General features: G+C 70.2%; 860 protein-coding genes, 14 tRNA genes, 2 other RNA genes, 23 pseudogenes and 1 riboswitch (2 of these 900 cut by a window edge). Of the genes and pseudogenes, 331 read left to right on the forward strand and 568 right to left on the reverse strand.

Annotated features, from left to right (window positions below):
- The 4 genes in view from AC0L5F_RS02570 to AC0L5F_RS02585 are tightly spaced (at most 4 nt apart) and all read left to right on the forward strand, a layout consistent with a single transcriptional unit that may run on beyond the window.
- Nucleotides 1-717 carry the 3' portion of an ABC transporter ATP-binding protein gene (locus AC0L5F_RS02570; RefSeq protein ID WP_473315049.1) on the forward strand. Its footprint begins 204 nt before the window's first position, so 717 of the gene's 921 nt are visible here — the last part of the coding sequence; its start codon lies beyond the left edge, outside the window; it ends in the stop codon at nucleotides 715-717.
- Entirely contained in the window at nucleotides 714-1,487 is a 774-nt protein-coding gene (locus tag AC0L5F_RS02575) for an ABC transporter permease (RefSeq protein ID WP_473315050.1), read from the forward strand. The genes AC0L5F_RS02570 and AC0L5F_RS02575 overlap by 4 nt, the downstream gene beginning before the upstream one ends.
- Nucleotides 1,478-2,392 carry a COX15/CtaA family protein gene (locus tag AC0L5F_RS02580; RefSeq protein WP_473315052.1) on the forward strand — a complete coding sequence of 305 codons (915 nt, stop codon included), beginning with the start codon at nucleotides 1,478-1,480 and terminating at the stop codon, nucleotides 2,390-2,392. The genes AC0L5F_RS02575 and AC0L5F_RS02580 overlap by 10 nt, the downstream gene beginning before the upstream one ends.
- Nucleotides 2,393-2,396: 4 nt before the next feature.
- Nucleotides 2,397-3,155: an inositol monophosphatase family protein gene (locus tag AC0L5F_RS02585; RefSeq protein WP_473315053.1), complete on the forward strand. Its 759-nt coding sequence runs from the start codon at nucleotides 2,397-2,399 to the stop codon at nucleotides 3,153-3,155.
- On the opposite strand, the gene AC0L5F_RS02590 is transcribed toward AC0L5F_RS02585, so the two are convergent.
- Genes AC0L5F_RS02590 through AC0L5F_RS02610 form a run of 5 tightly spaced genes read right to left on the reverse strand, consistent with a single transcriptional unit; the run spans nucleotide 3,152 to nucleotide 6,379 of the window.
- The gene (locus AC0L5F_RS02590) at nucleotides 3,152-4,231 is read right to left on the reverse strand and encodes a hypothetical protein (protein ID WP_473315054.1); all 1,080 of its coding nucleotides are present in this window, start codon (nucleotides 4,229-4,231) and stop codon (nucleotides 3,152-3,154) included. The genes AC0L5F_RS02585 and AC0L5F_RS02590 overlap by 4 nt on opposite strands.
- Nucleotides 4,222-4,587 (reverse strand): DUF1330 domain-containing protein, encoded by a 366-nt coding sequence (locus AC0L5F_RS02595; RefSeq protein ID WP_473315055.1) that lies wholly within the window; start codon nucleotides 4,585-4,587, stop codon nucleotides 4,222-4,224. The genes AC0L5F_RS02590 and AC0L5F_RS02595 overlap by 10 nt, the downstream gene beginning before the upstream one ends.
- Nucleotides 4,577-5,068 carry a GNAT family N-acetyltransferase gene (locus AC0L5F_RS02600; RefSeq protein ID WP_473315056.1) on the reverse strand — a complete coding sequence of 164 codons (492 nt, stop codon included), beginning with the start codon at nucleotides 5,066-5,068 and terminating at the stop codon, nucleotides 4,577-4,579. Before AC0L5F_RS02600 ends, AC0L5F_RS02595 begins: the two co-directional genes overlap by 11 nt.
- On the reverse strand, nucleotides 5,065-5,421 hold the full coding sequence (locus tag AC0L5F_RS02605; RefSeq protein ID WP_473315057.1) for a hypothetical protein: 357 nt from the start codon (nucleotides 5,419-5,421) through the stop codon (nucleotides 5,065-5,067). Before AC0L5F_RS02605 ends, AC0L5F_RS02600 begins: the two co-directional genes overlap by 4 nt.
- Nucleotides 5,422-5,446: 25 nt before the next feature.
- Nucleotides 5,447-6,379, reverse strand: a complete 933-nt coding sequence (locus AC0L5F_RS02610) for a heme o synthase (RefSeq protein WP_473315058.1) — start codon at nucleotides 6,377-6,379, stop codon at nucleotides 5,447-5,449.
- A gap of 158 nt (nucleotides 6,380-6,537) precedes the next feature.
- Here AC0L5F_RS02610 and tkt point away from each other — a divergent pair, with 158 nt between their 5' ends.
- Genes tkt through pgl form a run of 6 tightly spaced genes read left to right on the forward strand, consistent with a single transcriptional unit; the run spans nucleotide 6,538 to nucleotide 14,505 of the window.
- The gene (gene tkt, locus AC0L5F_RS02615) at nucleotides 6,538-8,694 is read left to right on the forward strand and encodes a transketolase (protein ID WP_473316129.1); all 2,157 of its coding nucleotides are present in this window, start codon (nucleotides 6,538-6,540) and stop codon (nucleotides 8,692-8,694) included.
- 28 nt (nucleotides 8,695-8,722) lie between these two features.
- A complete protein-coding gene (gene tal, locus AC0L5F_RS02620; RefSeq protein ID WP_473315059.1) occupies nucleotides 8,723-9,811 on the forward strand; it encodes a transaldolase in 1,089 nt (362 codons plus the stop codon).
- A gap of 1 nt (nucleotide 9,812) precedes the next feature.
- Nucleotides 9,813-11,390, forward strand: coding sequence for a glucose-6-phosphate isomerase (locus tag AC0L5F_RS02625; RefSeq protein ID WP_473315060.1), 1,578 nt, complete (start codon nucleotides 9,813-9,815; stop codon nucleotides 11,388-11,390).
- The gene (gene zwf, locus AC0L5F_RS02630) at nucleotides 11,387-12,907 is read left to right on the forward strand and encodes a glucose-6-phosphate dehydrogenase (RefSeq protein ID WP_473315061.1); all 1,521 of its coding nucleotides are present in this window, start codon (nucleotides 11,387-11,389) and stop codon (nucleotides 12,905-12,907) included. The genes AC0L5F_RS02625 and zwf (AC0L5F_RS02630) overlap by 4 nt, the downstream gene beginning before the upstream one ends.
- Nucleotides 12,908-13,807, forward strand: a complete 900-nt coding sequence (locus AC0L5F_RS02635) for a glucose-6-phosphate dehydrogenase assembly protein OpcA (protein ID WP_473315063.1) — start codon at nucleotides 12,908-12,910, stop codon at nucleotides 13,805-13,807.
- Nucleotides 13,804-14,505, forward strand: coding sequence for a 6-phosphogluconolactonase (gene pgl, locus AC0L5F_RS02640; RefSeq protein WP_473315064.1), 702 nt, complete (start codon nucleotides 13,804-13,806; stop codon nucleotides 14,503-14,505). The genes AC0L5F_RS02635 and pgl overlap by 4 nt, the downstream gene beginning before the upstream one ends.
- Nucleotides 14,506-15,262: 757 nt before the next feature.
- On the opposite strand, the gene AC0L5F_RS02645 is transcribed toward pgl, so the two are convergent.
- The 12 genes from AC0L5F_RS02645 to uvrA form a co-directional block, all read right to left on the reverse strand.
- Nucleotides 15,263-16,894: an acyl-CoA dehydrogenase family protein gene (locus AC0L5F_RS02645; protein ID WP_473315065.1), complete on the reverse strand. Its 1,632-nt coding sequence runs from the start codon at nucleotides 16,892-16,894 to the stop codon at nucleotides 15,263-15,265.
- A gap of 28 nt (nucleotides 16,895-16,922) precedes the next feature.
- Nucleotides 16,923-17,279, reverse strand: coding sequence for an RNA polymerase-binding protein RbpA (locus tag AC0L5F_RS02650; protein WP_473316130.1), 357 nt, complete (start codon nucleotides 17,277-17,279; stop codon nucleotides 16,923-16,925).
- Nucleotides 17,276-17,512, reverse strand: coding sequence for a preprotein translocase subunit SecG (gene secG, locus AC0L5F_RS02655; RefSeq protein ID WP_473315066.1), 237 nt, complete (start codon nucleotides 17,510-17,512; stop codon nucleotides 17,276-17,278). The genes AC0L5F_RS02650 and secG overlap by 4 nt, the downstream gene beginning before the upstream one ends.
- A 17-nt stretch (nucleotides 17,513-17,529) precedes the next feature.
- A complete protein-coding gene (gene tpiA, locus AC0L5F_RS02660; RefSeq protein WP_473315067.1) occupies nucleotides 17,530-18,336 on the reverse strand; it encodes a triose-phosphate isomerase in 807 nt (268 codons plus the stop codon).
- The gene (locus AC0L5F_RS02665) at nucleotides 18,336-19,541 is read right to left on the reverse strand and encodes a phosphoglycerate kinase (protein WP_473315068.1); all 1,206 of its coding nucleotides are present in this window, start codon (nucleotides 19,539-19,541) and stop codon (nucleotides 18,336-18,338) included. The genes tpiA and AC0L5F_RS02665 overlap by 1 nt, the downstream gene beginning before the upstream one ends.
- 2 nt (nucleotides 19,542-19,543) lie before the next feature.
- Entirely contained in the window at nucleotides 19,544-20,548 is a 1,005-nt protein-coding gene (gene gap, locus AC0L5F_RS02670) for a type I glyceraldehyde-3-phosphate dehydrogenase (protein WP_473315069.1), read from the reverse strand.
- 101 nt (nucleotides 20,549-20,649) lie between these two features.
- Nucleotides 20,650-21,633 carry a DNA-binding protein WhiA gene (gene whiA, locus AC0L5F_RS02675; protein ID WP_473315070.1) on the reverse strand — a complete coding sequence of 328 codons (984 nt, stop codon included), beginning with the start codon at nucleotides 21,631-21,633 and terminating at the stop codon, nucleotides 20,650-20,652.
- A 72-nt stretch (nucleotides 21,634-21,705) separates the two neighbouring features.
- Nucleotides 21,706-22,680 carry a gluconeogenesis factor YvcK family protein gene (locus AC0L5F_RS02680; protein WP_473315071.1) on the reverse strand — a complete coding sequence of 325 codons (975 nt, stop codon included), beginning with the start codon at nucleotides 22,678-22,680 and terminating at the stop codon, nucleotides 21,706-21,708.
- A 22-nt stretch (nucleotides 22,681-22,702) separates the two neighbouring features.
- The gene (gene rapZ, locus AC0L5F_RS02685; RefSeq protein WP_473315072.1) at nucleotides 22,703-23,566 is read right to left on the reverse strand and encodes an RNase adapter RapZ; all 864 of its coding nucleotides are present in this window, start codon (nucleotides 23,564-23,566) and stop codon (nucleotides 22,703-22,705) included.
- Between the two features lie 28 nt (nucleotides 23,567-23,594).
- A complete protein-coding gene (gene uvrC, locus AC0L5F_RS02690) occupies nucleotides 23,595-25,541 on the reverse strand; it encodes an excinuclease ABC subunit UvrC (RefSeq protein WP_473315073.1) in 1,947 nt (648 codons plus the stop codon).
- Nucleotides 25,541-26,464, reverse strand: a complete 924-nt coding sequence (locus AC0L5F_RS02695) for a DUF808 domain-containing protein (protein ID WP_473315074.1) — start codon at nucleotides 26,462-26,464, stop codon at nucleotides 25,541-25,543. Before AC0L5F_RS02695 ends, uvrC begins: the two co-directional genes overlap by 1 nt.
- On the reverse strand, nucleotides 26,464-29,340 hold the full coding sequence (gene uvrA / locus AC0L5F_RS02700) for an excinuclease ABC subunit UvrA (RefSeq protein ID WP_473315075.1): 2,877 nt from the start codon (nucleotides 29,338-29,340) through the stop codon (nucleotides 26,464-26,466). Before uvrA ends, AC0L5F_RS02695 begins: the two co-directional genes overlap by 1 nt.
- 145 nt (nucleotides 29,341-29,485) lie before the next feature.
- Here uvrA and AC0L5F_RS02705 point away from each other — a divergent pair, with 145 nt between their 5' ends.
- From AC0L5F_RS02705 to AC0L5F_RS02720, 4 genes are all read left to right on the forward strand, one after another.
- Nucleotides 29,486-29,680 (forward strand): hypothetical protein, encoded by a 195-nt coding sequence (locus AC0L5F_RS02705; RefSeq protein ID WP_473315076.1) that lies wholly within the window; start codon nucleotides 29,486-29,488, stop codon nucleotides 29,678-29,680.
- A gap of 13 nt (nucleotides 29,681-29,693) precedes the next feature.
- Nucleotides 29,694-30,347, forward strand: coding sequence for an MBL fold metallo-hydrolase (locus AC0L5F_RS02710; RefSeq protein ID WP_473315077.1), 654 nt, complete (start codon nucleotides 29,694-29,696; stop codon nucleotides 30,345-30,347).
- A 124-nt stretch (nucleotides 30,348-30,471) separates the two neighbouring features.
- Nucleotides 30,472-31,254 (forward strand): putative protein N(5)-glutamine methyltransferase, encoded by a 783-nt coding sequence (locus tag AC0L5F_RS02715; protein ID WP_473315078.1) that lies wholly within the window; start codon nucleotides 30,472-30,474, stop codon nucleotides 31,252-31,254.
- Nucleotides 31,255-31,263: 9 nt separating this feature from the next.
- Nucleotides 31,264-31,695: a hypothetical protein gene (locus AC0L5F_RS02720; RefSeq protein ID WP_473315079.1), complete on the forward strand. Its 432-nt coding sequence runs from the start codon at nucleotides 31,264-31,266 to the stop codon at nucleotides 31,693-31,695.
- Here the strand turns inward: AC0L5F_RS02720 and AC0L5F_RS02725 are convergent.
- Genes AC0L5F_RS02725 through AC0L5F_RS02735 form a run of 3 tightly spaced genes read right to left on the reverse strand, consistent with a single transcriptional unit; the run spans nucleotide 31,685 to nucleotide 35,049 of the window.
- Nucleotides 31,685-32,698, reverse strand: a complete 1,014-nt coding sequence (locus AC0L5F_RS02725; protein ID WP_473315080.1) for a hypothetical protein — start codon at nucleotides 32,696-32,698, stop codon at nucleotides 31,685-31,687. The two genes, AC0L5F_RS02720 and AC0L5F_RS02725, sit on opposite strands and share 11 nt — an antisense overlap.
- Nucleotides 32,695-33,981 carry a cytochrome P450 gene (locus tag AC0L5F_RS02730; protein WP_473315081.1) on the reverse strand — a complete coding sequence of 429 codons (1,287 nt, stop codon included), beginning with the start codon at nucleotides 33,979-33,981 and terminating at the stop codon, nucleotides 32,695-32,697. The genes AC0L5F_RS02725 and AC0L5F_RS02730 overlap by 4 nt, the downstream gene beginning before the upstream one ends.
- Before the next feature lie 24 nt (nucleotides 33,982-34,005).
- Complete coding sequence (locus AC0L5F_RS02735; protein ID WP_473315082.1) at nucleotides 34,006-35,049, reverse strand: TerC family protein; 1,044 nt, start codon at nucleotides 35,047-35,049, stop codon at nucleotides 34,006-34,008.
- A 260-nt stretch (nucleotides 35,050-35,309) separates the two neighbouring features.
- Here AC0L5F_RS02735 and AC0L5F_RS02740 point away from each other — a divergent pair, with 260 nt between their 5' ends.
- Nucleotides 35,310-36,326 (forward strand): TerC family protein, encoded by a 1,017-nt coding sequence (locus AC0L5F_RS02740; protein WP_473315083.1) that lies wholly within the window; start codon nucleotides 35,310-35,312, stop codon nucleotides 36,324-36,326.
- A gap of 2 nt (nucleotides 36,327-36,328) precedes the next feature.
- Here AC0L5F_RS02740 and AC0L5F_RS02745 read toward each other — a convergent pair whose 3' ends face one another.
- Both AC0L5F_RS02745 and AC0L5F_RS02750 read right to left on the reverse strand, forming a co-directional pair.
- Nucleotides 36,329-36,970: a hypothetical protein gene (locus tag AC0L5F_RS02745; protein ID WP_473315084.1), complete on the reverse strand. Its 642-nt coding sequence runs from the start codon at nucleotides 36,968-36,970 to the stop codon at nucleotides 36,329-36,331.
- Nucleotides 36,967-37,710, reverse strand: a complete 744-nt coding sequence (locus AC0L5F_RS02750; RefSeq protein WP_473315085.1) for a hypothetical protein — start codon at nucleotides 37,708-37,710, stop codon at nucleotides 36,967-36,969. The genes AC0L5F_RS02745 and AC0L5F_RS02750 overlap by 4 nt, the downstream gene beginning before the upstream one ends.
- 84 nt (nucleotides 37,711-37,794) lie before the next feature.
- Here AC0L5F_RS02750 and AC0L5F_RS02755 point away from each other — a divergent pair, with 84 nt between their 5' ends.
- Nucleotides 37,795-38,589, forward strand: a complete 795-nt coding sequence (locus AC0L5F_RS02755; RefSeq protein WP_473315086.1) for a MerR family transcriptional regulator — start codon at nucleotides 37,795-37,797, stop codon at nucleotides 38,587-38,589.
- Between the two features lie 2 nt (nucleotides 38,590-38,591).
- Here AC0L5F_RS02755 and uvrB read toward each other — a convergent pair.
- A pseudogene (uvrB, locus tag AC0L5F_RS02760) lies at nucleotides 38,592-40,677 on the reverse strand (excinuclease ABC subunit UvrB).
- A gap of 50 nt (nucleotides 40,678-40,727) precedes the next feature.
- Between uvrB and AC0L5F_RS02765 the strand changes: the two are divergent.
- On the forward strand, nucleotides 40,728-41,393 hold the full coding sequence (locus AC0L5F_RS02765) for a TetR/AcrR family transcriptional regulator (protein ID WP_473315087.1): 666 nt from the start codon (nucleotides 40,728-40,730) through the stop codon (nucleotides 41,391-41,393).
- Nucleotides 41,394-41,433: 40 nt separating this feature from the next.
- Here AC0L5F_RS02765 and AC0L5F_RS02770 read toward each other — a convergent pair whose 3' ends face one another.
- From AC0L5F_RS02770 to AC0L5F_RS02785, 4 genes are all read right to left on the reverse strand, one after another.
- Nucleotides 41,434-42,252, reverse strand: coding sequence for a hypothetical protein (locus tag AC0L5F_RS02770; protein ID WP_473315088.1), 819 nt, complete (start codon nucleotides 42,250-42,252; stop codon nucleotides 41,434-41,436).
- A 134-nt stretch (nucleotides 42,253-42,386) separates the two neighbouring features.
- Nucleotides 42,387-42,698 carry a hypothetical protein gene (locus tag AC0L5F_RS02775; protein ID WP_473315089.1) on the reverse strand — a complete coding sequence of 104 codons (312 nt, stop codon included), beginning with the start codon at nucleotides 42,696-42,698 and terminating at the stop codon, nucleotides 42,387-42,389.
- A gap of 177 nt (nucleotides 42,699-42,875) precedes the next feature.
- Entirely contained in the window at nucleotides 42,876-43,181 is a 306-nt protein-coding gene (locus AC0L5F_RS02780; RefSeq protein ID WP_473315090.1) for a hypothetical protein, read from the reverse strand.
- A 198-nt stretch (nucleotides 43,182-43,379) separates the two neighbouring features.
- Nucleotides 43,380-43,802 carry a hypothetical protein gene (locus AC0L5F_RS02785; protein WP_473315091.1) on the reverse strand — a complete coding sequence of 141 codons (423 nt, stop codon included), beginning with the start codon at nucleotides 43,800-43,802 and terminating at the stop codon, nucleotides 43,380-43,382.
- Nucleotides 43,803-44,224: 422 nt separating this feature from the next.
- Here AC0L5F_RS02785 and AC0L5F_RS02790 point away from each other — a divergent pair, with 422 nt between their 5' ends.
- Nucleotides 44,225-45,298 carry a hypothetical protein gene (locus AC0L5F_RS02790; RefSeq protein WP_473315092.1) on the forward strand — a complete coding sequence of 358 codons (1,074 nt, stop codon included), beginning with the start codon at nucleotides 44,225-44,227 and terminating at the stop codon, nucleotides 45,296-45,298.
- Between the two features lie 6 nt (nucleotides 45,299-45,304).
- Here the strand turns inward: AC0L5F_RS02790 and AC0L5F_RS02795 are convergent, their stop codons facing one another.
- Nucleotides 45,305-46,567 (reverse strand): acetyl-CoA C-acetyltransferase, encoded by a 1,263-nt coding sequence (locus tag AC0L5F_RS02795; protein ID WP_473315093.1) that lies wholly within the window; start codon nucleotides 46,565-46,567, stop codon nucleotides 45,305-45,307.
- 329 nt (nucleotides 46,568-46,896) lie between these two features.
- On the opposite strand from AC0L5F_RS02795, the gene AC0L5F_RS02800 reads away from it, so the two are divergent.
- From AC0L5F_RS02800 to AC0L5F_RS02810, 3 genes are read left to right on the forward strand one after another with little or no spacing between them, the layout of a single operon-like run.
- On the forward strand, nucleotides 46,897-48,246 hold the full coding sequence (locus tag AC0L5F_RS02800; protein WP_473315094.1) for a 3-oxoacyl-ACP reductase: 1,350 nt from the start codon (nucleotides 46,897-46,899) through the stop codon (nucleotides 48,244-48,246).
- Nucleotides 48,243-49,121: a MaoC family dehydratase gene (locus AC0L5F_RS02805; RefSeq protein WP_473315095.1), complete on the forward strand. Its 879-nt coding sequence runs from the start codon at nucleotides 48,243-48,245 to the stop codon at nucleotides 49,119-49,121. The genes AC0L5F_RS02800 and AC0L5F_RS02805 overlap by 4 nt, the downstream gene beginning before the upstream one ends.
- A 25-nt stretch (nucleotides 49,122-49,146) precedes the next feature.
- Entirely contained in the window at nucleotides 49,147-49,515 is a 369-nt protein-coding gene (locus AC0L5F_RS02810; RefSeq protein WP_473315096.1) for a hypothetical protein, read from the forward strand.
- Here AC0L5F_RS02810 and AC0L5F_RS02815 read toward each other — a convergent pair.
- Entirely contained in the window at nucleotides 49,512-50,378 is an 867-nt protein-coding gene (locus AC0L5F_RS02815; RefSeq protein WP_473315097.1) for an acyl-CoA thioesterase, read from the reverse strand. The two genes, AC0L5F_RS02810 and AC0L5F_RS02815, sit on opposite strands and share 4 nt — an antisense overlap.
- 46 nt (nucleotides 50,379-50,424) lie before the next feature.
- On the opposite strand from AC0L5F_RS02815, the gene AC0L5F_RS02820 reads away from it, so the two are divergent.
- Together AC0L5F_RS02820 and AC0L5F_RS02825 are read left to right on the forward strand one after the other, a co-directional pair.
- On the forward strand, nucleotides 50,425-51,033 hold the full coding sequence (locus tag AC0L5F_RS02820; RefSeq protein ID WP_473315098.1) for a nucleoside/nucleotide kinase family protein: 609 nt from the start codon (nucleotides 50,425-50,427) through the stop codon (nucleotides 51,031-51,033).
- 14 nt (nucleotides 51,034-51,047) lie between these two features.
- Nucleotides 51,048-51,527, forward strand: a complete 480-nt coding sequence (locus tag AC0L5F_RS02825; RefSeq protein ID WP_473315099.1) for a GNAT family N-acetyltransferase — start codon at nucleotides 51,048-51,050, stop codon at nucleotides 51,525-51,527.
- Between the two features lie 3 nt (nucleotides 51,528-51,530).
- Here AC0L5F_RS02825 and AC0L5F_RS02830 read toward each other — a convergent pair whose 3' ends face one another.
- The 5 genes from AC0L5F_RS02830 to heR form a co-directional block, all read right to left on the reverse strand.
- Nucleotides 51,531-52,373, reverse strand: a complete 843-nt coding sequence (locus AC0L5F_RS02830; protein ID WP_473315100.1) for a proteasome assembly chaperone family protein — start codon at nucleotides 52,371-52,373, stop codon at nucleotides 51,531-51,533.
- Nucleotides 52,374-52,494: 121 nt separating this feature from the next.
- Nucleotides 52,495-54,354, reverse strand: a complete 1,860-nt coding sequence (dxs, locus tag AC0L5F_RS02835; protein ID WP_473315101.1) for a 1-deoxy-D-xylulose-5-phosphate synthase — start codon at nucleotides 54,352-54,354, stop codon at nucleotides 52,495-52,497.
- An 89-nt stretch (nucleotides 54,355-54,443) separates the two neighbouring features.
- Nucleotides 54,444-55,442 carry an SMP-30/gluconolactonase/LRE family protein gene (locus AC0L5F_RS02840; protein WP_473315102.1) on the reverse strand — a complete coding sequence of 333 codons (999 nt, stop codon included), beginning with the start codon at nucleotides 55,440-55,442 and terminating at the stop codon, nucleotides 54,444-54,446.
- A gap of 10 nt (nucleotides 55,443-55,452) precedes the next feature.
- Nucleotides 55,453-55,953 carry a flavin reductase family protein gene (locus AC0L5F_RS02845; RefSeq protein WP_473315103.1) on the reverse strand — a complete coding sequence of 167 codons (501 nt, stop codon included), beginning with the start codon at nucleotides 55,951-55,953 and terminating at the stop codon, nucleotides 55,453-55,455.
- 9 nt (nucleotides 55,954-55,962) lie between these two features.
- Nucleotides 55,963-56,721, reverse strand: coding sequence for a heliorhodopsin HeR (gene heR, locus AC0L5F_RS02850; protein WP_473315104.1), 759 nt, complete (start codon nucleotides 56,719-56,721; stop codon nucleotides 55,963-55,965).
- Between the two features lie 80 nt (nucleotides 56,722-56,801).
- On the opposite strand from heR, the gene xylB reads away from it, so the two are divergent.
- From xylB to AC0L5F_RS02865, 3 genes are read left to right on the forward strand one after another with little or no spacing between them, the layout of a single operon-like run.
- Nucleotides 56,802-58,178, forward strand: coding sequence for a xylulokinase (gene xylB, locus AC0L5F_RS02855; protein ID WP_473315105.1), 1,377 nt, complete (start codon nucleotides 56,802-56,804; stop codon nucleotides 58,176-58,178).
- Between the two features lie 21 nt (nucleotides 58,179-58,199).
- A complete protein-coding gene (gene xylA / locus AC0L5F_RS02860) occupies nucleotides 58,200-59,369 on the forward strand; it encodes a xylose isomerase (protein ID WP_473315106.1) in 1,170 nt (389 codons plus the stop codon).
- Nucleotides 59,366-60,544: an ROK family protein gene (locus AC0L5F_RS02865; RefSeq protein WP_473315107.1), complete on the forward strand. Its 1,179-nt coding sequence runs from the start codon at nucleotides 59,366-59,368 to the stop codon at nucleotides 60,542-60,544. Before xylA ends, AC0L5F_RS02865 begins: the two co-directional genes overlap by 4 nt.
- Here the strand turns inward: AC0L5F_RS02865 and AC0L5F_RS02870 are convergent.
- From AC0L5F_RS02870 to AC0L5F_RS02910, 9 genes are all read right to left on the reverse strand, one after another.
- Nucleotides 60,527-61,732 (reverse strand): ROK family protein, encoded by a 1,206-nt coding sequence (locus AC0L5F_RS02870; RefSeq protein ID WP_473315108.1) that lies wholly within the window; start codon nucleotides 61,730-61,732, stop codon nucleotides 60,527-60,529. The genes AC0L5F_RS02865 and AC0L5F_RS02870 overlap by 18 nt on opposite strands.
- Before the next feature lie 5 nt (nucleotides 61,733-61,737).
- Nucleotides 61,738-63,018 (reverse strand): sugar ABC transporter permease, encoded by a 1,281-nt coding sequence (locus AC0L5F_RS02875; RefSeq protein WP_473315109.1) that lies wholly within the window; start codon nucleotides 63,016-63,018, stop codon nucleotides 61,738-61,740.
- Nucleotides 63,011-63,805 carry an ATP-binding cassette domain-containing protein gene (locus tag AC0L5F_RS02880; RefSeq protein WP_473315110.1) on the reverse strand — a complete coding sequence of 265 codons (795 nt, stop codon included), beginning with the start codon at nucleotides 63,803-63,805 and terminating at the stop codon, nucleotides 63,011-63,013. The genes AC0L5F_RS02875 and AC0L5F_RS02880 overlap by 8 nt, the downstream gene beginning before the upstream one ends.
- A 106-nt stretch (nucleotides 63,806-63,911) precedes the next feature.
- Complete coding sequence (locus AC0L5F_RS02885) at nucleotides 63,912-64,994, reverse strand: sugar ABC transporter substrate-binding protein (RefSeq protein WP_473315111.1); 1,083 nt, start codon at nucleotides 64,992-64,994, stop codon at nucleotides 63,912-63,914.
- Between the two features lie 234 nt (nucleotides 64,995-65,228).
- Nucleotides 65,229-67,883 (reverse strand): aconitate hydratase AcnA, encoded by a 2,655-nt coding sequence (acnA, locus tag AC0L5F_RS02890; protein ID WP_473315112.1) that lies wholly within the window; start codon nucleotides 67,881-67,883, stop codon nucleotides 65,229-65,231.
- 178 nt (nucleotides 67,884-68,061) lie between these two features.
- Entirely contained in the window at nucleotides 68,062-68,736 is a 675-nt protein-coding gene (locus AC0L5F_RS02895) for a hypothetical protein (protein ID WP_473315114.1), read from the reverse strand.
- A gap of 1 nt (nucleotide 68,737) precedes the next feature.
- On the reverse strand, nucleotides 68,738-70,924 hold the full coding sequence (locus tag AC0L5F_RS02900; RefSeq protein ID WP_473315115.1) for an SCO7613 C-terminal domain-containing membrane protein: 2,187 nt from the start codon (nucleotides 70,922-70,924) through the stop codon (nucleotides 68,738-68,740).
- Between the two features lie 421 nt (nucleotides 70,925-71,345).
- On the reverse strand, nucleotides 71,346-72,557 hold the full coding sequence (locus tag AC0L5F_RS02905; protein ID WP_473315116.1) for a class I SAM-dependent RNA methyltransferase: 1,212 nt from the start codon (nucleotides 72,555-72,557) through the stop codon (nucleotides 71,346-71,348).
- 32 nt (nucleotides 72,558-72,589) lie between these two features.
- A complete protein-coding gene (locus AC0L5F_RS02910; protein ID WP_473315117.1) occupies nucleotides 72,590-74,593 on the reverse strand; it encodes an APC family permease in 2,004 nt (667 codons plus the stop codon).
- A 70-nt stretch (nucleotides 74,594-74,663) separates the two neighbouring features.
- On the opposite strand from AC0L5F_RS02910, the gene AC0L5F_RS02915 reads away from it, so the two are divergent.
- Both AC0L5F_RS02915 and AC0L5F_RS02920 read left to right on the forward strand, forming a co-directional pair.
- Nucleotides 74,664-75,311 carry a potassium channel family protein gene (locus AC0L5F_RS02915; protein ID WP_473316131.1) on the forward strand — a complete coding sequence of 216 codons (648 nt, stop codon included), beginning with the start codon at nucleotides 74,664-74,666 and terminating at the stop codon, nucleotides 75,309-75,311.
- A pseudogene (locus tag AC0L5F_RS02920) lies at nucleotides 75,311-75,967 on the forward strand (potassium channel family protein); the annotation flags it as partial. The gene AC0L5F_RS02915 and the pseudogene AC0L5F_RS02920, both read left to right, overlap by 1 nt.
- A 6-nt stretch (nucleotides 75,968-75,973) precedes the next feature.
- Here AC0L5F_RS02920 and AC0L5F_RS02925 read toward each other — a convergent pair.
- From AC0L5F_RS02925 to dut, 4 genes are read right to left on the reverse strand one after another with little or no spacing between them, the layout of a single operon-like run.
- Complete coding sequence (locus AC0L5F_RS02925) at nucleotides 75,974-76,663, reverse strand: DUF3159 domain-containing protein (RefSeq protein WP_473315118.1); 690 nt, start codon at nucleotides 76,661-76,663, stop codon at nucleotides 75,974-75,976.
- 3 nt (nucleotides 76,664-76,666) lie between these two features.
- Nucleotides 76,667-77,023, reverse strand: a complete 357-nt coding sequence (locus AC0L5F_RS02930) for a single stranded DNA-binding domain-containing protein (protein WP_473315119.1) — start codon at nucleotides 77,021-77,023, stop codon at nucleotides 76,667-76,669.
- A 9-nt stretch (nucleotides 77,024-77,032) separates the two neighbouring features.
- A complete protein-coding gene (locus tag AC0L5F_RS02935) occupies nucleotides 77,033-77,749 on the reverse strand; it encodes a DUF3710 domain-containing protein (RefSeq protein WP_473315120.1) in 717 nt (238 codons plus the stop codon).
- Nucleotides 77,750-77,755: 6 nt separating this feature from the next.
- Nucleotides 77,756-78,208 carry a dUTP diphosphatase gene (gene dut, locus AC0L5F_RS02940; RefSeq protein ID WP_473315121.1) on the reverse strand — a complete coding sequence of 151 codons (453 nt, stop codon included), beginning with the start codon at nucleotides 78,206-78,208 and terminating at the stop codon, nucleotides 77,756-77,758.
- Between the two features lie 67 nt (nucleotides 78,209-78,275).
- On the opposite strand from dut, the gene AC0L5F_RS02945 reads away from it, so the two are divergent.
- On the forward strand, nucleotides 78,276-78,758 hold the full coding sequence (locus AC0L5F_RS02945) for a DUF3093 domain-containing protein (protein WP_473315122.1): 483 nt from the start codon (nucleotides 78,276-78,278) through the stop codon (nucleotides 78,756-78,758).
- Nucleotides 78,739-79,170 (forward strand): DUF4235 domain-containing protein, encoded by a 432-nt coding sequence (locus AC0L5F_RS02950; protein WP_473315123.1) that lies wholly within the window; start codon nucleotides 78,739-78,741, stop codon nucleotides 79,168-79,170. The genes AC0L5F_RS02945 and AC0L5F_RS02950 overlap by 20 nt, the downstream gene beginning before the upstream one ends.
- Before the next feature lie 12 nt (nucleotides 79,171-79,182).
- On the opposite strand, the gene AC0L5F_RS02955 is transcribed toward AC0L5F_RS02950, so the two are convergent.
- The 3 genes from AC0L5F_RS02955 to AC0L5F_RS02965 all read right to left on the reverse strand — a co-directional run bounded on the left by AC0L5F_RS02955 (nucleotide 79,183) and on the right by AC0L5F_RS02965 (nucleotide 81,426).
- A complete protein-coding gene (locus AC0L5F_RS02955) occupies nucleotides 79,183-79,479 on the reverse strand; it encodes a DUF4193 domain-containing protein (protein WP_473315124.1) in 297 nt (98 codons plus the stop codon).
- A gap of 97 nt (nucleotides 79,480-79,576) precedes the next feature.
- Nucleotides 79,577-80,383 (reverse strand): inositol monophosphatase family protein, encoded by an 807-nt coding sequence (locus AC0L5F_RS02960; protein WP_473315125.1) that lies wholly within the window; start codon nucleotides 80,381-80,383, stop codon nucleotides 79,577-79,579.
- Complete coding sequence (locus tag AC0L5F_RS02965) at nucleotides 80,380-81,426, reverse strand: ferrochelatase (RefSeq protein WP_473315126.1); 1,047 nt, start codon at nucleotides 81,424-81,426, stop codon at nucleotides 80,380-80,382. Before AC0L5F_RS02965 ends, AC0L5F_RS02960 begins: the two co-directional genes overlap by 4 nt.
- An 83-nt stretch (nucleotides 81,427-81,509) precedes the next feature.
- On the opposite strand from AC0L5F_RS02965, the gene AC0L5F_RS02970 reads away from it, so the two are divergent.
- Both AC0L5F_RS02970 and AC0L5F_RS02975 read left to right on the forward strand, forming a co-directional pair.
- Nucleotides 81,510-82,505 carry a YeeE/YedE thiosulfate transporter family protein gene (locus AC0L5F_RS02970; protein WP_473315127.1) on the forward strand — a complete coding sequence of 332 codons (996 nt, stop codon included), beginning with the start codon at nucleotides 81,510-81,512 and terminating at the stop codon, nucleotides 82,503-82,505.
- Between the two features lie 242 nt (nucleotides 82,506-82,747).
- On the forward strand, nucleotides 82,748-83,869 hold the full coding sequence (locus AC0L5F_RS02975; RefSeq protein WP_473315128.1) for an HNH endonuclease signature motif containing protein: 1,122 nt from the start codon (nucleotides 82,748-82,750) through the stop codon (nucleotides 83,867-83,869).
- Nucleotides 83,870-83,901: 32 nt separating this feature from the next.
- Here the strand turns inward: AC0L5F_RS02975 and AC0L5F_RS02980 are convergent, their stop codons facing one another.
- Nucleotides 83,902-84,489, reverse strand: coding sequence for a hypothetical protein (locus AC0L5F_RS02980; RefSeq protein WP_473315129.1), 588 nt, complete (start codon nucleotides 84,487-84,489; stop codon nucleotides 83,902-83,904).
- 76 nt (nucleotides 84,490-84,565) lie between these two features.
- Between AC0L5F_RS02980 and AC0L5F_RS02985 the strand changes: the two genes are divergently transcribed.
- Entirely contained in the window at nucleotides 84,566-85,420 is an 855-nt protein-coding gene (locus AC0L5F_RS02985) for a patatin-like phospholipase family protein (RefSeq protein ID WP_473315130.1), read from the forward strand.
- Here AC0L5F_RS02985 and AC0L5F_RS02990 read toward each other — a convergent pair.
- From AC0L5F_RS02990 to AC0L5F_RS03010, 5 genes are read right to left on the reverse strand one after another with little or no spacing between them, the layout of a single operon-like run.
- Entirely contained in the window at nucleotides 85,417-86,895 is a 1,479-nt protein-coding gene (locus tag AC0L5F_RS02990) for an MFS transporter (RefSeq protein ID WP_473315131.1), read from the reverse strand. The two genes, AC0L5F_RS02985 and AC0L5F_RS02990, sit on opposite strands and share 4 nt — an antisense overlap.
- Nucleotides 86,892-88,211 (reverse strand): M20/M25/M40 family metallo-hydrolase, encoded by a 1,320-nt coding sequence (locus AC0L5F_RS02995; RefSeq protein ID WP_473315132.1) that lies wholly within the window; start codon nucleotides 88,209-88,211, stop codon nucleotides 86,892-86,894. Before AC0L5F_RS02995 ends, AC0L5F_RS02990 begins: the two co-directional genes overlap by 4 nt.
- Nucleotides 88,212-88,247: 36 nt before the next feature.
- On the reverse strand, nucleotides 88,248-88,853 hold the full coding sequence (locus tag AC0L5F_RS03000) for an alpha/beta fold hydrolase (RefSeq protein WP_473315133.1): 606 nt from the start codon (nucleotides 88,851-88,853) through the stop codon (nucleotides 88,248-88,250).
- A gap of 23 nt (nucleotides 88,854-88,876) precedes the next feature.
- Nucleotides 88,877-89,206 (reverse strand): MGMT family protein, encoded by a 330-nt coding sequence (locus tag AC0L5F_RS03005; protein WP_473315134.1) that lies wholly within the window; start codon nucleotides 89,204-89,206, stop codon nucleotides 88,877-88,879.
- Nucleotides 89,203-90,924: a thiamine pyrophosphate-dependent enzyme gene (locus AC0L5F_RS03010; RefSeq protein WP_473315135.1), complete on the reverse strand. Its 1,722-nt coding sequence runs from the start codon at nucleotides 90,922-90,924 to the stop codon at nucleotides 89,203-89,205. The genes AC0L5F_RS03005 and AC0L5F_RS03010 overlap by 4 nt, the downstream gene beginning before the upstream one ends.
- A 75-nt stretch (nucleotides 90,925-90,999) precedes the next feature.
- Here AC0L5F_RS03010 and AC0L5F_RS03015 point away from each other — a divergent pair, with 75 nt between their 5' ends.
- From AC0L5F_RS03015 to sepH, 3 genes are all read left to right on the forward strand, one after another.
- Nucleotides 91,000-92,205, forward strand: coding sequence for an MFS transporter (locus tag AC0L5F_RS03015; protein WP_473315136.1), 1,206 nt, complete (start codon nucleotides 91,000-91,002; stop codon nucleotides 92,203-92,205).
- Nucleotides 92,198-95,632 (forward strand): bifunctional proline dehydrogenase/L-glutamate gamma-semialdehyde dehydrogenase, encoded by a 3,435-nt coding sequence (locus AC0L5F_RS03020; RefSeq protein WP_473315137.1) that lies wholly within the window; start codon nucleotides 92,198-92,200, stop codon nucleotides 95,630-95,632. Before AC0L5F_RS03015 ends, AC0L5F_RS03020 begins: the two co-directional genes overlap by 8 nt.
- A 101-nt stretch (nucleotides 95,633-95,733) precedes the next feature.
- A complete protein-coding gene (gene sepH, locus AC0L5F_RS03025) occupies nucleotides 95,734-96,804 on the forward strand; it encodes a septation protein SepH (protein WP_473316132.1) in 1,071 nt (356 codons plus the stop codon).
- Nucleotides 96,805-97,275: 471 nt separating this feature from the next.
- Here sepH and AC0L5F_RS03030 read toward each other — a convergent pair whose 3' ends face one another.
- Genes AC0L5F_RS03030 through AC0L5F_RS03045 form a run of 4 tightly spaced genes read right to left on the reverse strand, consistent with a single transcriptional unit; the run spans nucleotide 97,276 to nucleotide 102,318 of the window.
- A complete protein-coding gene (locus AC0L5F_RS03030) occupies nucleotides 97,276-97,929 on the reverse strand; it encodes a thymidine kinase (RefSeq protein ID WP_473315138.1) in 654 nt (217 codons plus the stop codon).
- Nucleotides 97,930-97,934: 5 nt separating this feature from the next.
- Nucleotides 97,935-99,050: an alkaline phosphatase family protein gene (locus AC0L5F_RS03035; protein WP_473315139.1), complete on the reverse strand. Its 1,116-nt coding sequence runs from the start codon at nucleotides 99,048-99,050 to the stop codon at nucleotides 97,935-97,937.
- Entirely contained in the window at nucleotides 99,047-99,625 is a 579-nt protein-coding gene (locus AC0L5F_RS03040; RefSeq protein ID WP_473315140.1) for a DUF5998 family protein, read from the reverse strand. The genes AC0L5F_RS03035 and AC0L5F_RS03040 overlap by 4 nt, the downstream gene beginning before the upstream one ends.
- Nucleotides 99,622-102,318 carry a bifunctional acetate--CoA ligase family protein/GNAT family N-acetyltransferase gene (locus tag AC0L5F_RS03045; RefSeq protein WP_473315141.1) on the reverse strand — a complete coding sequence of 899 codons (2,697 nt, stop codon included), beginning with the start codon at nucleotides 102,316-102,318 and terminating at the stop codon, nucleotides 99,622-99,624. The genes AC0L5F_RS03040 and AC0L5F_RS03045 overlap by 4 nt, the downstream gene beginning before the upstream one ends.
- A 78-nt stretch (nucleotides 102,319-102,396) precedes the next feature.
- Between AC0L5F_RS03045 and AC0L5F_RS03050 the strand changes: the two genes are divergently transcribed.
- From AC0L5F_RS03050 to AC0L5F_RS03070, 5 genes are all read left to right on the forward strand, one after another.
- A complete protein-coding gene (locus tag AC0L5F_RS03050; RefSeq protein ID WP_473315142.1) occupies nucleotides 102,397-104,865 on the forward strand; it encodes a DNA gyrase/topoisomerase IV subunit A in 2,469 nt (822 codons plus the stop codon).
- Between the two features lie 4 nt (nucleotides 104,866-104,869).
- Nucleotides 104,870-105,592: an LppX_LprAFG lipoprotein gene (locus tag AC0L5F_RS03055; protein WP_473315143.1), complete on the forward strand. Its 723-nt coding sequence runs from the start codon at nucleotides 104,870-104,872 to the stop codon at nucleotides 105,590-105,592.
- Nucleotides 105,593-105,700: 108 nt separating this feature from the next.
- On the forward strand, nucleotides 105,701-107,377 hold the full coding sequence (locus AC0L5F_RS03060; protein ID WP_473315144.1) for an MFS transporter: 1,677 nt from the start codon (nucleotides 105,701-105,703) through the stop codon (nucleotides 107,375-107,377).
- Nucleotides 107,374-107,868, forward strand: a complete 495-nt coding sequence (locus AC0L5F_RS03065) for a beta-class carbonic anhydrase (protein ID WP_473315145.1) — start codon at nucleotides 107,374-107,376, stop codon at nucleotides 107,866-107,868. Before AC0L5F_RS03060 ends, AC0L5F_RS03065 begins: the two co-directional genes overlap by 4 nt.
- Nucleotides 107,869-107,906: 38 nt before the next feature.
- On the forward strand, nucleotides 107,907-108,749 hold the full coding sequence (locus AC0L5F_RS03070) for an SDR family NAD(P)-dependent oxidoreductase (RefSeq protein ID WP_473315147.1): 843 nt from the start codon (nucleotides 107,907-107,909) through the stop codon (nucleotides 108,747-108,749).
- A gap of 500 nt (nucleotides 108,750-109,249) precedes the next feature.
- On the opposite strand, the gene AC0L5F_RS03075 is transcribed toward AC0L5F_RS03070, so the two are convergent.
- Nucleotides 109,250-111,373 carry a DNA gyrase/topoisomerase IV subunit B gene (locus tag AC0L5F_RS03075; RefSeq protein WP_473316133.1) on the reverse strand — a complete coding sequence of 708 codons (2,124 nt, stop codon included), beginning with the start codon at nucleotides 111,371-111,373 and terminating at the stop codon, nucleotides 109,250-109,252.
- A 100-nt stretch (nucleotides 111,374-111,473) separates the two neighbouring features.
- On the opposite strand from AC0L5F_RS03075, the gene AC0L5F_RS03080 reads away from it, so the two are divergent.
- A complete protein-coding gene (locus tag AC0L5F_RS03080; RefSeq protein WP_473315148.1) occupies nucleotides 111,474-111,749 on the forward strand; it encodes a DUF7455 domain-containing protein in 276 nt (91 codons plus the stop codon).
- Between the two features lie 92 nt (nucleotides 111,750-111,841).
- On the opposite strand, the gene AC0L5F_RS03085 is transcribed toward AC0L5F_RS03080, so the two are convergent.
- The 4 genes from AC0L5F_RS03085 to AC0L5F_RS03100 all read right to left on the reverse strand — a co-directional run bounded on the left by AC0L5F_RS03085 (nucleotide 111,842) and on the right by AC0L5F_RS03100 (nucleotide 117,740).
- Nucleotides 111,842-113,458, reverse strand: coding sequence for a phospholipase D-like domain-containing protein (locus AC0L5F_RS03085; protein ID WP_473315149.1), 1,617 nt, complete (start codon nucleotides 113,456-113,458; stop codon nucleotides 111,842-111,844).
- A 126-nt stretch (nucleotides 113,459-113,584) separates the two neighbouring features.
- Nucleotides 113,585-115,033 carry an RNA polymerase sigma factor gene (locus AC0L5F_RS03090; RefSeq protein WP_473316134.1) on the reverse strand — a complete coding sequence of 483 codons (1,449 nt, stop codon included), beginning with the start codon at nucleotides 115,031-115,033 and terminating at the stop codon, nucleotides 113,585-113,587.
- A 183-nt stretch (nucleotides 115,034-115,216) separates the two neighbouring features.
- Nucleotides 115,217-116,695, reverse strand: coding sequence for a glutamate-cysteine ligase family protein (locus AC0L5F_RS03095; RefSeq protein ID WP_473315150.1), 1,479 nt, complete (start codon nucleotides 116,693-116,695; stop codon nucleotides 115,217-115,219).
- Nucleotides 116,696-116,714: 19 nt separating this feature from the next.
- Nucleotides 116,715-117,740, reverse strand: a complete 1,026-nt coding sequence (locus AC0L5F_RS03100; RefSeq protein ID WP_473315151.1) for a DUF4192 domain-containing protein — start codon at nucleotides 117,738-117,740, stop codon at nucleotides 116,715-116,717.
- Nucleotides 117,741-117,843: 103 nt separating this feature from the next.
- Here AC0L5F_RS03100 and AC0L5F_RS03105 point away from each other — a divergent pair, with 103 nt between their 5' ends.
- The 4 genes from AC0L5F_RS03105 to AC0L5F_RS03120 all read left to right on the forward strand — a co-directional run bounded on the left by AC0L5F_RS03105 (nucleotide 117,844) and on the right by AC0L5F_RS03120 (nucleotide 122,969).
- Nucleotides 117,844-118,431: a GNAT family N-acetyltransferase gene (locus tag AC0L5F_RS03105; RefSeq protein WP_473315152.1), complete on the forward strand. Its 588-nt coding sequence runs from the start codon at nucleotides 117,844-117,846 to the stop codon at nucleotides 118,429-118,431.
- Nucleotides 118,428-119,741 carry a DNA polymerase IV gene (locus AC0L5F_RS03110; protein ID WP_473315153.1) on the forward strand — a complete coding sequence of 438 codons (1,314 nt, stop codon included), beginning with the start codon at nucleotides 118,428-118,430 and terminating at the stop codon, nucleotides 119,739-119,741. The genes AC0L5F_RS03105 and AC0L5F_RS03110 overlap by 4 nt, the downstream gene beginning before the upstream one ends.
- Nucleotides 119,738-121,849, forward strand: a complete 2,112-nt coding sequence (locus AC0L5F_RS03115) for a S9 family peptidase (RefSeq protein ID WP_473315154.1) — start codon at nucleotides 119,738-119,740, stop codon at nucleotides 121,847-121,849. The genes AC0L5F_RS03110 and AC0L5F_RS03115 overlap by 4 nt, the downstream gene beginning before the upstream one ends.
- A gap of 157 nt (nucleotides 121,850-122,006) precedes the next feature.
- Entirely contained in the window at nucleotides 122,007-122,969 is a 963-nt protein-coding gene (locus tag AC0L5F_RS03120; RefSeq protein WP_473315155.1) for a sigma-70 family RNA polymerase sigma factor, read from the forward strand.
- A gap of 4 nt (nucleotides 122,970-122,973) precedes the next feature.
- On the opposite strand, the gene coaE is transcribed toward AC0L5F_RS03120, so the two are convergent.
- Entirely contained in the window at nucleotides 122,974-123,576 is a 603-nt protein-coding gene (gene coaE, locus AC0L5F_RS03125; RefSeq protein WP_473315156.1) for a dephospho-CoA kinase, read from the reverse strand.
- Nucleotides 123,577-123,586: 10 nt separating this feature from the next.
- Entirely contained in the window at nucleotides 123,587-124,420 is an 834-nt protein-coding gene (locus AC0L5F_RS03130; RefSeq protein WP_473315157.1) for a VldE C-terminal domain-containing protein, read from the reverse strand.
- Between the two features lie 185 nt (nucleotides 124,421-124,605).
- Between AC0L5F_RS03130 and AC0L5F_RS03135 the strand changes: the two genes are divergently transcribed.
- Nucleotides 124,606-125,922: a class I adenylate-forming enzyme family protein gene (locus AC0L5F_RS03135; protein WP_473315158.1), complete on the forward strand. Its 1,317-nt coding sequence runs from the start codon at nucleotides 124,606-124,608 to the stop codon at nucleotides 125,920-125,922.
- Nucleotides 125,923-125,948: 26 nt separating this feature from the next.
- On the opposite strand, the gene AC0L5F_RS03140 is transcribed toward AC0L5F_RS03135, so the two are convergent.
- The gene (locus AC0L5F_RS03140) at nucleotides 125,949-126,929 is read right to left on the reverse strand and encodes a GlxA family transcriptional regulator (protein WP_473315159.1); all 981 of its coding nucleotides are present in this window, start codon (nucleotides 126,927-126,929) and stop codon (nucleotides 125,949-125,951) included.
- A gap of 93 nt (nucleotides 126,930-127,022) precedes the next feature.
- Between AC0L5F_RS03140 and AC0L5F_RS03145 the strand changes: the two genes are divergently transcribed.
- Nucleotides 127,023-127,175 carry a hypothetical protein gene (locus AC0L5F_RS03145; protein ID WP_473315160.1) on the forward strand — a complete coding sequence of 51 codons (153 nt, stop codon included), beginning with the start codon at nucleotides 127,023-127,025 and terminating at the stop codon, nucleotides 127,173-127,175.
- 92 nt (nucleotides 127,176-127,267) lie between these two features.
- On the opposite strand, the gene rpsA is transcribed toward AC0L5F_RS03145, so the two are convergent.
- From rpsA to pgfA, 3 genes are all read right to left on the reverse strand, one after another.
- Nucleotides 127,268-128,743 (reverse strand): 30S ribosomal protein S1, encoded by a 1,476-nt coding sequence (gene rpsA, locus AC0L5F_RS03150; protein WP_473315161.1) that lies wholly within the window; start codon nucleotides 128,741-128,743, stop codon nucleotides 127,268-127,270.
- A gap of 187 nt (nucleotides 128,744-128,930) precedes the next feature.
- A complete protein-coding gene (locus AC0L5F_RS03155) occupies nucleotides 128,931-130,184 on the reverse strand; it encodes a M18 family aminopeptidase (RefSeq protein WP_473315162.1) in 1,254 nt (417 codons plus the stop codon).
- Nucleotides 130,185-130,260: 76 nt separating this feature from the next.
- Complete coding sequence (gene pgfA / locus AC0L5F_RS03160) at nucleotides 130,261-131,193, reverse strand: cell envelope lipid trafficking protein PgfA (RefSeq protein WP_473315163.1); 933 nt, start codon at nucleotides 131,191-131,193, stop codon at nucleotides 130,261-130,263.
- 224 nt (nucleotides 131,194-131,417) lie between these two features.
- On the opposite strand from pgfA, the gene AC0L5F_RS03165 reads away from it, so the two are divergent.
- From AC0L5F_RS03165 to AC0L5F_RS03180, 4 genes are read left to right on the forward strand one after another with little or no spacing between them, the layout of a single operon-like run.
- Entirely contained in the window at nucleotides 131,418-133,268 is a 1,851-nt protein-coding gene (locus AC0L5F_RS03165) for a hypothetical protein (protein WP_473315164.1), read from the forward strand.
- Nucleotides 133,265-135,202 (forward strand): hypothetical protein, encoded by a 1,938-nt coding sequence (locus tag AC0L5F_RS03170; protein WP_473315165.1) that lies wholly within the window; start codon nucleotides 133,265-133,267, stop codon nucleotides 135,200-135,202. Before AC0L5F_RS03165 ends, AC0L5F_RS03170 begins: the two co-directional genes overlap by 4 nt.
- Nucleotides 135,199-137,025 carry a hypothetical protein gene (locus AC0L5F_RS03175; protein ID WP_473315166.1) on the forward strand — a complete coding sequence of 609 codons (1,827 nt, stop codon included), beginning with the start codon at nucleotides 135,199-135,201 and terminating at the stop codon, nucleotides 137,023-137,025. The genes AC0L5F_RS03170 and AC0L5F_RS03175 overlap by 4 nt, the downstream gene beginning before the upstream one ends.
- Nucleotides 137,022-138,215 carry an acyltransferase family protein gene (locus AC0L5F_RS03180; protein ID WP_473315167.1) on the forward strand — a complete coding sequence of 398 codons (1,194 nt, stop codon included), beginning with the start codon at nucleotides 137,022-137,024 and terminating at the stop codon, nucleotides 138,213-138,215. The genes AC0L5F_RS03175 and AC0L5F_RS03180 overlap by 4 nt, the downstream gene beginning before the upstream one ends.
- Here the strand turns inward: AC0L5F_RS03180 and AC0L5F_RS03185 are convergent.
- The gene (locus AC0L5F_RS03185) at nucleotides 138,128-142,108 is read right to left on the reverse strand and encodes an alpha-(1->3)-arabinofuranosyltransferase domain-containing protein (RefSeq protein WP_473315168.1); all 3,981 of its coding nucleotides are present in this window, start codon (nucleotides 142,106-142,108) and stop codon (nucleotides 138,128-138,130) included. The two genes, AC0L5F_RS03180 and AC0L5F_RS03185, sit on opposite strands and share 88 nt — an antisense overlap.
- A gap of 2 nt (nucleotides 142,109-142,110) precedes the next feature.
- Nucleotides 142,111-142,845, reverse strand: a complete 735-nt coding sequence (locus AC0L5F_RS03190; protein ID WP_473315169.1) for a class I SAM-dependent methyltransferase — start codon at nucleotides 142,843-142,845, stop codon at nucleotides 142,111-142,113.
- A gap of 123 nt (nucleotides 142,846-142,968) precedes the next feature.
- Between AC0L5F_RS03190 and AC0L5F_RS03195 the strand changes: the two genes are divergently transcribed.
- On the forward strand, nucleotides 142,969-144,078 hold the full coding sequence (locus AC0L5F_RS03195) for a glycosyltransferase family 4 protein (RefSeq protein ID WP_473315170.1): 1,110 nt from the start codon (nucleotides 142,969-142,971) through the stop codon (nucleotides 144,076-144,078).
- Nucleotides 144,079-144,148: 70 nt separating this feature from the next.
- On the opposite strand, the gene AC0L5F_RS03200 is transcribed toward AC0L5F_RS03195, so the two are convergent.
- Nucleotides 144,149-144,286 (reverse strand): hypothetical protein, encoded by a 138-nt coding sequence (locus AC0L5F_RS03200; protein WP_473315171.1) that lies wholly within the window; start codon nucleotides 144,284-144,286, stop codon nucleotides 144,149-144,151.
- A 107-nt stretch (nucleotides 144,287-144,393) separates the two neighbouring features.
- On the opposite strand from AC0L5F_RS03200, the gene AC0L5F_RS03205 reads away from it, so the two are divergent.
- From AC0L5F_RS03205 to AC0L5F_RS03215, 3 genes are read left to right on the forward strand one after another with little or no spacing between them, the layout of a single operon-like run.
- On the forward strand, nucleotides 144,394-145,272 hold the full coding sequence (locus AC0L5F_RS03205) for a decaprenyl-phosphate phosphoribosyltransferase (protein ID WP_473315172.1): 879 nt from the start codon (nucleotides 144,394-144,396) through the stop codon (nucleotides 145,270-145,272).
- Complete coding sequence (locus AC0L5F_RS03210; protein ID WP_473315173.1) at nucleotides 145,269-146,618, forward strand: FAD-binding oxidoreductase; 1,350 nt, start codon at nucleotides 145,269-145,271, stop codon at nucleotides 146,616-146,618. The genes AC0L5F_RS03205 and AC0L5F_RS03210 overlap by 4 nt, the downstream gene beginning before the upstream one ends.
- Nucleotides 146,619-146,625: 7 nt before the next feature.
- Entirely contained in the window at nucleotides 146,626-147,378 is a 753-nt protein-coding gene (locus AC0L5F_RS03215; RefSeq protein WP_473315174.1) for a decaprenylphospho-beta-D-erythro-pentofuranosid-2-ulose 2-reductase, read from the forward strand.
- Here AC0L5F_RS03215 and AC0L5F_RS03220 read toward each other — a convergent pair.
- Nucleotides 147,339-149,039 (reverse strand): MmpA family trehalose lipid delivery protein, encoded by a 1,701-nt coding sequence (locus AC0L5F_RS03220; protein ID WP_473315175.1) that lies wholly within the window; start codon nucleotides 149,037-149,039, stop codon nucleotides 147,339-147,341. The genes AC0L5F_RS03215 and AC0L5F_RS03220 overlap by 40 nt on opposite strands.
- Nucleotides 149,040-149,081: 42 nt before the next feature.
- On the opposite strand from AC0L5F_RS03220, the gene AC0L5F_RS03225 reads away from it, so the two are divergent.
- The gene (locus AC0L5F_RS03225; RefSeq protein ID WP_473315176.1) at nucleotides 149,082-150,335 is read left to right on the forward strand and encodes an oligosaccharide flippase family protein; all 1,254 of its coding nucleotides are present in this window, start codon (nucleotides 149,082-149,084) and stop codon (nucleotides 150,333-150,335) included.
- Here AC0L5F_RS03225 and polA read toward each other — a convergent pair.
- From polA to AC0L5F_RS03240, 3 genes are all read right to left on the reverse strand, one after another.
- The gene (polA, locus tag AC0L5F_RS03230; protein WP_473315177.1) at nucleotides 150,276-152,951 is read right to left on the reverse strand and encodes a DNA polymerase I; all 2,676 of its coding nucleotides are present in this window, start codon (nucleotides 152,949-152,951) and stop codon (nucleotides 150,276-150,278) included. The two genes, AC0L5F_RS03225 and polA, sit on opposite strands and share 60 nt — an antisense overlap.
- Nucleotides 152,952-153,017: 66 nt before the next feature.
- On the reverse strand, nucleotides 153,018-153,632 hold the full coding sequence (locus AC0L5F_RS03235; protein WP_473315178.1) for a GNAT family N-acetyltransferase: 615 nt from the start codon (nucleotides 153,630-153,632) through the stop codon (nucleotides 153,018-153,020).
- 283 nt (nucleotides 153,633-153,915) lie between these two features.
- Nucleotides 153,916-154,446, reverse strand: coding sequence for a hypothetical protein (locus AC0L5F_RS03240; RefSeq protein WP_473315179.1), 531 nt, complete (start codon nucleotides 154,444-154,446; stop codon nucleotides 153,916-153,918).
- Between AC0L5F_RS03240 and AC0L5F_RS03245 the strand changes: the two genes are divergently transcribed.
- From AC0L5F_RS03245 to AC0L5F_RS03260, 4 genes are read left to right on the forward strand one after another with little or no spacing between them, the layout of a single operon-like run.
- Nucleotides 154,445-155,182, forward strand: coding sequence for a branched-chain amino acid ABC transporter permease (locus AC0L5F_RS03245; RefSeq protein ID WP_473315180.1), 738 nt, complete (start codon nucleotides 154,445-154,447; stop codon nucleotides 155,180-155,182). The two genes, AC0L5F_RS03240 and AC0L5F_RS03245, sit on opposite strands and share 2 nt — an antisense overlap.
- A gap of 9 nt (nucleotides 155,183-155,191) precedes the next feature.
- The gene (locus AC0L5F_RS03250) at nucleotides 155,192-156,187 is read left to right on the forward strand and encodes a branched-chain amino acid ABC transporter permease (protein ID WP_473315181.1); all 996 of its coding nucleotides are present in this window, start codon (nucleotides 155,192-155,194) and stop codon (nucleotides 156,185-156,187) included.
- Nucleotides 156,177-157,103, forward strand: a complete 927-nt coding sequence (locus tag AC0L5F_RS03255) for an ABC transporter ATP-binding protein (protein WP_473315182.1) — start codon at nucleotides 156,177-156,179, stop codon at nucleotides 157,101-157,103. Before AC0L5F_RS03250 ends, AC0L5F_RS03255 begins: the two co-directional genes overlap by 11 nt.
- Nucleotides 157,100-157,879, forward strand: a complete 780-nt coding sequence (locus tag AC0L5F_RS03260; protein WP_473315183.1) for an ABC transporter ATP-binding protein — start codon at nucleotides 157,100-157,102, stop codon at nucleotides 157,877-157,879. The genes AC0L5F_RS03255 and AC0L5F_RS03260 overlap by 4 nt, the downstream gene beginning before the upstream one ends.
- A 76-nt stretch (nucleotides 157,880-157,955) precedes the next feature.
- On the opposite strand, the gene AC0L5F_RS03265 is transcribed toward AC0L5F_RS03260, so the two are convergent.
- The 3 genes from AC0L5F_RS03265 to AC0L5F_RS03275 form a co-directional block, all read right to left on the reverse strand.
- Nucleotides 157,956-158,867, reverse strand: coding sequence for a hypothetical protein (locus tag AC0L5F_RS03265; protein ID WP_473315184.1), 912 nt, complete (start codon nucleotides 158,865-158,867; stop codon nucleotides 157,956-157,958).
- A gap of 271 nt (nucleotides 158,868-159,138) precedes the next feature.
- Nucleotides 159,139-160,419: an ABC transporter substrate-binding protein gene (locus AC0L5F_RS03270; RefSeq protein WP_473315185.1), complete on the reverse strand. Its 1,281-nt coding sequence runs from the start codon at nucleotides 160,417-160,419 to the stop codon at nucleotides 159,139-159,141.
- A 147-nt stretch (nucleotides 160,420-160,566) separates the two neighbouring features.
- Nucleotides 160,567-161,196: an ANTAR domain-containing response regulator gene (locus AC0L5F_RS03275; protein ID WP_473315186.1), complete on the reverse strand. Its 630-nt coding sequence runs from the start codon at nucleotides 161,194-161,196 to the stop codon at nucleotides 160,567-160,569.
- 31 nt (nucleotides 161,197-161,227) lie between these two features.
- Here AC0L5F_RS03275 and AC0L5F_RS03280 point away from each other — a divergent pair.
- A tRNA-Leu gene (locus AC0L5F_RS03280) sits at nucleotides 161,228-161,310 on the forward strand.
- A gap of 85 nt (nucleotides 161,311-161,395) precedes the next feature.
- Here the strand turns inward: AC0L5F_RS03280 and AC0L5F_RS03285 are convergent.
- From AC0L5F_RS03285 to AC0L5F_RS03305, 5 genes are all read right to left on the reverse strand, one after another.
- Nucleotides 161,396-161,914, reverse strand: coding sequence for a hypothetical protein (locus tag AC0L5F_RS03285; protein ID WP_473315187.1), 519 nt, complete (start codon nucleotides 161,912-161,914; stop codon nucleotides 161,396-161,398).
- A gap of 30 nt (nucleotides 161,915-161,944) precedes the next feature.
- Complete coding sequence (pyk, locus tag AC0L5F_RS03290) at nucleotides 161,945-163,399, reverse strand: pyruvate kinase (RefSeq protein WP_473315188.1); 1,455 nt, start codon at nucleotides 163,397-163,399, stop codon at nucleotides 161,945-161,947.
- Between the two features lie 601 nt (nucleotides 163,400-164,000).
- On the reverse strand, nucleotides 164,001-165,467 hold the full coding sequence (locus AC0L5F_RS03295) for a glutamate synthase subunit beta (protein WP_473315189.1): 1,467 nt from the start codon (nucleotides 165,465-165,467) through the stop codon (nucleotides 164,001-164,003).
- On the reverse strand, nucleotides 165,460-170,058 hold the full coding sequence (gene gltB, locus AC0L5F_RS03300; RefSeq protein WP_473315190.1) for a glutamate synthase large subunit: 4,599 nt from the start codon (nucleotides 170,056-170,058) through the stop codon (nucleotides 165,460-165,462). The genes AC0L5F_RS03295 and gltB overlap by 8 nt, the downstream gene beginning before the upstream one ends.
- A gap of 104 nt (nucleotides 170,059-170,162) precedes the next feature.
- Complete coding sequence (locus tag AC0L5F_RS03305; protein ID WP_473315191.1) at nucleotides 170,163-170,903, reverse strand: VIT1/CCC1 transporter family protein; 741 nt, start codon at nucleotides 170,901-170,903, stop codon at nucleotides 170,163-170,165.
- A gap of 133 nt (nucleotides 170,904-171,036) precedes the next feature.
- On the opposite strand from AC0L5F_RS03305, the gene AC0L5F_RS03310 reads away from it, so the two are divergent.
- Nucleotides 171,037-171,432, forward strand: coding sequence for a DUF805 domain-containing protein (locus AC0L5F_RS03310; RefSeq protein WP_473315192.1), 396 nt, complete (start codon nucleotides 171,037-171,039; stop codon nucleotides 171,430-171,432).
- Nucleotides 171,433-171,495: 63 nt separating this feature from the next.
- On the opposite strand, the gene lgt is transcribed toward AC0L5F_RS03310, so the two are convergent.
- From lgt to trpC, 4 genes and pseudogenes are all read right to left on the reverse strand, one after another.
- Nucleotides 171,496-172,353 (reverse strand): prolipoprotein diacylglyceryl transferase, encoded by an 858-nt coding sequence (gene lgt, locus AC0L5F_RS03315; protein ID WP_473315193.1) that lies wholly within the window; start codon nucleotides 172,351-172,353, stop codon nucleotides 171,496-171,498.
- A pseudogene (gene trpA, locus AC0L5F_RS03320) lies at nucleotides 172,350-173,166 on the reverse strand (tryptophan synthase subunit alpha). Before trpA ends, lgt begins: the two are co-directional and overlap by 4 nt.
- A complete protein-coding gene (trpB, locus tag AC0L5F_RS03325; RefSeq protein WP_473315194.1) occupies nucleotides 173,163-174,377 on the reverse strand; it encodes a tryptophan synthase subunit beta in 1,215 nt (404 codons plus the stop codon). The pseudogene trpA and the gene trpB overlap by 4 nt, the downstream one beginning before the upstream one ends.
- Nucleotides 174,378-174,456: 79 nt before the next feature.
- Nucleotides 174,457-175,263: an indole-3-glycerol phosphate synthase TrpC gene (gene trpC / locus AC0L5F_RS03330; protein WP_473315195.1), complete on the reverse strand. Its 807-nt coding sequence runs from the start codon at nucleotides 175,261-175,263 to the stop codon at nucleotides 174,457-174,459.
- 121 nt (nucleotides 175,264-175,384) lie between these two features.
- Between trpC and AC0L5F_RS03335 the strand changes: the two genes are divergently transcribed.
- The 3 genes from AC0L5F_RS03335 to AC0L5F_RS03345 are packed head-to-tail and all read left to right on the forward strand — an operon-like array spanning nucleotide 175,385 to nucleotide 176,956.
- A complete protein-coding gene (locus tag AC0L5F_RS03335; protein WP_473315196.1) occupies nucleotides 175,385-175,675 on the forward strand; it encodes a hypothetical protein in 291 nt (96 codons plus the stop codon).
- A gap of 53 nt (nucleotides 175,676-175,728) precedes the next feature.
- Nucleotides 175,729-176,532, forward strand: a complete 804-nt coding sequence (locus AC0L5F_RS03340; RefSeq protein ID WP_473315197.1) for a hypothetical protein — start codon at nucleotides 175,729-175,731, stop codon at nucleotides 176,530-176,532.
- A 19-nt stretch (nucleotides 176,533-176,551) separates the two neighbouring features.
- Nucleotides 176,552-176,956: a DUF4190 domain-containing protein gene (locus AC0L5F_RS03345; RefSeq protein WP_473315198.1), complete on the forward strand. Its 405-nt coding sequence runs from the start codon at nucleotides 176,552-176,554 to the stop codon at nucleotides 176,954-176,956.
- A gap of 4 nt (nucleotides 176,957-176,960) precedes the next feature.
- On the opposite strand, the gene AC0L5F_RS03350 is transcribed toward AC0L5F_RS03345, so the two are convergent.
- The 9 genes and pseudogenes from AC0L5F_RS03350 to hisF all read right to left on the reverse strand — a co-directional run bounded on the left by AC0L5F_RS03350 (nucleotide 176,961) and on the right by hisF (nucleotide 183,614).
- A complete protein-coding gene (locus AC0L5F_RS03350) occupies nucleotides 176,961-177,392 on the reverse strand; it encodes a DUF2752 domain-containing protein (protein ID WP_473315199.1) in 432 nt (143 codons plus the stop codon).
- The gene (locus tag AC0L5F_RS03355; RefSeq protein ID WP_473315200.1) at nucleotides 177,389-178,015 is read right to left on the reverse strand and encodes an RDD family protein; all 627 of its coding nucleotides are present in this window, start codon (nucleotides 178,013-178,015) and stop codon (nucleotides 177,389-177,391) included. The genes AC0L5F_RS03350 and AC0L5F_RS03355 overlap by 4 nt, the downstream gene beginning before the upstream one ends.
- 13 nt (nucleotides 178,016-178,028) lie before the next feature.
- Nucleotides 178,029-178,223 carry an HGxxPAAW family protein gene (locus AC0L5F_RS03360; protein ID WP_473315201.1) on the reverse strand — a complete coding sequence of 65 codons (195 nt, stop codon included), beginning with the start codon at nucleotides 178,221-178,223 and terminating at the stop codon, nucleotides 178,029-178,031.
- Between the two features lie 9 nt (nucleotides 178,224-178,232).
- The gene (locus AC0L5F_RS03365; protein ID WP_473315202.1) at nucleotides 178,233-178,838 is read right to left on the reverse strand and encodes a Trp biosynthesis-associated membrane protein; all 606 of its coding nucleotides are present in this window, start codon (nucleotides 178,836-178,838) and stop codon (nucleotides 178,233-178,235) included.
- The gene (gene hisI / locus AC0L5F_RS03370) at nucleotides 178,835-179,173 is read right to left on the reverse strand and encodes a phosphoribosyl-AMP cyclohydrolase (RefSeq protein ID WP_473315203.1); all 339 of its coding nucleotides are present in this window, start codon (nucleotides 179,171-179,173) and stop codon (nucleotides 178,835-178,837) included. The genes AC0L5F_RS03365 and hisI overlap by 4 nt, the downstream gene beginning before the upstream one ends.
- Before the next feature lie 25 nt (nucleotides 179,174-179,198).
- Nucleotides 179,199-181,013 (reverse strand): ABC transporter ATP-binding protein, encoded by a 1,815-nt coding sequence (locus tag AC0L5F_RS03375; protein ID WP_473315204.1) that lies wholly within the window; start codon nucleotides 181,011-181,013, stop codon nucleotides 179,199-179,201.
- Nucleotides 181,010-181,798 (reverse strand): ABC transporter ATP-binding protein, encoded by a 789-nt coding sequence (locus AC0L5F_RS03380; protein WP_473316135.1) that lies wholly within the window; start codon nucleotides 181,796-181,798, stop codon nucleotides 181,010-181,012. The genes AC0L5F_RS03375 and AC0L5F_RS03380 overlap by 4 nt, the downstream gene beginning before the upstream one ends.
- A 150-nt stretch (nucleotides 181,799-181,948) precedes the next feature.
- Nucleotides 181,949-182,773 (reverse strand): annotated as a pseudogene (locus tag AC0L5F_RS03385) (ABC transporter transmembrane domain-containing protein); the annotation flags it as partial.
- Between the two features lie 79 nt (nucleotides 182,774-182,852).
- A complete protein-coding gene (gene hisF / locus AC0L5F_RS03390; RefSeq protein WP_473315205.1) occupies nucleotides 182,853-183,614 on the reverse strand; it encodes an imidazole glycerol phosphate synthase subunit HisF in 762 nt (253 codons plus the stop codon).
- A gap of 58 nt (nucleotides 183,615-183,672) precedes the next feature.
- On the opposite strand from hisF, the gene AC0L5F_RS03395 reads away from it, so the two are divergent.
- Nucleotides 183,673-184,299, forward strand: coding sequence for a hypothetical protein (locus AC0L5F_RS03395; protein WP_473315206.1), 627 nt, complete (start codon nucleotides 183,673-183,675; stop codon nucleotides 184,297-184,299).
- Nucleotides 184,300-184,308: 9 nt separating this feature from the next.
- On the opposite strand, the gene priA is transcribed toward AC0L5F_RS03395, so the two are convergent.
- The 6 genes from priA to hisD are packed head-to-tail and all read right to left on the reverse strand — an operon-like array spanning nucleotide 184,309 to nucleotide 189,455.
- Nucleotides 184,309-185,034: a bifunctional 1-(5-phosphoribosyl)-5-((5-phosphoribosylamino)methylideneamino)imidazole-4-carboxamide isomerase/phosphoribosylanthranilate isomerase PriA gene (gene priA / locus AC0L5F_RS03400; protein WP_473315207.1), complete on the reverse strand. Its 726-nt coding sequence runs from the start codon at nucleotides 185,032-185,034 to the stop codon at nucleotides 184,309-184,311.
- 44 nt (nucleotides 185,035-185,078) lie between these two features.
- A complete protein-coding gene (locus AC0L5F_RS03405) occupies nucleotides 185,079-185,801 on the reverse strand; it encodes a GAP family protein (RefSeq protein WP_473315208.1) in 723 nt (240 codons plus the stop codon).
- 27 nt (nucleotides 185,802-185,828) lie between these two features.
- Nucleotides 185,829-186,470, reverse strand: a complete 642-nt coding sequence (gene hisH / locus AC0L5F_RS03410) for an imidazole glycerol phosphate synthase subunit HisH (protein WP_473315209.1) — start codon at nucleotides 186,468-186,470, stop codon at nucleotides 185,829-185,831.
- Nucleotides 186,467-187,066 carry an imidazoleglycerol-phosphate dehydratase HisB gene (gene hisB / locus AC0L5F_RS03415; protein ID WP_473315210.1) on the reverse strand — a complete coding sequence of 200 codons (600 nt, stop codon included), beginning with the start codon at nucleotides 187,064-187,066 and terminating at the stop codon, nucleotides 186,467-186,469. Before hisB ends, hisH begins: the two co-directional genes overlap by 4 nt.
- Nucleotides 187,063-188,142 (reverse strand): histidinol-phosphate transaminase, encoded by a 1,080-nt coding sequence (locus AC0L5F_RS03420; protein WP_473315211.1) that lies wholly within the window; start codon nucleotides 188,140-188,142, stop codon nucleotides 187,063-187,065. Before AC0L5F_RS03420 ends, hisB begins: the two co-directional genes overlap by 4 nt.
- Nucleotides 188,139-189,455, reverse strand: coding sequence for a histidinol dehydrogenase (gene hisD / locus AC0L5F_RS03425; RefSeq protein ID WP_473316136.1), 1,317 nt, complete (start codon nucleotides 189,453-189,455; stop codon nucleotides 188,139-188,141). Before hisD ends, AC0L5F_RS03420 begins: the two co-directional genes overlap by 4 nt.
- A 53-nt stretch (nucleotides 189,456-189,508) precedes the next feature.
- On the opposite strand from hisD, the gene ybaK reads away from it, so the two are divergent.
- Entirely contained in the window at nucleotides 189,509-190,027 is a 519-nt protein-coding gene (gene ybaK / locus AC0L5F_RS03430) for a Cys-tRNA(Pro) deacylase (RefSeq protein ID WP_473315212.1), read from the forward strand.
- On the opposite strand, the gene AC0L5F_RS03435 is transcribed toward ybaK, so the two are convergent.
- The 4 genes from AC0L5F_RS03435 to AC0L5F_RS03450 form a co-directional block, all read right to left on the reverse strand.
- Nucleotides 189,973-190,503 (reverse strand): hypothetical protein, encoded by a 531-nt coding sequence (locus AC0L5F_RS03435; RefSeq protein ID WP_473315213.1) that lies wholly within the window; start codon nucleotides 190,501-190,503, stop codon nucleotides 189,973-189,975. The two genes, ybaK and AC0L5F_RS03435, sit on opposite strands and share 55 nt — an antisense overlap.
- A gap of 8 nt (nucleotides 190,504-190,511) precedes the next feature.
- On the reverse strand, nucleotides 190,512-194,054 hold the full coding sequence (gene dnaE, locus AC0L5F_RS03440) for a DNA polymerase III subunit alpha (protein WP_473315214.1): 3,543 nt from the start codon (nucleotides 194,052-194,054) through the stop codon (nucleotides 190,512-190,514).
- 103 nt (nucleotides 194,055-194,157) lie between these two features.
- Nucleotides 194,158-194,958 carry an ABC transporter permease gene (locus AC0L5F_RS03445; RefSeq protein ID WP_473315215.1) on the reverse strand — a complete coding sequence of 267 codons (801 nt, stop codon included), beginning with the start codon at nucleotides 194,956-194,958 and terminating at the stop codon, nucleotides 194,158-194,160.
- A complete protein-coding gene (locus tag AC0L5F_RS03450; protein WP_473315216.1) occupies nucleotides 194,955-195,926 on the reverse strand; it encodes an ATP-binding cassette domain-containing protein in 972 nt (323 codons plus the stop codon). The genes AC0L5F_RS03445 and AC0L5F_RS03450 overlap by 4 nt, the downstream gene beginning before the upstream one ends.
- A gap of 158 nt (nucleotides 195,927-196,084) precedes the next feature.
- Here AC0L5F_RS03450 and AC0L5F_RS03455 point away from each other — a divergent pair, with 158 nt between their 5' ends.
- On the forward strand, nucleotides 196,085-197,200 hold the full coding sequence (locus AC0L5F_RS03455; protein ID WP_473315217.1) for a hypothetical protein: 1,116 nt from the start codon (nucleotides 196,085-196,087) through the stop codon (nucleotides 197,198-197,200).
- A 3-nt stretch (nucleotides 197,201-197,203) separates the two neighbouring features.
- Here AC0L5F_RS03455 and AC0L5F_RS03460 read toward each other — a convergent pair whose 3' ends face one another.
- From AC0L5F_RS03460 to AC0L5F_RS03585, 26 genes and pseudogenes are all read right to left on the reverse strand, one after another.
- Nucleotides 197,204-198,427, reverse strand: a complete 1,224-nt coding sequence (locus tag AC0L5F_RS03460; protein ID WP_473315218.1) for a pyridoxal phosphate-dependent aminotransferase — start codon at nucleotides 198,425-198,427, stop codon at nucleotides 197,204-197,206.
- A gap of 84 nt (nucleotides 198,428-198,511) precedes the next feature.
- The gene (locus AC0L5F_RS03465; RefSeq protein WP_473315219.1) at nucleotides 198,512-199,027 is read right to left on the reverse strand and encodes a VanZ family protein; all 516 of its coding nucleotides are present in this window, start codon (nucleotides 199,025-199,027) and stop codon (nucleotides 198,512-198,514) included.
- Nucleotides 199,028-199,062: 35 nt separating this feature from the next.
- Nucleotides 199,063-200,004: an RluA family pseudouridine synthase gene (locus AC0L5F_RS03470; RefSeq protein ID WP_473316137.1), complete on the reverse strand. Its 942-nt coding sequence runs from the start codon at nucleotides 200,002-200,004 to the stop codon at nucleotides 199,063-199,065.
- 26 nt (nucleotides 200,005-200,030) lie between these two features.
- The gene (locus tag AC0L5F_RS03475; RefSeq protein WP_473315220.1) at nucleotides 200,031-200,570 is read right to left on the reverse strand and encodes a signal peptidase II; all 540 of its coding nucleotides are present in this window, start codon (nucleotides 200,568-200,570) and stop codon (nucleotides 200,031-200,033) included.
- A complete protein-coding gene (locus AC0L5F_RS03480; RefSeq protein ID WP_473315221.1) occupies nucleotides 200,543-200,944 on the reverse strand; it encodes a TraR/DksA family transcriptional regulator in 402 nt (133 codons plus the stop codon). The genes AC0L5F_RS03475 and AC0L5F_RS03480 overlap by 28 nt, the downstream gene beginning before the upstream one ends.
- Before the next feature lie 110 nt (nucleotides 200,945-201,054).
- On the reverse strand, nucleotides 201,055-201,837 hold the full coding sequence (locus AC0L5F_RS03485) for a DivIVA domain-containing protein (RefSeq protein WP_473315222.1): 783 nt from the start codon (nucleotides 201,835-201,837) through the stop codon (nucleotides 201,055-201,057).
- Nucleotides 201,838-201,971: 134 nt separating this feature from the next.
- Complete coding sequence (locus AC0L5F_RS03490; RefSeq protein ID WP_473315224.1) at nucleotides 201,972-202,262, reverse strand: YggT family protein; 291 nt, start codon at nucleotides 202,260-202,262, stop codon at nucleotides 201,972-201,974.
- Nucleotides 202,263-202,273: 11 nt separating this feature from the next.
- Complete coding sequence (locus AC0L5F_RS03495; protein ID WP_473315225.1) at nucleotides 202,274-202,789, reverse strand: cell division protein SepF; 516 nt, start codon at nucleotides 202,787-202,789, stop codon at nucleotides 202,274-202,276.
- A 49-nt stretch (nucleotides 202,790-202,838) separates the two neighbouring features.
- Nucleotides 202,839-203,558: a YggS family pyridoxal phosphate-dependent enzyme gene (locus AC0L5F_RS03500; protein ID WP_473315226.1), complete on the reverse strand. Its 720-nt coding sequence runs from the start codon at nucleotides 203,556-203,558 to the stop codon at nucleotides 202,839-202,841.
- Nucleotides 203,555-204,283, reverse strand: coding sequence for a purine nucleoside phosphorylase YfiH/LACC1 family protein (locus AC0L5F_RS03505; protein ID WP_473315228.1), 729 nt, complete (start codon nucleotides 204,281-204,283; stop codon nucleotides 203,555-203,557). Before AC0L5F_RS03505 ends, AC0L5F_RS03500 begins: the two co-directional genes overlap by 4 nt.
- Before the next feature lie 9 nt (nucleotides 204,284-204,292).
- Nucleotides 204,293-205,538, reverse strand: a pseudogene (gene ftsZ, locus AC0L5F_RS03510) (cell division protein FtsZ).
- A gap of 178 nt (nucleotides 205,539-205,716) precedes the next feature.
- Entirely contained in the window at nucleotides 205,717-206,439 is a 723-nt protein-coding gene (locus AC0L5F_RS03515; RefSeq protein WP_473315229.1) for a cell division protein FtsQ/DivIB, read from the reverse strand.
- The gene (murC, locus tag AC0L5F_RS03520; RefSeq protein ID WP_473315230.1) at nucleotides 206,436-207,833 is read right to left on the reverse strand and encodes a UDP-N-acetylmuramate--L-alanine ligase; all 1,398 of its coding nucleotides are present in this window, start codon (nucleotides 207,831-207,833) and stop codon (nucleotides 206,436-206,438) included. Before murC ends, AC0L5F_RS03515 begins: the two co-directional genes overlap by 4 nt.
- The gene (gene murG / locus AC0L5F_RS03525; protein WP_473315232.1) at nucleotides 207,830-208,900 is read right to left on the reverse strand and encodes an undecaprenyldiphospho-muramoylpentapeptide beta-N-acetylglucosaminyltransferase; all 1,071 of its coding nucleotides are present in this window, start codon (nucleotides 208,898-208,900) and stop codon (nucleotides 207,830-207,832) included. Before murG ends, murC begins: the two co-directional genes overlap by 4 nt.
- Before the next feature lie 3 nt (nucleotides 208,901-208,903).
- Nucleotides 208,904-210,133, reverse strand: a complete 1,230-nt coding sequence (gene ftsW, locus AC0L5F_RS03530) for a putative lipid II flippase FtsW (RefSeq protein WP_473315233.1) — start codon at nucleotides 210,131-210,133, stop codon at nucleotides 208,904-208,906.
- A gap of 73 nt (nucleotides 210,134-210,206) precedes the next feature.
- A complete protein-coding gene (gene murD / locus AC0L5F_RS03535) occupies nucleotides 210,207-211,694 on the reverse strand; it encodes a UDP-N-acetylmuramoyl-L-alanine--D-glutamate ligase (protein ID WP_473315234.1) in 1,488 nt (495 codons plus the stop codon).
- A pseudogene (mraY, locus tag AC0L5F_RS03540) lies at nucleotides 211,691-212,756 on the reverse strand (phospho-N-acetylmuramoyl-pentapeptide-transferase). The gene murD and the pseudogene mraY overlap by 4 nt, the downstream one beginning before the upstream one ends.
- Nucleotides 212,757-212,775: 19 nt before the next feature.
- Nucleotides 212,776-212,994 carry a hypothetical protein gene (locus AC0L5F_RS03545; protein ID WP_473315235.1) on the reverse strand — a complete coding sequence of 73 codons (219 nt, stop codon included), beginning with the start codon at nucleotides 212,992-212,994 and terminating at the stop codon, nucleotides 212,776-212,778.
- 31 nt (nucleotides 212,995-213,025) lie between these two features.
- Complete coding sequence (locus tag AC0L5F_RS03550) at nucleotides 213,026-214,120, reverse strand: UDP-N-acetylmuramoyl-tripeptide--D-alanyl-D-alanine ligase (protein ID WP_473315236.1); 1,095 nt, start codon at nucleotides 214,118-214,120, stop codon at nucleotides 213,026-213,028.
- Nucleotides 214,117-215,685: a UDP-N-acetylmuramoyl-L-alanyl-D-glutamate--2,6-diaminopimelate ligase gene (locus AC0L5F_RS03555; RefSeq protein ID WP_473315237.1), complete on the reverse strand. Its 1,569-nt coding sequence runs from the start codon at nucleotides 215,683-215,685 to the stop codon at nucleotides 214,117-214,119. The genes AC0L5F_RS03550 and AC0L5F_RS03555 overlap by 4 nt, the downstream gene beginning before the upstream one ends.
- Nucleotides 215,686-215,833: 148 nt before the next feature.
- Nucleotides 215,834-217,585 (reverse strand): peptidoglycan D,D-transpeptidase FtsI family protein, encoded by a 1,752-nt coding sequence (locus AC0L5F_RS03560; RefSeq protein ID WP_473315238.1) that lies wholly within the window; start codon nucleotides 217,583-217,585, stop codon nucleotides 215,834-215,836.
- Nucleotides 217,582-218,010, reverse strand: a complete 429-nt coding sequence (ftsL, locus tag AC0L5F_RS03565) for a cell division protein FtsL (RefSeq protein WP_473315239.1) — start codon at nucleotides 218,008-218,010, stop codon at nucleotides 217,582-217,584. Before ftsL ends, AC0L5F_RS03560 begins: the two co-directional genes overlap by 4 nt.
- Nucleotides 218,007-218,949: pseudogene (gene rsmH / locus AC0L5F_RS03570) on the reverse strand (16S rRNA (cytosine(1402)-N(4))-methyltransferase RsmH). Before rsmH ends, ftsL begins: the two are co-directional and overlap by 4 nt.
- A gap of 280 nt (nucleotides 218,950-219,229) precedes the next feature.
- Nucleotides 219,230-219,679, reverse strand: coding sequence for a division/cell wall cluster transcriptional repressor MraZ (mraZ, locus tag AC0L5F_RS03575; protein ID WP_473315240.1), 450 nt, complete (start codon nucleotides 219,677-219,679; stop codon nucleotides 219,230-219,232).
- Between the two features lie 269 nt (nucleotides 219,680-219,948).
- Nucleotides 219,949-220,350, reverse strand: coding sequence for a DUF3040 domain-containing protein (locus AC0L5F_RS03580; protein ID WP_473315242.1), 402 nt, complete (start codon nucleotides 220,348-220,350; stop codon nucleotides 219,949-219,951).
- A 27-nt stretch (nucleotides 220,351-220,377) separates the two neighbouring features.
- Nucleotides 220,378-221,118 (reverse strand): class I SAM-dependent methyltransferase, encoded by a 741-nt coding sequence (locus AC0L5F_RS03585; protein WP_473315243.1) that lies wholly within the window; start codon nucleotides 221,116-221,118, stop codon nucleotides 220,378-220,380.
- A gap of 41 nt (nucleotides 221,119-221,159) precedes the next feature.
- Between AC0L5F_RS03585 and AC0L5F_RS03590 the strand changes: the two genes are divergently transcribed.
- Entirely contained in the window at nucleotides 221,160-222,455 is a 1,296-nt protein-coding gene (locus AC0L5F_RS03590) for a phytoene desaturase family protein (RefSeq protein ID WP_473315244.1), read from the forward strand.
- Between the two features lie 16 nt (nucleotides 222,456-222,471).
- Here the strand turns inward: AC0L5F_RS03590 and AC0L5F_RS03595 are convergent, their stop codons facing one another.
- Together AC0L5F_RS03595 and AC0L5F_RS03600 are read right to left on the reverse strand one after the other, a co-directional pair.
- Nucleotides 222,472-222,639 carry a methylenetetrahydrofolate reductase gene (locus tag AC0L5F_RS03595; protein WP_473315246.1) on the reverse strand — a complete coding sequence of 56 codons (168 nt, stop codon included), beginning with the start codon at nucleotides 222,637-222,639 and terminating at the stop codon, nucleotides 222,472-222,474.
- Nucleotides 222,632-223,366: a methylenetetrahydrofolate reductase gene (locus AC0L5F_RS03600; RefSeq protein WP_473315247.1), complete on the reverse strand. Its 735-nt coding sequence runs from the start codon at nucleotides 223,364-223,366 to the stop codon at nucleotides 222,632-222,634. The genes AC0L5F_RS03595 and AC0L5F_RS03600 overlap by 8 nt, the downstream gene beginning before the upstream one ends.
- Before the next feature lie 22 nt (nucleotides 223,367-223,388).
- Here AC0L5F_RS03600 and AC0L5F_RS03605 point away from each other — a divergent pair, with 22 nt between their 5' ends.
- Nucleotides 223,389-224,462 (forward strand): polyprenyl synthetase family protein, encoded by a 1,074-nt coding sequence (locus tag AC0L5F_RS03605; RefSeq protein WP_473315248.1) that lies wholly within the window; start codon nucleotides 223,389-223,391, stop codon nucleotides 224,460-224,462.
- On the opposite strand, the gene AC0L5F_RS03610 is transcribed toward AC0L5F_RS03605, so the two are convergent.
- Nucleotides 224,437-224,853 (reverse strand): barstar family protein, encoded by a 417-nt coding sequence (locus AC0L5F_RS03610; RefSeq protein WP_473315249.1) that lies wholly within the window; start codon nucleotides 224,851-224,853, stop codon nucleotides 224,437-224,439. The two genes, AC0L5F_RS03605 and AC0L5F_RS03610, sit on opposite strands and share 26 nt — an antisense overlap.
- A complete protein-coding gene (locus AC0L5F_RS03615) occupies nucleotides 224,850-225,293 on the reverse strand; it encodes a guanyl-specific ribonuclease (RefSeq protein ID WP_473315250.1) in 444 nt (147 codons plus the stop codon). The genes AC0L5F_RS03610 and AC0L5F_RS03615 overlap by 4 nt, the downstream gene beginning before the upstream one ends.
- Before the next feature lie 152 nt (nucleotides 225,294-225,445).
- Here AC0L5F_RS03615 and pknB point away from each other — a divergent pair, with 152 nt between their 5' ends.
- Together pknB and AC0L5F_RS03625 are read left to right on the forward strand one after the other, a co-directional pair.
- Nucleotides 225,446-227,476 carry a Stk1 family PASTA domain-containing Ser/Thr kinase gene (pknB, locus tag AC0L5F_RS03620; protein ID WP_473315251.1) on the forward strand — a complete coding sequence of 677 codons (2,031 nt, stop codon included), beginning with the start codon at nucleotides 225,446-225,448 and terminating at the stop codon, nucleotides 227,474-227,476.
- A gap of 442 nt (nucleotides 227,477-227,918) precedes the next feature.
- Nucleotides 227,919-228,053 (forward strand): hypothetical protein, encoded by a 135-nt coding sequence (locus AC0L5F_RS03625; RefSeq protein ID WP_473315252.1) that lies wholly within the window; start codon nucleotides 227,919-227,921, stop codon nucleotides 228,051-228,053.
- A gap of 6 nt (nucleotides 228,054-228,059) precedes the next feature.
- Here the strand turns inward: AC0L5F_RS03625 and AC0L5F_RS03630 are convergent, their stop codons facing one another.
- From AC0L5F_RS03630 to AC0L5F_RS03645, 4 genes are all read right to left on the reverse strand, one after another.
- Nucleotides 228,060-229,397 (reverse strand): class II 3-deoxy-7-phosphoheptulonate synthase, encoded by a 1,338-nt coding sequence (locus AC0L5F_RS03630; protein ID WP_473315253.1) that lies wholly within the window; start codon nucleotides 229,395-229,397, stop codon nucleotides 228,060-228,062.
- A 135-nt stretch (nucleotides 229,398-229,532) separates the two neighbouring features.
- Nucleotides 229,533-230,009 carry a DUF427 domain-containing protein gene (locus AC0L5F_RS03635; protein WP_473315254.1) on the reverse strand — a complete coding sequence of 159 codons (477 nt, stop codon included), beginning with the start codon at nucleotides 230,007-230,009 and terminating at the stop codon, nucleotides 229,533-229,535.
- 189 nt (nucleotides 230,010-230,198) lie between these two features.
- Nucleotides 230,199-231,227, reverse strand: a complete 1,029-nt coding sequence (locus AC0L5F_RS03640; RefSeq protein WP_473315255.1) for a 6-phosphofructokinase — start codon at nucleotides 231,225-231,227, stop codon at nucleotides 230,199-230,201.
- A gap of 146 nt (nucleotides 231,228-231,373) precedes the next feature.
- A complete protein-coding gene (locus AC0L5F_RS03645; protein ID WP_473315256.1) occupies nucleotides 231,374-232,126 on the reverse strand; it encodes a lysophospholipid acyltransferase family protein in 753 nt (250 codons plus the stop codon).
- Nucleotides 232,127-232,172: 46 nt separating this feature from the next.
- Between AC0L5F_RS03645 and AC0L5F_RS03650 the strand changes: the two genes are divergently transcribed.
- Nucleotides 232,173-232,949, forward strand: a complete 777-nt coding sequence (locus AC0L5F_RS03650) for an alpha/beta hydrolase (protein WP_473315257.1) — start codon at nucleotides 232,173-232,175, stop codon at nucleotides 232,947-232,949.
- 405 nt (nucleotides 232,950-233,354) lie between these two features.
- Here the strand turns inward: AC0L5F_RS03650 and AC0L5F_RS03655 are convergent, their stop codons facing one another.
- The 5 genes from AC0L5F_RS03655 to AC0L5F_RS03675 are packed head-to-tail and all read right to left on the reverse strand — an operon-like array spanning nucleotide 233,355 to nucleotide 236,901.
- Nucleotides 233,355-234,137, reverse strand: coding sequence for a VOC family protein (locus tag AC0L5F_RS03655; protein WP_473315258.1), 783 nt, complete (start codon nucleotides 234,135-234,137; stop codon nucleotides 233,355-233,357).
- Complete coding sequence (locus AC0L5F_RS03660; RefSeq protein ID WP_473315259.1) at nucleotides 234,134-235,219, reverse strand: ROK family glucokinase; 1,086 nt, start codon at nucleotides 235,217-235,219, stop codon at nucleotides 234,134-234,136. The genes AC0L5F_RS03655 and AC0L5F_RS03660 overlap by 4 nt, the downstream gene beginning before the upstream one ends.
- A 1-nt stretch (nucleotide 235,220) precedes the next feature.
- A complete protein-coding gene (locus tag AC0L5F_RS03665; protein WP_473315260.1) occupies nucleotides 235,221-236,174 on the reverse strand; it encodes an ROK family glucokinase in 954 nt (317 codons plus the stop codon).
- Nucleotides 236,171-236,458, reverse strand: coding sequence for a hypothetical protein (locus AC0L5F_RS03670; RefSeq protein WP_473315261.1), 288 nt, complete (start codon nucleotides 236,456-236,458; stop codon nucleotides 236,171-236,173). Before AC0L5F_RS03670 ends, AC0L5F_RS03665 begins: the two co-directional genes overlap by 4 nt.
- Nucleotides 236,455-236,901, reverse strand: a complete 447-nt coding sequence (locus AC0L5F_RS03675) for an SRPBCC family protein (protein ID WP_473315262.1) — start codon at nucleotides 236,899-236,901, stop codon at nucleotides 236,455-236,457. Before AC0L5F_RS03675 ends, AC0L5F_RS03670 begins: the two co-directional genes overlap by 4 nt.
- A 243-nt stretch (nucleotides 236,902-237,144) precedes the next feature.
- On the opposite strand from AC0L5F_RS03675, the pseudogene AC0L5F_RS03680 reads away from it, so the two are divergent.
- Together AC0L5F_RS03680 and AC0L5F_RS03685 are read left to right on the forward strand one after the other, a co-directional pair.
- A pseudogene (locus tag AC0L5F_RS03680) lies at nucleotides 237,145-238,005 on the forward strand (AMP-binding protein); the annotation flags it as partial.
- Between the two features lie 109 nt (nucleotides 238,006-238,114).
- Nucleotides 238,115-238,762, forward strand: coding sequence for an AMP-binding protein (locus tag AC0L5F_RS03685; RefSeq protein ID WP_473315263.1), 648 nt, complete (start codon nucleotides 238,115-238,117; stop codon nucleotides 238,760-238,762).
- On the opposite strand, the gene AC0L5F_RS03690 is transcribed toward AC0L5F_RS03685, so the two are convergent.
- From AC0L5F_RS03690 to AC0L5F_RS03705, 4 genes are all read right to left on the reverse strand, one after another.
- Nucleotides 238,729-239,556: a hypothetical protein gene (locus AC0L5F_RS03690; RefSeq protein WP_473315264.1), complete on the reverse strand. Its 828-nt coding sequence runs from the start codon at nucleotides 239,554-239,556 to the stop codon at nucleotides 238,729-238,731. The genes AC0L5F_RS03685 and AC0L5F_RS03690 overlap by 34 nt on opposite strands.
- Nucleotides 239,501-239,959: a hypothetical protein gene (locus AC0L5F_RS03695; RefSeq protein ID WP_473315266.1), complete on the reverse strand. Its 459-nt coding sequence runs from the start codon at nucleotides 239,957-239,959 to the stop codon at nucleotides 239,501-239,503. The genes AC0L5F_RS03690 and AC0L5F_RS03695 overlap by 56 nt, the downstream gene beginning before the upstream one ends.
- A gap of 7 nt (nucleotides 239,960-239,966) precedes the next feature.
- Nucleotides 239,967-240,923 carry a C40 family peptidase gene (locus AC0L5F_RS03700; RefSeq protein WP_473315268.1) on the reverse strand — a complete coding sequence of 319 codons (957 nt, stop codon included), beginning with the start codon at nucleotides 240,921-240,923 and terminating at the stop codon, nucleotides 239,967-239,969.
- Between the two features lie 66 nt (nucleotides 240,924-240,989).
- Nucleotides 240,990-241,127, reverse strand: a riboswitch (cyclic di-AMP (ydaO/yuaA leader).
- A gap of 100 nt (nucleotides 241,128-241,227) precedes the next feature.
- The gene (locus tag AC0L5F_RS03705) at nucleotides 241,228-241,494 is read right to left on the reverse strand and encodes a hypothetical protein (protein WP_473315269.1); all 267 of its coding nucleotides are present in this window, start codon (nucleotides 241,492-241,494) and stop codon (nucleotides 241,228-241,230) included.
- Nucleotides 241,495-241,640: 146 nt separating this feature from the next.
- Here AC0L5F_RS03705 and AC0L5F_RS03710 point away from each other — a divergent pair, with 146 nt between their 5' ends.
- Nucleotides 241,641-243,365, forward strand: a complete 1,725-nt coding sequence (locus tag AC0L5F_RS03710) for a DEDD exonuclease domain-containing protein (RefSeq protein ID WP_473315270.1) — start codon at nucleotides 241,641-241,643, stop codon at nucleotides 243,363-243,365.
- Nucleotides 243,366-243,385: 20 nt separating this feature from the next.
- Nucleotides 243,386-243,661, forward strand: coding sequence for an Lrp/AsnC family transcriptional regulator (locus AC0L5F_RS03715; protein WP_473315271.1), 276 nt, complete (start codon nucleotides 243,386-243,388; stop codon nucleotides 243,659-243,661).
- A gap of 9 nt (nucleotides 243,662-243,670) precedes the next feature.
- Here AC0L5F_RS03715 and AC0L5F_RS03720 read toward each other — a convergent pair whose 3' ends face one another.
- The 3 genes and pseudogenes from AC0L5F_RS03720 to AC0L5F_RS03730 form a co-directional block, all read right to left on the reverse strand.
- Entirely contained in the window at nucleotides 243,671-244,003 is a 333-nt protein-coding gene (locus tag AC0L5F_RS03720) for a hypothetical protein (RefSeq protein ID WP_473315272.1), read from the reverse strand.
- Nucleotides 244,004-244,076: 73 nt separating this feature from the next.
- Nucleotides 244,077-244,733 (reverse strand): annotated as a pseudogene (trpD, locus tag AC0L5F_RS03725) (anthranilate phosphoribosyltransferase); the annotation flags it as partial.
- Between the two features lie 19 nt (nucleotides 244,734-244,752).
- Nucleotides 244,753-245,169 carry a response regulator gene (locus AC0L5F_RS03730; RefSeq protein ID WP_473315274.1) on the reverse strand — a complete coding sequence of 139 codons (417 nt, stop codon included), beginning with the start codon at nucleotides 245,167-245,169 and terminating at the stop codon, nucleotides 244,753-244,755.
- A 24-nt stretch (nucleotides 245,170-245,193) separates the two neighbouring features.
- Between AC0L5F_RS03730 and ctaE the strand changes: the two genes are divergently transcribed.
- The 4 genes from ctaE (at nucleotide 245,194) to qcrB (ending at nucleotide 249,529) form a co-directional block, all read left to right on the forward strand.
- Nucleotides 245,194-245,832, forward strand: coding sequence for an aa3-type cytochrome oxidase subunit III (ctaE, locus tag AC0L5F_RS03735; RefSeq protein ID WP_473315275.1), 639 nt, complete (start codon nucleotides 245,194-245,196; stop codon nucleotides 245,830-245,832).
- Nucleotides 245,833-246,009: 177 nt separating this feature from the next.
- On the forward strand, nucleotides 246,010-246,780 hold the full coding sequence (gene qcrC, locus AC0L5F_RS03740; protein ID WP_473315276.1) for a cytochrome bc1 complex diheme cytochrome c subunit: 771 nt from the start codon (nucleotides 246,010-246,012) through the stop codon (nucleotides 246,778-246,780).
- The gene (gene qcrA / locus AC0L5F_RS03745; RefSeq protein WP_473315277.1) at nucleotides 246,777-247,826 is read left to right on the forward strand and encodes a cytochrome bc1 complex Rieske iron-sulfur subunit; all 1,050 of its coding nucleotides are present in this window, start codon (nucleotides 246,777-246,779) and stop codon (nucleotides 247,824-247,826) included. Before qcrC ends, qcrA begins: the two co-directional genes overlap by 4 nt.
- Entirely contained in the window at nucleotides 247,823-249,529 is a 1,707-nt protein-coding gene (qcrB, locus tag AC0L5F_RS03750) for a cytochrome bc1 complex cytochrome b subunit (protein WP_473315278.1), read from the forward strand. The genes qcrA and qcrB overlap by 4 nt, the downstream gene beginning before the upstream one ends.
- Before the next feature lie 105 nt (nucleotides 249,530-249,634).
- On the opposite strand, the gene AC0L5F_RS03755 is transcribed toward qcrB, so the two are convergent.
- The 12 genes and pseudogenes from AC0L5F_RS03755 to AC0L5F_RS03810 all read right to left on the reverse strand — a co-directional run bounded on the left by AC0L5F_RS03755 (nucleotide 249,635) and on the right by AC0L5F_RS03810 (nucleotide 260,194).
- The gene (locus AC0L5F_RS03755) at nucleotides 249,635-250,891 is read right to left on the reverse strand and encodes a L,D-transpeptidase (protein ID WP_473315279.1); all 1,257 of its coding nucleotides are present in this window, start codon (nucleotides 250,889-250,891) and stop codon (nucleotides 249,635-249,637) included.
- 56 nt (nucleotides 250,892-250,947) lie between these two features.
- Nucleotides 250,948-251,343, reverse strand: a complete 396-nt coding sequence (locus AC0L5F_RS03760) for a cytochrome c oxidase subunit 4 (RefSeq protein ID WP_473315280.1) — start codon at nucleotides 251,341-251,343, stop codon at nucleotides 250,948-250,950.
- 3 nt (nucleotides 251,344-251,346) lie between these two features.
- Nucleotides 251,347-253,107 (reverse strand): aa3-type cytochrome oxidase subunit I, encoded by a 1,761-nt coding sequence (gene ctaD, locus AC0L5F_RS03765; RefSeq protein ID WP_473315281.1) that lies wholly within the window; start codon nucleotides 253,105-253,107, stop codon nucleotides 251,347-251,349.
- Nucleotides 253,107-253,946 carry an aa3-type cytochrome oxidase subunit II gene (ctaC, locus tag AC0L5F_RS03770; RefSeq protein ID WP_473315282.1) on the reverse strand — a complete coding sequence of 280 codons (840 nt, stop codon included), beginning with the start codon at nucleotides 253,944-253,946 and terminating at the stop codon, nucleotides 253,107-253,109. The genes ctaD and ctaC overlap by 1 nt, the downstream gene beginning before the upstream one ends.
- 104 nt (nucleotides 253,947-254,050) lie before the next feature.
- A complete protein-coding gene (locus AC0L5F_RS03775) occupies nucleotides 254,051-254,959 on the reverse strand; it encodes a carbohydrate kinase family protein (RefSeq protein WP_473315284.1) in 909 nt (302 codons plus the stop codon).
- A gap of 135 nt (nucleotides 254,960-255,094) precedes the next feature.
- Entirely contained in the window at nucleotides 255,095-255,460 is a 366-nt protein-coding gene (locus AC0L5F_RS03780) for a HesB/IscA family protein (protein ID WP_473315285.1), read from the reverse strand.
- Between the two features lie 137 nt (nucleotides 255,461-255,597).
- Nucleotides 255,598-256,701: a glycerate kinase family protein gene (locus AC0L5F_RS03785; protein ID WP_473315286.1), complete on the reverse strand. Its 1,104-nt coding sequence runs from the start codon at nucleotides 256,699-256,701 to the stop codon at nucleotides 255,598-255,600.
- A gap of 13 nt (nucleotides 256,702-256,714) precedes the next feature.
- On the reverse strand, nucleotides 256,715-257,932 hold the full coding sequence (locus AC0L5F_RS03790) for an aspartate aminotransferase type Ic (RefSeq protein ID WP_473316138.1): 1,218 nt from the start codon (nucleotides 257,930-257,932) through the stop codon (nucleotides 256,715-256,717).
- Between the two features lie 100 nt (nucleotides 257,933-258,032).
- Nucleotides 258,033-258,596, reverse strand: a complete 564-nt coding sequence (gene pspAB, locus AC0L5F_RS03795) for a PspA-associated protein PspAB (protein ID WP_473315287.1) — start codon at nucleotides 258,594-258,596, stop codon at nucleotides 258,033-258,035.
- 12 nt (nucleotides 258,597-258,608) lie between these two features.
- A complete protein-coding gene (locus tag AC0L5F_RS03800; protein WP_473315288.1) occupies nucleotides 258,609-258,782 on the reverse strand; it encodes a hypothetical protein in 174 nt (57 codons plus the stop codon).
- Between the two features lie 100 nt (nucleotides 258,783-258,882).
- A pseudogene (locus AC0L5F_RS03805) lies at nucleotides 258,883-259,503 on the reverse strand (M48 family metalloprotease); the annotation flags it as partial.
- Nucleotides 259,478-260,194: a PspA/IM30 family protein gene (locus tag AC0L5F_RS03810; RefSeq protein WP_473315289.1), complete on the reverse strand. Its 717-nt coding sequence runs from the start codon at nucleotides 260,192-260,194 to the stop codon at nucleotides 259,478-259,480. The pseudogene AC0L5F_RS03805 and the gene AC0L5F_RS03810, both read right to left, overlap by 26 nt.
- A gap of 59 nt (nucleotides 260,195-260,253) precedes the next feature.
- Between AC0L5F_RS03810 and AC0L5F_RS03815 the strand changes: the two genes are divergently transcribed.
- Nucleotides 260,254-260,808 carry a DUF3043 domain-containing protein gene (locus AC0L5F_RS03815; RefSeq protein ID WP_473315290.1) on the forward strand — a complete coding sequence of 185 codons (555 nt, stop codon included), beginning with the start codon at nucleotides 260,254-260,256 and terminating at the stop codon, nucleotides 260,806-260,808.
- Nucleotides 260,809-260,810: 2 nt separating this feature from the next.
- Here the strand turns inward: AC0L5F_RS03815 and AC0L5F_RS03820 are convergent, their stop codons facing one another.
- Together AC0L5F_RS03820 and gcvT are read right to left on the reverse strand one after the other, a co-directional pair.
- The gene (locus AC0L5F_RS03820; RefSeq protein ID WP_473315291.1) at nucleotides 260,811-261,008 is read right to left on the reverse strand and encodes a hypothetical protein; all 198 of its coding nucleotides are present in this window, start codon (nucleotides 261,006-261,008) and stop codon (nucleotides 260,811-260,813) included.
- An 8-nt stretch (nucleotides 261,009-261,016) separates the two neighbouring features.
- Complete coding sequence (gene gcvT, locus AC0L5F_RS03825) at nucleotides 261,017-262,114, reverse strand: glycine cleavage system aminomethyltransferase GcvT (RefSeq protein ID WP_473315292.1); 1,098 nt, start codon at nucleotides 262,112-262,114, stop codon at nucleotides 261,017-261,019.
- Between the two features lie 75 nt (nucleotides 262,115-262,189).
- Between gcvT and AC0L5F_RS03830 the strand changes: the two genes are divergently transcribed.
- Both AC0L5F_RS03830 and AC0L5F_RS03835 read left to right on the forward strand, forming a co-directional pair.
- Nucleotides 262,190-263,653 (forward strand): leucyl aminopeptidase, encoded by a 1,464-nt coding sequence (locus AC0L5F_RS03830; protein ID WP_473315293.1) that lies wholly within the window; start codon nucleotides 262,190-262,192, stop codon nucleotides 263,651-263,653.
- Complete coding sequence (locus AC0L5F_RS03835; RefSeq protein WP_473315295.1) at nucleotides 263,650-265,020, forward strand: serine hydrolase domain-containing protein; 1,371 nt, start codon at nucleotides 263,650-263,652, stop codon at nucleotides 265,018-265,020. The genes AC0L5F_RS03830 and AC0L5F_RS03835 overlap by 4 nt, the downstream gene beginning before the upstream one ends.
- A gap of 19 nt (nucleotides 265,021-265,039) precedes the next feature.
- On the opposite strand, the gene AC0L5F_RS03840 is transcribed toward AC0L5F_RS03835, so the two are convergent.
- Nucleotides 265,040-265,630: a hypothetical protein gene (locus tag AC0L5F_RS03840; RefSeq protein WP_473315296.1), complete on the reverse strand. Its 591-nt coding sequence runs from the start codon at nucleotides 265,628-265,630 to the stop codon at nucleotides 265,040-265,042.
- Between the two features lie 121 nt (nucleotides 265,631-265,751).
- On the opposite strand from AC0L5F_RS03840, the gene lpdA reads away from it, so the two are divergent.
- The 4 genes and pseudogenes from lpdA to AC0L5F_RS03860 all read left to right on the forward strand — a co-directional run bounded on the left by lpdA (nucleotide 265,752) and on the right by AC0L5F_RS03860 (nucleotide 272,132).
- On the forward strand, nucleotides 265,752-267,149 hold the full coding sequence (gene lpdA / locus AC0L5F_RS03845) for a dihydrolipoyl dehydrogenase (protein WP_473315298.1): 1,398 nt from the start codon (nucleotides 265,752-265,754) through the stop codon (nucleotides 267,147-267,149).
- A gap of 27 nt (nucleotides 267,150-267,176) precedes the next feature.
- Nucleotides 267,177-268,965, forward strand: a pseudogene (gene sucB / locus AC0L5F_RS03850) (2-oxoglutarate dehydrogenase, E2 component, dihydrolipoamide succinyltransferase).
- Nucleotides 268,966-268,968: 3 nt separating this feature from the next.
- Nucleotides 268,969-269,856 (forward strand): TIGR01777 family oxidoreductase, encoded by an 888-nt coding sequence (locus AC0L5F_RS03855; RefSeq protein WP_473315299.1) that lies wholly within the window; start codon nucleotides 268,969-268,971, stop codon nucleotides 269,854-269,856.
- A 17-nt stretch (nucleotides 269,857-269,873) separates the two neighbouring features.
- Nucleotides 269,874-272,132, forward strand: a complete 2,259-nt coding sequence (locus tag AC0L5F_RS03860; protein WP_473315301.1) for a sensor histidine kinase — start codon at nucleotides 269,874-269,876, stop codon at nucleotides 272,130-272,132.
- Here AC0L5F_RS03860 and AC0L5F_RS03865 read toward each other — a convergent pair.
- Nucleotides 272,083-272,514: a hypothetical protein gene (locus AC0L5F_RS03865; protein WP_473315303.1), complete on the reverse strand. Its 432-nt coding sequence runs from the start codon at nucleotides 272,512-272,514 to the stop codon at nucleotides 272,083-272,085. The genes AC0L5F_RS03860 and AC0L5F_RS03865 overlap by 50 nt on opposite strands.
- A gap of 68 nt (nucleotides 272,515-272,582) precedes the next feature.
- On the opposite strand from AC0L5F_RS03865, the gene AC0L5F_RS03870 reads away from it, so the two are divergent.
- The 3 genes from AC0L5F_RS03870 to lipB are packed head-to-tail and all read left to right on the forward strand — an operon-like array spanning nucleotide 272,583 to nucleotide 274,568.
- A complete protein-coding gene (locus AC0L5F_RS03870; RefSeq protein ID WP_473315304.1) occupies nucleotides 272,583-273,533 on the forward strand; it encodes a metallophosphoesterase in 951 nt (316 codons plus the stop codon).
- A gap of 26 nt (nucleotides 273,534-273,559) precedes the next feature.
- Nucleotides 273,560-273,862 (forward strand): hypothetical protein, encoded by a 303-nt coding sequence (locus AC0L5F_RS03875; protein WP_473315305.1) that lies wholly within the window; start codon nucleotides 273,560-273,562, stop codon nucleotides 273,860-273,862.
- 22 nt (nucleotides 273,863-273,884) lie between these two features.
- Nucleotides 273,885-274,568 (forward strand): lipoyl(octanoyl) transferase LipB, encoded by a 684-nt coding sequence (gene lipB / locus AC0L5F_RS03880; protein ID WP_473315306.1) that lies wholly within the window; start codon nucleotides 273,885-273,887, stop codon nucleotides 274,566-274,568.
- Here the strand turns inward: lipB and AC0L5F_RS03885 are convergent.
- From AC0L5F_RS03885 to AC0L5F_RS03905, 5 genes are all read right to left on the reverse strand, one after another.
- Complete coding sequence (locus AC0L5F_RS03885) at nucleotides 274,552-275,205, reverse strand: ABC transporter permease (protein ID WP_473315307.1); 654 nt, start codon at nucleotides 275,203-275,205, stop codon at nucleotides 274,552-274,554. The two genes, lipB and AC0L5F_RS03885, sit on opposite strands and share 17 nt — an antisense overlap.
- A gap of 1 nt (nucleotide 275,206) precedes the next feature.
- Nucleotides 275,207-275,743 carry an ABC transporter permease family protein gene (locus AC0L5F_RS03890; RefSeq protein WP_473315308.1) on the reverse strand — a complete coding sequence of 179 codons (537 nt, stop codon included), beginning with the start codon at nucleotides 275,741-275,743 and terminating at the stop codon, nucleotides 275,207-275,209.
- Nucleotides 275,740-276,618 (reverse strand): ABC transporter ATP-binding protein, encoded by an 879-nt coding sequence (locus tag AC0L5F_RS03895; RefSeq protein ID WP_473315310.1) that lies wholly within the window; start codon nucleotides 276,616-276,618, stop codon nucleotides 275,740-275,742. Before AC0L5F_RS03895 ends, AC0L5F_RS03890 begins: the two co-directional genes overlap by 4 nt.
- Nucleotides 276,619-276,697: 79 nt before the next feature.
- Nucleotides 276,698-277,294, reverse strand: coding sequence for a response regulator (locus AC0L5F_RS03900; RefSeq protein WP_473316139.1), 597 nt, complete (start codon nucleotides 277,292-277,294; stop codon nucleotides 276,698-276,700).
- A 53-nt stretch (nucleotides 277,295-277,347) separates the two neighbouring features.
- Nucleotides 277,348-278,610: a sensor histidine kinase gene (locus AC0L5F_RS03905; RefSeq protein WP_473315311.1), complete on the reverse strand. Its 1,263-nt coding sequence runs from the start codon at nucleotides 278,608-278,610 to the stop codon at nucleotides 277,348-277,350.
- 136 nt (nucleotides 278,611-278,746) lie between these two features.
- On the opposite strand from AC0L5F_RS03905, the gene lipA reads away from it, so the two are divergent.
- Nucleotides 278,747-279,679 (forward strand): lipoyl synthase, encoded by a 933-nt coding sequence (gene lipA, locus AC0L5F_RS03910; protein ID WP_473316140.1) that lies wholly within the window; start codon nucleotides 278,747-278,749, stop codon nucleotides 279,677-279,679.
- 10 nt (nucleotides 279,680-279,689) lie between these two features.
- Nucleotides 279,690-280,406 (forward strand): DUF4191 domain-containing protein, encoded by a 717-nt coding sequence (locus AC0L5F_RS03915; protein WP_473315312.1) that lies wholly within the window; start codon nucleotides 279,690-279,692, stop codon nucleotides 280,404-280,406.
- 117 nt (nucleotides 280,407-280,523) lie between these two features.
- Here AC0L5F_RS03915 and AC0L5F_RS03920 read toward each other — a convergent pair whose 3' ends face one another.
- Complete coding sequence (locus AC0L5F_RS03920) at nucleotides 280,524-280,883, reverse strand: RDD family protein (RefSeq protein WP_473315313.1); 360 nt, start codon at nucleotides 280,881-280,883, stop codon at nucleotides 280,524-280,526.
- Between the two features lie 182 nt (nucleotides 280,884-281,065).
- On the opposite strand from AC0L5F_RS03920, the gene glnA (AC0L5F_RS03925) reads away from it, so the two are divergent.
- Nucleotides 281,066-282,487 carry a type I glutamate--ammonia ligase gene (glnA, locus tag AC0L5F_RS03925; RefSeq protein ID WP_473315315.1) on the forward strand — a complete coding sequence of 474 codons (1,422 nt, stop codon included), beginning with the start codon at nucleotides 281,066-281,068 and terminating at the stop codon, nucleotides 282,485-282,487.
- Nucleotides 282,488-282,776: 289 nt separating this feature from the next.
- On the opposite strand, the gene AC0L5F_RS03930 is transcribed toward glnA (AC0L5F_RS03925), so the two are convergent.
- A complete protein-coding gene (locus tag AC0L5F_RS03930; protein WP_473315316.1) occupies nucleotides 282,777-285,173 on the reverse strand; it encodes an AAA family ATPase in 2,397 nt (798 codons plus the stop codon).
- A 424-nt stretch (nucleotides 285,174-285,597) separates the two neighbouring features.
- Here AC0L5F_RS03930 and AC0L5F_RS03935 point away from each other — a divergent pair, with 424 nt between their 5' ends.
- The 7 genes from AC0L5F_RS03935 to AC0L5F_RS03965 all read left to right on the forward strand — a co-directional run bounded on the left by AC0L5F_RS03935 (nucleotide 285,598) and on the right by AC0L5F_RS03965 (nucleotide 296,819).
- Complete coding sequence (locus tag AC0L5F_RS03935; protein WP_473315317.1) at nucleotides 285,598-286,524, forward strand: hypothetical protein; 927 nt, start codon at nucleotides 285,598-285,600, stop codon at nucleotides 286,522-286,524.
- Nucleotides 286,525-286,649: 125 nt separating this feature from the next.
- Entirely contained in the window at nucleotides 286,650-288,107 is a 1,458-nt protein-coding gene (locus tag AC0L5F_RS03940; protein ID WP_473315319.1) for a type I restriction-modification system subunit M, read from the forward strand.
- Nucleotides 288,104-289,225, forward strand: a complete 1,122-nt coding sequence (locus AC0L5F_RS03945; RefSeq protein ID WP_473315320.1) for a restriction endonuclease subunit S — start codon at nucleotides 288,104-288,106, stop codon at nucleotides 289,223-289,225. Before AC0L5F_RS03940 ends, AC0L5F_RS03945 begins: the two co-directional genes overlap by 4 nt.
- A gap of 3 nt (nucleotides 289,226-289,228) precedes the next feature.
- A complete protein-coding gene (locus AC0L5F_RS03950; protein ID WP_473315321.1) occupies nucleotides 289,229-290,308 on the forward strand; it encodes a hypothetical protein in 1,080 nt (359 codons plus the stop codon).
- A 9-nt stretch (nucleotides 290,309-290,317) separates the two neighbouring features.
- A complete protein-coding gene (locus AC0L5F_RS03955) occupies nucleotides 290,318-293,665 on the forward strand; it encodes a DEAD/DEAH box helicase family protein (RefSeq protein WP_473315322.1) in 3,348 nt (1,115 codons plus the stop codon).
- Nucleotides 293,666-293,889: 224 nt separating this feature from the next.
- A complete protein-coding gene (locus AC0L5F_RS03960) occupies nucleotides 293,890-295,113 on the forward strand; it encodes a PucR family transcriptional regulator (RefSeq protein ID WP_473315323.1) in 1,224 nt (407 codons plus the stop codon).
- Nucleotides 295,114-295,250: 137 nt separating this feature from the next.
- Entirely contained in the window at nucleotides 295,251-296,819 is a 1,569-nt protein-coding gene (locus tag AC0L5F_RS03965) for a GMC family oxidoreductase (RefSeq protein WP_473315324.1), read from the forward strand.
- Between the two features lie 51 nt (nucleotides 296,820-296,870).
- Here AC0L5F_RS03965 and AC0L5F_RS03970 read toward each other — a convergent pair whose 3' ends face one another.
- Nucleotides 296,871-297,497: a trimeric intracellular cation channel family protein gene (locus tag AC0L5F_RS03970; RefSeq protein WP_473315325.1), complete on the reverse strand. Its 627-nt coding sequence runs from the start codon at nucleotides 297,495-297,497 to the stop codon at nucleotides 296,871-296,873.
- A 34-nt stretch (nucleotides 297,498-297,531) separates the two neighbouring features.
- On the opposite strand from AC0L5F_RS03970, the gene AC0L5F_RS03975 reads away from it, so the two are divergent.
- Genes AC0L5F_RS03975 through AC0L5F_RS03985 form a run of 3 tightly spaced genes read left to right on the forward strand, consistent with a single transcriptional unit; the run spans nucleotide 297,532 to nucleotide 299,619 of the window.
- Entirely contained in the window at nucleotides 297,532-298,410 is an 879-nt protein-coding gene (locus AC0L5F_RS03975; RefSeq protein WP_473315326.1) for a cobalamin-binding protein, read from the forward strand.
- 44 nt (nucleotides 298,411-298,454) lie between these two features.
- A complete protein-coding gene (locus tag AC0L5F_RS03980; RefSeq protein WP_473315327.1) occupies nucleotides 298,455-298,802 on the forward strand; it encodes a hypothetical protein in 348 nt (115 codons plus the stop codon).
- Nucleotides 298,750-299,619 (forward strand): HNH endonuclease, encoded by an 870-nt coding sequence (locus AC0L5F_RS03985; RefSeq protein WP_473315328.1) that lies wholly within the window; start codon nucleotides 298,750-298,752, stop codon nucleotides 299,617-299,619. The genes AC0L5F_RS03980 and AC0L5F_RS03985 overlap by 53 nt, the downstream gene beginning before the upstream one ends.
- A gap of 9 nt (nucleotides 299,620-299,628) precedes the next feature.
- Here AC0L5F_RS03985 and AC0L5F_RS03990 read toward each other — a convergent pair.
- From AC0L5F_RS03990 to AC0L5F_RS04005, 4 genes and pseudogenes are all read right to left on the reverse strand, one after another.
- Nucleotides 299,629-300,048, reverse strand: a pseudogene (locus AC0L5F_RS03990) (PQQ-dependent sugar dehydrogenase); the annotation flags it as partial.
- A 124-nt stretch (nucleotides 300,049-300,172) separates the two neighbouring features.
- A pseudogene (locus AC0L5F_RS03995) lies at nucleotides 300,173-300,751 on the reverse strand (PQQ-dependent sugar dehydrogenase); the annotation flags it as partial.
- A gap of 47 nt (nucleotides 300,752-300,798) precedes the next feature.
- Nucleotides 300,799-302,481: a bifunctional lysylphosphatidylglycerol flippase/synthetase MprF gene (locus tag AC0L5F_RS04000; RefSeq protein ID WP_473315329.1), complete on the reverse strand. Its 1,683-nt coding sequence runs from the start codon at nucleotides 302,479-302,481 to the stop codon at nucleotides 300,799-300,801.
- Nucleotides 302,478-303,260 (reverse strand): PIG-L deacetylase family protein, encoded by a 783-nt coding sequence (locus AC0L5F_RS04005; RefSeq protein WP_473315330.1) that lies wholly within the window; start codon nucleotides 303,258-303,260, stop codon nucleotides 302,478-302,480. Before AC0L5F_RS04005 ends, AC0L5F_RS04000 begins: the two co-directional genes overlap by 4 nt.
- 116 nt (nucleotides 303,261-303,376) lie before the next feature.
- Between AC0L5F_RS04005 and AC0L5F_RS04010 the strand changes: the two genes are divergently transcribed.
- The 3 genes from AC0L5F_RS04010 to AC0L5F_RS04020 all read left to right on the forward strand — a co-directional run bounded on the left by AC0L5F_RS04010 (nucleotide 303,377) and on the right by AC0L5F_RS04020 (nucleotide 306,929).
- Nucleotides 303,377-304,420 (forward strand): flippase-like domain-containing protein, encoded by a 1,044-nt coding sequence (locus AC0L5F_RS04010; protein ID WP_473315331.1) that lies wholly within the window; start codon nucleotides 303,377-303,379, stop codon nucleotides 304,418-304,420.
- Nucleotides 304,417-305,517, forward strand: a complete 1,101-nt coding sequence (locus AC0L5F_RS04015; RefSeq protein WP_473315332.1) for a glycosyltransferase family 4 protein — start codon at nucleotides 304,417-304,419, stop codon at nucleotides 305,515-305,517. Before AC0L5F_RS04010 ends, AC0L5F_RS04015 begins: the two co-directional genes overlap by 4 nt.
- A gap of 80 nt (nucleotides 305,518-305,597) precedes the next feature.
- Nucleotides 305,598-306,929: a sensor histidine kinase gene (locus tag AC0L5F_RS04020; protein ID WP_473316141.1), complete on the forward strand. Its 1,332-nt coding sequence runs from the start codon at nucleotides 305,598-305,600 to the stop codon at nucleotides 306,927-306,929.
- A gap of 6 nt (nucleotides 306,930-306,935) precedes the next feature.
- On the opposite strand, the gene AC0L5F_RS04025 is transcribed toward AC0L5F_RS04020, so the two are convergent.
- Both AC0L5F_RS04025 and AC0L5F_RS04030 read right to left on the reverse strand, forming a co-directional pair.
- Nucleotides 306,936-307,613, reverse strand: a complete 678-nt coding sequence (locus tag AC0L5F_RS04025) for a response regulator transcription factor (protein ID WP_473315333.1) — start codon at nucleotides 307,611-307,613, stop codon at nucleotides 306,936-306,938.
- Between the two features lie 173 nt (nucleotides 307,614-307,786).
- Nucleotides 307,787-308,269: a GyrI-like domain-containing protein gene (locus tag AC0L5F_RS04030; RefSeq protein ID WP_473315335.1), complete on the reverse strand. Its 483-nt coding sequence runs from the start codon at nucleotides 308,267-308,269 to the stop codon at nucleotides 307,787-307,789.
- 94 nt (nucleotides 308,270-308,363) lie between these two features.
- Between AC0L5F_RS04030 and AC0L5F_RS04035 the strand changes: the two genes are divergently transcribed.
- The 3 genes from AC0L5F_RS04035 to AC0L5F_RS04045 are packed head-to-tail and all read left to right on the forward strand — an operon-like array spanning nucleotide 308,364 to nucleotide 310,927.
- Nucleotides 308,364-309,089: a thermonuclease family protein gene (locus AC0L5F_RS04035; protein ID WP_473315336.1), complete on the forward strand. Its 726-nt coding sequence runs from the start codon at nucleotides 308,364-308,366 to the stop codon at nucleotides 309,087-309,089.
- 51 nt (nucleotides 309,090-309,140) lie between these two features.
- The gene (locus tag AC0L5F_RS04040; protein WP_473315337.1) at nucleotides 309,141-309,851 is read left to right on the forward strand and encodes a VIT1/CCC1 transporter family protein; all 711 of its coding nucleotides are present in this window, start codon (nucleotides 309,141-309,143) and stop codon (nucleotides 309,849-309,851) included.
- 41 nt (nucleotides 309,852-309,892) lie between these two features.
- Nucleotides 309,893-310,927: a phosphatase PAP2 family protein gene (locus AC0L5F_RS04045; RefSeq protein ID WP_473315338.1), complete on the forward strand. Its 1,035-nt coding sequence runs from the start codon at nucleotides 309,893-309,895 to the stop codon at nucleotides 310,925-310,927.
- Here AC0L5F_RS04045 and AC0L5F_RS04050 read toward each other — a convergent pair.
- Nucleotides 310,924-311,346: an Hsp20/alpha crystallin family protein gene (locus AC0L5F_RS04050; protein WP_473315340.1), complete on the reverse strand. Its 423-nt coding sequence runs from the start codon at nucleotides 311,344-311,346 to the stop codon at nucleotides 310,924-310,926. The two genes, AC0L5F_RS04045 and AC0L5F_RS04050, sit on opposite strands and share 4 nt — an antisense overlap.
- Before the next feature lie 132 nt (nucleotides 311,347-311,478).
- Here AC0L5F_RS04050 and AC0L5F_RS04055 point away from each other — a divergent pair, with 132 nt between their 5' ends.
- Entirely contained in the window at nucleotides 311,479-312,114 is a 636-nt protein-coding gene (locus AC0L5F_RS04055) for a class I SAM-dependent methyltransferase (protein WP_473315341.1), read from the forward strand.
- 2 nt (nucleotides 312,115-312,116) lie between these two features.
- Here AC0L5F_RS04055 and AC0L5F_RS04060 read toward each other — a convergent pair whose 3' ends face one another.
- The 3 genes from AC0L5F_RS04060 to AC0L5F_RS04070 are packed head-to-tail and all read right to left on the reverse strand — an operon-like array spanning nucleotide 312,117 to nucleotide 315,198.
- Entirely contained in the window at nucleotides 312,117-313,220 is a 1,104-nt protein-coding gene (locus tag AC0L5F_RS04060; protein WP_473315342.1) for a prenyltransferase, read from the reverse strand.
- A complete protein-coding gene (locus AC0L5F_RS04065; RefSeq protein WP_473315343.1) occupies nucleotides 313,217-313,939 on the reverse strand; it encodes a class I SAM-dependent methyltransferase in 723 nt (240 codons plus the stop codon). The genes AC0L5F_RS04060 and AC0L5F_RS04065 overlap by 4 nt, the downstream gene beginning before the upstream one ends.
- A complete protein-coding gene (locus tag AC0L5F_RS04070; protein WP_473315345.1) occupies nucleotides 313,933-315,198 on the reverse strand; it encodes a glycosyltransferase family 4 protein in 1,266 nt (421 codons plus the stop codon). Before AC0L5F_RS04070 ends, AC0L5F_RS04065 begins: the two co-directional genes overlap by 7 nt.
- 110 nt (nucleotides 315,199-315,308) lie before the next feature.
- On the opposite strand from AC0L5F_RS04070, the gene AC0L5F_RS04075 reads away from it, so the two are divergent.
- The 3 genes from AC0L5F_RS04075 (at nucleotide 315,309) to AC0L5F_RS04085 (ending at nucleotide 317,381) form a co-directional block, all read left to right on the forward strand.
- Complete coding sequence (locus AC0L5F_RS04075) at nucleotides 315,309-316,220, forward strand: haloalkane dehalogenase (RefSeq protein WP_473315346.1); 912 nt, start codon at nucleotides 315,309-315,311, stop codon at nucleotides 316,218-316,220.
- A 100-nt stretch (nucleotides 316,221-316,320) separates the two neighbouring features.
- A complete protein-coding gene (locus tag AC0L5F_RS04080; RefSeq protein ID WP_473315347.1) occupies nucleotides 316,321-316,743 on the forward strand; it encodes an SRPBCC family protein in 423 nt (140 codons plus the stop codon).
- A 5-nt stretch (nucleotides 316,744-316,748) separates the two neighbouring features.
- Nucleotides 316,749-317,381 carry a GNAT family N-acetyltransferase gene (locus AC0L5F_RS04085; protein WP_473316142.1) on the forward strand — a complete coding sequence of 211 codons (633 nt, stop codon included), beginning with the start codon at nucleotides 316,749-316,751 and terminating at the stop codon, nucleotides 317,379-317,381.
- Between the two features lie 3 nt (nucleotides 317,382-317,384).
- Here the strand turns inward: AC0L5F_RS04085 and AC0L5F_RS04090 are convergent, their stop codons facing one another.
- On the reverse strand, nucleotides 317,385-318,305 hold the full coding sequence (locus AC0L5F_RS04090; RefSeq protein ID WP_473315348.1) for an NAD-dependent epimerase/dehydratase family protein: 921 nt from the start codon (nucleotides 318,303-318,305) through the stop codon (nucleotides 317,385-317,387).
- A gap of 124 nt (nucleotides 318,306-318,429) precedes the next feature.
- On the opposite strand from AC0L5F_RS04090, the gene AC0L5F_RS04095 reads away from it, so the two are divergent.
- Entirely contained in the window at nucleotides 318,430-319,119 is a 690-nt protein-coding gene (locus AC0L5F_RS04095; RefSeq protein ID WP_473315349.1) for a TetR/AcrR family transcriptional regulator, read from the forward strand.
- Here AC0L5F_RS04095 and AC0L5F_RS04100 read toward each other — a convergent pair.
- Nucleotides 319,116-319,745, reverse strand: a complete 630-nt coding sequence (locus tag AC0L5F_RS04100; RefSeq protein ID WP_473315350.1) for a TetR family transcriptional regulator — start codon at nucleotides 319,743-319,745, stop codon at nucleotides 319,116-319,118. The two genes, AC0L5F_RS04095 and AC0L5F_RS04100, sit on opposite strands and share 4 nt — an antisense overlap.
- A 173-nt stretch (nucleotides 319,746-319,918) precedes the next feature.
- Here AC0L5F_RS04100 and AC0L5F_RS04105 point away from each other — a divergent pair, with 173 nt between their 5' ends.
- The 7 genes from AC0L5F_RS04105 (at nucleotide 319,919) to AC0L5F_RS04135 (ending at nucleotide 326,208) form a co-directional block, all read left to right on the forward strand.
- On the forward strand, nucleotides 319,919-321,031 hold the full coding sequence (locus AC0L5F_RS04105) for a ferredoxin reductase (RefSeq protein ID WP_473315351.1): 1,113 nt from the start codon (nucleotides 319,919-319,921) through the stop codon (nucleotides 321,029-321,031).
- The gene (locus AC0L5F_RS04110; protein ID WP_473315352.1) at nucleotides 320,952-322,352 is read left to right on the forward strand and encodes a fatty acid desaturase family protein; all 1,401 of its coding nucleotides are present in this window, start codon (nucleotides 320,952-320,954) and stop codon (nucleotides 322,350-322,352) included. Before AC0L5F_RS04105 ends, AC0L5F_RS04110 begins: the two co-directional genes overlap by 80 nt.
- Nucleotides 322,349-322,573 (forward strand): hypothetical protein, encoded by a 225-nt coding sequence (locus AC0L5F_RS04115; protein WP_473315353.1) that lies wholly within the window; start codon nucleotides 322,349-322,351, stop codon nucleotides 322,571-322,573. The genes AC0L5F_RS04110 and AC0L5F_RS04115 overlap by 4 nt, the downstream gene beginning before the upstream one ends.
- A gap of 15 nt (nucleotides 322,574-322,588) precedes the next feature.
- Nucleotides 322,589-323,857, forward strand: coding sequence for an NAD(P)/FAD-dependent oxidoreductase (locus AC0L5F_RS04120; protein ID WP_473315354.1), 1,269 nt, complete (start codon nucleotides 322,589-322,591; stop codon nucleotides 323,855-323,857).
- 18 nt (nucleotides 323,858-323,875) lie between these two features.
- Nucleotides 323,876-324,604, forward strand: coding sequence for a DUF1365 domain-containing protein (locus AC0L5F_RS04125; RefSeq protein WP_473316143.1), 729 nt, complete (start codon nucleotides 323,876-323,878; stop codon nucleotides 324,602-324,604).
- On the forward strand, nucleotides 324,601-325,842 hold the full coding sequence (locus tag AC0L5F_RS04130; RefSeq protein ID WP_473315355.1) for a class I SAM-dependent methyltransferase: 1,242 nt from the start codon (nucleotides 324,601-324,603) through the stop codon (nucleotides 325,840-325,842). Before AC0L5F_RS04125 ends, AC0L5F_RS04130 begins: the two co-directional genes overlap by 4 nt.
- Before the next feature lie 78 nt (nucleotides 325,843-325,920).
- Nucleotides 325,921-326,208 (forward strand): WhiB family transcriptional regulator, encoded by a 288-nt coding sequence (locus AC0L5F_RS04135; RefSeq protein WP_473315356.1) that lies wholly within the window; start codon nucleotides 325,921-325,923, stop codon nucleotides 326,206-326,208.
- A 6-nt stretch (nucleotides 326,209-326,214) separates the two neighbouring features.
- Here the strand turns inward: AC0L5F_RS04135 and AC0L5F_RS04140 are convergent, their stop codons facing one another.
- On the reverse strand, nucleotides 326,215-329,118 hold the full coding sequence (locus tag AC0L5F_RS04140) for a bifunctional [glutamine synthetase] adenylyltransferase/[glutamine synthetase]-adenylyl-L-tyrosine phosphorylase (protein WP_473315357.1): 2,904 nt from the start codon (nucleotides 329,116-329,118) through the stop codon (nucleotides 326,215-326,217).
- A gap of 30 nt (nucleotides 329,119-329,148) precedes the next feature.
- Nucleotides 329,149-330,486: a type I glutamate--ammonia ligase gene (gene glnA / locus AC0L5F_RS04145; RefSeq protein ID WP_473315358.1), complete on the reverse strand. Its 1,338-nt coding sequence runs from the start codon at nucleotides 330,484-330,486 to the stop codon at nucleotides 329,149-329,151.
- Nucleotides 330,487-330,611: 125 nt separating this feature from the next.
- Here glnA (AC0L5F_RS04145) and AC0L5F_RS04150 point away from each other — a divergent pair, with 125 nt between their 5' ends.
- The 5 genes from AC0L5F_RS04150 to AC0L5F_RS04170 all read left to right on the forward strand — a co-directional run bounded on the left by AC0L5F_RS04150 (nucleotide 330,612) and on the right by AC0L5F_RS04170 (nucleotide 335,200).
- On the forward strand, nucleotides 330,612-331,457 hold the full coding sequence (locus AC0L5F_RS04150; protein ID WP_473315359.1) for an Ig domain-containing protein: 846 nt from the start codon (nucleotides 330,612-330,614) through the stop codon (nucleotides 331,455-331,457).
- 348 nt (nucleotides 331,458-331,805) lie between these two features.
- Entirely contained in the window at nucleotides 331,806-333,251 is a 1,446-nt protein-coding gene (locus tag AC0L5F_RS04155) for an NAD+ synthase (RefSeq protein WP_473315360.1), read from the forward strand.
- A 78-nt stretch (nucleotides 333,252-333,329) separates the two neighbouring features.
- A complete protein-coding gene (locus AC0L5F_RS04160) occupies nucleotides 333,330-334,583 on the forward strand; it encodes an HNH endonuclease (protein ID WP_473315361.1) in 1,254 nt (417 codons plus the stop codon).
- Nucleotides 334,584-334,671: 88 nt separating this feature from the next.
- Entirely contained in the window at nucleotides 334,672-334,866 is a 195-nt protein-coding gene (locus AC0L5F_RS04165; protein WP_473315362.1) for a hypothetical protein, read from the forward strand.
- Nucleotides 334,867-334,921: 55 nt separating this feature from the next.
- Nucleotides 334,922-335,200 (forward strand): hypothetical protein, encoded by a 279-nt coding sequence (locus tag AC0L5F_RS04170; RefSeq protein ID WP_473315363.1) that lies wholly within the window; start codon nucleotides 334,922-334,924, stop codon nucleotides 335,198-335,200.
- Between the two features lie 30 nt (nucleotides 335,201-335,230).
- Here the strand turns inward: AC0L5F_RS04170 and AC0L5F_RS04175 are convergent, their stop codons facing one another.
- The gene (locus AC0L5F_RS04175; protein ID WP_473315364.1) at nucleotides 335,231-335,581 is read right to left on the reverse strand and encodes a DUF2750 domain-containing protein; all 351 of its coding nucleotides are present in this window, start codon (nucleotides 335,579-335,581) and stop codon (nucleotides 335,231-335,233) included.
- 120 nt (nucleotides 335,582-335,701) lie between these two features.
- Here AC0L5F_RS04175 and AC0L5F_RS04180 point away from each other — a divergent pair, with 120 nt between their 5' ends.
- Together AC0L5F_RS04180 and panB are read left to right on the forward strand one after the other, a co-directional pair.
- The gene (locus AC0L5F_RS04180; protein WP_473315365.1) at nucleotides 335,702-335,995 is read left to right on the forward strand and encodes a hypothetical protein; all 294 of its coding nucleotides are present in this window, start codon (nucleotides 335,702-335,704) and stop codon (nucleotides 335,993-335,995) included.
- A 160-nt stretch (nucleotides 335,996-336,155) separates the two neighbouring features.
- On the forward strand, nucleotides 336,156-337,022 hold the full coding sequence (gene panB / locus AC0L5F_RS04185) for a 3-methyl-2-oxobutanoate hydroxymethyltransferase (RefSeq protein ID WP_473315366.1): 867 nt from the start codon (nucleotides 336,156-336,158) through the stop codon (nucleotides 337,020-337,022).
- Nucleotides 337,023-337,031: 9 nt separating this feature from the next.
- On the opposite strand, the gene AC0L5F_RS04190 is transcribed toward panB, so the two are convergent.
- Together AC0L5F_RS04190 and AC0L5F_RS04195 are read right to left on the reverse strand one after the other, a co-directional pair.
- On the reverse strand, nucleotides 337,032-337,310 hold the full coding sequence (locus tag AC0L5F_RS04190; RefSeq protein WP_473315367.1) for a hypothetical protein: 279 nt from the start codon (nucleotides 337,308-337,310) through the stop codon (nucleotides 337,032-337,034).
- Entirely contained in the window at nucleotides 337,307-337,507 is a 201-nt protein-coding gene (locus AC0L5F_RS04195) for a hypothetical protein (protein ID WP_473315368.1), read from the reverse strand. The genes AC0L5F_RS04190 and AC0L5F_RS04195 overlap by 4 nt, the downstream gene beginning before the upstream one ends.
- Before the next feature lie 50 nt (nucleotides 337,508-337,557).
- On the opposite strand from AC0L5F_RS04195, the gene map reads away from it, so the two are divergent.
- Nucleotides 337,558-338,409: a type I methionyl aminopeptidase gene (gene map / locus AC0L5F_RS04200; protein WP_473315369.1), complete on the forward strand. Its 852-nt coding sequence runs from the start codon at nucleotides 337,558-337,560 to the stop codon at nucleotides 338,407-338,409.
- Complete coding sequence (locus AC0L5F_RS04205; protein WP_473315370.1) at nucleotides 338,406-338,810, forward strand: VOC family protein; 405 nt, start codon at nucleotides 338,406-338,408, stop codon at nucleotides 338,808-338,810. The genes map and AC0L5F_RS04205 overlap by 4 nt, the downstream gene beginning before the upstream one ends.
- Before the next feature lie 10 nt (nucleotides 338,811-338,820).
- On the opposite strand, the gene AC0L5F_RS04210 is transcribed toward AC0L5F_RS04205, so the two are convergent.
- Together AC0L5F_RS04210 and rnpB are read right to left on the reverse strand one after the other, a co-directional pair.
- Nucleotides 338,821-339,654: an aldo/keto reductase gene (locus tag AC0L5F_RS04210; protein WP_473315371.1), complete on the reverse strand. Its 834-nt coding sequence runs from the start codon at nucleotides 339,652-339,654 to the stop codon at nucleotides 338,821-338,823.
- A 40-nt stretch (nucleotides 339,655-339,694) separates the two neighbouring features.
- Nucleotides 339,695-340,089: RNase P RNA component class A (gene rnpB, locus AC0L5F_RS04215), an RNA gene on the reverse strand.
- A 253-nt stretch (nucleotides 340,090-340,342) separates the two neighbouring features.
- Between rnpB and AC0L5F_RS04220 the strand changes: the two genes are divergently transcribed.
- From AC0L5F_RS04220 to AC0L5F_RS04230, 3 genes are read left to right on the forward strand one after another with little or no spacing between them, the layout of a single operon-like run.
- Nucleotides 340,343-340,921, forward strand: coding sequence for a TMEM165/GDT1 family protein (locus tag AC0L5F_RS04220; protein ID WP_473315372.1), 579 nt, complete (start codon nucleotides 340,343-340,345; stop codon nucleotides 340,919-340,921).
- Nucleotides 340,912-341,976 carry an SLC13 family permease gene (locus AC0L5F_RS04225; protein ID WP_473315373.1) on the forward strand — a complete coding sequence of 355 codons (1,065 nt, stop codon included), beginning with the start codon at nucleotides 340,912-340,914 and terminating at the stop codon, nucleotides 341,974-341,976. The genes AC0L5F_RS04220 and AC0L5F_RS04225 overlap by 10 nt, the downstream gene beginning before the upstream one ends.
- Before the next feature lie 19 nt (nucleotides 341,977-341,995).
- Nucleotides 341,996-342,760, forward strand: coding sequence for a YaaA family protein (locus AC0L5F_RS04230; protein WP_473315374.1), 765 nt, complete (start codon nucleotides 341,996-341,998; stop codon nucleotides 342,758-342,760).
- Here AC0L5F_RS04230 and AC0L5F_RS04235 read toward each other — a convergent pair.
- The 5 genes and pseudogenes from AC0L5F_RS04235 to AC0L5F_RS04255 form a co-directional block, all read right to left on the reverse strand.
- Complete coding sequence (locus AC0L5F_RS04235; protein WP_473315375.1) at nucleotides 342,757-343,500, reverse strand: zinc ribbon domain-containing protein; 744 nt, start codon at nucleotides 343,498-343,500, stop codon at nucleotides 342,757-342,759. The genes AC0L5F_RS04230 and AC0L5F_RS04235 overlap by 4 nt on opposite strands.
- A complete protein-coding gene (locus AC0L5F_RS04240; RefSeq protein ID WP_473315376.1) occupies nucleotides 343,497-344,633 on the reverse strand; it encodes a Nif3-like dinuclear metal center hexameric protein in 1,137 nt (378 codons plus the stop codon). Before AC0L5F_RS04240 ends, AC0L5F_RS04235 begins: the two co-directional genes overlap by 4 nt.
- Before the next feature lie 38 nt (nucleotides 344,634-344,671).
- On the reverse strand, nucleotides 344,672-345,163 hold the full coding sequence (locus AC0L5F_RS04245; RefSeq protein WP_473315377.1) for a hypothetical protein: 492 nt from the start codon (nucleotides 345,161-345,163) through the stop codon (nucleotides 344,672-344,674).
- A gap of 77 nt (nucleotides 345,164-345,240) precedes the next feature.
- Nucleotides 345,241-345,447, reverse strand: a complete 207-nt coding sequence (locus tag AC0L5F_RS04250; protein WP_473315379.1) for a DUF6458 family protein — start codon at nucleotides 345,445-345,447, stop codon at nucleotides 345,241-345,243.
- 68 nt (nucleotides 345,448-345,515) lie between these two features.
- A pseudogene (locus AC0L5F_RS04255) lies at nucleotides 345,516-347,604 on the reverse strand (RecQ family ATP-dependent DNA helicase).
- Nucleotides 347,605-347,634: 30 nt separating this feature from the next.
- Here AC0L5F_RS04255 and AC0L5F_RS04260 point away from each other — a divergent pair.
- Nucleotides 347,635-348,012 (forward strand): hypothetical protein, encoded by a 378-nt coding sequence (locus AC0L5F_RS04260; protein ID WP_473315380.1) that lies wholly within the window; start codon nucleotides 347,635-347,637, stop codon nucleotides 348,010-348,012.
- 9 nt (nucleotides 348,013-348,021) lie between these two features.
- On the opposite strand, the gene AC0L5F_RS04265 is transcribed toward AC0L5F_RS04260, so the two are convergent.
- The 4 genes and pseudogenes from AC0L5F_RS04265 to AC0L5F_RS04280 all read right to left on the reverse strand — a co-directional run.
- Complete coding sequence (locus AC0L5F_RS04265) at nucleotides 348,022-348,579, reverse strand: cysteine hydrolase family protein (RefSeq protein WP_473315381.1); 558 nt, start codon at nucleotides 348,577-348,579, stop codon at nucleotides 348,022-348,024.
- A 45-nt stretch (nucleotides 348,580-348,624) separates the two neighbouring features.
- Nucleotides 348,625-348,698 (reverse strand) — tRNA-Val (locus AC0L5F_RS04270).
- A gap of 144 nt (nucleotides 348,699-348,842) precedes the next feature.
- Complete coding sequence (locus AC0L5F_RS04275) at nucleotides 348,843-349,310, reverse strand: redoxin domain-containing protein (protein ID WP_473315382.1); 468 nt, start codon at nucleotides 349,308-349,310, stop codon at nucleotides 348,843-348,845.
- 74 nt (nucleotides 349,311-349,384) lie between these two features.
- Nucleotides 349,385-349,699: pseudogene (locus AC0L5F_RS04280) on the reverse strand (DUF3052 domain-containing protein); the annotation flags it as partial.
- A 150-nt stretch (nucleotides 349,700-349,849) separates the two neighbouring features.
- Here AC0L5F_RS04280 and aceE point away from each other — a divergent pair.
- Nucleotides 349,850-352,642, forward strand: a complete 2,793-nt coding sequence (aceE, locus tag AC0L5F_RS04285) for a pyruvate dehydrogenase (acetyl-transferring), homodimeric type (RefSeq protein WP_473315383.1) — start codon at nucleotides 349,850-349,852, stop codon at nucleotides 352,640-352,642.
- Between the two features lie 66 nt (nucleotides 352,643-352,708).
- Nucleotides 352,709-353,770 carry a phosphatase PAP2 family protein gene (locus tag AC0L5F_RS04290; protein WP_473315385.1) on the forward strand — a complete coding sequence of 354 codons (1,062 nt, stop codon included), beginning with the start codon at nucleotides 352,709-352,711 and terminating at the stop codon, nucleotides 353,768-353,770.
- Here AC0L5F_RS04290 and AC0L5F_RS04295 read toward each other — a convergent pair whose 3' ends face one another.
- On the reverse strand, nucleotides 353,771-354,736 hold the full coding sequence (locus AC0L5F_RS04295) for an alpha/beta fold hydrolase (protein ID WP_473315386.1): 966 nt from the start codon (nucleotides 354,734-354,736) through the stop codon (nucleotides 353,771-353,773). It abuts the gene before it with no gap.
- Between the two features lie 98 nt (nucleotides 354,737-354,834).
- On the opposite strand from AC0L5F_RS04295, the gene AC0L5F_RS04300 reads away from it, so the two are divergent.
- Nucleotides 354,835-355,650: an acyl carrier protein gene (locus AC0L5F_RS04300; protein WP_473315387.1), complete on the forward strand. Its 816-nt coding sequence runs from the start codon at nucleotides 354,835-354,837 to the stop codon at nucleotides 355,648-355,650.
- On the opposite strand, the gene AC0L5F_RS04305 is transcribed toward AC0L5F_RS04300, so the two are convergent.
- Both AC0L5F_RS04305 and AC0L5F_RS04310 read right to left on the reverse strand, forming a co-directional pair.
- Nucleotides 355,647-356,159, reverse strand: coding sequence for a DUF3145 domain-containing protein (locus tag AC0L5F_RS04305; RefSeq protein WP_473315388.1), 513 nt, complete (start codon nucleotides 356,157-356,159; stop codon nucleotides 355,647-355,649). The genes AC0L5F_RS04300 and AC0L5F_RS04305 overlap by 4 nt on opposite strands.
- 98 nt (nucleotides 356,160-356,257) lie before the next feature.
- Nucleotides 356,258-356,686: a phosphatase domain-containing protein gene (locus tag AC0L5F_RS04310; RefSeq protein WP_473315389.1), complete on the reverse strand. Its 429-nt coding sequence runs from the start codon at nucleotides 356,684-356,686 to the stop codon at nucleotides 356,258-356,260.
- 46 nt (nucleotides 356,687-356,732) lie between these two features.
- Here AC0L5F_RS04310 and AC0L5F_RS04315 point away from each other — a divergent pair, with 46 nt between their 5' ends.
- Both AC0L5F_RS04315 and AC0L5F_RS04320 read left to right on the forward strand, forming a co-directional pair.
- Nucleotides 356,733-357,644, forward strand: coding sequence for a DMT family transporter (locus AC0L5F_RS04315; RefSeq protein ID WP_473315390.1), 912 nt, complete (start codon nucleotides 356,733-356,735; stop codon nucleotides 357,642-357,644).
- 76 nt (nucleotides 357,645-357,720) lie between these two features.
- Nucleotides 357,721-358,608, forward strand: coding sequence for a hypothetical protein (locus tag AC0L5F_RS04320; protein WP_473315391.1), 888 nt, complete (start codon nucleotides 357,721-357,723; stop codon nucleotides 358,606-358,608).
- A 10-nt stretch (nucleotides 358,609-358,618) separates the two neighbouring features.
- Here AC0L5F_RS04320 and AC0L5F_RS04325 read toward each other — a convergent pair.
- A tRNA-Met gene (locus AC0L5F_RS04325) sits at nucleotides 358,619-358,692 on the reverse strand.
- 39 nt (nucleotides 358,693-358,731) lie between these two features.
- Between AC0L5F_RS04325 and AC0L5F_RS04330 the strand changes: the two genes are divergently transcribed.
- Together AC0L5F_RS04330 and AC0L5F_RS04335 are read left to right on the forward strand one after the other, a co-directional pair.
- Entirely contained in the window at nucleotides 358,732-359,742 is a 1,011-nt protein-coding gene (locus tag AC0L5F_RS04330) for an aldo/keto reductase family protein (protein ID WP_473315392.1), read from the forward strand.
- A gap of 14 nt (nucleotides 359,743-359,756) precedes the next feature.
- Complete coding sequence (locus AC0L5F_RS04335) at nucleotides 359,757-360,245, forward strand: SRPBCC family protein (RefSeq protein WP_473315393.1); 489 nt, start codon at nucleotides 359,757-359,759, stop codon at nucleotides 360,243-360,245.
- 4 nt (nucleotides 360,246-360,249) lie between these two features.
- On the opposite strand, the gene AC0L5F_RS04340 is transcribed toward AC0L5F_RS04335, so the two are convergent.
- From AC0L5F_RS04340 to AC0L5F_RS04360, 5 genes are all read right to left on the reverse strand, one after another.
- Nucleotides 360,250-361,773: a catalase gene (locus AC0L5F_RS04340; protein WP_473315394.1), complete on the reverse strand. Its 1,524-nt coding sequence runs from the start codon at nucleotides 361,771-361,773 to the stop codon at nucleotides 360,250-360,252.
- 131 nt (nucleotides 361,774-361,904) lie between these two features.
- Nucleotides 361,905-361,977: transfer RNA gene (locus tag AC0L5F_RS04345), tRNA-Asn, on the reverse strand.
- A gap of 14 nt (nucleotides 361,978-361,991) precedes the next feature.
- Entirely contained in the window at nucleotides 361,992-362,552 is a 561-nt protein-coding gene (locus AC0L5F_RS04350) for a sigma-70 family RNA polymerase sigma factor (protein ID WP_473315395.1), read from the reverse strand.
- Nucleotides 362,553-362,628: 76 nt separating this feature from the next.
- Nucleotides 362,629-364,545, reverse strand: coding sequence for a DNA primase (gene dnaG, locus AC0L5F_RS04355; protein ID WP_473315396.1), 1,917 nt, complete (start codon nucleotides 364,543-364,545; stop codon nucleotides 362,629-362,631).
- A gap of 29 nt (nucleotides 364,546-364,574) precedes the next feature.
- Nucleotides 364,575-365,810, reverse strand: coding sequence for a deoxyguanosinetriphosphate triphosphohydrolase (locus AC0L5F_RS04360; protein ID WP_473315397.1), 1,236 nt, complete (start codon nucleotides 365,808-365,810; stop codon nucleotides 364,575-364,577).
- Between the two features lie 176 nt (nucleotides 365,811-365,986).
- Between AC0L5F_RS04360 and AC0L5F_RS04365 the strand changes: the two genes are divergently transcribed.
- Genes AC0L5F_RS04365 through AC0L5F_RS04375 form a run of 3 tightly spaced genes read left to right on the forward strand, consistent with a single transcriptional unit; the run spans nucleotide 365,987 to nucleotide 368,833 of the window.
- Entirely contained in the window at nucleotides 365,987-367,009 is a 1,023-nt protein-coding gene (locus AC0L5F_RS04365) for a molybdopterin cofactor-binding domain-containing protein (RefSeq protein WP_473315398.1), read from the forward strand.
- A gap of 26 nt (nucleotides 367,010-367,035) precedes the next feature.
- A complete protein-coding gene (locus AC0L5F_RS04370) occupies nucleotides 367,036-368,328 on the forward strand; it encodes a molybdopterin cofactor-binding domain-containing protein (RefSeq protein WP_473315399.1) in 1,293 nt (430 codons plus the stop codon).
- Nucleotides 368,329-368,356: 28 nt separating this feature from the next.
- Nucleotides 368,357-368,833 carry a (2Fe-2S)-binding protein gene (locus AC0L5F_RS04375; RefSeq protein ID WP_473315400.1) on the forward strand — a complete coding sequence of 159 codons (477 nt, stop codon included), beginning with the start codon at nucleotides 368,357-368,359 and terminating at the stop codon, nucleotides 368,831-368,833.
- A 3-nt stretch (nucleotides 368,834-368,836) separates the two neighbouring features.
- Here the strand turns inward: AC0L5F_RS04375 and mutM are convergent, their stop codons facing one another.
- Genes mutM through AC0L5F_RS04395 form a run of 4 tightly spaced genes read right to left on the reverse strand, consistent with a single transcriptional unit; the run spans nucleotide 368,837 to nucleotide 371,246 of the window.
- Entirely contained in the window at nucleotides 368,837-369,712 is an 876-nt protein-coding gene (gene mutM / locus AC0L5F_RS04380) for a bifunctional DNA-formamidopyrimidine glycosylase/DNA-(apurinic or apyrimidinic site) lyase (protein ID WP_473315401.1), read from the reverse strand.
- Entirely contained in the window at nucleotides 369,705-370,439 is a 735-nt protein-coding gene (rnc, locus tag AC0L5F_RS04385) for a ribonuclease III (RefSeq protein ID WP_473315403.1), read from the reverse strand. Before rnc ends, mutM begins: the two co-directional genes overlap by 8 nt.
- A gap of 16 nt (nucleotides 370,440-370,455) precedes the next feature.
- Nucleotides 370,456-370,641, reverse strand: coding sequence for a 50S ribosomal protein L32 (gene rpmF / locus AC0L5F_RS04390; protein WP_473315404.1), 186 nt, complete (start codon nucleotides 370,639-370,641; stop codon nucleotides 370,456-370,458).
- 2 nt (nucleotides 370,642-370,643) lie between these two features.
- On the reverse strand, nucleotides 370,644-371,246 hold the full coding sequence (locus AC0L5F_RS04395) for a YceD family protein (protein WP_473315405.1): 603 nt from the start codon (nucleotides 371,244-371,246) through the stop codon (nucleotides 370,644-370,646).
- Nucleotides 371,247-371,318: 72 nt separating this feature from the next.
- On the opposite strand from AC0L5F_RS04395, the gene dinB reads away from it, so the two are divergent.
- Nucleotides 371,319-372,521: a DNA polymerase IV gene (dinB, locus tag AC0L5F_RS04400; RefSeq protein WP_473315406.1), complete on the forward strand. Its 1,203-nt coding sequence runs from the start codon at nucleotides 371,319-371,321 to the stop codon at nucleotides 372,519-372,521.
- A 19-nt stretch (nucleotides 372,522-372,540) separates the two neighbouring features.
- Here dinB and coaD read toward each other — a convergent pair whose 3' ends face one another.
- Genes coaD through AC0L5F_RS04420 form a run of 4 tightly spaced genes read right to left on the reverse strand, consistent with a single transcriptional unit; the run spans nucleotide 372,541 to nucleotide 377,329 of the window.
- The gene (coaD, locus tag AC0L5F_RS04405) at nucleotides 372,541-373,014 is read right to left on the reverse strand and encodes a pantetheine-phosphate adenylyltransferase (protein WP_473315407.1); all 474 of its coding nucleotides are present in this window, start codon (nucleotides 373,012-373,014) and stop codon (nucleotides 372,541-372,543) included.
- 1 nt (nucleotide 373,015) lies between these two features.
- Nucleotides 373,016-373,561 (reverse strand): 16S rRNA (guanine(966)-N(2))-methyltransferase RsmD, encoded by a 546-nt coding sequence (gene rsmD, locus AC0L5F_RS04410; protein WP_473315408.1) that lies wholly within the window; start codon nucleotides 373,559-373,561, stop codon nucleotides 373,016-373,018.
- A complete protein-coding gene (gene recG / locus AC0L5F_RS04415) occupies nucleotides 373,558-375,708 on the reverse strand; it encodes an ATP-dependent DNA helicase RecG (RefSeq protein ID WP_473315409.1) in 2,151 nt (716 codons plus the stop codon). The genes rsmD and recG overlap by 4 nt, the downstream gene beginning before the upstream one ends.
- A gap of 10 nt (nucleotides 375,709-375,718) precedes the next feature.
- On the reverse strand, nucleotides 375,719-377,329 hold the full coding sequence (locus AC0L5F_RS04420; RefSeq protein WP_473315410.1) for a DAK2 domain-containing protein: 1,611 nt from the start codon (nucleotides 377,327-377,329) through the stop codon (nucleotides 375,719-375,721).
- Between the two features lie 146 nt (nucleotides 377,330-377,475).
- Between AC0L5F_RS04420 and rpmB the strand changes: the two genes are divergently transcribed.
- Together rpmB and AC0L5F_RS04430 are read left to right on the forward strand one after the other, a co-directional pair.
- Nucleotides 377,476-377,661: a 50S ribosomal protein L28 gene (gene rpmB, locus AC0L5F_RS04425; RefSeq protein WP_078701430.1), complete on the forward strand. Its 186-nt coding sequence runs from the start codon at nucleotides 377,476-377,478 to the stop codon at nucleotides 377,659-377,661.
- A gap of 4 nt (nucleotides 377,662-377,665) precedes the next feature.
- Entirely contained in the window at nucleotides 377,666-379,078 is a 1,413-nt protein-coding gene (locus tag AC0L5F_RS04430; protein WP_473315411.1) for an amidase, read from the forward strand.
- Between the two features lie 206 nt (nucleotides 379,079-379,284).
- Here the strand turns inward: AC0L5F_RS04430 and AC0L5F_RS04435 are convergent, their stop codons facing one another.
- Entirely contained in the window at nucleotides 379,285-380,241 is a 957-nt protein-coding gene (locus AC0L5F_RS04435; RefSeq protein ID WP_473315413.1) for a thiamine-phosphate kinase, read from the reverse strand.
- Nucleotides 380,242-380,343: 102 nt separating this feature from the next.
- Here AC0L5F_RS04435 and AC0L5F_RS04440 point away from each other — a divergent pair, with 102 nt between their 5' ends.
- Both AC0L5F_RS04440 and AC0L5F_RS04445 read left to right on the forward strand, forming a co-directional pair.
- On the forward strand, nucleotides 380,344-380,580 hold the full coding sequence (locus AC0L5F_RS04440) for an Lrp/AsnC ligand binding domain-containing protein (RefSeq protein WP_473315414.1): 237 nt from the start codon (nucleotides 380,344-380,346) through the stop codon (nucleotides 380,578-380,580).
- Nucleotides 380,581-380,590: 10 nt separating this feature from the next.
- Complete coding sequence (locus AC0L5F_RS04445) at nucleotides 380,591-381,034, forward strand: DUF3515 domain-containing protein (protein WP_473315415.1); 444 nt, start codon at nucleotides 380,591-380,593, stop codon at nucleotides 381,032-381,034.
- Between the two features lie 10 nt (nucleotides 381,035-381,044).
- Here the strand turns inward: AC0L5F_RS04445 and AC0L5F_RS04450 are convergent, their stop codons facing one another.
- Entirely contained in the window at nucleotides 381,045-382,103 is a 1,059-nt protein-coding gene (locus AC0L5F_RS04450; RefSeq protein WP_473316144.1) for a D-alanine--D-alanine ligase family protein, read from the reverse strand.
- Between the two features lie 137 nt (nucleotides 382,104-382,240).
- Here AC0L5F_RS04450 and AC0L5F_RS04455 point away from each other — a divergent pair, with 137 nt between their 5' ends.
- Nucleotides 382,241-383,215, forward strand: a complete 975-nt coding sequence (locus tag AC0L5F_RS04455) for a trans-sulfuration enzyme family protein (protein ID WP_473315416.1) — start codon at nucleotides 382,241-382,243, stop codon at nucleotides 383,213-383,215.
- Between the two features lie 3 nt (nucleotides 383,216-383,218).
- Here the strand turns inward: AC0L5F_RS04455 and AC0L5F_RS04460 are convergent, their stop codons facing one another.
- The 5 genes and pseudogenes from AC0L5F_RS04460 to leuC form a co-directional block, all read right to left on the reverse strand.
- Nucleotides 383,219-384,046, reverse strand: coding sequence for an NAD(P)H-dependent glycerol-3-phosphate dehydrogenase (locus AC0L5F_RS04460; protein WP_473316145.1), 828 nt, complete (start codon nucleotides 384,044-384,046; stop codon nucleotides 383,219-383,221).
- 67 nt (nucleotides 384,047-384,113) lie between these two features.
- Nucleotides 384,114-384,221, reverse strand: a pseudogene (locus tag AC0L5F_RS04465) (2-dehydropantoate 2-reductase N-terminal domain-containing protein); the annotation flags it as partial.
- Nucleotides 384,218-384,964 carry a lysophospholipid acyltransferase family protein gene (locus tag AC0L5F_RS04470; protein WP_473315417.1) on the reverse strand — a complete coding sequence of 249 codons (747 nt, stop codon included), beginning with the start codon at nucleotides 384,962-384,964 and terminating at the stop codon, nucleotides 384,218-384,220. The pseudogene AC0L5F_RS04465 and the gene AC0L5F_RS04470, both read right to left, overlap by 4 nt.
- Before the next feature lie 33 nt (nucleotides 384,965-384,997).
- On the reverse strand, nucleotides 384,998-385,597 hold the full coding sequence (gene leuD / locus AC0L5F_RS04475) for a 3-isopropylmalate dehydratase small subunit (protein ID WP_473315418.1): 600 nt from the start codon (nucleotides 385,595-385,597) through the stop codon (nucleotides 384,998-385,000).
- Nucleotides 385,598-385,599: 2 nt separating this feature from the next.
- The gene (gene leuC, locus AC0L5F_RS04480) at nucleotides 385,600-387,021 is read right to left on the reverse strand and encodes a 3-isopropylmalate dehydratase large subunit (RefSeq protein ID WP_473315419.1); all 1,422 of its coding nucleotides are present in this window, start codon (nucleotides 387,019-387,021) and stop codon (nucleotides 385,600-385,602) included.
- A 97-nt stretch (nucleotides 387,022-387,118) separates the two neighbouring features.
- On the opposite strand from leuC, the gene AC0L5F_RS04485 reads away from it, so the two are divergent.
- Nucleotides 387,119-387,835 carry an IclR family transcriptional regulator gene (locus AC0L5F_RS04485; protein ID WP_473315421.1) on the forward strand — a complete coding sequence of 239 codons (717 nt, stop codon included), beginning with the start codon at nucleotides 387,119-387,121 and terminating at the stop codon, nucleotides 387,833-387,835.
- Here AC0L5F_RS04485 and AC0L5F_RS04490 read toward each other — a convergent pair.
- The 5 genes from AC0L5F_RS04490 to AC0L5F_RS04510 form a co-directional block, all read right to left on the reverse strand.
- Nucleotides 387,827-388,225: a hypothetical protein gene (locus AC0L5F_RS04490; protein ID WP_473315422.1), complete on the reverse strand. Its 399-nt coding sequence runs from the start codon at nucleotides 388,223-388,225 to the stop codon at nucleotides 387,827-387,829. The genes AC0L5F_RS04485 and AC0L5F_RS04490 overlap by 9 nt on opposite strands.
- A 68-nt stretch (nucleotides 388,226-388,293) precedes the next feature.
- Entirely contained in the window at nucleotides 388,294-388,755 is a 462-nt protein-coding gene (locus tag AC0L5F_RS04495; protein ID WP_473315424.1) for a methylated-DNA--[protein]-cysteine S-methyltransferase, read from the reverse strand.
- Nucleotides 388,752-390,197 carry a DNA-3-methyladenine glycosylase 2 family protein gene (locus AC0L5F_RS04500; RefSeq protein WP_473315426.1) on the reverse strand — a complete coding sequence of 482 codons (1,446 nt, stop codon included), beginning with the start codon at nucleotides 390,195-390,197 and terminating at the stop codon, nucleotides 388,752-388,754. Before AC0L5F_RS04500 ends, AC0L5F_RS04495 begins: the two co-directional genes overlap by 4 nt.
- A gap of 84 nt (nucleotides 390,198-390,281) precedes the next feature.
- A complete protein-coding gene (locus AC0L5F_RS04505) occupies nucleotides 390,282-390,674 on the reverse strand; it encodes a DUF1761 domain-containing protein (protein ID WP_473315428.1) in 393 nt (130 codons plus the stop codon).
- A gap of 2 nt (nucleotides 390,675-390,676) precedes the next feature.
- Nucleotides 390,677-391,597: a hypothetical protein gene (locus AC0L5F_RS04510; protein ID WP_473315430.1), complete on the reverse strand. Its 921-nt coding sequence runs from the start codon at nucleotides 391,595-391,597 to the stop codon at nucleotides 390,677-390,679.
- A gap of 138 nt (nucleotides 391,598-391,735) precedes the next feature.
- Between AC0L5F_RS04510 and arr the strand changes: the two genes are divergently transcribed.
- Nucleotides 391,736-392,176, forward strand: a complete 441-nt coding sequence (gene arr / locus AC0L5F_RS04515; protein ID WP_473315431.1) for an NAD(+)--rifampin ADP-ribosyltransferase — start codon at nucleotides 391,736-391,738, stop codon at nucleotides 392,174-392,176.
- Between the two features lie 53 nt (nucleotides 392,177-392,229).
- Here the strand turns inward: arr and AC0L5F_RS04520 are convergent.
- The 4 genes from AC0L5F_RS04520 to AC0L5F_RS04535 all read right to left on the reverse strand — a co-directional run bounded on the left by AC0L5F_RS04520 (nucleotide 392,230) and on the right by AC0L5F_RS04535 (nucleotide 394,801).
- A tRNA-Glu gene (locus AC0L5F_RS04520) sits at nucleotides 392,230-392,302 on the reverse strand.
- 76 nt (nucleotides 392,303-392,378) lie between these two features.
- Nucleotides 392,379-392,450, reverse strand: a tRNA-Gln gene (locus AC0L5F_RS04525).
- 82 nt (nucleotides 392,451-392,532) lie between these two features.
- On the reverse strand, nucleotides 392,533-394,023 hold the full coding sequence (gene gltX / locus AC0L5F_RS04530) for a glutamate--tRNA ligase (protein WP_473315433.1): 1,491 nt from the start codon (nucleotides 394,021-394,023) through the stop codon (nucleotides 392,533-392,535).
- Nucleotides 394,016-394,801, reverse strand: coding sequence for a fumarylacetoacetate hydrolase family protein (locus AC0L5F_RS04535; protein ID WP_473315435.1), 786 nt, complete (start codon nucleotides 394,799-394,801; stop codon nucleotides 394,016-394,018). The genes gltX and AC0L5F_RS04535 overlap by 8 nt, the downstream gene beginning before the upstream one ends.
- 39 nt (nucleotides 394,802-394,840) lie before the next feature.
- Here AC0L5F_RS04535 and AC0L5F_RS04540 point away from each other — a divergent pair, with 39 nt between their 5' ends.
- The gene (locus tag AC0L5F_RS04540) at nucleotides 394,841-395,653 is read left to right on the forward strand and encodes a spermidine synthase (RefSeq protein WP_473315437.1); all 813 of its coding nucleotides are present in this window, start codon (nucleotides 394,841-394,843) and stop codon (nucleotides 395,651-395,653) included.
- Between the two features lie 18 nt (nucleotides 395,654-395,671).
- Here the strand turns inward: AC0L5F_RS04540 and AC0L5F_RS04545 are convergent, their stop codons facing one another.
- Entirely contained in the window at nucleotides 395,672-397,261 is a 1,590-nt protein-coding gene (locus AC0L5F_RS04545) for an MFS transporter (protein ID WP_473315438.1), read from the reverse strand.
- 108 nt (nucleotides 397,262-397,369) lie between these two features.
- Between AC0L5F_RS04545 and AC0L5F_RS04550 the strand changes: the two genes are divergently transcribed.
- Nucleotides 397,370-398,245, forward strand: a complete 876-nt coding sequence (locus AC0L5F_RS04550; protein WP_473315440.1) for a MarR family winged helix-turn-helix transcriptional regulator — start codon at nucleotides 397,370-397,372, stop codon at nucleotides 398,243-398,245.
- Here the strand turns inward: AC0L5F_RS04550 and AC0L5F_RS04555 are convergent.
- Genes AC0L5F_RS04555 through leuA form a run of 4 tightly spaced genes read right to left on the reverse strand, consistent with a single transcriptional unit; the run spans nucleotide 398,232 to nucleotide 401,908 of the window.
- Nucleotides 398,232-398,678 (reverse strand): hypothetical protein, encoded by a 447-nt coding sequence (locus AC0L5F_RS04555; RefSeq protein WP_473315441.1) that lies wholly within the window; start codon nucleotides 398,676-398,678, stop codon nucleotides 398,232-398,234. The genes AC0L5F_RS04550 and AC0L5F_RS04555 overlap by 14 nt on opposite strands.
- A complete protein-coding gene (locus AC0L5F_RS04560) occupies nucleotides 398,665-399,432 on the reverse strand; it encodes an isoprenyl transferase (RefSeq protein ID WP_473315442.1) in 768 nt (255 codons plus the stop codon). Before AC0L5F_RS04560 ends, AC0L5F_RS04555 begins: the two co-directional genes overlap by 14 nt.
- Nucleotides 399,429-400,157, reverse strand: a complete 729-nt coding sequence (gene recO / locus AC0L5F_RS04565) for a DNA repair protein RecO (RefSeq protein WP_473315443.1) — start codon at nucleotides 400,155-400,157, stop codon at nucleotides 399,429-399,431. Before recO ends, AC0L5F_RS04560 begins: the two co-directional genes overlap by 4 nt.
- 20 nt (nucleotides 400,158-400,177) lie before the next feature.
- On the reverse strand, nucleotides 400,178-401,908 hold the full coding sequence (leuA, locus tag AC0L5F_RS04570; protein ID WP_473315444.1) for a 2-isopropylmalate synthase: 1,731 nt from the start codon (nucleotides 401,906-401,908) through the stop codon (nucleotides 400,178-400,180).
- Between the two features lie 158 nt (nucleotides 401,909-402,066).
- Here leuA and AC0L5F_RS04575 point away from each other — a divergent pair, with 158 nt between their 5' ends.
- Complete coding sequence (locus AC0L5F_RS04575; RefSeq protein ID WP_473315445.1) at nucleotides 402,067-403,080, forward strand: glutathione S-transferase family protein; 1,014 nt, start codon at nucleotides 402,067-402,069, stop codon at nucleotides 403,078-403,080.
- Between the two features lie 14 nt (nucleotides 403,081-403,094).
- On the opposite strand, the gene AC0L5F_RS04580 is transcribed toward AC0L5F_RS04575, so the two are convergent.
- From AC0L5F_RS04580 to AC0L5F_RS04590, 3 genes are read right to left on the reverse strand one after another with little or no spacing between them, the layout of a single operon-like run.
- Nucleotides 403,095-405,317: a transglutaminase TgpA family protein gene (locus AC0L5F_RS04580; RefSeq protein ID WP_473315446.1), complete on the reverse strand. Its 2,223-nt coding sequence runs from the start codon at nucleotides 405,315-405,317 to the stop codon at nucleotides 403,095-403,097.
- On the reverse strand, nucleotides 405,304-406,557 hold the full coding sequence (locus tag AC0L5F_RS04585) for a DUF58 domain-containing protein (protein WP_473315448.1): 1,254 nt from the start codon (nucleotides 406,555-406,557) through the stop codon (nucleotides 405,304-405,306). Before AC0L5F_RS04585 ends, AC0L5F_RS04580 begins: the two co-directional genes overlap by 14 nt.
- Nucleotides 406,558-406,562: 5 nt before the next feature.
- Nucleotides 406,563-407,510, reverse strand: a complete 948-nt coding sequence (locus tag AC0L5F_RS04590; protein ID WP_473315449.1) for an AAA family ATPase — start codon at nucleotides 407,508-407,510, stop codon at nucleotides 406,563-406,565.
- A gap of 83 nt (nucleotides 407,511-407,593) precedes the next feature.
- Here AC0L5F_RS04590 and AC0L5F_RS04595 point away from each other — a divergent pair, with 83 nt between their 5' ends.
- Together AC0L5F_RS04595 and AC0L5F_RS04600 are read left to right on the forward strand one after the other, a co-directional pair.
- Entirely contained in the window at nucleotides 407,594-408,085 is a 492-nt protein-coding gene (locus tag AC0L5F_RS04595) for a flavodoxin family protein (RefSeq protein ID WP_473315451.1), read from the forward strand.
- Nucleotides 408,086-408,106: 21 nt separating this feature from the next.
- The gene (locus tag AC0L5F_RS04600) at nucleotides 408,107-408,787 is read left to right on the forward strand and encodes a hypothetical protein (protein ID WP_473315453.1); all 681 of its coding nucleotides are present in this window, start codon (nucleotides 408,107-408,109) and stop codon (nucleotides 408,785-408,787) included.
- A 4-nt stretch (nucleotides 408,788-408,791) separates the two neighbouring features.
- Here AC0L5F_RS04600 and AC0L5F_RS04605 read toward each other — a convergent pair whose 3' ends face one another.
- The 9 genes from AC0L5F_RS04605 to hrcA are packed head-to-tail and all read right to left on the reverse strand — an operon-like array spanning nucleotide 408,792 to nucleotide 416,366.
- The gene (locus AC0L5F_RS04605; protein ID WP_473315455.1) at nucleotides 408,792-409,805 is read right to left on the reverse strand and encodes a PHP domain-containing protein; all 1,014 of its coding nucleotides are present in this window, start codon (nucleotides 409,803-409,805) and stop codon (nucleotides 408,792-408,794) included.
- Between the two features lie 2 nt (nucleotides 409,806-409,807).
- Nucleotides 409,808-410,737, reverse strand: coding sequence for a GTPase Era (era, locus tag AC0L5F_RS04610; protein ID WP_473315456.1), 930 nt, complete (start codon nucleotides 410,735-410,737; stop codon nucleotides 409,808-409,810).
- Nucleotides 410,734-411,060 (reverse strand): cytidine deaminase, encoded by a 327-nt coding sequence (locus AC0L5F_RS04615; protein WP_473315457.1) that lies wholly within the window; start codon nucleotides 411,058-411,060, stop codon nucleotides 410,734-410,736. Before AC0L5F_RS04615 ends, era begins: the two co-directional genes overlap by 4 nt.
- Nucleotides 411,044-412,348, reverse strand: coding sequence for a hemolysin family protein (locus AC0L5F_RS04620; protein ID WP_473315459.1), 1,305 nt, complete (start codon nucleotides 412,346-412,348; stop codon nucleotides 411,044-411,046). Before AC0L5F_RS04620 ends, AC0L5F_RS04615 begins: the two co-directional genes overlap by 17 nt.
- Entirely contained in the window at nucleotides 412,345-412,824 is a 480-nt protein-coding gene (gene ybeY, locus AC0L5F_RS04625; protein ID WP_473315460.1) for an rRNA maturation RNase YbeY, read from the reverse strand. Before ybeY ends, AC0L5F_RS04620 begins: the two co-directional genes overlap by 4 nt.
- Nucleotides 412,802-413,800 (reverse strand): PhoH family protein, encoded by a 999-nt coding sequence (locus tag AC0L5F_RS04630; protein WP_473315461.1) that lies wholly within the window; start codon nucleotides 413,798-413,800, stop codon nucleotides 412,802-412,804. Before AC0L5F_RS04630 ends, ybeY begins: the two co-directional genes overlap by 23 nt.
- A gap of 31 nt (nucleotides 413,801-413,831) precedes the next feature.
- Nucleotides 413,832-414,164, reverse strand: a complete 333-nt coding sequence (locus AC0L5F_RS04635; protein WP_473315462.1) for an HIT domain-containing protein — start codon at nucleotides 414,162-414,164, stop codon at nucleotides 413,832-413,834.
- Nucleotides 414,161-415,291, reverse strand: a complete 1,131-nt coding sequence (gene dnaJ, locus AC0L5F_RS04640) for a molecular chaperone DnaJ (protein WP_473315464.1) — start codon at nucleotides 415,289-415,291, stop codon at nucleotides 414,161-414,163. Before dnaJ ends, AC0L5F_RS04635 begins: the two co-directional genes overlap by 4 nt.
- A 43-nt stretch (nucleotides 415,292-415,334) precedes the next feature.
- On the reverse strand, nucleotides 415,335-416,366 hold the full coding sequence (gene hrcA, locus AC0L5F_RS04645) for a heat-inducible transcriptional repressor HrcA (RefSeq protein ID WP_473315465.1): 1,032 nt from the start codon (nucleotides 416,364-416,366) through the stop codon (nucleotides 415,335-415,337).
- Nucleotides 416,367-416,437: 71 nt separating this feature from the next.
- Between hrcA and AC0L5F_RS04650 the strand changes: the two genes are divergently transcribed.
- Complete coding sequence (locus AC0L5F_RS04650) at nucleotides 416,438-416,836, forward strand: hypothetical protein (RefSeq protein WP_473315467.1); 399 nt, start codon at nucleotides 416,438-416,440, stop codon at nucleotides 416,834-416,836.
- A 17-nt stretch (nucleotides 416,837-416,853) separates the two neighbouring features.
- Nucleotides 416,854-417,681: a DUF3097 domain-containing protein gene (locus tag AC0L5F_RS04655; RefSeq protein WP_473315468.1), complete on the forward strand. Its 828-nt coding sequence runs from the start codon at nucleotides 416,854-416,856 to the stop codon at nucleotides 417,679-417,681.
- A gap of 1 nt (nucleotide 417,682) precedes the next feature.
- On the opposite strand, the gene hemW is transcribed toward AC0L5F_RS04655, so the two are convergent.
- The 5 genes and pseudogenes from hemW to AC0L5F_RS04680 all read right to left on the reverse strand — a co-directional run bounded on the left by hemW (nucleotide 417,683) and on the right by AC0L5F_RS04680 (nucleotide 423,684).
- Nucleotides 417,683-418,843 carry a radical SAM family heme chaperone HemW gene (gene hemW / locus AC0L5F_RS04660; protein WP_473315470.1) on the reverse strand — a complete coding sequence of 387 codons (1,161 nt, stop codon included), beginning with the start codon at nucleotides 418,841-418,843 and terminating at the stop codon, nucleotides 417,683-417,685.
- 3 nt (nucleotides 418,844-418,846) lie between these two features.
- Nucleotides 418,847-420,682, reverse strand: coding sequence for an AMP-dependent synthetase/ligase (locus AC0L5F_RS04665; RefSeq protein ID WP_473315471.1), 1,836 nt, complete (start codon nucleotides 420,680-420,682; stop codon nucleotides 418,847-418,849).
- Between the two features lie 42 nt (nucleotides 420,683-420,724).
- The gene (locus AC0L5F_RS04670; protein WP_473315472.1) at nucleotides 420,725-421,378 is read right to left on the reverse strand and encodes an MOSC domain-containing protein; all 654 of its coding nucleotides are present in this window, start codon (nucleotides 421,376-421,378) and stop codon (nucleotides 420,725-420,727) included.
- 101 nt (nucleotides 421,379-421,479) lie between these two features.
- Nucleotides 421,480-423,352 (reverse strand): annotated as a pseudogene (gene lepA / locus AC0L5F_RS04675) (translation elongation factor 4).
- Complete coding sequence (locus AC0L5F_RS04680) at nucleotides 423,346-423,684, reverse strand: hypothetical protein (protein ID WP_473315473.1); 339 nt, start codon at nucleotides 423,682-423,684, stop codon at nucleotides 423,346-423,348. The pseudogene lepA and the gene AC0L5F_RS04680 overlap by 7 nt, the downstream one beginning before the upstream one ends.
- A gap of 151 nt (nucleotides 423,685-423,835) precedes the next feature.
- Between AC0L5F_RS04680 and rpsT the strand changes: the two genes are divergently transcribed.
- Entirely contained in the window at nucleotides 423,836-424,096 is a 261-nt protein-coding gene (gene rpsT, locus AC0L5F_RS04685) for a 30S ribosomal protein S20 (protein ID WP_473315474.1), read from the forward strand.
- A gap of 47 nt (nucleotides 424,097-424,143) precedes the next feature.
- Here rpsT and AC0L5F_RS04690 read toward each other — a convergent pair whose 3' ends face one another.
- The 8 genes from AC0L5F_RS04690 to AC0L5F_RS04725 form a co-directional block, all read right to left on the reverse strand.
- Nucleotides 424,144-425,268 (reverse strand): DUF418 domain-containing protein, encoded by a 1,125-nt coding sequence (locus AC0L5F_RS04690; RefSeq protein WP_473315475.1) that lies wholly within the window; start codon nucleotides 425,266-425,268, stop codon nucleotides 424,144-424,146.
- The gene (gene holA, locus AC0L5F_RS04695) at nucleotides 425,265-426,236 is read right to left on the reverse strand and encodes a DNA polymerase III subunit delta (RefSeq protein WP_473315476.1); all 972 of its coding nucleotides are present in this window, start codon (nucleotides 426,234-426,236) and stop codon (nucleotides 425,265-425,267) included. Before holA ends, AC0L5F_RS04690 begins: the two co-directional genes overlap by 4 nt.
- Nucleotides 426,237-426,245: 9 nt before the next feature.
- On the reverse strand, nucleotides 426,246-428,477 hold the full coding sequence (locus tag AC0L5F_RS04700) for a DNA internalization-related competence protein ComEC/Rec2 (RefSeq protein WP_473315477.1): 2,232 nt from the start codon (nucleotides 428,475-428,477) through the stop codon (nucleotides 426,246-426,248).
- Nucleotides 428,474-429,190: a ComEA family DNA-binding protein gene (locus tag AC0L5F_RS04705; RefSeq protein ID WP_473315478.1), complete on the reverse strand. Its 717-nt coding sequence runs from the start codon at nucleotides 429,188-429,190 to the stop codon at nucleotides 428,474-428,476. The genes AC0L5F_RS04700 and AC0L5F_RS04705 overlap by 4 nt, the downstream gene beginning before the upstream one ends.
- 105 nt (nucleotides 429,191-429,295) lie before the next feature.
- Complete coding sequence (locus AC0L5F_RS04710) at nucleotides 429,296-430,141, reverse strand: DegV family protein (RefSeq protein ID WP_473315479.1); 846 nt, start codon at nucleotides 430,139-430,141, stop codon at nucleotides 429,296-429,298.
- Between the two features lie 19 nt (nucleotides 430,142-430,160).
- Nucleotides 430,161-433,013, reverse strand: coding sequence for a leucine--tRNA ligase (gene leuS, locus AC0L5F_RS04715; protein WP_473315480.1), 2,853 nt, complete (start codon nucleotides 433,011-433,013; stop codon nucleotides 430,161-430,163).
- A gap of 16 nt (nucleotides 433,014-433,029) precedes the next feature.
- Nucleotides 433,030-433,752, reverse strand: coding sequence for a potassium channel family protein (locus AC0L5F_RS04720; protein WP_473315481.1), 723 nt, complete (start codon nucleotides 433,750-433,752; stop codon nucleotides 433,030-433,032).
- Complete coding sequence (locus AC0L5F_RS04725) at nucleotides 433,745-435,100, reverse strand: TrkH family potassium uptake protein (RefSeq protein WP_473315482.1); 1,356 nt, start codon at nucleotides 435,098-435,100, stop codon at nucleotides 433,745-433,747. The genes AC0L5F_RS04720 and AC0L5F_RS04725 overlap by 8 nt, the downstream gene beginning before the upstream one ends.
- Nucleotides 435,101-435,150: 50 nt before the next feature.
- Between AC0L5F_RS04725 and AC0L5F_RS04730 the strand changes: the two genes are divergently transcribed.
- The 6 genes from AC0L5F_RS04730 (at nucleotide 435,151) to AC0L5F_RS04755 (ending at nucleotide 441,144) form a co-directional block, all read left to right on the forward strand.
- Nucleotides 435,151-436,959 carry a CDP-glycerol glycerophosphotransferase family protein gene (locus tag AC0L5F_RS04730; protein WP_473315483.1) on the forward strand — a complete coding sequence of 603 codons (1,809 nt, stop codon included), beginning with the start codon at nucleotides 435,151-435,153 and terminating at the stop codon, nucleotides 436,957-436,959.
- 29 nt (nucleotides 436,960-436,988) lie between these two features.
- Nucleotides 436,989-437,984 (forward strand): glycosyltransferase, encoded by a 996-nt coding sequence (locus tag AC0L5F_RS04735; protein WP_473315484.1) that lies wholly within the window; start codon nucleotides 436,989-436,991, stop codon nucleotides 437,982-437,984.
- The gene (glf, locus tag AC0L5F_RS04740) at nucleotides 437,977-439,143 is read left to right on the forward strand and encodes a UDP-galactopyranose mutase (protein WP_473315485.1); all 1,167 of its coding nucleotides are present in this window, start codon (nucleotides 437,977-437,979) and stop codon (nucleotides 439,141-439,143) included. The genes AC0L5F_RS04735 and glf overlap by 8 nt, the downstream gene beginning before the upstream one ends.
- Complete coding sequence (locus AC0L5F_RS04745; protein WP_473315486.1) at nucleotides 439,143-440,360, forward strand: CDP-glycerol glycerophosphotransferase family protein; 1,218 nt, start codon at nucleotides 439,143-439,145, stop codon at nucleotides 440,358-440,360. Before glf ends, AC0L5F_RS04745 begins: the two co-directional genes overlap by 1 nt.
- A 76-nt stretch (nucleotides 440,361-440,436) precedes the next feature.
- Nucleotides 440,437-440,628 (forward strand): CsbD family protein, encoded by a 192-nt coding sequence (locus tag AC0L5F_RS04750; RefSeq protein ID WP_473315487.1) that lies wholly within the window; start codon nucleotides 440,437-440,439, stop codon nucleotides 440,626-440,628.
- Nucleotides 440,629-440,736: 108 nt separating this feature from the next.
- Nucleotides 440,737-441,144: a LapA family protein gene (locus AC0L5F_RS04755; protein ID WP_473315488.1), complete on the forward strand. Its 408-nt coding sequence runs from the start codon at nucleotides 440,737-440,739 to the stop codon at nucleotides 441,142-441,144.
- Nucleotides 441,145-441,226: 82 nt separating this feature from the next.
- Here the strand turns inward: AC0L5F_RS04755 and AC0L5F_RS04760 are convergent, their stop codons facing one another.
- Genes AC0L5F_RS04760 through AC0L5F_RS04770 form a run of 3 tightly spaced genes read right to left on the reverse strand, consistent with a single transcriptional unit; the run spans nucleotide 441,227 to nucleotide 444,547 of the window.
- Nucleotides 441,227-442,273, reverse strand: coding sequence for an NAD(P)-dependent alcohol dehydrogenase (locus AC0L5F_RS04760; RefSeq protein ID WP_473315489.1), 1,047 nt, complete (start codon nucleotides 442,271-442,273; stop codon nucleotides 441,227-441,229).
- A gap of 21 nt (nucleotides 442,274-442,294) precedes the next feature.
- Nucleotides 442,295-443,719: an SDR family NAD(P)-dependent oxidoreductase gene (locus AC0L5F_RS04765; RefSeq protein ID WP_473315490.1), complete on the reverse strand. Its 1,425-nt coding sequence runs from the start codon at nucleotides 443,717-443,719 to the stop codon at nucleotides 442,295-442,297.
- Between the two features lie 9 nt (nucleotides 443,720-443,728).
- Nucleotides 443,729-444,547 (reverse strand): siderophore-interacting protein, encoded by an 819-nt coding sequence (locus tag AC0L5F_RS04770; RefSeq protein ID WP_473315491.1) that lies wholly within the window; start codon nucleotides 444,545-444,547, stop codon nucleotides 443,729-443,731.
- A gap of 32 nt (nucleotides 444,548-444,579) precedes the next feature.
- Between AC0L5F_RS04770 and AC0L5F_RS04775 the strand changes: the two genes are divergently transcribed.
- Both AC0L5F_RS04775 and AC0L5F_RS04780 read left to right on the forward strand, forming a co-directional pair.
- Nucleotides 444,580-446,526: a M13 family metallopeptidase gene (locus AC0L5F_RS04775; protein ID WP_473315492.1), complete on the forward strand. Its 1,947-nt coding sequence runs from the start codon at nucleotides 444,580-444,582 to the stop codon at nucleotides 446,524-446,526.
- Between the two features lie 256 nt (nucleotides 446,527-446,782).
- Nucleotides 446,783-448,036, forward strand: a complete 1,254-nt coding sequence (locus AC0L5F_RS04780) for an MFS transporter (protein ID WP_473315493.1) — start codon at nucleotides 446,783-446,785, stop codon at nucleotides 448,034-448,036.
- Here AC0L5F_RS04780 and AC0L5F_RS04785 read toward each other — a convergent pair.
- The 5 genes from AC0L5F_RS04785 to AC0L5F_RS04805 all read right to left on the reverse strand — a co-directional run bounded on the left by AC0L5F_RS04785 (nucleotide 447,975) and on the right by AC0L5F_RS04805 (nucleotide 453,118).
- Complete coding sequence (locus tag AC0L5F_RS04785) at nucleotides 447,975-449,057, reverse strand: HTTM domain-containing protein (protein ID WP_473315494.1); 1,083 nt, start codon at nucleotides 449,055-449,057, stop codon at nucleotides 447,975-447,977. The genes AC0L5F_RS04780 and AC0L5F_RS04785 overlap by 62 nt on opposite strands.
- Nucleotides 449,050-449,820 carry a DUF5819 family protein gene (locus tag AC0L5F_RS04790; RefSeq protein ID WP_473315495.1) on the reverse strand — a complete coding sequence of 257 codons (771 nt, stop codon included), beginning with the start codon at nucleotides 449,818-449,820 and terminating at the stop codon, nucleotides 449,050-449,052. Before AC0L5F_RS04790 ends, AC0L5F_RS04785 begins: the two co-directional genes overlap by 8 nt.
- Before the next feature lie 65 nt (nucleotides 449,821-449,885).
- The gene (locus AC0L5F_RS04795; protein WP_473315496.1) at nucleotides 449,886-451,181 is read right to left on the reverse strand and encodes a hypothetical protein; all 1,296 of its coding nucleotides are present in this window, start codon (nucleotides 451,179-451,181) and stop codon (nucleotides 449,886-449,888) included.
- Nucleotides 451,182-451,388: 207 nt separating this feature from the next.
- A complete protein-coding gene (locus AC0L5F_RS04800; RefSeq protein WP_473315497.1) occupies nucleotides 451,389-452,333 on the reverse strand; it encodes an HTTM domain-containing protein in 945 nt (314 codons plus the stop codon).
- Entirely contained in the window at nucleotides 452,330-453,118 is a 789-nt protein-coding gene (locus AC0L5F_RS04805; RefSeq protein WP_473315498.1) for a DUF5819 family protein, read from the reverse strand. The genes AC0L5F_RS04800 and AC0L5F_RS04805 overlap by 4 nt, the downstream gene beginning before the upstream one ends.
- Nucleotides 453,119-453,199: 81 nt before the next feature.
- On the opposite strand from AC0L5F_RS04805, the gene AC0L5F_RS04810 reads away from it, so the two are divergent.
- Complete coding sequence (locus AC0L5F_RS04810; protein ID WP_473315499.1) at nucleotides 453,200-453,958, forward strand: hypothetical protein; 759 nt, start codon at nucleotides 453,200-453,202, stop codon at nucleotides 453,956-453,958.
- On the opposite strand, the gene AC0L5F_RS04815 is transcribed toward AC0L5F_RS04810, so the two are convergent.
- The 11 genes from AC0L5F_RS04815 to AC0L5F_RS04865 form a co-directional block, all read right to left on the reverse strand.
- Nucleotides 453,932-454,004, reverse strand: a tRNA-Ala gene (locus AC0L5F_RS04815). The genes AC0L5F_RS04810 and AC0L5F_RS04815 overlap by 27 nt on opposite strands.
- A 59-nt stretch (nucleotides 454,005-454,063) precedes the next feature.
- Nucleotides 454,064-454,567 (reverse strand): histidine phosphatase family protein, encoded by a 504-nt coding sequence (locus AC0L5F_RS04820; protein WP_473316146.1) that lies wholly within the window; start codon nucleotides 454,565-454,567, stop codon nucleotides 454,064-454,066.
- Nucleotides 454,521-454,709: a histidine phosphatase family protein gene (locus tag AC0L5F_RS04825; protein WP_473315500.1), complete on the reverse strand. Its 189-nt coding sequence runs from the start codon at nucleotides 454,707-454,709 to the stop codon at nucleotides 454,521-454,523. The genes AC0L5F_RS04820 and AC0L5F_RS04825 overlap by 47 nt, the downstream gene beginning before the upstream one ends.
- Before the next feature lie 13 nt (nucleotides 454,710-454,722).
- A complete protein-coding gene (rsfS, locus tag AC0L5F_RS04830) occupies nucleotides 454,723-455,073 on the reverse strand; it encodes a ribosome silencing factor (protein WP_473315501.1) in 351 nt (116 codons plus the stop codon).
- Entirely contained in the window at nucleotides 455,070-455,669 is a 600-nt protein-coding gene (gene nadD / locus AC0L5F_RS04835; protein WP_473315502.1) for a nicotinate-nucleotide adenylyltransferase, read from the reverse strand. Before nadD ends, rsfS begins: the two co-directional genes overlap by 4 nt.
- 50 nt (nucleotides 455,670-455,719) lie before the next feature.
- The gene (locus AC0L5F_RS04840) at nucleotides 455,720-455,872 is read right to left on the reverse strand and encodes a hypothetical protein (RefSeq protein ID WP_473315503.1); all 153 of its coding nucleotides are present in this window, start codon (nucleotides 455,870-455,872) and stop codon (nucleotides 455,720-455,722) included.
- A gap of 44 nt (nucleotides 455,873-455,916) precedes the next feature.
- On the reverse strand, nucleotides 455,917-457,161 hold the full coding sequence (locus AC0L5F_RS04845) for a glutamate-5-semialdehyde dehydrogenase (protein WP_473315504.1): 1,245 nt from the start codon (nucleotides 457,159-457,161) through the stop codon (nucleotides 455,917-455,919).
- Between the two features lie 4 nt (nucleotides 457,162-457,165).
- Entirely contained in the window at nucleotides 457,166-459,775 is a 2,610-nt protein-coding gene (gene obgE / locus AC0L5F_RS04850; RefSeq protein ID WP_473315505.1) for a GTPase ObgE, read from the reverse strand.
- Between the two features lie 84 nt (nucleotides 459,776-459,859).
- A complete protein-coding gene (gene rpmA, locus AC0L5F_RS04855) occupies nucleotides 459,860-460,135 on the reverse strand; it encodes a 50S ribosomal protein L27 (protein WP_473315506.1) in 276 nt (91 codons plus the stop codon).
- 10 nt (nucleotides 460,136-460,145) lie between these two features.
- Nucleotides 460,146-460,451: a 50S ribosomal protein L21 gene (rplU, locus tag AC0L5F_RS04860; protein ID WP_473316147.1), complete on the reverse strand. Its 306-nt coding sequence runs from the start codon at nucleotides 460,449-460,451 to the stop codon at nucleotides 460,146-460,148.
- Between the two features lie 85 nt (nucleotides 460,452-460,536).
- Nucleotides 460,537-462,894, reverse strand: coding sequence for an Rne/Rng family ribonuclease (locus AC0L5F_RS04865; protein WP_473315507.1), 2,358 nt, complete (start codon nucleotides 462,892-462,894; stop codon nucleotides 460,537-460,539).
- Between the two features lie 321 nt (nucleotides 462,895-463,215).
- On the opposite strand from AC0L5F_RS04865, the gene AC0L5F_RS04870 reads away from it, so the two are divergent.
- Nucleotides 463,216-463,842 carry a hypothetical protein gene (locus AC0L5F_RS04870; protein WP_473315508.1) on the forward strand — a complete coding sequence of 209 codons (627 nt, stop codon included), beginning with the start codon at nucleotides 463,216-463,218 and terminating at the stop codon, nucleotides 463,840-463,842.
- Nucleotides 463,839-465,032, forward strand: a complete 1,194-nt coding sequence (locus AC0L5F_RS04875) for an MFS transporter (protein WP_473315509.1) — start codon at nucleotides 463,839-463,841, stop codon at nucleotides 465,030-465,032. Before AC0L5F_RS04870 ends, AC0L5F_RS04875 begins: the two co-directional genes overlap by 4 nt.
- An 11-nt stretch (nucleotides 465,033-465,043) precedes the next feature.
- Here AC0L5F_RS04875 and ndk read toward each other — a convergent pair.
- Nucleotides 465,044-465,448: pseudogene (ndk, locus tag AC0L5F_RS04880) on the reverse strand (nucleoside-diphosphate kinase); the annotation flags it as partial.
- A gap of 52 nt (nucleotides 465,449-465,500) precedes the next feature.
- On the opposite strand from ndk, the gene AC0L5F_RS04885 reads away from it, so the two are divergent.
- From AC0L5F_RS04885 to AC0L5F_RS04905, 5 genes are all read left to right on the forward strand, one after another.
- The gene (locus tag AC0L5F_RS04885; RefSeq protein WP_473315510.1) at nucleotides 465,501-467,132 is read left to right on the forward strand and encodes a glycoside hydrolase family 13 protein; all 1,632 of its coding nucleotides are present in this window, start codon (nucleotides 465,501-465,503) and stop codon (nucleotides 467,130-467,132) included.
- A 98-nt stretch (nucleotides 467,133-467,230) separates the two neighbouring features.
- Nucleotides 467,231-468,565: an extracellular solute-binding protein gene (locus tag AC0L5F_RS04890; RefSeq protein WP_473315511.1), complete on the forward strand. Its 1,335-nt coding sequence runs from the start codon at nucleotides 467,231-467,233 to the stop codon at nucleotides 468,563-468,565.
- The gene (locus AC0L5F_RS04895; RefSeq protein ID WP_473315512.1) at nucleotides 468,562-469,500 is read left to right on the forward strand and encodes a carbohydrate ABC transporter permease; all 939 of its coding nucleotides are present in this window, start codon (nucleotides 468,562-468,564) and stop codon (nucleotides 469,498-469,500) included. Before AC0L5F_RS04890 ends, AC0L5F_RS04895 begins: the two co-directional genes overlap by 4 nt.
- Before the next feature lies 1 nt (nucleotide 469,501).
- Nucleotides 469,502-470,347, forward strand: a complete 846-nt coding sequence (locus AC0L5F_RS04900) for a carbohydrate ABC transporter permease (RefSeq protein WP_473315513.1) — start codon at nucleotides 469,502-469,504, stop codon at nucleotides 470,345-470,347.
- Between the two features lie 4 nt (nucleotides 470,348-470,351).
- Entirely contained in the window at nucleotides 470,352-471,515 is a 1,164-nt protein-coding gene (locus AC0L5F_RS04905) for an ABC transporter ATP-binding protein (RefSeq protein ID WP_473315514.1), read from the forward strand.
- 11 nt (nucleotides 471,516-471,526) lie between these two features.
- Here the strand turns inward: AC0L5F_RS04905 and AC0L5F_RS04910 are convergent, their stop codons facing one another.
- The gene (locus AC0L5F_RS04910; protein WP_473315515.1) at nucleotides 471,527-472,378 is read right to left on the reverse strand and encodes a ParB N-terminal domain-containing protein; all 852 of its coding nucleotides are present in this window, start codon (nucleotides 472,376-472,378) and stop codon (nucleotides 471,527-471,529) included.
- 1 nt (nucleotide 472,379) lies between these two features.
- A complete protein-coding gene (locus AC0L5F_RS04915) occupies nucleotides 472,380-472,976 on the reverse strand; it encodes a metallophosphoesterase family protein (protein WP_473315516.1) in 597 nt (198 codons plus the stop codon).
- Nucleotides 472,977-473,016: 40 nt separating this feature from the next.
- Here AC0L5F_RS04915 and AC0L5F_RS04920 point away from each other — a divergent pair, with 40 nt between their 5' ends.
- From AC0L5F_RS04920 to AC0L5F_RS04955, 8 genes are all read left to right on the forward strand, one after another.
- Complete coding sequence (locus tag AC0L5F_RS04920) at nucleotides 473,017-473,703, forward strand: response regulator transcription factor (protein WP_473315517.1); 687 nt, start codon at nucleotides 473,017-473,019, stop codon at nucleotides 473,701-473,703.
- Nucleotides 473,700-475,058 carry a sensor histidine kinase gene (locus tag AC0L5F_RS04925; protein ID WP_473315518.1) on the forward strand — a complete coding sequence of 453 codons (1,359 nt, stop codon included), beginning with the start codon at nucleotides 473,700-473,702 and terminating at the stop codon, nucleotides 475,056-475,058. The genes AC0L5F_RS04920 and AC0L5F_RS04925 overlap by 4 nt, the downstream gene beginning before the upstream one ends.
- A gap of 81 nt (nucleotides 475,059-475,139) precedes the next feature.
- Nucleotides 475,140-475,436, forward strand: coding sequence for a hypothetical protein (locus tag AC0L5F_RS04930; RefSeq protein ID WP_473315519.1), 297 nt, complete (start codon nucleotides 475,140-475,142; stop codon nucleotides 475,434-475,436).
- The gene (locus tag AC0L5F_RS04935; RefSeq protein ID WP_473315520.1) at nucleotides 475,433-476,359 is read left to right on the forward strand and encodes an FAD:protein FMN transferase; all 927 of its coding nucleotides are present in this window, start codon (nucleotides 475,433-475,435) and stop codon (nucleotides 476,357-476,359) included. The genes AC0L5F_RS04930 and AC0L5F_RS04935 overlap by 4 nt, the downstream gene beginning before the upstream one ends.
- Nucleotides 476,359-476,955, forward strand: coding sequence for a hypothetical protein (locus AC0L5F_RS04940; protein ID WP_473315521.1), 597 nt, complete (start codon nucleotides 476,359-476,361; stop codon nucleotides 476,953-476,955). Before AC0L5F_RS04935 ends, AC0L5F_RS04940 begins: the two co-directional genes overlap by 1 nt.
- Complete coding sequence (locus tag AC0L5F_RS04945; protein ID WP_473315522.1) at nucleotides 476,952-478,202, forward strand: NADH-ubiquinone oxidoreductase-F iron-sulfur binding region domain-containing protein; 1,251 nt, start codon at nucleotides 476,952-476,954, stop codon at nucleotides 478,200-478,202. Before AC0L5F_RS04940 ends, AC0L5F_RS04945 begins: the two co-directional genes overlap by 4 nt.
- On the forward strand, nucleotides 478,199-478,408 hold the full coding sequence (locus tag AC0L5F_RS04950) for a ferredoxin (protein WP_473315523.1): 210 nt from the start codon (nucleotides 478,199-478,201) through the stop codon (nucleotides 478,406-478,408). The genes AC0L5F_RS04945 and AC0L5F_RS04950 overlap by 4 nt, the downstream gene beginning before the upstream one ends.
- Before the next feature lie 36 nt (nucleotides 478,409-478,444).
- Nucleotides 478,445-479,464: an alcohol dehydrogenase catalytic domain-containing protein gene (locus tag AC0L5F_RS04955; RefSeq protein ID WP_473315524.1), complete on the forward strand. Its 1,020-nt coding sequence runs from the start codon at nucleotides 478,445-478,447 to the stop codon at nucleotides 479,462-479,464.
- An 11-nt stretch (nucleotides 479,465-479,475) separates the two neighbouring features.
- Here the strand turns inward: AC0L5F_RS04955 and AC0L5F_RS04960 are convergent, their stop codons facing one another.
- Both AC0L5F_RS04960 and AC0L5F_RS04965 read right to left on the reverse strand, forming a co-directional pair.
- Nucleotides 479,476-479,796 (reverse strand): DUF4233 domain-containing protein, encoded by a 321-nt coding sequence (locus tag AC0L5F_RS04960; RefSeq protein WP_473315525.1) that lies wholly within the window; start codon nucleotides 479,794-479,796, stop codon nucleotides 479,476-479,478.
- Nucleotides 479,797-479,845: 49 nt separating this feature from the next.
- Nucleotides 479,846-481,204 carry a bifunctional folylpolyglutamate synthase/dihydrofolate synthase gene (locus AC0L5F_RS04965; RefSeq protein WP_473315526.1) on the reverse strand — a complete coding sequence of 453 codons (1,359 nt, stop codon included), beginning with the start codon at nucleotides 481,202-481,204 and terminating at the stop codon, nucleotides 479,846-479,848.
- An 84-nt stretch (nucleotides 481,205-481,288) separates the two neighbouring features.
- On the opposite strand from AC0L5F_RS04965, the gene AC0L5F_RS04970 reads away from it, so the two are divergent.
- From AC0L5F_RS04970 to AC0L5F_RS04995, 6 genes are all read left to right on the forward strand, one after another.
- On the forward strand, nucleotides 481,289-483,454 hold the full coding sequence (locus AC0L5F_RS04970) for an MMPL family transporter (RefSeq protein ID WP_473315527.1): 2,166 nt from the start codon (nucleotides 481,289-481,291) through the stop codon (nucleotides 483,452-483,454).
- A gap of 45 nt (nucleotides 483,455-483,499) precedes the next feature.
- The gene (valS, locus tag AC0L5F_RS04975; protein WP_473315528.1) at nucleotides 483,500-486,067 is read left to right on the forward strand and encodes a valine--tRNA ligase; all 2,568 of its coding nucleotides are present in this window, start codon (nucleotides 483,500-483,502) and stop codon (nucleotides 486,065-486,067) included.
- 148 nt (nucleotides 486,068-486,215) lie between these two features.
- The gene (gene mtlA, locus AC0L5F_RS04980; protein ID WP_473315529.1) at nucleotides 486,216-487,349 is read left to right on the forward strand and encodes a mannitol-specific PTS transporter subunit IIC; all 1,134 of its coding nucleotides are present in this window, start codon (nucleotides 486,216-486,218) and stop codon (nucleotides 487,347-487,349) included.
- Nucleotides 487,346-487,657 (forward strand): hypothetical protein, encoded by a 312-nt coding sequence (locus AC0L5F_RS04985; protein WP_473315530.1) that lies wholly within the window; start codon nucleotides 487,346-487,348, stop codon nucleotides 487,655-487,657. Before mtlA ends, AC0L5F_RS04985 begins: the two co-directional genes overlap by 4 nt.
- Entirely contained in the window at nucleotides 487,650-488,090 is a 441-nt protein-coding gene (locus tag AC0L5F_RS04990) for a PTS mannitol transporter subunit IIA (RefSeq protein WP_473315531.1), read from the forward strand. Before AC0L5F_RS04985 ends, AC0L5F_RS04990 begins: the two co-directional genes overlap by 8 nt.
- The gene (locus AC0L5F_RS04995) at nucleotides 488,090-489,154 is read left to right on the forward strand and encodes a zinc-dependent dehydrogenase (protein WP_473315532.1); all 1,065 of its coding nucleotides are present in this window, start codon (nucleotides 488,090-488,092) and stop codon (nucleotides 489,152-489,154) included. Before AC0L5F_RS04990 ends, AC0L5F_RS04995 begins: the two co-directional genes overlap by 1 nt.
- Before the next feature lie 89 nt (nucleotides 489,155-489,243).
- Here the strand turns inward: AC0L5F_RS04995 and AC0L5F_RS05000 are convergent, their stop codons facing one another.
- Nucleotides 489,244-490,827: a phosphoenolpyruvate--protein phosphotransferase gene (locus tag AC0L5F_RS05000; RefSeq protein ID WP_473315533.1), complete on the reverse strand. Its 1,584-nt coding sequence runs from the start codon at nucleotides 490,825-490,827 to the stop codon at nucleotides 489,244-489,246.
- 226 nt (nucleotides 490,828-491,053) lie between these two features.
- On the opposite strand from AC0L5F_RS05000, the gene AC0L5F_RS05005 reads away from it, so the two are divergent.
- Genes AC0L5F_RS05005 through AC0L5F_RS05015 form a run of 3 tightly spaced genes read left to right on the forward strand, consistent with a single transcriptional unit; the run spans nucleotide 491,054 to nucleotide 493,034 of the window.
- A complete protein-coding gene (locus tag AC0L5F_RS05005) occupies nucleotides 491,054-491,821 on the forward strand; it encodes a DeoR/GlpR family DNA-binding transcription regulator (RefSeq protein ID WP_473315534.1) in 768 nt (255 codons plus the stop codon).
- The gene (pfkB, locus tag AC0L5F_RS05010) at nucleotides 491,818-492,759 is read left to right on the forward strand and encodes a 1-phosphofructokinase (protein ID WP_473315535.1); all 942 of its coding nucleotides are present in this window, start codon (nucleotides 491,818-491,820) and stop codon (nucleotides 492,757-492,759) included. Before AC0L5F_RS05005 ends, pfkB begins: the two co-directional genes overlap by 4 nt.
- Nucleotides 492,760-492,764: 5 nt before the next feature.
- The gene (locus AC0L5F_RS05015; protein ID WP_473315536.1) at nucleotides 492,765-493,034 is read left to right on the forward strand and encodes an HPr family phosphocarrier protein; all 270 of its coding nucleotides are present in this window, start codon (nucleotides 492,765-492,767) and stop codon (nucleotides 493,032-493,034) included.
- A gap of 74 nt (nucleotides 493,035-493,108) precedes the next feature.
- Here AC0L5F_RS05015 and AC0L5F_RS05020 read toward each other — a convergent pair whose 3' ends face one another.
- The 16 genes from AC0L5F_RS05020 to AC0L5F_RS05095 all read right to left on the reverse strand — a co-directional run bounded on the left by AC0L5F_RS05020 (nucleotide 493,109) and on the right by AC0L5F_RS05095 (nucleotide 510,151).
- Complete coding sequence (locus AC0L5F_RS05020; protein ID WP_473315537.1) at nucleotides 493,109-494,260, reverse strand: saccharopine dehydrogenase family protein; 1,152 nt, start codon at nucleotides 494,258-494,260, stop codon at nucleotides 493,109-493,111.
- 48 nt (nucleotides 494,261-494,308) lie between these two features.
- Nucleotides 494,309-495,583 carry an ATP-dependent Clp protease ATP-binding subunit ClpX gene (clpX, locus tag AC0L5F_RS05025; protein ID WP_473315538.1) on the reverse strand — a complete coding sequence of 425 codons (1,275 nt, stop codon included), beginning with the start codon at nucleotides 495,581-495,583 and terminating at the stop codon, nucleotides 494,309-494,311.
- 115 nt (nucleotides 495,584-495,698) lie between these two features.
- Nucleotides 495,699-496,301 carry an ATP-dependent Clp protease proteolytic subunit gene (locus tag AC0L5F_RS05030; protein WP_423845111.1) on the reverse strand — a complete coding sequence of 201 codons (603 nt, stop codon included), beginning with the start codon at nucleotides 496,299-496,301 and terminating at the stop codon, nucleotides 495,699-495,701.
- Nucleotides 496,298-496,873 (reverse strand): ATP-dependent Clp protease proteolytic subunit, encoded by a 576-nt coding sequence (locus AC0L5F_RS05035; RefSeq protein WP_473316148.1) that lies wholly within the window; start codon nucleotides 496,871-496,873, stop codon nucleotides 496,298-496,300. Before AC0L5F_RS05035 ends, AC0L5F_RS05030 begins: the two co-directional genes overlap by 4 nt.
- Before the next feature lie 97 nt (nucleotides 496,874-496,970).
- On the reverse strand, nucleotides 496,971-497,750 hold the full coding sequence (locus tag AC0L5F_RS05040) for a TIM barrel protein (protein ID WP_473315539.1): 780 nt from the start codon (nucleotides 497,748-497,750) through the stop codon (nucleotides 496,971-496,973).
- Between the two features lies 1 nt (nucleotide 497,751).
- The gene (locus AC0L5F_RS05045) at nucleotides 497,752-498,741 is read right to left on the reverse strand and encodes a Gfo/Idh/MocA family oxidoreductase (RefSeq protein ID WP_473315540.1); all 990 of its coding nucleotides are present in this window, start codon (nucleotides 498,739-498,741) and stop codon (nucleotides 497,752-497,754) included.
- Between the two features lie 127 nt (nucleotides 498,742-498,868).
- Nucleotides 498,869-500,026, reverse strand: a complete 1,158-nt coding sequence (locus tag AC0L5F_RS05050) for a Gfo/Idh/MocA family protein (protein WP_473315541.1) — start codon at nucleotides 500,024-500,026, stop codon at nucleotides 498,869-498,871.
- On the reverse strand, nucleotides 500,023-500,883 hold the full coding sequence (locus tag AC0L5F_RS05055) for an ATP-binding cassette domain-containing protein (RefSeq protein ID WP_473315542.1): 861 nt from the start codon (nucleotides 500,881-500,883) through the stop codon (nucleotides 500,023-500,025). Before AC0L5F_RS05055 ends, AC0L5F_RS05050 begins: the two co-directional genes overlap by 4 nt.
- Before the next feature lie 38 nt (nucleotides 500,884-500,921).
- A complete protein-coding gene (locus AC0L5F_RS05060; protein ID WP_473315543.1) occupies nucleotides 500,922-501,956 on the reverse strand; it encodes an ABC transporter permease in 1,035 nt (344 codons plus the stop codon).
- Nucleotides 501,957-502,027: 71 nt separating this feature from the next.
- Nucleotides 502,028-502,987 carry a substrate-binding domain-containing protein gene (locus AC0L5F_RS05065; RefSeq protein WP_473315544.1) on the reverse strand — a complete coding sequence of 320 codons (960 nt, stop codon included), beginning with the start codon at nucleotides 502,985-502,987 and terminating at the stop codon, nucleotides 502,028-502,030.
- 47 nt (nucleotides 502,988-503,034) lie between these two features.
- The gene (locus AC0L5F_RS05070; RefSeq protein WP_473315545.1) at nucleotides 503,035-504,540 is read right to left on the reverse strand and encodes a CoA-acylating methylmalonate-semialdehyde dehydrogenase; all 1,506 of its coding nucleotides are present in this window, start codon (nucleotides 504,538-504,540) and stop codon (nucleotides 503,035-503,037) included.
- Complete coding sequence (gene iolD / locus AC0L5F_RS05075; RefSeq protein ID WP_473315546.1) at nucleotides 504,537-506,486, reverse strand: 3D-(3,5/4)-trihydroxycyclohexane-1,2-dione acylhydrolase (decyclizing); 1,950 nt, start codon at nucleotides 506,484-506,486, stop codon at nucleotides 504,537-504,539. The genes AC0L5F_RS05070 and iolD overlap by 4 nt, the downstream gene beginning before the upstream one ends.
- Nucleotides 506,483-507,355, reverse strand: a complete 873-nt coding sequence (gene iolB / locus AC0L5F_RS05080) for a 5-deoxy-glucuronate isomerase (RefSeq protein ID WP_473315547.1) — start codon at nucleotides 507,353-507,355, stop codon at nucleotides 506,483-506,485. The genes iolD and iolB overlap by 4 nt, the downstream gene beginning before the upstream one ends.
- Nucleotides 507,352-508,293: a Cgl0159 family (beta/alpha)8-fold protein gene (locus tag AC0L5F_RS05085; protein ID WP_473315548.1), complete on the reverse strand. Its 942-nt coding sequence runs from the start codon at nucleotides 508,291-508,293 to the stop codon at nucleotides 507,352-507,354. Before AC0L5F_RS05085 ends, iolB begins: the two co-directional genes overlap by 4 nt.
- Entirely contained in the window at nucleotides 508,290-509,258 is a 969-nt protein-coding gene (iolC, locus tag AC0L5F_RS05090) for a 5-dehydro-2-deoxygluconokinase (RefSeq protein ID WP_473315549.1), read from the reverse strand. The genes AC0L5F_RS05085 and iolC overlap by 4 nt, the downstream gene beginning before the upstream one ends.
- The gene (locus AC0L5F_RS05095) at nucleotides 509,255-510,151 is read right to left on the reverse strand and encodes a sugar phosphate isomerase/epimerase family protein (protein ID WP_473315550.1); all 897 of its coding nucleotides are present in this window, start codon (nucleotides 510,149-510,151) and stop codon (nucleotides 509,255-509,257) included. Before AC0L5F_RS05095 ends, iolC begins: the two co-directional genes overlap by 4 nt.
- 136 nt (nucleotides 510,152-510,287) lie before the next feature.
- Between AC0L5F_RS05095 and AC0L5F_RS05100 the strand changes: the two genes are divergently transcribed.
- The gene (locus AC0L5F_RS05100) at nucleotides 510,288-511,028 is read left to right on the forward strand and encodes a GntR family transcriptional regulator (protein ID WP_473315551.1); all 741 of its coding nucleotides are present in this window, start codon (nucleotides 510,288-510,290) and stop codon (nucleotides 511,026-511,028) included.
- Here the strand turns inward: AC0L5F_RS05100 and AC0L5F_RS05105 are convergent.
- The 5 genes from AC0L5F_RS05105 to AC0L5F_RS05125 form a co-directional block, all read right to left on the reverse strand.
- Nucleotides 511,009-511,488 (reverse strand): SRPBCC family protein, encoded by a 480-nt coding sequence (locus AC0L5F_RS05105; RefSeq protein WP_473315552.1) that lies wholly within the window; start codon nucleotides 511,486-511,488, stop codon nucleotides 511,009-511,011. The two genes, AC0L5F_RS05100 and AC0L5F_RS05105, sit on opposite strands and share 20 nt — an antisense overlap.
- Nucleotides 511,488-512,744: an esterase/lipase family protein gene (locus AC0L5F_RS05110; protein ID WP_473315553.1), complete on the reverse strand. Its 1,257-nt coding sequence runs from the start codon at nucleotides 512,742-512,744 to the stop codon at nucleotides 511,488-511,490. Before AC0L5F_RS05110 ends, AC0L5F_RS05105 begins: the two co-directional genes overlap by 1 nt.
- A gap of 98 nt (nucleotides 512,745-512,842) precedes the next feature.
- A complete protein-coding gene (tig, locus tag AC0L5F_RS05115) occupies nucleotides 512,843-514,204 on the reverse strand; it encodes a trigger factor (RefSeq protein WP_473315554.1) in 1,362 nt (453 codons plus the stop codon).
- 164 nt (nucleotides 514,205-514,368) lie between these two features.
- Nucleotides 514,369-514,442, reverse strand: a tRNA-Pro gene (locus AC0L5F_RS05120).
- 21 nt (nucleotides 514,443-514,463) lie between these two features.
- Entirely contained in the window at nucleotides 514,464-515,210 is a 747-nt protein-coding gene (locus AC0L5F_RS05125) for a hypothetical protein (RefSeq protein WP_473315555.1), read from the reverse strand.
- A gap of 60 nt (nucleotides 515,211-515,270) precedes the next feature.
- Here AC0L5F_RS05125 and AC0L5F_RS05130 point away from each other — a divergent pair, with 60 nt between their 5' ends.
- A complete protein-coding gene (locus tag AC0L5F_RS05130) occupies nucleotides 515,271-515,813 on the forward strand; it encodes a nucleoside/nucleotide kinase family protein (protein WP_473315556.1) in 543 nt (180 codons plus the stop codon).
- 46 nt (nucleotides 515,814-515,859) lie between these two features.
- A tRNA-Gly gene (locus AC0L5F_RS05135) sits at nucleotides 515,860-515,935 on the forward strand.
- Between the two features lie 120 nt (nucleotides 515,936-516,055).
- Here AC0L5F_RS05135 and AC0L5F_RS05140 read toward each other — a convergent pair.
- Entirely contained in the window at nucleotides 516,056-516,457 is a 402-nt protein-coding gene (locus AC0L5F_RS05140; protein ID WP_473315557.1) for a hypothetical protein, read from the reverse strand.
- A 484-nt stretch (nucleotides 516,458-516,941) separates the two neighbouring features.
- The gene (locus AC0L5F_RS05145; protein ID WP_473315558.1) at nucleotides 516,942-517,382 is read right to left on the reverse strand and encodes a hypothetical protein; all 441 of its coding nucleotides are present in this window, start codon (nucleotides 517,380-517,382) and stop codon (nucleotides 516,942-516,944) included.
- 909 nt (nucleotides 517,383-518,291) lie between these two features.
- On the opposite strand from AC0L5F_RS05145, the gene AC0L5F_RS05150 reads away from it, so the two are divergent.
- A complete protein-coding gene (locus AC0L5F_RS05150) occupies nucleotides 518,292-520,307 on the forward strand; it encodes an acyltransferase family protein (protein WP_473315559.1) in 2,016 nt (671 codons plus the stop codon).
- Between the two features lies 1 nt (nucleotide 520,308).
- On the opposite strand, the gene AC0L5F_RS05155 is transcribed toward AC0L5F_RS05150, so the two are convergent.
- Genes AC0L5F_RS05155 through AC0L5F_RS05185 form a run of 7 tightly spaced genes read right to left on the reverse strand, consistent with a single transcriptional unit; the run spans nucleotide 520,309 to nucleotide 527,108 of the window.
- A complete protein-coding gene (locus AC0L5F_RS05155; protein ID WP_473315560.1) occupies nucleotides 520,309-521,484 on the reverse strand; it encodes a PP2C family protein-serine/threonine phosphatase in 1,176 nt (391 codons plus the stop codon).
- A gap of 25 nt (nucleotides 521,485-521,509) precedes the next feature.
- Nucleotides 521,510-522,313: an Fpg/Nei family DNA glycosylase gene (locus AC0L5F_RS05160; protein WP_473315561.1), complete on the reverse strand. Its 804-nt coding sequence runs from the start codon at nucleotides 522,311-522,313 to the stop codon at nucleotides 521,510-521,512.
- Nucleotides 522,306-522,764: a ribose-5-phosphate isomerase gene (locus AC0L5F_RS05165; protein WP_473315562.1), complete on the reverse strand. Its 459-nt coding sequence runs from the start codon at nucleotides 522,762-522,764 to the stop codon at nucleotides 522,306-522,308. Before AC0L5F_RS05165 ends, AC0L5F_RS05160 begins: the two co-directional genes overlap by 8 nt.
- Nucleotides 522,765-522,814: 50 nt before the next feature.
- A complete protein-coding gene (locus AC0L5F_RS05170) occupies nucleotides 522,815-524,398 on the reverse strand; it encodes a CDP-glycerol glycerophosphotransferase family protein (protein ID WP_473315563.1) in 1,584 nt (527 codons plus the stop codon).
- Nucleotides 524,399-524,405: 7 nt separating this feature from the next.
- The gene (locus AC0L5F_RS05175; RefSeq protein ID WP_473315564.1) at nucleotides 524,406-525,305 is read right to left on the reverse strand and encodes an alpha/beta hydrolase; all 900 of its coding nucleotides are present in this window, start codon (nucleotides 525,303-525,305) and stop codon (nucleotides 524,406-524,408) included.
- Between the two features lie 10 nt (nucleotides 525,306-525,315).
- Nucleotides 525,316-525,963 (reverse strand): mycothiol-dependent nitroreductase Rv2466c family protein, encoded by a 648-nt coding sequence (locus AC0L5F_RS05180; RefSeq protein ID WP_473315565.1) that lies wholly within the window; start codon nucleotides 525,961-525,963, stop codon nucleotides 525,316-525,318.
- Complete coding sequence (locus AC0L5F_RS05185; RefSeq protein WP_473315566.1) at nucleotides 525,960-527,108, reverse strand: glutamate--cysteine ligase; 1,149 nt, start codon at nucleotides 527,106-527,108, stop codon at nucleotides 525,960-525,962. Before AC0L5F_RS05185 ends, AC0L5F_RS05180 begins: the two co-directional genes overlap by 4 nt.
- Nucleotides 527,109-527,144: 36 nt before the next feature.
- Here AC0L5F_RS05185 and pepN point away from each other — a divergent pair, with 36 nt between their 5' ends.
- Entirely contained in the window at nucleotides 527,145-529,682 is a 2,538-nt protein-coding gene (pepN, locus tag AC0L5F_RS05190; RefSeq protein WP_473315567.1) for an aminopeptidase N, read from the forward strand.
- Between the two features lie 37 nt (nucleotides 529,683-529,719).
- Here pepN and AC0L5F_RS05195 read toward each other — a convergent pair whose 3' ends face one another.
- The gene (locus AC0L5F_RS05195; protein ID WP_473315568.1) at nucleotides 529,720-530,013 is read right to left on the reverse strand and encodes a hypothetical protein; all 294 of its coding nucleotides are present in this window, start codon (nucleotides 530,011-530,013) and stop codon (nucleotides 529,720-529,722) included.
- Between the two features lie 32 nt (nucleotides 530,014-530,045).
- Here AC0L5F_RS05195 and AC0L5F_RS05200 point away from each other — a divergent pair, with 32 nt between their 5' ends.
- Nucleotides 530,046-530,951 carry a mechanosensitive ion channel family protein gene (locus tag AC0L5F_RS05200; RefSeq protein ID WP_473315569.1) on the forward strand — a complete coding sequence of 302 codons (906 nt, stop codon included), beginning with the start codon at nucleotides 530,046-530,048 and terminating at the stop codon, nucleotides 530,949-530,951.
- Between the two features lie 7 nt (nucleotides 530,952-530,958).
- Complete coding sequence (locus AC0L5F_RS05205) at nucleotides 530,959-531,330, forward strand: globin (RefSeq protein ID WP_473315570.1); 372 nt, start codon at nucleotides 530,959-530,961, stop codon at nucleotides 531,328-531,330.
- 99 nt (nucleotides 531,331-531,429) lie between these two features.
- Here AC0L5F_RS05205 and AC0L5F_RS05210 read toward each other — a convergent pair whose 3' ends face one another.
- From AC0L5F_RS05210 to AC0L5F_RS05250, 9 genes and pseudogenes are all read right to left on the reverse strand, one after another.
- Nucleotides 531,430-531,933 carry a CoA-binding protein gene (locus tag AC0L5F_RS05210; RefSeq protein WP_473315571.1) on the reverse strand — a complete coding sequence of 168 codons (504 nt, stop codon included), beginning with the start codon at nucleotides 531,931-531,933 and terminating at the stop codon, nucleotides 531,430-531,432.
- Complete coding sequence (locus AC0L5F_RS05215; RefSeq protein WP_473315572.1) at nucleotides 531,930-533,249, reverse strand: O-acetylhomoserine aminocarboxypropyltransferase/cysteine synthase family protein; 1,320 nt, start codon at nucleotides 533,247-533,249, stop codon at nucleotides 531,930-531,932. Before AC0L5F_RS05215 ends, AC0L5F_RS05210 begins: the two co-directional genes overlap by 4 nt.
- A gap of 1 nt (nucleotide 533,250) precedes the next feature.
- The gene (locus AC0L5F_RS05220; protein ID WP_473315573.1) at nucleotides 533,251-534,078 is read right to left on the reverse strand and encodes an ABC transporter permease; all 828 of its coding nucleotides are present in this window, start codon (nucleotides 534,076-534,078) and stop codon (nucleotides 533,251-533,253) included.
- 12 nt (nucleotides 534,079-534,090) lie between these two features.
- The gene (locus AC0L5F_RS05225) at nucleotides 534,091-535,134 is read right to left on the reverse strand and encodes an aliphatic sulfonate ABC transporter substrate-binding protein (protein WP_473315574.1); all 1,044 of its coding nucleotides are present in this window, start codon (nucleotides 535,132-535,134) and stop codon (nucleotides 534,091-534,093) included.
- A gap of 57 nt (nucleotides 535,135-535,191) precedes the next feature.
- The gene (locus AC0L5F_RS05230) at nucleotides 535,192-536,010 is read right to left on the reverse strand and encodes an ABC transporter ATP-binding protein (RefSeq protein WP_473315575.1); all 819 of its coding nucleotides are present in this window, start codon (nucleotides 536,008-536,010) and stop codon (nucleotides 535,192-535,194) included.
- Between the two features lie 55 nt (nucleotides 536,011-536,065).
- Complete coding sequence (locus AC0L5F_RS05235) at nucleotides 536,066-536,761, reverse strand: acyl-CoA thioesterase (RefSeq protein ID WP_473315576.1); 696 nt, start codon at nucleotides 536,759-536,761, stop codon at nucleotides 536,066-536,068.
- A 69-nt stretch (nucleotides 536,762-536,830) separates the two neighbouring features.
- Nucleotides 536,831-537,058 (reverse strand): biotin/lipoyl-binding carrier protein, encoded by a 228-nt coding sequence (locus AC0L5F_RS05240; protein ID WP_473316149.1) that lies wholly within the window; start codon nucleotides 537,056-537,058, stop codon nucleotides 536,831-536,833.
- Nucleotides 537,055-537,540 carry a carboxyl transferase domain-containing protein gene (locus AC0L5F_RS05245; RefSeq protein WP_473316150.1) on the reverse strand — a complete coding sequence of 162 codons (486 nt, stop codon included), beginning with the start codon at nucleotides 537,538-537,540 and terminating at the stop codon, nucleotides 537,055-537,057. The genes AC0L5F_RS05240 and AC0L5F_RS05245 overlap by 4 nt, the downstream gene beginning before the upstream one ends.
- 73 nt (nucleotides 537,541-537,613) lie before the next feature.
- Nucleotides 537,614-538,411 (reverse strand): annotated as a pseudogene (locus AC0L5F_RS05250) (carboxyl transferase domain-containing protein); the annotation flags it as partial.
- Between the two features lie 386 nt (nucleotides 538,412-538,797).
- Between AC0L5F_RS05250 and fabG the strand changes: the two are divergent.
- Genes fabG through AC0L5F_RS05265 form a run of 3 tightly spaced genes read left to right on the forward strand, consistent with a single transcriptional unit; the run spans nucleotide 538,798 to nucleotide 541,214 of the window.
- Nucleotides 538,798-539,553, forward strand: coding sequence for a 3-oxoacyl-ACP reductase FabG (gene fabG / locus AC0L5F_RS05255; RefSeq protein ID WP_473315577.1), 756 nt, complete (start codon nucleotides 538,798-538,800; stop codon nucleotides 539,551-539,553).
- Between the two features lies 1 nt (nucleotide 539,554).
- Nucleotides 539,555-540,586 (forward strand): phosphotransferase family protein, encoded by a 1,032-nt coding sequence (locus tag AC0L5F_RS05260; protein ID WP_473315578.1) that lies wholly within the window; start codon nucleotides 539,555-539,557, stop codon nucleotides 540,584-540,586.
- A gap of 10 nt (nucleotides 540,587-540,596) precedes the next feature.
- On the forward strand, nucleotides 540,597-541,214 hold the full coding sequence (locus AC0L5F_RS05265; protein WP_473315579.1) for a TetR/AcrR family transcriptional regulator: 618 nt from the start codon (nucleotides 540,597-540,599) through the stop codon (nucleotides 541,212-541,214).
- Nucleotides 541,215-541,302: 88 nt separating this feature from the next.
- On the opposite strand, the gene acpS is transcribed toward AC0L5F_RS05265, so the two are convergent.
- From acpS to AC0L5F_RS05290, 5 genes are all read right to left on the reverse strand, one after another.
- Nucleotides 541,303-541,692 (reverse strand): holo-ACP synthase AcpS, encoded by a 390-nt coding sequence (gene acpS / locus AC0L5F_RS05270; RefSeq protein WP_473315580.1) that lies wholly within the window; start codon nucleotides 541,690-541,692, stop codon nucleotides 541,303-541,305.
- Nucleotides 541,693-541,706: 14 nt separating this feature from the next.
- Entirely contained in the window at nucleotides 541,707-550,745 is a 9,039-nt protein-coding gene (locus AC0L5F_RS05275; RefSeq protein WP_473315581.1) for a fatty acid synthase subunit beta domain-containing protein, read from the reverse strand.
- A 68-nt stretch (nucleotides 550,746-550,813) separates the two neighbouring features.
- Entirely contained in the window at nucleotides 550,814-551,560 is a 747-nt protein-coding gene (locus AC0L5F_RS05280) for an SDR family oxidoreductase (protein WP_473316151.1), read from the reverse strand.
- 5 nt (nucleotides 551,561-551,565) lie between these two features.
- Nucleotides 551,566-552,783 (reverse strand): acetyl-CoA C-acetyltransferase, encoded by a 1,218-nt coding sequence (locus tag AC0L5F_RS05285; RefSeq protein ID WP_473315582.1) that lies wholly within the window; start codon nucleotides 552,781-552,783, stop codon nucleotides 551,566-551,568.
- A 32-nt stretch (nucleotides 552,784-552,815) separates the two neighbouring features.
- Nucleotides 552,816-553,961, reverse strand: coding sequence for an acyl-CoA dehydrogenase family protein (locus AC0L5F_RS05290; protein WP_473315583.1), 1,146 nt, complete (start codon nucleotides 553,959-553,961; stop codon nucleotides 552,816-552,818).
- 85 nt (nucleotides 553,962-554,046) lie between these two features.
- Between AC0L5F_RS05290 and AC0L5F_RS05295 the strand changes: the two genes are divergently transcribed.
- The gene (locus AC0L5F_RS05295) at nucleotides 554,047-554,640 is read left to right on the forward strand and encodes a TetR/AcrR family transcriptional regulator (protein ID WP_473315584.1); all 594 of its coding nucleotides are present in this window, start codon (nucleotides 554,047-554,049) and stop codon (nucleotides 554,638-554,640) included.
- A 19-nt stretch (nucleotides 554,641-554,659) separates the two neighbouring features.
- On the opposite strand, the gene AC0L5F_RS05300 is transcribed toward AC0L5F_RS05295, so the two are convergent.
- A complete protein-coding gene (locus AC0L5F_RS05300) occupies nucleotides 554,660-555,202 on the reverse strand; it encodes a YceI family protein (protein WP_473315585.1) in 543 nt (180 codons plus the stop codon).
- 95 nt (nucleotides 555,203-555,297) lie between these two features.
- Between AC0L5F_RS05300 and AC0L5F_RS05305 the strand changes: the two genes are divergently transcribed.
- Nucleotides 555,298-555,777, forward strand: coding sequence for a MarR family winged helix-turn-helix transcriptional regulator (locus tag AC0L5F_RS05305; RefSeq protein WP_473315586.1), 480 nt, complete (start codon nucleotides 555,298-555,300; stop codon nucleotides 555,775-555,777).
- A gap of 171 nt (nucleotides 555,778-555,948) precedes the next feature.
- Nucleotides 555,949-556,824 carry a DUF559 domain-containing protein gene (locus AC0L5F_RS05310; protein ID WP_473315587.1) on the forward strand — a complete coding sequence of 292 codons (876 nt, stop codon included), beginning with the start codon at nucleotides 555,949-555,951 and terminating at the stop codon, nucleotides 556,822-556,824.
- A gap of 70 nt (nucleotides 556,825-556,894) precedes the next feature.
- On the opposite strand, the gene ettA is transcribed toward AC0L5F_RS05310, so the two are convergent.
- From ettA to AC0L5F_RS05330, 4 genes are all read right to left on the reverse strand, one after another.
- Nucleotides 556,895-558,577, reverse strand: coding sequence for an energy-dependent translational throttle protein EttA (gene ettA, locus AC0L5F_RS05315; RefSeq protein WP_473315588.1), 1,683 nt, complete (start codon nucleotides 558,575-558,577; stop codon nucleotides 556,895-556,897).
- Between the two features lie 25 nt (nucleotides 558,578-558,602).
- The gene (locus AC0L5F_RS05320) at nucleotides 558,603-560,333 is read right to left on the reverse strand and encodes a GTPase (protein ID WP_473315589.1); all 1,731 of its coding nucleotides are present in this window, start codon (nucleotides 560,331-560,333) and stop codon (nucleotides 558,603-558,605) included.
- A complete protein-coding gene (locus tag AC0L5F_RS05325; protein ID WP_473315590.1) occupies nucleotides 560,330-562,051 on the reverse strand; it encodes an ABC transporter in 1,722 nt (573 codons plus the stop codon). The genes AC0L5F_RS05320 and AC0L5F_RS05325 overlap by 4 nt, the downstream gene beginning before the upstream one ends.
- An 81-nt stretch (nucleotides 562,052-562,132) precedes the next feature.
- On the reverse strand, nucleotides 562,133-563,338 hold the full coding sequence (locus tag AC0L5F_RS05330; RefSeq protein ID WP_473315591.1) for a PrsW family intramembrane metalloprotease: 1,206 nt from the start codon (nucleotides 563,336-563,338) through the stop codon (nucleotides 562,133-562,135).
- Between the two features lie 53 nt (nucleotides 563,339-563,391).
- Between AC0L5F_RS05330 and AC0L5F_RS05335 the strand changes: the two genes are divergently transcribed.
- A tRNA-Arg gene (locus AC0L5F_RS05335) sits at nucleotides 563,392-563,468 on the forward strand.
- Here the strand turns inward: AC0L5F_RS05335 and AC0L5F_RS05340 are convergent.
- Nucleotides 563,434-564,339: a LysR family transcriptional regulator ArgP gene (locus AC0L5F_RS05340; RefSeq protein ID WP_473315592.1), complete on the reverse strand. Its 906-nt coding sequence runs from the start codon at nucleotides 564,337-564,339 to the stop codon at nucleotides 563,434-563,436. The two genes, AC0L5F_RS05335 and AC0L5F_RS05340, sit on opposite strands and share 35 nt — an antisense overlap.
- 70 nt (nucleotides 564,340-564,409) lie before the next feature.
- Between AC0L5F_RS05340 and AC0L5F_RS05345 the strand changes: the two genes are divergently transcribed.
- From AC0L5F_RS05345 to AC0L5F_RS05355, 3 genes are read left to right on the forward strand one after another with little or no spacing between them, the layout of a single operon-like run.
- A complete protein-coding gene (locus AC0L5F_RS05345; RefSeq protein ID WP_473315593.1) occupies nucleotides 564,410-565,024 on the forward strand; it encodes a LysE/ArgO family amino acid transporter in 615 nt (204 codons plus the stop codon).
- Between the two features lie 21 nt (nucleotides 565,025-565,045).
- Nucleotides 565,046-565,417 (forward strand): CrcB family protein, encoded by a 372-nt coding sequence (locus tag AC0L5F_RS05350; protein ID WP_473315594.1) that lies wholly within the window; start codon nucleotides 565,046-565,048, stop codon nucleotides 565,415-565,417.
- Nucleotides 565,414-565,773 (forward strand): fluoride efflux transporter FluC, encoded by a 360-nt coding sequence (locus AC0L5F_RS05355; protein ID WP_473315595.1) that lies wholly within the window; start codon nucleotides 565,414-565,416, stop codon nucleotides 565,771-565,773. Before AC0L5F_RS05350 ends, AC0L5F_RS05355 begins: the two co-directional genes overlap by 4 nt.
- Nucleotides 565,774-565,781: 8 nt before the next feature.
- Here the strand turns inward: AC0L5F_RS05355 and AC0L5F_RS05360 are convergent, their stop codons facing one another.
- Nucleotides 565,782-566,567: a hypothetical protein gene (locus AC0L5F_RS05360; protein WP_473315596.1), complete on the reverse strand. Its 786-nt coding sequence runs from the start codon at nucleotides 566,565-566,567 to the stop codon at nucleotides 565,782-565,784.
- A gap of 25 nt (nucleotides 566,568-566,592) precedes the next feature.
- On the reverse strand, nucleotides 566,593-567,363 hold the full coding sequence (locus tag AC0L5F_RS05365; protein ID WP_473315597.1) for a DsbA family protein: 771 nt from the start codon (nucleotides 567,361-567,363) through the stop codon (nucleotides 566,593-566,595).
- Between the two features lie 210 nt (nucleotides 567,364-567,573).
- Here AC0L5F_RS05365 and orn point away from each other — a divergent pair, with 210 nt between their 5' ends.
- From orn to AC0L5F_RS05380, 3 genes are all read left to right on the forward strand, one after another.
- Nucleotides 567,574-568,152, forward strand: a complete 579-nt coding sequence (gene orn, locus AC0L5F_RS05370) for an oligoribonuclease (RefSeq protein ID WP_473316152.1) — start codon at nucleotides 567,574-567,576, stop codon at nucleotides 568,150-568,152.
- 74 nt (nucleotides 568,153-568,226) lie between these two features.
- Nucleotides 568,227-568,302, forward strand: a tRNA-His gene (locus tag AC0L5F_RS05375).
- 77 nt (nucleotides 568,303-568,379) lie between these two features.
- Nucleotides 568,380-568,709, forward strand: coding sequence for a hypothetical protein (locus AC0L5F_RS05380; protein WP_473315598.1), 330 nt, complete (start codon nucleotides 568,380-568,382; stop codon nucleotides 568,707-568,709).
- Here AC0L5F_RS05380 and AC0L5F_RS05385 read toward each other — a convergent pair.
- Genes AC0L5F_RS05385 through AC0L5F_RS05395 form a run of 3 tightly spaced genes read right to left on the reverse strand, consistent with a single transcriptional unit; the run spans nucleotide 568,696 to nucleotide 572,295 of the window.
- Nucleotides 568,696-569,484 (reverse strand): DUF4097 family beta strand repeat-containing protein, encoded by a 789-nt coding sequence (locus tag AC0L5F_RS05385; RefSeq protein ID WP_473315599.1) that lies wholly within the window; start codon nucleotides 569,482-569,484, stop codon nucleotides 568,696-568,698. The two genes, AC0L5F_RS05380 and AC0L5F_RS05385, sit on opposite strands and share 14 nt — an antisense overlap.
- Before the next feature lie 10 nt (nucleotides 569,485-569,494).
- Nucleotides 569,495-571,225 (reverse strand): glycerol-3-phosphate dehydrogenase/oxidase, encoded by a 1,731-nt coding sequence (locus AC0L5F_RS05390; protein ID WP_473315600.1) that lies wholly within the window; start codon nucleotides 571,223-571,225, stop codon nucleotides 569,495-569,497.
- A gap of 50 nt (nucleotides 571,226-571,275) precedes the next feature.
- Nucleotides 571,276-572,295 carry a pirin family protein gene (locus AC0L5F_RS05395; protein ID WP_473315601.1) on the reverse strand — a complete coding sequence of 340 codons (1,020 nt, stop codon included), beginning with the start codon at nucleotides 572,293-572,295 and terminating at the stop codon, nucleotides 571,276-571,278.
- A 94-nt stretch (nucleotides 572,296-572,389) separates the two neighbouring features.
- On the opposite strand from AC0L5F_RS05395, the gene AC0L5F_RS05400 reads away from it, so the two are divergent.
- Together AC0L5F_RS05400 and AC0L5F_RS05405 are read left to right on the forward strand one after the other, a co-directional pair.
- Nucleotides 572,390-573,934 (forward strand): phytoene desaturase family protein, encoded by a 1,545-nt coding sequence (locus AC0L5F_RS05400; protein ID WP_473315602.1) that lies wholly within the window; start codon nucleotides 572,390-572,392, stop codon nucleotides 573,932-573,934.
- A 43-nt stretch (nucleotides 573,935-573,977) separates the two neighbouring features.
- A tRNA-Lys gene (locus AC0L5F_RS05405) sits at nucleotides 573,978-574,050 on the forward strand.
- Between the two features lie 103 nt (nucleotides 574,051-574,153).
- Here the strand turns inward: AC0L5F_RS05405 and AC0L5F_RS05410 are convergent.
- The 3 genes from AC0L5F_RS05410 to AC0L5F_RS05420 all read right to left on the reverse strand — a co-directional run bounded on the left by AC0L5F_RS05410 (nucleotide 574,154) and on the right by AC0L5F_RS05420 (nucleotide 576,425).
- Nucleotides 574,154-575,242 (reverse strand): ice-binding family protein, encoded by a 1,089-nt coding sequence (locus tag AC0L5F_RS05410; protein WP_473315603.1) that lies wholly within the window; start codon nucleotides 575,240-575,242, stop codon nucleotides 574,154-574,156.
- Between the two features lie 308 nt (nucleotides 575,243-575,550).
- Nucleotides 575,551-576,009 (reverse strand): hypothetical protein, encoded by a 459-nt coding sequence (locus AC0L5F_RS05415; RefSeq protein ID WP_473315604.1) that lies wholly within the window; start codon nucleotides 576,007-576,009, stop codon nucleotides 575,551-575,553.
- Nucleotides 576,009-576,425 (reverse strand): CoA-binding protein, encoded by a 417-nt coding sequence (locus AC0L5F_RS05420; RefSeq protein ID WP_473315605.1) that lies wholly within the window; start codon nucleotides 576,423-576,425, stop codon nucleotides 576,009-576,011. Before AC0L5F_RS05420 ends, AC0L5F_RS05415 begins: the two co-directional genes overlap by 1 nt.
- 75 nt (nucleotides 576,426-576,500) lie before the next feature.
- Between AC0L5F_RS05420 and AC0L5F_RS05425 the strand changes: the two genes are divergently transcribed.
- Nucleotides 576,501-577,331 carry an NAD(P)H-binding protein gene (locus tag AC0L5F_RS05425; RefSeq protein WP_473315606.1) on the forward strand — a complete coding sequence of 277 codons (831 nt, stop codon included), beginning with the start codon at nucleotides 576,501-576,503 and terminating at the stop codon, nucleotides 577,329-577,331.
- Here AC0L5F_RS05425 and AC0L5F_RS05430 read toward each other — a convergent pair.
- Genes AC0L5F_RS05430 through kdpF form a run of 6 tightly spaced genes read right to left on the reverse strand, consistent with a single transcriptional unit; the run spans nucleotide 577,313 to nucleotide 584,903 of the window.
- Nucleotides 577,313-577,984 (reverse strand): response regulator, encoded by a 672-nt coding sequence (locus AC0L5F_RS05430; RefSeq protein ID WP_473315607.1) that lies wholly within the window; start codon nucleotides 577,982-577,984, stop codon nucleotides 577,313-577,315. The two genes, AC0L5F_RS05425 and AC0L5F_RS05430, sit on opposite strands and share 19 nt — an antisense overlap.
- Nucleotides 577,981-580,509 carry an ATP-binding protein gene (locus tag AC0L5F_RS05435; RefSeq protein ID WP_473315608.1) on the reverse strand — a complete coding sequence of 843 codons (2,529 nt, stop codon included), beginning with the start codon at nucleotides 580,507-580,509 and terminating at the stop codon, nucleotides 577,981-577,983. The genes AC0L5F_RS05430 and AC0L5F_RS05435 overlap by 4 nt, the downstream gene beginning before the upstream one ends.
- A 28-nt stretch (nucleotides 580,510-580,537) precedes the next feature.
- Nucleotides 580,538-581,131 carry a potassium-transporting ATPase subunit KdpC gene (gene kdpC, locus AC0L5F_RS05440; RefSeq protein ID WP_473315609.1) on the reverse strand — a complete coding sequence of 198 codons (594 nt, stop codon included), beginning with the start codon at nucleotides 581,129-581,131 and terminating at the stop codon, nucleotides 580,538-580,540.
- A gap of 2 nt (nucleotides 581,132-581,133) precedes the next feature.
- Complete coding sequence (kdpB, locus tag AC0L5F_RS05445) at nucleotides 581,134-583,155, reverse strand: potassium-transporting ATPase subunit KdpB (protein ID WP_473315610.1); 2,022 nt, start codon at nucleotides 583,153-583,155, stop codon at nucleotides 581,134-581,136.
- Nucleotides 583,152-584,810, reverse strand: a complete 1,659-nt coding sequence (gene kdpA / locus AC0L5F_RS05450) for a potassium-transporting ATPase subunit KdpA (RefSeq protein WP_473315611.1) — start codon at nucleotides 584,808-584,810, stop codon at nucleotides 583,152-583,154. The genes kdpB and kdpA overlap by 4 nt, the downstream gene beginning before the upstream one ends.
- Before the next feature lie 3 nt (nucleotides 584,811-584,813).
- Entirely contained in the window at nucleotides 584,814-584,903 is a 90-nt protein-coding gene (kdpF, locus tag AC0L5F_RS05455; protein WP_473315612.1) for a K(+)-transporting ATPase subunit F, read from the reverse strand.
- 191 nt (nucleotides 584,904-585,094) lie between these two features.
- Between kdpF and AC0L5F_RS05460 the strand changes: the two genes are divergently transcribed.
- Complete coding sequence (locus AC0L5F_RS05460) at nucleotides 585,095-586,144, forward strand: HpcH/HpaI aldolase/citrate lyase family protein (protein ID WP_473315613.1); 1,050 nt, start codon at nucleotides 585,095-585,097, stop codon at nucleotides 586,142-586,144.
- Nucleotides 586,145-586,185: 41 nt separating this feature from the next.
- Nucleotides 586,186-587,019 (forward strand): HpcH/HpaI aldolase/citrate lyase family protein, encoded by an 834-nt coding sequence (locus AC0L5F_RS05465; protein ID WP_473316153.1) that lies wholly within the window; start codon nucleotides 586,186-586,188, stop codon nucleotides 587,017-587,019.
- A gap of 90 nt (nucleotides 587,020-587,109) precedes the next feature.
- On the opposite strand, the gene AC0L5F_RS05470 is transcribed toward AC0L5F_RS05465, so the two are convergent.
- From AC0L5F_RS05470 to AC0L5F_RS05485, 4 genes are all read right to left on the reverse strand, one after another.
- The gene (locus AC0L5F_RS05470; RefSeq protein ID WP_473315614.1) at nucleotides 587,110-587,382 is read right to left on the reverse strand and encodes a hypothetical protein; all 273 of its coding nucleotides are present in this window, start codon (nucleotides 587,380-587,382) and stop codon (nucleotides 587,110-587,112) included.
- Nucleotides 587,383-587,707: 325 nt separating this feature from the next.
- On the reverse strand, nucleotides 587,708-589,123 hold the full coding sequence (gene phoA, locus AC0L5F_RS05475) for an alkaline phosphatase (RefSeq protein ID WP_473315615.1): 1,416 nt from the start codon (nucleotides 589,121-589,123) through the stop codon (nucleotides 587,708-587,710).
- Between the two features lie 80 nt (nucleotides 589,124-589,203).
- Nucleotides 589,204-590,322, reverse strand: a complete 1,119-nt coding sequence (locus tag AC0L5F_RS05480; RefSeq protein WP_473315616.1) for an FUSC family protein — start codon at nucleotides 590,320-590,322, stop codon at nucleotides 589,204-589,206.
- Nucleotides 590,323-590,326: 4 nt separating this feature from the next.
- On the reverse strand, nucleotides 590,327-590,635 hold the full coding sequence (locus AC0L5F_RS05485) for a DUF3618 domain-containing protein (protein WP_473315617.1): 309 nt from the start codon (nucleotides 590,633-590,635) through the stop codon (nucleotides 590,327-590,329).
- Between AC0L5F_RS05485 and bcp the strand changes: the two genes are divergently transcribed.
- The gene (gene bcp, locus AC0L5F_RS05490; protein ID WP_473315618.1) at nucleotides 590,634-591,101 is read left to right on the forward strand and encodes a thioredoxin-dependent thiol peroxidase; all 468 of its coding nucleotides are present in this window, start codon (nucleotides 590,634-590,636) and stop codon (nucleotides 591,099-591,101) included. The two genes, AC0L5F_RS05485 and bcp, sit on opposite strands and share 2 nt — an antisense overlap.
- Before the next feature lie 7 nt (nucleotides 591,102-591,108).
- On the opposite strand, the gene AC0L5F_RS05495 is transcribed toward bcp, so the two are convergent.
- A tRNA-Leu gene (locus AC0L5F_RS05495) sits at nucleotides 591,109-591,190 on the reverse strand.
- Nucleotides 591,191-591,221: 31 nt separating this feature from the next.
- Nucleotides 591,222-591,551, reverse strand: coding sequence for an SRPBCC family protein (locus tag AC0L5F_RS05500; RefSeq protein ID WP_473315619.1), 330 nt, complete (start codon nucleotides 591,549-591,551; stop codon nucleotides 591,222-591,224).
- A 188-nt stretch (nucleotides 591,552-591,739) separates the two neighbouring features.
- On the opposite strand from AC0L5F_RS05500, the gene AC0L5F_RS05505 reads away from it, so the two are divergent.
- The 3 genes from AC0L5F_RS05505 to AC0L5F_RS05515 all read left to right on the forward strand — a co-directional run bounded on the left by AC0L5F_RS05505 (nucleotide 591,740) and on the right by AC0L5F_RS05515 (nucleotide 594,185).
- The gene (locus AC0L5F_RS05505; protein WP_473315620.1) at nucleotides 591,740-592,918 is read left to right on the forward strand and encodes a benzoate/H(+) symporter BenE family transporter; all 1,179 of its coding nucleotides are present in this window, start codon (nucleotides 591,740-591,742) and stop codon (nucleotides 592,916-592,918) included.
- Nucleotides 592,918-593,382 carry a tRNA (cytidine(34)-2'-O)-methyltransferase gene (locus AC0L5F_RS05510; RefSeq protein ID WP_473315621.1) on the forward strand — a complete coding sequence of 155 codons (465 nt, stop codon included), beginning with the start codon at nucleotides 592,918-592,920 and terminating at the stop codon, nucleotides 593,380-593,382. The genes AC0L5F_RS05505 and AC0L5F_RS05510 overlap by 1 nt, the downstream gene beginning before the upstream one ends.
- 95 nt (nucleotides 593,383-593,477) lie before the next feature.
- Entirely contained in the window at nucleotides 593,478-594,185 is a 708-nt protein-coding gene (locus AC0L5F_RS05515; protein WP_473315622.1) for an SGNH/GDSL hydrolase family protein, read from the forward strand.
- Here the strand turns inward: AC0L5F_RS05515 and AC0L5F_RS05520 are convergent.
- From AC0L5F_RS05520 to AC0L5F_RS05545, 6 genes are all read right to left on the reverse strand, one after another.
- A complete protein-coding gene (locus tag AC0L5F_RS05520; protein ID WP_473315623.1) occupies nucleotides 594,172-594,810 on the reverse strand; it encodes a non-canonical purine NTP pyrophosphatase in 639 nt (212 codons plus the stop codon). The genes AC0L5F_RS05515 and AC0L5F_RS05520 overlap by 14 nt on opposite strands.
- Nucleotides 594,807-595,544: a ribonuclease PH gene (rph, locus tag AC0L5F_RS05525; RefSeq protein ID WP_473315624.1), complete on the reverse strand. Its 738-nt coding sequence runs from the start codon at nucleotides 595,542-595,544 to the stop codon at nucleotides 594,807-594,809. Before rph ends, AC0L5F_RS05520 begins: the two co-directional genes overlap by 4 nt.
- Nucleotides 595,545-595,572: 28 nt before the next feature.
- On the reverse strand, nucleotides 595,573-595,887 hold the full coding sequence (locus tag AC0L5F_RS05530; protein WP_473315625.1) for an MBL fold metallo-hydrolase: 315 nt from the start codon (nucleotides 595,885-595,887) through the stop codon (nucleotides 595,573-595,575).
- Complete coding sequence (locus AC0L5F_RS05535; RefSeq protein ID WP_473315626.1) at nucleotides 595,844-596,335, reverse strand: MBL fold metallo-hydrolase; 492 nt, start codon at nucleotides 596,333-596,335, stop codon at nucleotides 595,844-595,846. The genes AC0L5F_RS05530 and AC0L5F_RS05535 overlap by 44 nt, the downstream gene beginning before the upstream one ends.
- Nucleotides 596,332-597,144 (reverse strand): glutamate racemase, encoded by an 813-nt coding sequence (gene murI, locus AC0L5F_RS05540; RefSeq protein ID WP_473315627.1) that lies wholly within the window; start codon nucleotides 597,142-597,144, stop codon nucleotides 596,332-596,334. The genes AC0L5F_RS05535 and murI overlap by 4 nt, the downstream gene beginning before the upstream one ends.
- A 101-nt stretch (nucleotides 597,145-597,245) precedes the next feature.
- The gene (locus AC0L5F_RS05545; RefSeq protein WP_473316154.1) at nucleotides 597,246-598,583 is read right to left on the reverse strand and encodes a TDT family transporter; all 1,338 of its coding nucleotides are present in this window, start codon (nucleotides 598,581-598,583) and stop codon (nucleotides 597,246-597,248) included.
- Here AC0L5F_RS05545 and AC0L5F_RS05550 point away from each other — a divergent pair.
- On the forward strand, nucleotides 598,470-599,336 hold the full coding sequence (locus AC0L5F_RS05550; protein WP_473316155.1) for a LysR family transcriptional regulator: 867 nt from the start codon (nucleotides 598,470-598,472) through the stop codon (nucleotides 599,334-599,336). The genes AC0L5F_RS05545 and AC0L5F_RS05550 overlap by 114 nt on opposite strands.
- A gap of 3 nt (nucleotides 599,337-599,339) precedes the next feature.
- On the opposite strand, the pseudogene AC0L5F_RS05555 reads toward AC0L5F_RS05550, so the two are convergent.
- The 9 genes and pseudogenes from AC0L5F_RS05555 to clpS form a co-directional block, all read right to left on the reverse strand.
- Nucleotides 599,340-600,311, reverse strand: a pseudogene (locus tag AC0L5F_RS05555) (ribose-phosphate diphosphokinase); the annotation flags it as partial.
- 139 nt (nucleotides 600,312-600,450) lie between these two features.
- Nucleotides 600,451-600,654 carry a cold-shock protein gene (locus AC0L5F_RS05560; RefSeq protein ID WP_435707772.1) on the reverse strand — a complete coding sequence of 68 codons (204 nt, stop codon included), beginning with the start codon at nucleotides 600,652-600,654 and terminating at the stop codon, nucleotides 600,451-600,453.
- Nucleotides 600,655-600,866: 212 nt separating this feature from the next.
- Nucleotides 600,867-601,814: a PLP-dependent cysteine synthase family protein gene (locus tag AC0L5F_RS05565; protein ID WP_473315628.1), complete on the reverse strand. Its 948-nt coding sequence runs from the start codon at nucleotides 601,812-601,814 to the stop codon at nucleotides 600,867-600,869.
- A 3-nt stretch (nucleotides 601,815-601,817) separates the two neighbouring features.
- A complete protein-coding gene (locus tag AC0L5F_RS05570; RefSeq protein ID WP_473316156.1) occupies nucleotides 601,818-602,090 on the reverse strand; it encodes a MoaD/ThiS family protein in 273 nt (90 codons plus the stop codon).
- On the reverse strand, nucleotides 602,087-602,560 hold the full coding sequence (locus AC0L5F_RS05575) for a M67 family metallopeptidase (RefSeq protein WP_473315629.1): 474 nt from the start codon (nucleotides 602,558-602,560) through the stop codon (nucleotides 602,087-602,089). Before AC0L5F_RS05575 ends, AC0L5F_RS05570 begins: the two co-directional genes overlap by 4 nt.
- A 67-nt stretch (nucleotides 602,561-602,627) precedes the next feature.
- A complete protein-coding gene (locus tag AC0L5F_RS05580; RefSeq protein ID WP_473315630.1) occupies nucleotides 602,628-602,972 on the reverse strand; it encodes an MBL fold metallo-hydrolase in 345 nt (114 codons plus the stop codon).
- The gene (locus tag AC0L5F_RS05585) at nucleotides 602,957-603,439 is read right to left on the reverse strand and encodes an MBL fold metallo-hydrolase (protein ID WP_473315631.1); all 483 of its coding nucleotides are present in this window, start codon (nucleotides 603,437-603,439) and stop codon (nucleotides 602,957-602,959) included. Before AC0L5F_RS05585 ends, AC0L5F_RS05580 begins: the two co-directional genes overlap by 16 nt.
- 10 nt (nucleotides 603,440-603,449) lie before the next feature.
- Nucleotides 603,450-604,034: a DUF2017 domain-containing protein gene (locus AC0L5F_RS05590; protein ID WP_473315632.1), complete on the reverse strand. Its 585-nt coding sequence runs from the start codon at nucleotides 604,032-604,034 to the stop codon at nucleotides 603,450-603,452.
- Between the two features lie 112 nt (nucleotides 604,035-604,146).
- Nucleotides 604,147-604,452 carry an ATP-dependent Clp protease adapter ClpS gene (gene clpS / locus AC0L5F_RS05595; protein WP_473315633.1) on the reverse strand — a complete coding sequence of 102 codons (306 nt, stop codon included), beginning with the start codon at nucleotides 604,450-604,452 and terminating at the stop codon, nucleotides 604,147-604,149.
- A gap of 107 nt (nucleotides 604,453-604,559) precedes the next feature.
- Between clpS and AC0L5F_RS05600 the strand changes: the two are divergent.
- A pseudogene (locus AC0L5F_RS05600) lies at nucleotides 604,560-605,811 on the forward strand (nicotinate phosphoribosyltransferase).
- On the opposite strand, the gene AC0L5F_RS05605 reads toward AC0L5F_RS05600, so the two are convergent.
- The 8 genes from AC0L5F_RS05605 to AC0L5F_RS05640 all read right to left on the reverse strand — a co-directional run bounded on the left by AC0L5F_RS05605 (nucleotide 605,808) and on the right by AC0L5F_RS05640 (nucleotide 612,152).
- The gene (locus tag AC0L5F_RS05605) at nucleotides 605,808-605,978 is read right to left on the reverse strand and encodes a hypothetical protein (protein WP_473315634.1); all 171 of its coding nucleotides are present in this window, start codon (nucleotides 605,976-605,978) and stop codon (nucleotides 605,808-605,810) included. The pseudogene AC0L5F_RS05600 and the gene AC0L5F_RS05605 sit on opposite strands and share 4 nt — an antisense overlap.
- 91 nt (nucleotides 605,979-606,069) lie before the next feature.
- Nucleotides 606,070-607,101 (reverse strand): LLM class flavin-dependent oxidoreductase, encoded by a 1,032-nt coding sequence (locus AC0L5F_RS05610; RefSeq protein WP_473315635.1) that lies wholly within the window; start codon nucleotides 607,099-607,101, stop codon nucleotides 606,070-606,072.
- A gap of 13 nt (nucleotides 607,102-607,114) precedes the next feature.
- The gene (locus tag AC0L5F_RS05615) at nucleotides 607,115-608,029 is read right to left on the reverse strand and encodes an oxygenase MpaB family protein (protein WP_473315636.1); all 915 of its coding nucleotides are present in this window, start codon (nucleotides 608,027-608,029) and stop codon (nucleotides 607,115-607,117) included.
- A gap of 51 nt (nucleotides 608,030-608,080) precedes the next feature.
- On the reverse strand, nucleotides 608,081-609,019 hold the full coding sequence (locus tag AC0L5F_RS05620; RefSeq protein ID WP_473315637.1) for an alpha/beta hydrolase: 939 nt from the start codon (nucleotides 609,017-609,019) through the stop codon (nucleotides 608,081-608,083).
- A 64-nt stretch (nucleotides 609,020-609,083) separates the two neighbouring features.
- Nucleotides 609,084-609,485, reverse strand: coding sequence for a hypothetical protein (locus AC0L5F_RS05625; RefSeq protein WP_473315638.1), 402 nt, complete (start codon nucleotides 609,483-609,485; stop codon nucleotides 609,084-609,086).
- A gap of 29 nt (nucleotides 609,486-609,514) precedes the next feature.
- The gene (locus tag AC0L5F_RS05630) at nucleotides 609,515-611,236 is read right to left on the reverse strand and encodes a DEAD/DEAH box helicase (RefSeq protein ID WP_473315639.1); all 1,722 of its coding nucleotides are present in this window, start codon (nucleotides 611,234-611,236) and stop codon (nucleotides 609,515-609,517) included.
- Nucleotides 611,226-611,459 carry a DUF3039 domain-containing protein gene (locus AC0L5F_RS05635; RefSeq protein ID WP_473316157.1) on the reverse strand — a complete coding sequence of 78 codons (234 nt, stop codon included), beginning with the start codon at nucleotides 611,457-611,459 and terminating at the stop codon, nucleotides 611,226-611,228. Before AC0L5F_RS05635 ends, AC0L5F_RS05630 begins: the two co-directional genes overlap by 11 nt.
- A 132-nt stretch (nucleotides 611,460-611,591) precedes the next feature.
- Complete coding sequence (locus AC0L5F_RS05640) at nucleotides 611,592-612,152, reverse strand: YqgE/AlgH family protein (protein ID WP_473315640.1); 561 nt, start codon at nucleotides 612,150-612,152, stop codon at nucleotides 611,592-611,594.
- A 55-nt stretch (nucleotides 612,153-612,207) separates the two neighbouring features.
- Here AC0L5F_RS05640 and AC0L5F_RS05645 point away from each other — a divergent pair, with 55 nt between their 5' ends.
- Nucleotides 612,208-613,008, forward strand: a complete 801-nt coding sequence (locus tag AC0L5F_RS05645; RefSeq protein WP_473315641.1) for a MerR family transcriptional regulator — start codon at nucleotides 612,208-612,210, stop codon at nucleotides 613,006-613,008.
- A 33-nt stretch (nucleotides 613,009-613,041) separates the two neighbouring features.
- On the opposite strand, the gene AC0L5F_RS05650 is transcribed toward AC0L5F_RS05645, so the two are convergent.
- Complete coding sequence (locus AC0L5F_RS05650) at nucleotides 613,042-613,572, reverse strand: hypothetical protein (protein WP_473315642.1); 531 nt, start codon at nucleotides 613,570-613,572, stop codon at nucleotides 613,042-613,044.
- Nucleotides 613,573-613,725: 153 nt separating this feature from the next.
- On the opposite strand from AC0L5F_RS05650, the gene AC0L5F_RS05655 reads away from it, so the two are divergent.
- A complete protein-coding gene (locus AC0L5F_RS05655; RefSeq protein WP_473315643.1) occupies nucleotides 613,726-614,379 on the forward strand; it encodes a TetR/AcrR family transcriptional regulator in 654 nt (217 codons plus the stop codon).
- Between the two features lie 21 nt (nucleotides 614,380-614,400).
- Here the strand turns inward: AC0L5F_RS05655 and AC0L5F_RS05660 are convergent, their stop codons facing one another.
- From AC0L5F_RS05660 to AC0L5F_RS05670, 3 genes are read right to left on the reverse strand one after another with little or no spacing between them, the layout of a single operon-like run.
- Nucleotides 614,401-615,405 carry a DUF3048 domain-containing protein gene (locus AC0L5F_RS05660; protein WP_473315644.1) on the reverse strand — a complete coding sequence of 335 codons (1,005 nt, stop codon included), beginning with the start codon at nucleotides 615,403-615,405 and terminating at the stop codon, nucleotides 614,401-614,403.
- Between the two features lie 14 nt (nucleotides 615,406-615,419).
- The gene (locus tag AC0L5F_RS05665) at nucleotides 615,420-615,746 is read right to left on the reverse strand and encodes a sunset domain-containing protein (protein WP_473315645.1); all 327 of its coding nucleotides are present in this window, start codon (nucleotides 615,744-615,746) and stop codon (nucleotides 615,420-615,422) included.
- Nucleotides 615,746-616,414, reverse strand: a complete 669-nt coding sequence (locus tag AC0L5F_RS05670) for a hypothetical protein (protein WP_473315646.1) — start codon at nucleotides 616,412-616,414, stop codon at nucleotides 615,746-615,748. Before AC0L5F_RS05670 ends, AC0L5F_RS05665 begins: the two co-directional genes overlap by 1 nt.
- Before the next feature lie 78 nt (nucleotides 616,415-616,492).
- Between AC0L5F_RS05670 and AC0L5F_RS05675 the strand changes: the two genes are divergently transcribed.
- The 7 genes from AC0L5F_RS05675 to AC0L5F_RS05705 all read left to right on the forward strand — a co-directional run bounded on the left by AC0L5F_RS05675 (nucleotide 616,493) and on the right by AC0L5F_RS05705 (nucleotide 626,407).
- Nucleotides 616,493-621,091, forward strand: coding sequence for an ATP-dependent helicase (locus AC0L5F_RS05675; RefSeq protein ID WP_473315647.1), 4,599 nt, complete (start codon nucleotides 616,493-616,495; stop codon nucleotides 621,089-621,091).
- A complete protein-coding gene (locus AC0L5F_RS05680; RefSeq protein WP_473315648.1) occupies nucleotides 621,084-621,884 on the forward strand; it encodes a DNA-formamidopyrimidine glycosylase family protein in 801 nt (266 codons plus the stop codon). The genes AC0L5F_RS05675 and AC0L5F_RS05680 overlap by 8 nt, the downstream gene beginning before the upstream one ends.
- Nucleotides 621,885-621,894: 10 nt before the next feature.
- Nucleotides 621,895-622,518: a vitamin K epoxide reductase family protein gene (locus AC0L5F_RS05685; RefSeq protein ID WP_473315649.1), complete on the forward strand. Its 624-nt coding sequence runs from the start codon at nucleotides 621,895-621,897 to the stop codon at nucleotides 622,516-622,518.
- Between the two features lie 172 nt (nucleotides 622,519-622,690).
- Nucleotides 622,691-623,794, forward strand: coding sequence for a ferredoxin reductase (locus tag AC0L5F_RS05690; RefSeq protein ID WP_473315650.1), 1,104 nt, complete (start codon nucleotides 622,691-622,693; stop codon nucleotides 623,792-623,794).
- A 26-nt stretch (nucleotides 623,795-623,820) separates the two neighbouring features.
- Nucleotides 623,821-625,002 (forward strand): fatty acid desaturase family protein, encoded by a 1,182-nt coding sequence (locus AC0L5F_RS05695; RefSeq protein WP_473315651.1) that lies wholly within the window; start codon nucleotides 623,821-623,823, stop codon nucleotides 625,000-625,002.
- Nucleotides 624,981-625,382, forward strand: coding sequence for a hypothetical protein (locus tag AC0L5F_RS05700; RefSeq protein ID WP_473315652.1), 402 nt, complete (start codon nucleotides 624,981-624,983; stop codon nucleotides 625,380-625,382). The genes AC0L5F_RS05695 and AC0L5F_RS05700 overlap by 22 nt, the downstream gene beginning before the upstream one ends.
- A gap of 68 nt (nucleotides 625,383-625,450) precedes the next feature.
- On the forward strand, nucleotides 625,451-626,407 hold the full coding sequence (locus tag AC0L5F_RS05705; RefSeq protein WP_473315653.1) for an esterase/lipase family protein: 957 nt from the start codon (nucleotides 625,451-625,453) through the stop codon (nucleotides 626,405-626,407).
- A 67-nt stretch (nucleotides 626,408-626,474) separates the two neighbouring features.
- On the opposite strand, the gene ssrA is transcribed toward AC0L5F_RS05705, so the two are convergent.
- The 7 genes from ssrA to ftsE all read right to left on the reverse strand — a co-directional run bounded on the left by ssrA (nucleotide 626,475) and on the right by ftsE (nucleotide 632,662).
- Nucleotides 626,475-626,843, reverse strand: a transfer-messenger RNA (tmRNA) gene (gene ssrA / locus AC0L5F_RS05710).
- A 152-nt stretch (nucleotides 626,844-626,995) separates the two neighbouring features.
- The gene (locus tag AC0L5F_RS05715; protein WP_473315654.1) at nucleotides 626,996-628,372 is read right to left on the reverse strand and encodes an MFS transporter; all 1,377 of its coding nucleotides are present in this window, start codon (nucleotides 628,370-628,372) and stop codon (nucleotides 626,996-626,998) included.
- Complete coding sequence (locus AC0L5F_RS05720; protein WP_473315655.1) at nucleotides 628,369-629,238, reverse strand: amidohydrolase family protein; 870 nt, start codon at nucleotides 629,236-629,238, stop codon at nucleotides 628,369-628,371. Before AC0L5F_RS05720 ends, AC0L5F_RS05715 begins: the two co-directional genes overlap by 4 nt.
- Nucleotides 629,238-629,711, reverse strand: coding sequence for an SsrA-binding protein SmpB (gene smpB, locus AC0L5F_RS05725; protein WP_473315656.1), 474 nt, complete (start codon nucleotides 629,709-629,711; stop codon nucleotides 629,238-629,240). The genes AC0L5F_RS05720 and smpB overlap by 1 nt, the downstream gene beginning before the upstream one ends.
- A 9-nt stretch (nucleotides 629,712-629,720) precedes the next feature.
- Nucleotides 629,721-630,977: a peptidoglycan DD-metalloendopeptidase family protein gene (locus AC0L5F_RS05730; RefSeq protein WP_473315657.1), complete on the reverse strand. Its 1,257-nt coding sequence runs from the start codon at nucleotides 630,975-630,977 to the stop codon at nucleotides 629,721-629,723.
- A 72-nt stretch (nucleotides 630,978-631,049) separates the two neighbouring features.
- Nucleotides 631,050-631,964 (reverse strand): permease-like cell division protein FtsX, encoded by a 915-nt coding sequence (gene ftsX, locus AC0L5F_RS05735; protein WP_473315658.1) that lies wholly within the window; start codon nucleotides 631,962-631,964, stop codon nucleotides 631,050-631,052.
- 8 nt (nucleotides 631,965-631,972) lie between these two features.
- Nucleotides 631,973-632,662, reverse strand: a complete 690-nt coding sequence (ftsE, locus tag AC0L5F_RS05740) for a cell division ATP-binding protein FtsE (protein ID WP_473315659.1) — start codon at nucleotides 632,660-632,662, stop codon at nucleotides 631,973-631,975.
- Between the two features lie 98 nt (nucleotides 632,663-632,760).
- On the opposite strand from ftsE, the gene AC0L5F_RS05745 reads away from it, so the two are divergent.
- Nucleotides 632,761-633,336: a DinB family protein gene (locus tag AC0L5F_RS05745; RefSeq protein WP_473315660.1), complete on the forward strand. Its 576-nt coding sequence runs from the start codon at nucleotides 632,761-632,763 to the stop codon at nucleotides 633,334-633,336.
- Between the two features lie 3 nt (nucleotides 633,337-633,339).
- Here AC0L5F_RS05745 and prfB read toward each other — a convergent pair.
- Together prfB and AC0L5F_RS05755 are read right to left on the reverse strand one after the other, a co-directional pair.
- Nucleotides 633,340-634,441 (reverse strand): peptide chain release factor 2 gene (gene prfB, locus AC0L5F_RS05750; protein ID WP_473315661.1). Its coding sequence is split into 2 segments (ribosomal slippage): nucleotides 633,340-634,392 and nucleotides 634,394-634,441, totalling 1,101 coding nucleotides; the frame shifts between segments, so codons are not numbered across the junction.
- A 78-nt stretch (nucleotides 634,442-634,519) separates the two neighbouring features.
- Nucleotides 634,520-634,723, reverse strand: a complete 204-nt coding sequence (locus AC0L5F_RS05755) for a DUF5302 domain-containing protein (RefSeq protein WP_473315662.1) — start codon at nucleotides 634,721-634,723, stop codon at nucleotides 634,520-634,522.
- A 35-nt stretch (nucleotides 634,724-634,758) separates the two neighbouring features.
- Here AC0L5F_RS05755 and AC0L5F_RS05760 point away from each other — a divergent pair, with 35 nt between their 5' ends.
- Nucleotides 634,759-634,986 carry a hypothetical protein gene (locus AC0L5F_RS05760; protein ID WP_473315663.1) on the forward strand — a complete coding sequence of 76 codons (228 nt, stop codon included), beginning with the start codon at nucleotides 634,759-634,761 and terminating at the stop codon, nucleotides 634,984-634,986.
- A gap of 6 nt (nucleotides 634,987-634,992) precedes the next feature.
- Here the strand turns inward: AC0L5F_RS05760 and AC0L5F_RS05765 are convergent, their stop codons facing one another.
- From AC0L5F_RS05765 to AC0L5F_RS05800, 8 genes are all read right to left on the reverse strand, one after another.
- On the reverse strand, nucleotides 634,993-635,364 hold the full coding sequence (locus tag AC0L5F_RS05765; RefSeq protein WP_473315664.1) for a pilus assembly protein TadG-related protein: 372 nt from the start codon (nucleotides 635,362-635,364) through the stop codon (nucleotides 634,993-634,995).
- Between the two features lie 44 nt (nucleotides 635,365-635,408).
- Nucleotides 635,409-635,849, reverse strand: a complete 441-nt coding sequence (locus AC0L5F_RS05770; RefSeq protein ID WP_473315665.1) for a hypothetical protein — start codon at nucleotides 635,847-635,849, stop codon at nucleotides 635,409-635,411.
- Nucleotides 635,846-636,229, reverse strand: coding sequence for a TadE/TadG family type IV pilus assembly protein (locus tag AC0L5F_RS05775; RefSeq protein WP_473315666.1), 384 nt, complete (start codon nucleotides 636,227-636,229; stop codon nucleotides 635,846-635,848). Before AC0L5F_RS05775 ends, AC0L5F_RS05770 begins: the two co-directional genes overlap by 4 nt.
- Before the next feature lie 6 nt (nucleotides 636,230-636,235).
- On the reverse strand, nucleotides 636,236-636,400 hold the full coding sequence (locus AC0L5F_RS05780) for a hypothetical protein (protein ID WP_473315667.1): 165 nt from the start codon (nucleotides 636,398-636,400) through the stop codon (nucleotides 636,236-636,238).
- Nucleotides 636,401-636,426: 26 nt separating this feature from the next.
- A complete protein-coding gene (locus AC0L5F_RS05785; protein WP_473315668.1) occupies nucleotides 636,427-637,371 on the reverse strand; it encodes a type II secretion system F family protein in 945 nt (314 codons plus the stop codon).
- Nucleotides 637,368-638,231, reverse strand: coding sequence for a type II secretion system F family protein (locus tag AC0L5F_RS05790; RefSeq protein WP_473315669.1), 864 nt, complete (start codon nucleotides 638,229-638,231; stop codon nucleotides 637,368-637,370). Before AC0L5F_RS05790 ends, AC0L5F_RS05785 begins: the two co-directional genes overlap by 4 nt.
- Nucleotides 638,219-639,457 carry a CpaF family protein gene (locus AC0L5F_RS05795; RefSeq protein WP_473315670.1) on the reverse strand — a complete coding sequence of 413 codons (1,239 nt, stop codon included), beginning with the start codon at nucleotides 639,455-639,457 and terminating at the stop codon, nucleotides 638,219-638,221. The genes AC0L5F_RS05790 and AC0L5F_RS05795 overlap by 13 nt, the downstream gene beginning before the upstream one ends.
- A gap of 102 nt (nucleotides 639,458-639,559) precedes the next feature.
- Nucleotides 639,560-640,540 (reverse strand): esterase/lipase family protein, encoded by a 981-nt coding sequence (locus AC0L5F_RS05800; RefSeq protein WP_473315671.1) that lies wholly within the window; start codon nucleotides 640,538-640,540, stop codon nucleotides 639,560-639,562.
- A 120-nt stretch (nucleotides 640,541-640,660) separates the two neighbouring features.
- Between AC0L5F_RS05800 and AC0L5F_RS05805 the strand changes: the two genes are divergently transcribed.
- The 3 genes from AC0L5F_RS05805 to AC0L5F_RS05815 are packed head-to-tail and all read left to right on the forward strand — an operon-like array spanning nucleotide 640,661 to nucleotide 642,765.
- Nucleotides 640,661-641,221, forward strand: a complete 561-nt coding sequence (locus AC0L5F_RS05805) for a hypothetical protein (protein ID WP_473315672.1) — start codon at nucleotides 640,661-640,663, stop codon at nucleotides 641,219-641,221.
- On the forward strand, nucleotides 641,218-641,739 hold the full coding sequence (locus AC0L5F_RS05810; RefSeq protein WP_473315673.1) for a hypothetical protein: 522 nt from the start codon (nucleotides 641,218-641,220) through the stop codon (nucleotides 641,737-641,739). Before AC0L5F_RS05805 ends, AC0L5F_RS05810 begins: the two co-directional genes overlap by 4 nt.
- Before the next feature lie 9 nt (nucleotides 641,740-641,748).
- Entirely contained in the window at nucleotides 641,749-642,765 is a 1,017-nt protein-coding gene (locus AC0L5F_RS05815; protein ID WP_473315674.1) for an isopenicillin N synthase family dioxygenase, read from the forward strand.
- Here AC0L5F_RS05815 and AC0L5F_RS05820 read toward each other — a convergent pair.
- Nucleotides 642,762-643,619, reverse strand: coding sequence for an SGNH/GDSL hydrolase family protein (locus AC0L5F_RS05820; RefSeq protein ID WP_473315675.1), 858 nt, complete (start codon nucleotides 643,617-643,619; stop codon nucleotides 642,762-642,764). The genes AC0L5F_RS05815 and AC0L5F_RS05820 overlap by 4 nt on opposite strands.
- 110 nt (nucleotides 643,620-643,729) lie before the next feature.
- Here AC0L5F_RS05820 and AC0L5F_RS05825 point away from each other — a divergent pair, with 110 nt between their 5' ends.
- Nucleotides 643,730-646,498, forward strand: a complete 2,769-nt coding sequence (locus AC0L5F_RS05825) for a penicillin acylase family protein (RefSeq protein ID WP_473315676.1) — start codon at nucleotides 643,730-643,732, stop codon at nucleotides 646,496-646,498.
- A gap of 96 nt (nucleotides 646,499-646,594) precedes the next feature.
- Here the strand turns inward: AC0L5F_RS05825 and katG are convergent, their stop codons facing one another.
- Both katG and AC0L5F_RS05835 read right to left on the reverse strand, forming a co-directional pair.
- The gene (gene katG, locus AC0L5F_RS05830) at nucleotides 646,595-648,835 is read right to left on the reverse strand and encodes a catalase/peroxidase HPI (protein WP_473315677.1); all 2,241 of its coding nucleotides are present in this window, start codon (nucleotides 648,833-648,835) and stop codon (nucleotides 646,595-646,597) included.
- A 31-nt stretch (nucleotides 648,836-648,866) separates the two neighbouring features.
- Nucleotides 648,867-649,286 (reverse strand): Fur family transcriptional regulator, encoded by a 420-nt coding sequence (locus AC0L5F_RS05835; RefSeq protein WP_473316158.1) that lies wholly within the window; start codon nucleotides 649,284-649,286, stop codon nucleotides 648,867-648,869.
- A 157-nt stretch (nucleotides 649,287-649,443) separates the two neighbouring features.
- Between AC0L5F_RS05835 and AC0L5F_RS05840 the strand changes: the two genes are divergently transcribed.
- The 7 genes from AC0L5F_RS05840 to AC0L5F_RS05870 all read left to right on the forward strand — a co-directional run bounded on the left by AC0L5F_RS05840 (nucleotide 649,444) and on the right by AC0L5F_RS05870 (nucleotide 655,824).
- Nucleotides 649,444-650,529 (forward strand): alkene reductase, encoded by a 1,086-nt coding sequence (locus AC0L5F_RS05840; RefSeq protein WP_473315678.1) that lies wholly within the window; start codon nucleotides 649,444-649,446, stop codon nucleotides 650,527-650,529.
- Between the two features lie 103 nt (nucleotides 650,530-650,632).
- A complete protein-coding gene (locus tag AC0L5F_RS05845) occupies nucleotides 650,633-651,103 on the forward strand; it encodes an OsmC family protein (RefSeq protein WP_473315679.1) in 471 nt (156 codons plus the stop codon).
- A 49-nt stretch (nucleotides 651,104-651,152) separates the two neighbouring features.
- Nucleotides 651,153-651,860, forward strand: coding sequence for a histidine phosphatase family protein (locus AC0L5F_RS05850; RefSeq protein ID WP_473315680.1), 708 nt, complete (start codon nucleotides 651,153-651,155; stop codon nucleotides 651,858-651,860).
- A 9-nt stretch (nucleotides 651,861-651,869) separates the two neighbouring features.
- Nucleotides 651,870-652,433, forward strand: coding sequence for a DUF3090 domain-containing protein (locus AC0L5F_RS05855; RefSeq protein WP_473315681.1), 564 nt, complete (start codon nucleotides 651,870-651,872; stop codon nucleotides 652,431-652,433).
- Nucleotides 652,430-653,200 (forward strand): SCO1664 family protein, encoded by a 771-nt coding sequence (locus AC0L5F_RS05860; RefSeq protein WP_473315682.1) that lies wholly within the window; start codon nucleotides 652,430-652,432, stop codon nucleotides 653,198-653,200. The genes AC0L5F_RS05855 and AC0L5F_RS05860 overlap by 4 nt, the downstream gene beginning before the upstream one ends.
- A gap of 27 nt (nucleotides 653,201-653,227) precedes the next feature.
- Nucleotides 653,228-654,049: a Rossmann-fold NAD(P)-binding domain-containing protein gene (locus AC0L5F_RS05865; RefSeq protein WP_473315683.1), complete on the forward strand. Its 822-nt coding sequence runs from the start codon at nucleotides 653,228-653,230 to the stop codon at nucleotides 654,047-654,049.
- Between the two features lie 281 nt (nucleotides 654,050-654,330).
- Entirely contained in the window at nucleotides 654,331-655,824 is a 1,494-nt protein-coding gene (locus AC0L5F_RS05870; RefSeq protein WP_473315684.1) for a CapA family protein, read from the forward strand.
- Between the two features lie 91 nt (nucleotides 655,825-655,915).
- Here AC0L5F_RS05870 and AC0L5F_RS05875 read toward each other — a convergent pair whose 3' ends face one another.
- Together AC0L5F_RS05875 and AC0L5F_RS05880 are read right to left on the reverse strand one after the other, a co-directional pair.
- Nucleotides 655,916-656,305, reverse strand: coding sequence for a hypothetical protein (locus AC0L5F_RS05875; RefSeq protein WP_473315685.1), 390 nt, complete (start codon nucleotides 656,303-656,305; stop codon nucleotides 655,916-655,918).
- Nucleotides 656,306-656,318: 13 nt separating this feature from the next.
- The gene (locus AC0L5F_RS05880) at nucleotides 656,319-657,971 is read right to left on the reverse strand and encodes an amidohydrolase (protein ID WP_473315686.1); all 1,653 of its coding nucleotides are present in this window, start codon (nucleotides 657,969-657,971) and stop codon (nucleotides 656,319-656,321) included.
- A gap of 111 nt (nucleotides 657,972-658,082) precedes the next feature.
- Here AC0L5F_RS05880 and AC0L5F_RS05885 point away from each other — a divergent pair, with 111 nt between their 5' ends.
- On the forward strand, nucleotides 658,083-658,382 hold the full coding sequence (locus AC0L5F_RS05885) for a GNAT family N-acetyltransferase (protein ID WP_473315687.1): 300 nt from the start codon (nucleotides 658,083-658,085) through the stop codon (nucleotides 658,380-658,382).
- Nucleotides 658,383-658,392: 10 nt separating this feature from the next.
- Here AC0L5F_RS05885 and AC0L5F_RS05890 read toward each other — a convergent pair whose 3' ends face one another.
- The 4 genes from AC0L5F_RS05890 to AC0L5F_RS05905 all read right to left on the reverse strand — a co-directional run bounded on the left by AC0L5F_RS05890 (nucleotide 658,393) and on the right by AC0L5F_RS05905 (nucleotide 661,404).
- Nucleotides 658,393-659,577 carry a S1C family serine protease gene (locus AC0L5F_RS05890; RefSeq protein ID WP_473315688.1) on the reverse strand — a complete coding sequence of 395 codons (1,185 nt, stop codon included), beginning with the start codon at nucleotides 659,575-659,577 and terminating at the stop codon, nucleotides 658,393-658,395.
- Nucleotides 659,578-659,664: 87 nt separating this feature from the next.
- A complete protein-coding gene (locus AC0L5F_RS05895) occupies nucleotides 659,665-660,423 on the reverse strand; it encodes an isocitrate lyase/PEP mutase family protein (protein WP_473315689.1) in 759 nt (252 codons plus the stop codon).
- Complete coding sequence (locus AC0L5F_RS05900) at nucleotides 660,423-660,872, reverse strand: YiiD C-terminal domain-containing protein (RefSeq protein ID WP_473315690.1); 450 nt, start codon at nucleotides 660,870-660,872, stop codon at nucleotides 660,423-660,425. The genes AC0L5F_RS05895 and AC0L5F_RS05900 overlap by 1 nt, the downstream gene beginning before the upstream one ends.
- Nucleotides 660,873-660,948: 76 nt before the next feature.
- Nucleotides 660,949-661,404, reverse strand: coding sequence for a DUF6326 family protein (locus AC0L5F_RS05905; protein WP_473315691.1), 456 nt, complete (start codon nucleotides 661,402-661,404; stop codon nucleotides 660,949-660,951).
- Between the two features lie 161 nt (nucleotides 661,405-661,565).
- Between AC0L5F_RS05905 and AC0L5F_RS05910 the strand changes: the two genes are divergently transcribed.
- Complete coding sequence (locus AC0L5F_RS05910) at nucleotides 661,566-662,708, forward strand: sensor histidine kinase (protein WP_473315692.1); 1,143 nt, start codon at nucleotides 661,566-661,568, stop codon at nucleotides 662,706-662,708.
- Entirely contained in the window at nucleotides 662,705-663,352 is a 648-nt protein-coding gene (locus AC0L5F_RS05915) for a response regulator (RefSeq protein WP_473315693.1), read from the forward strand. Before AC0L5F_RS05910 ends, AC0L5F_RS05915 begins: the two co-directional genes overlap by 4 nt.
- Before the next feature lie 65 nt (nucleotides 663,353-663,417).
- Here the strand turns inward: AC0L5F_RS05915 and AC0L5F_RS05920 are convergent.
- The 6 genes from AC0L5F_RS05920 to AC0L5F_RS05945 form a co-directional block, all read right to left on the reverse strand.
- Nucleotides 663,418-663,494: transfer RNA gene (locus AC0L5F_RS05920), tRNA-Met, on the reverse strand.
- Nucleotides 663,495-663,558: 64 nt separating this feature from the next.
- Nucleotides 663,559-664,410, reverse strand: coding sequence for an SDR family NAD(P)-dependent oxidoreductase (locus AC0L5F_RS05925; RefSeq protein WP_473315694.1), 852 nt, complete (start codon nucleotides 664,408-664,410; stop codon nucleotides 663,559-663,561).
- 34 nt (nucleotides 664,411-664,444) lie between these two features.
- Complete coding sequence (locus tag AC0L5F_RS05930) at nucleotides 664,445-667,381, reverse strand: UPF0182 family membrane protein (protein WP_473315695.1); 2,937 nt, start codon at nucleotides 667,379-667,381, stop codon at nucleotides 664,445-664,447.
- Nucleotides 667,382-667,472: 91 nt separating this feature from the next.
- Nucleotides 667,473-667,988: a PPA1309 family protein gene (locus AC0L5F_RS05935; RefSeq protein ID WP_473315696.1), complete on the reverse strand. Its 516-nt coding sequence runs from the start codon at nucleotides 667,986-667,988 to the stop codon at nucleotides 667,473-667,475.
- The gene (locus AC0L5F_RS05940) at nucleotides 667,979-669,067 is read right to left on the reverse strand and encodes a YlbL family protein (RefSeq protein ID WP_473315697.1); all 1,089 of its coding nucleotides are present in this window, start codon (nucleotides 669,065-669,067) and stop codon (nucleotides 667,979-667,981) included. The genes AC0L5F_RS05935 and AC0L5F_RS05940 overlap by 10 nt, the downstream gene beginning before the upstream one ends.
- A gap of 46 nt (nucleotides 669,068-669,113) precedes the next feature.
- A complete protein-coding gene (locus tag AC0L5F_RS05945) occupies nucleotides 669,114-669,527 on the reverse strand; it encodes a molybdenum cofactor biosynthesis protein MoaE (RefSeq protein ID WP_473315698.1) in 414 nt (137 codons plus the stop codon).
- Nucleotides 669,528-669,605: 78 nt separating this feature from the next.
- Between AC0L5F_RS05945 and AC0L5F_RS05950 the strand changes: the two genes are divergently transcribed.
- Both AC0L5F_RS05950 and AC0L5F_RS05955 read left to right on the forward strand, forming a co-directional pair.
- A complete protein-coding gene (locus AC0L5F_RS05950; RefSeq protein ID WP_473315699.1) occupies nucleotides 669,606-670,883 on the forward strand; it encodes a zinc-dependent metalloprotease in 1,278 nt (425 codons plus the stop codon).
- The gene (locus AC0L5F_RS05955) at nucleotides 670,880-671,431 is read left to right on the forward strand and encodes an NUDIX hydrolase (RefSeq protein ID WP_473315700.1); all 552 of its coding nucleotides are present in this window, start codon (nucleotides 670,880-670,882) and stop codon (nucleotides 671,429-671,431) included. The genes AC0L5F_RS05950 and AC0L5F_RS05955 overlap by 4 nt, the downstream gene beginning before the upstream one ends.
- On the opposite strand, the gene AC0L5F_RS05960 is transcribed toward AC0L5F_RS05955, so the two are convergent.
- From AC0L5F_RS05960 to AC0L5F_RS05975, 4 genes are all read right to left on the reverse strand, one after another.
- Complete coding sequence (locus tag AC0L5F_RS05960; protein ID WP_473315701.1) at nucleotides 671,377-672,129, reverse strand: hypothetical protein; 753 nt, start codon at nucleotides 672,127-672,129, stop codon at nucleotides 671,377-671,379. The two genes, AC0L5F_RS05955 and AC0L5F_RS05960, sit on opposite strands and share 55 nt — an antisense overlap.
- Entirely contained in the window at nucleotides 672,126-674,339 is a 2,214-nt protein-coding gene (locus AC0L5F_RS05965) for a putative bifunctional diguanylate cyclase/phosphodiesterase (RefSeq protein ID WP_473315702.1), read from the reverse strand. The genes AC0L5F_RS05960 and AC0L5F_RS05965 overlap by 4 nt, the downstream gene beginning before the upstream one ends.
- A 76-nt stretch (nucleotides 674,340-674,415) precedes the next feature.
- Nucleotides 674,416-675,783, reverse strand: coding sequence for a pyridoxal phosphate-dependent decarboxylase family protein (locus AC0L5F_RS05970; RefSeq protein ID WP_473315703.1), 1,368 nt, complete (start codon nucleotides 675,781-675,783; stop codon nucleotides 674,416-674,418).
- Between the two features lie 123 nt (nucleotides 675,784-675,906).
- Nucleotides 675,907-676,410, reverse strand: a complete 504-nt coding sequence (locus AC0L5F_RS05975) for a M48 metallopeptidase family protein (RefSeq protein ID WP_473315704.1) — start codon at nucleotides 676,408-676,410, stop codon at nucleotides 675,907-675,909.
- Nucleotides 676,411-676,615: 205 nt separating this feature from the next.
- Here AC0L5F_RS05975 and AC0L5F_RS05980 point away from each other — a divergent pair, with 205 nt between their 5' ends.
- From AC0L5F_RS05980 to AC0L5F_RS05995, 4 genes are all read left to right on the forward strand, one after another.
- On the forward strand, nucleotides 676,616-676,774 hold the full coding sequence (locus AC0L5F_RS05980) for a DUF5679 domain-containing protein (protein WP_435709854.1): 159 nt from the start codon (nucleotides 676,616-676,618) through the stop codon (nucleotides 676,772-676,774).
- A 125-nt stretch (nucleotides 676,775-676,899) separates the two neighbouring features.
- A complete protein-coding gene (locus tag AC0L5F_RS05985; protein WP_473315705.1) occupies nucleotides 676,900-677,340 on the forward strand; it encodes a hypothetical protein in 441 nt (146 codons plus the stop codon).
- Nucleotides 677,235-677,780, forward strand: a complete 546-nt coding sequence (locus tag AC0L5F_RS05990; RefSeq protein ID WP_473315706.1) for a hypothetical protein — start codon at nucleotides 677,235-677,237, stop codon at nucleotides 677,778-677,780. The genes AC0L5F_RS05985 and AC0L5F_RS05990 overlap by 106 nt, the downstream gene beginning before the upstream one ends.
- Nucleotides 677,781-677,804: 24 nt before the next feature.
- Complete coding sequence (locus AC0L5F_RS05995; protein ID WP_473315707.1) at nucleotides 677,805-679,163, forward strand: ABC1 kinase family protein; 1,359 nt, start codon at nucleotides 677,805-677,807, stop codon at nucleotides 679,161-679,163.
- A gap of 646 nt (nucleotides 679,164-679,809) precedes the next feature.
- Here AC0L5F_RS05995 and AC0L5F_RS06000 read toward each other — a convergent pair.
- Entirely contained in the window at nucleotides 679,810-681,861 is a 2,052-nt protein-coding gene (locus tag AC0L5F_RS06000) for an ATP-dependent DNA helicase UvrD2 (protein ID WP_473315708.1), read from the reverse strand.
- An 83-nt stretch (nucleotides 681,862-681,944) separates the two neighbouring features.
- Between AC0L5F_RS06000 and AC0L5F_RS06005 the strand changes: the two genes are divergently transcribed.
- Nucleotides 681,945-682,187: a mycoredoxin gene (locus AC0L5F_RS06005; protein WP_473315709.1), complete on the forward strand. Its 243-nt coding sequence runs from the start codon at nucleotides 681,945-681,947 to the stop codon at nucleotides 682,185-682,187.
- Here the strand turns inward: AC0L5F_RS06005 and nudC are convergent.
- From nudC to moeZ, 7 genes are all read right to left on the reverse strand, one after another.
- A complete protein-coding gene (gene nudC / locus AC0L5F_RS06010) occupies nucleotides 682,184-683,077 on the reverse strand; it encodes an NAD(+) diphosphatase (RefSeq protein ID WP_473315710.1) in 894 nt (297 codons plus the stop codon). The genes AC0L5F_RS06005 and nudC overlap by 4 nt on opposite strands.
- Nucleotides 683,078-683,082: 5 nt before the next feature.
- On the reverse strand, nucleotides 683,083-685,482 hold the full coding sequence (locus tag AC0L5F_RS06015) for a 3'-5' exonuclease (protein ID WP_473315711.1): 2,400 nt from the start codon (nucleotides 685,480-685,482) through the stop codon (nucleotides 683,083-683,085).
- Nucleotides 685,483-685,495: 13 nt separating this feature from the next.
- A complete protein-coding gene (locus AC0L5F_RS06020) occupies nucleotides 685,496-686,284 on the reverse strand; it encodes a UvrD-helicase domain-containing protein (RefSeq protein ID WP_473315712.1) in 789 nt (262 codons plus the stop codon).
- Nucleotides 686,281-688,992 carry an ATP-dependent helicase gene (locus AC0L5F_RS06025; RefSeq protein ID WP_473316159.1) on the reverse strand — a complete coding sequence of 904 codons (2,712 nt, stop codon included), beginning with the start codon at nucleotides 688,990-688,992 and terminating at the stop codon, nucleotides 686,281-686,283. The genes AC0L5F_RS06020 and AC0L5F_RS06025 overlap by 4 nt, the downstream gene beginning before the upstream one ends.
- Nucleotides 688,922-689,485 (reverse strand): UvrD-helicase domain-containing protein, encoded by a 564-nt coding sequence (locus tag AC0L5F_RS06030; protein WP_473315713.1) that lies wholly within the window; start codon nucleotides 689,483-689,485, stop codon nucleotides 688,922-688,924. Before AC0L5F_RS06030 ends, AC0L5F_RS06025 begins: the two co-directional genes overlap by 71 nt.
- A gap of 30 nt (nucleotides 689,486-689,515) precedes the next feature.
- Nucleotides 689,516-689,827 (reverse strand): MGMT family protein, encoded by a 312-nt coding sequence (locus AC0L5F_RS06035; RefSeq protein WP_473315714.1) that lies wholly within the window; start codon nucleotides 689,825-689,827, stop codon nucleotides 689,516-689,518.
- Nucleotides 689,828-689,900: 73 nt separating this feature from the next.
- Nucleotides 689,901-691,073 carry an adenylyltransferase/sulfurtransferase MoeZ gene (gene moeZ, locus AC0L5F_RS06040; RefSeq protein ID WP_473315715.1) on the reverse strand — a complete coding sequence of 391 codons (1,173 nt, stop codon included), beginning with the start codon at nucleotides 691,071-691,073 and terminating at the stop codon, nucleotides 689,901-689,903.
- 141 nt (nucleotides 691,074-691,214) lie between these two features.
- Here moeZ and AC0L5F_RS06045 point away from each other — a divergent pair, with 141 nt between their 5' ends.
- A complete protein-coding gene (locus tag AC0L5F_RS06045; protein WP_473315716.1) occupies nucleotides 691,215-691,865 on the forward strand; it encodes a TetR/AcrR family transcriptional regulator in 651 nt (216 codons plus the stop codon).
- A 2-nt stretch (nucleotides 691,866-691,867) separates the two neighbouring features.
- Nucleotides 691,868-692,122, forward strand: coding sequence for a DUF3107 domain-containing protein (locus tag AC0L5F_RS06050; protein ID WP_473315717.1), 255 nt, complete (start codon nucleotides 691,868-691,870; stop codon nucleotides 692,120-692,122).
- Between the two features lie 30 nt (nucleotides 692,123-692,152).
- On the opposite strand, the gene AC0L5F_RS06055 is transcribed toward AC0L5F_RS06050, so the two are convergent.
- Complete coding sequence (locus tag AC0L5F_RS06055) at nucleotides 692,153-692,833, reverse strand: ferritin-like fold-containing protein (protein ID WP_473315718.1); 681 nt, start codon at nucleotides 692,831-692,833, stop codon at nucleotides 692,153-692,155.
- A gap of 142 nt (nucleotides 692,834-692,975) precedes the next feature.
- Here AC0L5F_RS06055 and AC0L5F_RS06060 point away from each other — a divergent pair, with 142 nt between their 5' ends.
- Nucleotides 692,976-694,409 (forward strand): DEAD/DEAH box helicase, encoded by a 1,434-nt coding sequence (locus AC0L5F_RS06060; RefSeq protein ID WP_473315719.1) that lies wholly within the window; start codon nucleotides 692,976-692,978, stop codon nucleotides 694,407-694,409.
- Nucleotides 694,410-694,428: 19 nt separating this feature from the next.
- Here the strand turns inward: AC0L5F_RS06060 and AC0L5F_RS06065 are convergent, their stop codons facing one another.
- On the reverse strand, nucleotides 694,429-695,076 hold the full coding sequence (locus AC0L5F_RS06065; RefSeq protein WP_473315720.1) for a L,D-transpeptidase: 648 nt from the start codon (nucleotides 695,074-695,076) through the stop codon (nucleotides 694,429-694,431).
- 23 nt (nucleotides 695,077-695,099) lie between these two features.
- Entirely contained in the window at nucleotides 695,100-695,903 is an 804-nt protein-coding gene (locus AC0L5F_RS06070) for a ParA family protein (protein ID WP_473315721.1), read from the reverse strand.
- A gap of 52 nt (nucleotides 695,904-695,955) precedes the next feature.
- Here AC0L5F_RS06070 and AC0L5F_RS06075 point away from each other — a divergent pair, with 52 nt between their 5' ends.
- From AC0L5F_RS06075 to AC0L5F_RS06090, 4 genes are read left to right on the forward strand one after another with little or no spacing between them, the layout of a single operon-like run.
- Nucleotides 695,956-696,714 carry an SDR family NAD(P)-dependent oxidoreductase gene (locus AC0L5F_RS06075; RefSeq protein ID WP_473315722.1) on the forward strand — a complete coding sequence of 253 codons (759 nt, stop codon included), beginning with the start codon at nucleotides 695,956-695,958 and terminating at the stop codon, nucleotides 696,712-696,714.
- Nucleotides 696,715-696,750: 36 nt separating this feature from the next.
- Nucleotides 696,751-697,545: an alpha/beta fold hydrolase gene (locus AC0L5F_RS06080; RefSeq protein ID WP_473315723.1), complete on the forward strand. Its 795-nt coding sequence runs from the start codon at nucleotides 696,751-696,753 to the stop codon at nucleotides 697,543-697,545.
- Nucleotides 697,542-698,168 carry a sulfite oxidase-like oxidoreductase gene (locus AC0L5F_RS06085; protein ID WP_473315724.1) on the forward strand — a complete coding sequence of 209 codons (627 nt, stop codon included), beginning with the start codon at nucleotides 697,542-697,544 and terminating at the stop codon, nucleotides 698,166-698,168. Before AC0L5F_RS06080 ends, AC0L5F_RS06085 begins: the two co-directional genes overlap by 4 nt.
- On the forward strand, nucleotides 698,165-698,881 hold the full coding sequence (locus tag AC0L5F_RS06090) for an FAD-binding oxidoreductase (RefSeq protein WP_473315725.1): 717 nt from the start codon (nucleotides 698,165-698,167) through the stop codon (nucleotides 698,879-698,881). The genes AC0L5F_RS06085 and AC0L5F_RS06090 overlap by 4 nt, the downstream gene beginning before the upstream one ends.
- A 6-nt stretch (nucleotides 698,882-698,887) precedes the next feature.
- On the opposite strand, the gene AC0L5F_RS06095 is transcribed toward AC0L5F_RS06090, so the two are convergent.
- The 9 genes from AC0L5F_RS06095 to AC0L5F_RS06135 form a co-directional block, all read right to left on the reverse strand.
- Nucleotides 698,888-701,263: a choice-of-anchor I family protein gene (locus AC0L5F_RS06095; RefSeq protein WP_473315726.1), complete on the reverse strand. Its 2,376-nt coding sequence runs from the start codon at nucleotides 701,261-701,263 to the stop codon at nucleotides 698,888-698,890.
- A 121-nt stretch (nucleotides 701,264-701,384) separates the two neighbouring features.
- Nucleotides 701,385-702,209, reverse strand: coding sequence for a PHP domain-containing protein (locus AC0L5F_RS06100; protein ID WP_473315727.1), 825 nt, complete (start codon nucleotides 702,207-702,209; stop codon nucleotides 701,385-701,387).
- Between the two features lie 9 nt (nucleotides 702,210-702,218).
- Nucleotides 702,219-702,779, reverse strand: a complete 561-nt coding sequence (locus AC0L5F_RS06105) for a histidine phosphatase family protein (RefSeq protein ID WP_473315728.1) — start codon at nucleotides 702,777-702,779, stop codon at nucleotides 702,219-702,221.
- Nucleotides 702,776-703,819, reverse strand: a complete 1,044-nt coding sequence (locus AC0L5F_RS06110; RefSeq protein WP_473315729.1) for a MaoC family dehydratase — start codon at nucleotides 703,817-703,819, stop codon at nucleotides 702,776-702,778. Before AC0L5F_RS06110 ends, AC0L5F_RS06105 begins: the two co-directional genes overlap by 4 nt.
- Nucleotides 703,816-704,304: a YflT domain-containing protein gene (locus tag AC0L5F_RS06115; RefSeq protein ID WP_473315730.1), complete on the reverse strand. Its 489-nt coding sequence runs from the start codon at nucleotides 704,302-704,304 to the stop codon at nucleotides 703,816-703,818. The genes AC0L5F_RS06110 and AC0L5F_RS06115 overlap by 4 nt, the downstream gene beginning before the upstream one ends.
- An 8-nt stretch (nucleotides 704,305-704,312) precedes the next feature.
- Entirely contained in the window at nucleotides 704,313-705,503 is a 1,191-nt protein-coding gene (locus AC0L5F_RS06120; protein ID WP_473315731.1) for an acyl-CoA dehydrogenase family protein, read from the reverse strand.
- Between the two features lie 186 nt (nucleotides 705,504-705,689).
- Nucleotides 705,690-706,559 carry a DMT family transporter gene (locus AC0L5F_RS06125; protein WP_473315732.1) on the reverse strand — a complete coding sequence of 290 codons (870 nt, stop codon included), beginning with the start codon at nucleotides 706,557-706,559 and terminating at the stop codon, nucleotides 705,690-705,692.
- Nucleotides 706,560-706,653: 94 nt separating this feature from the next.
- Nucleotides 706,654-707,460, reverse strand: a complete 807-nt coding sequence (locus AC0L5F_RS06130) for a WS/DGAT domain-containing protein (protein WP_473315733.1) — start codon at nucleotides 707,458-707,460, stop codon at nucleotides 706,654-706,656.
- Nucleotides 707,381-708,028 carry a wax ester/triacylglycerol synthase domain-containing protein gene (locus AC0L5F_RS06135; protein ID WP_473315734.1) on the reverse strand — a complete coding sequence of 216 codons (648 nt, stop codon included), beginning with the start codon at nucleotides 708,026-708,028 and terminating at the stop codon, nucleotides 707,381-707,383. The genes AC0L5F_RS06130 and AC0L5F_RS06135 overlap by 80 nt, the downstream gene beginning before the upstream one ends.
- A 162-nt stretch (nucleotides 708,029-708,190) precedes the next feature.
- On the opposite strand from AC0L5F_RS06135, the gene AC0L5F_RS06140 reads away from it, so the two are divergent.
- Nucleotides 708,191-709,237, forward strand: a complete 1,047-nt coding sequence (locus AC0L5F_RS06140) for an alpha/beta hydrolase (RefSeq protein WP_473315735.1) — start codon at nucleotides 708,191-708,193, stop codon at nucleotides 709,235-709,237.
- Nucleotides 709,238-709,240: 3 nt separating this feature from the next.
- On the opposite strand, the gene AC0L5F_RS06145 is transcribed toward AC0L5F_RS06140, so the two are convergent.
- Nucleotides 709,241-709,888, reverse strand: a complete 648-nt coding sequence (locus AC0L5F_RS06145; protein ID WP_473315736.1) for a response regulator — start codon at nucleotides 709,886-709,888, stop codon at nucleotides 709,241-709,243.
- Nucleotides 709,840-711,153 (reverse strand): sensor histidine kinase, encoded by a 1,314-nt coding sequence (locus AC0L5F_RS06150; RefSeq protein ID WP_473315737.1) that lies wholly within the window; start codon nucleotides 711,151-711,153, stop codon nucleotides 709,840-709,842. The genes AC0L5F_RS06145 and AC0L5F_RS06150 overlap by 49 nt, the downstream gene beginning before the upstream one ends.
- Before the next feature lie 162 nt (nucleotides 711,154-711,315).
- Here AC0L5F_RS06150 and AC0L5F_RS06155 point away from each other — a divergent pair, with 162 nt between their 5' ends.
- A complete protein-coding gene (locus tag AC0L5F_RS06155; RefSeq protein WP_473315738.1) occupies nucleotides 711,316-713,478 on the forward strand; it encodes an MMPL family transporter in 2,163 nt (720 codons plus the stop codon).
- Between the two features lie 32 nt (nucleotides 713,479-713,510).
- Here the strand turns inward: AC0L5F_RS06155 and AC0L5F_RS06160 are convergent, their stop codons facing one another.
- Nucleotides 713,511-714,632, reverse strand: a complete 1,122-nt coding sequence (locus tag AC0L5F_RS06160) for an HNH endonuclease signature motif containing protein (RefSeq protein WP_473315739.1) — start codon at nucleotides 714,630-714,632, stop codon at nucleotides 713,511-713,513.
- Nucleotides 714,633-714,800: 168 nt separating this feature from the next.
- On the reverse strand, nucleotides 714,801-716,315 hold the full coding sequence (locus AC0L5F_RS06165; RefSeq protein ID WP_473315740.1) for an OFA family MFS transporter: 1,515 nt from the start codon (nucleotides 716,313-716,315) through the stop codon (nucleotides 714,801-714,803).
- 95 nt (nucleotides 716,316-716,410) lie between these two features.
- On the opposite strand from AC0L5F_RS06165, the gene AC0L5F_RS06170 reads away from it, so the two are divergent.
- From AC0L5F_RS06170 to AC0L5F_RS06185, 4 genes are read left to right on the forward strand one after another with little or no spacing between them, the layout of a single operon-like run.
- Entirely contained in the window at nucleotides 716,411-717,670 is a 1,260-nt protein-coding gene (locus AC0L5F_RS06170; RefSeq protein WP_473315741.1) for a magnesium transporter MgtE N-terminal domain-containing protein, read from the forward strand.
- Nucleotides 717,663-718,184, forward strand: a complete 522-nt coding sequence (locus AC0L5F_RS06175; RefSeq protein ID WP_473315742.1) for a DUF1003 domain-containing protein — start codon at nucleotides 717,663-717,665, stop codon at nucleotides 718,182-718,184. The genes AC0L5F_RS06170 and AC0L5F_RS06175 overlap by 8 nt, the downstream gene beginning before the upstream one ends.
- 33 nt (nucleotides 718,185-718,217) lie before the next feature.
- Nucleotides 718,218-719,372, forward strand: a complete 1,155-nt coding sequence (locus tag AC0L5F_RS06180; protein ID WP_473315743.1) for an Mrp/NBP35 family ATP-binding protein — start codon at nucleotides 718,218-718,220, stop codon at nucleotides 719,370-719,372.
- A 7-nt stretch (nucleotides 719,373-719,379) separates the two neighbouring features.
- Complete coding sequence (locus AC0L5F_RS06185; RefSeq protein WP_473315744.1) at nucleotides 719,380-719,706, forward strand: sec-independent translocase; 327 nt, start codon at nucleotides 719,380-719,382, stop codon at nucleotides 719,704-719,706.
- Between the two features lie 74 nt (nucleotides 719,707-719,780).
- Here AC0L5F_RS06185 and AC0L5F_RS06190 read toward each other — a convergent pair whose 3' ends face one another.
- Both AC0L5F_RS06190 and sigE read right to left on the reverse strand, forming a co-directional pair.
- Nucleotides 719,781-720,620 (reverse strand): anti-sigma factor family protein, encoded by an 840-nt coding sequence (locus tag AC0L5F_RS06190; RefSeq protein WP_473315745.1) that lies wholly within the window; start codon nucleotides 720,618-720,620, stop codon nucleotides 719,781-719,783.
- On the reverse strand, nucleotides 720,620-721,201 hold the full coding sequence (gene sigE, locus AC0L5F_RS06195) for an RNA polymerase sigma factor SigE (RefSeq protein WP_473315746.1): 582 nt from the start codon (nucleotides 721,199-721,201) through the stop codon (nucleotides 720,620-720,622). The genes AC0L5F_RS06190 and sigE overlap by 1 nt, the downstream gene beginning before the upstream one ends.
- 205 nt (nucleotides 721,202-721,406) lie before the next feature.
- Here sigE and AC0L5F_RS06200 point away from each other — a divergent pair, with 205 nt between their 5' ends.
- Nucleotides 721,407-721,943 carry an O-methyltransferase gene (locus tag AC0L5F_RS06200; protein ID WP_473315747.1) on the forward strand — a complete coding sequence of 179 codons (537 nt, stop codon included), beginning with the start codon at nucleotides 721,407-721,409 and terminating at the stop codon, nucleotides 721,941-721,943.
- Between the two features lie 283 nt (nucleotides 721,944-722,226).
- On the opposite strand, the gene AC0L5F_RS06205 is transcribed toward AC0L5F_RS06200, so the two are convergent.
- The 7 genes from AC0L5F_RS06205 to AC0L5F_RS06235 form a co-directional block, all read right to left on the reverse strand.
- Nucleotides 722,227-722,586 (reverse strand): hypothetical protein, encoded by a 360-nt coding sequence (locus AC0L5F_RS06205; RefSeq protein WP_473315748.1) that lies wholly within the window; start codon nucleotides 722,584-722,586, stop codon nucleotides 722,227-722,229.
- A 16-nt stretch (nucleotides 722,587-722,602) separates the two neighbouring features.
- Nucleotides 722,603-722,764, reverse strand: a complete 162-nt coding sequence (locus AC0L5F_RS06210; RefSeq protein ID WP_473315749.1) for a DUF3117 domain-containing protein — start codon at nucleotides 722,762-722,764, stop codon at nucleotides 722,603-722,605.
- Between the two features lie 106 nt (nucleotides 722,765-722,870).
- Nucleotides 722,871-723,464, reverse strand: a complete 594-nt coding sequence (locus tag AC0L5F_RS06215) for a hypothetical protein (protein WP_473315750.1) — start codon at nucleotides 723,462-723,464, stop codon at nucleotides 722,871-722,873.
- Between the two features lie 78 nt (nucleotides 723,465-723,542).
- Nucleotides 723,543-724,076 (reverse strand): DNA-3-methyladenine glycosylase I, encoded by a 534-nt coding sequence (locus AC0L5F_RS06220; RefSeq protein ID WP_473315751.1) that lies wholly within the window; start codon nucleotides 724,074-724,076, stop codon nucleotides 723,543-723,545.
- 44 nt (nucleotides 724,077-724,120) lie between these two features.
- Nucleotides 724,121-724,855 (reverse strand): LOG family protein, encoded by a 735-nt coding sequence (locus AC0L5F_RS06225; protein ID WP_473315752.1) that lies wholly within the window; start codon nucleotides 724,853-724,855, stop codon nucleotides 724,121-724,123.
- Nucleotides 724,852-725,910: a succinyl-diaminopimelate desuccinylase gene (gene dapE / locus AC0L5F_RS06230; RefSeq protein WP_473315753.1), complete on the reverse strand. Its 1,059-nt coding sequence runs from the start codon at nucleotides 725,908-725,910 to the stop codon at nucleotides 724,852-724,854. The genes AC0L5F_RS06225 and dapE overlap by 4 nt, the downstream gene beginning before the upstream one ends.
- 48 nt (nucleotides 725,911-725,958) lie before the next feature.
- Nucleotides 725,959-726,636, reverse strand: a complete 678-nt coding sequence (locus AC0L5F_RS06235; protein WP_473315754.1) for a VOC family protein — start codon at nucleotides 726,634-726,636, stop codon at nucleotides 725,959-725,961.
- 34 nt (nucleotides 726,637-726,670) lie between these two features.
- On the opposite strand from AC0L5F_RS06235, the gene AC0L5F_RS06240 reads away from it, so the two are divergent.
- Together AC0L5F_RS06240 and AC0L5F_RS06245 are read left to right on the forward strand one after the other, a co-directional pair.
- Entirely contained in the window at nucleotides 726,671-727,282 is a 612-nt protein-coding gene (locus tag AC0L5F_RS06240; protein ID WP_473315755.1) for a hypothetical protein, read from the forward strand.
- A 9-nt stretch (nucleotides 727,283-727,291) separates the two neighbouring features.
- Nucleotides 727,292-727,906, forward strand: a complete 615-nt coding sequence (locus tag AC0L5F_RS06245; RefSeq protein ID WP_473315756.1) for a pyridoxamine 5'-phosphate oxidase family protein — start codon at nucleotides 727,292-727,294, stop codon at nucleotides 727,904-727,906.
- 16 nt (nucleotides 727,907-727,922) lie between these two features.
- Here the strand turns inward: AC0L5F_RS06245 and purE are convergent, their stop codons facing one another.
- From purE to AC0L5F_RS06270, 5 genes are read right to left on the reverse strand one after another with little or no spacing between them, the layout of a single operon-like run.
- A complete protein-coding gene (gene purE / locus AC0L5F_RS06250; protein ID WP_473315757.1) occupies nucleotides 727,923-728,462 on the reverse strand; it encodes a 5-(carboxyamino)imidazole ribonucleotide mutase in 540 nt (179 codons plus the stop codon).
- A 9-nt stretch (nucleotides 728,463-728,471) separates the two neighbouring features.
- Nucleotides 728,472-729,623 (reverse strand): 5-(carboxyamino)imidazole ribonucleotide synthase, encoded by a 1,152-nt coding sequence (locus tag AC0L5F_RS06255; protein WP_473315758.1) that lies wholly within the window; start codon nucleotides 729,621-729,623, stop codon nucleotides 728,472-728,474.
- A gap of 9 nt (nucleotides 729,624-729,632) precedes the next feature.
- Nucleotides 729,633-730,622: an adenylate/guanylate cyclase domain-containing protein gene (locus tag AC0L5F_RS06260; protein WP_473315759.1), complete on the reverse strand. Its 990-nt coding sequence runs from the start codon at nucleotides 730,620-730,622 to the stop codon at nucleotides 729,633-729,635.
- A complete protein-coding gene (locus AC0L5F_RS06265; RefSeq protein WP_473315760.1) occupies nucleotides 730,609-731,124 on the reverse strand; it encodes a PH domain-containing protein in 516 nt (171 codons plus the stop codon). The genes AC0L5F_RS06260 and AC0L5F_RS06265 overlap by 14 nt, the downstream gene beginning before the upstream one ends.
- Nucleotides 731,125-731,136: 12 nt before the next feature.
- Nucleotides 731,137-731,955, reverse strand: a complete 819-nt coding sequence (locus AC0L5F_RS06270) for a biotin--[acetyl-CoA-carboxylase] ligase (RefSeq protein WP_473315761.1) — start codon at nucleotides 731,953-731,955, stop codon at nucleotides 731,137-731,139.
- Between the two features lie 50 nt (nucleotides 731,956-732,005).
- On the opposite strand from AC0L5F_RS06270, the gene AC0L5F_RS06275 reads away from it, so the two are divergent.
- Genes AC0L5F_RS06275 through AC0L5F_RS06290 form a run of 4 tightly spaced genes read left to right on the forward strand, consistent with a single transcriptional unit; the run spans nucleotide 732,006 to nucleotide 735,097 of the window.
- On the forward strand, nucleotides 732,006-733,610 hold the full coding sequence (locus AC0L5F_RS06275) for an acyl-CoA carboxylase subunit beta (protein ID WP_473315762.1): 1,605 nt from the start codon (nucleotides 732,006-732,008) through the stop codon (nucleotides 733,608-733,610).
- On the forward strand, nucleotides 733,607-733,849 hold the full coding sequence (locus AC0L5F_RS06280) for an acyl-CoA carboxylase subunit epsilon (RefSeq protein WP_473315763.1): 243 nt from the start codon (nucleotides 733,607-733,609) through the stop codon (nucleotides 733,847-733,849). The genes AC0L5F_RS06275 and AC0L5F_RS06280 overlap by 4 nt, the downstream gene beginning before the upstream one ends.
- Nucleotide 733,850: 1 nt before the next feature.
- The gene (locus AC0L5F_RS06285) at nucleotides 733,851-734,507 is read left to right on the forward strand and encodes a hypothetical protein (protein WP_473315764.1); all 657 of its coding nucleotides are present in this window, start codon (nucleotides 733,851-733,853) and stop codon (nucleotides 734,505-734,507) included.
- Complete coding sequence (locus AC0L5F_RS06290; RefSeq protein ID WP_473315765.1) at nucleotides 734,504-735,097, forward strand: Maf family protein; 594 nt, start codon at nucleotides 734,504-734,506, stop codon at nucleotides 735,095-735,097. The genes AC0L5F_RS06285 and AC0L5F_RS06290 overlap by 4 nt, the downstream gene beginning before the upstream one ends.
- 19 nt (nucleotides 735,098-735,116) lie before the next feature.
- Here AC0L5F_RS06290 and AC0L5F_RS06295 read toward each other — a convergent pair whose 3' ends face one another.
- Genes AC0L5F_RS06295 through AC0L5F_RS06305 form a run of 3 tightly spaced genes read right to left on the reverse strand, consistent with a single transcriptional unit; the run spans nucleotide 735,117 to nucleotide 739,784 of the window.
- A complete protein-coding gene (locus AC0L5F_RS06295; protein ID WP_473315766.1) occupies nucleotides 735,117-736,079 on the reverse strand; it encodes a glycosyltransferase in 963 nt (320 codons plus the stop codon).
- Nucleotides 736,076-738,757 (reverse strand): glutamate-1-semialdehyde 2,1-aminomutase, encoded by a 2,682-nt coding sequence (locus AC0L5F_RS06300; protein ID WP_473315767.1) that lies wholly within the window; start codon nucleotides 738,755-738,757, stop codon nucleotides 736,076-736,078. The genes AC0L5F_RS06295 and AC0L5F_RS06300 overlap by 4 nt, the downstream gene beginning before the upstream one ends.
- Nucleotides 738,750-739,784 carry a hypothetical protein gene (locus AC0L5F_RS06305; RefSeq protein ID WP_473315768.1) on the reverse strand — a complete coding sequence of 345 codons (1,035 nt, stop codon included), beginning with the start codon at nucleotides 739,782-739,784 and terminating at the stop codon, nucleotides 738,750-738,752. Before AC0L5F_RS06305 ends, AC0L5F_RS06300 begins: the two co-directional genes overlap by 8 nt.
- A 31-nt stretch (nucleotides 739,785-739,815) precedes the next feature.
- On the opposite strand from AC0L5F_RS06305, the gene AC0L5F_RS06310 reads away from it, so the two are divergent.
- Entirely contained in the window at nucleotides 739,816-740,460 is a 645-nt protein-coding gene (locus tag AC0L5F_RS06310) for a GNAT family N-acetyltransferase (protein ID WP_473315769.1), read from the forward strand.
- 20 nt (nucleotides 740,461-740,480) lie between these two features.
- Here the strand turns inward: AC0L5F_RS06310 and AC0L5F_RS06315 are convergent, their stop codons facing one another.
- Nucleotides 740,481-741,542, reverse strand: a complete 1,062-nt coding sequence (locus AC0L5F_RS06315; protein WP_473315770.1) for a glycosyltransferase family 4 protein — start codon at nucleotides 741,540-741,542, stop codon at nucleotides 740,481-740,483.
- Nucleotides 741,543-741,616: 74 nt separating this feature from the next.
- On the opposite strand from AC0L5F_RS06315, the gene AC0L5F_RS06320 reads away from it, so the two are divergent.
- Genes AC0L5F_RS06320 through AC0L5F_RS06330 form a run of 3 tightly spaced genes read left to right on the forward strand, consistent with a single transcriptional unit; the run spans nucleotide 741,617 to nucleotide 746,024 of the window.
- Nucleotides 741,617-743,062: an oligosaccharide flippase family protein gene (locus tag AC0L5F_RS06320; RefSeq protein WP_473315771.1), complete on the forward strand. Its 1,446-nt coding sequence runs from the start codon at nucleotides 741,617-741,619 to the stop codon at nucleotides 743,060-743,062.
- Nucleotides 743,062-744,999: a glycosyltransferase gene (locus AC0L5F_RS06325; protein ID WP_473315772.1), complete on the forward strand. Its 1,938-nt coding sequence runs from the start codon at nucleotides 743,062-743,064 to the stop codon at nucleotides 744,997-744,999. The genes AC0L5F_RS06320 and AC0L5F_RS06325 overlap by 1 nt, the downstream gene beginning before the upstream one ends.
- Complete coding sequence (locus tag AC0L5F_RS06330; RefSeq protein WP_473315773.1) at nucleotides 744,996-746,024, forward strand: glycosyltransferase family 4 protein; 1,029 nt, start codon at nucleotides 744,996-744,998, stop codon at nucleotides 746,022-746,024. The genes AC0L5F_RS06325 and AC0L5F_RS06330 overlap by 4 nt, the downstream gene beginning before the upstream one ends.
- Here AC0L5F_RS06330 and AC0L5F_RS06335 read toward each other — a convergent pair.
- Complete coding sequence (locus AC0L5F_RS06335; protein ID WP_473315774.1) at nucleotides 745,996-747,096, reverse strand: glycosyltransferase family 4 protein; 1,101 nt, start codon at nucleotides 747,094-747,096, stop codon at nucleotides 745,996-745,998. The genes AC0L5F_RS06330 and AC0L5F_RS06335 overlap by 29 nt on opposite strands.
- Nucleotides 747,097-747,137: 41 nt before the next feature.
- On the opposite strand from AC0L5F_RS06335, the gene AC0L5F_RS06340 reads away from it, so the two are divergent.
- The gene (locus tag AC0L5F_RS06340; protein WP_473315775.1) at nucleotides 747,138-747,605 is read left to right on the forward strand and encodes a hypothetical protein; all 468 of its coding nucleotides are present in this window, start codon (nucleotides 747,138-747,140) and stop codon (nucleotides 747,603-747,605) included.
- On the opposite strand, the gene AC0L5F_RS06345 is transcribed toward AC0L5F_RS06340, so the two are convergent.
- Nucleotides 747,580-748,692 (reverse strand): class I SAM-dependent methyltransferase, encoded by a 1,113-nt coding sequence (locus tag AC0L5F_RS06345; RefSeq protein ID WP_473315776.1) that lies wholly within the window; start codon nucleotides 748,690-748,692, stop codon nucleotides 747,580-747,582. The genes AC0L5F_RS06340 and AC0L5F_RS06345 overlap by 26 nt on opposite strands.
- A 26-nt stretch (nucleotides 748,693-748,718) precedes the next feature.
- Here AC0L5F_RS06345 and AC0L5F_RS06350 point away from each other — a divergent pair, with 26 nt between their 5' ends.
- Complete coding sequence (locus AC0L5F_RS06350) at nucleotides 748,719-749,297, forward strand: dTDP-4-dehydrorhamnose 3,5-epimerase family protein (RefSeq protein WP_473315777.1); 579 nt, start codon at nucleotides 748,719-748,721, stop codon at nucleotides 749,295-749,297.
- A 14-nt stretch (nucleotides 749,298-749,311) separates the two neighbouring features.
- Here AC0L5F_RS06350 and AC0L5F_RS06355 read toward each other — a convergent pair whose 3' ends face one another.
- The 4 genes from AC0L5F_RS06355 to AC0L5F_RS06370 are packed head-to-tail and all read right to left on the reverse strand — an operon-like array spanning nucleotide 749,312 to nucleotide 752,981.
- Nucleotides 749,312-750,337: an NAD-dependent epimerase/dehydratase family protein gene (locus AC0L5F_RS06355; protein ID WP_473315778.1), complete on the reverse strand. Its 1,026-nt coding sequence runs from the start codon at nucleotides 750,335-750,337 to the stop codon at nucleotides 749,312-749,314.
- Between the two features lie 10 nt (nucleotides 750,338-750,347).
- Nucleotides 750,348-750,995, reverse strand: a complete 648-nt coding sequence (locus tag AC0L5F_RS06360) for a PIG-L deacetylase family protein (protein ID WP_473315779.1) — start codon at nucleotides 750,993-750,995, stop codon at nucleotides 750,348-750,350.
- Nucleotides 750,937-751,779, reverse strand: coding sequence for a glycosyltransferase family protein (locus tag AC0L5F_RS06365; protein ID WP_473315780.1), 843 nt, complete (start codon nucleotides 751,777-751,779; stop codon nucleotides 750,937-750,939). The genes AC0L5F_RS06360 and AC0L5F_RS06365 overlap by 59 nt, the downstream gene beginning before the upstream one ends.
- Nucleotides 751,776-752,981: a class I SAM-dependent methyltransferase gene (locus AC0L5F_RS06370; protein ID WP_473315781.1), complete on the reverse strand. Its 1,206-nt coding sequence runs from the start codon at nucleotides 752,979-752,981 to the stop codon at nucleotides 751,776-751,778. The genes AC0L5F_RS06365 and AC0L5F_RS06370 overlap by 4 nt, the downstream gene beginning before the upstream one ends.
- A gap of 211 nt (nucleotides 752,982-753,192) precedes the next feature.
- Between AC0L5F_RS06370 and AC0L5F_RS06375 the strand changes: the two genes are divergently transcribed.
- From AC0L5F_RS06375 to AC0L5F_RS06385, 3 genes are read left to right on the forward strand one after another with little or no spacing between them, the layout of a single operon-like run.
- Nucleotides 753,193-754,743: a sugar transferase gene (locus AC0L5F_RS06375; protein WP_473315782.1), complete on the forward strand. Its 1,551-nt coding sequence runs from the start codon at nucleotides 753,193-753,195 to the stop codon at nucleotides 754,741-754,743.
- Between the two features lie 56 nt (nucleotides 754,744-754,799).
- Nucleotides 754,800-756,218 carry a tyrosine-protein kinase domain-containing protein gene (locus AC0L5F_RS06380; protein WP_473315783.1) on the forward strand — a complete coding sequence of 473 codons (1,419 nt, stop codon included), beginning with the start codon at nucleotides 754,800-754,802 and terminating at the stop codon, nucleotides 756,216-756,218.
- On the forward strand, nucleotides 756,215-756,700 hold the full coding sequence (locus AC0L5F_RS06385; protein ID WP_473315784.1) for an LPXTG cell wall anchor domain-containing protein: 486 nt from the start codon (nucleotides 756,215-756,217) through the stop codon (nucleotides 756,698-756,700). Before AC0L5F_RS06380 ends, AC0L5F_RS06385 begins: the two co-directional genes overlap by 4 nt.
- 36 nt (nucleotides 756,701-756,736) lie before the next feature.
- On the opposite strand, the gene AC0L5F_RS06390 is transcribed toward AC0L5F_RS06385, so the two are convergent.
- Entirely contained in the window at nucleotides 756,737-757,618 is an 882-nt protein-coding gene (locus tag AC0L5F_RS06390; protein ID WP_473315785.1) for a WD40/YVTN/BNR-like repeat-containing protein, read from the reverse strand.
- Nucleotides 757,619-757,676: 58 nt separating this feature from the next.
- On the opposite strand from AC0L5F_RS06390, the gene AC0L5F_RS06395 reads away from it, so the two are divergent.
- Nucleotides 757,677-758,873 (forward strand): CHAP domain-containing protein, encoded by a 1,197-nt coding sequence (locus tag AC0L5F_RS06395; protein WP_473315786.1) that lies wholly within the window; start codon nucleotides 757,677-757,679, stop codon nucleotides 758,871-758,873.
- A 57-nt stretch (nucleotides 758,874-758,930) separates the two neighbouring features.
- Here the strand turns inward: AC0L5F_RS06395 and AC0L5F_RS06400 are convergent, their stop codons facing one another.
- Nucleotides 758,931-760,097 carry an acyl-CoA dehydrogenase family protein gene (locus AC0L5F_RS06400; protein ID WP_473315787.1) on the reverse strand — a complete coding sequence of 389 codons (1,167 nt, stop codon included), beginning with the start codon at nucleotides 760,095-760,097 and terminating at the stop codon, nucleotides 758,931-758,933.
- Nucleotides 760,098-760,199: 102 nt separating this feature from the next.
- Here AC0L5F_RS06400 and AC0L5F_RS06405 point away from each other — a divergent pair, with 102 nt between their 5' ends.
- Nucleotides 760,200-761,990 carry an acetyl/propionyl/methylcrotonyl-CoA carboxylase subunit alpha gene (locus AC0L5F_RS06405; protein ID WP_473315788.1) on the forward strand — a complete coding sequence of 597 codons (1,791 nt, stop codon included), beginning with the start codon at nucleotides 760,200-760,202 and terminating at the stop codon, nucleotides 761,988-761,990.
- A 43-nt stretch (nucleotides 761,991-762,033) separates the two neighbouring features.
- Here AC0L5F_RS06405 and AC0L5F_RS06410 read toward each other — a convergent pair whose 3' ends face one another.
- The 3 genes from AC0L5F_RS06410 to AC0L5F_RS06420 all read right to left on the reverse strand — a co-directional run bounded on the left by AC0L5F_RS06410 (nucleotide 762,034) and on the right by AC0L5F_RS06420 (nucleotide 767,814).
- Complete coding sequence (locus AC0L5F_RS06410; protein WP_473315789.1) at nucleotides 762,034-762,420, reverse strand: hypothetical protein; 387 nt, start codon at nucleotides 762,418-762,420, stop codon at nucleotides 762,034-762,036.
- Between the two features lie 44 nt (nucleotides 762,421-762,464).
- The gene (locus AC0L5F_RS06415) at nucleotides 762,465-766,256 is read right to left on the reverse strand and encodes a SpoIID/LytB domain-containing protein (RefSeq protein WP_473315790.1); all 3,792 of its coding nucleotides are present in this window, start codon (nucleotides 766,254-766,256) and stop codon (nucleotides 762,465-762,467) included.
- A gap of 178 nt (nucleotides 766,257-766,434) precedes the next feature.
- A complete protein-coding gene (locus AC0L5F_RS06420; protein WP_473315791.1) occupies nucleotides 766,435-767,814 on the reverse strand; it encodes an NAD(P)H-quinone dehydrogenase in 1,380 nt (459 codons plus the stop codon).
- A gap of 42 nt (nucleotides 767,815-767,856) precedes the next feature.
- Between AC0L5F_RS06420 and AC0L5F_RS06425 the strand changes: the two genes are divergently transcribed.
- Together AC0L5F_RS06425 and AC0L5F_RS06430 are read left to right on the forward strand one after the other, a co-directional pair.
- A complete protein-coding gene (locus AC0L5F_RS06425; RefSeq protein WP_473315792.1) occupies nucleotides 767,857-768,654 on the forward strand; it encodes a purine-nucleoside phosphorylase in 798 nt (265 codons plus the stop codon).
- Nucleotides 768,655-768,902: 248 nt separating this feature from the next.
- Entirely contained in the window at nucleotides 768,903-770,549 is a 1,647-nt protein-coding gene (locus AC0L5F_RS06430; protein ID WP_473315793.1) for a phospho-sugar mutase, read from the forward strand.
- A gap of 114 nt (nucleotides 770,550-770,663) precedes the next feature.
- On the opposite strand, the gene AC0L5F_RS06435 is transcribed toward AC0L5F_RS06430, so the two are convergent.
- Both AC0L5F_RS06435 and AC0L5F_RS06440 read right to left on the reverse strand, forming a co-directional pair.
- Nucleotides 770,664-773,414, reverse strand: coding sequence for an ExeM/NucH family extracellular endonuclease (locus tag AC0L5F_RS06435; RefSeq protein ID WP_473315794.1), 2,751 nt, complete (start codon nucleotides 773,412-773,414; stop codon nucleotides 770,664-770,666).
- Nucleotides 773,411-775,681: a 5'-nucleotidase C-terminal domain-containing protein gene (locus AC0L5F_RS06440; RefSeq protein ID WP_473315795.1), complete on the reverse strand. Its 2,271-nt coding sequence runs from the start codon at nucleotides 775,679-775,681 to the stop codon at nucleotides 773,411-773,413. The genes AC0L5F_RS06435 and AC0L5F_RS06440 overlap by 4 nt, the downstream gene beginning before the upstream one ends.
- A gap of 157 nt (nucleotides 775,682-775,838) precedes the next feature.
- On the opposite strand from AC0L5F_RS06440, the gene AC0L5F_RS06445 reads away from it, so the two are divergent.
- Entirely contained in the window at nucleotides 775,839-776,429 is a 591-nt protein-coding gene (locus AC0L5F_RS06445) for a uridine kinase family protein (RefSeq protein WP_473315796.1), read from the forward strand.
- Here the strand turns inward: AC0L5F_RS06445 and AC0L5F_RS06450 are convergent.
- The 16 genes from AC0L5F_RS06450 to mobA form a co-directional block, all read right to left on the reverse strand.
- Entirely contained in the window at nucleotides 776,419-777,285 is an 867-nt protein-coding gene (locus AC0L5F_RS06450; protein ID WP_473315797.1) for an adenosine deaminase, read from the reverse strand. The genes AC0L5F_RS06445 and AC0L5F_RS06450 overlap by 11 nt on opposite strands.
- On the reverse strand, nucleotides 777,285-777,506 hold the full coding sequence (locus AC0L5F_RS06455; RefSeq protein WP_473315798.1) for a hypothetical protein: 222 nt from the start codon (nucleotides 777,504-777,506) through the stop codon (nucleotides 777,285-777,287). Before AC0L5F_RS06455 ends, AC0L5F_RS06450 begins: the two co-directional genes overlap by 1 nt.
- 43 nt (nucleotides 777,507-777,549) lie before the next feature.
- Nucleotides 777,550-778,005 carry a MaoC family dehydratase gene (locus AC0L5F_RS06460; RefSeq protein WP_473315799.1) on the reverse strand — a complete coding sequence of 152 codons (456 nt, stop codon included), beginning with the start codon at nucleotides 778,003-778,005 and terminating at the stop codon, nucleotides 777,550-777,552.
- Between the two features lie 37 nt (nucleotides 778,006-778,042).
- Entirely contained in the window at nucleotides 778,043-779,341 is a 1,299-nt protein-coding gene (locus AC0L5F_RS06465; RefSeq protein ID WP_473315800.1) for a thymidine phosphorylase, read from the reverse strand.
- Nucleotides 779,338-780,513 carry a cytochrome P450 gene (locus AC0L5F_RS06470; protein WP_473315801.1) on the reverse strand — a complete coding sequence of 392 codons (1,176 nt, stop codon included), beginning with the start codon at nucleotides 780,511-780,513 and terminating at the stop codon, nucleotides 779,338-779,340. Before AC0L5F_RS06470 ends, AC0L5F_RS06465 begins: the two co-directional genes overlap by 4 nt.
- Nucleotides 780,513-780,926, reverse strand: coding sequence for a cytidine deaminase (locus AC0L5F_RS06475; RefSeq protein WP_473315802.1), 414 nt, complete (start codon nucleotides 780,924-780,926; stop codon nucleotides 780,513-780,515). The genes AC0L5F_RS06470 and AC0L5F_RS06475 overlap by 1 nt, the downstream gene beginning before the upstream one ends.
- The gene (locus tag AC0L5F_RS06480) at nucleotides 780,923-782,131 is read right to left on the reverse strand and encodes an ABC transporter permease (protein ID WP_473315803.1); all 1,209 of its coding nucleotides are present in this window, start codon (nucleotides 782,129-782,131) and stop codon (nucleotides 780,923-780,925) included. The genes AC0L5F_RS06475 and AC0L5F_RS06480 overlap by 4 nt, the downstream gene beginning before the upstream one ends.
- On the reverse strand, nucleotides 782,128-783,228 hold the full coding sequence (locus AC0L5F_RS06485) for an ABC transporter permease (RefSeq protein WP_473315804.1): 1,101 nt from the start codon (nucleotides 783,226-783,228) through the stop codon (nucleotides 782,128-782,130). Before AC0L5F_RS06485 ends, AC0L5F_RS06480 begins: the two co-directional genes overlap by 4 nt.
- Nucleotides 783,225-784,736, reverse strand: coding sequence for an ABC transporter ATP-binding protein (locus AC0L5F_RS06490; RefSeq protein WP_473315805.1), 1,512 nt, complete (start codon nucleotides 784,734-784,736; stop codon nucleotides 783,225-783,227). The genes AC0L5F_RS06485 and AC0L5F_RS06490 overlap by 4 nt, the downstream gene beginning before the upstream one ends.
- 98 nt (nucleotides 784,737-784,834) lie before the next feature.
- Nucleotides 784,835-785,920: a BMP family lipoprotein gene (locus AC0L5F_RS06495; RefSeq protein WP_473315806.1), complete on the reverse strand. Its 1,086-nt coding sequence runs from the start codon at nucleotides 785,918-785,920 to the stop codon at nucleotides 784,835-784,837.
- 138 nt (nucleotides 785,921-786,058) lie between these two features.
- A complete protein-coding gene (locus AC0L5F_RS06500; RefSeq protein WP_473315807.1) occupies nucleotides 786,059-787,240 on the reverse strand; it encodes an amidohydrolase in 1,182 nt (393 codons plus the stop codon).
- A gap of 9 nt (nucleotides 787,241-787,249) precedes the next feature.
- Nucleotides 787,250-787,678 carry an SRPBCC family protein gene (locus AC0L5F_RS06505; RefSeq protein WP_473315808.1) on the reverse strand — a complete coding sequence of 143 codons (429 nt, stop codon included), beginning with the start codon at nucleotides 787,676-787,678 and terminating at the stop codon, nucleotides 787,250-787,252.
- A gap of 9 nt (nucleotides 787,679-787,687) precedes the next feature.
- Nucleotides 787,688-788,971 (reverse strand): MFS transporter, encoded by a 1,284-nt coding sequence (locus tag AC0L5F_RS06510; RefSeq protein WP_473315809.1) that lies wholly within the window; start codon nucleotides 788,969-788,971, stop codon nucleotides 787,688-787,690.
- A complete protein-coding gene (locus AC0L5F_RS06515; protein ID WP_473315810.1) occupies nucleotides 788,968-789,390 on the reverse strand; it encodes a MarR family winged helix-turn-helix transcriptional regulator in 423 nt (140 codons plus the stop codon). The genes AC0L5F_RS06510 and AC0L5F_RS06515 overlap by 4 nt, the downstream gene beginning before the upstream one ends.
- Before the next feature lie 26 nt (nucleotides 789,391-789,416).
- Nucleotides 789,417-789,683 (reverse strand): DUF6457 domain-containing protein, encoded by a 267-nt coding sequence (locus AC0L5F_RS06520; RefSeq protein WP_473315811.1) that lies wholly within the window; start codon nucleotides 789,681-789,683, stop codon nucleotides 789,417-789,419.
- Nucleotides 789,680-790,297, reverse strand: a complete 618-nt coding sequence (gene mobA, locus AC0L5F_RS06525; RefSeq protein ID WP_473315812.1) for a molybdenum cofactor guanylyltransferase — start codon at nucleotides 790,295-790,297, stop codon at nucleotides 789,680-789,682. Before mobA ends, AC0L5F_RS06520 begins: the two co-directional genes overlap by 4 nt.
- On the opposite strand from mobA, the gene fdhD reads away from it, so the two are divergent.
- Together fdhD and AC0L5F_RS06535 are read left to right on the forward strand one after the other, a co-directional pair.
- Nucleotides 790,296-791,132 carry a formate dehydrogenase accessory sulfurtransferase FdhD gene (fdhD, locus tag AC0L5F_RS06530; protein ID WP_473315813.1) on the forward strand — a complete coding sequence of 279 codons (837 nt, stop codon included), beginning with the start codon at nucleotides 790,296-790,298 and terminating at the stop codon, nucleotides 791,130-791,132. The two genes, mobA and fdhD, sit on opposite strands and share 2 nt — an antisense overlap.
- Nucleotides 791,133-791,142: 10 nt before the next feature.
- Nucleotides 791,143-793,455 carry an FdhF/YdeP family oxidoreductase gene (locus AC0L5F_RS06535; protein ID WP_473315814.1) on the forward strand — a complete coding sequence of 771 codons (2,313 nt, stop codon included), beginning with the start codon at nucleotides 791,143-791,145 and terminating at the stop codon, nucleotides 793,453-793,455.
- A gap of 113 nt (nucleotides 793,456-793,568) precedes the next feature.
- Here the strand turns inward: AC0L5F_RS06535 and AC0L5F_RS06540 are convergent, their stop codons facing one another.
- The 3 genes from AC0L5F_RS06540 to AC0L5F_RS06550 are packed head-to-tail and all read right to left on the reverse strand — an operon-like array spanning nucleotide 793,569 to nucleotide 797,011.
- The gene (locus AC0L5F_RS06540) at nucleotides 793,569-794,315 is read right to left on the reverse strand and encodes a succinate dehydrogenase/fumarate reductase iron-sulfur subunit (protein WP_473315815.1); all 747 of its coding nucleotides are present in this window, start codon (nucleotides 794,313-794,315) and stop codon (nucleotides 793,569-793,571) included.
- 13 nt (nucleotides 794,316-794,328) lie between these two features.
- Nucleotides 794,329-796,290 (reverse strand): fumarate reductase/succinate dehydrogenase flavoprotein subunit, encoded by a 1,962-nt coding sequence (locus tag AC0L5F_RS06545; protein WP_473315816.1) that lies wholly within the window; start codon nucleotides 796,288-796,290, stop codon nucleotides 794,329-794,331.
- 1 nt (nucleotide 796,291) lies between these two features.
- Nucleotides 796,292-797,011, reverse strand: a complete 720-nt coding sequence (locus AC0L5F_RS06550; RefSeq protein ID WP_473315817.1) for a succinate dehydrogenase cytochrome b subunit — start codon at nucleotides 797,009-797,011, stop codon at nucleotides 796,292-796,294.
- An 86-nt stretch (nucleotides 797,012-797,097) separates the two neighbouring features.
- On the opposite strand from AC0L5F_RS06550, the gene AC0L5F_RS06555 reads away from it, so the two are divergent.
- Complete coding sequence (locus AC0L5F_RS06555; RefSeq protein WP_473315818.1) at nucleotides 797,098-797,979, forward strand: LysR family transcriptional regulator; 882 nt, start codon at nucleotides 797,098-797,100, stop codon at nucleotides 797,977-797,979.
- Here AC0L5F_RS06555 and AC0L5F_RS06560 read toward each other — a convergent pair.
- Together AC0L5F_RS06560 and trpS are read right to left on the reverse strand one after the other, a co-directional pair.
- Nucleotides 797,953-798,480, reverse strand: a complete 528-nt coding sequence (locus tag AC0L5F_RS06560) for a 2'-5' RNA ligase family protein (protein ID WP_473315819.1) — start codon at nucleotides 798,478-798,480, stop codon at nucleotides 797,953-797,955. The genes AC0L5F_RS06555 and AC0L5F_RS06560 overlap by 27 nt on opposite strands.
- 1 nt (nucleotide 798,481) lies before the next feature.
- The gene (gene trpS / locus AC0L5F_RS06565; protein WP_473315820.1) at nucleotides 798,482-799,507 is read right to left on the reverse strand and encodes a tryptophan--tRNA ligase; all 1,026 of its coding nucleotides are present in this window, start codon (nucleotides 799,505-799,507) and stop codon (nucleotides 798,482-798,484) included.
- Between the two features lie 51 nt (nucleotides 799,508-799,558).
- Between trpS and AC0L5F_RS06570 the strand changes: the two genes are divergently transcribed.
- From AC0L5F_RS06570 to purU, 6 genes are all read left to right on the forward strand, one after another.
- Nucleotides 799,559-800,629: a galactokinase gene (locus AC0L5F_RS06570; protein ID WP_473315821.1), complete on the forward strand. Its 1,071-nt coding sequence runs from the start codon at nucleotides 799,559-799,561 to the stop codon at nucleotides 800,627-800,629.
- 81 nt (nucleotides 800,630-800,710) lie between these two features.
- Nucleotides 800,711-801,196 carry a flavin reductase family protein gene (locus AC0L5F_RS06575; RefSeq protein ID WP_473315822.1) on the forward strand — a complete coding sequence of 162 codons (486 nt, stop codon included), beginning with the start codon at nucleotides 800,711-800,713 and terminating at the stop codon, nucleotides 801,194-801,196.
- Between the two features lie 22 nt (nucleotides 801,197-801,218).
- Nucleotides 801,219-802,337 carry a dimethylsulfone monooxygenase SfnG gene (sfnG, locus tag AC0L5F_RS06580; RefSeq protein ID WP_473315823.1) on the forward strand — a complete coding sequence of 373 codons (1,119 nt, stop codon included), beginning with the start codon at nucleotides 801,219-801,221 and terminating at the stop codon, nucleotides 802,335-802,337.
- Nucleotides 802,338-802,380: 43 nt separating this feature from the next.
- On the forward strand, nucleotides 802,381-803,217 hold the full coding sequence (locus AC0L5F_RS06585; protein WP_473315824.1) for a prephenate dehydratase: 837 nt from the start codon (nucleotides 802,381-802,383) through the stop codon (nucleotides 803,215-803,217).
- Between the two features lie 23 nt (nucleotides 803,218-803,240).
- Nucleotides 803,241-804,311 carry a GNAT family N-acetyltransferase gene (locus tag AC0L5F_RS06590; protein WP_473315825.1) on the forward strand — a complete coding sequence of 357 codons (1,071 nt, stop codon included), beginning with the start codon at nucleotides 803,241-803,243 and terminating at the stop codon, nucleotides 804,309-804,311.
- A 9-nt stretch (nucleotides 804,312-804,320) separates the two neighbouring features.
- A complete protein-coding gene (gene purU, locus AC0L5F_RS06595; RefSeq protein WP_473315826.1) occupies nucleotides 804,321-805,133 on the forward strand; it encodes a formyltetrahydrofolate deformylase in 813 nt (270 codons plus the stop codon).
- Here purU and AC0L5F_RS06600 read toward each other — a convergent pair.
- Both AC0L5F_RS06600 and AC0L5F_RS06605 read right to left on the reverse strand, forming a co-directional pair.
- Entirely contained in the window at nucleotides 805,130-806,401 is a 1,272-nt protein-coding gene (locus tag AC0L5F_RS06600) for an HNH endonuclease signature motif containing protein (RefSeq protein WP_473315827.1), read from the reverse strand. The genes purU and AC0L5F_RS06600 overlap by 4 nt on opposite strands.
- Nucleotides 806,402-806,561: 160 nt before the next feature.
- Nucleotides 806,562-807,107 (reverse strand): hypothetical protein, encoded by a 546-nt coding sequence (locus AC0L5F_RS06605; RefSeq protein WP_473315828.1) that lies wholly within the window; start codon nucleotides 807,105-807,107, stop codon nucleotides 806,562-806,564.
- Between the two features lie 639 nt (nucleotides 807,108-807,746).
- Between AC0L5F_RS06605 and AC0L5F_RS06610 the strand changes: the two are divergent.
- Nucleotides 807,747-808,757 (forward strand): annotated as a pseudogene (locus tag AC0L5F_RS06610) (LuxR C-terminal-related transcriptional regulator); the annotation flags it as partial.
- Here AC0L5F_RS06610 and AC0L5F_RS06615 read toward each other — a convergent pair.
- Entirely contained in the window at nucleotides 808,670-810,052 is a 1,383-nt protein-coding gene (locus AC0L5F_RS06615; RefSeq protein ID WP_473315829.1) for an MFS transporter, read from the reverse strand. The pseudogene AC0L5F_RS06610 and the gene AC0L5F_RS06615 sit on opposite strands and share 88 nt — an antisense overlap.
- 58 nt (nucleotides 810,053-810,110) lie before the next feature.
- Here AC0L5F_RS06615 and AC0L5F_RS06620 point away from each other — a divergent pair, with 58 nt between their 5' ends.
- Complete coding sequence (locus AC0L5F_RS06620; protein ID WP_473315830.1) at nucleotides 810,111-811,280, forward strand: winged helix DNA-binding domain-containing protein; 1,170 nt, start codon at nucleotides 810,111-810,113, stop codon at nucleotides 811,278-811,280.
- 80 nt (nucleotides 811,281-811,360) lie between these two features.
- Entirely contained in the window at nucleotides 811,361-812,092 is a 732-nt protein-coding gene (locus AC0L5F_RS06625; RefSeq protein WP_473315831.1) for a dienelactone hydrolase family protein, read from the forward strand.
- A gap of 26 nt (nucleotides 812,093-812,118) precedes the next feature.
- Here the strand turns inward: AC0L5F_RS06625 and AC0L5F_RS06630 are convergent, their stop codons facing one another.
- From AC0L5F_RS06630 to AC0L5F_RS06640, 3 genes are all read right to left on the reverse strand, one after another.
- Nucleotides 812,119-812,739, reverse strand: a complete 621-nt coding sequence (locus AC0L5F_RS06630) for a helix-turn-helix transcriptional regulator (RefSeq protein WP_473315832.1) — start codon at nucleotides 812,737-812,739, stop codon at nucleotides 812,119-812,121.
- A 701-nt stretch (nucleotides 812,740-813,440) separates the two neighbouring features.
- Nucleotides 813,441-814,625, reverse strand: a complete 1,185-nt coding sequence (locus AC0L5F_RS06635) for an AAA family ATPase (protein WP_473315833.1) — start codon at nucleotides 814,623-814,625, stop codon at nucleotides 813,441-813,443.
- 122 nt (nucleotides 814,626-814,747) lie between these two features.
- A complete protein-coding gene (locus tag AC0L5F_RS06640; protein ID WP_473315834.1) occupies nucleotides 814,748-815,152 on the reverse strand; it encodes a hypothetical protein in 405 nt (134 codons plus the stop codon).
- 130 nt (nucleotides 815,153-815,282) lie between these two features.
- Between AC0L5F_RS06640 and AC0L5F_RS06645 the strand changes: the two genes are divergently transcribed.
- Nucleotides 815,283-815,762: a hypothetical protein gene (locus AC0L5F_RS06645; protein ID WP_473315835.1), complete on the forward strand. Its 480-nt coding sequence runs from the start codon at nucleotides 815,283-815,285 to the stop codon at nucleotides 815,760-815,762.
- 8 nt (nucleotides 815,763-815,770) lie between these two features.
- Here AC0L5F_RS06645 and recD read toward each other — a convergent pair whose 3' ends face one another.
- Genes recD through recC form a run of 3 tightly spaced genes read right to left on the reverse strand, consistent with a single transcriptional unit; the run spans nucleotide 815,771 to nucleotide 824,165 of the window.
- A complete protein-coding gene (gene recD, locus AC0L5F_RS06650) occupies nucleotides 815,771-817,540 on the reverse strand; it encodes an exodeoxyribonuclease V subunit alpha (RefSeq protein ID WP_473315836.1) in 1,770 nt (589 codons plus the stop codon).
- Nucleotides 817,537-820,872, reverse strand: a complete 3,336-nt coding sequence (locus tag AC0L5F_RS06655) for a UvrD-helicase domain-containing protein (RefSeq protein WP_473316160.1) — start codon at nucleotides 820,870-820,872, stop codon at nucleotides 817,537-817,539. The genes recD and AC0L5F_RS06655 overlap by 4 nt, the downstream gene beginning before the upstream one ends.
- Nucleotides 820,872-824,165 carry an exodeoxyribonuclease V subunit gamma gene (gene recC / locus AC0L5F_RS06660; RefSeq protein ID WP_473315837.1) on the reverse strand — a complete coding sequence of 1,098 codons (3,294 nt, stop codon included), beginning with the start codon at nucleotides 824,163-824,165 and terminating at the stop codon, nucleotides 820,872-820,874. Before recC ends, AC0L5F_RS06655 begins: the two co-directional genes overlap by 1 nt.
- A 130-nt stretch (nucleotides 824,166-824,295) precedes the next feature.
- Here recC and AC0L5F_RS06665 point away from each other — a divergent pair, with 130 nt between their 5' ends.
- Entirely contained in the window at nucleotides 824,296-825,285 is a 990-nt protein-coding gene (locus tag AC0L5F_RS06665) for a malate dehydrogenase (RefSeq protein WP_473315838.1), read from the forward strand.
- 222 nt (nucleotides 825,286-825,507) lie between these two features.
- Here AC0L5F_RS06665 and AC0L5F_RS06670 read toward each other — a convergent pair whose 3' ends face one another.
- Together AC0L5F_RS06670 and AC0L5F_RS06675 are read right to left on the reverse strand one after the other, a co-directional pair.
- The gene (locus AC0L5F_RS06670) at nucleotides 825,508-825,783 is read right to left on the reverse strand and encodes a DUF3017 domain-containing protein (protein WP_473315839.1); all 276 of its coding nucleotides are present in this window, start codon (nucleotides 825,781-825,783) and stop codon (nucleotides 825,508-825,510) included.
- Nucleotides 825,784-825,799: 16 nt separating this feature from the next.
- A complete protein-coding gene (locus AC0L5F_RS06675; protein WP_473315840.1) occupies nucleotides 825,800-826,648 on the reverse strand; it encodes a bifunctional methylenetetrahydrofolate dehydrogenase/methenyltetrahydrofolate cyclohydrolase in 849 nt (282 codons plus the stop codon).
- 37 nt (nucleotides 826,649-826,685) lie between these two features.
- Between AC0L5F_RS06675 and AC0L5F_RS06680 the strand changes: the two genes are divergently transcribed.
- On the forward strand, nucleotides 826,686-827,240 hold the full coding sequence (locus AC0L5F_RS06680; RefSeq protein ID WP_473315841.1) for a YbaK/EbsC family protein: 555 nt from the start codon (nucleotides 826,686-826,688) through the stop codon (nucleotides 827,238-827,240).
- A 29-nt stretch (nucleotides 827,241-827,269) separates the two neighbouring features.
- Nucleotides 827,270-828,430, forward strand: coding sequence for an NAD(P)/FAD-dependent oxidoreductase (locus AC0L5F_RS06685; RefSeq protein ID WP_473315842.1), 1,161 nt, complete (start codon nucleotides 827,270-827,272; stop codon nucleotides 828,428-828,430).
- Between the two features lie 10 nt (nucleotides 828,431-828,440).
- Here the strand turns inward: AC0L5F_RS06685 and AC0L5F_RS06690 are convergent, their stop codons facing one another.
- From AC0L5F_RS06690 to AC0L5F_RS06705, 4 genes are all read right to left on the reverse strand, one after another.
- Nucleotides 828,441-829,343: a DMT family transporter gene (locus AC0L5F_RS06690; protein WP_473315843.1), complete on the reverse strand. Its 903-nt coding sequence runs from the start codon at nucleotides 829,341-829,343 to the stop codon at nucleotides 828,441-828,443.
- Nucleotides 829,344-829,405: 62 nt separating this feature from the next.
- The gene (gene purH / locus AC0L5F_RS06695) at nucleotides 829,406-830,986 is read right to left on the reverse strand and encodes a bifunctional phosphoribosylaminoimidazolecarboxamide formyltransferase/IMP cyclohydrolase (RefSeq protein ID WP_473315844.1); all 1,581 of its coding nucleotides are present in this window, start codon (nucleotides 830,984-830,986) and stop codon (nucleotides 829,406-829,408) included.
- Nucleotides 830,983-831,612, reverse strand: coding sequence for a phosphoribosylglycinamide formyltransferase (gene purN, locus AC0L5F_RS06700; RefSeq protein ID WP_473315845.1), 630 nt, complete (start codon nucleotides 831,610-831,612; stop codon nucleotides 830,983-830,985). Before purN ends, purH begins: the two co-directional genes overlap by 4 nt.
- Nucleotides 831,515-832,729, reverse strand: coding sequence for a cell division protein PerM (locus AC0L5F_RS06705; RefSeq protein WP_473315846.1), 1,215 nt, complete (start codon nucleotides 832,727-832,729; stop codon nucleotides 831,515-831,517). The genes purN and AC0L5F_RS06705 overlap by 98 nt, the downstream gene beginning before the upstream one ends.
- 68 nt (nucleotides 832,730-832,797) lie before the next feature.
- Here AC0L5F_RS06705 and AC0L5F_RS06710 point away from each other — a divergent pair, with 68 nt between their 5' ends.
- Nucleotides 832,798-834,618, forward strand: a complete 1,821-nt coding sequence (locus AC0L5F_RS06710) for a SigE family RNA polymerase sigma factor (RefSeq protein WP_473315847.1) — start codon at nucleotides 832,798-832,800, stop codon at nucleotides 834,616-834,618.
- Between the two features lie 53 nt (nucleotides 834,619-834,671).
- Here AC0L5F_RS06710 and sucD read toward each other — a convergent pair whose 3' ends face one another.
- From sucD to AC0L5F_RS06725, 3 genes are all read right to left on the reverse strand, one after another.
- Complete coding sequence (sucD, locus tag AC0L5F_RS06715; protein WP_473315848.1) at nucleotides 834,672-835,568, reverse strand: succinate--CoA ligase subunit alpha; 897 nt, start codon at nucleotides 835,566-835,568, stop codon at nucleotides 834,672-834,674.
- 10 nt (nucleotides 835,569-835,578) lie between these two features.
- Entirely contained in the window at nucleotides 835,579-836,739 is a 1,161-nt protein-coding gene (gene sucC / locus AC0L5F_RS06720) for an ADP-forming succinate--CoA ligase subunit beta (protein WP_473315849.1), read from the reverse strand.
- Nucleotides 836,740-836,850: 111 nt separating this feature from the next.
- A complete protein-coding gene (locus AC0L5F_RS06725; RefSeq protein ID WP_473315850.1) occupies nucleotides 836,851-837,114 on the reverse strand; it encodes a hypothetical protein in 264 nt (87 codons plus the stop codon).
- Between the two features lie 317 nt (nucleotides 837,115-837,431).
- On the opposite strand from AC0L5F_RS06725, the gene AC0L5F_RS06730 reads away from it, so the two are divergent.
- Complete coding sequence (locus AC0L5F_RS06730) at nucleotides 837,432-838,109, forward strand: M23 family metallopeptidase (protein ID WP_473315851.1); 678 nt, start codon at nucleotides 837,432-837,434, stop codon at nucleotides 838,107-838,109.
- 99 nt (nucleotides 838,110-838,208) lie between these two features.
- On the opposite strand, the gene pcrA is transcribed toward AC0L5F_RS06730, so the two are convergent.
- Entirely contained in the window at nucleotides 838,209-840,545 is a 2,337-nt protein-coding gene (pcrA, locus tag AC0L5F_RS06735; RefSeq protein ID WP_473315852.1) for a DNA helicase PcrA, read from the reverse strand.
- 40 nt (nucleotides 840,546-840,585) lie between these two features.
- On the opposite strand from pcrA, the gene AC0L5F_RS06740 reads away from it, so the two are divergent.
- Nucleotides 840,586-840,936: a GntR family transcriptional regulator gene (locus tag AC0L5F_RS06740; protein WP_473315853.1), complete on the forward strand. Its 351-nt coding sequence runs from the start codon at nucleotides 840,586-840,588 to the stop codon at nucleotides 840,934-840,936.
- A gap of 190 nt (nucleotides 840,937-841,126) precedes the next feature.
- On the opposite strand, the gene zwf (AC0L5F_RS06745) is transcribed toward AC0L5F_RS06740, so the two are convergent.
- The 8 genes from zwf (AC0L5F_RS06745) to AC0L5F_RS06780 form a co-directional block, all read right to left on the reverse strand.
- Nucleotides 841,127-842,563: a glucose-6-phosphate dehydrogenase gene (gene zwf / locus AC0L5F_RS06745; RefSeq protein WP_473315854.1), complete on the reverse strand. Its 1,437-nt coding sequence runs from the start codon at nucleotides 842,561-842,563 to the stop codon at nucleotides 841,127-841,129.
- Nucleotides 842,564-842,614: 51 nt separating this feature from the next.
- Nucleotides 842,615-843,568: a siderophore-interacting protein gene (locus tag AC0L5F_RS06750; protein WP_473315855.1), complete on the reverse strand. Its 954-nt coding sequence runs from the start codon at nucleotides 843,566-843,568 to the stop codon at nucleotides 842,615-842,617.
- Nucleotides 843,565-844,380, reverse strand: coding sequence for an ABC transporter ATP-binding protein (locus AC0L5F_RS06755; RefSeq protein ID WP_473315856.1), 816 nt, complete (start codon nucleotides 844,378-844,380; stop codon nucleotides 843,565-843,567). Before AC0L5F_RS06755 ends, AC0L5F_RS06750 begins: the two co-directional genes overlap by 4 nt.
- The gene (locus AC0L5F_RS06760; RefSeq protein ID WP_473315857.1) at nucleotides 844,377-845,414 is read right to left on the reverse strand and encodes a FecCD family ABC transporter permease; all 1,038 of its coding nucleotides are present in this window, start codon (nucleotides 845,412-845,414) and stop codon (nucleotides 844,377-844,379) included. The genes AC0L5F_RS06755 and AC0L5F_RS06760 overlap by 4 nt, the downstream gene beginning before the upstream one ends.
- Nucleotides 845,411-846,352: a FecCD family ABC transporter permease gene (locus AC0L5F_RS06765; RefSeq protein ID WP_473315858.1), complete on the reverse strand. Its 942-nt coding sequence runs from the start codon at nucleotides 846,350-846,352 to the stop codon at nucleotides 845,411-845,413. The genes AC0L5F_RS06760 and AC0L5F_RS06765 overlap by 4 nt, the downstream gene beginning before the upstream one ends.
- Before the next feature lie 89 nt (nucleotides 846,353-846,441).
- Entirely contained in the window at nucleotides 846,442-847,494 is a 1,053-nt protein-coding gene (locus tag AC0L5F_RS06770; protein WP_473315859.1) for an ABC transporter substrate-binding protein, read from the reverse strand.
- A 77-nt stretch (nucleotides 847,495-847,571) separates the two neighbouring features.
- Nucleotides 847,572-848,249, reverse strand: coding sequence for a response regulator (locus AC0L5F_RS06775; protein WP_473315860.1), 678 nt, complete (start codon nucleotides 848,247-848,249; stop codon nucleotides 847,572-847,574).
- Entirely contained in the window at nucleotides 848,246-849,484 is a 1,239-nt protein-coding gene (locus AC0L5F_RS06780) for an ATP-binding protein (protein WP_473315861.1), read from the reverse strand. Before AC0L5F_RS06780 ends, AC0L5F_RS06775 begins: the two co-directional genes overlap by 4 nt.
- Nucleotides 849,485-849,613: 129 nt before the next feature.
- Between AC0L5F_RS06780 and AC0L5F_RS06785 the strand changes: the two genes are divergently transcribed.
- From AC0L5F_RS06785 to AC0L5F_RS06795, 3 genes are read left to right on the forward strand one after another with little or no spacing between them, the layout of a single operon-like run.
- Nucleotides 849,614-850,804 (forward strand): PspC domain-containing protein, encoded by a 1,191-nt coding sequence (locus AC0L5F_RS06785; protein ID WP_473315862.1) that lies wholly within the window; start codon nucleotides 849,614-849,616, stop codon nucleotides 850,802-850,804.
- Entirely contained in the window at nucleotides 850,801-851,073 is a 273-nt protein-coding gene (locus AC0L5F_RS06790) for a hypothetical protein (protein ID WP_473315863.1), read from the forward strand. Before AC0L5F_RS06785 ends, AC0L5F_RS06790 begins: the two co-directional genes overlap by 4 nt.
- Nucleotides 851,045-851,278, forward strand: coding sequence for a PspC domain-containing protein (locus AC0L5F_RS06795; protein WP_473315864.1), 234 nt, complete (start codon nucleotides 851,045-851,047; stop codon nucleotides 851,276-851,278). Before AC0L5F_RS06790 ends, AC0L5F_RS06795 begins: the two co-directional genes overlap by 29 nt.
- Nucleotides 851,279-851,285: 7 nt before the next feature.
- Here the strand turns inward: AC0L5F_RS06795 and AC0L5F_RS06800 are convergent, their stop codons facing one another.
- Genes AC0L5F_RS06800 through AC0L5F_RS06810 form a run of 3 tightly spaced genes read right to left on the reverse strand, consistent with a single transcriptional unit; the run spans nucleotide 851,286 to nucleotide 854,585 of the window.
- Nucleotides 851,286-852,065 carry a glycerophosphodiester phosphodiesterase gene (locus AC0L5F_RS06800; RefSeq protein ID WP_473315865.1) on the reverse strand — a complete coding sequence of 260 codons (780 nt, stop codon included), beginning with the start codon at nucleotides 852,063-852,065 and terminating at the stop codon, nucleotides 851,286-851,288.
- A complete protein-coding gene (locus AC0L5F_RS06805) occupies nucleotides 852,062-853,090 on the reverse strand; it encodes a glycerophosphodiester phosphodiesterase (protein ID WP_473315866.1) in 1,029 nt (342 codons plus the stop codon). The genes AC0L5F_RS06800 and AC0L5F_RS06805 overlap by 4 nt, the downstream gene beginning before the upstream one ends.
- Nucleotides 853,091-853,097: 7 nt before the next feature.
- Nucleotides 853,098-854,585, reverse strand: a complete 1,488-nt coding sequence (locus AC0L5F_RS06810; RefSeq protein WP_473315867.1) for a gamma-glutamyltransferase — start codon at nucleotides 854,583-854,585, stop codon at nucleotides 853,098-853,100.
- Between the two features lie 97 nt (nucleotides 854,586-854,682).
- Here AC0L5F_RS06810 and nhaA point away from each other — a divergent pair, with 97 nt between their 5' ends.
- The 3 genes from nhaA (at nucleotide 854,683) to AC0L5F_RS06825 (ending at nucleotide 857,705) form a co-directional block, all read left to right on the forward strand.
- The gene (gene nhaA, locus AC0L5F_RS06815; RefSeq protein ID WP_473315868.1) at nucleotides 854,683-855,990 is read left to right on the forward strand and encodes a Na+/H+ antiporter NhaA; all 1,308 of its coding nucleotides are present in this window, start codon (nucleotides 854,683-854,685) and stop codon (nucleotides 855,988-855,990) included.
- A 9-nt stretch (nucleotides 855,991-855,999) separates the two neighbouring features.
- Nucleotides 856,000-856,560, forward strand: coding sequence for an arsenate-mycothiol transferase ArsC (locus tag AC0L5F_RS06820; RefSeq protein WP_473315869.1), 561 nt, complete (start codon nucleotides 856,000-856,002; stop codon nucleotides 856,558-856,560).
- Between the two features lie 107 nt (nucleotides 856,561-856,667).
- Nucleotides 856,668-857,705, forward strand: a complete 1,038-nt coding sequence (locus tag AC0L5F_RS06825; RefSeq protein WP_473315870.1) for an LCP family protein — start codon at nucleotides 856,668-856,670, stop codon at nucleotides 857,703-857,705.
- A 5-nt stretch (nucleotides 857,706-857,710) separates the two neighbouring features.
- Here AC0L5F_RS06825 and AC0L5F_RS06830 read toward each other — a convergent pair whose 3' ends face one another.
- The 8 genes from AC0L5F_RS06830 to guaB all read right to left on the reverse strand — a co-directional run bounded on the left by AC0L5F_RS06830 (nucleotide 857,711) and on the right by guaB (nucleotide 867,543).
- On the reverse strand, nucleotides 857,711-858,361 hold the full coding sequence (locus tag AC0L5F_RS06830) for a hypothetical protein (protein ID WP_473315871.1): 651 nt from the start codon (nucleotides 858,359-858,361) through the stop codon (nucleotides 857,711-857,713).
- 57 nt (nucleotides 858,362-858,418) lie between these two features.
- Complete coding sequence (guaA, locus tag AC0L5F_RS06835) at nucleotides 858,419-859,978, reverse strand: glutamine-hydrolyzing GMP synthase (protein WP_473315872.1); 1,560 nt, start codon at nucleotides 859,976-859,978, stop codon at nucleotides 858,419-858,421.
- 624 nt (nucleotides 859,979-860,602) lie between these two features.
- Nucleotides 860,603-862,309: a GMC oxidoreductase gene (locus tag AC0L5F_RS06840; protein WP_473315873.1), complete on the reverse strand. Its 1,707-nt coding sequence runs from the start codon at nucleotides 862,307-862,309 to the stop codon at nucleotides 860,603-860,605.
- Between the two features lie 78 nt (nucleotides 862,310-862,387).
- Nucleotides 862,388-863,104, reverse strand: coding sequence for a hypothetical protein (locus AC0L5F_RS06845; RefSeq protein WP_473315874.1), 717 nt, complete (start codon nucleotides 863,102-863,104; stop codon nucleotides 862,388-862,390).
- A 72-nt stretch (nucleotides 863,105-863,176) separates the two neighbouring features.
- Nucleotides 863,177-863,656 (reverse strand): GNAT family N-acetyltransferase, encoded by a 480-nt coding sequence (locus AC0L5F_RS06850; RefSeq protein ID WP_473315875.1) that lies wholly within the window; start codon nucleotides 863,654-863,656, stop codon nucleotides 863,177-863,179.
- Nucleotides 863,653-864,759, reverse strand: a complete 1,107-nt coding sequence (locus AC0L5F_RS06855) for a GuaB3 family IMP dehydrogenase-related protein (RefSeq protein WP_473315876.1) — start codon at nucleotides 864,757-864,759, stop codon at nucleotides 863,653-863,655. Before AC0L5F_RS06855 ends, AC0L5F_RS06850 begins: the two co-directional genes overlap by 4 nt.
- Nucleotides 864,760-864,776: 17 nt before the next feature.
- Entirely contained in the window at nucleotides 864,777-865,931 is a 1,155-nt protein-coding gene (locus AC0L5F_RS06860; RefSeq protein ID WP_473315877.1) for an NYN domain-containing protein, read from the reverse strand.
- A gap of 100 nt (nucleotides 865,932-866,031) precedes the next feature.
- Nucleotides 866,032-867,543, reverse strand: a complete 1,512-nt coding sequence (gene guaB, locus AC0L5F_RS06865) for an IMP dehydrogenase (RefSeq protein ID WP_473315878.1) — start codon at nucleotides 867,541-867,543, stop codon at nucleotides 866,032-866,034.
- A gap of 85 nt (nucleotides 867,544-867,628) precedes the next feature.
- Between guaB and AC0L5F_RS06870 the strand changes: the two genes are divergently transcribed.
- Complete coding sequence (locus AC0L5F_RS06870) at nucleotides 867,629-868,231, forward strand: TetR/AcrR family transcriptional regulator (protein ID WP_473315879.1); 603 nt, start codon at nucleotides 867,629-867,631, stop codon at nucleotides 868,229-868,231.
- A 6-nt stretch (nucleotides 868,232-868,237) separates the two neighbouring features.
- Here the strand turns inward: AC0L5F_RS06870 and AC0L5F_RS06875 are convergent, their stop codons facing one another.
- The 4 genes from AC0L5F_RS06875 to groES form a co-directional block, all read right to left on the reverse strand.
- Nucleotides 868,238-869,662: an RNB domain-containing ribonuclease gene (locus AC0L5F_RS06875; protein ID WP_473315880.1), complete on the reverse strand. Its 1,425-nt coding sequence runs from the start codon at nucleotides 869,660-869,662 to the stop codon at nucleotides 868,238-868,240.
- A gap of 9 nt (nucleotides 869,663-869,671) precedes the next feature.
- Nucleotides 869,672-870,238 (reverse strand): dihydrofolate reductase family protein, encoded by a 567-nt coding sequence (locus AC0L5F_RS06880; RefSeq protein ID WP_473315881.1) that lies wholly within the window; start codon nucleotides 870,236-870,238, stop codon nucleotides 869,672-869,674.
- A gap of 75 nt (nucleotides 870,239-870,313) precedes the next feature.
- Nucleotides 870,314-871,918: a chaperonin GroEL gene (gene groL, locus AC0L5F_RS06885; protein ID WP_473315882.1), complete on the reverse strand. Its 1,605-nt coding sequence runs from the start codon at nucleotides 871,916-871,918 to the stop codon at nucleotides 870,314-870,316.
- A gap of 105 nt (nucleotides 871,919-872,023) precedes the next feature.
- A complete protein-coding gene (gene groES / locus AC0L5F_RS06890; RefSeq protein ID WP_473315883.1) occupies nucleotides 872,024-872,317 on the reverse strand; it encodes a co-chaperone GroES in 294 nt (97 codons plus the stop codon).
- Between the two features lie 187 nt (nucleotides 872,318-872,504).
- Between groES and AC0L5F_RS06895 the strand changes: the two genes are divergently transcribed.
- From AC0L5F_RS06895 to AC0L5F_RS06910, 4 genes are read left to right on the forward strand one after another with little or no spacing between them, the layout of a single operon-like run.
- Complete coding sequence (locus AC0L5F_RS06895) at nucleotides 872,505-873,752, forward strand: methyltransferase domain-containing protein (RefSeq protein WP_473315884.1); 1,248 nt, start codon at nucleotides 872,505-872,507, stop codon at nucleotides 873,750-873,752.
- Nucleotides 873,727-874,440, forward strand: coding sequence for a 5-oxoprolinase subunit PxpA (locus tag AC0L5F_RS06900; RefSeq protein WP_473316161.1), 714 nt, complete (start codon nucleotides 873,727-873,729; stop codon nucleotides 874,438-874,440). The genes AC0L5F_RS06895 and AC0L5F_RS06900 overlap by 26 nt, the downstream gene beginning before the upstream one ends.
- On the forward strand, nucleotides 874,437-875,024 hold the full coding sequence (locus AC0L5F_RS06905) for a 5-oxoprolinase subunit B family protein (protein ID WP_473315885.1): 588 nt from the start codon (nucleotides 874,437-874,439) through the stop codon (nucleotides 875,022-875,024). The genes AC0L5F_RS06900 and AC0L5F_RS06905 overlap by 4 nt, the downstream gene beginning before the upstream one ends.
- The gene (locus tag AC0L5F_RS06910; protein ID WP_473315886.1) at nucleotides 875,021-875,878 is read left to right on the forward strand and encodes a 5-oxoprolinase subunit C family protein; all 858 of its coding nucleotides are present in this window, start codon (nucleotides 875,021-875,023) and stop codon (nucleotides 875,876-875,878) included. Before AC0L5F_RS06905 ends, AC0L5F_RS06910 begins: the two co-directional genes overlap by 4 nt.
- Before the next feature lie 65 nt (nucleotides 875,879-875,943).
- On the opposite strand, the gene AC0L5F_RS06915 is transcribed toward AC0L5F_RS06910, so the two are convergent.
- On the reverse strand, nucleotides 875,944-877,605 hold the full coding sequence (locus tag AC0L5F_RS06915; RefSeq protein ID WP_473315887.1) for a glycoside hydrolase family 3 protein: 1,662 nt from the start codon (nucleotides 877,603-877,605) through the stop codon (nucleotides 875,944-875,946).
- A 1-nt stretch (nucleotide 877,606) separates the two neighbouring features.
- Nucleotides 877,607-878,653: a tRNA (adenosine(37)-N6)-threonylcarbamoyltransferase complex transferase subunit TsaD gene (tsaD, locus tag AC0L5F_RS06920; RefSeq protein WP_473315888.1), complete on the reverse strand. Its 1,047-nt coding sequence runs from the start codon at nucleotides 878,651-878,653 to the stop codon at nucleotides 877,607-877,609.
- 80 nt (nucleotides 878,654-878,733) lie between these two features.
- Between tsaD and AC0L5F_RS06925 the strand changes: the two genes are divergently transcribed.
- Nucleotides 878,734-879,549: a phosphatase PAP2 family protein gene (locus AC0L5F_RS06925; protein ID WP_473315889.1), complete on the forward strand. Its 816-nt coding sequence runs from the start codon at nucleotides 878,734-878,736 to the stop codon at nucleotides 879,547-879,549.
- Here the strand turns inward: AC0L5F_RS06925 and AC0L5F_RS06930 are convergent.
- From AC0L5F_RS06930 to glmS, 13 genes and pseudogenes are all read right to left on the reverse strand, one after another.
- Nucleotides 879,510-879,812: a DUF427 domain-containing protein gene (locus tag AC0L5F_RS06930; RefSeq protein WP_473315890.1), complete on the reverse strand. Its 303-nt coding sequence runs from the start codon at nucleotides 879,810-879,812 to the stop codon at nucleotides 879,510-879,512. The two genes, AC0L5F_RS06925 and AC0L5F_RS06930, sit on opposite strands and share 40 nt — an antisense overlap.
- The gene (locus tag AC0L5F_RS06935; protein ID WP_473315891.1) at nucleotides 879,809-880,570 is read right to left on the reverse strand and encodes a lysophospholipid acyltransferase family protein; all 762 of its coding nucleotides are present in this window, start codon (nucleotides 880,568-880,570) and stop codon (nucleotides 879,809-879,811) included. The genes AC0L5F_RS06930 and AC0L5F_RS06935 overlap by 4 nt, the downstream gene beginning before the upstream one ends.
- A 749-nt stretch (nucleotides 880,571-881,319) precedes the next feature.
- Nucleotides 881,320-881,523, reverse strand: coding sequence for a DUF5709 domain-containing protein (locus AC0L5F_RS06940; RefSeq protein ID WP_473315892.1), 204 nt, complete (start codon nucleotides 881,521-881,523; stop codon nucleotides 881,320-881,322).
- Nucleotides 881,524-881,768: 245 nt separating this feature from the next.
- Complete coding sequence (locus tag AC0L5F_RS06945; RefSeq protein WP_473315893.1) at nucleotides 881,769-882,197, reverse strand: GNAT family N-acetyltransferase; 429 nt, start codon at nucleotides 882,195-882,197, stop codon at nucleotides 881,769-881,771.
- Between the two features lie 10 nt (nucleotides 882,198-882,207).
- Nucleotides 882,208-882,828, reverse strand: a complete 621-nt coding sequence (gene tsaB / locus AC0L5F_RS06950) for a tRNA (adenosine(37)-N6)-threonylcarbamoyltransferase complex dimerization subunit type 1 TsaB (protein ID WP_473315894.1) — start codon at nucleotides 882,826-882,828, stop codon at nucleotides 882,208-882,210.
- A gap of 9 nt (nucleotides 882,829-882,837) precedes the next feature.
- The gene (locus AC0L5F_RS06955; RefSeq protein WP_473316162.1) at nucleotides 882,838-883,719 is read right to left on the reverse strand and encodes a permease; all 882 of its coding nucleotides are present in this window, start codon (nucleotides 883,717-883,719) and stop codon (nucleotides 882,838-882,840) included.
- Between the two features lie 67 nt (nucleotides 883,720-883,786).
- Nucleotides 883,787-883,990, reverse strand: a pseudogene (locus AC0L5F_RS06960) (hypothetical protein); the annotation flags it as partial.
- Between the two features lie 37 nt (nucleotides 883,991-884,027).
- Nucleotides 884,028-885,026 carry a tRNA (adenosine(37)-N6)-threonylcarbamoyltransferase complex ATPase subunit type 1 TsaE gene (gene tsaE / locus AC0L5F_RS06965; protein ID WP_473315895.1) on the reverse strand — a complete coding sequence of 333 codons (999 nt, stop codon included), beginning with the start codon at nucleotides 885,024-885,026 and terminating at the stop codon, nucleotides 884,028-884,030.
- Nucleotides 885,023-886,012 carry an alpha/beta fold hydrolase gene (locus AC0L5F_RS06970; RefSeq protein WP_473315896.1) on the reverse strand — a complete coding sequence of 330 codons (990 nt, stop codon included), beginning with the start codon at nucleotides 886,010-886,012 and terminating at the stop codon, nucleotides 885,023-885,025. Before AC0L5F_RS06970 ends, tsaE begins: the two co-directional genes overlap by 4 nt.
- Entirely contained in the window at nucleotides 886,009-887,124 is a 1,116-nt protein-coding gene (gene alr, locus AC0L5F_RS06975; RefSeq protein WP_473315897.1) for an alanine racemase, read from the reverse strand. Before alr ends, AC0L5F_RS06970 begins: the two co-directional genes overlap by 4 nt.
- On the reverse strand, nucleotides 887,121-888,536 hold the full coding sequence (locus AC0L5F_RS06980) for an NAD(P)H-hydrate epimerase (RefSeq protein ID WP_473315898.1): 1,416 nt from the start codon (nucleotides 888,534-888,536) through the stop codon (nucleotides 887,121-887,123). The genes alr and AC0L5F_RS06980 overlap by 4 nt, the downstream gene beginning before the upstream one ends.
- Nucleotides 888,530-888,883 carry a holo-ACP synthase gene (locus AC0L5F_RS06985; protein WP_473315899.1) on the reverse strand — a complete coding sequence of 118 codons (354 nt, stop codon included), beginning with the start codon at nucleotides 888,881-888,883 and terminating at the stop codon, nucleotides 888,530-888,532. The genes AC0L5F_RS06980 and AC0L5F_RS06985 overlap by 7 nt, the downstream gene beginning before the upstream one ends.
- On the reverse strand, nucleotides 888,883-890,730 hold the full coding sequence (glmS, locus tag AC0L5F_RS06990; protein ID WP_473315900.1) for a glutamine--fructose-6-phosphate transaminase (isomerizing): 1,848 nt from the start codon (nucleotides 890,728-890,730) through the stop codon (nucleotides 888,883-888,885). The genes AC0L5F_RS06985 and glmS overlap by 1 nt, the downstream gene beginning before the upstream one ends.
- 55 nt (nucleotides 890,731-890,785) lie before the next feature.
- Here glmS and coaA point away from each other — a divergent pair, with 55 nt between their 5' ends.
- The gene (coaA, locus tag AC0L5F_RS06995) at nucleotides 890,786-891,727 is read left to right on the forward strand and encodes a type I pantothenate kinase (protein WP_473315901.1); all 942 of its coding nucleotides are present in this window, start codon (nucleotides 890,786-890,788) and stop codon (nucleotides 891,725-891,727) included.
- Between the two features lie 6 nt (nucleotides 891,728-891,733).
- The gene (locus AC0L5F_RS07000; protein ID WP_473315902.1) at nucleotides 891,734-892,693 is read left to right on the forward strand and encodes a DUF389 domain-containing protein; all 960 of its coding nucleotides are present in this window, start codon (nucleotides 891,734-891,736) and stop codon (nucleotides 892,691-892,693) included.
- Here AC0L5F_RS07000 and AC0L5F_RS07005 read toward each other — a convergent pair.
- Genes AC0L5F_RS07005 through rplM form a run of 4 tightly spaced genes read right to left on the reverse strand, consistent with a single transcriptional unit; the run spans nucleotide 892,690 to nucleotide 895,963 of the window.
- Complete coding sequence (locus AC0L5F_RS07005) at nucleotides 892,690-893,646, reverse strand: GNAT family N-acetyltransferase (protein WP_473315903.1); 957 nt, start codon at nucleotides 893,644-893,646, stop codon at nucleotides 892,690-892,692. The genes AC0L5F_RS07000 and AC0L5F_RS07005 overlap by 4 nt on opposite strands.
- Nucleotides 893,647-893,656: 10 nt before the next feature.
- The gene (gene glmM, locus AC0L5F_RS07010; protein WP_473315904.1) at nucleotides 893,657-895,003 is read right to left on the reverse strand and encodes a phosphoglucosamine mutase; all 1,347 of its coding nucleotides are present in this window, start codon (nucleotides 895,001-895,003) and stop codon (nucleotides 893,657-893,659) included.
- Between the two features lie 7 nt (nucleotides 895,004-895,010).
- Entirely contained in the window at nucleotides 895,011-895,508 is a 498-nt protein-coding gene (gene rpsI, locus AC0L5F_RS07015; protein WP_473315905.1) for a 30S ribosomal protein S9, read from the reverse strand.
- Between the two features lie 11 nt (nucleotides 895,509-895,519).
- Nucleotides 895,520-895,963, reverse strand: a complete 444-nt coding sequence (gene rplM / locus AC0L5F_RS07020; RefSeq protein WP_473315906.1) for a 50S ribosomal protein L13 — start codon at nucleotides 895,961-895,963, stop codon at nucleotides 895,520-895,522.
- Between the two features lie 250 nt (nucleotides 895,964-896,213).
- Here rplM and AC0L5F_RS07025 point away from each other — a divergent pair, with 250 nt between their 5' ends.
- The 6 genes from AC0L5F_RS07025 to AC0L5F_RS07050 all read left to right on the forward strand — a co-directional run bounded on the left by AC0L5F_RS07025 (nucleotide 896,214) and on the right by AC0L5F_RS07050 (nucleotide 900,811).
- Nucleotides 896,214-897,509 (forward strand): citrate synthase, encoded by a 1,296-nt coding sequence (locus AC0L5F_RS07025; protein WP_473315907.1) that lies wholly within the window; start codon nucleotides 896,214-896,216, stop codon nucleotides 897,507-897,509.
- Nucleotides 897,510-897,652: 143 nt separating this feature from the next.
- Complete coding sequence (gene truA / locus AC0L5F_RS07030; RefSeq protein ID WP_473315908.1) at nucleotides 897,653-898,441, forward strand: tRNA pseudouridine(38-40) synthase TruA; 789 nt, start codon at nucleotides 897,653-897,655, stop codon at nucleotides 898,439-898,441.
- Nucleotides 898,438-898,944 carry a GNAT family N-acetyltransferase gene (locus tag AC0L5F_RS07035; RefSeq protein WP_473315909.1) on the forward strand — a complete coding sequence of 169 codons (507 nt, stop codon included), beginning with the start codon at nucleotides 898,438-898,440 and terminating at the stop codon, nucleotides 898,942-898,944. Before truA ends, AC0L5F_RS07035 begins: the two co-directional genes overlap by 4 nt.
- On the forward strand, nucleotides 898,941-899,405 hold the full coding sequence (locus tag AC0L5F_RS07040) for an NUDIX hydrolase (RefSeq protein WP_473315910.1): 465 nt from the start codon (nucleotides 898,941-898,943) through the stop codon (nucleotides 899,403-899,405). Before AC0L5F_RS07035 ends, AC0L5F_RS07040 begins: the two co-directional genes overlap by 4 nt.
- A gap of 7 nt (nucleotides 899,406-899,412) precedes the next feature.
- Complete coding sequence (locus AC0L5F_RS07045; protein ID WP_473315911.1) at nucleotides 899,413-900,180, forward strand: endo alpha-1,4 polygalactosaminidase; 768 nt, start codon at nucleotides 899,413-899,415, stop codon at nucleotides 900,178-900,180.
- 37 nt (nucleotides 900,181-900,217) lie between these two features.
- A complete protein-coding gene (locus AC0L5F_RS07050) occupies nucleotides 900,218-900,811 on the forward strand; it encodes a class I SAM-dependent methyltransferase (protein WP_473315912.1) in 594 nt (197 codons plus the stop codon).
- Nucleotides 900,812-900,871: 60 nt separating this feature from the next.
- On the opposite strand, the gene rplQ is transcribed toward AC0L5F_RS07050, so the two are convergent.
- Together rplQ and AC0L5F_RS07060 are read right to left on the reverse strand one after the other, a co-directional pair.
- The gene (rplQ, locus tag AC0L5F_RS07055) at nucleotides 900,872-901,462 is read right to left on the reverse strand and encodes a 50S ribosomal protein L17 (protein ID WP_473315913.1); all 591 of its coding nucleotides are present in this window, start codon (nucleotides 901,460-901,462) and stop codon (nucleotides 900,872-900,874) included.
- 47 nt (nucleotides 901,463-901,509) lie between these two features.
- Nucleotides 901,510-901,604: the final stretch of a DNA-directed RNA polymerase subunit alpha gene (locus AC0L5F_RS07060; protein WP_473315914.1), read on the reverse strand. The gene runs 916 nt beyond the window's last position; 95 of the gene's 1,011 nt are visible here — the last part of the coding sequence; its start codon lies off the right edge, out of view — the gene reads right to left on this strand; the stop codon is at nucleotides 901,510-901,512.

Below are 901,604 nucleotides of genomic sequence, written 5' to 3' on the forward strand. Positions count from 1 at the left end.
CCGAGGGCCGACGCCGTGGCGCTGCGCCCACGCGTGGGAGTCATGCTGCAGAGCGGCGGCGCGTGGTCCGGTGCACGCGCCCACGAGATGGTGCGCCACATCGCGTCGCTGCACGCGAACCCGCTGGACGTCGACCTGCTGATCGAGCGGCTCGGCATGCAGCACTACGGCCGTACACCCTACCGCCGACTGTCCGGCGGGCAGCAGCAGCGCCTCAGCCTCGCGATGGCGGTCGTGGGACGTCCTGAGCTGTTGTTCCTCGACGAGCCCACTGCGGGCCTCGATCCTGCTGCGCGCCACGCCACGTGGGACCTGATCAGCGAGCTGCGTGGCCACGGCGTCACCACGGTGCTGTCCACCCACTTCATGGACGAGGCCGAGGCGCTGAGCGACCGCGTGCACATCGTCGACCACGGCCGGGTCATCGCCCAGGGAACCGTCGCCGAGCTGTCCCTCACCGGCGCGCAGAACACCATCCGGTTCGTGGCCCGCTCCGGTCTGGACGTCGAGTCACTGATGCGGGCGCTGCCGCACGACACCAAGGTCGACGAGGCCACTGCCGGTTCCTACGTGGTCACCGGCGAGGTGGACCCGGCACTCCTCGCCGCCCTGACGGGGTGGTGCGCCGACCACCACGTGCTGATCGACTCGGTGCTCGTCGAGCGGCAGAGCCTCGAGGACCGCTTCCTGGACCTGACCGGGAGGGCCCTGCGGTGAGCCTCGACCTGTCACCCCGTCCCGGCGCCGCGCCCTACCCGGCGATGCTGCGCAGCCAGGCGCTGATGGAGCTGCGCCTGCTGGTGCGCAACGGCGAGCAGATGTTGCTCGCCCTGGTCATCCCGCTGCTGCTGCTGGTGCTGGGCGCCAAGGCCACGGGCATCGTCGAGCTCGGTGCAGGGCGGCCCATCGACATCATCACGCCGGGCATCCTCGCGCTGGCGGTGCTCTCCACCTCGTTCACGTCGTTGGCCATCGCCACCGGGTTCGAGCGACGCTACGGCGTCCTCAAGCGTCTCGGTGCCTCTCCCCTGCCCCGATGGGGTCTGCTGGTGGGCAAGGTGGCCGCCATCGTGGTGGTCGAGATCGTGCAGCTGGCGGTCCTCTCCACGGTCGGGCTGCTGCTCGGTTGGGAACCATCGGGCGGTCTCGTCGCGGTCGCCCAGATGCTGCTGCTCGTGGTGCTCGGCACGGCCGCGTTCGGGGCTCTCGGACTGCTGATCGCCGGCACCCTGCGCGCCGAGGCCACGCTGGCCGTCGCCAACCTCGTCTACGTCCTGCTGCTCGTCGGCGGCGGACTCCTGGTGCCGTTGTCGCGCTATCCGTCCGGTGCGAGCCGTGCCCTCGAGCTGCTCCCGTCGGGTGCGCTCGGGCAGGGCCTGCGCGACACCTTCGCCGGGCTCGGACCCGATCCCCTTGCGCTCGTCGTGCTCACCGTGTGGGCAGCCGGCGCCGGCCTGCTCGTCTCGAGGACCTTCACATGGGAATGACCCTGATCCCCAACCCGCTCGACCGCACCCATGATCGCCGCACCGTCGCGTGGTGGGCCGGCGCAACCCTGGTCGCCAACACGCTGATCATCCTGACCGGGGGGCTCGTCCGCCTCACCGGATCGGGCCTGGGCTGTCCCACCTGGCCGCGGTGCACCGAGGAGTCGTTCGTCCCGCACCGCGAGCTGGGATTCCACGGCGTCATCGAGTTCGGCAACCGCATGCTCACCTACGTGCTGATCGGTGTCGTCGTCGCGATGGTGTTCGCGGTCTGGCGCTGGGCCGGCACGTCGCGCTCGCTGCGGCGGCTGGCGGTCGTCATCGCCGCGGGTGTGCCGTTCCAAGCAGTGATCGGCGGCATCACGGTGCTGACCGACCTGAACCCGTGGGTCGTGGCGCTGCACATGATCTTGTCGATGAGCCTGGTGGCGCTCTCGGTGTGGCTGCTGCTGCGCGTCCACGGCGACCAGCCGCGTGCTTCGCGGCTGCCGCTGGTGATGCTCACCTACGTGGTCACCTGGGTCGCGGTCTACCTCGGCACGGTCGTCACGGGTGCCGGACCCCACGCAGGCGACGTGGATGCCCCGCGCAACGGTCTGGACCCGCAGGTCATGAGCCACGTGCACGCGGCCAGCGTCTACGTGCTGGTGGTGCTCACCGCCGTGACGATCTGGAAGTCGTCCGGCACCGTGCAAAGGGCGGCCGTGGTGCTGCTGGTCGTCGAGCTGGCCCAGGGTCTGATCGGCTTCGTGCAGTACTTCACCGGGCTGCCGATCGCCCTCGTGGCGATCCATCTGGTGGGTGCTGCGGTGCTGGTGGCTGCCTCCACACGGCTGCTGCTCACTCCGGCCGACGCCGGCGACCCGGTGGCGCCGGCTGTCCACGAGGACTCCTCACTACGCTGAGACCGTGGACGACCTCGCCCTGGCCCAGCACCTCGTGACCCGAGCGGGAGCCCTGGCCGCCTCGATGCGCGCCGATGGGCTCGATGCCGAGCAGAAGACCTCGATCAGCGACGTCGTGACGGCAGCGGACCACGCCGCCGAGGCGCTGGTCACCGAGACGCTGCTGCGTGAACGCCCCGACGACGGCCTCCTCGGCGAGGAGGGCACCCAGCGCGACGGCACGAGCGGACGGCGATGGGTGATCGATCCGGTCGACGGCACCTACAACTTCTTCAGCGGCCTCGCCTACTGGTGCAGCGCCCTGGCTCTCGAGGACGCCGACGGCTCGGTGGTCGGAGCCGTCCACCAGCCGATCACGGGCGAGACGTGGCTCGGGGGACGTGACCATCCCACGACCCTCGACGGCACCCCCGTCGCCACCCTGGTCGACCGGCCGCTCGACACGTGCAGCCTGGCGACGTACGTCCACCCGACGACGCTCGACGATCCCGACGTCCGCGACGTGTGGCTCGCCATCGCGGGCGCGGTGGCCACGCCACGCATCCTGGGATCCGGCTCGTGCGACCTCGCGGCGGTCGCCGGCGGGCGGATCGGCGTCTGGGCCCAGCACTCCGCTCCCGACTGGGACTGGCTGCCGGGGCAGGCGCTGGTGCGTGCCGCCGGCGGTCGTGCCGAGACCGTCGAGCACCGCGGTCACCGCTGGCACGTGGCCGGCAACCGCCGAGCCGCGGGCGAGCTGCTCGACGCGTTGACCTCGGCCTAGACGCGTCGGTCGAGGTCCATCCAGCGATCGGCGTCGATCGCGTACACCCATCGCCGACCTGGCCACTCGGTGAGCGACCACAGCTGTCGGCGCTGCGGCAGGTAGGTGATGTCCTCGGGCCCGGTCGGCAGCACGCCACGGTGCCGCACGAAGTCGCCCGGTGTCCCCGCCCACAGGTCGCCGGCGTTGCCCTCGCCGTTGCTCGACGTGACGGCCCAGGTGCCCTCGGCGATCACCGCGCCCTGCATCCGGGCGATCTGGCGGGTGTGCAGGTCGGTCGGGACCGCTCGCCCCTGCTCGTCGCTGCGCAGCAGCTCGGTGTCCGGATCGATGGCGAAGCGCACGAGCCGGTGGCTCCCGCCCTTGCGCCCGTACTCGCCCGCCACCAGGTGATCGACCTCGCCGGCGCGGTCCAACGACATGAACGAGTAGGTCATCGGGTGGGTGCCCTCGTCGTGCTCTGCTGCGAAGAACGAGAACTGTGGGAGCGCGTAGCGATAGCCCTTGGTCCGCCAGCGGCTGCGCACCCGAACGATGTCGTCGAGTCGAAAGACCCGGACACCGCTGGAGCTGCCCGCGACGAACAGGTGCTCGCCGTACCAGACGATCCCGCCGGCATGGACCCGCACGGGCTTGAGCCGGTGGAACAGGCCGAGGAACCGGCGCGGCTCCACCAGGAGGACGTGCCGGTAGCGCGGAGGCTCGTCGTCCTTCCAGTCGATCACCGAGATGCGTGAACCGAGCTGGAGCCAACCCCACCAACCGTTGCTGTACCAGCTGGTCATGACGACGTCGTGGCCCTCGAACATGCCGCCGCTGGGATCGGCACCATAGGCGTCCGCCGAGGTGGTGATGCCCTGCGGGTACCAGCGCTCGGTGTCCTGGTCGTCACGCTGCCAGGCCATGCCTGCCACGGGGGCCTCACCCGGCACGTCGACGTGTTCGCCGATCCGATCGAGATCGCCCAGCACGCCCCGCAGCCCCACCTTGCGAAAGCGTCGGAGGAATCGCTCCAGCAGCCGCAGGTCGGGCGCCTCGGCGACGAGGCGGTGTGACGGTCCTTCGGCTAGGACCACGGGGTCGACGCCTGCAGAACCGCCTCCGAGACCGCCTCGGTGCGCAGGTGCGTGATCTTCTGGTACTCGGGGTCGGCGACCATCTGGCTGAACGCCGCCCTCGACGGATACTCCACCAGCAGCACGATGTCCCAGTCGAAGTCGTCACGCTTGACCACGTCGGTGCCCAGGTCTCCCACGTGCAGGGTCCTGGCGCCGAATCGCTCCGAGTGGCCGGCGAACGCGTCGCAGTAGGCCCGATAGCCCTCACGGCCGCCGTCAGCCTTGAGCTTGATCAGGTTCAGCATCACGACGGGTCCGCCCGGGTCCTCGCTCAGGTAGCGCTTGAGATCTGCTCCGGTCGGGTCAACGGGCATGGTCGAACTCCTCTGGTGGTGGGACGAATCGCATGGTCATCTCGCAGTGGACGCCGCTGACGGCCGGGTCGTGGACGAAGCCGGCCCGCTCGTAGGCGGCGATGGCCGTGTGGTTGTCGGGCATGACGCCGAGCACCAGGTCACGTCCGCCGGCCAGCTCGACGATCGCGTCGATCAGCGCCCGCCCGACGCCCCGGCCGCGAGCCTCCGCGACCACGTACATCGACTGCACCGCGAGTCCGCCGCCGTCGACCGGGTCGGCAGCGGCCATGCCGACCACCCGGTCGCCGTCATGGGCCAGGAAGCAGCCCTCGGCCGCGTCGATGCGGGACCGCCATGCCTGCTCACGATCGTCGACGTCGACCAGCCGCGTCCCGAAGGCCTCCGGGGACTCGGCGAGCGCGCGCAGCCGGATCGTGCGCCACGTCTCCCACTCGTCGGCGGAGGTGGGGCGCACGGTCACCCGGGGCGGAGTGGTCATGCGAGGCGCAGCCGATCGGTCGGCACCTCGACCTCGACGCGCTCGCCGATGTCGCGCGGCACGCCCACGACGAGGGCGAAGTCGGCATTCGCCACCACGACCCGCTGGGTGTCGACCTCCACCACGACGACCCTCTGCTCGCTGCCGTCGACGTGACGCAGCAGCCAGGTCTCGGCCAGCTGGCTCATGCCGACCGCGTCGAGCCGCTCCTCGGCGTCGAACCAGTCCCCCGGCTCGCCCAGCGGCGTCCCGAGCAGGGACATCGGCACCACGAGATCGCCTGCCGGTGCCACGTATCCGACGACCTCGCGGTCCGCCGACCGGCGATGCGGCACCCAGGTGTCGGGAATCATCGGCCGGACGTCATCGGCTCGGGCCTCAGCGCAGGAACGGGTCGATCGCGGCGGCGACGAACAGCAGCGCGAGGTATGCGTTCGAGAAGTGGAACAGGCGCATCGGCTTGATGATCGACAGGTCCTCGGTGTCGCGGGCCCGCGACCGCAGGTCGTACGCCTCCACCAGGAAGACGATGCCGAGCGCGAGGGCGGCTGCCGGGTAGAACCACCCGGTGGGCGTGATGGGCCACACGACCAGCGACGTGACCACCATGACCCACGAGTATCGGACGATCTGGCGCGAGACCTCGTCGGCCGAGACGATCGACGGCAGCATGGGCACGTCGGCAGCCGCGTAGTCCTCGCGGTAGCGCATCGCCAGCGCCCAGAAGTGCGGCGGCGTCCAGAAGAACACGACGAGGAACAGGACGAACGGCGTCCACGCGAGCTCGCCGGTGACCGCGGTCCAGCCGATCATCGCCGGGAAGCAACCGGCAGCGCCGCCCCACACGATGTTCTGCGAGGTGCGGCGCTTGAGGATCATCGTGTAGCCGACGACGTAGAAGACGTTGGCGGTCAGTGCGAGGCCCGACGAGAGCCAGTTGACGAACAGCCCGAGCCAGACCGTCGACACCACGCCGAGCACGAGGCCGAACACGAGCGCGCCACGGGTGGACACCTGGTGACGCACCAGCGGCCGCCGTGACGTGCGGCGCATCTTGGTGTCGATGTCGGCGTCGACCACGCAGTTGAGCGCGTTGGCGCTGCCGGCCGACAGATATCCGCCGACGATCGTGGCCGCCACCAGCCACAGGCCGGGGACGGCCTGCGCGGCCAGGAACATGACGGGGACCGTGGTCAGCAGCAGCAGCTCGATGATGCGTGGCTTGGTCAGCGCGATGTACGCCTTGAGAACGTCCAGGAGGGCAACGGGTGCGGCGACCCGAGGTTCAGGGGTCTTCGCGACGGCACTCACGTGCAGCAGTCTAAGCCACCGCGAGTAGGGTCGGAGACGACGGTTGGCATCGACCGGCCGGCCATCCCCTCCTTCGTTCCCGACGCATCTCAGGAGCACCCGCTGTGACCCCAGCACACGACGACCTGGCCACCGACGACACGGCCCCCGCAGCTTCGATCCCGGCGGAGCTGGACTGGTCCGACCTGGACGAGAAGGCCGTCAACACGGCCCGCCTCCTCGCAGCCGACGCGGTGGAGAAGGCCGGGCACGGACACCCCGGCACCGCGATGAGCCTGGCGCCGGCGGCCTACCTGATCTACCAGAAGCTGATGCGGCACGATCCCACCGATCCGCTGTGGGTGGGTCGCGACCGGTTCGTGCTGTCGTGCGGGCACTCCAGCCTGACGCAGTACATCCAGCTGTACCTCGCGGGCTTCCCCCTGACGCTCGACGACCTCAAGAACCTGCGGCAGTGGGGCAGCCAGACGCCGGGACACCCGGAGTACCGCCACACCCCGGGCGTGGAGGTCACCACCGGACCCCTCGGCCAGGGCGTCGGCAACGCGGTCGGCATGGCGATGGCAGCCCGTCGTGAGCGCGGGCTGCTCGACCCGGACGCCGCCGCCGGAACCAGCCCGTTCGACCATCACGTCTACGCGATCGCCTCCGACGGCGACCTCGAGGAAGGCGTCTCGGCCGAGGCGTCCTCGCTCGCCGGCACGCAGCAGCTGGGCAACCTGACGGTCCTCTACGACGACAACAAGATCTCGATCGAGGACAACACCGACGTGGCCTTCACCGAGGACGTCGCCGCCCGATACGAGGCGTACGGCTGGCACGTGCAGACCGTCGACTGGACCAACGGCGGCACCGGCTACACCGAGGACGTCCAGGCCCTGTGGGACGCCTTCCAGACCGCTGCTGCGGTCACCGACAGGCCCAGCTTCATCCAGCTGCGCACGATCATCGCCTGGCCGGCGCCCACCAAGCAGAACACCGGCGCCTCGCACGGCTCGGCGCTCGGTGCGGACGAGATCGCCGCCACCAAGAAGCTGCTCGGCTTCGATCCCGAGCAGACCTTCGAGGTGGCCGACGACGTCATCTCCCACACGCAGGCCGCGCGTGACCGTGGCGCCTCGGCACACGCCGAGTGGCAGACCACCTTCGACGCGTGGGCCACGGCCAACCCCGACGGGGCGGCGCTGCTCGAACGTCTCACCTCGCGCGAGCTCCCCGAGGGCTGGGACGCCGACCTGCCCACGTACGACGCCGACGAGAAGGGCGTCGCCACCCGTGTCGCGTCGGGCGAGTTCCTCACCGCGGCGGCACCTCGCCTGCCCGAGCTCTGGGGCGGATCGGCCGACCTGGCCGGCTCCAACAACACCACCCCCAAGGGCGAGCCGTCCTTCCTGCCGCCCGAGCACTCCACCAAGATGTTCACCGGCGACTGGTACGGCCGGGTGCTGCACTTCGGCATCCGCGAGCACGCGATGGGCGCGGTGATGAACGGCATCGCCCTGCACGGCCCCACCCGGGTCTACGGCGGCACCTTCCTGGTGTTCAGCGACTACATGCGCGGAGCGGTGCGGCTGGCTGCCCTGCAGCAGCTGCCCGTCACGTACGTCTGGACCCACGACTCGATCGGACTGGGCGAGGACGGACCCACGCACCAGCCCGTCGAGCACCTCGCCGCCCTGCGCGCCATCCCCGGTCTCGACGTCGTGCGTCCGGCCGACGCCAACGAGACCGTCGCTGCGTGGAAGCACACGCTCTCGCTCACCGACCGACCCGTGGCGCTGGCGCTCAGCCGGCAGAACGTGCCGACCGTGCCGCGCGGTACCGACGGCTTCAGCGGTCTCGACGGCGTCGCCAAGGGTGCCTACGTGCTGCTCGAGGCGCCTGAGGGCACGCAGACCGACGTGATCCTGATCGGCACCGGCTCAGAGGTGCAGCTCGCCGTCGCGGCGCGCCAGGCACTGGCCGCTGAGGGCATCGGGGCGCGGGTCATCTCGATGCCGTGCCGCGAGTGGTTCGAGGAGCAGGACGCCTCCTACCGCGACGAGATCATCCCGCCCTCGCTGCGAGCACGCGTGTCCGTCGAGGCCGGGGTCTCGCTCGGCTGGCGTGACGTGGTCGGTGACGCCGGCCGCATCGTCGGACTCGACCACTACGGCGCCTCGGCGTCCTTCGCCAAGCTCTACGACGCGTTCGGCATCACCGCCGACGCGGTCGTGGCCGCGGCCAAGGAGTCGATCGCGGCCGCCGGTGCGGCGCCGTCGGCACCTTTCCACGCACGTCCGGCCGGTTCCATCGGGCCTGCCGACACCCACTGATCACTCCACCACCGTCCCGGGAGGGAACATGAACACTCGACTGCAAGCTCTCGCCGATGCCGGCGTCTCGATCTGGCTCGACGACCTGTCCCGCGAGCGCATCGAGTCGGGCAACCTCGCGCAGATGGTCACCGAGTCCGGCGTCGTCGGGGTCACGACCAACCCGTCGATCTTCGCCTCCGCGCTCTCGGACGGAGAGAAGTACAGCCCGCAGATCGCCGAGCTCAAGGCCGCGGGGGCCGACCTCGACACCACCGTGTTCGAGCTGACGACCACCGACGTGCAGAACGCCTGCGACATCCTGCGACCGGTGTTCGACGCCACCCACGGCGTCGACGGACGGGTGTCGATCGAGGTCGACCCGGGTCTGGCCCGCAAGACCGACGAGACCGTCGCGATGGCGCGGAAGCTGTGGGACCGAGTCGACCGCGAGAACCTGCTGATCAAGATCCCGGCCACCGAGGAGGGTCTGCCGGCCATCGCCGCCACCATCGCGGCCGGCATCAGCGTCAACGTCACGCTGATCTTCTCGCTCGACCGGTACCGCGGCGTCATGGACGCCTACCTGTACGGGCTCGAGCAGGCTGCCGCCAGCGGGCACGACCTGTCCGCGATCCACTCGGTCGCGTCGTTCTTCGTCAGCCGGGTCGACTCCGAGGTCGACGGACGGCTTCCCGAGGGTCATGCGCTGCGCGGCAAGGCCGCCATCGCCAACGCCCGCCTGGCCTTCGAGGCCTACGAGGAGGTCTTCTCGGGCGAGCGCTTCGCCGCGCTGGCCGAGAAGGGCGCCAACCGCCAGCGTCCGCTGTGGGCCTCCACCGGCGTCAAGGACCCGGCGTACCCCGACACGATGTACGTCACCGAGCTGGTCGTCGACAACACCGTCAACACCATGCCCGAGAAGACCCTGCAGGCCGTCGCCGACCACGGCGAGATCGACGGCGACCAGGTCACCGGCGGCTACGACGCCGCACGTCAGGTGATCAACGACCTCGAGGCCGAGGGAATCTCCTACGACGAGGTCGTCGCGAAGCTGGAGGACGAGGGCGTCGAGAAGTTCGACGCGTCCTGGGCCGAGCTGCTCAAGACGGTCGCGACCGAGATCGAGAAGGCCTGACGTGGTCGCCCTCGGGCTGACCGTCGCCGACGACGCCGAGTTCAGCGCAGCACTGCAGGAGGCCGTCGACGATCGCGTGGCCTCGCGCATCGGCGAGCAGGACCCGACGCTGTGGGGCCCGGACGCCGAGTCCGAGGCGTCCAAGCGCCTCTCCTGGGTGTCGCTGGCCACCACGTCGCGCCCGTTGGTCGACCAGATCGTCGCCCTGCGCGAGGACCAGCGCGCCCGTGGAATCGACCACGTGGTGCTGTGCGGCATGGGTGGCTCGTCCCTGGCTCCCGAGGTCATCTGCCACACCGCGGGCGTCGAGCTGACCGTGCTGGACTCCTCCCAGCCGGACATGGTGCTCGACTCCCTGGCCGACCGTCTGGACAGGACCGTCGTGGTCGTGTCGAGCAAGTCCGGCGGCACGGTCGAGACCGACAGCCAGCGGCGCGCCTTCGAGCAGGCCTTCCGCGACGAGGGCATCGACCCGGCCGAGCGCATCGTCGTGGTCACCGACCCCGGCTCGCCGCTGGAGGCCGAGGCCACCGAGGCCGGGTACCGCGTGTTCCTGGCCGATCCCGAGGTCGGCGGCCGGTACTCGGCCCTGACCGCATTCGGCCTGGTGCCGAGCGGCCTCGCCGGCGTCGATGTCGGTGCACTGCTCGACGACGCCGCCGGTGTGCACGACGCGGTCTTCGCCGACTCCCCCGACAACCCGGCCCTGCGCCTCGGCGTCATGATCGGCGTGGCCAACCGCCACCGGGTCGACAAGCTGGTGCTCGCCGACGTCACCAGCCACGGTGTGGGCGACTGGATCGAGCAGCTGGTCGCCGAGTCCACCGGCAAGATCGGGCGGGGCGTGCTGCCCGTCGTCGTGCCGTCGCTGGACGCGCCCAACGCCGATCCGAGCACCCCGGACTCGATCGTGGTGGCCATCGGCCGTACCGAGCCGCCCACGGCGTCGTCCGGCTTCGCCGCTGGTCTCGACGGGCCGCTGTCGGCCCAGATGCTCGCCTGGGAGGTCGCCACGTCGGTCGCCGGTCGGCTGATCGGCATCAACCCCTTCGACCAGCCCGACGTCGAGAGCGCCAAGGCGGCCGCCCGCGAGCTGCTCGACAGCAGCTCCGCTCCCCCGTCGCCCGACGACTTCGACGGCGACGTCGAGCTGTACGGCACGTCGGAGTCCACGGTGCCCGCGGCCATCGACGCCCTGTTCGCCCAGCTGGACCAGCAGCACGGCTACGTGGCCATCCACGCCTACCTCGATCGCATCGACCTGGTCGACTTCGCCGACGTGCGCGAGAGCGTCGCCCGCCGGGTCGGGCGTCCGGTCACGTTCGGCTGGGGTCCGCGGTTCCTGCACTCGACCGGGCAGTACCACAAGGGCGGCACCCCGAACGGCGTCTTCGTCCAGATCACCTGCGACCCCTTCGAGGACCTGCAGGTGCCCGGCCGCGACTTCACGTTCGGCTCCTTCATCGCCTCGCAGGCAGCCGGTGACGCCCAGGTGCTCCGGGACCATGGACGCCCCGTGCTGCGGCTGCACCTGACCGACCTCGGTTCCCTCGCGCGCGTGCGCGACGCGCTGGGATGAGCACCAACCCCCTTCGCGACCCGCAGGACCGGCGCCTTCCGCAGATCGCCGGTCCCTGCGGGCTGGTGCTGTTCGGCGTCACCGGCGATCTCGCCCGTCGCAAGCTGATCCCGGCCATCTACGACCTCGCCAACCGTGGTCTCCTCCCGCCCGGCTTCGCGCTCGTCGGCTTCGCCCGACACGACTTCGGTCAGGAGGGATTCGCCGATCTCGCCCGCGAGGCGGCCAAGGCCGGCGCCCGGACGCAGTGGCGCGAGACGGTCTGGAAGCAGCTGTACGCCGGGATCCGCTTCGTCGAGGGATCCTTCGACGACGACGACGCCTGGGTCGAGCTCACCCGCACGCTGGCCGAGCTGGACGAGCAGCAGGGCACCCAGGGAAATCACGCCTTCTACCTCTCGATCCCACCGGCGCTGTTCTCGACCGTCGTCACCAAGCTCAAGGAGCACGGGCTCGCCACCTCCGACGGCGACAGCTGGCGGCGCGTGGTCATCGAGAAGCCGTTCGGTCACGACCTGGCGTCGGCGCAGGAGCTGAACGCCACCGTCAACGAGGTCTTCGCGCCCGAGAGCGTCTTCCGGATCGACCACTATCTCGGCAAGGAGACGGTGCAGAACATCTTGGCGTTCCGGTTCGCCAACGGGATGTTCGAACCGGTCTGGAACAGCAACTACGTCGACCACGTGCAGATCACGATGGCCGAGGACATCGGCATCGGCACCCGTGCCGGCTACTACGACGGCATCGGTGCCGCCCGCGACGTGATCCAGAACCACCTGCTGCAGCTGATGGCACTGATCGCCATGGAGGAGCCGGTCTCCTTCAACGCCAAGAGCCTGCGCATCGAGAAGCAGAAGATCCTCGCCAACGCGCGTCCGCCCGAGGACGTGGACCGACACACGGCGCACGCGCAGTACGTGGCCGGCTGGGCCGGCGGCGAGGAGGTGCCCGGCTACCTCGAGGAGGACGGGATTCCCGCCGACTCGCGCACCGAGACCTTCGCGGCCATGCGCATCGACATCGGCACCCGGCGCTGGGCCGGCGTCCCGTTCTACCTGCGGGTCGGCAAGCGGCTCGGACGACGCGTCACCGAGGTGGCGGTGGTGTTCAAGCGAGCCCCGCACCAGCCGTTCAACCGCAACGACGTCGAGGAGCTCGGCCAGAACGCGTTGGTCATGCGCATCCAGCCCGACGAGGGCGTGACCCTGCGGTTCGGCGCCAAGGTCCCCGGCACCGTCATGGAGATCCGTGACGTCAACATGGACTTCGCGTACGGCGGCACCTTCGTCGAGAGCAGCCCCGAGGCCTACGAGCGCCTGATCCTCGACGTCCTGCTGGGTGATCCGCCGCTGTTCCCCCGCCACGAAGAGGTCGAGATGTCGTGGGAGATCCTCGACCCGATCATCGAGCACTGGGCGCGCCAGAAGTCGATCGACACCTATCCGGCCGGCACGTGGGGGCCCGAGTCCGCCGACGCGATGCTCGCCCGCGACGGTCGACGCTGGAGGAGACCGTAGATGCAGATCACCCTCGAGCACACCAAGTCCTCGGAGGTCGCCCGCGAGATGGTGCGGGCGCGCCTGGCCTCGGGCAGTCCCGCGATGGACATGGTCCTGACCCTGATCGTCGTCTGCGACGACGAGACTGTCGAGGACGCGCTGCACGCCGCCACCACGCTGTCCAAGGAGCACCCGGCCCGCATCCTCGGCGTCATCCTCGGCGACGGTCGGGGCGCTCCTGACCTGCACGCCAAGATCCGGGTCGGCGAGACCGCCGGCGAGTCGATCCTGCTGCGGATGTCGGGACGGCTGGTCAAGCACGCCGAGTCGGCGGTGCTGCCGCTGCTGCTGCCGGACTCCCCCGTCGTGGTCTGGTGGCCCGGTTCACCGCCGACCGACCCCGCGGCCGACCCGATCGGCTCGCTGGGCAACCGCCGGTTGACCGACGCCGAGGCGACCCGGTCGTCGGTGCGCAACCTCACCCGCGTCGCCAGGCACTACTCGCCCGGCGACACCGACCTGTCGTGGACGCGCCTGACACCGTGGCGCGCCCTGCTGGCCGCCGCCCTCGACCAGGTGCAGAGCCCGGTCACCGGAGGGAGCATCTCGGCCGGTCCCGGCAATCCGGCCGGCGTCCTTCTCGAGGCCTGGCTGGAGAGCCGTCTGGGCATCCCCATCGTCTGGCACCGGGTCGACGACCACCAGATCATGCTGGTGACGCTGCAGACCGAGGCCGGCGAGGTCCGCATCGAGCGCATCGACGAGTCGTCCTGCACCTTCAGCGTTCCCGGCTCGGCCCCGCGCGTGGTGCCGCTGTCGCGCCGCACGCTCGCCGAGCTGCTCGCCGAGGACCTGCGCCGTCTCGACTCCGACGAGGTCTACGGTGCCACCGTCAAGCACATCCTGGAGAACCGATGAGCACCCACACGATCGTCCTGTCCGACGCCGACGCGCTGGCCGCCGACATCGCCACGCGCCTGGGTGAGCTGGTCTCCCGGGTGCAGGCCGACGGCCGTGAGCCACACGTCGTGCTGACCGGCGGCACCATCGCCATCGCGGCCTACGAGCTCGTGCGCGCCGACACCGCCGACTGGACGCGCGTGCACTGGTGGTGGGGCGACGAGCGATTCGTGCCCGCCGGGCATGCCGATCGCAACGACCAGCAGGCCCGCGACGCGTTCCTCGACCGCCTGGGCGTGCCTGCGGACCACGTGCACGCGATGCCGGCGCACGGTTGCTCGGACTCGATGGCGGATGCGGCCAACGGCTACGGGGACTCGCTGCCGGCCGACCCGTTCGACCTGGTGCTCCTGGGCGTCGGACCAGATGGCCACGTGGCCTCGCTGTTCCCGGGCTTCGACCAGCTCGACGAGACCGAACGCCGCTGTGTCGAGGTCTTCGGCTCCCCCAAGCCACCGCCGGAGCGCATCACCCTCACGTTCCCGGCCCTGAACCACGCCGCCGAGGTCTGGTTCCTGGTGTCCGGCGACGGCAAGGCCGACGCGGTCGCCAGAGCCCTCGGTGACGGACCAGTGGCCCAGACCCCCGCCAAGGGCGTCCACGGCCTCGGAGACGCCCTCTGGCTCCTCGACGAGCCCGCTGCGTCGAAGCTGTAGCGAGCGAAGCGAGGCGAACCGCTGTCGACGGGCTCGCTGAGGTCTCGCCTCGGTCGCTGGCGCTCCCTCACAGTCGGCCGCAAGCGGCCTCCTTGGCGAGCAGGCTGTTCGCCAGGGAGCGAAGCGACCGTGAGGCCGAAGGCCGAGGCGAACCACAGCCAGACGGCTTACGTTGCCTCGCCTCGGTCGCTGGCGCTCCCTCACAGTCGGCCGCAAGCGGCCTCCTTGGCGAGCGGATTCTGTTCGCCAGGGAGCGCAGCGACCGTGAGGCCGAAGGCCGAGGCGAACCACAGCCGTCGGGCTCGCGATGGTCTCGCCGCGCGAGCGGGCTGTTCGCCGGGGAGCGCAGCGACCGTGAGGCCGAAGGCCGAGGCGAACCACAGCCGAACGGCTCACGTTGCCTCGCCTCGGTCGCTGGCGCTCCCTCACAGTCGGCCGCAAGCGGCCTCCTTGGCGAGCATCTGTTCGCCAGGGAGCGAAGCGACCGTGAGGCCGACGGCCGAGGCGAACCACAACCGAAGGGCTCGCGATGGTCTCGCCGCGCGAGCAAGCCGTTCGCCAGGGAGCGAAGCGACCGTGAGGCCGAAGGCCGAGGCGAACCACAGCCGAACGGCTTGGGTGGCCTCGCCTCGGTCGCTCGTTCCTCGCTCCCGGGCCCTAGCGAAGCGTGAGCGAAGCGAAGGGCACAGTCGGCCGCAAACGGCCTCCTTGGCGAGCAGATCCCGTTCGCCAGAAGCGAGGCGAAGCACAGGCGTTCTCAGACCTTGGGGACGGCTCGTTCGATGATCGGGGCGAGGTCGAGGCCGGTCGGGAGGGTGCCGAAGACGGTGCCCCAGTAGCCGTCCAACCGTGACGCCGCGAACGCCTCGGCGACGGCGGGATGACCGAACCGCACCAGCAGGGACCCCTGCAGCGCCAGGGCTATGTCGCCGACCACCGTGCGGGCCCGGGGCTCGAGCGTCTCGATGTCGACGAACGCGTGCTTGAGCGTGGCCACGAAGGCGTCGAGTCGCGGATCGGCCCCGGCCGTCGACTCCAGCTCCTCGAACAGCACCTCGAGCGTCTCCGGCTGGCGTGCGATGGCGCGCAACGTGTCGAGCGCCGCGACGTTGCCCGAGCCCTCCCAGATCGACATCAGCGGCGCCTCGCGGTACAGCCGCGGCATGCCCGACTCCTCGATGTAGCCGTTGCCACCCAGGCACTCCAACGCCTCGGCCGCGTGCACCGGCGATCGCTTGCACACGTAGTACTTGGACGCAGCGAGGGCGATGCGGCGCAAGGTCGCGGCACGGGCGTCGCCGGCGTGCGCCTGATCGGTGAGCGAGGCCAGCCAGAGCGCCACGGCGGTGGACGCCTCCGCCTCGACGGCGAGGTCGGCCAGGACGTTGCGCATCAGCGGCTGATCGACGAGCGCCTTGCCGAACGCCGATCGGTGAGTGGCGTGGTGCGCGGCCTGCTGCACACCCACGCGCATGCTGGCCGCCGAACCGATCGTGCAGTCGAGACGCGTCATGTTGACCATCTCGATGATGGTCTGGACGCCGCGGCCCTCGTCGCCCAGTCGCCAACCGACGGCGTCGTCGTACTCGATCTCGCTGCTGGCGTTGGACCGGTTGCCCAGCTTGTCCTTGAGCCGCTGCAGCTCGATGGCGTTGGCCGAACCGTCCGGCAGCACGCGAGGCAGGACGAAGCAGGTGAGACCGCCCGGGGCCTGCGCCAGCGTCAGCAGGATGTCGGACATCGGGGCCGAGGTGAACCACTTGTGACCGACGATGCGGTAGCTGCCGTCGGCGTGCGGCCGCGCCGTGGTGGTGTTGGCCCGCACGTCCGAGCCGCCCTGCTTCTCGGTCATCGACATACCTGCCAGCAGACCGCGCTTGCCCGACGGCGTCCCGAACGAGGGGTCGTAGCTGCGGTTGGTCAGCAGTGGCTCGAACTGGGCAGCGACCGCCGGGTCGACGCGCAGGGCCGGCACGGCGGCGTAGGTCATCGAGATCGGACAGATGTGCCCGGCGTCGGCCTGCATCCACGCGCTCAGCCCCGTGGCGCGGACGAGATGCGCGTGCGGATCGTCGGACGCCCACGCGGACCCGTGGAGTCCGAACCCGACCGCCATGGTCATCAGCTCGTGGTACGACGGGTCGTACTCGACCTGGTCGATGCGGTGGCCGTAGCGGTCGTGCGTCCGCAGCTCGGGGTGGTGCCGGTCGGCGAGCTCACCGAGGCGTCGCACGTGGGCCGACCCGGCTGCCACACCGATCTCGCGGATCGAGTCGACCGCGTTCGTGGCGCCGGCGCGCTGCAGAGCCTCCTGGTAGGGCGGGTAGGCAGAGGCGTCGTCGTCGACCAGGGGCGGTGCCTGGTTGGAGACGGTGTGGGTCGGCGTCATTGCTCCAGATTAGCGCTGCCGCACCGAATCAGAAGATGATCTCGCCCGACTTGCGCTTCGCGCGCAAGGTCGCGATGGCCTCGGTGAGCAGCTCGGCCGCTTCGTCCTCGGAGCGGCGCTCCTTCACGTAGGCCAGGTGCGTCTTGTACGGCTCGGTCTTGGGAGCCGTGGGGCGGTTGTCCGAGTCGCTGCTGGCCGGCATGCCGCAGCGTGGACAGTCCCACGACTCGGGCGCCTCGGCCTCGATGGCGAACTGCAGCACGGTGGTGTGCTCGTTGATGCAGTAGTAGGTGAGGGTCTGGCGGGGTGCCGCCTCGCCGCGCTCGGCCTCGCCCATGGGGCCTGAGCCGATGCGGCTGCCGCGAATCGCGCCGGCGGCCATCAGTTGCTCACCTTCAGCAGCAGTCCGAGCGCGAAGATGCACACGACCCACACCGCGGCGATGCCCACCGTGATGCGGTCCAGGTTTCGCTCCGCCACCGACGAACCGCCGAGCGAGCTGGAGATGCCGCCGCCGAACATGTCGGACAGGCCGCCTCCGCGTCCCTTGTGCATGAGCACGAGAACGATCATCATCACGCTGCTCAGCACGAGCAGGATCGAGAACAGCAGAATCACGTCAGACCTTCGGTTGATCAGGCGCCGGACAGATCCGGCATGTCGTAGAACCGAGCCACCCCTGCGAACTCCTCCGCTTCGAGGCTGGCGCCACCCACCAGGGCTCCGTCGACGTCCGACTTGGCCATGATCGAGGCGATGTTCGCAGCTTTGACCGATCCGCCATACAGGATACGCATGGCATCGGCCACTTCCGACGACCAGGTCTCCGCGACGCGCGCCCGGATCGCCGCGCACACCTCTTGTGCGTCGTCCGGCGTGGCCACCTCGCCGGTACCGATGGCCCACACCGGCTCGTACGCGACGACGACCGTGGCGAGCTGTTCGGCGGTCAGTCCCTCGAGCGACCCGTCGACCTGCGCGAGGGTGAAGGCGACCTGCTCGCCGGCCTGGCGGACGTCGAGCCCCTCTCCCACGCAAACGATGGGCGCGATGCCGGCGTCGAGCGCCTTGCGGGCCTTCGTGTTGACCACCTGGTCGGACTCGCCGTGGTGCTCGCGGCGCTCGGAGTGACCCACGACGACGTAGGAGCACCCCAGCTTGGCCAGCATCGCCGCGCTGATCTCGCCGGTGTAGGCGCCTCCGTCGTGCTCCGAGACGTCCTGCGCACCGTAGCCGATCGACAGGCGATCACCGTCGATCAACGTCTGCACGCTGCGCAGGTCGGTGAACGGCGGGATGACGACGACCTCTGCCTTGGCGTAGTCGTGCTTCTTGTCCTCGAGGGTCCAGGCCAGCTTCTGGACCAGGACCACCGCCTCCTGGTGATTCAGGTTGGACTTCCAGTTGCCCGCCATCAGTGGCGTGCGTGCGGAGGTGGGCATCAGACCTCAGTCCCTTCCAGGATCGCGAGTCCGGGCAACGTCTTGCCCTCGAGGTATTCCAGGCTGGCCCCACCACCGGTGGAGACGTGGCCGAACGCGTCGTCGGCGAAGCCGAGCTGGCGGACCGCTGCTGCGGAGTCACCGCCGCCGACGACCGACAGGCCCGGGGTCTGCGTGAGGGCCTCGGCCACCGCCCGCGTGCCGGAGGCGAACGACGCCATCTCGAACACCCCCATGGGACCGTTCCAGAAGACCGTCTGCGATCCGCGGATGATCTCGGCGAACCGCGCCGCGGACTCCGGGCCGATGTCCAGACCCATCTGGTCGGCCGGCATCGCGTCGGCAGCGACGACCGAGGCGTCGGCATCGGCGAACGCCGGCGCCACCACGATGTCGGTCGGCAGGACGATGTCGACGCCCTGTGCGGCGGCACGCTGCACGTACTCGGTCGCGACGTCGACCTGGTCGGCCTCGAGCAGCGAGGTGCCCACCTCGTGGCCCTGCGCCTTGAGGAAGGTGAACACCATGCCACCGCCGATCAGCAGTGCGTCGGCCTTGTCCAGCAGGTTGTCGATGACGCCGAGCTTGTCGGAGACCTTGGATCCACCGAGCACCACCGTGTACGGACGTTCCGGCGTCTCGGTCAGGCGCTCGAGCACCTCGACCTCGGCCTGCACCAGGCCGCCCACGGCGGACGGAAGCCGCTCGGCGATGTCGTAGACGCTGGCCTGCTTGCGGTGCACGACGCCGAATCCGTCGGACACGAAGACGTCGGCCAGGGCAGCGAGCTCGTCGGCGAAGGCACCGCGTGCCGCATCGTCCTTGCTGGTCTCTCCGGCGTTGAAGCGCACGTTCTCGAGCACCGCGACGTCACCGTCGGAGAGTCCTGCGACGACCCGACGCGCGTCGTCGCCGACGGTGTCGGAGGCGAACGCGACCGGGCGACCGAGCAGCTCACCCAGGCGGGCGGCCACGGGCTCGAGCGAGTACGTCGCGTCGGGAGACCCGTCGGGACGGCCCAGGTGCGCCGTGACCACCACCCGAGCACCGGCTGACGCCAGCTTCTCGATCGTGGGGACGCTGGCGCGCACCCGGCCGTCGTCGGTGATGGCGCCGTCGGACAACGGCACGTTCAGGTCGCTGCGGACGATAACGCGCTTGCCGCGCAGCCCGTCGCCGGCCAGCAGGTCGTCGACCGTCTTCACGCCTAGAGGCTCGCGCCGACGTGGACGACGAGATCGGCGAGGCGGTTGGAGTAGCCCCACTCGTTGTCGTACCAGCCGACGACCTTGACCTGGTCGCCGATGACCTTGGTGAGGCCCGAGTCGAAGATGCACGACGCCGGGTCGGTGACGATGTCCGACGACACGATCGGGTCCTCGGTGTAGGTCAGGAAGCCCTTCATGGCGCCCTCGGAGGCGTCCTTGAGGATCTGGTTGACCTCGTCGACCGTGGTGTCGCGGCTGGCGGTGAAGGTGAGGTCGGTGGCCGAGCCGGTGGGCACGGGCACGCGCAGCGCGTAGCCGTCGAGCTTGCCCTTGAGCTCGGGCAGCACCAGGCTCACGGCCTTGGCGGCACCGGTCGAGGTCGGCACGACGTTCAGGGCCGCGGCACGCGCGCGACGCAGGTCCGAGTGCGGTGCGTCCTGCAGGTTCTGGTCCTGCGTGTAGGCGTGGATGGTGGTCATCAGACCGCGCTCGATGCCCAGCGAGTCGTTGAGGGCCTTGGCCATGGGTGCCAGGCAGTTCGTGGTGCACGACGCGTTGGAGATGACCGTGTGGGCAGCCGAGTCGTACAGCTCGTGGTTCACGCCCATGACGATCGTGATGTCCTCGTTCTTCGCCGGGGCGGAGATGATGACCTTCTTGGCGCCACCGTCGATGTGCGCCTTCGCCTTGGTCGCGTCGGTGAAGAAGCCGGTCGACTCGATGACGATGTCGACGCCCACGCCGGACCAGTCGAGCTTGGCCGGGTCGCGCTCCTCGAAGGCGACGATCTTCTGGTCCCCGACGTAGATGTTGGACTCGTCGTGGGTGACGTCAGCGTCCAGGCGGCCCAGGATCGAGTCGTACTTCAACAAGGTGGCGAGCGTCGTGTTGTCGGTCAGGTCGTTGACCGCCACGATCTCGATGTCGGCACCGGAGGCGCGAACCGCCCGGAAGAAGTTGCGGCCGATGCGGCCGAAGCCGTTGATTCCTACGCGAACGGTCACGGGGACGTCTCTCCTGCAGTGGTCGAATGGGTGACGGCCTCAACCCTACTCAGTCCGCGACCCTACGGGCGAGTCACCTCACCCCTGCTCCGCGAGCAGCGTCAGCCGTCGGACAGGGCTTCGTCACCGAGCGACGCCTCGGTGTCGGGAATGCCGAGCTCCTCGGCCCGTTTGTCGGCCATGGCGAGCAGGCGACGGATGCGCCCGGCGATGGCGTCCTTGGTCAGCGCCGGCTCGTGCAGCCGTCCGAGCTCCTCGAGGCTGGCCTGACGGTGCTCGACCCGCAGGGCGCCGGCCATCTTGAGATGGTCGGGGACCTCGTCGGCCAGGATCTCCAGCGCGCGCTGGGCACGGGCACCGGCGGCGACGGCGGCGCGGGCCGAGCGGCGCAGGTTGGCATCGTCGAAGTTGGCGAGCCGATTGGCGGTGGCGCGCACCTCGCGGCGCATGCGGCGCTCCTCCCACGCCAGCAGCGACTCGTGAGCACCCAGGCGGGTCAGGAGGGCTCCGATGGCCTCGCCGTCGCGGATGACGACGCGGTCGACGCCGCGGACCTCCTTGCCCTTGGCCGAGATGCCGAGTCGCCGGGCCGCCCCGACCATGGCGAGAGCGGCCTCGGGACCGGGGCAGCTGACCTCGAGCGCCGACGACCGGCCGGGCTCGGTGAGCGAGCCGTGGGCCAGGAAGGCGCCCCGCCACGCGGCGACGGCGTCGCAGGTCGACCCGGAGACCACCTGAGGCGGCAGGCCGCGCACAGGACGTCCGGCGCCGTCGACCAGACCGGTCTGACGTGCCAGCAGCTCACCGTCCTTGGAGACGCGCACGATGTAGTGGGTCTCCTTGCGGATGCCGACGTTCTGGGCGACGACGATCTCGCTGTCGTGGCCGTAGATGTCGGCGATGTCCTTGCGCAGTCGACGAGCCGCCCCGCTGGTGTCGAGCTCGGCCTCGATGACGATGCGCCCTGACACGATGTGCAGTCCTCCGGCGAACCGCAGGATCGACGCGACCTCTGCCTTGCGGCAGCAGGCTTTCGTGACCTGGATGTTCGCGAGTTCTGCCTTGACCTGGGCCGTCATGGCCATCGGCTCGCACCTCTGTTTCCTGCTGGGTGGCTCATCGGATGAGCGCTGTCTGGTTCCGGCGTGCCCGCCACTCTATGCCTGCCGCATGACGGTGCCGAAGGCGGCAGCCAGGCGCGCGGGGTCGTGCTGGTCCGAACCGTGATCACGTGTCACTTCTGCCACGTGGAGGTGCGCTCCGAGCTGTTCGACCTTGGCCGAGAGACCGCCGTGGGCATCGACCAGCGAGGCATCGGCGATCACCGCGTCGAGCGCCAGCGACGGCGCGTGAGCGGCCAGGACGTCGAGATGGTCGACGGCGTCGAGCCCGGCGGTCTCGTGGTCGTCGCCCGGCAGGTTCAGCACCAGCGCTCGTCTGGCCGGGGTGGCGATCAGGGCGTCGCGCAGCTCGGGGACGAGCAGCGTGGGCATCACGCTGGTGAACCACGATCCGGGACCGACGACCACCCACTCGGCGTCGAGCACCGCCTGGACGGCCTCGGGGCAGGCGGGCGGATCACTCGGCACGAGGCGGACGCTGACCACCTGCCCGTCGACGCTGGCCACCTGGACCTGCCCGCGCACCTGGCTGAGCCGATCCGCTGCGCCGGCCAGGACGACGTCGGCCTCGATGTCGAGCGGCACCGCCGCCATGGGCAGCACCCGCCCCCGGGCGCCGAGCAGCTCGCCGACCAGGTCGAGCCCGGCGACGTGGTCGCCGAGCAGGTCCCAGATGGCGGTGATGAGCAGGTTGCCGACGGCGTGCTGGTCCAGCGGGCCGTTCGACGTGAACCGATGCTGCAGGACGTCGGCCCAGGTGCGACCCCACTCGTCGTCGCCGCACAGGGCCGCCAGCGCCATGCGCAGGTCACCCGGGGGCAGACCGTCGAGCTCCTCGCGCAACCGTCCCGACGAGCCACCGTTGTCGGCGACGGTGACCACGCCCGTGAGCTGGGTGGTGATGCGCCGCAGCGCCGCCAGGCTGGCGGCCAGTCCGTGGCCGCCGCCGAGGGCCACCACCCGCTGGTCCCCCGGGTCGCCATCGTCGATCGGGTTCGGCCGTGCGATCACGCGGGCCTGCGATCCCCGGACGTCACTCGCGCCCCAGGTCACGGTGCACCACGAGGGTCTTGACGCCGTTGAGGCGCAGGCGATCCGCGAACGCCTCGGCCATCGCGACGCTGCGGTGCCGGCCGCCCGTGCAGCCGAACGCGATCGTCAAGAAGTGCTTGTCCTCGCGCAGGAAGCCGTCGGTGAGCAGCGAGACCAGGCCTTCGTAGCGCTCGAGGAACTCCTCGGACCTCGGCTGACCGCGCACGTAGTCGCGCACGGGCTCGTCGAGGCCGCTGAGGGGGCGCAGCTCGTCGACCCAGAACGGATTGGGCAGGAAGCGCAGATCGGCCACCATGTCGGCGTCCAGCGGGATGCCGTACTTGAACCCGAACGTGACCACGGAGGCGCGCAGTCCACGGGTCTCGTCGTCGACGAACGCCTCGCGCACGCGCTGGGTGAGCTGGTGGACGTTGAGGTTGGAGGTGTCGATCACGATGTCCGCACGCCCCCGCAGCACCATGAGCAGCTCTCGCTCGCGGATGAACCCGTCCATCAGCCGGCCCTCGAGGCTCAGCGGATGCGGACGACGAGCCGCTTCCTGACGCCTCACGAGCACCTGGTCGGACGCCTCGAGGAACAGCGTGCGGGCGGTGTAACCCTCGTCGCGCAGGCGCTCGATGGCGTCGCTCAGGCCGACGAAGAACCCGCGCGAGCGGGCATCGACGACGACGGCGAGCCGATCGATGTCGTCGGTGCCGGCGATGGTGTGCACCGCGTCGCCGAGGATGTCCGGGGGGATGTTGTCGATGACGTAGTAACCGAGCTTCTCCAAGACCTTGGCGGCGGTGCCGCGGCCCGACCCCGTCATGCCGGTGACCAGCACGAACTGTCGCAGTCCGCTCACCTGACCCACTCCGTTCGTTGACGCTGTCTCACGAATCCTCCAGGATCTCGCCGGTGGCGGTGTTCACCGACGGCGCGGGCGCGGTCGCGGCCAGTGCCGCCACGATCGATTCTGCCGTAGTGGGACCGATGCCCGGAACCTCCGCGATCTGCTCGACCGACGCCGCACGCATCTTCTTGACCGATCCGAAGGTCTTCATCAACGCCTTGCGACGGGTGGGCCCGAGACCCGGTACCGGGTCGAGCAGGCTGTCGACCATGGACTTGCTGCGCCGGCCGCGGTGGTGCCCGATGGCAAACCGGTGCGCCTCGTCACGGAGTCGCTGCAGCAGGTAGAGCCCCTCGCTCGTGCGCGGCAGGATGACCGGATCCTCGTCGTCGGGCAGCCAGACCTCCTCCAGCCGCTTGGCGAGGCCGACGAGGGCGACGTCGTCGATGCCCAGGGCCGTCATGGCCCGGTGAGCTGCCTCGACCTGCGGCGGACCGCCGTCGACCACCACCAGCGACGGCGTGTAGGCGAATCGCCGCGGACGTCCGGTGTCGGGGTCGATGCCCGCCTCGGCGTCCTCACCCTCCTCCGCCCGCGCCTTGAGCAGCCGTTCGAACCGCCTGGTGATGACCTCGTGCATGGCGGCGACGTCGTTCTGGCCCTCGTGCCGCACGGTGAACCGCCGGTACTCGGACTTGCGCGGCAGACCGTCCTCGAAGACCACCATCGAGGCGACGATCTCCGTGCCCTGCAGGTTCGAGATGTCGTAGCACTCGATGCGCAACGGGGCCGTCGGCAGGTCGAGCGCCTCCTGGATCTCCTCCAGGGCCTTGCTGCGTGCCGTGAGGTCGCCGGAGCGCTGGAGCTTGTGCCGCATCATCGACTGCTTGGCGTTCTGCTCGACGGTCTGCATGAGCGCCTTCTTGTCGCCGCGCTGCGGCACCCGGATCTGCACCGGCCCGCCACGGCGCTCGGCGAGCAGCTCGGCGACGATCTCGTGGTCGGCCGGCAGCCGCGGCACGAGCACCTGGCGCGGGATCGCCGACGGGGAGGCGCCCTCGTACAGGGTCATCAGGGCGCGCTGCACCAGCTCGGGGAAGGCGGCGTCGTCGGCCTTGTCGGCCACCCATCCTCGCTGGCCCCGGATCCGTCCGCCGCGCACCGAGAAGATCTGCACCGCGACCTCGAGCGGGTCGTCGACGAACCCGAGCACGTCGGCGTCCGTGCCGTCGCCGAACACGACCGTCTGCTTCTCCAGCACCCGGTTCAGCGCACCCAGGTCGTCGCGCAGCTTGGCGGCGAGCTCGTACTCCTGTGCCTCGGAGGCCTGCTGCATGCGCTTCTCGATGCGCTGGGTGAAGCCGGCCGTCTGGCCCCCCATGAACGCCAGGAAGTCGTTGACGATCTCGCGGTGCTCGTCGGCGCTGACCCGGTCGACGCACGGCGCCGCACACTTGCCGATGTCACCGAGCAGGCACGGCCGGCCGATGGCCTTGGACCGACGGAACACTCCGGCCGAGCACGATCGCATCGGGAACACCCGCAGCAGGGTGTCGACCGTGTCGCGGATGGCCCAGGCGTGACCGTACGGACCGAAGTACCGGACCCCCTTGCGCTGGGCGCCGCGCATGACGGTGACCCGCGGGTACTCCTCGGCGACGGTCACCGCCAGCCAGGGATAGGACTTGTCGTCGCGGTACTTGACGTTGAACCGCGGGTCGAACTCCTTGATCCAGGAGTACTCCAGCGCCAAGGCCTCGACCTCGGTGGTGACGACCGTCCACTCCACCGACGCAGCCGTGGTGACCATGGTCTGGGTGCGCGGGTGCAGGTTCGTGACGTCCTGGAAGTACGAGCTGAGGCGCGGGCGCAGCGACTTGGCCTTGCCGACGTAGATGACCCGCCGCTCGGCGTCGCGGAAGCGGTACACGCCCGGATCGGCCGGGATCTCCCCCGGCTTCGGCCGATAGCTGGCGGGGTCGGCCATCAGTGCGCGGCGGTCTCTCGACGTGGCAGCAGGTGCAGCAGCGCCACCACCACGGCACCGACGAGCAGACCGACGACCGCCGAGCAGGCGGTGTTGACCAGCCAGCCGGGTGCTCCCCCGCCGACCGCCTCCTCGAGGTGGTGCACGGCGTCGTACGGGAGGTGCCAACCGAGGTCGTCGACGCCGACGAGCAGGATGTGTCCGCCCACCCACAGCATCGCAGCCGTGCCGACGACCGAGATGACGGCCAGGAGGCCGGGCATCGCGGTGACCATGGCGCGTCCGACGCGCTGCGAGAGCGTGGACGACCGCGCAGCCAGATGCAGACCGACGTCGTCCATCTTGACGATGATGGCGACCACGCCGTAGACGAGCAGCGTGATGGCGACCGCCACGACCAGCAAGATGATGGCTCGCGCGACGAACGGCTCGTCGGTCACCTCGTTGAGTGCGATCACCATGATCTCGCCGGACAGGATGAAGTCGGTGCGGATGGCCCCCGACACCATGGCCTGCTCCTGCTCGGGGCCGAGCCGGGTGACCGGTTCAGCCGGAGCGTCGTGGTGCGGGTGCAGCTTCTCCCAGATCTTCTCGGCGCCCTCGAAGCACAGGTAGGTGCCTCCGACCATCAGCAACGGCGTGAGCAGCCACGGCAGGAACTGGCTGAGCAGCAGTGCCGCGGGAAGGATGAACACGATCTTGTTGCGCAGCGAGCCGACGGCGATCTTCTTGATCATCGGCAGCTCGCGAGCTGCCGCGGCACCCTGCACGTACTGCGGCGTGACCGCCGTGTCGTCGACGACGACTCCGGCCGCCTTGGCGCTGGCGCGGCCGGCCGCCGCGCCGACGTCGTCGACCGATGCCGCTGCGAGCTTGGCGAGCGCGGCGACGTCGTCGAGCAGCGCGACCAGACCGCCGGCCATCAGCCGGCCTTCCGACCGTCGGCGAGCAACTGTGCCAGGAAGTGGCCGGTGTGGCTGTCGGGGTTCTCGGCCACCTGCTCCGGCGTGCCCTCCGCGACCAGCAGTCCGCCGCCGCTGCCACCCTCGGGGCCCATGTCGAGCACCCAGTCGGCGGTCTTGATGACGTCGAGGTTGTGCTCGATGACGATGACCGAGTTGCCGGTGTCGACGATGCGCTGCAGCACGCCGAGCAGCTTGCGGATGTCCTCGAAGTGCAGCCCGGTGGTGGGCTCGTCGAGGACATAGACGGTGCGACCGGTGGACCGCTTCTGCAGCTCGGCCGAGAGCTTCACGCGCTGGGACTCGCCGCCGGACAGCGTGGTGGCCGGCTGGCCGAGACGCACGTAGCCCAGGCCGACCTCGACCAGGGTGCGCAGGTGCCGCGCGATGACGGGGATGGCCTCGAAGAACTCGACGGCCTCCTCGATGGGCATGTCGAGGACCTCGGCGATGGTCTTGCCCTTGTAGTGCACCTCGAGCGTCTCGCGGTTGTAGCGCGCACCGTGACAGACCTCGCACGGCACGTAGACGTCGGGCAGGAAGTTCATCTCGATCTTGATGGTGCCGTCACCGGAGCATGCCTCGCAGCGGCCGCCCTTGACGTTGAAGGAGAACCGGCCTTGCTGGTAGCCGCGCATCTTGGCCTCGGGCGTCTGCGCGAACAGCTTGCGCACGTGGTCGAACACGCCGGTGTAGGTGGCCGGGTTGGAGCGCGGGGTGCGCCCGATGGGCGACTGGTCGACGTGGATGACCTTGTCGACCTCACCGAGGCCGTCGATGGTGCGGTGGCGCCCGGGGATGGTGCGGGCGTTGTAGATGCTGCGCGCCAGCTGGGTGTAGAGGATGTCGTTGACCAGCGTGGACTTGCCCGAGCCCGAGACGCCGGTGACGGCCACGAACTGCCCGAGCGGGAAGGTGACGTCGATGTCACGCAGGTTGTGCTCCTTGGCACCGCGGACCACGAGCTCGCGGCCCTTCTGACGCGGACGGCGGACGTCGGGCACCGGGATCGACTCGCGGCCCGACAGGTACTTGCCCGTGAGGGAGTCCTTGCTGGTGAGCAGCTCGTCGACGGGACCGGACACGATGACCTGTCCGCCGTGCTCGCCGGCACCCGGCCCGATGTCGACGGCCCAGTCGGCGGCCCGGATGGTGTCCTCGTCGTGCTCGACGACGATGAGCGTGTTGCCGAGGTCGCGCAGGCGCACGAGCGTCTCGATGAGGCGGTGGTTGTCGCGCTGGTGCAGGCCGATGGACGGCTCGTCGAGCACGTAGAGCACGCCGACCAGTCCGGCGCCGATCTGCGTGGCGAGTCGGATGCGCTGGGCCTCGCCGCCGGACAGCGAACCGGCGGCACGATCCAGGGCCAGGTAGTCGAGGCCGACGTCGAGCAGGAACCGCAGCCGTTCGTTGATCTCCTTGAGCACCCGCTCACCGATCTGGCGCTCGCGCTCGCTCATCTCGAGGTCGGAGAGGTAGTCGGCTGCTTCGGCGATCGACAGCGCGCAGACCTCGGCGATGTTCTTGGGTCCGTGGCGGTCGGAGTTGAGCTGGACGGCCAGGATGACCGGCTTGAGCCGGGTGCCGCCACACACCGGGCACGGCACCTCGCGCATGAAGCCCTCGAGGCGCTCGCGGTTGGTGTCGGACTCGGTCTCGTCGTGGCGACGCTCCAGGTAGCTGATCGCTCCCTCGAAGGCCGTGTAGTACGACCGCTCGCGGCCGTACCGGTTCTTGTAGCGCACGTGCACCTTGGTGGGGTGCCCGTGCAGCACCGCCTGCTGCGCGCTCTCGGGCAGGTCGCCCCACGGGGTGTCGGTGCTGAAGCCGAGCTCGTCGCCGAGCGCCTCGAGGATGCGGCTGAAGTAGTCGGCCACGTGCGCCGAGGCCCACGGGGACACGGCGCCCTCGTTGAGCGACTTGCTGTCGTCGGGGACGACGAGCTCGGGGTCGACCTCCATGCGGGTGCCGATGCCGTGGCACTCGCCGCAGGCGCCGAACGGGGCGTTGAACGAGAACGACCGCGGCTCGAGCTCGTCGACGGCCAGCGGGTGGTCGTTGGGACAGGCGAGCTTCTCGGAGAAGCGGCGGGTGCGACCCGGGTCGTCGTCGGGCAGGTCGACGTAGTCGATGATCACCAGGCCGTCGGCGAGGCCGAGGGCGGTCTCGATGGACTCGGTGAGTCGCTGCTTGGCGCTTCCCTTGACCTGCAGGCGGTCGACGACCACGTCGATGGTGTGCTTCTTCTGCTTGGCGAGCTTGGGCGGCTCGTCGGCGAGCATGTGCACCTCGCCGTCGACCACGGTGCGGCTGAAGCCCTGGCTCTGCAGCTGGCGGAACAGCTCGAGGTACTCGCCCTTGCGGCCGCGGATGATCGGTGCGAGCACCTGGAAGCGCTGGCCCTCCTCGCCGGCCATGATGCGGTCGACGATCTGCTGCGGGGTCTGCCGGGCGATGGGCTCGCCGCACTCGGGGCAGTGCGCGCGTCCGGCGCGGGCGTACAGCAGGCGCAGGTAGTCGTACACCTCGGTGATGGTGCCGACCGTGGATCTCGGGTTGCGCGACGTGGACTTCTGGTCGATCGAGACCGCCGGGGACAGGCCCTCGATGAAGTCGACGTCGGGCTTGTCCATCTGGCCCAGGAACTGCCGCGCGTAGGCCGACAGGGACTCGACGTAGCGGCGCTGACCCTCGGCGAAGATGGTGTCGAACGCCAGGGACGACTTGCCCGAGCCGGACAGCCCCGTGAACACGATCAGGGAGTCACGCGGGAGGTCGAGCGAGACGTCCTTGAGGTTGTTCTCACGGGCGCCGCGGACGACGAGACGATCGGTCACAGGAATCCTTGAGAGGTTCTGGTGGTGGGCAGTCAGGACGCGCGGTCCATCGTATCGACGCGCTCCGACAGTTTTTCAGCGGCAAGCGGTATCCGCAGGTCTGCAGACTATCGAACATCTGTTCGATCCTGCGTATGCTGCCGCCATGCGGCCGGTGCACGTCTGGGTACGGATCTGGGACATGACCTCCCCCATGCCCGGCGTCCTCATCCAGTGGCGTCGCGGAACCGCCGGCTGGGAGGGCTGGGTGGCCTACGTGGTGCACAGCGACACCCACCCGAAGCTGGAGCCGGAGGTCCACCTGCGCTGGCTCGACGCCGCCAAGCTCGAGAAGCGCTGACTACGCTGGCGGCATGACGTACACCGGAGAAGTCGAGGTCGGCGGCGCTGCCGACACCCAGGACGCGAACGACCTGCAGATCACCAAGGTCGCGGTCGGCCCGATGTCGAACAACGCCTACCTGCTCAGGTGCGCCCTCACCGGCGAGCAGGTGCTGATCGACGCCGCCAACGAGCCCGACACCCTGCTCGACCTGATCGGCGACGGGGGCCTCGCGCGCGTGGTGACCACTCACCGTCACCAGGACCACTGGGACGCGCTGGCCGAGGTGGTCGAGGCCACCGGTGCCGAGACGGTCGCCGGCGAGCGCGACGTCGAGGGCATCCCGGTGCCGACCACGCACCCCGTCGCCACGGGAGCGCGCGTGCGGGTCGGCTCGTGCGAGCTGGAAGTGATCGAGATCGTCGGACACACCCCCGGCTCCATCGTGCTCGCCTACGACGACCCCGACGGCATCGTGCACCTGTTCACCGGCGACTCACTGTTCCCCGGAGGCGTCGGCAAGACCTGGGAGCCGGGCGACTTCGAGACCCTCCTGGGCGAGGTCGAGACCAAGATCTTCGACCGCTTCGGCGACGACACCCACTTCTACCCCGGCCACGGCAACGACAGCACCCTGGGCGCCGAGCGCGCCTCGCTCCCCGAGTGGCGCGAACGCGGCTGGTAGAGCTCACCGAGTGGCGCACACTGTCCCGCGAGTGGCGCAGATTGGCTCGATTTGACCGGCAAATCTGACCACTTTGCGCCACTCGCGGGGCCGGGGGCCGGTGCGGATGGGGTTCACTGTGGTGATGGACCTCGTCGAGCGGCTGCGGGCGGCCGGGTGCGTGTTCGCGGAGGACGAGGCGGCCCTGCTGGTCGCCGAGGCCGCTGACGACGCGCACCTGGAGCAGATGGCGCAGCGACGCATCGAGGGTGAGCCGCTGGAGCAGATCGTCGGCTGGGCCGAGTTCGCGGGGCTGCGGCTCGTGGTGACGCCGGGCGTGTTCGTCCCGCGTCACCGCACCGAGCTGCTCGCACGCGAGGCGGTCCGCCTCACCCCTGCACGTGGCCGCATGCTCGACCTGTGCTGCGGAGTCGGCGCGGTCGGTGCAGCCGTCCGTGCGGTCCACCCGGGACTCGAGATCCACGCCACCGACATCGATCCGTACGCGGTCGACTGCGCACGCCGCAACATCACGTTCGCCACCACCCACACCGGCGACCTGTTCGACCCGCTCCCCCGCGACCTGCGGTTCGACGTCATCGCCGTCAACGCGCCCTACGTCCCCACCGACCAGATCGCGCACATGCCTCCGGAGGCGCGCGACCACGAGCTGCACGCCGCCCTCGACGGAGGCCACGACGGCGTCGAGGTGCACCGGCGCGTCGCGGCCGAGGTCAACGACTGGTTGACGCCTGGCGGGCACGTCCTGATCGAGACCGCCGGGCACCTGGCGCCGCTCACCACGGCCGCACTCTCCGACGCCGGTCTGCGCACCCGAACCCTGCACGACGAGGACGTGGGCGGCACCGTCGTGGTCGGCACCCGGACCCGGCGGTCTTCAACTGGCAGCGCCGGCCAGATCGCCTAGCCTCGGACCATGCGCACGACGCGGCTCGTTCCCGCCCTCGCCCTCGGACTCGCCGTCCTTGCTGGATGCTCGGGCACGTCGTCCGAACCCGATGGCCCCGACCCGTCAGCCACCGACCCGTCAGCCACCGCCAAGGACGCCTGCACCGAGGTCGTCGCCGGGATCGACGCGTTCAACCTCGGCGACTACGTGGAGACGGTCGACCACTTCCGCAAGGCCGTCCCACTGGCCGAGGCACAGGCGAAGTCCGACGCCTCCAAGAAGGCGACCGACCTGGTCGAGGCGGTCAAGTACTACGCCGACCTCGACCCCGAGGGCTACCCGGAGGCCGCACGGTCGTCCCCGGAGTTCGCCAAGTACAAGGCGATCACGCTGGGTCAGTGCGTCCCCGTCGGTGAGCCGAGCAGCGGCTCGACCGCACCCCCGCCCGTCACGACCTAGGGTTCGCGTCCGGGGGTCCGTCCTGCGGTTCCTCGTGCACCATCGCCTGGTAGACCGTGTGCACCGCGATGGCTCGTTCGAGCTCGGCCGCGAGCCCGGAGAAGAACTGCCGCCGATAGTTCTCGTCCGTCACCGCCGACACGGTGAAGTACAGGCCCGAGAACGCCGCGAGGAACACCGACACCTGGAACAGGTCGTTCGTGACCGGCAGCGTGCGACCGATCGCCGACGGCAGGCTCGACACCGGCTGCCCGGTCCACGCCTCGATGGTGGAGTCCGGGATGGTCAGCGCGCCGAACGCCACGAAGAACGCGAACAGACCGGCCGACAGCAGCAGCACCTGGATCGCCTGGCTGAACAGCATCATCAGCACCAGGTTGACCCGCGCGAAGCGAGGCAGCGGAGCCGTCCTGCCGCCGATCCGCACCGCGGCGACCGCAGCCGGCGTGCCCTGGCAGGCTTCGCCGATGCGCTCACCGACGACGTGGTCCTCGACGGCCCGCACCTCCTCGGGGAGCCGGGCCAGCAGGAACAGCAGCCCGAAGCCACCGAAGAAGCCGACCGACAGCCACAGCACGCTGCGCGACATCAGGGCTGCGACCTGCCACACCTCGGCGTTGATGAACAAGAAGGTGACCGCCAGCAGCAGCAACGGCAGCGCGCGCGTCAGCAGCGGGACGAGCAGTCCCAGCGACCCGAACGTGCGGCGCAGCGCCCACCGCAGCATCGTGCCCATGCGCAGGAAGCTGCCCGCAAAGCCGCCCAGCACGAGGAAGAACACGCCGACACCCGTGACGAACCCCGTCGAGGTGTCGTCGACCGCCATGCCGACCGCGGTTCCCGCCGTTGCCCCCAGCACCACGATCAGCACGAGGACCGCCGTGATGCGCCAGCTGGCCAGCCACTCCTCGACGTCCTCGGCGTGGTCGCCGGCGAAGTACGGGAGCCCCTGCGTGTCGAACCAGTCCTCGATCAGGTCGACCTGCGATCGCGGCTCGCTCACAAGGTGACCGGCAGGTCGTCGACTCCGTACACGAACGACAGCTGGCGAAAGCTCAGGTCGGCCTCCGGGCCGGCCAGCGCGAGATCGGGGAATCGACGCAGCAGCTTCGGGAACACGGTGCGCAGCTCGATGCGGGCCAGCTCGGCGCCGATGCAGCGATGGATGCCGTGCCCGAAGGCGAGGTGACCCGAGGCGGGGACGCGATACGGGTCGAACGAGTCGGGATGATCGCCCACGGCCGCGCCGTCGCGATTGGCGCCGGTCAGCGACGCGATGACGACGTCGCCGGCCCTGACCTGCTCACCGAACAGCTCCATGTCCTGCTTGGCGAAGCGCGGGAAGGCCACCTGCACCACCGCGAGGTAGCGCAGCAGCTCCTCGACGATCCGGTCGACGTCCTCGCGGGACCCGTCACGCATGAGCGCAGCGTGCTCGGGATTGCGCAGCAGCACCAGCGTGCCGAGCGCGATCATGCCGGCGGTGGTCTCGAACCCGCCGGTGAAGATGCCGTCGGCGAGCCCGGCGAGGTCGACGTCGTTGATCGTGTCGCCCTCGTCGCGGATGATCTGTCCGAGCAGGCCCGGGCCGGGGTCCTTGCGCTGACGCTCGACGGCGGCGAACAAGAACTCCCGCTGGGCCGAGACCGCGCCGAACGCCGCGCCTCCCAGGTTGGCGTCGAAGCGCGCGCTGCCGAGCTTCTCGAAGGCGTCGCGGTCCTGGTAGTCCAGCCCCAGGAGTGCGCAGATGGTCTGGAACGGCACGGGAAAGGCGAGTGTCTTGGCCAGGTCGACGACGCCGGTCTCGAGGGCGCCCTTCTCCAGCTCGTCGAGCTGCTGATCGACGATCTCGTCGATCATCGGCTCGAGTCGCGCCAGGCGCCGCATCGTGAACTCCGGCGTGACGATCTTGCGAAGCCGGGTGTGCAGGGGCGGATCGGTGAACCCGAGGCCGCCGACGTCGTCGGCCGTGGCCGGGCCGTCACCGCTGAACAGGTGCCGGATGTCGTTGCTGTACGAGGAACGGTCGGTGAGGACCTGGCGTGCCTCGGCGTACCCGGTGACCAGCCAGAGCCGGAAGTCGAACGGCATCGGCAGCAGCTGCATCGGCGCGGTCTCGCGGTACTGCTTGATCTCCGGCAGCGGATCGACCCCGTTGCGCCGCAGCGGGATCTTGGTCGGCTCGGGGATGAACTTGATCCGAGACAGGTCGATCCCGCGGGACTGGATGCGGCGGGCGATGAACGCACCCGTCAGGCGCCGCACCATACCGGGGAGGTTGAGCACGTGCAGCAACCTACACCGGCAAACTCAGCTGTCGGCGTCACCCGGGTACTGGTCGTCGGGAATTCTGTCGCCCTGCGGCGTCAGACCGCGCCGCGTCCGGCGGCCCGACACGACCAGGCTGACGGCGGCCGTCACGCCCAGGATCACCACGATCACGCCCAGGCTGAGCAGTGTCGGGATCTCCGGGACGTCGACCTTCTCGCCTCCGTTGAGGAACGGCACGTCGTTCTCGTGCAACGCGTGCAGCAGCAGCTTGACGCCGATGAACGCCAGCAGCAGCGCCAAGCCCTGCGAGAGGTAGATCAGGCGCTTCAGGAGGTCACCGAGCAGGAAGTACAGCTGGCGCAGACCCATCAGGGCGAAGACGTTCGCCGTGAAGACGAGGTATGGCTCGCTGGTGAGCCCGTAGATCGCCGGGATGGAGTCGAGCGCGAACAGCAGGTCGGTGGTGCCGAGCGCGATGACCACCAGGAACATCGGCGTCACCACCCGCTTGCCGTTCTTGCGCACCACCAGCTTCAGCCCGTCCCAGGTGGTCGAGATGTCGAAGCGTCGGCGGGCGAAACGCACCACGGCGTTCTCGCCGTCGTCGTCGTGGTCGGTGTCCTTGACCAGCGTCCAGGCGGTGTAGATCAAGAAGGCGCCGAAGAGGTAGAAGACCCACGAGAACTGGTCGATCGCCACGGCACCGAGCGCGATGAAGACGGCCCGGAACACCAGGGCGATGATGATGCCGACCAGCAGTGCCTCCTGCTGGAACTTTCGTGGCACGTTGAAGCTGCCCATGATGATGATGAAGATGAACAGGTTGTCGATCGAGAGGCTGTACTCGGTCAGCCACCCGGCGAAGAACTGCAGGCCGTAGTCGCCGTTCGGCCCCGGCGTGTTGTGGTGGACCGTCACCCAGATGCCGAACGCGATCGCGAGGCCCACGTAGATCGCCAGCGCCGTGACGCACTCGCGCGTCGTCGGCTCGTGCGGTCGCCGTGACACCACGACCACGTCGAACAGCAGCACGCCGACGGTCACGGCGATGGTGATGGACCACTCGAGGGCCGAGACGTCCATGGCTCGCTCCTTGTCCTCGTGTGCCCTGCGGCTCGTCCGAGCCGATGAGCAGTCTGTCAGGCACCGCCCGACGACGCCGGGCGCGGGGACGGTCACCGCGTTGCTCGCGTGTGCGATACTGAAGGCGTGTGGAGGGGAGTATCCCCGCTCGCAGCTGCTCGTCATCACGGCTCTTTCGGGCCCGGGTCAGCTGGTCGGCCCCACAGCCGGCGGGAGAGACCTCCGACGTGTCCCGTCGATCCACCAATCGGAGTGTCCCGATGAACCCCTCCCTGTCCACCTGGCTGATCACCTGCGCCGTGATCGCCGCCTTCTTCGTCTTCGACTTCTTCAGCCACGTGCGCAAGCCGCACGAGCCGTCCCTGCGCGAGTCGGGGTTGTGGTCGGCGTTCTACGTCGCCCTGTCGATCGCGTTCGGCTTCCTCGTCTGGGCGGTCTGGGGGTCGCGGTACGGCGGCGAGTTCTTCGCCGGCTACGTGACCGAGAAGGCCCTGTCGGTCGACAACCTGTTCATCTTCGTCATCATCATGGCCAGCTTCAACGTGCCGCGGAAGTACCAGCAGAAGGTGCTCCTGATCGGCATCGCGATGGCGCTGGTCCTGCGGGGGCTGTTCATCTGGGCCGGCGCCGCTGCGATCGACGCGTACAGCTGGGTGTTCTACCTGTTCGGCGTGTTCCTGCTCTACACCGCGGTCAAGCTGGTGGTCGACCACGCGCAGGACGACAGCGCGGACGACCGGTCCGACAGCGCGATGATCCGCCTGGTCAAGAAGGTCCTGCCCACCACCGACGAGTACGACGGGGACCGGCTCACCACCCGGGTGAACGGCCGCCGGCTCCTCACGCCCATGTTCTTGACGCTGGTGGCGATCGGCCTGACCGACGTGCTGTTCGCGCTCGACTCGGTGCCGGCCATCTACGGCCTCACCGAGGAGCCCTACCTGGTCTTCACGGCCAACGCGCTGGCTCTCATGGGGCTGCGCCAGCTCTACTTCCTGATCGGCGGCCTGCTGGTGCGCCTGGTCTACCTCTCGTACGGCCTCTCGATCATCCTGGGCTTCATCGGCGTCAAGCTGGTGCTGCACGCCCTGCACGAGAACGAGCTGCCGTTCGTCAACGGCGGACAGAAGGTTCCGGTGCCCGAGGTCTCGACCGCGGTGTCGCTGACCGTCATCGTCGGCGTCCTGGTCGTCACCACCGTGGCGAGCCTGCTGCGTACCCGACACCTCGCAGAACGCGACGCCGATCGGTCGGACCTGGTCGACGAGGACGCCTGAGCTCAGCGCCCGGCCTGGTCCAGCAGGCGGGACTCGAGCCGCACGATGGCCGAGGCCACCTGGTCCGGGGCGACCACCTGGTGCAGGTGACGACCGGCCAGCTCCTCCACGGGCCACTCATGGTCGGTCGCGAACGAGACCTGCTCCGCGTAGGTGTCGCCGAACGCCAGGTAGGCCGACGGCGTCTCGGCCCATCCGTGCGGCACAGGAACGGTCCCGTCGAAGTAGTCGAGGCGAAGTCGGGGCTCCTCGGCGCGGATGTGCGCCAGGGTCGCGGGGTCGGGCACCAGGGCGGCGACCTCCGACTCGGGCCACCATCGTGTCCAGGGCGGAAGCCTGCCGTCGCCGTCCGCGAGCGTCGCCAGGTGGCTCCGCAGCTCCGGGTGCGTGAGCGGCGTGGGTGACGCGGTCGGCAGAGCCGCGTCGACGTAGACGGTGGCACCTGCTCCAAGTCGTTCGGCCACGCACGGCGCGTAGAGACCCGCGTTGCTGTGCGGCACGAGGGTCAGCCGCCCGGAGACCTGGACCGTGCGGGGATCGGCGATCACGACACGACGGCCCCTGCGCTCCAGGACCCGGGCGCACGCGGCCCAGGTCGACGTCCCCACCAACGGGCTGGCGAGCAGCACGAGGGCAGGGCTCATCGGCTGGCGCCGTCAGCCCGGTGGACGTTGATGGTGAAGGTCACGGTCGTCAGGATCGGGTCGGAGCCGAGACCCGGGTGGTTCGGAGCGTCGGGCGGCGCCGTCTGCGGCTCCACGCACACCACTGCACTGCTGCCGTCGAAGATCACCCACCACGGGGCGTCGGTCGAGAGATCGAGTGACAACGCTCCGGGCCACGTGAGCCGCGGGGATGCCGCGAGCGTCAGGCAGTCGTCCCACGGTCGCGCAGTCGGATCGACCAGCCGCCCGGTGGGAAGGTGGTCGGGGCCGCGCTCGACCATCGTGACCGGCTCGACGTCGAGCACCACCGGTTCACCGGCGTCGAGGGTGCGGCGGAACCACGGGTGGAAGCCCACCGAGCACCAGCCGTCGGCCGGGCCGTGCCAGGCGAGGCTCATCTCCAGACCGTCGTCGAGCAGCAGGTAGCCCAGCGTGGCGACGCCCGGCTCCCCCGCCGCGTCCGACAGCCGGGTGGAGAACTCGCCGTCGCCGTGGTCGGTCCACACCGCGTCGCGGCCGGAGCCGTGCATGTCGTGTCCGCGCAGACGTCCCGCCCACGGCACCATCGGGTAGCAGCCGGTGCCGACCGAGTCGTCGGCCGTGCCGGGATCGGCGCCGCCGAGCACCTCGTGTCCGTCGAGGCTCAGCGACACCAGCCGCGCGCCGCGCGCCGGGTCGATCTCGGCCCGGACTCGCTCGTTCTGCAGCACCACCGTCACCGGACCAGTGTGGACGACGCCGGACCGACGTCGTCGTGCGGCAGGCTTGACCCTGACGCGACGTGAGGCAGGAGCGTGGTCGACATGACACAGCGCGAGGACGTTCAGGTCCGGTGGACCGTCGGAGACGTGGCCCGCGAGCTCGGCGTGACGGTGCGAACGCTGCACCACTACGACGAGATCGGGTTGCTGCATCCGTCGGTCCGTGGGGCGAACGGCTACCGGTACTACACCGCGGACGACCTGTCCCGGTTGCGCACCATCGTCGTGTGGCGACGCCTGGAGATCCCGTTGGACGAGATCTCCCGGATGCTGCGCGACGACGCCGATCACCTCGGACACCTGCGACGTCAACGCGCTGCCGTCCTGACACGGCTCGACGAGCTCTCCGGGCTCGTCCGAGCGATCGACAACGCACTGGAGGCACAGATGAACGACACACCAGCCAGCACCGCCGACATGAAGGAGATCTTCGGCTCGTCCTTCGACGACGGGTACGCCGCCGAGGCCGAGGAGAAGTGGGGCGACACCGCGGAGTGGAAGCAGTCGGCGGAGCGCACCAAGAACTACACCCGGGCTCAGTGGGAGCAGATCAAGGCCGAGTCGGACGCCGTGGAGGCCACCTTGCTGGCGACGTTCCGCGCCGGCGAGGCACCAACGTCCGACGCCGCGATCGCGGCGGTCGAGGCCCACCGCCTCCACATGGACACGTGGTTCTACGACTGCGGTCCGGTGATGTACCGCAACCTCGCGCACCTGTACGTGCAGGACCCGCGGTTCACCGCGCGGTACGACGACGCCCACGGAGCACCCGGGTTCGCCGACTGGGTCAGCCGGGCGATGCAGGCCCGCGCGGACCAGCTGGAAGCCGCTCGCTGAGGTCAGGCGCCGGCCTCGATCATGCCGCGCAGCTCCTTCTTGAGGTCGCGGATCTCGTCGCGCAGCCGGGCTGCCACCTCGAACTGCAGCTCGGCTGCCGCGGTGTGCATCTGCTCGCTGAGCTGCTCGACGAGGGCCGCGAGCTCGCCGGACGGCAGATCGGCCAGATCGGCGGTGTGCTGCCCGAGCGGCACCGGTGCGCCCCGACGCTTGTGGTCGCCGGTGGCCGCCAGCAGCTGCGTGGTGTCGGCGTCCTCGCGGGCGAGCATGTCGGTGATGTCACCGATCTTCTTGCGCAGCGGTGTGGGGTCGATGCCGTGCTCGGTGTTGTAGGCGACCTGCTTGGCGCGACGGCGGTTGGTCTCGTCGATGGCCAGCGCCATGGAGTCGGTGATGGAGTCGGCGTACATGATGACCTGCCCCGACACGTTGCGTGCCGCGCGGCCGATGGTCTGGATGAGCGACCGGCCGGAGCGCAGGAAGCCCTCCTTGTCGGCGTCGAGGATGGCGACGAGGCTGACCTCGGGCAGGTCGAGCCCCTCGCGCAGCAGGTTGATGCCGACCAGGACGTCGTACTCGCCCATGCGGAAGCTCGCGCAGCAGCTCCACGCGGCGGAGCGTGTCGACCTCGCTGTGCAGGTAGCGGGTGCGGATGCCGGCCTCGAGCAGGTAGTCGGTGAGGTCCTCGGACATCTTCTTGGTGAGCGTGGTCACCAGCACGCGCTCGTTGCGCTCGACGCGCAGGCGGATCTGATCGATGAGATCGTCGATCTGGCCCTTGGTGGGCTTGATCACGACCTCCGGATCGATCAGTCCGGTGGGCCGGATGATCTGCTCGACCATGTCGCCGTCGACCTTGCCGGTCTCGTAGCTGCCCGGCGTGGCCGACAGGTACACCGTCTGACCGATGCGCTGCAGGAACTCCTCCCACTTCAGCGGCCGGTTGTCCATGGCGCTGGGCAGGCGGAAGCCGTGCTCGACCAGGGACCGCTTGCGGGACATGTCGCCCTCGAACATCGCCCCGATCTGCGGGATGGTCACGTGCGACTCGTCGACGACGAGCACGAAGTCCTCGGGGAAGTAGTCGAGCAGGCAGTTGCCCGGTGTGCCCGGCCCCCGGCCGTCCATGTGGCGCGAGTAGTTCTCGATGCCGGCACAGGTGCCCACCTGCTGCATCATCTCGATGTCGTAGGTGGTGCGCATGCGCAGCCGCTGCGCCTCGAGCAGCTTGCCCTCCTTCTCGAGCTCGGCGAGCCGCTCGGCCAGCTCGATCTCGATGGTGCGGATGGCCCGTTGCATGGTCTCGTTGCCGGCCGCGTAGTGCGTGGCGGCGCCGACGTAGAGCTCGGTGTCCTCGCTGAGCACCTCACCGGTGAGCGGGTGCAGGGTCATGAGCCGCTCGATCTCGTCGCCGAAGAACTCCACCCGCACCGCCATCTCCTGGTACACGGGGAAGATCTCCAGGGTGTCGCCCTTGACCCGGAACGTGCCGCGGGTGGAGCTGACGTCGTTGCGCACGTACTGGGCCTGCACGAGGGTGCGCAGGAGCTGCTCGCGCTCGACCTCCTCGCCGACCTTGAAGCCGATCATGCGCTCGAGGTACTCCTGCGCCGAGCCGAGACCGTAGATGCACGACACGGTGGCGACCACGATGACGTCGCGCCGGGTGAGCAGCGACCAGGTGGCCGAGTGTCGCAGCCGCTCGACCTCCTCGTTGATGGAGGAGTCCTTCTCGATGTAGGTGTCCGTCTGCGCGATGTACGCCTCGGGCTGGTAGTAGTCGTAGTACGACACGAAGTACTCGACGGCGTTGTGCGGCAGCAGCTCGCGCAGCTCGTTGGCGAACTGGGCCGCCAGGGTTTTGTTGGGCATCATGACCAGCATCGGGCGCTGCAGACGCTCGGCCAGCCACGCCGTGGTGGCGGTCTTGCCCGTGCCCGTGGCACCCATGAGCACGACGTCCTGGACGCCGGCGTCGATGCGCCGCTGCAGCTCGTCGATGGCAGCGGGCTGGTCGCCGGCCGGCTGGTACTCCGACACGACCTCGATGGGCGCCACCTGGCGCCGCAGTTCTGTCACGGACCTCATGTCACGAGCGTACGTGGCACCTCGGACAGTCCGGGTTCTACAGTGGACCGATGAGCAGCGACGACGTGACCACGGCATCCGGACGACGCTCTGCGCGCCGGCAGGAGATCCTGTCGGCCACACGAACCCTGTTCGACGCCAACGGATCGCGCGATGCGCAGATCGAGGACATCGCCCGGGCCGTGGGCATCAACCGGGCCATCATCTATCGCCACTTCTCCGGCAAGGAGGAGCTGTTCGCCGAGACGTTGGTGGGCTATCTCACCGAGCTGGCGGCGGCGCTGACCGCTGCCGACGACCCCGCCCGATCCGCTGCCGACCGTCTCGGCTCGCTGTCCGACGCGATGATCGACTACGGGGTCGCCAACCCGGCCTTCGTCGACTGCGCGCTCACGCTGCTGCGACGCCCCGGCGACGAGCTGATGCAGGAGGTCGGCCAGCCGGTCATGATCAGCCTGGGCCACGCCATGTGGTCGAGCCTGAGCCACGTGGTAGAGGTGCTCGAGGCAGGCGTCAAGGCCGGCGAGTTCGACGTCCCCGATCCCGTGCTGCTGTCGAACATCCTCTACACCCAGGCGCTCGGCATCATCAGCCTCGCGATGCTGCAGCTGTCGGTGCACGAGACCCGTCCCGGCATGCCGGTGGCCGAGTCCGTGCCGCTGCAGGAGATCAAGCGCTACGCACGCATCAGCGCCGTCGCGACGGCACGGGGTTGAATCACTGGGTTGAATCACGGGGCTGAATCACGGGGCTGAATCACCCTCCGTCGCCACACCCGGTTCCCACCGTGACGCTGCCGACCCGGGTCGTGGTCTCTCCACCCGGACCGGACGCCACGACCAGCACGTCGTAGGTGCCCGCCTTCTCGGTGTCGTAGCCGGACGTGAGCGTGCCCGACCACTGGGTGCCCCGCGCCGTCGACATCTCGGCGCGCGTGAGCCCGGGCACGCGGATCGACACGGTGTCGGCGCCCTCGACGGTGGCGAACACGTCGACCGTGGTGCCACACGAGGCGCGGACCGCCAAGAACGTGTTCGCGCCGAACGAGGTCGCCCCGATCACGGGTGAGTCGCTGATGACTCCCCCGTCGGGCTCGCCGCCGAGATCGGGGTCGATCGGTTCCTCGGTCGTCGTCTCCGTCGGCGACGGGGTCGGCGTCGGGGTGTCCGTCGGGATCGGCTCGTCCGTGGGTTCGTCGGCCGGGCCCACCACCGCGATCTCGCGCTCCTGGGACTGTGCACCGGTGCCACCGACCTGGCGCACCACGAGCAGGTGGTCCCCCGGGTCGGCCCGCCAGGTGAACTCGGCGTAGACCAGGCGGCCGGACCTGACCAGGCTGGAGTCGGTCGCCACCGTGTCGCCGTCGACGACGAGCTCCAGGCCGTCGATCGTCGACACCGACGACGCGTGCGCCTGCACCTGCACCTCGCCGGGCGCGCGGCCACCCGACAACGGCGCGTCGATCCACACCGACGACGCCGCGGCGGGGGGCTCGTCGGCGGTCAGCGCCACCGCACCTGCGGCGAGACCGGTCGCGGCCATCACGATCGGGGCGACGAAGGTGGGCCAGGGCACGTGGGAACTGTAGTGCCACCGGACGTGCTTTCGGCCGGAATCACGCCGAATCCCCACCATCGAGCAGCCCGGCGGACGGCGTTCTCCGCGCTACCGTGACGCATGCTCTCAGGTCGGGCGCGAGTCGCTCTCGCCTACGTGCTCGCGCTGGTCGTCCTCGTCGCCGGAGTCCTGGTGTTCGTGCAGCACCGGCGCGGCTCCGCCGACCCCTCCCGGGACGCCACCCCCGTCGCGGCAGCAGCGACCATGCCGTTCACCGTCAGCCTCTCGGTCCCGTCCGACGGGCGGACGAGACTCGGGACGACGGTGAACGTGGCGGCCGCCGGGGTGTCGCGGGGCTCGATCGAGGAGTACCAGCTCTTCGACGGTGACGTGCTGGTCGCGTCCGCGCCCTCGGGCAGCAGCGGATCGGCAATCCTGTCGTACCCGGCGCTGCGTGTCGGCACGCGGCTTCTCTACGTGCGTGCCACCGACGACACCGGCGCCGTGGCCTTCAGCGCGCCGGTCCGGCTGCAGGTCGCTGCCGGGCGCCTCGGCGGCGAGGTGGGCGTCCGGGTGCCGACCCTCCCCCGAGAGACGGCCGCCGACGTCGCCGTACGACTCCGGGTCGACCGAGATCGCGTCTACGTCGGCCCGGCCGACGACGCTGCGGCGGACGCCCTGCCGACCGCAGCCTCTGCTCGCGACACCTTCCCGGCCGGCAGGTCGGCGATCGTCGTCGTCACCGCCGACCCGACCGCCGAGCCCACCGCCAAGCCCGTCGTCCAGGGCTCGTCGAAGGCGCTGACCGTCACCGCGAAGGGGTGTGCCGTGACGCTGGCGAGTGCGACGGTGGACGGCACGGCGGTGTTCGTCGAGGCGACGACCTCCGGGTGGGTCGAGGTCGGCAGCGCCAAGGCCGGTCGGTCGCTCACGCTCTCGGCAGTCACGCCCGGCACCCACGTCTACGCGGCTCGACAGAGCGCCGGGCGGTCGACCGGACAGTCCACGGCCGTCTCGGTCGACCTGCCGGCCTCGTGCAGCACTGCCGGCGGTGGATGGTCCGGCACGGCACGGATCGTCGACGGCCAGCTGTACGTCGACCAGCCCTCCGGCGGCTCGGTCTATGCGTACGTGCAGGTCGACGGTCAGCCGGCCCGCAGGATCCCGGCGTCACAGGACGCGTTCCTGCCCGGCACGGCGGTCAACGACATCAGCGACCAGCTGCCCCGTCTGGTCGGCTCGTCACTCGAGCTGGAGGTCTGGAAGGGCGGCGAGCTGCCCCTGAAGGTGGCCGAGGGACGCCTCACGGTTCCTGCCGGGCAGACCATCCAGTCGATCGTCGGCGAGCCGAACCTGCTCTCGGTGGCCTTCACCGACGACCCGACCCACACCTCGGTCGACCTCGACAACGACGACGCCGTGGTCGGATTCACCTGGACCAGCGAGTCCAGCCGGGTCGGCAAGGTGCTGTGGCAGGTGACCACACGAGACCCGGGTTCTCGCAACCTGTCGCTGGCCCCTGACGGACTGATCGCCTCCGGCGTCAGCGCCAGCACCAGCTCCGGCACGGATCGCTCCTCGGGCACCTTCGACGTCGACTCGGCCAAGATCCCCGGTCACGCGGACGTCTCCAACGCCTCGACACCGGGGTCGGGGACCGGCGTCGTGCAGGCCACCGGCCCCGGCGCCGCCATCGCGCTGACCAAGCCGGGCTCGGTCTCCTACGCAGCCACGCCGCCCAAGACTCCCGCCGGGACGTCGATCGTCCTGCAGGGCTACGTCCCGCCGCCGGCAGGAGGCGACCCCGTGTTCGTCCGGGTCCTGGCGCTGCCCGAGGAATCGGGGGTGACCGCCGCGTCCGCGGCGCGCACCATCATCCTGCCGAGCGTGGAGGATGCCAGCCGGGGCGACACCGTCGACCTGACCATCGACTCGGTCGCGGTCGACCTCGGTCGAGCGCCCAACCTCGAGCTTCGCCTCGTGCGCGCGGGTGACTGTCCCCTGGGACGACCTGCCGTCGCCGACGTGGAGCACGTCCACCTTCCCGTCGACCCAGGACTTCAGCGCCTACGCGCCGTTCGGCGCCAACGTGGCCTTCGTCCAGCCGTTCTATCCGCGATCGGGCACGTACTGCCCCGGCGACTGGCCGGACGTCGCCTGCGACTCGATCTTCTGCGACATCATCGACGGACTCGTGACGATCGGAGAGGCGGTCGTCTCGTTCGCCACGCAGCTGTACTCCCTGGTCTCCTACGCCTACAACGGGATCATCGAGACCGTCGTGAGCGTCATCGCCAACGGCCCGCTGTGCCAGCTGCTCGGGGCCGCCAGCACGTCGGCGGGAGACAGCTGCGTCACCGTGGTGGGAGCGGTGGCCCAGGCCGCGATCGGCGCGGTGCTGGCCTCGGTCGGGCTGCCGCCGAAGCTGCCCAGCCTCGAGGCCCTCGAGGCGATCGCCGCAGGCGAGCTCGACACGCTCGCGGTGGAGCTCATGAAGTACGCGAACGTGCCGTGCGACGCGTTCGCCCAGGACCCCGACGTCGTGGCCGCTGCTGCCGTGGCCGCCCAGGAGGCCGGGGTCGATCCCGCCTACGTCGCGGCCGCCGGAGACCCGTGCCTGGCCGTCGCGCGACTCGTGGTCGGGCAGGTCAAGGCCCAGGTGACGGCCGCTGCGTCGGAGTCGGTGGCGCAGGCGACCGGCCTGCCGTCGCTGCTCGACACCAAGGGGACGTCGATGTCGCCGGAGCCCAAGGGCCAGATCCAACCCTGGTACGTCACGATCACGGCGTCACCGAAGCGTGCCAACGCCAACCTCGAAGGGCTGCAGTGCCGCGTGGGCGTCCGCCAGACCAGCGAGCCGAACGTGACCCAGCACATCGAGAAGACGGCGATGCTGATCGACGACGGATCAGGTCACCTGACCGGCGTCGTCACGCTCAACCCGAACCGACCGGAGGCGCTGTACTCGCTCAAGGCGACCCTGGAGGTCAGGCCGTCCGTCACGCAGTGCGCCTTCCCACCGGCGACCGTGTCGGGCCAGGTCAAGCGTCCCGTGAGCCGGTGACCGTCCTCAGGCCTCGAGGATCATCACGACGCCCTGGCCGCCCGCGGCGCAGATCGAGATCAGGCCGCGGCCCGAGCCCTTCTCGTGCAGCAGCTTGGCCAGGTTGGCGACGATGCGACCGCCGGTCGCCGCGAACGGGTGCGCCGCGGCGAGCGACGAGCCCTTCACGTTGAGCTTGCTGCGGTCGATGGAGCCGAGCGGCAGGTCGAGGCCGAGGTTCTTCTTGCAGTAGTCGGCGTCCTCCCACGCAGCGAGCGTGGTGAGCACCTGCGACGCGAACGCCTCGTGGATCTCGTAGAAGTCGAAGTCCTGCAGCGTCAGGCCCTGACGGGCCAGCATGCGCGGCACGGCGTAGACCGGAGCCATCAGCAGGCCCTCGCCGCCGTTGACGTAGTCGACCGCGGCCGTCTCGTAGTCGACCACGTAGGCCAGCGGCTCCCAGCCGCGCTTGGCCGCCTCGTCCTCCGAGGCCAGCAGCACCGTGGACGCGCCGTCGGACAGCGGCGTCGAGTTGGCCGCCGTCATCGTGGCGGCAGGATCCTTCTTGCCGAAGACCGGCTTGAGGGTGGCCAGCTTCTCGAGCGTGGAGTCAGGACGCATGTTGTTGTCCTTCTCCACACCGCGGAACGGCGTGACGAGGTCGTCCTGCCACCCCTCCTCGTAGGACTTCGCGAGGTTGTGGTGCGACGCGACGGCGAGCTCGTCCTGCGCCTCACGGGTGATGCCCCACTCCTTGGTGGTGAGGGCCTGGCTGTCGCCCATAGACAGCCCCGTGCGCGGCTCGGCGTTCTGCGGCTGGTCAGGAGCCAGGTACGCCGGACGGATCTTGGCAAGGGCAGCCAGACGGCCCTTGTTGTCCTTGGCCCGGTTGGCCTCGAGCAGGATCTTGCGCAGCTTGTCGCCGATGGCCAGCGGAGCGTCCGACGTGGTGTCGGTGCCTCCGGCGATGCCGAAGTCGATCTTGCCGAGCGCGATCTTGTTCGCCACCTGGATGGTGGCCTGGATGCCGGTGTCGCAGGCCTGCTGGATGTCGTAGGCAGGCGTGTCGGGCGACAGCGTGGAACCGAGGACGGCCTCACGGGCGAGGTTGAAGTCGCGGCTGTGCTTGAGGACGGCACCGGCGACGAACTCGCCGGCGCGCTCGCCCTGCAGGCTGAAGCGATCGACCAGACCGTCGAGCGCGGCGGTGAGCATCTCCTGGTTGGAGACGTCGGTGTAGACCGAGTTGGAACGGGCGAACGGGATGCGGTTGCCGCCGATGACGGCCACGCGGCGCACCTGACCGGCGGAGGCGGCGGCCGAGCCTCGCGGACGTTGCAGGCGCCTTCTGCGCTGCCGGGGCCTTCTTCGCAGCGGTCTTCTTCGCGGGGGCCTTCTTCGCGGGTGCCTTCTTCGCGGGTGCCTTCTGGGCAGTGCCCTTCTGGGCGGGGGTCTTCTTGGCGGGGGTGCTGCCGGCCATGGGGATTCCTCGTTCCGTGGTGTGGCTACGGTGGACGTGATGGACGCCTCGTCCAGCACTGTGGACTGCGTCAGTACGACGAGGTTACAGTCAGACGACCATTTCAGATACCGATGGTATTCGAGAGATAGGACACACCGTGTCGGACAACTACCAGTCCTTCGCCCACAACCCGATCGGCAAGTTCCTCGTCAAGAACCTGGGACTGCCCAACCCACCCTTCCTGGAGCGGTGGAACGCGGGCGATCCCCTGGTCAAGGGCACGGTGCTGGCCGGCGCTGCCTCGGGCAGCACGCTCGGCAAGGCCGTCACCACGGCGCTCAAGTCCAACGGCATCGAGTCGACCACCGTCGCCGCCCCCAGCAAGAAGTACAAGGGCCTGGTGTTCGACGCCACCGGCATCGACTCGGCCGAAGGTCTCGTCGCGCTGCAGGAGTTCTTCACGCCCGTCCTGCGCAACCTCGCCTCGTGCGGGCGCATCGTCGTGATCGGCCGTGCCGTCGACGAGGCCGGCTCGGAGAGCGCCACCATCGCCCAGCGCGCCCTGGAGGGATTCAGCCGCTCGCTCGGCAAGGAGGTCGGCGCCGGCTCGACGGTCAACCTCGTCTACGTGTCGAAGGGCGCTGAGAAGTCGTTGGCCTCCACGCTCGGCTTCTTCCTCTCCCCCAAGTCGGCCTACGTCTCGGCCCAGGTCGTGCGCATCGGCGCCACCGGCATCACCTCGGCCCCCACCGTCAAGGACCTGCAGAAGCCGCTCGAGGGCAAGGTCGCCCTGGTCACCGGCGCCTCTCGCGGACTCGGCGAGGCCGACCTGCGCACCCTCGCCCGCGACGGCGCCACCGTCATCGGCCTGGACGTCCCGCCGCTGCAGGACGACCTCAAGAAGCTGACCGAGGAGCTCGGTGGCACCTTCATCGTCGGCGACATCACCGCGGACGACGCTCCGGCGATCATCGCTGAGCACATCAAGAAGAACCACGGCGCGGTCGACATCGTGGTGCACAACGCGGGCATCACCCGTGACAAGCGCCTGCGCAACATGAAGCCCGAGAACTGGCAGCTGGTCGTCGACATCTCCGTGGGCGCCCCCCAGCGCATCACCGACCACCTGCTGGACCAGAAGCTCATCAACACCGGCGGCCTCGTCGTCGGCATCGCGTCGATCGCCGGCATCGCGGGCAACAACGGCCAGACCAACTACGCGTCGGCCAAGGCCGGAGTGATCGGCTGGATCCAGTCGCTCGCCGAACGCACGGCCGACCAAGGCATCCGCGCGAACGTCATCGCGCCGGGCTTCATGGAGACCGAGATGGTCAAGACCATCCCGCTGGGCATCCGCGAGGCCGGCCGCCGCATGAACTCCATGTCGCAGGGCGGACTCCCGGTCGACGTCGCCGAGACCATCGCCTGGCTCGCCAACCCCGGCTCCGCCGCGGTCAGCGGCAACGTGGTCGGTGTCAACGGCCAGATGCTGATCGGTGCATCGTGACCATCAAGACCTTCACCAAGGCGCCGTCGACGCTGCCGCTCATGCTCAAGGCGGCGCTGCCCGCGCTCCCGGTCGTGGGCGGCCTGCCGGGCATCAAGCACCAGCGCGGCAACGAGCCGGACATCACCCTGCAGCGTCACGGCGTCACCACCGACGCCGCGCACCTCGAGGCGTACCGCGAGGTCTGTGGCTTCGGGCCGTCCAGCACGCTGCCGGCGACCTACCCGCACATGGCGGCCTTCGGCCTGCACATGACATTGATGACGGACACGGCGTTCCCGTTCGCCCCGATGGGTCTGGTGCATCTGCGCAACACCATCACGCAGCTGCGTCCCCTCACCCCCGACGAGACCTTCGACGTCTCGGTCAGGGCCGCCGACCTGCGTCCGCACCCCAAGGGACAGCTGATCGACCTGCTGACCGACGTGTCGGTGGACGGCGACGTCGTGTGGCAGGAGGTCACCACCTTGTTCAGCCGCGGCAAGGGCGGCGGCCCCGAGCAGTCGAAGGCTCCCCTGGAGGGTGTCGAGGCGCCGAAGGGGTCCGTGCAGTGGAAGCTGGCCGGAGACCTGGGACGGCGCTACGGCGCGGTGTCGGGCGACCGCAACCCCATCCACCTGTACCCGCTGACCGCCAAGGCGTTCGGCTTCCCCACCAACATCGCGCACGGCATGTGGACCAAGGCCAACTGCCTCGCCACGCTGAACTCCAAGTTGCCCGAGGCGTTCACCGTCGATGTCGAGTTCAAGAAGCCGATCCTGCTCCCGGGCACGGTCGCCTTCGGCTCGGCCAAGGACGGCGACACCATGCGCTTCGGCGTCGTCGGTACCAAGAAGCCCTCGACGCACCTGGTCGGTCGGGTCACCCCGGAGTAGCTCCCTCGGGAGTAGCGTCGGGCTCATGACCCAGCGCGTCCTCGTCATCGGCCTCGACCCCCGTCGAGTGCCCGGCGACTGGGACCCCGAGCCGGTCGTCGCGAAGATCGAGGCCGGTCTGGCCGAGTTCGCGGCGCACGGCGTCACGGTCGTCTCGTGCCTGGTCGGGCTCGACGGAAATGACGACGTTCCGGTCGTCGTCGAGACGGCGCTGCGCGGGTCCACGTGGGACTGCGTGGTGGTCGGCGGAGGGCTGCGCGATCCCGACCTGCTCGCACTGCTCGAGACCGTGGTGAATCTCGTGCGTCTGCATGCTCCGGACGCGCCGATCGCCTTCAACGGCGCCGCCGACGACACCTTCGCAGCGGCGCACCGCTGGCTCGACGCCTCCTAGCCGGAGACGCGCCGGATCAGACCCTCCTGCGCCACCGAGGCGACGAGCGTGCCGTCCTCGGAGAACACCCGGGCCATGCTGAGTCCACGCGCGCCGGACGCCGACGGCGACGTCTGGTCGTACAGCAACCACTGGTCGGCGGCGATGGGGCGGTGGAACCAGATCGTGTGGTCCAGGGAAGCCGGTTTCACGTTGGGCGACCCGATGACCACGCCGTGCGGCACGAGGCTGGCCCCGAGCAGGCTGAGGTCGCTGATGTAGGTGAAGGCGGCGTTGTGCAGGTGGCGCGACTCCGGCAGGGTGCCGTCGGCCCGGAACCACAGTCGCTGCACCGCCGGCACGAGAGTGCGCTGGGGGTCGTCGGCTGCCCGGTTGTCGCCGATGTAGCGCACGTCGAACGACGACCACTCGCGCTTCCACCGCTCGGCACTGGAGCTGCTGAACGACGAGATGACCTGGTCCATCGTGAGCGAGTCGCCGGGCGCAGGAACCTCGGGCATCTGGTCCTGGTGGTCCCAACCCGGTTCGTCGACCTGGAACGAGGCCGTCATGTAGAAGATGATCTCGCCGTGCTGGCGGGCCGCGACGCGCCGCGTCGTGAACGAGCGGCCGTCGCGCACGTTCTCGACGTCGTAGACGATCGGGATGCTCGGGTCGCCGCCGAGGATGAAGTACAGGTGCATGGAGTGCACGTGCCGGTCGTCCGGCACCGTGTGCTGGGCGGCCATGAGCGCCTGGGACGCCACCTGACCCCCGAAGACGCGCACGAGGTCGCTGTTGGCCGGTTGCGAACCGCGGAACAACCCCTCCTCGAGCTTCTCGAGGTCGAGCAGGCGGACGACTTCGTCGAGTGAGGCAGGCACGGCAGCAGCCTAGCGACCCCGGGGCCCGGGTACGTAGAGTCGCCTCGTGACCGCGCCCGACCTGCCCGTCCCGGCGCTCCCGCCGCTCGGCGACGTGCGCCTGCTCGGTCTGACCGGCGCCCCCGGGTCGGGAAAGTCCACGCTCACCGCCGTCCTGCTCGCGGCGGGGCGGGCCACCGGCTGCGTCCCGATGGACGGATACCACTTCGCCGACGTCGAGCTGCGGCGTCGCGGCCTGCTGGACCGCAAGGGCGCGCCCGAGACCTTCGACGCCGCTGGTTACGCCGCCCTGCTGGGCCGCGTCGCTCGGCGCGAGGCCGACGTCGTCGCCCCGTCGTTCGAGCGCGACCTGGAGCAGGCGATCGCCGGCGCCGTCCACGTGCCCGAGGCCGGCACCGTCGTGACCGAGGGCAACTACCTGCTGCTGGACGAGCCGCGATGGCGAGCGGCGCGGGCGCACGTGGACGTCGTGTGGCACGTGCACGTCGACGACGACCTACGTCGTGAGCGGCTGGTCGCGCGCCACGTGCGGTTCGGCAAGACCCCTGCCGAGGCGCAGGCCTGGGTCACCCGGGTCGACGAGCCGAACGCCGAGCGCGTGAAGGCCGCCGCCGACCGTGCCGACGCCGTCGTCGACCTGACTGAATGGGCCTGAGAGGGGACACGATCGTGCGGATCAGACCAGCGCGCGCCGGCGACGCCACCGCCATGTCCCACGTGCTGCGTGGCCTCGTGGCCTCCGGGCAGCGCACCTCCCCAGCTGACGAGTCGTACGTCCTGTTGCACTACGTCGCCTCGTCGACCCGCGTCGCCTGCTCGGTCGCCGTGACCGACGCCGGCACGATCCTGGGCTTTCAGTCCCTGCGGCGCGCCGACGCCGACAACCCATACGGCACACCTGTCGGCTGGGGCATCATCGGGACCCACGTGTCCCCGTCGGCGCCTCGTCAGGGCATCGGGACCGCTCTGTTCGCCGCCACGCTGTCCGCGGCACGAAGCGCCGGACTGGAAGCGATCGAGGCGTACATCACCCGGACCAACGACGTTGCCCATGCGTACTACGCCGCCATGGGATTCGCGCGCCGCCGCACCACCGATGACGCGGTGGTCAGGTGGCTCGACCTGTCGGGGGACACCGACTGGGTCTGAGCGTCAGCCCTGGTCGTCCTTGCCCTCCTGGCGGGCCAGGAACTGCTCGAACTGGTCGGCGAGCTCGTCGCCGCTGGGCAGCTCGCCGTCATCGGCCAGCAGGGACTCCGCGGCACCGCGCGTGAACGCGTCGTACTGCTCCTCCAGGCCCTCGAGCAGGCCTTCGCCGCCCTGGTCGATGATCTGCTGCTCGATCTCGGCCCGGGTGGCTTCCTGACGGGCGCGCAGCCGAGCGGTATCGATGCTCAGGCCCGTGCGGTCGGTCAGCGCACCCAGCAGGGCCAGCGCGGCGTCGGGGAAGTCCACCTGCGCGAGGTAGTGCGGCACGTGCACGACGTAGCCGGCCGCATCGTGCCCCCACTGCCCGAGCCGCAGCTCCAGCAGCGACTGTGCCGACGACGGCACGGTGACCTGGGCCGACCAGAGGTTCTTGCGGTCGACCAGCTCGGGGCGAGTGCCGTGCGCCGTGATCATCGGCGGCCTGGTGTGCGGCACGCCCATCGGCACCGCGCCGAGCCCCAGCGACAGCGAGACGCCGAGGTCCTCGATGACCTCGTGGGTCTCGGCGACGAAGCGCTCCCACAGGAAGTCCGGCTCCGGTCCGGACAGCAGCAGGAAGGGCTGACCGTCGGCGTCGTGCTCACGGACGATCTCGAGGCGCGGCTCGTCGTAGTCGGAGTATCGGTCGTCGCTGAACGTGATCGTCGGACGACGGGCCCGGTAGTCGAGCATCGCGTCGATGTCGTAGGCGTGCACGACCTCGCCGTCCCCGGTGCTGAGCTGGGACGCCGCCAACCGAGCTGCCGAACCAGCACCGAGGAAGCCGTCGAGGGCGTGCACCAGCACGGGGCCGTCTGCTGACGGACCCGGTGGGGACGCGTGCGACGAGGACGCGTGCGGGTCAGGACGTCTTCCGGGAAACTTCATCGTCCATCACAACCTCTCGTGAGTCGCGCGTATTCCGCTGTCAGAGCGCTGCGAGCGCGCGTGCAGCAACGGCATCGGGGGTCAGCCCCAGTCGCTGCAGGATGACGTCGCGCTTCGCGTGGTCGAGGAACTCCTGCTCGACGCCGTTGACCTGCACGGGGGTCTCGACGCCGGCGTCGCGCAGCGCCTGGGTGATCGCCGATCCCACGCCACCGTGCACACCGTTGTCCTCGATGGTGACGACGAGGCGGTGGTCGCGGGCGAGGTCGAGCAGAGCCGGGTCGACCGGCTTGACCCAGCGGGGGTCGACCACGGTGACGCCGTGCCCGGCGTCGCGAACGATCTGTGCGGCGTCGCAGCCCAGGTGGCCGAACGCTCCGACGGCGACGACAAGGACGTCGGAGCCCGCGTCGCGCGAGAGCACGTCGACTCCCCCGACCCGGTCGATGGCGTCGAGGTCGGCACACACCGCGCCCTTGGGGAACCGGACCACGCTGGGAGCGTCGTCGATGGCCACGGCCTCGCGCAGCAGCTCGCGCAGTCGAGTACCGTCGCGCGGCGCGGCCAGGTGCATCCGGGGCACGATCTGCAGCAACGACATGTCCCACATGCCGTTGTGGCTGGCGCCGTCGTCGCCGGTGACACCGGCACGGTCGAGCACGAAGGTGACGCCGCAGTGGTGCAGGGCGGCATCGAGCAGGACCTGGTCGAAGGCCCGGTTGATGAACGTGGCGTAGACCGCGACCACCGGGTGCAGGCCTCCCAGCGCCATGCCGGCTGCGCTGGTGACGGCGTGCTGCTCGGCGATGCCGACGTCGAAGACGCGATCGGGAAACTTGTCGGCGAAGGCATCGAGGCCGACGGGGTAGAGCATGGCGGCGGTGATGCCGACGACGTCGGGACGCTCGTCGGCGATCCGCACGACCTCGTCGCGGAACACCGAGGTCCAGCCGGCCGGCGCGACGGTGATGGCATCGCCGGTCTCGGGGTCGAACGGCACCGACTGGTGCATCTGGTCGTTCTCGTTCTCGACCGCGATGTCGTACCCGTGGCCCTTGGTCGTGATGACGTGCACGAGCACCGGCCCGCCGAAGCGCTGCGCCTGGCTGAGCGCGTGCTCCAGCGCCACTCGATCGTGACCGTCGACCGGACCGATGTACTTGAGCCCGAGATCCTCGAACATGCCCTGCGGCGCCAGCGCGTCCTTGACGCCCTTCTTGATCGCGTGCAGGGCGTCGTACGCCGCCGGGCCGACCCGCCCGCCCCGGTTGAGGCGGTCCTTGATGGCGCTCAACGTGGGCTCGTAGCGAGGGTTCGTCCGGATCTCGGTGAGGCGATTGGCGAGTCCGCCCACCGTGGGCGTGTAGGAACGTCCGTTGTCGTTGACGATCACGACCAGGCGTCGGTCGCGATCGGCGGCGATGTTGTTGAGGGCCTCCCACGCCATGCCACCGGTCATGGCGCCGTCACCGATGACGGCGACCACGTGGTCGTCACGGCCGAGGAGCTGGTTGGCCTTGGCCATGCCGTCCGCGTACGACAGGCTCGTGGAGGCGTGCGAGTTCTCGACCCAGTCGTGCTCGGACTCGGCTCGGCTGGGGTAGCCCGACAGCCCGCCCTCGGTGCGCAGCGAGGTGAACTGGTCGGCACGGCCGGTGAGCATCTTGTGCACGTAGGCCTGGTGGCCGGTGTCCCAGACGATGCGATCGGCCGGCGACTCGAACACGCGGTGCAACGCGATGCCGAGCTCGACGACACCGAGATTGGGTCCCAGGTGACCCCCGTTGGACGCGACCGAGGTGATCAGCAGGCTGCGGATGTCGGCGGCGAGCGCGGTGAGCTGGTCGTCGTCGAGGCCGCGCAGGTCCGACGGCCCAGAGAGTCCTTCGAGAACGCTCATCGGTGTCACCTGCCTGTCGTCAGCCATACCTGTCACTGTATCGGCGCGACCCCACGGTGCACTCTCATGGGCCGTCTCACGGGCAGTCGTCAGCGCCCGTGCACGGGAACGTCCATGCGGGCGATCGTGGTCTGCTCGAAGCTGCCCATCCACACCGTGTCGCCGACCTGCCGCAGACCGGTGGGCTTGCCGAACCTGTCGTGCTGACCGGCGATGTCGTGGGCGAGCGAGCCGTCTGGCGCGATGGCCTGCACGTGGATCAGCGCCTTGGCCTGTGGTTGCAACCGCTCCGGCAGGGACCAGACCACCTTGCGCAGCACGGGCGGCTTCGGCAGCAGCGCGTCGAGGGCCTTGTCGCGCGGCGACGCCAGTGCCACCCAGATGTTGCCGTCCTCGCCGGTCGAGATGTTGTCGGGGAACCCGGGCAGCGTGTCGCCGAACGGCTCGGCCGCTCCGGCGCGGTCCCCGGTCAGCCAGACGCGCTGCAACGCGTATCCGCCGGTCTCCGCGACCACCAGGAACGACTCGTCCGACGCCAGTGCCACGCCGTTGGCGAAGGCCAGGCCGTCGAGCAGCATCGTGATCGAGCCGTCGGCGTCACGACGGAACAGTCGACCCGTGGGCCGATGCTCGAGCAGGTCGCCGCGCCAGTGGTCGAACCCGAACTTGGTGGAGCTGTCGGAGAAGTAGATCGTGCCGTCCCCCGCGACGGCGGCGTTGTTGCAGAACCGGAACGGCACTCCCCCGACACCGTCGGCCAGCACCTCGACGGCGCCGTCGTCACCCACGCGCAACAACCCGCGACTGGAGTCGCACACCACGTAGCCGCCGTCGGGGTGGTGCTCGATGCCCAGCGGACGGCCGCCGGTGTCGGCCACCACCGCCTCGACACCGGAGTCCGGGTCGATCGCCAGGATGCGGCCGTCCTCGACGCCGGTCAGCACGTGGCCGTCGGCCCGCAGCAGCACGTCCTCGGTGCCGTACCCCGACGTCTCGAGCACGCGCATCCCGCGCGGAGCAGACGGCGTGCCCGGCGCAGCAGCAGGAGGTGGTGTCCAGCGAGCAGGGTCCAACGAGGGCTTCGTCATGCCCGCGACCCTACTCGCGATATCGGCCCCTGAGGTGGACCAGCGGATCGCCCTCGCCGACCTCGGCGTGCTCCACGACGCCGTCGACCAGCAACCGCCACCCCACCTCGCGCGGGTCCGGCTGCAGGCGCAGACCGAGCCAGCCCACGGCGTCGGTCAGGACCGGGCCCCAGTCCGAGTCCCTCCACTGCCCCTGCGTGAACATGCCGCCGGGAGCCGGAGCTGCCCCGGCGAAGACCTCGGCGAGGTACCGGTGCGGGGCACCCAGCAGGCTGACCGCGGCGGTCTGCGGACCTGCGGTCCAGAAGTCGGAGTCCTCGTCGACCAAGCCGAGCACGTGGGCCGGCTCGCCCTCGGCCACGACGATCGAGGAGATGGTCAGGCCCTGGCGCTCCCGCCCGCTGCCGGTGGTCCACACGGTGACCGGAGCCGCCATCCGTCCCCGCAGACGTCGCAACGGATCGCGCTCGCCCTCGGGCGGCACGAACGGGTGGTCGGAGTGGATGGTCACAGCGCCACCCTAGGAGGCGAGGGAACCGCCGAAGATCTGCCACGCGAGCGCCGACTTGGCCACCAGGCTCAGCACCAGGTAGACCTTCTCGCCGAACAGGTACGAGCGCCACGGCCCGATCTCGCGGTACTGCAGCCACTGGTTGACCGCGAACGACGAGAAGAAGATCAGCAACGAGACGTAGATGCCGATGACGAACCCGGGCGACCCGTCGGACCCGACGAAGTTGATGGTGATGGCGACCCACGGCGCCAGGCCCGCGACGGTGCCGAACCAGAACGGCAGCATGGTCGTGCTCGAGCGCCCGGGAGGATTCATCGCCTCCTGCAGCCAGCCGAACAGGATCATCGCCACGTTGGCGCCGATCACGGCGACGACGGCCGTCACGTCGGTCACCCCGAAGTAGAAGCCGATCAGGACGATCATCACGGTGGCGCTGACGGAGTACTCCACCCAGCGGAACCGGTTGATGCCGCGGCCCAGGTCGGACTCGTACGCACCGCGCAGCACGGTTCCGGTGAGCAGGTGGTCGATCGCGGCGAGCACGAGGAAGAACGCCACTGCGGCGCCGATCGACACGTCGACCAGGCTCGAGGGAGCCGGAGCGTCGCTGCCGGGACGACCGGTCGGGAAGGTCGAGGTGATCGCGATGGAGAAGCCGTTGGCCAGCAGCAGCACCCCGATCGCCTGGGCCGCGTGCAGCACGGCCAGGGCCAGGTTCCAGCGTCGAAGATCGGGCAACCGCGAGGTGTCGATGGCGTCGTTCACGTCCCCGACCATACCGATCCAGGACGGCGCGCGCCGATCTCCTCCTTGACTTTGTTCAGGTCTCGTATTAAATAGGTGTGGTGGCCCACACCTCGCTCGTCCTCGGCATCGACTCCTCGACGCAGTCGACGAAGGCGTTGCTGGTGGACGCCTCGGACGGCACGATCGTGGACAGCGCCTCGGCGCCTCACCCCGACGGCACCTCGGTCGACCCGACGGCCTGGCTGGACGCCTTCGACCGCGCCACCGGCGGCCTGCTCGAACGGGCCGACGCCATCGCCGTGGGCGGCCAGCAGCACGGCATGGTGGCCCTCGACGCCGACGACCGCCCCGTGTTCGACGCTCTGCTGTGGAACGACACCCGTTCGGCGGCCGCGGCCCACGACCTCGTCGAGGAGCTCGGCGGGCCCGCTGCCTGCGCCAGCACGGTCGGCAGCGTGCTGGTGGCCTCGTTCACCTCGACCAAGTTGCGCTGGCTGCGCGACCACGAACCCGACGCAGCCGCGCGCGTGCGTCGCGTGCTGCTCCCCCACGACTACGTGTCACGACATGTCAGCGGGGGCGATCCGTTCACCGACCGCAGCGACGCCTCGGGAACCGGCTACTTCTCGACTCCCGAGGACCGCTGGCGACCGGACCTGGCCGAGGTGGCTCTCGGGCACGCCGTCGAGCTGCCCCGGATCGTCGCGTCGCACGAGGTCGCAGCCACCACGGACTCCGGGCTGGTCGTCGGAGCCGGCATGGGTGACAACGCCGGCGCCGCACTGGGACTCGGCCTCGAGCCCGGCGACGTCATCGTGTCGATCGGCACCTCCGGCGTCGCGTCGGCGATCAGCACCGTGCCCGTCACCGACGGGACCGGTTCGGTGACCGGGTTCGCCGACGCCACCGGCCACTACCTGCCCCTGGTGGCGACCATCAACGCCGCCCGCATCCTGCAGCTGCAGTCGACCCTGCTGGGCGTCGACCACGACGAGCTGGCCCGGCTCGCACTCGCCGCTCCCCCGGGCGCACACGGCCTCACGGTGCTGCCCTACTACGACGGCGAACGCACGCCCAACCGCCCCGATGCCACCGGCACGTGGGTCGGGCTCACCACGTCGACCTCACGCGAGGACCTCGCACGCGCCGCGGTCGAGGCACTCCTGTGCTCGCTGGCCGACGCGGTCGACCACCTCGTCGCCGCGAGCGGTGTCGAACCTGCCCGGATCCTGCTGGTCGGCGGCGCGGCCCAGAATCGCGCCGTCCAGCAGATCGCGCCGGCGATCCTCGGCCGCGCCGTCACCGTGCCGGCCCCCGGCGAGTACGTCGCCCGAGGGGCCGCCCGCCAGGCGGCCTGGGCGCTGAGCGGCGACTCGACTCCACCGGCCTGGCCCGAGGTCGCGTCGACGACCTTCGAGGCCGCACCCACCCCTGACGTCCGCGCTGCGTACTCACACCTGCGCGACCGGCTCTGAACCCTCGAGAAAGGCACCACCATGACCACCATCCCGACCCCCCAGCCGAGCGACAAGTTCTCGTTCGGCCTGTGGACCGTCGCCTACGCCGGCCGCGACCCGTTCGGTGAGCCGACGCGAGCCGACATGGATCCCGTCTACGCGCTGGAGCGCCTCGCCGACCTCGGCGCCTACGGCGTCAACTTCCACGATGACGACCTGGTCCCGTTCGGCACCGACGACAGCGGCCGCGACGCGATCATCGAGCGGTGGAAGAAGGGTCTGGCCGACACCGGCCTGGCCGTCACGACGGCCACCACGAACCTGTTCGGGCACCCGGTCTTCAAGGACGGCGGCTTCACGTCCAACGACCGTGACGTGCGTCGGTTCGCCATCCGCAAGGTCATGCGCAACATCGACCTCGCCGCCGAGCTGGGCGCCCAGGTCTACGTGTGCTGGGGCGGCCGCGAGGGTGCGGAGTCCGGCGCCGCCAAGGACGTCGCCGCCGCGCTCGACCGCTACCGCGAGGCGTTCAACGTGCTCGGCGAGTTCGTCACCGACCGCGGCTACGACATGGTCTTCGCGATCGAGCCCAAGCCCAACGAGCCGCGCGGCGACATCCTGCTGCCGACGATCGGCCACGCGCTGGCCTTCATCGAGACGCTCGATCGTCCCGAGCTGGTCGGCGTCAACCCCGAGATCGGGCACGAGGAGATGGCCGGGCTGAACGCGGCTCACGGGTACGCCCAGGCCATGTGGCAGGGCAAGCTGTTCCACATCGACCTGAACGGCCAGAGCGGCCCCCGGTACGACCAGGACTTCCGTTTCGGCGCCGGCAACGCCCGAGGCGCGTTCTGGGTGGTCGACACCCTGCTCGCCGGCGGCTACGACGGCCCGGTCCACTTCGACTTCAAGACGCCGCGCACCGAGGACGACGAAGGCGTCTGGACCGCCGCCCGGGCGTGCATGACCAACTACCTGATCCTGCGCGAGAAGTCGCAGGCGTTCCGAGCCGATCCCGACGTGCAGGCAGCCCTCGAGGCCGCTCGCGTGCCGGAGCTGTCGGTGCCGACCCTGGGCGAGGGAGAGGGCTGGGCCGAGCTGGAGCAGGCCGATCTGCCCGACGTGGAGGCCCTGGCCGCCCGCGGGATGGCCTTCGAGCACCTCGACCAGCTCGCCCTGGAGCACCTGTACGGGGTGCGCGGGGCGTGACCTCGGCCGGACCGAGCGGGGTCGAGGGGCTCAGGCGACGCAACACCGGCCTGGTCCTGACGTCGTTGCGACACGACGGTCCGGCCACCCGCACGGAGCTCGCCGTCCGCACCGGGCTGGCCAAGGCGACCGTCGGCACCATCGTCGGCTCGCTCGACGACGCGGGCCTGGTCGCCGAGGCGGGCCCGGTCAGCGCCGGACGCGGACGTCCCGGCCGCCCCGTGGCGCTCACCGGCGCCGGGGTGGTCGGGCTGGGCGTGGAGATCAACGTCGACTACGTCACGACCGTCACGATGGCGCTGTCCGGCCGGGTCCGGCACGAGCAGACCGTTGCCGTGCCGGAGGGTCGCACCCCGCTCGACGTGATGAGCTCCGTGGTCGCCGACCGGGCTCGTGAGATCAGCGCCAGCGGCGATCGGCTGGTCGGACTGTCCGCTGCGGTCCCGGGTCTGGTCTCTGCCGACGCACCGGTGGTGCGGTGGGCGCCGAACCTGGGCTGGGACGACCTCGACCTCGGCTCGGTGCTGCAGAGGGCCGCAGGCGCCGACGTGTCGGTCTCGGTGGACAACGACGCCAACTGCGCCGCCCTGGCCGAGATCCACCACGGCGCGGCCCGGGACGTCGACAGCGCCCTGTTCCTGACCGGCACCATCGGCATCGGCGCGGGGCTGGTGCACGACCGCCGCCTCGTCCGTGGCGCCTCCGGGTTTGCCGGCGAGGTGGGTCACCTGCCGCTCGGCGACCCGCACGCACGCTGTGGCTGCGGACGCAGCGGCTGCTGGGAGGCGAGCGTCGGCCTGCGCGCCATGCTCGAGGCCGTGGGCCTGGACGAGGTCGGCACACCGTTGGCCAGTGCCGAGGTCGTGGCCGACCGGGCCCGTGAGGAGCCGTCCGTGGCGGCCGGGCTGGCGGCCATCGGCACTCGCCTGGGCCGCGGGCTGGCGACGCTCGGGGGGATCTTCGACCCCGAGGCGATCGTCCTGGGTGGATACTTCGTGCCCGTCGCGGACTGGCTGGTCCCGGCGGCCACCGCCTCCATGGCGGCCCACCTGACGTTCGCCGACCTGCACGTGCCGCAGATCCGACTCAGCCCCCTCGAGCTGCGGTCGGCGGCGATCGGCGCGGCCGAGCAGGCCCTCAGCGACGTGCTCTCCGGGTCAGTGGAGATCGCCTGACGCCGCCAGACACCCCACCGGGTCGTCCAGCAGCTCGGCGAACGCCAGCTCGGCGGCGCCCAGCAGGACCGAGTCGCCACCCAGCCCGGGCAGACTGATCTGCACCATCTCCCACGGGCCCAGCAGCGTCTGCTCCGCGAGGGCCTCCAGGATGTCGGGCTCGACGAGCGGGTGCAGCGAGCGCAGGTAGCCACCCAGCACCACGACGCGCGGGTTGAAGATGTTGACGATGCCGGCCAGCCCCCGGCCCAGCTGGCGGCCGATCTCGCGCAGTGCCGGCGTCGCGTCGGTGACCCCGTCGAGGAACTCCCCGAGCGACGGGATCTTGGCGGGCGGGCAGCCGACCGCCTCGGCGATCGCCGGCGCGCCGATGACCGTCTCCCAGCATCCCCGGGACCCGCAGTGGCACTCACGTCCTCCCGGCTCGAACGGCAGGTGGCCGATCTCGCCGGCATAGCCGCCGGAGCCGTGCAGCTGGCGTCCTCCCACCACGACGCCGGCGCCGACACCGACCTCGCCGGACAGGTACACCAGGTCGTCGACCCCCACCCCTGCACCGCGCAGGTGCTCGGCCATGGCGCCGAGGTCCGCGTCGTTGCCCAGGGTCGGGCGCGCGGCCAGGCCCAGCCGGTCGCGCAGCAGGTCGCCCAGCGGCAGTTCCTTCCACCCGAGGTTGGGTGCGAGCCGCACGAGTCCGTCGTCGGACCGAACGATGCCGGGGACGCCCGCGGCCACGCCGACCAGCATCGCGCCGGACTGCTGCTCCTTCTGGACCAGCCGGGCCAGGTCGACGATGGAGTCCATCGTGGCGTCCGGGTCGTGCCCCGCTGCCACGGGACCGGTGGCCCGGGCCTGGACGTCCCCGCCCAGGCCCACGCGGGCCACGGTCAGTCCGTCGACCCGGATGTCGATCGCGAGCACGTACGGACGCGTGCCCACGACGACGTCCACCGACGGGCGACCCGCTCCCACTCGGGCGCCCAACGACTTGCTCTGCTCGGCCAGTCCCAACGACTCCAGCTCGGCGACCAGCCCGCCGATGGTGCTGCGGTTCAGCCCCATCAGCGACGTCAGGTCGGCGCGGGAGATCCGCCCGACGCGATGGACGTGGCGCAGCACCGTGCCGAGGTTGTGCCTGCGCACGTCCTCCTGGTTGGTGCCGGAACCCGTCCCGGATGCGACGGCCACGATCGTCAGCCCAGACCCGAGGCGGTCCGCCGACGACGCGAGATCGCGTCGACGCTGGCGGCCAGCAGCAGCACGCCTCCGGTGACCAGGAAGTTGATGTACGCCGCCTGGTTCAGCAGCCCGAGCCCGTTGGTGATCGTCGCGATGACCAGGCCACCGATGACCGCGTCACGCGCCTTGCCGCGTCCACCGAACAGGCTGGTGCCGCCGATCACGGCCGCCGCCACGGCGTACAGGAGGTCGTTGCCGGCGCCCGAGGTCGTCGACACCTTGCCCACGTACGACGCGGCGACGATCCCGCTGACCGCCGCCATCGTCGAGCAGAACACGAACACCGAGATGCGGATCCGGGTGACGTTGATGCCGGCACGGCGTGCGGCCTCGGCATTGCCGCCGACCGCGTAGACGTGCCGTCCGTACCGAGTGCGCGACAGCAGGAACGTCAGGCCGATGAACAGCACGATCACCAGCGGCACCACGTACGGGATCCCCATGATCGGGAAGTTCGGGTTGACGCTGCGGTTGGAGTTCAGCAGCGCGACGACGCCGACCGTGATGACGATGACGCCCACGATCTGCACCAGCACGACGGCCATCGGCTGGTGCTGGAGCCCGCGGGACACCTGACGGCGGTGACGCAGCAGCGTCAGCACGGCGAAGCCCACCGAGATGACGACGGCTGAGATCCAGCCGGCCAGCACGCTCATGTTGGAGTTGGCGATGCCGGAGATGACCGGCTGGTCGATGCGGACCGAGCCGCCCTGGCCGATGAGCTTGAGCGTGACGCCCTGCAGTCCCAGGAAGAACGCCAGGGTGACGACGAACGACGGGATGCCGAGGCGGGCCACCAGCGAGCCGATGATCGAGCCGATCAGGGCGCCGACGACCAGGGCAGCCAGCACGGCAGCACCCCACGGCCAGCCCTTCTCGACCAGCAGCACGCCCATCGAGCACGCGGCGACGCCACCGGCCACGCCGGCCGACAGGTCGATCTCGCCCAGCAGCAGCACGGGGATCAGCGCCATGGCGAGCAGGATGATGGAGCCGGCCTGGGTGAGCAGGTTGGCCAGGTTGAGGTCGGACAGGAAACGGTCGTTCGCGAGGCCGAACACGATGAACAGCACCACGAGCCCGAGCGAGGCCGGCAGGGCGCCCATGTCGCCGCCGCGCAGACGCACGATGTAGCGGTTGAACGAGTCTCCGAGCGTGATGGCCTGCTCGCGGTCGGCGGCAAACCCCTCCGTGTCCTGGGTGGAGGTGTCGGGGGTGGTCTGGATGTCAGCCATGGGAGTCTGCCTTCGCGGAGTCGAGGTCCAGGCCCGTGGCCTGGCCGGTCGTGATCAGCTCGACGACCTGCTGGGAGGTGACGTCCTTGGTGGACACGTCGCCGGCCACGGTGCCGAGGTACAGCGCGGTGATGCGGTCGGCCACCTCGAACACGTCGGTGAGGTTGTGCGAGATCAGCAGCACGCCGACGCCGGAGTCGGCCAGGCGGCGCACGAGGTCGAGCACCTGGCGGGTCTGGGCCACGCCCAGCGCGGCCGTGGGCTCGTCGAGGAGCACCACCTTGGAGTTCCACAGCACGGCCTTGGCGATGGCCACGGTCTGGCGCTGGCCGCCCGACAGGCTCGAGACGCTCTGGCGGACCGAGGTCACGGTGCGCACCGACAGCGACGTCAGCGCCTCGCGGGCCTTGGCCTCCATGGTGGCCTCGTCGAGCACGGGGCCGGAGGTGCTCTCACGACCGAGGAACATGTTCTCGACGATGTCGAGGTTGTCGCACAGCGCGAGGTCCTGGTAGACGATCTCGATGCCGAGCGCGGCTGCGTCCTTGGGTCCGTTCACGTCGACCGGCTTGCCCTCGAACAGGTAGTCGCCGGTGTCGCGCACGTAGATGCCGGCCACGGTCTTGACCAGGGTGGACTTGCCGGCTCCGTTGTCGCCGACCAGGGCGGTGACCTGGCCCGGATAGATCTTGAGGTCGACGCCGTGCAGCACGTGGGCCGCACCGAAGCTCTTGTTGACGTCTCGAAGCTCCAAGATGGGCTCGGACGTGCTGGGACTGTCGCTCATGTGGGGCTCCCCCTACGGAGTCTGGTGCGGCTGCTGCCGGGATCGGTGGAGATGGGGGTACGACAAGACGTGGCCGTCGGGTACTCCGACGGCCACGTCTGGTCGATCAGGAGATGCCGGCGTCCTTGCACGCCTGGGCGAAGTCGCCCGCGCACACGTCGGCGGCGGAGGCGCCACCGTCGTCGATGACGTCCTTGACGTTGTCCTTCGTGATCGACACGGGGTCGAGCAGGATGGAGGGCACCTCGCGGCCGCCGGTGGCGTCCTTGGTGGTGCCGGTCGTCTTGGCCTCCTGGCCCTTGGCCAGCGCGATGGCGGTCTCGGCGAGTCCGCCGGCCTCGAGCTTGGCGCTCTTGTAGACGGTCATGCACTGGTCGCCCACGAGGATGTTCTGCAGACCCTCGACCGTGGCGTCCTGGCCGGTCACGGGGACCTTGCCGGCGACGCCGTTCTTCTTCAGGATCGAGATGACCGAGCCGCCGAGGCCGTCGTTGGCCGCCAGCACGCCGTTCACCTTGCCGTCGACCTTCGTGTACAGCTGCTCGAAGATCGTGACGGCCTTGTCGTTGTCCCAGTCGGGCACCGCCTGCTCGCCGACGACCTTGTAGTTCGTGTCGGCGTCGAGGACCTTGTGCGCACCCTCGGCGAACAGCGTCGCGTTGTTGTCGGTGGGCGAGCCGTTCAGGTAGATGATGTTGGCTTCCTTGTCGCCCAGGCACTTGGCCAGGCCCTCACCCTGCAGCTCGCCGACCTTGGTGTTGTCGAACGAGACGTAGTAGTCGGCCGAGCCGCCGAGCGTCAGACGGTCGTAGTCGATGGTCTTGACGCCGGCCTTGGCAGCCTTCGCCTCGATGGCCGCACCGGAGTCGGAGTCCAGATTCACGATCGCGAGGACGGTGACGCCGTCGGTGATCATCGAGTCGGCGATGGTGGCCATCTTGTCGGCGTCACCCTCGGCGTTCTGGATGCTGTACTTCACGCCGGCGGACTTGAATGCGGCCTCGAGCGCGGGGCGGTCGGCGGCTTCCCACCGGGCGGACGACTTGGTGTCGGGCAGGATGACGCCGATCTTGCCGGTGGCGTCGTTGCTGCTGCCGGAGTCACTGCTGCTGCTGCTGGAACCACAGGCGCTGAGGGCGAGCGAAGCACCCATGACCGTGGCGAGTACGAGATTGCGTGTCCGCTTCACACGAACCGCCTCCTAAGTTTTCATCCGGGGGATTTGCGTACACACGGGCGACACATGGATGTCACCGCCACGCAATTGTTGTCTGGCACAACGTAATCGGTGACATGGGTCACGTCCAGCAGGTGGCGCACAAAATTCGAAAAAGTTTCCGGAACGTAGCCTGCGCACGCGGGCGGGACGCGACGAGGCGCCCCCGGAATCCGGAGGCGCCTCGTCACACGAGTCACGTGCGTGTCAGAGCAGGCTGCGCAGCACGTACGGCATGATGCCGCCGTTGCGGTAGTAGCTGGCCTCTCCGGGGGTGTCGATGCGCACGACGGCGTCGAACTCGACGTCGCCCGCCGTGACCTTGACCGTCTTCGGCGTCGTGCCGTCGTTGAGCACCTCGATACCGGTGACGTCGAAGGTCTCCTCCCCCGTCAGCCCCAGCGACTCGGCGTTCTGCCCCGCCGGGAACTGCAGCGGGAGCACGCCCATGCCGATCAGGTTGGACCGGTGGATGCGCTCGTAGGACTCGGCGATGACCACCCGCACGCCGAGCAGCGCCGTGCCCTTGGCCGCCCAGTCGCGCGACGAGCCCGAGCCGTACTCCTTGCCGGCCAGGACGACCAGCGGGGTGCCCGCAGCGGCGTAGCTCTCCGAGGCCTCGAACACCGTGGTGACCGGGGCGTCGTCGACGGTGAAGTCGCGCGTGAAGCCACCCTCGGTGCCCGGTGCGATCTGGTTGCGCAGGCGGATGTTCGCGAACGTGCCGCGAATCATGACCTCGTGGTTGCCGCGCCGCGATCCCAGCGAGTTGAAGTCGCGCGGCTCGACGCCGTGCTCGGACAGGTACGCGCCGGCCGGGCTGTCCTTCTTGATCGCGCCTGCGGGCGAGATGTGGTCGGTGGTCACCGAGTCGCCCAGCTTCAGCAGCACCCGCGCTCCGTGCACGTCGGTGACCGGCGACGGCTCGAGCTCCATGCCGTCGAAGTACGGCGCCTTGCGCACGTAGGTGGAGTCGCCGTCCCACGCGAAGGTGTCGCCGTCGGGTGTGGGCAGGTTCTTCCAGCGATCGTCGCCACCGAAGACGTCGGCGTACTCGGAGCTGAACGTGTCCGACGAGATCGACGACGCGATGACGTCCTCGATCTCGGCCGGCGTCGGCCAGATGTCCTTCATGTAGACGTCGTTGCCGTCGGTGTCGGTGCCCAGCGGATCGTTGAACAGGTCGACGGTCATCGAGCCGGCGAGCGCGTAGGCGATCACCAGCGGCGGTGAGGCCAGGTAGTTCATCTTGATGTCGGGGTTGATGCGACCCTCGAAGTTGCGGTTGCCCGACAGCACCGAGGTGACGGCCAGGTCGCCCGCGTTGACCGCGGCGCTGACCTCGGGGATCAGCGGACCGGAGTTGCCGATGCACGTGGTGCAGCCGTAGCCGACCAGGTTGAAGCCCAGCTTGTCCAGGTAGGGCGTCAGACCGGACTTCTCGTAGTAGTCGGTGACGACCTTGGACCCGGGGGCCAGCGTGGTCTTGACCCACGGCTTGCGCGTCAGACCCTTCTCGACCGCCTTCTTGGCCAGCAGCGCCGCGCCGATCATGACCGACGGGTTGGACGTGTTGGTGCACGACGTGATGGCAGCGATCGTGACGGCGCCGTGGTCGATCTCGAACGACGTGCCGTCCTCGAGCGTGACGGTCTGCGGGTTGCTGCCGTCGGGTGCGTAGGTGCTGAGCTCGTTCTCGAACGCGGTGGCCGCGTCGGACAGCGACACCCGGTCCTGCGGACGCTTGGGACCGGCGATGCTCGGCACGACGGTGCCCAGGTCGAGCTCGAGGTACTCCGAGTACCGCGGCTCGTGATCGGGGTCGTGCCACATGCCCTGAGCCTTGGCGTAGGCCTCGACCAGCGCGACCTGCTCGTCGCTGCGCCCGGTCAGTCGCATGTACTTGGTCGTCTCGTCGTCGATCGGGAAGACCGCGATGGTGGAGCCGTACTCGGGGCTCATGTTGCCGATCGTGGCGCGGTTGGCGAGCGGCACGGCGGTGACGCCGGGGCCGTAGAACTCCACGAACTTGCCGACGACGCCGTGCTCGCGCAGCTGCTCGGTGATGGTCAGCACCAGGTCGGTGGCGGTGGCACCCTCGGGCAGCTCACCGGAGAGCTTGAAGCCCACGACGCGCGGGATCAGCATCGAGATCGGCTGGCCGAGCATGGCCGCCTCGGCCTCGATGCCACCGACGCCCCAGCCCACGACGCCCAGGCCGTTGACCATCGTGGTGTGCGAGTCGGTGCCGACGCAGGAGTCGGGGTAGACCGTGCCGTCCTTGTCGAACACGACGCGGGCGAGGTGCTCGATGTTGACCTGGTGCACGATGCCGGTGCCCGGCGGCACGACGAGGAAGTCGTCGAAGGCGCCCTGGCCCCAGCGCAGGAACTTGTAGCGCTCGCCGTTGCGCTCGTACTCGATCTCGACGTTGCGCTCGAACGCCTCCGGGGTGCCGAAGACGTCGGCGACGACGGAGTGGTCGATGACCATCTCGGCCGGCGCCAGCGGGTTGATCTTGCTGGGGTCTCCCCCGAGGTCTGCCATGGCCTCGCGCATGGTGGCGAGATCGACGATGCACGGCACGCCGGTGAAGTCCTGCATGATCACGCGGGCGGGCGTGAACTGGATCTCGGTGTCGGGCTCGGCCTCGGCGTCCCAGCCGGCCAGCGCCCTGATGTCGTCGGCGGTGATGTTGGCGCCGTCCTCGGTGCGCAGCAACGCCTCGAGCAGCACCTTGAGGCTGAAGGGCAGAGACTCGACGTCGAGGCCCTCTCCGGTCACCGCCCCCAGGCGGAAGTAGTCGTAGGACGCGTCACCGACGGTGAGCGTGTCCCGGGAGCTGAAGCTGTCGACGGCCATGGTGTCTCCTTCACAGGGGTCAAGTCCCATCCTGCCTGCAGATCGGCTCGGCGCACGAGGGGGGTCTGCCAGAGGTGGTTGTCTTGATATCAAGATACATGATGTCGAGATATCCCTCGCGGCCAGGGCCATCCAGCAACCAAGCGCGCCCGGAGCAGACCGCCTGGAGCAGACCCGCCTAGAGCAGACCCGGGAACCGCACCAGCGGCGCCACGAACACGATGTGGATGATCGCGAGTGCCAGCACGCCGGCCATGCCGAACAGGTCGAGGGCGGTCACGAGTCGTTGCCGTGGCCCCGACGTACGCGTGGCGCCGCGCACCACGTCGGTCCGAGTGATCCAGTCGGCCACCCGGCGGTCTGCCGACATCGCGAGGGGAACGACGAGGAGGGCCAGTGCCACGTACGTCGCCGCACCCACGTGCCAGCTGTCGGGCGTGAGGCGCCGCAGGACCGTGGGGAACCCGAGCGGCAGCGCTGCGATCGACAGGTCGAGCAGCACGGCGACGACCAGACCGCGCACCAGACCCCTCAGGGCTCCCGTGGGCTCTCGCGTCGTGCGGTCGACGACCTCGAGACCTTCACGATGCTTGCCGATGCTGTGCCCACGCATCCCCTGACGCAGTCCGTTGTTCCACAACAGGAACACCTCACCGGCCACCAGCCCGCTGAACACCAGGTCGTCGGACAGGCCGATGGTCCAGAATCCCGGGCCCGGTTCGACCGCAGACGTCGCTGCGGCCCAGGCCGCGAAGGCCAACGCGCCGATCGTGAAGGCGGCGCAGAAGAGCATCGCGTCCTGCGCGACCGCGAAGCGGCGGAGCTCACGCACGGTCGGCTCCGGCTCGTCCACGTCAGGACATCTCCTTGACGAAGGCCAGGACGCGGCGACCGTCGCGGACCCGGTCCTCCCACGTGATGCCGAGCCCGACCAGGACCGCACTGACGACAGAGATGAGGACCACTCGCGGCGCGGCGTTGGCGTACGGGCCGATGTTGAACAGCACCACCAGCAGCGCCACACCCGCACCGAGCAGGAAGGGCGCCTGCATCGCGAGTCGCAGACCCACGGCGAGCACGACGACCGCCGCGAGGCCGAGCAGCAGGGCGCGCAGACCCGTGGGGTCGGCCAACGCCTGCGGCACGCTCGGGAACATCGCCAGCGCGAGTCCGGGTCCCAGCGCCATCCACGACGGCGTCTGCGGGCGGCGACGCGCCAGCACGACGCCTCCGGCGAGGGCAGCTGCGGCCGGCGGAAGCGTGTACGCCTCGACGAAGCTGAACCCGGTGTCGATCACCAGCAGCACGTACGAGACCACGAACGCTGCGACGGCCGGCCACGCGTACCACCGCCGGTCGGCCGCGATCATGGCCACGGCGGCGAGCGCGGTGCCGGCCAGCGCGAACCCGATCGCCGCGGCACCGGTCGAGTCGGGTGCGCAGGCGGCCACGGCGAGTGACGCCCCGGCGCCTGACTCGAGCCACGGCCGCACGACCTGTGGGGCCCGGACAGCCGCCACGAGCGCGCCGCCTGCGACCACGAGTGCGGTGAGTGCCGCAGCCGAGGTGGACCCTCCCCCGGCGTCGACCCCCACGGCGACGCCGGACACCACCAGAGGCACCGCCGCGACACCGACGCCGCGCCGCACCACCGGCAGTCCGTCGAGCAGGGCGATCGCGAGACACCCGAGGCCGAGAGCGATCCAGGTGGGTGCCATCACCCACGCCGCCGCCGTGGACGAGGCGAGCGCCGCGACGCCCGCAGCCGCCGAGACCCCGAACAGTCCAGAGGCATCCACACGCCGTGCCAGCAGACTCGCCGCGGCCGCGACGACCACCAGGACGGCGGCCAGGCCCCACCACGGCACGCCAGCGGCAGCGGACACGCCCGCGACAGCCACACCGGTGGTGGCGCCCAGTGCCACCGGGAGGTGAGGTCGCCACGACTCACCCGCCCAACGCCAGACGATCCACGTGACCAGCACGAGCACCGCGCCGCAGGCTGCCGAGACGAAGGGGGCGATCTCACGCGCAACGCTGTCGACGCGCGCCGCCGCCGCGAACCCGTGCACGTCGTCGAGCGCGTTGCCGCTGATCTCGAGCAGGGCGCCGACCCACCAGACGGCGAGGCCCACGAGCGTGGCCACCGGAAGCGCCGCCGACCAGCGGGCGCCCGCCGTCCACGGCCCACTCCCCCGGATGCCGGCCACCGAGAGCAGGGCGGCGAGCACGGCGACGGCGAGCAGCGTGCCGTTCGCGCCGCCGGCGTCTGCCGACGCGATCACCGGGAGCAGACCCAGGGCGGTGAGGCCGACGGCACACATCACGATGCGCAACACCGGCACGGTCCACGCCACCACGAGCGCCGCAAGGCCGACGACGAGCAGGGGCGCACCGTGCAGGTCTTCGGCGAGCTCGCCGAGCGACGGATGGTCCACCGCCTCGACGAACGCGAACACCGCCGCGACGGCGAACCAGAGGCCGACGATCACTCGCGCGCCCACCGCGATCAGCCCGGACCGGCTGAACCTGAGCAGCAGTCCGAGCAGGCCCGCGACCACCAGTCCGGCGAAGACGTGCCAGAACGCGCGCACATCGCCGAACGGACCGTCGTCGATCACGCTGACGCCCACCGAGCTGACCGCGATCGCGACCAGCGACCCGATGGCCGCACCGATGAGGTCGACCTTCACGTGGCCTCTCGCCCACACGACGACGGCTGCACCGCCGACAGCCAACGCTGCGCCGGCCACGGCGGCCGTCCACCCCCCGGGAGCACGATCCAGACCGAACAGCCCCTCCGACCGGGCTCCACCGACGTCGAGCGCCACGAGGGCCAGGGCCACGCTCCACAGCGCCTCGGCCGAGGACCGGAGCGGTCGACGGGTGACCCACACCGCGACTGCGATGACCGCTGCGGTGGCGGCGCCGAGGATCAGCGTCTTGCCGACCAGCCCGAGCGAGTCCCACGACCGGGACACGAAGATGATCGCAGCGGTGACCAGCCCGATGGCACCGAGTCCGAGCAGGACGGTGCCCACCGACCACGACCGCTCCCGCGGTGCAGTCGCGGCGGCCGGCCGGTCTGGATGGGGCTGGGCTGGATAGGACTGGGCTGGATAGGGCTGGGCCGGATAAGGGTGCGCCGGATAAGGCTGGGCCGGATAAGGCTGGGCCGGATGGGATCCTGCCGGAGGCGCTGCCTGCGCGGGTGGGGATGGCACAGGCGGGGGTTGGGCCGGCTGGCCTCCCGGTGCTGGTGGCGACACGGGGGGCGGCGCCTGCCGGGCGGCGTCGCGCCGAGCGACGGCCGACGCGAGGAGCTGGTCGGCCCGCAGGAGCGTCTGCCACAGCTCACGGACCTGCGGGTCCTGCAGGTCGAGGCCACATCGAGCGCAGCGCGGACCGGTGATCGGGGCCCGGCAGTCCGGGCACACCTGCGGATCGGCGAAACGCATGGCCTCACTCTGGCAGTTCGACGGCCTCCAGCACAGCGACACACTCGACGTGGTGGGTCATCGGGAAGAGGGCGAAGGCGCGCAGTCCGGCCAGTCGGTACCCGTGCTCGGCGAATCCGGCGAGGTCTCGCGCGAGTGCGGCCGGGTCGCACGCGACGTAGACGATGCGGCGTGGGCGCAGGGCCGCGATGCCGGCGACCGCCTTCTTGGCACCCGTCCGCGGCGGGTCCAGGACCACGACGTCGGCGTGCTCCCCGAGGCTGCCGGACCGCAGGGCCCGTTCGGTCGTGTCGGCGACCAGCTCGACGGTCGCGCGGTCGTGCAGGTTGCGTCGCGCGTCGGCATGGCCGGCCCGGTCGGCCTCGACGCTGAGCACGCGTCCGGTGTCGCCCGCCTCGTCGGCCAGGAAGGCGGTGAACAGGCCCACGCCCGCGTAGAGATCGAGGACGGTGTCGCCCGCACGCACGTCCGCCACGTCCGTGACGGCGTCGACCAGCGTGGTCGCGGCGGCCGGATGCACCTGCCAGAAGCCGCTCCCGGTCACCCGGAAGTCGGTGCCCGACACCTGCTCGACCAGGTGTGCCGAGCCCGCTCGGACCGCGCCGTCGTCGGCGACGACCCCGGCGACGTCGGCCTCGAGGGTGTCGCCGATCGAGGCGTCGGTGACGAGCAGGCGCTGACCGGTGGACGACACGATCGCCTCGACGCTGGGGCTGTCCCACGCCTGGGTGGTGACGTCGGGCAGGTCGGGGTGGGCGATCGGGCAGTGATCGACGGCGACGACGTCGTGCGAGCGGTGGCGCCGCAGCCCCGGGCGCCCCTTGGCCGTCACGGCCCACGCCATGCGGGTGCGCCAGCCGAGCGTCGGCGTGACGGACTCCACCTCGCCGTCCCACGTGATCCCGGCCAGGCGCTGCAGCTGCTCACGGACCACGTCGGTGAGCAGCTGGCGCTGCGTGTCGGGAGCGACGTGCTGGAAGTCGCAGCCCCCGCAGACGCCGGCCAGCGCGCAGGGCGGCTCGACACGGCCCGGGGCGGCTCGCAGCACCTCGACGGCGTCGGCCCGCTGGAAGCGCTTGTCGCGCTCGGTGATCCGGATCCGCACCTGCTCGCCGGGCAGCGTGTGCCGCACGAACACCACCTGTCCGTCGAGCCGCGCCACGCAGTGGCCGCCATGGGCCACCGGACCGACGTCGACGACGGGCAGGTCGGTCATGAGGCGTCCGTCGGGCAGGGAGTCACGTCGCCTCAACGGCCACGACGGACGTCGCCGGGGGCGGGCCGTTGGTCGCCGCGGAGGCGCTGCTTGGCCTCGGCTGCCGACACCAGCTGGTACGGCACGCTGGTGACGACGACCCCGGGCATGAACAGCAGGCGACCCTTGAGGCGCAGCGCCGTCTGGTTGTGCAGGATCTGCTCCCACCACCGGCCGACCACGTACTCGGGGATGTAGACCATCACGATGTCGCGCGGGCTGGCCTTGCGCAGCTCCTTGACGTAGCGGATCACCGGACGCACCAGCTCGCGGTACGGCGAGCTGACCACCTTCAGCGGCACCGGGATGTTCAGCGCGTCCCACTGCTCGGTCATCGCTCGGGTCTGGTCGGGGTCCAGCTCGACGGTCAGCGCCTCGAGGATGTTGGGCTTCGAGACGCGCGCGTAGGCGAGCGCCCGCATGGTGGGCTTGTGCACCTTCCCCACCAGCACGATGGCGTGCACCCGGCTGGGCAGCGTGACGTCGGAGTCGTCGATCGCCAGCTCGTCGGACACCCGGGCGTAGTGCCGTCCGATGGCCCGCATCAGCGTGAACACGCCGACCATGGCGACGATGGCGATCCACGCTCCGGCGAGGAACTTGGTGATCAGCACGATCACCAGGACGGTGGCCGTCATGGCCAGACCCACGGTGTTGACGACGCGCGAGCGTTGCATCCGGTGCCGCACCTCGGGATCGGTCTCTCCCTCGAGGTTGCGGTTCCAGTGCCGGATCATGCCCAGCTGGCTGAGCGTGAACGACACGAACACCCCGACGATGTACAGCTGGATCAGCCGCGTGACCTGCGCGTCGAAGGCCTGGATCAGCACGATCGCCGCGACGGCCAGCAAGATGATGCCGTTGCTGAAGGCGAGTCGGTCGCCACGGGTGTCGAGCTGGCGGGGCAGGAACCCGTCGCGGGCCAGGATCGACCCGAGCACCGGGAAGCCGTTGAAGGCGGTGTTCGCGGCGAGGATGAGGATGACACCGGTGGTCGCGATGGTGAAGTAGAACAGCGGCGTGAAGTCGCTGTAGAGGGTCTTGGCGAGCTGGCCGATGACGGTGTCCTGCTCGTACGAGGTGCCGACCGGCACCCCGTTGGCGTACAGCTGCGTGGCGGGGTCCTCCACGTACCGCAGGTGCATGAGGTCGGCCAGCACGATGATGCTCATCAGCATCGTGATCGACAGGGTCCCGAGCAGCGCCAGCGTGGTGGCGGCGTTCTTGCTCTTGGGCTTCTTGAAGGCCGGGACGCCGTTGCTGATCGCCTCGACGCCGGTGAGTGCCGCACACCCGGAGCTGAACGCGCGAGCCAGCAGGAACACCAGGGCGATGCCGGTCAGCCCGTTCTCCAGGTCCGTCTCGGGCTTGATGTCGAAGGCGGCGCTCGGCACGTCCGGGAGGTCGCCGAACAGGTAGCGGGCGTAGCCCCATGCGCCCATCAGCAGGATGCTGATCATGAACAGGTACGACGGCACCGCGAACGCGATGCCCGACTCCTTGGTGCCCCGCAGGTTGATCGCCATGAGGATCAGCACCAGGGCGCTGGCCGCCGTGGCCTCGTGCCCGTCCAGCCACGGGATGGCCGAGGTGGCGTTCTGCACGCCGGAGGACACCGACACCGCCACGGTGAGCACGTAGTCGACCAGCAGCGCGCTGCCGACGGTGACACCCGCGGTGGGTCCGAGGTTGACCGTGGCGACCTCGTAGTCGCCACCGCCGCTCGGGTAGGCGTGCACGTTCTGGCGGTACGACGCGATGACGATGGCGAGCACCAGCGTGACGGCGATACCGATCTTCCAGTTGAACGTGTAGGCGCTCAGCCCGCCGAGCGACAGGGTCAGGAAGATCTCGTCCGGCGCGTAGGCCACCGAGGACAGTGCGTCGCTGGCGAACACCGGCAGCGCGATGCGTTTGGGCAGCAGCGTCTCGCCCAGCTGCGTGCTGCGCAGCTTGCGCCCGACGATGGCGCGTTTGGCTGCCCCGGAGATTCCCACCCGGGAGATGCTAGACCCGCACGCGGTCGCGCGTGCGCCGGTGTAGCGTCGGTGCGTGCACATCGTGATCATGGGATGCGGCCGCGTGGGCTCCACACTGACTCGCAGCCTCGAGGACCGGGGGCACTCCACCGCGGTCATCGACTCCAATCCTGACGCCTTCCGCCGCCTCGGCCCCGGATTCGGTGGCATCACGGTCACCGGCATGGGGTTCGACCGCCACGTGCTCGAGCAGGCCGGCATCGAGCGCGCCGACGCCTTCGCCGCCGTGTCGAGCGGCGACAACTCCAACATCATCTCGGCGCGTGTGGCCCGCGAGCAGTTCAAGGTCGACAACGTGGTCGCGCGCATCTACGACCCGGGCCGTGCGGAGGTCTACGAACGACTCGGCGTGCCCACCGTCGCCACCGTGCCGTGGGCGGCCGACCAGGTGCTGCGTCGTCTCGTGCCTGCCGGGTCCGAGCCACTGTGGCGCGACCAGTCCGGTGAGGTCCGTCTCGACACCTCCTACGCGCCCTTCGCGTGGGTCGGCAAGCGCATCGACGCGTTCGAGTCGCAGACCGGCGCCCGCGTGGCGTACCTGACCCGCCTCGGCGCAGGGCTGATCCCCCAGCAGTCCACCGTCATCCAGGAGGGCGACTTCCTGAGCATCTTCATGCGTGAGGACTCCGCCGAGAAGATCCACGAGGTGCTCGAGAACGGACCGGAGGCCGACTGATGCGCGTCGTCATCGCAGGAGCCGGCGCCGTCGGCCGCTCGGTCGCCCAGGAGCTGATCGGCAACGGTCACCACGTGCTGCTCATCGACAAGTCGCCGGCCTCGATCCGCTCGGACCTCGTGCCCGACGCGCAGTGGCTGCTGGCCGACTCGTGCGAGCTGTCCTCCCTGGAGGAGGCGCAGCTGGAGTCGTGCGACGTCGTCATCTCCGCCACCGGCGACGACAAGGTCAACCTGGTCACCTCGCTGCTGGCCAAGACCGAGTTCGCGGTGCCGCGCACCGTGGGCCGGGTCAACCACCCGAGCAACGAGTGGCTGTTCAGCGAGTCGTGGGGCGTCGACGTCTCGGTCTCGACCCCGCGCCTGATGTCGGCCCTCGTCGAGGAGGCCGTCACGGTCGGCGACCTCGTGCGGTTGTTCACCTTCCGCCAGAGCAACGCCAACCTGGTCGAGCTGACGATGCCCGAGGACTCACCGTTCGTGGGTCGCCGGGTCAGCGAGGTGCCGTGGCCGCCGGACGCCGTGCTGGTGGCCATCCTGCGCGACAACTCGATCCAGACACCGGACCCGGATCGTTCGCTCGAGGCCGGCGACGAGCTGCTGATCGTCACGCCCGAGGACGTCGAGACTGACATCGCCCACACGCTGTCCCCCAAGGGCTGGCTACGGGGTCCCGGTCTCCGGCTCGGCCGGGATCGAGTTGCGGGTCAGCAGCCAGCCCATGAACGCCAGGGCTGCCACCTGCAGCGGCCAGCCCATGACGATCTTGGTGAGGCCGAGCAGTCCGATCTGGCTGTCCAGCCACAGGGGCAGCTGCACCGCGACCCGCAGGATGCACGGAGCCGCGAGCACCAGCGTGAGCCGCGAGCACAACTTCACGAGGGCGGGGTCGTCGTGCCACTCCGTCAGCTCTCCGGTGACGCTGCCGACCAGGAAGCCGACCACCGGCCAGCCGATCAGCACGGTGACCACCAGCACGATCGCGTACGCGCCGTTGTAGAGGAGGCCCGGCGTGAAGAACGCCCGCGCGGCGTTCTCGGGTGTGTCGCCGCTTCCGGCCGCGCGCAGGGCGAAGGCCGCAGCGATCCCGATGCCGAACAGCGCGTTGAGCGCGAACTGCACGGTGGACCGCTGCGCGAGACGCACCACGACGGCCAGGACCGCGAGGCCCAGCCCGAGGATCAACGCCAGCCGCAGGTCGTCGGTGAGGACGAAGGTCGCGGTGAACACGATCGTCGGCACCGCTCCCTCGACGATGCCGCGCTTGCCACCGAGAGCCTTGGCCAGCTGGGTGCGGACGACCTCCTCGACGGTGCTGCGAGGGTCGGACGACTGCGCGTCGTTCGGAGGCATGTCCTAGGAGGGGTCGAGCTCGTAGCGGGGATTGTAGATGATGCGCTCGCCGCCCCGTCGGCCGATGCGACCGTGGGCCGTCAGACGACCGCCGGCCCGCACGCCCTCGATCCGGCGTCGGCCGAGCCACACCAGCGTGACGGCAGCCGAGCCGTCGTAGATCTCGGCCTCCAGGGCGGGGACGCCGTCGACGGGACGCAGCGTGACCGAGCGCAGCTCGCCGTGGATCGTGACGACCGAGCGGTTGTTGCACGCCGAGATCAGGCCGCAGCCGGCCTTGGCCGAGTCCTGCTGGAGCTCGTCTGCGTCGCGCTGGTCGGACGTACGACGATCCAGCGCCCGACTGATGAGACCTGCCATGTCTTCAGGCTACTCCGCGCTCGAGGCGGCTTCGGGATCAGCATCGGGATCGACGACCACCGCGTTCTCGGGCAACGACAGCAGCAGCGGCTCGCGCGATGCCATCGCGTCGGCGCCGCGGTGGACGATGACCTCGCGGAAGGCGCGGAACAGCAGGCTGTCGTCGGTGGGCTCCAGCCCGGCCTGGCCCAGGAACGTGCCGCGCAGCATCCACCGGGGTCCCTCGACCACCACGATGCGGCTGGGCTGGAACGCGGCCTCGCCCTGCTCGGTGGTGACCGGGATGCGCAGGTGCAGCTCGGGGCCGAACACGCCGTCCGGGGTCTCGTAGGTGCCCTGCAGCCGCTCGACCTCCGCGATCAGCTCCTCCCTGACCTCGTCCCACAGGCCGCCGGAGCGCGAGGAGGCGAACGCCCGGAGCTCGAGCGCGGAGTCCTCGGTGACCAGCACCGCCGACGCGACGTCGTCGGAGCCGGGATCGGCCTGCATCCGGATCTCGAATCCGACGCGTCCGCGGATCTTGAGGGCGCCGAAGTCGACCCAGGGCGACTCCTCGCCGTCGATCGACTTCTCGCTGGAGTCGAACGGGCCGTCGGCGCGGACGCCCCGAGGGGGCTCCGGGGTGGACTCCGGCTGGGACGCCTCGACGGCAGCGTCAGGTCGGGGGGCGTCGGCTTGGGGGTCGTCGGGCTGGGGCTTGTTGTTCTTGCGTCGCAGGATGGCCATGGTTCCTCAGCTCGTGGATGTCGTGGTGGTGCCAGTGGAGCCGTACCCGCCGTCGCCGCGAGCAGACGTGGGCAGCGAGTCGGCCTCGACGAAGTCGACGACCTCGACGCGCTGCACCACCAGCTGGGCGATGCGATCGCCACGCGTGATGGTGACGGGTTCGGTGGGGTCGTGGTTGATCAGGAGCACCTTGATCTCGCCACGGTAACCCGCATCGATGGTGCCCGGCGTGTTGACGATCGACAGACCGTGCCGCAGCGCGAGGCCCGACCGGGGGTGGACGAACGCCGCCAGGCCGTCGGGAAGCGCCATGGCGATGCCGGTGGGCACGAGCACGCGTTCGCCGGGGGCGATCGTCGTGTCGATGGTGCTGACCAGGTCGGCACCGGCGTCGCCCGGATGTGCGTACCGCGGCAGCGGCACCTCGGGATCGAGCCGCGTGACGGTCACCTCAGGCATGGGGCGACACTACCGGCCGGGCAGCACCGAAGGAGCGATCGGCCACCCGATGAGGCAGGGTGGGACCGTGCCGAACCACGACGAACGTCTGACCGCTCCACCCGCGTGGTGGGCCGCTGCCGCTGCGTTCGCCGCCACGTGCGGATGGATCGTGCTCGTGGTGGGCAGCACGTCCGCCGCACTCGTCACCGGGCTGCTGGCTGCCGCCCTCGGGTTCACGCTGGTGGCACGCTACGGATCGCTGGCGGTGTCGGCCGGGCCCGGCGGCCTGCGAGCCGGTTCGGCGCACCTGCCGCCGGAGTTCCTCGGGGTGGCCGAACCACTGAACCGGGCGGAGTACCGCGCGCGCCTGGGCGTCGACGCCGACGTCCGCGCCCACCTGGTCACCCGCCCCTACCTCGATCGCGGCGTGCTCGTGCCGGTGGACGACCCCGCCGACCCCACGCCCTACTGGCTGATCTCGAGTCGTCGTCCCGACGCGCTCGCGGCGGCCGTGAACGCTCATCGCCCCACGCACGAAGGGAACACCCGTGGCCACGAAGAAGTCTAGGAAGAACGCGAAGAAGGCCCGGAAGTCAGGCCTGTCCACCGCGGACTCCCCCGCACCCCCGAAGTCGGTGGGCAGCAAGGGCAGCTGGAAGATGCTCGACCGTGGGTCCAGCATCGTCAGCGGACTGCTGGCGCAGCGCGTGGCGACCTTCGCGTGGCGAGGCTTCACCGGTCGCAAGCCACCGGTCAACAACCGTCACCCCGAGGTCAGCACGGCGGAGGCCGTGGCGTGGGCCGCCGTCGGCGGCGCCGTCGTCGAGCTGGTCAAGGTCGCGGTGCGCCGTGGGGCGACCACCTACTGGGTCCGCTCGACCGGCCACCTGCCACCGGGCATGTCGTCGATCAAGACCGACGACACCGCTCTGCAGGAGGCCGCGGCCGAGGGCCGCAAGAAGCGTCGCCGGAAGAGCTGACGCCAGAGGTGCTCAGTCGCAGTCGCGACAGATGAGCACGCCCTTCTTCTCCGAGGCCAGCTGGCTGCGGTGGTGCACCAGGAAGCACGACGAGCAGGTGAACTCGTCGCTCTGCTTGGGCACGACCTGGACGGCCAGCTCCTCGTGGGAGAGGTCGGCGCCGGGCAGCTCGAAGGACTCGGCCGCTTCGGTCTCGTCCTCGTCGACCTTGCCCGAGTTCTTCTCGTGACGACGCGCCTTCAGCTCCTCGAGGCTGTCCTCGGACTGGTCCTCGTCGGTCTTGCGTGGGGCGTCGTAATCGGTTGCCATCAACCCTCCAGGTCTGCGTCCTCGTCGGCGCGATTGTGCCACACGGGATCCGGGGGCCCTCTACGCGCCCGCGCCGGCCGCCATGTGGTGCGCTCGGTCAGAAGTCACAAGCACGGACGAGCGCGAAATATTCCTCGGACATCGACGGGTGTGTGGCCATGACCATCCGCAGGTCCGGTGGGCCGTCCAGGCCGGCCAGCACCAGCCCCGCCTCGGACGCCACGAGCCCGCCTGCCGCGAGGTCCCAGGGGTGCAGACCCTCCTCGACGTAGGCGTCGTAGCGCCCCTCGGCCAGCCAGCACAGGTCGAGCGCGGCCGAGCCGATGCGACGGATGTCACGTACCTGCGGCAGGAATCGAGCCATCGCGGCGGCCTGCTTGGTGCGGATGTCCGGGCGGTAGTTGAAACCGGTGGCGACGAGCGCGTGGGCGAGTCCCTGCGGGCGCGGGGCGGTGAGCATCGTGCGGTCCTGGCCGTCATAGCGCCAGGCGCCCTCGCCGCGCACGGCCCCGTAGCTCTCCCCCGTCGGCACGGACACGACGAAGCCGACCTGCACCTCACCCTCGACGCGCGTGGCGATCGAGACGGCGTACGCGCCGATGCCGTAGACGAAGTTGACGGTGCCGTCGATCGGATCGACGACCCAGTCGACCCCGGACGTGCCGACGAGGTCGTCACCCTCCTCGCCCACGAATCCGTCGTCCGGTCGCGCCGCGAGGATCTGGGCACGGATCAGGTCCTCGGTCGCCCGATCGATCTCGGTGACGACGTCGGTGGGGCTGGACTTGGTGGCTGCCACGTCGACGCGGCCCGCCGGGCGCGAGCTGCGCACGAAGGCCGCTGCCTCCAGCCCGATGTCACGGGCCAGGTCAAGCAGTGCAGCAGGGGTCGTCGCGACGCTCACGCGTTGCCGATGGTCGGCAGCGGCACCCGGGAGTTGGGGCAGCAGTCGAGCGGGCAGCGGTCGTGGGACGGCCCGAAGTCGCCCAGGGCGATCCGGTCGGGCGACTCACCGCGCTCGGCGGCGGATCGCTCGAGCAGCAGGTCGACCACCATGGCGACGAACGCCGGGTGAGCGCCCGGAGTGTCCACGCGGTCGAAGGTCAGCCCGAGTCGCTCGGCGGTGGCCGACGCCTCGGTGTCGAGGTCGTAGATGACCTCCATGTGGTCGGAGATGAACCCGATCGGCACGACGACGACCGACTCGACACCCTGCTCGGACAACAGCTCGAGGTGATCGTTGATGTCCGGCTCGAGCCACGGCACGTGCGGCGAGCCCGACCGCGAGCAGTACGCCAGCGAGTACGCCTCGGCGCCTGCGCCGTCCGCGACCAGCGCAGCGACGCTCTGGTGCTGACGCTCGTACGCGCGCTGGTCGGGTCCGCCGCTGCCGTCGTTCATGGCGGTGGGGATCGAGTGCGTGACGAACACGACGTGGGTGCCGTCGGGTGCTGCGTCGAGCGCCTCGCGGGTCGCCTCGACGAACGGACCGACGAAGCCGGGGTGGTTGAAGTAGTGCCGCAGCCGGTCGAGCTCGATGCTGAGACCGGTGGAGGCGTCGTAGAGGTCCTCGCGGTACTGCCGGCAGCCCGAGTACGACGAGTAGGCGCTGGTCAGGAAGCACGCGGCACGGTGCACGCCGTCGGCGGCCATCTGGCGGGCGGCGTCGCGCAGGTACGGGTCCCAGTTGCGGTTGCCCCAGTAGACCGGCAGGTCGATGCCGCGGTCGACCAGCTCCTTGCGGATGGCGTCGAGCAGCTCGCGGTTGAGGTCGTTGATCGGTGACTTGCCGCCGAACAGGTGGTAGTGCTCGCCCACCTCGGCCAGGCGCTCGCGCGGGATGCCGCGACCGGCCGTGACGTTCTCGAGGAAGGGGATCACGTCGTCGGGATGCTCGGGTCCGCCGAAGGAGACCAGCAGGAGCGCATCGTACGGGCGGACGTCCATGGCTCAAGTCTGGCACGAGCGACGCCGCAGTTCTCGCGAAGGACCGTCGCGCGCGGGCGCCCCGCACCTGTCAGGATCGACGGATGCTGTTGATGGTGGTGACCGGAGTCCTGGCAGGCGGTGCGCTCGGCTACGTGCTGCAGCGGTCCGGCCTGTGCTTCCACTCCATGTTCGCCACGGCGTGGACCGGTTCGACCCGACTGCTGCGCGGGTGGCTGCTCGGGGTGGCCATCGCCGCCGTGGGCCTGTCCCTGGTCTACGCCTCCGGAGCGTTCGACCAGCTCAACGAGGGACTGGCATTCAGACCGGTGCGCAACGTCGTGGGCGGGCTGCTGATCGGCGCCGGCATGGCGATCGGCCGCACGTGCGCGTCCGGGCTGTTCTACAAGCTGGGCGCCGGCATGCTCGGGGCGGTCGTGGGCATCGCCGGATGGATAGCCGGCGAGCTGGTCGCCACCCGCATCGACGTGCCGGGGCCGACGGTTCTCGGCGGCGGCACCGACGGCACGATCACTGGCGTGCTGGGTGTGCCCCGACTGCTCGGTGCCGTCGTGCTGCTGGTCGTGGTGCTCGGCGCATGCCGCGTGCTGGTGCGCCGTGAGGGCCGCGGATCGGCCCGGGGCGCCTTCGACGACTCGCAACCGACGAACACCTGGGGCTGGCGGCTGACCGGGGCGGCACTCGGCGTGGTCGTGGTGCTCGGATGGATTCTGGCGGGCCTGGGCGACGCCTCCTTCGGACCCAGCACGGTCGGAGCCTCGGCGAGCGTGGAGGCCGGCAGCCCGATGTGGTGGCTGATCGCATTCCTCCTCGGACTGGTCCCCGGGGCGCACGTGGCTGCCCGACAGACCGGCGACTGGCGCCCGCGTGGTGAGACCCGGGTGCGGTACGGCCAGCTGGCCGTCGGAGGATTCCTGCTCGGTGCAGGTGGCTGGATCGCCGGCGGCTGCAACCTCGGCCACGGGCTGTCGGGCACGGCCCAGCTCAACGTCGCCTCATGGGTGGCCGTGGCAGCCATGGCCGTCGGCGTCGGCCTGACCCGCCGCCTCCTGGACCGCTCCCCCCGCCAGCCCGCCTAGCGACCCCGTTCGCCAGGGAGGCCGCCCGCGGCCGACCGTGCCTCACGTTCGCCAGGGAGCGGAGCGACCGTGCCCTTCGCCTCGCTCACGGTCGAATCCTGTTCGCCAAGGAGGCCGCCTGCGGCCGACTGTGAGCGTAGCGAGGCGAACTACACCGACCAGCCCGACTCGACCCCCGCAAATCCTTGATCTAGCAGTGGAAAACACTGTCCATCGAACACCCGTTCGACTACAATGGACCCATGGCCACTCACCCCGACCCCGGACAGGCGATCCTCGACCGGATCACCACCCTGGAGGTCGAACGCGCCCGGGTCGAGGCCCGCATCGCCGCCGAGATGGTCACGTTCAAGCAGCTCCGCACCCGTGAGGCCCAGCACGCGCGCAACGCCGAGATCTGTGACCTGGAGATCGGATACGCCGACGACGAGCTCGCATCGGTGATGCGCATGCCGGTGCGGTCAATCCAGTGCCGCCTCGCCGAGTACCGTCGCGTCGCTTCGGACCTGCCCGACACGTGGGACGCCTTCGTTGCTGGTCGGATCGATTCATACCGGGTGGGGCTGATCGCCTCAGCGCTGTTGCGGCTGCCTGACGACAACCACGTCCGGATCCACCTCGACTACGAGCTCGTCCGGTACGCCCCCACCCACACCGGCAGCCAGTTGAAGGCGAAGCTGCGCCGGTTCGTCGCCACCTACGGCGACCCGATCACCACAGCACAGTCCGAGCGTGAGCAGCGGCGGGTGGTCGTCGAGCACGGCGAAGCCGGCATGTCCTGGCTCCACGCGTTCTTGCCCACCGACACCATCATCGCGCTGGACCACGAGCTCACCCGCCGCGCCAAGAACCTGCCCTCAGGTGACCGTTCCTTCGACCAGAAACGCGCCGACGAGCTCGTCGCGTGGCTGTTCGACGACACCGGTCACGGGACAGTGAGCCGCAAGGCCGTCATCGGCATCACCATCCCCGTCACGTCGCTGGCCGGATACACGAACGAACCCGGCGAGTCCTTCGACGGCGACTACGCCCTCCCCGCCGACATGGTGCGTGATCTGGCCCAACAACCCGGCACCCTGTTCCACCGCATCATCACCACCCCGTTGGGCCGGATCCTCGACATCACCGAACTCGGCTACGTCCCATCCCCAACCCTCAGAACAGCGATCGAAATCAGAGACGGCACCTGCCAAGTCGCCCACTGCACCAAGCCCGCCACCCAATCAGACCTCGACCACCACATCCCCCACCCCCGCGGACCCACCAACGCAACAAACCTCCGAGCCCTCTGTCGCCGACACCACCGACAAAAGACACACCTGACCGTCGACCCCGCCGGCGACCTCATCATCCACGCCGCATAAGACCCCCGGCCCTCCACACGACGACGCACGCATCACGGCGTGGTGCTGCCCCCGCCATCCAGTCCGAGCACGTCGCGCGCGTCCGCCGTCAGGGCGCCACCGGCCTCGCCGCGAGCCACCTCCGTCAGGAATCCTCGTTTGCGAGCGCGGGAGACCCGGTTGGTCCAGGTACCGGCGCTGCCGCCGAACCGCTCGGCGAGGGACTTCGAGGGCGAACGGACGCCGGACTCGACGAGCGCCACGTACTCCAGCGCCAGCGTCGCCAGGGCCACGTCACTGCTGCCGAAAGCGCCACCCTGGTCGGCCAGCACCGCCTCGAGTCCAGGCCGCGTGCCCGGACCCTCACCGGCAGCGTCCTTCGTGGCCAGCCGCCGCGCCTCGGCGAGCATCGATCCCAGCGGCAGCTCTCGCACGTCGTTCCCGGTGATGCTCGATCCGTCATCCAGGAGGCGCAGCGTCACCTCCCGCACGTTCCACTGCCGGTGGCTCCCCCGTCGGTGCAACCGAAATCCCACGCCCCAGTCGTCCGCCAGACGCAGCGCGACCAGACGATCCCCCGCGGCGTCCACGCGCACGGCGTGCGGCTCCAGCAGCTCGTCCAGCAGCGTGTCGAGGTCCATCGAGGCTCCCGTGGTGGTAGTCCCGCGACGGTAACACCATCGCGCCGCGGGTGCAGGCGAGTGCCACAGTGGACCCATGACGACACGAGGACTGGTCCTGGGCGGCGGCGGCATCACCGGAATCGCCTGGGAGACCGGTCTGCTGTGGGGACTGGCCAAGGAGGGGGTCGACCTCACCACGGCCGACCGGATCATCGGCACGTCGGCCGGCTCGGTCGTCGGCGCCCAGGTCACCAGCGACATCGGTCTCGAGGAGCTGTTCCGTCGCCAGCTGATGCCCCCCATGGACGACGCGCCGCTCGCCTCGATCGGCGCCGGCGTCGTCGGTCGGTTCGCGATCTCCCTGCTCCGGTCCCGTGGTGACATCACGCGGTTCGGACGCCTGCTCGGGGCCGCATCCGTCAAGGCCGCGGCCCGGGGCAGGACCCCGACCGTGGAGGAGCGCTACGCCCAGGTCGACCAGCGCATCGGCGGCCTCACCTGGCCCGACCACGACCTCGTCGTCACCGCGGTCGACGTCGCCACCGGTGAGCTGGTGGCCTTCGGGCCACGCGGCGAGCACGCCGACGTCCCGCTGGTGGACGCCGTCAACGCCAGCTGCGCGGTGCCGCTGGTGTACCCGCCCATCCCGATCGGCACCAGCACCTACATCGACGGCGGCGCACGATCCGGCTCCAACGCCGACCTGATGGCCGGCATCGACACCGTCGTCGCGATCACCCCCATGGATCGCGGGGTCGGACCCATGCGCAGCGCCTCGCAGCAGCTCGAGGAGCTCGGCGTGAAGCATCTGGTGATCTCGCCCGACGACACGTCGAGGAACGCGATCGGCAAGAACGTGCTGGACCCGGCCGCCCGTCCCCCGTCGGCCAAGGCCGGCTTCGCCCAGGCGGCTGCCGAGATCGACCGCATCCGCGACCTCTGGGGCTAGTCGGTCGCGGGCTGGCTGACCTCGGCCGGCTGGTCCGAGAAGGCGTGCCTCGGCGCAGCCAGCAGCGCCAGGGCGGCGAGGAAGGCGGCACCCGAGCAGACCGCCCAGACCACGAGGTAGCCCGACAACGGGGCTTCGGGAGCGGCCTCGCCGAGCTTGTCGATCGATCCGGTCGACGCCAGGGCGATGGCGAAGATCGATGACGCGATGGCACCGCCGATCACCTTGGTGCCGTTGGTCATGCCGGTCGCGATGCCGGTGCGCTCCGGCGGAGCAGCAGCCGCCGCCGCAGCGGGCAGCGAGGCCACCAGCGCACCGGAACCGATGCCGGCGATCGCCATGTTCAGCAGTGCCTGCCCGGTCGAGTCGTGGAACGGGAGCCACAGCGCGTACCCGATGCCCACCAGCGCGCAGGCCGCCACCAACGTGTTGCGCACGCCGAGCAGCCGGGTGGTGAGCGGCAGGGTGAACGCGCCGATCGCCAGCGTGATGACGTACACGCCGATCAGGGTCGACACGAAGGCCGAGTCCGCCCCGAGCCCGTAACCGCGCACGTCCGGATCGGCCTGGGCGAACGTCGAGAGCGGGATCTGCCCGCCCAGCACCGGGATGCCGAACAGGAACGCGGTCAGCTGGATCGGCCACTGCTTCGGGCCAGCCAGCAGGTCGACGTCGACGATCGGTTCGGGGTGCGCCCGCTCGTACCTCACGAACGGCACCAGCGCCGCGATGCCGAGCACCACCAGGCCCCAGGCGCGGAGGCTGCCCGCGCCGTCGAGGCGGATGAAGACCAGCCCGGCCATCACCAGTCCGAGCGCCAGCGTGATCAGGCCGAGCCCGCCCCAGTCGATGCCACCGGTGGACTCCCCCGGCGCGTCCTCGATGCCCGCCCACACCAGGAAGAACACCGCGCTGACCACGATGGCCGGGCCAGCCAGGATCAGGTTCATGCCCAGGGTGTCGACCAGCAGACCGCTGGTCAGGGCACCGATGATGACCGACAGCTCCAGCGCGCCCACCAGCACGGCCGCACCGCGTCGCGTGAGGAGCGCCTGGCGTCCGGTGTCGCGGGTGCGGCGGTGGATGATCGCGATCTCCAGGGGCAGCCAGATGATCGACGCGCCCTGCAGTGCCCAACCGACGAGGAACGTGCTGAACGACGGAGCCACCACCGTGATCCACGACCCGACCGCCGTGACACCGAGCGCGATCATCAGCACCTTCTTGTGGCCGATCAGGTCGCCGAGCCTGGCCAGCAACGGGATCGCCAACGCCGAGACGATCAGCTGGGCCGCCTCGAACCAGTTGATGTCGCCCTCGGGGATGCTCAGGTGGTCGGCGATCTGCGGATAGATCGGCGTGTAGTAGCCCTGCAGCACGCCGCTCGCCACCTCGACGGCCACCAGGAAGCCGACGATCGCGGCCAGCCCCTGCGCCGGGCTGAGAGGCGGCGTGGTCCGGGACGTGCTGCTCATGCGGGGAGCCTCTCGATCAGTCGGCGGTACCAGCGGACACCGTCGAGGAACGCGTCGACGTGCAGGTGCTCGTCGTAGGAGTGGATGGACTCGCGCTGCGCCTTGGTCATCCGGAACGGCGCGAAGCGGTAGACGCGCTCGCTGATGGCGCAGAAGAACCGCGAGTCGGTGGCGGCCATCATCACGTAGGGCGACGGGACGGCGTCCGGGAACACCTCGGAGATCGTCGCCTCGACCAGCTCGAAGGCGTCGTCCATCGGCGAGATCGGGCTGGGCTCGTTGCGCTCGACGACGTCGATGTGGACCTCGTCGTCGGCCACGACCTTGCGCACGTGCTCGAGCACGTCGGCCACGGTGTCGCCGACCATGATCCGGATGTTCACGCCGGCTGTCGCGGTCGCGGCGATGACGTTGAGCGCCGGCGCACCGGACAGCGTCGTCATCGCGAACGTCGTGCGCGTCATCGCCGCCGACTCGGGTCCGGCGGCGACCAGCGCGCGGGTGACCACCGGCTTCAACCGGTCGGTCTGGGCCAGCAGGGTCCGCAGCGGCTGCTTGGCGTGCGGCGCCATGCGGCGCAGCAGCTCGGCGGTCGGCGAGGGAATGCTCGACGACATCGAGGACCTGTCGATGCGCGTGATGGCCCGGGCGATGCGCGCGGTCGGCCCCATGCGTGCCGGCGTCGAGGCGTGGCCACCCCGTCCCTCGGCCCGCAGCTCCAACGACGTGACGCCCTTCTCGGTCAGCCCGATCACGCCGATCGGAGCCGCCACACCGGGGAACGCCTCGCTGGCCACCGCGCCGCCCTCGTCGAGGACGAACCACGGCGTCACGCCGCGACCACGCAGCTCCTCGACGGCCAGCTGCGCGGCGGTGCCCGAGACCTCCTCGTTGCACCCGAACGACAACCACACGTCCTGTGCCGGGGTGAATCCGTTCTCGAGCAGCGTCTCGACCGACGCACAGATGCCGACCACGCAGCCCTTGTCGTCGAGCGTCCCCCGCCCCCAGATGACACCGTCGACCACGTCGCCGCCGAAGGCCGGGTGCTGCCAGTCGCCCTCGACCGGCACCACGTCGAGGTGGGCCATCAGCACGACCGGCCTGGCGTCGCTCTCCCCCGGCCAGCGGAACAGCAGCCCGTGGGTGTCGACCCGCGTCAGCTCGAGCTGCGCGTGCAGCAGCGGGAACCGGCTCTGCAGCTCCACCAGCAGCGCGTCGAAGGCGGCGGTGTCTACCCGCGACGGATCGCGGTCGCTCACCGTGGGGATGCGCACCAGCGCCTGCAACGCGGCGATGACCTCGGCGTCCTGCATGTCTCGCAGGCTACTGCCGGTGGGGGTCGCAGCCGCCTAGGAGAACTCGGCGAGCCGGTCGAGGATCAGCTGCAGGGCGCGGTCGCCCTGGTCGGTGGCGAAGATGTTCTGCGCATGCGCCGATCCCGGCAGCAGCACGGCGCGGTTGTCGTCACCGTCGCTGAGGTCGGCCAACCGCGGCGACACGTTCGCCACCGCCTCGTCCTCGCTCGCGATGAACAGCTTGGGTTCGGTGCCGAGCCCCTCGACCACCGAGTTCGGCGACAGCAGGATCAGCTGGTCGGGCAGGTTCGGCTGATCGGCCGCGAGTCGAAGGATCGCGTCGGCTCCGGCAGATCCACCCACCAGTGCCACGTCCTCGACCCCGTCGGCTCGCAGACTGGCGACCGCGCGGCCGATCGAGGCTGGAGCGATGTCCTCGACGGCCACCACCGTGAACCCGGCATCGGCGATCGCCGTGGCCTGCTCGGCCCAGCTGGCCGCGTCGAAAGCCGCTCCGTGGGCGAGGACCACGCCACGGTCCCCGTCGCCCCAGCGCACCACCCCGCCGTCCGACACCTCGCCGGACCGGGCGTTCGATCCCGGCCCTCCGCCGCAGGCCGCGAGGGCGGCCATCACGGCGACGACGAGCAGCTGGCGCATGCGACCACGCTACGCACCCGTGGTCAGCCCGCCGGGTGAACGCGTCCGCGATCGTCGATCCGGTGGCCCTCGGCGCGCAGCAGCGGCGCTGCCGCCTCGCGGTGCTGGCGGTACAGGCGTCCATCCACCGGCAGCACCCGCCACCACGGCAGTCCCGGCACCCGTCGCAGCACGTTGGCGACGGCCTGTCCGGCGCCGGGATGTCCTGCCTCCAGGGCGACCTCCGCGTAGGTCAGCAGCTCGCCGGGTTGCAACCGGGCCACCACGTCGACGACGTGCTGCTGGAAGGCGGTCAGCCGCTCCGGGGGTTCGTCACGACCGCCGCCGGGAAGCGGGTGATCGTGCTCGATCACTCAGGACTCACCAGGAACTCCTTGGTCTTCGCGATCGCGAAGCCCCAGCCCTGCTCCAGCTTGGGCTTGCCCGGAATGGCGATCTCCTCCGGATTGGTCACCACGTCCAGGAGCACCGGACCGTCGTGCGCCAGCGCTGCCTCGACGGCACCGTCGACGTCGTGCGGGTCCGTCACCCGGATGCCGTGCATGCCGATCGCGTTCGCCATGGCGGCGAAGTCGGGGTTGTGCAGGACCGTTCCGAACTCGGGCAGCCCCACCTGCTCCATCTCCAGCTTCACCATGCCGAGCCGGCCGTTGTCGAAGACCACGATCTTGACGTTCAGGTCGTGGCTGACCGCGGTGATGAGGTCGCCCATCAGCATGGTCAGGCCACCGTCGCCGCTGAACGAGATGACCTGACGGTCGCGGTCGAGCGCCTGCGCACCCAGAGCCTGCGGCATGGCGTTGGCCATCGACCCCAGGTTGTACGAGCCGATCATCCGGCGGCCACCGCCCATGCGCACGAAGCGCGAGAGCCAGACGGTCGACATTCCCGTGTCGCTGGTGAAGATGGCGTCCGGCGCGGCGTGCCGGTCGATGGTGGCCGCCAGCAGCTCGGGCCGGATCAGCCGGTCGGGGTTGTCGATCTTGCGTCGCAGCTTCCCGCGGATCGTCGAGCCGTAGTCGGGGTCGGTCAGGTGCGACTGCAACGTCCGCCACGCCTCGTAGGCCGTGCGGGCCACCGTCAGGTGCTTGGTGTCGTCCTTGGTCTCCAGCAGCGGCAGCAGGGCATGCAGCGTGAGGGACGCATCGCCCACGAGGGCGTGCTGCACGGGCACCCGGCGGCCGATGTGGGCCCCCCGGCTGTCGATCTGCACCACGGTCTTCCCCGATGGCAGGAAGTTCCGGTACGGGAAGTCGGTGCCCACCATCACCAGCACGTCGCAGGCTGCGAACGCCTCCGCCGTGGCGGGATTGCCCAGCAGTCCGGACTGACCGATCTCGTGGTCGTGCTCGTCGAACAGCTCCTTGGCCTTCAACGTCACCACGATCGGCGCGGCGAGGGTCTCGGCGAGGCGTCCGACCTCGTCGACCGCGCCGGCAGCGCCGATGCCGCCGAGGACGGTCACCCTGCTGGCGTCGTTGAGCACGCTCGCCACCGCACGCACGTCCGCCGCCGCGGCTGCCGCCGGCGGGGATGCCGGGACGAACACCGGTGGCGTCGTGCCGCTCGGGAGGTCGAGTCCACCGATGTCACCGGGGATCGACAGCACGGCGACCCCGCGAGCGGAGATGGCCGCGTTCACGGCCTCCTCGAGCAGGTGCGGCATCTGGTCGACGTTGGTCATGGTGCGGGTCCACTCCGCGACGTCGGCGAACACCGCGTCGTTGTCGACCTCCTGGAAGAAGTCGCTGCCGATGTCCTCGGTGGGCACCTGCCCGACGATCGCGAGCACCGGTGCGTGCGACTTCTTGGCGTCGTAGAGACCGTTGAGCAGGTGCACGGCGCCCGGGCCGACCGTCCCCATGCAGACGGCCAGGTCTCCGGTCAGCTGGGCCTGGGCGCTCGCGGCGAAGGCTCCGGCCTCCTCGTGGCGCACGCCGACCCACTCCACCCGATCCTCGCGTCTGATCGCATCGGTCACCGGATTGAGGGCGTCACCCACGACTCCCCACACGCTTCGGACGCCATGCTCGGCGAGGGACTCAACGATCAGCTCGGCAACAGTGGTCATGTCGTCGAGCCTAGGTCGCACCGTCCAAGGCGCCAGTCGATCACCACGACACCAGCCCCCACTAGATTGCGCAGCATGCTGACGAGGTACCGCGCTGCGTTCTCGGCGCCGGGAGCCGCGCTCTTCTCCTCGACGGCAGCCCTGGCACGACTCCCGCTGTCGATGACGGGACTGGGCATCGTCCTGCTGGTCGCCGCCCGCACCGGGTCCTACGGTCGTGCCGGCACCGTCGCCGCGGTCTACGTGCTGGTCGCCTCGGTGAGCGGGCCGGTGCAGGGCCGGATCGCCGACCGGCTCGGCCAGGCACCCGTCCTGTGGATCGCCGGAGCGCTCCACGCCGTCGGCATCGTCTCGTTCCTGGCGGTGGTGGGTTCGGGATTCCCGCTCTCCCATCTGGCGGTCGCCGTGGCCGGGCTTGGCGCACCCCAGGCCGGCAACATGGTGCGCGCCCGATGGGCCCACGTCCTCGGCGACCGTGAGCGGCTGAACACCGCCTTCGCGATCGAGGCGGTCGTGGACGAGGCGGTGTTCGTCGTCGGCCCGGTGCTCGTGACCTTCCTGACCCTGCAGGTCGCCGAGCTCAGTGGCCTGCTGGTGGCCGGGGGCGTCTCGACCCTCGCGTCGTGGGCGCTGGCCCTGCAGACCGCCAGCGCGCCGCCGCTGCCGGAACGGACCGGACTGCCGGTCGTACCGATCAACCGGGGTCTGCTCGTTCCACTGACACTGGTGGCGGTCGGCCTCGGCGTGCTGTTCGGCGCCACCGAGGTCGTCGTGGTGGCCTTCACCGACGAGGCCGGGCGCCCGAACCTCGCCGGGGCCGTCCTCGCCGTGTGGGCGACCGGCAGCCTGCTGGCCGGCCTGGTCGTCGGGGCCATCCCCACCCGTGAACCCCTGCGCCGCATGCGCTGGGCATTGCTGGGGCTCACCGCGCTGTTCATCCCACTGAGCCTGCTCAACGGCGTCGCGCTGCTCACAGTCGGCATGCTCGCGGCCGGGCTGATGATCTCGCCGAGCGTCATCGCGATGACCCGGTTGGTCGAGATCGGCGTGCCCCCTCGACGCTTCACCGAGGCGCTCGGATGGACCACCACGGGGCTCGCCGCCGGCGTCGCCGGGGGTGCCGCCATCGTCGGACGGGTCGTCGATGCGCACGGGGCCTCTGTCGGGTTCCTCGTGCCGCTCGGCGCCGTGGCCGTCGCGACCCTTCTCGCCTGGACACGCGTGCCCATCACTGCGGCCGTCACCCCGTCGACCGACTACGGTGGGACACACGATGACTGACCAGACACTCGCCGAGCGCAGCATCGATCTCGTCCGTACCTGGATCGACCCGAAGCTGGCCCGAAAGCACCGCCCCACGGCGTCTGCGCGACGCCTCGCCGACCTGCTCAAGGATCCGGCCGGACTCGAATTCACCATCAGCTTCGTCGACCGGGTCGTCCGCCCGGAGGACACCGGCGTGGCGGCCCGCAACCTGCGCCAGCTCGCCTCCAACACTCCGGCGTTCCTGCCGTGGATCCAGCGCTTCCTGCTCAAGCTCGGCGCCCTCGTCTCGTTCGTCGCCCCGCGCCTCGTCGTCACGACCGCGCGCAGCACCCTGCGCCGCATGGTCGGCCACCTCGTCATCGACGCACGTCCCAAGCCGCTCGGCAAGGCCATCTCCAGGCTCCGCCGCGGCGGCGACCGCCTCAACCTGAACCTGCTCGGCGAGGCCGTGCTCGGCGACGCCGAGGCCGCCCGCCGCCGCGACGCCACGTTGCGCCTGCTCGAGCGTCCCGACGTCGACTACGTCTCGGTCAAGGTCTCCTCGGTCGCCAGCCAGCTGTCGATGTGGGCCTTCGACGAGTCCGTCGCCCGCGTCGTCGAGCAGCTGGTGCCGTTGTACGAGAAGGCCGCCGAGGACAACACCTTCATCAACCTCGACATGGAGGAGTACAAGGACCTCGACCTCACGATCGCGGTCTTCACCACCTGCCTCGAGCGCTTCCCCGACCTCGAGGCCGGCATCGTGCTGCAGGCCTACCTGCCGGACGCCCTCGGCGCCATGAAGCAGCTGCAGGCCTGGGCCGCCAAGCGCCGCGCGTCCGGCGGCGCGCCGGTGAAGGTGCGCGTCGTCAAGGGCGCCAACCTCGCGATGGAACGCGTCGACGCCACCCTCCACGGCTGGCCGCTCGCCACCTGGGGCAGCAAGGTCGAGACCGACGCCGGGTACAAGCGCGTCCTCGACTGGGCCCTCACCCCCGAGCACGTCGACGCCATCAGGATCGGCGTCGCCGGACAGAACCTGTTCGACATCGCGTACGCCTGGCTGCTCGCAGGCGATCGCGGTGTGCGCGAGTCGGTCACCTTCGAGGTGCTGCTCGGCATGGACTCCGGACCGATCGACGCGGTGCGCGACACCATCAGGGACGACTCCTCCACCGGCCTCCTCCTCTACACACCCGTCGTCGATCCGTCCGAGTTCGACGTCGCCATCGCCTACCTCGTCCGACGGCTCGAGGAGAACGCGTCGTCGGACAACTTCATGTCGGCGGCGTTCGAGATCGGCAGTCGGTCGGACCTGATGGACCGGGAGGTGGGCCGGTTCCTGGAGTCGATCGACCTGATGGAGAAGCGCGCCCCCGAGTCACACCGGGTGCAGGACCGCACGGCCGTCGTCGCCGAGGTCGTGCGCCACACCGAACCCACCTTCACCAACACCCCGGACACCGATCCGTCCATCGAGGTCAACCGCACCTGGGCCCGCCGCGCCCTGTCCCGGGTCGACTACACGCAGATCGGCACCGAGACCGTCCGCGAGGGCCTGATCCGCGGCCCGGCCAGCCTCGAGACCGTCATCCAGGACTCCCGCAGCGCCGCCCGCGCCTGGCAGGAGCGCGGCGCCGACGTGCGCGCCTGGATCCTGCACCAGGCGGGCCGTGCGCTGGAGATCCGCCGCGGCGACCTGATCACGATCATGGCCGCCGAGGCCGGCAAGACCGTGGCGGAGGGCGACGTCGAGGTCAGCGAGGCCATCGACTTCGCGCACTACTACGCCGAGTCCGGCCGCCGCCTCGAAGCGGTCGACGGTGCCGCCATGACCCCGGCCGAGCTCACCGTGGTCATCCCGCCGTGGAACTTCCCGGTCGCGATCCCCGCCGGCATGGTGCTGGCCGGGCTCGCCGCCGGCAGCGGCGTCATCATCAAGGCCGCCCCGCAGACCCGTCGCTGCGCCGCGGTGATGGTCGAGGCCCTGTGGCAGGCCGGGGTCCCCCGCGACCTCCTGCGCTACGCCACCCTCGACGAGGGTCCGCTCAGCAAGGCCATGGTTGCGCACTCCGACGTGGACCGTGTGCTGCTCACCGGCGGCTGGGACACCGCCGCGCTGTTCCGCTCCTGGAAGCCCGACCTCCCGCTGCTGGCCGAGACCAGCGGCAAGAACGCGTTGGTCATCACCCCCAGTGCCGATCTCGACCACGCGGTCTCCGACCTGGTCAAGAGCGCCTTCGGGCACGCCGGCCAGAAGTGCTCGGCCGCCAGCCTCGGCATCCTGGTCGGTTCCGTCGGCACGTCCGAACGCTTCCGGCGCCAGCTGGTCGACGCGGTGCGCTCGCTCGCAGTGGGCCATCCGATCGACCCCGAGGTGTCGATGGGACCGATCATCGAGCCGCCGAGCGGCAAGCTGCTGTCGGGCCTGACCACGCTCGACCCGGGCGAGTCGTGGCTCCTGGAGCCGCAGCAGATCGGCGACGACCCCCGCCTGTGGACCCCCGGCATCCGCGACGGCGTCCGCCCCGGCAGCGAGTTCCACCGCACCGAGTACTTCGGGCCGGTGCTCGGGCTGATGCACGCCGACTCGCTCGACCAGGCGCTGCAGTGGCAGAACGCCACCGACTACGGCCTCACGGCGGGCCTGCACTCGCTCGACCCCGACGAGGTCAACCAGTGGATCGACACCGTCGAGGCCGGCAACCTGTACGTCAACCGCGGCATCACCGGGGCGATCGTCCAGCGCCAGCCGTTCGGCGGCTGGAAGCGGTCTTCGGTCGGCACCAGCTGCAAGGCCGGCGGACCGAACTTCCTCATGCACCTGGGCACCTGGCACCCGCGTCCGCTGCGTCGCGGGGCCGATCGCAGCATCCTCAGTCCCGAGATCGTCGCGCTGCTCGACGCCGCCGAAACTCACCTGGGCCGAGAGGTCCACGCCGACCTCGTCGCGGCGGCCACCTCCGACGAGATCGCCTGGCGCCGTGAGTTCGGCATCTGCAAGGACGTCAGCGGTCTGGGCGTCGAGCGCAACGTGTTCCGCTACCGCCCGACCGAGGTGTCGATCCGCGCCGATCACGCCGACCTCGCCGACGTCGTTCGTGTGCTGCTGGCCGCCACCCGTTCGGGCGCCGCTGTCGAGATCAGCACGACGTCCGCGCTCCCCGCGGGACTGGTCCCGCCGTCGCTCGCCGCACCCGAGAAGGTCCTGGTCGAGTCCGGTGAGACCTGGCTGGCCCGCATCGCCCAGCAGCGGCCCGGTCGGATCCGTCTGATCGGGACCACGGCCAAGGCGGCGGCGCAGGCGGTCAACGGTGATCCGGACGTCGCCATCCACTCCGGCGCCGTGACCCTCGCAGGTCGACTCGAGCTGCTGCCGTTCCTGCTCGAGCAGTCCGTCACCATCACGACCCACCGGTTCGGCAACCACGACCCCTCGTTCGACCGGGTCCTGCCCCGCTAGCCGACACCGCGCCTACAACACGACTCGCCGAATCGGCGCGTCACCGAGAATCACGGCGTGTCGTGCCTACGATGGTCGACAGAAGGTCGCCCGTGACACCGATGGGTGACGTGGTTCCGGGAGGCAGGCAGATGCGCGAGCTCGGCTTCGACGGCGTGAGCGAGGACCAGCAGTCCATCCTCGTGCGCGATCCGGCGACCGGCGAGCAGTTCCGCGTGCCGCTCTCCGACGAGGCAGCCCAGCTCGTCGCCGGTGCCGTCAGCACCCCGCCATCCCCCGCCACCGGTTCGGAGCCAGCCATGGAGCCCACCACACCGCTCAGCCCGCGCGACATCCAGACCCGCATCCGCCGCGGTGAGTCGGCGCAGCAGGTCGCCGACGCGTCGGGCATGGCGCTGGCCCAGGTCGACAACTTCGCCGGACCGGTGCTCGCCGAGCGCGAGTACATGCACCAGCAGGCCCGCAAGACCTCGTTGCGTCGCAAGCACGTCACCGGAGCCGGCGTCTCGCTCGGCGCGCTGGTCGATGCCGCGATCATCGACACCGGAGGACAGCCGGAGTCGGCTGCGTGGGACGCCTGGCGTCGCGAGGACGGACGGTGGACCGTCCTGGTCACGCCGTCGGACTCCGAGCAGACCGCCAGCTTCATCTACGACACCCGCGGCCGCTACGTCGTCCCGGCCGACGAGGCCGCCCACGAGCTGGTGGGCGACGTGTCGCTCCCCGACACCCCGGACATGGCGATCGCCGACGCCGTTCGCTCTCCGGCGACCGTCCGGACGGCCGCCGAGATCTCCGCCGAGCAGGGCGCACTGGAGTACGGCGACGCCCAGGAGACCTTGGAGTACGTCGCCGAGCAGGACGTGCTCGACGACCTGCCGCCGGACATCGCAGCCGCCGAGGCTCTGCTGGAGGCTGCCGCCGAGGCCGGTGTGAGCAGCAGCGTGTCCTCCCTCAAGGCCGCCCGCGACCGGCGAGCCCAGGAGGCGCTGGCCCGCTCCGAGGCCCAGGCCGAGGCAGAGTCCGAGGCTCAGCACGACGTCGACCACCTGGAGGACTCGATCGAGTCCGACGTGGCCGTTCCCGACACCGCCGGCCCCCGCAAGAAGCGCGGCGAGCGTCGCCGCGTCCCCAGCTGGGACGAGATCATGTTCGGCGGAAAGGACGACTGACCGCCAGGTCATCTGAACGCCTCGAGCGAGCCCGCCACCTCACCACGCCTCGGTCGCTTCGCTCCCTCACGTTCCTCGCAGAGCTCGTCACTGGCGAGCAGGCTGTTCGCCAGGGAGCGCAGCGACCGTGAGGGCGAAGCCCGAGGCGAACCACACCTCCAGGGCTCCACCAAGCACTCGACCTCACCCCACAGCCCGTTCGCCAAGGAGGCCGCCCGCGGCCGACTGTGAGCGCAGCGAGGCGAACCACACCTCCAAGCTCAAGCGAGCACTCGACCTCACCACGCCTCGGTCGCTTCGCTCCCGGGCCCTAGCGAGCTCGCGAGCGTGAGGCGCGCCAGCGCCGAAGGGCACGTTCCTCGCAGAGCTCGTCACTGGCGAGCAGTCCGTTCGCCAGGGAGCGCAGCGACCGTGAGGGCGAAGCCCGAGGCGAACCACACCTCCAGGCTCGAGCAGGCCGTTCGCCGGGCGTCAGTCGAAGGGCAGGACGTCGGGCGAGAGGGCCGCGGCCTGGGCGCTGTGGGCGGTCATGCGGCGGCGGTGGTGGCGCCGGCACAGCACCTCGTAGCCGACGGTCGGCTGCGGACGACCGGCGTCCTCGACGTCGCCGACCACGATGACCTCGCCCTCGGTGACCATCACCCCGTCCTCGGTGCGCGCGTTGTGGGTGGCACGCTCGCCGCACCAGCACAGGGCCTCGACCTGCAGGGTGTGCACGCGGTCGGCGAGCTCGGTCAGCCGTGACGACCCCGGGAACAGGCGGGTGCGGAAGTCGGTCAGGATGCCGAACGCGAAGACGTCGATGTCGAGCTCGTCGACGACCTTCGCCAGCTGGTCGATCTGGTCGGCGGTGTAGAACTGGGCCTCGTCGCAGACGAAGTAGTCGATGCGGCCGCCCTGCGTCAGCTCGTCGACGGTGTACTGCCAGAAGTGGAACCGGTCGTCGACCTCGATGGCCGCCACCTCCAGGCCGAGCCGGCTGGACAACCGGGCCTCCCCCGCACGATCGTGCGACGTGAAGACGCGCCCGACCCTGCCTCGCGCTCGGTGGTTGTGGTCCATCTGCAGCGCCAGGGTGCTCTTGCCGCAGTCCATCGTGCCGGAGTAGAAGTTCAGGTCAGCCATGTCGATCAGCCCGCAATCGCCACGGGGATGCGCAGCTCCGCCTCCGTGATCGACCCGTGGAAGCCGGTCATCTTCATCTCGATCGCGAACTGCTCCGACGAGAAGACGGCGAAGTCGTCGAGTGCTGCCACCAGCACGTCACCGACTCGACCACGAACCTCGGGCCGCAGGGGTCCGAACCACTCGTCGGACTCCTCGCGCGTGCGGACCTCGACCAGCGACCCGAACCGGGCCCGCCAGCGCTCGGCGACCTCGTCGGCTGCCCCGGCGCGGGTGTAGAGGTGTCGGAACCGCGCCTCACCGGCGAGCAGGGTGACGTCGTCGAGCAGGTCCGGCTCGGTGTCGACGTCGAATCGTCCGTCGGCCGGCAGGTCGATCATCCCGTGATCTGCGGTCACCACGAGCACACAGTCCTCGGGAAGCTCACGGCGCAGCTCGGCCAGCTCGTCGTCGATGCGGGTGAGCATCTCGCGCCACTGGGGCGAGGAGCAGCCCTTGGCGTGGCCGGTGAAGTCCAGGCGCGACTCGTAGGCGTAGGTCATGGACCGCGCGGCCGACTCGGTGACGTCGAGCACCACGTCGAGCCGCTCGTGGGTGGACTCGACCCCGTGGAAGGGAACGCCGCGCTGGCTGCACAGCGTCAGGCCGGTGTTGGCGAACTTCGCCTGGTTGACCGAGCTGGCGGCGACGCCAGCGTCGAGCATGTGTTGCAGGACGGTGGGAATCGGCTGCCAGACCTCCGGGTCGATCGGCTGGTCCCACTTCAGGGAGTTCAATCGCGCCCCGGTCTCGGGCACCCGGCAGGTGTAGCCGACGACACCGTGCTGGCCCGGCCGCGCTCCGGTTCCGAGCGACGTGAGACTGGTCGCCGTGGTGGAGGGAACCCCGCAGACCACGTCGTCGATCTGCGTCGCGCCGGACAGGAACGGAGCCAGCTCGGCGTGATCGAGCAACAGGTCGAGCCCGAGGCCGTCGACCAGGCACACCACGTAGCGCGGCGCCTCGGGCAGGCCCATCGTGTTCTCGAAGCCCTCGACGCCCAGCGCGGACGCGACGGACGGCAGGAGGGTGTCGATCGTGGCGCGACCGGCAATTCCTTGGCGCGGTGGCAGCGCCGTCACAGGCGCCCGGCCGATGCTCCGTCGCTGGTGGCGGCCGAGAGGGTGCGGGCGAACGCCAGCAGCCGTTCGACCGCCGCTCCCCCGTCGGCGGTGGCGCTGATGCGCAGCGAGAAGTCGTCGCCGGAGACCGAGCCGGTGTACCCGTGGTCGGCCTCGCAGTCCGGATCGGAGCACTGCGCCGGCTCCAGCTCGACGCGCGACACCGCGCCCCAGCTGACGGTCAGCACGGCCTCCTCCAGGCGCGAAGGGGACGCGGACACCATGCGGGTGACGACGACCGAGCGCACCGACGAGATGGCGACGGCCTCGGAGGTGGTGGAGGTGTACGGCTTCGGCAGCAGGTCGTCGCCCGGGTGCTCGTCGGTGTGCACGAGCACCACGCGCGACGGAGTGAGCACCATGACGGTCATGTGGCGGCGGATCTCGTCGCGGTCGAAGGTGGGTTCGTGGTGCAGGACGAAGCCGCGCACGGCCTCACCGGCCAGGGCGTCGGACAGGCCCTGGGCCACGATCTCCGGGTAGTAGCCGCTGTGGGAGATCTCCGCGAACACCTCGTCGCGCTGGTCCGAACTCATGACGGCAGCGTATCGCCCAACGAGGCCGGACGGCTCAGCCGCCGCACGTACCACTCGCCGCGGCGGTCGGTGGACGGGACGACCTTGGCGCGTGCGCTCAGCGCCGTGAGTCCGCCGGGGTGCACCGACACCGGCTCGAGGTCGAGCTCGACGATCTCGGGGAGGTCGTCCTTCATGGCTGCGAGCCGCACGATGACGTCCTGCACGGCTGCGACGTCGACCGGGTCGGAGCCCCGGTAGCCGAACAGCAGCGGCGCGGACTTCAGGTTGGCCACCATGTCGGCCGCGTCGGAGTCGGTCAGCGGCGGGATGCCGTAGGCACGGTCGCCCAGCAGGTCGCTGGGAGCACCCGCGAGGCCGAAGGAGACCAGCGGACCGAACAACGGGTCCTCCATCACGCCGAACGAGACCTGCACGCCGTCGGGGGCCGCCGGCTGCACGAAGAACTTGGTGTCCTTGCGCATGCCGGTCCAGCTGGTGAGCGTGTCCCACGCACGCCCCATGTCCTGGGGGCTCTTGATGTCGCGCCACACGTGCGCGAGGTCGGGCCGTTGGCGCAGGTGCTCGCTGCCGGCCTTGAGCACCACGTCCCAGCCGAGCCGCTCGCCGGCAGCGATGGCTTCGTCGCGGTCGTGCACGTTGATCCAGGTGAGCAGGTCGATGCCGTAGCAGGCGAGCAGGTCGTGCACCTGGTCGGTGGACAGGACGGCGCCCCGTGGCGCCTCGGCCAGGGCCGCCACCACCAGTGCTCGTGCGTCTCCGCTGCGGTGCTCGGTGCCGTGGTGGAAGTCGCCGTGGTCGCGGGCCCGCCACTGCGCGTAGGTGACCACCCGGGCCAGGGCGCGCACGGCCGACTCCGGCGCCGAGTACGAGGGCACCGAGCCGCGGCCCGCGGACCCTCCCGCCACGTCGGGCACGCGCAGCATGACCGGCACGCCCTCGCTGCCCAGGAAGGTCGACACGATCGGCTTGTCGGACTGCTCGCCGATCGCTGCGAGCACGTTGGCGACCTCTTCACCGCTGGTGTTGATCGGCGGGATGTAGATGGCCACCAATGAGTCGGTGTCGTCGTCGGCGAGGGACGCCTCGATGGCCAGCTCGAAGTCGTCGGCGTTCGCGTCGGCGCCGAGCGCGACGCGCTCGTTGACCACGAGCCCCGTGGAGGTGGCGGCGTCCGCGACGATCAGCGAGACCGCGTCGGAGTTGCCCACGATGGAGACCCGATTGCCGCGCGGCAGTGGCTGGTGGGCCAGCAGCTGGGCGACGTCGAACATCTCGTCGAGCGTGTTGACCTGGATGACACCGGCCTGGCTGAACATCGCGTCGACGGCAGCCTGGGGCGCCGAGCTGCGCGTGACCGTGTGCCCCATGGGGACGCCCTGGGTGGATCCGCCGGACTTGACGGCCACGATGGGCTTGGTGCGCGACACCCGGCGGGCGATGCGGGAGAACTTGCGCGGGTTGCCGATCGACTCCAGGTACAGCAGCACGACCTCGGTCGAGTCGTCCTCCTGCCAGAACTGCAGCAGGTCGTTGCCCGACACGTCGGCGCGGTTGCCGGCCGACACGAACGTCGACAGGCCCAGGCCGCGGCGCGAGACGGTCTCGAGGATCGCGGTGCCGAGGGCTCCGGACTGGCAGAAGAACCCGACGCGGCCCTGCGGCGGCATGCCCGGCGACAGCGACGCATTGAGCTGCAGGTCGGGGTCGGTGTTGATGATGCCCAGGCAGTTGGGGCCGATCAGGCGCAGCCCGTAGCTGCGGCTCAGCCCGAGCAGCGTGCGCTGGCGCTTGCGCCCCTCCTCGCCCGCCTCGGCGAAGCCGGCCGAGATGACCACCAGGCCGTGCACGCCCTTGGCGGCGCAGTCGAGGACGACGTCGTTGACCGACTCGGCCGGCACCGCGACGATCGCGAGGTCGACATCGCCCGGGATGTCCTGCACGGTCCGGTAGGCGGTGAGCCCCGAGACCGCCTCGGCCGCGGAGTTCACGGCGTAGACCGTGCCGGAGAAGTCGCCCAGCACCAGGTTGCGGACCATGGCCTGACCGATGGAGTCCTGGCGACGGCTCGCGCCCACGACGGCGATCGTGCGGGCCGAGAAGATGCGCTCGATGGAGGCCGCCTCGGCGCGCTGCTCGCGGGCCCGCATGACGCCGATCGCGGTGTCGGTGGGGTCGAGGTCGAAGGTGAGCCGCTGCACGCCGTCGTCGAGGGTGCCGTCGACGGTGTAGCCCATCTCGCGGAAGATCTGCTGCATCCGACGGTTGGCCGGCAGGACCTCGGCGACGAAGCTGCTGATCCCGCGCTCGCGACCTGCCTGGGCGAGGTGCTCGAGCAGCAGCTGCCCGACACCGCGGCCCTGGTGGGCGTCCTCGACGAGGAACGCGACCTCGGCCTCGGATCCGCCGGTGGCGTCGTAGCGGCCGACGCCGATGATCTCGCCGTGCAGCGTGACCACGAACGCCACCCGCCGGTCGTGGTCGACCGTCGTGAACCGGGCCACGTCCTTGGCCGACAGGGTCGGATAGGGAGCGAAGAACCGGAAGTACTTCGACTCGTCGGACACGCGCGAGTAGAACTCGACGAAGTGGGGCGCGTCGTCGGGCCGGACGGGCCTGAGCTGGGCGACCCGACCGTCCTTGAGCAGGACGTCGGCCTCCCATCGCTGCACGTCAGCGGGCTCGTCGGTCACCCCCACAACCTATCGCGGCAACCCATCCCCGCGGCGTGGCGACACCGACCGTGAGGTCGTGCCCCGGACAATGGAGGAATGGCACGTACCACCCAGCCGCCCACGGACGACTTCGACGAGCACATCATCGACACCAACATCGCGGTCGAGATGCGCACCAGCTTCCTCGAGTACGGCTACTCGGTCATCTACTCGCGCGCTCTGCCCGACGCCCGCGACGGCCTGAAACCAGTGCAACGGCGGTTGCTCTACACGATGGACGACATGGGGCTGCGCCACGACCGCGGCCACGTCAAGAGCGCGCGTCCCGTCGGTGAGGTCATGGGCCGCTTCCACCCGCACGGCGACAGCTCGATCTACGAGGCGCTCGTGCGGCTCGCCCAGCCGTGGTCGCTGCGCCTGCCCCTGGCCGACGGCCACGGCAACTTCGGCTCGCAGGACGACCCGCCCGCCGCCATGCGCTACACCGAGATCCGCATGGACGAGGCCGCCGAGGCGATGACGGCCTCGATCGACGAGGACACCGTCGACTTCAAGGCCAACTACGACGGCCGTGAGACCGAGCCGACCGTCCTGCCGGCCGCCATCCCCAACCTGCTGGTCAACGGCACCACCGGCATCGCGGTCGGCATGGCCACCAACATCCCGCCGCACAACCTCATCGAGGTCGTGCAGGCCCTGCGCCACCTGCTGGCCCACCCCGACGCCGACCTCGACGACCTGATGCGTTTCGTCCCGGGCCCTGACCTGCCCACCGGCGGCAAGATCGTCGGCCTCGACGGCATCCGCGAGGGCTATGCCACCGGCAACGGGCCGTTCCGGATGCGCGCCACCGCACGCATCGAGAACGTCACGCCCCGCCGCAAGGGCATCACGGTCACCGAGCTGCCCTACAACGTCGGCCCCGAGAAGATCATCGAGGCGATCAAGAAGCTCGTCGAGGCCAAGAAGCTGCAGGGCATCAGCGACGTCAAGAACCTCACCGATCGTCACAAGGGCCTGCACCTGGTCATCGAGATCAAGAACGGCTTCGTGCCCGAGGCGATCCTCGAGCAGCTGTACAAGGCCACCCCGTTGGAGACGTCGTTCGGCATCAACGCCGTCGCGCTCGTCGACGGCCAGCCCCGCACGCTGGGGCTCAAGGACCTGTTGGAGGTGTTCCTCGCCCACCGCATCGACGTCGTGCGCCGACGCTCGGTGTTCCGTCGCGCCAAGGCGGCCGACCGGCTGCACCTGCTGGAGGGTCTGCTGCTCGCGCTGGTCGACATCGACGAGGTCATCGCCGTCATCCGCTCGTCCGACAACCGTGCCGAGGCCAAGGAGCGGCTCAGCGCCGTGTTCGACCTCACCGAGCCGCAGGCCGAGTACATCCTGCAGCTGACGCTGGGTCGCCTGACCCGCACCGATCGCGTCGAGATCGAGAAGGAGATCGAGCAGCTGCGCGCCACGCTGGAGCGCCTCGACGAGATCCTCGCCGACGAGACCGTGCTCCGCGGCGTGGTGGGCGACGAGCTGACCGAGATCGCGCAGAAGTTCGGCACCCCGCGGCGCACCGTGCTGCTGGAGTCGGCCGGGCAGACCGTCACGGCCGCCACCGCCGTCGAGGTCGCCGACGACCCGTGCTGGGCGCTGCTGTCCGCCACGGGTCTGCTCGCCCGCACCAGCGACGACTCGCCGCTGGGCGAGGTCGGTGGCCGGGTCAAGCACGACACGATCGTGTCGGCCGTGCGCACCACGGCCCGCGGCGAGGTCGGCCTGGTCACCTCCGCGGGCACGGTGCGGCGCCTGCAGGTGCTGGATCTGCCGGGGCTGCCCGGCACGGCGCAGTCGCCCAACCTGCAGGGCGGTGTGCCGCTCAGCGAGATCCTCGACCTCGGGCGCGAGCGGGCACTGGGCCTGATGTCCCTGGCCGACGACGGCCCCGGCATCGCGCTCGGCACCCGGCAGGGGGTGGTCAAGCGGGTCAAGCCCGACCACCTGCGCGGCGACGAGTGGGACATCATCTCCCTGGCCGACGGCGACGAGGTGGTCGGCATGGCGGCGTTGCAGTCCGGCACCGAGCAGCTGGCGTTCATCACCTCGGACGCCCAGCTGCTGCACTTCTCCGCCGAGGGCGTGCGCCCGCAGGGCCGAGGCGGCGGCGGTGTCGCCGGGATCAAGCTCGGCCCCGACGCCCACGTGGTGGCCTTCGGCGCGGTCAGCGACGTCGACACCGCTTCGATCGTCACCATCGCCGGATCCGGCGATGCCCTGCCCGGCACCCAGACCGGCGCGGTCAAGGTCAGCCCGCTCGCCATCTACCCGGCCAAGGGACGCGCCACCGGCGGCGTGCGGTGCCAACGCCTGCTCAAGGGCGACAGCGGCCTGATCCTGGCCTGGGTCGGCGACGGGTCTCCGATGGCCTGCGCCACCAGCGGTTCCCCGGTCGACCTGCCGGCCCCGGACGACCGTCGCGACGGGTCGGGAGTTCCGGCCGCGCAGCCCATCCTGGCCGTTTCCGGGCCGCCTGCTGGACCGCCCACCGGGACCACCGACGTGCAAGACTGATTCCGTGCGTCCCTCCCCGCGTCACCTGCTGCCACTCGTCCTGGTCGTCGTCTCGCTCCTCGCTGCCGCGTGCACCGGTGGCTCGAGTGGAGGGGCCGACCAGTCGGCCCTCGCCGCGCGCCTCACGACCGCCCAGAAGGCGATCACCGACGCCGCCGGCCTCGACATCTCGTTGAAGACCACCGAGCTGCCGTCGGGCGTCACGGGTCTGCTGTCGGCGTCGGGTCGCGGCTACCAGGGCGCCACCGTCGCCGACGCCGCCTTCACCGGCGACGTCGTGGTGGTCACCGGGGGCAGCAGCCTCAAGGCCGAGGTGGTCGCCACCGGCGGCAAGGTCTACGCGAAGACCGCTCTGACCGGCAACACCTTCCTGGCCATCGACCCAGCCACGCTCAAGGCACCCGACCCGGCCTCGTTGCTCGGCGCCAAGGGTGACGGCCTGCCGATCATCCTGGCCAAGACCGACGACCTCGCCGAGAAGGGCAAGTCCCGCGACGGCAAGGCCGTGCTCACCACCATCGCCGGCACGATCCCCGGCGACGTGATCAAGGCGTTCCTGCCCACCGCCGACGCTGCCGGTGACTTCAAGGTCGAGTACCGGCTCACCGACGACGACCAGCTGACCGACGCCACCATCACCGGCCCGTTCTACCCCGGCGGCGCCGACGTCACCTACACCGTCGTGCTGACCCCGACCGACGACGACTCCCCCATCACCCAGCCCTAGCCGCACGACGAGACACCGTGCAGCTCCACCGTCCCGCTGGCGAGGTCGTCACGCCTGCTGCTCGGGCTCGCCGCCGTCGCGATCGCGTTCGCCGCCGCCGACACCTACGTGGTCGTGCTGGCGCTGCCGGACATGATGAGCGCAGCCGGTCTGGGCGTGGACGAGCTGCAGCGGGCGGCGCCCATCGTGTCCGGGTTCCTGCTCGGCTACGTCGGCATCCTGCCGCTGATCGGGCGCATCTCGGACCTGCGGGGCCGGGTTCCGGTGCTCCTGGGCTCACTCGTGGTGTTCGCCGTCGGATCGTTGATCACCGCGGCCGCCTACGACCTCGACACGGTGGTGATCGGCCGGCTGATCCAGGGCATCGGTGGCGGCGGACTGATCCCTCCCACGCTGGCCCTCGTCGCGGACCTGTGGCCACCGCAGAAGCGCGGTCTGCCCCTCGGCATCGTCGGGGCCGTCCAGGAGCTCGGCAGCGTCCTCGGTCCCCTCTACGGAGCCGTCGTGCTCGCGTTCGGCACCTGGCGCGACATCTTCTGGCTGAACTGCGCCGTCGGCCTGGTGCTGGCCGCCGCGATGCTCCGCCCGCGCGCCGTCGAGACACCGCCGGCACCCGGGCAGCCCCGGTTCGACTGGGTGGGCGCCCTGCTGGGCTCGATGGCGCTGCTGGGCCTGTCCCTGGTGATGCTGTCACCCCGACGTCTGGTCGAGGGGGTCAACACCGGCCTGGCCTTCATCCCCGTCAGCGGCGACTCACGGTGGCTGACGCCGATCGCGCTCACCACCTTCGCCGTGATCGTCCTGTTCGTGCTCTGGGAGGCGTTCGCGCCCCGTCCACTGCTGGGGTGGCGCGGATGGGGCGAGATCGCCCGCGAGACCGACCTGCTCGGTGCGGCATTCCTCACCGTGGCGCTCGGCGCCGTCATCATCACCTTCGCGTCGGCCGAGCCGGAGAAGGCGGCCATCTCACCGTCAGCCCCCTACCTGCTGCCGCTCGCGGCCGTGGCGCTCGCCGGCTTCGCGTGGCGCCAGCGGATCGCCCGCGTTCCCCTGATCCCTCGCGGCGCGCTGGCGGCCCGCCCGGCCTGGGGTGCATTGGTCGTCTCGTTCTTCCTGGGCGCCTCCCTGATCGCGGCCCTCGTCGACATCCCGTTCTTCGCACGGCTCACCGTCTACCGCGACTCCCAGCTCGACGCGGCCCTGGTGCTGGTGCGCTTCCTGATCGCCCTGCCGATCGGCGCGGTCATCGGCGGCTACCTGCTGCGACGCGTGCCCGCCGGCCCGCTGACCGCGGCAGCCATGGTGATGAGCGCGATCTCCTTCTGGCACATGTCCACCTGGGACGCCACCTCGCTGAGCAGTGGCTGGGAGACGATCTCGCTGATCGCCGCCGGCCTCGGGTTCGGCCTGGCCATCGCGCCGGTCAACGCGGTGCTGCTGGAGCACACGGCCGACGCCGTCCACGGAGTGGCGTCCGCCCTGCTCATCGTCGCGCGCATGGTCGGCATGTTGCTGGGCATCTCGGCCCTGACGACGATCGGCCTGCGGGCGTTCTACGCCGCGTCGGCCGACATCCCACCCGCCCAGGAGCTGTGCAACGGTCAGGCCGCCCTGTGCCAGGCGTACCGAGACGCCGTGCGCGACGCCGGCATCACCCAGCTGCACGCGGTGTTCCTCGGCGCTGCGGTCTGCGCCGTCGTGGCCGCCGTGCTCGCGCTGGTGCTGCTGCGGTCGAGGCAACCTGTGCAGCAGCGCCGGACCGGCCTCGATACCCTGATCCCGTGAGCGACTTCGACGATCTCCTGGACGCCAACCGCACCTTTGCCGATGACTTCGACCTCGCCGGGTTCGACGGCGTCGCCAAGGCCGGCGTGGCCATGGTCACCTGCATGGACTCGCGCATCGACCCGCTGCGCATGATCGGGCTGCAGCCCGGCGACGCCAAGATCCTGCGCAACCCGGGTGGCCGGGCCACCGACCAGGTGCTGGTCGCGCTGGTGCTCGGCGCCACCTTGCTGCAGGTCAAGCGGGTCATGGTGGTCGAGCACACCCGCTGCGCCATGGCCTCGCAGCCCGAGAACGTGCTGCACGAGCGGATCGGCGAGTTCACCGGCTCCGACGCCACGTGGATGACCCTCGGTGCCATCACCGACCAGGAGAACACCATCCGCGCCGACGTGCACCGGATCACCAGCCACCCGCTGATCGGCTCCGACATCGCCGTCGGCGGCTTCCTGTACGACGTCGACACCGGCCTGCTGTCACAGGTCGTCTGACCGCGCCCCCACCCGCTGGCGTCTGGCAGGCTGGGGCCATGACCTCGAACCTGCAGGGAAAGACCGTCCTCGTCACCGGCGCCAGCGACGGCATCGGCGCCGAGGTGGCCCGCCACACCGCGGCGCAGGGGGCCCGCGTGCTCGTCACCGGTCGATCCTCCGACAAGCTGCGTGGCGTCGCCGAACCGATCGGTGCCGAGTCGTTCGTGGCCGACTTCGCGGATCTGGCCGACGTGCGTCGCCTCGGGGCCGACGTCGCTGCGGCCACCGACCGGATCGACGTGCTGGTCAACAACGCCGGCGGCACCTTCGCTCCGGACCGGGTGACCGCGGACGGCCACGAGCCGAACTTCCAGGTCAACCACCTGGCCCCGTTCCTGCTCACGCACCTGCTGCGCGAGCGGCTGGTCGCCGCCGACGGCGCGCTCGTCCTCAACACGTCCAGCATCGGCAACCTGGTCGGGTCGGTGGACCTGGACGACCTGGACTGGCAGCGCCGTCGCGCCCTCGAGCTGCGCTGCTACGGCACCGGCAAGCTGATGAACATCCTGTTCACCCGCGCTCTCGGCCGACGGTGGGGCTCTGACGGCGTCGTGTCGACGGCCGTGCACCCCGGACCGGTCGGCAGCTCGTTCGGCCGTGACTCGTTCCTGGTGGGACTCGCGTACCGCACACCGCTCAAGCGGTTCGCCACGATCAGCGTGGCCGACGGCGCCGCACCGCTGATCGCCCTGGTCGAGCGCGGCCCGGACCCGCAGATCGACGGCGTGTACTTCAGCCGCTTCACGCCCAACGGCAAGGAGAACAAGCAGGCCCACGACGACCGCCTGATCGACGGCCTGTGGGAGCGCTCGGCCGACCTGGTCGGCGTTCCCGCCTGACCCATCACGGTTGCCGGCCGCGAGGCACCAGCAGCCTGGCCACCCACCCGGTCGCCAGCCGCGAGGCACCAGCAGCCTGGCCACCCACCCGGTCGCCAGCCGCGAGGCACCAGGAGCCTGGCCACCAACCCGGTCGCCAGCCGCGAGGCACGAGCGGCCTGGCCACCCACCCGGTCGCCAGCCGCAAGGCACGAGCGGCCCGGCCACCCACCCGGTCGCCAGCCGCAAGGCACGAGCGGCCCGGCCACCCACCCGGTCGCCAGCCGCGAGGCACGAGCGGCCTGGCCACCCACCCGGTCGCCAGCCGCGAGGCACCAGGAGCCTGGCCACCCACCCGGTCGCCAGCCGCGAGGCACGAGCGGCGTGAGCGAAGCGAGGCGACTCACCACGACGGCTCGCCCCACCCCTTCGCCTCACCACGCCTCGCAGGCGGGCGGCTTCGCCGCGGCCCACTCACGCTGCGCTGGCGGACGCCTGAGCTCGGGCGCAGAGCGCCCGAGTCAGGCGTCGATCTGGTCGACGTCGATGTCGTAGGCGCCCTGGACGATGAACTCCTTGCGCGGCGGCACCTCGTTGCCCATGAGCAGCTCGAACACCTCGTCGGCCTCGGCGGCGTCGTCGACCGTGAGGCGGCGCAGCGTGCGGTACCGCGGGTCCATGGTGGTCTCGGCCAGCTGGTCGGCGTCCATCTCGCCCAGGCCCTTGTAGCGCTGCACCGGGTCCTTCCAGCGCACGTTCTTGCGCTTGAGCTCGGCGAGCTTGCGCTGCAGCTCGGCGTCGGAGTACGTGTACACGTACGGGTCCTGCCCCTTCTTGGGGTTGGACAGCTCGATGCGGTGCAACGGCGGCACCGCGGTGAACACCCGTCCGGACGCCAGCAGCGGCTGCATGTAGCGGTAGAACAACGTGGCCAGCAGGCACCGGATGTGCGCACCGTCGGAGTCGGCGTCGGCCATGAAGATGATGCGCCCGTACCGCGAGGCCTCGAGGTCGAACGTGCGGCCCGAGCCAGCGCCCACGACCTGGATGATCGACGAGCACTCGGCGTTCTTGAGCATGTCGGCGATCGAGGCCTTCTGCACGTTCAGGATCTTGCCGCGGATGGGCAGCAGTGCCTGGAACTCGGAGTTGCGGGCCGCCTTGGCGGTGCCGAGCGCGGAGTCGCCCTCCACGATGAACAGCTCGGACTTCTCGACGTCGTTGCTGCGGCAGTCGGCGAGCTTGGCCGGCAGGGCGCTGGACTCCAGCGCGTTCTTGCGCCGCTGGGTGTCGCGCTGCTGGCGGGCGGCCAACCGCGTGCGGGAGGCGTCGACGACCTTCTGCATGACCGAGCGGGCCTTGGCCTTGTGGGCGACCTTGTTCGAGCTCAGGAAGGCCGTGAGCTCACGGGTGACGATCTGGTTGACGATCTTGGTGACCGCCGGGGTGCCGAGGACCTCCTTGGTCTGGCCCTCGAACTGCGGCTCGGCCAGTCGCACCGTGACCACCGCGGTCAGCCCTTCGAGCACGTCGTCCTTGATGACGTCGGGGTCGCCGCTCTTGAGCAGCCGGGTGGTGCGCAGCACCTCGTTGAAGCTCTTGGTCACCGCGCGCTCGAAGCCGTTGACGTGCGTGCCGCCCTTGGGGGTGGCGATGATGTTGACGAACGAGGCCACCGTGGGGTCGTAGCCGGTGCCCCAGCGCACCGCGATGTCGACGCCCAGCATGCGCTCGACGTCCTGCGGGGTCATCTGACCCTTGGCGTCGAGCATCGGCACCGTCTCGGTGAAGGTGTCCTCGCCCTGCAGCCGCATGACGTCGGTGACCGGCTCGTCGGCCGCCAGGAACTCGCAGAACTCGGTGATGCCGCCGTCGTAGCGGAACTTCTCCTCGTGCAGCTCGGGCCCGCGCTCGTCGCGGATGACCAGCTCGAGGCCCGGCACCAGGAAGGCCGTCTGTCGCGTGCGAGCCACCAGCTCGTCGTACGCGAAGGCGGCGTTCTTGATGAAGATCTGCGGGTCGGCCCAGTAGCGGACCCGGGTGCCGGTGCGGGCCTTGGCGACCTTGCCGATCTTGCGCAGGGTGTTGTCGGGGGTGAACGGTGCGTCCGGGGTGTCGCCGTCGAAGACACCGGGCTCTCCGCGCCGGAACGACATGGCCCACGTGGCACCACCCTTGTCGACCTCGACGTCCATGCGCGAGGACAGGGCGTTGACCACCGACGCGCCCACGCCGTGCAGACCGCCGGTGGCGTTGTAGGACCCACCGCCGAACTTCCCGCCTGCGTGCAGCTTGGTGTACACCACCTCGACACCGGTGAGACCGGTCTTCTTCTCACGGTCGACCGGGACGCCGCGCCCCTCGTCACGCACCTCGACCGACCCGTCGGCGTGCAGCATGACGTCGATGTGCGAGCCGTGGCCGGACAGGGCCTCGTCGACGGAGTTGTCGATGATCTCCCACAGGCAGTGCATGAGGCCCCGGGTGTCGGTGGAGCCGACGTACATGCCCGGGCGCTTGCGCACCGCCTCGAGGCCCTCGAGCACGAGCAGGTTGCGCGCGTCGTAGGTGGTGGTGTCGATGGTCGTGTCCCTTCGGTTCGTCTTCCCCCACGATAATCGCGGCCCGCTCGCGTGATCGGCCAGACACGCGCCACGTGCGCGCGCCTCCACCGATTTGTCGCCACCCGGGAGTATTCATGGTGTACGTCACTAAGGCAGGCGCGGAATACCGATCCGTGATGTGATGTTGAACCCGGCAGACCCCCCAACCAGTTCTGGACGGACAGGAAGCAGGCCCACCGTGACGACCTTGACAGCCACTGCCTCCCTCGGAGCCCTCGATCGTTGTGATCGCTGCGGCGCCCAGGCCTACGTGCGGGTCACCCTCGGCGGCGGAGGTGAGCTGCTGTTCTGCGCTCACCACGCCCGCAAGCACGAGGACAAGCTCCGCGAGATGGCCGCCGACATCCACGACGAGTCCGACAAGCTCACCGAGCCCCCTGCGGTGACGATCGACTGAGTCGCCACCGCACCGACAACAGGGCCCCGCCGAACTATCGGCGGGGCCCTGTTGCTGTGCTCAGGTGTTGATGTGCTCAGGTGCTGGCTGGCTCAGTACGAGTAGCGGTGGATCTCCTGCGAGGCCAGGATCGCCTTCCAGTGCTGCAGGTACTCGTCGTAGACGGCGCCGTCGGTGGTCTCGGTGGTGACCTCGTCGCTGGCGATCAGGTTGGAGCCGGTGAGAGCGGCCGAGCCGGCCTGGACCAGCCGGGTGCGCACGGCACCGCTGCCGTTGGTGGTGCCGCCCCAGTCCGTCCAGGTGTCACCGTTGGCGGCGACCTCCTCGGGGTTGAGCGGGTTCCGCTTCAGCAGCGCGTCGACCAAGATGGTCTTGTCGTGCGGCTTGGCCCAGTAGGCGTCGATGCGGGTGTTGGCGGTCTTGAACACGTCGAGGATCGGACGGCAGACGCGCAGGTACTGCTGGCAGTGCGCGATGCGGTTGACCAAGAGGTCGTCCTCGAACGAGACGATCGAGACCTTGCAGCCCTGGTTCGCGAGGTCGGCCAGCTTGTACGCGACCGCGATGCGCCGGTACTTGAACCGGTTCTGCTGCAACCTGATGCGGCACTGGCCGTCGGGCACCACCCGGTTCAGCAGGTTCAGGACCGGGTCGCGGCCGTTGCTGGGGGTGGCGTAGATCGGCGTCGGGTAGATGGTGACGTTGGCCAGCTGGGAGTAGAACATGCCGTAGCGGGCCGGTCCGTACTTGTAGCCGTCGAGGTTGGCCTGCGCCTGCGTGATGCCCCACGAGGTGGAGTTCTTGCGGAAGTAGCCGATGGTGTCGTTGCCGACGCTGCGCTCGTAGTACATGTGCACGAACAGCTTGGTCATCTGGGTGTACAGCTTGCGATCGTTGTAGATCGTCAGGCCGTTGTTGAACGTGCGCTCGCCGCTGGGGCCACCGAGGTTGGCCGAACCGGTCCACACCGCGCCGAGCGCGGGCTTGCCGTCGCGCGTGAAGGTGCTGTTGACCACGAGCATCTTGGTGTGCATGATCGCGCCGCTGACCGTGGACAGGCAGGCCAGGCTCTTGCCCTTGGCGCAGATCTTGAACGCAGCGGTGTGCTTGCCCTTGTACGTGGCCGCGTTCAGGGCCTTCTGCAGGGCACGCGACTCCTTGGACTGCGACGCCTTGCCGTGGATGAAGCGGACCTGCACGCCGTACTTGGCGGCCTTGATCAGCTCTCGACCGACGCGGTGGGAGTTCTCCATGCGCGAGACGGTGATGAAGATCTTGCCCTTGAGGCGCTCGCTCTCGGGGCGCAGCTTGTTGGTGGTGGGGTCCCAGTACGAGCCCTTGATCAGCCGCTCCAGGTCGTCGAGCTGGCTGAAGTCGCTGTTGGCGTACGAGGAGATCGACTTGTACGGACGCGCGAAGTTCGCCTCCAGCGTGACCGGGTAGTCGTCGCCGTAGGGGCTGCCGTGCGGAGCCGCGCCGGTGATGGGCGCCGGACCGGCGGGCGCCTCGGACGTGCTGGTGCTGGATGTCCCTGGATCCGGCGCGTCGGTCGGCGGGGTGGCGTCCGGCTCGGTGGTGGGGGTCGGCTCCGTGGCGTCCGGGGTGGGTGACGTGGCTGCCTGGTCCGTCGACGGCGTCACGGGGCCCGGGGTCTCGGCCGAGGAGGCCTGAGCGGTGAATCCGGCGAGCAGCGCGGTCGAGACGACCACGACGGCCAGGACACGCGCTGTCGAACGAAGGCGGTGAGTGTGCACAGATCTACTTCCCCGAAGCGAACAGCGGTCGCGACAGTCTACCTGAAATCGGCGTCGCGTCACCCTGCGTTCGCTGCCGTCTCAGTCGAGATAGTCGCGCAGGACCTGCGAGCGTGACGGATGCCGCAGCTTGCTCATGGTCTTGGACTCGATCTGGCGGATCCGCTCACGGGTGACGCCGTAGACCTTGCCGATCTCGTCGAGCGTCTTGGGCTGGCCGTCGGTCAGTCCGAAACGCATCGACACGACGCCGGACTCACGCTCGCTGAGGGTGTCGAGCACGGCGTGCAGCTGCTCCTGCAGCAACGTGAACGAGACCGCGTCGGCCGGGACGATGGCCTCGGAGTCCTCGATCAGGTCGCCGAACTCCGAGTCGCCGTCCTCACCCAGGGGGGTGTGCAGGCTGATCGGCTCGCGACCGTACTTCTGGACCTCGACGACCTTCTCGGGCGTCATGTCCAGCTCGATGGCGAGCTCGTCGGGAGTGGGCTCGCGGCCCAGGTCCTGCAGCATCTGACGCTGCACGCGGGCGAGCTTGTTGATGACCTCGACCATGTGCACCGGGATGCGGATGGTGCGCGCCTGGTCGGCCATGGCGCGGGTGATGGCCTGACGGATCCACCACGTGGCGTACGTGGAGAACTTGAAGCCCTTGGTGTAGTCGAACTTCTCCACCGCGCGGATGAGGCCGAGGTTGCCCTCCTGGATCAGGTCCAGGAACAGCATGCCGCGACCGGTGTAGCGCTTGGCCAGCGAGACGACGAGGCGCAGGTTGGCCTCGAGCAGGTGGTTCTTGGCGCGGCGACCGTCGACGATGATCCACTCGAGCTCCTCGAGCGCCTTGGCGCCGATGCGTCCGCCCTTGGCCAGCTTCTCCTCCGAGAACAGGCCGGCCTCGATGCGCTTGGCGAGCTCGACCTCCTCGGCAGCGGTGAGCAGCGAGACCTTGCCGATCTGCTTGAGGTAGTCCTTGACCGGGTCCGCGGTGGCGCCGGCCACCATGACCTGCTGCACCGGCTCGTCGGACTCGTCGGCCGCCGAGATGGTGAACGAGGACGACGCCTTCTCGTCCTCCTTCAGCGTGGGGTCGGTCTTGAGATCCTTCTCGAACTCGTCATCGGGGATGTCCGGCAGGACCTTGTTGCCCTTGGCGTCGACGATGACGGCGCCCTCGACGACACCGGGCGTCTTGAGCGCCTTGTCCAGCTCGATGCCGGCCGGCATGGTCGACTCCTCGGCGGCGACGCTCTTCTTCGCAGCCGGCGCCTTCTTGGCGGCGCTCTTGGCCGGAGCCTTCTTGGCGGGCGCCTTCTTGGCGGCGCTCTTGGCTGGGGCCTTCTTCGCCTCAGTCGTGGCGGGTGCCTTCTTGGCGGCAGACTTCTTGGCAGTGGATGGAGGAGTCTTCGACACAGTCTCTTCTGATTTCGCGGAGGCGGGCTTGCTGGTGGACGTCTTGCGAGGTGACGGTGCTGCTGGCTTGCCTGTTGCAGCCTGAGAGGAATCTGTGGAGCTGTCCGACTCCCCGTCGATGAGCGACGCAGCGTCCCGGATCAGCTTCGATCCCCTCTGCACCAGCTTGGCCGCGGGATTCCTTGGCACGAAATACCTCGCTCATCGGTAGGAGGGCGCAACAAACAGACCTGTGGTCAACCTCTGCATCCAATTGTGCCACGGCTCGACAAGCCCGATCGACGTGACCCTCTCAGCGGTCCCTCAGGATCGGACGGGCCAGGTGTGCACCGGTTCGCCGGCGTGCATGTGCTCCTCGTACGCCTGCGTGGTGGCCCGCAGGGCGTCTGCTCGGTCACCGTGCCGGTCGAGCTGGTGGGTGTACTCGTCGATCAGCCAGGTCGATCCGTTGCGGCCGGTGATGCACCGCTGCTCGATGATGCCCAGCAGCCGCTCACGGATGTCCGCGTCGACGCCCCGCTGCTCCAGGCCGGCGTGGGCCAGCGGCAGCAGCTGGCGCAGCACCAGCTCGCGCACCGGGACGGTGCCGACGCCGGGCCAGTACTGATCGGCCTCGATGCCCATCCGTGCCGCCACGTGGAAGTTCTCCTCGGCCGCCTTGAACGACAGCTGCGACCACACCGGACGCTCGCTGCCTCCGAGCACCGGCACCAGGCCGTAGAACAGCGCGGCGTTGGCCATCGTGTCGGCGACGGTGGGGCCGGCCGGCAGCAGCCGGTTCTCGATGCGCAGGTGCGGGCGGCCGCCCGCGACGTCGTAGATGGGCCGGTTCCAGCGGTAGACCGTGCCATTGTGCAGCCGCAGCTCGGACAGCTGCGGGATGCGGCCGGCCTCCAGCTCCTCGAGCGGGTCCTCGTCGTCGACGATCGGCAGCAGCGCCGGGAAGTAGCGGACGTTCTCCTCGAACAGGTCGAACACCGAGGTGATCCACCGCTCGCCGAAGAACACGCGCGGTCGCACGCCCTGCGCCTTGAGCTCCTCGCTGCGGGTGTCGGTGGCCTGCTCGAACAACGCGATCCGCGTCTCGTGCCACAGCTGGTGGCCCAGCAGGAACGGCGAGTTGGCCCCCACCGCCACCTGGACGCCGGCGATGGACTGCGCCGCGTTCCAGTACGTGGCGAACTCGTCGGGCTCGACCTGCAGGTGCAGCTGGGTGCTGGTGCAGGCCGCCTCGGGCATGATCGTGTCGGCCGTGGTGTCGAGCCGGTCGACGCCGTCGATGAGGATCGCGATGTCCTCACCGCGCGCGGCCATGATCTGCTCCGAGAGCAGTCGGTAGCGGGGGTTGGGCGAGATCGTGTGGTACCCGAGGTGCTCGGACTGCAGCGTGGGCAGGATGCCGATCATCACCAGGTGCGCGCCGACCCCGGCGGCCTTGTCCTGCGCGGCGTTGAGGTCGTCGCGCAGGGTCGTCTCCACGCTCTCGAGGCCGGAGCCGTCGATCCGGGCCGGCGGCACGTTGATCTCGATGTTGAACAGGCCGAGCTCGGTCTGGAAGTCCTCGTCGGCGATCGCCTCGAGGGCCTCGGCGTTCTTCAGCGCCGGGTCGCCCTGGTCGTCGACGAGGTTGAACTCGATCTCGATGCCGACCTGCGTGTGCTCGACGGAGAAGTCGCGCTCGCCCAGCATCCGGGCGAAGACGTCGAGGCAACGGCGCACCTTGGCGCGATAGCGCGTGCGGTCCTCGCGGCTGAACTCACGCTCGTCGACGTCCTGACCCATCCGGTCAGCGTAGGGCCTGTCAGCCCGCCCTGTGCAGGTCTTCGTCCCCGTGCAGGTCTGCATCTGCACCGGCGCCGTTCGTGTCGTGCCATCGGAATCCGACCGGCGAGACGCCGGCGCCGACGATCCGCAGCACGAGCGCGGCCATCGGGTGGTCCGGATCGGCTCGCTGGGCGCGTTCGGCGGCGATGGCTGCCTGCGCCCCGTCGCCGGTGAGCCACGCGGCGAAGCCGGCCAGCGCCAGGACGTCCGGCTCGTGCGGCGGCACCACGAGACGCGACGCGTGGACCAGCAACCGGTGCAGCGGGGCAGCGGTCTCGGGCGTGAGCCGTTCCCACACGGCGTCGCGCACTCGGGAGCTGGTGACCCACACCGACAGGGCCACGGCCTGCTCGTCGGTGGCCTCTCCCCCGGCGATCGCTCGCGACAGCACCGGGTCCAGCTCGAGCATCGCCGCAGCGACGAGGCGGTGCCGATGGCGCCCCATCGCACCGAGGACACGCGCGCGGACGGTCTCGGTGAGGGCCACCATCTCGGCCCGGCGATCGCCGGTGACCGCCGCGTACCGGTCGACCAGCGCCTGGCGGTCCGGCAGGATCTCCTGCCCCGCCGCCACCGCCTGCACCAGCGACAGATGGTGGTCGGACGTCTCGTACGCGACGCCCTCGGGAGGGAAGCCGGGCACGTCGATCCAGTAGCGCTCGCCGTCGGACCGGGCGACCATCACCGGCTCGATGTCACCGAGCCGGCACTCGACGGCGTCGAGCAGGTCGTGGGCGACGTCCTGCTGCTCGGTGAGCGCGAGCAGGATCACGCCGTCGGCACGCTGCTGGCGCAGGTGACCGACCATCATGTCGGCGGCCTCGTCGACGTACCGTGACGGCGGCAGGTCGGCGCGCATGCGAAATCCCATGCGGTGTCGCGGGCCCTTGGTCGCGACCGCGACCACCGACTCGTGCGGGCGGAACCCGAACATCATCGGCAGGGCGTTGAACAGGTCCGGCACGTCGTGGGCGGTGTACACGGGACGGTCGTCGTCGGTCATGGCTCCACCGTCGCCACCGGGGGACGGCGACGCGACCAGGTCCCGGCGCCCTGTGGACGACCGGAGAGCACGCATCGTCTGTGGAAGGTCGTACGCTCCTGCCGTGGACTTCCTCTCCCCCGTCACGCTCAGCGGCCACCTCGTGTCGCTGTCGCCCTTGAGCACCGACGACGTCCCCGGGCTCGCCGCCGCGTCGGCCGACGGCAACCTGTCGTCCCTGCAGTACACGTCCGTCCCCGCGCCCGAGGGCATGGCGGCGTGGGTCGATCTGTGCCTCACGATGCAGGCCGCCGGCACCTTCCTGCCCTTCGTCGCACGGCGTCTCGACACCGGCGCCATCATCGGGATGACCACCTACTGCAACGTGGTGCCCGCGCACCGACGCGTCGAGATCGGCCACACGTGGAACGCCGCGTCCGCCCAGCGCTCCGGGACCAACACCGAGAGCAAGCTGCTGCTGCTCGGCCACGCGTTCGAGCACCTGGACTGCATCGCCGTGGAGCTCCGCACGCACTGGCTCAACCAGCAGTCGCGGCGCGCCATCGAACGGCTCGGCGCCAAGCACGACGGAGTGCTGCGCAACCACCAGCTGATGGCCGACGGAAGTCTGCGCGACACCGCCGTGTACTCGATCCTGCCGCACGAGTGGCCTGCCATCCGCGCCGAGCTGCAGCGTCGCCTCGCCCGATGAGATCCACCGCGTCGATCCTGCACCTGGACCTCGACGCGTTCTTCGCGGCCGTCGAGCAGCGTGACAAGCCCTCGCTGCGCGGCAAGCCGGTCATCGTCGGTGGAATCGGCACCCGCGGGGTGGTCAGCACGGCGTCCTACGAGGCCAGGAAGCACGGCGTGCGCTCGGCCATGAGCATGGCCGAGGCCAGGTCGCGGTGTCCGCACGCCGCCTTCCTCTGGGGCCGGTTCGACGCCTACCGCGACAGCAGCCGCATCGTCATGGACCGCCTGCAGGCGCTGTCCCCGCTGGTCGAGCCGTTGTCGCTCGACGAGGCGTTCGTCGACCTCGCGGCCGCCCCCGATCTCGACCTCACCGACGTCGAGTCGATCGTCGCCGAGCTGCGCGCCGACATCACCGAGGCGACCGGCGGTCTGACGGCGTCGGTCGGCGTCGCGTCGTCCAAGCTGGTGGCCAAGATCGCCAGCGAGGTCAACAAGCCCGACGGCGTCTGCATCGTGCCGCCCGGAACGGAGCTCGACCTGTTGGGGCCGCTGCAGGTGACGGCGATCCCCGGCGTGGGCCCGGCGACGGGAGCCCGCCTGCGACTCGGCGGCGTCACCACCGTCGACGACGCCCGACGGCTCGACGAGGACGAGCTGGTCCGCCTGCTGGGGCAGGCGTCCGGGCGCTCGCTGTACGCGATGGCCCGCGCCGACGACGACCGACCTGTCGTGGCCGACCGCGAGACCAAGTCGATCAGCGTCGAGGACACCTTCGAGGTCGACGTCGTGGACCGCGAACGCCTGCGCCGCACCGTCGACCGGATGGGCCGCTCGGTGGCCGGCAAGCTCACCGCCCACGGCTGGTCCGGCCGCACCGTCACCCTCAAGGTCCGGCACCACGACTTCGAGACCCACACCCGGTCGTCGACCCTCGCCGGCCCGACCGACAGCCCCCGGGTGGTCGTGGAGACCGCCACACGCCTGCTCGACGGCATCGACCTGCGCGGCGGTCTGCGGCTGGTCGGCGTGGGCGTCAGCGGACTGGCCGACTGGGTGCAGGACGACCTGTTCGACGACGCAGCGCCGCTCGATGCCCTCGTCGACGAGGGCGAGCCGCTCGATGACGCAGCAGCGGGCCCGGTGGAGTTCCGCGCCGGCATGGACGTGCGGCACGACGACCACGGAGACGGCTGGGTGTGGGGCGCCGGTCTGGGTCGGGTCACCGTGCGGTTCGAGACCCGGCTGACCCCGCCCGGGCCGGTGCGCACCTTCGCGGTCGATGACCCCGCCCTGCGTCCGCGGTCGCCCGATACGGTCGCCCCATGAGCGTCCCTCCCCCGATCGCCGCACGCCGCCCGACCACCCGGGTCCACCACGCAGACGAGTTCGTCGACGACTACGAGTGGCTGCGCGACAAGGACGACCCGGAGACCATCGCCTACCTCGAGGCCGAGAACGCCCACACCGACGCCGCCACCGAGCACCTGCAGCCACTGCGCGAGCAGATCTTCGAGGAGATCAAGGCACGCACCCAGGAGACCGACCTGTCGGTGCCGGTGCGCCGAGCCGGCTGGTGGTACTACACCCGCACCGTCGAGGGCAGCCAGTACGCCATCCGCTGCCGATGCCCCGTCGCGGACCCGGACGACTGGACCCCGCCGGAGCTCGACGCCGGGGCGCCCGTGCCGGGCGAGGAGGTGCTGCTGGACTCCAACGTGGAGGCCGAGGGCCACGACTTCTTCTCCCTGGGCGCGTTCAGCATCAGCGACGACGAGAACCTGCTGGCCTGGTCGGTCGACACGACCGGCGACGAGCGGTACACGATCCGCATCAAGGACCTGCGCACCGGCGAGGTGCTCGGCGACGAGATCACCGGCGCCAGCGCGGGCGCCACCTGGTCGGCCGGGCAGAGCCACCTGTTCTACACGACCGTCGACGACGCCTGGCGTCCTCACCGGGTCTGGCGACACGCGCTCGGCACCACCGCCGATGACGTCCTGGTGTTCGAGGAACCGGACGAACGGTTCTTCGTCGGCGTCGGACGCACCCACTCCGACCGCTACCTGGTCATCGGCCTGTCGTCCAAGGTCACCAGCGAGTGCCGGGTGCTCGAGGCCGATCAGCCCGAGGGCGAGTTCCGCACCGTGCTGCCGCGCCGCGACGGTGTGGAGTACTCGGTCGAGCACGCCGTGATCGACGACCGCGACCTGTTCCTGGTGCTGCACAACGACGGTGCGGTGAACTTCGAGCTGGCCAGCACCCCGGCCGACTCCCCCGGCGATCTCACCGTGCTGATCCCCGGCAGCGACAGCACCCGGCTCGAGGACATCGACGTCTTCGCCGGTCAGCTGATGGTGTCGTACCGCCGCGACGCCCTGGCGCGCATCGGCATCATGCTGATCGACCCGCAGGTGCCGGGCGGCATCGGGCCGCTGCAGGAGATCATGTTCGACGACGAGCTGTTCACCAGCGGCGTCGGCGCCAACGCCGAGTGGGACCAGCCGCTGGTCCGTGTGGGCGTCGGTTCGTTCATCACGCCGGCGTCCATCTACGACTACGTGGTCGCCACGGGCGAGCTGATCCTGCGCCGGCAGGCTCCCGTGCTGGGCGGGTACGACCCGGCCGACTACGAGCAGCACCGCACCTGGGCCACCGCCGACGACGGCACCCAGGTCCCGGTGTCGATCGTGTGCCGCGCCGGCACCCCCCGCGACGGCTCGGCCCCCGGCCTGATCTACGGGTACGGCTCCTACGAGGCCAGCATGGATCCGGGCTTCTCGACCATGCGGCTGTCGCTGCTCGACCGCGGGTTCGTCTTCGCGGTCGCCCACGTCCGCGGTGGTGGCGAGCTCGGCAGGCACTGGTACGACGACGGGAAGATGCTGAACAAGCGCAACACCTTCACCGACTTCGTGGCCGCGTCACGGCACCTGGTCGCCGAGGGGTGGACCAGCCCCGACCGGCTGGTCGCGGAGGGCGGGAGCGCCGGTGGTCTGCTCATGGGGGCCGTCGCCAACCTCGCACCCGACGCGTACTGCGGCATCGTGGCCGCCGTGCCGTTCGTGGACGCCCTGACCTCGATCCTCGACCCGGACCTTCCGTTGACGGTCATCGAGTGGGACGAGTGGGGCGATCCGCTGCACGACGCCGACGTCTACGCCTACATGAAGTCGTACTCGCCGTACGAGAACGTCGGCGCGCACGACTACCCGGCCATCCTCGCGGTCACCAGCCTGCACGACACCCGGGTGCTCTACGTCGAGCCGGCCAAGTGGGTCGCCCGCCTGCGCGCCACCGCGACCGGCGACGCGCAGATCCTGCTCAAGACCGAGATGCACGGCGGGCACGGAGGCGTCAGCGGGCGCTACGCGTCCTGGAAGGAACGCGCCTGGGAGCTCGCCTGGATCATCTCCACGGCCACCTCGACCTCCTAGCTGTCCCGAATTTTGCGGGGTCAAGCACCGTTCCGGGACGGGCAGACGGTGCTTGGGCCCGCAAATTCGGGGCGTTCCATAGCAGGGCACTCCTAAGAAGCCACTGAGAGCGGAATCCTCGCGGTGTCGTCCACGTTGTGATCAGTACAGACCACACATGGGGAGGCGCCACGTGAGTACCACCAGCAAGAGCACCAGCACCGAGGGCAAGGACAGCGTCGGCATGTACCTGGCCGAGATCGCGCGCACGCCCCTGCTCGACGCCGAGCGCGAGGTCGAGCTGAGCAAGACCATCGAGGCGGGCATGATGGCCCGCCACCTGCTCGACACCGGACGGGTGGGCCGCCGCAAGGGCGGTGCCCCCAAGTCGGCCACCGAGGAAGAGCTCACCTGGCTCGCCGAGGCCGGCGAGCAGGCGCTGCAGGAGTTCATCGCGGCCAACCTGCGCCTCGTCGTCTCGATCGCCCGCAAGTACGGCCGCTCCGCGATGCCGATGCTGGACCTGGTCCAGGAGGGCAACACCGGCCTGATCCGAGCCGTCGAGAAGTTCGACTACGCCAAGGGCTTCAAGTTCTCCACCTACGCCACGTGGTGGGTCCGTCAGGCCATCACCCGCGGCATCGCCCAGCAGGCTCGCGTGGTGCGGCTGCCGGTGCACGTGGTCGAGGAGCTCAACCAGGTCACGGCAGCGCGCCGCAACCTGGAGCGCCAGCTCGGCTACGACCCCGAGCCCGCCGAGGTCGCCGCCGAGCTCGGCATGGAGGTGGAGCGCGTGATCGACCTGATGTCCTGGGGTCGCGACCACGTCAGCCTCGACTCGCCCGTCGACGACGACGGCGACACCTCGCTCGGCGACCTGATCGCCCGTGAGACCCAGCCCGGACCCGACAACCAGGTGATCAGCGGCGAGACCCGCAACCTCATCGCCAGCCTGGTCGGCCACCTGGGTGACCGTGAGGCCGACATCGTGCGAGCCCGCTACGGCCTGCTCGACGGTCGTCAGCAGAAGCTCGCCGACATCGGCAAGCGACACGGCATCTCCGCCGAGCGGGTGCGTCAGCTGGAGCGCGAGGCGCTCGGCAAGCTGCGTCGCATCGCCGACCCGGACCTGGCGGCCTGATCCCCTACCGCACGTCCCCCTGAACGAGCCTGCGCCACGCGTCTCCCACCCGCGACAGCAGCTCGTCGAGAGAGCCGGTGTTGTCGATCACCAGATCGGCGACATCGGCTCTCTGCTGGCGCGTGGCCTGCGCGGCGATGCGCGCGCGGGCGTCGGCCTCGCTCATGTCGCGATCGCGCACGAGCCGATCGATCTGCACCTGCTCGGGGACGTCGACGACCATCACGACGTCCATGAGCTCGGCGGCGCCCATCTCCACCAGGAGGGGGTTGTCGTGCACCACGACGGCGTCGTCGGCCGCCGCTGCCGCGATCTCGGCAGCACGCTCGCGGATGGCGGCGTGCGTGATCTTCTCGAGATCGCGTCGCGCCCGTTCCTCGGCGAACACGATGGCTCCGAGTGCGGGGCGGTCGAGGCTGCCGTCGGGCTGCACGACGTCGGTGCCGAAGCGCTCGACGATGGCGGCCAGCGCCGGCGTGCCGGGCTCGACGACCTCGCGCGCCAGCCGGTCGTAGTCGATCACCACGGCACCGAGGCGCGCCAGCTCGGCGCTGACGGTGCTCTTGCCCGAGCCGATGCCTCCGGTGAGTCCGACGGTGAGCGTCACGGACGCTCCGTCAGCTCGTGGCGGCGTTGCCGTAGGTGGTGACGTGCACGTGGTCCATGTGGTTGGCCGTGGCGCTGCCGCGGCTCTTCATGCCACGCCACGCAGCCGACGTCGCAGGACGCCAGATGCGCTGACGCCAGATGAGGTACTCGATCCCCAGCTCGGCGCGGTGCTCCATCAGGTAGGACGCGATCTGGTTGCCGAGGTCGCTGGACACCATGATGTCGAGCGCCTGACCGGTGGCGTGCTCGCCGCGGCCGGCCACGCCGCCGTACCGCGTGATCTGCGGGAACTTGGCGCACACGGCCCGGTGCACCTTGATGGTGTCGGGGCGGAGGCCGCGCTCGACGCCGGATCCGGACGCGCACGGTGCCGTGCCGAGCGGCTCGTCGACCGACACGTCGGCCGACGCGACCCAGCGGGACACGCCCTTGTGCATGATCTCGGTGAACGTGCCGTCGGTCCTGCCCGTGACATCGACGGTGTCGCCGGGCTCGAGCGTGGCGAGCTTCGGGGACTTCGAGTCCGAGTCAGCGCGGATGGCCACCTCTTCGGTGACGTACATCAGGCCGGTGATCTGCGCCTCGACCTCGGTGTCGTTGGGCAGCGGCGGACGCTCGGCGTCACGGCTGACCGTGGTGGGGGGCGAGGCCTCGGCGGCGGCCAGCACCGACGGTGCGGCGGCCGCGGACGTGCTCGCCGGAGCAGCGGGCTCGTGGACGACCACTGCGACGGCCGATCCGACGATCGCGAGCAGCCCGAGACCGGGGATCGCGGTGCGCAGCACGGAGATCTTGCGGCGACTGCGTCGGGGCGCAGAGTGCCGCTGACCGGGTGATGCCACGGATGAACCGCCTACGGGGTGGGGGATGTCCAGACGTGCCGCTTCGGGGCACCGGGGGGAAGACCGTCTAGTCAACCATACTGGACCACGCATCAGGCCGCCGTGCACGACATCCACGCGTGCCGGTGTGACCCTTCTCTCCCTGCTGCCCACCTGACCCCACCCGACACAGGAGGACTCGCGCCGTGACCGAGCCGGCCGTCCACACCGCCGCCGACAGCGAGCGGGCCCAGCGGCGCGTGGCCGGAGCCCTGGCACACGCCGGCCTCGTCGACGGCGACCGCGTCGTGCTCGCGACGTCCGGCACCGCCGGCTACGTCGACGTGGTGCTGGGTGCGTCGCGCGCCGGCATCGTCCCGGTGCCGATCGATCCGCGCCTCACGCCGTCGGAGCGCGCCGCGATCATCGACGACGTGTCACCGGGGCTGGTGGTCGAGGACGAGCAGACGCTCGACTCGCTCCGTGCCGGCCCGGAGACCGACCTCGCTGCCTGGCCGAGGTGCCGACCCATGCACTTCACGTCGGGGACCACCGGACGCCCCAAGGGCGTGTGGTCCGGGCTGCTGGCGCCCGATGCGGCCGAGCAGATGGTGCGCGAGGAACAGGAGCTGTGGGATCTTCGGGCCGACGACCTGCACCTGGTGGTGTCGCCGATCTACCACTCCGCTCCCCTGCGGTTCGCCTCCGGCACCCTCCTGGCCGGCGGATCGATCGCCGTTCTTCCCCGGTTCGACGCCGGCGACCTCGTCCGGACCATCGGCACCGTTCGACCGACCTCGATGTTCTGCGTCCCGGCACACCTGCAGCGGCTCTTCGCGCACCTGGACGAGTCCGGCGAACGGCTGGACACCTCGTCGTTCCGACTGGTCGCGCACGCGGGTGCGCCCTGCCCCGACCCGATCCGGCGACGGGCCCACCGTCAGTTCGGCACCGATGTCGTGTGGGAGTTCTACGGCGCGACCGAGGGGCAGTTCACCGCCTGCTCCGCCGCGGAGTGGCAGGCGCATCCCGGAACCGTCGGTCGCGCCCGACCCGGCCGCACGGTCACCGTCGACGACGACGGACAGCTGTGGTGCGCCGTGCCCCCGTGGGCGCGATTCGAGTACTGGGGCGACGCGGACAAGACCGCGGCCGCGTGGCGGTCCACCGACGCCGGTCCGGCCTTCACGGTGGGCGATCTCGGACACCTCGAGGACGGCTACGTGCACCTGGACTCGCGACGCGAGGACCTGATCATCTCCGGCGGCGTCAACGTGTACCCCGCAGAGGTCGAGGCCGCACTGGAGGACCTCCCCGACGTCGTGGAGGTCGCCGTCTTCGGACGCGACGACGACCAGTGGGGCCAGCGCGTGTGCGCCGCCTATGTCGGCACCGCGAGCGAGCAGGTGCTGCGCGACCGAGCCGCCGAGCGGCTGGCCCCGCCCAAGCGGCCCAAGGAGTACACCCGACTCGACGCGCTGCCCCGCACCGCGACCGGGAAGGTGCGCCGCACCGAGCTGTGACGCCGTGCCGGGATGCCGCGAACCGGCTAGGCGGGGACGCCGCAGAAGGTCTGGCGGTACTGCTGGGGCGTGACGCCTCGCTGGGCGGAGAAGTGGTGCCGCAACGTGGCGGCGTTGCCGAAACCGACCCGGTGCGCGATCTGCTCGATCGACCACGAGGAGTCCTCCAGCAGCTCCTCGGCCAGCGCGAGACGTTGCCCCGTCAGCCACTGCAGCGGGGTGGTGCCGGTCTCGTCGCGGAACCGTCGGGCGAAGGTGCGCGACGACATGTGCGCGCGTCGGGCCAGACGATCGACGCTGAGGTTCTCCTCGAGGTGCTCGGTCATCCAGTCCAGCAGCGGCGCCAGCGTCTCGACGTCGGTGCTCTGCATCGGCGTGCGGACGAACTGCGCCTGGCCGCCGTCGCGGTGCGGGGGCACCACGATGCGGCGCGCCGTGGTGGCGGCGACCTTGGCACCGAACCAGCGGCGCATCAGGTGCAGCGAGGCGTCGATGCTGGCGGCCGAACCGGCGCCGGTCATGACGTTGCCCGCGTCGACGTACAGCACGTCAGGGCGCACGACGACCTGCGGGTACCTGCGCGCCAGCAGCTCGGGGTACCGCCAGTGGGTGGTGCACTCACGCCCGTCGAGCAGCCCGGCCTCGGCCAGGATGAAGGTGGCCGAGCAGTGGGCGAACACGGTGGCTCCCCGCGCGTGACTGGCGCGGGCGACCTCGAGCACGGCCGGGTCGAATTCGAGGAAGTCGTACCGGGGCGAGAAGCAGACCAGATCGGCGTCCGCGGCCGCCTCCAGGCCGTGCTCGACGTGCAGGTCGAAGCCCGCACGACCGCGCACCCGACCGGGCCGAGGGGTGCACACGCGAAAGTCGAAGACCGGGTTGTCGTCGTCCGGGTGGTACGGCTCGCCCCACACCTCGCACAGCGACCCGAGGCCGAACGGCTCGGCACCGTCCTGCACGACGACCGCAACGGTCTTGGCGGGCGCTGGCGTGGTCTCGGAGGGCATGGACCCATGCTGGCAGAGGGTTGGCAGAATATCAACGCGTACTGGCATTTCTGCCACTGGTGGCAGGATCACCACGCTGGAAGCATTACTGCCATGATCATCTTCGCAGCACTCCTGGTCCTGATCAGCGTGATCGTCCTCGTCCGGACGATCGCCCACGACGGCTACGGCAGCCGCCCCGCCCCTCGCAGCCACCGCGGCGAGGGAGCCCCCACCTCCTACTACGGTCAGCGGCCACTGCTCTGACCCGCACCGCTCTGACCCACAGCGAACCAGCCCGCAACGACGAAGCCCCCCGACCGCCAGGGTCGGGGGGCTTCGTCGTGGAACAGCGGGTGCTACTCGCCGCCGGTCAGCTTCTCACGCAGCGCCTGCAGCGCCTCGTCGGAGGCCAGCGAGCCCTCCTGGACCGGAGCCTGGCCACCCTCGGCGACGGCCGAAGCCGTGTCCGAGGAGTAGTTCGTGGCCTGAGCAGCCTCGATGCCGGCCTTCTCGGCCTCCTCGATCTGCTTCTTGTGCGCCTCCCAGCGCTCGTGGGCCTCGGCGTACTGCTTCTCCCACGCGGCGCGGGCCTCGTCGAATCCGTCCTGCCACTCGCCGGTCTCGGGATCGAAACCGTCGGGGTAGATGTAGTTGCCGGCCTCGTCGTACGAGGAGGTCATGCCGTAGAGCGTCGGGTCGAAGTCGTCGCCGACCGCGGCCTCGGTCTCGTTGGCCTGCTTGAGCGACAGCGAGATGCGACGACGCTCCAGATCGATGTCGATGATCTTGACCATGACCGAGTCGTTGATCTGCACGACCTGCTCGGGGATCTCGACGTGACGCTCGGCGAGCTCGGAGATGTGCACCAGGCCCTCGATGCCCTCCTCGACGCGGACGAACGCACCGAACGGGACCAGCTTGGTGGCCTTGCCCGGGACGATCTGACCGATCTGGTGGGTACGCGCGAAGTGCTGCCAGGGGTCTTCCTGGGTGGCCTTGAGCGACAGCGAGACGCGCTCGCGGTCCATGTCGACGTCGAGCACCTCGACGGTGACCTCGTCGCCGACCTGGACGACCTCGTTGGGGTGGTCGATGTGCTTCCAGGACAGCTCGGAGACGTGCACCAGGCCGTCGACGCCGCCGAGATCGACGAACGCACCGAAGTTGACGATGGAGCTGATGACGCCCTTGCGCACCTGCCCCTTCTGCAGCTCGGTGAGGAAGTTCTGGCGAACGGCCGACTGGGTCTGCTCGAGCCAGGCGCGGCGGGACAGGACCACGTTGTTGCGGTTCTTGTCCAGCTCGATGATCTTGGCCTCGATCTTCTGGCCGATGTACGGGTCGAGGTCGCGCACGCGGCGCATCTCGACCAGCGATGCCGGCAGGAAGCCACGCAGGCCGATGTCCATGATGAGGCCGCCCTTGACGACCTCGATGACGGTGCCCTCGACGACGCCGTCCTCTGCCTTGATCTTCTCGATGTCGCCCCAGGCGCGCTCGTACTGTGCGCGCTTCTTGGACAGGATCAGACGGCCTTCCTTGTCCTCCTTCTGGAGGACGAGGGCCTCGACCACGTCGCCCATCGCGACGACCTCGTTGGGGTCGACGTCGTGCTTGATGGACAGCTCGCGGGAGGGGATGACACCTTCGGTCTTGTAGCCGATGTCGAGGAGGACCTCGTCACGATCGACCTTGACGATGGTGCCTTCGACGATGTCGCCGTCGTTGAAATACTTGATGGTCTTGTCGATGGCGGCGAGGAAGTCTTCTTCGCTGCCGATGTCGTTGACCGCAACCTGCGGTGCCGCAGATGGAGTTGCGATGCTTGTCATAGAGGGATTGCTCCGATGGATGGATGGATAGGACGGGCACGCCAACAACCGGATTTCGTGAGGATCCACGAGCGTGTGCCTGCTACGTCCGAGGCGCAAGCGGGCTGCTGGGGCGTTCCAATCGTACGCTCCGGCGGCGACACGGCGCCATGCGGGGGTCGGTGGGGCGGCAGCACCGACGACCCGGTCAGGCCGGTGGCGACAGGAACGCCGTCAGCGCGCGGGTGTACAGGTCGACGTCGGCCGCGCCCATCAGCTCGCGGGCGGAGTGCATGGCGAGCTGAGGCGCTCCCACGTCGACGGTGAGCATCCCCGTGCGCGCAGCGCTCAACGGTCCGATCGTGGAGCCGCACGGCAGGTCGGCCCGGTGCTCGTACCGCTGCAAGGGCACGCCTGCGCGGTCGCAGGCGGAGTGGAACTCGGCCGCGCCGGCGGCGTCGGTGGCGTAGCGCAGGTTGACGTTGACCTTCAGCACCGGCCCGCCGCCGATCGTGATCGGGTGCAGCGGCTCGTGCCGGTCGGGGTGGCTGGGGTGGGTGGCGTGCGCCATGTCGCCGCTGGCGCAGATCGAGGAGGCCACCATGCGGTGCAGGTCGTCGCGCCCTCCCCCGCGAGCGATCACGATGCGCTCGAGCACCGTCGACAGCAGGTCGGACTGGGCCCCACGTTCGGACGTGCTGCCGATCTCCTCGTGGTCGAACAGCGCCAGCACCGGCACGACGCCGTCGACCGGCTCGGCGCCGAGCAGCGCCTGCAGGCCCGAGAAGCAGGTGCCCTGGTTGTCCAGCCGCGGGGCCGACACGAACTCGTCGGCAGCACCGGTGAGCGTGCTGGGCGCGAGGTCGTGAGTCATCAGCTCGAATCCGAGCACGTCGTCGACCGGTGCACCCACCTGCTCGGCGATCCAGGGCAGGAACTGCCGGTCGCCGGTGGTCCAGATGGCGTTGAGGTGGCGCTGCGGGTCCAGCTCGACACCCTTGCGGTTCTCCGACAGATGGATGGCCAGCTGCGGCACCCGCAGCACGGGCTCGTCGACCTGCACCAGGATCGTCGCGCCGTCGCGCATGGCCAGCCGTCCGGCCACGCCGAGGTCACGGTCCAGCCAGGAGTTGAGCCACGCGCCGCCGTACGGCTCCAGCGCGACCACGCCCAGGCCGAGCATCGAGCGGTCGTGGCGCTGCTTGACCCGCAGGTTCGGGCTGTCGGTGTGGCCGCCGACCACCCGGAAACGGTCGCCGGCTCCCGCGGAGGCCTCGGTGCTCCAGGCCACGATGGATCCGCCACGGACGACGAAGTACCGGCCGGGCTCGCTCGGGAAGGCGCGGGACTCGGCCACCGCCGTGTACCCCGCGGACCGCAGCGCCTCCGCCACGGTCGCGCAGACGTGGAACGGCGTGGGCGAGGCGTCGATGAAGGTGCACAGATCAGCGGCGGCAGTCATGTGGCCAGCCTAGGTCCCCCGGACGCACGGACGCCGCGACCCGGTGAGGGTCGCGGCGTCCGCCGAGGTGAGACCGTCAGGCCTCGGAGTGCTCGCCTCGCTTGCGGCCACGACCGAGGACCAGCCCGGCGCCGATCAGCACGATGCCGATCAGGCCGCCCACCAGCGGGAACGTGGTCTTGACGGCGCTGAGCAGTGCCGCCTTGCCCTTGTACTCGTCGACCGTCTCCTGGGTGTTCTCGTCGGTGTACTGCAAGGTGGCCTTCGTGGTGGTCAGCACGCGCTGGCCGTCGAGCTCGAGGTAGCCGTCCTGCGACTCGCCGCCGACGATGATGACACCGGTGACCGGCTCCACCATGAACGAACGGGTGTTGGCGTAGTAGCGATCCGTCACGACGGTCGGCTTGTCAGCGACACCGACCAGCGAGCCGGGCACCGCGAGCGTGCCGGTCTTGGTGGGCTCGATGACCTGCTCGAACTTGTACACGTCGAGTCCCTTGACCTTGGCGGTGCCCATGTACTTGGCCGTCGTGGCCTCCTTGAGGGTGCCGTCCCAGAACTTGTAGTCCTTCTTCTGGGTGTCGAACGGGAACTTGAAGTACAGACCCTTGAACGGGCCACGAATGGTGGTCCCGCCGGTCTCGGAACGCGTCTTGTCCCAGTCGACGGTCTCACCGGTGTGGGCGTCGAACGCCACGAGGTCGGTCGTCGCGCTCAGCGGCGTCTCGCCACTGCCGCAGTCGAACGACGGCGGAGCGGTGCAGCTGAAGGTCTTCCAGACCGCGATGTCGCGACCGAGCTCCTTGCTGGCCTCCTCGCTGAGCTTCACGTCGCCCTCGACGATGCGGGTGGACTTCAGCGGGCCGTCGACGACGGCCGGGCCCGCGCCCACGTCGAGATACTCCGCGTCATCTCCCGGCGCCGTGGACGAGATGCTCGTGGTCTGGGTGTTGTCGGGGACCACCGCCAGGCGGTCGTACATGTAGTACTTGGACAGCACTGCGAGCACCAGGAGGAAAGCCCCCAAGAAGATGCTCGCTCTTGCCAATTTCGAACCCACAACCGACTCCCTCTGTCGATAGAAACTACGTGAAGGTAGCAGTGGTGAGGGTCACACCTGCGCGACGCGGGCGTGCGACTGCCCGCACGGACTACTCGCGAGTACGTGCCGGCCGTCCAGACCCCCTGTCTGTGCGAGAATCTCGCCTCGTGACTGCCGTCGAGAATCGTGTCGTGGAAGCCGCCGCGACCGACTCCCGCAGAAGTCGCCGGCTCGGCCCGATGTCGTCGCGATCGGTGACCCTGGTGGCAGCCGTGCTGATCGTCGCCCACACGGTCGTGCGGGGCATCTGGACCTCCCAGAGCTGGTTCCTGGTCGACGACTTCCTGTTCATGTCCGACATCGCTCGAGGCATCGACGACACCGCCTGGTACCTGCACCTGCACAACGGTCACTTCATGCCGTTGTCCTTCGGCCTGGTCAAGCTGGTGACAGTGCTGAGCCCGCCGTTCACCTGGTCGGCGGCAGCCGTCGAGATCATCACCCTGCAGCTGCTGGCGGCACTCGCCTGCTGGTGGATGCTGCGCACCGTCTTCGGCAACCGACCCGCCATCCTCGGCGGCCTCGCGTTCTACCTGCTGTGCCCCCTGACCATGACGATCACGATGTGGTGGGCCGTCGCGATCAACCAGCTGCCGTTCCAGATCGGCTTCTTCGGCATGATCGCGGCGCACGTGCAGTACTGCCGCGGACGTCGCCTGCGCTGGCTGGTCGTCGCGTGCCTGTTCCTGCTCGTCGCCTACGCGTCCTACGCCAAGACACCCTTGATCGTGGTCTCCGTGGCGATCATGACGCTCGCCTGGTTCAGCTTCGGGTCACCCTGGACGAGGACCGGCATCGCCCTGCGTCGCTTCCGGGCCGCCTGGGTCGCCTACGGCGGCATCAGCGTGCTGTGGCTGGCGATCTACTTGACCCGCGAGTCGCCCCCACCCAGCCCGCAGCGGCCGAGCGGCTTCCTCGACCTCGGGCAGGCGCTGGTGCTGCAGAACCTCGTGCCCACCGTCGTCGGAGGTCCGTGGCGCTGGGTCCCCTTCGTCAACGGCCCCATCAACTACGCCAACCCGCCGCTGGTGCCCACCGTGCTCGCAGCGCTCCTGGTGCTGGCGGTGATCGCCTACGCGTGGGCGACTCGCGAGCGCTCGATGCGGATGCTGTGGGCCGTCGGTGCCTACGTGTTCGGATCGGCCCTGCTGATCTTCGTCGGACGCGCCTTCGTCCTCGCGGTGCTCGGAGGCGAGCAGGTCGGACGGTACGTCCAGTACGTCTCCGACATCATCCCGCTGCTGACGGTGACCCTGGTGGCGATGTTCGTGCCCGTGGTCGGGTCGTTCGAGCCGGTCGTCCCGCGGGCCGACCCGATCTGGCGGGGGCCGGTCAGCCGGGGCGTCGTCGCAGTCGCTGCGGTCGCGGTCGTCGCGGGCAGCCTGTGGTCGTCGCAGGCCTACACGACCTCGTGGCGCGACTTCGGCGAGCGCACGCTGACCCAGCGCGGCATCGCCGAGATCCGGGACCAGGACCCGTTGTTCGCCGACGTCGGGGTGCCGATCGGTCTGCTGAGCCCGTTGTTCGGCGAGAACTCGGCGATCAAGAACTACTACGCGCCCCTGGGCACCCAGGTGCGGACCACCACGCGCGGCAACGACCTGGCCATCTTCGACGGGGACGGCCGGGTGACCCTCGCGGGAGTACGCCAGCCCGACTCCCCCGAGCTCGTGGCTGACCCTGACCCCTCCGGCCCCTGCCTCGACATCACCCACGACGGTCGCTGGTGGACCATCGTGCCGCCGCCCAGCTTCGGCCTGTGGCTCGAGGTCCGGTACCGCGCGACGCGCCCGGGGACGATGCTGATCGACACGGGCGACGTCCGGACCCTCCAGCCGGTGCTGCCGGGACGGCACCGGGTGCTCGTGGCGACGCCCACGCCCGTCCCCACCGTGCACGTGAGTGACCTGTCCTACGCCGACGACCTGTGCGTCGACTCGGTCCGCTACGGTCTCCCGGCGCCGCTGCCGGCGTCGCGATGAGCACCACCGAGGACCCGCTGCGGAGCCTGGCGCGCCGACTCGACGGTCGCTGGCGTCCGCGCTGGACCTCCGTCACCTGGTGTGCGCTGGGGCTCGTCGCGATCCAGATGGTGCTGCGCACCTGGGCCACCTCGCGCAGCTGGTTCATGTGGGACGACTACATCTTCATCGCCGACGTGACACGTGGCGACACCGGATTCGCGTGGCTGTTCCACAGCCACTTCAGCCTGGTGCAGCCGGTGGGGTTCGCGATGGCCTGGCTCGTCGGCGCCGCCGGGTTCTCGTGGTCGGCCTACGCCGCGAACATCCTGGTCCTGCAGCTGACGGCATCGCTGGCGTGCTGGTGGATGCTGCGTGTGCTGTTCGGCAACCGCCGACTCATCCTGCTGCCGTTGATGTTCTACCTGTTCTCGCCCCTGACGGTTCCGGCGAGCGTGTGGTGGTCCGTCGCCATCTACCAGTACCCCCATCAGATCGCCCTCTTCGGTGCGGTCGTCGGCCACGTGATGTACCTGCGCAGCGGCCGGCTTCGTCACCTGGCCGTGGCGGCGGCCTTCCTGACGCTGGGCCTCGGTGCGTACCTGAAGGCACCGCTCATCGTGCTGGTCCTCCTCGGCATCTCGTGGCTGTGGTTCACCAGCGGGTCCATCCGGTCGCGTGCGAGGCAGCTGCTGAGACTCTGGCCGGCGTGGATCAGCTACGGCGTGCTGCTGGCCGGCTACGTCGCTCTCTGGGCGTCGCGCCAGACCGGAGCCCCGCCTCGCCGGACCTGCGAGCTGCCCGGAGTCATGCAGAACTCGTTCGTCGAGACACTCGGCACCGCCGTGACCGGTGGCCCGTGGACCTGGCGCCTGTGGACCGGCGGCATCGACCCGTTCATCGCCGACTCGAGGTGTGTCCCGCAGGCGTACCGCGACAACCCTGACCTGCTGGTCGGCGGCGCCCCGCAGTCGCTCGTCGACCCGGGCCTGCTCGTCATCGTGGTGTCCTGGCTGCTGGTCGTCGCCCTGGTCGCTCACCGATGGGCCCGCCACCGTCACGCCCTGCTGTCGCTGTGGATCCTGGCGCCCTACACCCTGCTGTCAGCGGGCCTGGTGTTCATCGGCCGAGCCGGCACCTTCGGCAGCCAGGTCAGTGCTCGAGAGATCCGCTACTTCTCCGACGTGGCCGTCATCATCGCGCTGGCACTCGGCACCGCCCTGATGCCGATCGTGGGCGCTCGGGTCGCCGTGACCCCACGGGCCGAGCCCTACGTCACGCGGGGTCTGTCCGTGGCCGCGGTCCGTACGCTGGTGATCGTGTTCCTCGTGGGGTCGATCGCCTCGACGATCACCTACGTGCGGCCGTGGCACTCCACGACGAGCGACACGACCTTCCCGGAACGGCAGTTCCTGGCCGCCGTGGAGACGTCACTGGCCGCCCAGCCGCCCGGCACCGTGCGGGTGGCTGACCTGCCGCTGCCTCCGGTCGTCGCGAATCCGGTGATCTTCCCGTACAACCTGCCGTCTCGAAAGCTGGCGCCGCTCGCTCCACGACTCGAGGGCGTGACCCAGGGAACGGACCTGCGTCTGATCGACGCCAGGGGCCGGCTGCGACCAGCGACGATTCCCGATGCTCCGCGCGCGGCCCCCGGTCCGGTCCCCGACTGCGGCTACCTCGTCCAGGCCACGACCACGCGGATACCCATCACGGCGGTCGTCCCCGGCGCGTGGTGGACCCGCATCGACTACCTCGCGAACTCCGACGGTCGCGTACGGGTGCAGGCCGGCACCACGGATCGCACCATCGAGGTCAAGCGCGGACTGCACACCCTGCTGTTCCTGACCGACGGCGACTTCGGCTCGGTGTGGCTCACACCCGGCGACTTCGAGCTCACGCTGTGCGTCGACAACGTCCACGTCGGGCCCGTCGTGCCGAAGGACGGTGCCCCATGACCTCGACGACCGCGCGCCGCCCGCTGGAGCGTGGCGAGAAGGTCGTGCTGGCCGCCGTCGTGATGATCGTGGCGCACGTGGTCTTCCGCGCCTGGGCCACCTCCGGCAGCTGGTTCTACTCCGACGACTTCATCTTCCTCGGCACGACCGCGCGCGGCGCCGACACCGGGACCTGGCTGCTCACGCCGCACAACATCCACTTCATGCCGTTCGCGCTGTGGCTCACGACCTGGGTCGGGCACCTCGCTGCCTTCTCGTGGTGGGCGGCAGCACTGCAGATCATCGTCATGCAGGCCCTGGCCGCGGTCGCGTGCTGGTGGATGCTGCGCACCCTGTTCGGCGATCGTCCGGCCATGCTGGTCCCCCTCGCCGCGTTCCTGCTGTCGCCCGCCACCATCACCAGCGACGTCTGGTGGGCGGCCGCCATCAACCAGCTGCCGCACCAGATCGCCCTGTTCGGCGCCGTCGCCGCCCACGTCACCTACCTGCGCCGCGGCACCTGGGGATGGGCGCTGGTCACCGGCGCGTTCCTGGTGCTCGGCTACGCGAGCTACACCAAGACGCTGCTGCTGCCGGTGCTGCTGGTGGCCCTGACCTTCACCTACTTCGCCCGCGGCCGCCTCCTCCCACGGCTGCGACAGACGCTCGGGCAGTACTGGCACTCCACGATCGTGCTCGGCGGCCTGACGGTCGCGTACGTCTGGCTGTACCTGACCGTCGTTCCCCGGTCGCCGATCCCCAGTCCCCGGGTCCTCTTCGACACGATCGACCTGTCGGTCGTGCAGGCGGCCATCCCCTCGCTGCTCGGCGGGCCCTGGACGTGGCAGACCCTCGGGCAGCCCGGCGGCGTCGGACCGCGCCTGTTCGTCGACACGCCGTTGATCCTGACGGTGCTCAGCTGGGGGCTGTTGGTCGCGTTGCTCACGATCCAGTCCCTGCGCCACCGGCGAGCCTGGTGGCCCGCAGCCATCGTCCTCGGATACGCCGTCCTGAGCGCCGTCCTCGTCGCTGCGGGCCGCGGCACGGCGTTCGGTCCCGAGGCTGCGGCGTTCGAGCTGCGCTACTTCGCCGACCTGGCCGGCGTGTTCGCGCTCGGCCTGGGTCTGGCGATCATGCCGGTACGCGGTGCGCTCGGCTCCCTGGAGCCGCGGGACCCTCCGCTGCTCACGCTCCGTGTGCGGCGCCGCTGGCCGCGCAGCCTGATGGCCGTGCTGGCCATCGGCGCCATGATCAGCTCGGTGTCCTACGTGCGCCCGTGGCACTCCGAGCGTGAGATGCCGCAGCGCGCCTACGTCGCCCAGGTCCGCGCCGAGACCGCCCGGTCCCCCGTCACGCTCGCCGACACGTCGGTGCCCGACGTGGTGCTGTGGAACGCGGCCTTCCCCGCGAGCCTGGCATCGCGCACCCTCGCCCCGCTCGGCACCCGGCTGCGGTTCACTAAGGCCGGCAACGACCTCAAGACCCTCGACCCGAGCGGTCGCGTCGTTCCCGCCCTGCTGCCCGGCGACCCACGCAGCGATCCCGGACCCGACGGTCGGTGTGGCTACGCCGTCAGCGCGGAGGAGCCGGTCAGCATCCCCATCGCGCCGGTGATCGACTTCCCGTTCTGGATGACGATCGGGTACCTCGCCGGCGCCGACGGGCGGGTCACCGTGCGCGCAGGAACCACCGAGCGCGAGATCGCGGTCAAGAAGGGCCTGCACACCCTCTACCTGTCCACCGAGGGCGCGTACGACGCCGTCGAGATCACGCCGGTCGGCCTCACCTCGCTGTGCGTGGACGGAGTCAACGTGGGCCAGCTGGTCCCGGGAGCGGTGTCGTGACAGCCGGTTCGGCAGGGCCCGCCGAGGTCGCCCGCGAGCACGACGTCTACCCGGGTCTGGACACGATGCGCGCCGTCGGAGCGCTCGGGGTGCTCGCGACCCACGTGGCGTTCTGGTCCGGCTTCTACGCCAGCGGCCTGCTGGGCGCCATGACCTCGCGCCTGGACCTCGGCGTGGCCCTGTTCTTCGTGCTGTCGGGCTTCCTGCTCGGCCGACCGTTCCTGCTGGCCATGGCCGACGGTCGTTCAGCGCCCCGGGCCGGTCGGTACCTGTGGAAGCGGTTCCTGCGCATCATGCCGTTGTACGTCCTCACGGTGGTCGTCGCACTGGCCGCGCTTCCCGACAACCGAGGGCTGGGGTGGACGACGTGGCTGCGCACGCTCACGCTCACCCAGATCTACCCCGGCGGCGAGCTGGTCGCCGGCCTGACGCACATGTGGAGCCTGTGCGTCGAGGTCGCGTTCTACCTCGCCCTCCCCCTCCTGATGTGGCTGCTGCGCCGGGTTGCCCTGCGTCGCGGCTGGCGCATCGAGGCGGTCCTGGTCGCGTTGGCGGTCACCGCGCTCAGCGGCTGGGTCTGGCTGGCCGTCGTCCCCTCACACGTCTCCGGCGCCGCGCTGTGGCCGCCGGCCTTCGCCGCGTGGTTCGCCGCCGGCCTCGCGCTGGCAGCCGTCACCGTCGAGCTGCGCCGTCCGGGTGGACGCCGGTTCACCACGGCGGTCGACCTCGCAGCCCAGCCGGGCGTGTGCTGGTCCATGGCACTGGCGTTGTTCGCGCTCTCGGCGACCCCGTTGGCCGGCCCCATCCTGCTGCTGGAGCCCACCCCGGCCGAGGCCGTCACCAAGAACGTGCTCTACACGGTCATCGCCGTGCTGGTGCTGATGCCGTCGATCCTCGGTCGGCGCACGGGCTCGGGCTACGCCACCGTGCTGGCGCTGCCCGTGCTGCGGCACGTCGGGCTCATCTCCTACGGCATCTTCTGCGTGCACCTGCTGGTCATCCACGCCGTCACGGACCTGCTGGACCTGCCGCTGTACCAGGGGCACGGCTGGCAGCTGTTCGCCCTCACGCTCCTCGGCGCACTGGTGATCGCCGAGATCGGCTACCGCGTCGTCGAGCGCCCGGCGATGCGGTTGCGCACGATCGGCAGGTCCACCGCAGCGGCCACGGCGCAGACCACCAGCCACTGAGGCCACCGCTCGGCACCGGCCCAGCCGTCCGGGCCGTTCCACGGCAGCAGCACGTAGGCGAGCCCACCCACGAGCACCAGTCCGGCTGCGATCGGGGCGCCCCGCCGCTGCCCGAGGGTGGCGGCGATCGCGAGCCCGAGAACGGCGGCCACCAGACCAGCCGCCCCGGCCAGCAGCGCAGCCGCCACGGCACCGCCCACCGCGAGCGTGCCCGCTCTCCATCGGCGTCGAGGAGCGGCCTGGCTGCCGGCCACGGACCGCTCCGGCAGTCGCCACGCCAGCGCGAGGGTCACCAGCACCAGCATCGCCCCGAGCGCCAGGCCGGCCCGGTACAGGCCCGCGGGAGCGAAGCGCGCCGTCACCTCTCCCCCGGAGGTCACCCATCCCTGCATCCAGCCGTTGACCGTCACGGGATCGGAGGAGCCGGCGGTCCACCCGGGATTCACCGTCTGGGGGACGGTGACGACCTGGTCGGTTCCCGTGGGAGTGGTCGTGGACAACGCCGTGCTGCCGTCGCGCTGCAGCGGCGAGGCCGTGGCCCGACCGGCGACGCCGGGACCCTGGGCGAGCCTCAGCTGGACCGGCCGGAACGCGTCGCTCGGCGTCACCCGGATGCGGTTGCCGCCCGCCCGCAGCCCGACGTCGGCGCCGCCACACACCCGGGCCGGAAGCTCCGCGCGGGTCATGATCGCGCTGCGTGACACCTGCATGGCGGTGCGGAACTCGCGGCCGTCCACACCGAGGGTCGGACCGGACCCGCACCCGAGGTCGACGACCGAGGCGCTGCCCTTGGAGGGGTCGATGCCACTGCCGGGCACGGAGAGCTCGCTGATGCCCGCCGGCAGGCCGGTGCCCGATCCGTCGAAGGCCAACGACGAGCGCACGAACACGCGATCGATGCGGATCGAGACCGATCGCGTCGTCACGGGATCGAACGAGAGCCGACCGTCGACGTCCACGGCCGCCGTCTGCTGCCGTCCGTCGTCGAACGTCAGCGTGACGCTCCTGGGAGCGGAGGCCGCCAGGGTCGGATCGGTGCGCAGCCGGAGACGGTCGATCTCGGTGGGGCGACCCAGGTCGAGCGTGACCGTCGGGACGCGATCGCGCAGCGCCGCGACCCATCCGGTCTGCGGATTGCCGTCGATCATGGCCAAGGGGCCCGCTGCGGGGTCGGTCGAGGAGCTCGACGAGGTGCGCAGTCCCACACCACCGCTGAGCTGGTCGAGCAGCGCATCGCTCTGCACCGGCAGCGCGCTCACGCCCGCGGCGAAGGTCGCCGGTCCTTCGAGGGTGACGATGCGATCGAGGGTGGAGCCGTCCTCGCCGCGTCCGTCACGACCCGCCACGCACCGCGTGATGCCCTCGACCCGACGACAGGTGGCCGGGCCCTCTGCGGCGGTGAGCACGACGTCGGTGGGGTTGCCCCACGCCCGCGGCACGGTGGGCAGCACGAGGGGCCGTGCCACCGGCGCGGCCGGGACCGAGACCTCGGCGACCGACAGCTCGGTCAGCGACGGCTTGGCCAGGGAGATGCGCAGGCGCCTGGTCGAACCCTCCACACCGAGCCGCACCGGCGCACCACCGACCCCGGTGACGGCGGTCCGTCCGCTGTCGGTGGTCACCACCAGGTCACGCACTCCTGCCCCACTCGGGAGCCGGACCGTGGCGTCGGCGAGCGAGACGTCGCGGCCGTAGTCGATCTGGATCCACCCGTCCAGGTCTCCGGCCCGCCAGGCGGTGGTCGGATCACCGTCGAACGCCGACCACGGCTGCGCAGCGGGATCGATGGTCGGTTGGGTGACGTCCGAGGCCGAGGACGACGCCGTGAGCGAGTCGGCGCCGAGCAGCGTCGCGACCGTCTGCTTGTCGGCCTGCCCCGGCGACAGGTAGTCGTGCACCGGACGATCGATCCGATAGGGGTCGTCGCGCGTCAAGGTGGCGGATCGGCCGTCGGGAACCCGGCCGAACGCGACCTCCTGGCGCCGGTCGGTGTCGGTGAGCACGGTCCGGCCCGGCACCTGGCCGCGTGGCACGTCCTGGGCGAGCAGGAAGTCGGTGTCCCCCGGGAACAACCCGTCCTGCGTCAACGCCGCGGACGGGGCTCCGAACAATGCCGGGAGGTCCTGCACGGCGGTCGATCGAGCCCGCATCGAGTCGGCCGCGTCGACCTCGAACACCTCGATCGCCGGGTGCAGTGCCTGCAGCCCGCCGTTGACGAAGACGACCTGGTTGCCCGCGTCCTGGGTGGCTGGACTTCCGACGTCGGGCCCGAACGACGCGACGGGCGAGACGCCCGGCGTCGAGGACAGCGTGGAGTAGACCAGCTCGGTGTCGGTGGCCCCGGGGGCGGCCAGGTCCGACCTGACCAGCAGGTAGCGGATGCCGGACCGCACCAGCTGGTCGGACAACGCCTGCGACCCGCGTCCGCTGGCGAACGCCTCCTCGAAGGCGTCGAGGGACCGGATGGCTCCGGGCGGAGTCAGGGGCACGGCGTTGCGCACCGACCACGGCGTGGTGCCCAGCGCCTGGATGACCTCGTCGCGGGGGCGCCCCCAGAGGTAGTCACCGAAGGCGCTGCCGGGCAGCATCAACGTGTTCTGGTCCTGCGCTCGAGCCGACAACCAGTCGACCGCCTCGGTCCAGTAGCCCGGCACCTCCTCGTAGGAACCGCTGCGGGGCAGGTCCACGGTCCATGCCGGAGCCGTGGCGCCGATGAGCGCCGCCACGGTCAGCACGACGGCCCCGACCTTTCGCCGTGAGTCCGTGCGTCCGGCGGTGGCCACGGACACCGCGTGCACCAGCCCGAGCACCAGGGGAAGGCGCACCACGACGTCGAACTTGTGGGTGTTGCGCAGAGGCGCCAGGACGCCGTCGAGCAGCGATCGCACGTCGGCGGCCACCCAGCCGCCCGAGCCGACGTGGCCGAGCGTCACGAGCACCAGCCCGACGACGAGGCTGACCAGCAGCCAGGCGCGGGCAGGATGGTCGCGACGTGCCAGGCCCCAGGTGCCCAGGGCCATCACCACCACGGAGTTGAGGATCACCACGGCGACCGCGATCAGCCGAAACCCTGCGTCCTGCGTCGGGTCCAGGTACGGCAGCCAGTTGGTGGTGCCCCGCAGCGCGTCCAGCGGCGTGGCCGGGAAGGTCGTGGTGGCGGCGCTCTCGATGTAGTCCAGGAACGGTGGGCTGTACCGGCCCAGCAGCACGAGCGGGATGGTCCACCAGGCCGTCGCCGCGATCGTGGCCAGCGGCCACCAGAGCATGAGCAGGCGGCGTCGGGGTCCTGGATCGGCCAGCAGGAGCAGCACGACTCCGAGCGGCAGCACGGCCGCGGTGGCCACCGCGTTGACGCCGCCGATCGCCGCCACTGCCAGCGCGCTGAGCAACGCCCACCGGCGGGGATCGCCGCGCCGAAGCCCGATGACCAGGGGAACGAGCACCCACGGGGCGACGGCAGCCGGCCAGATCTCGATCGAGCTCGGCCCGATCACCGTGATCATGCGCGGCGAAAGTGCATAGGCGACGCCGCCGATGACGCGGGCCGTGGGCGACCCGAGGTCGAGCACGCCGCACAGCTTGACGATGCCGAGGAACGCCACGACCAGGATCAGGCTCCACCACGCCCGTTGGACGACCCAGCCCGGCGCCTGCAGCAGGTCGCCCAGCCAGAAGAACGGGCCCATCGGGAACAGGTAGCCGTACGCCTGGTTCTGCACCTGGCCGAACGAGCCGTCCGGGTCCCACAGCTGCAGGGCTCGTCCGAGGAAGGCACCCGGGTCGATGACCAGGTCGGCCTTGGTGTCGTTGACGAGCCGGCCGGGGTCCTGCACGAAGGCGAGCGCCGTGAGCGCCATGGAGACCGCCAGCAGACGCCAGCGGTGCACGGTCATCGTCATCGTCGCCGCACCACGAGGGCCAGGTTCCACGTCACCAGCTCGCGCAGGACGGGGACGCGCAGGACCCACCACGACCAGCGCGGCAGGTACCGGGGCAGGCACGACACGACCTCGACGTCCGGGCACGATCGCGCCCACCGCAGACCGGCGGCGGCGGTGACCGCGAACAGCGAGGTGCCGAAGTCGTTCTTGGGTCGGTGGCCATGTCGACGGGCGTAGCGGTCGGCCGCCCGACGACCGCCGAGCAGGTGCCACGGCGCGGTCTCGTGCCCGCCCCACGGACCCCACCACAGCGTGTAGGAGATGAACACCAGTCCCCCGGGCCTGGTCACCCGCACCATGTCGTCGGCCATCGTCCACGGTTCCGGCACGTGCTCGAGCACGTTCGACGAGTACGTGACGTCGAAGCTGCCGTCCGCGAACGGCAGCTGCATGCCGCTGCCGAGCACGGTGCCCGGTTCCGGGTCGCCCCGACCGGACAGCTCTCCGAGGTCGGCGTCGAGCGGCGTGTAGCGGGCTCCCGCGGCCCGGAAGGCCTGTGCGAAGTAGCCCGGTCCCCCACCGACGTCGAGCAACCAGGCGCCGTCGAGATCGGTGTAGCCACCCACCTGATCGGCCGAGTCACGAGCCAACGTGCCGTAGAAGTGGTCCGGGTCGCTCTGCTCCACGCCGAAGGCGCGGAACAGGCGCCACGAACGCCGCAGCGTGGGGCGCGAGGACGGCTCGGGCACCCGGTGAACGATACCTGAGGTGTGGTCCTTGTCACTGCTACGATCACCCCGTCGCATTGAGGGATGCGACGCGCGCCTGGGAGGGCGCGGGCGAGGGAGGCCGCCGGTTCACCGGCACATGTCATGCACATCTTGTTCTGCAACTGGCGCGACACGCGCAACCCCGAGGGCGGGGGGTCCGAGCAGTACGTCGAGACCGTCGCACGGGGTCTGGTCGACCGCGGTCATCAGGTCACGATCGCCTGCGCCAGCCACGACGACGCGCCCGACGACGAGGTCGTCGACGGCGTGCGGTTCGTCCGTCGCGGCCGCAAGCTCAGCGTGTACCTGCACACCTATCTACGACTGCTCACCCGTCGCTACGGGCGCGTCGACGTGGTGGTCGACGTGCAGAACGGGCTTCCGTTCTTCACCCGGTGGGCCACCCGCCGACCCGTCGTCGTGCTGGTGCACCACGTGCACCGCGAGCAGTGGCCGGTCGTCTACCCCGGTGTCGTCGGCCGCGTGGGGTGGTGGGTCGAGCACCGGCTCGCTCCACGCATGTACCGCCACAGCCGGTACGTGGCGGTGTCGCGGGCCACACGCTTCGAGCTGGCCGACCTCGGCATCGAGCCGGCGCGGGTCACCGTGGTGCACAACGGCACCGAGCCGACGCCGTCGGTGCCCGAGGCCCGGTCGGTCACGCCGCGGCTGATCGTCCTCGGGCGGCTGGTCCCCCACAAGCAGGTCGAGCACGCCATCGACGCGGTGGCCGAGCTCTCCGACCGGCATCCCGACCTGGTCCTCGACGTGGTCGGGGACGGCTGGTGGCGCGACGCCCTGGAGCAGCACGCCGAGGCCGCTGGAGTGCGCGATCGAGTGCACTTCCACGGCTTCGTCGACGCCGACGAGAAGCACCGGCTGCTCGCCCGCGCCTGGGTCATGGCGCTGCCGTCGCTGAAGGAGGGGTGGGGGCTGGTGGTCGGCGAGGCCGGCCACCACGAGGTCCCGACCGTCGCGTACGCGTCGGCGGGCGGCACGACCGAGTCGATCGACCACAAGGACTCAGGTGTGCTCGTCGACCACCCGCACGAGCTCACCGCCGAGATCGGCCGGCTGCTCGAGGACCCGGAGTGGCGCACCCTGCTGGGCACCGGCGCACGCACCAAGTCCGGCCTCTACAGCTGGTCGGCGTCGCAGCAGGCCTTCGCCGCGGTCATCGACACCGCGATCGACGACACCGCGGTCGACTGAGATCCGGACACACGACGAGGGACGAACCAGGCGGTTCGTCCCTCGTGCATGCTCGGTGCGTCGTCGGCCGTCAGTTCCCGTAGCTCACCTGCGTGGTGACGGGCTTCTCGCCGGCTCCCTGCTGGGCCTGTACGACGCCGTAGGCCGTCCCGGCAGCCAGAAAGAATGCGGCCAGAAGCGCCAAGAATTCGCTCAGTGCTTTGTTCACGTGGTGTCCTCCCTCAAGACCTGCGAATCGTAGCAGCATCCCGGGGTCAAATCAGGGTGAAGACGCGGCCGGGACCGTGGCCCGTCCACGGCTTAGGGTGGGCCTCCATGACCACCACCCTCGGCACGGCCTCGGCCCTGGTGCGCGCCGCCCGGCCCCGGCAGTGGACCAAGAACCTGCTGGTCCTCGCCGCGCCCCTCGCTGCGGGCGTCCTGGCGCAAGGGTCGGTGGCAGGCGTCGTCGCGCTCGCCTTCGTGTCGTTCACGCTCGCATCGGCCGCCGTGTACCTGCTCAACGACGTCATCGACGTCGAGGCCGACCGGCTGCACCCCCGCAAGATGCACCGTCCCGTCGCCGCCGGCGAGCTGGGCGTCCGCACCGCCCTCGTGGCGGCTGTCGCCGCGGCCGCGTGCTCCCTGGTGCTCGGATTTCTCACCGACACCGAGCTGGGCGCCACGCTCGCTGTCTACCTGGTGCTCCAGGTCGCGTACGCCAGGTGGCTCAAGGAGCAGCCGGTCATCGATCTGGCCATCGTCGCCGCCGGCTTCCTGCTGCGCGCGATCGCCGGCGGCGTGGCCACCGACGTGCCGCTGTCGCAGTGGTTCCTGCTCGTCGCCTCGTTCGGCTCCCTGTTCATGGTCGCCGGCAAGCGGTACTCCGAGCTGCGGTCCGTCGGCAGCGCCGCAGGCACCCGCACCACCCTGCTCGAGTACTCCGAGTCCTACCTGCGGTTCGTCTGGAGCCTGGCCGCGGCCGTGGCCGTCACCGCCTACAGCCTCTGGGCCTTCGAGATCTCGACCGGCGACGGCGTGAACTGGCAGGCGATCTCCATCGCCCCGTTCGTGCTCGGCCTGCTGCGCTACGCCGTGGACATCGACCGGGGTGTCGCCGGTGAGCCCGAGGAGGCCGTGCTGCGCGACCCGGTCCTCCTGGCCCTCGCAGGCATCTGGGTCGTCGTGTTCGCGATCGGGGTGTACTCCTCGTGAACCGCACCCGGCTGCGCGGCTGGGGCGGCACCGCCCCGACGTCGGCCCATGTCGAGGGCCCGACCCAGATCGAGCAGTTCCGCGCCGTGCTGCGCGACGCCGGCGACCGCGGAGTGATCGCCCGCGGGCTCGGGCGCAGCTACGGGGATGCGGCCCAGAACGCCGGCGGCACCGTGCTCGACCTCACCCGACTCGATCGGATCCTCGCGCTCGACACCGACGGGCCCGCCATCACGGTCGAGGCCGGCGTCAGCCTCGACACCGTGCTGCGCCACGTGGTTCCGCACGGACTGTGGGTGCCGGTGCTGCCGGGGACCCGCCAGGTGACGGTCGGCGGCGCCATCGCGGCGGACGTGCACGGCAAGAACCACCACGTCGACGGCAGCTTCGGCCAGCACGTCGTGTCGATGGAGGTGCTGCTGGCCTCCGGCGACGTGGTCACGGCCACCCCGGACGGACCCGAGCACGAGCTGTTCTGGGCGGTCGTCGGCGGCATGGGCCTGGTCGGCGTCGTGCTCCGGGCCACGCTGGCGCTGCACCGGGTCGAGACCTCCTACTTCGTGGTCGACACCGATCGCACCCCCGACCTGGACTCGATGGTCGACCTGCTGTCGGTGGGCGACGACCTGCACCGCTACTCCGTCGCCTGGTTCGACACCGGCACCACGGGCAGCTCGACCGCTCGCGGGGTCGTGACGCAGGGCGATGCCGCACGACTGGCGGACCTGTCCGACAGCCAGCGGGCCACGGCCCTCGAGCTCGCAGCCCCTCGACTCGGACGGTTCCCGCTCACCCCGCCGATCAGCCTGGTCAACGGTCTGACCGCCCGCGCGTTCAACCGGCTCTGGTACGCCAAGGCTCCCGAGCATCGGCGCGACGAGGTGCAGAACCTGACCCAGTTCTTCCACCCGCTCGACATCGTCGACGACTGGAACCGCGTGTACGGGCCGAAGGGGTTCTGTCAGTACCAGTGCGTCATCCCGTTCGGCGCCGAGTCCGTGCTGACCCGCGTGGTCGACCTCATCGCTGCCTCCCGGCACGTCTCGTCCCTCACCGTGCTCAAGCGGTTCGGTGCCGGCAACCGGTCGCCGATGTCGTTCCCCCTGCCCGGCTGGACCCTGGCGGTGGACCTGCCGGTCCGTCCCGGTCTCGACCTGCTGCTGGACCACCTCGACGCGCTCGTGCTCGAGGCCGGCGGACGCATCTACCTGGCCAAGGACTCCCGAGCGAGCGCTCCCGTGCTGCATCGCATGTATCCCCGGCTCGAGGAGTTCGACGCCGTTCGCCGCCGGGTGGACCCCCGAGGCGTCTTCCGCTCCGACCTGTCTCGTCGACTCGACCTGTGAGGACCCCATGATCAACGCACTCGGCCACCCGCAGCACCTGATGCTGCTCGGCGGCACCTCCGACATCGCTCTGGCCATCGCCGAGCGCTACGCCGGATCGGGTCCCGGACTGCACGTGACCCTCGCAGCGCGACCGGGAGGACGACGCGACGCCGCCGTCGCCCGGCTGGAGTCAGCCGGCTGCACCGTGGAGGCGATCGACTTCGAGGCCACCGACACCGCATCCCACCAGGACGTGGTCGACGCGCCTGCGCGCGACGTCGACGTCGCCGTCGTCGCCTTCGGGGTGCTCGGTGATCCGGAGCAGGCGTGGACGTCGGTCGAGGCGGCCACCGAGCTGGCCACGGTCAACTACCTCTCGGCCGTCACGACAGGGGTGGCGCTCGCCAACCGCATCCGTCGCCAGGGTCACGGCGTCGTGGTGGCCCTGTCGAGCGTCGCCGGCGAGCGACCCCGGCGGTCCAACTTCGTGTACGGATCGACCAAGGCCGGGTTCGACGCCTTCTACACCGGCCTCGGGGAGGCACTGCGCGAGCACGGCGGGCGGGTGCTGGTGGTGCGCCCCGGCTTCGTGCACTCGCGCATGACCGAGGGCCTCGAGCCGGCCCCCCTCGCCACCACCCCCGAAGCCGTGGCAGCAGCGGCGGTCGACGCCGTGCGGGCCGGGCGGGAGCAGGTGTGGGTGCCCAGCGCCCTGCGGGGTGTCATGTCCGGTCTGCGTCACCTGCCGCGACCGGTCTTTCGTCGCCTTCCGCTGTAGATCACGAGACCTGCTGCCCCGACCAGCGTCGCGCCGGCCGTCGACCAGGCGATCACCATGAGGGCACGTGCGGCGGTCGACGGGCTGTCCGGCCGGGCGTCTCCGGCTGAGAACAGCAGCAGCTCACCGTGACTCGCGAGCGGTTGCAACCTCGACGTCGACGCCAGGGCACCGGCGGCGTCCGGCGCTGACGTGTCGACCAGCACCAGCCCGATCCCGCGGGCCCGCAACGCGGCCGGGTCGATCGCGCCGGACCCGAGGACCCCGAACATCGCCGCCGCCCGTGGATCCTCGCCCCGGATGAGCACGCCCGACACGAGCAGGTCGTCGTTGACGACCGTCGTGCGGTTGAAGTAGCGCCCTGCCGGGTCGAGGACCGGCCGATCGCCGTTCCACGACGGCGCACGGTAGGAGCTGAACGGCAGCACCAGCAGGTCGCCCCGCACGCTCGAGGCGTCGATCGACGCGCGCATCTGGTTCCAGGCCGCCGGATATCGAGCCGTCGCGACCTGCCCACCGACACCGGCCGCCAGGTCGGGCAGCGAGGCGATCGGCACGGCGACGACCAGGGCCGCGACGAGCCGGGCGGTCGCTCGAGCCGGGACGTGCTGGACGAGCGCGTCGGCCCCGCGGGCGAGCGCGACGGCGCAGAACGGGATCAGCAGGACCAGGAAGCGGGTGCCGTCACGCAGCAGCCCGCCTCCGGGGACGCTGTCCACCAGGACCTGCAGCAGGCCCGGCAGGAGCCAACCGATGCTCGCGACCGCCAGACCCAGCGCGCCCAGCAGCGCCAGGCGCTCCAGCACGGAGCGGTCGGCACGCCACCACCTCGTGACGCCCAGCGCCATCACGGCCCATCCCAGTGCGACCAGCACCGGGGTGGTCCACAGCGCGCGCGTGTCGGGAACCACGTCGCCGTTCCAGATCCCGCCCAGGGACAGGGCCGACCACAGCCGTCCGAGGGGGCCGTCGGACCCGACGGCGAAGGCGGCGACCCCCGCCGGGTCCGACGTGGCGGAACCCCGGTGCAGCAGGCCGGCGACGATCCAGGGCGCGTTGAGTGCCGCGGAGAGCCCGAGCAGTCGGTAGCGGCCGAACGAGCGGCCGAGCACCAGGCACACGACCACGCCGATGAGGCCCCCGACCGGGGTCATGGCGAGCCCGGCCAGGCTCACCACGACCTGGCCCGGTCGGCGCCGCCGGTCGTCGAGGAGCGCGGCCACCAACCACGGCACCGCTGCCAGCCCGACGAGCAGCGGCCACTGGCCCAGGGCCAGGCGCTCGGCGACGTAGGGGTTCCACACGACGAAGGTGGCCGCGGCCAGGCGCGCCGGCAGGGGCAGTGTCGGCACCAGGCGGGCACCGCCGACGGCTCCCAGCACGAAGACTCCGCCCAGCACCAGCCGCTGCACGACCGCCGCGGGGACGACAGAACCGACCAGCGCGACGACGGCGTCGGACGGCACGGCACGGGGCAGGGCCGACCCCAGGCCCCAGACCTCCAGCCGTGACACGTCCAGGTGAGGCACCCAGACCATGTCGTAGGTCAGCAGGTAGCCGGATCGCAGCCACGGTGCGCAGACGGCGAGCGCCAGGACCACGGCCCACAGCCACACCACGACACCGTCGCGTCGTGACGTGGCGGATTCGTCCACTGACATGCCATCCAGCTTTCTCGTGAGTGCCCGGGCTAGTGTTCCGATGTGAAGTCTGCCCGCACCACCGTGTCAGGTGGCACGCTCGTCGCCGCCGGGATGGTCGGGATGAACGTGTTCATCTACGTCTTCAACATCATCGCGGCCCGCGTGCTGGTCCCGGCGGAGTTCGGCGCCCTGACCGCCATGTTCAGCGTGATCCTGGTCGGCAACGTGGCGGCCCTGGGGCTGCAGGCGGCGATCGCCCGGCGGATCTCCGTCGAGCCCGCGCGCCGCGCGGAGCTGGTGGACGCGGTGCTGCACGTCGCCACGATCGTCTCGATCGGCGTCGGCTCCTTCGTGGCCCTCACCTCCATCGTGCTGACACCCGCCCTGAAGCTGGACTCCGCCTGGCCCGTCATCCTGTGCGGCGCCACCCTGGCCCCGCTCACGATCATGGGTGCGCAGTCGGGGGTCGCGCAGGGAACCGAGCAGTGGCGCACCCTCACGGCCATCTACGCCGGCAACGGGGTCGGCCGGATGATCGGCGGCGCCGCAGCGGTGCTGATCGACCCCACCGTCACGTCCGCGATGATCGGCATCGCGATCGGCTCGTGGCTGCCGGTGGTCGCCGGGTGGCGGATGCTCGAACGCGCGCCCAGCGACGCCAGCCGCGCGCTGCGGCGCCCCCTGCTGCGCGAGGCCAGGCTCTCGACGCACGCCCTGCTCGCGTACTTCGTGCTCAGCAACATGGACGCGCTGATCGCCCGCAACTCCTTCGACGTGCGCGACAGCGGCCTGTACGCGTCCGGCCTGATCCTGGCCAAGGCGGCGCTGTTCTTCCCCCAGTTCGTCAGTGTCGTGCTGTTCCCGGACCTCGCTCGGGCCACGAACGCCGCGGCCAAGCTGCGCGCCGTGTCGCTGGTCGGCGGCTTCGGCGTGCTGGCCGTGGGCGGCACGCTGGCACTGTCGCACGTGGCGCTGATCGTGGTCGGCGGCAACCGGTACGGCGAGATCGAGGGCCGCCTGTGGTTGTTCGCGCTGGCCGGGTCCCTGCTCGCGATCGTCCACCTGCTGGTGTTCGACGCCCTGGCCCGGCACGCCCACGGCGTCACACCCCTGCTGTGGGCCGCCGTGGTCCTCGTCGCGGGTCTCGCCTACGGGCTGGACGTGCACATCACCGGCCTGGTCCTCACCGTGGCCGGCGTGGCGACGCTGCTGGCGACCGCCCTGCTGACCCTGCCGGGCCTGCAGCGCCCTCGATCAGTGGGCGGCCTCGTGCCAGGTGCGGCCGGTGCCGACGGAGACGTCGAGGGGCACTGACAGATCGGCCGCCCCGGCCATCTCGTCGCGCACGATCTGCTCGACCTGCTGCAGCTCGCCGGCAGCCACCTCGAGCACGAGCTCGTCGTGGACCTGCAGCAACAGACGCGACGACAGCTTCGCCTCGGTGAGCGCCCGCTGCACGCCGAGCATGGCGACCTTGATGATGTCGGCGGCCGAGCCCTGGATGGGCGCGTTCAACGCCATCCGTTCGGCCATCTCGCGGCGCTGGCGGTTGTCGCTGATGAGGTCGGGCAGGTAGCGGCGGCGGCCCAGGATGGTGGCGGTGAACCCGGTGGATCGTGCCTCGTCGACGACGCCGCGCAGGTAGGCCTGCACTCCCCCGAAGGTCTCGAAGTAGTCGTCCATCAGGCCCTGCGCCTCGCCGGTGGTGATGCCCAGCTGCTGGCTGAGACCGTACGAGCTCAGCCCGTAGGCGAGGCCGTAGTTCATCGCCTTGATGCGGGCCCGCAGCCCGCCATCGATGTCGCCGGGCTCGCGCTCGAACACCTTGGCGGCCATGACGGTGTGGACGTCGTGGCCGGAGCGGAACGCCTCGATGAGGTCGGCGTCCTCGGACAGGTCGACCATGATCCGCATCTCGATCTGGCTGTAGTCGGCCGTCAGCAGGGTCTCGTAGCCCTCGCCCACGACGAAGGCCTCACGGATGCGGCGCCCCGACTCGGTGCGGATCGGGATGTTCTGCAGATTGGGGTCGGCCGAGCTGAGCCGGCCCGTGGCCGCGATGGTCTGGAAGTACGTGGTGTGGATGCGGCCGTCGGGCGCGACCGTCTTCTGCAGTCCCTCGACGGTCTGGCGCAGCCGGGTGACGTCGCGGTGCGCCAGCAGGTGCGCCAGGAATGGGTGCTCGGTCTTGGCGAACAGGCCCTGCAGCGCCTCGGCGTCGGTGGTGAAACCGGTCTTGGTGCGCTTGGTCTTGGGCATGTCCAGCTGGTCGAACAAGACCTCCTGCAGCTGCTTGGGCGACCCGAGGTTCACCTCGCGGCCGATGACGGCGTAGGCCTCCTGGGCGGCGGCCAGCATGGTCTCGGTGAACTCGGCGTGCAGGGCGTCGAGGTGGTCGGTGTCGATCGCGATGCCGTGCGTCTCCATGACCGTGAGCACGTCGAGCAACGGCAGCTCGACGTCGCGCAGCAGCGACAACGACTCCTGCTGCTCCAGCTCGACGGCCAGCACGGCCCACAGGTCCAGCGCGGCACGGGCCCGGTGCACGACGTCGTCACCGCCGGCCTCGTCGTCGTCGAAGCTGAGCTGGCCGGAGTCCTCGGCGCCGGCCATCAGCTCACGGTGCAGATACCGCACCGAGAGGTCGGCGAGGTCGTAGGCCCGCTGGTCGGGCTTGACCAGGTAGGTGGCCAACGCCGTGTCGGCCACGACACCGGCGAGGTGCCAGCCCTGCGCGGCCAGCGCGTGTGCCTGCCCCTTGGCGTCGTGCAGCACCTTGGCGCGCTCGGGGTCGGCCAGCCAGGCCGCGAGGGCGGACTCGTCGGCGGGGTCGAGGCGCTCGACGTCGATCCACACGCCGCTGCCTCCGGCCGTGGCGATCGCCACGCCGTCGACACGCGCATTGACCGGCTTGGTCACTCCGGTGACCTCGACGCCGACAGTGCCCGATGCCCCGGCCGGCGCGTGCTCGGTGAGCCAGGCCGCCAGCGCACCGGCCGCGGGCCGCTCGATCGCCACCTCGACGGCTGCCTCGGAGGTGGTGGACTCGTCACCGCCACCGAGGTAGTCGAACAGCCGCTCACGCAGGGCCGCGAACTCGAGCGCGTCGAAGACCCGGTGGATGGCGTCGCGGTTCCACTCGGTGGTGAAGGCGAGGTCGGCAGGACCAGCGGGCAGGTCGAGGTCGCGGATCAGCGCGTTGATGCGCCGGTTGCGGAGCACGTCGTCGAGGTGGGCTCGCAGTGACTCCCCCGCCTTGCCCGGCACGCTGTCGACGTCGGTGACCAGGGCCTCGAGGGTGCCGTACTGCGCGATCCACTTGGCCGCCGTCTTGGGACCCACCCCGGGCACGCCCGGGAGGTTGTCGCTGGTCTCGCCGACCAGCGCGGCGAGGTCCGGGTAGTGGTCCGGCGTGACGCCGTACTTGTCCATGACGGCATCGGGCGTCATGCGCGCGAGGTCCGAGACGCCCTTGCGCGGGTACAGCACCGTGGTGGTGGGGGTGACCAGCTGCAGCGCGTCGCGGTCGCCGGTGCAGATCAGCACCTCCATGCCGGCCGCCGCGGCCTGGGTGGTGAGGGTGCCGATGATGTCGTCGGCCTCGAAGCCGTCCTTCTCGAACGTGGTGATGCCCAGCGCGTCCAGCACGTCCTTGATCAGCGGGATCTGGCCGGTGAACTCCGTCGGCGACTTCGATCGGTTGCCCTTGTACTCGGCATACTCCTCGGTGCGGAAGGTGCGCCGCGAGACGTCGAACGCCACCGCCACGTGGGTGGGCGCCTCGTCGCGCAGCACGTTGATGAGCATCGAGGTGAACCCGAACACCGCGTTGGTGTGCTGACCGGTGGTGGTGGCGAAGTTCTCGACGGGCAGGGCGAAGAAGGCTCGGTAGGCCACGGAGTGACCGTCGATGAGCAGCAGGCGATCCACGTCGTCGACCCTAGCCCCCACCACCGACGGTGCCGCACCGCCCGACGCGCCACGACCCGGCTGGCGTCAGCGAGCCTTCTCGGGCCGCGGCTGGGCCTGGCGACGACGCAACGTGCGACGGACCGCGATCATCTTGCCGGTGCCGCGCGAGTGGGTGGCCTTGCTGCTGAGCCGCGACTGCAGCTTGGTCGGCGAGATGGCGCGCAGCACCGCGATCTGGTTGAACCCCAGCTTGGTCAGGTAGCGGTGCGGCTCGCGTGCCTGCGCCGGGATGGCTGCCACGACGAGCTGGCAGTCGTGCTCGTCGCCGTACGCCGCGACCGCCGACAGCAGGGTCGCGGCGACCGAGCGACGGCGAAAACGCGGCGACACCTGGATGTCGGTGACCACCAGGATCCGTGTCGTGGAGATCGGCGTCAGGGTGCTGAGGTCGCACACCGTCGCTCCCACGACCTCGCCCTCGACCAGGGCGAGGATGATCCGCCGGCCCGCGCGCGCGAGGTTCATCTCGATCGCGGTCGCCGCCTCCGGGACGTCCGGCTCACGCCACAGCGCCTGGTGGGTGAACGCCTCGGAGCCGTGCTCGGCACCGGCCTCGGCGCAGTCGCTCCACAGCCGAACCAGCGCAGCAGCGTCCTCGCGATCAGCGTCGCGCAGCACGATCGGCGGACGGGTTCCCATGGTCGCTGAGACTACACACGAGGTCCGCAGGCCACGTCCGGAACGTCGAAACCAAACCGTTACCCACGATCGGTCAATGTCACACCGCTGACTCCCTGATGGGGGTATGGTCCCGGAGATCGGCTAGTTCGTTGGCCGACTCACCCATGGACCTAACGCGACAGGAGTCCACGTGCACCTGCGACCAGCAGCGCTGCTCTCAGCGATTCTGGCCGGATTCATCCTGATGGCCCCGATCGGCGCGAGCGCCGCCGAGACCCCGTCACCGGCCCCCACCCCCACCTCAACCGAGACCCTCACCGGCACCGAGGTCCCCCCTGTCGCTGCTGAACCGCCGGACGCCGAGTTCTACATCTCGGTGGTGCTGATCAACAGCGCGCAGAAGGACGCCGAGGGCAACGGCACCGCGGTTCCCGGCGTGACCCTGGGGGTCAAGGACGCTGACGGCAAGGAGGTCGGCACCGGGGTCACCGGCCCCGAGGGTCGCGCCTTCATCGTCATCCCCGGCAACGGCGACTACACCGTGACCCTCGACAAGGACTCGCTCCCCGAAGGCGTCGAGCTGAGCGGCAGCGCGTCCACGGAGCGCACCGTCAAGGTGTTCTTGTCGGGCGCCACCAACGTGCAGTTCCAGATCGGCGTGCAGGCGGTCGACGCCACGCCGTTCTACAAGACGCTGTCGCAGGCGATGGTCAACGGCCTCAAGTACGGCCTGATCATCGCCCTGGCCGGACTCGGCCTGTCGCTGATCTTCGGCACCACCGGCCTGACGAACTTCGCCCACGGCGAGCTGCATCACGCTCGGCGCGATCATGACCTACGCCTTCAACCGCGGCTTCGGACTCCCGGTGGTCGTGTCCGGCATCCTCGCGGTGATCGCCTGCGCCGTGTTCGGCTACGTGCAGGACAAGGGCCTGTGGGGTCCGCTGCGCAACCGCGGCACCGGTCTGATCGCCATGATGATCGTCTCGATCGGTCTGGCGCTGCTCATGCGCAGCCTGTTCCAGTACTTCTTCGGCGGCTCGACCAAGACGCTGTCGCAGTACGTGGCGCAGCGCTCCGACACCTACGGTCCGGTCCTGATCGCGCCCAAGGAGTGGGCCATCATGATCATCGCGGTCGTCGCCATCACCGTGACCGTCGTGGCCCTGGCCAACACCCGCCTCGGCAAGGCCATGCGCGCGGTGTCGGACAACCCCGCTCTGTCGGCCTCGTCCGGCATGCGCGTCGACGGCGTCATCACCAACGTCTGGATCCTGGGATCTGCGCTCACGGGTCTGTCCGGCGTGCTGCTGGCCATCGACAAGCAGGTCAACTTCCAGATGGGATTCAAGCTGTTGCTGCTGGTCTTCGCCGCCGTGACGCTCGGCGGCCTCGGCACCATCTACGGAGCCATCGTGGGCTCGATCATCATCGGCCTCGTCGACGAGGTCGGCCCAGTCTTCTTCGTGCCCGCCTCGATTAAGGACGTCGGACCATTGTTCCTGCTCATCCTGATTCTTCTCGTCAGACCCCAGGGAATCCTGGGACGAGCCGAACGCGTCGGATAGGGGTCAGTCATGGATTTCGGATCAGTTCTCGACGCCGCGGTGTCGCAGGCGCTCGGCCCCCAGGCCATCGTCTTCGCGCTCGCCGCCATCGGCCTCAACATCCACTTCGGCTACACCGGCCTGCTGAACTTCGGGCAGGCGGGCTTCATGGCCGTTGCCGGCTTCGCGCTGGCGGTCAGCATGGTCAAGCTCGACCTGCCGTTCGCCATCGCGATCCTCATGGGTCTGCTCGTCTCGGTCGTCCTCGCCTTCATCCTCGGCGTCCCGACGCTGCGGCTACGAGCGGACTACCTGGCGATCGTCACCATCGCGACCGCTGAGATCCTGCGCCTCATCCTCGGCGCGGTGGAGTTCAAGGACGCCTTCGGCGGATCCAACGGCCTCAACGGCTTCGTCGGTTCCTTCCAGTCGCTCAACCCCTACAACAGCGGGCTGGACATCGGCATCGCATCGTGGGGCCGCAACGACCTGTGGTCGCTGACGGTCGGCTGGGTGCTCGTGGCGCTGGGCTGCGTCCTGGTGTGGGCGCTCATGCGCAGCCCCTGGGGGCGCCTGCTGCGCTCGATCCGCGAGGACGAGGACGCCGTGCGGTCGCTGGGCAAGAACGTGTTCGCCTACAAGATGCAGTCGCTGATCCTCGGCGGCGTGTTCGGTGGCATCGCCGGCATGTTCCACGTGCTCAAGCAGGGCTCGGCGGTGCCGACGGACTTCAACACCACGTTCACGTTCTTCGCCTACGCGGCCCTGCTGGTCGGTGGCGCGGCACGCGTGCTCGGACCCGTCGTCGGCTCGATGATCTTCTGGTTCCTCGTCTCCGGCCTCGGCCAGCTGTTCGGCCAGCTCACCTCTGGCTCCGACCCGTTCCTGCCCGAATGGCTCATGACCAACACCCAGTCCAGCCTGGTGCGATTCATCGTGCTCGGCGGCGGACTCATGCTGCTGATGATCTTCCGACCACAGGGGATCTTCGGCGATCGAAGGGAGATCGCGATCGATGGCCGCTGAACTCAAGAAGTCCAGTGTCGAGGAGGCGCGCGCAGCCTTGGCGAACGTCCCGGCAGAACCGGGCGCACCCAAGCCCGACCCGATCGTCAAGGGCGACCACATCACCCGCACGTTCGGCGGTCTCACCGCTGTCGACGTCCAGCACATCGAGATCCAGCGCGGTGTCATCACCGCTCTGATCGGTCCCAACGGTGCCGGCAAGACGACGTTGTTCAACCTGCTGACCGGGTTCGACGAGCCCGACACCGGCGAGTGGACGTTCAACGACAAGCAGCTGGCCAAGGTCCCGGCGTACAAGGTGGCTCGTGCGGGCATGGTGCGCACGTTCCAGCTGACCAAGGTCCTGTCCAAGCTGAGCGTCATCGAGAACATGCGCCTCGGCGCCACCGGTCAGAAGGGTGAACGCTTCTGGGCGGCGCCGTTCAAGAACCTGTGGTCGGGTCAGGAGGACGAGGTCACGGCCCGCGCCGACGACCTGCTCGCCCGGTTCAAGCTCGACGCGAAGCGCGAGGACTTCGCCGGCTCGCTGTCCGGCGGTCAGCGCAAGCTGCTGGAGATGGCCCGCTCGCTGATGGTCGACCCCGAGCTGATCATGCTCGACGAGCCGATGGCCGGCGTGAACCCCGCGCTCAAGCAGTCGCTGCTCGGCCACGTCAAGTCGCTGCGCGACGAGGGCCGCTCGGTGCTGTTCGTCGAGCACGACATGGACATGGTGCGCGACATCTCCGACTGGGTCATCGTCATGGCCCAGGGGCAGATCGTCGCCGAGGGAACCCCCGACTCGGTGATGGCCAACCAGGCCGTCATCGACGCCTACCTGGGCGCCCACCACGACACCGACCTCACCGAGATGACCGCCGAGGAGCTCGACGCCGAGGCTGCTGCCGAGCTCAACGGTCAGAAGGAGACGAAATGACGGTCACCCCCGACTCCACCGAGCGTGACAAGCACCTGGCCAACGCCGACGGTGCGGTGCTGCGCGCCGACGACCTGATCGCCGGGTACCTGCCGGGCGTCAACATCCTCAACGGTGCCGACCTGTACTGCCAGCAAGGTGAGCTGGTCGGCATCATCGGCCCCAACGGCGCCGGCAAGTCCACGCTGCTCAAGGCGATGTTCGGCCTGGTCAAGATCCACGAGGGTACGGTCACCCTCAAGGGCGCCGACATCACCAACCAGCGCGCCGACCAGCTCGTCACGCAGGGCATCGGCTTCGTGCCGCAGAACAACAACGTGTTCCCGAGCCTGACCATCGAGGAGAACCTCGAGATGGGCTGCTACCAGGAGCCCAAGAAGTTCTCGGAGCGGTTCGACTTCGTCACCGGGATCTTCCCCCGCCTCGGCGAGCGCCGCAAGCAGCGAGCCGGCTCGCTGTCCGGCGGCGAGCGCCAGATGGTGGCGATGGGGCGCGCGCTGATGATGGACCCGTCGGTGCTGCTGCTCGACGAGCCGTCAGCCGGCCTCTCCCCCGTCCTGCAGGACGAGGTGTTCGTGCAGACCCGCAACATCAACAAGGCGGGTGTCTCGGTCGTCATGGTCGAGCAGAACGCCGCCCGGTGCCTGCAGATCTGCGACCGCGCCTACGTGCTGGACCAGGGCCGCAACGCCTACTCCGGCACCGGCCGCGCCCTCGCCAACGACCCCAAGGTCATCGAGCTCTACCTCGGCACCTTGGGCAAGAAGGACGACTGACCGCCGACGAGTCACCCAGGTTCGCTGACGAGTCACCCACGCTCGCTGACGAGTCACGGAGGTTCGCTGACGAGTCTCACCACCATCGAGCGATGGGTGAGACACCGAGCAGCTCGCCGAGGTCTCGCTCGAAACGGTTCTCCTTGCCCCAGAGGTCTTCGTAGCGAACGACGATGATCGAGTACCCGACAGCGCCGAGAAGCGCACGCCGGTCCGCGTCGTGCAGCTGGTCGTGCGCGGCGGTGTGGAACCCTCGGCCGTCGTACTCGACACCGATCATGCGGCGCGCGTAGCCCAGGTCGAGGAAGCGTTGCTGACCGGCGGCGTCCAGCACCTCGATCTGGGTGGCAGGGCGCGGAAATCCAGCGTCGATCATCCGCAGCCGCGTCCAGGACTCACCGGGACTGGCGGCTCCGGCATCGATGTAGCGCGCCAGCACCCGGGCCTGGCGGATGCCGCGGTACCCCTTGAGGTCGGCGAGGTACGCGCGGACGTCCATGGGACGGATCGCGCCCACACGTGCCAGCCCGTCGGCGGACGCGAGGGCGTGGGGCCGGTACTGCTTGCGCAGCAGGTCCGCGGCCGTGCGGATGGGATGGGTGACGGCAAGGCCGTCGACCTCCACGACGTCGGAGTCCGTGAGCAGCGCCTGACGACAGTCGATGCCGGTCAGCCGGGCCCGACTCGTCCCGTGCGGCACCACCCACCGCGGCACGAACACGTGCCGATCGCTGGGGCGGAACGCATCGACGCCCCAGATCCACGCAGCGGTCTCGTCGCTGACGACGGCATGGGCAGGGACCGCCAGCTTCGCTGCGGCCGTTCGCGACTCACGAGTGTCTGGCGCTCCTGCGTCGCGGTACACCCGGTCGAACACCCGCACGACGTCACCGTCCGCGACGGATCGCTTGAATGTCATCGGGTCGAGGCCGAGGCCCACCACGTCGCGGACGTGAAAGGGTTCCCCGTCGTTGATCAGGTCATGCATCGAGTCAGTGCACCCGACACGGCGATCTCGGGGTCCCGGTTGTCCACAGGCGGCGCTCTCCGTGACTCGTCAGCGAACCTCCGCGACTCGTCAGCGAACCTCCGCGACTCGTCAGCGAACCTCCGCGACTCGTCAGCGAACCTCCGCGACTCGTCAGCGGAACTCCGTGACTCGTCGGCGGGGGCTGGGACGCGGGAGGGCCCCGGTGCCGAAGCACCGAGGCCCTCTCTGGGGTGTTGCCAACTACAGGTTCAGCTCAGATCGGTGACGATCAGATGCTGCCCGAGATGAACTCGATGGCGTTGTAGTTGTTGTCCTCGTCGTACTGGTAGATGCCGATCGAGGCGGCCGTCGGGCTGCCCGTCTTGCCGAGCTCGATGGGTCCGGAGACACCGTCGTAGTCGATGTCGGCGTTGGGATCGGCCTCGAGCAGCTTGGCGCAGTCGGCGAACGACGTGCACTTCTCGCCGCCCTCGGTGACGCTGGGCAGCTTCGAGGCGATCGACTCGCCCGAGTCGTCACCGGCCGCGATGGCAGCCAGTGCCGACGTGACGACGGCGTCGTAGGACTCAGCCGCGTAGCTGAAGACCTTCAGGCTCGGGTCGACCTTCAGCAGGTTCGCCTTGAAGTCGCCCTTGGCCTCGGCGCCGGGGATGGTGCCCTTGGTGCCCTTCAGCGTGCCCGGGGGCAGCGGCGTGGTGGCGTCCTTGGCGTAGCTGGCCGTGTTGCCGTCGACGAAGTACGTCGCGACGGCCTGCGGGCCGACGCCGGCCTTGACCAGCTTCGGGATGATCGACGTGGTCTCGTCGAACGCGATCAGCACGACGGCGTCGGGCTTGGCGTTCGCGACGGCCGAGATCTGCGTGTCGCTCGGGCCGTTCTTCTCGTCGTACAGCTCGTTGGTCGCGACCGTGGAGCCGGCAGCCTTGAGGTTCTTCTCGACCTCGGAGGCCAGCACCTCGCCGTAGGCGTCCTGGCGGGCCAGGATGGCCACGTTCTGGCGCTTGTCCTTGACCAGCAGGTTCGCCAGCACGGCGCCCTGCAGGACGTCGGACGGAGCGTCGCGGAAGTACAGGTCGGGCTTGGCGTAGTCGCCCTCGTCGAACGCGGTCGACGTGTTGGCGGGCGAGTACATGACGACGCCGGCCGACATGATCTTGTCGATGACGGTCAGCGACACACCGGACGAGGCGGCACCGACGATGACGTCCGAGCCGGCCTTGATCAGCTTGTCGGCCTCGGCCGGGGCGATGCCGTTGTCGGTGTCACCGGAGTCGCCACGGACGGTCTTGACGTCCTTACCCAGCACGCCGCCAGCGGCGTTGATGTCCTTGACAGCCAGGTCGACACCAGCGAACTCGGGCGGGCCGAGGAAGGCGAGGCTGCCGGTCTCGGGCAGCAGCGTGCCGATCGTCAGGGTGCCGTCACCCTTCTTGGCGGGCTTGTCGCCCGAGGCCGAGTCGCCCGAGCCGTCGCTGCCACACGCAGCCAGCACGAGTGCGCTGGCCGCGGCGACCGCGCCGAGGCGGAGCAGGTGGGAATTGCGCTTCATCAATCCTCCGGGGGATGTTGTGGATGTCGTGACGCACTCACTGAGCGTGCCTTCCCCGCGAACGCTAGTCTTTCGGGGGGTCAGATGTGGCGGTCCGACCGAACTGAGCGGCAACGTAGCCGGATTGTAACCGCGCCGACGCACCCGTCAGGATCGCGGCGGATCCTCGCCCAGGATCGAGCCGTTCTCGAGCACCGCGGTGGCCACCTGGAGCATCGACAGACGCAGATCCATGGCCGTGCGCTGGATCCAGCCGAACGCGTCCGGCTCGCTCATCCCCCGGGTCTGCTGGAGCACGGCCTTGGCGCGGTCGACGGCCTTGCGGGTCTCCAGGCGCTCGGTCAGCTCGTCGACCTCCGACTCCAGCGCCACCATCTCGGCGAACCGGCTGCGGGCCATCTCGATGGCCGGCACGAGGTCCGAGCGGGTGAAGGGCTTGACCAGGTAGGCCATGGCGCCGGCGTCGCGGGCCCGGTCGACCAGCTCGCGCTGGCTGAAGGCCGTGAGGATGACCACCGGGGCGATCTTGGCGCGGGCGATCTGTGAAGCGGCCGCGATGCCGTCGAGCTTGGGCATCTTGACGTCCATGACGACCAGGTCGGGACGGTGCTCGGTGGCCAGCACCACCGCCTGCTCACCATCGGCTGCCTCGCCGACGACGTCGTACCCCTCCTCCGCGAGCATCTCGGCCAGGTCGAGGCGGATCAGCGCCTCGTCCTCGGCGATCACGACACGCGGCGCGTCGACCGGAGCCGAGGTGTTGACGGAGGGGGTCACGTGAGAAGGTTATCGGGCGCATTCTGCGCATGCCGAGTTGGCGGAATGGTAGACGCGACGGTCTCAAAAACCGTTGTCCGAAAGGGCGTGCGGGTTCGAGTCCCGCACTCGGCACAGCTCATCAAGCACCCGAGGACTCGATGGCCGGAGACGCCACCTGGTCGCTCCGTTCGCTGCGGGAGCTCCTGACGTGGGTCGCCTATCCGACCCGCGGCACGATCGGATCTTTGCCGAACGCGTCGTCGAACGTCAGCTGCGTCAGGTCCGCAATCCGTTGAACCTCGTCTGAAACCCCGTACTGCTCCAGAGAGATGAGCGGGAACTTGATCTTTCGACCATCTTCGAGCACGCAGACCAGACGTGGTGGCTGCGGCCACACTCCCTGCCAGACGACAGCGTCAGTCCACTGCCACCATCCCGGCAAAACTTTGACGATGTCGCTGACCAGGACCGACTTCACGACACGGCCGCGAAATACTGCCTCGATCACGTCGGCCCTGAAGACGTAGTCGGTTCTTCCACACCACCATCTCAGGCGCACGAACCACCCGCCAACCCAGGTCGCGGGGAAGGCCCAGAGGAGCAAAGCCGCTACAACCGACTCCGCCATGAACAGGACGATGAAGACTGCCACCATCAGGCATCGAGTCGCCAACCAGACATACGAGTAGCTCGTCGTTCCGTGAACACGGATCTCAGGAACCTCGGCCACACTCACACCGCGCCTCTCTCGGCTAACTCAGCGCTGCTAGCGGTCCTCGACGTCCTCGTAGGCGGGGACGACCTTGTTGATCGCGTCGCCCATGTTGTGGATGCGCAGGGCATTGGTCGATCCCGGGATGCCGGGAGGCGAACCGGCCACGATGACGACGCGCTCGCCCTCGGCGCACTTCTCGATCTCCAGCAGCGCCTTGTCGACCTGCATGACCATCTGGTCGGTGTACTTCACCTCGGGGACCAGGAAGGTCTCCATGCCCCAGGTGAGTGCCAGCTGGTTGCGGGTGAGCGGATCGGGCGTGAAGGCGATGACCGGGATGTGCGAGCGGTAGCGCGCCATGCGCCGGGCAGAGTCTCCGGTGGTGGTGAACGCGACGGTCATGCGGGCGTCGATGGCCTCGGCGACCTGGCTGGCGCCGCGGCAGATGATGCCGGTGGTGGTCTTGGGCGCCCAGGTGAACGACGCCATGCGGGGCAGGCCGTGATCCTCGGTGGACTCGATGATGCGCGCCATGATGCGCACGGTCTGCACCGGGAACTGGCCCACGCTGGTCTCGCCCGAGAGCATCACCGCGTCGGCACCATCGAGCACCGCGTTGGCGACGTCGGACGCCTCGGCGCGCGTGGGACGCGGCGAGGAGATCATCGACTCGAGCATCTGGGTGGCCACGATGACCGGCTTGGCGTTGCGGCGGGCCTTCTCGATGATCAGCTTCTGCACGATCGGGACGTCCTCGAGCGGCAGCTCGACGCCGAGGTCGCCGCGAGCCACCATGACGCCGTCGAAGGCGTCCATGATCTCGTCGAGGTTCTCGACGGCCTGCGGCTTCTCGATCTTGGCGATGATCGGGCGGTGCACGCCCTCCTCGTCCATGATGGCGCGCACGTCGGCGGCGTCCTTGGCGTCGCGCACGAACGACAGGGCGACGAAGTCGACCTCGGCCTGCAAGGCCCAGCGCAGGTCGTCGATGTCCTTCTCGCTCATGGCGGGGACGCTCACGTTGACGCCGGGCAGGTTGATGCCCTTGTTGTTGCTGACGGCGCCGGGCACCTCGCACACGCACGTGACGTCGGTGGCCGTGACCGACTGCGCCACCAGGCGCACACGACCGTCGTCGATGAGGATCTCGTCGCCGGGGTTCACGTCACCGGGCAGGCCCTTGTAGGTGGTGGAGCAGCGGGTGGCGTCGCCCTCGATGTCGTCGATGGTGATGGTGAAGACGTCGCCGGTGTGCAGCTCGTGCGGACCGTCGGCGAACCGGCCGAGCCGGATCTTCGGCCCCTGCAGGTCGGCCAACGTGGCGATGGCCTTGCCGGTCGCCTCGGCCGCGGCCCGGACGTGCGTCATGTTCTTGACGTGGTCGGATCGGTCGCCGTGGCTCATGTTCAGCCGGGCCACATCCATGCCGGCCAGGGCCAGTTCCAGGATGCGTTCGGAGGTGTTGGTGGACGGTCCCAAGGTGCAGACGATTTTGGCTCTACGCACGTGCTCCACCGTAGTCCCGCGAGCTCGTTACCCGCGAGTCATAATTGTCGTTTCGCACAACTTATTCACCGAACCGACGGCGCGCCAGCGCCGGAGCGTTCGGTGACACCAGCGAAGCGTGAGTGCGCCGCGGCGAAGCCGCCCGACGACGAGGCGTCGGTGAGACGAGGAGCTTGAGCGAGCCCACCACCTCACCACGCCTCAGCCGCTCGTGCCTCGCGACCTCACGGTCGCTCCGCTCCCTGGCGAGCAGCATCCGGTCGCCAAGGAGGCCGCCCGCGGCCGACTGTGAGCGAAGCGAGGCGACCCAAAGCCGACAGACTCACGCGAGCCCGACACCTCACCACGCCTCAGCCGCTCGTGCCTCGCGACCTCACGGTCGCTCCGCTCCCTGGCGAGCAGCATCCGGTCGCCAAGGAGGCCGCCCGCGGCCGACTGTGAGCGAAGCGAGGCGACCCAAAGCCGACAGACTCACGCGAGCCCGACACCTCACCACGCCTCGGCCGCTCGTGCCTCGCGACCTCAAGGTCGCTCCGCTCCCTGGCGAGCAGGTGGTCACCAAGGAGACCGTCCACGCCTCGGCCGCTCCGCCCCCTCGTGATCAGACAGTGAGCTGGCGGGCGGTCGGGGGGATGGGGCTGGGCAGGTTGGTCGAGCCCGACAGGTAGGCGTCGACACCGGCGGCCGCGGAACGGCCCTCGGCGATGGCCCACACGATCAGCGACTGTCCACGACCCGCGTCACCGGCGACGAACACGCCGTCGACGCTGCTCATGTAGTGCTTGTCGCGCACGATGTTGCCGCGCTCGTCGAGATCGACGCCCAGCTGCTCGACCAGACCTTCGGTCTCCGGACCGGTGAAGCCCATGGCGAACAGCACCAGCTGCGCCGGGAGCACCTTCTCGGTGCCGGGCACCTCGGTGAACGTGCCGTCCTTCATCTCGACCTGGCTGATGCGCAGGCCCGAGACGTTCCCGTCGTCGTCGCCGACGAACTCCTTGGTGCTGACCGAGTAGACGCGCTCGCCGCCCTCCTCGTGGGCCGAGGCGACGCGGTAGATCATCGGGTAGGTCGGCCACGGCTGGTTGCCGGGGCGATCCTCGCCGGGCTGCGGCATGATCTCCAGGCTGGTGACCGACTTCGCCTTCTGGCGGATCGACGTGCCGAGGCAGTCCGCTCCGGTGTCACCGCCGCCGATGATGACGACGTCCTTGCCCTCGGCCGTGATCTGGTCGGGAACCTCCTCGCCGAGCGCCGCGCGGTTGGCCTGGGGCAGGAACTCCATGGCCTGGTGGATGCCCGCGAGCTCTCGGCCCGGCGCCGGCAGGTCGCGCCGCACCGTGGAGCCGATGGCGAGCACGACGGCGTCGTAGCGGTCGCGCAGCTGCGATCCGGTGAGGGTCTCCCCCACCCGCACGCCGGTGCGGAACACCGTGCCCTCGCGGACCATCTGATCGATGCGACGGTCGATCTGCGACTTCTCCATCTTGAACTCGGGGATGCCGTAGCGCAGCAGTCCGCCGACCTTGTCGTCACGCTCGTAGACCGCAACGGTGTGGCCGGCGCGGGTCAGCTGCTGGGCGGTGGCCAGGCCGGCCGGGCCGGAACCGACCACGGCGACGGTCTTGCCGGTCAGCCACTCGGGCGGCTCGGGCTTGACCTGACGGTCGTCCCACCCCTTGTCGATGATCGAGACCTCGACGTTCTTGATCGTGACGGCGTCGCGGTTGATGCCCACCACGCAGGCGGTCTCGCAGGGCGCCGGGCACAGACGGCCGGTGAACTCCGGGAAGTTGTTGGTGGCGTGCAGGCGGTCGAGCGCCTCGTCCCACTCCTCGCGCCAGACCAGGTCGTTCCACTCCGGGATCAGGTTGCCCAGCGGGCAGCCGTTGTGGCAGAACGGGATGCCGCAGTCCATGCAGCGGCCGGCCTGCTCACTGATGATCGGCAGCAGCGCCTTACCTGGTCCACCGGGGTAGACCTCGTTCCAGTCGTTGACGCGCTCCTCGACCGGACGTCGAGGTGCGACCTCGCGGGGCGTCGTGATGAATCCTCGGGGATCAGCCACGGGCGGCCACCTCCATCATGCGTGCTGTGGTGTCTTCGTCGGACAGTCCCTCGGCCTCGGCGGCAGCGCGTGCCTCGAGGACCAGGCGGTAGTTGGTCGGCATGATCTGGGTGAATCGCGCCAACGACTGGTCCCAGTGGGCGAGCAGCTGCTCGGCCACGACTGATTCGGTCTCCTCGTGGTGCTGGGCGACCAGCGCCTTGAGCTCGTCGGCCGCCTCCGCGGGGACGGGAGCCAGCTCGACCATGTCCATGTTGACCAAGGTCTCGTCGAGGTCGAGCACGTACGCCTGGCCGCCACTCATGCCGGCCGCGACATTGCGGCCGGTGGCGCCGAGGATGACCACGGTGCCACCGGTCATGTACTCCAGCGCGTGGTCACCCACGCCCTCGACGACGGCGCTGGCGCCGGAGTTGCGCACGCAGAACCGCTCACCGACCTTGCCGCGCAGGAAGATCTGCCCGGTGGTCGCGCCGAAGCCGATCACGTTGCCGGCGACGATCTGCTGCTCGGCGGCGAACCCGGCGTCGCGGGGCGGCCGGACGATGATCCGTCCGCCGGACAGTCCCTTGCCGACGTAGTCGTTTCCGTCGCCCTCGAGCCGCAGGGTGATGCCGCGCGGCACGAACGCACCGAACGACTGACCGGCCGAGCCCAGGAAGGTCAGGTCGATGGTGTTCTCCGGCAGACCTTCGCCGCGGTAGCGCTTGGTCACCTCGTGGCCGAGCATCGTGCCGACCGTCCGGTTGACGTTGCGGATGTCCAGCTGTGCCCGCACCGGCTCACCGCGCTCGAGCGCGTCGGCGCTGAGCTTGATCAGCTCGACGTCGAGCGCCCGGTCGAGGCCGTGGTCCTGGCTGACGGTCTGGTGCAGCGAGGCCCCCTCGGGAAGCTCGGGCACGTGGAAGATCGGCGACAGGTCGAGTCCGGCGGCCTTCCAGTGATCGACCGCCTTGCGGGTGTTGAGCAGCTCGGCGTGCCCGATGGCCTCGTCGAGCGTCCGGAAACCCAGCGCAGCCAGGTGCTCGCGGACCTCCTCGGCGATGAAGGTGAAGAAGTTGACCACGTACTCGGCCTTGCCGGAGTACTTCTCGCGCAGCGTCTTGTTCTGCGTGGCCACGCCCACCGGGCAGGTGTCGAGGTGACACACGCGCATCATGATGCACCCGCTGACGACCAGCGGCGCCGTGGCGAAGCAGTACTCCTCGGCACCCAGCAGGGCAGCGATCATGACGTCGCGACCGGTCTTGAGCTGGCCGTCGGTCTGCACCACGATGCGGTCGCGCAGTCCGTTGAGCAGCAACGTCTGCTGGGTCTCGGCGAGGCCCAGCTCCCACGGTCCGCCCGCGTGCTTGAGCGAGGTGAGCGGCGAGGCGCCGGTGCCACCGTCGTGACCGGAGACCAGCACGACGTCGGCCTTGGCCTTCGACACACCCGCCGCGACCGTGCCCACGCCGACCTCGGAGACGAGCTTGACGTGGATGCGCGCGTCCGGGTTGGAGTTCTTCAGGTCGTGGATCAGCTGCTTGAGATCCTCGATCGAGTAGATGTCGTGGTGCGGCGGAGGCGAGATCAGGCCGACGCCGGGCGTGGAGTGCCGTGTCTTGGCCACCCATGGATAGACCTTCGGACCGGGCAGCTGGCCACCCTCGCCGGGCTTGGCGCCCTGCGCCATCTTGATCTGGATGTCGTCGGCGTTGGTCAGGTACTCCGACGTGACGCCGAAGCGGCCCGACGCGACCTGCTTGATCGCCGATCGCCGCTCGGGGTCGTACAGCCGCTCGGGGTCCTCGCCGCCTTCGCCGGTGTTGGACTTGCCGCCGAGACGGTTCATCGCGATGGCGAGGGTCTCGTGCGCCTCCTGGCTGATCGAGCCGTACGACATCGCTCCGGTGGAGAAGCGCTTGACGATCTGCTCGGCCGACTCGACCTCCTCGATCGGGATCGGGGTGCGATCGTCGGCGAACTCGAAGAGACCGCGCAGCGTCATCAGGCGCTCGGACTGGTCGTCGACGCGCTGGGTGTACTGCTTGAAGACCTCGTAGGAGCCCGCGCGGGTGGAGTGCTGCAGGCGGAACACCGTCTCGGGGTCGAACAGGTGCTCCGGGCCCCCGCGACGCCACTGGTACTCGCCGCCGACCTCGAGGTGGCGACGTGTGCTGGCGATCCCGCTGGTCGGGTAGGCCCGCAGGTGGCGCGACTCGACCTCGGCCGCGAGCACGTCCAGGCCGACGCCCCCGAGCTTGGACGCCGTGCCGGTGAAGTACGCGTCGACGACGTCCTGGCTCAGGCCGACGGCCTCGAAGATCTGCGCGCCGGTGTAGGAGGCGACGGTGGAGACGCCGATCTTGCTCATGACCTTGAGCACGCCCTTGCCGAGCGCGTAGACCACGTTGCGCAGCGCCTTCGACGGCTCGACGCCCTCGACGAACACGCGCTCGCGGGCCAGGTCCTCGGCCGACTCCAGCACCAGGTACGGGTTGACCGCGGTGGCGCCGTAGCCGATCAGCAGCGCCACGTGGTGGACCTCGCGGACGTCGCCGGTCTCGACGATCAGGCCGGCCTGGCTGCGCAGCTTCTCGCGCACCATGTGGTGGTGCACGGCGCCGGTCAGCAGCAACGACGGGATGGGCGCGAGGTCGGCGTTGGAGTGCCGGTCCGACAGCACGATGATGCGGGCGCCGTCGGCGATCGCGGCCGACACGTCGGCACAGATCTCGTCGAGCTTGTTCTTCAGCGCCGCTCCCCCGCCGCTGACGTCGTACAGACCGCGGACGATGTGCACCGAGAAGCCCGGCATGTCGCCGTCCTTGTTCATGTGCCGGATCTTGGCGAGCTCGTCGTTGTCGATGACCGGGAACGGCAGCTGCAGCATGCGGCACGACGCCGGGCTGGGGGCCAGCAGGTTCTCCTCGGGTCCGATGGTGCCGGCCAGCGAGGTGACGACCTCCTCGCGGATGGCGTCGAGCGGCGGGTTGGTCACCTGCGCGAACAGCTGCGAGAAGTAGTCGAACAACGGGCGCGACTGGTCCGAGATGGCCGCGATGGGCGTGTCGGTGCCCATCGAGCCGATCGCCTCGGCACCGGAGCGGGCCATGGGTGCCACGAGCAGGCGCAGCTCCTCCTCGGTGTAGCCGAACACCTGCTGACGGCGCGTGACCGAGGCGTGCGTGTGCACGATGTGCTCGAGGTCGGGCAGGTCCTCGAACCGCACCAGACCGGAGTACAGCCACTCGTCGTACGGGTGCTCGTTGGCGAGCTCGTTCTTGATCTCGTGGTCCTCGATGATGCGGTGCTCGTCGAGGTCCAGCAGGAACATCTTGCCGGGCTCCAGGCGTCCCTTGCGGGTGATGGTCGACTGGTCGATGTCCAGCACGCCGGCCTCGGACGCCAGCACGACGAGGCCGTCCTGGGTGACCCAGTACCGGCCCGGACGCAGGCCGTTGCGGTCCAGCACCGCGCCGATCTGGGTGCCGTCGCTGAAGCAGACGCTCGCGGGTCCGTCCCACGCCTCCATGATCGAGCTGTGGAACTCGTAGAACGCCCGACGAGCGGGGTCCATGTCGACGTCGTTCTCCCACGCCTCGGGGATCATCATCATCACCGCGTGCGGCAGGCTGCGGCCGCCGAGGTGAAGCAGCTCGAGCACCTCGTCGAGCGAGGCGGTGTCGCTGCCCAGCGGGTCGCAGATCGGGTACAGGCGAGACAGGTCGCCGGGGATCAGGTCGCTGGCCAGCGTCGCCTCGCGGGCCCGCATCCAGTTGCGGTTGCCGCGGGCCGTGTTGATCTCGCCGTTGTGCGCGACGAACCGGAACGGGTGCGCCAGCGGCCAGCTGGGGAAGGTGTTGGTGGAGAACCGGCTGTGCACGATGGCCAGCGCGGACTCGATGCGCTCGTCGGACAGGTCGGGGAAGAAGTCCTCGAGCTGCTCGGTGGTGAGCATGCCCTTGTAGATGAAGGTGCGGCTCGACAGCGACGGGAAGTACACACCGGTCTCGTGCTCGGCGCGCTTGCGCAGGCAGAACGACATCCGGTCCAGCTCCAGTCCGGCGGCGTCGGAGTCACTGGCGGTCACGAACGCGATGGCGAACGACGGCATGGCGCCGCGCGACATCGAGCCGAGGATCTCGGGGTTGACCGGCACCTCACGCCAACCGAGCAGGGTCAGCCCCTCCTCGATCGCCAGCGCCTCGATGCGCAGCTTGGCCGCGGCGGCTTCCTTCTCGTCGACGGGCAGGAAGGCCATGCCGGCCGCGTAGGTGCCGGACGCGGGGAGCTCGACCCCGATCTCGTCGCTCGCGACGGCCCGCAGGAACCGGTCGGGCACCTGCATGAGGATGCCGGCACCGTCACCGGTGTCGGGCTCGCCGCCGACGGCGCCGCGGTGGTCGAGGTTGCGCAGGGCGGTCAGACCCTTGACGACGATGTCGTTGCTCGGCTCACCGGTGAGGGTGGCCACGAAGGCGACGCCGCACGCGTCGTGCTCGTTGCTCGGGTCGTACAGACCCTCGGCCGCCGGGAGCCCAGAAAACTTGGGGCCCGAGAACTTCGGCCCAGAAGAGGCAGGTCCGGAGAACGTGGGTGCAGTCATCGCATCGCTTTCGTCGTCGGGTGAGCGCGCTCGATCGAGCGCTGATCTCCGGGGACGACGTTGGCCTCGGACAGCCCCCCCAGTCTACACAGCAGAGACGACCCTCAGCCGAGCCCGGCGCCCACGGCGTCGCCGACCAGGTAGGTCAGTCCGGCAGCGGCCGCGCCGAGCAGGAGCTGGCGAGTGCCGCCGAACCACCAGGTGCGGTCCGTGATGGAGGTGACGACGGCGCCGCACGCGAACAGGCCGATCAACGACAGGACGATCGCGGGCCAGGCCACGGTGGCCCCCAGGAGGTAGGGCAGCAGGGGGATCACGGCGCCCACGGCGAAGGCCAGGAACGACGAGCCGGCCGCGAGCAACGGTGAGGCGAGGTCGTCGGCATCGACGCCGAACTCCTCGTGGGCGTGCACGGCCACGGCGTTCTCGGTGTCGCGGTGGATCTGGGCCGCGACGTCGCGAGCTGTGGTCTCGTCTATGCCCTTGGCCATGTACATGGCGGCGAGCTCTGCCTGCTCGGCGTCGCTGTTGGTGGTGATCTCGTGCCGCTCGGTGTCGATCTGCGCCCGGGCGAACTCGCTCTGGCTCGCGACGGAGGTGTACTCGCCCGCAGCCATCGAGAAGGCCCCGGCCGCCAGACCGGCCAGACCGGCCAGCACGACCGGCTTGGTGTCGCTGGCCGAGCTGCCGCCGACGACTCCCATGATGAGCGCGAAGTTGGACACCAGCCCGTCCATGCCGCCGAACACGGCCGGCCGCAGCCAGCCGCCGGTGACGTCGGGGTGCTCGTGCTGCACCACCGCAGGGTCCGGCAGGGATTCGTCGTGGTCGAGGGCGTCGGTCATGGGTTGAAAGTACCCACTTCTGGCGGCGATTTCACCGAAGGTGAGGCTGCGCTCAGACATGGGTGGAAAGTCCTGTCAGCGACACACCATCACCGCTAGGTTGATGGGCACCATTCATCGACCTGGAGTTCTCATGTCCCTGCAAGAAGCTGTGCGCAGCGTCCTGTCTCAGTACGCCAACTTCAACGGCCGGGCCCGTCGGTCCGAGTACTGGTACTGGTACCTGACCGTCATCATCGCCTACGTCGTCGCCATGATCGTCGACCAGATCATCGGCGCACCCATCCTCACCCTGATCGTCGCCCTCGGCGTCATCGTCCCGACCCTCGCGGCCGGCGTGCGCCGTCTGCACGACACCGACAAGAGCGGCTGGTTCATCCTGATCGGCCTGATCCCGCTGATCGGCGCCATCGTGCTGATCGTCTTCTTCGTCACCGACAGCACACCGGACAACCAGTACGGCCCCAACCCGAAGGGCGTCGCCGGACCGGGCACCGCTCCGGCGTACGGCACTCCGCCGGCCGTCTGACCCGTCAGCACGCAGATCGCCCCCGTCACCGATCCGGTGGCGGGGGCGACGTGCGTCCGGCCGCTAGGACTCCGAGGTCTCGGACGAGTGCGACGACTCGGACTCGTCGATCCGTCCGGCAGCGGCTCGCCGCCGGGTCCGCAGGAAGTACACCAGGGCCAGCGTGAACACGATCATCGACGTCCACACGTTGAGGCGGAAGGGGCCGATCGTGTTGGCCGTGTCGATGCGCAGCAGCTCGATCCAGAACCGTCCAGCGGTGTAGAGCATGACGTAGAGCGCGAACGCTCGTCCGCCGGTGAAGCGGTACTTGCGATCGAGCGCGACGATCAAGGCCGCCGCGGCGAGGTTCCACAGCAGCTCGTACAGGAACGTGGGATGGAACGTGGCGAACTGCTCGTAGCCGACCGGCCGGTTGGCCGGCGAGATCTCCAGTCCCCACGGCAGCGTGGTGGGCCGGCCGAACAGCTCCTGGTTGAACCAGTTGCCCAGCCGCCCGATGGCCTGGGCAACCAGCAGCCCCGGAGCCAGTGCATCGGCGACCATCGAGAACGAGACGCCGTAGCGGCGGCAGGCGATGTAGGCACCCAGCGCTCCGCCGGCGACGGCACCCCAGATGCCGAGGCCGCCCTTCCAGATGAGGAAGACGTCCCACGCGTTCCGACCGTCCTCGAAGTACAGCTCCGGGTCGGTGATGACGTGGTAGATCCGCGCACCCACGATGCCGAACGGGATGGCCCAGATGGCGACGTCGCCGATCAGCCCTTCTCGCCCACCGCGGGCCTGGAACCGGCGTTCGCCGATCCAGATGGCCACCAGCGCGCCGATGATGATGCCGAACGCGTAGGCGCGCAGCGGCAGGGGGCCGAGGTGCCAGACGCCGGACGACGGGCTGGGGATGTACAGGGGCAGATGCGTCATCGAGAAGTCCTCTCCACGCCAGCGCGCAGGTCCTCGGCGAGTGTACGGATGGCCGTGAGGCCCGTCGCGTGGTCCGGCGCGTCGAGGATGCACCGCACCAGGGCCGATCCCACGATCACCGCGTCCGCGAAGGCGGCGATCTCGTGCGCCTGGCGCCCGTTGCTGACCCCGATGCCGACGCCGACGGGCTTGTCGGTGACGGCCTTGGCGCGGGCCACCAGGTCCGGCGCGAGGCTGCTGGACTGCTCCCGCGCACCGGTGACGCCCATGACCGCTGCCGCGTAGATGAAGCCGCTGGCGGCCTCCGAGGTCATCGTCAGCCGCTCGGGCGTGGACGACGGCGCCACGAGGAAGATGCGGTCGAGGTGGTGACGCTCGGACGCATCGATCCACTCGCCCGCCTCGTCGGGCACCAGGTCGGGCGTGATGAGGCCCGATCCGCCCGCCGCCGCGAGGTCGGCGGCGAACCGCTCCACGCCGTAGCGCTCGACGGGGTTCCAGTACGTCATCACCACGGTGGGCACCCGGGCGGAGGTCGCACGCACCACGTCGAACACGTGCGACGTGCGCGCCCCTGCGGCGAGAGCCTGCTCGGCGGCGGCCTGGACGGTGGGGCCGTCCATCACCGGGTCGCTGTACGGCAGGCCGACCTCGACGAGGTCGACGCCGCCGTCGATCATCGCTGCGATGATCTCGATCGAACTTCTCCGTGGTGGGGAACCCGGCCGGCAGGTAGCCCACCAGCGCGGCCCGGTTCTCGGCGCGCGTGCGGGCGAACAGCTCGTCGAGCCTCGACGCGACGGTGGCGCTCACGCGTCCTCCCCCAGCAGGCCGAAGTACTGAGCCGCGGTGTGGACGTCCTTGTCGCCGCGACCGGACAGGTTCACCAGGATCGTGGCGTCGGGGCCGAGCTCCTTGGCCAGCTCCAGCGCGCCGTGCAGGGCGTGGGCGGACTCGATGGCCGGGATGATGCCCTCGGTCTTGCACAGCAGGTCGAACGCGGCCATGGTCTGGGCGTCGGTGGCCGGACGGTAGGTGGCACGCCCGATGTCGGCGAGGTGGGAGTGCTCCGGACCCACGCCCGGGTAGTCCAGGCCGGCCGAGATCGAGTGCGACTCCATGGTCTGGCCGTCCTCGTCCTGCAGCAGGAACGACCGCGCGCCGTGCAGCACCCCGATGTCGCCGCCGCTGATGGTCGCTGCGTGCCGACCTGTCTCGACGCCGTCGCCGCCGGCCTCGATGCCCACCAGCTGCACGTCCGCGTCGTCGATGAAGGCCGTGAACAGGCCGATGGCGTTGGAACCGCCTCCGACACAGGCGACCGCGGCATCGGGCAGAGCCCCGAGCTGCTCGAGGCACTGGGCCCTGGCCTCGTCGCCGATCCCCCGCGTGAGGTCGCGCACCATCGTGGGGAACGGGTGCGGGCCGGCCGCCGTGCCGAACAGGTACGACGTGGTGTCGACGCTGGCCACCCAGTCACGCAGCGCCTCGTTGATGGCGTCCTTGAGCGTGCGGCTGCCGGTCGTGACCGACACCACCTCTGCGCCCAGCATCTGCATGCGGGCCACGTTGAGCGCCTGGCGCTCGGTGTCGACCTCGCCCATGTAGACGGTGCAGTCCAGGTCGAGGTAGGCGCAGGCGGTGGCCGACGCGACGCCATGCTGCCCGGCACCGGTCTCCGCGATGGCGCGCGGCTTGCCGATGCGCTTGGCCAGCAGGGCCTGACCGATCACGTTGCGGATCTTGTGGGCGCCGGTGTGGTTGAGGTCCTCACGCTTGAGCAGGATGCGGGCGCCGGCGGCCTCGGAGAACCGGGTGGCGTCGTACAGCGGGCTCGGCACGTTGGCGTACTCGCGCATCATGCGGTCGAGCTCGGCCATGAAGGTGGGGTCGGCCTTGGCGTCGGTCCAGGCCTGGTCGAGCTCGTCGAGCGGGGCGATCAGCGCTTCGGGCATGAAGCGCCCGCCGAACCGGCCGAAGTGGCCGGTGGGATCGGGCTGGGCGTACGTGGGTGTGGCAGTCATGCGGTGTCCTCGGTCAGGTGCTGGCAGGTGGTCGGGGCGCCCGCGCCACCGGACCGATCGGCCCCCCTGGCGCGAGCCGTCACCACCGGTGCTGCAGAGCAGGGTGGGTGCCGGCCGCGACGAGATCTGCCACCGTGGCCCGGGGGTCGTCGCCGCGGACCAACGTCTCGCCCACCAGCACGACGTGCGCACCGCACTTGGCGTACTCGATGACGTCGAGCGGACCGCGGATGCCGGACTCCGCCACCCGCACCACGGTGTCGGGAATCAGCGGGGCGAGCCGGGCGAAGGTGTCGGGGTGCACCTCGAGGGTCTTGAGGTTGCGGGCGTTGACGCCGATGACGGTGGCCCCGGCGTCGACCGCACGCCGGACCTCCTCCTCGTCGTGCACCTCGACCAGCGCGGTCAGCCCGATGGATCGAGCGCGTTCGATGAGGCTCTCGAGCGCCAGCTGGTCGAGAGCGGCGACGATGAGCAACGCCATGTCGGCGCCGGCCGCCCGCGCTTCCCACAGCTGGTACGAGGTGGTGATGAAGTCCTTGCGGAGCACGGGAACGTCGACCACCGCGCGCACCGCGCGCAGGTCGGCCAGCGACCCGTCGAAACGCCGCTGCTCGGTGAGCACGCTGATCGCGGCGGCTCCACCGGCGGCGTAGTTGGCCGCGAGGCCGGCGGGATCCTTGATGGTCGCGAGTCGGCCCTTGCTCGGGCTGGCACGCTTGACCTCGGCGATCACCGAGACTCCGTCACCACGAAACGCCGGGACCGGATCGAGGGCCGAGGGCTGGCGAGCAGCCATCGCCTTCAGGTCGTCGAGGCTGGTGCTCTCCATGCGGACCCGCAGATCGTCGGCAGCGCCGGCAAGGATCTCGTCGAGCACGGACATCGATCCTCCTCGGGGGTGGGGACACGCGGACCTTTCCCCAAGACTAGACCTGCCGCCGGATCGGTTCGAGGTGGGTCTGTCGCACGGGTTCGCCACCCGCGCGTCCGCCTATGCTCACCCCATGTCCGACGCCCCCGACCCCTCGCCGTCCCCCACGGACCCGCCGCCCACGAACCAGCGCGCCGTCCTCAGCGTCGGCGTCGGCGTGGTGGCGTTGCTGCTGCTGGTCGTCGAGCCGTTCGGGACGATGCTGCTGAGTCTGCCGACGATGACGCTGGGCATCCACGCACGTCGCGAGATCACCGAGTCGGGCGGCGCGCAGCGCGGGTTCGACCTCGCCGGTGCCGGGGTCGCGCTCGGCACCGCGACGTTCCTCGTGTCCATCGTGGCAGTCTTTCTCGATCTGCTGTGAGCGGGCGCGCGTCGCCCTTCGCACGGCGGCCGCACTTCGCTATCGTCGCTGTCATGTCGACGAACGAGCCTCCTGCCCACCCCGGCGACGACCCGTCGCCGCTCCCCTCCTACGGATCGGTCCAGCCCCCGGAGGGCTACCAGCCGCCGCCCGGCTACCCCGCCCAGGGCGCACCGGGCGGCACCGGTGACGGCTACGACGCCTCGGCGGCCTTCTCGTGGGGATGGCGGGCCTTCAAGGCCAACTCGGGCCAGCTGGTCCTCGCAACCCTCGTCGTCGCAGCGGTCGCCATCGTGCTGTCGGTGCTCACCGAGGTGATCGCGCCGTCGCCGGACTTCGTGGACGCCGACGGTGGATTCGCCTTCGAGGGTGGGGCGTTGCTCGCCAACTTCATCGTCCAGACCATCACCGGAGGCATCTCCCTGCTGGCCACCGCCATGCTGATCCGCGGAACCCTGGACGTGGCCGACGGCAAGGCGTTCTCGATCGGGGACGCCTTCAGCCGCATCCCCGTGGTGCCGGTGATCCTGACCGGCATCCTGCTCAGCCTGGTGACCACGGTCGGCCTGCTGCTGCTGGTTCTCCCGGGCCTCGTGTTCGCGATCTTCTCGTTCTTCACGCTGTACTTCGTCATCGACCGGGACGCGTCGCCCTTCTCCGCCCTCGGCTCGAGCTTCTCGATGGTCGGCTCCAACTTCGGTGCGGCGCTGCTCAGCGGCCTGCTGGCGGTCCTGGTGATGCTGGGCGGTGCGATCGTGCTCCTGGTCGGGCTGCTGGTCGCGGTCCCGATCGTGACGCTCGCCGCCTCCTACGCGTTCCGTCGCTTCAGCGGCCAGCCGGTCGTCGAGCCGGCCTGAGACTGGATAGGGTCTCGCCATGACCTCGAACGAGCCGCCGCAGTACCCCGACTACGGGTCGGTCCCCAACCAGGGCGGCACGCCGCCACCGCCTCCGTCCTCGGGCGGATGGGACGCTCCCCCGCCGTATCCGCCGGCCGGAGCACCCGGTGGCTACGGGCCCGTGCCGCAGACGCTGCAGAAGGCCACCTGGGCCATGATCATCGGCATCATCAGTCTCCTGTGCTGTGGGCTTGCCGGGATCGCGGCGATCATCATGGGCAGCCAGGCCAAGCGGGAGATCCGGGCGTCGAACGGTGCCCTGACCGGTGAGGGTCAAGCGCAGGCCGGCTTCGTGCTCGGCATCATCGCGCTGGCGTTCACGGCGCTCCTCATCGTGTTCTACGTGGGCGTGTTCGCCGTGGGCTTCTCGAGCTCACCCTGAGGGGTCACGGGGCGAGCGCGGCGCCGAACGGCAGGTTGCGCACGACGCCGAACACCACCAGGACCGCAACCATCGCGTAGCCCCAGCGCTCGGACAGCACGATCATGGGACCGGGTCGGCCGCGCCAGCGGCGCACCACCCACAGCACCCACGCCACCGCGAGCGCCCCGACCAGAGCCACGGCCAGCACGTTGCTGCTGACCGCCGCGGCGACGTCGCCGTGCGTGAGGTCGTTGACCGCGCGCAGCCCTCCGCACCCCGGGCAGGGATGGCCGGTGAGCAGCAGGGACGGGCAGTAGCCGTAGCTGCCTGCCCCGTGCGGGTCGTGGAACCGCAGCAGCGTGAACAGACCGGCACCGGCCACCGCGACCAGCGCCGGGTCGCGCAACGCTGACCGGTGCTCGCCGGTCGACGGTGTCGAGGCGAGGGCGGTCATGGTGACTGCAGCACGACGGAACCGACCGCCTTGTCGTGCAGGGTCTGCTTCTTGTCGTCCCACAACGGCCACAGCAGGTCGATCCATGCCAGGCAGCCGAGGACCAGGCCGGCCCCGAAGGCGATCGCCCAGCGGCCGAGCGCCGCGCCGACACCGATCGGCTCGCCGCCCACGAGGGCGACCACGCGGATCCCGACGAGCTTCTTGCCCAGACTCTGGCCCGTGCGTCCCAGCCGCAGCACGCGGTTCCAGATGTCGAACGCCAGGTAGAGCAGGACGCCGAGACCCACCACCACCAGCCCGCCGAGGTTCACACCGGTGATCTCGTCGGTGACGGGGTCGACCTCGGAGCCCCTGAAGACCAGGATCAGGCCGATCACCATCGGCACGACCAGGATGATCACCGCGAGCACCCCGTCGATGAGGTAGGCACCGACGCGCGATCCGTAGCCGGCGTACGGCGTCGGCGGCGCGTATCCGGTCGGCTGACCGTAGGAGGGCGGCGGGTACCCCGCCGGCTGGCCGCCGGGAGGTGGCGGCGGGTGGTAGCCGGGCGGCTGCTGCGGCACGGGCTGGGCCGGCTGCTCACCCGGGTACGGCGGGTACTGCGGTCCGTCGGTCATGGTCCGACTCGGCTCAGTGCCCGTCGGAGTCCGCGCCCATGCCCGCGGCGGACATGACCAGACCGACCGGGCCAGCGGCCAGCGCGATGACGCAGCCGACGGTGAACAGGACCCAGTGCGGGTTCGGGATGAGCGCCACGCCACCGAGGGTGATGCCGGCGAGGGCGAGCAGAACGGCGGTCCAGGCGGCCGGTGATGATCCGTGCATGGCGTCACCCTACTCGGTCGGATCGTGCCCCTCGTCGAGCGCCTTCCAGATGTCGGTCTCGGTCTCCGGGGCCACCGGAAGCCTGGCAGCGGCAGGCGCGTCGTATCGACCGCTCATGCGCGGCCATCGGCGGGCCAGCGCGACGACGACACCGCCGAGAACGATCGCCAGTGCGAACGCCCCGATGGCCACGAGGTGCCACACTGTGCTGGAGCGATCGGTGGCACCCGCACCGGTGAACGCCGGCGAAGCCTCGACCGCGTCGCGCACCGCGCCGTCCAGCGCGCTGCGACCGTCGAGCACGACCACGAGGGCGCCGACCGCCGCGAGAACGATCAGGACACCCACCAACCGCCGCAGGCGCCCGGACGTGGCCAGCACCGCGATGGCACCGGTCACCACGACCAGGGCCAGCGCCGACGCCAGCGGGTAGGCGTCCGTGCCGGTCACCTGGACGACGTCGCTCGGCAGTCCGGCGGTGGCGACCCGGACCTCGACCCACGGGCGACCCAGAGCGAGGAAGGCCAGCCCGCCCAGCGCGAGCAGGGCCAGCACGACCGGTGCGTAGAGGCGGCGCGCCCTGGAGATCGGTCCCGTGGAGCCCGAGACCGTCACAGCAGCCGGTCCGCGTCGAAGCAGGTGCGCTCACCGGTGTGGCAGGCCGGGCCGTGCTGGTCGACCACGACCAGGACGGTGTCGGCGTCGCAGTCGAGCCGTACCTCGCGCACGTGCTGGGTGTTGCCGGAGGTCTCGCCCTTGACCCAGTACTCGCCGCGGCTGCGGCTCCAGTAGGTGCCGCGGCCCGTGGTGAGCGTGCGATGCAGCGCCTCGTCGTCCATCCAGCCCAGCATGAGGACCTCACGGGTCGAGGCATCCTGGACGACGGCGGGCACCAGCCCGTCCGAGGTGCGCTTGAGGCGTGCGGCGATCGCGGGATCGAGGGAGGTCACGGTCCCAGTCTCCCAGCCGGACCTGTCATGACGACAGGGACGCCTGCGCGACCCAGCTGGCGTGCAGCCGTGAGTAGACCCCACCCGCGCCGACCAGCTCGGCGTGGGTGCCGTCCTCGACCAGCTGACCGCCGTCGAAGACCAGCACCCGGTCCGCGTTCTCGGCCGTGGACAGCCGATGGGCGATGGTGACGCTGGTGCGGCCGTCCAGCAGTCGCTCCAGGGCCCGGGTGGCGCGCAGCTCGGTCTGCGGGTCGACCGCGCTGGTGGCCTCGTCGAGGACCAGCAGGTCGGGGTCGGCCAGGGCCGATCGCACCAGTGCGACCAGCTGGCGCTCGCCGGCGGACAGCGACTCCCCTCGCTGGCCGACGCGGCTGTCGAGGCCACGCGGAAGGGCGTCGAACCAGTCGCGAACGCCCAGCTGGTCGATGACCGACATCAGGTCGGCGTCGGTGGCACCCGAGCGCCCGTAGACGAGGTTGTCGCGCAACGTGGCGTCGAACAGGAAACCCTCCTGGGGCACCATCAGCACGTGCCGCCGCAGGTCGTCGAAGCCGACCCGGGAGATGTCGACCCCACCGAGGGCGACGGTGCCGTCGCGCGGGTCCATCAGCCGGGTGAGCAGCTTGGCGAAGGTGGTCTTGCCCGACCCGGTCTCCCCCACGACGGCCACCCGCTGCCGGGCCGGGATCTGCACGTCGACGTCGCGCAGCACGTCGGGTCCTTCGGGGTAGGCGAACGACACGTGGTCGAACGTGGCGCCCAGCGCTCCTGTTGGCAGCGGCACGGCGTCCGCGCCCGGGTCGATCACGTCTGCCGGCGTGTCGACCAGGTCCATCACGCGACGCCACGAGGCGATGGCGTTCTGCGCCTCGGTGATCACCTGGGTGGCGTTCTGGGTGGGTCCGACCACGAGGCTGACCAGGAAGGCGAAGGCGATGACCGTGCCCATCGACAGACCACCGGCCACGCCGATGATGACGCCGGCCGCGAGCACGCCGGCGTTGGCCAGCCCGCCGGAGACACCGGCAGAGGCGAACGTGACGGCGACCAGCTTCTGGGCCTGGGTGTTGGCGTGCAGGTTGTTGCCGATGCCGGCGTCGACCCGCTGCTGGGTGCGCGGCTCGATGGCGTGCGACTTCACCACGGAGGCACCGACGACCGGCTCGGCGATGACCGCCAGCATCTCGCCGACGGTGCGCCGGACCGTGTCGTACGCCGAGCTCAGGCGCGTGGCGAAGTAGCGCAGGCTGATGACCAGCGGCAGGAAGCACAACCACACCACGAGCGTCAGCTGCCAGGAGTAGAACGCCATGACGACGGTGGCGACCACGATCTGGCCGAGGCTGATGACGATCATGATCCCGGTCATCTGCAGGAACAACGAGACCTGGTCGATGTCGGACGTCACCCGCGAGACCAGCGCGCCGCGGCGCTCGGCATTCTGGGTGAGCATCGACAGGTCGTGCACGTGCCGGAACGCGGTGATGCGCAGCTCGGCCAGGCCGTTCTCGCTGGCGACGAACAGCCTGACCCGCATCCAGTAGGCGACGCCGGCCGTGAGCAGGACGAGCACGAGGGCGACCCCCACGGGCAGGGCGACGTCGGTCAGTCGGACGGCGATCCCGGCGTCACCGAGCCCGGCGTCGATGGTGCGCTGCACGACGATCGGGATGACCGAGCCGCCCACGGTGCTGAGGATCGCGAGGAACAGGGTGAACCGCAGGCCCTCCTTGACGCCGGGCGACATGTCCAGGCCGCGGCGGACCACCGACAGTCCGGTGGCGCGCGACGACTCGACGCCGGGCAGGTTCTCCTGCACGGGGACGCGGGTGCTCATGAGATGACCTCACGTGCCTGGTCGTAGGCGTTGACGATGTCGCGGTACGCCGCCGAACGTTCGACCAGCTCACGATGCGTGCCCTGCTCGGCGACCCGGCCACGGTCGAGCAGCACGACGTCGTCGGCCAGCGCGATGGTGGCCTTGCGGTAGGCGACCACCAGCACGGTGGGGCCGGCCCCACCGGCGGTCTGCTGGGCCAGGGCCTTGAGGATCCGCTGCTCGACCTCGGGGTCGACCGCGCTCGTGGCGTCGTCGAGCACCAGCAGCCGCGGCCGCCGCACGAGGGCCCTGGCGAGGGCGAGTCGCTGCCGCTGACCGCCCGACAGCGTGGTGCCGCGCTCGCCGAGCTGGGCGTCGAGCCCGCGATCGAGCGCCGACACGAAGCCGTCGGCCTGCACCGTGCGCAGCGCGGCCCACACGTCCTCGTCGCTGACGTCGCGGCCGAGCGTGATGTTCTCGCGCACCGAGTCGTCGAACAGGAAGGTCGACTGCGGCACCACGGCGACCGTCTCGGCGAGCGCCTCGTGGCTCAGGTCTGGCAGGGGCACGCCGTCGAGGCAGACGACGCCCTCGGTGGGGTCGACGAGCCGCACGAGCAGCGAGGTGATGGTGCTCTTGCCGCTGCCGGTGGATCCGACGACGGCCGTGACGCTGCCCGGTGGCAGCCGCAGGTCGAGGTGACGCAGCACGTCGGCGTCGGCGTCGTCGAACCGGTACGACACGTCGGACAGGCGCAGCTCGACGGCGCCCGACCCGGGCACCTGAGCGGTGTCGTAGTCCATCGAGCCCTGGGCGTTGAGCACGCTCTGCACGCGGTCCCAGCCGACGACGCTGCGCGGCAGCTCGCCCAGCACCCATCCGATGGCCCGCACCGGGAACGCCACCACGGTGAACAGGTAGGCCACCTGCACGACGTCGCCGGGGTCGGCGGCACCGCTGGCGACCCGCCCGACCCCGAGCGCGATGACCAGCAGGACACCGAAGTTGGGCAGGGCCTCCAGCAACGGGTCGAAGACGCTGCGGACCCGACCGACCGCGATGTTGGCGTCGCGGAGCTCGCGGGTGCTCTCGGCGAACCGCTCGGTCTCGTCGGCCTCCCGGCCGAGCGACTTGACCACGGTGGCGCCGTCGAAGGACTCGTGCGCCACCGCGCTCAGGTCGCCGCGCAGGGACTGCGCGAGCGCCACGCGTGGGGACAACCAGCGCTGGTAGAACACGTTGATGCCGAACAGCGCCGGGAAGACGATCAACCCGACGAGCGTGAGCACGAGATCGGCCGCGATCATGGCGCCGAGCGCGGCGACCAGCATCGCGATGACGCCGACGGCCATCGGCAGCGGCATGAACACCGCCCACGCGGCCTCGACGTCGGCGTTGGCGTTGGACAGCAGCTGTCCGGTGGGGTGGCGGTGGTGCCACGACATCGGCAGCACCAGGTACTTGCGCGTGACGAGACGCCGGTGCGAGGCGACCAGCCGGTAGTACACGAGCCCGCCGATGAGGCGGCGTGCGACGACCCCGGCGGCCCGCAGGATGGCCACGCCGATGAACAGCAGCACCGCACCGACCAGTGCGCCCCGCACGACCTCGCCGTTCTCGAACGACGGGCGGATGACGTGGTCGGTGGCCCACCCGAGCACCCAGGCGTCCGCCACCGTCATGGCGCCGTACAGCGCGCTGCCGATCGCCGAGATGGCGAACAGCAGCTTCTGCTCCTTGATGCCACGTCCGAGCAGCTGCATCCCGCGGCGAGTCATGTGCGTCGCGTCGCGGTTGCCCAGCTCGGAGCCCTGGGAGTCGTCGGGAGTGACGTCGGGCTCGGGGGGCGCCACGGCGCTACCTGACACGCTTGCCTGCTGCTCTCAAGGTCTCTTTCACCTGTCCGATGGTCATGTCGCCGAAGTGGAACACGCTCGCGGCGAGGACGGCGTCGGCGCCTGCGTCGACGGCGGCCGGGAAGTGCTCGAGCCGGCCGGCTCCGCCACTCGCGATGAGCGGTACCTGTACAACACCGCGGACCGCCCGAATCATTTCCAGATCGAAGCCATTTCTCGTGCCGTCGGCGTCCATCGAGTTCAGCAGGATCTCACCCGCGCCCAGCTCGGTGGCCGTCCGCGCCCACTCGACGGCGTCGATACCGGCCGACTCGCGGCCGCCGTGGGTGGTGACCTCGAAGCCGCTCGGCTGATCCGGTGCGCGACGAGCGTCCACGCTGAGCACCAGCACCTGGTTGCCGAAGCGGTGGGCGATCTCGGCGATCACCTCAGGTCGGGCGATGGCGGCGGTGTTGATACCGACCTTGTCGGCACCGGCGCGGAGCAACCGGTCGACGTCCTCGGGCGTCCGCACTCCCCCGCCGACCGTCAGCGGGATGAACACCTGGTCGGCGGTGCGCCCGACGACGTCGTAGGTGGTGGATCGGTTGCCCGACGAGGCGGTGATGTCGAGGAAGGTCAGCTCGTCGGCGCCCTCGGCGTCGTAGACGGTGGCCATCTCGACCGGGTCTCCGGCGTCGCGGAGGTCGACGAAGTTGACGCCCTTGACCACCCGCCCTGCGTCGACGTCCAGACAGGGGATGACACGGACCGCGAGACTCACCCGCCGAGCCTACCGAGAGATCCCCCCGGAACCGACCGCTGCGGTCTACCGTGACGACATGAGAACTCGTGTCGCCGTGGTGTCCGCCGTGCTGCTGCTGTCGGTGGGTGCGTGCGGGTCCGATCCCGCGCAGCCTGGCGCCTCTCCCACGGCTGACGCACCGACGTCGTCCTCGACACCGTCGCCGTCGCCCTCCGTGCCTCAGTCGTCAGCCGATCTGGAGCTCGCGCCCGGACGGGTCGGACCGGCGTCGGCGGGCATGACGAAGGACGCCGCGCTCGCCACCGGGCTGTTCGAGGCCGACGTCGAGAACGGCGTGTGTGAGGGCGCGGCGGACCTCACCTGGAACTCCGGGTTCGCCGACGTCGACGTGCTGACCAAGCCGGACGGCACGATCGCCTCGCTGGGCGTCACCGGTCCCGACGGCCCCCGCACCGCCGACGACCTCGGCGTCGGGTCCACGTTCGGCGAGCTGATCGAGACCTACGGGGCCGACCTGAGCGCGCCGGAGAAGGCCGGTTACGGGCAGGTCGGTGTGTTCGTCCGCGACGGCGACGACTGGTTGGGCTTCCTGCTCGGCGACGCCACGAGCGTCGAGCAGGTCGACAACGACCCCGCGTTCAAGGTCACCTTCGCCGAGGTCACGAAGTTCACCAAGCCCGCGCTCATCCGCGACGGCTGCTGACCGAGCCGATCAGACCGCGGAGACCGCTTCGAGCGCCTCGGGCAGCGTGAAGGCCCCGGCGTACAGCGCCTTGCCGACGATCGCGCCCTCGACACCGAGTCCGGTGAGCGAGGCGATCGCGCGCAGGTCGTCGAGGCTGGAGACTCCTCCCGACGCGACCACGGGCTTGTCGGTGCGCTCGCAGACGCGACGCAGCAGGTCCAGGTTCGGCCCGGTCAGCGTGCCGTCCTTGGTGACGTCGGTGACCACGTAGCGGGCGCAGCCGTCACGCTCGAGCCGCTCGAGCACCTCGAACAGGTCGCCGCCCTCCTCGGTCCAGCCGCGGGCGGCCAGGGTGGTGCCGCGCACGTCGAGCCCGACGGCGATCTGGTCGCCGTGCTCGCCGACGACCTTGGCGCACCACTCGGGGTTCTCCAGCGCGGCCGTGCCGAGGTTGACCCGTCGACACCCGGTGGCGAGCGCGGCCTCGAGCGAGGCGTCGTCGCGGATGCCGCCGGACAGCTCCACCTGCACGTCCAGGCGTCCGACCACGTCGGCGAGCAGCTCGCGGTTGGACCCCTTGCCGAACGCTGCGTCGAGATCGACGAGGTGGATCCACTCCGCACCGTCTGACTGCCACTGCATCGCGGCGTCGAGCGGTGATCCGTAGGAGGTCTCGCTGCCGAGCGCGCCCTGGACGAGGCGCACGGCCTGTCCATCGGCGACGTCGACGGCGGGCAGCAGTTCGAGAGTCACGCCGGTGATCGTACCGAGGTCGCCGTGCGCCGGCGTCGGAGGCGTCAGTCCAGCAGACCGAGGCGAGTGACGGCGTCGGCCGCCAGGAAGAACCCGGCGATGCCGATCACCCACCAGATGGCGCCGCCGACACGATCACCGACCCACCCGGCCGCCCTCTCGAGGAGGGCATCGGCACGAGATCGCACCGTCAGGCGAGCTCCCAGCAGCACCAGGGCCGGGACGACCATGAGCACGTTGTACACGCCCAGGATTCCGACCTGGGCCACGAAGGGCGCGTCGCTCGTGCCGAGCAACGCCAGCGCCCCGAGGTACGGCAACATGCTGGCCGCCTCGATCAGGCCGGCCACCAGCGCGACCCCCGCGACGGTGGCGACCCGGCCGTCGCCGGTGACGATGGTGTCCACCCAGCGTTGGGCGCGAGAGGGTCGACCGGAGGCGGCCCGCTCTCGCGCGGCAGCCTTCGCCCACGGGGTGTCCGGCCAGAAGCTGCCGACCAGCAGCCCGAGCCCCACGACCAGCTGCGCCCATTCGACCGCGCGGTGGTCGTCCAGAGACGATCCTGCTGCCACGACCGCGTCGCCCAGGAGCAGGATCACCACGCCCAGAGCCAGGTAGAAGGCCACCAACGTGCCGAGGTAGATCAGCACCCGACCAGCGCGTACCCGAGGGTGCACCAGCATCAGCAGCGGCAGCACCAACGTGCCGATGCTGGTGCTGTCGATCAGCGCGAGTCCGGCCAGCGCGAGAAGGGCAGTGGTCGTCATGGCATCCATCCAACACGGACACCCTGTTCAGGAGCTGAACGACTCCAGCCAATTCTCGAGCAGCCGCCGACCGGCGTCGCCGGACTTCTCGGGGTGGAACTGGGTGGCCCACAGCGGGCCGTCCTCGACCGCGGACACGAAGCGCCCGTCGCCATAGGTGGTCCAGGTGACCCGAGCCGCTGGGAAGGCCGGCGGGCGGCTCAGCGTCCACTCACGCACGCCGAACGAGTGCACGAAGTAGAACCGCTCGTCGCCGATGCCGGCGAACATCACCGACGAAGCGTCCGCCTCGACGGTGTTCCAGCCCATGTGCGGGACGACCGGCGCGTCCAGCCGCTCGACGACACCGGGCCACTCCCCGCAGCCCTCGGTGCGGACGCCGTGCTCGATGCCCTCGCCGAAGAGGATCTGCATGCCCACGCAGATGCCCAGCACGGGCTTCTGCGCGATCAGACGCCGTTCGACCAGACGCGGTCCCCCGACTGCGGTGAATCCCTGCATGCAGGCCTCGAAGGCGCCCACGCCGGGCACCAGCAGACCGTCCGCATCCATCGCGACGTCGGCGTCGGCGGTCAGCACCACGTCAGCCCCCGCACGCTCCACGGCGCGCACGGCCGAGCGGAGGTTGCCCGAACCGTAGTCGAGGACCGCGACGAGCGGTCCGGTCACAGGGCTCCCTTGGTGCTGGGAACGCCCGTCTCCCGCGGGTCGATCGCCACGGCGTCGCGCAGGGCCCGCGCCACCGCCTTGAACTGAGCCTCGGCGATGTGGTGCGGGTCCCGACCGTCGAGCAGGCGCACGTGCATCGTGATGCCGGCGTGGTGCGCGATGGACTCCAGCACGTGGCCGGTGAGCGAACCGATGTACTGACCACCGATGATCGCGGTGATCTGGCGCTCCGGCTCGCCGGAGTGCACGAAGTACGGGCGGCCGGACACGTCGACGACGACCTGCGCGATCGCCTCGTCCAGCGGCACCAGCGCGTCGCCGTACCGGCGGATGCCGACCTTGTCGCCCAGCGCCTCGCGCAGGGCCTCGCCGATGCAGATGGCGGTGTCCTCGACGCTGTGGTGGGCGTCGATGTGCAGATCGCCCTCGGTCTTGACCGTCAGGTCGATCAGCGAGTGACGCGAGAACGCGGTGAGCATGTGGTCGTAGAAGCCGACGCCGGTGGAGATGTCGTGCGCGCCGGTGCCGTCGAGGTCGAGCTCGACGACGACGTGGGACTCCGACGTCTTGCGTTCGATGCGAGCGGTGCGGGTCATCGACCGACCACCTCCTTCAAGCAGGCCTGGAAACGTTCCATCTCCGCAGGAGTCCCGATGGACACGCGGAGCCAGCCGTCGGGTCCAGTCTCCCGTATGAGCACCCCGCGGTCGACCAGCGCCTGCCAGACGGCGTGGCGGTCCTCGAAGCGACCGAACAAGATGAAGTTCGCGTCGGACTCGGCCACGTCGAATCCCTCGGCGGTCAGCCAGGTCGCGACCTCGTCGCGGGTGGCGCGCAGGTCGTCGACGCGGGCCAGCAGCTCGTCGGCGTGGCCGAGAGCGGCGAGCGCTGCCGCCTGCTGCACCACCGACAGGTGGTAGGGCAGCCGCACGATGCGCAGCGCGTCGATGATCGCCGGATCGGCGGCGACGTAGCCGAGGCGCCCGCCGGCGTAGGCGAACGCCTTGCTCATGGTGCGGGTGACCAGCAGGCAGCGGTGGTCCGGCAGCAGCTCGAGGGCCGTCGGCGTTCCCTCGCGGCGGAACTCCGCATAGGCCTCGTCGACCACGACGATGCCGGGCGCCACGTCCAGGATCGCGCGGACCGCATCCAGCGGCAGAGCCGTGCCGGTGGGGTTGTTGGGCGACGTCAGGATCACGACGTGTGGTTGCTCGGCCTCGACCAGGGCCACCGCCGCGTCGACGTCGATGCCGAAGTCCTCTCGGCGCTGCCCGGTGACCCAGCGCGTGTGGGTGTTGCGCGCGTACTCCGGATACATCGAGTACGTGGGCGCGAACGAGACAGCCGTGCGGCCCGGACCACCGAACGCCTGCAGGATCTGCTGCATCACCTCGTTGGAGCCGTTGGCGGCCCACAGCTGGTCGATCCCCAGCCCGTGGCCGAGATAGTCGGCCAGGCCCTGCCGCAGGGCTCTCGCCTCACGGTCGGGGTAGCGGTTCAGACCGGCAGCGGCGTTCGCGACCGCGGCAGCGATCGAGCCGACGACGGCCTCGGTGGGTCCGTACGGGTTCTCGTTGGTGTTGAGCTGCACCGGCAGGTCGAGCTGCGGCGCGCCGTAGGGCTCGTCGTCGCGCAGCTCCTCGCGCAGCGGCACCCAGTCGGGCGCGCTCACCGTGGCGCTCGGTCGAGGCGGACGCTCACGGCCTGGCCGTGCGACGGCAGGTTCTCGGCGTTCGCGAGCGTGACCACGTGGCCGCCGACCTCGCGCAGCGCGTCCTCGGTGTACGTGACGACCTGCATGTTCTTGCAAAACGCCCGGACCGAAAGGCCCGAGGAGTGGCAGGCGCACCCGGCCGTGGGCAGCACGTGGTTGGACCCGGCGGCGTAGTCGCCCAACGACACCGGGGTGAACCGGCCGACGAACACCGCTCCGGCATTGACGATGCGGGCAGCGACCGCCGAGGCGTCGACGGTCTGGATCTCGAGGTGCTCGGCGGCGTAGGCGTTGGCGACCGCGACGGCCTGGTCGAGGTCGCGCACCAGGACGGTGGCCGACTGCGGACCGCCGAGCGCCGTGCGGATGCGCTCGACGTGCGGCGCGGCGTCGACCTGGACCTTGAGTGCCTGGTCGACACGGTCGGCGAGATCCTCGCTGTCGGTGATCAGCACCGAGGCGGCGGCCGGATCGTGCTCGGCCTGGCTGACCAGGTCGGCGGCGACGAACTCGGCGTCGGCGGTGTCGTCGGCGATGACGGCGATCTCGGTGGGACCTGCTTCGCTGTCGATGCTGACCGTGCCCTGCAGGTACCGCTTGGCCGCGGCGACGTAGATGTTGCCCGGTCCGGTGATCAGGTTGACCGGACGGCACTCCCCCGCGCCGTAGGCCAGCATGGCGAGCGCCTGGGCTCCGCCGGCGGCATAGACCTCGTCGAGGCCCAGCAGCGCACACGCCGCGAGGATCGTGGGGTGCGGCAGCCCCCAGTAGGGACTCTCCGGGTCGCGCGACGGCGGACTGGCCAGCGCGATGCCGGCGACGCCGGCCACCTGGGCCGGGACTGCGTTCATCAGGACCGTGCTGACCAGGGGCGCGAGGCCACCCGGCACGTACAGGCCCACCCGCTGCATGGGAACGATCCGGCGCTCGACCGTGGCGCCGTCGGCCACGGTCGTGGTGACGCTCTGCTCCAGCTCGGCCGCACAGGTCTGGCGCAACCGACGGATCGACTCCTCGAGACCGGCTCGGATCGCAGGGTCGAGGTCGGCCAGTGCCGCGGCCAACGTCTCGGTCGGGACCCGCAGCTGCTCGGGCCGGACGCCGTCGAACCGCTCCGACGCGTCGAGGACGGCCTCGACACCACGCTGCTTGACGTCCTCACAGATCGGACGGACGGCGTCGAGGGCCTGCTCGACGTCCACCTCGGCGCGCGGGACGGCGTGGCCGTAGACCCAGTCCCACTCGTGGGGTGCCGGGTCCAGGGAGCGCAGGTCGAGGCGTCGTATCACGACGCTCAGTCTACGGAGGTGGGTACGGTGTCGAGGTGGCCGGGAAGAAGTCGAGCAGGGACCGAGCACGCGACTCGGCTGCCGGAGCGACCCCGGCGTACGTCGCCCTGACCCAGGCCGGCGTCACGTTCACCCCCCACGCCTACGAGCACGACCCCCGCGCCGCGTCGTTCGGCACCGAGGCTGCCGAGGCTCTCGGCGTCGAGCCCGCCCGGGTCTTCAAGACCCTGCTGGTCGACCTGGACGGTGCGCTCGTGGTGGGTGTCGTGCCGGTGTCGGGGTCCCTCGACCTCAAGGCGGTGGCGGCCGCTCTCGGCGGCAAGCGAGCCCAGATGGCCAACCCCCACGCCGCGCAGCGTGCGACGGGCTACGTGCTGGGCGGCATCTCCCCGTTCGGCCAGCGCCATCGCCACCGCACCGTGGTCGACGCATCGGTCCACCAGCACGAGACGGTCTTCGTCTCAGCCGGCCGGCGCGGCCTGGAGGCCGAGGTGAGCCCTCAGGACCTGGTGTCGATGACCGGAGCCGTCGTGTCGTCGGTGTCGCGCGGGTAGCCGTCCAGCTCGACGTCACGCCCCTGCCCCCAGCTGGCCAGCAGCACGCCGACCAGGGCAGCGATCGGCCAGGCGAGGAACGGGGCGATCGAGTCGACCTGGAGCTGATCCGGGACGCGATCTCCCGGTGACAGCCCCCGCACCGTCTCGGGTGCCGGCGGCCCCACGAGCACGCCGGTCTGCCAGGCCACCACGGCGGCCACCACCGATCCCGCGACGGCGAACACCACCAGCGGCCAGCTGGAGCCGCGCGACAGCATCGACACCAGCACCGACCACAGCAGCGACGCGATCGCGCCCACCAGCGTGAACACGACGACCACCTGGAACTGCCCGCGCGACGCCTCCTCCGTGAGGGCGATGCCCGTGTCGCGCACCTCCCACTCTCCCGGTTGCGCCAGGGCCCACCAGACCAGGCCGGCCACCACGCCCAGCACCACGGCCGATGCGAGGACGAGCAGCGGGCGTCGGGTCATGAGCGTGCTCATCCCAGGCACCCCGGTCCGAGCAGCTCCTTGAGGTCGGCCACCAGCGCCGAGCTCTGGGCGACTCGCAGGTTCGCGTCGAGGCGCATGGTCTTGGTGCCGCTGTTGCTGAGCAGTCGCAGATGCACCTCGGACCCGCCGGGGTGGGCGGCGAGGATCTGCTTGAAGGCGCTGACGGTCTCGCTGGTGCAGCGCGCCACCGGCAGGCTGACGGCCAACGGGGCGTCGACGCGACCGGTGTCGATGGCCGGCTGGGTGATCTCCATGGCGTGCAGGTCGAGTCCGTCGTCCTTGCTCTTGATCCGGGCCTTGACGACCACGATGGCGTCGTTGACCAGGCTGGGCGCGGCCAGCTGGTAGGCGGCCGGGAAGACCAGGATCTCGACACCACCCTCGAGGTCCTCCAGCGTGATGGACGCCCACGTGTCGCCCTTCTTGGTCATGCGACGCGAGACGCCCGTGATGAGCCCGCAGAGCTTGACGACGCCGCCGTCGCGCTCGGTGTCGGCCAGCAGGTCGCCGATCGTGCTGTCGCTGCTGGCCCGCAGGACGTGCTCGAGACCCAGCAGCGGGTGGTCGGAGACGTACAACCCCAGCATGTCCCGCTCGAGCGCCAGCAGCTGCGACTTCTCCCACTCCGGCACGTTCGGCACCGCCACCGTGACACCGGTGAAGCCGTCGTCGAGTCCGCCGAACAGCGAGTCCTGACCGATCGCCGCGCTGCGCTTGAGGTCGATGTACTGGTCGACCGCCTCCTCGGCGATGGTGGTGAGCGCGCGTCGCTTGTGGCCGAGCGAGTCGAACGCTCCGGCCTTGATCAGCGAGTCGATGACGCGCTTGTTGCACACGTGCACCGGCACCTTGTCCATGAAGTCGGTGAAGTCGGCGAAGGCACCGTGCTCCTCGCGGGCGGCGACGATGCCGGCCACCACGTTCTCGCCGACGTTGCGGATGGCGCCCATGCCGAAGCGGATGTCGGTGCCGACCGAGGCGAAGTTGGAGACCGACTCGTTGACGTCCGGCGGCAGCACCTTGATGCCCATGCGCCGGCACTCGTTGAGGTAGATGGCCGACTTGTCCTTGTCGCCACGGGTGCTGGTGAGCAGGGCGGCCATGTACTCGGCCGGGTAGTTGGCCTTGAGGTAGGCCGTCCAGTACGAGATGACGCCGTACGCCGCCGAGTGCGCCTTGTTGAACGCGTAGTCCGAGAACGGCAGCAGGATGTCCCACAGCTGGGTGATGGCCTGCTGGGAGTACCCGCGCTCGAGCATGCCGCCCTGGAAGCCCGCGTACTGCTTGTCGAGCTCGGACTTCTTCTTCTTGCCCATCGCGCGGCGCAGGTTGTCGGCCTGTCCCAGCGAGAACCCGGCGAGCACCTGGGCGATCTCCATGACCTGCTCCTGGTACACGATCAGGCCGTAGGTCTCGCCCAGCACGTCGGCGAGGGGCGCCTCGAGCTCGGGGTGGATCGGCTCGATCGGCTCGCGGCCGTTCTTGCGGCGCGCGTACTTGTTGTGCGAGTCCGCGCCCATGGGGCCCGGGCGGTACAGGGCGCCGACGGCCGAGATGTCCTCGAACTTGTCGGGCTTCATGCTGCGCAGCAGGGCGCGCATGGGACCGCCGTCGAGCTGGAAGACGCCCAGCGTGTCGCCGCGCGACAGCAGGTCGTAGGTGGCGGGATCGTCGAAGGTGAGGTCCTCGAGCACCAGGTCGACGTCGCGGTTGCGCCTGATGTTGTCGAGCGCGTCGTCGAGCACGGTGAGGTTGCGCAGGCCCAGGAAGTCCATCTTGACCAGTCCGAGTGCCTCGCACATCGGGTAGTCGAACTGGGTGATGATCGCGCCGTCCTGCTCGCGCTTCATGATGGGGACGATGTCGATCAGGGGGTCCTTGGACATGATCACGCCGGCGGCGTGCACGCCCCACTGACGGATCTGGCCCTCCAGGCCGAGCGCGGTGTCGTAGATCTTGCGGACCTCGGCGTCGGCGGCGTGCAGGTCGCGGAACTCCTTGCCGTCGCCGTACCGCTCGTTGGACTCGTCGAACAGCTGGGCCAGCGGGACGCCCTTGCCCATGACGTCCGACGGCAGCGCCTTGGTGATCTTCTCGCCCATCCCGAACGGGTAGTCGAGCACGCGGTTGGCGTCCTTGATGGCGGCCTTGGCCTTGAGCCGGCCGAACGTCGCGATCATGGCGACGCGCTCCTCGCCGTACTTGTCCGAGACGTAGCGGATCACCTCGGAGCGGCGGCGCTCGTCGAAGTCGATGTCGAAGTCGGGCATCGACGGGCGCTCGGGGTTGAGGAACCGCTCGAAGATCAGGCCGTGGGTGAGCGGGCACAGGTCGGTGATGCGCAGCGCGTAGGCGGCGATGGAGCCGGCTCCCGAGCCGCGGCCGGGGCCGACCCGGATGCCGTTGTCCTTGGACCAGTTGATGAAGTCGGCGACCACCAGGAAGTAGCCGCAGTAGCCCTTGGTCTGGACGACGTCGAGCTCCATCTCGACACGGGCCCGCACCTCGTCGGTCAGCTTCTCGCCCGGGTAGCGCGACTCGATGCCACGCCACACCTCCTTGCGGAACCAGGTGTCCTCGGTCTCGCCCTCGGGGATGTCGGCGCGCGCCATGTAGCCACCGTTGGACTCGGTGAACTCCATGTCGCAGCGCTCGGCGATGAGCAGGGTGTTGTCGCAGGCCTCCTTGAGCCCGTGGGTGTCCTCCCACAGCCCGCGCATCTCCGCGGCCGACTTGATGTAGTAGCCACCGCCGTCGAACTTGAGGCGCTTCGGATCGGCCAGGGTCTTGCCCGACGCCACGCAGATCAGCGCGTCCTGGGCGGCGGCGTCCTCGGGCGCGGTGTAGTGCGAGTCGTTGGTGGCAACAGGCGGGATGCCGAGCTCACGGCCGAGGCGGAGCAGGTCGTCGCGCACCGAGTTCTCGATGGCGATGTCGTGGTCCATCAGCTCGAGGAAGAAGTTCTCCTTGCCGAAGATGTCCTGCAGCTCACCGGCCGCCCGGCGGGCCTCGTCGTACTGGCGCAGGCGCAGGCGGGTCTGGATCTCGCCGGACATGCAGCCGGTGGTGGCGATGATGCCCTCGGAGTACCGCTCGAGCAGCTCGCGGTCGGCTCGCGGCTTGTAGTAGTAGCCCTCGAGGCTGGACATCGACGACAGCCGGAACAGGTTGTGCATGCCGGTCGTGGACTGCGCCAGCATGGTCATGTGGGTGTAGGCGCCGCCGCCCGCGACGTCGTTGCCGCCCTCGTCCTCCGAGCTGCCCTTGCCCCAGCGCACCCGCTTGCGGTCCGAGCGGTGGGTGCCCGGGGTGATGTAGGCCTCCATGCCGATGATCGGCTTGACCCCGTGCGCCTTGGCCTTGCTCCAGAAGTCGTACGCCCCGTGCACGTTGCCGTGGTCGGTCATCGCGATGGCGGGCATCTCGAGGGACGCCGTGCGCTCGAACAGGCCGTCCAGCAGCGAGGCGCCGTCGAGCATCGAGTACTCGGTGTGCACGTGCAGGTGCACGAAGGACGAGTCACTCGCCATTGCTGTGAAGGCCTCCTGCAGAAGGGACGGGAGCGGGGAAGACGTTCAGCCTACGTCAGTCGCGCAGTGCCCGGCGCAGGCACGCCGGGCACCACGACGACACCTAGCGCGTGCTCGCCCGGGCGTACTGGCGGATGGCCAGCGGGGCGAAGATCGCGACGATGACGACCGTGCAGATCAGGGTGTAGATCACCGGGTGCTGCAGGGACCACGGACCGTCGACGACCGGTTCGGCGTTGCCGAACAGCTCGCGGCAGGCCTGCGTCAGCGTGGAGACCGGGTTCCACTCCACGACCTGCTTCAGGCCCGACGGGAACGACGACGTCGGCACGAACGCGTTGGACACGAACGTCAGCGGCATGATCACGATGAACGACGCGTTGTTGATCACGTCGACGCTCGGCACCAGCAGCCCGACCCACCCCATGATCCAGCTGATCGCGTAGGCGAACAGCAGCAGCAGGATGAAGGCCATGGCGGCGTCGAAGAAGCCCTCGCGGATGCGCCAGCCGACCACCAGGCCGGTCAGCGCCATGATGATCAGCGACATCAGGTTGTAGATGATGTCCGACGTGGTGCGCCCGACGAGCACCGCCGAGCTGGACATCGGCAGCGAACGGAACCGGTCGATGATGCCCTTCTGCATGTCCTCGGCCAGACCCGCGCCGGTGAAGGTGGCGCCGAAGACCACCGTCTGGGCGAAGATGCCGGGCACCAGGAACTCGCGGTAGTTGACGCCGTCGGGCACGTTGATGGCGCCGCCGAACACGAACGCGAACAGCAGCACGAACATGATGGGCGAGATCAGGACGAACACCATGATCTCGGGGACCCGGACGATCTTGATGACGTTGCGCTTGGCGACGACCCAACCGTCGCTGGCGGTCTTGGCGAGCGTGGTCATGAGGTGATCTCCTCGTGGGTGGTGGTGTCGGAGTCGTCGTCGGCCGCGTGGCCGGTGAGGGTGAGGAACACGTCGTCGAGGGTGGGGCGCCGCAGGCCCGCCTCGAGGACGCCGATCCCGGCGCGATCGAGCTCGCCCAGCACCCGCACCAGCGGACCGGTGCCGCCCTCGGTGGAGGCCGAGAGGTCGCGCCGGTTGTCGCCGACGCGGACGTCGCCGCGGGCGACCCCGGCGAGGATCTGCTTGGCCTCGTCGTGGTGGTTGACGTCGCCGAGGACCAGCTCGATGCGCTCGCCGCCGGTCTGCGCCTTGAGCTCGTCGGCGGTGCCGTGGGCGATGGCCCTGCCCTGGTCGATGACGACGATGTCGTCGGCGAGCATGTCGGCCTCCTCCAGGTACTGGGTGGTGAGCAGCACCGTGGAGCCACCTGCCACCAGGTCCTTGATCACGCCCCACATCTGCTGGCGGCTGCGGACGTCCAGGCCCGTGGTGGGCTCGTCGAGGATGAGCACCGGTGGCGCCGCGACGAGCGCGCCCGCGAGGTCCAGTCGGCGACGCATGCCACCGGAGTAGGTCTTCGACGGGCGGTCGCCGGCATCGGACAGGGCGAAGCGCTCCAGCAGCTCGCGGGCCCGGGCCGAGGCCTTGGCCCGACCGAGGCCGTACAGACGGCCCACCATGTCGAGGTTCTCGTACCCCGTGAGGTGCTCGTCGACGGCGGCGTACTGCCCCGAGAGCCCGATGTTGCGGCGCACGCCGTCGGGGTCGGCCAGCACGTCGATGCCGTTGATGTGCGCCGTGCCCGCGTCGGGAGACAGCAAGGTGGCCAGGACGCGCACCGCCGTGGTCTTGCCGGCGCCGTTGGGGCCCAGCAGGCCCAGCACCTGGCCCTCGGGAACGCTGAGGTCCAGGCCCTTGAGCGCCTCGACCTCCTTGTACCGCTTGACCAGGCCTGTCGCCGTGATCATGTCCGCCATCGGATCGCCTCTCGGTGGTGTGGGTTAGCCGTCGGGCTTGATCCTGCCGAACACCACTGACAGAAATCCACTCGACCCCGAACGTGTGGCGCCGCGCGGACGCGCGGTGGTACAAATGTGACACGCAGACTCGCCCAGGGGGGTGCTCCATGCCTGTCGAGGCACAGCTCATGGTCGGTCCGATCGGACCCGACACGATCCAGATTCCCGGCGAGCCTCAGCGGCTTCGTCGCGCGGCCGACGCGCTGCGCGACCTGTGCCAGCAGCTGGACGACATCGGCAAGAAGCTGCGCCACGCCGACGCCCCCGAGGACCGGCGCGGGCGCACGGTGCGTTCCCTGTCGCGCGTCGCCGGGCGGACCGGTCAGACCCTGCAGGCCGACTCCGACACGTTGCAACAGCTGTGCGATGCCGTGCAGCACCAGGCCGACCTGCTCGCCGACGCGCACGGCCACCTCGACGAGCTGCGCTCCAGGTGGCGACAGGCCCGCGAGGACCTGCGCGAGGCGGTCCAGGGCGAGCAGAGCCGCCGTCAGGCCACCAAGGCCGAGCAGCACGACGGACACGGCGGCGGCAAGCACGGTGGGGCCGACGACGACCCCATCAACGTCGCTTCCCTCATCCACAGCATCGACGAGGACGTCGCACAGCGGCACGAGCAGGCGATCAACCGGCTGTCAGGGGTCAACTACAGCACCGGCGGTGGCGGGCAGCAGGCCCACGCCATGCTCGTCGACGGCGACCTCGATCGCGCCATGACCACCTACCGCCACCAGGTCAACCAGGTGCTCGAGGACCTCACCGAGACGATGCGCCGGGTGCACCGCGCCGACGAGCAGATGTCCGACCACCTGCACCGCAGCGACAAGGCCGTCGCCCATGCCAACGTCGCCGAGGTCGACGACACCGAGACGGAGCACGCCAACGTCATCTCCGGCCCTGAAGACATCCGATCGGTCGCGCAGGAGGTCCACCAGGCGGCGCAGTCGATCGACCAGGCTGCCGGTCAGCTGCGCGAGATCCGCCTCGGCATCCGCGAGGGCCGCATGCTGCCCGACGACCAGCGGGTGGGCAGCAGCGACGGGTTCCAGCGCTCGTGGACGCAGCACTTCGACGACCTGCGCCAGGACCTCAACCACGCCCGCAAGGCCGGCTCGGAGATCGCCGACCGGTTGCGCGAGATCGACGACAACGGTGCTCGCGACGTCCGTCGCGCCGCCCGCGGCGGTGGCGGTCACGGCGGCGGTGGCGGTCAGGACTCCTGAGGCTCAGTCCTGCCGGTAGCTGCTCAGGAAGCTGCCGAGACGCTGGATGGCCTCGGCCAGGTCGCGGGCCCACGGCAGCGTGACGATGCGCAGGTGGTCGGGATCGGGCCAGTTGAAGCCGGTGCCCTGCGTGATGAGGATCTTCTCCGACTCCAGCAGGTCGAGCGCCAGCTTCTGGTCGTCCTTGATCGGGTGCACCTCGGGGTCGAGCCGCGGGAAGGCGTACAGCGCTCCCTTGGGCTGGACGACGCTCACGCCGGGGATCTTGCGCAGCTCCCCCACCGCGGTGTCGCGCTGCTCGATCAGGCGACCGCCGGGCAGGATCAGCTCCTTGATCGACTGATACCCGCCGAGGGCGACCTGGATGGCGTTCTGCGCCGGCACGTTCGGGCACAGCCGCATCGAGCACAGCAGGGTGATGCCCTCGAGGTAGTCGCCGGCGCGTTCGAGCGGGCCGGTGACGACCAGCCAGGCGGCCCGGTACCCGCACACGCGGTACGCCTTGGACAGGCCGTTGAACGTCAGGGTCAGCACGTCCTCGGCGATGCTCGCCATGGGGATGTGCACGGCGTCGTCGTACAGGATCTTGTCGTAGATCTCGTCGGCCATGAGGATCAGGTCGTGCTTGCGGGCCAGGTCCGCGATCGCGGTCAGCGTCTCGCGCGAGTACACCGCACCCGTGGGGTTGTTGGGGTTGATGACCACGATGACCCGGGTGCGATCGGTGATCTTGGACTCCAGGTCGGCCAGGTCCGGGTTCCACTCGTTGTCCTCGTCGCACCGGTAGTGCACCGGGACGCCGCCGGCGAGGTTGGTGACGGCGGTCCACAACGGATAGTCAGGTACCGGGATGAGCACCTCGTCGCCGTTGTCGAGCAGCGCCTGCAGGGCGATCTGGATGAGCTCGGAGACACCGTTGCCGATCCAGACGTCGTCGATGTCGATGGCCGGGAAGCCGTCCTGCAGCTGGTAGTGGTGCACGACCGCGCGGCGGGCCGACTGGATGCCGCGCGAGTCCGAGTAGCCGGCGGACGCGGGCAGCCCGGCGATCATGTCCTGCAGGATCTCGGCGGGCGCGTCGAAGCCGAACGGCTGCGGGTTGCCGATGTTGAGCTTGAGGATGCGGTGGCCCTCGGCCTCCAGCTGGGCAGCTCGCGACGCGACCGGGCCACGGATGTCGTACAGCACATCCCTCAGCTTCGCGGACTGGCGCACCACAGGACTCATGGCCACAGTCTTCCACCCGTGGGCCCGCACCCCGGCGAGTGGTGCGCTTCGCCTCCCGAGTGGCGCACGGTCGCCGCAGCCGCCCTACTGGATTCGGGAACCTGCACGACCCGCGGCACGGACGAGACGCTTGGCGCTCGCCACCAGCCCGTAGCCCGCCATCGCACCCACGACGTTGAAGAACAGGTCGTTGACGTCGGCGACGTGGCCACCTCGCCACAGGTGACCGCTGACGTACTGGGTCGCCTCGATCAGCAGGCTGAACAGCGCGCCGATCGCCGTCGCCCTGCTCACCGAGGGCCTCGCGGCGCCCAGCGCCACCAGGATGCCGACCGGCAGGAAGACGATGACGTTCTCGACCGCGTCGGCGAGCTCGTAGTCCACGAACGGCCGGACGCTGAGCGACGACGACCAGGTCCGGCCGCCGCCACCGGGCATGTCCAGGTAGATCGGGAAGACCGTGTTGGCCACGACGCCGGCCCCGTAGACGCAGGCGAAGGCGACCAGCGCGACGCGCATCGGTGACAGTTCTCCGCGGCGCTTCAGCCGCCACACCACGAAGCCGAACACCACCACCGCCACGGGCACGACGATCGGCATCGCCGGCACCTCGCCGAACAGCCGCGCGGACCCGGTCAACGAGGATGCGGGTTGTCGTCGATCGTGCGGACGATCTCGAGGGCGTGCGACAGGTCGTCGGGGTACTCCGACGAGAAGGTGACCCACTCGCCCGACCGTGGGTGCGTGAATCCGAGCGCCTTGGCGTGCAGCCACTGCCGATCCAGTCCCACCCGGGCGGCCAGCGTGGGGTCGGCGCCGTACATCAGATCGCCCACGCACGGATGGTGCAGAGCGCTCATGTGCACCCGGATCTGGTGCGTGCGGCCGGTCTCCAGCTTGATCGTGAGCAGGCTGGCGAACCGGTGCGCCTCGAGGGTGTCGTAGTGGGTGATGCTCGCCCGTCCCCCGGCCTTCACGGTGAACTTGAAGTCATGCTTGGGGTGCCGGGCGATGGGCGCGTCGACGGTGCCGGTGTGCGGGTCGGGGTGGCCCTGCACCAGCGCGTGATAGGTCTTGTCGACCACCCGGTCGCGGAAGGCCTGCTTGAGCACCGTGTACGCGTGCTCGGACTTGGCCACCGCCATCAGACCGCTGGTGCCGACGTCGAGGCGGTGCACGATGCCCTGTCGCTCGGCGGCACCGGACGTGGAGATCCGCACCCCGACGCCCGACAGGTGGTCGAGCACCGTGGGGCCGTCCCAGCCGACGCTCGGATGGGCCGCGACGCCGACGGGCTTGTCCACCACGACGATGTCCTCGTCCTGGTGGACGATGCGCATGCCCTCGACCTCGTGCGCGACGACCGCTGCGACCCGCGGCGCCGGGATCGACGCCTCGAGCAGGGCGCCGGCCTCGACCCGGTCGGACTTGGCGGGCAGGGCGCCGTCGAGTCGCACGTGACCGGCAGCCACCAGCTCGCTGGCACGGGTGCGGGACAGACCGAGCAGGCGCGCCAACGCACTGTCGACGCGCTCGCCGGCGAGTCCCTCCGGCACGTGGACGACCTTGTGGTCCATCGCCGCCGCGTCGTCGGCCGGACCGGTCACTTCGGGGCCTCGCGGGTGCCGTCGATGCCGATGCCGCGGAAGGTCCGCCAGATGATCAGGATCGCCGCGATCGTGAGCGCGATGTCCGCGACGTTGCCCACGAACGGGCCGTAGTCGATGAAGTCGACGACCTCGCCGCGGAAGACACCCGGGGCGCGGAACAGTCGGTCGGACAGGTTGCCGACGGCGCCGGCGAGCAGCAGGCCCAGTCCCACGGCCCAGCCACGATCACGCAGACGCGACGCCATGCGCAGCACCACCACCGACACCGCGATCGCGATGACCGTGAGCACCACCGTGACCGACGAACCGGTACCGAGGGCGGCACCCGGGTTGCGCAGGAAGTTGAGCTGGATCAGCCCCGGGATCACCGGCACCGGGGGCTCACCCTCGAGCAGGTGCACCGCGGCGATCTTGGTCGCCTGGTCCAGCACCAGCGCCACGATGGTGACGGCCGCGAACAGACCGACGGCGCTGCGGGGGGTGGGACGTGGTTCGCCGAGCGAGCTCAGCGACGCTCCTCGCGCTGCTTGCATGTCATGCACAGTGTGGCACGCGGGAACGCCATCAGTCGCATCTTGCCGATCGGCTCACCGCAGGACTCGCACTGTCCGTAGCTGCCCGAGTCGAGTCGACCGAGGGCCTTCTCGGTCTGCAGCAGCAGCTCGCGCTGGTTCGCGGCGAGGGACAGCTCGGCGTCGCGCTCGAGGCCCTTGGAACCGACATCTGCCTGGTCGTTGCCAGCGCCGTCGACCCCGTCGCGCAGCAGATCCTGCAGGTCCTTGGCGGATGCGGTGAGCTCGGCCCGCAGGCGATCGAGGTCGCCCTCGAGCTCGGTTCGGACCGACTTCGTCTCGGCTGCGGTCCAGGGCTTCTCGTCGCCGCGCACGGCGAGCTTGGTCTTCGGCATGCGGGGAGATTAGACCCGGCGGAGGCGGAAGACAAATCAACCCGCCGCGGTTCCACGCACGAAGGGCCCGCACCGATCGGTGCGGGCCCTGCGTGGACGGGTTCAGACGCTCAGAACGAGTCCTCGTCACCGAGCAGCGAACGCAGTCGGCGGGGGCCGGAGTCTGCGGGCGTCTGCACCGGCTGCGACGAGGTGCTCTCGTTCGCGGCGAGCTGGTCGAGCTGGCTCTGGAAGTAGTTCTTGAGCCGGGCACGGTACTCGCGCTCGTAGGCACGCAGGTGCTCGACCTCGCGCTGGATCTCGTAGCGCTCGCGCTCGATCGTGGACACGGCCTGCTGACGGCGCTCGTTGGTCTCGTCGTCCAGCTTCTGCGCACGGATGCGGGCATCGGTCTCGAGCCGGTCGGCCTTGCCGCGCGCCTCGTTGGTGATGCGCTCGGCCTTGGTGCGGGCCTCGCCGACCACGCGATCGGCCTCGTCCTTGGCCGCTTCCATGAGCTGGTCGGCGTTCGTCGACGCGATCTCGAGCAGTCGGGCGGCAGCAGACGACGCGTCGCCCATGCTCGGACGCGCCGCCGGCTCTGCGGCAGCAGGAGCCTCGACCGCCGGGGCGGCCGCGGGGGCCGCCGGGGTGGCCTCCAGCACCGGCTCCGGCTCCGGCTCTGGCTCGGTCTGCGCCGGAGGCGTGGACTCGAGGGCAGGAATCAGGCCGGTGGGCTCGCCGCTGGAGACGGCAGCGACCTTGGCGCGAAGCTCTTCGTTCTCGACCGTGAGGCGCTCGAGCTCGGCCTCGACCTCGTCGAGGAACTGGTCCACCTCGCCCATGTCGTAGCCCTCACGAAGACGGACGGGGGTGAAGCGCTTGTTGCGCACGTCCTCTGGCGTCAATGGCATTAGTCACACCTCGGTGGTCGGGGCAGTCCAGAAGGACTCTTGAAGGAACACCGTACTCTGCCGGGAGTCACTTCTGCCACATCCGTCTCCGGATCAGGCGTGATCGGCCCCGGCCGTCACGCCCACCAGAACGCTCAGCGGAAGACGACGGCGATGATCTGCATCAGGATATAGAGGGAGAACAACAGCACCATCAGCGACAGGTCCAGGACGGTGCCACCGAGGCGAATCGGCGGAATGACCCCGCGGATGGCACGCAGCGGCGGATCGGTCGAGGAGTAGATGCCTTCGCACAGGACGGCCACGGCGCCGCGCGGACGCCAGCTGCGGGCCAGCATCTGCACCCAGTCGAGGACGAATCGAGCGAACAGCATCACGATGGCGATCCAGACGATCAACTGCAGGACTCCACCGATGGTCTGCACAGGTCTACCTACTAGCTCTGGTTGTAGAAACCGCCCGAAGCGAGTCGCTGCTTGTCCTCGTCGCTGACGGTGACATTGGCCGGAGAGAGCAAGAATACCTTGGCGGTCACACGGTTGATCGTGCCGTGCACGGCGAAGATCAGGCCGGCGGCGAAGTCGACCAGCCGCTTGGCGTCGTCATCGTCGATCTCCGACAGGTTCATGATGACCGGGACGCCGGAACGGAAGGCCTCGCCGACCGTGCGAGCGTCGTTGTAGGTGCGCGGTGTCACCGTCTCGATGCGCGCCAGGTCGGTGGCCGAGGGGGCAGGCGCGGCGCTCGAGCGCACCGGAGTCGAGGGTCCGCGACGCTCGCGGCGCTCGGAGCGGCGCTCCTCGATGCTGGCCACGGGAGCCGGACGCACCGGAGCCGGGCGTGCCGGCTCGGCAACCTGCGGCTCGTCCTCGAAATCCATGTCGAAGTCGTCGTAGTCGGCCTGCTCGACCAGGCCGAGGTACTCGCCGACCTTACGCATTGCGCCAGCCATGATGACTCCATCCGCGTGTGCTCAGTGTGACTGAATGACACCGCTGAGATTACCGGGTCGAGGACCGTTCTCCGAGTATCGAGCGCCCGACGCGCAGGTGTGTCGCACCAGCGGCCACCGCGTGCTCCAGGTCCGCGCTCATGCCGGCGGAGACGACGGCCGCGTCGGGGTGGGTGCTGCGGAGGCGCTCGCTGATCTGGACCAGCTGGTCGAAGCACGGCCGCGGATCCTCGCCGAGCGGCGCGACGGTCATCACGCCGTCGAGTCGCAGGTGCTCGGCAGCAGCGATGATCTCGACCAGCTCGGCCACTCCGGCTGGCGGGACGCCGGAGCGCCCGGGGTCGGTGGTGTCGAAGTCGACCTGCACGAGGCAGCCGAGCACGCGCTCCGCCGCCTCGGCGCCGCGATCGAGCGATCGAGCCAGCTTGGCACGGTCGACGCTGTGCACGAGGTCGGCGTACCGCGCCACCGCGCCGGCCTTGTTGGTCTGCAGGCCCCCGAGGAAGTGCCAGCGCGGGAGCGTCTGGGGATGTGTGGCACGCAGCTCGGCGACCTCCTCCCTCTTCAGCTGAGCCTCCGGGTGCCGGTTCTCCCCCACCTCGCGGACCCCCAGGTCCGCCAAGAGGTCGACGTCGGAGGCCGGGTAGGTCTTGGTCACGACGATGAGCGTGACGTCCTCGCGGGGTCGCCCCGCCGCCGCACACGCCTCGACGATGCGGTGCTCGGTCTCGGCCAGCCCTGCCGCGAGCTCGTCGCCTCGCGCGCTCATCGCAGGACCACGACCCCTCCGAACCGACCGGACGCGACCCCTTGGCGCCGGTAGGAGTACAGGTCCTCGTCCTCGATGGTGCAGGTGCCGGCACCGAGGTCCTCGACCACGACGTCCAGCGCCTTCAGCTGGTTCACCACGCCGGCCCCGACGTCGACCGACGCCGTGCCCCACGTGGTGGTCGCGCGCGTACCGGGCACGACGCGCTCGACGTCGTGGGCCATCTGCTCGGGCACCTCGTAGCAGCAGGCGCCGGCGCGCGGACCGATCCACGCGTGGAGCGTCGTGGCTCCGCGCTGGCGCATGGCGTCGACCGCTGCGGGCACGACACCGGCGACCAGACCCACTCGCCCGGCATGGACGGCCCCGACGACGCCGGCGTGCTCGTCGGCCAGCAGCACCGGCACGCAGTCGGCCACGCGCACCAGCAGCGGCAGCGCGGCACGGTCGGTGACCAGGGCGTCGCACACCGGCACAGTTCCCGAGCCGTCGGCTCGGATCACATCGGCGTGGACGACCTCGGCGCCGTGCACCTGCGACATCGAGTGCAGCCCCTCGACGCCCATCGCCTCCGCGAGCGCGGCGTGGTTGCGCACCACGACCTCAGCGTCGTCGCCAGCGGAACTGCCCAGGTTCAGCGAGCTGAACGGGCCCTGGCTCGAGCCGCCGAACCGGTCGGTGAAGGCGATCTCGACCCTCCCCCGGGTCTCGCGATGCCAGAACACCCGTCCAGCCTACGGGCGGTGTCGGCCGGACCGGGTCAGGACCGCCGGGTCACCGCAGAAAGTCGGGGACGTCCAGGTCGTCGTCGTACTCGACCGCCATCGGCTCCGGCGTGACGTCCGGACCCTGGGGCTTGGCCGGCGCGGGGGCCGGGGTGGGATCGGCTGCCGCCGGCCGGTCGGCCGGAGCATCGAGGATCGGATCCGGCGCGTAGCTGCCGGCCGTGGGGGTGTCACGCAGTCCCGGCGGCTCGGGGGTCGGCTTCTCGACCTCCTTGAGCAGGGCAGGCTGCGCGGAGTCGCGGGTCTTGGGCTCGCCGCCGTCGAAGCCCGCGGCGATGACCGTGACCCGCACCTCGTCGCCGAGCGCGTCGTCGATGACGGCGCCGAAGATGATATTGGCCTCGGGATGCACGGCATCGGCCACGAGTCCGGCCGCCTCGTTGATCTCGAACAGGCCGAGGTCGGACCCACCGGAGATCGACAGCAGCACACCGCGGGCACCCTCGATGGACGCCTCGAGCAGCGGGCTGGAGACAGCGCTCTCGGCGGCGACCGCCGCGCGGTGCTCGCCTCGCGCCGAGCCAATACCCATCAGGGCCGAGCCGGCGTCGGACATGACCGACTTGACGTCGGCGAAGTCGAGGTTGATCAGTCCGGGCGTGGTGATCAGGTCGGTGATGCCGGAGACGCCCTGGTGCAGCACCTGGTCGGCCTGACGGAACGAGTCGAGCAGGCTGACGTTCGGGTCGCTGATCGACAGCAGCCGGTCGTTGGGGATCACGATGAGCGTGTCGACCTCGTCGCGCAGTGCCTGGATGCCGTGGTCGGCCTGGTTGGACCGGTTGCGGCCCTCGAACTTGAACGGCCGGGTGACCACACCGATGGTCAGGGCGCCGAGCGAACGGGCGATGCGAGCCACGACGGGAGCGCCACCGGTTCCGGTGCCACCGCCCTCGCCGGCGGTGACGAAGACCATGTCGGCGCCGCGGATGGCCGCCTCGATCTCCTCGGCGTGATCCTCGGCGGCCTGCTTGCCGATCTCGGGGTTCGCGCCGGCGCCGAGCCCGCGGGTGGAGTCGCGGCCGACGTCGAGCTTGACGTCGGCGTCGCTCATCAGCAGCGCCTGGGCATCGGTGTTGATCGCGATGAACTCGACGCCCTTGAGACCCACCTCGATCATGCGGTTGACGGCGTTGACGCCGCCGCCGCCGATGCCGACGACCTTGATCACCGCCAGATAGTTCTGGACCGCCATCGTGTGTGCCTTTCGGTGCGGGTGGAGCGTGCCTGCAGGGTGTGGTGCTGGGTGTGATGCTGTCTAACCCTGAGGTAAAGGGTTATGGTTATGTCAACCTGTGCTGTGTGACTGACGGTACGCGGGAGGCGACGACCGACCGGGCAGGACACGCCGACGGGCACGTCTTCTGGGCGGGTCAGTCGCGGGTGGTCGGTTGATCGGGGGCGCTGACGTCGTACCCCGTCGCGTCGATCTTCAACAGCTGCTCGAGCACCTCGAGCTTGCGGCCGGCCTGGGCCTCGCTCCCCCACGTCACGGTGCGCCCCTGGGTGAGGTCCAGGGACACCGAGTCCTTCGTGGCCGCCACGATCGCCTGGACCTGCTTGGCCAGCGCCGGGTCGTCACGCCGGATGCGGTCGGCGATCGCCGCGACGGCCTGCAGGGCCTGCACGCGCAGCTCGGGATCACTCGCCGAGACCTTCGCCTCGATCAGCTCCGACGGCTTCTTGGTGTAGGAGCGATAGTCCACGCCGTACCGGTCGATGCCGCGGAACATGCCGTCGACCGAGGACCACACCACCGCCTTGCGCTCCGTGACCCTGATCGTGACGCCGTGGGGCCAGGACCGCGAGACCTCCGCGAGCCGGATGCGCGGCACGGACTTGAGCCGGGTCTCGATGGCCGTCAGGTCGAGCCGAGCCAGCGGCCCACCCGTGGGGACGGCGGCGGCTCGTCGTACCTGGGTCGCGGTGAGGGTCGACTCGCCCTCGATGGAGACCGTGCGCACCGAGAGCAGCGAGGAGAACCACACCACCCAGACGAGCACGCCCACGAGCACGACGCCCAGCACGGCCACCAGGACGCGGAACCACCGCTGGCGTCGCAGGCCGAGACGGCGTGCGGTGAACCGGTCGCTCATGCCTGCTCCAGTCGCGCGAGCACGGCCGGTCCCACGGTGGTGATGTCGCCGGCCCCGAGCGTCAGGAAGAGGTCGCCGGGCTGCAGGTGCGCCAGCACGGCGTCGGCGAGCGTGGAGATCGGGCCCCCGAGCACGACCGGCGGTCCGTCGACCGCCTCGGCCACGAGCGCTGCCGTGACGTCGGGGTCGGGGTCCTCGCGGGCGAGGTAGATGTCGGCGACGATCACTGAGTCGGCCGCGGACAGCGCGGCTCCCATCTGGGCTCCGTAGATCCGGGTACGGCTGACCAGGTGCGGCTGGAAGGCCACCACGAGCCGGTCGTCGCCGGCGATGGCCCGGGCCGCGGCGAGGTCGGCGTGGATCTCGGTGGGATGGTGGGCGTACGAGTCGTAGACCCGCACTCCCCCGGCGTCGCCCACCGGCTGCATTCGCCGCGCAGCGCCGGTGTAGGTGCCGAGACCGTGGGCCAGCTGGGCCGGGTCGTGACCCAGCGCCAGCCCGGCGGCCAGGGCCAGCAGCGCGTCGAGGGCGTAGTGGCGGCCCGGGACGGCGAGTCGGACGTCGACGAGCCGGGCACCGTCGAGCAGGACCGTCATGGTCGTCGAGGACCCGTCGACCACGACGTCGACGCCCTGCAGTCGCGGCGTTCCCTCGAATCCGACGGTCCACACGTCCACGTCCGCCGTCACGTGCTCGGCCAGTGCCGCGGTGGCGGGATCGTCGGTGTCGAGCACCACGAAGTCCGAGACACCGCCCACGAACTGGACGAACGCCGCTGCGTAGGCCTGTGGAGTCCCCCACTGGTCGAGGTGATCGGCGTCGACGTTCGTGACGATCGCGCCGAACGGGGTGTAGACGAGGAAGGCACCGTCGCTCTCGTCGGCCTCGGCCACCACGACGTCGCCGGCGCCGAGTCGGGCGTTGGTGCCGAGGCTGGCGACCTCGGCACCGATCGCGAACGACGGGTCGGCGCCGGCTGCCCGCAGCGCGCAGGTGAGCATGGCGGTGGTGGTGGTCTTGCCGTGCGTCCCGGCCACCGCGACGGCCCGCCGGTCGAGCAGCACCGACTGCAGACCGGCCGAGCGCGGCCACAGCCGCAGTTCGCGGCGCTGCGCCTCGACGATCTCGACGTTGTCCTCGCGCACGGCCGTGGTGGCGATGACGGTGTCGACGTCCGCGAGGTGCGCGGCGTCCTGCCCGACGTGGCACTCGATGCCCTCGGCCCGCAGCGCCTGCAGCACCGCAGTGTCCTGGACGTCGCTGCCGGACACCGGCACCCCGAGACCTGCCATCAGCCGGGCGATGGCCGACAGCCCGGCGCCGCCGATGCCCACGAAGTGGACTCGGCCCAACGACGTGGCGGGAAGGATCTCGGCAGGAATGTCAATCCTCACGTGGCTGCCTCGGCGATCATGTCGGCCAGCCGCTGGTCGGCGTCACGCCGCACGATCCCGGACGCCGCGTGCGACATCGCCTCGAGGCGGCCGACGTGCGACACCAGCGGGATCACGACGTTGTCGATCCACGTGGAGGTGAGCGCCGAGTCGTCGATGAGCAGCGCGCCCCCGGCCTGCACGACCGGGTGCGCGTTGAGGGCCTGCTCGCCGTTGCCGTGCGGCAGGGGCACGAACGCTGCGGGCAGTCCGACGGCCGCGACCTCGGTGACGGTGTTGGCGCCGGCGCGACACACGATCAGGTCGGCGGCCGCGTAGGCCAGGTCCATGCGGTCGATGAAGGAGGTGACCACGTAGGGCGGCCCACCGTCGGGCGTCGTGACCGGCACCTCGTCGACGCGTCCGGCGGCGTGCAGCACCTGGATCCCGGCGGAGGCGAGGTCCGGCGCTGCACCGGCGACGGCCCGGTTGACGCTGCGCGCACCCTGCGAACCACCGGTCACCAGCAGCGTCGGACGATCGGCGTCGAGCCCGAAGTGGGCGCGTCCCTCGGCGCGTGACGCCGCCCGGTCGAGGGTGGAGATCTCGCGCCGGATCGGCAGTCCCACGTACTGCGCGTGCGGCAGGTCGGTGCCCGGGAAGCTGGTGGCCACGTGCTCGGTGAACCGGGCGCCGAGCTTGTTGGCGATGCCCGGCATCGCGTTGCCCTCGTGCACGACCAACGGGATGCCGCGCCGACGCGCCACCAGGTAGGCCGGGACCGACACGTATCCGCCGAAGCCGACGATCACGTCGGGACGGACACGGTCGACGACGGCCCCGGTGGCCTTCATCGCAGCGCGCAGCTTGGCCGGCACCAGGGCGAGGTCCTTGCCCGGCCTCCGCGGCAGTGTCACCGGCGGCACCAGCTCGAGGGCGTATCCGGCCCGCGGGATCAGGGTGACCTCAAGCCCGCGGGGCGTGCCGAGGCAGGTGATCTCCGCGCCGGCGTCGCGCAGCACGGCGGCGGTCGCGAGCAGGGGCGAGGTGTGTCCGGCGGTACCTCCGCCGGCGAGCAGGACACGCACGGTTCAGACCTTACGCACGACGCGTGGCCGTGCCGCACGTCCCCGGACCTTGGCAGCGCGACCGACCTCGAGCGCACGGCGGGCTCCGGGCTCGGTGGTGGCGCAGTTGAGCAGCACGCCCAGGGCGACCAACGTGACCAGCAGGCTGGAGCCGCCGTAGGAGATGAGCGGAAGAGGGATGCCGATGACCGGCAGCAGGCCCAGCACCATGCCGACGTTGATCGCCGCCTGCGTGACGAACCAGATCGTGATGCCGGCGGCCACGTAGCGAGCGAAGGGGTCGCGGGCGCGGGTGGCGATGCGGATGCCGGCGAGCGCCAGCACGAGGAACAGCACCAGGACCACGATGGTGCCGAGCAGTCCGAGCTCCTCGCCCATGACGGCGAGGATGAAGTCGGTGTGCGCCTCCGGGAGGGCGCCCCACTTCTGCCGGCTGCCGCCCAGGCCGACGCCCCAGAAGCCACCACGGGCCAGCGCCATGCTGGAGTGGATGGACTGGTACCCGGCGTTGTCGGGGTCGGCGAGAGGGTTGGTGAAGTTGAGCAGGCGCGAGACGCGGTGCGGTGCCGTCGCGACGAACAGCACCAGCACGGCGAACACCCCGGCGCCGACCGCGGTCATCTGCCGGGCGGGCAGGCCGACGACCCACAGCATCCCGACGACGAGGGCGAACAGCACCAGGGCGGTGCCGAGGTCGCGCTGGAGCACGACGAGCATCGCGACGAAGCCGGTGACGGGCACCATCGGCAGCATGATCAGGCGCGGCGTGTTCAGCGCCTTGGGGTGACCGGCGAACCAGTGCCCGATCCACAGCACCACGGCGAGCTTGGCGAACTCCGACGGCTGCAGCAGGAACCCACCGAACAGGGGCAGCCAGTTCTTGTTGCCCTGGACCTCGACGCCGACCACGAAGGTGGCCAGGATCATGCCCACGGAGATCAGCAGCACCGGCAGCACCAGCCGTCGCATCGTCGACAACGGCATGCGGACGGCGAGGTAGGCGCCCACGAGCCCGAGAGCGGCGAACATCAGCTGGCGGGTGATGATGAAGTACGAGTTGCCGAAGGTCTGGCGCGAGTACACCGAGCTGGCGCTGAGCACCATGATCAGGCCGAGCCCGAGCAGCAGCGCTCCCGCACCCAGCACCAGCTGGTAGGACGCCAGGGGCCGCTCGAGCAGGCGCCGGGTGTTCTCGACGATCGCCGGTGGCCGTCGTTCGGCCGTCGTGCTCACGCGGTGTCCCGTCGTGGGGTGTGCAGTCGTGGGGTGCTCATCCGGTGGGTCCATTCAAGGGGGGAAGGAGGACTCAGGACGCGGTCTGCCGCCTCACGACCGCGTGGGCGAAGCTGTCGCCGCGGGCCGCGTAGTTGACGAACTGGTCCATGGACGCACATCCGGGGGCCAGCAGCACCGTGTCGCCCGGCTGGGCCAGTGATGCCGCGACCTCCACGACGCGTTCCATGAGATCAGTGTCACCCGCATCGACCTCGACGACGGGAACATCGGGGGCGTGTCGTGCCAGTGCCTCTGCGACGACCGCGCGGTCGGCGCCGATCAGCACGACCGCTCGCATCACCTCGTGAGTCTGCTCGACGAGGTCGTCGAAGGTGGCCCCCTTGGCCAGTCCGCCGGCGATCCAGACCACCCTCGGCTGCGACGGAGAGCCGCCACCCACCTCGTGCGGGATGCTGTTCAGCGACGCGAGAGCGGCGTGCGGGTTGGTGGCCTTGGAGTCGTCGACGTAGTGGACGTCGTCGATGGTGGCGACGTGAGCGATGCGGTGGGCGTCTGGGACGAAGGCGCGGAGGCCGTCGCGCACGGCGCGCGGCGAGACGCCGTGGGCGCGGGCCAGTGCCGCAGCCGCCAAGGCGTTGGACACCAGGTGTGGTGCCGGGTGCTCACCGAGATCGCCGACCTGTCCGAGCTCGGCGGCGTTGGACACCCGCTCCTTGACGAAGGCGCGGTCGGCCAGCACGTCGTCGACCAGGCCGATCATGCTCGGTCCGGGGATGCCGAGGGTGAAGCCGATGGCGCGGCAGCCCTCCACGACGTCGGCGTCCTCGACGAGCCGTTCGGTGACGGGGTCCTCGGCGTTGTAAACGCAGGCGATCTGGGTGCGCTCGTACACGCGTCCCTTGTCGGCGGTGTAGGCGTCGAGCCCGCCGTGCCAGTCGAGGTGGTCGGGGGCCACGTTCAGCACGGCGCTGGCCTCGGGCGACATGGTGTGGGTCCAGTGCAGCTGGTAGCTGGACAGCTCGACGGCGAGCACGTCGGCCGGATCGTCGGTGTCCATGACCGCCTCGACGACGGGGCGACCGACGTTGCCGACCGCCAGGGCGTTGAGCCCGTCGGCGCGCAGGATCTGCTCGAGCATCTGCACCGTGGTGGTCTTGCCGTTGGTGCCGGTGACCACCAGCCACGGGGCGGCGTCGGCGGCGCGCAGCCGCCACGCGAGCTCCACCTCGCTCCAGACCGGCACCCCTCGCTCGAGCGCCTGGGCCAGCAGTGGAGCCGTGGGCCGCCAGCCCGGGGAGGCGACCACGAGGTCGACGTCGGCGGGAAGGGTGTCGGTGGAGCCGGGGCCGAGGCGCACGTCGACGCCCAGCGTGCGCAAGATGGTGGCCTTCTCGTCCAACACCTCGTCGACCGCGTCGTCGAGGGCGATGACGCTGGCGCCCTGGTGCTGCAGGGTGTCAGCCGCGGCATAGCCACTGACGCCGAAGCCGGCGACGACCGCGGTGACCCCGGCCCACGACGAGTCCCGTCCCAGCGCGTCGAGTCCGGCAGGACTCATATGCCGGTGACCCACTCGTAGTAGAAGATGCCGAGCGCCGTGGCGACGCACAGGCCGCTGATGATCCAGAACCTGACCACGATCGTGATCTCGGCCCACCCCAGCAGCTCGAAGTGGTGCTGCAAGGGGGCCATCCGGAAGATCCGTCTGCCGCCGGAGAAGCTTGAAGAAGCCGACCTGCAGGATGACCGAGGCCGTGATGGCCACGAACAGTCCGCCGAGCACGATCAGCAGCAGCTCGGTGCGGGTCATCAGCGCCAGCCCGGCCATGGCTCCGCCCAGCGACAGCGAGCCCGTGTCGCCCATGAAGATCTTGGCCGGCGAGGCGTTCCACCACAGGAAGCCGAAGCACGCCCCGGTGAGCGCCGACGCCACCACGGCGAGGTCGAGCGGGTCGCGCACCTCGTAGCACTTGGGGCCCGGGTAGAACGAGCAGTTCTGGTTGCTCTGCCAGATGTTGATGAACACGAAGGCGCCGAACACCATGACCGAGGCGCCGGTGGCCAGCCCGTCGAGACCGTCGGTGAGGTTCACTCCGTTGCTGGTGCCCGCGATCATCAGCAGCACCCAGATGACGATCGCCGCCGCCGGCAGGGTCAACCCCGGCAGGTCACGGGTGAACGAGATGGCCTTCGTGATGACCGGAATACCGGTGTCGTCCTGCAGCCGGATCGCGAAGACGGCGAAGACCAGGCCGACCACGACCTGGCCGATGAACTTGGCCTTGCTGCGCAGACCGAGGTTGCGCTGCTTGCGGATCTTGATGAAGTCGTCGAGGAAGCCGATGGCGCCGAGCCCTGCGAACAGGAACAGCAGCAGGAGCGCCGATGCACTGGGCCGGGTGTCGGTGAACAGCTTGGCCAGCAGGTAGCCGACGATCACCGAGAAGATGATGACCAGACCGCCCATGGTGGGCGTGCCGCGCTTGGTGTGGTGCGCGGTGGGGCCGTCGTCGCGGATGAGCTGGCCGTAGCCCTTGGCCACCAGGAACCGGATCGCGAGGCGCGTGCCCAGCAGGGTGCCCAGCAGGGAGAACCCTCCCGCGAACAGGATCGCCTTCATGCGATGCGCGTCCCTTCCGTCAACGGCTCAGCAGCCCGTCGGCCACCCGCTCGAGCCGACATCCTCTCGATGCTTTCACAACCACGACGTCGTCCGCCGACAGCCACGCGGAGAGTGTGCCGATGGCCACATCGGGGTCGTCGACGACCTCGGCGACGTCGCCCGCGCCGTCGGCGATCGCAGCGGCGCCCGCGCCCACCACGACGACCCGGTCGTAGCCGAGATCGCGCGCGAGCACCCCGATGGCGCGGTGCGCCTCGAACGACAGGTCACCGAGGCTCGAGCATCTCCCCCAGGACCGCGACCTTGCGCGCTCGCGGCAGGGCGGCGACGGCCCGCAGCGCCGCGGCCATCGACTCGGGGTTGGCGTTGTAGGCGTCGTTGACCACCAGCAGGCCGTCGTCGCGCACGCTGCGCGCCATGCGCATCGGCGACGCGGCGACCGCCGTGGACAGGCGCTCGGCGACGGGCTCGAGGTCCAGGCCGGCAGCGATCGCGGCAGCAGCCGCCGCGGCGGCGTTGACGGCGTGGTGGGCCCCGACCTGCGGCACGTGGGTCTCGGCGGTCCGGGTGCCGTGCTGCAACGTGAAGTGCGGCTCACCGACCTCGTCCAACCGCACGGGTCCGAGTCGCACGTCCCCGTGGACGCCGAACGTCAGTGTCAATGCCGCAGTGCGGGAGGCCATGGCCGCCACCCGGGCGTCGTCGGCGTTGAGGACCGCGGTGCCGTCGCTCGCGAGTGCCTCGACCAGCTCGCCCTTGGCCACCGCGATGGCGTCGGGTGAGCCGAACTCCCCCACGTGCGCCGTGCCGACGTTCAGCACCACGCCGATCGACGGTGGGGCGATGCGGCACAGCACCGCGATGTGGCCGATGCCACGCGCGCCCATCTCGACGATCACGAAGCGCGTGCCCTCGTCGAGCCGCAGCACCGTCAGCGGCACCCCGAGCTCGTTGTTGAACGACCCGACCGGGGCGATCGTGGGACCGGCGTCGGCCAGCACGTGGGCGAGCAGGTCCTTGACGCTGGTCTTGCCCTGGGAACCGGTGATCGCGATGACGGTGGCCGGCGAGCGGTCCAGCTGATCGCGGGCGAGCAGACCGAGCGCGGCCGTGACGTCGTCGACGACGATGCAGGGGCCGTCGACGATCCGCGAACCGATGGTGCCGGCCGCTCCCCCGGCTGCGGCGGCCGCGGCGTAGTCGTGCCCGTCGACGTGCTCGCCGACGACGGCGGCGAACAGCGTCTCGGGACCAGCGGCTCGGGAGTCGACCACCACGTGGCGGATCGACTCGTCCCCGGTGGCGCCGTGCAGCTCGCCGCCGACGACCCGGGCGATCTCGGCCAGCCTCGTGGCGATCACTCCTGCTCGCCGATCAGCTCGATCAGGACGGCGCGGTCGTCGAACGGGTGCACGACACCGTCGACCTCCTGGCCCTGCTCGTGTCCCTTGCCTGCGACGACGACCGTGTCACCCAGGTGTGCCATCGCCACGGCGTGCGCGATCGCCTCACGGCGCCCGGGGACCTCGACGGCCACTCCGGGTCCGTTCTCGGCACCCGCGAGGACCTCGGCGCGGATGGCGGCGGGACGTTCGGTGCGGGGATTGTCGTCGGTGACGATGACGACGTCGGCCGCCTCGGCAGCGGCAGCGCCCATGAGCGGACGCTTGCCGTGGTCGCGGTCACCCCCGGCGCCGATGACCATGATGAGGCGCCCAGCCGTGACGGGGCGCAGGGCGGCCAGCACGGCGGTCACGGCGTCGGGCTTGTGGGCGTAGTCGACGATCGCGGTGAAGTCCTGGCCGCACTCGACCCGTTCCATGCGTCCGGGCACGCCGGTGCACGCCGCGATGCCGGCCGCGAGGTCCGCCGGCGCGTGCCCTGCCGTGGCGAGAGCCGCGATGGCCGCCAGGGCGTTGGAGACGTTGAACACCCCGGCCAGAGGGACGTGCAGCTCGGTGGCCGACCCGTCCGGTCCGAGGACCTCCAGATCCGTGCCGAGCCGGTGGGGTCGGACGTTGACCGCCCGCCAGTCGGCTGCACCTCCTCCGCCGGAGGTCCCGTCGCTGGAGAACGTGGTGACCGGCAGCGACGTCAGCTCGACCAGGCGCCGCCCGTACGGGTCGTCGACGTTGATGACGGCGTGCCGGGCGTGCTCGGGCGTGAACAGGGACGCCTTGGCCAGGAAGTACTCCTCGACGGTGTCGTGGAAGTCGAGGTGGTCACGGCCGAGGTTGAGGAACACCGCGACGTCGAAGCGGAAACCGTCGACGCGGCCCTGCACCAGCGCGTGGCTGGACACCTCCATGGCACAGACCTCGACGGCCTCCTCGCGCATCACCGCGAACAGCGCCTGCAGCTGCGGCGCCTCGGGCGTCGTGAGCGCCGACGCGGCCGCGATCCCGCGGATCCGCGTGCCGATGGTGCCCACGACGGCGGAGCGCCTGGGCGCCAGCGCGGCCTCGGCCAGGTAGGTGGTGGTGGTCTTGCCCTGGGTGCCGGTGATGCCGACCGTGGTCATCGCGGCGGTGGGTCGGTCGTAGAACCGCGCGCTCAGGTCGGCCAGTGCAGCACGCGGCTCGTCGACGACGACCACCGGCACGCTCCTCGACCGACCAGCCCCTGCCGGATCGGTCAGCACGCCGGCCCCTGCCGGATCGGTCAGCACGCCGGCTCCTGCCGGATCGGTCAGCACGGCGACGGCGCCCGCCTCGACCGCCTTGTCCGCATGGTCCGCGCCGTGGCTGCGCGCGCCGGGAAGCGCAGCGTAGAGATCACCCCGGCGCACCTGTCCGGTGTTCAGCGCGATGCCGGTGAACTCGGTCTCGGCGCCGGTGACAGGTGCGCCGGTCCCGAGCGCCTCGGCCAGCTGCGCGACGGTCCACCGAGGCGCCACCGAGGGCCTCACCCGCATCTGCTCCGTCACCTGCCCAACCTATCTCCCGATCCGACCAACGACGCAGCCATGGGTCGGAGCGAAGCGACCCCCGAGGCGACCATGGGTCGGAGCGAAGCGACGACTGATCGGGCAGCGGCGGAGCCGCGACTGAGCACGAGGCACGAGTGCGCCCCGATCACCAGGTCTGCGCGACCTTCGGCGGCTTGGCGCCGGTGGGCGCGACGCCGAAGCGCTCCAGGGCCATGGACATGATGTCGTGGAACACCGGACCGGCCGTCGAGCCGCCGCCCGCGTTGCTGTACGGCTTGTCCAGCACGATGTAGGTCAGGAATCGCGGGTTGTCGGCCGGTGCGAAGCCCATGAACGACACCGTGTTCTGGCCGCGGATGTAGCGCCCGGTCGAGGGGTCGACGCGCCAGGCCGTGCCGGTCTTGCCGGCCACGCGGTAGCCCTCGATGGCGGCGGCCGGAGCGGTGCCGTCGGGAGCCGTGACGGCCTCCATCATCCGGGTGACCACGCGAGCGGCCTCCTTGGAGACCACCTGGGTGGTCTTGCCCGTGCCGACCGGCTTCTTCTTTCCGTCGCCGTCGACGACGTCGCTGACCACCGACGGCTCGCACATGCTGCCGCCGTTCGCGATGGCGCCGACGGCGCGCATCATCTGCAGGCCGGTGACGGAGATGCCCTGGCCGAACGAGATCGTCGCGTGGTTGGCCTTGGTCCACGTCGAGCCCTGCTTGAGGATGCCGGCCGACTCGCCCGGCAGTCCCACGCCGGTCTTGTGCCCGAAGCCGAACTTGCTGAAGTACTTGTACATCGTGGCGTCGCTCATCTGGTCGGCAGCCACGATGGTGCCGAGGTTGGACGACTTGGCGATGACGCCGGCCGCTGTCAGGTGCAACGTGCCGTGCTCCCAGTAGTCACCGATCGGGAACTTGTCGATGACCATCTTCGGCGGCACGACGATCGGGGTGTCGGCGGCGATCTTGCCCTGGTCGGCGAGAGCGGCCATCGTCACGGTCTTCATGACCGACCCGGGCTCGTAGACGGTCTGCACGGCACGCGACACCGTGTTGGCGTCCTGCATGCCCTTGCGGGTGTCCGGGTTGAAGGTCGGTGCCTGCGACATCTGCACGATCTGGCAGGTCTTGACGTCCATCGTGATCGCCAGCCCCCAGTCCGAGCTGGACGACTTGACCGCCTCGGCGAGCCGCTTGTCGGCGTAGTACTGCAGGTCACGGTCGATCGTCGTGACGACGTCGCGACCGGGCACCATCTCCTTGACGGTCGAGTCACCCATCGGGATGCGCTCGCCGGTCTGTGAGACCTCGTAGGTCCTGGAGCCGTTGGTGCCGGTGAGGACCTTGTCGTACTGCCCCTCGATGCCGGCGACGCCCTTGCCCTCTCCGTTGGTGTAGCCGATCAGGTTGGCCGCGAGCGACCCGCCCGGGTAGGTGCGCAGGGTCTGCTTCTCGCTGAACACTCCCGTCAGCCCGGCGTCGGACAGTGCGGTCAGTGCCTTCTTGGCCGTCCACGCCGGGACGTCACGCTCGAGGTACACGAAGCGGGTGTCCGGGGTGCGCAGCTTGTCGATCAGCTCGAAGTAGTCGCTGTCGTTGCCGAGGTATCGGTGCAGCAGCCGAGCGATCTGCGGCGCGTCGTCGGCCGTCATGCTCGGGTCGGCCGTGATGGTGAGCGCGTCGACGCTCGTGGCGAGGTCCTCACCGTTGCGATCCACGATCGCGCCGCGAGGCGCCGGCACCACCGTGCTGGCCGTGCCGGCCTGCACCGCCATCGCCGCGTAGGCGCTGGCGTCGACACCCTGGATCTGGAACAGCCGGGCGCCGAACAGGGTGAACAGCGCGACCACCATCACCAGGCAGACCCGCAGCCGGCGACGCGACACCGCAGCGCGTGTCGGACTCATCGGTTCCCCTTGACCGCGGGTGCGGGCTTGCCCAGCACCTTGCCGTCGGACAGCCTCAGGAACGCAGGATTGGTGTTGCGCACCATGCCGAGGCGGGTGGCGCGGTCCGCGACGTTCGCGGGGCTGCGCAGACGGTCCACCTCGCGGGCGAGTGCCTGCTGCTGCGTCTGCAGACTGGCGACCTCGCGATCGAGCTTGGCCTGCTCGAACGACTGCGCCTGCAGGACCGTGCTGGCGACGATCAGACCGACAAGACCGGTGGACAGCACCAGGAGCACGACCACGACGAACGGGGCACGGCGGGCGCGGCTCTTGACCGGGCGGACGAGGCGCAGACCCACGTCCCGCACGTCGATGACACCCTCGCGCAGCGAGTCACCGGCGCGCGCCTGGAGGGCCTGCAGGGCGGATCCGCGTTGGCTCATGAGGCAATCCGTTCGATGGCGCGCAGCCGGACGGACTTGGCGCGACGGTTGAGATCGATCTCGGCGTCCGTGGCCAGCTCCGCTCCGCGGGTCAGGCTCCGGAACCGGGGCTGGTGGTGCTCGGGCACGATCGGCACTCCGGGCGGCACGTCGGTCGAGGTCACGGCGGCGAAGGACCGCTTGGTGATGCGGTCCTCCAGCGAGTGGTACGCCAGCACCACGATGCGCCCGCCGGGTGCGAGGGCATCGAGTGCGTCGGGCAGCGCCCGGCGGTAGGCGCCGAGCTCGTCGTTGACCTCGATGCGCAGCGCCTGGAAGGTGCGCTTGGCGGGATTGCCACCGCGACGGCGCGCCGGGGCCGGGATCGAGTCCCCGATCAGCTCGACGAGCGGTCCGTTGGTGGTGAACGGTTGCTCGGCGCGACGGGCCACGACCGCACTCGCGATCCGGGTGGCGAACTTCTCCTCGCCGTACTCACGCAGGACACGGGCCAGGTCGCGGGCCGCATACGTGTTGAGCACGTCGGCCGCCGTGCAGCTCGTCCTCGGGGTTCATCCGCATGTCCAGCGGAGCGTCCTGGCTGTACGCGAAGCCGCGATCGGCGACGTCCAGCTGCATCGAGGAGACGCCGAGGTCGAACAGCACGCCGTTCACCGCGGCGAAGCCGGCGTCGGCGACCACCTCGGCGATCTCGTCGTAGACGGCGTGCGCGAACACCACGCGGTCGCCGAACGGAGCCAGCCGGGCTCGCGCCCGTGCCAGCGCCTCGGGATCGCGGTCGATGCCGATGACGGTGACGTCGGGGAACCGCTGCAGCATCGCCTCGGTGTGGCCGCCGAGACCGAGCGTGGCGTCGACGATGACCGCGGCGTCGTTCGTGACGGTCGGTTCGAGCAGGTCCAGGACGCGCTCGAGCAGCACCGGCACGTGGGCGGTCACAAGGCGCCCACCAGCACCGAGAGCGCGACCGCGACCACGACCGACGTGCCCAGCGAGAACGCCATCAGCGTGAGGCCGTCCGCCACGTCGTGACGTACTCGTCGAGCTGTCTGCATGGCGCCTCCTGGTTCGCGTGGGTCGAGCTGGCTGATCGTGGTGGTGCGGTGACCGTGGATCCAGATCCGCGACCGGGTGGGTCTGACACCGGGGAAGTGATGTCAGAAGCACTCGGGCGCAGATCTGGCTGCGCGGTCGATGGGCAAGGGCGGGCGGGCGGGGGCTAGAAGATGCCGGGCATCACTTCCTCGGACATCTCCGAGAACGGCGTCTCGAGACTCGACTGCAGCTCGTCCCACCGGGCGCTGTCCCAGATCTCGATGCGGTCCATCGCGCCGACGACCGTGCACTCGCGCTCGAGGCTGGCCCAGGTGCGCAGGACCTGGGGAATCGGCACGCGGCCCTGCTTGTCAGGCATCTCCTCGCTCATTCCGGAGAAGAACATGCGGACGAAGTTGCGGGCGCCGGAGTTGGTGAAGGACAGCTGACGCATGCGGTCGGAGTGGACCAGGAACTCGTCCGGGGTCCAGCCGTAGATGCAGTTCTCCTGGCCGCGGGTGAGCACGATGCCGCGCTCGAGCCGGGTGCGGAACTTGGCCGGGAGCGTGAGGCGGCCCTTCTCGTCCAGGCGCGGAGTGAAGGTGCCGAAGAACGTCGTCGCATCTGGACTCACCCCGCTTCTCCCTTTCACGCCTGAATCTACCCTTTTCCCCCACGAGCCCCCACTTTACCCCACGATCCCCCACTGTCAACGACCTTTCCACCACTTCTCCGCGTGTTCTCGGGTCGAACCGCCCCACACCGCCACCCGACCGACGCACCGGCTGATGCGCGTCAGCGCACGAAAAAACCGCCCCCGTCGGGTGACGGTGGGCGGTTCGGGTTCCCCGGTGGGGGGAAGTGGGGCGTTATGGACGCCCCGGTGGGGTCAGGTGGGGATGGTCAGCGGTCGTCGCCGTCCTGGCGGCGCTGCCACCGCTCTTCCATGCGATCCACGAAGGAGCTGGTCGACGGTCGACCGCCGCCTCGGGGGGACGACCCGCGGGGGGCCGAGGCGCCTTCGTCGGTGGCTCCGATGCCGCGACGCCACGCCATCGAGAACGCGTAGCCGAAACCGAGCATGGCCAGGAAGCCGATGATGCCGAGCCAGGTCTGCGCGGTCACTGCACCGGTGAACAGCAGGACCAGGCCGGCCACGAAGCCGAGAACGGCCACGGTGGCGATGCGCCGGTTGCGGGCCAGCACCTTCGAACCACGCAGCGTGGAGGCGAATTCAGGGTCCTCGGCAGCCAAGGACTGCTCGAGCTGCTGCAGCATGCGGGCTTCTTCGTCGGACAACGGCACGGTTGTCGCCTCCTGGGTCGAGTGGCGCTAGGTCAAGTCTAGGCGCGCTACCGACTGCAAGCCAGCCGACAATGCTGTGAAATCGCCGTGATCTGCCACGAGCCGCTCCAGAGCGTAGAGCGCCTCGCGCGCACCGGGCTCGATGTCGACCAGTGCCGACGGCACCAGATCGGCGAAGACGCGCAGGGCGCGCGATGCCACCGGGACCAGATCGTGACGCTCCAGCAGGGCGCTGAGCTCTGCCGGCACGAAGCGACGTGGCCCCATGGTGCGGATGTCCCATCCGGCGAGATCGGTGGACAGGACCCGCGTGGCGGCGGCGAAGTCACCGGCCAGGGCCCGCGCGACGACGGCCGCGTGGCGGCCCGCCACCACCACACTGGCGTGACCTCCCGGCCGCAACGCTGCAGCGACGACCGCCAACGCCTGGTCCGGGTCGTCGACGTGCTCGAGCACACCGTGGCAGATGGCGAGGTCGAAGGACGCGGAGTCGACGTGCTGGAGCAGATCGGTGGTGTCGCCGAGCACGCCGTGCACCGAACCGGGCACGTCGCCGGAGCGCACCGCGTCGGCGGTCCGGCGTTCGAGCGAGGCGAGCGCGTCCGGACTGGGGTCGACCACGGTGACGTCGTGCCCGGACTGCGCCAGGCGAACTGCGTCGCCGCCGGTTCCACCGCCCAGGTCGAGGATCGTCAGCGGCGACTGACCGGCCACGGCGACCGCATCGAGCACGGCCTGCCACATCACCTCGGTACGCACCGGACCCATGGCGTCACTGTTTCACACGTGCCTGCGGCTAGTCTGCGGCCGTGGCGAACGTCGTGGTGGTCGGTGGAGGCTTCGCGGGCCTGTCGGCGGCCGCGAGGCTCGCCAAGCTGCGACACGCGGTGACCCTGGTGGAGTCCGAGCCGTGGCTCGGCGGCCGTCTCCGGGGGGTCGAGGTCGCCGGCAGCCGCTGGCCGCTCGACGACGAGACGGTGACGCTGCCGGGCGTGTTCCGCGACCTGTTCCGCAAGTCGGGTCGACCGCTCGAGCGGTCCCTCGAGATGACCCTCACCGCGGGCCGTCGTCACCTCTTCCGCGACAGGACGGTGCTCGACCTGCCCTTCGGCGACCGGTCCCGCCAGCTCGAGGCCATCGGCTCGGCCCTGCGGCCCGAGCTCGACGACGACCAGCCGGCACTGGAGTGGGCCGACTGGATCGACGCCTGGCCCGATCGATGGGACGTGCTGCGGCGCACGCTGCTCGACCGGACGCCCGACGGACGCCGAGACCTCGACCGCTCGGCCCGCCGCACGCTGCAGGTCCGCCGCTCCGTGGCACGCATGGCCGATCGCGAGATCGACGACGATCGCCTGCGCAAGATGGTGCTCGATCCGTTGCGCCTCGACGGGCAGGATCGCGCGACGACCCCGGCGTTCACCGCCGTGACGCACTACCTCGATCGCACCTTCGGACGGTGGGAGTTCGCCGGTGGCTTCACCGCGCTCGCGGACGCGCTCGAGGTCCGACTCACCGAGCGCAAGGTCGAGGTGGTGCGCGACGAGACCGCCCACGAGCTGACCTTCGCGGGCACCGGCGAGTCGCGCCGCGTCGACTCGGTGATCACCGATCGCCGCAGCCTGCCGGCCGACATCGTGATCTGGTGCGCGCCGCAGTGGCCCGCCCCGCTGCCTCGCCCCCGCGGCCTGCAGTCGATCCCCTCGTCGCGCACCTTCCTCACCCTCTCCCCCGACGCGCCCGTGCTTCCACGCGACGTGCTCGCCCACACCAACCCACCGGTTCGACTCGCGTCGCACGGCGACGGACGGGCCACCGTGATCCATCAGGGCGGCGAGGACCCGGTGATCTCGCTGGCCAGGGTCGGGCTGGACCTGCGTGCGCACGTCGTCGACCGCACGACGCTGGCCCCACCGGACCTCGTGCAGCGCGGACACTGGGGCTGGGCCTGGCGCGGATGGACCACGATCGACGACCACCCGGGCGTCGGACCTCGTCACGGCGTGCACTTCGCCGGCGCGCACGCCTGGTCCGGGGGCACGCTCGAGCAGATCGGCATGGCCACGGCCGCCATCGCTGCCAGCGTCGGCCCTGCTCCCCGCTGACGTTCCACCCGCAGCGCTAGATGAGTCCTTCGGAACGGAGGGCCTCGAAGATCTCGCGGGTCGCCTTGGACCGGTTGAGCGTGATGAAGTGCAGGCCCGGGGCACCGCCGGCGAGCAGGTCACGGCACAGCTGGGTGGCCAGCTCGATGCCCACGGAGCGAACGGCGGCCGGGTCGTCACGCACGGGCTCGATCTTCGCAAGCACCTCCTCGGGCATGGCCGCGCCCGAGAAGCTCGGCCATCCGTGCCACCTGACCGAAGTTCAGGATCGGCATGATGCCCGGCACGATCGGCAGGTCGGCGCCCAGCGCGCGCACCCGCTCGACCAGGCCGAAGTAGTCGGACGCACGGAAGAACAGCTGCGTGATCGCGTACTCGGCACCCGAGCGCGCCTTGTCCACCAGCACCTGAGCGTCACGGTCGATCGACTCGGCGTCGGGATGGCCCTCGGGAAAGGCGCCCACGCCGATGCGGAACCCACCCATCTCCTGGGCGAGGTCGACCAGCTCGATGGCGTGCGTCAGACCCTCAGGATGTGACTGCCACGGAGCACGCGGCCCGCCCTGCGGGTCGCCCCGGATCACCAGCACGTCGGTGACGCCCGCCGCCGCGTACTGCTTGAGCACCGTCTCGAGCTCGGCGCGGCTCTGCGCCACGAGCGTCAGGTGCCCCACGGGTCGCATCGAGGTGCGGCTGCCGATCTGCTCGGTGATGCGCACCGTGCGCTCCTGGCTGGTGCCGCCGGCGCCGTAGGTGACCGAGACGAAGGTCGGCTCCAGGGCCTCCAGCTCCGAGAGGGTGCGCCACAACAGCTCCTCCCCGTCGTCGTCCTTGGGCGGGAAGAACTCGAAGGAGTACGTCGGCTGCGGTCCCTTGAGGGCATCGACGAAGGACCGGTCGGCATCGTGCATGGGCCAACGGTATCGTCCGAGCGTGCCCAGCGACGACGATGCCACCGACGCCCGAGTCGCGTTCCATCGGCGGATCGACCAGACGATCCACGAGTTCGTCGACTCCACCGCTGCCCAGCTCGTCCCCCTCGGCCCCGACGTGCGCGAGTTCGTCGAGGCCTCCCGCGAGTTCGTGCTCGGCGGCAAGCGACTCCGCGCCGGGTTCTGTCGTGCGGGGTGGCTCGTGGCCGGCGGCGACGCGGGCGACCCTGCCGTGGTGCGCGCGGCCACCGCGATCGAGCTGCTGCAGGGAAGCGCACTGGTGCACGACGACCTGATGGACGGGTCCGACACCCGACGCGGCCGCCCCAGCGTGCACCGCGACTTCGAGGCCCGTCACACCGCGGACCACCGGGTCGGCGACGCCGGCTGGTTCGGTCGGTCGACGGCGGTCCTGATGGGCGACCTGCTGCTGTCCTGGGCGACCGAGATGCTGGTCGACGCCGTGCTCGACCTCGAGACGGCGGCCGCACGACGAGCCATCGACCTGTTCGACCGCTGCAAGACCGAGGTCACCGCCGGTCAGTTCCTCGACGTCACCGCGCAGACGCGCCCCGAGGTGAGCGTCGCCGACGCCATGGTGGTGGTCCGCTACAAGTCGGCCAAGTACACCGTGGAGCGCCCGCTGCAGATCGGGGCCGCCATGGCCGGTGCCGACGACCACCTGCTCGCGCGGCTGAGCGACGTCGCGCTCCCCCTCGGCGAGGCCTTCCAGCTGCGCGACGACGTGCTGGGCGTCTTCGGCGATCCCGGCGCCACCGGCAAGCCCGCGGGTGACGACGTCCGCGAGGGCAAGCGCACTGTCCTGGTCGCCCGCGCGCTGGAGCTGGCCGACGCGGCGGGTCGGGCGACGATCGTCGAGCACCTCGGCACCGACCACGTCGACGCGGTGCGCGACGTCATCCACGACAGCGGCGCGCTCGACGCGGTCGAGTCCGACATCGCACGCCTCGAGACCGAGGTGGACGCGGCCATCGAGGCGCTCGCGGTCGAGGTTCCGGGCGCGGCCGACGTGCTCGGGCCCCTCGCCCTCAGCGCAACGCGTCGAGATCGATGAACGACGGCGCGTCGAGCACCACGACGGCGAGGGCGCGCGCCTGCGTCGACGCGTCGCGCAGCAGCTCGAGCACGGTCTGGGCGAGCTGGGGATCGGACTCCTCGAGCCGGCGGTAGCCGCTCCACAGCACCAGCAACGGCGCAGCGGCGAGGTCGCCGAGCACGTCCCACAGGGCGTCGAGGTTGCGTCCGAACCACGACGGCAGGTTCCACGCCTCGGCGATGTGGTCGTAGAGCCCGGCGACGTCGTGCACGTCGGCGGTGTCGAGCTGACGCACCAGCCAGCCCGCTGATCGCGCGTCGTGGGCGATGTCGGCCGTCGTGCCTCCCCGCCACTCGAACAGGCCCGGGTCGACCGCTCCGACGAGAAGGTCGTGCAGGGTCGGTGTCACGAGGCACCCCCGGGCCCGCGGATCCTGCGGAACGACGCGTAGTGGTCGTCCGTGTAGTACAGCTCGCCGTCTCGACCCTCGACCAGCCGGCGCGCCCCTCGGTCGCTCGAACCGGGGGTCGGGACCGTGTACTCGCGCCAGTATCCACGCTCGCGCGACGGCAGGAGTCGTTCGCGGTTCTCGAACACCACGCCGTCGCGGTCGTACGGGAACGGCCCGCCGGCGTCGATGAGCGCGATGGTCTCGCGCGCCTGGACCGGCAGGGAGCGCTCGGCCGAGCTCGGCGGCGTCGTCAGCGGCGGCGACACCGGCCGATCGGTCGCCGAGGAGGGCGCACTCGGTGTCTGGGGAGCACCGCTCGGAGTCGTGTCGGGTTCGACCGCCACGAACCACACGATGGCCACGGCCACCAGCAGCACGAGCATGCCCACACGACGCATGGCACCATCGTGGCGCATCCCGCGGTCCCGGACCCGATCGACCAGCCATCAGCAGGGCTCGCTTCGGCACGCCGACATCGCCAATCAGGCCTGAGTCCCTAGAATCAACGAGGTACGGGACGATTCGAATCGATCGGCCGAGGAGGGCGGACGTGACGGTGCAGAGCGACGACGCCCTCGTGGGACGCGTCCTCGACGACCGCTACACCATCGGTGAACGCATCGCTCGCGGCGGCATGGCCAGCGTCTTCCGAGCCACCGATGAACGGCTCGACCGCGAGGTCGCGGTCAAGGTCATGCACCACGCCCTCGGCGACGACCAGCAGTTCACCGATCGCTTCGTCCGCGAGGCCAAGTCGGCCGCCAAGCTCAACCACCGCAACGTGGTCTCGGTGTTCGACCAGGGCAAGGACGGCGACGTCGCCTACCTGGTCATGGAGTACGTGCCGGGACGCACGCTGCGCGACCTCATGCGCGACGAGGCACCGATGCCTCCGGCGCGGGCGCTCGCGCTGATCGAACAGGTGCTGATCGCCCTGTCGGCCGCCCACGCAGCCAAGATCATCCACCGCGACGTCAAGCCCGAGAACGTGCTGATCACCCCCGACGGCGACGTCAAGGTCGCCGACTTCGGGCTGGCCCGTGCCGTCAGCGCCGCCACCACCGCCACCGGCGGCACCCTCATCGGCACCGTCTCCTACCTCGCGCCGGAGATCGTCCTGCACGAGGGTGCTGACGCGCGATCGGACGTCTACGCGGTCGGCGCCATGCTCTACGAGATGCTCACGGGCACCAAGCCGCACGTCGGCGACTCCCCCATCCAGGTCGCCTACAAGCACGTCCACGAGGACGTCCCGGCGCCGTCGGCCGTGGTCGACGGCATCCCGCCCTACGTCGACGCGCTGGTCGCCCGCGCCACCGTCCGCGATCGCGACCAGCGCTCCACCGACGCCCGCGTCATGCTGCAGCAGGTGCGGTCGGTGCGCCGTGCCGTCGAGGCAGGCGTCACCTCCGACGACGACCTGACCGCCGACCTGCTGCCCCGCCCCGGCGCGCCGGCCGGCCTCGCCACCAACGACGCCGCGGCTGATCCCGACGACGGGGTCAGTGACGACGGGGTCAGCGACGACACCGTCGCGGTGGCCGTCGCTGCCGGATCCAGCGCTGCCGCTCCCGAGCACACCGTGCAGTGGGGTGGCGGCCCGGTGCCGCCGACCGCCACGACGCCGGCCACGGCGTCCGGCTCGTCGGGCCTGCATCCTCCGGTCAGCCCTGAGGACTACCGGCAGATGCGAGCCGAGGGGCCGCCGCGACGCCGCGGCCGCCGCCTGCTCATCGGCGCACTCGTCGCCGCCGTGCTGGCCGGGCTGCTCGGCTGGTACATCGCCGACGGCCGGTACACCACCACGCCGGTGCTCGTCGGCAGCCAGGAGTCCGTGGCCAAGTCCGACGCCGCGGCGGCCGGCTTCACCTTCAAGGTCAGCGAACGACGGTTCTCCGAGAAGTTCCCCGCCGGTGTGGTGATCTCGACCGACCCGTCGCCCGGCGACAAGATCCTGCCCGACGCGACCATCAACGCCGTCGTGTCCAAGGGCAAGGACCGCGTGACCCTCCCCAAGGACATCAAGGGCCTGACCGTCGAGGAGCTGACGGCCAAGCTCAAGGCCGTCGACCTGGTGCTCGGCGACGAGACCGGCAAGTTCGACGAGAAGGTTGAGGAAGGGCTAGTGATCGGCGCCGTCAGCATCAAGGCCGACCAGCAGCTCAAGCGCGGTACTCGCGTGGACGTCTACGTGAGCAAGGGCCGCAAGCCCATCGCGATCAGCGACTTCTCGGGGCGTCCGATCGACGACGGCACCGCCGCCGCCGAGAAGACCGGGCTCAAGGCCGTCGTCAAGGAGTCGTTCAGCGACGACGTCGACAAGGGCATCATCATCAGCCAGAGCCCCGACGGCGGCACCCTGTACAAGGGCGACACCATCACCTTCGTGGTCTCCAAGGGCCCCGACCTGGTGGCCGTCCCCAACGTCGTCGGCAGGACCCGGAAGGACGCGGTCTCGATCCTCGAGAAGGCCGGCTTCGACGTCACGTCCTTCCCGGGCAACTTCACGGTCAACCGGCAGAGTCCGGCCGCCGGCGAGAAGGTCAAGCGCGGCTCGCGCGTCGGCATCAGTCCCTTCTAGCCGGGCGGCGCCGGCCGCTGGTGCTTCAATGCTGCATGGGCTCCTCGTACCCCGCTCCCCGCATCGCGCCCGGGAGCCGCGGCGACATCGGACTGATCAACCACCTGATCTGCCTCGTGGCGGGTCGCGTCGTCGGAGGGCCGCCGCCACACGTGTTCTCGACGCTCGCGCGCCAACGGCGGCTGTTCCGCGGCTGGCTGTTCTTCAGCGGCCGGCTCATGCCGCGCGGCATCCTGCCCCGCCAGGACACCGAGCTGGTGATCCTGCACGTCGCGACGCGGCGACACTGCGACTACGAGCGCAACCACACGAGCGCATCGGACGCCGTGTCGGCCTCACGCCTGAGCAGATCGAGCACGCCGGCGACGTTCGGTGGGACGGCTGGACCGATCGACAGCGGATCCTGCTGGCCGTCGCCGACCAGGTCCTGGACGAACGCGTGGTGGACGACACCACGTGGGCGGACGTGTCGGCGGTGCTGGACGAGCCGGAGTGCATCGAGCTGCTCATGCTCATCGGCCAGTACGACTCGCTGGCCAGCACGCTGATGAGTCTGCGGGTGCAGCCCGAGTCGTAGTGCTGCTCAGTCGCGGCTGGCGAGCATCTCGGCGACGAGGAACGCCAGCTCCAGCGACTGCGCCCGGTTCAGGCGCGGGTCGCACAACGTCTCGTACCGGTGCTTGAGGTCCTCGGCCGACACCTTCATGCCCCCGCCGAGGCACTCGGTGACGTCGTCGCCGGTCAGCTCGACGTGCAGGCCGCCCGGCCAGGTGCCGAGCGCACGGTGCACCTCGAAGAATCCGCGCACCTCGTCGATGACGTCGTCGAACTCGCGGGTCTTGTAGCCGGTGCTGGCCTCGAAGGTGTTGCCGTGCATCGGGTCGCAGATCCACGCGACCTCCAGTCCGGCGGCGGTGACCTTCTCGATCAGCGGCGGCAGACCGTCGCGGATCTTGCCGGCTCCGAAGCGGGTGATGAACGAGACCTTGCCCGGGGTGCGCTCGGGGTTGAGCTTCTCGTACAGGGCGATCGCGTCGTCGGCGGTGCTGGTGGGGCCGAGCTTGACGCCGATCGGGTTCGCGATGTGGCTGAGCAGCTCGACGTGCGCACCGTCGAGCTGGCGGGTGCGCTCGCCGATCCACACGAAGTGGCCCGACACGTCGTACGGCAGCGACGTGCGCTGGTCGATGCGGGTCATCGCCTGTTCGTACTCCAGGATTAGCGCTTCGTGCGAGGAGTAGAAGTCGACGGTGTGGAACTCGTCGGGGTCGACGCCAATCGCGTCCATGAACGCGAGTGCACGGTCGATCTCGGCGCCGATGCGCTCGTAGCGCTCCTTGACCGGGCTGTTCTTGACGAAGTCGGTGTTCCACGCGTGCATCTGCCGCAGGTCGGCGTAGCCGCCGGTGGTGAAGGCGCGGGCGAGGTTCAGCGTGGCGGCCGACGCGTTGTAGACGTCGACGAGGCGCTGCGGGTCGTGTGCGCGCGCTTCTGCGGTGAACTCGAAGCCGTTGACGGCGTCGCCGCGGTAGGCGGGCAGCGTGAGCCCGTCGCGGGTCTCGTCGTTGCTCGAGCGCGGCTTGGCGTACTGACCCGCGAGGCGCCCCACCTTGACGACGGGAACGCTGGCGGCGTAGGTGAGCACGACGGCCATGGACAGCAGCACCCGCAGCTTGTTGCGGACGTTCTCGGCGGTGACGCCCTCGAAGGTCTCCGCGCAGTCGCCACCCTGCAGCAGGAACGCCTCGCCCCGGGCGACGTCGGCCAGCCGGTCGCGCAGCTGGTCGCACTCGCCGGCGAAGACCAGCGGCGGCATGCGGCGCAGGGTGTCGACGGCGGCGTCACGAGCCGCCACGTCGGCGTAGGTGGGCTGCTGCGCAGCCCCGATCGCCCGCAGCTCGTCCAGGGAAGGAATACTCACTCGCCCCACAATACGCGGGCGGTTGCCCGAGCCACGACGCAACCATGGGCCGAGCGCAGCGAGGCAAGGCGCCCGGACGAAGTCCGACACCGGCGAGGAACGAGCCGGGGTGCAGCGACGAAGGAGCTGCGCGCCTCACCAGCCCAGCGTCCCGGGCGCCCCCTTGAACGGGCCGGTGACGCGCGAGGTGATCCAGCCGCCGTAGAAGTCGCCCTCCTGCGCCTGGACGGTCTCGCCGTCGATGCTGCAGGCGTCGACCTTGCCGGGGTAGATGGCGACGTGGTCGAGCAGATCGGCGTAGCGGGCATGGGGGACGCGGTACGTCCAGGCGCCCGCCGGGATCGTGCGATCGCCCGACACGACGTCGAAGTACGACGCGGCGCCCTTCCACTCGCAGAAGGTGGTGCCGTCGATGGGGCGCAGCACTCCGTCGGCGAAAGACCCGATCGGCAGGTAGTACGTGGGCGGGTGGCTGGTCTCGCAGATGCGGTACGAGCTGCGTGTCTCGGCGATCACCCGCCCACCGAGCTCGACCACCAGGTGCTCGTCGCTCGGCTGGATCGACGGCGGGCGCGGGTAGTCCCACACGTTCTCGACGGGTCGGGTGGTCATGATTCGACGCTATCGGACGCTCGGTCGCCAGGCGCGAGGAACGAGCGCCGTGAGCGCAGCGAGGCGACCCGCCACCACGGGCTTGGGCGAGCACATTGCCTCACGACGCCTCGCGTCCGGGCGGCTACGCCGCATCCCGCTCACGCTTCGCTGGCGCGGGTTCACGCTCGCTCGCAGAGCGAGCTCGGTTCACCCGAACAGCACTTCGGCTTCTTCGTAGAGCTCGGGTCGGACGACCTTGAGCTCGTCGGTTCCCTCCGACAACGGCACCCGGACGATGTCGGTGCCGCGCAGCGCCATCATGGTGCCGAAGTCGCCGTCGTGGACGGCCGCGATGGCGTGCAGGCCGAACCGGGTGGCCAGCCACCGGTCGAACGCCGTCGGCGACCCGCCGCGCTGCACGTGGCCGAGCACGACCGCGCGAGCCTCCTTGCCGGTGCGCTGCTCGATCTCGGACGCGAGCCGGTCGCCGATGCCGCCGAGCCGCACGTGCCCGAAGGCGTCCTTCTCACCGCTGACCAACGACATGCCGCCGCCTTCGGCCGGCACGGCTCCCTCGGACACGACGATGATCGGCGAGTAGTGGGTGGCGAAGCGACTCTCGACCTGGGCGCAGACCTTCTCGATGTCGAACGGCCGCTCGGGGATCAAGATGATGTTCGCTCCCCCGGCCAGCCCGCTGTGCAGGGCGATCCACCCGGCGTGCCGCCCCATCACCTCGACGACGAGGACCCGGTGGTGGGACTCCGCGGTGGTGTGCAGGCGATCGATGGCCTCCGTCGCGATGTTCACCGCCGTGTCGAACCCGAAGGTGAAGTCGGTGCCGGACAGGTCGTTGTCGATCGTCTTGGGCACCCCGACGACGTTGACGCCGAGCTGGGCGAGCTTCGTGGCCACGCCGAGCGTGTCCTCGCCACCGATGGCGATCAGCGCGTCGCAGCCGTGGCTGGCCAGGTTGTCCTTGATGCGCTCGACGCCGTTCTCGAGGGCGAACGGGTTGGTGCGCGACGACCCCAGGATCGTGCCGCCCCGCGGCAGGATGCCGCGCACGGCCGCCACGTCGAGCGTCATGGTGTCGTCCTCGAGCGGACCACGCCAGCCGTCGCGGAACCCGACGAACTCGTCGTCGAACTCCTTGGCGCCCTTGCGGACCACACCCCGGATGACCGCGTTGAGGCCGGGGCAGTCGCCTCCGCCGGTCAGGACACCGATCTTCATGCGTTGCTCCTTCGTGCTCAGGCGTTTCGCTCGCTGCGCGTGACGTGCGTCACTCCCCATCTCACCACGCCTCGCGTCCGGGCGGCTCCGCCGCGTCCCGACTCACGCTCCGCTGGCGCGACCCGAGGTTCGCTCGCAGAGCGAGCTCACTCGGGTCGAATCTCGTCCCAGACCTCGTCGGACTCGAGACGGGCCGCGGCCTTGGCGGCCTCGCGCTCCAGCTCGCGGTCACGCTTCTTGGAGTCCTGTGCGTACAGGTCGATGTACTCCTGTCCCGACAGGCGCATGATCTCGTACATGATCTCGTCGGTGATGGCGCGCAGGATGTAGCGGTCGCCCTCCATGCCCTCGTAGCGGCTGAAGTCCAACGGCTTGCCGAACCGCACGCCGGGGCGGGCGAACCTGCCGAAGACCTTGCCCGGGGGCGCCACCACGTCGGTGCCGATGACGGCCAGCGGGATGACCGGCACACCGGCCTCGAGCGCCAGCCGCGCCACACCGGTGCGGCCGCGGTACAGCTTGCCGTCATGCGATCGGGTGCCCTCGGGGTAGATGCCGCAGACCTCGCCCTCGGACAGCAGGCGCAGCTGGGTCTTGATGGCACCGGCGGCCGCCGACCCGCTGGTGCGGTCGATCGGCACCTGTCCCGCACCCGAGAAGAACGTCTTCTGCAGCCACCCCTTGAGGCCCGCACCCTCGAAGTACTCGGCCTTGGCCACGAAGGTGACACGCCGCGGGATGACCAGCGGCATGAACAGCCAGTCGCTGTACGACAGGTGGTTGCTGGCCAGGATCACAGCGCCCTCACGGGGGACGTTCTCGGTGCCCTCGGCCCACGGCCTGAAGATCAGCTTGAGCAACGGACCCAGCGCCAGGAACTTCAAGAACCAATAGAACACGGAGGCGACACTACTCCGAACCCCTGCCGTGGGTGATCATGGACACATGAACTCCTCACCCATCCCGGTCAAGGCCGGCGCCGAGCCCTTCTCCGCCGATGGCGGCCCCGTCGGAGTCCTGCTGAGCCACGGTTTCACCGGTTCACCGGCCTCGATGGTGCCCTGGGGACGCGACCTCGCCGAGCGCGGCCACACGGTGCGGGTGCCACGCCTGCCCGGGCACGGAACCACGTGGAAGGACATGAACACCACCCGGTGGTCGGACTGGTACGGCGAGCTCGACACGGCCCTCACCGAGCTGCGGACGCGCTGCGACACGGTCGCGGTCGGCGGACTGTCGATGGGTGGCTGCCTCGCCCTGAAGCTGGCCCAGGACCGGCCCGCCGACGTCGACTCGTTGGTGCTGGTCAACCCCGCGATCAACCTGCGCCGCTTCGACGTCAAGCTGGTGCCCGTGCTGCAGCACCTGCTGCCGTCGATGCCCGGGATCGGCAACGACATCAAGAAGCCGGGTGTGGACGAGATCGGGTACGACAAGACGCCGCTCAAGGCTCTCGCCTCCCAGCTGCAGATGTGGAAGCAGGTCCGGGCCGACCTGCCCCGGGTCACCGCGCCGCTGCTGCTGTTCCGCTCCGACGAGGACCACCTCGTCGACGACTCCTCGAAGCAGCTGATCCTCGACGGCGTCTCGTCCGAGATCACCGAGTTCATCGCCCTGGCCGACAGCTATCACGTCGCCACCATCGACAACGATGCACCGACGATCTTCGAGCAGAGCGCTTCGTTCATCGCGGCGCACCCCCGCGGAGGCGCCAGTGGGTGAGCGCGACGAGTTCGACAAGATCGTCGAGCACCTGGACCTGGATCTGGACTTCCTCGACGACGACGAGCTGACGCAGCCGGAGTCGGCTCCTGAGGCTGAGCCACCGGTTCGGTCTGCGGAGTCGCAGGCACGCAGCCCCGACATCGACGAGCAGTGGTACCGCCGTGTCGACCACGGGCCGCACCGTCCGTGGCGTCGCAACATCACCCTGGCCTGGATCGGCATCCTGGGCGCGCCGGGGGTCCTCGTGCTGTTCACGCTCGTCGGGTACGTCGCACCGCGGTCGATCGTGCTCGCGATGTCGATGGTGTTCGTCGCGTCCGCGGTGTACCTGATCTCGCAGCTGCCGGAGCGACACGGCGACGACGACACCGACGACGGCGCCGTCCTGTCGCTGCGCCGCCCTCAGTCCAGCGCCACGCCGGCAGCGACGAGGGACTCGCGCAGGGACACCACGCTGGGCGCCTCCGCGTCGATCATCTCGGCTGCCTCCAGGTGGGCTCGCGCATCGTCGAGACGGTCGAGGCGCACCGCGAGCTCGGCCAGGTAGACCAGGGCCGACAGGCGGTGCTGCGGTGCCGCTGCCACACCGTGGCGCTCGAACGCCGACGGTCGCGGAGGAAGTGCGGCCACGGGTGCAACGGGTTCGGGCTCCGGTTCCGGCACGAACTCGGGCTCAGGCTCGGGCTCGGGCTCGGGCTCCGGTTCCGGCACGAACTCGGGCTCGGGCGCGGGCGGCGGATCGACCACGACGTGGATGGTCTGGACGGCCTGCGCCGCCTCGGTCTCGGCGTTGCTGTCCTTGACCACACGAATGCGATTGCCACCCACGTCGACGAGGCTGAAGCCCAAGAAGGCCTCGGTGCTGGTCCGTGACCTCGGGCGCATGAGCCGCGGGATCCCGTGCACCGGCACGGTGCCGTAGAGCCTGCCGAGGCCTTCGGACCAGGCGGCGAGCACCGCCACGGGGTCGGCCACGATCACCAGGCACGATCCGTGGGAGGTGGTCGGCTCGAAGTCGCGCACCTCGAAGTAGTGCAGCTCGATGCCGTCCGGGGACCGCAAGGCCAGGTAGGGATGCAGTCCGTCCTGGCGATAGCTGATCTCGAAGCCGATCGCCGTGCCGAACTCGGCGGCCTGGTCGACCGAGCCGCACGGGAGCAGGGGGACGGTGCGGGGCGCGCTCATGACGTGCGGCGCCTCCGGGCGGCAGCACGTGCGGCCGACGGCTTGGCCGCCGCGCGCACGGTGGAACGAGGAACCGTGCGGGTCGCCTTGCGCACCCGCGCACGGGCGCCGGGCTGTCCTGGGCGGCGACGGCGGGCAGCCAACCTGGCCATGTCGGCGGCACCGATCATGCCGGCCTCCGGTCCCAGGTGCGCGCGCGTGATGCGGGCCTCGTTGCGGAATCCTCGGCCGGTGAGCGTCCGCGCGAACGCTGCACGGGCCGGCGCGATCAGCAGCTCGCCGGCATCGCTGACGCCCCCGCCGATGACGAAGATCCCCGGGTCGAGCGCTGCGGCGAGATTGGCGATGCCGACCCCGAGCCAGTCCCCCACCTCGGCGATCCACTCGATGCACTCGGCGTCGCCGGCGTTGGCCGCCTCGGTGACCTGCCAGCCCGCGATGCGGTCGCGCTCGCCGGCCTCCTGCAGGAACTTCTGGCCCAGCGGAGTGCCGTCATCTGCGGCTGCGAGAGCGCGCCGGCTCAGGACCCTCCCACTCGCGTACTGCTCCCAGCAGCCGGAGTTGCCGCACTCGCAGTCGCGTCCGCCCGGGACCACCTGCATGTGGCCGAACTCGCCCGCGATGCCGAACTGACCGCGGTAGGGCTGGCCGTCGAGCACGATGGCCCCGCCGATGCCGGTGCCCAGCGTGATCAGCACCAGGTCGGACTGGTTCTGGGCCGCACCGAACCGGTACTCGGCCCAGCCGGCGCAGTTGGCGTCGTTGTCGACCAGCACCGGCAACCCGGTGCGTCGTGCGGCGGCGTCGCGCAGCGGCTCGTGGCGCCACGCCAGGTGCGGCGAGAACACCACGGTGGACTGGCTGGCGTCGACGAACCCGGCCGCCCCGATGCCGATGGAGCGGATGTGGTGATCGCGCACGAACTCCTCGGTGACCGAGGCGATGGCGTCGAGCACGTCGGCCGCGCTGCTGGTCGGGGTCTCGCGCCGCAGTCGCGCCACCACGTGACCGTCCTCGTCCACCACGCCGGCGGCGATCTTGGTCCCGCCGATGTCGATGCCGATCGAGAGCTTGTCGGCCATGTCAGCTGACCCCCGCCCTGGACAGGTCGGCCGCACCGAGGATCCCGGCCGAGTTGCCGAGCGTGGCGAGGCGCAGCTCGGCCTGCGGCCGATGCGCCCGAGCCGACAGATGGGTCTCGAAGGCGGCGGTGGCCGACGCGAGGACCAGGTCGCCCGCGGCGGCGACCCCTCCACCGATGGCGATGACCGCAGGGTCGAGGATCGCGGTCAGGCTCGCGATGCCCTCACCGGCCCACTGACCCAGATCGGCCAGCAACCGGATCGACAGCGGGTCACCCTCGCGGGCCAACCTGGTGATCGCCGGCCCCGTCAGCCCCTCGGGCTCGTGTGCGAGGGCTGCGAGCGCCGCAGCGTCGGCGTCGTCGGCGCGGACCCGTGCGTGGGCCTCTCGCACCAGGGCAGATCCGCTGGCGTACTGCTCGAAGCAGCCGTGCTGCCCGCATCCGCACAGCAGACCGTCGGGCACCAGACGCAGGTGGCCGATCTCGGCGGCCACACCGAACGCGCCACGAAACAGCGCACCGCGGTGGATGACTCCGCCGCCGACACCGGTGCCCAGCGTCACCAAAAGCAGGTCGTCGACGTCCTCGCCGGCGCCGAAGCGGAACTCTCCCCAGGCGGCCGCGTTGGCATCGTTCTCGACGACCACCGGGAGCCCGACGATGTCACCGACCCTCGCCGCGAGCGGCTCGTCGGCCCAGTCGATGTTGGGCGCGAACCGCACCGTCGCGCGATCGGCGTCGACGAATCCGGCGGCACCGATGCCGATGCTGATCGCCGAGTGCTCACCGGTGAGACGCTCGACCAGGCCCGCGACGGCGGCGGGGATCTTGTCGGCATCGGCCGGTGTGGGTTCGGACGCCGACGCGAGCACGGTGCCGTCCGCGGCGACCAGTCCGGCGGCGATCTTGGTGCCACCAAGGTCGACGCCGATGGCGGGCTGATCGGCGCTCACGGGGTCTCGTCCTGCGTCGGGGTGCGCGTGGCTGCCTCGACGAGGTCCTTGAGCGCCGCGACCATCGAGCTCGCCGAGGCGGTCACTCCGGCGATCGCCTCGGGGTTGTCACGCACGAAGTCCGCGACCCGGCACACCGGGCACCAGCCGGTCGAGCAGGTGTGCGTGTCCCCCGCCTGGACGGCCTCATCGGTCTGATCGGCCGAGCGCGCCTGGGCCGATCCGAGCGCGCGAAGCAGCTTCAGCGCCTCCTCGCCCACCGAACCGACATCGGGTTCGGTCATGCGGCCCCGCTCCGGGTCTCGACCTGCTTCTTGAGCCCCTTGAGGGCCGTGTCGATGATGACCTTCTCGGCCTTGCGCTTGAGCATGCCGAGCAACGGGATCGAGATGTCGACCGCCAGCTGGTAGGTGACGCGGGTCGAGCCGTCCGCTGCCGGATCGAGCACGTACGCGCCGTCCATCGAGGTGAGCATCGAGCCGGACTCGGCCAACGACCACGACACCGCCGAGTCGCCGTCCCACGTGTACACGAGGTCGTACTCGTCGCGGATCGGGGCGGCGTCGAGCATGAAGTGCACCTGGTCGGCGCGGTCACCGGTGGTGGAGACCACGTCGGCGACTCGCACGCCCGTGGCCCAGTCCGGATACGACCCGAAGTCGGCGATGACGGCCATGATGTCGGCCGGTGACGCGTCGATGACGATGTCGCTGGCAGTGCGCGCCATCACCCCTCCTTCGAAGAACTGTCGATCCGATCCGCTGCTCGCCCATGCTAGTGCGTGGCCGACCACCACGACGCAGCCCGTCGCCGCCTGCGGACTCGACCGTCGCGGACGAGTACCCTGCCGTACGTGACGCAGCCCCGGTTTCCCGATCCCGGCAATCTGACCCTCGACGTCCTCGACCGCCTGCGCGACCACCGCGATGACGTCGCGCTCGCCCGCCGCGTCGACGACACCTGGCACGACGTGACGCTCGGACGGTTCCACGCCGAGGTCGTGTCGGTGGCGCGCACGCTCATGGCGACCGGCGTCGAGGCCGGCGACCGGGTCGCCCTGCTGTCCAAGACCCGCTACGAGTGGACCGTGGTCGACTACGCCATCTGGTGGATCGGCGCCGTGACCGTGCCGGTGTACGAGACCTCGTCCGTCGCGCAGATCGAGTGGATCCTCGCGGACTCCGGTGCCGTGGCAGCGGTCGTCGAGACCACCGAGCACCACGCCCGGGTCGAGCAGGCGCGCTCCGACGCGCCCTCCCTGCGGCAGGTGTGGACCCTCGATGCCGGCGGTTGGGACGAGCTGATGTCGACCGGCTCGCAGGTCGGCGACGACGAGGTCGAGGCGCGCCGGAGCACCGTCACGTCGCAGCACCTCGCCACCGTCATCTACACGTCGGGAACCACGGGGCGCCCCAAGGGATGCCGCCTGACGCACGCCAACCTGCGGGCCGAGATCGGCGGCGCCCTCGAACGCCTCCCCGACCTGTTCGGACGTCCCGACGCCTCCACCCTGCTGTTCCTGCCGCTCGCCCACGTGTTCGCGCGGATCATCCAGGTGGGCGCCATCCGCAGTGGCGTCCGCCTCGGCCACACGGCCGACGTCAAGGACCTGTTGCTGCACCTGGGCGAGTTCCAGCCCACCTTCGTCCTCGCGGTCCCCCGCGTCTTCGAGAAGGTGTTCAACGCGGCGAGCGGCAAGGCCTGGGCCGATGGTCGCGGCAAGGTGTTCGACCAGGCCGTGGCCGCGGCGATCGCCTACAGCAAGGCCATCGACTCCGGCGGTCCCGGTCTCGTGCTGCGCGGCCGGCACGCCCTCTTCGACCGGCTCGTCTACGCCAGGCTGCGCAAGGCGCTCGGCGGCAAGGCCCAGTGGGCGGTGTCCGGCGGTGCGCCAGCTCGGCGATCGACTGGCCCACTTCTATCGCGGCATCGGCCTGACCGTGCTCGAGGGCTACGGGTTGACCGAGACCTGCGCAGCACTGTGCGTGAACACGCCGGAGGCCCAGCGCATCGGCAGCGTCGGGCAGCCCTTCCCGCTCACGGAGGTGCGGGTGGCCGCCGACGGCGAGCTGCAGTTCCGTGGTCCGCAGGTCTTCGACGGCTACTGGGCCAACGACGACGCGACCGCCGAGGTGCTCGACTCCGAGGGCTGGTTCTCGACCGGCGACCTCGGCGAGGTCGATCCCGAGGGGTTCGTGCGGGTGACCGGTCGCAAGAAGGAGATCATCGTCACCGCCGGCGGCAAGAACGTCGCTCCCGCGGTGCTGGAGGATCGCGTCCGCGCCCACCCGGTGGTGAGTCAGTGCTTGGTCGTGGGCGACGGCAAGCCCTTCGTCGCGGCGCTGGTCACGATCGACACCGAGGCCTGGACCGGTGACCTGGACGACCCGGCGCTGCGCCAGCAGGTGCAGCAGGCCGTGGACGACGCCAACACCCAGGTGTCCCAGGCCGAGTCGATTCGGTCGTTCCGGATCCTGTCCGAGGACTGGACCGAGGAGAACGGGTACCTGACGCCCTCGTTCAAGGTGAAGCGCCAGGCCGTGCTGCGCGACCTTCACGACACGGTCGAGGCACTCTTCGTCAGGTAGGCGCGCCACTGCGTCGTCACCTGGGCGATGCTCAGCCCGAAGACCTGCTGACTGGCCTGATCGGCCGAGGTGCCGTCGAGCACGGCCCGGTAGAAGGCGATGACGTCGGCGTCCCCGAACTCGGCTCCGAGCATCCGGAACGCCATCCAGGCCGACTCGTACACGGCTCCGAGCCCGTCGGCCGACTCGCCGAAGTCGGCTGCGGACGGCAACGTGGTCGGGACGTCGCCCGCGGTCACCCGCGCCAGGATCTGGCCCGCGCTGACCTTCAGCGACGCGGTGTCGTCGTGCAGCGCCACGTAGTCGGCGAACCCCTCGACCACCCAGGTGTCGGCCCGCGTGCCCACCGCTGCCGTCAGCACGTGGGTGGCCTCGTGCGTCATGACGATCTGGCTGGCTCGCGCGTCCATGGTGTCGAAGACGCCGGGGTTGAGGACCACCACCGGGCCGGCGAGATCGCCGTTGCGACCGTCGAAGGTGGTCGAGACCGCAGCGATCTGGCGGGCCGCCTCGGCCGGCTGGCCCAGCAGCGCGCCGGCGATCTCGGTCGAGGGCGCGGACACCACGACGAGTCGACCGGTGGTCCCCGGAACCAGCGCCGCGACCTGCCGTCGTGCCACCACTGCCATCTGCTCGACGTCGAGGCCCGCATCGCCTCCGTCGACCCGCACGACCTCGACGTCGTCCCCACGATCGATCGTGACGGCGCCGACCAGCCACACCGGCACCTTCCCGACGTCACGACCGACCGCCACGATGTCGAAGGTGCCGCCTGCGCGGGGACGCAGACGCACCGACACGGTGCCGGTGGGGTCCCCCTCGCCGGGCCAGGCGATCTCGACCGTGGCGAGCGTGTCGCCGTCGGGGAACTCGGCCGAGTCGCCACCTGAGCGGTACCGGGAAGCTCACCTGCTCGGCGCCCAGGGCGGACCGGGCCGCCCAGGTTCGCGCCGCGAAGGCGGCGGCCGCCGGACCGGAACCGGAAGCGCGGGCGAAGTCCTGCTCCGTCGTGGCCCGTGACAGGTCGGCGAACTGTTCGGTCAGGACCGCGCCGGCATCGGCAGGCACGGCGACACGAGCGGACGTGTCGGTGCCGTCCCACGGTTGCTGCCACAGCAGCAGCGCTGCGCCGAGGACGGCGAGCACCGCCACGGCCGCCAGGTTCGGCGACACCCGCAGGCGACCGCCGGCGGACACCGGTTCGTCAGCCGACGCGGCCGGCGACCGAGAAGCCGCCGAGACCGGTGATCTCCACGGTCTTGCCGGGTCGCGGCGCGTGCACGACCCGGCCGTTGCCGAGGTACATGCCGATGTGGGACATGCTGCCGTAGGCGACGAGGTCGCCGGGCTGCAGCTGGCTCATGGGGATGCGGCGGGTGGCGGCCATCTGGGGGCCGACCACGCGGGGCAGCGAGACGCCGGCAGCCGCCCACGCCTTCATGATCAGGCCCGAGCAGTCCCACCCGTTGGGGCCGGTGCCGCCGTAGACGTAGGGGTCTCCCAGCTGTGCGAGGGCGAAGCCGATGGCGGCCTTGGCGCGACCGGAGGCGGGGATCTCGAAGTCGACCTTGATGTCGCTGGTGTTGAAGGCAGCCTGCTGTGCGGCGGTGAGGCGCGCGAGCTCGGCCTTGGCCTGCTGGTACTTGGCCTTGATCTTCGCCTGCTTCTTGGCGGCGTCCTTCTTGTCGGACTTCAGCGAGGCGCGTCGATCGTCGAGCTGCTTGCGCCGGTTCTCCAGCTGGGCGCTCGTCTTGGCGAAGGCGTCGAGAGCGTCGGCACGCGACGCGTTCAGGGCCTGCACGGCTCCGAGTCCGTTGATGAAGGCCTCCGGATCACCGCTGCCGAGAAGGCTGGCGGTGGTGCCGAGCGGGGAGTCCATCTGCTGCTGCACGATCGTGGAACCCAGCGCTTCTCGCTGCTGGTCGTAGATGGCCGTCTGTCGGGAGATCTCTGCCGACAGGTCGTCGATCTGCTTGGAGGTCTTGGAGATGTTGACGCCGATCGCGTTGACCTGCTCGTTCATCGCCTCGGCCTCGTGGAACGCGGCCTCGACGTCGGCAACGGTGACCTTGGGCTCGGCCTGTGCGACGGGCAACGTGATGAAGGCGGCACCCAGAGCGAGTGCGAGAACAGGGACCGCGCGGCGGGCCATGGTGCTCATCAGCCCGGTGGTCGTGTCAGGTCGTGCAGAGGTGGATCGCGTCAGACGCACGCAGCTTGCTCCTCGTCCTTGACGTCTGCCGGGTGAGCTGACGGATTCGGGTCAAGGTCTGCCCGTCGCGCGTTCAGAACGCGCGATTCACCCCACGTGCTTGGTTCCCCGGCTCGCCTCAGATGTCTTCCCCACAGCTGACGCGATTCGACGGTGCGGCCGCCGCCACCTGGTCGGTGACGAGTGCCGGACGCACGACGGCCACTGTACGTCGGGCCCATGCAACGGGCAACTTCCCTCGCTGTCAGGCGTGTCACCCGGCGAGCGTGCCCGGATCGGGTGACACGGAGCGGACCAGGCGCAGCGGTGGAACGACACCTGCCTCGGCGAGCACGTCGAGGGCGGCCCGTTCGTCGGCGTCGATGTCCACTCCAGCGGGCGGCGCGCCGAGCAGCACGGTGACGAGGCAGTCGCCGCAGGCCGAGGGGCCCCGGACGATGCAGCTGTCGCAGTCGACGTGGACGGAGTCAGCGTGGACGGAAGCGCTCCCCGGGGATTCGCCCTGCGTGGGATCGAACATCTGGCGCACCTTCTTCGGTTCGTGGTCGTGCGGACTGCTTCGCACGCTAGGGACCCCCTCTGACAGAAATCGAGATCACATCCGTCACACCCGTCACAGTCGGCTCGTCGCCCGGACTGTCCGACCCGATGCCTACCGTCGCCAGCGTGACGACGAACCACCCCGCCTTCCACCAGCCGGCCCTCGACGAGCTCGGGCGCTCCCTGCACGACACCAGCTTCTGCGTGGTCGATCTCGAGACCACGGGCGGATCACCCGCTCGCGGGTCACGGATCACCGAGATCGGTGCGGTCCTCGTGCGCGGCGGCGAGGTGATCGGTGAGTTCCAGACCCTCGTCAACCCCGACGAGTCCATCCCGGCCTTCATCACCGTCCTCACCGGCATCACCAACCAGATGGTCGTCGAGGCGCCGCGCATCGCCTCGGTCCTTCCGAGCTTCCTGGAGTTCGCCCGCGGTGCGGTGCTCGTGGCGCACAACGCCCCGTTCGACGTCGGCTTCCTCAAGCACGCGGCCCACGACCTGCAGCTGGAGTGGCCGCGCTTCGACGTGCTCGACACCGCCGTCATCGCGCGCCACGCACTCACGCGCGACGAGGTGCCCAACGTCAAGCTGTCCACCCTGGCGGCTCGCTTCGGCGCCACCACCTCGCCCAACCACCGCGCGCTCGCCGACGCCCGCGCCACCGTCGACGTGCTGCACGCGCTGTTCGAACGCCTCGGCTCGCTCGGAGTCACCACGGTCGAGGAGGCGGCATCCTTCACGTCGAAGGTCAGCCCCGAGCAACGGCGCAAGCGCCACCTGGCCGACCACCTGCCGGACCAGCCGGGCGTGTACCTGTTCCGCGATCTACGCGACGAGGTCCTGTACGTCGGCACCTCTCGACACCTGCGCACCCGGGTCCGGTCGTACTTCACCCGCTCCGAGACGCGCACGCGCATGGGTGAGATGGTGGCTCTGGCCCAACGCGTCGAGGCGGTCGTCTGCGCCACCGCGCTCGAGGCCCAGGTGCGCGAGCTGCGCCTCATCGCCCGACACCGGCCGCCCTACAACCGCCGATCGAAGTTCCCCGAGAGGGTCAGCTGGATCAAGCTCACCAACGAGCCGTGGCCACGACTGTCGGTCGTCCGTCAGGTGCTCGACGACGACGCCGACTACGTCGGGCCGTTCCGGCACCGCGCCGGCGCCGACGCCGCACTGGCGGCACTGCACGACACGTTCCGCATCCGCCAGTGCACGCCTCGCCTGGCGCGGCGTCCCCGCGGAACGGCGTGCGCGCTCGCCGAGATGGGGCACTGTCTCTCTCCGTGCGACGGCTCGACCGACCACGACACCTACGCCGCCGAGGTCGACCGCGTCCGACGAGCCCTCGTCGGCGATCCCGACGAGCTGGTCGAGGCCGTCGGCACCCGCATGGCCGACCTCGCGGGCGCCGAACGGTACGAGGACGCCGCCCGGTGGCGTGACCGGCTGACCGGGTTCCTGCGCGGCGCCGTCCGCACCCAGCGCCTCCGCGAGCTCACGGTCGTCCCCGAGCTGGTCGCCGCCGCCCCCCACCCCGACGGGTGGGAGATCCACGCCTTCCGGCACGGGCGCCTGGCGGCCGCCGGCGTCATGCCCCGGGGCACGCACCCGGCCGGCTGGGTCGACGCGCTGCTGGCCACGGCGGAGACCGTCGACCCCGGATTCGGGCCGACGCCGGCAGCCACCCACGAGGAGACCGAGCTGCTTCGACGGTGGCTGCTCAAACCAGGGGTCCGGCTGGTGCGCGGAGCCTGGCTGGCCTCGCTCGCCGGCAGCGAGAAGTACCTCGAGCCCTACGTCGTCGCGGAGTCGGCCCGCCGCGATCTGCTCCCTGCACACCGGTCGTGAACCGCGGCTAGGGTGTGGCCATGATCACCGCGATCGTCTTCATCCAGGCCGAAGTCGCCCAGCTCTCCGAGACCGCAGCCGCGATCGCCGACATCGACGGCGTCAGCGAGGTCTACTCCGTCACCGGAGATCTCGACCTCGTCGCCATGGTGCGCGTCACCGAGATCGACGGCGTGGCCGCCGTCGTCGCCGACCAGATCAACCGGGTCACGGGCGTGCTCTCCACCCAGACCCAGATCGCCTACCGCGCCTACAGCAGGCACGACCTCGAGGACGCCTTCAGCATCGGACTGTGACGCGGCCAGTCAGGCGCGGGCGGCCTGGGTCGCCGCGGCCCACCGCTGCAGGGTCTTCGCGGCGGCGCCGGAGTCGATCGACTCGGTCGCTCGCTGCAGACCGGCCGCCAACCGATCGGTCAGTGTGCCGTCGCCGGCCTCGAAGGCGGCGATCGCGGCGGCGGCGTTGAGCAGCACCGCGTCGCGCACCGCACCCGCCTCGCCGCCGACCACCCGTTCGAAGACGTCGGCGTTGTGGGCCGGGTCGCCGCCCAGCAGGGCGTCGGGCCCGGCCGGAGCGATGCCGAGGTCGGTCGGGTCCAGCACCGTGTGCTCGACCTCCCCCGCGGAGACCACCCACACCTGGGAGGTCGTGGTGGTCGTGCAGCTCGTCGAGCCCGTCGTCGCCCCGGAACACGAACGCGTCGGCGCCGCGGTCGGCGAGCACGCCGGCCATCAGCGGCGCCATCGACGCGTCGAAGCAGCCGATGGCCGACGCCTGCGGCTGAGCGGGGTTGGTGAGGGGGCCGAGGAAGTTGAAGAAGGTGGCGATGCCCATCTCGCCGCGGGTGGGGCCCGCGTGGCGCATCGATCCGTGGAACAGGGGCGCGAAGCAGAACGTGATCGCCGCGTCGCGGTACACGTCCAGGACGCGATCGGCCGGCACGTCCAGCGCGATGCCCAGGTGCTCGAACACGTCGGCGGTGCCGCTGGCGCTCGACGCCGCCCGATTGCCGTGCTTGACCACCCCGACGCCCGCGCCGGCGGTGACGACGGCGGCCATCGAGGAGATGTTGACCGTCTTGGCCCGGTCTCCCCCGGTGCCGACGATGTCGACCGCTCGCCCGTCGAGACTCAGCCGGTGCGCCCGGCCGAGCATCGCGTCGACCAGGCCCTGCAGCTCAGCCTGCGTCTCGCCCTTGGACCGCAGGGCGACGGCGAACCCGGCGATCTGGGCCGAGGTGGCCTCGCCGGCCAGGATCGTGTCCATGGCCCACTGGGTCGTGGACGTGTCCAGGTCCTCGCGCTGCACCAGCGCGGTCAGGACGTCGGGCCACGTGTGGTTCACCGTGTGCACCTGATCGACCCGCATCTGATCGACACAGCCGAGATCAGGTGGACGCGAGCACGCCGCGAGCGAGGTCGATGACGACCTCGGCCAGTCGCAACGGCTCGATGGGGTGCGACAGCGCGGCCTCGGCGCGCGACCAGGTCGCGAGCCACGCGTCCTGCGGTCGACCGGTCAGGACCAGCACCGGCGGAGCCTGGTAGATCTCGTCCTTGACCTGCCGGGCGATGCCCATGCCACCGGCCGGCACCGCCTCGCCGTCGAGGATCGCCAGGTCGATGCGCTCGCCGGCACGCGTGGCGTCCAGGTGCTGCCAGACCACCGGCTCGGTCGCGCACTCGACGAACTCGAACGCCGGCAGGTCCGGGTGGGGATGCGTGCCGAGTGCTGCAATGACGGCCGCACGGACGTCTCGGTCGTCGCTGTAGATCAGGACACGCAGGGGCTGGTGGGCAGTCACGGATCGATCGTACATAATGAACGCGTGGCGACTACTTCTACGATCCCCGCGTCCCGGCTGCACGGCACCGAGGGACGCCCGTCGATGGTCACGGTGGGCACCATCGTGTGGCTGTCCAGCGAGCTGATGTTCTTCGCGGGTCTGTTCGCCGCGTACTTCACGATTCGCAACATCTCGCCCGACCTGTGGGCGCTCGAGACCGCGAAGCTCAACGTCCCGTTCGCCTTCGCCAACACCACGATCCTCGTGCTGTCCTCGGTCACCTGCCAGTACGGCGTGTTCGCCGCCGAGCGCGGCAAGCCCGGACGCAGTGGCTCGCTGCTGCAGATCGGCAAGTGGGGCATGCGCGAGTGGTTCGTCCTCACCTACGTCATGGGCGCCATCTTCATCGGCGGCCAGGCGTTCGAGTACGCCGAGCTCGTCCGCGAGAACGTCACGATCCCCAGCTCGCCGTACGGCAGCCTGTTCTATCTCGCCACCGGGTTCCACGGCCTGCACGTCATCGGCGGGCTCATCGCCTTCCTGCTGGTGATCGGCCGAACGTTCGTCGCGCGCAAGTTCACCCACGAACAGGCCATCAGCGCCATCGTGGTCTCGTACTACTGGCACTTCGTCGACATCGTCTGGGTCGGACTGTTCGCCACGATCTACCTGATCAAGTGAGCGCGTTCACCACCGCCGAAATAAGGGTCACCTAACCCCTCGCGGCGGCGTTTCCCCGGGTACGCTTGGGGTCACCTTCTGATGTCACTTCAGGCTGGTTCACAAATCAGGAATGGGGTTCTGGTGCGGAAACTCTCGACCAGGCGCCGGCATCCACTTGCCGGACTTGTGGTTCTCATGGCCGGGCTCGTCGTCATGGGGGGCCTGTGGGCCGCCCTGGCACCCAAGCCGGCAGCCGCCGAGGAGATCACGTCACGTGATGTCCAGGCCGGACGCCAGCTCTTCGAGATCGGCTGCGCCAGCTGTCACGGCACCAACGCCGAGGGCATCGCCACGACGCGCGGCAACTTCTACGGCCCCACGCTGATCGGCGTCGGCGCTGCGTCCGTCGACTTCCAGGTCGGCACCGGTCGGATGCCGCTGGCACAGACCGCGCCGCAGGCGCCCCAGAAGGACGTGGAGTACACGCCGGAGGAGATCCGCCAGCTGTCGGCGTTCATCGCTTCGCTGGCTCCCGGTCCGCCCATCCCGGGCAGCGAGTACACCGACATCGACAAGGCGTCCGTCGCCGACATCCGCGAGGGTGGCGAGATCTTCCGCACCAACTGCACGGCGTGCCACAACTCGGTCGGCGCCGGTGGCGCCATGCCGGGCGGCAAGTACGCGCCCGACATCCGCGAGGTCACGCCCAAGCACATCGCCGAGGCCATGATCACCGGCCCTCAGCAGATGCCGGTGTTCTCCGACGCGGTCATCACGCCCAAGGACAAGCGCAACGTCATCGCGTACGTCAAGGCGCTCAACAACCAGCCTGAGTACGGCGGCATCGGCGGCGGCGGCCTCGGCCCCGTGGTCGACGGCATGTTCACCTGGATCATCGGCATCGGCGGTCTGGCCGGTTTCGCGATCTGGATCGGAGCCCACGGAGCGCGGGTGAAGAAGCGATGACCGACGAGCACAACGAGATCGTCCGGCGCGAGCCGGTCGACGACCCGGGTCTGGCGGAGCACCAGTACCGTCCGCAGGACGTCGACGAGTCCCAGGCCCGCCGCACCGAGCGTCAGATCTCGGCGATGTTCCTCATCGCCGCTGGCCTGTTCGTGGCGTTCTGCGTCATCTACGTCACCGTGGACGCCGACCAGACGTTCCTCGGCTGGTCGGCCCAGAACTTCGGCTTCGGCTTCACGCTGGGCGCAGCCCTCCTGCTGATCGGCGTGGGCATCATCCAGTGGGCCAAGAAGCTCATGGGCGACCACGAGATCATCGAGATGCGCCACCCGGCCAAGTCGTCGGACGACGACCGCGAGGCGGTCATGGCCGACATCAACGCCGGCCTCGAGGAGTCCGGCATCGGCCGTCGTCCCATGATCCGCAACAGCCTGCTCACGGCGCTGGGCGCGCTGGGGCTGCCGGCGGTGTTCCTGCTGCGCGACCTCGGCCCGCTGCCCAAGGACCAGCGCTTCACCGTCTGGAAGAAGGGCATGCGCGTCGTCAACGACGTCTCGGGCATGCCGCTGAAGCCGTCGGACCTGCAGGTCGGCCAGCTGGTCAACGGCGAGCCGGCGGTGTTCTTCGAGCAGGACGAGGAGGGTCACCGCCTCTACGAGGGCACCAAGCTGCTGCAGGCCAAGTCCAAGGCCGCGGTCATCGTGGTGCGCATGCCTCCCGAGGCGGTCCGTCCCTCCCCCGGACGTGAGAACTGGGGCATCGACGGCATCTTGTGCTACTCCAAGATCTGCACGCACGTCGGCTGCCCGATCAGCCTGTGGGAGCAGCAGACGCACCACCTGCTGTGCCCGTGCCACCAGTCCACGTTCGACCTGGCCGACAACGGCAAGGTCATCTTCGGCCCGGCTCACCGCCCACTTCCTCAGCTGCCCCTCGCGCTCGATTCTGAGGGATACTTGATCGCAGTGAGCGACTTCCCCGAGATCGTCGCCCCGAGCTATCCCGAACTCGCGCGAGACCAGAAGAAGTTGAATGAGGAATCATGACAACGACACCTGAGTACGTGGCCGTCGAGAACACTCCCCTGGGCAAGAAGGCCGCCGGACCGGTCGGCTGGCTCGACGAGCGTCTTGGGCTGGCCGGCCTGGCCAAGAAGAACCTGCGCAAGGTCTTCCCCGAGCACTGGTCGTTCATGCTGGGCGAGATCGCCCTGTGGAGCTTCGTGGTCCTGCTGATCACGGGCACGTTCCTGACCTTCTGGTACCAGCCGAGCATGTCCGAGGTCGAGTACTCCGGCCCCTACGCCCCGCTCAACGGCCTGGAGATGAGCCAGGCGTTCCAGTCGACCCTGAAGATCTCGTTCGAGATCCGCGGTGGACTGCTGATCCGCCAGATCCACCACTGGGCTGCTAACCTGTTCATCGCGGCGATGATCGTGCACATGCTGCGCGTGTTCTTCACGGGCGCCTACCGCAAGCCGCGCGAGATCAACTGGCTGATCGGTCTGGGACTGCTGACCCTCGGCCTCGTCGAGGGCTTCGCGGGCTACTCGCTGCCGGACGACCTGCTGTCCGGCACGGGCCTGCGCTTCGTCGACGGCCTGCTCCGCTCCATCCCGATCGTCGGCTCGTACGTCGAGTTCTTCATCTTCGGTGGCGAGTTCCCGGGCAACGAGATCATCCCCCGCCTCTACATGGCGCACATCCTGCTGATCCCGGCCCTGCTGCTCGGTCTGATCGGCGCGCACATGCTGCTGCTGGTCTTCCACAAGCACACGCAGTGGCCTGGGCCCGGACGCACCGAGGGCAACGTCGTCGGTTACCCGATGCTCCCGGTGTACGCGGCCAAGGCCGGCGGATTCTTCTTCATCGTCTTCGGCTTCACCGCGCTCATGGCTGCGTTCATCCAGATCAACCCGATCTGGGTGTACGGGCCCTACAACCCCAGCGAGGTCACGGCCGGCTCGCAGCCTGACTGGTACATGGGCTTCGTCGAGGGCGCCGTCCGCATCATGCCGAACTGGGAGAGCACGTTCTTCAACTACACGTGGAGCTGGAACGTGGCCATTCCCGGCCTCGGGCTGATGGGCCTGATGTTCGGTGCTCTGGGTGCGTGGCCGTTCGTCGAGCGGTGGATCACCGGCGACCAGCGTGAGCACCACCTGCTGGAGCGTCCGCGCAATGCGCCCGTGCGCACCGCGTTCGGCGTGGCCGGCATGACGATGTACGGCGTGTTCTGGATCGGCGGCGGCAACGACATCATCGCCACCAAGTTCAGCCTCGACATCTACACGATCACGTGGTTCTGCCGCATCGGTGTCTTCGTGCTCCCGGTCATCGCGTTCATGGTGACCAAGCGCATCTGCATCGGTCTGCAGCGCGCTGACGCCAACTCGATCCTGCACGGCTACGAGACCGGTGTGCTGGAGCGGTCGCCGGACGGCAGCTACTCCGAGCGCCACGCTCCCCTGCCGGTGGCCGATCAGTACACGCTCACCGCGCACGAGCGCCTGCCCGTGCTGGAGGCGCCCGTCGAGGTCGACGAGAACGGCGTGCCTGCACCACACGGTCGCGCTGCGAAGGCCCGCGCCTGGGCCCGACGCTTCTACTACGACGGCACGGTCGACAAGCCGACCGTCGAGGACGTGGAGCACGCGATCGAGCACCTGTCCGAGCACGAGGGCCACCCGGTGGCCCTGGGCGACGACTTCCAGGGCGTGTCGGAGACGGGTATCCCCCGCGTCCACTGACGCAGATCAGATACAGCGTCCACTGACGCAAATCAGATACAGCGTCCACTGACGCAGACGACGAAGCCCCCGCCGAACCTCGGCGGGGGCTTCGTCGTCGGTGGCTCAGGCGGGTGCTGACGAGGCGCTGGGGGTGGCGCTCGGGCTGGAGGGCGTCGCCGACGGCTCGGGAGCGCGGTACAGGGCCGATCCCTTGATCCACGTGGACCAGGACTCGTTCCAGTCGGTCCAGCCGTTGTTGTCCTCGAGACCGCGCGGGCTGTTGATGAACTTCACGACGTCACCGCGGCGCGAGTGCTGGTACAACCAGCCCGCGTTGGCGGTGCTCATGCCGGTGCAGCCGTGGCTGACGTTGGCGTGGCCCTGCGAGCCGACTGACCACGGCGCGGCGTGCAGGAACTCACCGGAGTTGGTCAGGCGCATGGCCCACTTGACGCCCTCGATGTTGTAGTAGTCAGGAGCGTCGGCGTCGACGCCGGTGGACGCGGCGTCCATGTCGACCGACGCGAACTTCTCCATGATGACCTTGGTGCCCTTGCGGGTCCTGTGGGTGCTGTCGCCGGTGGTCACCGGGATGGTGCGCAGGGTCTTGCCGTCGACGGTGTACTTGAGGGTGTGGTTGGCGATGTCGACCACGCTGACGGCACTGCGGCCCACGGTGAACGTGATGTCCTGGTCCTGCTGGCCGTAGATGCCGTCGCCGGCCGGCAGTCCGTTCAGCTTGAGCGAGACGTCGACCGTGGTGTTGGCCGGCCAGTACTCCTTGGGTCGGTAGTGGACCAGCGTGTCGCTGAGCCAGGACCACGACCCCTCGACGTTCGCGGACGACGTGACGTGCATGTTGCGCTCGAACAGGGCGCGGTTCTTGACCGGGATGTCGAACTTGACGATCACCGGCATGCCGACGCCAACCGTCTCGCCCGCCAGCGGTGCGACCGACGGGTAGGTCTGCTCCTTGAGCGTCAGGTTCTGCGTCGTGAACGACGAGGTGTACGTGCTCTGCGCACCGTCGTCACCGGTGCCGGTGACCTTGATGTCGTACGTGGTCCCGGGCTCGAGGCGCTGTGATGCCACCCACCTGTTGCCGGTGACCCGACCGTCGATGACCTCCTTGCCGTCGGCGGACTCCACGCTCGCGGTGTCGACACGGCCGTGATCGGCGTCGACGGTGACGATGGTGTCGACCCCGACATCCTTGGCCTGGTCCTTGACGTTGGCGGCCAGCGTGATCGGATCCTTCGGAGCCTCAACAGGCGCGGGGTCGCTGGTGAGCCCGGTGGCCGTGCAGCCGGCCGTCACACCGGCCGCGAGCACCAGTGCGCCGAGGGCGCGCGGGGAACGAGACATGGCGAAGTGGAACACCCCGTCAGTCTAGGTCGGACGACCTCACGATTCGAATCGAGACACGGGCCGGTTCGTCAGTGCGCGTGGATGCCGCGGTAGTACTCGAAGATCCATCCGACGACCATGGCGGCGAGGATGCCGGCACCGATGATGAACAGCCACCAGCCGATCACGACACCGAGGACCACGATGGCCAGGGCGCCGGCGCAGAACAGCGGCCACCAGCTGTAGGGCGGGAAGAATCCGAGCTCGCCGGCACCGTCGGCGATCTCGCCGTCGCTGCGGTCCTCGGGACGGGACGGGATCTGCTTGGCCACCACCCCGAGGTAGAACCCGAGCAGGAGGCACAACAGGAACGTCATGACCAGGGCGGTCGACCCGGTCCAGTCACCGGTGAGCAGCCAGTAGATCGGAGCGATCAGGGCAAAGAAGATGCCCACGCCGACGATGGTCCAGGTTTCAGCCTTCATCGATCAGTCGTCCTTGTTCGTGGTGGTGGAGCCTCCGGTGGCCTCGCGGCGACCGTCCACGTCGGGAGCATCGGCGAGAACCCCGCCCTCGCCCGGGTTGTGCGCGAGCTCGAGCTCGGCGATCTCCGGGTGGTGCAGGTCGAACGCGGGGCTTTCGGAACGGATGCGCGGCAGCGACAGGAAGTTGTGCCGCGGCGGCGGGGACGAGGTGGCCCACTCCAACGAGCGGCCCCAGCCCCACGGGTCGTCGAGCCCGACCAACGGACTCTTGCGCGACTTCCACACGTTGTAGAAGAACGGCAGCGTCGAGGCGCCGAGCAGGAAGGCACCGATCGAGCTGATCTCGTTGAGCGTCGTGAAGCCGTCCTGCGGTCCGTAGTCGGCGTAGCGACGGGGCATGCCCTCGACACCCAGCCAGTGCTGCACCAGGAAGGTCAGGTGGAAGCCGATGAACAGCAGCCAGAAGTGGATCTTGCCCAGCTTCTCGTCGAGCATGCGGCCGGTGAGCTTGGGCCACCAGAAGTAGAAGCCGGCGAACATCGCGAACACCACGGTGCCGAAGACCACGTAGTGGAAGTGCGCCACGACGAAGTACGAGTCGGACAGCTGGAAGTCCAGGGCCGGTGAGGCCAGGATGACGCCGGTGAGGCCACCGAACAAGAAGGTCACCAAGAAACCCAGGGAGAAGATCATCGGGGTGTCGAAGGACAGACTTCCGCCCCACAGCGTGCCGATCCAGTTGAAGAACTTCACGCCGGTGGGCACCGCGATCAGGAACGTCATGAAGCTGAAGAACGCGAGGTCGACGGCGCCGGTGACGAACATGTGGTGCGCCCACACCGCGACCGAGAGCGCCGCGATCATCAAGGTGGCCGCCACCAGGCCGACGTAGCCGAAGATGGGCTTGCGGCTGAAGACCGGCAGGATCTCGGTGACGATGCCGAAGAACGGCAGCGCGATGATGTAGACCTCGGGATGTCCGAAGAACCAGAACAGGTGCTGCCACAGGATCGGGCCACCGTTGGCGGCGTCGAACACGTGCGCTCCGAGGCGGCGATCAGCCTCCAGCGCCAGCAGCGCGGCGCCGAAGATCGGGAACGCGATCAGCACCAGCATGCTGGTGACCAGCGTGTTCCACACGAAGATCGGCATGCGGAACATCGTCATGCCGGGCGCGCGCATGGTGAAGATCGTGGTGATGAAGTTGACCGCACCGAGGATGGTGCCGAGACCGGACATCCACAGACCCATGACCCACAGGTCTCCACCGATGCCCGGTGAGTTGACGGAGTCGCTGAGCGGCGCATAGGCGAACCAGCCGAAGCTGGCGGCTCCGCCGGGGGCGAGGAACCCCGAGACCACGATCAGCGCACCGAACAGGTACAGCCAGTAGCTGAACATGTTCAGACGTGGGAACGCGACGTCGGGGGCTCCGATCTGCAGCGGCATGATCGCGTTGCCGAACCCGAAGAACAGCGGCGTCGCAAAGAGCAGCAGCATGATCGTGCCGTGCATCGTGAACAGCTGGTTGTACGTCTCGTCGTCGACGAACTGGGTGCCCGGGGCGGCCAGCTCGGCGCGGATGATCAGCGCCAGGATGCCGCCGAAGATGAAGAACCCGAACGACGTGATCAGGTACAGGTTGCCGATCACCTTGTGATCGGTCGTGGTGATGACTCGGACGACCTGCTGTCCGAGGGTGCGCTCGCGCACGTCCTGGCGCTCGCGGGGCACCTCGAACGCGGCGGTGGTTTCGGCGACCATCAGCCCTTCTCCTCCTCGGCTTCAGCGAGCCCGGCGATCTGCTTGGCCTGCGAAGCGCCCTTGGGGGCTCCGACCTTGCCGCGGGTCTTGAGCTCGTTCAGGTGCTGGTCGTACTCGGCGCGGCTCACGACGTGCACCTTGAACAACATGCGCGAGTGGTACAGGCCGCACAGCTCGGCGCAGCGCCCGGTGAACTCGCCCTCACGCGTCGGGGTGAGGTCGAAGCTGTTCTCCTGCGGTCCGTTGCCGGGGACGACGTCCATCTTGAAGTAGAACTCAGGGATCCAGAACGAGTGGATGACGTCGGGCGACATCAGGTTGAAGCGGACCGACTCGTTGACCGGCAGGTACAGGTCGGCGAAGTCGGCCGGCGTGCCCTGGTCGTAGACGTCGGTTCCGTCGACGGCGGGCTCGTCGAGATAGTTGAAGGCCCACTGCCACTTGCTGCCGACGACCTCGATGGTGTGGTCGGGGTTGTCGACCTTCTCGAGGATCGAGTTCTGCGCCGTGACGGTGTGGAAGAAGAAGACGGCCACGATGACGACCGGCGCGAAGGTGTAGAGCGCCTCGATCGGCAGGTTGTAGCGCACCTGCGACGGCACCTCGTCGGCGCTGCGGCGGCGGTAGCGGATCATCGCGTAGACCATGAGCCCGAAGACCAGCAGGAAGATGACCAGGACCGCGATCCAGGCACCGAGCCACAGGTTCCAGACGTAGTCGGTGCGGTCGGTCGATCCCACCGGGAGGGCGAGGCGTTCGAGGTCGGTCTTGCCCGACGGGGAACATCCGCTGAGAACCGCCAGGGCAAGGGCGATGAGCGCCAGTTTCAACCGTCCCACGGAACGCCTTTCTCGACGTGCTGAGTCACCAGATTGCACACTGCAGCGTAACCCAGCGCCTGCTCGTCTTGCAGCCGAGGTCTGCGTGTGTGGCGTTTGTCCTGTCACGCCAGCGTGAGTGCTGCGTCGACCTCGTCGCGAGCGGTCGCACCGTAGGCGCCACCGAGGCGTTCCAGGAACGACTCGCGGACGAGCGTGTACTCCTGCGTGCCGGTGGTCTCGACCACGCTGGCCGCGATCGTGCACCCGATCTGGGCGGACCGCTCGATGCTGAGCTCGGCGGCGACACCGGCCAGGAATCCGGCGCGGAAGCTGTCGCCGACACCGGTGGGGTCGACGGCCTCGATGTCCGCGATGGCGGCGACCTCGACCGACTCGCCGTCAGCGGGGTGGACCGTGACGCCGTCCTTGCCACGGGTGATGATCTGCGTCGCCACCTTCGAGCGGACCTCGTCGGAGGACCATCCGGTCTTCTTCTCGATGAGCGCGGCCTCGTAGTCGTTGGTGAACAGGTAGGTGGCGCCCTCGACCAGGTCGCGGATGAGGTCTCCCCCGGCCCACGCGAGCTGCTGCGACGGGTCTGCGGCGAACGGGATGCCGGCCTCGCGGGCGGTGCGGGTGTGCCGTGCCATGGCGTCCGGGTCGTCCGGGCCGATCAGCAGCAGGTCGATGGGCCGCTCGGCATGCAGCGCGGCCACGTCGATCTCGCGCGCCTCGGCCATCGCACCCGGGTAGAAGGTGACGATCTGCGCGTGGGCGTCGTCGGTGGTGATGGTGCACAGCGCCGTGTGGAGCGTGGACGACACGTGCACGTGGCTGCAGTCGACCCCCGCCGCCTCCAGCCAGGCCTGGTAGCCCTGCTCGGCGAAGTCGCGCCCCACCGACGCCACGAGCAGCGGCGACAGGCCGAGGCTGCCGAGCGCGAAGGTGATGTTCGCGGCACAGCCACCGCGCCGGATGTCGAGGTCGTCGACCAGGAAGGACACCGACAGCTTCGCCAGCTGATCAGGCACCAGGGAGTCCGAGAAGCTTCCCGGAGAAGGTCTGCAGATGGTCAGCGGCCACGGAGCCGGCGATAGCAAGATGCACCTGCACACCATAGACAAACGGCCCCCTGCTCGCGCGGGGGGCCGTTCATGGTGCGAGGTCTAGTGGAAGGAGTCGCCGCAGGCGCACGAGCCGGTGGCCATCGGGTTGTCGATGGTGAAGCCCTGCTTCTCGATGGTGTCGACGAAGTCGATCGATGCACCTCCGAGGTACGGAAGGCTCATGCGGTCGACGACGACGTTCACGCCGCCGAACTCGAAGATCTGGTCGCCGTCGAGCGAGCGCTCGTCGAAGAACAGCTGGTAGCGCAGGCCCGAGCATCCGCCCGGCTGCACGGCGATGCGCAGCGAGAGGTCGTCACGGCCCTCCTGCTCGAGCAGGCTCTTGACCTTGGCGGCCGCGCCGTCACTCAGGGCGACGCCGGTGGCAGAGCTCTCGGTGGTGGTCTCTTCGGTCGAGGCGGTCATACGATCTCCCAATCCCCAGGCGGTGAAGCGTGGCGCAGTGGATGCGTGGTGAAGTCAACAGTGGTGTCAACCGAGGCGCCGGCTGATCCATTCCCATCGTACGCGGGTTCGTCAACGAAAGGTCGCGGGCGTGCCGCTCACCGTGACCACGTGCGTGCCACCCGTTCGGCAAGCGCCACCAGCGATGCGTGCGGTTGCGCCAGGGACTGCTCGAGACCGACGAGGTCTGCGGCCGCGTAGGCGCTCTCGACGCCCATGGCGCGCATCTCGCGCGACCCGACGTCGACCTGGCCGGCCAGCACGATGCACGGCCGGGCGCCACGTCCGGCGGCGGCCGCGACACCGAACACGACCTTGCCGGCCCGCGAGGAGAAGTCGTAGCGCCCCTCCCCCGTGACCACCAGGTCGTGCTGCCCGGCCCGCTCGGACAGCTGCGCCGCGTCGGCCACGAGGTCGATGCCCGAGGTGGTCCGGCCACCCAGGAGCATCAGTGCGAATCCCAGCCCACCGGCCGCCCCCGCGCCAGCGGCGTCCGCCACGCGCCGCTCGGCCGGGGTGGGCCCGCAGGCGGCGACCACGAAGGCGTCGAGCGTGCCGTCGACGGTGATGATCTGCTCGTCGGTCAGTCCCTTCTGGGGACCGAACGTCTTGGTGGCGCCGAACATGCCGAGCAGCGGAGAGTCGACGTCGGACGCGATGACCAGATCGGTGCCGGCGAGCCGTTCCCGCGCGGGTCCGAGGTCCACCGCACCGACCTCGGACAGGCCCGCCGGACCGCGATCGAGCGGCACGTCGGCCGTGGCGCCGAGCGCGCCGAGCAGACCCGCACCGCCATCGTTGGTCGCGCTCCCACCGAGGCCGACCACGATCCTGCCGACGCCTGCGTCCACCGCGGCCACCACGGCCTCCCCCACTCCCGCGGTGCTGGCCGACAGGGGGTCGCGGCGATCGGACAGGTGCAGGCCGCACGCCTGCGCGCTCTCGATGTAGGCGGTGCCGTCGTGCAGCAGCCAGGTCAGCGGCGTCGGGTCGCCGTGGGGGCCGGCGACGGCCTGCACCTGCAGCTGTCCGCCGAGGACCTCGTGCAGCACGTCGACGAACCCGGGCCCGCCGTCGGCCATCGGCGCCGTGGTCAGCTCGTCGTCGGGCGCGTGCCGGAGCCACCCGGTCACGATCGCCCGGGCGGCCTCCGGTGCCGACATCGTCCCGCCGAACGAGTCCGGCGCCACGAGAACCTTCACGCGAGGCGCCGGCTCACGACGACAGCGAGAGCTCGGCCGCGGCGATGATCACGCACGTGGCGAGCACGTCGATCGCGGTCGAGAGCTCGGCCGGCGAGGGGTACGACGGCGCGATGCGGATGTTGCGGTTGCGCGGGTCGTTGCCGTACGGGAACGCAGCCCCGGCCGGGGTCATGGCGACACCTGCCTCACGTGCCAGCTCGATGACCCGCGAGGCGGTGCCGTCCACGACGTCGAGACTGACGAAGTAGCCACCACCGGGTTCGGTCCACTCCGCGACGCCGTAGGGCGCGAGGCGGTCACGCAGGATGTTCACGACCTCGGCGAACTTGGGCGCCAGGATCTCGCGGTGCCGGTCCATCAGTGCGAGCACGCCGTCGGTGTCGCCGAGGAACCTGGCGTGCCGCAGCTGGTTGACCTTGTCCGGCCCGATGGTCCGCTTGCCGAGGTGCGAGAGGTACCACCGCACGTTCTCGGGCGACGACGCGAGGAAGCCCACGCCAGCCCCGGCGAAGGTGATCTTCGACGTCGACGCGAAGGTGATGGCCCGGTTCGGGTGCCCCGAGGCGGCGCACAGACCGAGGATGTCGGCGGTCTTGGTCTGCTCCTCGCCGAGGTGGTGCACCGCGTAGGCGTTGTCCCACAGGATCCTGAAGTCCGGCGCGGCCGTCTCGAGCGCGGCCAGCTCGGCCGCGACGGCCTCGCTGACGACGGCTCCGCTGGGGTTTCCGTAGGTGGGAACCAACCACATGCCCTTGACCGCGGGGTCCTTGACCAGCTCGCGGACGGCGTCGACGTCAGGACCGTCGGCCCGCAGGTCGACCGGGATCATCTCGATCCCGTAGGCCTCGCTCAGCGCGAAGTGCCGGTCGTAGCCGGGCACGGGGCAGATGAACCTGATCTTCTCCTCCGCGACCCACGGGCGGGGCGAGTCGACGGTGCCGTGCAGCATCGCGAACACGATGTTGTCGTGCATCATCGACAAGCTGGCGTTGTCGCCGGCCACGATCTGGTCCACCGGAGCCTGCAGGATGGGCGCGAAGATCTCACGCAGCTCGGGCAGGCCCTGGAGACCGCCGTAGTTGCGGGTGTCGGTGCCGTCGCCGGATCGGAAGTCCGGTCCCGGCAGGTCCAGGAGGGGCAGCGACAGGTCGAGCTGTTCAGGCGACGGCTTGCCGCGCGTGAGATCGAGCTTCAGCCCCTCGCCCTGCAGATCGCGATAGCGCGTCATCTGCTCGTCGAGGAGGGTCTGGATCTGGTCGCGGGACAGGTTCTCGAAGGTCACACCGTCACGGTATCGCCCCACCCGGCGCGATCAGGGCCCGGCGCGATCACAGACCCGGGGCACCCCAGATGGCGAGCCACTGGCCGAGGTCGGCCTCGACGGTCACGTCCTCGTCGACCACTCCGCGCACCTGCAGCTCCAGGGCGTTGTCGCGCTTCTGGCCGGACACCGGGACGAAGGGATAGAAGGTGCCGCGCTTGAACAGGTAGACCAGCGCCATGGGGTGTCCGTCAGGGGTGGAGAACCCGACGGTGGAGCACAGCAGACCCTGACCGAATCCGGCGTCGACCAGCGAGGTGTTGGCGGCGTGCAGGTCGGTGACCAGACCCGAGACGTCGCCGTCGTCGCGTCGCACGCTGAGCCAGCGGAAGCCGTAGGAGTCGTCGGACGTGTCCACGACCGACCCGTCGGTTCCGACGATCTGCTTGATCTGTGCCTCCGTGGTGGCGAAGGCGCCGCCCTCGGCGGAGCGGTAGCAGACCGCACCCTGACCGCTGGGCGCGAACCCTTGCGCCTGCAACGACAGGGCGGCCTGCGGGACGGCGAACAGCGCGTCGAGGTCCGCCGGAGGTGGCGTGCTGCGCCCGAGCAGCGAGTCCAACCAGCCCATGTCGACCCTGGCCTAGATCTGCTCGGACAGCTCGGCGCTGACCTTCGCGAGCTGATCGAGGCGCTGCTGCAACGGCGGGTGGGTGGAGAACAGCGCCGAGATCGACTCGCGATTGATCGCGGGGGCGAAGAAGAACGCGCTGATGGCCTGGCCCTCGCGCAGGTCCCGGTTGGGGATCCGCGCCATGTCGCCGGAGATCTTGACCAGGGCCGACGAGAAGCTTCGACGGCCGGCCGGTCAGATACGCCCCGCTGCGGTCGGCGCTGAGCTCGCGGTAGCGCGACAGCGACCGGGTGAGCACGAACGACACGAAGTAGACGACCATGCTCACCACGAACACCGCCAGGAAGGCCACCCCGCCGTTGCGGTTGTTGCGGCCGCCGCCGACGTACATGCCCCAGCGCGTGATGAAGCCGGCGAGCAGTCCGAGCGAGGACGCCACGGTCATCACCGTGACGTCGCGGTTGGCCACGTGCGACAGCTCGTGGGACAGCACGCCCTCGAGCTCGTCGGCGTCGAGACGCTGCATGATGCCTGTGGTGACGCACACCGACGAGTGCTTCGGGGAGCGGCCCGTGGCGAAGGCGTTGGGCATGTCGGTGACCGAGACCGCGACGCGCGGCTTGGGCATGTCGGCCAAGGCGCACAGCCGATCGATCATGGCGTGCAGCTCCGGCGCCTGCTCCGGGGTGACCGTCTGCGCGCCCATCGAGCGCAGGGCGAGGGTGTCGGAGAAGTACCACTGACCCCAGGACATGGCTAGCACGATGACCAGGCCGAGGAACCCGAGCCCGACACCCTGGATGAGGAAGGCGCCGAACGCGACGTACAGGAGCCCCAGTCCGAGGCTGACGCCGCCCATGCGGAGCGTCAGTCCGCGGTCACTTCTGAATCTGGTCCGGGCCATGGGGCACCTCTCCTGCCGAGGTCGAGGTCGCGTCGTCCGCGGCCTGGGCGAGCTGGGCGTCGAAGCGACGCAGCTCGGCGGCGCGCGGGTCCTCACCCGCCGAGCCGAGGACTCCTTCGGCGACCAGCTCGTCGACGGCGTCGGCGGTCGCCTCGATGCGTCGCGTCTCGCGTTCGGCCGATGCCATGGCCTGACCGACCTCGCTCGTGGTGGCGGCGATCCCCGTGGTCGCGCTGTTGATCTCGGCACGAGCCGTGGCCGCGGCCTGGCGGGCGGTGAGCGTGTCCTTGCGGAGGCGGAACTGCTCGACGCCCTGCTCGACCTTGCTGGCCGAGAGCGTGAGCTTGTCCTCCTCGGCCTTGAGCGTCGCGTGGCGGGCGACGAGGTCGGCCTCCGCCTTCTCGAGCGTCACCTTGCGCGTGAGCGCCGTGCGCGCGCCGTTGTCGTCGCCGCGAGCGACGGCCTGGCGCGCCTGGTCGTCCAGCTGCGCCGCCTGCTGGCGAACGGTGGCCAGCTGGATCTCGACCCGCTTGCGGCTGGTGGCGACGTCCGCGACACCGCGCCGCACCTGCTGCAGGAGCCGGGTCTGCTCGCGGTAGGTGTCGTCGAGCCGCGCGCTCAGCTGGTCCATGCTCTCGTCGCGGGTGAACAGCGAGCGCACCAGACGCACGATCCGCTGCCAGATGCTCATGCATCCATCGTACGGGTGGCCGAACCACCGGTCGTTCCGACCGCTTGTAGGCTGACCACGTGGCGGACGAGAAGGCAGACGATCAGGGCAAGGGGCGCGCAACCCCCAGCCGACGCGAGGCCGAGCAGGCACGCAAGAAGCAGATGAAGACGCCGATGACCCGCAAGGAGCAGGCCAAGCGCGACCGCGCTGCCCGCGACGAGCTGCGTCGCAAGCAGCAGCAGGCCCTGCGCACCGGAGACGACAAGTACCTGCCCGCCCGCGAACGCGGACCGGTCCGCCGGTTCCTGCGCGACTACGTCGACCGTCGCTGGAACATCGCCGAGTTCCTGCTGCCGATCCTCGTGGTCATCCTCGTGCTCTCGTACATCGGGCAGCCGTGGTCGCTGGGCCTGGTGACGTTCCTGTGGACCTTCACCATCGTCGGAGTCGTCCTCGACACCTTCTTGCTGCTGCGCGGCGTCAAGCGAGAGATCGCGGCGCGTGGCTTCGATGACGACGAGGTCGGCGGATCACGCTTCTACGCGGTGCTGCGCAGCACGCAGCTGCGGCGGTTCCGACTGCCCAAGCCCCAGGTCAAGCGCGGCGAGCAGCTCACCGGCACCTACCGCTGAGCTCAGGCGTCCGGGTGCAGCGACATCGGCCCGTAGACCTCGGCGTCGCCGTCGAACAGGCGCACCTGGTCGACGCCCTGATCGAGCAGCTCTCCGAACGCCTCGCCGACCCACGACTCGGCGTCGCCGCGGCTCTCGAAGGTCTCGGACCGACCGCTGACGGAACCGTCAGCCTTCTCGAACGTCCAGGTCCAGGTCATCGCAGGCCTCAGGCTTCCTTGGTGGAGGGTTGGACGAAGGGGGGCTTGGTGACCGTGAAGGCCTCGGAACGGCCACGGACGTCGACCGTCACGGTGTCGCCGTCGGCGACGCCGGGTTCGAGCAGCGCGAGCGCGATGCCCTTCCGCAGGGTCGGCGAGAAGGTCCCGGAGGTGATCTCCCCGAGCACACCGGTGTCGTCCGAGACGCTCATGCCCGGTCGTGGGATCCCGCGCCCCTGGGCCACGAGGCCGCGCAGGGTGCGCACGGTCTTCTCGGCCTTCTGGCGCTCCAGCTCGGCCTTGCCCCAGAACTGCGGCTTCGACCAGCCCACGGCCCAGCCGGCGCGGGCCATGACCGGGCTGATCTCGCTGGACAGCTCGTGGCCGTGCAACGGGTATCCCATCTCGGTGCGCAGGGTGTCGCGGGCTCCGAGCCCGCAGGCCCGCAGGCCGAAGGGTTCGCCGGCCGCCATGACCGCGTCCCACACCTCGACGGCGTCGGAGGCCTGGACCACCAGCTCGTAGCCGCGCTCACCGGTGTAGCCGGTGCGGCAGACCGTGACCTCGCGGCCGGCGATGCGGCCGTCGGCGAACGACATGTAGGTGTGGTCGACCGGCAGGTCGAGGGCCTGCAGCACCTCGTCGCTGAGGGTGCCCTGGATGGCGAGCACGGCGAAGTCGCGGTGCTGGTCCACGACCTCGATGCCCTCCGGCGCCGCGTCCTGCAGTCGGGCGACGACCGCCGCGGTGTTCGCGGCGTTGGGGATCAAGAAGACCTCGAAGTCGCTGCGCAGGTACTGGATCAGGTCGTCGACCGTGCCACCGTTCTCGTCGCAGCACAGCGTGTACTGGGCCTGGCCCGCGGCGATCCGCCCCAGGTCGTTGGTGAAGCAGGAGTTGACGAACTCGGCCGCTCCCGAGCCACGCACCAGTGCCTTGCCGAGGTGACTGACGTCGAAGATGCCGACGCCGTCGCGCACGGCGGCGTGCTCGGCCAGCACTCCCCCGCCGGCGTACTCCAGCGGCATCTCCCAGCCCCCGAACTCGGCGAGCTTCGCGCCGAGAGCGACGTGGCGGTCGTGCAGCGGCGAGTGCAGCAGATCCATGCGCCCAACGTACCGCCCGCGACGTCGCGACCGGCGGCTGATGCGACATGGTCCGAGATGACTACAGTGACGAGCATGCCCACCGTCAGCCTCAGCACCGCCAAGCCCGCGACCGCAGCAGCCGATGCGCTGGTCATCGGCATCCGCCACGACGACGACAAGGGCGATCTCGCCCCCACCCTGGACCTGCTGGGATTCACCGGTGAGAAGAGCCAGGTCGTCGTGTTCCCCTCGGCCGGCCAGGTCAAGGCCAAGGTCGTGGCGGCCATCGGCCTGCCCGCCGAGCCGACTGCCGAGGACCTGCGTCGCGCGGCCGCCAAGGCGCTGCGCGCCCTGAAGAACGTCAGCTCGGTCGCGATCGACCTCCACCCGGCCAGCATCGAGGAGGTCGGCGCCATCGCGGAGGGCGTGCACCTGGGCAGCTACGCCTTCACCGCCTTCAAGTCGACGCCGAAAGGCGCCAAGAAGAAGGCCGACCCCAAGAAGGTCGACATCTCCGAGGTCACCGTCCTGTCCGCGTTCGCGCGTCAGACCGCAGCCACCGCAGCGGTGGAGCGTGCCCTCACCGTGTCGTCGGCGGTCAACGCGGCACGCGACTGGGTGAACACGCCTCCGGGAGACCTGCGCCCGGGAGACTTCGCCGACGCCATCACCCAGCACGCGGGGACCGACGTGAAGGTGCAGGTCTGGGACGAGAAGCGCCTCGAGAAGGAGAGCTGCGGCGGCATCCTCGGAGTGGGGCGCGGCTCCGACAGCCCGCCACGCCTCGTGCGCCTCAGCTACTCACCCTCGGGCGCGACGAAGCACCTGGCCCTGGTGGGCAAGGGCATCACCTTCGACTCGGGCGGACTCTCGATCAAGCCCGGCGCCTCCATGCAGACCATGAAGCTGGACATGGCCGGCGCCGCCGCCGTCGTGGCCGCCACGGTGGCCATCGCGCAGCTCGGCCTGCCGATCAAGGTCACGGCGTTCGCCTGCCTGGCCGAGAACATGCCCAGCGGCAGCGCGACCCGGCCCGGCGACGTCCTGCACATGCGCGGCGGCACCACCGTCGAGGTGCACAACACCGACGCCGAGGGCCGGCTCGTGCTGGCCGACGGACTGACGTTGGCCACCGAGGCCAAGCCCGACCACGTCATCGACGTCGCCACGCTGACCGGCGCCTGCGTCGTCGCGCTCGGCAACCACACCACCGGAGTCCTGAGCAACGACGACGAGTTCGGCGAGGCCGTCATCGACGCCGCCAACACCACCGGTGAGTCGATGTGGCCCCTGCCGATCACCGAGGAGATGCAGGACCTCGTGCGGTCCTCCTCGATCGCGGACCTGCGTCAGCACAACCCCAAGCCCGCAGGCGGCACCCTGTTCGCCGCCGCGTTCCTCCGTGAGTTCGTGGGCGACGTGTCGTGGGCCCACCTGGACATCGCCGGCCCGTCGTTCAACGAGGGCTCCGCCCAGGGCCACACACCCGCGGGCGGCACGGGCGTCAGCGTCCGCACGCTGGTACAGGTGGCGTCGGACCTCGCCGCAGCGCAGTGACGCTCGAGCCCGACCCGATCGCTTCCAGCACGCGGAAGGCGCTCGACCACCGGCTGGCCACGGAGCAGTCCCGTCAGCGGCTGCCGTCGATCGTGGCCGGCCTGGTGCGCGACGGCGAGCTGGTCTGGAGCGGGGCGGCCGGCACGCTGGACGCGCGACCGGACGGGGAGGTGCCGTCGGCCGGCACCCAGTTCCGCCTCGGCTCGATCTCCAAGACGTTCGTGGCCGTCGAGGTGCTGCGCATGCGCGACGCGGGCCTGCTCGACCTCGGCGACCGGATCGACGCACACCTGCCCGAGGTGCCGTTCGGCCACGTCACGATCGCGCAGCTGCTGACGCACACCTCGGGCCTGCAGGCCGAGACCAACGGATCGTGGTGGGAGCGATCCGAGGGCATCTCGTGGGACGAGCTGATGGCGTCCGGCGTGGGCCTGCGCTTCACCCCCGGCACCACGCACCACTACTCCAACGTCGGCTACGGGGTGCTCGGCGAGCTCATCGGTCGGCTGCGCGGCGTCCCGTGGACGGAGGCGGTGCGCACCGGCATCCTCGAGCCGCTCGGCATGACCCGCACCACCCCTGATCCGGAGCAGCCGGCTGCCCCGGGCCTCGCGGTGCACCCGTGGGCCGACCTGGTGCACGCCGAGCCCACGCCGGACGCGGTGTCGATGTCGCCCGCCGGCCAGCTCTGGTCGACGATCACCGACATGACCGCGTGGTGCGGATTCGTCGCCGGTCGCACCCGCGGGGTCCTGGACCCGTCGTCGCTGGCCGAGATGCTGCGGCCGGTGGCCGTGGTCGACACTCCCCGGGCGCCGTGGAGCGTGGCCCACGGACTCGGCTGGCAGGTGTGGAACACCGACGGCCGACGCCACGGCGGCCACGGCGGCTCGATGCCGGGCTTCCTCGCCCACCTGCGCGTCGACCTGGAGTCCGGCGACGGCATGGTGGTCATGACCAACGCCACCAGCGGCCTCGGCACCGCCGGTGTCGACCTGCTCGACCTGCTGCGCGAGCACGAACCCGTCGCACCCAATGCATGGACCGCCGACGCGGGCCAGACCGATCGGCTCGACCTGGCCGGACCGTGGTTCTGGGGCACCGCCGCCTTCACTGCCACATCGTCGTCCGACGGTGGTCTGGTGCTCGGCGAGCCCGGGCAAGGACGCGGCGCCCGGTTCGTCCCGGCGCAGGACGGCGACCTCGTCGGCCTCGACGGCTACTACCGCGGCGAGCCGATGTCGATCGAGCGCGACGAGAGTGGCCGACCCGTGCGCCTCGTCGTGGCGTCCTTCGTCTTCACCCGCACGCCGTACGACCCCGCCGTCGACGCACCCGGCGGCCTCGACGCCCGCAGCTGGCACTGAGCAGCCGGGAGCCCGGGGGTCAGTCGGGGAGATCGAGGGCGCGGGCGGAGTCCTCGACCTTGTCCCACTTGGTGCGGTCGCCGCCGTTGCGGTCGGGGTGCGCCTTGACCCTGGCCTGCTTGTAGACCTTCATCAGCTGGTCGAACGACGGATCGGTGGGCAGCGGGTCGGCCCCGGCCATCGACTCCAGCGTCATGATCGCCGCCATCTCGCGGGGCGAGCGGCCCGGCATCGACGACGACGGCTTGGCCGCTGTGGGCCGCGTGGCCCCCGGCCCCGCCGAGGTGCCCTTGGCCTGACGCAGGTCCCACTCCCGCTTGCGCTGGGGCAGACCGACGACCGCCGCGTCGTAGACGGGGACGTTGAGCTTCTTGCGGGCGAAGTCGCGGGCGGCCTCCGCCGACGGGACACGCCGGCGGATCGACTCGCCCGAACCGGCCACCAGCAGCAGGGTCGTCTGGGTGACCGACGTCTTGGGCTCGAGGAACGCCTCGACCCCGGAACGGGTGTCGGCCCACTCCTTGAGCGCAGCGAGGTCGGCACGGCTGGAGGCACGGTCGGACACGACGGCACCGCCGTCAGTGCGTGCCCTGCGCCGGAACAATCCCATGACCCCAGTCTGCCCGATGTCAGGTCACCCCCGGCGGAGCGCACGCCCAGCCACCCGGTGGCACCCGTTGTCACACAAGTGACAAGATGGACTCATCACACGTCCTTATGGGAGGAACATCGTGGCGGACGGCGCCGGCAACACCTTCGACATCGTGATTCTCGGCGGCGGCAGCGGTGGTTATGCCTGCGCGCTCCGGGCGGTCCAGCTGGGCAAGTCCGTGGCCCTGATCGAGAAGGGCAAGCTGGGCGGCACGTGTCTGCACACCGGCTGCATCCCCACCAAGGCGCTGCTGCACTCCGCCGAGGTCGCCGACGCGACCCGCGAGAGCCACGGCTTCGGCGTCAAGGCGTCCTTCGAGGGCATCGACATGCCGGCGGTCAACTCCTACAAGGACGGCATCATCGACCGCCTCTACAAGGGCCTGCAGGGGCTGATCAAGTCCGGCGGCATCACCGTCGTCGAGGGCGAGGGCAGGCTCGTCGAGACCGGCGCCAACGGCGGCGGCACCGTCGAGGTCGACGGTGAGCGCTACACGGGCACCAACGTCGTGCTCGCCACCGGCTCGGTCTCGCGCACGCTCGGCGTCGAGATCGGCGGCCGCGTGGTCACCAGTACCGAGGCGCTCACCATGACCGAGGTGCCCGAGAAGGTCGTCATCATCGGCGGCTCGGTCATCGGCGTGGAGTTCGCCAGCGTCTGGAAGTCCTTCGGCGCCGACGTCACGATCATCGAGGGGCTGCCGTCGCTGGTGCCGCTGGAGGATCCCTCGCTGTCCAAGCAGCTGGAGCGGGCCTTCCGCAAGCGCAAGATCAACTTCAAGACCGGCGTGAAGTTCGAGTCGGTCAAGCAGACCGACGACGGCGTCACCGTCACCCTCGAGAACGGCGACACCATCGAGACCGACCTGGTCCTCGTGGCCGTGGGCCGCGGCCCCAACTCGGCCGGCATGGGCTACGAGGAGGCCGGTGTCACGGTCGATCGTGGCTGGGTGCCCACCGACGAGCGCCTGCACACCAACGTCGACGGCATCTTCGCGGTGGGCGACCTCGTGCCCGGTCTGCAGCTGGCGCACCGCGGATTCGCCCACGGCATCTTCGTGGCCGAGGAGATCGCTGGGTTGAAGCCGCAGCCCGTCATCGACTCGGGCATCCCCCGCGTCACCTACTGCGACCCCGAGATCGCCTCGGTGGGCATCACCGAGCCGCAGGCCAAGGAGAAGTTCGGCGACGACGGGATCGAGACCGTCGAGTACAACCTCGGTGGCAACGGCAAGAGCCAGATCCTCGGCACGGCCGGCAGCATCAAGCTGGTCCGCCAGAAGGACGGCCCGATCGTCGGCGTCCACATGATCGGCGCCCGCTACGGCGAGCAGGTCGGCGAGGCGTCCCTGATCGTGAACTGGGAGGCGTACCCCGACGACGTCGCGCAGTTCCTGCACGCGCACCCCACCCAGAACGAAGCCCTCGGCGAGGCGGCACTTGCTCTCGCCGGCAAGCCCTTGCACTCGCACGCCTGACACTCGCCGACCAGAGGATCTCACCACATGTCTACTGAAGTCACCCTTCCCGAACTCGGCGAGAGCGTCACCGAGGGCACCGTCACCCAGTGGCTCAAGGCCGTCGGCGACACCGTCGACGTCGACGAGCCGCTGCTGGAGATCTCCACCGACAAGGTCGACACCGAGATCCCCTCGCCGGTCGCCGGCACCCTGCTGGAGATCAAGGCCGAGGAGGACGAGACCGTCGAGGTCGGCGCCGTTCTCGCCGTCATCGGCGACGCCGACGAGTCCACCGGCGACTCGGCGCCTGAGTCCGAGGCGGCCGCCGAGCCCGAGGAGACGCCCGAGTCTCCCGAGACCGAGTCCACCAACGAACCCGAGCCCGCCGAGTCCGCTCAGGAGCAGGCCGACGCCGCCGAGTCCGCTCCTGCACCCGAGGCCGACACCGAGCCGGTCGACGAAGGGTCCTCCGGCGAGGGCACGGCCGTGAAGCTGCCCGAGCTGGGCGAGAGCGTCACCGAGGGCACCGTCACCCAGTGGCTGAAGGCCGAGGGCGACGAGGTGGCCGTCGACGAGCCGCTGCTGGAGATCTCCACGGACAAGGTCGACACCGAGATCCCGTCGCCGGTCGCCGGAACGCTGACCAAGATCCTGGTCGCCGAGGACGAGACGGTCGAGGTCGGCGCCGACCTGGCCATCATCGGCGGTGCGGCGTCCTCCGGTGCGTCCGAGCCCGAGAAGGCCCCCGAGCCGGAGCCCGAGCCGGAGCCGGAGCCCGAGCCCGAGCCCGAGCCGGAGCCCGAGCCGGAGCCGGAGAAGCCGGCAGCACCGGCGCCCGCGCCCGCCCCGGAGCCCGCGCCTGCCCCGGCAGCCCCGGCACAGTCCTCCTCGACCGGAGGAGACACGTACGTCACGCCGATCGTGCGCAAGCTGGCCAAGCAGCACGGCGTGGACCTGGCTGCCGTCACCGGCACCGGCGTCGGTGGACGCATCCGCAAGCAGGACGTCCTCGACGCCGCGGCCGCAGCCCCGGCTCCGGCCGCCGAGCCGGCACAGAGCGCGTCGGCCCCCGCCGCAGCCGCTCCGGCTCCGGCCGCCGAGCCGTCGCCGCTGCGCGGCAAGACCGAGAAGATCTCGCGCCTGCGCAAGACCATCGCCACCCGCATGAACCAGTCGCTGCAGGTGTCGGCCCAGCTGACCCAGGTGCACGAGATCGACGTCACCGAGGTGGCTCGGCTCCGCACCAAGCACAAGGACAAGTTCTTCGAGCGCGAGGGCGTCAAGCTCACGTACCTGCCGTTCTTCGCCAAGGCAGCCATCGAGGCGCTCAAGCTCTACCCGCAGGTCAACGCCGCCCTCGACGTCGAGGAAGGCACCGTCACCTACCCCGACGGCGAGCACCTCGGCATCGCGGTCGACACCGAGCGCGGGCTGATCGTGCCGACCATCCGCGACGCCGGCGATCTGTCGATCGCTGGTCTGGCCCGCAAGATCGCCGACGCCGCCGAGCGCACGCGCACCAACAAGATCTCGCCCGACGAGCTTCTCCGGTGCCACGTTCACCATCACCAACCTCGGCAGCAACGGCGCCCTGTTCGACACGCCGATCATCAACCAGCCGCAGGTCGCGATCCTGGGCACCGGCGCGGTCGTCAAGCGTCCGGTGGTCATCACCGACCCCCACGTCGGCGAGAGCATCGCGGTCCGCTCGATGGTCTACTTCGCCCTCACCTACGACCACCGCCTGGTCGACGGTGCCGACGCCGGCCGCTTCCTGACCGCCGTCAAGGAGCGCCTGCAGGGCGCCGCCTTCGAGGCCGAGCTGGGGTCCTGACCCGTGCACGTCGTGGTCGGCGGGGCGTCGGGTTTTCTCGGCACTCCACTGGTCGCACGCCTGCGTGAGCAGGGACACCGGGTCACCCGGCTGGTCCGGGGAGCGCCCCAGGGCGACGACGCCTCGGCCTGGGATCCCCACGCCGGTACCGTCGACCAGGACCTGATCGACGACGCCGACGCCGTGGTCAACCTGTCGGGGTCCCCGATCTCGCAGTGGCCACGCACGGCCAAGCGCAAGCGCGAGATCCTCGCCTCGCGGGTCACGGCCACGCACACGCTGGCGGCTGCCATCGCGGCTTCGAGCTTCCCCACGGTATTCCTGTCCGGGTCCGGGATGTCCTGGTACGGCGTCGACCGCGGCGACGAGGTGCTCACCGAGGCCAGCGGGCCGGGCAGCGGCTTCCTGGCCGACGTCTCCCAGCAGTGGGAGGACGCTGCGGCCCCGGCCGTCGCGGCTGGTGCACGCACCTGCTACCTGCGCACCTCGTTGGTGCTGGACAGCGACGGCGGCATGCTCGGCCTGATGCTGCCGGCCTGGAAGCTCGGCGGCGGCGCCACCCTGGGTTCGGGGCGCCAGCACATGTCGCTGATCAGTCGCGACGACTGGGTGCGGGCCGTCGTGCACCTGCTCGGGTCCGACGTGTCCGGCCCGGTCAATCTCGCGATGCCGGACGCGGTCACCAACGCCGAGTTCACCGACGCGCTCGGCGACGCGGTGCACCGGCCGACGTTCCTGAAGGCGCCCGCGTTCGCGGTCAAGGCAGGGCTGGGCGGACTGGCCGACGACCTGCTGGGTTCGTTGCGCGTCTCGCCGCAGACGCTTCTCGACGACGGCTTCACCTTCGACTCGCCCGACCTCACCTCGGCGCTGGCGACCGCGATCCACTGACCGCATCCGGGCATCGCATGGAGACCATGCTGGACCGTGCCATCTGGCAGTCCACGGCGCTGGGCACGGCGGTGTGGCAGCTGGCGATCGGCGTCCTGGCCTGGTCTCGAGGGGCCGAGCACGCGCCGGCGCTCCTGGTCGGCCATGCCTGCTTCGTCGTCGCGGCCGTCGCGTCCGTGCTGGTCGATCGGACCGCCCGGCGTCGGCCCCGACGAGCGCTGCTCGTCGCCTGGCAGGCGACCTTCTACGGGGCGCTCGTCGCGCTGGTGTCGCTGCAGCTGCTGCTGTCGCGCGACGCCCTCGTCGGGGTGATCGCAGGGGCGAGCCTGTACCTGGCGGCGACCCCGTTCCTCCTGCTGCCGTGGTGGGTCGCTGCCGCCGCGATCTCAGGTCCGCTGTCGGTCGTGACGGTGGCCACGGTGCGCGCCGGCGACGTGCAGCTGGTTCCGGCCTTCACCGTCATCCCCATGATCTACGCGTTCGCCGCGACGATCCTGATCCGGTCACTGCGACGTTTCGCCGCCGGCGCCTCGGCCGAGGCCGAGGCAGCCTTCACCGCTGCACAGGAGCTCGCGGCCACCCAGGCCCGGGCCAGAGCCACTGCCGAGCTCGACCGCGCCGTGCACGACACCGCCGTGAACACCCTGGACCTGATCGCCGCAGACGTCCCGTCTGCTCCGCTGATCGACCGTCTCCGCGAGCGCTGCGCAGCCGACGTCCGCGCCTTGCGCGCCGCGCGACGGGGGCGGCCGCGGGCCGCCACACATCTCCAGGCGGCGGCGACGGGACTGGACCTGGTGGTCCGCTGGACCGGTGACACCGTTCCTTTCTCGGAGAACATCGAGGACCGGTTGGGCCCGGACCGAGCGGCAGCCCTGTGCGCGGTCGTGCGCGAGCTGCTGATCAACGTCGAGAAGCACGCCGGCACGCGTGACGTCGCCGTCGACGTCAGCGGGGACGACCAGTGGGTCGTGAGGATCAGCGACGAGGGACGTGGATTCGTCCTCGATCAAGCGCTGGCTCAGGGCCGCGGTCTCGTCGGTTCGGTCGTGGACCGGGCTGCGGAGGCAGGTCTCGAGGTGGACATCCAGACCTCCCCGGGCCACGGCACCTCGGTGACCGTCACCGCCGACAGACACGCTGCGACTCCGGCCACGCCGTCGTCGGACCACGGCTCGGCTGCCGCCCGGACGCTGCTGCGCCTCACCTGCTGGTGGTGGTGCGGGTCGATCACGCTCGCCGCGGCCACCAGCACGGCGCTCGGCGGCACCTCCCCACCGGCGCTTGCCGCCGTGAGCCTGGTCGGCCTGCTCGCCCTCGCGTCGTGGTTGACCGTCCGGCACCGCGACGTCCTCCCGCTCCCGATGTCCGCGCTCCTCGTGGCCGCGGTGCCGATCGGCTACGTGCTGGGATTCGCCGGCGTCGCCCGGTCCGGTGACCTCGCGGAGTACTGGCCTGCCATCGGTCTGACCCCGCTGATGGTCCTGCTGCTCGTGCTCGGTGCGAACCTTCGCGCGCTCGTGGCGTCGATGACCGCCCTGGCCGTCGTGGCGACGGGGGCCGCGGTGATCTACTGGCCCCAGTCGCAGGTGATCGGGGGCATGGCCGCGGCCAACGGCATCATGCAGCTGTCGCAGATGACGATCTGGGGCATCTTCGCCGCGACCGTCCACCGGATCTCCCTGCAGGCCGACGCCGACCGCAGACGCGCGATCGAGGCCCGCACCAGGCGGGCGCTGGCCGAGGCGGCAGCTGCGAGCGAGTCGCGTTGGCGTGCGGCCCAGGTCGACCTGGCGTCCGACCTCATGACCAGCATCGCCGTGGGCACGTCCGACCCCGCCGATCCGTCGGTGCGGCAACGGGCGCGCGACCACGCCCACACCCTGCGCCAGGTGCTGCTGCTCGATCCGGACCTCGTGCACCTGAGCCCGTGGCTGGCCCGGTGCATCGGCCGCGCCCAGTCTCGCGGTGTGCAGGTGTCGACGCGGGTGGGCCACCACGACCTCGAGGACGCCGACAGCGCTCGCGAGGTCGGCGCGGCGCTCGACGCGGTGCTGGGGTCCGTGCCGGCCGGCACCGAGGTCGTGGTGTCCTACTTCGGGCTGCCGGCACTCCCGCACCTCACCGTGGTCGGGCCGGTCGGATGCGTGGACCTCACGGATGCGGAGGGTCCGCCACGCGGCCGAGTGAGGGTGACGTCGCTGACCGAGCTCGACCTGGTCGAGATCATGGTGCCGACGGCGTCGCCCGGTCGACCAACCAGCCGTCAGCGGTGAGCTGCAGCGTGACGAGTCGCCGGGTCGGGCGGTCGCGTGGCAGGGCCGCCACTCCCCCGTCGTCCCACCGCACGAACGCCGGACCGAGAGCGTCGGTGACGTCGAGGAGCATCGTCTCGGCCGAGCGGCTCACCATCTCGCAGCGCGTGACCACCATCAGGGCTCCCTGGACCCGACCGCCACGCTCCCGGTAGTCGGCGATCGCGGCAGCGTCGGCGGCCGCCATCGGGCTCCGTGCCGTGTAGACGCGCGCGAGGGCGCTGTCGTCCCCAGCGGCGAACGCCTCAGCGCGAGCGACGTCGAGGCGCGCCAGCTCGCCACCGCATCCATCGACCGGGACCGCAGCGCGCAGCCCGACGACCAGCAACCACCACCACGTCATGACCCCACTGTCGCCCGGCCGGCCCGGACCTGCGTCGGCTCGTCCACACCCGGTCGTACGGTGAGGGCATGCAGATCGGTCAGTTCCCGCCGGCCCAGCACGTCATCGCCCACGTCAGCGACCCCCAGCTGGGCCTCGAGCCGACCGTCTACGGCCAGGTGCGGGCCGACGACCACCTCACCACGGTGATGGACCTGGTCGTCGCCCACCGACCCGACGCCATCGTGCTGACCGGCGACATCGCCGACGCCGGCGACGAAGCCGCCTACGACCGCGTCCGGGCCATCGTGGGAGGCGCTGCGGCCGACATCGGCGCCGAGGTGGTGTGGGTGATGGGCAACCACGACCTGCGCGTGCCGTTCGCCCGCACGCTCCTGGGAACCGATCCCGACCCCGACCAGCCCCTGGACCGGGTGGTCATGCTCGGGGGGCTGAGGATCGTGGTCCTCGACTCGACGATTCCGGGCTACCACGACGGTCGGCTGACGACGACCCAGCTGCAGTGGCTCGCCGACGTGCTCTCCGATCCGGCACCTGAGGGCAGCATCATCGCGATGCACCACCCGCCCACACCCACCCACCTGCCGTTGGCAGCCCTGATCGAGCTGGCCGACCAGCACCTGCTCGCCGACGTCGTGCGCGGCACGGACGTGCGCGGCATCCTGGCCGGCCACTACCACTACCCGTCGCACACCACGCTCGCCGGAGTCCCGGTGTCGGTCGCCCCCTCCACCTGCTACGCGCTCGACGCCGGATTCGATCCCCGCGGCCTGTCCGCGGTCGACGGCCTGCGCGGATTCGACCTCGTGCACGTGCACCCCGACCAGCTGGTGCACTCGACCGTGCTGGTGCCGAACGCGTCGGACCAGCAGCTGACCTCGGGCACGTACCCCACCGAGGCTCTCGATCTCGTGCTCGGCATCCCGGTCGAGCAGCGCCGCGAGCTGTTCGCGCGGATCGGTGGCCTGGCCGACCTGCATCCAGACGACCTGCCCCCGGACCTCGCTCCGAACGGGTGAGCCACTCGCAGGCGTAGCGTGGGCGGATGGACGATCTCACCGACTCAGGACGACTGGCCGTGCAGGCTATGACCGACCTTCCACCCCAGGAGAAGCAGGCGGCGGCCGCGGCTCTGGCGCAGGCCAACCCCGATCTGTTTCCCTCCGCCGACGGCGAGCGCACTCGCATCTGGATCACGCTGCTGGCTGGTCTGTTCCTGCTCGCGCTGGCCTCGATCGTGGGCGCGATCATCATCGCCCTGCAGGGCAAGGACGCCGCCTCGCTGTTCGTGCTCGCCACGGCGATCGTGACAGGCACGATCGGGCTGTTCGCCAAGAGTCCTGTCTGAGCGTGCGGGCTATCGTGGTGGCGTGACCTCGCTGACGATCCTCGATCACTGGTACGGCACCGCCGCGCTCGACTACGAGGACGCGTGGCAGATGCAGCGAGACCTACATGCCCAGCGGGTGGCCGACACGATCGGTGACACCGCGATGCTCCTCGAGCACGAGGCCGTGTTCACCGCCGGCCGCCGGACCGAGCCGCACGAGCGCCCCCACGACGGCTCCCCCGTGGTCGACGTCGACCGCGGAGGCAAGATCACCTGGCACGGTCCCGGCCAGCTGGTGGCCTACCCGATCGTCAAGCTGCCCGAGCACGTGCTGGTCGTCGACTACGTGCGCCGCATGGAGGAGGCCATGATCCGCACCATGGCCGACCTGGGCGTCGCCACCGGCCGGGTCCCCGGCCGGTCGGGTGTCTGGCTGGCCGCCGCACCCGGACGACCGGAGCGCAAGATCGCTGCCATCGGCATCCGCGTCTCGCGCGGGGTCACCATGCACGGCATCTCGATCAACGCCGACAACGACCTGGCCGTCTACGACCAGTTCATGGCCTGCGGCATCCCCGACGCCGGCGTCACCTCGCTGACCGCCGAGCTGGGCCGCCCGGTGGGCGTCACCACCACCGCCGAGGCCTTCGCCCCGCACCTGCGCGATTTGCTGTCCTGGGAGCAGTACACCCCGGCCGTGGGCGGTCTCACCGCGCGAGGCTGAGGGCCTCCCGGAACGAGGTCTTGCGCTCGGTCCGCATCAGGGTGCGCTCGTAGATCCGGGCCGCGAACCGCACGAACACCACGATCGCGATCAGGTTTCCGGCCACCGCGATCCCGAGTTGCCAGGCCGGCACACCGCTCTCGGCGAGCCTCACGGGCATCACCATGGCCGACGCGATCGGGACCATCGACACGACTGTCTTGAGGGCCGCACCGCCGCTCACGGCGAGGAAGTACGGCACGATCAACAGCATCTGGCCGGGGGCCGTGGTCGACTGCAGGTCCTCGGTCCGGGAGGCGAGGCTTCCCGCGACCGCCCACACACCGGCCAGCGCGGAGAACCCGAGGGTGAAGAACACCACGCCCCAGCCGGCCGCCGGCGCGATCTGACCGAGCAGGTCGCCCTGGCCCGTCGCGGCGAGCCCGATGACGGCGGCTCCCACGACGATGACGATCTGTCCGAGGGCCAGCAGCGTGTTGCCCACGACCTTGCCCCACAGCAGCGCGCGCACGGGGATCGCCGCGACCAGGATCTCCACGACCCGGCTCTCCTTCTCCTGCACGACGCTCTGGGCGATCGTCATGCCGAAGGTGATGGCGGTCAGCAGGAACAGGATGACGAAGATGACACCGGCCACCTCACGGGCCCCGGAGCTTCTCCGCGTCGGGCGCCAGCAGCCGTTCGCTGACGTCGGTGCCCTGTTGCAGGGCACCGAGGTCGACGTTCTCGGCCGCGGCGTTGGCCTGCAGCACCGCAGCCGAGCCGGCCACCGTGAGGTTCTGCGACAGGGCGGACCCGACCGAGGAGTCACCGACGATCTCGAGGCCGCCCGAGCCGTCGGGCAGCAGGGCCGCGTCGACCTCGCCGTCGCGGACGGCCCGCTCGGCCGCTGCGGTGTCGTCGAAGCGCTTGGCGGTGACGGTTGATCCCTCTTGTGCGTCGTCGGCGAGGGCCGAGGCGCCCTGCACCGCCGAGACGCCGAGGTCGTCCACCACGGCGACCGTGTCGTCGCTCGGACGCCCGTTGAGCACCGACGACGCGATGATCGCCCCGAGCGTCCCGAGGACCATGATCAGCAGGCTGTAGCGGAACGACTTGGTGCGCAGCTTGGTGCGGACCTCGCGCTCGGCGATGATGCGCCAGGGCGCCGTGCCCGCGTTGGTGGTGGTGCTCATCGGATGACCTCCCGGTAGATGTCGGACAAGGGCTGGTGGACGGTGGCGAACTCGCTGACCGGAGCCCGTCCGACAGCGGTGGTGAGCAGCTCGGCCCGGCTGACGCCGTCGAGCTCGACGAGGGCCGACGTGCCGTCGACGTCGAGCACGTCGACGCCACGCACGTCGCGCAACCAGGCGGCGTCGGAGCTCTCGAAGGTGACGCGGATCCGCTCCGAGCCCGCACTGCGCAGGTCGTCGACCGCGCCGGAGGCCACGACCCGACCGGCCGAGAGGATGACGAGGTCGTCGCACAACCGCTCGACGAGGTCGAGCTGGTGGCTGGAGAACAGCAGGGGCACGTCGCCGGCCTCGCGGGCCAGCAGGTCGACCATCTGGTCGACGGCCACCGGGTCCAGGCCGCTGAACGGCTCGTCGAGCACCAGCGCGTCCGGCCGGTGGATGAGGGCGGCGGCGATCTGCACCCGCTGCTGGTTGCCCAGGGACAGCTCGTCGAGCAGGTCGTCTCGCCGCTCACCGAGGTCGAAGTGGGCGAGCAGCTCGTCCGCCCGCCGCTCGGCCGAGGCTGCGTCGGCGCCGTAGAGGCGGCCGAGGAAGGTCAGCTGCTCGGCGAGCTTCATGCGGGGGTACAGCCCGCGCTCCTCGGGCATGTAGCCGATGCGGCGGCGCTGCTCGGCGGTGATGGGAGCGTCGTCCCACCACACCTCGCCCGAGGACGGGGAGAGCACACCGAGGATCATGCGCATCGTCGTGGTCTTTCCGGCGCCGTTGCCCCCGACGAACCCCGTGACGCGTCCCGGCGTCACGGTGAAGCTCACGTCATCGACTGCGCGGACGTCGCCGAACTGGCGGCTGAGTTTCTGGATCTGCAACATGCCTTCACGCTAGGCGGACGCGCAGGTCCGCCACATCGGTCGCGCGGCTAGAACGCCGTCATCCTCGCGGATGAGACCGTCAGGAGGCGGGGTCCTCCATCACGCCGGACTCGTGCGCCACGATCACGGCCTGCACCCGGTCGCGCACGCCCAGCTTGGCGAGGATCCGCGAGACGTGGGTCTTGACGGTGGCCTCGCTGACGAACATGTCGGCGGCGATCTCGCCGTTGCTGCTGCCGGTGGCCATCGCGACGAGCACGGCCTGCTCGCGATCGGTCAGGTGCGCCAGTCCCGGGTGCACCGTGCGCGCCCGCTCGGTGGAACGGGCGATGACGCGCTGGGTGACCTCGGGCGCGAGCAGCGAGTGGCCCAGCGCGATGGTGCGGATGGCGGCGACGAGATCGTCCGGGGGGCAGTTCTTGAGCATGAATCCCCCGGCGCCGGCCTGCAGCGCCTGGAAGAGGTACTCGTCGTCGTCGAAGGTGGTCAGGATCAGCACCCGGGCGTCGGGGTCGGCCTCGACGATGCGCCGGGTGGCCTCGATCCCGTTCATGTGCGGCATCTGCACGTCCATGAGCACGACGTCGGGCGAGAGCTCGGCCACCTGCTCCACGGCCTCCGCGCCGTTGGCGGCCTCGCCGGCGATCTCGAGGTCGTCCTCGGCGCCGATGATCATCGCGAACCCCGACCGGATCAGCTCCTGGTCGTCGACGAGGAGCACGCGGGTGGTCACGTGGTCACCGGAACCTGGACGCGCACCCGAAATCCGCCCTCGGGCCGCGGTCCGATCTCGCACAACCCGCCGTGCATCGAGGCACGCTCCCGGATGCCCGGCAGGCCGAATCCGCCGGAGTCGGGCTGCTCGCCGGACGGCCGTGCCGCGCCGTCGTCGACGATCTCGACCTCGACCGTCGCCGGCCGCCCGTCGCGCTCACCGACGTATCGGACCGTGATGCCGGCGTGGTGAGCACGCGCGTGGCGGCGCACGTTGGTGATCGCCTCCTGCGCCACCCGGTACAGCGACGTCTCGACCGTCGACGGCACGTCGAAGGGAGCCCCGACCTGCGAGAAGGTGACCTGCGGACGCTCGGACCCGTGGGTGGACAGGTCGTGCAGCGCCGCCAGCCCCGGTTGCGGCGCACCGTCCTGCTGCTCGTCGGCCGATCGCAGGAGACCGACCAGCTCGTGCATCTGGGCGACGGCCTGGCGCGACGACCGCTCGATCGTGTCGAGGGCGCGCCGGGCGTCCTCGGGTCGCGAGTCGAGCACCCGGCCGGCGCCGGCGGCCTGCACCCCGATGCCGCTCACGTGGTGGGCGACGACGTCGTGCAGGTCTCGGGCGATGCGCACCCGTTCGGTCTGCACCGCGCGTTCACGCTCGTCACCCTGCCGGGCCCGTTCGCGCTCGGTCTGCTCGGTGATCTCGGCGCGCTGGCGGGCGCTGCGCCAGGCGCCCTGCCCCCAGGCCATCGCGCCGAAGAAGTACACGACGTTGATCAACAGCGAGTAGATGACGAGCGCGGCCATCGACGGGATGAGGCCGACCGACTCGACCGGAGCCGGACCGTCGGTCTGCAGCGAGTACAGCAGCCAGCCGAACATCACGACGATCACCACTGCACTGGCCACGAACAGCCGACGCGTGTGCTGCGACCAGGCCCAGGCCGAGTACAGCGCCACGAACAAGATGATCTGGATCGAGAAGATGACGCCGAACTCCAGCAGCCGCTCCCCGATCGCGATGAACACCACCGACTCGGCCAGCAGCACGGTCAGTGGAAAGCGACGTCGTCCACACAGCAGCAGTCCGGCGAGGGCGAACCAGAGATAGGCCTCGACGCCCATCCAGCCCCGGGAGGCGCCACTCGCGCTGTGGAACAGCTCGACCGACACGACCGAGATCACGGCGGCGCCGATGCCGATCCACACGTCGGCGCGCTGCTCGCGGGCGGTGGGCGCAGGACGAGTCCAGGTCCGATCGAGATGGTCCACGGGCCGAGCCTAGGCGATCGGACGTGCATGGGTGTCTCTGCTTTCCGGCGAGCGTAGGGTGGACGTCGTGACGTCAGCACCGAGCACCGGAACCGAGCCCGCAGACACCAGCCCCGTGGCGCCGGGAGGCCGCAAGATGTTGCGCCTCGAGGTCCGCAACGCCGAGACGCCCATCGAGAAGAAGCCCGAGTGGATCAAGACCCGGGCGAAGATGGGGCCGCAGTACAACGAGCTGATGCAGATGGTGAAGGGCGAGGGCCTGCACACGGTGTGCCAGGAGGCCGGGTGCCCCAACATCTTCGAGTGCTGGGAGGACCGCGAGGCCACCTTCTTGATCGGTGGCGAGCAGTGCACCCGTCGGTGCGACTTCTGCCAGATCGACACCGGCAAGCCCGAGCCGATCGACCGCGACGAGCCGCGCCGCGTGGCCGAGAGCGTCCAGAAGATGGAGCTGCGGTACGCCACCATCACCGGCGTCGCACGCGACGACCAGCCCGACGGCGGCTCCTGGCTGTACGCCGAGACGGTCCGCAAGATCCACGAGCTGAACCCGGACACCGGTGTGGAGAACCTGATCCCGGACTTCAACCGCAACGCCGATCAGCTGGCCGAGGTGTTCGAGTCGCGCCCCGAGGTGCTGGCCCACAACATCGAGACGGTGCCGCGGATCTTCAAGCGCATCCGGCCGGCGTTCCGGTACGACCGTTCGCTCGGCGTCATCAGCGACGCCCGCGACTTCGGCCTGGTCACCAAGAGCAACCTGATCCTCGGCATGGGTGAGACCCGCGAGGAGGTCTCGCAGGCCCTCGTCGACCTGCACGAGTCGGGCTGCGACCTGATCACGATCACGCAATACCTGCGCCCGTCCAAGCGCCACCACCCCGTGGAGCGCTGGGTCAAGCCCGAGGAGTTCGTCGAGCTCAAGCACGAGGCCGACGAGATCGGCTTCGCCGGCGTCATGTCCGGACCCCTGGTCCGCTCGTCGTACCGCGCGGGCACGTTGTACAAGCAGGCCATCGAGAAGCGGACGACCGCTGGCGCGACCCCGGCCCAGGCCGTGCAGTCGTAGACTGTCCCCCATGTCCAACGCCGCACCCGAGCCCGCCAAGGGTCGTGTCCGCCAGCTTCGTCAGGCGTACACGATCACCAAGAAGTCCGATCCCAACATCGGACTCATCCTGCTGCTGACGTTCCTGGTGGCCGGCGGCGTGTTCGGCGCGCTCAGCTGGTTCACCTTCGGCGGTGCCACCGGCTCCACGCTGGGGCTCATCCTGTCGATCGTCTTCGGCGTCCTCATCGGCGTGCTGGCGGTGCTGATCATCTTCGGTCGGCGTGCCCAGAAGGCCGCCTACGCCCAGGTCGAGGGACAGATGGGTGCCGCCGCCGGTGCGCTGCAGCTGCTGCGCAAGGGCTGGGACGTCAAGCCCGCCGTCGCCTTCACCAAGAACCAGGACGTCGTGCACCGCGTCATCGGTCGACCGGGCGTGATCCTGGTGGGTGAGGGCAACCCCTCACGCCTGCGCAACCTGCTCACCGCCGAGAAGAAGAAGCACGCCCGCATCGCCGGTGACGACGTGCCGGTGCTCGACATGATCGTCGGCAACGGTGAGGGCGAGGTCGCGCTCGCACAGCTGAACAAGAAGCTGCAGAAGCTGCCCAAGAAGATCAAGCCCGCCGAGATGACCTCCCTGCTCTACAAGGTCAAGGCCCTCGACGCCATGCGTCCCGTCGCCCCCATGCCGCGCGGCCCCGTGCCCACGAGCATGAAGGGCCAGCGCAAGGCGATGCGCGGCTGACGAACGCGCTCAGCGCGTTCGCTCAGCCGCGCGCCAGCGAAGCGTGAGTGGGCCGCGGCGGAGCCGCCCGACTGCGAGGCGTGGTGAGACGACAGACTCACCCGAGCCCAAGCCCGCTCAGGCCTTGATCTCCTTGGACCCGACGATGATGTCGTGCAGGCCGCGGCCCTCCTTGTTCTGCACCACCGCGGGGATGACCAGGCAGATCAGTGCGGTGCGCAGGAGTGCCAGGGGAATCCCGATGGGCTGTCCTTCGGGGTTGATGACGCCGAGCCGCACCACCCGCTTGCCGATCGAGGCACCCAGCACCCCCACCAGCAGGCCCACCTCGACGATGAAGAACGCGGTGATGACCAGGTTCTGCCCGATGTTGGCGGGCGGATAGGTCACCGGGGTGAAGACGACCGCGCTCAGCGCGGCGACGGCCCAGTCGATCACCAGGGCGACGATGCGACGCCCGAGCGGTGCAGATTCCATGGCTCGAGACTACGGGCGGCCGCAGGGCACCGGCGTCCCCGGCACTTGTAACATGCCTGAAACAATCAAGTGACGGTCGGGAAACTGCCCAGCCATAGCGTCAACCCCAGGGTGCGGTGTCCATCACGCACCGACCACCGACGTTCGACATCAGGGCCGCGCTGCGCGGCCGAGGAGGCTTCGTGTTCAGCAACGCTGACGAGTTGTTCAAGTTCATCAAGGACGAGGGAGTCGAGTATCTCGACGTCCGCTTCACCGATCTTCCCGGCATCCAGCAGCAGGTGACGCTGCCGGCGTCGACGTTCGACGCCGACATGGTCGAGAGCGGCGTGGCGTTCGACGGATCGTCGATCCGCGGCTTCCAGACCATCGACCAGTCCGACATGGTGCTGTTCCCCGACGTCACCACGGCCTACGTCGACCCGTTCAAGGCCCGCAAGACCATCGCCATGGACTTCTTCGTCCACGACCCGATCACCGGCGAGGCGTACTCGCGCGACCCGCGCAACATCGCCCGCAAGGCCGAGGCGTACCTGGCCACCACTGGCATCGGCGACACCGCGTTCTTCGCCCCCGAGGCCGAGTTCTACATCTTCGACCGGGTCAACTACGGCACCAGCGCCAACAAGAGCTTCTACGAGATCACCTCGTCCGAGGCCGCCTGGTCCACCGGCGACGACATCGACGACAACCGCGGCTACAAGGTGCGCTTCAAGGGCGGCTACTTCCCCGTCGCGCCCACCGACAAGACCGCTGACCTCCGCAACGACATGATGACCAACCTGACCAACGCGGGCCTGATCCTCGAACGCGGTCACCACGAGGTCGGCACGTCGGGCCAGGCCGAGATCAACTACCGCTTCAACACGTTGACCAAGGCCGCCGACGACATCATGAAGTTCAAGTACATCGTGCGGAACACGGCGTGGGCCAACGACAAGACGGTCACCTTCATGCCGAAGCCGATCTTCGGCGACAACGGCTCGGGCATGCACGTGCACCAGTCGATCTGGAACGACGGCAAGCCGCTGTTCTACGACGAGTCCGGCTACGGCGGACTGTCCGACACCGCCCGCTACTACATCGGCGGCATCCTGAAGCACGCTCCGTCGCTGCTGGCGTTCACCAACCCGTCGGTGAACTCCTACCACCGTCTGGTGCCGGGCTTCGAGGCTCCGATCGCGCTGGTGTACTCGGCCCGCAACCGCTCGGCCTGTGTCCGCATCCCGATCACCGGCTCGAACCCCAAGGCCAAGCGCATCGAGTTCCGTTGCCCCGACCCGTCGGCCAACCCGTACCTCGCCTTCTCGGCGCTGCTGCTGGCCGGCCTCGACGGCATCAAGAACAAGATCGAGCCGCCCGCTCCGATCGACAAGAACATCTACGAGCTGCCGCCGGAGGAGTACGAGGCCATCGACATGGTGCCGACCTCGCTGAACGCGGTGCTCGACTCGCTCGAGGCCGACCACGAGTTCCTCACCGCCGGTGACGTGTTCACGCCCGACCTGATCGAGACGTGGATCGACTACAAGCGCACCGAGGAGATCCTCCCGGTCCAGCTGCGGCCCCACCCGCACGAGTTCGAGCTGTACTACGACATCTGAGTCGTTCAGACTGCGATTGCAGGGATTTCATACCGAGGTTCCCCCGCTAGTCCGCAGATAGTCCGCAACGTCTGGCACCTGGGCCGCGATCACATTGTCGATCGCGGCCCTTGTGCTGTCGTCGGAGTCGGGCCACAGGTGGCCGTAGGTGTCGAGGGTCGTACTGGCCGACCTGTCACAGACGGCCGCGGCGCAGCGGCTAGTCCTGATCGCACCGCCCACCTGGCGCAGCGGCCCCACACCGCTGGACTTCACGCGGCATGCCAGAGGCCCAGCTGTCAGGGTGCATCTACCGGGTAGCGGCCTCACGCACAGCCTTGTAAGCAAGTCCGTCAAGCGCCCTGAGGAGCGCATCGAAGTCGGCGACGAGCTTGCGCGGGTCCGCGTCAAGTTCGAACCGTGCATGCCAAGCCCGCATCTCCGCGCGGACCTCCTCGGCCTCAGGACTACGGTCGAGCTGACTGCCGATCTCTTCAATGAGTGCAACCACGTCTTCGCGGCGTGCTTGGCCATCGTGAGTGCGCGTGAAGTCCTTCTTGGCGCGGTTGATGCGGCTGGAAATTTTCTGGACCGATTCAGCCCTCTCGGCCTTCCGTTGACACAAGGCGATGTTCGCGAGCAGGAGTTTGAAGTTGTCGGCTGCAGTTTGGCGGTCGCCCTCAGTGGCCGTGAGCTCGCCAGAATTACTGGTCAGGGCGTCGACAGTGGCACGGGCGAACGCGACCTTGTCCAGGTGGAAAGTCGAGATGCCCGACTTCGAAGCGATCGCCTTCTCAAGAAACTTGAGGGTGCCGAAGTTCTTCGGAGTCATGCCGTCTGGACTGGCCGTAGCCGGGTACACGCTCTCAGCTGTCAGGTCGAGGTCAAGTGGATTCACGGTTGGCACAAACTCTCGACAGTAGATGGTGGCGGCTAGAACTGCGACGTTGAACGGAACGATGTCCTCGATGCCGCCGGCGCCGAGCGGGTTGTCGGTCGCAAGTCCAGCGAGTTCGCCGTGTGCAAGCTGCAGAACTAAATCTGCGTCAATGAGCTTGTCGCCGTAAGCTCCGCCAGCCGCAAGGTCGTCCCTAGCGTCGTCGCCGGCCTTATCGTGGTCCAGCAGCACGACAACGGGCGGCTTGTCGATGTCGCGCCCCCGCGCCAGATAGACGAGGTACGGGATATGGCGGGTGCCGCCGGCGGGCACGATAGTGATGTGGTTCAGGTCGAGCCGGTCGCGATCAGCGACGCCGAGCGTCTTCAGCCACCGTGAAGCACCTGCAATGAGAACCTGGTCGGACGGTCCTTCGACCATGAGGTTGCAATTTCCAATGAAGGTAGTTTCTGCAACGAAGCTTCCGAAAGCCGACCGCAGTGGCTCGTAGTGGTTGGCGGCGGCGCTCGTGACGACGCGTGTGCCTTCATCGTGCTCGCCCTTCTCGAGGACGCGGATGCGGTCGGCTTCGTTCTTGTCGATGAGGAACGGCGAGTGCGTCACGTACACGACTTGGACCGGGTCTCGGCCGGCGTCCTTGGGGTCGGCGAAGTCATCGAATACTCGTAGCAGATCTTGTTGCCCCGAGGCTGACAAGAACTGGTCTGGTTCGTCCATGAGAAGGATCTCGGGGCGACCGTCGGAGCGGACCTCGTGAGCGCGGTACTGGACAAAGTACGACAGGAAGTACTTCAGGCCGGCGCTGCGCTCGTCGAACCCGTAGGTGCGTCCCGTTCGGTCGCGGATCATGAAAACGAGGTCGAACTCGTAAAGCGATACAAAGAGTTCGAACTGCGAGTCCTGAGACCACCAATGGGGAAAGTCGAGGGCCTTCGCGAGTTCACTGTTGATTGTGTCGACGATGCTGTTCGCATAACCGTTCTTCTTCTTGACGTGCTCTTGGAGCTCCTTGAGCAGTTCCTTGTTGATGCCGGCGACCTTGAAGACTAGGTCAGCCGCGAGCTCGTACATCTCGACCTCGGTCTCTGTTGCCTGACGAACGGGGCGGAACAACTTGGAGATGGCGCCAGCGTTCGTCGTGATGGTCTGGTCTGACTCGAACCAGGCGTTGTTCTTCTGAAATCCGTCCCAGAGCTCCCGCAGGAGGTCGCGGCCGAGCGGCGCCGTCTTGTTGCCCGAGACGAGGTAGTCCAAAGGGACGCTGTCGGGGAGCGGCACGTCAGCGTCGATGCGGAACGGTACGGGGACGCCGAGCTCCGCGAAAGCGGTAGGCTTCTCAACGCGTTCCGGGCCGGTCCACATGTCCTTCTGCCGAACATAGACCCGGAACTTCGGCGTCTGATTCATTCGGAAGATCGCAACGCGCTCGACGTCGCGTAGATCGCTGTGCCCCGAGATGCTCTCGATGAGCTTGACCGCCTCGTCCGAAACGTCAGCGAAGACGACACCGAACTCCGGTAACACGATGTCGTTGTGGACACCGAAAAACCGGGAGTATCTGCAGAAGTCGCTGCGCTCGAATCCCTCGCCTGTCAGCGCGGCTTCGATGGCGCTGAGGACCTGAGACTTGCCGGACTCGTTCGCGCCGACGACAGTCGTAATGCCCGGACGAAGTTTAATGCGGACAAACGGGTAGTTGCCCTCAGGCGTGGCATCCCAGGGGTCTGGCTCGTACTTCTCACCGGATGCGCGGATGAAGTCGTAGTTGAGCGACCTATAGAATCTGGCGTAAACAGAGTGAAGCCTCATCTGATGTCCTGTCGTCGATACGTGTGGAAACTCTGTCAGATGGGTCCGACGGTTCGAGACTATTCGGCACGCACGCGATCAGCGCTCAGGGTGGGTACACCGACTCCGGAGGTCCGGGCCCTTCGCGGGCCGCTTCTCTGCCCCTGCGACACGCACAGACGGTCGGGCCCACCTTCGGGATTCGAAACCCGGGTACTAGCCACCGCACGACACTGGGCAGCCGAGGAACTGCGGGCTCCTGTCATTAGCATGTCAGACCCAGTGTTTCCGCAGGTCCAAGCAGGTGAGCCAGTTAGGACCACGAACTGTGATTCGCGAACTTCGCGACTCGACCAGGCCCGCAAACAGAGTGACTCAGGGGTGGAGTCGTACCGCAATGGTCAAAGTGCCGAGGCCCGGTGAGCGAATTTGATAAACCTGCACGATGACCATGGCGAAGTTGAAGTTCGGCAAGCTGAGTGAGGCCTGGAAGGGCGAGGCGAGCGATTTCACACCCTTGTTGGCCGACCAGCTGGACAATCTCGGCGACGCGATCGGGATTGATCTAGCTGCCGTCGGCAAGTCCGAGGTCCTCACTACCGGGGGTCGCCGCATCGACATCGTGGCGCAGGGCGACGACGGATCCGAGTTCGTCGTCGAGAACCAGTACGGCAGGGCAGACCACGATCACCTCACGCGAGGGCTGGCCTACGCAGTGGCGCGTCATGCTCGAGGTCTCGTCGTGGTGGCCGAGGAGCATAGGGACGAATTCAAAGCGGTCGCGCAATATTTGAACGACTTGGCCGAACTCGATAGCAAGCGCGGAATCTCCGTGTGGCTGGTCGAGGCGAAAGCGGTGCGCATCGATGACAGCTCGTGGGCGCCATTGTTCACCGCAGTCATCGAGCCCAACCAGTTCACAGCCACCGTGGAACAGGCCAAGATGGCCGAAAGACCCGGTTCGTTGGAAGAGTTCTATGCTCAAATTTCAGACGCGGACGTTCGTGCTGCCGCCGAGTCTGTAATGACCGCGTGGATGGGAGCTGGGTACAAGCGACGCATCGAATCAAACCACGTCGTTCTCGAGGCCGCCGGGCCCGCAGCAAGCGGAGTACGAACCGTCGTCGCGCTTTTCAACGACGGCCGAGTATTGGTCCCGTTCAGTTCCTACGCTGGCGTCAACAGTGGCATCGAAGTTCCCGCCCTGACCACCGTGGGTTTTCGCGCCGACGCTGATTCGCTGTTCAACTTCAACGGCACCGAGAAGCAGGCACGCACGCAACCAGGCTGGCTCTCTGCGGACCGCGTGGATCCGCTCTTGACGTTCTGCTTCGGCGTGGCGAACGCCTACAAGGAAGTGTTGGCAGTCTGATTGAGCACTCATCCCACTCCACCCGACGGCTGTCGGACTTTCCCGTCACCCGATCAACGCCGAACCACCCGATCCTAGGATTCGGTTTCATCCCGCGCTCAAGCGGACGACACTAGGGTGGCCTTGTGATCACCGGGGAGCTCAAGAGCAAGATCGACCGTATTTGGGACGCCTTCTGGTCCGGTGGCATCAGTAACCCGCTGGAGGTCATCGAGCAGATCACGTACCTGCTGTTCATCCGCCGCCTCGACGACATTCAGACGTTGGCCGAGAACAAGGCCCGCGTCACGAAGACCGAGGTCGAGAACCCGACCTTTCTGCCCGGTCAGTCGCACCTGAGGTGGAGTGAGTTCAAGAACTCGGCTCCCGACGTCATGTTCAAGGTGGTCAGCGAGGAGGTCTTCCCCTTCCTGCGCACGGTGGGGGGCGACGACTCGACGTACAGCGAGCACATGCGGGACGCTCGCTTCACCATCCCGACACCAGCGCTGCTGAGCAAGGTCGTCGACATGCTCGACGACATCCCGATGGCCGATCGCGACACCAACGGCGACCTCTACGAGTACCTGCTGTCCCAGATCGCCAGCGCCGGCAAGAACGGCCAGTTCCGCACACCCCGGCACATCATCGACCTCATGGTCAAGATGACCGCGCCGAAGCCCACCGACGAGATCTGCGACCCCGCCTGCGGCACGGCCGGCTTCCTGGTGGCCGCCAGCGAGTACGTCCGCGAGACGCACGCTGAAGCGCTGCTGGACTCCACGCAGCGCCAGCACTTCCACGCCTCGATGTTCCACGGCTACGACTTCGACTCCACCATGCTGCGCATCGGCAGCATGAACATGCTGCTGCACGGCATCGAGTCCCCCGACATCCGCTACCGCGACTCGCTGTCCGAGGGCTCAGCGGGAGAGGCAGACAAGTACACGCTGATCCTCGCGAACCCGCCGTTCGCCGGTTCGCTCGACTACGAGTCGACGGCCAAGGACCTGCAGCGAATCGTCAAGACCAAGAAGACCGAACTGTTGTTCCTCGCGCTGTTCCTCAGGCTGCTCAAGCCGGGCGGTCGCGCGGCCGTCATCGTGCCCGACGGGGTGCTGTTCGGGTCGAGTACTGCGCACAAGACGCTGCGCAAGATGCTGGTCGAGGACCAGAAGCTCGACGCTGTGGTGAAGCTTCCCTCGGGTGTGTTCCGTCCCTACGCAGGCGTCTCGACTGCCATCTTGTTCTTCACCCGGACAGATTCCGGCGGAACCGACGACGTGTGGTTCTACGACGTGCGTGCCGACGGCTTCTCCCTCGACGACAAGCGCAACCGGGTCGACTCCAACGACCTTCCCGATGTGCTCGCTCGTTGGCAGGACCGCAGTTCAGAGAAGGACCGCGCCCGCACCGAACAGTCGTTCCTCGTGCCCAAGGCCGACATCGTCGCCCAGGCCTATGACCTCTCGCTCAATCGCTACAAGGAGATCGTCCACGACGAGATCGAGCATCGCGCCCCGCTCGACATCATCGCCGACATCGAGACCCTCGAGGACGAGATCGCCGAGGGGCGCGCCGAGCTGAAGGCCATGCTCTCGTGAAGACGGCTCAGCTCTGTGAAGTCGCCAAACTCGACTACGGGTGTGCGTTCGACTCGAGGCAGTTCAACACGGATGGGCGCGGCTTGCCACTCGTGCGCATCCGCGATGTTGTCCGGGGCCGATCCGACACCTACTACTCAGGCGAATATGCCGATCGCTACCTCGTGAACGACGGCGACTATCTGATCGGAATGGATGGCCAATTCAACTTGGCTCGCTGGCGAGGAGGCAAGGCCCTTCTCAACCAGCGAGTCTGCCGACTCGGCGATCTCGAAGCCTCGCTCGACCGCGCCTACCTCGCTCGATTCATGCCGCTGGCACTGAAGGCCATTGAGAATGCCACCCCATTCGTCACCGTGAAGCATTTGTCGGCGAAAGCGCTCAATGCGATCGAGGTGCCTCTCCCACCCCTCCCCGAGCAGCGCCGCATCGCCGCGATCCTCGACCACGCCGAGGCCCTCCGCGCCAAGCGCCGCCAAGTCCTCACCCACCTCGACTCCCTGACGAAGTCGATCTTCAACGACATGTTCGAGGGAGGGGCCTGGCCGACTGAGAAGCTGGGCGATCGGCTCCAGTTCCTTACAAGCGGTTCCCGCGGCTGGGCGAAGTACTACGCGCCCGATGGCGACAAGTTCATCCGGATTCAGAACGTCAAGGGTGGATATCTCAACCAAAGCGACATGGCCTTCGTTGCCGCGCCAGATACGGCAGAGGCTCGCCGAACCGCAGTTCAGGCGGGCGACGTGCTCTTGAGCATCACCGCTGACCTTGGCAGGACGGCCGTCGTGCCAGACGGGCTGGGACGAGCCTTCATCAACCAGCACCTGGCCATTCTCCGGGCGCCCTCGGTTACGCCTCGCTATCTCGCCGACTTCCTGGAGTCGCCAACAGGTCAACGTGAGGTCCTAGGCAAGGACCGCGGTGCAACGAAAGCTGGGCTCAATTTCGACGACGTGCGTTCGGTCGCGCTACCGATTCCCCCAGTGAACATGCAGACCGTCTACGCCGAGCGCATCGAACGGATCAACGCGCAGCGCGCCAACGTACTCCCGGCGATCGACGCCGACGACAGCCTCTTCCGGTCCCTTCAGGCCCGCGCCTTCCGAGGAGAGTTGTGACCAATGCCCGTTGAGATGAGGATGTGGCGCATCGACGGCGACGAGCCCAAGCCACTGACCACCTCGGTCCTGCCTGCCGAGAAGGACCTCCACGAGTTCCTCAAGCGCGACCCATCGCTGCTCGGCGATCGCCTACTGGTCATCGGTAGCGAGGTCATCACGCCGTACGGGTCACGTCTCGATCTGCTCGCGATCGACGTCGACGGCAACCTGAACCTGCTGGAGCTCAAGCGCGACAAGACTCCGCGCGAGGTGGTCGCCCAAGTGCTCGACTACGGCTCGTGGGCGTCGACACTGTCGCGTGACGACATTCGCGACATCGCCAGCAAACATCTTGACCAGCCGCTCGAGGCCGCCTTCGAGGACGTCTTCGGCAGCGCGCCGCCGGACGACCTCAACGGCGACCTCAGCCTCACCATCGTGGCTGCAGAGCTCGACGCCAGCTCGGAGCGGATCGTCAACTACTTGCGCGACTTCGGCGTTCCGGTCAACGCGGTCTTCTTCTCGTACCTCGAGGACGACGGGCGTCGCTACCTGGCCCGATCCTGGCTGACCGCGTCGGACGACGAGACGCCGGCCGCGGCTGCGGGAAGCAGGAAGAGCAAGCGCGCCGCGTGGAACGGCAAGGACTGGTACATCTCGTTCAGCGGGGGGGAGCGCGTCTGGGAGGACGCGCGGCAGTTCGGCTTTGTCTCCGGCGGTGGCGGGAAGATGTGGTCACAGGACATGCGGGCATTGCCGACGGGTGCCCGCATCTGGGTCAATGTGCCCCCGATGCGCTACGTCGCGGTGGGGCGCGTGCTGGGCCCCGCCACGCGTTTCGAGAACACCGAGGTTCGCCTCGACGGCACCTGGATTCCGTTGGCCGCACAAACCCTGCAAGGGTCCTACGCTGCAGATCCGTCGACCGAGGACGACTTGGCCGAATGGGTCGTGCCCGTCGAGTGGATTGACGCCCGTCCCCTCGACGCTGGGTTCTGGGAGAAGGGCATGTTCGCCAGTCAGCACAGCGCCTGCAAACTGCGTCAGGAGTTCACCCTCGAACGCTTGGCCGATCACTTCGACATCGACGACGAGGAGTGATCGATCGCCATGGGCAACTTCGACTTCGTCCTCCAGACGCTGCCGTCGCTGCATGACGACTGCACGCGGGCCGAGTCGTACCTGTCGTCTGACCCGCGTTCGGCCTGCTTCTACAGCCGCCGGGTGGTCGAGGAGCTCGTCGGCTACCTCTACGACGTCCTATCGCTGCCCATCCCCTACCGCAACGACCTCGCGGCGAAGATCAATGATGCTGCCTTCAAGGCTCAGGTGCCGCAGGGCGTCACGCAGAAGCTGACCGCTATCCGTCGCATCGCCAACACCGCCGTCCACGAGAACCGGCAGATCCGTCCCGACGTCTCGCTCGCGGTGCTGCGCGAGCTGTTCAACGTCGTCGTGTGGACGTCTTACCACCACTCCCCTGAGCCGACGGCAGTCCCGCTGCAGGCTCAGTTCGACCCGGGCCTCGCCGCCAAGGCCGCCCCGTTGTCGCGCGCCGACATCGGCCGACTTGCGGCCAAGTTCAAGGAGCAGGACGAAGCCCACGCCCGCGCGCTGGCCGAGCGAGACGATCAGCTCGCCGCACACGAGGCCGAGATCGCCGAGCTCAGGGCTCAGATCGCCTCCGCCCAAGCAGCCGTGGCCCCCGACACTCGGGACTACGACGAGGCCGACGCCCGCGACCTGTTCATCGACGTGCTGCTGCACGAGGCCGGATGGGCCCTGGATCAGGACCGCGACCGCGAGTACGAAGTCACCGGCATGCCCAACGCCGAGGGCCGGGGCTTCGTCGACTACGTGCTGTGGGGCGCTGACGGATTGCCCCTGGCCGTGGTGGAGGCCAAGCGCACGTCCAAGTCGCCCGAAGTCGGCCAGCAACAAGCCAAGCTGTATGCCGACTGCCTGGAGACGCAGTTCGGCCGACGCCCCGTGATCTTCTACACCAACGGCTACGAGCACCGGATCTGGGACGACGTCGCCGGCTACCCGCCGCGTGACATCCAGGGCTTCTACACCCGCGACGAGCTGGAGCTGCTGGTACAGCGCCGCCAGACCAAGCTCTCGCTGGCGTCCGCGCAGGCGAACACCGACATCGCTGGCCGTCCGTACCAGGTGCGGGCCATCAAGGCGGTCGGCGACGCATTCGACCGCAAGCAGCGCGAGGCACTCCTCGTCATGGCAACCGGCTCGGGCAAGACGCGCACCACCATCGCGCTCGTCGACCTCTTGCAGAAGGCCAACTGGGTCAAGCGAGTGCTCTTCCTCGCCGACCGCACCGCTCTGGTCAACCAGGCGGCCAACGCCTTCAAGCAGCACCTGCCCGGGTCCACAACGGTCAATCTCGTGACCGAGAAGGCGGTCGACGGTCGCGTCTACGTCTCCACCTATCCCACGATGATGAACCTCATCAACGACATCGACGACGGGACCCGTCGATTCGGCCCCGGCCACTTCGATCTCATCGTGATCGACGAGGCTCACCGCTCCGTGTACGCCAAGTACGGCGCGATCTTCGACTACTTCGACTCACTGCTCGTCGGCCTCACCGCGACGCCGAAGGACGAGGTCGACCACAACACCTACCGGCTGTTTCACCTCGAGGACGGTGTGCCCACCGACAACTACTCGCTCGACGAGGCGGTCGACGCCGGGTACCTGGTTCCACCGAAGGGCATCAGCGTGGGCACCCAGTTCCTGCGGTCGGGCATCAGGTACGACGACCTCAGCGAGGAGGAGAAGGATCAGTGGGACGGCCTCGACTGGGGCGAGGACGGCCCGCCCGACGAGGTTGGCGCCGAGGAGCTCAACCGGTTCCTGTTCAACGAAGACACGGTCGACAAGGTCCTCGAGACCGTGATGATGCGCGGCCACAAGGTCGCCAGTGGCGATCGGTTGGGCAAGACCATCGTCTTCGCCAAGAGCCAGAAGCATGCCGAGTTCATCGAGATGCGGTTCAACCTCGCGTACCCCGAGCTGGCCGGGCACTTCGCCCGAGTCATAACCCACGGCACCCCGTACGCCCAGTCGCTCATCGACGACTTCTCGATCAAGGACAAGGCGCCGCACATCGCGATCAGCGTCGACATGCTCGACACCGGCATCGACGTGCCAGAGGTCGTCAACCTGGTCTTCTTCAAGATGGTGCGCTCGAAGTCGAAGTTCTGGCAGATGCTCGGCCGCGGCACCCGCCTGTGTCCTGACCTGTTCGGGCCCGGCGAGGACAAGCAGGACTTCCTCGTGTTCGACTTCTGCGGCAATCTTGAGTACTTCAGCCAGGACCTACCCGGTTCGCAGGGACAGACCCAGAAGTCGCTGTCGCAACGCCTGTTCGAAGCGCGACTCGGTCTGGTGACAGCGCTCGGCGAGGATGAGCCTGATCTGCGCACCTCGACGGCTGCCAGCCTCCACGAGATCGTTGCCGGCATGAATCTCGACAACTTCGTCGTGCGGCCGCACCGCAGAGCCGTCGAGAAGTTCGCCGCCGCCGAAGCCTGGCGGTCACTGAGCCCAGCCGACGCGGACGACCTGCTCAGGCTTGCCGGACTGCCGTCCCCCGTCCACGAAGACGACGAGGACGCCAAGCGATTCGACCTGCTCATCCTTCGTCGACAACTCGCGCAGCTCGACGGAGACGCCGTGCTCGCTGAGCGGTTGCGAGAGACCGCGCAGCACGTCGCCGCCGCGCTTCTCGGCAAGACGACGATCCCCAGTGTCGCCGAGCAGGCCGAACTGCTCGAGGCCATGGCTGGCGACGAGTGGTGGATCGACGTCACCTTGCCCATGCTGGAGCTCGCACGCCTACGCGTGCGCAGCCTCGTGCGGTTCGTCGAGAAGACCCAGCGCAACCCGATCTACACCGACTTCGAGGACGTCATCGGCGATGGCGTCGAAGTCCTACTCCCCCGGGTGACGCCCGGCACGAACTTTGAACGCTTCCGAGCCAAGGCCGAGGTCTACCTGCGCGAGCACCTCGACAACCTCGCTCTCCAGCGTCTTCGTCGCAACAACCAGCTGACGGCGTCCGACCTAGCGGAGCTGGAGCGGATGCTCATCGCCTCTGGTGGCCAGCAGCCCGACATCGCGTGGGCCACCGAACAAGGTGGCCTCGGGATCTTCGTCCGCAGCCTCGTGGGTCTCGACCGCTCGGCAGCCGTCGAAGCGTTCGAGAACTACCTGGACAGCACGCGCTTCTCGGCCGATCAGGTCCGCTTCGTGACTCTGATCGTCGATGAGCTCATCGCGAACGGCGTCATGGAGCCCGGTCGCCTCTTCGAGTCGCCCTACACCGACCACGCCCCCACCGGGCCGGACTTCTTCTTCCCCGACGCGGACGTAGAGGTCATCGTCGATACCCTCCAGCACATCAAGCAGACCGCCGTCCCCGACGAGGTGGCGTGATCCAACCATGCTGACTGGGTTTCCTCGTCACTTCCTTCACGCCAACGGATAATCCGACAACGAAAGCCGCTGATCTGCAGCGAGCCCAGACTGATCGCACCTCGGCTGCTGACCTCCGAGAGACCTACTCAACGGTCCCCGCACGGTCTAGCGTGATCTCGTGAAGCAATCCGCCATCGGGCTCGGGCACGCGCTGGGCGACCTCGCCGCGGAGGCGAAGACCGATGCCTGAGGAGAAGCGCGCCGCTCTCGCCGCGTGGGTGTCGGCCTACATCGCCGAGACGAGCCGGGACGAGAACGTCGACGCCTTCGTCGACCACGTCGACTCCGCCATCCTCGACCTCACGCCTGAGCTGGCGACCGACCCGGTGCTGACCGCGGAGCTCCACGCCAGCACCAAGGCTCACTTCCGGTCGTTCCTGAGCCTGCTCGACCGGGAGAAGAAGGAGCTCCTGCTTCCACCGCAGGCGACAGACCTGGCCCTCTCGATCGCCCGCCGCAACCTCGACATGGGCGTCCTGCTCAAGGTCTACCGGGTGGCGGCGGCAGCGACGTGGGACTTCTTCACCCACGTGGCCAGCGAGGTTCCCGAGGACGGTCCCGACCGCACCGACGTGCTGATCTACCTGTGGGACCACGGCGGCAGCTGGATCAACGAGTCGATCGAGCAGCTCATCCAGGTCTTCTACGACGAACGCGAGACCGTGATGCAGGGCTCGCTCGCCCGGCGCAGCGAGCTGGTCTACGCGATCCTGCGCGGCGAGCAGGTGCAGGTCGACGCCGCCTCCAACGACCTCGGGCACCCCCTGCGCGCGACTCACGTCGGTGTCGTGCTCTGGGCCGACGACGCCCACGACGACGCCTTGGTGCCGCTGAACCGTCTGGCCACGTCACTGGCAGCCCACCTGGGTGCCGGCGCTCCCCTGACGCTGCCCGCTGGCCGACGCGAGGTCTGGAGCTGGATCGCCACGCACGGCGATCCGGATCTGAGCGACCTGCGCACGCTGGTCCCCGACGACGGCCCGCTGCGGGCGGCGATCGGCGTCCCCGGCGTCGGGATCGACGGGTTCCGACAGAGCCACCGAGAGGCTCTTGCGGCCCAGCGGCTGGCGGTCTCCCACCACACGGACGACCGCTTCACCGCGTACGCCGACGTGGAGCTCGTCAGCCTGGTGGCCGGCAGCCCCGACGGGGTCGCCGCGCTGGTGCAGCGCGAGCTCGGCGCGCTGGCCGGTGACGATCCGGGACTCGAGCGCATCCGCGAGACGGTGCAGCTGTTCCTGGCCAACGGCGGAAACGTCGACGCGACCGCGTCGACATTGATCGTGCACAAGAACACCGTCCGGTACCGGCTCGCCCAGGCCGAGGAGCTGGTGGGGCACCCGTTGTCCGAGCGGCGCACGGAGATCGACCTGGCGCTGCGAGCACTGCGATGGCAGGCCCGCTGAGGTCTTTTGGACTCCAGCACAACGCCTGCGCCGATGTTCGGACTGGCGTCTGTGGCCGACGTCACAATGAGTTGGCACAGTGCTGGAGACCGAGGGACTCGCAGGTCCCACCTTCTCGTTCGCTCTGAGAGGCTGACATGACTTCCTACGACTACATCGTGGTCGGTGCCGGTTCCGCCGGTGCCGCCGTCGCCAACCGGCTGTCCGCCGACCCCGGCACCAGCGTCCTGCTCATCGAGGCGGGTGGTTCGCACCGCAACCTCAACGTGCAGGTGCCGGCTGCGTTCTCCAAGCAGTTCAAGGGCAAGCTCGACTGGGACTACACCACCGAGCCCGAGCCGTACCTCGACGGACGCGAGATCTACCACCCGCGGGGCAAGATGCTCGGCGGCTCCAGCGGCACCAACGCGATGATCTACATCCGCGGCAACCGGGCCGACTACGACGGCTGGGCCGCCGGCGGCGCCACCGGCTGGTCGTACGACGACGTGCTGCCGCTGTTCAAGCGCTCGGAGAACAACTCGCGTGGCGCCTCGGCCCTGCACGGCGGCGACGGTCCGATGCACGTGCAGGACCCCCGCTCCCCCAACGACCTGAGCCTGGCCATCGTCGACGCGATCGCGTCCACCGGGATGGAGCGCAACGACGACTTCAACGGAGTCGAGCAGACCGGCACCGGGCTCTACCAGCTCACCCAGAAGCGCGGGGCTCGCTGGACGACCGCCGACGGGTACATCAAGCCCGCTGCGAAGCGCAGCAACCTGACCATCATGAGCAAGACCCACGCCCTCAGGCTGCGCACCTCGGGCGGACGCGTCACCGGGGTCGAGATCGAGCGCGGCGGCAAGCAGTCCTTCGTGGAGGCCAAGCGCGAGGTCGTGCTCTCGGCCGGCGCGATCAACACTCCGCAGCTGCTCATGCTCTCGGGCATCGGTCCGGCCGACCACCTGAGCCAGCACGGCATCGACGTGGTCGTCGACAACCCCAACGTGGGCGCGAACCTGATGGACCACCCGATGTACCTGCTCAACTACGAGACCAGCGCGAAGGGCACGCTCGCCGAGGCCGAGTCCCCGAAGGCGCTGCTGCAGTACCTCGCCACACGCCGCGGCCACCTGACGTCGAACATCGGTGAGGTCGGCGCCTTCTTCCACACGCGTTCGGGTGACGCAGCGCCGTACATGCAGCTCATCGCGGCGCCGAGCTACTTCTGGAACCACGGGTTCACGACGTACGACAAGCCGGCGTACGCGATCGGCTGCTCGATGGTCGGCGCCCAGAGCAAGGGCTTCGTGCGGCTGCGCAGCTCGGACCCGAAGGCCAAGGCGTCGATCCTGCACAACTACTTCGAGCACCCGGACGACATGGACGCCATGGTGACCGCCATCGAGCGGGTCCGTGACATTGCGGCGTCCGGACCGCTGAAGCCGTTCACCGGCAAGGAGATCCACCCCGGCGAGGGCGCCAAGAGCCGTGCCGAGGTCGAGGCGGAGATCCGCGCCAGCGTCGAGCACACCTACCACCCGGCGTGCACCGCGCGCATCGGCTCGGAGTCCGACGGCGTGGTCGACCCGCAGCTGCGGGTGCACGGCATCGCGGGACTTCGCATCGCGGACGCGTCGGTGTTCCCGGTGATCCCGCACGGCAACACTCACGCGCCGGCCCTCATGGTCGGCGAGAAGGCCTCCGACCTGATCACGGGGTGACACCGGCGCCAAGGCCCGACTCCGCGAGGGCGCTTCACCACGGCTGAGCCGTCAGCCGGCCGATCCCCGCGGCATCGGGGCGCGCCAGTCGCCACGCAGGGCGAGGAGGCGCCAAGCCAGGCACAGGCTGCCGCCGAGCAGGCCGGCGAGCCACAGAGGTTGGTCGTAGCGGTGCAGGAGCCCCGCGACCATGGCACCGGCCAGCGCCGGGGTGGCGTAGAGCTCGCTGCGGAAGATCTCCGGCGGTCGGCCGGTCAGCACGTCGCGGAGCATGCCGCCGCCAATGCCGGTGACCATGCCCATCAGAGCCGCCGGGATCGGGCCCAGACCGTAGTCGACCGCCTTGACCGCGCCCGTCACGCAGAACAGGGCGAGGCCGAAGGCGTCGAGCACCTTGATGGTGCGCTCACGGCGTCCGACCGACGGGTGGAAGCGGAACGTCAGCAGGCCCGCCGCGACCGGAGCCATCAGGTAGCGCCAGTCCGCGAGCGCCGCCGGGGGCGTCGCGCCGATGAGGACGTCGCGCAGGAATCCCCCGCCGAGGCCCGTGGTTCCGGCCAGCACGAGGATGCCGAAGATGTCGTAGCCCTTGCGCACGCCGGCCAGTGCCCCGGCGGCGGCGAACACGAAGATGCCGGCCAGGTCGAACAGCACCAGCACGAGCGGAGTGGAGGACACCTGCGCAGGCTATCGGCGCCCGTACGATCAACGCGTGCGCATCGTCTCCCTGCTCCCCTCGACCACCGAGATCCTGTTCGCCATCGGCGCCGGACCCGACGTCGTGGGCGTGACGTTCGAGTGCGACCACCCGGCCGAGGCGCGTGACCGCCGCATCGTGTCCACCTCGGCGATGCCCGAAGGACTCACCCCGCGCGAGATCGACGACTTCGTCGGCGCCGCCGTCGCCGCGGGCGAGGACCTGTACCACCTGGAGTCCGACGCCCTGGCCGAGCTCGACGCCGACCTGGTCGTCACGCAGGACCTCTGCGCGGTGTGCGCCGTCGACGTCTCCGTGGTCGACGACGCCCTCACCTACCTGGGCTGCACTGCCGACGTCGTGACGACCGACCCGCACACGATCGACGAAGTGCTGGGGTCCATCGAGCTGCTCGGTGAGCGCACCGGCCGGGTGGACGCCGCGAAGCTCCTGACCGACGGACTGCACACCCGACTCGACGCCGTTCGGGCCGCCGTGGCCGACGAGCCCAGGCCGCGGGTGCTGCTGCTGGAGTGGACCGATCCCCCGTTCGCGCCGGGCCACTGGATCCCCGAGATGATCCAGATCGCTGGGGGTGACCCGGCGCTGGGCGCGGTCGGCGAGAAGTCGGTGCGGATCACGTGGGACGACGCGACGAGCGCCGCGCCGGACGTCGTCATCTGCGCTCCGTGCGGCTACGACCTCGACACCGCCGCCACGCTCGCCGCCGAGGTCACCGACCGCTTTCCGGACGTCCCGGTGTGGGCCGTCGACGCCAACGCGTCGTTCGCCCGACCCGGTCCGCGGCTGGTCGACGGAGTCGAGACCTTGGCGAGCATCTTCCATCCGTCGGTCGTCGGTGAGCCCAGCACCGAAACAGCACGACGAATCTGACGGTATTCCTTGCCATTCGAACACCTGTTCGATATACTAGATGCATGACGCGCAGCGCTCTCACCGAGGCGAAGGTGGAGTGCGCCCAGGCCGAACATCGGCTGTGGTCAGCGGTGCTGCGGGAGCGTGACGAGCGGGTCTCCGAGGTGGAGCGCAGCGAGCCGAGCAGCTCGATGTGGCGTCGCATGGCGGTCAACGGCGTTGCCCACGACATCGCCACCGCGCTGCACCTGTCCGAACCACAGACCTGGCGCATCATCAACGCCGCCGAGACGGTGCGCGACGACGCGCCGTCGGCGTGGGCCGCGTTCGGCGCGGGAGAAGCTGGACGCCGCCCGGGTGTCCATCATCGCGAGCGCACTGCTGCGCGCCACCCAGGCCGAGACCCGTGAACACATCGACGGAGCCGTGCTCGCCTACGCAGCCGACCACACTCCCGCCGAGCTGCGCCGCTGGCTCGACCGCCTGATCGATCGCCTTGAGCCCCCCAGCCTCTCCGACGCCGAGAGGGCCCGGGCCGACCGGAACGTGCGCGTCAGCCCCGGCCACCACGGCATGAGCCTGATGCAGGCGTGGATCCCGTCCCTGGCCGCGGTTGCCGCCGACCAGCGCCTCACCGCCGCAGCTCGGCTGCTGGAGGACGATCCGGGTGACGCCCGCACGATCGAGCAGAAGCGCGCTGACCTGTTCTGCTCCTGGCTGACCAACGCCACCGGTACCAGCACCGACATCCACGCCGAGATCGCCGTCATCGTCGAGGCGCAGGCGCTGGCCGGCGTCGTCGACACCCCCGGCCACATCGTGACCGCCGACGATCACGTGCCGGTCCCGCCCGAGTGGATCCTCCAGCTGGCCCAGAGCGGCAACGCCCTGTGGACCCGACTGCTGACCGATCCGGCCGGCACCGTCCTCGACGTCACGCACCACGGCTACCAGCCGCCCCGGGCGTTGCGCGAGGCCATTCGGTGGCGCGACCTCACCTGCCGGGTCCGCGGATGCCACGTCCTCGCCGAACGGTGCGACCTCGACCACGCACAACCCTTCGACGCCGGCGGCCCCACCACGGGTGCGAACCTACGAGCCCTCTGCCGAAGACACCACGGCATGAAGGGTCACGGCGTGCTCGATGCCAGCGCCTTCGACCCCCCGGAAGCCCATCTCGTCCGACTCCCCACCCCACCGATGATCGTGGAGTTCGTCGCGGCCTGACGGTGCGCGTCAGGCTGCGCTGGGCGTGAGGCGCAGGAGCCGCCCGGCGCCCTCGTCCTCCAGCAGCCAGATGGCACCGTCGGGGCCCTGCTCGACCGCGCGGATGCGCTCGCCCATGTCGAAGGTCTGGACGTCGCCGGCACTCGTGCCGTCGAGGTCGACCCGCACCAGCGCCTTGCCCGACAGCGCGCCCATGAAGGCGTCGCCCTTCCACTGCGGGAACAGGTCACCGGAGTAGATCAACAGGCTGCCCGGCGAGATGCTCGGATTCCACGACGCCTTCGGGGCCGCGAATCCGTCGCCGGCCGAATGGTCCGGAATGTCGTCGCCGTTGTAGTCGCTGCCGTCCGAGACCTTGGGCCAGCCGTAGTTGGCACCCTGCTCGATGACGTTGAGCTCGTCGCCGCCCTTCGGCCCCATCTCGGACTCCCAGAGCGTGCCATCGGGGGCGAACTCGAGGCCGAGCGGGTTGCGGTGCCCGAAGCTTCCAGATCTCGGCCGACGACCCGTCCAGTCCCATGCGCACGATGGAGCCGAGCGTGTTGGACGTGTCCTGTGCCGGGGTCTTCTTCTGCCGCTCCCCCGACGAGACGAACAGGTGCTCGCCGTCGGGGTCGAAGGCGATGCGGTGGCCGAAGTGACCCGAGCCCGACACCTTGGGAGTCTGCCGCCAGATGACCTCGAGGTCCTGCAGCGACGGCTGCTCGCCGGTCTGGAGGGTGGCGCGGCCGACCACTGCGCCGGAACCGCCGTCACCTGCCTCGACCCAGCTGAGGTAGACCGTCTGGTCGTCGGCGAAGGTCGGTGCGACCACGACGTCGCCGAGCCCGCCCTGGCCGGCCGCCACCACGTCGGGTGCACCGGCCACCTCGACGCTCTCGCCGCTCTGGGCGTCGCGCAGGTTGAGCGTGCCGGTGCGTTCGGTGACGAGCAGGTCACCGCCCGGCAGGAAGGCCATCGCCCACGGATCGTCGAAGCGGTCGACGGTCTCGACCTGGAACGACACGGGGCCGCTCTCGGTGGTCTCCTCCACCGCCGAGACCTCGCGAACACCGTCGCCGGAGCACCCCGCCGCCAGCAGCGCGACGGCACTCACGAGCAGGGATGCCGGGGTCGCAGCTCGTGTTCTCATGGTCCAAGCCTTGCCGACCGGACCAAGCCCAGCAACGCGAACCGGCGTCAGCAGCGCGCCATGCCGGTCATGAAGCGGCCCACCAGCGGCAGCTCACTGAGGCCCTCGGCACCGGCCATGACGATGCTCTGCGCGGCCATCGCGTCGGCGCTGCCCAGCACCGCGTACCGCGGCACCCACTGTGGATCGAACTTGGCGTTGAAGCGCCACAACGACTCGATCTGGGTCTGCGAGGCGGCGCCCTGCAGCAGCCGTCGCACCGCTCGCGCGCCCCACGTGGTGTTCTCACCGCTCACGATGGTGCGGAAGACGGCGAAGTTGAGCCCCACCCGGCCGACACCGGCCGCAGCGAACCGGCCGATGCTCTCCACGATGAGGAAGTCGATGATGCCGTTGGGCAGCTCGTGGTCGATGTTGCGGCGCATCACGTCGAGCGACCACCCGTCCGCGCACGGCACCCACTGCAGGAACGCCTGCGGGACGCCGTCGCCGTCGCGCGCGATCGACACCAGCAGTCCACGGTCGCGGGCGTCGAACAGTCGCGACAGCGTCATCGAGAATCCGCGCTCGGTCTCGCCCTGACGACACATCCGCGCCAGGTCGAGCAGACGGTCGCGGTCCTCGGCGGACACCGCGGCGGGGTCGACGAGGTCCATGGTGAAGCCTGCGCGGCCGATGCGCCGGTGCGCACGGCGGATCGAGCTGCGCGCGGGAATGTCCACGGTGAAGTCACGCGCGTCGAGCACGGCCTCGTCCCCCAGGTAGACCGGGTGCAGTCCGCTGGCCTCGTACACCGACAGCCACGCCGCCGACGCACCGAGGACGGCGACGGTCCACCCGTGGGCCTCGACGAAGTCGGTGAACGCGGCCCACACCTGCGCGCGGTCGGACGTGGGACCGACCGGGTCGGGCGCGACCACGCACACGCCACCGCGCACCGCGTACGCCACCAGGCTCTCGCCGTGGAAGAACCACTGCTTGTCGTCGCGCAGCGCGAAGTACGCCAGCGTGTCGCCGCCATGCAGCTCAACGATCTCGCGAGCACGCAGCTCGTCCGAGGACCGTTCGACACCGTCGACCGGTCCCACCATGCGCGGCGACCACAGCAACCACAGGGCGCCGCTGAGGCAGGCGAGGCCGACGCCGGCCAGCAACGGTGCGGCCAGCGGACCTCCGTAGCCCAGCGGGCCCGACGTGATGCCGGCCATCCGGGCGGCGGCCGTCGCCGTGGCTCGCAGACCGCCTTGATCGAACGCCGCCGCCAGCAGCGTGGAGGCGACCAGCGCGCCGCAGATGCCCGCGGCGGCCTGCCGGGCCGCTCGTCGCACCACGGCGGGAGTCTGCACCACCGGGAAGCACCGACGCCGAGTCGCGATCCACGCGGCAGCAGCCACGGGAGGAATGGTCGACCAGGAGAGGTCCTCGTGCAGCACGTGTCCGCCGACCGACAGCACCAGCAGGGTCAGCGTGGCGACCCATGCGGCGCGATGGCCACGGCGGAGTCCACGCGCGGTGAGGATCAGACCGACTGACAAGAAGACCAGGGTCACTCCGGCCGAGCTCGGCGACATGGCCGTCGCCACCTCGAGAACCTCCTGCACCCGGCTGTGCGACGGACCGGAGGCCACCGAGACCAGCCCCAGCGCGCCGACCACGCAAGCGGTCGTGGCGGCGATGCGGCGGGTGCGGTCCCGCTCGGCCCACGTCCGGGCCACCGACGGCGCGCTCATCGCAGGCTCGCAAAGACGTCGTCGAGCCGCGTACCGGGCTCACGACCGCGCTCGACGAACCACTCGCGGCCCAGCACGACGCGGCCGATCGGACCCGGCAGCGCAGCCAGGTAGCCGACCGTCCGAGACGGAGCACCGGAGTCCTGGCTGGCATGGGCGGACAGGGCCGACCGCTTGGCCGGGACCTGGGCACGGACGTCGACGCGATGCGTGATCTCCGAGCGTGCCGAGTAGGCCGAGCGGAACGCCGCGGCGGCCACCGGCAGACGCCCGGGCAGCAGGCGCATCACGGCGGCCGCCCGCACCAGCAGGGTGCGGTCGACCGTCGCCTCCAGCACCACCGGCGTGCCGGCGAGCTCGGCCGCTGCCGCCGCCACGTGGTGCACGTGCACGTGATCGGGATGTCCGTAACCGCCCGCGCGGTCGTAGCTGGTGAGCACGTCGGCGTCCTCCTCGGTCAGCACCGCCGCCAGCTCGGCGGCAGCCTGCTCGACCGGAACATCGGAGAAGTGACCGTCGCGGTGCCCCAGGGCCACCACGCGGTGCGCACCGATCGCCGCCGCAGCCTCGTGCAGCTCGCGCAGGCGAAGCGCACCGAGCTCGGCACGCGGGAACCGGCTCTCGTCGGCCAGCCCCGCGGCACCGTCGGTGGCCGTGACGATCACCACGCGGTGACCCTCCGCGACGCACCGCGCGAGAGTGCCACCGGTGAGCAGGGCCTCGTCGTCGGGGTGGGCATGGAAGGACACGACCGTGAACGTCGTGGATCTGAGCGTCATGGGGTGACAGTGCCACGACCACCCGCCCCCGACGAAGCGGCACTCAGCGCGCACTCAGCGAACCTGGTGCAGCATGATCACGTTCCACCAACCACCCACGCTCGAGAGGACCGGCCGTGTCCCGTTCACGCATCATCCGTGTGGCCCTGACGGTCTCAGCACTCGGCGCGTCGGCCGCGATGACGGCCGCGCTGCCCCACCTCGCCGGCATGACCTGGGCGAGCATCCTGCAGGTCGTCGCAGGCGTGTCCGTCGGGGCACTGGTCGGCCTGACCGCGCTGTGGGGTGCCGGACTGCTGGTGCACACCATCGTGCTCACCGCGGCGCTGCCCGGCCTGTCGGCCCGCCGCGCGCTGCTGCTCAACGTGTCAGGCAGCGCGGTGTCCAACGTGGCACCGTTCGGAGGGGTCGCCGGCATGGGTCTCGGCTTCACGATGGCCCGCACCTGGGACATCCACCCGGCGGACTTCACCTCCTTCACCGCGATCAGCAACCTGTGGAACACGCTGGGCAAGGTCCTGGTCGGTTCCGCACTGATCGTGGTGGCGATCGCGGTGGGCATCACGCTGCCGCCGAAGCTCGACACCTGGCTGGTGTACGGCGCGGCCGCGGTGCTGGCCGTCACGCTGCTGGGCGTCGCAGCACTGTGCAGTGCCAGGGCGGCCGGCGTCGTCGGTGGGGCCCTGGATCGCGCCACCAACGCGACGCTGCGCGCGTTCGGGTCCGAGCGTCGCGTCGACGCCGTCGCCTGGGTCGAGCGCACCCGCCAAGCCAACTCCAGCACCATCGCGGACGGCTGGGGTCGCCTCACCGTCGGCGTGCTCGCCTACCTGGCGCTCCAGGGCCTGCTGCTGGCCGGCTGCCTGCTCGCCGTCGGGACCCACGCACCGTGGCTGGTCATCGCCGTGGCCTTCGGGGTCGAGCGCCTGCTGACGGTCGTGCCGTTCACTCCGGGCGGCAGCGGCGTGGCCGAGCTGGGCACCGTCGCGGTGCTGGCCGCGATGGGCGTCGATCCGGTGGGTGCGGCGGCGGGCGTGCTGCTGTACCGGTTGTTCATCTTCCTGCTCGAGATCCCGGTCGGCGGGGTCAGCGCGCTGGTGTGGTTCCGCCGCCGATCCAGCGCCGCGGTGACCGACCAGCGTCAGGCGGTGTCGGCATGAAGATCCTGCACGTCACCGACTGCTACCTGCCCCGCCTCGGCGGGATCGAGATGCACGTCCACGACCTCGCGACCCGTCAGGCCGAGGCCGGGCATGACGTCACCGTCGTCACCACCACCCCGGCCGGCGGCCACGCCGACCCTGAGGGCCCGGTGCGGGTCGAGCGCGTCACGAGCGTGATCGGGCTGGGTGCGGGCGCCCGCATCGCCGACCTCGCCGATCGGCTCGACGCCGACGTCGTGCACGCCCACGTGTCGGTGGCCTCGCCCACGACGTGGGCCGGCGTCCGGGCGGTCGGCGGTTCCATCCCCACCGTGGTCACCGTGCACTCGGTGCTCCCCGACGTGCGCGCGTTGGTGCGCGTCATGGCGACGGTCGGCGGCTTCCTGTCACCGTCGGTGACCATCACCGCCGTCAGCGACGTCGCGGCCGCGCCGTGGCGACGGGCCCTGGGAGACCGCGCCCCCGTGCACGTGCTGCACAACGGCATCGATCCCGGCCTGTGGTCGGTGGACCACGAGGAGACGCCGGGGACGTTCACCGTCGTGGCGGTGGGGCGCTTCGCCAGGCGCAAGCGGCACCGGGCCCTGGTGCGCACCCTGGCTCGCCTCAAGGACAACCTGCCCGACGACATCGCCCTGCGGGCTGTCATCGTCGGCGACGGCGACGAGCTCCCCGCGGTCCGCGCCGACGTGCGTCGCCTCGGGCTGAATGACGTGGTGGAGCTGCCCGGCGCCCTGGATCGCACGCAGATCAAGGAGCTGCTGCGACACGCGGACGCGTTCGCCGCGCCGGCGGTCCTGGAGTCCTTCGGCATCGCTGCGCTGGAGGCCCGGTGCGCCGGCGTGCCCGTCGTCGCCATGCGGCAGGGCGGAGCCGTGGAGTTCATCGAGCACGGCCGCGACGGGCTGTTCGTCGGCACCGACCAGGAGATGGCCGACGCGCTGCTGCGGCTGGCGACCGACGACGACCTGCGTCACCGGCTGGCCGAGCACAGCGCGTCCCGACCCCCACAGGTGGCCTGGCCGGCCGTGCTGCAGCAGCACGAGGCGATGTATGGCCGGGCCGGGAGTCCCGCACTGGTGCGCACCGGATGATGTCCGTCCCCGCACCGTCCGCGGTACGGCGGCTCACCGCGAGCGTGCGGGCGCGATCGGCGATCGCCGCGACTCTCGTGATGATCATCGGCACCGTCGCCGCGTCCGTCCTGCTGCTCACGCTGCTGGAACGTGCGCTGATCTCGACGGTGCAGTCGAACGCCGAGGAGCGGGCCCAGTCCATCGCCCGGGTCGCGGCCGCGGCCGATCTGGACACGGTCCGCAAGGATCTGGTCGACAACACCGTGGAGAGCCAGGTGGCCCAGCTGGTGGCGCCCGACGGCGAGGTGGTGGCCGCCTCCTCGGCCCGTGGCGAGGGCCAGGTGCTCACGACCTTGCGACCGCCGGCCGGCCAGGTTCAAGAGGTGGAGCGCCACTCGCTCGAGCTCCTGCGCACGCGTGACCCCTACCTCGTGACGGTGCAGGGCGTGCAGCGCGACGGCCAGCTGTACACGGTCGTGATCGCCACCTCGATCGCTCCGCAGCGCGAGTCGGTCGAGACCCTCCTGACCTACCTGTTCGTGCTGATCCCGGTCGGCAGCGTGCTGGTCGGCTTCGGCACCTGGATCGTCGCCGGACGCGCCCTGCGACCGGTCGAGGCGATACGGCGACGCGTCGCCGACATCCGCGCGGGCGACCTGGTGGAGCCGGTGCCGGTGCCGCCCTCGCACGACGAGGTGGCGCGCCTGGCCACGACCATGAACGACATGCTCGGCCGGCTGGACGCCGGCGACCGACGCCAGCGGGCGTTCGTGTCCGACGCCAGCCACGAGCTGCGCAGCCCCATCGCCACCCTGTCGGCGTCGCTGGAGCTGCTCGGCGACTCACCGGCCCCGGCCGACTGGGGATCGCGCCGCGAGGTGATGACCACCGAGGTCGAGCGCATGCGTCGACTCGTCGACGACCTGCTGTTCCTCGCCAAGGCCGACGACCGCGGCCTGCGGGTGCGAGTGCAGCAGGTCGACCTCGACGATCTCGTCGCCCAGGAGGTGCAGCGACTGCGTGCCGCAGGATCGCTGACGGTCAACGCCTCGATCGCCCCGGCACGCGTCGACGGCGATCTGCAGGGTCTGTCGCAGGCGGTGCGCAACCTGGTCGAGAACGCCGCACACGCCGCGCGCAGCCGGGTCGCCGTCACGGTGGTCGGCGACGGCGACGACGCGGTGGTCGAGGTGTCCGACGACGGGCTGGGCGTGCCGATTCCCGACCGCGACCGCATCTTCGAGCGGTTCGTGCGGCTGGACGCCAGCCGTACCCGCGACCACGGGGGAAGCGGCCTGGGTCTTGCCATCGTCCGTGAGATCGTGACCGGCCACGGCGGCACCATCACGGTCGACGAGTCGACGTGGGGCGGTGCCCGGTTCGTGCTGCGGCTCCCCCGCGACCGTTCCGCCGACCCGACCGACGCCTGAGCGCCGTCAGCCGCCGGCGGGGTCGAGGCGGTAGCCGACGCCGCGGATGGTCTCGAGCGCCTGGCGGTCGAACGGCACGTCGATCTTGAGGCGCAGGTAGCGCACGTACACCTCCACCACGTTCACGTCGCCGTCGTAGGCCGAGTCCCACACGTTCTCGAGGATGTGCGCCTTCGACATCGCCTCACCCGGATGCTGCATGAAGAACTGCAGCAGGGCGAACTCCTTGGGCGTCATCGTCACGTCGGTGCCCTGGCGGGTGACCCGGTGGGTGCCGGGGTCGAGGACCAGGTCTCCGACCTCCAGCACGGTGGGACGCGCCGGAGCACCGCGCCGGAACAGCGCTCGGATGCGCGCCAGTAGCACCACGAAGCTGAACGGCTTGGTGAGGTAGTCGTCGGCACCGAGGTCGAAGGCGTCCACCTGGTCGAACTCGCCGTCCTTGGCGGTCAGCATCAGCACGGGCGTCCACACGCTCCTGGCCCGGATGCCCTTGAGGACGTCGTAACCGTTCAGGCCCGGCAGCATGATGTCGAGCACGATGACGTCGAACTCGTGCTCGGTCGCCCACCACAGACCCTCGTGGCCGTCGTGCGCGATCTCCACCACGAACCCGTGGTCCACCAGACCCCGCTTGATCGTGTCGGCGAGGAACACCTCGTCCTCGACCAGCAGCACGCGCATCGGTTCTCCTTCGACCTACTTGTGTCGGACGACCCATCGTGCACCATCAGGCAGGTGCCACGGGCTGCCTCAGGATGGTGCGGAGCCTCTCGGGCTGGGTGCGGCGCGGGTCGCCGAGGTAGACCTCGTGATGCCGGCCGGTCATCCGAAGGCCGCGGGAGGGGATGAACTGGTCATTCATAAGCGCCAGGACGTCGCCCTCCTCGTCGTACGGGCCGACATGCAGGGGTCTGGACGCAGAGGCCCTCGTCCAGCTGGTCCAACCGGACCGACGACGACCCAGCCTGGGTCTTCGCAGGTTCGAGAGCCGCCCGGACCAGGTCGGTGTCGACCCAGTCGGGCACCAGGATCATCACGGTCCAGCTCCAGCGCGTCTTGTCGCGCGCCGACGTGAAGGTCGTCATGTCGTCGGACCACCACAGCGCCTCCAGCGGCGGCACCACGTAGTCGCGTCCGAGCTCGTTCTTGCTGGCGAACTTGAGCCGGTAGGCCACCGGGTACAGCGCCTCGAGCGCCTGGGCGTACGCCGGGTCGGTGTTCGGGTCACCCGCCCCGTCGACCATGAGGTACCGCATCGAGGGCAGCTCGATGACGTCGAACCGGCCGCGACGCGCACGATAGGACTCCATCGTGCGCTTCAGATCTACCTTCTCCACGTGCCGCCTCCGCTCGCCATTGCGTACGCCCCCAGCAGCCTAGAACGGGCTCGCTTCGCGCCGCGTGACCCTGTCGACCTGTCACGATTCGTCCATGGCGGGCCGAGGCTGGAAGTTCTGGACGTTCGTGGTCGTGGCCGGCCTGATGGCGGTCGGTGGGATCGGGAACCTCTCGGCGACGGAAGAGCGTCCCGCTCCTTCGCCCACAGCTACCGCGGAGGCGGACGTGGTGGTCCCGGCGGCGGCGCCCACGACACCGGAACCGACCATCGAGGCGCCGGAGCTGTTGTTCGTCGCCGACCAGAAGGACGGCGACTCGTTCGTCGCGTCCGACGGGGTGGAGTACCGGCTGGGCCTGGTCAACACGCCCGAGCGCAACGAGCCGTGCGGGAGCGACGCGACCGCCTTCACTCGCGACTTCCTGGCCTCGGGCTTCACCGTCGACGCGTACTCCTCCGACACCTACGGTCGGACCGTGGCGGAGGTGTTCGACGCCGACGGCGACTCGCTCAACGTTGCACTCGCCGAGAGCGGACTGGGCAACGATCAGTACCTCGAGCAGTTCCGCTCCGAGAACCCCGCCCTCGGCAGCCGGCTCGACGACGCCTTCGCCTCAGCGGCCACGCCGTCCTGTCAGACGGCGAACACGCCGGCGCCCCTCGTGGCCCAGCCGAAGAAGACGAACTGCATGGAGGGCTACTCACCCTGCATCCCGATTGCGGCCGACCTCAACTGCCCCGACATCGGCTTCCGCGTCAAGGTGACCGGCGACGATCCGTACCGGCTCGACCGGGACGGCGACGGCTACGGCTGTGAGTAGTCGCGACCCGCGACTCCGGCACACTGTCCAGATGAGCCTCCCGGACGCACCATGACGGCCACGCACGCCCACGAGCCGCACGCGGGAGGCATGGCCGCTCGGCTCAACTGGCTGCGCGCCGGCGTGCTCGGTGCCAACGACGGCATCGTGTCGACGGCTGGGCTGGTGGTGGGTGTCGCCAGTGCGACGTCGGCCCGGGGGCCGATCTTCACTGCTGGTCTCGCGGGACTGGTCGCCGGCGCCGTGTCGATGGCGCTGGGTGAGTACGTCTCGGTCAGCAGCCAGCGCGACAGCGAGCGGTCCCAGCTGGCCATGGAGCGGCGCGAGCTGCGCGAGATGCCCGAGGAGGAGCTCGAGGAGCTGGCCGGGATCTACCGACGCAAGGGCCTGACGGAGCAGACCGCACGTCAGGTGGCCCAGGAGCTCACCGCCCACGATGCCCTCGCCGCGCATGCCGAGGCCGAGCTGCACATCGACCCGGACGGTCTCACCAACCCGTGGCACGCGGCAGGCGCGTCAGCCGTCGCCTTCACGCTGGGAGCCCTGCTCCCACTGGCCGCCATCCTGGTGGCACCTTCAGGCTCGCGCATCGTCGTGACCGTCGCCGTGGTGCTGGCAGCCTTGGCGATCACCGGCTGGCTCAGCGCTCGCATCGGTGCGAGCACCGCTCGCGTGGCGGTGGCGCGCGTCGTCATCGGCGGTGCGGCGGGGCTCGCCCTCACCTACGCGATCGGGCGCGCGTTCGGGACCGCCATCGGCTGACCGCGCGCGGACCGCCAGAGGCCGGGGTGGACAATGTGCCGGTGACGACGTCGAACATCACTGCGACCCGACCCGACACCACCGACGACGACGAGTCGTCGTGGCCGGCCATCCGGCTGTGGATCCTGGTGGCGGTCTTCGTGGCCGTCGGGGTCGCCCGGTCGATCCAGGTGGACATCCCCTTCAAGGACCCGAAGGGAGCCTTCCTCCTCACGCGCATCGCGCTGACGGTCGCGATCTCGCTCGGGCTCGTCGTGCTCGACGGGCTGATCCGCTCCGGCCGCCCCTTCGAGGTGCGCAAGGTCCTCGCGACGATCCAGCAGCGGTGGACGCGAAGGCGAGTCGCGCTGGCCACCGCGGCGCTGCTCGCGTACCACGTCACCTACTTCACGTACCACAACCTCAAGAGCTGGGACGTGCTGAACACCCCCCGCGACGAGATGCTCGCGCAGTGGGATCGCTGGCTGTTCTTCGGCCACAGCCCGGCGGTGCTGCTGCACGACCTGCTCGGCGAGCACGTCGCCACCTACGTGCTGATGATCTGGTACGAGTCGTTCCCGACGATCGTGCTGTTCGCCTTCCCCGCGACGGTCGTGATGGTCGACCGGATGCGCGACGCCTACGCCGGGATCGCCGCGTTCGTGTGGGTGTGGATCCTCGGCACCGCGACCTACTACGCCATCCCCTCACTGGGGCCGTTCGACGTCGACCCGCAGGACTTCGCCGGTCTGCCGCACACGATGATCCAGGACACGCAGGCCCGGTACATGGGTCAGCGCGAGTACCTGCTGGCCAATCCGCAGGCGCCGGACGCCTTCGCCCAGGTCTCGGCCTTCGCGAGCCTGCACGTCGGCGTGACCGCCGTCATCCTGGGCGTCGCCTGGTGGCACCGCATGCGCCGGACGACCATCGCGCTCACGATCTTCCTGGCCGGGACACTGGTGGCGACGGTCTTCCTCGGCTGGCACTTCGCGGTCGACCTGCCCGCCGGTCTGGCCATCGCCGGCCTCGCCTGGGTGCTCGGGCCGCTGACCGTCGGTGTGCGCCGACGGCCAGCGCCCGAGCCGGCACCCTAGGCCGAGATCGACGTCTTCACGTCAGATCCCGCGACCGCGATCTTGCGCGGCTTGGCCTTCTCGCTGAGCGGGATGACCAACGACAGGACGCCGTGGTCGTACGCCGCCGAGATCGCCTCGGTGTCGATGCCGTCGCCGAGCGTGAACTGGCGGTAGTAGCTGCCCGAGCGGCGCTCCTGCGCGATCCACTTGGCGCCCTCGTGGGCGGTCGCGGTGCGCTCGGCGCGGATGGTGAGCAGGTTGCCGTCCAGGTCGATGTCGATCGAGCCGGGGTCGACACCGGGCAGGTCGGCGTGCAGCACGTAGCGCTCGCCGTCGCGGACGAGGTCGACCGGGACGGCGCGCGGTCCGGTGCGCAGCTGGGTCAGCCCGCCGGCCAGGCGATCAAGCTCGCCGAAAGGATCGAAGGTGGTGTTCATGACAGGACTCCTTTCAGAAACTTGAGTCGATGTGACTCAACTGAGGTCAGTTATAGCTCCGCTTGCCGCGTCTTTCAAGTACGCCCTGAGCGAACGCGATCGCCCGTGCGGCCGACATGGCAGGCTGGCCCGGTGCACTCCACGACCATGCCCCCGGACCTGTTGTCACACGCCGTAGCGGCCACCGGATTCATGCCGCAGGACGAGGGGCTGCTGCTGTTCGACAAGGCGGTCGAACGACTCCCCCACGGACCGGCGCTCGAGGTCGGCACCTACTGCGGCAAGTCCGCGATCTACCTCGGCGCCGCTGCTCGAGCGGTCGGAGGCACCGTCTTCACCGTCGATCACCACCGCGGCAGCGAGGAGAACCAGGCCGGCTGGGAGCACCACGACACCTCGCTGGTCGACCCGGACTCAGGTCTGATGGACACCCTGCCGACGTTCCGGCGCACCCTGGCCGCCGCGGGGCTGGAGGACGAGGTCGTGGCGGTCGTCGGCCGCAGCACCACAGTCAGTCGACACTGGGGAACACCGCTGAGCCTGCTGTTCATCGACGGCGGCCATGGCGAGCAACCGGCCCGCGACGACTACGCCGGGTGGGCGCCGAAGGTGATGCCCGGCGGACTGCTGATGATCCACGACGTGTTCGAGAACCCTGCCGACGGCGGCCGACCGCCCTACGAGCTGATCTACCTGCCTGCGCTCGACAGCGGCGAGTTCGAGCAGGTCGAGGCGCTCGGCTCGATGCGCGTCCTCAGGCGGCTCTGACCTCACCCGACCGAGGTCGAGGCGCAGCCACACTCCAGCGCCAGCTCGGCGAAGTCCGGTGCCAGCGACGTGCCCCGCATGATGCCCGAGCCGGCCGTGGCCGTGCCGTGGGTCTGGCCGAGCGCGTCGGCGGCGAGGATGACCGCGCCGGCGGTGAAGGTGGTGTGCTGCTCGGGCCAGAACACGTCCGGGTTGTCGTTGGGCACGTCCGGGTCGGCGAACACCCAGCCGGTCCAGTAGCCACCGTCGGCGGCCCGCAGCAGCTGCATGTCGGCGAACAGGCGCAGCGCACGGTCTCGGTCCCCCAGCGCGTCGAGCGCCATGACCAGCTCACAGGTCTCCGCACCGGTGACCCACGGGTTGGTGTCGACGCATCGCACTCCCAGCCCGGGGACCACGAACTCCTCCCAGCGCGAACTGATCAGCGCGTGCCCCTCGTCCCCGCGGACCGCGCCGCCGAGCACCGGGTAGTACCAGTCCATCGAGAACGTCGACTTGTCGGCGAACCGGTCGCGATGGCGGCGCAGGGCGTGCCCGAGCCGTCCGCCCGCCAGCTCCCAGTCCGGTTGCGGCTCCCCCACCAGCTCGGCCAGTGCCACTCCGGCCCGCAGCGACTGGTGGATCGAGGAGTTGCCGGTCAGCAGGCAGATGTCGTCGACCGGCGTCCAGGCGACGCCGCCGAACGGCTGCTGCAGCGCCACGACCCAGTCAAGACCGGCCCGGACCGTCGGCCAGTGCCGCTGCACGACGTCGAGGTCGTGACGGATCAGCCAGTGGTGCCACAGCCCCACGGCGAAGTAGGCGCCGAAGTTGCTGTCGCCGCGCTCGTCGGTGACGGCGCCGTCGTGCCAGGCCGACGGCCACGAGCCGTCGGCTCGCTGCGTGGCGCTGACCCAGTCGTACGCCCGCTCCGCCGCCTCGACCTCGCCGGCCGCGAGCAGGCCCATCGCGGCCTCGACGTGGTTCCAGACGTCGACGTGCTCGCCTGCGGACCACGGGATGGACCCGTCCGCCTGCTGCATGGCGAGGATCGAGCGGGCCGTCTGCGCCACCTGCTCGGCCGACATGACTCCGTCGACCGACGGCCCGACCTGCTGCGACGTCACGCCGTGGTCTCGTGCAGCGGCTTGTGGAAGTACAACGCCATGCTCTTGCCGATGACCGGGTCGAGCACCTTGCCCGCGAGCTGCAACGCCTTGGGGTTCTCCATGATCTCCCACACCAGCAGCCGGTGATACGTCTTGGGCAGCACGTGGTCGTCGTTGCGCACGCCGACAGCGCACTTGAGCCACCAGTAGGGCGCGTGCAGACCGTGCTTGTAGTCCTTGGAGTCGAACACCAGGCCCGCGCGGGTGATCTTGTCGCGCAGCTCCTCCTCGGTGAAGATCCGGATGTGTCCGCCCGGGTTGGAGTGGTACTCCTCGCTCAGCTTCCAGCACACGACCTCCGGGAACCAGCGCGGCACCGTGGCCACGAGGGTGCCGCCGGGACGCAGCACCCGGACCAGCTCGTCGATCGCCTGGATGTCGGCCGGGATGTGCTCGAGCACCTCGGCGGCGATCACGCGGTCGAACTCCCCGTCGGCGAACGGCAGGGCCAGCGCGTCGCCCTGCTTGACGTCGGCGCTCGCTCCCTCGGGCACCTCGTCGACCATCGCTGCCGTCCACTCGCGCACGGTCTCCAGCTCGTCGGCGTCGAGGTCGAAGGCGATCACGTCGGCACCGCGTCGGTACGCCTCGAAGGTGTGGCGGCCACCGCCTGCACCCATGTCGAGCACGCGGTCACCCGGCTGCAGCCCGAGTCGGTCGAAGTCAACGGTCAGCACGGTCGGTGTTCTCCTGTGGGGTGGTGGCCCGATGGGGCTGTGTGGATGGCCTCGGCGTAGACGGCGGCGACCTGCTCGGCGACCGCCGGCCAGCTGAACAGGTCGAGCACGCGCTGGCGGCCCGCGGCCCCCAGCGCGACGCGACGGTCGGGATCGTCGAGCAGGCGCGCGATCGCGTGCTCCAGCTCGCCGACGTCGCCCGGTGTCACGACGTCCGCGGCCAGCCCGTCCGGCCCGACGACCTCGGGGATGGCTCCGGCCCGCGACACCACGAGCGGGGTCGCGCAGGCCATCAGCTCGGCGGTCGGCAGCGAGAAGCCCTCGTACAGGGACGGGACGCAGGCCACCTCTGCCGAGCCCATCAGCGCCACCAGCTCGTGGTCGGTCAACCCGCTCACGAACTCGACGTGGTCGGCGATGCCGAGCTGGTCGATCAGGCGCTCGGTGACACCGCCACGTTTCGGCACGGACACGAGGACCAGGTGCACGTCACGCTCGGTGCGCAGCTTGGCGAACGCCTCCAGGAGCGTGCTCACGCCCTTCAGCGGAGCATCGGCCGACGCCATCGCGAGGATGCGACCGGGCACCCGCGGCTCGGTCGGAGGGACGAACGACTCTTCGACGCCCAGCGGGATGGCACGCAGCCTGGCCGGATCGATGCCGAACTCGGTGGTCACGTCGCGCGACGACGACTCCGAGGGCGTGATGACCAGCGACAGCTTCTTGGCCACCCGGGCCTGCATGCGCACGAACCCGTACCAGCGGGCGACGCCGAACCGCTTGCGCCACGTGGGCGCCGCCGCCAGCTCGATGCGTCGATCGACGGTGATGGGGTGGTGGATCGTGGTGACCAGCGGCAGGCCCAGCTTCTCGACGCCGAGGATGCTGGTGGCGAGGGTCTGGTTGTCGTGCACGACGTCGAAGTCGTCGACGCGCTGCTTCAGCAGCCGCAGCACACGTCGCGCGAACGTGCGGGGCTCGGGGAAGCCGCCGATCGCCATCGTGGCGAACTCCTGCACGTCGATCAGGTCGCGGAACTCGCGCAGGCGCGGCACGCGGAACGGGTCGGGCTCGCGGTACAGGTCCAGGCTCGGCACCTTCGTGAGCGCGACACCCGGGTCGAGCTCGGGGTACGGCTGCCCCGAGAACACCTCCACGGTGTGGCCCAGCGCCACCAGCTCGCGGCTGAGATGGCGCACGTACACGCCCTGTCCGCCGACGTGGGCCTTGGTGCGGTACGAGAGCAGAGCGATCCGCATCGGCGCTCCTCTCTGCTCGTCGCCAGCACCTACAAGTTACTCGCCGGTCAATCATCCCCGATGGGCCTGCGAGGATGGGGGGCAGCCCGCTGTCGACGTCAGGAATCGCCATGGATCTGTACCGCACGCCCGACGACTCGTTCGCCGACCTGCCCGGGTTCGCTTGGGAGCCCGCGTACGTCGACGTGTCCGATCCCGAGGGCGGTCCGGTCCGGATGGCCTACGTCGACGCGGGTCCCGCGGACGGACCCGTCGCGCTCCTGCTGCACGGTGAGCCCACGTGGTCGTTCCTGTACCGGCACGTGATCGACACCCTCGTCGCCGCTGGCGTGCGGTGCATCGCCCCCGACCTCGTCGGCTTCGGCCGCTCGGACAAGCCGCTGGCCACCACGGACCACTCCTACGCCCGCCACGTCGAGTGGGTGCGTGAGCTGGCGTTCGACCACCTCGACCTGACCGACGTGACCCTGGTCGGCCAGGACTGGGGCGGACTGATCGGACTGCGGCTCGTGGCCGAGCACCCCGACCGCTTCGCCCGCGTCGTCACCGCCAACACCGGCCTGCCCACCGGCGACTTCCGGATGCCCGACATCTGGTGGTCGTTCCGCGAGGCCGTCGAGACCGCCGAGGTGCTCGATGTCGGGCGCTTCGTCGAGTCCGGGTGCGTGCGCGGCCTGGACCAGGAAGACCGCGCCGCCTACGACGCCCCCTTCCCGACCGAGGAGTCCAAGGCCGGCCCCCGCGCCATGCCCGGCCTGGTCCCCAACACGCCCGACGACCCGGCGTCCGAGGCCAATCGAGCCGCCTGGACCGTCCTGACCCAGTGGGACAAGCCGTTCCTGGTGGCCTTCAGCGACAGCGACCCGATCACCGGGGCGATGGCACCGATCCTGCGCAAGCTGGTGCCGGGCACCCGCGATCTCGACCACCCCGTGGTCGGCGACGCGGGTCACTTCCTCCAGGAGGACGCCGGCGACGACCTCGGGCGGATCGTCGCGGAGTTCATGCTCGCGTCGGCGTGATCGCTGGGGTCACGTGATCAATCCCTCACGCCGCAGATGCCGCCGTGCGCGCCGGCACACGGTTGGATGGTCCCAGCAGTCCGCCCACGAGGAGTTCGTCTTGCCCCGCATCGCCCGCCGCACGTTCGTCGCCGCCCCAGCAGACCTGGTCTGGTCCCTGATCCAGCACTTCGACCAGTGGCACCCGCGCCTGAACATCTACGAAGGTGGGCCCGAGTCCGATCCCGAGCTGGTCGTCACCGTGGTCGAGCGCGACGACGAGGCGATGAATCTCTCGTACACGATGCCGGAGCCGCCGTTCCCGATCACCGACCACCGCGCCACCATCTCGGTGACCGAGGATCGCGAGTCCACCTGCCACGTCGAGTGGTCGGCCAGCTTCGAGACCGACCCCGGCATCATGCACATGCTCGAGGACCAGCTCGGCGACGACGTCTTCGCGCTGGCGCTGGACCGACTCGCGACCGAGGCCCACGAGCAGCGCGCGGCCGACGTCGCCGCCCGGGGCACGAACGCCGCTTGACCGCCATGGACGATCCGGTGCTCGAGCGCTGGATCTCCACCTGGGTGCGTCTGCGGGAGCGGCCGACGACCACGGTCGACGGCTGGCCGGTGGTCCACGTCGAGTCGACGTCGCGGCGCACCGAGATGATCTGCGTCGACCCCGGCGAGCTCGCGTTCCGCGCCCTGCTCCCCCACGTGGCAGGCGTCCGGGACGCGATGCTGACGGTGGTCGGCCACGACCTCGCGGCCTACCGGGCGTTCGACCTGCCCGACGACGTCCGCGTCGACCGCGACGACGAGACACTCATGACCACGACGTTGACGGCTGAGCCGGAGCAGGCCGTGCCCGACGGTCTCGGTGCGACGTGGCAGGTCGACGGGCCGCGGACGACGTACCAGCTCGACGACGGCGAGCGCGTGGCGGCGCACGCGACCATGGCCGTCGACGACGGATGGGTCACCTTCGACCGCGTCGAGACCACGCCGGCGTTCAGGCGGCGTGGTCTCGGCCGACACGTCATCACCACCATGTGCGGTCGCGCTCGAGCACTCGGAGCCGAGCGCGGCGTCCTGGCCGCGAGCGCCGACGGCCGCGCCCTCTACGAGTCGCTCGGCTGGACCGTGGAGCGCGAGCTGTTCTCGGTCATGGGCGCCTGATCCTCAGACCACGGCTGTCCGTCGGCAGACCTCGTCCCACGGGGTCGGATCGATGCCGAAGTGCGCCCGCGCCGCGGAGTCGTCGAGGACGTAGGGCGCCGTCCACTGGTAGGACAGCTCGTGCAGCTCGCGCATCATCGGCACGAAGCGCGCCATCAGGCTCATGGCCGCCATCGGCACGGCGGACGTCTTGACCGGCGGCCGGCCGACGCTGGCGAGGACGGCGGTGAGCGCCTCGGCCTGGCTGACGGGCGGGTTGCTCGGCACGATCCACGTGCGCCCGTGGGAGGAGGCGTCCTCAGCCGCCGCCACCAGCGTCCGCGCCGCGTCGAGCACGTCGGTGAACGTGTGCGGGAGATCGGTCCGACCGATCATCCAGGCGCGCTTGCCCTGCAGCGCTCCGGGGACCTGGCGCGAGATGTGGCCGTTCGCGCCCACGCCGGTGCCCATGTAGTCCGAACCGCGGACCTCGACGGCGCGAATCCTTCCCGCGTCGTGGAGCGCCTTGGCATCGGCCCACATCCGGGCGCGTAGCACTCCCTTGTGATCGGTCGCGGCATCGGGCAGCGTCTCGACCATGGGGCTGTCGACCGGACCGTACGGGTACAGGTTGCCGGTGATCGCGTAGACCGCACCCGAGCTCTCGGCTGCCGCCAGGAACGAGGCCGCGAGAGGCGGCCAGACCCGGTCCCACGTGGTGTAGTCGGTCGGGTTGGCGCAGTTGTAGAGCACCGTGAAGCCTTCCGCGGCGCTGCTGAGCGCTGCGGCGTCGGACGCGTCGAGAGCCAGGTGCTCGACGCCAGCGATACCGGTGTCGGTGCCTGACCGCGTCGCGACGACGACATCCGAGCCGCGGGCGGCGAGCAGCTGGGCGACGTGGCGGCCGACGGGGCCGGCTCCGACGACGAGGTGGCGATCGGTCATGGTGATTCCTCCAGGTTTGGGAGAGCACCGCTCTCGGTTCTCATCAGACCACCTCTCGACCCGCTTGGCAAGAGCACCGCTCTCATCTCTTGCGCCTGCTCTCAGACTGCGCCACAGTGACCCCATGGAGAACGCCTCACGGACGGCGCGCCAGCGCGCTCGCGCCGAGATCACCGCCGAGATCCTCGGCGCCGCCCGCGCCCGCCTGGCCGACGTCGGCCCCGGCGAGCTGTCACTGCGGTCGGTCGCGCGCGATGTCGGCATGGTGTCGTCGGCCGTCTACCGCTACTTCCCCAGTCGCGACGACCTGCTGACCGCCCTCCTCGTGGAGGCATACGACGACCTCGGCGCAGCCGCCGAGGCTGCCGATCCCGGGGGCGAGCCGATCGACCGATGGATGGCGATCTGCCGTGCGACGCGACGGTGGGCGCTCGAGCACCGCCACCAGTACGCGCTGCTGTACGGCTCCCCTGTCGTCGGCTACGCCGCACCCCAGGACACCGTGGTGCCGGCGACGCGAGTCGTCGTGCGGCTCGTGGAGATCGTTCTCGCGGCTGCCCCTGAACCGGCCGCGCAGCACGTGCCGTTCGGCACAGCGGTCGACGGGGCCGTCGACGCCATCTCCGACCGCGTCGGCACGCTCGACTCGCGACCGGACGCCGAGGTCGTGGGGCGCACCCTGATGGCCTGGTCAGGACTGTTCGGCGCCATCAGCTTCGAGCTCTGGGGCCACCTCGTCGGCTCGATCACCGACCACGATGCGTACTTCGACGCCGTCGCCCACCGACTCGGCGCCGACATCGGGATCGGCTAGGACTTCCAGTCGCGGAAGCCGAGGACGATCAGGCGCATCTGTCGCCGCGCCCCCTCCTTGATCTGCTCCTCCAGGTCGGGCCGGTTGTTCGGCATCTCCACGACCTCCTCGGCGTTGGAGACCATGTTGCGCACGAACAGCCGCGAGACCATCTGCACGTCCTCGGTCGACCACGTCTCGATGTTGGGCAGCCGGGCCAGCACGACGGCCAGCTCGCTGACGAACAGGTCGAGCTCGTGGCGAATCGCGCTGCGCACGACCGGGGAGCCGCTGACGCGCTCGCGCGACACGAAGGCGAAGTGCAGCTTCGACGACTTGACCGACTCGACCAGCACCTCGGCCGCCGCGTCGATGATGTTGTCGAAGACCTTGGGGTCGCGCTGCGCCTCACGGATCATGCGCCGCAACGTCGAGAACGACTGCTCCACCAGTGCGAGGCCGAGCTCGTCCATCGACTCGAAGTGGCGGTAGAAGGCCGTGGGTACGACGCCGGCGTGGCGGGCGACCTGGCGCAGGCTGACCTGCGCGAACCCGTGCTGCTGGCCGAGGTCGAGGGCGGCGTCCATGATCGCCTGGCGCGTGCGCTCCTTCTGCGCCTGGCGGGTGTCGCCAGCAAGCTCGGTCATGGGCTCATCCTAGGGATCACGATTCGGTGCACACGCGTAACCCCGAGTTGCAGGGCTCCCGCGGCCGGGTGTCGGAGGTCACGGGCGCGCCGACTTGCACCTCGGGGACATCCGCGACATGATTTGAGTGTACGCACGTTCACTGATCTTGAATCACACCGGAGAGGCACCTCATGGGCATCGTCCGCACCGCGCTGGCCTCCGCGCCGGTCGCTGCCCTGACGTCCCCGCACCACATCGACCACTACCTCGAGCGCGTCCACCCCATGGCCACGGTCACCGCCGTGCGTGGCAAGGTCGTCGAGGTCCGCCGCGAGACCGGCGACGCCAGCACCGTCGTGATCCGCGCCAACGGCGCGTGGAAGGGCTTCCAGCCCGGTCAGCACGTGCAGTTCGGCGTCGAGGTCGACGGCACCCGCAAGGTGCGCGTGTTCTCGGTCTCCAGCAGCGCGGTCCGCCGCAGAGGTCGCGCCGGTCGCACGTTCAGCGTCTCGGTCAAGGCGCACCCGGACGGCTACGTGTCGCAGTTCCTGCACCGCGAGCTCACGCCCGGCACCACCATCTACCTGTCGCAGGCCGAGGGCGAGTTCGTCCTCCCGGCCGAGGTGCCCGACCACGTCCTGCTGCTCAGCGGCGGTTCGGGCATCACGCCGGTCATGTCGATGGTCCGCACGCTGCGCGACCCAGCCAACAAGGCGGGTCGGCACACGGGCCGCATCACGTTCGTGCACTACGCCCGCACCCGCGCCGACGAGATGTTCACCAGCGAGCTCGACGCCCTGGCCGACGCAGGCGTCGAGGTCGTCCGCATCTACACCCGCGAGTCCACCCCCGGTGCCGAGCTGACCGGACGCTTCACGATCGATCACCTCAAGCACCTGGGCATCGACCCCGTCGACACCCTCACCTTCGTGTGCGGCCCCGCCGGCCTGATCGCCACGGTCCGCGACACCTACACCGAGCTCGGCGCCGCCGACCAGCTGCGCCAGGAGTACTTCAAGGTGCCCAGCGTCGATCTCGACGCGGCCGACGCCACCGGAATCCTCACCTTCGACGACGCCGATCTCGCGGCCGAGAACTCCGGCGCCACCATCCTGGAGCAGGCCGAGGCGGCGGGGCTCACGCCGGCCTTCGGCTGCCGCATGGGCGTGTGCAACACCTGCGCGGTCAAGAAGCTCAGCGGCGCGGTGCGCCACGTCGTCAGCGGTGAGGTCAAGGCCAACACCGACGAGACCGTCAAGATCTGCGTCAACGTCCCCGTCGGCGACTGCACCGTCGCCCTCTAGTCCACCACCTTCCACCCGAGGAGCATCATGTCCCGCAAGCTTCGCCCCCATCGAGCCCCTCAGCGCCTCGAACCACAACCAGGCTCCGAAGCCGCTGGTCGGCGAGGACGCCGACAAGCGCGCCACGATCGGCCTCGACCTGCTCACCTACGAGCAGCTCGAGCAGTTCGGCGACGAGCTCGACGCCATTCGCCAGCGCACGCTGGACGACCTCGGCCAGGCTGACGCCAACTACATCCGCCGGGTCATCCGCGTGCAGCAGTCCGCCGAGGTGCTCGGTCGCCTCGCGATCTTCGGCGGCGTCTTCTCCCTGTGGTCGATCCTGGCCGGCGTCCTGCTGCTCGGCCTGTCCAAGATCCTCGACAACATGGAGATCGGGCACAACGTCATGCACGGCCAGTACGACTGGATGAACGACCCGATCGTCGACGCCAAGAACTACGAGTGGGACAACGCGGCCAACGCACAGGACTGGAAGCACGGCCACAACTTCATCCACCACACGTACACCAACATCCATGGGCTCGACCGCGACATCGGCTACGGCCTGCTGCGCATCGACGACGACCAGCCCTGGTACCCCAACCACCGCTTCAACCTGCCGCTGGCGTTCACGCTGATGCTGTTCTTCGAGTGGGGCGTCGCCTACCACGGCATCGAGCTCGACGACTACCTCGGCGGCAAGATGTCCAAGTCCGAGTTCGCCAACCGCAAGAGCCGCGCCGCTCGCAAGGCGCGCCGTCAGCTGACCAAGGACTTCGTCGCCTACCCGGCCGTGGCCCTGGCTCTCGTGCCGTTCGTCGGCTGGTGGGCCCCGCTGGCCGTCATGGGAGCCAACTTCGCCGCCAACCTGGTCCGCAACATCTGGACGTTCCTGATCATCTTCTGCGGACACTTCCCGGCCGAGGTCGCCACCTTCGCCGAGGAGGACGCGCAGAACGAGACGCGCGGCCAGTGGTACCTGCGCCAGCTGCTCGGCTCGGCGAACATCAGCGGCAGCCGCCCGTTCCACATCCTGTCGGGCAACCTGAGCCACCAGATCGAGCACCACCTGTTCCCCGACATCCCCGCTCGCCGCTACCCGGCGGTGGCCCGTGAGGTGCGCCCGCTGGTCGAGAAGTACGGCCTGCAGTACAACACCGGGCGCATGTCGCGCCAGCTCTGGAGCGTCGCCACCCAGCTCGCGAAGTACGCCGTCAAGCCCGACGACCCGTACAAGCAGGGCAAGAGCCCCGAGTCCAAGGCCCTGCGGCGCGCCAAGCGTGAGGCCGAGGCGGCACGTCGCGAGGAGCAGGCGCGTACGCCACACTTGTCCGCATGAGCCTGAACCGGCGCGAGATCGCGAAGGACGTCGTCCAGCAGTCGACCGAAGCCGCCATCGCCAGCGCCGGGCACGTGGTGGCGATCCTGTTCGAGTCCGCTCGCAAGATCACCACCGAGCTGGGTGCGTTCGGCACCGAGCTGTTCGAGATCGCCGAGTCGAGCCGGCGGGCCGCGGACGACGCGGATCACACCCCCGCGGGCAAGCCTTCGGCCTCCTAGCGCCGAATGACTTCCATGAGCTCATCGATCGCCGTCATCGGCTCCGGCGTGTCAGGTCTGACCGCCGCGTACATCCTGCGCCAGCAGGGCCACGACGTCACCGTCTTCGAGGCGGACGACCGCTTCGGCGGCCACGCGCACACCCACACCATCGACGACCCCGACGCCCAGCACCGGGTCGACAGCGGCTTCATCGTGCACAACGACCGCACCTACCCGCAGCTGCGTCGGCTGTTCGCCGAGCTGGACGTGGACGTCCACGCCACCGAGATGTCCATGAGCATCGCCTGCGAGGGCTGCGGACTGGAGTTCGCAGGTGGCCGCGGAGGCAAGGGCATCTTCGCCCAGAAGCGCCGCCTGCTCGACCCTCGCTACATCCGCCTCCTCCTGGGAGTGAAGCGCTTCGGACGCCTCGCGAACGCACTGCTGGACTCCCCCGAGTCCGCCGACGAGCCGCAGACGTACGGCGACTTCCTCGCCCAGCACGGCTTCGACGACTACTTCTTGTCGCACTATGCCATCCCGGTCGTCTCGTGCGTGTGGTCCTCGGGCCACGAGACGGCCCTGCAGTACCCCGCGCGCTACCTGTTCACCTTCCTCAAGCACCACGGCTTCTTGTCGATCAAGGGATCGCCGCAGTGGTACACCGTGGTGGGCGGATCGCACAGCTACATCGACAAGGTCACCGCGTCGATCGGTGACGTGCGGGCGTCCACCGCCATCACCCAGGTCACGCGTCCGGCCGACGGCGGAGTCGACCTGGTCGACGTCGCCGGCACCACCCACCACGTCGACTCGGTGGTCATCGCGACGCACGCCGACGACGCCCTGGCCCTGCTCGCCGACCCCACCCCCGACGAGAAGCGCGTCCTGGGCTCGTTCGAGTACAGCCGGAACGAGACCGTGCTGCACCGCGACGGATCGGTGCTGCCCGACGCAGCAGCGGCACGCGCCTCCTGGAACTACCGGATGAGCTCGTGCGCCGAGCGCAACGACGTCACCGCCGTGACGTACTGGATGAACCGCCTGCAGGGCATCGAGAGCGAGCGCCCCTTCCTGGTCACGCTCAACGCCACCGATCGCATCGACCCCGACACGATCCACGCGACCATGCACTACACGCACCCCATCTACACGCCCACGTCCGTGGCGGCGCAGGCCGACCTCGCGGGGCTGTTCACCGCCACCACCGTCTACGCCGGCGCGTACCACGGGTGGGGCTTCCACGAGGACGGCTGCCGCTCGGGCGTCGATGCCGCGGCCGCCCTGGGTGCCACGTGGTGACACCGGAGCTTCCCCACGCTGCCGGCTCTCGTCGAGGGCCGGGTCAAGCACACCCGTCGCGGCCCGATCAAGCACGCCTTCACCAACCGCGTCTACCAGTGGCTGGTCGACCTCGACGACCTGCCGCGCATGCCGCGCGGCCTGCGGTCGTTCTCCACCTTCCACGCCGAGGACCACATCGGCGACCCCCAGGCGTCGATCCGCGACAACATCGAGCGCTTCTGCAAGGTGCAGGGCGTCGACGTGTCCGGCCACCAGATCATCATGCTGGCCAACGCGCGGGTGTTCGGCCACACCTTCGACCCGCTCAGCGTCTTCTGGGCCATCGCCCCCGACGGGTCGCTCACCTGCGTGGTCGCCGAGGTCCACAACACCTACGGCGAGCGGCACGCGTACCTGCTGCAGCTCGACGACGCCGGCCGCAGCACCGTCGACAAGGCGTTCTACGTGTCGCCGTTCTTCGACGTCGCAGGCCGCTACGACCTCAACTTCACCCTGTCGCCCGACCTGGTGTCGTCGACGGTCGTGCTGAAGCCCGATCCCGACGCTGCGGCTGTGTTCTCCGCCACCTTCGGCGGCCGTCCGAGGCGCGCCACCCCGCGCAGGCTGCTCGGTCTGCTGGTGAAGATGCCGTTCATGACCCATCGCACCAGCCTGTTGATCCGAATGCATGGTGTGTGGTTGTGGCTCCGCCGCCTCCCGGTCGTCCCACGACCCGCCCATCACCCCCAGGAGGGTACGCAATGACCAACATCGCCACCGACCGCTGGCCCGGCGTCGTCCGCACGCCGCGCACGCCCGTCAAGGCTCGAGCCGCCGCTGCGATCATGCGCCCGGCCGCCAACCGCGTTCCCGTGCAGCTGACGTTCCCCGACCGTGAGCCGTGGGGTGCCGGCGGTCCCGACTCCCCCGAGATGAAGATCGTGCGTCCCAAGGCGTTCTTCGCGCGCCTCGGCGCCGACACCAAGATCGGCTTCGGCGAGGCCTACATGGCCGGCGACTGGACCACCGGTGAGGGCACCGACCTCGCCGATCTGCTCACGCCGTTCGCCGAGCGCCTCACGCAGCTGGTGCCGAAGTCGCTGCAGAAGATGCGCGTGCTGGTCGACAAGCGGCTGCCTCACCAGACCCGCAACTCGGTCACGGGCTCGCGCAAGAACATCGAGGCCCACTACGACCTGTCCAACGACATGTTCGCCACCTTCCTCGACCCGACGATGTCCTACTCGTCGGCCTGGTTCGAGAGCGAGGCGGACGAGGACCTCGAGAGCGCCCAGCTGCGCAAGATCGACGGCATCCTCGACGCGGCCAACGTCACCGCCGGCACTCGCGTGCTCGAGATCGGCAGCGGCTGGGGCGCCCTCGCGGTTCGCGCCGCACAGCGTGGCGCCAAGGTCACCACGATCACCATCTCCACCGAGCAGGCTGCGCTGGCGCGCGAGCGCTTCGCCGCCGCCGGCCCCGAGGTCGAGAAGCTGATCGATCTGCAGCTGCTCGACTACCGCGAGGCCACCGGCGAGTACGACGCGATCGTGAGCGTCGAGATGATCGAGGCGGTGGGCGAGGAGTACTGGCCCACCTACTTCGCCAAGATCGACGAGCTGCTCGCCCCCGGCGGCTCCGTCGCCATCCAGGCCATCACCATGGCGCACCACCGCCTGCTGGCCACCCGCCACTCCTACGGCTGGATCCAGAAGTACATCTTCCCCGGCGGACTCATTCCCTCGCTCGAGGCGATCGACCAGACGCTGGCAGCCAACACCCGGGGCCTGAAGGTCACGCAGAAGCACTCGCTGGGTCAGGACTACGCCCGCACCCTGCGCATGTGGCGCGACAACTTCAACGGCAACTGGGACGCCGTGCGTGAGCACGGCTTCGACGAGACGTTCCGTCGCATGTGGGAGTTCTACCTGGCGTACTGCGAGGCGGGCTTCAAGACCGGCTACATCGACGTCTACCAGTTGCAGATGCAGCGCGCACGCTGAAATTTCTCGCAGCCACCCATCCGGTCTCGGTGTGGCCCCGAACACCTTGTGCAAGGGCACACCGACGGAGGACCGATCATGGCTGAGATCTCACGACTTCCTGCACCCATCCAGGAGGCATACGAGTGGCAGTACCAGGGCGCGTGCCGCACGGTCGATCCCGAGACCTTCTTCTCTCCGGACGCCGAGCGCGGACCACGTCGTCGCAACCGTGAGGCCAACGCGAAGGCCCTGTGCGGCGTCTGCCCCGTGCTCGAGCAGTGCCGCGAGCACGCCCTGCGCGTGCAGGAGCCGTACGGCGTCTGGGGCGGCCTGACCATCAACGAGCGGGCCGAGATCATCGCCACCTCACGCAAGGCCGGCTGACCCGCCTCAGGCGTAGAAGACCTTCTCGACCACCTGGCGCGCGTAGCGGGTGACGCGCAGGTAGTCGTCGACCATGCGCTCGCTCTGGTCGGCCCCGTAGCCCAGCAGGTGCGCCACGCCGGCACGCTCCGAAGCCTGCTCGACCATGGACTCGGCCGGCTTGGCGCGCATCAGGACGATGGCGTTGCGGATGCGGCTGACCATGCGCCACGCCGCCTCGAGCGTCTCGGCCTCGTCGACCGAGAGCAGCTCGGCCTTCGCGGCTCCGTGCAGGGCCTCGATCGTGCGGGTCGTGCGCAGATCGGGAACGGCGTGCGCATGCTGCATCTGCAGCAGCTGCACCGTCCACTCCACGTCCGCCAGCCCGCCGCGACCGAGCTTGAGGTGCGTGTTGGGGTTGGCCCCCCGCGGCAGCCGCTCGGCATCGACGCGCGCCTTGATGCGCCGGATCTCGCGCACCTCGGCAGGCGTGGCACCGCCGTCGGGCCACCGCAACGGGTTGATCAGGTCGGTGAAGCGGCCGCACAGCTCGTCGTCGCCGACGGCGGCACGCGCACGCAGCAGGGCCTGGGCCTCCCACACCGCCGACCACTTCTCGTAGTACGAGCGGTACGACGCGAAGGTCCGCACCAACGATCCGTTCTTGCCGTCGGGTCGCAGCTCGGCGTCCAGCTCCAGTGGCGGATCGTCACCCGGCGCCGAGAGGGTCTTGCGCATGTTCTGCGCGACCGCGAGCGCGCTGGCGGTCGCGTCCTCCGGATCGGCGCCGTCGTGCGGGTCGTGCACGAACATGACGTCGGCGTCCGAGCCGTACGCGGCCTCGTACCCTCCCAGGCGACCCATGAGGATCACCGCCATCTTCGTGGGAAGCGGTCCTCGCTCGGCCTCGACCGTGGCGATCGACGCTGCGAGAGCGCCGCGGAGCGTGGCGGTGCCGATGTCGGTGAGCGCATCGCCGACCTCGAGGATGTCGAGGCGACCCTGCACGTCGGCGATGCCGACCCTGGACAGCTCACGGCGCCTGATGCGGCGCACGGCACGCGTGCCGGCCGCACCGTCTCTCTGGCGTGAGACGGCGATGTCGACCTCGGCGAACAGCCGCTCCGCGTCGAGCGGCACCAGCTCGGCGTCGTCGCCCAGGAGCGCCACGGAGTCGGGCGCACGCAGGATCAGGTCGGTGACCCACCGGCTCGACGACAAGATGTGGGCCAGCTGCTCGGCGCTCTCACCCTCGTCACGCAGCTTGCGCAGGTACCAGTGCGACTCCCCGAGCTCCTCGGAGATCTTGCGGAAGGCGAGCAGGCCGGCGTCGGGGTCGGTCGAGGCCGCGAACCACTCGAGCATCGCCGGCAGCAGCGACTTCTGGATGGACGCGCGACGCGACACCCCCTTGGTGAGCGCCTGGATGTGGCTCAGTGCGCCGTGCGGGTCGGTGAAGCCGAGCGCCGTCAGGCGCTGCTCGGCAGCCAGCTCGGTCAGGCGCAGACCCTCGCTCGGCAACGAGGACACCGCCTCGAGCAGAGGCTGGTAGAAGAGCTTCTCGTGCAGCCGCCGGACCACGCGCCGGTGAGCCTGCCACTCCTTGGTGAGCATCTCGACCACGTTGATCCGGTACCCCATGCTGCGGCCGATACGGCGCAGGTCCTCGGCGTCGTCGGGAACGATGTGGCTGCGGCGCAGCCGGTACAGCTGGATGCGGTGCTCAAGCGTGCGGAGGAACTCGTACGACTCGGTCAGGGCCGATCCGTCACGTCGGCCGATGTAGCCGCCGTCGGTCAGTGCCTCCAGCGCCGCGAGCGTGGTGGGGCTGCGCAGCGACACGTCGGCGCGGCCGTGGACCAGCTGCAGCAGCTGCACGGCGAACTCGACGTCACGCAGACCGCCTGCACCGAGCTTGAGCTGTCGGTCGCGATGGGCCGCTGGGATGTTGTCGATCACGCGGCGCCGCATCGCCCGGACCTCGGTGACGAAGTTGTCGCGCATGCTCGAGGTCCACACCATCGGCGAGAGTGCCTCGAGGTAGGCCTCGGCGAGCGGCTCGTCACCCGCGGCGAAGCGCGCCTTGAGCAGCGCCTGGAACTCCCACGTGCTGGCCCAGCGCTCGTAGTAGGCCACGTGGCTGGCCAGCGAACGGACGAGCGGACCGTTGCGCCCCTCGGGGCGCAGGTTGGCGTCGACCTCCCAGATGGTGCCCTCGCCGGTGTGCAGGCCGCACAGGCGGATCACCGCGAGGGCGAGGCGGTTGGCGACGGTGGCCGCCCGCTGGTCGTCCCCGCCGTCGGGGGTCTCGTGCACGAAGATGACGTCGACGTCGGAGACGTAGTTGAGCTCGCGCCCGCCCGTCTTGCCCATCGCCATGATGGTGAAGCGGCACGCGTCGGGGTCGTCCTCGGCGGCTCGGGCGATCTTCAGCGCGGCGCCCAGCGTGGCGACGGCGAGATCCGACAGCTCGGCCGACGACTCGGTGAAGCTGGTGTGGGCGGTCAGGTCGCGAGCGGCGATGTGCAGCAGCTTGCGGTGGTACTCGACGCGCAGCGAGTCGGCGTCGACGGCCACCTCGACCTGCCGCCGCATCGCCTCCAGCGGCAACGGCGTGGTCAGCAGCTGGTCGACGCCGAGGTCGGCGACGAACTCGGGGTGCCGGGCCAGGAACTCGCCCAGCGCCCGGCTGGTGCCGAGCACCACGAGCAGGCGCTCACGCAGCTCACCGTCGCGCAGCAGCGCCGTGAGCTGGTCTCGGCCGAGGCGGTCGGCGATGTCGGCCAGCGACGCCAGCGCGGTGTCGGGGCTGGCGACGCTCGCGATCTGCTCGACCAGCGCGGCGTCGGCGCCGATCCGCTCGATCAGCGCGGCAGCCTCGGCGGCGTCGCGAAAGCCCCGTCGGGCGAGATCAGACGCTTCGGGAGGCACGTGGGCAGGTTACCCACCGCGGCACCGACCTCACACCATCGGCATGAGGCGGTCGATCTCGAACTGCGTGACCTGCGAGCGGTAGTCCTGCCACTCGGAGCGCTTGTTGCGCAGGAAGAAGTCGAAGACGTGCTCGCCGAGCGTCTCGGCGACCAGCTCGCTGCTCTCCATCGTGCGGATCGCCTCGTCGAGGTTGCGCGGCAGCGGAGCGATGCCCATGGCGCGACGCTCGTTCTCGGTCAACGACCACACGTCGTCCTCGGCCTCGGGCGGCAGGTCGTGCCCCTCCTGGATGCCCTTGAGGCCGGCGGCCAGCACCAGCGCGAACGCCAGGTACGGGTTGCAGGCCGCGTCGATCGCCCGGTTCTCGACGCGCGCAGCGTTGCCCTTGTGCGGCTTGTACATCGGGACGCGGACCAGGGCCGACCGGTTGTTGTGGCCCCAGCACACGTAGTTGGGCGCCTCGCCGCCGCCGGCCAGTCGCTTGTAGGAATTGACCCACTGGTTGGTGACCGCGGTGATCTCGGGCGTGTGGTTGAGCACGCCCGCGACGAAGGCGCGGCCGGTCTTGGACAGCTGGTACTCGGCACCGGCCTCGAAGAAGGCGTTGTCGTCGCCCTCGAACAGCGAGACGTGGGTGTGCATGCCGGAGCCGGGGTGCTCGGTGAACGGCTTGGGCATGAAGCTGGCCCACTTGCCCTGGCCGAGCGCGACCTCACGCACGATGGTGCGGAACGTCATGATGTTGTCGGCAGTGGACAGCGCGTCGGCGTAGCGCAGGTCGATCTCCTGCTGGCCCGGTCCGCCCTCGTGGTGGCTGAACTCCACCGAGATGCCCATGCTCTCGAGCATGGTGATGACCTCGCGGCGGAAGTCCTGACCGCCGCCCTGGGCGGTGTGGTCGAAGTAGCCGCTGTCGTCGACGGCGACGGGGCGTTCGCCGGCCGGCGGCTTGCCCTTGAACAGGTAGAACTCGATCTCGGGGTGGGTGTAGAAGGTGAACCCGGCGTCCTTGGCCTTGCCGAGGGTGCGCTTGAGCACGTACCGCGGGTCGGCGTACGACGGGGTGCCGTCAGGCATCGTGATGTCGCAGAACATGCGGGCGGTGGCGGGCTGCTCGCCGCGCCACGGAAGGATCTGGAAGGTGGACGGATCCGGCATGGCCAGCATGTCGGCCTCGTGCACGCGGGCGAATCCCTCGATGGCCGAGCCGTCGAAACCGATGCCCTCGGCGAAGGCGCCCTCGAGCTCGGCCGGCGCGATGGCGACGGACTTCAGCGACCCGAGCACGTCGGTGAACCACAGCCGCACGAACCGGACGTCACGCTCCTCGATGGCGCGCAGCACGAAGTCTTCTTGCTTACCCATGCGTGCAGTGTCGCACGCAGATCGTTACGGCAGTGTTTCGACACGGATCGACCAAATCGGTCACGACAGGCAGCCATCATCGTTATCGTCGTGGAGTTGCTGACTCCCCACTCGATTGGACCGTCGTGTCGATTCGTCGCCTCGCCACCGCCTGCCTCCTCGCCCTCGTCGCCTCGCTGGCCGGACCCGCCGTGTGGTCATCCGCCAGCGCGGCGGTCAACCCGTCCACGCTGCCCGACGTGCTGCTCGGCACGTCGTACTCGCAGACGATCGACGCCGACATGGGGCCTGATTCGGCGTACACGTTCTCGGTCACCAGCGGCGCCCTGCCCGACGGTCTGTCGCTGGTCGACGGTGACCCGGGCAACCCCGACCGGCAGGTGGACCTGACCGGCACGCCCACCGTGGCCGGGTCGTTCACGTTCACGATCACCGCAGAAGGCTTCAACGGCCGTGGAAGCGTCGATCGCGAGTACACCATCGACGTCATCGACCCCACCGTCGTCGTCACGCCTCCGACCCTGCCCGACGGCCAGGTCGGCACGTCGTACCCGGGCGCCACCCTCGGCGCCACCGGCGGCACCTCTCCGTACACGTTCGCCGTGACGGCAGGTGCTCTGCCCGACGGCTTGACCCTCAGCCCGGCCGGCGACCTGGCGGGCACCCCGACCACGGACGGATCCTTCACGTTCACCGTCACCGCCACCGACTCCACGGCGCAGCTCGGCGGGCCCTTCTCCGGCTCGCAGGAGTACACCGTCACCGTCGCGGCGGCACCCGTCGATCCGGACCCCGTCGACGACGGGGACGGCGACGGGGACACCAGCACTCCGGCACCAGGCACCGACGACGCGGACGCCGTGCTCCCGGACACGGGCACCACGGCCGACCTGATCGGCCTCGCCGGCCTGGCGATGGTGGCCTCGGGCATCGCGCTGGCGGGCCCCGGCGTGATGCGTCGCCGCCGCTGAGCATCGAGCCTCGGTAGGGTCGAGGCGTGCCCCAGCTGCGTCTCGCCCTCGCCCAGGTCAACGCGACGGTCGGCGACCTCGCCGGCAACGCCGAGCTGGTGGTGCAGTCGGCGCGTGACGCCTCCGCCGCCGGAGCACGCCTGCTGGTGATGCCCGAGATGGTGCTGAACGGCTACCCCGTCGAGGACATGGCGTACCGCCACTCGTTCATCCAGGCCTCGCGTGCGGCGATCGAGCAGCTCGCGGTCACGTTGGACGCCGAGGGCCTCGGCGACCTGGTGGTGGTCGTCGGCCACCTCGACACCGCCAAGGCGACCGCGCTCGAAGCTTCTCCCGGACCGCCTCGGGGTGCCCAAGAACGAGCCCACCAACTCCGCCTCGGTGCTGCACCGGGGCGGGATCGTCGCGCGCTACGACAAGCACCACCTGCCCAACTACGGGGTGTTCGACGAGTTCCGCAACTTCGTGCCGGGCAACGAGACCCACGTGATCCAGGTCGACGGCGTCGACGTGGCCATCGCGATCTGCGAGGACATCTGGCAGGACGGCCCGTCGGCGGCTGCGTTCGCCGCCGAGAGCGGGCTGCTGGTCGTGCTCAACGGCTCGCCGTACGAGGCCGCCAAGGACGACGCCCGCTTCGAGCTGTGCGCCCGACGTGCGCGTCAGGGCGCGTGCGCTCTCGCGTACGTCAACCTCGTCGGCGGCCAGGACGAGCTGGTCTTCGACGGCGACTCGTTGGTCGTCGACGCCTCTGGCGAGCTGGTGGCGCGCGCCGCCCAGTTCGTGCCCGAGCTGCTGGTGGTCGATCTCGACCTGCCCGCCGCGACGGCTCCGATGCCCGACGCCGACACCCGGTTCCAGGGCCTTCGGGTCGAGCGCACGATCATCTCGTCGGAACCCGTCGCGCCGTACGAACCGCTCGAGCCGTCGGTGGCCGAACGCTGGGACGACCTCGGCGAGCGGTACCAGGCCATCGTGCTGGGCCTGCGCGACTACGTCGAGAAGAACGGCTTCGCCTCGGTGCTGATGGGTCTGTCCGGCGGCATCGACTCCACGCTCGTCGGGGCCATCGCCGTCGACGCCCTGGGACCCGATCGGGTGTTCGGCGTCTCCAACCCCAGCGAGTGGTCCAGCGAGCACTCCAGGACCGATGCTGCCGAGCTGGCGCGACGCACCGGCCTGACGCTCGACACCGTGCCGATCGCCCCGATCTTCGACGCGTACCAGGACGCGCTCCACCTCGACGGACTCGCCGAGGAGAACCTCCAGGCCCGCATCAGGGCAGTCATCTGGATGGGCCTGTCCAACCAGCACGGCCACCTGGTGCTGGCCTGCGGCAACAAGTCCGAGCTGGCCACCGGGTACTCGACCATCTACGGCGACGCCGTCGGTGCGTACGCCCCCATCAAGGACCTGCCCAAGACCTTGGTCTGGGAGCTCTCACGGTGGCGGAACCGGTGGGCCACGGAGCGCGGCGAGACTCCCCCCATCCCCGAGGGCACCATCAGCAAGCCGCCGTCGGCCGAGCTGCGACCGGGCCAGCTCGACTCGGACTCCCTCCCCCCGTACGAGCTGCTCGACGCGGTGCTCGACGCCTACGTGGAGCGCGACCTCGGCTCGGCGGACGTGATCGCCGAGGGCTTCGACCCGGCCCTGGTCAAGCGCGTCGTCACCTTGGTGGACCGCGCCGAGTACAAGCGTCGGCAGTATCCGCCCGGACCCAAGATCAGCCGCCGCAACTTCGGTCGCGACCGCCGCGTGCCGATGACCAACCGGTGGCGCGAGCAGCTCTGAGCGCCCGACATCCGTTTTCTGCTGATTTTTCAGTGGATATGCCTTGATCTCGAACACCTGTTCGAGTAGAATCAGAGCATGGATCCGGCACCCACCATCGACGTCATGCGCACCACCGCGCAGACGCTTCGGTCGGGCGACGTCCGCGATCAGCTGCGCGCCCTGCAGTCCCTCCAGGACGCCACCGACGCTGCCAAGGCCGTGCTGCTGGCCGAGCTCGAGACCTCCCACGACTTCGAGCTCGACGGCGCCTCCACGATCAACGCATGGGTGCGCAACCAGCTGCGGCTCAACGCCGGCACCACCACGGCGCTGGTCCGCAACGTGACCGCCCTGCGCGAGCTCTCCCACGTGGCCGACGCGGCCATCACGGGTCGCATCAGCGCGGCGCACGTGCAGGTCTTCCGCTACGGCCTCATTCACGTCGGCCTCGAGAAGATGCGCGAGTTCGAGCAGGTGTTCGTCGCCGTCGCGCTCGAGCACGAGCCCAGCGAGCTGTTCACGGCCGTCAAGCACCTCAAGGACGTCACCCACCCGGAGGATCTCGACGATGCGTGGGAGAAGGGGATGGACAAGCAGGACATCCAGGTCAGCCCCGTCCCCGACGGATGGCACGTCAACGGATTCCTCGACACCACCACCGGGGCCAAGCTCAAGAAGGTCCTCGACTCGGTGTCCGCGCCCAGGGATGCTGAGGACACCCGCACCGGTTCCGAGCGGCGCGTCCAGGGTCTCGACGACCTGCTCTCGTCGATCCTCGCGAGCGGGTTGCCGTCCGACAAGGGCATCAAGCCTCACCTGTCGGTCTTCGTCGAGGCCGACACGCTGCGGGCCGCTGCCGATCACGTGCGCCACGGCGCCGAGCACCCCGGCTACCTGCCGCAGCCGATGCCGCCGGTCGAACCGGCCGTTCTCGCCGGCCACGGCGCCATCGGCCCGAACCTGCTCATGTACCTGACGTGCGTGTCGGACTTCACCGCGTTCCTGGTCAAGAACGGCAGCGACCGGCAGGCGCAGATCCTCAACGCCGGGCGCGAGCGCTACCAGCCCAACCAGCTGCAGCGACGCGCCGTGATCGCCCGTCAGCAAGGGGTGTGCGCAGCACCCGGCTGTCGTCACACTCATCTGGAGATCCACCACGTGGTGTGGTGGTCGCACGGCGGCCGCACCGATCTCGACCAGCTGGTCGGCTTGTGCACCCGCTGCCACCACCTGCTCCACCGGGGCAGGTTGCACATCGCCGGCGACGCCGTCGACGGCTTCACCTTCACGACGCAGGCCGGCCGACCACTGCGCCGCCGACGAAGAGCCACCTACAGTCGAGCCGCCTGACACCGTCCGGCGGCCTACCGGCCTGCCCGGCGCGTCAGTAGGGCAACGCAGGCGGGCTTGGCGACGGGACAGGTGCGAAACTGCTGCGATGAGCGAACTCATCCGCGTCGAATTCACCAGCGACGAGATTGCAGTGCTGCACAGCGCACTAAACGAAGCAGTCAGCGCTGCCGACTGGGAGTTCCCCACTCTTGTCGGCGGGACCGTGGACGAGGTGCGAGCACTCATGGCTCGCCTCCGTGACTCTGACCCCGCTTGGGGAATCACGCCACCCCAGACGTAGCGGCCCATTAGGTGTAGTGAGAGTTTGCGGGTTTGGCCGAGCGTAGGGTTTGAGCATGACATCGGAACTACACGATGAGATGCAGACTCACATGGCGGAGCCGTTTCCGGAGTCAATCACGAGGGGTGACGACTACGGCGAAGTTGATGCCGTGATGATCGACGCTGACATTTATGGCTGGGCAACTCGCGCAGGATCCCTCTCCGCCGATGAACGAAGGAGTCTCAGCACGGCACGCGATGAACTGGTGCGGTCCATTCCTGACTTCCCCGATGAAGCGAAGCCGTACTACGAACGCCTGATCTCGATCGCGACGCTGACCCTGCACCACTAGGTGTATTGGGAGTTTGCGGGCTTGCCCGAGTCAGAGTCGCGCCGACAAATTCTCGGCGACCTCTGTCGCAAGAAGGTCGAATCCAGACGCAGACTCTCCCGACCAGTTGAGCCCTACGCTGACGCCATCCTTGGCCAGTCCCACTAGCCACCTCTCCCACCACACGTCGAGTGGGATCGACTCGGGCATGAAACCCGCGTAGGCGACTGCCGCGCTGATAACTTTCTCGGCTCTCGACCGAAGCGACCAGAACGGCATGGCCCGCTGACCATTAGCATTTTCTGGCGCTGGAAAGCCGCCACTATCGCGGATGGCCCAGACCTCACCTTTCTGAAGTATTTCCTCGTAGAACGCATTGGCGTGGGCGGCGCTGATCGACATAGGTGCATCTTCTCAACCATCCCGACCGGATCGCACTAGGTGGATTGAGAGTTTGCGGGCTTGCCCGTTGACGCACCTGACTGAGGTCAGCGCACCCAGCCCATACGAGAGACTGAGCAGATGAGCGAGCAGTGCACGTGGTGCAAGGCGGAAATCCCGTCGGGTGGTGAAATCTGGATTGAACGCCAGAAGCAGAACGAGTTCGAGTACGAATGGAGCGGTGTCTTCTGCGGTGATGAGCACGCGTCGATGTGGGTGGCGAAGCCGTTCGACCCTGACCCCGCCACCAACCCCACTGACAGCTGGCAGGACATGGCCTTCACGATCGGTTGCTTTTCCATGGTGGCGTCCGCTGTGATCTTCGCTTCGATCGGGTTCGTGAATGTTGTTCAGTGGCTGCTTGGCCTGGTCTAGGCATCAGGGACCATGTGCACCCGTGTTCAGACGCTTGCTGACCCGCGTGGCTCACTGACTATGACCTCGTTCACAGTCGCTGTCGCTGGCCGCTCGATCTGGCACGCTGGAGACATCCGTGGACCCCACCAGGGGCTGCGAGACGAACAGGAGCATCACGATGGCCGACGCCACGCCCGAAGAGACCGCGCCCTACGGATCGGGCACGCAGCCCGTCGAGAAGAAGCGCACCCGCATCCGCACGCACCACCTGCAGCAGATGAAGGACAACGGCGAGAAGTGGACGATGCTGACCGCGTACGACCAGTACGCGGCCGCGACGTTCGACGAAGCCGGCGTCGAGGTGCTGCTGGTCGGTGACTCCGCGTCCAACAACGTCTACGGCAACAGCACCAGCCTGCCGGTGACCGTCGACCAGCTGATCCCGCTGGTGCGGGCCGTCGCCCGCTCGGCTCCCCACGCCCTCGTGCTGGCGGACCTGCCGTTCGGCTCCTACCAGCGCTCGCCGGAGCAGGCGTTCGACACCGCCGCGCGGTTCATGAAGGAGGCCGACGCCCACGCGGTCAAGCTCGAGGGCGGGTTGGCGATGGTGCCGCAGGTCAAGCTGCTGACCGACGGTGGCATCCCGGTGTGCGCCCACATCGGCTTCACCCCGCAGTCCGAGCACAACCTCGGTGGCTACCGCGTGCAGGGTCGCGGCGACGGCGCCGAGCGCATGGTCGAGGAGGCTCTCGCGCTGCAGGACGCGGGTGCGTTCGCCATCGTCATGGAGATGGTGCCCACGCCCGTCGCCGCCGAGGTGACGAAGGCGCTGCGCATTCCCACCGTGGGCATTGGCGCCGGCATCGAGTGCGACGCCCAGGTGCTGGTCTGGCAGGACATGATGGGCCTGAACACGGGCAAGGCGCCGCGATTCGTCAAGCGCTATGCCGACCTGCACGGGGTCATGCTGCAGGCGGCCCAGGAGTACGTCGCCGACGTCAAGGGCGGCACGTTCCCCGAGGAGCAGCACTCCTTCGCCGAGTAGGACGTCGGGTCAGGTCGACCAGCCCCACCACTGCGCGCCGGCCAGCACGACGAGGAACCACACCACGGCGCCGACCGCCGGGATCCACGGGCACCGCTCCGGTCGGCTGCGGGTCCACCGAGCGAGCACCACGGCCTGCGGCACCAGCAGCAGACAGACCAGCACGACGGCCCACCACGGGGCGTACAACGAGGTGCTGATCGACAGCCACAGCACCACGAACAGGCCGACGACCCCGATCCACGGTCCGGAACGCTTGAGTCGAAGCCGGCGGCGACGACGACTCATGCGTCGTCGGAGTCCTTCGGGGTGTCGTTCCAGTCCGGATCGTTGTCCCACTCCTTTGTGCGCTCGGCGGCGATCTCCAGGGCACGAGACGCCTCCGCAGCGCTGTCGTACGGACCGAGACGGTCAGCTGCGCGGCAGCCTTCCTCTCCCTCGACCGTTCCGTGCTTGGTGCAGTAGTAGAACTTCTCGTCGGTCATGGAACCCATCCTGCCCCACGCCGTCGCTCCCAGCCGCCTATCGTTGGCCCGTGACCGAACTGAGCGCCGGAGTCGTCACTCCGGGGCGCCACGTGCCCGCCGACATCGAACGTCCGGAGTACGTCGGTCAGGCCGAGCCGTTGCCCTACCGCGGACCGTTGGTGCGCGACGCCGGCACGATCGAGGCCATGCGGGGCGCCAGCCGGATCGCCGCCCAGGCTCTCGAGGCAGTCGGAGAGGCAGTTCGCCCCGGCATCACCACCGACAAGCTCGACGCCATCGGACACGACTTCCTGGTCGACCACGGCGCGTACCCGTCCACCCTGGGCTACCGGGGGTTCCCCAAGTCGTTGTGCAGCAGCGTCAACGAGGTCATCTGCCACGGCATCCCGGACGATCGCCGCCTCCGCAACGGCGACATCGTCAACATCGACATCACGGCGTACGTCGACGGGGTCCACGGTGACACGAATGCCACCTTCCTCGTCGGCGACGTCGACGAGGAGGGCCGCCTGCTCGTCGAACGCACCCGCGAGGCGACGATGCGCGCCATCCGAGCCGTGCAGCCCGGCCGCCAGATCAATGCGATCGGTCGGGTCATCGAGTCGTACGCCCGCCGGTTCGGCTACGGCGTCATCCGCGAGTTCACCGGCCACGGCGTCGGACCGGCCTTCCACGACGGGCTGGTCGTCCCGCACTGGGACGACCCCGACGCCACCACGCCGATCCAGGTGGGCATGACCTTCACGATCGAGCCGATGCTGACCATCGGCGGTGGCACCGAGTGGAACCTGTGGGACGACGACTGGACCGCCGTCACCGCCGACGGCGCGCGCACCGCCCAGTTCGAGCACACGATCCTCGTGACTCCCACCGGCGCCGAGATCCTGACCCTGCCATGACCCTCGGACCCACCACCCCGGCGCTTCCGGTGGCCGACATGACCCTCGCGGTGGCCCTGTATCGCGAACGCCTCGGCTTCACGGTCATGCACGTGAGCGAGGACTACGCCGTGCTGCGGCGCGACGACGCGACCATCAACCTGTGGCTGGCCGGCGACACCCGGTGGCGGTTCCGCCTGCGGCGGCGCCCCGTGCGATCAGGGGCCGAGTCGTTCATCGCCGGCACGGCCAGCTGCCGCATCGCGTGCGACGACGTCGACGCCATCCACGTCGAGATGGCGGCAGCTGGTGTCCTTCACCCGGCGTCCCGGGTCGGCGTCGTCGACACCGACCACGCGACCCGCGAGGTCAACGTGCTCGATGCCGACGGCAACCTGCTGACGTTCTACCGGCCCGTCTGACCCATCTGCCCTACGGGATGTAGTTGAACTCGTCCGGGTTCGGGCCCGTGCGCTCGTTCCTGTCGAGGGCCGTGATGGTGCCCATCTGGCCCTCGTCGAGCTCGAAGTCGAACAGGGCGAAGTTCTCCTCCACGCGGCTGCGGGTCACCGACTTGGGGAAGACGATGTCGCCACGCTGGATGTGCCAGCGCAGCACCACCTGGGCGGGCGTCCGGTCGACCTCGGAGGCGACACCGGTGATGGCCGGATCCTCGAGCACACCACCCTGCGCGATCGGCGACCACGCCTCGACCGCGATGCCGAGCTCGCGGCACACCTCGCGCAGCTCGTCCTGGACCAGGTACGGGTGCACCTCGATCTGGTTCACGGCGGGCACGATCTCGGTCTCGTCGATCAGTCGACGCAGGTGGTTGGCCTGGAAGTTGGACACACCGATCGCCTTGCAGCGGCCGTCGCGGTAGCCCTCCTCGAGCGCCTTCCAGGTCTCGACGAAGTCGATGTCGATGCCCGGCAGCGGCCAATGGATCAAGAACAGGTCGACGTAGTCGGTGCCGAGCGCCTTCAGGGTGCCGTCGAGCGCGGCGATCGCGTCGTCATGGGCGTGGAAACCGTTGTTGAGCTTGCTGGTCACGAAGATGTCGTCCCGGGCCAGGTCCGAGGCGGCGAGCGCCTCACCCACCCCGGCCTCGTTCTGATACATCTCGGCGGTGTCGATGTGCCGGTAGCCGACCTCGAGCGCCATCAGCGTGGCGTCCTTGGTGTCCTCCGGCGGGATCTGGAAGACGCCGTAGCCGAGTTGCGGGATCTGCGAGCCATTGTTCAAGGTGATCGTGGGAACAGTCATGACTCGAACGTAGCGCGGCGACCCAGTGCCGGCAGAAGGGCGAATGAGCCGGCCTGTAAGCCGGATTCTGTCCCGTTCACCGAGGTGAGCGAGGGCGACCATCCATCTGGGGCGCCCATTGCTGGGCGCCTCGGTGCGACCTACCCGCTGACATCGGACGAGCAGCCCGTCAGCGCACGTGCCGAAGCACGCTCTTGGTCTTGCTCCCGGTGGGGTTTACCTAGCCGCGCCGGTCACCCGACACGCTGGTGAGCTCTTACCTCACCGTTTCACCCTTACCCGCACCCCCCGCGAACAGGGGGCCGCTGGCGGTCTGTTTTCTGTGGCACTGTCCCGCACGTCACCGTGGGTGGCTGTTGGCCACCACCGCGCTCTGTGGAGTCCGGACTTTCCTCGAGCCACCCGAAGGTGGACCGCGGCCGCCCGGCCGGCTCATTCGCACACCGAGGGTACCGCGAATCGCGGGTGCGCTAGTCTGGTGCTGCGAAAGGGAGTAGTCCCCAACGGCTGTGTCGACATGCTGACCGCCCCGCCTCGGTGGAGTGGTCCGGTGCAGCAGGCCAGACGCCGAGCACGATCCGGCGGACGGCGGACGAGACTTTCGACCAGTAGTTGTCCTGCACGCGCGACAGCCTGGTCGAAGACTCGTCGTCCAGGCTCTTCGTCCAGGTGACGAGGAGCCTTCTTCATGTACGCCTTCCTGCTGAGCACCGCCGTGATCTTCGTGGCCGAGCTCGGCGACAAGAGCCAGCTGATGGCCATGACGTTCGCCACCCGCTACCGGGTGCGCGACGTGCTGATCGGCATCACCGCAGCCACCGCGATCGTGCACCTGGCGTCGGTCGGCATCGGGTTCTGGATCGGCGACAGCTTCGCCAAGAGCCAGGACACCATCGCGGTGGTGGCCGGTGTCGCCTTCCTCGCCTTCGCGGCGTGGACCTGGCGAGGCGACGAGCTGAGCGAGGACGAGGCGGCCAAGGCCACACGCAGCACCGGTGCGGCGATCGTGGCCGTCGGCGTGGCGTTCTTCCTGGCCGAGCTCGGCGACAAGACCATGCTGGCCACGATCACCCTGGCCACGCAGGAGGGGTGGTTGGGCACCTGGATCGGCAGCACCGTCGGGATGGTCGCCGCCGACGCACTCGCGATCGTGGTGGGCGCGCTGATGGGCAGGCACCTGCCGGAGCGGGCGATCAAGATCGGCGCGACGCTGGCCTTCGTCGTGTTCGGAGTGGTCCTGATCGCCGAAGGGCTCGGGTGGCTGTGACACTCGCCGTCACCGATCTGGTTGCCGTCGTCGGCTTCCTCGTGGCGATCATGGTGCTCGCCACGGCCTGCGCGGACGCCGGCCTGTTCGACGCCGTCGGAGCACGCGTGTCTCGGGTCGCGCAGTCCCCCGGGCGCGCCCTCGTGTGGGCCGTGGGCGTGAGCGCGATCGTCACCGTGGTCCTGAGCCTCGACGCGACGGTCGTGCTGCTCACACCCATCCTGCTGGTCGCCTCCGGGCGGCGCGCCGATCACGCCTATGCGACGGTGCGGCTGGCCAACTCCGGATCGCTGCTGCTCCCGGTGTCGAACCTGACCAACCTGCTGGTCTTCCCGGCCACCGGCCTGACATTTCTCGGCTTCGCCTGGGCGATGCTCCCGGTGTGGCTGCTGGTCGTCGTCGCCGAGCTCGGCGTGCTGAGGCGACGATTCAGCAGTGACCTCACGGCGCCGGCGGTCTCCCCCGACCCCCCGGCAGTGCCCCTGTACCCGGCTGCGGTCGTGATCGTGGTCCTGCTCGCGCTGGCCAGCGGTCTCACCCCCTGGGTGCCGGCCACCGCCGGTGCCGTCCTGGTCGGCGGGCTCGGCCTGGTGCGCGGCTGGTCGAATCCTCGCGACCTGCTGGCCGCCGCGAACCTGCCGCTGGCGGCGCTGGTGATCGTGTGGGGAAGCTTCGTGGCCTACGTGGCGAGCACCCGGATCGGAGCCGACATCGCTGACGTGCTGCCCAGCGGGACCGGGCCGATGTCGATCGTGGGCATCGCGCTGCTCGCCATGGTCGCCGCCAACCTGATCAACAACCTGCCGGCCACGTTGCTGCTGCTGCCCGCCGCCACCGTGGTCAGTCCGGTCGGGCTGCTCGCGCTCCTGGTCGGCGTCAACGTCGGAGCCAACCTGACCATCATCGGCTCCTTGGCGAACCTGTTGTGGCGGCGCACGGCGGCCCGTGAGGTCACGACGCTGCGTGAGTTCCACCGACTCGGCGTCACGACGACGCCGGTGATCGTGGTGGCGGCCGCGCTCGTGCTGTGGGCGTGGACGTCGCTTATCTGGTGACGGCCGATAGGGTCGGGCGGTGCTCGTCCTGCTGCCCCCCTCAGAAGGCAAGACCCGTCCGGCCTCAGGTGCGCCCGTCGCCCTCGATCACCTGAGCTTCCCGCGTCTGACCGCCACCCGCGAACAGCTGCTGCGCACGCTGATCAAGGTGTCCGCCGGCCATCCGAGACGGGCCGCGCAGGTGCTGGGGCTCGGGCCCACCCAGGCCGAGTCGCTGGAGGTCAACGCAGGGCTCGCCGACGAGCCGGCAGCCCGCGCCGACGCGGTCTACACCGGTGTGCTCTTCTCCTCGCTCGACCTCGCGTCCCTGGACGCCGCAGCACGATCGCGCGCCGACGAGACCCTCGCGATCGCGAGCGCACTGTTCGGCCTGGTCCGTCCGTCGGACCTGATCCCCGCGTACCGGATGTCGGGCACCGTCTCGCTCCCCCGCCTCGGCCCGGTGGCCGGCCGCTGGCGACCCGTGCTCCCCCGCGTCATCGGCGAGGCAGCAGGCGACGGCCTCGTCGTCGACCTGCGATCGGGCACCTACGTGGCGCTCGGCAAGCCCCCGGCCGCGCTCTCGGAGCGCACCACGTCGTTGCGGGTGCTGCACGAGCACCAGGGCCGACGCAAGGTCGTCAGCCACTTCAACAAGGCCACCAAGGGGCGGATCGTCCGCGACCTGCTCACGTCGGGCGCCGAGCCACGAAGCATCGACGAGCTCGAGTCCGCACTGCGCGACCTCGGCTGGACCACCGAACGGCGTGGCACCGAGATCGACGTGATCGTGGCTGAGGTCTAGATCCCTGACTCGGCGGTGCGAACCAGGATGCGGTCGCACTCGGGGCAGCGCAGGACCTCGCCCTCGGGCGCTGCGGCGATGTCGCGAAGGTCCGCGCTGTTCAGCTGGAGACGGCAGCCCTCGCACGCGCGGGCACGCAACGCTGCGGCACCCACGCCACCCTTGGACGCCCGCACCTTCTCGTAGAGGGCCAGCAGGTCGTCGGGCACGTTCGCGAGCACCGTCTGACGATCCGCGCGGGCCGCGTCGAGCTGCTGGTCGATCTCGATGACCGCTGCGTCCCGCGCGGCACGCAGGTGCTCCAGATCGGTGTCGATGGAGGCGAGGTCTCCGGTGACGTTCATCAGCCGCGCCTGGGCCTCCTCGAGGCGCTCCATGACCTCGAGCTCCTCGTCCTCCAGCGTCGTGATGCGACGCTCCAGCGCGACGAGCTCGTGCTGCAGGCTCTCGAGATCCTTGGGGTTGGAGATCGCCCCGGAGTTGAGCCGTTCCTCGTCGCGGGCCCGCCGAGTCTTGACCTGCTCGACCTCGACGTCGGCCTTCTTCTGCTCACGCGTCAAGTCAGAGACCTCGGTGTCGGTCTCGATCCGGACGCCGTCGAGCTCGGCTCGACGCGCCTCCAGCTCGGTGAGCTGGGCCAGCTCGGGAAGCGAGTCGCGCCGGTGGGTCAGTCGGGCGATGGCGGCGTCCTGGGCCTGCACGTCGAGCAGGGCGAACTGGGCGGTGTCATCGGCTCTCACGGACCAACCGTACCGGGCACGTGAGATGTCCACGGGTCGGTCACGATCTCGGACACCTTCGTCTGCACGGCGGGCAGCCGATCGGCCAGCGCCGCAGCGGCGACCGGCAGCCACGTCCACTCGGCCGACCAGTGCGGCACGTCGATCACCGGGCACCCTCCGGCCTCCAGGTGCTCGCTGACCGGGTGGTGACGCAGGTCGGACGTCACGTAGACGTCGGCTCCCGCTGCCGTCGCCGCAGCGAGCAGGAAGTCGCCCGATCCGCCGCACAACGCCACGGTCGACACCCGGTGGTCGGGGTCTCCGGCGACCCGGTTGGCGCTGTGGTGCGCCGGCAGCGCCGCGACGACGTCCTGCGCGAAGGCGCCGAGCGTCGTGGGCTCGGGCAGCACGCCGACACGCCCGCTGCCACGGTGCTCGTCGGGGCCGCACTGGATCTCCAGCACCTGGTGCGCGACCTCTTCGTAGGGATGCGCGGCGACCATCGCCTCGCGCACCACGGCGCGCAGGTGCGGCGGAGCGACCAGCTCGATGCGCATCTCCGGCACCTGCTCGATCTCTCCGACCGTCCCGATCGCCGGGTTGGCGCCGTCGAGCGGCCGGAAGGACCCGACGCCCTCGGTGCGGAAGAACACCTGCTCGTAGTCACCGATGCCTCCGGCGCCGGCCGCGTGCATGGCCGCGACGACCTTCTCGGCGTCGGCGATCGGCACGTACACGATCCACGCGTCGATCGGGTCGGTCGGGTCCGGGTCGAGCGGACGCAGGTCGGTCAGCCCCAGGGCGAGCGCCATCGACTCCGAGACCCCGAGAGGCGGACTGTCGGCGTTGGTGTGACACGTGTGCAGGGCGATGCCGTGTCGGGTCAGCGTGTGGACGACCCGCCCCTTGGGGGTCGAGGCGGAGACCGACGTGACGCCCTTGAGCCACAGCGGATGATGCGTGACGACCAGGTCGGCTCCCCACTCGATCGCCTCGTCGACGACCGACTGGACCGGGTCGACGGCGAACAGGATCTTGCTGACCTCCTGGTCCGGGTCACCGGCGACCGTCCCCACGGCGTCCCAGTCGGCGGCGTTCCGCGGGTCGTACAGCTCGTCGAGGATGGACACGACCTCATGCAGGCTCGGCATGCCCGAACTGTAGTCGGGCGACGGTCAGGACCGGTGCGTCACGAGCCGTCGTCGTCCTGCGCGTCGAGCCGGCGTCGACGCGTCACGAACCAGGCCGTCGCCGCGACGGCGAACGCCAGCGGCCACCACGGGACTCCGCCGGACTGCTGTGGCGGTTCCTCGTAGGTGGAGGAGTCGTCGACCGAGGGCGTGGCGCTCGGCGTCGCGGACGGTGAAGGGATGATCTCGTCGCCCAGGTCCTGCCCACCCTCGACCGGCGTCTGCTCGGCCTGCTGGGCCACCTCGTCGCGCAGGTTCTCCTGGTCACGGGCCCGGCTGCGGCCCTCGGCGAACCCGTCGTCGTTGCCGACCGAGTACCCGGTGGTGAAGCCGTCCTCGTACGCCTCCTGGAGCGCCGGATCATCGGGGTACAGCACCGGCGGACTGGGGCGGACGGCCGCCGTCGCAGACGGAGCGGCACCGATCGACACGGTGACTGCGACCACGGCGACCACCAGCAGACGAGCAGCTCGCGCGGCCCAACGCATCATCGGCTCCCTCCCTCGTCGAGTTCAACGAGGAAGGGAGCCGATCGGTTACAGCGCGTCAGACGCAGTGTCGGTGTGTCCTACTGCGGCGGCGGCAGGTCGTCACGACGACGTGCGCCCTGGGTGGCCTGGGCGTTGAGGAACAGGCTGAGGATGATGCCGAGGGCGCCTGCTGCCATCAGGATGTAGCCGATGACATTGATGTCGACGCCGCTGACCGAGTAGGTCACCGCGAACGACAGGATCGCGCCGACTGCCAGCAGGACGATGGATCCGCCGATGTACATGTGAGGCCTTTCGTTGTGGGGCGACTCGACCGTAGCGGGTGCCGACGGTCACTGCAGATGGCAGCCGATCACGCGACGACTGCGAGCGCCAGGGGCAGCACGGGTCCCGCACCCGCACGACGCAGCTCGCGAGCCGCCACCGTGAGCGTCCACCGGCTGTCGACGCGATCGTCGATCAGCAGCACCGGCCCACCCTGCAGCGTGGCGAGCCGTTCGGCGAGGTCGGGACCGACCCCGAGGCTGCCCCACACGTCGGCCAGGCGGTAGACGCTGTTGCCGCCGGAGCCGTGTCGCGGGCCCTCGCCGACCAGGTCCATCGCGCCGAGGTCCTGCAGCCGGCCGATGCGAGCGATGCCGCGGGCCAGGGAGTCGACCAGCAGCGGCCTGGACCGAGACGGCACGTTGACCACGGCGACGGGCCGCTCGGACCACCGCCAGTCCTTGAGCACCTGGACGCACGCACCCAGCAGCGCATCCGTGACCGGGGCGTCGGGCGCGCCGGCCGCGAACAGCTCGCGCAACGTCCCGCCCCACCCGAGATCGGTCAGGCGTGCCACGGCACGCCCGGTCTCGGCGCGCTCGTCCGGGGCGATCTTGCCCTTGGCGACGGCCGAGCCGGTGGGCCACTGCGCACGCGGGTCGATCTCGACGCCGACCTGGTCCAGCGAGCTGGCAGCGACCTGGCCGGCCGTGGCATCGACGTCCACGGGATACCAGGGCTCGGTGCAGGTGTCGCAGCGCCCGCACGGCTGGGCCGTCGGATCGTCGAGGTCGCGTTGCAGCAGCTCCATGCGGCACGAGGTGGTGTGCTCGTAGGCGACCATCGCCTCCTGCTCCGCGGTGCGGGCCTCGGCGATGCGCTCGTAGCGTTCACGGTCATAGGTCCACGGCTGCCCCGTGGCCACCCAGCCGCCCTGCACCCGACGGACGGCACCGTCGACGTCCAGCACCTTGAGCAGCAGCTCCAGCGGACTGCGCCGGATGTTGACCAGAGCCTCGAGCGCCGGGGTGGAGATCGGCTCGGCGCCGAAGCTCGCCAATCACGGCCGAAGCGCGCTCCTGGCTGGGCATCGATGCCGTGGCGAAGTAGGTCCAGATGTCACGGTCCTCGCGTCCCGGCAGCAGCAGGACGTCAGCGTGGTCGGTGGCGCGACCCGCGCGGCCCACCTGCTGGTAGTACGCCACCGGCGACGACGGGGCGCCGAGGTGGATGACGAAGCCGAGGTCGGGCTTGTCGAACCCCATGCCCAGGGCGCTGGTGGCGACCAGCGCCTTGAGCTCGTTGCGCTTGAGCCGCCCCTCCAGCTCCTCGCGCTCGTCGGTGTCCGTGCGGCCGGTGTACGAGCGGACGTCGTGGCCCGCCTCGCGCAGCAGGCGCGCGGTGTCGTCGGCGGCCGACACGGTGAGCGCGTAGATGATGCCGCTACCGGGCATGTCGGCCAGGTGGCTGACCAGCCACGCCAGGCGCTCGCGCGTGCTGGGCAGCTCGAGCACGCCCAGGCGCAGGGAGTCGCGCGCCAGCGACCCACGAATCGTCAGGACGTCGTCTCCCCCGCCGAGCTGCTCGGCGACATCGGTGACCACCCGCTCGTTGGCCGTGGCGGTGGTGGCGAGCACCGGCAGGTCGGCCGGAAGCCGCGCGATCAGCTCGGCGAGGCGCCGGTAGTCGGGTCGGAAGTCGTGGCCCCAGTCGGAGATGCAGTGCGCCTCGTCGACCACGAGCAGGCCCATGCGTTCGACGAGGGCGGGCATCTGCTCGTCGCGAAAGCGCGGGTTGTTCAGCCGTTCGGGCGAGACCAGCAAGACGTCGACCTCGTCGGCGTCGAGCGCGGCGCGGGTCTGCTCCCACTCGTGCGGGTTGGTGGAGTTGATCGCGACGGCTCGCACGCCGGCTCGCGCGGCCGCCGCCACCTGGTCACGCATCAGGGCCAGCAGCGGCGAGACCAGCAAGGTGGGCCCAGCACCGCGCTGACGCAGCAGCAGGGTGGCGATGAAGTAGACCGCCGACTTGCCCCAGCCCGTGCGCTGGACCACCAGCGCACGCTGGTGGTCGTCGACCAGGGCGGTGATCGCCTCCAGCTGCCCGTCGTGGAACACCGCGTCCTCGACTCCGGTCAGCTGCTGCAGGGCGGTGGTCGCATCGGTGGTGGTGGACATGTGGCCATCGTGTCAGGCGAAGATGAGCCCATGAACCTCTCGTCGTCGGCCCGCAGCCTGTGCGCCGCGCTCGTGCTGGCCGCTGCCCTGACCGCGTGCGGCGGACCGGACACCGACGTGCGCCTGGCACCGGCCCTTCAGTGCGATGCCGACGCCCGGTCCGACGATGCCAAGGACAAGGTCGAGCAGGTCGGTGGGCTGGTCACCGACGAGTTCACCGTCAAGTTCGCGAAGAGCACCGAGCTCGGCGTAGTGGCCCTGGTCGACGGGAACGTGGACCGCGCGTTCCAGGTGCTGCGCGACGACTACGGAGTCGTCGCCGTCGCGGGGCAGGACCCGGACGGTGATCCCGGCACCATCAGCGGCTTCACGCAGGTGCAGCAGATCGTCGACGACGTCTGCGGCTGAGCGTCGCGCTCAGAAGACCAGCTCGCTGGACGGCACCGCGGCTCCGGAGGCGTCGGGATACGACAGACCCCACCCCGCGTACATGTTGGTGAAGTTGATCTTGGTCTGCGCCGAGAGGACCTCTCCGCCGGTGTACTCGGCCGGGTACTCGCCGGTGGTGTGGCAGTCCGAGACGAGGGTGACGTCGTAGCCGCGCACGACGGCACCGTGCAGGGTGGAGCGGATGCAGGCGTCGGTCTGGGCGCCGGCGATCACCAGATGCCCGACTCCGAGCCCGGTGAGGACGTCGGCCAGCTCAGTGTCGGCGAAGGAGTCGCCGTAGCGCTTCTGCACCACGGGCTCGCCGTCGGCCGGCACCAACCCGTCCGCGTACTGCCAGGCGTGCTCGCCCTCGACCAGCTCGTCGCTGTTGTGCTGCACCCAGACCACCGGCGTGCCCGCGGCACGGGCCCGGTCGACGAGGTCGGCGGTACGGGCGACGACGCCCGCGGCATCCCACGTGCCGTCGTCGGCGAGCACGCCGTTCTGCAGGTCGATGACGACGAGGGCCTTCGGTGAATCGGTCATGGTGGCAGCGTAGATCCGAGCACCGACACATCGGTAGACCGGCGGTGGGCGAAGAGGGGCTCGAACCCCCGACCTTCCGGGTGTAAACCGGACGCTCTGACCAGCTGAGCTATTCGCCCTGAGTCACGTGCTGCGACTGCCGCAGATTACCGCAGCGTCGGCACAAAGAGAGCGCGGCTGCCAGGGTCTCGGGTCCCTGGCAGCCGCAGCACGATCATCGAATCACCCCGGCGGCACCGGCCGCAGGTGTTTGACCGAAATGCTCAGGAATTTTCTGGCGCGAGGTGGGCCAGCGCCGCCAGGTGGACGTCGATCTCGCGCGGCTCGCCCATGCCGTGACGGACCGACCAGCGCACCACCGACGCGGCGTCCAGCAGGAACGACGCACGGGAGGCGGCCCCCACCTCGTCGTCGAAGCATCCGTACGCCCGCGCGACACCGCCGTGCGGCCAGAAGTCGCTGAGCAGGTCGAACCCGAGCTGGTCGCGGTCGTCGAAGACCCTCAGGGCGAACATGGGGTCGCACGAGATCGCCACGAGACGCACCCCGGCGTCGTCGAAGGCCGCCCGGTGGTCACGCAGCGAGGCCAGCTCGCTGGAGCAGATGCCGCTGAACGCGAAGGGGAAGAACACGACCAGCGCCGGGGATCCGCCCGCGGCGTCGACGCTGATGGTCTCGCCGTGCTGGTTGCGCAGACCGAGCGCGGGGGCCGGATCACCGACGCCGAGCACGTCAGCGCTTGTGCGTGGAGAAGCTTGGTGGAGGCCCAGTCGGTCGAGGCCGCCGAGGTGGTGGTCGTCGAGAGACCCGCGATCGGCGCCGACTCGGCGATGTCCGCGCCCTCGACGTAGCCGGGGCGGCCGATCTTGGGGGTGAACAGCCAGACCGGCCCACCCTCCACGACGTCACGCAAGGTGTCGACGAGAGCATCGGTGAGGTCGCCGTCGCCCTCGCGCCACCACAGGATCACGCCGTCGACCACGTCCCCGTAGTCACCATCGACGAGCGCGTTGCCGGTGAAGTCCTCGATGGCGACCCGCAGGTCCTCATCGGTGTCCTGGTCCCACCCCAACTCCTGGATGACGGTGTCGGGCTCGAAGCCCAACTTGGCCGCGTCCACTCTGCTCCTCCTCGTGCCGGAAAATGTCTACCGGGAAGTAGCGAAAAACCTACCCACAAGTAGGCGAACTCCGCAGGTTCCCGCCCTCACCCTAGCGAACACCGAGTGGTTTGATGGACACGTCCACAAGACGCGCACCCAGGAGTCGTCATGCCGCAATCCGGCCAGCAGGATCGTCCGTCCGGAACCGAGCGCCCGCCGGTCATCCACGAGGGTCTGCCCACGCAGCTCCCCGACATCGACCCCGAGGAGACCGCCGAGTGGGTCGGCTCGCTCGACGACATGATCGACAACCGCGGACGGTCCCGTGCGCGGTACACGATGCTCAAGCTCCTGGAGCGCGCCCGCGAGCAGAACGTCGGCGTCCCGGCCCTGCGCAGCACCGACTTCATCAACACCATTCCTCCCGAGCGCGAGCCGTGGTTCCCCGGCAACGAGGCCATCGAACGCCGCATCCGCTCCTACATCCGCTGGAACGCGGCCGTCATGGTCTCCCGGGCCAACCGACCCGGCCTGGGGGTCGGCGGTCACATCGCCACGTACCAGTCGGCCGCGAGCCTCTACGAGGTGGGCTTCAACCACTTCTTCCGCGGCAAGAACCACCCGGGCGGCGGAGACCAGCTGTACTTCCAGGGCCACGCAGCCCCGGGCATCTACGCCCGTTCCTACCTCGAGGGCCGGCTCGACGAGCAGCAGCTCGACCGGTTCCGCCAGGAGAAGTCGCACGGAGCCGGCGCGGGCCTGTCGTCGTACCCGCACCCGCGCCTCATGTCGGACTACTGGGAGTTCCCCACCGTCTCGATGGGCCTGGGCGCCATCAACTCGATCTACCAGGCACGGTTCAACCGCTACCTGCACAACCGCGGCATCAAGGACACCAGCCAGCAGCACGTCTGGACGTTCCTCGGCGACGGCGAGATGGGTGAGCCCGAGTCACTCGGCGCCATCGGCATCGCGGCCCGCGAAGAGCTCGACAACCTCACCTTCGTCATCAACTGCAACCTGCAGCAGCTCGACGGACCCGTGCGCGGCAACGGCAAGATCATCCAGGAGCTGGAGTCGTACTTCCGCGGCGCCGGATGGAACGTCATCAAGGTCGTCTGGGGCCGCGAGTGGGACGACCTGCTGGCGCGCGACACCGACGGCGCACTGGTCAACCAGATGAACCGCACCCCCGACGGCGAGTTCCAGACCCTGTCGGTCGAGACCGGTGCCTACAACCGCGAGCACTTCTTCGGCCCCGATCCGCGCCTGCAGAAGATGGTCGAGCACCTGTCCGACGAGGACATCGAGCGTCTCCCCCGCGGCGGCCACGACTACCGCAAGGTCTACGCGGCCTTCGAGGCGGCGCAGAAGCACACCGGCCAGCCCACGGTGATCCTGGCGCACACCATCAAGGGCTGGCTGCTGGAGTCGTTCCAGGGCCGCAACGCCACCCACCAGATGAAGAAGCTGACCAAGGACGACCTCAAGGGCTTCCGCGATCGGCTCAACATCCCGATCTCCGACGCCCAGATCGACGGCGACGACCTGCCGCCGTTCTACCACCCGGGTGCGGACTCCGAGGAGATCCAGTACATGACCGCCCGGCGCGACGCGCTCGGCGGGTCGCTGCCCAAGCGCATCGTCAACCCCACCACGGTCAAGCTGCCCGAGCCGGACATGTACGGCGAGCTCAAGAAGGGGTCGGGCAAGCAGTCCGTCGCCACGACCATGGCGTTCGTCCGCCTGCTGCGCGACCTGATGAAGGATCCCGAGGTCGGCCGCCGCATCGTGCCGATCGCGCCCGATGAGTACCGCACCTTCGGCATGGACTCGATGTTCCCGTCGGCGAAGATCTACAACCCGGCGGGCCAGACCTACGAGGCCGTCGACCGCAAGCTGCTGCTGGCGTACAAGGAGTCGGCCCAGGGCCAGCTGCTGCACGAAGGCATCAGCGAGGCCGGCGCCATGGCCTCTGCCATCGCGGTCGGCAGTGCGTACTCCACGCACGGCGAGCCCATGATCCCGGTCTACCTGTTCTACTCGATGTTCGGCTTCCAGCGCACCGCCGACTCGATCTGGGCCATGGCCGATCAGCTGGCACGCGGCTTCCTCGTCGGCGCCACGGCCGGACGCACCACCCTGACCGGCGAGGGGCTGCAGCACGCCGACGGCCACTCCCCCCTGATCGCGCAGACCAACCCCGCCGTCGTGCACTACGACCCGGCGTACGGCTACGAGATCGCGCACATCGTCGAGCACGGCATGGAGCGCATGTACGGCTCCACCGACGAGCACCCGCACGGTGAGGACGTCATCTACTACCTGACGGTCTACAACGAGGCCTTCGTGCAGCCGCCAGAGCCGGAGAACCTCGACACCGACGGCGTCCTGCGCGGCGCCTACCTGCTGCGTCCGGCAGGCGGAGACGCCCCGGCGACAGCGCGCATCATGGCTTCGGGCGTCGCGGTCCCGTGGGCCATCGAGGCCCAGGAGATCCTCGCCACCGAGTACGGCGTCGCAGCCGACGTCTGGTCGGTCACGTCGTGGAACGAGATCGCCCGTGACGGCATCGCCACCGAGCAGTGGAACCTCAACCACCTCGGCGAGCAGCCGCGGACGGCGTGGATCAGCGACCGGCTCGGCTCCACCGCCGGGGGCGGCGACATCCCGACCGTGGCGGTCAGCGACTACATGCGTGCCGTGCCCGACCAGATCTCTCGATGGGTGCCGGGACAGTGGCAGTCGCTCGGCACGGACGGGTTCGGGTTCGCCGACACCCGCGCTGCCGCCCGACGCTTCTTCCAGGTCGACACCGAGTCGATCGTCGTCGCGACGCTGGCCGAGCTGGCCCGCACCGGCGCGATCGACCCCTCGGTCGCCCGTGGGGCGTTCGACGCGCTGCGCATCGACGACGCGACTGCCGTGTCCGACGTGCCACAGGTCGGCGGCGACGCCTGAGAGACATGGATCACACGCCAGCGGCCTCACAGACACCTCTCAGCCGTGCGCCATAAGATGTCGGTCATGCTCCGCTGGCCCTACACCTTCGCCGTGGCGCTGTCGTTGGCGATCGGGGCCACGGCGGTCTACTACTCCCAGACCCTGGGCATCGGCCTCAAGGACCCCGAGGGCTTCCTCGGGCCGGCGTACATCCGGTTGCCGTTGATCGCCGTGGTGATCTTCGCCGCCGGCATCGCGCCGCAGGCGATCCACCGGTACGGGCTGCGCGGATTCATCCCCGGCATGCGCACCATCTTGGTCACCGAGTGGAACCTGCGCCGGGTGGGACACGTCGCCACCGGAATGATCGCGTTCTACATCTGCTACGTCAGCTACCGCAACCTCAAGAGCTACCTGCCGATCCTGCGCGGCGACACCCTGTACGACCGCGAGATGCTGCAGCTCGACCGCTGGATCTTCCTGGGCAACAACCCGGCCGACGTCCTGCATGGACTGCTCGGCACCACCGTTTCCGCACAGGTCCTCGCCGTCCTCTACGTGCTGTACCTGACCGTCGTCCCCATCAGCGTCGGCGCCGTCCTGGTGCTGGTGCGCGACTACACGGTCGGTGCCTGGTACGCCACCGCCGTGAGCCTGAACTGGGTGCTCGGGACGATCAGCTACTACCTGCTGCCCACCCTTGGTCCGGCGTTCTACCAGCCGCAGTCCTATGCCGACCTGCCCGAGAACGGCGCCTCGGCCCTCCAGGGCGCGCTGATGCGCGGAGCGTTCGGCTTCAAGGAGGATCCGCAGGGCGGGGACATCTTCGGCATCGCGGGCTTCGCGTCACTGCACGTGTCGGTCGTCGTGACGGCCGCCCTGTTCCTGCACTACGCCGCCGCGCCGAGGTGGATCCGCCTCGTCGCCTACGCCTACGTCTGCACCACGGTGGTGGCAACGCTCTACCTCGGCTGGCACTACGTCGCCGACGACATCGGCGGCGCCTTCATCGGCTGGGCCGCCGTGGCCATCGGAGCGGTCGTCACCGGCAACGCCAAGTGGCAGAAGCGACGACGTCTCGACGCAGGGTCCGCCGAGGAGCTGGCCGAGACAGCGCCGACCACACCTCACTCGCCGGCGGTGTAGCTACCCGGCGTCGGGCTCCACGGCAGCATCCACCGCTGCCACGACCGGCGGCACGCTGGTGAGCTCGTACTGGTCGCCGCGGCGCAGCAGCGAGCGCCACCGGCCCCGGTGGTAGCTGGCCGGCGGGTTCTCGTCGATGAACTCCAGCACGAGGCGACAGAACTCGGCCGGATGATCCTTGTGGGGGAAGTGGCCGGAGTCCTCGAGGACGTGGACGTCCTTGATCTGCGTGGGCGACGACTCCGCGTGCCGCGCGGGAATCACCATGTCGTCGCGTCCCCACACCACCAGCACCGGCATCAGCCGGGCCAGGTAGCTGCGGTCGGTCATGGTGACGAACTGGCCGCGCCAGTTCAGGACGTGGCTGGTGACCCGCTGCGTGGCGGTTCGGGCCGCCGGGTCGGCCATCGCCTCGTAGATCCGCGCGACCTCGTCGAGGTCCCGGGTGGCGCTCAGCGGCAGCCTGGACAGACCCGTCATCGCCCCGGCGACGATCGGGCGCCACGGGCGGAACGTCGCCACGCGCAGCGCCAGGCCAGAGCCCGGGACGGTGAGCAGCCGCACCAGCGGGCTGACGTCCTTGCCCAGACCGCCGGTGGAGACCAGGATGACGCGCTCGGTGCGCTCGGGGAACTGGTAGGCGAACTGCATCGCGACGCCACCGCCGAAGCTGTGGCCCACGACCGTGACCCGGTCGATGCCCAGGATCGTCATGAGATCGCGCATGCCGTTGGCGTATCCGCCCAACGAGTAGTCGGCGTCCGGCTTGTCGGACTCGCCGTGCCCGAGCAGGTCGGGCGCGATCACCGTGAAGTGCTCGGCCAGCTCGTCCATCACGGGCAGCCACGTGCTGGAGTCGCAGGCGAGGCCGTGCAGGAGCAACAGGGCGGGGCCGGAACCCTGGATGCGGAACGCACGCCGGTAGCCATGCACGACCACGTACTGGACTTCGGCTGGGTGACCCATCCCGACATCGTAGTGGTGTCGACCGCCGGGCCGACCTCGGATCGGCGCCGCTGTGATCCTTGCCTCACGACCATCCGGCTACCCGTAGAATCGGTGACGTGGCGTCCCGATCAGAGATCCTCGAACAGATCACCGACATCTCGGTGCGGGTGCTGGCGTGTGACGAGGACGACGTGGAGCCCGGTGCCCGGTTCAGCGAGCTGGGCGCCGACTCGCTGACGATCGTGGAGATCGGCGAAGAGCTCGGCCGCCGCTTCGACGTCTACCTCAGCGACGAGACCATCGACACGATGCGCACGGTGCAGGACGCGATCACCGCCGTCCTCACGCTCACGGCCAAGACCGCCGTCGCACCCGTCCACCGCCCGCTGTCCACCGCGGCCGTGACTCCCGCAGCGCCTCCGCCCGAGCCCGGCACCCCACACTTCACCCGCAAGCTCACCGGACTCCTGACCTGGATGGCCATCATCGGGGTGCTCGTCGGCGGATTCATCGGTTTCGGGATGTCCGCCATGGTCTCGGCCACCGGCCTCAGCGACGTGAAGCTGCCTCCGATCAGCGAGGAGACCGCCACGCCGACTCCCACCGAGACGACCCCCAGCCCGAGCCCTCAGCCGGCGCCCACCGACGACGCTCCCCAGCCCACGCTCTCGGCCGAGAAGCGGCAGGTCGCTCCGGGTGAGCGATTCGTGCTGTCCGGCGACTTCCCCACCCTCGATGCGGGAGTCGAGCTGCAGGTGCAGGTGCGCGAGCCCGGCACCGACTGGGACGACTTCCCCATCACGACCGAGACCCGCGCCGACGGCAAGTTCAAGACCGAGCTCTACACCTCACGCACGGGCGAGCGGGAGTTCCGGCTGATGAACGAGGCCACGAAGCAGACCACCCCGACGGTCAAGGTCCAGATCGGCTAGACGACCTGGTGGAGCCACCGCACCGGAGCGCCCTCGCCGGCGTGACGGAACGGCTCGAGCTCTGCGTCCCAGGCTGCGCCGAGCAGACCGTCGAAGGCAGCGTGGACCTCGGCCTCGCCCGAGGCGATCTTGCCCTGGATGGCCTTGATGCGGTCCTCGGGGATCAGGACGTCGCCGTGCAGCCCGGTCAGGGCGTGGAAGATGCCCAGGCTCGGCGTGAACGAGTAACGCGCACCCTCGCTGGCCGTCGTGGGCTCCTCGGTGACCTCGAAGCGCAGCTGCTCCCAGCCACGGAGCGCAGAGGCGATGGTGGCCGCGGTGCCGATCGGGGCCTGCCACGACAGCTCGGCGCGGTAGGTGCCGGGCTCAGCCGGCTGCTTGACCCAGGCGAGCTCCGCCTTGCCTCCGAGCACGCCGGACGCCGCCCACTCGATGTGCGGCAGCAGGGCTGACGGTGCGGAGTGGACGAAAAGGACACCTCGGGTGAGGTGTGGCGATGAGTTGTTCACGGTGCCTCCCTGTGTCGCCTTCCCCAGCGTCAAGGTGGTACCTGGGTCCATTGTGGCTCATGTGAAGCAATAGGACAACACCTGTGTCATTCGTGTTGTCACACCACATGCAAGTTGTTGACGCCTCGCGCACGCCACACGTCGAGCACGGCCTGCTTGTCGTCCCAGGCCGCAACGACGGTGAAACCGTCCTCGACGAGGTGGTCCCAGATCTCGTCCTTGATGACGACGTCCTTGCGGTAGTCGCCCACGATCCGCAGGTAGAGACCGTCGTGCGGCACACCGTGCCGGTCCAGCCAGGCCAACGACAGGTCGCGCCAGATGAACTCACGCGACGACACGATGACGACAGCACGCCCCGCCTCGTGGTCGGCGCGAGCGGCCGCGAGAACCTCCTCGCGCGGCGGACATGCCGCGGAGGCGGCGTGGAACGCCGGGAAGTCGCGCTCCTCCCCCTCGATCAGGTGCTGGATCGAGGAGGTGTCGCACAGCGTGCCGTCGAGGTCGTAGATCACGGCGTCGCGCATGGGTCCATCCTCCACCGAAACTCCCGGGTGCACCTAGGATCTGCTCGTGTCCGCTCGTGTCGGCCTGCTGCAGGTCTGTGTCGCGGGCGTCCTGTGGGGCACGGGCGGACTGGTCGTCCAGCTGATCCGCGAGCGCGTCCCGATGTCGACGCTGACCATCAGCGCCTACCGCATGCTGATCGCGGCGATCGCGCTGCTGGTGCTGCTGGCGCTGCTGCGCCGCCTGCACGAGGTGCGGGGGCTCGTCGTGGCCCGGCCCGGGGCTGCCGCCGCCGTCGGCGCTCTCACCGGGGCGTACCAGGCGCTCTACTTCGCGTCCGTCGTGTGGGTCGGCGTCACGGTGGCCACCGTCGTCAGTCTCGGGCTCGCACCCGTCCTCCTCACGGCGGTCGACGCCGTTCGTGCCCGCCGTGTTCCTCGCGCCTCCACGCTGGCCGTCGTGGGCGCCGCCCTGACCGGCCTCGTGCTGGTCAGCGTCGCGTCCGGCTCCGGTGTCACCGGACCACGGCCGGGGCTCGGCATCGCGGCTGCCGTCGCGTCAGGAGCCACCTACGCGTTCGCGACGTCCTGGGGACGACCCCTCGCGCAGCGCACCGACCCACTCATCCTCGTCACGGCCGCCACCGCCTGGGGAGCAGTCGTGCTCCTGCCCCTCGGACTCATCGGCGCCTTCGGCGACGCGCCGCTCGCGACGACGGACCTGCCGACGATCGGCTGGCTGCTCTACCTGGGCATCGCGACCATGGCGCTGGCCTACGGATTGCTGTACGCGGGGCTGCGGCTCACGGCTGCGAGCGCAGCCGTCGTCGCTACTCTCCTCGAGCCCGTGGCGGCAGCCGTCCTCGCTGCGCTGGTGCTCGACGAGCAGCTCACCGCACTCGGCATCGCGGGTACGGCGCTGATCCTCGCTGCCGTCATCGGCCTGGGCCGTCGGCCGGTGCTCGAGCCGCCGGGATAGCCAAAACAGCCACGGGGTGGCGGAAACCGGTCTAGTTTTGAGACAACCGGACGCCAGCATCCCGAAGGACTCCCCCATGCCCGATCCGACCAGCAGCGGACGCCTGCGCGCCCTCGGAGCGCTCCTCGCCGCGACCCTGATCGTCACCGTGTCGGCCTGCGGGGACAAGCCCGACGCGGCCGCCGCGGACGCCGGTCCGACACCGTCCGCCGGCCCCCAGCCTGACGCAGGAGCCATCCGACAGGTCGACTTCGCCACGCTGACATGGCAGGACACCCCGCGCGACACCTCGGTGACGCTGACGGGCAAGACACCGGTCGGGGACGTCCTCGACGGCGGTCAGTACGCGCTCGGCGAGCAGCCGGTCGTGTACGCCGACGTCGACCAGGACGGCTTCGACGACGCACTCGCGAGCCTGTCGTTCATCGAGGGCAACGGACTCTCGCAGGTCTGGTACATCTGGCGCTGGGACCCCGACACCGGCAAGCCGGTCCAGGTGCCCGATCCGATCGCCGAGACCGCACGATGCGCCACCGACGTCAGCGACGTCGCCGCCGGGGACGGAGCATTCGTCATCACCGAGAAGCGCCGGGACCTGGCCGACATCGGCACGTGCGACTCGGCTCCACCGAACACGGTGACCCGCACCATCGCGCTCGAGAACGGCTCACCCGTGCAGCGCGAGGGGTACGGCGGGTACGGCGGTGCGTGCCCGCAGCAGCCCGGTGGGGACGCCGACGCCTACCTGATCGGCGACACCCGCCTGTTCGCCGCTCCCGACGCGGGCTCGACCGAGGTGACCGGCGACGACATCTACGCCTACTACGGGCTCCCCCTCGGTGCGTACCCGTACCTGAAGCGCGACGGCTGGGTGCTCGTCGGCTTCGGACCGGACCGCGAGTCGAAGACGTTCGACGAGTACGGGGCCTACGTGCCGTGCGCGTGGGCCGAGGTCAAGGGATGACCCACTCGGGTGGGGAGGGCGGGGCTCGAACCCGCGACCCAGGGATTATGAGTCCCCTGCTCTGACCAGCTGCGCTACCTCCCCCAGGTGGGTAACCTACCGCTGTCGGCATACGGTGCAGACATGGAGTTTCGATACCTCGGCAACAGCGGCCTCAAGATCTCGGAGATCACCTACGGAAACTGGTTGACCCACGGGTCCCAGGTGGAGAACGACGTCGCCACCACGTGCGTGCGGGCGGCGCTCGACGCCGGCATCAGCACCTTCGACACCGCCGACGTCTACGCCAACACCAAGGCGGAGACCGTGCTCGGTGAGGCGCTGAAGGGCGAACGGCGCGAGAGCCTGGAGATCTTCACCAAGGTCTACTGGCCCACCGGCCCCGGCGGCAAGAACGACACCGGCCTGTCGCGCAAGCACATCATGGAATCCATCAACGGCTCGCTGGATCGTCTGCAGACCGACTACGTCGACCTGTACCAGGCGCACCGCTACGACACCGAGACGCCGCTGGAGGAGACCATGCAGGCGTTCGCCGACGTGGTCCGTCAGGGCAAGGCCCTCTACATCGGCGTCAGCGAGTGGACCGCCGAGCAGATCCGCGAGGGCGTCAGGCTCTCCCAGGAGCTCGGCTTCCAGCTCATCTCCAGCCAGCCGCAGTACTCCATGCTCTGGCGGGTCATCGAGGACGAGGTCGTCCCCACCAGCGAGGAGCTGGGCGTCAGCCAGATCGTGTGGAGCCCCATCGCCCAGGGCGTGCTGTCGGGCAAGTACCTGCCGGGCGAGCAGCCGCCTGCGGGCTCACGTGCCGCCGACGAGAAGGGCGGCGCCGACATGATCAAGCGCTTCATGAACGACGACGTCCTCACGCGCGTGCAGAACCTGAAGCCGATCGCCGACGACGCGGGGCTCACCATGGCCCAGCTGGCGATCGCCTGGGTGCTGCAGAACGACAACGTCGCCGCCGCACTGGTCGGCGCCTCGCGGCCCGAGCAGGTGGCCGAGAACGTCAAGGCCGCCGGCGTGCGCCTCGAGCCCGAGCTGATGACCCGCATCGACGAGGTCCTCGGCGACATCGTCGAGAAGGACCCCGGCAAGACGGCCGAGACGGCACCGAAGAAGCGGGTCGTCTGACCATGGCCCGTGACATGCAGGTGCAGGACAGCGTCGTGATCGACGCCCAGCCGATGGCGCTGTGGAAGCAGATCGCCGACCCGTCGCAGATGGGGCGCTGGAGCCCGGAGAACCGCGGCGCCCAGGTGTCGTCGCCCGGCGAGCCGGCCGCGGTCGGTGACAGCTTCGTCGGCTCCAACCGCCGCGGACGGGCCACCTGGGTGACGCGGTGCACCGTCACCGACGCGGACCCCGGGGTGCGATTCGCGTTCGACGTGCACCAGATCGGCGTCCGCAACCCCCGGCTGCCGGCCCGCATCGCCTCCTGGTCGTACGACTTCGAGGCCGCCGACGGCGGCACCCGCGTCACCGAGACGTGGACCGACAACCGCACCGGCTGGCCCGACGTGGCTGCGGCAGCCTTCGACAAGGTGGTCACCGGCGGACACCTGTTCGCCGACTTCCAGCGTCGCAACATCGCCAAGACCCTGGCACGACTGAAGGCCGACGTCGAGGGTTCCTAGGAGGTCAGGCCTTGTCCTGCATGCTCGAGCGAGCCGGGTTGCCCTGCTCGTCGGCCTTGGGGTCGGTCTCGTCCTGCTTGGCGCGCACGCCTGACTCGACCCGGTCCCCCAGGTCGGTGTCGACGTTGCGCCAGTACTCGAAGGCACGGGCCAGCACCTTCTCGCTGACTCCGTTGAGCAGGTGCCCCACGATGTTGTCCACGAGCCGTTCGCGGGCGGCGTCGTCGAGGACGTCGCGCACCATCGTGCGCGCCTGTCCCCAGTCGTCGTCCTCGGCGTGCAGCGTGTACGCGGCCCGCACCATCTCCCCGTCGGCCTGCCACCGACCGCCGTCGTCGGTCAGCGAGGGATCGGCGCTCGGGCCGCCGTAGGAGTTCGGCGCGTAGACCGGGTCCGAGACGGTGTCCATCTGCATGTGACCGTCCTTGGTGTAGCTGTTGACCGGCGAGTGCGGACGGTTCACCGGGATCTGGCGGTAGTTGCTGCCCAGCCGTGCGCGATGGGCGTCGGAGTAGCTGAACCCGCGGGCCAGCAGCATCTTGTCCGGCGACAGCCCGGTCCCGGGCACCGTGTTGTTCGGCTCGAAGGCCGCCTGCTCGATCTGGGCGTGGTAGTCGGTCACGTTGCGGTTCAGGGTGAGCCGGCCGACCTCCTGCAGCGGATAGTCGCCGTGCGGCCAGACCTTGGTGAGGTCGAACGGGTTGAAGCGGTAGGTCTTGGCCTCGTCGAACGCCATGATCTGCATCTTCAGCGTCCAGCTCGGGAACTCGCCGTCGCGCAGGTGCTCGAAGAGGTCGCGCTGGTGGTAGTCGGTGTCGGCCGACGCCATCTGGTCGGCCTCGTCCTGGGTGAAGAACTCGACGCCCTGGTCGCTGATGAAGTGGTACTTGACCCAGAACTGCTCACCGGCCTCGTTGATCCACATGTACGTGTGGCTCGAGTAGCCGTTCATGTGCCGCCACGTGCGCGGGATGCCGCGATCTCCCATGAGCCAGGTGACCTGGTGGGCCGATTCGGGCACGAGCGTCCAGAAGTCCCACTGCATGTCGTGGTCGCGCAGGTTGTTGTCGGCGCGACGCTTCTGCGAGCGGATGAAGTGCTGGAACTTCATCGGGTCGCGCATGAAGAACACCGGCGTGTTGTTGCCGACCATGTCGAAGTTGCCCTCGTCGGTGTAGAACCGCAGCGAGAAGCCCCGCGGGTCGCGCCAGGTGTCGGGGCTGCCGCGCTCCCCCGCGACGGTCGAGAACCGCGACAGCACCTCGGTGGTGGCGCCGGGCTGGAACACGGCGGCCCGGGTGAAGGCGCTAACGTCGTGGGTGACCTCGAAGGTGCCGAACGCCCCACCGCCCTTGGCGTGCGGCTGCCGCTCGGCGATCCGCTCGCGATTGAAGTTCGCCATCTGCTCGATCAGGTAGTGGTCCTGCAGCAGCAGCGGTCCGTCGGGACCGACCGACAGCGAGTGCTCGTCGCTGGCGACCGGGATGCCGGCATCGGTGGTGGTGGGACGCGGTTGCGCTTCAGTCATGTGGATCTCCCTGCTGGACGTGCGGGCGGGCCCTGGGGCCCCGACACCGGACACGTACCCAGCCGGGCGCCGTCTCACGCAGATGCAGAAGGCCCGGCGTCGCAGGTGACTGCGATGCCGGGCCGTGACTGCTCCCCCACTTGGACTTGAACCAAGAACCCTTCGATTAACAGTCGAATGCTCTGCCAATTGAGCTATGGGGGATGGACTCCGCGAGTTCACGAAGCGCGGTCACCGATCCTAGCAAGATGATGCCGCAGGTGTCGCATCGCCTCGGCCTCGATGGTGCGGACTCTCGACTCGCTGACCCCCAGCCGCTCCCCCACCTCACGACGCGACATGGCAGGCGCCGCGCCGACGCCGAACCGCAGCCGCACGACGGCCTGCATCGTCGGGGTCAGGCCGTCGAGCCACGTCCAGGTGTCGTCGACGTCGGACGCGTCCGCCACGTCGTCGACGAGCTCGACGTGCTGGCTCTGCTCCGTGCGCAGGGCCTCGCCGATCCAGGCCCAGGAGAACGTCGCCAGCCGCACCCCACGCTCGGGGTCGAAGCGATCGACGGCGCGGATCAGGCCGACGGCTCCCGCCTGCACCCCGTCGCGCAGTCGCTCGCCACGCAGACCGAGCATCAGTGCTCGTTGCACCACCGCACGCATCCCCGCGACGACCAGGGCGGATCGAGCCGCGCCGTCGCCGTCGCGGGCACGGCGGGCGAGACTCTGCTCCTCGGCCGCAGTGAGGGGGCGTTGGGCGAGCAGGCTGCGCAGGTAGGGGTCCACGCCTCCACCGTGGGCCGGAGCCGTGCTCGAGTGGGCGCCCGCGACCTCGACCTGTGGACGACCGGGGGCGTGCCGGTCAGCTGGGGATGGCCAGCGAGCGGTCGCGCGTCTCGCGCAGCTGCTGCTCCAGCGCGATCAGCTCGCCGAACATGCGGTTGTAGATGTCGGCCTGCTCGATCGGGTTGGTGCGCTGCAGCTTGGACTTGATCTCGGCGACCTTGCGCGACAACGTCAGCACCTGCACGCGGGCGAGCACCGATGACACGACGGCCTCGGCGTTCTTCTCGCCGGCACGCAGCGGTTCGACTGCCGCGACCTCGAGCACCCGCCGCAGGGCGGGGTCCTCGATGCGGTCGGCCACCGAGGGCAACCACGTGGGGTCCGGCTTCTCGGGCCATCGGGTGGACCCGAGGTGCTGCCACAGGGCCTGCGACGCCGGATGGGTGAAGTCGTCGATGTCGATGTCGTCACGATGGGCGCGAGCCAGATCGGGGTGCTGGACGATGGCCTTGAGCGCCTCGCGCTCGTCGGCCAGGCCCGGAGCACCGAAACCGGCCGTGATGGGCGGACCCGCCGGGACCGACGCGGGCGCGTCGCCGCCCGGCGCTGCCGCTGGCTCCTCACGCCGCAACGGTGGGCTGGTGGGCTTCGCCGGTTGCGCGGCCACCCGTTTGTGCTCGGCTCGCACCTGCTCGATGTCCATCCCGACGCGCCCGGCGATCTCGCGGAAGAGCTCGTCGACCTTGGAGCGGTCGCGGATCGCGCTGGACAGACCGACCGCCTCGCGCACCGCGTCGATGCGTTGGTCGCTGCGGTCGAGGTCGTAGCTGGACAGCACGTTGTCGAGCACGAAGCGGTACAGCGGCACGCGTGAGCCGATCAGGTCGCGCACGGCCGCGTCGCCGTCGGCCAGGCGCAGGTCGCACGGATCCATGCCGCGAGGCTCCACCGCCACGTAGGTCTGCGACACGAACTGCTGGTCGCCGCTGAACGTCTTCAGTGCGGCACGGCGACCGGCCTCGTCGCCGTCGAAGGTGAAGATGACCTCACCGCGGAAGGCGTCGTGGTCGGCCATCAACCGGCGCATCACCCGGGCGTGGTCCTCGCCGAACGCCGTGCCGCAGGTGGCCACCGCGGTGGTGACGCCGGCCTCGTGGCACGCCATGACGTCGGTGTAGCCCTCGACGATGACGGCCTGGCTGGCCCCGGAGATGGACCGACGGGCCAGGTCGATGCCGTAGAGCACCTTGCTCTTGTTGTAGATGGGCGTCTCGGAGGTGTTGAGGTACTTGGCCTCGATGCGGTCGTCGTCGAACATGCGGCGGGCGCCGAAGCCGATGATCTCGCCGGTCATCTCGCGGATGGGCCACATCAGGCGACCACGGAAGCGGTCGTACAGTCCACGGTTGCCGCGGGCGCAGAGGCCGCCGGTGACGAGCTCGTCGTCACTGAAGCCCCTGCCGCGCAGATGGGCGGCCAACGCCTCCCCCGACCGGGGCGAGAATCCCATCCCGAAGCGCTCCGCGGCCGTCTGGTCGAAGCCGCGGTCGGTGACGAACTGCCGACCGGCCTGCGCGTCGGGCGACGTGGCGAGGTGCTCGGCGTAGTACTCCCCCGCCATGCGGTGGGCCTCCAGCAGACGGTTGCGCTGCTGCGGGTCACGCCGCGGGCCCGACGGAGCCACACCCTCCTCGTACTTCAGGACGATGCCGTACTTGGCGGCCAGACGTTCGACGGCCTCGACGAAGCTGAGGCCCTCGATCTCCATCAGGAACCGGTAGACGTCGCCGCCCGCGCCACAACCGAAGCAGTGGTAGGACCCGACCGAGGGACGCACGTTGAACGACGGCGACTTCTCGTCGTGGAACGGGCACAGCCCCTTGCGCGAACCCCCGCCGGCGTTGCGCAGCGTGACGTACTGCTCGACGATCTCGTCGATGCGGGCACGCTCACGGACCAGCTGGATGTCCTCCTGCTTGATCCGGCCTGCCATGGGGCGATCCTACGTCCACCACGGGGCTGTCAGTCGAGCAGGCGCAGGGCCCACGAGCGGGCCGAGGCATCGGTCAGGCTCGCGACCTGGTCGATGATGACCCGGCGCCTGGACGCGTCGTCCGGGGCGTCGTGGAAGTCGGCCGCGAAGTCAGGCTCGAGGTCGCGGCCCTCCCCCGCCGACAGGGCGGCCACGAGTGCCAGCAGCAGCTCACGTTGACGGTCCTGCACCGAGGCGCGTTGGTCGGTACGCATCACGTAGTGCGCGGCGACGGCCTTCAACACGGTGATCTCGTCACGCGTGTCGGTCGGCACCTCGAGGTCAGCGCCGTACCGGGTCAGCGGGCCGTCCCCCCAGCGCTCGACGGTCGCGGTCTGCGCGGCGGTCGCGAACCGCCCGATCAGGGCGCTGGTCAGGCTCTTGAGGGTCGCGTGGGCGCGCCGACTGCCGTCGAACGCGTCGGTGGGCCACTCGGCCAGCGCCTGCAGGCGATCGAGCGCCGCGCCCAGGCGCCCGTCGTCGGCGTCGGGCGCGTACCAGTCGCGGGCCGTCTGGAAGATCTGGTCGGTGTCGAGCGCGGCCGGGTCGAGCGCGAAGAATCCGCCGAACACCCCGTCCTCGACGTCGTGCACCGAGTACGCGATGTCGTCGGACAGGTCCATGACCTGCGCCTCGATGGGCCTGCCCCCACCCGGCGCACCGGACCGCAGCCAGTCGAACACCTCGGCGTCGTCGGCGTACGCGCCGAACTTCACCGTCTCGGCGTCCGGGCCGTCTCCCCGCATCCACGGGTACTTGACGCACGCCGACAACGTCGCGCGCGTGAGGTTGAGCCCGACGCTTCGGCCGCGGTCGACACTGAAGGCCTTGGACTCCAGTCGGCTCAACAGCCGCAGCGTCTGCGCGTTGCCCTCGAACCCGCCGATGTCGGCCGCCGCCTGGTCGAGCGCCGTCTCGCCGTTGTGGCCGAACGGCGGGTGTCCCAGGTCGTGCGCCAGCGCGGCCGAGTCGACGATGTCCGGGTCACAACCCAGCGACTTGCCCAGCTCACGGGCCACCTGTGCGACCTCGAGCGAGTGCGTCAACCGGTTGCGGACGAAGTCATCGGTGCCGGCGCCCATGACCTGTGTCTTGGCCGACAGCCGACGCAGCGACGAGCAGTGCACCACCCGGGCGCGATCACGCTCGAACGGCGTCCGGCCCGCACGCTTGGGTGGCTCGTCGACGAAGCGCTCGCGCGCCTCTGGGCCATAGCTGTCAGTCATCGCCCGCAGGGTATCGGTCACGCCATCTGCGACAGGTCGTCTAGTCACAAGGAACTATTTTCGGGTGGCGCAATCTCGTAACGTGCGTCACAGTGTGAGGAATCCCACGAGCCGGCCGTCACTCCCGGGCCATCGCGCCAGCACGGCGGCTCACGCTCCCGACGAGAGGCGACTCCGTGACCGACGTGCTGCCCACACCCGCAACTGATGCTCTCCCTCCCTCCGGAACTCCCCGCCGCACCTTCATCGGCTACGTGCTGGCCGGCACGACGCTCGCCGTCGGCGTCGACTTCTCGTTCGCCGCATCGCGGGCGGACGCCGCCATCCCCTCGATCCCCCAGATCCCCGAGCTGTACGACCTGGAGGACCTGCAGACGCAGTCGGCCCTTCCCACCTCCACCCTCATCGCGATCGAGATCGGCACCGACGGCGTCGCCCGCTTCGAGATGCCGCGCATGGAGGTCGGCCAGGGCATCACCACCGCCGCGGCGATGATCATCGCCGACGAGCTGGACCTGCCGCTCGACAAGGTCGAGGTCAGCCTGGCCCCGGCCCGTCCGGAGCTGATCTTCAACCAGCTGACCGGCGGCTCCAACACCATGAACTCGATGTTCACGCCCATCCGGGTGGCCGCCGCGACCGCGCGCGGAGCCCTGCTGGACGCCGCCGCGATCCTGCTGGGTCGCCAGATCGCCGACCTCACGGTCAAGGGCGGCGTCATCACCGGAGCCGGCCAGAACCTCACCTACGGCGAGCTTCTCCGAGAAGGCGGCCAGCAGCACCACCAAGCAGGTCAAGGTCACCGTCAAGGACGACGCCGACCTGAAGCTCGTCGGCACCCCGCAGAACCGGGTCGACGCGCTGGAGGCCGTCACCGGTCGCAAGCAGTTCACCACCGACCTCGACGTCCCCGACGCGCTCCCCACCATGGTGTGCCGCCCACCGACGCTCAACGGCAAGCCGATCAAGGTCAACAACCAGGCCGCCGTCGAGCAGATGCCCGGCGTGACCGACGTCGCCGTGATCGACACGGGCGTCGCGGTCCGTGCCCGCACGTTCGGCCAGTGCATCGACGCGGTGCGCGCCCTCGACGTCACCTGGAAGGGCGGACCGGTCGACGGCGAGTCCGACGAGACGATCCTCGCCAAGCTCAAGGGCGCCGAGCTGCCGATGGTGGTGCCCAAGCTTCCCAGCCCTGACCAAGAGTCTCGCCAAGACCATCGACATGCGCTTCGAGTTCATGTTCCGCAGCAGTGCGGCGCTGGAGCCGAACTGCGCCATCGCCGACGTGCGTGGCCGCAAGGCCACCGTGTGGGCCGGGCTCAAGTCGCCGATCGTGGCGCAGAAGGACATCGCCGACGCCCTCGGCATCGCGCAGAACAACGTGCGGGTCAACGTCATCACCGGCGGCGGCTCGTTCGGCCACAAGCTGTTCGGGGACGGCGCCATCGAGGCAGCCAAGATCTCCAAGGCCATGGGCAAGCCGGTCAAGCTGATGTGGCACCGCTGCGACGAGCCCCGTCAGGGTCGTGTCCACCCCGCGTGCACCTCGCGGGTGCGGGCCACCATCTTGACCAACCAGGTGCTCAGCGTCGAGCAGCGTCACACCAGCGTGCAGACCGACTTCTCGCACGGGCTGGGCGAGCGCCTCACCTCGATGGTCGAGGAGCTGCCCACCGGTCTCGGGGGTCTCGGATTCGCCGAGTCGATCTTCACGCTCACCCAGGAGCTGCCGTACAACTTCGGTGTCGTCACGCAGCTGCTCAACGAGGTGAACCTGAAGTTCAACACCGGCAGCATGCGCAACATCTACTCCCCCGACGTCGCCTGCGCCAACGAGCTGATGGTCGATCGGCTCGCCCAGGAGCTGCGCAAGGATCCGCTCGACTTCCGCCTGTCGTTCCTCAAGAACGCCAAGGCGAAGGCTGCTCTCAAGGAGGTCGCACGCGTCGGCAACTGGGGCCGCAAGATGGCCCCCGGCACCGCGCAGGGCATCGCGATCCACTCCGAGTACAAGGGCGCCACCGCCGTGCTGGTCGAGATCGACTGCCGACCCGAGACCGTCAACCGTCCCATCCGCGACGGCGTCACCGGTCCCCGCGTCACCAAGGCGGTGATCGCCGTCGACGTCGGCCTCGTGGTCAACCCACGCGGGCTCGAGGCGCAGATGATGGGCGGCGTCGCCGACGGCATCGCCCTGGTGTTGACCAGCAGCAACCACCTCAAGGACGGCGCGTTCCTCGAGGGCAGCTGGGACAACTACTTCTACACCCGGCAGTGGAACACCCCGCCGGAGTTCGAGTGCATCGTCATGCCGAGCAACGGCAAGGTCCCCGGCGGCGCCGGAGAGGCAGGCGTGCCGGCCACGGTCGCCGCCACCGCCTGCGCCTACGCACGGGCCACGGGGACGGTCCCCACCCGTTTCCCGATCAACCACGACACCCTCAGCTTCGAGCCGAAGCCGTTCGTGCCGCCCATCCCGGAGTCGCCGACCGACGGCCTCCAGTACACCTACTGATCCCGCGACCAGGACACCAGGAGCTCACATGCCGAAGTACTCATTCCAGCTCAACGGCGAACCGGTCACGGTCGACGTCGAGGACAACGTGCGCCTGCTGTGGGTGCTGCGCGACATCTTGAAGGTCACCGGCCCCAAGTACGGGTGTGGCATCAACGTCTGCAAGGCCTGCACGTCGCACATCAACGGCAAGGCGTTCAACCCCTGCTCGGTGCAGGTCAAGGACATCAAGGACAGCGACGAGATCACCACGATCGAGGGACTGCCCGACACCGTCGGCGCCGACCTGCACCCCATGCAGGAGGCGTGGCTGGACCGTGACGTCGCCCAGTGCGGCTACTGCCAGCCCGGCCAGATCATGGCCGCCGTCGCGCTGGTCAAGAAGGTCAAGGCCGAGGGACGCAAGATCAGCGACGACGACCTCGACTCCATCCGCAACATCTGCCGATGCGGCACCTACAACCGCATCCGCGAGGCGATCAAGCAGGGCGCCGAAAAGATGTGACGGCTAGAACCTGCCATTTCGAGGCTTGGGCTGGCAGACCGGGCACCAGAAGGACGAGCGGTTCATGAAGGGGTCGCGGCGGATGGGGGTGCCGCAGCGCTCGCACGGCTCGCCCTCCTGCCCGTAGGCCTGCAGCGACCGGGCGAAGTAGCCGCTGGCGCCGTTGACGTTGACGTACAGGGCGTCGAACGACGTGCCGCCCTGGTCGAGCGCTTCGTTCATCACGTCGACCACGTGCCCGAGCAGAGCGTCGACCTCGCGCGTGCGCAGGTGGCGAGTGTTGCGGGCGTAGTGCAGGGGCGTGCGCCACAGCGACTCGTCGGCGTAGATGTTGCCCACACCCGAGATCAGCGTCTGGTCCAGCAGAGCCCGCTTGACGCCCGTCTGACGCTTGCGCAGCCGGGCGGCGAACTCGTCGGCGTCGAAGGCCGGATCCAGCGGGTCACGGGCGATGTGGGCGACCTCGACCGGCACCACGGTGTCGCCCTGCACGACGCTGCCGGCACTGATCGCCATGCCACCGAAGATCCGCTGGTCGGCGAAGCGCAGCTGCTGACCGTCGTCGAGGTCCAGCACCACCCGCTGGTGGCGGGTCGGCTCGGCGTCGGGCGCACTGACCCGGAACTGCCCGCTCATGCCCAGGTGACACAGCACGGAATCGCCCGAGCGCGGGGTGTCGAGCTCGAGCCACAGGTACTTGCCACGGCGCGCCACTCCCCCGACACGTCGGCCGATCAGGCGGTCGGCGAAGTCCAGCGGACCGGCGACGTGACGTCGCAGCGACCGGACGTCGTGGACGGTGACGCCGGTGATGGAGCGACCGACCAAGTGGTCGAGCAGCCCCCGGCGGACGACCTCGACCTCGGGGAGCTCAGGCACCCGAGGAGTCGGCTGACTGCAGCTCGGTGTCGATGGCGCTCCAGGCGATCTCGGCGACCATCTGCTCGGCCTCCTTCTTGGATCGGCCGGTACCGCCGCCGAAGTCACGATCTCCCACGCGGACGACGGCGGTGAAGGTCTTGTCGTGATCCGGGCCGGTTCCCTCGAGCGTGTACTGCGGCACGCCCAGGTCGTTGTTGGCCGCGATCTCCTGCAACGACGTCTTCCAGTCCAGGCCGGCTCCGAGCAGGGCGGCGTCGGCGAGCACGGGGTCGAAGATCGCGTGGATGACCTCCGAGGCCCGCTCGATGCCGAACTGCGTGTAGATGGCCCCGAGGACCGCCTCGACGGTGTCAGACAGAATCGAGGCCTTGTCGCGACCGCCCGTGGTCTCCTCGCCGCGACCGAGGCGGACGTACTGCCCGAGCCCGAGGTCACGGGCGACGACGGCGAGGGCCTTGGCGCTGACCACGGCAGCGCGCAGCTTGGCCAGCTGGCCCTCGGGAAGGTCGGGGTGGGTGGTGAAGAGCGCGTCGGTGATGACGAGCCCGAGAACCGAGTCGCCGAGGAACTCGTAGCGCTCGTTGTTGGGCACCTGCCCGTTCTCGTAGGCGTACGAACGGTGCGTCAGGGCATGCTGCAGCCGTTCGGTGTCCAGATCGGGTACACCGAGGGTGCGCCGGAGCGCATCGAGGTCTGTGGACGCCTGCGGCAGCGGGTCCGTCACCGTGCGATCAGGTGATTCAGAGGACCTGGCGACGCTCGCCACGAGCGCCGTACTGGCCGCACTCGCTGCACGCGTGGTGCGGACGCACCTTGCTGTCGCACGCCGGGTTGGCGCAGTCGACGATCTGGGTGGCGGTGGTCTTCCACTGCGACCGGCGGTGGCGCGTGTTGCTGCGCGACATCTTCCGCTTCGGAACGGCCATGATCACTCCTTGAGTTCTGTGTCTGTCAGCTGGCTGAGGCTCGCCCACCGGGGGTCGATGGCCTCGCCGTGCGTGTGTTCTGGATTGTCCGCGAGTCGTGCTCCACACTCGGGGCACAATCCCGGACATTCCGGACCACACCACGGGTCTCGCGGCAGTGCCAGCAGCACTGCTTCCCGTAGTACGGGTTCGAGGTCGATCTGCTCGTCCTCGAGGGCGTACTCCTCCTCCGACGCATCCTCGAACAGGTACAGCTCCTGGAGGTTCACCGTGAAGTCCTCACCGATGTCGTCCAAGCACCGCACACATTCTCCGGACGCATGTGCCGAGGCCGTTCCTGTTGCCAGGACACCCTCCATGATGACCTCGAACCGGAGCTCGAGATCGATCGTGGAACCCTCGGGCACGCCGTAGACGTCGTGTCCCAGTTGATCTGCCGGCGCCGTGACGGAGAAGCTCCACGGTACGTTCGTTGCCAGGCTGACGACCCCAACCACGGGTGTCGACCACCAAAGGTCCCGATTGCACGTTGAGCTTCCGTCCAGGTGCGCGACTGATCTTCGACCTGCAAGCAGGCCGACGACCATGCTATCGCGGATGGTCACGGGCGGCCTAATCCTCCTGTCGACCCGGGCTGTCGGACGGGAGTGGGAAGATCTGGTCATGACGGAGAGGCCATGACCGAGGGGACGGTCCTGCACGCCGATCTCGACTCGTTCTTCGCCTCGGTGGAGATCCGCGACGACCCGTCCCTGCGGGGAAGACCCGTCATCGTCGGAGGCAGTGCGACCGGCGCAGGGGTGGTGCTGGCGGCCAGCTACGAGGCCAAGGCGTTCGGCGTGCGCACCGCCATGGGTGGACGCCAGGCGCAGGCGCTGTGCCCCCAGGCGATCGTCGTGCCGGCCCGCTTCTCGGCCTACACCGAGGCGAGCCGCGCCGTGTTCCGCGTCTTCGAGGACACCACCCCCATCGTGGAGGGGTTGTCGATCGACGAGGCGTTCCTCGAGGTCGGCGGACTCCTGCGGCTGACGTCGCGCTCCCCCTCGCAGATCGCGCAGCAGCTGCGCGACGACGTTCGCGACCGGGTGGGCCTGCCCATCTCGGTCGGCGTCGCCCGCACCAAGTACCTCGCCAAGATCGCGAGCGCCGTGAGCAAGCCCGAGGGTCTGCTGGTCGTGCCGGTCGATCAGGAGCTGGAGTTCCTGCACGCCCTTCCCGTCGAGCGGCTGTGGGGCGTCGGCAAGGTCACGTCGGCCAAGCTGCACGCCGCGCGGCTCACCACCGTGGGAGACCTGTCGAAGCTGCTGGAGGTCGAGCTGACCCAGCTGGTCGGTGGTGGCGCCGGGCGGCACCTGCACGCCCTCAGCCAGGGGCGAGACCCCCGCACCGTGCAGGTGGGTCACCGCCGGTCGTCCATGGGCGCCCAGCACGCGATCGGTCGGGGCCCGCACGACCTCGAGGACCTCGACGTGGCGCTGCTGGCCCTGGTCGACCGGGTCACCCGTCGCATGCGGGGCGTGGGGCGCACCGGCAGCACCATCACGCTGCGGCTGCGGTTCGACGACTTCACCAGGTCCACGGCCGCCCGCACCCTGCCACGTCCCACCGCGCACACCGGCGAGATCCTCGACGTCGCCCGCGGACTCCTGCGCGCGCGGTGGCCCGAGATCGAGCGTCGTGGCTGCACCCTCATCGGGGTGTCGGTGGGGTCGCTGGACGACCAGCCCGAACAGCTGGCGCTGCCGCTGGATCCCGCATCCGATCACTCGCTCGACGACACCATCGACGCCGTCCGCGACAAGTTCGGCACCAGTGCCGTGCGGCGCGCGGTCCAGCTGGGTCACACCGAGCGCGAGGGCCAACCGATCCTGCCCGACTGAACCGACGGCGCTCTGCGCGTCAGGCGTACTTGTCGGCCAGCTGGCTCAGCACGGCCTCGGGGACCAGGGCGGAGACGTCGCCGCCGTGCTTGGCGACCTCCTTGACCAGGCTGGACGCGAGGTAGGACCACTCGGGCGAGGTGGGGATGAAGACGGTGTCGACGTCGGTCAGGCTGCCGTTCATCTGCGCCATCTGCAGCTCGTAGTCGAAGTCGGTGACGGCCCGCAGGCCCTTCACGATGGCGCTGATCCCGCGGTCGGTGCAGAAGTCGACGAGCAGACCCGTGAACGAGGCGGTGCGGACGTTGGGCAGGTGGGCCGTGGCCTGGTCGAGCAGCGCGATCCGTTCGTCGATCGTGAACAGCCCCTGCTTGTTCTCGTTGACCAGCACCGCGACGGTGACGTCGTCGAACAACCGGGAGGCTCGCTCGAAGATGTCGAGATGGCCGTTCGTCACGGGGTCGAAGGAGCCGGGACACACCACGCTGGTCACGTCAGCGACCGTACCAAAGCGTCGTCTCCCCGTAGGCCTTGTGCCGCAGCGCATCGATGCCTGTGGGCCACTCGAACCGGTCGCGCGTCGCACGCTCGACGACGAACACGGCCTCACGCGCCGAGTGCTCCTTCAGCGTGCCGACCAGGTCGGCCACGATCGCGGCGTCCAGCGCGTAGGGCGGATCGACGAACACCAGGTCGAATCGCGGATCGTGCGGGTGGGCGACGAAGGTGGAGGCCTTGATCGCCTGAACCGTGGCGTTCCCGAGGCCCAGCGCGTCGATGTTGCGACGGATGGTCGACGCGGCACGTCGATCCGACTCCACGAAGACGGCTCGAGCAGCTCCGCGCGACATCGCCTCGAGACCGAGCGCACCGGAGCCGGCGAACAGGTCCAGCACCGTCAGGTCGGCGAATCCTCCGAGCTCGGCCTCCAGGGAGGAGAACAGCGCCTCGCGCACCCGGTCGCTCGTGGGGCGGGTGCCGTCGCCCTTGGGCGTCTCGATCCGGCGGCCGCCGAGCGCCCCCGCGATGATCCGGGTCACGTTCGCTCCAGGTAGTCGGCCTGCTCCGTGGCCTCGAGCTGGCCGATCGCGGCGGCGAGCTCGGGATGGTCCGACAGATCGGGGTCGGCCGAGACGATCTCGTCGGCCGACGCCCGGGCCTGCTCGATGACCTCTCCGTCGCGCACGACCGAGAGCAGTCGCAGGCTCGACCGGACGCCTGACTGACGCGCACCGAGCACGTCACCCTCGCGTCGCAGCTCGACGTCGAGTCGCGACAGCTCGAAACCGTCGGTGGTCGAGGCCACGGCTGCGAGTCGCTCGGCGGCCACCGAGTCCGCGTCCGTGTCCGTCACCAGCAGGCACAGTCCTGCCTCCGAGCCTCGCCCGACCCGACCCCGCAGCTGGTGCAGCTGGGAGATGCCGAACCGGTCGGCGTCCATGATGACCATCACCGTGGCGTTCGGGACGTCGACACCGACCTCGACGACGGTGGTGGCCACCAGGACGTTGATCTCCCCCGCTGCGAACGCCCGCATGACGGCGTCCTTCTCGTCGGCCGGCATGCGCCCGTGCAGCGCGGACACCCGCAGCCCGGCCAGCGGCCCCGCCGCGAGCTCGTCGTGCACCTCGACCAGGGACTTCGTCTCGCTCGGCGACTCCTCGCCCCGACCGCTCTTGTCGTCCGCGCCGATCCGCGACACCACGACGTACGCCTGCCGCCCCTTGGCGACCTCCTCACGGACCCGCTCCCACGCCCGTTGCATCCACGTGGGCCGCTGCGCAGCGGGCACCACGGTGGTCTGGATCGGTTGGCGTCCGGCCGGCAGCTCGGTGAGCGTCGAGACCTCGAGGTCGCCGAAGACCGTCATCGCGATCGTGCGCGGGATGGGGGTGGCCGTCATGACGAGCACGTGCGGGGTGACCTCGGCACGGTCCACGAGCGCGGCCCGCTGCTCCACACCGAAACGGTGCTGCTCGTCGACGACCAGCAGACCGAGCTCGGCGAACTGCACGTGGTCCTGGATCAAGGCGTGGGTGCCGATGACGATGCCCGCCTCGCCCGACGCGGCGTCGAGCAACGACTCGTTGCGCGCCTTGGCACCCATGGAACCGGTCAACAGACGCACCCGCGTGGCACCGTCCGCACCCCCCAGCATGCCGCCCTTGGCCAGATCGCCGAGCTGGGCGGTGATGCTGCGGTGGTGCTGGGCCGCGAGCACCTCGGTGGGGGCCAGCAGAGCCGCCTGCCCTCCGGCGTCGACCACCTGCAGCATCGCCAGCAGCGCCACGATGGTCTTGCCCGAGCCGACCTCGCCCTGCAGCAGGCGGTGCATCGGGCGGGCCTGCGACAGGTCGGCGGAGATCTCCTCGACGATGTCGCGCTGGCCGGCCGTCAGCTCGAACGGCAGAGCCGCCGCGAACCGCGACCGCAGACCGCCCTCGATCGGCGCACGCGTGGCGGAGCGCTGCTGCTCCAGGGCGTGCCTCCGCTGGGCGAACACCGCCTGCACGACGAAGGCTTCCTCGAAGCGGAAGCGATCACGCGCCCGCATCGCCTCGGCGATCGACGTGGGCCGGTGGATCGCCTCGAAGGCCTCGCGCGCAGCCGGGAACCTGCGCCGAGACCGCACGTCGCTCGGCAGCACGTCGGGGACGTCGTCGATCGTGTCGAGGCACATCGCGACACTGCGCTCGATGGACCAGGACGTGACCTTGGCGCTGGCTGCGTAGATGGGCAGCACGCCGCGCGCGAGCCGGGAGGAGGCGACGTCGCCCTCCTCGTGGACCAGGTCGAAGTCCGGATTGGTCAGCTGCAGCTGACCGTTGAACTCGCCGACCTCGCCGGAGAACAGGCAGGTCACGCCCGGGAGCAGCTTCTTGGGCAGCCACGGCTGCTGGAAGAACGTGAGCCGCAGGTTCTGCGCCCCGTCGGTGACGACGACCTCGGTGCGGCTGCGGCGTGGCTGGTTGCGGAACGGGATCACCTGCGCGCTCACGACCTCGGCCAGCACCGTGGCGTACTGGCCGACGCGCAACGACGACAGGTCGGTCGGGCTGCCGATCTCGGCGTAGCGTCGCGGGTAGTGCCGCAACAGGTCGTCGACCGTGCGCAGCCCGAGGGCCTTCTCCATCGGCTTGCCGGTCTTGTCCCCCACGGCCGACGACAGCTTGGTCGACAGGTTCACCACGGGGCGCTCACTCCACCGCGAGGAACAGCGGGTAGTTCTCCTGCCCGCCGTCGTAGGCCACGAGGTCCACGTCCGGGCGGTTCTCACGCAGGTACGCCTGGATCTGCTGCTCCACACCCGCCTCGCCGCCCGCGCCCAGCACGACCGTGACCATCTCGGCCGCAGGCGACAAGATGCGCTCGAGCACCTGCTCAGCCACTGCCGCGACGTCGGATCCGATCACCGCGAAGTCACCCGCGATGACGCCCAGGACGTCGCCGGCTTCGCAGGGGCCGACCATCGTCATGCCGGGCTCGGTGGCGATCGTGACGGCGCCGTGCTGGGTGTAGGCGGCGGCGCTCGACATCGCGACGACGACCTCGTCGAACCCGAGTCCCGGATCGTGGACCGCCAGAGCGGCGAGCCCCTGCACCTGGGCCTGCGTGGGAATGACCGACACCCGGATGCCGTCGTGCCGCGCCGCCTGTGCCGCGGCCTCGAACTGCGGGATGTAGCGCTGGTTGTTGGGCAGGACGATGATCTCGTCGGCACCGGCCTCGCTGATCGCGGCCGCCATCTGCGCGGCGGACAGCGGCCGGTCGTGGGTGAACTCGAGAGCCACGGCACCGGACTCGCGGCACAACGACGCCAGACCCGCGCCGGTCGTGGCCGTGATGACCACGCGGCCCTCACGCGGTCGGCGTGCCATCTGGTCGGCGAAGTGCGTGACGGCGATGCGGTACGGGCGACCGGCGGTGATGCCGGCCTCGATCGCCGCACCGACGTCGTCGACGTGCACGTGCACGTTCCACAGGCGGTCACCGCCCACCACCACGAGCGAGTCGCCGAGAGGTCCGAGCGTCTCGCGCAGCGCGGCGATGCGGTCGTCGTCGGCCTCCAGCAGGTACATCACCTCGTAGGACGGACCGTCGGGGTCGAGGTCGTCTCCTCCCAGGACCGGCACGGGCAGCTTGGCCGTGACCGGTCGGGGTCGACGACCGGTCAGGGCCTGCCCGGTCGCGTCCAGCACGACCACCAGGGCGCGACCGCCTGCGTCGACCACGCCGGCCTTGGCCAGCCGCTCCATCTGCTGTGGCGTGCGCTCGAGCGCTTCGCGCGCAGCGTCGGAGGCGGCGTTGAAGACCGACCGCCCGTCGTCGCCGTCGGCGGCGGCGGTGCTCGGATCGTGCGCCGAGGCCGCCGCCTGCGCTCCGACCGCAGCAGCGCGCGCGACCGACAAGATGGTGCCCTCCACCGGAACACCGACCGCCGCGTACGCGGCATCGGCGGCAGCGGTGAACGCGTGGGCGACGTCGTCGGGCCCGATGCCCGATCCGATCGGCAGGTCGCGGAAGCACGCCCGCACCAGCTGCGACAAGATCACCCCGGAGTTGCCCTTGGCACCCATCAGGAGGCCGTCGAGGTACACGCCGATCAGCTCGGGCAGGTCGGTGTCGTCGGACAGCGCCTCGACCGCGTCGGCGCCGGCGGCAAAGGTCAGGTAGGCATTGGTGCCGGTGTCGCTGTCCGGCACCGGGAACACGTTGAGCGCGTCGATCTCGGCCCGGGCTCCCGACAGCGCCTCGGCGCACAGCTGGGTCCACGCGCGGAACGCCGACGCGTTGAGAGCCAGAACCATGCGCCCGAGGCTATCCCCCCGAGGTCCCCGTCCACCGGATTGGCGTCCGCCGCAGGTCGTCGGCTATTCTTGAGCGGTTGTCGTGCGGCCCTCGGCCAGCGACACCCGATGATTTCCGATTCGTCTCACTTTCTCAGGAGTTTGCCGTGGCTGCGGTCTGTGACGTGTGCGGCAAGGGACCCGGCTTCGGCCACAACGTCTCTCACTCGCACCGACGCACCAAGCGTCGTTTCGACCCGAACATCCAGCGCGTCCGCGCCGTCGTGGAGGGCACCCCCAAGCGCCTCAACGTCTGCACCGGTTGCCTCAAGGCCGGCAAGGTCTCACGCTGACCCCGTGAACGATCGCGCAGTCCACGCCGTCCGCGACGACGTACTCGGCGACCTCGACGCTGTCGGGGTCGCCGCTGCCATTTCCGAGGGCACCTTCAGCGCTCGCGAGGCCACCGAGGCGGCTGTGGCGCGGATCGAGGCGATCAACGACCGCCTCAACGCGGTGCAGCACCCCGACTTCGACCGGGCCCTCGAGCAGTCGCTGCACCCGGCGCCGGGGATCTTCTCGGGCGTCCCGAGCATCGTCAAGGACAACACCCAGGTCGTCGGCCTGCCCACGGACATGGGCTCGCTCGCCATGAGGTCGCGACCCGCCACCACCGACGACCCCTTCACCACGCAGTTCCGCAGCACCGGGCTCGGCGTGCTCGGCAAGAGCACGATGCCCGAGTTCGGCTTCAACGCCTCCACCGAGTACGAGACGATCGCGCCCACCCGCAACCCCTGGGACACCGGCTACTCCCCCGGCGGCTCGTCCGGCGGTTCCGCAGCACTGGTCGCTTCCGGCGCGCTGCCGATCGCCCACGCCAACGACGGTGGTGGGTCGATCCGCATCCCGGCCGCCGCGTGCGGCCTGGTCGGGCTCAAGCCCACGCGCGGACGCGTCGTCCCGGCGGCGGAGTCGGCCAGTCTCCCCGTCGACATCGTGTCCAACGGCGTGGTCACCCGCACGGTCCGCGACACCGCTCACTTCCTGGCCGGCACCCAGCAGTTCGCTCCCGCAGCCGGACTTCCCCCGCTCGGGCTGGTCGAGGGTCCGTCGGAACGGCGCCTGCGCATCGGCCTGGTCATGCACTCGGTCACCGGGATCCCCACCGACGACGACAGCGTGCGGGCGGTGACCGAGACCGTCGACCTCCTCACGTCACTCGGTCACGACGTCTCCGAGGTGCCGTTGCCGGTCGACGAGCGCTTCATGGAGGCGTTCAAGCAGTACTGGTCGCTGCTGGCGTTCAGCACCCAGACGTTCGGCAAGCGGGTCATGCACAGTCCCGACTTCGACGCCTCGCTCACCGACGGCCTCACCCGGGGACTGTCCAGGCAGTTCCTGCGCCGGGCGTGGCGACTGCCGTTGACCCTTCGCACGCTCAAGCTCAGCGAGCAGCACTATCGCGCCGCCTTCACCGACGTCGACGTGATCATCTCGCCGACGCTGGGCTTCGTCACGCCGCCGCTGGGCTACCTCAACCCGTCGGTCGGCTTCCAGGAACACCTGGACCGACTGACCCAGTTCGCCGCGTTCACTCCGCTGAACAATGCATCCGGCGGCCCGGCCGTCTCGCTGCCGTTGGGCACCAGCACCTCCGGCATGCCGGTCGGCGTGCACTTCTCCTCGGTCCACGGCGACGAGCAGACCCTCCTCGAGCTCGCCTACGAGCTGGAGGCAGCCCAGCCGTTCCGCACCATCTGGCAGTGACCACCAGCTCGCTCGCCTCGGGCTACGCCCTCACGGTCGCTCCGCTCCCTGGCGAACAGCACCCCGCTCGCCAGTGACGAGCTCTGCGAGGAACGTGAGGGAGCGCCAGCGACCGAGGCGAGACCACCGCAAGCCCATCGGCTGACGTTCGCCTCGGGCGACGCCCTCACGGTCGCTCCGCTCCCTGGCGATCAGACCCGCTTGGTTCAGCGGTAGTGCTGGTGGCCCGCGGCGCCCTCGAACTCCACGCCGGCGACGGTGACGCCGGACCCGGCGTGCACCGACCCCACGATCGTCCACTGACTGGGCACGGTGACCGACGGCGGGAACGTCGCGACGAGCCCGTAGTCGTCGCCGCCGGTCAGAACGAAGGTGAGGGGATCGACCTGGAGGGCCTCAGAGACCGTGAGCACGGCTTCGGGCACGGCGAAGGCCGTGGGATCGATGTCGACGCCGACGCCGCTCGCCTGCGCGACGTGCCCGAGATCGGCCAGCAGACCGTCGCTGACGTCGGTCATGGCCGTGGCCCCGACCATGGCCGCCTGGGGACCGGCTTCGTACGGGGGCTGCGGCACACGGTGTGCCTCGACGGCGGCCTTGGGCGAGCGGAACCCGCGGCTCAGGGCAGCGAAGCCGGCTCCGGCGAGTCCTGAACGTCCCGTGACGGCCACGAGGTCGCCCGGCTGGGCGCCGTCGCGTCGGACCACCCGATCAGCCTCGCCGATGACGGTGACGGCGATGACGATCGCGTCCGAGGCCGTCACGTCTCCGCCGACGACGTGGGCGCCGACCTTGGCGGCCTCGGTCTCGAAGCCCTGCATCATCTCGACGGCCCACTCGACCGGGAGGTCGGCCGGTGCACCGAATCCCACGGTCAGCGCCAGCCCGGTGCCGCCCATCGCATTGATGTCGGACAGGTTGCATGCTGCGGCCTTGACCCCGATCTCGTGCGCGCTGGACCAGTCCCGCCGAAAGTGCCGCCCCTCGATGAGCAGATCGGTCGAGATCAGCGTGCCGCCGGGCCCGGTGGCGACGTGCGCCGCGTCGTCGCCTGGACCGATCAGGACCAGCGGGCCCGTGCCGAGCTGCTTGGCGACGACGTCGATCAGTCCGAACTCACCCAGCTCGCCGATGGTCTGCGGGGTCGTTGCTCCGATGGCCATGTGCCCTATTGTCACTCAGGCACCACTCGTCCGTGCGGCGCCACATCGGGTAGGTTGTGCCGAGCCGCCGCTCGCCGGTCGGCACGAACCAAGGAGGCGACGATGTCGGTGCAGGCGTACATCCTGGTGCAGACCGAGGTGGGCAAGTCCGCGGAGGTCTGTCGAGCGATCGCCGAGGTCGACGGTGTCACCGTGGCCGAGGACGTCACCGGCCCCTACGACGTGATCGCGAGGGCCGAGGGCAGCTCGGTCGACACGCTCGGCACCCTGGTCGTGTCACGGGTCCAGAGCATTCCGGGCATCACCCGCACGCTGACCTGCCCCATCGTCCGCATCTGACGTGCATCGTGTGGTCCGCGCCGTCGTGACGACGGCGCTGTGCCTGGCAGCACTCACCGCCTGCGGCGGTGGCCTGTACGAGTTCAGCACCACGCCCGGCTCGGCGGCGTCCTGCCGCGCGCTGGTGTCCAGCCTGCCCACGCAGGTCGCCGACCAGGAGTCGACGCCGGTCGACAGCCCCCGGGTCGCCGCGTGGGGAGATCCGCGCATCGTGCTCCGGTGCGGGGTGACACGGCCAGCGGCCCTGCAGCCGACCTCGCGCTGCGACGACGTCGACGGCGTCGGATGGTTCACCGAGAAGTCCGACGGGGACGGTCGCCTGTTCACCACGATCGGCCGAGACCCCAACGTCAGCGTCGAGGTGCCGGGCAGCTACCAGCCGGCCGGCACGGCGTTGGTCGACCTCGCGGACGCGATCAGGACCGGCACCACGGTCACCGACCCGTGCCAGTAGACCCAGCAGGTCAACGCAGTCCGGTGTCGCGGCGCAGCGCCAGCTGGATGAGTCGTTCGACCAGCTCGGCGTAGGGGACGCCGGAGGCCTCCCAGAGCTTGGGAAACATCGAGAACGGCGTGAAGCCGGGCATCGTGTTGATCTCGTTGATGACCAGTCCGTCGTCGGTGAGGAAGAAGTCGACACGCGCGAGGCCCTCGGCACCGATGGCCTCGAAAGCCTGCACGGCATAGGTGCGGATCTGCTCCGAGACGGTCACGCTCACGTCAGCGGGGATCGCCGCGATGCTGGACCCGTCGAGGTACTTGGCCGAGAAGTCGTAGAACTCGTGGTCGGTGCCGGCGTCGACGGAGATCTCGCCCACGACGCTGGCCACGGGCACACCGTCCGGACCCTGGATGACACCGCACTCGACCTCACGCTTGTTGCGTGCTGCCGCCTCGACGATCACCTTGGGGTCGAGCTCCGAGGCCGTCGCGACCGCTGCGTCGAGCTGGTCCCATGCATCGACCATGACGACGCCGGAGCTGGACCCGGCGCGGGCGGGCTTGACGAAGACCGGTAGGCCCAGCCCCTTCACCCGCGCCTCCGCGCGGGCCCGGTCGTTCCTCCACTGCCACGGCATGATCGTGACGTGCGGCAGCTGCGGCAGGCCAGCGGCAGCGAAGACCGTCTTGGTGAAGGGCTTGTCCATCCCGACCGAGCTGGCCAGCACGCCGGCACCCACGTAGCGCACGTCAGCCATCTCCAGCAGCCCCTGGAGCGTCCCGTCCTCGCCCCACGGGCCGTGCAGGAGCGGGAACACGGCATCGACTCCACGCAGCTCCTCCCACGCGAACTCGGGCCGATCCGCGCGGACCTCCGGCAGCGTGCCGGGCGCGAGGTCGGACCAGTCGGCGGTCTCGCGCACCCACCGGCCGTCGCGGGTGATGCCGACCGGCCGCACGTCGTACCTGTCTCGATCGATGACCGCCAGGACCTCGCTCGCGGTGAGGCAGGAGACACCGTGCTCGCTGCTGCGGCCGCCGAAGACGACCAGCAGGATCGGTCGCTGCGCAGCATGTGTCATGGGGCTCATTGCACCGAACCATACCGGCGTGGGCACAATGTCCTATGCCCGGACGCGAGCTCTCACCCGCCACCATCGCCGTTGCCTCTGGACGCCCCCCGCGAGAACCCGGACAGCCTCTCAACTCCCCCATCACGATGGCCACCGCGCTGGTGCCCGGCGGCGATGCGGAGTACGCACGATTCGGCAACCCCACGTGGCACTCCTTCGAGCAGGTCCTGGGCGACCTCGAGGGTGGAAGGGCGCTCGCCTTCTCCTCCGGTGTGGCCGCCACCACCGCCGTCATCGACCTCGTCCCGCTCGGTGGGCACGTGGTGGCCGCCCGCGGTGCGTACGCCGGCACGCTGGACCTGCTGCACGAACGAGCCCGACGCGGTCACTTCGAGCTGGAGCTCGTCGACGTCGACAACACCCCGGAGACCGTCAACGCCGTCGAGGCGTCCGACCTGGCGTGGATCGAGACGCCCACCAACCCCGCACTGATGCTGGCCGACCTCGACGCGATCGGGCAGGCCGCGGACCGCTCGGGCGCGGCGATCGCGGTCGACAACACGTTCGCCACCCCGTTGCGGCAGCGCCCCCTCGAGCATGGCGCCGACTTCGTGGTGCACTCGGCCTCCAAGCTGTTGTCCGGCCACAGCGACGTGATTCTCGGCGCCGTCATCACCCACGACGAGCGGGTCCACGATGCCATCGCGCGGCGTCGCACGATGATGGGCGCGATCCCCGGAGCGCTGGAGACCTTCCTGGCCGCCCGCGGCATGCGCACCCTCCACGTGCGGCTCGACCGGGCCGAGACCAACGCCCAACAGATCCACGCACGGCTGTCGCAGCACCGGCACGTCGTGTACTCGCGCTACCCCGGGTTCGGCACGATCATCGCGTTCGAGGTCGCCGGAGGCGCCGACGCCGCCGACAAGCTCACCGGTCTGAGCGAGATCGTCGTGCACGCCACCAGCCTCGGCGGCGTCGAGTCGACGTGGGAACGCCGGCGCCGCCACGCCGCCGAGCCGGAGGCCGTCCCCGAGGGCCTGATCCGACTGTCCGTCGGCATCGAGGACGTCGAGGACCTCTGGATCGACATCGAGAACGGCCTCGACGCGCTCAGCTGAGCGCTAGACGGTCTCGGACTTGGCCTTGCGCGAGATCATCGCGTCGACCAGCTCGGTCGGCGTCATGGTGCCGTCGATGAGCGCGGCCACGTGCTCGACGATGGGCATCTCGACCCCGTGCATCTTGGCCAGCTCGCTGACCGATCGGCACGACTTCACGCCCTCGGCCACCTGGCGCGTCTCGCTGGTGACCTCCTCGAGCGTCATGCCGCTGCCCAGCTTCTCGCCGAACGTGCGGTTGCGCGACAACGGTGACGAGCAGGTGGCCACGAGGTCGCCCATGCCGGCCAGCCCCATGAAGGTGGCCGGATCGGCGCCGATCGCGACGCCGAGGCGCGCTCCCTCGGCGAGGCCGCGGGTGATGATGGAGGCCTTGGAGTTGTCGCCGTAGCCGAGGCCGACGGCGACCCCGACGGCCAGTCCGATGACGTTCTTGGTGGTGCCGGCCAGCTCGCAGCCGATGACGTCGGTGTTGGTGTAGGGCCGGAACGACGGGGTGTGGCACAGCTGCTGGACGCGTTCGGCCACGTGCTCGACCTCGCACGCCACGACGCTGGCGGCCGGCTCTCGCTGAGCGATCTCGCGCGCCAGGTTGGGTCCGGACACCACGGCGATGCGTTCGGGGCCGGCGCCGGTGAGGTCGGCGATGACCTCGCTCATGCGCATGTGGGTGCCGAGCTCGACACCCTTCATCAGGCTGACCATGACGGCGTGCTCGGGGATGTGCGCGGCCCAGCTCTCCAGGTTGCCGCGCAGCTGTTGACTGGGCACGGCCAGCACCACGAGCTCGGCATCCGCGAGAGCGGCCGCCGGGTCGGACGTGGCCGAGATGGCGGCCGGGAAGCTCGATGCCCGGCAGGTAGTCGAGGTTCTGGTGACGGGTGTTGATCGTCTCGCAGAGCTCCTCGCGCCGACCCCACATGCGCACGGTGTTGCCGGCGTCGGCCAGCACCAGCGCGAACGCGGTGCCCCACGATCCTGCTCCCATCACGGCGATCTGGGTCATGGCGAGTCCAACTCCTCGGTGTCGGTCTTCGGCGACGCCAGGGTGTGGACGTCGATGCGCGGCGTGGTCGGGCGGCCTCCTCGGTGCTCGGCCAGCATGGTGGTGAGCGTATCCATCAGCAGGTTCGTGGCCTCGTGGAGCACCGTCTCGGTGATCACGCGCCCGCGATAGGCCGACAGGTCGATGGGGTCGCCGACGTGCACGTGGATGGTCTTGCGCGGGAGCAGCCGGAGCCGCTTGGCGTACGGCCACAGGACGTCCTGCGCGCCGTCCTGCATCAGGGGGACGAGCGGCGTGCCGGTCATCAACGCGACCCGGACCGCGCCGGTGCGGCCCGACATCGGCCAGACCTCGGGGTCGCGGGTGATCGTGCCCTCGGGGTAGATGGTGACCACCCCGCCGGCCTCGACGGCCTCGGCGGCCGACCGCAGGGACTCGGCCGCGCCCGCGGTGCCGCGGTGCACCGGGATCTGCAGCGCCTTGGTGACGATCCAGCCGATGACCGGCACGTCGAACAGCGAGTCCTTGGCCAGGAACCGCGGCGAGATCCGGTGGTCGACCATCCAGTGCGAGATCAGGATCGGGTCGAGGTGGGAGACGTGGTTGGGAGCCAGCACGTAGCCGGTGCCCTGCGGGAGCCGATCGGCGCCGCGCCAGTCCCGTCTGGTCAGCACCATCAGCGGACCGCGCAGCAGCAGCACCACGACCCGCGTCATCCAGGGCAGGAAGGACCGCGAACGCATGATCGGCAGCCTACCGCCGACGACCGGTCCCGATCAGAGCGTGGCGGGCTTGAACGACGGCCGGGCCGCCTCGTAGGCGTCGATGTCGTCGCCGTGGCTCAGCGTGATGGCGACGTCGTCGAGGCCTTCCAGCAGGCGCCAACGGGTGTAGTCGTCGATCGTGAACGAGTCCTCGATCGCGTCGACGCCCTCGCCCGCCTTGACCGTGCGGCTCTCGAGGTCGATGGTGATCGACGCGCCCGGGTTCTCGTCGAGGAAGTCCCACAGGCGCTGCACGACCTTGTCGTCGACCTGTGCGGCCAGCAGACCGGCCTTGCCGGAGTTGCCGCGGAAGATGTCGCCGAAGCGCGGCGAGATGACGACCTTGAAGCCGTAGTTCTGCAGCGCCCACACGGCGTGCTCACGCGACGAGCCGGTGCCGAAGTCCGGCCCGGCCACCAGCACGGTGGCGTCCTTGAAGGCGTCCTGGTTCAGCACGAACGACGGATCGCTGCGCCACGCCGAGAACAGGCCCTCCTCGAAGCCGTCGCGGGTGACCTTCTTGAGCCACACGGCCGGGATGATCTGGTCGGTGTCGACGTTGCTGCGACGCAGCGGAGCGCCGACACCGGTGTGCGAGGTGAACTTCTCCATGACTAGCTGCCTGCCTTCGTGTGCTCGGCGAGATCTGCGGGCCCGGCCAGGTGGCCGAGGACGCCGGTGGCGACGGCCACGTCGGGCGAGACCAGGTGGGTGCGCCCGCCCTTGCCCTGGCGACCCTCGAAATTGCGGTTGGACGTGGACGCGCTGCGCTCACCCACCGCCAGCTGGTCGGGGTTCATGCCCAGGCACATCGAGCAGCCCGCGCCGCGCCACTCGGCGCCCGCTTCCTTGAAGATCGTGTCCAGACCCTCCTGCTCGGCCTGCAGTCGCACGCGCACCGATCCCGGGACCACCAGGATGCGGGTGTCGTCGGCCACGGTGTGGCCCTTGATGAGGTCGGCGGCGACCCGCAGGTCCTCGATGCGCCCGTTGGTGCACGAGCCGATGAACACCGTGTCGACCTTGATGTCCTTCATGGGCGTGCCGGCCTCGAGACCCATGTAGACGAGGGCGTTCTCGGCCGCGATGCGCTCGTTGTCGTCCTCGAACGAGGCCGGGTCCGGCACGTTGCCGGACAGCGGCACACCCTGCCCGGGGTTGGTGCCCCACGTGACGAACGGGGTGACCTGGCTGGCGTCGATGGTGACGACCTTGTCGAACTCGGCGTCGTCGTCGGTGACCAGGCTGTCCCAGTACGCCACCGCGGCGTCCCAGTCGGCGCCGGTCGGGGCGCTCGGGCGGCCCTTCAGGTACTCGTAGGTGGTCTGGTCCGGTGCGATCAGACCGGCCTTGGCGCCCCACTCGATCGACATGTTGCAGATCGTCATGCGCGCTTCCATGCTCAGCTTGCGGATGGCCTCGCCGCGGTACTCCACGATGTAGCCCTGTCCGCCGCCGGTGGTCTCCTGCGTGATGAGCGCGAGGATCAGGTCCTTGGCGGTGGAGCCGACGGGCAGCTCCCCGACGACCTCGACGGCCATCATCTTGGGACGCGCCTGCGACAACGACTGGGTGGCGAGCACGTGCTCGACCTCCGAGGTGCCGATGCCGAAGGCGATCGAGCCGAACGCGCCGTGGGTGGAGGTGTGCGAGTCGCCGCAGACGATGGTCATGCCCGGCTGCGTCAGTCCCAGCTGGGGGCCGACGACGTGCACGATGCCCTGGTCGATGTCGCCCATCGGGTGCAGGCGGACGCCGAACTCCTCGCAGTTGCGGCGCAGGGTCTCGACCTGGGTGCGCGACACGAGGTCGGCGATCGGCTTGTCGAGATCGGTCGTCGGAATGTTGTGATCCTCGGTGGCCAGCGTGAGATCTGGACGGCGCACGGTGCGTCCCGAGAGCCGCAGGCCGTCGAACGCCTGGGGGCTGGTGACCTCGTGGATCAGGTGGAGGTCGACGAACAACAGATCCGGTTCGCCGTCGTGGCTGCGGACGACGTGATCGTCCCAGACCTTCTCTGCCAGTGTCCTACCCATGCGCGCATCTCCTCGTCGTGTGCTGCCCGTGTCTGCACTGCCGTCGTGTCGATGCGAGTCATTTGCGTCTCAGCATTCGATACGGCAATATCAAGGCATGGACAACTCTAGCGGAGTCGGCGTTCTCGACAAAGCCGCCCTCGTGCTGGCCGCTCTCGAACCCGGACCGGCGACGCTGGCCGGGCTGGTCGCCAGCACCGGACTGGCCCGACCGACCGCACACCGCCTCGCTGTCGCCCTGGAGCACCACCGGCTGGTCGCCCGTGACATGCAGGGACGGTTCATCCTCGGCCCCCGGCTCGGCGAGCTGGCAGCCGCCGCCGGCGAGGATCGCCTGCTGGCCGCGGCAGGCCCTGTCCTGGCGCGCCTGCGCGACATCACCGGCGAGTCCGCCCAGCTGTTCCGGCGACAGGGCGACTTCCGGGTGTGCGTCGCAGCGGCCGACCGCCCGACTGGTCTGCGCGACTCGATCCCGGTCGGTGGCCAGCTGACGATGGCCGCCGGGTCGGCCGCCCAGGTGCTGCTGTCGTGGGAGGATCCCGATCGCATGAACAAGGGCCTGCTCAAGGCCACCTTCTCGGCGGCCGAGCTCTCCGCCGTGCGCAAGCGCGGCTGGGCCCAGAGCATCGGCGAGCGCGAGAACGGCGTCGGCTCGGTCTCGGCCCCCGTACGCTCGCCGTCCGGCAAGGTCGTGGCCGCCGTCTCGGTCTCCGGGCCGCTGGAGCGGCTGACCCGACAGCCCGGACGCATGCACGCACCGGCTGTGGTGGCGGCCGCCGAGCGGCTCAGCCAGAGCCTGCGGCGGTCAGGCTAGGGCGGCGAGCAGCTGGGCCTTGGTCAGTCGCGAGTAGCCGGTGACGTTGCGCGTCCTGGCCTCGGCGCGCAACCGGGCCACGGTCCACGTCGCGTCCGGCTCCGCTGACTCGGCGATGGCCGGGCCGCGACTGGTGACCTGGGGTGCGACGTCGGCGGCCCGGGTCTTCTTCAGCTCCTTGCGCACCTTCTTCTCGGCCTGCCGGACGGCCTTCTTCGCCTTCGCCTTCTGTCGATCGACCTTCGCCAGCAGCAAATCGCGCTCGGCCTCGAGCTTCTCGAGTCGCTTCGTGAGCTTCGTGACCTGCTGGGTCAGGTCATCGACGAGCGCGTCCTTCTTCGAACGGGTCGACTTGCCCGACTTCTTCGACTCGGACGTCTTCTTGGCCACGGATCCTCCTGGGGTCTGGTCGCGTCAGCATGCCGCACACGGATGAACAGAGGGTGACGCGCAGCCGGCTAGAACAGGCCAGGACTCTCCAGGTTCAGCAGAGTCTGCTTGCGTTGCAGGCCGCCGGCGTATCCGGTCAGCGTGCCGTTGGCGCCGATCACGCGATGGCACGGCACGACGATCGGGATCGGGTTGGAGCCGTTGGCCGATCCGACGGCGCGCGAGACGCTGTTGTCGTACCCCAGGCGACGCGCGATCTCACCGTAGGTGGCGGTCTCGCCGTACGGGATGCGCATCAGCTCGGACCACACCTTCTGCTGGAACTCCGAGCCGTCCCGGGCCAGCGGCAGGTCGAAGGTGGTCCGCTCCCCCGCGAAGTACTCGGTCAGCTGTTCCTCGGCCCGATCCAGCAGCGGGTCCTCGACCCGGGACCCAGCCGGACGGGCATCGAAGTTGATGGCGGTGACCAGCCCCGCCCACACACGGATGCGCAGGCCGCCGATCGGTGAGTCCATCCAACGTGAGGTCATGGGGTCATCCTTTCGAGCGCGCCGCTCGCGCGCCACAGGTGCATGCCGGCGTAGGAGCGCCAGGGGCTCCACCGGTCGGTCTGATCAGGAGTGATGCCGTGGCGATCGAGCTCGCGCCGCAGCACCAGGTCGGTGGACAGGAGCACGTCCGGGTGGGCCAGGGCCCGCATCACGACGTAGTCGGCGGTCCAGGGGCCGATCCCACGCATGGCCAGCAGCTGGGCCCGGGTGGCGTCGCGATCGACGCCGGGGTGCAGGTCCAACGCCCCGGTGGAGGTCGCGGCCGCCAGCGCGACCATCGTTGCCGCGCGCGAGCGCGGCATGCCCAGACTGGCCGGATCGGCCGCGGCCAGCGAGTCAGCAGTCGCGAACGCGTGGGTCAGTCCGTGGTCGGCGGCGAGGGCGAAGTCGACGGTGGTGCCGTGGATCGGGACCTGGCGGCCCAGCACCGTGTTGGCGCCGGCCACCGACACCTGCTGGCCCACGATCGTGCGCACGGCGACCTCGAAGCCGTCGACGTGGGACGGCACCCTCAGACCGGGCGTCTCGGCGACGAGTGGACCCAGCACCGGGTCGGCCGACAGCACGCCGTCGATCGCCACCGGGTCGGCGTCGAGGTCCAGCATGCGGCGGGCGCGACTGATCGCGACACCGGTGTCCCGGAAGTCGGCCAGCTCCAGCTCGGCGTCGACGCGGTCGCCATGCAGGGTCAGGGCCATGGCCCCGAGACCGTGCGGAAGTCGCAGGACCCGGGCGTAGGTACGCCCGCTCACCGACTCGACACCGGGCAGGACGTGGGCTGCGAGGAAGTCCAGCAGCGCGTCTGCGGCGAACGGCTGGCGGACCGCGAGTCGGACCGCGACCCGGCCGGTCGAGGTGCGACGGCCCCGACCGCGCATCTGGCTGGGGCTCAGGGCGTAGGTCCGGCGGATCGAGTCGTTGAACTGGCGGATGGAGGAGAAGCCTGAGGCGAAGGCGATGTCCGACATCGCCATCTCGGTGGTCTCGATCAGGATGCGGGCGGCCTGTGCCCGGCGGCTGCGCGCCAGGGCGAGCGGTCCCGCGCCCAGCTCGGCAGTGACCATGCGGTTGAGGTGGCGCGTGCTGTAGCCGAGCCGATGGGCCAGGCCGTCGACTCCTTCGCGCTCGACGACACCGTCGCCGATCAGCTGCATGGCGCGCCCCACGGCGTCGGCCCGTACGTTCCACTCCGGCGATCCGGGAGTCGTGTCGGGTCGGCACCGTCGGCATGCGCGATATCCGGCGTCCTCGGCCGAGGCAGCCGTGGCGTGGAACGAGACATTGTGGGATCTGGGGGTGACGGCCGGGCACGACGGCCGGCAGTAGATGCCGGTGGTGCGCACCGCGGTGTAGAACACGCCGTCGAACCGCGCATCGCGCGAGAGAACCGCGCGGTAGCAGTGGTCGTGATCGGTGTGCATGGGTCCATCATGCCGGTCGAGCACGACATCTACTGGCGGGAATCAGACATGGCCGTCGGCTCGGTCGCGCCGCTGTCGACGACGTCAGATGGCCGCGCAGATGAGGCCGACCATGACCGCCCCGACCACCGGGTATCCGGCGTTGATGACCCACAGCCGCAACGGCCTGACGTCGTAGAGCGCGTTCTGCCCCATCAGCGCCGCGATCGCGATGCCGACGGCCAGCCCCGCACCGACACCGGTCCCGACGTCGCCGTCACGGGTGAAGTACTCGATCACCGCGGCCAGCACGAATCCGATGACCACCGAGACCACCATCGTCGAGATCGGCGGAGTCTGGGGGGCTTCGTCCTCGCCGAAGGTGATGCCCATGTCCGCGGCCCACGGCTTGCGGAACAGCGCCGTGTACCAGAGCGCCCCGAGAGCGAAGAAGGCCAGACCACCGACGATGACTGCGAGAACGGAGAAGTCGTCCACGGTCAGGCCGCGTTCTTCAGTGCGTCGTTGAGGGTGTCGATGGCGCCACTGGACGGCGCGTTCTCCACACCGGTCCAGTCCGGTGATGGCAGGACCTGCTCGGTCGACGTGCCGTCCTGGACCGCGCGGATCGCTGAGACGATCTCGTCGATGTTGTTGGGGACGGCGCGCTGGCAGGCCGTGAGCTCGGACTCCAGCCGCAATGTCAGGCGCGGCTTGCCGGCGGCGACCGCGTCGGCGGTGGTGCCGGACTCGACGGTGCTGTCGGCCAGGTCGGGGACGTTGCCGCACACGTGGTAGACCCCGCCCCCTGCTGACCAGTACACCGTGTCGGAACCGAGCAGCTGGACGACCGCCTGCTTCTCGGCGGTGTACTTCTCGACCGAGCTGGGGTTGAAGTCGATGCCGATGACCGAGGCGACCAGGGCGACGACGATCGCGACGGCACCCGCGACGCCCTTCTGCGTCTTGTCCATGTCCTTGTTCAGGAAGATCAGGATGATGATCGGCAAGAAGGCGATGATCGGGATGAAGGCGCCCAGCTGGTTCTGGACGAAGAAGCGCACCGTGTCCTTGCGCGACGCCGGATCGAGGGTGTTGGCGCGCTTCCACAGGATCGAGCCGATCGCGACGGCGATGCCGTCCAGGACCAGCAGGACGATCAGCACGACGAACGCCCAGGTCGGGAAGCCGTTGGTGACCTCGAGCACGCCCCGGTCGTTGACCGCCGCCTTCTCGGACTGGATCGAGTCGTTGAGCAGCAGCCCGAAGATGCCGACCAGCTCGATGACGATGCCGAGGACCCACAGCGACACCGCGATGATGCGCAGCTTCTTGGCCTTCGCCCTCGACTCCGGCGACGCCTTCCAGGTGCCCTCGTCGTCGAGGGCTCCTCCGGTGGAACCCGTGTCCTTGCTGGCCATGACGTCTCCTCGACTCGGCGGATCGCCGATCATGGTAGCGGCTGTCGACGTCGCAGAGCGCCGGGAAATTGCCCCAAGCCCCCCGGAGTGCCTCACACTGTCGTCTCGACACCACCCCTGACCGAGATGAGAGCCTGAATGCCACCTGCAGAACCCCAGCCGCCCGTCCCCTTCGAGGTGCACCCGTCCGGCGCCCTCCTGCATGGCACGAAGGCCGATCTCGACCTCGGCGACCTGCTGGTGCCGGGCCGCGAGTCCAACTTCGAGGCCGGCCGCACCATGAACCACGTCTACGTCACCGAGACGCTGGACGCCGCCGCCTGGGGCGCCGAGCTCGCCCACGGCGAGGGTCCCGGCCGCATCTACGTGGTCGAGGCCACCGGCGAGCTCGAGGACGACCCGAACGTGACGGACCAGAAGTTCCCGGGCAATCCCACCCGCTCGTACCGGTCGACCGAGCCGGTGCGGATCGTCGGCGAGCTGCAGGACTGGGTCGGACACACCCCCGAGCAGCAGCAGGCCATGCGCGACGGGCTCGCCGAGCTGAGGCGGCAGGGACGAGCGGTGATCCACGACTGACGGAGACGCAGGAACCCCCGCTCTCGAAAGAGCGGGGGTTCTTCGTGCATCTGTAGCCCCGACGGGATTCGAACCCGCGCTACCGCCTTGAGAGGGCGGCGTGCTAGGCCGCTACACAACGGGGCCCTAGCTGGTCCGACGACTAGCCACGACTAGTCAGACGACCGGTGAGAACACTACCAAACCGCGGGTGTTCCCATCGCTGGGGTACCAGGACTCGAACCTAGAATGGCGGTACCAGAAACCGCTGTGTTGCCAATTACACCATACCCCAGTGGCTGCGGGACGAGCCCGAACCGAGGTCTCACTCTACCCGACCGGCGCCGTCGTTCCCAAACCGGCCACGACCGCGCGAGTCAGGCCAGAACAGCGTCGAGGCGCGCCATCGTGCGTGCGTGGCCCAGCAGCTCCAACGACTCGAACAACGGCGGCGAGATGCGGCTGCCGGTCACCGCGACACGGACCGGCCCGAAGGCCAGCCGTGGTTTCAGTCCGAGGCCGTCGATCAAGGACGTGCGCAGCGCCCCCTCGATGCTCGCCGTGGTCCACTCGATCGTGTTGGCCACCTGCAGCGCCTCACGGGCGGCGCGGACGACCTCGAGGCCGGCCTCGTCGAGGTTCTTGGCCCGGTCCGCCTCGTCGATCACGAAGTCGTCGTCGGTCACGAACAGGAAGCGCAGCATGTCCACCGCCTCGGTGAGCAGGTTGATGCGCTCGTGCACCAGCGGCGTGGCCGCAGCCAGCGCGGCCAGCTGGTCGGCCGACGGTTCCGCGTCGATCAGACCGGCACCCTGGAAGAACGGGACCAGCCGCGCCTGCAGGTCGTCGACGTCGAGGAGCCGGATGTGGTCGGCGTTGATCGCCTCGCACTTCTTCAGGTCGAACCGTGCCGGGTTCGGGTTGACCCGCCCGATCTCGAAGGCCTCGACCATCTCGGCGATGCTGAAGACGTCTCGGTCGTCGGCGATCGACCATCCCAGCAGTGCCATGTAGTTGAGCAGGCCCTCCGGAAGGAAGCCCTTGGGCTGGTAGTCCAGCAGGTTCGACTCCGGGTCGCGCTTGGACAGCTTGGTGTTGCCGTTGCCCATGACGAACGGCAGGTGACCGAACTCGGGAGTGAACCCACCCCCGACACCGATCTCGGCGAACGCCTCGTAGAGCGCGATCTGACGCGGCGTGGAGCTGAGCAGGTCCTCCCCGCGCAGCACGTGGGTGATGCCCATGAGCGCGTCGTCGGTGGGGTTGGTCAGCGTGTACAACGGCTGGCCGTTGGCGCGCACGATCACGAAGTCCTGCACGTTCTCGGCACCGAAGGTGATGTCGCCGCGGACGAGATCGGTGAACGTCCAGTCCTTGGCCGGCATCTTGAACCGGATGACGGGCTCGCGGCCCTCGGCCTCGAACGCTGCCTGCTGCTCCGGCGTGAGGTCGCGGTGCAGTCCGTCGTACCCCGACGGCCTGCCGGCGGCGCGGGCGGCGTTGCGGCGCTCCTCCAGCTCCTCGGCGGTGTCGTAGGCCTTGTACGCGTGGCCCGCCTCGACGAGGCGCCGTGCGACGTCGGCGTAGATGTCCATCCGCTCGCTCTGCCGGTACGGGCCGTTCGGGCCGCCGACCTCGACGCCCTCGTCCCAGTCCAGCCCCAGCCAGCGCATGACGTCGATGAGCAGCTGGTAGGACTCCTCGGAGTCACGAGACGCATCCGTGTCCTCGACGCGAAACACGAAGGTGCCGCCGTGATGGCGAGCGAAGGCCCAGCTGAACAGGGCCGTGCGGGCCATCCCCACGTGCGGGTTGCCCGTGGGCGACGGGCAGAAGCGCGCGACCACGGGGCGTGTGGGTTCAGTCATCGAGGCTCACCACCTGGTTGGTCAGGGTGCCGAGACCCTCGATGGTCACGCTCACCGAGTCGCCGACCTCCATGGGGCCGACGCCGTCGGGCGTGCCGGTGAGGATCACGTCTCCGGGCAGCAGGGTCATGAAAGACGTCACGTACGCGATGATCTCGGGCACGGAGAAGACCATGTCGGACGTGCGGCCGTCCTGCTTGACGTCGTCGTCGCCGAGCCGGGTGGTGACCCGTACGTCGGCGACGTCGAGGTCGGTCTCGATCCACGGCCCGAGGGGGCAGAAGGTGTCGAATCCCTTGGCCCGGGCCCACTGACCGTCGCTGGCCTGCAGGTCGCGCGCCGTGACGTCGTTGCCGACCGTGTAGCCGAAGATCACCTTGGCGGCGTCGTCGACCGACACGTCCCTGCAGATGCGGCCGATGACGACGGCGAGCTCACCCTCGAAGTGCACGTTGCTGCTCTGCGCGGGGTAGAAGATCGGCTCGCCCGGCCCGATCACCGAGGTGTTCGGCTTGAGGAAGATCAGCGGCTCGGTGGGCACCTCACCGCCCATCTCCGCGGCGTGCTTGGCGTAGTTCTTGCCGACACCGACCACCTTGCTGCGTGGGATGACCGGAGCCAGCAGGCGCACGTCGGCCAGCGGCGTCTTCTGCCCGGTGAGCTCGATGCCCGCGTACAACGGGTCGCCCTTCAGGTGCGCGATCGTCTCGACCCCGTTGTCGCTTCCGATGACACCGAACTGGGGGTCGTCCTCACCCGCAAATCTCGCGATACGCATAGGACGCCACCCTATCGGCCCGGCGCCTAGGGTGAGACCGTGAGCCCGCCGCACGATCGCCAGCCGCAGATCGTCAGGGACGGGACCGGCTACCTGCTCCGGGTCGGCGGGGCCGACCAGTCCTTCGTGGACCTCGAGGACCCCACCCGCCTCGAGTTCGACTACGTGCAGCGCATGGCCGACGTCATCGACCTGCTGGGTGAACCGGGTGCACCCCTGCGATTCGTGCACGTCGGCGGTGCCGGACTGACCCTGCCCCGCTACGTGACGCACACGCGACCGACGTCGGCTCAGATCGTCCTCGAGCCGGCCGAGGACATCACGGCGCTCGTGCGCGAGCAGCTGCCCCTGCCCCGCCGCAGCGGCATCAAGGTCCGACCGGTCGACGGCGCCGAGGGCATCGCCGCGATCGCCGACGACCGAGCCGACGTGATCGTGCTGGATGCGTTCGACGGCGCGCAGGTTCCTGCACACCTGGTGACGGCCGAGTTCTTCACCGACGTCGCGCGGGTGCTGGCGCCCGACGGGGCCCTGCTCGTCAACCTCGGCGACACCGCACCGTTCGCGTGGTCACGGCGGGTCCTGGCCGGGCTGGGCGCGGCACTGCCCCGACTGATGGTCAGTGCCGAACCGGCAACGCTCAAGGGCCGCCGGTTCGGCAACCTGCTCGTCGTGGCGTCGCGTGGCTCGGTGCCCAGCGTCGAGCTGCGCCGCCGCACGGCCGGGTCACCGTTCCCCTACACCGTCCTCGGACCGGCTGAGGTCGCGTCACGCCTCGCGGGCGGGCAGCCCTTCACCGCCGAGGACGCCGAACCGTCCCCGCTGCCCCCGCACGGGCGAACGGCCTTCTGACGCCCGCCTGGTCCCGACTCACCCGTGGGCGACGAAGTCCTTCTGTCGGATCAGCACGAAGCACAGACCGGCCACCACGAACGAGATCACCGCGGCGATCAGCAGGATGTGGTTCAGGGCGTCCACGACGCCCGAGGTGCCGACCCGGGTGACCAGGTCGAACGCCTGCTGACCGGCTGCGGATCCACCGTTGCGCTCGGCCGCCTGCTGGGCCCCGGTGGCAGCGGCGTTGACCTGCCCTCCCGACAACGCGGAGGTGAGTCCGCCGAGCGCCTGGTCCGGCACCTTGCCCTCGAGCGCCGGCCGCACGGCCGTGGCCACCTGACGGCTGAAGATCGAGCCGAGCGCGGCGATGCCCGTGGCGATGCCCACCTGCCGGAAGGTCGAGTTCGCACCACTGGCCATGCCGGAGCGCGCCGTCTCGACCACCCCCACTGCCGTCGACGCGAGCGGCGGGTTGATCATGCCGACGGCCACACCGGACACGAGCAGGCCCGGGATGAGGTGCGTCCACGACGAGTCGGTCTGGATCCCGGTGAGCAGCAGCAGGCCCACGCCGAGCACCACGAATCCTGGCGCGATCAGCCACTTGACCGGAACCTTCTCGGTCAGTCGCCCAGCCGCGACAGCGGCGAAGAACGACGCGCCCGAGAGGAACAGGAAGCGCACGCCGGTCTGGATCGCGGAGTAGTCGAGCACGTTCTGCACGTAGATGACCAGGTACGCCAGCAGCGAGAAGATCGACACCGAGACCCCGAAGGCGGCGATCAGGCCGCCCGTGAACGTCGGCTTGCGCAGCAGTCCCAGGTCGAACATCGGGTCGGACTGCTTGACCTGGCTGATCACGAAGGCCACGAGCAGCACGGCCGAGGCGATGAGCGAGGTGGTGACGATCTGGTCGCCCCAGCTGCGCTGACCCGCCTCGATCAGGCCGAACACGAGAGCGGCGAGCGCTGCACTGAAGGTGAGGAACCCGATCCAGTCCGGCCGCCCGGCCCGCGGGTCGTGCGACTCGGGAACCTTGACGGCGGCGACCGCGAGCGCCACCAGGCAGATCGGGATGTTCACGAAGAAGATCCAGCGCCACGACAGGCCGCTGGTCAACGCTCCACCGAGCACGGGGCCGATCGCGACGGCGACGCCCGTGGTGGCGCCGAACGCCCCGAACGCCACACCTCGGTCCCGCCCCCGGTACGCGCTGGCCAGCAGCGCCAGCGCGGTCGCGAACATCGCTGCGCCACCGATGCCCTGCGCGGCTCGGGAGATGCACAAGAACACCACGTCCTGGGCAGCGCCGCACGCGATCGAGCCGAGGGTGAAGACGACCAGCCCGATCATGAACACCCGTCGGCGGCCGTAGAGATCGGCCAGCGAACCCGCGGTGAGCAGGAGCGCAGCCAGGCTCAGCGCGTAGGCGTCGATGACCCACTGCAGGTCCGACAGCGACGCGTTCAGCTCGGTCTGGATGTCCGGGAGCGCGACGTTCACGATGGTGATGTCGAGCAGCAGCATGAAGACGCCGGTGCAGACGGCGACGAGGGTCCACCACTTCGATCCCCCGGCCTGCTCGTCGGCGACGTGGGGATGGGCTTCGGCAGCATGACTCATGGGGCCTCCGGCGATCGAGATATCGTCAACTACTTAACGATTACCTGAGGTACGATACTCGTCGATCGACAATCGTCAACTCATGAATGATTCGCGAAGGGATGAACAGTGGGTGAAGCGCAGCACCACCACCTGGTCCCCGAGCTCGGCCGATCGCCGGGACACCTGTTCTGGCGCGCTGCGGCGCGGGTCACCAGTGCCCTGGGCGAGGTGCTGCCGACCGGCGTCGACATCCATGCCTACGCCGCACTGCTCGCCCTCGCCGGGGGCGCGACGCGATCACAGCAGGAGATCGCCGAGATGGTCAGCGTCAGCCGCACGACCATGACGCGCGTGGCCGGGGACCTGGCCGACCAGGGTCTGGTGCAGCGCGTGCGCAACCCGCAGGACCGTCGTTCGTACGCCCTCACCCGCACCCCGGAGGGCGCGGCGGCAGCGCGCCGGTGGCGCCGCCACGCCGAGGACGTCGAGGAGGTCGTCACCGCCGGCTTCACGCTCGCCGAGCGCCAGGACCTGCAGCTGAGCCTGCTGCGTCTGGCCGATCCCACCCTTCCCGAGGCGACTCCCGAGCCGCTGCGCGACAGCATCCCGTTCCTGATCACCCGCATCCACGCCTCGATGCACGCCACCTTCCTCGACCTGCTCGCACCTCTGGGCATCGAGCCGCGCCACTTCGGCTCCCTGATCGGGCTCGCGTCGGCGGGACCGATCTCCCAGGCTGCGCTGGCCCGCCTGCTGGGGGTGAGCGACCCGATGATCGTCCAGATCGTCGACGATCTCGAGCACCGCGGCCTGCTCGAACGGCGCCGGCTCGCGACCGACCGACGCACCCAGATGCTGCACCTGACCGATGCGGCCGGTCCCGTGATCGATCAGGCCCGCTCCCTGGCGCACACGAAGAGCGACGACCTGCTCGCGGAGATGACGCCGACCGATCGAGACCGCATGCTCAACCTCCTGCGCCGCCTGATCACGGCGTCGTGACGAGGCGCGCGAGCACGACACGCTCGCGGTGGGTGCCCGGGCGCTCCGGGTCCTCGATCGACTCCCGCAGGGCCTCGGTCCAACCGTCGATCGGGTCGACGGACTCACCCACCACGAACAGCAGCCCCGCCGCAGCGACCTGATCGACCGCTGGCGCCACGTCGACAGCCACGACCAGGTCGAAGCGCCGGTGCCACGGGGCGGGCAGCGAGGAAGGGTCCGCGACGACGTGGTGCACGTGGGCGGCCACCTCGGCCTGCGCGGCGGCGGCGTCGTCGGCGTGCAGCACGAACACCTCGTAGCCGAGCGTCGCCAGGTGGATGCCCTCAGCCGTCGCACCGCCCAGCACCAGCGCCAGCAGCCCCGCACCATCGACCCCGGCGCTGGTGGTCCAGTCGGTGAGCAGGCGGCGGGGATTCTCAGGCCGAGCCATAGCGACGATTCCTCTCGGCGTAGGTCTCGATGGCGGCCCAGAGGGCCCGACGATCGACGTCGGGCCAGGCGATGTCGCTGAAGACCATCTCGGCGTACGCCGACTGCCACGGCAGGAAGTTGCTGGTGCGCTGCTCACCCGACGTGCGCCAGAACAGGTCGACGTCGGCCATGTCGGGCTCGTCGAGGTAGCGCGCGAAGACCTTCTCGGTGACCTTGTCCGGATCGAGCCGGCCGTCGGCGACGTCGTGGGCCAATGCTCGTGCCGCGTCGGCGATCTCGGCCCGGCCGCCGTAGTTGACGCACATGGTGAGCGTCAGGACGGTGTTGTCGCGGGTGAGCTCCTCGGCGGCCTCCAGCTCGCGGATCACCGAGCGCCACAGCCGCGGGCGCCGGCCGGCCCAGCGCACCCGCACCCCGAGCTCGTGCATCTGGTCACGCCGCCGTCGGATGACGTCGCGGTTGAAGCCCATCAGGAAGCGGACCTCGTCGGGCGAGCGCTTCCAGTTCTCGGTGCTGAAGGCGTACGCCGAGACCGCCGTGCAGCCGATCTCGATGGCACCTTCGACGACGTCGAACAGGGCGGCCTCCCCCATCTCATGACCTGCCGTTCGGGGCAGTCCGCGCTGCTTGGCCCATCGGCCGTTGCCGTCCATGACGATGGCGACGTGACCGGGGACCTGGTCGCGCGGCAGCGCAGGCGGCGTGGCGCCCGACGGGTGCGGCGTCGGAGGGCGCGGGGTGGGAGCGGTCATCGGTCCACGTGCGTCAGCGACCGCAGACCGCGCTCGAGGTGCCACGACAGGTAGGCCGCGACGATGGAGCCGGCTTCACGACGCGAACGGTCGTCGGCCAGCTGCACGGCGGGCCAGTCCCCGGCCAGCAGGGCGGCGAGCAGCGTGACGGTCATGGGTGTGGGAACGGCCGACCCGGGCATGCGGTCGTCGTCGCAGAGCATGCCACCCGACGCCGCGTGGAAGTGCCGGTGCGGGCCGGCGACGCCGCACCGTGCGCAGGCGTCGAAGGTCGGGGCGTAGCCCGCGATGGACAGGGCCCGCAGCTGGTACGAGTCCAGGAGGATGCTGGGCGACTGGCGACGCTCGGCCAGCGCCCGCAACGCCCCCACGAGCAGCTGCAGCTGCTGGACGGCCGGCTCGCCGTCCTCCTGCACCAGTCGTTCGGCGGTCTCGAGCATCGCGGTTCCCGCGGTGTAGGCCGGGTAGTCGGAGCCGAGGTCCTTGGCGAAGGCGTCGATGGTCTCGACCTGGGTGATGATGTCGAGCGACCGCCCCTCGGCGAGGAGCAGCTGCACGTGCATGAACGGCTCGAGCCGTGCGCCGAACCGCGACGAGGTCTTGCGAACCCCCTTGGCCACCGCCCGGACCAGCCCGCGATCACGGGTGAGCACGGTGATGATGCGATCGGCCTCGCCGAGCTTGTGCACCCGGAGCACGACTCCGGACTCGCGATACAGGCTCACCGCTCCATTGTGCCCGCCGGTCAGCCCGGAATGGTGATCGCCACGGCACGGTTCGCGGCGGACACGACTGCCAGCAGCGACGCCTTCACGATGTTGGTGTCGATGCCGACACCCCACACGATCTCGCCGGCGATGTCGCACTCCACGTAGGCGGCAGCCTTCGCGTCGCCGCCGGTGGAGAGAGCGTGCTCGCTGTAGTCGAGCACCCGGATCTCCGCGCCCGCCTGCCGCATCCCGTCGACGAAGGCGTCGACCGGACCGTTGCCCTCGCCGGTGAACGAGCGGTCCGCTCCGCGCACCACGAGGTCGACGACCTGCTGGTCGCGTCCCTCGATCGACGTGGTGGAGCTGAACGAGGTGAGCGCGTACGGCGCGGATCGCTGCAGGTACTCGCGTCCGAAGGCAGCCCAGATCTCGGCCGGCTCGATCTCGCCCGCCTCGCCCTCGGTCAGGCCCTGCACGATCTGGCTGAACTCGATCTGCAGCCGCCGTGGCAGGTCCAGCTGGTGGTCGTTCTTGAGGATGTAGGCCACGCCGCCCTTGCCGGACTGGCTGTTGACCCGAATGACCGCCTCGTAGGACCGACCCACGTCCTTCGGGTCGATGGGCAGGTAGGGGACGGCCCAGGTCTGCTCGTCGACCGGGACACCCGCGGCCGCCGCGTCGATCGCCAGGTGCTCGAAGCCCTTCTTGATGGCGTCCTGGTGCGAGCCGCTGAACGCGGTGTAGACCAGGTCACCGCCGTACGGGTGCCGCTCGGGCACGGGCAGCTCGTTGCAGTACTCGACGGTGCGGCGGATCTCGTCGATGTCGTGGAAGTCGATCTGCGGGTCGACGCCCTGGCTGAACATGTTCAGGCCCAGCGTGACCAGGCAGACGTTGCCGGTGCGCTCGCCGTTGCCGAACAGGCAGCCCTCGATGCGGTCGGCGCCGGCCATGTACCCCAGCTCGGCCGCCGCGACGCCCGTGCCGCGGTCGTTGTGCGGGTGCAGCGACAGCACGATGCTGTCGCGGCGCGGCAGGTTGCGGTGCATCCACTCGATCGAGTCGGCGTACACGTTGGGCACCGCCATCTCGACGGTCGCCGGCAGGTTGATGATCAGCGGCCAGTCCGGCGTGGGGTCGATGACGTCGATGACCCGGCTGCAGATCTCCAGCGCGAAGTCCAGCTCGGTGCCGGTGTACGACTCCGGCGAGTACTCGTAGGAGATCGCGGTGTCGGGCACGTGGATCTCGGCGTACTTCATGCACAGCCGGGCACCCTGGGTGGCGATGTCGACGATCCCGTCGCGGTCCATCCCGAACACGACCCGGCGCTGCAGGGTGGACGTGGAGTTGTAGAAGTGGACGATCGCCTGCTTGGCGCCCACCAACGACTCGAAGGTGCGGTCGATCAGCGGCTCACGACACTGCGTCAGCACCTGGATGACGACGTCGTCGGGGATGTGGCCGCCCTCGATCAGCAGCCGCACGAAGTCGAAGTCGGTCTGGCTGGCGCTCGGGAAGCCGACCTCGATCTCCTTGTACCCCATGCGCACCAGCAGCTGGAACATCGCCAGCTTGCGCGGCGTGGTCATGGGGTCGATCAGGGCCTGGTTGCCGTCACGGAGGTCGACGGCGCACCAGCGCGGAGCCTGGGTGATGGTGGCGTCGGGCCAGGTGCGGTCGGGCAGCGCGACGGGAACGAAGGGCGCGTAGCGGCCGATCGGCATGCCGCTGGGCTGCTGGGGCGTGGAAGCGTACGTGTGCATCGGGTGATCCTCGGGGTTCGTCTGGGTCCATGTGCGAAGAAGCATGGTGGCCGGATCATGACGAACTCCGCGCCGAGGGGTCCGACCGTGCTAGTGGACCTCGACGCGGCAACGAAGGAGCAGCGTGCGCTTCTGCATGATGTGCCTAGGCTAGCAGCATGGCTGACCACTCGACCCGAGGCGCGTACGTGACCGACGGCAAGACGTTCGATCGCGACATGAACTACATCCCGGACCGGATCGTCCTGCCGGACACCGAGATCGGTGAGGACACCCCTCGCTGGCCGGTCGAGAAGGACCGGTACCGCCTCGTCGTGGCCAAGGCCTGCCCGTGGGCCAACCGCGCGATCATCGTGCGCCGCCTCCTCGGCCTCGAGGACGCCTTCTCCATCGGCTACTGCGGTCCCACCCACGACAAGCGCAGCTGGACGTTCGACCTCGATCCCGGCGGAGTCGACCCGGTCCTGGGCATCGAGCGCCTGCAGCAGGCCTACTTCGCGCGATACCCGGACTACCCGCGCGGCATCACGGTGCCGGCCATGGTGGACGTCGCCAGCGGGGAGGTCGTCACCAACGACTTCCCGTGGATCACCCACGACTTCTCCACCGAGTGGACCGCGTTCCACCGCGACGGGGCTCCCGACCTGTGGCCGGCCGACGTTCGCGAGGAGATGGAGGAGGTCATGCAGCGGGTGTTCACCGAGGTGAACAACGGCGTGTACCGCTGCGGCTTCGCCGGATCGCAGGAGTCCTACGAGGACGCCTACGACCGCCTCTGGACCGCGATGGACTGGCTCGAGGAGCGGCTGACCGACCGCCGCTTCCTGATGGGCGACACCATCACCGAGGCCGACGTGCGCCTGTTCACCACCCTGGCCCGCTTCGACGCGGTCTACCACGGCCACTTCAAGTGCAACCGCAACAAGCTGACCGAGATGCCGGCACTGTGGGGCTACGCCCGCGACCTGTTCCAGACACCGGGCTTCGGCGACACGATCGACTTCGAGCAGATCAAGCGGCACTACTACTACGTGCACGAGGACCTGAACCCGACGCAGATCGTGCCGGTCGGCCCCGACACGTCCGGCTGGGCCACACCGCACGGCCGCGAGGCGCTAGGCGGCCGCCCGTTCGGAGACGGCACTCCCCCGCCCCCGCCGATGCAGGCCTGAGGCCGCCCGGCTCGTCAGCCCGGGGCGGGCTCGGGGGCCGGAGCCGAGGCGAAGGAGCGCGGACTCAGCGAGCGTGGCAGGAGGGCAGCGCGCAGACGCGTGCGCCGCGAGGCGCCCGCGGACAACGACGTGACCACCAGTCGGGCGTCCGTGGCCGCCTGGTCCGACGACACCGGGCTGCTGGAGTAGCGGTCGCGCTCGACGACCTCGAGCAGCCGGTCGAGCGCCGCCTCGTCCAGTCCGGTGCGCCCGCGCAACCGGGTCGCGAAGCCTCGCGGGGTGTCCGACGGCGACGTGGCGATGTCGAGATCGCGCGCGGAGTCCTCGACCTCACGCCACGCCGGGTCTGCCGAGTGCGCCGCCGCTCGCAGCCGCCACCAGCGGCGTGTGCGACGCACCAGCCCCGGTGCCAGCACGATCACCAGCATCACGACGAGCACGGCCGCCGCTGACCGCGGCGCCGTGGACTGCTCGTCGGACGTGTCGGTGACCGGCACCGCGCCCTCGTCGGCGCGCGGCGTCTGGCCGCTCTCCTCGGGAGTGTTCTGCGGGGTCTCCTCCGGGGTCGTGCTGCCCGTGCTGGGTGCCGTCGGCTCGACGAAGGACGTGCTCTCGCCGATGCCCGGGGTGGGATCGAACTTCACCCAGCCGACGCCGGCGAAGTACAGCTCGGTCCACGCGTGCAGGTCGCTGGACTGCACCGTGTACGTGCGGCGGCCGTCCACCAGCGCACCGGGGGCACCGGGCGCGTAGCCGACCGCGATGCGCGACGGGATGTCGAGCGTGCGTGCCATGACAGCCATCGCCGAGGAGAAGTGGACGCAGTACCCCGCCTTGCGCTGCAGGAACTCCGCGATCACCGACAGGCCGTTGCCGTCGTAGTCCTCGGCGACCGGGGCGGTCTCGGAGTACTGGAAGTCGCCCGAGCGCAGGTACCTCTGCAGCGCCAGGGCGCGGTCGTAGTTGTTCGTCGCCTCACGCGTGACCTCGCGGGCGGTGTCGGTGATGATCTGCGGAGTCCGGCCGAGCTCGGTGTACCGGGCGATGTCGGGGGCGACCCGCGGGTTCACCGCGCGCAGCTGATCGGCGGTGGGCTGCACGTCGAGGCTCTGCGCCGTGTAGGTCTGACCGCGCGCGTCTGCCCCCGTGGTCTCGACGGTCAGGCCGTTGCGCTCGACGCGATAGCCGCCCTCGAGCCCGCGGATGTTGATCGTCGGGTAGGGCACCGGCAGCAGGTCGCTGCGCAGCTGGCGGATCGAGATGCGGGTGGACTTGCGGGTGGTCTCGATCTCGTCGGACACCGCCAGCGCACCCTCGAACCGGCCGTTGTTGAAGTCGTCGGACGGCTTCCAGGTCTTGCCCGTGAAGTCCGGCAGGGTCGCGACCTTGAGGTACGGCGGATCATCCAGGGTGGTCGTGTAGGTCAGGACGGTGACCGGCGTGTTGCGCCGCAGGTTGGTGCCGAGCTCGACGATCGGGTTGATGCCGCGCCCGAACACCTGCGGCGGCGGGTTGCCCCACGACGAGGCCACCGACGCGATGTCCGGGGACACCACGGGGAACACGAGCGCCGCCGCGAGACCGCCCGCGCCGAGCACGATCGCGGGCGTCTGACGGACCGTCCCCGACGCGCCCGAGACGGCGGTGCGACCGCGCAGCAGCACCAGCCACAAGAGGGCGGCGGGCAGGAACAGCCAGACCGACGGTGACGTGCCCGTGATCAGGCTCGGCGTGATGTACACGGCCAGCAGGAGGGCACCGGCCAGCGACACGCCACGGCGCAGTCGCATCAGCAGGTCCAGGACGATCACCAGCGCGCCGAACGAGGCCGCGATGACCAGGACGATCGACGACGACGGTGCGACCGGCGCCTGCTCCTGGGCGATGATCGGTCCGGCGCGGACGATCAGGTCGCGGAAACCGCCCACGGTGGCGCCCGTGGGCACGATCACCAGCAACGTGGCGGGAACGAACACCCACGAGAGCACGATCAGCTCGGCGACCAGGGCGATCGGCGTGACGGTGCGTCGCAGGCCGACCAGGCGCAAGGTGATCGTGGCGGTCGACACGAGCAGCACCACCAGGGCGGCGCTGATGTACCAGTCGACGCCGTCGATGACGGTGCGGAACCCCATCAGCAACACGAGCAGCGCAGCCGTGGCCACGACCATCTCCGGCCAGCCACCGCGGACACGGGTCCGGCTGACCGGCCGCGCCGCCGGTTCAGCCCGCAGCATGGGTCCTCGCTCGGTCGAGGTCGCTCCACGTCTCGGGGATGTCGGACTGCGGCGTGTAGGTGACGACGTGCCAACCGGCCGCACCCAGCACCTCGAGAGCCGAGGCGCGGGTGCTGGCCGCCACCATCGCGTGGACCGCGCCGGCTGCTGCCAGCTCGCGAGTCCACTGGCGCGCACGATCGACCTCGAGTCGACCACCGATCACGAAGGTCGCCCGCTCGGTGGGGAGCCGCCACCGATCACGCTCGGCGGGCTCGCACTGCGCCAGGGCGACCATGACGTCGCGGACCGACTCGTGCCCCTCCGACAGCTCCGCGGCGACCGACCCGTCCGGCGAACCGACCGCGACGACGAATCCGGCGCGGGCCAGGTGGCTGACCACCGAGGCGCCGGCCGAGACGGCCCACTCGAGGCTCGGCGAGTGGTGCCACGACCCCGACCGGTCTCGATCGGTGCCGTGCGAGACGGCGTCGAGGTCGACCAGCACCGCCGCCCGCGGGTTCATCTGCTGCTCCTCCTGACGCACCATCAGCTCGCCTCGGCGTGCGGTCGCCTTCCAGTGCAGCCGCTTGAGGGCATCGCCGGGCATGTAGGTGCGGGCGATGATGTCGTCCTCGCCGAGCCCGACCTGCTGCGGTGCCGGACGGGTGGCCCCGTCCTCGTCCGAGCCGCTGGGCCGGATCGCCGGCAGGTCGTAGCGGCGGGGCAGCACGGTGAGTGCGTGTGCGTCGCCCACGTCTCGATGGCGCTCGACCAGCCCGAACGGATCGGTCACACGTATCCCGACCGGGCCGATCCGGTGCAGGCCGCGGGTCGACGACGAGACCGTGTAGCTGGTCGAGACCACCGAGTCCGGCGCCCTGGCCGGACCGAGGGCAGGCAGGACTCCGGAGGCCTCCCCGGCCACCACGTACGGCAGGTGGTCGCTCCAGGACGCCTCCGGGCACGGGACCGACGACGAGTTGGTGACGACGAGCCGGGCCCGGACCGACCGGCCGGGATCGACGATCTGCGGGGAGATGGTGCGCTCGACCCGGACCCGGGAGTGCCCCGTCGCGACGAACGCTGCCGCGAGCAGCACCAGGCCGAGCAGCAGTCCGGTGGCGTACAGCAGGGCCGGGGCGGACAGGATCGGTGCCAGCAGGAACGTGACGACGCCGCCGATGAGGAATCCGGTGCCACGACGCGTCAGCGCGAACGACCGCGCCGCGGCACGAGCTCGTCCGACGGGTGTGGTCATCTTGATCAGGCCGGGTGGGCCCCGCGCTGGGCCTCGGCCGGCACGGGTGTCTGCGACACGATCGACGCGACGATCTCCTCGGCGCTCGCACCCCCGCGGTGCGGCACGAGCCGGTGCGGCAGCACGACGGGCGCGAGCGCGTCGAGGTCGTCCGGGAGCACGTAGTCGCGGCCGGCGACCGCGGCTCGGGCCTTGGCGGCCCGGATCAGCTGGAGCGTGGCACGGGGGCTGGCACCGAGCCGCAGGTCCGGGTGCGTGCGGGTGGCTTGTGCGATCGCGACGGCGTACTGCTCGACCGCCGACGAGACGTGCACGGCTCGTGCCGTCGCGATCATCTGCTGCACCGTCTCGATGGAGACCACCGGGGCGAGCGTGTCGAGCGGGTTGGCCTCGTCACGACCCTTGATCATCTTCAGCTCGGCGGCAGCGTCGGGGTAGCCCATCTGGATGCGGGCCATGAAGCGGTCACGCTGGGCCTCCGGGAGGGCGTACGTGCCCTCCATCTCGAGCGGATTCTGCGTCGCCACGACCGTGAACGGGCTGCCGAGCTCGTAGGTGGTGCCGTCGACGGTGACCTGGTGCTCCTCCATCGCCTCGAGCAGGGCCGACTGGGTCTTGGGCGACGCGCGGTTGATCTCGTCACCGATCACGATGTTGGCGAACACCGCGCCCGGCTTGAACTCGAACTCGCGCGTGGAGGGCACGAACACCGAGACGCCGGTGATGTCGGAGGGCAGCAGGTCGGGCGTGAACTGGATGCGTCGGACGGCGCACCCCGACGACTTGGCGAGCGCCTTGGCGAGGACGGTCTTGCCGACGCCCGGAACGTCCTCGATCAGCAGGTGACCCTCGGCGAGGAAGACCACGATGGCCGTCTCCACGACGTCGGGCTTGCCGTCGATGACCTTCTCGATGTTCGCCCTCAGAGCGTCGGCGGCAGCCTCGAAGTCCATGCATCATCGTAAGCACACCCTCACAAACGTGCAGTGGGATTCCGCAACGACACCGGGGCGATCGGGTGACTAGCGTGTGAACCATGAGCACCCTGCTGGTCGTGCACCACTCCCCGACCGACACCGTCCGCGGCCTGACCGACGCACTGGTGGCCGGGGCGAACGACGACGCGATCGACGGTGTCGAGGTGGTCGTGCGAGCAGCGCTGGAGGCCGGTGCCGACGACGTGCTCGCGGCCGACGGCTACGTGCTGCTCACCCCGGCCAACTTCGGCTACATGAGCGGAGCGCTCAAGCACTTCTTCGACACCATCTTCCTGCAGGCGGGCGGGTCCCTCAGCGACGACGGCTCGGCTGCTGCGACGTCAGGGTCGCGCAAGCCGTTCGGGCTGCTGGTGCACGGCCGCTACGACACGACAGGAGCGGTGCGCTCCGTGCAGAGCATCGTTCAGGCGCTCGGCTGGCAGCAGTCCGCCGCGGTAGTCGAGATCCTCGGCGAGGTCGATGACGCCGAGCGCGCGCGAGCGCACGAGCTCGGGGCGACGATCGCCGCACTGCTGATGTCGTCGAGCTGACGGATGCGGGAGAATGGTTCCATGAGCGCGCCCGAGTTCCTGCCCACGTTGTCCGCCGGTGCCCACGATGCCGATGCCGGCGAGGCGTGCGTAATGGAGTACGTGTCGCTGCTGGCCGGTGAGCAGTGGAGCGACCGCCCCGAGTGCACCCACCCGATCCTCGCCCACGAGGCACGCACGGCCAACGACCTGCTGCTGGACACCGACCGTCCGCGGCTGGTTCCGCTGATCGGGCGCCTGTTCGGCACCACCGAGGACTCGGCGCAGATCCGTTCGGCGCTGCGCCTGACCCAGGCGAGGCGCGTCATGACGCTCGTGGATCGCTCGTCGCGCGCCCGCATCGAGGCGGCGATCGCGGATCGGCCGTCCGACCCGATCGCCGCGGCCTTCGGCTTCCCGACCGCCGAGGGCGACCTCGACGACGAGCACCGCAACCTGCACGTGGCCCTGTCGCGCGTCATCGCGTTCTCGCTGGCGCCCGACCTCGACGCCGAGGAGGCGCACGCGCTCTACGTGCTCGCGGTGGCCCACAAGGTCGCTGCCGGCGAGTGCCGCGCCGACTGCGCCAACGGGCCCGCCCGGGCCCGCCGGCTGGTGCAGGACCTCGCCGCCATGGTCGACACCTACGACGACGTCACCGGCCGCGTGACCGAGAAGCTCGCCGTCGACCAGGTCCGCGAACTCATCGCCCACGCCGGCTGAGGAGTCACCGCTTGGCGTGGGACCACTCGAGGAGTCGCTCGACCGGCCAGGTGGTCACGATCCGGTCGGGGTCGATGTCGTGGGCTGCCGCGCGGGCGGCGCCGTGGTCGAGGAAGTCGAGCTGGCCGGGGGCGTGGGCGTCGGTGTCGATGGCGAACAGGCAGCCGGCGTCGATCGCCAGCTCGATGAGGTCGTCGGGAGGATCCTGACGCTCCGGACGCGAGTTGATCTCGACCGCGACGTCGAAGTGGGCGCACGCCTCGAAGACCATCTCGGCATCGAACCTGGACTGCGGCCGGGTGCCGCGGCTGCCCTCGACGAGGCGACCCGTGCAGTGGCCCAGGACGTTGGTGTGCGGGTCCGAGACGGCCCGCACCATGCGTCGGGTCATCTGGTGGGCGTCCATCGCCAGCTTGGAGTGGACGCTGGCCACCACCACGTCGAGGCGGTCGAGCATCTGCGGCGTCTGGTCGAGATCACCCTTGTCGAGGATGTCGACCTCGATGCCGCTCAGCAGGCGGAAGTCGACGTGCGAGTCATCCACCTCGGCGATCACGTCCAGCTGGCGCTTGAGCCGATCGATCGACAATCCGTTGGCGATCCTCAGCCGCGGCGAGTGGTCGGTGATCACCTGGTACTCACGCCCCCGCCAGACCGCGACGCGCGCCATCTCCTCGATCGAGGATCCGCCGTCGGACCAGTCGGAGTGACTGTGCAGATCTCCGCGCAGCAACGCCCGCAGCTCACGACCACCGTCGGCGAGCGGGGCGTCGTCTCGCAGATCAGCCAGATAGGTCGGCACACCGCCGTCGAGTGCCGCGGCGACGACGTCGCGCGTGCGCTTGCCCAGGCCCTTGATCTCGGTCAGCGTGCCGTCGGCGACGCGATCGGCCAGCTGGTCGGGGGTGAGACCGTCGATGGCGGCCGCCGCGTTGCGGAACGCCTCGACGCGGTGGGTGGACTCTCGCCCACGCTCGAGCCAGAACGCGATCTCGCGCAGCGCCTCGACCGGGGTCATGGTCAAAAGCCCAGCTTGCGCAGCTGTCGGGGGTCGCGCTGCCACTCCTTGGCGACCTTGACGTGCAGGTCCAGGTAGACCGGGGTGCCGAGCAGCTTCTCGATCTGGGTGCGTGAGGTGGTGCCGATCTCGCGCAGCCGGGCACCCTTCTTGCCGATGATGATGCCCTTCTGGCTGTCGCGCTCCACGTAGACGTTGACGCGCACGTCGAGCAGCGGCTTGTCGTCGGGACGGTCCGCGCGCGGGACGACCTCCTCGACCAGCACCGCCAGCGAGTGCGGCAGCTCGTCGTGCACGCCCTCGAGCGCCGCCTCGCGCACGATCTCGGCGATCAGGGTCTCCTCGGGCTCGTCGGTCAGCTGTCCCTCGGGATACAGCGCCGGGCCCTCGGGCATGGTGCCGACGAGCAGCTCGGCCAGCAGATCCACCTGGTCGTCGGCGACGGCCGACACCGGGATGATCTCGCGCCAGGTGATGCCGGCGTCGGCCCCGGCCTGCTGCACGGCGAGCAGCTGCTGGCCGACCTTCTCCGGAGAGACCAGGTCGGTCTTGGTCACGATGGCGAACACCGGCTTGCGGGTGACCGACGCCAGCTCGCGGATGAGGAACTTGTCACCGGGGCCCACGGCCTCGTCGGCGGGCAGGCACATCCCGATCGTGTCGACCTCACCCCACGTGGTGCGCACCAGCGCGTTGAGCCGCTCCCCCAGCAGCGTGCGCGGCTTGTGCAGGCCCGGGGTGTCGATCAGCACGAGCTGTCCGTCGGGCCGGTGCACGAGCCCCCGGATCGCGTGGCGGGTGGTCTGCGGGCGCGAGGAGGTGATGGCCACCTTGCCGCCGACCAGGGCGTTGGTGAGCGTGGACTTGCCGGCGTTCGGCCGACCCACGAAGCACGCGAAGCCGCTGCGGAAGGTGCCTTCGGTGCTGCTCACGTGGTGAGCACCTCGACCGGGGTCCCGGCGTCGTCGGCGACCACGACGTCGATCCCCGCACCAGCGACGTCGCGTGCGGCGTCGAGCGACGGAGCGCCCCCACCCACGACGGCGCCTGCCTCGAGGCTGCGTGCGCCGGACGACACCGCCATCGCGACGGCGAGATCGAGGGCGCTGACCTGCAGCGACGGCAGATCGACGGCGGCAGCGGCGTAGGTGCGGCCGTCCTGGTCACGCACCGCAGCGCCCTGGGCGGCAGCACTGCGGGCCCGTGAGGCGCGGGCGAGCGTCACGAGCTTGGCGTCCTCAGGAGGCAGATCCATGCGACGAGGCTATCTGGCTGTCGTCCTCGGTCGGGTCGAGGCGCGTGACGAGCACCCGCCCGATGCGATTACGGCGTCCCGACGGGCTCTCGGCGGTGAATCGCAGACCGTCGACGTCGACCGTGCTGCCGGGGATCGGCACCTTGCCCAGGTGCTTGGCCAGCAGGCCGCCGACGGTGTCGACGTCGTCGTCCTCGATCGGGATGTCGAACAGCTCCTCGAGGTCGTCGACCTCGTAGCGCACGCTGAGGCGCCACGACCCGTCGGAGAGCTGCTCGCTCTCGTCGGGCTCGGTGTCGTACTCGTCGGTGATCTCGCCGACGATCTCCTCGAGGATGTCCTCGATGGTGGCCATGCCCGAGGTGCCGCCGTACTCGTCCACCACGATCGCCACGTGGGTGCGACTGGCCTGCATCTCGCGCAGCAGGTCGTCGACCGGCTTGGTGTCGGGCACGAACAGGCACGGCCGCGCGATGGACTCGATCTTCTCGGTGGTCTCGGCGGTGTGGTTGTCGAAGACCCGCTTGGTGACGTCCTTCAGGTACGCCATGCCGACGATCTCGTCGAGGTTGTCCTCGACCACCGGCATGCGCGAGTATCCGCTGCGCAGCGCCAGCGACATGGCCTGCCGCAGCGTCTTGCCGCGCTCGATGTAGACCAGGTCGGTGCGCGGCACCATGACCTCGCGCACGATGGTGTCGCCGAGCTCGAAGACCGACTGGATCATCTTGGACTCGTCGGACTCGATCAACGAGCTGGCGGCGGCGAGGTCGACCAGCTCACGGACCTCGACCTCCGACGCGAACGGGCCCTCGCGGAACCCCTTGCCGGGCGTGAGGGCGTTGCCCACGACGATCAGCACCCGCGGCACCGGGCCGAGCAACCGGGTCAGCACCACGACCGGCAGCGCCGACTTCAGCGCGAACCGTTCGGCGTGCTGACGACCGAGCGTGCGGGGGCCGACGCCGATGACGACGAAGCTGACGACGGACATGATCACGACGGCCAGCAGCAGCCGCGACCAGGTTCCGTCGACGCTGTCGGCGATGACGAACGCGACGAGCACGATGGCGGCGGTCTCCGCGACGATGCGCAGCAGCAGGACGGTGTTGATGAAGGGCGCCGGGTCCTCGAGGATGGTCTCGAGCCTGGCAGCGCCGCCGTGACCCTCCTCGCGCAGCTCCTCGGCCCGGGCCCGGGAGAACGCCGAGATGGCCGCGTCGATGCTGGCGAGCAGTCCGGCGACCACCGCCAGCGCAGCGGACACCACGATCGGCAGCCAGGTCATGACGCCGCCTCGGGATCTCGTCCCTCGGCCAGCTGGTGCCACTCCAGCAGGAGCCTGCCCTGGATGCCGAACATCTCGCGGTGCTCGTCGGGCTCGGCGTGGTCGTAGCCCAGCAGGTGCAGGATGCCGTGGACGGTGAGCAGCTCCATCTCGTCCTGCGGGGTGTGGCCGGCGGCCGGGGCCTGCTGCGCGGCCACCTGGGGGGCCAGGGCGATGTCACCCAGGTAGCCCTCGGGGGCCTCGTCGCCGTCGCGTCCGGGGGTGAGCTCGTCCATGGGGAACGACAGGACGTCGGTGGGCCCCTTCTTGTCCATCCACCGCTCGTTCAGCGTGGCGATGGTGTCGACGTCGACCAGACGCAGCGTCAGCTCGGTGTCCGGGTGCAGACGCATGCGGCTCATCGTGAAGCGGCACAGGCGGGTCAGGGCGACGACGTCGGCGTCGACCCCCGACTCATTGAGAACGTCGACGTTCACTGGCCTGCGTCACCTCGTCCTCGAAGGAGTCGTACGCCGCGACGATGCGGCCCACGAGCTTGTGACGCACGACGTCCTGGGCGGTGAGCAGCGAGAAGTTGATGTCCCGCACACCGGTGAGGATGTCGCGCACGACCCGCAGGCCGCTCTTGTTGCCGTTGGGCAGGTCGACCTGCGTGATGTCGCCGGTGACGACCATCTTGGACCCGAACCCGAGGCGGGTCAGGAACATCTTCATCTGCTCCTGCGTGGTGTTCTGCGCCTCGTCGAGGATGATGAACGCGTCGTTGAGCGTGCGACCACGCATGTACGCCAGTGGGGCCACCTCGATGACACCCGAGGTGAGCAGCTTGGGGATGGTGTCGGGGTCGAGCATGTCGTGCAGCGCGTCGTACAGCGGACGCAGGTACGGGTCGATCTTCTCGCTCAGCGTGCCCGGCAGGAAGCCGAGGTTCTCGCCGGCCTCGACGGCGGGGCGGGTCAAGATGATGCGGCTGACCTCCTTGGCCTGCAGCGCCTGGACGGCCTTGGCCATGGCCAGGTAGGTCTTGCCGGTGCCGGCAGGACCGATGCCGAACACGATCGTGTTGGCGTCGATCGCGTCGACGTACTTCTTCTGGTTCAGCGTCTTGGGCCGGATGGTGCGTCCACGGTTGGACAGGATGTTGAGGCTCAGCACCTCGGCCGGGTGCTCCTCGGTCTCGGTGCGCAGCATCGCGACCGACCGCTCGACGGTCTCGGACGTGAGGTGCTGACCGGTGCGGACGATGGTGACCAGCTCGTCGAGCAGCCGCTCGACCGTGGCCGCCTCGGCCGGTGGGCCGGTCACCGTGATGGCGTTGCCGCGCACGTGGATCTTCGCGTCGAAGGACTGCTCGATCAGGCGCAGGAACTCGTCGGCGGGGCCCAGCAGGGCGACGGCCGGGACGCTGGACGGAATCGTGAACGTGTGGGCGGGCGAGATGTCATCGGTCATGTGCGTTCAATCGTACGCAATCACGCCGAAATCACGCGAATCCTCGACGTTCGCCGAGCACGTGGCCGTGTGCGTGGAAGACGGTCTGTCCGGCGGCCTCGCCGGTGTTGAACACCAGGCGGTACTGCCCGCCGCACTCGGCCTCGGCGATGCGACGGGTCTCGGCCAGCAGCGCGATCGTGACGTCGGGGTCGGCGGCGGCCAGGCTGGCGATGTCCGGCTGGTGGATGCGTGGCACCACCAGCACGTGCACCTCGGCCTGCGGATTGATGTCGCGGAACGCCACCGTGTGCTCGGTCTCCGACACCACGTCGGCCGGGATCGATCCATCCACGATGGAACAGAAGACGCAGTCAGCGCTCATCGGAAGGCATTCTTGATCTTGCCGAACACCGACTGGTGCTGCGGGTCGAGCACGGCCTGCGGGTGCTCCTCGCCGCGCAGGTTGGCCAGCGTGCGCAGCAGGTCGGCCTGCTCGGCATCGAGGTGCGAGGGCGTCTCGACGACGACCTGCACCTTGAGGTCACCTCGTCCTGATCCACGTAGTCGCGGCACGCCCTGGCCCTTGATCGTGACGACGTGCCCGGACTGCGTGCCGGGCGGCACCTCGACCGCGACCTGGTCGTCGTCGAGGGTCGGCAGGTCGAGGTGTGCCCCGAGCGCCGCCGCCGTCATGGGCAGCGTGACCTGGCACTGCAGCTGGTCACCCGCCCGCGTGAACACGTCGTGCTGGGCGACGTTGACCTCCAGGTACAGGTCGCCCGCCGGCCCACCACCGGGACCCACCTCGCCCTCACCGGCGAGCTGGATGCGGGTGCCCTGGTCGACACCGGCGGGAATGGAGACGTTGATCGTGCGCCGCGAGCGCACTCGGCCCTCGCCGGAGCACTCCGAGCACGGCTCGGGGATGGTGGTGCCGAAGCCACGGCAGGCCGGGCACGGCCGTGAGGTGCGGATGTCGCCGAGCAACGATCGCTGCACCTGCTGCACGTCGCCGTGACCATGGCAGGTGCGGCACGTGACCGGCTCGGATCCTTCGGCCGCGCCGCTGCCGGTGCAGGTGGGGCAGACCACCGCGGTGTCGACCTTGATCTCCTGCTCGATGCCGAACACGGCCTCGGCGAGCTCGACGTTGAGGCGCAGCAGCGCATCCTGGCCGCGCTGGGTGCGCGAGCGGGGACCACGGCCGCCGCCACCGGCGTTCTGGCCGAAGAAGGCGTCCATGATGTCGTCGAAGCTGAAGCCCTGCCCGAAGCCCTGACCGCCACCGCCACCGCGCAACGGGTCGCCGCCTCGGTCGAAGACCGACCGCTTCTGCGGGTCCGACAGCACCTCGTAGGCCGTGGTGACCTCCTTGAAGCGATCAGCCGCGTCGGGGGCGTCGTTGACGTCAGGGTGCAGCTGGCGGGCGAGCTTGCGGTAGGCCTTCTTCAGCTCGTCGGCCGAGGCCTCCCGGCTCACGCCGAGCGTCTGGTAGTAGTCGGTTGCCATCTCAGTCCAGTGGTCGAGGTCGAAACGTCAGGAGTCGTGCAGATCAGGGGTCGGGCGTCCAGCGCTCGGTGAGGATGCCGCCGACGTAGCGTGACACGGCCGCCACCGACGCCATGGTCGACGGATAGTCGATGCGCGTGGGACCGACCGTTCCGAGTGTCGCAAGAGCGTGGTCGTCGCTGCCGTAGGGGGTCGCCACCACGGCAGTGGCCGACAGGCCCTCGTACCCGGTCTCGTGGCCGATGCTGACCGACATGCCCGAGGTGGCCTCGCCCAGCAGCTTCAGCAGCACCACCTGTTCCTCGAGCGCCTCCAGCACCGGCTTGATGGACCGGTCGAAGTCGGCGCCGAAGCGCGCCAGGTTGGCGGTGCCACCGATGGCGATCCGCTCGTCGGAGCGCTCGTTGGAGAACGTCTGCGTGAGCGTGGTGACGATCGCGGTGACCACCGGGCGGTGCTCGGGGGCGAAGGTCTCGATCAGGTCGGCGAGCTTCAGCGACGCCTCCGGCAGTCGCTCGCCGACCGTGGCGGCGACGATGCGTGAGCGCAGGTCGGCCACGAGCTGGTCGTCGGGGGTCGAGACGAGCTCGACGATGCGCTGCTCGACCCGTCCGCTGCTGGTGATGACCACCAGCAGGACGCGGGCGGACTCCAGGGGCACGACCTCGATGTGGCGCACGGACGACCGGGTCAGCGAGGGGTACTGCACGATGGCGACCTGCTGGGTCAGCTGGGCCAGCACCTTGACGCTGCGCTGCACGACGTCCTCGACGTCGACCGCTCCCCCGAGGAAGGTCTCGATGGCGCGTCGTTCGGCGGCCGACAGCGGCTTGACCTTCGCGAGCCGGTCGACGAAGACCCGATATCCCTTGTCGGTGGGGATGCGTCCGGCGCTGGTGTGCGGGGCGGTGATGTAGCCCTCCTCCTCCAGCACGGCCATGTCGTTGCGGATGGTCGCGGGCGAGACGCCCAGCTGGTGGCGCTCGAGCAGCGACCGCGACCCCACCGGCTCGTGGGTGGCCACGTAGTCCTCGACGATGGCCCGTAGGACGTCGAGACGACGGTCGTCCGACATGGGCTTCACCTCGCAGGTCCGATGGGGCGTGTTGTCTGGCACTCACGCAGCGCAAGTGCCAGTCTAGCGAGATGCCCTTCGAGATCGCTGGTGGCGAGCGTTCGCTCCGCTACGCACCGCGGGAGATCATCTTCGACGACGGCGCGCGGATCGCCCACTCCAGCCAGGGTGGCGACCTGGAGTCGGTGTGGGCCGGCGACCTCGGCGACCTGTACGTCGAGGTCACCCACCTGGGCGACGGACCGGGCGGCGGCGAGCTGATCCTGGTGGTCCCGTCGCGAGACGTCGTCGTCATCGGCGACCTCTACGACCCGGCGCCGGTCGTGGTGCCGCCGACGTGGCCGGTCGTCGTCGACCTCGTGCTCGGACTGCTGACCGCTGACACGGTGGTGCACACCAGCCACGGCCAGATCGACAAGGAACGGCTCGAGACGTTCCACCAGGAAGCTTCTCGGTCGGCTGCACGGTGATCTCGGAGGGATGTCAGATGGTTGACCGTTACGGAACCGACGTGCTCGCCGGCGACTGGCGCGAACCGAAGCGAGGGCGCACGGTCGACCACCCCGCCGACCTCGGCCTGGTGGTCGAGGACGCCGAGACGGGGTTCTGCGGCGAGCTGGTGATGCTCGAGAACGGCATCGTCGTGCTCGAGGATCGGCACCGCAAGCGTCGTTCGTTCCCCCTCGGCCCCGGGTTCCTGCTCGAGGGCAAGCCGGTGAAGCTGGTCGCTCCTCCGCGCAAGCCGGTGCGGGCCACCCGCACGGCGTCCGGCTCCACGGCCGTGCACGACCGTCGTGCTCGCGTGGCGCTGCCCAGCCGCATCTGGGTCGAGGGACGCCACGACGCCGAGCTGGTCGAGAAGGTGTGGGGCGACGACCTGCGCGTCGAGGGGGTGGCCGTGGAGTACCTGGGCGGCATCGACGACCTCCGCGGAGCCGTCATCGACTTCTGTCCGGCTGCCGACCGCCGTCTCGGCGTGCTGGTCGACCACCTGGTTCCCGGGTCCAAGGAGACCCGCATCGCCGAGCAGATGTCCGACCGCCCCCACGTGCTCGTGGTCGGGCATCCCTACGTCGACGTGTGGCAGTCGGTCAAGCCTGCCCGGCTCGGCATCGAGGCGTGGCCGGTGATCCCCCGCGGCACCGACTGGAAGCACGGCATCTGCGAGGCGCTCGGCTGGCCGCACGCCGACCAGGCCGACATCGCCCGCGCCTGGAAACGCATCCTCGGCCGGGTCGAGTCCTACGCCGACCTCGAGCCGTCGTTCCTGGGTCGCGTCGAGGAGCTCATCGACTTCGTCACGGTCGCCCCCTAGCTCAGGGCACCAGCTCGCGCACCACCGCGTCGGCGAGCAGCCGGCCGTCGAGGGTGAGCACCAGGTGATCGTCGTGGTCGACCAGCATGCCGCGGCGAGCCAGCTCGGGGACCTTCGCCAGCGCCTCGTCGGCCAGCTCGGCGGTCGGCAGGCCCGAGCGAAGCCGGGTCATCAGCATGATCCGCTCCACCTGGGCGGTGGCCGCGTCGAGCGACTCCCCGTCGAGGCGCGGTGACTCGCCGGCCGTCAGCCGTTGGGCGTAGGCCGCGGGGTGCTTGACGTTCCACCACCGCTCGCCGGCCAGGTGCGAGTGCGCGCCGGGCCCCACACCCCACCAGTCGTCGCTGGCCCAGTAGCCCAGGTTGTGCCGACACGCCGCGGCCGGTGACCTGCCCCAGTTCGACAGCTCGTACCAGTCGAGTCCGGCAGCGGTGAGCAGGTCGTCGGCCAGCAGGTACTTGTCGGCGGTCTCGTCCTCCTCGGGCATGACGACCTCGCCGCGACGCACCTTGCGAGCGAACGCGGTGCCGTCCTCGACGATCAGGGCGTAGGCGCTGACGTGGTCGGGCTCGAGGTCGATGGCCTGCTCCAGCGTGGTGCGCCAGTCGTCGAGCGACTCTCCCGGCGTGCCGTAGATCAGGTCGACGCTCACCTGCTCGAAGCCTGCCTCGCGAGCCCACCGCACGGCCTGCGGCACGTTGCGGGGGTCGTGCGTGCGGTCGAGGGTGGCCAGCACGTGCGGCACCGCCGACTGCACGCCGAACGAGATGCGGGTGAAGCCACCCGCCCGCAGCGTCGCCAGCGACGCAGGATCGACGCTGTCGGGGTTCGCCTCGGTGGTGACCTCGGCACCCGAGGCGAGCCCGAAGCGGTCGTCGATCGCGGCGAGCATGCGCACGAGATCTGCCGCCGGCAGCTGGGTCGGAGTACCGCCGCCGAAGAACACCGTGTCGACGGCCCGGTCCCCCACGGCCTCGCGCGCCAACCCGATCTCGGCGATCGCGGTGTCGGCGTACGAGGCACGCGTGGCGCCCTCGCCCAGCTCGTCGGCCGTGTAGGTGTTGAAGTCGCAGTACCCGCAACGCACCGAGCAGAACGGGACGTGGACGTACATGCCGAAGGGCCGCCCTCCGGTGGAGAGCGGCCCGTCAGACGTGTGCATCGATCAAGCGTAGAACGAGTCGAGCAGCTCCTTGTTGTTGGACTCCACGACCGCGCGCTTGACCTTCATGCTCGGCGTGAGCTCGCCGCTCTCCGGCGACAGGTCGTGGTCGAGGATCGCGAACTTCTTGATCTGCTCCCAGCGGTTGATCTTGCCGTTCAGCTCGGCGATCTGGCCCTCGATGATGGCGTGGATCTCCGGGGAGGAGACGACCTCGGCATAGGACTTGCCCTCCATGCCGTGACCGGCCGCCCACTCCGCGACCGCGTCGGGATCGAGCGTGATGAGCGCCGTGCAGAAGTTGCGCTCGTTGCCGTGCACCAGGATCTGGCTGGTCAGGGAGCTGATGCCCTTGAAGACGCCCTCGATGTGCGGCGGCGCCACGTACTTGCCGCCGGACGTCTTGAACAGCTCCTTCTTGCGACCGGTGATGTACAGGAAGCCGTCCTCGTCGATGCGGCCCTCGTCACCGGTGTGCAGCCAGCCCTCGGCGGACTTGGTGGAGGCGCTCTCGGTGTCGAGGTTGTGATAGCCCTCCATGACGTGCGGGCCCTTGATGAGGACCTCGCCGTCCTCGGCGATCTTGGCCTCGCTGCCGGGGAAGGCCCGGCCGACCGAACCGATCTTGAACGCGTCGGGGCTGTTGACGAAGGCGCCGGCCGAGGTCTCGGTGAGGCCGTAGCCCTCGAGGATCAGCACGTCGGCGGCGTGGAACCACTCGGCGATGTCCTTGGACAGCGCCGCAGCACCGGAGATGAAGAACCGGACCCGGCCACCGAAGCGGTCGCGGACCTTGGAGAAGACCAGCTTGTCGGCCAGGCCGTGCTGGAACTTCAGGATCGGCGAGATCGACTCGCCCGCGCGGGTCTTGCGCGAGTACTCCAGGCCGACCTTCTCGGCCCAGCGGAAGATCTTGAGCTTGGCGCCGCCCTCGGCCTCGGTCATGCCGATGATACGGCCGTAGGCCTTCTCGAAGATGCGCGGTGCCGCGCCCATGAAGGTGGGCCGCACGACGGCCAGGTTGTCGACGATCTTGGGCACACGGCCGTCGATGGCGGTCGGGAAGCCGATCAGCAGCTGGGTGCTCAGCAGCACCTTGCCGAACGAGTGCGCCATCGGCAGCCACAAGAACTGCAGGTCGTCGGCGGTCAGGATCCCCTGCGCCTGGATGACGGCGGCCTCGTAGGTCCAGCTCTCGTGCCGCAGCCGCACGCCCTTGGGACGGCCGGTGGTGCCGGAGGTGTAGATGAGCGTGGCGAGCGAGTCGGGCCGGGTGGCGGCGACGCGCTCGGTGATGACGTCGGGGTTGGCGGCGAGGTGCTCCTCGCCGAGCTTCTCCAGGTCGTCGAGGGAGATGACCCAGTCGCCGTCGGCGGTGCCCTCGGTGACCACGACCTTGGTGATGGCGGGCAGCTCGCTGCGCTTCTCGCGCAGCTTGGCGACCTGTTCGTCGTCCTCGGCGAAGACCACGCGGCTGTCGGAGTCGGCCAGGATGTAGGCGACGTCGTCGGGGATGGTGGTCGGGTACACCGTGGTGGTCGCGGCACCCGCTGCCATGATCGCGAGATCGGCGAGGATCCACTCCAGGCGGGTGCCGGACGCGATGGCAACGCGCTGCTCGGGCTCGACCCCGAGGGCGACCAGGCCGGCCGCCAGGCGGGTGACCTTCTCGCCCGTCTGCCGCCACGTCAGCTTCTGCCAGTTCTCGTCCTCGTCCGGGTAGCTGTAGGCCTCCCGGTCGGCGAAGGTGTCGACGCGGTCGAAGAACATCTGGCTGACCGTGCCCGGTCGGCTGTCGATGATCTGCAGCTCTTCAGCAGTGGCCTGTGGTGCGGGCATGGATGTCCTCAGCGTGTCGGGGGCGATGTGGTGGCGATCACTTTAACCTACTGACCGGTCATTTCGGTTCTCGTTGCGGGCCGCATCGACCTTGCTGGCAAGCTTCGCGGACAGTCGCGATTCGGCTGCAAATCCGGCCAGGAGATCAGGCTCGGTGGTGAGCGCGCGGAACGCGCGGGCGACGGTCAGATCGTGCTCGCGGCGCTCCTCGACGACGATCGCGTCACCGGCAGCGAGCTCGCCCTCCTCGACGACGCGCAGGTACGCACCGGGCACACCCATCTCGGTGAACCGCTTGACCCATGTCGGCTCGCCCAGGAACCCCTGGAAGACGCTGCACGGAATCCGCACGTCGCACACCTCCAGCAGCGCAGACCCGATGCGCCAGCGGTCGCCGAGCCGGGAGGTCTGGACGTCGAGGCCGGTGGTCGTCAGGTTCTCGCCGAACTGGCCGGCCCGCAGCTCTCGCCCCAGGTCGGTGGCCCAGTCGTCGAGATCCTCGCGGGCGTAGGCGTAGACCGCCTGGTCGACGCCGCCGTGGTGCTTGAGGTCCGCGATCTCGTCACCGCCGAGGCCCAGGGCGTGCACGGCGATGGGACCTGCGGCGGGCCGCTTGTCGATCGCGCTGCGCTTCGTGCGTCCCCACGTGACGTCGGTGATCTGGCCGAGGTTGACCGACTCCACCCGTGCATCCATGGCGCAAGCCTATCGGCGCTCAGTTCCCGCTGGGACTGACGTTTCGACCTCGACACGCTGGCGTGTCGCGTCAGAACGTCAGTCCCAGCGGGAACCGAGGCTCACGACTTGGCGGGTGCAGAGTCGCCGGTGGAGAGAGCGGCGATGAAGGCTTCCTGGGGGACCTCGACGCGGCCGACCATCTTCATGCGCTTCTTGCCCTCCTTCTGCTTCTCCAGCAGCTTGCGCTTGCGGCTGATGTCGCCGCCGTAGCACTTGGCCAGGACGTCCTTGCGCATGGCGCGGATGTTCTCGCGGGCGATGACGCGCGCGCCGATGGCGGCCTGGATCGGCACCTCGAACTGCTGGCGCGGGATGAGCTCCTTCAGCTTGCCCGCGAGGGCGACGCCGTAGCCGTAGGCGCTGTCGCGGTGGACGATCGCGCTGAAGGCGTCGACGATCTCGCCCTGCAGCAGCACGTCGACCTTGACCAGGTCGGCCGCCTGCTCACCGTCGGGCTCGTAGTCCAGCGACGCGTACCCCTTGGTGCGGCTCTTGAGCGCGTCGAAGAAGTCGAACATGATCTCGCCCATGGGCAGCGTGTACCGGATCTCGACGCGGTCCTCGGACAGGTAGTCCATGCCCAGCAGCTGCCCGCGCCGGCTCTGGCACAGCTCCATGATGGCGCCGATGTACTCCGCCGGGCTGAGCACCGTGGCGCGCACGACTGGCTCGAAGACCTTGGCGATCTTGCCCGCGTTGGGGTACTCGCTCGGGTTGGTCACCGTCTGCTCGGAGCCGTCCTCCATCTCGACGCGGTACACGACGTTGGGAGCCGTGGAGATCAGCGCGAGGTCGAACTCGCGCTCGAGCCGCTCGCGCACGATCTCCAGGTGCAGCAGGCCGAGGAAGCCGATGCGGAAGCCGAATCCGAGCGCTCCGGACGACTCCGGCTCGTACACCAGCGCCGCGTCGTTGAGCTGCAGCTTCTCGAGGGCGTCGCGCAGGGTGGAGAAGTCGTCGCCGTCGATCGGGTACAGGCCCGAGAACACCATCGGGTTGGGGTTCTTGTAGCCACCGAGCGGTTCGGTGGCGCCCTTGACGTTCGAACGTCACGGTGTCGCCCACGCGCGACTGACGGACCTCCTTGACGCCGGTGATCAGGTAGCCCACCTCGCCCACGCCGATCTCGCCGGCCTTGACCGGCTCCGGTGAGATGACCCCGACCTCGAGCATCTCGTGCACGGCACCGGTGGACATCATCTTGATCCGGTCGCGGTGCGTGAGCTTGCCGTCGACGACCCGCACGTACGTGACGACGCCGCGGTAGGTGTCGTAGACGGAGTCGAAGATCAGGGCCCGCGGCGGAGCATCGGCGTTGCCCTGCGGCGGCGGGACCTCGTCGACGATCATGTTCAGCAGCGCCTCGACCCCTTCACCGGTCTTGGCCGAGACCCGCAGCACGTCGTCGGGGTTGCCGCCGATGATGCCGGCGATCTCCTCGGCGTACTTCTCCGGCTGCGCGCCCGGCAGGTCGATCTTGTTGAGCACCGGGATGATGTCGAGATCGGCGTCGATCGCGAGGTACAGGTTGGCCAGGGTCTGGGCCTCGATGCCCTGCGCGGCGTCGACCAGCAGGACGGCGCCCTCGCACGCCTCCAGGCTGCGGCTGACCTCGTAGGTGAAGTCGACGTGCCCGGGGGTGTCGATCATGTTCAGCACGTAGGTGGTTCCGGCGTCCTCGCCCGAGGACTTGGTGAACGGCATCCGCACGGCCTGGCTCTTGATCGTGATGCCGCGCTCGCGCTCGATGTCCATGCGGTCGAGGTACTGCGCCTTCATGTCGCGGCCGTCGACGACCCCGGTGTGCTGCAGCATGCGGTCGGCCAGCGTCGACTTGCCGTGGTCGATGTGGGCGATGATGCAGAAGTTGCGGATGATCGCCGGATCGGTCGAACCCGGCTGGGGCACCTTCGCCGACGAGGCGCTCACCATGCGTAGGCGATGACGACGTTGACCAGCACCAGGGCGGCGATCACGTGGGCCATCGGGTTCGGAGCCGGACGCCGGCGGGTGGCGTGCGCCAGCCCGACCGCGACCAGCGCGACCACCAGCTTGACGCCGACCTTGGCGTTGTTCGGGTCCGCGACGGCGTCACTGGCCGAGGCGATGCCGACCAGCGCGATGCCGAGCACGAGCGCGGCGGTCAGACCCCACGCCATCAGCTCGTTGACCTTGGGTCCCTTGACGTCCTTCAGGTAGCCGATGAGCACGACGATCCACGCGGCGATGTGGACGTACTTCAGGACGTCGAAAAGGGTCTGCATGCGATGAAGTCTAGGAGTCGCGGCACGTCGGGCGGGACTGCGGCTGCGATTTGGGCAGTCGCCGCGCGCGCTGGTAGAGTGAGCGGTCGCGTGCTCCGGCATGCCCTCACACTCTGCACCACCCATCCCGTCGAGAGAAACAGGACGCCCCGTGGCGAACATCAAGTCGCAGATCAAGCGCAACCTCCAGAACGAGAAGGCGCGTCAGCGCAACATCTCGGTGCGCTCGGCGCTCAAGACGTCGATCCGACGCTTCACCGAGGCTGTCGACGCCGGCGAGACCGATCGCGCCAAGGAGCTGGCCCGCGAGGCCACCCGCAACCTGGACAAGGCTGCCTCCAAGAAGGTCATCCACAAGAACCAGGCAGCCAACCGCAAGTCGGCCATCGCCAAGAAGGCCGCTGCTCTCTGAGCTGACCCTCCTGCCGGACCCCGGGCTCTCGACCCACGACCTGTCGGTCAGTCGAGAACCGGGGTCTTGTGCTGTCCGGACCCGGTCGACCTCGACCAGATCGACACCGAGAGCCAGCGCACCACCTGCTCCAGCGGACCCCGTCGGCCCAGACGCTCCGGCAGCAGGCGTCGGTACAGCGACGCGGCGGCGAACAGCACGACGACCTGCAGCGTCCAGTCGCCCCATCCCCCGAACGGCGCGGGGGCGGCGGCCTCGCTGACCCGCCACGTCCACAGCACGTGGACCGAGTAGAGGGTCAGCGTCATCGCTCCGGCGGCGCACACCGGCGCGACCACGCGGCGTGCCAGGTCCGACTGCACCACCAGCGCCGCGAGTCCGATGACCAGCGCCGAGCTGCCGATCGCACTGACCACGTTGAGCGGCATCGAGGTGTGCGGGCCCACGGTCCAGAGATCGCCCCAGGCCGCCGGACCGTACGGATACTCGTCGTGGTCGAACCACACCTGCCACTCGCCCGCACGGGCCCACGACGCGGCCAGGGTCGCCACCAACGTCACGAGTCCTCCCAGCGCCAGCGCGCCGGCGACGGCCCGATCGGTCAGGTCGAGACGCCCGATCGCCAGGCCTGCGAGGACGTAGGCCATCCAGACCAGCGCCGGATATCCGCCCCAGAACAGCACGTTGCCGATCAACGCGCGCGGGTCCTGGACGTCGGACCAACCCGGCTGGTCGACGAGGACCGGACCGTGGTGGATGCGGATGGCCAGCAGCAGCACGGGTGCCAGCACGGCCCACCCGGCCGCCAGCACGACCAGCGCCGGCGTGGGCAGGGCGCGCATCGGCAGCGCGACCACCACCAGCAGTCCGTAGACCGCCAGGATGACGAGCACCGGCATGTCGGGGATCGAACCGAGCGACAGCCCCAGCACCACCAGCAGCACGCCGCGGACGACGGTGGCCCGCACCGACCCGACCCCAGCGCGGTCGCGGCGGTGCACCAGCGTCAGTGACACGCCGGCCAGCAGAGCGAACAGCGGCGCCGCCCGTCCCGAGCTGAGCATCTCGCTGATCGGCGGATTCTCGCCGGTCTGGCGGGGTCCGAGATGAGCCAGCATCATGCCGGCCAGGGCGATGCCGCGCGACAGGTCGACCGCGACGACCCGATTCATCGGACCCGGTGATGGGCGACTTCGAGGACCATGCGCTCGATGGCGTACCCCGGGTCGGCTCCCCCGCCCTTGACCGCGACGTCGGCGTCGGCGACGGCACGGATGGCTCCGGCCAGTCCGGCGGTGTCCCAGCCGGCGAGCTGCTGGCGCAGGATGCGCAGCTTGAACGGCGGAGCGCCGACGATGGAGGCGAGCTCGTTGTCACGCAGACCCTGCGGAGCGGACTCGAGCCGGGCCAGCGAGCGCAGACCCGACGCGAAGGCGGCCGTGATGAGCACCGGCGCCACCTTGGCGGCCTCGGCCCACCGGACGACCTCCATGGCCGCGTGCAGGTTCCCGTTGATGGCGGCGTCGGCGATCTCGTAGCCGCGCACGTCGGCCCGTCCACCGAAGTACTGACGCACCAGCTCGAGGTCGACGGTCTTCTGGTCGTCGACGCTGCCGACCAGCTGTGCGGCCGCACCGGCAAGAGCTCTGAGGTCCTGACCCACCGACGCGACCAGAGCCGCGGCGGCGTCGGCATCGACGCGGCAGCCGAGGTCGCGGATCTCGCGCTGCACCCACGCGACGAAGTCGCGTTCGTACTTGGGCTGCTCGACCTTGACCTCGGCGACCGCCGGGATCTTGCGCAGCTTGTCGAGCAACCCCTTGCCCTTGTTGCCGCCGGCGTGCACCAGCACCACGGCCACGTCGGGCGAGGTGGCCACGGCGTAGTCGAGCAGCTCGGTCTGGGCGTGCTCGGGCAGGTCCTGCAGGTCGGTGAGCACCACCGCGGTGGAGTCGCTGAACAACGAGGCGCTGGTGAGGCCGATCAGCTCGCCGGGCTGCAGCCCCGACGCGCCGGACTCGGTCAGCTGGCACTCGGGCTGCTCGTCGGTGACGGCCGTGACGGCGCGCCGACGCATGCGGTCGGACTCGAACTCGCTGTTGCCCGTGATGAGCAGGATCTTGCCGAACGGGGACGCCACTCCCCCAGCCTATCGGCGGGTGACCACACTCAGGTTCCCGTCGCGCACCACGACGGCGATGTCGCCGTCCAGATCCGTGCGCCAGACACGCACGCCCCGCTCGCGCAGCATCCGGAGTGCAGCCGGCGCCGGATGCCCGTAGTCGTTGTCGACCCCGGCGCTGATCGTCGCGATCCGCGCGCCGACCGCGTCCAGGAACGCCTCGGACTGCCGCGCGCTCCCGTGGTGGGGCATCTTGAGGACGTCGGCCCGCAGGTCTGCACCGGACCGCAGCAGCTGCTGCTGAGCGGCCGGCTCGATGTCCCCGGACAGCAGCACCGCCACGTCGCCGACACGGACCCGCAGCACGACGCTGGCGTCGTTGAGCACCGACCCGTCGGTCGAGACGACAGGCGTCGGATCGACCGGCCAGACGACGTCCGCGTGCAGGTCGCCGACGGTGAACGACTGGCCCGCCGTGAGCACCTCGGCGCCCGGGCCGCCGCTCGGGCCGTCCACCGCGCCCTCGACGTCGCGTCCCCGGCGAGCGCCGACCCAACCGGCGGTGTGGTCGGCGTGGTCGTGGGTGAACACGGCCAGGGCGATGTGCTCGACCCCGAGCCGGTCCAGGCAGCGGTCGATGGCGGGCGGGTCGGGACCGGCATCGACCAGCACGCCCGCGGACGGGCCGGCCCGCAGCACCGTGGCGTCGCCCTGCCCGACGTCGCAGGCCACCATGACCCAGCCGTCCGGCGGCCAGCCCGGCTGGGGCGGGCGCACCATCGCGACCAGCAGCCCCAGCACCACCCCGGTCGCCAGCACGGGGCGCCTGACCAGGGCCAGCACGGCGACGATCGCCACCGGGGTCACCAGGAGCATCAGCTGCCACGGAGCCGTCCAGTCCAGGGAGGCGCCGTCGAGGGAGGCACTGTGGCGCGCGACGGCGATGATCCACGCGGCGCACCACCCGGCCGGGACCGCGATGACCTGGGCAACCGGCACCGACGGCACCGCGACCAGGCCGGCCAGCAGGCCGAGCACGGTTGCCGGAGCCACGGCCGGCGCCGCCAGCAGGTTCGCCACCGCCGACACGATCGAGACCTGTCCCGAGATCGCCGTGAGCGCCGGGGTGCACGCCAGCTGGGCGGCCACCGGCACGGCGATCGCCAGGGCCGCCCACCGCGGCATCCACCGGCCCAGTCGGTCTGCCAGCATCGGCGCGAGCAGCAGGATCCCCGCCGTGGCACAGACCGAGAGGACGAAACCGGCCGATCGCGACAGCCACGGGTCGATGAACACCAGCGCGACGATCGCCACGCTGAGCGCCCGGACCCCGCCTGAGCGGCCGTAGCCGATGGCTGCCACCCCCACCACACCCATGGCAGCGGCCCGGACGACGCTGGGATCCGGGCGCGCCATCAGGACGAACGCGGCCACCGTGAGCAGCCCGACGATCCACAGCCCACGTCGCCGCGCTCCCAGCCCGCGCGTCAGAGCCAGGGTGACGCCGAGGACGATCGTCAGGTTGGTGCCCGAGACCGCCATCAGGTGGGTGAGGCCACTGCGCTGGAAGTCGGTCTCCATCTCGGCGTCGACCCGCGCATCGTCGCCGTCGACCAGCGCGGGCAGCAGGGCGCGCGGACGATCGGACAGCGGTCGCACCGCGTCTCGCACGCCCTGACGCAGTCGTTCGGCCGCCTCCCACCACGACGCACCCCGGACGGCATCGCCTCGACGCAGCACGTCGAGGACGGCGACCTCGTGGGTGTTCTCGCTCGGCGCGACACGCGCGACGGCCGTGAAGCGTCGCCCGACGACCAGGTCGCTGGCGTCGCCCTCCACGAACGCCGTCGCGCGGCCGGCGCCGGTCAGACGTTGCCCGGAGACCTCGGCCCGACGCACCACCACCTGCACGACCGCCTGCGGATCACCTCGCTGCGTGAACGAGATGGCATCGCGTCGGACGTCGAGCTCGAAGGTGCCGGTACGACCCTGCAGCGCAGGATCACGCAGTGGCGAGGACTCGACCGTGGCGAGGCGCCACGCGCACGACACCGCGACGAGCACGATGGCGCATCCGGCGAGCGCGACCGCCGGTCGGCGTCGAGCGGCCACCAGCACGACGAGCAGAGCCGCCATCGCCACGCCCACGGCAGCTCCCGAGCGCTGGGTCGTCAGAGCAGCGGCGAGACCCCAGACGGTGACGGCGGCCGGCGCCAGCCGCAGGTCGTGGGTCGTCGCCGGGCCGGACGGCGGCGTCACGGCACGACGAGGTCGCGCAGGCTGTCGAGGGTGGCGTCGCCGATGCCCTTGACGTCCAGCAGGTCGTCGACCGAGGCGAACCGGCCGTTCTCCTCGCGCCACGCGATGATGGCCGCCGCCGTGACCGGCCCGACCCCCGGCAAGGCCTCGAGCTGCTCGGCCGTGGCCTGGTTGAGCCGCACCGTGCCACCGGCCGCCGCACCAGTGGAGGCGCCGTCCGGCAGCGGCCCGACGATGATCTGCTCACCGTCGTCGAGCAGTCGAGCGAGGTTGACGCCCGAGGTGTCGACCGTGCCGTCGAGCCCTCCCGCGGCCTCGATGGCCTGGTAGACCCGCGAACCGTGCGGCACCGTGACGATGCCCGGGCTCTTCACCTCGCCGACGACGTCGACGACCAGTTCTGCCGGTGCGCTCGACGGAGCGACGGCCACCGGGGCGATGGAGTCACTGGACTCGGGGCGACCCGACAGCAGCATCCAGCCCAGCACGACCAGCCCCGCGACCGCGACCACCCCGACGACCCGGAGATGGGCGGCGGTCACGCGCTGCCGCACGGCCGACACGGGGTCGGACGTGGTGTCTGACTCGGGGTCGGACTCACGGTCCGAGTGGGGGTCGGGGCGAGGCATCTCGGCCTCGAAGGCCTCGGCCAGCTGGGCCAGACGTCGTCGGGCGACCTCAGCACGGGTCTCGTCGGGCTCGGGCGACCTCATGGCGCCGACGCTAGGCAGCCCGGGCCGCTGCGAGGACCTCGTTCGAGCACGCTGTGGACGGGCGGTCGCTCGACGACCGCTGTGGACAGACGTCCCGGACGACCGCTACTGCGGCGTGATGGTCACCGAGATCATGCCGGGACCCACGTGGGCTCCGATGGAGGCGCCGACCTCGTCGACCGGGACGGACTCGACCCCCAGTGCGGTGGCCAGACGACCGGCGACCTGGCCGGCGACGTTCTCGTTCGCCAGCTGCTGCACGCCGATGGAGTAGCCGTTCTCGCACGCCTCGGCCGCCTCCACCGCGAGCGTCTCCAGGCGGGCCAGCGCTCGAGCCGACGTGCGCACCCGCTCGAGCGGCACCACCACGCCGTCGGTGAGGGTCAGGATCGGCTTCACGGCCAGGGCCGAGCCGATCAGGGCGGCCGCAGCCCCCACCCGTCCGCCACGCTTGAGGTACTCGAGGGTGTCGACGTAGAGGATCACGGTGGTGGCGGCGCCGGCAGCCTCGGCGGCGGCCGCGATGCCCGCGACGTCCTCGCCGGCGTCTCGCGCGGCTGCGGCACGCCCCGCCGCGAAACCGACGCCCACGCCCACCTGGCCGGAGTCGACCACGGTGACCGGCACCGGAGAGTCCTTGGCGGCCAGCTGCGCCGACTCCAGGGTGCCCGACATCTTCCCGCTGAGGTGCACCGACACGATCGACTCCGCACCGTCAGCCGCCGCCTGCTCGTACGCCGAGAGGAACTCCGACGGCGTCGGACGCGAGGTGCTGACCGGCACGAAGGCCGCCAGCGCCTCGGCGATCATGTCCGCGGTCAGGTCGGCAGAGCCCTCGACGTACGTGTTCGCGCCGATGATCACCTTGAGCGGCACCACCACGATGCCCTCGCGCTCGGCATCGGCCGGCGCGAGGCTCGCCGTGGAGTCGGTGACGATCGCGACAGTCATGGGCTGAACCCTATCCGGCCTAGACGACGATGCTGACCAGCTTCGGCGCGCGCACGATGACCTTGCGGACGGGCCGACCGTCGATGGTGCGCACCACGTTGGGCTCGGCCAGCGCCAGCGCCTCCAGGTCCTCGTCGGAGACGTCGGGGCTGACCTCCAGCTTGCCGCGGACCTTGCCCGCGACCTGCACGACGCAGGTGACCGTGTCGGCGGCCAGGTGCGCCGGATCCGCGACCGGGAACGGCTCCCGTGCCAGGGAGTCGGAGTGTCCCAGCCTCGACCACAGCTCCTCGGCCACGTGTGGTGCGACGGGCGCGAGCATCAGCGCCACGGGCTCGAGCACCGACCGCGAGCGCACCTGCACCTTGGTGAGGTGGTTGGTCAGCTCGATCAGCTTGGCGATGGCGGTGTTGAACCGCAGCGCTGCGTAGTCGGCACGCACGCCGTCGATCGTCTGGTGCAGCTGGTGCAGGGTGTCGGCGTCGGGCTCGGTGTCGTCGGACACCAGCAGGTCGCCGGTCGCCTCGTCGACGAACAGGCGCCACAGTCGCTGCAGGAAGCGCTGCGACCCGACCACGGCCCGGGTCTCCCACGGGCGCGAGGCATCGATCGGCCCCATCGACATCTCGTACACACGGAACGTGTCGGCGCCGTACTCGGCGTACATCTCGTCGGGCGTGACCATGTTCTTGAGGCTCTTGCCGATCTTGCCGAACTCGCGGGTGACCGGCGTGCCGTCGTGGACGAAGGTGCCGTCCTCCTGCTCCACGACCTCCGAGGCCTCGACGTAGCTGCCGCGTGCGTCGGTGTAGGCGGGCGCCTGGATGTAGCCCTGGTTGATCAGGCGGTGGAACGGCTCCTCGCTGGAGACGTGCCCCAGATCGAACATGACCTTGTGCCAGAAGCGGGCGTAGAGCAGGTGCAGCACGGCGTGCTCCACACCGCCCACGTACAGGTCCACTCCCCCGGTGGCGCCGTCCTGCCGGGGGCCCAGCCAGTAGGCCTCGTTCTCCGGGTCGACCAGGCGGTCGGTGTTGTGCGGGTCGGCGTACCTCAGCTCGTACCAGGACGATCCTGCCCAGTTGGGCATCGTGTTGGTCTCACGGCGGTACTGCTGCGGCCCGTCACCGAGGTCCAGCGTGACCGTGACCCAGTCGGTCGCGCGCGCCAGCGGCGGCTCGGGCTCGCTGGTGACGTCACCGGGCTCGAAGGTGCGCGGCGAGTAGTCCGGCACCTCGGGCAGCTCGACCGGCAGCAGCTCGTCGGGCACCGCGTGCGGCTGACCGGCCGCGTCGTAGACGATCGGGAACGGCTCGCCCCAGTAGCGCTGACGGCTGAACAGCCAGTCGCGCAGGCGGTACGTGGTGGTGCCGGCGCCGTGGCCGTGCTCGGCGAGCCAGTCGATGATGGCGGTCGTGGCGTCGGCGACCGACAGGCCGTCGAGCGAGATGGTGTCGTTGGACGAGCCGATGATGGTGCCCTCGCCGGAGTACGCCTCGTCGAGACCCACCTGCTCGGCCAGGGTGGGCACGATCGGCAGACCGTAGGCGGTGGCGAACTCGAAGTCACGCTGGTCGCCGGAGGGCACCGCCATGATCGCGCCGGTGCCGTAGCCCATCAGCACGTAGTCGGCCACGAACACGGGGACGGCCTCGCCGTTGACCGGGTTGATCGCGGTGGCTCCGGTGAAGACGCCGGTCTTCTCGCGGTTCTCCTGGCGCTCGACGTCGGTCTTGGCGGCCGCGGCGGCACGGTAGGCCGCGACCGCAGCTCGCGGATCGTCCTGGCCGTTGGTCCACGTGGACGGGACGTCGATCAGCCACTCCTCGGGCACGATCTGCTCCAGCAGCGGGTGCTCGGGGGCCAGCACCATGTAGGTGGCACCGAACAGCGTGTCGGGCCGGGTCGTGAAGACCTCGATCGACGCTCCGTCGTGACCCGCCACGGGGAACTGCACGTGGGCACCGGCCGAGCGGCCGATCCAGTTGCGCTGCATGATCTTGACCGAGTCGGGCCAGTCGACCCGGTCGAGGTCGTCGATGAGGCGGTCCGCGTAGGCGGTGATGCGCATCTTCCACTGCCGCAGGTTGCGGGTGAACACCGGGAAGTTGCCGCGCTCGCTGCGCCCGTCGGCGGTAACCTCCTCGTTGGCCAGCACGGTGCCCAGGCCCGGGCACCAGTTGACCGGCGAGTCGTCGACGTACGCGAGCCGCTGGCCGTCGATCAGCAACGAGCGCTCGACCGGGCCGAGATCCGCCCAGGTGGCGCCGTCCGGGGCGAGCCGCTCGCCGGACTCGTACTCGGCCCTCAGCTCGGCGATGGGACGGGCCTTCTGCGCGTCGGTGTCGAACCAGGACTCGAAGATCTGCAGGAAGATCCACTGGGTCCAGCGCACGAAGTCCGGGTCGATCGTGGCGAAGCTGCGACGGTCGTCGTGGGCCAGACCCAGGCGACGCAGCTGACGCTTCATCGTGGCGATGTTCGCCAGCGTGTTGGCACGAGGGTGCTCGCCGGTCTGGATGGCGTGCAGCTCGGCGGGCAGCCCGTAGGCGTCGTAGCCCAGCGCGTGCAGCACGTTGTCGCCCAACATGCGGCGATAGCGTCCCACCACGTCGGTGCCGATGTAGCCCAGCGGGTGACCGACGTGCAGGCCCGCACCCGACGGGTACGGGAACATGTCCATGATGAAGAACTTGTCGCCGAGCTCGCCGGGGTCGTCCGCGGCCAGGTCGCCGACTGGGTTCGGCGCGTGGAAGGTGCCCTCGGCCTCCCAGCGGTCCTGCCAGCGCCGCTCGATCTCCTCGGCGAGCGCGGCGGTGTAGCGGAAGGGGGCGTCGCGGTCGGTTCCGGACGTCGTCTCGGGCGTGTTCACCTGCGCGATGTTACTGCTAGGACTCGGCGCAGAAGCCCTCGACCTTCGCGGTCGGACCCGAGACGATCAGCTCGTCGTCGGGGCCGAGCACGGTCTCGGCCCGCGCGTACTCGAAGGCGTGGTTGCCCGCCTTGACCGCCACGATCGTGATGCCGAAGGCCGCCCGCAGCTGGGCGTCCTGCAACGTCTTGCCGTGGGACGAGACCGGGGCACCCGTGCGGGCGATCGCGAAGTCGTCGAACTCGACGAAGTCGGTCATCGAGCCCGCCACCATGTGGGCCACCCGCTTGCCCATCTGTGACTCGGGGCGGATGACGTGGGTGGCGCCGACCCGTTCCAGGATCGCGGCGTGCTTGCCGCTGACGGCCTTCGCCCACACCTCGCCCACACCGAGGTCCAGCAGGCTGAGCACCGTGAGCACGCTGGCCTCGAGATCGGTGCCGATGCCCACGACGGCGACGTCGAACTGCTCGGCACCGATCTGGCGCAAGGCCTCGGTGTCGGTGGAGTTGGCGCACACCACGTGGGTGAAGTCGCTGGCGTAGCGCTGCACGATGTCGGGGCGCTCGTCGACGGCGAGCACCTCGTGGCCCATCGCGGTCAGCGAGCGCGCGACGGCGAAGCCGAAGCGGCCGAGCCCGACGACCAGCACGGAGTCGCGCGACGGCGACTTGCGGCCTCCACGGGTGGCGCCGCGGGAGGACTGTCTGGCAGATGAGGGTGCTGCGTGCTCAGCCAATGATCGGTTGCTCCTCGGGAAGGTGGAAGCGGGGTGTCCGCCGCCGCAGGATGAAGGCGCCTGCCGCCGCAATCGTGCCCACTCGTCCCACGAACATCAAGACGATGATGACCACCTGGGCCGCCGGAGGCAGGCTGCTGGTGATGCCGGTGCTCAGTCCCGCGGTCGCGAAGGCCGACGTGGCCTCGAACAGCGAGGCGTCGAAGTCGAAGTCGGTCAGCAGCATGACGGCGAACGTCGCCCCCATCACCAGCATGACCGCGAGCAGGGCGATGGAGATCGCGGTGCGCACCACGTGGGCGCCGATGGATCGGGCGCCGACGGTGATGTCGGGATCGCCCCGCAGCTCGGCGAGGATCACGTAGGCGAGCAGCAGGAACGTGGTGATCTTGATGCCGCCGGCGGTGCTGGCGCTGCCACCGCCGATGAACATCAAGATGATGCCCATGTTCAGGGTCTCGGGCCGCACGGCTCCCCACTCGAAGCTGTTGAGCCCGCCCGACCGGGGCATGACGCCGCCCTCGATGCCGGTGACGAGCTTGTGGCCGAACGTCTCGTTGCCGAGCGTGGCCGGGTTCGACCACTCGAGTGCGATGAACGCGGCTGCGCCGATCAGCAGCAGGGCCACCGAGCCCCAGACGGTCAGCCGGGTGTGGATCGTCCACTTGCTGGGGGTGCGCCAGCCCTGGAACAGCTCGGCGAGCACGGGGAAGCCCACCGCGCCGATGAACACCGCCGCCGACACCGGCAGCAGCACCAGGCCGTCGCCGGCGTAGGTGGTGAGGCTGTCGGGATTGAGCGAGAAGCCCGCGTTGTTGAACGACATGACCGCGTCGAACACCCCGTGCCACAGCGACGTGCCCCACGTGTCGTAGTACGCGCCGCGGTACCGGAAGGTGAGCACGACGGCGGTGACGGCCTGGAAGAAGACCATGGTCACCGCGACGCGGCGGAACAGGGGCCGCACCTCGCCGATGTTGACCACGTGCATGTCGGCCTGTGCGACCAGACGGGTGCGGATGCCCAGACGCCCGCCGATGAACAGGCCGAGCACGGTGGCGAGCGCGACGATGCCCAGTCCCCCGATCTCGACCAGGATCAGGATGACCACCTGACCGGCCGGCGACCAGTAGGTGCCGGTGTCCACGGTGGACAGACCGGTGACGGTGACCGCCGACGACGAGGTGAACAACGCCGGCATGAACCCGAAGCCCTCGCCACCGGAGCGCGTGAACGGCAGCAGCAGCACCAGGGTGCCGAGGACGATCAGCGCGAAGAACGTGAGCGGGAGGAGCCGGACCGGGTGCGCGATGGCTGCGGGGATTCGCAGCCGCGGGGGGCCGGGCATGCGGCGACGTTACCGCAGGGAACCGAGGTCGCCACGGTAGATTCGTCGCCATGCCGTCGCCGACCCGAGCCCTCCGGTCCGTGATCGGACGGCTCGGCCGCAGCGACGAGGCACTCGGGCTGCTCGTGGTCCTGGGCGGCATCGCCGGCGCTCTGGCACTGGCCTGGGCCGGGCTGGAGATCGGCGCGCTCGTCCTGGTCGTCGGGTCGATCCTCGCCGAGCTCGTCTTCGAACCACGGTCGCCCCAGGCCGCCCTGGCCCTGCGCCAGGCGTCGGTCGGCACGGCCATGCGCTGGATCCTGCGAGTCGTGGTGGTGCTCGTCGCGGCCGACCACGTCGACGGAGCCTCCGCTGCCCGCACCTTCGCCGTCGTCGCCTTCGTGCTGACCGTCGTGCTGTGCGGTCGTGCGCTCCACGCCGAGTACCGCCGGGTCGGACCGCTGCGGCCCATGCGCACCCGCAACATCGCCGGAAATCCCCACATCGACGAGGGCCCGTCCGGCCGGTACGGCACCGTCGTGACGGCACAGCTGCTCACGATCGTGCCTGTCGTGCTGCACGCACCGTGGTGGCTGGTGCTGGCGCTCGGCCTGGCCGGCTCGCTGCTCCTCGCAGCACGCACCCTGCGGTCGGTTCGTCGATCGTTGGCGATGCGGCAGGCCAAGCGCGCCACCGGGTTCACCGGTCCCCTGCGCGCCGTGCAGGACTTCCTCGACGAGTACCAGCCGGAGGTGCTCGTGCACCTCAGCGGACCCGAGACCGCCGGCTACCAGATCAACACCTGGCTGGAGAGCCTCGAGCACCTCGACCGGCGGGTGTTCATCGTGCTGCGCGACAGTCCGCTGTTCGGCCGGCTCGCCTCCACCACGATCCCGACGCTGGAGCTGCAGAACGCCGGCGAGCTGCTCATGCTCGACTTCTCGTCGGCACGGGTGGCGCTGTTCCCGTCGAACACCGGCAACAACATCCATCTGCTGCGCCTGCCCAACATCATGAGCGCGTTCATCGGCCACGGAGACAGCGACAAGAGCGCGTCGAACAACCCGTTCTCCCGCGCCTACGACGAGCTGTGGGTCGCCGGCGAGGCAGGCGCCGACCGGTACCGGCGATCTGGTCTCGGCATCCACGACGACCAGTACCGCTACGTCGGCCGACCCCAGGTGCACGCGATCGGCCGCGTCCCGGTGCTCGGCGAGGACCCCGTGCCCACGGTGCTCTACGCACCCACGTGGGAGGGGGTCAACCTCGAGCAGGAGTACTCGTCGGTCTCGGCGGTGGGCGAGCAGATCGTGGCCGGACTGCTCGCGGCCGATCCACCCGTGCGGGTGGTGTTCAAGGCGCACCCGTTCACCGGCCAGCGCGACGCCAAGTACCGCGCGGTGCTGGCCCGCATCGCCGCGCTGATCGACGATGCCGCGACCCGCACCGGGATCGACCACCGCGTGGTCAAGGGCGGGGCCATCAACGAGTGGTTCAACCGCTCGACCGCGCTGGTCACCGACGTGTCGAGCGTCGTCAGCGACTTCCTGGCCTCGGAGAAGCCGTACGCCGTGTTCAACCACACCGACCTCGACGACCACGCCTTCCAGACCGAGTTCCCCTCGACCGGCGCGGCGACCATCGTCGGTCGCGACGGACACGGCATCGAGCAGTTCCGCGCCATCGTCACCGGCGCCGCGCCCGACACCCTCGCCGCAGAGCGCGCCGAGCTGGCCACCTACCTGCTGGGACCACCCGAGCAGCGCACGCTCGAGGCCTTCGCCGCCGGCATCGAAGGCCTCCTGGCCCGGTCCGAGGCGGAGCGCCGCCAGTACCGCGACGGCACCTCCACCGCCGAGGTCATGGTCACCGAGGACTGAACCCGCATCCGGGCCGATAGGGTGTCGGGGTGAGTCCGACAGCCCCCCGGGTCGCCATCGCGATCGTGACCTTCAACCGGTCGGGCTTCCTCGCCGAGCTGCTCGCCAGTGCCGCCGCGATGGACACCGCACCCTTCCGCATCGTCGTCGTCGACAACGCCAGCACCGACGACACGCAGGAGGTCATCGAGCGCGCTCGCGACGGCTTCGCCGACGGCGTCCTGGTCAACCATCGCCTCGACACCAACACCGGTGGGTCGGGCGGCTTCAGCGAGGGCACCAAGGTCGCCCTCGAGCTCGGTGCCGACTGGGTCTGGTTGATGGACGACGACGTCGAGATCCTGCCCGACGCCCTCGAGCAGTTCGCTCCGTGGATGGAGCGGTTCCAGGTCATCCACGGTCGCCGCTACGACTTCGACGGCACCCCGTTCTACTGGCAGGCCAGGTTCAACCAGTTCCTCGGAGTCCCGCTCCCCTACTCGGTCAACAACGGCTTCGGCGCCGACGGATACGCGGTGACCAACTCCGGCACCTTCGAGGGGATGCTCATCCACGGCGACATCGTGCGCCGCATCGGACTGCCCGATCCGCGCTTCTTCATCTCCTGGGACGACGCGGCGTACGCGTGGCTGGCCGCCCAGCACACCGAGGTCGTGTACGTCAACGCGTTCGTGCTGAAGCGCAAGCGCGAGCAGAAGCAGGTCAACCTGGGCGTTCGCCACCTCAACGACGGCAGCCCGCTGTTCCGCTTCCACGTCATCCGCAACCGCGCCTACGTGGGCCAGTACTTTCGCGAGTACGGCAAGCTCAACCGCCTCGGCTTCGGCCTCGGAACCGCGTTGACGCTCGCCAAGGAGGTCTTCCGACTCGTCGTCGTGCAGCACACCCTCAAGGGCATCGGCGACCTCGTCCGCGGCTTCCGCGCCAACCGGGCCCTCTGGCGCGACACGAGCTGGAAGCCCATGGATCCGGCTGACGTGCCCGCTGCCCTTCCGCCCTCTGCCACTCCGGGCTCACATGAGTGACGTCGACCTGCTGATCGTCGGGTCGGGCTTCTACGGCCTGACCATCGCCGATCGCGCAGCACGCGAGCTCGGCCTGCGGGTGCAGGTGATCGATCGCCGCGACCACATCGGGGGCAACGCGTACAGCTCGCCCGATCCCGAGACCGGCATCGAGGTGCACCGCTACGGCGCGCACCTGTTCCACACCTCCAACGAGCGCGTGTGGGAGTACGTGAACCGCTTCACCGCGTTCACCGGCTACCAGCACCACGTCTACTCCACGTATCGCGGCGAGGTCTTCCCGCTGCCGATCAATCTCGGCACCATCAACCAGTTCACCCGCTCGGCGTTCACCCCCGACCAGGCGCGCGCCTGGGTCGCCGAGCAGGCCGGTTCGTTCAGCGGAGAGCCGCAGAACCTGGAGGAGAAGGGCATCTCGTTGATCGGGCGACCGCTCTACGAGGCGTTCATCGCCGGGTACACCGCCAAGCAGTGGCAGACCGATCCGCGCGACCTCGGCGCCGACATCATCAGCCGCCTCCCGGTGCGCTACACCTACGACAACCGCTACTTCTCCGACACCCACGAGGGCCTGCCCGTCGACGGCTACACCGCGTGGATCGAGCGGATGGCCGACGATCCGCGCATCACGGTCACGCTCGACACCGACTTCTTCGACGCGTCGCAGCCGTTCCACAAGGACGCCGTGGTGGGCCACCTCCCGGTCGTCTACACCGGGCCCGTCGACCGCTACTTCGACTTCGCCCACGGCGACCTGTCCTGGCGCACGCTCGACTTCGAGACCGAGGTGCTGCCGGTCGGCGACTTCCAGGGCACGCCGGTCATGAACTACGCCGACCCCGAGGTGCCCTACACCCGCATCCACGAGTTCCGGCACTTCCACCCCGAGCGGTCCTACCCCGACGACCAGACCGTCGTGATGCGCGAGTTCAGCCGGTTCGCCGACAACGCGGCCGCCGACGAGCCCTACTACCCGGTCAACACGCCCCAGGACCGCGAGCGACTCCTGGCGTACCGCGAGCTGGCCAAGGCCGAGTCCGGGGTGCACTTCGGCGGACGACTCGGCACCTATCAGTACCTCGACATGCACATGGCGATCGGATCGGCGCTGAGCATGTACGACAACACGCTGCAGCCGCTGCTCTCCGGGCGATCGTGATGGCTGCGCGGGTCGGGGTGGTGCGCCGCCTGCAGCTGTGGGCGATCGCTCGCCTGCGACGGTCGCGCTTCCTGCCCGCCGGCATGCCGGACAAGCTCACGGACGAGCGGCGCCTCGGGAGGCCGTTCGAGCAGCAGGTGATGGTGTACTTCCCCACCACCCTGGACAGCCTCTACCAGTTTCGCCCCTGGATCCCTGCCCTGCGCGCTCTCGACGCCCAGCACCCGGTCGTGTGCGTGTTCAAGGACTCCCGCACCGCCCGCGTGGTGCGCGACGAGTCCGGCCTGGACTGCCTGACGCTCGCCCGCTACGGCCAGCTCGACGAGATCCTGTCGCTGAGCCTGCACGCCGGAGGTGGCGTCAAGCTGGCCCTGTACATCAACCACGATCCGATCAACTTCGAGAGCCTGCGCTTCACCTCGATGGTGCACGTCTACCTGGGTCACGGCGACAGCGACAAGGGCGTCTCCGCCTCCAACCAGGTCAAGGCGTACGACCTGTGCTTCCTGGCCGGCCAGGCGGCGCTGGACCGCACGGCGGCGGCGACCATGCTCTACGACGCGCCGGCGCGCAGCGTGCTGATCGGCCAGCCGCAGCTGGATGCCCTCCGGGTGCCGGGCTCGCCTGCTCCCGACGGTCGACGCACCGTGCTCTACGCCCCCACCTGGGAGGCGTCGCAGCCGTCGGTGTCGTACGGGTCGGTCGAGAGCCAGGGCGAGCGCATCGTGGCCGCGCTGGCCGACACCCACCGGGTGATCTACCGTCCGCACCCGCTCAACGGCGTGATCCGCCCGTCGTACGGTGCGGCCGACGCCCGGGTGCGCGCGCTCGCCCACCGCGTCGACACCGACGTGTCGCTGGAGCAGTCGTTCGCCGACGCCGACCTGCTGATCACCGACGTCTCGGCGGTCACCCTGAACTGGCTGCCCAGCGGGAAGCCGCTGCTGGTCACCGAGCCGACCAGTCCGCTGCCACCGAGCCGCCTCATGCAGACCGTCCCGTTGCTGCGGACCGACGACGACGTCGCCGCCGTGGTGGCCGAGCACCTCGAGAATGACCCTGCGGCGGCCGCTCGGGCGGACCTGGTCGAGCACTACCTCGGTGATCCCAGTCCCGGCGTCGCCACGGCACGGTTCATCGCTGCCTGCGAGGACGCCATGGCGCTGCGCGATCGCGAGTGGGCTGCCGCTCGCTCCCGCGGCGCCACCGGTCCCTGACCGGGTTGCGGATGCCCACGCCCCCCGTAGCGTGGAGAGCAGGTCCACCGATGGGCCTCAACCAGAGGAGTGAACCATGGGTATTTTCGACAAGGCCAAGAACAGCGCCGAGAAGCTCGCCGGACAGGCCAAGGAGGCCGTGGGCGACCACACCGGTGACGACGAGCTGAAGGCCGAGGGTCAGAAGGACCAGGCCAAGGGCAGCATCAAGAACGTCGGCGAAGACGTCAAGGACGCCGCCTCGGACATCAAGAAGGATCTCTCCTAGGACCCAGCTGCCGTCGCCGCGAGGCGACCTCGGCACCGACGCCCCCGAAGCCATACGCTGGCCGCGGGGGCGTCGTCGTCTCCCGCCACTCTCGACCAGGAGCTACTCGTGTCACAGCGCACACCGTCCTCATCCGAGCCGGAACCGACCGGCTCCGACGTCCCCACGGCCACCGACGGCGCGGCCGAGCCGAATCCGAACAAGCCCGAGCACACCAAGCCGGAACAGAAGGCGCCCGAACAGAGGGCGCCGGGCATGACCAGCTCGGGCAAGGTCAAGCGCACCCGCGTCAGCGGGGCCTGGATCGGGGCGGTCGTCGCGGCCGTCCTCGCGGTCTTCCTGCTGATCTTCATCGCGCAGAACGCCGAGGACGTGACGATCAAGTTCCTCGGCTGGGAGGGTCAGCTGCCGCTGGCCGTGGCGATGCTCGCCGCGTCGGTCGTCTCGGTGCTGATCGTCGCCGTCCCCGGCTCCCTGCGCATCTTCCAGCTCCGCCGCGCCCTCAAGAAGCACTGAGTCCTTCCGTTCCCGCTGAGTGTCACGTTTTGACAGGAATTTCAGCCGAAAACCTGTCGAAAGGTGTCACTCAGCGGGGACTTCAGCCCCCGAACGTGGCGATGTCGATGACGAAGCGGTAGCGGACGTCGCTGGCGACGACGCGCTCGTAGGCGGCATCGACGTCGTCGACCCCGATGGTCTCGATCTCGGCGCCGAGGCCGTGTTCGGCACAGAAGTCGAGCATCTCCTGAGTCTCGCGGATGCCGCCGATCTTGGACCCGGCCATGGATCGGCGCATGCCGGCCAGCGAGAACGCGTGGAAGCTGTCGGGGCCGTCGGGGATGCCCACGTTGACCATGGTGCCGTCCAACGCGAGCAGAGACAGGTAGCGGTCGACCGGCAGGTTGGCCGCCACCGTGTTGATGATCAGGTCGAAGCTGCCACGCAGGTCCTTGAAGGTCTGCTTGTCACTGGTGGCGAAGTAGTGGTCGGCGCCGAGACGCTTGCCGTCGTCGGCCTTCGACAAGGTCTGGCTGAGCACCGTGACCTCGGCACCCATGGCATGGGCGATCTTGACACCCATGTGGCCGAGGCCGCCCATGCCGACGATCGCGACGCGCTTTCCGGGGCCGGCGTTCCAGTGGTTGAGCGGGCTGAACACGGTGATGCCGGCGCACAGCAGAGGCGCTGCCTCGTCGAGCTCGATGCCGTCGGGGATGCGCAGCACGTAGTTCTCGTCCACCACGATCTGGGTGCTGTAGCCGCCGAACGTCGGCTCGCCGTCGTACTCCTTGCCGTTGTACGTGACGACCTCGCCCTTGAGGCAGTACTGCTCCTCGCCGGCCCGGCAGTTGTCGCACTCGCGACACGAGTCGACGAAGCAGCCGACACCGACGCGGTCGCCGACGGCGTACGAGGTGACGTCCGATCCGACGGCGCTGACGACGCCCGCGATCTCGTGGCCCGGGACCATCGGGAACAGGCCCCGGCCCCAGTCCTCGCGCACCTGATGGATGTCGGAGTGGCAGATGCCCGCGAAGGCGATGTCGATGACGACGTCGTGCGGACGGGGATCGCGCCGTTCGACGGTGCTGCGTTCGAACGGGGCGTTGGCGGTGGGGGCGACGAGAGCGTCGACGGTAGGCATGGGGCCTACGCTACCGACAGGTCACGAGCCCCCGCCGATGGCCGCCGGGCCGTCCTCGCGACGGATGTCGATGACGTGACCGGTCTGCTGCGACAGCAGCACGTCGAGCGACTGGCGCGCCACCTCCATCGAGCTCAGCAAGGTGCCCTCGGGCTCCTCGCCGAACGCCTTGGTGCGCATCGGCGTCCCCGTGCGCTCGGGGTTGACGCAGTTGACCCGCACCTCGCCGGCCCACTCGTCGGCCAACGCCTGGGTGAGGTTGACGACCGCCGCCTTGGCCGAGGAGTACAGCGAGTACCCACCGCGACCGCGGGTGTACGACGACGACGTGAACAGCAGCAGCGAGCCCCCCGAGGTCGCGAGGTGGGAGTAGAACTCCTGGGCGATGAAGATCGGGGCGAGGTAGTTGACCTCGGTGGCGGCGAAGATGGTCTCCTCCGAGGTGTCCGCGAGGTCCTCGATGACGAGCACTCCGGCGGTGTTGACGACGAAGTCGATCGAGGACGACTCCTCGAGCACCCGCTCGGCGGCCGCCGTGATGTCCTCGCGGCGGTCGACGTGGGTGTTGGTCGAGGAGCGCGAGAAGGTGTGGACCGTGGCACCGAAGCCACGGGCGAGCTCGGCGATGTCTCCCCCGATGCCGTACGAGCCGCCGAACACCACCATCGTCTTGCCGGTGAGCATCTCGCGGTACTGCTCGTCCGTGAGCGCCTGGGGCGTGTCGGCCGAGTGCAGCTGGAAGAGCTTGTCGGCGATGTAGACGTCGATCGGCTCGGTGACCTTCATGTTGCGCTCGTGGCCGTTGACCACGGCGATCGGGACGTCCGGCAGGTAGCGCAGCACCACGGTGCAGTCGTCGGTGGCGGTGAACGCCGGATCCTGCCACGCCAGCTCGTAGGCGCGCCGGATGACCGAGAGGCGGAAGGCCTGCGGCGTCTGGCCGCGGCGCAGCAGGTGACGCTGCAGGACGTCCTCGATGACCTCCATGCCGTCGGCGGCCGTCTCGGGCTCGACCTGCACGATCGTGTCGGCCGAGGGGATCGCCGTGTCGACGGCCTCGTGCGTGGCCAGAGCGGCCACGACGTCGCTGATGATGGTCTGCGACACCAGCGGCCGGACCGCGTCGTGGAACAGCACGTTGACCTCGTCGGTGCCCAGCGCCTCCAGCGCGCGACTGGTGGACTCGTTGCGGGTCTCGCCGCCCTCGACGATCTGGCTGACCTTGTCGTAGCCGCCGTTCTGGACGATGGCGCGCACGGGGTCGAGGTGACCGGGCGCCATGAGGATGACGATCTCGTCGATGACCGGCGAGGCCTCGAACGCGGCGATGGTGTGCTCGATGATCGTCTTGCCGGCGATCTTGATCAGCTGCTTGGGGATCGACAGACCCACCCGGGTGCCGGTGCCACCGGCCAGGATCACACCGACGTTGCGCAGTTCAGTCACCCGGCGAGGTTACCGGTTCTGGGCCTTCCACTGCCGGAAGCCCTCCTCGGTGGCGCCGCGACGCCAGTACGCCGACACCGACAGGTCCCCGCGGTCCACCTCGCGGTCGTTGCGCACGTACGGGCGCACCGACTTCAGCAGCGCCGACTCGCCGTGGACGAACGCCTGGGCGCGGCCGGGCCACCAGTCCCACGCGCGGACGGCGTCGTCGAGCAGCGTGGTGCTCCCGGCGGCGGCTCCGTCGCGGTGCAGCCAGTGGACCTCGACGTCGGCCGTCGTCTCCCACGTCACCTCGTCGTCGGGGCCGTCGACCTCGACGAAGGCCACGGCCCGCGCACCGGCTGGCAGCGCCTCGATGGAGGCCGAGATGGCAGGCAGTGCCGCCTCGTCGCCCACGAACAGGTGCCAGTCGGCGTCCGGGTCCGGCGCGTAGGCGCCGCCGGGACCCCGCAGGTGCATCGCGTCACCGGGGGTCGCCCTGGCCGCCCAGGGCCCCGCGATGCCCTCGTCGCCGTGGACCACGAAGTCGATGGCGAGCTCGCGCGCGACCTGGTCGACCCACCGAACGGTGTACGTGCGCAGCACCGGGGCGGCCTCGGGCGGGAGCTGCTCGCGGACGACGTCGAGGTCCAGCGGCGAGGGGTACTCGAAGCCCTCGCGGAGGAAGACCAGCTTCACGTAGGTGTCGGTCAACCGCCCCTCGCCCAGCGCGAGGTGGCGCTCCAGGTAGGTGTCGAAGCCGGCGCCGCCGAACACGATGCGCCGCATCGACGGCCCGATCTGCTCGGCACGGAGAACGGTCAGCAGGGCAGGTCGCGTCTTGCTCACGATCCCCAGTGTGGCCGGGCTAGCCTGAACGGGTGAACCCAGGCCTCGACATCTCCCAGTTCGATCCACAGATCCGTGCGCAGGACGACCTCTTCCGGCACGTCAACGGCCCCTGGCTGGCCAGCACCGAGATCAAGCCCGACCGCGCGACCGCGGGCTCGTTCGTCGAGCTGGTCGACGAGGCCGAGGAGACCGTGCGGCGGATCATCGAGACCGCTGCCGCCGATCCCGGTGCCGACCCGGACGCGCAGCGCATCGGCGACCTCTACGCCAGCTTCATGGACGAGGACCGCATCGAGGCGCTGGGGGCGGAGCCGCTGGCCGACGACCTGGCCGCGGTCGACGCCGTCGACGACGTCGCGTCGCTGGTGCGCCTGCTGGGCACCCTGGACCGTCAGGGCACCGGCGGACTGTTCGGCCTCTACATCGCACCCGACCGCGGCCAGCCGGACCGTTACGTCACCCACGTGGTGCAGAGCGGCATCGGCCTGCCCGACGAGTCGTACTACCGCGAGGACCAGTTCGAGCCGGTCCGGCAGGCCTACGTCGAGCACCTCCGCACGATGCTCGACCTGGCCGGACTCGACGACGCCGCGGTGCGGGCCGAGCGGATCGTGGCGCTGGAGACGCAGATCGCGTCGTACCACTGGGACCGTGTGGCGTGCCGCGACGCCCAGAAGACCTACAACCTGCTCACCCTCGACGCGGTGCAGCAGCTCACCCCGGCGTTCGACTGGACTGCCTGGGCCACCGCCGGCGAGGTCCCTGATCCGGTCCTGGCCGAGCTGGTCGTCTCGCAGCCGTCGTTCCTCGAGGGCGTGCAGAACCTGCTCACCGCCGACCTGCTCGAGTCGTGGCAGGACTGGCTGCGCTGGAAGATCGTGCACGCCGCCTCTCCGTACCTGTCCTCGGGCTTCGTGGCCGCGAACTTCGAGTTCTACGGACGCACCCTGTCGGGCACCGACGAGATGCGCCCGCGCTGGAAGCGAGGCGTCAGCTTCGTCGAGGGCGCCGTCGGCGAGGCCGTCGGCAAGATCTACGTCGCCACCGAGTTCCCGCCGGCCGCCCGCGAGCGGATGACCGTGCTGATCGAGAACCTGCTGGCGGCCTACCGCGACAGCATCGCCGGCCTGTCGTGGATGAGCGACGAGACCAAGCAGCGTGCCTACGACAAGCTCGACGCCTTCACCCCCAAGATCGGCCATCCGGACGAGTTCAAGGACTACTCGGCGCTCGAGACCGACCCCACCGACCTGATCGGCAACGTGCGTCGCAGCATCGCGGTCGAGACCGATCGCGAGCTGGCCAAGATCGGCTCGCCGATCGACCGCGACGAGTGGTACATGACGCCGCAGACGGTCAACGCGTACTACAACCCCACGATGAACGAGATCGTGTTCCCGGCCGCCATCTTGCAGCCCCCGTTCTTCCACGCCGACGCCGACGACGCCGTGAACTACGGGGCGATCGGCGCGGTGATCGGCCACGAGATCGGCCACGGCTTCGACGACCAGGGGTCGCAGTACGACGGCTCGGGCGCCCTGCAGAACTGGTGGACCGACGAGGACCGCGCGTCGTTCGAGAAGCTCACGGGTGCACTGGTGTCGCAGTACGACACCCTCTCCCCCGACGGCGCCGACGGTCAGACCGTCAACGGGTCGTTGACCATCGGCGAGAACATCGGCGACCTCGGTGGCCTGGGCATCGCCTACAAGGCGTTCCGACTCAGCCAGCCGTCGGACGAACCGATCGACGGGCTGACCCCCGACCAGCGCTTCTTCCTGTCGTGGGGGCAGACGTGGCAGGGCAAGGTGCGACCGGCCGAGACGGTGCGCCGACTCACGGTCGACCCGCACTCGCCGCCGGAGTTCCGCTGCAACCAGGTGGTGCGCAACATCGACGCCTTCTACGCCGCGTTCGACGTCACGGAGGACGACGCCCTCTGGCTCGCGCCGGAGGACCGCGTCACCATCTGGTGACCTGTCGTTCGCCTCGCTCCGCTCACGGTCGCTCCGCTCCCTGGCGAACAGACCCCGCTCGCCAGTGACGAGCCCTGCGAGGAAACAGCGAGCTGACCAGCTGTGGTTCGCCTCGCTCCGCTCACGGTCGCTCCGCTCCCTGGCGAACAACCCGCTCGCCAGTGACGAGCCCTGCGAGGAACGTGAGGGAGCGAGGAACGAGCGACCGAGGCGACAGCAAGCCGATGGGGCCGACGACTGCCACTAGTCTGGGCCGGTGACTGCGACCCGGACTGCCGACGCTTCGGTGCAGCAGCGGATCGTGCGCACGTTGATCGCGGTTCAGGTCATCGGCGGGATCGGCAACGGAGCGGGCCTGTCGGTCGGAGCCCTGCTGGTCAAGGACGTCTCCGGGTCGTCGGGCTGGGCCGGAACAGCCGTGGTCATGCTCACCCTGGGCGCGGCGGCCTTCGCCGTGCCGTTGTCGTCGCTGGCAGCCCGGTCCGGTCGCCGCCCCGCACTCACCCTCGGGTGGGCCAGCGGAGCGGCCGGCGCCGCCCTGACCGTGGCCGGTGCGCAGACCCGCCTGCTTCCCCTCGTGCTGCTCGGCCTGTTCCTGTTCGGTGGCAGCACGGCCGCCAACCTGCAGTCGCGCTTCGCCGCCGTGGACCGTGCAGAACCCGGCCAGATCGGCCGCACGCTGTCGATCGTCGTGTGGTCGACGACCATCGGCGCAGTGGCCGGGCCGAACCTCACCGGCCCGGGCGCCTCGGTGGCGCGCACGCTCGGCCTGCCCGCCCTCGCCGGGCCGATGCTCTTCTCGTTCCTCGGGTTCGCCCTGGCAGCGCTGCTGACCTTCACCTTCCTGCGTCCCGATCCCCTCGCTCGCGCCGAGCGGGCCGCCGCCCCCGTGCGCCGCGGCCTGCGCGCCGCCGTGCCGTTCCTGCACGGGCGCACCCTGGTGGCGGTCGTGACGATCGCCGCCTCGCACGCCGTCATGGTGGCCGTCATGGCGCTGACCCCGGTGCACATGCAGGACCACGGCGCTGCACTGACGATCATCGGCCTGACGATCAGCCTGCACATCGCCGGCATGTTCGCGCTGTCGCCCGTGATGGGCTGGGCCAGCGATCGCTGGGGCCCGGAGCGGGTGATCCTGGCCGGTCAGGCGACCTTGCTGCTGGCCGTGGCCGTCGCGGGCACGTCGGGCGACTCCGAGCTGCGCATCACGGTCGGTCTCACCCTGCTGGGGCTGGGCTGGTCGGCCTCGGTCATTGCAGGAGCCGCCATGTTGTCGGCCTCGCTGGCCGTCGAGGACCGACTGGTGGTGCAGGGATTCTCCGACCTGAGCATGAACCTGGCCGGCGCCACCGGAGGCCTCATCGCCGGTGGGGTCGTGGCGCTGTTCGGCTTCGGCACCCTCAACGGCGCCGCCGCGCTGTTGACCGTGCCGGTCGTGCTCATGGTGCTCAGCGCCGGTCGCGACCGCGACGCAGCACCGCGTCGATCGCGTCTCGCGAACCGTCCCTGACGCCGTCGACGACTCCGTACCAGCGGTCGCCGAACCGGTCGGCCACCAGGTCGACCCGGTCGAGCACGACGTCCTCGAGGCGCTCCCACGTCTGGTCCGACACGAACAGCACCGTGACGGCGATGACCGCCAGCTGCGACCACGGGGCAGCGAACAGCACCCCGAACAGCACCGACACCACCACGGCGAGCGCGATGACGACTCCACGCGTGACCCTCGAGATGAGCAGCGGAGCGAAGAACAGCTGCACGAGCAGCACCGTGTACGTGATCACCGCCAGCACCACCTGGCTGGAGCTGAGCAGGTCCGACAGGCCCGGGAACGGCCGTGACTCCGGCAGCTGCATCGTGAAGTACAGCGCGGTGCCGTGCTGCCAGACGTCCTGCGAGACCTTGTCGAGCCCGGCGGCCGTGTAGGCCAGGACGGTCTGCGCGGCCAGTGCCACCAGGCCGAAGTTGTGCATGACGTTGGCCGCCCAGCCGGGCAGCACGTCCTCCTCGTACACGGCGCGCTCGGCGTCTCCGCGCAGCAGCCGGTCTCGCCGGCGGGCGTCGAGCGACCAGTGGTCGGCCGTCCGCATCAGCAGCAGCCACAACAGCGTCAGGCGCACGAGATTGTCGCCCTGGACACCCACGACGGGGTTCTGCGCCACGATCGCGATGAACCCGACGTAGGTGAGCACGTTGGCGGCCTTCGTGTGCCAACCGGCCACGAACGCAGCGGCCGCGAGCATGGTGAGGACGTAGATCACGACCAGCACGTCACCGCTGACGCCGCGCAGAAGAGCCAGCTCGGGAAAGCTGGTCACCGAGCGCGCGGGATCGGCCCAGATCGAGGCCTGCCCCACCCAGACGTCACGGGTGGTGAAGTTGGCGAGCAACAGCCCCAGCACGGACAGTCCGGTGCCGATGCGCACCGCTGCAGCGCTGCGTGCGGCATGTCGGTCGTCGACCATCCAGTGCTCGAATCGCTCGCGCAGCTCGGCGAGGCGGTCGACCACCAGCCACCAGGCGTCAACCACGGCGCTCACCTGCCAGGTAGTCGGCGAACGCCTGGCGCGCGGCCGGCTCGGCCCGGAACGCGGGACGCCAGCCGAACGCGAACCAGTCGAACGCGGTTCCCTGCACCGATGCATCGGCTCGCTGGTCGAAGTCAGGGACGACGCGCCGGCCCACGCGGTACTGCACCTGCAGCACCTCGACGTCGGTCAGCTCGGCGCCCAGCCACAGCGAGGCGTACTGGGCGGCCATGGTGTCCTGGACCTCCAGGTTGGCCACGGCACGACCCGACGAAGGATCGGCCGCGAGCAGCTCCTGCCGCAGCTGTCCGGGGGGAACGTCGGCATCGGAGTCGGCCACGATCTCTCGCTGCTGCACCGACAGGTCGAACCGGGTGAAGTTCAAGTTGGTGGCGATGCGACGCGCGATCTGTCGTGCGCGAGGGGGGTCGAGCTCCCCACGGATCGCCTCGGTCTCGCGCGCGGTGACGTCGAACCACGTGGTGGTCGTGGTCTCTCCCCCTTGCAGGGGACGCACACGGGCCCGCAGCTGCAGCGACTCGTCGACCCGGTTGGAACCCACGCCGACCGTCTCGTCGCCCTGCTGGAAGTAGGGGTCGACGTACGTGGAGAGCCGGGCGTTGCCGACGACGTCGCGCACCGGGCTCGACGGCGCCAGCCAGAGGGCCAGCAGCGACGAGTGGATGACGAGCAGGACGCCCGCGCCGAGCACGACCGACCGCTGCCACCGGCCGAGCTGGTCGGCGGTGGCAGCGGCGTCAGACATGTGCAACAGCGTACGGCGAGGGCCGACACCAGCTTCGGTGTCGGCCCTCGTCGTCAGCGTGTCGCTCAGATGAGCGGCGTCGGGCCGCCGGCGTTGAGCCTGCGACGCTCGTTCAGCAGCACTCCGAGGCCGAAGGCGAGCAACGCGATGCCCAGCAGGAAGAACGGCAGCAGGTTCTCTGCTCCGGCGTCCGGCAGGGTGGCCGCGGCGTCGGCGTCAGCAGCGCTGTCCGCGTCGGCGATGGCCACGGTGCTTCCGTCAGTGGTCGACGGGCCCGTCGGCGTGGACGTCGGCGTCGGCTGGGTGGCCGTCGGCGTGGTGGCCGTCGGCGTCGACGTCGCGCGCAGGGCGTTCGGGCCGCACTCGGTGCGGGCCAGATCGAGCGTGGCGGTCTGGCCGAGGATGTTCAGGCTCAGACCCGTGACCGCGATCTGTCCGGCACTGGCGACCTGCTTGTTGACCGTGCCGTCGAGGATCGGGGTGACGGCGTCGCCGATCGGATCGAGGAGCGCCGGGCCGATCTGGTCGAGGATGCCCTGGACCAGCTGGTCCTGGATGTCGCCGACCACGGTGCCCAACGTGCCGAGGGCCCCACCGAGGCTGGTGTTGAGCGAGGCCTCGATGCCATCGAGCAGGCCGTTGACCACGGCCTGCGTGGTCACGTTGCCGACCACAGGCGAGTTCGGCGCCGTGCCGATGCTCACCGGCACGATGATGTCGTTGTCGCCGGGGAGGTCGACAAGGATGTTGATGCCGGCGACGTTGGCCGTTCCGGTGGCGGTCGCGTCGGCGGTGCACTGGCTGGTGACCGCGCCGATGCTGACCGAGACCGGGATCGCCTGCTGGAGCGCGGCCGTGATGGGAGCGACAGCAGCGCTCTGGATGCCCGACAGCAGCGGCGTGAGGAGCGCCTCGAAGGTCGGCTGCAACAGCGGATCGAGCCCGTCGACGATGTCGTCGAGGATCGTGCCGGTCGAGATGTTCTGGACATCGGCCTGGACCGTCGACAGGTCGATGGTGGTCAGGGCCGGGATGTCGACGGACTCGACCGACGCCGCGGCCTGCGAGGTGCCCTGGTCGCCGGAAAGATCCGTGGACGCGGTCTGGTTGATGGTGCCCGTGCCCTGCGTGCTGAGGCCGGTGCCGCAGTTGCCCGTGCCCGCCGCGGGAGCCCCGGTGCCGGTGGACACGGCGCTGCACTCGTCGGAGTCGACGATGCTCGTCAGGCCGGTGGCGGTCACGGCACTGGCATTGCTCTGCGCGACGATCGGCTCGGCGCCGTTCGCGGAGAAGGCCACGCCGGTGGTGATCAGCAGGGTCGTCAGACCGGCTGCGATGGAGTTTCTGGCAAGTTTGTTCATGTGTGTAGTGGCCCCTAGGCGACGTGACAATGATGTGCTGGCGGTGAGAACACCTGAGAACGGACGTGACAGTTCTCAGGCTCCCCAAACGGTAACGGCACAAAGTCCCAAAAGTCACACCGCCGCACCAATTGTTTTTCAGCAAATGTAGTTGCAACTTCAGTGAAAAATGCCGTCCGCGCACCTGCACCACGGGACTCTCACACCTCAGGGACCTCTGGCGCCACTTCGCGCCCCACGCGCCACAGACGCCACGCGCGCCAGACCCGCTCTCCACGACGCGTCGCTCACCAGGATCATGTCGACGGCGATCATCGACAAGGAGAAGTACAAGATGCCCATCAGCAGCCCGATGCCCACGTGCATGCCGGTGATCACGACCAGTGCGACGAACCTGCTGGGGCGGTACAGCAGCAGCACCGGGAAGAACAGCTGGGCGATCAGCGCCGTGTACGAACCGATCAGGACGAACGGACCCCAGGTGATGATCGGGCCGAGCAGGTCGCCCCACGGCGAGTACGCGTCGGTCTGCAACGGGTAGTAGACCGCCGTGCCGTCCTTCCACAAGGGGCCCTGCAGCTTCCAGAACGCCGAGCCCACGTAGACCATGACGACCTGGTGGATGATCAGGATCAGCGCGAGGTTGTGCGCGGCCGTGGACAGCCACAGCGGCACCCACCGGCGCCGGTCGCCGGACCTCGATGCCCGCCGCGCGTCCACCGACCAGATCCGGCCCGAGTCGGTGAAGCACAGGTACAGCAGGACCATGCGCAGCACGGCGTCGCCGCCCGAGCCCACCCACGGGTTGGTGACGTACAGCGACATCCACAGCAGCAACGTCACGACAGCACTGCCGCGGGTGAACAAGCCGATCATCAGCACGAACCCGGCCACGATGGTGGCCAGGTAGGCCACGTCGAACGCCCGCCCGGACAGGTGGTCGAACAGCCCGAAGATCTCCGGCCAGCTCTTGGCGTCGCGCACCGGCGAGGTCCACCCGGTCCCGGCGCCCCACGTGTACTGGCGATCGGGCCAGTTGACGACCAGCTGGCTCCACACGACGAACCCGAGGATCATCCGTGCGACCGCTGTCCCGTACAGCGAGTGCTTCTCGCCCGTGAGCCACCGATCGGCGAGCTGCAGGAACCTCATCGATGCCTCGCGTCGAAGTCGGCGATCGCTCCGAGCTCGGACCGCGAGCCCTGCACGGGCGGGCGCCACCCCGACAGCCGTTCGGTCGCGTTGGGTCGCGCGTCGGCGCCCTGCGATCGCTGGTCGAACGGCGTGACGTCGTGCAGACCCACCCCGTAGCGCACCGCGACCAGATCGAGGTCAGGATGCCGCGCACGCAGCACGTCGGTGCCGAGCCGCACGGTGGCTCGCTCGTACCGCAGGAACGACGCCAGTCGCGGCTCGGCCACACCGGCCGTCACCAGCTGACTCTCGAGGTCGGCCCAGCCCAGCGGCCCGTCGTCGCGCGTGGAGTCGATGATCGAGCGCTGGTCCTCGTTCATCGGCCGGTAGACGGCGCTGAGCGACTCGATCAGCTTGTTGGTGATGTACCCACCTCGTCCGCCGACGACGCGGTGATGGACCAGGTCCAGCTCCACCGCGGTCCAGTCCACCCACGCGGTCTGCTGCACGTCGCCGGCTTCGTCGCGGTACGAGGCCTGGAAGCGCACGGTGCGGTCCTGCGCCACCGGGTTCGGGGCGAACAACCGCCAGTTCTGGGTGAAGTACGGACGCAGGTAGTCCGTGCTCGGCGCCGCGGAATTCGAGACCGCGTTGGGCGGGATCGCCGCCAACGTCACCGCGAAAAGCTGCAGACCGACGATTCCCGCCAGGAAGACCAGGAACGCCGCTCGCCACGGGTTGAGGGAGGCAGGTGATGCATCGGATGCGGACGGATCGGAGTCATCCACGATCGCGTCAGGCATGTGTGGAGCATAGGAGACTCCGCGGAGGATGTGAGTCGTAGTCGGCGCAAGGAATGACGTGATCCACCTAGGCTGTGAGCCGTGAGCGATGACATCGAGGACCTGGACGACGACTTCGACCCGTGGACGGCTGAGGGCGCGGTCCGTCTGACGGATTCTGCGAAAACGGTTCAGGACGCAATCGCGATCCACGCGGCAGCCATCGTCGCGGCCGACGGGGACATCCAGAAGGTGTTCCAAGCAAGCGAGGCGCTCCTGCCAGCGCTGGTCGCCTACGCCGACGCGCAGTTCGAATTCACTGGCAACAGCTATCCCTTCGGAGCGCTCGAACAGTTCGACGACGACGGGGCCGACGACGACGAGGCCGAAGAGTGGCCCACGACCGGCATTTCTGTCGTTCAGAGACACGACTACGAGGTCACCCACACTGAGGCAGTCCTCACCGCTGGACGAGCCGCCTATCTGCGCGTTTGGCCTGACGACAGCGAGGCCGACGCCGCTGAAGATGTGACCGACCTCGGTCGAGCCCTCTACCAGATCGCCCACGCCGACGGTTGGGACAGCCTGAGAGAAGTCCACGGTCTCGACCCAGTCGCCGGCATTGTTGAAGTCATTCAGCAGGACGACCTTCTCGGGCCTGAGCCAGATGACTGGGCAGACGAGCTAGTCGACGAGGACGCTGGCGTGCTGTACTCGCAGGTCGATGTCTTTCGCGTTGCGCCACGACCCTCAGCTGAGGCTCCGTCAGCCGCCCCGCACCGTCACGAGAAAAGCAGAAGGCCCCGCATGAGATGCGGGGCCTTCACCTACGGGTGGAGCATAGGAGATTCGAACTCCTGACCTCTTCCATGCCATGGAAGCGCGCTACCAACTGCGCCAATGCCCCGGGGACCGCACCATGTTAGCGGAGCCCTCGGCCGTCTCCCAAACCGGCCCCGACCGCTCTCACTCGTCGTCGGACTGGATCGGGCGGGGCAGGCTGTCGGCGTTCCACTCGGTGATCCGCCACCTCGACCATTCGCGGTGGCGCCGCTGCTCCAGCACCGACCACGAGCAGTTGCTCAGACCGCCGAACAGGTCCCACTGCTCCAGGGGAAAGCCGAGAAAGGCGCACGCGCCGGACCGCAGCACTCCCCCGTGCGCCACCACCACGACCACCTCGTCCTCGCGCTCGTCGAGCCGTTCCTGCAGCGCCTGGGCGAAGCGGTCACCGGCCTGACGATGGGTCTCGCTGCCCGGGATCTGCGTCTCGTCGCCGCCCACCCACGCACGCATGCCGTCGGGGAACTTCTCCCACGCCTCGGCCCAGGTCAGTCCCTCGCGGGCGCCGAAGTGCATCTCGCGGAACCGCACGTCGGTCTCCACCTCGACACCGACCACCGCGGCCAGCGTCTGCGCCGTCTCAAGGGCCCGCGACAGGTCGGACGAGATGATGCGCGTGGGCCGCAGCGCCGCGAGCTTCTCCGGCGGCCGCCTCGGCCTGCTGGCGTCCGATGGCGTCGAGCGGGATGTCGCTGGTGCCCTGCACCCGGCCGGCGACGTTCCATGCCGTGCGACCGTGCCGCAGCAGCACCACCTGACGGGTGCTCACCTCGCCGCCCCCGTCACAGCGCGACGACCGGGCAGTCGCTCCAGAGCCGCTCGAGCGCGTAGTACGTCCGCATCTCGGCGTGCTGCACGTGCACCACGATGTCGGCGAAGTCCAGCAGCACCCACTGCGCCTCGCGCTGACCCTCGCGGCGCACCGGCTTGGCACCGAGCTCGAGCAGGGCCTCCTCGATGGCGTCCTGCACCGCGCTGACCTGGCGGGCGCTGGAGGCCGAGCAGAGCAGGAAGACGTCGGTGATGGCCAGCTGCTCGCTGACGTCGAAGGCGACGATGTCGGTGGCCTGCTTGTCGTCGGCGGCTGCGGCAGCTGCGCGGGTGAGCTCGACGGCGCGCTCCGTGGCGGTCATGACGCTCCTTCTCCTGCGCCCGGCTCGTCGCGGTACAGGTGGTGCTTGCCGATGTACTGGACGACACCGTCGGGGACCAGGTACCAGACCGGATCACCATGTCCCACGCGTGCACGGCAGTCGGTCGAGGAGATGGCCAGGGCGGGGATCTCCAGGATCGTGATGCGCTCGGTGGGCAGACCGTCCAGCGACTCCTCGTTCAGCTCGTGGCCGGGACGGGTGCACCCCACGAAGTGCGCCAGTGAGAACAGCTCGTCGTGGTCGCGCCAGGTGAGCAGGGCAGCCATCGCGTCGGCTCCGGTGATGAAGTACAGGTCCGCGTCGGGCCGCTGCGCGGCGATGTCTCGCAGCGTGTCGATCGTGTAGGTGGGACCGTCGCGGTCGATGTCGACCCGGCTCACCTCGAAGCGCGGGTTGGCGGCCGTGGCGATGACGGTCATCAGGTAGCGGTCCTCGGCCTCGGAGACCTCGCGGTCGGCCTTCTGCCACGGTCGGCCGGTCGGGACGAACACCACCTCGTCGAGGTCGAAGAACGACTGCACCTCGCTGGCCGCCACCAGGTGGCCGTGGTGGATCGGGTCGAAGGTGCCGCCCATGACGCCGATGCGGCGTCGCGCGCCGTCACCAGGGCCCGAGGACGACGCGCTCAGGAGTGCTCGCGTCCCTTGCCGAACTGCAGCAGTGCCAGCAGCAGGACGATCAGCACAGCGAGCGCGATGACGCCGACGGCCCAGGGCTCGATGCCGATGTCACGCAGCTGCTCCTCGGAGGCGACGAGCGAGACCAGGTTCGATTGCATGGCAGCAATCTATCCCACCGCCCGACCGACAGGCGGTGTGGCCGTCAGCGGGTGTGACCCTCGCCGGTGACGACGTAGGTGGTCGTGGTCATCTCGGTCAGGCCCATGGGGCCGCGGGCGTGCAGCTTCTGCGTCGAGATGCCGATCTCGGCACCGAACCCGAGCTCGGCACCGTCGGTGAAGCGCGTGGACGCGTTGACCATCACGGCAGCCGAGTCGACGCCGAGGGTGAACTGCCGAGCGGTGCCGATCGAGCGGGTCACGATCGCCTCCGTGTGCCCGGACGAGAAACGGCGGATGTGGGCGATGGCGGCAGGGAGGGTGTCGACGACGGCCGCCGAGATGTCGAGGTCGAGGTACTCGGTGGCGTGGTCCTCGTCGGTCACCGCGACGACCTGGGGTGAAGCGGCCTGGAAGTCGGCGTCGCCGTGGATGGTGACACCGGCGGCCTGCAGCGCCTCGACGACCCGGGGCACGAAGACGTCGGCGACGTCGCGGTGCACCAGCAACGACTCGGCGGCGTTGCAGACGCTCGTGCGATGGGTCTTGGCGTTCAGCACGATGTCGAGGGCCATGTCGAGATCGGCGTCAGCGTCCACGTACACGTGGCAGTTGCCGGTCCCGGTCTCGATCACGGGCACGGTCGACTCCTCGACCACCGCACGGATCAACCCCGCTCCCCCGCGGGGGATCACCAGGTCGACCAGGCCGCGGGCACGCATCAGGTCGGTGGCCGTGGACCGGTCGTCGGCCGGGACGCCCGTGATCACGTCCTCGGGCAGACCCGAGCGCACGAGCGCGGCACGCATGACGTCCACGATGGCGCGGTTGGACTCCGCCGCGGACGACGATCCGCGCAGCAGCACCGCACTGCCGGCCTTCAGACAGATGGCGGCGGCGTCGGCCGTGACGTTGGGCCGACCCTCGTAGATCATGCCGATCACGCCCATCGGCACCCGCACCTGCTCCATGCGCAACCCGTTGGCCAGGGTCGAGCCGCGCACCACCTCGCCGATCGGGTCGGGCAGGCCGGCGATGTCGCGCACGCCCTCGGCGAACGCGGCGACACGATCGGCATCGAGCATCAGCCGGTCGATCACGTGCTCAGCGGTGCCCGAGGCGCGGGCCGCCTCCACGTCGGTGCCGTTCGCTGCCACGATGCGAGCCGTGGCGGCCACGAGGTCGTCGGCGATCGCGTGCAGGGCGGCGTTCTTGTCGGTGGTGGACGTGGCCGCCAGCACCAGCGCCGCTTCGCGCGCTCGGAGGGCGAGGTCGTGCACGATCGTCATGGCGTCATCCTAGGAGCGTGAGGGCGTCGCGATGGACGACCTCCCGCTCGTACTCGGCCCCCAGCTCGGCGGCGAGATCGCGCGTCTGACGGCCCAGCAGCCGTGGCAGCTCGGCGCTGTCGAACCCGACGAGCCCGCGGGCCACCACCGTGCCGTCGGGTGCCACCAGATCGACCGGGTCACCGGCCGCGAACTCGCCGTCGACGGCGGTGATGCCGGCCGGCAGCAGGGAGGCCTGGCGGTGGGCCACGGCCTGCACGGCTCCGGCGTCCAGGTGCAGCGTGCCCTTGGTCTCGCTGAGGTGCTCCAGCCACAGCAGGCGGGTGGGCCGACGACGCCCGGTGGCCGCGAACTCGGTGCCGACGCGCTCACCGCGCAGGGCGGCGCCCACGAGCGCGGCCGACGTCAGGGTGACCGGGATGCCCGCCGTGGTGGCGATGCGAGCGGCCTCGACCTTCGTGATCATGCCGCCGGTGCCGACCTTGGAGTCACTCACGGTCGAGATGTCGACACCACCGAGATCGGAGGCATCGGCCACCTCGGCGATGAGCCGCGAACCCGGACGGTCCGGAGGGCCGTCGTACAGTCCGTCGACGTCGGACAGCAGCACCAGTCGGTCGGCGTGCACGAGGTGGGCCACCAGGGCGGCCAGGCGGTCGTTGTCGCCGAAGCGGATCTCGCTGGTGGCCACCGTGTCGTTCTCGTTGACGATCGGCACGACGCCGAGCTCGTGGAGACGGGTGAACGTCGCGAACGCGTTGCGGTAGTGGCTGCGACGGGTGACGTCGTCGACCGTCAGCAGCACCTGGCCGACGACCAGCCCGCGGGCCGCGAAGCGCTCGGCATACCGAGCCACCAGTGCGCCCTGCCCGACGCTGGCCGCGGCCTGCTGGGTGGGCAGGTCGCGCGGACGGCGGGCCAGTCCCAGCGGCCCTAAACCGGCAGCGATGGCACCGGAGCTGACCAGGACGATCTCGTCACCGCGGTCGCGTGCATCGGCCAGGGCGCCGACGACGACCTCGACGCTGTCGGGATCAAGGTGTCCGGCACGCGTGGTCAAGGACGAGGAGCCGACCTTGACGACGATCCGACTCATGAGTCGTCGTCGTCGTCGAAGCTTCCAGTCGGGCTCGTCGACGCGGTTGGGCTCTCCGGACTCGCGCGCGCTGCGCGCCTCGGCCTCGAAGGCCCGCTTGGCGGCCAGCTCCTCGCGACGCTGCACGTTGGTGCGCCGATCCGACTGGTCGATCCGCAGGTCCTCGCCGCGACGGCCCAGCACCTCGGCGCCGGCGACGATGTCGGGGGCGAAGTCGAACACGACCGCGTCGTCGTCGTCACCGATCAGCACGTCGTCGCCGGCCTCGGCACCCAGCTTGAGCAGCTGGTCCTCGACGCCGAGCCGGTTGAGCCGGTCGGCCAGGAAGCCGATGGCCTCGTCGTTGGTGAAGTCGGTCTGGTGCACCCAGCGGCGCGGCTTGTCGCCGCGGACGACCCACTTGCCGTTCTCCTGGGTGATGGTGAACTCCTCGCCCACCCCCGCCTCTGCCGGCGGGCGCAGCACGATGCGGGTGGCCTCGGCCTTCGGGGCCGCCGCGCGACGCGACGCCACGACCTCGGCCATCGCGAACGACAGCTCGCGCAGGCCGGCATGGCTCGCCGCCGACACCTCGAAGACGTCGAGACCGCGCGCCTCGAGGTCGGCTCGAACGAATCCGGCGATCTCCTGGGCGTCCGGCACGTCGGTCTTGTTCAGGGCCACCATGCGGGGTCGGTCGTCGAGGTCGGAGCCGGTGGCCTCGGCGTAGGCGCGCAGCTCGGCCTCGATGACGTCGAGATCGGTGAGCGGATCGCGGCCCGGGTCGGCCGTGGCGCAGTCGATGACGTGCACCAGCGCGGCACAGCGCTCGACGTGGCGCAGGAAGTCGTGGCCGAGGCCACGGCCCTCGCTCGCCCCCTCGATCAGACCGGGGACGTCGGCGACGGTGAAGGTGGTCGAGCCGGCCGACACCACGCCCAGGTTCGGGACCAGCGTGGTGAACGGGTAGTCGGCGATCTTGGGCCTCGCACGTGACAGCGCGGCGATCAGGCTCGACTTGCCGGCGCTGGGGAAGCCGATCAGGCCGATGTCGGCGACGACCTTGAGCTCGAGCGTGATGGTGATGGCCTCGCCCGGCTCGCCCTTGAGCGCGAAACCGGGCGCCTTGCGCTTGGACGAGGCCAGCGCTGCGTTGCCGAGGCCGCCGCGCCCACCGGCCGCGATGACGATCTCGGTGCCGGGGCCGACCATGTCGGCCAGCACCTCGCCGGACGTGGACTTCACCACGGTGCCGTCGGGAACGCGCAGCAGCAGGTCGTCGCCGTGCGATCCGCTGCGGTTGTTGCCCGCACCGGGCATGCCGTTGCCACCCTTGCGGTGCGGCTCGTGGTGGTAGTCGATCAACGTGGTGACGTCGGGGTCGACGCGCAGGATGACGTCGCCGCCGTGGCCGCCGTTGCCACCGTCCGGACCGCCGAGCGGCTTGAACTTCTCACGGTGCACCGAGGACACGCCGTGGCCGCCGTTGCCCGCCGCCACGTGCAACGTCACGGTGTCGACGAAGGTGGGGACTGCCATGACGCTCCTTCCGGACCTGCTGAGAGACGAAGAAGGGGCAGCCCGCACTGCGGACGGCCCCTTCGACGAAGAGTGTTCGCTCGACTACTCCGGCGCGCCGGAGGTGACGGGCGCGGGAACGATGTTGATGACCTTGCGGCCACGGCGCACGCCGAACTCGACAGCACCGGCCGACAGCGCGAAGAGCGTGTCGTCGCCGCCACGGCCGACGTTGGTGCCGGGGTGGAAGTGCGTGCCGCGCTGGCGGATAATGATCTCGCCGGCGTTGACCTGCTGTCCGCCGAAGCGCTTGACGCCGAGGCGTTGGGCGTTGGAGTCGCGGCCGTTCTTGGTGGAAGCGGCGCCCTTCTTGTGTGCCATGTCGGTACCCCTACTTCTCGATGCCGGTGATCTTGACCTGGGTGTACTTCTGACGGTGCCCCTGGCGCTTCTTGTAGCCGGTCTTGTTCTTGTACTTCTGGATGACGATCTTGGGGCCCTTGGTGCCGCCCAGGACCTCGGCGGTCACGTTGACCTTGGCCAGCGAGTCGGCGTCGGCCGTGACGGTGTCACCGTCGACGTGCAGCACCGCGGGGAGCGACACGGACGAACCGACCTCGGCCGCCTGGTCGATCTCGATGACGTCACCGACGGCAACCTTCTGCTGGCCACCACCACTGCGCACGACTGCGTACACCACGAGAAATCCTCTACTGATCACAAACGGATGGGAGCGCGTCTGAGCGCGCGGGTCGGCGCGCTCTGCGCACCGACGCTCCAGTCTACGGAGCCTGACCCTCGTCGGTCAAAACGGGGGGTGGCGGACCGGCCGGCTTGGAGGCCGCACGACGCCGGCCCGAGGCCTTCTTCGGCTTCTCCTCGGGCTCCGGATCGCCGGACGAGATCACCTTCGGGGACTCGGCCTTCGGCTGCTCGCCCTCGTGGGGGTCCTGGTGCGTGGCGTCGGCCTTCGGCGCCTCGGGCTTGGGCGGCTCGGGGCGAGGCTGGGGCGCCGGGGAGCTCGAACGGCCCCCGCCCCCTCCGTTGCCGTTGTCCCCGCTGTGGTTGCTGCCGCCACGGCCACCACGGCCGCCACGGCCGCCGCGTCGCGGGCCGTCGTCCTTCTTGGGCTCGACCGGGGCGTCCTCGATGACGACGCCGCGGCCCTTGCAGTGATCGCAGTCGGAGCTGAACGACTCGAGCAGGCCCGTGCCGATGCGCTTGCGGGTCATCTGCACCAGGCCGAGCGAGGTGACCTCGGCCACCTGGTGACGGGTGCGGTCGCGACCCAGGCACTCCACGAGTCGGCGCAGCACCAGGTCGCGGTTGCTCTCCAGGACCATGTCGATGAAGTCGACGACGATGATGCCGCCGATGTCGCGCAGGCGCAGCTGTCGCACGACCTCCTCGGCCGCCTCCAGGTTGTTGCGGGTGACGGTCTGCTCGAGGTTGCCGCCCGAACCGGTGTACTTGCCGGTGTTGACGTCGACGACCGTCATCGCCTCGGTGCGGTCGATGACCAGCGAGCCACCCGACGGCAGGAAGACCTTGCGGTCCAACGCCTTGTGGATCTGCTCGTCGACGCGGTAGCTGGTGAACGCGTCGGTGGACTCGTCCTCCCAGCGCGAGACACGGTCGGTCAGGTCCGGCGCCACGTGGTCGACGTAACCCTTGATCATGTCCCAGGCGTCGGCCCCCTCGACGACCAGACCTGCGAAGTCCTCGTTGAACAGGTCACGGACGACCTTGATCATCAGGTCGGGCTCGGAGTACAGCAGCTGGGGCGCCTTGCCCGCGGCCACCTTGGACTCGATGTCCTGCCAGCGGGCGGTGAGCCCGGTGACGTCACGGGTCAGCTGTTCCTCGGTGGCACCCTCCGCTGCGGTGCGCACGATGACACCGGTGTTCTCGGGCAGCACCTCCTTGAGCAGCGCCTTGAGGCGGGTGCGCTCGTTCTCGGGCAGCTTGCGCGAGATGCCGTTGGTCTGACCGCCGGGCACCAGCACCAGGAAGCGCCCCGGGAGGCTGACCTGGCTGGTGAGGCGTGCACCCTTCTGGCCGATCGGGTCCTTGGAGACCTGCACCAAGATGACCTGACCCGGCGTGAGGGCGTCCTCGATCTTGCGGGCCTTGCCGTTGCCGAGGGTGCTCCAGTCGACCTCTCCGGCGTACAGCACCGCATTGCGACCGGCGCCGATGTCGACGAACGCGGCCTCCATGCTGGGCAGGACGTTCTGCACCTTGCCCAGGTACACGTTGCCGATCAGCGAGGTCTGCGACTCACGGGCGACGTAGTGCTCCACGAGCACCTTGTCCTCGAGCACCGCGATCTGGGTGTAGTCGTCGCGCTGACGCACGACCATCTCGCGCGTGACGGCCTCGCGGCGGGCCAGGAACTCGGCCTCGGACACGATCGGGGCGCGCCGGCGACCAGCCTCGCGACCCTCACGACGACGCTGCTTCTTGGCCTCCAACCGGGTGGAGCCGGCCACGCCGGTGATCTCGTCCTCGGCGCTGCGGCCCTGGCGGACCCGCACGACGGTGTTGTCCGGGTCGTCGGCCGACGCGTTGGCGCCCTCGCCGGCGCGGGCGCGGCGACGACGACGGCGCGTGCCGTTGCCCCCACCGTCGGAGTCGTCGTCGGACGCAGCGTTGTCGTCGCGCTGGTCCGATCCCTGGGAATCGTCGCCCTGCTCGCCGTCGCCCTTGCGCCGACGTCGTCCGCCGCGGCTGCGCCGGCGTCGCTTGGGCGCGCCGTCGTCGTCGGTGTCGTCGTCCTCGTCGTCATCGTCGTCGCGCTGCTGGGGACGAGCCGGAGCGAGGTCGGCCGGTGGAGCCTGGAACATCGCGGCAGCCGACGGGGCCGGCTTCGCGGGCGCGGCAGCCTGGTCGGTCGAGTCGTCTGCGGTGTCGTCGCCCTCGACGGCCTTGGGTGCGGCGGTCTTCTTGGCTGACGCCTTCTTGGCCGGCGCCTTCTTCGCTGCAGCCTTCTTGGCCGGCGCCTTCTCGGCCGGCTCGGCGGGGGCCGAGAAGCTCACGGCGGCCGGTGGACCGGCGGGTCGCCCGGCGGCGCGGCGGCGGCCGGGGCTCTTGGCAGCCTCGTCGCCCTGGGCGGATGCGGTGGTGTCGTCGTCGAGCATGTGCTCTCCTTCACCGGAAGCTTCGCCACGAGAGCGGCTCCGGCACGTATGCGACCCGCGCGGCGGGTCAAAGCTTGGTCAGGATGACGACGTATCGGTCTGTCACTGCGGTGTCACTCGGCTCCTGCCGCGGTCAGCATCACGAGGATGCGTCGCGGTCGGGGGCCGAAGCTCCACCCACCTGCCGAACGGGTTCGGCACTACGTCATCGGGTCGATCAGCGCCTGTGTGACACACACGACCTGTGGTCATTGTCGCACAGGAAGCCAGTCCCGACCGTCCCGACGCGGGTTCTTCGTGCGCGCCGATAGGCTCGCGGACGTGAGGAAGAGGTCGCGGCCGCAGGCGCCGCTGTCGTTCGAGTATCTGGCCAAGCCCACCGACGGCACGCCCGACCAGACGTTGCGGATGACCAACAACACCGAGACCGCGGTGCGGCCCACCCTGGCGTTCGCGCCCTACAACATGTACGGCCAGCACCTTCCCGACGTCGAGGTCCGCACCGTGCTGGGCACCCACCTCGGCGCCGCGCTGCTGCCCGGGCACGCCACCGTCGAGGACATCTTGCGCTTCGACGGTCCGGGTGCCCGGGACGTCCGCGCCGTCCAGATCGCGGTGACGGACGTCGAGGAGACCGAGCACCCTCCGCTCGACGCGGGCCTGCGGGCCGTCATGGTCGACCTCGACCAGAAGGCCACGGCGATCCCCGAGGACTTCTGGGGCGTGGGCGTGGCCAACGGCAATCCGTTCGGCGTGCAGCTGCGAGTCGCGCTGGTGGCCTTCGAGGAGCGGGTGGGCGACCACCCCCAGCAGGTCGAGGACGTCGTGACCCTGGAGGGCGACGTCGACCTCGCATCGGAGTCGCACGAGGTCATCTGGTTGCCGGACCAGGTCCGCGGCCTGTTCCACCACGTCGCGTGGTGCCTCGTGCCCCAGAACCTCACGTGAGCATCCCGCTCGAGAGCACGCACACGCAGGACCCGCTCCGCGGTCGACTGCTCGTCGGCGTGTCGATCGTCCTGCTGGCGCTGAACCTGCGGGCGCTGGTCGCGAGCCTGGGCGTCGTCCTGGCCACCGCGCGCACCGACCTCGGCATGTCGACGACCGTCGCGGGACTCGTCACCACGCTGCCCGTGGTGTGCTTCGGGCTCGCCGGCATGGCGGCCAGCGGGCCGGTGCGCCGGCTCGGACTGCACCGATCGGTCGTCGTGCTGCTGGGACTGATCGTCCTCGGCCTGGTCGTGCGATCGACCACCTCCAGCACGGCGGTGTTCCTCGTGGCCACCACCACCGCCCTGATCGGCGCAGCCGTGGGCAACGTGGTGCTGCCGCCGCTGGCGAAGCGCCACTTCCCCGACCGGCTGCCTCTGATCAGCTCGTTGTACGGAGCAGCGCTGATGGGCGGTGCGGCGGCGGCATCGTTCACCACCGTCCCGATCTCGGACGCGCTCGGCGGCTGGCGTGGCGGGCTGGCCGTGTGGGCCGTGCTCGCCGCCGCGACGCTCGTGCCGTGGCTGGTGCTGGCGCGCGAGCGTGTCACCGCCCCGGTCGGACCGGCGGTGGCGTACTCGTCGCTGCTGCGGTCCCGCACGGCCTGGGCCCTCGCGGCGGTGTTCGGCCTGCAGTCGGCACAGGCCTACGCGCAGTTCGGCTGGTTCCCGGCGATCCTGACCGATGCCGGCCTCGACGACGCGCACGCCGGAGCCATGATGGGCCTGCTGACGCTCATCGGCCTGCCGCTGACGCTGATGCTCCCCTGGTTGATCGCCCTCGCCGGCGATCGACCGGCTCTGCCGTGGGCCTTCGCCGCCTTCACGATGGCCGGCTGGACCGGCGTGCTGCTCGCCCCGGCGACCCTCACCTGGGCCTGGGCGGTCCTGCTCGGCCTGGGCGGTGGCGCCTTCACGTGGACCCTGACCATGATCGGCCAGCGGGCGAGAACTCCCGAGGGCACGGCCACCCTCTCCGGGTTCACCCAGGGCATCGGTTACCTGATCGCGAGCGCCGGACCGTTCGGCACCGGGGCGCTGCACGACCTCACCGGCGGGTGGACCGTCCCGGTGAGCGTCCTGCTGGTCGCCGGCCTGGGCATCGGCGTCGCGGGTGCCGTGGTGGTGCGATCCGACCCCGTGGACTGACCGTCAGCTGACAGCTGAGGGAACCACAGGGCCATCTCGCGCGCGGCCGACTCCTCGGAGTCCGACGCGTGCACGAGGTTCTCGCGGTTCGACAAAGAGAGGTCACCGCGGATCGTGCCGGGTGCGGCCGCGCGGCCGTCGGTCGCACCGTTGAGGGCGCGGACCACCGCGATGGCCTCGTCGCCCTCGAGCACCAGCGCCACGAGCGGGCCGGAGACCGCGAACTCGCGCAACGGCGGGTACCACGGCTGCTCGACGTGCTCGGCGTAGTGCGCGTCGGCCATCTCGGCGTCGATCGAGCGGTGCTCCATCGCCACGATGCTGAGGCCCTTGGCCTCGAAGCGGCCGAGGACGGCACCCACGAGGCCCCGGCGGACGGCGTCGGGCTTGATCAGGACGAGGGTGCGCTGTGACATGCCGCCGACCCTATCGAAGGGGTGTCCGACGGCACGCACCTAGAGTTGACGCATGAGTCAGTGGTGGCGCGACGCCGTCATCTACCAGGTGTATCCGCGGTCCTGGGCCGACGGCGACGGCGACGGCGTCGGAGACCTCCGGGGGATCACCTCGCGCCTGCCCCACCTGGTCCATCTCGGCGTCGACGCGGTGTGGTTGTCCCCCTTCTACGTCTCGCCGCAGCACGACGCCGGCTACGACGTGGCCGACTACCGCGACGTCGACCCGCTGTTCGGCTCCCTCGACGACTTCGACCGGCTCGTCGCGCGTGCCCACGACCTCGGCCTGCGGGTCATCGTCGACATCGTCCCCAACCACTCCTCCAGCGAGCACGTCTGGTTCCGCCAGGCGCTGGACGCTCCCCCCGGCAGCGACGAGCGAGCCCGCTACGTGTTCCGCGACGGCCGCGGGGCGGCCGGCGACCAACCGCCCAACAACTGGACCAGCATGTTCGGCGGTCCCGCCTGGACCCGGGTCACCGAGGCCGACGGCTCGCCCGGTCAGTGGTACCTGCACCTGTTCGACACCACGCAGCCGGACTTCGACTGGACGAACCCCGGGGTGCGCGCCGAGATGGAGTCGGTGCTGCGGTTCTGGCTCGACCGGGGTGTCGACGGCTTCCGCATCGACGTCGCGCACGGACTGGTCAAGGCTCCAGGCCTGCCCGACGCCGATCCCGTCGACCCGGACGCGCCCACCGCGCTGCAGCCGATGTGGGACCAGCCCGGCGTGCACGACGTCTACCGCAGCTGGCGCCGGCTGACCGACTCGTACGCCGTGCCCGGGCAGGACGCCGACCGCATCCTGTGCGCCGAGGCCTGGGTGGAGCCGCCGGAGGCCCTCGCCCGCTACGTGCGGTCCGACGAGCTGCACCAGTCGTTCAACTTCCACTTCCTGCTGACGCCGTGGAACGCCGACGAGCTGCGCGCCTCGATCACGGAGTCGCTCGCACCCGCCCAGGCGGTCGGGGCGCCGCAGACCTGGGTGCTGTCCAACCACGACGTCGTGCGTCACGCGAGCCGTCTCGGACGCGCCCACGTGACCACGTCCGTCGACACCAGCGGCATCGGCGTCGGCGACCCGCAGCCCGACGCCGTGCTGGGGCTGCGACGCGCACGGGCCGCGACGGCCCTGATGCTCGCCCTGCCCGGGTCGGCCTACCTGTACCAGGGCGAGGAGCTGGGACTCCCGGAGGCCACCGAGCTTCCCGACCACCTGCGGCAGGACCCCACCTGGGAGCGCAGCGACCACCGGGTGAGGGGACGCGACGGGTGTCGTGTGCCCGTGCCCTGGCAGTCCGGCTCGCCCGGCTTCGGCTTCGGACCCTCCGGGGCCACGTGGCTGCCGCAGCCGGCGGTCTACGGCGAGCTGGCACCCGATCGACAAGTGGGGGTGGAAGGGTCGACGCTGGAGCTCTACCGGCACCTGCTCGAGCTGCGGCGGACGCACCGCCTGGGCCGCGGCACCGTCGAGTGGCTCGAGTCCGGTCCGGGGGTGCTGCGGTTCCGCAACGGTGACGTGACCGTGGTCGCCAACCTGGGCGCCCGTGACGTGGCCGTCCCCGAGGGCGCGGTCGTCCTCGCCTCCTCGCAGTCGATCGACGCAGCGATTCCTCCCGACGTGACGGCCTGGCTGGTCGACTGACGGCACCCGAGCCTTGCGCCGCTCGACGACCCGGTCTACGTTCGATGGGCGGTGTGGCGCGAGTCACACGTCCGGACGAACACCTTGGGGAGGGTCGCATGGGTCAGCCATCACGACGAAGGACCGGACGTCGAGGGCGGCGCCTCGCGGCAGGCCTCGCGACCGCGGCCCTCGGTGCGTCGATGCTCGCCGCCTGCGGCTCCGACAGTGGCAAGGCAACGCTCAACTGGTACATCAACCCCGACGGCCAGGACACGCTCAACCAGCTGGCCAAGGACTGCAGCACCGACCAGTACGACATCGCGATCCAGCTGCTGCCGGCCAGCGCCACCGACCAGCGCACGCAGCTGGCACGACGACTCGCCGCCGGGGACAGCTCCACCGACCTGATGAGCCTCGACCCCGTCTTCGTGCCGGAGTTCGCCAACGCCAAGTGGCTCGCTCCCTTCACCGGCGACGCTGCCGACCAGGTGCTCGACGACGACGTCCTCGCCGGCGCGGCCGACACGGTCCGGTGGAACGACCAGGTCGTCGCGGCACCGCAGTGGGCCAACACCCAGGTGGTGTGGTTCCGCAAGTCGTTGGCCCAGGCCGCCGGCCTCGACATGAGCCAGCCGGTCACCTGGGACCAGATCATCAAGGCCGCCTCGAGCGAGGGCGGCACGGTCGGTGTCCAGGCCAACAAGTACGAGGCGTACGTCGTGTGGATCAACGCACTCATCCAGGGCGCGGGTGGCAACATCCTCGACCCGGCGACGGTCGAGGACGGCAAGGACGCCAAGGTCACGATCGACTCCCCCGCCGGCGAGGACGCCGCCAAGGTGATCGCCGAGCTGGCCGACTCCCAGGCCCGCCAGGCCGACTTCACGACGTCCAACGAGGGCACCAGCCTCGGACAGATGTTCCCCGCCGACGGTCCGGGCGAGTTCATGACCAACTGGACGTTCGTCTACAAGAACTACGAAGGCCTCATCGGCAAGCCGGGCGGTCCCACCGACCAGCAGGAGTTCGACGACCTCGGCTTCGCCCGCTACCCGCAGACCGTCCAGGGCGAGGAGTCCAAGCCCCCCATCGGCGGCATCGACATCGGCGTGGGCGCATTCTCCAAGCACCCGGACTTCGCCCAGCAGGCGGCCATCTGCGTCACGAACGCCAAGGCCCAGACCGCGCTGGCGGTCAACGAGGGCCTGATGCCCTCGCGCAACTCGGTGTACGACTCGTCCGACCTCAAGGACGCCTACCCCGCCGACCTGCTGCAGCTGTGGCGCGAGAGCGTCGACAGCGGCGGCCCGCGCCCCAAGAGCGCGTTCTACAGCCAGATCTCCAGCGCGATCCAGTCACGCTGGCACTCGCCCACGTCGGTGGGACCGGACACCCCGGCGAAGTCCGCGTCCTTCCTCAAGGACGTGCTGAGCGGAAAGGCACTGCTGTGACCGCCACCCTCGACGCACCTCACCCCCACGCCGCGCAGAAGCCGCACGACTCCGACCGCGCCCGCGCCGAGAACGCGCTCGCCCGCCGCCTGGTGGCGCCGGCCATCGTGCTGATGCTCATCGTCACCGCGTTCCCCATGCTGCGGGCGCTCTATCTGTCGCTGTTCGACTACTCGCTCACCGCACCCGCCGACCGCGAGTTCGTGGGCCTGTCCAACTACGTCACGGCCCTCAGCGACCCGCTGTTCTGGCGCGACACCGGCAACACCGTGATGATCATGATCGTCACCGTCGCCGTCGAGCTGGTCATCGGCTTCGCGTTCGCGATGGTGATGCACCGGGTGATCTTCGCCCGCGGCGTCATCCGCACCTCGATCCTCATCCCCTACGGCGTCATCACGGTCGTGTCGGGCTTCGCGTGGCAGTTCGCGTTCTCCAACACCAACGGCTTCGTCAACGGCTGGCTGCCGTTCTTCGGCGACGACTTCAACTGGTTCGCCGGCTACCAGTCCTCGATCGTGGCGATCATGGCTTCCGAGATCTGGAAGACCACGCCGTTCATGTCGCTGCTGCTGCTGGCCGGACTGGCCCAGGTCTCCGACGACATGCTCGAGGCCGCCAAGGTCGACGGCGCCACCTGGTGGCAGCGCCTCTACAAGGTGATCCTGCCCAACATGCGCGCCGCGATCATGGTCGCCGTGCTGTTCCGCGCACTGGACGCCTACCGCATCTTCGACAACATCTTCGTGATGACCGCCGGCGCGAACGGCACCGAGTCGATCTCGTTCCTGACCTACAGACAGGTGATCGAGCAGTTCCAGCTGGGCATCGGGTCGGCGCTGTCGGTGCTGCTGTTCCTGTCCGTGCTCGTGGTCGCGTTCGTGATCGTCAAGCTGTTCAAGGTCGACCTGGCCGCGGCACGGCAGGAGGGCTGACGTGAACAAGGACCTGAAGAACACCATCGGCACCGGCGTGGGCGTCGCCCTGATCCTCACCTGGTGCCTGCTGCCCGTGGCGTGGATCATCTCGCTGTCGTTCAAGAGCCAGGAGGCCGTCACCAACGGCAGCCCCGGTTTCTTCCCCTCCAGCGGAGGTGGCGCCGGCTTCTCCAACTACGCCGACGTCCTGCAGAACAGCCAGTTCCGTCGGGCGATCTTCAACTCGATCGGCATCTCGCTGACCGCCACGATCCTGTCGGTCATCCTGGCCACGCTCGCCGCGTACGCGGTGGCCCGGCTGGAGTTCGCCGGCAAGAAGTTCGTGCTGACCATCGCCCTGGTGATCGCGATGTTCCCGGTGGTGTCGCTGGTCGGACCGCTGTTCGACATGTGGCGCACGTTCGGCATCTACGACACCTGGCCCGGCCTGATCATCCCGTACATGAGCTTCACCCTGCCGCTGGCGATCTGGACCCTGTCGGCGTTCTTCCGCGAGATCCCGTGGGAGATGGAGCAGGCTGCGCAGGTCGACGGCGCCACGTCGTGGCAGGCCTTCCGCAAGGTGATCGTGCCGCTGGCCGCGCCCGGCGTGTTCACGGCCGCGATCTTGACCTTCTTCTTCGCGTGGAACGACTTCGTGTTCGGCATCTCGTTGACGTCCACGGAGCGCGCGCGCCCCATTCCCGCCGCATTGTCGTTCTTCGTCGGTGCGGACCCGTTCAACCGGCCGGCGTCCCTGCTGGCCGCGGGTGCCGTGGTCGCCACGGTTCCCATCGTCGTCCTCGTGCTGTTCTTCCAGCGCAAGATCGTCGCCGGCCTGACCGCCGGCGCAGTGAAGGGTTGATCTGATGGCCGCCATCGAGATGAAGCACATCGTCAAGAAGTACGGAGACGGGTTCCCGGCCGTCAACGACGTCAGCATCGACGTCGCCGACGGGGAGTTCATGATCCTCGTCGGACCGTCCGGCTGCGGCAAGTCCACGCTGCTGCGCATGATCGTCGGCCTGGAGGACATCACCGACGGCGACATGATCATCGGCGGTGAGCGGGTCAACGACCTCGCCCCGCGCGACCGCAACCTGTCGATGGTGTTCCAGAACTACGCCCTCTACCCGCACCTGACGGTCTACGAGAACATCGCGTTCCCACTGCGCCTCGCCAAGCGACCCGAGGCCGAGATCGATGAGAAGGTGCGCGAGGCCAGCAAGACGCTCGACCTCGACGAGCACCTCGAGCGCAAGCCCTCGAACCTGTCCGGCGGCCAGCGCCAGCGCGTCGCCATGGGCCGCGCCATCGTGCGCGAGGCCAAGGCCTTCCTGTTCGACGAGCCCCTGTCGAACCTCGACGCCAAGCTGCGCGGCCAGATGCGCACCGAGATCGCCCGCCTGCAGAAGAAGCTGGGCATCACCACCGTCTACGTCACCCACGACCAGACCGAGGCCATGACGCTCGGCGACCGGGTCGCGGTCATGAAGCGCGGCGTCCTGCAGCAGCTGGCCAGCCCGCGCGAGCTCTACGAGCAGCCGGTCAACCTCTTCGTCGCCGGCTTCATCGGATCACCGCCGATGAACTTCCTGCCCGCCACCGTGGAGGGCGACCAGGTCACCCTGCCGTTCGGCACGTTCACGCTGCCCGCGGACAAGGCCGAGCGCACCGCCGGCAAGGGCCTGCTGATGGCCGGCATCCGCCCCGAGCACTTCGAGGACGTGTCGGTGCTCCCGGACTCGGAGGTCGACTCCTCGCAGACGTTCAAGGCGCACATCGACGTGCGGGAGTGGCTGGGCGACCAGCAGTACGCCTACGTCCCCTACGAGGCCGAGCAGCAGGTGCAGGACCAGCTGCGCGAGCTCGCCCGTGAGGCCGACGGCGACTCCCTGCGCACGCAGCTGGTGGTGTCGCTCGACGCGAACAGCAAGGTCACCGAGGACGACGACGCGACGCTGTTCATCGACACCTCGCAGATGCACCTGTTCGATCCCTCGAGCGGGGAGAACCTCACCGTCGGTCTCTGACCGGGTCGGGCCTACTTGCGACGCCGGCCCTTCTTGACCGCCTCGAGCACCTCGGCGTTCCACTCGTGCTCGCGGATGAGGCGGTAGCGCTCGCAGGCGACGCGCAGGAAAGCCTCCGCGGGGCGTTCCTTCTCGCCGCGCACGCCGGCCTCCTCGATCATCTCGACGACGGGCACGAACTCCTCGTCGTACCACCGCTGCGCCATCGTCGCCTTGTCCATGTAGGCGCCCTCGGCGTGCATGGTGCGGGCCGCCCACGCCTCGACCGCCTCGGCGATCTGGCCGTACTGCTCGGGCACGTCCACGGCGACGGCGGCCCGCGCCTCACCGGTGAAGGGCACCCGCTCCAGCATCAGGCGCCGCCAGAACTTGACGTCGAGACTCGATCGCGCGCCGATGTCGACCGGCGTCAGCAGGGTGTCGATCGCGGTGATGCGTGCCTCGATGAGCTTCTCCCCCATGCTGCGGGCGACCGAGACGCGGTGGTGTCCGTCGCGCACGAAGTAGTGCTCGCCCACGCCGTACACGTCGATCGGCGGGATGACCTCGCCGGTGCGGGTGGCGCGCGCCAGGCGTTCCCACCGCTCGCGGCTGCGCGCCGACGTGGGGCGGAAGCGACGGTCGAAGTCGCGTTCCTTGTCGACCGATCCGATGATCGCGTCCAGCTCGATCACCTTGGTCCCCGCGTAGTGCTCGCCCCGACGCCCCAGCGCCGCGACGACGTCGTCGAAGGACATCGACTGCACGACGTCCTCGCGGCTGCCCCGCAGCCGGGCGGCCAGGCTGGAGAGCACCTGGTGCCGCCGAGCCTTCATGAAGTCGCTCTCGGCGTCGACCCTGGGCGATCCTGAGCTGCTGACCATCTCAGGCCGCCTCTCCGAGCTCGAGCACGGTCCACGGGATGACGTTGCGGACCGTCGTGTCACCCAGCTGCCGATCGGGCTTGACCATGCCGTGCGGGTGGATGTGCCCATGCAGGTGCCACGTGGGCCGCAGCGCCTCGATCACGCCGTGCAGGGCCGAGATGCCGGTGTGCGAGGGGTCGGGCTCGTCGCCGACTCCCAACGGCGGGGCGTGGGTCAGGAGGATGTCGACCCGCGAGCCGTCGGCACCCTTCACCAGGCGCCGGGCCCGCTTGTCGTACTGCCGCTGGGTGAACTGGTGCTCGCCGGCGTTGTAGCGGACGCACCCGCCCAGGCCGGCCACCCGCAGACCGGCGACCTCGACGACCCGCTCGTCCACGTTGAGCGTGCCCCGTGGCGCCGCGCCCGGCACCTGGCTCGCCGGCGGCTCGTGGTTGCCCGGGACGTAGGCGGCTGGGACGCCCAGCAGCTCCACGAGGTGCTCCACGTAGTCCCATGGCAGGTCGCCGGCCGCGACGACCAGGTCGACCTGCAGGTCCCGCGCCCGCGACGGCATGGCGACGACCTCCTCGTCGGCGACCGCGAGCACCCGCACCATGCCTCGACGATACTCGCGACGGCGGGGCTACTCTGCACGCATGGTCCGCATCCTGGTGGTCGAGGACGACGACGACATCCGGGCCGGCCTCGCCCGCGCCCTGACCCAGCAGGGCGTCACGGTCGCTGCCGTCGCCCGGGGCGGAGACGCGCTCGGGCGACTGACCGAGTTCCAGCCCGACGCCGTGATCCTCGATCTCGGCCTGCCCGACCTCGACGGCGCCGACGTGCTGGCGATGATCCGCTCGCTCGGCGACGTGCCGGTGCTGGTCGCCACGGCCCGCGACGACGAGCGCGAGATCGTCCGGTTGCTCGACGGCGGCGCCGACGACTACGTGATCAAGCCGTACTCGGCCGCGCAGGTGCTGGCCCGGGTGCGCGCCGTGCTGCGGCGCAGCAGCGCCGACGCGCCGGCAGCCGACTCGATCGTCCGTCTCGACACGCTCGAGATCGATCCGCAGGGCCGCGAGGCGCGGCTCGACGGCTCGCCCCTGGTTCTCACGCGCAAGGAGTTCGACCTGCTGCTCTACCTGGCGCAGCGGCCCGGTCAGGTGGTGTCCAAGCGCGACCTGCTGGCCGACGTCTGGAACATGCCGTGGGGCGGGGGCGACAGGACCGTCGACGTCCACGTGTCCTGGCTGCGCCGCAAGCTCGGCGAGTCCGCGGCCGAGCCTCGCTTCCTGCACAGCGTGCGCGGCGTGGGCATCAAGATGGTCGATCCGTCATGACCCTGCGCAGCCGGATCCTGCTGCTCGCCACCGGTCTGACGGCGCTGGTGCTGATCCTGTTCGCGGTCCCGCTGGCGATCGCGTTGCGCCAGTCCTCGACCGACCGCGCCGTCCGGGAGACCGAGTACGTCGCGCAGGGCGTGGCCGACTACCTGACCACGAACGCCTACAGCGCCACCCAGGCCGAACGCTACGTGGATCGCGTCAACGAGCGTTCCTCCGCGCAGATCACCGTCCTGCTGCCGGACCGCACCTCGATCGGCGCCGCCCTCCCGGCCGACGTCCCCGCCGATCGCGATGGGCCCAGGCGCGACGAACGCGACGAGGAGTCCGACGGGTCCGGCGACGGAGACCGCGACAACCTCGGCCAGGTCTCCGCGCCCCGCGCCACCCGGGTCAGCGACGGCTGGGTGGTCGACCTGGCGGCCACCAGCACGTCCGGCCGCGCCGTGGTGCGCGCCTACGTCAGCGACACCGCCGTCGAGGGCGAGGTGCACGAACGATGGTTCGTGATCGGCGCGGGCGCGATCGCCCTGCTGGTGCTTGCCGCCGTGGGCGCCGAGGTCGTGTCTCGACGACTCACCCGGCCCCTGGTCGCGACCGCGGCCACCGCCGCAGATCTCAGCGCCGGACGCATGGAGGCCCGGGCGCCGGTCGACGGAGCCCGCGAGATCGCGCAGGTCTCGAGCGCGTTGAACCAGCTGGCCGACCGGATCGAGGACCTGTTGGCGTCCGAGCGCGAGACCATCGCGGACCTGTCGCACCGCCTGCGCACACCCATGACCGCGATCCGCCTCGACGTGGAGGCGCTGCCGCCCTCGGACCGGGCCGACGAGCTGGCCCGCCACGTGAGTGCGCTCGAGCGCACCCTGACAGCCGTGATCAAGCACGCCCGCGAGCCGCAGGCGCAACGCGACAAGCGCACGTGCGAGCCCCGCGCCGTGCTGCTGGACCGCGTGGCGTTCTGGACGCCGCTGGCCGAGGACCAGGGCCGCCAGGTCACGATCGACGACCCGGACGCACCGATGCAGGTGGCCTGCACGCCCGACGAGCTCGCGGCCGCCCTCGACGCGTTGCTCGAGAACGTGGTCGCCCACACCCCCGAGGGGACGCCGCTGCGCGTCGAGCTGCGCGCCACCGACGACGGGTGCGAGATCGACGTGGTCGACCACGGGCCCGGCGTGCCGCTCGGGGCGACACGGCGCGGTCGCAGCGATCGCGGCTCCACGGGTCTCGGCCTGGACATCGCTCGCAGCTGCGCGGAATCGACCGGCGGCCGCCTCGACGTCCTGTCGGACGACGCGGGCACGCACCGGGTGCGTCTGTCACTGGGTTCCCCGCACGCACGACGCTGACAGGGTCCACACAGGGACATTTGACCTGCATTTGACGAGCGGCTGAGGCGCCCGTGACGCGCTGGCGACCACGCTGGGGACATGAGCACCTCACACCCCCGGACCTCCTTGGCCGCCCGCACCCGCAAGCACTTCGCGTCACTGGCCGCCACCGGCATCATCATGACCGCCGCACTGACCGCGTGCGCCGGCCTCGACGACCAGTCGAGCAACGCGACGACCCCCACGATCGACATCCCCTCGTCGTCCGGCACCACCCGCGCGCCCAGCACCACCTCGCCCGGCACCACCTCGCCCGGCACCACCTCGCCCGGCACCAGCGGCCTGACGGCTCCGAGCCCGCAGGGCGGCCACTCCGGTTCGAGCAACGGCTCATGAACGCCTCCACCACGTGGGACGACTGGTCCTGCACCGTGCGCGTCACCGTCGCCCGGGAGGAGGCCCTGGCCGCGGCCAAGCAGCACGTGATCGCCCTGATGGCCGACGTCGCACTGGCTGCCGACCGATTCTCGGCCCACTCGGGAGTGTCACGGATCAACGCGTGCGCCGGACGCCTCGTCCCGGTCAGCCGTCGCACGATCGAGCTGATCGACGTCGCACTCGACGCCGCCCGTCGGAGCAACGGTGCGGTCGATCCGACCGTCGGGGCGTTCGTCTCGGCGGCCGGCTACGACCGCGACATCGTCGCCGTGCGCGGCCGGCTCGTCACACCGACGAGCATCGACGACACGCCATCCGCCGACTGGACCGCGGTGCAGATCGACCGCACCCTGATGCGGGCGGGCGTGCCGGCCGGGATGGCTCTCGACCTGGGTGCCACCGCGAAGGCCTGGACCGCCGACACCGCGGCCCGGACCATCGCCCGCGCCTGCGGGACGGCGGCACTGGTCGAGATCGGCGGCGACCTCAGCGTCAGCGGGACGGTCACGAGCCCCTGGCAGATCGAGGTCGCCGAGGTCCCCGCGGCCCTCGAGGCCCTGACCCCCGCCCAGCAGATCGGGCTCGAGCACGGCGGTCTGGCGACGTCGACGACGGCCGCGCGCCGCTGGCGCACCCCGGTCGGCGAGGCCCACCACGTGATCGACCCACGCACGGGTCGTCCGGCCGACGGGCCGTGGCGCACCGCCACCGTCTGGGCGCCGACCGCCGTGCAGGCCAACACCGCGAGCACGGCAGCGATCGTGCTCGGCGACGACGCCGTGGCCCATCTCGAGCAGCTGGGTGTCGCTGCCCGGCTGGTCGACCGCGAGAACCGCGCCCGCACCGTGGGCGACTGGCCCACCGTCTCCGAGGCAGCCTGATGACCATCTGGTACCTGGCGCGGGCCACCGGCCTGGTCGCCCTCATCGCGTTCACCGTCGCCACCGCACTGGGGGCCACGGCCTCGCGGACGTCGACCGACCAGTCCGCGCCCGCGCTGGACCGCCGCTACCTGACCCAGATGGCTCACCGGTCCGCGGCGGTGCTGGGACTCGCCCTGCTGGCGCTGCACGCGACCCTGATCGTGATCGACAGCTACGTCGACGTGTCGATCCCGTCGGTGTTCGTACCGTTCACCAGCGGCTATCGCCCGCTGGCCATCGGCCTCGGGACCGTGGCCCTGTACTCGTTCGCCGTGGTGAGCGTGTCGGGCGCCTTGCGTGGCCGTCTGGCCACCTCGGCCCGTGCTGCGCGGCGCTGGCGCGTCGTCCACCTGGGCGCCTACGTCGGATGGGCGTTGTCCATGGGGCACGGCGTGCTCGCGGGGACCGACACCGGCGCCCTCTGGTCGACCGCGATCTACGTGGCCTGCGGCGTCATGGTGCTCGCTGCACTGGGCATGCGTTTGCTGCAGCGCCGCACGCCACAGATCTCGTCCCTGCACTCCGCACGCACCCTCGTCAGGAGCTCGTCATGACCACCATGTTCACGCCCGGCACGACTGCTCCGACCGTCCTGGGGACACCTCGACTGCTCGCCGGCGTGCCCGAGCTGGGCCGGGTCGGCCGGGCCGACCACCTGCGCATCCACGGGCGCCCGGTCGCCCGTCGCCGGTCCTGGCTGATCGGCGCCCTGCGCGACGTCAACCTGCTCGGGCGCGGAGGGGCCGGTTTCCCGATCGCCACCAAGCTCGAGTCGACGCCGGCCGGGTCGCACGTGGCCGTGCTGGTCAACGGCAGCGAGGGCGAGCCGGCCAGCCGCAAGGACCGCACCCTCATGACCACCGCACCCCACCTGGTCATCGACGGGGCCGTCGTCGTGGCCGCCGCCCTCGGCACGTCGCACCTCACCATCAGCATCCACGACCGCGGCGCCCACGACGCCATGGTGCGCGCTCGTGACGAGCGCGACGACGCCGGCGGGGTGCAGATCGTCTGGACCGACGACGGGTTCGTGGGCGGAGAGGTCCGGGCCGTGATCAACGGGCTGGGCGGCGCACCTGCCGTCCCCGGCGGCAGGCGGGTCCTCCCCCACGTCCGGGGATTGCACGGACGGCCCACCTTCGCGTCCAACGTCGAGACCTTCGCGCACGTCGCCCTGCTGGCACGCCTCGGCGTGGCCGAGTACGCCCACACCGGCTCCGGCGACGAACCCGGCACCAGCCTGGTCACCCTGCTCGGCGACGCGGCGCACCCCGGGGTCGTGGAGGTGCCCAACGGCGTGCCGCTGTCGGTCCTTCTGCCCGGGGATCCGGCCCCCGCCCTGATCGGCGGGTACCACGGCACCTGGGTGCCGTCGGTGGACGGACTCGTCCTCGACCGCACCGCCCTGCGCGCGGCCGGCACCCCGCTCGGCGCCGGTGTGCTGGCTCGTCCGTTCCCCGGCACCTGCATCGTCGAGGACGTCGTCCGGGTCGCCCGGTGGCTGGCCGCCGAGTCAGCCGGGCAGTGCGGCCCCTGCTTCTTCGGGCTGCCGGCGCTCGCCGACGACCTCGCGGCGCTGGCCTCTGGCGCCGGGCCCGAACGCACCGCATCGGCGCTGCGACGGCTCGAGCTGGTCAAGGGCCGCGGAGCGTGCGCGCACCCCGACGGATCGGCCATGTTCATCGGATCGGCGCTGCGGGCGCTGGCTCCCGAGCTCGAGCTGCACCGCCGACACGGGACGTGCGGACGGCCGCCGGCACGTGTCCTGCCGGTGCCCAGCACGGTCGGAGGCCACTCATGAGGACGCGACCCCGGAGGATCGACGTCGACTGGACGCGCTGCGACGGCCACGGCCTGTGCTCTCGCCTGCTCCCGGAGCAGGTCACTCTCGACGAGTGGGGCTTCCCGGTCATCGACGGGACCGAGCTGACGCCCGACCTGGTCTCGGCCGCACGCCAGGCCGCCATGGCGTGCCCGGCACTGGCCCTGCGGGTCACCTCGGGGTGATGCGTCGGCGCGCCGAGCGCCTGCGAGGATGCCGACATGCGTGCGGTGATCTTCGATTCCTTCGGGGCCGACCCGGTGGTGGCGGAGGTTCCCTCTCCCACCTGCCCTCCTGACGGCGTCGTGGTGTCGGTGGAGGCGACCGGGCTGTGCCGCAGCGACTGGCACGCCTGGCAGGGCCACGACCCGGACGTCCGGCTGCCCCACGTGCCCGGTCACGAGCTGGCCGGCACGATCCTCGAGGTCGGGCCCGACGTCGCCACCTCCTGGCTGCCCGGGGACCGGGTGACGACACCGTTCGTGCTCGCCTGCGGTGACTGCCCCGAGTGCCGTCGCGGTGATGCCCAGGTGTGCCGCCACCAGCTGCAGCCCGGCTTCACCCACTGGGGGTCCTACGCCGAGCAGGTCGCGCTGCCGCGAGCCGACGTCAACCTGGTGCGCGTGCCGGACGCCGTCGACATCGACGTGGCCGCCGGACTGGGATGCCGCTTCGGGACCGCCTACCGCGCGGTGACGGAGGTCGCTCGGGTGCAGCAGGGCGAGACCGTCGTGGTGCACGGCTGCGGTGGCGTCGGCCTGGCGGCGATCATGATCGCCGTCGCGGCCGGGGCGCGCGTCATCGGCGTCGACCCGTCGGAGGCCTCACGCACCCTGGCCCACGAGCTGGGCGCCGAGACCGCCGCGCCGGACCAGGCGGCCACCATCAGCGACGCCGACGTCGCGCTCGACTGCTTCGGGTCGCGTCAGGCGCTCGCTGCCTCGGTCGCCTGTCTGCGACCCCGCGGACGGCACGTGCAGGTGGGCCTGCTGGCCGGGGAGCACGCCTCGCCCGCCGTCGACATGGGACGGGTGGTCGGCGGCGAGCTGCAGCTGCTCGGCAGCCACGGCATCGCCGCAGCCTCCTACCCGGGCATGCTCGCGATGGTCGCCGACGGCACCCTCGACCCCGCGCGGCTCGTGCGCGACACGATCGGGCTCGACGACGCCCCGGCGCGTCTGGTCGGGCTCAGCGAGCCCGGCAGCGGAGCCGGTGGCGTCACGATCATCAGGCCCACGTAGGCGGGGCGCGGTCAGCCCTGCTCGGCTTCGCGGGCCCACCGGGCCTTGTCGTCCTCGATGCGCCGCCCGAGCAGGTACGCGCTGATCCACAGCACGGCGAACATCGCCCCGACGAAGAACATCGGCGGGCTCAAGAACCCCAGCGCGACGGTCGCGACCTGGCACAGGTGCCCGACCACGTAGGCCCACGGGCGCCGCAGCAGCCCGGCCGTGAGCAGGCAGACCAGGGCGAGGCCGAGACCGAGCGGAAGCGCCACCTGCTTGTCGACGTCCTCGACGGTGATCAGCACCGGGACCGAGAGCGCCACGATGATCGCCTGCAACGTCAGCATGGCCGCACACATGCCTCTCACACCCTTACTCCCTTCGTTCCCGGGCCGGTCACGCGGAGTCCTCGGGCAGCCCGCCGAACAGCACGCGCGCCTCGCCGACCATGACGACCGATCCGGTGACCAGCACGCCTCCACCGCCGATCTGGTCGCTGAACCCCTCGGCCGAGTCGGTCAGGGTGATGGCACGTTCGAGTGCGTCGTCGAGCCGGGACGCGACGGTGACCCGGTCCTCGCCGAACAGGTCGGAGGCGATCTCGCCGAGCTCGGCGGCCGGCGTGGAGCGCGACGAGCTGCTCTGGGTGACCACGACGTGGGCCAGCACCGGCTCGAGGAGGCGCAGCATCTCGTCGGCGTCCTTGTCGGCCATCACGCCGACCACGCCGATGAGCGGGCTGAGGTCGAAGGCATCCTGCACGGCGTCGATGGCGGCCTGCGTGCCGTGCGGGTTGTGGGCCGCGTCGAGCAGCACCGTGGGGCTGCGTCGCACGATCTCGAGCCGGCCGGGCGAGGTGACTCGCGCGAAGGCCGCACGCACGAGGTCGGGGTCGAGCTCGCGACCGGCCGAGAACGCCTCGACGGCGGCCAACGCGTACGCCGCGTTGTGGGCCTGGTGGGCGCCGTGCAGCGGAAGGAAGATGTCGTCGTACCGGCGCGCGGTCATCTGCAGGTCGATCTGCTGCCCGCCGACGGCGTTGACCCGAGAGGCGACGCCGAAGTCGACGCCCTCGCGCAGCGGCGTGGCGCCGACCTCCATCACCCGCTGCATCAGCACGTCCAGCACGGCCGGTTCCTGCTCGGCGATGACGACGGCGGCACCGGGCTTGATGATGCCGGCCTTCTCCGTGGCGATGATCTCGGGACGATCCCCCAGGTACTTGGCGTGGTCGACCGCGATCGGCGTGATCACGGCGACCTGTCCGTCGGCGACGTTGGTGGCGTCCCAGGTGCCACCCATGCCGACCTCGACGACGGCCACGTCGACCGGGGTGTCGGCGAACGCCGCGTAGGCCATGGCCACCATCATCTCGAAGTACGACAGCGGTGGTCCGCCCGCGCGGACCGACTGCTCGTCGACGATCTGGGCGTACGGAGCCACGTCGGCGAACGCCTCGACGAACAACTGGTGGCTGAGCTGCTCTCCGTCGATGCTGATGCGTTCGGTCATCTGCTCGAGGTGCGGGCTGGTGAAGCGTCCGACGCGCAGGTCGAGGGTGGTGAGCAGCGAGTCGATCATGCGGCTGGTCGAGGTCTTGCCGTTGGTGCCGGTCAGGTGCACGACGGCGAACGCGCGCTGCGGGTCGCCCATCAGGTCGCAGATCGCACGGATGCGATCCAGCGACGGTTCGAGCCGGGTCTCGGGCCAGCGCCCGAGCAGCGACTGCTCGACCTCGCCATAGGTGGGATTCATCGCGCCCAGTATCGCAGCACGCCGGAGTGGCCCCCGGGGCGCCACGGGTGGCGCGATGTCCGAGCGTTCCGCCACGATGTACCCATGAATCGCAACGTGGCCGGCTGGGTCACTCATCACTGGGCCAAGTGGGTCGTCCTCGTGCTCTCCCTGATCTTCGTCGGCGCCATCGGTGGCACCTTCGGACCCAAGCTCACCGAGGTCCAGGACAACGACATCGCGTCGTTCCTGCCCGGCAACGCCGAGTCCACCCAGGTCATCGACCAGTCGGCCAAGCTCGGCGCCGACCCCGACGCCATCCCGATCATCGCGCTCTACGTGCGCGACAGCGGCATCACCGCCGACGACATGGCGCGCGTCGCCGCCGACAAGGCCAAGATCGCCGAGGTCGACACGGTCCGACCCGACATCGCCGGGCCCATCCCCTCCAAGGACGGCAAGGCACTGCAGCTGATCGTCACGTTCTCGATCGGCAGCGACGGGTTCGAGAAGCTGCCGGTGGTGGTCGACGACCTGCGCGACATCGTCTCCGCCGGTCCGGACGGCCTCGACACCTATCTGGCCGGGCCCGGCGCGTTCGGCGCCGACCAGGCCGAGGCGTTCTCGGGCATCGACGGCGTGCTGCTGCTGTCGGCGCTCGGCATCGTGTTCGTGCTGCTGGTGCTCACCTACCGCAGCCCCATCCTGTGGTTCATCCCGCTGCTGTGCGGCGTCTTCAGCGTGTTCACCGCCCAGGGCTTCGTCTACCTGCTGGCCAAGTACGCCGACCTCACGGTCAACGGGCAGAGCGCCGGCATCCTCAGCGTGCTGGTGCTCGGCGCGGGCGTCGACTACGCGCTGCTGATCGTCGCGCGCTACCGCGAGGAGCTGCACAACTTCGAGGACCGCCACGAGGCCATGGCGCACGCGCTGCACCGCGCCGCACCGGCCGTGCTCGCCAGCGGCGCCACGGTCATCATCGGCCTGCTGTGCCTGACGTTCGCCCAGCTGAACTCCACCAGCGGCCTCGGCCCGGTCGCCGCGGCCGGCATCGCCATGGCGCTGCTGATGATGCTGGTGCTGCTGCCGGCGCTGCTCGTGGTGTTCGGCCGGTGGGTGTTCTGGCCGTTCATCCCGAGGTTCGGCACACCGACGTCCACCGAGTCCGGTCTCTGGGCGCGCGTCGGCAAGCGCATCGAGAGGGCCCCGCGCCTGGTGTGGGTCGCCACCACGGTGGTGCTCGTCGGCCTGTCGTTCGGCGTGCTGCAGCTCAACGCCACGGGTCTGAGCAACGCCGACACCTTCACCACCACGCAGCCGTCGGTCACGGCCGACGCCGAGCTGTCCAAGCACTTCCCCAGCGGCGAGGGCTCGCCGGTCCAGGTCATCAGCACGGCCGACGGCGCCAAGGAGGTCGCGGTGGCCCTGGGCAGGACCCAGGGCATCGAGTCCTCGAGCGTCGAGGTGGTGGCCCAGAAGGACGGACTGGCGCTGATCCAGGGAACGCTCACCTCGCCGTCGGACTCCGCCGAGGCCTTCGACACCATCGAGCGCGCCCGCGACTCCGTCGGTGCCGTGCCCGGTGCCGACGCCATCGTCGGTGGCCAGACCGCGATCAACAAGGACGTGCAGGACGCGTCGAGCGCCGACAACAAGCTGATCATCCCGATCATCCTGATCGTCGTCGTGATCATCCTGGCCCTGCTCCTGCGGGCGGTCGTGGCGCCGATCGTGCTGCTGGCCACCGTGGTGCTGTCGTTCGCGGCAGCCCTCGGCATCAGCGCCCTGGTGTTCCGACACGTGTTCGGGTTCGCCGGCGCCGACTCGTCGTTCCCCCTGTTCGCGTTCGTGTTCCTGGTCGCGCTGGGCATCGACTACAACATCTTCTTGATGACCCGCGTGCGCGAGGAGGCGTTGAAGGTCGGCACCCACCGCGGAGCGCTGATCGCGCTGGCGGCCACGGGCGGCGTCATCACGTCGGCCGGACTGGTGCTGGCGGGCACGTTCGCGGCGCTCGGATCACTGCCGATCGTGTTCCTCGCCGAGCTCGGCTTCGCCGTGGCCCTGGGCGTGCTGCTCGACACCATCATCGTCCGCTCGGTGCTGGTCACGGCGCTCAACATGGACCTCGGCCGGTGGATGTGGTGGCCCAGCAACCTGTGGCGCACCGACGGCGACCAGTCCGCAGCGGGGCACGTCAACCACCTGGCCGACGCCGCCCACCCGGCCGATCCGGTCGCCGACACCGGGGAGCCGCACCACAAGGCCTGATGCGGCGGGTGGGCCGAGCACGCAACGCCCGTAGACTCGCTCCTCGTGAACAGCGTTCCCGAGAAGCCCGTCCTCGAAGGTCTCGAAGCCACCTGGTCCGCCCGCTGGGCCGAGCAGGGCACGTACGCCTTCGACCGCACCAAGACCCGCGACGAGATCTTCTCGATCGACACGCCTCCCCCGACGGTCTCGGGCTCGCTGCACGTCGGCCACGTGTTCAGCTACACGCACACCGACCTGATCGCCCGTTACCAGCGCATGAGCGGCAAGGAGGTCTTCTACCCGATGGGGTGGGACGACAACGGCCTGCCCACCGAGCGCCGGGTGCAGAACTACTTCGGTGTCCGCTGCGATCCCTCGCTCCCCCACGACCCCGACTTCACGCCGCCGGCCGAGCCCGACCCGAAGCGTCAGGTGCCGATCAGTCGTCGCAACTTCATCGAGCTGTGCAACCAGCTGGTCGAGGAGGACGAGAAGGTCTTCGAGAAGCTGTGGCGCACGCTCGGCCTCAGCGTCGACTGGGAGCAGACCTACACCACCATCGGCGACGACGCCCGCGCCGCCAGCCAGCGCGCGTTCCTGCGCAACCTCGCGCGCGGCGAGGCGTACCAGCAGGACGCGCCCACCCTGTGGGACGTGACGTTCCAGACCGCGGTCGCCCAGGCCGAGCTCGAGGCCCGCGAGTACCCCGGCGCCTACCACCGCGTGGCGTACCACCTGCCCGACGGCTCCACGGTGCACGTCGAGACCACACGCCCGGAGCTGACCGCCGCCGCGGTCGCGCTGATCGCGCACCCCGACGACGAGCGCTACAGCCATCTGTTCGGCACCACGGTCACGTCGCCGATCTTCGGCGTCGAGGTCCCCGTGATCGCCCACACCGCCGCCGACCCCGAGAAGGGTTCGGGCATCGTGCACTGCTGCACCTTCGGCGACCTGACCGACGTGCAGTGGTGGCGTGAGTTCTCCTTGCCCAACCGGACCGTCATCGGCCGCGACGGCCGCATCCTGCCCGACGTCCCCGAGTGGATCGCCACCGACGCGGGTGTCGCCCTGTACGGCGAGCTGGCCGGCAAGACCACCTTCACGGCACGCGAGCTGATGGCCAAGGCGCTCGCGGAGTCCGGCGACCTCGACGGCGAGCCCACGCCGACCCAGCGCATGGCCAACTTCTTCGAGAAGGGCGACAAGCCGCTGGAGATCGTGTCGACCCGCCAGTGGTACCTCACCAACGGCGGCCGAGACGCCGACCTGCGCACCGCGCTCGTGGCGCGCGGCGACGAGATCGACTGGGTGCCGGGCTACATGCAGTCGCGCCTGACCAATTGGATCGACGGTCTCAACGGCGACTGGCTGGTGTCGCGCCAGCGGTTCTTCGGTGTCGCGTTCCCGGTCTGGTACCGCCTCGACGCGGCCGGCGAGCCCGAGTACGACGACCCGATCCTGCCCGACGAGTCGGCCCTGCCGGTCGACCCGGCCGCGGACGCGCCCACCGGCTTCGAGGAGTCACAACGCGGACAGCCGGGCGGCTTCATGGCCGACCCCGACGTGCTCGACACCTGGGCCACCTCGTCACTGACTCCCCAGATCGCCTGCGGCTGGGAGCGGGACCCTGACCTGTTCGAGCGCACCTTCCCCATGGACGTGCGCCCGCAGGCCCACGACATCATCCGTACCTGGCTGTTCTCCACCGTCGTCCGCTCGCACCTCGAGCACGGAGCGGCACCCTGGAGCCACGCGACGATCTCGGGCTTCGTGGTCGACCCCGACCGCAAGAAGATGAGCAAGTCCAAGGGCAACGTCGTCGTCCCCGACGAGATCCTCGACACCTACGGCGCCGACGCGGTGCGCTGGCGAGCCGCGGGTGCGCGACCCGGCACCGACTCACCGTTCGACGAGGCCCAGATGAAGGTCGGGCGGCGTCTGGCCATGAAGGTGCTGAACGCCAGCAAGTTCGTGCTCGCCGCCGAGGACCAGTACGGCCTCGGCGCCGGGATCGAGGACCTCGACCCGAGCCGGGTCACCCAGCCGCTCGACCGGTCGATGCTGCAGCGGCAGCGCGCGGTGATCACCGAGGCCACGGCGCACTTCGAGGCGTACGACTACACCTCGGCGCTGGAGGTGACGGAGAAGAACTTCTGGGACTTCTGCGACGACTACCTCGAGCTGGTCAAGGAGCGGGCGCGCCGGGCCGACGAGACCGGCGCCAGCGCCCGCAGCGCCTTCGCCATCGCCCTGTCGGTGCAGCTGCGCCTGCTCGCGCCGTTCCTGCCGTACGTGACCGAGGAGGTCTGGTCGTGGTGGCAGACCGGCTCGATCCACCGGTCGGCCTGGCCCACGCTGGACGACATCGCCACCGCGGAGGCCGACGCCGACCTGATGCCCACGGCCGCCACGGTGCTCGCCGGGATCCGCGGGGCGAAGTCCACCGCCAAGGTGGGCCAGAAGACCGAGGCCACCCTCGTCGAGGTGTCCGGCACCCAGGCTGCACTGGATCTGCTGGCACTGGCCATCGACGACGTGCGGGCCGCCGGCCGGGTCACCGGCGAGGTCAGCACGCAGGTGAGCGACGGTGATCTGACGGTCGAGGCCACCTTGGACCTACCGACCTGACATCCTCGGTCGGGCACAATCGGGACCTTCGACATCAAAAGTCCACAAGAACCCACAATGTTCTTGACAAAACCACACAATCGGGCATTTGATGGGGGCGTGATGCAGTTCACAACGCGGTGACGCCGCGCTACCCGAGGAGACCTTGATGTCCAACTACACGCCCACGGCCGCGGGAACGGGCGCCCGCGCCACGATCCAGAGATTCGGTGCGCACCTCGCCGGCATGGTGATGCCGAACATCGGCGCATTCATCGCGTGGGGCCTCATCACGGCCCTGTTCATCCCCACCGGATGGACCCCCAACGCCGACATGGCCAACCTCGTCGGCCCGATGATCATCTTCCTGCTCCCCCTGCTGATCGGCTTCACCGGCGGCAAGATGGTGCACGGCCACCGCGGCGGCGTCGTCGGCGCCGTGGCCACCATGGGCGTCATCGTGGGCACCGGCGCCATCCTCAGCGCCGACTACGAGGGCGCGACCCCGATGTTCCTCGGCGCCATGATCATGGGCCCCCTCGGCGGCTTCGCCATCAAGAAGTGGGACGACGCCGTCCACGGCAAGATCAAGCCCGGCTTCGAGATGCTGATCGACAACTTCTCGGCCGGCATCATCGGTGGCGCGCTCGCGATCGTGGGCCTCAAGGGCGCCGGTCCGATCGTGCAGTGGCTGACCGACCGTCTCGGCGAGGGCGTCGACCAGCTGGTCGAGCGCAACCTGCTGCCGCTGGCCTCGATCATCATCGAGCCGGCCAAGATCCTGTTCCTGAACAACGCGATCAACCAGGGCATCCTCACCCCCCTCGGCGCCATCGACGCCCAGGAGTCGGGCAAGTCGATCCTGTTCATGCTGGAGTCCAACCCCGGTCCCGGCCTGGGCATCCTGCTGGCCTACATGTTCTTCGGCCCGCGCCTGCTGCGCCAGAGCGCTCCCGCCGCGATCATCATCCAGTTCCTCGGCGGCATCCACGAGATCTACTTCCCGTACATCCTGATGAAGCCGAAGCTGGTCCTGGCGGTCATCGCCGGTGGCATGGCGGGCGTGATGACCTTCCAGCTCACCGGTTCGGGTCTGGTGGCCTCACCGTCGCCGGGCAGCATCTTCGCCTACTTCATCCAGACGCCCAAGGGCTTCGGCAACTACGCCGGCATGATCGCCGGTGTGTTCATCGCCGCCCTGGTCTCGTTCTCGGTCGCCTCGGTCCTCATGGGCTTCGGCCGCAACGCTGACGCCGAGGAAGAGGCTCTCGAGGACGACATGCAGGAGGCTGGCACCGCATGAGCACCATCGACGCATCGCAGATCAAGAAGCTCGTCGTCGCGTGCGACGCGGGCATGGGCAGCAGCGTGATGCTGGCCAGCACGCTCAAGGGTCAGCTCAAGAAGTCCGGAGTCACGGTCGAGCACACCCCGGTCGTGTCGATCCCCGATGACGCCGACGTGGTGATCTGCCACCAAGGCCTGGCCGACCGGGCCAGGGCCACGGCCCCCGACACCCCCGTGATCCCGTTCCAGATCTTCCTGGGAGACCCGGCGGTCACCTCGCTGGTCAAGAAGATCTTGATGGGCAAGGGGGAGGTCAGTGGCTGATCTTCTCGGCCCCGAGGCCGTCGCGCTCGGCGCGGCGGCCTCGTCGGCCGAGGAGGCCATCCGCATCACCGGCGGCGTGCTGGTGCAGATCGGCGCGGTCGATCCGTCCTACGTCGACGCCATGCTCACTCGGGAGCAGTCGGTGTCCACGTTCATGGGCGAGGGCGTCGCCATTCCGCACGGCACCAACGAGAGCAAGGGCGCGGTGAAGCGCGATGCGCTGTCGTTCGTGCGCTTCCCCGACGGTGTCGACTGGAACGGCAACGACGTGCGCATCGCCATCGGCATCGCCGCCACCGGCGACAACCACGTGGGCATCCTGTCCCAGCTGGCCATGACGCTGGTCGACCCCGAGAAGGCCAAGATCCTGCGCGAGGCCGATGACGCCGACACGATCATCGCCTTGCTCCAACCCGAAGAGGAGTCCGACTGATGAAGGTGGCGCGCTTCTACGCCCCCGGCGACCTGCGGTACGAGGACGCTGACGAACCGACGCCCGGTCCCGGGGAGGTCAAGATCAAGGTGCACGCCTGCTCCACGTGCGGCACCGACGTCAAGATCTTCGGAGCGGGGCACCAGAACCTGCACCCGCTCCCCCGTGTCATCGGTCACGAGATCGCCGGCGAGGTGGTCGAGGTCGGGTCCGACGTCAACGACACCTACGGGTCGTCGTGGGCGCCGGGAGATCGCGTCCAGGTGATCGCGGCCGTCCCGTGCGGCGACTGCGACGAGTGCACGCGCGGACGCATGTCCGTGTGCCCGAACCAGGTGTCCATGGGCTACCAGTTCGACGGGGGCTTCGCGGAGTACATGATCGTGCCGCGCGAGGTGCTCAAGGTCGACGGCCTGAACCGCATCCCGGACGGCCTTTCGTACGCCGAGGCCTCGGTGGCCGAGCCGTTCGCGTGCGCCATCAACGCCCAGAAGCTGGCGCGGGTCGGCGAGGGTGACGACGTGGTCGTCGTCGGGTCCGGTCCCATCGGGTGCCTGCACGTGCGGCTCGCGCGAGCCAACGGCGCCCGCCGGATCACCCTGATCGAGCTGAACCGTGGACGCCTCGAGCAGGCTGCCGACCTGGTGAAGCCGGACGAGACCATCTGCGCCGGCGAGGTCGACGTGGTCGAGGCCGTCATGGCCATGACCGGCGGCCGCGGCGTCGACGTCGCCATCACCGCCACGGCGGCGGGCATCGCCCAGGAGCAGGCCGTGCAGTACGCGGCCCGACAAGGCCGGATCAGCTTCTTCGGCGGCCTGCCGAAGGACAAGCCCACGATCAGCCTGGACTCCAATCTCGTGCACTACCGCGAGCTGACGATCGTCGGCGCGAACGGATCGAGCCCGGCGAACAACAAGGACGCCCTGGACCGCATCGCGTCCGGAGCGGTCCCCGTCAAGGACTTGATCACGCACCGCTTGCCGCTGAGTGATGTACTGAAGGCGATCGAGATCGTCAAGGGCGGCGAGGGCATCAAGGTGACCATCGAACCGCACGCCTGACCAGCGACGACTCGGTCCACCGGACCACGAAGGGCGCCCACCGCCAAGGAGGCGCCCTTCGTGCCGTCCGCACCCACCCCGTCGGCGGGTCAGGGGAGGGCGGAGCGGGCGGCTGCGCGTGCGTCTGCGGGATCGGCGGCTGCGAGCGCGGCCTCTGCGGCGTCGCGGCACTGCTGCAGCGTGGCAGCGCCGACGGTGGCCCCGACCAGCGGTGCCGCCGTGGCCGCCGACGACAGCGAGGTGATGCCGAGGCCCACCAGAACGCAGGCCAGCTGCGGGTCGGCAGCAGCCTCTCCACACACACCGACCGGCTTGCCGGCCGCCTGGCCAGCGGCGGCGACCATCTCGATGAGCGCGAGCAGCGCCGGCTGCCACGGGTCGGTGAGTCGCGACAGCGACGGTGCCATGCGGTCGGCGGCGAACGCGTACTGGCTGAGGTCGTTGGTGCCGATCGACAGGAAGTCGACGTGGCGCAGGATGCGGTCGGCCAGCAGCGCTGCGCTGGGGATCTCGATCATCACACCGGGAACGAGCCCGCGGGACCGCACCTTGTCGCCGAACCACGTCGCCTCGTCCTCGGTGGCCACCATCGGGGCCATGACCCACACCGGGCCGGTCGCGCCCTCGGCAGCGACGGCGATGGCGTCGAGCTGGCGATCCATCAGCCCCTCGTCACGCCAGCCGAGTCGCATGCCGCGCACGCCGAGCGCCGGGTTGGGCTCGTCCTTGATCGTCGCGAAGCTGACCGGCTTGTCCGACCCGGCGTCCAGCGTGCGGATCACGACCTTGCGCTCCCCCATCGCGTCGAAGACCTCGCGATAGATGGCGGCCTGCTCGTCGACCGTCGGCTCGACGTCGCGGTCCAGGAAGCACAGCTCGGTGCGGAAGAGTCCGACGCCCTGCACCTGGGTCTCGGCCGCCCGACGCGCGCCGGCGCCGTCCTGCACGTTGGCCAGGACGTCCACGGCGTGGTCGTCGCTGGTCCGCCCGGGTGAACGCCACGACGCCGCGGCGGCGCCGGCAGCCGTCGCCGCCTCGAGGCGGGTGGCCACCAGGTCGTCGGCGGGATCGAGCACGACCTCCCCGACCGCTCCGTCGACCAGCACGAACGTTCCGACCGCCACGTCGTCGAGCCCTTCGGTGCCGACGACGCAGGGGATGCCGAGCTGGCGGGCGATGATCGAGGTGTGGCTGGTCGGTCCCCCGAGCGAGGTGGCGATCGCGACCACCGTCGCCGGGTCGAGTCCGGCCGTGTCGGCCGGCGCGAGGTCGTCGGCGCACAGCACGGACGGAACCTGCGGCGTGGGGATCCCGGGTTCGGGCTGCCCAGTGAGCTCCGCGACGATCCGATCCTGCACGTCCTTCAGGTCGGTCACGCGCTCGGCCATCAGTCCACCGGCCGCGGCGAACATCGCGCTCAGCTCGTCGATGGCCGCCACGGTCGACGCACAGATGCCGCGCCCCTCACCCAGGTGCTTGCCGACCAGCGCGACCAGCCCCCGATCGCGGGCGAGGGTGGCGGTGGCCATGAGCACCTCGGAGGCGGCGCCGCTGGCAGCACTGGCGCGAGCGGCGAGTCGATCAGCGACCGCCGTAGCCGCTGCGGAGAACACCTCGGCGCCCTGCGCCGGGTCCACGCTCGGCTCGTCCGACGGGACGGCGGGCCGCGGCATCGGGCGCACGATCGGCCCTGAACCCACACCGGGAACGACTCCGTTACCCTGCAGAACCACCACGGCATCCCTACCTGTTCCCGGCCCGAACATGGCCGAATATGTGACTCAGATCATGTATGTCCTTGACTTTAGCGGCTCTTCGGACGTAAAACTACAGATAGCTTCACCAAAACCACACAAATCCACGCATTCGGCCGTGGGCGACCGACCACGAGGAGTCCCTGTGTACGCAGCAGAACGCCAGCAGCTGCTCGCCGAGCGCCTGCAGGTCGACGGACGCCTCGTCGTGGTCGAGATCGCCGAGGAGCTGAACGTCTCGAGCGAGACGGTGCGCCGCGACCTGGCGGCACTGGAGCGCGACGGCCTGGCGCAGCGCGTGCACGGCGGGGCCGTGGCCACGCGGGCCCTGCGCATCCTCGAGCCGGGCCTGGCGCAGCGCACGACCACCAACACCGAGCAGAAGGCCCGCATCGCACGTGCGGCTGCCGACCTGCTGCCGCCCGAGGGCGGCAGCATCGCGCTCGACGCGGGCACCACCATCAGCCACCTGGTCGACGAGATCCCTCTGGACCACCCCCTGACGGCCGTCACCCACGCCATCCCCATCGCCGCCAAGCTCACCGCGATTCCGTCGGTCACCCTGCACATGCTGGGTGGGCGCGTGCGGGGCGTCACGGCCGCCGCGGTCGGCCAGAGCATGACCGACGCGATGGCGGCCATGCACGTCGACGTGTGTTTCCTCGCCACCAACGCTGCCGATCCGCAGCTGGGCCTGAGCACCCCTGACGCCGAGGAGTCCGCGGCCAAGCGCGCCATCGCGCGCAGCGCGACCACCGTCGTGGCGCTGTTCGACTCGTCCAAGTTCGCAGAGCGGCACGTTTTCTCCTTCGCCAGCTACGACGACCTGGACGTCGTGGTCACCGACGACGGCATCTCGCCCGAAGACGTGACGGCGCTGGAGTCACGAGGAGTCAAGGTCGTCGTCGCGTGATCGTCACCTTGACGCCGAACCCCAGCATCGACCGCACGATCGCCCTGTCGGGACCGCTCGCCCGCGGTGAGGTCATCCGGTCGGCATCGACCCACGACGACGCCGGCGGCAAGGGCGTCAACGTCGCGCAGGTCGTCCGGCACTCCGGGCAGCTGGCGGTCGCCGTCCTCCCGGGAGAGCACGACGACCCCCTGCTCGTGCGCCTGCGTGCCCTGCGCCTCACCCATCGAGCCGTGTCCACCGGGATGCCGTCGCGGATCAACCTGACGCTCGCCGAGGACGACGGCACCACCACCAAGATCAACGCACCCGGCCCCGAGCTGGGCCCCGAGCACCTCGAGGGGCTGCTCGACGAGCTGGCCCGCGAGATTCCCGGGGCCCGCTGGGCGGTGCTCTCCGGCTCGCTGCCCCCCGGCGCTCCTGACTCCTGGTACGCCGAGGTGATCCAGCGGGTCGCGGGCGACGGCGTCCAGATCGCGCTCGACACGTCCGGTGCGGCTCTGCGCGAGGCGGTGCAGCGCCGCCCCCACGACATCGCTCTCATCAAGCCCAACGAGGAAGAGCTCGCCGATCTCGTCGGCGTCGACCCGGCCACCCTGACCTCGGTCGAGTCCGTGGTCGAGGCCGCAGCTCCCCTCATCGAGTCCGGCATCGGCGCCGTGCTGGTGACGCTGGGCGCCCAGGGCGCCGTGCTGATCACCGCCGACGGGGCCTGGCAGGCGGACGCACCACCCGTGCAGGCTCGCAGCACCGTCGGTGCCGGCGACTCGGCGCTGGCGGGCTACCTGCTCGGCGCCCTGGACGGGCTCGACGCACCCAAGCGGCTGAGCCTCGCCGTGGCCTACGGCAGCGCCGCAGCCTCCCTGCCGGGCTCGACGATGCCCACCCCCGCAGATCTTCCCCCGTTGTCAGAAGCTCGACCCTGCATCAAAGGATGACCACCATGGCCAGCAAGTCCGTCACCGTCGGTTCTGCCGTCGGCCTCCACGCCCGCCCGGCAGCACTGATCGCGCAGGCCGCCTCCGCCGCCTCCATACCCGTGACGCTGTCCAAGCCCGGCGGCACCCCGATCGATGCCGGTTCCGCGCTGCTGATCATGACGCTGGGCGCCAAGCAGGGCGACACCATCGAGGTCGCCAGCGATGACGCCGCGCTGGTCGACGAGATCGCTGGCCTGGTCGAACAGGACCTCGACGCCGAACAGCCCGCCTGATTCCCCAAATTTTGCGGGCTCAGGAACCATTTCGAACCCTGGAAACGGTGCTTGAGCCCGCAAAATTCGGTACGTCAGAGGGTACGGAAGGTGATGCCGGCGTGCTGGAGGCGTTCGATGAGGGCGTCGCCCATGGCCACCGCAGTGGTCGTCTGGCCCGACACCTGCGGCAGGTCGTCGAACGCCAGGCACAGCGCTGACTCGCTGAGCATCTTGGCCGTCTCGGTGTAGCCCGGGTCGCCGCCGCTGACCTCGGTGGTGACGGTCCGGCCACCGCCCTCGCCGACCAGCCGGAGCTTGAACCACGACTTCTCACGCGTGGCCTCGTCGGGGCCGTCACCCTGCTTGCGCAGCTTGAGCAGCGCGGCGCGGGTGGGTGGCAGCTGGGCGCCGACCAGCAGCACGCTCGCGCCGGCGATGGTGGCGGCCAGCATCGGCAGCTTCTTGAACTGCGCGAAGTGCGCGTAGCTGAACTCGGGGCCGTAGCGCTCCAGCGACCGTGCCGACCGCAGGACGATCTGCGGGTCGATGGTGGGCAGTGGGAGGGCCCAGCCGTTGCCGCCCGCGCCTCGACCCAGCTTGCCGCCGCCGCGGATCGTGCGTCCCTCGGGACGGGTCTCACGCTTCTTGCGCTCGGCGGCGATCCTGCCCGCGCCACGGATGCCCGCGAAGGCGCCGATGGCCGAGTGGTAGGTGCCTCCCGACGCGGTACCGCCGGCGCGGATGTACCCGCTGACCGACAACGGCACACCCTCGGGCAGCTGCTCGACGGTGTACAGCACCCCGAGGTCGTAGGGAATGGAGTCGAAGCCGCACGCGTGGATGATGCGCGCGCCCGACTTCTCCGCGACGTCGTGGTACTTCAGCCACATGCGGTCGACGAACTCCGGCTCACCGGTGAGGTCGATGTACGCGATGCCTGCCTCGGCTGCGGCCTTGACGGCCGGTTCGCCGTGCTGCAGGTACGGGCCCACGGTGGTGGCCAGCACCCGTGTGCTGCGGGCCAGCGCCGACATCGAGTCGGCATTGGTGCTGTCGGCGGAGATGATCTCGGGGCGCACCCCGCCGAGGGTCTCGACGCGGTCCGCCACCGCCTCCAGCTTGGCCTGGTTGCGACCGGCGATCGCCCACGTCGCGCCGTCGGGCAGATGCGTCGCCAGGTAGTCGGCGGTGAGTCCGCCGGTGAATCCGGTGGCTCCGAGCAGGGCGATGTCGACAGAAGTCATGGGACCAACCTACCGGCTGGTAACAGGCTCAGTCCGGCAACCGCGGTGCTACGAGGCCTTCTTGGCGACCTCGTCGTGCGTGAGCACGGTGGGCAGCACGCCGTCGGTGACGGTGGCCGCGGTGACGACGACCTTGGCGACGTCGTCGCGACTGGGCACCTCGTACATGACCGGTTCGAGGACCGACTCGATGATCGAGCGCAGACCGCGGGCGCCGGTGCCCCGCGCGAGGGCGAGGTCGGCCATCGCCTCGGCAGCGCCCTGCCCGAACTCCAGCTCGACGTCGTCGATCTCGAACAGGCGGATGTACTGCTTGGTGAGCGCGTTGCGCGGCTCGGTGAGGATGGCGACCAGGGCCTCGCGGTCGAGGTTGTCGACGGCCGCGATGACCGGCAGGCGGCCGATGAACTCAGGAATCAGACCGAACTTGAGCAGGTCCTCGGGCAGCACCTTGGAGTACAGCTTCTCCGGCGCCACGAGGTCCGACGCCGGGATGTTGCCGGTGTTGAAGCCCAGGCTCGTCTTGCCGCTGCGCTGCTCGATGATCGTGTCCAGACCCGCGAACGCGCCACCGACGATGAACAGCACGTTGGTGGTGTCGATCTGGATGAACTCCTGGTGCGGGTGCTTGCGGCCGCCCTGCGGAGGAACCGAGGCCGTGGTGCCCTCGAGGATCTTCAGCAGCGCCTGCTGCACGCCCTCGCCGGACACGTCGCGCGTGATGGAGGGGTTCTCGCTCTTGCGCGAGATCTTGTCGACCTCGTCGATGTAGATGATGCCGGTCTCGGCCTTCTTGACGTCGTAGTCGGCAGCCTGGATCAGCTTGAGCAGGATGTTCTCGACGTCCTCGCCGACGTAACCGGCCTCGGTGAGGGCGGTGGCGTCAGCGATGGCGAACGGCACGTTGAGCATGCGGGCCAGCGTCTGCGCCAGGTAGGTCTTGCCGCAGCCGGTGGGCCCGACCATCAAGATGTTGGACTTGGCCAGCTCGACCTGGTCGTCCTTGTTGCGGCCGGTGGCGCTCTGCGCCTGGACCCGCTTGTAGTGGTTGTAGACGGCCACGGCCAACGACTTCTTGGCGTTCTCCTGGCCGATGACGTAGCCGTTGAGGAACTCGTAGATCTCGTGCGGCTTGGGCAGCTCGCCGAGGCTGAGCTCAGCGCCTTCGGCGAGCTCCTCCTCGATGATCTCGTTGCACAGCTCGATGCACTCGTCGCAGATGTAGATGCTGGACGGGCCGGCGATCAGCTTCTTGACCTGCTTCTGGCTCTTGCCGCAGAAGGAGCACTTCAGCAGATCGGCAGTCTCACCAATACGTGCCACGTGATCGGTCCTTCCTGGAGCATGGGTACGGCCGAGTGGCCGAGGTCACGATGTTCACCCTAACCGCCTCACGCGCTCGCGTCCTCGCATGCGAACGCGTGAGACGGGCGTGTCGTCAGACAGCGGGCGTCTTGAGGGTGTCGAGCACCTCGTCGACCAGTCCGTACTCGACGGCCTGCTGGGCGGTGAGGATCTTGTCGCGATCGACGTCCTTGCTGACCTCTTCGATCGGCTTGCCGGTGGCGTCGGAGATCATCTTCTCCATCAGCTCGCGCATGCGGAAGATCTCGTTGGCCTGGATCTCCAGGTCGGAGATCTGGCCGCCGGTGCCCTCGGTGTAGGGCTGGTGGATCAGGATGCGGCTGTTGGGCAGCGCCAGGCGCTTGCCGGGAGTGCCGGCGGCCAGCAGGATCGCCGCGGCCGAGGCCGCCTGACCCAGGCACAGCGTCTGCACGTCGGGCTTGATGTACCGGATCGTGTCGTAGATCGCGGTCAGCGCCGTGAACGAGCCACCGGGGCTGTTGATGTAGATACTGATGTCGCGATCGGGGTCCATGGCCTGCAGGCTCATGAGCTGTGCCATGACCGCGTTGGCGACGTCGTCGCTGATCGGGGTGCCCAGCATGATGATGCGGTCCTCGAACAGCTTGGTGTAGGGGTCGATGCGCCGGAAGCCGTACGACGTGCGCTCTTCCCACTGCGGCATGTAGTAGCTCATGAGATATCTCCTGCGCTCGCGACGACGTGGTCGATGAGGCCGTACTCCTTGGCCTGTTCCGGCGTGAACCACCGGTCACGGTCGGAGTCGATCTCGATCTGCTCGACGGTCTGGCCGCTGTGCTGCGACTGCAGCTGGTTGAGCTGCTGCTTGAGCAGCACGCTCTGCTCGGCCTGGATCTTGATGTCGGACGCCGATCCGCCGATGCCGCCCGACGGCTGGTGCATCATGATGCGGGCGTGCGGCAGGGCGTAGCGCTTGCCGGCCGTGCCCGCCGCCAGCAGGAACTGACCCATGGAGGCGGCCAGGCCCATGCCGAACGTGGCGACGTCGTTGGAGATGAACTGCATCGTGTCGTAGATCGCCATCCCCGAGTCGACCGAACCGCCGGGGCTGTTGATGTACAGGTAGATGTCGGCCTCGGGATCCTCGGCGTTCAGCAGCAGCATCTGTGCGCAGATCGCGTTGGAGTTGGAGTCGCGGACCTCCGACCCGAGGAACACGATGCGCTCCTTGAGCAGGCGCTGGTAGATGTGCCCGTCGAGATCGGACGGCCCGGCCTCGCCGGCCATGTCGTAAGGGGTCTGTGGTGTGTTCACGCTCTCGACAGTAGACGGCTGGCCAGCCGAACACACGCCAAAACGCGCCTGTTCGCCCTCGGCGTACGACTCAGACGGTGAAGGCGTCGCGGAAGGCGTCGAGGGCCCGATCGCTGCCCTCGACCGACGGGTCGGAGGCGAAGGCCTCCATCGCGACGGTGCCGTCGTACCCGGCATCGGCGAGCGCCTGCGCGACGAACGACCAGCGCACCTCGCCGGTGCCCGGCTCGCACCGACCGGGGACGTCGGCCACCTGCACCTCGCCCACGTGGGGGGCGGCGCGGCGGATCAGCTCGACGAGGTTCCCCTCACCGATCTGTGCGTGGTAGAGGTCCAGGTTCATCTTCAGGTGGGGGCTGCCCACGGCGCTGACCAGCGCCAGCGTGTCGGCCGCCCGGGCGAACGGCGTGCCCGGGTGGTCGACCTCGGTGTTGAGGTTCTCCAGCACGAAGGTCACCCCATGGGTCTCGCCCAGCTCCGCGACGCGCTCGAGGGTCTTCTCGGCCTGCAGCCACATGTCGCCCGTGACGACCTCGACCGGCTCGACCGGGATGCCGCCCTCCCCCAGGCCGGTCCCGTGCAGGTTCAGGGCCGGACACCCGATCTGCTGCGCGAACCGGATCGACTCGTCCGCGGTGCGCAGCAGCGCGTCGGCGCCGCCGAAGAAGTTGCCGGTGACGTAGCCGGTCATCGAGGTGAACCGGGCGCCGGTCGCGACCAGGGCGTCGGCGTCCTTGTCGGTCCAGTCCCAGATCTCCGCCGCGAAGCCTCGCTCGTGGATGCGGGCGACTCGCTCCAGGTGCGGCAGGTCCGTGTAGACCATCTCCGAGCAGATGGCCAGGGTGAACATCTCAGGCTCCGTACAGCGCCGGGCGCTCAGGGACGTCGATCGACTCGCGGGTGCCGCCGGTGAGCGACAGCACGCCGGCTCCGGCGACCAGGTTGGCCGCGAAGCCGTCCCACGCGCTCGCGCCGACGACCTCGCCGCGCAGCGACGCATCGACCCACGCGGCCAGCTCGAGGCGGTACGACTCGATGAAGTGCTCCACGAAGTCGCTGCCCACCTCCCGACGAAGTCCGCCGGACAGGCGTCGCAGCACCGGCGTGCGGGGCTCCAGCGCTGCCGAGCCCGACGTGCCGACGACCTCGACGCGCACGTCGTAGCCGTACTGGGCGTTGCAGAACACCTCGGCGGTGATCATCTGGCCGTCGGCCATCCACAGCGTGGCGATCTGCGGGTCCTTGAAGCCCTCGAGGATCGGCGACTCCACCCGGATGGCCACGATCTCGTCGTCGAGCAGCCACCGGAACGTGTCGAACTCGTGGATCATCGAGCCGGTCACCAGGGTCGACGAGTCGGTGCTGGTGAGGTTGGTGGCATTGCGGTGGATGCCGTGCACCAGCCGCACCTCGCCGAGCGTGCCGTCGGTGATCGAGCCCTTGAGCGAGGAGAAGCCGGGATCGAAGCGACGGTTGAATCCCACCTGCACGAAGCGCCGGCCGGCGGCGACCTCGGCGTCGACGACCGTGCGGGCGTCCTCGGCCGTGACGGCCAGCGGCTTCTCGCACAGGACGTGCTTGCCGGCCGTGATGCCGGCGATGGCGAGCTCGGCGTGGGTGAAGTCCGGCGACGCGATGACGAACGCGTCGACGTCGGCGATCAGCGACTCCGGTGAGTCGGCGGACTCGCCGCCGACCTCGTCAGCGACGGCCGTGGCCCGCGCGGTGTCCATGTCGAACACGCGCGTGACCTGGGCGGCCGGGACGGCCGTCGCCAGCGTGCGGGCGTGGGACGCGCCCATCGCGCCGGCGCCGATGACACCTACGCGGAGTCGGTTCATGAGGTTGGTCCTTTCGAGGATGGTGCTGTCGAGTGGCGCACAGTGTGCGACGAGTGGCGCAGATTGGCTGTGAAACCGGCGTGTCGCCGACCAATCTGCGCCACTCGCGGGGATAGAGTCGGGCGCTTCAGAGCGTGATCCATTGGCGGCGATCGGAGGATGTGATCATCGCGTCGACGACCCGGGCGGCGCGAAGCGCGTCGTGGATCGTGGCGCCCACCGGCTTGCCGGTGCTGATCGACTCGACGAGACGGCGGGCCTCGACGACCTTGAGCTCGTCGAAGCCGATCGGGTTGTTGGTGCCGGGCTGGAACGCGGCCAGGTCGCCGTCCGCCGGCCCGGCGTACTCGGTGGAGTAGAAGACGTCGAGGTACCGGCCGTCCGTGGCCGTGGCCACCTGCAGCTCGTTCATGCGGCGAAAGTCCCACGCGAGAGCGCCGTCGGTGCCGTGCACCTCGAAGCCGTAGCGGTTCTGCTCCCCCACCGCGACGCGGCTGGACTCCAGCGTCGCCCGCGAGCCGTCGGCGAGACGCAGCAGCGCCGTGACGTAGTCCTCGTTCTCGACCTCGGAGAGCTCGCCGGCACCCTTCTCGTAGTGCATCGCTCCGGCCACCGCCTCGGGTCGCTGCGCGATGAACGTGGCCCGGTCGACCACGAGCTCGGCGATCGGAGCGACCACGTGCTGCACCAGGTCCGCCGCGTGGCTGACCAGGTCGCCGAGCACGCCGCTGCCGGCGAACTCGTTCCGGAACCGCCAGGACAGCGCGGCATCGGGATCGGCGGAGTAGTCGGCCAGGAAGCGCACGGTCGAGTGCTCGACGGTGCCGAGCCGGCCCGACGCGACGATCTCGCGTGCCCGCTCGACCGCCGGCACGTTGCGGTAGTTGAAGCCCGCAGCGGCCTGCACTCCTGCTGCCTCGACCGCTGCGACGATCTCGGCGGTCTCGGCGGAGTCACGACCGGCGGGCTTCTCGACCCACAGGTGCTTGCCCGCCTGGGCTGCTGCGACGGCGACGTCGCGGTGGATGAAGTTCGGCCCGGTCACGCAGACCAGGTCGATGTCGGGCCGGGCCACCAGCTCACGCCAGTCGCTCAGCTGGTGCTCGAAGCCGAAGGCGGCCGCAGCGCGGGCGGTGCGGTCGTCGCCGGCGGTGTCGGCCACCGCGACGAACCGCGGACGCAGCGGCGCGTCCGGGAAGTGCTGCAGCAGACGCGACAGGGCACGGGCGTGCACCTGTCCCATCCAGCCGAAGCCGACGATCCCCACACGCAGGTCGTCGGTCACGCCTCCGCCTCTGCCTCTGCCTCGGCCTTGAGCTCGCTGACCACGGCGGAGTCCGAGCCCATGGTCTCGGCCAGCTCGTGGGCCAACGTCTCCAGCTCGGCGCCGCCGGCCATCATCGACGTCAGCTCGTCCAGGGTCATCTCGGCCTTCGGGAAGTCACCCATGCTCTTGCCACGACGCAGCAGCATGAAACGGTCGCCGACCGGGTAGGCGTGGTGCGGGTTGTGCGTGATGAACACGACGCCCAGTCCCCGCTCGCGCGCCTTGGCGATGTACTTCAGCACCACGCCGGACTGCTTGACGCCGAGCGCCGCCGTGGGCTCGTCGAGGATGAGCACCCGCGCACCGAAGTACACGGCGCGGGCGATCGCGACGCACTGGCGCTCGCCACCGGACAGGGTGCCGATGGGCTGGTCGACGTCGCGCAGGTCGATGCCCATCGCGGCGAGCTCCTCCTTGGCGATGCGCTTCATCTCCGCGATGTCGAGGCGCTTGAACGGTCCGACACCCGTGCGGAGCTCGCTGCCGAGGAAGAAGTTGCGCCACACCGGCATGAGCGAGACCACGGCGAGGTCCTGGTAGACCGTCGCGATGCCGGCGTCGAGCGCCTCGCGCGGGCTGCCGAAGGTGACCGGCTTGCCGTCGACCAGCAGCTCGCCCTCGGAGTGCTCGTGGGCCCCCGCCAGGATCTTGATGAAGGTCGACTTTCCAGCGCCGTTGTCGCCCAGGACGCAGGTGACCTGTCCGGCTCGTACCGACGTGCTGACGTCGCTGAGCGCGATGATGTTGCCGTAGCGCTTGCCGATGTCGCGCACCTCGATGACGGGCACGTCACTGGTGGGGCTGTGGTCGCTCATCGCTGTCTCCGTGGGTGAGGTGGTGGGCTGCTTGCCGGTCATCGTGACGTCTCCGCTCGCTTGCGCACCCATTCGTTGAGGAGCACCGCGGCCAGCAGCATCACACCGAGGAAGGCCCGCAGCCAGTTGTTGTCCCAGCCGCTGTAGACGATGCCCTGGCTCGCCATGCCGTAGATCAGGGCGCCGAACGCGGCACCGATGGCCGATCCGTAGCCGCCGGTCATCAGGCAGCCGCCGACGACGGCGCAGATGATGTAGATGAACTCCTGGCCGACGCCGGTGTTGCTCTGCACCGTGGAGGTGGTGAACAGCAGGAGCATCCCGACCAGCCAGCCGGCTCCGGCGGTGGTCATGAACAGGCCGACCTTGGTCTTGAAGACCGGGACACCGACCTGACGGGCCGACTGCTGGGCGCCGCCGACCGAGAAGATCCAGTTGCCGGTGCGGGTGCGCAGGAGCACCCAGGTGGCGACGGCCGTGACACCGATCCACCACAGCACCGAGGCGTACAGCGTGAGCCCGCCGATGTTGATCGTGGAGCCGAACACCGCCTTGCCCTGGTCGTAGAACGGCACGTCGCGCATCCCCTGGATGGCCACCTGGCCGATCAGGGCCTTGGTGCCGGCCAGATCGATGCCCTGCAGCACGAAGAAGGTGCCCAGGGTGACGATGAAGCTCGGTAGACCTGTCTTCATCACCAGGATGCCGTTGATGGCCCCGACGAGCAGGGCCAGCGCGAGCGAGACCACGATGGCCGCCCAGATGTTGAGGCCGTACTCGGTGGTCAGCACGCCGACCACGAGTCCGGTGAACCCGGTCATGGCGCCGGCGGACAGGTCGAACTCGCCGCCGATCATGAGCAGCGCGACCGCGACCGCCATGATGCCGATGGTGGAGGCACCCCGCAGCCACGTGCTGGCGCCGGCGGGGGTGGCGAACACCGAGGTGGTCGCCGCGAAGAAGACGAAGATCGCGATGGCGGCGATCAGGGCGCCGATCTCGGGGCGCTTGAGGATCTTGGTGAGGGTCGAGGTCGAGCTGATCCGCTCGTCGACGACGGTGGCGGTGGCCATGGGTGCTCCTGTTCGGTCAGGGACGGGATCGTGGGGGCCCGGTGGTGCCGGGCCCCCACGGCCCGGTGGTGCTAGCGAGTGCCGTTGGCGGCGTACTTGGCGACGTCGGCAGCATTGTCCTTCGTGACGAACGCGGGGCCGGAGTTGATCGGCTGGCCACCGCCCAGGTCGTTGCCGTTGATGCTCTTCAGGTAGAGCGTCGTGACGCCCAGGAAGCCCTGCACGTAGGGCTGCTGGTCGACCGCGAACAGGATCTTGCCGTCCTCGATCGCCTTGACGACGTCCGACGACAGGTCGAACGTGGCCACCTTGGCGCTGCTGCCGGAAGCCTCGACCGCGCCCACGGCGTCGATCGCGTACTGGCCACCGAGCGTCAGGACGGTGTCGATGTTCTTGTCAGCCTGCAGCTTCGAGGTGATGGTCGCCTGCACCGCGTTGTCGTCCGTGCCGTCGACCTGCAGGTTGGTCATGGTGCCGCCGAAGGCTGCGGCGGCTGCCTTGCAGCGCTCCTCCAGGCCGACGTTGCCGGCCTCCTGGATGACGCAGATGGCGTTCTTCTGGCCCTCGGACTTCAGCCGCTCGCCGACAGCCTGACCGGCCACGGTCTCGGACTGCCCGATGTGGGTGATCGCACCGAACTCCTTGAACTTGTCGACACCGGAGTTGATGGTGACGACCGGGACGCCAGCGGCCACGGCGGCCTTGACGCTGGCCTCGAGTCCGTCGGGGTTGGCCATCGAGACCACGATGCCGTCGACCTTGTCGGCGACAGCGCCGTCGATCAGCTGCGACTGCTTGGCCGGGTCCGGATCGGAGCTGTAGTTCACGGTCACGCCGTAGTCCTTGCCGGCCTTCTCGGCGCCGGACTTGACCCGGTCCCAGAACGCGTCGCCGGGGGCGCCGTGGGTGATGACCGCGTAGGTCAGGTCCTGGTTGGCCTTGCTGGTGGAGTCCTCCTTGCCCGTGCCGCTGCACGCGGCGAGCAAGGTGGCGACGACGGCGAGGGCGCCGACGAGCTTGAACTTCTTCATGGTGTCCTCTACTTCTTCTGGTGGTGCTTCTTCGGGTGGGCCCGGCGTCAGCTCGACGTCGGGAAGTTCAGCTGGGCGAGGGAGTCCTCGTCCACGTGCGGCCACCGGGTGGTGACCACCTTCTGCTGGGTGTAGAACCGCACGCCCTCGGGGCCATGGATGTGATGGTCCCCGAAGAGCGAGTCCTTCCAGCCGCCGAACGAGTGGAAGGCCATGGGGACGGGAACCGGCACGTTGATGCCGATCATGCCCACGTGGACCTTCCGCTGGAAGGTACGTGCCACCTCACCCGAGGAGGTGAACACTGCTGTGCCGTTGCCGTACGGATTGGAGTTGATCAGCTCCAGGGCAGCGTCCAGCGTCGGAACCCGCACCACGGCGAGCACGGGTCCGAAGATCTCGTCGGTGTAGACCGACATGTCGGTGGTGACGTGGTCGAGCAACGAGGGGCCGACGAAGAAGCCGTCCTCGTGACCGTCGACCACCAGGTCGCGTCCGTCGACCACGACCTTGGCTCCGGCGTCCTCGCCCTGTCCGATGTAGTCGACGATGCGGTCGCGCGACGCCTGCGTGACGACCGGGCCCATCTCGGCGTCGGGGTCGGTGCCGACCGACACCTTGAGGTCGACCGAGCGCTCGCGGATCTTGTCGACCAGCGTGTCGGCCGCGGGACCGACCGCGACGACGGCCGAGATCGCCATGCAGCGCTGTCCGGCCGATCCGTAGCCGGCGGCCACGATGTGGTCGGCCGCGAAGTCGAGGTCGGCGTCAGGCATGACCACCGCGTGGTTCTTGGCGCCGCCGAGGGCCTGCACGCGCTTGCCGGTGCGCGAGGCGCCCTCGTGCACGTACCTGGCGATGGGCGTCGAGCCGACGAACGAGACGCCGGCGATGCCGGGGTGCTCCAGGATCGCGTCGACGGCCACCTTGTCGCCGTGCACGACGTTGAACACGCCGTCCGGCAGACCGGCCTCGGCGTAGAGGCGGGCCACCAGGTCGGACGCGCCGGGGACCCGCTCGGACGGCTTCAGGATGAAGGTGTTGCCGGTCGCGATGGCGATCGGGTGCATCCACAGCGGCACCATGATCGGGAAGTTGAACGGCGTGATGCCGGCGACCACGCCCAGCGGCTGCCGGAACGTGTGCGAGTCGACGCCGCCGGAGACCTGGTCGTTGAACTCGCCCTTGAGCAGCTGCGGGATGCCGCAGGCGAACTCCACGACCTCGCGGCCGCGGACGACCTCGCCCTTGGCGTCGTCGAGGGTCTTGCCGTGCTCGGAGCTGATGATGGCCGCCAGCTCGTCCTCGTGCTGCACCAGCAGCTCGCGGAAGGCGAACATGATGCGCGAGCGGGCCGTGACCGAGGACTCGCCCCAGGTCTCGAACGCGGTGGCGGCGGCGGAGACGGCGGCGTCGACGTCGCCTGCGGTCGCGAGCCGGACCTGCGACGCCGGGGCTCCGACGGCGGGGTCGTAGACGTCGCCGAGGCGGTCGCTCTCGCCGGTGACGCTGGTGCCACCGATCCAGTGGTCGTAGATGCGGTTCTGGGTCATCGGTGGTCCTTCTGCTCGGGTGCCGGCGTCATCAAGGGGCGCTGGCTGGTCTTGTGGTCCTCGTACTCGCGGCGGGCCTGGCGGGTGGACTCCAGGACGGACACCTCTGACACCGGCACGTCCCACCAGGCGGGGCTGTCGGGCGCCGGCACCAGGGGATCGGTCTCGACGTGGATGACGGTGGTGCGGGTGGACTCCTTGGCCTTCAGGACCGCCGCGCGGAAGTCCTCGATGCCGGCCACGGCCAGGACGTCGGCGCCGAGGCTGGCGGCGTTGGCCGCGAGATCGACGGGCAGCTTGTCCCCGTCGAGCCCCGAGGCGGTGCGGTAGCGGTACGCGGTGCCGAACCGCTGCGAGCCGAGGGACTGGGACAGCGCGCCGATCGAGGCGTAGCCGTGGTTCTGCACCAGCACGACGATCACCTTGATGCCCTCGGCCACCGCAGTGACGAGCTCGGTGTTCATCATCAGGTACGAGCCGTCGCCGACCATGACGAACACGTCGCGGTCGCCTGCCCCCGACAGCTCCGTCTCGTCCAGTGCAGCCATCTTGACGCCGAGGCCGCCGGCGATCTCGTAGCCCATGCAGGAGAAGCCGTACTCGACGTGGTAGCCCTTGCGATCGCGCGTCCGCCACAGCTTGTGCAGGTCGCCCGGCATCGAGCCGGCGGCGCACAGCACGACGTCGCGCGGATCCGACAGCTCGTTGACGGCGCCGATCACCTGGCTCTGGATCGCAAGACCGTCGGCCACCTCCGGGGCGCCCTCGCCGGTGTACGCACGCTCGACGATCGCATCCCACTCCCCCGCGAGCGCCGTGGCGCGAGCGGTGTGCGCGGGATCGGCGGTCCAGCCGGTCAGCGCGGCCGTCAGGGCCGTGAGACCTTCGCGCGCGTCGGCCACCAGGCCGACCGCCGAGTGCTTGTGGGTGTCGAAGGCCGAGACGTTCAGATTCACGAACTGCACGCCCGGATGCTGGAACACGGTGCGTGATGCCGTGGTGAAGTCGCTGTAGCGGGTGCCGACGCCGATGACGACGTCCGCCTCTGCCGCCAGGGCGTTGGCCGCGGTGGTGCCGGTGGCACCGATCGCGCCGACGGACTGCGGGTGGTCGTACGCCAGCGAGCCCTTGCCGGCCTGCGACTCGGCCACGGGGATGCCGGTGGCCTCCACGAGCTCTCGCAGCGCATCGTTGGCACGCGAGTACGTGACGCCACCGCCGGCGACGACCAGTGGACGTCGGGCCGATCGGATCGCGGCGACCGCGCGGTCGAGGGCAGCGGGCTCGGGCACGGGACGGGCGACGTGCCAGACGCGCTTGGCGAACAGCTCGTCCGGGAAGTCGTGGGCCTCGGCCTGCACGTCCTGCGGCAGTGCGAGCGTGACGGCGCCGGTCTCGGCCGGATCGGTGAGGATCCGTGTGGCGTGCAACAGCGCCGACGCGAGCTGCTCGGGCCGGTCGATGCGATCGAAGTGCACCGACACCGGGCGGAAGACGTCGTTGACCGAGAGGTCGCCCTGCTGGACGTTCTCGAGCTCCTGCAGCACCGGGTTGGCCACGCGGGTGGCGAAGGTGTCGCCGGGCAGCAGCAGCACCGGGAGCCTGTTGATCGTGGCGAGTGCCGCACCGGTGACCATGTTGGTGGCGCCGGGGCCGACCGAGGCGGTCACCGCCATGGCGGCGAGCCGGTCGCGCTGGCGGGCGTATGCGACGGCGGCGTGCACCATGGCCTGCTCGTTGCGCCCGTGGAAGTAGCGCAGGTGTCCGCTGTCGCCGGAGCTCTCGCGCTCCAGCAGTGCCTGGCCGACGCCGGCGACGTTCCCGTGGCCGAAGATGCCCCAGCAGCCGGCGAAGAACGGCGTCTCGACGCCGTCGCGCTCGGTGTGCTGGTTCTCCAGGAAGCGGACGGTCGCCTGGGCGACGGTCAGCCGGGTCGTCGTGGTCATGCGATGTCTCCCTTGCCGAACGGAAGCCGGGGGTCGATGGGCTGGTCGGCCCAGGTGTCGCGGATCCAGGCGTGCTGCGGGTCGTCGCAGATCAGCCAGGCGCGCTCGCTGCCGGGACCGGCCATGACGTTCAGGTAGTACAGGTCGTAGCCGGGCGCGGCGATCGAAGGGCCGTGCCAGCCGTGCGGGATGAGCACGGCGTCGCCCGTGCGCACCTCGGCGGCCACGTCGATCTCGGCGGTGTCGTGGCCGTAGACACGTTGGAAGCCGAAGCCCGGACCGGTGGGGCCGTCGGCGACCTCGAAGTAGTAGATCTCCTCGAGGCGGGTCTCCTCGCCGGGACGCTCCTCGTCGTGCTTGTGCGGCGGGTACGACGACCAGTTGCCGCCCGGGGTGAGGACCTCGCAGGCGATCATGCGATCGGCCTCCAGCACGCCGGGGATGCCGAAGTTGTTGACCTGGCGGCTGGACTGGCCGGCTCCGCGCATCTCGACCGGCACGTCACCGGCGGGCAGGTACGCGGGTTCGAGACGGTTCGCGCACACCGCGGTGCAGACGGCGAATCGTCCACCGTCGGCGCTCAGGACGGTCAGCTCGGCTCCGCGGGGTGCGTAGACGACGTCGCTGGGGCCGGCGAAGACGTGCGGGCGCCCCTGCAGAGGGAACTGCTCACCATCCACCCGAACCACGGCCGATCCGGACAGCGACAGCACCATGGCCTCGGCGTCGCCGAGGGCGAGGGTGTCGGACTCCCCCGCCGCGAGCGTCAGCACGACCAGCCCGCTGTGCGTCCAGCCGGCCGACGCGGGCGTCACCTCCAGGGTGCGGACACCCTCGGCGGCGGCGTCGGACCTGATCACGAGACTCACCGCGCCATCATCTCCACCGTGGCGTCGACGGCGTCCTCGACGGTGCCGGTGGCCGGGAACAACAGGCTGCGGCCGACGATCATGCCGCGGACGACCGGGTTGGTCAGCGCCTTGGCCCACGCGGCGAACTGTGCGCCCTGGTCGGCCGACACCTCGCCGCCGAGCAGCAGCACCGGCAGCGTGGTGGCGGCCAGGACGGCGTCCATGTCGTCGACGACCGGCAGCTTGAGCCAGGTGTAGGCGCTGGTGGGTGCGAGGCCCGCCGCGACGGTGGCCGACCGGATGACGGCCTCGGTCGACAGGTCGTTGCGGACCTTGCCGACGGTGCCGTCGGAGGTGGTGTCGCGGCCCGAGATGAACGGCTCGACCATGGCCATGAGTCCACGTGACGCGAGGTCGCCGACGGCGTGGGCCGTGGCCTCCATGGTGCGCACGGTGGCGGGGTCGTTCGGGTCGATGCGGAAGAGCATCTTGCCCCCCTGGAGGCCGAACGCCTCGATGGTCGCGGCGTCGTGCCCGGTGTAGCGGTCGTCCATCTCGAACACGGTGCCCGCGAGGCCGCCGCGGTTCATCGAGCCGACGACGACCTTGCCGTCGAGGGCGCCGAGCAGCAGCAGGTCCTCGATGACGTCAGCGGTGCCGAGCACGCCGTCGACGCCGGGGCGCGACAGGGCACGGACCATGCGGTCGAGCAGCTCGGTGCGGTCTCCCATGGCCAGGGCGTTCTCCCCGGCCCGCAGCGCTCCGCGCGCCGGGTGGTCGGCCGCGATCAGCATGAGCCGGCCCCCGGCGTTCTGCCCGACGAGCCCCTGCGCCGGCTGCTGACGCTCTGCCCACATGCGGGCGATCCGACCCGGGTCGGTGGCCCGCGTCTCGACGATCGCCTGCACGTCGGCTGCGGTCACGGAGCTGATCGGACGGGGGGTCGGCGCGCTCATCGGGCGTTCTCCTGCAGGTAGGCACCGAGCTGGGCGACGGTCGGCATGGCGTCGGAGCACGACAGCTGGCCCGCGACGTAGGAACCGGCGGCGTTCGCGCCGGCCAGCGTGTCGGTGAGGCTCGCGCCGGTGAGCAGGCCGTGCACGAGGGCGCCACCGAACGCGTCGCCGGCGCCCAGGCCGTTGACGACGTCGACCGGCACCGGCGGCACGACGACCGACTCGTCGCCGCGGACGCCCAGCACGCCGAGTGGTCCCTGCTTGACGACGGCGAGGTCGACGCCGGCGTCCTGCAGCGCCTCGGCAGCGGCGGCGGGCACCATGGTCGACTGCAGGGGCTCCCCGATGGCCACGCGGCACTCCTCCTGGTTGCCGACCGCGACGGTCACGTGCGGCAGGGCCTTCGCGATCTCGGCGGTGGCCGCCTCGGGCGAGTCCCAGAACATCGGACGGTAGTCCAGGTCGAGGATCGTGGTGCCCGACCCGCCCGAGCGCGCCTCGAGTGCTGCCAGGTGCGCCTCTCGGCTCGGCTCCTGGGAGAGTCCGGTGACCGTGATCCAGAAGATCTCGGCGGCCCGGATGGCGTCGTAGTCGAGGTCGTCGGCACTGATGTGCAGGTCCGGCGCCTTCTCGCCGCGGTAGAAGTACAGCGGGAAGTCGTCGGGCGGGAAGATCTCGCAGAACACCACCGGCGTCTGCAGGCCCTCGACCGGGCTCACCCACGAGTCGTCGACGCCGTATCCCTGCAGGGCCGTGTGGACGAAGCGACCGAACGGGTCGTCACCGGTGCGGGTGATCGTGGCGGCACGGTGCCCGAGACGTGAGGCGGCGACGGCGACGTTGGTCGAGCTGCCGCCGAGGAACTTGGCGAACGACGTGACCTCGTCGAGGCCCACCCCGACCTGCTCGGGGTACACGTCGACGCTCACGCGCCCCATGGTGATCAGCTCGAAGGCATCGGTCATGCGAGACGTGCCTTCACGTAGTCGAGGCACTTCTGCACGTCGGCGCGAGGGCCGACGCCCTCCGGCTCACCATCGAGCATCAGGTCCTGCTCCAGGACGTACCAGCCGTCGTACCCGTGTGACTCCAGGGCGTCGATCATGGCGGCCACGTCGACGGAACCGGCACCGAGCACGGTCCACATACCATCACGCACCGCGTCGGAGAAGGCGATCTCGCCCGCCACGACCCGGGCCGCCTTGGCGCCGTCGACGTCCTTGAGGTGGACGTGCCCGACGCGCGGCAGGTTGGCCAGCGTGATGGCGACCGGGTCGGCACCGGCAGCCGCGAGGTGGCCGGTGTCGACGCACAGTCGCACGTGCGAGCCGTCCAGGACGCGCTGCACGTCGTCGGCGTTCTCGACCATCGTGCCGATGTGCGGGTGGATCGTGGCGACGACGCCGCGATCGAGTGCATGGTCGCTGATCCGGTCGAGATTGCCCAGCATCGTCTTCCACTGGACATCGTCGAGGACCGGGCGTCCGTCGTAGCCGTCGACGCCGGTGGAGGCGGCCAGCACGACGACGCCGGCCCCGGAGGCGAGGCAGCCGTCGATGAACGCGTCGACCTCGGGCATCGGATCGTGCTCGGGGTCGTGCAGCAGGACGGGCAGGAATCCGCCGACGGCCTGCAGCCCGAAGCCACGCAGGAACGCGGCCTTCTCGGCCGGGGCATCAGGCAGGAAGCCGTCCGGTCCGAACTCGGTGGCCGCGATGCCCAGCTCGCGCATCTCCCCCATCACCCGCTCGGCACCGAGCTGGTGGCCCCAGCCGGGCACTTCGCACACACCCCACGAGATGGGTGCTCCGGCGATGCGATCGACCCGGCGGGTGGGGGTCGAGGTGGCGATGGTCATGCAGCGTGGGCCCTTCGTGCGGACGGAACGGCGTCGGTGTGGCGCCGATCACGAGTGTGCGTGCCCTCACATTGTCTTGTCAAGAGTTTGTCATGACATATTGACGAACTCTGGTGATCTGCCCCAGAGTGTGGCCATGCCAGGTCAGCCCGCCATCACCCTCGACCGCTCCAGCCCGGTGCCGTTGTACTTCCAGGTGGCCGAGCAGTTCGAGCAGGCCATCTTGACCGGCGAGCTGGCTCCGGGCGACCGCATCGAGAACGAGGTCGACCTCGCCAAGGGTCTCGGGTTGTCGCGCCCGACGATGCGCCAGGCGATCCAGGTGCTGGTCGACAAGGGGATGCTGGTGCGCAAGCGCGGCGTCGGCACCCAGGTGGTGCACGGCACCGTGCGCCGGTCCGTCGAGCTCACCAGCCTGCACGACGACCTCGCCAACGCGGGCCAGGATCCGCGCACCCAGCTGTTGTCGCTCGGTCGCGAGCCGGCCGACGACGAGGTGAGCACCGAGCTGCAGGTCCCGGTCGGCGCCGAGGTCTGGATGGTCGAGCGACTGCGGTCGATCGGCAGCCAGCCGTTGGCCCTGATGTGCAACTACCTGCCCGTCGACGCGATCGACCTGAGCCACGTGGACCTGGAGGACGTGGGACTGTACGCCACCATGCGGCGTGCGGGGATCATCATGCGCGTGGCCAAGCAACGCATCGGGGCCCGGGCGGCCACCGAGCGCGAGGCGTCACTGCTGCGCGAACGACGCAACGCCCCGCTGCTGACCATGCAGCGCACGGCCTACGACGACGGCGGTCGGGCGGTCGAGTTCGGCCGGCACTGCTACCGGCCCGACCTCTACCAGTTCGAGCTCACGCTCGTGGACCGCTGAGCTCGCTCTCGATCGCGGCGAGGGTGACCTTCATGCCGTCGCAGAGCTCCTGGTCGTGGCCCTCCTGGCCACCCAGCGCGAGTCGCGCCGTGCTGCGGACGACCAGGGACGGATCGACGACGGCCGTGCGGGCCTCGGTGAGTCGCGTGCCGGGGCCGTCCGGCGCCACCTCGTAGGACCACTCGACGTTCGTGGGCCACACGCTGAAGGCGAACCGTCCCGGGGTCTGCCCGCTGGGCGACGTCCAGGCCGTGATGCGGCTGAACGTGGGCCAGAAGAACCATCCACGGCGGTTGAGGTTGACCGTGAGTCGGCCCGACCGGGGACGCCCCAACGGCCACATGCCGACCAGCTCGGGGCTGCGTCGGGCCATCGCGCCGAGGTCCGTGACGGCGGACCACACCACAGACGGCTCGGCCGACACCGTGATCGACTCCGACAGTGCTGGCATGTTCGCCATCAGGCCCTCCTGGGGGCGGGAAGCGCACGCGGCGATCGGGTGCGGGCATTGATCCACTCGACCATCCAGTCACCGACCTGGGGGTGGTTGAGCAGGGCGAAGTGGTGAGCGCTGGGCAGGTACTCGAAGCGCGCGCCGTCGACGATCGGGCCGGTGCGTCCCACACCCGTGGCCGAGCTGAAGTGGACCAGCAGATCACCGAGCACGGTGCTGAAGGGATGGCCCTGGGTGGCGCCGAGCGTGGCCGCCACGAAGTGGTACTCGGCGTGCGCGAGCGGTGCCGCGGCGATGCGGTCCAGGCCCCACTGGGCCGTGAGGTCCTGGCCCTCCCACTCCTCGGCCGAGATGTAGCCGTGGCGCAGGTCGACGATCCCGGCCGAGCGGCTGTCGAGCAGGGTGCTGAACGGCCGCGACTCGGGCCAGAACCTCAGCAGCCGCGACCCCATGTGGGCGGCCTTCTCGAGCCGGGCACCCGCGTGCGGCGTGCCGAGGCAGATGACGTCGCGCACCAGGTGGTGCCACGACTCGCTCGCGGCGGTGGCGTGGTTGGTGGCAGCGCGGGCGACCAGACCGCCCATGGAGTGACCGACCAGCGTGATGCGGGTGACGCCCACCGGCCACGCGTCGACCAGCCGGCGGATCAGCTGGTCGAGGTGCTTGCCGTTCTCGGAGATGTGCAGACCGGTGTTGTAGCGAATCATCACCGGGGTGCCATCGGTCTCTGCCGCCACCCGCTGTGCGTACGTGGTGCCGTGCACCTTGGCGCTGGTGTCCCAGGACTCCTCGTTCTCGCACAGACCGTGCAGGAAGATCACCGGATGGCTGGTGGCGTCGCGGAACGCCTCGGACAGCGGCCAGGCGGTGACGGGGACGTCGTCGCCGTCGACCCGCACGGCCATCGTGATGGCCTGGGGATCGTCGAGCATGCGCAGCTCGTCACCGATCAGGCCGTTGATGGCAGCGACGATCAGCCGGCCACGAGCGCTGTCCTCGACCGGGCGGCCGATGCCGCGGGCTCCGAGGGCCCGCACGGCCCCGCTGCCGATGCGCAGGCCGCCGGAGATGGCGCCGTAGATCGAGGTGACCACGGCATCGTGCAACGACTCGGGCACCCGACTGCCGACCAGTCGGGTGGCACCGAAGGCGCGCGAGGAGATGGCGTGGTGCATCTCCCGCACGGTCCCGACGATCAGGCGATCGCCGTACTCGAGCGCGAGGGCAGCGACGTCGGTCGTGCGTGCAGGCTCGGTGGGCATGCCGACATACTGCCGGTATCCAGAGCCGTTGGGAACCGCGACAGGGCCGAAAGAGGCAGATCTCACAGACTTTTCAGCCTGCGTGCAGACCCGTCACCTCAGGCGTCGGCGGCAGCCTCGTCGGGCTCGGCGATGGTGCCGTCGGCCTGCAGCTTGGACAGGTCGATGGTGGTGCCGGACTCGTCGGTGACCGTGGCGCCTTCGACCAGCGAGGCGAGTGCCTTGCCGCGCAGCACCTCGCTGACCATCTCGGGCACGTGGTTGTGCTCCATGATGTGCTGGATGTAGGAGTTGGGGTCCTCGCCGGACTGCTGGGCGCGACGCATGATGTGCTGGCTCAGCTCGTTGTCGTCGATGCCGAACTCCTCGGTGGCGACGACCTGGTCGAGCACGAACTGGGCGATCAGCGAGTCACGGACGCGCTTCTCGAGGTCAGCCTCGAACTCGTCCTCGGTCTGCTCCTCGTCGTCGAGGTAGGCCTGGAACGTCATGCCGACCTGGGCGAGCTGCTGCTCGATCTGCTGGCGACGGCTGGCGATCTCCTCGGTGACGAGGTTCTCGGGCAGCGGGGCGTCGACCTTCTCGACGATCTCCTCGAGGACGAGGTCGCGTGCCTCGGCGGCCTGCTCCATGCGCTTGCCGCGGGTCACGCGGTCGGTGAGGTCGGCGCGCAGCTCGTCGACGGTGTCGAACTCCGACGCCATCTGGGCGAACTCCTCGTCGAGCTCGGGCAGGTGCTGCTCCTTGACGTCGGTCAGGACGACGGTGACGTCGACCTCCTCGCCCTTGCGATCGCCGCCGACCAGCGTGGTCGCGAAGGTGGCGGTGCCGTCCTTCTCCAGCCCGGTCAGGGCTTCGTCGAGGCCGTCGAGCATGGTGGCCTTGCCGATGACGTAGGGAAGGCCCTCGGCCTGCGCCTCGTCGATCTGGGTGCCGTCCTTGGTGGCGGCGGACAGGTTGATGGTGACCGAGTCGCCGTCCTGTGCAGGACGGTCGACCTCGGTGAAGGTGGCGAAGCGCTCACGCAGGGCGTCGAGCTGCTCGGCGACGTCGTCGTCGGACACCTCGGCGTCGGAGACCTTGACCGAGATCTTCGACAGGTCGGGGAGCGTGATCTCGGGGCGCACGTCGAGCTCGGCGGTGACCTCGATGGGCTCGCCGTCGACGAACTTGGCCAGGTCGATCTCGGGCTGGCTCAGCGGCTGGATCTTGGTCTCCTGCAGGGCCTCGGAGTACCAGCCGGGAAGTGCGGAGTTGATCGCCTCGTCGAGCACGGCGCTGCGGCCGATGCGCTGGTCGACGATCGCGGCCGGCACCTTGCCCTTGCGAAAGCCGGGAATGGTGATCTGCGCACCGATGGTCTTGTAGGCGGCCTGAAGGCTCGGCTCGAACTCCTCGAACGGCACCTCGATGGTGAGCTTGACCCGGGTGGGGGTGAGGTTCTCGGTCGTGCTCTTCACGTGACTGGACTCCTGGAATCAGACGATGATCGGGGCCGCGGCTCGACAGCGGGTGGCGCGTCGACATGTGCTGGACATGGTGCCGGAAAACGGCCGACCGCCAGTCTCTCACGTGGCTGCGATCAAGCCGAAACTGGCTGCGGGCGCGGGGTCGCGGCGATCGGTCGGGATGACAGGATTCGAACCTGCGACCCTCCGCTCCCAAAGCGGATGCGCTACCAAGCTGCGCCACATCCCGTGACGCGCCCCACTGTAGTGCTCAGCCCTGCGGGGACCCCGGCGGGCTGATCCCCGTGGTCGGCGTGCCGGACGGTGCCGTGCTCGACGCCGAGGGCGCGGGGGCGGAGGGGGCCGGGGTGGCCGTGGGCGCACCGCCGGCGACGAACGTCGGGTCGGCGAGGTCGTCGACCTTCACACCCGAGCACGAACCGGCGCGCGCCCGCAGCTCGTCGACCTGCCAGCTCTCTCCCGACCGCACGAACGTCAGGCGAGCGGAGTCGACGCGACGGGCGTCCGTCGTCGTGGTGCCGGCGGCACGGCTGAAGCCGGACGACACCAGGCAGATCGCGATCGCGGCACGATCTCCCTTCACCGCCACGGCCGTCGGCGTGAACGGGATCGGCCCCGGGTAGAAGCGCCCGAGCTCGTTGCCGAACAGGGGCGGCAGCACCTTCCGTCCGTGAGCGGTCATCACGGACCTCGCCGCACCGAGATCACGTTCGCCGTCGTTGATCGAGCGGGCGACGAGCGTGGCCCACTGACGGGCGATCTCGACCTGGGGGCGGTCCTCGTAGGGCGAGGTGGGCAGCTGCGCCGCCGGCACCGTCGACGGCGGAACGGTCACCGTGGGCTCGGGCGTGGCAAGTGTCGGGCTCGGAGAGGCCGACCCGGGAGTCGGCGTCGGCGACGGCGGTGCGTCGCTTCCGAACAGCGCGCCGCACCCCGACACCGACAGGCCCAGGACCATCGCGAGGGCAGCCGTCCCCGCTCTGGCACGCCTGCGCATACGGTCAGGATAGGCGGTGCGTGCCGCCGAGCCGACGATCCGTGCTGTCACACTGGCCGCATGTCGTACGCCGCGATCGCCTCGGCCGCGACGGCGCAGGCCACAGGCCGCGAGCCGGCCTGCGGCGCCAGCCGGGTGATCGCGATCGACGGGCCGAGCGGGTCCGGCAAGACCGACCTCGCGGCAGAGTGGGAAGGCGATGCCGACGCCGTCGTGCTGCACCTCGAGGACCTGTATCCCGGGTGGCACGGGCTGGACGCCACTCCCCCGGTCGTGGCGCGGATGCTCGGCGCGCTGGCGGTCGACGCGGACGCCTCGGCCGCGCGGTGGGACTGGGAGCACGACCGGCCCGGCCCCCTGCTGCACCTGCGACCCCGCCCGCTCGTGGTGGTCGAAGGTGTCGGCGCCGGTGCCGCGGTGATCCGACCCTTCCTGAGCCTGATCGTGTGGGTCGAGGCACCCGCCTCCGTGCGGCGCGACCGTGCCCTCGCGCGCGACGGCGACACCTTCGCCCCGTGGTGGCAGACCTGGGCCGAGCAGGAGCGACGTCACTTCGCCCGCGAGCAGACCCGCACCCACGCGGACGTCATCGTCTCGACCTGATGTGGCATCATGGACCCGCTGGTGAGGCCGTCAGGTCGAGCCACACGCGGACGTAACTCAATTGGTAGAGTCTCTGCCTTCCAAGCAGAATGTTGCGAGTTCGAGTCTCGTCGTCCGCTCCACGACCTCAGCGAGAGAAGACCCCGGACTTTCGGTCGTTCGCCGCGGTCTGACCCGAACCGAACGCCTGAGCCCTCGAGAGAAGACCGTCTCCGGGCGTCTCCCGAGCATCGGGCCAACGCCTACCCATTGGTATTCAGGTACCCGATTGTTCGAACTCGATTTCCTCGGTCACAGCAGGCCTGGACGACAGCAACTACGGCCTCGTCGGTGGAGGTCTGGACCGACAGTATCTGGAGCAGTATCGACTTCCTCAGGGCTGAGATCGTGAGCTTCCGCCCCGAAAGGAGCTCGACGCGCATGCCGCCGTACTCAGGCCACATCATGGCGATAGCTTCGAGCGGAACCGAGTAGGTGAGGAGTGGACCGACCGTCATGATCCGCTCGCCATCCACCCCGCACCACGGACGAAGTAGCGTCAGCCATACCAGGACGGCGACCGGGGCGGCGATCAATAGTCCTTCAACAGGCTGCCCGTCGACAGTCGCGCCCAGTCCGAGCGCCCCAGCCGGTGCGATTGCCACGACAGCCAACAAAACTCGCCAACGGCCGAATGGGCGCCAAACACCGATCGTCGTCTGCGCTCGTTCAAAGCGGATGCGATGCCGCCTGGACCAGAATGTGAGTCGACAATTCATCCGCCTGTGGTCTCCGACCTGATCGGCGATTCGCGGATGGCGCCACTCAGCTGCCTGTGATCCGCGAAGGGCACCTCCATGCCTGGCGAATACAGAGCCAGCACGTCGAGCAAGTCCCAAAGTCCTCGTCGTAGGGGTCGCAGGTGCGGAGAGCGGCCGCCAGCGCGGTTGCGGCCCGGGCCGAGTCCTGTCATCGGCATCCTCTGCATCTTCGTCCCGATTTGTCTGCCGCAACATCGAACGGATTCTTACATGGGTTGCGTCCTGCCGCGAAGTACCCGCAGGGAAACGATGGGCCGCATTTTGACTGTGCGACGTGACCATTTGGTGCTTGAGGCGGGCCGTGGTCTCCAGTGCCCAGCGACATTCGCTACGGCATTCTGCGACGCTCGCTGACCGCTGCGTTCAGGATCTCGGCTACTTCGACGCTGCGGACGCGGTACCCGAGCACCAGAGTCAGATTGGAACGCTGGACCGCCCATGCGGTGTACGTACGGCCTCGCACGACAGTGATCTCCATTCCTGCGTACCCGGGCCAAACTCGTTCAATTTCAGTCAGCGGGATCACTCGCGACCCGAATGGGTTCACGATGACGACGCTGTCGTCATCCAGCCTCAGTTCAGGATGAATGGCGCACCGCCACAGCAAGAAGGCGCCGATCACCGCGATCGACCCGCCGATCAATAGATTGCCGCCATCGCCGACGGCGTAAACCAAGGAGATTGCCGCAATCGTTGGCGAGATGATCGCGATCGCAAGAATGCGCGACCACGGTCGAGGTCTCCAAACCTGACCAGAGTGCGGGTTCACTCTTCGGGTGGCAGAGCCGGGCAAACACATGGATCGTCTGGGTCGATTGGGGGCCCGCCGTCGGAAGTCACAGCGCAAGTATCAGCGGTGACCCGCGGTGGCGTCCTCAAAACCACGTCGCGACCTACAGGAATTGAAGGGCCTGTTCTGTTGCACGACAAGCCCACACGATTCAGAGGCGCCCACGCCTGTCTCATCGACGTCTTGGGGCAGCGCTCGATGTGAGCCCATCCGTCCTCGGAAAGCCATCTGCTATCCACGACATCGGTTGATGGCAGCCCGCAGTACTCGTTCCGCCTCATCGACTGATGACCACAGCAGGATTGGCGGAAGCGACTGCCTGCGAGAGCCGCCTATCGTCGCTCTCGGAAACATGCCATCAGCGAGAACGAATGGCGACGCAAGGTCGATCCATCGGGGGCGGCCTGACAGCTCGAACAGCGCAATGTCTTCGCATGGCGTGCTCGACAGCACCCGACCCCATCGACGGACGACGAAGTGGTTCGCACTGACCTCGTAGGTGGTCGCTGCAGCCACGATCCAGGCAGGGAGCGTCAGGAGCAGGACCGACAACGAGGCGGGCAGTCCGAAGAGTGCGACGTCGCGAAAACTCTCTGCATCGCGACCAATTGCCGCCGCCAGCAGCAGATAGCAGAAAGCGACATAGACCACCACGGGGCGCCACAAGCTCGAGGCCTCTGCCCCGCACTCTCACGTCACCGGCGCCCACCACGTCCCGCCTCACCGCCTTCGACCGCCCTGTGAACCCCGAATGTAAGCCACCCAACCCCCGGCGCGTGTCCCACCGTTGCTGCGGCGCTTCCTGGGGTTCAGCAACTCGTCCGCGGACGCGGGGATGATACCTGCGTCCGTTCGAGTCTCGTCGTCCGCTCTCCTAGGCTGGCCCCCGTGACTGATCGGGGTGTGCGGCGCGACATCCAGGGCCTGCGAGCCGTGGCCGTCGCCCTCGTGGTCGCCTATCACCTCTGGCCGGGCGCCGTGCCGGGCGGCTTCATCGGGGTCGACGTCTTCTTCGTCATCTCCGGCTACCTCATCACCGCGCACCTGCTGCAGACTCCGCCGACGTCGCGACGTGCCCTGGGCCAGTTCTGGGCACGCCGGATCCGCCGTCTACTGCCTGCCTCGATGCTGGTGATCGCCGCGACATTGGTCGCGTCGCGGCTGGTGCAGCCCAGCACCGAGTGGCTGCGCACCGCGCGCGAGGCGATCGCCTCCACGTTCTACGTCGAGAACTGGGCGCTGGTGCGATCGGCGACCGACTACCTGTCGAGCGACAGCCCACCCAGCCCCCTGCAGCACTTCTGGTCGCTGGGGGTCGAGGAGCAGTTCTACGTCGTCTGGCCGTTGCTGCTCGCAGCGACGTTCTGGTGGGCGGCGGGACGCGACCCTCGCACGTACACGCTCGTCGTCGTCGCGGCCGTCGTGGCAGCCTCGTTCGTCTGCTCACTGGTGCTCACGACCCGCGACCCGGCTGCCGCGTACTTCGTCACCCCCACCCGCATGTGGGAGCTCGGCGCCGGCGGCCTGCTCGCGGCCCTCGGAGCACGCGCCCCGGCGCGGCTGGCGGCGCCCCTCGCCTGGGCCGGCCTCGCAGCCATCGCCGTCGGAGCTCTCGCACTGTCCGGCAGCGATCCGTTCCCGGGCTGGCGAGCGCTCGTTCCCGTGCTCGGCGCCGCTGCCTTCCTCGCCGCCTCGAGCGACGGACGCGGCGGACCGACCGCGATGCTCGGGCTCCGTCCGATCCAGTGGCTCGGCGACGTGTCGTACTCGGTGTACCTGTGGCACTGGCCCCTGCTCGTCCTGGCCCCCGCGGCGCTCGGACGCGACCTCACCACCGGCGACCGCATCGGGATCGTGCTCCTCACCCTCGCGCTCTCGGCCGTCACCTACCGACACGTCGAGCAACGCTGGCGACGCCCTCGCGCAGGTGCCCGGCTTCGCGTCCCGTACGTGGCCGCAGCCGTGGCGATGTCGGTCCTGACGGCGGTCGCGGTGGCACAGACCGTCGAGGTGTCGATCCGCGACGACCGCGCGGCTGCGCAGGCCGACGAGCTGCGCCGCAGCGCCGGCGAGTGCCTGGGTGCGGGGTCGCTGGCGTACCCCGAGGCGTGCCCGCAGGACCCCACGGCGGCCCCCGTCCTCCCCCCGGACGCGGCAGCGAAGGACCGCCCACCGACCTTCGCGAATCGCTGCTTCGAGACGCCGCCGTACCGCGAGACCCCGTCGTGCACGTTCGGTTCCGGCCCCCTGCGCATCGCGTTGGTGGGCAACTCGCACGCGGCTCAGTGGCAGCCGGCATTCGCGGGGCTGCCGGAGGCCACGGTCACCACCTTCGTCGCCTCCGAGTGCACGCTCGTCGACGGCGAGCGACTCACCTTCGACGCCGCCGCCAAGGCCACGGGGTGTCAGCGATGGGGCCAGCGCGTGTTCGAGCGGACCCGCGGCGAGCGGTTCGACCTCATCGTGACCACCCAGCGCAACGTGCACTCGATCGTCGGCCACACCGGCGCTGACCGGCTCGACACGCTGCAGGCCGCCTACCAGCGCCAGCTGAAGCGTTGGACCGACAGCGGAGCCCGCGTCCTGGTGCTGCACGACACGCCCTTCCCCGACGACGACGTCGGACCGGTCCCCGTCTGCCTGGCTCGCCACGACGGCGACGTCGCCGCGTGCTCCGGCGCCCCCCGCGACTGGATCCCGACCGATCCGCTCGCAGCAGCCGCCGAGTCGGTGCCGGGAGCGAGCGTGGCGGACCTCAACCGCTACATCTGCGCACCCACCGTGTGCCGGCCCGTCAACGGCCGCGTCATCACCTACTTCGACGGGTCGCACCTGAGTGAGTCGTACACCCGTACGCTCGGCCCCTACCTGGCGACCGCCATCCGTCAAGCCGTCGGACGCTGACTCAGGGGTGCGGCAGCCGGGTCGATCGTGACACCGACGGCGCATCGGTCGACCCGGGCGCAACCTGGTGCGCGCGGGTCAGCAGCAGGATCGCCCGGTCGTCGCCCGCGGCGACCTCGGCCATGATGCGCCTCGGGGCACCGACGAACCCGTCGTCGTGGACGATCTGCCCGGCGCGGGCCCGCAGCCAGTCGATGCCTGCGGTGAAGTCACGCGAGCGGGACTCGACCACGCCGTCGGTGTAGAACATCAAGGCGTCGCCCGGACCGACCGTTCCCGTGGTCTGGTGGAACTCCGGCTCGTCGGCGATGCCCAGGGCGAGGCCGCGTGCTCCGTCGACCTGCCACTCCTCGGTCCCGGAGTCCCACCGGAGTGCAGGTGGGTGACCGGCGCTGATGATCGTGTAGTCCCCGCTGCTCAGGTCGATCAGCACGTGCACGGCCGTGGCGAAGCCGTCGTCCCACTTCTGGCGCAGCAAGAAGTTGTTGGCGGCCCGGAACAGTCCGTCGGGTGGCAGCGCACCGATCAGGCCGCCGAGGGCGCCGGCCAGCTGCAAGGACCGGGTGCCGGCCGCGACGCCCTTGCCGCACACGTCGACCAGCACCATCTCGAGGGTCGACTCGTCGTCGGCGAGGTTGGCGACCATGAAGTCGCCCGAGAACCGGGCGCCACCGGCGTACTTCATCGCCGACTCCGAGCTCCAACCCTCTGGCAGCGGAGGCACGGCGCCCTGCGCCTGGAGACGGTCGCGCAGGTCGACCAGCATGGCCTCGCCGACCGTGCGGGGCAGGCCGCTGCGCCGCTGCGCCGAGTCGAAGATCACGACCACCGCGATGAGCGCCATGGCGCCCAGGGTCGACAACCGCGCGGCGGTCATGCCGTTGGCCACGGACTCGACGGACACCGTCACGGTGACGCACACGATGATGACGCCGATCAGCGCGACCAGCGGACGATGACTCAAGATGATCGTCCCCAGCAGCATCGGCACGACGAACCAGGCGGCGGCGACGACCCGGTACTCGATGAGCGACAGCAGCAGCAGTCCCCCCGTCAGCAGAGCCAGGACCAACCACGCGGTGCGCTGGCCCTCCTCGCTGCCCGTGCGCCAGCTGACGACTCGGTCGTCGACGTAGTGCGCGACGGCGGACCGCGCGCGACGCAGGGGGGACGTCATGCCGTGAGCCTAGCGCCGCAGAGGCTTAGCGCCGCCGCTGGCACGAGGGGCACCAGAACAGATTGCGGGCGGCCACGACGCGCTTGCGGATCGTGGTGCCGCACACGAAGCAGTCCATGCCGTCGCGCCGGTACACGTAGACCTCTCCCCCGTGATCGTCCGCGCGTGCCTCGCGTCCCATGGCCTCGGGCTCGTGCTCGGGGCGCACGGTGTCGATCCGGCCGGTCTCGACCCCGCGCGCCATCAGGTCGACGAGGTCGTCCCACATGGCGTCCCAGCGCACCTTGCGAAGGCGGCGGCCGGCGGTCATCGGGGCGACGCCGTGACGGAACAGCACCTCGGCCCGGTAGACGTTGCCGACCCCGCCGAGGACCGACTGGTCCATCAGGAGGGTCGCGATCGGGGCCGACGAACCGTGGATGCGGGCCCACGCCCGGTCGGGGTCGGCGTCGTCACGCAGCGGATCGGGTCCGATGCGATCGATCAGTGCATCGACCTCCGGCGGTGTGAGGAGCTCGCACGCGGTGGGTCCACGCAGATCGGCCGTCGACTCGCCCTCCAGGCGCCACCTGACCTGTCCCACGGCGGGGTGGCCCACACCCGGGGTGATGGTGAACGTGCCGTAGAGCCCGAGGTGCACGTGTGCCACGTCGTCACCGAAGTCGACGAGCAGGTGCTTGCCCACCGCGTCCGCGCCGACCAGCACGCGACCGTCGAGGGCGGACGCGCCGTCGAACCGGCCCTGCGGGCTGCCTGACCTGACGCGCTGTCCCCCGAACGCCTCGGTCAGCTCGCCGGCCAGACGGTGGAGGGTGTGCCCCTCAGGCAAACTCGCCGGTCTCCTCGTAGGCGAGCAGCATGTCGATGCGCCGCTGGTGCCGCTCGGCTCCGCTCCACGGCGTGGTGAGGAACGCCTCGACGATCGCCGTCGCCTCCTCGGCCGTGTGCATGCGGGCACCGACGGCGACCACCTGGGCGTTGTTGTGCTGTCGCGCGAGCGAGGCGGTCTCGGTGCTCCAGGCGAGTGCCGCCCGCGCGCCCGTGACCTTGTTGGCAGCGATCTGCTCGCCGTTGCCCGAACCACCGATGACGATGGCGAGCGAGCCGGCCTCGGCGACCGCCGCGGCCGCCGCTGAGACGCAGAACGGCGGGTAGTCGTCCTCGGCGTCGTAGGCCTCCGCGCCGTGGTCGACGGGCTCGTGGCCCTGTTCGGTGAGCCAGGCGACGAGATGGGCCTTGAGCTCGAATCCGGCGTGATCGGCAGCGATGTGGACGCGCATGGGATCAGTCTGGCAGCCCGCGTGCCGCGTGCGTCGACCCGCCCGAGTGATCAGGCGTCGTGGACCAGCTCACGCACGAAGGCGGCGAAGGCCTCCGCCGACTCCTCACCGGTGAAGTCGCCGAGGACGTAGCGCCGTCGCTCGTCGCGCTCGCGAGCGAGCGGGTCGGTGAACAACAGGTCGTCCAGCGCCTCGCCGAGGTTGCTGAGATCGCCGAGGATGACGTAGCCGGTCTCCGCCACGGCGTTCTCGGCGCGGAAGACGTCGATCGGGTCGTGCATGCTCGTCATCGCGTAGGGCTTGCCCGACGCGAGGAAGTCCGACACCACGCTGGACACGTCGGAGACCAGGGCGTCGCAACGATCGGTGAGGTCGGCGATGCTCCACTCCTGGTCGACCTGCTGGCCCCACAGGTGCTGACGCTGCGACTGCTCGCGGTCGTCCTTGAGGATCTGGCGGATCTCGGCGATCACGGCCCGGCGTCGCCGCCACCGATAGCTGAGCGGATGGGGTCGAAACAGCACGGTGGCGCCACGTTCGATCAACGCGCGCACGATCTCGGGTCCCCGTTCGAGCGAGGAGAAGTTGACGTTCTCGGACAGACCCTGCCAGGTGGGCGCGTAGAGCACCGTCTTGTCGGCGACGTCGCCGATCGGCGTCGAGACCAGGGCGATGCCCGAGGACTGCGGCCGTCCGAGCACCACGAACTTCTCCCGCGGGATCGAGATGCCGTGACGCTCGTAGCGGTCGATGCCGGCCTGACCACACACCACCAGGCGGTCGTAGTCGCCGTGTCGCGGGTTGAAGTTGGCCGGCTTGTCGGAGTCCCCGTGGTTGAGCCACACGTGCGTGATCTGGTCGTGTGCCATGAACGCGGCGTTGGTGCGGGCGTTCTGGACGTAGAACATCGCCCGGATGGACGGCGCCACCAGCCGGTTGAGCTCGGCGACGTCACGTGACCCGAGCTGGATCAGCGGAGAGGACAGCTGTGCGCCCTCGAGGATCATCGCCAGGTACTTCTCGTGCCGGTTGTAGACGACGTTGCGCTCGCCGGAACGCAGGATGAACGGCTCCCACATCCGCAGCTGCCACGGTCCGCCGCTGCGACCGGCGTACCCCATCGCCGTGCGCGGTGCGTAGGCCCTCAGCGCTCGACGGATGCGGGATATGTGCAGCTGCCCGCCGATCCAGGGCCAGGCCCGCAGCCAGGTGGCGACGGCCACGAGCAGGGCCACACCGAGCGGGCCCCACCACTGCAGACCGTCGGCGACGATGCCGATGCCGACGAATGCGGCGACCACGAGCGCGCCGACCACGACCGCCGACCGGTGCAGCAGCGCGTCGACGCTGCGGAAGGTCGGCGGACCGTCCGGGACCGTCGGCAGTCCGTACGCGTGCGGCGGCTTGTACGACGATCCGTCGACGAGGGCGAAGGCAGCGATCAGCAGCAGGCTGGCCACGGACGCGCACCATGCCGCGAGGGAAAGGGACCCGCCATCGAGCACCCACGCGACCACGACGGCGGCGGTGATCAGCAGGACGGACGCCGAGATCAGCCTGGCGCCACGCGACAGGCGGGCCAGGTGTCGCCACTGCACCCGCCGTGGGGTCTTGGCCTGGCCGTCCTCCGTCACGCGGCCATCATGCCAGTGATCGACGGTGCGCCAGTGCAGACTCCAGCCAGGCACCGACGAGTGTCACCGCGACGCGGGCAGCGTCGAATCGCTCGGGTTGGCGCCAGAACGAGTGCACCATCCCGGCCGCGACCCACGCCGTGACCTCGACTCCGGCCTCGGCGAGTCGCGCCCCGAACTGTTGGCCCTGGGGGCCCAGGACGTCGTGCTCGCAGGTGATCAGCAGGGTGCGCGGCTGGTCCGACAGGTCGGCGGCCAACCCGGGTGAGACCTCGGGGTGGCGGGGATCGACGTGAGGCGCGTAGGCCTCCCAGAACCGCCCCATGACGCCCGCTTCGAGCACCGCCGTCGAGAGCTCGTCGAGCAGGTCGGCCGTGCGATCCGTCGGTGGGTACAGCAGCACCTGGGCGTCGATGAGCCCCGGTGCTCGCACCGACAGGGCGGTCACCAGGTTCGCGCCCGACGAGTCGCCGATGGCCGCCACCAGGTCGGTGCTGACGCGGTGCCGACGGGCGTTCTCCCGCAGCCACCGCGCGGCCGTCTCGACGTCGTCCAACGGCGCCGGGAAGGGGTGCTCGGGCGCCAGCCGGTAGTCGACGGCCAGCAGCGCCCAACCGGTCGCGTGCGCGAGGTACCGGCAGAAGGCGTCGTGGGTCTCCAGATCGTGCATGACCCACCCGCCGCCGTGGACGTAGAGGGCCACCGGTGCCCCGAGACGGGGTCGGTACAGCCGCACCGGAACACCGTCGGCGTCGAGGTCCTCGACGCTGTCGAGCCCGATCCGATCGGTCGTGGCGAGCGCCGCCGCCCGGGCGACTGCGCGGAACCCCGCAGGGTCGTCGAAGACCGACGGCGCATCGACCGCGACCTCGGCGAGCAACGCCCGCGACTGGGGGTGGAGGGTCATGTCGGCGATTCTAGGAGCCGCACCGCCCACCCCCACGAGGATCGGTGATCAGCTGAAGTCGAGCTTCTCCGGTGCGGGTGCGCTTGAGCTCGAAGAAGTCCGGGTAGCCGGCGAGCAGGCGAGCGCCGTCGAAGACCTTGCCGGCGTCCTCGCCCTTGGGGATGCTGGTCAGGACCGGGCCGAAGAACGCCGTGCCACCGATGGCGATGACCGGGGTGCCGACCTCTTCGCCGACCCGGTTGATGCCGTCCTCGTGCGAGGCGCGCACCGCGTCGTCGAGCGACTCGTCCTCGGCCGCGGCCGCGAGCTCGGTGGGCAGACCGATCTCGGCGAGCACCGCTTCGTACAGCTCGGTCGAGAACTCCTGCTTCTCGTTGTGGTGCTTGGTGCCGATGGCCGTGTAGAACTCGCGCAGCGACTGCTGACCGTGCTGCTGCTCGATCGCGATCGCGAGCCGCACCGGTCCCCAGCCGGCGTCGATCATGGCCTTGTACTCCTCGGAGACGTCCTTGCCGGAGTTGAGCACCGACAGGCTCATGATGTGGAACGTGGTCTCGACGTCGCGCTGCTGCTCGACCTCGAGCATCCAGCGGGACGTGATCCACGCGAACGGGCACAGCGGGTCGAACCAGAAGTCGACGGTTTCTGTAGAAGTCATGCCTGGTGCAACACCGGACGACCCTCACGCATTTCCTGCACGAGTGACTGGACCACCGCGTCGAGGCGGCCACCGTTGGCCTCCGCCACCGCGTTCTGCCTCTGGTAGGAGGCGCCGTCGCGGATGATGTCGTGGATCCCACCGAGCTCCTCGGTGCAGTCCAGACGGGCGGCGATCGGCTCCAGGACGCCGAGAAGACGCAGCAGGTCCTCGGTGACCAGCCCCTCGTCGGCCTGCTCGTCGAAGATGAGGATCGCGTCCATGCCGTAGCGGGCCGACCGCCACTTGTTCTCCTGCGCGAACCACGGCTGCAGGTCCGGCAGGGTGCGTCCGGCGTCGAGCTCGCTGGAGAAGTGCTCGACCAGGCAGTGGGTGAGCGCCGAGATGCTCAAGAGCTCCGACATCGTCGGGATCCCGTCGCAGACCCGCACCTCGAGCGTGCCGAACTTCGGCGCCGGGCGCAGGTCCCACCGGATCTCGTCGTAGGTGTCGATGACGCCGGTGTGGGTCAGGTCGTCGACGTAGCCCTCCAGCTCGTGCCACTGCTGGAAGTGGAACGGCAACCCGGCCGTGGGCAGCTGCTGGAACATCAGCGCACGGTTCGAGGCGTAGCCGGTGGACTTGCCGCCCCAGAACGGCGACGACGCGCTCAACGCCTGCAGGTGCCCGTAGTACGACAGCATCGCGGCACTGATCGGCAGCACCTTGTCGCGGTCCTCGATGCCCACGTGGACGTGCACCCCGTAGATGAGCATCTGTCGACCCCACCACTGCGTGCGGTCGATCAGGGTGGCGTAACGCTCGCGATCGGTGACCTTCTGGTTGTCCCACCGGGCGAACGGATGGGTGCCGGCACACATCAGCTCGACCCGCAGCGGGTCGGTGACCGCACGGATCTCCTCGATCGCCCGCTCGAGGTCGGCGCCGGCCTCGCGGACCGTGCGGCAGATGCCCGAGACGACCTCGACGGTGTTGAGCAGCAGCTCCTGGCGGATGTGCGGGTGCTGCTCGGCTCCCGGCGGCTTGACGGCGTCGAGCACCGTCTGCGCCACCTGGCGCAGGTCACCCGAGTCCTGGTCGACCAGGGCGAGCTCCCACTCGATGCCGACGCTGGACCGTGCCGATTCCGCGAACGGGATCTCCATGCACCCCATCGTGCCGCACGTGCGAGAGTTGGTTGCATGCCAGGAACAAATCTGACCCGTGACGAAGCCCAGCAGCGCGCAGCGATCATCTCCACCGACACCTACGACGTGGAGCTGGACCTGACGCTGGACAACCCGGATCGGTTCGGGTCGATCACGACGATCAGATTCACCGCGACGGCGGGGAGCGCGACGTTCGCCGACCTCGTCGACGGCGACATCCGCTCGATCACCCTCAACGGCGATCCGGTCGACACCTCCGCCTACGCCGACAGCCGCATCGCGCTGACCGGACTTGCCGAGAGCAACGAGCTGCGGGTCGAGGCCACGTGCAAGTACTCGCACTCCGGCGAGGGCCTGCACAAGTTCATCGACCCGGCCGACGACAAGGTCTACCTCTACACCCAGTTCGAGGTGCCCGACGCCCGCCGCGTGTTCACCACGTTTGAGCAGCCCGACCTCAAGGCCGTGTTCACCTTCCACGTCACGGCCCCGGACGACTGGGCCGTGGTGTCCAACTCCCCCACGCCCGAGCCGGTGCCCGCCCACGACGGCGCCGCCACCTGGCACTTCGAGCCCACGAAGACGATGTCCACCTACATCACCGCACTCGTGGCGGGCCACTACCACCGCGTCAGCGACGTGTACTCCGGCAAGCACGGCGACCTGCCGCTGAACGTCTACTGCCGCCAGTCGCTGGTCGAGCACCTCGACGCCGACGACATCTTCACCGTCACCAAGCAGGGTTTCGAGCTGTTCGAGCGCGTCTTCGAGATGGCCTACCCGTTCGGTGGCACCTACGACCAGCTGTTCGTGCCGGAGTACAACATGGGCGCGATGGAGAACGCCGGCTGCGTGACGTTCCGCGACGAGATGATCTTCCGCAGCCGGCAGACGCAGGCGGCCTACGAGTCGCGCTCGAACACGATCCTGCACGAGATGGCGCACATGTGGTTCGGCGATCTGGTCACGATGAAGTGGTGGGACGACCTGTGGCTGAACGAGTCGTTCGCCGAGTTCGCCGCCTCGTACGCCAACACGCATGCCACCCGCTTCACCGAGGCGTGGACCAGCTTCACCAACTCGCGCAAGAACTGGGCCTACCGCCAGGACCAGCTGCCGTCGACGCACCCGATCGCGGCCGACAACTACGACCTGCACGCCGTCGAGGCCAACTTCGACGGCATCACCTACGCCAAGGGCGCCTCGGCGCTCAAGCAGCTGGTGGCGTGGGTCGGCGAGAAGGACTTCTTCGCCGGGCTGCGCGCCTACTTCGACAAGCACGCCTTCGGCAACACCGAGCTGAGCGACCTGCTGACAGAGCTGGAGGCGTCGAGCGGGCGCGAGCTGGGCGAATGGGCCAAGGAGTGGCTGCAGACGTCGGGCGTGAACACCCTGCGCGCCGAGTTCGACACGGCCGAGGGCGATGACGGCAAGGAGCACTTCACGTCGTTCCGGGTGGTGCAGACGGCAGCGGAGGACTTCCCGACGCTGCGCCGCCACCGCATCGCGATCGGTCTGTACGACCGCGTGGAGGGTCGGCTGGTGCGCACCGAGCGGATCGAGACCGACGTGCGCGGTGAGTCGACCGACATCACCGACCTGATCGACCACCGCCGCCCCGACCTGATCCTGCTCAACGACGACGACCTGACCTACGCCAAGATCCGGCTCGACGAGCGCTCGTTCACCACCTTGCTGGAGAGCATCGCCACCTTCGAGGAGTCGCTGCCCCGCGCCCTGTGCTGGGGGTCGGCGTGGGACATGACCCGTGACGCCGAGCTGTCGGGCGCCGACTTCGTCTCCCTGGTGCTGGCCGGTGTGGGCACGGAGAACGACCTCACGGCCGTGGCCTCGCTGCTGCGCCAGGGTTCGAGCGCCGTGAACCTGTTCACGTCCGACGCCGAGCGGCCCGCGCTGGCCGAGCGGTGGGAGTCCGGCCTGCGAGCCCTCGTGGACGCGGCCGAGCCCGGCAGCGACCACCAGCTCGCCCTCGTGCGCGCGTTCGCCGCGGCCGCATCGGGCCCGAAGCGTCTGCGCGAGATCCTCGACGGCGCACTGCCGGGCCTCGAGGTCGACACCGACCTGCGGTGGAGCCTGGTGACCGCACTGGCCCGCATCGGCGACGCCGACGAGGCCGAGATCGAGCAGACGCTCGCGGCCGACAACACCATCAGCGGCCAGGAGCGTGCGTCGGCGGCACGGGCGATCCGGCCGCTCGCCGAGGCCAAGACCGAGGCGTGGCGCATCGTGGTCGAGGACGACTCGACCCCCAACGAGACCCGCCGGCAGACCGCCTACGCGTTCCAGGTGGCCGGCCAGGCCGATCTGCTCGAGCCCTACGTCGACCGCTACCTCGAGATGGCCGAGACCATCATCGAGGACAAGGGCGTGTGGGTCGGGCAAAACGCCTTGATCGCCCTGTTCCCGTCGTCGAACCCGTCAGCCGACACGCTCGCCAAGGTGGACGCGTGGCTGGAGTCGACCCAGGCCGGTCCTGCCGCGCGCCGCTACGTGCTGGAGGGTCGCGACGACCTCGCCCGCGCCCTCCGCGCCCAGAACGCCACCCACTGAGCACCTGACGAGTCCGCTCGGTTCCCGAGCGGACAGGTCAGTGGTGGACGGCGTCCGAGCCCGGGGTGGTCGCGAGGTCCTGGCTCGGCGGCGGGGGCACGTAGTTGTTGCGGGCCGTCAGCAGACCGAAGATCGCGACGAGGACGAACAGTGCGATGGTCCCACCCCCGAACACCAGCAGCGTGTCGAGAGTGCTGCGCGGCTCCGCGATGGGCCAGTCGGGGCTGACGGGCGTGTCAGCGTACGCCGCAGCGGCGCCGGTGACGAAGGTGATCAGGAACATCGCGGCCGCGATACCCACGCGGCGGACGGTCGTCGAGGCAGGCATCATGGCTCCATCCTAGTGGCCCGTAGGCTGGCCCCATGCGTGCCCTGGACTGGAATCTGCCGACCGGCACCGCGTGGGAATGGTTCGTCGCCACCCCCGGTGCGATCGTGCTCATCCTCATTCTCGGACTGCTCCTGCGCTGGTTGGTGCACCGTTCGGTGGACCGGCTGGTGGCCCGGGTCACCAGCGGCAAGCCACCCGGCCCGATCACCAGTCGCGCCGAGAAGCTGTTCACCGACCACAACCCCGCCATCGCGGCCCGCCGCCACCAGCGCGCCACCACGATGGGATCGCTGCTCAAGAGCGTGTCGACCAGCCTCATCCTGGCCGTCGTCATCGTCATGGTGCTGTCCAAGGTCGGCATCGACGTCGCCCCCATCATCGCCAGCGCCGGCATCGTCGGCGTGGCATTGGGCTTCGGTGCGCAGAACCTGGTCAAGGACTACCTGGCCGGCATCTTCATGATCCTGGAGGACCAGTACGGCGTCGGCGACGTCATCGACGTCGGCGAAGCCGCCGGGACGGTCGAGGAGGTCAGCCTGCGCATCACCCGGCTGCGAGACGTCAACGGCACGGTCTGGTACGTCCGCAACGGTGAGATCGTGCGCGTCGGCAACCAGAGCCAGAACTGGGCGCGCACGGTGCTGGACGTCACCGTCAGCTACGACGCGGACCTCGCGCACGTGCAGACCGTCCTGGCCGACGAGGCGCACCAGCTGTTCGGCGAGGACCAGTTCGCGGGCATCATCCTCGAGGAGCCGGAGGTCTGGGGCGTGCAGGACTTCGGCAAGGACGGCGCGGTCGTGCGTCTCGTGCTGAAGACCGCCCCGCTGCAGCAGTGGTTCGTCGCTCGTGCGATGCGCCAGCGCATCAAGGCACGCTTCGACACCGAGGGCATCGAGATCCCCCGCACGTTCGTGTCTCCCTTGAGTACGGAGTGACGACGGCGTGAGCTTCTACGACGAGATCGGCGGTCACGACACGATCGCGCTGATCGTGCACCGCTTCTACGAGGGCGTCGCCACCGACGACGTCCTGCGCCCCCTGTACCCCGAGGAGGACCTGGGGCCGGCCGAGGAACGGTTCCGGATGTTCCTCGAGCAGTACTGGGGTGGCCCCACCACCTACTCCGAGCAGCGCGGCCACCCCCGCCTGCGCATGCGCCACGCCCCCTTCGAGGTGAACCTGCTGGCGCGCGACCGCTGGCTGCTGCACTTCCGCGCCGGCCTGGATGCCGCCGACCTCTCCCCCGAGCAGGACGCCCAGTTCTGGGCCTACGTGGAGCACGCGGCAACGTTCATGGTCAACACGCCGGGCTGAGCGAAGCGAAGGCGTGTTGGGCCATGAACCGACAAGTGCAGCATGGTCAACACGCCGGGCTGAGCGCAGCGAACGCGGGCTGAGCGACGTGGCTGGGACCTAGCGCTGCGTGACTCCGGAGTCCCGCCGCGAGCTGATCACACCGGTGTCGAAGCCGGCGAGGTGCAGACCGCCGTCGAAGCGGGCATGCTCGATCTTGACGCAGCGGTCCATCACGACGTCCATGCCTGCGGCCTCGGCGTCGCGGGCGACGTCCTCGTGCCACGAGCCGAGCTGCAGCCACAGTGTCCTGGCGCCGACGGCCTTGGCCTCCTCGAGCACCTCGGGCAGGTCGTCGTGGCGGCGGAAGACGTCGACCACGTCCGGGACCTCGGGCAGGTCGGCGAGGCTGGCGTAGACCCGCTGGCCGAGGATCTCGGTGGCGCGCGGGTTGACGAAGTACACCCGGTAGTCCGAGCTGCTCAGCAGGTAGGTGGACACGAAGTAGCTGGCCCGGGCGGGGTTGGTCGAGGCACCGACGATGGCGATGGACTTCGTGCGCCGCAGGATGGCCAGACGCTCCGGGGCGCTGGGGCCCCGCCAGGTCCGCTCTGAGGTGCTCATCGGCTGGCTCCCGTCGCTGCTGTCAACGCCTGGTCGAGGTCCCAGATGATGTCCTCGACGTCCTCGATGCCGACCGAGATCCGGATCAGGTCCTCGGCCACCCCGGCCGCGGCGAGCTGCTCGTCGGAGAGCTGCTGGTGCGTGGTGGATCCGGGGTGAATCACCAGCGTACGGGCGTCGCCGATGTTCGCCAGGTGGCTGGCCAGCTGCACGGACTCGATGAAGCGTTGCCCCACCTCGCGACCGCTCAGGTCGTCGGTTGCGCCGACGCCGAAGGCGAAGACGGCTCCGGGGCCCTGCGGCAGGTAGGTGGCGGCACGCTCGTGGTGCGGGTGGTCGGCCAGTCCGGCGTAGGTCACGTACCCCACGCGCGGATCCTCGGCGAGCCACGTGGCCACTGCCTGGGCGTTGGCGACGTGGGCGTCCATGCGCTGCGCGAGGGTCTCGACGCCCTGCAGCAGCTGGAACGCTGCCGTCGGCGACAGCGCGGGTCCGATGTCGCGCAGCTGTTCGGTGCGCAGCTTGGTCAAGAAGCCGTACTCGCCGAAGTTCTCCCACCAGGTGACGCCGCCGTAGGACTCCACCGGCTCGGTCATCGAGGGGAACCGGCCGCTGCCCCAGTCGAAGCGGCCCGACTCGACGACGACGCCGCCGAGGGTCGTGCCGTGCCCGCCGATGAACTTGGTGAGCGAGTGGATCACGATGTCGGCGCCGTGCTCGATCGGACGGATCAGGTACGGCGTGGCGAGGGTGGCGTCGATGACCAGCGGGATGCCGTGTCGGTGGGCCACCTCGGCCAGGCCGGCGATGTCACAGATCTCGCCGCTGGGGTTCGCAACGACCTCGGCGTAGACGGCCTTGGTCGCGTCGGTGATGGCCGCCTCGTAGTCGGCCGGGTCGGTGCCCTGGACGAACGTGGTCTCGACGCCGAACCGACGCAGCGTCACGTCGAGCTGGGTGACGGTGCCGCCGTACAGCGACGCCGCGGCCACGATGTGGTCGCCGGCACCGGCGAGCGCGGCGAAGGTGATGAACTCCGCCGACATGCCCGACGACGTGGCCACCGCGCCGATGCCGCCCTCCAGCGAGGCGATCCGCTCCTCGAGCGCCGCCACGGTGGGGTTGCCGATGCGCGAGTAGATGTTGCCGTACTTCTGCAGGGCGAACAGGTTGGCCGCATCGGCGGTGTCGTTGAAGACGAAGCTGGTGGTCTGGTAGATCGGCACGGCTCGCGCCCCCGTGGTGGGGTCGGGCACGCCGCCTGCGTGCAGGGCCCGGGTGCGGAACCCGAAGGTGTGCTCTGCTGCGTCGCTCATGTCAGCTCCATCTCGCGAGGAATCGTCGTTCGACGACGCCGATCACCGTATCCGTGACCTTGCCGAGCACCGCCAGCAGCACGATCGCGAGCAGCACGCGGTCGACCCGGCCGTTGTTCTGCGAGTCGGTCAGCAGGAAGCCCAGGCCCATCGAGGCGCCGGCCAGCTCGGCTGCCACCAGGAACAACCACGCCTGTGCCATGGCCAGTCGAAGACCGGACACCACCGACGGCAGGACCGCTGGCAGCTGCACGGTGCGGAACAGCTCCACTCCCTTCAGCCCGAAGGCGCGGGCGGCTTCCACGAGGTGGGGATCGACGTGGCGCAGGGCGCCGGCCACCGTGGTGTAGACGGGGAAGAACGCGCCGATCGCGATCAGGGTGACCTTGGAGTCCTCGCCCAGCTTCAGCCAGATCAGCAGCAGCGGGATCCAGGCGAGCGACGGCACCGCTCGGATGGCGCCGACGGTGGGACCGAGCAGGACCGACCACAGTCGCGACAGCCCCACCAGCGCGCCCAGCGCCAGTCCGAGCGACGCTCCGAGCGCGAAGCCGAGCAGCACGCGCTGGGTCGAGATCGCGATCTGGTTGTAGAGCTCACCGCGATCGACCAGCTCGACCGCGGCGTCCCAGACGTAGACCGGCGGGGGCAGCTGGTAGACCGCGAAGACGCCGGTGGTGCTGGCGACGTGCCAGGCCACCACCAGGGTCACCGGGACGACCGCGCCGAGCACAGCCACCACCCAGCCGCGGTCGAGCAGTGGCCGCCGTGCGGTCCGCTCGATCTCGGCGGTCTCGCCGTCGCTCGCGTGCGTGGTGGTTGCGCTCATCGGTGCCTCCGGTCAGCTCGTGACGCGAGCCGGGTCGGCGTCGTCGATGAACTCGGTGTCGAACAGGCTGGCCAGGGCGTCGTCGACCTGCGACTGGTTCTTGACGTCGCCGATCTGCACGAAGATCGGGCCGATGACCTTGAGCACGTCGGCCTGCTTCGCGCCGGGCGCGGGATCCAGGTCCAGCACCGTCCGCTCCAGCAGCACCTTCCTGGCGAGGTCCGGCGAGATGCCCGAGGCGTCCGCCAGGATCTGCACGGTCTCGTCGGGATTCTCCGCAGCCCAGGCACGCGCCTTCTCGTACGCGTCGGCCACGAGCTGGGCCAGGTCGGGGCTGTTGGTGATGAAGTCCTCGGTGGCGTTCAGGAAGCCGTAGGAGTTGAAGTCGATGTTGCGGTAGAACAGCTTCGAGCCGTTGTTGACCTCGCTGTCGGCCATGAGCGGATCGAGCCCGGCCCAGGCGTCGACGCTGCCGTTCTCCAGGGCCGTCTTGCCGTCGGCGTGCTGCAGGTTCTGCACCTCCACGTCGTCGAGGCCCAGGTTCGCCGTGGCGAGCGCCTGCAGCAGGAAGAAGTAGGGGTCCGTGCCCTTGGTGGCGGCGATCGACTTGCCCTTCAGGTCCGCGACCTTGGTGATGCTCGACCCCTTCGGCGCCACGAGGGCGGACCAGTCGGGCTGCGAGTACAGCAGGACGGTCTTGATCGGCGAGCCGTTGGCGCGAGCCAGCAACGCGGCCGAACCTGCGGTGGAGCCGACGTCGATGGCACCGGCGCGCAGGGCCTCGTTGGCCTTGTTGGAGCCTGCCGACTGCGTCCACGTCACCTTGACGTCGTCCCCGAGGGTGTCCTCGAGCCAGCCCTGGTCCTTGATGATCAGCGACAGCGGGTTGTAGGTGGCGAAGTCGACGTTCAGCTCCGAGGCGCTCCACGTGCCGTCGGACGAGGCCTTGTCGGCATCGGTGGATCCCTCACCGGCGACGCAGCCGGTGAGCAGGGCGAGAGCGGCGAAGGCCGCGGCGGCAGCAGCCGAGCGGCGACGTGTGGGGCGAAGGTTCATGGGTGTTCCGTTCGGGTGCAGGCGGACGAGCAGGTGAGCAGGTCAGTGGTGGGCGGGTCAGTGGTGGGCGGGGACGCCGAGGCCCTCGAGCAGCTCGGCCCGCAGGCCGGCCAGCTGGGCGTCGCCCCGGTCGCGCGGGCGGACACCCGGCACGGTGATCAGTGAGCGGATCTCGGACCCGCGATCGGACTCGCCGCTGCCGATGAGCGCGACGCGGTCGGCGAGGTACAGGGCCTCCTCCACGTCGTGCGTGACGAGGACGACCGTCGTGGGTTCGGCGGCGTGGATGTCGAGCAGCAGGTCCTGCATGCGCAGCCGGGTCAGCGCGTCGAGCGCCCCGAACGGCTCGTCGAGCAGGAGCACCTCGGGGTTGCGAGCCAGGGCTCGCGCCAGGGAGACGCGCTGGGCCATGCCTCCGGACACCTCGCGCGGACGCCGGTCCGCGGCGTCGGTCAGACCGACCAGCTCGAGCAGCTCGGTGACGCGGGCCGCACCCGCGGCCCGCGCGGTGCCACGCGGCAGGCCGAGGCGCACGTTGTCGCGCACGGAGCGCCAGGGCAGCAGGCGAGGCTCCTGGAACGCCACGGCGCAGCGGGGGTCGGCGGGGCTGACGGCACGGTCACCGATGACGACGTCGCCGGAGTCCGGACGATCGAGGCCGCAGATCTCCCGCAGCAGGGTGGACTTGCCGCACCCGGACGCCCCGATGAGGGCGACGATCTCGCCGGCGCCGATCGACAGATCGACGTCGCGCAGCACGTGGTGCGGTCCCTGAGGCGTGGCGAACGAGCGCGAGACGCCCCGCAGGCGCACGGCCTCGGGTCGCGTCTGCTGCTCGCCCACTGCTCGGGCGGGAAGGGTGGAAGTCGGGTTCACCCGCATGAATCTAGAGGCGATCTTGACTGGCGGACGAAATGTCCAGCATGTGGACCTAGCGGCGCAGCTGGGCCTCGAGGTGGGCGCGTTCGTCGTCACCGAAGGGCCGCGATGCCTGGGTCTCGCGGTCGAACCCCACCAGCACGGTCTGGGACGTGAACGCCGGTGAGCCGTCGGCGGACAGCATGGTGTCGATCGTGAACGATCCCTGCCCGACGCGGGTGATCCCGCTGTGCGCCTGCAGCGGCTCGGTGCGCCACGCGATCGGAGCCACCGGCTGCAGGGCGATGCGCCCCACGACGAACTGCCCGAGCGCGTCCCTGCCCATGCTCGCGAAGTGCAGGATGCGCGACTCCTGGGCGAGCCGGAACTGCCCCGACGCCGACACCGACCCCGTCACGTCCAGGTCGGTCATCCGCACGCGTGCCGCCAGCGGCTCGTCGCCGAGGCCGGGAACCACGGCCGGCGCAGGAGGCCCGAACGCGGTGACGACCGTCGCGTGCACCGCGGGTTCACCACCCGTCGTGGTGCAGATCTCTTGGGTCAGGACGTTGCCGTCACGTGAGGCACGCAGCAGGATCGGACGGCCGCTCAGCGGCGTCGGACGCAGGTAGGTGACCGTGACGTCCTGCACGGACCGGTGCGGATCGAGGTGCCCGTCGCGCTCCAGCACCGCCTGCGCCTCGGCGGCGTAGTCGACGTAGACCACGTTCGTGACGTGGTTGAGGATGTCGAGGTCCGACCAGCGCATGGCCAACTCGTGCGAAGGCAGGGTGTCAGGCACCCGCCCGATGATGCCAGAGGCCGATCCGAGAACCACCTACGCGCTGGCGGTCTCGTCGATCTCGACGACCGGGTCGCCCTCCTGGACGATCTGGTTGATCTCCACGAGGATCTGGCTGACGTGGCCACCCGCGGGAGCCACGACCGGGATCTCCATCTTCATGGACTCCAGCACCGCGACGGTGTCGCCCTTGGCCACCTGGTCGCCGACGCGAGAGGTGATCTTCCAGATGTTGCCGACGATCTCGGCTCGCGCCGAGATCATGCCTGCGTCCGGGACCCGGAGGTCAGCATGCGCAGGGCGGCCACCATGCGGGGGCGGGTCTCCTCGGCGTGGATGACGTCGTCGACGATCCCGGCCTCGGCGGCCACGTACGGTCGCGCGACCTCCTCGCGGTACGTCGCGGCGAGCTCGTCGCGCAACGCGGTGGGGTTGTCGGACGCCGCCAGCTCGCGACGGTTCAGCAGGGCCACGGCGCCGCCGGGGCCCATGACCGCGATCTCGGACCCGGCCCACGCCCAGTTGACGTCGGCGCCGAGCGAGGCGGCACCCATGGCGATGTACGCGCCACCGAAGGCCTTGCGGACCACGACGGTCAGCTTGGGCGACTCGGTCTCGGCGTAGGCCTTGAGGACCTTGGCGCCGTGGGTGATGACGCCGCGGCTCTCCTCGACGGTGCCGGGCAGGAAGCCGGGCACGTCGACGAAGGTCAGCACGGGCAGGTCGAACCGACCGCAGAACTCCACGAAGCGGGCGAAGCTTGACCGACGCCTTGGAGTCCAGGATGCCGCCGCGGGCGGCCGGCTGGTTGGCCACGACGCCCACCGGGTGGCCGTCGAGACGCCCGAACAGCGTCAGGATGCTCGGGGCGTGCTCGGGCATCAGCTCGAGGCGCGCGCCGTTGTCGAGAACGCCGTCGAGCAGCGCGTTCATGTCGAACACGACGCTGGACTTCTCCGGCACGAGGGTCGGCAGCTTCTCGGCGGCGAACGGGTTGGCCGGCATGGGTCCCTGGCGCTTCTGCGGCGCACCCTTGTGCTCGGGCAGGAACGACAGCAGCAGGCGGGTGGCGTCGAACGCCTCGATCTCGGACTCGACCTCGAGGTGCGCGACCCCGCTGGTGACCGAGTGCAGCTGCGAACCACCGATCTGCTCGGCGGTGGCGTCCTCGCCGGTGGCGGCCTTCACGATGTCGGGGCCGGTCAGGAACATCTGGCCCTGGCCCTTGACCATGATCGTCCAGTCCGTCAGGGCCGGCGAGTAGGCCGCGGCACCGGCGCACGGGCCGAGGATCAGCGAGATCTGCGGCACGCGCTTCTGCGCCTTGACGTTGTGCGCGAAGATCCCGCCGCATCCGTGCAGCGCGAAGATGCCGTCCGGCACCCGCGCTCCCCCGGAGTCGTTGATGTAGACGATCGGGTGACCCTGCTCGATGGCGAACCGCTGGGCCTTCATGATCGCCTCGGCCATCACCGCGCCGATGGCGCCGGAGGCGACCGCGGCGTCGTGCGAGATCACGACGACGGGGCTGCCGTCGGTGGTGCCCCAGCCCGCCACGACTCCGCTGCCGCTGCTCGTGCCGTCGGGTCGAGTGCCGGCCGTGCGCAACGGCGTCATCTCGACGAACGACCCTTCATCCAGGAGCAGCTCGGCACGCTCGCGAGCCGTGTGCACCCGCTTGCCCTTGGGCTCGATCCGGGCGAACCGTCCGGCGCGGTGCTGCTCGAGCACCTCGCGGGGGTGGGCCGGTCGGTCTGCCGAGGCCTGCTGGGTGCTGGCACCCGCGTCGAGCTGTGACACTGCGATCTCCTGAACGTGAGGGTTTCCTCAACTATAGCCGAAGTTGAGGAATCCCTCATCTTTTGTGAGGTATGTCGCCATCGCGTCCGATCCGCGGCACGGACTCTGGTCCGGACTCGTCTCGTGCGCTACCGTGCACACGTGACTAAGCAAGCGCTTAGCATCGTCTTCCACCGTCCCCACCCGACCTGCAGGAGCCTGACGTGACCGAAGTCCGTACCGCGATCGTGACCGGAGCAGCCCGTGGCATCGGTGCCGCTGTCGCCACCCGCCTCGCCGCCGACGGCATGAAGGTCGCCGTCGTCGATCTCGACGAGGGCGCCTGCGCCACCACCGTCGACGCCATCACCGCGGCCGGCGGCACCGCCCTGGCCGTCGGCGCCGACGTGAGCGATGCCGCAGCCGTCGACGCCGCCGTGGCCCGCATCGCCGACGAGCTCGGCGCGCCCACCGTGCTGGTCAACAACGCCGGCATCCTGCGCGACAACCTGCTGTTCAAGATGACCGTCGAGGACTGGGACCTGGTCATGGGCGTGCACCTGCGCGGCTCGTTCAACATGTCCAAGGCCGCCCAGAAGTACATGACCGAGGCGAAGTTCGGCCGCATCGTGAACCTCTCGAGCACGTCGGCGCTCGGCAACCGTGGTCAGGCCAACTACTCCGCGGCGAAGGCCGGCCTGCAGGGCTTCACCAAGACCCTCGCGATCGAGCTGGGCAAGTTCGGCGTCACGGCCAACGCGATCGCCCCCGGCTTCATCCAGACCGACATGACCGCCGCCACGGCCGAGCGCATGAAGGTCGACTTCGACGACTTCATCAAGTTCAGCGCCGAGCAGATCCCGGTTGCTCGCGTCGGCCAGCCCGAGGACATCGCTCACACCGCGTCGTTCCTGGTCAGCGAAGGTGCCGGTTTCGTCTCGGGTCAGGTCATCTACGTGGCCGGCGGGCCGAAGGACTGACGTGGCAGCCGTCGAAGGACTCGACACCGCCGTCCTGGCCGAGTGGCTGGACACCGCGTGTCCCGGACTGGTCGCCGGTCGGCTGGAGGCCAGCCTGATCACCGGCGGCAAGTCCAACCTGACGTATGCCGTCACCGACGGCACCACCGAGATCGTCGTGCGCCGCCCTCCCCTGGGTCACGTGCTGGCCACCGCCCACGACATGGGTCGTGAGTACCGCGCCATGGCCGCCCTGCGCGGCACCGACGTCCCCGTCCCGACCATGCACGCGCTGTGCGACGACCCGGACGTCATGGGCGCACCGTTCTACGTGATGGAGCGCGCATCCGGCACCGCCTACCAGCACGCCGCGGACCTGGAGCGCCTCGGCGAGGCCCGCACGCGAGCCATCTCCGAGGACCTGGTCGACACCCTCGGTCGCCTCCACGCCGTCGATCCGCAAGCAGTCGGACTCGGTGACTTCGGGCGTCCGGACGGCTACCTCGAGCGTCAGGTGCGCCGGTGGCGCAAGCAGCTGGAGTCGTCGCGCAGCCGCGAGATCGACGGCATCGACGAGCTGGCCGACCGCCTCTCGAGCAGCATCCCCGCCACCGGCGAGGGCACCATCGTCCACGGCGACTACCGGCTCGACAACGTGCTGATCGACAGCGCGGAGGGCGATCGCATGACCGCCGTCCTCGACTGGGAGATGAGCACGCTCGGCGATCCGCTGACCGACGTCGCCGTCATGCTCGCCTATCAGCAGATGGCCGAGGCCTCGCGCGGCAGCGGTGCGGCCAACAGCGTCACCGACGCTCCGTTGGCGGCGGGCTACCTGTCCGGCGACGAGGTGCTGCAGCGGTACGCATCGACCACCGGCCGCGACGTGAGCGACATCGGTTTCCACCTGGGCCTGGCGTTCTTCAAGCTCGCGGTGATCCTCGAAGGCATCTACTTCCGGTACTCGAAGGGTCAGACGCTCGGCGAGGGGTTCGACACCATCGGCGACTCGATCGGCCCGCTGGTGCAGGCAGGGTTGACCGCGACCGACTAGGGTGACGGTCGTGACGGCCGAGATCCTCGAACCGCGACGCCGCCCCACGCAGGAGCGCTCCCACATCAAGTTCGACCACCTGCTGGCCGTGGCGCGCGAGCTGCTGCTCGAAGTCGGCTTCGAGTCGTTCACCTGCGAGGAGGTCGCCAACCGCGCCGAGCTGCCCATCGGCACGCTCTACCAGTTCTTCGCCAACAAGTACGTGATCGTCTGCGAGCTCGACCGCGTCGACGCGGTGGCGGTCAAGCGGGAGCTCGACGCGTTCGCCGCGGAGATCCCCACCCTGGACTGGCCCAAGTTCCTCGAGCGGCTCGTCGACCACATGGCGGCACTGTGGTCCGCGGATCCGTCGCGCCGCGCCGTGTGGCACGCCGTGCAGTCGACCCCGAGCACCCGCGCCACCGCCGCCATCACCGAGCGCGAGCTGGCCGGCGAGGTCGCCAAGGCGCTCGCCCCGTTGACCCCGGGTGTCCCCCGTGAGCGGCGCACCATCATGGCCGAGGTGCTCGTGCACGTCGCCTACTCGATGCTCAACTTCTCCATCCGCGACAACCAGAGCCATGCCGAGGCCATCGTCGAGCTCAAGCGCCTCCTCGCCGCCTACCTGCTGTCCGCCGGCCCCACCTGAGGTTTACCAGCAGGCCACGGAAAGCTGTCACTCCTCCGGGTGAATTTGCCCATGGAAGCGAGGTTTGCCGGGGCCTGCTGGTAAACCATCAGACGCTGAGCACCACGTACGCGGTGGCGTAGTCGCCGTCGTGGGAGAGCGAGACCTGCAGGTCGTGGCCCGCGAGGTGCGTGGCGACCTCACCGTGGAGGCGAATGCGGGGACGGTTCCAGGCGTCGAGCACGACCTCGATCAGGTGGTGGACCTGCTCGTCCGTCACCGGCGCCTGCCCGTGGATGGAGGCGGACCACGCCTTGATCACCGCTTCCTTGGCGGCCCAGCGGGCCGCGAGGTGCTGGGCGGAGTCGGACGCACGATCACGGGCGTCGCCGCGCTCCCCCGGCGTGAACACGCCGGCGAATCGCGAGCCCGGCTGCGAGAGCTGGGCCGCGAACGCCGGCACGTGCACGAGGTCGACCCCCACCCCCACCACGGTCATGGGGTGATCATGCCTCAGCAGCTCGCTCCGCCGTACAGTCCGTCGGTGTCGAGACGCGTGGTGGGCGTGAGCAGCAAGCTCGCCTCCCGCTCGCGCGAGCCCGACGTGCCGAGACGTCGATCGGCCGGACGCTCGTAGAGCGCCGATCCGCCGTACATGGCGCGCACCAGCCGCATGCGGCCCTCGATGGCCCGCTCCTCGGCCCGCGCCAGGTAGGCGTCGCGGTCCTCGGGCGCCAGCGACTCGACGAACGCCTGCGGGTGCGCCAGTGCGATCAGCCCGGCCACGTGGCCGAAACCGAGGCTGGTCACCAGACCTGCCTTGAGCGGCCCGACCTGCAGCGGCTCGCGCAGCCACACCAGGTGCTCGTGCTCGGCGAGGTCGTCCAGCACGCAGTCCAGGCTGCGGTTCGGCGGCACCGTGCCCGAAGCCAGCACCTGCGACAGGCCGACCAGCTGGAACGCCGCGGCCCCGCCCTTGGCGTGCCCGGTCAGCGTCTTCTGGCTGATGACGTACAGCGGGTTGCCGTCGCTGCGACCGATCGCCGCGGCCAGCCGCTCGTGCAGCTCGGACTCGTTGCGCTCGTTGACGCCGGTCGACGTGTCGTGCTTGGACAGCACCCCGATGTCGTCGGCGGTGAGACCGACCGAGGCCAGCCCCTGTGCCAGCGCGGACTCGCGCCCACCGAGGCCGGCGGCGAGCGCGCCGATGCCGGGCGCCGGGATCGAGGTGTGCACCCCGTCGGCGAACGATCCGGCGTAGGCGACCACCGCAAGCACGGGCAGGCCCATGGCCGCTGCGACGTCACCACGGGCCAGCAGCAGCGTGCCGCCGCCTTGGCTCTCGACGAAACCGCCGTAGCGACGGTCGTTGGCCCGGCTGAAGTAGCGGTCCTCCAGACCCTTGGCGGCCATGGCGCCGGAGTCGGCGGTGGCCGACATGTCGCCGAAGCCCACGATGCCCTCGATGCCGAGGTCGTCGAAGCCACCGGTGACGGCGAAGTGCGCCTTGCCGAGGCGGATCTTGTCGACGCCCTCCTCGACCGACACCGCGGTGGTCGCACACGCGGCCACCGGGTGCACCATCGCGCCGTAGGAACCGACGTAGGACTGCACGACGTGCGCCGCGATGACGTTCGGCAGCGCCTCCTGCAAGATGTCGTTCGGCGTGTTCTCGCCCAGCAGCGTGTCGATGTACAGCGAGCGCATCGACGTCATGCCGCCCATGCCGGTGCCCTGGGTGTTGGCGACCAGCGCCGGGTGCACCCACTGCATCAGCTCGGCGGGACTGAAACCGCTCGACAGGAACGCGTCGACGGTGCAGACCAGGTTCCACAGACCGACGCGGTCGACGGACTCGACCATCTCGGCGGGAACACCCCACACCGTGGGGTCGAAGCCGGTCGGGATCTGACCACCGACCGTGCGCGACATCTTCGCCTGACGCGGCACACGGACCTCGGACCCGGCCAGACGGGTGACGGTCCAGTCGCCCTCGCCGGTGGGTGAGATGCGGGTCCTGTCGGGGTCGGAGTCCTTCATGGCGCGCGCCTCGGCCTCGCTGGAGACCGTGAAGGTCATGTCCTGCTCGAGGAACACCGACGCCATCAAGGGGCGGGTGTTGTCGACCATGGCGCCGTCGTCGGCGTACCGGCGCACGCCGACCCGCTCCCGCACGGCCTCGTCGTAGCGCTCGACGATCTCGGACTCGTCGACCTTCTCCTGCGCCTCGGTGTCGAACCAGGAGCCAGCCGTCGCGTCCCACGAGACCAGCCCGGTGAGCCACGCCAGCTCGAGGACGCCGGCCGCGGACAGCTGGTCGTCGACCTCGATCTCGAAGCGGGTGCGCGACGAGCCATACGGACCGAGCTCGCCGGCGCCGACGACGACCACGAGGTCCTCGGGCCTTGACGGCACGTCTCCCCACACCGGCACGTCCACGCGATCGAGCTGCGCGGGCGACGGAGCCAGGGCGGCGATCATGCCGTCCGTGGGCTCCTCGGCGGTTCCGGCCACCTCGACGCCCTGGGCGAGCGCCTTCATGTCCAGCTGGGCCTCGCCGAGGCCACCGGTGAAGTCGGCACGCAGCGGGGCGCTGCGCGCGGACTCGCGTGCCTCGGCGGTGCACGTCGAGAGCAGCGCCGTCGCCATCTCGTCCGGCGCCCAGGTGCGGACGCCTGCGGCCTCGACCGCGTCGACGAGGGGGTCGTTGCCGCCCATGAGACCGGTTCCGCGGACCCAGCCGATGATGGCGTGGGCCAGCGTGACCCGGTCGGCCCACGTGCGCTCGGCCTGCCACTTGGTGACCAGCGCGTCGAGCGCGGCCTTGGCCTCACCGTACGCCCCGTCACCACCGAACATCCCGCGGTTGGGCGAGCCCGGCAGCACGACGTGCAGCGAGGCCTCCAGGTCGCGATCACGCACGCCGGTCGACAGGGCACCGATGAGGCGCTCGACCGACCACAGCAGGATGCGCATCTCGACCTCGGCGCGGCTGCCCGCGTCCGTGGCGTCACCCATGACCCGGCCGGCCGCGAACGGGAACAGCAGGGTGGGCGTGAGCGCCGGCTTGGTCACCGTGGTGGTGCCGGCCTTGGTCTCGGTCTGCTCCGATCCGATCCACGACGCGAGGTCGTCGACGTCGGCGAAGCTGGCCATGTTGGCCGGGACGACCCACAGGGCGGCACCGGCGACGGCGTGCTCGCGGTACAGCGACTTGTAGAAGGCCAGCCGCGCCGAGTCCAGCGACGACGTCGTGGCGACGACCGTCGCGCCTTCTGCGAGCAGACGCCCGACGACGGCTGCGGCGATCGATCCACGACTGGCGCCGGTCACGACGGCCACGTCGCTGACGTGGTTCGGCTCGATCTCGCTGACCGCCTCACCGGCGATGGTCGAGAGTCGCAGCGCGAGCGCCTGGTCGTCGACGTGGTCGGCGTACCAGCGGGCGTGGGCCGCCACGACCGGTCCGGCGCCCACGAAGGAGCCGATGACCTCGTGACCTGCGGCGATGCGGGCGACGTCCTCGCGCGCGCTGGCCCACCGGTCGTCGAGCACGACGGCCTTGCGGGCATCGAAGGCGGGAGCGGTCTGCTTGGCCCAGTCGGGTCCGAGCTCGGACTCGACCTGCGCCAGCACCTGTGCGTCGGCGTCGTCGGTCTCGACGGCGTCGGCACCCTCGGCGAGGCCGAGTCGGTCCAGCACGAGCCGCGCCGAGGCGGCGAGCACGCCGTCCGGGCCGGTGATCGCATCGGTGAACTCGCTGAGGGCAGCGGCGTCGACCGTGGCTCCTGCGCCACCACCGGTGGCCGGAAGGGCGACGCTGACGCCGTGCCGGGCCGCGACGGCCTGCACGGAGGCATCCACCGCTGCGTCGACGTCGGCGGCCGAGCCCACGGTGAGGTCACCGAAGGCGCCACCGCGCACACTGTTGCCGTCGCGCGTGGCCATGGCCAGCTCGACGACGACGTGGTGGGCCCAGCCGGAGCCGAGCTCCCAGGTGCCGGTCACGCGCTCGACGATGGCCGCCTGGCGCTTGCCGCTCGGTCCGAGCACCTTCTTGAGGTGGTCCCCGATCGCCTCGGAGAGCACCGGGCCCAGCGGCTTGTAGCCGCGGGCCAGGCCGGTGACCTGGGTGGCGAGGGTGGGGATGTCGGCGTCGGCAGCGCCGTCGATGGCGCCGAGCCCGAGCTCGCCGCCGAGGTCGACTAGCAGCTGGTTGCGACGCGAGGAGGCGCCGTCGCACAGCGACTCGATCGAGTCGGCCGCACCGATCTGGTCCAGGCGCAGCTTGGTCCACCACGCGATCAGCGTGCGGGTGGCGTCGGCGGCACCGAACGGCACGTCGGCCGGACGGGGTCCGCTCGAGGTCGCGGGGGCAGGTGCTGCAGCGACCGGCGCCTCGGACGGGCTCTGCTCGACGGGAGCCTCGGCGGGCGCCTCGTCGACCTCGGGGACGTCCTCGTCGGTGGAGAACACCGCGGCGGCGTCGCGCTCGATGTTGAGCACCTGCACGGCGCGGGTCGTGCCGGGCAGCTTCAGCGTCGAGCTGGCCAGGTTGGCGACGGTGGGCGCCTGGCCCACGCCGACCTCGACGAAGCGCTCCACGCCCAATCCGCCGGACTCGATGGAGCTGAACAGCAGGTCCTGGGTCTCGATCCAGCGCACGGGGCTGGCGAACTGCCACGCGAGCAGCTCGACCAGCACGGTGCGGCACAGGGCGCCCGGATCGGCGGACCAGCGGTCCCACGCCGCGAGCACCGCGCTCAACGGAGTGACTCCGCGCCCCTCGGGATCGACGAGATCGACGATCTCCTCGACGAAGTCGCGATCGAGCGAGAACGGACGTGGCACCAGGTTGGGCACGTAGCGGCCGTGCAGGATCGCCGGGTCGATCGATGCCGGCAGCAGCTCCTCGAGACGCGCCCGGAAGTCCGCCACGCCCCCGTGCAGCACGCGGGAGTGGAACGGCACGTCGATGCCGGGCACGTAGATGAAGGCGGCCTTGCCGCCGAGCTCGGCGCGCAGCCGAGCGACCTCGTCCTCCAGCACGGCCAGTCCGGCGATCGAGCCGGCGATGGCGTACTGGGAGTCGCGCAGGTTGTAGTTGACGATCTGCAGGAACTCGCCCGTGCGCTCGGCGATGCCGTCGACGAACGGCGTGACCGTGTCGTCGTCCAGTCCGATCTGCGACGGACGGATGGCCGCGAGGCGGTAGTCGCTGCGGCCCTGGGCGTCACGCTCCACGAGCGTGTGCATCACCGATCCGCGCTGGAACACGACCTCGACGACGGCCTCGAGCGGGATGACGCCCGACACGGCGGCGAGAGCGTTGTACTCGCCGACCGAGTGACCGGCCAGCACCGAGCCCTCGACGAATGCGCCGGACTCACGCAGCTCGGCCATCTGGGCGGCGCCGAGCACCGCCATGGCGACCTGGGTGAACTGAGTCAGGAACAGGACGCCGTCGGGGTGCTTGCTCGTGACGCCCTTGACGGTCAGCTCGGTGGGGTTGTCGCGGACGACGCTGAGGATCGAGAAGCCGAGCGCCGAACGGGTGTGGGCGTCGGCCCGGTCCCAGATCTCGCGAGCGGCCTTGGAGCGCTGGTATCCGGCCATGCCCATGCCGGCGTGCTGGATTCCCTGGCCGGGGAAGGCGTAGGCCGTGCGGGGGGCACGCAGGCGGGCGGTGGCCGCAGCCACGAGCTCGCCGTCGGCGCGGCAGGTGACCTCGACGACCTCGTCACCGGCGTCCAGGCCGATGCGGTCGGCACGGATGTCGACCGTGGCACCGGGGCGCACGGGAGCCATGAATCGGGTGGTCCACCCGACGATCGCTCGGCCCGACTCGGCGACGAGCGCCTGCTGGGCGGCGGCCGACAGCCACATGCCGTGCACGATCGGGCCCTCGTGGCCGTCGGTGGCCAGGCCGGCCAGGCGCGCGGCGGCGACGCTGGTGTGGATGGGGTTGTGGTCTCCGGTCACGGCGGCGAAGCCGCGCAGGTCGACCGGCGCCTCGATGGTGACCGAGAAACTGTTGCGGCGCGGGGTGTCGTGCACGTGGGACAACGAGCCTCCGGCGCGGGCCGGGTCCTCGAGAGCGAGGGCGCCCGTGCGACCGCGGATCGCCAGGCGCTCACGCAGGGTGGCCAGCGGGCCCTCGGGTCCGGAGATGGCGACGTCGACGGTGACGACGCGGCCGACCTCGGTGTCGACGACGCTGTCCAGCGTGGCGACGATCTCGATCGCGCACGGTTCGGTGGGCAGCGCGCCGTCCAGCTGCACCTGGTGGTCGAGGTGGACGAGGTCGAGCATGCCCTCCACGACGGGTGCACCGTCCAGATCGGCACCGGCGAGGGTGGCGAACACCGACGGCCAGGCCAGACCGACGAGCACGTCCGGCAACGGGTGCATCAGGTCCTGGTCACCCGTCACGCCGATGTGGTCGGTGACCAGGTCCGGGTCCCACGCGACGGTGGCAGAGCCCTCCGGCAGGTCGCCGCCGGCGGCCGACTGCACGAGCGCCTCCATGGCGGCGACGGCCGAGTCGGTCGAGACGATCGGCGCCGCACCGGTGGCGACGTCGGCCGGCACGTCGATGCGCAGCACCAGCGGGGTGGCGAGCGGAACGGTCAGGTCGACGGTTCCCGCTCCGTCCTCGACGGCCGAGACGACCTCGAGCAGCGCGCCCGTGGCGGGGTGCTCGGCATGGGTGGCGTCGACGACGATCCAGTCGCTGCCGAGGCGACCGACCGGGCTCTGCACGGTACGACCGGCCCAGACCACGTCGTGGGCGGCGAGCACCAGGGCGAGCGTGTCGCCGGCACCGTCGGCGCGGCGGCGGCCCGGCACGCGCTGCGGTGCACGGCCGGCGGCCAGCAGGGTGTCGAGCGTGGCGTCCTCGAAGCGCTGGAGCAGGTCGGCGACCGGCTCGTCCACGCGCTCGATGCCGGCGACCGACACGGTGCCCGGGATCACGCAGACCTGATCGGCGTCGAATCGCGGGTCGTGGGCCTGCCACAGCGAGTCCGAGCGCCACCAGCGGCGCACGTCGGCGTCGACGACGGGGACGAACGGGACGGGCTTGCCCGGTGCGCGGCACTGGTCGACGAAGAACGCGACGTCGGCCGGGTGCAGCTGCACGTCGTCGGCCGCGGGGTAGGCGGCCAGCAGGGTGTCGATGGCGGCGACCGGGGCGTCCACGGCCTCGGCGCCGGCGAAGAGCGTGGCGATGGTCCCGCGATCGGCGGGGTTGAGACGGGCCTCGGCGCGCTGGAGCATCGCGACGAAGCGCGAGCGCAGCGTCACGTCCAGCCAGCTGCCGTCCGGCGCGGCCAGCTCGGCGTACCGGCGCAGCCAGGCCGCGTAGGTCATCTCGGCGACGTCACCGAAGTACGGCTTGGCCGTGCGGTCGAGCGCGACGATGATCTCGTCGCGACGCTCGGCCACCGCGTCGGCGTCGCCGGCGACCTCGTCGAGGAGGCGACCCGTGCGCGAGGCGGTGTTGTCGATCTCGTGGATGTCGGCGCCGAGCTGGCTGCGACCCGAGGTCATCCCACCCCCGGCGTGACCGGCACCCACCCAGGCGTCCGTGCCGGGCGTGTCGACGAGCAGCTGCTTGACCGACGGTGAGGTCGTGGCCTCCAGAGTAGCCATGGCGGCGGTGCCCACCAGCACGCCGTCCAGCGGCATGGCCGGGTAGCCGTGGCGAGCGCTCCACTCGCCGGTGAGGTAGGCCGATGCGACGTCGGGCGTGCCGATGCCGCCGCCCACGCAGACGACGATGGTGTCGACGGCGCGCAGGTCGGCGTAGGTGCTGATCAACAGATCGTCGAGGTCCTCCCACGAGTGGTGTCCGCCGGCGCGGCCACCCTCGATCTGCATGATGATCGGCGTGGGCGACACGTTCTTGGCGATCGCGATGACCTCGCGGATCTGACGCACGGTGCCGGGCTTGAACACGACGTGCTCGATCCCGATCTCGCGCAGCTCGGCGACCAGCTCGACGGCCTCGTCGAGCTCGGGGATGCCGGCCGTGACGATGACGCCGTCGATGGGGGCACCGGCAGCACGTGCACGCTGCACGAGACGCTTCTGGCCCAGCTGGAGCTTCCACAGGTAGGGGTCGAGGAACAACGAGTTGAACTGGTAGCTGCGGCCCGGCTCGAGCAGTCCGTCGAGCTCGGCGACCCGATCGGCGAAGATCTCCTCGGTGACCTGGCCGCCGCCGGCGAGCTCGGCCCAGAAACCGGCGTTCGCCGCGGCCGCGACGATCTTGGCGTCGACCGTGGTGGGGGTCATTCCGGCGAGCAGCACCGGCGACATGCCGGTGAGCCGGGAGAAGGAGGTCTCGACGCGGGAGCTGCCGTCGGGCAGCGTGACGACGGCCGGGGCGTAGGCCGACCATGGCGTGGACCGACGCGGCGTGCCGCCGCTGGTGGTCAGCTCGCGGTGTCCGCGCCGCGTGGTGGTGGCGATCATCCCGGCGCCGCGGATGGCGACCTCGCGGGCGGACAGGCGGGCGGCGAGATCTCCGGGGCCGAGGTCGAGGACCCAGCCGGCACCGGCATCGGTGGCACGCTCCAGCTCGGCGACCCAGTCGACGGCGTCGACGATGGCACCCATCGTGAGGGACCGACCGCGCTCGGCGTCCAGGCCGCAGGCCTCGGACCACGTGGCGACCAGGTCGGCGGCCCCGGCGAGCTCGGGGTGGTGGAACGCCAGTCGGGTCGGCAGCGGCTCGAGCACGGGGGCGAACGGTGCGCCACCGGTGACCTTGCGGTCGCGATCGGCACGCTCGGCGGCCTCGACCTGCTCGAAGCGGGCGGTCACGGCGGCGAGGCCCTCCGCCGGGCCGGACAGCACGACGGCGCGACGGCCGTTGCGCAGGTGGGCGACGACCCGATCGCCGTCCTCCAGCAGGGAGGCGATGCGCTCCGGGGCAACGCCGGACACGCTGAGCATGGTGTCGCCGAGCAGTCCGCGACGGCGGCCGACGATCCGGCCAGCCACGCCGATGAGACGCGCATAGGCCAGCAGGTCCACGTCCGACACGCCGGCGAACACCTGCGTGGCGAGGTGACCCTGCGAGTGACCGATGACGGCGACGGGGGCGTTCTCGCGCGGGTCGAGGCCCTGGTTCGCGAGGGCACGGAGACCAGCGAGCTGAGCCAGCAGGATGCCGGGCACCGACACCGCCGGGTCGTCGAGGCCGGCGGGAAGATCCGGGGCGTCGTCGTCCTCGGCGGACTCCCCCACGGCCAGGATGTCGACCCAGGCCATCGGGTCGAAGGGGCGGCCGGCGCGAGCCAGCTCCCCGGCGACCGGTTCGAGCTTCGCGACGGCCTCGGCCACCACGGCGGCGAGGTCGGCCTCGAGCGCGTGGTCACGCACGATCTCGGCCAACGGCTCCAGCCACGGGCCACCCTGACCGCCGAACGCGATCGCGTACGGCTCCCCCGACGTCAGTCGGTCGACCAGCGCGCCGCTGCGGACGCGCTGGGGCACCTCGGCGGTGCTGGTGGACGGGGCGAGCGACGAGGCGATGGGAACCATGACCCCATCCTCGCAAAACGTGAGGGATTCCTCAACTTTATCGTGAGGATGTCCTCATGTTCTGTTGGTCACACCCCACCTTGCAGCAGGACACCGCCGTCGATGGTGATGTTCTGACCGGTGATCCACGAGGCGTCGTCGCTGAGCAGGAACGACACCAGCGAGCCGATGTCCGTCGGGACGCCGAGCCGCTTCAGCGGGTACGCCGCCGACACCTCGTCCTCGCGCCCCTCGTACAGAGCCGTGGCGAACTTGGTCTTGACCACGGCCGGGCTCACCGCGTTGACCCGGATGTTCGGGCCGAGCTCGACCGCGAGCTCCTCGGTGACGTGCGCCAGAGCGGCCTTGGACGCGCCGTAGGTGCCGATGCCGGGAGCCGGCCGCAGACCGGCGACCGACGCGATGTTGACGATCGCCCCACCGTTGGCCTCCAGCGAGGCGCGATAGGCCTTCTGCGCCCACGCGATGGCCGCGACCACGTTGACCTCGAAGATCTTGGCCGCCGCCGTCAGGTCGACGTCGATCATCCGCCCGTACACCGGGTTGATGCCGGTGTTGTTGACCAGGTAGTCCAGTCCCCCGAACGCGTCGATCGTGGTGGAGATGACCTCGTCCTGGTGGGCGAGGTCGTCGGCTGCACCCGCGACGAAGATCGCGTGCTCGGACCCGCCCAGCTGCTCGACCGCCTCGGCCAGCGCGTCGGCCTTGCGGGCCGTGATGCACACGCGCGCTCCCTCGGCCACGAGCCGCTCGGCCACGGCGAAGCCGATGCCCCGGCTCGCGCCCGTGACGATCGCCGTCCTGCCGTCGTGCATGCCGCTCACGACAGACGCTCCAGCACCATCGCCATGCCCATGCCACCGCCGACGCACATGGACTCGACGCCGAACTGCTTGTCGTGGTGCTGGAGGGAGTTGATCAGGGTGCTGGTGATGCGGGCGCCGGTCATGCCGAACGGGTGACCGACGGCGATGGCGCCGCCGTTGACGTTGAGCTTGTCCATCGGGATGCCGAGCACCTTGGCCGAGCCCCATGACTGCACGGCGAAGGCCTCGTTGATCTCGTACAGGTCGATGTCGTCCAGGCCCATGCCGGCGTTCTTGAGCGCCGCCGGGATGGCCTCGACGGGACCGAGGCCCATGATCTCCGGCGACAGACCGGTGACGGCCGTGGACACGATACGTGCCAGCGGCGTGAGGCCCAGCTCCTTGGCCTTGGTGTCGCTCATGATGACGACCGCGGCGGCGCCGTCGTTGAGCGGGCACGCATTGCCGGCCGTCACGGTGCCGTCGGGTCGGAAGACCGGCTTGAGCTGGCTGACCGCCTCCATGGTGACGCCGGCGCGGGGGCCGTCGTCGGTGCTGACGACCGTGCCGTCCGGAAGCGTGACCGGCGTGATGTCCTTGGCCCAGAAGCCGTCGGCGATGGCCTGCTCGGCCAGGTTCTGGCTGCGGACGCCGAACTCGTCCTGCTCCTCGCGGCTCATGCCGAGGTGCTGGGCGACGTTCTCGGCGGTCTGGCCCATCGCGATGTACAGGTCGGGCAGCTCGCCGCTCTCGCGCGGGTCGGTCCACGTGTCAGCGCCACCTTCGGCGCGCTTGGCCGTGCGGGCGATGGCGTCGCCGAACAGCGGGTTCTCCGACCCGGGCAGGTCGGCGTAGCCGTTGGCGAACCGGCTGACGGTCTCGACGCCGGCCGACAGGTACACGTCGCCCTCGCCTGCCTTGATGGCGTGGAAGGCCATGCGCGTGGTCTGCAGCGACGACGAGCAGTAGCGGTTCACGGTGACGCCCGGCAGGTGGTCGAAGCCGCTGAGCACCGCGACGGCGCGGGCCAGGTTGTGCCCGGCCTCGCCGGCGGGCTGACCGTTGCCCAGGTGCAGGTCGACGATGTCCTTCGGGTCCAGCTCGGGCACCTTGGCGAGCGCCGCCTGCACCATCTGGACGGTCAGGTCGTCGGGACGCATGTCCTTGAGCGAACCCTTGACGGCACGGCCGATCGGCGAGCGGGCGGTTGAGACGATGACTGCTTCGGGCATGGTGTCCAGCCTTCTGTTGGGGGTGGTGATGTCTAGAAGCCGAGGTCGCGGCCGATCAGCTCTTTCATGATCTCGTTGGAGCCGGCCCAGATCTTGCTGACGCGGGCGTCGCGCCAGGCGCGGGCGACGCGGTACTCGTTCATGAAGCCGTAGCCGCCGTGCACCTGCACGCAGTGGTCCAGCACGTCGTTCTGCACCTGCGAGCTCCACCACTTGGCCTTGGCGGCGTCGATGGCGGTGAACTCACCGGTGGTGTGGGCCAGGACGCCGGCGTCGACGTAGGCCTCGGCCACCTCGATCGCGGTGACGAGCTCGGCGAGCAGGAACTTGTTGTGCTGGAACGCGCCGATCGACTGGCCGAACGCCTGGCGGTCGTGGGCGTAGGTGATGGTCTCGGTGAGGATCTGCTTGGCGTGGGCCACGTTGCTCACCGCGCAGGTCAGCCGCTCCTGCGGCAGACGCTCCATCATGTAGATGAAGCCGCGGTCGACCTCGCCGATGATGCGGTCCGAGCCGACCCGCACGTCCTCGAAGAACAGCTCGGCGGTGTCCGACTCGGTCTGGCCGACCTTGTCGAGCTTGCGACCGCGGCTGAAGCCCTCGTCGGTCGCCTCGATGCCGAACAGGGTGATGCCCTTGGCGCCCTTGTCCGGAGACGTGCGCACCGCGGTGACGATCAGGTCGGCGGAGTAGCCGTTGGTGATGAAGGTCTTGGAGCCGTTGATGACCCAGTCGTCGCCGTCGCGGACAGCCGTGGTCTTCAGTGCGGCGAGGTCGGAGCCGCCGCCGGGCTCGGTCATCGCGATGGCGGTGAGGATCTCACCGGTGGCGGCGCCGGGGAGCCACCGCTGCTTCTGCTCGTCCGTCCCGAGGTCGACCAGGTAGGGAACGACGATGTCGCAGTGGATGCCGACGCACGAGCCCAGCGCGGCGCTGACCTTGCTCAGCTCCTCGGCCCAGACCGCGTTGAACCGGAAGTCCTCGGCGCCGGCGCCGCCGAGCTCGTCGGGAATCTCCAGGCCGAGCAGGCCCTGCTTGCCGGCCTCGAGCCAGAACTCGCGCGGCAGGCCCTTGTCCTCGATGTAGGTCTCGAGGTGCGGGGCGACGGTGGACTGCAGGAACGCAGCGCAGGAGGCGCGGAACGCCTCGTGGTCGGCGTCGAAGATCGAACGGCGCATGACTCGCTCTCAGTGGGGTCGCAACGGGCTCGGCACATGTACTAAGCGCTTGCTTAGCATGCAGTCGCTCCGCCATGCTGTCAACATGACCGAGCCCGCGAGCACCGAGGAGCCGACGGCCCGGGAGCGCCTGCTCGCTGCCGCGGTGGAGGCGTTCGCCGAGAAGGGCTTCGCGGCGACCACCACGCGCGACATCGCGTCGCGGGCCGGCATGAGCCCGGCCGCGGTCTACGTGCACCACGACTCCAAGGAGAGCCTGCTGTACCGGGTGAGCCTGGACGGGCACGAGCACGCGCTGCGCATCATCACCGCGGCGGCGGCTGCCACGGACTCCCCCACCGAGCGCATCCGCACCATGGTGCACGACTTCAGCCTCTGGCACGCCGACCACAGCCGGGTGGGGCGCATCGTGCAGTACGAGTACCACGCGCTGACCGACGAGCACCGGGCCGAGGTGGCCACGTACCGACGCCGGATCGAGCAGGCAATGCAGGACGCCCTGACCGACGGTGTCGATCAGGGCGTCCTGGCGGTCGATGACGTGCCGGGCACGGCGTTCGCCCTGCTGTCGCTGGGCATCGACCTGGTGCGCTGGTTCGAGCCGGGCGGCTCGTGGACCGGCGAGGGACTCGCGGCGCTGCACGCCGACCTGGCCGTCAAGATGACGCGCGCGTCCTAGTCCCCCAGTGCGGCGGCGTTCAGGCCTGCTTCACGAACTCCGCGGAGATGGCGAGGGTGATCTTGTCGCCGATCATGACCTTGTCGCCCTGGACCGGGATGTTGAAGTCGATGCCGAACTCCTTGCGGCTGATCTCACCGGAGGCGTCGACTCCGACGCGCGTGCCGCCCCACGGGTCGCCGCCCTCGCCCAGGACCTCGACGGTCAGGTCGATCGACTTGGTGACGTCCTTGATGGTCAGGTCGCCGGTCACCACCAGCTCGTCACCCTTGGCGACGATGCCGGTGCTGGTGAACGTCATCTTCGGGTGCGTCTCGGCGTCGAAGAAGTCGCCCGAGCGCAGGTGGTTGTCGCGGTCGACCGTGCCGGTGTTGACCGAGCTGAGGTCGACCTCGACCGACACGGTCGAGGCCGTGACGTCCTCGGCGGTGACGAGGGTGGACTCGAAGGTCTCGAACTTGCCACGCACCTTGCTCATCAGGTGGCGGACGGTGAAGCCGATCTCGGCGTGGGTGGGGTCGATGGTCCAGGTGCCGGCGGAAACGGCGGTGTCGGTGGTCATGAGTGCTCCTGAAGTATGTGGTTGATCTTTCAATCAGCATCATACACGGCCTCGTTGAACTTTCAACCATGACCGAATCGCGGTATGCTGGCAGCATGAGAGCAACCGCCGAGACACCGTGGCTGACGCCTGAGCAGCAGGTCTCCTGGCGCGACTTCATGGTGGGCACGACGGCGCTGACCGACCAGCTCGACCGCGAGCTGCGCCAGAGCCACGGCCTCTCGCTGCACGAGTACGAGATCCTGGTGCGCCTCTCGGAGGCCGAGTCGCACGCCATCCGCATGGCCGAGCTAGCCTCGTCCCTGTCGCACTCTCGCAGCCGCACCACCCACACCATCTCGCGGCTCGAGCGGGCCGGGTACGTCGTGCGCGGCCAGTGCTCCGAGGACGGCCGCGGCGTGTCGGCCGTGATGACCGACGCCGGGTACGCCGCGCTCCGGGCGGCCGCGCACACCCACGTCCGCGGCGTGCACCGCTTGCTGATCGAGAACGCCTCCGACGACGAGCTCGCCGTCATCGGCCGCGTCTTCGGCCGCGTCCTCGACACCCTGAACTGCCCGCGCCTCCCCGCCTGACACCTCCCCGGTCCAAGCCCCAAATTTTGCGGGCTCACGCACGGTTTCGTGTCCCTGTTTCTGTGCTTGACCCCGCAAAATTCGGTCCACAGGGGCTGGAAGGTTGGCCCGGTGTCCACAGGCGGGCTGGTTCGGGGCTGGTGACGGGTTCCACCAGGTGACCGTGACGTCATGCGCCCCGTTCCGCCCGAGCTCCACGGCCGACCGTTCACCACCGAAGAGGCACTCGCCGGCGGCGTCTCGCGACGCATGCTTAGCGGCCGACGCTTCGTCCGCATGCACACCGGCGTCTACCGGACCGCCGAGACCCTTCCCGTCCTCTCGCTGCGACTGCGTGCCGCGCTGCTGGTGCTCCCACCCGATGCCGTGGTCAGCCACCTGACCGCACTGCGGCTGCGCGGGCTCGAGCTGGGTCCGCTGCTGCCGCTGCACTTCTCGTCCAACCGTCGCGGCGAGCTGGACCGCGACGGCCTGGTGCTGCATCGTCGCCAAGACCTGCTGCACGCCGTCATCGTCGACGACCTGCCCACGCTCGACCCGGTGCGCACCTTCATCGACTCCGCGACGCGACTCGACGACCGTCGTCTGCTCTGGGTCGGCGACTGGCTGGTGCACCACGCCTCGATGAGCATCCCCCGCCTGCGCGAGACCGTGCTGACCTCTCACCTCAACGGGGTGCAGCGAGCTCGGCGGGTGGCGCCGCTGGTGCGCGAGGCGGTGGAATCGGTCAAGGAGTCCGACGTGCGGTGGCACATCGTGCGCAGCGACCTTCCCGACCCCGAGGTGAACGTCGACATCCACACCGACGACGGACGGTGGCTGGCACGCGGTGACCTGGTCTTTCGGCGCTGGAAGGTCCTCGTCGAGTACGACGGGTGGCACCACGAGCGAGACCGCGACCAGAGACAGCGCGACCACCTACGGCGCGAGGCGCTCGAGGCGGCCGGCTGGCGCGTCATCGTCATCAGCGTCGCGGACCTCGACCAGCCCCGCCACGTCCTGATCCGCATCCGTCAGGCCCTGCGTCAACGTGGCTGCGCCGCGTGACCGAATCTTGCAGGCCCAGGCACCGAATCCGGTCAGGAAGACGGTGCTTGAGCCCGCAAAATTTGGGGCATCAGTCGCGGGTGAGGCGGCGGTGGGTGACGCGGTGGGGGCGGGCGGCCTCGACGCCGAGGCGCTCGATCTTGTTCTCCTCGTACGAGGCGAAGTTGCCCTCGAACCAGAACCAGCCGGCCGGGTTCTCGTCCGTGCCCTCCCACGCCAGGATGTGCGTGGCGATACGGTCGAGGAACCAGCGATCGTGCGAGGTGACCACGGCGCAGCCCGGGAAGTCCAGCAGCGCGTCCTCCAAGGACGACAACGTCTCGACGTCCAGGTCGTTGGTCGGCTCGTCGAGCAGCAGCAGGTTGCCGCCCTGCTTGAGGGTCAGCGCCAGGTTCAACCGGTTGCGCTCACCACCGGACAGCACGCTGGCCTTCTTCTGCTGGTCGGCGCCCTTGAAGCCGAACGACGCCACGTAGGCGCGGCTGTTCATCTCGAAGTTCGCGACCTTGATGAAGTCGAGGCCGTCGGAGACGACCTCCCACACGTTCTTGTCCCCCGCGATGTCGCCGCGGTTCTGGTCGGCGTAGCTGATCTTGACCGTCTGACCGACGTCGAGGGCGCCGGCGTCCGGCGACTCGTCGCCGATGATCATGCGAAACAGCGTCGTCTTGCCGACGCCGTTGGGCCCGACCACACCGACGATGCCGGCGCGCGGCAGCGTGAAGCTGATGTCGTCCCACAGCAGGCGTCCCTCGAAGCCCTTGGTGAGCCCCTTGGCGTCGAGCACCACGTCGCCGAGGCGCGGCCCCGCGGGGATGTTGATCTCGGACGTGTCGATCTTGCGGGCCTTCTCGGCCTCGGCGGCCAGCTCCTCGTAGCGGGCGAGGCGCGCCTTGCTCTTGGCCTGACGCCCCTTGGCGTTGGACCGCACCCACTCCAGCTCCTTCTCGAGCATCTTGGAGCGCTTGGCGTCCTTGTTGCCCTCGATCTTGAGCCGGTCCTTCTTGGTCTCCAGGTACGTGGAGTAGTTGCCCTCGTAGCCGTGGATCTGGCCGCGGTCGACCTCGGCGATCCACTCGGCGACGTTGTCGAGGAAGTACCGGTCGTGGGTCACGGCCAGCACGGCGCCCGGGTAGTTCTTCAGGTGCCCCTCGAGCCACTGCACGCTCTCGGCGTCCAGGTGGTTGGTGGGCTCGTCGAGCAGCAGGAGGTCGGGCTGCTGCAGCAACAGCTTGCACAGGGCCACTCGACGGCGCTCACCACCGGAGAGGTGGTCGACCATCTCGTCGGCCGGCGGGCAGCGCAGGGCATCCATCGCCTGGTCCAGGCGCGAGTCCAGCTCCCAGGCGTTCTGCGCGTCGAGGTCGGTCTGGAGCTCGCCCATCTCGGCCAGCAGCGTGTCGTAGTCGGCCTCGGGATCGGCCAGCTCCTCGCTGATCTTGTTGAAGCGATCGAGCTTGCCCTTGATCTCGGCGACGGCCTCCTCCACGTTCTCCAGCACCGTCTTGCCCTCGGTCAGGGGCGGCTCCTGCTGGAGCATGCCGACGGTGGCGTCGGGGTCGCGGACGAGGTCGCCGTTGTTGGGATGATCCAGCCCGGCCATCAGCTTCAGCAGCGAGGACTTGCCCATGCCGTTGGGACCGACGACGCCGATCTTGGCTCCGTGCAGGAACGACAAGGTGACGTTGTCGAGCACCACCTTGTCACCGTGGGCCTTGCGGACGTTGCGCAGCGAGAGGACGTATTCAGCCATGCCGTCCAGCCTATCGAGGCACCTCTCAGCGCTGTGCGGCGAGCATGCCTTCGCGATAGACGGCGTACTCGGCGAGCACCCGGTCGACAGGCTGCATGACCTGCTCGTCGGCCACCTGGGAGATCGACGCGCGCAACGCCGCGTCGGCTCGCCGCGCCTTGCGCCGACCCGAGACGCGGGCGAGCACACGTGATGCGAGACCCACGACGATGCCGATCACCAGACACGCACCAGCAACCAGCCCGGCGAGCTGGATGTCGGTCAGGTCGGACAGGTTCAGCGCCGCAGAATTCATCGACGCCGGAATCTCGGGGAGATCGGGGACCTGGAACGGCAGGTCGACCCGCGGTTCGAGGGCGCGGACGCCGGCGTACAGGCCGCTGGCCACCGCAGCGAGCAGCAGCAACCACTGCAACAGGTGCACGGCGCGCGACCACAGTGGCAGCCTGGAGGTCTTGAGATCGGTGTCGCTGATGGCGGCCTCCAGGGCGCTGGCGACGCCGTCGGTGCCGGCAGCGCTGCGCACGGCCCGCTGCCACGGGCGGCCCATCGAGTGGGTGAGACCGTCGAGCATCTCGCGCACCACCAGCTCGGCACTGGCGCGCTGCACCGAACCGACCTCGGGAACCGCCGCCTGCGTCGGCGACGTCGTGGTGAGCTCGTCGCCGAGGCCCAGCCCGTCGGACCGGTCCTTGCGGAGGCGCCCGGCCCAGCGGGCGAGCGGCCAGCCGGTGCGTCGCAGCACGCGGCGTCGGGTCGACGAGCGGATCGAGCTGGTCAGCTGGGGCACACCTGCGGACTCGGCCAGGTCGTCCACGAGCTGGCGGCGCACCGGCTCCTCCACCGTGGGCACGTCGGCGGACCCGGCCACCTGCGAGATCGCGTCGGCAGCGGCGTGCACGTCGGCCAGCAGTCGGGCCCGGGCCGCGGACTTGGCCCGGATGCGTGACGTCAGCTCACGCTTCAGCTCCTCGAGGCCGTCACCTCGCGTGGCCGACACCGCGAGGACCTTCACGTCGGCGAGCCCGTCAGCCACGATCAACCGGCGAACATCGGCGATCGCCTGCTCCCGCATCTCGTACGGCACCTTGTCGATCTGGTTGAGGACCACCAGCGTCACGTCGCTGAAGGCGGCCATCGGTCGGATGTACCGCTCGTGGATGGCCGCGTCGGCGTACTTCTGCGGATCCAGCACCCAGACCAGCATGTCCGAGAAGCGCACCAACCGGTCCATCTCGACGTGGTGGGCTACCTCGGTCGAGTCGTGGTCGGGCAGGTCCAGCAGGACCAGGCCCTCCATCGTGGTGTCGGCCGAGGAGTGGTCGAGCATGCCGCGGCGCGACACCTGGTGCCGCGCCGGGATGCCCATCCAGGCGAGCAGCTCCTCGGCGCCCTCGGGCCCCCACGCGCAGGCCAGCGCCCAGGACGTGGTCGGTCGGCGCACGCCCGTGCCGGCCAGCTCCATGCCGGTCAAGGCGTTGAACAACGACGACTTGCCCGAACCCGTGGCGCCGGCGAGAGCCACGATCGTGTGCTCGCCCGACAACGTCAGGCGATCGGCCACCCGCGCGGCGAGAGTGCGTGCGGGCTCGAGCACGGTATCGTCGACGCGGCCCTCGACGGCTGCGGCCATCGCGGCGAGCCCGCTGATACGGCGATCGAGCTCGTCCGAGGCCGACGGTGGAGGGGGCAGGTCGACAGGGGTCGCGTCTGGCGCCGACGAGGTCTGATCGGCGGCATCGGGCTGCGGCGTCATTCGGTGATCTGTCCGTTGAGGAAGTCGACGTGGCGTGCTGACTCCGCGGCGCGGGCCGCCTCGCGCAGAGTTGCCTGGCTCTCACGGACCTGCTGCGGAGCCCGGAACAGGTCGGTGAAGCGTCGCTGCTCGGTGCCGAACAGTCCGGTGGCGTGCGCCACGAAGTCGTCGTAGGCCTCCTTGACCATCGTGCTCACCTGCTCCACCCCGAACACGGCATTGAGCACACCGCGTCCCACGGGCGAGAGGCGACCGAGGTCGGTGGACGTGAGCACCAGCACCTCGGCCAGCAGGGCCGCCGTGATGCCGTCGTCGATCGTGGCCGTGCTGTCGGCAGGAGCCGCGGCGCGTGCGCGGGTGGTGATCTCGGCGCGCCACGAGTCGATGATGGTGTCGGCCTGCTTGCGCAGGTCGCCGGACGACCGGTCCCCGCCGATCAGGTTCTCGAGTCGCGCCCGCCCCGAGGGGAGGTCGGACCAGATGGCGGAGGTCCGCTCGGCAGCCGCGTCGCCGCGGTCGACCAGCAGGACCTTCAGAGCCCGCTCGACCGCGGCGACGACCTCGGCCCCGCGCGCGCCACGGCCCGAGACGCTCGAGGAGAACCGCTCACGCAGGCCGCCGCTGGGCTTCTCGATGGACTTGACGAGATCGCCGGCCGAGACGAACTCCTGCCACCGCGCCATCACCTCACCGGTCATGAGGGTGCCGTCGGCGGCTTGGGTGACGACCTGCTCCAGGCAGGTTCCGTAGCCCTCGTCGACGCCGGCCTGCAGGGCTTCGGCGACCTCGAGCTGGTCGTCGATCGCGTCGGCAACGTCGTGGCTGCGCAGCACGATGTGGCGCACCGCGCCGTCGAGCGTGCGACCCACGACCAGCCGGCGGGCTGCGGGATCGGCCGCCAGGTCGTGCAGCCATCCACGGATGGGGGCGGCAAGCTCGGCTGCCAGCATGCCGTCGGAGTCGAGCTCGGCCTCGATCACCGTGAACAACGGGGAGTCCGACAGCCCCCGAGAGGTCATCATGCGTGCCAGGTGTCCGCGGACCTCGACGATGGAGTCGGCAGCGGTGCGGTCGAGCACCACCGCGACCGAGGTGGCCCGTTCGCCCGCGCGGCGCAGGTAGTCCCACGGCACCTGATCGGCGTAGCGCGAGGCCGAGGTGACGAACAGCCACAGGTCGGCCGCCGCCAGCAGCTGGGTGGCGAGGTCGCGGTTGCCCTGGTCGACGGAGTCGACGTCAGGGGCGTCGAGGATGGCCAGCCCCTGGGGCACCAGGTCCGTGCCCACGAGGCGCAGCCCGAACGCCGAGCCCTCCCCCACGCGAGCCAGGTCCGGGAGCAGTCGGTCGCGTCCGAACCAGTGCTCGTCGTCAGGATGGTGCACCAGGACCGGCGACCGGGTGGTCGGACGCAGCACTCCCGCCTCGGTGACGACCTCGCCGACGATCGAGTTGACCAGGGTGGACTTGCCCGCACCGGTCGATCCACCGACGACCGTGAGCAGCGGAGCGTCCAGCTGGACCAGGCGCGGCAGGATGTAGTCGGACATCTGGTCGGCGACCTCGGTACGGGTCGCGACCGCATCGGCGGTAGTCGGGGTGTCGTAGTCCAACGACGCTGCTCGCACGGCGGCGAGAAGATCGCCCATCGCGCCCAGCAGCTCCGCGGAGGCATGCGTCTTGGGCGCGTGCCCGTTGTCCCCGCTGCCCATGGATGTCACACGAGTCAGGTTAGTCGACCGACGGGGCCGATCCGGGTGCCCGACACCTGCAGCGCCGCACAATTTCGGACAGGCGGGCGTTCAGGGCCGTGTGAGTGGCCGCAACGCTGGCGGAAGGCGCACGAACGGCCGCAGATCGTGCATGGCGTCGAGCAGGGCGAAGGTGCGCTCGACCCCGTGGGGAACGTGCGCGCCCGACATGACGCGATGGTGCAGGAACGCCATCTCGGTGGCCCTGCGCTGGTAGCGGTCGACGGCCTCGGCAGCGACCTTGCCGTGCTCGGTGCGGGCGAACCGGCGTGCGGTGCGGCGGTAGGAGAAGCGCGACAGGTAGGGGATCTCGGCCGGGTGGATCCAGCCGCGCTCGGCCACGTACGACAACGACTGCTCGAGAATGCGCACCTGGCGGACACGCACCACGATCGCCACCACGGCGAGGGCCGCCAGCAGCAGGGCCAGGACGAGGTAGACCAGGAAGAAGCCGAGACCGCCGCCGTAGCTGAGCGAACCGTTCCACAGTCCGTGCAGCACCATGCTGCCGATCAGGCCGGCCAGGAGCAGCGCCGCCTTGGCCCACTTCGACCGACGCGTGACGGCAAGCCCCACGGCGAGGCCGAACGCCGACGTGAACAGCGGGTGGGCGAACGGACTGAACACGCCCCGCACGATGAAGGTGGTCGTGGCGCCCTGCGCACCGTCGGCCATCGGGATGTCCGGCGATCCGAGATAGCTGACCGCGTAGTAGCCGACGTTCTCGACGAACGCGAAGCCGATGCCGACGAGTCCGGCCAGGATCAGGCCGTCGAGCATGCCGTCGATGACCCGTCGCGTCCGCAGGAACGTGAACAGCAGGAACAGGCACTTGGCCGGCTCCTCGGCCGCGGGCGCCACGAAGGTGGCCAGGGTCGCGTCCGAGAGGTCGAACTGCGTCGCCGCCCAGCTCTCGATGGCCAGCGCGATCGCCACCGCGACCACACCGCCCCACACGAATGCCGCCACCTTGTAGCGACGGGGCTCCGGCTCGTACCGGTCGAGCCACCAGTAGGCCAACCACAGCAGCGGCAGCGGGATGAGGGCGTAGGCGATCGACAGCCCGGCGCCCGTCACGTTCTCGGCTGCGAGCGAGAAGTAGACCACTCCGACCAGACCCACGAGACCGACCACGACGACCGCCGCGATCCACCAGCGCCGTCCACGCTGCCGGAACGCCTCGGTGTACACCGGGAGCGGGCCGGTCGGGCTCGGGAGGGGCCGCGCCACCGTGGGCGTGCTCCATGCATCGGTCACCGCGCCAGCGTAGGCGATGGCCCCGACGCCCCGGGCCGATACGCTGGTCGGGCGCGCCCGTAGCTCAGGTGGATAGAGCAAGAGCCTTCTAATCTCTAGGTCGCAGGTTCGAATCCTGCCGGGCGCACCACGGGCATCAGGTGCAGCGCCGCCGCTCGTCGGACCGCCTCGGCCACGGCATCGAGGGCCGGAGTTCGCAGCGACCACTGCTGCCAGTGCAGCGTGAGATCGACGTGCCGGTCGGGCTCGAGGAGCACCAACCGCCCGGCCTCCAGGTGTTCCTCGGCCTGCAGGTCCGGCAGCATCCCCCAGCCCAGTCCGAGCAGCAGGGCATCGACGAACGAACGAGATGCCGGCACGTGGTGTCGGGGCGGCACGGCACCGGGTGATCGCGTGCGCAGGTACTCGTCCTGCAGGTCGTCCTTGCGATCGAACACCACCACCGGCGCGTGCCGCAGCGCGTCGGCGGCGATGCCCTGATCCAGCCATCGCTGCACGAAGTCCGGTGTGGCCATCGGCCGGTAGCGCATCGCCCCCAGCGGGACCGAACGACATCCCTGCACCGGCGCCGAGTCCGCCGTGATCGCGGCCATCACCGTCCCGTCGCGCAACAGCTCGGCCGTGTGCGCCTGGTCCTCTCGGTGCAGGTCGAACGTCGCGATGTCGGCGACGGTGGCGAGGGCCGGCAGCACCCACGTGTCGAGCGAGTCGGCGTTGACCGCCAGCGAGACCGGCACTCGCGCGGATACGTCGAGGTCGGCGCGGGTCTGCTGCACCAGAGTGTCCACCTGACGCGCCAGGCGCAGGTACACCTCCCCCGCCGACGTGACCTGCACCGGCCGGGTCCGGCGCACCAGCACCTGGCCGGCCGACTGCTCGAGCGCCTTGATGCGCTGGCTGACAGCAGAGGGCGTCAGGTGCAGCGCAATCGCGGCGGCGTCGAACGACCCCTCGGCCACGACTGCCGCCAACGCGTTCAGCTGCAGCAGGTCAGGGTTCACATCAGCAATGCTAATGGTTCGTGAACAATCTGATCTGGACTTCACCCGGGTCCGATCCTAGGTTCACCGGGTGACCACCGTGCTGACGATCCTCACCGGCTTCGGCTTCGGCCTGTCGCTGATCGTGGTCATCGGCGCGCAGAACGCCTACGTCCTGCGGCAGGGTCTGCGGCGTGAGCACGTGGCGGCCGTCGTGACCATCTGCGGAGCCTCCGACGCCGTGCTGATCGCGGCCGGGGTCGGCGGACTGGGCGCCCTGGTCGACGCGGCGCCCCGGGCGCTCGACGTGCTCCGCGTGGTCGGCGCGATCTTCCTGCTGGGGTACGCAGCGGTGGCCGCGCGGCGCGTGCTTCATCCACAGGTCCTGGACGCGTCGGGCCGCGGGGGTGCAGCCACCTCGTTGCGCCGCGCCGCCACGACCACCCTCGCGCTGACCTGGCTGAATCCACACGTCTACCTCGACACGGTTCTGCTGCTCGGGTCGGTGGCACGGGCCCACGGGGACGAGCGGTGGTGGTTCGCCGCCGGCGCCGCGCTCGGGAGCATCACCTGGTTCTCGGCGCTCGGCCTCGGCGCTCGCGCGCTGCGCCCGGTGTTCGCCCGCACCCTGTCGTGGCGCATCCTCGACAGCGTCATCGTGGTGCTGATGGTCGCGATCGCGACGAGCCTCCTGCGCGCCCGCTGAGCAGCGAGGCAGGATGAGGGCATGAGTCCTTTCCGGCCGGCGCTGCTCGTCGCCGCCGGAGGTGCGGCCGGCACCCTCGGACGGCACGGCGTGGCCGAGGCCATCGGGCCCACCTCCGGCTGGCCGTGGCCGACCTTCGTGGTCAACGTGCTCGGTTCGCTGCTGCTGGGCGTGGTCGTGGTCCGACTGGGCCGGCCGGACGATCCGCGCCGGCTCCTGCTCGGGACCGGTCTGCTGGGCGGCTTCACCACCTACAGCGCCTTCGCCGTCGAGACCGACCAGCTGTTGCGTGACGACCGCGTCGCGCTGGCGCTGCTCTACCCCACGGCGACGGTCGCGCTGGGCGCCCTCGCCGCGATCGCCGGGATGCTGCTGGGACGGGCGCGGGCATGATCACCGTGCTGATGGCCCTGGCCGGTGGAGTCGGTGCAGCAGCCAGGTACGGCGTCGACGTGCGGTTGTCGCCGCCTGCCGAGGCGCGTCTCCCCCACGCCACGCTCGCGGTGAACCTCACCGGCTCGCTGCTGCTCGGCGTGCTCGTGGGAGCAGGTTCCGGCGACCACGTCCTGATCGTGCTCGGCACCGGCTTGATGGGCGGCTACACGACCTTCAGCTCGGCGTCCGTCGAGGTCGCGCGTCGCGCGCTCGAGGGTCGGCGCAGCGATGCCGCGCAGACCGCGGTCCTGATGGTGGTCGGGTGCGTCCTCGCCGCCTCGCTCGGCGTGCTGCTGGGTCGGACGCTCGGCTGACCAGAGGGTCAGGCAGCGAGTCCCGCGCGGATCTCGTCGCGCATCCGCACCAGCTCCGGGTAGTCCTCGAAGAAGTCGAACTTCTGGTCCAGGATGCTGCCGGGCTCGACGTCGCGGGTCACGTCGTCGTCGGTGACGGTGCGGGCGTCCTCGTCGGTCATGACCCACTCGGCGAAGACCTCCGCGACGTCCTCGGTCGGGATCGTCGCGGCGTACTCGGTGGGGTACACGTCGGGGTCGTACTCGGCGTCGTCGGCGTACTCGAACCGGGTGAAGTACGCGTGCAGGTACGAGTCCGTCGTGGGGCACTCCGGCACGGAGTACACCGGGCACGACGGCTCCGCTTCGTCCGGCCCCAGCGGCGTGACCTGCCCCGGCCGCAGCGTCAGCAGGTGCGCGAACTCGTGGACCATGGTGCGGTCGAGGGTTGCTCCGGAGGACGATCCCGTGGTGTCGAGCGCGATGTAGTACTCGTCGGTGATCTCGTTGCCGTCGTCGTCGACCGGGTGCTGCATCGCCCCGTCGACGCCGTCGGAGTCCTCCTGCGAGATGGCGACGAAGTGGGTGACCTCGGGTCGGTACGTGGCAGGGATGACGTCGGCGAAGCGGTCGAACACGGCCTGCTCGTCGTCATCGGCGCCCCTGATCGTGTCGTCGTCGGAGATCGCGAAGACGCCGAGCACCTTCATCGAGTCGTCGCCGACGTCGATCGGCGCAGTTGCCCCGTCGCCGCCCGTGCACGAGGTCAGCGCCAGGACCGAGGCGGCCACGGCCCCGAGGGCGCGCAACTTCACGCCCAGACGATATCGGTCCGAGGGTTCAGGCCTTGGCGGCGTCGATGGCCTGCTTCAGGCTGTCGGGCGTCGGGTTCTGGACGACCTTGCCGTCGACGTACACGGTGGGGGTGCCGCTGATGCCCCGCTTGGTGCCGGCTTCCTTGGCGTCGTCGATCCAGCGGTTGAACTTCTCGGTCCTGATGCAGGAGTCGAGTCCGGTCAGCCCCAGGGTGTCGGCCGCCGTGACGAGATCCTTGTCCTCGGGGCCGGCCGTGCCCTCCTCGGGCTGGTTCAGGTACAGGTAGTCGTGCACCTTCACGTAGTCGGCCACGCCACCTGAGTCGAGGGCGCACAGGGCGAAGTTGGTCGCCCGGTGCGAGTAGCGGTTGGGGCTGGCGCCGAGCTCGTCGAGGAAGGAGAACGGTCGGTAGGTGATCGTGATGTCACCGGACTCGACCTGTTGCTTGAGGAACGAGCCGCTGGCGGCCTCGAAGGCGCGGCACCCGGGGCACTGGAAGTCCTCGTAGAGCTCGACCGACACCGTCTTGGCGTCGGCCGGTGCCGAACCGCCCGCGGCTGCGGTGTCGTAGACGATCCCGTAGTCGTCGGTGACGTTGGCCGGAGTGTTCAGCGCGGTGGTCGTGGCATTGCTGTCGCTGGTGCTCTTGATCGCGTATCCGCCCACACCCACCAGGACCGCGATGACCGCGACGATGGCGACGGTGATGAGGTTGCGCTGGCGCTTGTCGGCCTTCTGCCGCTCCTTGCGCATCTGCTCGGCGCGGGCGGCTCGCTGCTGGCGGTCGTTGGCCACGGCTGGGTCTCCTGTGTGATGGGGGGCACCATGAACAACAACGTCGGTGTCGCTTCGATGGTTCCGACCGATGGTTCCGGCACTGGGAGCCTACCGGCCAGCCACCAGAGTCCATGGGGCCACCAGCGTTGACGGGGCGACCGGCGTTCGTCGGGCCGGAGTACTAGGGTTCCACGGGTGAATGACAAGCTGGTGTGGATCGACTGCGAGATGACGGGCCTGTCCCTCGAGCACGATGCGCTCGTCGAGGTGGCGGCCCTGGTCACCGACTACGAGCTCAACGTGCTCGGCGACGGCATCGACCTGGTGATCAGACCACCTCAAGCGGCCCTCGAGCAGATGAACGACTTCGTGCGCGAGATGCACACCACGTCCGACCTCATCACCGAGCTCGATGCCGGACTGAGCCTCGCCGATGCCGAGGAGCAGGTGCTGGCGTACGTGCGCGAGCACGTGCCCGAACCCGGCAAGGCGCCCATGGCCGGCAACACCATCGGCACCGATCGCATGTTCCTGGCGCGCGACATGACCGAGCTCGAGGGCTGGCTGCACTACCGCGTCATCGACGTCTCCTCCATCAAGGAGCTCGCGCGTCAGTGGTTCCCCCGGGCGTACTTCGCCGCCCCGAGCAAGGCCGGCCACCACCGGGCCCTGGTCGACATCCAGGAGAGCATCGAGGAGCTGCGCTACTACCGCCGTGCCGTCTTCCAGGACCCGCCCGGCCTGGACTCCGACGCCGCCAAGGCCATCGCGGCCGAGGTCGCCGGCTCCCTCACCGGCACCAGCTGACCGGCCGTTTCCGAGCGCACCCCGGGCTGGGGTAGACTCGTCGTCGCCGTGTCGGGCACAGCCCGGTACGCGTGGTGGGCGTAGCTCAGTTGGTAGAGCACCGGCTTGTGGTGCCGGTGGTCGCGGGTTCAAGTCCCGTCGTTCACCCCACACCGATCGGCCCTTCGGTCCCGGCTCAGCCGCTGGATCGGGGGGCCGATCGTTCGTCGTCGCACTAGGGTCGGCACATGGCCGATCGACCCTCCCCCGACCAGACCACCCGGCTGCGCACACGAGCCGCTCGCGCGGTGCAGGTGGTGTGCACGATCATCGCGATCACGATCGTGCTCGCAGCGATCGCCGTCGCCGCACGCGCCAACGTCAACGCCGACAACGTGCTGGTCGAGCTGGTCAAGGGCGTCGCCAACGCGCTGGACGGCCCCTTCAGCCGCACGAACGGCGTCTTCGACTTCACCGGTCCCAGCGGAGAGACGCGCAACGCGCTGGTCAACTGGGGCATTGCTGCGGTGGCCTGGCTGGCCATCGGACGAGTGGCCTCGGCCGTCATCCGCCCCTAGGTGCGGCCGCCCCGCTGGACAACAAGGCGATGCCGCCGCTGTCGGTGCTGACCCTCACCAGTCCCTGCCCATCCGGATCGGAGGTCAGCTGCGACTCGACGCGGCCGCTGCGGGTCGAGGTGGTGACGACATAGGTGCGGTCTCCGGGCGGGATCAGCGCTCGGACCGAACCACTGGTCGTGGTCGCCTTGAAGGCGAACGGCTGCTCGGCGAAGTCGGCGCCGATGGATCCGCTGGTGGACTGTGCGGAGAACTCGTCGACCCCCAGGCCCGTGGCCCGGATGTCGCCGGTGTCGGTGTCGACGGTCAGCACGCCCTTCGAGATCGCGCTGGCTCGCACGGAGCCGGACGTGGTGGTGATGTCGAGCGGCAGGCCCGGGGGCACCTGCAGGGTCGTCTCCACGCCGCATCCGGGGTTCAGCCAGGCCTGGCACTCGCTGACGATCCTGATCTCGCCACCGCGTCGACCCACCTGGTAGTCGGTCTTGCGCAACCCGCTGGTGACGCTCGACGTGATGGTCAGCAGGTCCGGCTCACCCTCGACGATGCGCAGATCGGCATCGGTGGCGATCACCTTGAGGATTCCGACACCTCCGACGTCCACCTGGCTGGTGGCCACCCGGGTGTCCCGGGTCAGGATCGAGGCGCCGAGGACGAGGGCGGCCAGCGCGGACATCGCGACCAACGTGCTGGCCACCGTGATGACGGTGCGGACCGCCGGTGAACGGACGTCGTAGTCCGCGACGGTCTCCTGAGGCTCTGCTCGACGCTTCACGAGGTCGCCGTCATCGGGTCGTGGACACGGGCACGACGTCGCCCGCGCCCATGCGCGCGGCGTCGGCCGTCTCGTCGTCGGGCATGGTCTGGCTCTCCCGCTCGGCCTCGACCCGCTTGAGGTAGTGGTCGATCTCGTTGACTCGCTGGGCGTCGGTCCAGCCGAGCACGTCACCCATGAGCGTGGCAACCTCGTCGGCGACTTCGGTGCCGCGATCGAACGTCTCGATCGAGATGCGCGTGCGGCGCGCGATGGCGTCGTCGAGGTGTCGTGCGCCCTCGTGGCTGGTGGCGTAGACGATCTCGGCCCGCAGGTAGTCGTCCGCGCCGGTCAGCGAGTCGGCGAGGTCGGGCCGCTCGGCGATCAGGTCGAGCACCTCGTGCGCGAGCGAGCCGTAGCGCTTGAGCAGGTGCTCGATGCGTCCGATGCCCAGGCCGCTCGACGACGCGAGCAGGTGACGCTGGTTCCAGACCGCGTCGTAACCGTCGGCGCCGAGCAGCGGCACGTCCTCGGTGCACGACGGCGGGACCATCCGATCGAGCTGGCTGGCCATGGCGTGCACGGCCGCGTCGATCGCGTCCTTGGCCATGATGCGGTACGTCGTGTACTTGCCTCCTGCGATGACGACCAGGCCCTTGGTGCTGGTGGAGACCGCGTGCTCGCGCGAGAGCTGGCTGGTCGCCTCGTCCTCACCGGACAGCAGCGGGCGGAGGCCGGCGTAGACCCCCTCGACGTCGGCGTGCGTGAGCGGCTCGACGAGGACGGCGTTGACGTGCTCGAGCAGGTAGTCGATGTCGCTGCGGCTCGCCGCGGGGTGGTCCTTGGACAACGACCAGTCCGTGTCGGTCGTGCCGATGATCCAGTGCCGGCCCCACGGGATGACGAACAGCACCGACTTCTCGGTGCGCAGGATCAGTCCCGAGTCGCTGCGGATGCGGTCGCGGGGCACCACGAGGTGCACACCCTTGCTGGCGCGCACGTGGAACTGGCCGCGCTCGCCGGCCAGCGCCTGCGTCTCGTCGGTCCACACGCCGGTGGTGTTGACCACCTGTCGGGCTCGCACGTCGAACTCGTGGCCGGTCTCGAGGTCCTTGACGCGCGCCCCGACGACCCGGTCGCTCTCACGCAGCAGGTCGACGACGCGGGTGCGGCTGGCCACGTGGGCGCCGTAGGCCGCCGCCGTGCGGGACAGGAACATCGTGTGCCGCGCGTCGTCGACCTGTGCGTCGTAGTAGTGCAGCGCGCCGATCAGGGCGTCCTTGCGCAGCGCCGGTACCAGCCGCCGGGCTCCGCGGCGGGTCAGGTGACGGTGATGCGGCACACCGCGCGAGCGCCCCGACAGCAGTGCCATCGAGTCGTACAGCGCGACACCGGAACCGGCGTAGAAGCGCTCCCACACCCGGTGCTTGAGCGGGTAGAGGAACGGCACCGGATGCACCAGGTGCGGTGCGAGCTTGTCCAGCAGCAGGCTGCGCTCGCCGAGCGCCTCCGCGACGAGGCGGAAGTCCAGCATCTCCAGGTAGCGCAGTCCGCCGTGGATGAGCTTGCTGGACCGGCTGGAGGTTCCGCTGGCGAAGTCACGCGCCTCGACGAGTCCGACCGACAGCCCTCGGGTGGCCGCGTCGAGAGCCGCGCCGCCGCCGACGACACCGGCGCCGATGACCAGCACGTCCAGCTGCTGGCTCTCCATGGCGTCGAGGGCCTGCTGGCGGGTCTGCGGTGACAAGGGAACCGATCGCATGCATCCAGTCAATCAGCCCGCGACCAGTGGCGCCCCGGCGCCCGCGCGACTCAGTCGACGTCGAGCTGCCCGGACACGTCGCCGTGCGGGATCCCCCCGGCTGGCAGCTTCGTCGTGGGGATGGTGCCGAGGCGTCCCTTCTGGAAGTCCTCGAACGCCTGCATGACCTCGGCCTTGGTGTTCATGACGAACGGGCCGGCCCAGGCGATCGGCTCACGGATGGGCAGACCGCCGAGCAGCACCACCTCGAGCGTGGGATGGCGGGACTCCTGCCCGGTCGCCGCCCCCACGGTGATCGTCTCGCCATGGCCGAGCACCGCGAGCTGTCCGGTGCGGATCGGACGTCGGTCCGGCCCGACGTGGCCGTCGCCGCCCATCACGTACACGAGGGCGTTGAAGTCGGTGCGCCACGGCACCACCAGCTCGGCACCCGGCGCCAGCGTGGCGTGCACCATCGCCATCGGCGTGTGCGTGCTGCCCGGGCCCCGCACGCCGTCGACCTCACCGGCGATGACGCGCAGCAGCGCACCGCCGTCGGGGCTCGACGCCAGACCGACGTCGGTGCCGCGGATGTCCTGGTACGCCGGCGGCTTCCACTTGTCGGCCTTCGGCAGATTGACCCACAGCTGAAGTCCGTGGAAGAGCCCTCCGGATCGCACGAGCCACTCGGGCGGGGTCTCGATGTGCAGCAGGCCGCTGCCAGCGGTCATCCACTGGGTGTCGCCGTCGGTGATCGATCCGCCGCCACCATGGGTGTCCTGGTGGTCCATGACGCCGTCGATCATGTAGGTGACGGTCTCGAATCCGCGGTGCGGGTGCCACGGCGTGCCCTTGGGCTCACCGGGCGCGTACTCCACCTCGCCCATCTGGTCGAGGTGGATGAAGGGGTCGAGGCGGGCCGGGTCGACACCGGCGAACGCGCGGCGCACCGGGAATCCCTCACCCTCGTATCCCTGCGGTGCGGAGGTGATGCTCACGACCGCCCGGTCCTCGGGGCGGGCGGACGCTGAGCCGATGCGGGGGGCGACACGCGGCAGCGTGGTCCAGTCGTCGACGTTGATGGCAGGCATGAGATCTCCTCGCACGGGGGCTGACGGTCAATCTAGTTCAATGTTAAACCACTGAGGAGTATTCCCGCACGCCCGCACCAGTAGGCTCACCGGCATGCGCCACCGCCCCGGTCCCGATGTCGTCATCGTCGGAGGGGGCCACAACGCGCTCGTCGCCGCGACCTACCTCGCCCGCGACGGCCTCGCCGTCGAGATCGTGGAACGACTCCCCCACGTGGGCGGCGCCGCCGTCAGCGCGCAGACCTTCGACGGCCTCGACGCCCGCCTGTCGCGGTACTCGTACCTGGTCAGCCTCATGCCCCAGGCGCTGATCGACGACCTCGGACTCGACCTGGAGCTGTTGTCGCGCGACGTCGCCTCGTACACGCCCCATCCGGGCGGTGGCCTCCTGGTCGAGACCGTCGAGGGACCCGCCACCCGCGACTCGTTCCGCGAGCTGACCGGCTCCGACACCGAGTTCATCGAGTGGCAGCGCTTCTACGCCGAGGTCGGGACCCTGGCGGCGGCCGTGGCACCCACGTTGCTCAAACCACTGCCCCGGGCCGGCGAGGTGCGGTCGTCGGTCGACCCCACGCTCTGGGACGACGTGGCCGTGCAGCCGCTCGGCGCAGCCATCGAGCGGCGCTTCCACCACGACCTGGTCCGGGGCGTGGTCGGCACCGACGCCCTGATCGGAACGTTCGCCTCGCTGCACGACCCGACGCTGGTCCAGAACCGCTGCTTCCTGTACCACCTGATCGGCAACGGCACGGGCGAGTGGAGGGTGCCGGTGGGCGGCATGGGCGCCGTCAGTGGCGCCCTCGAGCACGCCGCACGCGCCGCCGGCGTGACGATCCGCACCGACACGCTGGTCACCGATGTCGCAGCCCACGACGACGGCGTGATCGTGCAGGGGCAGGGGCCTCACGGTGACGTCCGGATCGAGGCGGACTGGCTGCTCAGCGGCGTCGCACCGTACGTGCTCGACCTGATGCGTGGTCGTCAGCCGGGGACCGCCCCCTCCGGTTCCCAGCTCAAGGTCAACCTGCTCCTGTCGCGCCTGCCGCGCCTGAAGTCAGGCGTGGACCCGGCTGTCGCGTTCGCCGGGACCTTCCACGTGGGCGAGTCGATGACCGAGCTGGAGACCGCGTGGCGCGAGGCGGCCCACGGCGCCATTCCGACGCGTGCTGCCGGTGAGCTGTACTGCCACACGCTCACCGATCGCTCGATCCTCGGGCCCGATCTCGCGGCGAGCGACGCACAGACCCTCACCTACTTCGGCCTGCACACCCCGTACGAGGTGCTCGCCGACGATGCAGCCGCCGACGAGGCACTCGCGCGGATGATCGCCGCGCTCGACGAGCACCTGGCCGAGCCGATCGAGCCCTTGATCCTCGGCGTCGAGCGCAAGAGCCCGCGTGACATCGAGGAGGCGCTGGGCATGCCCGGCGGCCACATCTTCCACGGCGACCTGCAATGGCCGTGGCTCGCCGACTCCGAGCCGGCGACCCTGCCGGCCGAGCGCTGGGGCGTCGCCACCGACCACCCGCGCATCCTCGTCTGCGGGTCCGGAGCGCGCCGGGGTGGAGCCGTCAGCGGCATCGCGGGCCACAACGCCGCCCACGCGCTGCTGGACTTCCTGGGCGCCCAGCAGCACTGATTTCACTCCCCCCGATGCCGGGTGCTAACATCTTTCTTCGCACGCACCCTTAGCTCAATTGGTAGAGCAGCTGACTCTTAATCAGCGGGTTCCGGGTTCGAGTCCCGGGGGGTGTACGGCCGATGGGCCGGGAGACAGCAGCGATGCTGGTCCCGGCCCATCTGTGCGTGCTGGCGCTGTGCGTGCTGGCGCATTCCGGAGGAGCCGACACTTCTTGCGTCAGTGCGAGCGCTGCGGACGGCGACGCGAGAACCCGGTGACGGCCATCCCTGCGCCCAGGGCGCCGACACCACCCAGCAGCAGCCACGCACTCGGTCCGCCGGCGTCCGGCAGGGTGGTCCCGAACGAACCGTTCGGCGTCGACCCGTACGGGCTCGAGACAGGCGACGATCCTGCGCCATCGGCGCCGCGAGGCGACCCGGTGCCGTCCGAGCCGTCCGCGCCATCGGTGTCGCCACTGGCATCGGTGCCGTCGGTGCCGCCCGTCCCGTCGGTGCCGCCCGTGGGATCCGTGCCGTCGGTGCCATCAGTGCCGTCGGTCTCCTCGTCCGGGCTGGTCACGCAGGTCGGCCGACTGATCGTGTTGTTGTCGAGAGTCACCGCGGAATCACGCGCGAGCAGCCTGCCGACGAAGGTCGCACCCTGCTGGGCGGTGATCGCCTCGGTGTAGGCCATCACCGTCCCGGCGAAGTCGGTGCCGGTCTTGAAGGTCGCAGCCGAGCCGACCTGCCAGAAGATGTTGCAGGCCTGCGCCCCGCCCGTGAGCACGACGCGGCTGTCGACCTCGGTGATCAGGGTCGTTCCCGCCTGGAAGATGAACACCGAGTTCGACGGCAGTCCGTCACTTCGCCCACCGTCCAACGTCACGGTGCCGGTCAGGCCGAGCTCGGTCTGCGCCCGGTAGACGCCACCGACCAGGGTCTTTCCTCCCAGCTCGGTCTCCACGCTCGTCGGCGGCAGCGCCCCGGCCGCCTCGTCGTACGCGTCGACGAGATCGTCCTTCGCCTGCTGTGTCACGGCGTCGCCGGCGTGATTCGTCCCGTCGAGGGTGACGCCGGCAATGGTCTGGTCCGTGGTCGGGAACGATCCGATGTCGCCCTGGATCGTGGTGGGTCCGGTGTTGGTGATCCCGGCACCCGCGAGGACGGCGAACTGCTCGGTCGTCTTGAGGTTGACCGGAGTGTCGGCATCCGCCGCCTGGGCCGCAGGGGCGTGGGCGAAGTACAGCGCCAGCAGCGCTGTCGCCGCCGAACCCGCGAGAACGACGGTGAGGCGCCGGTCGGTGGTCAGACTGGGGGGAAGGAGCATGATCGTGGCTTTCGTGCTGCCGGACTCTGCGGACCGGGGCGATGGATTGCGCCCAGTCGCCGCACGGCGATGTCGCCGAGGGCGTGGTGCCTGGACCGCAAGGTCCTCGTCGCAGATTCCAGCTGCCGATTCCACGGGCTGAGGGGGCTGGTGCGTGGCGTGCTGCGCCGCAGGAGCGACACGAGCGACGCATCAGGCACTCCCGGGCCCTGCGCCTCACCCCGGCCCGAAGCCAGGTGGCTTTCGTCCCCCAGTTGATGGGACGGTAGTCCTACTGTGACACACCTTCTCGGTGCACGCCAGCACCCTCAGCACTCCGACAGCTGACGGCAGACGGTCACGGCGCTCGGCAGTCGCACGCGTCTGTCCTCGCCTCCGAACCGGTACGTCACCTCGACGCCGTCGGCGTGGGCGGACTCTCCGCTGACCCGTCGCACCTGCACCACGAGTGCCTGGGGCTCGCCGCTCTCGCACCGGGCGGTGATCGTTCGCGGTCGAAAACCGGTCAGCTCCAGCGCCCCGTCCACGCCGATCAGTCGCACCGACCGGATGGGCACGTCGTCGGTGCCGGGCGCACACACACCCCCGAGCGGCACGTCGATGTCGTAGTCGGTCTCGGCTGACTGCGTCACCAGCAACGGGCGTCCGTCCTCGATCAGCGCGAACGGCGTCGCCGCCTGGCCCGTGCGCCCGCGAACGACGACCACCACGGCGAGGGTCACCAGGACGGCGACGGCGACGACCACCGGGAGCCGGCGGCTGCCCATCAGCCGCCGCGCTTGCGCCACTCGATGGCCGGACAGGTGTCCATCACCATCGGCACACCGGCCGCGGTGGTGCGGGCGAAGGCGTCCTCGTCGACGACGCCCAGCTGGAACCACACCCCCTTGGCGCCGACCTGCACCGCTTGATCGGCGAACTGACCGGCCGCCGACGACCGCCGGAACACGTCGACGACGTCGATCGGGAACGGCACGTCCGCCAGGGAGGCGTAGCCCTGCTCCCCCAGCACCACGGGTGCATCCGGGTGGATCGGCACGATCGTCTTGCCCCGCGACTGCAGCATCGACGCGATCGAGTAGGCGGTGCGCGCCCGGTTGGTCGACAGCCCCACCACGGCCCAGGTCTGCAGGTCGTCGAGCATCAGTGAGACGGCCGCGGGATCGTGCCACGAGTCGGTCATGGGATCACGCTAGTCGCCTCCCAGGTTCTCGCTGCCTGATGGAATAGTGCCCGACTGCAACTGGTTGTGACAGTCATGAAGATCATGCTCACCGGGGGGACCGGTTTCATCGGATCAGCCGTGCTCGACCAGCTGCGCGAGGCGGGCCACCAGGTCACGGCGATCGTGCGCAGCCAGGCGTCGTCGCTCGCAGTGGAGAAGGCCGGAGCGGTCGCCGTGATCGGCGACCTGTTCAACACCGACTGGCTCGCCAGCGAGCTCGCCACGCACGACGGCGCCATCCACACCGCTGCCGGCAGCGACGAGAAGGATGCCGCCCTCAACGACGCGGTGATCGATGCCGCGATCGCGGCCTTCGCCGGCACCGACAAGCCGTTCGTGCACACCGGTGGCATCTGGGTCTACGGGTCCAACCCCCACATCAGCGAGACCAGCGAGCCATCCCCTCCCGCCATCACCGCGTGGCGCCCGGCCGGCGAGCAGCGGCTCCTGGCGTCCGGCATCCGCGCCTCGGTGGTGCAGCCCGGCATCGTGTTCGGCCACGGCAAGGGCATTCCGGCCCTGATCAGCGGTGGTCAGTTGCCGGGCTCGGGCGACCAGCACTGGACGACCGTGCACGTCGACGACCTCGCCGACCTGTACCTGCGGGCGCTCGACGCCCCGGGTGGACAGGCCTACATCGGCGCGAGCGGTGACAACCCGACCGTCCGCGAGATCGGCGAGGCCCTCACGGACGACCCGCAGTTCGCCGGCGATGCCGCGACTCTCGAGAACATGGGTGGCTTCGGCGAGGCGCTCCTGCTGGACCAGCAGGCCGACGGCGCCAAGGCCAAGTCCCTCGGCTGGCAGCCCTCGCGGCCCACGTTGGTCGAGGAGCTGGCGGCCGGCTACTCCGACAACCGGTAGCCGTTGCCCGGATCGGTCAGGAAGATGGTCGGTCGCGACGGATCGGCCTCGAGCTTGCGCCGCAGCTGGGCCAGGTAGACCCGCAGGTAGTGGGTCTCTCGGTCGTACCCCGGCCCCCACACCTCGTGCAGCAGATCGGACTGGCGCACCAGGTGTCCGCGGCGGCGCGCCAGCACCTCGACGATGTGCCACTCGGTCGGGGTGAGGCGCACGTCCTCGCCCGATCGACTGGCACGACGCTCGGTGACGTCGAGGCGCACGTCGCCCGACTCGATGACGATCGACTCCTCGACTCCCCCACGCCGCAGGGCCGACCGGACCCGCGCCAAGAGCTCCTCGATGTCGAACGGCTTGGTCACGTAGTCGTCGGCCCCTTCGTCCAGCGCCTCGACCTTGTCGTCGGAGTCGTGCCGGGCCGACAGCACCACGACCGGCACCCGACTCCGGGACCGCAGCCGCTGCAGCACCGCGACGCCGTCGAGATCGGGCAGCCCGAGGTCGAGGATCACGACGTCCGGCATGCGTTCGTCCACGATCTGCAGGGCCGAACGCCCGTCTCCCGCGGTCTCGACGTCATACCCACGCGCCTTGAGGTTGATCCTCAGGGTCCGCAGGATGGCTGGATCGTCGTCGACCACGAGGACGAACGTCATGCATCCTCCTGGGGCGCGGTGGCCGACCGAACCGTGGCCGTCGCGGCACGCGGCAGCTCCAGGACGAAGGTGAGCCCTCCGCCGGAGGTGTCCTCGACGGTCAAGGTACCGCCCATCGACTCGGTGAGCCCGCGAGCGACCGCCAGTCCGAGGCCCACACCCTCGCCACGCGGCACGTCGCCGAGTCGCTGGAACGGCTCGAACAACCGGTCCTGCTGGGCGCGCGGCACCCCCGGACCCGTGTCGATGACGCGGATGACGGCGCGGTCCGCCGCTGCGAAGGCCGTGATGCGGACGAAGGTCTCCGGCGGCGCATAGCTGAGGGCGTTGGCGACGATGTTGGCCAGCACGCGTTCCAGCAGCCCGGCGTCGGCGGTCACGAGGGCCACCTCCGGTGCGACCGTCACCTCGACCCGCTCCCGCCCGGCCAGGCCCGCCACCGCACTGTCGATCGTGTCCGCCAGCTCGACCTCGTCGACATGTGCCGTGACCGCCCCCATCTGGATCCGGCTCATGTCGAGCAGGTTCGCGACGAGCCCCTCGAGCCGGTCGGCGCCGTCCTCGACCGTGGCGAGCAGCTCTGCCTCGTCCTCGGCCGACCAGGCGATCTGGTCGTTGCGCAGGCTGCTGACCGCCGCCTTGACCGCCGCGAGCGGGGAGCGAAGGTCGTGCGAGACCGCGGCCAGCAGCGCGGTGCGGGTGCGGTCGGTCTCGGCGAGGAGCCGCCGCTCGGCACGCTCCCGTGCCGCACGGCGCCGCTCGGCGAGCACGGAGGCGTGCGCCGCGTAGGCCTTGACGAGCCGTTGGTCGGCCGCGGGGAGCACCCGTCCGACGAGCAACAGCTGGGAGTCATCGTCCACCGTGACGGTGACGTCGGCGCTCGCGGGGGTCACCGCGGTGCCGCAGGAGGCACGCACCTCGCCGTCCGTGCCGACGATCGCGGCCCCCTTCATGCCGAACAGCTCGCAGGCGTTGGACAGCAGGCTCCGCAGATCACCGGCGCGCAACAGGCTGTGCGACAGCACCATCAGGGCGTCCGCCTCGGCGCTGGCCTTCTCGGCCTGGGCCGTCCGCCGGGTCGCCAGGGCCACGACCGACGACACGGCGACGCCGACCACGACGAACAGGACCACCGCGAACGCGTTCTCCGGGCTCGCGATCGTGATGCTCCGCACGGGTGGGGTGAAGAAGAAGTTGAGCGTGAATCCGCCGATGAACGAGCACGCGATCGCGGGTCGGAGCGCGCCGGCGATCGCGGTGGCCACGACCAGCGCCATGAACAACAGGGCCTCGGTGGGCAGGCCGTGGAGGTCCGGGGTGACGAGCAGCAGTCCCGAGAGGGCGAACGGTCCGACGACGCCGAGCAGGTAGCCGTAGAGGCGCCGCCGCCGGCTGAGCTCGGGCGTCACGCGGACGTTGCCCTTCGTCCGGCGGGCCTCCTCGTGGGTCACGATGTGCACGTCGATGTCACCGGACTCGGCGATCACGATCTCGCCGATGCCGGGATTGGCCAGGGTCGAGAGGCGTCCGCGGCGGCTCGCGCCGATCAGGACCTGCGTCGCGTTCTCGGCCTTCGCGAAGTCCAGGATGGCGGTGGCCGTGTCGTCGCCGACCGACGTGTGGAAGGTGCCACCCATGTCCTCGGTCATGCGGTGCAGCTTGTGCAGGCGCACCGGGTCGAGCTGCACCAGCCCGTCGCCGCGGGTGACGTAGAGCGCGAGCCACTGCCCGCCGCCCGTCCGCGACGCGATACGAGCGGCCCGGCGCAGCAGCACCTCGGACTCCGGGCCCCCGGTCACGGCCACGACGATCCGCTCCCGCGCGGCCCACGTCGAGTCGATGTCGTGCTGGGACCGATAGCGCTCGAGGCCCTCGTCGACCCGATCGGCCAACCACAGCAGCGCCAGCTCGCGCAGCGCGGTCAGATTGCCCTCGCGGAAGAACTGCGACAGAGCGGCGTCGATCTTCTCCGGGGCGTAGATGTTGCCGTGCGCCATGCGCCGCCGCAGCGACTGCGGACTCATGTCGACCAGCTCGATCGCATCGGCCTGTCGCACGACGGTGTCGGGCACGGTCTCTCGCTGTCGGATGCCGGTGATCGACTCGACGACGTCGTTCAACGACTCCAGGTGCTGGATGTTGACGGTCGTGATGACGCAGATGCCCGCCTCCAGCAGGGCCTCGACGTCCTGCCAGCGCTTCTCGTTCTCGCTGCCGGGCACGTTGCTGTGTGCGAGCTCGTCGACGAGCACGACCTCGGGTGCCCGGTCGAGGATGGCGGGCAGGTCCATCTCCTCGTGGGTGGTGTCGCGGTGCTCGATCCTCCTGCGCGCGATCACCTCGAGATCGGCGATCTGCGCCTCGGTGTGGACCCGGCCGTGGGTCTCGACGTACCCGACGACGACGTCGGTCCCCCGCGCTGCCCGTCGCTGCCCCTCGTCGAGCATCGCGAAGGTCTTGCCGACGCCCGGCGAGGCGCCGAGGTACACCCTCAGGATGCCTCGCTGCCTGCCTCCGGACTCCACGTCGACATTGTGCACCCGCGGATCCCTCCTACTCGCGGGCCAGCGCGAGGTTGAGCTCGAGCACATTGACCTTCGGCTCGCCGAGGAATCCGGCCTGTCGGCCCTGGGTGTGGTCCTCGATGAGCTTCCGGACCGCCTCGACCGACCATCCGCGCGCCGTCGCGACGCGGTCGACCTGGATCGCGGCGTACGCAGGTGAGATGTACGGATCGAGTCCCGACGCGGAGGCCGTGACGGCGTCCGCCGGAATCGCCGAGACGTCGACGCCCTCGATCGCCGCGATCGCCTGCTGACGCTCGGTGATGCTGGCGATCAGGTCGCGACTGGACGGCCCCAGGTTCGACGGGCCCGAGGCGAGACCGTCGTAGTCGCCGGCGGAGGGACGGCCGTGGAACAGGTCGTCGTCCTTGACGGCGAAGTGCTGGCCGATGATCCGTGATCCGACGTCCTGGCCTCCGACGGACACGATCTGCCCGTCGGCCCTGTCGTGGAACGCCGCCTGGGACGCACCCCAGACCACGACGGGGTAGGCGACGCCGAGCAGCACGGTCATGACGACCAGGGTCTTGAGCCCCACGAGGCTCTGCCGCAGGAGGTCGGCTGTCAGGGAGGTGTTGGCCATGTTCACTGTCCGAATCCGGGAATCGTCGAGATGACGAGGTCGATGAGCTTGATGCCGATGAAGGGGGCGAGGACGCCACCGCCGCCGTAGACGACGATGTTGCGGCGCAGGACCGCGGCGGCCGATGCGGCCCGGTAGGTGACGCCGCGCAGGGCGAGCGGGATCAGCGCGACGATGACCAGCGCGTTGAAGATCACCGCCGAGGTGATGGCCGACTGGGGCGTCGACAGGTGCATCACGTTGAGCCGGTCCAGCGACGGGTAGGCCACCAGGAACATCGCCGGGATGATCGCGAAGTACTTGGCGACGTCGTTCGCGATCGAGAACGTCGTCAGGGCCCCGCGGGTGATGAGCAGCTGCTTGCCGATGGCGACGATGTCGATGAGCTTGGTGGGGTCCGAGTCGAGGTCGACCATGTTGCCGGCCTCCTTGGCCGCCGACGTCCCCGAGTTCATCGCGACTCCGACGTCCGCCGCGGCGAGGGCCGGCGCGTCGTTGGTGCCGTCGCCGGTCATCGCGACCAGCCGGCCGCCCTCCTGCTCCTGGTGGATCAGACGCATCTTGTCCTCGGGCGTCGCCTCGGCGAGGAAGTCGTCCAGGCCGGCCTCCTCGGCGATCGACGCGGCGGTCAGGGGGTTGTCGCCCGTGATCATGACCGTGCGGATGCCCATGGCCCGCAGCTCGGCGAATCGCGCGGGCATGCCGTCCTTGACGACGTCCTTGAGGTGGATGACCCCCAGGATCCGGGTCGATCCGTCCCGCTTCTCGCCGACGACCAGCGGGGTGCCACCCGATCGGCTGATCTCGTCGATCGTCGACCGCACCCCGTCGTGCAGCTCACCGCCGACCCACGCCGCGACGGACGAACCCGCACCCTTGCGGATGGCCAGCCCGTCGACGAGGTCGACGCCGGACATCCGGGTCTGCGCCGTGAACTCGACGAACTCCGCTCCGCGGGGCAGGCCCGTGTCGCCCTCGGCCGCCGGGTCGGGGGCTGCGCCGAGCTCGAGGGCCAGCTCGACGATCGACCGGCCCTCCGGGGTCTGGTCGGCGAGGCTCGACAGCCGCGCGACGTCACGCATCTCGTCGTCGCTGACTCCTGCGGCCGGCACGAACCGTGACGCGCGGCGGTTGCCGTGGGTGATGGTGCCGGTCTTGTCGAGCAGCAGCGTGCTGACGTCGCCGGCGGCCTCGACGGCGCGGCCCGACATCGCGAGCACGTTGACCTGGACCAAGCGATCCATCCCGGCGATGCCGATGGCGCTGAGCAGTGCGCCGATCGTGGTCGGGATCAGGCACACGAGGAGCGCCACGAGCACCAGCGTGCTCTGCGGGGCTCCGGCGTACCGGGCCATCGGCTGGAGCGTCGCCACGGCGAGCACGAACACGATCGTGAGGCTGACCAGCAGGATCGACAGCGCGATCTCGTTGGGCGTCTTGCGCCGCGACGCGCCCTCGACCAGCGCGATCATCCGGTCGATGAACGTCTCGCCGGGGGCCGACGTGATCCTGATCGTGATCTGGTCGGACAGGACGCGGGTGCCGCCGGTGACCGCCGAACGGTCTCCCCCGGCCTCACGGATGACAGGTGCCGACTCGCCCGTGACGGCCGACTCGTCCACGGAGGCGACACCCTCCACGACGTCGCCGTCACCGGGAATGATCTCGCCGGCGGCCACCAGCACCAGGTCCCCGATCGTCAGCTCGGTCCCGGCGACCGACTCCTGCGTGCCGTCGGGTCGGATCCGCAGCGCGCTCACGTCGGTGCGAGCGGCGCGCAACGAGGCGGCCTGGGCCTTGCCGCGCCCCTCGGCGACCGCCTCGGCCAGGTTGCCGAACACGACGGTCAGCCACAACCACACCGCGATCGTCCAGGCGAACGTGCTGGGGTCGGTGATCGCGATGCCGCTCGTCAGCACCGAGCCGAGCCAGACGATGAACATCACCGGGCTGCGCCACAGGTGGCGCGGGTCGAGCTTGCGCAGCGCCGACGGCAGCTGCGCGAGAAGGGAGTGCACGGTCATGAGAGAGCCTCCGCGAGGGGTCCGAGGGCGAGCGCCGGGAAGAACGTCAGGCCGGTGATCAGGACGATCACGCCGACGAGCAGTCCGGCGAACAACGGCGTGTGGGTGGGCAACGTGCCGGCCGTGGTCGGCACCCTCCCTTGCCGCGCCAGCGACCCGGCCAGGGCCAGGACGAGGACGATCGGGACGAACCGGCCCAGCAGCATCGCCAGGGCCAGCGCGATCTGGAAGAAGTGGGACGTCACGGTGATGCCACCGAAGGCACTGCCGTTGTTGTTGGCCGCCGACGTGAAGGCGTAGACCACCTCGGTGAAGCCGTGACCGCCCGGGTTGCCCATCGCGTCGGGCGTGCCGTCGAGCGCGATCGCCGAGCCGACACCGACCAGGACCAGCGCAGGCACGCTCAGCGTGTAGAGCGCGACACAGGTCATCTCCGTGGCGCCGATCTTCTTGCCGAGGAGCTCCGGCGTGCGCCCGACCATGAGCCCGGCGATGAAGACCGTCAGGATCGCCATCACGAGGATGCCGTAGATGCCGGCTCCCACACCGCCCGGCGAGACCTCGCCGAGCATCATGTTGACCAGCACGGTGCCGCCGCCGGCGGGGGTGAAGGAGTCGTGCGAGGAGTTGACCGCGCCGGTCGAGGTCCCGGTGGTGAACACGGCGAAGAACGATGACAGCCACGTGCCGAACTGCGTCTCCTTGCCCTCCATGGCGCCTCCGGCGAGCCGGGCCGCCTGGGAGTGCGCGCCGACCTCCGCCCACGTGGTGATGGCGACCGAGGCACCGATCAGCGTGCCCATCGCGCTGAGGATCGCCAGACCCTGCTTGCGGTCGCCGAGCATGGTGCCGAGCGTGCGGGTGAGGCTGATCGGGATGACCAGGAGCAGGAACATCTCGAGCAGGTTGGAGAACGGAGTGGGGTTCTCGAACGGGTGGGCCGAGTTGGCGTTGAAGAAGCCGCCGCCGTTGGTGCCGAGCTCCTTGATGGCCTCCTGGCTGGCCACCGGGCCACCGGGAATCACCTGCGTGCCGCCCGCGACCGCGTCCACGGTGTGGTCGGCGAAGTTCTGGATCACGCCCTGCGACACCAGGAGGATCGCTGCGACGAAGGCCACCGGCAGCAGGATGCGCAGCGTTGCGCGCACGAGGTCGACCCAGAAGTTGCCGAGATCGTCCTGCCTGGTGCGCAGGAAGCCACGGATCAGGGCGATGGCGACGGCGATCCCGACCGCCGCGGACAGGAAGTTCTGCACGGCCAGGCCGCCCATCTGGGCGGCGAAGCCGAGCGTCGACTCTCCCGCGTAGGACTGCCAGTTGGTGTTGGTCACGAACGAGGCGGCGGTGTTCAGGCCCATGTCCCAGGGCATGCCCGGCAGATCGCGGTCCAGCGGCAAAGCGCGTTGGCCGACGAGGATCGCGAAGAGAGCCACGATGCTGACCAGCGAGAAGCCCAGCACGCTGAGCGTGTAGGAGCGCGAGCTCTGCGGAGCGTCCGGATCGACCCCGACCAGTCGGTAGAGGCGCTTCTCGACCCGCCAGTGCGTGGTCGTGGTGAACACGCGTGCCATGTGGTCGCCGAACGGCACGTGCACGGCCGCCAGGAGCGCGACGAGGACGGCAAGCGTGAGCAGGCCGGAGGTGGTGTCACTCACGGCTCAGAACCTGTCGGGGCGGATCAGGGCCGCGACGAGGTAGACCAGCAGGCCGACCACGAGCAGCACGAGTGCAGCGGAAGCGAACGTCATGGCTTCATCTGACCTCCGAATTCACCGAGGTCCGGCCCGCTTGACGCGCCGCTGACACATCTTGACGCGATCTTGACGCGCGACGGGTCATCCTTCGGCCTGGTCGCCTCACGCGGCCCACCACGGCGTCACCTGCTGAGCGGCGGCATAATGACGGACGTCGTCGTCCCCTACCGCAGAGAAGTGGTCACGTGCGCAATCCCCGAGCCTTCCTCCGTCCCCTCGCCGTCGGAGCACCGACTCCCGTGGCGGACATCCCGTTCCGCCCCAGCCGGATGATCCACTTCTTCGACCCGAGCAACCCCAAGATGGCCGACAAGGTGCCCGACATCGCGCCCAAGGTCGACATCATCCTGGGCAACCTCGAGGACGCCATCAAGACCGAGAACAAGGAGGCCGCGCGCCAGGGCCTGGTCGACATCGCGAAGAAGACCGACTTCGGTGACACCCAGCTGTGGTGCCGGGTCAACAGCCTCGACTCCCCGTGGGTGCTCGACGACATCATCACCCTGGTCACCGAGATCGGCGACACGCTCGACGTCATCATGGTGCCCAAGGTCGAGGGCGCCCAGGACATCCACTACGTCGACCGTCTGCTCGCCCAGCTGGAGGCCCGCGCCGGCGTGCAGCGACCGATCCTCGTCCACGCGATCCTCGAGACCGCCGAGGGCATGACCAACGTCGAGGAGATCGCCGCCGCCAGCCCGCGCATGCAGGGCATCAGCCTCGGCCCGGCCGACCTCGCCGCCAGCCGACGCATGAAGACCACCCGCGTGGGCGGCGGCCACCCGGGCTACCTCGTGCGGGAGGACCCCACCGGCGAGGACCTCAACGAGGGCCGCACCAGCTACCAGCAGGACCTGTGGCACTACACGATCGCCCGCATGGTCGACGCCTGCGCCGGCAACGACATCCTGCCGTTCTACGGCCCCTTCGGAGACATCAAGGACGTCGTCGCCTGCGAGGACCAGTTCCGCAACGCCTTCCTGCTCGGCTGCGTCGGCGCGTGGAGCCTGCACCCCGTGCAGATCGACATCGCCAAGAAGGTCTTCTCCCCCGACCCGGCCGACGTGGCGCACGCCAAGGAGGTCGTCGAGGCCATGGGTGACGGCTCGGGCGCGGTCATGATCAACGGCAAGATGGAGGACGACGCCTCCTGCAAGCAGTGCCAGGTCATGCTCGACCTCGCCACCGCACTGGCCGAGCGCGACCCCGAGCTGAAGGAGCTGTACGACCTGTGAGCGACTCCCCCACCCTGCGTCCCCGCCGTTCGGTCCTCTACATGCCCGGCGCCAACGAGCGCGCGCTCGAGAAGGCCAAGACCATCGACGCCGACGCGTTGATCCTCGACCTCGAGGACTCGGTGTCGCCGGACGCCAAGGAGACCGGGCGCGCCAACGTGTGCGCCGCCGTGCAGTCCGACGAGTACGGGCACCGTGAGCTGGCCATCCGCGTCAACTCGATCGGCACCGAGTGGCACGACGACGACGTCGCTGCCGCCTCGGCGGCCGGACCCGACGCGATCCTCGTGCCCAAGGTCGAGTCGGCCGAGCAGGTCCGCGACCTGGTCGCCTCGATGGAGGCAGCCGGCGCACCGGCCAGCACCCAGCTGTGGGCGATGATCGAGACCCCGAAGGCCCTCCTGCACGCCGAGGAGATCGCAACGGCGCACGAGCGCCTGACCGTCATCGTCATGGGCACCAACGACATCGTCAACGAGACCTACGGCCTGCACGTGCCGGGTCGCAACCCGACCGTGCTCGCCTCGCTGTCGTGGACCCTGCTGGCCGTGCGCGCTGCCGGCAAGGTGATCATCGACGGCGTCTACAACGCGGTGAAGGATCCCGAGGGCTTCGACGCCGAGGCTCGCCAGGGCCGCGAGATGGGCTTCGACGGCAAGACGCTCATCCACCCGTCGCAGGTCGAGCCGGCCAACGTGGCGTTCTCCCCCAGCGACGACGACATCGAGCGTGCCCGCGGCATGATCGCCGCCTTCGAGGAGGCCAAGGCCGAGGCCAAGGGCGTCGCCACCTTCAACGGCAAGATGATCGAGGAGCTGCACGTCCGCGACGCCAACCGGATCCTCGCCTTCGCCGACGCCCTCGCCTCCCGCTGACAAAGCCCCGAATTTTGCGGGCCTTCGCACCGTTTTCCGGGGTGGAAATGGTGCTTGGGCCCGCAAAATTCGGGGCTTCAGGTGGTGGGACTAGCGGAACGTCGCGCGGATGGCGGCGTGCTGGGCCGCCCGGCGCTGCTCCTGCGCCTCACGACGCAGCCGCACTGCCTCGAGGAGGACGGCGCGGTCCGTCGCGGACATCTCGTCCCAGGCACGACCGGCCTTGCGCTTGAGCTTCGAACCCATCGCGTTCACCTCCTCTCGATCGTTGCGTCCGGCCACTGCCTCGTCCTGTGCTGGGGTCGAGATCTGGGCTGTGTCGTGTGCGGGCATGAGTCGGGGGTCGGTGATGGTCTGGTTCATGTGCGCGCCTCCTTTCAGAAGTGATGGACAAAAGAAAAAACCGCCTCGGATCGAGATCCGAAGCGGTGTCTGAACTGACGAGATGGAGCTACGTCAGGGGCACAGCATCGGATGAGGTGGAACCGTCGAAGGTCGCGGCGGCGTCGCGGACGACGAGTCCGGTCGGCGTGATGGCGATGTTCTTCATGCGGTGTCACCTCCTCAGGTGCTGGCGTGTAGTGCTGACTGAACCGTAGCCGGTCACCCCGGCTCGTGTCGAGTTCCTGAACGGGTGTCGCGGCCGCCGTGAGCGTGTCTCGGCGGCCGCGACGGGAGGACGGACGTCCTACTTCGTGAGCTTGAGGGCTCTGGCGATCGTGAAGAACATGTCCGTCTGGTCGGTCAGGCCCACCACGTTGGCTGCCTGCGGTCCGTAGCCGGCGATGCGCAGCTGCGCGCCGGTGTGCTGCTGCGACGACCCGGCCGGAGCCGTTCCGTAGTTGACGGCCAGCGGGCTGCCCTCGTTGGTGAGCAGCGTGGTGCTGAGCCCCGGCGACGTGCTGCCGGCCTCGATGATCTGGCTGGTGTGGGCGTGGTCGGCGGTCACGAGGACCGTGGTGTGGCCGTCCTTCTTGGCGAACTCGAGCGCCGCCTTCACGGCCTCGTCGAGGTCGACGGTCTCACCGATCTGGCCGCAGGCGTTGGCGCCGTGGTCCTGCTTGTCGATCGAGGCGCCCTCGACCTGCAGGAAGAATCCCTTCGAACCCTTGCTGTCGAGCAGCTTGATCGCCTTCTTCGTCATGTCCTCGAGCGTGGGCTGCGTCGACGGACGATCGGGGTTGTCGGTGCACCGGACCGGGGCCAGCTTGCTGCCGCCGACGGTGGCTTCGGGGCCGACGTAGCGGACCGGCAGGTTGCCATCGGCGAACAGTCCCAGCACCGGCTTGCCCTGGTCGGCCTTCTTGACCGCGTTCAGGCCGGCCGCGTCCTCGACGATCTGGTAGCCGCGGTTCTCGGCCTGCTGACGCAGCGTCAGCCCCTTGAACTTCCCACCCCGCGCCGTCTCGGCGAAGGTGGCGGCGCCGCCACCGAGGGAGACGTCCGGTCGCGTGTTGATCAGCTGCTCGGTGATCGATCCGAGGCCACCGTTCTCCAGCGCCGCCTCGGGGCACGACGCAGCCGTCGCGACCGGGCCGTAGCACTTGCGCGCCGAGATGTGGGCCACCTGGACGGCCGGGGTCGCATCCTGCAGCTCGGCGGTCGTCACGTTGCCGGTCTTGACTCCACGCTTCTTGGCCAGCTCCAGCAGCGTCGGCTGCGGCTTGCCCTTGATGTCGACCGAGATGGCGTTGTCGTAGGTCTTGGTGCCGGTGGCCCAGGCAGATCCGGTGGCGGCCGAGTCGGGCACGTAGTCGGTCTTGCCGTCCTTGGTCAGCGAGTACGTCGTGTACTGACCGGTGAGCGGCAACGCGTCGATGCCGGGGAACCGTCCCCCGGCGCCGTACTGGTAGTCGCGGGCGACGGTGATCTCGGAGTCGCCCATGCCGTCACCGATGAGCAGGATGACGTTGTCGGCCCGCCCACCCTTGATCTGGCTCTTGATCGCCGAGGTCTGGTCGCCGTTGAGGCGCGTGGCGCCGCCGTGGACGGAGGCCTTGCCGGCGCTGGTGGCCATGGCTGCGGTGCTGGCGGTGAGGACGAGACCGACCGCAGCAGTGACCGCGAGGGTCCGCTTGCTGGTGCTCTTGAGTGAGAGATTCATGACTCGAACGAACCATTCGGCCGTGAATCACGGCTGAACACCAGGCTGCGAGTTGCCGAACGTCCGCGGTCGACGTCTCGTCAGGTGAAGTCGAGGCGCCGGTCGATCTCGTCGCGGGTGTACCCGCTGGCGTAGAGCAGGTCGGCTGCGAGCGAGCGCACCTGCGCCGCGATGGTGGCGCTGTTGATCGTCATCGTCTCGGTCAGGGCGCTCGTGGCCAGCCGCGCGGCCTCGACGAGCGCCTCGCGCGCCTCCTCGAAGTCGTCTCGCTCGGACAGGTCGTCGGCGAAGATCCGGAACGCCTTGCCCAGCCCGTCGAGCGCGACGTCCATGTCTGCCGGCACCGGCTCGGCCCGCCGCAGCAGCGTCGACGTCTTGCGCGCCAGCACCCGGGTGTCACGCACGGCGTTGTCGAGGTCGCGCACCGTGGCCACGTAGGTCTGCACGTGGTCGCGCTGACGCCACCGCACCGGCGACATCCGCGCGATCTCGGTGACGTTGGCCGCCGTGGACGTCATCACGTCGACCTGCGGCTGCATCTGCCGCGCCGAGGACAGCTGGGTGTCGGCGAGCGCGGGATCGACCGTGCGCATGGCCTGGGCGAGGCGTTCGAGGATGCCGGCGAGCCCGATGAGGATGCGCTGCACCTCGCGGTCGATGTCGCGCACCGGGTTGCGCGGCACGAGCAGGATCATCGCCAGGCCGGCCACTCCTCCGACGAGTGCGTCCAGGAAGCGGGTGAAGGCCGGGTTGCCCGCCCCGGCCACCGGCACGACGGCCGCGAGCAGCACCGAGGACGTGGCCGACTGGGTCAGTGCGAGGCCCTTGAGGCCCAGCAGCGTGGCGGTGACCACCGTCAGCACCACGATCAGCGCCATCTGCCAGGCGCCGCGGCCGATGCCGAGGACCAGGAGCTCGCCGATGAGCACGCCGACGGCGACGCCAAGCACGAGCTCGAGCAGCGTGCGGGCGCGCTGTCCGGCACCGGCGATCAGGACGATGATCGCCGCGATCGGCGCGAAGAACGCCTGCCGGTGGTCCAGCACGTGGGTGGCGAAGAAGAACGCCAGCGACGTGGCGAGGCTGAGCCGCACGAGCGTGCGCCACCGGCGGCGGAGCACCCAGAGGCGATCGGTGAACGAGTCGGTGGGGCGACGAAGTCGCAGTCGGCGCAGCGGGACGTCGCCGGCCGGGCTCATGACGTCAGCGCACGAGGCGGCGGACGACCACCGCGCCGACGACGACCACCACGACCCCGCCGACCAGCGGGACCACGGTGCCGGTCCTGATGGCCCCGTCCTCGTCGACGAACCTGCTGCGCACGCTGGCCAACCCGCGTCGCATGATGCTCTTGGGGTGGACCGCGCTGACCAGCTCGTCGACTGTGTCTGCGAGACGGTCGCGGATCTCGTCGATCTCGCGGACCAGGTCGTCGGACTGTCTCGACACGTCGCACCCTTCGTCGTCGGCGGGGAGGAGCGGCTCGTCCTCGTACGCAAGGATAGGGCCCATGACGGATCGACTGCAGACCGGTGACCCTGCCCCCGACTTCACGCTCCCCGACGACACGGGCCACGAGGTGACGCTGTCGGCGATCGACGGTCGCGTGATCGTGTACTTCTACCCGGCCGCGATGACGCCCGGCTGCACCAAGCAGGCCTGCGACTTCAGCGACTCGCTCGACCGGCTGACGGCCGAGGGCTACACCGTGCTCGGCATCTCCCCGGACAAGCCCGAGAAGCTGGCGAAGTTCCGCGAGCGGGACGGCCTGACCATCACCCTGCTGTCCGACCCGGACAAGCAGGTCCTCACCGCGTGGGGCGCGTTCGGGGAGAAGAAGCTGTACGGCAAGGTCGTGCAGGGTGTCATCCGCTCGACCTTCGTGGTCGAGGACGGCACCATCGTCCACGCCGCCTACAACGTGAAGGCCACCGGCCACGTCGCCAAGCTGCGCAGGGACCTCGGCCTCGACGCCTGACGACGAGTGCCGATGACAGGACTCGAACCTGCACGTCCGAAGACACAGAGACCTAAACCCTGCGTGTCTACCAGTTCCACCACATCGGCTCGCCGACCAGTCTAGGGCCGATTCAGACGGCTACGGGCAGAGCTTGGGCAGACCCTTGGCGATCGCGCCGGTGAGGATCTTGCCGACCAGCGCGGCCATGCCGGGAGCGGGCGCGTCGAAGCCGATCGTGTAGTCCAGCCGGGTGCCGCCGTCGGCGGTCGGGGTGAGCACCTGCTTGCCCCAGTGGCCCTTGAGCGGGCTCCCCTGGGTGATCTCGTACTCGATCAGCGTGTGCGGCTCCGAGACCGTGGTGGTCTCCTGGAACGCCGGCAGCGGGCCGATCTTGAGGCTCCGCGTCGATCCGACTCCGTTGCGCGACGTGGTGCCGTCGTTGACTCGCGTGATCTTCGCCTTGAACACCGGTCCGAGGTTCTCGTGCTCGGAGAAGCTTGTCGAACACGGTGACGGGGTCGGACGTGAAGGTGTGCGTCACGTGGACGCGCTGTGGGGCTGCCATGCCGAGTGAGTCTAGGGTCTCGCCGACCGGCGCGCCGCCCAGCGGTGGGCAGTCGCCGTCGACCACGCCGGCGGGCCTAGGGTGACTGCTCATGGAGCGGGTGTCAGGTCACGGCGAGTCCTTCCACGTGGGGGCCGGGATCGTGGCCGCCCTCGTGGGCTACACGAGCTCGTTCGCGGTGGTGCTCACCGGTCTGCAGGCGGTCGGCGCGACCCCGGCTCAGGCCGCATCGGGACTGATGGTCACGTGCATCGCCCAGACCGTGGGCATCCTGTGGCTGGTGCGGCGCTACCGGCGCCCGCTGCTGCTGGTCTGGTCGACCCCGGGTGCAGCGCTGCTGGCGAGCACCGGTGTCGTCGACGGCGGCTGGGCCGCCGCTGTCGGAGCGTTCGGCGTGGCGGGGCTGCTGTACGTGCTGACCGGCCTGTGGCCGTGGCTGGGACGGATGATCGGCCTGATCCCGGCTCCGATCGCCCAGGCCATGCTGGCGGGCGTGGTCATCGAGCTGTGCCTCGCACCGGTCGGGGCCGTGGTCGATCGTCCGGTCGCGGTGATCCCGATCGTGCTGGCTTGGCTGGTGGGCGTGCGACTGTTCCCGCGGTGGGCCGTGCCCGGCGCCTTCGTGGTGGCGGCGCTCGTCATCGCGATCGACCTCGTGCGCCGCGGCGAGACCATCGCGGCCTCCACGCTGGTCCCCCGTCTCGAGCTGACGACGCCGCACCTGACCTGGGCGGCGATCGTCGGCATCGCCATCCCGTTGTACGTGGTGACGATGGCCTCGCAGAACGTGCCGGGTGTGGCGATCATGCGGTCCTACGACGTCGAGGTGCCGTGGCGCGCGTCGATGGTCACCGCCGGCATCGGCACCACGGTGACGTCCGTGGCGGGAGGCCACTCGGTGAACCTGGCGGCCATCAGCGCCGCGCTCGTCGCCGGCCCCGACGGCGGCCCCGACCCGGCGACCCGCTGGCGCAGCTCCCAGTGGGCAGCGATCGCGTTCTCCGTCCTCGGTCTGGCCACGGCCGCGATCGCCGCCCTGGTCGCCGTCGCTCCCCCCGGCGTCATCGAGACCGTCGCCGGGCTCGCCCTGCTGGGCACGCTCGTGGCAGCCCTGCGCGCGGCGTTCGACCACGACGGCATCCGCGAGGCCGCGATCGTCACGTTCCTCGTGGCCGCCTCCGGCGTCACCGTCGCCGGAGTCGGCTCGGCCTTCTGGGCCATCGTCGTCGGACTCGCGATCCACGGAGTCCTGAGCAGGAGGCCGGTCTGATGTTCCGGATCCTGTTCCACGAGCCGCGCATCGCCGGCAACACCGGCGCAGCCATCCGCCTCGCCGCCGTCACCGGCGCCGAGCTGCACCTGGTCGAGCCGCTGGGATTCAACCTCGAGGAGTCCAAGCTGAGGCGCGCAGGCCTCGACTACCACGACCTGGCGGTGATGACGGTCCACCCGAACCTGGACGCTGCGCTCGACGCACTCGATCCGCCGCACCTGTACGCGTTCACGGCGCGCGCCGACACCGTCTACACCGACGTCGGCTACCAGCCGGGCGACGTCCTGATGTTCGGTGCCGAACCCACCGGTCTGCCGCAGGAGGTCCTCGACGACCCTCGCGTGACCGACCGCCTGCGGCTGCCGATGCTGCCGGGGCGCCGGTCCATGAACCTCGCCAACACCGCGTCCGTCGCCGTGTTCGAGGCCTGGCGCCAGCACGGATTCCGCACCGACGGGTGACGATCGGCATCAGTTCCGCGGTTCGGCAGGCATGACCTGTTCGGGCGACATACAGTGGCCGCCCGGAACGTGGCACAGGCAAGGAACGGACAGCAGTGATCAGGACGAGGCGCTCGCAGGCGGCCGCAGCCGTCGGAGCCGCGCTCCTGCTCGCCCTCGGACCCTTCCTGCTGTCCCAGGGCGCGCAGGGCGGAACCGTCACGGCCCCGGCGACCCACGGCGTCGTGGTCGTCGGGGACTCCATCACGGCGCGGTACGACGACCGCCCCGGCGATCCGCACCAGGGGTGGTGGAGCATGGTCGCCCGTCACCTGCACACTCCGGTCGAGACGTTCGCGCAGTCCGGCTCGGGCTACCTGCGTCGCGGCGGGCGGTGCGACGGGACCACCTTCGGCGAGCGCGACCAGGCGCTCGCGGGGTCCCCGTCGATCCTGCTGATCGAGGGCGGTCGCAACGACTGGGCCGTGTGCCGCGACGACCGGATGGCCAGGGCGTCCAACGCCGAGATCACCCAGGCGGTCGACGACTACCTGGACCAGGTGGCCGACACGGTGCCGGCCTCCACCCGCGTCGTCGTGCTGGGGCCTCCCTGGGGGCCGCTGCAGCCCGTCGAACGGCTGCGGGTGACCGCGATCGTGCACGACGCCGCCGTGGCCCATGGCTTCGAGTTCGTCGACACCTCCGGCACCCTGCCGCCCCGGAACGTGGTCGACGGCATCCACCCCAACCACGCCGGCAACGTCGCCATCGCCAAGCGGGTCATCGCCGCACTGTCCGAGCCGAGCTCGCCTAGCGCGAGGTGAGCGCCGCCACCAGGTCGGGGGCGATCGCGGCGAGAGCGTGGCCACGGTGGCTGATGGCGTCCTTCTCCGCGGCCGGCAGCTCCGCGGTGGAGACGTCGAATCCCGTGGCGGCGAACAACGGGTCGTAGCCGAAGCCGCCCTCGCCCTGCTCGGCGTGCAGGATGCGCCCGGGCATCTCCCCGCGTCGCACCACCTCGGCTCCGGGTCCCCCGTCGGCACCGGCCGTGCACAGGGCCATGGCGCACACGAACGTCGCGCCGCGACGGTCGTCGGGCACGTCGGCGAGCTGGCTCAGCAGCAGCGCGTTGTTGGCGGCATCGCCCCCGTCGGTCTTGGCCACGCCGGACCACCGCGCCGACAGGACGCCCGGCATGCCGTTGAGGGCGTCGACGCACAGGCCGGAGTCGTCGGCCAGCGACGGCAGACCCGTGGCCGCGAGCGCGGCCCGCGCCTTGATCAGCGCGTTGCCCTCGAAGGTCGGCTCGGTCTCCGCCGGCTCGGGATAGTCGGCCACGTCCGAGAGCCCCAGCACCTCGATGCCGGGCACGAGGGGCTCGAGGATGCGCCGCAGCTCGGCCAGCTTCTTGGCGTTGTTGGAGGCCAGGACGACCTGCGGCCGGGTCATCGCGCCAGCGCGTCGGCCTGCAGGCGACTCAGCTCGGCGCAGCCGCCCGCGGCCAGGCCGAGCAGCGCGTCGAGCTCGGCCTTGTCGAACGGTGCACCCTCGGCCGTGCCCTGCACCTCGACGAACCTGCCCGAGCCGGTCATGACGACGTTCATGTCGGTCTCGGCTCGCACGTCCTCGACGTACGGCAGATCGAGCATGGGCGTGCCGTCGATGATGCCGACGCTGATGGCTGCCACGGACTCGACGAGTGGCTCGCCGGCCAGCGCCCCCGCACCGCGCAGGTGCTCGACGGCATCGGCGAGCGCCACGTAGGCGCCCGTGATGGCGGCCGTGCGGGTGCCGCCATCGGCCTGCAGCACGTCGCAGTCGATGGTGATGGTGTTCTCGCCGAGCGCCTCGTAGTCGATCGCCATGCGCAGCGACCGACCGACCAGGCGAGAGATCTCGTGCGTGCGGCCACCGATGCGACCCTTGACCGACTCGCGGGTGGAGCGGTCGTGGGTGGCCTGCGGCAGCATCGCGTACTCAGCGGTCACCCAGCCGAGCCCGGAGCCCTTGCGCCAGCGCGGGACACCCTCGGAAGCGCTGGCCGCGCACAGCACCTTGGTGCGTCCGAACTCGATCAGGCACGAGCCCTGGGCGTGGTCGAGCCAGTTGCGAGTGATCGTGATCGGGCGGAGCTGGTCGGCCGAGCGGCCGTCTTCACGGGCAGAGTCTTCGCGAGAGGTCATGTGCGCGACCCTATCGGGGAGCCGCGACTCAGATCTCGAAGGTCATCGCGGCCGCAGCGACCGTGAACGGCCCCGACCAGGTGCGTCGCAGGTCGCTCTCGACCTCGGCGACGTCGGTCCACACCGGGACGTGGGTGACGACGACCTGGCCGACGCCCGCGGCCGTGGCGCTGTCGCCCACCTCGGACCCGGTGAGGTGGATGCCGGGAGGGTTCGCCTTGGAGTCGACGAACGACGCCTCGCACAGGTACAGGTCGGCGCCCGCCGCGAGATCGTCGAGCACCGGGGTGGCCGCGGTGTCACCGGAGTACACCAGCACCTTGCCACCCGCCTCGACGCGCATGGCGTACGCCGGCACCGGGTGCACGACGCGGCGAGCGGTGATGGTGAACGGGCCGAGCTTCGACCGTCGAGCCGTCGCCCCAGTCGCGGAAGTCGAAGACCCCGCCCATGCCGGCAGCGTCCTCGCGGCCGTACCGATCGGTCAGGAAGTCGTCGGCGCCCTCGGGGGCCAGGACGGGGATGCGCGGCAGTGCACCGTCGGGGTGGTACTTGCCCACGACGTACATGCCGCTCATGTCGAAGCAGTGGTCGGCGTGCAGGTGCGACAACGCGATGGCATCGATCTCGCGGGGGTCGACATATCGCTGGAGAACGCCGAACGAACCGCTCCCGAGGTCGAGCACGAGGCTGAAGGTCCGCCCCTCGAACGGCGCCTGCACGAGGTAGCAGCTGGCGGCCGACTCGGGGCCGGGGAACGACCCGGAGCATCCGACGATGGTGAGCTTCACGACGCGACCCCCACCCACGAGAACTGCCGGACGTGCTGCACCTCGGGCCCGAGGAACCGGCGGCCGAGCTCGAGGAACTCCTCGGGGCGCCCCGTGGTGACGAACCGGTGGACCGGAGCCGGCAGCGCTGCGTCGCGCTCGAGTCCTTCACGCACGAGCAGGCGGTAGACGTCCTTGGCGGTCTCCTCGGCGCTGGAGACAAGCGTGACGCCGTCACCCATGACCAGGGCCAGCACACCGGTGAGCAGCGGATAGTGGGTGCACCCCAGCACCAGGGTGTCGACGTCGGCGTCGATCAGCGGCCGCAGGTACTCCTCGGCGGCCGACAGCAGCTCGGGACCACTCGTGACGCCTCGCTCGACGAAGTCGACGAAGGCGGGGCATGCCCGCGTGTGCAGGTGGATGCCGGGATTGGCCGCGAAGGCGTCGTCGTAGGCCTTGGAGGTGGCGGTCGCCTCGGTGCAGATGACGCCGACCTGGCCGTTGCGGGTGGCGCCGACCGCGCGGCGCGTGGCCGGCACGATGACCTCGACAACGGGCACGGCGTAGCGCTCACGCGCGTCGCGCAGGACCGCGGCGCTGGCGGAGTTGCAGGCGATGACCAGTGCCTTGACGCCCTGATCGACCAGGTGGTCGAGGCACTCGAGCGCGTACTCGCGCACCTGGGAGATCGGCTGGGGCCCGTAGGGCTGACGAGCGGTGTCGCCCAGGTACAGCACCGGCTCGTGCGGCAGCTGGTCGAGCACAGCGCGAGCCACGGTCAGGCCGCCGAAGCCTGAGTCGAAGATCCCGATCGGTGCGTCGCCCACAAGGGGAGAGCCTACGGTCGCGACGTGTTACCGCAAAGTGAACACGTCCGGAATCACATGGAATTCGCGACCCGTAGGTCCGGTGGTGCCGGCGTGCAGGCTCAGATCGTGCGGCTGCGCACGGCGAGCAGCGTGCGGGTGGCGACCGTGGCCCACATGGTGACGAGGAAGGCGAACAGCAGTCCTGACGCGACACGCAGCACCGGGTCACCGGTGAGGTCGGCCAGACCACAGGTGCCCGTGACGACCGTGCCGACCGGGAAGGTGAACGACCACCACGGGAGCCCGAACGGCATGCCGGCGCGCACGGTCCTGACCGTCAGCGTGGCAGCGATGGTGAGCCAGAGCATCGCGAAGCCCCACATCGGCATGCCGTAGACGAGTGCCGTGCCCGCGAGGACGTCGCCGGCCGGGGCGGGCAGGATGCCGGGAGCGATCCGGCCCTGGTTGTGGGCTGCCGTGATCGACTGACCGACCGGTCCCAGCACGATCCACAGCGTCGGGACCGTGGCCGCCGCACCGATGCCGTGCTGCACGAGTCGCAGCCAGATCCAGCCGATCATGATGATGCTGACGACCAGCGACAGCCCGAAGCACAGCATGCAGAACAGCAGCATCGTGCGCTGCGCCTCGGCGCTGGCGAGGTGCGGGATCAGCACCGGACCGGTGGCAGCGCTGACCATGGGCGGCACCACCGGCATGAGCCAGCCGCCGAAGGCGGAGTCCGGTTCGGTGGCATGGGTGGTGATCGCCTTGAGCGGCACCACGACCGCCGTGCCGAGGCCCAGCAGCGTGCCAGCGCTCCACAGCACCCAGTCGAGGCTGAGCGCGGCGGTCGTGCCGATGACCCGGTGGCCCACCAGGACGGCACCGACGCCCACGGTCATCAGCGCCATCGCGGGTGCGCCGTAGAAGTGCGACATGACCGGGTGGTCCAGGTGCGACCGCGCCACGGCAGGAAAGCGCAGCCAGTGCATGGCGAAGGCGTAGCCGACCACCACGAGGGCGCCGGCGGCCAGGATCCACACCCCGGTGGCGAACACCTCGATGCCCGGCACGTCGAACGGCAGCTGGACCGCGGCGACCGCCACGATGCCCGTGCCCATGATGGCGGCGAACCAGTTGGGTCCGACCAGCTCGAAGCCGGCGATGCCGGGAGTGCTGCGGGTCTCGGCGGGAGTGATGCTCACGCCTCCATGGTCTCGCCGACCCGGGCGAGGGGGTAGACGTGACCACCCTGTGGACCCACAAGCAACACCTGTGGGATGCCCTAGGATCCACCTGTGACCCTGCCCGACCTCGCCTCCCTGCGCCTGCTGGTCGACGTGGCGCGCCTGGGCAGCATCGGCGCCGCGGGCCGCGCTGGCGCGATCACGCAGCAGTCCGCGTCGCAGCGGCTGCGGGCGCTCGAGGCCCAGGTGGGACTCACGCTGGTGCATCGCTCCCCCGCGGGCGCCGAGGTGACCCAGGCAGGCGCCCTCGTGGTCGGCTGGGCCGAGCGTCTCCTGGCGCTGGGCGACGAGGTCGAGCAGGCACTCGCCACCCTGCGCGAGGACCGCGATCGCGCCCTCGGGGTCGCCGCCAGCATGACGGTCGCCGAGCACCTGCTGCCCTCCTGGTTGGTTCGCCTCCGACGCGAGCACGCCGTGTCGGCCCACCTCACCGCCACCAACAGCGCCGCCGTGCGCCGCGCGGTCCGATCGGGCGCTGCGGACCTGGGCTTCGTCGAGGACGGACAACCCCATCACGGCCTCGCCTCGCTCGTCGTCGGCCACGACACGCTCGTCCTGGTGGCCTCTCCGGACGATCGATGGGCACGGCGTGCGCCGCAGCCGTCGCAGATGGCGGCCCGGCCGCTCACCTGGCGCGAGGTCGGTTCCGGCACCCGGCGCGTCGTCGAGGAGGCACTGGCGTCGCTCGGGCTGGAGGTGCACGCGCCGGCCGTCGAGCTGACCACGACGGCGGCCGTGCGCGCCGCCGTCCTGGCCGGAGGTCCCCCGAGCTTCGTCACTCGCCGGGCGGTCGTCGAGGACCTCGCCCACGGGCGCCTGGTCGAGATCGCGACCACCGGGTTGGACCTGAGACGTCCGCTGGAGGCCGTCTGGGCGGGTGCGGGTCGACCACCCGCCGGACCGGTCAGGGACCTGTTGTCGATCGCGACGTCCGAGGCGGGACGGGAACCGGTCTTCTAGAGCGGGAAGCTTGGGCTGCGGCGGGGCGTGCGCGGGGTCGACCCCGTCGAACAGGCTGGAGACGGACTCCCCGGCGTGGATCCGAGCGATGGCCTCGGCGAACAGCGGTGCGACGGAGCGGATCTTCAGCTCGGGCCAGTCGACCGGCGGCGGGACCGTGTCGGTGGTGACGACCTCGGTGATCGCGGCGTGCCCACGCAACCGGTCGACGGCCTTGCCGGTGAACAGGCCGTGCGTGCAGGCGACCGACGCCTCGGTGCAGCCCTCCTCCTCCAGCTTGTTCATCAGCTCCACGATCGACCCGCCGGTGGCGATCTCGTCGTCGAGCACGATGGCCTTCTTGCCGGCCACGTCGCCGACGATGGCGTCGATGACGACCTTGTCGTCGGCCTGACGCTGCTTGCTGCCGGCTGCGACCGGGACGCCGAGGAGGCGCGCGAACAACGAGGCGGTCTTGGCGTTGCCGAGGTCGGGCGACACGACGACGGTGTCGGACAGGTCTCGGTCGCGGTAGTAGGTGGCGAGCTCACCGATGGCGGTCAGGTGGTCGACCGGGACGCTGAAGAAGCCGTGCACCTGCGGGGCGTGCAGCGTCATCGTGACCACCCGGTCGACGCCGGCCGTGGCCAGCATGTCCGCGACCAGCTTGCCGCCGATCGAGATGCGCGACGCGTCCTTCTTGTCCGACCGCGCGTAGGCGTAGTGCGGGATGACGGCGGTGACGGAGTCGGCGCTCGCGCCGCGCGCCGCGTCGACCATCAGCAGCAGCTCCATCAGGTGATCCTGCGTCGGCGGCACCAGTGGCTGGATGATGTAGACGTCCTTGCGGCGACAGTTGGCGTGCAGCTGCACCTGCAGGCAGTCGTTGCTGAATCGCACCGTCTCGGAGGCGGACAGCGGCTGACCGAGCTCGGAGCAGATCTCCTCCGCGAGGGTCCGGTGAGCGCTGCCGGAGAACACCACGATCTGGCTCACGCGAGGCACACTATCCGAGCCCGTCGTCCAACGGTAGGCGTGCCCGGGATGAACGGCGCAGAAACGACGACACCGGCGAGACCCGAAGGTCTCGCCGGTGTCGGTGGTCAGTGCGGGCGAAGCCGCAAGACTCCCTGGATCAGAGAGGCTTGATGTTCGTCGCCTGCAGGCCCTTCTGGCCCTGCTCGACGTCGAACTCGACCTTCTGGTTCTCGTCCAGCGAGCGGTAGCCGCTCGTCGCGATGGCGGAGAAGTGCGCGAACACGTCCTCGCTGCCGTCGTCGGGGGCGATGAAGCCGAAGCCCTTGTCGGCGTTGAACCACTTGACGGTACCTGTAGCCATGATGTTCTCCTCTTTGGCGGGGTAAGCCGCCCGCGTGTCTCGCGAGCGACGGTCGCGACACACATCCAACCTGCGAGAAGAAACCCACTCCTACGAGAGGAGAGTCGTTCGATCAAACAGCCCAGCGTCGTACAACAACTGACACCAGTGTGGCAGGTGCGCCCCGCCGAGGGAAATCGAGGGCTTCGTCGGCGCGCCGCGTGACCCGCGGGCTACGCCCAGAGCTGGCCCTCGAGGGCGTCCTCGGCGTCGTCCAGCGTGCCTTCGTAGGCGCCGGTGGACAGGTACTTCCAGCCGCCGTCGCAGACGATGAAGCAGATGTCGGCGCTCTCGCCAGCCTCGACGCACTTGGCGGCCTGGGCCAGTGCCGCGTGCAGGATCGCCCCGGTGGAGATGCCCGCGAAGATGCCCTCGGCGTCGATCAGCTCGCGCACTCGACGGACGGCGTCGCGCGGGCCGACGGAGAAGCGGGCGTCGATGAGCGACTCGTCGTACAGCTCGGGCACGAAGCCCTCGTCGAGGTTGCGCAGCCCGTAGACCAGCTCGCCGTAGCGTGGCTCGGCCGCGACGATGCGGACCTCGGGCTTGTGCTCGCGGAAGAATCGGCCGGTGCCCATGAGGGTGCCGGTGGTGCCGAGCCCGGCCACGAAGTGCGTCACCTCGGGCAGGTCGGCCAGGATCTCCGGACCGGTGCCGCGGTGGTGCGCCTCTGCGTTGGCGGGGTTGCCGTACTGGTACAGCATCACCCAGTCGGGGTGCTCGGCCGCGATGCCCTTGGCCACTCGGACGGCCTCGTTGGACCCGCCGGCGGCGGGCGAGTCGATGATCTCGGCGCCCCACATGCCCAGCAGCTGGCGGCGCTCGACGGAGGTGTTCTCGGGCATGACGCACACCAGCCGGTACCCGCGCTGACGCGCCACCATGGCCAAGGAGATGCCGGTGTTGCCGCTCGTGGGCTCCAGGATCGTGGCGCCGGGCGTGAGACTGCCGTCGGCCTCGGCCGCCTCGATCATCGCCAGTGCGGCGCGATCCTTGATCGAGCCGGTGGGGTTCTGGTCCTCCAGCTTCGCCCACAGGCGCACGTCCGGCGACGGCGAGAGGGTGGGCAGCCCCACCAGCGGGGTGTTCCCGACCGAGTCGACCAGCGAGTCGAAACGCACGGACTAGCCGCCCGCGACAGCAGGCAGGATGACGACCGTGGCCGTGTCGGCCACCGACGTGCTCAGTCCGCCGGTGAAGCGGATGTCCTCGTCGTTGACGTAGATGTTGACGAAGCGTCGCACCTCGTCGGCGTCGATGAGGCGCTCCTTGATGCCAGCGTGGTTCGCCTCGAGGTCGTCGATGACGTCGGCGACCGTGGCGCCCGAGGCGTCGACGGCACGCTCACCGTCGGTGTAGGTGCGCAGGATCGTGGGGATACGGACTTCTGCCATCAGGAGTCTGCCTTCGTGGTCTCGGGAGTTTCGGGGGTGTCTTCTGCATAACGGTCGACGACCGTGACTTCTTCCTCGCTGACCTCGCCGTCGACGATGCGGTAGGACCGAAAGTCGATGTCGGCGCCGTCGGCCTCGGCTCCCTCACGGGTGGAGACCAGCACGTAGTGGGCGCCGGGCTCGCCGGCCAGGTTGATGTCGGTGCGCGACGGGTAGGCCTCGGTGGCGGTGTGCGAGTGGTAGATCACGACCGGTTCCTCGTCGTTGTCGTCCATCTCGCGGTAGAGGCGCAGCAGGTCGCCGGAGTCGAACTCGTAGAACGTGGGCGACATCGCCGCGTTGAGCATGGGCACGAAGCGCGCCGGCCGGTCCGACCCGATCGGGCCGGCGACGACGCCACAGGCCTCGTCGGGGTGGTCGCGGCGGGCGTGGGCGACGATCGCGTCACGCGTGGCCCGGTCGATGGTCAGCACGAACCGAGTTTATCGGGGCTCCCCGGCATCGCGCGCAGCCGCCGACTGGTGAGACGGTCGGGCCCGATCAGGTGAGGTCGTCGTGGTCGCCCCGCGCCCACGCCGCGCGCCGGTCGGCGGAGAACCGGAGGATCCGGCGGGCGTCCGTGGCCGTGACGTTGCCGAAGTTGCCGTAGATGCGGTCGAACTCCAGCTGTTCGAGCTGGTCGGTGATGCGCTGCACGACGGCGCCGGACAACGGGATCTTGTTGGGATAGCTGCGCATGAAGCCGATCGAACGGCGGTCCGGGTTGGGGAAGACCGTGTCGCCGGTCAGAAGCACACCACGCCCGTCGGCGCCGGCGGCCCAGTGCGCCACCGCGCTGCCGGCGAAGTGACCGCCGACCTGGTGCAGGGTCAGCCCGTCGGCCACCTCGTGCGAGCCCGACCAGGTCCGCACGAGATCGCCGGAACGGCCCAGCCAGTCCGCGTCGGCCTCGCAGACCAGGACCGGCACGTCGCCCAGACGTCGTGCCCACTCGACCTGCACGCCGAACATGTGGGGTGGCTGGCCGCCACGGCCGCGACGGGACCGTGCTCGAGAACCGAGCGGACCGTCGCGTCGTCGACGTAGCCGGTGGGGTCCCACAGCAGGGATCCGCCCGGCGTGCGCACCAGCACGGCGTGCTGGCCGATGCCCACGTGCGGGCTCGTGACGATCGACCACGCGTCGGGCTCGAGGGCCCGTACCTGCAGCGCCTGCCCGGCGGCGGCGAGCTCGTCGAGCGTGGTCCAGGCCTGACCGTCCTCCGGCACCCACTGGCGGTCGTCGTCGCAGATCGGGCAGACGGCCGGAACCGGCTCCTCGAACTCCACCGCGCAGGTGGCGCAGATCAGCACGACGGTCTCGTCAGTCCAGCGCCGCCACGAGGGACTCCTGCACGTAGCCGAGCCAGTCGTAGATGTCGGACATGGCGGCGGTGGCCTCGTCCTCGGAACGGGCGATCAGCATCGCGTCCTCCTCGGTCTCGATCCCCAGCCGCACGGCGAGCGACAGCCGGATGTCGGTGAGCGAGCGCAGCCAGGCCTGCACCTCGCCCGGGTCGAGCTCGACCTCGATCTCGGCGTCGTCGTCGACACCGAGGGCACCGACCTCGAGGCCGCCGTCGATCAGCGAGCCGATCAGCGACTCGGCGTTCTCGACCTTGACCGAGGTCAGGCTGCGCTCGGTGAACCGGCGGAACTCACCGGACTCGGCCTCGTCGTCGCGGTACGCGTCGGGCAGCAGCCGGCGCAGGACCGGATCCTCGGGCGGCAGCGACGGCCCACCGATGCCCAGCTGGGCGGCGAGCGGGTCGGCGTCGGACGCGTCGGCGGAGTTGCGGTCGCGCAGCAGCTCGACCACCTGCCCGGCCAGGTTGGCCAGCAGCTGCGCCTCCCCCGCCTCGAAGGTGGCCGTGATCCCCCCGCGCCTCCTGCTTCTGAACGGCTTCACGAGCCCGCCCCCGTCGAGGTGGCCCATGGCCGAGCGCAGCGAGGCTGAGCGCCCGGGCGGAGCCCGGCAGCGACGAAGTCGCTGGTTCGGCGAGCGAAGCGAGTCGAGCGCTTCATGCGTCCGCCCGATCCAGCGTCGCCCAGAGGCCGTACTCATGCATCGCCTGGACGTGGCGTTCCTGCTGCTCGCGGCTGCCGCTGGAGACGACGGCCCGGCCCTCCTCGTGGACGGCGATCATCAGCTCGTGCGCCTTCTCGTCGGTGTACCCGAAGTAGTTGCGGAACACGTAGGCGACGTACGACATCAGGTTGACCGGGTCGTTCCACACGATGGTGACCCACGGGTCCTCCAGCTGCACGATGTCGTCGAGGTCGGTCTCCTCGATCTCGACGGGCGTGGGGGTGGACACGGGTCCCATTGTGACGCAGCGCGTGGGCGAGACGAAACCGTCGATCGATCGGGATCTACGCTGAGGAGGTGTCCGAGCCCGGAACCGCCCTGCTGACCGACCACTACGAGCTGACGATGCTGCAGGCGGCACTCGCCGACGGCACGGCGCATCGCCGCAGCGTGTTCGAGCTGTTCTCCCGTCGCCTGACCGGTGGACGCCGCTACGGCGTCGTGGCCGGGACGGGACGCGCCCTCGATGCCGTGGAGCGCTTTTGGTTCGGCGACGACGACCTCGACTGGCTGCGGTCCGCCGGGGTGGTCGACGCGACGACGCTGGACTGGCTGGCCGACTACCGGTTCAGCGGCTCGATCTGGGGCTACGGCGAGGGCGATCTGTACTTTCCGCAGTCGCCGGTGATGGTCGTCGAGTCGACGTTCGCCGAAGGGGTGCTGCTGGAGACGTTGTTGCTGTCGGTCCTCAACCACGACTCGGCCATCGCGTCGGCGGGTGCCCGCATGGTCGGTGCCGCTCGCGGCCGACCATGCATCGAGATGGGGTCGCGGCGCACCCACGAGGCGGCGGCCGTGGCGGCCGCCCGTGCCGCTCACGTGGTGGGCTTCGCGGCCACGTCGAACCTCGAGGCGGGGCGTCGCCACGGGGTCCCGACCACGGGTACCAGCGCACACTCGTTCACCCTGCTGCACGACTCCGAGCGCGACGCGTTCACCGCCCAGGTCGAGTCGCTGGGCGCCGGGACCACCCTCCTGGTCGACACCTACGACATCGCCGAGGCGATCCGCACGGCGATCGACGTCGCCGGACCGGAGCTCGGCGCGGTGCGCATCGACTCGGGCGACCTGGTCTCGCTGGCGCACGTGGTGCGCGAGCAACTGGACTCGCTCGGCGCGACGGGCACCCGCATCATCGTCACCAGCGACCTCGACGAGCACGCGATCGCCGCCCTCGCCGCGGCTCCTGTCGACGGGTACGGGGTCGGCACGTCGCTGGTGACCGGGGCCGGCGTCCCCACGAGCGGTTTCGTCTACAAGCTGGTCGCCCGCGAGGACGATGCCGGCGACCTCGTGTCGGTGGCGAAGAAGAGCACCGAGAAGACCTCGCGCGGCGGCCGCAAGTTCGCCCGCAGACGTCTGAGCGGCGGCACGGCCCAGGCCGAGATGGTCGGCATCGGTGCTCCCCCGGCCGCCGACGACGACGATCGAGACCTGCTGGTCGAGCTGGTGCGTGACGGCGAGCGGGTGCAGCGCGAGACGCTGGACGACGCTCGGGCCAGGCACGTGGCGGCAGTGGCCGAGCTTCCCGGCGGCCGGGACGCAGCTGTCGCCCGGTGGGCCGGCTCTCGAGACGATCTACGTCGAGGGGCGCTAGCGGGACCCGACGCCCATGACGTCGCCCTGATCACCGTTCGGCAGCACGAGGGCCGCCACGGCTCCGAGCGCCGCACCCACGAGCGCGGGCGCGACGATGCCGAGAGCGGGAATGGTGCGCACCGCGGTGGGAGCCAGCGAGCGCCGGTGTACCTGTGTGGTGTCCATGGGACCACCGTGGCGCACGCGACCCAACACCGCGGCATGCCGCGATGAACCGCCGTCGAACGGTGCGTGTCGGCTTGGTTCCCGCTGGAGGCTAGAGGAGCTCCTTGGCCAGCAGCTCGAGGGTGCGCTCGCGGGCGGGGGCGGTGCGCGGGTCGGTGCCGCGGCGGGCGGAGGCGACCGGGTTGACCATGACCTCGTCCACCTCGAACTGCTCGGCCAGCGCACGCACCTGCTCGGCGGCACGCGCCGGGGCCCCCACGACCGCCTTCGCGTGCCCCGCGTCGACGATGGACTGGACCTGGGGTCCGAGATCCAGCGCCTCGGCGTCCTCGACGAGGTCGAGCGCGGACAACGGCTGGCCGGTGCGCAGCCGAGCCATCAGCTGCAGGTTCGGCAGCATGAGCGCCGCCGCCTCCTCGTCGGTGTCCGCGACTGCCGCGTTGACGGTCAGGAACGTGGTCGGCTCCGAGGCGACGTCGCTGGGTCGGAACTCGGCGCGGTACGTCGCCAGCGCCTCCGCGGCGCCCTGGCCCGAGAAGTGGTGCGCGAACACGTACGGCAGCCCCTTGGCTGCCGCCAGGTGCGCCGAGTACATCGACGAGCCGAGCAGCCACAGGTTCGCCACGCTCGACGCAGACGGTGTGGCCTTGAGGGTGTACCGCTGCCGCGGCAGCTGGACCTCCGCCCCGTCGGCGCTCATCAGAGCAGCGACCTCGTCCAGGTACTGCGGGAACTTCTCGATGTCCTCGTCACCACGGCCGGCACGCAGCATGAACGAGGTGACCGGGTCGGAGCCCGGTGCGCGGCCGATCCCCACGTCGATCCGACCGGGGTGGGCGGCCTCGAGCAGGGCGAACTGCTCGGCGACGGCCAGCGGCGCGTGGTTGGGCAGCATCACCCCGCCGGAACCGAGGCGGATGCGCTCGGTCTGCGCGCCGAGCATCGCCAGCAGCACCGGCGGCGAGGTGGCCGCGACCGCCGGCATGTTGTGGTGCTCGGCGACCCAGTAGCGGGTGAAGCCGAGGCGATCGGCGGCCTGCGCGAGGCCGACCGTCGCCGCCAGCGCGTCACCGCTGGACTGATCGGTGCGGACGGGAACCAGGTCGAGGACGGACAGTCGCATGACTGAACAACGCTCAGGAGGCCGCAGAACTTCCCTTGCCCAGGCTCTCGCTCACCGTGGTGGGAAAGGTCCCGAGCTTGTCGATCATGAAGCCACCGGGGTACGAGCGGACGCGGTGGGTGTCCTGCAGCAGGGAGGGCTTGCGTCGCGGCGGGAAGAAGCGGATGAGACGACCCCGCGCCCGCAGGGAGCCGTGGGCCAGCGACTCGAACCACCGCGGCGGGTGGGCGTAGCCGAACGCCTCGCGCAGGTGCGGGTCGAGCAGGGCGATGCCGAAGCGCCGCATGACCCGGCGCAGCGGACGCGGGTAGAACGTGACGAACAGATCGAGCGTGGAGTCGGCGACGGCTCGCGACGTGGGGTCGAACGCGTACGTCTCGCGCTCGTAGGCGTCCATCAGCTCGGCGAAGCCCTCGTAGGTGTCCGGGACGTCCTGGATGCCCATCAGGCGTCCCAGTCGCTGGTAGTAGCGGACGACCGCGAGACGCTCGGCGTCGGTGCCACGACGCCACCCGTAGCGCTCGATCCAGCGCACCGGCGAGACCACGAACGTCGACAGGACGTAGCGCATGTCGTCGTTGCTGATGTCGTAGCTGCCGTGCATCTGGTTCATGCGGCGCACGCCCGCCCGGCCCTCCTCGGACTCCAGCCCGCGATCCGCGATGGTCTCCAGGATGATGGCGGTGTCGTCGTGGCGCTTCTGCACCGACTCGGTGAACTCCCCCGTGTCGAACAGCAGCCGTCCGATCGACGGCACGGCGTAGGTGCGGAACAGCGCGAAGCTCAGGGCCTGCTGGGAGTCCCACGGGAACTCGAACTGGGCGACGATGCGCGAGATCTGCTCGTAGTCGACCTCGGGGTCGAGTCGAGCGATCTCGCGCTGCCACCGGTCACGGCGAAAGCAGGTGGGGACCACCGTGGGAGCCATGGCCCGAGGTTACCGTGACAGTTTCACTGTCACAATAGGGGACGTCCGGGTTCAGAGCACCTGCTGCAGGAAGTCGCAGATGTCGTCGAGCGCCTGTTTCGCCACCGGCACCGGGCCCGGGAGGCTGAGGAAGCCGTGCAGCGCGCCCGGGTACTCCGCGAAGCGCACCGCCACGCCGTCGGCCTCGAGCGCGTCGCGGTAGTGGGTGCCGTTGTCCTTGAGCGGGTCCAGCTCGGCGGTCAGGATGAAGGCCTTGGGCAGGCCGGCGTGCGACGCGGCGCGCACCGGCGAGGCCCGGGGGTCCTCGGTGCCGTACTGGTCGCCGAGGTACAGGCGACAGAAAGCGCGCATGTTCGCCGACGTCAGCACGGCGGCATCCGCGTGCTCGTCCTCCGACGGCCAGCGGTCGTACATCTCGACGCCCGGGTAGATCAGCACCTGCGCCCGCAGCTCGGGCCCGCCGGCGTCGCGGGCGTCGAGCGCCGTGACCGCCGCGAGATTTCCGCCCGCACTGTCGCCCATGACGGCGATGCGCTGCGGATCGATGCCGAGCTCGTCGGCGTGCTCGACCACCCACTCGACCACGGCGCGGGCATCGTCCACGCCCGCCGGGAACGGGTGCTCGGGGGCCAGCCGATAGGCCGGCGACACGACGACGCAGCGGTTGCGCGCGGCGAGGCGGCTGGCCAGCCACTGCGACTGCTCGGGGTTGCCCTGCACCCACCCGCCGCCATGGAAGTTGACGACGCACGGCAGCGGGGCGATGCCCGCCTTGGGCCGGTGGACCAGCGTGCGGCAGCCGGCTGCCTGGATCTGCTCGGTGTCGACACCGGGGTCGACGGTGCCGAAGACCCAGCGTCCCACGGCGGACCTCTGCAGCTTGGCGCGCTTCTCCCGGTGCGCCGGCAGGTCCTCGACGTCCTCGATGCCCTGCTCGCTCGCCTTCAACAGCCGCGCGAAGACGCGCGTGCGCCATGCCATGGTGCTCATCCGAGCTGTGCCATCGTGCTCATCGAACCACCCTCACGTGTCGAGTGCCCACCGTAGCCCGAGCTCACACGACGGCAGGGCGGCGGCCGCGATGGGCGAGTCCGCCGATCACCGCGCCGACCAGCGCCGGCACCAGCACCAGACCGGCGAAGAACGGCCCGGTGCTGCCCAGCTCGGACCCCAACCGGGCGCCCTCGTTGGTCGCGACGTAGCCGACCGTCATCGCCACGGCGGCCAGGATCGCGGTGCCGGTCCAGACGACGGCCGCCGGCAGGAGCCCGTGCTTCATCGCGTCAAGCAGTGCCCACACGACGGCCACGGCCGACACGAGCAGGAAGAACAGCAGGCCCGCGCCGAGCGCGTCGGTGCTGTCACTGCGGTCGAGGACGACCAGGAACACCACGTCGAGCAGGGCGAGGGCCGCGGATCTGACGACGACGGCCACGGCGCCGCTGGAGATGCTCATGGCTCAGTGTGGACTGCACCGGGGTCAGATCAGCCCGAGGCGCGCATGGCCCACTGGCGCAACAGGTCGATCCGCTGCTGCAGCTCGGCTGCGGATGCCTGGGGAGCCGCCGGCCCGCCGCAGGTCTTGCGCAGCTGGGCGTGCGTGACGCCGTGCGGCTGTCCGGTGCGGTGGTGCCACGCGCCGACCAGGCCGTGCAGCTGACGGCGCAGGTCGTCGCGCCGGGCGAAGGCGGCTGCCGCCTCGGCCTCCGGGTCGGCTCGCTGGGCCGAGCGCGACGCCTTGGCCCGCTGGGAGCGTGACGTGCGCAGGAGGTCGGCCACCTGGTCGGGGTCGAGCAGGCCGGGGATGCCGAGGAAGTCCAGCTCGCCGTCGCTGTCGGTCAGCACGTCGTACCCGAAGTCGTTGCCGTCGTAGACCACGCGGTCGAACGATGCGTCGCTGCCGAGCGCTGCGTACTGCCCGTCGAGGTCGTCGGACGCGCCGACGTCGGACTGCGCCTCGGCCAGCATCTCGGCCTCGGCGGCGAACAGGTCGGCCTCGTCCTTGATCGGCCGACCGATGACGTGGTCGCGCTCGGCCTCGAGGTTCGAGGCGAGCGCGAGCAGGCGAGGCACGCTGGGGACGAAGATCGACGCGGTCTCGCCCTTGCGGCGCGCGCGCACGAAGCGTCCGATGGCCTGGGCGAAGTACAACGGGGTGGCCGTGGTGGTGGCGTACACGCCGACCGACAGCCGCGGCACGTCGACACCCTCGCTGACCATGCGCACCGCGACCATCCACGGCGTCATGCCGGCCGAGAACTCCGCGATGCGCGCACTGCTGCCGGACTCGTCCGACAGCACGACGACCGGCTCCTCGCCCGTCAGCTCGGCCAGCAGCCGCCCGTACGCGCGCGCCGTCTCCTGGTCGCTGGCGATGACCATGCCACCGGCGTCGGGCACGTCGCGGCGGACCTCGGTGAGCCGTTGGTGGGCCGCCGTGAGCACGGCACGGATCCACGCACCGTTCGGGTCGAGGGCCGTGCGCAGCGCCTGTGCGGTGGCCGCGCGGTCGAGGGGCTGCCCGAGCCGCGCAGCGACCTCGTCACCGGCTCGGGTGCGCCACTGCATCTCGCCCGAGTACGCCATGAACAGCACCGGTCGCACCACGCCGTCGCGCAGCGCCGGCCCGTAGCCGTAGGAGTAGTCCGCCTCGCTGACCATCACGCCGCCCTCCCCCGCGCCGTACCGGACGAACGGGATCGGGTTGTCGTCGGAGCGGAAGGGCGTGCCGGTGAGCAGCAGGCGGCGCACGGCGGGGTCGCAGGCCTCGTCCACCGCTTCTCCCCACGCCATCGCGTCTCCGGCATGGTGCACCTCGTCGAGGATGACCAGGGTGCGGCGACTGGCGATGCGCACGTGGAACGCGTTGGGATCGACGGCCAGACCGGCGTAGGTGACGGCGAACCCGACGAAGTCGGCCGCCAGGTGGCCCTGCACCGACAACGCGGGATCGATGGGAATGCCGATGCCCGCGGCGGCCAGTGCCCACTGCGTCTTGAGGTGATCGGTGGGGGTCACGACGACCACGCGGTCGATGAGTCCGCGCGACATCAGGTCGGCGGCGATGGTGAGGGCGAAGGTGGTCTTGCCCGCGCCGGGCGTGGCGACCGTCAGGAAGTCCCGCGGTTGCGTGCGCTGGTAGAGGTCGAATGCCTCGCGCTGCCAGACCCGGAGATGCCGCCCTCCGACGTTCTGGCTACTTGTCACCCGAGGAGTCTCCCCCGCTGCCGTCGGAGCCGTCGCCGGGCGACATGTTCTCCCAGATGTCCTTGCACTCCGGGCACACCGGGAACCGCTCGGGATCACGGCTGGGCGTCCAGATCTTTCCGCACAGGGCGACGACCGGGTTGCCCATCACCATGGCCTCGGTGAGCTGGTCCTTGGGCACGTAGTGCGAGAAGCGCTCGTGGTCACCCTCCTCGGTGCGCATGTCGGTGCGCTCGTCGAGAACGGTCTCTGATCCTCGCCCGAAGAAAGCCACCCGATGATCGTAACGGCTGGCGACGACGAACCGAAGCAGGCCGACCCGGCCCGTTCGACGGCTGGGCTGGTTGCTGCTGGGCTAGTTGGAGCTGGGGTCGGTGGGGAACGTGGCCCAGTACCGCAGGTCGCCGCTCTGGCGTCGCATGACCTCGTGCCAGAGCTCCTCCGGCTGCGGCGACATCAGGTCACCGTCGCGCGCCTCGAGGGCCAGCCAGGCGTCCTCCTCCAGCTCACCCTCGAGCTGGCCGGGGCTCCATCCGGCGTACCCGGCGAACAGGCGCAGTCCGGCGAGCTGGCCGGGGGCGGGGACCGGGCCGTCGAGGTCGACCAGGCCGACCCGACCGGCCATGGTGCGCCATCCCGCAGGCGGTACCAGGACGTTCTCGTCGGCGGACAGGACCCCGACCGCCAACGCCGCGTCCTCGGACACCGGTCCGCCGTCGAACAGGCACCCCGGCGCGGTGACGTGGTCGGCCCAGTGCGGCAGGACGTCGTCGACGTCCGACGGCAGGGGCCGATTGATGATGACCCCGAGGGCACCGTTCTCGTCGTGATCGAGCACGAACACGACGCTGCGCACGAACGGGCCGGTCTCGATCGCCGGGGTGGCGACCAGGAGACGACCGCGCAGCGTGTCCATGAGCCCATGATGCACGGTGGGGGCGCACATTCGCGGGAACCCTAGGATGTGCGTCATGTCGAACGACGCCACACCCCCGGCCGTCCAGCCGCCGGTGTCCGAGGAGTTCACGGTCGACGAGCTCGCGGCCCGCGCCCAGATGACCGTCCGGAACGTGCGCGCCTACGCCAGCCGCGGCCTGATCGACGCGCCGCGCCTCGAGGGGCGGACCGGCTACTACTCGCTGCGACACCTGCAGCGCCTGCAGCTGATCCGTCAGTTGCTGGATCGTGGCTACACCCTGGCCGCCGTCGAGAAGGCCGTCAGCCGCGCGCCGAGCACGGCCGCGGGCCACGCACTCGACCTGATCGAGCTGCTGGACCTGCCGGCCGACGACGGGATCGACGAGATCATGTCGCGCGACGACCTCGCGGCCCTCGCCGGCGTGCCCCGTGACGACGGGTTGATCGAGGCGATGGAGCAGTTCGGTCTGGTGTCGTGGATCGAGGACGACCACGACCACGTGCTCCTCGTGCACCCCACGGTGGTGCGCACGGGCGCGGCCGCCGTCGCCATGGGCCTGTCGGCCCAGACGGTGATCGCGCTGTTCCCGCTGCTCCAGGCGCGGCTCAACGACGTGGCCGACGCCTTCGTGCACGCGGTCGCCGAGGAGATCATCGACCCGTTCATGGGCGAGGGTCTGCCCGAGGACCGCTGGCCGGCCATCCTGGCCAGCGTCCAGAACCTGATCCCGATCGCGAGCCAGGTCACCCTCGGCATGTTCCGCAGCTCGTTGCAGGCCTCCATCGACCGCGAGCTCGAGACCAAGATCGGCATGCTCGGTGGTGGCGGCAAGAACCGTTCACGCAAGGGTTGACCCGGCCCGCGACCGGGCCGCGCCAGACGAGGGTCAGGCAGCCAGCGCGTTCCGCAGCCGCGTGATGATGTTCGGACGCTCGTCGGAGCCGGTGGCTCCGATCGCGTGCGGTGCGGCGGTGGGCTGGGCGACCTCGGCGCGCGCCGAGGACACGATGCGGTCCGCGAGCACGTCGACGTCGGGGTGGCTGGCCCAGACACCGGCGCTGCCGGCGAGCAGCTGACGCTCCTTCGCGAAGGCCTTGGCCAGCTCGGGGGCGTCCTGGTGCGCGTCCAGCAGGGCACGAGCGCCAGGGAGATCGGCGGCCGCAGCAGCCCAGGCGGCGACGGCGACCATCTCGGGGGTGTCGGCGCCCTCGGCGGCGAGCCGGTCGATGTGGCCGCTGAGACGCTGGAACCAGGCCATCTGGATCTCGAACAGCGCTGCGGTCTCGTCGGTGAGTGCTTCGCGACGCGGATCGGCGGCGTCCAGCAGCTCGGTCAGGGTGGAGTGGGTGTCGCGGTCGGCCAACGCACAGATGTCGCGCAGCACGCTCTTGCGGCGGTAGTAGGCATCCCAGGTCATGGTGTGTGTTCCTTCCGGTGCCAGGTCCGGCGGTCTTCGGGAGTACATACCGCCGGTACGTACTCTCAGTATGTTGCATGGGCGGACCCAGTCCAAGCCCCGTCGCTGTGATGCCCGACACGAGGTCCAGACCACACCACCTACACTCGCCCCATGCCCCACACCCGCGTCGCGAAGCAGGTGCTGCGCACCGCACGCAAGACGTCACGGCGGCAGAACTACTCCTCCAGCACCAAGACCGCCCTGCTGGAGTCGGCCCGCGACCTGTTCACCCAGCACGGCTACGCCGGCACCTCGCTCGACGAGGTGGTGGCCGCGGCCCGCGTGACCAAGGGCGCGCTGTACCACCACTTCCCCAGCAAGCTGGCCCTGTTCGAGAGCGTCTTCCTCGACGTGCAGCTGGCGGCCAGCAAGGAAGTCACCACAGCCCTCGCCGCGTCGAAGGATCCGTGGGAACGTGCCCAGATCGGCCTGGAGAAGTTCCTCGAGGTCTGTCGGCGCCCGCAGTTCCGGCGCATCTGCATGCAGGAGGGCCCGGTGGCCCTGGGCCACGAGCGATGGCAGGAGGCCGAGCGCCAGGCCACCTTCGGCGTCGTGCAGGGCGCGGTCGACGATCTCCTCGCCGAGCTCGACGGCGGCACCTCGGGCCTCAACGAGGCCTTCGCGGTGATCTTCTACGGCGCGATCCGGTCGGCCTCGGAGTTCGTGGCCGACGCCGAGGATCCCGACGCGGCCAGCGAGTCGGTGCAGCAGTCGATCGGCGCGCTGCTGGCCGGCCTGCGGGCCCTGCCCACCATCGACGACTGACCTACCGGCCCGCCCGATCGCTCAGGGCGTCAGCGTGACCTTGCCGTCGTTCTTGGGCACCAGCTCGAAGAAGGTGCGGCCCGGGGTGATCGTGTAGGGCTGCCCGTCGGCGGTCGTGAACGAGATCGGCGCGTCGAGCGTGGGCTTGTTCCAGGTGAGGTTCACGACCTGGTCGCCGTGGAACACCTGCGCCCTGCCGCTGCCCTCGATGACGGTCTCGGGTACCGGGTTGCCGGCCGGATCGGTGTAGCCGGCGTCCTCGATGCGGGACTCCATGACGATCAGGTTGTCGGCCTTGAACTCCTTGGCCGCGTGCCCGTTGGTGCGCTGCCAGGTGTCGCCCTTGAGCTTCCACGTGGTCGTCGTGGTGCGCGAGAACTGGACGCTGGCACCCGTGGCCGTCGAGACCTTGGAGGTGCCCGGGTCCGCCGTCTCACCCTCGGGTGTCCACGTCAGGTACGACTGGGTCGGCTGGATGTTCTTGGCGTCACGGTCGACGCGCTTGAGATTGATGAGGCGGTTGTACGGCCGGTACAGGTTCGGGTCGCTGCTGAACCCGGGCGACCCGCCGTCCTCGGAGAACAGCGTGATCCCCGCCCGCTTGATCTGCGCGACCGCTCCCCCGGCTCCACCCGACGCGACCAGCTGCCCCTTGATGGGCGTGGCGATGCCGATGTCGGTGGCGCGCAGCGAACGCACGTGGCCCACCTTGTCGGGCAGGTCGGAGTAGTAGAAGGCAGCGAGGCGCGTGAGCCCACCCTCGACCAGCTCCTCGATGACCAGGTCGGCCCGGTCCAGGTTGATCTGCGGCTCGCCGCCCTCGGTGTTCTCGATCTTGACCACGAAGACCGGGTTGTCCGGACGCCCCTTGGCCATCGGAAGACCGGTGATCGGCGAGAGCTCGACCAGCGCAGCGGCCGTGCCGACGGTGGGCGGTTCGGCGGCCTTCGGGTCATCTGCCTGGGAGGTGCAACCGGTCAAGGCGACCGCGGCGGCCGCAGCCACCGCGAGCGAGCGGATCGTCATGGAGCCAGCATGCCTCATCGACTCTTCGGCGGACGGTAGCCCGCGGCTTCTGCCTCGGCCTCGGTGCCGAACCACTGGTCCGCCCGCGTGCGCTCGTACGCCGGGCTCCCCGGCACGTGGAAGATCTTGGACTTCGCGTTGCCCTTGATGAGCTTCTCCGGCTCCGGTTCAGCCGTGCCCGCCGGCTCGACCCGGCTCTCGGCATCGACGTCGGCATCGGAGGCGGTGGCGGACGAGGAGCGGCGGCTCCACGCCTCGTGCAGCAACCACCCGAGCACGCCTCCCAGGGCGGCTGCCAGCACCAGCCAGACGACCACCTCGCCGACGGTGAACCACGACATCAGGACTCCCCTCGCTCGACCCGCAGGTCGGCCGTGACGGTGAGGCCAGCCAGCGAACGGCCGACCATGGCGACGATCTCGGAGCGGTCGCCGGCCGACGGCACCTCGCCCCCGAGCCGCAGATCGGCCCGATCGATGATGAGGTCCATGTCGTCGACGGCGACCAGGTCGGCGAACGCGCCGGGCAGCTCGTCGGTCCATCGAGCCGGCGGGAGGGAGCGATCGATGATCAGGTCACCCCGGACCGGCAGGCCGAACGCGCGCGCTGCCGCGGCCTTGATGGTGGCCGCGGCAGCAGCCGTCGGCACGGCACCGAGGATGCGGAGACGATCCGGATCACGTCTGAGCCGGAGGTAAGGGCGGGTCGTGTCGACGCGCACGACCGAGCCGGGCCGGTCGTCGACACGGGCGCTGCGCACGCCTCGCACCCCCTCGGCCACGGCGACGGCGTCGGTCAGCTCGTCGAGCGTGCCGTCGCTCATCACCGCCTCGCGCCCGCTCATCTGGACACGCACGTCCTCGAGGCCCGCAGCGTCCACCGCCTGCTGCACCCGTGGTCGCAGATCGGCCGCGGCTGCCGAGCTGCCGGAGAGGGCGCCGGCACCGATGACGACCACGAGCGCCACCGCGGTGGCGGCGATCAGGGACCTGAGACGACCATCGGACACCCCGACAGGCTACTGACGGGGTGAAGGGCGAGGACGGGGCAGGAGGCGCTTGTCGGCACCGTTTGCCACGATGGGGCGGTGACTGCAGCGCTGGAGCGTTTCGCACCGGCCACTCGTGAGTGGTTCGAGGCGACCTTCACCGCGCCCACCCCCGCCCAGGAGGGCGCCTGGTCCACCTCGGCCAGCGAGGTCGACCACGTCCTCGTCGTCGCCCCCACCGGGTCCGGCAAGACCCTCGCCGCCTTCCTCGCCGCCATCGACCGGTTGCTGCACGAGCCACGCGATCCCGACGCCGGCGCCGGCACCCGCGTGCTCTACGTGTCGCCGCTCAAGGCGCTGGCCGTCGACGTCGAGCGCAACCTGCGATCTCCGCTGGTGGGCATCACCCAGACCGCAGCCCGTCGCGGCGACACCTTCGGCGACGTCACGGTGGGCGTCCGCTCCGGCGACACCAGCCAGCGCGACCGGCGAGCGCTGGTGCAGCGTCCACCCGACATCTTGATCACCACGCCCGAGTCGCTGTTCCTCATGCTCACCTCGGCGGCCCGCGAGACGCTGCGCACCGTCGACACCGTCATCGTCGACGAGGTCCACGCCGTGGCCGGCACCAAGCGCGGGAGCCACCTCGCCGTGTCGCTGGAGCGGCTCGACGACCTGTTGCCGTCCCCGGCTCGCCGCATCGGCCTCAGCGCCACCGTGCGTCCGCACGAGGAGATCGCTCGTTTCCTCGGCGGCTCACGTCCCGTGCGGATCGTGAACCCCGAGTCGCCGTCGCGGCTCGAGCTGTCGGTGGTCGTGCCGGTCGACGACCTCACGCAGCTGCCGGCGGCCCGTCCGACCACCCCCGGCGACGAGCACGAGCCCGAGACCGGGGAACGGTCCGGCGGCAGCATCTGGCCGCACGTCGAGGAGGCGATCCTCGACCAGGTGCTGCAGCGCTCGTCCACCATCTGCTTCGTCAACTCCCGCGGCGTCGCCGAGCGCCTCACCGCACGGCTCAACGAGGCGTTCGCCGAGCGCAACGGCGCACCGCCGGACAAGGAACCGGCCACGCGCTCCCCCGCCCAGGTCATGGGCGGCAGTGCCCAGGGCAGTGGCGCGGCGCCCGAGCTGGCACGCGCCCACCACGGGTCGGTCAGCAAGGATCAGCGCGACCTGATCGAGGACGACCTCAAGTCCGGGCGGCTGCGCTGCGTGGTCGCCACCTCCAGCCTCGAGCTCGGCATCGACATGGGCGCGGTCGACCTGGTCGTCCAGGTGTCCACGCCGCCGTCGGTGGCCAGCGGGTTGCAGCGGGTGGGCCGCGCCGGTCACCACGTCGGGGGCCTGTCCACCGGTGTCGTGTTCCCCACCTCGCGTCACGACCTGCTGGGCTCGGCGGTCACGGCGGCCCGCATGCGCGACGGCCTCATCGAGCGCATCGACGTGCCGGCCAACCCGCTCGACATCCTGGCCCAGCAGACCGTGGCCGCCACGGCGCTGGAGCCCGTCGAGGTCGAGCAGTGGTTCGACACCGTGCGTCGCAGCGCACCGTTCACCTCCCTGCCGCGCGGAGCGTTCGAGGCCACGCTCGACCTGTTGTCGGGGCGCTACCCGTCCGACGGCTTCGCCGAGCTGCGCCCCCGGCTGGTGTGGGACCGCGACGCCGGCGTGCTCACCGGCCGTCCGGGCGCCCAGCGGCTCGCCGTCACCAGCGGCGGCACCATCCCCGACCGCGGCATGTTCGCCGTGGTGCTGGCCGCCGGCGACGACGACGGCGACCGATCACCGCGACGCGTCGGCGAGCTCGACGAGGAGATGGTCTACGAGTCGCGGGTCAACGACGTCTTCGCGCTCGGCGCCACCAGCTGGCGCATCGTCGAGATCACCCACGACCGGGTGGTCGTGGTTCCGGCGTTCGGCGAGCCGGCGCGTCTGCCGTTCTGGAAGGGCGAGAACGTCGGGCGCCCCCACGAGCTGGGTGCCGCCATCGGTGCCTTCGTGCGCGAGACCGCCGAGATCGGCCCCGACGCCTGGGCGCAGCGCACACAGGCGCTGGGCCTCGACACCAGGGCGTCCACGAATCTCGCGGCCTACTTCGCCGACCAGCGCGAGGCCACCGGACAGCTGCCCACCGACCGCACCCTGGTGGTCGAGCGCTTCCGCGACGAGCTCGGCGACTGGCGCGTGGTGCTGCACTCCCCGTTCGGACGCCGCGTTCACGCACCCTGGGCCCTGGCGGTCGCCGCCCGCATCCAGGAGCGCCACGGCATCGACGGCTCCGTGGTGGCCAACGACGACGGCATCGTCGCCCGGTTGCCCGACACCGAGGTCGAGCCGCCCGGCGCCGACCTGTTCGTCTTCGAGGCAGACGAGCTCGAGCAGCTGGTCACCACCGAGGTCGGGGGCTCGGCGTTGTTCGCCGCGCGGTTCCGCGAGTGCGCAGCCCGTGCCCTGCTGCTCCCCCGGCGCAATCCCGGCTCGCGCGCCCCGCTGTGGCAGCAGCGGCAGCGCGCCGCTCAGCTGCTCGATGTCGCCCGCGACCACCCCACGTTCCCGATCCTGCTCGAGACCGCGCGCGAGTGCCTGCAGGACGTCTACGACCTGCCGGCACTCAGCCTGGTCACGCGCCAGCTCGCCTCGCGCGAGATCCAGATCGCCGAGGTCACCACCGAGAAGGCGTCACCGTTCGCGCAGAACCTGCTGTTCGGCTACGTGGCCGCGTTCCTCTACGAGGGCGACACCCCGCTCGCCGAGCGCCGCGCAGCCGCGCTGAGCCTCGATCCCACGCTGCTGGCCGAGCTCCTGGGACGCGCCGACCTGCGCGAGCTGCTCGACCCCGACGTCATCGCGCAGACCGAGGCCGAGCTGCAGCGGCTGGCGCCGGATCGTCGGGCCAAGGACGCCGAGGGCGTGGCCGACCTGCTGCGTGTCCTCGGACCGCTGTCGGTGGCCGAGGTCGCCGAGCGCACCACCGACGGCTCGGTCGACCAGGCGCGCCAGTGGCTGGGCGACCTGCAGGACGCGCGGCGCGCCATCGAGGTGCAGGTCGCCGGCGACGCCCGGTGGGCCGGCGTCGAGGACGCAGGGCGGCTGCGTGACGCGCTCGGCACCGTCGTGCCACTCGGCATCCCGGCGGCCCACCTGGAGTCGGTGGCCGACCCGCTCTCGGACCTGATCTCGCGCCACGCGCGCACGCACGGCCCGTTCACCGCCGCCGAGGTCGCCGAGCGGTTCGGCCTGGGGGTCGCCGTCACCACCGAGATGCTGCGCCGGCTCGCGCGCGACGGCCGCCTCACCGAGGGCGAGTTCCTCCCGGCCAGCGCGACCACCGGCACCGGCCAGACCGAGTGGGTCGAGCCCGGCGTGCTGCGGCGCCTGCGCTCCCGCTCGCTCGCCGCGGCCCGCCAGCAGGTCGAGCCGGTCGACACCGACGCGTTCGCAGCGTTCCTCCCCTCCTGGCAGGGGGTGGGCGGTTCGCTGCGCGGCGTCGACGGCGTGCTCGCCACCATCGACCAGCTGGCCGGCGGCGCGCTGCCCGCCTCTGCATGGGAGTCCTTGGTGCTGCCCGCGCGGGTGCGCGACTACCAGCCCGCGATGCTCGACGAGCTCACCTCCGCCGGCGAGATCGTGTGGTCCGGCGGCGGCACCCTGGCCGGCAACGACGGCTGGGTGCAGCTGCACCCGGCCGACCTCGTCCTGCCGCGCACGCAGGCCGTCGAGCCCGACACCCTCGAGGCGCGGACGCTCGCGGCCCTCGACGGTGGCGGCGCCTTCCTGTTCCGCCAGCTGTCCGACGCCGTGGCAGGCGGGGACGATCCGCCGCTCGACGGCGAGCTCGCCGACGCCCTGTGGAACCTCGTCTGGGCCGGACACGTCAGCAACGACACGTACGCACCGGTGCGCACCATGGTCGGACGCGGCGGATCGCACCGCACCCGTCGTCCTCCGCCCCGTGCCCGACTCGGTGGGCGCCGCTCGCCGCGGTTGGCGGCACAGGGCCCGCCCACGGCCAGCGGGCGGTGGTTCGCACTCGACCCCCACCCGGCCGAGCCGACACCGGCCGACCTCGCCGCCGACCGCCTGGCCCGCACCGAGGCGCTGCTCGCCCGCTACGGCGTCGTCACCCGCGGATCGGTGATGGCCGAGCAGACGCCCGGCGGGTTCGCCGCCGTCTACCGCGTCCTGCGTGAGCTGGAGCAGACCGGAGCGTGCCTGCGCGGCTACTTCGTCGAGTCGCTCGGTGCCGCCCAGTTCGCGGCACCGTCCACGATCGACCGCTTGCGCGGACACGTCAGCGACGACGACGCTCCCTCGCAGCGAGCAGCCGTCGTGCTGGCCGCCACCGACCCCGCGCAGCCGTTCGGCGCAGCCCTCCCGTGGCCCGATCGACTCGACACCGACACCGCCACGGGCCACCGACCGGCGCGCAAGGCCGGCGCCATGGCGGTGCTGCACGACGGCGTCCTGGTGGCCTACCTCGAACGGGGCGGCAAGACGCTCATCCCGTTCGACGACGACCCTGCACGCGTCGCCGCGGCCGCCACCGCCCTGGCCGCGCTGGTCCGCGGACGGCGCATCGCCCGGCTCAGCATCGAGACCGTCGGCGGCCGGCCCGCGCTGGAGTCGACGTGGGCCGACGCCCTGCGCGAGGCCGGATTCGACCGCACACCCAAGGGGCTGCGGGTCGATGCCTGAGGGCGACACCGTCTGGCGGGCCGCCAAGCGCCTGCGTGGCGCGCTGGCGGGCCAGCAGCTGGTCACCACCGACTTCCGCGTGCCGCAGCACGCCACGCTCGACCTGTCCGGACACGTGGTCGACGAGGTGCTCAGCCGGGGCAAGCACCTGTTGATCCGGGTGGGCGGTCAGAGCATCCACACCCACCTGAAGATGGAGGGCGTATGGGACGTGCACCCGCTCGGCACCGGCTGGCGGCGCCCCGACCACACCGCCCGACTGGTGCTGCGCACCGCCACGGACGAAGCCGTGGGGTTCTCGCTCGGCATCACCGAGGTGGTCCCCACCGATCGAGAGGCCGACGTCGTCGGACACCTGGGGCCCGACCTCCTCGGACCTGACTGGGACCTCGACGAGGCGACCCGTCGAGCGTCGGCGGACCCCGATCGACCCGTCTTCCTGGCCCTGCTGGACCAGCGCAACCTCGCCGGCCTCGGCAACGAGTACGTCAACGAGCTCCTGTTCGTGTCCGGGCTGCACCCCGAGCGACCGGTCGGCCAGGTCCGCGACCTGCGGCGCGTCGTCGCACGGGGTCAGCAGATGCTCGACGTCAACAAGGACCGCGTCCAGCGCACCTTCACCGGCAACACGCGATCCGGACAGGAGCGATGGGTCTACCGGCGCGAACGGGGCCGCTGCCGCCGGTGCGGCACCGCCATCCGCACCGGCCAGCTGGGCGATCGACCCACCAGCGAGCGCAACACCTTCTGGTGCCCGGTCTGCCAGCCCGCCCCGTCGGCACCGCTCACCTAGACTCGGGACCATGACCGACACGCTGCAGCCTGCCGACGAGTCCTTGGCGCGCCCCGACGACACCGACGACCCTCGCTTCCTGCTGCTCGTCACCGGCGCGATCGCGCTGCTGGCCGCCACGATCCTGACCATCGACAAGCTCAGCCTGCTGCAGGCCAAGGTCGACGGAACCGAGAAGGCGCTCAACTGCGACATCAGCGCCTTCGTCAGCTGCAGCGGCGTCATGGAGTCCAGCCAGGCCGCCGCCTTCGGGTTCGCCAACTCGGTGTGGGGCATGATCGCGTTCGCTGTCGTGCTCACGATCGGCGTGCTGGTCGCCGCACGTGTCGCGATGCCGGCCTTCATCTGGGCCGGCCTCCAGGTCGGCGTCGTGTTCGGCATCGGTTTCGTCACCTGGCTGCAGAGCCAGAGCATCTACGAGATCAACAAGCTGTGCCCCTGGTGCATGGTCGTGTGGGCCATGATGATCCCGCTGTTCGTCGGTGTCACCGCGCGCAACCTGCGCGCCTGGGCGCCCGACGCGGCGATCACCCGCTTCGTCAGCAACTGGACCACCCTCATCGTGGCCCTGTGGTACCTCGCGGTCGTCGCCGCGATCTGGTTCCACTTCGGCCCCGAGCAGCTGTTCGCCTGAACCGAGCGAGCTGTTCAGGAGCCGCCTGAACCGAGCGAGCTCGATGATCTGACATCGAGACAGTGAGGTGTAACACTGAGTTACTCCTCACACTGAGGCGTCATTCTGTTGCCGGTCGACTGGTCGTGTGTAACCGTTCGTTACCTACAGGTTTCCCAGCCAGGAGTTGCGCGTGTCTGAGTCCCGGATCGACCGCTCGTCAGTTCTCAGCCGCCTGCGCACCGTCGGCCGGGCGCTCACGACCCCGCTCACTCCCGACGACTACTTCAAGCTGATCAACCCGCTGTGGTCGGCCCGCGAGCTGCGCGGCCGGGTCGAGAAGGTCGTCAGGGAGACCGATCGCGCCGCCACCTTGGTCATCAAGCCGGGCTGGGGCTGGAAGTTCGACCACGCCCCGGGCCAGTACATCGGCATCGGCGTGGAGCTCGACGGCAAGTACCACTGGCGCTCGTACTCCCTGTCCTCGGTGCCCCTGCACGAGAACGGCACCGTGAGCATCACCATCAAGGCGATGCCCGAGGGGTTCTTGTCCGACCACCTCGTCAACGGCCTCGAGCCGGGCACCATCGTGCGCCTCGCAGCCCCGCAGGGCGACTTCGTCCTGCCGGAGCCGCCGCCGGAGAAGCTGCTGTTCCTGGTCGGCGGCAGCGGCATCACGCCGGTCATGTCGATCCTGCGCACCATGGACCGGCGCCAGCTGGAGGCCGACGCCGACCTGCCCGACACCGTGCTGGCCTACTCGGCCACCGACGAGGACGACATGATGTTCGTCCACGAGCTGCGTGTCATGGCGCTGCGCTACCCCCGCTTCACCTTCATCGAGCGGTTCACCGACACCGACGGCATGCTCACCACGGACCAGCTCGACGACGTCGTCCCCGACTGGCGCGACCGCGAGACCTGGGCGTGTGGTCCGGCGTCGATGCTCGACGCGTTCAGCGAGCTGTACGAGCAGAACCAGCTGGAGCACCGCCTGCACATCGAGCGCTTCTCGTTGGCCACCGTGGACAGCGAGGCCTCCGGCGGGTCGGTGACCTTCGGCGTGGGCGGGCCGACCGTCCAGCTCGACGGCGCCACCACGCTGCTCGAGGCCGGCGAGAAGGCCGGCGTCAACATGCTCTTCGGCTGCCGCATGGGCATCTGCCACACCTGCGACGTGCCACTCGCGTCGGGCCGCGTGCGCGACCTGCGCAGCGGCGAGGAGCACGACAACCCCAACGAGTACATCCAGACCTGTGTGTCCGTCGCCGCCGGCGACTGCACCCTCACCCTCTGACCGCACCCACCCGAAAGGTCGAGAACATGGCATTTGCAGACGTTCGCGAGTACACCCACCTCACCGACGAGGAGGTCGAGGCGATCGGCAAGGAGCTCGACGAGATCCGTGCCGAGGTCGAGGCGTCCCGCGGCCAGGCCGACCGTGACTACGTGCTGCGGGTCATCACCCTTCAGCGCCGCCTCGCGGCCGCTGGCCGCATCACCCTGTTCGCCAGCATGTTCCCGCCCGCGTGGCTGCTCGGCACCGCGCTGCTCGGCTCGGCCAAGATCCTCGAGAACATGGAGATCGGCCACAACACCATGCACGGCCAGTGGGACTGGATGAACGACCCGGAGATCCACTCCAGCAACTGGGAGTGGGACACCACCCAGCCGGCCGAGCAGTGGAAGCACTCGCACAACTACGTGCACCACCAGTTCACCAACGTGCTCGGTCACGACAACGACGTCGGATACGGCATCCTGCGCATGTCGCGCGACCAGAAGTGGCACCCGGCCAACCTGGGCCAGCCCGTCTACAACGCGCTGCTGGCACTGCTGTTCGAGTGGGGCGTCGCGCTGCACGACCTCGACATCGAGGCCATCCGCAAGGGCGAGAAGGACCCCAAGGTCTTCAAGAAGCAGATCAAGCAGATCGGCGACAAGGTCGGCAAGCAGGCGTTCAAGGACTACGTCATGTTCCCGCTGCTGACCGGGCCGCAGTTCTTCCACACCCTGACGGCCAACGCCACCGCGAACGTCATGCGGAACCTGTGGTCGTACATGATCATCTTCTGCGGCCACTTCCCCGACGGCGCGGTGCACTTCACCGAGGAGGAGCTCGAGGAGGAGACGCGCGCCGAGTGGTACCTGCGCCAGATGCTCGGCTCGGCCAACTTCGAGGGCGGCAAGCTGCTGCACCTGATGAGCGGCCAGCTCGGCTACCAGATCGAGCACCACCTGTTCCCCGACCTGCCCAGCAACCGCTACGCGCAGATCTCGGTCAAGGTGAAGGACATCTGCAAGCGCTACGACATCCCGTACACCACGGGACCGCTGCACAAGCAGTACGGACAGACCCTCCGCACCATCTTGAAGCTGTCGCTGCCGAACCGTCGCACCACCGACAACCCGGCGCCGGAGGCTCCGCGCAAGCGCCGCCTGCGTGACGACGAGCGTCCGGTGCGTCGTTCGGAGCTGGGCAAGTGGTCGCCCGCTTCGGTGTGACGCCCGTGCCGTTCGCCTGCGAGGACGACGACGGGGTCAGCGATGTCTCCGCCGTCGTCAAGAAGCGGGCGATCCGGTGCGCGCTGAGCCGGATCTGCGGCATGTGCGGCGAGACGCTGACCCGTCCGATCGCGTTCCTAGGCCCTGAGGCCGAGGCGCAGATCGGCCGGTTCGCGTTCCCGCCCATGCACCTGGAGTGCGCACAGACGGCGGCAGCCGGCCTGGGCCACGGCCCCGGCCTGGGCCATGAGCTCGTGTCAGGTCCGTGGGCGCTGGTGACCACCGGTGGCTTCGACCTGATCCGCCCCACCCGGCGCGGCGACCCGGTGCACTTCCACCCCAACTCGGTGCTCGACACCACCTGGCACCACGACGGCTGAACCCGCGTCGTGGTGGCGCAATCGCCTGCCGTGATGTAACTTCCGGTTACACCTTGGAGGTCCACCCGATGCGCCTGACCCGCCTGTTCTCCCTCGCCACCGCTCTCGCCGTGGCCGCAGGTATCGCCATCGCCGTCCCCGCCCAGGCCGCGACGAAGCCGCTGCCTGTTCCCTACAGCTTCTTGCCGTCGGCCGTCATCGCCGGGCTCGCGATCGACGCTGATCCGCCCGGCGCCAACGACTGGTCCTGCAAGCCCAGCGCCGCGCACCCCACACCGGTGGTGCTCGCGCACGGGCTCACCGGCAACAAGGCCACCAACTGGCAGACGTTCTCGCCGCTGCTCAAGAACGAGGGCTACTGCGTCTTCGCGCTCACGTACGGTCAGTCCGCCCTCGCGCCGGCCCCGTTCCAGAACGCGTTCGGTGGCTTCACCCGCATGGAGGACAGCGCGGCCCAGCTGTCGGCGTTCGTCGACCGCGTGCTCGCCGCTACCGGCACCTCCAAGGTCGACATCCTCGGTCACTCCGAGGGCACGGTGGTGCCCAACTACTACGCCAAGTTCCTCGGTGGCGGACCCAAGATCGACAAGTACGTCTCGATCGCCCCGATCTGGCACGGCACCAATCCAGCCGGGCTGAACTCGATCGCCCGCCTGGGCACGCCGTTCGGCGTGACGCCGTTGGTGTTCGCCACGTTGCGCCCGTACTTCGCGTCGGGCGAGCAGCTGCTGGCCGACTCGGACTTCATCGCGCAGATGCGGTCCGGCGGCACCCCGATCGTGCCCGGCATCACCTACACCAACATCGTCACGAAGTACGACGAGCTGGTCGTGCCGTACACCAGCGGCATCGAGCCGGGCATGACCAACCTGACGGTGCAGGACTACTGCCGCCTCGACTACAGCGAGCACTTCCAGATCGTGGCCGATCCCGTGGCCGCAGCCCTGGTGCTCAACGCGCTCGACCCGCAGCACCCGCGCCGGGTGCCGTGCCGGCTGGTGCTGCCGTTCGTCGGCACGCTCTGAGCCCGACACCACCTGACCGAGCAGACGACGACAGCGCCACCCCCGCGGGGGTGGCGCTGTCGCGATGTCGTGGAGCTGCCGGGAATTGAACCCGGGTCCTACGGCGCTGATTCAGGGCTTCTCCGGGTGCAGTTCGTCTGACGCTTTTCTCAGCTCCGACGCTTGGACGAACGCATCGCCGACGAGCTCAGTCGCAGTTGAGTCCCGATCACACCCTGCAACACAGTGTGACCAGCAAGTCTCCTTGATGAGACTGGCGATCCGGAGCGGAGACGCCCCCGGGCCAGCCCTTCACCTATCGCTTAAGCAGCGAGGGCGAAGTCAGTGCGCTTTGAATCGGCACTTGTTGGTTTCCAGAGATCGTTTAAGAGATAACCCTGGATCCTCTACCCGCTTCACCTGAATCGAACGACCACAGTCGAAACCGATCAGCCCCTCTTGAGTTGTACCCATCAGTCTACGCCCCGCCCCCGACACCACCCAAACGCCGACCACGTTCCCCGCGAGTGGCGCAGTTTGGCGCGTCGGAGCGATGATTTCGAGCCATTTTGCGCCACTCGCGGGACAGAGTGCGCCACTCGGCGGCGCTCAGGTCGAGGCGGGCTGGGCCGAGCGGCCGTGGATGAGCGCGAACGCGCAGGCGGCCGCCACCACCAGCATCCCGATGCAGATCTCGATCCCGGTGCGAAAGCCCGGCCCGAAGACGGCCGGATCGGCGAAGTCGGTGCCGACGATGCCCGCGATCGGCGGGATCGCCGCCACGGCCAGCAGGGACCCGGTGCGGGCCACCGCGTTGTTGACCCCCGACGCGATGCCGGTCTGCGTGTCGGGGGCCGACGCGAGCACGGCCGTCGTCAGCGGCGCGACGAGCGTGGCAAGACCGGCACCGAACACCAGGGCTCCCGGCAGGACGTCGCGAACGAACGAGGCGTCCTCGCCGATGCGCAGGTACAGCAGCAGCCCACAGGCCGCCAGCAGCGGCCCGATCGTCATCGGCAGGCGCGGCCCGATGCGCGTGGCCAGGGCGCCGGCCCGCGACGAGAACAGCAGCATCAAGATCGTCCCCGGCACCGACGCCAGGCCGGCCTGGAGCGGAGTGAAGCCCGAGACGTACTGCAGCTGGAGCACGAGAAGAAAACCGGTGCCGGCCAGCGCCCCGTAGATCGCGAACGTGCAGATGTTGGCCGCGGTGAAGACCCGGTCCGCGAACAGACCCAGCGGCACCAGCGGGTGGGGCGCGACGGCCTGGTGCCACACGAAGCCGGCCAGCACCACCAGCCCGACGACGGCGTACGGCCAGGAGCGGTCGACCAGCCCGTAGGTGAGCAGCGCGAGACCTCCCGCGGTCAGGGACGCACCCACCACGTCGAGCCGATCGTCCGATCCCCGCGTCTCGGGCACGTGGCGGACCGTCAGCCACAGCACCACGGCGGCGAGCGGCACGTTGATCCAGAAGATCGATCGCCAGCCCACGGCATCCACGAGGTAGCCCCCGACCAGGGGTCCGATCGCCGTGGTGACGCCGGCCAGGCCCGACCAGGTGCCGATGGCGCGGCCGCGGTCCTCGTGGTGGAACGACGCCGAGATGATGGCGAGGCTGCCCGGCGTGAGCAGCGCACCGCCGATGCCCTGCAGAGCACGGGCGGCCACCAGCACGCCGATGCTCGGTGCCGCGGCGCACAGCACCGAGGCGCCCACGAACCACGTGACGCCGAGCAGGTACACCCTGCGCCGGCCCCACCGGTCCCCCAGGGAACCGCCGACGAGGATGAGCGCCGCGAGCGTCAGCGTGTAGGCGTTGACCGTCCACTGCAGACCCGCCACTCCCCCGTCCAGGTCGGCGTCGATCGCGGGAAGCGCCAGCGACACGATCGACGCGTCCAGGAAGGTCATGCCCGATCCGAGGATCATCGCGGCCAGCACCCACCGGCCCTGCGCCGTGCCGAGCCGGACCGGCTGGCTCACGACGCCACGTCGAACAGACGTGATCCGTTCTGCCAGAGCACCGCGCGCATCCAGTCATCGCCCAGTCCGAGTCGCTCGAGGGCCTCGATCTGGTGCGCGTACTGGTACGGGATGTTCGGGAAGTCCGTGCCGAACAGCACCTTGGCCTGCAGGGCCGCCAGTCGCTCCGGAACGCCGTCGGGAACGGCAGAATCCCAGAAGTCGACGAACGCCATGGTGGTGTCGAGCCGCACGTGCTCGTGCTGCTCGGCCAGCGTGAGGAACTCGTCGATCTCGGGCATCCCCAGGTGCGCGACGACCAGCGCGAGCGACGGATGCCGTGACAGGACGTCGGCCACCGCCTGTGGCCCGGTGAACCGGCCGGGCGCGGGGCCGGAGCCCGCGTGGATCACGATCGGGGTGCCGGCCTCGGCGAGCACCGCCCACACCGGCTCGAGCAGCGGGTCGTTGGGCGCGAAGTCGCCGACCTGCACGTGCACCTTGAAGACCTCGACGCCCGCCTCGACCAGCTGCGGCACGTAGGTGGCGGCCTCCGGCTCGGGGAAGAACGTGGCCGAGCGCAGCGCGTCGGGGGTGCGCTCGGCGAACTCGAGCGTCCAGTCGTTCATGAATCCCGCGATGCCGGGCTTGTGCGCGTACGACAGCGCCGAGAACTTCTTGACGCCCATCGCGCGCAGCTGCTCGACCCGCTCGGCGTCAGTGCCGTCGTAGGCGATCGGCCACTCGCGCCCGAGCAGCGGTCCCGCGCTCGCGAAGTAGGCCCAGACCTTCGCCATGATCGGCGGCGCCATGAAGTGGGTGTGTACGTCGACGATGCCGGGAACGCCGATCCGGTCGAGGTACGCCGGAACCTCGTCGTCGCGCATCACATGCCCTTGAGGCGGCGCCCCAGATCGCGTTCGGCCTCGCGCGTGGCCGTGCGCTCGGCGATGGCGTGCCGCTTGTCGAAGCTCTTCTTGCCTCGCGCCAGAGCGATCTCGACCTTGGCCCGCCCGTCGAGGAAGTACAGGGACAAGGGCACGATCGTCAGGCCCTTCTCGGTGGTGCGCCGCTCGATCTTGTCGATCTCCGCGCGGTTGAGCAGCATCTTGCGCCGCCGCCGCGTCTCGTGGTTGGTCCACGTGCCGAGCGTGTAGTGCGGGATGTGCACCTGCAGCAGCCACGCCTCGCCGCGGTCGATCTCGCCGAAGCCGTCGACGAGCGAGGCACGCCCCGCCCGCAGCGACTTGACCTCGGTGCCGGTCAGGACCAGCCCGGCCTCGTAGGTGTCCTCGATGTGGTAGTCGTGGCGTGCCTTCTTGTTCTGGGCCACGATCTTGCGGCCGGTCTCCTGGGGCACCGGGTCAGGTTACAGCCAGCCCATGGGGTTCACCGTCGAGCCGTTGACGATCACCATGAAGTGCAGGTGGCAGCCCGTGGAGTAGCCGGTGGTTCCGGAGTAGGCGATGACCTCGCCACGCTTGACCTTGCTGCCGGTGCTCTTCACGAACCGCGACAGGTGGTTGTACGTGGTCACGACGCTCTTGCCGCGCATGATGCCGTTGTTGAGGATGACGCGGTTGCCGTAGCCGGCGTTGTAGTACTGCTGGATGATCGTGCCGGACGCGGCGGCCCGCACGGGGGTGCCGCAGGGGATGCCGAAGTCGGTGCCGTCGTGCAGCTTGTACACGCCGGTGACCGGGTGGACGCGCATGCCGTACGGCGAGGTGATCGGACCGCTGGCGGGGTACGAGAGCGTGCCCCCACCGTCACCGCCCACGCCGGAGCCACCGGTCTTGATGTCCTTGGCGGCCAGCGCAGCCAGCTGGTTGGCGATGCGCGACCGCTCGTTCTCCAGGGCCTTCAGCTGGGAGAGGTCGTCCTGGAGCGCCTTGTCCGCAGCCTTCTTGGCGACGGCCTGCTTGCTGACCAGCGCGGCAACGGCGGTGGCCTGCTGCGCGGCGGCGGCCTCGAGCTGTTCTTGCACCTTCAGGTTGGCGGCGGCGGCCTCGCGCTGCTTCTTGACCTTGTCGCGCAAGCCCTCGACCTCGTCGCGCTTGAGCTTGAGCACCACACGGGTGGCGTCGAGACCCTGCATCGTGGCCAGCTGGGCGTCGCTGACGGAGTCGTTGATCGACATCTGCTCGGTGAAGCTGCTCGGATCGTCACCGCTGAGCAGTCGGCTGAAGGCACGGAGCCCACGATCGCCTTGCTGCACGTTCTCGACCGTGAACTCCTCGACGGCCTGCTCGGACGTCGCGAGATCTGCCTCGCCCTTCTTGAGCTTGGCCACGGAGACCTTGAGGGCTGCCTCGGACTCGGTGAGCTTCAGCTGCAGGTCGCGATCCTCGGCTCGGGCCGTGGCCAGCTGGCCGCGTGTCTGGCCGAGCGTCGCCTGCGCGCCCTTGAGGGCAGTCTTGGCCTTGGTCAGCGCGGCCTGGGCGTTCTTGAGCGCTCGCGTCGACTCGTCGACGGCGCCCTTGGCCGAGTCGATCTTGCCGTTGACACCCTTCTTCTGCCGCTCGAGGTCACTCTTGGAGTCCGCGATCGACGGCGCGGTGAGGGCAGCGAGCATGAGGATGGACAGCAGTCCGACCAACAGCGCTTTGAACCTGGTGTGACGCATGAATCAACCTCGGGGAAGGGTGTCCCGGCAGGGGACGAGGAATGGCTTCCCCTACACCATACGTCACATCTGTCACACGTCCAGATATTTGCGCGTCATCACGAGAGTCGGCACCAGGGCCAGCAGCAGCGCCAGCACGGTGGTGATGCCCATGACGACGAACGCCTCGTTCCATCGCACCCACGTGGTGATCTCGCCCAACGACGTGCGCAGGTAGCGATAGACCACGAAGTACATGAAGGCGCCGAGACCCAGTGCCGCGAGGGCCGCGGACATCAGCGCGGCGAGCAGCGACTCCAGCACGAACGGCAGCTGGATGTGCCAGCTGGACGCACCCACCAGGCGCATGATGCCGATCTCGCGTCGGCGTGCGTAGGCGGTCATGCGGATGGTGTTGGACACCTGCAGGATCGCGGCGATCACCAGCAGCAGGGCCGCACCGAGGGCGGCATACTGCATCTTGGACAGGAACTGGAACAGCGGTGCGAGCAGCTGCTTGAGCGACGTGACGCTGTTGACGCCGTCGAGCCCCGACACCTGGCTGACGATGCCGTTGAAGTCGTCCGGGTTCTTCAGGGTGACCATGTAGGACTCGGGGAACGAGTCCGGACCGAGGGTCTCGAGCTGCTTGCGCCCTGTGGGCGACTGACCCAGCGTGGCGCGTGCCCGCTCGTAGCTGTCGGCCGGCGTGCGGACCTCGAAGGACTTGACCTCGGGGTTGGTGTCGAGGGCCGACTGGACGGCGGCCTTCTGGTCGTCGTTGGCGGCACCGCCGACGCAGGTGGCAGCCGGTGAGTTCTTGGTGCACAGGTTGACCTGGATCTGCAGCTTGTCGCCGTAGTAGCTCTCGGTCCGGTTGGCCTGCAGCTGCATCAGCAGCCCCAACGAGGCCAGCAGCAGCGACACACTCATCGTGACGACCAGCGAGATCGTCATCGACTTGTTGCGCGCCATGCCGGAGGTGAGCTCGCGCATTCTGGTGAGCACGGGTTCTCCTAGTTCTGGTAGCCGTAGATGCCGCGGGCCTCGTCGCGCATCACGCGACCCCCGTCGAGCTCGATGACCCGCTTGCGCATCTGGTCGACGATCGACGCGTCGTGCGTGGCCATCACCACGGTGGTGTCGGTGCGGTTGATGCGGTCGAGCAGCTTCATGATGCCGACGCTGGTGGAGGGGTCGAGGTTTCCGGTGGGCTCGTCGGCGATGAGGATCATGGGCCGGTTGACGAACGCGCGCGCCACGGCGACGCGCTGCTGCTCACCACCGGACAGCTCGTCGGGCATGCGGTGGCCCTTGCCGTCGAGACCGACCATCTCCAGGGTCTCCGGCACCAGCTTGTCGATCTCGGCGCGGGGCTTGCCGATGACCTGCAGCGCGAAGGCCACGTTCTCGGTGACGTTCTTGTTGGGCAGCAGGCGGAAGTCCTGGAAGACCGTGCCGACCTGCCGCCGCAGCTTGGGCACCTTCCAGCTGGAGAGCTTGTTGATCTCCTTGCCCGCGACGTAGACGCGGCCGCTGGTGGGCGTCGCCTCACGCAGGATCAGGCGCAGGAAGGTCGACTTGCCCGAACCGGAGGAACCGACGAGGAAGACGAATTCGCCCTTCTCGATCTCCAGGTCGACGGCGTCGAGCGCAGCGCGCTTCTGGCCGGGGTAGGTCTTGGTGACCTTGTCGAATCGAATCACTCGGTCGAGTCTAGGCAGACGACCCCGTGATCCCGGGCTGACGCGCCCCTCTCAGCAACTTCTCGGCGTTCGTCGCACCGCGATGGCACAGTCGACCCATGACCGATCAGAAGCAGACGCTGCACCGCTACCTGGACCAAGGACACGAGGCGCTGCTGTGGAAGCTCGAAGGGCTCGACGAGCACGACCTGCGCCGTCCGATGACGCCCACGGGCACCAACCTGCTGGGCCTGGTCAAGCACACGGCGGCCACCGGCGTGGGTTACTTCGGCGAGGTGTTCGGCCGCCCGTTCCCCGAGCCGATCCCCTGGTTCGAGGACGACGCCCCGGACAACGCGGACATGTTCGCCACGGCCGAGGAGTCGACCGCCGACCTGCTCGACCTCGATGCGCGGTGCTGGGCCCACTCCGGCGCCACGATCGCGGCACTCGACCTCGACTTCCCCGGCGTGGTGCCGTGGTGGCCCGAGGAGCGCAGGCACGTCACGCTGCAGCAGATCCTCGTGCACATGACCGCCGAGCTGCACCGCCACGTCGGCCACGCCGACATCATCCGCGAGCTGATCGACGGTGCGGTCGGCATGCGCGAGGGCAACGAGAACCTCCCCGACACCGACTGGGCCGCGCACCGGGCGCGCGTCGAGACCGAGGCGCGGCGGGCCGCCGGCCTGTAGCGGTCAGTCCTGGCCGCGGCGCCAGCGGATGGCGGTCTCGATGAAGTCGTCGATCTCGCCGTCGAGCACGGACTGGGTGTTGCCGGTCTCGTGCTCGGTGCGCAGGTCCTTGACCATCTGGTAGGGATTCAGCACGTAGTTGCGCATCTGGTCGCCCCACGACGCCTGCACGTCGCCGCGCAGCTCGTCGAGGTGGGCGCGCTCCTCGGCCTTCTTGAGCGCGAGCAGCTTGGCCTTGAGGATCACCATGGCACTGGCCTTGTTCTGCAGCTGACTCTTCTCGTTCTGGCAGCTGACCACGGTGCCGGTGGGGATGTGGGTGAGGCGCACCGCCGAGTCGGTGGTGTTGACGCTCTGACCGCCGGGGCCGCTGGAGCGGTACACGTCGACGCGCACCTCCTCGTCGGGCAGGTCGATCTCGTCGGTCTCCTCCAGCACCGGCACGACCTCGACGGCCGCGAACGACGTCTGGCGCCGGCCCTGGTTGTCGAACGGGCTGATGCGCACCAGCCGGTGGGTGCCGGCCTCGACCGACAACGTGCCGTAGGCGTAGGGCGCCTTGACCGCGAAGGTCGTGGACTTGAGCCCGGCCTCCTCGGCGTAGGACACGTCGTAGACCTCGGTCGGGTAGCCGTGGCGCTCGGCCCAGCGCAGGTACATGCGCTGCAGCATCTCGGCGAAGTCGGCCGCGTCGACGCCACCGGCGCCCGAACGGATGGAGACCAGCGCCTCGCGCTCGTCATACTCCCCCGACAGCAGGGTGCGCACCTCGAGCGAGTCGATGAGGGTCTGCAACCGGTGCAGCTCGGTCTCGGCCTCGGCCAACGAGTCGGCGTCGCCCTCCTCCTGGCCGAGCTCGACGAGCACCTCGATGTCGTCGATGCGCTGACGCAGGCCGGTCACCCGCTCGACCTCGGCCTGCAGCGTCGACAGTCGGCCCGTGACGCGCTGCGCGTTGGGCTGGTCGTCCCACAGGTCTGGCGCGCCCACCTGCTCCTGCAGGTCGGCGATCTCGGTGCGCATGGCGTCGAGGTCGAGGACCTTCTCGATCGAACGTCAGGGTGGCGCTGAGCGCCTTGATCTGCTCTGCGAAGTCGATGGCCACCTGTCGAGATTACAGGTGGGACTCACCTGCTCCTGCAAGGCGCCTCACACGCTTATGCCTGCGGTCAGCCGGACAGGTTCAGACGCTCTTGCGTCGGAACTCAGGTTGGGCAATCGGCTTGTCGGCGCCGTGGGACTTCTCGCTGCCGTCGTGCTCGGCGCTCTCGGGGCTGGGGTGGTGCTTCTTGTTCTTCTTCTCCAGCGCCTCACGCATCTTGGCCCGGACGTCTTCGGGTGCTGCGCGGTTCTCGGGGGCGGATCCCGGTGTCGCTGAGTCGGTCATGCAGTCCATCCTCACACGTCAGTACGCTCGTGCCCATGGCCCAGCGCAAACGACCTGACTTCGGCCCGGAGGTCGTGGAGCGGCTGGCGCGCGCCAAGCAGCGCCGCGACGAGGCCGTCACGCTGGCCACCGAGGTCTACGAGGACGCCTTGCTGGACGCCTTCGAGTCCGGGCTGACCTACAACGACATCGCCGCGACGGTCGCCGGCTCCCACGCCACACTGGCCCAGTCGATCAAGAACGCGCGGGGACGTCGGGCCTGAGCCGCCCTAGGGCTGGGCCACCCTGAGCTGGGAGGTGGCCTCGGCGACGACGGTGGTGGAAGAGGGAAGACCGGGCGGGCGCAGCGCCAGTTCGACCGTGCGCTCCAGTCGGACGGTCACACAGTCGTTCGTGGCGCGGACGCTGACCACCCGCGCGTTCGAACCCGCGACGTAGTCGGACACGATCCGCACCGCTTGGGCGACGTCCACGCGCACGTCTCCCCCGGTGTAGAAGGCCTGCTCGTCGAGACTGTCGGCGGCGGTCAGGGCGGCCCCGTCGGCAAGGTTGTCGAGCTCGCGGCGCTCCAGGAAGGCGCCCGACGCGTTGATGACGACCGCGCAGAGCACCAGCAGGAACGTCAGGAAGCCGATCGTCATGACGGTGACCGTCCCGCGGTCCCCTTCGTGGCTGTCCGAGCGGTTCATCGGCGCGCCCGGTAGGTGCCGTAAGGCTGGGTGTGCGTGCTGTCGACGGTGATCGCACCGATGTTCTCGCCGAACACCGACGGCGTCAGCGGCAGGCGCTGCGTGGCTTGCACGAAGACCCGCACCGACGAGCCCGGCTGCAGACAGTCGGCGGGGGTCGGCAGGCAGCTGATCCGCACCGTCGCGCCTGCCAGCCCTTGGTCGCCCATCACGAGGCGCGCCGCGGCCCTCGCCCGCGCCTCGCCGGTGACGACGTCGGGCGACTGCAGGAAGGCGCGGGCGGCCGAACGACTCGCCGACGACGTCCCGTAGGCGGCACGTTGGGTGTCGAAGACCGCGACCAGCACGTAGACCAACGGCACGAGCAACAAGATGGTGAGCCAGACGAACTCGATGGTGGCCGTGCCGCGATCCGCTCCCCCTGCGGACCGCCTCACGGCTCGAGCTCGCGAATCGCGTGACCGCTGACGGTCAGGGGCACGGCAGGACCGAACAGCCCGAGCGCCGGAACCCTGGCCCGAACGACCACCTCGGCGGTCTCGACGCCGTCGACCACGGCGTACCCGGCCGTGACGTCGTCCGCGTAGCGATCATCCAAGGACTGTCGGATGATCTGCCGGGTGCGCTCCGCTCCGTCACCCGCCGTGGCCTCCAGCGGCGCCGCCGCCCGCGCCCCCTCGGCGGCCGCAGCCGTGGCGGTGTTGCGCACGTGCAGCACCAGCCCGATCTGGGCGATGCCGAGCACGAGCGGCACCAAAAGGGTCATGACCAGGACGAACTCCACGACCGCCGCGCCCCGATCGGACGACCGGATCACTTCTGGTCACCCGCCGACGGCCGACAGCGCCTGGGTCAACATGGAGCGCAGCTGTGGCCCGGCAGCGGCAGCGAGGATCGCCACCAGCCCAGCGGACATCACGGTGATCATCACCCACCCGGGGACGTCGCCTCGCTCGTCGTGGGTGTCGAAACGGCTCATCCACTTCATGGTTCCTCCTCGTGCCCGTCGGGCGGTCAGGTTCCGGATGTCAGATGCAGGCCGACCAGGCCCGGGTAGAACGCGAAGACGACGGTCACCGGGAGGACCAGGAAGACGACAGGGATCATCATCGAGACCTCCTTGCGACCTCCGGCCTCCATGAGCTCGCGGCGAGCGGCGTCCCGGACGTCGGCGGCCTGAGCGTGCAGGACGTCGACCAACGGGGTCCCGCGCTCGAGTGCCACCGCCAGCCCCTCGGCGAAGCGCGCGATGCTGGTGACGCCGGTACGTCTGGCCAGCGCGTCGAACGTCGCGGCCATGGGCGCCCCGGTGCGGATCTCCGACAGCACCCGCGCGAGCTCGTCGGCGAGGCTTCCGTGGCAGACCCGCAGGATGCGCTCCAGCCCAGCCACCGGGCTCTCGCCCGCAGCGACCGCGAGAGCCAACAGCTCGGCGACGACGGGAAACTCCTGCTCCATCTCCTGCTCGCGGTTTGCCACGGCCTCGCTCAGGCGGCGGTCGCACCACATGACCCCGGCGACGAAGCCGAATCCACAGATGCCGAGGAGCGCTGGTGCTGCAGTACGTTGCGAGGTCCACAGCAGCGTGGCCACGACGAGTCCGGCCAGGAGCCCACCCGTCCCCCACAGCGCCTGACGGACGCGGAACTCATCGAGGGTCGTGGCGACCCCGAGGCGGTCGAGACGTGACCCAACCGCGGCTGCGCTTCCGACCCACTCACCCACCGCACCCGCGGCTCGACGGATGAACGGCCCGAACACCGCCGACGCCACGCCCCCAGACCGTCCCGGAACGGTGACGTACGGGTGGACGTCGCGCACGTACGGCGCCACTCGCTGCTCGACCGACGGCCGCCGAGTTCTCAGCACGCCCGAGACGACGAGCCAGACACCCGCCGACAGGCCGAAGCCCACCAGAGCGCCGCTCATGGTCAGTCCACTCATATCCAGTGAGGTCATGCCAGGATCCGTCGCTCGGCCGGGAGGCGCCCGATCCACATCATCAGGCGGTAGGCGACGAGGCAGGTGAATGCACCACCGCCGAGAACCACCATGCCGGCGGGCGTGGCGAATCGGCCGATGACGTCACCCTGGAAGCACATCAGCAGCAGCACGATCCACGGTGCCGCCACGGCCAGCCGGGCGCCGGTGACCGTCCAGGACTGTCGCGCCTCGATCTCTCCGCGGGTGCGCTGGTCGTCGCGCAGGAAGCCGGCGAGCGATCGCAGGACGCGCCCGAGGTCGCCTCCTCCGACGTCGCGCGCGATGCGCAGGGCCTCCACGACTCGGTCGCCGGTGGGGTCGGCGAGGCGGTCCTTCAACAGGTCGAGCGACTGGTGGAACCTCCCCGATGACTGGTAGTCGTGCCCGAACTGGATGAACGGCTCACGCAGACCGTCGGGGCCCCGCTCGCCGAGCTGGATCAGCGCATCGGGCAGGGACAGACCCGCTCGCACAGCCGACGTCAGGTTGTCCACCGCATCCGGCCACAGGGCGGCGTGCTGACGGCGGCGCCGGGTGGCCCGGCCGCGGAGCACCACCACCGGCACCGATCCGGCCATCACCCCGAAGATCAGGCCGATCGCGACCACCCCGGAAACGGCCACGAAGACCACGGCTCCCATCAGGAACATCGCCGCGCACAAGGCCGCCAGCTGCCAGGGTGCGATCCCGACCGCGCCGGCGCTCGCCAGCAGACCGGCGACACGGCCGGGGCGCGAGGATCGTCGACGTGGCGCAGGACGCCACCCGGGTTCAAGCCAGACCCAGGCGAGCAGGGCGCAGCCCAGGCCGAACACGGCGCCGGTCAGGGCACCCATCGTGACGCTCCGAGCACGTGGTCGAGGTCGATCCCTGCGCGCTCGAACACCTCGCGTCGGACGGGAACACCGTGCTCTCGCCGCAGGGTGGTGCCGCGCCGCAGGAACACCGGCTCGGACTCGATGATGCCGTTCTCGACGCGGCCGGTGATGGCCATGATCTCGCGGACGGCACGAGATCCGTCAGGCCCCATGGCCGTGTGCACGACCAGGTCGACCGAGGTCGCGACGGTCGGCACGACGAATCGCGACCCGATGTTGTCTCCGGCCAGGAGGGGAAGCGTGCACATCTTGACCAGCGCTTGGCGTGCGGAGTTGGCGTGGATCGATGCCATCCCCGGAAGTCCGGCGTTGAGCGCCAGCAGCAGATCGAGACACTCGGCGGCCCGCACCTCACCGACGATGATCCGCGACGGCCGCATCCGCAGGGCCTCCTTGATGAGTGCCCGCAGCGTGATCTCACCGGTGCCCTCGAGGCCGGCCTGGCGGGTCTGGAGGGCGACCCAGTCGGGATGGCCGCACTTCAGCTCGAAGACCTCCTCGACCGACACCAGCCGCTGGGTGCCCGGGATCGACGCCGTCAAGCAGTTCAGCAAGGTGGTCTTTCCCGCCTGGGTCCCACCCGAGACCACCACGTTCAGCCCCGCCCTCACCGAGGCGTCGAGGAACTCGGCGGCGTGCGCGTCGAGCGTGCCGAGGGCGACCAGGTCGTTCAGCGACTGGGCCTTGGCGATGAACTTGCGGATGTTGACGGCGGCGAACCCCCGGGTGATACCGCCGAGCACGACGTGCAGGCGGTGGCCACCGGGCAGGGTGGCGTCGACGAACGGCTGACTGATGTCGAGGCGCCGCCCGCTGCTGGACAGCATGCGCTCGACCAGCTCGCGTACCTGATCGGCCGTGAGCACCAGCGACGTCAGCTCGTGCGTGCCGCCGCGCGCGACGAAGACCCGATCAGGCTCGTTGATCCACACCTCCTCGACGGTGTCGTCGTCGAGGAACTGCTGCAGCGGCCCGAACCCGGACACGTCGGCGAGGATCTGCCCGACCAGCACCTCGGGCTGGTCGACCGGACGCACCGCACCGGTGAGGCTGCGGCGGTCGTGCTCGGCGATGACGTCGAGAGCAGCCCGGCGCACGGCATCGGTGTCGGTGCGCGGATCGATGCGTCGCTCGCGCACCAGATCACGCACCTGATCGGCGAACGCCGGTGCCAGCTGGTCCATCCGATCCCCCCGAATCGTCTGTTGGTCAAGCATCCTGCCCGACGGACACCCCGATGTGAAGGGGTGTCCGTCCGGCTGTGGACGGCGTGACCCCGCGCCGCGCTACTGCGCGTAGGGCGCGAGCGCCGGCTCGGCCGGGACGCGGTCGGCGACCAGGACCTGCTGGCCGGCCTGGGCGAGCACCTTCGGGAAGTTGGCGGTGAACGAGGCGAGGGTCACCGCCGGCATGAACGCCCGCAGGCAGACCGAGCGCGAGATGCGCGACGCCTTCGCGGGACCAGCGTTCTCCAGCGCGTCGGCCACCAGCGCGTAGCCGACCGGATCGGAGGTCCCCATGGTCAGGTGCTCGGACACGTGCACCGGGCAGATCGACTGCACCAGGATGTTGGACTTCGCACCGGGCCCGGTGTGCAGGGCGCTGCTCGCGTACGGCGGGAAGTTGGGCACCACGATCTCGTCCGTGGCGGTGTAGACCTGCGTGTACGAGATGCCGGTGTAGGTCTCCTGTCCGGCGTTCAGCGTGGCCAGGAACGTCGAGCCGGTCTGCTGCTGCCAGAACGCCGGTGCGCAGCCGATCGCGCAGATCGGGTACGCGTCGAGCGTGCCGTGGTTGGACGGGTCCAGGCCGACCAGGTCGTCGACCATGGCGCGGGTGTCGGGCCAGAACTTCAGCGCCCACCGCGGCACCATGCCGCCCTGGCTGAACCCGACGACGGAGACCTTGCGCCCGGCCTCCGCACGCAGCGTCCGGATGCCGTTGACGACGTACTCGGCCGCCACCTGGATGTCGCCCATCGCGTTCTTGGGCAGCTCGACCCAGCACCAGGCTCGCTGCTCGGACGTGAACGCCTTGGCGTAGTTCCACGAGAAGTTCACGTCGGGAGTCAGGGTGGTGCCGGGCACCAAGAGCACCGGCGTGGGTCCGCTGCGCGGGTTGCCCGAGCAGGTGAGCGACGACGCAAGCTGGCCGGCGGGCACCGAGTACCCGGGAGGGCCGGCGGCCTGCGCCGGGGAGGCGACGAGGACGGCCGCTGCGGTGGCAGCCGTGGCGAGCGCAGTGGCGAAGAGACGACGAACGATCATGTTTCCCCCAGGATGTGACGACGGTCACCCAGCACAACGCTCGTTGTAACTCGACGTTACGTCTTCGCGCCACCGCCGTCGCTGCTGAGTCCGGAGTGACGGGTGGGTGATGATGTGGCCATGAAGCGCACGATCGCGATGGCCGCAGCACTGCTCGTGGTGTCCGCGTGCAGCTCGTCCAGCGAGCCGGCCACGCCCCCCACACCTGCGCCGACGACGGCTCCCACCCCCTCCGCGACGACTCCCGCGCCGACCGCCACCACGCCCGCCCCCGACCCCGAGGCACCCGCGATCGACTACGACACGCAGCAGGACTCAGGGCGGGTCGTGTCCGACGCCGGCAGCGCGGCCGACCTGCCCCAGGCGTCGGACGACTTCAAGACCTTCGTCGCCGCCGAGCTCAAGCGCCTGCGGAACGAGGCCGGGAGCGACTGCCCCGGCAGCCCCGAGATCCGGGTCAGCAAGCTGCAGAACGCCGGCTGGGCCTCCGGCGGCGTCTTCACTCCCGAGTGCGGTGGCTACGCGGTGCTGTGGGCCAAGCAGGGCGGCCAGTGGTCACAGGTCTGGGGCGGCCAGGAGCTCGTCGACTGCGCCACCCTGGTGCGCTACCGCTTCCCCGCGTCGGTCGCCGGCGACCAGTGCCTGAGCCAGGAGGGCGCCGCGAACGCCTATCGCGGATGAGCCTGCCCCTGGTGTGGGGCGCCACCGACGACGAGGCGCGCCGGCACTACCCGGCCGACGACGCCGTGCCCGGCAGGTCCGTGCGCATGACCCGCGCGATCGACGTGGCCGCACCGGTCGAGGTCACCTGGCGCTGGCTGTGCCAGATCTCGGTGGCCCCCTACTCCTACGACTGGATCGACAATCGCGGACGACAGAGCCCGCGTGAGCTCACGCCCGGTGCTCACCAGCTCGAGATCGGGCAGACCATGGCCGTCGTGTTCCGCCTGACGTCCTTCGACGCCCCCCATCAGTGGACGGGCCTGACCACTCCGCGGGGCCAGAAGCTGTTCGGCCCCGTTGCGATGACGTATGCAGCAGAACCATCCGGCGCAGGATCGCGCATCGTCGCGCGTCTCACCGCCGCCGCCCCGACCCGGCTGACCCGCGTGCGCGCCGAGGCGCTCGCGTGGGGCGACCTGGTGATGATGCGCAAGCAGCTGCGGGTGCTCAAGGAGCTGGCCGAGTCGCCGATCTAGTCTGAGCCCGTGACCGCTCGCGACCTGCCGCTGCTGGATCTCGCCGACCTCGACGGCGGACCCGAAGCCCTGCAGACCTTCCGCCACGACCTGCGCGAGGCGACGCACGAGGTCGGCTTCTTCCACCTGCGTCACCGCATCCCCGACGACGTGGTGAGCGAGCTGTTCGACACGGCCCGCCGGTTCTTCGCCCTCCCCGACGACGACAAGCACGCGATCGACATGACGCGCAGCCCGTGGTTTCGCGGGTACACCCGCGTGGGCGGCGAGCTGACCCAGGGTGCCGTCGACTGGCGCGAACAGATCGACATCGGCTCCGAGCGCGACCCGGCGCCCGCCGACGCCCTGCCCCACCAGCGCCTCGACGGGCCCAACCAGTGGCCCGCGGCGATGCCCGAGCTGCGTCCGGTGATCACCGCCTGGACCGATCGTCTCGAGGCGATCGGGCACCGCCTCGTGCGCGAGTGGGCCGTCTCCCTGGGCGCCTCGCCCGACCACTTCGACAGCACCTTTGACCTGCCGTCGACCCTGCTGAAGCTGGTCCGCTACCCGGGCAGCGACGACGCCCAACAGGGCGTCGGGGCGCACAAGGACCCCGGCATCCTCACGCTGCTGCTGATCGAGCCGGGTGTCGGGGGCCTGCAGGTGCAGCGCGACGGCACCTCAGGGGACGCAGGCTGGATCGACGTCCCGCCGACCGACGACTGCTTCGTGGTCAACATCGGCGAGCTCATGGAGGTCGCCACCGACGGCTACCTGCGCGCCACCCAGCATCGCGTGGTCGCTCCCCCGGCCGGTACCGAGCGCCTCTCCATCCCCTACTTCTTCAACCCCGGGCTGGCGGCCGAGATCCCGCCGATCGACCTGCCACCCGAGCTCGCCGCGATGTCGCGCGGGGTCACCCAGGACGCCCAGAACGTCCTGGGATCCCGGTACGGCGAGAACCTGTTGAAGGCTCGGCTGCGCGCCCATCCCGACGTGGCGGCGATCCACCACCCCGACCTGGTGGGCGCCGCACGCAACTAGCGACCGAGCTTGAGCACCTTCTTGGTCTGCTCGGCCATCTTGGCCTCGCCCAGCGCGTTGGGGTGCACGATCACGGGGTTGGTGCCGAGCAGGACCGGCTCGATCCAGCGGGTGCCGATCGGCTTGCAGGCGTCGTGACCGACCGAGACGGTGCTGAAGTCGACGTAGGTGACCTTCGTCGCCGCAGCCGCACGCTTGATCGCCGAGTTCAGGGTCTTCTGCAGGTCGAACAGGTAGGGGATGTCGCCCGTGGCGAGCGGCAGCTGCGGGAAGCAGCCCTTCGTCGGCGGCACGATGTTCGGGTAGCCGAGGATGGCGACCTTCGCCTTCGGCGACTTCTGCTTGACCGCCTTCAGCGCCTTGACCAGCGACGGGTACGTGGTGGTGTTGATCGTCTCGACGAACGACGAGCCGTACCTGTCCTTGCACGGGCTGCCCTGGCCGAGGGTGGTGAGGCCGGCGGTGCCGCAGCTGAGGATGGCGCCGATGAAGACGCTGCTGTCGTTGCCACCGATCGTCATGGTGACGAGCTGGGTGTCCGGCTTCAGGGCGTCCAGCTGGGGCGCGACGCCGGGGTACTGCGACTCGAAGAAGTCACCGGTCTCCGCAGCGCCACACGTGACGTCGGTCAGCTGCGCGCCGATCTGGGCCGCCAGCACGTGCGGGTAGTTGCGGGTGGACCGCAGACAACCGACGAACGCGGTGAGGTCGAGCGGCAGCACCCCCGATGCGGCGCTGTAGGAGTCGCCGAGGGCGACGTAGCGCAACGGGGCAGGGGCGGCGGACGACGGCGAGACCAGTGCCACGGTGGCCGCCAGGGCCGAGACGACGGAGCCGAGCAGAAGACGCTTCATGTCCCCACAACGACCCAGAGTGGCTCACGTCACGTCATTTGTGACTCGCAAGTAACTCCACGCGGTCCAACTCGTTGTGACCTGCAACACATGTCGCCGAAGGAGCCCCCGTGCGCCGATCACTCACCGCAGCCCTCGCAGCACCCGCCCTGGCCGCCATCTGCATGACCTCCCTGGCGGGCCCGGCCCAAGGAGCCGACGCCGTCCCGTCACCGCAGACGGCCGACGGCTACGGCACCGTCCGCAACATCGTCCCGGCCGGCCAACGCGGCACGATCAACGCCGGAGACCTGCTCAAGGTGCTCGCCGGCGGCGGCCTCACCGCGATCGAGGGCAAGAACGCGCCCAGGAACTACGCCGACCAGCTCGAGATGTACGACCGGTTCAACACCCACGACCCCGCCGACATCACCGACGCCGACGTCGACCGCGACTACAAGGCCGCCGGCTTCGTCCCCGACACCGTGGTGAGCACCGACAAGCCCCGAGCGGGCGTCACCATCGAGCGCGACTCCTACGGGGTCCCCTACATCACCGGCAAGACCTACGAGGACACCATGTTCGGCGCCGGATACGCCGGCACCCAGGACCGCATGTTCCTCATGGACGCGCTGCGCCACCTCGGCGCAGGCCGCGGCGCCGAGTTCGTCGGGGCCACCCCCGGCAACATCGCGATGGACCGCGAGCAGGTGCGCACGGCGTACTACACGCCGAAGGAGGCCGCCGACCAGCTCGAGATCATCGCGCAGGAGAACGGCGCGGAGGGCGAGCGGTTGCTGCGTGGCGCCGACGCGTACCTCGCCGGCATCAACGCCGCCCAGGACAAGATGTGCCCGCTCGGCCTGCCGACCGGCGCCCAGTGCCCCGCCGAGTACCTGGCTCTGCAGAAGAAGCCCACCAAGTGGACGCGAGCCGACCTCACGTACGTCGCGTCGCTGGTCGGCGGCATCTTCGGCAAGGGCGGCGGCCAGGAGTTCGCCAACGCCCGCTTCTACAGCACCCTGAAGAAGTCGCTCGGCACCAAGAAGGCCAACAAGGTCTTCACCAGCCTGCGCGAGAAGAACGACACCGAGGCACCCACAACGGCCACCACCTCGTTCCCCTACGACGACGTGCCGTTCGACCCGACCAAGCCCGGCGTGGCGATTCCCGACCTCGACGGCCCGGTGGCCTCCGGCTCCGGCGACGACGCCGGCTCCACCAGTCCGCTGGAGACGCTCGTGGACGCGCTGCGACTCGGACTGACCGGCGTCCCCGCCGATCCCGGACCGGCCCCCAAGGGCACCATCGACCTGAGCAGCCTGTTCGCCACCACCGGCATGAGCAACGCCCTGGTGGTGGGCGCCGACAAGACCTCCACAGGTCGCCCGTTGGCGGTGTTCGGCCCGCAGACCGGCTACTACAACCCGCAGCTGCTCAACGAGCAGGTGCTGATGGGGCCGGGAGTGTTCGCGCGCGGCGTCTCGTTCGCCGGCACCAACCTCGTGGTCGAGCTCGGACACGGCCTCGACTACGCCTGGTCGGCCACCAGCGCCGGCAGCGACAACATCGACACCGTCGTGGAGAAGCTGTGCAACGCCGACGGCAGCGCACCCACGGTGGAGTCCACGTCGTACCTCGACGGCGACCGGTGCGTGCCGATGCAGTACAACGAGCACAAGGAGACCGTGATCCCGAACATCACGGCTCCGACCCTGCCCAAGACGCTGAAGATGCAGGTCTGGCGCACCAAGCACGGCATCGTGCAGACCCGCACGACCGTCGACGGCAGGCCCGTGGCGATCGTGCTCGAGCGCAGCACCTACGGCCGCGAGGCCGCCTCGATCCTCGGATTCTCGCGGTTCAACGACCCGGGCTTCGTGACCGACGCTCGATCGTTCCAGCGCGCGGCCGAGGGCATCGACTACACGTTCAACTGGTTCTACGCCGACGACCGGGACATCGCGTTCTACTCCTCGGGTCGCCTTCCGGTGCGCGCCGAGGGCGTCGACACCGACCTGCCGCGCTGGTCCGACGCGAAGTACGACCCCACCGGATGGCTCGCGCCGCAGGATCACGCCCAGCAGATCAACCCGCCGACGGGGTACCTGGCCAGCTGGAACAACAAGCCGGCTCCCGACTTCGCCGCGGCCGACGACAAGTGGTCGGACGGATCGGTGCACCGCTCGCAGGCGCTCAGCCGTCGGGTGGAGTCGGCCATCGATGACGGCAAGGTCAGCCGAGCCAGACTCGCGGCCATCGTGCAGGACGCCGCCACCGAGGACGTGCGCGCGAAGTCGCTGCTGCCCGAGCTGCTGGCGGTCATCGGCAAGGATCCCGCGACGGCGGAGGCGCGCCGCCTGCTGTCGGACTGGCTGGCCGACGGTGCGCATCGCGTCGATCGCGACCGCACCGGCAGCTACGAGCACCAGGCTGCGATCGCGATCTTCGACACGTGGTGGCAGGACGGCGATCACGCTCTGGCGTTCGACGCCGTGGAGCCGGGACTCGGGTCCGAGATCGCTCGCGCCGTTCCGCAGCCGCTGGACAACCACCCACGGCTGGGTCAGGGCTCGGCGTGGCTCGGCGCTCCCTGGTACGGCTACCTCGACAAGGACCTGCGCCGCGTGCTCGGCCAGCAGGTCGGCTCCCCGTTCTCGGTGAAGCTGTGCGGCTCGAAGAGCCGCTGTCGGGCGACGCTGCGGTCGTCGCTGCTGGCTGCCGTGGATCGCGCGGAGGCCGCTCAGGGCGTCGACAGCCCCGGAGCGCTGACCTACGACAAGACGATCGACGACATCGTGCCCACCACCGGTGGTGTCGTGGGCGTTCGGCCGATCGACTGGCAGAACCGGCCCACCTTCCAGCAGGTGGTCGACTACACGGGCCACCGCGCCCGCTGAGGCCCTGACCGAGTGCCCCGGAAAGGGCGCTGGGCCTGACGTCTCGACCGCGACACGCTGGCGTGTCGGGTCAGAACGTCAGGCCCAGCGGGAACCTCAGACCAGGTCGTACCGGTCCAGGTTCATGACCTTGTCCCACGCCGACACGAAGTCGGTGACGAACTTGTCCTTGGCGTCGTCGCTGGCGTAGACCTCGGCCAGCGCGCGCAGCTCGGAGTTCGAGCCGAACACCAGGTCGGCACGGCTGCCGGTCCAGACGACGTCGCCCGTGGCCGTGTCGCGGCACTCGAACATCGTCTCGGTGTCGTCCGTGGCCGACCACTCGTGACCCATGGCGGTCAGGTTGACGAAGAAGTCGTTCGTCAACGTGCCCGGGTTGGCGGTGAGCACGCCGGTGGCGGAGCCGTCGTAGTTCGCACCCAGCACCCGGAGGCCGCCGACCAGCACGGTCATCTCCGGCGCCGTCAGCGTCAGCAGGTTGGCGCGATCGACGAGCAGGTACTCGGCCGGGAGCACGTTGCCCTTGCCCGCGTAGTTGCGGAAGCCGTCGGCAGCCGGCTCCAGCGCGGCGAAGGAGTCGACGTCGGTCTGCTCCTGCGACGCGTCGGTGCGGCCGGGCGTGAACGGGACGGTCAGGTCGTGACCGGCGTCCCGGGCGGCCTTCTCGACGCCGGCGCAACCGGCCAGCACGATCAGGTCGGCCATCGACACGGTGCCGGCGAACGAGGACTGCACGCCCTCGAGCGTGCGCAGCACGACCGCCAGCTGGTCGGGGTTGTTGACCTCCCAGCCGTTCTGCGGCTCGAGGCGCAGGCGGCCACCGTTGGCGCCGCCGCGCTTGTCGCTGCCGCGGAACGACGCCGCTGCGGCCCAGGCCGTCGACACCAGCTGCGCGACGGTGAGGTCGGTGGCGAGCACCGCCTCCTTGAGGGTCGCGACGTCGGCGTCGCTGAGCGTGTAGCCGTCAGCAGCCGGGACCGGGTCCTGCCACAACAGCTCCTCGCTGGGCACCTCCGGTCCGAGGTAGCGCTGGATCGGCCCCATGTCGCGGTGCGTCAGCTTGAACCAGGCGCGCGCGAACGCGTCGGCGAACTCGGCCGGGTTCTCGTGGAAGCGGCGTGAGATCGGCTCGTAGATCGGGTCCTCGCGCAGCGCGATGTCCGACGTGAGCATGGTCGGGACACGCGCGGCCGATCCCTCGGCCGGTCCGGGCACGGTTCCCGCGCCGGCGCCGTCCTTGGGCTGCCACTGGTGCGCACCCGCGGGGCTCTTGGTCAGCTCCCACTCGTAGCCGAAGAGGTTGTCGAAGTACCCGTTGCTCCACTGCGTGGGCGTGCTGGTCCAGGTGACCTCGAGGCCCGACGTGATGGCGTCCTCGCCCTTGCCGGACTTGTAGGAGTTCTTCCATCCGAAGCCCTGCTCGGTCAGACCGGCACCCTCGGGCTCGGGCCCGACGTACTGCTCGGGGTCGGCGGCACCGTGGGTCTTGCCGAAGGTGTGGCCGCCGGCGATCAGCGCCACGGTCTCCTCGTCGTTCATGGCCATGCGGCCGAAGGTCTCGCGGATGTCGCGCGCCGAGCCGAGCGGGTCGGGGACGCCCTCGGGGCCCTCGGGGTTGACGTAGATCAGGCCCATCTGGACCGCGGCGAGCGGGTTCTCGAGGTCACGGTCACCGGTGTAGCGCTTCTGGCCGCCCTCGTCGCCGCCGAGCCACTCGGTCTCCGGGCCCCAGTAGACGTCCTCGTCGGGCTCCCACACGTCGGCGCGGCCGCCGGCGAAGCCGAAGGTCTCGAAGCCCATGGACTCCAGGGCGACGTTGCCGGTGAGCACCATCAGGTCGGCCCAGGAGATCTTGGCGCCGTACTTCTTCTTGACCGGCCACAGCAGGCGGCGGGCCTTGTCGAGGTTGCCGTTGTCGGGCCAGCTGTTCAACGGGGCGAAGCGCTGCATGCCGGCTCCGGCGCCACCGCGGCCGTCGCGGATGCGGTACGTGCCGGCGCTGTGCCACGCCATGCGGATCATGAACGGGCCGTAGTGACCGAAGTCGGCCGGCCACCAGTCCTGCGAGGTGGTGAGCACGTCGGCGATGTCGGCCTTGACGGCAGCGAGGTCGAGGGTCTTGAACGCCTCGGCGTAGTCGAAGTCCGCACCCATCGGGTTGGCCTCGGCAGGGTGCTTGCGCAGGATCTTCAGGTTCAGCTGGTTGGGCCACCACTCGCGGTTGCTGTGCCCCTCTGCGGGGTGCATCGGCGTGTCGCCGTGCATCACCGGGCAGCCTCCCGCGCTCTGGTTCTCGTCGGAGTTCATCTCGCCGACTTCGGCGTTGGCATCAGACATGTCGTTTCCTTCCGGTGGTGGGTTCGTGGGCTCAGGGGGTGGTGCAGTCGGAGCAGGTGCCCCAGTAGATGACCTCGGCCTCGTCGATCGAGAATCCGTGGTCGTCGGACGCGGTGAGGCACGGCACGGCCTCGATGGCGCAGTCGACGTCGGCGATGACACCGCAGGTGCGACACACGACGTGGTGGTGGTTGTCGCCGACCCGTGACTCGTAGCGCGCCACGGATCCGGACGGCTGGATGCGCCGCACGAGGCCCGCGCCGGTGAGGGCGCGGAGCACGTCGTAGACCGCCTGGTGGCTGACCTCGGCGAGGTTGGCGCGCACCGCGGTGATGATCGTGTCGGTGTCGGCGTGCGGGTGCTGGTGCACGGCGTCGAGCACGGCCACACGGGGGCGCGTGACGCGCAGGTCGGCCGAGCGCAGCTGCTGCTCGAGGTCCGACGTCTGCATCACATTTTGAGCGTCTCCCACATTCTTGAATGAGTCAAGACTTTGGCCCAGCGTGTTGTGGCCCAGTAGGTCGTGGCCAGTGTGTCGCGGCGCAGTGTCGTGGCCAGTGTGTCGCGGCGCACGGAATGCGCATCGCGCCGATCTGGTTGAAATCTGCATGACCTCACTCTTCGACGAACTGCCCATGGGCGCCTGGACGCTCCCGAACCGCATCGTGATGGCGCCACTCACGCGCAACCGCGCCGAGGCCGGCGGAGTGCCCGGCGACCTCGCCGTCCAGTACTACGCGCAACGCGCCACCGCCGGCCTGATCGTCACCGAGGGATCGCAGCCGAGCGCTCCCGGCCAGGGGTACCTGAACACCCCCGGCTTCCACTCCCCCGAACAGCTCGCCGGCTGGAGCCGCGTGGCCGACGCCGTGCACGCCAAGGGCGGACGCATCGTCGCGCAGCTCATGCACGTGGGGCGCATCTCGCACCCCGACAACACCGGCGGGCAGCCCATCGTCGCGCCGAGTGCGATCGCCGCCCCCGACCGCGTCTTCACGCCCCAGGGCATGCAGGACTACCCCACGCCCCGAGCGCTCGAGCTCGACGAGATCCCCGGCGTCGTCGAGGAGTACGTGACCGCAGCGCGCAACGCCGTCGAGGCGGGCCTCGACGGGGTCGAGGTGCACGCGGCCAACGGCTACCTGATCCACCAGTTCCTCGCGCCGGGCTCGAACGAGCGCACCGACGTCTACGGCGGATCACCCGAGAACCGCGCACGGTTCGCCGTCGAGGTCACCCGCGCCGTCGCCGAGGCGATCGGCGCCGACCGTGTCGGCATCCGCATCTCCCCCGCACACAACATCCAGGGCGCCACCGAGACCGACGCCGACGACGTCGCCGCCACCTACGGGGCGCTCGTCGAGGCCATCGCCCCGCTCGGTCTGGCCTACCTCAGCGTGCTGGCCGACCCGTCGCTCGAGCTCGTGCAGTCGCTTCGCGCGACCTTCGGCGGCCCGGTCGTGGCCAACACCGGGTTCACCTCGGTCACCACCCGCGAGTCGGCGCAAGCGATCCTGGACGACGGGCTGGCCGACGCCGTGGCGGTGGGGCGCCCGATCCTGGCCAACCCCGACCTGGTGGAGCGGTGGAAGACCGACGCCGACCTGAACGACCCGAACCCCGACACCTTCTACAGCGGCGGCGCCGAGGGATACGTCGACTACCCGTTCCTCGACGGGTCCACGGCAGCCTGAGCGGAGCGAGCCCCCGCCGCACCGTCTCTCATCGTGGACAGCGCGGCGGGCGGCTCGCAACCGGCTGACGATGGGATCCATCACTCGAGAACAGGACTCACCCATGGTCAAGCAGATCGTTCCGTTCGTCGTCGCCGGGCAGGGCACCGGCGTTGCACAGGAGATCACCGTCAGCGGCGACAACGCGCACGTGTTCCAGGCCGACACCTACCCGGCGTTCGGCGGGGCCGACGCGTCGCCCAGCCCACTGGCGTACACCCTCGGGGCACTCACCTCGTGCCAGCAGATCACCACTCAGCTCGTGGCCAAGGAGCTCGGCGTCACCGTCGGAGCGTTCACGTTCTCGGCCCGGGGCGACCTCGACCCGTCCGTCATGGTCGGGGGCGCGGACGGCAACGCCAACTTCGACGCCGTCACCGTGACCGCATCCGTCGCGACCGACGCCGACCCGGAGACGTTCGACCGTCTCGTCAGCGAGATGGAGCGTCGGTGCCCCGTCACCCAGCTCTTCCAGCGCAGCGGGCTGGACTACACCTCCAGCTGGACCGCCGAACCACTCGCTGCCGGAGCCTGACCGCGGACGCCTGATCACCGGGACCGGGCCGCACGCCTAGGCTGACGACATGGCAACGCTGATCCTCGTCCGGCACGGCCGCACCACCGCGAACGCGAGCGGTGTTCTCGCCGGACGAACGGCGGGCGTCCGGCTGGACGAGACCGGCCGCCAGCAGGCGAGGCGCGCGGGTGAGCGCCTCGCCGTCGTGCCGTTGGCCGCCGTCGTGTCGAGCCCGCTGGAGCGGTGCCGGCAGACCTCGCGCGCCCTGCTCGCCGAGCAGGCGTCCGCCCCCGACCTGCTGGTCGAGAAGGGCATCACCGAGTGCGACTACGGCGAGTGGCAGGGCCGCAAGCTCGCCGACCTCGGCAAGGAGGACCTCTGGAAGGTGGTGCAGGGCCAGCCCTCGGCGGCCGCGTTCCCCGGTGGCGAGTCGCTGTCGGCCATGCAGGCCCGATCGGTGGCGGCGGTGCGCCGCCACGACGCCGCCATCGAGGCCGAGCACGGCAAGAACGCCGTCTGGGCGGCCGTCAGCCACGGCGACATCATCAAGTCGATCCTCGCCGACGCCCTCGGCATGCACCTCGACCTGTTCCAGCGTCTCCACGTGGACCCGGCGTCGATCTCGATCGTGCGGTACTCGGCGGGTCGACCCACGGTGCTGGCGTCTAACACCCACGCCGGGGACCTCGCATGGCTGAAGGTCGCGCCGGAGTCCGACGACGCCCAGGTGGGAGGCGGAGCGGGCCCGGAGGCGAAGGCTTCCGGGGGCTCCTAAACTGACCACATGCCACCTCTCGTGCACGGTTTCGACTGGCCCGACCGGTTCGTCATCGACACGGTCGGCGCCCCCGGCGCCCGCACCTTCTTCCTGCAGGCACGCACCGGCTCCGAGTTGGTCAGCGTCGCCCTGGAGAAGGAGCAGTCGGCCGTGCTGGCCGAGAAGATCGAGGAGATCCTCGACCAGCTGATGGCCGAGGACGGCAACCCGTTCAGCATCCCTGCTCTCGCACCCGACGGCCTGGTGGACAAGGACCCGCTGGACGAGCCGGTGCGAGAGCAGTTCCGTGCCGGCGCGATGAGCCTCGGCTGGGACCCGTCGACGGCGCAGATCGTCATCGAGGCCTACCCGGTCAGCGAGGCCGACGCCGACGCGCTGGAGTCGCTCGATCCGGTGGAGCTGGAGCCCGAGGAGGTGCTGCAGGTCCGCATCCCGGTGGGCACGGCCCGCGCGTTCGCGAAGCGCACCCGCGAGATCGTCGAGTCCGGCCGCCCGACCTGCTCGCTGTGCGGGCAGCCGATGGACTCCGTGGTCGACCACGTCTGCACCCTGCCCGACGGCTTCCAGTGACCCAGGAGCTGGCCGACGAGCTGGGCTCGGGCCTGCAGATCACCGGCCGGCTGCTGTCGGCATCCAACGGCACCTACGTCGGCGAGCTCGACGACGTCACCGTCGTCTACAAGCCGGTGTCCGGCGAACGTCCGCTGTGGGACTTCCCCGACGGCAACCTCGCCCGTCGCGAGGTCGCGTCGTACGCGGTGTCCGAGGTGCTGGGCTGGGACGTCGTGCCGCGCACCTGGCTCGGCGACGGCCCGTTCGGCCCCGGAATGCTGCAGCTGTGGTGCGAGCCCGACCCGGCACAGGACGCGGTCGACCTGGTGCCGTCCGGCCGGGTCCCGGACGGCTGGTTGCACGTGTTCGACGGGCTCGACGCCCGCGACCGTCCGGTGTCGCTCATCCACGAGGACTCCCCGGCCCTGCGTCGCATGGCGATCTTCGACACCATCGTCAACAACGCCGACCGCAAGGGCGGGCACGTGCTCGAGATGACCTCGGGCCACCGGCACGGCATCGACCACGGGCTGACGTTCCACACCGAGCACAAGCTGCGCTCGGTGCTGTGGGGCTGGATCGACGAGCCGCTCACCGACGACGAGGTGGCCGGCGTGCAGCGCGTGCGCGACGCGCTGGCCGGCGATCTGGGCGACAGGCTCGACGACCTGCTGACCATCCACGAGGTCGGTGCCCTGGCGGCGCGCTGCGACCACCTGCTGCGCGACCCACGCTTCCCGGCGCCGCGCGGCCACATGCCGCCCATCCCCTGGCCACCCTTCTGATGAATCTCGTTCTGGAGGCGCACCGCCATGGCCGTTGACGCGCTGCTGATCGGCTGCGGACGCCTCGGGACGGACGTCGGACTCCGTCTGGCCGCCCTCGGTCACGACGTGGCAGGCATCCGGCGCCATGCCGACGACGTGCCGGCACCCATCCACGGCATCTCGGCCGACCTCACCCTCGACGCGCCCGTCCTGCCCCCGCTCGACCTCGGCCTGCTCGTCGTCGCGCTCACGGCCCGCCCCCGCAGCGAGGAGGCCTACCGGGCCACCTACGTCGACGGCATGGCTCGCGCGCTCGACGCCGTGGAGGCCACCGGCCAGCGGCCGAGTCGGGCCGTGCTCGTGTCCTCGACCGCGGTCTTCGGCGAGACCTCGCCCGACATCGTGACGGACGAGACGATCCTCGCCGCACCCACCGACGGACCGGGCCGCATGCTGCTGGCCGCCGAGGAGGTCTTTCGCGACCGGGTGCCCGGCGGCACGGTGCTTCGCCTGTCAGGGCTCTACGACGGCGACAGCACCCGCTTGGTCGACCAGGTGCGATCCGGCGACCTTGCCGATCCCGATCGCTGGACCAACCGCATCCACCGCTCGGACGCGGCCGCCGCGATCGTGCACCTGCTGACCATGGACGCCGCGCCTGCCGCGCTCTACGTCGGCACGGACGACGAGCCGGCTCAGCTCGGCGACGTCGCGGCACACCTCGCGGAGCGGCTGGACCTTCCTGCTCCACCCCCGGCGGACCCGGCGCGCGGCACGGGCAAGAGGCTGTCCAACGCGCTGCTCCGTTCGACCGGCTGGACGCCTGAGGTGCCCACCTACCGCGAGGGCTACGCCGTGATCGGGTGAGTTTCACCCTGCGTGGCTTGGTGGTCCTCGCAAGGATGGAGCAGTGAAGCGTCGGTCCCGCATGGTCGCCACCGGTGCCGGCGCGGTCGCAGCACTGGCCGTCTGCGCGATGCTCACCGACGTGGGCGGCGACGTGGTGGACCAGGTGACCGAGCTGGTCGAGGCCGACGAGGTGCTCCCCGACACCGGTGAACCACTCACCCTGGCGTTCGCGGGCGACGTGCACTTCGAGGGCGAGCTTCCAGACGGTGCCCGGCCGCGCGGACTCCACCCTCGGGCCGATGTCCAGGACTCTGCAGGCGGCCGACCTGGCGATGATCAACCTCGAGACGGCGATCACCGACGAGGACGACCGCGCGCCCAAGGAGCTGGAGGACCCGAACAACCGGTACTGGTTCCGCACGGATCCCGACGCTCTCGACATGCTCGACCGTTCCGGCGTCGACGTGGTGTCCGTGGCCAACAACCACGGCGCCGACTTCGGCCTGGCCGGCCTGCGCGACACCCTGCGGGCCGCCGACGACTCCCCGGTGGCGATCGTCGGCGTCGGCCGTGACGACCGGCAGGCCTTCGCGCCCCATCGGGCCCGGGTGCGCGGCACCGACGTCGCGGTGCACGCCGCCGACGCGTCGTTCCGTGAAGGGGCGTCCGACATCTGGGCAGCGGTGCCCGGCAGCGGCCCCGGCATCGCCTCGGCCCGTTCGGCTGCGGCACCGCAGCTGGTGGCCGCCGTGCGCGAGTCCGCGCGGGTGGACGACCTGGTCGTCGTCTACCTGCACTGGGGCGACGAGGGCGACGCGTGCAGCACCACGTCGCAACGCGCCCTGGCCGGCACGCTGGCCGACGCCGGCGCCGACGTCATCGTCGGGTCGCACGCCCACAAGGTGATGGGCTCGGGCGTGAGCGGCTCGACGTACGTCAGCTACGGCTTGGGCAACTTCCACTGGTACAACGGTCGCGAGTCCGAGACCGGCGTGCTGCAGCTGACCGTCGAGGGCGGACGCGTCGTGAGCGACACGTGGGTCCCCGGCAGCATCCCGGCCGACGGTGGGGCCGCCCGCCCGCTCTCCGGCGACGATGCCGACGACGCCGTCGAGGCCTGGAACGACCGTCGCGACTGCACCGACCTCGAGCCCGGCCCCGGCCCGGCGTCGTCACCTGCGGCCGACGCCGGTCCGGACGACCCGGCCGACCGGCTGCCGGAGTTCACCTCGACCGTCTCCGGCATCGGCCCGTCGGTCCGCCTGGGCATGACCAGCCACGACCCGGACGTCTGCCCGGTGCCGCTCGCCGACCTGCGCCACGTCGTGGTGACGTACCTCGGGTTCGACGGACGAGCACACGAGGGCGAGCTGGTGGTGCACGCCGACGTCGCGCGCGACATCAGGGACGTGTTCGGCGACCTGTACGACGCGCGGTTCCCGATCGAGCGCATGCGCCTCGTCGACGAGTTCGGCGGCGACGACAACCGCTCGATGGCGGCCAACAACACGTCGGGCTACAACTGTCGCCGCGTGGCCGGCACCGACCGCTGGTCCAACCACGCCTACGGCCGGGCGATCGACATCAATCCCGTGCAGAACCCGTACGTGATCGGCCAGGACGTCCGTCCGCCGGCAGCCGAGCGGTTCATCGACGTCGACCGGTCCGGTACCTCGGCTCCGCGGCCGGGCGTGATCACCGAGGACGGCGTGGTGCGGCGAGCCTTCGACGGCATCGGCTGGCAGTGGGGCGGTGCCTTCGCGGAACCGGACTACCAGCACTTCGCCCAGTGAGGACGACGCGACTGATGTCCACCCGAAGGCGGCGTCAGGTTCGAGGACTGCGCCGACGGTGCCACCGCGGTCGACCCGTGGGAGCCGCGGCCTAGAAGCCCAGCGCGGAGGCGAGACCCTCGACGTCGGCGACGGTCAGGGTCGCGGCGGGGTGCTTGATGGTCGAGGTCGGGTCGATCCCGGGCACCGGGGCGTCGAACGTCACGCACAGGCCGCGGCGACCGTTGGTGGCGAAGCTGATGCCGCGGTCGGCGAACGACAAGTGCGGCGGTCCGGCCGTCTTGAGGAACCCGTAGTCGGTGGTGACGTCGAGGCCCGCGATGTTGGTCAGCGCGGTGCGCAGCCGCCACCATCCGTAGCGCACCCGCAGCTCGACCGGCGTCACCTCGACCCACGCGCGGCTCGGGGTGACGCCGAATGCCAGCCCGGCGACGCGGTACCGGGGCTCCCAGTCGAACTCGAAGCGCTGCACGGTCACCATGATCCGACCGTCCTCATCGCTCGTGCACCAGCCGACCCTGCGCCCACGTGGAGGCGACCTCGCAGGCACCGATCTCGTCGGTCGGCAGGCTGAACGGGTCGCGGTCGAGCACCACCAGGTCCGCCCTGGCACCCACGTGGACGAAGCCTGCGTCGACCCGGTGGTCAGCCCATGCCGAGCCACGCGTGTACGCCGACAGGGCCTCGTCCAGCCCGATGGCCTGCTCCGGCGTCAGCGTCTCACCGGCATCGGTGGGATCCTCGGTCCAGCCGCGCCGGTTCACCAGCACGTGCACGGCAGCCATCGGCTCCGGCGGGTTGACCGGCCAGTCACTGCCACCGGAGAACCGCGCGCGGCCGTCGAGGATGTCGCGGAACGGGTAGTGCCACGACCAGCGCTCGTCGTCGAGGTGAGGCCGCAGCAGATCGACCGCCGGCGTCTCGCGGCGCGCCCACATGCCCTGCAGGTTGGCCACCACCTGCAGGTCGCCGAAGCGTTGCCGGTCCTCTGGACGCACCAGCTGCAGGTGGGCGATCTGGTGGTGCAGGCCGCTCATGCCGTTGCGTCGGCGTGCGGCCTCCACGGCATCCAGCGCGTCGTGCACCGCCTGGTCGCCGATGGCGTGGAAGTGCACCTGCAGACCCGCGGCATCGAGCGCGCACACCGCCTCGACGGCTTGCTCGCGGTCGAGGAACGGCAACCCGTGGTCGCCGCATGGACATCCGGTCAGGTCGTCGTAGCCCTCGGTGAGGGTGGCGGTGAACGTCTCCGCGATGCCGTCCATCATGACCTTCACCGATCCGGCGTCGAGCCCTTGGCGGGCCAGCGCGTCGCGCTGCGCGACCAGCTCGCCCACCTGGGTGTCGACGTCGGTGCGGGACCGGTCCCACCACTGCGAGCAGCGCACCCGGGCCGTCAGCTCGCCGGAGTCGATGAGGTCCAGGTAGGCCCGGGTGGGATCGTCCAGTCCGGCGTAGCCGCCGATCAGCGCGTCGTGCCAGCCGGTGACCCCCCACCCGTGCAGATACGACTGGGCCTCGCGCAGCGCATCGGCGTTCTCTCCGCGATCAGGCGTGATGAGATCCCACACCAGCGCCATCGCGCCCTCGCGCAGCGTGCCGGTGGGGCGGCCATCGGCGTCGCGCTCGATCCACCCGTCGGCCGGGTCCGGGGTGTCGCGGTCCACCCCGGCGATCTCGAGCGCTCGACTGTTGACCCAGGCGTCGTGGTGGTCGGTGCTGGGCAGGAACACCGGACGGTCCGGCACGATCCGGTCGAGCAGGTCGGCGGTGGGGCCGTGTCGGTCGAAGACGTCGACCGACCAGCCGCCTCCGCGCACCCAGGCGTCCTGGGGACGGCGCTCGGCGACGTCGGAGATCGCCGAGAGGTACTCGTCGACGCTCGACATCGAGCTCATCTCGCAGCGCAGCCGTTCCAGCCCCCCGACCATCGGATGCATGTGGGAGTCGTGGAAGCCCGGCATGAGCAGGCCGCCTGCCAGGTCCACCTCCTGCGCGTCGGCAGCGGCATGTGCCGCGACCTCGTCCTCGCTGCCGGCGGCGAGGATGCGCCCGTCCCGCACGGCCACGCACTGGCCGGCGCGTCGACGGTGGCCGTCGAAGACGTGGCCGTTGCGAAAGACGAGGTCAGGAGCGGAAGCAGTCACGCCGATCCACGCTAGCGCGGACCGGGTGATCCGACCGATCGCGAGCCGCGTGGTCGCAGCGACCTCCGGTGGTGCAGGATCGACGGTGTCTGACCACGGAGGAGACAACCGATGATCACCGTCACCAACAACCGGGCGCAGAACCGGTTCGAGGCCCGCGACGGCGACACGCTCGCGGGCTACGCCGACTACCTGCGCACCGACGAGCTGGTCGCCTTCACCCACACCGAGGTGTTCTCGCAGTTCGAGGGTCACGGGGTGGGCTCGGCGCTGGCCCGCGAAGGCATCGCGTCGGTCGAGGCCGACGGCCTGAAGGTCCTGGCCATCTGTCCGTTCATCTCGGCCTGGCTGGCGCGGCACCCCGACTACGCACACCTGGAGTACCGCGCCAGCAGCAACGTCACCGACTAGCCCGTCCTTACTACGTGGTCGGCTGATCGCTGCCCAGCGTGACCTTCACCGTGTGCGTCGACCCCGACCGCACGTAGGTGATCGTCACCTGCTTCTCCGGGGGCAGCGTCCGGATGGCGGCCACCAGTCCGTCGGCCGACGCGATGACCTGGTCGTCGACCTTGGTGACGACGTCGCCACTGCGCAGTCCGGCCTTGGCGGCGGCCTGCCCGTCGGCGATCTCGCCGAGCCGTGCGCCGGCCGGGTTGGTGGAGTCGGCGACCGCGACGCCGAGCTGGGCGTGGCTGACGGTGTCGCCCTGCTCGATCTGCCGGGCCACGCGCATGGCCTCGTCGATCGGGATCGCGAAGCCGAGGCCGATCGACCCGGCCTGACCGCCCTGGCTGAGGCTCGCGATCGACGAGGTGATGCCCACGACCCGTCCGGACGAGTCGACCAGCGGTCCGCCGGAGTTGCCCGGGTTGATCGCGGCGTCGGTCTGGATGGCGTCGGTCACGGCCGACTGTCCGCCGCTCTCGTCGGAGGTCACGACCGGGCGGTCGAGGGCGCTGACGATGCCGGTGGTCACGGTGCCCTGCAGGCCCAGCGGTGCGCCGATCGCCACCACGGACTGGCCGACCTGCAGCGTCGAGGAGTGCCCGACGGTGGCGGGGGTCAGGCCGCTGGCGCCCTTCGCCTGGACCACGGCCAGGTCGGTGACCGGGTCACGACCCACGATGGACGCCGTGTAGGTCTTGCCACCGTCGACGACGACGTCGACCTTGCCGCCGTGCGCCGCCGCGGCGACGACGTGGTTGTTGGTCAGGATCTTGCCGTCGGCCGAGAGCACGATGCCGCTGCCCTCGTCGGCGCCCTCGGGCCCCTGCACCTGCAGCAGCACCACGCTGGGGGTCACGGTGTGGGCCACCTGCTCGACGTCGCCGGCGCTGCCGCTGGACGCGGCGCTCGCGACGACGGGCTGGGGTGCGGCGGCAGGGGTCTGCGGGTCGTCGACCGCGTGGGCGGTGGCGACGACGCCGACTCCGCCGAGCAGACCCGCGGCGAGGCCGACCGCCGCGACGCCGGCGAGGGTACGACGACCGAGGCCGGGACGGGTGAAGGATGCGGGCGCGTGCGCCGTGGCGGCGGGCGCGTCGTGGTCAGGCGCGGACGGAGTCGCCGGTGCGGACTCCTGGGGGTGATCGTTCATGTCCATGAGTGCACCGTCGCTCGGATCGCTGAACGGACGCTGAGCCGGCGATGAGGCGGCGAGAAGAACACCCGTCACGAACGGTGACGCCGCTCACGCCCAGGTGCTGGTCATGTCCTTCATCTGGTCGGTGAGGGCCGACTGCAGCAGCGGGCCGTAGGTGATGCGGCCGACGCCGAGCCGGCGGAACCGGTCCAGGTCGTGGCGGACCGGGTGCGCGGTGCAGTTGACCGGGACCGAGACGGCGTTGACGACCGCGGTGATCAGCTCGTCGTCGTCCTGGATGCGGACGGGGTACACGCTGCTCGCGCCGGCCTCGACCAGGGCCTGCAGACGCTCCACGGCCTCGTCGAGCACCGCGTGCGGGTCGTCGGCGTGCATGAACAGGTCGGTGCGACCGTTGATCCAGATCGGCACGTCAGCCGAGTCGGCTGCGGCTCGCAGGTCGGCGACGAACGCGGCGTGCTCGGCCGTGCTGCGCACCCGACCGCCCTCGGAGTGCACGGTGTCCTCGAGGTTCAGCCCCACTCCCCCGGCGTCGAGCAGGCCGGCGACCAGGTCAGCCGGTGACCGGCCGTAGCCGGCCTCCAGGTCGACCGAGACCGGCACGTCGACCGCCGCGATGATCGGGCGGACCGCCGCGACGACCTCGTCGAACGACTGCCCCTCGTTGTCCTGCGCCCCGCGGGAGTCCGCCAGCGGGTGGCTGCCGATGGTCAGCGCGGAGAAACCGGCGTCGACCATGGTGCGCGCGGACCAGACGTCCCAGACGGTCGGCAGCACCAGCGGCTGGTGGTCGGCGTGCAGCTGGGCGAGCCTCTCGGCCCGCGTTCGAAGGTCTGTCGTGGCCATCAGCCCATCACCCGCATCTGGTAGAAGCCGTGCGTGCGCGCCACGACCGTCCCGGCCTCGTCGGTGACCTCACAGAGCAGCTCGTAGTTCGACTTGCCGAGCTCGGCGGCCTCGGCTCGGATCCGGCTGACGTCCTCGTCGGTCAGCGTGGTGCGCGCCGTGACGGCCGACGTCGCGGGGCGCAGGAAGTCGATCTCGAGCCTCTTGACCAGTGGCACGCCGCCGGGGACGTCCATCAAGGGGGCCATCAACCCGCCCAGCACCTCCGCGACGGAGAACAACGACCCGGCGTACATCGCCCCGAAGTGGTTGACGTTCGGCTCGGCCGGGATGCGCGCCGACGCGCTGGTCGACGTCACCTCCAGGACATCGAGCTCCATGGCGCCGAGGATCGGGATCATGGCGCGGGCCTGCTCGGTGGTCGGGGCCTGGGGAGCGTTGTCGGTCATGGTCGAAACCTAGCGACTCGACGCCTGCGACGCGCGCGAACCGTCGTGCGCTGCTCGAGCTGCCCACTCCCGGCGGTCACCGCACCCTCGACCAGGCCCGGGCCGAGCGCAGGATGAAGGCGAGGATGGCCACCTCGACCGCGGCGCCGAGGCCGTAGAAGACCACCCAGGACTCGCCGACCACGTTGAACAGCGACACGGGGACGTAGAGCGTCGCCATGACGAGGTTGAGCGTGCGGTTCGCCCGCGCGGGCACCGTCATCGAGAGCAGGATCATCAGGGCCGGGATCCCCACCAGCGCGAGCGAGGTGGTGACGAACGTCTGGCTGATGTCGAACTCGAAGACGATGCCGGCCCGGATGTCGTCGACGACACCGGGCTTGTAGAGGTGGAGGTAGTCGACGTAGATGTAGAAGAACATGAAGCTGGTCCATGCTGCCGCGAGCCTGGCCTGCACGGGCAGGCGCAGTTCTTCCAGCGGCTTCTGGGACGGCTGACGGCCTGCAACGGTGCGGGGCTGGGTGGATGTCATCGTGATGCCTTCTGACGGGGTCGAGTGGATGACTCCACCGTCACGGACTCGCGCGTTCGGCACATCGGCCGTGCAGCCACACTCGCGCTGGCCGTTGGCACAGCACGTCTCTCGTACTTTCGGCCGATACGCCGGGCTCCCACGCCGCCTACGCTGACCCCGTGGCCACCACTGCCCTCCGCTCGCTCTGGGCCGAACCCCGCGCCGACGATCCGTCAGGCCCGACGCCGCGGGACTGGGCCCTCGTCGGGGCGCTGGCCTGCTGGTCACTCGCGGAGGTCGCGCTTCGCCACGGCCTGGCGCCGCGCCTGCTGCTGCTCGTGGTGGCGGTCGGGGTGTTCGCCCCGTTGCCGTGGCGACGCACGCACCCGCTCGGCGCGGTTGCAGCGTGCTTCGGCACGTTGACGGTCGTCGACGTGGTCAGGGTCGTGGCCGGCGTGGAGGGCTCCCTGGTGAACAGCGTCGCCGCGACGCTGATCCTGGCCTACGCACTGTTCCGGTGGGGCTCGGCACGCGAGGCGGCCATCGGCCTCGGCGCCATCGCGGTGTGGCTGCCGGTCACCAACAGCGCCGACGCCACCAGCCTGGCCGACTCGGTCGCCGCCTACGCGTTCTTCCTGTTCGCCGCCGCGCTCGGCGCAGCACTTCGCTATCACGCGACGATCCGCATCCGCGACGTCGAGCGGGCCAAGGCACGCGAGCGCGAGCAGCTGGCCCGCGACCTCCACGACACCGTCGCCCACCACGTGTCGGGCATCGCCATCCAGGCGCAGGCGGGCCGCGCCGTCGCCACCTCCCGCCCCGAGCACGCAGCGGAGGCCCTCGCGGTCATCGAGGACGCCGCGACCCGGACCCTCGCCGAGCTGCGCGCCATCGTCGGCGTGCTGCGCGACTCCGGTGGGACCGACCTGGCGCCGCAGCCTGGCGTTGCCGAGGTCGAGCAGCTCGCCACCGACGGCCGATCGGGTCCGCGCGTCGAGGTGACGCTGCGCGGTGAGCTCGACGATCTGAGCCCGGCGGTCGGCGCGGCGATCTATCGCCTGGCCCAGGAATCGGTCACCAACGCTCGACGCCACGCACATCGCGCGACCCGCGTCACCGTCGCGGTGACGGGAGACACCGACCGGGTGCGGCTGACCGTCGACGACGACGGCACGGCCACCGGCGGCCCCGGACCAACCGGATTCGGCTTGATCGGCATGCACGAGCGCGCCTCGCTGCTCGGCGGCACCTTCGAGGCCGGTCCCGCCGACCGGGGCTGGCGCGTGGAGGCGGTCCTTCCCCGGTCCGGAGCCTCGCGATGAGCATCCGCGTGCTCATCGCCGACGATCAGGCCATCGTGCGCACCGGGCTGACCATGCTGCTCGATGCCCAGCCGGACATCGAGGTGGTCGGTGCGGCTCCCGACGGGCGTGAGGCGGTCCGTCTGGCGGCCGAGCTGCGCCCCGACGTGGGACTGTTCGACGTCCGCATGCCGATGATGGACGGCATCGAGGCCACCCGACGCCTCGCCGGACCCGACGTCGCCGATCCCCTGCCGATCGTGGTCATCACGACCTTCGACCTCGACGAGCACGTCCACGGGGCGCTCAAGGCAGGCGCCCGTGGGTTCCTGCTCAAGGACGCCGGCCCGGAGCTGCTGACCCAGGCCATCCACGCGGCCGCTGCCGGCGACGCCCTGATCGCACCCAGCGTGACGGTGCGGCTGCTCGCCGCGTTCGCGCAGTCCCAGGTCTTACCGACGAGGCAGCCGCTCGAACCGCTCACGACACGCGAGGAGGAGGTCCTCGTGCTCGTGGCACAGGGCCGCACCAACAACGACATCGCCGCCGAGCTGTTCATCACCCCGAGCACCGTCAAGGCCCACCTCGCGGCCCTCATGCGCAAGCTCGACGCCCGCAACCGGGTCGAGGTCGCCATGTGGGCCCACGAGACCGGCCGCATCTGAGCCGCGTTGGTCTCCACGCTCCGGAGATGACGAAGGCCCGGACCTTGTTGGTCCGGGCCTTCCGTTGGTAGCGGGGACAGGATTTGAACCTGTGACCTCTGGGTTATGAGCCCAGCGAGCTACCGAGCTGCTCCACCCCGCGTCGCACCCATCACTCTACAGACCGCGCCCATGCGACTCAAATCGGGTTCCCCCCGATCTGCGACTCATCCGAAGGTGCGGCGCTCCCACCAGGCCACGACCTTCGGGTACTGGCCCGGCAGAAGTCGCACGAGCCGGTCGACTGTCGAGGCCTGGCCGATCAGCGCCCGCCCTCGCCCCTTCGCCACCGCGGCGAGGATCTCGTCGGCCGCCTCGGCCGGCGTCGCCTTGAACAGCTTCTCCTCGTAGACCTCGCGACGGCTCGACTGCTTCTGCCGTGCCGTCTCGTCCAGGCCCGGCTGCTCGTAGGCGCCGTTGCCGATGTTGGTCTTGACGCCGCCGGGGTGCACCACGGTGACCTTGACCGGACGCCGCTCCCCCAGCATCTCGACGCGCAGCGCCTCGCTGAACCCGCGCACCGCGAACTTGGACGTGCAGTACGCCGTCATGCCGGACTGCGCCATGAAGCCGTTCAGGCTCGACAGGTTGACGACGTGCCCGTCGCCCGAGGCGATCAGGTGCGGCAGGAACGCCTTCGTCCCGTGGATCACGCCCCACAGGTTCACGTCGAGCACCTTGGCGTAGGTGTCATAGGCGGTGTCCTGCGTGCTCAGCGCCGTGGCGCCGATGCCGGCGTTGTTGAAGATCTGGTGCACCACACCGAAGTGCGCCGCGACCTCGCCCGCCCACGCCTCGACCGCCGAGCGGTCGGACACGTCCAGCACCGTGGTGAGCACGTCGGCGCCGAGCGCCTCCGCCTGGTTCGCCGTCTCCTGCAGCCCGTCGGCGACCAGATCGCTCAGCGCGAGGCGCGCTCCCCTGCGGGCCAGGTCCAGCGCGAGAGCGCGGCCGATGCCCGAACCCGCACCGGTGACGGCTGCGACCTTGCCGCGAAAGGTGTCCTCGTGGTGTGCCATGAGGACATCCTCTCGCGGCGGTCGACCGTGGCGTCTAGCTGCCGTCCTTCAGGGCGTCCTGGGCGTCGGTGATCGCCTGACCCATCTGGTTGATGCGCTGCTGGTAGGTGTTCAGGTCGCCGTCCTTGAGGGCCGCCTGCGCCTGCGAGTAGAACCGGCTGGCGTCCTCGAGGTACTGCGACGTGGTCTTGCCGCTCGGAGGTGGGGTGTCCGAAGGCTGGTCGCCACCGCCGGAGTCCGGCGTGTCACCCTCGCCGTCCGTGGTGTTCGACGTGTCGCCGGCCTGCAGGCCCACCGCCACCCTGAGCGCCTCGTCGAGCGTCTGACCGAAGCCGACCGACCCACCGAACGACACCGCGACGAACTGCAGCACCGGGTAGGTGCCGACCTCGGCCGTGCGCTGGATGTAGACCGGTTGCACGTACAGCAGACCGTCGCCGACCGGCAGGGTCAGCAGGTTGCCGCGCAGGATCTTGGCCTGCTTGGACTGCTCGAACTGCAGCAGCGCCTGCGTGACGCCCTTGTCGGTCTGGAAGTCGTTGGCGATCTGGCTCGGACCCGGAACCTGGGTGTTGCTGGGCAGCTCCAGGATCTGCATCACGCCGTAGTTGTCGCTGCTCGCCTCGGAGTTGACCGACACGAACGACGCCAGGTTCTGCCTGCTGTTGGGCAGGAAGACGCTGGTCAGCGAGAACTCGGTCTTGTCGTCGCCCGGCCGCGCGATGGACAGGTAGTACGGCGGCTGGAGGGTCTTGGTGTTCTCGCCCAGGGTGGGATCACCCGGCACGCGCCAGCGCTCACCGTCCTCGTAGAACGTCTGCTCGTCGGTGACGTGGTAGCGGCTCAGCACGTCGCGCTGCACCTTGAACATGTCGACCGGGTACCGCAGATGGTCCATCAGGGCGGAGCTGATGTCTGACTTGGGCAGCACCGTGTTGGGGAAGACCTTCATCCAGGTCTTGAGGATCGGGTCCTTCTCGTCCCACTCGTACAGCTTGACGCTGCCGTCGTAGGCGTCGACCACGGCCTTGACCGAGTTGCGCATGTAGTTGATCTCGTCGGTGGGCAGCGCCGCCTGGGCGCGACCCGTGGTCAGCGTGTCGGCCGTGGCCTCGCGCAGCGAGCGGTGCTGCGAGTAAGGGTAGGCGTTGCTGGTGGTGTAGCCGTCGACGATCCACACGACGCGGCCGTCGACGACGGCCGGGTAAGGGTCGCCGTCGACCGTCAGCCAGGGGGCGACCTTCTCGACGCGATCACGCGGGTGGCGGTCGTACAGGATCTTCGACTGGCTGTTGACGCGGCTCGACAAGACGATGTTGGGCTCGGCGAACTTGAACGCGTACAGCGCCTTGTTGAAGAAGTTGCCGACCGGGACGCCGCCCGATCCGTCGTAGGTGTTGGCGCTCGCGTCGGCGCTGGCGTCGTCGGCCGAGCCGCCGCCACGGGGAATGTCGACCTCGATCGGCGCCGCGCCCTTGGGCCGGCCGACGATCGAGTAGTCCGGGGACTGCTCACCGAAGTAGATGCGCGGCGGCGTGGTGATGTTCAGGTCGCCCACCGGCGGGATGTCCTTCTCGACCCACACCGGCTCGCCCTGCGGGCCGCGCTCGTTGCCGCGAGCGGCGATGACGCCGTAGCCGTGGGTGTACACGGTGTGGTCGTTGGCCCAGTTGCGCTGGGCGTCGGGCAGACCGGCGAGGTCGACCTCGCGCGCCGCGATGATGATGTCCTGCGGAGTCTCGTCGTCGCCGATCTTGTAGCGGTCGACGTCGAGCGTCGACGGCACCGTGTAGTAGCCGCGCACCTGCTGCAGCTGCTCGAACGCGTCGCGGATCAGGGTGGGGTCGAGCAGTCGGCTGCTGACGCGTTGCTCAGCCGACTTGGTCAGCTCGGCAGGAGTCAGCGTGGTCTTGGCGGTGTAGGGCTGGGTCTGCGCATCGGCCACCGCATAGGCGTCTCGGGTCGCCGCGATGTTCTTGGCGATGTACGGCGCCTCCTTGTCGGGCTCGGACGGCTTGACCTGGAACCCCTGCATGACGGCCGGCCAGATGCCACCGATCAGCACCGAGGTCAGCGCCAGGAGGCCGAGACCGAGGGCCGGCAGCACCCAGGAGCGGACGAACACGACCGCGAAGAACAGCAGCGCACACACCAGGGCGACGCCGATGAGGATGTTCTTGCTCGGGATGCGGGCGTTGGCATCGGTGTAGGTGATGCCGTCGACCACACCACCGGAGCCGATGGCCAGGGCGAACCGGTCCAGGTAGTACGAGACGGCGCGAGTGAGCACGCCGAGACCGATGAGCAGGGAGATGTGCACCTGTGCGGCGCGGGTGAACCGAGGACCGCGACCCACGATGCGCACGCCTCCGTAGACGTAGTGCACGAAGACGACGGCCAGGACCGTGAGGACGATCAGGGCGAAGCTGTACGACGTCAGGAACCGGTACCAGGGGTAGTCGAAGACGTAGAAGCCGATGTCCTTGCCGAACTGGGCGTCCTTGGTGCCGAACGGCGTGCCGTTCGCCCACATCTTGTAGGTGTCCCATCGGCTGGCGGCGATCGAGCCGGCGAAGGCCACCACGAGCAGACCGCCGATGATCAGGACCGGCTTGGCGATGGGCGTCAGGGCGGTGCGGTATCGGAACGCCGGGTCGTCACGGCGCATCGACGGGTTGTCCGGGCGCAGGCGGTAGGCCAGGTACACGTTGCCGATGAGGACCGCCCCGAACAGCAGTCCGAGCACGAGGAACAGCGAGACGCGCGTGACCAGCACGGTCTGGAACACGTCGCCGTAGCCGATGGCGCGGAACCACAGGCGGTCGGTCCAGAGGCTGGTGAAGATCGACCCCACGAACAGCAGTGCTGCCAAGGTGATCAGCGTCGGAACCAGCACCCGTCGTCCGCCGTCGCCACCGCCACTGGGCTGGCGTGGCTCCCGCTGGCGGGCATTTCCGAAGATGTCGCTCACGTGTCTCCTGCTTCGTTTACCCGTCGCTGCGCCGGGAGAGTGACTCTGACTCTATGGCACCGCACCAATACCTTCTCAGCGCTTCTCGGGCTCACGGCTCGAGGGTCTGTCGAAGCTGCGCCACGAGGCCGGGAACCAGGTCCGGTCCCTCCAGCATCTCGGCCGTGGTGGCGTCACGCATGCGCACGCCGCTGTGCACCGCTCCCCCACGTGTCACGGCGGCGACGAGCCGCACCTCGCGGCGATCGGGGTGCTCGGCGGCCGCGCGCACCATGGCGTCGGGATCGTCGGGCAACGACTCCTCGGCCTCGGGCGGCAGCATCAGCCGCTCGACCACGACGGCACACCCGGTGACGGTCTCGGGCCAGCCGATCCCGGTCAGCAGGTCCTCGAGGTCGCGCCCGTCGGAGGGAAGCTCCTGCTCGATGGGGGTGAACCCTCCGGGCGTGGCCTCCACCTGGGCGGCCAGCTCGGGCTCACGGGCGATCAGGTCGACGGTGGGCACGAGCGCGAACAGTCGGGCCGGCTGGTCCCATCCGTCGGCGCCCACGTGCGCCTCCACCTCGAGCGCGGCGCGACGCACCGGCGAGTCCGGCATCAGCTGCATGACGGGACCGTCGCGTTCTTGTCCTTCGCGAGCGCCTTCAGCGACGTGATGGCGTCCGACAGGTTGGTGATCTTGACCAGCTTCAGTCCCTTGGTGTCACCGTCGAGGGCCTCGGCGCAGTTGGGCGCCGGCACGAGGAACACCGTGGCGCCCGCGGCGGCCGCACCGGCGATCTTCTGCTGGACGCCGCCGATGGCGCCGACCTGGCCCTCCGCGCTGATCTCGCCGGTGCCGGCGACCTTGAGCCCACCGGTGAGCGAGCCGGGGGTCAGCTTGTCGTAGATGCCGAGAGCGAACATCGTGCCGGCGCTCGGACCTCCGATCGACCGACCGACGTTGTTGTCGATCGAGATCGGGTAGTCGTACTTCGTGCCCAGGGTGATGCCGATGCGCGGGAGGGTGGGATCGGTGCGGTCCGGCTTGGTGACCACGGAGACCGTGCGCTCGGTGGATCCTCGCGTGATGGCCAGGGTCACGGTCGCGCCCGGCTTCACCGCGCCGACCGCCTTGACCGCCGCGGCCGAGGAGTCGACCGGCGCGCCGTCCACGGCGCGGATCAGGTCGCCCGACTTCAGCACTCCGGCCCCGGCCCCGTCGGCGGAGACGTCGGCGACCTCGGGCAACCCGGGCACGGTGTAGCCCGCCGCGCGCAGGGCGGCGACGCGCGAGGAGTCCTTGGAACCGTCGAGCTCGGCGGCGGACTCAGCCCGCGAGTCCGACTCGCTCGTGCCCTTCGGGTAGACCAGGTCGCGCGGGACCACCGCGACGTCGCGGTCCAGGTACGACTGGATGGCCTGGCCCAGGCTGATCCGCGTGCCCGCGCGGGTGACGGAGACAGTGGTGAAGTCGAGATTGCCGGTGGTGGGGTAGGTCTTCACGTCGGAGCCGAAGGTGAACATCGGCTTGTCGCCGAAGTCGCCGAGGGTGTCGTACGCCGGGCCCGGCCGCAACGTCACGTAGGGCACCGGCAGGAGCAGGACGACACTCACCAGCACGATCAGGCTGATCGCCGCGGCGAGACGCACCACGTAGGTGCGACTCAGCGACATCGGATCCTGCGGAGGGTGGGAGTCGGACACGAGGCGATCCTAGGAGGTCAGGCCGAATGGTCCGGCGCGGCGACGGTCAGAGCCAGGCCTGGTCGCCGGACGAGAACGTCTGCTGCTTCCACACCGGAACCTCGAGCTTCAGCTCGTCGATCAACCGCCGGCAGGCCGCGAACGCCGCCGGACGGTGTCCGGCCGACGCGCCGACCACGACGGCGAGGTCGCCCACGGCGAGATCGCCGACACGGTGCGTGGCGGCCAGCGCCACCACGTCCTCCTCGCGGCCGATCCGCTCGGCGACGTCCCGCAGACGGTCCAGCGCCGTCGGGTGCGACGAGTAGCTCAGGTCGCTGACCTGGTCGCCGCCGTCGTGATCGCGCACCGTGCCGATGAACAGGCACGTTCCCCCTGACGAGGGGTCGGAGACGGCGTCGAAGACCTCGTCGAGGCTCAGCGGTGCGTCACGGATGTCAAGCAGGCGAACGATCGGCATGATCGGACCATCGTAGAGCCCAGCAAGGGCCGTCGTCGTGGCGAAGCCGGCGATGGGACCGGTCGGTACGCTGGCCCCATGTCAGAGCAGGACGACGATCAGCCCCAGAACCCGTTCGCGGGCACGCCCTTCGAGGAGATGTTCGGCGCGCTCAGCGGCGGCCAGATCGACCTGAACCAGATCATGGGGCAGATGCAGCACCTGTTCACACCGCACGAGGGCAGCGTCGACTTCGATGCCGCGCGCGACGTCGCCCGCAAGACCGTCGCCGCGGCCGGTCCCGACCCGTCGCCCACCTCGCACCAGCAGGGCGCGGTCTCCGACGCCGTCCGGCTCGCCGAGAGCTGGCTCGACCGCGCGACCGACATCCCGTCCGGTACCACCACGTCGGCCGCATGGAGCCGCGCCGAGTGGGTCGAGTCCACGGCACCGATGTGGAACCGGCTCGTCGAGCCCATCGCAGCATCGGTCGTGACGGCCATGTCCGACGCCCTGCCCGAGGAAGCCCGAGCCATGGCTGCCCCGATCATGGGCCTGCTCACCCAGGCCGGTGGCGCCATGTTCGGCCAGCAGATCGGCCGCGCCCTGGGCGAGCTCGCCGGAGAGGTCGTGTCGGTCACCGACATCGGCCTGCCGCTCGGGCCCGACGGCGTCGCCGCCGTGCTGCCGGCCAACGTCGCCGCGTTCGGCGAGGGCCTCGAGCACAGCGACGCCGACGTGCTGCTGTACGTCGTCCTGCGCGAGTGCGCGCACCAACGCCTGTTCAGCCACTCCCCGTGGCTGCGCTCGGCGCTGGTCACCGCCATCGAGGAGTTCGGTCGCGGCACCCGCATCGACGTCTCCGCCATCGAGGCGCAGATCGGCAACCTGGATCCGTCGAACCCCGAGCAGATCCAGGAAGCCATGAGCAGCGGGCTGTTCGAGCCCGAGCGCACCCCCGAGCAGGCCAAGGCGCTGGAGCGTCTGGAGACGCTGCTCGCGTACGTCGAGGGGTGGGTCGACGAGGTCGTCACCCAGGCCACGGCCGAGACCATGCCGGCCGCCGTCTCGCTGGGCGAGGCGATGCGGCGTCGGCGAGCCGCCGGCGGACCGGCCGAGCAGACCTTCGCCTCCCTGGTCGGGCTCGAGCTGCGGCCGCGACGCCTGCGCGAGGCGGCCACCGTGTGGGCGGCCCTGCGCGATCGCCGCGGCACCGAGGCGCGCGACAAGCCGTGGACGCACCCCGACCTGATGCCGACCGCAGCCGACCTCGACGATCCCCTGGGATTCTCCGCCGACGAGCCCGACGCTGACGGCGACGACTTCGACGCCGAGCTCGGCCGCCTTCTCGACGGACCCGACGACTCCACGACGTGACCCTGCACGACGACGCCCGTTCGGTCCTCGCCGACTGGGTCGCCCCGGACGCCGACCAGGAACGGCTCCGCGCGCTGTACCTGACGCACCTCGCCGAGCATCCCGACGCCATGTACCGCGAGTGTCGGCCGGACCACCTGACGTCCAGCGCGCTGGTCATCTCGTCCGACGGGGAGCACGTGGTGCTGACCAAGCACCGCAAGGCCGGGCTCTGGCTGCAGACCGGCGGTCACTGCGAGTCCGGCGACACGACCCTCAGCGGCGCGGCACTGCGCGAGGCGCGCGAGGAGTCAGGAATCCACGACCTCCACGTCGACCCGGCGCCTGTGCTGCTGTCACGCCATGCGGTGCCGTTCTGCGGTCCCCTGCAGCCGGCCCACCACCTCGACGTGCAGTTCATGGCCGTGGCTCCCCCGGGCGCCCAGCCCGCGATCAGCGAGGAGTCCGAGGAGCTGGCGTGGTGGCCCGTCGATCGCCTGCCCGATCCGACCGATCAGGACGTGCGCGACCTGGTGGCGGCGGCGGTGGGCCGCCTCGGCCGGTCCTGACCCCCGCCCGCGGCTACGCGGTTCGCGGGCGACGCCAGGTCCAGTCGGTCGGGACGGAGATCCCGTCCAGCCCGACACCCTGCACGATCAGGCGGTGGGCGTCGGGAAGCTTCCCGGCGCTGCTGCTGGAGCCCCCGATCGACGTCGGCCCACAGCGGCGTGCTGTTCGCCGACCCGAGGTACTCACCCGTTCCCGTGCCGGGCAGCACGTGCGTGGGCATGCCGAGACCCATCAGCAGCTCGCGCGCGAACGAGTCCATGATCATCACGACGAAGTCCATGTCGTTGGCGTACAACGCCGAGGTGAGCCCGTGGTACAGGGCGCTGGCGCACAGGCCCTGTCGTCCCAGTCCGGGACGCACCGCGATCGTGGCGATGTCCCACGTGCGTTCGGGGTCGACCCCGGCCGATCGCGCCGACCGCAGGCCGTCGACCTCCCAGGGGACGCGTTCGACGTCGTTCAGGGTCTTGAGGCCGGCCGGACCGGGGGTGATGAAGCGGGCAGCGGCCACTGCTTCGCCCTTCTCGTCCAGGATCGCGATGAACCCGGTCGCGTCCTCGTAGGGGCCGTACTCGCGCGCGAAGTCCTCCGCGGTGTTGCCGTAGGCCTCGAGGAACACCTCGGCCTCGCAGGCGCGAGCAGCGGCGAGCTCGTCACCGTCGGGGTCGAACACGAGTCTGAGCGATGGTGCTGTCATCGCGGTTCCTTTCTGAGGTGGTTCGGGGAGGAGGCGGCCTCGTGGGCCAGCCAACGATCCACGTGTGATGCGGGCATGGGGCGCGCCAGGTGGTAGCCCTGCACGGTGTCGACGCCCATCGCGGCGAGCGCGTCCAGGTCGTGGTCGTTCTCGACGCCTTCGGCGACGATGCGCATGTCCAGCGCGTGCGCGAGCTGGACGGTCGAGGCCACGATCATCCGACTGCGCTCGTCGGTGGAGACGTTGCCGATGAGCGTGCGGTCGATCTTCAGCTCCTGCACGGGCAGGTTCCGCAGGTATGCGAGCGAGGAGAAGCCCGTGCCGTAGTCGTCGATCGCGATCTGGACGCCACGACGCCTCAGGTCGAGCAGGACCTCACGCGTGCGCTGCGGGTCCGACAGGAACGAGTCCTCGGTGATCTCCAGCACCACGCGGTCGGGCGGGATCGAGGCTGCCTCGATCGCGGCGAACAGGAACGGCAGGAACGAGGGACCGAGCAGCTCGGGCGGGGCGCAGTTGATGGAGACCCGCATGTCGGTGCCGGTCTGCCAGCGGGTCTGCAGATCGTCGATGGCCTGCTGCGCCACGATCTCGGACAGCCTGCTCATCAGGCCGGCACGCCGGGCTGCCGGGAGGAAGGCGATCGGTCCGGTCAGGCCCTCGGTCGGATGGCGCCACCGCACGAGCGCCTCGAGGCCGGCGACCGACATGGTGTCGACGTCGACCTGCGGTTGGTACCAGACCTCGAACTGGCCCTCGTCCAGGGCGACGCGCACCTCCTCGGCCAGCTGCAGGCGCGACCTCGAGAACTTGTCGAGGTCGGCGTCGTAGATCGCCACGCCCCTGCCCGACCTCTTCGCCTGGTACATCGCGACGTCCGCGCGACGCAGCACGTCTGTCCCGTCGGCCACGCCTGCGGAGACGTCGACCGTTCCGGTCACCGCGATGCCGATCGACGCCGCCGTGCTGATCTGCAGGCCGTCGATCTCGATCGGCTTGGCGAGGTCTCCGAGCACCTGGTGCGCCAGCTCCATCAGCTCGATCTCGTCTCGCGTCTCGACGAGGATCGCGAACTCGTCGCCCCCGAGGCGAGCCACCCTGGCCCGCGGCTCGACGGACTCCCTCATCCGCATCGCCACCATCTCGAGCACCGAGTCGCCTGCCCGGTGTCCGAGGGCATCGTTGATCTCCTTGAAGCGGTCCAGGTCGAGCAGCATCAGGCCGAGTGGACGACGACTGCCCAGGCCGTCGGACAGCCACGCCCGCACGGCCCGACGGTTGGGCAGCAGGGTCAGGTCGTCGGTCTGCGAGAGGGCGAAGGCCTCGGTCGCCCGGTTGGCGTCCCGCAACGCCAGGGCCAGCCGGACAGCGACGGCGCCCAGGGTGACCACGGCCGGCCACTGGGTGATGTGCGCGAGCGCGTCATCGGGCCGAACGGTCAGCACGCCCAGCGCCAGCAGTCCGGCGCCGATGAGCAGCGGGGTGTTGCCCGCGCTGCGGCGGCGCAGACGCACGGTCGTCTGCCCGGGGCGACAGGCGACCCCCACCAGCACCGCGAACGCCGCTCCCCAGAGGCCATAGCTCGCGGCGCTGAAGTCGTAGGAGGCCGCCGAGTTCTCCAGCGCGAAGCCGGAGTCGGCAGCGGCCAGCAGCACGAACGCGAGCCCGAGCTGCCACCCGGCCCGACGGTCCGCGCGGATGTGGAGAAGGCCCTGCGCCAGCACGACCAGCACCAGTGCGCTGTCGGCGAGCGGGTAGACCAGAGCCAGCAAGAGGGTGACGCCGTCAGCACCCGACGCGATCCGGATCGGGGTGATCAGCAGCAGCGAGGCGACGCACGCGGTTCCTCCACAGATGATGATCGCGTCGAGCCACCCGCGCCCCTGGCCTGCGCGACGCGGGTCCACGTCGCGCAGGAGGTACCCGAAGATGCCGAGGTACGACACCAGGAACAGCCACTCCCCCGGCGCGGGGAACGTCGTGTCCTGCCCGCGCGCGAGATTGACCGAGAGCGATCCCAGCGCCCACGCCACGACGCCGGCCAGCAGAGCGAGCAGCCCCGCCCGACGAGCGGGCTGCGTCCATGCCGCGATGAGCAGGCGCAGCACCAGCAGGGCGAAGAACACCCCCAGCCCAGCTCCCACGATCGTGGAGTCGCGGTTGGGTCCGGTACGACCCATCGCGTCGGCGACGATCACACTGATGAACACCACCCACGGCATCGGTGAGAGAACGAGCTGAACTCGCTCGCCGGCCGTTCGGCGGCGGTTCCTGTGCGCGCCCTGCTCAGCCGAGGTCATCGGACTCCAGGCTGCTGAGGACCAGGTCGATGTCGGCGACCGTGGTGAGCGGATTGACGAAGCACAGCCGCAGCACGGCCGATCCGCGGAAGTAGGTGGGCGTGACGAGGGCCAGTCCCTGCTCACGCGTGCGCGACGACCACCGCGAGTACTCGGCCCATCCCCATCCGTGCCGGGTGAACAGCACCACCGACAGGTGCGGCTCGGTGGCCAGGTCGAGATGGGGCAGGTCGGCGATCTGCTTGGCCGCGTACCGGGCGAGGTCGAGGCACTCCTCGACGGCGTCAGCGTAGGCGTCGGTGCCGTTCGCGACCAACGAGGCCCAGATCGGCAGTCCGCGAGCGCGTCGGGACAGATGGGCCGCGTAGTCGGCCGGGTTGTCGGCGTCGTCGACGCTCACGGACTCCAGGTACGCCGCTCGTTGCCGATGGGCGGACCGTGCCGCACCGGGCTCGAGATACAGGACGGCGGCGCAGTCGAGGGGGGTGAACAGCCACTTGTGGGGATCGATGGTGACCGACGAGGAGCGCGCGATGCCCTCGAAGGTCGCGCGCTGGTGGGGCACGGTCAGCGCTGCACCGCCGTAGGCGGCATCGACGTGCATCCACAGGCCGAGCACCTCGCAGCAGTCGGCGATCTCGTCCAGGGCATCGACCATCCCGGTGTTGGTCGCACCGGCGTTGGCCACGACCGCGACGACGTCGGCCGGGTCCAGCGAGTCCAGGACCGCCATCACCTCGTCGCCCCCGAGACGGCGATCCGGCGATCCGGCGACCACGACACGACAACCCATGATGTCGGCCGCGGCTCGGATCGAGGAGTGCACCGACGCCCCGGCCACGATGACGTTCGGCAGTCCGCCGTCGGGCGCCACCCAACCGTGCCGAGCCGCGACCAGTGCACTGAGGTTCGCCAACGAGCCGCCGCTGACGAAGACCCCGTGGGCCGTCTCGGGGTAGCCGACCAGGTCGCACAACCAGCGGACCGCTGCCCGCTCGGCGACCACGACGTCGCCTGCCTCCAGCTCGCTCCCGCCGTAGACCGCGGCCGCCGACAGCGCGGCGTCCGCGATGATGGCAGCCGAGGTCGGCGCACCTCCGACGAAGGCCAGGTAGCGCTGATGGTCGGTGGGAAAGGCGGTCGCGAGCACCAGGTCGCGCACCACGGGCCAGGTCGAGGCGATGCCGATGCCCGTCGCCGTCACCGCCGGAAGCTCGTTCCCGCCGACCCTCACGGGCAGCGGAAGATTCCGGCGGTCCGCGATCCAGGCGGCGACCTCGCTCAGCACTTGACGATCCTGCAGCGCAAAGTCGTGCACGTCGTCCCGCCGATCACCGCCGTGGAGAGCCGTCATCAGGCCTTGTCCCCCGGACCCCGATGACTTCTCCCCCGCCTGTCCCCAGAATAGACCTCCGCGACGCGCAGGCCGAGCACTGGCGCGCGGCGCGGCACCGGGAGTTGGACCGACCCGTGCGGGTCAGCGCGGCGCAGACCGCCCGCGCCAGGCGACCCCGTCCAGAAAGCCCTGTGCGCGTTCGAGGTGCGGGTAGTCCGACAGCAGCGCCCAGAACTTCTTGCTGTGGTTGGCCTCGATCAGGTGTGCCAGCTCGTGCAGCAGCACGTAGTCGACCACCTCGGCCGGCATGCCCTGCAGCCGGTGGGAGAGCCGGATGGTGCGGTCGACGCTGGTGCACGAACCCCAGCGAGAGCTCTGGTTCGTGACCCATCGCACCGAGGCCGGAACCGCGCGGCCGTCCAGCCAGCGCTCGGACAACACCGCGGCGCGCTGCATCAGCGCGTCGTCCGACGGCACCCGCCGCCGCTCGCGGCGATCGAGCCGCGCCACGAGGTCGCGCACGTGCTCGGCCTCCTGCGCACGGGTCAGGTGCGCCGGCATCAGCACGATGGTCTTGTCGCCCTCGCGGTAGGCGCGGACCGTGCGCGTGCGACGCGTGCTGCGTCGGATCTCGACCTCGGCCATGACAGCAGACTAGGTCCGTTTGTCCACATCGACGTCGGCGATCCCCACACGGTGTCCCCAGACTTATCCACAAGAGTGGAAAACCACTGTGACACCGCGTCGACCACTGGTGCCCTCATTGCTGCCTTTTCAGGCTCCGCACGCGTAGGGTGACCGTGACAGGCACCACACCCAGCCTGTGATCGATCGGCAAGGAGGCCGGAAGATGGCGGAAACATGGAGTGGCGAGTTCTACTGCGTCAAGTGCAAGGAAAAGCGCGAGGCGACCGGTGAGATCCACGTCAGCGACAAGGGCACCAAGATGGCCAAGGGCGTCTGCCCGGTCTGCAGCACCAAGCTGAACCGAATCCTCGGCAAGGCCTGACCCCTCTTCCCCACCCTTGAACGGGGACCCGATCACTGATCGGGTCCCCGTTCGCGCGTCTGTGGACAGCACGCATCTGTGGACAGCATCGTCCAGCCGGCGCCCGCACCGACCACAGTGGCGTCATGGCGATCTCCCGACCCATGCTGCGTCCCGGGGCGACCGTGCTGCGTCGCGACGCCCTGCACCTGCAGGTCGGCACCTCCCCCGGCGTGGTCGTCGCCGACCGGCCCGGCCTGCAGCGCCTGCTGCTGGCCCTCGACGGGGTGCACGGGCACGAGTGGCTGGCCGCGCACGTGCCGGAGATCGGCGACGACGTCGCGGCCGTGCTGACGTACCTGACCGCCGTGGGCGCGGTGCTCGACGCGGGCCGGTGCGGAGCTGGCGGCCCGAGGAGGCCCGCCACCTGGCGCTGTCGCAGCGCGACCCAGCCGCGGTGTCGGCGCGGAAGCGGACACGCGTGGGTCTGCACGGTGACCCGGGCACGCAGTCGCTGCTCGAGACCACGTCGACGGTCATCGATGACGTCGGCGCCGCGGTCGTCCCGCACGACGACGCGGACCTGATGGTGATCGCCTCCAGCGGCGAACCGGGTCGAGAGTCACTGACCGAAGCGGTGCGCCGTCGCATCGCGCACCTGGTCGTGCGGCTCGACGAGGCGGTGGTGCGGGTCGGGCCTCTCGTGCTCCCCGGACTCACGCCGTGCCTGGAGTGCGAGGACCACCACCGCGTCGACTGGGAACCGGCCTGGTCGGCGCTGCTGCCGCAGCTCGGTCGTCGCGGTGCCCAGCACAACCCACCAGCGCCCGGAGCCGTGCTGCGGCACGTCGCGGCCGCGGAGATCGCGTCGGCCATCGTGGCTCTGGCCGACCGGCGATGGTCCGCGCACCCGGGTGGGGTGGTGAGCCTCGGACCTGACCCGGCGGACCGCGACGTGCGCTCGATCTCCTTCCACCACCGCTGCTCGTGCGCACTGCTGCCACCGGCACAGAACCGAGCAGGCTGAACAGCGCGGGACTACCCTGACGACGTGGCCGAGAGGGACGACGACGAGCGCAGGGACGGTCGGTCGTTGAGCGGTAGTGCGTTCTCCCGCACGGCACGCCTCGCGTCCCTGCCGGTCGGATTCGCCGGCCGCACGACGCTGGGGCTGGGCAAGCGCATGGTCGGCACGCCGGCCAACATCGTCCTCGACGAGGTGCAACGACGCACGGCCGACCAGATCTTCTCCGTGCTCGGCCAGCTCAAGGGCGGGGCCATGAAGTTCGGCCAGGCCATGAGCATCTTCGAGGCCGCCCTTCCCGAGGAGCTGATCGGTCCCTACCGGGAGACCCTGACCCGGCTGCAGGACGCCGCTCCCCCGATGCCACCCGGTGTGGTGCACCGCGTGATGGTCACCGAGCTCGGTGAGCAGTGGCGCGAGCAGTTCCAGCAGTTCGACGACGTCCCGGCGGCAGCCGCTTCCATCGGCCAGGTGCACCGGGCGGTGTGGCACGACGGCCGCGAGGTGGCGGTCAAGCTGCAGTACCCGGGCGCTGCCAAGGCGCTGCGCGCCGACCTGCGGCAGATCTCACGGCTGTCCCGGATGTTCGGCGTGCTGGTCCCGGGACTCGACGTCAAGCCGCTGGTCAAGGAGCTGCAGGACCGGGTGATCGAGGAGCTCGACTACCGTCTCGAGGCCGAGGCCAACCGGGCGTTCTTCGACGCGTTCACCGACGACCCCCAGATCGTGGTTCCCGAGCCCGTGCACCACACGGAACGTCTGCTCGTCGCCACCTGGCTGGAGTCGGAGCACTCCCTCGCTCACGTCATCGCGGACGGGTCGCAGGACGATCGCGACCACTACGGCGAGATCTACGGTCGGTTCCTGTTCGCCGGACCGCGTCGTGCCGGGATGCTGCACGCCGACCCGCACCCCGGCAACTTCCGGATCATGCCGGATGGTCGTGTGGGTGTTCTCGACTTCGGCGCGGTGGCCCGTCTCCCGGACGGACTGCCGACGGCCATGGGCCGACTGATCCGGCTCAGCGTCGACGGAGACTTCGATGCCGTGCGCGACGGCTTGGTCGAGCTGGGCTTCCTTCGTGCGGGCAGCAAGCTGGACGCCGAGTCGGTGGGCCGGTACTTCGGCCCGTTCGTGGAGCCGGCGGCACACGACACCTTCACCTTCAGCCGCGAGTGGATGCGTGGGCAGATGACTCGTGTCAGCGCCCCCAGCTCGGACGGCATGGGCACCGCGCTGCAGTTCAACCTGCCGCCGGAGTACATGCTGATCCACCGGGTGTGGCTCGGCGGCATGGGCGTGCTCAGCCAGCTGGGCGCCACCGCACCCTTTCGCGAGATCCTCATGACCGACCTCCCCGGATTCGCGAGCACCGAGGAGCGCTAGCGACGAGCGTGCGAGCGCGCCAGCGCAGCGTGAGCGTCACGCGCCGAAGGCGCCCGACGGCGAGGCGTCGGTGAGTGCACGTGCTCGCCCAAGCCCGTCGCCTGGGGCCGCCTCGCTTCGCTCACAGTCGGCCGCAAGCGGCCTCCTTGGCGGCCAGACCGTTCGCCAGGGACCGCAGCGACCGTGAGGCCGGGCGACCAGGCCGTTCGCCAGGGAGCGCAGCGACCGTGAGGCCGCAGGCCGAGGCGAACCACACCCACCAGCTCGCCCGAGCCCGTCGCCCGTGGCCGCCTCGCTTCGCTCACAGTCGGCCGCAAGCGGCCTCCTTGGCGACCAAACCGTTCGCCAGGGACCGCAGCGACCGTGAGGCCGGGCGACCAGGCCGTTCGCCAGGGAGCGCAGCGACCGTGAGGCCGCAGGCCGAGGCGAACCACACCCACCAGCTCGCCCGAGCCCGTCGCCCGTGGCCGCCTCGCTTCGCTCACAGTCGGCCGCAAGCGGCCTCCTTGGCGACCAAACCGTTCGCCAGGGACCGCATCGACCGTGAGGCCGGGCGACCAGACCGTTCGCCAGGGAGCGCAGCGACCGTGAGGCCGCAGGCCGAGGCGAACCACACCCAACAGCTCACGCGACCCGACCGAACGGATCAGGTCGCGCCGGCCACCAGCTCGAGGACGGGTTCGGCGTAGCGCTCCAGCTTGGCGGGGCCGATCCCGGGGACGTGTGACAGGGCGTCGGCGTCTGCAGGCTTCATCTCGGCGATGGACTGCAAGGTGGCGTCGGTGAAGACGACGTAGGCCGGCTTGCCGATCTCGGCGGCCTCCCGGGTGCGCCACTCGCGCAGGTTCTCGTACAGCGTCTCGTCGTAGGTGGAGGGGCAGTCCTCGCAACGGCCCCGCTTGCGGTCCGCCACGGCCAGGACCTGGTTGCACACCCGGCACTTGGCCACCTTGCGCTGCCGGGGCTGGTTGGCGGTCTGCCGTGACTCGTGCCCGGCCGGGAGCAGCGTGTCGAGAAATCGTGTGGGGCCGCGGTTGCCGCGCCCGCCGAGACGACGGGCGGCCGCCCACGACACCATGAGCGTGTGCCGAGCGCGGGTGACCGCCACGTAGAACAGCCGGCGCTCCTCCTCGATCTCGGCCGGCGTCTGGGCGAACGGACTGGGCACCGTGCCCTCCTGCATGCCGACGCAGAACACCGCGTCCCACTCCAGGCCCTTGGCCGAGTGGATGGTGGCCAGGGTGACGCCGTCGGCGGCCGGGGCGTGCGCGGCGGCAGCGCGGCGCTCCAGGTCGGCGACGAGGTCGGCCATGGTGGCCTGCTCGTTCTCGTCGGCGAGGTCGCGCGCCATGCCGACGATGGCGCTGAGCGACTCCCACCGGTTGCGGACCTCGCCCGCGCCGGTGGGAGCGGTGTCGCTGTAGCCGATGCCGGCGAGGATGTTGCGGACGTCGTCGATGAAGTCGTCGCGACCGTCGGCCGAGGTGCTCTGCACGTCGGCGCGCAGCAGTGCCACGGCCTGACGGACCTCGGTCCGGCGGAAGAAGCCCTCGCCGCCACGCAGCGTGTACGGGATGCCGTGCTCGCCCAGTGCCTCCTCGTAGGCCTCGGACTGGGCGTTGATGCGGTACAGCACCGCCATCTCGCGGTAGGGCACGCCGCGGCGGTGCAGCAGGGCGATCTCGTTGGCGACGGCCTGCGCCTCAGTGGGCTCGTCGGGGTGGCCGACGTAGGTGACGGGGTCGCCGGGCTCGCGCTGGGCCTGCAGCACGACACCGTCGGAGCGGCCTCCCCGGCTGAAGACCGCATTGGCCACGGCGACGATCTGCGGGGTGGACCGGTAGTTGCGGACCAGCTCGTGGCGCTCGCCGTGCTCGAAGCGGCGGGAGAACGACGCCAGGAGGCTCGGCGACGCCCCGGCGAACGAGTAGATCGTCTGCTTGGGGTCGCCGACCACGCAGACGTCGTCGCGACCGCCGAGCCACAGGTCGAGCAGCAAGGACTGCAACGGGTTGACGTCCTGGAACTCGTCGACGACGAACCAGCGGTACTGCCGGCGCACGGCCGCGGCGACCTCCGGGTTCTCGCCCAGGATCGAGGCGGTGACCAGGAGGATGTCCTCCATGTCGATGCGCTCGACACCCTTGACCTCCTCGTAGGCGGACAGCACCTGCGAGACCGTGACGGCGTCGAGGTCGCCCACCTGCCGGTTGCCCGAGCGTGCTCGCGCCGGGTAGTCGGCCGGCGAGACGGTGCTGACCTTGGCCCACTCGATCTCGGCGGACAGGTCGCGGATCAGGGCGTTGTCGCCGCGCACACCCACCCGACGTGCCGCCGCACCGACGAGCCCGAACTTGGAGTCGACGATGTCGGGGAACGCCGACCCGATGGCCCGGGGCCAGAAGTAGCGCGCCTGACGCAGGGCGGCGGAGTGGAAGGTGCGTGCCTGCACCCCGGGGGCGCCGAGGTTGGCCAGCCGTCCGCGCATCTCGCCGGCCGCTCGCGTGGTGAAGGTGACCGCCAGCACCTCCGACGGCTCGTACAGACCCGTGGCGACGCCGTAGGCGATGCGGTGCGTGATGGCCCGGGTCTTGCCGGTGCCGGCTCCGGCGATGACCGTGACGGGACCACGCAGGGAGGTGGCGACCTCGCGCTGCTCGGGGTCGAGTCCGTCGAGCAGACGGTCGGCGTCGGTCACCGGGGCTCCTGTTCGGTCGCGAGGAATGCGGGCGGGTGTGGGAACGTTGACGTCAGCAGACTAGTCCTCGAAGGAGACAGAACATGGCCGGCTCATTCACCCTCTACTCGACGCCCTGGTGTGGCTACTGCCATCGCCTGAAGTCGCAGCTCAAGCGAGAGGGCATCGAGTTCGACGAGGTCGACATCGAGCAGGATCCTGCCTCCGCGGAGATCGTCGAGAAGGCCAACGGCGGCAACCAGACCGTGCCGACGCTCGTGTTCGCCGACGGCTCTGCGTTGACCAACCCGTCGGTCGCCCAGGTGCGCGAGAAGCTGGCCTCCTAGGCCCACCTGCCGTGGATCTCGCCGCCGTGCCACGCCTGGATGAGCGCTCGGGAGATCGAGACGTTCGGCGGCAGCAGCAGGTCTGCTGAAGCGGTCATCTCGGTGACCTCCTCGCGGGTGAACCACCTGGCCTCGGCGATCTCGTCGTGGTCGACGCGGATGTCGGCCCCGGCGTCCGCGCTGACGGCCGAGCCGAAGAACCCCAGCATCAGGCTCGAGGGGAACGGCCACGGCTGGCTGCCTGCATAGCGCACCTCGCCGACCTGGACACCGACCTCTTCGGCCACCTCGCGTCGCACCGCGTCCTCCAGGGACTCCCCCGGCTCGACGAATCCGGCCAACGTGGAGAAGCGTCCCTCCGGCCAGACCGGCTGGCGTCCCAGCAGCGCGCGGTCCTGGTCGTCGGTGATCAGCATGATGACGGCCGGGTCGGTGCGCGGGAAGTGGTGGGTTCCGCACGCGGTGCAGATGCGGATGTGGCCCGCCTCGGCCGGCACCGACGGTGCTCCGCAGGTCGCGCAGAACTGGTGCTTCTCGTGCCAGCGCGCGATGCCCACCGCGTGCACGCCCAACGAGGCGTCGTCGGCGGTCAGCGACGGTCCGATCATGCGCAGACTGGTGGGGTTCAGCTCGGCGGGCACCCGATCGACCACGACGGCGGCGTGGCGGGTGCCGTCGCGATAGCCGAGGAACAACCACTCGCCGTCAGGCGCGCGATCCTCCTCGACCCAGGCGATCGAACCCTGGCCGTCGGTGGAGACGTGCTCGCCACCGAGCACCAGCACCCGCAGATCGCCGTCGGCGGACCGCCAGGCGTCGTCCTTGCGCAGGTGGGCGGCGCGGTCGTGGGCGGTGCGGTAGAAGGCGAACGCCTGATCGGTGAGGGTCACGCCTGTCACGGTAGACCCGGCGCCTCCGCGTCGAGCAGGGACTCCAGCTCCTCCCGGCCCGGCAGGTCGTCGAACCGGTCGGTGCGGCCGAGCCGCACGTAGTGGAAGGCCCCGATGACGCGGGCCGGGTCGATCCCGACCCGCTCGGCCCAGCCCAGCCGGTACACCGCGAGCTGCAACGGGTCGGCGTCGGCGTCGACGTTGGTCTTCCAGTCGACCACCTCGAAACCGGCGGATCCATCGGGCAACGTGATCGCGAAGACGGCATCGATGCGCCCGATGACCTGCCGTCCGCCGAGCCGCAGGCTGAACGGCGCCTCGATGGTGTGCGGATCACGGTCACCGAACTCGCCGTCGACGAAGGCCGCGAACAGGCGGTCGAGCTCGGGATCGGTGTCGATCCCGTCGTCACCGGCACCCGGCAGGTCGGTGGGGTCCAGGAGCACCTGGCGGCCGTAGTGCGCCTCGATGCGGGCGTGGAAGCGCGTGCCGAACCGCGCTGCGGCCGACGGGCGTCGGGGCACAGGACGCGCGAGCTGGCGCAGGAACGCCTGCTCGTCGGCCGCGACCGACATCATCGCCGTGGTCGACAGGGTGCCGGGCAGGGCGACCTCGCGGACCGGTGCCTCGAGCTCGGCCGCCTCGGCCAGCAGCACGTCGAGCTGCTCGTCGATGCGCGCCAGGCTCTCACGCCCGGAGACATCGGGCGTCGACGGCTCCGGTGGCACGGGGACCGACCCGCGAACCGCGGCAGCCACCTGCTCCGCCGCCTCGATCCGTCGGTCGAGTCCGCCGAGGGGCGCGGGCCAGGCGTGCTCGGCGGCGAAGGCCGCGAACGGGTTCTCGCCGTCCGCCGGCGGCGGGGCCCAGACGGTCGGGGTGTCGCCTCTGGCGGTCAGCCACTCGTGCACGGCCAGCAGGAACGGCGAGGGTCCCAGCGGCGCCTTCTGGGTGCGCCCCCAGTGGTGGCCGCTGACGTGCAGCGCGACCCTGGCGCGGGTGAAGGCGACGTACGCCAACCGGTTCTCCTCCAGCAGGGCATCGGCCTTCCAGAGCTCGTTGAACTCGTCGAGCTCGGCCGCGGACCACCCGCTGACGTCCGGCAGGCTGGCGACGTCGCCCCGCAGCTCGATCGGCAGGGCGACGGGATTGGTGGTCCACCTCGGCCGGCCGAGGGTGTTGGGGAACACGGTGCGGCTCAGCAGCGGCACGAACACCGCGTCGTACTCCAAGCCCTTCGCGCGGTGCGCCGTGAGCAGCTTGACCGAGTCCGACTCGCTGGGCGAGGCGACCTCCAGCCCACCGGCGTAGTCGTCCTCGGCCTCCAGGTAGGCCATCAGGCCGGCGAGATCGGCGTATCGGTCGTTCTCGGCGTACGCAGCGATGGCGTCGATCAGCGCCGACACGTTGTCGGGACCGATGGCGTCGCGCCGCACCAGGAGCTCGACGTCGAGGTCGAGCACGCGCACGACCCGTCGGGCGAGGTCAGCCAGGGGCTCGTCGAGGTGGGACCGCAGGTCGCGCAGCATCGCGGCCAGCTCCGCGAACCGGCGCAGAGCCTCCGTCGAGTAGGGCAGGTCGCCGGGGTCGTCCAACGCCTCGGCCAGGGCCACGATGTCGGCGGGGTCGACGCCGGCCACGGCCGCCGCGAGCTCTCGCTGCAGCGCCTCGTCGGGTGTCTCGTCCGACGCCCCCACGGCACGGACGCCACCGAGCGCCTGGGCCCGACGGCCGAGCAGGGCGAGGTCGCGTCCACCGATGCGCCAGCGGGGTCCGGTGAGCAGGCGGATGAGCGCCGGGTTGGCCGTGACGTCGTGCAGCAGCTCGAGCACGCTCAGGACGTCGCGGATCTCGGGCTGGTGCAGCAGGCCGGTCATGCCGACGACCTCGACCGGGACGCCGGCCGAGCGCAAGGCCTCGACGAGGGGACCGTTCTCCTTGGCCACCCGCACCAGCACGGCGATCTCGTGCCAGTCGGTGCCGTCGGCGTGGCAGGCGACCACCCGCCGCACCAGGTCGTCGATCTCGTCCTGCACCGTGGCGTGCAGCGCCGCCGAGACGTGACCGGGAGCGTTGTCGGGCGCGGCCTGCAGCGGCACGACCTCGGCCGTGTGCTCGTAGAACGGTGCCGCCAGGCGGTTGGCGAGGTCGATGACCTCGGGCGCGCACCGACGCGTGACGTGCAGCGAGTGCGACGAGCCGCGCTGCCCCCCGGCCGACGGGAAGTCGTCGAGGAAGCCCAGCAGGTTGTCGGCTGCGGCGCCGCGCCACCCGTAGATGCTCTGCGCCGGGTCGCCCACCGCGGTGACGCCGTGCCCCTCGAACAGCCGGCGCAGCAGCAGGTGCTGCGCGACCGAGGTGTCCTGGTACTCGTCGAGCAGCACGACGCCGTGCCGCTCGCGCAAGGTCTCCCCGACCTCAGGGATCGCCGCGCAGCTCGGCGCCCCAGCGCATCTGGTCGCTGAAGTCCATGACCCCGTGCTCGACCTTGATCTCGCGGTAGCGGTCGACCAGCCGGGTGATCTCGATGCGCCGGCGGGCGGCCGAGCACACGGCGTCGGCGTCCTTCTGTCGCCACCCCGTGCCCTGCTTGGCATTGACGCGCTCAATCGGCACCTGCTCGACCTCGCGCAGGACGCGCGCGGCGTGATCGCGCACCGTGCCGGTGTCGACGAGGTGCTCCGACAGCTGGCTCTCCAGGCCGAGGATGTACAGCACGAGGGTGGGGGCGTGCACCGAGATCTCCGCCAGGGAGCCGTCGAAGGTGGCGACCGCGCGTGCTGCGAGCTGGAAGCGGGTGGCGTCGGCCAGGACCCGGAGATCCGGCTCGAGCCCGCTGAGCAGGCCGAACTCGGTGATCAGCTGACCGGCGAAGGCGTGGTACGTGGCGACCGCGGGCTCGCCGAGCTCCTCGCCCTGGTCCGGCACGAGGTCGAGCCGGGCCAGGGACGCCCGCACCCTCTGCCCGAGCTCGCCCGCCGCCTTGTTGGTGAACGTGAGCCCGAGCAGGCTCGCGGGGTCGAGGCCGTCATGACCCACCAACCACACCACCCGTGCCGCCATGACCGTGGTCTTGCCGGAGCCGGCACCGGCGATGATGGCCTGTGCGGCGTCGGCGGGCGCCGTGACGGCGGCCAGCTGCTCGTCGCTGAAGGGAATGCCGAGGAGCTCGCACAGATGCTCGGCGTCGCGCACGGAACGACTCATCGGTCGGCCTCCCGGACGCCGACGGTCGGGGCGCCCTCGGGCTGGGCCGGGCACGCCGAACGGAAGGCGCAGTACTGGCATGACTTCTCCGACGGGGTGGCGACCCAGCGCTCCGCCCGCACCGTGTGCACCGAGGCGGCGACCTGGTCGAGAGCCACGAACGGCTCACCCGGCACCGGGGGCGGCTGCTGCTGCACCCGGGGCAGCTGGTCCTTGGCGTCGCGCAGCTGGACGAGCTCGGCCCCGCCGGGACCGGCGCCGGGAACGACGTCGTCGACCGCCCCGTGCTGCACCGCCAGCTGGTAGACACCGAGCTGGGGGTCGACGGCGATGTCAGTGGGCCTGGGCGCCCGCTTGCCGGTCTTGAGGTCGACGACGTGCACGAGCCCGTCGGCCGCCACCTCGACCCGGTCCATCGACCCGCGCATCACGACGACGTCGTCGCCGATGTCGATGGTGACCTCGAACGGGTGCTCCGCGGCCACGACATCGCGGGAGGACTCCGCGTGCCACCGCGCGAACCGCTCGAGCGCGAGGTGCGCCTGGGCGCGCTCACGCTCGCTGATCCACGGGGCGGCGAACTCGAGGTGGTGCCAGACGGCATCGAGGGTGTGGAGGAGGTCCTGCGGCTCGGCCGGCGTCCCGCGCCGGACGACGTCGGCGGCGATCGCGTGCACGATGGAGCCGAATCCCTGGGCGGACGTGGTGCCGGACTCCCCGCGCACCTCGTGCGCGAGGAACCACTTGAGCGGGCACTCGGTCAGGGCGGCGACGGTGCTGCCGCTCAGCGGAACGGGCTGCTGCGCATCACGCACCGGAACCGCGTTCTCGGTGACCGGTCGGGTGCCCCACCAGCGGTCGGGCCGGGCCGGCCTCGTGGCCCAGGTGTCGAGAGCGGCGAGACGCGCCAGGCGCTCGGCCGCTCCGTGGCGCACGACGGGGTCCTCGCTGTCCTCGGCGAGCGCTCGCAGCTCCGCGACGACACCCCGGAGGTTGAACGGGTGCCGCGGGCGGGGCAAGGGGGCGTCGACGTCGCCGCTGGTGGCGTGCGGAGCGATCTCCTCGACGAATCGCGACGGCTGGTCGCCGTCGTCGTCGGCGCTGCGCACGGCCGTGACCACCAGCCGTTCGGTGGCTCGGGTGCAGGCGACGTAGAAGAGCCGGCGCTCGTCGGCCAGCCGGGCCGACAGCGACGGCGGCGGCACCACGCCGTCGGGTCCGAGCCGGTCGGCGTGCAGGAACGAGCCGGAGGGGCGCGTGATCGGCCAGCTGCCCTCCTGGACCCCCGCCACGACCACGAGGCGCCACTCCAGGCCCTTGGACCGGTGCGCGGTCATCAGCCTGACCGCAGTGCCCCGCACTCCGGCCTCGGCCAGGGTGTCGGCCGGGATCTGCTGCGCCTGCAGCTGCTCGACGAGGGTGGCGATCGTGCGGCGGGTGCCGGACTCCTCGGCCCACGCGGCCCGCTGGAACAGCGCGACGAGCGCATCGAGGTCCCGGTGGGCGCGCAGACTGCCCTCGCCTCCGCTCTCGGCCGTCCTCAGCAGTCGGGCGGGCCAGTCCGTGGCTGCGTACAGGGTCCAGAGCACCTGCTCGGGCGCCTCGCGCTCGCGCACCTGACGTGCGGCCAGCCGCACCGCGGTGGCGACGCGGTGCACACGGTCGAGAGCGTCCTGGGTGGCCGGCGCCTCGCCCTGCACGGCGGTGTCCATGGGCTGCGCCAGAGCCGCCGCGAGGAGCTCGTGCGACGGGCGGGGACCGTCGGCGCGGTCCATGTCGGCGGCGCGCAGGTGCCTGCTCACCCGACGGATCTCGGAGGCGTCCAGACGCCCGATGGGACCGGTGAGGACCGCGAGGGCCTCGTCGGTGGGGATCGGACGGTCCTCGGCCACGTGGACGGCGACCCGCACGGCCGCCAGCAGCGACCGCACGGCCGACTCGCCGGCCAGCGGGATCTCGTCCCCGGCGACCTCGACCGGGACGCCCTGCGACACCAGCACGCGCTCCAGCCGGTGCAGCTCGGCCGACGTGCGCACCAGGACCGCCATCTCGCTCCAGCCGACGGCGTCAGCCGGGTCGGGGGTGAGGTGGGCCTGGCGCAGCATGCGCGCGATGTCCTCGCCCTCGGCGGTGGCCGACGCGTAGGTCTGGACCACCACCTCGCCGGTCGTGGGCGCGGTGGACTCGAGGCGGCGGAACGCCGCGTGGGTCTCGGCCGGGAGCGCCCCCGGGACGCCGAGACGATCGACCACGGCCCGCGTGGCCGCGAGGATGGCCGGGCCGAACCGTCGTGTGGTGCCCAGGGCGATGGTGTCGGCCCCGAACTGCTGCGGGAACTGCGCGATGCCGCGCACGTCGGCGCCGCGGAAGGCGTAGATGGCCTGGTCGGGGTCTCCCACGACCACCAGGTCGCGGCCGTCGCCGGCCAGCTCGTGCAGCAGCTGCACCTGCAGCGGGTCGGTGTCCTGGTACTCGTCCACCAGGACCAGCGAGTACTGCGCCCGCATCTCGCGCCGCACCTCCGGATCGCGCAGCAGCCGCACCGCCTGCACCACGACGTCGGTGTAGTCGGACTTGTTCTGCAGCGCTGCGACCTGGTTGTACTCCTCGAAGAACCCGGCCGCTGCCGCCCAGTCGTCACGTCCGGCCGCAGCGGCGACGTCGGCCAGGTCGGCCGATCCGAGGTCGTTGACCCCGGCGGCCGACATGAGCGAACGCAGCTCGGCGGCGAACCCTCGGGTGCGCAGGGCTGGGCGAAGCCGTTCGGGCCAGTCGGTGGGCGGATGCCCGGCGACGAGGTCGGCGATCACGGCGTCCTGCTCCGGTGAGCTGCATCAGCTGGACCGGAGACACGAACAGATCGGGCGGCGAGAACCGACGCACCAGGCCGTAGCAGAAGGAGTGGAACGTCATGGTGTCGACGACGGCCGACGTCTCGACGAGCCTGCGGGCGATGCGCGCCCGCACCTCGTCGGCGGCCTTGCGGCTGAAGGTGAGCACCAGCACCTGGGCGGGATCGAGCCCGCGCCGCTCGACGCGGTCGACCACGAGCTCGACCAGCGTGGTGGTCTTGCCGGTGCCGGGGCCGGCCAGCACGCGCAGGGGGCCGCCGGGATGGTCGATGACCGCCTGCTGGCTGGCGTCGAGCAGCGGCGCCTCGGACTGGGGAGCACCGGCACGGCGCACGTACGTGATCGACATCGAGGTCAGCCAATCACGTGCGTGCGACAGTCAGCCGTCGACGTGCCACAGGGCCTCGGCCACGTGGACCCTCCCCCGGCGCACCGGGGTGCCCTCCTCCATCCAGTGCATCTGCGCCTCGGCCATGAGCGGGCCGGCGATGGTCCCGTCGGCGCGCACGACGCGCCACCAGGGCACGGCCGAGCCCTCCAGGGACATCACGCGCCCCACGTACCGCGGGCCGTAGCCGGCGGCCAGGTGCTCGGCGATGTGCCCGTACGGCAGCACCCGCCCCACCGGGATCGACTCCACCAGCGCCAGCACGCGCTCCACGAACGCCTCGTCCATCACCCCAGTCTCCATGCCCCGAATTTTGCGGGCCCAAGCACCGTTCCGAGGGATCGAAATGGTGCCTGGGCCCGCAAAATTTGGGGAATCAGTAGGAGGGCTGGGAGGGGTCGATCTGGTTGACCCAGGCCACCACGCCGCCGCCGACGTGCACGGCGTCGGAGTACCCGGCGCCCTTGAGCACCGCGAGGGCCTCGGCGGAGCGTGCACCGGACTTGCAGTGCAGCACGACCTGCTTGTCCTGGGGCAGCTGCTCCAGCGCGTTGCCGTTGAGGAACTCGCCCTTGGGGATCAGCACCGAGCCCGGGATCTGGTTGATCTCGTACTCGTTCGGCTCGCGGACGTCGACCAGGGTGAAGTCGCGGCCACCGTCGGCACGCTCCTTGAGCCAGCCGTCGAGCGTGGCCACCGAGATGGTGGAGTCGGCAGCCGCGTCGGCGGCCTCCTCGCTGACCGCGCCGCAGAACGCCTCGTAGTCGCTCATCAGCTCGGTGGGCAGCACGCCGTTGGGGTCGCGCTGGACCTTCAGCGTCGTGTACCGCATCTCGAGCGCGTCGTAGACCATCAGGCGGCCGATCAGCGGGTCGCCGATGCCGGTGATCAGCTTGATCGCCTCGGTGACCATGATCGAGCCGATCGACGCGCACAGCACGCCCAGCACGCCGCCCTCGGCGCACGACGGCACCATGCCCGGCGGCGGGGGCTCGGGGTACAGGTCGCGGTACTGCGGACCCTCCTGGGCCCAGAACACCGACACCTGACCCTCGAAGCGGTAGATCGAGCCCCACACGTACGGCTTGTTCAAGATGACCGCAGCGTCGTTGACCAGGTACCGCGTGGCGAAGTTGTCGGTGCCGTCGACGATGAGGTCGTAGGGCTCGAAGATCTCCAGCACGTTGTCGGTGTCGAGCCGCGCCTCGTGCTGGATGACGGTCACGTGGGGGTTGATCTCCGCGACCGACTCGGCGGCCGACGTCACCTTGGGCTTGTCGATGTCGGACTGACCGTGGATGACCTGGCGCTGCAGGTTCGACTCGTCGACGACGTCGTCGTCGATGATCCCGAGCGTGCCGACACCGGCCGCTGCCAGGTACAGCAGCGCGGGGCTGCCGAGACCGCCGGCACCGATCACGAGGACCTTGGCGTTCTTCAGCCGCTTCTGGCCGGTCATCCCGACGTCGGGGATGATCAGGTGACGGCTGTAGCGACGCACCTCGTCGGTGGTGAGCTCGTCTGCGGGTTCCACGAGTGGGGCGACCACGAATTTCTCCTTTGCGTGGGAGTCCGGCCATCAGGCCTCGGGCGGACAGTGTGAACAACACCTCCGCGCGGACCATTGTTCCCGACGCCGGAAGGCCGCGCCGCTCCGTCCGCATTCTGATCGACCGACTACTGTGACGTCGTGACCGAAGCCATCGGAGCCCGCCCGCGCTCCAGCCGTCTGCCGCGCTCGGCGCGGCGAGCCCAGCTGCTGGACGTGGCGCTCGAGGTGTTCGTCGACCAGGGCTACCACGCCGCGTCGATGGACGAGATCGCCGAGCGGGCGGGTGTCTCCAAGCCCGTGCTCTACCAGCACTTCCCCGGCAAGCTCGACCTGTACCTCGCGCTGCTCGAGACCTCCTGCGACACCGTGATCGCCGAGGTCCGCGACGCCCTGGCGTCCACCACCGACAACCGCCGACGCGTCATGGCGACCATGGAGCTCTGGTACGGCTACGTCGCCGACCAGGGCGCCGCGTTCCGCCTCGTGTTCGAGTCCGACCTCACCAACGACCCGTCCGTGCGCCGCCAGATCGACCGGGTCGTGTTCGAGTCCGCCTCGGCGATCGCCGAGGTCATCCGCGAGGACACCGGTCTTCCGGGCCCCGCCGCGCACCTGCTGGCGGTCAGCCTGGTGGGCATGGGCCACTTCGGCGCGCAGAACTGGATGTCGCGCGACTCGAGCCTGAGCCGCGACGAGGCCGTCGAGCTGGTCGCCGGACTCGCATGGCGCGGCATCGGCGGCTTCCCCCATGATCGCGGACGCGATCAGACGAACGAAGGAGATGAGTGACCGTGGAGGTCAAGATCGGCGTGCAGCACGCCCCCCGAGAGCTGTCCATCAGCACCGACCTGTCCTCGGAGAAGGTGCTCGACGCGTTGACCAAGGCCGTCGCCGACGAGGGCGTCTTCGTCCTCAGCGACGACAAGGGCCGCACCGTGGCCGTCCCGGCGGAGCGTGTCGCCTACCTCGACTTCACCTCCGACGCCAAGGGCAAGGTCGGCTTCGGCCTGGCTGCCGCGGCAGCCACCACCGCCGCGTCGGACTGACCTGACCCGGGGCTCGCAGAGCTCGCTCGGTCAGGCAGCAAGCCCCAGCTTGTCCATGCGGGCGGCGTGCGCCTCGGTGATGCGGGTGAACATGCGCCCGATGCCGGCCAGGTCCATGCCGGGCTGGTCCACGCCACCGACCAGCACCGTGCTGAGCGCGTCGCGCTCGGCCACGACCATCTGGGCCTGGCTGAGCGCCTCGCCCATGAGCCGGCGCCCCCACAGGGCCAGTCGGCCACCGGCGCGGGGATCCTTCTCGATCGCCCCGCGGATGGCGTCGACGACGAACTCGGAGTGCCCGGTGCCGGACAGCGTCTCGAGCACCAGCTCACGGGTCTCCGGGTCCAGGTACGCCGCGATCTCGCGGTAGAAGTCGGCGGCCAGTCCGTCGCCCACGTAGGCCTTCACCAGACCCTCGAGCCAGTCGCTGGGGGTGGTCTGGCGGTGGAAACGGTCGAAGATGTCGGCGAAGGACTCCATGAACGTGTACGGGTCCTCGCCCATCTCGACGAGCCGGTCGCGCAGCTTCTCGAAGTGGTCGTGCTCGGCGGCGAGCATCGCGAGGATCTCGGCCTTCGTGGCCAGGTCCGGCGCCATCGCGGCGTCCTCGGCCAGCCGCTCGCAGGCGCTGATCTCGCCGTAGGCGAGGATGCCGATCAGCTCGAGGATGCCGGCGCGGTACTGGGCTTGTTCTGACTCGTCTGCGGCCATGGACCGCAGCGTAGCGTCCGCACGATAGACTGGGACCGCCCCTTGGGGCCGTATCTCCGTCGTGAGGTCTCGTACGTCTGTCTCGAGAAGCATCACGACACGTACCGAGAACCCACCGCTCCCTCATGATTTGAGATTTTCTGTGACCACGTTCACCGACCTGGGCGTCATGCCCGAGATCGCCGAAGCCCTTGCCGACGTCGGCATCATCGACGCCTTCCCCATCCAGGAGATGACCCTGTCGGTCGCCCTGATGGGCACCGACCTGATCGGCCAGGCCCGCACCGGAACCGGCAAGACGCTGGCGTTCGCCATCCCGGTCATCCAGCGCACCGTCGCGCCGGCCGACAAGGACTACGACCAGCTCGCCGCCCCCGGCAAGCCGCAGGCCCTGATCGTCGCGCCCACCCGCGAGCTCGCCATCCAGGTCGGTGGCGACGTCGCCACGGCGGCCGCCAAGCGCGGCACCCGCAGCCTGCTCATCTACGGCGGTGTCGGCTACGACCCGCAGCTCGACGCGCTGGCCGCCGGTGTCGACATCGTCATCGGCACGCCCGGTCGCCTCCTCGACCTCGCCAACCGCGGCGCGCTCGACCTCTCGCACGTCAAGTCCGTCGTGCTCGACGAGGCCGACGAGATGCTGGACCTCGGCTTCCTGCCCGACGTCGAGGCGCTGCTGTCACGCACCCCCGAGACCCGGCAGACCATGCTGTTCTCGGCCACCATGCCGTCGGCGATCGTCTCGCTGGCGCGCAAGCACATGCACCACCCGATGAACATCCGGGCCGAGAGCCAGGACGCCAACCAGACCGTGCCCACCACGTCGCAGTTCGTGTGGCAGGCCCACGAGATGGACAAGGCGGAGGTGCTGGCCCGCATCCTGCAGGCCGACGACGTGGCCCGCGTCATCATCTTCACCCGCACCAAGCGCACCGCTCAGCGCGTGGCCGACGACCTGATCGACCGCGGCTTCCCGGCGGCTCCGCTGCACGGCGACATGGCCCAGCCAGCGCGCGAGAAGGCGCTCACGCGCTTCCGCGAGGGCAAGGTGAACACGCTGGTCGCCACCGACGTCGCGGCCCGTGGCATCGACGTGGCCGACATCAGCCACGTCATCAACTACAACTGCCCCGAGGACGACAAGACCTACGTGCACCGCATCGGCCGCACCGGGCGCGCCGGCAAGACCGGTACCGCGGTCACCTTCGTCGACTGGGCCGACCTGACGCGTTGGAAGCTGATCAACAAGGCGCTGGACCTGCCCTTCGAGGAGCCGGTCGAGACCTACTCCACGTCGGACCACCTGTTCACCGACCTCGGCATCGGCCGTGACGTCAAGGGCCGGCTCAAGCCGCCCAGCCCCAAGGAGCCGCGCACCGGCGACCGTGGCGGCAGCCGAGGCGGCCAGGGCGGTCGGGGTCAGGCCAGTCGCGGCGAGAGCGGCGGACGTTCGCGTCGCGGGTCGGACTCGACCCAGACCAGCGACGCGTCCACGGGCGACGCACCCACCCGCAACCGCAACCGGCGTCGCCGCAACCGCACCCGCTCCGGCGAGACGGTCGCCAAGTCCGACTGACCCGGACTCGTGGACCGCGTCAGGCGGTGACCACCACGGGGGTGCCGACCGGCGCGAAGTCCCACAGGGCGATCGCGTCGGGCATCCACTGGCGCACGCACCCAGCTGACAACGGGGTGCCCAGCTGGTCCTTGGTCTGCTCGAGCGCGCCACTGTTGTCCACCGGCACCGAGTGGAAGCCGATCGGCTCGCTGAAGCCGGTGGCGAACCGGACGAAGTACTCCATCGAGCCGCTGCCGTCGAACGCCGTGGCGTGTCGGGTGCGGGACTGGACCGTGTAGCTGCCGGGCTTGAGGTTGTTGAATCGGCTGCCCGAGACCGGGTACGTGCGGGCGACCCTGTCGTCGGCACCCACCAGCCAGACACGCTGGTCACTCTGGTCGAACACGATGCGCCGCCCGGAGCCGGAATCGGCGGGCAGCGCCGTCGACTCCTCGACGCTCACCGGCTCCACCTCGGGAGAGGGCGCGGGTGTCGGCACCGGGTCGAGGTTCGCGGTGCGCAGGGCGGCCTGCTGGACCGGGGCCGTGGCCGCGGTCGCGCCGGTGCCCAGCCGCGGCGTGACGACGACGGCCGCCACGGCGACGGCGGCGCTCAGTGTGAGCGCGGCAGCCAGGAATCCCGCACGCCGGTGGGCACGCGATCGACTGGCGCGGTGGGAGGGCACGCGCTCATTCTAGAGCGAGCGGGCTACGTGCGGCCCGACTTCGCCCGACTGCCCCGGGTCGAGGCCGCGGCGATGAGCACACGGGCGACGTCGCGGTAGGCCTCGGCCCCCTTGTGTCGACGCGCGGTGGAGAGGACGCTGCGGCCGATGGCCGGTGCCTCGGCGAAGCGGATGGACTTGGGGATCGCGGGTTCGATGACCGGCAGGTCGTAGGTCTCGGAGATGGCAGCGAGCACGTTCTGGGCGTGCTTGGTGCGCCCGTCGTACATCGTGGGGAGCACGCCGACGATCGACAGGGTGGAGTTGATCGACTGCTTGACGTCGTAGATGGTGTCGAGCAGCTGGCCCACGCCGCGGTGCGAGAGGGTCTCGGCCTGCAAGGGGATCAGCACGAGCCGCGCGGCCGACAGGGCACCCACCGTGAGCACCCCGAGGCTCGGGGGGCAGTCGATCAGGATGAGGTCGTAGTCGTCGGCGACCTTGTCCAGCGCCACGCGCAGCCGCTGCTCGCGGCCGGTGCGTGACACCAGGGACTCCTCGACCTGCGTGAGGGTGATGTTGGCCGGCATCAGGTCGATGCCCTCCTCGGTGACGAGGATGGCCTCGGACGGCTTGCTGGTGCCGAGCAGCACCTCGCCGACGGTGACGTCCAGCTCCTCGGGATCGATGCCCAGGGAGAAGGTCAGACTGCCCTGCGGATCGAGGTCTACCAGCAGCACGCGCTGGCCCAGCTCGACCAGCGCGGCCCCCAACGAGGCGACGGTGGTGGTCTTGGCGACCCCACCCTTTTGGTTCGCCACCGCGATCGTCGTCGTCACGTGCGCCATTGTGCCACCCGCCAGCGCTGCCGCCGCGCACATCGTTTGGCATGCTGGCCCCATGACACGTCGCGCGCTGGTCACGGGCGCCACCTCCGGCATCGGCAACTCCTTCGTCCGCACCCTGGCCGCCCACGGGCACGACGTCGTGATCGTGGCCCGCACGGCCGACCGCCTGGAGCAGGTGGCCGACGAGCTGCGCACCAAGCACCGGGTGGGGGTCGAGATCATCGCCGCCGACCTCAGCACCACCGAGGGCATGGACCGGGTGGCCGCACGGCTGACGGCCACCGCACAGCCGATCGACCTGCTGGTCAACAACGCCGGATCCTCTCTCGCGGGCTGGTTCGGCACCACCGACATCGTCGACGAGGACGCCCAGCTGGACCTGCTCGTACGCGCCCCGATGCACCTGATGGACGCCGCGATCAAGGCGATGGCCGGGCGCGGAGGCGGCCAGATCATCAACGTCGCGAGCGTGGCCGCGTTCACCCCCCGCGGCGTCTACTCCGCCCACAAGGCGTGGCTGGTGAACCTCTCGCGCTGGGCGGACGTGCACTACGACGACGTCAACATCGCCGTGCAGGCGCTGTGCCCGGGCTTCGTGCGGACCGAGTTCCACCAGCGCGGCCAGATGGACGTCAGCGGTGTGCCCCGCTGGATGTGGCTCAAGCCCGACTACGTCGTCAAGAAGTCCCTGCAGGACCTGCAGAAGGACAAGGCGCTGTCGGTGCCGTCGCTGCGCTACAAGGTCCTGACGTTGCTCGCCTCGTACCTGCCGGCCAAGCTCGTGACCCGCATGGCGAAGCGCGGGCGATGAGCACGCCGCTGTCCCTGGAGCTTCCCCGCCGGGGTCGTGGCCACGACCGTGCAGACGGATCGCGGACCGTTCGCGGCCCACACCCTGGCACCTCAGGGCGACCCGCGCGGGCACGTGCTGCTGGTGCCCGGATGGACCGGCTCCAAGGAGGACTTCACCCCGGCGCTGCCCGGCCTGGCCGAGGCAGGCTTCGCCGTCACCGCGTACGACCAGCGCGGCCAGCACGAGACGCCGGGCGGACCCGACGACGACTACTCGTTGTCGGGCTTCGCGGCCGACGCCGCAGCCGTCGCCGCGGCCCGTGGCTTCACCTCGTCGCACGTCCTGGGGCACTCGTTCGGCGGGCTGGTGGCGCAGCAGGCCGTGGTCGACCGCCCCGGGGTCTGGACGTCCCTCAGCCTGTTGTGCACCGGACCCGGCGCGCTGGGCAGTGCACCGGACCGCCCCCTGGAGAGCCTGGTCCAGGCGATCGGCACCGTGTCGCTCGCCGACATCTTCACCGCCTTCGAGCAGCCTGCCTCCCAGCCACAGCAGATCACCGACTTCCTGCGGCGCCGGTTCACCTCCAACGCCCCGACCTCGCTGCGGGCCATCACCCAGCTGCTGATCGATGCTCCCGACGTCGTCGACGCCGTCGCGGCCACCGCAGTGCCGTGCTGGGTGGGTCGCGGGATCGACGACGACGCGTGGCCGCACGAGGCGCAGTCCCACATGGCGGGACGCCTCGGGACCCGGGTGCACGTCGTGCCAGACTCCGAGCACTCCCCCGCCATCGAGAACACCCCAGGCTTCCTCGCTGCCTGGCTGCCCTTCCTGGAGACGCACACATGACCGACACCGGACCGCCCGTCACCCGTGGGTTCACCGGACGTCGGCGCGATGCCGATCCGGGCAGGTTGCCGCCAGGCCAGTACGACGTCGGGGACAACTGGCCGGTGCTGTCGGCCGAGGTCACGCCCACGGTCCGCACCGATGACTGGTCGCTGACCGTCGATGGCGCCGTCGAGTCACCTCAGACGTGGGACTGGCGCGCCGTCCACGCGCTGCCGGGCGACACGTTCGTCGGCGACATCCACTGCGTCACCACGTGGTCCAAGTTCGACATGACGTTCTCCGGTGTCAGCGTCGACGTGCTGCTCGACGCAGCCCGCCCGACCGACGACGCCGGGTTCGTGATCGCCCACACGGCCAGCGGGTACACGACCAACCTGCCGCTGGCAGACCTGCGCGGCGGCAAGGCCTGGATCGTGTGGGAGGCGCAGGGCAAGCCGCTCACGCCCGAGCACGGCGGTCCGGTCCGGCTGCTGGTGCCGCACCTGTACTTCTGGAAGTCCGCGAAGTGGATCGAGCGGCTCGAGGTCGCCGTCACCGACCGTCCGGGATTCTGGGAGAACAACGGGTACCACGACCGTGGCGACCCGTGGCTGGAGCAGCGCTACGTGGGAGATCCGTGACGGTCAGCAGCGGCCCCACGGGCTGGCAGGTGGCCACCGTCGCCGACATCGCCCACCCAGGCCCCGGTTTCGTCCGCATCCGGCTCGACGTGCCCGACCGACAGCCCGGACTGCCCGGTCAGCACTACGTGGTGCGCCTTCGGGCCGAGGACGGCTACACGGCCCAACGCTCCTACTCGGTGGCCTCGGACCCCGAGGACCCCCAGATCGAGCTGCTCGTGGAACAGATGCCCGACGGCGAGGTGTCGGGACACCTGCACGACGTGCTCGAGGTCGGCGACCTGCTCGAGGTCCGCGGCCCGATCGGCCGCTGGTTCACGTGGCGCGGCGAGGAGCCGGCACTGGCGATGGCCGGCGGCTCCGGACTCGTACCGATCATCTCGATGATGCGCTGGGCCGCCCGCCACGACCGACGCGACGACCTGCGCGTGGTGGCCGTGGGGCGCACCTGGGCCACCCTCCCGTACGCCGAGGAGCTGGCCGAGTACGGCGCGTTCATCGCTCTCACGCAGGAGAACCGCACCGACGCGCACGGCGTCGAGCGGGTCTCCGCGCCTCCCTACCCCGACGAGGTCGCGCCCCTGGTCGACGGCACCCTGCGCGCGTACGTGTGCGGATCGGTCGGATTCGTCGGCTACGCCAGCCGCCTGCTCGGCGAGTCCGGCGTGCGAGCCGACACCGTCCGCGTCGAGCAGTTCGGGGCTACTGGGTGACTCTCCTCAGGCGCGTCGACGACGGACGAGCAGCGTGCCGCCGAGCAGCGCTGCGAGTGCCGCCGCCAACGACAGCCACGTGATCGGGGAGCCGGTGTCGGGCAGCAGCCCGCCGGACGATCCACCGTCGACATCGGCCGACGCCAGCACCGTGAGAGCAGCCTCCGCCTGGCCCGACGCGCCCTCCACGACCAGTCGGTGGGCACCGGGCGGGGTGTCCTCCGGGACGACCACCGACACGGCGGCGAGACCGGTGGAGTCCGCCGTGATCGAACCGAGATCGACCGGGTCGGAGAACAGCGTGACGTCCAGGGTCTCCCCCGGCTGCGCTCCCTCGACGGCGCCCGTGACGGTGTCGCCCGGCTGGACCTGGTCGTCGTCGAGCGTCAGCACCAGCGTGCCGGCGGCGGGCGCGATCTGCACGGCGTCGCTCGTGCGGGTCGTGGCGGCGTGGCTGGGTGCGGTGCCGGTGACACTGACCGTCAGCTGAGCACCTGCGTCGTCGTTCACCGTGGTGTAGGTCGCCTCGGTTGCTCCGTCGATGGGCTCGCCGTCGCGGAGCCACTGGTGACCGAACTCTGCCTCCGGCGACCACGGGGCCACCGTCGCGGCGAGCTCCGATCCCACGCTCAGGTCGCCCTCGATGACCGGTGTGGTCGTCGACGCGAACTGCGCGGTGAGCCCGTAGAAGGTGGTGGTCCCCGAGACCTCGTTGCCCACCACCAGCATCGCCCCGCCGGTGGGCGAGTCCTCGGCCGGGACGAAGGCGATGCTCTCCGGCCCGAGGTCGCCGGCGGCGTCCAGCACGGCGGCAGGATCGGCCGCGTCCTCGACCGACACCGAGAAGTCGCGGTTGTTCAGGTACGTGACGAACGTGGACCGGGCCGGCGTGGTGATGTCGAAGACCGCCAGACCGCCGACCCGTTCGAAGCCGACGAACGCGTAGGTGCGGTCGCCGACGGTGCCGACCGTGATGGCCTCGGGCTCAGGGCCCTTGTCGTCACTGCGTCCTTCGAAGTTGGACTCGGAGTGGTTCGAGTTGAAGAACTCCGGTGCTGCCTGTGCGGTGATCTGCTCGAAGGCGTCCGCGGAGTCGAACACGAGCGATCCGTCGGTGTCCCAGATGGAGAACGACCGGGCTCCGAAGGAGTACAGCTGCTCGTAGCAGGAGCCGTCGGCGGACAGGCCGCTGGCCGTCGACACGTTGAGGCGGCCGAGCTCGTCGTCCGCGCCCAGGTCGACGGCGGGGTTGTCGTCGCACATCGGAGCCAGCCCCTTCTTGCCCAGGTCCTTGACCCGCGCCGGCTCCGCGTAGTCGCCCCACTCGCGGGCATCGCCCTCGTTGGCCGTGACCAGGTACGTGCGACCGCCGGCGACGTAGGAATGGATGGTGTCGGGCATGTACAGACCCATAACCGGCCAGGTCCCGATGGCGATCCCACCGTCACGGTCGGACGGGTCGAGTCCCTGTCCAGCGATCGAGTGGTCCTTGGCGCCGAGCGGCAGCAGGTCGGTGACCGTGGCCGTGGCGAGGTCGACCACGGCGAACGCGTTGTTCTCCTGCAGCGTCACGTACGCCGTGGTGCCGGCGTCGTCGAGGGCGACGTACTCGGGCTCGAGATTGGCCGACACCGGGAAGTCGGTGTTCACCGTGGGGCCGAATACCCTGACGCCGTCGGGGCGTGTGCGGGTTCCACCGTCCTCGTAGGCGTGGAAGTCGGCCGTGGAGACTGCGCTCTGCGGCGGGGCGGCCAGCGTGTCGGGCAGGTCGACCACCGAGATCGATCCCTCGGGATCGACCGCGTAGTCGTCGTCGGGCTCACCCTCGTTGGCGATCACGGCGCGTGAGCCGTCCGGCGTCAGGGTGACCATGTCCGGCAATGAGCCGACCCGCACCGCACCCAGCACCTGGAGGGACTGGCCGTCGACCACCAGCATCCAGCCCGGGTCGGTCTTGGTGTCGGACTCGACGGCGACCACCACGAGGCCGTCGTCCCGCACGTCGACGGAGTTCGCGACGGCGCCGGCCGGGATCGTGGAGCCGTCGGCGGCCGTCGTCCCTGCAGCGGAGATCGACGTGGTCAGCGCCGGCGCCGACGGGTCGGCCGCGTCGAGCACGTCCACCCGGCCGGAGTTGGCGTTGACGACGTAGGCCCGGTCGGTGCCGGGATCGAAGGCGACGATCTCCGCGGCAGACTGGTCGAACTGGCCGGTGCGATGGGTGCCGAGCACGTCGAGCGACAGCAGCGCGTCGTCGGCGGAGACCGTCGGCGGGTCGTCGACGGCCACTGCGGCCGAGGCGACGAGGGCAACAAGGACCATGGTGGCCGTCGCGAGGAGAGCGGGCGTGGTCAGGCCGTGACGGCCTCGGGGGATGAGCACCCGCTCGACGCTAGGGAGCTGACGCGAAGCGGAGTCGACCTCGAGATGAACGCACGGCGACCGGTGGTGGACATCCCGATCACCCCTCTGACCGATCCGTGGATCTGGGCACGTCTCGGCGTCAGCCGAGCAGCCGCTCGAGCTGGTCCGGGGCCGTGGTGTTGGCGCCGAGGTGGAACCCCGCGCCCTTCCCGGTGCCGTGGTGGTCGCTGGATCCGGTGACGACCAGGTCGAGGTCAGCGGCGATCTGCCGCAGTGCCGCGCGGGCCTCGGGTCCGTGGTCGTGGTGGTCGACCTCGATGCCGTCGAGACCCGACTCCACCAGGGCGGCGATGACGTCTGCGGTGAGGACCCGGTCGCTCCCGCGCGCCCACGGGTGCGCTAGCACGGCACGTCCTCCGGCCGCCTTGAGCAGGCCGATCGCCGAGGCGAGATCTGCGGCGTACCGGTCGACGTAGGCCGGCCGGCCCGGATTGAGGTACCGCGTGAACGCCTCGTCGCGCACGGAGACGACGCCGGCCGCCACCAGGGCGTCGGCGACGTGGGGGCGACCGAGCGCGGCGGCCTCGCGTGACTGCGCCCGGACGTCGCCCTCGGTGAGGTGGATGCCCTCGCCCCGCAGCTTCTCCAGGGTGGCCGGCAGCCGTGAGGTGCGACCGTCGATGATGGCCTTCAGCTCGGCAACCAGCGCGGGGTTCGCCGGATCGAAGGAGTACCCGAGCAGGTGGATGCTCTTGCCCTGCAGGCGCGTGGACATCTCGATGCCGCGCACCAGGCGGATGCCGTGGTGGTCGGCCGCGACCTGAGCCTCGGCCCACCCCTCGGTGGAGTCGTGGTCGGTCAGGGCGACGACGTCGAGCCCGGCCAGCGCAGCGTGTGCGACCAGGTCGGCCGGGTCATCGGTCCCGTCGGAACGGTTCGAGTGGGTGTGGAGATCGATGCGCACGGGCTCAGGTTAGACGTTCCACCGCTGCACGACCGGCGTGCCGCGGTCGTCGCCCAGGACCGACAGGGTCGCTGTCCCGAGATCGAAGTGACGGCCCTCCGCCACGGGCAGGTCCAGCCACCTGGCGGTGAGGGCGCGCAGCGAGTGACCGTGGGCGAACACCAGCGTCCGTCCGTCGACGGACCGGGCGCGCTCGACGACCCGGTCCAGTCGGGCAGCCACCTGGTCGGCGGTCTCTCCGCCGGGACACGGATGGGACCACACCGTCCAGCCCGGGACCGTCTCGCGGATCTGCGGCGTGGTCAGCCCCTCGTAGTCGCCGTAGTCCCACTCCACCAGGTCGTCGTCGACGGGCGCGTGATCGAATCCGGCCAGCTCCGCGGTGTGGACGGCACGACGGCGTGGACTGGTGAACACCTGGGCGAACGTGGTCTGCGTGAGCTTCGGCCGCAGCGAGCGGGCGCTCTGCTCGCCGGTCTCGGTCAGGGGGACGTCGGTGGTGCCGGTGTGCCGGCCGCTGGCGCTCCACTCGGTCTCGCCGTGGCGGACCAGCCAGAGCTCGGCGGTCATCGCGGCACGAGCACCCAGTAGTCGAGGTCGAGCAGCACCCCGGGGGCGTGCTTGCCGTCCTCGCCGCGCAGGGTCATCGACTCGTCGCGACCCTTGGTGGCGACCAGCCGCAGGCGCAGCGCGCCCACACCGGGGGCGGGCGTCTCGGCGGAGTCGAGCACCTCCGACCACGCGTAGACGGTGTCGCCGGCCAGGGCCGGAGCGGTGTGCGCGCCGGCATTGATCGCCGCGACGAGCTGGGCGTTGGCCAGTCCGTTGAACGACAGCGCACGCGCCATCGAGATGATGTGACCGCCGTAGACCAGGCGGGTGCCGTCGGGCCGCGCCTCGGTGCTGAAGTGCACCTTCGCAGTGTTCTGCCACAGCCTGGTCGCCATCATGTGCTCGGGATCGGTGAGGGTCACGCCGTCGACGTGGTCGATCTTCTCGCCCACCACGTAGTCGGCCCACCGGTGGGGCTCCCCCGCGGCCGCGAGGTCGTAGTCGGTGAAGTCGAGTCCGGCGGGCACGATCAGGTCCTCGGCGGCGACGACGTCGGCGAGCTCGGGCACGACCGTCTCGGGCGCGGGCGCCTCGACGTCGTTCTTGCGCACCATGACCCAGCGCACCCAGTCCAGGACGGTCTCGCCGCGCTGGTTGGTGGCGGTGGAACGGACCCACACCACACCGGTCTTGCCGTTGGAGTTCTGCTTGAGTCCGATGACCTCCGACGAGGTCCGCAGGGTGTCGCCGGGAACGACGGGGCGATGGAACCGGCACTCGGCGTAGCCGAGGTTCGCCACGGCGTTGAGCGAGATGTCCGGCACCGTCTTGCCGAAGGCCACGTGGAAGGCGATCAGGTCCTCGACCGGGTGTGGCGCCAGGCCGACCGCGGCCGCGAACTGCGCGGACGACGGCACGGCGAACCGCGTGGGGTAGATGGCGCCGTAGAGGGCGCGGTCTCCCTCGGTGATCGTGCGGGGCGTGGCGTGCTCGATGACCTGTCCGACCGAGAAGTCCTCGAAGAAGTTCCCGGCATTGGTCTTGGTGTGGTCGCTCATGCGAACGGATCGGCTGCCGCGCTGCCCGGCATCTTCGCCAGCAGCTCCTGGCCCTGCGCACGGAACTTGTGCTCGACCAGCACCTCGTACTTGGTGGCGACGACCTTCTGCACCGAGCTGAAGTCACGCTGACCGCGGGTGGCGGCGTAGCCCAGCGCACCCGAGACCACGCCGAACACGATGCCGAAGCCGACACCACCGAGGATGATCGACAGGCTCGAGCGGCTGCCGTCGGTGAACAGGCTCAGGATGAGACCGATCAGCAGGCCCAGCCACGCGCCCGATCCGGCACCGGCCATCAGCACCCGGCCCCAGGTGAGGCGGCCGGTGACCCGCTCGACCTGCTTGAGGTCGGTGCCGACGATCAGCACGTTCTCCACGGGGAACTGCTCGTCGGACAGGTAGTCGACGGCCTTCTGCGCTGCCGCGTAGTTGTCGTACACACCCAGCGACTGGGGGTACTCCAGCGCGAAGATCTCAGCCATGTGTGCTCCTAGAGCTTGTAGTCCTTGAGGAGGGCTCGGCCGATGATCATCTTCTGGATGTCCGACGTGCCCTCGCCGATGAGCATGAATGCAGCCTCACGGTACAGGCGCTCGATCTCGTACTCCTTGGAGTAGCCGTAGCCGCCGTGGATGCGGAAGGAGTCCTGCACGACCTCGTTGCAGTACTCCGAGGCCAGCATCTTGGCCATGCCGGCCTCGACGTCCATGCGCTGGCCGGAGTCCTTGAGGCGGGCGGCCTTGACGACCATCGCGTGGGCGGTCTCGACCTTGGTGGCCATCTCGGCCAGGCGGAACAAGATCGCCTGGTGCTGGGCGATCGGCTTGCCGAAGGTCTCGCGCTGCTGGGCGTACGCGATGCCGAGCTCGAAGGCGCGGTTCGCGATGCCCACGGCGCGGGCGCCGACGTTGACGCGGCCGACCTCGACACCGTCCATCATCTGGTAGAAGCCGTTGCCGGGCTCGCCGCCGAGGACCTGATCGGCCGAGATCTGGTGCTTCTCGAAGATCATCTCGGTGGTGTCGATGCCCTTGTAGCCCATCTTGTCGATCTTGCCGGGCACCGTGACGCCCTGGGCGGTCTCACCGAAGCCGGGCTCCTTCTCGACCAGGAACGTGGTCATGTTCTTGTAGACCGAGTCGTTGCCCTCGTCGGTCTTGCACAGCACCGCCACGAGCGTGGACGAGCCGCCGTTGGTCAGCCACATCTTCTGACCCGTGATCTCGTACCCGTCATCGGTCTTGGTGGCCTTGGTGCTGATGGCCGAGACGTCGGACCCGAGGCCGGGCTCGGACATGCTGAACGCGCCTCGGACCTCGCCGGTGGCCATCTTCGGCAGATACTTCTGCTTCTGCTCGTCCGTGCCGTGCTGGATCAGCATGTACGCCACGATGAAGTGGGTGTTGATGACGCCGGACACGCTCATCCAGCCGCGGGCGATCTCCTCGACGACCAGCGCGTAGGTCAGCAGCGACTCGCCGAGTCCGCCGTACTCCTCGGGGATCATCAGACCGAAGATGCCGAGCTCCTTGAGGCCTTCGACGATGTCGGTCGGGTACTCGTCCTTGTGCTCGAGGTCCGTGGCGACCGGGATGATCTCCTTCTCGACGAACTGGCGCACCAGCTTGAGGATCTCGGTCTGATCATCGGTCAAGCCTTCGGTGCTGACGAGGCGGCCCATCGGTACTCCTTGCGTCGTGTAGCGCTGTCGCGCTGGGGGCGTCGTGCAGCGCTTTCGCGCTGGTGGCGTCATCCAGCGCTTGAGCGCTGGTGGCGTCGTGCAGCGGTTGCTCGCTGCGGTGTGACCTGTCGACTGTACCGACCAGTAGCCGGGTCGGCTGGACTGTGGGTCGTGATCTGGGTGACGTCAGGTGGTGGGCGCCTCGGCCGGCGGGCGCCGCACCACGACCACCGCCAGGCCCGCGAGGATCAGGAGCAGGCCGAGATAGACGCCCAGCGGCGGGGTCTGTCCGAGGAAGATGCCAGCGAGGATCGCCGCTCCGGGAACCTCGAGCAGCAGCAGCAACGAGATGGTCCCCGGCGTCATGACCGACAGCAGGTGGTTCAGGATCGAGTGCCCCAGCAGCTGCGCGGCGACGGTGACGCCCACGATCGCCAGCCACGTCGCGGCGGAGAACCCCACCAGGTCGACGCCGGCCAGCAGCGCCACCGCGGCGAGGATCACGGCGCAGAGGGCGTAGCAGGCGACGGTGTACGACGTGGTCGAGACCTGGCGCCGCACCCGATTGCCGGCGTCGAGGTACAGCGCCGCCGCCGCTCCCCCGGTCAGTGCGAGCAGGTCGCCGGCCAGCGCCTCGCGCGAGAGCGTGAGGTCGATCCCGGTGATGACGAAGACCCCGAGGAGAGCCAGCACCACGCCCACGAGGACCTGGCGCGACGGCCGGGTCCCGTGAAAGCGGTCGATCACGACGATGAACACCAGCTGCATGCTCACCATGGCCGTCGCGGCCGCCACCGAGGTCAGCTTCAGGGCGGTGATCCAGGTGGCGAAGTGCAGCGCCAGCATGACGCCGGCCAGGACGAGGTCGCGACGCCCCTGTCGATCGAGGCCGGCGAGCTCTGCCGGGGCACGCCGAGCGGCGAACGGCGAGATCGCCAGCGCTCCCAGCGCGTTGCGCCACATCCCGATCGCCAGGGCGGGCGCCGCGGCTCCGGCCATCAGGGGGCCGGAGGCCGAGACCCCGAGCACGGCGACGAGAGCGAGCAGCGCGTTCACGAGCTCACCCTAGAGCGGACTAGCCCCAGGACTTCTCCAACTCCGCCAGTGCATCCTCGAGGTGCTGCAGCAGGCGCTGCAGCGAGCTGCAGCGCTAGCCCCAGGACTTCTCCAGCTCGGCCAGTGCATCCTCGAGGTGCTGCAGCAGGCGCTGCAGGTGAGGGACGGATCGGCGGCAACCGATCAGCCCGATGTCGAGGAAGCCCTTGCGGCTGGTCAGGGTGATGTTCAGCGCCTGGCCGTCCAGCACGATCGAGACCGGGTACATGCCGTCGAGACGGGCACCGTTGAAGTACATCTCCTTCGTCGGGCCGGGCACGTTGGAGACGATCACGTTGAACGGCGGGTGCGTGTAGCGGACGAACCCGGGCACCGGTGTCATCGCCAACGGCGCCATCTGCACCGCCGACAGGGCCAGGATCTGCATCGGCGACAGGTCCCCCATGATCTTCTTGGCCTGCCGGGAGCTGTAGGAGATCTCCTCGAGGCGGGTCGACCCGTTCTCGCGATCGGTGGCGAGATTCACCACGATCGCGCCCACCTGGTTGCCGCCCTCGCGTCCGGCCGAGTCGGCGCGCAGTGCCAGCGAGATCGGGACCATCGCGGTCATCGGCTCGTCCGGCAGCGCGTTCTGCTCCATCAGGTAGGCGCGCAAGGCACCGCTGACCATCGCTAGGACGACGTCGTTGAGCGTCGTGGCGGACGACTTGGCGACCTGCTGGATGCGGGCGATCTCCCACGACTGGGCCGCGAACCGTCGCGCTCCCCCGACCGGTCCGTTGAGGATCGTCTTGGGCGCCCGGGGCAGGGTGATGTCGTTGTCACGGACCACCTGACGGGCGATCCTCAGCCCGGTGGGCACCAGTCCGGCGAGCTTCTCCGGCGACGTCGGCGCCGGCACGCACCAGACCCCACGGGTCGAAGCCGCGGGCGTCCTGCGATCCGCCGGATCGCGGCGGCAGCAACCACGGCGGCACACAGTCGCGCGCCTCCGGGTCCTCGCTCAGGGTGCGTTGCATCAGCTTGATCGCGGCGACGCCGTCGACCATCGAGTGGTGGATCTTGCTGTAGACGGCGACGCGGCCGTCCTGCAGGCCCTCGATGACGTGGCACTCCCACAGGGGGCGGTGCCGGTCGAGCAACGCGCCGTGCCAGCGCGACGTCAGCTGCAGCAGCTCGCGGATGCGCCCCGGCGTCGGGATGGCCGAGTGCCGCACGTGGTAGTCGTAGTCGATCACCGGATCGGTGGCCCACCACGCGTTGCCCAGCGACCCCACCGGCTCGGCCGGGCGACGACGGAACAGCGCCGAGACGTCGTCGCTCTGGCGGAACGCGTCGACCATCTCGCGGGCGAACTGGGGCCCGGCGTCCTCGGGCGGGACGAACAGCTGCAGCCCACCGACGTGCATCGGATGCTCGCGCGACTCCGCCAGGAGAAACATCGAGTCGGTCGGCGGCATGAACGGCATCTGGACTCCCTTGAGCGTCGAATTCCCACGGATGGAGCTCGACCTGAGTATGGTTAAACGAGCCGATGTGGCGCACGTCACTGTAGATCACGAACGGACGTCGAACTCTCGAGAACACCGCGTTCTGGACGAACCGTTCTGGATGAACAAGGAGCCTTCCCCATGGTGTCGCACCTGACAGTGGCCGCTGAGCCGCGCTTCATGCCCGGGGCCAGCGCGCAGTCGCGGATGCTGGGTCTCGGCCTGCGTCACACCGTCCGCCCCCTGCTCGGCGTGTGGTCGAAGCTTCCCTTCGAGGTCTTCCCGCCCAACCTGATCGACACCGCCGCACGCCTGCTGCCGGTGCACGAGGGCACTCGCTGGCGCACCGTCACCATCGGCGACTGCTCGTCGGAGTGGCTGCGCGCCAAGGGCGTCGACGAGTCGACCGACCACGGCGCGATCCTGTACTTCCACGGCGGCGCCTTCCTCACCTGCGGGCTCAACACCCATCGCCGTCTGGTGTCTCGCATCTCGTTCTCGACCAAGCAGCCCGTGCTCAACGTCGGCTACCGCCAGATGCCCGAGGAGCCGATCCTCACCTCGATCCGCGACGGCGTCGACGCGTTCGCGTGGCTGGTCGAGCAGGGCTACCGCGCCGACCAGATCACCATCGCGGGCGACTCGGCCGGTGGCTACCTGGCCTTCAGCGTCGCGCGTGCCGTGATGGATCGCGGCTGGGGCAAGCCGGCCGGCATCGTGGCCATCTCGCCGCTGCTCGACTTCGACGACACCCGCAAGCGCGAGCACCGCAACGCCAACCGCTGCCAGACGTTCCCCATGGCGGCCGTGTCACGCCTCAGCAAGGTGGCGCACCGCGTCGAGACCCGTGGCGGCGTCGCAGGACAGCGGGTCTGCCCGGTCGACATGCCGCTCGCCGACATGCCACCCACGCTCATCCACGTCGGGTCACGCGAGGTCCTGATGCCCGACTCGGAGCTGATGGCCAATCGCCTCACCTCGGCCGGGGTCCCCTGCGAGCTGCAGGTGTGGGACCGGCAGGTCCACGTCTTCCAGGCTGCTGCGTCGTGGGTCCCCGAAGCACGCGCTGCGATCGAGGAGATCGGCACGTTCATCCGCCACCTCGGCGCGCAGCAGGACGTCACTGCGCCGGCGGGTTCGGTGCGCGAGGCTTCCCCGCGACGCCGTGCGACGGCCGTCAACCACTGACCGTCAGGCCTGCAGATAGGCCACCACGGCCATGACGCGACGGTTGGACGTGGCGTCGTCCGGGTCGAGATCGAGCTTCATGAAGATGTTGCTCGTGTGCTTGCCGATGGCCTTCTCGGTCACGAAGAGGGCTGCCGCGATCGCGGCGTTGGACCGGCCCTGCGCCATCAGCTCCAGCACCTCCAGCTCTCGTGGCGTCAGGCGGCTGACCGGGCTGTCGGTCGGTGCGCGGGCGATCAGGGCCGACACGACCTCCGGATCGAGCACGGTGCCGCCGGCGGCCACCGTTCGCACGGCGTCGACGAACGTCGCGACGTCGGCGACCCGGTCCTTCAGCAGGTACCCGACTGCTCCGTCGCCACTGCTCAGCAGCTCTCGCGCGTACAGCTGCTCCACGTACTGCGACAGCACGAGCACAGGCAGGCCGCGACGTTCGTCGCGGGCCGCGATGGCCGCCCGCAAGCCCTCGTCCGTGAAGGTGGGCGGCATGCGGACGTCGACGACGGCGACGTCGGGTCGATGGGTGCGCAGCGCGTCGGCGAGCGTGACCGCATCGTCGACCGCCGCCACGACCTCGAAGTCGTACGCCTCCAGCAGCCGGGTCAGTCCGTCACGGAGGAGGGCGAGATCTTCGGCGATGACAACGCGCACGGAACCTCCACGGTGACCACGGTCGGCCCCCCGGCGGGACTGACGACGTCCATCGTGCCGTCAAACGCGCCCACCCGGCGAGCGACCCCCGCCAGGCCCGATCCTGCGTCGGGCGAGGCTCCACCCCGACCGTCGTCCGACACGACGACACGAAGCACGTCGCCGTCGTGAACGACGTCGATGGTCACCCGGTGGGCGTCGGCGTGCTTGCCGACGTTGGCGAGCAGCTCGCTCGTGGCGAAGTACACGGCCGACTCGACAGGTGCCGGCAGTCTCCCCGGCAGCACGATCGTCACCGAGACCGGGACCGACATGTCGAGGGCGAGCGCCTGGACCGCCCCGGCCAGGCCGCGATCGGCGAGAACCGGTGGATGGATTCCCCGCACGACCGACCGCAGGTCGCCGAGCGCTGACGCGGTGACACCGCGTGCCTCCTGCAGCAGCGCGCCCGCGGCCTCGGGGTCGCTGTCCAGCAGCTCCTGCGCGAGGCCCAGGCTCATGCCGAGCGCGACGAGCCGCGCCTGGGCGCCGTCGTGCAGGTCGCGCTCGATGCGGCGCAGCTCGGCCGCGAAGTGGTCCACCGAGTCCGCGCGCGACGCCGACACCTCCGCCACCCGCCGTTCGAGCGTGGCGCGCGACGGCGACAGCAGGGCCCGGTCGATCTGGGCGATCCCTCGCACGACGAGCGGTTCGAGCCACCACCACAGCGCAAAGACGACGGGAACCCACACCCACTGCACGAACGCGCTGGCCTGGGTGTCGATCGTGATGACTCCGTAGCTGAGGTCGAACGTGCCGGCAGGCGTGAGGGCGAACAGCAACGGGTAGAGCGCGTAGAAGCCGACGGCCAGCGCGAGCCCCAGCCCGATCCAGGCGAGGGCCCAGCCGATCGTCACCGCCGCGAAGGTCCAGAGCAGATCGAGCCAGCGCGCCGGGTCCGACGCCCAGCCCTTCAGCACCTCCCCAGGCGAGCGGCCGCGGCGGGGCGCGTACGGCGACTCGATGGTGACGCCCAGGAGCCGCTCCGCGAGACGCCGGTGGACCATGGCCAGTGCCTGCAGCATCGGCACGAACGCCAGCAGAAGAACCAGGCCCACACCGACGATCGCCACACTCAGCGCGGTCACGACCACGGACAGCATCACGACGGCGAGCGGGGCCAGCAGCACGTACAGCACCGAGACGCCGGTGAGGGCCGTCCTGCGGCGCAGACCGTCGATGAACGACTCCTCCCGCGGCAGGGCGAGCGCTGTGGTGACGGTCATGGGTCGAGCCTCCCAGATGGTGACGACGCCTACGATCCTGCCGACGCTGGGACCACGGCACAGTGGGCCTGGACCCACTGTGTGAACGGGACTCAGTCCCCTCGTGCCGCGCGGAGGGGATCACCAGAGTTGACGCATCGTCGACCTCTGGAAGGGGACCCCATGTCCCGCAGCACCCCCACCGTCCGCCTCGCGCGCTGGAGCGCCCTGCACCCATGGCGCGCCATCGGCGCGTGGTTCGCGCTCGTGGCGGTCGCCGTGGCGTTGTCGTCCCTCGTCCCGGGTCGCACCCTGCCCGACGACAGCCGGGTCGGCGAGTCGGGCCGGGCCGCCGCGATGCTCGACCAGGCGGGACTGGCCGCCAGCCCGACCGAGTCGGTCCTCATCACCGCTCCGCGCGGGAGGCTCGACCTCCAGCGTGCGTCAGCCGTCGCCGCCCAGGTGAGCACGGCCGCCCGCGACGTCACGGGCGTGTCGTCCGTGGGCTCCCCGGTCGTCTCGTCGACCAAGGATGCCGTCCTGGTGCCGATCGAGATGGCCGGCGACAGCGAGGACGCTGCCGATCACGTCGGTGCCCTGATCGCGACCACCCAGCGGGTGCAGAAGGACCACCCCGAGCTGGACGTGCAGCAGGCCGGCGCGGCTTCGCTCGACCAGGGCATCAATGACCAGGTCGCCGACGACCTCTCCACCGCGGAGACCACGAGCCTGCCCGTCACGTTCCTGATCATGCTGATCGCCTTCGGCGCCTTCATCGCTGCCGGGATCCCCGTGATCCTCGCCATCACGTCGGTCGTCACGGCGCTCGGGCTGTACGCCCCCGTGTCGTACCTGGCTCCCGACTCCGGCTCGGTCGCCAACATCGTGCTGCTGATCGGCATGGCCGTCGGTGTCGACTACTCGTTGTTCTACCTCAAGCGCGAGCGTGATGAACGGCGGCTCGGGCGCTCCACGGTCGACGCGGTCGAGATCGCCGCGTCCACCGCGGGGCGTGCCGTCGTGGTGTCCGGGGTCGCGGTCGTGGTGGCCATGTCGGGCCTCTTCCTGTCCGGAGACGCCGTCTTCACCTCCCTCGCCACGGGCGCGATCATCGTCGTCCTGGTGGCGATCGTCGGGTCCTTGACGGTCCTTCCGGCGATGTTGGTCGCCCTGGGTCGCTTCGTCGACCGCCCTCGCGTGCCGCTGGTGTGGCGGCTCACTCGACGCATCGGTTCGGGCGGGATCAGCGGTCGCCTGATCCGCCCGGTCGTCCGCAGGCCGGTCGTCTCCGCCCTGCTGGCCGGAGGCACGCTGGTCGGTCTGGCCGTTCCGGCGCTCGGCATGTCGACACACCAGCCGACCGTCGACACGCTGCCGCAGGACATCGCGGCGGTGCAGGCCTTCCAGCGCGTCCAGCAGAGCTTCCCGTCCGAGCACCCGAGCTTCACCGTCGTCCTGCAGTCCGGCGCGGGCCAGACCCGGGCAGCCGAGGCCGCTCTTCGGACAGTCGAGACCGACGCGGTGTCCGCGGGCGTCACCGACCCGGGCGATCAGTCCGTCCGGGCGTCATCCGACGGGCGCGTTGTGGCGCTCACCATGGCAGCGGCCCACCCCGAGGGCGACCCGCGCAACGACACGGCGCTCGAGATGCTGCGCGACAGCACCGTCCCGTCCGCGATCGCCGGACTGCCGAGCACCACTGCGGCCGTCGGCGGAGGTGTGGCGGAGGCGTACGACCACGATCACCAGCCGTCACACCTCCCGCTGGTCATCGGCTTCGTCCTGACGCTGACGGCCATGATGATGCTCTGGACGTTCCGGAGCCTGACGCTGGCCCTCATCACCACGGCGCTGAACCTGTTGTCGGTCGGAGCAGCGTTCGGCGTCCTGACCCTGGTGTTCCAGCACTCCTGGGCGGACGGGCTGCTGGGCTACACGTCGTCGGGCTTCATCGTCGACTGGATCCCGCTGTTCTGCTTCGTGGTCCTGGTCGGCCTGTCGATGGACTACCACGTGTTCGTCCTGAGCCGGGTCCGTGAAGGTCTGCGACGCGGACTCCCCTACGAGGACGCCGTCGAGCGCGGCGTCCGAGACACCGCCGGTGTCGTGACGAGCGCTGCGGCAGTCATGGTGTCGGTGTTCGCCGTGTTCGCGACCCTCAGCCTGTTGGAGATGAAGCAGATGGGCGTGGGCCTGTCGGTGGCGATCCTGCTGGATGCCACGGTCGTCCGACTGGTGCTGCTGCCGGCCGCACTGCTGATCTTCAAGCGCCGACTGCAGCACCTCGGCGGCACACAGAGCCAGGTGCACGACCACGAACGGGTCCCCGAGCTGCAGACCGTCTGACCTGCCCGTCGAGACTCACGACGGCGCAGGTGTCAGGCGGCGTGGATGATGAGGTCGCCTGCGGGGTCGACGGTCAGGTGTGTCTTTTGTCGGTGGTGTCGGCGGCAGAGGGCTCGGAGGTTTGCTGCGTTGGTGGGGCCTCTGGGGTGGGGGATGTGGTGGTCGAGGTCTGATTCGGTGGCGGGCCGGTTGCAGTGGGCGACTCGACAGGTGCCGTCGCGGATCTCGATGGCTGTTCTGAGTGCCGGTGATGGTGTGTAGCCGAGTTCGGTGATGTCGAGGATCCGGCCCAACGGGGTGGTGATGATGCGGTGGAACAGGGTGCCGGGTTGTTGAGCCAGGTCGCGGACCATGTCGGCGGGGAGGGCGTAGTCGCCGTCGAAGGACTCACCGGGTTCGTTGGTGTATCCGGCCAGCGACGTGACGGGGATGGTGACACCGATGACCGCGCGGCGGCTGACCGAACCGTGACCGGTGTCGTCGAACAGCCACGCGACGAGCTCGTCGGCGCGTTTCTGGTCGAAGGAACGATCATCGGCCGGCAGGTTCTTGGCGCGGCGGGTCAGCTCGTGGTCCAGGGCGATGACGGTGTCGGTGGGCAAGAAGGCGTGGAGCCAGGACATGCCGGCTTCGCCGTGCTCGACGACCACCCGGCGTTGCTCACGCTCTGTCGCCGCTGTGGTGATCGGGTCGCCGTAGGTGGCGACGAACCGGCGCAGCTTGGCCTGCAGCTGTGCTGCGGTGTGGGTGGGTGCGTAGCGGACGAGCTCGTAGTCGAGGTGGATCCGGACGTGGTTGTCATCGGGGAGTCGCAACAGTGCTGAGGCGATCAGACCGACCCGGTACGAATCGATCCGACCAGTGGTGAAGGCGTCCCAGGTGTCGGGCAGGTCAGTGGCGACGCGGCCGTATTCGGCGAGGCGGCACTGGATTGACCGGACCGGCATGTGCAGGGTGGCGGCGAGCTCGTCGTCTGCGTATCCGATCTCGAGGTCACGGATCTCGGCGTTGCGGGCGTGCTGGGCCTCACGGGTGCGGAGCTGCTTGAACGCCAGCATGTCGGCTGCTGTCTCGGCTTCGAGCCGCGCTCGCTCGACCTCGCGGGCGGTGATCCGGTCGAGGATCGCCTGTCCGGGGTCGGGGTGCGTGGCCATGGGTCCATTGTAGTCGAACAGGTGTTCGATGACTACTGTTTTCTACTGATAGTTCGGGTTTTTGTGGGGGTCGAGTCTGGCTGGCCGGTGTGGTTCGCCTCGCTGCGCGGGCCCTAGGGACGAGCTCTGCGAGGACCGTGAGCGAAGCGAAGGGCACGGTCGCTCCGCTCAGAACAGGTTGGCTGCCTTCACCACGGTCTCGTAGATGCCGTAGACCAGCGGGACGGCCACCACGACCCATGCGACGACCAGCACCGGCGACAACGGCTTGTCGACCGCGGTCGAGACCTTCTCGGTGCCGGTCCCCGCGTCAGCGGCGAGGGAGGACTCCGGCTCGTGGAACTTGTGGTCGACCGGCTTGATCGCCAGGTTCGCGAGGAAGCCGACCGCCAGGATCGCGACCATGGTCAGCAGTGCGGGCCGGTAGTCGCCCGACTGCAGGTTGCCGGGCTCGCCCTGGGCGTCGAGAATCCCGTTGACGATCAGGGGTCCGGCGACGCCGGCTGCTGCCCACGCGGTCAGCAGCCGGCCGTGGATCGCGCCGACCTGGAAGGTGCCGAACAGGTCGCGCAGGTAGGCCGGTGCCGTGGCGAAGCCTCCACCGTAGAAGCTGATGATGACGCCGGCGGTCAGCGCGAACAGCGTGGTGGACGTCGAGCCCTGGAACGCCAGCAGCGCGTACAAGATGATGCCGACACCGAGGTAGACGATGTAGATGTTCTTGCGGCCGACCGTGTCGGACGCCGAGGACCACACGAACCGGCCCACCAGGTTGAACAACGACAGCAGTCCGACGAAGCCACCAGCGGCTGCTGCGGCGACCGTGGAGGTGCCCCCCTCGCGGAAGAAGTCCTGGATCATCGGCGCGGCCTGCTCGAGGATGCCGATGCCCGCCGTGACGTTGCAGAACAGCACGGTCCACAGCAACCAGAACTGCGGGGTGCGGATCGCGTTGTCCGCCGACACGTGGTCGGTGGTCACCAGGCTGCGCGCCTTGACCGTGCTCGGGTCGAATCCGGCGGGCTTCCAGTCGTCGGCCGGCACCTTGACCAGCCATGCCCCGAACAGCATCAGCACGAGGTAGATCAGGCCGAGCGAAACGAACAGCTTGGCCACGGCGGACCCGGACGCGATGCCGGTGGCCGTGTCGTAGCCGTCGTCGAACACCTTGAGCAGCTTCGACGACAGCGGGCTGGCGAGCGCGGCGCCACCGCCGAAGCCCATGATCGCCATGCCCGTGGCCAGGCCGGGGCGGTCGGGGAACCACTTGATCAGGGTCGACACCGGCGAGATGTAGCCGATGCCCAGACCGATGCCGCCGATGACGCCGTAGCCGAGGTAGACCAGCCACAGCTGTCCGGTGGCGATGCCCAGCGCGCCGACCATGAAGCCGCCGGCCCAGAACACCGCTGCGGTGGCCATGGCGCGACGCGGGCCCCCGGAGTCGACCCACGTGCCGAACACGGCCGCCGACAGCCCCAGCATGACGATCGCCAGGGAGAAGATGACGCCGATGGCGGTCAGCGAGGAGTCGAAGCGCTCGACCAGGGACGCCTTGTACACGCTGGTCGCGTACACCTGTCCGATGCATAGGTGCACGGCGAGCGCGGCCGGTGGGATGAGCCAGCGGTTGAAGCCCGCCGGGGCGATGGTGTGCTCACGGTCGAGCATGGTCAGTGACATGTGTACCCCCGTTGTGTGATCCAGGTCATACGCTAGACCTGATCGTCCGATGTCGCCTCCGATGACGGACTCCACCGGCCGGATAGAGTCTGGGCGTGAGCGTCACGCCCAGTCGGATCTTCCTGTCCCGCATCGTCGGGCACGAGGTCTTCGACCCCGCGGGCGACCAGGTCGGCAAGCTGCGCGACGTCGTGGTGGCCGTCCGGTCCGACCGTCAGCGCCCGCGCGTGCTCGGCCTGGTCATCGAGGTCCTAGGTCGCCGACGCGTGTTCCTGCCCATCACCCGGGTCACGTCGATGGACTCCGGCCAGATCATCACCACCGGTGTCGTCAACGTGCGCCGGTTCGAGCAGCGGCGCACCGAGACGCTGGCCATCCACGAGCTGTTCGACCGCACGGTCGCCACCCCGGACGGCACCGCGTCCACCGTCTACGACCTCGCGATGGAGCAGGACCCGCGCCGCGACTGGTACATCAGCGACGTCGCGGTGCAGGCCGGAGGCAAGCGCTTCGGGCGTCGCGGAGCCCAGCAGGTGCTGGAGTGGGACCAGGTCACCGGCCTGGCGAGCGAGGAGGCCGGCCAGGGCGCCACCCACCTGCTGGCGACGATGGACGAGATGCGCGCGGCCGACGTCGCCAACGCGCTGCGCGACCTGCCGGTCAAGCGCCGCATGGAGGTCGTCATCGAGCTGGGCGACGAACGGCTCGCCGACGTGCTCGAGGAGCTGCCCGAGAAGGAGCAGGTCGAGATCCTCGGCGTCCTCGACCCGGACCGCGCCTCGGACGTGCTCACCGAGATGAATCCCGACGACGCCGCGGACCTGCTCGGCGAGCTGCCGCCGGCCACCGCAGAGCAGCTGCTGGCCCTGATGGAGCCCGACGACGCCGAGGACGTGCGCCGGTTGCTCACCTACGAGGAGCGCACCGCCGGCGGCATGATGACCACCGAGCCCGTGGTCATCTCCCCCGACACCACCATCGCCGAGGCGCTCGCGCGCATCCGCGAGCCGGAGCTGATCCCGGCGCTGGCGTCCATGGCGTACGTCTGCCGCCCTCCGCTGGAGACGCCCACGGGCCGCTTCCTCGGTGTGGTGCACTTCCAGGCGCTGCTGCGCGAGCCGCCGTCCACCCAGGTGGGCGCGATCGTCGACAACGACATCGACTGGCCGCGGCCCGAGGCGTCGCTGGAGCACATCGCCAACCAGCTGGCCACGTACAACATGGTCGCGCTGCCGGTCGTCGACGAGAACTCGCACCTGCTGGGAGCGGTCACGATCGACGACGTGCTGGACCACCTGTTGCCCGAGGGCTGGCGCGACCAGAACCCTGATGCCCAGGCGGTGGGCCATGGCTGACCGTTCCCGCCAGGACCAGCGACGCGCGCTGGACCAGCCACGCGACGTCCGACGCATCCGCCGCCCTCGACGCGAGGCCGATCCCGAGCGCTTCGGCCGGTTCGCCGAGGCCTTCGCCCGGTTCATGGGCACCGCACAGTTCCTCGGCTACATGACCGCGTTGATCGTGGTGTGGATCGTCTGGAACGTGCCCTACGGGCCGGACCGGCCGCGATGGGACGAGTACCCGTTCATCTTCCTGACGCTGATCCTGTCGCTGCAGGCGTCCTACGCTGCGCCGCTGATCCTGCTGGCCCAGAACCGCCAGGAGGCCCGCGACCGCGTGACGCGCGAGCAGGAGCGCGACGCCACCGCGCAGTCGCACGCCGACATGGAGTTCCTGGCCCGCGAGGTCGCCAGCCTGCGGCTCGGCATCGGCGAGGTCGCCACCCGCGACTTCATGCGCTCCGAGCTGCGCAACCTCGTCGAGTCGCTCGACGAGCGCAGCCGCGACGAGGAGCCCGACGCCGACTGAGCCGACCGCGCCCTCCCCCGTAGGATGGGAAGCATGGCTGCAGTCACCGAGGACCAGGTGCGTGAGGCGCTCGCGGGCGTCGACGATCCGGAGATCAAGCGACCCATCACCGAGCTGGGGATGGTCGACACGATCACCATCGAGGACACCGAGATCGTGGTGCGCATCCTGCTCACGGTCTCCGGCTGCCCTTTGAAGGACACCCTGAACCGCGACGTCACCGCCGCGGTCGCCACGGTCGCCCCGGCGCACAGCGTGCGCGTCGACATGGGCGTGATGACCGACGAGCAGCGCAAGGGCATGCAGGAGATGCTGCGCGGCGGCCAGGCCCAGCGCGACATCCCGTTCGCCCAGGCCGGTTCGCTCACCAAGGTCTACGCCGTCGCGTCCGGCAAGGGCGGCGTCGGCAAGTCGACGGTCACCGTCAACCTCGCCGTGGCCATGGCCAAGCGCGGGCTCAAGGTCGGGGTGCTCGACGCCGACATCTACGGCCACTCCGTTCCCGACATGCTCGGCGTCGGCGACCAGCGCCCCACCCAGGTCGAGGACCTGATCATGCCGGTGCCGGTCCAGCTGCCCTCGGGCGCCGAGCTCAAGGTCATCAGCATCGGCATGCTGAAGCCGCGGAAGGATCAGGTCGTCGCGTGGCGCGGCCCGATGCTGGATCGCGCCCTCGTGCAGATGCTCAGCGACGTCTACTGGGGCGATCTCGACGCCCTCCTGCTCGACCTGCCGCCCGGCACGGGCGACATGGCCATCAGCCTCGGCCAGCACCTGCCGAACGCCGAGGTCGTCGTCGTCACGACGCCACAGAACGCCGCGGCCCAGGTCGCCGAGCGGGCCGGCACCATGGCCTCGATGATGCACCAGCGCGTGGTGGGCGTCATCGAGAACATGTCGTTCCTGCAGCTGCCCGACGGCAGCCGCATGGAGGTGTTCGGCTCCGGCGGCGCCGAGCAGGTGGTCTCCGGTCTCGGCCAGCGACTCGGCTACGACGTGCCGATGCTCGGCCAGGTGCCGTTGGAGGAGCAGGTGCGCGCCGGCGGCGACAGCGGTCTGCCGATCGTCGAGGCCGATCCGGACTCCCCGTCGGCGAAGGTCCTGCTGGCCGCCGCCGACCAGCTCAGCGGCCGCTCGCGAGGCCTTGCCGGCATGCAGCTGGGTCTCGCTCCCGTCGGACGGCTGTAGGCGCCCCATGTTCGGCATGGGCGCACCGGAGATCGGCGTCATCCTCGTGGTGGCGCTGCTGGTGTTCGGCCCGGACAAGCTGCCTGACCTCGCACGTCAGGCCGGCCAGTTCGTGCGCACCCTGCGCCGCATGGCCGACACCGCGAAGGACGACTTCGGCCGCGAGATCGGACACGATCTCAAGGACATCAACCTGCGCGACCTGGACCCTCGGGAGGTCGTGCGCCGCACGATGCTCGACGACTCCCCTCCCTCGCAGAAGCCTTCACCGGTGCGCGAGACCCGCATCCTGCGCCCCGGCGAGAAACCGCCGTTCGACAACGAGGCCACCTGACGTACCGAATTTTGCGGGCTCAGGCACCGATCTTCGATCGAGAAACGGTGCCTGGGCCCGCAAAATTTGGGGAATCAGGCTGCGGTGACCCAGGCGGTCATGCGGTCGAGGCCGTGCTCGATGCGGGTGACGGGGTCGATCTGGGGGTCGCTGGCCGGTAGCTCGTGCACGGCACGGCGGATGCGATGCGGATCGGCGTCGGTGACCATCGTGTAGACGACACCGTCCTCGTCCCACGTGACCACCGTGGGATCGCCGGGTCGGATCCACACCGATGCCGTGCCCCAGGTCTGGTGGCTGAACCCCTCCAGAGCAGCAGGGGCGAGCCGGCCGGTCTGCTCGTACAGCTTCAGGCGCGTGGTGCCGTTGGTGTAGGTGAGCGCGATCGTGTCGCCCGCGTCGAGGTACCCGGCCTGGGTGCGCTCGAGGTCCCCGGCCAGACTCGCGTGGCACGGCCACCCGTCCCGGGTCAGCTCGGCGACCGTCTCGTCGCTGAAGGAGGCCGGCGTGACTCTCGACGTGGCGCCGAAGAAGCCGGCGGCGTACTCGTCGAACGGTGGGGTGATCTCGTCACCGATCGTCGTCGTGCCGCCCCCGACGGCGTAGGCCACTGCAGCGACGGCGACCGAGGCACCGACCAGGGCGAGTCCGGCCCGGACCGGGACGGACTGGCGCACCCGGGCCCACCAGCCCTGCCGGGGCGGCGCCGCGGCCAGACCGGTGAGGCTGGCCAGCAGCTCCGACGGCAGCGGAGGGGCCGCCACGGTTCCCATGCGCGACTTGAGGTGGCGTTGCTGACGGACCGCCTGCTCGCAGGAGTCGCACGTGGCCAGGTGGGCGCGGGCGGCCGTCATCGCGTCGGGCGACAGCTGCCCGTCCACGAATCCGGCGACGTCCGAACCCAGATGCGCCATCAGACCCCGATCGGTCCGATGAAGCGGGTGCGGCCGTGGCCGGGTGCGCGGTGCGACAGCGCTTCGCGCAGCTGCGTCCGGCCCCGGTGGATGCGGGAACGCACGGTGCCGATCTTGACGCCGAGCACGTCGGCGATCTCCTCGTACGACAAGCCCTCGACGTCGCACAGCACCACGGCGACCCGGAAGTCGTCGGACAGCAGCGCCAGCGCACTCTCGATGTCGGGGTCGAAGTTCGCGTCGTGAACGGCGAGCTCGGGCTCGATCTCGGTGCTGGTCAGGCGCTCCTCCCCGCCGTCACCGAAGCGATCCATGCGGATCCGGGACGAGCGGCGCACGCGGTCGAGGAACAGGTTGGTGGTGATGCGGTGCAGCCAACCGGGGAAGTTGCCGGCCTCGTACCGGTCGAGGGAGCGGAAGACCCGGACGAAGACGTCCTGCGTCAGGTCCTCGGCGTCCTGCCGGTTGCCGGTGAGGCGGTAGGCCAACCGGTACACGCGAGGCGAGTGCTCCGCGACGATGGCATGCCAGTCCTGCACGTCCGGCTCTTCCATCGTGGCGGTGTTCACGTCTGTGGTCATGCCTCCATGCTCGACCTTCCTGCTGAGAGAACGCCCAGAACACGCTGACCGTTCCCCGTCAGGATCGGCGACGTGGATATCCTGAGCCCACACATCTTCTGAGGAGCCGATCATCACCACCGCGCAGAGCCTGGCCTACGTCGAGGACTTCGCCCACGAGGACGACCACCTCGCCACCGCTCGTCAGCGCGCCGACGAGGTCGGGGTGACACCCATCGGTCCGGCGGCCGGTGCCACGCTGTCGTTCCTCGCCGGAGCGGTCGGGGCTCGCACCGTCATCGAGATCGGCACGGGCACCGGGGTCTCGGGCCTGTGGCTGCTGCGCGGCATGCGCGCCGACGGCGTCCTCACCTCGGTCGACCTCGAGGCCGAGCACCAGCGGCACGCCCGCGAGATGTTCGCGTCGGCGGGCTTCCAGCCACAGCGGTTCCGGTTGATCGCCGGCGCCGGACTCGACGTCATGCCCCGCATGACCGATGCCGGCTACGACCTGGTCTTCCTCGACGGCGAGAAGGTCGAGTACGGCGAGTACCTCGAGCAGGCCGTGCGCCTCGTCCGACCCGGCGGCGTCATCGTGTTCGACAACGCCCTGTGGCACGACCGCGTGGCCGACCCTGCTCAGCGCGACCCTGAGACCTCGGCGATCCGCGAGGTGATCGGACAGGTCACCCGCGACGACGACCTGCGTGCGGTGCTGCTCCCGGTGGGCGATGGCCTGCTGGCCGTTCAGCGCGTCAGCTGAGGTCGGCCGAGCAGAGGCGCGGGCGGTGCCTGGGTTCGGCATGGCGAGGCGGCTCGCTACGCCTCCCAGACGGGCGGCTACGCCGCGTCGCGGCGGTCCCTAGCGCCAGCGTGAGCGAAGCGAAGGGCACGCTTCGCTGGCGTGACTGAACGCTCGCTCGCAGAGCGAGCTCGGGTCGAGCGTGTAGAGGCCGCTCACCACGCCTCCCAGACGGGCGGCTTCGCCGCGGGACGGTCACGCTTCGCTGGCGTGACTGAACGCTCGCTCGCAGAGCGAGCTCGGTTCAGTCATCATCGCGGGTGCGTTCGAAGTCGGCCGACGACCGGAACCCGGCCGGGCCGCGAACGACACCGATGATCTCGCACGCCTCGATGAGGACCGGCGCCGACCCGATGATCGTGGAGCCTGCGGACGAGCCGGCCTTCTTCTCGAAGTCGTCCTGGAAGGCCTGGCGCGCCTCGTCGCTGACGAAGACGTAGGTGCCCTCGAACCACTGGTGCTTGACTGCCCGCCAGGTCTTGAACCGCAGGCCGTCGAGTCCGGCGAAGCGCTGGAACGACTCGTCCTCGACGTAGCTGCGCAACGCCTTGAGGGTGCCCTTGGGGGCATCGGCCAACGACCATCGGACGGTCAGTCCGAACATCAGACCGTCCCGGGCATCAGACAGCCTTGAGCGCGTCGCCGAGCGACGCTGCCTCTTCGTTGTTCAGCTCGACGACGAGTCGCCCACCACCTTCGAGGGGAACGCGCATCACGATGCAGCGGCCTTCTTTGGTGACCTCCATCGGGCCGTCTCCGGTCCGTGGTTTCATGGCGGCCATGGTTCCCCTCTCTGTCGCACCCCACGGTGGCCGTGGCGTGTCAGAGACCATTATCCCCCACGACTCCTCCACGCCGAAGACCGGCTGTCGGTAGGTGGTCGAACGGTTAGGCGAGGCGGCGCTGCTCGTGCGCGGCCGAGCTCTCGGCGACTTCCTGCCAGGCGATGATCTCGGCCCGTGCGGCCACTCCCGCGGACTCGCTGACCGCCAGTGCGTCACGCGCCGCGAGCAGGTCGGCGCGGGCCGAGGCGAGGTCCGTCGCGGCCGCGGATGCGTCTGCCTCGAGCCCCGCCACGCGGGCCTTCTCGGCCGACAGACGCTCGCGCGCCAGGGCGATCTCGATCTCCGACGTCAGGAGGGCGTCCTGCATGAGACCCATCTGGTTGTCACGCCACGCGATCCGGGCGCTCATCCCCTGCACGAAGGTCATGTGCGAGTCGTGGCGACGCAGCGCGTCGACCCGGTTGCCGTCGGCCACCTGCGCGCGATCGATCGCCCACATCCGGCGGATCACGACGATCTCGGCGAACATCAGGGCAGCCGCGGCCACACCGGCCAGGACGCTGAAGACGGTGGCTCCGGCCAGAGCCGGGACGGTCGACGTGGCCAGCGCCGCGCAGGCGACGACGGCGGCCACGCTGAGCAGCGCGGTCGCCAGCACGAGCTTGCGCGACCGGGATCGACGGCGGGTGGGGGCCATGGTGCTGATCGTAGGGAGAGCGACGCGTGGTGGCCATGCGCCACGCCGAGATCAGCGGGACAGATGTGAACCATGGGTTCAGAGTGTTCGAGGTGATGCTCCGTAACCGGATGCTGGTCGGGCGGGACATCCGGCGAGGTGGTCGTTGACCATGCCCGTCGCCTGCATGAGCGCGTAGGCCGTCGTCGGGCCCACGAAGCGGAAGCCACGTCGCTTCAGCCCGCGCGCCATCGCGGTCGACTCGTCGGTCGCCGCCGGCACGTCGTCCATCGTGACCGGAGCCGGTCCCGGCGGCGGGGCGAACGACCACAGCAGGTCGCTGAAGGCCCCCGCGAGGTCCAGCACCGCGCGGGCGTTGGCGATCGCCGCCTCGATCTTGAGCCGGTTGCGCACGATGCCCGCATCCGCCAGGAGGCGCTCGACGTCGGCCGGACCGAAGGCGGCCACCGCGTGCGGATCGAAGCCGGTGAACGCCTCGCGGAACCGCTCCCGCTTGCGCAGGATGATCAGCCACGACAGTCCCGACTGGAACGCCTCGAGACACATCCGTTCGAACAGCTCACGCTCCCCGCGCACCTCCCGACCCCACTCGTGGTCGTGGTACTCGACCATCGCGGGATCCTCGCCCCACGAGCAGCGTCCCGTCGACGCGTCGGTCACCTGTTCATCGACACGATGTGCGCGATCGCGTCGTCGACGTCGTCGGTGACGTGCAGCATGTCGACGTCGCCGGGGCTGGTCTTGCCGTCGGCCTCCATCGTGTCGCGCAGCCAGTCGACCAGCCCGCCCCAGTAGTCGCTGCCGAACAGGACGATGGGAAACGAGGTGACCTTGCCGGTCTGCGCCAGGGTGAGCGCCTCGAAGAGCTCGTCCATCGTGCCGAACCCACCCGGCAGCACGACGAATCCCTCGGCGTACTTGACGAACATCGTCTTGCGCACGAAGAAGTAGCGGAAGTTGATGCCGAGGTCGACCCACTCGTTCATGCCCTGCTCGTGCGGCAGCTCGATGCCCAGGCCGACCGACACTCCCCCGCACTCGCTGGCCCCGCGGTTGGCGGCCTCCATCGCGCCCGGACCGCCGCCGGTGATGACGGCGTAGCCGGCCCCGCAGAGCTTGGCCGCGATCTGCTCGGCGGCGGCGTACATCGGGTCGTCGGGCTGGGTGCGGGCGGACCCGAACACGCTGACGGCGCGGCCCAGCTCGGCCAGCGCACCGAAGCCCTCGACGAACTCGGCCTGGATGCGCAGCACCCGCCACGGGTCGGTGTGCACCCAGTCGGCCGCGTCCCTGGAGTCCAGCAGCCGCTGGTCGGTGGTGGAGTCGGGGATGCGACCGCGGCGCAGGCGCACCGGGCCCTTGTGGTGCGACGGTTCGGGAGTGCTGGTCATGGGGTCAACCACCTCGTGAGTGCCGAGAGGACGGAGTGCAGGTCGGCGACCGGCACGTGCTCGTCGGCCTTGTGGGCGAACAACGGGTCGCCGGGTCCGTAGTTGACCGCCGGGATGCCGAGCCGGGTGAACTGGGCGACGTCGGTCCAGCCGAACTTGGGCCCGACGTGCGCGCCGACGGACTCGACGAAGGCGGCGGCGGCGGGTCGTGACAGGCCCGGCATGGCGCCGGGCGCCGAGTCGGTGACGGTGAGCCCGTAGCCCTCGAACAGCTCCTGCAGGAACGCGAAGGCGTCGTCCTCGGAACGGTCGGGGGCGTAGCGGAAGTTGATGGTGACGACGGCCTCGTCCGGCACGACGTTGCCCGAGACACCGCCGGCGACGGCCACGGCGTTGAGCCCCTCGCGGTACTCCAGGCCGTCGATCACGACGCGGCGCGCCTCGTGCGTGGCGAGGATGTCGAGCACGGGGGCGAGCGCATGGATGGCGTTCGACCCCATCCACGACCGCGCCGAGTGGGCGCGCTCGCCTGTGGTGCGCAGGTCGACGCGCATGGTGCCCTGGCAGCCGGCCTCGACACCGGCGTTGGACGGCTCCATCAGGATCGCGAAGTCGCCCGCCAGCAGGTCGGGCTGCTCGCGCGCGACGCGGCCGAGGCCGTTGAACTGCGCCGCGATCTCCTCGGCGTCGTAGAAGACGTAGGTGACGTCGCGCACCGGCGCGGCGATGTCGGCGGCCAGCTTGAGGGCCACGGCGACCCCGCCCTTCATGTCGCACGATCCGAGGCCCCAGAGCGTGTCCCCGTCGAGGCGCGACGGCAGGTTGCCGTTGACCGGCACGGTGTCCAGGTGGCCGGCGATCACGACCCGCTCGTCACGGCCGAGGTCGGTGCGGGCGATCAGCGTGTTGCCGTCACGCACCACCGTGAGGTGCTGAAGGCGGGACAGGGCAGCCTCGACGTCGTCGGCGAGCGCCTGCTCGTGCAGGCTCTCGGACGGTGCGTCCACGAGTGCGGCGGTCAAGGTGACGACGTCGGCAGTCAGGTCGAGGGGCACGTGGTCATTCCACCACGGGGGCCACCACGAGGATCGCCGCGAGGGCTCTCACCGGTCCGCGAAGACACAGAACTCGTTCCCCTCGGGGTCGGCCATCACCGTCCAGGCGATCTCGTCGTCGGGCTGCCGCAGCACCGTGGCCCCGGCCGACACGAGGTCGTCGACCGTGACGCCGTCGTTCAGCGTGACGTCCCAGTGGATGCGGTTCTTGACCGTCTTGGGCTCCGGCACGGGGATGAAGTCGATCGACTCGAGGGTCGAGCCCGGCACGTCGTCGAGGTGCGAGTACCCCTCGTCGGCGTGGGTGAGGTCGCCGCCGAGCACGTCGGCCCACCACCGCGAGATCGTCTCGTGGTCGGCGACGTCGACCACGACGTCCTTGAGCCGGCGCTCGGGCGGGTCGTCGTAGGTGAAGACGCACAGCTCACCGCCCTCGGGGTCGGCCAGCACGGTCCATACGAAGTCGCCCTCGTCGGTCAGCCGTTCCCGCCCCGCGAATCGGTCCAGCGACTCCGCGCGCAGGTCGAGGTGGACCCGCTGCTTGAAGGTGCGCGCCTCCGGCACGAGGTTCACCCAGATCTCCTCGCCCGGCCCCGGTCCTCGCAGCACGGAGTCACCGTCCGAGAGCCGCTCGACGGTCCAGTCCAGTGCCCCGGCCCAGAAGCCCTCGACCGCTGCCACGTCCAGCGCATCGATGCACAGCGCCTTCCACGTCACCAGAGCCATGCGGCGACACTAGCGCCGACGTAGCGTGGCGGCCATGAGCATCCACGCCTTCACCGGCCACATCGCCGGTGTCGGCACCACCTCGGGCACCCGACTGGTGCTCGGCATGTGGGACCAGACACCGATGGGGCCCTTCGCGGACGCGATGATCGAGAACCCGTCCGGGCACCGCACCCTGGTCGCCCCGCGGCAGGACGTGGCCGACTTCATCGCCGACACCTACTCCTTCGACGAGGTCGTGGTCGCTGCGGTGACGCTCGATCGGGGCGCAGGGTCGGGTGCGCCGTGGAGGCTGACCTCCGACGACCTCGCCGTCACGTTCTCGCCGGGAGGGCGGCTCTGGGTGTCCCCGCTGCTGACGGCGGTGCCACCACCGCTGCGCCGCACCGCCACGTGGGCCCGCGTGTGCAACCCGATCGCCTCGCGGCTGATGCCCGGCGTGCGGACCTATGGAAGCGCCGGGGCAGGTCGCGACGAGTGGTACGCGGCGCGGGACGTCCGCGGCATCGACGCGGCGTCCGCGCACTGGCGCGGCGACGACCTCGGGGCGCTCGCTGCGTTGACCCCGCCGGTTCGGTTCGGCTTCGCCTCGGCACCGGGCCGCCCCACGCTGACCGCGCTCACGTCCTACGTGCGGGACGCGTAATCTGCGGGCATGGCCGAGATCACCGACGTCGCCCACCTGCGCGAGATCCTGGGCGAGCCCAGCGGTCCCGCCGTGACCAAGGATCGCGAGCGCCTCGAGCCGATGCACCGCGCGTTCCTGGACCAGTCGCCCTTCTGCGTGCTGGCCACGTCCGACGCCGACGGTCGCTGCGACGCCTCGCCCAAGGGCGATCCCGTGGGCTCGTGGCTCGTCGTCGACGACACCACCCTGGCCATCCCCGAACGCCCCGGCAACCGGCGGGCGGACGGGTACGTCAACGTGCTGTCGAACCCCCACGTGGGACTGCTGTTCATGGTGCCGGGTCGCGGCGACACCCTGCGGGTCAACGGCCGCGCTCGCATGCTCGACGACGCTCCGTACATCGACGACCTCGTCGTCAAGGGCAAGCGCCCGGTGCTGATCCTGGAGGTCAGCGTCGAGCAGATCTTCTTCCACTGCTCGAAGGCCTTCTTGCGCTCGAACCTGTGGAAGCCCGACACCTGGGTGCCCGAAGCGGTCCCGAGCCGCGCCGAGATCGCCCACGCGATGGAGCGCAAGGACCAGAGTCTCGAGGACGTCCGCGCGTACTACGACTCCCCGTCGTACGCCGACCACCTCTACTGAGCCGCCCCCGGTTGAATCAGCGAAAGCCCGTCGACGACGACGGGTTGCGGACCTTCTCGCCCTTGGCGCGGGCGGCGTCGGCCAGCTCGACCTGGAACCGCACCATCTGCTCGGTGAGGTCGGGGTCGCCGGCAGCCAGGATGCGCACGGCCAGCAGGCCGGCGTTGCGCGCGTTGCCGATCGACACGGTGGCCACGGGAACCCCGGCCGGCATCTGGACGATCGACAGCAGCGAGTCCATGCCGTCGAGGTGCTTGAGAGGCACCGGGACGCCGATGACCGGCAGCGGCGTGACCGCGGCGAGCATGCCCGGCAGGTGGGCCGCACCCCCGGCGCCGGCGATGATGACCTCGATGCCGCGCCCGTGGGCCTCACGGCCGTAGGCGAGCATCTCGTCGGGCATGCGGTGCGCCGACACCACGTCGGCCTCGTGGGCGACACCGAACTCGGTCAACGCCTCGGCGGCGGCCTGCATCACCGGCCAGTCCGAGTCCGAGCCCATGACGATCCCCACCCGGGGCGCTACTGAGGGTCCGCCGCTCGGCTGCTCGCTCATGTCCGCAGCCTAGCCGTCGGTGAGCAGGGCGGCGGAACGGCGGGCGCGGGCCAGGGTGTCGTCGAGATCGGCACCGGTCGCGGTGACGTGGCCGACCTTGCGGCCGGGCTTCACGTCCTTGCCGTAGAGGTGCACGTGCACGCCGGGCTCGGCAGCGAGCGCGGCGCTCCTGGCTGCGACGAGGTCCGTAACCGATCCTCCGAGCACGTTGACCATCACGCTCCACGCCTGCCGCGGCTCGGCGGGCCCGAGCGGCAGGTCGAGCACGGCGCGCAGATGGTTCTCGAACTGGCTGGTCGCGGCGCCGTCGATGGTCCAGTGCCCGGTGTTGTGGGGGCGCATGGCCAGCTCGTTGACCAGGATGCGGCCGTCGGTGGTCTCGAACATCTCGACGGCCAGGACGCCGGTCACGTCCAGCTCGGAGGCGACCAGCTCGGCGATGCGGCGGGCCTCGGCGTCGAGCTCGGGGGCGAGGTCCGGGGCCGGCGCGATCACCTCGGAGCACACGCCGTCGACCTGGCGGGACTCCACGACCGGGTAGACGACCGTCTCGCCGGACGGCGATCGGGCGACCAGCACCGACAGCTCGCGCCGGAAGTCCACGAGCTCCTCGGCGATCAGCTCGTGACCGCCACGTGCGGCGAACGGTTCGGCCAGGTCGTCCGGGCCCCGCACGATCCACACGCCCTTGCCGTCGTAGCCGCCGCGCGTGGTCTTGACCACCGCCGGGTAGCCGAAGTCGTGGATCGCGTCGACCAGGTCGTCGAGGGTGTCGTCCGGGGCGTGGTCGAGCACCTCGAACAGCGGGCACGGCGCCCCGAGCACGCTGAGGCGCACCCGCATCTCGCCCTTGTCCTGGGCGAACAGCAACGCGTCCGGACCCGGGCGGCACGCATGGCCCTCGGCGGCCAGGGCGCGCAGGTGCTCCGGCGGCACGTGCTCGTGGTCGAAGGTGACCACGGGAGCGTCCGCCACCGCCTCGCGGAGATCGGACAGGTCGGTGTGGTCGCCCACGAGGTGGTCGGGGATCACCTGGGCGGCCGACACGTCCGGGCCCTCGGCGAGCAGCCTCAGGCGAATGCCCAGCGCCACGGCGGGCGGCGCCATCATGCGGGCGAGCTGGCCACCACCGATGACGGCGAGGTGCGGGGAATCAGGCACGGCGACACTCTAGCGAGCGCGAAAGCTCTGCCGTTCGCTCACGGTGACCGGGGAGACGTTGCCGAAGCCGCGCAGCGGCCGAGGGGGCATCACCCGGGTCTCGAACCGGCCGCCCAGCAGCGCGGCCGTGTGCTCGTCGACGAGCACCCGGTTGCTGCGCGCCACCGCGGTGAGACGGGCGGCGAGGTTGACCGACGGGCCGAAGACGTCACCCAGCCTGCTGAGCACCGGCCCGGTCGCCAGGCCCACCTTGACGTGCGGCATGTCGGGGCGACGTGCGATCTGGGCGACGAGGTCCAGGGCGATGCGGGTGCCCTCGGGCGCCGACTCGGCGACGAAGAGCACCGCGTCGCCGAGCGTCTTGATGATCCGTCCGCCGCCCGCCGTGACCACGTCGGTGCAGTGGCTCTCGAACTCCTCCACCAGGTGTCCGAGCGCCGACTCGTCGAGGCCGTTGGACAGCGACGTGAACCGGCTCAGGTCTGCGAAGCCCACCGTCAGGTGGGTCGACAACAGCTCCTCGTCCGACGCTCCGAGGGTCTCCATGCGGCCGACGGCGGCCGCGAGGTGACGTCGCCACGCGTAGAGCACCAGCTGCTCGAAGGTCGGGGCTGCGTACTCGGCCAGCTCGACGGCACGTTCCAGGCGGCTGGTGGTCTTGCCCGCCGCGACGTCGTTCTCGACCTGCTCGACCAACGTGCTGACCTGCCAGTCGGCGAGGCGCGACATCGTGGTGCCGAGTGCCCGGGTCATGCGGAACACCGTCTCGGTGTCGAACAGGTCCGAGTCGAGCGCCGCCGCCGCGGCACCCAGCGCCTTGATGTCGGAGTCGCCGTACGCGACGCTGTCGCCGGTGTCGGGAAAACCGAGAGCGCGCCACAGCCGCTGGCCGTCCTCGAGCGGCAGCCCGCCGCGCGCCGAGGCCTCGGCCGCGGTCAGCTCGATGTCGGAGCCGAGGAGCAGCCGGACCAGCTGATCGTGCAGGTCAGACCGATTCATCTCTTCCTGCCGGGCTGTCGTGCTGCTCGAAGACCAGGTTGCTCACCGTGCGGTGGAAGGCCTCGATCCGCGGGATGTCGTTGAGCCGGAGTCCGGCCTGCTCGCTCGCGTCGTGGATGACCAACGTGCCGCACCCGAGGATGCGGTCGTTGAGGTTCTTCTCGAAGGCGACGTCGTTGATGCGGCTCAGGGGGATGACCCGGCCGGTGCGGGTCAGGATGCCCTTCTGCTCCACGATGCGCTTGTTGGTGAGCGTGTAGGACCACGTGATCCACCGCAGCCACGGCAGGACCGACCCGGCGACGATCAGCACCAGGCCGATCGCCAGGATCGCCCAACGCACCCAGCCGTTGCCGGCGTCGCCGACCTGGTTCATCAAGAAGCCGGTCGCGGCGGCGACGACGATCAGGATCAGGAACGGCAGGATCAGGACCTTGATGTGGGTGCGGGTGTCCTCGACGGTCTTCTCGCCGTCGATCATCAGCTTGCGGGGCAGGGCCATGCCCGAATCATGTCACGGCACGGGACGTACATGGGTGACATCTCCTGCGCTCACGGGCTCGCCGTCGACCACCAGTCGCCCGTGCTCGTCGATGCCCGTGGCGGGACCCACCCGCTCGCTCCCGTCGGGCATCATCACCCGCACCGTCGATCCGACCGTCACGCAGCGCCGCAGGTACGACTCACGGATGCCGGCTGCGGGGTCACCCTGGGAGCCGGCCCAGGCGCGATACAGACGGTCCAGCGTGCGCAGCAGGGCGCGCAGGACGACGGTGCGGTCGCTGGACGTCGCGCCTTCGAGCGCCAGCGAGGTGGCGTGCGGCACCGGCAGCTCGTCGCGGGTCGTGGACACGTTCAGTCCCACTCCGACCACGGCGGCCGGTCCACCCGGTGTCTCCACGCGTTCGAGCAGGATGCCGGCGATCTTGCGTCCGTCGACCAGCACGTCGTTCGGCCACTTCAGCCCGCTCTCGACGCCCAGCTCGTGGACGGTGGCGTCGACGGCCAGCCCCACCAGCAGCGGGAGCCAGACCCAGCGCGCAGCCGGGACGGCGTCGGGCCGCAGCACCACCGACACCGCGATCCCGGCGCCGGCCGCAGACTCCCATGACCGGTCCAGCCGACCCCGACCGGCGGTCTGGACCTGCGTGGTGAACACGCTGCCCTCGGGGGCGCCGTCGCGAGCGGCCGCTGCCGCATCGACGTTGGTGCTGCCCGTGCTGTCGACGACGACCACGTCGGTCCACAGCGACCCGGGCCCGGTGAGAGCCGCCCGCAACGCCACCGCGTCGAGGGGCGGGCGGCCGAGGTGACTGTAGGGACCCGACGTCATGTTCTCAGCCTCACACACCCCTCACCGGGCGCTTCGTTACAGTGACCCCCGTGAGCGAATCCGTGAGCGAAGCCGAGATCGAAGAGAACCCCGAGCTGCACACCACCGCCGGCCGGCTGGCTGACTTCGTCGCACGTCGCGACGCCGCCGAGGTCGAGATGGCTGCCCGTGCGCACGAGAAGCAGAGCGCCCGAGGGCGTCAGAGCGCCCGCGAGCGCATCGACCAGCTGCTCGACGAGGGCTCCTTCGTGGAGCTGGACGCGCTGGCCCGCCACCGCGCCACCGACTTCGGGCTGGAGAAGAACCGCCCGCTCGGCGACGGCGTCATCACCGGCTACGGCACCATCGACGGGCGTCAGGTGTGCGTGTTCAGCCAGGACTTCAGCGTCTTCGGCGGATCGCTCGGCCAGGTCTACGGCGAGAAGATCGTCAAGGTCATGGACCTGGCGATCAAGTCCGGCTGCCCGATCATCGGCATCAACGAGGGCTCCGGCGCGCGCATCCAGGAGGGTGTGGTGTCGCTGGGCCTGTACGGCGAGATCTTCCAGCGCAACGTGCACGCCTCCGGCGTCATCCCGCAGATCAGCCTGATCATGGGCGCCAACGCCGGCGGCCACGTCTACTCCCCCGCCGTCACCGACTTCGTGATCATGGTCGACCAGACCTCGAACATGTTCATCACCGGTCCGGACATCATCAAGACCGTCACCGGCGAGGACGTCTCGATGGAGGACCTCGGCGGCGCCCGCACCCACAACACCAAGAGCGGCAACGCGCACTACATGGGCTCCGACGAGGAGGACGCCATCGAGTACACGAAGGCACTCATCTCGTTCCTGCCGCAGAACAACATGGAGGAGCCCGAGCCGTACGACGAGGTCGCCGACCTGGAGCCGAACGAGACCGACATGGCGCTCGACACGCTCATCCCGGACTCCACCAACCAGCCGTACGACATCCGCACCGTCATCACCTCGGTGGTCGACGACGAGGACTTCCTCGAGGTCATGCCGCTGTTCGCCCCCAACCTGGTCATCGGCTACGGCCGCGTCGAGGGCCGCAGCGTCGGCGTGGTGGCCAACCAGCCCATGCAGCTGGCGGGCTGCCTGGACATCGACGCCTCGGAGAAGGCCGCACGCTTCGTGCGCACCTGCGACGCGTTCAACATCCCCGTGCTCACCTTCGTCGACGTGCCCGGCTTCCTGCCCGGCACCGACCAGGAGTGGAACGGCATCATCCGCCGCGGCGCCAAGCTGATCTACGCCTACGCCGAGGCCACCGTCCCGCTGATCACCGTCATCACCCGCAAGGCCTACGGCGGCGCGTACGACGTCATGGGATCGAAGCACCTCGGCGCCGACATCAACATCGCCTGGCCGTCGGCGCAGATCGCGGTCGTCGGTGCCTCCGGCGCCGTCGGCATCCTGTACCGCAAGGAGCTGGCCGCGTCCGACGATCCCGAGGCCCTGCGCGCCCAGCTGATGACCGAGTACGAGGACACGCTGTGCAACCCTTACCTCGCGGCGGAGCGCGGCTACGTCGACCAGGTCATCGCCCCGCACCAGACCCGTGCCGAGGTCGTCAAGGCACTGCGCCTGCTCAAGACGAAGCGGGAGACGCTCCCGCCCAAGAAGCACGGGAACATCCCCCTGTGAGCGAGGCGCCGCAGGATGCTGCCGCCGCCCAGCCGGTGCTGCGGGTCGTCAAGGGTGACCTGACGCCCGAGGAGCTCGCTGCGCTGGTGGCCGTGGTCGCCGCGCGCAACGCGGCCGCGGCACACGCGGCGTCCCGCACCGCGAAGCCGCCCCGCTCGGAGTGGGGCCACCCCGCTCGCATGGTCCGTCGCCCGCACCGCTTCGGCCCCGACCAGTGGCGCCGCTCGGCCTGGGGCTGACGTGCCTCTGCAGCACACCCGCGAGGTCGCGGAAGCCGACTGGTGGGCGGGTGCGGCCCTGCACTGGTCGACCCTCGTGACGCTGGGACCACCCGGTTTCGCGGCGTACGCGCAGATCAGCCTGCCCACCGGCGACGTGTGGCGGCCCGAGACCGAGGTCTACGCCGACCTCGTCGACGTCCTCACCCGACACACCTCCGATGGAGGGCGCCACTGTCACTTCGGCCTGTGGGACGGCTGGGGAGACATCGACGGTGCCGACGCGGTCGGGATGGTCCATGCGATCACCGACACCGGCAAGTGGTTCACCCGCATGTTCGGCAAGCCGCGCGCACCCCAGGTGCCGCCGGCGTTCAGCGCCGACGTGATGGCCGCGCCGCGGGTGGCCATCGGCGAGCGCCAGTACCTGTTGTTCACCGGATCGCTGCGACAGGCCGGCCAGTGGGGCGCCCGCCCCGTCGCGGTCGACTGGCCCCCGCGTCAGATCTCCGTGCCCAACCTCGCCTGGCCCGCCGATCGTTCCTGGGCCGTGGCCAGCGACGTCGACCCCAACACCCTGGGGGTCGGCGGCAGCCGACAGCTGATCGACGCGATCGTCCTCCACCCGCGCCTCGACGCCCGCGTGGTCGGGTACCCGCAGTCGGCGGGGTCCGCATGAGGATCGTGCTGGCATCACAGTCCCCGGCACGCCTCGCGACGCTCCGGTCGGCCGGAATCGAGCCCGAGGTCATCGTCTCGGGGGTCGACGAGGACCGGGTCTCGTCGGTCAACGCGGGCCATCTCGCCTCGGCCCTGGCGCAGATGAAGTGTCGAGCGGTGGCCGAGCAGATCGGTGACCCGGACGCGCTGGTCATCGGGTGCGACTCCGTGCTGGCCTTCGAGGGCGACGTGCTCGGCAAGCCCATCGGGCCGGTCGAGGCGGCCGGCCGCTGGCGCCGCATGCGCGGCAAGTCCGGCGTCCTGTTCTCCGGGCACTGCGTGCGGCGCGGCGACGAGGAGTTCGTCGAGACCGCCCAGACGATCGTGCACTTCGCGCACATCACCGACGAGGAGATCGACGCCTACGTGGCCACCGGCGAACCGCTGAACGTGGCCGGCGCCTTCACCATCGACGGCCTCGGCGGCGCCTTCGTGCGGGGCATCGAGGGTGACCACCACAACGTCGTCGGGCTCTCACTACCCCTGTTGCGCGAGCTGGTCGGCGATCTCGGCATCGCGTGGACCTCGCTGTGGAACCGGCTGCCCTGAGGATCCCGAGACCCGGTCGTCAGCTGGTCGCGACGGCACGCCGCAGGGTGCTCAGGTAGTCGGCCATCGTGTCGCCGCGACGTCCGGCGGCGGCGCGGAGGCTCTCACGTCGTGCCGGATCGTCCAGCAACGCGTCGACGGCGGCACGCAGCGCGTCCGGGTCTCCCGGTGGCACCAGCACGGCGCAGTCCTCGTCGACGTAGTCCGCCAGACCGCTGACCGCGCTCGCGACCACCGGCACGCCCGCCTGCGCGGCATTCATGACCCGGATCTGTCCGATGCTGCTGCCGGTCTCGTCGAGCGCGATGACGTACACCGTCGCCGCGCTCACCTCCTGCTGATGGTCCTCCGCCGTGATCTCCGACCGGACCACCGCGTCCGTCCCGACGGCGAGAGACCGGACCTCGTCGAGCGCATCGGCCGCGCAGACGACACGCACCTCCCAGTCGGCGCCGCGGGCGGCGGCGAAGAAGGTCTGCCAGTCGCACCGCCGCCCGGAGGCGACGACCCGGCGACCCGAGCCGATCTGCCCGACCGGGGAGTCGTCGAATCGACCGGGCCAGGCGACGAAGCGGAAGCGCTCGTCGGGCAGGCCGTGGGCCGCGGCGTAGCGGGCGACCTCGCTGCGGGTGAGGACCTGCGCCCACAGCAGCGCGCGACGCAGCAGGATCCGGCGCAGGAGCACGAAGTAGAGCCGGTGCACGGGCCGACGCCACGACGGCGGGTGCACGATGTACTCCAGCAGCACCAGGCGGCGCCATCCCAGCAGCCCCATGATCGCGATCGCGACGCTCGCGCCCGGTGACGGGTTCGTCGTGACGACGACGTCGGCCCGCCGCGCCGCCAGCGTCAGGGCGACGCCGCGCGCGACCGACGAGCGGTGGACGAGTGACCGCCAGCGACCGGGCACGACGTCGTCGAGGCGGACCCAGTCCTGTGCTGCGTCGGCGTACCAGGAGTCGGCGACCACCCGAGCCGTCACGGCAGCCTCCGAGGCGCCGCCGTCGGGCGCAGGGCCGGAGCGACCGGTCGACCCCGGAGGAAGCCGTCGACCGACCCGGTGTCCAGCGCGGCGCGGTACACGGCGCACGCCTCGGTGACCGCGGCGACGGTGACGTCGACGTCGGCGCCGGTGTGCGCCGCTGACGTGATGAACGACTGGCCCAGGACCCCGCGGGACACCAGCTCCTGCAGGAACAGCGTGCGCCACGGCTGGCTCGGCTGGCCGTCGGGGTCGCGGGTGCCGAAGACCAGGCACGACGGGCGCCCGCTCACCGTCACGTGCTCGGCCACGCCCGCGTCGCGTGCCGCCTGCTCGACACCGGCCGCGAGCCGCCGACCTGCGGCCTCCATGCGGCCGACCGGATCGGTCGTCCGGTAGGCCTCCACGACGGCCAGGAAGGCGGCCAGTCCGCCCGTCTCGGGCCCGTGGGTCGTCGAGAGCAGGAACACCCGATCGGCGTCGGTGTTCAGACCGCCGAGCTCCATGACCTCGCGTCGACCGGCGAGGGCCGACACCGGGAAGCCGTTGCCCATCGCCTTGCCCCAGCACGACAGGTCCGGGACGACGCCGTAGACGTGCTGGGCACCGTGTGCCGACCAGCGGAAGCCGGTGATCATCTCGTCGAGCACCATCAGCGTGCCGTGCCGGTCGCACGCGGCACGCACGCCGGCCAGGAATCCCGGATCGGGCTCCGCGGCACCGGTGGCGGCCTCCAGGAAGACGCAGGCCACGTCGTCGTCGGCCAGCACCGCCTCGAGCGAGTCGAGGTCGTTGTAGTCGAAGGTGACCGTCAGTGCCCGGGCGCCCGGATCGGTGCCGGCCGACATCGGGGTGCTCGCGATGAACCAGTCGTCGACCGAGAAGAACGGCTGGCGGCAGATCGCGACCTTGCTGCGACCGGTGAAGGCCCGGGCCAGTCGAAGCGCCGCCGTGGTGGTGTCCGAGCCGTTCTTGGCGAACTTGACCATGTCGGCGGTGGGGACCAGGTCGAGGAAGGTCTCGGCGGCGGTGAGCTCGAGCTGCGTGGGCCGGCTGAAGTTCACGCCGCGGGCGATGGCGGCGCTCACGGCCTCGACGACCGGCGCGTAGGCGTGGCCGAGCGTCACCGAGCGCAGCCCCATGCCGTACTCGACGTACTCGTTCCCGTCGACGTCCCACACCCGCGCGCCGAGTCCGTGCGTGAGCACGGGCGCCGCGCCGTCCGGATACTGGTCCGAGCCTCGGGCATACGTGTGGGCACCCCCGGGAACCAGGTGATGCAGCCGGGCCTGCAGCTCGGTCGAGCGCGGCAGCAGCGGCGCGCCGTGCCGCGTGGAGTCGCTCACGATGCCGTCTCCCGGGAAGCTGACCGTGGCCGCCACGCCCGCCAGCGCCACCAGCAGGTACTGCAGGGTGGAGATCTGCACGAAGCCCGGAACGTCGAGGATCAGGCCGATGACCATCAGGGCCGTGATCGATCCGATGATGCCGTTGACCAGCTCGGACCCGACGAGGTCGCCGGCCTCGATCATCCGCCGCCGGGCGCCGGACGCGATCAACCAGGCACCCACCAGCAGGGCGATGACGGAGAGCAGACCCAGCACGCCGGACTCGACCGTGCGGGTGAGGTAGAAGTTGTCCAGCACCGGCTGGAACCGCGGGTCGTAGGTGCCGTTGCCCTGACCGAACCACCAGTGCTGGGGCAGCACCTGGAACGCGTAGTCCAGGCCGTTGCGGCGCGATGCCAACGAGTTGTCGTCCGATCCTCCGGTGAGCACGCCGACGATGCGGGTCACGATCAACAAGCCGGTGGCCATCGCGAGCAGCGCACCGAGGACGGCGGCGCCGGCGATCCCGACGACGCGGCGCACCGGCCAGGACCAGGCCATGACCACGAACGCGGCGACGGCGCCGATGACGGCCGAGCGAGACACGGTGGCCAGCGCCGACACGAGCAGCAGCCCCGAGGCCATCCCCCACCACAGCCCGGTGCGACCACGCTCACGGTCGGACACCGCGAGGCCGACGGCGAGCGGGAAGGCCACGGTCAGCACGGCGGCGAGCTCGAGCGGGTGGCCCGCCATGCCCTGCGGCCGCACGGCACCGGCGCGCTCCAGCGCGCTGGACAGCAGGGATCCCTGGTCGGTCAGCCCGGGCAGCGCGATGACGGACGACAGATCGATCCCGACCGCGGCGTACAGCAGACCGACGACTCCGCTGACGACCGCACCGACGACCGTGGCCTGCACGACGAGTCGCAGTCCGGCGACCGACCGCACGACCACGAGGACCAGCAGGACGAAACCCACCAGCCAGGACTCCCTCACCAGGGCCAGCACCGTCGAGGACGACTGGGCGTCCGTGGCGCTGCGCAGCACCAGGGCAGCACTGGAGCAGGCGGACGCGAGAAACGTGACCATGGCCAGCAGCAGGGTGGGCCGGTGCGGCGCGCTGATGTCCTGTCCCGCCAACCAGCACAGCAGCAGGAAGGCCAGGCATCCGTACACGACGACGGTGACCGGGGTCAGCCCCAGCGAGTACGGGACCACCTGCGACTGGCGGGTGCCGAGCAGGATCACCGCGACACCGGCCACCAGGATCGCACCGGCGCCGACGGCGACCGGGTCTCTCCGCACCGAGGCGCGGGCCACGGACTGATCGGCGACGCCGTCAGCCATGGTCGCGGTACTCGAGGAAGTCGTCGAAACGACTGACGTTCTCGACCTCGAAGTCGCGACGGCGTCGCTCCACGTCGGTCAGACGCTCCTCGGCCCGCTGGTACGCCTCGCGCTGCTCGCGCCGGGTCCACGGGACGTTGCTGCCGCTGCGCTGCCACTCGTCGCGCACCATCTCGCGCAGCACCTCCTGGCGACGGCGGGTGCCGGCCAGCGGCGCCTCGGCGACCGTCGGGTCCCCGGACGGCGGCGCGAACCGACCTTCGTCGGCCCGGTCGGGTGCGCGCGCCGGAGCGGGCCTGCGCACGGGTGCCGGCGCGCTGGCCTGCGGCCGGGGTGCGGGTCGCCCGGTGTTCGGCGACACCCGCTCCGCGGCGGGGCCTGCCGCAGCAGGGCTCTTCCGGCGGTTGATCATCGGCTGCAGCATCACCATCAGCAGCAGCATGGCGAAGCCGGCGACGATGCCCAGCACGCCGGCGCCTCGCAGCTGCGGGTTGCCGACGACCGACGAGGCGGTCGCCGGCGTCGACACCACGGACTGCGCCTGCGCGCTCGCCGGCACGTTGGCCGCGGACTGCACGGCCGCCAGCTGGGAGGACGCCTGGTCGACCAGCACGGTGATGGCCTTCTGGGCCCCGTCGGCCGTGGCGGCGGTGGCGGTGACCCGGACCAGCGGGCTGAGCTGGGCCACGGCGCTGTTGTCGCTGCTGAGGGTGTCGGCCGAGTAGCTGCCATCGCCCCCCACCGAGACCACCTGGTCACGCACGGCATCGGAGTTCAGCTGCGAGGCGACGACCAGCGCGAGCTGCGAGATGCTGTAGTCCAACCGGGTCAACGGGTTGTCCGGGGCTCCCCCGCCGCTGGGCGCAGTGGCACTGCCTGCGGGCACGATGAGCACGGTGGCGCTGCTCTGGTAGGTGTTCGTGGCGTGCGTCCAGCCCCAGTACGCGCCGCCGCAGGCGGCGACGAGGATCAGCAGCAGTGCGAGCGGTCGTCGAACCAACGAACCCAGCAGTTCGTCCACGCGCATCGCAGGCCCCTTTCGCCGCTACTCTCCCAGTATGAGTGCCGCCCCCCGAGTTCATGACGCGCAATTTCGCCTCGATGCGTTGTCCCGCGAGGCGGCTCGCACTCCGATGGGCCCGGTGCGCATCGGCGACGAGCTCGTCCTCGTGCGCCAGGCTCGCTGGACCGACGGTCCGGCGTGGTGCCGGACGCGTCAGGAGTCGGGCGAGCGGATGCGGGCCGCCTTCGGCGAGTCGACGATGATCACCTGGGTCGAGCACTACCTCGAGCAGCGCGCAGCCGTGCGGGCGGGACTGCAGGTCCCGTTCCTCGCGGTCCACGTCGACGGTCGTGTCATCGGCGAGGTCAACTTCCACCTGGATCGGCAGAGCGGGTCCGCGGAGATCTCGATCTGGTTCGGCCTCGGCACGTCGCGACAGGTGACCGAGTGGATCACGACCAGCACCCTGTTTCGCCTGTTCGCGCTGCCCGCGCGCGTCCCACGAGCGACGGCACCGATCGCGAGCGCCAATCCAGGACCGCGACGGCTGCTCAGCCACTTCGGCTTCCACCCCGTGGCGACGGAACGCGAGCTGCGCGAGTTCGACGGTCAGCGGGTCGACCACGACATCTGGTGGCTGGAGCGTGACGCCGACCACCTGCTGGACCTCGTCCGCGGCATGACCGATCCGACGCTGTAGGGATCAGGCCGACGTGGAGATCAGGCCGACGCGGCCAGGATCCGTCCGAGGACCTGGCTCATCTGCCGTGAGGTGAACCGCTCTCGCGCTCGCTGGGCCGCGATCCGTCCCATGGCGCGGCACCGCTGCGGGTCGAGCAGCAGGGCTCGCAGCGCACCGCTGAAGGCCTCGGGGTCGTCCGGCGGCACCAGCAGACCGGTCTCCCCGTGCGTCACGTAGTCGGAGACGCCCGGGTTGTCCGTGACGACGATCGGCCGACCGCTGGCCATGGCCTCGAGCACGACGGTCAGCCCAGAACCCGTGGGCGTCGGCCGCAACGCCACGGCGACGACCGAGCTGCGCGCGTACAGGTCGCGCATGGCGCCGCCCAGGCGGTGGGTGTAGAGGGTGCCGAGATCGGGTTCGAGGTCGACCGGCAGTCCGGTCGCGAGCTCCAGCCGCAGCCCGGGCACCTGCTGCCGGACACCCCGGACCGCCGCGACGAGCAGGTCGTGGTCGCGGAAGCGGTCCTCGCCGGCGCTCACCACCGTGGGTCCGGCCAGGTCCCACGGCTGCTCGGCGTAGTAGTCGGTGTCGATGCCCAGCGGGACGTACTCGACCGAGCTGAGCGACCACTCGTCGGCGAGCATCGTCACCATCGCGCTGCACTGGGTCCACACCGCCGCAGCACGCGGGAGCGCTCGTGCCGCCAACCGGCGATGCACCCCCCTGGCCTCGGCCTGCGTGGTGAGCCAGCCGACCCCCGTCACGACCGGCGCGGTCCTCCGCCGTCGACCCAGCAGCGCCGCCGGCACGCCAGTACGCTCGTCGTAGCACAGCGTGACGTCGGCAGACCGGCGTGAGAGGTGCGAGAGGTCACGCACGGTCTCGACCAGCTCGAGGCCGTCGGTCCGGTACCGTGCAGATCGCGCCACCCGGGCAGCCACACCGGTGAGGTCGCGGTCACCGAAGGTGACGTCGAATCCCTGGTCACGAAGGTGGTGGAGCCCGTATGGCGAAGCGTCCGGGACCTCTCCCGCCGCCGAACGGCGATCCCACTGGCGAGACGACGTCCCGTCCGGAAGAGGGATGTACACCCGCATCTGACAACCTCTCCCGCGACGACGCCCACGAGACTATCCCCACGCCGCCCCCCGCGAGCGACACGACGTCATCCGTGGCGCGTCCCTCCGTGCGTCGCATGGCCGGCGCGTTCAGTCAGCAGCTGATCTTCCGCGTCGTCGGGATGCTCGCGTCGATCGTCATGCTGTCGATCACGGTCCGCCACCTCGGTGGCGTCTCGTACGGCCATCTCACCACCGCGATCATGTTCATCTCGCTGTGGACCAGCCTCACCGAGCTCGGCATCGGTGCGGTCATCGTGCGACGCGTGACCGGCGCCGGGGCCGACCTCGGGCACCTGGTGCGCCTGAACACGGGTCTGTCCCTGATCTACTGCGTGCCGCTGACGCTGCTGGCGGTCGGCTCGGGCATCGCCATCTACGCGGCACAGGATGTGCCGCAGGTCGTCAGGATCATCCCGGTCATCGCCATCGGCCTCACGCTCACGACGATCACCAGCTGTCTGAACCCGGTCTTCCTCGCCACGGTGCGGTTCACCTCGGTCGCGATCTCCGACGTGCTCGGCCGGGTGCTGTCCCTCGGTCTCACCCTGTGGCTGGTCGCCGCCGACGCGGGTCTGATGTCGTTCGCGCTGGTCCAGCTCATCCCCCCGGTCGTCGTGCTCGTGGTCCAGGGCGGCGCCGCCTCGCGCATCATCGACTGGCGACCGGTCTTCCACCTCGGCGAGAGCTGGGACCTCGTGCGCGAGAGCCTTCCGCAGACCGGGGTGCTCATCATCGGCGTCCTGTACTGGCGACTGGACGGCGTGATCCTCAGCCTCCTCGCGACCCCGGAGTCCACGGCGACGTACTACGTCGCCTACACCTTCGCCTTCACGCTGTCGGTCGTCACGACGTTCTTCATGTCCTCGACGTTGTCGACCATGACCACGCTGTACGCCGAGGACGCCGCGCGGTTCTCGGCCTTCATCAAGCGGTCGGTCGAGTCGATGCTGTTCCTGGGGGCGCCGATCGCCGTCGTCGGTGCGGTGCTCTCCACCGAGATCATCCGAGCGATCAGCTCCGACGAGCTCACCGGCCGTGGCGGTCACACGCTGGCGCTGCTGTTCGTCGGTGTCGGGATCACCTTCGTCAACTCGATCGCCTCGCAGGCCCTGTTCGCCTCGCACCAGCAGACCTTCCTGCTGCGCCTGAACGTGATCAACCTGGTCATCAACATCGTGCTCAACATCGTGCTGATCCCCGCCTGGGGCTCGGTGGGAGCGGCCGTCGCCCTCGTCATCACCGAGACGATCGGCCTGGTCGTCACCACGATCCGTCTGCACAGCCTCACCGGGTACCGGACCCCGTGGATGTTCGCCGGCCGCCTTGCGGTCCCGGTCCTCGCGTCGGCAGCCGTCGCCGAGCTGATCCACGTCGACCAGGTGTCCCTCCCTCCGGCCTTCCTCGCGGCCGTGGTGGTGTACCTCGTCGTGAACGTCGTCTTCGGTCCGGTGCGGGTCTCGACCGTCCGCACCCTCCTGCGGTCGGGCTCCACCTGATGGCCGGGCCAGCTGCGCAGGCCGTGCGGCCGGTCGCGGTCCTCGTCGTCGCCTACCGCACCGCCGAGCTGTTCGACCGCTGCCTTCGGGCCGTCGCCACCCATCTGCCCGATGCCCCGGTCCTCGTCCACGACAACTCCGCCGAGCACGCCCACGAGCTCGACGCCGTCGAGGCCGCACATCCGCACACCAGCTGGCATCGCGGGGGTCCGAACATCGGCTTCGCGGCCGCGGTCAACTCGCTGGCGGCGCAGGTCCCGGGCCACGACCTGCTCCTGCTCAACCCCGACGCCGTCGTGCAGGGTCCACTCGTCAAGACGCTGGCGGCCCTGACCGGCGATCGCGTCGCCGTGGCAGCACCGCTGGACGTCGTGGCCCCCGGCACTGCCGCCGAGCCGTGGGACGTGGCCCATCGTGAGCGCAAGGTCGTCAAGGCCCTGGTGTCGGCGTCCGGGTACGCACCCCGGCTGCGTGGGACGCCGCTGTCCGACCTCTACCGGCAGCAGCCGTCCGCGGTCGACGGCTACCTGACGGGCGCGTGCCTCGCGGTCAACCGTGACGCATGGGACGAGATCGGACCGTTCGACGACGAGTTCTTCCTCTACGGCGAGGAGGCCGACTGGCAGGCCCGAGCCCGTGCGGCCGGGTGGACCGTGGCGCTCGTCGACGAGCCCGGCATCGTGCACGAGTCGGCCGGCACCACCCGATCCAGCAGCGCCGCCGCGACGCGATCCGGGGACCTGCTGCGAGCCAACGTCGCGCTGGAGATCCAGAAGCGGACGTCGAGCCGCCGGGCCGACCTCTACCTGGCCGGCACGTCGGTGCTCGATCGCGTCCAGCGATCCAAGCGGGCCGCGCGGCGCTCGATCGGGCGGGGCGCCGCGAGGGATCGGCCGAACGTCGTGTTCACCATCAACCGGCTCGTCTACGGAGGGGCCGAACGCCACCACGTGGTGCTCGCCACCGAGCTCGCCCGACGGGGTCACCACGTCACCATCGCGTGCATGCAGCGACTCGGCCCGCTCGTGGCGGAGGTGCCGCACGAGGTGCGCGTCGTGCGGCAGCCCTGGTGGGCGCCGGCGCTCGACCTGCCCCCCGGCCCCACCGTGCTCGTCACCGGTGACACCAACACCGAGACCGGGTTCGGCACGCTCTGGCGCCGTCCGACCCACCGCGACCGTCGGTGGCTGGTGGGCGCCCACGTGCCGCCCGACCCGGACGCCCCCACCTACTCGCGAGGTCTGGCCGCGGCGATGCGCCGCGCCGACGGTTTCGTGGCGCTGTCACCGCGCCACCGCGAGCAGATCGAGGCCCACCAGGAGGTGGCGCGCCGCTGGTTCGTCGCACCCAACGGCGTGGCCCACGCCGCCGAGCTGACCGACGTGGCACCTCCCCCGCGGTCGTCGGGCCCGGTTCGCCTCGTGATGTTGTCGCGCATCGTCGAGCACAAGAACCCGCATCTGCTCGTCGAGGCGCTCGCCGGGCTGCCGGACCACGACTGGACGCTCGACATCTGGGGCGACGGGCCCGATCGCGAGCGGCTCGAGGCGCTGACGCCCGACCGCCTGCGCGGGCGGGTGCGGTGGCGCGGCTGGTCGCCCGGGCCCGGACCCGCGATGGCCGAGGCCGACGTCGTGTGCCTCCCGAGCCGAGCCGAGGCGTTCCCGCTGACCATCCTCGAGGCCATGGCGCGCCGACTGCCCGTGATCGCCTCCGCCTCGTGCGCCGTGCCCGACATGCTCGACCACGGGTCGGCCGGGATCGTCGTCGACGACGTCTCCGTCGACGGGTGGCGCCACGCCCTGCGCGGGCTGTTCGAGACCCGCACGGACCTGACCTCGATGGCTGACCGCGGGTTCGAGCGGATGCGTCGGCACTACACGATCGAGGCGATGGCCGACGCCTACGAACGGGCGATCGACGAGGTCCTGTCGTGAAGGTGCTGTGGTTGTCGCCCTGGATGCGGTCGCTCGCGCGGGTCCACGTCGACCTGCTGCGCGCCGCGGGTGTCGACGTGCGTCTGGTCACCACGGACCAGCACCCCGAGTCCGGACCGGCCGTCGACGGTGAGTGGGTCGTGGACCCGCGCTTCAAGCGCCCCCACACCTGGCCGGCGTTCTGGCGACTGCGCCGCCGCGTCCGCGCGTGGGAGCCCGACGTCGTGGTCACCGAGCTGGTGCGCGATCCACGGTGGATGCTGCTCGCGCGATCGGCGCCCCGCGTCGACGTCGTCCACGACGACCGCCCGCACGACGCGCTCGAGGAGCTGCCCGCCTGGGAACGGCGCGCCTTCGGACGCTGGCGGGCCGGGGCCGCCCTGACCCTGGTGCACAGCCGGCACGTCGGCGACCGGATCGACGCCGGCACCACCGCCCTGGTGCCCCTGGGCAGCGATCTGCCCGAGGCCCTCGTGCCGCCCGTGGTCGCCTCCGCCGACCGACGGGACTTCGTGCTGACGGGACGGCTGAACGGCTACAAGAACGTCCCGGTGGTGCTCGAGGCATGGGCCCGCCACCGCGCAGGGCCCGCCTACCGGGGTGACGAGCTGGTCCTGATCGGCGACTCCGACCAGGACCTGCAGGTCCCTGCCGGGGTCCGCTGGGAGCGTGGTCCGTTCCGCTACGCCGACCAGGTCGACACCCTGGCCCGCGCCAAGGCCTCGGTGGCGCACTACCGCGTCGCGACCCAGAGCGGCGTGCAGGTGCTCGCGATGCAGCTCGGCGTCATGCCGATCGTGTCCGACCAAGGGGCCCTGCCGGAGTTCCAGCCGCCCGGCGGCCCCGTGGTCGCGGTCGACGACGTCGAGGGGCTCGCGGCCGCCTTCGACCGACTGGCCGACCCCGACGTCGCCGAGCACCAGGGTCGCGTCGCGCGGGGCTCCTACGACCGTGGCCACGGGCCTGCCGTGGTGCAGACCGCCCTGCTGGACGCGCTCAGGAGCGTCGGCGTCGGTCGAGGCTGAACCACAGGTCGGCCAGACGTCCGTACCACCGCGCCACGTCGAAGTCCTCGGACCGCAGCCGGGCGGCCGCCTGGATGCGCCCGCGACGCGGCGCGTCGCCGACGAGGTCGGTCAGGGCCGCAGCGATGGCGTCGACGTCGCCGGGCCTGGCCAGGATCCCGTCGACGCCGTCGGTGACCACGTTGGGGATGCCGCCGACCGGGGAGACGATCGGTGCCAGCCCCTGGGCCATCGCCTCCAGCAGGGCCATGGGCAGCCCCTCCTCGTAGCTCGGCAGCAAGAACACCTGGGCGTCGCCCATCAGCTCGTCGCGCTCCCGCGGACCGAGCCATCCGCGCACCTCGACGACGTCCTCGACACCGGCCGCCCGCACGGCAGCCGTGACCTGATCGTGCTCCCCGTCGCCGGCGAGCACGACCCGCAGATGTGCACGCACGTGCGGCTCCAACGTGGCGACGGCCGCCACCACGTCGTAGCTGCCCTTGCGCCTGCCCAGCCGGCCCAGCGACACCGCCGTGACCGGATCGACGTCGTGGGCGGGAGGGTGCGGCGAGATGCCCGGCAGCACCACCGGGTTGTGCAGCACCATGAACTTCTCGGCCGGCAGGTGCAGCATCGATCCGAAGGACTCGACGTGCGAGCTGCCGAGGACCACCCACTGGTCGCAGACCAGGACCCACCGCACGACCCGGCGCACCACGGGCCTCAGGCCCCCGAGCCAGCCGGCGAAGTCGTAGCTGTGCGCGTGCACCACGGAGGGGACCCCCCGCCACCGGGCGAGCACGAGGGGGACTCCCTTGCGCACCACGCTCCCGCCGTGCGACAGGTGGACGTGCAGCACGTCGACCCGCCCGAACAGGATCAGCAGCGACGCCGTCGCCATGCCCCGGAGTCCCACGACCAGCCGACGGACAGCGCTGGCGTCGACGTAGGTCGGGACGACGACGATCTCGACCCCGGAGTCCGGGAACGTGGTCATGAGCGACATGACCGAGGCCATGCCGCCACGACTGTGCGGCCCGGCAGGAGCCGGCCCGATCGTCAACACCCGGAGCGTTCGCTGATCAGCCATCCGCCGAACACCTGCTTTCGCGCCCGCCTAGGATCGCATCCATGCGACGACGACCGATCGAGCAGGTGCAGGCCTGGCTGGTTCTCCTGCCGGCACTGGCGCGACTGCTGGTGCGTCGCGTGCGGCGCTTCCGGGTGGGCCGTGGCCGCTCCGCGGCAGCCGTTCGGCGACCGATCGTGGTGGGTGGTCGCGAGGTGGGGACGCTCACCGTCAACGACGACGTCGGGACGAGCACCGCCGAGACCATGGCGAGCCTGGTCGAGCCCATCGACGTGGAGTCGGCGGCCGAGCTGATCGCGACCACCACGGCGGCCGCGTTCGCCCGGGGCAACCACCGTGCCGCCTGGACCGTCTGCAGCGACCAGGCGGTCCTGCTCGATGCGCTCGACGCAGCAGGCTTCAGCCACGAGGGGCAGTCGGCCGGGCCCGTGGGCGACACCCGCGCGTGGCAGATCTGGTCGCGGCTGAGCACCGAGGCCCCGGTCACGCGAGGTCCTCGACCCGCGTGACCCATCGCCCGTCGAGCTGCGGCCAGGCGCGGCGCAGCTCGGGCAGCAGGTCCGGCAGGGTCACCAGGACGAGATCGGGATCGGCGTCGACCAGCTCGGCCGGCGCGATGATGGGCACGTCGGTGGTCGGCATGCGGCGCCCCTGCTTGGCCGGCGACCCGTCGGCCACCGCAGCCACGAGCGAGCGGTCGAGGGCTGCGAGGGAGAACAGGGCGACGGTGCGCGAGGCGGCGCCGTAGGCGAGCACGGAACGACCCCTGGCCGCAGCGGCCGCCAGGTGGTCGCGCAGGGCCCGGGCGTCGCGATCGACCGACTCCTGCAGCACCGACAACCGGTCCGGCTCGCCCACGCCGAGCCGGTCCTCGTGGGCCAGCAGCTTCTCGACCTGTGCGGAGCCGGGACGGTCGCCGTGGCGGGCCGCGACGAGCAGCGTGCCGTCGATCGCTCCTGCCGGACCGGTCTGCCCGTAGAGGGGGAACGTCCGCGCGTCGACGACGCTCATGCCGACGGCCGCGAGGAGGTTCTGCAGCGCGGTCAGGGAGTAGTAGGCGGCGTGGCCGTGGCGCAGCGAGGTCCACTGCCTCGCCTCGAGTATCGCCGCCATGGTGTGCACCTGGACGATCAGCACCCCGTCGGACGAGGTCGCGTCCGCGCGAGCCTGCCAGGCGGCGCGCTGGTCGGCCTCGTGCATCACCCCGAAGCTGTCGAGCACGACGTCGGCCGGACCGTCGGTGTCGGTGAACCCGCGCTCGCGCATCAGCGGCAACCAGGTGCCGCCGTGCGGGCTGGTGAACTCACGGGCGGTGGACGGCTCACCGAGCCATCCGGCGGCGTCGGCCGCGGCGAGCGCCGTGGCCGCCTGGTCGACGAGCGCCTGCGGCTCGATGCCCAGCGGCTGCTCCGGTGCGGTGTCGTCCTCGACGATCTGGACCAGCGCACAGGCACCGCACACCATCAGGGCCAGCGGGCTGACCGCATCGGGACCGGGATCGTCGACCGCCGGAAAGGCGTCCGACGGGGGCACGCGACCGAGGTCGAGCACCGTGGTGGTGTCAGCCGAGCCGCAGGCGCAGCAGGCGCCGCTCACGCGCCGACTCCTGACAGACTGGGCGCGTGCAGATCCAGACGACCGCCCTGTCCGACGTGCTCCTGCTGGTGCCGCAACCGTTCCACGACGACCGCGGCTGGTTCACCCGGACGTTCGACAGCGAGATCTTCGACGCCCACGCGGCGGACTCCGGCCTGACCGTCAGGTCCGGGGACTTCACGCAGGACTCGCAGTCGCGCTCGCACGCCGGCGTGGTGCGGGGCATGCACGGGCGCATCGGCCGGGGCGAGGCCAAGCTGGTGCGGTGCGCGCGCGGCGCGGTGCTCGACGTGCTGGTCGACATCCGTCCGGACTCGGCCACCTTCGGCCGGCAGGAGTCGTACCTGCTCGACGACGTGACCCACACGCACCTGTTCGTGCCGCCCGGGTTCCTGCACGGCTACCAGGTGACCAGCAGCGGAGATGCCGACGTCTGCTACCGGATCGACCGGTCGCACGACCCGAGCGAGGACGTGTCGGTCGCGTTCGACGACCCCCATCTGGCGATCGAGTGGCCGCAGGAGATCACGACCGTGTCCGAGCGCGACCGGTCGGCCGGCAGCTGGGAACAGCTGTGCCGGGTCATCGAGGCGCCTGCCCCCTGACGTCGAGACGGTGCTCACGGTGCGATGGGCCTCATCCGCTCGTCGAGCGTACCCACGGCCTGACGCCGCTGCAGGTGCGCCAACCGGGTGAACCTGTGGTCGAAGTCGGCCTGCGTGAGTCCGCGAGCCAGGTACTGCTCGTACAGCTCACGGGCTCCGTCGGCGATGCTCCATCGGGCCTCGTAGCCGGGCAGCAGCTCGCGGACCAGCGAGAAGTCGACCCGGTACGACCGCGGGTCGCCGGCGGTCTCACCGGTGATGTTGAGGGTGGCGTCGGGGACGACGTCGGCGACCGCCTGGGCGATCTCGGCGACCGTGACGTTGTTGGCCTCTGAGCCCACGTTGAACGCGCGGTCGTGCACCACCTCGCGCGGAGCGCCCAGCGTGGCGATGAAGGCGCCGGCGATGTCGCGCGCGTGCACGAGCGGACGCCACGGCGTGCCGTCGGACAGCACGGTGATCTCGCCGGTGAGCACCGCGTGCCCCACCAGGTTGTTGAGCACGATGTCGGCCCGGAGCCGGGGAGAGAAGCCGAACGCCGTGGCGTTGCGCAGCGACGTCGGGCTGAAGGAGTCATCGGCCAGGGCTGACAGGTCGCCCTCGACCCGCACCTTGCTCTCCGCGTACGGGGTCAGGGGTTGCAGCGGGGCGTCCTCGGTGACCAGTCCGTCGCCGGCCGAGCCGTAGACCGAGCACGTGGAGGCGTACAGGAACCGTTCGACGCCGGCCTGCTTGGCGGCCGTGGCCAGCCGGGTGGAGGCGTGGTGGTTGATGTCGTAGGTGATGTCGGGCGCCAGCGCCCCGAGCGGATCGTTCGACAGCGCGGCGAGGTGGATCACCGCGTCGAAACCGGCGAGGTCGTCCGGTGTCACGTCGCGCAGGTCCACCGCCAGCGTCGGCGGGTCGACGACCGGGTCGCCGAGCACGCACTCGGCGAACAGGCCCGTGTCGAGCCCGGTGACCTCGTGCCCCGCCTCGGCGAGCAAGGGCGCCATCACGGTGCCGAGGTAGCCCTGGTGTCCGGTGAGCAGGACCTTCATGGCACTTCCTTCATGGTTGGCCTGCGAGCTGCAGGACGGCTTTGTCGAGGACGAACGCCTCGGCGTGGGGGGCGCGGCACTGGATGCCGCGAAGGCGCGACAGCGCCAGGAACGACGACTCCTCGAACCAGTCGTGCGCGTGCTGCGAGGGGTAGCTGTCCATCAGGACGCGCACCTTCTCGGCGGCGACGGCGTCGTCGTGCGGGACGAACACGGTCGGCTGCGGGGTGTCGGTCTCCCACTTGAGGATCTCGTAGCCGAGCACCAGGTGGTCACGGAACTCGGTGGGCGTGATCTCGGCCAGCAGACGATGGTCCTGGTGCGCGTCGAGGCGCTGCGGACCGAACACCACGTCGGCCGAGGTGGAGCGCGCGAAGTCGCGCACCGCGTCCTTGACGGCGTCGTAGTGGGCCGGGGTACGGCCGTCGGGCAGGTCCAGCACGGTCAGCTCGTGGTCGCCGACCAACGCGGTGAGCGCGGCCCGCTCCTCGGCCTCGCGCGCGGTGCCCGCGCCGGTCAGGACCAGCGCACGCACCACGAGGTCAGGACGTGCCCGCGCCAGTGTCAGCAGGGTTCCGCCCATGCCGATCGCGAGGTCGTCACAGTGTGCGGCGACGAGTGCGACCTCGCCGATCTGCTCGGGCTGGAGCGCGATCACTTCTCCCACACAGCCCAGGGGCGAGTGCCGTCCATCCAGGCCTGATCAGCTCGGCCCGCTCCTTGAAGGTGTCGGCGGGCTTCCAGAAGCCGCCGTAGCGGTACCCGAGCAGCCGACCGTCGGCCAGCAGCGCCGTGCACGCGTCGGCGACCAGGTCACCGTTCTCCGGAAGGTGCTCGAAGACGTCCTGGCTCAGCACGAAGAAGCCACCGTTCTCGCCCATCGGCAGGTTGCTGACCGGCTGGATCTGCAGCACCCTGCCGGCGTCGTCGACGTCGACGACGTGGAACGACGACTGCGGCGGCACCACGATCATCGATGCCGCCGCGCCGGCGGCGTGCACCTTCTCGATCATGTCGTCCAGCGGGGCGTCGGAGAGCACGTCGGCGTAGTTGGCGAGGAAGTACTCGTCGCCGTCCAGGTACGGCCGGACCCGGCGGAGCCGCTCACCGATCGGCGTCTCGAGGCCGGTGTCGACGAAGGTGATCGTCCAGTCGCAGACGTCGGAGGAGCCGGAGTCCTCCCCGATGACCTCGACCCGGCCCTGGCGCAGCACGAAGTCGCGCGTCTGCGAGCGCGAGTACTCGGCGAAGAAGTCCTTGATCTGCTGGGCGCCGTAGCCCAGGCACAGCACGAACTCGGTGTGTCCGAAGTGCGCGTAGTACTTCATCACGTGCCACAGCAGCGGCTTGGACCCGACCATCTGCAACGGCTTCGGCAGCAGGTCGCCGTTGCCGTTGCGCATGCGCATGCCGTAGCCGCCGCAGAACAGGACGACCTTCATCGAGCCACCCCCACCGCAGGCGCGAGCACGTGCACGTCGGGCAGCGGCGAGACCAGCTGGCCACCCCACTCGGCGACGTAGGACAGCTGACGGGCGATCTCGGTCTCCAGGTTCCACGGCAGGATCAGCACGACGTCCGGGCGGTCCTCGGCGATCCGCTCCGGCGGGTGGATCGGGATGCGGGTCCCGGGGGTGAAGCGCCCGTGCTTGTAGGGGTTGCGGTCGACCGTGTACTCCAGCAGGTCCGAGCGGATGCCGCAGTAGTTCAGCAACGTGTTGCCCTTGCCCGGGGCGCCGTAGCCCACGACGCGCTGGCCGGCCGCCTTGGCGTCGAGCAGGAACCGCAACAGGTCCTGGCGGACGCGTTCGGTGCGACCGGCGAGGTCGAGGTAGCCCGACACCTCGTGCAGCCCGGCGGCCTCCTCCTGCGCCAGCGCCTCGGCCACCGCGGCACTCGGCTCGCCGGCGACGTCGGACGGGCGGGCCCAGACGCGCAGGGAGCCACCGTGCGAGGCCAGCAGGTCGACGTCGACGACGGTGAGACCCGCCGTCGCCAGCGCCCGGCTGATCGACAGGACCGTGTAGTACTGGAAGTGCTCGTGGTAGACGGTGTCGAACTGGCCCAGCGTCACCAGGTTCAGCGCGTGGTGCACCTCGATGGTCAGCCAGCCGTCATCGGCCATCAGGGTGCGCAGCGCCCGGGTGAATCCCAGCAGGTCGGGGATGTGGGCGTAGACGTTGTTGGCGACGACCAGGTCCGCCGGCCCGTGCTCGGCCCGCACCTCGTCGGCCAGCGGTTCGTCGAGGAAGGCCGTCACGGTGGGCACGCCTCGCTCGCGGGCCGCCTCGCCGACGTTGACCGACGGCTCGATGCCGAGGCAGGGAACGCCGCGCTCGACCACGTGCTGCAGCAGGTAGCCGTCGTTGCTCGCGACCTCGACGACGTGCGAGGTCTCGTCCAGTCCGAGGCGCTCCACGACGGTCTCGACGTACTGCCGGGCGTGCTCGACCCACGAGTCCGAGAACGACGCGTAGTAGGCGTAGTCGACGAAGGTCTCCTCCGGCAGGATCAGCGCCGGGATCTGCAGCAGCAGGCACGCCTCGCACAGGCGCAGGTTCAGCGGGTACGTGGGCTCAGGGGCGTCTAGGCTCTGAGCGGTCAGGAAGAGCTCGCACGGGGGCGTCGCTCCGAGGTCGAGCACGCTTCGCAGGTTCTCTGAACCACACAGGCGGCAGGTCACGATGGATTCTCTCGACTTTCTGATCGATGAGGGCGTCACCCATGAGAGTCCCTCACACATCATCCATGACGAATCCGTCATGAAACCTTCGCGGGGCACTCTCACAGGAGTAGTTCCCGGCGCGGCAGCGTTCACCCGCACCGCCGATTCCCAGCTTGGAGAGGGGTCCCCGATGTCCAGTGTCAGCGCGCGTCGCGACCCCGTGGTGTCCGTGCCGCGGAGCACACACATGTCCGCCGTGTCGTCCCCCGCCGAGTCCGCCGAGGCCCCCGGGTCCAGCGCCGTGGCGCGGGGATACCGCCGCCTCGGCCTCAAGCTGCTGATCTCCGACGCCGCGGTCGTGGTCGTCGCGGCTCTGATCGCGGCCCCCCTGCGCTTCGGCGTCAACGGTGACATCCGCACCAACGGGCCCTTCACCTTCAGCTACGAGACGTTCGGCGTCCTGATCGCCATCGGGTGGTTCGCCGCCCTGCAGATCTACCGCACCCGCGACGTCGGCATCCTGGGCGAGGGCGCCGAGGAGTACCGCCGGATCGTGCGGGCCACCATCACGTTCTTCGGCGCCGTCGCCATCGTCGCGCTGATGCTCAAGGTCGACTCGTCCCGCGGCTACCTGGCGATCGCGCTGCCCTTGGGAACAGCCGGGTTGCTGGTGGAACGCCGCCTGTGGCGCGCGTGGCTGCACCGCCGCCGCGAGGCCGGCGCGATGGTCGCACCGGCCATCGTCATCGGCGGGATCAGCTCGGCTCGCGCGATCACCCGCAAGCTGCACGAGGACGCCCGGGCGGGCATCACGATCTCCGGCGTGTGGGTCCCCGACCGCAACGTCATCGTGGGAACCGAGCTCGACGCCGACTCACCGCACCCCGGCGCGCCCGTCTTCGGCCGGCAGCACTCCCTGGCCGCCGTCGTCGAGGCCACCGGGGCCGAGGTCGCCATCATCTCCAGCACCGACCACCTGGGCCACGTGGGCCTGAAGAAGCTGGTCTGGGAGCTCGAGGAGCTGGGTCTGTCGATGCTGCTGTCGCCCAACGTCGTCGATGTCGCCGACTCGCGCATCGAGGTCAGCACGGTGGCACGCCTTCCGTTCCTGGCCCTGCAGCCACCCACGTACGCCGAGGCGTCGGCCTGGCCCAAGCAGGTGTTCGACCGCGTCGGAGCCCTGCTGCTCATCGCAGCGCTGTCGCCGGTCCTCCTGGTCACCGCACTCGTGGTGGCGACCACCAGCCGCGGTCCGGTGCTGTACCGCCAGGAGCGCATCGGTCGGGACGGGGAGCCGTTCGCGATGGTCAAGTTCCGCTCGATGCGGCACGGCTCCGACGCCGACCTGCAGCGCATGCTGGCCGCGCGAGGCAACGAGCTGGGCCTGCTGCCCAAGGTGCAGGACGATCCCCGGATCACGAGGGTCGGCCGCTTCATCCGGCGCTTCTCGATCGACGAGCTCCCGCAGCTGTTCAACGTCCTGTCCGGTTCCATGAGCCTGGTCGGACCCCGGCCGCAGCGTCAGTTCGAGGTCGACCTGTACGACAAAATCGCCCACCGCCGCCTGCGCGTGCTGCCCGGCATCACCGGCCTGTGGCAGGTCTCCGGACGGTCCGACCTCTCCTGGGAGGACGCGATCAAGCTGGACACCTACTACGTGGAGAACTGGTCGATGACCGGTGACCTGCTGATCCTGTGGCGGACCGTCAAGGCGGTCCTGAAGACCCAGGGCGCCTACTAGCGGCCCTCACGCACGACCAACGACCATCCGCTTCACCAACGACCCCGAAGGACACCGTGGAACTTCGCGACTACCTCGACGTGCTGCGCAAGCAGTGGGCCCTGGTGACGAGTGTCCTGCTCGCCACCGTGGCGCTCGCCGCGGTGCTCACGTGGCAGGCGACACCGATGTACTCGGCCACGACCAGCCTGTTCATCTCCACGTCCTCGACCGACGACAGCCAGGCGTTCCAGAACAGCCAGTTCAGCCTGCAGCGCGTCAAGAGCTACGCCGACCTGGTGCGCCAGGGCGAGATCCTCGACCGCGTCATCGACCGCCTGGACCTGGACGAGACGACCGACGAGCTGCGCAAGAAGGTGTCGGCCCAGGCCCAGATCGACACCGTGATCCTCGGGATATCCGTCGAGGACCCGTCACCGCGTCGTGCGCAGCAGATCGCGGCCACGATCGCCGACGTCTTCGTCGGCTACGTCGGCAACCTCGAGACGCCACCCGGACGCGACCAGGCCAGCATCAAGGCCACCGTCACCGACCAGGCCGACCTGCCGACCGACCCGGTCTCACCGCAGCCGATCCGCAACATCGCGCTGGGCATCGCCCTGGGCCTGATCCTCGGAGCCGGGGCCGGCGTCCTGCGCGAGACGCTCGACACCACGGTCACCTCCTCGCGCCAGCTCGAGGACGTGACCGGGGCTCCCGTGATCGGCGAGATCCCGTTCGACTCCAGCAGCGGGGGCGCGCCCCTGCTGTCGGAGATCGACGCGTACTCACCCCGCACCGAGTCGTTCCGCGTCCTGCGCACCAACTTGCAGTTCATCGATCCGGACGGCGAGAAGAAGGTCTTCGTCATCACCAGCGCCGTTCCCGGCGAGGGCAAGAGCACGACGGCCTGCAACTTGGCCCTCGCGCTGATCGAGGGGGGTCAGCGCGTGGCCCTGATCGAGGGGGACCTGCGTCGGCCGCGCATCAGCACCTATCTGCAGGTCGTCAGCTCCGTGGGTCTGACCACCGTGCTGATCGGCCGCATCCCGCTCGAGGAGGCACTGCAGAGCACGCGCCACCCGGGCCTGTCGGTCCTGGCCAGCGGCAAGACGCCACCCAACCCGGCCGAGCTGCTGCAGTCGCGGCAGATGATCACCGTCATCGAGGACCTCCGCGCCGCCTACGACGTCGTCCTCATCGATGCTCCGCCGCTGCTGCCGGTCACCGACGGCGCCCTGCTGGCCAGCATCGTCGACGGCGCGATCCTGGTGGTGCGCCACGGCGACACCCACACCGAAGCGGTGCGACGGGCCGTCGAGCGGCTCGAGGGCGTGGGCGCCAAGCCGTTGGCCAGCATCATCAACATGGCGCCTGCCAAGCGGGGCCGGTACGGCTACGGCTACGGCTACGGGTACGCGCCGGACGCCATGGATCAGACGCTCGCACCGGGCCGGCGCTGGTGGCAGCGCAAGGGATCGGCCGCCGGCCAGTGACCCGTCTCGTCGTCGCTGCAGCGCTGGCTGCCGTCGTCACGGTGCTCAGCCCGTCGGTGGCCATGGCGTATCCGGATCCGCAGATCAACGCCACCGGCGGCTCGTCGGCCGACGGGGTGGCAGAGGCAGGCAAGACCTTCACCCTCACCGGGGACTTCGGGGGGACCGACTGCAACCCGTGGTCCTCCACCTTCGACGGCCGCGCCGGCGCCCAGGGGGCGGGCACCACGTTCTCGCTGTCGTTCGTCGCTCCCACCCGACCGGGCACCTCCAGCATCACGATCCGCTGCAGCTACCTGTACGGGACGACCGCGCAGACCATGACCGTCTCGTACCCGATCACCGTTCGCGCGCCGGGCGGACCTGCCGTCGACGGCCCCCTGCCGGACACCGGTGGCTCACGCCCGTGGTACCTGGTCGGGGCCACCGCGCTGCTGCTCGCCGGTGGCGGTCTCCTGGTGTCGCGCCGCGGCCGCGCCTGATCGCAACCCGGCCCGATCACAGCCCCCGGCAGGGCCTCAGCCGATCGAGGAGAACGCGACCCCGCGGTTGGTGCTGCGGTAGACCACGGGACCCGAGCCGACCAGCGCGATCAGCTCGGTGTCGTTGGCGACGACGGCACGAGCCGGGTCGCCGGCGAGACAGCTGCGTTCCTTCCACGTCGCGCCGGCGTCGTCGGTGACGAACACCTGTGCAGCGCACCCGGCGAACCTGGCCAGTGCGTAGCCTGTGGTCGCCGAGGTGAACCCGGCCACCCGCACGTTGTCGAGCCGGCCCACCTCGGCCCAGGTCCTGCCGCCGTCGTCGGTGCCGCGGACGGCTCCGTCGGCGCAGGTGACCCGAGCGGATCGCGTTCCGAGGCGGCTCAGGCTGGTGACGGTGCACCCCGGCTTGCTGCGTCCGGTCGGTGAGACCACCTCGTAGACGCTGGCCGCAGACGGGTACCAGGCCGAGACCCTGGGGAGCGTCTTCCACGTCGCACCGCCGTTGGTGCTGCGGACCTGCCGGACGGCGCAGTCGCCGTCCAGGCCCACGACGGTGATCCGGCCCCCGTTGCCCGCAGCCACGGCGAGGATCTCGACGAGGCCGGCAGGTCGCCGGGGCGAGGGCTCCTTGCCGGCGTCAGCCGAGACGACGACCGTCCCGGCGATGCCGTTCTTGCAGTCGCCGCGGACGCCGTACACGAGGGTCCCGTCGCCGGCCAGGTCCAGGCTGACCGCCTGGGTGGGCTTGAAGTCGTAGGCGATCTGGGAGCTCTGCTCGTCGGCCACCGCGTCGACAGCACCCACGATGTCGCTGCGCGGCGGCGCCTCGTCGACGTGGTCGACCGCCCCCACGATCAGGACGACGTCGGCCACGAGGAAGAGCCCGAGCACCGCAACCACCCATGCCTTGGACACCTCTGGAGTATAGGTCCATTCCGCCACGACCGGGCCTTTAGTCCCATATACTTCGGAGGTGTCCCGCCGTCTCGTCGCCTTGCTGGGTGCGTTCATCGCGATGTCGGCCCTCCTCGCGAGCGGTCCGGCCGCGGCGGCGACCCCGGACGCACCGCGGTCGACCCTCGCAGCCGGCGAGCACCTCGCGACGGGAGGTCGCCTGACCTCCCCCAATGGCCAGTTCAACCTCACCGTGCAGGGCGACGGCAACGTGGTTCTGTCCGTGACCAGCAGTGATCGCCCCGTCTGGGCGACCGCGACGTCCGGCAGCGACGCGCGCCGGCTGGTCATGCAGGCCGACGGAAACCTCGTGCTCACCGCGGCGGACGGCTCCCCCGAGTGGGCGTCGAACACCGACGGCCACCGTGACGCGACGCTCTCGCTGCTCGACGACGGGACCCTGAAGCTGACCTGGCCGGACGGGGATTCCACTCTTGCCTCGCGCGGCGACACCCTGGCCACGGGAGAGACTTTGGTCCCGGGTCAGTCCCTGGTCTCGGCCAACGGCGCATTCACGCTGGTGCTGCAGCGAGACGGCAATCTCGTCGAGCTCCGGACCGGCACCGGGCCGGTGTGGGCCACCGGCACCCGTGGCAGCACCCAGGCGTCGATCGACGACGACGGCAACCTCGTGGTGCGAGACGTCGCCGCCGGCGGCGTTCCGGCCAGGACGCAGTGGTCGACCCGGTCGGACGCTCCCGGCGCCCGACTCGTGGTGCAGGACGACGGCAACCTGGTGCTCTACGTCGGGCAGACGCCGGTGTGGTCGCGCGGCACCGAGGAACGCCGGCGCGCCCAGGTGGCTGTCGCCACCGCGACCGTCGCACCCGGCAACGACTACCCGGACAAGAACGCCACGCCGTGCGGGGCGGGCATCTACTGCGTCTTCGGCAGCAAGTACTCCTCGCGCGGATTCGCCTACCGCAACTGTACCGACTTCGTCGCGTGGAAGATCGGCCTGACCTGGAGCGGGATCGCCGACGGCCGCAACGGTCACGCGATCGGCTGGAAGCAGGGATGGATCGAGCGCGGACGAACGGTCGGCACCACCGCGCGGGTCGGCGCCGTCGCCTGGTGGGGTCGAGGCACCTACGGCCACGTCGCGTACGTCGTCGCGGTCAACCCCGACGGCTCGGCCGTCGTCGAGCAGTACAACGCCGGCGGCACCGGCGAGTACTCCACCCAGACCGTCCGCGCCGAGGCGTACCTGTACTGAGCAGCCGCTGGACCGGTCCGGCTCGACCGGTCCTGTTCCACTGTTCCTATTCGACTCCTATTCGACGGGGAGCCCGAGGCCGCGGGCGATCAGCATGCGCTGGACCTCCGAGGTGCCCTCACCGATCTCGAGGATCTTGGCGTCCCGGTAGAACCGCGCCACGGGGTACTCCTCCATGAAGCCGTACCCGCCGAACACCTGGGTGGCGACCCGCGTGGCGTCGACCGCTGCCTCGGAGGTGTACAGCTTGGCGATGGACGCGGCCTGCTTGAACGCCGCACCACCCACGCCGGCGTCCTTCATGGCCGCCGCCTGGTAGGTGAGCGCACGTCCGGCGTGGGCCTTCACCGCGAGGTCGGCGATCTGGAAGGCCACGCCCTGCTTGGCCCCGATCGGCACGCCGAACGTGGTGCGCTGGCCGGCGTACTCCACGCACGCGTCGAGGCACCCCTGCACCAGTCCGACCGCCAGGGCGGCGATCGCGACGCGGCCGTCGTCGAGGGTCGCCAGGAACTGCGCGTATCCGCGGCCCCGTTGACCCAGCAGGTGGTCCGACGGCACCCGCACGTCCGAGAAGCTCAACGGGTGCGTGTCCGAGATGTTCCAGCCGAGCTTGTCGTAGGCGGGCTCGGCGACGAAGCCGGGCGTGTCCGACGGCACGATGATCGTGGACAGCTCCGGACGTCCGGCGTCGGTCGTCCCGGTGCGGAGGGCCACGGTCACCAGGGAGGTGATCTCGCTGCCGGAGTTGGTGATGAACTCCTTGGAGCCGTTGATGACCCAGTCGTCGCCGTCGACCGTCGCCGAGGTGCGCATGGCGGACGCGTCCGACCCCGACCCGGACTCGGTCAGCCCGAAGCCGGCGAGACGGCGGCCGGCCACGAGGTCGGGCAGCCAGCGCTGCTTCTGCTCGTCGTTGCCGAACGTCAGGATCGGGTTGATGCCCAGTCCCACGGCGGCCTCGAGCGTGATGCCGATCGACTGGTCGACCCGACCCAGCTCCTCGATGGCGACGCAGAGGCTGGTGAAGTCGCCGCCTGAGCCGCCGTACTCCTCGGGAGCGGCCAGACCGAACAGCCCCAGGTCGCCCATCTGGTGCACCAGGTCGACCGGGAAGTGGTGCTCGCGATCCCACGCGGCGACGTGCGGGGCGATCTCGGCCTCGGCGAAGTCGCGGACGCTGCGGCGGAAGGTCTCGTGCTCGTCGGACAGCTGGAAGTTCATGGAGCCAGCCTAGCAAGGTGGTTAACACTCATTAACCTGCGGCACACCCTAGACTGCGGCAGGCAGAGTGGAACACCAGGCCGGTACCCGAGGAGTGAGTCCGTGAGCAAGCCCCTGTCCAAGGTCCTGATCGCCAACCGTGGAGAGATCGCGGTCCGCGTGGTGCGTGCCTGCAAGGACGCCGGGATCGGATCCGTGGCCGTCTACGCCGAGCCCGACCGTGACGCGTTGTTCGTGCGCCTCGCCGACGAGGCCTACTCGCTGGACGGCTCCACCCCGGGCGACTCCTACCTCTCGATCGACAAGATCGTCGCCATCGCCAAGAGCAGCGGCGCCGACAGCATCCACCCGGGCTACGGGTTCCTCGCCGAGAACGCCGAGTTCGCCCAGGCCGTCCTGGATGCCGACCTGATCTGGATCGGCCCGCCCCCGGCCGCGATCGAGGCGCTCGGCGACAAGGCCAAGGCCAAGCAGATCGCGCAGACCGCGAACGCTCCCCTGGCACCCGGCACCAAGGACCCTGTCAAGGACGCCGACGAGGTCGTCGCGTTCGCGAAGGAGCACGGCCTGCCCGTCGCCATCAAGGCCGTGTTCGGCGGCGGCGGCCGTGGGCTCAAGGTCGCCCAGACCCTCGAGGAGATCCCCGAGGCGTACGAGTCGGCCGTCCGCGAGGCCGTCAGCGCCTTCGGACGGGGCGAGTGCCTGGTCGAGAAGTTTCTCGACAAGCCGCGTCACGTCGAGACCCAGTGCTTGGCCGACAGCCACGGCAACGTGGTCGTCGTCTCGACCCGCGACTGCTCGCTGCAGCGTCGTCACCAAAAGCTCGTCGAGGAGGCCCCCGCGCCCTTCCTGTCCGACGACCAGCTGGCACGCCTCTACGAGTCGTCCAAGGCGATCCTCACCGAGGCCGGCTACGTCGGCGCCGGCACCTGCGAGTTCCTGGTGGCCGCCGACGGCACGATCAGCTTCCTCGAGGTCAACACGCGCCTGCAGGTCGAGCACTGCGTGTCCGAGGAGGTCACCGGCATCGACCTCGTCCGCGAGATGTTCCGCATCGCGGCGGGTGAGGAGCTCGGCTACGGCGATCCGGAGATCATCGGACACTCGATCGAGTTCCGGATCAACGCCGAGGACGGCGGCAAGGGCTTCCTGCCCGCCCCCGGCACGTTGACCCGCTGGTCGCCCCCGTCCGGACCCGGCGTCCGCCTCGACGGCGGCTACGAGGAGGGCGAGACCATCCCCGGCGCGTTCGACTCGCTGATCGCCAAGCTCATCGTCACCGGCCGCACCCGCGAGCAGGCCATCGAGCGCGCGCGCCGCGCGCTCGACGAGTTCGTGGTCGACGGCATGCCGACCGTCATCCCGTTCCACCGCGACGTGCTCGACGACCCGGCCTACACCGCCACCAACGCCGACGGCTCGGCCGGCTCGTTCGACGTGTACACCACGTGGATCGAGACCGACTACGACAACCAGCTCGAGCCATACTCGGGCCCGTCGGGCGCCGGACCGGACGATGCCGCCGAGCGCGAGCGGGTCGTCGTCGAGGTCGGCGGCAAGCGGGTCGAGGTCGTGCTGCCCGGCGGGCTGGGTGCCGCTGCCCCCGCCGGCGCCAGCAAGAAGAAGCCCGCGCGCAAGGCCGGCGCAGGCTCCGCCGCGGCGACCGGCGACTCGCTGACCGCCCCCATGCAGGGCACCATCGTCAAGGTCGCGGTCACGGAGGGCCAGGAGGTCGCCGTCGGCGATCAGGTCTTCGTGATCGAGGCGATGAAGATGGAGCAGCCCATCACCGCGCACAAGGCGGGCACGGTCACCAACCTGTCGGTCGAGGTCGGTGCCGCCGTGGGATCGGGCGACGTGCTGGCCGAGATCACCGACGCCGCTCCCGAGTAGCCGACCCCGAGGAGGACACGCCGCGAGGACGGCGACGGAGTCCTCAGGGACGGACCGGCGGCACCTCCGGTGGCGCCTGGTGGTCGACCTCGCCGTAGGCGATCCCGGCCGCCCACACGATCAGCGTGACACCCGACCAGGTGCCCCATCCGTGGATCGAGAAGCCGCCCTCGGGAGTCGCGCGATCGCTGATCAGCAGCGCGACGTAGGTGAGGACCAGGCCGCCGACGATCGTGTACGCGCGGGTGAACCGACTGACCATGCTCAGGACGATGCCGCGCAGCGTCACGGTGAGCGTGGTGAACAGCACCACGGCGAACACGAACCAGCCGAGCTTGATCGTGAACGACTCGAACAGCCAGGCAGCGAGCGCGAGGGACACCGCGTTGGCGATCGCCGCGAGGGCGATGGACTTCAGCAGGGCGGTCACGGAGCGAGTATTTCAGACCCGGTGGCACACCTTCGACCGCAGCGTCAGAAGGCGAACCAGTTCGACCGCAGGCCGAAGGCCCACCGGGCGTCGTTGCCCGAGATCGTCACGGACTTCTTCGATCCCGTGAGCACCAGCGAGCTGACGCGGCCGCCCCAGTCGCCGCCACCCGAGCGCTTGGTGACGGTGAGCTTCTTGAGGGTGCCGATCGAGGAGTAGGCCTTCTCGATCGTCGAGGCGTTCACCGTGATCTTCCACGAGTGGTTCGGGTTTCCGCTCCAGCCGTCGTACGGGTCGGTGACGGCCTTCAGGTACGGCTGGCTGCCCACGGAGGTCACACCGCCGGACGACGAGGAGAACTGCGTCAGCGCCGGAGAGCCCTGGTAGGTCAGGATCTTGCCGGCCGTGGCCTTGACCGCGGCGTCGGTGCTGGAGGTCTCGCGCGAGGCGCCTCCGTAGACCTGGCACGACGTGGTGCTGCAGATGTCGTAGTACCGGCTGGAGCTGATGGCGCGCACGCCGTAGGTGCGCGCGGCGACGGCCTGGGCCTTCAACGCCTCGGCGGACCAGCTCGAGGGCATCTCCGCTGCGATGACCCCACGCACGTAGTCGTCCAGCGACAACCGGTTGACCGTGTCGCGCTTGCTCGACCCCGAGGACGGCTTGACCGACATCACGTGGCCGCGCAGCTTCATGGTGCTGCCGTTGGGCAGGATCAGGCTGATGGTCGAGGTCGACGGCCCGTAGAAGAACGCGTCACCGCTCCACGACAGCGTCGAGCCCTCGTACTGGTACGACGTGTAGCTGCCCGTCGTGCGGTACTGCAGCTTCGACTTCGACGAGCCCGACGACAGCGGCACGATCTCCCAGCGATCGACCGCCTTGCCACCGATCGAGGTGGGGAGCACGATGGTGCGCCCACCGGAGTCACGCAGCTTCAGTCCCGACTGGGCCTTGATCAGCACGCCGTCGCTGGTGTCGGCCGAGATCAGCACCCGGATGGTGCCGGTCTTGGTCGTCAACGTCGTGCCCGGGTAGTACGTCGACAGGATCTTGGAGTAGCTCAGACCCTGCCGGGCTGCGCCCTCGGCGCCGTACTGGCTCATGCCGATCCCGTGGCCGTAGCCGTGTCCCGAGATCGTCACCTTCCTCGAGCTGGGCACGGTCACCGAGGACGAGCCGTTCGGGGTCGTGGTGGACGCCCCGCTCGCGGTGGTCAGGTTCATCGCCCGATAGGGCGACCACGAGCTGAATCTCGAGCCGTCACGCGCCCGCACCTTGACGTACCAGTCGGTGCCGCCGGTGGGCTTCAGGTTCGAGATCGTCACCGATGTCCCGGAGACCGACGTGACGCTCGTGCAGTACTTCGCCGAGGCCGCACTCACCAGGCACGCCTGGTACGACGTCGCCCCCGACACCGCCTTCCACGACCACGTCGCCGAGCTGCTCGACGGCTTGACCGACGGCGTTCCCGGAGTCGCCAGCGGGGTGGACGGCACCAGATTCATCCCGCGGTAGGACGACCAGGAGCTGACCTTCGAGCCGTTGCGCGAGCGGACCTTGACGAACCAGTCGGTCCCGCCGGTCGGCTTCAGGCCGGTGAAGGTCACCGACGTGCCCGAGATGGTCTTGACGGTGCTGCAGTACTGGGCCGAGGCAGCACCGACCAGGCACGCCTGGTACGACGTCGCGCCCGACACCGGGGCCCACGACCACGTGGCCGAGCTGGTCGACGCCTTGACCGACGGCGTGCCGGGGCGGGGCGGAGCGGCCTCCGTCACCAGGTTCACTCCCCGGTAGCCGGACCACAGGCTCACCTTGGACCCGTTGCGCGACCGCACCTTGACGTACCAGTCGGTGCCGCTCGTGGGCTTCAGGTTCGAGATCGTCACCGATGTCCCGGAGACCGTCGTCACGCTCTTGCAGTACCGATCCGTGGTCGCCTCGACCAGGCACGCCTGGTACGACGTCGCGTCCGCCACCGGTGCCCACGTCCACGTCGCCGAGCTGCTCGTCGCCGTGACCGAGGGTGTGCCGGGCTTCGCCGGCGGCACCGAGGGGCTCGACCCCGAGCCGGTGGAGGCGATCAGCTTGCCGTCGGAGTCGTAGGCGCGAGCGGTCTTCGCGGACACGTTCGCGAGGATGTAGCCGTCCTCGAAGTTCGTGCGGGTCTCGCCGCCCGATGCTGCGCCCACGGTGCCGAGAGGGCTCCCGAGCACGCCGGACGCCTCCTTCAACGACACGTACAGGCTGTAGGTGGGACCCCAGACGCCGTAGACGCTCTTGCCCGGCACGGCGTACATCGAGCCGTGCTCGAACCGCTGCACCGTGGTGGAGCTGCTGCTCGACGGGGTGTCGGACTTCGGGAAGCCCAGCGGCGAGGCCTGCGCCTTGAGCAGGCTGTAGGCGCGCCGGAATCCGGACGTGTCCGAGACGTAGTAGGTGCCGACGCCGGTCTTGACGAACATGTCGACGTTGGCGAATCGCGTCTTGTAGCCGTCGGACGCCCGGTTCTCGCCCAGCAGCACCGCTCCGGTGAACGACGACCCGAGGGCCGCAGCGCGCTTCTGGATGGAGGTGTTGACCTTCGACAGGTACGCGGCCACCCGGTCGCGCAGTCCGCCCTTCTCGGTCACCCATGCGTAGCCGTACTTGCCGGGGCAGCCGGTGCTGACGACGTTGCGGTGGCCGGCGATGCGGTTGAGCGTGAGCCCACCGACCTTGTACGTGCCCTTGACCGGCAGGTAGAAGCTGCCCATGCGCCAGCCGACGAGCTTGACGACGGCCTCCTTCATGGCCGTCGACGGCTGGGCGGTGTCCAGGTTGCCCATCATCGACACGCCCATGGCGTAGGTGTTCACGGCGTCGTTGCCCGAGTGGGCGGCGCGCACGTTGCGGTCCATGCCGCCCTTGCGTCCCTCGAAGATCTGGCCGTACTTGTCGACCAGGAAGTTGTAGCCGATGTCGCACCAGCCGCGGCTCTTGGTGTGGTACGCCTGGATCCCCCGCACGATCGAGGCGGACTGGGCCTTGGTGTAGGAGTTGGTCCCGGCGGTGTGGTGCATGACCACGCCCATGCTCGTGGAACCGAACTGCGGGCTGTTGCAGTACGTGCCAGCGCTGGCGCCCCAGGCGGCTCGGAGGATGATCGGCGGGCGGCTCGGGTACGACGGGGTGCCGTCGGCCACCGTGGTGGCCTGCGCCACGCCGGCCTGGGCGGTCGTGGAAGTGGTGAAGGAGGCGGGTGCGGCCGACGACGTGCTCGACGAGTCGCCACCCGGGTCGATCGTCGTGACGCGAATGTCCTTCGGGGTGCCGGAGGGGCTGCTGACGCGGGCCGCGACACCGTCGGCCTCGCCCACCCACAGTGGTTCGGTGCCGGGATTGCCTCCCTCACCGGTCTCGACGTCCTCGACCTCCAGGTCGGTCCAGTCCGACCAGACGCCGCCCGAACGCGTGCGCAGCTCGACCGTGACGTCGGAGGGCGCGTCCTTCGCAGACCAGACGACACCGAGCATCCGGTAGTTCTTGGTGGCGGTCTCGCCGATCTCGGCCACCACGGGGTCACCGGAGACCGGGCTCTTCGCCGCCGCCGCGACGGCGGGGACCTTCGTCGCCGTGACGGTGGTCTTGACGGCGGACTTCGGCTCGGACGGCTCTGCCTGGTCCGTGCTGCCGGACGAGGCGCTCGGCGCCTTCGGGGCCGGGCCCTCCACGTCGAATCCGGCCGCCTGGGCGGGGCCGGGCACGACGGCCATGAGCACGGCGGCGGGCACGGCGATCAGCAGCAGCCGGCGCAGGGTGTCGGAGCGTAGGGCAGAGCGCCTCGAGTCCATGGGGAAGGTTCCGTTCTGGTCTCACTGTCACCCCGAGATGGCGTGTGACAGTTGTGACTGTTGGGGTTTGGCTACCCCTGATGGGATCACATTCTTCGCTGCATTTCCAGACAAAATCAAAGATCGCCAGAACTACAACGGTGTCATTCCTGCAACGCCGGGGTTTCGAGAACGGCCGTCAGGGTTGGCCGTGGCGATGCAGGCGACGTGCGGCCTCGGCGACCGATCCCGACATCGACGGATACACCGTGAAGGCATTGGCCACCTGGTCGACGGTGAGCGACGCCGACACCGCCAGGGAGACCACGTGGATGAGCTCGCTGGCCCGCGGAGCGACCACCACTCCCCCGATGATCGTGCCGGCACCCGGTCGAGCGAACAGCTTGACGAAACCGTCGTGCACGCCCTGCATCTTGGCTCGCGGGTTCGATCCCAGCGGAAGCATCGCGACCTCGGCCACGACGTCGCCGGCGTCGACCTGCGTCTGGGTGACACCCACCGTGGCGATCTCCGGCGAGGTGAACACGTTGCTCGAGACCGTGCCGAGGTCGAGCGGTCGCACGGCGTCACCGAGCAGGTGCGAGATCGCGATGCGGCCCTGCTGCGCTGCGACCGACGCGAGCATCAGCACGCCCGTGCAGTCGCCGGCGGCGTAGATGCTGCGCACCGACGTGCGCGAGACCCGGTCGACCTCGATGAAGCCACGGTCGTCGAGCAGCACGCCGACCTCGTCGAGGCCGAGGCCCTCGGTGTTCGGGATCGAGCCGAGCGCGAGCAGGCAGTGCGAGCCCTCGACGGTCCGGCCGTCGGTCAACGTGACGACGACGCCGTCCCCGGTGCGATCGACCGACTGCATCCGCGAGTTGCCCAGCACGGTCATGCCACGACGGGTGAACACGTTCTCGATCACGGTGGCGGCGCCGGCGTCCTCGCCGGGCAGCACCTGGTCCCGGCTGGACACCAGCGTGACCCGGGCGCCCAGGCCGTTGTAGGCGCTGGCGAACTCCGCGCCGGTGACGCCAGATCCGACCACGATCATGTGCTCGGGGACGTCGGTGAGGGAGTACACCTGCTCCCAGGTGAGGATGCGTTCTCCGTCGGGCTGGGCGTCGGCACTGACCCGCGGGTGCGCGCCGGTCGCGACCAGGATGGCGTCGCTGACGATGACGCGTTCCTCACCGTCGCTGAGCGTGGCCACGACGGTCGACGCGTCGGCGATCCGCGCCGACCCCACCAGCACCGTCACGCCGCTGGTCTCGAGCCGCTGCGCGATGTCGGCCGACTGCGCGAGCGCCAGGCGGAGCACTCGCTGGTTCACGGCGTCGAGATCGGGTCGGACGGCGGTCGGCACCTCGACGCCGAGCTCGGCCGACGACCCCACGTCGGTCATCAGGTCGGACGTGGCGATGAGCGTCTTGCTGGGCACGCAGTCGGTGAGCACGGTCGAGCCGCCCACCCCGTCACGCTCGACCAGCGTGACCTCCGCTCCGAGCCGCGCCGCGACCAGCGCAGCCTCGTATCCTCCGGGTCCGCCGCCGATGATCGTCACGTGGGTCACGGCACCAGTCTCCCGCACTCCGGCGCCCGTAGAGTACGGCGGGTGGACACCACTGCAGCAGCACACGAGGCCGCCGACGCGTTGCGCGCGGCCGTCGGCCAGCCCGACGCCACCTGGGACGTCGCGCTCGTCATGGGATCGGGCTGGCTGCCCGCCGCCGACGTCCTCGGCACCCCCGAGCACGAGATCCCGCTGGGCGATCTGCCCGGGTTCAGCGCACCGTCCGTCGCCGGACACGGCGGCACGTTGCGGTCGCTGCGCGTCGGCGACGAGCGCGTGCTGGTGTTCCTCGGACGCACCCACTACTACGAGGGCAAGGGCGTCGCCGCCGTCGTGCACGGCGTGCGCACCGCTGCCGCCGCCGGCGTCTCCACGCTGGTCCTCACCAACGGCTGCGGTGGGCTCAACCCCGCGTGGAGTCCGGGCACGCCGGTGCTGATCAAGGACCACATCAACATGACCATGCAGACCCCGCTGGTCGGGCCGACCTTCATCGACCTCACCGACCTGTACGCCCAGCGCCTGCGCGACCTGTGCCGCGAGGTCGACCCCAGCCTCGACGAGGGCGTCTACATGCAGCTGACCGGCCCGCAGTACGAGACGCCGGCCGAGATCGGGATGATCCGCGCACTCGGTGGCGATCTCGTCGGCATGTCGACGGCGCTGGAGGCGATCGCGGCCCGCGAGGCCGGCCTGGAGATCCTCGGGCTGTCCCTGGTCACCAACGCGGCCGCCGGCATGACCGGCGAGCCGCTGAACCACGAAGAGGTGCTCGAGGCCGGCAAGGCCGCCGCCGCGCGCATGGGCGCCCTGCTCAGCGACGTCATCCCGAGGGTGTGACGAGCGCCAGCGAGGAGATCACCCGAGCGCCAGCGCAGCGTGAGTCCCGCGCGCCGAAGGCGCCCGGACGCGAGGCGAGGGTGTGACGAGCGCCAGCGAGGAGATCACCCGAGCGCCAGCGCAGCGTGAGTCCCACGCGCCGAAGGCGCCCGGACGCGAGGCGAGGGTGTGACGAGCGCCAGCGAGGAGATCACCCGAGCGCCAGCGCAGCGTGAGTCCCACGCGCCTGAACCCCCTATCGTGAAGCCATGGACCACCAGCAGCTGATCGAGCGCGCCCAGAGCTGGCTCTCGCAGGATCCCGACCCCGTCACCCGGGCCGAGCTGCAGGCCCTGATCGACAGCGTCGAGCAGGGGGGCGACTCCACCGAGCTGGCCGACCGCTTCTCCGGCCGCCTGCAGTTCGGCACCGCCGGCCTGCGCGGCGCCCTGGGCGCCGGCCCGCAGCGCATGAACCGGGTGATCGTCGCGCAGGCGGCCGCCGGGCTCGGCGCCTACCTGCGCGAGCACGAGGCTTCTCCGTCGGTGGTGATCGGGTACGACGCCCGCCACAACTCCGACGTGTTCGCCCGCGACACCGCCGAGATCATGCAGGGCCTGGGCGTCACCGCCCACCTGCTGCCCACCCATCTGCCCACCCCGGTGCTGGCCTTCGCGATCCGCCACCTCGGGTGCAGCGCCGGCGTGATGGTCACGGCCTCGCACAACCCGCCCGAGGACAACGGCTACAAGGTCTACCTGGCCGACTCCAGCCAGATCGTCCCGCCGGCTGACTCGGACATCTCAGCGGCGATCGACGCCGTCGGGCGGGTCGACCAGATGCCCCGGTCGACCGAGTTCGTGACGCTGGGCGACGACGTCGCGGCGGCCTACGTCGCGGCGGCCGCCGCGATCGTCGAGGACGGCCCACGCGATCTGGTGGCGGTCTACACCCCGATGCACGGCGTCGGCCGCGACACCCTCGTCGAGGTCGTCGCCCGCGCCGGCTTCCCGGCCCTGCACACCGTTGCCGAGCAGGGCGACCCCGATCCCGACTTCCCCACCGTGGCGTTCCCCAACCCGGAGGAACCGGGTGCGATGGACCTGGCGCTCAAGCTGGCATCGGGGGTGGCGGCCGACATCATCGTCGCCAACGATCCGGACGCCGATCGGTGCGCCGTGGGCGTGCGCGACGGTGTCGGTCTCGGGGAGGCCTACCGGATGCTGACCGGCGACCAGGTGGGAGCCTTGCTGGCCGACTTCTGGCTGCATCGCGGAGTCGGCGGCACGTACGCCGCCTCGATCGTGTCGTCGGACCTGATGGGCCGCCAGGCCGCCGCCCACGGACAGCCGTGGAAGCAGACGCTCACCGGCTTCAAGTGGATCGGCAAGATCGACGATCTGGCGTTCGGCTACGAGGAGGCGCTGGGCTACTGCGTCAGTCCGCACATCGCTCGGGACAAGGACGGGGTCACCGCGATCCTGGCCGTCCTCGAGATGGCAGCGGCCCTCAAGGCCGACGGCCGCACCCTCCTGGACCGCCTCGACGACATCTACCGCGAGCACGGCCTGCACGCCACCGGCCAGCTGTCGGTGCGCGTCGACGACCTGTCGATCATCGCCACGGCGATGCAGACCCTGCGCACATCTCCCCCGACCGAGCTGGGCGGCCTTGCCGTCGAGACGGTGGACGACCTCGCCGACGGCTACCAGGGCCTGCCGCCCACCGATGGCATCCGGCTGGGCCTCGAGGGCAGCACGCGGATCATCTGCCGACCGTCTGGCACCGAGCCCAAGCTCAAGTGCTACCTCGAGGTGGTGCGCACCGTCGACGGCTCGATGGACGAGACCCGGCGCGAGGCGGCGGCGACGCTCGAGGCCATCAAGACCGACCTCGCCACCGCCCTCGGCCTCTGAGGTCCCACCTCCGGGCCATCGAGTGGCGCACTGTGACCCGCGAGTGGCGCAGTTCTGCGCGATTCTGGTCCAGAATCGCGCAGAACTGCGCCACTCGCGGGGCTTGGGTGCGGGTCAGCGCGTCGTGCGGTACACCCCGACGCCGGGGCGCACCGTGCGGTCGCCGCTGTAGATGAGCGTCAGGGTGCGGTGGGGGCGCACCCCACCGAACAACCGGACCTCGGCCGTGCCGTCGCGCACGGTGGCGACCCCGACCGGGAACCAGCGATCCAGCACGAGGACCGTGCCGCCGTCGGCGGCGAAGTCCCCACCCGTGACCGACACACTGATCGAGCGCTTGGTCTGACCGGTCACCGAGATGCGGGTGGGCCCGAGCTGCGGGTCCTTGTCGGCCGTGGCGTCGAAGCCGACGATGGCCGGGTCGTGGTCGCTGGCCCGGAACGGGCCCGGCGCGTACAGGTCGACGATGTTGTTGCGGTACCGGCTGTACTCGCGACCGATCGACTCGTCGGCGTTGATGTCCCAGATGTCCGCGCCCGTGACCCGGTCGGCGGCGGCCGACGTGGCGAACACGTGGTCCAGCGAGCCGAGCAGGCCGCCGAACTGGTACGTGGTCTTGTCGGTGAACTGCGCCGGCACGTTGACGAAGCCCGCGTCGGTCAGGACCTTGATCGGGTCCTCCTGGCTGTAGGCGTTGAAGTCGCCGGTCAGGAACAACCGGTCGGTGCCGGCAGCCGCCTGCTGCTCACCTGCGAACGACACCAGCTCGGTGGCCTGGGCGACGCGCGAGGCGTTGGACGCGCCCTGTCCGTCGCCCTGGTCGGCGTCTGCACCACTGCCGGAACCCTTGGACTTGAAGTGGTTGACGATGACCACGAAGTCGTCGCCCTCGTCACCTCCGGCCGGACGGAACTCCTGCGCCAACGGCTGCCGGGCGTTCGAGAAGGCGGGGTCGTCGTCGATGACCGAGTCACCGATCGGGTCGACCGTGCCCACGCGGTAGATGAACGCCGTGCGGATGACGTCCTCGACCGCCGGGACCGCCGACGGCGACGCCACCGCGGCCCACACCGTGCGGCCCGCCGCGTCGTTCAACGCGTCGACCAGGGTGTTGAGCGCCGTGTCGCGATCCATGCCGAAGGCGGCCGAGTTCTCGATCTCCTCCAGCGACACCACGTCGGCGCCGATCGTGTTGATGGCCGCGACGATCTTGGCCTGCTGACGCGCCAGGTTGGCCGCGTCGGCCGCTCCGCGCGGTCCGTCGGGGTTGCACCGGTTGACGGTGACCCGCTCGCCGAGGCGGTCGGTGTAGTACGAGCAGGTGCCGAGGTTGTTGGACTCGAACAGCTCACCGGTGAGGGTGAAGTAGTTCAGCACGTTGAACGAGGCGATCTTGACGTCTCCGCCCACGTCCTCGGGCTGGGCCTTGCGGGTGCTGCCGATCGTGATCGGCTCGTCCGCGCCCGCGAGCAGCTGCTCGGTGGGCTGCAGCTTCCAGAGGCTGAACCGGTAGTCCAGCACCATCGGATCCACGACCGTGACCGGCGCCCCGGCGCGCACCTCGCTGTCCGGTGTCAGCCACGGGACCGGCTCGTCCTTGGCGGCCCGCGTGTAGTCCGCGCTGGAGCCGTCGTCGACGGTGACGAGACGCCGCGCGTTCTCGGCCACCACCGCGTCGTACTCCGACGACCCCGGGCGAGCGACGTCGGTGGGCTGCGGGAGCCCGGTGTCGCCGGAGGCGAGACCGATCTCGCCGAAGGTGTTGGTGGCGAAGTTGTTGGTGATGGTGAAGGCGTTGTCCGGCTTCACCAGCATGCCCTCGAGGCTCTCGCGCTCGGCCTCGCCCATCGGGAAGGACACGACCGCCGGCTTGACCGCCTCGGCGGGCTCGTCGAGCACCGACCAGCCGTCTGCCGCCGGGGTGATCTCGGTGAGTCCGAAGTACTCCGACACGGTGCCGGTGACCTCGACGAGGTCACCGATCTGCACACCTGCCGCCAGCGCCTGGGAGAACACGAAGATCCCGTCGGACGCCTGGTGATCACCGAGGTCTCCCCCGGTGCCGGCGGTCTGGATGTACGCGCCGTCGAACCCACCGGTGGGGTACGCCGCGGTGACGACGCCGCGCGTGGTGACCGTGCGGTCGACCAACGGGCTGGTGTCGCCGGTGCCCTGGATCTCGGCGATGGTGGCCGTGACCGGCGGCTCGGGCGGCGTGACGATGCCGCCCTCGCACGCTGCGCCGCAGGCCTGCGGCGACGGGTCGCCACCGGTGAAGTCGGCCGCGTTGTCGTCGGTGTCGACACCGTCGGTGCGGTTCAGCGACGACGTGACCGAGTACGCGCGGGGCGCGGGAGCGCTGCCCTCGTACGTCACCGAGGCGCCGTACCCGAGCAGGTCGACCAGGTCGTCGTCGGCCAGCACGGAGGCCCGGTCGCCGGTGAGCTTGGCGGTGCTGCGGCTCAGGGCCAGGGTGCCGCCGTTGTTGTTGCCCGAGAACGCGACCGAGGACGAGACGTCCGGGGTGGGCAGCGCGGCTCCGTTGGACGAGTTGGCATTGCCGCTGACCAGCAGCGTCTGTCCGGCCGGGATGTGGTGCTCACCGAGATCGATCACGCTGCTGAAGTCGCCGGTGGAGCTGTAGGAGCGGTACTGCACCGACCAGCCCGAGACGTCGACGTCCTCGTCCGTGGGGTTGTGCACCTCGACGAACTTGTTCAGGTAGGTCGCTCCCGAGCTGCCACCGTTGAGGTAGGCCTCGCTGATGACCAGGCCGTCGCCCGCCGGGGCGGCCTGCGCCGGGGCGGCCGCGAGGACTCCCCCGGTCAGGACCGCAGCGACGAGGACTCCGCCGAGGCGCTTCATCGGAGCCATCCGAAGCGCTTGAAGACGTACACGGTGACCGTGGTGCTGACCGGCGCGTACGTGTCGTCACCGGCGTAGCTGACCGTAAGAGTGTGCTTGCCCGGCGCGAGCTCACGCGTGTCGGCGCTGACGATCGCTGCCCCTCGGCGCAGCGTGCCGGAACCGAGCCGCGTGTCACCCTCGGACACCGTCACCGTGCCGGAGGCGGTCCCCTTCGATCCGGTCAGTCGGACGCCGACCAGGTTGCGGCTACCCTCCGGGATCACCGGGAACGCCACCGCCTTGATCTTCGCCGTCGCGCCGGCCGACTCGATGTCGATCGGCAGCAGCGCGGTGGTGCCGGACGGAGCGGCCTCGATCTGGATGGTGGCCGCACCGGACGCGTCGGCGGGCAGCGTGGCGTTCACGGTGGCCGCACCGTCGGCGACGTCGAAGGTGCCGAGCGACGACTCCTGGTCGCCCTGGACGAGGAACGCCTCGACGCTGGTGTTGGCCGGGCTGCCCAGCGAGGTCAGGTCCAGCTGCGGGAGCGTGAACGAGACGTCGTCACCGGCGGTGTAGCCGGTCTGCAGGCCCTCGACCTGCACGGCGTGGCGGGCGAAGTCCGGTGAGACCGGGCTGTTGTCGCGGAGGTGGTCGATCCAGACCTCGTAGTCGAGCAGGCCCGTGTCGACCGCTGTGCCCTCGGTGAAGGCCCGGAAGTTGTCGCCGCCCGAGGCCAGGAACGACGGGACCGCGACCTTGTAGGTGGCGGCGGGGTCGATCTCGTCGCCGTCGACGCGCAGCGAGGTGATGCGGTCACCCTCGTCGCGCGTGGGATCGAACGTGTAGGCGACGTTGCTCGAGGTGCCGAGCTGCAGGTACGGACGCGTGGGAACGTTGCCGGCGGCGTCGCGCTGCCACTGCTGCTCGAAGACCTTCTTCAGCTGGGCGCCGGTCAGGGACACCGAGCTGAGGTTGTTGGTGAACGGCAGCACCGAGTTGGCCTCGGCGAAGGTGACCACGCCGTCGGTGTTGGTGCCACCGGTGCCCGCGTACAGCAGGTCGGCTCGCAGGCCACCGGGGTTCACGACCGAGAGGTCGGCACCCGCCGGGGTGTCGGCGACCCCCGCCAGCTGGGCGTCGGCGACCAGGTTGCCGATCGTCGACTCCTTGGAGCGGTCGTCGCGCACCCCGCCCGCGAAGGCCGTGGTGATGTCCGCGGTCTGCTCGGCCACGGGCTGGTTGCCCTTCTGCGCGGCGAAGGCGAGCGCGGCGTCGACGATCGTCTTGACCTGAGCGACGCGCGAGAACGCCGCAATCAGGGTGCCGTCGTCGGCCGTGCTGCGGGCGACGTTGCGCTGCGTGTACGACTGGACGTCGCCGGTGTCGGCATCGACGGTGAGCTGGATGTTGCCGACGTTGGCGCCGTAGCTGCCGGTCTGGATGATCGGCCGGGTGCGTCCGGGCTCACCGGGGATCGGTGCGTCGAAGGTGTACGCCTGGTGCGTGTGACCCATGAAGATCGCGTCGACCTCGGGATCGGTCTGCTCGGCGATCTTGGTGAACACCGCGCTGTGGACGAGGTTCTGCTCGTAGGACTGGGTGCCGTCGGGCGCTCCCTCGTGGATGGAGGCGACGATCACCTCGGGCGGCGTGGGCAGCGCCTCGAGCTCGTCGACGGCGTCGTTGATGGCGTCGGTGGGGTCGGTGAAGGTCAGGCCGGCGATGCCCGACGGACTGACCAGCGAGGGCGTCTCCTGCGTGAGCGCTCCGACGACGGCCACGGACACGCCGTTGACGTCGAAGATCTTGTACGGGTCGAGCAGGCGGTCGCCGTCGGCCTCGAACACGTTGGCGGCGAGGAACGGGAAGTCGGCCGCGTCGCTGAGGCGACCGGTCAGGTCGTCGGCGCCCTTGTCGAACTCGTGGTTGCCCGCGGCCGACGCGTCGAGCGCCAGCGCGTTCAGCACGTCGATGGTCGGGATGTCCTGCTGCACCGAGGAGGCGAACAGCGAGGCGCCGACGTTGTCACCGGCCGAGATCAGCAGCGAGTTCTCGGAGCCGCCATCGGCGCGGATCTGCTCGACGGTGCCCGCGAACTTCACGGTGTTGGCGTCGATGCGACCGTGGAAGTCGTTGATGCCGATCAGGTTGAGCGTGACGTCGTCCGCGGCCTGGGCGGGCGAGGCGACGAGAGCGGTGGCGCCGATCGCGGTGCCCACGAGGACGGCCGCGGCGCGCCTCAGGATCGGGCGTCGGACGACGGGAGAGGGCAGGACTGGCACAGGTGTTCCTTCCGGACGGCGATGTTCTCGGTCCGGACCCCCCGAACCACATCAACGTGACCACACCACCGTGTCACCGCGAGTTAGTCAACCTCAGAGCCGCTCGAGCAGGTGACCGTTGGGTGAACTCTTGCCGGTCGAGCACTACTCTCGTTCGGTGGTCGGACCTGCTGGAGACGTGCCCCCGGGAGTCGTCATCGTGGCCGGGCCCTCGGGTGCGGGCAAGTCCCACCTCGCGCAGGTCCTCGGCTGGCCGGTGCTCCGGCTCGACGACTTCTACCGCGACGGCGACGACCCCGGCCTCCCGCGCTCGAGCCTGGGCATCGTCGACTGGGACGATCCGCGGTCGTGGGACGCAGCCGCGGCGATCGAGGCGATCCGCACGCTGTGCGCCACCGGGTCGGCCGACGTGCCGGTCTACGACCTCGCCACGAGCCGAGCCACCGGCACCCACCGCATCACCGTCGCCGGCCCCTTCATCGCGGAGGGGTTGTTCGCGCCGGTGATCGTCGACGGCTGCCGCGAGGCGGGCGTCCTGAGTCGCGCCATCTGTCTGCGTCGTCATCGGGTGGCCACCTTCCTGCTGCGCCTGGCCCGCGACCTGCGCGAGGGACGCAAGCCGCCGTGGGTGCTGCTGCGCCGCGGGTGGCGCCTGCTGCGCGACGAGCCGCGCGTCGTGGCCGACGCCGTGGCGCACGGGTGCGAGCCGATGTCGCCGCGCGAGGCGCGGCGACTCCTCAGCCGCTGAGCGCCGCGTAGCCGGGCTTGATCACGTCGTTGATGATCGCGAGGCGCTCGTCGAACCGCAGGAAGGCGCTCTTCATGGCGTTGATCGTGAACCACTGCAGGTCGCCGAGGTCGTAGCCGAACGCGTCGACCAGCAGCTGCATCTCGCGGGTCATCGACGTGCCGCTCATCAGCCGGTTGTCGCAGTTGACGGTGACCCGGAAGCCGAGGTCCTTCAGCGGACCGATGGGGTGGTCGGCGATCGAGGTCATGCCGTGCACGGCGTTGGTCTGCAGGTTCGACGAGGGGCACATCTCCAGCGGGATGCGGCAGTCGCGGATGTACGCGGCGAGGTCGCCGAGCACCGGTCCCCCCGGCGCCTCGAAGTCGATGTCGTCGACGATGCGCACCCCGTGGCCGAGGCGCTCGGCGCCACACCGCTGGATGGCCTGCCAGATCGACGGCAACCCGAACGCCTCGCCGGCGTGGATCGTGAAGTGCGCGTTGTTCTCGCGCAGGTACTCGAACGCCTGCAGGTGCAGGATCGGCGGGAAGCCGTCCTCCGCACCGGCGATGTCGAAGCCGGCCACACCGCGGTCGCGGTACTCGACGGCGATCTCGGCGACCTCGAGCCCACGCATGGCGTGACGCATCGCGGTCAGCAGCTGGCCCACGACGATCGGGTGGCCCAGCCCTTCGACCTCGGCCCGCCCCTCCTCGATGCCGCGCTGGACGGCCTCGACCGCCTCACGCATCGACAGCCCGGCCCCCAGGTGCTGCTCGGGAGCCCACCGCAGCTCGATGTACACGCAGCCGTCGACGGCGAGGTCGACGACCGCCTCGCGGGCGACGCGGCTCAGGTCCTCCGGTCGCTGCATCACCGCGACCGTGTGCACGAACGTCTCGAGGTAGCGGGGCAGCGAACCCAGCTCGACGCCTCCTCGAACCACGCGCCGAGCGCCTCGGCACCCTCGGCCGGCAGCTCGTGGCCGATCTCGGCGGCGATCTCGGCGATCGTCGCCGGGCGAAGACCGCCGTCGAGGTGCTCGTGGAGCGCGACCTTGGGTGCGCGCAGGATCTGGTCAGCGGTGGGGGTCACGGGTTCATCGTGGCACGCCGGCCGGGCCGGGCGGAGGACCCGGTCAGGACGACATCAGCAGCGTGACCGTCTCGGCCACGCACGCGGGCTTGTCCTCGCCCTTGATCTCGACGGTGTGCTGCAACGTGACCTGCTGGCCACGGTCGAGATCCTTGACGTCGAGCACCTGGACGCGGACCCGCACCTTGGAGCCCACGGCGACAGGCGTCACGAACCGCACCTTGTTCAGGCCGTAGTTCACGCGCGCGACGTCGCCGGCGAACGCGAACACCTGGGCCCCGAGGCCCGGGAGCATCGACAGCGTCAGGTAGCCGTGAGCGATGGTGCTGCCGAACGGACCGTCCGCCGCTCGCTCGGGATCGATGTGGATCCACTGGCGGTCGCCGGTGGCGTCGGCGAACAGGTCGATCCGCTCCTGGCTGATGCCCACCCACTCGCTGACGCCCAGCTCGTCGCCGGCAGCCGCCGCGATCTCGTCCCGGTCGTTCAGGATCCGCATGTTTCTCCCACTGATGTCTGGCCCACTGGTGTCTGGCTCAGGTCGTGCTGTCTCGGGCCACCCGGCCCATGACGACCGAGGGTGCAGGCGCAGCCTGCGCCCCGATGTCGTACCCGCCGGCCAGCGCCTCAATCGCGCGGTCGAACCGCTCTGGGGTGTCGGTGTGCAGCGTCAGCAGGGGTTCTCCTGCACGGACGTCGTCACCGGGCTTGGCGTGCATGACGACACCGGCGGCGGCCTGCACGGCCTCACCGGGGCGGGATCGGCCCGCTCCCAGGCGCCACGCTGCCACACCGACGGCCATCGCGTCGAGTCGGGTCAGCACGCCGTCGGCGTCGGCGACGACGTCGTGCGTCTCCCGGGCGACGGGCAGTGCCGCCTCGGGATCACCGCCCTGGGCACGGATCATCGCGTTCCAGGTGTCCATCGCCCGCCCGGACGCCAGCACGTCGGCCGGGTCGACGTCGTCGCGTCCGGCACCGGCCAGCATCTCGCGCGCCAGGGCGATCGTCAGCTCGACGACGTCGGCCGGGCCGCCGCCGGCGAGCACCTCGACGGACTCGGCGATCTCGCAGGCGTTGCCGGCCGTCAGACCCAGCGGGGTGGACATGTCGGTGAGCAGCGCGACCGTGTGCACCCCGGCGTCCGTGCCGAGCGCCACCATGGTCTCGGCGAGCTCGCGCGCCTGGGTCTGGTCCTTCATGAAGGCCCCGGTGCCGCACTTGACGTCCAGCACGAGCGCTCCGGTGCCCTCGGCGATCTTCTTGCTCATGATCGAGCTGGCGATCAGGGGGATCGCCTCGACGGTGCCCGTGACGTCGCGCAGCGCGTAGAGCTTCTTGTCGGCCGGAGCCAGCCCGGTGCCGGCCGCGCAGATCACCGCACCGACCTCCTCGAGCTGCGCCATCATCTCGGCGTTGCTCAGCGACGCGCGCCAGCCGGGGATGGCCTCGAGCTTGTCCAACGTGCCGCCGGTGTGGCCGAGGCCGCGACCAGACAGCTGCGGGACCGCCACGCCGCACGCAGCGACCAGGGGTGCGAGCGGCAGCGTGATCTTGTCGCCGACGCCTCCGGTGGAGTGCTTGTCCGCGGTCGGGCGCGACAGCCGGGAGAAGTCCATGCGCTCACCGCTGGCGATCATCGCCGCGGTCCACCGGGAGATCTCACGCCGGTCCATGCCGTTGAGCAGGATCGCCATGGCCAGCGCCGACATCTGCTCGTCGGCGACCACCCCACGCGTGTAGGCGTCGACGACCCAGTCGATCTGCGGATCGGTGAGCTCGTGGCGGTCGCGCTTGGCCGCGATCACCTCGACGGCGTCGAACGGTTCGGTCATGAGGCCTCCAGGTGGATCTGTTCGAAGCCGCGCAGCACCCAGGTGGGGCGGCGGGGGGCGTCACCGACCAGGCGGAGCTGCGGGAAGCGGTCGAGCAGGGCCGCGATGCTGATCTGCAGCTCGAGGCGGGCCAGTGGCGCGCCGAGGCAGAAGTGACGGCCCATGCCGAAGCCGACGTGCGGGTTGGGGTCACGGCCGACGTCGAGCCGGTCGGCGCCGTGAGGTCCCGCGCCACCGAACACGGACTCGTCCCGGTTGGCCGAACCCATGAGGCAGGCCACGGTCTGCCCCGCCGAGACCCGGGTGCCGAGGATCTCCGCGTCAGCGGTGGCCGTGCGCTCGAACAGCTGCAGCGGCGCGTCGAAGCGGATCAGCTCCTCCAGCGCCGTCTCGACCGACACGTCGCCCGAGGTGATGCGCTCGAGCTGGTCGGGGGCCGACACGAGCGCATGGATGCCGTTGCCGAAGGTGTTGACCGACGCCTCGTGCCCGGCATTGAGCAGCAGCACCACCGAGGCGGTCAGCTCGTCGTCGGTCAGCCCCTCACCGGCCTCGCGGGCAGCGATCAGATCGGTGATGAGGTCGTCGCCGGGATGGTCGCGGCGGTGCTCGACGACGCCACGCACGTACTCGGCGAAGTCCTCGGACGCGGCCACCGCGGCCGCGCGCGTGGCCTCGGAGACGTCGGGTTCGTACATGTGCACGATCGCCTGCGACCAGGCCCGCAACGACTGGTGGTCCGCACGCGGCACGCCGAGCAGGTCGGCGATGACGTAGACGGGCATCGGCTCGGCGTACTCGCCGAGCACGTCGAACCGCTCTTCCAGGTCGGCGACCATCTCGGCCGCCAGCGCCTCGATGCGCGGCCGCATCCGTTCCACGTGACCGCGACTGAAGGCCGACGAGACCAGGGTGCGCAACCTCCGGTGGCTCTGACCCTCGTTCTCCATCATCTGGTTGCGGTGCAGGGTGTTGAACGGCTCCATCTCGTCGCGAGGATCGAGATCGGTCCACAGCCGACCGAACGACCGGTGCCGCAGCACCTGGCTGACGGCGTCGTGGGTCGTGGCCAACCAGCCGTCTCCGTGCGCCACCAACGGAGCCTGGGCACGCAGCGCGGCGAGCGTCGGGTACGGGTCGGAGACGAATTCCGGATCAGTGAGGTCGAGCATCACGTGAGGTCGTCGGCCCCGAAGGCGTCCGGCAGCACCTCGGACATCGGCAGCACACCGCGCGGCGTCATCAGCTGCATGTCGGGGCCACCGTTCTCCCACAGCAGCTGCCGGCACCGCCCGCAGGGCATCAGCGACTCGCCCTTGGCGTTCACGCAGACGACGGCCCGCAGCCGGCCACCACCGGTGGAGTGCAGCGCCGAGACCATGCCGCACTCGGCGCACAGCGCCACGCCGTAGGCCGCGTTCTCGACGTTGCAGCCCAGCACGACCCGTCCGTCGTCGACCAGCCCGGCCACGCCGACCTTGAAGTTCGAGTACGGGGCGTACGCGCGCCCCATCACCTCGGTGGCGTAGCGGCGCAGCGCGTCCCAGTCGACCGGCGCGTCCGGTCCGGTGATGCCGAGGCTCATCCGGCCGACCCCCGCCGGTACGGTTTCCCGTCGGCCGCCGGCATGCGTAGTCGTTGGGCGCCGAGCGCCAGCACGAACAGGGTCGTCACGTACGGGGTCATGCTGGTGAACTCGCGCGGCACGGTGTCAGTCAGCAGGAACCACAGCAAGATGGCGGCACCGGGGACGGCGACGGCGATGGCTCCGCGGGTCTGCTTGCGGTACAGCCGCCACGCGGCGAACAGCAGCAGGCCGAGCGCGACGAGCAGCAGCAGGGCGTGCACCGACTGGGCGTTGCGCAGGCGCAACGAGTCGGTGTAGCCGAACGTGAGGGCACCGGCGAGCAGTCCGCCGGGTCGCCAGTTGCCGAAGATCATCGCCGCGAGGCCGATGTAGCCGCGGCCGCCGGTCTGCCCCGTGCTGAAGCCGCTGGAGGAGACCAGTGCGAGGAACCCACCACCGAGCCCGGCGAGCGCACCCGAGATCAGCACGGCGACGTACTTGTAGAGGTAGACGTTGATGCCGAGGGTCTCGGCGGCCTGCGGGTTCTCGCCGCACGACCGCAGCCGCAGCCCGAACGACGATCGCCACAGCACGACGGCCGACACGACCACCAGGGCGAAGGTCAGCAGGCTGAATGTGGAGATGTCGGTGGTGAGCGCCTCGACGAACGACCCGATGTCGGACACCACGAACCAGTGGCGGTCGCCCAGGGCGCCGGCCGCGTCGGAGATGCCGGGGACGGTGATGTTGAGCGGACCCTCGAGGCCGTTGAGCTGTCGGGGGCCACCGCCGTCGTAGTCGGGGAAGATCGCCTCCGCCAGGTAGATCGCGACACCCGCGCCGATCAGGTTGATCGCCACACCGGAGACGATGTGGTCGACGCCGAACGTGACGGTCGCGATGGCGTGCAGCAGACCGCCGATCAGGCCCAGCAGCGCCGCTCCGAGGATGCCGACGTACGGACCGAAGTGGTAGGTGAAGAACGCTGCTCCCCAGGTACCGAGGATCATCTGACCCTCGAGACCGATGTTGACCACGCCGGCGCGCTCGGCCCACAGTCCGCCGAGAGCGGCCAGCAGGATCGGGCAGGTGGCGATGATCGCGGCGCGGATCGTCCCGCTGCTGGTGAGGGAGTTCGTGTCGGTGATGATCCGCACGAACGACACCAGGGCGATGGCACCGAGCGCGACGTAGAACCAACGGCTCCGCAGCTGCGCGATCATGCGACCGCCTCCTGCGGGGCCGCAGCCGGTGGCGCCGCGGCCGAGCCCTGCTCCAGGCTGGCGCGCCAGCGACGGACCACCTCGTAGGCGATGACCACCGAGATCACGGCCACGCCCTGGGTGATCTGCACGATGCTCGGTGCGACGTCGGTGCTGAAGGTCAAGGTGTTGGACTGCGCCGACAAGAAGGCGAACAGCACGGCGCCGAACAACATGCCGACGGGGCGGTTGCGCCCCAGCAATGCCACCGCGATGCCGGTGAAGCCCAGTCCTGACTGGAACGAGGTGGTGAGACCGAAGTTGCGGGCTCCGCCGAACAGCTCGGGCATCCAGATCAGGCCGGCCACGGCACCGGACAGCAGCATCGAGATGAGGATCATGCGCTTGGGGTTGATGCCGCTGGCCCGCGCGGCCGTCTCGGACTGCCCGCTGGCGCGCAGGTCGAAGCCGAAGCGCGTCTTGTTGAGCATGATCCAGAACCCGATGCCGACGAGCACGGCCAGGATGACCAGCGCCCAGATCTGGCCGGACTGCTTGTCGTACGGCGTGAAGCCGGTCAGCTTGCTGCTGTCGGGCAGGTTCGTGGTGTGCACCGAGTTGCCCTCGCTGACGCCGTACTTGTTCTGCAGGTAGCCCACCAGGAAGATCGCGATCGAGTTGAGCATGATCGTGGAGATGACCTCGCTGACGCCGCGCGTGGTCTTGAGGATGCCCGCGATCCCGGCCCAGGCAGCACCGACGACCATGGCGATGATGATGGCGACCGCGACGTTCAGGAAGCCGCCGAGGTACGCGGCGCCGGCGAACGAGGCCGCCGCGAACGCCGCGATCGTGTACTGACCCTCCAGACCGATGTTGAACAGACCCATGCGGAATCCGATGGCCGCGGCCACGGCCGCGATGTAGATCATGGCGCTCTGGTTGATCACGTTGACCCGGATGCGGGGCAGCGGGTTGCTGAACATGGCGGACCAGAAGTCGCCCGGCGAGCTGCCGACCGCGGCGATGACGATGGTGGTCACGACCACGCTGACCACGATGGCCAGCACGGGCGCGAGGAGGGCCAGACCGATGGAGCGGACGTTGAGCTGCTTCATGCCGCCTCACCTCCGGTCATGGCGGTGCCGAGGTCCTTGGGCGTGACGGACGCGGGGTCGAACTCCCCGACGATCCGCCCGCGCAGGATGACCTGGATGGTGTCGGACAGGCCGATCAGCTCGTCCAGGTCGGCCGAGATCAGCAGGACCGCCAGGCCGGCGCGGCGGGCCTGCTTGATGTGGTCCCAGATCGCGGCCTGGGCGCCGACGTCGACACCACGCGTGGGGTGCGATGCCACGAGCAGCACCGGCTCGCCGCTCATCTCACGGCCGACGATCAGCTTCTGCTGGTTGCCGCCGGACAACGCACGGGACGGAGTGTCGATGCTCGGCGTGCGCACGTCGTAGTCGCGCACGATGCGCTCGGTGTCCTGGCGCGCCCCACGTCGGTTGATCCAGGGACCCGACGCGTTGGGCGCCTCGGTCTGATGGCCCAGGATGCGGTTCTCCCACAGCGGGGAGTCCAGGAGGAGGCCGTGCCGGTGCCGGTCCTCGGGGATGTATCCGATACCGGCCTCGCGGCGTCGCCGCGTGTGCCACCGGGTCACGTCCTCGGTGCCGAGCAGGATGCGACCCGAGCTCGGGATCTGCATGCCCATGATCGTCTCGACCAGCTCGGACTGGCCGTTGCCCTCGACGCCGGCCAGACCCAGCACCTCGCCGCGTCGGATCTGCAGCGACACGTCGGTGAGCAGGTTGCGCCCGAACTCGTCGGTCAACGTCACGTCCTCGAGCGTGAGCTGGACGACGTCGGTGACGGTCGACTCCTCGGTGGCCGGCGACGGCAGCTCCGAGCCGACCATCAGCTCGGCGAGATCCTGCTTGGTGGCCGTCGCCGGGTCGGCGGTGCCGACGGTGGTGCCGCGGCGCATGACGGTGATGTCGTCGGCGATGTCGAGCACCTCGTCGAGCTTGTGCGAGATGAACAGCACCGACTTGCCGGCGTCCTTGAGCTCACGCAGGTTTCCGAACAGGGCGTCGACCTCCTGCGGGACCAGCACCGCCGTGGGCTCGTCGAGGATGATGATGTTGGCGCCGCGGTACAGCACCTTGGCGATCTCGAGTCGCTGCCGGGCGGCGACCCCGAGCTTCTCGACCAGGTCGTCCGGGTCGAGGTCGAAGCCGAACCGGTCCGAGATGGTGCGGATCTCGGCGCGCGCCGCGTCGCCGATGCCGTGCAGCTTCTCGGCGCCCAGCACCATGTTCTCCAGCACCGTGAGGTTGTCGGCGAGCATGAAGTGCTGGAACACCATCCCGACGCCGGCGTCGATCGCGTCGGTGGGTGACTTCAGCGTGAGCGTGCGACCGTCGATCGTGATGGTGCCGTCGTCGGGCTTCTGCACCCCGTACAGGATCTTCATCAGGGTCGACTTGCCGGCGCCGTTCTCGCCGATCAGGGCGTGCACGGTGCCCGACCGGATGGTGACGTCGACATCGTGATTGGCGATCACGCCGGGGAATCGCTTGCCGATTCCGCGCAGCTGGACCGCGTCCACCTCAGGCGCCACGAAACTCTCCTCTGACGTAGACGAACCTGGGCTGCACGCTACAGCGCGCGCCCAGGTTCGTCTCCAGGTATTGCTGACCAGATGCTGGTACCGACCCGCTACGGCTTGGTCGGGACCTTGATCTCACCACTGATGATCTTGGCCTTGTAGCCATCGATGTCCGGCACGAGGGAGTCGATGAAGCCACCCGACGTCGAGTAGCCGACGCCGTCCTTGGCCAGGTCGTAGGTGGTGTAGCCGACCAGCGGCGAACCGGCGTCGACCGACTTGGTGAAGTCGTACGTCGCGGTGTCGACGCGCTTGAGCATCGACGTCAGGATGTGCGGCTTCTGGTCGGCGGTGGCCGTCAGGTACTGGTCGGAGTCGACGCCGATGGCCCACTTGCCGTCACCGGCCTCGACGGCTGCGTCGAAGACGCCCGATCCGGAGCCGCCCGCTGCGTGGTAGACCACGTCGGCGCCCTTGTCGAACTCACCGGTGGCAGCAGCCTTGCCGCCGGCCGGGTCACCGAATCCGGCGAGGTCGGACTCCTGGATGTAGGCGACCTCGACCTTGATGTCGGGCTTGGCGGCCTTCGCTCCGGCGGTGTAGCCGGCCTGGAACTTCTGGATCAGCTCGTTGTTGACGCCACCGACGAAGCCGACGGTGCCGGTCTTGCTGGTCTCGGCGGCGGCGACGCCCACCAGGAACGAGCCCTGCTCCTCGGCGAAGCCGAGGTAGGCGACGTTGTCGTTGGCCTTGTCGTCGGGATCGAAGCCGTCGATCACGGCGAAGTTGATGTCCGGGAAGTCCGGCGCGACGGCGTTGACGGCCTCGCTGTAGGCGAACCCGACGCCGATGATGGCGGTCGATCCGGCCTCGGCCATGTTGCGCAGACGGTCCTCACGAGCCGACTCGGCCTCGCCGTCGGTGGCCTCGCCCTCGACGCAGGTGGCGTCGAAGTCGGCGACGGCCTTCTCGAGGCCGGCGTAGGCGGAGTCGTTGAACGACTGGTCGCCACGTCCACCGACGTCGTACGCCAGACCGATCTTGGGGCCGCTGCCCTTGGCCGTCTTGCAGACGTCCTTGCTGGCGGCGTCGGATCCGCTGCTGTCGTTGGAGCTGCTGCTACCGCTGCTGCCACAGGCCGACAGCGTCAGCACGGTGGCCGCGGCGACGGCGGAGAGCGTGGTCAATCGACGCAAAATTCCTCCTCGAATGGGGGCCGGTTTTCCGGCACGCGACGACCCTAGCCGCGCAACCCGTCCAGGGGGAGGGCGTTGCGACGTTTGGCAGCGCCCGTCACCGATTTGTAACGTACGACGCCACCAGGCGGACCGGACTCAGCCGATCGCGGCCGTGGCGAGCACGCGAGCACCGATCGCGATGGCTCGCTCGTCGACCCGGAAGTTGCCCTGGTGCAGGTCGTAGGTGGGACCGTCCGGGGTGCGCGTGCCGAGGCGCCCCATGGCTCCGGGGACCGACGCGACGTACCAGGCGAAGTCCTCGCCACCGAGGCTCTGGGACGTGCCTGCCACTCCCCCGGCACCGACGGACTCCGCGACCGCCCGGCGCAGGATCTCGGTGGCGGCGAAGTCGTTGACGACCGGCGGCACGCCGCGCACGTACGTGATGTCGGCGCTGACGCCGAACGGTTCGACGATGTCGGCGATCAGGCCCCGCACCAGGTGCTCGGCCTGGTGCCACGCGGCGGCGTCGAGCATGCGCAGCGTGCCGCTGAGCTCACCGGTGGAGGGGATGACGTTGGCAGCCCTCCCGGCTCGCACCTGGCCCCAGACCATGCTGGCGCCGGCGCGAGGATCGAAGCGCCGGGACAGGACGGCGGGCAGCTGGGTGATCAGACTGCCCAGCGCGTAGGTGAGGTCCTCGGTCAGGTGCGGGCGGGACGTGTGACCTCCGCGCCCGGTGAGAGCCACGTGGATGCGGTCGGCCGCAGCCGTGATGGGTCCCTCGCGCAGGCCCACCTGACCGACGTCGAGCGACGGGTCGCAGTGCAGCGCGAAGATCTGCGAGACCCCGGTCAGCACGCCCTCGGACACCAGCTTGAGGGCACCGCCGGGCATGACCTCCTCGGCAGGCTGGAAGACCAGGCGCACGCGTCGGGGCAGCGCATGGGTGCGGTGGGTCTCGGCCAGCGCCACCGCGGCTCCGACCAGCGACGAGACGTGCACGTCGTGTCCACAGGCGTGCGCGACGCCCGGGATGCTGGACCGCCAGGGATCCTGCGAGGTGTCGTCGACCGGGAGGGCGTCCAGGTCGGCCCGCAACGCCACGATGGGACCCTCCGACGGGCCGATCTCCGCCATCAGACCGGTGCCCTCGAACCGCTGGTACTCCACGCCGATCTTGTCCATCCACGTGGCCACGAGGTCGGTCGTGCGCTCCTCGGTCCACGACAGCTCGGGGAACGCGTGCAGCGCACGGCGCAGCTCGATCAGGTCGGGGGTGACGACCTCGATGGAGTGGGCGAGCGACTCCGACAGCGCCGACGCGGATGGGGGCATCCACCCAGTTTACGACTCCAGGGCGTTGCGGATGTCCTCGATGGTCTCGTCGGCGAGGTCCGACAGCTTGGGCTTGACGACCAGGGGCGCCACGAGCTTGACGACGCCGTGGAACGTGAAGTCGGCGCGGTAGTGGATCTGGGTGCGGTCGCCGTCACGGGTGAACGTCATCGAGTCCGTCGCCGTGGCCGTCTTGTTGCGTCCGCGGCACGAGAAGAACGTCGGCCGGTCGTAGCCGATGGTCTCGTAGTCCAGCTCGACCTCCCGCCCGACGAACTGCGACCGGTTCCTGTACGTCGTGCCGAGTCCGCCGTCGCCGCCGGTGCGCGTCGTCTCGACCGTGCCCGGGTCCCACTCGTTGGTGTTCTCGAAGTCGCTGAGGTAGTCGAAGACCTCGTCGATGGGCCGGTTGACGATGAACGTGCGCTCCACATGCATGTCGTCAGGCTAACGGGGTTGTGGCACGGTGGCGCGCGCAACGGATCCGCGGCGACGGCGCTCGCGCAGGCGCGCCATGGCGGCGGAGTCCTGCCGCGTGAACCAGATGGCGCACCCGAGGATTCCGGCACCGGCCAGCAGCCCGCTGAGCACGAGGGCGAACCGCGGTCCGAACAGCTCGGCGATCCACCCGATGAACGGCGCCCCCATCGGCGTGCTCCCGAGGAAGACCATCAGGTAGAGCGCCGCGACCCGGCCACGCATCGAGGGAGCCGACGTCAGCTGGATCAGGGCGTTGGCGGTGGTGACCGTGGTCAGGACGGTGAGCCCGATGAGGGGCATGACGAAGGCGTAAGCCACGTAGGAGGGCATCAGGCCCGAGGTCACCTGGACCACGCAGAAGGCCAGTCCAGCGCCGACGACGAACCTCAGACGCGGACGGGGACGTCGGGCGGCCAGCAGCGACCCGGCCAGCGAGCCGATCGCGACGAAGGACCCGAGGATGCCGAACTCCCCCGCCCCTCGTCCGAAGACCTGGGTCGCCATCAGGGCCGTGGTGATCTGGAAGTTCAGCCCGAAGGCGCCGAGGAAGAACACGCAGCCGAACAGGAGCAGCAGGTCGGGACGGCTGCGCACGTACGCGATGCCCTCGCGCACGGCTCCGCGGCCACGTCGGTTCGGCTCCGACCTCTGCAGCAACGACGGGTCGAGCAGGCGGAGCGCGAGCAGCACGAAGCCGTAGCTGATCGCGTTGCCGAGGATCACGTAACCGGTCGCCTCCACTCCCGACCCGAGAGCGGCGATCATCAGACCGGCGACGGCCGGTCCGACCAGACGACCGGAGTTGAAGGAGGCCGAGTTCAGCGCAACGGCGTTGCTCAGGTGCTCCGAGCCGACCATCTCGGCGACGAACGACTGACGGGCGGGCGCTTCGAACGCCCGGGCGGTGCCGAAGCAGAACGCCAGCACGTACACCTGCCAGAGCTGGACGTGTCCGGTGATGGCGAGGACTCCCAGCACTCCGGACGGCACGGCCATGCCGACCTGCAGCCAGCTCATCATCGTGCGCTTGGAGAATCGGTCGGCCAGGACGCCCGCGACCGGCGAGAACAAAAGTGACGGCAGCATCTGCAGCGCGACGGCGAAGCCGACCGCAGATCCGCTGTCGGTCAGCTGCAGCACCAACCACGTCTGGGCGGTGTTCTGCAGCCAGGTGCCGACGTTGGACAGCAGCGCGCCTCCCGAGTAGACCCGGAAGTTGCGGACCTGCAGCGCACTGAACGTGGTGCTCATGCCTCGGCCAGCTGCTGGAGGATCGCCGCGGCCTCGACGAGGGTCGACCGTTGTGCTGCCGTCAGGTCGTCGAGGCGCGCGGCCAGCCACTCGTCGCGTCGAGTCCGCTCCTCGGCCAGGATCTTCTCGCCGACCTGCGAGATCGACACCAGCACCTGGCGACCGTCGTCGGGATGCGGTTCACGCGTGACGAGGCCTGCGTCGACGAGGGCGTTGAGCATCCGGGTCAGCGTCGGTGGCTGCACCCGCTCGTGGGCCGCGACCGCGCTCGGGGTGGCCGGTCCGAGGGTGCGCACCGTGCCGAGCACCGACAGCTGCGAGGGCGTGAGGTCGCTGTTGCGCTCCTGGCGCAGGCGGCGGTTGAGCCGAGCGACCGACACGGCGAGCTCGTGCGCGTGGGAGTGGTCAGGACGAGCCATATCGTGAGCATAGCAAATTAGCCATGCTAACGACTTGGCAGGAGGTCCTCGATCACGGACACGGCGCCGGCGAACGCCGCCGACGGCTCGTCGCCCCGGGCAGCGGCGGACCCGGCGACGAACCCGGCCAGGTAGGTGGTCACGGGCGCCGCCGGACGCACGACCCCGTGCGCCGCCCGCCCGGCGAGGCCCAGCACGGCGTCGCGGTCGACGACGGCTCGATCCACACCGAGCGCCGCACAGGCTCGGTCGAGCCAGTCGTCGAGGTGTCGCATGTCGTCGGTGTCGCTCATCGCAGCATCCTCCCTGCCCGGGTCAGGTCGTCCCAGGTGTCGATGTCGTCGGTCGTGCCGGCCGGCACGTCGAGGTGGTCGAGGTCGAGTCCGGCCAGCAACGAGCGCATCGACGTCCCGTCCAGTGGCCCGCGTGAGGCCACGACCCCGCGCAGCGCGGCCGTGCGGTGCACGCCGGCCAGGTACTGCACCCGACCACCGTCGCGGGCCAGCACGCCGTCCACGGTCCGCGCGGCGATGCGGTCCAGCAGCTGGGGCACCACCGTCTCGACCCGGGGCATGTCGCACGCGAGCACCAGCACGAGTGCGCTGTCCGCGGGCAGCGCGGCCATGCCGGCACCGACCGCAGCGGCCGGACCTCCTCCGACCGGCTCCTCCCGCACCACGACGATGCCCTCACGGGACGCAGCCTGCCCGACGACGACCACACGACCCGCGCCCTCCACCGCCGCCAGCGTGCGGTCGAGCAGGGTGCGGCCGCCCACCGTCAAGGACGCCTTGTCAGTGCCGTCCAGACGCGTGGCGCGGCCGCCGGTCAGGATGATCGCGTCGTGCTCCACTCCCCCACCCTGCACCCCGGCGGCCGCGGGGCGCACGTGGTACTCATGAGGCATGGGCCGGATCACCGCACGACGCCGCGTCGAACGGGTCACCGTGGGAGAGACCTCGGTGCGTCGCGAGGACGTCCTGGCGGTCGAGGAGCCGCTGGAGATCCGGGTCGCCGGATCGCCGTTCAGCATCACGATGCGCACGCCCGGCCACGACTTCGAGCTCGCCACGGGATTCCTGGTCTCCGAGGGGGTCGTCACCTCTCGTGACGACCTGCAGGCCATCCGCTACTGCTCGGGCGTCGACGAGGACGGTCGCAACACCTACAACGTGCTCGACGTCGCCCTGGCGCCCGGCGTGGAACCCCCCGGCACCGACCTGGCGCGCCACGTCTACACGACCAGCTCCTGCGGGGTCTGCGGCAAGGCCAGCATCGACGCGGTGCGCACGAGCTCCTCGCACCCGGTGCAGGACGACAGCCTCCGGGTCGACGCCACCCTGCTCACGATGCTGCCCCACCGCCTGCGCTCGGGCCAGGACGTGTTCGAGCGCACCGGCGGCGTGCACGCGGCGGCCCTCTTCGACGGACGCACCGGCCAGCTGCTGGTGCTGCGCGAGGACGTCGGGCGCCACAACGCCGTCGACAAGGTCGTCGGATGGGCGGTCGAGCAGGACAAGCTCCCCCTGACCGGCACCGTCCTGATGGTGTCGGGCCGCGCGAGCTTCGAGCTGGTCCAGAAGGCATCGATGGCCGGCATCCCGGTCCTCGCCGCCGTGTCCGCACCCTCCTCCCTGGCCGTCGAGCTGGCCGAGCAGACCGGTCTGACCGTGATCGGTTTCCTCCGGGGCAGCTCGATGGTCGTGTACAGCAGGCCCGACCGGGTCGACAACGAGACGTGAAGGACGAACGATGACCGCAGGTTCTGGACACGCAGGCTCGGGCAGCACGCACCCCCGCGGCGAGGAGTATCCCGACCTCACGGTCGGCGAGCCCGAGCACAAGGCGGTCGGCATCCCGGCCGTGCTGCACTCGATGGGTCCGGCGCTGCGCGACCTCGGCCCCAAGCGCACCGCACAGCTGATGACGGCCATGAACCAGAAGGACGGGTTCGACTGCATGAGCTGTGCGTGGCCGGACCCGAGCCATCGCAGCCCGCTGGAGTTCTGCGAGAACGGGTTCAAGGCCGTCACCTGGGAGGCCACCCGGATCACCGTCCCGTCGTCGTTCTGGGCCGAGAACTCGTTGACGTCGCTGGCCGAGAGGGACGAGTACTGGCTGGGTCAGCAGGGCCGTCTGGTGGAGCCGGTGCACAAGCCGGCCGGGTCCGACCACTACGTGCCGATCGGCTGGGACGAGGCGTTCGCGCTGATCGCGGACCGCCTGAACGCCCTGGACTCCCCCGACCGCGCGTCGTTCTACACCAGCGGCCGCACCGCCAACGAGACCGCGTTCCTGTACCAGCTGTTCGTGCGTGCCTTCGGGACCAACAACCTGCCGGACTGCTCCAACATGTGCCACGAGTCGACCGGCACGGCGATGGGCGCGACCGTCGGCGTCGGCAAGTCGACCATCCAGTACGACGACTTCGGCCAGGCCGACCTGATCATCGTGATGGGCCAGAATCCCGGCACCAACCACCCGCGCATGCTGACCGCGCTCGAGGAGTGCAAGCGAGCCGGCGGCGCCATCGTGGCGGTCAACCCGCTGCCCGAGGCCGGCCTGCAGCGGTACAAGAACCCGCAGAAGGTGCGCGGCGTCCTGGGTCGCGGCACCGACATGGCCGACGAGCTGCTGCAGATCCGCTCCGGCGGCGACATGGCCCTGCTGCAGGCGGTCTCCAAGCGCGTGCTCGACGCCGAGGCGGCCGCACCCGGCACCGTGCTGGACCACGACTTCCTGGATCGACACACCCAGGGTCTCGACGAGCTGCGCGAGCACCTGGCCCACCTCGACCACGACGCCGTGCTGGAGGCCACTGGCCTGAGCACCGCGCAGATCGACGACCTCGCCGCGCGCTACATCGCCTCCGAGCGCGTCATCGTCACCTGGGCCATGGGGCTGACCCAGCAGCGCAAGGGCGTCGACACGATCAAGGAGATCATCAACCTGCTCCTGCTCCGCGGCAACATCGGCAAGCCCGGCGCCGGCGCCTCACCGATCCGAGGCCACTCCAACGTGCAGGGCGACCGCACGATGGGCATCTGGGAGCAGATGTCCGACACGTTCCTCGACGCCCTGCGCGACGAGTTCGGCTTCGACCCGCCGCGCGAGCACGGGTTCGACTCCGTGCAGACCCTCGAGGGTCTCCAGCGCGGCGACATCGACGTGTTCTTCGCCATGGGCGGCAACTTCGTCGGCGCCATCTCCGACACCCGGGCCGCCGAGGCCGCGATGCGCGGCGCCAAGCTGACCGTGCAGGTCAGCACCAAGCTGAACCGGTCGCACGTCGTCACCGGGGACGAAGCCGTCATCCTGCCCACGCTGGGGCGCACCGAGGTCGACATCCAGGCCGGCACGGCGCAGTTCCTGTCGGTCGAGGACAGCGTCTGCGCCGTGCACGCCACGCATGGCCGGGTTCCTCCCGTGGCTCCCGGCCTGCGCAGCGAGATCGCCATCATCGGCGGCCTGGCCCAGGCCACGCTCGGCGACCGGCACGACATCGACTGGCAGGGCATGGTCGACGACTACGACGTCATCCGCACCCACGTCAGCCGCGTGGTGCCAGGCTTCGAGTCGTTCAACGCCGCCGTGCGCCTGGAGGAGGGATTCGTGCTGCCCAACGGCCCGCGGGACTCGCGCACCTTCGACACTCCCACCGGCAAGGCGATGATCACCGTCAACGAGCTGGAGCCCGTGGAGCGACCCGAGGGCCGCCTGATCCTGCAGACGTTGCGGTCGCACGACCAGTTCAACACCACGATCTACGGTCTCGACGACCGCTACCGCGGTATCAAGAAGGGCCGCGACGTCGTGTTCGTGAACCCCGACGACCTCACCGAGCTGGGGCTCACCGACGGCCAGCGCGTGGACGTGGTCAGCGAGTGGCCGGGCGAGCCGGACCGTGTGCTGGCCGACCAGCGCGTGGTGTCCTACCCGACCGCCAAGGGCTGCGCAGCCGCGTACTACCCCGAGGCCAACGTGCTGGTTCCGCTCACGAGCGTGGCCTACGGCAGCAACACCCCGGTGTCCAAGGCCGTCATCGTGCGATTGGACCCGCGCTGAACGACCCGCCGAGTGGCGCACACTGAACCGCGAGTGGCGCAGTCTGGCGGGAATTCGCGATCGAATTCAGCCAGTTTGCGCCACTCGCGGGACGTCGTGTCGGGCGTTGGGCGTCAGGCCTTGCCCTTGGCGAGGGCGCCGAGGAGGTCGCGGTTCAGCTGGGCGATGTTGCTCAGCGGGATCTCCTTGGGGCACGCCGCGGTGCACTCACCGATGTTGGTGCAGCCTCCGAAGCCCTCGTGGTCGTGCTGGTTGACCATGTCGATCACGCGCGACTCACGCTCGGGCTGACCCTGCGGGAGCAGGCCGAGGTGGGTGATCTTGGCGGCCGTGAACAGCATGCCCGAGCCGTTGGGGCACGCCGCGACGCAGGCGCCGCAGCCGATGCACGTGGCCGACTCGAACGCGTGGTCGGCGTCCTCCTTGGGCACGGGGGTGCTGTTGGCGTCGACCGCCGAGCCCGTGGGGGCCGAGACGTAGCCGCCGGCCTGGATGATCCGGTCGAACGCCGAGCGGTCGACGACCAGGTCCTTGACGACCGGGAAGGCTCCTGCGCGCCACGGCTCGATGTCGATGACGGCACCGTCCTCGAACGACCGCATGTGCAGCTGGCACGTGGTCGTGACCTCGGGGCCGTGCGCGATGCCGTTGATGACCACGCCGCAGGCGCCACAGATGCCCTCGCGGCAGTCGTGGTCGAACGCGATCGGATCGTCCCCGGTCAGCGTCAGCTGCTCGTTGAGCACGTCGAGCATCTCCAGGAACGACATGTCCGCGGAGACGTCCTCGACGCCGTAGGTGACCATCTGGCCCTTGCTGTCGGCGTTCTTCTGACGCCACACCCGAACGGTGATGTTCACTTGCTGCTCCCGATCACTTGTAAGACCTGGCCTTCATCTCGACGTACTCGTACTCGAGCATCTCCTTGTGCAGGACCGGCTTCTCCTCGCCGAACTCCCATGCGGCCACGTACGCGAACTTGTCGTCGTGGCGCAGTGCCTCGCCGTCCTCGGTCTGGCTCTCGGTCCGGAAGTGACCTCCGCAGGACTCCTCGCGGGCCAGGGCGTCGATGCACATCAGCTCCCCGAGCTCGATCAGGTCGGCCACGCGGCCTGCCTTCTCCAGCGTCTGGTTGAGCTCTTCGTTGACGCCGGTGACCTTGACGTTGCTCCAGAACTCGGCCTTGAGGGAGCGGATGAGGTCGATGGCCTTCGTCAGGCCCTCCTCGCTGCGCTCCATGCCGCAGTGCTCCCACATGATGTGGCCGAGCTCCTTGTGGAACGAGTCGACCGTGCGGTTGCCGTCGATGGACAGGAACGTCGCGATGCGCTCCTCGACCGCCTGACGCGCCTCGACGACGGCCGGGTGGTCGTCGGGGACCGGCTCGAACGGGCTGTCGGCCAGGTAGTTGGCCAGCGTGTTCGGCAGCACGAAGTAGCCGTCGGCCAGGCCCTGCATGAGCGCCGAGGCGCCCAGACGGTTGGCACCCTGGTCGCTGAAGTTGGCCTCGCCGGTGACGAACAGGCCGTCCAGGTTGCTCTGCAGGTCGTAGTCGACCCACAGGCCGCCCATCGTGTAGTGCACGGCCGGGTAGATGCGCATCGGCTGCTCGTACGGGTTCTCGCCGGTGATGCGCTCGTACATGTCGAACAAGTTGCCGTACTTGGCCTCGACGGTCTTGCGACCCATGCGCTCGATGGCGTCGGCGAAGTCCAGGTAGACGCCGAGGCCGCCGGGGCCGACCCCCTTGCCGTCGTCGCACTGGTACTTGGCGGCACGCGAGGCGATGTCGCGCGGCACCAGGTTGCCGAACGCCGGGTAGATGCGCTCGAGGTAGTAGTCGCGCTCGTCCTCGGGGATGTCGGACGGGTGGCGATCGTCGCCGCCCTTCTTGGGCACCCAGATGCGGCCGTCGTTGCGCAACGACTCGCTCATCAGGGTCAGCTTGGACTGGTAGTCGCCCGACACCGGGATGCAGGTCGGGTGGATCTGCGTGTAGCAGGGGTTGCCGAAGTAGGCGCCGCGACGGTGCGCGCGCCAGGTGGCGGTGACGTTGCAGCCCATGGCGTTGGTCGACAGGTAGTAGACGTTGCCGTAGCCACCGGTGGCCAGCACGACCGCGTCGGCGGTGTGGGTCTCGATCTCGCCGGTGACCATGTCGCGGACGATGACGCCGCGTGCTCGTTCGGTGCCGGACTCGTCGGCGACCATGATCAGGTCGAGCATCTCGTGGCGCGTGTGCACCTCGACGGTGCCGGCGGCGACCTGACGCTCCAGTGCCTGGTAGGCGCCGATCAGCAGCTGCTGGCCGGTCTGGCCGCGGGCGTAGAAGGTGCGCGACACCTGCACGCCACCGAACGAGCGGTTGTCGAGCAGTCCGCCGTACTCACGGGCGAACGGGACACCCTGGGCCACGCACTGGTCGATGATGTTCACCGACACCTGTGCCAGGCGGTACGAGTTGGACTCGCGCGACCGGAAGTCACCGCCCTTGACCGTGTCGTAGAACAGGCGGTAGACGCTGTCGCCGTCGTTGCGGTAGTTCTTGGCGGCGTTGATGCCACCCTGCGCGGCGATCGAGTGGGCGCGGCGCGGGCTGTCCTGGTAGCAGAAGCTGGTGACGTGGTACCCGGCCTCGCCGAGGGTGGCTGCTGCGGAGGAACCGGCCAGGCCCGTGCCGACGACGATGACCTTGATCTTGCGTCGGTTGGCGGGGTTGACCAGCTTCGCGCTGAACTTGCGCTCGTCCCAGCGCTTCTCGATCGGACCGGACGGGGCCTTCGTGTCGGCGATGGGTTCGCCGGTGTCGTGGTACTGGTCTGCGACGTCAGTCATGTCAGCCTCCGAGTCCGAAGAAGTAGATCGAGAACGGCGGCGCGAGGAAGCCGATCGTGATGAGCGCTGCCAGTGCGATCGCTGCGGTGTTGGCCGAGGACTGCAGGCGGGTGGCGCTGTGGTTCTGGCCCAGCGTCGTGAGCGCGCTCCAGAAGCCGTGCCACAGGTGGAAGCCGACCGCGATCATCGCGACGGTGTAGGCCAGCAGCACCCAGAAGAACTCGAAGCTGTTGTGGAGCTTGTCGTAGGGGGTGTCGCCCGGACCACCGGGGTGGATGGTGTTGGTCGTCAGGTTCAGGATGTGGAAGACGATGAACAGCGCGATCGTCACGCCACCCCACCGCATCGTGAACGACGCGTAGCTGCGCTGGTTGCCCCGCGGGTTCTGCTTGGTCTGGTAGCGCTTGCCCGCCACCAGCCCCGAGGACTTGCGGTTGCGCAGCCACAGCGTGATCGCGCAGTAGGCGTGGAGCAGGACCGCCGCGAGCAGCACGACGCGCACGATCCACAGCAGCCCCTCGTGCGGCAGGATCGGCTCGCCGATCTCGCGCAGGTGCTCTGCGTACTCGTTGAAGGCGTCAGGGCCGGCGAAGGCCTTGAGGTTTCCGTACATGTGCAGGATCAGGTAGCCCACCATGATGAGCCCCGACACCGCCATCGCGTATTTGAGGGCAACGGTCGACGTGCGCGCCGACGTTCCCTGCGTCTGGAGTGTGGCCACGTGCTCAGGTTAGGCCGCGATGACCATTCTGGCTAAGTGATGATGAGGCCCACCTTCATAGCCAACGGGCATGGCACACTGGCGACATGCAGGTGCAGCAGCTCACCTACTTCGTCGCCGTGGCCCTGAGCAGGCACTTCACCCGAGCGGCGGAGGAGACCGGCGTCTCCCAGCCGACCCTGTCCAAGCAGATCCGCGTGCTCGAGAACAGCCTCGGCACGCCGTTGTTCACCCGAGGACGCGGTGCGATCGAGCTCACGACCGCCGGCGAGGCCCTCCTCCCCCACGCGCAGCGGATCCTCATCGAGGTCGAGGCGGCCGAACGCTCGGTCCGCGAGGTGGCCGACCTGCAGCGTGGGCGCGTCCGTCTCGGCGCCACGCCGTCGATGTGCGACGGGCTGCTGCCGGCGGCGCTCGCGGCGTTCCACGACCTGCACCCCGAGATCGAGCTGGAGGTGCACGAGGGCGGGTCGCGCGTGCTGACCCGCGAGCTCACCGAGGGACGCCTCGACGTCGCCCTGCTGATCGCGCCGCTGCAGGCCGGCGACACCGACATCGAGACCACGCCGGTGCTGCGCGAACGCCTGGTGCTGGCCAGCCACCGCGATGCCGACGTCGCCGACCGCCTCACCATCGCCGAGCTGCAGGGGCTGCCGCTGGTGATGTTCCGAGAGGGCTACGACCTGCGCAACGTCACGTGGCGCGCCTGCACGCAGGCGGGCTTCGTGCCGACGCTGGCCATCGAGGGCGGCGAGATGGGCGGCGTGCTGCGGTTCGTGGAGGCGGGGCTCGGCCACGCCGTCGTGCCGGAGATGGTCATGCCCTCACGCCCGGCGCTGAAGGCATCGATCCTGCACTCTCCGCCGTTGGAGCGCGTCATCGCGATCGCCCACCGGCCCAGCGCGACCCTGCCGCTGGCCGTTCGAGCCTTCGTGGTCGAGCTACGCGCCCACCTGGCGACCGTCTAGCGCGAACGAGCGCTGCCGCGCCCACGGGGCGTCGGCCTCGCGGCGGTACAACGTGAATCCGCTCACGAGGAACTCGGTCTCGAAGTCGCGCAGCCGTTCGTAGGCGCGGTCGAGGGTCGCGTCGTCCACGTCCTGGGCCACCGTGACGTGCGGGTGGTAGGGAAAGTCCAGCTCGACGCCGCCCACCGCGGCGCGCACCCGGTGGGCGAGGATCTCGGTGTAGGAGATGCCCAGGCTCACCGCCACGAAGACCACCGGCGAGATCGGCCGGAAGGTCCCGGTGCTGCGCAACCGGATCGGGTAGGGCGCGATGGCGGCAGCCACGTCGACGAGGTCGCTCTCCAGCTGCTCGAGTCGTCCGGCCGCCACCTCCATGGGCGGCACGAGCGTCAGGTGGCTGGGCACCGTGCGGGCGGTCGGGTCACCCAGCTCGGCACGCACGTCGTCGAGCTGGGCGCCGATCGGCCCCGGCAGGTCGATCAGGATGCCGATCTCCGACATCTCAGAAGGACCCCGGAGACACGAATCCCGAGCGCTCGTAGACCAGCTCCAGGGTGGGCGTGGCCACCTCGCGGGCCCTGGCCGCACCGTCGGCGAGGATGCGGTCCAGCTCGCCCCGGTCGCCCAGCAGCTCGCGGGTGCGGTCACCGAAGGCACCCACGAAGTCGGCCAGCAGATCACCCAGCGCGACCTTGAGGTGCCCGTACTGCTGGCCCTCGAACTCCGCGACGATCTCGGGCACCGGCCGGTCGGTCAGCGCCGAGTAGATGGTCAGCAGGTTCGAGATGCCCGGCTTGTTCTCGGGGTCGAAGACGATCTCGCTGCCGGAGTCGGTGACCGCCGACCGCAGCTTCTTGGCCACCTGCTTCGGGGTGTCGGTGAGGTCGACGACGCCGGCGTGCGACTGGTTGGAACCACTCATCTTGGTCGTGGGGTCCTGCAGGTCGTAGATCTTGGCCGTCGACTTCACGATGTGCGCCGCCGGGACGGTGAACGTGTCACCGAAGCGGTGGTTGAACCGCTGCGCGAGGTTGCGGGCCAGCTCGACGTGCTGGCGCTGGTCCTCGCCCACCGGCACCTTGTCGGCCTGGTAGACCAAGATGTCGGCGGCCATCAGGATCGGATAGGTGAACAGGCCCACGCTCGAGGAGTCCTGGCCACCCTTGACGCTCTTGTCCTTGAACTGGGTCATCCGACTGGCCTCGCCGAAGCCGGTGACGCCGCCGAGCACCCAGGCCAGCTGGGCGTGCTCGGGCACGTGGCTCTGCACGAACAGCGCGCTGCGGGCCGGGTCGACCCCCGCGGCGATCATCTGCGCGGCCGCGATGTAGGTGCGCTCGCGCAGCTGCTCCGGGTCGTACTGGACGGTGATGGCGTGCAGGTCCGGGATGAAGTAGAAGGCCTCGAACTCGTCCTGCAGGGCGACCCACTGCTTGAAGGCGCCGAAGTAGTTCCCGAGGTGGTACGAGTCGGCGGTGGGCTGCGCTCCGGAGAGTGCGCGCGGTCGTCCAGCCGTGGTGTGCCCCATGCTGTGAATCATGCCAGCCACGCAGCGGGGCCTCTCGCTAGGCTCGGCCGGGTGACTGACGTGCGACGGTTCTGCGTTCCGGGCCGGGTCAACCTGATCGGCGAGCACCTCGACCACAACGGCGGGCCGGTGCTGCCGATGGCCATCGACCGCGGGGTGGTGGTCAAGGCGCGCCGACGTGCCGATGACCAGATCCACGTGTGGTCCGGCGGCGACAAGGCCGCGTTCCCCACCTCCGTGGCGCTCGGAGAGGTCACCGGGTGGGCTGCGCTCACCGCTGGTGTCGCGTGGGCGCTCGGTCAGGACGGGCACCCCGTGACGGGCTCCGACCTCGTCATCGAGTCCACGCTGCCGTCAGGTGCCGGACTCTCGTCGTCGGCCGCGGTCGCGTGCGGGGTCGCCATGGCACTGGCCGACCTGGCTGGCGTCGAGCTCGACGCGGCCGCCGTGGCGGCCGTGGCGCGCCGCAGCGAGAACGACTACCTCGGCGTGCCCACGGGCGTCATGGACCAGCTGGCCGTGACACACGACGGTGCCAGCCTCATCGACACCCGCACCGGCTCGGTGCAGCCGGTCGTCATCGACTGGGGCGACGACGGTCTGTCGCTGGTCGTCATCGATACCGGCGTGCAGCACGCCGTCACGGGCGGCGAGTACACCCGCCGCCGCGACGAGTGCCGCGCCGCCGCCGAACAGCTGGGCCTGGAGCACCTGGCCGACGTCACGCTCGACTCGCTGTACCGCCTCGACGACGAGACGCTGCGCGCGCGGGCCCGCCACGTCCTCACCGAGACCGCCCGCGTGAAGGGTGCGGTGCGCGCGCTGGCCGGCCACGACTGGGCCCAGCTCGGCACCATGCTCACCGCCTCGCACACCTCACTGCGCGACGACCTCGGCGTCAGCAGCCCCGAGCTCGACGCCGCCGTCGAGGCCGCGCTAGAGGCCGGCGCGCTCGGCGCGCGACTCACCGGGTTCGGGTTCGGCGGCAGCGTCATCGCCCTGGCCCCGACCGATCGACTGCTGCCGCTCAAGGGAGCCGTCGAGGCTGCGTTCGCCGCCCGCGACTGGAAGACGCCGACGCTGTTCACCGTTCGCCCGGCCGCGGGGGCGCGCGCGGAGTAGCACGACTCACGGCCGGTCGGCCGATGTCTCACGTGGTGAGCCGGTCTGGAGTCCTGACGAAAACTCGTCACCGTGGTGCTCATGACCGTCAGCGAGCATCTCGGCACCCAGGCTGCCCTGCGCAGGGCCATGGGCAACCTCCCCACCGGTCTCACCATCGTCACGACCTCTGACGGAGGGGTGCCGCACGGCACCACCGTCAGCTCGGTCATGTCGTTGTCGATGGACCCGCCGATGGTCGTGGTGTCGCTCGCACGCACGTCCAGCCTGCTGGCTCGACTGCAGCGGGGCGGGCGGTTCGGCATCAACGTCCTGGCCGCGCACCAGGACCAGGTGGCCCTGCGGTTCTCGCAGCGCCTGCACGACCGGTTCGCCGACCTGGAGTGGACCGACGACGGGGCCCCACGGCTGATCGGATCCCACGCGTGGGTGCTCGGCGAGGTGTCCAGCACCGTCCCCGCCGGCGATCACGTGCTCGTGATCGGTGATGTCGTCGACGCCGACACCACTGCGGGGCGCCCCCTCACCTACTGGCAACGCACCTTCGGAACACACCAACCCTTCTGATCCACCTCACGAAAGGCACGCCATGTCCACCGATCCCCTGAAGTTCGCCTACTGGGTCCCCAACGTCTCCGGCGGCCTGGTCACCAGCACCATCGAGCAGCGCACCGACTGGTCGTTCGACTTCAACGTCGAGGTCGCCCGGCTCGCCGAGAAGGTCGGCTTCGAGTACGCCCTCAGCCAGGTGCGCTACACCGCGTCGTACGGCGCCGACCAGCAGCACGAGTCCACGAGCATCTCGCTGGGCCTGCTGGCCAGGACCGAGAAGCTCAAGGTGATCGCCGCGGTGCACCCCGGCCTGTGGCAGCCGGCCGTGCTCGCGAAGTTCATCATCACCGCCGACCACATCTCGAACGGCCGGGCGGCCGTCAACGTCGTCAGCGGCTGGTTCAAGGACGAGTTCACCGACCTCGGCGAGCCGTGGCTCGAGCACGGGGAGCGCTACCGCCGCAGCAACGAGTTCATGCGCGTGCTGCGCGGGCTGTGGACCGAGAAGGAGTTCAGCCACCTCGGCGACTTCTACCGGATCCACGACTTCACCTTGCAACCGTCGCCGGTGGACGTGCCCGGGCGCGCGCACCCGGAGATCTTCCAGGGCGGCAACTCCACCGTCGCCCGATACAACGGCGGCACCGTCGCGGACTGGTACCTGTCCAACGGCAAGGACTTCGGCGGCTTCGTCGAGCAGTACGAGGAGGTCAACGCGCACGCCGCCGCGGCCGGGCGCGCCGGTCAGGTGAAGTTCGGGCTCAACGGCTTCGTCGTGGCCCGCGACTCCGAGGACGAGGCACACGCCGTGCTGGAGGAGATCATCGAGAAGGCCAACCCCGAGGCCGTCGAAGGCTTCCGGCAGGCCGTCCAGCAGGCCGGCGCCTCGACGAGCGACGGCAAGGGCATGTGGTCGGACTCGACGACCCGCGACCTCGTGCAGTACAACGACGGCTTCCGCACCGGCCTGATCGGCACTCCCGAGCAGGTCGCCACCCGCATCGTGGAGTACAAGAAGCTCGGCGTCGACCTGTTCCTTCTCGGGTTCCTGCACTACCTCGAGGACATCGAGTACTTCGGCGCGAAGGTGCTGCCGATCGTGCGCGACCTCGAGGCCGACGCCGTCCGCTCCGGTGAGCTGATCGCCACGAGCTGAACCGCTCGCCTGCCCGGTCCTCGGCCAGTGGGAGACTGGGCAGGTGACCAGCCGCCAACGCATCGCCTACCAGGGCGAGCCGGGAGCCAACTCCCACATCGTCTGCAAGGAGCACTACCCCGACGCGGAGGCGCTCCCGTGCGCCTCGTTCGAGGACGTGTTCGCGGCGGTCGCCGGTGGCGAGGCCGACCTCGCGATGATCCCGATCGACAACTCGATCGCCGGCCGGGTCGCCGACATCCACCACTTCCTGCCCACCTCGGGCCTGCACATCGTCGCCGAGCACTTCCTGCGCATCCAGTTCAGCCTGCTCGGCGTCCCGGGGTCGTCGTTGGAGACCATCCGCACGGTGCACAGCCACGTGCACGCCCTCGGCCAGTGCCGCAAGATCATCCGTCAGCACGGGCTGACGCCGATCATCTCCGGCGACACGGCGGGGGCCGCTCGCGAGATCGCCGACGCGTCCGACCCGACCCAGGCGGCCATCTCTCCGCCCCTGGCCGCCGAGATCTACGGCCTCGAGGTGCTCGCCTCCGACATCGAGGACGAGGACCACAACACCACCCGCTTCGTGGTGCTGGCGCCGGAGCCGCAGATCCCGCTGCCCGGGCCGCCCACGGTCACCACGTTCATGTTCAACGTCAAGAACCTGCCCAGCGCCCTGTACAAGGCGCTCGGCGGCTTCGCGACCAACGGCGTCAACATGACCAAGCTCGAGAGCTACATGGTCGGTGGTGAGTTCACCGCTACGCAGTTCCTCGCCGAGGTCGACGGTCACCCGGACGACCCCGGTCTGGCCCGGGCGCTCGACGAGCTGACCTTCTTCACCACCGAGGTGCGAGTCCTCGGCGTGTACCCGGCCGACCCGTTCCGCGGATGACCCTGTCGTTGGACCAGTGGCCGATGAGCGTGCCGGTCCTGTCGGACGGCGTGGTGACGCTGCGGGCCCACGTGCCCGGCGACCTCGACGACATGCTGGAGATGACGCACGACCCCGAGTCGATCCGATGGACCGTCATCCCGCTGGACAACACCCGCGAGATGAGCGAGAGCTTCGCGTTCGAGCACGTCCCGGCGGGGTGGAACGAGGGCACGGCCCGCGGCTGGGCGATCGAGCTGGACGGCCGCTTCGCCGGCAACCTCGACATCCGCTCCGAGCCGGTGGCCGACATCGGCTTCGTGCTGCACCCGTGGGCCCGCGGTCGTGGCGCCATGGTGCGTGCGGTGCGGCTGGCCGTCGACTGGGTGCTGACCAACACCGCTGTGGAGGTCGTGCACTGGCGCGCCCACGTGGGCAACACGGCGTCGCTGCGAGTCGCCCACGCAGCCGGCTTCACCCTGCACGGCGCGATCCCCGGTCTGCTGCACGAGCGCGGCCGCGTGGTCGACGCGTGGACCGCGTCGTTCCGCTTCGGCGACGCTCCACTCCCCCGCAACCCGTGGGTGGGCTCGGAGGTCATCGAGTCCGACCGGTTGCGACTGCGGCCGTTCGGTCCCGGCGACCTCGACCGCAGCATCGAGGCCTGCAGCGACCCGGTCAGCCAGCACTGGCTGACCGGCCTCCCGTCCCCGTACACCCGGGCGGTGGCCGAGCGGTACGTCGCAGACTGCGCGTGGAACGCCGCCACCGGCACCAAGGCCACGTGGTGCATCGCCGACCGCGCCTCCGACCAGCTGCTCGGCAACATCGCCGTCATGGACCTGCGCGGCATCAGCGGCGAGATCGGCTACTGGCTGCACCCCGACGCCCGCGGTCGTGGCGTGATGACCGAGGCGGTCCGCCTGGCCATCGACCACGCGTGGACTGCGCTGGGCCGAGAAAGACTGGTGCTCTACGCAGCTGCGAGCAACGCCGCGAGCAACGCCGTGGCCGCGGCAGCCGGGTTCACGCCCTACGGCACCCAGCACCGCGCCGAGACCTTGGGCGACGGCACCCACGACGACCTGATCGGCTACGAGCTGCTGAAGCCCTAGGCTGACGCGGTGTCCTACGTCCTGACCCTTTCGTGCCCGGATCGCCCCGGTCTGGTGTTCGCCGTGACCCGGTGGATCGCCGAGTCCGGCGGCAACATCCTGGACAGCCAGCAGTTCACCGACACCTCGGACGGCGAGTTCTTCCTCCGCGTGCACTTCGAGCACCCGGAGCCGCCGGACTTCTCCGCCGTGGCCCGCGAGCACGACATGGACTTCCGGCTGGTGGTGGCCGAGCAGCCGATGCGCGCACTGGTCATGGTCTCGACCGAGGGTCACTGCCTCAACGACCTGCTGTACCGGCAGAGCACGGGCGGGCTGAACATCCAGATCCCTGCGGTGGTGTCGAACCACCGCGACCTGGAGAAGCTGGCGTCCTCGTTCGACGTGCCCTTCCACGTCGGCTCGGACAAGGCAGAGGTCGAGGCGCTGATGCTGTCACTGGTCGACGAGCTGGCCATCGACGTGGTGATCCTGGCGCGGTACATGCAGATCCTCACCGACGACGCGTGCCGCGCCCTGGAGGGGCGGGCCATCAACATCCACCACAGCTTCCTGCCCAGCTTCAAGGGCGCTCGGCCGTACCACCAGGCCCACGATCGGGGGGTGAAGCTGATCGGTGCCACGGCCCACTACGTGACGGCCGATCTCGACGAGGGGCCGATCATCAACCAGGGCGTGCTGCGCGTGGATCACCGCATGACGGCGGCCGACCTGGCCCGAGCCGGTCGCGACGTGGAGTCGCAGACGTTGTCGCGGGCGGTGCAGCTGCACGCCGAGTCACGCGTGCTGCGCAACGGTCCGCGCACCGTCGTGTTCGACTAGGCGGCCCGGGCGGGGCGGTACCGCTGATGTCGGCGGAGCTCTCCCCCGGGTGGTCGGTACTCGGGAACGCCATCGGCGGCGAAATCGATCTGCCAATGGTCGTCGTGGACGATGCGGTGATGGGCGGGGCAGATGAGGACCCCGTCGTCGAGATCGGTGGTCCCACCGTCGGCCCAGCGTTCTCGCGCGTGGTGGACGACGCACCAGGACGGTGGTCGGTCGCAGCCGGGGAACGAGCAGCCGCCGTCGCGGTGGGCCAACGCCCGCCGCTGGCTGGAGGTGAACAGCCGCTTGGTGCGGCCGTGGTCGAGCGGAACCGAGGCACCGCCGAGGACCTGCGGGAGAATGTTCAGCTCGCACGCCATGCGCCGTGCCTGACCGGCCGAGATGCGAGTGCCATCGGCGAGGGTGGCGGCGGCGACCTTGCCCTGCAGCACCTCGAGGTCGACGTTGACCGTCATGGTCGCGCCGGTGCCGGCGGTCTGCGGCAGGTGGTCGGCCGGCAGTGCCTCGACGAGCGCGCATAACGCGTCGGCCATCTGCTGGCCGTGCGTGCGGGGTGCATCGAGCGTGGCGTCCTGCGCAGTCTCGGCGGAGCGCACCTGGGGAGCGTTGATGGCGTCGAGCGCGTACCTGAGCATGGCGCCCTGCGCCTCGGGGACGACGAACTCGCCCTTGAAGGTGCCGTCCTTGCGATCTGCGATCCACAGGTAGGACTCGCGCCGGGCCCGCCGCTCGCGTGACTCGAGGATCTGGTTCTCGCGCTGGTCGACCTGGTCGGGTGCGTAGACCTCGGTGATGCGGTCGGCGCGCCGGGACAGGTCCTTGAGGGTCAGGCGGGGCGCGTCGCACAGCAGCTGCGCCTCGCACGCCTGCCGTTGCTCGGCCGTGGACGTGCCGGGCAGGCCGGCGACGGTGTCGGCGATCAGCTCGGCCTGTGCCAGCGACACCTGACCCCTGGCCATGGCGTCCTGGGTGGCGGTGACGGGCGCGAGCTTCTGGGCCTGCTTGAGCATGCGTCCGGCCGACCGCTGATCACCACCGAACTGGCCGGCGAGCATCGCCCCGGTGGACGAGGCGCCGGTGGCGCGCGCAGCGCCCGTCTGGTCCGCCGCTCGGGCCGCCGCCAACCGGTGGGCCTGCACCCGCGCCTCGAGCCGAGCGAGCTGCTCGCAGGCAGCCGACTGCTCGGCCGGCGACAGTGCGACGTACGCGTCGAGAGGGACCGCCTCCAACGCGGCCACCGCCCCTCGAAGCATGTCGAACATGTGTTCGATTCTAGCCGACGATGCCCCAGTCGCGCAAGGCATTGATCGACTTTTTCTCCTGGCATTGCAGGTTTTATTCAGCGCAAAAGGTCACCGGATCTCAGCCTACGCAGACCCTCGGACATGCCTCCAGAGCGGTGCCCACCGCTACTGGCGCTCGTCACAGGGCACCCACGGCCAGCGTGAGCAGCTGGGTGCCGATGTCGGTGACGTCGGCATCGCTCAGCCCGTTGCCCTGCGCGATGTTGACCGTGACGATCAGTCCGCCAGCCACAGCGGCACCCTGGCCCTGCAGGTTCTCGCCCCCCGCGACGGTCCCGGTGGCCATGAACGCGGACTCGCCGACACCGCTGAGCTGGTGCACCGTCGGGCTCTCCATCGCGGCCTTCGTGCCGGCGAGGTAGCCGTCCAACCCGCCGTTCTGGGTGTCGAGCGCCACGGTGCCGATGCTGCCGCTCGGGGCACGGGCATCGTCCTGGGTGAACTCGCAGCCGCCGGACGGACCGGGCTGCAGGGTCACGGTGGCACCGACGGCCGTGCCGACCTGCTCAGCGGTGAGTGCGGTGCAGAAGTCGGGCGCGGCTGCCGTGGCGTCACCCGCCTCGGACGTCACGACTTCTGCGGGACTCGCGCTCCCGGTCTCCTTGTCGCCACAGGCCGACACGAGAGCAAGAGGAAGCAGCAAGACGATGAGGGCGCGGCGCATGGGAGTCTCCTGGAGGGTGAGTGCCTGAGGACACTGTGCCCGCGCGCACGCCGTGAGGTGACGAATTCGATGGTAGGGATTCGGCGTCATTGCAGGTCAGGTGCCCTACGATCCGGATGTGGAGCTAGCTGCCTCACCGACGACGTCCTGCGCGCCCTGGCCGAGGGCGACGGTCCCAGCGCCATCCGGCAGACCTGCGTGGGTGCTGCGCCGCGCCTCGGGGCGCCCGCCCTGGCCCTCGCTTCCCTGGCGGCGTTCTGGGACGGCGACTTCGTCGCGTCGCACGCCGACGCACGTCACGCAGTCCGGACCGCGACCCCAGCCGACCGCCCGTTGGCTGTCGGGGCGCTCGCGCTGGCTCTCGCGGGACATGCCGACGGCTGGCACGACGACGGGGAGGCCGTCTTCGAGGAGCTGCTCTCGATCGTGCCGAGCAGCGACGACCGTCCGGCGAGCCTCGCGCGCTACCTCGCGGCGGAGGCTGCCCTCGCCTGCGCGCGCATCGACGACGCCGCTGCCGTCCTCGCGGGCCGACCAGCACCCGCCGCCGCGTGGGACGACCACCCGTTCGCGGTCGTCATGCAGGCGACGTCCGTGCGGGTCGCTGCCTTCTCGGCTCGCATCGCCGAGGCCGTCGCGATGCTGCCCGCCCTCGACGAGATCGGCGAGCGGGCCGCCCCCACCGGTCGGCTGGCCGCCCTGAGGCGCTCCGTGGACGACCTCGTGCGCGGGAACTCCTCCCCCGACCAGGCGATCGACGCCGTGCACCTCACCGGCGAACCGACGGACTACCTCGATCGCGGCGCCTGCCTGCTCACGGCCTACGGCGCGATCGCGGTCGGGGACTCGGCGACCGCTGCAGCACTCGTGCTCCGCGCGGGAGGTAGCGCCGGACTCGATCGGGTCCCGATCATCGATCGCGCCCTCGGGCTCGAGCTGCTGGTCGTCGCGGCGCTGGACGAGGGCGACCTCGAGGCCGCCGTCGCCTGGGAGGTGCAGGCCGCGCCGATCGCCGACCACCCCACCGCCGGACCGACCGTCGACCGGTTGCGCAGCCGCCTCGCTCTCGCCCTCGGCGACGCCCGCGAGGCGGTCCGTCTCGCGGAGAGCAGCGTCACCGCGTGTCGCTCGCACGACCGGCACGTCGAGGCTGCCGAGTCCGAGGTCGTCCTCGCCCGTGCGCACATCGCTGACCACCACGTCTCGGAGGCCACGCGCCGGCTGCGCGCCCTCGTGGCGGACAGCGACGCCGCCGGGCACAGCGCCGTCCGCCGAGCCGCCGCCCGCACCCTCGGGACGGCAGGGCGACGGCTGCCCCCGCTGGCTCACGGCGGATGGGAGGTGCTGTCCGAGCGCGAGCGCGAGATCGGTCAGCTGGTGCTGCAGGGCCAGGACATCGTGCAGATCGCACGCGACCTGTATCTCTCGCCCCACACCGTTCGCGGCCACGTCTCCCGTGTCCTCGGAGCCTTCGGCGTGGCGACCCGCGTGGGCCTGCTCGACGCGGTGGGCGCACCCGAGCCCGATCCCACGACCGAGCTCCTGCCGCCCCTCACACCACGTCAGTCCGAGGTCACCGAGCTGGTGGCGTCCGGTCGCTCGAACCAGCAGGTGGCCGACGAGCTCGCCATCAGCGTCAAGTCGGTGGAGAAGCACGTGGCGGACGCGATGCGACGCTGGGACGTCCCCAGCCGTTTCGAGCTCGCACGCCGCTGGCGCTCGCGGGTCGTGTCGTCCGCCTCGCTGACGCGCGTGCGGCGCTGCACGGTCAACCCGGTCGCGAAGATCACCAGGCCGAGGACGGCCAGGGCGGCACCGACGATGCTGGAGGCGCTGTAGCCGAACCCGGCTGCGATGACGACCGATCCGAGCGCGGCACCCAACCCGTTGGCGACGTTGAGCGCCGAGTGGTTGAGGGCAGCGCCGAGCATCTCGGCGTCGCCTGCGGCAGACATCAGCCGCACCTGCAGGTTGATCGCGAGCACGGAGCCGATCACGCCGATGACGAAGACCAGCACGGCGGCCGGCACGGCCTGCGACGCGACGAACCAGAACACGAGCAGGGTCGCGGCCAACGAGCCGAAGCCGATCAGGACCGACCGCTCGGCGTTCCAGTCGGCCAGGATCCCGGCCAGCCAGGCGCCGAGGACGCTGCCGATGCCGAACGACAGCAGGAACACCGCGATCCAGCGCTCGTCGAGGTCGATGACCTGCGTGACGATCGGGGCGATGTAGCTGTACATCGCGAAGAGCCCGCCGAAGCCGACCATGCCCGCTGACACCGCGAACAGGACCTGGGTGTTCTTGAGCGCCGACAGCTCGCCGCGCACCGAGGTGTCGAGGTTCGCCGGCGAGTGCGGCACGAAGGCCCAGATCATGGCGGCGGTCACCACCGTGATGCCGAGGACGACCCAGTAGGCGCTGCGCCAGCCGAGCGTCTGGCCGAGCAGCGTGCTGGCCGGGACGCCCACGACCGTCGCGACCGACAGCCCGAGCATCACCGAGCTGACGGCGCGGCCCTTGAACTCAGGCCGCACCAGCGAGGCAGCGAGCAGCGACGCGACACCGAAGTACGCGCCGTGCGGCAGACCGGCGATGAACCGTGCGACGAGCACCGGCGTGTAGCCGCTGGCGAGGGCCGTCAAGGCGTTGCCGATGCCGAGCGCGAGGATCAGGCCGATGGCCAGCTCGCGCTTCGGCAACCGCGCGCCCAGGGCGACGATGACCGGCGCTCCCACCACCACGCCGAACGCGTAGGCACTGATGATGTGGCCGGTCGTGGCGTTCGACCGGTTGATGCCGTCGGCGATGTCCTCAAGCAGACCCATGGTCATGAACTCGGTGGTCCCGATGGCGAACCCACCGAGCGCGAGCGCCACGAGCGCGGTGGCGACGTGGGTCGGTCGCACCTCGCGTGCAGGAACGGGGGTCAGGGTCTGTGTCACCACTCCATCGTCAACCATCCGGACGACCTGTCATTCCGCTCTGCGCGAGAATCGTGACGTGCGCCTCATCACAGACGCCGAACGCCGGGCACGACTCGGTCGTCGGCACGCCCTCGCCGCCGCCGTCCCCACCGTCGAGGACGCCGCGCGGTCAATCGTCGCCGTGCACGGGACCGACCCCAGCACGACGGCACTGTCGGCCGCGCTGCGCTGCGGCGGCGCCATCGACCAGGTGCAACGCGCGTTGTACGACGAGCGGTCGCTGGTACGGGTGCTGGCGATGCGCCGCACGGTCTTCGCCGTGCCCCGCGATCAGGTCCCCACCTTCTGGGCGGGCGCGTCCGACGTCGTCGCCAAGGAGCAGCGCCGCGTGCTCGCGAAGATGGTGCGGGACGCGGGCGTCACCGACGACCCGGATCCGTGGATCGCGACCGCCGAGGCGATCGCCCTGGACCTGTTCGGCGACCGGCATGACGTCACGAGTGCCGAGCTGTCCGCTGCCAGTCCCGTGCTGGCGACGCGCCTGCAGCAGGGCTCGGGCGCGAACGCGACGTCGCCCACCGTGGCGAGCCGCCTGCTGACGGTGCTGTCGGCCCAGGGCGCGATCGTGCGTGCCGAGCCGAAGGGCGGCTGGACGTCGACGCAGTTCCGGTGGGCGACGGCGGACACGTGGTGCGGCGACCTCGGCCCACGGCCGACCGCTGACGAGGCCGCCGCCGACCTGGCGCGACGCTACGTGCACGCCTACGGTCCCGTGCACGAGGCCGACGTGCAGTGGTGGTTCGGCTGGACCAAGACGCGGACCAGGGCCGCGCTCGCATCGCTGCAGACCGTCGAGGTCGATCTCGGGGATCGCACGGGCATCGTGCTGGCCGACGACCTCGACGAGGTGACGGCGCCGGCACCGTGGGTCGCGCTGCTGCCGGCGCTCGACCCCACGACGATGGGGTGGAAGCACCGCGACTTCCACCTCGGATCGCACCGTGCCGAGCTGTTCGACGTCAACGGCAACGCCGGACCCACGGTCTGGGCCGACGGCCGGGTCGTCGGTGGGTGGGCCCACCGCGACGACGGTGAGGTCGCGTTCGAGGTGTTCGACGACGTCGGGAGCGAGGCCGTCGGCCAGATCGAGCAGCGGGCTGCCGACCTGGCCACCCTGATCGGCGACGTGCGCCTGAAGGCGCGCGCTCGAGGCTGGACGCCGTCGGAGAAGCGCCTCCGCGCATGACGACGGGCCAGAACTATGGGGGCAGAACCATGGGGCCAGAACGACAGGCGCGACCGCGCCCGATTCGCCATACTCAGGGCATGTCACTTCTGGACTCCTGGACCCTGTCCGAGCACACCGCCGACGGCGTCTCCCACCCTACCTACCGCAAGGGCACCGGCCCCGGCGTGATCGTGATCCACGAGATCCCCGGCCTGACGCCCGAGGTGATCGCCTTCGGCGAGGAGGTCGTGGCGGCCGGCCACACCGTCGTCATGCCGCACCTGTTCGGCACGCCCGAGGCCCCCCTGAGCGCTGTGTCTGCCGCCAAGGCCTTCACGCAGGTCTGCATCAGCCGCGAGTTCACCAAGCTGGCCACCGGCGAGACCACCCCGGTCGCCGGGTGGCTGCGCAGCCTGTCGCGCGAGCTGCACGCCGAGCTGGGCGGACCCGGCGTGGGTGCCCTGGGCATGTGCTTCACCGGCGGCTTCGCGCTGGCGATGATGGTCGACGACTCCGTGGCGGCTCCGGTGCTGTGCCAGCCGTCCGCCCCGTTCCCCGTGGGCAAGAAGCGCGCGGCCGACCTCAACATCTCCCCCGCCGACCTCCAGACGGTCAAGCGACGCGCCGCCGGAGGCTGCCAGGTGCTCGGCCTGCAGTACAGCGATGACATCGCCACCGGCACCCGCTTCGACACGCTCACCACCGAGCTGGGTGAGAACTTCATCCGGGTGGAGTTCCCCGGCAAGAAGCACAGCACCGTGACGACCGACCGCCAGCAGGAGGGTGTCGACGCCGTGCTCGACTTCTTCCGCGAGAAGCTCACCGCCTGACCCCGCCGGACGGCAGGCCGAGCGACTCAGCTGAGCAGCGCGTCGGTCAGCTCCTCGCGTCGCGTGACGCCCAGCTTGCGGAACACCCGGGCCAGGTGGTTGTCGACGGTCCGCACCGACAGGTCGAGTCGTTCGGCGATCTCGCGGCTGCGGATGCGCTGTGCCGCGAGTCGCGCGACGTCCAGCTCCCGTTCGGTCAGCGCGTCGACCTCCCGCCCCACCGGCCAGGTGTCGATGCGCTCGCGCGACGCCAGGGCGAGCGCCTCTCGTCGCGTGCGCCGTGCCCGCTCGCTCGACCCGTTGGTCTGCTCGAGGTGCGTGGCCACCGACCACGCGTGCACCGCTCGCCCCGGCAGTCCGGCGTCGGCGAGCTGCCGCGCCGCCTCCGCCAGGCGTGCGGCGTCGCCTGCCACCTGGGCCTCGGCGCGGCGGTGCAGCATCGCCGCGAGTGGCGAACGATCGGCCAGCGCTGACAGCTCCGCGGCGAGATCGGCCGTGCCGACGATCATGAACGCCTCGTCGATGGCGAGCACCCCGAAGTGCGCGTGCCCCTCGGCAACGGCACGCGCCCCGGCCGCCGCCAGCAGGTCGGCCGCCTCGACCCTCCGCGAGGCGGCCAGCTCGGACTCGGCGTCGGCACGCGCCACGTGGAAGCTCGACCTTCACGTCCGCCCGGTGCGCCGGATCGATCGAGGCCCGCAGGTCGCGTGCCAGGCTCTGCCGCCCGAGGCGAGCGGCCACGGCAGCGCCCAGAGCGCGGGCCGACGGTTGCAGGCCCGTGAAGTCGCGCCACACCAGGTGTCGCATCGCGCGGTCGGACATCTGCAGGGCGCGGTCGAGACGACCGGTGTGCAGCGCCATCTCCGCGGTCGCGTACTCCCACATCCCGAGAGCGGCTCGCGGTCCTCGGGCCGCCCGGTCCCGGTGCGCCGACGCGAACCGCTCCGCCTCCGGGAGATCTCCTCCGAAGGCCGTCGCGAGGTACTCCGACAGCTGCAGCAGGTCCGCGGCGAAGGTCGGCGCGGCGTCGGTCGTGTCGAGCGTGTCCAACCCCTCCGCCACGAAGACCCGCGCCGCCGAGAGATCGCCGCCCATCGTCTCGACCATGGCTCCGATCAGGGCACGGTTGACCGCCGCGACGGCGTGCTCCACGCCGGCCGGGTCGGCGGCGCCGGCCGGCAGCCCGGCCATCAGGCGCCACTTGACCAGCTCGATGGCGAGGATGTCACGCAGCTCGGGGCTCTGGATCGTGCCCATCACGGTTTCCACCCGCGTCACGGCGGTCGCCGCGTCGGCGCGTCGCACCGCGAACAGCATCCCGAGCTCCTGGCCGACGCGCACCCGCTCGTCATCGGTGCAGGCCACGGCCTCGGCAGCGGTGAGTGTCTCGGCGGCGGCGTCGACCTCGCCCGCGGCGGACTGCGCCGCCCCGAGCAGGAGCAGGTCGGCAGCCTCCCGCAGACCGGGCAACGCACCGAGCAGCTCCAGCGCCTCGGGGATCCGGTCGTCGCCCAGGGCCCGTTCGACGGCCCGACGCACGTCGTCCTCGGCGACGTCGCAGTCGGCCCGGATCGCCGCCAGCGTGCGCAGCCCCTGCCAGCCGTCGCGACCGTCGAGCAGATCGACGACCTCGCGGCGGCGGCGGCGCGCCCCGAGCTTCTCCCAGGCGGTCGACGACCAGGTCGTCACTGAGCTCGTCGGCCAGGCGCACCACGTGCGACGCCAGGTCGATCACACCGAGCGCCTCGAGCTGCTCGACGGCCACGGGGTCGAGCACCTCCACGGGCAGCGACCCGGCCACCGCGAGCTGCTCCACCGTGTCGGCGAGCCCTGCGTCCACCTCGCACCTGGCTGCCGCACCCGCGAGGCGCAGCACGGTGGCATCGACCACGATCCGGTCCAGGACGGCCCCGGCTGCGGACGGCGTCAGCCCTGCGGCGTCGATGATCGCGTTCGCCAGACCGGGGTTGCCGCGCGCGTGGGCGACCAGCAGGGCGGCCGACGGCGCCGAGAGCTGCTCGCGGGCGCGCAGCGCGGCGACCGCCAGCACGTCGTCGACGGCCAGCGGTCCGAGGACGACCTCCACCCACGACGAGGTGAGTCCCGGATCGGTGATCGTGGCGGCCAGCCGGCCCCGATCGGTCGCTGCGGCCACGCAGATCACGCCGGCGCGCGCCATCTGCGCCAGCAGCACCGCCGACGCACGGTCGAGCAGGTCCACGTCGTCGACCACGACGACGGCGTCGCCCTCGCGCACGCGAAGCGCCAGTGAGGAGTAGACCGTGAGCGTCTCGGCGCCGGCCAGACCGTGGGCGGCGATCAGCGGCCCGAAGGCCGCCAGGGGAACTCCGGCGGACCCGTCAGCACCGTGGACGAACCAGACCGTTCGCCCAGCCGCCGTCCAGGCATGGACCAGCTCCTGCAGCACCGACGTGCGCCCGGATCCGGGTTCGCCCAGCACCACCGCGCTGCGGCCGTCGGCCGCCGCCGAACGCACGGCCGCCAGATGGGAGTCGCGACCGACCAGGTTCACGATCGTGAGTGTAGGGAATCCGGCCCGCCTCGTCCTGCCGATCGCAGGGTGACGTCAGCCGTGCTCAGCCCTCAGCCGTGGTCAGCCCTCAGCCGTGGTCGGCCCTCAGCTGTAGTCGGCCCTCAGCTGTACTCGGCACAGTCGACGGTGCTGCCCGGGTACTTCATCGACAGGGTCTCGATCTCGCCGGGCGCGATCGAGTCCAGGACCGTCCGCGTGATCTCGCACTGACCCTGCGCGGTGTCGGTCGGGACGGTCGAACCGTCCGGCTGCGCGTCGTCGTCGAACGTGAAGGCGATGTCGGTGCCGTTCAGCTCGTAACCGTTCGCGCCGATCTGCTTGACGACCTGGTCGGCCGCGATCCCCAGGGTCCCCGAGGCCGATCCGGAGGTGCCGCCGGTCGACTCGTCCGCGACGGCGCTGTCCGCGCCCCCGACGTCCGCCGCCGGTGAGTCGTCGCCGCCGCAGGCCGACAGGACGAGGACGGTGGTGGCGATGGCCGTGACGGCGAGGGCGCGCAGCTTCATGGGGTCTCCTGGTGAGTGGGTGGTCCGAGCCTGCCCGAGTGGTCGCCGGATCGAGATGAGTAGGAATTACTCACGCCACGCGCCTGCGCCGAGTGGTTGTCTGGACGTCCCCGACCAAAGGACTCCCGTCATGATCGTTCCCACTCGCGTCCTCGCGGGCGTCGCTCTGTGCTTCTCGCTCACCGCCTGCGGTGGAGGTGTCGAGGACATTCCCGGTCTGACCCCGGACGGGGTCTCGGTCGACACCTCGAAGAACGGTGACATCTCGATCGAGTCCGACCAGGGCTCCGCCACGGGCGGCATCGGCAAGCTGCCCGACGGATTCCCGACCGATGAGGTACCCCTCGTCGAGGGCGACGTACAGTCCGGCTTCGCGATGGAGAACGCCGCCGAGAAGGGATTCTCGGTGGTGATCATGGTCGACGAGCCGGATCACGATGCCGCCGTGGCCCTCCTGACGGCGAAGGGATTCAGCACCGACGGCAGCTTCAGCGGTGGTGGCACCGAGACCACGCAAATGACGTCGCCGAAGTGGAACGTCCTGGTCTCCACGTCGTCGGTCGACGACTCGGCGACCACGTCGTACACCGTCGCCCAGCGCGTGGAGTAGACCCGCGGTCACCCGGCCTGCAGCCGCGCCGCGAGCCCTGAGGCGCGGACGGCCTGGTGGGCCACGGCGGCCCGCACCGACTCCTCGGTGCCGAGGATGCGCACGTGCTGCTGGGCCCGGGTCACGGCCGTGTAGAACAGCTCGCGGGTGAGCAGCGCGGACTCGTCGGGCGGCATGACCACCGTGACGACGTCGGCCTGCGAGCCCTGCGCCTTGTGCACCGTGGTGGCGTGCATGGTCTCGGTGTCGGGCAGGCGCGTGGTGGCCAGTCGGCGGGGTTCCCCAGCGGCCGCGAGGGCGACCTCGAGACGGCCGTCGGGTCGCCGCACCGTGACGCCGACGTCGCCGTTCCAGACCTGGAGCGTCTGGTTGTTGGCCGTGACCAGCACCGGTCGCCCCGGGTACCACTCGGTGTAGTGCGTGGCCCCGGTCGTCTCGGCGAGCCCCTGCTCGATGCGCGCGTTCCAGCCCCGAACCCCGAAGCGTCCCTCGCGGTGGGCGCAGAGCAGGCGGTGTCCGTCGAGCCCTGCGATCGCGGCCTCGGCGTCGCCGGCCTCGGCCGCCCGCCACAGCCCGGCGGCGCGCTGCACGACGTCGGCCACCACCGCGTCGATGGCGGACTCGTCGGTGGGGTCGATCAGCTGGACCGCCGGGTCGTCGCCGGTGAGCACGTCCAATGCCGCGTCGGCATCGCCCATCCGCAGCGCGTCGGCCAGCTGCCCGATGGCGCCGCCGAACCGGTGCACGGTACGGAGCCGGGCCACCGGCTGGGCGGGGTGGTGGGCGAGCCCGTCGACCACGTCCGCGAGCACGGCGCCGGCCTCGATCGAGGCGAGCTGGTCGGCGTCCCCCACCAGCACCAGGCGCGCGTCCGGACGGACCGCCTCGAGCAGCCGGGCCATCTGGGTCAGTGCGACCATCGAGGTCTCGTCGATGACGACGATGTCGTGCGGGAGCCGTTGGTGGCGATCGTGCCGGAACCGCGTGCGGACCAGGCCGGGCAACGCCCCCAGGAGGCGGTGCAGGGTCGACGCCTGCAACCCGGCCAGCCGGGCCCGGTCGACGTCGGGAAGCGTGGCGGCCTGCTCGGCCACCGCCTCGGACAGTCGCGCGGCCGCCTTGGCCGTGGGGGCGCACAACGCGATGCGCGGTGGCCTGCCGTGCCGGTGCTCGTGCTGCTCGGCGGCGATCGTCAGCAGTCGGGCCACGGTGGTGGTCTTGCCGGTGCCGGGACCCCCGGTGAGCACCGTGGTGCTGCGGCCCACGGCCGACTCGACCACGGCCCTCTGCTCGGCGAAGCCGTCGTCGGCGAGCACCCGGTCCAGCGCCGCGTCGAGCAGCGCGGTGTCGACCGGCACCGGTGCAGCGTCGAGGCGGGCCAGGAGGTCGTCGCACACCTGTCGTTCCTCACGCCAGTAGCGGTCGAGGTAGACCAGCGAACCCTCGATGCGCAGCGCCTGCTGCTCGACCAACGGGCTGGACGCGAGATCGGTCAGCCAGGACCCGGCGTCGGGCCACGCCAGCACGACCCCCTCGCCGAGGTCCTCGACCGGCAGCTCGCAGACGGTGGCGAGATCGACGCACACCGAGCCGTGCCGTGCTGCGCGCACCACGAGCGCGGCGGCGAGCAGGACGTGCTCACGCGACTCGTGGAGCAGCGCGCCGAGGCGCAGCGCCACGTGGACGTCAGCGGCCGACAGCACGTCGGCGACGTTGAAGTCGCGCAGGAGCCCGGTGCCCTCGATGGCGATCCGCCGGTCGGCGAGGTCCTCGATCATGCGACGTCCTCCCTCGACCCGAGTCCGGCCAGCACGTCGGACAGCTCCACGACCATGGCGGCGGGCGGGCGCCACGTGAACACGCCACAGGTCATGCCGTCGACGACGGGGGTCTCGGGCCCGCACATGCCGCGCACGTAGTGGTACTGCACCCCACCGAGGTGGGCGGCGGGGTCGTAGTCGGGCAACCGCCACCGCAGGAAGCGATGGAGCACCACGGAGTACAACATCGCCTGCAGTGGGTAGTGCGAGTGCATCATCGAGTCGGCCATGTGCTGGGGGGTGTAGTCGGCCGCCGTGAGCGGACGGTCGGGGCTGCCCAGCCGGTTGGTCTTGTAGTCGACCACCACGTAGCGGTGCGTGTCGCCGTGCGGCACCCGCAGCACGACGTCGATGGAGCCACTGAGGTAGCCACGCAGCTCCTGCGCTCCGAGTGGGCCGTCGGCCAGCACACCCGCGTAGGGCATCAGGCGGTCGTCGTCGGCGAGATGCCGGCGCAGGACGTCGGCCAGCTGAGCCAGGACCACGTGCACGGTCGCGTGGTCGGGCGAATCGCCACCCACCAGCGGGAACTCGAAGTCGAGCTCACGCAGCCGGTCGGAGAGCCCGATCTGGCGGAGGGTGAGATCGGCGGCCACCGGACCGAGCGGAGTGTCGTGCAGCGGCAGCAGGCCCGCTGCGACGTCGTCGACCGTGGCCGGCACCGGCCACCACCGCAGCTGCTCGGCCACGACCGACCGCAGCTCGGCGCCCAGGTCGTCAGCGTGCGGATCGGCGTGCTCGAGCACCGCGTGCACCAAGGAGCCGAAGCCGGCTCCGGCGGGCAGGTCCGCCATCGGCGAGATCGGCGCGTCCACCGCGGGCGCGGTGGCGACGGGAAGCAGCTCGGCGTCGTCCTCGGTCTGCTCCTCGTCGTCGGTGCCGGCCACCTCGGGCTCGGAGACGGGGCCGACCGCCACGCCCTCGGCCGCGCGCAGCAGCCCCGTGTAGGAGGTGCGCCGCCAGACGGTGTCGAGAGTGCGGTCCAGGACGCGCACGGTGAGCGGCGCCTGCGACGGCGGGGGCGGCGCGACCTCGTGGTGCTGGTGCATGGCCGACTCGACCACCAGGGCACCGGCCTGCTGCCACACCGACAGCTGGGTCCGGGCGTCGGCGACCGACGGCACCTGCGCCAGCTGGGCCGGCACCTCGGCCTGGTCGAGACCACGTCCCAGCACCAGACGGCTCAGCCCGCCGTGGACCGAGTCCTTGGACGGACCCCACCACGCCACCACCTGGGACTGCGCTCGGGTAAGCGCGACGTAGGTGAGGCGCAGGTCCTCGCCGGCGTCCTCGGCCCGTGAGCACCGCACGGCAGCGGGGTCGAGCGGCTGACCGATCTCCAGCATGCGATCGCCCATGACGTGGTGGCGCAGGGCGTGCTCGTCCCGCACGTCGCGGACGTTGCGGTTGAACGAGTGCGGCAGGTACACGACCGGGTACTGCAGGCCCTTGCTGGAGTGGATCGTGACGATCTGCACCGCCGCTGCGTCGGTGTCGAGGCGACGCTGGCGCGTGTCGCCCGCCTGCCTCCGCTCGGCCAGTCGTCGCTCGTCGCGCAACCACGCCAGCAGGGCCGGCAGTCCGAGCCGGCGACGCAGGGCCACCTCGTGCAGGAGCTCGCCGACGTGCTCCAGGTCGGTCAGCAGCCGCTCGCCCCCGGGCTGGCCGAGCACCCGGGCGGCCAGGCCCTGGCCGAACAGCGCCTCGCGCACCGCCGCGACCCCGCGGGCGCGGAACAGGTCGAGGAGGTCGCGCACCTGCTCGGAGAGGTCGTCGGTCAGTGCATCGCCCCCGGCGTCGAGCTCGGCAGGAGTGCGACCGAAGAGGCTGGTCAGCGCCACCGACCGCACCCGGTCGGGCGCCTGACGTTCGAGCGCCTCGAGCAGCCGCAGCCACTGGTCGGCGGCGGCGCTGATCAGGACGCTGCGCCGGTCGGCGACCACCGAGGCGATGCCGCGCTCGGCCAGCGCCAGCCGGATCGGCTCGGCGTCCCACAACGACCGCATGAGGACCGCGACGTCCCCTGCCGCCACCGGCCGGGGACCGTCGCCGTCGTCGAAGGTGGCACCGGAGTCGAGCAGTCGGGCGACGTCGTCGGCGAGGTCGACCGCGATGTGGTCGCGCAGCCTGCCGATCGAGGGCAGGGCGTCGTCCTCGACGTCGAGGTCGACCACCCGGACGCGGATCGGGGCCGAGACCGGGGCCCCCGCGAGACGACTGTCGGGACGCTCGGCCCGGATCGGCTGGACCGCGATGGCCGGGTCGCCCAGCTGCGCGCCACGGGTGAGCACCTGCAAGGCGTCGACCAAGGGGCCGTCCGACCGGTAGTTGGTGCCGAGGGTGCGCCGGTCGGTGGCGGCGTGGACGGCGGCGAGGTAGGCCTCGATGTCGCCGCCACGGAACGCGTAGATGGCCTGCTTGGGATCGCCGATCAGCACCAGCGTGGCGGCGCCGTCGAACGCACGCTGCAGCACCTGCCACTGCACGGGGTCGGTGTCCTGGAACTCGTCGACGAGCACCACCGACCACCGCGCGAGCATGCGCTGACGGGCCGGCGAGTCGGGAGCGTCCAGGGCGACCGCGAGGTGGCTGAGGAGGTCGTCGAACGACACGACGCCGCGATCGCGCTTGCGACGGTCCATCTCGCTGCGGACCTCGCGGGCGAAGTGCACACGGTGCTCCGACGCCGAGCCGAGCTCGGGGTCGGTGGGCGTGAGGTCCGTGTGCTGGTCGCCGACGACCTCGCGCGCCAGCGACAACGCGTCGGCGTGGGAGAACGGAGCGGCATCGAGGCCTCCGTACCGGCGCAGGTAGACGTCGTCGACGACCTCGACCACGAGGTCGTCGAGGTCCTCGACCAACGTGACCGCGGCGTCGGTGTCCCCGGCGACGCCCAGCGAGCGCAGCACGGCCTGGCAGAACTGGTGGGTGGTGGCGATGGTGGCGGCGTCGAAGGAGGCCAGCGCGTCGCGGACACGGCGCCGCCGCTCCGCGACGGTGTCGTCGTCGGCGTCGGCGAGGTGACCCACGAGCCCGCCCTCGGCGCGGGCCGCGGCGGGGTCGGACAGTGCAGCAGCGACCTCCACCAGCTGGTCGCGGACGCGCTCGCGCAGCTCGCGGGTGGCGGCTCGGCCGAAGGTGACGATCAGCATCTGGTCGAGACCGCACACGCCCTCGGCCACGTAGCGGGCCGCGAGGGCGCCGACGGTGTGGGTCTTGCCCGTGCCGGCGCTGGCCTCGAGCACCGTGGTGCCCGTGGGCAGTGGACCGAGCAGGTCGAAGGTCTCCATCACGCGAACGCCTCCCGATCCAGGATCGGTCGCCACAACCGCGCCGCCAGCACGTCGATGGTGTGGGACGAGGCTCCGGCGGCGCGCAGAACGGCGAAGTCGGCGTCGTCGCCCCACACGTCGGGGTGCAGGTCCTTGGCGTTCTCGCCCGGGAAGCGGAACCCGCCCTGCCACTCCTTGCGGGCGCCGAACCGCCCGTGCTCGCCGGACTTGGCCAGGGCGAACCCGGTCTTGAGCGGCAGCCGCAACGGCCGGGTCATGCCGAGGTCGTACAGGGCGACGAGGTCGCGCAGCAGCCGACGGGCCTCGTCGGGCTCGACGGGTGCGAACACCACCGCTCGGGCGCCGCCGCTCCAGCGGGCGATGGTGCCGGCCCGCCACGGGGTGCCCGGCCGCGCTGCCGTGAGCGCCAGCAGGGGCAGCCACGCGTCGAGCCGATGCCGCGCTCCCAGCGAGGAGTAGCTGACTCCCACGACCCGGTCGCCGTGCAGGTTGGTGACGGTTCCGCGCAGGCGGCGACCGGCGCCGAGATCGACGTCGACGTCGCTCGAGGAGCGTTCGAGTCCGCCGCGGACGTCCTGAGCCTTCTCGACGATCGGCTCGGCCTTGGCCGCGATGGCCTTGGCCCGGTCCCAGCCGAGCCGACCCGGCGGCAGTGCCCCGCGACGCCACTCCAGCTGCAGCGCCTGATCCGGTGACATGCCCCGCAGCCGGTCGTCGAGCAGGCGTTGGCCCACCGCCCACTCGGCGAGCCCGTCGAGCGTGACCGGAATGGCGTCGAGGATCTCGTCGTCGGCGTCGAACACGTTGACGCCGAGGCGTCGGCGCGAGAACTCCTTGACCGGCGCGCGCAGGAAGGCACCCAGCTCGGCGAGGTCGACGTCGGCGGGCGGCGCGGGATCGAGCACGAGGTCGCGCAGGCGGGGCGGCTCGGTGCGGGGCTCCCGCGCCGCGACGGCCGCCGCGCGTGAGGCCGTGTCGAAGGAGAACGGCGCTCCGTCCGCACCGAAGTTGGCCTCGTCGAAGGGCTGCAGGCGGTGACGCACGACCACCGACTCCCGGGCGCCGGCCGTGGTCGTGTCGAGGGCGTCGAGCAGCTCGCCGAGCGGGACAGCGGGCGGCTTGGAGCGGCCGGTGATCTCGTCGGCCCCGGAGTAGGTGATGATCAGGTGCTCCGTGGCAGCCATGACGGCGTCGAGCAGCAGCTGGCGGTCCTCGCTGCGCGCGTCGCGCTCGCCGGTGAGCGGACTGCGCGCGAGCACGTCGTCGCCGTCGAGCGATCCCGCCCGCGGGAACACCCCGTCGTCCAGGCCCAGGAGGCACACCACCCGGTGCGGCACCGAGCGCATGGGCACCATGGTGCAGATGGTGATCGACCCGGTGCGGAAGTTGGCGCGCGTGGGACGCCCGGACAACCGCTCGGACATCAGGGCACGGACGTCGGACAATCGCAGCTGCAGCCCGTCGGCCGTCCCGGCATCGGCCGACCCCAGCGCCGCGAGCTCGGACTCGGCCTGGTGAGCCTGCCACTCGTCGCCCCAGCCCACCGACGTCAGCAGGTCGAGACCGTCGTGCAGCGCGTCGACCCAGTGCTGCACCGGGTGGGTCCCGGTGAGGCGGTCGGTGACGGCGCGCAGGCGGGCGACCATCTCGGCGAGCCGGCCCGCACGGTCGATGTCGGAGGATCCGACGTCGTCGTACGGCAGCGCCGTGTCGAAGAAGCGTTCGGCGTCGGCCGAGACCGCCACTCCGGTGAGCAGGCGATCGAGTCCGAACTGCCAGGTGTTCTGCGGGTAGCCGGCGAGCCCGAAGACGGCTCGGTGGGAACCGTCGAAGGCCCAGCGGACGCCGGTGTCGTCGACCCAGCGCCCCAGCGACGCGAGGTCGTCGTCGGTGAGACCGAATCGTCGGCGCACCGGCTCGGAGCCGGCCAGGTCGAGCACGGCACTGGCCTCCGCGCGGCCGCCGGCCAGGTCGAGCAGGCGCCCCACCACCGCCAGGAGCGGGTTGGTCTGGACCAGCGACCGATCCGCCAGCCGCACCTGCAGCTGCTGGCCGGGGTGCCACTGGCCGGACTCGGCGAAGCCGCCGAGTCCGAACGCGGCTTCGATCAGCGGAGCGTAGGACTCGATGTCGGGGCACATGACCACGATGTCGCGTGGCTGCAGCGTGGGGTCGTCGGCCAGCAGTCCGAGCAGCGCCTCGCGCAGCACCTCGACCTGACGGGCAGGACCGTGGCAGGCGTGCACCTGGACGCTGCGGTCGCCGGGCGCAGGCTCACGAGGTCGCGCGGGCACCGAGTCGGTGCGAAGGTCGTGCTGCAGGTGGCCGAGCAGCGTGTCGCGCGCCGGCGCGGGCGCGTCGAGCGTCACCGAGGTGGCGGCCACCTGTCCGAGCGTGCGCTGCAGCTCGCGCAGGTCGCGCCCCAGCGACGCGTTGAGCGGGTGGCCCGCTGCCAGGTGGGAGTCGTCGAGCCGGCGACGCACGGGGCCGCCGGAGGTGGGCTCCACGAGGGCGTTCCAGAGCGAGTCCGAGGGATGGGGAAGCCAGAGGTCAACCTGACGGTGCTCGGCCAGGGCGTCGAGCAGCTCGATCTCGGTGACCGGGATGCGCGTGTGCCCGAACAGCGAGACGCGAGCCGGCAGCGACGAGGTGGCCGGGTCGTCGCGCAGCGCCTCGACGACGCGACGGTGACGCTGCACCGGCGACGGATCGGCGACCTGCTCGACCAGGCGCCGCCACAGCTCGGCCTGCCAGGCAAGATCGTCGTCGAGCCGCCCGCCTGCACCGTCGGTGTCCCGTCCGGCCTCCCACTCGGCGAGGAGGGACGGGCGCTGCGTGGCGTAGGCGGCGAACAGCCGGGCCAGCCGGTGGGCGACCGAGTACCGACGGCCGGCACGCAGGTCGGGGTCGCTGCCCGGGACGTGGACGGACTCGTGTCCGAGGTGTCGGGTCAGCGCCGGGCACCACGGCTGCCCGAGACTGGCGTCGATCACCTCGAGCAGCGGCCACACCAGGGCGTCGGGCGCCCAGACGTCGTGGGTGTCGCTGCCCACGATCTCGGCGACGATGGAGCGAGGGGCGCGGAACTCGACGCCCGCACAGACCCCGTCGCCACCGGAGCGGGCGCCCAGCACGTGCGACAGCCGCTGGCTGACCCAGCGCTCGACGCCCCGAGCCGGCACGATGACCAGCTCGGCGGCGAACGGGTCCGCGGAGGGCGTGCGCAGCACGTCGGCCAGCGCGTCGACCAGCAGGTCGGCTCTGGGCGCACGGTGCAGGCGCAGGGGCATCGGCACTCCTCTCCGTCGCGAAGCCTAGGTGACGACTCGGACACCGCGTCGGACTCACGCACCCCCATGGGGGAAGGCACCGCGGCTGCGCTACTTTCGAGACGAACCCCCGTCTAAGGAGCACATCGTCGTGACCACTCCCGTCAAGGTCGCCGTCACCGGCGCCGCCGGCCAGATCGGCTACAGCCTTCTCTTCCGCATCGCCAGCGGAGCACTGCTCGGCCCGGACACCCCCGTGCAGCTGCGTCTGCTCGAGATCACCCCGGCGCTCAAGGCCCTCGAGGGCGTCGTCATGGAGCTCGACGACTGCGCCTTCTCGACCCTGCACTCGATCGAGATCGGCGACGACGCCAACACCATCTTCGACGGCGCCAACCTCGCGCTGCTGGTCGGCGCCCGTCCCCGCACCAAGGGCATGGAGCGCGGCGACCTCCTGGAGGCGAACGGAGCCATCTTCACCGCCCAGGGCAAGGCGCTGAACGACCACGCCGCCGACGACATCCGCATCGGCGTGACCGGCAACCCGGCCAACACCAACGCCCTCATCGCGCAGAGCAACGCCCCGGACATCCCGGCCGAGCGGTTCAGCGCCCTCACCCGCCTCGACCACAACCGCGCCCTGTCGCAGCTGGCCGCCAAGACCGGCTCGACCGTCGCCGACATCAAGAAGATGACCATCTGGGGCAACCACTCGGCCACCCAGTACCCGGACGTCTTCCACGCCGAGATCGGCGGCCGGAACGCTGCCGAGGTCGTCGACGACCAGCAGTGGATCGAGAACGACTTCATCCCGACCGTCGCCAAGCGCGGCGCCGCGATCATCGAGGCGCGCGGCGCGTCGTCGGCCGCCTCGGCCGCGTCGGCCACCATCGACGCCGCCCGTGACTGGCTGCACGGCACGCCCGAGGGCGACTGGGCCTCCATGGCCGTGCGTTCCGACGGCTCGTACGGCATCCCGGAGGGCCTGATCTACTCCTACCCCGTCACCACCAAGAACGGTGACTGGGAGATCGTCCAGGGCCTCGACATCGACGAGTTCAGCCGCGCTCGCATGGACGCCACCGCTGCCGAGCTCATCGAGGAGCGCGACGCCGTCACCGAGCTGGGCCTGATCTCCTGATCATCCGCTGACGAGTCACGTAAGGCGGGTGACGAGTCACGGAGGACGGGTGACGAGTCACGTGCGTACCGCATCGCGGCTGACGTAGGTGACTCGTCACCCTTTTTTCGTGACTCGTCAGCGGTTCTCGGTGACTCGTCAGCGGCTCTCGGTGACTCGTCAGCGGCTCTCCGTGACTCGTCAGCGGCTCTCCGTGACTCGTCAGCGGCTCTCCGTGACTCGTCAGCGAGGGGGCTGGTCGGGGATGACGATGGCCAGGACGATCAGGGCGGCCCCGAGCAGGGTCATCCACGCCATGTCGAACAACGCTCCCCGCACGCGGAGCATGCCGATGTGCTCCGGGGACACGATGGAACGGGCGACGGCCCCGACGATGAACGTGACCCCGACCAGGAAGACGCCGGCTCGCCACAGGTCGGCAGCGATCAAGCCCATCCCGACCGCCACGCCGAGCAGCAGCACCAGGTAGAACTGCGACCCGCGACTGCGCGGCAGCATCAGCCTCACGCTCGGGTCACGCCTGCTCGGCTGCGTCGACGACGTTGGCGAGCAGCATCGCGCGCGTCATCGGTCCGACGCCACCGGGGTTGGGGGCGACCCAGCCGGCCACGTCCATGACCGACGGGTGCAGGTCGCCGACGATCTTGCCGTCACCGTCGCGGCTGACGCCGACGTCGAGCAGCGCCGCGCCGGGCTTGACCATGTCGCCGGTGATGATGCCGGGAACGCCGGCGGCGGCGATGACGATGTCGGCACGGGCGACCTCCGCGGCGAGGTCCTGCGTGCCGGTGTGGCACAGGGTCACCGTGGCGTTCTCGCTGCGGCGCGTGAGCAGCAGGCCCATCGGGCGTCCGACCGTGATGCCGCGCCCGACCACCACGGCGTGCTGGCCCGCGATCTCGACGTCGTGGCGCCGCAGCAGCTCGATGATGCCGCGTGGCGTGCACGGCAGCGGGGCGGGCTTGCCGAGCACCAGCCAGCCGAGGTTGGTCGGGTGCAGGCCGTCGGCGTCCTTGGCCGGGTCGATCCGTCCGATGATCGCGTTCTCGTCGATCCCCTTCGGCAGCGGCAGCTGGACGATGTACAGGCCGCACGCCGGGTCGGCGTTCAGCTGGTCGACCGCTGCCTCGACCTCGGCCTGCGTGGCCGTGGCCGGCAGGTCGATGCGGATCGACTCGATGCCGATCTCGGCGCAGTCCTTGTGCTTGGCGCCCACGTACCAGTGGCTGCCGGGGTCGTCCCCGACGAGGATGGTGCCGAGGCCCGGCACGATGCCGCGCTCACGCAGGGCGGCGACCCGAACCTTCAGCTCGGACTTGATCGAGGCGGCGACGGCCTTGCCGTCGAGGATCTTCGCTGGCACGTCCCGAGTCTCCCACGTCGCTGCCTACACTCGGCCCATGGTCTCGCGCGTCACCCTCGGAACCCTGTCGTTCGAGCCCGTCGACCTCGACCTGCTGGCAGAACCCACCGCGCGGATGGTGGCCGAGCGACCCGAGCTGGCGGCCGTGGCCGGCACCGTCGCCATCGACCCCGGCCTGGCCGACACGGCCGACCTCACCGAGGAGTTCGACCTGCCGCTGGAGGTCTCGGCCAACTGCGTCGTGGTCCGCGGACGGCGCGCGGGCGAGGAACGCGTCGCGGCCTGCGTCGTGCTGGCGCACACGCGCGCCGACGTCAACCACCTGGTCAAGCGCACCCTCGACGTGAGCAAGCTGTCGTTCGCCCCGCAGGACTGGACCGTCGAGGCCGCCGGCATGGAGCACGGCGGCATCACCCCGGTCGGGCTCCCCGCCGACTGGCGGCTGCTGGTCGACCGCGCCGTCGTCGAGCAGCCGTGGGTCGTCGTGGGCAGCGGGCTGCGGCGCTCGAAGCTGGCCCTGCCCGGTGCCGTGCTCGCGGACCTGCCGGGGGCTGCGGTGCTCGACGGCCTCGGAGTGCCCGTCGACGTGTGAACCACACACCCGCCGGGTACACAGGAGACATGCGCCACGACGACGACTACCTGATCATCGGTGCGGGCATGACCGCCCACGCCGCAGCCGCCGGCATCCGGGAGGTCGACCCGGACGGCACCATCGGCATCGTCGGTGACGAACCCGACGGCCCGGTGCGCCGCCCTGCGTTGTCCAAGGACCTGTGGACCGACGACGACGCGTCCCTGACCGACAGCATGCTCGACACCGCCGGCGACTCCGGCGCGGTGGTCCACCTGGACCAGACCATCACCGAGCTCGACCCGGAGGCGAAGGTCGCGACCTCCGCGAGCGGCGACACGTTCGGCTACGGCCGCGTGCTCATCGCCACCGGCGGGCATCCGCGCCACCTCGACGGACTCGATCCGTCCGAGCACGTCATCTACTACCGGACCGTGGCGGACTACCGCCGACTGCGTGAGGCAGCCCAGCCCGGATCGAGCGTCGTCGTGGTGGGAGGTGGCTACATCGGCTCCGAGATCGCGGCCGCGCTCGCCCAGAACGACGTCTCCGTGACCATGGTGTTCCCCGAGGACCACCCGGGCGGCGGGCGCTTCCCCGCGTCGATCGCGCAGACGATCACTGCTCGTTACCTCGACGCCGGCGTCGACCTGAAGCCCGGCCTCGGCGTCAGCGGTGGCACGGACTCCGAGGAGGGTGTGCGGCTCGAGCTCGACGACGGCTCCACCCTCGACGCCGACCTCGTGGTCGTGGGCCTCGGCATCGAGCCGTCGGCCACCTTCGCCGACGCCGCCGGTCTCCAGCTCGCCGACGACGGCAGCATCATCGTCGACGACCACCTGCGCACGAACATCACCGACGTGCTGGCCGCCGGGGACGTCGCCTGCTATCTCGACCCTCGGCTCGGACGCCGACGCGTCGAGCACGAGGACAACGCGAACACGATGGGCAGGGCCGCCGGTCGCGCCCTGGGCGGCGCCGACGAGGCCTACGACCACACCCCGATGTTCTACTCCGACCTGTTCGACCTCGGCTACGAGGCGGTCGGACGCATGGACGCCTCCCTGGAGACCGTCGAACGTCCGCAGGACGACGGTACGATCGTGTACTACCTCGACGACGGGCGGGTGGTCGGCGTGCTGCTGTGGAACGTGTGGGACGCCGTCGACGACGCGCTGGAGGTGCTCGCCTCCGGCGAGCTGCCGTGATCTGGACCGATCAGACCGGCGGCGTCTCGAGGGGCGCGACCGGCTCACGCTGACCCAGCGCCAACCAGATCACCGCGCCGATCACCATGGCACCTCCGGCCAACTGCCAGCCCCCGAACGACTCCCCGAGCAGGGCGACGGCCAGCACGACCGTGACCACGGGTTCGACCGTCGCGATCACCGAGGTGGGCGTCGCGCCGAGTCGACTCAACCCCGCGAAGAACGTCAAGATGGCGACCACGGTGCCCACGAGAGCGATGGCCACGATGGACAGCCACGAGCGCGTGGTGGTCGGGAACGCCGACCCGTGCCCGGAGACGAGCAGCCCGAGCACGACCAGTCCGGTCACGACGGCAGCCGACCCGCACACCAGGGTCGAGACCACGATCGGGTCGAGGCCGCGCGTGACCACCGAACCCACGACGATGTACACCGAGTAGATGACCGCGGCCGACACGCCCAGCACGATGCCCAGGGGCCGGCCCGATCCGCCGCCCACCACCAGCGCCGTGCCGGCGACCGACAGCACCAGTGCCAGCGCCGTGACCAGCGTCAGTCGCTCGCGCAGGAAGACCACGGCCAGCACCGCGACGAAGGCCGGGAACAGGTACAGCAGCAGTGCGACGAGGCTGGCGTCGGCGTGCTCGAGCGCCACGAAGTAGCAGGTCGCCTGCCCCACGTAGCCGATTCCGCCCATCGCCAGGACCGCACGGAGCGACGACAGCCTCGGCATGGCGATCCCGCGGCGCTGCACGACCAGCCCCAGCACCACCGCGGCCAGCAGGAAGCGCAGGAACACCAGCGCCATCGTGCCGGTGCCGTCGTCCTGCGCCCACCGGCCGAACAGGGCCATCGAGCCGAAGGCGGTCGACGAGATCAGCACCAGCAGCGCGCCCACGAGCCGGTCCGACATCACGCGTCCCTCCCGCCGGGACCGGGTTCCGGATGCGGTTGGCCACCCATCGCCGGGTCGCCTCAGTGGAAGAAGTGACGGGTGCCGGTGACGTACATCGTGACGCCGGCGGCGTCGGCGGCGGCGATCGTCTCGTCGTCGCGCACCGACCCGCCGGGCTGCACGATGGCCTTCACGCCGGCGTCGATGAGGATCTGCGGGCCGTCGGCGAACGGGAAGAACGCGTCCGACGCCGCGACGGCACCCCTGGCCCGCTCGGCACCGGCACGCTCGACCGCCAGCTTGCAGGAGTCGACCCGGTTAACCTGGCCCATGCCGACGCCGACGGACGCACCGTCCTTGGCCAGCAGGATCGCGTTGGACTTCACCGCCCGGCACGCCGTCCACGCGAAGGCGAGGTCGGCCAGGGTGGACTCGTCGGCCGGCTCGCCGGCCGCCAGGGTCCAGGTGGACGGGTCGTCGCCGCCCTCGTCCTGCACCGCGTCGACGTGGTCGACGCGCTGCACGAGCACTCCGCCACTGATCCCGCGGAACTCGATCGGGTCAGGGTGTTCGTCGGAGGGGACGCGCAGGATCCGGATGTTCTTCTTGCCCTGCAGCACCTCGACCGCGCCCGGCTCGTAGTCGGGCGCCACGATGACCTCGGTGAAGACCTCGGCGACCTGCTCGGCCATCGCCACCGAGACGGGCCGGTTGGCCGCGATGACCCCTCCGAATGCCGAGACCGGATCACAGGCGTGGGCGCGGGCGTGCGCCTCGGCGACGTCGTCGCCGACCGCGATGCCGCACGGGTTGGCGTGCTTGATGATCGCCACGGCCGGCCGCTCGAAGTCGTGCGCGGCACGGCGGGCTGCATCGGTGTCGACGTAGTTGTTGTAGCTCATCTCCTTGCCGTGCAGCTGTTCGGCGGCCGCCAGGCCCCCTCGCCAGTGGCGGTACAGCGCCGCCTGCTGGTGCGGGTTCTCGCCGTACCGCAGGACGGCCGACTTCTCCCACGTGGCACCGGTGAAGTCCGGCCACCCGTCCTCGCTCGGCGCGTAGGCGCTCGCAAACCACGACGCCACCGCCACGTCGTACGCCGCCGTGTGGGCGAACGCCTCGCCGGCGAGGCGCTTGCGCTGCTCCATCGTGAAGCCGCCGGCCGCGATGGCGTCGCGCACCGCGTCGTACCTCTGGGGCGAGACGACGACGGACACGCTGGGGTGGTTCTTGGCCGCCGCCCGCACCATCGACGGACCGCCGATGTCGATCTGCTCGACGCACTCGTCGGGCGTCGCGCCGGACTGGACGGTCTCACGGAACGGGTAGAGGTTGACGATCACCAGGTCGAACGGCTCGATCTCGAGGTCCGCCAGCTGTCGCTGGTGGTCGTCGAGACGCAGATCGGCCAGGATGCCCGCGTGCACGCGCGGGTGCAGCGTCTTGACGCGCCCGTCCAGGCACTCGGGGAAGCCGGTCAGCTCCTCCACCGGAGTGACCGGCACGCCGGCGGCCTCGATGGTCCTGGCGGTCGATCCGGTCGACACGATCGAGACACCCGCCGCGTGCAGGTCGCGGGCGAGGTCCTCCAGACCGCTCTTGTCGTAGACCGAGACGAGGGCTCGCTTGATCGGGCGCGTGCCCGGGGCGTCGTGGGATGTCATTGCTCTCCGAACGTGATGGTGCGATCTGTGATGGTGAAGTCCTCGCGCGCCATGCGGCCGACCCAGTCGACCAGCATCTGACGCTCGCTGACCTTGATGCGCTCGTGCAACGTGCTCTCGTCGTCGTCGGGCAGCACCGGCACGGCGACCTGCGCGACGATCGGTCCGGTGTCGACGCCCTCGTCGACCACGAACAAGGTGGCCCCGGTGACCTTGACGCCGTACGCCAGTGCGTCGCGCGGACCGTGCATGCCGGGGAAGGCCGGGGACAACGCCGGGTGGGTGTTGACGGTGCGCCCGCCGAAGAGCGCCAGGAACGCGGGGCCGGTGAGCTTCATGAACCCGGCGAGCACCACCAGGTCGGGGGCGTGCTCGGCGACCCGGTCGGCCAGCGCGACGTCCCAGGCGGCCCGGTCGGGGAAGTCCGCGACGGGCAGCACGAAGGTCTCGACGCCGTGGCGCTCGGCCCGTGCGAGGCCCTCGATGTCAGGACGGTCCGCCCCGACCGCGACGATCTCGGCCCCGTAGTCAGGGTCGTTCGTCGCGTCGATCAGGGCCTGCAGGTTCGTGCCGCTGCCCGAGACGAGGACGACGAGTCTCGCCTGTTCCTGCCGACTCGTGGACACGAAGGCCACGATAGTGCGCAAGGACGGCCCCGATGGCACCGCCCATGGCCATCACGGGCACGGCCACCAGCAGCGGCGTGAGTGCCGGCGGACCTGCCTGCGCCATCCGTCCGGGCCCGATGGCACCGCCGGACGCGCCGACCAGCACACCCAGCATGAATCCGCCGGCCGCACCGGCGGCGATTCCCACCACCACGCGCGCAACGATGCCCTCGCGCTGACCCACGTCGGCACGCCAGCCCGCGACCATGCCGGCGACCAGCGGAACCAGGCCGAGCAGGAACACCCAGCCGGGGAAGGTCCCCGGCGACGGCAGCGCCGCCAGCACGGGGAACCCGGGCACGGCGCCCAGCTGCGACCCGGTGAGGTCGACCGAGGTGTCGGTGCCGACGGCGAACCCGGGCCCGATCAGGGCCGAGGCCACCCAGAGGACGAGGGTGGGCATCGCCAGCAGGCACCCGACGGCCAGGACCAGCCCTCCGGCGACACCGGGGTCGACCAGCGCCCAGAGGTCACCGGCCCGATCGAGGTGGACCAGCAGCAGCACGACGACCACCGCGGTGGCAGCGCCCAGCACGGTGGCGACGCCCCACAGCCCGGAGCGCACCGCACGCCGCACGTCGTCGCTGACGGTGAACCACAGGGCCGCGCCTCCACCCTGGCGGCGGACCGCACCGACCGCGGCACCGATTCCGCCGACGACGAAGGCGGCGGCGGCAGCGCGCACCGGTGAGACGTTCGTGCCACCGGCACCTGCCACGGACGCCACCAGGGCGCCGACCACGCCGTGCACGCCGGCGGTCGAGATGACGAAGGCGGGCAGGTCGTCGACCGGGTCCGGCAACGACCACCGCACCACGACGGCCACGACCCCCACCGCGAGCGCGGTGGCGCCCACCGGCACGAGGGTGATGCTGACGCCGTCTGCTGTGACGCCGGATCCCATGACGGCGAGCCACACCTGCGCCGCGATTCTCGCGATCGCGCCCACCGCCAGGTCGCCGGTGCCTCGGGCCAGCGCGACCACGACCGCGGCGAGCACCATCGAGGCCGCAGCGGCGAGCGTGCCGGCCAGGAACGCAGCCCGGAGGTACGGGGTCTCGGAGGGAGCGGTCATTGGTTCATCCTCCCCTGTATCGTGACGATGCCGCACAGAGGCACGCCGAGCGCCGAAGGGAGGCTGCGATGTCACGCGTCGACGAGTTCGACAGCTTCTTCAGATCGACCTTTGCCGACGCCGTCGCTGCCACCTACGCGCTGTGCGGCGACCGCCAGGTCGCCCTGGAGGCCACCACCGACGCGTACCGGCGTACCTGGCGTGACTGGGCCAAGGTGCGCGATCGCAACCCGCTCGGCCACGTCCGCACCGAGGCCTGGCGTGCCATCGCGTTGAGCCGCAGCACCCACCCACTCCGTCGTCGTCACGAGGACGACTCCGACGTCGCCCTCCTCGAGGCCCTCGGCGACCTCGACGGCGATGAACGCCGCCTCATCGTCCTGATGACCCTGGGTCGCGCCGACCTGGAGGACGCGTCCCTCGAGGTCGGCCTGCCGGCCGAGGACGGCATCGAGCAGGTCACCAACGGGTTGTCGTCGCTGGAGCGAGTGCTGGGCCAGCAGATCGGCGAGATCGAGTCCCGCATGCACGGGCTCGCCCGCGCCACCAGCGCGCTGGACCTGCCCGAGCCCGGCACCGTGCGGGCAGCCGCCCGGCGCGGTCGCCAGCGCAACACCGTCCTGCTGGTCGCCGCGGCGATCGTCGGCGTGATCGCCGCGGGCCTGGTCACCACCGACGACGACGCCCTCGCCATGCAGAGCGCCCTGCCGTCGCGCGAGAAGATCGGCGCCGAGGGCGCCGACCTCGTGCTGGACGCCCGCAAGATCGACAACGGCGACCTGCTGGCGCCCGCCCAGGTCCAACGGCTCAACCCCGGCGCCTCCTGGGACATCGAGGCCACCGACGACGACGCCTCCAACACCACCCCGTACGCCACGTGCCCCACCGAACGATTCGCCGATCCGGACCCGTTGCGGGTCTTCGTCCGCACGTTCACGGGATCGCGAACCAGCCACGAACGCGTCGCCCAGTCCATCGAGGTCTCCAGCAGCGTGGATCGGGCCAAGAAGGCCTCGCAGAAGCTCATCCGGTCCTTCGCCGACTGCGAGCACCCCCGCGTGCAGCTGGTCGCTGCCTACGCCGTCCAGCGGCCCTTCGGCGACTTCACCATCTTGCGGCTGGCCTCGAACCGGTCGCCCGTGCGCACCTTCACGGTCGGTTTCAGCCAGTCCGGCAGCGTCACCAGCACGCTCGTGCACGAGGTCGACGGCACCACCGGCCCCGATCTCGAGGACTTCGCCCGCACCCTGAACGACTCGGTGGCCAAGGTCTGCAAGGACAGCGGTGGACGGTGCACCGACGACATCACGTTGACGCGTGCAGACCCGCCGCGCACCACCGACGCCCCCGCGTTCCTCGGTGTCGTCGACCTCCCGCCGATCGCCGACGTCGACCGCGTCTGGGCCGCCACGGCGGCGGAGCCGGATCCCAACCCGGCAGCCACGGTCTGCGATCGCGCCGACTTCAGCGGGCCGTCGGTCACCTCGGCGTGGTCGAGGGTCTTCGTGCTGTACCAGGCACGAGAGCTTCCCCAGCAGTTCGGTCTCACCGAGACGGTCGGACGGTTCGAGGACGAGGCCGCAGCCAAGAAGTTCGTCGCGGCCTTCAAGAAGCGCATCGACTCGTGCCCCGACGACAATCTGGCGGCCAAGATCGACCAGACCGACACGATCACGAACGACCGCACCAGCGGCAACGTGTGGCGGGTCGGCCTCGAGGTCGACAAGGGCAGCCGCGTCTACTACCGCGTCGGCCTGGTGCGGCGTGGCGCCGACGTCGCGCAGGTGACCTTCACCCCGGCGGGCGACTACGACATGTCGTCCGATGTCTTCAAGGGCGTGACCACGCGCGCCGGAACCCGACTCAAGTACGTCGACCTGGAGAAGTAGACGCCCCCGACGCGAGCCGAGGCTGCGTCGAGGGCGTCGTGCCGACCCGAGGGTCAGAGGTTCTGCAGGATCTCCCGCATGAGGGCAGCGGTCTCGGACGGCGTCTTGCCGACCTTGACCCCGGCGGCCTCGAGGGCCTCCTTCTTGCCCTGCGCGGTGCCCGCGCCGTCGGAGACGATGGCGCCGGCGTGGCCCATGGTCTTGCCCTCGGGTGCGGTGAAGCCCGCCACGTAGCCGACGACCGGCTTGGTGACGTGCTCCTTGATGTAGGCGGCAGCCTTCTCCTCGGCGTCGCCACCGATCTCGCCGATCATCACGATCGCCTTGGTGTCGGGGTCGGCCTCGAACGCCTCGAGGGCGTCGATGTGCGTGGTGCCGATGATCGGGTCCCCGCCGATGCCGATGGCCGTGGTGAAGCCGAAGTCACGCAGCTCGAACATCATCTGGTAGGTCAGCGTGCCCGACTTGGACACCAGTCCGACCGGGCCGGAGCCGGAGATCGTGGCCGGCGTGATGCCGGCCAGCGCCTCTCCCGGCGTGATGATGCCGGGGCAGTTCGGTCCGATGAGACGCGTCTTCTTGCCCTGGGCGTAGGCCCAGAACTCTGCCGAGTCCTGCACCGGGACACCCTCGGTGATGATGACCGCGAGAGGGATCTCGGCGTCGATGGCCTCGACCACGGCGTCCTTGGTGAACGGCGGCGGCACGAAGAGCACCGACACGTTCGCGCCGGTCTTCTCCATGGCCTCGGCGACCGAGCCGAACACCGGCAGCTCGACGGCGTTGCCGTCGGCATCGGTGTGCGACACCGTGGTGCCGGCCTTGCGGGCGTTGACGCCACCGACCACCTGGGTGCCCGAGGCGAGCATGCGCGCCGTGTGCTTGGTGCCCTCACCGCCGGTGATGCCCTGGACGATGACCTTGGAGTCCTTGTTCAGAAAGATTGACATCTCAGCCCCTTCAGCCGTTCGCCAGCTCGGCGGCCTTGTCGGCCGCACCGTCCATGGTCTCCACCTGCGTGACCAGCGGGTGGTTGAGCTCGTCGAGGATCGCGCGGCCCTCGTCGACGTTGTTGCCGTCGAGGCGGACCACGAGCGGCTTGGTGGCGTTGTCGCCGAGCAGCTCGAGCGCACCCTTGATGCCGTTGGCGACCGCGTCACACGAGGTGATGCCGCCGAACACGTTCACGAACACGCTCTTGACCTGCTCGTCACCGAGGATGACGTCGAGGCCGTCGGCCATGACCTGCGCCGACGCTCCTCCACCGATGTCGAGGAAGTTGGCGGGCTTGACGTTGCCGTGCTTCTCGCCGGCGTAGGCGACGACGTCGAGGGTGCTCATGACGAGCCCGGCGCCGTTGCCGATGATGCCGACCTCGCCGTCGAGCTTGACGTAGTTGAGGCCCTTCTCCTTGGCCTTGGCCTCCAGCGGGTCAGCGGCGGCCTTGTCCTCGAACGCGGCGTGGTCCTCGTGGCGGAACTCGGCGTTCTCGTCCAGCGAGACCTTGCCGTCGAGCGCCTCGATCTTGTCGCCGGCCAGACGGGCGAGCGGGTTGACCTCGACGAGTGTCGCGTCCTCCTCCACGAAGGTCTTCCACAGCGCCAGCACGGTCTCGACGGCCTGCTCGGTCAGCTCCGCGGGGAAGCCGACCTCGGCGACGATCTCGCGCGCCTTGGCCTCGTCGACACCGGCGCCCGGGTCGATCGGGATCTGCTTGACGGCGTCGGGGTTGGTCTTCGCGACCTCCTCGATCTCGACACCGCCCTCGATGCTCGCGATGCACAGGTAGCTGCGGTTCGAGCGGTCGAGCAGGAAGGAGAAGTAGTACTCCTCCTCGATGGTCGCCGCCGGCGCGATCAGGACACGGTTGACCGTGAGTCCCTTGATCTGCATGCCGAGAATGGCCGACGCGTGCTCGAAGGCCTCGTCCGGGGTCTTCGCCAGCTTGACGCCGCCGGCCTTGCCGCGGCCTCCTGCCTTGACCTGGGCCTTGACGACACAGACGCCGAGCTGCTCGGCGGCGGTCCTGGCCTCTTCTGGCGTGTTGGCGACGATGCCCGGCGTGCCCGGCACCTCGTGCTTGGCGAAGAGCTCCTTCGCCTGGTACTCCATCAAATCCACGGTGAATCCGTCCCTTGGTCGTGACGATCGGCCCAGCAAATGAGCCTCATTGACTCTATCCACAGATCGGCGTGCGTGGGTGGTCGGGTGCGTCACACCGAGCTGGCGTGGTCACACCGGGTGCACCCGCACGTCGGACAGCCCCATCGCCGTCAGCATCGTCGCCAGCGCCTGGCGCCGTTCGTCACCTCCGTCGACGTACACGGCGCGGGCGTCCTCCGCCTCGACCGTGCGGGCCAGCTGGTCGACGGACTGGTCGCCGCCGACGTAGACCACCTCGCACGCCGACATGAGCAGCCCGCGCGCCCGGAGCCTGGCCGTGGCGTCGTCCCCGAACGACCCCACGACGACGCGCTGGGATCGCTCGTCGGTCATGCGATGCATGGTCGCACGCGACCGTCTGGACGACACGCCGCGGACCTTCGTGCGGTGCGCCACATGCCCATGGGACTTTAGTCCCGAGTTGGCGACAGCCCTCAGATAACACCCTGATTCGATTTCACGGGTGCCCAGGCCTCGGCTAGTCTCGAGTGGTTGCTCCCACACCACCACGGAGGTCCTGCGTGACGTCGTCTGCGCCCAAACGCCGACTTGACGCACGATCGTCGACCCCTGGTGCCACCGGCGGAGGCCGTCGAGCCGCGTCTCGTCGCCGCCGCTCCTCACGCCATCACCTGCGGCCCACGCCCGCCATGGTCGGCGCGGTCGTGCTGATCACCGCCGGGTTCTTGTCCACCGCCGTGGGCAACGCGACCGACACCGGAACCCTCGACGCCAGCAAGTACCAGACCATCTCGGAGTCCTACACCGGCGGCGACAGCGCCGCCGCTGCGGCCGGATCGGTCGACGTCAGCCGCGACTTCGATCGCGCCACCTTCACCCGGCAGCTGCAGGCCCAGAAGGACCAGCGCGAGAAGGCGCTCACCGACCTCGCCGCCAAGGTCGACCAGCAGAGCGCCGAGCTGAAGAAGAACCAGTGGGTGCTCCCGGTCACCGGCTACCACCTCACGGCACGTTTCGGCCAGGCCAGCGCCTTGTGGTCACGTCGCCACACCGGCCTCGACTTCGCCGGCCCGTCAGGCTCCACCATCGTCTCGGTGGCCGCCGGCACCGTGAAGTCCACGGGCTACGAGGGCGCGTACGGCAACCGCACCATCATCACCCTGCTCGACGGCACCGACGTCTGGTACTGCCACCAGAGCCGCATCGCGGTCTCCCCCGGCGACAAGGTCGACCCCGGCCAGGTCATCGGCTACACCGGCTCCACCGGCAACGTCACCGGACCGCACCTGCACCTGGAGGTTCACCCCGGCGGCGGCGGTCCGGTCGACCCCGAGCCCGCGCTCCGCGAGCACGGCGTCAACCCGTAACGCCGACGAGTCACGCAGGTTCGCCGACGAGTCACGCAGGTTCGCTGACGAGTCACGCAGGTTCGCCGACGAGTCACGCAGGTGCGTCGATGAGTCGCCTCAGAGCTTCTCGACCGGCGCGTAGCGCAGCAGCAGCCGCTTGACCCCATGGGTGCCGAAGTCGACCGACGCCTGGGCGCGGTCGCCCTCACCGTCGATGGCCACGACCGTGCCCAGCCCGAACGTGTCGTGGTTGACCCGGTCACCGGCGTCGAGCGACACGACGGCGCGGGTGCCCTTGGTGGACCGAGCCGCGACGTTGGAGGTGCGGAACGACGACCGAGCCGTGGCCGACGGCGTGCTGGGCGTCCATTGCGTGGGGGCCGACGCCACGCGCTTCCAGTCGACCAGGTCGACCGGGAGCTCGTCGAGGAACCGTGACGGCGGGTTGTAGCTGGGTGCGCCCCACGCTGAGCGTGTGGTGGCCCGCGTGACGTACAGGGCGGTGCGCGCTCGCGTGATGCCGACGTAGGCGAGGCGGCGTTCCTCCTCGAGCTCGACCGGGTCTCCCATCGAGCGCATGTGCGGGAACACGCCGTCCTCCAGACCGGTGAGGAACACGACCGGGAACTCCAGGCCCTTGGCCGTGTGCAGCGTCATCAGCGTGACCACGCCGTCGCCCTCGTCGGGGATCGAGTCGGCGTCGGCGACCAGTGCCACCTGCTCGAGGAACGCGGGCAACGACCCGGGAGCGAGGTCGGCCTCCTCCAGACCGGAACCGTCCTCGGAGTCCTCGAGGGTGGACGCATTGACCACGAACTCGCGGGCGACCGCGACCAGCTCGGCCAGGTTCTCCACGCGGGTCTCGTCCTGCGGATCGGTGCTGTCCTCCAACGTGGACAGGTAGCCGCTGCGCGTGAGGGCCGCCTCGAGCACGGCGTCGGCGGGCGCACCGCTGTCGGCCATGGCGATGAGGTCGGACATGAAGGCGGTGAAGGCCTCGATGGCGTTGAGGGACCGGGTGGCCAGGTCGGTCGCCTCGCGAGCCCGCGTGAGCGCCTCCCAGAAGCTGATGTCGTGCTGGGTGGCGAGGCGCTGGACGGCGGCCTCGGCCCGGTCGCCGATGCCGCGCTTGGGCTCGTTGAGGATGCGGCGGATCGAGACGGTGTCGCGCGGGTTGATCAGCACCCGCAGGTACGCCAGCGCGTCCTTGACCTCCTTGCGCTCGTAGAAGCGCACTCCGCCGACGACGCGGTACGGCAGTCCGACGCGGATGAACACCTCCTCGAACACCCGGCTCTGCGCGTTGGTGCGGTAGAAGATCGCGACGTCCTTGGCGGCGACGCCGGCCTCGTCGGACAGCCGGTCGATCTCGTCGGCGATGTACTGCGCCTCGTCGCGCTCGTCGTCTCCGACGTAGCCGATGATCGGATCGCCGTCGCCCTCTGCCGACCACAGCTTCTTGTCCTTGCGGCCCTCGTTGCGACTGATGACGGCGTTGGCGGCGGTGAGGATGGTCTGCGTGGAGCGGTAGTTCTGCTCGAGCAAGATGGTGGTGGCGTTGGGGAAGTCGTCCTCGAACTCGAGGATGTTGCGGATGCTGGCACCCCGGAACGCGTATATGGACTGGTCCGAGTCGCCGACGACCAGCAGGTCGGACTCGGGGTCGGTCAGCTCCTTGATGAGCTGGTACTGGGCGTGGTTGGTGTCCTGGTACTCGTCGACCAGCAGGTGACGGAAGCGGCGACGGTATCCCTCGGCGACGTCGGGCCAGCCCTGCAGGAGGTGGACGGTGTTCATGATCAGGTCGTCGAAGTCCATGGCGTTGGCCGCGCTGAGCCGCGCCTGGTACGTGGAGTAGACCTCGGCGTAGATCTCCTCGGTGGGGTTGGTGGCCCGGCTGGCGGCCGACTCGTGGTCGACGAGCTCGTTCTTGAGGTTGGAGATCCAGTTGAGCACCGCGCGGGGGTTGATGCGCTTGGGGTCGAGGTCCATGTCGCGGCACACCAGCGTCATCAGCCGGCGCTGGTCGGCAGCGTCGTAGATGGTGAACGACGAGGTGAAACCGAGCTTGTCGTGCTCGCGCCGCAGGATGCGCACGCAGGCGGAGTGGAACGTGGAGACCCACATGGCTCGCGCGGCCCCGCCGACGAGCTCGGCCACCCGCTCCCGCATCTCGGCAGCCGCCTTGTTCGTGAAGGTGATGGCCAGGATCGATCCCGGGTGGGCGCCCCTCGCCGCGATCAGCCAGGCGATGCGCCGGGTGAGCACCCGCGTCTTGCCCGATCCGGCGCCGGCGACGACGAGCAACGGTCCGCCCGGGTGCGACACGGCTTGGGCCTGCGCCTCGTTGAGGCCCTCGAGCAGCGTCTCGGACCGGGGACGGCGACGCTCGGTCGAGCGGGTCGAGGGGGGCCGCGCGGAGGCAGGCGGGGGCACGGGGAACGGCAACGTCATCTCGTTGCCCACCCTAGTTGTCGACGGCGACAATGCTGACATGGCATTCGCGATCGACCACTCCTCCGACGTCCCGCCGTTCGAGCAGGTGCGACAGCAGATCGCCCAGGGCGCGGCAGATGGTTCGTTGGCTGCGGGCCACCGACTGCCGACCGTGCGCGGCCTGGCCACCGAGCTCGACCTGGCCACCAACACGGTGGCCAAGGCCTACCGAGCACTGGAGTCCGACGGCGTCATCGAGACCCGTGGTCGTGCTGGATCGACCATCGCCCGGCGTCGCGGCACCGAGCCGGATGCCGCGGTCGCGGCCGGCGAGTTCGTCGGGGTCGCGCGACGGCTGGGTCTGACCCGCGCCGAGGCGGTGCTCCTCGTCGAGCAGCACTGGCCCTGATCCCCGTCCCGCTGACGAGTCACCCAGTTCCGCTGACGAGTCACCCAGATCCGCTGACGAGTCACGGAGGTTTGCTGACGAGTCACCCAGAGTCTCTGCAGAGAGCCATAGGTGACTCCTCACAAGCCGTAGGTGACTCCTCACCAGCCGTACGTGACTCGTCAGCGGACGTACGTGACTCGTCGGCGGGCTACTCGGCCGTGGTGTTGGGCTTGCGCCAGGTGCGCTCGAAGGGCAGGCGCCAGGCCTTGGGGGCGATCAGCTGGTGGATGGCGTTCGGGCCCCACGTGCCGGGCGGGTAGGCGCGGACGGGCGGGGTGTCGGCGAGCAGCGGCGCCGAGATCTCCCACAGCCGCTCGATGCCCTCGGCGGTGGTGAACAGGGTGCGCTCGCCCCGCATCGCGTCGTAGATGAGTCGTTCGTAGGCCTCCAGCACCTCGCCGGCCCGCTCGGTCTCCTGCATCGCGAACTGCATGCTGAGCTTGTCCAGCTTCATGCCCGGGCCGGGCCGCTTGCCGTAGAACGACAGCGACATCTTCGAGGAGTCCGCCAGGTCGAACGTCAGGTGGTCGGGGCCGGACAGCCCCACCCCCGAGCCGGTCGGGAACATGCTCTTCGGCGGTTCGCGGAACGCGATCGAGATGATGCGCGCACCCTCGGCCATCTTCTTGCCGGTGCGCAGGTAGAACGGCACTCCGGCCCAGCGCCAGTTGTCGATCTCGGCCTTGAGCGCCACGAAGGTGTCGGTGTCGGAGTCGCCGGGCACCCCGGGCTCGTCCCGGTAGCCCTGGTACTGGCCCCGGACGACCTCGCGCGGGTCCAGCGGCAGCATGGAGCGGAAGACCTTGTTCTTCTCCTCCGAGATCGAGTCCGAGTCCAGCGACGTGGGCGGTTCCATGGCCATGAAGGCCAGCACCTGGAACAGGTGGGTGACGACCATGTCCTTGAACGCGCCGGTGCCCTCGTAGAACCCGGCGCGACCCTCCAGCGACAACGTCTCGGGCACGTCGATCTGGACGTGGTCGATGAAGTTGCGGTTCCAGATCGGCTCGAACAGGCCGTTCGCGAACCGGAACGCCAGGATGTTCAGCGCCGCCTCCTTGCCCAGGAAGTGGTCGATGCGGAAGATCTGGCTCTCGTCGAAGACCTCGTGGATCGAGGCGTTCAACGACACCGCGCTGGCCAGGTCGGTGCCGAAGGGCTTCTCCATGATGATCCGCGAGTCGGACACCAGGTCGGCCGCGTCGAGCGTCTTGACGACGTCGAGCGCGGCCTTGGGCGGCACGCTCAGGTAGTGCAGCCGACCGTTGCTGCCGCCCAGCGCAGCCTCCTGCTCCGCGGCCGCGCGCGCCAACGCTTCCGGGCCGTCCTTGACGTTGACGTACGACAGCTTGGACGCGAAGTCCTCCCAGACGCCGCTGTGCACGCCGCGGGTGCCGAACTCCTGGCACGCCTGCTTGGCGAACTCGCGGAACCCGTCGTCGTCGAAGTCGTCCATCGACACGCCGATGACGCGCGAGTCCGGCACCAGCTGCGACTGCACGAGATGCATGATGCCCGGCAGCAGCTTGCGACGGGCGAGGTCTCCAGTGGCTCCGAAGAGCACGATCAGGTGCGGCTCGTTCATGCGCCTCAGGCTAGACCCGTCAGGTTGCGCATGCGTGAACTCCGACGTGGCTCACGACCGCATGGCGACGCCCTCGCGCCAGTAGCCCATGAAGGCGACCCGGTGGCGGTCGATGCCGAGGTCCTTGACGAGGAGGCGGCGCAGGCCGGTGACGACCTTCGACTCACCCGCGATCCACGCGTAGAAGCCGTCGCGACCGTCCGACCTCGCGGCATCGGCGATCGGCTCGCCCGAGGACGAGTACACCGGTGTCTCCCACAGATCCGGGTCCACCTCGTCGCCCGAGACCGCGACGGGAGCGTCCACGCGGGCGCCGAGGGCGTCCAGAGCCGCTGCCTGCAGCTGCTCTCCCCGGGGGCGGCCGTTGCGCGGCAACCAGACGATCTCCACGCCCTCCGGAGCGGCGAGGTCGAGCACGTCAGCACTCGTCGGCACCTCGAGCAGCACCGTGCCGGTGAGGCCGGGCTCGAGGTCGCGCAGGATGCCGGCCGCCGCAGGCACGGCCGTCTCGTCGGCCACGACGAGCATGCGACTGGCGGCGTCCGGGGCGAACTCGCGGCCGCCGAAGTCGTGGTCCCGACGGGGCGCGATGATCACCAGCCGGTCCCCCACCGACGCACCGAGCGCCCACCGGTTGCCCGGCCCGTCGGGCTCCTCGCCTGCCACCGGCGGATGGACCACGATGTCGACGACCAGGCCCGTGGTCAGGCCCGACCCCACGACGTCGCGCACCGTGTAGGTCCGCATCGCGCCTCGCCGGTCCTCCGGCAGCTGCATCCAGCGGGTCCACCAGTCCTCGTCCTGCACCAGCTCGGGCAGCTGTCCGTGCGCGTTGGGGAAGATCACCTTGAACCGCTGGTCGAGCCACGGTCCGTCGACGCCGAGGTCCGCCAGGCACGGGCCGGCCAGCTCGACCCTGACGAACGCGGGAGTGAGGTGCTCGACCCGGCGCACCGCCACCTCGCCGAGGACGAGTGGGGGTTCGGTGGTGGTCTGCTGGGTCATGCCATCTCCTGGTCGAGGTCGGGGGCGGTGTGGACGCGACTGATCGGCACCACGAGGGGCGTTCCGGACACCGGGTCGTCGATGACCCGGCTGCGCAGGCCGAAGACGTGCTCGACGTGCTCGGCCGTGACGACGCTCTGCGGCGACCCCTCGGCCACGACGGCGCCGTCCTTCATCGCGATGAGCCGATGGGCGTACCGGGCCGCGAGATTCAGGTCGTGCAGCACCATGACGACCGTCAGCCCGCGACGCGCGTTGAGGTCGGCGAGCAGGTCGAGCATCTCGATCTGGTGGGCGACGTCGAGGTAGGTGGTGGGCTCGTCGAGCAGCAGCAGGTCGGTGCCCTGGGCCAGCGCCATCGCGAGCCACACCCGCTGACGCTGCCCGCCGGACAGCTCGTCGACCACGCAGTCGCCGAGCTCGGTGGTCCCGGTCAGCTCCATCGCCTCGGCCACCGCGTCGCGGTCCTCGTCCGCGCGGCGGCTGAACAGCCCGTGGTGCGGGTGACGCCCGCGCATGACCAGGTCCGCCACGGTCACTCCGTCCGGGGCCACCGGCTGCTGAGGCAGCAGTCCCAGCACCCGGGCGACGTCCTTGGTCGGGCGCCGGTGGATGACCTCACCGTCGAGCAGCACGCTGCCGTGATCGGGGCGCAGCAGGCGAGCCAGACCGCGCAGGAGCGTCGACTTGCCGCACGCGTTGGCCCCGACGACCACGGTGACCTGCCCGTCGGGAATCGCCACGGTGACGTCGCTGACCACCGTGCGGTGGCCGTATCCGAGGCTGACCGCCTCGGCACTCAACCTGGTCATCGTGCGCCTCCTGTCGTCGCCCCGCGGGCCAGCAGCCACAGCAGGAACGGTCCGCCCACGGCACCGGTCACCACACCGACCGGCAGCACGGCCTGGGGGACGAGGTAGGCCGCCGTGTAGTCGGCCAGCAGCATCAGCACCGCCCCGACCAGGGCCGGAGGGACCAGGGTGTGACGGCCACCCAGCAGGGACCGAGCGATCGGTCCGGACATGAACGCCACGAAGGCCACCGGGCCGGCCGCCGCCACGGCACAGGCGGTCAGCAGCACGCCGATCAGCAGCAGCGCGTCGGTCCGATGCGTCGGGACGCCCAGAGCGGCGGCGGCGTCCGGGCCGAGCTCGAGCGCCGGGAGGTCCCGCGCCAGCACGGCCAGCGTCGCGACCAGCGCGGTCACCGCCCCGGCCAGCACGGTGATGGTGGGCCACCCCGCATGGGTGAGGCTGCCCACCAGCCACCGCAGCGCCAGCTGGACGTCGTAGGTGTTCGACCTGGCCAGCAGGTACTGCACGACTGCGACCATTCCGGCCGCGACCCCCACCCCCACCAGCACCAGGCGGTAGCCGCCGCTCGATCCGGCGATCCACCGCACGACCCCGGCGACCAGCACGGCGCCGACCACGGCGATCGCCGCGACGGCGGCGTCGCGCAGCCCGAGCACCAGCAACGCGAAGACTCCGGCCGCGCTGGCACCGAGGCTGACGCCGACGATGTCCGGGCTGGCCAGCGGGTTGCGCAGCAGGTTCTGGAACAGCGACCCGGCCACTCCCAGCGCGAGTCCGACCAGCACCGCCAGCACGGCACGTGGCAGCGTCGACTGCATGATGACGAAGGACGCGACGGGGATCTTCTCGCCTCCGAGGATGCGCAGGAAGTCCGGGATCGTCACCGTGTAGTCGCCGAGCAGCACACGCATCGCGAACGAGCCCACCAGCGCGGCCGCCAGTCCCCCGACGACCACCCGGTACCGGCCGATCGTGGACTGGCCGATCGTGGACCGGCCGACGACAACTGCAGTGGCGGTCGTCGCGCTCACAGGCCCATCCGCCCACGCCGCACCAGCAGGAGGAAGAACGGGACCCCGACGACGGCCGTCATGATGCCGACCTGCACCTCCGACGGCGGCAGGACGACTCGCCCGAGGGTGTCCGCGACCAGCACGAGGGCCGCGCCGACGAGGGCGCTCAGCGGCAGCAGGTGGCGGTGGTCCGGTCCGACCAGGCCGCGCACCAGGTGCGGGACGATCAGTCCCACGAAGGCGATCGGTCCGGCCACCGCCGTCGCGGTGCCGGCGAGCAGGATGATGACCCCACCGACCAGCACCCGGTCGAGCGCGGTGCGCCGCCCCAGTCCGCGCGCCAGGTCGTCGCCGAGAGCGAGGGTGTTGAGCGTACGCCCCAGCGCGAGCACGAGCACCAGTCCCACGCCGATGATGGGCGCGACCGCCAGCACGGTGCTCCAGTCGCGCCCGCCGACCGACCCGACCTGCCAGCGTCGCATGACGTCGAGAGTGACCTGGTCGACCAGCTGCACGGCGACCGTCCAGCTGCTGGCAGCCGCCGCGAACGCCGCACCGGCAACCGTCAGCTTCGCCGGGGTCGCACCGCCACGTCCGATGCTGGCGATGACGTGCACGGCGAACCAGGCCACGGCGGCACCCACGAAGCCGAGCACGATGTAGTCGGTCAGCCCCCCGGCTCCGAGCGCGACGATGCCGATCACGATCGCCAGCGCCGCCCCGGCGTTGATGCCGAGGATGCCCGGATCGGCCAGCGGGTTGCGTGTCAGCCCTTGCATCGCGGCGCCGGCGAGGGCGAGGGCTGCGCCGACGACCACCGCGAGCACCGTGCGCACGGCCCGTGCCTCCAGCACCACTCGGTCCGCGCCGCCGCCGAGCACGCCGTCCAGCGACAGCGTGCGCGAACCCACCAGCAGCGACCCGACGGCGGCCAGGGCCAGTGCGCCGCCCGCCAACAGGTACCACCGGGCGGCTGGTGCGATCGTCTCTTGCGCGAGGGACTCCTCAGCGAGAGACGACGCCGGCTGCGGAGAGGTGACCGTGGTCAGGAGCCCGATCCGTTCCCGTCGACGGCTGCTGCCACCTTGGGCACGTACCGCTCGAGGGCCGATGGCAGGGACAGCGGCGAGGGAGCCGAGAAGCCGACCGCCTCGGTCACGTCGACGCTGGCGTACCACCGGTTGTCGGCGATGGCCGGGATCTGCCGGGTCAGGGGGTTCGTGGCCAGGGCCTCGACCTCGTCCTGGCTGGTCGCGTAGGTGAGGAAGACGTCGGCATCGAGCTGTCCGGCGCGCTCGGACGACACGTTGAACAGGAACTGTCCGTCCTCGCTCTGCTGCTGCGCGAACTCGGTGTTCTCCATGCCCAGCTCGGTCAGCAGCCGAGGCCGGTTGTCCTGGACGGAGTAGACGTAGAACGAGGAGAAGTCACCCGCGTTGGGGCCACCGAAGGTGAACGTCTTGCCGGCGAGCTGCGGATACCTGGCCGCCGTGTCGTCGATCAGCTGCTGGGTGTCCGAGGCGACCTGGTCGGCCAGCGTCGAGCGACCCAGCGCCTGCCCGACGAGGTCGAGCGACTCCTGCCAGGTGGTCGTGTAGGGCGCGTTCGGGTAGGCGAGCACGGGAATGCCGGCGGCGGTGAGCTTGTCGTACTCCGCCTGGGTCATGCCGGACTGGGTGGCGGTGACGAGGTCGGGCTCGAGGCGCACGATCTCCTCGACCGGCACACCGTCGGTCTCGTCGAGACGCTTCGGCTGCTCGGCGCCGTCGATCGTGGCCAGCTTGGCGTCGAAGAAGTCGCTGGAGAAGTTGTCGTTGCCGGCATAGGTGATCTTGGCGGCCCCGACGGGCACCGCGCCGAGCGAGAGCGGGAAGTCGGCCTCGGCGTAGCCGACCGCGACGACGCGCTTCGGCTCGGACTCGATCGTCGTCGTGCCCAGGGCGTGCTTGATGGTCACCGGGAACGCGTCGGCGTCGACCGTGCTGGCCGACACGGCGTCGGCCTTGTCGTCCGCGCCGGATCCGGTGCTGCAGGCAGCCACGACGGTCAGGGTGAGGGGGACCGCCAGGCCCAGGGTCAGGACTCGCAAGATGCGCACGTGAAGCTCCTCGTCGTTTGGAAACGAGGTAAGCCTATCCTTATCAATTCGACCTGAGTAAGGGGGCCCTTACCTGATCAGATCAGGCGGCGGTCGTTCGCCCATCGGGTCAGCTCGTGGCGGCTGGACAGCTGCAGCTTGCGCAGCACGCTGCTCACGTGGGTCTCGACGGTCTTGATCGAGATGAACAGCTCGGAGGCCACCTCCTTGTAGGCGTACCCACGTGCGATGAGGCGCATGACCTCGCGCTCGCGCTCGGTGAGCCGATCGAGGTCCTCGTCCACCTGGGCGATCTCGATCGTGCCCGCGAAGGCGTCGAGCACGAAGCCCGCCAGTCGGGGCGAGAACACCGCGTCACCCGCGGCGACCCGGGCGATGGCGTCGAGCAGGTCACCGCCGGAGATGTTCTTGGTGACGTAGCCGCGAGCACCGGCGCGGATGATGCCGATGACGTCCTCGGCTGCGTCGCTGACCGACAGGGCGAGGAAGGTGACGTTCTCGGGCCGCTGGCGAGGGGAGGCCTGCAGGCGCCGGATGACCTCCAGGCCGCCGCCGCCGGGCATGTGCACGTCGAGCAGCACGACGTCAGGCGCCAGGTCGGCGATGATCCGCACCGCGCTGTCGACGTCCTCGGCCTCCCCGACGACGTCCACGGAGCCGGAGATCTCGGCACGGACACCCGTGCGGAACATCGCGTGGTCGTCCACGAGCACCACGCGGAGCGCACCGCCCGACTCACTCACCGGCTGGGTCATCGGATCTCCTCGAGGTCGGGATCGGGAACGGGGCCGTGCAGCGGGACCGACAGACGGACCTCGGTGCCCTCGCCGGGGGCGCTGCGGATCTCTGCGGTCCCCCGGTGACGCTCGACCCGGTCCACGATCGAGCGGCGCACGCCCATGCGGTCCTCCGCGATCTGGGCAGGATCGAAGCCGACCCCGCGGTCGCGCACGAACACGGCCACCGAGCTGGCGTCGCACTCGGCGTACACGTCGATGCGGTCGACCCCCGCGTGCTTGGACGCGTTGATCATCGCCTCACGGGCGGCGCGCACCAGGGCCGTGACGTCAGCTCCCATCGGCGCGTCGCCCACCACGACGGTCTCGATCGCGACCTCGTGCGCGTCCTCGACCTCGGCGGCCACGCCCCGCAGCGACGCCGCGAACCGGTCGCCGATGGTCTCGTCGGTGCCGTAGAGCCACGACCGCAGCTCGCGCTCCTGGCGCCGCGCCAGGGTGGCCACGTGGGCGGCGTCTCCGGCGTTCTTCTGCAGCAGCGCCAAGGTCTGCAGCACCGAGTCGTGCAGGTGGGCCGCCACGTCGGCGCGCTCCTGCGAGCGGACCCGCTCGCGACGCTCGTCGGCGAGGTCACCCACCAGCTTGTACAACCAGGGGCCGAGGATCAGTGCGACACCGAGCAGCGCGACGACGACGGCCGAGCCGAGGTCGACGACCGCACCCCAGCCACGATCCTGGGTGACGACGTAGGTGGCGGCCACCGCCACGAGGATCACGCCGGCACCGATGCGCGCAGCGACCGCGACGCCGCTGGTCTGCCGCATCCAGCGTCCCAGGGAGGCGTCGTCGAGCTGTCGCCAGATGACGGCGACCCCGACGACCGCGACCAGCACGGGGACCAGCAGCGTGCCGTTGGGCCCGCGACCGGTGCCCAGCAGGAACACCAGAACGCCGATGCCGATGGCCGCCAGCGCCACACCCTGCAGCACGTCGGTCGGACCCGGTCGGGAGTCGGTGCGCAGACCCCGGCGCGTCGCCGACTCCAGACCCGGCGACAGGTCGGGCTGGCGCAGCGGCAGGAACCGCCACAGCAACAGGTAGGCGACGAGACCGGCACCGTTGAACCACGTGCCGACGATGAACGCGATGCGCACTGGGAGCTCGGGGACGCCGAGGTGGTCGGCGACGCCGGCGCTGACACCCGCGACCAGTCGACGATCCGCCGGCCGGGTCGCGCGTCGGAATTCGGTCACACCTGATCGTCACACGTCGCGTCCCCCAGCCGCCACAGCGCACGACCCTCGTCGCACCCTGATCTGCCGGGGCCACGTTCAGGGTCGTCCCCGATGGTCCGCACGCCTCACCAGCGACACGATGGAGCCATGAACGACACCCAGCACGACTCCACGGACACCGGCGCCGGCCCAGAAGCCGGTACAGAATCCAGTGCCGGCTCCGGTGCAGGCGACGCTCGCTTCGAGGCGGGCCGCCTGCGCTCGATCACGGACGCGCGTCGGTCCTCCGACCATCGGCTGGTCGCCGGCGTCAGCACCGGCATCGCCCGGCACCTCGACGTCGACCCGGTGCTCGTCCGGGTCCTGTTCGCCGTCCTCACCCTGCTCGGTGGCGCCGGAGTCATTCTCTACGCGGCGGCCTGGTTCTTCCTCCCGGCCGACGACACCGGCACCAGCATCGCGGCCGACTGGTTCAAGCTCGGCGACAACGAGGAGAAGGTCCGCGTCGCAGGGCTCGTGATCGCCGCCGTCGTCGCGGTCCTGACGATCGTCGGCGACAGCGGATGGGGCTGGGGATGGGGAGGTGCCCCCTGGGGGCTGGTCCCGCTCGCACTGGTCGTCTACGTGTTCGTGGTGCGGCCCCGTCGCCGCCGCGAGGCGCGGGCGGCCCGGACCGAGGCCGCGCAGCAGCAACCGGTGTCGGACACGGTGCACGACGGCGTCCGCACCGTCACCTACCAGCTGCCACCGGAACGACGGTCCTGGGCCCTCACGGTCCTGACCCTGTCCGTGACGGCGATCGCGGTCGCCATCACCCGGATCATCGCGGACAGTCGTGGCGGCACCCCGTGGACCACCTACGCCGCCGTCGCCCTGACGGTCGTCGCCGTGGCCGTGCTGCTGAGCACCGTCGTGGGCGACGGAGGTCCACTGATCTTCCTCGGCCTGCTCCTCGCCGTCGTGCTCGGGCTCGGCACCCTGCTGCCCAACGCGCGGGTCGGTGCGCAGCAGCTGACGCCCACCACCGCGGCCGACGTCTCGTCCACGTACGAGCACGGCGTCGGGCTGCTGGAGCTCGACCTCAGCGACGTCTCGGACCCCGACGCCCTGCTGGGCCGCAGCCTGACGTTGGACAACGGGGTCGGACAGACCAAGATCATCGTGCCCAACGGCCTGAACGTCTCGGTGGCGGCGGACCTGTCCGTCGGTGAGATCGCCGTCTTCGACCGCAAGGTCAACGGCACCGACAACCAGCTCGACACGGCGGCCGACCCGGGCCGCGCCCTGACCCTGACCATCGACCAGAAGGTCGGCAACATCGAGGTGATCCGTCAATGAACCGCCACTCCTTCCGCTGGACCGGTGTCGCGTTCGGCCTGTTCTTCCTGGCCGTCGCCGGCAACTGGGCCGTCTGGGACCAGGACCTGCTGTCTCGACAGCAGTTCAGCCTCGGGCTGAGCGGCGTGCTGATCGCCGTTGGCGTCCTCGGCATCGTCGCCACCTTCTGGAAGCCCTCACCGACCGACCCTCGCACCGTCTCCCTCGACCACCCCACCGAACCCCTCCAGGAGGATCACCATGAGCAAGCAGCTGACCCGCAGTCGTGACGACAAGTGGATCGGAGGCGTCTGCGGCGGCATCGGCCGCTACACCGGCGTCGATCCCAACCTGGTGCGCGTCGTGGCGGTCGTCCTGGCCGTCCTCGGCTTCGGCACCGTGATCATCGCGTACCTGGTCGCGTGGGTGCTGATGCCCCGCGACGGCCGCACCGTGACCGTGGTCAGCCCCGCTGACCCGCCGCCCACGACCTGAGCGGCGTTCAGCGGTCGAGCAGCTTGATGATCTGGGCGGGACGGTCGGTGATGACGGCCGTCACGCCCAGATCCATGCACGTCTGCAGGTCCGCGGCGTTGTTGACCACCCACACGTGGATCTCGTGGCCGCTGCGGGCGATGTCCCGGCCCAGCCGCGGATGCTCCCGCAGCTCCTGCATGCCGGGGCCGACCAGCCAGTCGCGGCCGATCACCCGGCGCAGGATCGGCCAGTGGTGCTGCTTCTCGACCAGCTGCACCAAGGGCACCCCGGGTGCCAGTCGCTCGACCCGGCGCAAGGCGTTCCACGAGAAGCTCATGACCCGGACCGGCGAACCGGCACGGTCCCACCCGAACTCGCGCAGCAGCTCGACGAGTCGTTCCTCGACCAGTCCGCCGAACCGGGTGGGGTGCTTGGTCTCGATCGCGACCTCGACGCGGCGCCCACAGTCCGCCGCGGTCTGCAGCAGCGTGCGCAACGTCAGCAGGCCGTCGAGGTTCTCGTCACGGTCCTCGGCCTCGTCGTCGAGGTCGGCCCACGGGTGCTTCCACGCGGCGAAGTCCAGCTCGGAGAGCTCGGCCAGGTCCATCGAGGAGACGGTGCCCCGGGTCCGGGCCGTGCGTCGCAGGTCGCGGTCGTGCACACACACCAGGTGGCCGTCCGCGGTCAGGCGCACATCGCACTCCAGCCCGTCGGCCCCGGCGTCGATCGCTCGCACGTAGGCGCCGAGCGTGTGCTCGGCGTTCTCGTGGCTGGCGCCACGGTGGGCGACGACCTGCGGCCTCATGCGCCCTCCTGCCAGCGCTGCAGGGCTTCCACGGCGGTCGCCGTGAAGTCGCTGAAGACGCCGTCGACGCCGGCATCGAAGAACGCCCGGTACTCGCCCTGAGCGTCACCGTGGGCCGACCGGTCGGTGCCGACGCGCAGGTCCGCCGGCAGGAAGTTGTTCTCGTCGCGCATCGTCCAGATGTGCACGAGCAGGCCCACGTCATGGGCGTGACCGACCAGCCCGGTCGGGCCGGCGAGCCGCTTGTGGTCGTCGCGAGCGATCACCTGGCTCTTGTTGGGCCCGATGCCGTCGGCGTACCGCGCGATCTCGGCGAGGCAGGCAGGGGTCGTGAGGTCGGCGTAGGTCCGCGGGTCGCCGGCGGCCTCGAGGTCGAAGGGTGCGCCCTGGCGGTCCGTCAGCTGGATCAGCGGAAGAGCAGTGCGGTCGCGCAGCGCGCGCAGGTTGCCGACCTCCTTGCTCTGGATGATCACCGGGGCGTCGGCGTGGTTGACCCCCCGCCGGTCCAGGTCCGCGACCAGCAGGTCGTTCAGGTCCAGGCCCAGACCCGCGAAGTACGTGGGGTGCTTGGTCTCGACGTAGACGCCGACGCTCCGGCCGGTCGCCGCCGCGCCCTCCTCGGCGATCGTGAGGACCTCGTCGAACGTGAGGATCTGCTCCTGGCCGGCGAGCGCGATGTTCTGCGGCCGCAGGTCGGGCAGGCGCTCCTTGACCCGCAACGTCTTGATCTCCTCGAGCGTGAAGTCCTCGGTGAACCACCCGGCCAACGGCACGCCGTCGATGAACCGCGTGACCTTGCGGTCGGCGAACTCGGGTCGGGCGGCGACGTCGGTGGTGCCGCTGATCTCGTTCTCGTGTCGCACGACCAGCACCCCGTCGCGGGTGCTGACGACGTCCGGCTCGATGTAGTCGGCGCCCTGCTCGATCGCCAGCAGGTACGACGGGCGCGTGTGCTCCAGGCGCTCACCGGGAACACCGCGGTGACCGATCACGATCGGGCGGCCAGTCACGGGTCCGGGGGCCATGGCTCCATCAAAGCAAATCGGTGGTGCGCAACAGGCGCACAGCGCCGTCGCGTCGCGGGTCGGCAGCGGCCACGAGCCGGCCGTCCGCGGCACGCACGGTGGCGGCCACCCCGCCGTAGTACATCGTCAGCTCGGACTCGGTCTGCACGACCTCGTCCGGCCGGCCCGCCCGGTGCACGTGGACGCGCGGATGGTTGACCGCGTCCTGCAGGGCCATGCCACCGTTGGCGAAACCTGCCAGGGCCTGCGTGATCGCCGTGGTGATGCGGTCGGCACCCGGCGATCCGATCGCGATGACCGACCCGTCGTCGTGGTGACCGACGGTGGGCGCCATGTTCGACAGCAGCCGGGTGCCCGGTTCGAGACCGTGCAGACCGCGCGGATTGAGCTCCTGCTCGCCGAGGCAGTTGTTCAGCCAGATGCCGGTGCCCCGGGCAACCATCCCGGAGCTGTAGCCGGACGAGACCGTGACCGAGCACGCGGCACCGTCCGCGTCGGTGGCCGAGACCTGCGCGGTGGATCCCGACTCGAGCGCACCCAGCTGGTGACGGTCGACATCGGCCAGCAACGCCGCGGCGTCGCGGTCGAGGTCGTCGGTGTGGTCGAGCACGTCGAGGCGGCGCGACAGGACGGCCCGCTGCACGCGCACCAGATGCGCGACGTCCTCCGGCGTCCACGGACCGGTGGGACGCCCGTCGAGCAGTCGTAGCATCGCGGTGAGGCAGGCCCCACCGACCGACGGCGGTGGATTGGTGCCGAACGTCCAGGGACCGACACGGCTCTCCAGCGACGGACGAGTCACCGGGCGATACGCGGAGAGGTCGTCGATCCCCAGGATGCCGCCACGGTCCTGCACGTCCGCCGCGATCGCGCGGGCCAGATCACCCGTGTGCAGCGCCGCGGCCCCCTGCTCGGCGATCTGCTCGAGCGACGCAGCCAGGTCCGGCAGCCGCACGTCGCCGGTCCGTACGGTGCCGTCCGGGTCGTGCACCGCCGCTCGGCTGACGTCGTCCCAGCCGAAGATGTCGTCGTGCACGTAGTCCAGGTAGAAGCGCGAGGCCGAGCTGAGTCGGAAGCCGTCTCGTGCCACGGCGACGGCCGGACCGAACAGCTCACGCCACGGCACACGTCCCCACCGACGGTGCGTCTCCTCGAACGCCGCGATTGACCCGTGGGCGGCGACCGACCCGGCGCCGATCGTCACCGTCACCCCGCCGCCGTACTCGGTGCGCACGTCCCAGGTGCCCGTCCCCCGAGCGGCCGCCGCCCGACCGGGCATGTCCATCCAGCCGTCCACGGTCTGCGGCGGCCCACCGCCGGGCGGTTGCACCGTGACGAAGCCGCCCGAGCTCGGCGAGACGATGCCGACCTCGTTGACCATCGTGACCAGACTCGCCGCGAGAGCGGCGTCGATGGCGTTGCCACCCGCGCGCACCACCTGCTCGCCGGCGTCGGCAGCCGCCTCGTTCGGGGCGGCGAGCGCGACGTCCAGCATGACCAGAGGCTATCGGCCCGGCACCGGCCCGATACACTGCCCGCAGGTGAGCCGGGAAGTCTGGTCGGCGCCATGTCATCGATCCCGGAAGTTTCCCGTGACTGATCAACGTACCCGCATCTTCACCCGTGGCACCTGGCCCGAGGCCTCGCGCATCGCGGACATCCTGCGCCAGGAGACCATCGGCGGCGTCCTGCTGTTGATCGCCACCGTGGCCGCGCTCATCGCCGCCAACGTCGGCGACGCCTACTCCGAGCTGCGCGACGCCTCGTTCGGGTTCGAGTCCCTGCACCTGAACCTGACCACCGGCGAGTGGGCTGCCGACGGCCTGCTGGCGATCTTCTTCTTCGTGGCCGGTCTCGAGCTCAAGCGCGAGTTCGTCGCCGGCGACCTGCGCGACCCCCGCCGCGCCGCCCTGCCGGTCGTCGCGGCCGTCGGTGGCATGGCCGTGCCCGCACTCTTCTACGTCCTGATCAACCTGGGCACCGACAATCTCGCCGGGTGGGCCATTCCGACCGCCACCGACATCGCGTTCGCCCTGGCCGTCCTCGCGGTCATCAGCAACCACCTGCCCACGGCGCTGCGCACGTTCCTGCTCACCCTCGCGGTGGTCGACGACCTGCTGGCCATCACGATCATCGCGTTGTTCTACACCTCCGACCTCGAGATCGTGTACCTGATGGCGGCGATCGTGCCGCTCGCCGCCTTCGGCGCGCTGGTGCAGGCGCGCCGCCGCACCTGGTGGCTGCTGGTGCCCCTGGCCCTGCTCACCTGGGGCCTGGTGCACGCCTCCGGCGTCCACGCGACGGTGGCCGGCGTGCTGCTGGCCTTCACCGTGCCGGTCATCCGGCGCGCCGACGGCCCCGGGCCCGGGTACGCGGAGTACCTCGAGCACCGGCTGCGCCCGTTGTCGTCGGCCGTCGCCGTGCCGATCTTCGCGTTCTTCTCGGCGGGCGTCGCGATCGGTGGCTGGTCCGGCTTCACCAGCGCCATGTCCGACAAGGTGACGATCGGCATCATCGCCGGCCTCTTCCTGGGCAAGACCATCGGCATCACGGCCGCCACGTGGTTGATGGCCACGTTCACCAAGGCAGATCTGGACGACGACCTCGGCTGGCCCGACGTCGTCGGCCTGTCCATGCTGGCCGGCGTCGGGTTCACCGTCTCGCTGCTGATCGGCGAGCTCGCCTTCGGCCCCGGATCCACGACCGACGAGCACGTCAAGGTCGGCGTGCTGGTCGGGTCGCTCATCTCGGCCGCAGCCGCTGCGGTCGTGCTCGGGCTGCGCGAGCGCCGGTACCGCCTGATCGACCTGCGTGAACAGATGGACTCCGATGCCGACGGCGTGCCGGACGTCTACCAGGAGTCGCAGGACGCTCCGCCCACTCCGCCCACCCAGGAGTAGGGCGATTCCGTGACGACACGACCGGTCTCGATCCTCGCCATCTGCACCGCCAACATCTGCCGGTCGCCGTTGATGGAGCTGTCGTTGCGCAGCCAGCTCGACGCCGACCGGTTCACCGTCGGCAGCGCCGGGGTCCGGGGGCGCCGCGCCGAGCCCATGGACGCCATGTCGGCCGCCGAGGCCGAGCGTCTCGGCCTGCACGCCGGTGACTTCCGCTCCAGCCCCGTGACACCGGCGGCACTCGACGGGGCCGACCTCGTCGTCACGGCCACGCGCGAGCACCGCAGCGACGTGCTCGCGCTGCATCCGCGGGCGCTGCACCGCAGCTTCACCCTGCTCGAGTTCGCCGCCCTCGTCGAGGCGATCGACGCCGACGACCTGGCCAGCCCGTTGGAGCTGATCGCCGAGGCGTCACGGCAGCGAGCACTCGCGCCGGTCGACGCCGACATTGCCGACCCGTACCGCCGCGGCGCGGCCGCTCATCGTCGCGCCGCGGATCAGATCGTGGCCGCCGTGACCACGATCAGCGGGCGTCTCAACGCCCTGCCGCCCGTCACCGTCGAGCAGTAGACCGACCACGCATCCTCGTCGCCGCGTCAGACGAGGACGTCTCGGCACTCTCACACACAGGGCGCCGTCCGCGGTGCCGTCATGAACTCCACCTCGAGGAACGTGTCATGGTTCGATTCGCGGCGAGCGCGCAGCGTCGTCGTCGCGTCCGGGGGCTGCTGCTGTCGCTGCTGGCGCTGACGCTGGTGCTGGGCCTCGCCGCCGGCGGGTTCGCACTGCTGCTCAACCGGTCGCTGGGCGACATCGAGCGTGTTCCGCTGACGGTTCCCGAGGCGAGCCGACCGGTGCCGACGCAGGCGGAGTCGCTCAACATCTTGCTCCTCGGAGCCGACTCGGGGTCGGCTCGCGACCCGGGCGGCAACTCGATCCTGCAGGACGCGGCGTCCGGCACGTGGCCCGTCGGCAGGTATCGCAGCGATGCCACGATGCTGGTGCACGTCGACGCGAACCGACGGTCGGTCTACGCGGTCTCGATCCCCCGCGACAGCTACGTCCCCATCTACGACGGCACCGGCACCCGTCGGGAGACCAGCAAGATCAACGCCGCGCTCTCGCTCTACGGCCCGTCCGGCGCCATCTCGACGGTCGAGAACCTCACCGGCCTGCGCATCGACCACCTCGCGATGGTCGACTGGGACGGGTTCGAGGACATCACCAATGCCCTCGGCGGGGTGAAGATCACCACCCAGGGCGCCGGCACCCGCACCCTCGACGGCAAGCAGGCACTCGCCTACGTCGGCGAGCGCTACGGACTCTCCAGCGGTGACTTCGGCCGCGTCCGGCGCCAGCAGAACTTCTTGCGATCGATCGTGCTGAAGCTGTTCGACCGCGGCACCCTGAGCAACCCGGTGACCCTGCAGAGGACGGTGTCCTCGATTGCGAAGAACCTCGCCGTCGACGAGGACTGGTCCAACTCCGACATCCGGTCGTTGGCGTTCTCCCTGCGGACTCTCGCTCCGACGGACGTGACCTTCATGACCGCACCCACCACCGGCACCAGCACCGATCCGGTCGCCGGCAGCATCGTCGACTACGACCAGGAGCTCGGCGACCAGTTGTTCGCGACGATGCGCGACGGCACGGTCGAGGCCTTCGTGAGCGCTCACCGAGGCCTGGTGCTGGGCGAGCCGTCCCAGGTCGAGTAGGAGTCCTACTTCTCGGGCTCGCCGTCGGACTCGTTGTCCAGCGAGCTCCACTCGGTGGACTTCTCGGTGGAGGTCCGACCATCCCGCTTGGCCACGATGGTGCCGTCGTAGGCCTGCACCACGTAGGTGGTGTCGCCGTCCTTCGCCACGAACGCGTCGAGGGTGTACTCGTAGCGGCCCTTCAGGTCGCGTGGAGCGCCGCCGTCGGGTGCGATGACGACACGCAGCTTCTCCCCCGAGCTGGTCTCACCGCAGATGGAGGACTTGGAGTCGGCGGTGCGGGTCTTGTACAGGATGATCGGGTAGGAACCGCCGCACCCGAGGCCGAGCCCCGACTTCTGCTGCTCGGGCACCGACACCGGCGCCGAACCACAGTCGGGGAGCAGGGACTCCTGCTCGACACCCTCGAGGTTGACCTGGGTGGTGGGCCCCTCGCAGGTGGGGCTGTCGGTCGGCTCGGGCTCGGCGGACGGCTCGTCGCTCGGTTCGTCCGTGGGGTCGGCCGACGGTGACGAGGAGGACTGTGACGCCTGGGGGGCCGAGTCGTCGCCGGTCAGCGCCCACACACCGGCGCCGATGACGATCACCGCCGCGAGCACGGTCGCCACCGCCGCGACGACACCGCGACGGGTCTGCAGGAGGGCAAGTCGGCTCACCCGGACGATCCTAACAAGCCGCGCCCCGACGCCGCCGAGCCCGGCGCGAGCGGATCGTCACTCCCACTCGATGGTGCCGGGCGGCTTGCTCGTGACGTCGAGGACCACCCGGTTGACCTCGGGCACCTCGTTGGTGATGCGCGTGGAGATGCGTTCGAGCACCTCGTAGGGCAACCGGCTCCAGTCCGCGGTCATGGCGTCCTCGCTGGACACGGGGCGCAGCACGATGGGATGGCCGTAGGTGCGGCCGTCGCCCTGGACGCCCACGGACCGCACGTCGGCCAGCAGCACCACCGGGAACTGCCAGATCTCGCCGTCGAGGCCCGCGGCCGTGGTCTCCTCGCGGACGATGGCGTCGGCTGCGCGCAGGATCTCGAGGCGCGACTCGTCGACGGCACCGACGATGCGGATGGCCAGCCCCGGTCCCGGGAACGGGTGACGACCGACGATGGCCTCGGGGATGCCGAGCTGGCGACCGACGTCGCGCACTTCGTCCTTGAACAGCGTGCGCAGCGGCTCGATCAGGCTGAACTCGAGGTCCTCGGGCAGCCCGCCCACGTTGTGGTGGCTCTTGATGTTCGACGCCCCCGTGCCCCCGCCGGACTCCACGACGTCGGGGTACAAGGTGCCCTGCACCAGGAACTTCACCGGGGGGCCGGGTGTCGCCAGCACCTCGCGCTCGGCCGCCTCGAAGACCCGGATGAACTCGCGTCCGATGATCTTGCGCTTCTCCTCGGGGTCGGTGACACCCGCGAGAAAACCGAGGAACTGGTCCTTCGCGTCGACGACCTTCAGGTCGACGCCCGTGGCCGCGACGTAGTCGGTCTCGACCTGCTCGGCCTCGCCCTGGCGCAGCAGACCGTGGTCGACGAACACCGCAGTGAGCTGGTCGCCGACGGCAGCCTGCACCAGCGCCGTGGACACCGCCGAGTTGACCCCGCCGGAGAGCGCCGAGATGACGCGGGAGTCGCCGACCTGCTCGCGGATCAGATCGACCTGCTCCTGGACGATGTTGCTGCTCGTCCACGTCTGGCGGCAGCCGGCGATCTCGACCAGGAAGCGCTCCAGGATCCGCTGGCCGTGCTCGCTGTGCATGACCTCGGGATGCCACTGCACCCCGGCGAGACGCTGGTCGAGGTGCTCGAAGGCGGCCACCGTGGCGCGCGGCGAGGTGGCGTTGACGGTGAAGCCCTCCGGCGCCCCGACGACCTCGTCACCGTGCGACATCCACGACGTGAGCGTGGTGGGCAGGCCCGCCAGGAGGGTGCCGGGCTCGGAGACGCTGACGGCCGTGCGGCCGTACTCTCGCTGACCGGTGTGTGCCACCGATCCGCCCAGCGCCTGCGCCATCGCCATGAACCCGTAGCAGATGCCGAACACCGGCACCCGGGCGTCGAACAGGTCGGCGTCCAGCTGCGGCGCACCCGGCTCGTAGACCGAGGACGGGCCTCCGGACAGGATGATCGCGGCCGGCTGCTTGGCCACCATCTCCGCGACCGGCATCGTGTGCGGCACGATCTCGGAGTACACCTGCGCCTCACGGACCCGGCGTGCGATGAGCTGGGCGTACTGTGCCCCGAAGTCGACGACGAGCACGAGATCATGGTCTGCGGTCACGTGACCATCGTAGGACCCGTCCACCGGGGCGAATCAGCGGTCGGAACAAGCCCGAAGAAAAATCTTCGTGACGCCGTAACCCCCTGTGACGACGGTCGTTGAGTGGTGTGAATCTAACAAACTCCCTCCCGTTAGATCGCCGTGCTGCTCCTCGTGGCACTACAGAACCCGGCCCGTGATCTCCCTCCCGGCCGGGTTCTGTGCGTGGTGCGCGGCTTCGCCGCGCGAGCGACTGCGTCGCTCCCGGGCGAACAGACCCTGCTCGCCAGTGACGAGCCCCGCGAGGAACGTGAGGGAGCGCCAGCGACCGAGGCGAACGCAAGCCTCCTGGCTGTCGTTCGCCTCGCTTCGCTCACAGTCGGCCGCAAGCGGCCTCCTTGGCGAACAACCTGCTCGCCAGTGACGAGCCCCGCGAGGAACGTGCCCTTCGGCGCTGGCGCGCCTCACGCTCGCAAGCTCGCTAGGACCCGGGAGCGCCAGCGACCGAGGCGAAGGCGAGCCGGTCAGCGGTCGTTCGCCTCGGCCTCCGGCCTCACGGTCGCTACGCTCCCTGGCGAACAGACCCCGCTCGCCAGTGACGAGCCCCGCGAGGAACGTGCCCTTCGGCGCTGCCCCCGAGGCTCGTCAACTGACGCCGATGATGGGGAGGCGGAGGGCGGCGGGGGCCTCGTCGGGGACCAACGGCGAGACGGGAGCGACCGGCTGCACCACCCGGTACTGCTCGTCGAGGGCCGGGCGCGGGTCGGCTTCTCCCTTGTTGGGCCACATCGACATCGCCCGCTCGGCCTGGGCCGTGATGGTCAACGACGGGTTCACGCCCAGGTTGGCGCTGATCGCCGACCCGTCGATGACGTGCAGCCCCTCGTGGCCGAACAGACGCTGGTACGGGTCGATCACGCCGGTCTCGGCCGAGTCGCCGATCGTGCAGCCCCCCATGAAGTGCGCCGTGAGCGGCACGTTGAACGGTTCGCCGATGGTGCCGCCGGGCGTGCCGTCCATGACGTCGGCCATCCGCTGGACCGCCTCGTGCCCCTCGGGGATGAACGCCGGGTTCGGCGCACCGTGGCCCTGCTTGGACGTCAGGCGACGACGCCCCGTGAGGCCCCTCTTCGTGTAGGTGGTGATCGAGTTGTCGTGGGTCTGCATGACCAGCGCGATGACGGTGCGCTCCGACCAGTGCAGCAGGTCGTACAGCTTGAAGATCTTGAACTTCTGGCGCCACATCTCGCGCAGCCACACCTTCCAGCGCGCGCGCTCGCCACTGCCGTCGGTCAGCACCGTCTGCATCAGCGCCATGGCGTTGGAGCCCTTGCCGTAGCGGCACGGCTCCACGTGCGTGTGGTCGTTGGGATGGAACGACGACGTGATGGCCACGCCCTCGCTGTAGTCGACGTCGCGGTCGTCGGCCAGGGCGCCCAGCAGCGCCTCGGAGTTGGTGCGCGTCAGCAGGCCCAGGCGTGGTGAGACGTGCGGCAGCTGGCCGGTGTCGCGCATGCGGTGCAACAGCTTCTGGGTGCCCATGGTGCTGGCCGCGAAGATCACCTGCTGCGCTCGCAGCTTGGCGTGCGGGCGGAATCGCCGGTTGGTGCGGCGGGTCTCGACCTCGTACCCCTGACCTCCCCCACCGTCGGCCGCGATCGGCCGGACGTCGGTGACCGTGGTCATCGGACGGATCTCGGCGCCCCCGACCTCGGCGAGGTGCAGGTAGTTCTTGACGAGGGTGTTCTTGGCGTTGTGCCGGCACCCCGTCATGCACTCGCCGCAGTTGGTGCAGGCGTTGCGCTCGGGCCCGACGCCGCCGAAGTACGGATCGGCGACCTTCTCACCCGGCTCACCGAACAGGACGCCGACCGGCGTGTGGTGGAAGGTGCCACCGACGCCCATCTGGTCCGCGACCTCCTTGAGGACGCGGTCGGCCGGTGTCTCGTGCGGGTAGACCGTCACACCGAGCATCCGCTTGGCCTGGTCGTAGTAGGGCGCCAGCTCGGTGCGCCAGTCGGTGATGTGCCCCCACGCGGGGTCGCGGTAGAACGGCTCGAGCGGTTCGTAGAGCGTGTTGGCGTACACCAGCGAGCCGCCGCCGACACCCGCGCCGGACAGGATGAGCACATCCTTGAGCTTGTCGATGCGCTGGATGCCGTAGCACCCGATCTGCGGCATCCAGAGGAACTTGCGCAGACGCCACGAGGTCTTGGCAAAGTCCTTGTCCTCGAAGCGCTTTCCGGCCTCGAGCACGAGCACCTTGTAGCCCTTCTCGACCAGACGCAGCGCCGAGACGCTGCCGCCGAATCCCGACCCGATGATGATGACGTCGTAGTCGAACTCACTCATCCGTCGAGTATGACACCGCCGATGGCACATCGCTACTGGCAAGTAACCGAGATCACCCGCCCGTGGAATCGGTGATCGTCAGCGCTCGCCGAACCTCCGGCGGATCGACACGTCGTCGACGGCGGCCGTGATCGCCTCGGCGATCCGCAGGTGGTCGCGGCCCGCCTCCTCGAGCGCGATCACGAGCGCCCCCGGCGGGGCCACTCGACGGAACCGGATGATCCAGTAGCGACGTCGGGGGAACTTCTCGACGTGCCCCGCAGCCTTCAGCAGCAGCACGAGCTCCGGGCCCAAGGGGCTCGCGGCCACACTGTCCACGTCGTCCCAGTCCAGTCGGCCCGCGTGCGTCCACGACTCGATCTCGATCTGCTCGTCGGACAGCCAGAAGCCCAGACGGGCGCGAGACAGCCGCACCAGGTCGGGCAGCATCACCAGCAGCGGGCTGAACAGCACCAGGAAGCCGACCATCGCGTCGGGGCGGGGTGCCACCAGGACCTGCGGAGTCAGGACGAGCGCCACGACCACGGTCAGCAGGAACCACCGCGCCCAGGGCCGCAGGGGAACGTACGTGGCGGGGCGACCACCCAGAGTGGCGGCCAGTTCGACGACCGGTCGATCGCGGTCGCGCAGGGCCTGTCCGGCGGCGAACACCGCGCCGGCGTACAGCACCAGCAGGATGCCCGCCTTGACGCGTGGCTCGGCGGAGTCGGCCAGCAGCACGGTCACGGCCGGGACGCCCAGGAGCACGACGGCGACCGTCGTGCGGACGAGCCGCGGGGTCCGTGGGCTCGTCACGTCAGATGATCCCGACGTGGTGCGGCGGCATGCGCAGCCATGGAGTCCCCCGTTCCTGGTCCGGGTGTCACCTTAGCGATCCGGGCCGCCCTCACCACGAGAAGGGTCGTCGACGCGGCGCTCGAAGCAGATCGACTCCGGCACCTGCAGGTACGGCTCGAACACCGGCACCTCGACGTACCCGCGGCGGCGGTACAACGCGATCGCCGACGTCTGTCGCAGGCCGGTGTGGAGCAGCACCCGTGCTGCGCCGGACTCCTGCGCTCGCCGTTCCATCTCGGTCAGCAGCCGTCCCGCCAGCCCCCGGCCCCGGGCACCCGGCACGACGTACATGCGCTTGACCTCCACGGCATCGCCCAGCCGGCGCAGGGCGGCTGTGGCGATCGGCTCGTCGTCCTCGACCACCAGCACGGTGGCCAGGATCGACGACGCGTCGATCGCCTCGCCCGGAACGCTGTGGCGAGGGCGCCCGTACAGCGCGTCCATCTCGTCGGACATCGTGGCCCGCAGCGCGAGCACCCGGGGATCGTCGAGGGCGACGTCCTGGATCAACCGACGACGACCTCGACGCGCTGGAACTCCTTGAGGTCGGAGTAGCCCGTGGTGGCCATGGCGCGTCGCAGGGCGCCGATCAGGTTCATCGTGCCGTCGGGGACCGAGGATGGCCCGAACAGCACCGACTCCAGGTCGCCCACGGTGCCGATGTCGACCCGCTCACCGCGCGGCAGGTCGGGATGCCAGGCCTCGGCGCCCCAGTGGAAGCCGCGGCCCGGAGCCTCCTCGGCGCGAGCGAACGCCGAACCGATCATGACCGCGTCGGCGCCGCAGGCGATGGCCTTGGCGATGTCGCCGCTGCGACCGATCGAGCCGTCGGCGATGACGTGCACGTACCGGCCACCGGACTCGTCGAGGTAGTCGCGTCGGGCTGCCGCGACGTCTGCGACGGCAGACGCCATCGGGACCGCGACACCGAGCACCGAGCGGGTGGTGTGCGCTGCTCCCCCGCCGAAGCCGACGAGCACGCCGGCGGCACCGGTGCGCATGAGGTGCAGGGCCGCCTGGTGGGTGGCGCACCCGCCGACGATGACCGGCACGTCGAGCTCGTAGATGAACTGCTTGAGGTTCAGCGGCTCGGCGCGGCCGGACACGTGCTCGGCCGACACCGTGGTGCCGCGGATGACGAACAGGTCGACGCCGGCGCCGACCACGACGTCGGCGAACTCCTTGGTGCGCTGCGGCGACAGGGCACCGGCGACCGTGACGCCCGCCTCGCGCATCTGCTGCAGCCGGGCGGTGATCAGCTCGGCCTTGATCGGCTCCGCGTAGATCTCCTGCAGACGCTGGGTCGCGCTGGGGCCGTCGATCGAGGCGACCTCGTCGAGCAGCTTCTCCGGGTTCTCGTAGCGGGTCCACAGGCCCTCGAGGTCGAGGACGCCGAGTCCACCGTGTCGTCCCAGGGCGATCGCGGTGTCCGGGCTCATGACCGAGTCCATCGGCGCTGCGATGACCGGCAGCTCGAACCGGTACGCGTCGATCTGCCAGGCGGTGGAGACCTCTTCGGGGTCGCGGGTGCGGCGGCTGGGCACGATCGCGATGTCGTCGAAGGAGTAGGCCCGTCGGCCGCGCTTGGCCGTGCCGATCTCGATGTCTGCCATGGGCGTCAGCCTAGTGCTTACTGCACGCCACGTTCGATGTCGTCCAGCGACAGATCCGGCAACATGCCGGCCGGGTCGTCGTTGCGGCGCACCAGCACGGGCTGCACGTCGTCGCTCTCGCGAGCCAGGGCGTACTGGGTTCCCGCGAGCGCGAACCGCAGCGCCCGCGACAACGAGCTGACCCGCGCGTCCGACGGGCTGACCTGCGGCGCCGCGGCCTTGATGGCCATGGCCAGGATCGGCAGGGTGCCGCCGGCGTTGGCCAGCTTGTCGCAGAAGCTGCGCACCTTGGGGTCCGACAGCACCTGCTTGATGATCGCCTTGTACTCGTCCGGCGAGGCGGCCGGGCCCTCGTGCACCACCGAGATCTCCTGCGCCATCTCGTGCCACGAGACCTTGCCACCGGACTTCCTGGAACCATCCTTCTTCGGCTCGGTCTTCTTCGGCTCGGCCTTCTTCGGCTCGGCCTTCTTCGGCTCGGCCTTCTTCGGCTCGGCCTTCTTCCGATCGGACTGCTTGGGCTCATCCTTATTGGGATCAGCCTTCTTCGGCTCCGACGACTTCGGCTCCGAGCGCTTCGGCTCTGAGTGTTTCGGCTCTGAGCTTTTGGGGGGCGGCGGAGGCGGCACGGTCTGACCGTCACCGGAGAAGATCGGCTGGAGGGCCGCTGCCGGCGGGGGCGGTGGCGCGGTCTTGAGGGCGACGTACTGGTCGACCTCGCGCTCCAGCAGGGAGTTGACCGGGTGCGAGGCGAGGGTGGCGCCGACGACGTACTTGTCCAGCTCGTGCAGGCGGCGCACCAGGGGAACGAAGTCGCCGTCGGCCGAGACTATGACGAACACCTCGAGCTGCTCCAGGTCCGCGGCCGAGCGCAGGCAGTCCACGACGAGCTCGATGTCGGCGGCGTTCTTGGAGGCCTTGCCCGCCGAGAACACCTGCACCGTCTTGACCCCGGCGCGTTCGACGTCGCGCCGGTAGTCCTCGATGCCGAGCGCGTTCCAGTCCGCATAGGCGCGCGACACCGCGATGGTGCCGGCTCCCGCCTCGCGCGACGCAGCGGCCTCCAGCTGCTCGAGGATCTCCTCCATCGTCAGGTCGGGGATGTCGAGCTTGCCGTAGCCCTTGAACAGGTTCTCGGCATCGATGAAGACACCGACGTTGCGACTGGTCACCTGGTCACGGTAGTCGCGGCCACCACTCGAGCGCACCCCGCCACGCGTCCCGGGCCCGGCCGGTGCGCCGGCGTCCGACCCGGCGGGCTCGCAGCGTGGGTCAGCGGCTCGAGTAGTTCGGCGCCTCGGCGGTCATCTGGATGTCGTGCGGGTGGCTCTCCTTGAGCGACGCCGAGGTGATGCGCACGAACCGGCCCTTGTCCTGCAGCTCGTCGATGGTGCGCGCGCCCACGTAGAACATCGACTGGTTCAGGCCACCGATCAGCTGGTGCGCGACCGCCGACAGCGGGCCGCGGTAGGCGACCTGCCCCTCGACGCCTTCGGGGACGATCTTGTCGTCGCTGGTGACCTCGGCCTGGAAGTAGCGGTCCTTGGAGTACGACTTCTTGCCCCGGCTGCTCATGGCGCCGAGCGACCCCATGCCCCGGTAGGCCTTGAACTGCTTGCCGTTGACGAACACGACCTCGCCCGGCGACTCCTCGACGCCGGCGAGCATCGATCCGATCATGACGGTGTCGGCACCGGCGACGATGGCCTTCGCGATGTCGCCGCTCTGCTGCAGTCCGCCGTCGGCGATGACCGGCACGCCCGCCGGGCGGCACGCGAGCGACGCCTCATAGACGGCGGTGATCTGGGGGACGCCGCAGCCGGTGACCACACGAGTGGTGCAGATGGAACCGGGCCCGAAGCCGACCTTGACGGCGTCGGCCCCGGCGTCGACGAACGCCTGGGCGCCCTCGCGGGTGGCGACGTTGCCGCCGATGACCTGCACGTGGCGCGTGGCGGGGTCGGTCTTGAGGCGCTGCACGATGTCCAGGAGCAGGCGGACGTGGCCGTGGGCGGTGTCCGCCACGAGCACGTCGACACCGGCCTCGATCAAGGTCGTGGCGCGCTCCCACGCATCGCCGAAGTAGCCGATCGCGGCACCGACCATGAGGCGACCGTCGGCGTCGTACGAGGCATGGGGGAACTGCTCGCCCTTGACGAAGTCCTTGACGGTGATGAGGCCCCCGAGCCGGCCGTCCTCGTCGATCAGCGGGAGTCGCTCGCGCTTGTGCTTGCGCAGCAGCAGCGTGGCGTCCTCGCGCGAGATGCCGACGTGGCCGGTGATCAGCGGCATCCGGGTCATCATCTCGTCGACCTTGGTGGTCGCCCACTCCGCCACCGGGGTGAAGCGCAGGTCGCGGTTGGTGATGATGCCCAGCAGCGTGTTGCCCTCGTCGACCACCGGCAGGCCCGAGACCCGGTACTCGCCACAGATGCGGTCGAGCTCCTCAAGGGTCGCGTCGGGTCCGATCGTGACGGGATTGGAGATGATGCCGGTCTGGGTGCGCTTCACCAGATCGACCTGGTAGGCCTGGTCCTCCAGCGACAGATTGCGGTGCAGGACACCGATTCCGCCCTGGCGGGCCATCGCGATCGCCATGCGCGACTCGGTGACGGTGTCCATGGCCGCGCTGATCAACGGCACGTTCAGACTGATCTCGCGCGTGAGCCGCGACGTGGTGTCGATGTCGGCCGGGTTCAGGTCCGACATGCCCGGCAGCAGCAGCACGTCGTCGTAGGTGAGACCGAGTGCGGCGAACTTGTCAGGGATGCCCGTCTGCTCCATGCGTTCATCGTAGCCGGGACAAATTCACAGCCTGTCCTCATGTGGAAGCCCGCGCATGATCGGATACCGGGAGTATCCTCAGGACATGCAACGAAAGCCAGGGCGCCCCCGAGCCCTCACCGTGGAGCAGATCGCGCAGGCTGCGCTCGACGACGGAGTCGACACCTTCAGCATGCCGTCAGTGGCCCGCCGGCTCGGCGTCGCCCACTCCGGCCTGTACCGCTACGTGGCCGATCGCGAGGCGCTGCTGACCACCGCCATCGACCGCGCGGTCAACACGATCGAGTGGCCGGACGCCGATCAGCCCTGGGAACAGCTGCTGCGCGCCATCGGCGAGAGCCTGTGGGAGCTGTGCGACAAGTTCCCCGGTCTCGACCGCGCCTCGCTGACGGCCTCGCAAGCCGCACCCACGTCGATCAAGCTGATCGAGACCTACGTGGCCCAGCTGACGCGCGACGGCTTCACCCCCGAGGACGCCGCCGTCGCGGTGAGCTTCGTCATCAGTGTCACCTTCAACGCCTCGGCCGACCAGGCGCGTCTGCGCCGCGCGGGTCGGTCCGCCGTCGGCGACGCCGGCAGCGACACGCTGAAGGCCTACGACTCCGACGAGTTCATGGCCGGACGTGGCTGGTACGGCCGCAAGCTCGACATCGTGCTGGGTGGGCTCGCCCCCCTGCGCATGGTCTGACCCACCTCAGGCAGGTGGGTCGAGGGCGACCTCGTAGGTGACGGCGCGCTTCTCGTCGTCGATGTCTCGCACGCGCACCGACACGGTGCTGCCGTCGGTGAGCCCTGAGCCCACACATGTGCCCTCCACCGGCGGGTCGGCGATGATGATCTCGGCATCGTCCTGTGACGACTCCACCACCACCGCCTCGAACGTCGCCCCCCGCCGAGCGCGCATGATCCAGGTCTCGACGAGATCGATCGACTCGCGGTCCGCCGCCGACGCGCGGTGACCGCTGCTGCCCATCGCGTCGGCGATCTCCGGCAGGGCTGACCGGACGTCAGCGGGGATCTCCTCCCCAGCGCTGAGCGCGAGGCACACCTCGGTGGTGAACCGGTCGACCAGCCGGCGCAACGGCGCCGTCACATGGGTGTACGCGCCGCCGACCCCGGCGTGGGTCGACACCTCAGGCTTGGTGCCGTCGAAGGCGACGTAACCGGCGCCGCGCAGCATGCGGGTGGCATGGGTCATCAGTGCCATCGCCGCCGGTTGCGTCGGGTCGACGGCCGCCAGCACCTCGCCGGGCGTGGCGCCCTCGTCGCCCGCGAACCCGAGCGAGGCCGCGACGCGGTGGAACGTCGCGATGTCAGCCGCCTGCGGCTTCGGGAGGGTGCGCAGCAGCCCGACACCCGCCCGGAGCATCATGTCGGCAGCCGCCATGCCCGTGAGCAACGAGATCTCGGCGTTCCAGCTGTCAGCCTCCGTGCGCGGCTCGATCCGCAGCGCCCAGTCGTCGCCATCGGCCACGACGGACTGCTCGGGCAGCGCGAGGTCGATGGCGCCAGCAGCCAGGCGCAGGGCCCGACGCACGCGTCCGAGGTCGCCGAGCGGCTCGATCGACGGGTGCAGCGCCTCGGCGTCGGCACCGGTCTGCACGGTGGCGTAGTCGAGGCGCGCGACCGACGTCACCAGAGCCCGACGCACCGACGCCGCGCCGAGGGTGCCGTCCCCGCCCACCTCGATGGTCCACACCGCCGCACCACGCACCTGGTCCGGCAGCAGGCTGAGCGAGCCCTCGGACAGCACCGGCGGGTGCAGCGGCACGCGACCATCGGGCAGGTAGATCGTCTCGCCGCGGCGACGGGCCTCCAGATCGACCGGACCTCCGAGCGGGAGGGCCGATCCGAGATCGGCGATGGCGTACCGCACGATGAAGCCGTCACCGGAGCGTTCGAGAAGCATCGCCTGGTCGAGATCGAGCGAACCGGGCGGGTCGATCGTCACGAACGGCAGGTCCGTCAGGTCCTCGGTCGCCACCGGGGGCGCCTTCGCGATCTGCTCGGCCTCGGCGAGCACGTCGGCCGGGAACTCGTCGGTGCGCTCCAACGGCGGGAGCCCCAGCTCCTCACGCAGGCCGGAGAAGTCGTGTGCGGAGTAGTCAGGAGTGCTCACGTGGCGAGGTTAGCCAGCGGGCACGTAGACCTGCGCCGTCACCCCGCGGGCCACCTCGGTCTGCTCCACCAGCTCCAGCCGGAGGGGCGTCGACAGGCCGTCGAAGAGCCGCGGTCCGTGACCGGCCACCGCCGAGTGCACGACCAGCTGGTACTCGTCGATCAGCCCGAGGTCGGCCAGGGCCAGCGCGAGCGTGACGCCACCCAGAGCGATGCCGTCTCCGGGCTGTGCCTTGAGCGCCTGCACCATCGGCTCGAGGTCGGTGCCGTCCACCACCTCGGCGCTCCAGCCGGCGTCGGCCGGCAGCGTGCTCGACACGACGATCTTGGGCATCGCGCCGATGGTGCGGGCGAACGGCTCCATCCACGGCTCGACCCACGCCGCGAGGTCACCCTGCTCGTCCGGTCGCCACGCCTCCATCAGCTCGTACGTGACCCGGCCGAACAGTGCCACGTCGGAGCGCGCCATCCACTCAGCCGCGTGCTGGTGCACCTCGGGCCCGGGCTGGAACGCCGGGGAGGCGTGGTCGACACAGCCGTCGAGGCTGACGTTGATCGAGTACCGCAGGGGCCGCATGCGCCCATCATGGCCGACGACGCACGAACGCCGCCCGCCCCGAGGGGCGAGCGGCGCTCGTGAGAGGTCAACCGATCAGTGGTTGTGGCCCGCGTGGGAGTCCTCGTCCTCGTCGGCCGGCTTGTCGACCACGAGGGTCTCGGTGGTGAGCAGCATGGCGGCGATCGACGCGGCGTTGGCCAGCGCGGAGCGCGTGACCTTGACCGGGTCGAGCACGCCCTGCGACACCAGGTCGCCGTACTCCTCGGTGGCCGCGTTGTAGCCCTGGCCGCTCTCGCGGACCTTGTTGACCACGACCTCGCCGGAGACGCCGCCGTTGCGGGCGATCCACTCCAGCGGGGCGTCGGCGCCGATGCGGACGATGCGCACACCGACCGCCTCGTCGTCGACGAGGCCGAGGCTGTCGTCGAGCACGGAGACCGCGTGGACGAGGGCCGAGCCGCCGCCGGCGACGATGCCCTCCTCGATGGCCGCGCGGGTCGCCGAGACGGCGTCCTCGATGCGGTGCTTCTTCTCCTTGAGCTCGACCTCGGTGGCCGCGCCGACCTTGATGACGCAGACGCCGCCAGCCAGCTTGGCCAGGCGCTCCTGCAGCTTCTCGCGGTCCCAGTCCGAGTCGGTGTTGTCGATCTCGGCCTTGATCTGCGCCACCCGGCCGTCGACCTCGGCAGCGTCGCCGCCGCCGTCGATGATCGTGGTGTTGTCCTTGGTGATGACCACACGGCGCGCGGTGCCCAGCTCGTCGAGCGTGACGGTGTCGAGCTTGAGACCGACGTCGGGCGTGATGACCTCGGCACCCGTGAGGGTGGCGATGTCCTGCAGCATGGCCTTGCGACGGTCGCCGAAGGCCGGGGCCTTGACGGCGGCCGAGGTGAAGGTGCCCTTCATCTTGTTGACCACCAGGGTCGAGAGCGCCTCGCCCTCGATGTCCTCGGCGATGATGAACAGCGCCTTGCCGGCCTGCACGACCTTCTCGAGCACGGGCAGCAGGTCGGCGATCGCCGAGATTTTGCCCTGGTGCACGAGGATGTACGGATCGTCGAGGACGGTCTCCATGCGCTCCGTGTCGGTGACCATGTACGGCGACAGGTAGCCCTTGTCGAACTGCATGCCCTCGGTGAACTCCAGCTCGGTGCCCATGGTGTTGGACTCCTCGACGGTGATCACGCCGTCCTTGCCGACCTTGTCGAACGCCTCGGCGATGAGGGCGCCGATGACCGCGTCACGCGACGACACGGTGGCGACGTCGGTCATGTCCTTGATGTCGTCGACGTCGCGCGCCATCTCGTGCAGCTTCTCGGTGACCGCGGCGACGGCCGCCTCGATGCCCTTCTTGAGGCCGACCGGGTTGGCGCCGGCGGCGACGGCACGCAGGCCCTCGTGGACCATGGCCTGCGCCAGCACGGTGGCGGTGGTGGTGCCGTCACCCGCGACGTCGTTGGTCTTGGTGGCGACCTCCTTGGCGAGCTGGGCGCCGAGGTTCTCGAACGGGTCGTCGAGCTCGATGTCACGCGCGACGGTGACGCCGTCGTTGGTGATCGTGGGGGCGCCCCACTTCTTGTCGAGCACGACGTAGCGGCCCTTGGGGCCGAGGGTGACCTTGACGGTGTCGGCGAGCTTGTCGACGCCGCGCTCGAGGGCGCGGCGGGCGTTCTCGTCGAATTCCAGGATCTTGGGCATGCGATTCCTTACAGAAATGACGTGGGCAGAAGAGACGTGGGGTGGATCGGTGCAGGGCGGACCTGCAGCGCCCCGACCTCTCCGGGGAGAGATCGGGGCGTCACGTCAGGAGACGATGGCGAGGACGTCGCGCGACGAGAGGATCAGGTACTCCTCGCCGCCGTGCTTGACCTCGGTGCCGCCGTACTTGCTGAACAGCACCTTGTCGCCGACAGCGATGTCGAGCGGGACGCGGTTGCCGTTGTCGTCGATGCGGCCGGGGCCGATCGCGACGACGGTGCCCTCCTGGGGCTTCTCCTTGGCGGTGTCAGGAATGACCAGACCGGATGCGGTGGTCTGCTCTGCCTCGGCGGCCTGGACGACCAGGCGATCCTCGAGCGGCTTGATGGTGACCGACACGATGTCGACCTCCCCTTTCAGCGTGGAACACGGACAGTTGGGCGACGACTGTCGCCGTCTTGAAATCTAGCACGCCGCTGGCACTCGCCCCAAGAGAGTGCTAATTCCGGCGGCGTCGCCCGGCCGTCTCGACTCGCTGCGCTCGGCCCGCTGATGACGTGGGCGGTCGCGCTGGGAAGATTGCTCGATGGACGTGGAGACCTTCGAGCAGCTGGTGACGCCGGCGGGTCAGATGCTGCTCGAGGAGATCGCCCGCTGCGCCGGGGTCGAGAGCGATCTGGGCCTCGGGACACGGTTGCGCAAGACCTGGGCGCCCGACCTGGTCGCGGCCGCCGTCACCCAGAACCACCTGCGCGGCAAGGCCGCGGCCAAGTTCGGATTTGCCGCTGCCGACCTGTACTTCACCCACGACGCGCTGGAGCAGTCCACGCGCGCGTCCGTGGCCGATCACCGCGCGACCCGCCTGGCCGCCACCGGCGCGACGTCGGTGGTCGATCTCGGCTGCGGCATCGGGGGCGACCTGCTCGCGTTCGGACGGGCGGGGCTGCGGGTGCGGGGCATCGAGAGGGATCCGGTCCGCGCGGCGATCGCGGCGGCGAACCTGGCCGCGGCCGGCATCGACGGCAGGGTCGAGGTCGGTGACGCCGAGGAGGCCGTGATCGCCGGCGGCGAGGTCGCGTTCGTCGACCCGGCCCGGCGCGACGGCCGCGGACGGACCTTCTCGACCGCGGACCTGCAGCCGTCGTGGTCGTGGGTGCGCCGCCAGCTGGCCGGTCGTGCCGTGGCCAAGGTGATGCCGGGCCTGGCGCACGCCGACGTGCCCGAGGGTGTCGAGGCGGAGTGGGTCAGCGACGGCGGAGACCTGGTCGAGGCGTGCCTGTGGGGCGCGCCGTTCGCGAGTGCCACCCGGCGGGCGACCGTCCTCTCCCGCGGATCCAGTGCGACGCTCATCGCCTCGGCCGAGCCGGCGGCGGTCGCCGACATCGGTGCCCACCTGTACGAGCCGGACGACGCCGTGATCCGCGCGGGCCTGGTCAGCGAGTTCTCGGCGACCATCGGCGGCTGGCTCCCCGACTCGCACATCGCCTACGTCAGCGCCGACGCCCAGGTCCAGACCCCCTTCGCGCGCGGATTCCGGATCATCGAGGAGCTTCCCGTTCCGCGAGAAGCCCCTCAGGGCGGCTCTGCAGGTGCGTCGGATCGGCACCCTGACCATCAAGAAGCGCGGCGTGGAGATCGTCCCGGAGCAGGTGGTCAAGCGGCTCAAGCTGAAGGGCCCCAACAGCGCTCTCGTGATCATGACCCGCGTGCAGGGCTCCGGTCGCGCCTTCCTCGTCGAGCGCCACTGACCGAATTTTGCGGGCCCAAGCACCGTTTCACGGTGTCCAATCGGTGCTTGATCCCGCAAAATTCGGGGCATGGACCTCAACGCTGACCTAGGTGAGTCGACCGAGCAGTGGGAGTCCGGGGCCGATCGGGCGCTGCTGGAGATCGTCACGAGCGCCAACGTGTGCTGCGGCGCCTACGCGGGCGACGCGGGGCTGTCGCTGGCGACGGTCGAGGCGTGCCTCGAGGCCGGAGTCGTCGTGGGAGCCCAGGTCGGCTACCCCGATCGCGAGGGATTCGGTAGGCGGCCGATGGACCCCAGCGACGGTGAGCTGATCGACACCCTGCGCGCCCAGCTCGACGACCTGATGACCTGGGCCGACGACGTGGGGGGCCACGTGTCGTACGTGAAGCCGCACGGTGCGCTCTACAACACGATCGTCCACGACGAACGACAGGCGACGGCCGTGGTCGAGGCTGTCGTGCCGTACGGACTGCCCATCCTCGGCCTGCCGGACAGCGCGGTGCTGCGGATCGCCGCCGCCGAGGGGCTGCAGGTGGTGCCCGAGGGATTCGCCGACCGCGGATACACCGGTGACGGAGCGCTCGTGCCGCGCAGCGAGCCGGGAGCACTTCTGGAGGATCCCGGAGCCGCGGCCGCGCAGGCGGTTCGTCTCACCGATCGGGTCGAGTCGATCTGCGTGCACGGCGACACCCCGGGCGCCCTGGAGATGGCGCGGGCCGTCCGCGCTGCACTGGAGGCCGCCGGGCACCGGCTGACCGGGTTCGCCCCGTGAACCTGCTGCCCTGCGGCGACCATGCCCTGCTGCTGGACTGCGAGAGCCTGGACGAGGCACGCCGCTGGCACGCCGCACTCCGTCGCGAGGTCGATGACCTGGTCATGGGTGCGCGCACGGTGCTCCTGCGCGGAGACCCGGGGCGTCTGCGCGACCTGGTCCGCAGCACCTCGCCGGTCGACGACCTCGAGGCGCTCGGCGGCTCCGAGATCGAGGTTCCCGTGGTCTACGACGGGGAGGATCTCGACGAGGTCGCCCGGCTGACCGACCTGAGCACGGACGAGGTGATCGCGGCCCACACCGACACCCCCTGGACCGCCGCCTTCGGTGGCTTCGCGCCCGGCTTCTCCTATCTCGTCGACGGCGACGCCCGCCTGCAGGTGCCCCGTCGATCGACGCCACGCACCTCGGTGCCGGCCGGGGCCGTCGGTCTGGCCGGCGAGTTCAGCGGCGTCTACCCCCGCTCCTCCCCCGGCGGCTGGCAGCTCGTCGGCCGCACCGACCTCGCCATGTGGGACTCGACCCGCGAGCCGGCCGCCCTGCTGCAACCCGGCACCGTCGTGCGATTCGTGGCGGTCCGATGAGCCTGACGGTGGAGCAGCCCGGCGCCCGCTCGCTGCTGCAGGACGCGGGACGGCCCGGACTCGGCTCGATGGGGGTCAGCCCGTCCGGCGCCTTCGACCGCGGAGCGTTGCGTCAGGTCAACCGGCTGCTCGGCAACGGCACCGGGTCCCCCGTCGTGGAGGTCCTGCTCGGCGGACTGGTGGTCACCGCGACCGAGGACCACACGATCGCCGTGACCGGAGCGGTCGGACCCCTGACGATCGACGGACGTCCGGCCGCGCACGGGCGCGCGGTCCCGCTCCGCGCCGGGCAGCAGCTGCGGATCGGTCCGGTCGTGTCCGGACTACGTGCCTATCTCGGCGTCAGCGGCGGATTCGACTCGCCCGACGAGCTGGGATCACGGTCCACCGACACGCTCTCGGGCCTCGGACCCGCCCCGATCGCGGCCGGCGACGAGCTGGGCGTCGGACCTGCCCGGCCCGTGCCGGACCTTCCCGACGTCCCCGCCCTGACGCGCACCGGTGACCTGACGGTCGGCGTGGTGCTCGGACCGCGCGACGACTGGTTCACGCCCGCGGCGACCACCGTCCTGCTCACCACCGGCTGGACCGTCTCGGCGTCGTCGGACCGTGTCGGCGTGCGCCTCGACGGACCACGGTTGGAGCGGTCCCGCGACGACGAGCTGCCCAGCGAGCCCTGCGTGCGCGGGAGCATCCAGGTGTCCTCCGACGGGCAGCCCATCGTCTTCGGGCCGGACCATCCGGTGACCGGCGGCTATCCCGTCATCGGCGTCGTCGTCGATCGAGACCTCGACCGGCTCGCACAGGCGCGGCCCGGTGACGTGGTGCGGTTCAGTCGACGTCAGGCGCGATGAGGCGATGGGCGAGGACCGGGGCGCCACGCCACCCGGGGCCGTGAGGCCGGCAGCGCAGCCGGTGGTCAGCAGGTCTGGACGTCGACGCCGTCGACGGGCAGCTTGCCGCCCGCCTCGGCCTTGCCCGTGAGCACGTCGATGAGCGCACGCATGGCCGGGACGTCGGAACCGTAGAGCGCGACCTTGGTGGCCGCCCGGCTGTACTGCAACGGGTAGGGACGGTCGGTCGTGACGACGACGTCGGCGGATCCGGCCGCCGACGTCTGGCCGAGCAGCTGCACCGACGGCCCGGACCCCAGGCTGACTCCCGCCTCGGAGGCGGCCTGCGAGAAGGCGGCGACGGCGCCACTCGGCCCGAACGGGCGGAACGCCGTGGGTGGCGCGGCGTCGTCGCAGGGCTTCGCCACCACGGTCACGGCGGCTGCGCTCAGCGCCTGCGACTGCTCGACGTGCGAGCCCGCGTCGCCCGGCAGCGTGGGTGAGGCGTCGGCGTGCAGCACCCAGGCGATGGTGCGCGCGGCCGACGCCCGCGCCTGCGCCTCGGGGAGGTCGCCGGACTTCAGTGCCGCGAGCATCGCGTCGTAGGCCGCCAGGTTGTCGGCCGGCATCAGCGCGAGGTCGCTGCCGGCCTTGATGGCCTCCACGGCGGCCTCTCCACCCGGGTACCGGTTCATCACCGCACCCATGCCGAGCGAGTCGCTGACCACGAGTCCGTCGTAGCCGAGGTTCTCGCGCAGACCCGTGGTGATCACCTTGCGCGACACCGACGCCGGCACCCCCTTGTCGATGTAGGGGACGTCGAGGTGCCCGGTCATGATGCCGGGCACACGGTCGCCGATCGCGGCCTCGAACGGCACGAGGTCGTGGGTGCGCAGGCGTTGCGCGTTGCTGTCCAGCACAGGTAGTCCGCGGTGGCTGTCGGTGCTGACGTTGTGGCCCGGGAAGTGCTTGACGACCGAGATGATCCCTGCCTCGCCGTAGCCGGTGATCGCGGCGACGACGGCGTCGGCCACGGTCTTGGGGTCCGAGCCGGCCGAACGGGTGCCGATGATCGGATCCTCCGGACCGATGGTGACGTCACCATCGGGCGCGAACACCGTGTTGAAGCCCGCCGCCCGCAGCTCGGCACCCGAGGCACGGGAGGCGGCGGTGACCGCCTCGGCGCCCGCGGTGGGGTCTCCGGCGATGGCGGCACCGGCGGACATGAAGGTCGGGAAGGGTGTCAGCGGCGCCTTCAGTCGTGCGACCAGACCGCCCTCCTGGTCGATCGGGATCATCACCGGAACGCCCCGCTCGGCCCCGACAGCCCGCATCTGGTCGTTGAAGGAGGTGACGACCGACAGCGGGTCGGTCGTGGTGACGTCGAGGATGCGGTCACCGGTGACCATCACCCCCGCGAAGTGCTTGTCGCGCAGCAGTGCGAGCGAGGAGTCGTTGCCGAAGTGTCGTGCCACGATCAGCTGCCCGGCCAGGTCCGCCAGGCTGAGGTCGTTCGCGAGCCGCTCGGCTCTCGCACGCTCGTCGGCGGTCGGGCCCCATCCTTCCGGCTCGACGGGGGTCGCGGACGCCGACGGTGTGGGGATCGCGGCGGAGGAGGCGGCCGCCTGCGGTTCCCCGCTGCGGCCGAGTGCCACGGCTCCGGCCGCAACGGCGCTGGCGACCACGAGCACGGCGACCGCAGCGGCGATCAGCCGACGACGCGGGTCACGCTGTCGGTGAGCACGCATGTCAGACGGCGACGACCTGCGTGACGGGCATCCCGGAGTCGACCGGCAGGTCCAGCGACGACGCCGGGTGTCCTCGACGCACGACCTCGGCGCCGAGCGCAGCGACCATCGCGCCGTTGTCCGTGCACAGCCCGATGCGGGGAATCCGCACCTCGATGCCGGCTGCCTGCGCCCGCTCCTCGACCATCGCCCGGAGTCGCCCGTTGGCCGCCACTCCCCCGCCGACGATCAACGTGTCGACGTCGTGCTCGCGGCACGCAGCGACGGCCTTGGCCGTCAGCACGTCGCAGACCGCGTCCTGGAACGACGCCGCGATGTCGGCGACCGGCACCGGCCGACCCATGCGCTGCTCGTGCTGCACGTGGCGCGACACGGCGCTCTTGAGGCCGGAGAACGAGAAGTCGTAGCGGTGGCTGTCCTGGTACTTGGCCTGGGTGAGCCCGCGCGGGAACGCCACGGCGGTGGGGTCGCCCTCACGCGCCTCGCGGTCGATGTGCGGTCCGCCGGGATAGGGCAGGTCGAGCAACCGCGCCACCTTGTCGAAGGCCTCGCCGGCCGCGTCGTCGATGGTCTGGCCGAGCAGCGTGATGTCCGAGGCGATGTCGTCGACCAGCAACAGCTCGGTGTGCCCGCCCGACACCAGCAGGGCGGCCACCCGTCGGTCGAACCGGCCGTGCTCGAGCTGGTCGACGGCCACGTGGGCCGCGAGGTGGTTGACGCCGTAGAGCGGCTTGTCGTGCGCCAGCGCGAGGGCCTTGGCGGCGGCGACACCCACGAGCAGTGCACCCGTCAGACCCGGGCCCGAGGTGACGGCGATGGCGTCGACGTCCTGCACGCGGACGCCCGACTCGGCATAGGCCTGCTCGAGCGTGGGGACCATCGCCTCGAGATGCGCGCGACTGGCGACCTCCGGGACGATCCCACCGAACCGGACGTGCTCGTCCATGCTCGAGCTGAGAGCGTGCGCCAGCAGCTCGGTGCCGCGCACGATGCCGACACCGGTCTCGTCGCACGAGGACTCGATCCCCATCACCAGCGGTTCAGACACAGCATCATTGTGGCAGGCGCACGCAGACCTGTCGGCCGACCGACCCGGCGACGGCGGACCGGACGGCCTAGCATCGACGAGTGCAGTGGGTGACGTGGCAGCAGGCGTCCGTGGTGACGGCCGTGTGCCTGGTCGGCTGGCTGCTCACCCGACGGACCCACCCCACGTCGTTCGCACCGACGCTGCGGGAGCTGGCCCTGATCAGCGGCCTGTACGCCCTGTGGCGGCTGGGGTTCCGCCTCCCGCTGACCCACGAGGCGGGAGCACTCGACCGCGCCCGCGACATCGACGCGATCCAGCAGGCGCTGCACCTGCCGACGGAGCGATCGGTGCAGGAGGCCGTGCTGCACCTGGACTGGCTGGCCCGGTTCTGCAACGCCTACTACGCCATCGCCCACGTTCCGGCGCTCGTCGTGTTCATGATCTGGCTGTTCGTGCGCCACCGCGACCACTATCCGCACTGGCGCAACGGGTTGGCGTTCCTGACCGGCGCCTCGCTGTTCCTGCACTTCGTGCGCGTGGCGCCGCCGCGATTCATCCCCGAGCTGGGCTTCGTCGACCTGTCCCAGCGCTACGGGTTCGACGTGTACGGTCCGCCCGGGTCCGCCGTGGGCGACCAGTTCGCGGCGATGCCGTCCATCCATGTCGGCTGGGCCGCCGTCGTGGCGCTCGGCGCGGTCGCGGCCTCACGCAGCCCGTGGAGATGGGTGGCGTTCGCGCACCTGCCGATCACGGTGCTCGTCGTGGCGGCCACCGGGCACCACTGGTGGCTCGACGGCGCCGCGGCCATCGTCCTGCTGCTGATCGGACTGCGGCTCGACACGGTGGTGCGCCGTCGCTTGTCAGCGCGACACCGTCACTCCGAGACGGTCACCCTGGGGTCGAACGCGACGTAGCCGCTGTAGTCGGTGCCCACGCGCTCGAACGACGAGGGGATCGGCTCGGGGTACGACCAGCCGCCGTCGGCGAGCACGTCGTCTCCGGTGCCCACGTTCCAGTACTGGGCGTCGCCCTTCCACGGGCAGCGGTACTGGGTGGGGCTCTTCTCGAACGCGCCCTCGGTCAGGCTCGACGGCGGGAAGTACCAGTTGCCCTCGATCTTGACGAGGTCCTCGGTGGGGGCCTCGGCGACGACGGTGGATCCGATGACTGCCTTCATGACTGCTCCTTCGCTGCGCGACGAGCCGCCCGGGCGGCGTACTCCTCGTCGTCCATCTTCTTCGCCTGCTCCAAGGTCGGCGCGGTGCCGCCGTGCCGGGCGGGCGCCCACCACTGTCCCTCCGGGCTGATCGGGTACTGCTCGATCGCGTGGTCGAGCAGCGCGCTCATGGCGTCGCGGAGCCGCTGGGTCTCGGCGACGGGATCCTCACCCGTCACCTCGAGCGGCGCGCCGACGTGCAGACCGATGGTCTTGCCGCGCCCCGTCAGGTCGGCCTCGTGGTCCTTGGTCTTGAGCAGCTGGGTGCCCCACGTGACCATGGGGATCAGCGGCACCCCGGCTTCGGCGGCCATCCGCACGGCACCGGTCTTGAGCTCCTTGATCTCGAAGGAGCGGCTGATGGTGGCCTCCGGGAAGATTCCGACGATCTCGCCGCCCCGCGCGTAGTCGACGGCGTCGCGGTAGCTCTGCTCGCCGTTGTCGCGATCCACCGAGATGTGGTGGTACGACCGCATGAGCGGCCCGGAGATCTTGTGCTCGAACGCTTCCTTCTTGGCCATGAATCGCACCAGCCGCTTGCTCGGCTGTGCCGCGAGGCCGTCGAAGATGAAGTCGACGTAGCCGATGTGGTTGGCGGCGAGGATCGCGCCACCCGTGCGCGGGATGTGTTCGGTGCCCGACATCTGGAACCTCATCCCGAGCGCCTTGAACAACGTCTTGGCGGTCAGGATCGTGGCTGGGTACGTGAGATCGCGCATTCGATCACAGTACCCATTCGCGGATCAGCGGCAGCGCGAGTGTAAGCCCTGCTCCCCGGGGAGCACAGCAGTCGACGGGCTCGAGCTCCGTGCGGCCCAGCCCGCTCGCCAGGGAGCGCAGCGCCCGTGAGGGAGCGAGGAACGAGCGACCGAGGCGACCTGAGGCCGGCGGACTCGCCCAGCCCCACCTCACCATCGCCTCGCTCCGCTCACGGTCGGCCGCAGACGGCCTCCCTGGCGACCAGCCCGCTCGCCAGGGAGCGCAGCGACCGTGAGAGAGCGAGGAACGAGCGACCGAGGCGACCCGAGGTCGACGGACTCGCCCAGCCCCACCTCACCATCGCCTCGCTCCGCTCACGGTCGGCCGCAGACGGCCTCCCTGGCGACCAGCCCGCTCGCCAGGGAGCGCAGCAATCGACGCGCCCCTGCTCCGTGCGGCACAGCCCGCTCGCCAGGGAGCGAAGCGACCGTGAGGGAGCGAGGAACGAGCGACCGAGGCGACCCGAGGCCAACACACCCGCCCAAGCCCGTCGGCTCACCGTCGCCTCGCTCCGCTCACGGTCGGCCGCAGACGGCCTCCCTGGCGACCAGCCCGCTCGCGCGGGTGCACAGCAATCGACGCGCCCCCGCTCCGTGCGGCACAGCCCGCTCGCCAGGGAGCGAAGCGACCGTGAGGGAGCGAGGAACGAGCGACCGAGGCGACCGGCCGACGGACTCGCCCGGCCCCACCTCACCCGCGCTCAGTCTGTTCAGGCGTCGTCGTCGACCACGTGGACGGCAGCCTCCTCGGCGCTGGCGGCTGCGCCGTCGATGCCGACGTCCTCACCGACCAGGTCCGACTCGGTGTCCTCTCCGGTGCCCTCGTCAGGGTCGACCAGCCGGCCGGCTCGTTCACGCCCGACCTCGCCGCCGACCTGCTCGGCCTGCTCGGCGTAGGGGTCGGCGTCCGGCACCTCCTGCGCGATGCGCTGCTCGAGCGACTCGCCCTCGAGTGCCTCGTCGGCCGTCGTGCCGAAGCCCTCGCCGCGGTAGCTTCTCCGGCGGCGAGTAGCCCGAGTCGAGCGTCTCGTCGGGGTCGTCGAAGATGGCGTCCTGGTCAGGTCCGTCAGTACCGTCGGGGAAGGTGTCAGGCGTCTCGGTCATGCGCCCAGCCTCGCACGCAGCACTCAATCGGCAAGCGGTACTCGATGGCAACCGGTCAGCCGGCGAGCGGTCGTTCCATGACCACCGCGTCGACCCCGTCGGAGTAGTAGCGGCGACGCCGATGGATCTCGACGAAGCCGGTGGAGTCGTACAGCGCGAGGGCAGCGGTGTTGTCGGCGGCGACCTCCAGCATCATGCGGGTGGCGCCTCGACGAACGGCATGGGCCAGGAGAGTGTCGATCATGCCGCGGGCAACGCCCTGGCGTCGCACCACCGGGTGGACCGCGATGCGGTCGAGGTCGGCCGTGCCGTCCACCACGCGGACGATGCCGTACGCCTCGGCCGTCGAGGTGACGAGCACGTCCTGGGCCCGGTCGACGATGGCGCGCTCGATGGACGGCGCACCCCAGGAGGCCGCGCCGAAGCACTCGACCTCGAGAGCCAGGAGCCCCAGCAGGTCCTCGATGGTGGCCGGCCTGATCATGTCGCAGGGCTCACGCAGGACGCGGCTGGGCGTCCGGCCGCCTCAGGTACAGCGGCTCCAGCGGCAGATCGACGTGACGGCCGGCCGCGACGAGCTCGGCCAACGCAGCCGCTCGCGGCACCAGGTCGCCGCGGGCGTCGAGCACCTCGGGGTACAGCGCGGCACCGGGTCCGTACGCCGGCAGGCCGGGGTGCAGGCGAGCGAGGTCGGCCGGCGCGTGGACCTGAGGGCCGTCGAGGCGCGTCCCGTCCGCGCCGAAGCGTGCCCAGTAGACCTCCTTGCGCCGCCCGTCCGTGGCGACGAGGAACTCGCCGTCGGCGTCGACGTCCGCGGCGATGACGTCGAGCGTGCACACGCCGTGCGTGGCCAGACCGAGCGTCGACCCCAGGGTCAGTGCGGTGACCACCCCGACACGAAGGCCGGTGAACGGCCCCGGTCCCACGCCGACCGCGACGTCGGTCAGATCCGACATCGAGGCCCCCGCCTGCGCCAGGGCGTCGCGAATGATCGGGGCCAGCTGCTCACCGTGCGCCATGGCACCGGTGGCCGATGCCTCGCCGACCACCGACGTGCCGTCGTGGACGGCGGCGGTGATGGCGGCGGTGGCGGTGTCGAACGCGAGCAGGAGCACCCGACGAGCCTATCGGGCCGCATCGGGACTGCCGCCCATCATGCCGAGCATCTCGCGGCCGCCGTTGCGGAACGAGCGAGCGACCAGCGCGACGGCGAGCAGGGCGAACGCGATGTCGAGCCAGGTCGTGTAGTTCCAGCTCAGGCCCTCGGCACCGACCTTGGCGTCGCGCTCCGTGGGCGTCAGGCCGGTGGTGCCGAAGATCAGCTCGACCAGGTAGGCAGCGGCGACCATCGTGGCGTAGAACCACGCCACGATGCGCAGGGCCATCGCCGTGCCGTAGTACTTCCGGTAGATCACGATGATCGGCACGATGATCAGGTCGGCGAAGATGAACGACATCACGCCACCGAAGCTGATGCCGGAGTTCCACAGCACGCCCGCCAGCGGCACGTTGCCCACCGAGCACACGAAGCTGAACACCGCGATCACGGGAGCCACCAGCGGACCGACGATCGCCGCGGTCGTCGGATCGTTGCTGAAGAACACCGCCTCCCAGAACGACGTCGGCACCCACGCCTCGACGCACCCGGCGATGAGGATGCCGAGGAGCACGTCACGCAGCACGGCGCCCCACTCCATCACGAAGATGTGGCTGACCGCGGTGCAGCCCCGGGAGCTGAACAGTCGCTGCGCGAAGGACCCCTCGCCGTCCACCGACATGTCCATGGACGCGTGCCCCTCCATCGAGCCGGTGAGGCCCTTCTCGGCCTGGTCGCGCGCGGCGTCGACCAGCTGCGTGGACACGAGGTACCGAAAGACCAGCGCCACCATGACGATCATCAACGGCCCGCCGATGAACTCTGCCAGCGCGAATCGCCACCCGAGCAGCAGCCACATCACGATGCCGAGCTCGAGCACCAGGTTGGTCGACGAGATCTGGAAGACCATGGCCGATCCGAAGCTTCGCCCCCTTGCGGAACAGCGTCCTCGCCAGCGCGACCGCGGCGTAGGAGCACGACGAGGCCGCAGCACCCAGCCCGGTGGCACGTGCGGTGCTGGCGACGTCGCTGCCGCCGAGGGCTCGGGTGATCGCCTCACGTCGCACGACCGCCTGCACGACGGCCGAGAGGGCGAAGCCGAGGATCAGCGACCAGCCGATCCGCCAGGCCATCGTGCCTGCCGACGCCAACGCGTCAGCGATCTGGTGCAGCACCCACATGCCGTCGAGGCTAGCGACTGGTTGCGCGATGCACCGATCAGTCGTCGTCGGAGGAGTCGGCCAGCACGGTGGATCGCAGCGGCACGCCCGCCCAGCGAGGTCCGCGCGGCTTGATGGTGACCACGCGCGGCGCCACGTCCTCGCCCGGTGGCGGCTCGACCTCGCCCTCGTGCGGCGTGCCCAACGGGTCGATCGGCCGAGGGCCACGCACCTCGATGCGCACCCACAGCCAGCTGTCGTTGAGCTGCTCGGCCATGCCGTCGCCCCACTCGACCACGGTGATGGACCTGTCCGCCGTGGCGTCGAGGTCGATGTCGTCGAGCTCGGCGGCATCGCCCAGCCGGTAGGCGTCGACGTGCACCAGCCCGGGTCCGTCGACCAACGACGGGTGCTCGCGAGCGAGCACGAACGTGGGCGACGTGACCGGTCCGCGAACCGCGAGCGCGTCTCCCAGGCCCTGGGTGAACGTGGTCTTGCCGGCTCCGAGGTCTCCGGACAGCACCAGCAGGTCGCCGGGGCTGAGCAGGCGGGCCACGCGCCGCGCGAGGTCCTTCATCAGGTCCGGGGTCGGCACCTCCCGCGAGAGCCAGAGCGTCTTGCGGAACTCGATGAGGGCGCCGTCCTGACGGACCGGGTGATAGAAGCGGCGCGTCCAGAACTGGACCGTCTCGGGCAGCTCCTCGCGCACGTGCAACCAGATGCCGTCCTTGCCGCGCTCCTCGGCGGTGTCCTCGGCGACGCCGACCATGGCCGAGGCGACGCCGCGGTCCTGCAGGTCGGGGTCGACGGCCACGCGCCGCAGGCCCAGGAGTCCGGAGCGGCTCTCGTCGAACAGCAGCGCACCCATCGGGTGGTCGCGGCGCTGCACGAGCAGGCCGCCCGGTCCGGCGAGCACCTCGCGCACCGACTCGACGGTCTCGTCGAGGGCGGTCGAGGGCGGATCGAGCACCCGGCGGGCGCCGAACGAGCGGCGGATGACGTCGAGGACCTGTTCGGCGTGCTCGGGACCTGCATCGATGACGTTGAGGGCGGTCATGCGGCGTCCTTCCGGACCTCGTCGACGATCGCCTCGATCGCCTCGGTCACCATCTCGTGCTCCTCGAAGATCACCATGTGGCCCGCGTCCTCCGCGATGACCAGCCGCGCACCGGGGATGTCCTCGACCAGGCGACGGCTGTGCGCCAACGGCGTCAGCTGGTCCTCGCTGCCGCACACGACGGTGGTGTGCGCCGAGGCCACGACCTTCAGACCGGGGGTGAGATCGAGCCCGACGAAGTTCGGGTAGAAGTCGAGCAGCACGTGCAGGGGTGCGCGCAGCAGCATCTCGTCGGTCATGTCGACGTGTCGCTCCTGGGCGTGTGGACCGAGCCCCCACCGCTTGATCAGCGAGAAGCTGTTGAACGACCGTCCCCACTCCAGGACCGGGCCGGCGACCCGCAGGACGGGCACCAGACGCCGCAGCGCCGGACTGCCACGCATGAGGCGGCCCGAGCTCGTGCTGATCAGCACCACCCCGCGCACTCGACGCTCGAACAGGTCAGGGTCGTCCACGGCCAGCTGCATGATCGCCATGCCACCCATGGAGTGACCGACGAGGATGACCGGTCCACGGGGCGCGACCTGCTCCATCACGGTGGCGAGGTCCTGCGCGAGGTCGGACAGCGACGAGCTGCTCGGACCCGAGCGGCCCGACGCTCCGTGGGATCGCAGGTCCATCAGGACCAGGCGGACCTCCCCGCGCATCGCGAGGCGTTGGTAGTGCCAGGCGTCCAGGGTGCAGACCCACCCGTGCACGAAGATGACGACCGGTGTCTTGCGGTCGGCCTCGTCGACCTCCACGTTCAGCTGCACGCCGTCGTGGGCGGTGACCGACAGCGGTGTCGAGTGCACCGAGCCGAACGGGGTGTCCTCCCCGCGGCGGAGTCGACGGGCGGTCTGGACCCGACCGTTGAACAGGGTCGCGGCGACTCCCGTCGCCACGAAGGCGCCGGCCGTCGCAGCGAGGCGGGTGGTCCGATTCATCGGGTTCCACGATAGGTGCGGACGACCCGACCACCGATGCGGGTCACGATCTCGTACCCGATCGTGCCTGCTGCGACGGCCCAGTCCTCGGCCGTCGGCTCACCGTCGGCGCCCGGGCCGAACAGGGTGATGACGTCGCCCCGCCTCGCCTCCCGATCGCCGAGGTCGACGACGATCTGGTCCATGCAGACGCGGCCGACCTGCCGCACGCGCTCGCCGCGAAGCCCCGCGGACAGGCTCCCCGAGCCGGTGACCGGGACGCCCTCGCCGTAGCCCAGCGGCACCAGGCCCAGGGTGGTCTCGCGATCGGTCGTGAAGGTGTGGCCGTACGAGACGCCGGTCCCCGCAGGCACCCGCTTGACCGCCGCCAGTCGCCCCCGCAGCGTCATGACGGGCGCGAGCTCGACGTCGTGCGCCAGGCCGGGTGCCGGGTTGATCCCGTAGGTGGCGATGCCGACCCGCACCAGATCGAGGTGCGACGACGGACGCGTCAGGGTGGCCGGAGAGTTGGCGAGGTGCCGCAGGCCGGGATGCAGACCTGCGGCCGTCACCTCGTCGGCAGCCGCCGCGAACACCTGTTCCTGCTCCGCGTTGGCCGGGTGGTCCGGTTCGTCCGCGCACGCGAAGTGCGACCAGACGCCCGTGATCTCCACGCGTCCCGCACGCTGGTGGACGGCTGCCGCGGCGACGAGGCGGGACCAGTCCTCGCCACGGGCGCCGTTGCGGGACAGGCCGGTGTCGACCTTGAGCTGCGCGCGCGGGCGGGATCCGGCGGCGACGATCTGGTCGAGCTGGTCGACCGACGACGCGGTGACCTCGACGTCTGCGGCCACCGCGGCTGCGACGTCCTCGTCGGGAGCGGCCAGCCAGCACAGCACCGGGCCGGTGTCGCCGCCGTGGCGCAGCGCGAGGGCCTCCGCGACCGTCGCGACGCCGAGCCAGTCGGCCCCGGCCTCGCGAGCGGCACGACCGATCGGGCCGGTGCCGTGTCCGTACGCGTTGGCCTTGACCACGGCCATCAGCTGCGACGACGGTGCGCACGCGGCGAGTGCCCGCACGTTGGCCCGGTAGGCGTCGAGGTCGACGACGGCCTCGGCCTGAGGTGAGCTCATGCCCAATGCTCTCGCAGCACGTCGGTCAGGGTCGCGTCGAGGAACGCCCCGATCGTGGAGGGAAGGTGTGAGGCGACGTCCGACGCCGTCAGCGGACCACCCGCGGCGACCGCGGCGGCGCCGTGCAGGAACGCACCCAGCGACGCGGCGTCGAACGGCTCGAGTCCGGCGGCGAGCAAGGACCCGATCAGCCCGGCCAGCACGTCGCCTGCGCCGGCCGTGCCGAGCCACGGAGTGCCGCTGCGGTTGACCCGCACCCGCCCGTCGGGCGACACGATCACGGTGCGCTGGCCCTTGAGCAGCACGGTGCTGGCCCATCGCTGGCTCGCCTCTCGCGCGTGGCCGAGCGGATCGGCCTCGACCTCGGCGCGCTCCAGACCCAGCATCTGGGCCAGCTCGCCCGCGTGGGGCGTGAGCACCATCGGCGCGGGCGAGGTCTCGGGCAGGTGCTGCAGCGCGGTCGCGTCGACGACCATGGCGACACCGTCGCCGAGCAGGTCGCGCAGCGAGTCGCCCACGGTGTCGTCGCCACCGGGTCCGACGACCCACGCCTGCACACGGCCTCGACCCGCCACGACCTCGGGTGCACGGTCGACGACTCGCGCGGGCAGGTCGTCGGCGCCCAGGAAGCGCACCATGCCGGCCGGGCCCGCCTGGGCCCCGGCGACGCACAGATGTGCAGCCCCGGCGTAGGTCGGCGAGCCGGCGCAGATGCCGACGACGCCGCGCGAGTACTTGTGCCCGTCGGTGGGGCCGAGGGCGTCCAGCAGCAGGGCGCCGTCGCTCGCCTCGATCGTCTCGACGACCGGCTCGGCCAGGTACGGACCCAGGCCGATGTCGATCACCGTGACGTCGCCGGCCAGGGCGGCGGCCGGACCCAGCAGCAGGGCGGGCTTGAGCGCACCGAAGGTGACCGTTGCGTCGGCCTCGACGGCGCGCTCGGGCAGGGTGCCTGCGTCGACGTCGATGCCCGAGGGCACGTCGACGGCCACGGTGAACGGACGTGTCCGCTCGATCCAGTCCGCCCACTGCGCCGCCCGCCCGGACAGCCCCGGCCGCGCGCCGATCCCGAAGACGGCGTCGATGCAGGTGCGGTGGCCTGCCGGTTCCTCGACGACCTGCGCTCCCGCCGACAGCGCCGCGGCCAGCCCCTCGGCGTGCACGTGGTCGGTGTCGAGCAGGCACAGGTCGACCCGTACGCCGCGGTCGAGGAGGTGGGTCGCTGCTAACAGCGCATCGCCGCCGTTGTTGCCGGGGCCGATCAGCATCAGGACCAGCTCTCCGGGCGCGATCGCCTCCAGCGAGTCGGCCAGGCCGCGGGCGGCCCGCTGCATGAGGGCGTCCCATCCCGTGACTGCCGCGAGCGCCTCCTCGGCGGCGCGGATCTGCGCGACCGAGTGCGCTGTCAGCACTCGGCCACCACGAAGGCCGTGGCCACCGTGGTGTCGTGCGAGATCGACAGATGGATCTCGGTGATGCCGAGCTCGCGCAGCCGGTCGGGGGCCGAGCCGAGCAGGCTGAACTCCGGGGCACCCTGGGCCGAGTTGACCACCTCGAAGTCCTGCCAGGACAGACCGGCCGGTGCCCGCATGGCCTTGGCCAGCGCCTCCTTGGCGGCGAACCTTCCGGCGAGCGACTCGATGGGCAGGTCGCGCTCCGCGGGGGTGAACAACCGGCTGCGCATGGTGGGGGTGCGCTCCAGCGTCTCGGTGAAGCGCGCCAGGTCGACGACGTCGACACCTATGCCGTGGATCGCCATCACTCCACCGTCACGGACTTGGCCAGATTCCGCGGCTGGTCGACGTCGTGGCCGAGCTGCTCGGCGAACTCGCACGCGAAGATCTGCAGCGGCACGGTGGCCACCAGCGGCTGCATGAGGGTCGGCACGCGCGGCAGGCGGATCAGGTGGTCGGCATAGGGAACGACGTCGTCGTCGCCGTCCTCGACCAGCACGATGGTGCGGGCGCCGCGAGCCCGGATCTCCTGGATGTTGCTGATGGTCTTCTCCTGCAGCTGGTCGCGGCCCTTGGGCGGGACGATCACGAACACCGGCAGGCCCTCCTCGATGACGGCGATGGGCCCGTGCTTGAGCTCCCCGGCCGCAAAGCCCTCGGCGTGGATGTAGGCCAGCTCCTTGAGCTTGAGCGCACCCTCGAGGGCCACCGGGTACCCGGCGTGCCGGCCGAGGAACAGGATGGAGCGCGATCCGGACAGCTCGGCCGCGAGCTTGCGCACCTGGTCGCCGTCGTCGAGCATCCGCTGGATGCCCGCCGGGATCTTCTCCAGCTCGCCGATGATGCTGCCGATCTCGTCGCCGTACTTGGTGCCCTTGACCTGCGCCAGGTACAGCGCGAGCAGGTAGCACGCCACGACCTGGGCGAGGAATCCCTTGGTGGAGGCGACGGCGATCTCAGGGCCGGCGTGGGTGTAGATGACCGCGTCGGACTCACGCGGGATGGTCGACCCGTTGGTGTTGCAGATCGACAGCACCCGCGCACGCTGCTGGCGCGCGTACCGGATGGCCATGAGGGTGTCCATGGTCTCGCCGGACTGGCTGATCGTCACGACCAGCGTCGAGCGGTCGAGGATCGGGTCCCGGTAACGGAACTCCGAGGCCAGCTCGACCTCGCAGGGGGTGCGGGTCCAGTGCTCGATGGCGTACTTGGCCACCATCGCGGCGTAGAACGAGGTGCCGGCCGCCACGATGATGACCTTGTCGACCTCGCGCAGCTCGTCGTCGGACAACCGCATCTCGTCGAGCTGCAGCAGACCCTGCTGGTTGTGGCGCCCCAGGAGCGTGTCGGCGACGGCTTGCGGCTGCTCGGCGATCTCCTTGAGCATGAACCACGAGTAGCCGCCCTTCTCGGCCGCCGAGACGTCCCAGTCGACGTGGTACTCGGTGGTCTCGGCCGGTGCGCCGTCGAAGTCGGTGACCTCGATGCCGTCGCGCGTGATGGCGACCACCTGGTCCTGGCCGAGCTCGACGGCGTCGCGGGTGTACTCGATGAAGGCGGCGACGTCAGAGCCCAGGAAGTTCTCGCCGTCACCGCGACCCACCACGAGCGGGGAGTTGCGGCGGGCACCGACCACGACCTCGGGATGCTGGGCGTCGGAGATCACGAGGGTGAAGGCGCCCTCGAGCCGGCGGCACACGCGGCGAACGGCTTCTGGGAGGTCGTCGACCTGCTGCAGCTCGCGGGCGACCAGGTGCCCGACGACCTCGGTGTCGGTCTCGGAGAGCATCTCGGCGCCGTCGGCCTCGAGCTCGGCGCGCAGCACGGCGAAGTTCTCGATGATGCCGTTGTGCACCACCGCGACGCGACCGGCGGCATCGAGGTGCGGGTGGGCGTTGACGTCGTTGGGAGCACCGTGCGTGGCCCAGCGGGTGTGGCCGATGCCCGTGGTGGCGGCGGGCATCGCTCCACGCTGCTCGAGCTCGCGATCGAGGTTGACCAGCTTGCCCGCCTTCTTGGCCCAGGCGATCGTCCCGTCGCTGACCAGAGCGACGCCGCCGGAGTCGTAGCCGCGGTACTCGAGCCGCCTCAGCCCGCCCATGACGACGTCGAGGGCCGAGCGTTCTCCGACGTATCCGACGATTCCGCACATGCGTCTCAGGGTACCGGGGCACACCGTCGATCAGGTGTCGCGGGACAATGGAGCCATGACGCGTGAGCAGTCGCCGTACGTGGAGCTCGAACGAGCCGCGTGGTCGCAGCTGGCAGGTGACTCCCCACTGCCGCTCGAGCCCGACGAGATCGACCGGATCCGAGGCATCGGCGACCAGCTCGACCTCGAGGAGGTCCGCGAGGTCTACCTGCCCGTCACCGAGCTGTTGAGCATGCGGGTCAGGCTCGCCGAGGAGCTGTACGCCGCCACCGAGACGTTCCTCCGCACGGGCCAGGACCACAAGGTCCCCTACCTGATCGGCATCGCCGGCTCCGTGGCCGTCGGCAAGTCCACGATCGCGCGTCTGCTCAAGGAGCTGCTGTCGCGGTCCCCCGAGCACCCCACGGTCGAGCTCGTCACCACCGACGGCTTCCTGTACCCCAATGCCGAGCTGGAGCGCCGCGGGATCCTGGACCGCAAGGGATTCCCGGAGTCCTACGACCGCAAGGCGCTGCTGCGCTTCGTCATGGAGGTCAAGTCCGGCGTCGAGGTCGTGACGGCGCCGGTCTACTCCCACCTCACCTACGACCGCACCGACGAGGTGGTGACGCTCAAGCAGCCCGACATCGTGATCATCGAGGGCCTGAACGTGCTCGGATCGGCCAAGCCGCGGCCCGACGGCAGCCCGGGCCTGGCGATCCGCGACTTCTTCGACTTCTCCATCTACGTCGACGCCTCCAGCCGCGACATCAAGCGCTGGTACGTCGACCGGTTCCTCGCGCTGCGCAAGACCGCCTTCGCGGACCCGCAGTCGTACTTCCACCGCTACAGCACCCTGTCCGACGACGAGGCGATCGCCCGTGCCGAGGGGCTGTGGGACACCATCAACTGGCCGAACCTGCGCGAGAACATCGCCTCCACGACGGGTCGGGCCTCGCTGGTGCTGCGCAAGGGCCACGACCACGACGTCAAGTGGGTCCGACTGAGGAAGCTCTGACCGGCCGTGCTCCACGTTCGAGTGGTCGCACCGGCGGCCTCGTGCGACGCGGTCGTCGCGACCGTGCGCGACGCGGCGACAGTCTGCAACCTGGTGCGGGTGCGCCAGGTCGGCGTCGTCCACCAGCTCGACCAGGTGACCTTCGACGTGGCCCGCGAGAGCGCCGAGTCGGTCCTCGAACAGCTCCGCGACCTCGGGGTCGAGGAGGTGGGGTCGATCGCCCTGCACACACCGGACATCGTGCTGTCGCAGGCGGCCGAGGCCGCTGAGCGAGCCGCACCGGGACACCCCGACGACGGCGTCGTGTGGCGCCAGCTCGAGGTCCGATCGGCCGAGGACGCCCGCCTGTCCGCGTCCTTCCTGATGTTCTTGACGCTCGCCACGCTGATCGCCGGCGTGGGCCGCTACCTGGACCAGCCGATCCTGATCATCGGCGCCATGGTGGTCGGCCCCGAGTTCGCACCGATCGCGGCGACCTGCCTCGCGCTGACCCGCCGGAAGTGGAGCCTGGCCCGGACGGCGACCTCGACGCTCGCCGCCGGCTTCGTCGTGGCCGTGGTGGTGGCCACGGTGTTCTGGCTGGTGGCCGGACTGTTCGGAGTGGTGGACCCCGAGCTCGCCCGGTCCGGGAGGCTCACCGAGTTCATCATCCGACCCGACGGCTGGTCGTTCCTGATCGCGCTGCTCGCCGGCACCGCCGGGGTGCTGTCATTGACCGCCTCCAAGTCCAGCACCCTGGTCGGCGTCTTCATCTCGGTCACGACGGTGCCCGCCGTCGGCACGGTCGCCCTCACCGCCTCGATCGGCGCATGGGGCGAGGCGGGATCGGCTCTGCTGCAGCTGGGGATCAACCTCGCCGGCATGGTGATCGCGGGGACGGTGACCCTGCTCGTCCAACGAGGGGCGTGGCGCCGGGTGCCGGCTCTGCGTCGACGGCCCCACCAGCGCGGGACCCGGGTCGGCTAGAGCGTCACCAGGTGCTCGGCGCACCAGGCGACTTGTCGATAGCCCAGCAGCTCGTTGACCGCAATCATGTGCGCGTTGCTGGCGGCGTTGTAGGTCATGATGCGCGATCGTCCGGCGAGCAGGTCGGCGGCGGCGCGCATGTTCGCGGCCTTCAGCGTCAGGCCCAGCCCGTGCCCGCGATGGTGGCCGAGCACGAGGGTGTCCCACTGGTACACCTCCGGCGACGCGGCCGGGATCGACAGCTGGGTGTGGCCGGCGAGCGTGCCGTCGCTCGCCCGGGCCACCGTCACCTGCATGACGCGTCCCGATCGGGCGGCGTCCTGCTCGTCCCGCCGGACCCGGTCGGCATCCCAGTGCTCCGGCTCCAGGCCGACGTCACCGCTGGGCGCCTCGGCGTTCATCCGCCGACGCAGGTCTGCGTACTGGTCGATCCATTCCTCCGGACACGCACCCCGCCAGCTGTCCAGCGAGTAGCCGGCGGCCACGGGAGCCTCCGGGACGGTCGCCGGGAGGTCGAGCACGCGGACGGCGTCGACCAGGTCCACCGACGATCCTCGATGCAGCAGGAACTCGTGACCGACGTCGGTCGTGGCGTCGACGTCCCACATCGCCTCGAGGAACAGCCGGGACCGGCCGTGCGCGCGGGCCACCTCCGAGATGGCGTCGAGCATCGCGGTGCCGTGTCCACGGCCCCGGTGGTCAGGGTGGGTGAAGAGGTCGACGTAGCCCAGCTGGGTGTTGTCCAACAGCGGCATCACCACCGCTCCCCCGGCCACCACGCGTCCGTCCACCCAGCAGCCGAGAGCGATCTTCGTTCCGTAGTCGTCGTCGGTCAGGTTGACCCGCTTCTCGGCCTCGAGCCACGGGGCGTCGAACGGCCGGTCGTACGCCGCGACGTAGACCTGGTACCACTCGGAGTACTCGTCGTCGGTGATCTCGCGGATCTCGTCCATGCGCTGTCCGTCAGAGGGTGAGCGTGGCGCGCACGACGGAGGCGAGATGGTCGGCGATCTCGCTGGCCTGCTCGGCGGTCGCCGCCTCGACCATGACCCGGACCAGCGGCTCGGTGCCGCTCTGGCGCAGGAGCACCCGGCCGGAGTCGCCCAGCGTGGACGCGGCGATGGCGACCTCGCCCTGCAGCACCGGATCGGTGTCGGCGCGGGTCTTGTCGACATCGGGGACGTTGACCAGCACCTGCGGCAGACGCGACATGACGCCGCCGAGGTCCGCCAGCGAACGCCCGGTCGACGCCATGCGGCTGGCCACGTGCAGCGCGGTGAGCACCCCGTCGCCGGTGGTGGCGTGCTGGGACATGATGACGTGACCGGACTGCTCGCCGCCCAGGACGAACCCGCCCGCGCGCATGGCCTCGAGCACGTAGCGGTCGCCCACCGCGGTGGCGACGACGTCGATGCCCTCGCGCGCCATGGCGTGCATGAAGCCCAGGTTGCTCATGACCGTGGCGACGACCGTGTCCTCGACGAGGTGACCGGCGTCGCGGGCCGCGACGGCCAGCAGCGCGAGCAGCTGGTCGCCGTCGACCACGGTTCCGTCGGCGTCGACGGCCAGGCAGCGATCGGCGTCACCGTCGAAGGCGAAGCCGGCGTCGGCGCCGTGCTCGACGACCGCGGCCTGCAGGTCCTCCAGGTGGGTCGAACCGCAGTCGAGGTTGATGTTCAGGCCGTCGGGGTCGGCGTGGATCGTGATCACGCGGGCTCCGAGCTGGGCGAAGGCGGCCGGTCCGACCTCGAACGCCGCACCGTTGGCGCAGTCGAGGACGACCGTGAGGCCGTCGAGGCCGTGCGGGACGGTGTCGACCAGGTGCTTGGTGTACGCAGCGACCCCGGAGTGACTGTCGCCGATGCGACCGACACCTGCACCGGTGGGGCGGTCCCAGGGCTCCTTCAGACGCTGCTCGATCTGCCGCTCCAGGTCGTCATCGAGCTTGAGTCCACCCCGCGCCAGGAACTTGATGCCGTTGTCCGGCATCGGGTTGTGGCTCGCCGAGATCATCACGCCCATGTCCGCCTCGAGGAGCGCGGTGAGGTAGGCCGTGCCGGGGGTGGGGACCACTCCCAGCCGGTGCACGTCGACACCCGCCGAGGCGAGCCCCGCGACGACCGCGGCCTCCAGGAACTCGCCGGACGCCCGAGGGTCGCGACCCACGACCGCGGTGGGTCGCTGGTCGGCGAACGCACCGATCTCGCCGAGGATGTGCGCAGCGGCGACCGACAGGTCGACGGCCACCTCGGCCGTCAGGTCGCGATTGGCCAGTCCACGGACACCATCGGTTCCGAAGATCCTGCCCACCGGAGGGTCAGCGCTTGCTGTACTGCGGAGCCTTGCGGGCCTTCTTGAGTCCGGCCTTCTTGCGCTCCTTGATGCGCGAGTCGCGGGTCAGCAGACCGGCCTTCTTCAGGACCGGACGGTTGACCTCCTCGTCGATGCCGTTGAGCGAGCGGGCCACGCCGAGACGCAGGGCGCCGGCCTGACCGGTCATGCCGCCGCCGGTGACCCGGGCGATGACGTCGAAACGGTCCTCGAGGCCGGTGGCCGCGAGGGCCTCCTTGGCGATCTGCTGGTGCAGCTTGTTGGGGAGGTACTCCTCCAGCGGCTTGCCGTTGACGGTCCAGACGCCGGTGCCGGGCACGATGCGCACGCGGGCGATGGCCTCCTTGCGACGGCCGGTCGCTGCGCCGGGCGCGACGGTGGCGGGCTGGTCGGAGACGACGGCGGAGCCGGTGGTCTCGGAGGTGTACGCGACGCCGTCGGCGTTGGGCGTGAACTCGGTCTCTTCAGTGGCGGTTTCGGTCACGATGTCGATCCTTACTGGGAGATCTGCGTGATCTCGAACGGCTGGGGCTTCTGGGCGGCGTGCGGGTGCTCGGGGCCGGCGTAGACCTTGAGCTTGGTGATCAGCTGGTCGCCGAGACGGTTCTTGGGCAGCATGCCGCGGACCGACTTCTCGATGGCCTTGCGGGCATCCTTCTCGAGCAGGTCGCCATAGGCGATCGACTTGAGTCCGCCCGGGTAACCGCTGTGGCGGTACGCCAGCTTGTCGGTGCGCTTGTTGCCGGTGAGGGCGACCTTGGCGGCGTTGACGACGACGACGAAGTCACCACCGTCCATGTGCGGCGCGTAGGTGGGCTTGTGCTTGCCACGCAGGAGGTGAGCGGCTGACACGGCGAGCCGGCCAAGGACGATGTCCTCGGCGTCGATGACGTGCCACTGACGATCGAGGTCAGCAGGCTTCGGGCTGAACGTGCGCACGACAAGTTCCTTCTACTTCGGATGGAGTCTGGCTAGTACTGTCGTCCGCCGCTGGCCGGTACCTGGACCAGCGCACAGCGAAGCAAGAACGACGACACACAAGAGTAACCGGCGCCATCGCGTCGGGTCAAAACGGGGGGACGCCAGCACCCCGCGGAGCAGCGATCGTGATGCCGGTCTAGATTTGAGGGGTCAGCAACACCTCGCTGGCCCCGTACTGATCTGGCGCCACCGTCACAGGAGACCCATCGTGACCGAGAAGCAGTCCTTGACCGTCCGCGACAACCGCACCGGCGAGGAGTACGAGCTCGACATCGTCGACGGCACCGTGCGCGCCGGCGACATCGGAAAGATCGGCAAGACCGACGACGAACCGGGCATCGCCGTGTACGACCCCGGCTTCACCAACACCGCCTCCACGCGCAGCGCCGTCACCTACATCGACGGCGACAAGGGCATCTTGGAGTATCGCGGGTACCCGATCGAGCAGCTGGCCGAGCACTCCACGTTCCTCGAGGTCGCCTACCTGCTCATCCACGGCGAGCTGCCCACCAAGGAGCAGCACGACCAGTGGGTGCACGAGATCACGTTCCACACGTTCGCGCACGAGAACCTCAAGAGCCACCTGCAGGGCTTCCGCTACGACGCCCACCCCATGGGCATGCTGCTGTCGAGCGTCGGCGCGTTGTCGACGTTCTATCCCGAGGCCCGGGCGATCCGGGATCCGGAGATCCGGCACGAGCAGATCGTCCGCCTGATCGCCAAGATGCCCACGCTCGGCGCCTGGAGCTTCCGGCACGCGCAGGGCAAGCCGTACGTGTACCCCGACAACGACCTCACGTACACCGAGAACTTCTTGTCGATGCTGTTCAAGATGAGCGAGCAGAAGTACGACCCGGACCCGCGACTGTCCAAGGCGCTCGAGGTGCTGTTCATCCTGCACGCCGACCACGAGCAGAACTGCTCCACCAACGCCGTGCGCTCGGTCGGCTCGTCCGACGTCGATCCGTACTCGGCGGTCAGCGCCGGCATCGCCGCGCTCTACGGACCGCTGCACGGCGGCGCCAACGAGGCCGTGCTGCGCATGCTCAAGCGCATCGGCAGCAAGGACAAGATCCCTGCGTTCATCGAGGGCGTCAAGAACGGCGACGAGAAGCTCATGGGCTTCGGTCACCGCGTCTACAAGAACTACGACCCCCGCGCCACGATCATCAAGAAGGCCGTCGACGACGTCTTCGAGGTCACCGGCGTCAACCCGCTGCTGGAGATCGCGCAGGAGCTGGAGAAGATCGCCCTCGAGGACGACTACTTCATCAGCCGCAAGCTGTACCCGAACGTCGACTTCTACTCCGGCCTGATCTACGAGGCGCTGCAGTTCCCGCCCGAGATGTTCACCGTGCTGTTCGCCATCCCGCGCACCGCCGGGTGGCTGGCACAGTGGCTGGAGCTGGTGGACGACAAGGAGCAAAAGATCGCTCGCCCCAAGCAGATCTACACCGGCGACCGCACGCTCGACTTCGTGCCCGCCGCCGAGCGCTGGAAGTAGCGCCCGCGCCGGCTGCGGTTTACCAGCAGGCCCCGGATTCTTGTCACTCCTGTGGGCACATTTGCCCACAGGAGTGACGACCTTCCGGGGCCTGCTGGTAAACCTCGAGCCCCCCTGTCGATGGCCTGGGCTAGCGTGAGGCTGTGCGCCTCCGGATTGATCTCGCCTACGACGGCGGGGCGTTCCACGGGTGGGCGGCCCAGCCCGGACTCCGGACGGTGCAGGGAGAGGTCGAGCAGGCCGTCGCGACGGTGCTGCGCCTCGACCAGCCGGCTTCGCTGACCGTCGCCGGTCGCACCGACGCCGGCGTGCACGCGCGCGGCCAGGTGGCGCACGTCGACCTCGACGACGTCGATCCGGCGAAGCTCGAGCGACGTCTGCAGCGGGTGCTCCCCGACGACATCGCGATCTGGTCGGTCACGCCCGCTCCCCCGGGATTCGACGCCCGGTTCTCGGCCATCGAACGCCGGTACGTCTACCGGATCACCGACGGTGTGCCCGATCCGCTGCACCGCACCTCGGTCGTCACGACGACCAAGCGTCTCGACGTCGAGGCGATGAACGCCGCGGCCGAGCACCTGCTCGGCGAGCGCGACTTCGCCTCGTTCTGCAAGAAGCGCGACGGCGCCACCACCATCCGCACGCTGCTCGAGCTGTCCAGCATCCGCGCGGCGGGCCGCATCGAGACCACCGTCCGCGCCGACGCCTTCTGCCACTCGATGGTCCGAGCACTCATGGGAGCCCTCGTGGCCGTGGGTGAGGGTCGTCACGCCCCGGCGTGGGCCGGCGAGATCCTCGCTGGCGCGGTGCGCGACCCACGGGTGAAGGTCATGCCCGCGCACGGCCTGACGCTGGAGGAGGTCGTCTACCCCGCCGACCACCTGCTCGCAGCACGGGTCGAGGAGTCACGACGCCGGCGGGACGAGCCGTGAACCCCACCGTCACGCTGGTGCCGATCCCCCTCGACGTCCTGCGCCTGCTCGCCGACTGGGACCTCGCGGAAGCGGGGCGACGCATGGGGCTGGCGATGCCGCCGAGCGCCCTCGACCTGCAGTGGGTCTGGAACGCCTTCCACGTCCGCACCACGACGACACCGGAGCACGCCTTCTGGTTCACCCAGTACTTCGCGGTCCAGGACGGTCGGGTCGTGGGAGACGTGCGGATGCATGCCGCGCCGGACCGCGACGGCACGGTGACGATCGGCTACCAGGTGGACCCGGTCGAGCGGCGACGGGGCGTGGCCACCGCCGCGGCCGACGCCCTGGTGTCGATCGCACGGACACGGCCCGAGGTTCGCGTGGTCAAGGCGCAGGTGAGTCCGACCAACGGCGCGTCCCTCGCCGTGTGCGCTCGCCTCGGCTTCACCGACGTCGGCGAGGAACGTCACGCCATCACCGGCCAGATGATGCGCCGGCTCGAGCTGAGGATCCGATGACGGTGCACAGCTACGGCCTCCTCCCCTGGCGGCGCACCGACCATGGCATCGAGGTGCTGCTCGCCCACATGGGCGGTCCGTACTGGGCCCACAAGGACGCCCGCGCCTGGACCATTCCCAAGGGGCGGCCCGAGGGCGACGAGACGCCGCTGGAGACCGCGCGACGGGAGTTCACCGAGGAGCTCGGGCTGCCGGCACCCGACGACGGCTTCGTCGACCTCGGCGAGGTCACGCAGCGCAACGCCAAGATCGTCCATGCGTGGGCGGTCGAGCACGACCTCGATCCCGACACGATCGTCCCGGGCACGTTCACGATGATGTGGCCGCCGCGATCAGGGCAGCGGCAGCAGTTCCCCGAGATCGACCAGGTCCGCTGGATGACTCCCGCGGAGGCGGAGACACTGATCGTCGCCGTGCAGTCAACGTTCATCGACCGCCTCTCGGACCTGCAGGACCGATGATGACGTCGTGATCGGATTCCTCAGCTGGCTGCTGCTGACCATCGGCTCGGCCGCCGTCGTGGCGCCACCGGCGGCCGGGATCGCCGACTACCAGCTGGGCGGCGCCTACCCACCAGCGTCCGACGTCGCGATCGTCACCCGCGACAGCACCGACGCAGCCGATCCCGACCGGTACTCGATCTGCTACGTGAACGCGTTCCAGACCCAGCCGGGCACTCTCGCCTGGTGGACCCGGCACCATCCCCGTCTGCTCCTGCGCGACGACCACGGGCGGACCGTGAGCGATCCGGGCTGGCCGGACGAGGTGCTGCTGGACCTGCGGACCGCCGCCCGTCAGGCCGAGCTCGCGGACGTCGTCGACCGGTGGTTCGCCGACTGCGCCGCTGCGGGGTACCAGGCCGTCGAGCCCGACAACCTGGACTCGTGGACGCGCTCACGCGGACTGATGGATCGCGGCCGGGCCACTCGGTTCGCCCACACCATGGTCGACCTGGCGCACCGACGCGGGCTGGCCATCGCCCAGAAGAACACGCCGGAGCTGGCCGGCGAGGTCCCGTTCGACTTCGCCGTCGCGGAGGAGTGCGAGCAGTATCGCGAGTGCGACGCCTACACCGACGTCTACGGAGCCCGGGTGATCGAGATCGAGTACACCGACAACCCGCGCTCGGCCTTCACCCGCGCCTGTGCCGCTCGTTCCGGTCGAGCGTCGATCCTGCTCCGTGACCGCGACGTGGTCCCGGCCGACGGCGACGGATACGTCCACGAGCACTGCTGACGGCCGTGCCGCACCACGCCTGAGGGACACTGGTCGGGTGGCCGACCACTACTTCGACCCGCAGCCCGGCGTCCCCGAGGCGCGACGCGAGCTCACCGCGACCATCTGGGGACGCGAGCACGCCTTCACCACCGCGGCAGGGGTGTTCTCGCACGACGGACTCGACCACGCGACCGCCCTGCTGCTCGCCGAGTCCGACCCGCCCGCAACCGGGAGGCTGCTGGACCTGGGGTGTGGCTGGGGACCCATCGCCTGCGCGGTCGCCGCAGCATCTCCCGGCGTCGAGGTGTGGGCGGTCGACGTCAACGAGCGCGCACTCACCCTGACAGCCGAGAACGCTGCGCGACTGCGCGTGGACGTGCAGGCGGCGCTCCCCGACGACGTGCCCGAGGCGGTCAGGTTCGACACGATCTGGTCCAACCCGCCGATCAGGATCGGCAAGCAGGCGCTGCACGAGCTGCTCCTGCGCTGGCTCCCCCGTCTGACGCCCGAGGGCACCGCCCGACTCGTGGTGGGCAAGAACCTCGGTGCCGACTCCTTGCAGCGCTGGCTCACGGACCGGGGCTGGCCGACCGAGCGCGTCGCCAGCGCCCGCGGGTTCCGGGTGCTGGAGGTCCACCGCGCCTCGTGATGACGGCACGAAGCCCCCGACCACGATGGTCAGGGGCTTCGGGCTCGAACGTGCGGGGACTTACTTGTCGTCAGCCTCGGCGGCCGGCGACTCGGTCTCCAGGGTCTCCTCGGCCGGAGCCTCGGTGACGACGTCGTCGTCAGCGGCCGGGACCTCGACGGTCTCGACGGCCTCGGGCGCGTCAGCCTCAGGCGCGTCGGCCTCAGGCGCGTCGTCGACGACCGGCTCGACCGGCTTCTCGGCCTTCTCGGTCTTCGCAGCCTTCTTCGGCGTCTGGTTCTGCGCCTCGAAGTCCTTGGCCTCGACGATCTCGATCACGGCCATGGGAGCGTTGTCACCCTTGCGAGCCGCGATCTTGGTGATGCGGGTGTATCCACCGGGGCGGGTGGCCATGGCCGGCCCGATCTCGGTGAACAGCGTGTGCAGGATGCTCTTGTCGCGGATCACCTTGACGACCTGGCGGCGGTTGGCCACCGTGTCGGTCTTGGCCTTGGTGATCAGCTGCTCCGCGTACGGGCGCAGGCGGCGGGCCTTGGCCTCGGTCGTCGTGATCTTGCCGTGCTCGAACAGGTTCTGCGCGAGGTTGGCCAGGATCAGACGCTGGTGGGAGGGGCTACCGCCGAGGCGAGCTCCCTTGGTGGGGGTGGGCATGTCGTGTCTCCAGAATCGAATCGGTGAGCCGAGAGCGGCTCAGTGCCTCAGTACTGCTCGTCCTCGGCAAAGCTGGCGTCGTCGTCGTACTCGGTGACGACGGCGGAGGGATCGAACCCGGCGGGGCTGTCCTTGAGTCCGA

The organism is Aeromicrobium sp. 10G20-16, from assembly GCF_055809665.1.

Coding starts and splice junctions, on each gene's coding strand:
- AC0L5F_RS06305 (WP_473315768.1), bottom strand. CDS start 739,784: ATGCGCGTGGACGAACTGCTGGGTTCGTTGGTTCGACGACCGCTCGCA.
- AC0L5F_RS05605 (WP_473315634.1), bottom strand. CDS start 605,978: ATGGACACCACACAGGTACACCGGCGCTCGCTGGCTCCCACCGCGGTG.
- AC0L5F_RS06505 (WP_473315808.1), bottom strand. CDS start 787,678: ATGCATGTGGAGCGCACGTTCATCGTCAACCGGCCCATCGACGAGGTC.
- AC0L5F_RS06880 (WP_473315881.1), bottom strand. CDS start 870,238: ATGCGGCCCCTGCGGTACTCGATCAACGTCAGCCTCGACGGCTGTGTC.
- AC0L5F_RS03260 (WP_473315183.1), top strand. CDS start 157,100: ATGACGGTCACCCCCGACTCCACCGAGCGTGACAAGCACCTGGCCAAC.
- AC0L5F_RS05295 (WP_473315584.1), top strand. CDS start 554,047: ATGACCGAGCCCGCGAGCACCGAGGAGCCGACGGCCCGGGAGCGCCTG.
- AC0L5F_RS04985 (WP_473315530.1), top strand. CDS start 487,346: ATGAGCACCATCGACGCATCGCAGATCAAGAAGCTCGTCGTCGCGTGC.
- AC0L5F_RS05410 (WP_473315603.1), bottom strand. CDS start 575,242: ATGCTCCTTCCCCCCAGTCTGACCACCGACCGGCGCCTCACCGTCGTT.
- AC0L5F_RS06710 (WP_473315847.1), top strand. CDS start 832,798: ATGTCACGCGTCGACGAGTTCGACAGCTTCTTCAGATCGACCTTTGCC.
- dxs (WP_473315101.1), bottom strand. CDS start 54,354: ATGAGCGTTCTCGAAGGACTCTCTGGGCCGTCGGACCTGCGCGGCCTC.
- AC0L5F_RS05870 (WP_473315684.1), top strand. CDS start 654,331: ATGTCCAGGACTCTGCAGGCGGCCGACCTGGCGATGATCAACCTCGAG.
- AC0L5F_RS05470 (WP_473315614.1), bottom strand. CDS start 587,382: ATGAACCAGACCATCACCGACCCCCGACTCATGCCCGCACACGACACA.
- AC0L5F_RS03375 (WP_473315204.1), bottom strand. CDS start 181,013: ATGAGCACCCGCGTCCCCGTGCAGGAGAACCTGCCCGGCGTCGAGTCG.
- leuD (WP_473315418.1), bottom strand. CDS start 385,597: ATGGAGAAGTTCACCTCGCACACCGGTGTCGGCGCTCCGCTGCGTCGC.
- AC0L5F_RS06465 (WP_473315800.1), bottom strand. CDS start 779,341: ATGACCGAACCGTTCGACGCCGTCGAGGTGATCGCGGCCAAGCGCGAC.
- AC0L5F_RS05875 (WP_473315685.1), bottom strand. CDS start 656,305: ATGGTGACCGTGCAGCGCTTCGAGTTCGACTGGGAGCCCCGGTACCGC.
- AC0L5F_RS02990 (WP_473315131.1), bottom strand. CDS start 86,895: ATGAGCAGCACGTCCCGGACCACGCCGCCTCTCAGCCCGGCGCAGGGG.
- AC0L5F_RS06640 (WP_473315834.1), bottom strand. CDS start 815,152: ATGAAGCTGCGCGCCCTCGCCGTCACGGCCATCGCCACCACCGTCCTC.
- AC0L5F_RS05480 (WP_473315616.1), bottom strand. CDS start 590,322: ATGAGCCCGGCCGGCGACGTCCCGCTGCGCCGACTGCGACTTCGTCGC.
- AC0L5F_RS05100 (WP_473315551.1), top strand. CDS start 510,288: ATGCCAGGTCAGCCCGCCATCACCCTCGACCGCTCCAGCCCGGTGCCG.
- AC0L5F_RS06135 (WP_473315734.1), bottom strand. CDS start 708,028: ATGCCGTTCATGCCGCCGACCGACTCGATGTTTCTCCTGGCGGAGTCG.
- tal (WP_473315059.1), top strand. CDS start 8,723: ATGAACACTCGACTGCAAGCTCTCGCCGATGCCGGCGTCTCGATCTGG.
- AC0L5F_RS06705 (WP_473315846.1), bottom strand. CDS start 832,729: ATGACCGCTCCCTCCGAGACCCCGTACCTCCGGGCTGCGTTCCTGGCC.
- AC0L5F_RS05105 (WP_473315552.1), bottom strand. CDS start 511,488: ATGGCGAACATGCCAGCACTGTCGGAGTCGATCACGGTGTCGGCCGAG.
- AC0L5F_RS05305 (WP_473315586.1), top strand. CDS start 555,298: ATGAGAGCAACCGCCGAGACACCGTGGCTGACGCCTGAGCAGCAGGTC.
- AC0L5F_RS03870 (WP_473315304.1), top strand. CDS start 272,583: ATGCAGATCGGTCAGTTCCCGCCGGCCCAGCACGTCATCGCCCACGTC.
- AC0L5F_RS04130 (WP_473315355.1), top strand. CDS start 324,601: ATGACCAACATCGCCACCGACCGCTGGCCCGGCGTCGTCCGCACGCCG.
- qcrC (WP_473315276.1), top strand. CDS start 246,010: ATGGCCGGGCTCGTCGTCATGGGGGGCCTGTGGGCCGCCCTGGCACCC.
- AC0L5F_RS05695 (WP_473315651.1), top strand. CDS start 623,821: ATGGCATTTGCAGACGTTCGCGAGTACACCCACCTCACCGACGAGGAG.
- AC0L5F_RS04950 (WP_473315523.1), top strand. CDS start 478,199: ATGAGGACGCGACCCCGGAGGATCGACGTCGACTGGACGCGCTGCGAC.
- AC0L5F_RS06140 (WP_473315735.1), top strand. CDS start 708,191: ATGGTGTCGCACCTGACAGTGGCCGCTGAGCCGCGCTTCATGCCCGGG.
- AC0L5F_RS04575 (WP_473315445.1), top strand. CDS start 402,067: ATGGCTGACCACTCGACCCGAGGCGCGTACGTGACCGACGGCAAGACG.
- rpmA (WP_473315506.1), bottom strand. CDS start 460,135: ATGGCACACAAGAAGGGCGCCGCTTCCACCAAGAACGGCCGCGACTCC.
- recD (WP_473315836.1), bottom strand. CDS start 817,540: ATGATCGAGGACCTCGCCGACCGGCGGATCGCCATCGAGGGCACCGGG.
- AC0L5F_RS06515 (WP_473315810.1), bottom strand. CDS start 789,390: ATGGCTCGTCCTGACCACTCCCACGCGCACGAGCTCGCCGTGTCGGTC.
- ftsL (WP_473315239.1), bottom strand. CDS start 218,010: ATGAGCCAACGCGGATCCGCCCTGCAGGCCCTCCAGGCGCGCGCCGGT.
- mtlA (WP_473315529.1), top strand. CDS start 486,216: ATGTCCAACTACACGCCCACGGCCGCGGGAACGGGCGCCCGCGCCACG.
- AC0L5F_RS06810 (WP_473315867.1), bottom strand. CDS start 854,585: ATGCTGGACGTCGCGCTCGCCGCCCCGAACGAGGCGGCTGCCGACGCC.
- AC0L5F_RS05300 (WP_473315585.1), bottom strand. CDS start 555,202: ATGACCACCGACACCGCCGTTTCCGCCGGCACCTGGACCATCGACCCC.
- AC0L5F_RS05400 (WP_473315602.1), top strand. CDS start 572,390: ATGCGCCACCGCCCCGGTCCCGATGTCGTCATCGTCGGAGGGGGCCAC.
- AC0L5F_RS02995 (WP_473315132.1), bottom strand. CDS start 88,211: ATGCAGGACGCCGAGGTCATCGCCGCGTTGCAGGCGCTGGTGCGCATC.
- AC0L5F_RS04220 (WP_473315372.1), top strand. CDS start 340,343: ATGTACGCCTTCCTGCTGAGCACCGCCGTGATCTTCGTGGCCGAGCTC.
- AC0L5F_RS02710 (WP_473315077.1), top strand. CDS start 29,694: ATGACGTACACCGGAGAAGTCGAGGTCGGCGGCGCTGCCGACACCCAG.
- AC0L5F_RS03650 (WP_473315257.1), top strand. CDS start 232,173: ATGAACTCCTCACCCATCCCGGTCAAGGCCGGCGCCGAGCCCTTCTCC.
- AC0L5F_RS04945 (WP_473315522.1), top strand. CDS start 476,952: ATGACCACCATGTTCACGCCCGGCACGACTGCTCCGACCGTCCTGGGG.
- AC0L5F_RS04495 (WP_473315424.1), bottom strand. CDS start 388,755: ATGACCTCACGTTGGATGGACTCACCGATCGGCGGCCTGCGCATCCGT.
- AC0L5F_RS03655 (WP_473315258.1), bottom strand. CDS start 234,137: ATGAGCGCGCCCCGCACCGTCCCCCTGCTCCCGTGCGGCTCGGTCGAC.
- AC0L5F_RS03980 (WP_473315327.1), top strand. CDS start 298,455: ATGACGCGCAGCGCTCTCACCGAGGCGAAGGTGGAGTGCGCCCAGGCC.
- AC0L5F_RS03500 (WP_473315226.1), bottom strand. CDS start 203,558: ATGAGCGCGCGAGGCGACGAGCTCGCGGCAGGGCTGGCCGAGACCGAG.
- AC0L5F_RS04635 (WP_473315462.1), bottom strand. CDS start 414,164: ATGAGCGCTGACTGCGTCTTCTGTTCCATCGTGGATGGATCGATCCCG.
- AC0L5F_RS05390 (WP_473315600.1), bottom strand. CDS start 571,225: ATGCGATCGGTTCCCTTGTCACCGCAGACCCGCCAGCAGGCCCTCGAC.
- AC0L5F_RS05310 (WP_473315587.1), top strand. CDS start 555,949: ATGCGCCCCGTTCCGCCCGAGCTCCACGGCCGACCGTTCACCACCGAA.
- AC0L5F_RS05200 (WP_473315569.1), top strand. CDS start 530,046: ATGCGTGCCCTGGACTGGAATCTGCCGACCGGCACCGCGTGGGAATGG.
- groL (WP_473315882.1), bottom strand. CDS start 871,918: ATGCCCAAGATCCTGGAATTCGACGAGAACGCCCGCCGCGCCCTCGAG.
- AC0L5F_RS04435 (WP_473315413.1), bottom strand. CDS start 380,241: ATGGCCATCGGAGCAACGACCCCGCAGACCATCGGCGAGCTGGGTGAG.
- AC0L5F_RS05045 (WP_473315540.1), bottom strand. CDS start 498,741: ATGAACCGACTCCGCGTAGGTGTCATCGGCGCCGGCGCGATGGGCGCG.
- AC0L5F_RS04000 (WP_473315329.1), bottom strand. CDS start 302,481: ATGAGCGCGCCGTCGGTGGCCCGGACGTGGGCCGAGCGGGACCGCACC.
- AC0L5F_RS03810 (WP_473315289.1), bottom strand. CDS start 260,194: ATGAGCATCTGGCAGCGGATCGTGCGTCTGGTGCGCTCGCTGTTCACC.
- AC0L5F_RS06450 (WP_473315797.1), bottom strand. CDS start 777,285: ATGCAGCGACCGGAGGACCTGAGCCGCGTCGCCCGCGAGGCGGTCGTC.
- AC0L5F_RS03115 (WP_473315154.1), top strand. CDS start 119,738: ATGAGCGTCCCTCCCCCGATCGCCGCACGCCGCCCGACCACCCGGGTC.
- AC0L5F_RS04105 (WP_473315351.1), top strand. CDS start 319,919: ATGGGCATCGTCCGCACCGCGCTGGCCTCCGCGCCGGTCGCTGCCCTG.
- AC0L5F_RS02935 (WP_473315120.1), bottom strand. CDS start 77,749: ATGGCCATCCTGCGACGCAAGAACAACAAGCCCCAGCCCGACGACCCC.
- AC0L5F_RS05530 (WP_473315625.1), bottom strand. CDS start 595,887: ATGCGCGTCGAGGCGGGTGGCAAGGTGCTGGTGTACTCCGGTGACACC.
- AC0L5F_RS06025 (WP_473316159.1), bottom strand. CDS start 688,992: ATGTCGGCCGCCGGGGTCAACGACCTCGGATCGGCCGACCTGGCCGAC.
- AC0L5F_RS04760 (WP_473315489.1), bottom strand. CDS start 442,273: ATGCCTACCGTCGACGCTCTCGTCGCCCCCACCGCCAACGCCCCGTTC.
- AC0L5F_RS05465 (WP_473316153.1), top strand. CDS start 586,186: ATGCCCGGCGCCAACGAGCGCGCGCTCGAGAAGGCCAAGACCATCGAC.
- AC0L5F_RS05015 (WP_473315536.1), top strand. CDS start 492,765: ATGGCCAGCAAGTCCGTCACCGTCGGTTCTGCCGTCGGCCTCCACGCC.
- AC0L5F_RS06210 (WP_473315749.1), bottom strand. CDS start 722,764: ATGGCCGCCATGAAACCACGGACCGGAGACGGCCCGATGGAGGTCACC.
- AC0L5F_RS02810 (WP_473315096.1), top strand. CDS start 49,147: ATGACCCAGCGCGTCCTCGTCATCGGCCTCGACCCCCGTCGAGTGCCC.
- AC0L5F_RS05925 (WP_473315694.1), bottom strand. CDS start 664,410: ATGGCACACCACGAGGACACCTTTCGCGGCAAGGTCGCAGCCGTCACC.
- AC0L5F_RS06825 (WP_473315870.1), top strand. CDS start 856,668: ATGGTTCGATTCGCGGCGAGCGCGCAGCGTCGTCGTCGCGTCCGGGGG.
- AC0L5F_RS05645 (WP_473315641.1), top strand. CDS start 612,208: ATGTCGAACGACGCCACACCCCCGGCCGTCCAGCCGCCGGTGTCCGAG.
- AC0L5F_RS02735 (WP_473315082.1), bottom strand. CDS start 35,049: ATGGACGTCTCGGCCCTCGAGTGGTCCATCACCATCGCCGTGACCGTC.
- AC0L5F_RS03305 (WP_473315191.1), bottom strand. CDS start 170,903: ATGACCGACGCCCTCGACCACGACGAATCCCTGCCGGACCCTGCGGTG.
- AC0L5F_RS03860 (WP_473315301.1), top strand. CDS start 269,874: ATGGAGACCATGCTGGACCGTGCCATCTGGCAGTCCACGGCGCTGGGC.
- AC0L5F_RS04805 (WP_473315498.1), bottom strand. CDS start 453,118: ATGCCTGACGCGATCGTGGATGACTCCGATCCGTCCGCATCCGATGCA.
- AC0L5F_RS04915 (WP_473315516.1), bottom strand. CDS start 472,976: ATGGTGCGGGTGCTCGCGGTCGCCGACGAGGAGGTCGTCGCCATGCCG.
- AC0L5F_RS04585 (WP_473315448.1), bottom strand. CDS start 406,557: ATGACCACACCCGTCGGACGAGCTCGTGCCGCGGCGCGGTCGTTCGCG.
- AC0L5F_RS06475 (WP_473315802.1), bottom strand. CDS start 780,926: ATGAGCCTCGGCATCACCGGACCGGACGCGCCGGTCGACTGGGACGCG.
- tsaE (WP_473315895.1), bottom strand. CDS start 885,026: ATGACCGCCCTCAACGTCATCGATGCAGGTCCCGAGCACGCCGAACAG.
- AC0L5F_RS05355 (WP_473315595.1), top strand. CDS start 565,414: ATGATCACCGTGCTGATGGCCCTGGCCGGTGGAGTCGGTGCAGCAGCC.
- AC0L5F_RS06685 (WP_473315842.1), top strand. CDS start 827,270: ATGCGCCACGACGACGACTACCTGATCATCGGTGCGGGCATGACCGCC.
- AC0L5F_RS05275 (WP_473315581.1), bottom strand. CDS start 550,745: ATGGTTCCCATCGCCTCGTCGCTCGCCCCGTCCACCAGCACCGCCGAG.
- AC0L5F_RS06340 (WP_473315775.1), top strand. CDS start 747,138: ATGCGACGACGACCGATCGAGCAGGTGCAGGCCTGGCTGGTTCTCCTG.
- AC0L5F_RS05835 (WP_473316158.1), bottom strand. CDS start 649,286: ATGCAGACGTCGGACCTCGAGCAGCAGCTGCGCTCGGCCGACCTGCGC.
- AC0L5F_RS04075 (WP_473315346.1), top strand. CDS start 315,309: ATGGATCTGTACCGCACGCCCGACGACTCGTTCGCCGACCTGCCCGGG.
- AC0L5F_RS05095 (WP_473315550.1), bottom strand. CDS start 510,151: ATGACCATCGCCACCTCGACCCCCACCCGCCGGGTCGATCGCATCGCC.
- AC0L5F_RS06055 (WP_473315718.1), bottom strand. CDS start 692,833: ATGGCCGCAGACGAGTCAGAACAAGCCCAGTACCGCGCCGGCATCCTC.
- AC0L5F_RS05915 (WP_473315693.1), top strand. CDS start 662,705: ATGAGCATCCGCGTGCTCATCGCCGACGATCAGGCCATCGTGCGCACC.
- AC0L5F_RS06970 (WP_473315896.1), bottom strand. CDS start 886,012: ATGAATCGGACCACCCGCCTCGCTGCGACGGCCGGCGCCTTCGTGGCG.
- AC0L5F_RS06005 (WP_473315709.1), top strand. CDS start 681,945: ATGGCCGGCTCATTCACCCTCTACTCGACGCCCTGGTGTGGCTACTGC.
- aceE (WP_473315383.1), top strand. CDS start 349,850: ATGCCGCAATCCGGCCAGCAGGATCGTCCGTCCGGAACCGAGCGCCCG.
- AC0L5F_RS04455 (WP_473315416.1), top strand. CDS start 382,241: ATGGCCACCGCGCTGGTGCCCGGCGGCGATGCGGAGTACGCACGATTC.
- AC0L5F_RS05545 (WP_473316154.1), bottom strand. CDS start 598,583: ATGCACCAGCGTGAGTCCCACCTGGGCCTCGAGCGCCCGCAGCCGCTG.
- AC0L5F_RS06470 (WP_473315801.1), bottom strand. CDS start 780,513: ATGCTCGACCTCACTGATCCGGAATTCGTCTCCGACCCGTACCCGACG.
- AC0L5F_RS05520 (WP_473315623.1), bottom strand. CDS start 594,810: ATGACCCGGCCGCAGGTCGTCCTGGCCTCCAACAACGCCAAGAAGCTG.
- AC0L5F_RS03380 (WP_473316135.1), bottom strand. CDS start 181,798: ATGGACTACGACACCGCTCAGGTGCCCGGGTCGGGCGCCGTCGAGCTG.
- trpC (WP_473315195.1), bottom strand. CDS start 175,263: ATGTCCGTGCTCGACGAGATCCTTGCCGGCGCTGCCGACGATCTGCGG.
- AC0L5F_RS05845 (WP_473315679.1), top strand. CDS start 650,633: ATGGTCAAGCAGATCGTTCCGTTCGTCGTCGCCGGGCAGGGCACCGGC.
- AC0L5F_RS05215 (WP_473315572.1), bottom strand. CDS start 533,249: ATGAGCGACGCAGCAGAGCACACCTTCGGGTTCCGCACCCGGGCCCTG.
- AC0L5F_RS06265 (WP_473315760.1), bottom strand. CDS start 731,124: ATGGCCCTGCCCCGCAAGCTGATGATCGACGGCGAGAAGACCGTCGAG.
- xylA (WP_473315106.1), top strand. CDS start 58,200: ATGACCACCATCCCGACCCCCCAGCCGAGCGACAAGTTCTCGTTCGGC.
- AC0L5F_RS02635 (WP_473315063.1), top strand. CDS start 12,908: ATGCAGATCACCCTCGAGCACACCAAGTCCTCGGAGGTCGCCCGCGAG.
- AC0L5F_RS04025 (WP_473315333.1), bottom strand. CDS start 307,613: ATGCGCGTGCTGCTGGTCGAGGACGAGGTGTTCCTCGCCGACACGATC.
- AC0L5F_RS03465 (WP_473315219.1), bottom strand. CDS start 199,027: ATGCCGATCGTCGTGCCCGTGGCGGTGGTGGTGTTCGGCTTCGTGGTG.
- AC0L5F_RS04265 (WP_473315381.1), bottom strand. CDS start 348,579: ATGACCGATTCACCGAAGGCCCTCGTCGTCATCGACCTGCAGAACGGC.
- AC0L5F_RS06555 (WP_473315818.1), top strand. CDS start 797,098: ATGCAGGTGCAGCAGCTCACCTACTTCGTCGCCGTGGCCCTGAGCAGG.
- AC0L5F_RS06115 (WP_473315730.1), bottom strand. CDS start 704,304: ATGGCTGAGATCTTCGCGCTGGAGTACCCCCAGTCGCTGGGTGTGTAC.
- AC0L5F_RS03920 (WP_473315313.1), bottom strand. CDS start 280,883: ATGGAATCTGCACCGCTCGGGCGTCGCATCGTCGCCCTGGTGATCGAC.
- AC0L5F_RS04620 (WP_473315459.1), bottom strand. CDS start 412,348: ATGACCTGGCTGCCGATCGTGGTGTCCGCTGCGCTGGCGGTGGTCGCC.
- AC0L5F_RS02765 (WP_473315087.1), top strand. CDS start 40,728: ATGAGCAGCGACGACGTGACCACGGCATCCGGACGACGCTCTGCGCGC.
- AC0L5F_RS03660 (WP_473315259.1), bottom strand. CDS start 235,219: ATGGCCGACAAGCTCTCGATCGGCATCGACATCGGCGGGACCAAGATC.
- AC0L5F_RS04940 (WP_473315521.1), top strand. CDS start 476,359: ATGACCATCTGGTACCTGGCGCGGGCCACCGGCCTGGTCGCCCTCATC.
- AC0L5F_RS06485 (WP_473315804.1), bottom strand. CDS start 783,228: ATGAAGCAGCTCAACGTCCGCTCCATCGGTCTGGCCCTCCTCGCGCCC.
- coaA (WP_473315901.1), top strand. CDS start 890,786: ATGACGCGTGAGCAGTCGCCGTACGTGGAGCTCGAACGAGCCGCGTGG.
- AC0L5F_RS05040 (WP_473315539.1), bottom strand. CDS start 497,750: ATGTTCACCCTGGCCATCTGCTCGGAGATGGTCTACACGGACCTGCCG.
- AC0L5F_RS02745 (WP_473315084.1), bottom strand. CDS start 36,970: ATGAGCCCTGCCCTCGTGCTGCTCGCCAGCCCGTTGGTGGGGACGTCG.
- AC0L5F_RS04370 (WP_473315399.1), top strand. CDS start 367,036: ATGCGCTTCGAGTTCATGTTCCGCAGCAGTGCGGCGCTGGAGCCGAAC.
- AC0L5F_RS06655 (WP_473316160.1), bottom strand. CDS start 820,872: ATGGAGACCTTCGACCTGCTCGGTCCACTGCCCACGGGCACCACGGTG.
- AC0L5F_RS03840 (WP_473315296.1), bottom strand. CDS start 265,630: ATGGGATTGTTCCGGCGCAGGGCACGCACTGACGGCGGTGCCGTCGTG.
- AC0L5F_RS06430 (WP_473315793.1), top strand. CDS start 768,903: ATGGACCACCAGCAGCTGATCGAGCGCGCCCAGAGCTGGCTCTCGCAG.
- AC0L5F_RS06315 (WP_473315770.1), bottom strand. CDS start 741,542: ATGCGGGTGTACATCCCTCTTCCGGACGGGACGTCGTCTCGCCAGTGG.
- AC0L5F_RS03345 (WP_473315198.1), top strand. CDS start 176,552: ATGACCTCGAACGAGCCGCCGCAGTACCCCGACTACGGGTCGGTCCCC.
- AC0L5F_RS03255 (WP_473315182.1), top strand. CDS start 156,177: ATGGCCGCTGAACTCAAGAAGTCCAGTGTCGAGGAGGCGCGCGCAGCC.
- AC0L5F_RS03155 (WP_473315162.1), bottom strand. CDS start 130,184: ATGACTGCCGCCGCTGATCTGTGCACCTTCATCGACGCCTCGCCCACG.
- AC0L5F_RS03185 (WP_473315168.1), bottom strand. CDS start 142,108: ATGACCGTGCACCGCTGGCGTCTGCTGGCGGTCTCCATGGCGCTCACG.
- AC0L5F_RS06030 (WP_473315713.1), bottom strand. CDS start 689,485: ATGTCGATCACGTACGTGCGCCGTGCCGGTGCTCCCCAGTCCGAGGCG.
- AC0L5F_RS02925 (WP_473315118.1), bottom strand. CDS start 76,663: ATGCCTCCGAACGACGCGCAGTCGTCCGACCCTCGCAGCACCGTCGAG.
- AC0L5F_RS06165 (WP_473315740.1), bottom strand. CDS start 716,315: ATGTCACTGACCATGCTCGACCGTGAGCACACCATCGCCCCGGCGGGC.
- AC0L5F_RS02695 (WP_473315074.1), bottom strand. CDS start 26,464: ATGGCCGGCGGTCTGGTCGCGCTGCTCGACGACGTCGCCGCGCTCGCC.
- AC0L5F_RS03675 (WP_473315262.1), bottom strand. CDS start 236,901: ATGGCGCGCACTGCCAGCGACATCGTCATCGACGCGTCACCGGCCGAC.
- AC0L5F_RS05610 (WP_473315635.1), bottom strand. CDS start 607,101: ATGCGACTGTCCGTCCTCGACCTGGTTCCCGTCCGCACCGATCAGTCC.
- AC0L5F_RS05800 (WP_473315671.1), bottom strand. CDS start 640,540: ATGATCGTTCGTCGTCTCTTCGCCACTGCGCTCGCCACGGCTGCCACC.
- AC0L5F_RS05805 (WP_473315672.1), top strand. CDS start 640,661: ATGAAGCGCACGATCGCGATGGCCGCAGCACTGCTCGTGGTGTCCGCG.
- AC0L5F_RS02720 (WP_473315079.1), top strand. CDS start 31,264: ATGCGCACGACGCGGCTCGTTCCCGCCCTCGCCCTCGGACTCGCCGTC.
- AC0L5F_RS04795 (WP_473315496.1), bottom strand. CDS start 451,181: ATGAACAAACTTGCCAGAAACTCCATCGCAGCCGGTCTGACGACCCTG.
- AC0L5F_RS05790 (WP_473315669.1), bottom strand. CDS start 638,231: ATGGGTGCCCTGACCGGCGCCGTGTTCGGCCTGGGCTGCGCCCTGCTC.
- AC0L5F_RS06355 (WP_473315778.1), bottom strand. CDS start 750,337: ATGAAGGTCCTGCTCACCGGACACCAGGGCTACCTCGGCACCGTGATG.
- AC0L5F_RS07040 (WP_473315910.1), top strand. CDS start 898,941: ATGACGGTGCACAGCTACGGCCTCCTCCCCTGGCGGCGCACCGACCAT.
- AC0L5F_RS04440 (WP_473315414.1), top strand. CDS start 380,344: ATGTCGGTGCAGGCGTACATCCTGGTGCAGACCGAGGTGGGCAAGTCC.
- AC0L5F_RS06955 (WP_473316162.1), bottom strand. CDS start 883,719: ATGGTCTTCCAGATCTCGTCGACCAACCTGGTGCTCGAGCTCGGCATC.
- AC0L5F_RS02970 (WP_473315127.1), top strand. CDS start 81,510: ATGCTGTTGATGGTGGTGACCGGAGTCCTGGCAGGCGGTGCGCTCGGC.
- AC0L5F_RS05220 (WP_473315573.1), bottom strand. CDS start 534,078: ATGAGCGCAACCACCACGCACGCGAGCGACGGCGAGACCGCCGAGATC.
- AC0L5F_RS06945 (WP_473315893.1), bottom strand. CDS start 882,197: ATGATCAGGCCGGCCACCATCGAGGACCTGCTGGGGCTCCTGGCTCTC.
- rpsA (WP_473315161.1), bottom strand. CDS start 128,743: ATGACAAGCATCGCAACTCCATCTGCGGCACCGCAGGTTGCGGTCAAC.
- sucD (WP_473315848.1), bottom strand. CDS start 835,568: ATGTCAATCTTTCTGAACAAGGACTCCAAGGTCATCGTCCAGGGCATC.
- pcrA (WP_473315852.1), bottom strand. CDS start 840,545: ATGACGTTGCCGTTCCCCGTGCCCCCGCCTGCCTCCGCGCGGCCCCCC.
- AC0L5F_RS05945 (WP_473315698.1), bottom strand. CDS start 669,527: ATGCCGATCGTTCGCCTGCTTGACATCCGTGACGCACCGCTGAGCCTC.
- AC0L5F_RS04665 (WP_473315471.1), bottom strand. CDS start 420,682: ATGCCCGCACCACAGGCCACTGCTGAAGAGCTGCAGATCATCGACAGC.
- AC0L5F_RS05840 (WP_473315678.1), top strand. CDS start 649,444: ATGACCTCACTCTTCGACGAACTGCCCATGGGCGCCTGGACGCTCCCG.
- dut (WP_473315121.1), bottom strand. CDS start 78,208: ATGCCTGAGGTGACCGTCACGCGGCTCGATCCCGAGGTGCCGCTGCCG.
- AC0L5F_RS06205 (WP_473315748.1), bottom strand. CDS start 722,586: ATGTTCGGACTGACCGTCCGATGGTCGTTGGCCGATGCCCCCAAGGGC.
- AC0L5F_RS06190 (WP_473315745.1), bottom strand. CDS start 720,620: ATGGCGCATCTGGGTTCGGACGTCGCCGGATTCGTGGACGGGCAGCTG.
- AC0L5F_RS05720 (WP_473315655.1), bottom strand. CDS start 629,238: ATGCGCGACGACGAGGTTCCGGCGTACCTCGACCGGATCGGCGTTCCC.
- AC0L5F_RS05425 (WP_473315606.1), top strand. CDS start 576,501: ATGAAGATCATGCTCACCGGGGGGACCGGTTTCATCGGATCAGCCGTG.
- AC0L5F_RS05615 (WP_473315636.1), bottom strand. CDS start 608,029: ATGGCTCCCACGGTGGTCCCCACCTGCTTTCGCCGTGACCGGTGGCAG.
- bcp (WP_473315618.1), top strand. CDS start 590,634: ATGACGGATCGACTGCAGACCGGTGACCCTGCCCCCGACTTCACGCTC.
- AC0L5F_RS06260 (WP_473315759.1), bottom strand. CDS start 730,622: ATGAATCGGTCTGACCTGCACGATCAGCTGGTCCGGCTGCTCCTCGGC.
- AC0L5F_RS05975 (WP_473315704.1), bottom strand. CDS start 676,410: ATGGCCGAGGTCGAGATCCGACGCAGCACGCGTCGCACGCGCACGGTC.
- kdpB (WP_473315610.1), bottom strand. CDS start 583,155: ATGACCGTGCACTCCCTTCTCGCGCAGCTGCCGTCGGCGCTGCGCAAG.
- AC0L5F_RS02645 (WP_473315065.1), bottom strand. CDS start 16,894: ATGACGCCGACCCACACCGTCTCCAACCAGGCACCGCCCCTGGTCGAC.
- AC0L5F_RS03265 (WP_473315184.1), bottom strand. CDS start 158,867: ATGCATGACCTGATCAACGACGGGGAACCCTTTCACGTCCGCGACGTG.
- AC0L5F_RS06590 (WP_473315825.1), top strand. CDS start 803,241: ATGAGCGTGCCGGTCCTGTCGGACGGCGTGGTGACGCTGCGGGCCCAC.
- AC0L5F_RS03030 (WP_473315138.1), bottom strand. CDS start 97,929: ATGGCTGACCTGAACTTCTACTCCGGCACGATGGACTGCGGCAAGAGC.
- AC0L5F_RS05030 (WP_423845111.1), bottom strand. CDS start 496,301: ATGAGCTACTACATGCCGCAGTGGGAAGAGCGCACGTCGTACGGCTTC.
- guaB (WP_473315878.1), bottom strand. CDS start 867,543: ATGGAGCAGACGGGCATCCCTGACAAGTTCGCCGCACTCGGTCTCACC.
- AC0L5F_RS04135 (WP_473315356.1), top strand. CDS start 325,921: ATGGCTGAGATCTCACGACTTCCTGCACCCATCCAGGAGGCATACGAG.
- AC0L5F_RS05865 (WP_473315683.1), top strand. CDS start 653,228: ATGGCCGTTGACGCGCTGCTGATCGGCTGCGGACGCCTCGGGACGGAC.
- AC0L5F_RS05810 (WP_473315673.1), top strand. CDS start 641,218: ATGAGCCTGCCCCTGGTGTGGGGCGCCACCGACGACGAGGCGCGCCGG.
- AC0L5F_RS03930 (WP_473315316.1), bottom strand. CDS start 285,173: ATGAGGCTTCACTCTGTTTACGCCAGATTCTATAGGTCGCTCAACTAC.
- AC0L5F_RS06220 (WP_473315751.1), bottom strand. CDS start 724,076: ATGGTCGAGTACCACGACCACGAGTGGGGTCGGGAGGTGCGCGGGGAG.
- AC0L5F_RS03760 (WP_473315280.1), bottom strand. CDS start 251,343: ATGAAGGCTGAAACCTGGACCATCGTCGGCGTGGGCATCTTCTTTGCC.
- orn (WP_473316152.1), top strand. CDS start 567,574: ATGACGGGCCTGTCCCTCGAGCACGATGCGCTCGTCGAGGTGGCGGCC.
- AC0L5F_RS05620 (WP_473315637.1), bottom strand. CDS start 609,019: ATGAGCACCATGGCATGGCGCACGCGCGTCTTCGCGCGGCTGTTGAAG.
- AC0L5F_RS03800 (WP_473315288.1), bottom strand. CDS start 258,782: ATGGCGCGGATCCCCAACCGGGACCTGCGCGAGGGCCAGGCCATCAGC.
- AC0L5F_RS06185 (WP_473315744.1), top strand. CDS start 719,380: ATGTTCGGCATGGGCGCACCGGAGATCGGCGTCATCCTCGTGGTGGCG.
- AC0L5F_RS06460 (WP_473315799.1), bottom strand. CDS start 778,005: ATGCGGATCCTGAACGACCGGGACGAGATCGCGGCGGCTGCCGGCGAC.
- AC0L5F_RS06070 (WP_473315721.1), bottom strand. CDS start 695,903: ATGGCGCACGTGACGACGACGATCGCGGTGGCGAACCAAAAGGGTGGG.
- AC0L5F_RS05680 (WP_473315648.1), top strand. CDS start 621,084: ATGCCTGAGGGCGACACCGTCTGGCGGGCCGCCAAGCGCCTGCGTGGC.
- AC0L5F_RS03470 (WP_473316137.1), bottom strand. CDS start 200,004: ATGGACCACAAGGTCGTCCACGTGCCGGAGGGACTCGCCGGCGAGCGC.
- AC0L5F_RS05885 (WP_473315687.1), top strand. CDS start 658,083: ATGATCACCGTCACCAACAACCGGGCGCAGAACCGGTTCGAGGCCCGC.
- AC0L5F_RS03600 (WP_473315247.1), bottom strand. CDS start 223,366: ATGCACGATGCCGACCGGTCCTTCGTCGATGCCCTCAAGGGACCGCAG.
- AC0L5F_RS02880 (WP_473315110.1), bottom strand. CDS start 63,805: ATGAGCGACAGTCCCAGCACGTCCGAGCCCATCTTGGAGCTTCGAGAC.
- AC0L5F_RS06365 (WP_473315780.1), bottom strand. CDS start 751,779: ATGAAGGTCGTCCTGTTCTGCGGCGGCTACGGCATGCGCATGCGCAAC.
- AC0L5F_RS04730 (WP_473315483.1), top strand. CDS start 435,151: ATGCCGTCGCCGACCCGAGCCCTCCGGTCCGTGATCGGACGGCTCGGC.
- AC0L5F_RS06605 (WP_473315828.1), bottom strand. CDS start 807,107: ATGCGCCGCGCCCTCATCGTCTTGCTGCTTCCTCTTGCTCTCGTGTCG.
- iolD (WP_473315546.1), bottom strand. CDS start 506,486: ATGACCACGACGACCCGGCTGACCGTCGCCCAGGCGACCGTCCGCTTC.
- AC0L5F_RS04800 (WP_473315497.1), bottom strand. CDS start 452,333: ATGAGGTTCCTGCAGCTCGCCGATCGGTGGCTCACGGGCGAGAAGCAC.
- AC0L5F_RS05380 (WP_473315598.1), top strand. CDS start 568,380: ATGGCCGATCGACCCTCCCCCGACCAGACCACCCGGCTGCGCACACGA.
- AC0L5F_RS06740 (WP_473315853.1), top strand. CDS start 840,586: ATGGCATTCGCGATCGACCACTCCTCCGACGTCCCGCCGTTCGAGCAG.
- dinB (WP_473315406.1), top strand. CDS start 371,319: ATGACCGAGGGGACGGTCCTGCACGCCGATCTCGACTCGTTCTTCGCC.
- clpS (WP_473315633.1), bottom strand. CDS start 604,452: ATGGGACCCGTGTCCACCCCCACGCCCGTCGAGATCGAGGAGACCGAC.
- AC0L5F_RS03560 (WP_473315238.1), bottom strand. CDS start 217,585: ATGAGTCCGACACGCGCTGCGGTGTCGCGTCGCCGGCTGCGGGTCTGC.
- AC0L5F_RS05780 (WP_473315667.1), bottom strand. CDS start 636,400: ATGAAGTGGATGAGCCGTTTCGACACCCACGACGAGCGAGGCGACGTC.
- AC0L5F_RS06270 (WP_473315761.1), bottom strand. CDS start 731,955: ATGACGTCGGGTCCCTACAGTCACCTCGGCCGCCCGCCCCTCGACGCG.
- pepN (WP_473315567.1), top strand. CDS start 527,145: ATGCCAGGAACAAATCTGACCCGTGACGAAGCCCAGCAGCGCGCAGCG.
- AC0L5F_RS03010 (WP_473315135.1), bottom strand. CDS start 90,924: ATGACCACTGTTGCCGAGCTGATCGTTGAGTCCCTCGCCGAGCATGGC.
- murD (WP_473315234.1), bottom strand. CDS start 211,694: ATGAGTCCTGCCGGACTCGACGCGCTGGGACGGGACTCGTCGTGGGCC.
- AC0L5F_RS04290 (WP_473315385.1), top strand. CDS start 352,709: ATGCTCCGCTGGCCCTACACCTTCGCCGTGGCGCTGTCGTTGGCGATC.
- nadD (WP_473315502.1), bottom strand. CDS start 455,669: ATGGGCGGCACCTTCGACCCGATCCACCACGGCCACCTGGTGGCGGCC.
- AC0L5F_RS05950 (WP_473315699.1), top strand. CDS start 669,606: ATGTCAGAGCAGGACGACGATCAGCCCCAGAACCCGTTCGCGGGCACG.
- AC0L5F_RS04165 (WP_473315362.1), top strand. CDS start 334,672: ATGAGCGAACTCATCCGCGTCGAATTCACCAGCGACGAGATTGCAGTG.
- AC0L5F_RS06575 (WP_473315822.1), top strand. CDS start 800,711: ATGACCGTCAGCGAGCATCTCGGCACCCAGGCTGCCCTGCGCAGGGCC.
- AC0L5F_RS03335 (WP_473315196.1), top strand. CDS start 175,385: ATGTCCGACGCCCCCGACCCCTCGCCGTCCCCCACGGACCCGCCGCCC.
- AC0L5F_RS03670 (WP_473315261.1), bottom strand. CDS start 236,458: ATGACCGAACCCGATGTCGGTTCGGTGGGCGAGGAGGCGCTGAAGCTG.
- AC0L5F_RS06985 (WP_473315899.1), bottom strand. CDS start 888,883: ATGGCGATCCACGGCATAGGTGTCGACGTCGTCGACCTGGCGCGCTTC.
- AC0L5F_RS05240 (WP_473316149.1), bottom strand. CDS start 537,058: ATGATCTCGGCGCGAGCCGAGATCGTCGGCAACATCTGGAAGATCACC.
- AC0L5F_RS03830 (WP_473315293.1), top strand. CDS start 262,190: ATGCCCACCGTCAGCCTCAGCACCGCCAAGCCCGCGACCGCAGCAGCC.
- AC0L5F_RS04245 (WP_473315377.1), bottom strand. CDS start 345,163: ATGATGCGTTGGGCCGCGCGAGCTGCTCGTCTGCTGGTGGTCGCCGTG.
- AC0L5F_RS06075 (WP_473315722.1), top strand. CDS start 695,956: ATGACACGTCGCGCGCTGGTCACGGGCGCCACCTCCGGCATCGGCAAC.
- AC0L5F_RS04670 (WP_473315472.1), bottom strand. CDS start 421,378: ATGGATGCACGGGTGGAGTCGGTCAACCTCGGCCAGATCACCGACGTC.
- AC0L5F_RS06670 (WP_473315839.1), bottom strand. CDS start 825,783: ATGCTGCCGCGCAGTCGCGGGTCGCAGTTCTACCTGGTGCTGCTGCTC.
- AC0L5F_RS02975 (WP_473315128.1), top strand. CDS start 82,748: ATGGCCACTCACCCCGACCCCGGACAGGCGATCCTCGACCGGATCACC.
- AC0L5F_RS02705 (WP_473315076.1), top strand. CDS start 29,486: ATGCGGCCGGTGCACGTCTGGGTACGGATCTGGGACATGACCTCCCCC.
- AC0L5F_RS04930 (WP_473315519.1), top strand. CDS start 475,140: ATGAGCACCTCACACCCCCGGACCTCCTTGGCCGCCCGCACCCGCAAG.
- AC0L5F_RS04330 (WP_473315392.1), top strand. CDS start 358,732: ATGGAGTTTCGATACCTCGGCAACAGCGGCCTCAAGATCTCGGAGATC.
- AC0L5F_RS05285 (WP_473315582.1), bottom strand. CDS start 552,783: ATGCCCGAAGCAGTCATCGTCTCAACCGCCCGCTCGCCGATCGGCCGT.
- AC0L5F_RS06500 (WP_473315807.1), bottom strand. CDS start 787,240: ATGCCCCCATCCGCGTCGGCGCTGTCGGAGTCGCTCGCCCACTCCATC.
- AC0L5F_RS04970 (WP_473315527.1), top strand. CDS start 481,289: ATGAATCGCAACGTGGCCGGCTGGGTCACTCATCACTGGGCCAAGTGG.
- AC0L5F_RS06805 (WP_473315866.1), bottom strand. CDS start 853,090: ATGGCCCCCGGACCCGTGACTGGCCGCCCGATCGTGATCGGTCACCGC.
- AC0L5F_RS02840 (WP_473315102.1), bottom strand. CDS start 55,442: ATGACGAAGCCCTCGTTGGACCCTGCTCGCTGGACACCACCTCCTGCT.
- AC0L5F_RS04595 (WP_473315451.1), top strand. CDS start 407,594: ATGAGCACCCTGCTGGTCGTGCACCACTCCCCGACCGACACCGTCCGC.
- ettA (WP_473315588.1), bottom strand. CDS start 558,577: ATGGCTGAATACGTCCTCTCGCTGCGCAACGTCCGCAAGGCCCACGGT.
- dnaE (WP_473315214.1), bottom strand. CDS start 194,054: ATGGCGAGTGACTCGTCCTTCGTGCACCTGCACGTGCACACCGAGTAC.
- AC0L5F_RS03450 (WP_473315216.1), bottom strand. CDS start 195,926: ATGATCACGGCGACAGGCCTGGTCAAGCGGTACAAGGAGGTCGAGGCG.
- AC0L5F_RS06160 (WP_473315739.1), bottom strand. CDS start 714,632: ATGGCCACGCACCCCGACCCCGGACAGGCGATCCTCGACCGGATCACC.
- AC0L5F_RS05420 (WP_473315605.1), bottom strand. CDS start 576,425: ATGACCGACTCGTGGCACGATCCCGCGGCCGTCTCACTGATGCTCGAC.
- AC0L5F_RS03790 (WP_473316138.1), bottom strand. CDS start 257,932: ATGACGCGCTATCGCGATCTGCAGGGCGAGGGGCTGAAGCTCGATCTC.
- AC0L5F_RS05350 (WP_473315594.1), top strand. CDS start 565,046: ATGAGTCCTTTCCGGCCGGCGCTGCTCGTCGCCGCCGGAGGTGCGGCC.
- AC0L5F_RS03340 (WP_473315197.1), top strand. CDS start 175,729: ATGTCGACGAACGAGCCTCCTGCCCACCCCGGCGACGACCCGTCGCCG.
- AC0L5F_RS04100 (WP_473315350.1), bottom strand. CDS start 319,745: ATGACCGAGCTTGCTGGCGACACCCGCCAGGCGCAGAAGGAGCGCACG.
- AC0L5F_RS03640 (WP_473315255.1), bottom strand. CDS start 231,227: ATGAAGATCGGTGTCCTGACCGGCGGAGGCGACTGCCCCGGCCTCAAC.
- AC0L5F_RS05765 (WP_473315664.1), bottom strand. CDS start 635,364: ATGACGATCGGCTTCCTGACGTTCCTGCTGGTGCTCTGCGCGGTCGTC.
- AC0L5F_RS04965 (WP_473315526.1), bottom strand. CDS start 481,204: ATGAATCCCACCTATGGCGAGGTCGAGCAGTCGCTGCTCGGGCGCTGG.
- sfnG (WP_473315823.1), top strand. CDS start 801,219: ATGTCCACCGATCCCCTGAAGTTCGCCTACTGGGTCCCCAACGTCTCC.
- rplQ (WP_473315913.1), bottom strand. CDS start 901,462: ATGCCCACCCCCACCAAGGGAGCTCGCCTCGGCGGTAGCCCCTCCCAC.
- AC0L5F_RS04310 (WP_473315389.1), bottom strand. CDS start 356,686: ATGCGCGACGCCGTGATCTACGACCTCGACGGCACGCTGTGCGACACC.
- AC0L5F_RS04120 (WP_473315354.1), top strand. CDS start 322,589: ATGAGCTCATCGATCGCCGTCATCGGCTCCGGCGTGTCAGGTCTGACC.
- AC0L5F_RS05175 (WP_473315564.1), bottom strand. CDS start 525,305: ATGACCCTCCACCCCCAGTCGCGGGCGTTGCTCGCCGAGGTCGCGGTC.
- AC0L5F_RS06180 (WP_473315743.1), top strand. CDS start 718,218: ATGGCTGCAGTCACCGAGGACCAGGTGCGTGAGGCGCTCGCGGGCGTC.
- AC0L5F_RS03700 (WP_473315268.1), bottom strand. CDS start 240,923: ATGAGCACCATGGCCCGCCGCGCGGTCCCTGTTCTCGCACTCGCTCTG.
- AC0L5F_RS06035 (WP_473315714.1), bottom strand. CDS start 689,827: ATGGAGACTGGGGTGATGGACGAGGCGTTCGTGGAGCGCGTGCTGGCG.
- AC0L5F_RS04705 (WP_473315478.1), bottom strand. CDS start 429,190: ATGAGGTCGCCCGAGCCCGACGAGACCCGTGCTGAGGTCGCCCGACGA.
- AC0L5F_RS06020 (WP_473315712.1), bottom strand. CDS start 686,284: ATGAGTCGTTCCGTGCGCGACGCCGAGCATCTGTGCGAGCTCCTCGGC.
- AC0L5F_RS06625 (WP_473315831.1), top strand. CDS start 811,361: ATGTCACTTCTGGACTCCTGGACCCTGTCCGAGCACACCGCCGACGGC.
- AC0L5F_RS05320 (WP_473315589.1), bottom strand. CDS start 560,333: ATGACGCCGCAGCCCGATGCCGCCGATCAGACCTCGTCGGCGCCAGAC.
- AC0L5F_RS04160 (WP_473315361.1), top strand. CDS start 333,330: ATGGATCCGGCACCCACCATCGACGTCATGCGCACCACCGCGCAGACG.
- AC0L5F_RS04340 (WP_473315394.1), bottom strand. CDS start 361,773: ATGACTGAAGCGCAACCGCGTCCCACCACCACCGATGCCGGCATCCCG.
- gltB (WP_473315190.1), bottom strand. CDS start 170,058: ATGACTGCACCCACGTTCTCCGGACCTGCCTCTTCTGGGCCGAAGTTC.
- AC0L5F_RS05290 (WP_473315583.1), bottom strand. CDS start 553,961: ATGCGCCGTTCGATCTTCGACGCCGACCACGAGGCGTTCCGCGCCTCC.
- AC0L5F_RS05640 (WP_473315640.1), bottom strand. CDS start 612,152: ATGGACACGCTGCGCGGTCGTCTCCTGGTCGCCACCCCGGCGATCGAG.
- AC0L5F_RS05785 (WP_473315668.1), bottom strand. CDS start 637,371: ATGACCTCACTGGATATGAGTGGACTGACCATGAGCGGCGCTCTGGTG.
- hrcA (WP_473315465.1), bottom strand. CDS start 416,366: ATGTCGGACGACCGTCGTCTCGACGTCCTACGGGCCATCGTCGAGGAC.
- AC0L5F_RS04555 (WP_473315441.1), bottom strand. CDS start 398,678: ATGGCTCGGCCTGAGAATCCCCGCCGCCTGCTCACCGACTGGACCACC.
- AC0L5F_RS03950 (WP_473315321.1), top strand. CDS start 289,229: ATGCCCGTTGAGATGAGGATGTGGCGCATCGACGGCGACGAGCCCAAG.
- AC0L5F_RS03310 (WP_473315192.1), top strand. CDS start 171,037: ATGTCCCTGCAAGAAGCTGTGCGCAGCGTCCTGTCTCAGTACGCCAAC.
- AC0L5F_RS04115 (WP_473315353.1), top strand. CDS start 322,349: ATGAGCCTGAACCGGCGCGAGATCGCGAAGGACGTCGTCCAGCAGTCG.
- AC0L5F_RS04470 (WP_473315417.1), bottom strand. CDS start 384,964: ATGCGTTCGCGGTCCTTCCTGCCCTGGATGACGCGGGTCGTGGTGCTG.
- trpB (WP_473315194.1), bottom strand. CDS start 174,377: ATGACTGCCACACCCACGTACGCCCAGCCCGATCCCACCGGCCACTTC.
- AC0L5F_RS03635 (WP_473315254.1), bottom strand. CDS start 230,009: ATGACCACCCGACCCGTCGAGAACGTGTGGGACTACCCGCGCCCGCCG.
- AC0L5F_RS04680 (WP_473315473.1), bottom strand. CDS start 423,684: ATGCAGACCCTTTTCGACGTCCTGAAGTACGTCCACATCGCCGCGTGG.
- AC0L5F_RS06300 (WP_473315767.1), bottom strand. CDS start 738,757: ATGGCTGACGGCGTCGCCGATCAGTCCGTGGCCCGCGCCTCGGTGCGG.
- AC0L5F_RS03205 (WP_473315172.1), top strand. CDS start 144,394: ATGACCACCACCCTCGGCACGGCCTCGGCCCTGGTGCGCGCCGCCCGG.
- AC0L5F_RS04920 (WP_473315517.1), top strand. CDS start 473,017: ATGGTCCGCATCCTGGTGGTCGAGGACGACGACGACATCCGGGCCGGC.
- AC0L5F_RS04925 (WP_473315518.1), top strand. CDS start 473,700: ATGACCCTGCGCAGCCGGATCCTGCTGCTCGCCACCGGTCTGACGGCG.
- AC0L5F_RS05280 (WP_473316151.1), bottom strand. CDS start 551,560: ATGCACGACGGCAGGACGGCGATCGTCACGGGCGCGAGCCGGGGCATC.
- AC0L5F_RS06290 (WP_473315765.1), top strand. CDS start 734,504: ATGAGGATCGTGCTGGCATCACAGTCCCCGGCACGCCTCGCGACGCTC.
- AC0L5F_RS03195 (WP_473315170.1), top strand. CDS start 142,969: ATGCACATCTTGTTCTGCAACTGGCGCGACACGCGCAACCCCGAGGGC.
- leuC (WP_473315419.1), bottom strand. CDS start 387,021: ATGGGTAGGACACTGGCAGAGAAGGTCTGGGACGATCACGTCGTCCGC.
- AC0L5F_RS04015 (WP_473315332.1), top strand. CDS start 304,417: ATGAAGATCCTGCACGTCACCGACTGCTACCTGCCCCGCCTCGGCGGG.
- sepH (WP_473316132.1), top strand. CDS start 95,734: ATGGGTGACGTGGTTCCGGGAGGCAGGCAGATGCGCGAGCTCGGCTTC.
- AC0L5F_RS04240 (WP_473315376.1), bottom strand. CDS start 344,633: ATGCCGAGCCTGCATGAGGTCGTGTCCATCCTCGACGAGCTGTACGAC.
- AC0L5F_RS04035 (WP_473315336.1), top strand. CDS start 308,364: ATGGCGGGCCGAGGCTGGAAGTTCTGGACGTTCGTGGTCGTGGCCGGC.
- AC0L5F_RS04360 (WP_473315397.1), bottom strand. CDS start 365,810: ATGACTGACAGCTATGGCCCAGAGGCGCGCGAGCGCTTCGTCGACGAG.
- AC0L5F_RS06855 (WP_473315876.1), bottom strand. CDS start 864,759: ATGGCAGACATCGAGATCGGCACGGCCAAGCGCGGCCGACGGGCCTAC.
- AC0L5F_RS03935 (WP_473315317.1), top strand. CDS start 285,598: ATGACCATGGCGAAGTTGAAGTTCGGCAAGCTGAGTGAGGCCTGGAAG.
- AC0L5F_RS06310 (WP_473315769.1), top strand. CDS start 739,816: ATGAGTGCCGCCCCCCGAGTTCATGACGCGCAATTTCGCCTCGATGCG.
- AC0L5F_RS04935 (WP_473315520.1), top strand. CDS start 475,433: ATGAACGCCTCCACCACGTGGGACGACTGGTCCTGCACCGTGCGCGTC.
- AC0L5F_RS05935 (WP_473315696.1), bottom strand. CDS start 667,988: ATGCAGCTGATGCCGGACTCGCCGGTGCGTCGCGCCGCGCTCGAGGTG.
- AC0L5F_RS06560 (WP_473315819.1), bottom strand. CDS start 798,480: ATGTCGGAGATCGGCATCCTGATCGACCTGCCGGGGCCGATCGGCGCC.
- AC0L5F_RS03015 (WP_473315136.1), top strand. CDS start 91,000: ATGCTGACGAGGTACCGCGCTGCGTTCTCGGCGCCGGGAGCCGCGCTC.
- rph (WP_473315624.1), bottom strand. CDS start 595,544: ATGACCTCTCGCGAAGACTCTGCCCGTGAAGACGGCCGCTCGGCCGAC.
- AC0L5F_RS06775 (WP_473315860.1), bottom strand. CDS start 848,249: ATGACCCAGCCGGTGAGTGAGTCGGGCGGTGCGCTCCGCGTGGTGCTC.
- AC0L5F_RS06235 (WP_473315754.1), bottom strand. CDS start 726,636: ATGGCTCTGGTGACGTGGAAGGCGCTGTGCATCGATGCGCTGGACGTG.
- AC0L5F_RS05415 (WP_473315604.1), bottom strand. CDS start 576,009: ATGGGCAGCCGCCGGCTCCCGGTGGTCGTCGCCGTCGCCGTCCTGGTG.
- fdhD (WP_473315813.1), top strand. CDS start 790,296: ATGGGCCGGATCACCGCACGACGCCGCGTCGAACGGGTCACCGTGGGA.
- qcrA (WP_473315277.1), top strand. CDS start 246,777: ATGACCGACGAGCACAACGAGATCGTCCGGCGCGAGCCGGTCGACGAC.
- AC0L5F_RS03715 (WP_473315271.1), top strand. CDS start 243,386: ATGATCACCGCGATCGTCTTCATCCAGGCCGAAGTCGCCCAGCTCTCC.
- lgt (WP_473315193.1), bottom strand. CDS start 172,353: ATGACGCATCTGCCCCTGTACATCCCCAGCCCGTCGTCCGGCGTCTGG.
- AC0L5F_RS05510 (WP_473315621.1), top strand. CDS start 592,918: ATGTTCCGGATCCTGTTCCACGAGCCGCGCATCGCCGGCAACACCGGC.
- AC0L5F_RS05125 (WP_473315555.1), bottom strand. CDS start 515,210: ATGCGCAGGCGTGCCAGAGCGGGGACGGCTGCCCTCGCGATGGTCCTG.
- AC0L5F_RS05795 (WP_473315670.1), bottom strand. CDS start 639,457: ATGGACCAGCTGGCACCGGCGTTCGCCGATCAGGTGCGTGATCTGGTG.
- AC0L5F_RS03245 (WP_473315180.1), top strand. CDS start 154,445: ATGACCTACGCCTTCAACCGCGGCTTCGGACTCCCGGTGGTCGTGTCC.
- AC0L5F_RS03455 (WP_473315217.1), top strand. CDS start 196,085: ATGCCTGTCGAGGCACAGCTCATGGTCGGTCCGATCGGACCCGACACG.
- AC0L5F_RS04020 (WP_473316141.1), top strand. CDS start 305,598: ATGATCATCGGCACCGTCGCCGCGTCCGTCCTGCTGCTCACGCTGCTG.
- AC0L5F_RS05905 (WP_473315691.1), bottom strand. CDS start 661,404: ATGACATCCACCCAGCCCCGCACCGTTGCAGGCCGTCAGCCGTCCCAG.
- AC0L5F_RS04560 (WP_473315442.1), bottom strand. CDS start 399,432: ATGACCGCTCCCACCCCGCGCCCTCCGACGCCGCACCCGTCGGGCGCC.
- AC0L5F_RS03615 (WP_473315250.1), bottom strand. CDS start 225,293: ATGCGTCGTGTGGGCATGCTCGTGCTGCTGGTGGCCGTGGCCATCGTG.
- AC0L5F_RS03485 (WP_473315222.1), bottom strand. CDS start 201,837: ATGCCATTGACGCCAGAGGACGTGCGCAACAAGCGCTTCACCCCCGTC.
- AC0L5F_RS03395 (WP_473315206.1), top strand. CDS start 183,673: ATGAGAACTCGTGTCGCCGTGGTGTCCGCCGTGCTGCTGCTGTCGGTG.
- AC0L5F_RS04175 (WP_473315364.1), bottom strand. CDS start 335,581: ATGTCGATCAGCGCCGCCCACGCCAATGCGTTCTACGAGGAAATACTT.
- AC0L5F_RS04885 (WP_473315510.1), top strand. CDS start 465,501: ATGAGTCAGTGGTGGCGCGACGCCGTCATCTACCAGGTGTATCCGCGG.
- AC0L5F_RS05165 (WP_473315562.1), bottom strand. CDS start 522,764: ATGCGCGTCCACATCGCTGCCGATCACGCCGGATTCGAGCTCAAGGCC.
- AC0L5F_RS05970 (WP_473315703.1), bottom strand. CDS start 675,783: ATGACGGCTCTCCACGGCGGTGATCGGCGGGACGACGTGCACGACTTT.
- AC0L5F_RS04070 (WP_473315345.1), bottom strand. CDS start 315,198: ATGCGGATCGCTCTGCTCTCGTACCGCACCAAGGCCCACGTCGGCGGA.
- AC0L5F_RS04725 (WP_473315482.1), bottom strand. CDS start 435,100: ATGCCCGGCCCCCCGCGGCTGCGAATCCCCGCAGCCATCGCGCACCCG.
- gltX (WP_473315433.1), bottom strand. CDS start 394,023: ATGACTGAACCCACACGCCCCGTGGTCGCGCGCTTCTGCCCGTCGCCC.
- AC0L5F_RS03080 (WP_473315148.1), top strand. CDS start 111,474: ATGTTGAACCCGGCAGACCCCCCAACCAGTTCTGGACGGACAGGAAGC.
- rsfS (WP_473315501.1), bottom strand. CDS start 455,073: ATGACCGCCACGGAGCGCGCCGTCGAGCTCACCCGCGCAGCTGCCGCA.
- AC0L5F_RS06520 (WP_473315811.1), bottom strand. CDS start 789,683: ATGAGCGACACCGACGACATGCGACACCTCGACGACTGGCTCGACCGA.
- AC0L5F_RS03445 (WP_473315215.1), bottom strand. CDS start 194,958: ATGACCACGCTCGCCAAGACCGCCAGCGACGGTTGGGTCGTCGCCAAG.
- AC0L5F_RS02595 (WP_473315055.1), bottom strand. CDS start 4,587: ATGCCCGTTGACCCGACCGGAGCAGATCTCAAGCGCTACCTGAGCGAG.
- dnaJ (WP_473315464.1), bottom strand. CDS start 415,291: ATGGCAACCGACTACTACCAGACGCTCGGCGTGAGCCGGGAGGCCTCG.
- acnA (WP_473315112.1), bottom strand. CDS start 67,883: ATGGCCGTCGACAGCTTCAGCTCCCGGGACACGCTCACCGTCGGTGAC.
- AC0L5F_RS06725 (WP_473315850.1), bottom strand. CDS start 837,114: ATGACCGACGAGCGATCCCAGCGCGTCGTCGTGGGGTCGTTCGGGGAC.
- AC0L5F_RS03095 (WP_473315150.1), bottom strand. CDS start 116,695: ATGGGTCAGGACGTCGACGAGCGTGAGTTCAGCCGCGAGGACCGCACG.
- AC0L5F_RS04605 (WP_473315455.1), bottom strand. CDS start 409,805: ATGACCCCGGTCGAGGCGCTGCGCGAGATCGCGTTCTGGCTCGAGCGT.
- AC0L5F_RS05560 (WP_435707772.1), bottom strand. CDS start 600,654: ATGGCTACAGGTACCGTCAAGTGGTTCAACGCCGACAAGGGCTTCGGC.
- AC0L5F_RS02905 (WP_473315116.1), bottom strand. CDS start 72,557: ATGACCGACCTGCCCGTCGTCGACGTCGGTCCGGTGGCCCATGGCGGC.
- AC0L5F_RS02915 (WP_473316131.1), top strand. CDS start 74,664: ATGGGATGCGGCCGCGTGGGCTCCACACTGACTCGCAGCCTCGAGGAC.
- AC0L5F_RS04180 (WP_473315365.1), top strand. CDS start 335,702: ATGAGCGAGCAGTGCACGTGGTGCAAGGCGGAAATCCCGTCGGGTGGT.
- AC0L5F_RS04890 (WP_473315511.1), top strand. CDS start 467,231: ATGGGTCAGCCATCACGACGAAGGACCGGACGTCGAGGGCGGCGCCTC.
- AC0L5F_RS04210 (WP_473315371.1), bottom strand. CDS start 339,654: ATGACTGTTCCCACGATCACCTTGAACAATGGCTCGCAGATCCCGCAA.
- AC0L5F_RS03895 (WP_473315310.1), bottom strand. CDS start 276,618: ATGTTGCAGATCCAGAAACTCAGCCGCCAGTTCGGCGACGTCCGCGCA.
- glmS (WP_473315900.1), bottom strand. CDS start 890,730: ATGTGCGGAATCGTCGGATACGTCGGAGAACGCTCGGCCCTCGACGTC.
- AC0L5F_RS04485 (WP_473315421.1), top strand. CDS start 387,119: ATGGACAACTCTAGCGGAGTCGGCGTTCTCGACAAAGCCGCCCTCGTG.
- AC0L5F_RS03050 (WP_473315142.1), top strand. CDS start 102,397: ATGGCACGTACCACCCAGCCGCCCACGGACGACTTCGACGAGCACATC.
- purH (WP_473315844.1), bottom strand. CDS start 830,986: ATGACATCCCACGACGCCCCGGGCACGCGCCCGATCAAGCGAGCCCTC.
- AC0L5F_RS05020 (WP_473315537.1), bottom strand. CDS start 494,260: ATGACTTCTGTCGACATCGCCCTGCTCGGAGCCACCGGATTCACCGGC.
- tpiA (WP_473315067.1), bottom strand. CDS start 18,336: ATGCCCACCTCCGCACGCACGCCACTGATGGCGGGCAACTGGAAGTCC.
- AC0L5F_RS05485 (WP_473315617.1), bottom strand. CDS start 590,635: ATGGGCCCTATCCTTGCGTACGAGGACGAGCCGCTCCTCCCCGCCGAC.
- AC0L5F_RS05625 (WP_473315638.1), bottom strand. CDS start 609,485: ATGAGCATCTCCAGCGGCGCCGTGGCCGTCGTCGTCAGATCCGCGGCC.
- iolC (WP_473315549.1), bottom strand. CDS start 509,258: ATGACCGATGCCTTCGAGCTGATCACCATGGGGCGCGTGAGCGTCGAC.
- AC0L5F_RS05855 (WP_473315681.1), top strand. CDS start 651,870: ATGCCACCTCTCGTGCACGGTTTCGACTGGCCCGACCGGTTCGTCATC.
- AC0L5F_RS04745 (WP_473315486.1), top strand. CDS start 439,143: ATGGCTGCGCGGGTCGGGGTGGTGCGCCGCCTGCAGCTGTGGGCGATC.
- AC0L5F_RS03120 (WP_473315155.1), top strand. CDS start 122,007: ATGGGGAGGCGCCACGTGAGTACCACCAGCAAGAGCACCAGCACCGAG.
- AC0L5F_RS03040 (WP_473315140.1), bottom strand. CDS start 99,625: ATGAGTTCGGACCAGCGCGACGAGGTGTTCGCGGAGATCTCCCACAGC.
- hemW (WP_473315470.1), bottom strand. CDS start 418,843: ATGCACACGTCTGACGGGCCGCTCTCCACCGGAGGGCGGCCCTTCGGC.
- AC0L5F_RS06680 (WP_473315841.1), top strand. CDS start 826,686: ATGGTCTCGCGCGTCACCCTCGGAACCCTGTCGTTCGAGCCCGTCGAC.
- phoA (WP_473315615.1), bottom strand. CDS start 589,123: ATGAATCTCTCACTCAAGAGCACCAGCAAGCGGACCCTCGCGGTCACT.
- whiA (WP_473315070.1), bottom strand. CDS start 21,633: ATGGCCATGACGGCCCAGGTCAAGGCAGAACTCGCGAACATCCAGGTC.
- AC0L5F_RS02715 (WP_473315078.1), top strand. CDS start 30,472: ATGGACCTCGTCGAGCGGCTGCGGGCGGCCGGGTGCGTGTTCGCGGAG.
- AC0L5F_RS04510 (WP_473315430.1), bottom strand. CDS start 391,597: ATGGCCAGCAAGGACACGGGTTCCACCGGAGGAGCCCTCGACGACGAG.
- obgE (WP_473315505.1), bottom strand. CDS start 459,775: ATGGCAGTCCCCACCTTCGTCGACACCGTGACGTTGCACGTGGCGGCG.
- purE (WP_473315757.1), bottom strand. CDS start 728,462: ATGAGCGAGCAGCCGAGCGGCGGACCCTCAGTAGCGCCCCGGGTGGGG.
- zwf (WP_473315854.1), bottom strand. CDS start 842,563: ATGAACGAGCCGCACCTGATCGTGCTCTTCGGAGCCACTGGAGACCTC.
- trpS (WP_473315820.1), bottom strand. CDS start 799,507: ATGGGGCACACCACGGCTGGACGACCGCGCGCACTCTCCGGAGCGCAG.
- AC0L5F_RS04840 (WP_473315503.1), bottom strand. CDS start 455,872: ATGCAATCGAACCTGGTCTCGCTCGTCGCCTCCGAGGAGCAGCTGCGT.
- AC0L5F_RS02980 (WP_473315129.1), bottom strand. CDS start 84,489: ATGGACCTCGACACGCTGCTGGACGAGCTGCTGGAGCCGCACGCCGTG.
- AC0L5F_RS06800 (WP_473315865.1), bottom strand. CDS start 852,065: ATGAGGCCGCAGGTCGTCGCCCACCGTGGCGCCAGCCACGAGAACGCC.
- AC0L5F_RS06895 (WP_473315884.1), top strand. CDS start 872,505: ATGGACGTGGAGACCTTCGAGCAGCTGGTGACGCCGGCGGGTCAGATG.
- AC0L5F_RS04845 (WP_473315504.1), bottom strand. CDS start 457,161: ATGACGATCGTGCACGACCTCGCCCTCCGAGCGCGCGAAGCGGCGCTG.
- AC0L5F_RS06755 (WP_473315856.1), bottom strand. CDS start 844,380: ATGACCAGGTTGAGTGCCGAGGCGGTCAGCCTCGGATACGGCCACCGC.
- kdpF (WP_473315612.1), bottom strand. CDS start 584,903: ATGACGTTCGCTTCCGCTGCACTCGTGCTGCTCGTGGTCGGCCTGCTG.
- AC0L5F_RS03475 (WP_473315220.1), bottom strand. CDS start 200,570: ATGCAAGCAGCGCGAGGAGCGTCGCTGAGCTCGCTCGGCGAACCACGT.
- AC0L5F_RS05890 (WP_473315688.1), bottom strand. CDS start 659,577: ATGGACATGAACGATCACCCCCAGGAGTCCGCACCGGCGACTCCGTCC.
- AC0L5F_RS02605 (WP_473315057.1), bottom strand. CDS start 5,421: ATGATTCCCGACACCTGGGTGCCGCATCGCCGGTCGGCGGACCGCGAG.
- AC0L5F_RS06105 (WP_473315728.1), bottom strand. CDS start 702,779: ATGACCGCCGAGCTCTGGCTGGTCCGCCACGGCGAGACCGAGTGGAGC.
- AC0L5F_RS05155 (WP_473315560.1), bottom strand. CDS start 521,484: ATGACGTCCCCCCTGCGTCGCGCGCGGTCCGCCGTCGCGCACTACGTC.
- AC0L5F_RS04710 (WP_473315479.1), bottom strand. CDS start 430,141: ATGACTGTCGCGATCGTCACCGACTCCACGGCGAGCCTCGCGCCGGCC.
- AC0L5F_RS05685 (WP_473315649.1), top strand. CDS start 621,895: ATGACCGACACGCTGCAGCCTGCCGACGAGTCCTTGGCGCGCCCCGAC.
- AC0L5F_RS04295 (WP_473315386.1), bottom strand. CDS start 354,736: ATGGGTCACCCAGCCGAAGTCCAGTACGTGGTCGTGCATGGCTACCGG.
- AC0L5F_RS03110 (WP_473315153.1), top strand. CDS start 118,428: ATGAGATCCACCGCGTCGATCCTGCACCTGGACCTCGACGCGTTCTTC.
- AC0L5F_RS03865 (WP_473315303.1), bottom strand. CDS start 272,514: ATGACGTGGTGGTGGTTGCTGGTCGTCGGGCTGCGCGCTGCGGTCCCG.
- AC0L5F_RS04535 (WP_473315435.1), bottom strand. CDS start 394,801: ATGCGTATCGCGAGATTTGCGGGTGAGGACGACCCCCAGTTCGGTGTC.
- AC0L5F_RS03515 (WP_473315229.1), bottom strand. CDS start 206,439: ATGAGCGACCGGTTCACCGCACGCCGTCTCGGCCTGCGACGCCAGCGG.
- pspAB (WP_473315287.1), bottom strand. CDS start 258,596: ATGGGCTGGTTGGACTCGCTGCTCGGGCGCAGCACGCCACCTCCGGCG.
- AC0L5F_RS06750 (WP_473315855.1), bottom strand. CDS start 843,568: ATGACCCAGCAGACCACCACCGAACCCCCACTCGTCCTCGGCGAGGTG.
- AC0L5F_RS04420 (WP_473315410.1), bottom strand. CDS start 377,329: ATGGTTCTGGCTCTCAACGCGTCGGCGTTCCGCGCGTGGACCCAGCTG.
- AC0L5F_RS06240 (WP_473315755.1), top strand. CDS start 726,671: ATGAGCATCCACGCCTTCACCGGCCACATCGCCGGTGTCGGCACCACC.
- AC0L5F_RS03405 (WP_473315208.1), bottom strand. CDS start 185,801: ATGACGACCACTGCCCTTCTCGCGCTGGCCGGACTCGCGCTGATCGAC.
- AC0L5F_RS06480 (WP_473315803.1), bottom strand. CDS start 782,131: ATGATCGCGCAGCTGCGGAGCCGTTGGTTCTACGTCGCGCTCGGTGCC.
- AC0L5F_RS04320 (WP_473315391.1), top strand. CDS start 357,721: ATGCCCGATCCGACCAGCAGCGGACGCCTGCGCGCCCTCGGAGCGCTC.
- AC0L5F_RS03070 (WP_473315147.1), top strand. CDS start 107,907: ATGACCTCGAACCTGCAGGGAAAGACCGTCCTCGTCACCGGCGCCAGC.
- AC0L5F_RS05065 (WP_473315544.1), bottom strand. CDS start 502,987: ATGAAGAAGTTCAAGCTCGTCGGCGCCCTCGCCGTCGTCGCCACCTTG.
- AC0L5F_RS03145 (WP_473315160.1), top strand. CDS start 127,023: ATGATCATCTTCGCAGCACTCCTGGTCCTGATCAGCGTGATCGTCCTC.
- AC0L5F_RS04170 (WP_473315363.1), top strand. CDS start 334,922: ATGACATCGGAACTACACGATGAGATGCAGACTCACATGGCGGAGCCG.
- AC0L5F_RS06335 (WP_473315774.1), bottom strand. CDS start 747,096: ATGGCTGATCAGCGAACGCTCCGGGTGTTGACGATCGGGCCGGCTCCT.
- AC0L5F_RS04250 (WP_473315379.1), bottom strand. CDS start 345,447: ATGTACATCGGCGGATCCATCGTCCTGCTGGCAGTCGGCGCGATCCTG.
- AC0L5F_RS06400 (WP_473315787.1), bottom strand. CDS start 760,097: ATGAACTTCCAGCTGTCCGACGAGCACGAGACCTTCCGCCGCAGCGTC.
- AC0L5F_RS03235 (WP_473315178.1), bottom strand. CDS start 153,632: ATGGGAACCCGTCCGCCGATCGTGCTGCGCGACGCTGATCGCGAGGAC.
- AC0L5F_RS02875 (WP_473315109.1), bottom strand. CDS start 63,018: ATGGCTGACATCCAGACCACCCCCGACACCTCCACCCAGGACACGGAG.
- AC0L5F_RS04630 (WP_473315461.1), bottom strand. CDS start 413,800: ATGACCGATGACATCTCGCCCGCCCACACGTTCACGATTCCGTCCAGC.
- AC0L5F_RS05960 (WP_473315701.1), bottom strand. CDS start 672,129: ATGACAGCACCATCGCTCAGACTCGTGTTCGACCCCGACGGTGACGAG.
- AC0L5F_RS05210 (WP_473315571.1), bottom strand. CDS start 531,933: ATGAGCACCTCAGAGCGGACCTGGCGGGGCCCCAGCGCCCCGGAGCGT.
- AC0L5F_RS06730 (WP_473315851.1), top strand. CDS start 837,432: ATGGTCGGCGCGGTCGTGCTGATCACCGCCGGGTTCTTGTCCACCGCC.
- recC (WP_473315837.1), bottom strand. CDS start 824,165: ATGCCCCTGCGCCTGCACCGTGCGCCCAGAGCCGACCTGCTGGTCGAC.
- AC0L5F_RS04750 (WP_473315487.1), top strand. CDS start 440,437: ATGGGTATTTTCGACAAGGCCAAGAACAGCGCCGAGAAGCTCGCCGGA.
- dnaG (WP_473315396.1), bottom strand. CDS start 364,545: ATGGCAGGCCGGATCAAGCAGGAGGACATCCAGCTGGTCCGTGAGCGT.
- glnA (WP_473315358.1), bottom strand. CDS start 330,486: ATGGGTAAGCAAGAAGACTTCGTGCTGCGCGCCATCGAGGAGCGTGAC.
- AC0L5F_RS06150 (WP_473315737.1), bottom strand. CDS start 711,153: ATGACCGTCACCACAGCGCTCGCCCTGCCGCGGGAGGAGTCGTTCATC.
- pgl (WP_473315064.1), top strand. CDS start 13,804: ATGAGCACCCACACGATCGTCCTGTCCGACGCCGACGCGCTGGCCGCC.
- AC0L5F_RS04090 (WP_473315348.1), bottom strand. CDS start 318,305: ATGACCGATCGCCACCTCGTCGTCGGAGCCGGCCCCGTCGGCCGCCAC.
- AC0L5F_RS03350 (WP_473315199.1), bottom strand. CDS start 177,392: ATGACCGCCCTCGCCTCGACACCGTCGACCGGCGAGCACCGGTCAGCG.
- AC0L5F_RS04905 (WP_473315514.1), top strand. CDS start 470,352: ATGGCCGCCATCGAGATGAAGCACATCGTCAAGAAGTACGGAGACGGG.
- hisB (WP_473315210.1), bottom strand. CDS start 187,066: ATGACCCGCACCGCTCGCATCGAACGCAAGACGTCGGAGTCCCACGTC.
- AC0L5F_RS06930 (WP_473315890.1), bottom strand. CDS start 879,812: ATGAAGGCAGTCATCGGATCCACCGTCGTCGCCGAGGCCCCCACCGAG.
- AC0L5F_RS05130 (WP_473315556.1), top strand. CDS start 515,271: ATGTCGTACGCCGCGATCGCCTCGGCCGCGACGGCGCAGGCCACAGGC.
- AC0L5F_RS02580 (WP_473315052.1), top strand. CDS start 1,478: ATGGGAATGACCCTGATCCCCAACCCGCTCGACCGCACCCATGATCGC.
- sigE (WP_473315746.1), bottom strand. CDS start 721,201: ATGACCACAGACGTGAACACCGCCACGATGGAAGAGCCGGACGTGCAG.
- alr (WP_473315897.1), bottom strand. CDS start 887,124: ATGAGCTCACCTCAGGCCGAGGCCGTCGTCGACCTCGACGCCTACCGG.
- AC0L5F_RS04615 (WP_473315457.1), bottom strand. CDS start 411,060: ATGGATCTGCCTCCTGAGGACGCCAAGCTCGTGACGCTCGCCCGCGCC.
- ctaD (WP_473315281.1), bottom strand. CDS start 253,107: ATGGTCGCCGAAACCACCGCCGCGTTCGAGGTGCCCCGCGAGCGCCAG.
- AC0L5F_RS03215 (WP_473315174.1), top strand. CDS start 146,626: ATGATCAACGCACTCGGCCACCCGCAGCACCTGATGCTGCTCGGCGGC.
- AC0L5F_RS06085 (WP_473315724.1), top strand. CDS start 697,542: ATGACCGACACCGGACCGCCCGTCACCCGTGGGTTCACCGGACGTCGG.
- AC0L5F_RS06375 (WP_473315782.1), top strand. CDS start 753,193: ATGTCCAGTGTCAGCGCGCGTCGCGACCCCGTGGTGTCCGTGCCGCGG.
- leuA (WP_473315444.1), bottom strand. CDS start 401,908: ATGCACACGTACGCTTCCACGCCCCAGCAGCCCAGCGGCATGCCGATC.
- AC0L5F_RS05185 (WP_473315566.1), bottom strand. CDS start 527,108: ATGGAGATCCCGTTCGCGGAATCGGCACGGTCCAGCGTCGGCATCGAG.
- AC0L5F_RS06870 (WP_473315879.1), top strand. CDS start 867,629: ATGCAACGAAAGCCAGGGCGCCCCCGAGCCCTCACCGTGGAGCAGATC.
- AC0L5F_RS05705 (WP_473315653.1), top strand. CDS start 625,451: ATGCGCCTGACCCGCCTGTTCTCCCTCGCCACCGCTCTCGCCGTGGCC.
- AC0L5F_RS03140 (WP_473315159.1), bottom strand. CDS start 126,929: ATGCCCTCCGAGACCACGCCAGCGCCCGCCAAGACCGTTGCGGTCGTC.
- kdpC (WP_473315609.1), bottom strand. CDS start 581,131: ATGGCCAACACCTCCCTGACAGCCGACCTCCTGCGGCAGAGCCTCGTG.
- AC0L5F_RS06840 (WP_473315873.1), bottom strand. CDS start 862,309: ATGAGTGAGTTCGACTACGACGTCATCATCATCGGGTCGGGATTCGGC.
- qcrB (WP_473315278.1), top strand. CDS start 247,823: ATGACAACGACACCTGAGTACGTGGCCGTCGAGAACACTCCCCTGGGC.
- AC0L5F_RS03820 (WP_473315291.1), bottom strand. CDS start 261,008: ATGACCTGGACCTGGACGTTCGAGAAGGCTGACGGTTCCGTCAGCGGT.
- AC0L5F_RS05760 (WP_473315663.1), top strand. CDS start 634,759: ATGGCCCAGCGCAAACGACCTGACTTCGGCCCGGAGGTCGTGGAGCGG.
- arr (WP_473315431.1), top strand. CDS start 391,736: ATGCCACCTGCAGAACCCCAGCCGCCCGTCCCCTTCGAGGTGCACCCG.
- AC0L5F_RS05035 (WP_473316148.1), bottom strand. CDS start 496,873: ATGGCCGGCGAGGCCGGGCCGTCCGATCTCGACGGGCACATCTACCAG.
- AC0L5F_RS05660 (WP_473315644.1), bottom strand. CDS start 615,405: ATGACGATCCGCTCGCTCGCGGTGGCTGCGGCCGCCGCGGTCGCCTTG.
- AC0L5F_RS05505 (WP_473315620.1), top strand. CDS start 591,740: ATGGAGCGGGTGTCAGGTCACGGCGAGTCCTTCCACGTGGGGGCCGGG.
- AC0L5F_RS03360 (WP_473315201.1), bottom strand. CDS start 178,223: ATGCACGGATCATCACCGGCCGCCTGGACCGCCGTTCTGCTCGCCCTC.
- AC0L5F_RS02740 (WP_473315083.1), top strand. CDS start 35,310: ATGAACCCCTCCCTGTCCACCTGGCTGATCACCTGCGCCGTGATCGCC.
- AC0L5F_RS05900 (WP_473315690.1), bottom strand. CDS start 660,872: ATGACCGACAACGCTCCCCAGGCCCCGACCACCGAGCAGGCCCGCGCC.
- rpmF (WP_473315404.1), bottom strand. CDS start 370,641: ATGGCCGTTCCGAAGCGGAAGATGTCGCGCAGCAACACGCGCCACCGC.
- AC0L5F_RS05820 (WP_473315675.1), bottom strand. CDS start 643,619: ATGAAGCGTCTTCTGCTCGGCTCCGTCGTCTCGGCCCTGGCGGCCACC.
- AC0L5F_RS05000 (WP_473315533.1), bottom strand. CDS start 490,827: ATGCCGCGGCCCGCCGTCCCGTCGGACGAGCCGAGCGTGGACCCGGCG.
- AC0L5F_RS04450 (WP_473316144.1), bottom strand. CDS start 382,103: ATGACACATGCTGCGCAGCGACCGATCCTGCTGGTCGTCTTCGGCGGC.
- AC0L5F_RS03875 (WP_473315305.1), top strand. CDS start 273,560: ATGGACGATCTCACCGACTCAGGACGACTGGCCGTGCAGGCTATGACC.
- AC0L5F_RS03100 (WP_473315151.1), bottom strand. CDS start 117,740: ATGACCGACGACGACCGTCCCGTGTACACCGCCCACGACGTGCCGGAC.
- AC0L5F_RS04335 (WP_473315393.1), top strand. CDS start 359,757: ATGCAGGTGCAGGACAGCGTCGTGATCGACGCCCAGCCGATGGCGCTG.
- AC0L5F_RS05195 (WP_473315568.1), bottom strand. CDS start 530,013: ATGATGCCTGCCTCGACGACCGTCCGCCGCGTGGGTATCGCGGCCGCG.
- AC0L5F_RS04040 (WP_473315337.1), top strand. CDS start 309,141: ATGACGGCCACGCACGCCCACGAGCCGCACGCGGGAGGCATGGCCGCT.
- AC0L5F_RS02955 (WP_473315124.1), bottom strand. CDS start 79,479: ATGGCAACCGATTACGACGCCCCACGCAAGACCGACGAGGACCAGTCC.
- AC0L5F_RS03250 (WP_473315181.1), top strand. CDS start 155,192: ATGGATTTCGGATCAGTTCTCGACGCCGCGGTGTCGCAGGCGCTCGGC.
- mobA (WP_473315812.1), bottom strand. CDS start 790,297: ATGCCTCATGAGTACCACGTGCGCCCCGCGGCCGCCGGGGTGCAGGGT.
- AC0L5F_RS06510 (WP_473315809.1), bottom strand. CDS start 788,971: ATGAGCACCACGTTCAGTGCGCTGCAGGTCCGCAACTTCCGGGTCTAC.
- AC0L5F_RS06915 (WP_473315887.1), bottom strand. CDS start 877,605: ATGCGTGCTCACCGACAGCGTGACCCGCGTCGTCGGCTGATCGCCGCT.
- AC0L5F_RS05665 (WP_473315645.1), bottom strand. CDS start 615,746: ATGTCGTGGTTCACCGTCGGCGAGGTGGTCGTCTGGCTGGTGCTGGCA.
- AC0L5F_RS04205 (WP_473315370.1), top strand. CDS start 338,406: ATGACCCTCGGACCCACCACCCCGGCGCTTCCGGTGGCCGACATGACC.
- AC0L5F_RS03000 (WP_473315133.1), bottom strand. CDS start 88,853: ATGCGCCAGCTGCTCGTCGTCGCCGTGATGGCCGCCCTCGCGGCCTGC.
- gcvT (WP_473315292.1), bottom strand. CDS start 262,114: ATGGATCTGCTGCACTCGCCGCTGCACGACCGCCACGTCGCTCTCGGC.
- glf (WP_473315485.1), top strand. CDS start 437,977: ATGAGTGACGTCGACCTGCTGATCGTCGGGTCGGGCTTCTACGGCCTG.
- AC0L5F_RS03955 (WP_473315322.1), top strand. CDS start 290,318: ATGGGCAACTTCGACTTCGTCCTCCAGACGCTGCCGTCGCTGCATGAC.
- AC0L5F_RS05730 (WP_473315657.1), bottom strand. CDS start 630,977: ATGCGTCACACCAGGTTCAAAGCGCTGTTGGTCGGACTGCTGTCCATC.
- AC0L5F_RS04580 (WP_473315446.1), bottom strand. CDS start 405,317: ATGCTGCGGGCTGAACCGGCGGCGCGGCCGGTCAGCCGGACCCGTGTC.
- katG (WP_473315677.1), bottom strand. CDS start 648,835: ATGTCTGATGCCAACGCCGAAGTCGGCGAGATGAACTCCGACGAGAAC.
- AC0L5F_RS03480 (WP_473315221.1), bottom strand. CDS start 200,944: ATGCCGAAGACCAAGCTCGCCGTGCGCGGCGACGAGAAGCCCTGGACC.
- zwf (WP_473315061.1), top strand. CDS start 11,387: ATGAGCACCAACCCCCTTCGCGACCCGCAGGACCGGCGCCTTCCGCAG.
- AC0L5F_RS02930 (WP_473315119.1), bottom strand. CDS start 77,023: ATGGCAGGTCTCATCAGTCGGGCGCTGGATCGTCGTACGTCCGACCAG.
- AC0L5F_RS05235 (WP_473315576.1), bottom strand. CDS start 536,761: ATGCGCTGGTCGGACCTCGACATCCTCAACCACGTCACGAACGTGGTC.
- AC0L5F_RS03240 (WP_473315179.1), bottom strand. CDS start 154,446: ATGATCGCGCCGAGCGTGATGCAGCTCGCCGTGGGCGAAGTTCGTCAG.
- AC0L5F_RS05060 (WP_473315543.1), bottom strand. CDS start 501,956: ATGGCCACCGCCACCGTCGTCGACGAGCGGATCAGCTCGACCTCGACC.
- AC0L5F_RS06645 (WP_473315835.1), top strand. CDS start 815,283: ATGATCGTTCCCACTCGCGTCCTCGCGGGCGTCGCTCTGTGCTTCTCG.
- AC0L5F_RS04600 (WP_473315453.1), top strand. CDS start 408,107: ATGAGCGCGCCCGAGTTCCTGCCCACGTTGTCCGCCGGTGCCCACGAT.
- AC0L5F_RS04005 (WP_473315330.1), bottom strand. CDS start 303,260: ATGACGCTCAGATCCACGACGTTCACGGTCGTGTCCTTCCATGCCCAC.
- AC0L5F_RS06910 (WP_473315886.1), top strand. CDS start 875,021: ATGAGCCTGACGGTGGAGCAGCCCGGCGCCCGCTCGCTGCTGCAGGAC.
- AC0L5F_RS06785 (WP_473315862.1), top strand. CDS start 849,614: ATGAACGACACCCAGCACGACTCCACGGACACCGGCGCCGGCCCAGAA.
- AC0L5F_RS03890 (WP_473315308.1), bottom strand. CDS start 275,743: ATGAGCACCACCACCAACGCGGGCACGGCGCCCTGGCGCATCATCGCC.
- AC0L5F_RS03175 (WP_473315166.1), top strand. CDS start 135,199: ATGACCTCGACGACCGCGCGCCGCCCGCTGGAGCGTGGCGAGAAGGTC.
- AC0L5F_RS03585 (WP_473315243.1), bottom strand. CDS start 221,118: ATGGGTCCGGTGCGTACCGAGGTGATGTGGCAGGCCGTGCTCGATGCG.
- AC0L5F_RS05635 (WP_473316157.1), bottom strand. CDS start 611,459: ATGCGCACCGAGGAGGGTGACCACGAGCGCTTCTCGCACTACGTGCCC.
- AC0L5F_RS05650 (WP_473315642.1), bottom strand. CDS start 613,572: ATGACCTGGGATGCCTACTACCGCCGCAAGAGCGTGCTGCGCGACATC.
- AC0L5F_RS06435 (WP_473315794.1), bottom strand. CDS start 773,414: ATGAAGCGCCTCGGCGGAGTCCTCGTCGCTGCGGTCCTGACCGGGGGA.
- AC0L5F_RS03915 (WP_473315312.1), top strand. CDS start 279,690: ATGTCCAACGCCGCACCCGAGCCCGCCAAGGGTCGTGTCCGCCAGCTT.
- AC0L5F_RS05180 (WP_473315565.1), bottom strand. CDS start 525,963: ATGACTTCTACAGAAACCGTCGACTTCTGGTTCGACCCGCTGTGCCCG.
- AC0L5F_RS06415 (WP_473315790.1), bottom strand. CDS start 766,256: ATGGACTCGAGGCGCTCTGCCCTACGCTCCGACACCCTGCGCCGGCTG.
- AC0L5F_RS04790 (WP_473315495.1), bottom strand. CDS start 449,820: ATGTCTGACGCCGCTGCCACCGCCGACCAGCTCGGCCGGTGGCAGCGG.
- AC0L5F_RS04590 (WP_473315449.1), bottom strand. CDS start 407,510: ATGGACTTCGAGGCTGCCGCCGACGCTCTGAGGGCGAACATCGAGAAG.
- AC0L5F_RS04195 (WP_473315368.1), bottom strand. CDS start 337,507: ATGACCGACGAGAAGTTCTACTACTGCACCAAGCACGGAACGGTCGAG.
- AC0L5F_RS03435 (WP_473315213.1), bottom strand. CDS start 190,503: ATGACCCGACGCCCGCTGCTCGTCCTCGCATCGGCCGTGGTGCTGGGC.
- AC0L5F_RS04865 (WP_473315507.1), bottom strand. CDS start 462,894: ATGCTCGACGACGACACCACCGCATCCGCCCAGGGCGACGAGGCTGCC.
- AC0L5F_RS04650 (WP_473315467.1), top strand. CDS start 416,438: ATGCCCTTCGAGATCGCTGGTGGCGAGCGTTCGCTCCGCTACGCACCG.
- AC0L5F_RS05980 (WP_435709854.1), top strand. CDS start 676,616: ATGGCGGAAACATGGAGTGGCGAGTTCTACTGCGTCAAGTGCAAGGAA.
- AC0L5F_RS03170 (WP_473315165.1), top strand. CDS start 133,265: ATGAGCACCACCGAGGACCCGCTGCGGAGCCTGGCGCGCCGACTCGAC.
- AC0L5F_RS02755 (WP_473315086.1), top strand. CDS start 37,795: ATGACACAGCGCGAGGACGTTCAGGTCCGGTGGACCGTCGGAGACGTG.
- AC0L5F_RS04995 (WP_473315532.1), top strand. CDS start 488,090: ATGAAGGTGGCGCGCTTCTACGCCCCCGGCGACCTGCGGTACGAGGAC.
- AC0L5F_RS05745 (WP_473315660.1), top strand. CDS start 632,761: ATGACCGATCAGAAGCAGACGCTGCACCGCTACCTGGACCAAGGACAC.
- AC0L5F_RS04095 (WP_473315349.1), top strand. CDS start 318,430: ATGGAGAACGCCTCACGGACGGCGCGCCAGCGCGCTCGCGCCGAGATC.
- AC0L5F_RS05755 (WP_473315662.1), bottom strand. CDS start 634,723: ATGACCGACTCAGCGACACCGGGATCCGCCCCCGAGAACCGCGCAGCA.
- AC0L5F_RS04375 (WP_473315400.1), top strand. CDS start 368,357: ATGCCGAAGTACTCATTCCAGCTCAACGGCGAACCGGTCACGGTCGAC.
- acpS (WP_473315580.1), bottom strand. CDS start 541,692: ATGACCGTGGTGGGGGTGGGGGTCGACCTCGTGCACGTGCCGGCGTTC.
- AC0L5F_RS06545 (WP_473315816.1), bottom strand. CDS start 796,290: ATGACTGACGTCGCAGACCAGTACCACGACACCGGCGAACCCATCGCC.
- AC0L5F_RS03965 (WP_473315324.1), top strand. CDS start 295,251: ATGACTTCCTACGACTACATCGTGGTCGGTGCCGGTTCCGCCGGTGCC.
- AC0L5F_RS06690 (WP_473315843.1), bottom strand. CDS start 829,343: ATGTCGGACCGGCTCGTGGGCGCGCTGCTGGTGCTGATCTCGTCGACC.
- AC0L5F_RS06120 (WP_473315731.1), bottom strand. CDS start 705,503: ATGGGCCGCCTCGTCAGCACCGAAGGCTTGACCGATGATCAGACCGAG.
- AC0L5F_RS04910 (WP_473315515.1), bottom strand. CDS start 472,378: ATGGTCAGCAGCTCAGGATCGCCCAGGGTCGACGCCGAGAGCGACTTC.
- AC0L5F_RS03020 (WP_473315137.1), top strand. CDS start 92,198: ATGACTGACCAGACACTCGCCGAGCGCAGCATCGATCTCGTCCGTACC.
- lipA (WP_473316140.1), top strand. CDS start 278,747: ATGTTGCGCCTCGAGGTCCGCAACGCCGAGACGCCCATCGAGAAGAAG.
- AC0L5F_RS04955 (WP_473315524.1), top strand. CDS start 478,445: ATGCGTGCGGTGATCTTCGATTCCTTCGGGGCCGACCCGGTGGTGGCG.
- AC0L5F_RS07005 (WP_473315903.1), bottom strand. CDS start 893,646: ATGGACGAGATCCGCGAGATCACCGACGACGAGTACTCCGAGTGGTAC.
- AC0L5F_RS05070 (WP_473315545.1), bottom strand. CDS start 504,540: ATGACCCAGAACCGCATCTACGACCACTGGATCGGTGGCACCAGCGTC.
- panB (WP_473315366.1), top strand. CDS start 336,156: ATGGCCGACGCCACGCCCGAAGAGACCGCGCCCTACGGATCGGGCACG.
- AC0L5F_RS06935 (WP_473315891.1), bottom strand. CDS start 880,570: ATGCGCGATCTCACGTACCCAGCCACGATCCTGACCGCCAAGACGTTG.
- AC0L5F_RS06790 (WP_473315863.1), top strand. CDS start 850,801: ATGAACCGCCACTCCTTCCGCTGGACCGGTGTCGCGTTCGGCCTGTTC.
- AC0L5F_RS04190 (WP_473315367.1), bottom strand. CDS start 337,310: ATGAGTCGTCGTCGCCGCCGGCTTCGACTCAAGCGTTCCGGACCGTGG.
- uvrC (WP_473315073.1), bottom strand. CDS start 25,541: ATGGCCGACCCCGCCAGCTATCGGCCGAAGCCGGGGGAGATCCCGGCC.
- AC0L5F_RS05895 (WP_473315689.1), bottom strand. CDS start 660,423: ATGGCCACGACAGACCTTCGAACGCGGGCCGAGAGGCTCGCCCAGCTG.
- AC0L5F_RS05085 (WP_473315548.1), bottom strand. CDS start 508,293: ATGAGCGCGCCGACCCCCCGTCCGATCAGCTCCGTGACCGCAGCCGAC.
- AC0L5F_RS02965 (WP_473315126.1), bottom strand. CDS start 81,426: ATGGACGTCCGCCCGTACGATGCGCTCCTGCTGGTCTCCTTCGGCGGA.
- AC0L5F_RS05055 (WP_473315542.1), bottom strand. CDS start 500,883: ATGAGCGACCACAGCCCCACCAGTGACGTGCCCGTCATCGAGGTGCGC.
- AC0L5F_RS06600 (WP_473315827.1), bottom strand. CDS start 806,401: ATGTTCGACATGCTTCGAGGGGCGGTGGCCGCGTTGGAGGCGGTCCCT.
- AC0L5F_RS02985 (WP_473315130.1), top strand. CDS start 84,566: ATGACGACACGAGGACTGGTCCTGGGCGGCGGCGGCATCACCGGAATC.
- AC0L5F_RS03495 (WP_473315225.1), bottom strand. CDS start 202,789: ATGGCTGGCGCAATGCGTAAGGTCGGCGAGTACCTCGGCCTGGTCGAG.
- AC0L5F_RS04960 (WP_473315525.1), bottom strand. CDS start 479,796: ATGCTGACGTTGCAGGCGATCATCGTGGCGCTCTCGGTCCCGGTGCTG.
- AC0L5F_RS06155 (WP_473315738.1), top strand. CDS start 711,316: ATGTCCCGCAGCACCCCCACCGTCCGCCTCGCGCGCTGGAGCGCCCTG.
- AC0L5F_RS06175 (WP_473315742.1), top strand. CDS start 717,663: ATGGCTGACCGTTCCCGCCAGGACCAGCGACGCGCGCTGGACCAGCCA.
- AC0L5F_RS03780 (WP_473315285.1), bottom strand. CDS start 255,460: ATGACCGCCTCGACCGAAGAGACCACCACCGAGAGCTCTGCCACCGGC.
- AC0L5F_RS04545 (WP_473315438.1), bottom strand. CDS start 397,261: ATGAGTCATGCTGCCGAAGCCCATCCCCACGTCGCCGACGAGCAGGCC.
- AC0L5F_RS04260 (WP_473315380.1), top strand. CDS start 347,635: ATGAACCTCTCGTCGTCGGCCCGCAGCCTGTGCGCCGCGCTCGTGCTG.
- AC0L5F_RS05225 (WP_473315574.1), bottom strand. CDS start 535,134: ATGAACCTTCGCCCCACACGTCGCCGCTCGGCTGCTGCCGCCGCGGCC.
- AC0L5F_RS03270 (WP_473315185.1), bottom strand. CDS start 160,419: ATGAAGCGCAATTCCCACCTGCTCCGCCTCGGCGCGGTCGCCGCGGCC.
- AC0L5F_RS06325 (WP_473315772.1), top strand. CDS start 743,062: ATGGCCGGGCCAGCTGCGCAGGCCGTGCGGCCGGTCGCGGTCCTCGTC.
- AC0L5F_RS02600 (WP_473315056.1), bottom strand. CDS start 5,068: ATGACCACTCCGCCCCGGGTGACCGTGCGCCCCACCTCCGCCGACGAG.
- AC0L5F_RS03460 (WP_473315218.1), bottom strand. CDS start 198,427: ATGAGTCCTGTGGTGCGCCAGTCCGCGAAGCTGAGGGATGTGCTGTAC.
- AC0L5F_RS05985 (WP_473315705.1), top strand. CDS start 676,900: ATGGCGATCTCCCGACCCATGCTGCGTCCCGGGGCGACCGTGCTGCGT.
- AC0L5F_RS04655 (WP_473315468.1), top strand. CDS start 416,854: ATGGTTGACCGTTACGGAACCGACGTGCTCGCCGGCGACTGGCGCGAA.
- AC0L5F_RS03960 (WP_473315323.1), top strand. CDS start 293,890: ATGCCTGAGGAGAAGCGCGCCGCTCTCGCCGCGTGGGTGTCGGCCTAC.
- AC0L5F_RS05110 (WP_473315553.1), bottom strand. CDS start 512,744: ATGCCCACCGAGCCTGCACGCACGACCGACGTCGCTGCCCTCGCGCTC.
- AC0L5F_RS05430 (WP_473315607.1), bottom strand. CDS start 577,984: ATGACGTTCGTCCTCGTGGTCGACGACGATCCAGCCATCCTGCGGACC.
- AC0L5F_RS05655 (WP_473315643.1), top strand. CDS start 613,726: ATGCCCCACACCCGCGTCGCGAAGCAGGTGCTGCGCACCGCACGCAAG.
- AC0L5F_RS05395 (WP_473315601.1), bottom strand. CDS start 572,295: ATGCCTGCCATCAACGTCGACGACTGGACCACGCTGCCGCGTGTCGCC.
- AC0L5F_RS03900 (WP_473316139.1), bottom strand. CDS start 277,294: ATGATCATCGGCGCCGAGGACGACCTCGAGATCGCCGGCGAGGCCGCC.
- AC0L5F_RS04500 (WP_473315426.1), bottom strand. CDS start 390,197: ATGCACACCGATCACGACCACTGCTACCGCGCGGTTCTCTCGCGCGAT.
- AC0L5F_RS05850 (WP_473315680.1), top strand. CDS start 651,153: ATGGCAACGCTGATCCTCGTCCGGCACGGCCGCACCACCGCGAACGCG.
- AC0L5F_RS06225 (WP_473315752.1), bottom strand. CDS start 724,855: ATGACCAGCACTCCCGAACCGTCGCACCACAAGGGCCCGGTGCGCCTG.
- AC0L5F_RS04690 (WP_473315475.1), bottom strand. CDS start 425,268: ATGAATCGGGTCGTCGCGGTCGACCTGTCGCGCGGCATCGCCCTGGCC.
- AC0L5F_RS03705 (WP_473315269.1), bottom strand. CDS start 241,494: ATGTTCGATCCCACGCAGGGCGAATCCCCGGGGAGCGCTTCCGTCCAC.
- AC0L5F_RS06110 (WP_473315729.1), bottom strand. CDS start 703,819: ATGAGCGACCACACCAAGACCAATGCCGGGAACTTCTTCGAGGACTTC.
- AC0L5F_RS04085 (WP_473316142.1), top strand. CDS start 316,749: ATGGACGATCCGGTGCTCGAGCGCTGGATCTCCACCTGGGTGCGTCTG.
- AC0L5F_RS03355 (WP_473315200.1), bottom strand. CDS start 178,015: ATGACCGACGGACCGCAGTACCCGCCGTACCCGGGTGAGCAGCCGGCC.
- AC0L5F_RS06535 (WP_473315814.1), top strand. CDS start 791,143: ATGACCGCAGGTTCTGGACACGCAGGCTCGGGCAGCACGCACCCCCGC.
- AC0L5F_RS06215 (WP_473315750.1), bottom strand. CDS start 723,464: ATGGCCCCCACCCGCCGTCGATCCCGGTCGCGCAAGCTCGTGCTGGCG.
- AC0L5F_RS06795 (WP_473315864.1), top strand. CDS start 851,045: ATGAGCAAGCAGCTGACCCGCAGTCGTGACGACAAGTGGATCGGAGGC.
- AC0L5F_RS06245 (WP_473315756.1), top strand. CDS start 727,292: ATGGCCGAGATCACCGACGTCGCCCACCTGCGCGAGATCCTGGGCGAG.
- AC0L5F_RS03220 (WP_473315175.1), bottom strand. CDS start 149,039: ATGTCAGTGGACGAATCCGCCACGTCACGACGCGACGGTGTCGTGGTG.
- AC0L5F_RS04050 (WP_473315340.1), bottom strand. CDS start 311,346: ATGAACACCACCTTCGATCCTTTCGGCGAGCTTGATCGCCTGGCCGGC.